This window comes from Paraburkholderia sp. BL17N1 (assembly GCF_003634175.1).
GTDB lineage: Bacteria > Pseudomonadota > Gammaproteobacteria > Burkholderiales > Burkholderiaceae > Paraburkholderia.
On sequence record NZ_RBIW01000002.1, the window covers coordinates 1,494,728 to 2,417,473 of the forward strand.

The 922,746-nt window shown below is 62.1% G+C and carries 780 protein-coding genes, 5 tRNA genes, 3 rRNA genes, 24 pseudogenes and 1 riboswitch (2 of these 813 only partly in view); of the genes and pseudogenes, 479 read left to right on the top strand and 333 right to left on the bottom strand.

Annotated features, from left to right (window positions below):
• The 12 genes from B0G82_RS26670 to B0G82_RS26730 all read left to right on the top strand — a co-directional run.
• Window positions 1–192, top strand: partial view of an NAD-dependent succinate-semialdehyde dehydrogenase gene (locus B0G82_RS26670; protein WP_121309588.1) — the 3' end only. Its footprint begins 1,248 nt before the window's first position; the window shows 192 of its 1,440 coding nt (coding positions 1,249–1,440); its start codon lies off the left edge, out of view; the stop codon is at window positions 190–192.
• Between the two features lie 120 nt (window positions 193–312).
• Entirely contained in the window at window positions 313–1,695 is a 1,383-nt protein-coding gene (locus tag B0G82_RS26675; protein WP_121309589.1) for an MFS transporter, read from the top strand.
• Between the two features lie 447 nt (window positions 1,696–2,142).
• Complete coding sequence (locus tag B0G82_RS26680; protein ID WP_116146880.1) at window positions 2,143–2,703, top strand: fimbrial protein; 561 nt, start codon at window positions 2,143–2,145, stop codon at window positions 2,701–2,703.
• 96 nt (window positions 2,704–2,799) lie between these two features.
• On the top strand, window positions 2,800–3,522 hold the full coding sequence (locus B0G82_RS26685; protein ID WP_121310867.1) for a fimbria/pilus periplasmic chaperone: 723 nt from the start codon (window positions 2,800–2,802) through the stop codon (window positions 3,520–3,522).
• A 131-nt stretch (window positions 3,523–3,653) separates the two neighbouring features.
• Window positions 3,654–6,296 carry a fimbria/pilus outer membrane usher protein gene (locus B0G82_RS26690; RefSeq protein WP_121309590.1) on the top strand — a complete coding sequence of 881 codons (2,643 nt, stop codon included), beginning with the start codon at window positions 3,654–3,656 and terminating at the stop codon, window positions 6,294–6,296.
• A gap of 339 nt (window positions 6,297–6,635) precedes the next feature.
• Window positions 6,636–7,787 (top strand): fimbrial protein, encoded by a 1,152-nt coding sequence (locus B0G82_RS26695; RefSeq protein ID WP_121309591.1) that lies wholly within the window; start codon window positions 6,636–6,638, stop codon window positions 7,785–7,787.
• A gap of 8 nt (window positions 7,788–7,795) precedes the next feature.
• Window positions 7,796–8,776, top strand: a complete 981-nt coding sequence (locus B0G82_RS26700; protein ID WP_147439575.1) for a fimbrial protein — start codon at window positions 7,796–7,798, stop codon at window positions 8,774–8,776.
• Between the two features lie 858 nt (window positions 8,777–9,634).
• Complete coding sequence (locus B0G82_RS26710; RefSeq protein ID WP_116146889.1) at window positions 9,635–10,204, top strand: fimbrial protein; 570 nt, start codon at window positions 9,635–9,637, stop codon at window positions 10,202–10,204.
• An 89-nt stretch (window positions 10,205–10,293) separates the two neighbouring features.
• Window positions 10,294–11,037, top strand: a complete 744-nt coding sequence (locus B0G82_RS26715; protein WP_121309593.1) for a fimbria/pilus periplasmic chaperone — start codon at window positions 10,294–10,296, stop codon at window positions 11,035–11,037.
• A gap of 226 nt (window positions 11,038–11,263) precedes the next feature.
• Window positions 11,264–13,867 (top strand): fimbria/pilus outer membrane usher protein, encoded by a 2,604-nt coding sequence (locus B0G82_RS26720; protein ID WP_121309594.1) that lies wholly within the window; start codon window positions 11,264–11,266, stop codon window positions 13,865–13,867.
• A 57-nt stretch (window positions 13,868–13,924) separates the two neighbouring features.
• Window positions 13,925–14,905: a fimbrial protein gene (locus B0G82_RS26725; protein ID WP_121309595.1), complete on the top strand. Its 981-nt coding sequence runs from the start codon at window positions 13,925–13,927 to the stop codon at window positions 14,903–14,905.
• Window positions 14,906–15,309: 404 nt separating this feature from the next.
• Window positions 15,310–16,911: a peptide chain release factor 3 gene (locus B0G82_RS26730; RefSeq protein WP_116146897.1), complete on the top strand. Its 1,602-nt coding sequence runs from the start codon at window positions 15,310–15,312 to the stop codon at window positions 16,909–16,911.
• A gap of 113 nt (window positions 16,912–17,024) precedes the next feature.
• Here B0G82_RS26730 and B0G82_RS26735 read toward each other — a convergent pair whose 3' ends face one another.
• Together B0G82_RS26735 and B0G82_RS26740 are read right to left on the bottom strand one after the other, a co-directional pair.
• Window positions 17,025–17,894: a LysR family transcriptional regulator gene (locus tag B0G82_RS26735; RefSeq protein ID WP_106281657.1), complete on the bottom strand. Its 870-nt coding sequence runs from the start codon at window positions 17,892–17,894 to the stop codon at window positions 17,025–17,027.
• A 19-nt stretch (window positions 17,895–17,913) separates the two neighbouring features.
• Window positions 17,914–18,216, bottom strand: a complete 303-nt coding sequence (locus tag B0G82_RS26740) for a hypothetical protein (protein ID WP_121309596.1) — start codon at window positions 18,214–18,216, stop codon at window positions 17,914–17,916.
• Window positions 18,217–18,286: 70 nt separating this feature from the next.
• Between B0G82_RS26740 and B0G82_RS26745 the strand changes: the two genes are divergently transcribed.
• Window positions 18,287–20,653 (top strand): GNAT family N-acetyltransferase, encoded by a 2,367-nt coding sequence (locus B0G82_RS26745; RefSeq protein WP_121309597.1) that lies wholly within the window; start codon window positions 18,287–18,289, stop codon window positions 20,651–20,653.
• Window positions 20,654–20,768: 115 nt separating this feature from the next.
• Here B0G82_RS26745 and B0G82_RS26750 read toward each other — a convergent pair whose 3' ends face one another.
• Both B0G82_RS26750 and B0G82_RS26755 read right to left on the bottom strand, forming a co-directional pair.
• Window positions 20,769–21,314 carry a hypothetical protein gene (locus tag B0G82_RS26750; RefSeq protein ID WP_106281660.1) on the bottom strand — a complete coding sequence of 182 codons (546 nt, stop codon included), beginning with the start codon at window positions 21,312–21,314 and terminating at the stop codon, window positions 20,769–20,771.
• A gap of 131 nt (window positions 21,315–21,445) precedes the next feature.
• The gene (locus tag B0G82_RS26755) at window positions 21,446–22,234 is read right to left on the bottom strand and encodes an IclR family transcriptional regulator (protein WP_106281662.1); all 789 of its coding nucleotides are present in this window, start codon (window positions 22,232–22,234) and stop codon (window positions 21,446–21,448) included.
• A 273-nt stretch (window positions 22,235–22,507) separates the two neighbouring features.
• On the opposite strand from B0G82_RS26755, the gene B0G82_RS26760 reads away from it, so the two are divergent.
• The 9 genes from B0G82_RS26760 to B0G82_RS26800 all read left to right on the top strand — a co-directional run bounded on the left by B0G82_RS26760 (window position 22,508) and on the right by B0G82_RS26800 (window position 31,548).
• On the top strand, window positions 22,508–23,557 hold the full coding sequence (locus B0G82_RS26760; RefSeq protein ID WP_241974843.1) for a sugar ABC transporter substrate-binding protein: 1,050 nt from the start codon (window positions 22,508–22,510) through the stop codon (window positions 23,555–23,557).
• An 8-nt stretch (window positions 23,558–23,565) separates the two neighbouring features.
• Complete coding sequence (locus B0G82_RS26765) at window positions 23,566–25,086, top strand: sugar ABC transporter ATP-binding protein (RefSeq protein ID WP_121309598.1); 1,521 nt, start codon at window positions 23,566–23,568, stop codon at window positions 25,084–25,086.
• Window positions 25,087–25,135: 49 nt separating this feature from the next.
• Window positions 25,136–26,131 (top strand): ABC transporter permease, encoded by a 996-nt coding sequence (locus B0G82_RS26770; RefSeq protein ID WP_241975011.1) that lies wholly within the window; start codon window positions 25,136–25,138, stop codon window positions 26,129–26,131.
• 25 nt (window positions 26,132–26,156) lie between these two features.
• Window positions 26,157–26,489: a UxaA family hydrolase gene (locus B0G82_RS26775; protein WP_199730170.1), complete on the top strand. Its 333-nt coding sequence runs from the start codon at window positions 26,157–26,159 to the stop codon at window positions 26,487–26,489.
• A gap of 42 nt (window positions 26,490–26,531) precedes the next feature.
• Complete coding sequence (locus B0G82_RS26780) at window positions 26,532–27,851, top strand: UxaA family hydrolase (RefSeq protein WP_121309600.1); 1,320 nt, start codon at window positions 26,532–26,534, stop codon at window positions 27,849–27,851.
• A gap of 114 nt (window positions 27,852–27,965) precedes the next feature.
• Window positions 27,966–29,006 carry an aldo/keto reductase gene (locus tag B0G82_RS26785; RefSeq protein ID WP_121309601.1) on the top strand — a complete coding sequence of 347 codons (1,041 nt, stop codon included), beginning with the start codon at window positions 27,966–27,968 and terminating at the stop codon, window positions 29,004–29,006.
• 7 nt (window positions 29,007–29,013) lie between these two features.
• The gene (locus B0G82_RS26790) at window positions 29,014–29,844 is read left to right on the top strand and encodes an amidohydrolase family protein (RefSeq protein ID WP_121309602.1); all 831 of its coding nucleotides are present in this window, start codon (window positions 29,014–29,016) and stop codon (window positions 29,842–29,844) included.
• Between the two features lie 44 nt (window positions 29,845–29,888).
• A complete protein-coding gene (locus B0G82_RS26795; RefSeq protein WP_121309603.1) occupies window positions 29,889–30,632 on the top strand; it encodes an SDR family oxidoreductase in 744 nt (247 codons plus the stop codon).
• A 67-nt stretch (window positions 30,633–30,699) separates the two neighbouring features.
• Window positions 30,700–31,548, top strand: a complete 849-nt coding sequence (locus B0G82_RS26800; RefSeq protein ID WP_012428702.1) for an ureidoglycolate lyase — start codon at window positions 30,700–30,702, stop codon at window positions 31,546–31,548.
• A 166-nt stretch (window positions 31,549–31,714) separates the two neighbouring features.
• On the opposite strand, the gene B0G82_RS26805 is transcribed toward B0G82_RS26800, so the two are convergent.
• The 3 genes from B0G82_RS26805 to B0G82_RS26815 form a co-directional block, all read right to left on the bottom strand.
• The gene (locus tag B0G82_RS26805; protein ID WP_121309604.1) at window positions 31,715–33,067 is read right to left on the bottom strand and encodes a pyridoxal-dependent decarboxylase; all 1,353 of its coding nucleotides are present in this window, start codon (window positions 33,065–33,067) and stop codon (window positions 31,715–31,717) included.
• A 58-nt stretch (window positions 33,068–33,125) separates the two neighbouring features.
• Window positions 33,126–33,428, bottom strand: a complete 303-nt coding sequence (locus B0G82_RS26810; RefSeq protein ID WP_106281679.1) for a helix-turn-helix transcriptional regulator — start codon at window positions 33,426–33,428, stop codon at window positions 33,126–33,128.
• A gap of 121 nt (window positions 33,429–33,549) precedes the next feature.
• Window positions 33,550–33,984 (bottom strand): PaaI family thioesterase, encoded by a 435-nt coding sequence (locus B0G82_RS26815; protein ID WP_012428699.1) that lies wholly within the window; start codon window positions 33,982–33,984, stop codon window positions 33,550–33,552.
• Window positions 33,985–34,253: 269 nt separating this feature from the next.
• Between B0G82_RS26815 and B0G82_RS26820 the strand changes: the two genes are divergently transcribed.
• Window positions 34,254–35,876 carry a methyl-accepting chemotaxis protein gene (locus B0G82_RS26820; protein ID WP_121309605.1) on the top strand — a complete coding sequence of 541 codons (1,623 nt, stop codon included), beginning with the start codon at window positions 34,254–34,256 and terminating at the stop codon, window positions 35,874–35,876.
• Between the two features lie 112 nt (window positions 35,877–35,988).
• Here B0G82_RS26820 and B0G82_RS26825 read toward each other — a convergent pair whose 3' ends face one another.
• Entirely contained in the window at window positions 35,989–36,192 is a 204-nt protein-coding gene (locus B0G82_RS26825) for a cold-shock protein (RefSeq protein WP_007178724.1), read from the bottom strand.
• Window positions 36,193–36,410: 218 nt separating this feature from the next.
• On the opposite strand from B0G82_RS26825, the gene B0G82_RS26830 reads away from it, so the two are divergent.
• Window positions 36,411–36,686 (top strand): hypothetical protein, encoded by a 276-nt coding sequence (locus B0G82_RS26830; RefSeq protein WP_116146923.1) that lies wholly within the window; start codon window positions 36,411–36,413, stop codon window positions 36,684–36,686.
• A gap of 86 nt (window positions 36,687–36,772) precedes the next feature.
• Here the strand turns inward: B0G82_RS26830 and B0G82_RS26835 are convergent, their stop codons facing one another.
• A complete protein-coding gene (locus B0G82_RS26835) occupies window positions 36,773–37,054 on the bottom strand; it encodes an HNH endonuclease signature motif containing protein (protein ID WP_241974847.1) in 282 nt (93 codons plus the stop codon).
• A gap of 105 nt (window positions 37,055–37,159) precedes the next feature.
• Window positions 37,160–38,269: an AGE family epimerase/isomerase gene (locus B0G82_RS26840; RefSeq protein ID WP_121309607.1), complete on the bottom strand. Its 1,110-nt coding sequence runs from the start codon at window positions 38,267–38,269 to the stop codon at window positions 37,160–37,162.
• A gap of 529 nt (window positions 38,270–38,798) precedes the next feature.
• Here B0G82_RS26840 and B0G82_RS26845 point away from each other — a divergent pair.
• The 6 genes from B0G82_RS26845 (at window position 38,799) to B0G82_RS26865 (ending at window position 44,039) form a co-directional block, all read left to right on the top strand.
• On the top strand, window positions 38,799–40,229 hold the full coding sequence (locus B0G82_RS26845) for a hypothetical protein (protein ID WP_121309608.1): 1,431 nt from the start codon (window positions 38,799–38,801) through the stop codon (window positions 40,227–40,229).
• Window positions 40,230–40,717: 488 nt separating this feature from the next.
• Window positions 40,718–40,876 (top strand): hypothetical protein, encoded by a 159-nt coding sequence (locus B0G82_RS40180; RefSeq protein WP_166678917.1) that lies wholly within the window; start codon window positions 40,718–40,720, stop codon window positions 40,874–40,876.
• Window positions 40,877–41,320: 444 nt separating this feature from the next.
• Window positions 41,321–41,620 carry a hypothetical protein gene (locus B0G82_RS26850; RefSeq protein WP_116146931.1) on the top strand — a complete coding sequence of 100 codons (300 nt, stop codon included), beginning with the start codon at window positions 41,321–41,323 and terminating at the stop codon, window positions 41,618–41,620.
• Window positions 41,621–41,773: 153 nt separating this feature from the next.
• The gene (locus B0G82_RS26855; RefSeq protein WP_116146933.1) at window positions 41,774–42,688 is read left to right on the top strand and encodes a 3-hydroxyacyl-CoA dehydrogenase family protein; all 915 of its coding nucleotides are present in this window, start codon (window positions 41,774–41,776) and stop codon (window positions 42,686–42,688) included.
• Between the two features lie 127 nt (window positions 42,689–42,815).
• Window positions 42,816–43,427, top strand: a complete 612-nt coding sequence (locus tag B0G82_RS26860; protein ID WP_121309609.1) for a flavin reductase family protein — start codon at window positions 42,816–42,818, stop codon at window positions 43,425–43,427.
• Window positions 43,428–43,604: 177 nt separating this feature from the next.
• Entirely contained in the window at window positions 43,605–44,039 is a 435-nt protein-coding gene (locus B0G82_RS26865) for a cupin domain-containing protein (RefSeq protein WP_106281694.1), read from the top strand.
• Window positions 44,040–44,122: 83 nt separating this feature from the next.
• On the opposite strand, the gene phaZ is transcribed toward B0G82_RS26865, so the two are convergent.
• Complete coding sequence (gene phaZ, locus B0G82_RS26870) at window positions 44,123–45,586, bottom strand: polyhydroxyalkanoate depolymerase (protein WP_116146937.1); 1,464 nt, start codon at window positions 45,584–45,586, stop codon at window positions 44,123–44,125.
• A gap of 219 nt (window positions 45,587–45,805) precedes the next feature.
• Here phaZ and B0G82_RS26875 point away from each other — a divergent pair, with 219 nt between their 5' ends.
• Window positions 45,806–46,459, top strand: coding sequence for a glutathione S-transferase family protein (locus B0G82_RS26875; protein WP_116146939.1), 654 nt, complete (start codon window positions 45,806–45,808; stop codon window positions 46,457–46,459).
• 79 nt (window positions 46,460–46,538) lie between these two features.
• On the opposite strand, the gene B0G82_RS26880 is transcribed toward B0G82_RS26875, so the two are convergent.
• From B0G82_RS26880 to B0G82_RS26895, 3 genes are all read right to left on the bottom strand, one after another.
• Window positions 46,539–48,512 (bottom strand): methyl-accepting chemotaxis protein, encoded by a 1,974-nt coding sequence (locus B0G82_RS26880; RefSeq protein WP_116146941.1) that lies wholly within the window; start codon window positions 48,510–48,512, stop codon window positions 46,539–46,541.
• A gap of 343 nt (window positions 48,513–48,855) precedes the next feature.
• On the bottom strand, window positions 48,856–51,516 hold the full coding sequence (locus B0G82_RS26890; RefSeq protein ID WP_121309610.1) for a heavy metal translocating P-type ATPase: 2,661 nt from the start codon (window positions 51,514–51,516) through the stop codon (window positions 48,856–48,858).
• Between the two features lie 127 nt (window positions 51,517–51,643).
• Complete coding sequence (locus tag B0G82_RS26895; RefSeq protein ID WP_121309611.1) at window positions 51,644–52,294, bottom strand: FMN-binding negative transcriptional regulator; 651 nt, start codon at window positions 52,292–52,294, stop codon at window positions 51,644–51,646.
• Window positions 52,295–52,588: 294 nt separating this feature from the next.
• Between B0G82_RS26895 and B0G82_RS26900 the strand changes: the two genes are divergently transcribed.
• Complete coding sequence (locus tag B0G82_RS26900; RefSeq protein ID WP_121309612.1) at window positions 52,589–54,007, top strand: DUF1254 domain-containing protein; 1,419 nt, start codon at window positions 52,589–52,591, stop codon at window positions 54,005–54,007.
• 228 nt (window positions 54,008–54,235) lie between these two features.
• The gene (locus B0G82_RS26905) at window positions 54,236–58,012 is read left to right on the top strand and encodes a DUF748 domain-containing protein (RefSeq protein WP_121309613.1); all 3,777 of its coding nucleotides are present in this window, start codon (window positions 54,236–54,238) and stop codon (window positions 58,010–58,012) included.
• Between the two features lie 8 nt (window positions 58,013–58,020).
• On the opposite strand, the gene B0G82_RS26910 is transcribed toward B0G82_RS26905, so the two are convergent.
• Entirely contained in the window at window positions 58,021–59,568 is a 1,548-nt protein-coding gene (locus tag B0G82_RS26910) for a PLP-dependent aminotransferase family protein (RefSeq protein ID WP_121309614.1), read from the bottom strand.
• Between the two features lie 129 nt (window positions 59,569–59,697).
• On the opposite strand from B0G82_RS26910, the gene B0G82_RS26915 reads away from it, so the two are divergent.
• From B0G82_RS26915 to B0G82_RS26950, 8 genes are all read left to right on the top strand, one after another.
• Window positions 59,698–60,795, top strand: coding sequence for an ABC transporter ATP-binding protein (locus B0G82_RS26915; protein ID WP_121309615.1), 1,098 nt, complete (start codon window positions 59,698–59,700; stop codon window positions 60,793–60,795).
• A gap of 108 nt (window positions 60,796–60,903) precedes the next feature.
• On the top strand, window positions 60,904–61,953 hold the full coding sequence (locus B0G82_RS26920) for an ABC transporter substrate-binding protein (protein WP_106281714.1): 1,050 nt from the start codon (window positions 60,904–60,906) through the stop codon (window positions 61,951–61,953).
• A gap of 119 nt (window positions 61,954–62,072) precedes the next feature.
• Window positions 62,073–63,350 carry an ABC transporter permease gene (locus tag B0G82_RS26925; protein WP_121309616.1) on the top strand — a complete coding sequence of 426 codons (1,278 nt, stop codon included), beginning with the start codon at window positions 62,073–62,075 and terminating at the stop codon, window positions 63,348–63,350.
• A 15-nt stretch (window positions 63,351–63,365) separates the two neighbouring features.
• Window positions 63,366–64,205, top strand: coding sequence for an ABC transporter permease (locus B0G82_RS26930; protein ID WP_121309617.1), 840 nt, complete (start codon window positions 63,366–63,368; stop codon window positions 64,203–64,205).
• A 154-nt stretch (window positions 64,206–64,359) separates the two neighbouring features.
• Window positions 64,360–65,451 (top strand): OmpA family protein, encoded by a 1,092-nt coding sequence (locus B0G82_RS26935; RefSeq protein WP_121309618.1) that lies wholly within the window; start codon window positions 64,360–64,362, stop codon window positions 65,449–65,451.
• Window positions 65,452–65,564: 113 nt separating this feature from the next.
• The gene (locus B0G82_RS26940; protein WP_116146959.1) at window positions 65,565–66,200 is read left to right on the top strand and encodes a response regulator transcription factor; all 636 of its coding nucleotides are present in this window, start codon (window positions 65,565–65,567) and stop codon (window positions 66,198–66,200) included.
• 185 nt (window positions 66,201–66,385) lie between these two features.
• A complete protein-coding gene (locus B0G82_RS26945; protein WP_121309619.1) occupies window positions 66,386–66,802 on the top strand; it encodes a hypothetical protein in 417 nt (138 codons plus the stop codon).
• Window positions 66,799–67,878 carry a hypothetical protein gene (locus tag B0G82_RS26950; RefSeq protein WP_121309620.1) on the top strand — a complete coding sequence of 360 codons (1,080 nt, stop codon included), beginning with the start codon at window positions 66,799–66,801 and terminating at the stop codon, window positions 67,876–67,878. Before B0G82_RS26945 ends, B0G82_RS26950 begins: the two co-directional genes overlap by 4 nt.
• Before the next feature lie 111 nt (window positions 67,879–67,989).
• On the opposite strand, the gene acnA is transcribed toward B0G82_RS26950, so the two are convergent.
• The 6 genes from acnA to B0G82_RS26980 all read right to left on the bottom strand — a co-directional run bounded on the left by acnA (window position 67,990) and on the right by B0G82_RS26980 (window position 76,435).
• On the bottom strand, window positions 67,990–70,707 hold the full coding sequence (gene acnA, locus B0G82_RS26955) for an aconitate hydratase AcnA (RefSeq protein WP_116146965.1): 2,718 nt from the start codon (window positions 70,705–70,707) through the stop codon (window positions 67,990–67,992).
• Window positions 70,708–70,747: 40 nt separating this feature from the next.
• A complete protein-coding gene (locus tag B0G82_RS26960) occupies window positions 70,748–72,199 on the bottom strand; it encodes a bifunctional 2-methylcitrate dehydratase/aconitate hydratase (RefSeq protein WP_121309621.1) in 1,452 nt (483 codons plus the stop codon).
• Window positions 72,200–72,224: 25 nt separating this feature from the next.
• On the bottom strand, window positions 72,225–72,731 hold the full coding sequence (locus B0G82_RS26965; protein WP_121309622.1) for a hypothetical protein: 507 nt from the start codon (window positions 72,729–72,731) through the stop codon (window positions 72,225–72,227).
• A 103-nt stretch (window positions 72,732–72,834) separates the two neighbouring features.
• Window positions 72,835–74,022, bottom strand: coding sequence for a 2-methylcitrate synthase (gene prpC, locus B0G82_RS26970; protein ID WP_116122672.1), 1,188 nt, complete (start codon window positions 74,020–74,022; stop codon window positions 72,835–72,837).
• A gap of 160 nt (window positions 74,023–74,182) precedes the next feature.
• Window positions 74,183–75,199, bottom strand: a complete 1,017-nt coding sequence (locus B0G82_RS26975) for an aldolase/citrate lyase family protein (RefSeq protein WP_121309623.1) — start codon at window positions 75,197–75,199, stop codon at window positions 74,183–74,185.
• A gap of 252 nt (window positions 75,200–75,451) precedes the next feature.
• Window positions 75,452–76,435, bottom strand: coding sequence for a malate dehydrogenase (locus B0G82_RS26980; protein ID WP_106313340.1), 984 nt, complete (start codon window positions 76,433–76,435; stop codon window positions 75,452–75,454).
• A gap of 492 nt (window positions 76,436–76,927) precedes the next feature.
• Here B0G82_RS26980 and B0G82_RS26985 point away from each other — a divergent pair, with 492 nt between their 5' ends.
• The 7 genes from B0G82_RS26985 (at window position 76,928) to gltA (ending at window position 82,850) form a co-directional block, all read left to right on the top strand.
• A complete protein-coding gene (locus B0G82_RS26985; protein ID WP_116146975.1) occupies window positions 76,928–77,728 on the top strand; it encodes a GntR family transcriptional regulator in 801 nt (266 codons plus the stop codon).
• Window positions 77,729–77,885: 157 nt separating this feature from the next.
• Window positions 77,886–78,302 (top strand): succinate dehydrogenase, cytochrome b556 subunit, encoded by a 417-nt coding sequence (sdhC, locus tag B0G82_RS26990; RefSeq protein ID WP_116146977.1) that lies wholly within the window; start codon window positions 77,886–77,888, stop codon window positions 78,300–78,302.
• A 3-nt stretch (window positions 78,303–78,305) separates the two neighbouring features.
• Window positions 78,306–78,674, top strand: a complete 369-nt coding sequence (sdhD, locus tag B0G82_RS26995) for a succinate dehydrogenase, hydrophobic membrane anchor protein (protein ID WP_116146979.1) — start codon at window positions 78,306–78,308, stop codon at window positions 78,672–78,674.
• A 4-nt stretch (window positions 78,675–78,678) separates the two neighbouring features.
• Complete coding sequence (sdhA, locus tag B0G82_RS27000; protein ID WP_116146981.1) at window positions 78,679–80,454, top strand: succinate dehydrogenase flavoprotein subunit; 1,776 nt, start codon at window positions 78,679–78,681, stop codon at window positions 80,452–80,454.
• Between the two features lie 24 nt (window positions 80,455–80,478).
• Window positions 80,479–81,183 carry a succinate dehydrogenase iron-sulfur subunit gene (locus B0G82_RS27005; protein ID WP_012428644.1) on the top strand — a complete coding sequence of 235 codons (705 nt, stop codon included), beginning with the start codon at window positions 80,479–80,481 and terminating at the stop codon, window positions 81,181–81,183.
• A 1-nt stretch (window position 81,184) separates the two neighbouring features.
• Window positions 81,185–81,457 carry a succinate dehydrogenase assembly factor 2 gene (locus B0G82_RS27010; protein WP_106282590.1) on the top strand — a complete coding sequence of 91 codons (273 nt, stop codon included), beginning with the start codon at window positions 81,185–81,187 and terminating at the stop codon, window positions 81,455–81,457.
• A 91-nt stretch (window positions 81,458–81,548) separates the two neighbouring features.
• Window positions 81,549–82,850 (top strand): citrate synthase, encoded by a 1,302-nt coding sequence (gltA, locus tag B0G82_RS27015; RefSeq protein WP_012428642.1) that lies wholly within the window; start codon window positions 81,549–81,551, stop codon window positions 82,848–82,850.
• A gap of 315 nt (window positions 82,851–83,165) precedes the next feature.
• On the opposite strand, the gene B0G82_RS27020 is transcribed toward gltA, so the two are convergent.
• Together B0G82_RS27020 and B0G82_RS27025 are read right to left on the bottom strand one after the other, a co-directional pair.
• Complete coding sequence (locus tag B0G82_RS27020; protein WP_121309624.1) at window positions 83,166–83,747, bottom strand: TetR/AcrR family transcriptional regulator; 582 nt, start codon at window positions 83,745–83,747, stop codon at window positions 83,166–83,168.
• A gap of 76 nt (window positions 83,748–83,823) precedes the next feature.
• The gene (locus tag B0G82_RS27025; protein WP_121309625.1) at window positions 83,824–85,284 is read right to left on the bottom strand and encodes a TolC family protein; all 1,461 of its coding nucleotides are present in this window, start codon (window positions 85,282–85,284) and stop codon (window positions 83,824–83,826) included.
• 75 nt (window positions 85,285–85,359) lie between these two features.
• Between B0G82_RS27025 and B0G82_RS27030 the strand changes: the two genes are divergently transcribed.
• The 4 genes from B0G82_RS27030 to B0G82_RS27045 all read left to right on the top strand — a co-directional run bounded on the left by B0G82_RS27030 (window position 85,360) and on the right by B0G82_RS27045 (window position 91,156).
• Window positions 85,360–85,977 carry a TetR/AcrR family transcriptional regulator gene (locus B0G82_RS27030; RefSeq protein WP_116149077.1) on the top strand — a complete coding sequence of 206 codons (618 nt, stop codon included), beginning with the start codon at window positions 85,360–85,362 and terminating at the stop codon, window positions 85,975–85,977.
• Window positions 85,978–86,061: 84 nt separating this feature from the next.
• Complete coding sequence (locus tag B0G82_RS27035; RefSeq protein WP_121309626.1) at window positions 86,062–87,177, top strand: efflux RND transporter periplasmic adaptor subunit; 1,116 nt, start codon at window positions 86,062–86,064, stop codon at window positions 87,175–87,177.
• Complete coding sequence (locus B0G82_RS27040; protein WP_121309627.1) at window positions 87,174–90,314, top strand: efflux RND transporter permease subunit; 3,141 nt, start codon at window positions 87,174–87,176, stop codon at window positions 90,312–90,314. Before B0G82_RS27035 ends, B0G82_RS27040 begins: the two co-directional genes overlap by 4 nt.
• Before the next feature lie 35 nt (window positions 90,315–90,349).
• Window positions 90,350–91,156 (top strand): oxidoreductase, encoded by an 807-nt coding sequence (locus tag B0G82_RS27045; protein ID WP_121309628.1) that lies wholly within the window; start codon window positions 90,350–90,352, stop codon window positions 91,154–91,156.
• 224 nt (window positions 91,157–91,380) lie between these two features.
• On the opposite strand, the gene B0G82_RS27050 is transcribed toward B0G82_RS27045, so the two are convergent.
• The 3 genes from B0G82_RS27050 to B0G82_RS27060 form a co-directional block, all read right to left on the bottom strand.
• Window positions 91,381–91,776 (bottom strand): nuclear transport factor 2 family protein, encoded by a 396-nt coding sequence (locus tag B0G82_RS27050; RefSeq protein WP_121309629.1) that lies wholly within the window; start codon window positions 91,774–91,776, stop codon window positions 91,381–91,383.
• A 222-nt stretch (window positions 91,777–91,998) separates the two neighbouring features.
• A complete protein-coding gene (locus tag B0G82_RS27055) occupies window positions 91,999–92,598 on the bottom strand; it encodes an NADPH-dependent F420 reductase (protein WP_121309630.1) in 600 nt (199 codons plus the stop codon).
• A gap of 70 nt (window positions 92,599–92,668) precedes the next feature.
• On the bottom strand, window positions 92,669–93,403 hold the full coding sequence (locus B0G82_RS27060) for an SDR family oxidoreductase (protein ID WP_121310872.1): 735 nt from the start codon (window positions 93,401–93,403) through the stop codon (window positions 92,669–92,671).
• A 111-nt stretch (window positions 93,404–93,514) separates the two neighbouring features.
• Here B0G82_RS27060 and B0G82_RS27065 point away from each other — a divergent pair, with 111 nt between their 5' ends.
• Window positions 93,515–93,883 (top strand): helix-turn-helix domain-containing protein, encoded by a 369-nt coding sequence (locus B0G82_RS27065; protein ID WP_116149080.1) that lies wholly within the window; start codon window positions 93,515–93,517, stop codon window positions 93,881–93,883.
• A gap of 51 nt (window positions 93,884–93,934) precedes the next feature.
• Here B0G82_RS27065 and B0G82_RS27070 read toward each other — a convergent pair whose 3' ends face one another.
• Together B0G82_RS27070 and B0G82_RS27075 are read right to left on the bottom strand one after the other, a co-directional pair.
• The gene (locus B0G82_RS27070) at window positions 93,935–94,555 is read right to left on the bottom strand and encodes an NAD(P)-binding domain-containing protein (protein WP_121309631.1); all 621 of its coding nucleotides are present in this window, start codon (window positions 94,553–94,555) and stop codon (window positions 93,935–93,937) included.
• A gap of 200 nt (window positions 94,556–94,755) precedes the next feature.
• Window positions 94,756–95,694: an SDR family oxidoreductase gene (locus B0G82_RS27075; RefSeq protein ID WP_121309632.1), complete on the bottom strand. Its 939-nt coding sequence runs from the start codon at window positions 95,692–95,694 to the stop codon at window positions 94,756–94,758.
• A gap of 241 nt (window positions 95,695–95,935) precedes the next feature.
• Here B0G82_RS27075 and B0G82_RS27080 point away from each other — a divergent pair, with 241 nt between their 5' ends.
• Entirely contained in the window at window positions 95,936–96,391 is a 456-nt protein-coding gene (locus B0G82_RS27080) for a helix-turn-helix domain-containing protein (RefSeq protein ID WP_106282603.1), read from the top strand.
• Window positions 96,392–96,660: 269 nt separating this feature from the next.
• Here the strand turns inward: B0G82_RS27080 and B0G82_RS27085 are convergent, their stop codons facing one another.
• The 3 genes from B0G82_RS27085 to B0G82_RS27095 all read right to left on the bottom strand — a co-directional run bounded on the left by B0G82_RS27085 (window position 96,661) and on the right by B0G82_RS27095 (window position 98,628).
• The gene (locus B0G82_RS27085; protein ID WP_116147001.1) at window positions 96,661–97,098 is read right to left on the bottom strand and encodes a response regulator; all 438 of its coding nucleotides are present in this window, start codon (window positions 97,096–97,098) and stop codon (window positions 96,661–96,663) included.
• Window positions 97,099–97,156: 58 nt separating this feature from the next.
• Window positions 97,157–97,615, bottom strand: a complete 459-nt coding sequence (locus tag B0G82_RS27090; RefSeq protein WP_147439577.1) for a hypothetical protein — start codon at window positions 97,613–97,615, stop codon at window positions 97,157–97,159.
• A gap of 122 nt (window positions 97,616–97,737) precedes the next feature.
• Complete coding sequence (locus B0G82_RS27095; protein WP_121309634.1) at window positions 97,738–98,628, bottom strand: hypothetical protein; 891 nt, start codon at window positions 98,626–98,628, stop codon at window positions 97,738–97,740.
• 199 nt (window positions 98,629–98,827) lie between these two features.
• On the opposite strand from B0G82_RS27095, the gene B0G82_RS27100 reads away from it, so the two are divergent.
• The 18 genes from B0G82_RS27100 (at window position 98,828) to B0G82_RS27185 (ending at window position 119,346) form a co-directional block, all read left to right on the top strand.
• Window positions 98,828–99,532 carry a Crp/Fnr family transcriptional regulator gene (locus tag B0G82_RS27100; protein ID WP_121309635.1) on the top strand — a complete coding sequence of 235 codons (705 nt, stop codon included), beginning with the start codon at window positions 98,828–98,830 and terminating at the stop codon, window positions 99,530–99,532.
• A 273-nt stretch (window positions 99,533–99,805) separates the two neighbouring features.
• Window positions 99,806–101,215: a 3-isopropylmalate dehydratase large subunit gene (gene leuC, locus B0G82_RS27105; RefSeq protein ID WP_106282608.1), complete on the top strand. Its 1,410-nt coding sequence runs from the start codon at window positions 99,806–99,808 to the stop codon at window positions 101,213–101,215.
• A 6-nt stretch (window positions 101,216–101,221) separates the two neighbouring features.
• Window positions 101,222–101,380 (top strand): entericidin A/B family lipoprotein, encoded by a 159-nt coding sequence (locus B0G82_RS27110; RefSeq protein ID WP_116122653.1) that lies wholly within the window; start codon window positions 101,222–101,224, stop codon window positions 101,378–101,380.
• 87 nt (window positions 101,381–101,467) lie between these two features.
• Entirely contained in the window at window positions 101,468–102,121 is a 654-nt protein-coding gene (gene leuD, locus B0G82_RS27115) for a 3-isopropylmalate dehydratase small subunit (RefSeq protein ID WP_116122652.1), read from the top strand.
• A 159-nt stretch (window positions 102,122–102,280) separates the two neighbouring features.
• Entirely contained in the window at window positions 102,281–103,348 is a 1,068-nt protein-coding gene (gene leuB / locus B0G82_RS27120) for a 3-isopropylmalate dehydrogenase (protein ID WP_106313336.1), read from the top strand.
• A gap of 364 nt (window positions 103,349–103,712) precedes the next feature.
• A complete protein-coding gene (asd, locus tag B0G82_RS27125; RefSeq protein WP_121309636.1) occupies window positions 103,713–104,834 on the top strand; it encodes an aspartate-semialdehyde dehydrogenase in 1,122 nt (373 codons plus the stop codon).
• A gap of 139 nt (window positions 104,835–104,973) precedes the next feature.
• Entirely contained in the window at window positions 104,974–107,556 is a 2,583-nt protein-coding gene (locus B0G82_RS27130; protein WP_121309637.1) for a FimV/HubP family polar landmark protein, read from the top strand.
• Window positions 107,553–108,365, top strand: a complete 813-nt coding sequence (gene truA, locus B0G82_RS27135) for a tRNA pseudouridine(38-40) synthase TruA (RefSeq protein ID WP_121309638.1) — start codon at window positions 107,553–107,555, stop codon at window positions 108,363–108,365. Before B0G82_RS27130 ends, truA begins: the two co-directional genes overlap by 4 nt.
• A complete protein-coding gene (locus tag B0G82_RS27140) occupies window positions 108,362–109,075 on the top strand; it encodes a phosphoribosylanthranilate isomerase (RefSeq protein WP_121309639.1) in 714 nt (237 codons plus the stop codon). The genes truA and B0G82_RS27140 overlap by 4 nt, the downstream gene beginning before the upstream one ends.
• Window positions 109,076–109,135: 60 nt before the next feature.
• Window positions 109,136–110,329: a tryptophan synthase subunit beta gene (gene trpB / locus B0G82_RS27145; RefSeq protein WP_121309640.1), complete on the top strand. Its 1,194-nt coding sequence runs from the start codon at window positions 109,136–109,138 to the stop codon at window positions 110,327–110,329.
• Between the two features lie 11 nt (window positions 110,330–110,340).
• Window positions 110,341–111,252, top strand: coding sequence for a site-specific DNA-methyltransferase (locus B0G82_RS27150; RefSeq protein WP_121309641.1), 912 nt, complete (start codon window positions 110,341–110,343; stop codon window positions 111,250–111,252).
• 50 nt (window positions 111,253–111,302) lie between these two features.
• Window positions 111,303–112,115: a tryptophan synthase subunit alpha gene (gene trpA, locus B0G82_RS27155; protein ID WP_116122646.1), complete on the top strand. Its 813-nt coding sequence runs from the start codon at window positions 111,303–111,305 to the stop codon at window positions 112,113–112,115.
• A gap of 80 nt (window positions 112,116–112,195) precedes the next feature.
• Window positions 112,196–113,068 carry an acetyl-CoA carboxylase, carboxyltransferase subunit beta gene (gene accD / locus B0G82_RS27160; protein ID WP_012428630.1) on the top strand — a complete coding sequence of 291 codons (873 nt, stop codon included), beginning with the start codon at window positions 112,196–112,198 and terminating at the stop codon, window positions 113,066–113,068.
• Between the two features lie 304 nt (window positions 113,069–113,372).
• Window positions 113,373–114,683, top strand: coding sequence for a bifunctional tetrahydrofolate synthase/dihydrofolate synthase (folC, locus tag B0G82_RS27165; RefSeq protein WP_121309642.1), 1,311 nt, complete (start codon window positions 113,373–113,375; stop codon window positions 114,681–114,683).
• 29 nt (window positions 114,684–114,712) lie between these two features.
• Window positions 114,713–115,636, top strand: a complete 924-nt coding sequence (locus B0G82_RS27170) for an SPOR domain-containing protein (RefSeq protein ID WP_121309643.1) — start codon at window positions 114,713–114,715, stop codon at window positions 115,634–115,636.
• A gap of 7 nt (window positions 115,637–115,643) precedes the next feature.
• Window positions 115,644–116,138 (top strand): CvpA family protein, encoded by a 495-nt coding sequence (locus tag B0G82_RS27175; protein WP_116122642.1) that lies wholly within the window; start codon window positions 115,644–115,646, stop codon window positions 116,136–116,138.
• 162 nt (window positions 116,139–116,300) lie between these two features.
• Window positions 116,301–117,851, top strand: coding sequence for an amidophosphoribosyltransferase (gene purF, locus B0G82_RS27180; protein WP_106282621.1), 1,551 nt, complete (start codon window positions 116,301–116,303; stop codon window positions 117,849–117,851).
• A gap of 304 nt (window positions 117,852–118,155) precedes the next feature.
• Window positions 118,156–119,346, top strand: a complete 1,191-nt coding sequence (locus tag B0G82_RS27185) for an O-succinylhomoserine sulfhydrylase (RefSeq protein ID WP_121309644.1) — start codon at window positions 118,156–118,158, stop codon at window positions 119,344–119,346.
• A gap of 161 nt (window positions 119,347–119,507) precedes the next feature.
• Here B0G82_RS27185 and B0G82_RS27190 read toward each other — a convergent pair whose 3' ends face one another.
• Both B0G82_RS27190 and B0G82_RS27195 read right to left on the bottom strand, forming a co-directional pair.
• The gene (locus tag B0G82_RS27190; RefSeq protein WP_121309645.1) at window positions 119,508–120,287 is read right to left on the bottom strand and encodes an AraC family transcriptional regulator; all 780 of its coding nucleotides are present in this window, start codon (window positions 120,285–120,287) and stop codon (window positions 119,508–119,510) included.
• A 32-nt stretch (window positions 120,288–120,319) separates the two neighbouring features.
• Window positions 120,320–120,661 carry an FKBP-type peptidyl-prolyl cis-trans isomerase gene (locus B0G82_RS27195; RefSeq protein WP_027803023.1) on the bottom strand — a complete coding sequence of 114 codons (342 nt, stop codon included), beginning with the start codon at window positions 120,659–120,661 and terminating at the stop codon, window positions 120,320–120,322.
• 185 nt (window positions 120,662–120,846) lie between these two features.
• On the opposite strand from B0G82_RS27195, the gene B0G82_RS27200 reads away from it, so the two are divergent.
• Both B0G82_RS27200 and B0G82_RS27205 read left to right on the top strand, forming a co-directional pair.
• Window positions 120,847–121,668, top strand: coding sequence for a HAMP domain-containing sensor histidine kinase (locus tag B0G82_RS27200; RefSeq protein ID WP_116149082.1), 822 nt, complete (start codon window positions 120,847–120,849; stop codon window positions 121,666–121,668).
• Window positions 121,669–121,760: 92 nt separating this feature from the next.
• Window positions 121,761–123,104, top strand: coding sequence for a hemolysin family protein (locus B0G82_RS27205; RefSeq protein WP_116123870.1), 1,344 nt, complete (start codon window positions 121,761–121,763; stop codon window positions 123,102–123,104).
• Between the two features lie 138 nt (window positions 123,105–123,242).
• Here B0G82_RS27205 and treY read toward each other — a convergent pair whose 3' ends face one another.
• The 8 genes from treY to B0G82_RS27245 form a co-directional block, all read right to left on the bottom strand.
• Window positions 123,243–126,098, bottom strand: a complete 2,856-nt coding sequence (treY, locus tag B0G82_RS27210; RefSeq protein WP_121309646.1) for a malto-oligosyltrehalose synthase — start codon at window positions 126,096–126,098, stop codon at window positions 123,243–123,245.
• On the bottom strand, window positions 126,095–128,305 hold the full coding sequence (gene malQ / locus B0G82_RS27215) for a 4-alpha-glucanotransferase (protein ID WP_121309647.1): 2,211 nt from the start codon (window positions 128,303–128,305) through the stop codon (window positions 126,095–126,097). The genes treY and malQ overlap by 4 nt, the downstream gene beginning before the upstream one ends.
• On the bottom strand, window positions 128,302–130,224 hold the full coding sequence (gene treZ / locus B0G82_RS27220) for a malto-oligosyltrehalose trehalohydrolase (RefSeq protein ID WP_121309648.1): 1,923 nt from the start codon (window positions 130,222–130,224) through the stop codon (window positions 128,302–128,304). Before treZ ends, malQ begins: the two co-directional genes overlap by 4 nt.
• Before the next feature lie 140 nt (window positions 130,225–130,364).
• Entirely contained in the window at window positions 130,365–132,584 is a 2,220-nt protein-coding gene (gene glgX, locus B0G82_RS27225; protein ID WP_121309649.1) for a glycogen debranching protein GlgX, read from the bottom strand.
• A gap of 110 nt (window positions 132,585–132,694) precedes the next feature.
• A complete protein-coding gene (glgB, locus tag B0G82_RS27230; protein WP_121309650.1) occupies window positions 132,695–134,905 on the bottom strand; it encodes a 1,4-alpha-glucan branching protein GlgB in 2,211 nt (736 codons plus the stop codon).
• The gene (treS, locus tag B0G82_RS27235) at window positions 134,898–138,362 is read right to left on the bottom strand and encodes a maltose alpha-D-glucosyltransferase (protein WP_121309651.1); all 3,465 of its coding nucleotides are present in this window, start codon (window positions 138,360–138,362) and stop codon (window positions 134,898–134,900) included. Before treS ends, glgB begins: the two co-directional genes overlap by 8 nt.
• Window positions 138,359–141,802: an alpha-1,4-glucan--maltose-1-phosphate maltosyltransferase gene (locus tag B0G82_RS27240; RefSeq protein ID WP_121309652.1), complete on the bottom strand. Its 3,444-nt coding sequence runs from the start codon at window positions 141,800–141,802 to the stop codon at window positions 138,359–138,361. Before B0G82_RS27240 ends, treS begins: the two co-directional genes overlap by 4 nt.
• A gap of 466 nt (window positions 141,803–142,268) precedes the next feature.
• Window positions 142,269–142,931 (bottom strand): DUF1345 domain-containing protein, encoded by a 663-nt coding sequence (locus tag B0G82_RS27245; RefSeq protein ID WP_116147045.1) that lies wholly within the window; start codon window positions 142,929–142,931, stop codon window positions 142,269–142,271.
• Window positions 142,932–143,292: 361 nt separating this feature from the next.
• On the opposite strand from B0G82_RS27245, the gene B0G82_RS27250 reads away from it, so the two are divergent.
• The 4 genes from B0G82_RS27250 to B0G82_RS27265 all read left to right on the top strand — a co-directional run bounded on the left by B0G82_RS27250 (window position 143,293) and on the right by B0G82_RS27265 (window position 147,936).
• Window positions 143,293–143,886: a sugar dehydrogenase complex small subunit gene (locus tag B0G82_RS27250; RefSeq protein ID WP_199730171.1), complete on the top strand. Its 594-nt coding sequence runs from the start codon at window positions 143,293–143,295 to the stop codon at window positions 143,884–143,886.
• A gap of 122 nt (window positions 143,887–144,008) precedes the next feature.
• The gene (locus B0G82_RS27255) at window positions 144,009–145,610 is read left to right on the top strand and encodes a GMC family oxidoreductase (protein ID WP_121309653.1); all 1,602 of its coding nucleotides are present in this window, start codon (window positions 144,009–144,011) and stop codon (window positions 145,608–145,610) included.
• Window positions 145,611–145,629: 19 nt separating this feature from the next.
• Entirely contained in the window at window positions 145,630–147,054 is a 1,425-nt protein-coding gene (locus tag B0G82_RS27260; RefSeq protein ID WP_121309654.1) for a cytochrome c, read from the top strand.
• A gap of 144 nt (window positions 147,055–147,198) precedes the next feature.
• Window positions 147,199–147,936 carry a metallophosphoesterase gene (locus tag B0G82_RS27265; protein WP_181916854.1) on the top strand — a complete coding sequence of 246 codons (738 nt, stop codon included), beginning with the start codon at window positions 147,199–147,201 and terminating at the stop codon, window positions 147,934–147,936.
• Between the two features lie 148 nt (window positions 147,937–148,084).
• On the opposite strand, the gene B0G82_RS27270 is transcribed toward B0G82_RS27265, so the two are convergent.
• Both B0G82_RS27270 and B0G82_RS27275 read right to left on the bottom strand, forming a co-directional pair.
• Window positions 148,085–148,786 carry an RES family NAD+ phosphorylase gene (locus B0G82_RS27270; protein WP_121309655.1) on the bottom strand — a complete coding sequence of 234 codons (702 nt, stop codon included), beginning with the start codon at window positions 148,784–148,786 and terminating at the stop codon, window positions 148,085–148,087.
• Window positions 148,783–149,220 (bottom strand): MbcA/ParS/Xre antitoxin family protein, encoded by a 438-nt coding sequence (locus B0G82_RS27275; protein ID WP_116147055.1) that lies wholly within the window; start codon window positions 149,218–149,220, stop codon window positions 148,783–148,785. Before B0G82_RS27275 ends, B0G82_RS27270 begins: the two co-directional genes overlap by 4 nt.
• A 112-nt stretch (window positions 149,221–149,332) precedes the next feature.
• Between B0G82_RS27275 and B0G82_RS27280 the strand changes: the two genes are divergently transcribed.
• Window positions 149,333–149,938, top strand: a complete 606-nt coding sequence (locus B0G82_RS27280; RefSeq protein WP_121309656.1) for a hypothetical protein — start codon at window positions 149,333–149,335, stop codon at window positions 149,936–149,938.
• Window positions 149,939–149,945: 7 nt separating this feature from the next.
• Here the strand turns inward: B0G82_RS27280 and B0G82_RS27285 are convergent, their stop codons facing one another.
• The 4 genes from B0G82_RS27285 to B0G82_RS27300 all read right to left on the bottom strand — a co-directional run bounded on the left by B0G82_RS27285 (window position 149,946) and on the right by B0G82_RS27300 (window position 151,776).
• On the bottom strand, window positions 149,946–150,155 hold the full coding sequence (locus B0G82_RS27285; protein ID WP_116147059.1) for a hypothetical protein: 210 nt from the start codon (window positions 150,153–150,155) through the stop codon (window positions 149,946–149,948).
• A 61-nt stretch (window positions 150,156–150,216) separates the two neighbouring features.
• Window positions 150,217–150,618, bottom strand: coding sequence for a DUF2442 domain-containing protein (locus B0G82_RS27290; RefSeq protein WP_116147061.1), 402 nt, complete (start codon window positions 150,616–150,618; stop codon window positions 150,217–150,219).
• A complete protein-coding gene (locus tag B0G82_RS27295; protein WP_116149086.1) occupies window positions 150,615–150,857 on the bottom strand; it encodes a DUF4160 domain-containing protein in 243 nt (80 codons plus the stop codon). Before B0G82_RS27295 ends, B0G82_RS27290 begins: the two co-directional genes overlap by 4 nt.
• Window positions 150,858–150,915: 58 nt before the next feature.
• Window positions 150,916–151,776: a LysR family transcriptional regulator gene (locus B0G82_RS27300; protein WP_116147063.1), complete on the bottom strand. Its 861-nt coding sequence runs from the start codon at window positions 151,774–151,776 to the stop codon at window positions 150,916–150,918.
• Window positions 151,777–151,878: 102 nt separating this feature from the next.
• Between B0G82_RS27300 and B0G82_RS27305 the strand changes: the two genes are divergently transcribed.
• A complete protein-coding gene (locus B0G82_RS27305; RefSeq protein ID WP_116147065.1) occupies window positions 151,879–152,262 on the top strand; it encodes a tautomerase family protein in 384 nt (127 codons plus the stop codon).
• A 72-nt stretch (window positions 152,263–152,334) separates the two neighbouring features.
• On the opposite strand, the gene B0G82_RS27310 is transcribed toward B0G82_RS27305, so the two are convergent.
• A complete protein-coding gene (locus B0G82_RS27310; RefSeq protein WP_121309657.1) occupies window positions 152,335–153,129 on the bottom strand; it encodes an SDR family oxidoreductase in 795 nt (264 codons plus the stop codon).
• Window positions 153,130–153,331: 202 nt separating this feature from the next.
• Here B0G82_RS27310 and B0G82_RS27315 point away from each other — a divergent pair, with 202 nt between their 5' ends.
• Window positions 153,332–154,168 (top strand): TOBE domain-containing protein, encoded by an 837-nt coding sequence (locus tag B0G82_RS27315; protein ID WP_121310875.1) that lies wholly within the window; start codon window positions 153,332–153,334, stop codon window positions 154,166–154,168.
• A gap of 26 nt (window positions 154,169–154,194) precedes the next feature.
• On the opposite strand, the gene B0G82_RS27320 is transcribed toward B0G82_RS27315, so the two are convergent.
• The 4 genes from B0G82_RS27320 to B0G82_RS27335 form a co-directional block, all read right to left on the bottom strand.
• Window positions 154,195–154,896, bottom strand: a complete 702-nt coding sequence (locus B0G82_RS27320) for an ATP-binding cassette domain-containing protein (protein ID WP_121309658.1) — start codon at window positions 154,894–154,896, stop codon at window positions 154,195–154,197.
• Window position 154,897: 1 nt separating this feature from the next.
• Complete coding sequence (gene modB, locus B0G82_RS27325; protein ID WP_121309659.1) at window positions 154,898–155,572, bottom strand: molybdate ABC transporter permease subunit; 675 nt, start codon at window positions 155,570–155,572, stop codon at window positions 154,898–154,900.
• Between the two features lie 21 nt (window positions 155,573–155,593).
• On the bottom strand, window positions 155,594–156,367 hold the full coding sequence (gene modA / locus B0G82_RS27330) for a molybdate ABC transporter substrate-binding protein (RefSeq protein ID WP_121309660.1): 774 nt from the start codon (window positions 156,365–156,367) through the stop codon (window positions 155,594–155,596).
• Between the two features lie 137 nt (window positions 156,368–156,504).
• Window positions 156,505–157,206 (bottom strand): phosphatase PAP2 family protein, encoded by a 702-nt coding sequence (locus B0G82_RS27335; RefSeq protein ID WP_121309661.1) that lies wholly within the window; start codon window positions 157,204–157,206, stop codon window positions 156,505–156,507.
• Window positions 157,207–157,626: 420 nt separating this feature from the next.
• On the opposite strand from B0G82_RS27335, the gene B0G82_RS27340 reads away from it, so the two are divergent.
• Both B0G82_RS27340 and B0G82_RS27345 read left to right on the top strand, forming a co-directional pair.
• Entirely contained in the window at window positions 157,627–158,823 is a 1,197-nt protein-coding gene (locus B0G82_RS27340) for a PHB depolymerase family esterase (protein WP_121309662.1), read from the top strand.
• Between the two features lie 107 nt (window positions 158,824–158,930).
• Window positions 158,931–159,107, top strand: coding sequence for a DUF3563 family protein (locus B0G82_RS27345; protein ID WP_095422103.1), 177 nt, complete (start codon window positions 158,931–158,933; stop codon window positions 159,105–159,107).
• A gap of 186 nt (window positions 159,108–159,293) precedes the next feature.
• Here the strand turns inward: B0G82_RS27345 and B0G82_RS40660 are convergent, their stop codons facing one another.
• From B0G82_RS40660 to B0G82_RS27380, 7 genes are all read right to left on the bottom strand, one after another.
• Window positions 159,294–159,404, bottom strand: a complete 111-nt coding sequence (locus tag B0G82_RS40660; protein ID WP_241975017.1) for a hypothetical protein — start codon at window positions 159,402–159,404, stop codon at window positions 159,294–159,296.
• 75 nt (window positions 159,405–159,479) lie between these two features.
• Window positions 159,480–160,979 (bottom strand): deoxyribodipyrimidine photo-lyase, encoded by a 1,500-nt coding sequence (locus B0G82_RS27355; protein ID WP_121309663.1) that lies wholly within the window; start codon window positions 160,977–160,979, stop codon window positions 159,480–159,482.
• Between the two features lie 202 nt (window positions 160,980–161,181).
• Window positions 161,182–161,601, bottom strand: a complete 420-nt coding sequence (locus tag B0G82_RS27360; protein WP_121309664.1) for an organic hydroperoxide resistance protein — start codon at window positions 161,599–161,601, stop codon at window positions 161,182–161,184.
• Between the two features lie 174 nt (window positions 161,602–161,775).
• Window positions 161,776–162,228, bottom strand: coding sequence for a MarR family transcriptional regulator (locus tag B0G82_RS27365; RefSeq protein WP_121309665.1), 453 nt, complete (start codon window positions 162,226–162,228; stop codon window positions 161,776–161,778).
• Window positions 162,229–162,394: 166 nt separating this feature from the next.
• Window positions 162,395–163,201, bottom strand: coding sequence for a BPSS1780 family membrane protein (locus B0G82_RS27370; protein ID WP_106282650.1), 807 nt, complete (start codon window positions 163,199–163,201; stop codon window positions 162,395–162,397).
• Window positions 163,192–164,187: a homoserine kinase gene (locus B0G82_RS27375; protein ID WP_121309666.1), complete on the bottom strand. Its 996-nt coding sequence runs from the start codon at window positions 164,185–164,187 to the stop codon at window positions 163,192–163,194. Before B0G82_RS27375 ends, B0G82_RS27370 begins: the two co-directional genes overlap by 10 nt.
• Before the next feature lie 224 nt (window positions 164,188–164,411).
• Entirely contained in the window at window positions 164,412–164,807 is a 396-nt protein-coding gene (locus B0G82_RS27380) for a hypothetical protein (RefSeq protein ID WP_012428587.1), read from the bottom strand.
• A gap of 199 nt (window positions 164,808–165,006) precedes the next feature.
• Between B0G82_RS27380 and B0G82_RS27385 the strand changes: the two genes are divergently transcribed.
• On the top strand, window positions 165,007–166,533 hold the full coding sequence (locus B0G82_RS27385; protein ID WP_012428586.1) for an AMP nucleosidase: 1,527 nt from the start codon (window positions 165,007–165,009) through the stop codon (window positions 166,531–166,533).
• Between the two features lie 56 nt (window positions 166,534–166,589).
• Here B0G82_RS27385 and B0G82_RS27390 read toward each other — a convergent pair whose 3' ends face one another.
• Both B0G82_RS27390 and B0G82_RS27395 read right to left on the bottom strand, forming a co-directional pair.
• Complete coding sequence (locus tag B0G82_RS27390; protein WP_106282652.1) at window positions 166,590–167,120, bottom strand: chromate transporter; 531 nt, start codon at window positions 167,118–167,120, stop codon at window positions 166,590–166,592.
• Window positions 167,117–167,686, bottom strand: coding sequence for a chromate transporter (locus B0G82_RS27395; protein WP_106282653.1), 570 nt, complete (start codon window positions 167,684–167,686; stop codon window positions 167,117–167,119). Before B0G82_RS27395 ends, B0G82_RS27390 begins: the two co-directional genes overlap by 4 nt.
• Window positions 167,687–167,783: 97 nt before the next feature.
• Between B0G82_RS27395 and B0G82_RS27400 the strand changes: the two genes are divergently transcribed.
• Entirely contained in the window at window positions 167,784–168,701 is a 918-nt protein-coding gene (locus B0G82_RS27400) for a transcriptional regulator GcvA (RefSeq protein ID WP_121309667.1), read from the top strand.
• A 60-nt stretch (window positions 168,702–168,761) separates the two neighbouring features.
• On the opposite strand, the gene B0G82_RS27405 is transcribed toward B0G82_RS27400, so the two are convergent.
• Complete coding sequence (locus B0G82_RS27405) at window positions 168,762–169,505, bottom strand: TIGR00730 family Rossman fold protein (RefSeq protein ID WP_106282655.1); 744 nt, start codon at window positions 169,503–169,505, stop codon at window positions 168,762–168,764.
• Between the two features lies 1 nt (window position 169,506).
• Between B0G82_RS27405 and polA the strand changes: the two genes are divergently transcribed.
• The 3 genes from polA to B0G82_RS27420 all read left to right on the top strand — a co-directional run bounded on the left by polA (window position 169,507) and on the right by B0G82_RS27420 (window position 174,760).
• Complete coding sequence (gene polA / locus B0G82_RS27410; protein WP_121309668.1) at window positions 169,507–172,248, top strand: DNA polymerase I; 2,742 nt, start codon at window positions 169,507–169,509, stop codon at window positions 172,246–172,248.
• Window positions 172,249–172,412: 164 nt separating this feature from the next.
• Window positions 172,413–173,762 (top strand): NAD(P)/FAD-dependent oxidoreductase, encoded by a 1,350-nt coding sequence (locus B0G82_RS27415; RefSeq protein WP_116147086.1) that lies wholly within the window; start codon window positions 172,413–172,415, stop codon window positions 173,760–173,762.
• Between the two features lie 113 nt (window positions 173,763–173,875).
• A complete protein-coding gene (locus B0G82_RS27420) occupies window positions 173,876–174,760 on the top strand; it encodes a dienelactone hydrolase family protein (protein WP_121309669.1) in 885 nt (294 codons plus the stop codon).
• A 109-nt stretch (window positions 174,761–174,869) separates the two neighbouring features.
• On the opposite strand, the gene B0G82_RS27425 is transcribed toward B0G82_RS27420, so the two are convergent.
• Window positions 174,870–175,739 (bottom strand): sulfurtransferase, encoded by an 870-nt coding sequence (locus B0G82_RS27425; protein ID WP_121309670.1) that lies wholly within the window; start codon window positions 175,737–175,739, stop codon window positions 174,870–174,872.
• Window positions 175,740–176,000: 261 nt separating this feature from the next.
• Complete coding sequence (locus B0G82_RS27435; protein WP_116147092.1) at window positions 176,001–177,107, bottom strand: aromatic ring-hydroxylating dioxygenase subunit alpha; 1,107 nt, start codon at window positions 177,105–177,107, stop codon at window positions 176,001–176,003.
• A gap of 286 nt (window positions 177,108–177,393) precedes the next feature.
• Here B0G82_RS27435 and B0G82_RS27440 point away from each other — a divergent pair, with 286 nt between their 5' ends.
• From B0G82_RS27440 to folE2, 4 genes are all read left to right on the top strand, one after another.
• Window positions 177,394–177,702, top strand: a complete 309-nt coding sequence (locus tag B0G82_RS27440) for an exodeoxyribonuclease VII small subunit (protein WP_106282661.1) — start codon at window positions 177,394–177,396, stop codon at window positions 177,700–177,702.
• Complete coding sequence (locus B0G82_RS27445) at window positions 177,699–178,580, top strand: farnesyl diphosphate synthase (RefSeq protein ID WP_116147094.1); 882 nt, start codon at window positions 177,699–177,701, stop codon at window positions 178,578–178,580. Before B0G82_RS27440 ends, B0G82_RS27445 begins: the two co-directional genes overlap by 4 nt.
• 85 nt (window positions 178,581–178,665) lie before the next feature.
• On the top strand, window positions 178,666–180,573 hold the full coding sequence (gene dxs / locus B0G82_RS27450) for a 1-deoxy-D-xylulose-5-phosphate synthase (RefSeq protein WP_121310877.1): 1,908 nt from the start codon (window positions 178,666–178,668) through the stop codon (window positions 180,571–180,573).
• A 256-nt stretch (window positions 180,574–180,829) separates the two neighbouring features.
• Window positions 180,830–181,636 carry a GTP cyclohydrolase FolE2 gene (gene folE2 / locus B0G82_RS27455; RefSeq protein ID WP_106282664.1) on the top strand — a complete coding sequence of 269 codons (807 nt, stop codon included), beginning with the start codon at window positions 180,830–180,832 and terminating at the stop codon, window positions 181,634–181,636.
• A gap of 76 nt (window positions 181,637–181,712) precedes the next feature.
• On the opposite strand, the gene tsaD is transcribed toward folE2, so the two are convergent.
• Complete coding sequence (gene tsaD, locus B0G82_RS27460) at window positions 181,713–182,741, bottom strand: tRNA (adenosine(37)-N6)-threonylcarbamoyltransferase complex transferase subunit TsaD (protein WP_121309671.1); 1,029 nt, start codon at window positions 182,739–182,741, stop codon at window positions 181,713–181,715.
• 121 nt (window positions 182,742–182,862) lie between these two features.
• Here tsaD and B0G82_RS27465 point away from each other — a divergent pair, with 121 nt between their 5' ends.
• The 9 genes from B0G82_RS27465 to B0G82_RS27500 all read left to right on the top strand — a co-directional run bounded on the left by B0G82_RS27465 (window position 182,863) and on the right by B0G82_RS27500 (window position 192,836).
• Entirely contained in the window at window positions 182,863–184,080 is a 1,218-nt protein-coding gene (locus tag B0G82_RS27465; RefSeq protein WP_121309672.1) for an NAD(P)/FAD-dependent oxidoreductase, read from the top strand.
• 68 nt (window positions 184,081–184,148) lie between these two features.
• A complete protein-coding gene (gene rpsU / locus B0G82_RS27470; RefSeq protein WP_106282666.1) occupies window positions 184,149–184,361 on the top strand; it encodes a 30S ribosomal protein S21 in 213 nt (70 codons plus the stop codon).
• A 234-nt stretch (window positions 184,362–184,595) separates the two neighbouring features.
• Complete coding sequence (locus B0G82_RS27475; protein WP_121309673.1) at window positions 184,596–185,042, top strand: GatB/YqeY domain-containing protein; 447 nt, start codon at window positions 184,596–184,598, stop codon at window positions 185,040–185,042.
• A gap of 81 nt (window positions 185,043–185,123) precedes the next feature.
• Window positions 185,124–186,995, top strand: coding sequence for a DNA primase (gene dnaG, locus B0G82_RS27480; protein ID WP_121310879.1), 1,872 nt, complete (start codon window positions 185,124–185,126; stop codon window positions 186,993–186,995).
• Between the two features lie 91 nt (window positions 186,996–187,086).
• Entirely contained in the window at window positions 187,087–189,492 is a 2,406-nt protein-coding gene (gene rpoD, locus B0G82_RS27485; protein WP_106282668.1) for an RNA polymerase sigma factor RpoD, read from the top strand.
• A 153-nt stretch (window positions 189,493–189,645) separates the two neighbouring features.
• Window positions 189,646–189,733, top strand: a tRNA-Ile gene (locus B0G82_RS27490).
• A 463-nt stretch (window positions 189,734–190,196) separates the two neighbouring features.
• Window positions 190,197–190,403 (top strand): hypothetical protein, encoded by a 207-nt coding sequence (locus B0G82_RS27495; RefSeq protein ID WP_199730173.1) that lies wholly within the window; start codon window positions 190,197–190,199, stop codon window positions 190,401–190,403.
• Between the two features lie 183 nt (window positions 190,404–190,586).
• A complete protein-coding gene (locus B0G82_RS40185) occupies window positions 190,587–190,763 on the top strand; it encodes a hypothetical protein (RefSeq protein WP_206751629.1) in 177 nt (58 codons plus the stop codon).
• A 939-nt stretch (window positions 190,764–191,702) separates the two neighbouring features.
• On the top strand, window positions 191,703–192,836 hold the full coding sequence (locus B0G82_RS27500; RefSeq protein WP_116122434.1) for a porin: 1,134 nt from the start codon (window positions 191,703–191,705) through the stop codon (window positions 192,834–192,836).
• Window positions 192,837–192,975: 139 nt separating this feature from the next.
• Here the strand turns inward: B0G82_RS27500 and B0G82_RS27505 are convergent, their stop codons facing one another.
• Complete coding sequence (locus tag B0G82_RS27505) at window positions 192,976–194,058, bottom strand: porin (protein WP_241975019.1); 1,083 nt, start codon at window positions 194,056–194,058, stop codon at window positions 192,976–192,978.
• A gap of 164 nt (window positions 194,059–194,222) precedes the next feature.
• Between B0G82_RS27505 and B0G82_RS27510 the strand changes: the two genes are divergently transcribed.
• Window positions 194,223–194,666 carry a transposase gene (locus B0G82_RS27510; protein ID WP_121309675.1) on the top strand — a complete coding sequence of 148 codons (444 nt, stop codon included), beginning with the start codon at window positions 194,223–194,225 and terminating at the stop codon, window positions 194,664–194,666.
• Between the two features lie 212 nt (window positions 194,667–194,878).
• Here B0G82_RS27510 and B0G82_RS27515 read toward each other — a convergent pair whose 3' ends face one another.
• Complete coding sequence (locus tag B0G82_RS27515) at window positions 194,879–196,438, bottom strand: methyl-accepting chemotaxis protein (protein ID WP_121309676.1); 1,560 nt, start codon at window positions 196,436–196,438, stop codon at window positions 194,879–194,881.
• Window positions 196,439–196,618: 180 nt separating this feature from the next.
• Window positions 196,619–197,428, bottom strand: coding sequence for a Crp/Fnr family transcriptional regulator (locus tag B0G82_RS27520; RefSeq protein ID WP_241974849.1), 810 nt, complete (start codon window positions 197,426–197,428; stop codon window positions 196,619–196,621).
• A 147-nt stretch (window positions 197,429–197,575) separates the two neighbouring features.
• Here B0G82_RS27520 and B0G82_RS27525 point away from each other — a divergent pair, with 147 nt between their 5' ends.
• Complete coding sequence (locus B0G82_RS27525; RefSeq protein ID WP_121309678.1) at window positions 197,576–199,207, top strand: acyl-CoA synthetase; 1,632 nt, start codon at window positions 197,576–197,578, stop codon at window positions 199,205–199,207.
• 51 nt (window positions 199,208–199,258) lie between these two features.
• Here B0G82_RS27525 and B0G82_RS27530 read toward each other — a convergent pair whose 3' ends face one another.
• The 3 genes from B0G82_RS27530 to B0G82_RS27540 all read right to left on the bottom strand — a co-directional run bounded on the left by B0G82_RS27530 (window position 199,259) and on the right by B0G82_RS27540 (window position 200,910).
• Entirely contained in the window at window positions 199,259–199,483 is a 225-nt protein-coding gene (locus tag B0G82_RS27530; protein WP_106282676.1) for a hypothetical protein, read from the bottom strand.
• Window positions 199,484–199,773: 290 nt separating this feature from the next.
• A complete protein-coding gene (locus tag B0G82_RS27535) occupies window positions 199,774–199,977 on the bottom strand; it encodes a cold-shock protein (RefSeq protein WP_106282677.1) in 204 nt (67 codons plus the stop codon).
• Between the two features lie 297 nt (window positions 199,978–200,274).
• Window positions 200,275–200,910 (bottom strand): LysE family transporter, encoded by a 636-nt coding sequence (locus tag B0G82_RS27540; RefSeq protein WP_121309679.1) that lies wholly within the window; start codon window positions 200,908–200,910, stop codon window positions 200,275–200,277.
• A 462-nt stretch (window positions 200,911–201,372) separates the two neighbouring features.
• On the opposite strand from B0G82_RS27540, the gene B0G82_RS27545 reads away from it, so the two are divergent.
• Both B0G82_RS27545 and B0G82_RS27550 read left to right on the top strand, forming a co-directional pair.
• Window positions 201,373–201,636 (top strand): H-NS family nucleoid-associated regulatory protein, encoded by a 264-nt coding sequence (locus tag B0G82_RS27545; protein WP_121309680.1) that lies wholly within the window; start codon window positions 201,373–201,375, stop codon window positions 201,634–201,636.
• Between the two features lie 154 nt (window positions 201,637–201,790).
• On the top strand, window positions 201,791–203,023 hold the full coding sequence (locus B0G82_RS27550) for a serine hydrolase (RefSeq protein ID WP_121309681.1): 1,233 nt from the start codon (window positions 201,791–201,793) through the stop codon (window positions 203,021–203,023).
• 147 nt (window positions 203,024–203,170) lie between these two features.
• On the opposite strand, the gene pcaG is transcribed toward B0G82_RS27550, so the two are convergent.
• Both pcaG and pcaH read right to left on the bottom strand, forming a co-directional pair.
• Window positions 203,171–203,758, bottom strand: a complete 588-nt coding sequence (gene pcaG / locus B0G82_RS27555) for a protocatechuate 3,4-dioxygenase subunit alpha (RefSeq protein ID WP_106282681.1) — start codon at window positions 203,756–203,758, stop codon at window positions 203,171–203,173.
• Window positions 203,759–203,761: 3 nt separating this feature from the next.
• Window positions 203,762–204,466, bottom strand: a complete 705-nt coding sequence (gene pcaH / locus B0G82_RS27560) for a protocatechuate 3,4-dioxygenase subunit beta (RefSeq protein ID WP_121309682.1) — start codon at window positions 204,464–204,466, stop codon at window positions 203,762–203,764.
• Between the two features lie 108 nt (window positions 204,467–204,574).
• Here pcaH and pcaQ point away from each other — a divergent pair, with 108 nt between their 5' ends.
• Both pcaQ and B0G82_RS27570 read left to right on the top strand, forming a co-directional pair.
• Entirely contained in the window at window positions 204,575–205,558 is a 984-nt protein-coding gene (gene pcaQ / locus B0G82_RS27565; protein WP_121309683.1) for a pca operon transcription factor PcaQ, read from the top strand.
• 252 nt (window positions 205,559–205,810) lie between these two features.
• On the top strand, window positions 205,811–206,944 hold the full coding sequence (locus tag B0G82_RS27570) for a VOC family protein (RefSeq protein WP_121309684.1): 1,134 nt from the start codon (window positions 205,811–205,813) through the stop codon (window positions 206,942–206,944).
• Window positions 206,945–206,963: 19 nt separating this feature from the next.
• Here B0G82_RS27570 and B0G82_RS27575 read toward each other — a convergent pair whose 3' ends face one another.
• Entirely contained in the window at window positions 206,964–207,896 is a 933-nt protein-coding gene (locus B0G82_RS27575; RefSeq protein ID WP_199730175.1) for a LysR substrate-binding domain-containing protein, read from the bottom strand.
• Window positions 207,897–208,062: 166 nt separating this feature from the next.
• On the opposite strand from B0G82_RS27575, the gene B0G82_RS27585 reads away from it, so the two are divergent.
• The gene (locus B0G82_RS27585) at window positions 208,063–209,100 is read left to right on the top strand and encodes a DUF1338 domain-containing protein (RefSeq protein WP_121309687.1); all 1,038 of its coding nucleotides are present in this window, start codon (window positions 208,063–208,065) and stop codon (window positions 209,098–209,100) included.
• Between the two features lie 42 nt (window positions 209,101–209,142).
• The gene (locus B0G82_RS27590) at window positions 209,143–212,142 is read left to right on the top strand and encodes an FAD-binding and (Fe-S)-binding domain-containing protein (protein WP_121309688.1); all 3,000 of its coding nucleotides are present in this window, start codon (window positions 209,143–209,145) and stop codon (window positions 212,140–212,142) included.
• Between the two features lie 30 nt (window positions 212,143–212,172).
• On the opposite strand, the gene B0G82_RS27595 is transcribed toward B0G82_RS27590, so the two are convergent.
• Window positions 212,173–212,805 (bottom strand): XRE family transcriptional regulator, encoded by a 633-nt coding sequence (locus B0G82_RS27595; RefSeq protein WP_106282688.1) that lies wholly within the window; start codon window positions 212,803–212,805, stop codon window positions 212,173–212,175.
• A 612-nt stretch (window positions 212,806–213,417) separates the two neighbouring features.
• Between B0G82_RS27595 and B0G82_RS27600 the strand changes: the two genes are divergently transcribed.
• The 3 genes from B0G82_RS27600 to B0G82_RS27610 all read left to right on the top strand — a co-directional run bounded on the left by B0G82_RS27600 (window position 213,418) and on the right by B0G82_RS27610 (window position 217,680).
• Window positions 213,418–213,867, top strand: coding sequence for a hypothetical protein (locus B0G82_RS27600; RefSeq protein ID WP_121309689.1), 450 nt, complete (start codon window positions 213,418–213,420; stop codon window positions 213,865–213,867).
• 260 nt (window positions 213,868–214,127) lie between these two features.
• A complete protein-coding gene (locus tag B0G82_RS39830) occupies window positions 214,128–214,766 on the top strand; it encodes a hypothetical protein (RefSeq protein WP_158608193.1) in 639 nt (212 codons plus the stop codon).
• 178 nt (window positions 214,767–214,944) lie between these two features.
• Window positions 214,945–217,680 carry a DNA-binding protein gene (locus B0G82_RS27610; RefSeq protein ID WP_121309690.1) on the top strand — a complete coding sequence of 912 codons (2,736 nt, stop codon included), beginning with the start codon at window positions 214,945–214,947 and terminating at the stop codon, window positions 217,678–217,680.
• A 71-nt stretch (window positions 217,681–217,751) separates the two neighbouring features.
• Here B0G82_RS27610 and pstS (B0G82_RS27615) read toward each other — a convergent pair whose 3' ends face one another.
• Complete coding sequence (pstS, locus tag B0G82_RS27615; RefSeq protein ID WP_116147136.1) at window positions 217,752–218,777, bottom strand: phosphate ABC transporter substrate-binding protein PstS; 1,026 nt, start codon at window positions 218,775–218,777, stop codon at window positions 217,752–217,754.
• 308 nt (window positions 218,778–219,085) lie between these two features.
• Here pstS (B0G82_RS27615) and B0G82_RS27620 point away from each other — a divergent pair, with 308 nt between their 5' ends.
• Window positions 219,086–220,123 (top strand): transporter, encoded by a 1,038-nt coding sequence (locus B0G82_RS27620; protein ID WP_121309691.1) that lies wholly within the window; start codon window positions 219,086–219,088, stop codon window positions 220,121–220,123.
• A gap of 61 nt (window positions 220,124–220,184) precedes the next feature.
• On the opposite strand, the gene B0G82_RS27625 is transcribed toward B0G82_RS27620, so the two are convergent.
• The gene (locus B0G82_RS27625) at window positions 220,185–221,147 is read right to left on the bottom strand and encodes a CHAD domain-containing protein (protein WP_241974850.1); all 963 of its coding nucleotides are present in this window, start codon (window positions 221,145–221,147) and stop codon (window positions 220,185–220,187) included.
• Window positions 221,148–221,615: 468 nt separating this feature from the next.
• Between B0G82_RS27625 and pstS (B0G82_RS27630) the strand changes: the two genes are divergently transcribed.
• Window positions 221,616–222,650 (top strand): phosphate ABC transporter substrate-binding protein PstS, encoded by a 1,035-nt coding sequence (gene pstS / locus B0G82_RS27630; RefSeq protein ID WP_121309693.1) that lies wholly within the window; start codon window positions 221,616–221,618, stop codon window positions 222,648–222,650.
• An 18-nt stretch (window positions 222,651–222,668) separates the two neighbouring features.
• Here the strand turns inward: pstS (B0G82_RS27630) and B0G82_RS27635 are convergent, their stop codons facing one another.
• From B0G82_RS27635 to oxlT (B0G82_RS27670), 8 genes are all read right to left on the bottom strand, one after another.
• Entirely contained in the window at window positions 222,669–223,940 is a 1,272-nt protein-coding gene (locus tag B0G82_RS27635) for an MFS transporter (RefSeq protein WP_121309694.1), read from the bottom strand.
• Window positions 223,937–225,040: a nitronate monooxygenase gene (locus B0G82_RS27640; protein WP_121309695.1), complete on the bottom strand. Its 1,104-nt coding sequence runs from the start codon at window positions 225,038–225,040 to the stop codon at window positions 223,937–223,939. Before B0G82_RS27640 ends, B0G82_RS27635 begins: the two co-directional genes overlap by 4 nt.
• Before the next feature lie 49 nt (window positions 225,041–225,089).
• Window positions 225,090–226,307 carry a YbfB/YjiJ family MFS transporter gene (locus tag B0G82_RS27645; protein ID WP_121309696.1) on the bottom strand — a complete coding sequence of 406 codons (1,218 nt, stop codon included), beginning with the start codon at window positions 226,305–226,307 and terminating at the stop codon, window positions 225,090–225,092.
• A gap of 318 nt (window positions 226,308–226,625) precedes the next feature.
• Window positions 226,626–227,552, bottom strand: a complete 927-nt coding sequence (locus B0G82_RS27650) for a LysR family transcriptional regulator (protein ID WP_121309697.1) — start codon at window positions 227,550–227,552, stop codon at window positions 226,626–226,628.
• Window positions 227,553–227,635: 83 nt separating this feature from the next.
• On the bottom strand, window positions 227,636–228,067 hold the full coding sequence (locus B0G82_RS27655; protein ID WP_121309698.1) for a PAS domain-containing protein: 432 nt from the start codon (window positions 228,065–228,067) through the stop codon (window positions 227,636–227,638).
• A gap of 105 nt (window positions 228,068–228,172) precedes the next feature.
• Complete coding sequence (frc, locus tag B0G82_RS27660; protein ID WP_121309699.1) at window positions 228,173–229,423, bottom strand: formyl-CoA transferase; 1,251 nt, start codon at window positions 229,421–229,423, stop codon at window positions 228,173–228,175.
• A gap of 24 nt (window positions 229,424–229,447) precedes the next feature.
• Window positions 229,448–231,190 carry an oxalyl-CoA decarboxylase gene (oxc, locus tag B0G82_RS27665; protein ID WP_121309700.1) on the bottom strand — a complete coding sequence of 581 codons (1,743 nt, stop codon included), beginning with the start codon at window positions 231,188–231,190 and terminating at the stop codon, window positions 229,448–229,450.
• Between the two features lie 64 nt (window positions 231,191–231,254).
• Window positions 231,255–232,586 carry an oxalate/formate MFS antiporter gene (oxlT, locus tag B0G82_RS27670; RefSeq protein ID WP_106282701.1) on the bottom strand — a complete coding sequence of 444 codons (1,332 nt, stop codon included), beginning with the start codon at window positions 232,584–232,586 and terminating at the stop codon, window positions 231,255–231,257.
• 464 nt (window positions 232,587–233,050) lie between these two features.
• Here oxlT (B0G82_RS27670) and B0G82_RS27675 point away from each other — a divergent pair, with 464 nt between their 5' ends.
• The 5 genes from B0G82_RS27675 to B0G82_RS27705 all read left to right on the top strand — a co-directional run bounded on the left by B0G82_RS27675 (window position 233,051) and on the right by B0G82_RS27705 (window position 237,883).
• Entirely contained in the window at window positions 233,051–233,440 is a 390-nt protein-coding gene (locus B0G82_RS27675) for a hypothetical protein (protein ID WP_121309701.1), read from the top strand.
• 342 nt (window positions 233,441–233,782) lie between these two features.
• Entirely contained in the window at window positions 233,783–234,367 is a 585-nt protein-coding gene (locus tag B0G82_RS27680; RefSeq protein WP_116147158.1) for a hypothetical protein, read from the top strand.
• A 538-nt stretch (window positions 234,368–234,905) separates the two neighbouring features.
• On the top strand, window positions 234,906–235,928 hold the full coding sequence (locus tag B0G82_RS27695) for an SGNH/GDSL hydrolase family protein (protein ID WP_121309703.1): 1,023 nt from the start codon (window positions 234,906–234,908) through the stop codon (window positions 235,926–235,928).
• Between the two features lie 176 nt (window positions 235,929–236,104).
• Window positions 236,105–236,821 (top strand): glutathione S-transferase C-terminal domain-containing protein, encoded by a 717-nt coding sequence (locus tag B0G82_RS27700; RefSeq protein WP_121309704.1) that lies wholly within the window; start codon window positions 236,105–236,107, stop codon window positions 236,819–236,821.
• Window positions 236,822–236,923: 102 nt separating this feature from the next.
• Window positions 236,924–237,883: an alpha/beta hydrolase gene (locus tag B0G82_RS27705; RefSeq protein WP_241974851.1), complete on the top strand. Its 960-nt coding sequence runs from the start codon at window positions 236,924–236,926 to the stop codon at window positions 237,881–237,883.
• A gap of 64 nt (window positions 237,884–237,947) precedes the next feature.
• Here the strand turns inward: B0G82_RS27705 and B0G82_RS27710 are convergent, their stop codons facing one another.
• On the bottom strand, window positions 237,948–239,846 hold the full coding sequence (locus tag B0G82_RS27710; RefSeq protein WP_121309705.1) for a S9 family peptidase: 1,899 nt from the start codon (window positions 239,844–239,846) through the stop codon (window positions 237,948–237,950).
• Between the two features lie 359 nt (window positions 239,847–240,205).
• On the opposite strand from B0G82_RS27710, the gene B0G82_RS27715 reads away from it, so the two are divergent.
• The 6 genes from B0G82_RS27715 to B0G82_RS27740 all read left to right on the top strand — a co-directional run bounded on the left by B0G82_RS27715 (window position 240,206) and on the right by B0G82_RS27740 (window position 246,211).
• Window positions 240,206–241,312 (top strand): ABC transporter ATP-binding protein, encoded by a 1,107-nt coding sequence (locus tag B0G82_RS27715; RefSeq protein WP_121309706.1) that lies wholly within the window; start codon window positions 240,206–240,208, stop codon window positions 241,310–241,312.
• Window positions 241,299–242,387 (top strand): ABC transporter ATP-binding protein, encoded by a 1,089-nt coding sequence (locus B0G82_RS27720; RefSeq protein WP_121309707.1) that lies wholly within the window; start codon window positions 241,299–241,301, stop codon window positions 242,385–242,387. Before B0G82_RS27715 ends, B0G82_RS27720 begins: the two co-directional genes overlap by 14 nt.
• Complete coding sequence (locus B0G82_RS27725; protein ID WP_116147170.1) at window positions 242,384–243,280, top strand: sugar ABC transporter permease; 897 nt, start codon at window positions 242,384–242,386, stop codon at window positions 243,278–243,280. Before B0G82_RS27720 ends, B0G82_RS27725 begins: the two co-directional genes overlap by 4 nt.
• Window positions 243,270–244,079, top strand: a complete 810-nt coding sequence (locus B0G82_RS27730; protein ID WP_116122399.1) for a carbohydrate ABC transporter permease — start codon at window positions 243,270–243,272, stop codon at window positions 244,077–244,079. The genes B0G82_RS27725 and B0G82_RS27730 overlap by 11 nt, the downstream gene beginning before the upstream one ends.
• Complete coding sequence (locus tag B0G82_RS27735; RefSeq protein WP_121309708.1) at window positions 244,079–244,360, top strand: DUF2160 domain-containing protein; 282 nt, start codon at window positions 244,079–244,081, stop codon at window positions 244,358–244,360. Before B0G82_RS27730 ends, B0G82_RS27735 begins: the two co-directional genes overlap by 1 nt.
• Before the next feature lie 108 nt (window positions 244,361–244,468).
• Window positions 244,469–246,211 (top strand): ABC transporter substrate-binding protein, encoded by a 1,743-nt coding sequence (locus tag B0G82_RS27740; RefSeq protein ID WP_121309709.1) that lies wholly within the window; start codon window positions 244,469–244,471, stop codon window positions 246,209–246,211.
• A gap of 87 nt (window positions 246,212–246,298) precedes the next feature.
• On the opposite strand, the gene B0G82_RS27745 is transcribed toward B0G82_RS27740, so the two are convergent.
• Entirely contained in the window at window positions 246,299–246,841 is a 543-nt protein-coding gene (locus tag B0G82_RS27745; RefSeq protein WP_121309710.1) for a cytochrome b/b6 domain-containing protein, read from the bottom strand.
• Window positions 246,838–247,899: a catalase family peroxidase gene (locus B0G82_RS27750; RefSeq protein ID WP_121309711.1), complete on the bottom strand. Its 1,062-nt coding sequence runs from the start codon at window positions 247,897–247,899 to the stop codon at window positions 246,838–246,840. Before B0G82_RS27750 ends, B0G82_RS27745 begins: the two co-directional genes overlap by 4 nt.
• Window positions 247,900–248,269: 370 nt before the next feature.
• On the opposite strand from B0G82_RS27750, the gene B0G82_RS27755 reads away from it, so the two are divergent.
• Both B0G82_RS27755 and B0G82_RS27760 read left to right on the top strand, forming a co-directional pair.
• Window positions 248,270–249,064: a transporter substrate-binding domain-containing protein gene (locus tag B0G82_RS27755; RefSeq protein ID WP_116147180.1), complete on the top strand. Its 795-nt coding sequence runs from the start codon at window positions 248,270–248,272 to the stop codon at window positions 249,062–249,064.
• Window positions 249,061–252,177 carry an EAL domain-containing protein gene (locus tag B0G82_RS27760; protein WP_121309712.1) on the top strand — a complete coding sequence of 1,039 codons (3,117 nt, stop codon included), beginning with the start codon at window positions 249,061–249,063 and terminating at the stop codon, window positions 252,175–252,177. Before B0G82_RS27755 ends, B0G82_RS27760 begins: the two co-directional genes overlap by 4 nt.
• Before the next feature lie 112 nt (window positions 252,178–252,289).
• Here the strand turns inward: B0G82_RS27760 and B0G82_RS27765 are convergent, their stop codons facing one another.
• Window positions 252,290–252,610, bottom strand: a complete 321-nt coding sequence (locus B0G82_RS27765; RefSeq protein WP_116147184.1) for a pyrimidine/purine nucleoside phosphorylase — start codon at window positions 252,608–252,610, stop codon at window positions 252,290–252,292.
• Between the two features lie 596 nt (window positions 252,611–253,206).
• On the opposite strand from B0G82_RS27765, the gene B0G82_RS27770 reads away from it, so the two are divergent.
• The 6 genes and pseudogenes from B0G82_RS27770 to B0G82_RS27790 all read left to right on the top strand — a co-directional run bounded on the left by B0G82_RS27770 (window position 253,207) and on the right by B0G82_RS27790 (window position 259,548).
• A complete protein-coding gene (locus B0G82_RS27770) occupies window positions 253,207–255,132 on the top strand; it encodes a potassium transporter Kup (RefSeq protein WP_121309713.1) in 1,926 nt (641 codons plus the stop codon).
• A gap of 207 nt (window positions 255,133–255,339) precedes the next feature.
• Window positions 255,340–256,800: an amino acid permease gene (locus B0G82_RS27775; RefSeq protein ID WP_116147188.1), complete on the top strand. Its 1,461-nt coding sequence runs from the start codon at window positions 255,340–255,342 to the stop codon at window positions 256,798–256,800.
• A gap of 165 nt (window positions 256,801–256,965) precedes the next feature.
• Window positions 256,966–257,115: a hypothetical protein gene (locus B0G82_RS39835; protein ID WP_158608194.1), complete on the top strand. Its 150-nt coding sequence runs from the start codon at window positions 256,966–256,968 to the stop codon at window positions 257,113–257,115.
• Between the two features lie 124 nt (window positions 257,116–257,239).
• Window positions 257,240–257,482 (top strand): annotated as a pseudogene (locus B0G82_RS27780) (IS5/IS1182 family transposase); the annotation flags it as partial.
• A 221-nt stretch (window positions 257,483–257,703) separates the two neighbouring features.
• Window positions 257,704–258,636, top strand: coding sequence for an MBL fold metallo-hydrolase (locus B0G82_RS27785; RefSeq protein ID WP_116147189.1), 933 nt, complete (start codon window positions 257,704–257,706; stop codon window positions 258,634–258,636).
• Window positions 258,637–259,086: 450 nt separating this feature from the next.
• Window positions 259,087–259,548: a hypothetical protein gene (locus tag B0G82_RS27790; RefSeq protein ID WP_121309714.1), complete on the top strand. Its 462-nt coding sequence runs from the start codon at window positions 259,087–259,089 to the stop codon at window positions 259,546–259,548.
• Window positions 259,549–259,777: 229 nt separating this feature from the next.
• Here B0G82_RS27790 and B0G82_RS27795 read toward each other — a convergent pair whose 3' ends face one another.
• From B0G82_RS27795 to B0G82_RS27805, 3 genes are all read right to left on the bottom strand, one after another.
• Entirely contained in the window at window positions 259,778–260,080 is a 303-nt protein-coding gene (locus B0G82_RS27795) for a DUF4148 domain-containing protein (RefSeq protein ID WP_106282724.1), read from the bottom strand.
• Between the two features lie 169 nt (window positions 260,081–260,249).
• Complete coding sequence (locus tag B0G82_RS27800) at window positions 260,250–261,335, bottom strand: aldose epimerase family protein (RefSeq protein WP_116147195.1); 1,086 nt, start codon at window positions 261,333–261,335, stop codon at window positions 260,250–260,252.
• Between the two features lie 33 nt (window positions 261,336–261,368).
• On the bottom strand, window positions 261,369–262,586 hold the full coding sequence (locus B0G82_RS27805) for a DNA-binding transcriptional regulator (protein ID WP_121310882.1): 1,218 nt from the start codon (window positions 262,584–262,586) through the stop codon (window positions 261,369–261,371).
• Window positions 262,587–262,857: 271 nt separating this feature from the next.
• Between B0G82_RS27805 and xylA the strand changes: the two genes are divergently transcribed.
• The 4 genes from xylA to B0G82_RS27825 all read left to right on the top strand — a co-directional run bounded on the left by xylA (window position 262,858) and on the right by B0G82_RS27825 (window position 268,216).
• Entirely contained in the window at window positions 262,858–264,180 is a 1,323-nt protein-coding gene (gene xylA / locus B0G82_RS27810; protein ID WP_121309715.1) for a xylose isomerase, read from the top strand.
• A gap of 172 nt (window positions 264,181–264,352) precedes the next feature.
• Entirely contained in the window at window positions 264,353–265,381 is a 1,029-nt protein-coding gene (xylF, locus tag B0G82_RS27815) for a D-xylose ABC transporter substrate-binding protein (RefSeq protein ID WP_121309716.1), read from the top strand.
• Between the two features lie 79 nt (window positions 265,382–265,460).
• Window positions 265,461–267,020 carry a D-xylose ABC transporter ATP-binding protein gene (xylG, locus tag B0G82_RS27820; RefSeq protein ID WP_121309717.1) on the top strand — a complete coding sequence of 520 codons (1,560 nt, stop codon included), beginning with the start codon at window positions 265,461–265,463 and terminating at the stop codon, window positions 267,018–267,020.
• Entirely contained in the window at window positions 267,017–268,216 is a 1,200-nt protein-coding gene (locus B0G82_RS27825) for a sugar ABC transporter permease (RefSeq protein ID WP_116122382.1), read from the top strand. Before xylG ends, B0G82_RS27825 begins: the two co-directional genes overlap by 4 nt.
• Window positions 268,217–268,449: 233 nt before the next feature.
• On the opposite strand, the pseudogene B0G82_RS40190 reads toward B0G82_RS27825, so the two are convergent.
• Together B0G82_RS40190 and B0G82_RS27835 are read right to left on the bottom strand one after the other, a co-directional pair.
• Window positions 268,450–268,722 (bottom strand): annotated as a pseudogene (locus tag B0G82_RS40190) (helix-turn-helix domain-containing protein); the annotation flags it as partial.
• A complete protein-coding gene (locus B0G82_RS27835) occupies window positions 268,719–269,054 on the bottom strand; it encodes a type II toxin-antitoxin system RelE/ParE family toxin (protein WP_121309719.1) in 336 nt (111 codons plus the stop codon). The gene B0G82_RS27835 and the pseudogene B0G82_RS40190, both read right to left, overlap by 4 nt.
• Window positions 269,055–269,432: 378 nt before the next feature.
• On the opposite strand from B0G82_RS27835, the gene B0G82_RS27840 reads away from it, so the two are divergent.
• Together B0G82_RS27840 and B0G82_RS27845 are read left to right on the top strand one after the other, a co-directional pair.
• Window positions 269,433–271,703: a xanthine dehydrogenase family protein molybdopterin-binding subunit gene (locus B0G82_RS27840; protein ID WP_121309720.1), complete on the top strand. Its 2,271-nt coding sequence runs from the start codon at window positions 269,433–269,435 to the stop codon at window positions 271,701–271,703.
• Between the two features lie 34 nt (window positions 271,704–271,737).
• Window positions 271,738–272,199 (top strand): (2Fe-2S)-binding protein, encoded by a 462-nt coding sequence (locus B0G82_RS27845; protein ID WP_121309721.1) that lies wholly within the window; start codon window positions 271,738–271,740, stop codon window positions 272,197–272,199.
• 492 nt (window positions 272,200–272,691) lie between these two features.
• Here B0G82_RS27845 and B0G82_RS27850 read toward each other — a convergent pair whose 3' ends face one another.
• The 8 genes from B0G82_RS27850 to B0G82_RS27885 all read right to left on the bottom strand — a co-directional run bounded on the left by B0G82_RS27850 (window position 272,692) and on the right by B0G82_RS27885 (window position 282,348).
• A complete protein-coding gene (locus B0G82_RS27850) occupies window positions 272,692–274,206 on the bottom strand; it encodes an efflux transporter outer membrane subunit (RefSeq protein WP_121309722.1) in 1,515 nt (504 codons plus the stop codon).
• Window positions 274,203–275,222, bottom strand: coding sequence for an HlyD family secretion protein (locus B0G82_RS27855; protein ID WP_121309723.1), 1,020 nt, complete (start codon window positions 275,220–275,222; stop codon window positions 274,203–274,205). Before B0G82_RS27855 ends, B0G82_RS27850 begins: the two co-directional genes overlap by 4 nt.
• Window positions 275,219–275,428, bottom strand: coding sequence for a DUF1656 domain-containing protein (locus B0G82_RS27860; protein ID WP_116122375.1), 210 nt, complete (start codon window positions 275,426–275,428; stop codon window positions 275,219–275,221). Before B0G82_RS27860 ends, B0G82_RS27855 begins: the two co-directional genes overlap by 4 nt.
• A 48-nt stretch (window positions 275,429–275,476) precedes the next feature.
• Window positions 275,477–277,579 carry an FUSC family protein gene (locus B0G82_RS27865; RefSeq protein WP_116147211.1) on the bottom strand — a complete coding sequence of 701 codons (2,103 nt, stop codon included), beginning with the start codon at window positions 277,577–277,579 and terminating at the stop codon, window positions 275,477–275,479.
• A gap of 6 nt (window positions 277,580–277,585) precedes the next feature.
• Window positions 277,586–278,062, bottom strand: coding sequence for a MarR family transcriptional regulator (locus B0G82_RS27870; protein ID WP_116147213.1), 477 nt, complete (start codon window positions 278,060–278,062; stop codon window positions 277,586–277,588).
• A gap of 118 nt (window positions 278,063–278,180) precedes the next feature.
• Window positions 278,181–279,839, bottom strand: coding sequence for an ATP-binding protein (locus B0G82_RS27875; protein WP_121309724.1), 1,659 nt, complete (start codon window positions 279,837–279,839; stop codon window positions 278,181–278,183).
• A gap of 3 nt (window positions 279,840–279,842) precedes the next feature.
• Window positions 279,843–281,360, bottom strand: coding sequence for an ATPase domain-containing protein (locus tag B0G82_RS27880; protein ID WP_121309725.1), 1,518 nt, complete (start codon window positions 281,358–281,360; stop codon window positions 279,843–279,845).
• Window positions 281,361–281,445: 85 nt separating this feature from the next.
• On the bottom strand, window positions 281,446–282,348 hold the full coding sequence (locus B0G82_RS27885; protein ID WP_121309726.1) for a LysR family transcriptional regulator: 903 nt from the start codon (window positions 282,346–282,348) through the stop codon (window positions 281,446–281,448).
• Window positions 282,349–282,597: 249 nt separating this feature from the next.
• Between B0G82_RS27885 and B0G82_RS27890 the strand changes: the two genes are divergently transcribed.
• The 4 genes from B0G82_RS27890 to B0G82_RS27905 all read left to right on the top strand — a co-directional run bounded on the left by B0G82_RS27890 (window position 282,598) and on the right by B0G82_RS27905 (window position 286,611).
• Window positions 282,598–283,674: an alpha/beta hydrolase gene (locus B0G82_RS27890; protein ID WP_121309727.1), complete on the top strand. Its 1,077-nt coding sequence runs from the start codon at window positions 282,598–282,600 to the stop codon at window positions 283,672–283,674.
• Window positions 283,671–285,029, top strand: coding sequence for an MFS transporter (locus tag B0G82_RS27895; protein ID WP_121309728.1), 1,359 nt, complete (start codon window positions 283,671–283,673; stop codon window positions 285,027–285,029). Before B0G82_RS27890 ends, B0G82_RS27895 begins: the two co-directional genes overlap by 4 nt.
• 19 nt (window positions 285,030–285,048) lie before the next feature.
• Window positions 285,049–286,071, top strand: coding sequence for an alpha/beta hydrolase (locus B0G82_RS27900; protein ID WP_121309729.1), 1,023 nt, complete (start codon window positions 285,049–285,051; stop codon window positions 286,069–286,071).
• Window positions 286,072–286,170: 99 nt separating this feature from the next.
• Entirely contained in the window at window positions 286,171–286,611 is a 441-nt protein-coding gene (locus tag B0G82_RS27905) for a hypothetical protein (protein ID WP_121310884.1), read from the top strand.
• An 18-nt stretch (window positions 286,612–286,629) separates the two neighbouring features.
• Here B0G82_RS27905 and B0G82_RS27910 read toward each other — a convergent pair whose 3' ends face one another.
• Complete coding sequence (locus B0G82_RS27910; RefSeq protein WP_121309730.1) at window positions 286,630–287,217, bottom strand: histidine phosphatase family protein; 588 nt, start codon at window positions 287,215–287,217, stop codon at window positions 286,630–286,632.
• 63 nt (window positions 287,218–287,280) lie between these two features.
• Window positions 287,281–287,423, top strand: a riboswitch (cobalamin riboswitch).
• A 38-nt stretch (window positions 287,424–287,461) separates the two neighbouring features.
• Between B0G82_RS27910 and B0G82_RS27915 the strand changes: the two genes are divergently transcribed.
• From B0G82_RS27915 to B0G82_RS27975, 14 genes and pseudogenes are all read left to right on the top strand, one after another.
• Window positions 287,462–287,683 (top strand): CbtB-domain containing protein, encoded by a 222-nt coding sequence (locus B0G82_RS27915; RefSeq protein ID WP_012428410.1) that lies wholly within the window; start codon window positions 287,462–287,464, stop codon window positions 287,681–287,683.
• A gap of 11 nt (window positions 287,684–287,694) precedes the next feature.
• On the top strand, window positions 287,695–288,435 hold the full coding sequence (locus B0G82_RS27920; protein ID WP_121309731.1) for a CbtA family protein: 741 nt from the start codon (window positions 287,695–287,697) through the stop codon (window positions 288,433–288,435).
• Between the two features lie 718 nt (window positions 288,436–289,153).
• Window positions 289,154–289,798 (top strand): type VI secretion system baseplate subunit TssG, encoded by a 645-nt coding sequence (gene tssG, locus B0G82_RS27925; RefSeq protein WP_277872814.1) that lies wholly within the window; start codon window positions 289,154–289,156, stop codon window positions 289,796–289,798.
• A 52-nt stretch (window positions 289,799–289,850) separates the two neighbouring features.
• A complete protein-coding gene (gene tssI, locus B0G82_RS27930; RefSeq protein WP_241974853.1) occupies window positions 289,851–292,490 on the top strand; it encodes a type VI secretion system Vgr family protein in 2,640 nt (879 codons plus the stop codon).
• An 81-nt stretch (window positions 292,491–292,571) separates the two neighbouring features.
• Window positions 292,572–293,957 carry a hypothetical protein gene (locus B0G82_RS39520; protein WP_147309830.1) on the top strand — a complete coding sequence of 462 codons (1,386 nt, stop codon included), beginning with the start codon at window positions 292,572–292,574 and terminating at the stop codon, window positions 293,955–293,957.
• Between the two features lie 32 nt (window positions 293,958–293,989).
• Window positions 293,990–294,883 (top strand): hypothetical protein, encoded by an 894-nt coding sequence (locus tag B0G82_RS39525; protein WP_147439580.1) that lies wholly within the window; start codon window positions 293,990–293,992, stop codon window positions 294,881–294,883.
• A 12-nt stretch (window positions 294,884–294,895) separates the two neighbouring features.
• Window positions 294,896–295,146: pseudogene (locus B0G82_RS27945) on the top strand (PAAR domain-containing protein).
• 60 nt (window positions 295,147–295,206) lie between these two features.
• A complete protein-coding gene (locus B0G82_RS27950; RefSeq protein WP_158608195.1) occupies window positions 295,207–295,704 on the top strand; it encodes an N-acetylmuramidase domain-containing protein in 498 nt (165 codons plus the stop codon).
• A complete protein-coding gene (locus tag B0G82_RS39530; RefSeq protein ID WP_147439581.1) occupies window positions 295,688–296,392 on the top strand; it encodes a hypothetical protein in 705 nt (234 codons plus the stop codon). Before B0G82_RS27950 ends, B0G82_RS39530 begins: the two co-directional genes overlap by 17 nt.
• Window positions 296,385–296,637: pseudogene (locus B0G82_RS40195) on the top strand (PAAR domain-containing protein). Before B0G82_RS39530 ends, B0G82_RS40195 begins: the two are co-directional and overlap by 8 nt.
• A gap of 54 nt (window positions 296,638–296,691) precedes the next feature.
• A pseudogene (locus tag B0G82_RS27965) lies at window positions 296,692–297,431 on the top strand (DUF2345 domain-containing protein); the annotation flags it as partial.
• Window positions 297,432–297,451: 20 nt separating this feature from the next.
• Window positions 297,452–298,873, top strand: a complete 1,422-nt coding sequence (locus B0G82_RS27970) for a M23 family metallopeptidase (protein ID WP_121309735.1) — start codon at window positions 297,452–297,454, stop codon at window positions 298,871–298,873.
• 408 nt (window positions 298,874–299,281) lie between these two features.
• A complete protein-coding gene (locus B0G82_RS39535; protein WP_147439583.1) occupies window positions 299,282–299,644 on the top strand; it encodes a hypothetical protein in 363 nt (120 codons plus the stop codon).
• 714 nt (window positions 299,645–300,358) lie between these two features.
• Entirely contained in the window at window positions 300,359–300,547 is a 189-nt protein-coding gene (locus tag B0G82_RS27975; protein WP_121310886.1) for a PAAR domain-containing protein, read from the top strand.
• Between the two features lie 469 nt (window positions 300,548–301,016).
• Here B0G82_RS27975 and B0G82_RS27980 read toward each other — a convergent pair whose 3' ends face one another.
• The gene (locus B0G82_RS27980) at window positions 301,017–302,933 is read right to left on the bottom strand and encodes an FUSC family protein (protein ID WP_121309736.1); all 1,917 of its coding nucleotides are present in this window, start codon (window positions 302,931–302,933) and stop codon (window positions 301,017–301,019) included.
• Here B0G82_RS27980 and B0G82_RS41125 point away from each other — a divergent pair.
• The gene (locus B0G82_RS41125; protein ID WP_277872805.1) at window positions 302,932–303,054 is read left to right on the top strand and encodes a hypothetical protein; all 123 of its coding nucleotides are present in this window, start codon (window positions 302,932–302,934) and stop codon (window positions 303,052–303,054) included. The genes B0G82_RS27980 and B0G82_RS41125 overlap by 2 nt on opposite strands.
• Before the next feature lie 207 nt (window positions 303,055–303,261).
• Here the strand turns inward: B0G82_RS41125 and B0G82_RS27985 are convergent, their stop codons facing one another.
• Window positions 303,262–304,080 (bottom strand): 2OG-Fe(II) oxygenase, encoded by an 819-nt coding sequence (locus B0G82_RS27985; protein WP_121309737.1) that lies wholly within the window; start codon window positions 304,078–304,080, stop codon window positions 303,262–303,264.
• A gap of 284 nt (window positions 304,081–304,364) precedes the next feature.
• Here B0G82_RS27985 and B0G82_RS27990 point away from each other — a divergent pair, with 284 nt between their 5' ends.
• The 6 genes from B0G82_RS27990 to B0G82_RS28015 all read left to right on the top strand — a co-directional run bounded on the left by B0G82_RS27990 (window position 304,365) and on the right by B0G82_RS28015 (window position 311,487).
• Complete coding sequence (locus B0G82_RS27990; protein ID WP_121309738.1) at window positions 304,365–305,207, top strand: MaoC family dehydratase N-terminal domain-containing protein; 843 nt, start codon at window positions 304,365–304,367, stop codon at window positions 305,205–305,207.
• Between the two features lie 29 nt (window positions 305,208–305,236).
• Window positions 305,237–306,400: an acyl-CoA dehydrogenase family protein gene (locus B0G82_RS27995; RefSeq protein ID WP_121309739.1), complete on the top strand. Its 1,164-nt coding sequence runs from the start codon at window positions 305,237–305,239 to the stop codon at window positions 306,398–306,400.
• Between the two features lie 18 nt (window positions 306,401–306,418).
• Window positions 306,419–307,597, top strand: coding sequence for a CaiB/BaiF CoA-transferase family protein (locus tag B0G82_RS28000; protein WP_121309740.1), 1,179 nt, complete (start codon window positions 306,419–306,421; stop codon window positions 307,595–307,597).
• A gap of 67 nt (window positions 307,598–307,664) precedes the next feature.
• Window positions 307,665–309,053, top strand: coding sequence for an MmgE/PrpD family protein (locus B0G82_RS28005; RefSeq protein ID WP_121309741.1), 1,389 nt, complete (start codon window positions 307,665–307,667; stop codon window positions 309,051–309,053).
• On the top strand, window positions 309,050–309,862 hold the full coding sequence (locus B0G82_RS28010) for a CoA ester lyase (RefSeq protein ID WP_121309742.1): 813 nt from the start codon (window positions 309,050–309,052) through the stop codon (window positions 309,860–309,862). The genes B0G82_RS28005 and B0G82_RS28010 overlap by 4 nt, the downstream gene beginning before the upstream one ends.
• A gap of 245 nt (window positions 309,863–310,107) precedes the next feature.
• Window positions 310,108–311,487 (top strand): MFS transporter, encoded by a 1,380-nt coding sequence (locus B0G82_RS28015; protein WP_121309743.1) that lies wholly within the window; start codon window positions 310,108–310,110, stop codon window positions 311,485–311,487.
• A 177-nt stretch (window positions 311,488–311,664) separates the two neighbouring features.
• Here B0G82_RS28015 and B0G82_RS28020 read toward each other — a convergent pair whose 3' ends face one another.
• A complete protein-coding gene (locus B0G82_RS28020; RefSeq protein ID WP_121309744.1) occupies window positions 311,665–312,033 on the bottom strand; it encodes a response regulator in 369 nt (122 codons plus the stop codon).
• Between the two features lie 273 nt (window positions 312,034–312,306).
• On the opposite strand from B0G82_RS28020, the gene B0G82_RS28025 reads away from it, so the two are divergent.
• From B0G82_RS28025 to B0G82_RS28070, 10 genes are all read left to right on the top strand, one after another.
• Window positions 312,307–313,194, top strand: coding sequence for a LysR family transcriptional regulator (locus B0G82_RS28025; RefSeq protein WP_121309745.1), 888 nt, complete (start codon window positions 312,307–312,309; stop codon window positions 313,192–313,194).
• Between the two features lie 330 nt (window positions 313,195–313,524).
• Window positions 313,525–315,024 carry an aldehyde dehydrogenase family protein gene (locus B0G82_RS28030; protein WP_121309746.1) on the top strand — a complete coding sequence of 500 codons (1,500 nt, stop codon included), beginning with the start codon at window positions 313,525–313,527 and terminating at the stop codon, window positions 315,022–315,024.
• Window positions 315,025–315,152: 128 nt separating this feature from the next.
• Window positions 315,153–316,325: an FAD-binding oxidoreductase gene (locus B0G82_RS28035; RefSeq protein WP_121309747.1), complete on the top strand. Its 1,173-nt coding sequence runs from the start codon at window positions 315,153–315,155 to the stop codon at window positions 316,323–316,325.
• Window positions 316,326–316,445: 120 nt separating this feature from the next.
• Entirely contained in the window at window positions 316,446–317,642 is a 1,197-nt protein-coding gene (locus B0G82_RS28040; RefSeq protein ID WP_121309748.1) for a PLP-dependent aminotransferase family protein, read from the top strand.
• A gap of 459 nt (window positions 317,643–318,101) precedes the next feature.
• The gene (locus B0G82_RS28045; RefSeq protein WP_121309749.1) at window positions 318,102–319,892 is read left to right on the top strand and encodes a DUF2138 domain-containing protein; all 1,791 of its coding nucleotides are present in this window, start codon (window positions 318,102–318,104) and stop codon (window positions 319,890–319,892) included.
• Window positions 319,893–319,964: 72 nt separating this feature from the next.
• Entirely contained in the window at window positions 319,965–320,675 is a 711-nt protein-coding gene (locus B0G82_RS28050; RefSeq protein WP_121310887.1) for a DUF1175 family protein, read from the top strand.
• Window positions 320,672–325,480, top strand: coding sequence for an alpha-2-macroglobulin (locus tag B0G82_RS28055; RefSeq protein WP_121309750.1), 4,809 nt, complete (start codon window positions 320,672–320,674; stop codon window positions 325,478–325,480). Before B0G82_RS28050 ends, B0G82_RS28055 begins: the two co-directional genes overlap by 4 nt.
• Before the next feature lie 16 nt (window positions 325,481–325,496).
• Window positions 325,497–327,335, top strand: coding sequence for a DUF2300 domain-containing protein (locus B0G82_RS28060; RefSeq protein WP_199730177.1), 1,839 nt, complete (start codon window positions 325,497–325,499; stop codon window positions 327,333–327,335).
• Window positions 327,332–328,222, top strand: a complete 891-nt coding sequence (locus tag B0G82_RS28065) for a DUF2135 domain-containing protein (protein WP_121309751.1) — start codon at window positions 327,332–327,334, stop codon at window positions 328,220–328,222. The genes B0G82_RS28060 and B0G82_RS28065 overlap by 4 nt, the downstream gene beginning before the upstream one ends.
• Window positions 328,223–328,244: 22 nt before the next feature.
• Window positions 328,245–329,060: a DUF2135 domain-containing protein gene (locus B0G82_RS28070; RefSeq protein WP_121309752.1), complete on the top strand. Its 816-nt coding sequence runs from the start codon at window positions 328,245–328,247 to the stop codon at window positions 329,058–329,060.
• A 218-nt stretch (window positions 329,061–329,278) separates the two neighbouring features.
• On the opposite strand, the gene B0G82_RS28075 is transcribed toward B0G82_RS28070, so the two are convergent.
• Entirely contained in the window at window positions 329,279–329,755 is a 477-nt protein-coding gene (locus B0G82_RS28075) for a PRC-barrel domain-containing protein (protein WP_121309753.1), read from the bottom strand.
• 395 nt (window positions 329,756–330,150) lie between these two features.
• Between B0G82_RS28075 and B0G82_RS28080 the strand changes: the two genes are divergently transcribed.
• Window positions 330,151–330,531, top strand: coding sequence for a hypothetical protein (locus B0G82_RS28080; RefSeq protein ID WP_121309754.1), 381 nt, complete (start codon window positions 330,151–330,153; stop codon window positions 330,529–330,531).
• An 86-nt stretch (window positions 330,532–330,617) separates the two neighbouring features.
• On the opposite strand, the gene rpoD (B0G82_RS28085) is transcribed toward B0G82_RS28080, so the two are convergent.
• Window positions 330,618–332,615: an RNA polymerase sigma factor RpoD gene (gene rpoD, locus B0G82_RS28085; RefSeq protein ID WP_121309755.1), complete on the bottom strand. Its 1,998-nt coding sequence runs from the start codon at window positions 332,613–332,615 to the stop codon at window positions 330,618–330,620.
• A gap of 795 nt (window positions 332,616–333,410) precedes the next feature.
• Here rpoD (B0G82_RS28085) and B0G82_RS28090 point away from each other — a divergent pair.
• From B0G82_RS28090 to rrf, 5 genes are all read left to right on the top strand, one after another.
• Window positions 333,411–334,941: ribosomal RNA gene (locus tag B0G82_RS28090) — 16S ribosomal RNA — on the top strand.
• A gap of 81 nt (window positions 334,942–335,022) precedes the next feature.
• A tRNA-Ile gene (locus B0G82_RS28095) sits at window positions 335,023–335,099 on the top strand.
• 53 nt (window positions 335,100–335,152) lie between these two features.
• Window positions 335,153–335,228: transfer RNA gene (locus B0G82_RS28100), tRNA-Ala, on the top strand.
• Window positions 335,229–335,546: 318 nt separating this feature from the next.
• Window positions 335,547–338,429, top strand: a 23S ribosomal RNA gene (locus tag B0G82_RS28105).
• Between the two features lie 201 nt (window positions 338,430–338,630).
• Window positions 338,631–338,744, top strand: a 5S ribosomal RNA gene (rrf, locus tag B0G82_RS28110).
• Together the 16S, 23S and 5S rRNA genes with 2 tRNA genes alongside form the textbook arrangement of a ribosomal RNA operon.
• 259 nt (window positions 338,745–339,003) lie before the next feature.
• On the opposite strand, the gene B0G82_RS28115 is transcribed toward rrf, so the two are convergent.
• Together B0G82_RS28115 and B0G82_RS28120 are read right to left on the bottom strand one after the other, a co-directional pair.
• Window positions 339,004–339,468: a hypothetical protein gene (locus tag B0G82_RS28115; RefSeq protein ID WP_106285789.1), complete on the bottom strand. Its 465-nt coding sequence runs from the start codon at window positions 339,466–339,468 to the stop codon at window positions 339,004–339,006.
• A gap of 415 nt (window positions 339,469–339,883) precedes the next feature.
• Window positions 339,884–340,732, bottom strand: coding sequence for an FCD domain-containing protein (locus B0G82_RS28120; RefSeq protein ID WP_116122342.1), 849 nt, complete (start codon window positions 340,730–340,732; stop codon window positions 339,884–339,886).
• 275 nt (window positions 340,733–341,007) lie between these two features.
• On the opposite strand from B0G82_RS28120, the gene B0G82_RS28125 reads away from it, so the two are divergent.
• The 8 genes from B0G82_RS28125 (at window position 341,008) to B0G82_RS28160 (ending at window position 348,623) form a co-directional block, all read left to right on the top strand.
• Entirely contained in the window at window positions 341,008–342,216 is a 1,209-nt protein-coding gene (locus tag B0G82_RS28125; RefSeq protein WP_121309756.1) for an ABC transporter substrate-binding protein, read from the top strand.
• Window positions 342,217–342,306: 90 nt separating this feature from the next.
• Window positions 342,307–343,167, top strand: coding sequence for a branched-chain amino acid ABC transporter permease (locus B0G82_RS28130; RefSeq protein ID WP_106285786.1), 861 nt, complete (start codon window positions 342,307–342,309; stop codon window positions 343,165–343,167).
• Window positions 343,164–344,219 carry a branched-chain amino acid ABC transporter permease gene (locus B0G82_RS28135; protein ID WP_121309757.1) on the top strand — a complete coding sequence of 352 codons (1,056 nt, stop codon included), beginning with the start codon at window positions 343,164–343,166 and terminating at the stop codon, window positions 344,217–344,219. Before B0G82_RS28130 ends, B0G82_RS28135 begins: the two co-directional genes overlap by 4 nt.
• Window positions 344,216–344,983 (top strand): ABC transporter ATP-binding protein, encoded by a 768-nt coding sequence (locus B0G82_RS28140; RefSeq protein ID WP_121309758.1) that lies wholly within the window; start codon window positions 344,216–344,218, stop codon window positions 344,981–344,983. Before B0G82_RS28135 ends, B0G82_RS28140 begins: the two co-directional genes overlap by 4 nt.
• Window positions 344,980–345,681 (top strand): ABC transporter ATP-binding protein, encoded by a 702-nt coding sequence (locus B0G82_RS28145; protein WP_121309759.1) that lies wholly within the window; start codon window positions 344,980–344,982, stop codon window positions 345,679–345,681. The genes B0G82_RS28140 and B0G82_RS28145 overlap by 4 nt, the downstream gene beginning before the upstream one ends.
• Before the next feature lie 33 nt (window positions 345,682–345,714).
• Entirely contained in the window at window positions 345,715–346,995 is a 1,281-nt protein-coding gene (locus B0G82_RS28150) for a Zn-dependent hydrolase (protein ID WP_121309760.1), read from the top strand.
• Window positions 346,992–348,482 carry a M81 family metallopeptidase gene (locus B0G82_RS28155; RefSeq protein ID WP_121309761.1) on the top strand — a complete coding sequence of 497 codons (1,491 nt, stop codon included), beginning with the start codon at window positions 346,992–346,994 and terminating at the stop codon, window positions 348,480–348,482. The genes B0G82_RS28150 and B0G82_RS28155 overlap by 4 nt, the downstream gene beginning before the upstream one ends.
• A gap of 64 nt (window positions 348,483–348,546) precedes the next feature.
• Window positions 348,547–348,623: transfer RNA gene (locus B0G82_RS28160), tRNA-Val, on the top strand.
• A gap of 245 nt (window positions 348,624–348,868) precedes the next feature.
• Here B0G82_RS28160 and B0G82_RS41130 read toward each other — a convergent pair.
• The 5 genes from B0G82_RS41130 to B0G82_RS28180 form a co-directional block, all read right to left on the bottom strand.
• Window positions 348,869–349,003 (bottom strand): hypothetical protein, encoded by a 135-nt coding sequence (locus B0G82_RS41130; protein ID WP_012428369.1) that lies wholly within the window; start codon window positions 349,001–349,003, stop codon window positions 348,869–348,871.
• Window positions 349,004–349,006: 3 nt separating this feature from the next.
• Window positions 349,007–350,062, bottom strand: coding sequence for a permease (locus tag B0G82_RS28165; protein ID WP_121309762.1), 1,056 nt, complete (start codon window positions 350,060–350,062; stop codon window positions 349,007–349,009).
• 24 nt (window positions 350,063–350,086) lie between these two features.
• Window positions 350,087–351,154 (bottom strand): tRNA 2-selenouridine(34) synthase MnmH, encoded by a 1,068-nt coding sequence (mnmH, locus tag B0G82_RS28170; protein WP_121309763.1) that lies wholly within the window; start codon window positions 351,152–351,154, stop codon window positions 350,087–350,089.
• Window positions 351,155–351,245: 91 nt separating this feature from the next.
• The gene (gene selD, locus B0G82_RS28175; RefSeq protein ID WP_121309764.1) at window positions 351,246–352,310 is read right to left on the bottom strand and encodes a selenide, water dikinase SelD; all 1,065 of its coding nucleotides are present in this window, start codon (window positions 352,308–352,310) and stop codon (window positions 351,246–351,248) included.
• 215 nt (window positions 352,311–352,525) lie between these two features.
• Window positions 352,526–352,885, bottom strand: coding sequence for a beta-xylosidase (locus B0G82_RS28180; RefSeq protein ID WP_121309765.1), 360 nt, complete (start codon window positions 352,883–352,885; stop codon window positions 352,526–352,528).
• 193 nt (window positions 352,886–353,078) lie between these two features.
• Between B0G82_RS28180 and fdnG the strand changes: the two genes are divergently transcribed.
• The 9 genes from fdnG to B0G82_RS28230 all read left to right on the top strand — a co-directional run bounded on the left by fdnG (window position 353,079) and on the right by B0G82_RS28230 (window position 366,136).
• Entirely contained in the window at window positions 353,079–356,147 is a 3,069-nt protein-coding gene (gene fdnG / locus B0G82_RS28190; RefSeq protein WP_147439584.1) for a formate dehydrogenase-N subunit alpha, read from the top strand.
• A 9-nt stretch (window positions 356,148–356,156) separates the two neighbouring features.
• On the top strand, window positions 356,157–357,089 hold the full coding sequence (gene fdxH, locus B0G82_RS28195) for a formate dehydrogenase subunit beta (protein ID WP_116147296.1): 933 nt from the start codon (window positions 356,157–356,159) through the stop codon (window positions 357,087–357,089).
• Window positions 357,076–357,732 carry a formate dehydrogenase subunit gamma gene (locus B0G82_RS28200; protein WP_121309767.1) on the top strand — a complete coding sequence of 219 codons (657 nt, stop codon included), beginning with the start codon at window positions 357,076–357,078 and terminating at the stop codon, window positions 357,730–357,732. The genes fdxH and B0G82_RS28200 overlap by 14 nt, the downstream gene beginning before the upstream one ends.
• A 110-nt stretch (window positions 357,733–357,842) precedes the next feature.
• Window positions 357,843–358,838, top strand: a complete 996-nt coding sequence (gene fdhE / locus B0G82_RS28205; RefSeq protein ID WP_121309768.1) for a formate dehydrogenase accessory protein FdhE — start codon at window positions 357,843–357,845, stop codon at window positions 358,836–358,838.
• A 35-nt stretch (window positions 358,839–358,873) separates the two neighbouring features.
• Entirely contained in the window at window positions 358,874–360,304 is a 1,431-nt protein-coding gene (gene selA / locus B0G82_RS28210) for an L-seryl-tRNA(Sec) selenium transferase (RefSeq protein ID WP_121309769.1), read from the top strand.
• Entirely contained in the window at window positions 360,301–362,214 is a 1,914-nt protein-coding gene (gene selB / locus B0G82_RS28215) for a selenocysteine-specific translation elongation factor (protein ID WP_121309770.1), read from the top strand. The genes selA and selB overlap by 4 nt, the downstream gene beginning before the upstream one ends.
• Window positions 362,215–362,244: 30 nt before the next feature.
• Window positions 362,245–362,340, top strand: a tRNA-Sec gene (locus B0G82_RS28220).
• A gap of 474 nt (window positions 362,341–362,814) precedes the next feature.
• Complete coding sequence (locus B0G82_RS28225; protein WP_121309771.1) at window positions 362,815–364,410, top strand: EAL domain-containing protein; 1,596 nt, start codon at window positions 362,815–362,817, stop codon at window positions 364,408–364,410.
• A gap of 961 nt (window positions 364,411–365,371) precedes the next feature.
• Complete coding sequence (locus B0G82_RS28230) at window positions 365,372–366,136, top strand: hypothetical protein (protein WP_121309772.1); 765 nt, start codon at window positions 365,372–365,374, stop codon at window positions 366,134–366,136.
• Window positions 366,137–366,266: 130 nt separating this feature from the next.
• On the opposite strand, the gene B0G82_RS28235 is transcribed toward B0G82_RS28230, so the two are convergent.
• The 5 genes from B0G82_RS28235 to B0G82_RS28255 are packed head-to-tail and all read right to left on the bottom strand — an operon-like array spanning window position 366,267 to window position 382,457.
• Window positions 366,267–368,363 carry an HlyD family efflux transporter periplasmic adaptor subunit gene (locus tag B0G82_RS28235; RefSeq protein WP_121309773.1) on the bottom strand — a complete coding sequence of 699 codons (2,097 nt, stop codon included), beginning with the start codon at window positions 368,361–368,363 and terminating at the stop codon, window positions 366,267–366,269.
• A complete protein-coding gene (locus tag B0G82_RS28240; RefSeq protein ID WP_121309774.1) occupies window positions 368,363–369,703 on the bottom strand; it encodes an HlyD family efflux transporter periplasmic adaptor subunit in 1,341 nt (446 codons plus the stop codon). The genes B0G82_RS28235 and B0G82_RS28240 overlap by 1 nt, the downstream gene beginning before the upstream one ends.
• Window positions 369,700–370,476, bottom strand: a complete 777-nt coding sequence (locus tag B0G82_RS28245) for an efflux RND transporter periplasmic adaptor subunit (RefSeq protein ID WP_121309775.1) — start codon at window positions 370,474–370,476, stop codon at window positions 369,700–369,702. The genes B0G82_RS28240 and B0G82_RS28245 overlap by 4 nt, the downstream gene beginning before the upstream one ends.
• Window positions 370,457–372,115, bottom strand: coding sequence for a TolC family protein (locus B0G82_RS28250; RefSeq protein ID WP_121309776.1), 1,659 nt, complete (start codon window positions 372,113–372,115; stop codon window positions 370,457–370,459). Before B0G82_RS28250 ends, B0G82_RS28245 begins: the two co-directional genes overlap by 20 nt.
• Window positions 372,116–372,137: 22 nt before the next feature.
• A complete protein-coding gene (locus B0G82_RS28255) occupies window positions 372,138–382,457 on the bottom strand; it encodes a VCBS domain-containing protein (protein ID WP_241974854.1) in 10,320 nt (3,439 codons plus the stop codon).
• A gap of 609 nt (window positions 382,458–383,066) precedes the next feature.
• Between B0G82_RS28255 and B0G82_RS40315 the strand changes: the two are divergent.
• The 4 genes and pseudogenes from B0G82_RS40315 to B0G82_RS28275 all read left to right on the top strand — a co-directional run.
• Window positions 383,067–383,180, top strand: a pseudogene (locus B0G82_RS40315) (integrase); the annotation flags it as partial.
• A gap of 244 nt (window positions 383,181–383,424) precedes the next feature.
• Window positions 383,425–383,862, top strand: a pseudogene (locus B0G82_RS28265) (ion channel); the annotation flags it as partial.
• Window positions 383,863–384,256: 394 nt separating this feature from the next.
• A complete protein-coding gene (locus B0G82_RS28270) occupies window positions 384,257–385,135 on the top strand; it encodes a site-specific integrase (RefSeq protein ID WP_116147360.1) in 879 nt (292 codons plus the stop codon).
• Window positions 385,136–385,150: 15 nt separating this feature from the next.
• On the top strand, window positions 385,151–386,320 hold the full coding sequence (locus B0G82_RS28275; protein WP_121306688.1) for an IS91 family transposase: 1,170 nt from the start codon (window positions 385,151–385,153) through the stop codon (window positions 386,318–386,320).
• Between the two features lie 574 nt (window positions 386,321–386,894).
• Here the strand turns inward: B0G82_RS28275 and B0G82_RS28280 are convergent.
• From B0G82_RS28280 to B0G82_RS28295, 4 genes and pseudogenes are all read right to left on the bottom strand, one after another.
• A pseudogene (locus tag B0G82_RS28280) lies at window positions 386,895–387,175 on the bottom strand (IS5/IS1182 family transposase); the annotation flags it as partial.
• Between the two features lie 200 nt (window positions 387,176–387,375).
• Window positions 387,376–388,125 (bottom strand): hypothetical protein, encoded by a 750-nt coding sequence (locus B0G82_RS28285; protein ID WP_121309778.1) that lies wholly within the window; start codon window positions 388,123–388,125, stop codon window positions 387,376–387,378.
• Window positions 388,126–388,739: 614 nt separating this feature from the next.
• Complete coding sequence (locus B0G82_RS28290) at window positions 388,740–389,909, bottom strand: IS91 family transposase (protein WP_121306688.1); 1,170 nt, start codon at window positions 389,907–389,909, stop codon at window positions 388,740–388,742.
• Between the two features lie 15 nt (window positions 389,910–389,924).
• Complete coding sequence (locus B0G82_RS28295; protein ID WP_116147360.1) at window positions 389,925–390,803, bottom strand: site-specific integrase; 879 nt, start codon at window positions 390,801–390,803, stop codon at window positions 389,925–389,927.
• 567 nt (window positions 390,804–391,370) lie between these two features.
• Here B0G82_RS28295 and ltrA point away from each other — a divergent pair.
• Window positions 391,371–392,708 carry a group II intron reverse transcriptase/maturase gene (ltrA, locus tag B0G82_RS28300; protein ID WP_121306687.1) on the top strand — a complete coding sequence of 446 codons (1,338 nt, stop codon included), beginning with the start codon at window positions 391,371–391,373 and terminating at the stop codon, window positions 392,706–392,708.
• Window positions 392,709–393,258: 550 nt separating this feature from the next.
• Here the strand turns inward: ltrA and B0G82_RS28310 are convergent.
• The 6 genes from B0G82_RS28310 to B0G82_RS28335 all read right to left on the bottom strand — a co-directional run bounded on the left by B0G82_RS28310 (window position 393,259) and on the right by B0G82_RS28335 (window position 401,115).
• Window positions 393,259–394,191: a hypothetical protein gene (locus B0G82_RS28310; protein ID WP_121309780.1), complete on the bottom strand. Its 933-nt coding sequence runs from the start codon at window positions 394,189–394,191 to the stop codon at window positions 393,259–393,261.
• On the bottom strand, window positions 394,188–395,972 hold the full coding sequence (locus B0G82_RS28315) for a hypothetical protein (protein ID WP_121309781.1): 1,785 nt from the start codon (window positions 395,970–395,972) through the stop codon (window positions 394,188–394,190). Before B0G82_RS28315 ends, B0G82_RS28310 begins: the two co-directional genes overlap by 4 nt.
• A 667-nt stretch (window positions 395,973–396,639) precedes the next feature.
• Window positions 396,640–398,085: an IS1182 family transposase gene (locus B0G82_RS28320; RefSeq protein ID WP_121309782.1), complete on the bottom strand. Its 1,446-nt coding sequence runs from the start codon at window positions 398,083–398,085 to the stop codon at window positions 396,640–396,642.
• A 231-nt stretch (window positions 398,086–398,316) separates the two neighbouring features.
• Window positions 398,317–399,024 carry a hypothetical protein gene (locus B0G82_RS28325; RefSeq protein ID WP_147439586.1) on the bottom strand — a complete coding sequence of 236 codons (708 nt, stop codon included), beginning with the start codon at window positions 399,022–399,024 and terminating at the stop codon, window positions 398,317–398,319.
• A gap of 100 nt (window positions 399,025–399,124) precedes the next feature.
• Window positions 399,125–399,598: a hypothetical protein gene (locus B0G82_RS28330; RefSeq protein WP_116147368.1), complete on the bottom strand. Its 474-nt coding sequence runs from the start codon at window positions 399,596–399,598 to the stop codon at window positions 399,125–399,127.
• Window positions 399,599–400,071: 473 nt separating this feature from the next.
• Window positions 400,072–401,115 carry an SDR family oxidoreductase gene (locus tag B0G82_RS28335; protein WP_116147370.1) on the bottom strand — a complete coding sequence of 348 codons (1,044 nt, stop codon included), beginning with the start codon at window positions 401,113–401,115 and terminating at the stop codon, window positions 400,072–400,074.
• A gap of 301 nt (window positions 401,116–401,416) precedes the next feature.
• Here B0G82_RS28335 and istA point away from each other — a divergent pair, with 301 nt between their 5' ends.
• Together istA and istB are read left to right on the top strand one after the other, a co-directional pair.
• Window positions 401,417–402,943 carry an IS21 family transposase gene (gene istA / locus B0G82_RS28340; RefSeq protein WP_121306548.1) on the top strand — a complete coding sequence of 509 codons (1,527 nt, stop codon included), beginning with the start codon at window positions 401,417–401,419 and terminating at the stop codon, window positions 402,941–402,943.
• Entirely contained in the window at window positions 402,933–403,709 is a 777-nt protein-coding gene (gene istB, locus B0G82_RS28345; protein WP_121306549.1) for an IS21-like element helper ATPase IstB, read from the top strand. The genes istA and istB overlap by 11 nt, the downstream gene beginning before the upstream one ends.
• 234 nt (window positions 403,710–403,943) lie before the next feature.
• Here the strand turns inward: istB and B0G82_RS28350 are convergent, their stop codons facing one another.
• Window positions 403,944–404,915, bottom strand: a complete 972-nt coding sequence (locus B0G82_RS28350) for an LLM class oxidoreductase (RefSeq protein ID WP_116147372.1) — start codon at window positions 404,913–404,915, stop codon at window positions 403,944–403,946.
• Window positions 404,916–405,024: 109 nt separating this feature from the next.
• Window positions 405,025–405,108, bottom strand: a pseudogene (locus B0G82_RS28355) (IS6 family transposase); the annotation flags it as partial.
• 1,187 nt (window positions 405,109–406,295) lie between these two features.
• Here B0G82_RS28355 and B0G82_RS28365 point away from each other — a divergent pair.
• Complete coding sequence (locus tag B0G82_RS28365) at window positions 406,296–406,562, top strand: hypothetical protein (RefSeq protein WP_116147376.1); 267 nt, start codon at window positions 406,296–406,298, stop codon at window positions 406,560–406,562.
• An 815-nt stretch (window positions 406,563–407,377) separates the two neighbouring features.
• On the opposite strand, the gene B0G82_RS28375 is transcribed toward B0G82_RS28365, so the two are convergent.
• Together B0G82_RS28375 and B0G82_RS28380 are read right to left on the bottom strand one after the other, a co-directional pair.
• On the bottom strand, window positions 407,378–408,892 hold the full coding sequence (locus B0G82_RS28375) for an acetyl-CoA hydrolase/transferase family protein (RefSeq protein WP_121309786.1): 1,515 nt from the start codon (window positions 408,890–408,892) through the stop codon (window positions 407,378–407,380).
• 327 nt (window positions 408,893–409,219) lie between these two features.
• Window positions 409,220–409,585 (bottom strand): BON domain-containing protein, encoded by a 366-nt coding sequence (locus B0G82_RS28380; protein ID WP_116147382.1) that lies wholly within the window; start codon window positions 409,583–409,585, stop codon window positions 409,220–409,222.
• A 487-nt stretch (window positions 409,586–410,072) separates the two neighbouring features.
• Here B0G82_RS28380 and B0G82_RS28385 point away from each other — a divergent pair, with 487 nt between their 5' ends.
• Window positions 410,073–412,118, top strand: a complete 2,046-nt coding sequence (locus tag B0G82_RS28385) for an FUSC family protein (protein WP_116147384.1) — start codon at window positions 410,073–410,075, stop codon at window positions 412,116–412,118.
• A 281-nt stretch (window positions 412,119–412,399) separates the two neighbouring features.
• Window positions 412,400–412,687: a DUF1330 domain-containing protein gene (locus B0G82_RS28390; RefSeq protein ID WP_116147386.1), complete on the top strand. Its 288-nt coding sequence runs from the start codon at window positions 412,400–412,402 to the stop codon at window positions 412,685–412,687.
• 226 nt (window positions 412,688–412,913) lie between these two features.
• Here B0G82_RS28390 and B0G82_RS28395 read toward each other — a convergent pair whose 3' ends face one another.
• Together B0G82_RS28395 and B0G82_RS28400 are read right to left on the bottom strand one after the other, a co-directional pair.
• Window positions 412,914–413,270, bottom strand: a complete 357-nt coding sequence (locus B0G82_RS28395; RefSeq protein WP_116147388.1) for a host attachment protein — start codon at window positions 413,268–413,270, stop codon at window positions 412,914–412,916.
• Between the two features lie 143 nt (window positions 413,271–413,413).
• Window positions 413,414–413,863 (bottom strand): annotated as a pseudogene (locus tag B0G82_RS28400) (alkene reductase); the annotation flags it as partial.
• A gap of 514 nt (window positions 413,864–414,377) precedes the next feature.
• Here B0G82_RS28400 and B0G82_RS28405 point away from each other — a divergent pair.
• Window positions 414,378–414,620 carry a hypothetical protein gene (locus B0G82_RS28405; protein WP_121309787.1) on the top strand — a complete coding sequence of 81 codons (243 nt, stop codon included), beginning with the start codon at window positions 414,378–414,380 and terminating at the stop codon, window positions 414,618–414,620.
• 28 nt (window positions 414,621–414,648) lie between these two features.
• Window positions 414,649–414,888 carry a DUF6566 family protein gene (locus B0G82_RS28410; protein WP_116147392.1) on the top strand — a complete coding sequence of 80 codons (240 nt, stop codon included), beginning with the start codon at window positions 414,649–414,651 and terminating at the stop codon, window positions 414,886–414,888.
• Between the two features lie 533 nt (window positions 414,889–415,421).
• Here B0G82_RS28410 and B0G82_RS28415 read toward each other — a convergent pair.
• Complete coding sequence (locus tag B0G82_RS28415; RefSeq protein ID WP_121309788.1) at window positions 415,422–415,814, bottom strand: DUF3331 domain-containing protein; 393 nt, start codon at window positions 415,812–415,814, stop codon at window positions 415,422–415,424.
• 500 nt (window positions 415,815–416,314) lie between these two features.
• Between B0G82_RS28415 and B0G82_RS28420 the strand changes: the two genes are divergently transcribed.
• Window positions 416,315–417,520 carry an alcohol dehydrogenase catalytic domain-containing protein gene (locus B0G82_RS28420; protein WP_199730179.1) on the top strand — a complete coding sequence of 402 codons (1,206 nt, stop codon included), beginning with the start codon at window positions 416,315–416,317 and terminating at the stop codon, window positions 417,518–417,520.
• 206 nt (window positions 417,521–417,726) lie between these two features.
• Here B0G82_RS28420 and B0G82_RS39845 read toward each other — a convergent pair whose 3' ends face one another.
• Window positions 417,727–417,927: a hypothetical protein gene (locus B0G82_RS39845; protein ID WP_158608198.1), complete on the bottom strand. Its 201-nt coding sequence runs from the start codon at window positions 417,925–417,927 to the stop codon at window positions 417,727–417,729.
• Between the two features lie 44 nt (window positions 417,928–417,971).
• Here B0G82_RS39845 and B0G82_RS28430 point away from each other — a divergent pair.
• Window positions 417,972–418,463, top strand: a pseudogene (locus tag B0G82_RS28430) (GAF domain-containing protein); the annotation flags it as partial.
• A 432-nt stretch (window positions 418,464–418,895) separates the two neighbouring features.
• Here B0G82_RS28430 and B0G82_RS28435 read toward each other — a convergent pair.
• Entirely contained in the window at window positions 418,896–419,213 is a 318-nt protein-coding gene (locus B0G82_RS28435) for a helix-turn-helix domain-containing protein (protein ID WP_121309789.1), read from the bottom strand.
• An 87-nt stretch (window positions 419,214–419,300) separates the two neighbouring features.
• Between B0G82_RS28435 and B0G82_RS28440 the strand changes: the two genes are divergently transcribed.
• From B0G82_RS28440 to B0G82_RS40670, 5 genes and pseudogenes are all read left to right on the top strand, one after another.
• Window positions 419,301–420,398, top strand: a complete 1,098-nt coding sequence (locus B0G82_RS28440) for an NADH:flavin oxidoreductase/NADH oxidase (protein ID WP_121309790.1) — start codon at window positions 419,301–419,303, stop codon at window positions 420,396–420,398.
• A 715-nt stretch (window positions 420,399–421,113) separates the two neighbouring features.
• Entirely contained in the window at window positions 421,114–422,124 is a 1,011-nt protein-coding gene (locus tag B0G82_RS28450) for a zinc-binding alcohol dehydrogenase family protein (protein ID WP_116147400.1), read from the top strand.
• A 53-nt stretch (window positions 422,125–422,177) separates the two neighbouring features.
• Complete coding sequence (locus B0G82_RS28455) at window positions 422,178–423,152, top strand: zinc-binding dehydrogenase (protein ID WP_116147402.1); 975 nt, start codon at window positions 422,178–422,180, stop codon at window positions 423,150–423,152.
• A 49-nt stretch (window positions 423,153–423,201) separates the two neighbouring features.
• A complete protein-coding gene (locus B0G82_RS28460) occupies window positions 423,202–423,507 on the top strand; it encodes a putative quinol monooxygenase (RefSeq protein WP_116147404.1) in 306 nt (101 codons plus the stop codon).
• A 119-nt stretch (window positions 423,508–423,626) separates the two neighbouring features.
• A pseudogene (locus B0G82_RS40670) lies at window positions 423,627–423,808 on the top strand (IS6 family transposase); the annotation flags it as partial.
• A gap of 236 nt (window positions 423,809–424,044) precedes the next feature.
• Here B0G82_RS40670 and B0G82_RS28465 read toward each other — a convergent pair.
• Window positions 424,045–425,220: a porin gene (locus B0G82_RS28465; protein WP_116147406.1), complete on the bottom strand. Its 1,176-nt coding sequence runs from the start codon at window positions 425,218–425,220 to the stop codon at window positions 424,045–424,047.
• A gap of 343 nt (window positions 425,221–425,563) precedes the next feature.
• Between B0G82_RS28465 and B0G82_RS28470 the strand changes: the two genes are divergently transcribed.
• Entirely contained in the window at window positions 425,564–425,875 is a 312-nt protein-coding gene (locus B0G82_RS28470; RefSeq protein ID WP_116147408.1) for a DUF4148 domain-containing protein, read from the top strand.
• Between the two features lie 145 nt (window positions 425,876–426,020).
• A pseudogene (locus B0G82_RS40675) lies at window positions 426,021–426,190 on the top strand (IS3 family transposase); the annotation flags it as partial.
• Window positions 426,191–426,293: 103 nt separating this feature from the next.
• On the opposite strand, the gene B0G82_RS28475 reads toward B0G82_RS40675, so the two are convergent.
• A complete protein-coding gene (locus B0G82_RS28475; protein ID WP_121309791.1) occupies window positions 426,294–427,223 on the bottom strand; it encodes a LysR family transcriptional regulator in 930 nt (309 codons plus the stop codon).
• A 309-nt stretch (window positions 427,224–427,532) separates the two neighbouring features.
• On the opposite strand from B0G82_RS28475, the gene mdlC reads away from it, so the two are divergent.
• The 5 genes from mdlC (at window position 427,533) to B0G82_RS28500 (ending at window position 433,982) form a co-directional block, all read left to right on the top strand.
• Window positions 427,533–429,122 (top strand): benzoylformate decarboxylase, encoded by a 1,590-nt coding sequence (gene mdlC / locus B0G82_RS28480; protein ID WP_121309792.1) that lies wholly within the window; start codon window positions 427,533–427,535, stop codon window positions 429,120–429,122.
• A gap of 55 nt (window positions 429,123–429,177) precedes the next feature.
• Window positions 429,178–430,629 carry an aldehyde dehydrogenase gene (locus B0G82_RS28485; RefSeq protein WP_121309793.1) on the top strand — a complete coding sequence of 484 codons (1,452 nt, stop codon included), beginning with the start codon at window positions 429,178–429,180 and terminating at the stop codon, window positions 430,627–430,629.
• A 266-nt stretch (window positions 430,630–430,895) separates the two neighbouring features.
• Entirely contained in the window at window positions 430,896–432,242 is a 1,347-nt protein-coding gene (locus B0G82_RS28490; protein WP_121309794.1) for an MFS transporter, read from the top strand.
• A 123-nt stretch (window positions 432,243–432,365) separates the two neighbouring features.
• Window positions 432,366–433,511: an alpha-hydroxy-acid oxidizing protein gene (locus B0G82_RS28495; RefSeq protein ID WP_121309795.1), complete on the top strand. Its 1,146-nt coding sequence runs from the start codon at window positions 432,366–432,368 to the stop codon at window positions 433,509–433,511.
• 87 nt (window positions 433,512–433,598) lie between these two features.
• On the top strand, window positions 433,599–433,982 hold the full coding sequence (locus tag B0G82_RS28500; RefSeq protein WP_158608199.1) for a hypothetical protein: 384 nt from the start codon (window positions 433,599–433,601) through the stop codon (window positions 433,980–433,982).
• Between the two features lie 253 nt (window positions 433,983–434,235).
• On the opposite strand, the gene B0G82_RS28515 is transcribed toward B0G82_RS28500, so the two are convergent.
• Window positions 434,236–435,195: a LysR family transcriptional regulator gene (locus B0G82_RS28515; RefSeq protein ID WP_121309797.1), complete on the bottom strand. Its 960-nt coding sequence runs from the start codon at window positions 435,193–435,195 to the stop codon at window positions 434,236–434,238.
• Between the two features lie 197 nt (window positions 435,196–435,392).
• Between B0G82_RS28515 and B0G82_RS28520 the strand changes: the two genes are divergently transcribed.
• Window positions 435,393–436,016 (top strand): TetR/AcrR family transcriptional regulator, encoded by a 624-nt coding sequence (locus tag B0G82_RS28520; RefSeq protein WP_121309798.1) that lies wholly within the window; start codon window positions 435,393–435,395, stop codon window positions 436,014–436,016.
• Window positions 436,017–436,076: 60 nt separating this feature from the next.
• Here the strand turns inward: B0G82_RS28520 and B0G82_RS28525 are convergent, their stop codons facing one another.
• The 4 genes from B0G82_RS28525 to B0G82_RS28540 form a co-directional block, all read right to left on the bottom strand.
• Entirely contained in the window at window positions 436,077–437,153 is a 1,077-nt protein-coding gene (locus tag B0G82_RS28525; RefSeq protein ID WP_121310894.1) for an AI-2E family transporter, read from the bottom strand.
• A gap of 105 nt (window positions 437,154–437,258) precedes the next feature.
• Window positions 437,259–438,800, bottom strand: coding sequence for a DHA2 family efflux MFS transporter permease subunit (locus B0G82_RS28530; RefSeq protein ID WP_121309799.1), 1,542 nt, complete (start codon window positions 438,798–438,800; stop codon window positions 437,259–437,261).
• Between the two features lie 12 nt (window positions 438,801–438,812).
• Entirely contained in the window at window positions 438,813–440,027 is a 1,215-nt protein-coding gene (locus tag B0G82_RS28535) for an HlyD family secretion protein (protein ID WP_121309800.1), read from the bottom strand.
• 17 nt (window positions 440,028–440,044) lie between these two features.
• A complete protein-coding gene (locus B0G82_RS28540; protein WP_121309801.1) occupies window positions 440,045–441,553 on the bottom strand; it encodes an efflux transporter outer membrane subunit in 1,509 nt (502 codons plus the stop codon).
• Between the two features lie 188 nt (window positions 441,554–441,741).
• Here B0G82_RS28540 and B0G82_RS28545 point away from each other — a divergent pair, with 188 nt between their 5' ends.
• Entirely contained in the window at window positions 441,742–442,359 is a 618-nt protein-coding gene (locus B0G82_RS28545; protein WP_121309802.1) for a TetR/AcrR family transcriptional regulator, read from the top strand.
• A gap of 544 nt (window positions 442,360–442,903) precedes the next feature.
• Here the strand turns inward: B0G82_RS28545 and B0G82_RS28550 are convergent.
• Window positions 442,904–443,275, bottom strand: coding sequence for a hypothetical protein (locus B0G82_RS28550; RefSeq protein WP_121309803.1), 372 nt, complete (start codon window positions 443,273–443,275; stop codon window positions 442,904–442,906).
• A 518-nt stretch (window positions 443,276–443,793) separates the two neighbouring features.
• Here B0G82_RS28550 and B0G82_RS28555 point away from each other — a divergent pair.
• Complete coding sequence (locus B0G82_RS28555; RefSeq protein ID WP_121309804.1) at window positions 443,794–443,976, top strand: hypothetical protein; 183 nt, start codon at window positions 443,794–443,796, stop codon at window positions 443,974–443,976.
• A 107-nt stretch (window positions 443,977–444,083) separates the two neighbouring features.
• Here B0G82_RS28555 and B0G82_RS39540 read toward each other — a convergent pair whose 3' ends face one another.
• The gene (locus B0G82_RS39540; protein ID WP_147439587.1) at window positions 444,084–444,344 is read right to left on the bottom strand and encodes a hypothetical protein; all 261 of its coding nucleotides are present in this window, start codon (window positions 444,342–444,344) and stop codon (window positions 444,084–444,086) included.
• A 322-nt stretch (window positions 444,345–444,666) separates the two neighbouring features.
• Between B0G82_RS39540 and B0G82_RS28565 the strand changes: the two genes are divergently transcribed.
• Window positions 444,667–444,798, top strand: a complete 132-nt coding sequence (locus B0G82_RS28565) for a hypothetical protein (RefSeq protein ID WP_258879276.1) — start codon at window positions 444,667–444,669, stop codon at window positions 444,796–444,798.
• A gap of 117 nt (window positions 444,799–444,915) precedes the next feature.
• Here the strand turns inward: B0G82_RS28565 and B0G82_RS28570 are convergent, their stop codons facing one another.
• Window positions 444,916–445,671, bottom strand: a complete 756-nt coding sequence (locus B0G82_RS28570) for a TetR/AcrR family transcriptional regulator (RefSeq protein WP_121309806.1) — start codon at window positions 445,669–445,671, stop codon at window positions 444,916–444,918.
• Window positions 445,672–446,174: 503 nt separating this feature from the next.
• Between B0G82_RS28570 and B0G82_RS28575 the strand changes: the two genes are divergently transcribed.
• The 7 genes from B0G82_RS28575 (at window position 446,175) to B0G82_RS28605 (ending at window position 456,142) form a co-directional block, all read left to right on the top strand.
• Window positions 446,175–447,263: an efflux RND transporter periplasmic adaptor subunit gene (locus B0G82_RS28575; protein ID WP_241974856.1), complete on the top strand. Its 1,089-nt coding sequence runs from the start codon at window positions 446,175–446,177 to the stop codon at window positions 447,261–447,263.
• Window positions 447,260–450,433, top strand: coding sequence for an efflux RND transporter permease subunit (locus B0G82_RS28580; RefSeq protein WP_121309807.1), 3,174 nt, complete (start codon window positions 447,260–447,262; stop codon window positions 450,431–450,433). Before B0G82_RS28575 ends, B0G82_RS28580 begins: the two co-directional genes overlap by 4 nt.
• A 2-nt stretch (window positions 450,434–450,435) precedes the next feature.
• Window positions 450,436–451,899, top strand: a complete 1,464-nt coding sequence (locus B0G82_RS28585; RefSeq protein ID WP_121310898.1) for an efflux transporter outer membrane subunit — start codon at window positions 450,436–450,438, stop codon at window positions 451,897–451,899.
• A gap of 183 nt (window positions 451,900–452,082) precedes the next feature.
• On the top strand, window positions 452,083–453,423 hold the full coding sequence (locus tag B0G82_RS28590; protein ID WP_121309808.1) for a paraquat-inducible protein A: 1,341 nt from the start codon (window positions 452,083–452,085) through the stop codon (window positions 453,421–453,423).
• 65 nt (window positions 453,424–453,488) lie between these two features.
• Window positions 453,489–455,084, top strand: coding sequence for an MlaD family protein (locus B0G82_RS28595; RefSeq protein ID WP_121309809.1), 1,596 nt, complete (start codon window positions 453,489–453,491; stop codon window positions 455,082–455,084).
• Window positions 455,081–455,770, top strand: a complete 690-nt coding sequence (locus B0G82_RS28600) for a PqiC family protein (protein WP_241974857.1) — start codon at window positions 455,081–455,083, stop codon at window positions 455,768–455,770. The genes B0G82_RS28595 and B0G82_RS28600 overlap by 4 nt, the downstream gene beginning before the upstream one ends.
• A gap of 39 nt (window positions 455,771–455,809) precedes the next feature.
• Window positions 455,810–456,142, top strand: coding sequence for a hypothetical protein (locus B0G82_RS28605; protein WP_121309810.1), 333 nt, complete (start codon window positions 455,810–455,812; stop codon window positions 456,140–456,142).
• A 91-nt stretch (window positions 456,143–456,233) separates the two neighbouring features.
• Here the strand turns inward: B0G82_RS28605 and B0G82_RS28610 are convergent, their stop codons facing one another.
• Window positions 456,234–456,986, bottom strand: coding sequence for a TetR/AcrR family transcriptional regulator (locus B0G82_RS28610; protein ID WP_121309811.1), 753 nt, complete (start codon window positions 456,984–456,986; stop codon window positions 456,234–456,236).
• Between the two features lie 378 nt (window positions 456,987–457,364).
• Window positions 457,365–459,911: a DUF3772 domain-containing protein gene (locus B0G82_RS28620; RefSeq protein WP_241974859.1), complete on the bottom strand. Its 2,547-nt coding sequence runs from the start codon at window positions 459,909–459,911 to the stop codon at window positions 457,365–457,367.
• A gap of 960 nt (window positions 459,912–460,871) precedes the next feature.
• On the opposite strand from B0G82_RS28620, the gene B0G82_RS28630 reads away from it, so the two are divergent.
• From B0G82_RS28630 to B0G82_RS28670, 8 genes are all read left to right on the top strand, one after another.
• A complete protein-coding gene (locus B0G82_RS28630; protein ID WP_121309814.1) occupies window positions 460,872–461,942 on the top strand; it encodes a VOC family protein in 1,071 nt (356 codons plus the stop codon).
• A gap of 34 nt (window positions 461,943–461,976) precedes the next feature.
• Window positions 461,977–462,933 (top strand): fumarylacetoacetate hydrolase family protein, encoded by a 957-nt coding sequence (locus tag B0G82_RS28635; protein WP_121309815.1) that lies wholly within the window; start codon window positions 461,977–461,979, stop codon window positions 462,931–462,933.
• Window positions 462,930–464,954 carry an acyl-CoA synthetase gene (locus B0G82_RS28640; RefSeq protein WP_121309816.1) on the top strand — a complete coding sequence of 675 codons (2,025 nt, stop codon included), beginning with the start codon at window positions 462,930–462,932 and terminating at the stop codon, window positions 464,952–464,954. The genes B0G82_RS28635 and B0G82_RS28640 overlap by 4 nt, the downstream gene beginning before the upstream one ends.
• Before the next feature lie 511 nt (window positions 464,955–465,465).
• Complete coding sequence (locus B0G82_RS28650) at window positions 465,466–466,206, top strand: OmpW family outer membrane protein (RefSeq protein WP_121309818.1); 741 nt, start codon at window positions 465,466–465,468, stop codon at window positions 466,204–466,206.
• Between the two features lie 272 nt (window positions 466,207–466,478).
• On the top strand, window positions 466,479–469,457 hold the full coding sequence (locus tag B0G82_RS28655; RefSeq protein ID WP_121309819.1) for a molybdopterin-dependent oxidoreductase: 2,979 nt from the start codon (window positions 466,479–466,481) through the stop codon (window positions 469,455–469,457).
• 10 nt (window positions 469,458–469,467) lie between these two features.
• Window positions 469,468–470,337 (top strand): 4Fe-4S dicluster domain-containing protein, encoded by an 870-nt coding sequence (locus tag B0G82_RS28660; protein WP_121309820.1) that lies wholly within the window; start codon window positions 469,468–469,470, stop codon window positions 470,335–470,337.
• Window positions 470,338–470,419: 82 nt separating this feature from the next.
• Window positions 470,420–471,076, top strand: coding sequence for a TetR/AcrR family transcriptional regulator (locus B0G82_RS28665; protein WP_121310903.1), 657 nt, complete (start codon window positions 470,420–470,422; stop codon window positions 471,074–471,076).
• A 197-nt stretch (window positions 471,077–471,273) separates the two neighbouring features.
• Window positions 471,274–471,549 (top strand): GlsB/YeaQ/YmgE family stress response membrane protein, encoded by a 276-nt coding sequence (locus B0G82_RS28670; protein ID WP_121309821.1) that lies wholly within the window; start codon window positions 471,274–471,276, stop codon window positions 471,547–471,549.
• A 255-nt stretch (window positions 471,550–471,804) separates the two neighbouring features.
• Here the strand turns inward: B0G82_RS28670 and B0G82_RS40685 are convergent.
• Both B0G82_RS40685 and B0G82_RS28675 read right to left on the bottom strand, forming a co-directional pair.
• Window positions 471,805–472,031 (bottom strand): annotated as a pseudogene (locus B0G82_RS40685) (IS3 family transposase); the annotation flags it as partial.
• A complete protein-coding gene (locus tag B0G82_RS28675; RefSeq protein WP_121309822.1) occupies window positions 472,003–472,254 on the bottom strand; it encodes a hypothetical protein in 252 nt (83 codons plus the stop codon). The gene B0G82_RS28675 and the pseudogene B0G82_RS40685, both read right to left, overlap by 29 nt.
• 56 nt (window positions 472,255–472,310) lie before the next feature.
• Here B0G82_RS28675 and B0G82_RS28680 point away from each other — a divergent pair, with 56 nt between their 5' ends.
• The gene (locus B0G82_RS28680) at window positions 472,311–473,264 is read left to right on the top strand and encodes an IS5 family transposase (protein ID WP_116149560.1); all 954 of its coding nucleotides are present in this window, start codon (window positions 472,311–472,313) and stop codon (window positions 473,262–473,264) included.
• 165 nt (window positions 473,265–473,429) lie between these two features.
• On the opposite strand, the gene B0G82_RS28685 is transcribed toward B0G82_RS28680, so the two are convergent.
• Window positions 473,430–473,804, bottom strand: a complete 375-nt coding sequence (locus B0G82_RS28685) for a phage holin family protein (RefSeq protein WP_121309823.1) — start codon at window positions 473,802–473,804, stop codon at window positions 473,430–473,432.
• Window positions 473,805–474,059: 255 nt separating this feature from the next.
• On the opposite strand from B0G82_RS28685, the pseudogene B0G82_RS28695 reads away from it, so the two are divergent.
• Window positions 474,060–474,488 (top strand): annotated as a pseudogene (locus tag B0G82_RS28695) (transposase); the annotation flags it as partial.
• Window positions 474,489–474,675: 187 nt separating this feature from the next.
• On the opposite strand, the gene B0G82_RS28700 reads toward B0G82_RS28695, so the two are convergent.
• From B0G82_RS28700 to B0G82_RS28720, 5 genes are all read right to left on the bottom strand, one after another.
• The gene (locus B0G82_RS28700; RefSeq protein WP_116147414.1) at window positions 474,676–475,476 is read right to left on the bottom strand and encodes a TetR/AcrR family transcriptional regulator; all 801 of its coding nucleotides are present in this window, start codon (window positions 475,474–475,476) and stop codon (window positions 474,676–474,678) included.
• Window positions 475,477–475,574: 98 nt separating this feature from the next.
• The gene (locus tag B0G82_RS28705) at window positions 475,575–476,939 is read right to left on the bottom strand and encodes an MFS transporter (RefSeq protein ID WP_121309824.1); all 1,365 of its coding nucleotides are present in this window, start codon (window positions 476,937–476,939) and stop codon (window positions 475,575–475,577) included.
• Window positions 476,940–476,993: 54 nt separating this feature from the next.
• Window positions 476,994–478,280, bottom strand: a complete 1,287-nt coding sequence (locus tag B0G82_RS28710) for a CoA transferase (RefSeq protein WP_121309825.1) — start codon at window positions 478,278–478,280, stop codon at window positions 476,994–476,996.
• A 1-nt stretch (window position 478,281) separates the two neighbouring features.
• Window positions 478,282–479,058: an enoyl-CoA hydratase/isomerase family protein gene (locus B0G82_RS28715; protein ID WP_121309826.1), complete on the bottom strand. Its 777-nt coding sequence runs from the start codon at window positions 479,056–479,058 to the stop codon at window positions 478,282–478,284.
• A gap of 274 nt (window positions 479,059–479,332) precedes the next feature.
• Window positions 479,333–479,629, bottom strand: a complete 297-nt coding sequence (locus B0G82_RS28720) for a DUF1330 domain-containing protein (protein WP_106283233.1) — start codon at window positions 479,627–479,629, stop codon at window positions 479,333–479,335.
• 164 nt (window positions 479,630–479,793) lie between these two features.
• Here B0G82_RS28720 and B0G82_RS28725 point away from each other — a divergent pair, with 164 nt between their 5' ends.
• From B0G82_RS28725 to B0G82_RS28765, 9 genes and pseudogenes are all read left to right on the top strand, one after another.
• Window positions 479,794–480,387 carry an aldehyde dehydrogenase family protein gene (locus tag B0G82_RS28725; RefSeq protein ID WP_241974860.1) on the top strand — a complete coding sequence of 198 codons (594 nt, stop codon included), beginning with the start codon at window positions 479,794–479,796 and terminating at the stop codon, window positions 480,385–480,387.
• A pseudogene (locus tag B0G82_RS28730) lies at window positions 480,324–480,989 on the top strand (acetyl-CoA C-acyltransferase); the annotation flags it as partial. The gene B0G82_RS28725 and the pseudogene B0G82_RS28730, both read left to right, overlap by 64 nt.
• Before the next feature lie 12 nt (window positions 480,990–481,001).
• Complete coding sequence (locus tag B0G82_RS28735) at window positions 481,002–482,210, top strand: acyl-CoA dehydrogenase family protein (RefSeq protein WP_121309827.1); 1,209 nt, start codon at window positions 481,002–481,004, stop codon at window positions 482,208–482,210.
• Window positions 482,211–482,220: 10 nt separating this feature from the next.
• A complete protein-coding gene (locus B0G82_RS28740; RefSeq protein ID WP_121309828.1) occupies window positions 482,221–483,360 on the top strand; it encodes an acyl-CoA dehydrogenase family protein in 1,140 nt (379 codons plus the stop codon).
• Window positions 483,357–484,169: an enoyl-CoA hydratase gene (locus B0G82_RS28745; protein ID WP_116147436.1), complete on the top strand. Its 813-nt coding sequence runs from the start codon at window positions 483,357–483,359 to the stop codon at window positions 484,167–484,169. The genes B0G82_RS28740 and B0G82_RS28745 overlap by 4 nt, the downstream gene beginning before the upstream one ends.
• Before the next feature lie 40 nt (window positions 484,170–484,209).
• Window positions 484,210–485,418 (top strand): CaiB/BaiF CoA-transferase family protein, encoded by a 1,209-nt coding sequence (locus B0G82_RS28750; protein WP_116147438.1) that lies wholly within the window; start codon window positions 484,210–484,212, stop codon window positions 485,416–485,418.
• A 35-nt stretch (window positions 485,419–485,453) separates the two neighbouring features.
• On the top strand, window positions 485,454–486,440 hold the full coding sequence (locus tag B0G82_RS28755; RefSeq protein ID WP_121310904.1) for a nitronate monooxygenase: 987 nt from the start codon (window positions 485,454–485,456) through the stop codon (window positions 486,438–486,440).
• 111 nt (window positions 486,441–486,551) lie between these two features.
• Window positions 486,552–486,875 (top strand): DUF485 domain-containing protein, encoded by a 324-nt coding sequence (locus B0G82_RS28760; RefSeq protein ID WP_116147440.1) that lies wholly within the window; start codon window positions 486,552–486,554, stop codon window positions 486,873–486,875.
• A complete protein-coding gene (locus tag B0G82_RS28765; RefSeq protein ID WP_121309829.1) occupies window positions 486,872–488,557 on the top strand; it encodes a cation acetate symporter in 1,686 nt (561 codons plus the stop codon). Before B0G82_RS28760 ends, B0G82_RS28765 begins: the two co-directional genes overlap by 4 nt.
• A 17-nt stretch (window positions 488,558–488,574) precedes the next feature.
• Here the strand turns inward: B0G82_RS28765 and B0G82_RS28770 are convergent, their stop codons facing one another.
• Window positions 488,575–489,471 carry a LysR family transcriptional regulator gene (locus B0G82_RS28770; protein WP_121309830.1) on the bottom strand — a complete coding sequence of 299 codons (897 nt, stop codon included), beginning with the start codon at window positions 489,469–489,471 and terminating at the stop codon, window positions 488,575–488,577.
• A 198-nt stretch (window positions 489,472–489,669) separates the two neighbouring features.
• Between B0G82_RS28770 and B0G82_RS28775 the strand changes: the two genes are divergently transcribed.
• Window positions 489,670–491,025, top strand: coding sequence for an MFS transporter (locus B0G82_RS28775; RefSeq protein WP_199730217.1), 1,356 nt, complete (start codon window positions 489,670–489,672; stop codon window positions 491,023–491,025).
• 290 nt (window positions 491,026–491,315) lie between these two features.
• Here B0G82_RS28775 and B0G82_RS28780 read toward each other — a convergent pair whose 3' ends face one another.
• Both B0G82_RS28780 and B0G82_RS28785 read right to left on the bottom strand, forming a co-directional pair.
• A complete protein-coding gene (locus tag B0G82_RS28780; RefSeq protein ID WP_116147446.1) occupies window positions 491,316–492,227 on the bottom strand; it encodes a substrate-binding domain-containing protein in 912 nt (303 codons plus the stop codon).
• A gap of 189 nt (window positions 492,228–492,416) precedes the next feature.
• On the bottom strand, window positions 492,417–493,232 hold the full coding sequence (locus B0G82_RS28785) for a DNA-binding transcriptional regulator (protein WP_116149120.1): 816 nt from the start codon (window positions 493,230–493,232) through the stop codon (window positions 492,417–492,419).
• Window positions 493,233–493,445: 213 nt separating this feature from the next.
• Between B0G82_RS28785 and B0G82_RS28790 the strand changes: the two genes are divergently transcribed.
• From B0G82_RS28790 to B0G82_RS28820, 7 genes are all read left to right on the top strand, one after another.
• Entirely contained in the window at window positions 493,446–495,287 is a 1,842-nt protein-coding gene (locus tag B0G82_RS28790) for a bifunctional 3-(3-hydroxy-phenyl)propionate/3-hydroxycinnamic acid hydroxylase (RefSeq protein WP_121309831.1), read from the top strand.
• Window position 495,288: 1 nt separating this feature from the next.
• The gene (locus B0G82_RS28795; protein WP_121309832.1) at window positions 495,289–496,251 is read left to right on the top strand and encodes a 3-carboxyethylcatechol 2,3-dioxygenase; all 963 of its coding nucleotides are present in this window, start codon (window positions 495,289–495,291) and stop codon (window positions 496,249–496,251) included.
• Window positions 496,241–497,044 (top strand): 2-keto-4-pentenoate hydratase, encoded by an 804-nt coding sequence (gene mhpD / locus B0G82_RS28800; protein WP_121309833.1) that lies wholly within the window; start codon window positions 496,241–496,243, stop codon window positions 497,042–497,044. Before B0G82_RS28795 ends, mhpD begins: the two co-directional genes overlap by 11 nt.
• Window positions 497,041–497,982 carry an acetaldehyde dehydrogenase (acetylating) gene (locus B0G82_RS28805; RefSeq protein WP_116147454.1) on the top strand — a complete coding sequence of 314 codons (942 nt, stop codon included), beginning with the start codon at window positions 497,041–497,043 and terminating at the stop codon, window positions 497,980–497,982. The genes mhpD and B0G82_RS28805 overlap by 4 nt, the downstream gene beginning before the upstream one ends.
• Before the next feature lie 6 nt (window positions 497,983–497,988).
• Window positions 497,989–499,017, top strand: coding sequence for a 4-hydroxy-2-oxovalerate aldolase (dmpG, locus tag B0G82_RS28810; protein WP_347237566.1), 1,029 nt, complete (start codon window positions 497,989–497,991; stop codon window positions 499,015–499,017).
• 69 nt (window positions 499,018–499,086) lie between these two features.
• Window positions 499,087–500,322, top strand: a complete 1,236-nt coding sequence (gene mhpT, locus B0G82_RS28815) for a 3-(3-hydroxy-phenyl)propionate transporter MhpT (RefSeq protein WP_121309834.1) — start codon at window positions 499,087–499,089, stop codon at window positions 500,320–500,322.
• An 81-nt stretch (window positions 500,323–500,403) separates the two neighbouring features.
• On the top strand, window positions 500,404–501,273 hold the full coding sequence (locus tag B0G82_RS28820) for an alpha/beta fold hydrolase (protein ID WP_116147460.1): 870 nt from the start codon (window positions 500,404–500,406) through the stop codon (window positions 501,271–501,273).
• Between the two features lie 153 nt (window positions 501,274–501,426).
• Here B0G82_RS28820 and B0G82_RS28825 read toward each other — a convergent pair whose 3' ends face one another.
• On the bottom strand, window positions 501,427–502,167 hold the full coding sequence (locus tag B0G82_RS28825) for a FadR/GntR family transcriptional regulator (RefSeq protein ID WP_121309835.1): 741 nt from the start codon (window positions 502,165–502,167) through the stop codon (window positions 501,427–501,429).
• Between the two features lie 231 nt (window positions 502,168–502,398).
• Here B0G82_RS28825 and B0G82_RS28830 point away from each other — a divergent pair, with 231 nt between their 5' ends.
• The 9 genes from B0G82_RS28830 to B0G82_RS28870 all read left to right on the top strand — a co-directional run bounded on the left by B0G82_RS28830 (window position 502,399) and on the right by B0G82_RS28870 (window position 512,128).
• Complete coding sequence (locus B0G82_RS28830) at window positions 502,399–503,946, top strand: sugar ABC transporter ATP-binding protein (RefSeq protein ID WP_241975020.1); 1,548 nt, start codon at window positions 502,399–502,401, stop codon at window positions 503,944–503,946.
• Entirely contained in the window at window positions 503,939–504,967 is a 1,029-nt protein-coding gene (locus B0G82_RS28835; protein WP_116122238.1) for an ABC transporter permease, read from the top strand. The genes B0G82_RS28830 and B0G82_RS28835 overlap by 8 nt, the downstream gene beginning before the upstream one ends.
• 68 nt (window positions 504,968–505,035) lie before the next feature.
• On the top strand, window positions 505,036–505,980 hold the full coding sequence (locus B0G82_RS28840; RefSeq protein ID WP_121309836.1) for an ABC transporter substrate-binding protein: 945 nt from the start codon (window positions 505,036–505,038) through the stop codon (window positions 505,978–505,980).
• Window positions 505,981–506,094: 114 nt separating this feature from the next.
• Entirely contained in the window at window positions 506,095–507,111 is a 1,017-nt protein-coding gene (locus B0G82_RS28845; protein ID WP_121309837.1) for an aldo/keto reductase, read from the top strand.
• Complete coding sequence (locus B0G82_RS28850) at window positions 507,108–507,956, top strand: amidohydrolase family protein (RefSeq protein ID WP_199730180.1); 849 nt, start codon at window positions 507,108–507,110, stop codon at window positions 507,954–507,956. The genes B0G82_RS28845 and B0G82_RS28850 overlap by 4 nt, the downstream gene beginning before the upstream one ends.
• Before the next feature lie 10 nt (window positions 507,957–507,966).
• Window positions 507,967–508,296: an L-rhamnose mutarotase gene (locus tag B0G82_RS28855; RefSeq protein WP_121309838.1), complete on the top strand. Its 330-nt coding sequence runs from the start codon at window positions 507,967–507,969 to the stop codon at window positions 508,294–508,296.
• Between the two features lie 114 nt (window positions 508,297–508,410).
• Window positions 508,411–509,421 (top strand): zinc-binding alcohol dehydrogenase family protein, encoded by a 1,011-nt coding sequence (locus B0G82_RS28860; RefSeq protein ID WP_121309839.1) that lies wholly within the window; start codon window positions 508,411–508,413, stop codon window positions 509,419–509,421.
• A gap of 25 nt (window positions 509,422–509,446) precedes the next feature.
• Window positions 509,447–510,580, top strand: a complete 1,134-nt coding sequence (locus tag B0G82_RS28865) for a mannitol dehydrogenase family protein (RefSeq protein ID WP_121309840.1) — start codon at window positions 509,447–509,449, stop codon at window positions 510,578–510,580.
• Between the two features lie 18 nt (window positions 510,581–510,598).
• A complete protein-coding gene (locus B0G82_RS28870; protein WP_121309841.1) occupies window positions 510,599–512,128 on the top strand; it encodes an altronate dehydratase family protein in 1,530 nt (509 codons plus the stop codon).
• A gap of 57 nt (window positions 512,129–512,185) precedes the next feature.
• Here B0G82_RS28870 and B0G82_RS28875 read toward each other — a convergent pair whose 3' ends face one another.
• Together B0G82_RS28875 and B0G82_RS28880 are read right to left on the bottom strand one after the other, a co-directional pair.
• Entirely contained in the window at window positions 512,186–512,779 is a 594-nt protein-coding gene (locus tag B0G82_RS28875) for an NAD(P)-binding domain-containing protein (RefSeq protein WP_121309842.1), read from the bottom strand.
• Window positions 512,780–512,826: 47 nt separating this feature from the next.
• Complete coding sequence (locus B0G82_RS28880) at window positions 512,827–513,567, bottom strand: SDR family oxidoreductase (protein ID WP_121310911.1); 741 nt, start codon at window positions 513,565–513,567, stop codon at window positions 512,827–512,829.
• A gap of 122 nt (window positions 513,568–513,689) precedes the next feature.
• On the opposite strand from B0G82_RS28880, the gene B0G82_RS28885 reads away from it, so the two are divergent.
• Window positions 513,690–514,580 (top strand): LysR family transcriptional regulator, encoded by an 891-nt coding sequence (locus B0G82_RS28885; RefSeq protein WP_121309843.1) that lies wholly within the window; start codon window positions 513,690–513,692, stop codon window positions 514,578–514,580.
• Between the two features lie 351 nt (window positions 514,581–514,931).
• On the opposite strand, the gene B0G82_RS28890 is transcribed toward B0G82_RS28885, so the two are convergent.
• The 3 genes and pseudogenes from B0G82_RS28890 to B0G82_RS28900 form a co-directional block, all read right to left on the bottom strand.
• Window positions 514,932–515,900 carry an SDR family NAD(P)-dependent oxidoreductase gene (locus tag B0G82_RS28890; protein WP_121309844.1) on the bottom strand — a complete coding sequence of 323 codons (969 nt, stop codon included), beginning with the start codon at window positions 515,898–515,900 and terminating at the stop codon, window positions 514,932–514,934.
• A gap of 195 nt (window positions 515,901–516,095) precedes the next feature.
• Entirely contained in the window at window positions 516,096–516,275 is a 180-nt protein-coding gene (locus B0G82_RS28895; protein WP_199730181.1) for a hypothetical protein, read from the bottom strand.
• 177 nt (window positions 516,276–516,452) lie between these two features.
• Window positions 516,453–516,545, bottom strand: a pseudogene (locus tag B0G82_RS28900) (IS5/IS1182 family transposase); the annotation flags it as partial.
• Window positions 516,546–516,740: 195 nt separating this feature from the next.
• On the opposite strand from B0G82_RS28900, the gene B0G82_RS28905 reads away from it, so the two are divergent.
• Window positions 516,741–517,340 carry a TetR/AcrR family transcriptional regulator gene (locus B0G82_RS28905; protein ID WP_241974861.1) on the top strand — a complete coding sequence of 200 codons (600 nt, stop codon included), beginning with the start codon at window positions 516,741–516,743 and terminating at the stop codon, window positions 517,338–517,340.
• Between the two features lie 225 nt (window positions 517,341–517,565).
• Here B0G82_RS28905 and B0G82_RS28910 read toward each other — a convergent pair whose 3' ends face one another.
• From B0G82_RS28910 to B0G82_RS28930, 5 genes are all read right to left on the bottom strand, one after another.
• Window positions 517,566–518,687: a porin gene (locus tag B0G82_RS28910; protein ID WP_121309845.1), complete on the bottom strand. Its 1,122-nt coding sequence runs from the start codon at window positions 518,685–518,687 to the stop codon at window positions 517,566–517,568.
• A 250-nt stretch (window positions 518,688–518,937) separates the two neighbouring features.
• Entirely contained in the window at window positions 518,938–519,684 is a 747-nt protein-coding gene (locus tag B0G82_RS28915) for an SDR family NAD(P)-dependent oxidoreductase (RefSeq protein ID WP_121309846.1), read from the bottom strand.
• A gap of 55 nt (window positions 519,685–519,739) precedes the next feature.
• Window positions 519,740–521,293 (bottom strand): AMP-binding protein, encoded by a 1,554-nt coding sequence (locus B0G82_RS28920; protein WP_121309847.1) that lies wholly within the window; start codon window positions 521,291–521,293, stop codon window positions 519,740–519,742.
• 136 nt (window positions 521,294–521,429) lie between these two features.
• On the bottom strand, window positions 521,430–522,668 hold the full coding sequence (locus B0G82_RS28925) for a thiolase family protein (RefSeq protein WP_121309848.1): 1,239 nt from the start codon (window positions 522,666–522,668) through the stop codon (window positions 521,430–521,432).
• A 92-nt stretch (window positions 522,669–522,760) separates the two neighbouring features.
• Complete coding sequence (locus tag B0G82_RS28930; RefSeq protein WP_121309849.1) at window positions 522,761–523,882, bottom strand: CaiB/BaiF CoA-transferase family protein; 1,122 nt, start codon at window positions 523,880–523,882, stop codon at window positions 522,761–522,763.
• A 217-nt stretch (window positions 523,883–524,099) separates the two neighbouring features.
• On the opposite strand from B0G82_RS28930, the gene B0G82_RS28935 reads away from it, so the two are divergent.
• The 3 genes from B0G82_RS28935 to B0G82_RS28945 are packed head-to-tail and all read left to right on the top strand — an operon-like array spanning window position 524,100 to window position 526,769.
• Complete coding sequence (locus B0G82_RS28935) at window positions 524,100–524,888, top strand: enoyl-CoA hydratase/isomerase family protein (RefSeq protein WP_116147487.1); 789 nt, start codon at window positions 524,100–524,102, stop codon at window positions 524,886–524,888.
• A gap of 52 nt (window positions 524,889–524,940) precedes the next feature.
• Complete coding sequence (locus B0G82_RS28940; protein WP_116147489.1) at window positions 524,941–525,222, top strand: DUF1214 domain-containing protein; 282 nt, start codon at window positions 524,941–524,943, stop codon at window positions 525,220–525,222.
• Between the two features lie 23 nt (window positions 525,223–525,245).
• Entirely contained in the window at window positions 525,246–526,769 is a 1,524-nt protein-coding gene (locus tag B0G82_RS28945) for a DUF1214 domain-containing protein (RefSeq protein ID WP_121309850.1), read from the top strand.
• A 112-nt stretch (window positions 526,770–526,881) separates the two neighbouring features.
• On the opposite strand, the gene B0G82_RS28950 is transcribed toward B0G82_RS28945, so the two are convergent.
• The gene (locus B0G82_RS28950; RefSeq protein WP_121309851.1) at window positions 526,882–527,586 is read right to left on the bottom strand and encodes a TetR/AcrR family transcriptional regulator; all 705 of its coding nucleotides are present in this window, start codon (window positions 527,584–527,586) and stop codon (window positions 526,882–526,884) included.
• Window positions 527,587–527,881: 295 nt separating this feature from the next.
• On the opposite strand from B0G82_RS28950, the gene B0G82_RS28955 reads away from it, so the two are divergent.
• Genes B0G82_RS28955 through B0G82_RS28985 form a run of 7 tightly spaced genes read left to right on the top strand, consistent with a single transcriptional unit; the run spans window position 527,882 to window position 534,447 of the window.
• On the top strand, window positions 527,882–529,027 hold the full coding sequence (locus tag B0G82_RS28955; protein ID WP_106283097.1) for an acyl-CoA dehydrogenase family protein: 1,146 nt from the start codon (window positions 527,882–527,884) through the stop codon (window positions 529,025–529,027).
• A 57-nt stretch (window positions 529,028–529,084) separates the two neighbouring features.
• The gene (locus tag B0G82_RS39850) at window positions 529,085–529,414 is read left to right on the top strand and encodes a hypothetical protein (RefSeq protein WP_158608200.1); all 330 of its coding nucleotides are present in this window, start codon (window positions 529,085–529,087) and stop codon (window positions 529,412–529,414) included.
• On the top strand, window positions 529,411–530,595 hold the full coding sequence (locus B0G82_RS28965) for a lipid-transfer protein (RefSeq protein WP_121309853.1): 1,185 nt from the start codon (window positions 529,411–529,413) through the stop codon (window positions 530,593–530,595). Before B0G82_RS39850 ends, B0G82_RS28965 begins: the two co-directional genes overlap by 4 nt.
• Before the next feature lie 57 nt (window positions 530,596–530,652).
• On the top strand, window positions 530,653–531,867 hold the full coding sequence (locus B0G82_RS28970) for an acyl-CoA dehydrogenase family protein (RefSeq protein ID WP_121309854.1): 1,215 nt from the start codon (window positions 530,653–530,655) through the stop codon (window positions 531,865–531,867).
• Between the two features lie 14 nt (window positions 531,868–531,881).
• The gene (locus B0G82_RS28975) at window positions 531,882–533,048 is read left to right on the top strand and encodes an acyl-CoA dehydrogenase family protein (RefSeq protein WP_121309855.1); all 1,167 of its coding nucleotides are present in this window, start codon (window positions 531,882–531,884) and stop codon (window positions 533,046–533,048) included.
• Window positions 533,045–533,500, top strand: a complete 456-nt coding sequence (locus tag B0G82_RS28980) for a MaoC family dehydratase (RefSeq protein WP_121309856.1) — start codon at window positions 533,045–533,047, stop codon at window positions 533,498–533,500. Before B0G82_RS28975 ends, B0G82_RS28980 begins: the two co-directional genes overlap by 4 nt.
• Window positions 533,501–533,535: 35 nt before the next feature.
• Window positions 533,536–534,447 (top strand): SDR family NAD(P)-dependent oxidoreductase, encoded by a 912-nt coding sequence (locus B0G82_RS28985; RefSeq protein WP_121309857.1) that lies wholly within the window; start codon window positions 533,536–533,538, stop codon window positions 534,445–534,447.
• A 50-nt stretch (window positions 534,448–534,497) separates the two neighbouring features.
• Here B0G82_RS28985 and B0G82_RS28990 read toward each other — a convergent pair.
• Window positions 534,498–535,313, bottom strand: a pseudogene (locus tag B0G82_RS28990) (acetate--CoA ligase family protein); the annotation flags it as partial.
• Between the two features lie 281 nt (window positions 535,314–535,594).
• Between B0G82_RS28990 and B0G82_RS28995 the strand changes: the two are divergent.
• The gene (locus tag B0G82_RS28995; protein WP_121309858.1) at window positions 535,595–537,034 is read left to right on the top strand and encodes a DEAD/DEAH box helicase; all 1,440 of its coding nucleotides are present in this window, start codon (window positions 535,595–535,597) and stop codon (window positions 537,032–537,034) included.
• 6 nt (window positions 537,035–537,040) lie between these two features.
• On the opposite strand, the gene acnB is transcribed toward B0G82_RS28995, so the two are convergent.
• Window positions 537,041–539,626, bottom strand: coding sequence for a bifunctional aconitate hydratase 2/2-methylisocitrate dehydratase (gene acnB, locus B0G82_RS29000; protein WP_121309859.1), 2,586 nt, complete (start codon window positions 539,624–539,626; stop codon window positions 537,041–537,043).
• 486 nt (window positions 539,627–540,112) lie between these two features.
• On the opposite strand from acnB, the gene B0G82_RS29010 reads away from it, so the two are divergent.
• Window positions 540,113–540,484, top strand: coding sequence for a YciI family protein (locus tag B0G82_RS29010; RefSeq protein WP_106283108.1), 372 nt, complete (start codon window positions 540,113–540,115; stop codon window positions 540,482–540,484).
• 6 nt (window positions 540,485–540,490) lie between these two features.
• Window positions 540,491–541,750: a DUF6596 domain-containing protein gene (locus tag B0G82_RS29015; protein WP_121309860.1), complete on the top strand. Its 1,260-nt coding sequence runs from the start codon at window positions 540,491–540,493 to the stop codon at window positions 541,748–541,750.
• A gap of 22 nt (window positions 541,751–541,772) precedes the next feature.
• Here the strand turns inward: B0G82_RS29015 and B0G82_RS29020 are convergent, their stop codons facing one another.
• Together B0G82_RS29020 and B0G82_RS40690 are read right to left on the bottom strand one after the other, a co-directional pair.
• Window positions 541,773–543,590: an alpha/beta hydrolase gene (locus B0G82_RS29020; RefSeq protein WP_121309861.1), complete on the bottom strand. Its 1,818-nt coding sequence runs from the start codon at window positions 543,588–543,590 to the stop codon at window positions 541,773–541,775.
• A 933-nt stretch (window positions 543,591–544,523) separates the two neighbouring features.
• A complete protein-coding gene (locus B0G82_RS40690) occupies window positions 544,524–545,207 on the bottom strand; it encodes a hypothetical protein (RefSeq protein ID WP_241974865.1) in 684 nt (227 codons plus the stop codon).
• Window positions 545,208–545,217: 10 nt separating this feature from the next.
• On the opposite strand from B0G82_RS40690, the gene B0G82_RS29025 reads away from it, so the two are divergent.
• Window positions 545,218–546,018: a hypothetical protein gene (locus B0G82_RS29025; RefSeq protein WP_241974867.1), complete on the top strand. Its 801-nt coding sequence runs from the start codon at window positions 545,218–545,220 to the stop codon at window positions 546,016–546,018.
• Window positions 546,019–546,348: 330 nt separating this feature from the next.
• Here the strand turns inward: B0G82_RS29025 and B0G82_RS29030 are convergent, their stop codons facing one another.
• Window positions 546,349–547,068 (bottom strand): GNAT family N-acetyltransferase, encoded by a 720-nt coding sequence (locus tag B0G82_RS29030; protein ID WP_121309862.1) that lies wholly within the window; start codon window positions 547,066–547,068, stop codon window positions 546,349–546,351.
• Between the two features lie 148 nt (window positions 547,069–547,216).
• Between B0G82_RS29030 and B0G82_RS29035 the strand changes: the two genes are divergently transcribed.
• A complete protein-coding gene (locus B0G82_RS29035; protein WP_121309863.1) occupies window positions 547,217–548,179 on the top strand; it encodes a helix-turn-helix domain-containing protein in 963 nt (320 codons plus the stop codon).
• A gap of 147 nt (window positions 548,180–548,326) precedes the next feature.
• Here B0G82_RS29035 and B0G82_RS29040 read toward each other — a convergent pair whose 3' ends face one another.
• Both B0G82_RS29040 and B0G82_RS29045 read right to left on the bottom strand, forming a co-directional pair.
• Entirely contained in the window at window positions 548,327–548,776 is a 450-nt protein-coding gene (locus B0G82_RS29040) for a DUF2501 domain-containing protein (protein WP_106283114.1), read from the bottom strand.
• Window positions 548,777–548,847: 71 nt separating this feature from the next.
• Window positions 548,848–549,798 carry a pseudouridine-5'-phosphate glycosidase gene (locus B0G82_RS29045; protein WP_121309864.1) on the bottom strand — a complete coding sequence of 317 codons (951 nt, stop codon included), beginning with the start codon at window positions 549,796–549,798 and terminating at the stop codon, window positions 548,848–548,850.
• Between the two features lie 233 nt (window positions 549,799–550,031).
• On the opposite strand from B0G82_RS29045, the gene B0G82_RS29050 reads away from it, so the two are divergent.
• Window positions 550,032–552,773 (top strand): glucosidase, encoded by a 2,742-nt coding sequence (locus tag B0G82_RS29050; RefSeq protein WP_121309865.1) that lies wholly within the window; start codon window positions 550,032–550,034, stop codon window positions 552,771–552,773.
• Here the strand turns inward: B0G82_RS29050 and B0G82_RS29055 are convergent, their stop codons facing one another.
• From B0G82_RS29055 to B0G82_RS29065, 3 genes are all read right to left on the bottom strand, one after another.
• On the bottom strand, window positions 552,774–553,082 hold the full coding sequence (locus B0G82_RS29055; RefSeq protein ID WP_116147530.1) for a hypothetical protein: 309 nt from the start codon (window positions 553,080–553,082) through the stop codon (window positions 552,774–552,776).
• A 284-nt stretch (window positions 553,083–553,366) separates the two neighbouring features.
• On the bottom strand, window positions 553,367–554,248 hold the full coding sequence (gene galU, locus B0G82_RS29060; protein ID WP_121309866.1) for a UTP--glucose-1-phosphate uridylyltransferase GalU: 882 nt from the start codon (window positions 554,246–554,248) through the stop codon (window positions 553,367–553,369).
• A gap of 399 nt (window positions 554,249–554,647) precedes the next feature.
• Window positions 554,648–555,643, bottom strand: coding sequence for a helix-turn-helix domain-containing protein (locus tag B0G82_RS29065; protein ID WP_121309867.1), 996 nt, complete (start codon window positions 555,641–555,643; stop codon window positions 554,648–554,650).
• 536 nt (window positions 555,644–556,179) lie between these two features.
• Between B0G82_RS29065 and B0G82_RS29070 the strand changes: the two genes are divergently transcribed.
• Complete coding sequence (locus B0G82_RS29070; RefSeq protein WP_106283119.1) at window positions 556,180–556,365, top strand: hypothetical protein; 186 nt, start codon at window positions 556,180–556,182, stop codon at window positions 556,363–556,365.
• Between the two features lie 69 nt (window positions 556,366–556,434).
• On the opposite strand, the gene B0G82_RS29075 is transcribed toward B0G82_RS29070, so the two are convergent.
• The 10 genes from B0G82_RS29075 to B0G82_RS29120 form a co-directional block, all read right to left on the bottom strand.
• Complete coding sequence (locus tag B0G82_RS29075; RefSeq protein WP_121309868.1) at window positions 556,435–557,946, bottom strand: glycosyl hydrolase family 28-related protein; 1,512 nt, start codon at window positions 557,944–557,946, stop codon at window positions 556,435–556,437.
• A gap of 21 nt (window positions 557,947–557,967) precedes the next feature.
• Window positions 557,968–558,747, bottom strand: a complete 780-nt coding sequence (locus B0G82_RS29080; RefSeq protein WP_116147540.1) for a WecB/TagA/CpsF family glycosyltransferase — start codon at window positions 558,745–558,747, stop codon at window positions 557,968–557,970.
• A gap of 190 nt (window positions 558,748–558,937) precedes the next feature.
• Window positions 558,938–560,371 carry a mannose-1-phosphate guanylyltransferase/mannose-6-phosphate isomerase gene (locus B0G82_RS29085; RefSeq protein WP_121309869.1) on the bottom strand — a complete coding sequence of 478 codons (1,434 nt, stop codon included), beginning with the start codon at window positions 560,369–560,371 and terminating at the stop codon, window positions 558,938–558,940.
• Between the two features lie 149 nt (window positions 560,372–560,520).
• Window positions 560,521–561,702 (bottom strand): hypothetical protein, encoded by a 1,182-nt coding sequence (locus B0G82_RS29090; protein ID WP_116147544.1) that lies wholly within the window; start codon window positions 561,700–561,702, stop codon window positions 560,521–560,523.
• On the bottom strand, window positions 561,695–562,336 hold the full coding sequence (locus B0G82_RS29095) for an acyltransferase (RefSeq protein ID WP_121309870.1): 642 nt from the start codon (window positions 562,334–562,336) through the stop codon (window positions 561,695–561,697). Before B0G82_RS29095 ends, B0G82_RS29090 begins: the two co-directional genes overlap by 8 nt.
• Window positions 562,337–562,340: 4 nt before the next feature.
• Complete coding sequence (locus B0G82_RS29100; RefSeq protein ID WP_121309871.1) at window positions 562,341–563,705, bottom strand: oligosaccharide flippase family protein; 1,365 nt, start codon at window positions 563,703–563,705, stop codon at window positions 562,341–562,343.
• Between the two features lie 6 nt (window positions 563,706–563,711).
• Window positions 563,712–564,953, bottom strand: coding sequence for a capsular biosynthesis protein (locus B0G82_RS29105; protein WP_241974869.1), 1,242 nt, complete (start codon window positions 564,951–564,953; stop codon window positions 563,712–563,714).
• Between the two features lie 86 nt (window positions 564,954–565,039).
• Window positions 565,040–565,906 (bottom strand): glycosyltransferase family 2 protein, encoded by an 867-nt coding sequence (locus B0G82_RS29110; RefSeq protein WP_121309873.1) that lies wholly within the window; start codon window positions 565,904–565,906, stop codon window positions 565,040–565,042.
• Window positions 565,907–565,934: 28 nt separating this feature from the next.
• Entirely contained in the window at window positions 565,935–567,074 is a 1,140-nt protein-coding gene (locus B0G82_RS29115; protein WP_116147554.1) for an NAD-dependent epimerase/dehydratase family protein, read from the bottom strand.
• Window positions 567,075–567,212: 138 nt separating this feature from the next.
• A complete protein-coding gene (locus B0G82_RS29120; protein WP_121309874.1) occupies window positions 567,213–568,628 on the bottom strand; it encodes an undecaprenyl-phosphate glucose phosphotransferase in 1,416 nt (471 codons plus the stop codon).
• A gap of 83 nt (window positions 568,629–568,711) precedes the next feature.
• Here B0G82_RS29120 and B0G82_RS29125 point away from each other — a divergent pair, with 83 nt between their 5' ends.
• From B0G82_RS29125 to rfbD, 13 genes are all read left to right on the top strand, one after another.
• The gene (locus B0G82_RS29125; RefSeq protein WP_121309875.1) at window positions 568,712–569,002 is read left to right on the top strand and encodes a hypothetical protein; all 291 of its coding nucleotides are present in this window, start codon (window positions 568,712–568,714) and stop codon (window positions 569,000–569,002) included.
• 58 nt (window positions 569,003–569,060) lie between these two features.
• Complete coding sequence (locus B0G82_RS29130) at window positions 569,061–570,272, top strand: polysaccharide biosynthesis/export family protein (protein ID WP_241974871.1); 1,212 nt, start codon at window positions 569,061–569,063, stop codon at window positions 570,270–570,272.
• A 2-nt stretch (window positions 570,273–570,274) separates the two neighbouring features.
• Window positions 570,275–570,712, top strand: a complete 438-nt coding sequence (locus B0G82_RS29135) for a low molecular weight protein-tyrosine-phosphatase (RefSeq protein WP_116147559.1) — start codon at window positions 570,275–570,277, stop codon at window positions 570,710–570,712.
• A 42-nt stretch (window positions 570,713–570,754) separates the two neighbouring features.
• Entirely contained in the window at window positions 570,755–572,995 is a 2,241-nt protein-coding gene (locus B0G82_RS29140) for a polysaccharide biosynthesis tyrosine autokinase (protein WP_121309877.1), read from the top strand.
• 114 nt (window positions 572,996–573,109) lie between these two features.
• Window positions 573,110–573,970 (top strand): 3-deoxy-8-phosphooctulonate synthase, encoded by an 861-nt coding sequence (kdsA, locus tag B0G82_RS29145; RefSeq protein ID WP_121309878.1) that lies wholly within the window; start codon window positions 573,110–573,112, stop codon window positions 573,968–573,970.
• Complete coding sequence (locus B0G82_RS29150) at window positions 573,967–574,521, top strand: HAD family hydrolase (RefSeq protein ID WP_121309879.1); 555 nt, start codon at window positions 573,967–573,969, stop codon at window positions 574,519–574,521. Before kdsA ends, B0G82_RS29150 begins: the two co-directional genes overlap by 4 nt.
• The gene (kdsB, locus tag B0G82_RS29155) at window positions 574,505–575,296 is read left to right on the top strand and encodes a 3-deoxy-manno-octulosonate cytidylyltransferase (protein WP_121309880.1); all 792 of its coding nucleotides are present in this window, start codon (window positions 574,505–574,507) and stop codon (window positions 575,294–575,296) included. The genes B0G82_RS29150 and kdsB overlap by 17 nt, the downstream gene beginning before the upstream one ends.
• Window positions 575,293–576,228 (top strand): KpsF/GutQ family sugar-phosphate isomerase, encoded by a 936-nt coding sequence (locus tag B0G82_RS29160; protein ID WP_121309881.1) that lies wholly within the window; start codon window positions 575,293–575,295, stop codon window positions 576,226–576,228. The genes kdsB and B0G82_RS29160 overlap by 4 nt, the downstream gene beginning before the upstream one ends.
• Before the next feature lie 219 nt (window positions 576,229–576,447).
• Entirely contained in the window at window positions 576,448–577,455 is a 1,008-nt protein-coding gene (locus tag B0G82_RS29165; RefSeq protein WP_158608201.1) for a helix-turn-helix domain-containing protein, read from the top strand.
• A gap of 115 nt (window positions 577,456–577,570) precedes the next feature.
• Window positions 577,571–578,632 carry a dTDP-glucose 4,6-dehydratase gene (gene rfbB, locus B0G82_RS29170; protein ID WP_121309883.1) on the top strand — a complete coding sequence of 354 codons (1,062 nt, stop codon included), beginning with the start codon at window positions 577,571–577,573 and terminating at the stop codon, window positions 578,630–578,632.
• A 3-nt stretch (window positions 578,633–578,635) separates the two neighbouring features.
• Window positions 578,636–579,523: a glucose-1-phosphate thymidylyltransferase RfbA gene (gene rfbA / locus B0G82_RS29175; protein WP_121309884.1), complete on the top strand. Its 888-nt coding sequence runs from the start codon at window positions 578,636–578,638 to the stop codon at window positions 579,521–579,523.
• Complete coding sequence (rfbC, locus tag B0G82_RS29180; RefSeq protein ID WP_121309885.1) at window positions 579,520–580,068, top strand: dTDP-4-dehydrorhamnose 3,5-epimerase; 549 nt, start codon at window positions 579,520–579,522, stop codon at window positions 580,066–580,068. The genes rfbA and rfbC overlap by 4 nt, the downstream gene beginning before the upstream one ends.
• Entirely contained in the window at window positions 580,068–580,970 is a 903-nt protein-coding gene (gene rfbD, locus B0G82_RS29185; protein ID WP_106283141.1) for a dTDP-4-dehydrorhamnose reductase, read from the top strand. Before rfbC ends, rfbD begins: the two co-directional genes overlap by 1 nt.
• A 57-nt stretch (window positions 580,971–581,027) precedes the next feature.
• On the opposite strand, the gene B0G82_RS29190 is transcribed toward rfbD, so the two are convergent.
• From B0G82_RS29190 to B0G82_RS29200, 3 genes are all read right to left on the bottom strand, one after another.
• The gene (locus B0G82_RS29190; protein WP_121309886.1) at window positions 581,028–582,023 is read right to left on the bottom strand and encodes a helix-turn-helix domain-containing protein; all 996 of its coding nucleotides are present in this window, start codon (window positions 582,021–582,023) and stop codon (window positions 581,028–581,030) included.
• 372 nt (window positions 582,024–582,395) lie between these two features.
• Entirely contained in the window at window positions 582,396–582,623 is a 228-nt protein-coding gene (locus B0G82_RS29195) for a hypothetical protein (protein ID WP_116122171.1), read from the bottom strand.
• Between the two features lie 324 nt (window positions 582,624–582,947).
• A complete protein-coding gene (locus tag B0G82_RS29200; protein WP_121309887.1) occupies window positions 582,948–584,018 on the bottom strand; it encodes a helix-turn-helix domain-containing protein in 1,071 nt (356 codons plus the stop codon).
• Window positions 584,019–584,793: 775 nt separating this feature from the next.
• Between B0G82_RS29200 and B0G82_RS29205 the strand changes: the two genes are divergently transcribed.
• Window positions 584,794–584,979, top strand: coding sequence for a hypothetical protein (locus B0G82_RS29205; RefSeq protein ID WP_106283145.1), 186 nt, complete (start codon window positions 584,794–584,796; stop codon window positions 584,977–584,979).
• A 104-nt stretch (window positions 584,980–585,083) separates the two neighbouring features.
• On the opposite strand, the gene B0G82_RS29210 is transcribed toward B0G82_RS29205, so the two are convergent.
• Entirely contained in the window at window positions 585,084–585,281 is a 198-nt protein-coding gene (locus B0G82_RS29210; protein ID WP_121309888.1) for a hypothetical protein, read from the bottom strand.
• 327 nt (window positions 585,282–585,608) lie between these two features.
• Between B0G82_RS29210 and B0G82_RS39855 the strand changes: the two genes are divergently transcribed.
• The 12 genes and pseudogenes from B0G82_RS39855 to B0G82_RS40695 form a co-directional block, all read left to right on the top strand.
• Complete coding sequence (locus B0G82_RS39855; protein ID WP_158608202.1) at window positions 585,609–585,770, top strand: hypothetical protein; 162 nt, start codon at window positions 585,609–585,611, stop codon at window positions 585,768–585,770.
• A 103-nt stretch (window positions 585,771–585,873) separates the two neighbouring features.
• The gene (locus tag B0G82_RS29215) at window positions 585,874–586,911 is read left to right on the top strand and encodes a 3-oxoacyl-[acyl-carrier-protein] synthase III C-terminal domain-containing protein (protein ID WP_106283147.1); all 1,038 of its coding nucleotides are present in this window, start codon (window positions 585,874–585,876) and stop codon (window positions 586,909–586,911) included.
• 28 nt (window positions 586,912–586,939) lie between these two features.
• Window positions 586,940–589,513 (top strand): hybrid sensor histidine kinase/response regulator, encoded by a 2,574-nt coding sequence (locus B0G82_RS29220; protein WP_121309889.1) that lies wholly within the window; start codon window positions 586,940–586,942, stop codon window positions 589,511–589,513.
• 374 nt (window positions 589,514–589,887) lie between these two features.
• Window positions 589,888–591,012: a porin gene (locus B0G82_RS29225; protein ID WP_121310912.1), complete on the top strand. Its 1,125-nt coding sequence runs from the start codon at window positions 589,888–589,890 to the stop codon at window positions 591,010–591,012.
• A gap of 67 nt (window positions 591,013–591,079) precedes the next feature.
• Window positions 591,080–591,967 (top strand): 4-hydroxy-tetrahydrodipicolinate synthase, encoded by an 888-nt coding sequence (dapA, locus tag B0G82_RS29230; protein ID WP_121309890.1) that lies wholly within the window; start codon window positions 591,080–591,082, stop codon window positions 591,965–591,967.
• 53 nt (window positions 591,968–592,020) lie between these two features.
• The gene (locus tag B0G82_RS29235) at window positions 592,021–593,190 is read left to right on the top strand and encodes an iron-containing alcohol dehydrogenase (RefSeq protein ID WP_121309891.1); all 1,170 of its coding nucleotides are present in this window, start codon (window positions 592,021–592,023) and stop codon (window positions 593,188–593,190) included.
• Complete coding sequence (gene pdxA / locus B0G82_RS29240; protein WP_121309892.1) at window positions 593,187–595,520, top strand: 4-hydroxythreonine-4-phosphate dehydrogenase PdxA; 2,334 nt, start codon at window positions 593,187–593,189, stop codon at window positions 595,518–595,520. The genes B0G82_RS29235 and pdxA overlap by 4 nt, the downstream gene beginning before the upstream one ends.
• A 126-nt stretch (window positions 595,521–595,646) precedes the next feature.
• The gene (locus B0G82_RS29245) at window positions 595,647–597,071 is read left to right on the top strand and encodes a sodium:solute symporter family protein (RefSeq protein WP_121309893.1); all 1,425 of its coding nucleotides are present in this window, start codon (window positions 595,647–595,649) and stop codon (window positions 597,069–597,071) included.
• A 25-nt stretch (window positions 597,072–597,096) separates the two neighbouring features.
• Entirely contained in the window at window positions 597,097–598,284 is a 1,188-nt protein-coding gene (locus B0G82_RS29250; RefSeq protein WP_121309894.1) for an exo-alpha-sialidase, read from the top strand.
• 134 nt (window positions 598,285–598,418) lie between these two features.
• Window positions 598,419–599,186 carry a DeoR/GlpR family DNA-binding transcription regulator gene (locus B0G82_RS29255; protein WP_106283154.1) on the top strand — a complete coding sequence of 256 codons (768 nt, stop codon included), beginning with the start codon at window positions 598,419–598,421 and terminating at the stop codon, window positions 599,184–599,186.
• A 44-nt stretch (window positions 599,187–599,230) separates the two neighbouring features.
• Window positions 599,231–599,929 carry an SDR family oxidoreductase gene (locus B0G82_RS29260; RefSeq protein ID WP_121309895.1) on the top strand — a complete coding sequence of 233 codons (699 nt, stop codon included), beginning with the start codon at window positions 599,231–599,233 and terminating at the stop codon, window positions 599,927–599,929.
• A pseudogene (locus tag B0G82_RS40695) lies at window positions 599,928–600,026 on the top strand (gluconate 5-dehydrogenase); the annotation flags it as partial. The gene B0G82_RS29260 and the pseudogene B0G82_RS40695, both read left to right, overlap by 2 nt.
• 28 nt (window positions 600,027–600,054) lie before the next feature.
• Here B0G82_RS40695 and B0G82_RS29270 read toward each other — a convergent pair.
• From B0G82_RS29270 to B0G82_RS29280, 3 genes are all read right to left on the bottom strand, one after another.
• Window positions 600,055–601,131: a LacI family DNA-binding transcriptional regulator gene (locus tag B0G82_RS29270; protein WP_199730182.1), complete on the bottom strand. Its 1,077-nt coding sequence runs from the start codon at window positions 601,129–601,131 to the stop codon at window positions 600,055–600,057.
• A gap of 115 nt (window positions 601,132–601,246) precedes the next feature.
• A complete protein-coding gene (locus B0G82_RS29275; protein WP_121309896.1) occupies window positions 601,247–602,215 on the bottom strand; it encodes a dihydrodipicolinate synthase family protein in 969 nt (322 codons plus the stop codon).
• A 50-nt stretch (window positions 602,216–602,265) separates the two neighbouring features.
• Window positions 602,266–603,585 (bottom strand): MFS transporter, encoded by a 1,320-nt coding sequence (locus B0G82_RS29280; protein WP_121309897.1) that lies wholly within the window; start codon window positions 603,583–603,585, stop codon window positions 602,266–602,268.
• Between the two features lie 531 nt (window positions 603,586–604,116).
• On the opposite strand from B0G82_RS29280, the gene B0G82_RS40700 reads away from it, so the two are divergent.
• A complete protein-coding gene (locus B0G82_RS40700) occupies window positions 604,117–605,187 on the top strand; it encodes a PAS domain S-box protein (protein ID WP_121309898.1) in 1,071 nt (356 codons plus the stop codon).
• 3 nt (window positions 605,188–605,190) lie between these two features.
• Window positions 605,191–606,363, top strand: coding sequence for a PAS domain S-box protein (locus B0G82_RS40705; protein WP_121309899.1), 1,173 nt, complete (start codon window positions 605,191–605,193; stop codon window positions 606,361–606,363).
• Window positions 606,364–606,385: 22 nt separating this feature from the next.
• On the opposite strand, the gene B0G82_RS29295 is transcribed toward B0G82_RS40705, so the two are convergent.
• On the bottom strand, window positions 606,386–606,883 hold the full coding sequence (locus B0G82_RS29295) for a hypothetical protein (protein ID WP_121309900.1): 498 nt from the start codon (window positions 606,881–606,883) through the stop codon (window positions 606,386–606,388).
• 195 nt (window positions 606,884–607,078) lie between these two features.
• Window positions 607,079–607,960 (bottom strand): hypothetical protein, encoded by an 882-nt coding sequence (locus B0G82_RS29300; protein WP_121309901.1) that lies wholly within the window; start codon window positions 607,958–607,960, stop codon window positions 607,079–607,081.
• A gap of 322 nt (window positions 607,961–608,282) precedes the next feature.
• On the opposite strand from B0G82_RS29300, the gene B0G82_RS29305 reads away from it, so the two are divergent.
• The 5 genes from B0G82_RS29305 (at window position 608,283) to B0G82_RS29330 (ending at window position 613,863) form a co-directional block, all read left to right on the top strand.
• Entirely contained in the window at window positions 608,283–608,624 is a 342-nt protein-coding gene (locus B0G82_RS29305) for a hypothetical protein (protein WP_121309902.1), read from the top strand.
• 198 nt (window positions 608,625–608,822) lie between these two features.
• On the top strand, window positions 608,823–610,988 hold the full coding sequence (locus tag B0G82_RS29310; RefSeq protein ID WP_121309903.1) for an ATP-binding protein: 2,166 nt from the start codon (window positions 608,823–608,825) through the stop codon (window positions 610,986–610,988).
• Window positions 610,985–612,634, top strand: a complete 1,650-nt coding sequence (locus B0G82_RS29315) for a response regulator (RefSeq protein WP_121309904.1) — start codon at window positions 610,985–610,987, stop codon at window positions 612,632–612,634. Before B0G82_RS29310 ends, B0G82_RS29315 begins: the two co-directional genes overlap by 4 nt.
• Window positions 612,612–613,244, top strand: coding sequence for a response regulator transcription factor (locus B0G82_RS29320; protein WP_116122159.1), 633 nt, complete (start codon window positions 612,612–612,614; stop codon window positions 613,242–613,244). The genes B0G82_RS29315 and B0G82_RS29320 overlap by 23 nt, the downstream gene beginning before the upstream one ends.
• A 409-nt stretch (window positions 613,245–613,653) precedes the next feature.
• Window positions 613,654–613,863: a hypothetical protein gene (locus B0G82_RS29330; protein WP_116147581.1), complete on the top strand. Its 210-nt coding sequence runs from the start codon at window positions 613,654–613,656 to the stop codon at window positions 613,861–613,863.
• A 42-nt stretch (window positions 613,864–613,905) separates the two neighbouring features.
• Here the strand turns inward: B0G82_RS29330 and B0G82_RS29335 are convergent, their stop codons facing one another.
• The 7 genes from B0G82_RS29335 to B0G82_RS29370 all read right to left on the bottom strand — a co-directional run bounded on the left by B0G82_RS29335 (window position 613,906) and on the right by B0G82_RS29370 (window position 621,231).
• Complete coding sequence (locus B0G82_RS29335) at window positions 613,906–614,754, bottom strand: transposase (RefSeq protein WP_241974874.1); 849 nt, start codon at window positions 614,752–614,754, stop codon at window positions 613,906–613,908.
• Window positions 614,755–614,807: 53 nt separating this feature from the next.
• Window positions 614,808–615,116 carry a hypothetical protein gene (locus tag B0G82_RS29340; RefSeq protein WP_116147582.1) on the bottom strand — a complete coding sequence of 103 codons (309 nt, stop codon included), beginning with the start codon at window positions 615,114–615,116 and terminating at the stop codon, window positions 614,808–614,810.
• A 186-nt stretch (window positions 615,117–615,302) separates the two neighbouring features.
• Window positions 615,303–616,937, bottom strand: coding sequence for a D-alanyl-D-alanine carboxypeptidase (locus B0G82_RS29345; protein WP_121309905.1), 1,635 nt, complete (start codon window positions 616,935–616,937; stop codon window positions 615,303–615,305).
• Between the two features lie 150 nt (window positions 616,938–617,087).
• Window positions 617,088–617,858, bottom strand: coding sequence for an ATP-binding cassette domain-containing protein (locus B0G82_RS29350; RefSeq protein WP_106283167.1), 771 nt, complete (start codon window positions 617,856–617,858; stop codon window positions 617,088–617,090).
• Window positions 617,858–618,847 (bottom strand): ABC transporter permease, encoded by a 990-nt coding sequence (locus B0G82_RS29355; protein ID WP_241974875.1) that lies wholly within the window; start codon window positions 618,845–618,847, stop codon window positions 617,858–617,860. Before B0G82_RS29355 ends, B0G82_RS29350 begins: the two co-directional genes overlap by 1 nt.
• Before the next feature lie 8 nt (window positions 618,848–618,855).
• Complete coding sequence (locus B0G82_RS29360) at window positions 618,856–619,953, bottom strand: sugar ABC transporter substrate-binding protein (RefSeq protein WP_116147584.1); 1,098 nt, start codon at window positions 619,951–619,953, stop codon at window positions 618,856–618,858.
• Between the two features lie 843 nt (window positions 619,954–620,796).
• Window positions 620,797–621,231 carry a MarR family winged helix-turn-helix transcriptional regulator gene (locus tag B0G82_RS29370; protein ID WP_116122153.1) on the bottom strand — a complete coding sequence of 145 codons (435 nt, stop codon included), beginning with the start codon at window positions 621,229–621,231 and terminating at the stop codon, window positions 620,797–620,799.
• A gap of 253 nt (window positions 621,232–621,484) precedes the next feature.
• On the opposite strand from B0G82_RS29370, the gene B0G82_RS29375 reads away from it, so the two are divergent.
• From B0G82_RS29375 to B0G82_RS29390, 4 genes are all read left to right on the top strand, one after another.
• On the top strand, window positions 621,485–621,973 hold the full coding sequence (locus B0G82_RS29375) for an SRPBCC family protein (protein WP_121309906.1): 489 nt from the start codon (window positions 621,485–621,487) through the stop codon (window positions 621,971–621,973).
• A 224-nt stretch (window positions 621,974–622,197) separates the two neighbouring features.
• Window positions 622,198–623,412, top strand: coding sequence for a mechanosensitive ion channel domain-containing protein (locus tag B0G82_RS29380; RefSeq protein WP_121309907.1), 1,215 nt, complete (start codon window positions 622,198–622,200; stop codon window positions 623,410–623,412).
• 150 nt (window positions 623,413–623,562) lie between these two features.
• A complete protein-coding gene (locus B0G82_RS29385) occupies window positions 623,563–623,901 on the top strand; it encodes a DUF190 domain-containing protein (RefSeq protein ID WP_116147587.1) in 339 nt (112 codons plus the stop codon).
• Between the two features lie 182 nt (window positions 623,902–624,083).
• The gene (locus B0G82_RS29390; RefSeq protein WP_241975026.1) at window positions 624,084–624,497 is read left to right on the top strand and encodes a UTRA domain-containing protein; all 414 of its coding nucleotides are present in this window, start codon (window positions 624,084–624,086) and stop codon (window positions 624,495–624,497) included.
• 108 nt (window positions 624,498–624,605) lie between these two features.
• Here the strand turns inward: B0G82_RS29390 and B0G82_RS29395 are convergent, their stop codons facing one another.
• Complete coding sequence (locus B0G82_RS29395) at window positions 624,606–624,950, bottom strand: DUF4148 domain-containing protein (RefSeq protein WP_116147588.1); 345 nt, start codon at window positions 624,948–624,950, stop codon at window positions 624,606–624,608.
• 347 nt (window positions 624,951–625,297) lie between these two features.
• Here B0G82_RS29395 and B0G82_RS29400 point away from each other — a divergent pair, with 347 nt between their 5' ends.
• Window positions 625,298–626,284 carry a zinc-dependent alcohol dehydrogenase family protein gene (locus tag B0G82_RS29400; RefSeq protein ID WP_121309908.1) on the top strand — a complete coding sequence of 329 codons (987 nt, stop codon included), beginning with the start codon at window positions 625,298–625,300 and terminating at the stop codon, window positions 626,282–626,284.
• Between the two features lie 55 nt (window positions 626,285–626,339).
• Here the strand turns inward: B0G82_RS29400 and B0G82_RS29405 are convergent, their stop codons facing one another.
• Window positions 626,340–627,209: a LysR family transcriptional regulator gene (locus tag B0G82_RS29405; protein WP_121309909.1), complete on the bottom strand. Its 870-nt coding sequence runs from the start codon at window positions 627,207–627,209 to the stop codon at window positions 626,340–626,342.
• A gap of 392 nt (window positions 627,210–627,601) precedes the next feature.
• On the opposite strand from B0G82_RS29405, the gene B0G82_RS29410 reads away from it, so the two are divergent.
• Window positions 627,602–627,958: a host attachment protein gene (locus B0G82_RS29410; RefSeq protein WP_241974876.1), complete on the top strand. Its 357-nt coding sequence runs from the start codon at window positions 627,602–627,604 to the stop codon at window positions 627,956–627,958.
• Between the two features lie 78 nt (window positions 627,959–628,036).
• Here B0G82_RS29410 and B0G82_RS29415 read toward each other — a convergent pair whose 3' ends face one another.
• Complete coding sequence (locus B0G82_RS29415; RefSeq protein WP_241974877.1) at window positions 628,037–628,420, bottom strand: DUF6566 family protein; 384 nt, start codon at window positions 628,418–628,420, stop codon at window positions 628,037–628,039.
• Between the two features lie 84 nt (window positions 628,421–628,504).
• On the opposite strand from B0G82_RS29415, the gene B0G82_RS29420 reads away from it, so the two are divergent.
• The 5 genes from B0G82_RS29420 to cydB all read left to right on the top strand — a co-directional run bounded on the left by B0G82_RS29420 (window position 628,505) and on the right by cydB (window position 634,968).
• Window positions 628,505–628,753 (top strand): hypothetical protein, encoded by a 249-nt coding sequence (locus tag B0G82_RS29420; protein ID WP_121309910.1) that lies wholly within the window; start codon window positions 628,505–628,507, stop codon window positions 628,751–628,753.
• A 49-nt stretch (window positions 628,754–628,802) separates the two neighbouring features.
• Entirely contained in the window at window positions 628,803–629,183 is a 381-nt protein-coding gene (locus B0G82_RS29425) for a TraR/DksA C4-type zinc finger protein (RefSeq protein WP_116122142.1), read from the top strand.
• Window positions 629,184–629,573: 390 nt separating this feature from the next.
• Entirely contained in the window at window positions 629,574–632,354 is a 2,781-nt protein-coding gene (locus B0G82_RS29430) for an ATP-dependent Clp protease ATP-binding subunit (protein ID WP_121309911.1), read from the top strand.
• A gap of 213 nt (window positions 632,355–632,567) precedes the next feature.
• Window positions 632,568–633,956 carry a cytochrome ubiquinol oxidase subunit I gene (locus tag B0G82_RS29435; RefSeq protein WP_121309912.1) on the top strand — a complete coding sequence of 463 codons (1,389 nt, stop codon included), beginning with the start codon at window positions 632,568–632,570 and terminating at the stop codon, window positions 633,954–633,956.
• A 4-nt stretch (window positions 633,957–633,960) separates the two neighbouring features.
• A complete protein-coding gene (gene cydB, locus B0G82_RS29440) occupies window positions 633,961–634,968 on the top strand; it encodes a cytochrome d ubiquinol oxidase subunit II (RefSeq protein WP_116147594.1) in 1,008 nt (335 codons plus the stop codon).
• Window positions 634,969–635,031: 63 nt separating this feature from the next.
• On the opposite strand, the gene B0G82_RS29445 is transcribed toward cydB, so the two are convergent.
• Both B0G82_RS29445 and B0G82_RS29450 read right to left on the bottom strand, forming a co-directional pair.
• Complete coding sequence (locus tag B0G82_RS29445; RefSeq protein WP_121309913.1) at window positions 635,032–635,835, bottom strand: family 1 encapsulin nanocompartment shell protein; 804 nt, start codon at window positions 635,833–635,835, stop codon at window positions 635,032–635,034.
• A complete protein-coding gene (locus B0G82_RS29450) occupies window positions 635,828–636,883 on the bottom strand; it encodes a Dyp-type peroxidase (protein ID WP_121309914.1) in 1,056 nt (351 codons plus the stop codon). The genes B0G82_RS29445 and B0G82_RS29450 overlap by 8 nt, the downstream gene beginning before the upstream one ends.
• A gap of 289 nt (window positions 636,884–637,172) precedes the next feature.
• Between B0G82_RS29450 and B0G82_RS29460 the strand changes: the two genes are divergently transcribed.
• Complete coding sequence (locus B0G82_RS29460) at window positions 637,173–637,736, top strand: ester cyclase (RefSeq protein ID WP_241974878.1); 564 nt, start codon at window positions 637,173–637,175, stop codon at window positions 637,734–637,736.
• 15 nt (window positions 637,737–637,751) lie between these two features.
• On the opposite strand, the gene B0G82_RS39860 is transcribed toward B0G82_RS29460, so the two are convergent.
• Window positions 637,752–637,928: a hypothetical protein gene (locus B0G82_RS39860; RefSeq protein ID WP_158608203.1), complete on the bottom strand. Its 177-nt coding sequence runs from the start codon at window positions 637,926–637,928 to the stop codon at window positions 637,752–637,754.
• Between the two features lie 101 nt (window positions 637,929–638,029).
• Here B0G82_RS39860 and B0G82_RS29465 point away from each other — a divergent pair, with 101 nt between their 5' ends.
• A complete protein-coding gene (locus B0G82_RS29465; RefSeq protein WP_116147597.1) occupies window positions 638,030–638,899 on the top strand; it encodes a class I SAM-dependent methyltransferase in 870 nt (289 codons plus the stop codon).
• Window positions 638,900–639,201: 302 nt separating this feature from the next.
• Window positions 639,202–640,671, top strand: coding sequence for an MEDS domain-containing protein (locus B0G82_RS29470; protein WP_121309916.1), 1,470 nt, complete (start codon window positions 639,202–639,204; stop codon window positions 640,669–640,671).
• A 186-nt stretch (window positions 640,672–640,857) separates the two neighbouring features.
• Here B0G82_RS29470 and B0G82_RS29475 read toward each other — a convergent pair whose 3' ends face one another.
• Window positions 640,858–641,604: a hypothetical protein gene (locus tag B0G82_RS29475; protein WP_121309917.1), complete on the bottom strand. Its 747-nt coding sequence runs from the start codon at window positions 641,602–641,604 to the stop codon at window positions 640,858–640,860.
• Between the two features lie 553 nt (window positions 641,605–642,157).
• Here B0G82_RS29475 and B0G82_RS29485 point away from each other — a divergent pair.
• Both B0G82_RS29485 and B0G82_RS29490 read left to right on the top strand, forming a co-directional pair.
• A complete protein-coding gene (locus B0G82_RS29485) occupies window positions 642,158–642,472 on the top strand; it encodes a DUF4148 domain-containing protein (RefSeq protein ID WP_116147601.1) in 315 nt (104 codons plus the stop codon).
• 127 nt (window positions 642,473–642,599) lie between these two features.
• Window positions 642,600–643,631, top strand: a complete 1,032-nt coding sequence (locus tag B0G82_RS29490) for an alpha/beta hydrolase (RefSeq protein WP_121309919.1) — start codon at window positions 642,600–642,602, stop codon at window positions 643,629–643,631.
• Between the two features lie 54 nt (window positions 643,632–643,685).
• Here the strand turns inward: B0G82_RS29490 and B0G82_RS29495 are convergent, their stop codons facing one another.
• Complete coding sequence (locus B0G82_RS29495; RefSeq protein WP_199730218.1) at window positions 643,686–644,174, bottom strand: low affinity iron permease family protein; 489 nt, start codon at window positions 644,172–644,174, stop codon at window positions 643,686–643,688.
• A gap of 755 nt (window positions 644,175–644,929) precedes the next feature.
• Here B0G82_RS29495 and B0G82_RS29500 point away from each other — a divergent pair.
• From B0G82_RS29500 to B0G82_RS29505, 3 genes are all read left to right on the top strand, one after another.
• A complete protein-coding gene (locus B0G82_RS29500; protein WP_121309921.1) occupies window positions 644,930–645,454 on the top strand; it encodes a phasin family protein in 525 nt (174 codons plus the stop codon).
• A gap of 268 nt (window positions 645,455–645,722) precedes the next feature.
• A complete protein-coding gene (locus tag B0G82_RS39865) occupies window positions 645,723–645,869 on the top strand; it encodes a hypothetical protein (protein ID WP_158608205.1) in 147 nt (48 codons plus the stop codon).
• A gap of 71 nt (window positions 645,870–645,940) precedes the next feature.
• Window positions 645,941–646,228 carry a hypothetical protein gene (locus tag B0G82_RS29505; protein ID WP_116147605.1) on the top strand — a complete coding sequence of 96 codons (288 nt, stop codon included), beginning with the start codon at window positions 645,941–645,943 and terminating at the stop codon, window positions 646,226–646,228.
• Between the two features lie 79 nt (window positions 646,229–646,307).
• Here B0G82_RS29505 and hmpA read toward each other — a convergent pair whose 3' ends face one another.
• A complete protein-coding gene (gene hmpA / locus B0G82_RS29510; protein WP_121309922.1) occupies window positions 646,308–647,489 on the bottom strand; it encodes an NO-inducible flavohemoprotein in 1,182 nt (393 codons plus the stop codon).
• Window positions 647,490–647,601: 112 nt separating this feature from the next.
• Here hmpA and norR point away from each other — a divergent pair, with 112 nt between their 5' ends.
• Window positions 647,602–649,197, top strand: coding sequence for a nitric oxide reductase transcriptional regulator NorR (gene norR, locus B0G82_RS29515; RefSeq protein ID WP_121309923.1), 1,596 nt, complete (start codon window positions 647,602–647,604; stop codon window positions 649,195–649,197).
• A gap of 403 nt (window positions 649,198–649,600) precedes the next feature.
• Here the strand turns inward: norR and B0G82_RS29520 are convergent, their stop codons facing one another.
• From B0G82_RS29520 to B0G82_RS29530, 3 genes are all read right to left on the bottom strand, one after another.
• The gene (locus B0G82_RS29520) at window positions 649,601–649,891 is read right to left on the bottom strand and encodes a hypothetical protein (RefSeq protein WP_106283196.1); all 291 of its coding nucleotides are present in this window, start codon (window positions 649,889–649,891) and stop codon (window positions 649,601–649,603) included.
• A gap of 204 nt (window positions 649,892–650,095) precedes the next feature.
• On the bottom strand, window positions 650,096–651,748 hold the full coding sequence (locus tag B0G82_RS29525; RefSeq protein WP_121309924.1) for a cyclic nucleotide-binding domain-containing thioredoxin-disulfide reductase: 1,653 nt from the start codon (window positions 651,746–651,748) through the stop codon (window positions 650,096–650,098).
• 255 nt (window positions 651,749–652,003) lie between these two features.
• Window positions 652,004–652,627, bottom strand: coding sequence for a hypothetical protein (locus tag B0G82_RS29530; protein ID WP_241974880.1), 624 nt, complete (start codon window positions 652,625–652,627; stop codon window positions 652,004–652,006).
• Between the two features lie 396 nt (window positions 652,628–653,023).
• On the opposite strand from B0G82_RS29530, the gene B0G82_RS29535 reads away from it, so the two are divergent.
• Complete coding sequence (locus B0G82_RS29535) at window positions 653,024–654,085, top strand: ABC transporter substrate-binding protein (RefSeq protein WP_181916944.1); 1,062 nt, start codon at window positions 653,024–653,026, stop codon at window positions 654,083–654,085.
• Window positions 654,086–654,205: 120 nt separating this feature from the next.
• The gene (locus B0G82_RS29540; protein ID WP_121310922.1) at window positions 654,206–655,885 is read left to right on the top strand and encodes a GMC family oxidoreductase N-terminal domain-containing protein; all 1,680 of its coding nucleotides are present in this window, start codon (window positions 654,206–654,208) and stop codon (window positions 655,883–655,885) included.
• 82 nt (window positions 655,886–655,967) lie between these two features.
• Here the strand turns inward: B0G82_RS29540 and B0G82_RS29545 are convergent, their stop codons facing one another.
• From B0G82_RS29545 to B0G82_RS29570, 6 genes are all read right to left on the bottom strand, one after another.
• Entirely contained in the window at window positions 655,968–657,395 is a 1,428-nt protein-coding gene (locus tag B0G82_RS29545) for an aldehyde dehydrogenase family protein (RefSeq protein ID WP_121309925.1), read from the bottom strand.
• Between the two features lie 25 nt (window positions 657,396–657,420).
• Entirely contained in the window at window positions 657,421–658,215 is a 795-nt protein-coding gene (locus tag B0G82_RS29550) for an ABC transporter permease (RefSeq protein WP_121309926.1), read from the bottom strand.
• On the bottom strand, window positions 658,212–659,120 hold the full coding sequence (locus B0G82_RS29555; RefSeq protein ID WP_116147612.1) for an ABC transporter permease: 909 nt from the start codon (window positions 659,118–659,120) through the stop codon (window positions 658,212–658,214). Before B0G82_RS29555 ends, B0G82_RS29550 begins: the two co-directional genes overlap by 4 nt.
• Window positions 659,117–660,454 carry an FAD-binding oxidoreductase gene (locus B0G82_RS29560; protein WP_121309927.1) on the bottom strand — a complete coding sequence of 446 codons (1,338 nt, stop codon included), beginning with the start codon at window positions 660,452–660,454 and terminating at the stop codon, window positions 659,117–659,119. The genes B0G82_RS29555 and B0G82_RS29560 overlap by 4 nt, the downstream gene beginning before the upstream one ends.
• A 4-nt stretch (window positions 660,455–660,458) precedes the next feature.
• On the bottom strand, window positions 660,459–661,172 hold the full coding sequence (locus B0G82_RS29565; RefSeq protein WP_121309928.1) for an HAD-IA family hydrolase: 714 nt from the start codon (window positions 661,170–661,172) through the stop codon (window positions 660,459–660,461).
• Between the two features lie 65 nt (window positions 661,173–661,237).
• On the bottom strand, window positions 661,238–662,317 hold the full coding sequence (locus B0G82_RS29570) for an ABC transporter ATP-binding protein (RefSeq protein WP_116147615.1): 1,080 nt from the start codon (window positions 662,315–662,317) through the stop codon (window positions 661,238–661,240).
• 101 nt (window positions 662,318–662,418) lie between these two features.
• On the opposite strand from B0G82_RS29570, the gene B0G82_RS29580 reads away from it, so the two are divergent.
• Both B0G82_RS29580 and B0G82_RS29585 read left to right on the top strand, forming a co-directional pair.
• A complete protein-coding gene (locus B0G82_RS29580; RefSeq protein ID WP_121309929.1) occupies window positions 662,419–663,390 on the top strand; it encodes a LysR substrate-binding domain-containing protein in 972 nt (323 codons plus the stop codon).
• 247 nt (window positions 663,391–663,637) lie between these two features.
• Window positions 663,638–665,122, top strand: a complete 1,485-nt coding sequence (locus tag B0G82_RS29585; RefSeq protein ID WP_121309930.1) for an esterase-like activity of phytase family protein — start codon at window positions 663,638–663,640, stop codon at window positions 665,120–665,122.
• A gap of 86 nt (window positions 665,123–665,208) precedes the next feature.
• Here B0G82_RS29585 and B0G82_RS29590 read toward each other — a convergent pair whose 3' ends face one another.
• A complete protein-coding gene (locus B0G82_RS29590) occupies window positions 665,209–665,796 on the bottom strand; it encodes a TetR/AcrR family transcriptional regulator (protein WP_121310923.1) in 588 nt (195 codons plus the stop codon).
• A 197-nt stretch (window positions 665,797–665,993) separates the two neighbouring features.
• Here B0G82_RS29590 and B0G82_RS29595 point away from each other — a divergent pair, with 197 nt between their 5' ends.
• Entirely contained in the window at window positions 665,994–666,770 is a 777-nt protein-coding gene (locus tag B0G82_RS29595) for an SDR family oxidoreductase (protein ID WP_121310925.1), read from the top strand.
• Between the two features lie 58 nt (window positions 666,771–666,828).
• On the opposite strand, the gene B0G82_RS29600 is transcribed toward B0G82_RS29595, so the two are convergent.
• The 7 genes from B0G82_RS29600 to B0G82_RS29630 form a co-directional block, all read right to left on the bottom strand.
• The gene (locus B0G82_RS29600; RefSeq protein ID WP_121310927.1) at window positions 666,829–667,794 is read right to left on the bottom strand and encodes a D-2-hydroxyacid dehydrogenase; all 966 of its coding nucleotides are present in this window, start codon (window positions 667,792–667,794) and stop codon (window positions 666,829–666,831) included.
• 18 nt (window positions 667,795–667,812) lie between these two features.
• Window positions 667,813–669,861, bottom strand: a complete 2,049-nt coding sequence (gene tkt / locus B0G82_RS29605) for a transketolase (protein ID WP_241974884.1) — start codon at window positions 669,859–669,861, stop codon at window positions 667,813–667,815.
• A 150-nt stretch (window positions 669,862–670,011) separates the two neighbouring features.
• Window positions 670,012–671,871 (bottom strand): TRAP transporter large permease subunit, encoded by a 1,860-nt coding sequence (locus B0G82_RS29610; RefSeq protein ID WP_116147618.1) that lies wholly within the window; start codon window positions 671,869–671,871, stop codon window positions 670,012–670,014.
• Window positions 671,872–671,875: 4 nt separating this feature from the next.
• Window positions 671,876–672,919, bottom strand: a complete 1,044-nt coding sequence (locus B0G82_RS29615) for a TRAP transporter substrate-binding protein (RefSeq protein ID WP_121309931.1) — start codon at window positions 672,917–672,919, stop codon at window positions 671,876–671,878.
• 164 nt (window positions 672,920–673,083) lie between these two features.
• Entirely contained in the window at window positions 673,084–673,848 is a 765-nt protein-coding gene (locus B0G82_RS29620; RefSeq protein ID WP_116147622.1) for an SDR family NAD(P)-dependent oxidoreductase, read from the bottom strand.
• Window positions 673,849–673,936: 88 nt separating this feature from the next.
• Window positions 673,937–674,935 (bottom strand): transketolase family protein, encoded by a 999-nt coding sequence (locus B0G82_RS29625; RefSeq protein ID WP_181916873.1) that lies wholly within the window; start codon window positions 674,933–674,935, stop codon window positions 673,937–673,939.
• Window positions 674,932–675,777, bottom strand: a complete 846-nt coding sequence (locus tag B0G82_RS29630; protein ID WP_121309932.1) for a transketolase — start codon at window positions 675,775–675,777, stop codon at window positions 674,932–674,934. The genes B0G82_RS29625 and B0G82_RS29630 overlap by 4 nt, the downstream gene beginning before the upstream one ends.
• Before the next feature lie 132 nt (window positions 675,778–675,909).
• On the opposite strand from B0G82_RS29630, the gene gcvA reads away from it, so the two are divergent.
• Entirely contained in the window at window positions 675,910–676,800 is an 891-nt protein-coding gene (gene gcvA / locus B0G82_RS29635) for a transcriptional regulator GcvA (RefSeq protein ID WP_181916874.1), read from the top strand.
• 42 nt (window positions 676,801–676,842) lie between these two features.
• Here the strand turns inward: gcvA and B0G82_RS29640 are convergent, their stop codons facing one another.
• The 3 genes from B0G82_RS29640 to B0G82_RS29650 form a co-directional block, all read right to left on the bottom strand.
• Entirely contained in the window at window positions 676,843–679,779 is a 2,937-nt protein-coding gene (locus B0G82_RS29640; RefSeq protein WP_121309933.1) for a winged helix-turn-helix domain-containing protein, read from the bottom strand.
• Between the two features lie 278 nt (window positions 679,780–680,057).
• A complete protein-coding gene (locus B0G82_RS29645; RefSeq protein WP_121309934.1) occupies window positions 680,058–680,975 on the bottom strand; it encodes a helix-turn-helix transcriptional regulator in 918 nt (305 codons plus the stop codon).
• Between the two features lie 527 nt (window positions 680,976–681,502).
• Complete coding sequence (locus B0G82_RS29650) at window positions 681,503–682,474, bottom strand: helix-turn-helix domain-containing protein (protein ID WP_116149150.1); 972 nt, start codon at window positions 682,472–682,474, stop codon at window positions 681,503–681,505.
• Window positions 682,475–682,693: 219 nt separating this feature from the next.
• Here B0G82_RS29650 and B0G82_RS29655 point away from each other — a divergent pair, with 219 nt between their 5' ends.
• The 3 genes from B0G82_RS29655 (at window position 682,694) to B0G82_RS29665 (ending at window position 685,328) form a co-directional block, all read left to right on the top strand.
• Window positions 682,694–683,680: a nitrilase-related carbon-nitrogen hydrolase gene (locus B0G82_RS29655; protein ID WP_116147632.1), complete on the top strand. Its 987-nt coding sequence runs from the start codon at window positions 682,694–682,696 to the stop codon at window positions 683,678–683,680.
• Between the two features lie 88 nt (window positions 683,681–683,768).
• The gene (locus B0G82_RS29660) at window positions 683,769–684,311 is read left to right on the top strand and encodes a carbonic anhydrase (protein WP_116147634.1); all 543 of its coding nucleotides are present in this window, start codon (window positions 683,769–683,771) and stop codon (window positions 684,309–684,311) included.
• A gap of 66 nt (window positions 684,312–684,377) precedes the next feature.
• A complete protein-coding gene (locus tag B0G82_RS29665) occupies window positions 684,378–685,328 on the top strand; it encodes an NmrA family NAD(P)-binding protein (protein WP_241974886.1) in 951 nt (316 codons plus the stop codon).
• 215 nt (window positions 685,329–685,543) lie between these two features.
• On the opposite strand, the gene B0G82_RS29670 is transcribed toward B0G82_RS29665, so the two are convergent.
• From B0G82_RS29670 to B0G82_RS29690, 5 genes are all read right to left on the bottom strand, one after another.
• Entirely contained in the window at window positions 685,544–685,849 is a 306-nt protein-coding gene (locus B0G82_RS29670) for a hypothetical protein (protein WP_241974887.1), read from the bottom strand.
• Window positions 685,850–686,208: 359 nt separating this feature from the next.
• Window positions 686,209–687,687 carry a YncE family protein gene (locus tag B0G82_RS29675; protein ID WP_116147638.1) on the bottom strand — a complete coding sequence of 493 codons (1,479 nt, stop codon included), beginning with the start codon at window positions 687,685–687,687 and terminating at the stop codon, window positions 686,209–686,211.
• Window positions 687,684–688,184 carry a DUF305 domain-containing protein gene (locus B0G82_RS29680; protein ID WP_116147640.1) on the bottom strand — a complete coding sequence of 167 codons (501 nt, stop codon included), beginning with the start codon at window positions 688,182–688,184 and terminating at the stop codon, window positions 687,684–687,686. Before B0G82_RS29680 ends, B0G82_RS29675 begins: the two co-directional genes overlap by 4 nt.
• Window positions 688,185–688,694: 510 nt before the next feature.
• Entirely contained in the window at window positions 688,695–689,474 is a 780-nt protein-coding gene (locus B0G82_RS29685) for an MOSC domain-containing protein (RefSeq protein WP_116147642.1), read from the bottom strand.
• Window positions 689,475–690,259: 785 nt separating this feature from the next.
• Window positions 690,260–691,414 (bottom strand): low temperature requirement protein A, encoded by a 1,155-nt coding sequence (locus B0G82_RS29690; RefSeq protein ID WP_121309936.1) that lies wholly within the window; start codon window positions 691,412–691,414, stop codon window positions 690,260–690,262.
• Between the two features lie 239 nt (window positions 691,415–691,653).
• Here B0G82_RS29690 and B0G82_RS29695 point away from each other — a divergent pair, with 239 nt between their 5' ends.
• Entirely contained in the window at window positions 691,654–691,953 is a 300-nt protein-coding gene (locus B0G82_RS29695) for a hypothetical protein (RefSeq protein WP_241974889.1), read from the top strand.
• A gap of 657 nt (window positions 691,954–692,610) precedes the next feature.
• Here the strand turns inward: B0G82_RS29695 and B0G82_RS29700 are convergent.
• Window positions 692,611–693,432 carry an alpha/beta hydrolase gene (locus B0G82_RS29700; RefSeq protein WP_121309937.1) on the bottom strand — a complete coding sequence of 274 codons (822 nt, stop codon included), beginning with the start codon at window positions 693,430–693,432 and terminating at the stop codon, window positions 692,611–692,613.
• A 378-nt stretch (window positions 693,433–693,810) separates the two neighbouring features.
• On the opposite strand from B0G82_RS29700, the gene B0G82_RS29705 reads away from it, so the two are divergent.
• From B0G82_RS29705 to B0G82_RS29755, 11 genes are all read left to right on the top strand, one after another.
• Window positions 693,811–694,446: a hydrolase gene (locus tag B0G82_RS29705; RefSeq protein ID WP_121309938.1), complete on the top strand. Its 636-nt coding sequence runs from the start codon at window positions 693,811–693,813 to the stop codon at window positions 694,444–694,446.
• Window positions 694,447–694,685: 239 nt separating this feature from the next.
• Window positions 694,686–696,554 carry an amidohydrolase gene (locus B0G82_RS29710; protein ID WP_121309939.1) on the top strand — a complete coding sequence of 623 codons (1,869 nt, stop codon included), beginning with the start codon at window positions 694,686–694,688 and terminating at the stop codon, window positions 696,552–696,554.
• Window positions 696,555–696,593: 39 nt separating this feature from the next.
• Window positions 696,594–698,063, top strand: a complete 1,470-nt coding sequence (locus B0G82_RS29715) for a mechanosensitive ion channel family protein (protein ID WP_121309940.1) — start codon at window positions 696,594–696,596, stop codon at window positions 698,061–698,063.
• Window positions 698,064–698,204: 141 nt separating this feature from the next.
• A complete protein-coding gene (locus tag B0G82_RS29720; RefSeq protein ID WP_121309941.1) occupies window positions 698,205–698,846 on the top strand; it encodes a phosphohydrolase in 642 nt (213 codons plus the stop codon).
• Window positions 698,847–698,887: 41 nt separating this feature from the next.
• Complete coding sequence (locus B0G82_RS29725) at window positions 698,888–699,139, top strand: DUF1427 family protein (RefSeq protein WP_121309942.1); 252 nt, start codon at window positions 698,888–698,890, stop codon at window positions 699,137–699,139.
• Between the two features lie 48 nt (window positions 699,140–699,187).
• A complete protein-coding gene (locus B0G82_RS29730) occupies window positions 699,188–700,138 on the top strand; it encodes a glyoxalase (RefSeq protein ID WP_121309943.1) in 951 nt (316 codons plus the stop codon).
• A complete protein-coding gene (locus tag B0G82_RS29735) occupies window positions 700,128–701,684 on the top strand; it encodes an alginate export family protein (protein WP_241974891.1) in 1,557 nt (518 codons plus the stop codon). Before B0G82_RS29730 ends, B0G82_RS29735 begins: the two co-directional genes overlap by 11 nt.
• Before the next feature lie 53 nt (window positions 701,685–701,737).
• Window positions 701,738–703,468 carry an FAD-dependent oxidoreductase gene (locus B0G82_RS29740; RefSeq protein WP_121309944.1) on the top strand — a complete coding sequence of 577 codons (1,731 nt, stop codon included), beginning with the start codon at window positions 701,738–701,740 and terminating at the stop codon, window positions 703,466–703,468.
• A gap of 77 nt (window positions 703,469–703,545) precedes the next feature.
• Window positions 703,546–704,535 (top strand): MBL fold metallo-hydrolase, encoded by a 990-nt coding sequence (locus B0G82_RS29745; RefSeq protein ID WP_199730184.1) that lies wholly within the window; start codon window positions 703,546–703,548, stop codon window positions 704,533–704,535.
• Between the two features lie 47 nt (window positions 704,536–704,582).
• A complete protein-coding gene (locus B0G82_RS29750) occupies window positions 704,583–705,101 on the top strand; it encodes a DUF3331 domain-containing protein (protein WP_121309945.1) in 519 nt (172 codons plus the stop codon).
• Window positions 705,102–705,283: 182 nt separating this feature from the next.
• Window positions 705,284–708,316, top strand: a complete 3,033-nt coding sequence (locus tag B0G82_RS29755) for a winged helix-turn-helix domain-containing protein (RefSeq protein WP_121309946.1) — start codon at window positions 705,284–705,286, stop codon at window positions 708,314–708,316.
• A gap of 10 nt (window positions 708,317–708,326) precedes the next feature.
• Here the strand turns inward: B0G82_RS29755 and B0G82_RS29760 are convergent, their stop codons facing one another.
• Window positions 708,327–709,247: a LysR family transcriptional regulator gene (locus B0G82_RS29760; RefSeq protein ID WP_121309947.1), complete on the bottom strand. Its 921-nt coding sequence runs from the start codon at window positions 709,245–709,247 to the stop codon at window positions 708,327–708,329.
• Between the two features lie 221 nt (window positions 709,248–709,468).
• On the opposite strand from B0G82_RS29760, the gene B0G82_RS29765 reads away from it, so the two are divergent.
• Together B0G82_RS29765 and B0G82_RS29770 are read left to right on the top strand one after the other, a co-directional pair.
• Window positions 709,469–710,182 carry an alanyl-tRNA editing protein gene (locus B0G82_RS29765; protein WP_121309948.1) on the top strand — a complete coding sequence of 238 codons (714 nt, stop codon included), beginning with the start codon at window positions 709,469–709,471 and terminating at the stop codon, window positions 710,180–710,182.
• 19 nt (window positions 710,183–710,201) lie between these two features.
• A complete protein-coding gene (locus B0G82_RS29770; RefSeq protein WP_121309949.1) occupies window positions 710,202–711,056 on the top strand; it encodes an AraC family transcriptional regulator in 855 nt (284 codons plus the stop codon).
• Between the two features lie 25 nt (window positions 711,057–711,081).
• Here the strand turns inward: B0G82_RS29770 and B0G82_RS29775 are convergent, their stop codons facing one another.
• The 16 genes from B0G82_RS29775 to B0G82_RS29855 form a co-directional block, all read right to left on the bottom strand.
• On the bottom strand, window positions 711,082–711,480 hold the full coding sequence (locus B0G82_RS29775; RefSeq protein ID WP_121309950.1) for a hypothetical protein: 399 nt from the start codon (window positions 711,478–711,480) through the stop codon (window positions 711,082–711,084).
• Between the two features lie 11 nt (window positions 711,481–711,491).
• Window positions 711,492–712,160: an RraA family protein gene (locus B0G82_RS29780; protein WP_116147671.1), complete on the bottom strand. Its 669-nt coding sequence runs from the start codon at window positions 712,158–712,160 to the stop codon at window positions 711,492–711,494.
• Complete coding sequence (locus tag B0G82_RS29785; RefSeq protein WP_121309951.1) at window positions 712,157–713,206, bottom strand: amidohydrolase family protein; 1,050 nt, start codon at window positions 713,204–713,206, stop codon at window positions 712,157–712,159. The genes B0G82_RS29780 and B0G82_RS29785 overlap by 4 nt, the downstream gene beginning before the upstream one ends.
• A 99-nt stretch (window positions 713,207–713,305) precedes the next feature.
• Window positions 713,306–714,628: an MFS transporter gene (locus tag B0G82_RS29790; RefSeq protein ID WP_116147675.1), complete on the bottom strand. Its 1,323-nt coding sequence runs from the start codon at window positions 714,626–714,628 to the stop codon at window positions 713,306–713,308.
• 125 nt (window positions 714,629–714,753) lie between these two features.
• Window positions 714,754–715,653, bottom strand: coding sequence for a LysR family transcriptional regulator (locus B0G82_RS29795; protein ID WP_121309952.1), 900 nt, complete (start codon window positions 715,651–715,653; stop codon window positions 714,754–714,756).
• Complete coding sequence (locus tag B0G82_RS29800) at window positions 715,650–716,600, bottom strand: LysR family transcriptional regulator (RefSeq protein WP_121309953.1); 951 nt, start codon at window positions 716,598–716,600, stop codon at window positions 715,650–715,652. The genes B0G82_RS29795 and B0G82_RS29800 overlap by 4 nt, the downstream gene beginning before the upstream one ends.
• Window positions 716,601–716,629: 29 nt before the next feature.
• Complete coding sequence (locus B0G82_RS29805) at window positions 716,630–717,325, bottom strand: EthD family reductase (RefSeq protein WP_241974892.1); 696 nt, start codon at window positions 717,323–717,325, stop codon at window positions 716,630–716,632.
• Window positions 717,322–717,876, bottom strand: coding sequence for a 4-hydroxyphenylacetate 3-monooxygenase, reductase component (hpaC, locus tag B0G82_RS29810; protein WP_121309955.1), 555 nt, complete (start codon window positions 717,874–717,876; stop codon window positions 717,322–717,324). Before hpaC ends, B0G82_RS29805 begins: the two co-directional genes overlap by 4 nt.
• A gap of 24 nt (window positions 717,877–717,900) precedes the next feature.
• Complete coding sequence (locus tag B0G82_RS29815) at window positions 717,901–719,118, bottom strand: acyl-CoA dehydrogenase family protein (protein WP_121309956.1); 1,218 nt, start codon at window positions 719,116–719,118, stop codon at window positions 717,901–717,903.
• A gap of 45 nt (window positions 719,119–719,163) precedes the next feature.
• On the bottom strand, window positions 719,164–720,522 hold the full coding sequence (locus B0G82_RS29820) for an MFS transporter (RefSeq protein ID WP_121309957.1): 1,359 nt from the start codon (window positions 720,520–720,522) through the stop codon (window positions 719,164–719,166).
• Between the two features lie 376 nt (window positions 720,523–720,898).
• Entirely contained in the window at window positions 720,899–722,371 is a 1,473-nt protein-coding gene (locus tag B0G82_RS29825) for an NAD-dependent succinate-semialdehyde dehydrogenase (protein WP_121309958.1), read from the bottom strand.
• A gap of 333 nt (window positions 722,372–722,704) precedes the next feature.
• The gene (locus B0G82_RS29835; protein WP_121309960.1) at window positions 722,705–723,031 is read right to left on the bottom strand and encodes a hypothetical protein; all 327 of its coding nucleotides are present in this window, start codon (window positions 723,029–723,031) and stop codon (window positions 722,705–722,707) included.
• A gap of 196 nt (window positions 723,032–723,227) precedes the next feature.
• Window positions 723,228–724,586, bottom strand: coding sequence for an MFS transporter (locus B0G82_RS29840; RefSeq protein WP_121309961.1), 1,359 nt, complete (start codon window positions 724,584–724,586; stop codon window positions 723,228–723,230).
• 409 nt (window positions 724,587–724,995) lie between these two features.
• On the bottom strand, window positions 724,996–725,340 hold the full coding sequence (locus B0G82_RS29845) for a cupin domain-containing protein (RefSeq protein WP_121310935.1): 345 nt from the start codon (window positions 725,338–725,340) through the stop codon (window positions 724,996–724,998).
• Window positions 725,341–725,374: 34 nt separating this feature from the next.
• The gene (locus B0G82_RS29850; protein ID WP_121309962.1) at window positions 725,375–726,364 is read right to left on the bottom strand and encodes a succinylglutamate desuccinylase/aspartoacylase family protein; all 990 of its coding nucleotides are present in this window, start codon (window positions 726,362–726,364) and stop codon (window positions 725,375–725,377) included.
• A 33-nt stretch (window positions 726,365–726,397) separates the two neighbouring features.
• A complete protein-coding gene (locus tag B0G82_RS29855; RefSeq protein ID WP_121309963.1) occupies window positions 726,398–727,480 on the bottom strand; it encodes a tartrate dehydrogenase in 1,083 nt (360 codons plus the stop codon).
• Between the two features lie 146 nt (window positions 727,481–727,626).
• Between B0G82_RS29855 and B0G82_RS29860 the strand changes: the two genes are divergently transcribed.
• The gene (locus B0G82_RS29860) at window positions 727,627–728,583 is read left to right on the top strand and encodes a LysR substrate-binding domain-containing protein (protein WP_121309964.1); all 957 of its coding nucleotides are present in this window, start codon (window positions 727,627–727,629) and stop codon (window positions 728,581–728,583) included.
• Window positions 728,584–728,635: 52 nt separating this feature from the next.
• On the opposite strand, the gene B0G82_RS29865 is transcribed toward B0G82_RS29860, so the two are convergent.
• The 4 genes from B0G82_RS29865 to B0G82_RS29880 form a co-directional block, all read right to left on the bottom strand.
• A complete protein-coding gene (locus B0G82_RS29865) occupies window positions 728,636–729,133 on the bottom strand; it encodes a winged helix-turn-helix transcriptional regulator (protein WP_011491802.1) in 498 nt (165 codons plus the stop codon).
• 52 nt (window positions 729,134–729,185) lie between these two features.
• A complete protein-coding gene (locus tag B0G82_RS29870; RefSeq protein WP_121309965.1) occupies window positions 729,186–730,583 on the bottom strand; it encodes an aspartate aminotransferase family protein in 1,398 nt (465 codons plus the stop codon).
• Window positions 730,584–730,767: 184 nt separating this feature from the next.
• The gene (locus B0G82_RS29875) at window positions 730,768–731,694 is read right to left on the bottom strand and encodes a glyoxylate/hydroxypyruvate reductase A (protein ID WP_121309966.1); all 927 of its coding nucleotides are present in this window, start codon (window positions 731,692–731,694) and stop codon (window positions 730,768–730,770) included.
• A 5-nt stretch (window positions 731,695–731,699) separates the two neighbouring features.
• Window positions 731,700–732,572, bottom strand: coding sequence for a GNAT family N-acetyltransferase (locus tag B0G82_RS29880; protein WP_121309967.1), 873 nt, complete (start codon window positions 732,570–732,572; stop codon window positions 731,700–731,702).
• Window positions 732,573–732,850: 278 nt separating this feature from the next.
• On the opposite strand from B0G82_RS29880, the gene B0G82_RS29885 reads away from it, so the two are divergent.
• The 11 genes from B0G82_RS29885 (at window position 732,851) to B0G82_RS29935 (ending at window position 744,145) form a co-directional block, all read left to right on the top strand.
• Window positions 732,851–733,087, top strand: a complete 237-nt coding sequence (locus B0G82_RS29885; RefSeq protein ID WP_121309968.1) for a hypothetical protein — start codon at window positions 732,851–732,853, stop codon at window positions 733,085–733,087.
• A 236-nt stretch (window positions 733,088–733,323) separates the two neighbouring features.
• Window positions 733,324–733,992: a haloacid dehalogenase type II gene (locus tag B0G82_RS29890; protein WP_106282523.1), complete on the top strand. Its 669-nt coding sequence runs from the start codon at window positions 733,324–733,326 to the stop codon at window positions 733,990–733,992.
• A 44-nt stretch (window positions 733,993–734,036) separates the two neighbouring features.
• Window positions 734,037–735,311 carry an FAD-binding oxidoreductase gene (locus B0G82_RS29895; protein WP_121309969.1) on the top strand — a complete coding sequence of 425 codons (1,275 nt, stop codon included), beginning with the start codon at window positions 734,037–734,039 and terminating at the stop codon, window positions 735,309–735,311.
• Between the two features lie 94 nt (window positions 735,312–735,405).
• Window positions 735,406–737,022 (top strand): ABC transporter substrate-binding protein, encoded by a 1,617-nt coding sequence (locus tag B0G82_RS29900; protein WP_116147707.1) that lies wholly within the window; start codon window positions 735,406–735,408, stop codon window positions 737,020–737,022.
• 82 nt (window positions 737,023–737,104) lie between these two features.
• A complete protein-coding gene (locus tag B0G82_RS29905) occupies window positions 737,105–738,058 on the top strand; it encodes an ABC transporter permease (RefSeq protein ID WP_106282520.1) in 954 nt (317 codons plus the stop codon).
• The gene (locus tag B0G82_RS29910; protein ID WP_106282519.1) at window positions 738,055–739,005 is read left to right on the top strand and encodes an ABC transporter permease; all 951 of its coding nucleotides are present in this window, start codon (window positions 738,055–738,057) and stop codon (window positions 739,003–739,005) included. Before B0G82_RS29905 ends, B0G82_RS29910 begins: the two co-directional genes overlap by 4 nt.
• On the top strand, window positions 739,005–740,849 hold the full coding sequence (locus B0G82_RS29915) for an ABC transporter ATP-binding protein (protein ID WP_116147709.1): 1,845 nt from the start codon (window positions 739,005–739,007) through the stop codon (window positions 740,847–740,849). Before B0G82_RS29910 ends, B0G82_RS29915 begins: the two co-directional genes overlap by 1 nt.
• Window positions 740,846–741,160, top strand: coding sequence for a (2Fe-2S)-binding protein (locus B0G82_RS29920; protein WP_116122072.1), 315 nt, complete (start codon window positions 740,846–740,848; stop codon window positions 741,158–741,160). The genes B0G82_RS29915 and B0G82_RS29920 overlap by 4 nt, the downstream gene beginning before the upstream one ends.
• The gene (locus B0G82_RS29925; protein WP_121309970.1) at window positions 741,145–742,527 is read left to right on the top strand and encodes an FAD/NAD(P)-binding oxidoreductase; all 1,383 of its coding nucleotides are present in this window, start codon (window positions 741,145–741,147) and stop codon (window positions 742,525–742,527) included. The genes B0G82_RS29920 and B0G82_RS29925 overlap by 16 nt, the downstream gene beginning before the upstream one ends.
• Window positions 742,524–743,693: an FAD-binding oxidoreductase gene (locus B0G82_RS29930; RefSeq protein ID WP_121309971.1), complete on the top strand. Its 1,170-nt coding sequence runs from the start codon at window positions 742,524–742,526 to the stop codon at window positions 743,691–743,693. Before B0G82_RS29925 ends, B0G82_RS29930 begins: the two co-directional genes overlap by 4 nt.
• On the top strand, window positions 743,690–744,145 hold the full coding sequence (locus tag B0G82_RS29935; protein ID WP_116122069.1) for an AraC family transcriptional regulator: 456 nt from the start codon (window positions 743,690–743,692) through the stop codon (window positions 744,143–744,145). Before B0G82_RS29930 ends, B0G82_RS29935 begins: the two co-directional genes overlap by 4 nt.
• On the opposite strand, the gene prpR is transcribed toward B0G82_RS29935, so the two are convergent.
• Window positions 744,102–746,087, bottom strand: a complete 1,986-nt coding sequence (gene prpR, locus B0G82_RS29940) for a propionate catabolism operon regulatory protein PrpR (protein ID WP_121309972.1) — start codon at window positions 746,085–746,087, stop codon at window positions 744,102–744,104. The genes B0G82_RS29935 and prpR overlap by 44 nt on opposite strands.
• A 219-nt stretch (window positions 746,088–746,306) precedes the next feature.
• Here prpR and prpC (B0G82_RS29945) point away from each other — a divergent pair, with 219 nt between their 5' ends.
• From prpC (B0G82_RS29945) to prpF, 3 genes are all read left to right on the top strand, one after another.
• Window positions 746,307–747,476: a 2-methylcitrate synthase gene (gene prpC, locus B0G82_RS29945; protein WP_121309973.1), complete on the top strand. Its 1,170-nt coding sequence runs from the start codon at window positions 746,307–746,309 to the stop codon at window positions 747,474–747,476.
• Window positions 747,477–747,803: 327 nt separating this feature from the next.
• Entirely contained in the window at window positions 747,804–750,401 is a 2,598-nt protein-coding gene (acnD, locus tag B0G82_RS29950; protein ID WP_121309974.1) for a Fe/S-dependent 2-methylisocitrate dehydratase AcnD, read from the top strand.
• A 111-nt stretch (window positions 750,402–750,512) separates the two neighbouring features.
• Window positions 750,513–751,700, top strand: a complete 1,188-nt coding sequence (gene prpF, locus B0G82_RS29955) for a 2-methylaconitate cis-trans isomerase PrpF (RefSeq protein WP_121309975.1) — start codon at window positions 750,513–750,515, stop codon at window positions 751,698–751,700.
• Between the two features lie 241 nt (window positions 751,701–751,941).
• On the opposite strand, the gene B0G82_RS29960 is transcribed toward prpF, so the two are convergent.
• On the bottom strand, window positions 751,942–752,778 hold the full coding sequence (locus B0G82_RS29960) for a methyltransferase domain-containing protein (RefSeq protein ID WP_121309976.1): 837 nt from the start codon (window positions 752,776–752,778) through the stop codon (window positions 751,942–751,944).
• Between the two features lie 228 nt (window positions 752,779–753,006).
• On the opposite strand from B0G82_RS29960, the gene B0G82_RS29965 reads away from it, so the two are divergent.
• The gene (locus tag B0G82_RS29965; RefSeq protein WP_121309977.1) at window positions 753,007–754,056 is read left to right on the top strand and encodes an AraC family transcriptional regulator; all 1,050 of its coding nucleotides are present in this window, start codon (window positions 753,007–753,009) and stop codon (window positions 754,054–754,056) included.
• A 31-nt stretch (window positions 754,057–754,087) separates the two neighbouring features.
• Here the strand turns inward: B0G82_RS29965 and B0G82_RS29970 are convergent, their stop codons facing one another.
• Together B0G82_RS29970 and B0G82_RS29975 are read right to left on the bottom strand one after the other, a co-directional pair.
• Complete coding sequence (locus tag B0G82_RS29970; RefSeq protein WP_121309978.1) at window positions 754,088–754,483, bottom strand: DUF305 domain-containing protein; 396 nt, start codon at window positions 754,481–754,483, stop codon at window positions 754,088–754,090.
• 29 nt (window positions 754,484–754,512) lie between these two features.
• Entirely contained in the window at window positions 754,513–754,710 is a 198-nt protein-coding gene (locus B0G82_RS29975; protein ID WP_121309979.1) for a heavy-metal-associated domain-containing protein, read from the bottom strand.
• Window positions 754,711–754,861: 151 nt separating this feature from the next.
• Here B0G82_RS29975 and B0G82_RS29980 point away from each other — a divergent pair, with 151 nt between their 5' ends.
• From B0G82_RS29980 to B0G82_RS30020, 9 genes are all read left to right on the top strand, one after another.
• Window positions 754,862–755,311 carry a hypothetical protein gene (locus B0G82_RS29980; protein WP_121309980.1) on the top strand — a complete coding sequence of 150 codons (450 nt, stop codon included), beginning with the start codon at window positions 754,862–754,864 and terminating at the stop codon, window positions 755,309–755,311.
• 99 nt (window positions 755,312–755,410) lie between these two features.
• On the top strand, window positions 755,411–755,710 hold the full coding sequence (locus tag B0G82_RS29985; protein ID WP_121309981.1) for a hypothetical protein: 300 nt from the start codon (window positions 755,411–755,413) through the stop codon (window positions 755,708–755,710).
• Window positions 755,707–757,119: a TolC family protein gene (locus B0G82_RS29990; protein WP_121309982.1), complete on the top strand. Its 1,413-nt coding sequence runs from the start codon at window positions 755,707–755,709 to the stop codon at window positions 757,117–757,119. The genes B0G82_RS29985 and B0G82_RS29990 overlap by 4 nt, the downstream gene beginning before the upstream one ends.
• Before the next feature lies 1 nt (window position 757,120).
• The gene (locus tag B0G82_RS29995) at window positions 757,121–758,416 is read left to right on the top strand and encodes a copper oxidase (protein WP_121309983.1); all 1,296 of its coding nucleotides are present in this window, start codon (window positions 757,121–757,123) and stop codon (window positions 758,414–758,416) included.
• 55 nt (window positions 758,417–758,471) lie between these two features.
• Complete coding sequence (locus B0G82_RS30000) at window positions 758,472–758,807, top strand: copper-binding protein (RefSeq protein WP_116149158.1); 336 nt, start codon at window positions 758,472–758,474, stop codon at window positions 758,805–758,807.
• Between the two features lie 136 nt (window positions 758,808–758,943).
• Window positions 758,944–760,500 carry a tetratricopeptide repeat protein gene (locus tag B0G82_RS30005; protein WP_199730185.1) on the top strand — a complete coding sequence of 519 codons (1,557 nt, stop codon included), beginning with the start codon at window positions 758,944–758,946 and terminating at the stop codon, window positions 760,498–760,500.
• 153 nt (window positions 760,501–760,653) lie between these two features.
• Complete coding sequence (locus B0G82_RS30010; protein WP_121309984.1) at window positions 760,654–761,613, top strand: hypothetical protein; 960 nt, start codon at window positions 760,654–760,656, stop codon at window positions 761,611–761,613.
• Window positions 761,614–761,772: 159 nt separating this feature from the next.
• Window positions 761,773–762,087, top strand: coding sequence for an antibiotic biosynthesis monooxygenase (locus B0G82_RS30015; RefSeq protein ID WP_116147733.1), 315 nt, complete (start codon window positions 761,773–761,775; stop codon window positions 762,085–762,087).
• Between the two features lie 204 nt (window positions 762,088–762,291).
• Entirely contained in the window at window positions 762,292–763,299 is a 1,008-nt protein-coding gene (locus B0G82_RS30020; protein WP_121309985.1) for an NAD(P)-dependent alcohol dehydrogenase, read from the top strand.
• A gap of 103 nt (window positions 763,300–763,402) precedes the next feature.
• Here B0G82_RS30020 and B0G82_RS30025 read toward each other — a convergent pair whose 3' ends face one another.
• A complete protein-coding gene (locus B0G82_RS30025; RefSeq protein WP_121309986.1) occupies window positions 763,403–764,026 on the bottom strand; it encodes an ABC transporter ATP-binding protein in 624 nt (207 codons plus the stop codon).
• Window positions 764,027–764,149: 123 nt separating this feature from the next.
• A complete protein-coding gene (locus B0G82_RS30030; RefSeq protein ID WP_121309987.1) occupies window positions 764,150–764,992 on the bottom strand; it encodes a shikimate dehydrogenase in 843 nt (280 codons plus the stop codon).
• Between the two features lie 458 nt (window positions 764,993–765,450).
• Here B0G82_RS30030 and B0G82_RS30035 point away from each other — a divergent pair, with 458 nt between their 5' ends.
• Window positions 765,451–766,764 carry an MFS transporter gene (locus B0G82_RS30035; RefSeq protein ID WP_121309988.1) on the top strand — a complete coding sequence of 438 codons (1,314 nt, stop codon included), beginning with the start codon at window positions 765,451–765,453 and terminating at the stop codon, window positions 766,762–766,764.
• Between the two features lie 4 nt (window positions 766,765–766,768).
• Here the strand turns inward: B0G82_RS30035 and B0G82_RS30040 are convergent, their stop codons facing one another.
• On the bottom strand, window positions 766,769–767,809 hold the full coding sequence (locus tag B0G82_RS30040; RefSeq protein ID WP_121309989.1) for an AraC family transcriptional regulator: 1,041 nt from the start codon (window positions 767,807–767,809) through the stop codon (window positions 766,769–766,771).
• Window positions 767,810–768,161: 352 nt separating this feature from the next.
• The gene (locus B0G82_RS30045) at window positions 768,162–769,187 is read right to left on the bottom strand and encodes a nitronate monooxygenase (RefSeq protein WP_121309990.1); all 1,026 of its coding nucleotides are present in this window, start codon (window positions 769,185–769,187) and stop codon (window positions 768,162–768,164) included.
• 531 nt (window positions 769,188–769,718) lie between these two features.
• Here B0G82_RS30045 and B0G82_RS30050 point away from each other — a divergent pair.
• The gene (locus tag B0G82_RS30050) at window positions 769,719–771,623 is read left to right on the top strand and encodes an AAA family ATPase (RefSeq protein ID WP_121309991.1); all 1,905 of its coding nucleotides are present in this window, start codon (window positions 769,719–769,721) and stop codon (window positions 771,621–771,623) included.
• Between the two features lie 82 nt (window positions 771,624–771,705).
• Here the strand turns inward: B0G82_RS30050 and B0G82_RS30055 are convergent, their stop codons facing one another.
• Together B0G82_RS30055 and B0G82_RS30060 are read right to left on the bottom strand one after the other, a co-directional pair.
• Complete coding sequence (locus tag B0G82_RS30055) at window positions 771,706–771,966, bottom strand: hypothetical protein (protein WP_181916879.1); 261 nt, start codon at window positions 771,964–771,966, stop codon at window positions 771,706–771,708.
• 126 nt (window positions 771,967–772,092) lie between these two features.
• Complete coding sequence (locus B0G82_RS30060) at window positions 772,093–773,250, bottom strand: acyltransferase (protein ID WP_121310937.1); 1,158 nt, start codon at window positions 773,248–773,250, stop codon at window positions 772,093–772,095.
• On the opposite strand from B0G82_RS30060, the gene B0G82_RS41135 reads away from it, so the two are divergent.
• From B0G82_RS41135 to B0G82_RS30075, 4 genes are all read left to right on the top strand, one after another.
• A complete protein-coding gene (locus B0G82_RS41135; protein ID WP_277872806.1) occupies window positions 773,249–773,371 on the top strand; it encodes a hypothetical protein in 123 nt (40 codons plus the stop codon). The two genes, B0G82_RS30060 and B0G82_RS41135, sit on opposite strands and share 2 nt — an antisense overlap.
• A 111-nt stretch (window positions 773,372–773,482) precedes the next feature.
• Window positions 773,483–773,671 (top strand): hypothetical protein, encoded by a 189-nt coding sequence (locus B0G82_RS30065; protein WP_147439588.1) that lies wholly within the window; start codon window positions 773,483–773,485, stop codon window positions 773,669–773,671.
• A gap of 130 nt (window positions 773,672–773,801) precedes the next feature.
• A complete protein-coding gene (locus tag B0G82_RS30070; RefSeq protein WP_121309993.1) occupies window positions 773,802–774,935 on the top strand; it encodes an OpgC domain-containing protein in 1,134 nt (377 codons plus the stop codon).
• Window positions 774,932–776,602, top strand: coding sequence for a tannase/feruloyl esterase family alpha/beta hydrolase (locus B0G82_RS30075; protein ID WP_121309994.1), 1,671 nt, complete (start codon window positions 774,932–774,934; stop codon window positions 776,600–776,602). The genes B0G82_RS30070 and B0G82_RS30075 overlap by 4 nt, the downstream gene beginning before the upstream one ends.
• A 169-nt stretch (window positions 776,603–776,771) precedes the next feature.
• Here the strand turns inward: B0G82_RS30075 and B0G82_RS30080 are convergent, their stop codons facing one another.
• Window positions 776,772–777,188 (bottom strand): hypothetical protein, encoded by a 417-nt coding sequence (locus B0G82_RS30080; protein WP_121309995.1) that lies wholly within the window; start codon window positions 777,186–777,188, stop codon window positions 776,772–776,774.
• Between the two features lie 390 nt (window positions 777,189–777,578).
• Here B0G82_RS30080 and B0G82_RS30085 point away from each other — a divergent pair, with 390 nt between their 5' ends.
• Window positions 777,579–778,505 carry an ABC transporter ATP-binding protein gene (locus tag B0G82_RS30085; protein WP_106282491.1) on the top strand — a complete coding sequence of 309 codons (927 nt, stop codon included), beginning with the start codon at window positions 777,579–777,581 and terminating at the stop codon, window positions 778,503–778,505.
• Window positions 778,502–779,263 (top strand): ABC transporter permease, encoded by a 762-nt coding sequence (locus B0G82_RS30090; protein ID WP_106282490.1) that lies wholly within the window; start codon window positions 778,502–778,504, stop codon window positions 779,261–779,263. Before B0G82_RS30085 ends, B0G82_RS30090 begins: the two co-directional genes overlap by 4 nt.
• A gap of 114 nt (window positions 779,264–779,377) precedes the next feature.
• Here the strand turns inward: B0G82_RS30090 and B0G82_RS30095 are convergent, their stop codons facing one another.
• Window positions 779,378–780,379 (bottom strand): LuxR family transcriptional regulator, encoded by a 1,002-nt coding sequence (locus B0G82_RS30095; RefSeq protein ID WP_121310939.1) that lies wholly within the window; start codon window positions 780,377–780,379, stop codon window positions 779,378–779,380.
• Window positions 780,380–780,552: 173 nt separating this feature from the next.
• Here B0G82_RS30095 and B0G82_RS30100 point away from each other — a divergent pair, with 173 nt between their 5' ends.
• The 4 genes from B0G82_RS30100 (at window position 780,553) to B0G82_RS30115 (ending at window position 787,164) form a co-directional block, all read left to right on the top strand.
• A complete protein-coding gene (locus tag B0G82_RS30100; RefSeq protein WP_199730186.1) occupies window positions 780,553–781,473 on the top strand; it encodes an AraC family transcriptional regulator in 921 nt (306 codons plus the stop codon).
• Window positions 781,474–781,954: 481 nt separating this feature from the next.
• Window positions 781,955–782,380: a DUF3830 family protein gene (locus B0G82_RS30105; protein WP_106282489.1), complete on the top strand. Its 426-nt coding sequence runs from the start codon at window positions 781,955–781,957 to the stop codon at window positions 782,378–782,380.
• A gap of 280 nt (window positions 782,381–782,660) precedes the next feature.
• Entirely contained in the window at window positions 782,661–783,881 is a 1,221-nt protein-coding gene (locus tag B0G82_RS30110) for a sensor histidine kinase (protein WP_121309996.1), read from the top strand.
• A gap of 430 nt (window positions 783,882–784,311) precedes the next feature.
• Window positions 784,312–787,164 (top strand): YadA-like family protein, encoded by a 2,853-nt coding sequence (locus B0G82_RS30115; protein WP_121309997.1) that lies wholly within the window; start codon window positions 784,312–784,314, stop codon window positions 787,162–787,164.
• Window positions 787,165–787,276: 112 nt separating this feature from the next.
• Here the strand turns inward: B0G82_RS30115 and B0G82_RS30120 are convergent, their stop codons facing one another.
• Together B0G82_RS30120 and B0G82_RS30125 are read right to left on the bottom strand one after the other, a co-directional pair.
• Window positions 787,277–787,405 carry an oxalate:formate antiporter gene (locus tag B0G82_RS30120; protein ID WP_121309998.1) on the bottom strand — a complete coding sequence of 43 codons (129 nt, stop codon included), beginning with the start codon at window positions 787,403–787,405 and terminating at the stop codon, window positions 787,277–787,279.
• A 10-nt stretch (window positions 787,406–787,415) separates the two neighbouring features.
• The gene (locus tag B0G82_RS30125; protein ID WP_116147763.1) at window positions 787,416–788,819 is read right to left on the bottom strand and encodes an OFA family MFS transporter; all 1,404 of its coding nucleotides are present in this window, start codon (window positions 788,817–788,819) and stop codon (window positions 787,416–787,418) included.
• 483 nt (window positions 788,820–789,302) lie between these two features.
• Here B0G82_RS30125 and B0G82_RS30130 point away from each other — a divergent pair, with 483 nt between their 5' ends.
• From B0G82_RS30130 to B0G82_RS30150, 5 genes are all read left to right on the top strand, one after another.
• Window positions 789,303–789,521 carry a hypothetical protein gene (locus tag B0G82_RS30130; RefSeq protein ID WP_106282484.1) on the top strand — a complete coding sequence of 73 codons (219 nt, stop codon included), beginning with the start codon at window positions 789,303–789,305 and terminating at the stop codon, window positions 789,519–789,521.
• Entirely contained in the window at window positions 789,499–790,218 is a 720-nt protein-coding gene (locus B0G82_RS30135; RefSeq protein ID WP_121309999.1) for a GntR family transcriptional regulator, read from the top strand. The genes B0G82_RS30130 and B0G82_RS30135 overlap by 23 nt, the downstream gene beginning before the upstream one ends.
• A 395-nt stretch (window positions 790,219–790,613) precedes the next feature.
• Window positions 790,614–791,861 (top strand): formyl-CoA transferase, encoded by a 1,248-nt coding sequence (gene frc, locus B0G82_RS30140; protein ID WP_106282483.1) that lies wholly within the window; start codon window positions 790,614–790,616, stop codon window positions 791,859–791,861.
• A 29-nt stretch (window positions 791,862–791,890) separates the two neighbouring features.
• Complete coding sequence (locus B0G82_RS30145) at window positions 791,891–792,709, top strand: fumarylacetoacetate hydrolase family protein (protein WP_116147765.1); 819 nt, start codon at window positions 791,891–791,893, stop codon at window positions 792,707–792,709.
• A 64-nt stretch (window positions 792,710–792,773) separates the two neighbouring features.
• Window positions 792,774–793,685: an NAD(P)(+) transhydrogenase (Re/Si-specific) subunit beta gene (locus B0G82_RS30150; RefSeq protein ID WP_116147767.1), complete on the top strand. Its 912-nt coding sequence runs from the start codon at window positions 792,774–792,776 to the stop codon at window positions 793,683–793,685.
• 62 nt (window positions 793,686–793,747) lie between these two features.
• Here the strand turns inward: B0G82_RS30150 and B0G82_RS30155 are convergent, their stop codons facing one another.
• Both B0G82_RS30155 and B0G82_RS30160 read right to left on the bottom strand, forming a co-directional pair.
• Window positions 793,748–794,053, bottom strand: a complete 306-nt coding sequence (locus B0G82_RS30155; protein ID WP_121310000.1) for a hypothetical protein — start codon at window positions 794,051–794,053, stop codon at window positions 793,748–793,750.
• A 96-nt stretch (window positions 794,054–794,149) separates the two neighbouring features.
• A complete protein-coding gene (locus tag B0G82_RS30160; protein ID WP_012427868.1) occupies window positions 794,150–795,097 on the bottom strand; it encodes a LysR family transcriptional regulator in 948 nt (315 codons plus the stop codon).
• 406 nt (window positions 795,098–795,503) lie between these two features.
• Between B0G82_RS30160 and oxlT (B0G82_RS30165) the strand changes: the two genes are divergently transcribed.
• The 3 genes from oxlT (B0G82_RS30165) (at window position 795,504) to B0G82_RS30175 (ending at window position 799,365) form a co-directional block, all read left to right on the top strand.
• Complete coding sequence (gene oxlT, locus B0G82_RS30165) at window positions 795,504–796,847, top strand: oxalate/formate MFS antiporter (protein WP_116147771.1); 1,344 nt, start codon at window positions 795,504–795,506, stop codon at window positions 796,845–796,847.
• 29 nt (window positions 796,848–796,876) lie between these two features.
• Window positions 796,877–797,848, top strand: coding sequence for a LysR family transcriptional regulator (locus B0G82_RS30170; protein ID WP_121310001.1), 972 nt, complete (start codon window positions 796,877–796,879; stop codon window positions 797,846–797,848).
• A gap of 65 nt (window positions 797,849–797,913) precedes the next feature.
• Complete coding sequence (locus B0G82_RS30175; RefSeq protein ID WP_116122034.1) at window positions 797,914–799,365, top strand: aldehyde dehydrogenase family protein; 1,452 nt, start codon at window positions 797,914–797,916, stop codon at window positions 799,363–799,365.
• A 107-nt stretch (window positions 799,366–799,472) separates the two neighbouring features.
• Here B0G82_RS30175 and B0G82_RS30180 read toward each other — a convergent pair whose 3' ends face one another.
• The gene (locus B0G82_RS30180; RefSeq protein ID WP_116122033.1) at window positions 799,473–800,450 is read right to left on the bottom strand and encodes a 2-dehydropantoate 2-reductase; all 978 of its coding nucleotides are present in this window, start codon (window positions 800,448–800,450) and stop codon (window positions 799,473–799,475) included.
• A gap of 443 nt (window positions 800,451–800,893) precedes the next feature.
• Between B0G82_RS30180 and B0G82_RS30185 the strand changes: the two genes are divergently transcribed.
• The 14 genes and pseudogenes from B0G82_RS30185 to B0G82_RS30250 all read left to right on the top strand — a co-directional run bounded on the left by B0G82_RS30185 (window position 800,894) and on the right by B0G82_RS30250 (window position 816,847).
• Window positions 800,894–802,309, top strand: coding sequence for an undecaprenyl-phosphate glucose phosphotransferase (locus B0G82_RS30185; protein ID WP_121310002.1), 1,416 nt, complete (start codon window positions 800,894–800,896; stop codon window positions 802,307–802,309).
• 200 nt (window positions 802,310–802,509) lie between these two features.
• Complete coding sequence (locus B0G82_RS30190) at window positions 802,510–803,664, top strand: polysaccharide biosynthesis/export family protein (protein WP_121310003.1); 1,155 nt, start codon at window positions 802,510–802,512, stop codon at window positions 803,662–803,664.
• Window positions 803,665–803,675: 11 nt separating this feature from the next.
• On the top strand, window positions 803,676–804,098 hold the full coding sequence (locus B0G82_RS30195; protein WP_241975028.1) for a low molecular weight phosphotyrosine protein phosphatase: 423 nt from the start codon (window positions 803,676–803,678) through the stop codon (window positions 804,096–804,098).
• Window positions 804,099–804,101: 3 nt separating this feature from the next.
• A complete protein-coding gene (locus B0G82_RS30200; protein ID WP_121310005.1) occupies window positions 804,102–806,312 on the top strand; it encodes a polysaccharide biosynthesis tyrosine autokinase in 2,211 nt (736 codons plus the stop codon).
• Between the two features lie 95 nt (window positions 806,313–806,407).
• A pseudogene (gene wecB / locus B0G82_RS30205) lies at window positions 806,408–807,556 on the top strand (UDP-N-acetylglucosamine 2-epimerase (non-hydrolyzing)).
• Window positions 807,557–807,590: 34 nt separating this feature from the next.
• Window positions 807,591–808,835: a UDP-N-acetyl-D-mannosamine dehydrogenase gene (wecC, locus tag B0G82_RS30210; protein WP_116147786.1), complete on the top strand. Its 1,245-nt coding sequence runs from the start codon at window positions 807,591–807,593 to the stop codon at window positions 808,833–808,835.
• Window positions 808,836–808,874: 39 nt separating this feature from the next.
• Window positions 808,875–810,176 (top strand): flippase, encoded by a 1,302-nt coding sequence (locus tag B0G82_RS30215; protein ID WP_241974894.1) that lies wholly within the window; start codon window positions 808,875–808,877, stop codon window positions 810,174–810,176.
• Entirely contained in the window at window positions 810,176–811,000 is an 825-nt protein-coding gene (locus B0G82_RS30220) for a glycosyltransferase family 25 protein (RefSeq protein WP_277872815.1), read from the top strand. Before B0G82_RS30215 ends, B0G82_RS30220 begins: the two co-directional genes overlap by 1 nt.
• Window positions 810,993–812,300 carry an O-antigen ligase family protein gene (locus B0G82_RS30225; protein ID WP_121310008.1) on the top strand — a complete coding sequence of 436 codons (1,308 nt, stop codon included), beginning with the start codon at window positions 810,993–810,995 and terminating at the stop codon, window positions 812,298–812,300. The genes B0G82_RS30220 and B0G82_RS30225 overlap by 8 nt, the downstream gene beginning before the upstream one ends.
• A complete protein-coding gene (locus B0G82_RS30230; protein ID WP_116147794.1) occupies window positions 812,293–813,447 on the top strand; it encodes a glycosyltransferase family 4 protein in 1,155 nt (384 codons plus the stop codon). Before B0G82_RS30225 ends, B0G82_RS30230 begins: the two co-directional genes overlap by 8 nt.
• A 110-nt stretch (window positions 813,448–813,557) precedes the next feature.
• On the top strand, window positions 813,558–814,259 hold the full coding sequence (locus B0G82_RS30235; protein WP_241974898.1) for a heparin lyase I family protein: 702 nt from the start codon (window positions 813,558–813,560) through the stop codon (window positions 814,257–814,259).
• A 60-nt stretch (window positions 814,260–814,319) separates the two neighbouring features.
• Window positions 814,320–815,054: a WecB/TagA/CpsF family glycosyltransferase gene (locus tag B0G82_RS30240; RefSeq protein ID WP_199730188.1), complete on the top strand. Its 735-nt coding sequence runs from the start codon at window positions 814,320–814,322 to the stop codon at window positions 815,052–815,054.
• 44 nt (window positions 815,055–815,098) lie between these two features.
• Window positions 815,099–815,518 carry a DapH/DapD/GlmU-related protein gene (locus tag B0G82_RS30245; protein ID WP_116147799.1) on the top strand — a complete coding sequence of 140 codons (420 nt, stop codon included), beginning with the start codon at window positions 815,099–815,101 and terminating at the stop codon, window positions 815,516–815,518.
• Window positions 815,519–815,581: 63 nt separating this feature from the next.
• The gene (locus tag B0G82_RS30250; protein ID WP_116148735.1) at window positions 815,582–816,847 is read left to right on the top strand and encodes an IS256 family transposase; all 1,266 of its coding nucleotides are present in this window, start codon (window positions 815,582–815,584) and stop codon (window positions 816,845–816,847) included.
• 60 nt (window positions 816,848–816,907) lie between these two features.
• On the opposite strand, the gene B0G82_RS30255 is transcribed toward B0G82_RS30250, so the two are convergent.
• The 3 genes from B0G82_RS30255 to B0G82_RS30265 form a co-directional block, all read right to left on the bottom strand.
• Window positions 816,908–817,528 carry a LysE family translocator gene (locus B0G82_RS30255; protein WP_121310010.1) on the bottom strand — a complete coding sequence of 207 codons (621 nt, stop codon included), beginning with the start codon at window positions 817,526–817,528 and terminating at the stop codon, window positions 816,908–816,910.
• 112 nt (window positions 817,529–817,640) lie between these two features.
• Window positions 817,641–818,180 carry a hypothetical protein gene (locus B0G82_RS30260; protein WP_106282557.1) on the bottom strand — a complete coding sequence of 180 codons (540 nt, stop codon included), beginning with the start codon at window positions 818,178–818,180 and terminating at the stop codon, window positions 817,641–817,643.
• Window positions 818,181–818,409: 229 nt separating this feature from the next.
• The gene (locus B0G82_RS30265; RefSeq protein WP_116122022.1) at window positions 818,410–818,994 is read right to left on the bottom strand and encodes a YigZ family protein; all 585 of its coding nucleotides are present in this window, start codon (window positions 818,992–818,994) and stop codon (window positions 818,410–818,412) included.
• 290 nt (window positions 818,995–819,284) lie between these two features.
• Between B0G82_RS30265 and B0G82_RS30270 the strand changes: the two genes are divergently transcribed.
• Entirely contained in the window at window positions 819,285–819,911 is a 627-nt protein-coding gene (locus B0G82_RS30270) for a LysE family translocator (protein WP_106305054.1), read from the top strand.
• Between the two features lie 51 nt (window positions 819,912–819,962).
• Here B0G82_RS30270 and B0G82_RS30275 read toward each other — a convergent pair whose 3' ends face one another.
• Window positions 819,963–820,331: a hypothetical protein gene (locus B0G82_RS30275; RefSeq protein ID WP_116122021.1), complete on the bottom strand. Its 369-nt coding sequence runs from the start codon at window positions 820,329–820,331 to the stop codon at window positions 819,963–819,965.
• A 314-nt stretch (window positions 820,332–820,645) separates the two neighbouring features.
• On the opposite strand from B0G82_RS30275, the gene B0G82_RS30280 reads away from it, so the two are divergent.
• Entirely contained in the window at window positions 820,646–821,284 is a 639-nt protein-coding gene (locus tag B0G82_RS30280) for a 2-hydroxychromene-2-carboxylate isomerase (RefSeq protein ID WP_121310011.1), read from the top strand.
• 48 nt (window positions 821,285–821,332) lie between these two features.
• Here B0G82_RS30280 and B0G82_RS30285 read toward each other — a convergent pair whose 3' ends face one another.
• Complete coding sequence (locus tag B0G82_RS30285) at window positions 821,333–821,590, bottom strand: DUF2866 domain-containing protein (RefSeq protein ID WP_106282460.1); 258 nt, start codon at window positions 821,588–821,590, stop codon at window positions 821,333–821,335.
• Window positions 821,591–821,863: 273 nt separating this feature from the next.
• Between B0G82_RS30285 and B0G82_RS30290 the strand changes: the two genes are divergently transcribed.
• Window positions 821,864–822,979, top strand: a complete 1,116-nt coding sequence (locus B0G82_RS30290) for a DUF484 family protein (protein WP_121310012.1) — start codon at window positions 821,864–821,866, stop codon at window positions 822,977–822,979.
• Window positions 822,980–823,033: 54 nt separating this feature from the next.
• Here the strand turns inward: B0G82_RS30290 and B0G82_RS30295 are convergent, their stop codons facing one another.
• Window positions 823,034–824,767: a penicillin-binding protein 2 gene (locus tag B0G82_RS30295; RefSeq protein ID WP_121310013.1), complete on the bottom strand. Its 1,734-nt coding sequence runs from the start codon at window positions 824,765–824,767 to the stop codon at window positions 823,034–823,036.
• Between the two features lie 157 nt (window positions 824,768–824,924).
• On the opposite strand from B0G82_RS30295, the gene B0G82_RS40715 reads away from it, so the two are divergent.
• Window positions 824,925–825,206 (top strand): hypothetical protein, encoded by a 282-nt coding sequence (locus B0G82_RS40715; RefSeq protein WP_241974900.1) that lies wholly within the window; start codon window positions 824,925–824,927, stop codon window positions 825,204–825,206.
• Between the two features lie 289 nt (window positions 825,207–825,495).
• On the opposite strand, the gene B0G82_RS30305 is transcribed toward B0G82_RS40715, so the two are convergent.
• The gene (locus tag B0G82_RS30305; RefSeq protein ID WP_121310015.1) at window positions 825,496–827,037 is read right to left on the bottom strand and encodes a methyl-accepting chemotaxis protein; all 1,542 of its coding nucleotides are present in this window, start codon (window positions 827,035–827,037) and stop codon (window positions 825,496–825,498) included.
• A 122-nt stretch (window positions 827,038–827,159) separates the two neighbouring features.
• Window positions 827,160–827,498, bottom strand: a complete 339-nt coding sequence (locus B0G82_RS40320) for a hypothetical protein (RefSeq protein ID WP_206751628.1) — start codon at window positions 827,496–827,498, stop codon at window positions 827,160–827,162.
• 142 nt (window positions 827,499–827,640) lie between these two features.
• Between B0G82_RS40320 and aepX the strand changes: the two genes are divergently transcribed.
• Genes aepX through B0G82_RS30320 form a run of 3 tightly spaced genes read left to right on the top strand, consistent with a single transcriptional unit; the run spans window position 827,641 to window position 831,645 of the window.
• Entirely contained in the window at window positions 827,641–829,374 is a 1,734-nt protein-coding gene (aepX, locus tag B0G82_RS30310) for a phosphoenolpyruvate mutase (RefSeq protein ID WP_121310016.1), read from the top strand.
• Window positions 829,371–830,534 carry a phosphonopyruvate decarboxylase gene (aepY, locus tag B0G82_RS30315; protein WP_121310017.1) on the top strand — a complete coding sequence of 388 codons (1,164 nt, stop codon included), beginning with the start codon at window positions 829,371–829,373 and terminating at the stop codon, window positions 830,532–830,534. Before aepX ends, aepY begins: the two co-directional genes overlap by 4 nt.
• Window positions 830,535–830,577: 43 nt before the next feature.
• Window positions 830,578–831,645 (top strand): 2-aminoethylphosphonate aminotransferase, encoded by a 1,068-nt coding sequence (locus B0G82_RS30320; RefSeq protein ID WP_121310018.1) that lies wholly within the window; start codon window positions 830,578–830,580, stop codon window positions 831,643–831,645.
• Window positions 831,646–831,678: 33 nt separating this feature from the next.
• Here B0G82_RS30320 and B0G82_RS40205 read toward each other — a convergent pair whose 3' ends face one another.
• On the bottom strand, window positions 831,679–831,831 hold the full coding sequence (locus B0G82_RS40205; RefSeq protein WP_165614491.1) for a hypothetical protein: 153 nt from the start codon (window positions 831,829–831,831) through the stop codon (window positions 831,679–831,681).
• Window positions 831,832–831,931: 100 nt separating this feature from the next.
• Complete coding sequence (locus B0G82_RS30325) at window positions 831,932–832,636, bottom strand: PIG-L family deacetylase (RefSeq protein WP_106282452.1); 705 nt, start codon at window positions 832,634–832,636, stop codon at window positions 831,932–831,934.
• Window positions 832,637–833,001: 365 nt separating this feature from the next.
• On the opposite strand from B0G82_RS30325, the gene B0G82_RS30330 reads away from it, so the two are divergent.
• Window positions 833,002–833,379: a helix-turn-helix transcriptional regulator gene (locus B0G82_RS30330; RefSeq protein ID WP_116147823.1), complete on the top strand. Its 378-nt coding sequence runs from the start codon at window positions 833,002–833,004 to the stop codon at window positions 833,377–833,379.
• Window positions 833,376–834,677, top strand: coding sequence for a type II toxin-antitoxin system HipA family toxin (locus tag B0G82_RS30335; protein WP_121310019.1), 1,302 nt, complete (start codon window positions 833,376–833,378; stop codon window positions 834,675–834,677). The genes B0G82_RS30330 and B0G82_RS30335 overlap by 4 nt, the downstream gene beginning before the upstream one ends.
• 81 nt (window positions 834,678–834,758) lie before the next feature.
• On the opposite strand, the gene B0G82_RS30340 is transcribed toward B0G82_RS30335, so the two are convergent.
• The 5 genes from B0G82_RS30340 to B0G82_RS30360 all read right to left on the bottom strand — a co-directional run bounded on the left by B0G82_RS30340 (window position 834,759) and on the right by B0G82_RS30360 (window position 841,128).
• Entirely contained in the window at window positions 834,759–836,282 is a 1,524-nt protein-coding gene (locus B0G82_RS30340; protein ID WP_121310020.1) for a UdgX family uracil-DNA binding protein, read from the bottom strand.
• A gap of 176 nt (window positions 836,283–836,458) precedes the next feature.
• The gene (locus tag B0G82_RS30345) at window positions 836,459–837,046 is read right to left on the bottom strand and encodes a nucleotidyltransferase family protein (RefSeq protein WP_116147828.1); all 588 of its coding nucleotides are present in this window, start codon (window positions 837,044–837,046) and stop codon (window positions 836,459–836,461) included.
• A gap of 123 nt (window positions 837,047–837,169) precedes the next feature.
• On the bottom strand, window positions 837,170–839,392 hold the full coding sequence (locus B0G82_RS30350) for a xanthine dehydrogenase family protein molybdopterin-binding subunit (protein WP_121310021.1): 2,223 nt from the start codon (window positions 839,390–839,392) through the stop codon (window positions 837,170–837,172).
• Window positions 839,389–840,390, bottom strand: coding sequence for a xanthine dehydrogenase family protein subunit M (locus B0G82_RS30355; protein WP_121310022.1), 1,002 nt, complete (start codon window positions 840,388–840,390; stop codon window positions 839,389–839,391). Before B0G82_RS30355 ends, B0G82_RS30350 begins: the two co-directional genes overlap by 4 nt.
• Before the next feature lie 12 nt (window positions 840,391–840,402).
• Window positions 840,403–841,128 carry a 2Fe-2S iron-sulfur cluster-binding protein gene (locus B0G82_RS30360; RefSeq protein WP_121310023.1) on the bottom strand — a complete coding sequence of 242 codons (726 nt, stop codon included), beginning with the start codon at window positions 841,126–841,128 and terminating at the stop codon, window positions 840,403–840,405.
• A gap of 208 nt (window positions 841,129–841,336) precedes the next feature.
• On the opposite strand from B0G82_RS30360, the gene B0G82_RS30365 reads away from it, so the two are divergent.
• The 3 genes from B0G82_RS30365 to B0G82_RS30375 all read left to right on the top strand — a co-directional run bounded on the left by B0G82_RS30365 (window position 841,337) and on the right by B0G82_RS30375 (window position 844,598).
• Entirely contained in the window at window positions 841,337–843,397 is a 2,061-nt protein-coding gene (locus B0G82_RS30365; protein WP_121310024.1) for a D-(-)-3-hydroxybutyrate oligomer hydrolase, read from the top strand.
• 148 nt (window positions 843,398–843,545) lie between these two features.
• Window positions 843,546–843,761 carry a hypothetical protein gene (locus B0G82_RS30370; RefSeq protein ID WP_121310025.1) on the top strand — a complete coding sequence of 72 codons (216 nt, stop codon included), beginning with the start codon at window positions 843,546–843,548 and terminating at the stop codon, window positions 843,759–843,761.
• A gap of 24 nt (window positions 843,762–843,785) precedes the next feature.
• Window positions 843,786–844,598, top strand: coding sequence for an exodeoxyribonuclease III (locus tag B0G82_RS30375; protein WP_121310026.1), 813 nt, complete (start codon window positions 843,786–843,788; stop codon window positions 844,596–844,598).
• 96 nt (window positions 844,599–844,694) lie between these two features.
• Here B0G82_RS30375 and B0G82_RS30380 read toward each other — a convergent pair whose 3' ends face one another.
• The 4 genes from B0G82_RS30380 to motA all read right to left on the bottom strand — a co-directional run bounded on the left by B0G82_RS30380 (window position 844,695) and on the right by motA (window position 847,794).
• Window positions 844,695–844,982 (bottom strand): CsbD family protein, encoded by a 288-nt coding sequence (locus B0G82_RS30380; RefSeq protein WP_106282441.1) that lies wholly within the window; start codon window positions 844,980–844,982, stop codon window positions 844,695–844,697.
• Window positions 844,983–845,150: 168 nt separating this feature from the next.
• A complete protein-coding gene (locus B0G82_RS30385) occupies window positions 845,151–845,834 on the bottom strand; it encodes a Pr6Pr family membrane protein (protein ID WP_116147848.1) in 684 nt (227 codons plus the stop codon).
• 86 nt (window positions 845,835–845,920) lie between these two features.
• A complete protein-coding gene (gene motB, locus B0G82_RS30390) occupies window positions 845,921–846,910 on the bottom strand; it encodes a flagellar motor protein MotB (protein ID WP_116147850.1) in 990 nt (329 codons plus the stop codon).
• Window positions 846,911–846,924: 14 nt separating this feature from the next.
• A complete protein-coding gene (motA, locus tag B0G82_RS30395; protein ID WP_116147851.1) occupies window positions 846,925–847,794 on the bottom strand; it encodes a flagellar motor stator protein MotA in 870 nt (289 codons plus the stop codon).
• A gap of 498 nt (window positions 847,795–848,292) precedes the next feature.
• Between motA and B0G82_RS30400 the strand changes: the two genes are divergently transcribed.
• Both B0G82_RS30400 and B0G82_RS30405 read left to right on the top strand, forming a co-directional pair.
• Window positions 848,293–849,234 carry a hypothetical protein gene (locus tag B0G82_RS30400; protein ID WP_241975030.1) on the top strand — a complete coding sequence of 314 codons (942 nt, stop codon included), beginning with the start codon at window positions 848,293–848,295 and terminating at the stop codon, window positions 849,232–849,234.
• 89 nt (window positions 849,235–849,323) lie between these two features.
• The gene (locus B0G82_RS30405; protein WP_121310027.1) at window positions 849,324–850,736 is read left to right on the top strand and encodes a DUF2252 domain-containing protein; all 1,413 of its coding nucleotides are present in this window, start codon (window positions 849,324–849,326) and stop codon (window positions 850,734–850,736) included.
• Between the two features lie 101 nt (window positions 850,737–850,837).
• Here the strand turns inward: B0G82_RS30405 and B0G82_RS30410 are convergent, their stop codons facing one another.
• Window positions 850,838–851,695, bottom strand: coding sequence for a polysaccharide deacetylase family protein (locus B0G82_RS30410; protein WP_121310028.1), 858 nt, complete (start codon window positions 851,693–851,695; stop codon window positions 850,838–850,840).
• 218 nt (window positions 851,696–851,913) lie between these two features.
• Between B0G82_RS30410 and B0G82_RS30415 the strand changes: the two genes are divergently transcribed.
• From B0G82_RS30415 to B0G82_RS30440, 6 genes are all read left to right on the top strand, one after another.
• On the top strand, window positions 851,914–852,678 hold the full coding sequence (locus B0G82_RS30415) for an SDR family oxidoreductase (RefSeq protein WP_121310029.1): 765 nt from the start codon (window positions 851,914–851,916) through the stop codon (window positions 852,676–852,678).
• 77 nt (window positions 852,679–852,755) lie between these two features.
• The gene (locus tag B0G82_RS30420) at window positions 852,756–852,968 is read left to right on the top strand and encodes an oxidoreductase-like domain-containing protein (RefSeq protein WP_116121997.1); all 213 of its coding nucleotides are present in this window, start codon (window positions 852,756–852,758) and stop codon (window positions 852,966–852,968) included.
• Between the two features lie 54 nt (window positions 852,969–853,022).
• Entirely contained in the window at window positions 853,023–853,889 is an 867-nt protein-coding gene (locus B0G82_RS30425) for an NAD-dependent protein deacetylase (RefSeq protein WP_116121996.1), read from the top strand.
• 77 nt (window positions 853,890–853,966) lie between these two features.
• Window positions 853,967–854,599: a DUF938 domain-containing protein gene (locus B0G82_RS30430; protein ID WP_121310030.1), complete on the top strand. Its 633-nt coding sequence runs from the start codon at window positions 853,967–853,969 to the stop codon at window positions 854,597–854,599.
• A 188-nt stretch (window positions 854,600–854,787) separates the two neighbouring features.
• Window positions 854,788–856,197, top strand: a complete 1,410-nt coding sequence (gene gndA, locus B0G82_RS30435) for an NADP-dependent phosphogluconate dehydrogenase (RefSeq protein ID WP_106282432.1) — start codon at window positions 854,788–854,790, stop codon at window positions 856,195–856,197.
• 264 nt (window positions 856,198–856,461) lie between these two features.
• On the top strand, window positions 856,462–856,779 hold the full coding sequence (locus B0G82_RS30440) for a DUF4148 domain-containing protein (protein ID WP_116121994.1): 318 nt from the start codon (window positions 856,462–856,464) through the stop codon (window positions 856,777–856,779).
• A gap of 154 nt (window positions 856,780–856,933) precedes the next feature.
• On the opposite strand, the gene B0G82_RS30445 is transcribed toward B0G82_RS30440, so the two are convergent.
• Both B0G82_RS30445 and B0G82_RS30450 read right to left on the bottom strand, forming a co-directional pair.
• The gene (locus B0G82_RS30445) at window positions 856,934–857,680 is read right to left on the bottom strand and encodes a DUF2968 domain-containing protein (RefSeq protein ID WP_121310031.1); all 747 of its coding nucleotides are present in this window, start codon (window positions 857,678–857,680) and stop codon (window positions 856,934–856,936) included.
• A gap of 175 nt (window positions 857,681–857,855) precedes the next feature.
• On the bottom strand, window positions 857,856–858,176 hold the full coding sequence (locus tag B0G82_RS30450; RefSeq protein ID WP_106282429.1) for a hypothetical protein: 321 nt from the start codon (window positions 858,174–858,176) through the stop codon (window positions 857,856–857,858).
• Window positions 858,177–858,425: 249 nt separating this feature from the next.
• Between B0G82_RS30450 and B0G82_RS30455 the strand changes: the two genes are divergently transcribed.
• The 3 genes from B0G82_RS30455 to ltaE all read left to right on the top strand — a co-directional run bounded on the left by B0G82_RS30455 (window position 858,426) and on the right by ltaE (window position 860,813).
• A complete protein-coding gene (locus tag B0G82_RS30455; RefSeq protein WP_181916886.1) occupies window positions 858,426–858,737 on the top strand; it encodes a cupin domain-containing protein in 312 nt (103 codons plus the stop codon).
• 154 nt (window positions 858,738–858,891) lie between these two features.
• On the top strand, window positions 858,892–859,659 hold the full coding sequence (locus B0G82_RS30460) for a peptidoglycan DD-metalloendopeptidase family protein (RefSeq protein ID WP_116149170.1): 768 nt from the start codon (window positions 858,892–858,894) through the stop codon (window positions 859,657–859,659).
• 146 nt (window positions 859,660–859,805) lie between these two features.
• Window positions 859,806–860,813 carry a low-specificity L-threonine aldolase gene (gene ltaE / locus B0G82_RS30465; RefSeq protein ID WP_116147864.1) on the top strand — a complete coding sequence of 336 codons (1,008 nt, stop codon included), beginning with the start codon at window positions 859,806–859,808 and terminating at the stop codon, window positions 860,811–860,813.
• 120 nt (window positions 860,814–860,933) lie between these two features.
• Here the strand turns inward: ltaE and B0G82_RS30470 are convergent, their stop codons facing one another.
• Window positions 860,934–862,301: an MFS transporter gene (locus B0G82_RS30470; protein WP_121310032.1), complete on the bottom strand. Its 1,368-nt coding sequence runs from the start codon at window positions 862,299–862,301 to the stop codon at window positions 860,934–860,936.
• Between the two features lie 737 nt (window positions 862,302–863,038).
• On the opposite strand from B0G82_RS30470, the gene B0G82_RS30475 reads away from it, so the two are divergent.
• Window positions 863,039–865,492 (top strand): glycogen/starch/alpha-glucan phosphorylase, encoded by a 2,454-nt coding sequence (locus tag B0G82_RS30475; protein WP_116121990.1) that lies wholly within the window; start codon window positions 863,039–863,041, stop codon window positions 865,490–865,492.
• A gap of 108 nt (window positions 865,493–865,600) precedes the next feature.
• Here the strand turns inward: B0G82_RS30475 and B0G82_RS30480 are convergent, their stop codons facing one another.
• The 3 genes and pseudogenes from B0G82_RS30480 to B0G82_RS39870 all read right to left on the bottom strand — a co-directional run.
• Window positions 865,601–866,689 carry a hypothetical protein gene (locus B0G82_RS30480; protein WP_121310033.1) on the bottom strand — a complete coding sequence of 363 codons (1,089 nt, stop codon included), beginning with the start codon at window positions 866,687–866,689 and terminating at the stop codon, window positions 865,601–865,603.
• A 323-nt stretch (window positions 866,690–867,012) separates the two neighbouring features.
• Window positions 867,013–867,402, bottom strand: coding sequence for a DUF6232 family protein (locus B0G82_RS30485; protein WP_106282423.1), 390 nt, complete (start codon window positions 867,400–867,402; stop codon window positions 867,013–867,015).
• Between the two features lie 236 nt (window positions 867,403–867,638).
• A pseudogene (locus B0G82_RS39870) lies at window positions 867,639–867,753 on the bottom strand (amino acid ABC transporter substrate-binding protein); the annotation flags it as partial.
• 207 nt (window positions 867,754–867,960) lie between these two features.
• Here B0G82_RS39870 and B0G82_RS30490 point away from each other — a divergent pair.
• A complete protein-coding gene (locus B0G82_RS30490) occupies window positions 867,961–869,442 on the top strand; it encodes an alkaline phosphatase family protein (RefSeq protein ID WP_121310034.1) in 1,482 nt (493 codons plus the stop codon).
• A gap of 101 nt (window positions 869,443–869,543) precedes the next feature.
• Here the strand turns inward: B0G82_RS30490 and B0G82_RS30495 are convergent, their stop codons facing one another.
• A complete protein-coding gene (locus B0G82_RS30495; RefSeq protein WP_106282421.1) occupies window positions 869,544–870,698 on the bottom strand; it encodes a porin in 1,155 nt (384 codons plus the stop codon).
• A 292-nt stretch (window positions 870,699–870,990) separates the two neighbouring features.
• On the opposite strand from B0G82_RS30495, the gene B0G82_RS30500 reads away from it, so the two are divergent.
• Window positions 870,991–871,797, top strand: a complete 807-nt coding sequence (locus B0G82_RS30500) for a MetQ/NlpA family lipoprotein (protein ID WP_116121987.1) — start codon at window positions 870,991–870,993, stop codon at window positions 871,795–871,797.
• 119 nt (window positions 871,798–871,916) lie between these two features.
• Here the strand turns inward: B0G82_RS30500 and B0G82_RS30505 are convergent, their stop codons facing one another.
• The 3 genes from B0G82_RS30505 to B0G82_RS30515 form a co-directional block, all read right to left on the bottom strand.
• Window positions 871,917–873,032: a succinylglutamate desuccinylase/aspartoacylase family protein gene (locus B0G82_RS30505; protein ID WP_121310945.1), complete on the bottom strand. Its 1,116-nt coding sequence runs from the start codon at window positions 873,030–873,032 to the stop codon at window positions 871,917–871,919.
• A 246-nt stretch (window positions 873,033–873,278) separates the two neighbouring features.
• Window positions 873,279–874,061, bottom strand: a complete 783-nt coding sequence (locus B0G82_RS30510; RefSeq protein ID WP_121310035.1) for an ABC transporter substrate-binding protein — start codon at window positions 874,059–874,061, stop codon at window positions 873,279–873,281.
• Window positions 874,062–874,539: 478 nt separating this feature from the next.
• A complete protein-coding gene (locus tag B0G82_RS30515; RefSeq protein ID WP_116149174.1) occupies window positions 874,540–874,782 on the bottom strand; it encodes a hypothetical protein in 243 nt (80 codons plus the stop codon).
• A 650-nt stretch (window positions 874,783–875,432) separates the two neighbouring features.
• On the opposite strand from B0G82_RS30515, the gene B0G82_RS30520 reads away from it, so the two are divergent.
• The 5 genes from B0G82_RS30520 to B0G82_RS30540 all read left to right on the top strand — a co-directional run bounded on the left by B0G82_RS30520 (window position 875,433) and on the right by B0G82_RS30540 (window position 879,811).
• Window positions 875,433–876,434 (top strand): extracellular solute-binding protein, encoded by a 1,002-nt coding sequence (locus tag B0G82_RS30520; protein ID WP_241975032.1) that lies wholly within the window; start codon window positions 875,433–875,435, stop codon window positions 876,432–876,434.
• The gene (locus B0G82_RS30525) at window positions 876,434–878,242 is read left to right on the top strand and encodes a diguanylate cyclase (protein WP_116147877.1); all 1,809 of its coding nucleotides are present in this window, start codon (window positions 876,434–876,436) and stop codon (window positions 878,240–878,242) included. The genes B0G82_RS30520 and B0G82_RS30525 overlap by 1 nt, the downstream gene beginning before the upstream one ends.
• A 393-nt stretch (window positions 878,243–878,635) precedes the next feature.
• A complete protein-coding gene (locus B0G82_RS30530; protein WP_121310947.1) occupies window positions 878,636–878,944 on the top strand; it encodes a hypothetical protein in 309 nt (102 codons plus the stop codon).
• 11 nt (window positions 878,945–878,955) lie between these two features.
• A complete protein-coding gene (locus B0G82_RS30535) occupies window positions 878,956–879,309 on the top strand; it encodes a hypothetical protein (RefSeq protein ID WP_241974902.1) in 354 nt (117 codons plus the stop codon).
• A gap of 55 nt (window positions 879,310–879,364) precedes the next feature.
• Window positions 879,365–879,811, top strand: a complete 447-nt coding sequence (locus B0G82_RS30540) for a lytic transglycosylase domain-containing protein (protein ID WP_106282416.1) — start codon at window positions 879,365–879,367, stop codon at window positions 879,809–879,811.
• Between the two features lie 88 nt (window positions 879,812–879,899).
• On the opposite strand, the gene B0G82_RS30545 is transcribed toward B0G82_RS30540, so the two are convergent.
• The 7 genes from B0G82_RS30545 to phnG form a co-directional block, all read right to left on the bottom strand.
• On the bottom strand, window positions 879,900–881,033 hold the full coding sequence (locus B0G82_RS30545; RefSeq protein ID WP_121310037.1) for an alpha-D-ribose 1-methylphosphonate 5-triphosphate diphosphatase: 1,134 nt from the start codon (window positions 881,031–881,033) through the stop codon (window positions 879,900–879,902).
• 121 nt (window positions 881,034–881,154) lie between these two features.
• Entirely contained in the window at window positions 881,155–881,919 is a 765-nt protein-coding gene (gene phnL, locus B0G82_RS30550) for a phosphonate C-P lyase system protein PhnL (RefSeq protein WP_116147882.1), read from the bottom strand.
• An 8-nt stretch (window positions 881,920–881,927) separates the two neighbouring features.
• Window positions 881,928–882,698, bottom strand: a complete 771-nt coding sequence (gene phnK, locus B0G82_RS30555; protein ID WP_121310038.1) for a phosphonate C-P lyase system protein PhnK — start codon at window positions 882,696–882,698, stop codon at window positions 881,928–881,930.
• A complete protein-coding gene (locus B0G82_RS30560; protein ID WP_121310039.1) occupies window positions 882,695–883,627 on the bottom strand; it encodes an alpha-D-ribose 1-methylphosphonate 5-phosphate C-P-lyase PhnJ in 933 nt (310 codons plus the stop codon). The genes phnK and B0G82_RS30560 overlap by 4 nt, the downstream gene beginning before the upstream one ends.
• Window positions 883,624–884,766 (bottom strand): carbon-phosphorus lyase complex subunit PhnI, encoded by a 1,143-nt coding sequence (locus tag B0G82_RS30565; protein WP_121310040.1) that lies wholly within the window; start codon window positions 884,764–884,766, stop codon window positions 883,624–883,626. Before B0G82_RS30565 ends, B0G82_RS30560 begins: the two co-directional genes overlap by 4 nt.
• Window positions 884,766–885,377 carry a phosphonate C-P lyase system protein PhnH gene (gene phnH, locus B0G82_RS30570; RefSeq protein ID WP_121310041.1) on the bottom strand — a complete coding sequence of 204 codons (612 nt, stop codon included), beginning with the start codon at window positions 885,375–885,377 and terminating at the stop codon, window positions 884,766–884,768. The genes B0G82_RS30565 and phnH overlap by 1 nt, the downstream gene beginning before the upstream one ends.
• Complete coding sequence (gene phnG, locus B0G82_RS30575; protein WP_121310042.1) at window positions 885,377–885,874, bottom strand: phosphonate C-P lyase system protein PhnG; 498 nt, start codon at window positions 885,872–885,874, stop codon at window positions 885,377–885,379. The genes phnH and phnG overlap by 1 nt, the downstream gene beginning before the upstream one ends.
• Window positions 885,875–886,055: 181 nt before the next feature.
• Between phnG and phnF the strand changes: the two genes are divergently transcribed.
• Genes phnF through phnN form a run of 3 tightly spaced genes read left to right on the top strand, consistent with a single transcriptional unit; the run spans window position 886,056 to window position 888,090 of the window.
• Complete coding sequence (phnF, locus tag B0G82_RS30580) at window positions 886,056–886,814, top strand: phosphonate metabolism transcriptional regulator PhnF (protein WP_116147889.1); 759 nt, start codon at window positions 886,056–886,058, stop codon at window positions 886,812–886,814.
• Window positions 886,811–887,533 (top strand): DUF1045 domain-containing protein, encoded by a 723-nt coding sequence (locus tag B0G82_RS30585; protein WP_121310043.1) that lies wholly within the window; start codon window positions 886,811–886,813, stop codon window positions 887,531–887,533. Before phnF ends, B0G82_RS30585 begins: the two co-directional genes overlap by 4 nt.
• Window positions 887,534–887,535: 2 nt before the next feature.
• On the top strand, window positions 887,536–888,090 hold the full coding sequence (gene phnN, locus B0G82_RS30590) for a phosphonate metabolism protein/1,5-bisphosphokinase (PRPP-forming) PhnN (protein ID WP_106282406.1): 555 nt from the start codon (window positions 887,536–887,538) through the stop codon (window positions 888,088–888,090).
• Window positions 888,091–888,096: 6 nt separating this feature from the next.
• Here phnN and B0G82_RS30595 read toward each other — a convergent pair whose 3' ends face one another.
• Entirely contained in the window at window positions 888,097–889,005 is a 909-nt protein-coding gene (locus B0G82_RS30595; protein WP_121310044.1) for a LysR family transcriptional regulator, read from the bottom strand.
• Window positions 889,006–889,138: 133 nt separating this feature from the next.
• On the opposite strand from B0G82_RS30595, the gene B0G82_RS30600 reads away from it, so the two are divergent.
• Window positions 889,139–890,329, top strand: coding sequence for a M20 aminoacylase family protein (locus B0G82_RS30600; RefSeq protein ID WP_121310045.1), 1,191 nt, complete (start codon window positions 889,139–889,141; stop codon window positions 890,327–890,329).
• 63 nt (window positions 890,330–890,392) lie between these two features.
• Window positions 890,393–891,694 carry an MFS transporter gene (locus B0G82_RS30605; RefSeq protein ID WP_121310046.1) on the top strand — a complete coding sequence of 434 codons (1,302 nt, stop codon included), beginning with the start codon at window positions 890,393–890,395 and terminating at the stop codon, window positions 891,692–891,694.
• A 42-nt stretch (window positions 891,695–891,736) separates the two neighbouring features.
• Here the strand turns inward: B0G82_RS30605 and B0G82_RS30610 are convergent, their stop codons facing one another.
• Window positions 891,737–892,561 (bottom strand): IclR family transcriptional regulator, encoded by an 825-nt coding sequence (locus tag B0G82_RS30610; protein ID WP_106282402.1) that lies wholly within the window; start codon window positions 892,559–892,561, stop codon window positions 891,737–891,739.
• 204 nt (window positions 892,562–892,765) lie between these two features.
• Here B0G82_RS30610 and B0G82_RS30615 point away from each other — a divergent pair, with 204 nt between their 5' ends.
• The 9 genes from B0G82_RS30615 (at window position 892,766) to B0G82_RS30655 (ending at window position 902,336) form a co-directional block, all read left to right on the top strand.
• Window positions 892,766–893,470, top strand: a complete 705-nt coding sequence (locus B0G82_RS30615; protein ID WP_106282401.1) for a FadR/GntR family transcriptional regulator — start codon at window positions 892,766–892,768, stop codon at window positions 893,468–893,470.
• Between the two features lie 68 nt (window positions 893,471–893,538).
• On the top strand, window positions 893,539–894,429 hold the full coding sequence (ltnD, locus tag B0G82_RS30620) for an L-threonate dehydrogenase (protein WP_116147899.1): 891 nt from the start codon (window positions 893,539–893,541) through the stop codon (window positions 894,427–894,429).
• 13 nt (window positions 894,430–894,442) lie between these two features.
• Window positions 894,443–895,753, top strand: a complete 1,311-nt coding sequence (gene otnK, locus B0G82_RS30625; protein ID WP_121310047.1) for a 3-oxo-tetronate kinase — start codon at window positions 894,443–894,445, stop codon at window positions 895,751–895,753.
• Window positions 895,750–896,412: an aldolase gene (locus B0G82_RS30630; RefSeq protein WP_121310048.1), complete on the top strand. Its 663-nt coding sequence runs from the start codon at window positions 895,750–895,752 to the stop codon at window positions 896,410–896,412. The genes otnK and B0G82_RS30630 overlap by 4 nt, the downstream gene beginning before the upstream one ends.
• A gap of 77 nt (window positions 896,413–896,489) precedes the next feature.
• Window positions 896,490–897,827, top strand: a complete 1,338-nt coding sequence (locus B0G82_RS30635; protein WP_121310049.1) for an MFS transporter — start codon at window positions 896,490–896,492, stop codon at window positions 897,825–897,827.
• Between the two features lie 67 nt (window positions 897,828–897,894).
• Window positions 897,895–898,683 (top strand): 2-oxo-tetronate isomerase, encoded by a 789-nt coding sequence (gene otnI / locus B0G82_RS30640; RefSeq protein ID WP_121310050.1) that lies wholly within the window; start codon window positions 897,895–897,897, stop codon window positions 898,681–898,683.
• Between the two features lie 16 nt (window positions 898,684–898,699).
• The gene (gene denD / locus B0G82_RS30645) at window positions 898,700–899,680 is read left to right on the top strand and encodes a D-erythronate dehydrogenase (RefSeq protein ID WP_121310051.1); all 981 of its coding nucleotides are present in this window, start codon (window positions 898,700–898,702) and stop codon (window positions 899,678–899,680) included.
• 367 nt (window positions 899,681–900,047) lie between these two features.
• The gene (gene pcaF / locus B0G82_RS30650) at window positions 900,048–901,250 is read left to right on the top strand and encodes a 3-oxoadipyl-CoA thiolase (protein WP_106282394.1); all 1,203 of its coding nucleotides are present in this window, start codon (window positions 900,048–900,050) and stop codon (window positions 901,248–901,250) included.
• A gap of 513 nt (window positions 901,251–901,763) precedes the next feature.
• Complete coding sequence (locus B0G82_RS30655) at window positions 901,764–902,336, top strand: hypothetical protein (RefSeq protein ID WP_121310052.1); 573 nt, start codon at window positions 901,764–901,766, stop codon at window positions 902,334–902,336.
• A 132-nt stretch (window positions 902,337–902,468) separates the two neighbouring features.
• On the opposite strand, the gene B0G82_RS30660 is transcribed toward B0G82_RS30655, so the two are convergent.
• A complete protein-coding gene (locus tag B0G82_RS30660) occupies window positions 902,469–902,849 on the bottom strand; it encodes a DUF2917 domain-containing protein (RefSeq protein ID WP_121310053.1) in 381 nt (126 codons plus the stop codon).
• 344 nt (window positions 902,850–903,193) lie between these two features.
• Window positions 903,194–905,182, bottom strand: coding sequence for a sigma-54-dependent Fis family transcriptional regulator (locus B0G82_RS30665; RefSeq protein WP_121310054.1), 1,989 nt, complete (start codon window positions 905,180–905,182; stop codon window positions 903,194–903,196).
• Window positions 905,183–905,593: 411 nt separating this feature from the next.
• Here B0G82_RS30665 and B0G82_RS30670 point away from each other — a divergent pair, with 411 nt between their 5' ends.
• The 6 genes and pseudogenes from B0G82_RS30670 to B0G82_RS30695 all read left to right on the top strand — a co-directional run bounded on the left by B0G82_RS30670 (window position 905,594) and on the right by B0G82_RS30695 (window position 912,222).
• Window positions 905,594–906,658, top strand: a complete 1,065-nt coding sequence (locus B0G82_RS30670) for an NAD(+)/NADH kinase (protein ID WP_121310055.1) — start codon at window positions 905,594–905,596, stop codon at window positions 906,656–906,658.
• Window positions 906,659–906,698: 40 nt separating this feature from the next.
• Window positions 906,699–907,682 (top strand): thiamine pyrophosphate-dependent dehydrogenase E1 component subunit alpha, encoded by a 984-nt coding sequence (locus B0G82_RS30675; RefSeq protein ID WP_121310056.1) that lies wholly within the window; start codon window positions 906,699–906,701, stop codon window positions 907,680–907,682.
• 39 nt (window positions 907,683–907,721) lie between these two features.
• Window positions 907,722–908,726: an alpha-ketoacid dehydrogenase subunit beta gene (locus B0G82_RS30680; RefSeq protein WP_106282388.1), complete on the top strand. Its 1,005-nt coding sequence runs from the start codon at window positions 907,722–907,724 to the stop codon at window positions 908,724–908,726.
• A 3-nt stretch (window positions 908,727–908,729) separates the two neighbouring features.
• A pseudogene (locus tag B0G82_RS30685) lies at window positions 908,730–909,843 on the top strand (acetoin dehydrogenase dihydrolipoyllysine-residue acetyltransferase subunit).
• Window position 909,844: 1 nt separating this feature from the next.
• Window positions 909,845–910,831 (top strand): lipoyl synthase, encoded by a 987-nt coding sequence (gene lipA, locus B0G82_RS30690; RefSeq protein WP_121310057.1) that lies wholly within the window; start codon window positions 909,845–909,847, stop codon window positions 910,829–910,831.
• Window positions 910,832–911,118: 287 nt separating this feature from the next.
• On the top strand, window positions 911,119–912,222 hold the full coding sequence (locus B0G82_RS30695; RefSeq protein ID WP_121310058.1) for a hypothetical protein: 1,104 nt from the start codon (window positions 911,119–911,121) through the stop codon (window positions 912,220–912,222).
• A gap of 462 nt (window positions 912,223–912,684) precedes the next feature.
• On the opposite strand, the gene B0G82_RS30705 is transcribed toward B0G82_RS30695, so the two are convergent.
• The gene (locus tag B0G82_RS30705; RefSeq protein WP_116147926.1) at window positions 912,685–913,173 is read right to left on the bottom strand and encodes a GNAT family N-acetyltransferase; all 489 of its coding nucleotides are present in this window, start codon (window positions 913,171–913,173) and stop codon (window positions 912,685–912,687) included.
• Between the two features lie 23 nt (window positions 913,174–913,196).
• Window positions 913,197–914,414 carry a sensor histidine kinase gene (locus tag B0G82_RS30710; RefSeq protein WP_121310060.1) on the bottom strand — a complete coding sequence of 406 codons (1,218 nt, stop codon included), beginning with the start codon at window positions 914,412–914,414 and terminating at the stop codon, window positions 913,197–913,199.
• Window positions 914,415–914,694: 280 nt separating this feature from the next.
• Here B0G82_RS30710 and B0G82_RS30715 point away from each other — a divergent pair, with 280 nt between their 5' ends.
• The gene (locus B0G82_RS30715; protein ID WP_121310061.1) at window positions 914,695–915,054 is read left to right on the top strand and encodes a response regulator; all 360 of its coding nucleotides are present in this window, start codon (window positions 914,695–914,697) and stop codon (window positions 915,052–915,054) included.
• 102 nt (window positions 915,055–915,156) lie between these two features.
• On the opposite strand, the gene B0G82_RS30720 is transcribed toward B0G82_RS30715, so the two are convergent.
• On the bottom strand, window positions 915,157–916,056 hold the full coding sequence (locus tag B0G82_RS30720; RefSeq protein WP_121310062.1) for a LysR family transcriptional regulator: 900 nt from the start codon (window positions 916,054–916,056) through the stop codon (window positions 915,157–915,159).
• Between the two features lie 104 nt (window positions 916,057–916,160).
• Between B0G82_RS30720 and B0G82_RS30725 the strand changes: the two genes are divergently transcribed.
• Window positions 916,161–917,039, top strand: coding sequence for an aldo/keto reductase family oxidoreductase (locus B0G82_RS30725; protein ID WP_121310063.1), 879 nt, complete (start codon window positions 916,161–916,163; stop codon window positions 917,037–917,039).
• Between the two features lie 140 nt (window positions 917,040–917,179).
• Here B0G82_RS30725 and B0G82_RS30730 read toward each other — a convergent pair.
• Window positions 917,180–917,290 (bottom strand): annotated as a pseudogene (locus B0G82_RS30730) (LysR family transcriptional regulator); the annotation flags it as partial.
• Here B0G82_RS30730 and B0G82_RS30735 point away from each other — a divergent pair.
• Window positions 917,274–917,471 (top strand): annotated as a pseudogene (locus B0G82_RS30735) (RidA family protein); the annotation flags it as partial. The pseudogenes B0G82_RS30730 and B0G82_RS30735 overlap by 17 nt on opposite strands.
• Window positions 917,472–917,511: 40 nt before the next feature.
• Window positions 917,512–917,727 carry a hypothetical protein gene (locus B0G82_RS30740; RefSeq protein WP_116147932.1) on the top strand — a complete coding sequence of 72 codons (216 nt, stop codon included), beginning with the start codon at window positions 917,512–917,514 and terminating at the stop codon, window positions 917,725–917,727.
• Between the two features lie 17 nt (window positions 917,728–917,744).
• Here the strand turns inward: B0G82_RS30740 and B0G82_RS30745 are convergent, their stop codons facing one another.
• The 5 genes from B0G82_RS30745 to B0G82_RS30765 form a co-directional block, all read right to left on the bottom strand.
• The gene (locus tag B0G82_RS30745) at window positions 917,745–919,070 is read right to left on the bottom strand and encodes an FAD-binding oxidoreductase (RefSeq protein ID WP_116147933.1); all 1,326 of its coding nucleotides are present in this window, start codon (window positions 919,068–919,070) and stop codon (window positions 917,745–917,747) included.
• A gap of 2 nt (window positions 919,071–919,072) precedes the next feature.
• Window positions 919,073–919,807, bottom strand: a complete 735-nt coding sequence (locus B0G82_RS30750; protein WP_116149180.1) for a cupin domain-containing protein — start codon at window positions 919,805–919,807, stop codon at window positions 919,073–919,075.
• Between the two features lie 221 nt (window positions 919,808–920,028).
• Window positions 920,029–921,345, bottom strand: coding sequence for an aspartate aminotransferase family protein (locus tag B0G82_RS30755; RefSeq protein ID WP_199730220.1), 1,317 nt, complete (start codon window positions 921,343–921,345; stop codon window positions 920,029–920,031).
• 126 nt (window positions 921,346–921,471) lie between these two features.
• Window positions 921,472–922,470 carry a phosphotransferase gene (locus B0G82_RS30760; RefSeq protein WP_199730189.1) on the bottom strand — a complete coding sequence of 333 codons (999 nt, stop codon included), beginning with the start codon at window positions 922,468–922,470 and terminating at the stop codon, window positions 921,472–921,474.
• Between the two features lie 239 nt (window positions 922,471–922,709).
• Window positions 922,710–922,746, bottom strand: the 3' portion of a protein-coding gene (locus tag B0G82_RS30765) for a haloacid dehalogenase type II (protein ID WP_116147938.1). 632 nt of this gene lie beyond the right edge of the window; the window shows 37 of its 669 coding nt (coding positions 633–669); its start codon lies off the right edge, out of view — the gene reads right to left on this strand; the stop codon is at window positions 922,710–922,712.

The window sequence follows — 922,746 nt, forward strand, 5'->3', positions numbered from 1 at the left end:
CTGGCGCGCGCGTGGCGCGTCGGCGAAGCGCTGGAAAGCGGCATGGTCGGCATCAACGAAGGGATTGTGTCCACGGAAGTCGCGCCGTTCGGCGGCGTCAAGCAGTCGGGGCTCGGCCGCGAAGGCTCGAAGTACGGGCTCGATGAATACACCGAACTGAAGTACATGATGATGGGCGGCCTCGGACGCTGATCTTCACACCGCGCGTCCGCCGTACGTCACGCACATGCATGACGCGCAGGCGGACGACGCAATCGGTGCGCGGCGGCATGCCGACCGCGCCCGGCGATCCATACTAACGAAGGAGACAGCGTGAGCAATCAGGATATGCAGGCGGCCACTCTCGGCCTCGCCCCCACTTTGCCGGCGGCAGCGGCATCCGCGCACGGCCCCATTCCTCTCGACGACGTTCCGCTGAACGCCTTCCACGTCAAGATCGCCGGGCTGACGTTCGGCGCGCACTTCACAGAAGGTTTCGCGCTCGGCACGATCGGCTATGCGCTTGCGTCGCTGAATCGGCAGATGCCGCTCGACGCCTTCTGGATGGGCATGATCGGCAGTTCCGCGTTGGTGGGCATTTTTATCGGCAGTCTGGTTTTCGGTTGGCTGTCGGATCGCATGGGACGCCAGAAGATTTTCCTGCTGAGCTTCATCATCATCACAGCGGCTGCGTTCGCGCAGTTCTATGTGCGTTCACCGCTCGAGTTGTGTTTGCTGCGGGTGTTGATCGGCTTCGGCATGGGCGGCGACTTTGCCGTAGGGCATGCGATCCTTGCGGAGTTCTCGCCGCGCAAACATCGCGGCACGTTGCTTGGCTCGTTTAGCGTGGTGTGGACCATCGGGTACGTGGTGGCGAATGTGCTCGGCATGCATTACGCCGATGCCTCGCCAGATGCATGGCGATGGCTGCTGGCGTCGGCGGGTGTGCCGGCGTTCATCGTTCTCGTGCTGCGTATGGGCACACCGGAGTCGCCGCGCTGGCTGCATGGCAAAGGACGCACGGCGGAGGCGAAGTCGATCGTGCTGAAGCACTTCGGTCCGAACGTCACTCTGGCCGGCGGCCACGACGAGCACGCGCAATCGGCGGGCGGTTTCATGCGTCTGTTCAAGGCCGATCTGATTCGCCGTACGATTTTCAATTGCGCGTTCTTCGTATGTCTCGTCATTCCGTACTTCGCTGTTTATACGTTTCTGCCGACCATTCTGAAAGCGATTCACTTGAACAATGACTCGAGCGCGGATTTTCTGTTGAACGGATTTCTCGTGCTTGGCGCGTTGATCGGCATCTGGCTCACGATCAAACTTCCGCGGCGCACGTTCCTGATCGGCTCGTTCGCGGTGACTTGCGTATCGCTGATTGCGTTGAGTGTGCTGCCGGAGTCGGCGACGCTCGGCATGATCGTCGCATTCGGGATTTTCACGCTCACCATGTCGGCGTTCTCGAATCTCGTCGGCGTGTTTCCGCCGGAGTGCTTTCCGACCGAAGTGCGCGCGTGCGGCGTCGGACTCGCGATTGCGTGCAGCCGGCTCGGGTCGGCCGTCGGCACGTTTCTGCTGCCACTCGGCATCGTGCATTTAGGCTTCCATATCACGATGATGGTGCTCGCCGCGGTGTTGTTGATCGGCATGGTGGTGTCGATCGCGTGGGCGCCGGAAACGAAGCATCTGACTTTGAACGAAGCTAGCGGCGCCTAGTTCGCTGGAACGTTGAAGAGAACCCGCCGCATCGGCAACGATGCGGCGGGTTTTTGTTTTTGGGCTCGAAACCATGGCACTCGTCGGCGCGACGCGGCGCGGCACGGCATTCGGCGATGTCTTCCGTGGTTATCGTGTCTTGCGTGGCCGATTGCCGCGCTCTGTCAACGCGTCACCACCGGTTGACCGGCATTGCGCGCCTCAAAAGCTCGCAATGCCCGCACTCTCGCCCGTTCTCGACGCGCCATGTCTCTCGGCCGAATCCGAAAAGAGGCGATTTGTCCCAGATACTTCTTATCTAGGAAGCCTTAATATCCTAACTTGTCTTAACGAAGCAAAGTGAGAACCATATAAATGGTATTTGCTTGGCTAGGAAATAGGAATCCTTGGGTAACTCCAAGATCTCCGTTGAATCCCGTTTTTTTGTAATTGTTAGGAATAGAAGCAATGAAATCAATGATCTCCGCAACCGCGATCGCCGCCAGCGGTCTGTTCTGTCTGGTACCGCTCTACGCTCATGCGGCGGACGGCACGATCACCTTCACTGGCAATGTTACGGACACGACCTGCTCGATCAACGGAAACGCAAGTGGCACACCGGCAGACAAGACGGTCACGCTGGCTGATGTTCCGACCGGGTCGCTCACACAGGTAGGCAACACGGCTGGTACAACGAATTCGGCCGATCTGCAATTTGTCCTGACGGGCTGCAGCGGCACGGCTACCAAGGTGATTGCCGGCTTCGAGAACGGCCCGACAGTCGACCAGGCGACGGGTTTTCTGTCGAGCAGTGGCACTGCGAAGAATGTGGAGGTCCAACTCCTCAACGCACAGATGCAGGTCATCAACGTTACGACGGGCGCGAACAACGATATCGGCTCGAACGGCGTGACCATCGATGTCGACGGGGCGACGACTCTGCAGTATTACGCGCGGTATTACGCGACGGCCGCTGCCGCGCCCGGCACGGTCATCTCATCGGTTCAGTACACGATGGAATACCAGTAAGTGTGGGTCTCGGGCGCTCGCCATGCGAGCGCCTTTTTGCACGCTTATTTTGAGAAATTTGACGGGCCGATCGTGATAACGCTGTTCAGAAATTCGATGATGGGAATCGGCCTTGCCTGTGTGCTACTGGCTGGCGATGTACGGGCGAGCGTGACGATTGGCGGCACGCGCGTGGTGTATCCGCTTGAGCAGCGCGAAGTCACGGTGAAGCTGGAAAACGACAGCCGCTCGCCCTCGCTCGTGCAGGTCTGGATCGATGACGGCAAGGCGGATGCCAAACCCGGTGAGGTCAAGGTGCCGTTCGTGATTACACCGCCGATTTTTCGCATGGATCCGAAGAAGGCGCAGACGTTGCGCGTGATGTACACCGGCGAACCGCTGCCGCAGGATCGCGAGTCGGTCTATTGGCTCAATGTTCTGGACATTCCACCGAAGGCAAAGACTGCCGCGGATGTCAATACTCTGACTCTGGCCTATCGCACCCGTATCAAGGTTTTCGTACGACCCGGCAAGCTGCCTGGCGAGCCGGAAGACGCACCCGCGCAACTTGGCTGGAAGATCGCCGCGTCGACGGACGGCAAGGATCAGGCCGTCAGCGTTTCGAATCCGACACCGTACTACGTGTCGTTCAGCGAGATTCACGTGGAAAGCGGTGGCCATACCTTCAGCAGCCAACGGGGCGGCATGGTGGCACCGCACGCTTCGGCGGTCTTGCCGATCGCGAAGATGAACGCCGTCGCGGCGGGCGCGAAGGTGCACTACGTCGCGATCAGCGACTACGGCGGTCCGATTCGCGGTGACGCCGCACTCGGCGACTAGGCCACCACGTCTTCAATCGGGCGGCACGCTGCCGCCCCTGGCTAACCCATTCTCGTACAAGGCGTGCGTTGCGCTGACAACGCACAGGGACGACGCACGCCTGTTGCAGGATATTGAACACCGCTCAGAACATGAAAGCTTCATTCCGTCGCGCGTCGTCTGTTCGCGTAGGCGAACTCTCCGGTGCGTTCAGGCTGCACCCCATCGCGGCACTTGCAGCATTGGCGTTCGCGATGTCAGGGGCTCAGCCGATAGACGCGCAGGCGTCCGAGCAAGGCGGACCGGCGGCGGTGGAGTTCGACACGACATTTCTGCGGACCGACCCGAATGCAACGGTGGACGTGTCGCGCTTCGCGCGTGGCAATCCTGTATCCGAGGGTGTGTATTCCGTCGACCTGTTCGTCAATGGCATTCGCGTTGCACGCCAGGATGTGCGTTTTGTGGCCGCGCGCGGCACGGTCGACGCGCGTCCTTGCTTCAACCGGGCCATGCTGGAGAAGCTTGGCGTCGATTTCGCCAAGGTTGCCGCAAGCGACGGGGCCAAGACAGCGGATGCCGGCGCGCCGGATGAATGCGTCGACCTCGCGGCAACCGTGCCCGACTCCTCGGTTGACTTCGACTTTGCGGACCAGAAGATCACGTTAAGCGTGCCGCAAAAGTATATGCGCAATGTAGCGCGCGGTTACGTCCCCCCTGAGATGTGGCAAAACGGCGTCAACGCAGCCTTCCTGAGCTACAACGCCAACGCGTATCACAGCGGCGGATCGGGCTTCGAGTCGACCCAAAGTTACCTTGGACTGAATGCCGGCGTGAACATCGGCGCGTGGCACTTTCGTCATCAGTCGTCGGCGACCCAGCAAACCGGCGCCCCTACCCAGTTCGACAACATTGCCACGTACCTTCAGCGCGACATTACCGCGCTGAAATCGCAGTTGACGGTCGGCGACGGCTACACGACCGGCGACGTATTCGACAGCGTGCAATTCCGCGGCGCGCAGATCGCCACCGACGATCGCATGCTGCCCGAATCGCTGCGAGGCTATGCGCCGATCGTGCGCGGCACGGCGGAATCGAACGCACGCGTGACGGTTCGTCAGAACGGCCAGGTGATCTATGAAACCACCGTCTCGCCGGGCCCGTTCGAAATCAAGGACCTTTACGCGACCGGCTACGGCGGCAATCTGGATGTCACGGTGACCGAAGCCAACGGCCGCGCGAAGAGTTTTACCGTGCCTTACGCCTCGGTTGCCCAGTCGTTGCGGCCTGGCACCACACGGTTTTCAGTTACCGCCGGTGAGCTTCGTACCTCCGCGCTCGAGAACAGCCCGTATTTCGCGCAGTTCACCTTGCAGCGAGGACTCACCAATCTGATCACCGCCTATGGCGGCGGCGTGGCCGCCAACGACTATTTCGCTGCGGATGTGGGCGCGGCGCTCAACACGAAGTTCGGTGCGCTCTCAGCCGACGTGACGGCTGCACAGACCCAGATTCCCGGTCAAGGCACGTCGCGCGGCACCAGTTGGCGTATCGGTTATAGCAAGTTCATCGACCCGACCAACACGAATATTGCCATCGCGGCATATCGGTATTCGACGGCCGGCTACATGAGCCTGACTGACGCCGCCACGCTGCGTGACCGCGCAATGCGCGGCGACGATCTGAACTCGGTGTATCGGCAGCGCAGCCGTTTTCAGATCACCCTCAATCAGAACTTCAAGCGATACGGTACGGTCTTTTTGAATGCTTCTGCGCAACAGTATTGGAATCGAAGCGGCAACGATCTGTTCTACCAGGCAGGTTACACCAACAGTTTCAGGTACGGCACGTACAGCATCACTGCGGGACGCACGCGCAGTTCGGACGGTTCGATGTCCGACCAGATCATGTTGAGCACCACGTTGCCGCTCGGCCGCGGCCGCTATTCGCCGCTGATGTCGACGAACTTCAGCAGTTCGGGCGGAAACACCAACCTCCAGGCCAACGTGAGCGGCTCGCTCGGCGAGCGCAACCAGTACTCGTACAACGCGTATGGGACGTATGGCGCCGCTCAAGGCAACAGCACGCTGAGCACCGGCGCCAGCGGCGCCTATCGTGGACCGTATGCCCAGTTGACGGGGTCGGCTAGCGCGGGAACGAGTTCGAGCCAGATCTCCGCCGGCGTCAGCGGCTCGATCGTCGCGCATCCAGGCGGTGTGACTTTCTCGCAGACGGTGGGCGACACGTTCGGCGTCGTCGAAGCGCCGGGTGCGGCGGGCGCCAGCGTGACCAACTCGCCCGGCGTCAAGCTCAATGGTCGAGGCTTCGCTGTGGTGCCGTATCTGACGCCATACGGCATGAACACGGTGGAAATCGATCCGAAGGGTACATCCACCGACGTCGAGTTCGAGTCGACTTCGGAACAGGCGGTGCCGCGACTGGGTTCAGTGGTGCTGATCAAGTACAAGACGGTGAGCGGCCGCGCCGCATTGATTCGCGCGCCGCAACTTGGCGGCAATGCGCTGCCGTTCGGCGCGGACGTGGTCGATGCCAACGGGCGCACGGTGGGTGTGGTTGCCCAGGACAGCCGGATATTCGCGCGCGGCCTCGATGATAACGGCACGCTTTTCGTCAAGTGGGGTGCGGCTGGGGCGGAGCAGTGCAAGATTGATTATGTGTTGCCGAAGTCGAGCGGTAAGGCGGGCGCGGTGTATCTGTCGGTGGAAGGGCATTGCGTGGGCGGCATTCAGTCGACGCAGGACGACGCACGCTCGGACCAACCCCATCAAACGAATTGAGAAGGTGAACAGATGTTCGGGATGAGATCGACCAGGTATGAGACCTGTGATGGAGAAATCTCTGGCGAGCAGCCGGTGAGTGGCGTTAGTCGATGCGGCGGCCAGTCGTCGGTAGGGCGGATGTCGGTGCATGTTGCCCACCGCCTGCGGCCCAGATTCAGCCGAGCGGGGCATCGCACGCCGACAAATGGAGCTGTCGGCGCAGATTCAGATGCGCTCGCGCCGTATCTGACGCCTCATGGCATGAACACGGTGGGTACTGATCCGAAGGGTTCATCAACCGGCGTTGAGTTTGAGCCGGCGCCCGAGCATGCAATAACGCGGTGTGGGGCGGCGGCTATGCTGAAGTACAAGACGGTGACAGGATGGGCGGCACTCATTCGCGCGCGGCGCCCGCACAGAGAAGCGCTGCCGTTCGGCGCGGACACGCTCGATGCCAACGGCAATCATGTCGGCTTGGTTGCAGAAGCGACGAGATGCGATCGGGCCAAAAAGTCGCCGGTAACCGGCTTTGTCAGCCAGCACTTGAAATCACCGACGGCTGCGAGCGTGTGGATGTTGCTCGTGTCGAGCTTATGCATATCGGAGGCGAAAGCCGACTGTTCGTGGTTAAACGGTCAGACCACCGAAAATTATACGTTTGACATTCCTGCCCTGACCGTCTCGCGTGACGCCGCCGAAGGCCGGGTCCTTTACACCAGTGAGCAGTATGCGTCTCCGTCGACTCAAAGTTTTGCCACCTGTTCGGGAAACACGCCGGCCAATCGTACAGTCACAGGCGGGGCACAGGTGAGATCGAATCCCTATACGTTTGCAACCAATGTGCCGGGTATCGGCATGCGGTTTTTTCACGACGCAGGCGGCTCAAAAAGCTATTGGGGAGCCGGCAATCAGGAAACCTTTAATGGATCGTGGGGGTGGAGCGGTGCGATGTTGGGCGTTGAGGTGGTAGTTGCCGGCCCGGTAGCTGCCGGCACCATCGACGGAGCGCTGGTTGGGACGTTTCGGCTCGGCTCGTTGACCGTGGCAAATCTTAGAGTGACTCCTGCCAGCGTCGCGGCTTCCACCTGTAGTGTCGTCACGCAAACTTTGCCCGTGACGCTCCCCACCGTCCGTCCGAGGGCTTTCCTGGGAATTGGTTCAACGGCTGGTGCGCAAGTCTTTTCGATTGACCTCGACTGTACCGGGCCGAACGCAGCGGTCTTCGTAACGCTAACAGACAACACTTCGCCTGCCAACAGGTCAGGCATCCTGTCGCTCACGCCGGAGTCAAGTGCTCAGGGGGTTGGATTGCAGATCCTAATCCGCGGGAATCCTGTAAGTTTTGGTGCCGATTCTGCGGTTGCGGGCAATCCCAACCAGACGTTCGCCGGTACGGCAGGTGTTGGGCTATTGAACATTCCGCTGATAGTCCGCTACATGGCGACAAGTATGCCTGTCGGTGCGGGGACGGTAGGCGCGGTTGCCACTTTTACAATGTCCTATCAGTAAAGGTGGACATGATGCGTAAACAGATTTTTGCTCCCCATTGGTTGATGCGCGTCCTTGTCTTATTGGCATTGGCGGCTGGGTGGTCGGTGCATGCGTATGCCGAGTGCCCGACCTCGTCGGGCTTGCCTGCGACATTTACGTATGGCTCGATAGCCGTCTCCGACTCGGCCGCCGTGGGCGACGTGATTCCAGGGACGGTTCAGAGCTTCACCTTCATCGGAAAGTGCTCGGCGAGTTCGCTTTTCAACCAACCGATAGTCGCGTGCCCAGCCAGCGGCACAGCAGTGCCCGGTATGACGGGGGTTTATCCGACGAACGTCGCGGGAGTCGGTATGCGGATGCGCGATGCAAACGGCAAGCCGGTTGTAGGAACGAACTACTGCTCGACTGATTCGCAGATCGGAACCACTGGCGCCGATGGTAGCTTCACTGTTTCAGGAACGTTTGAGCTTGTCAAAACGGGACCAGTCACTGGTGGTTCAATTACGGGCGCGTCCTACAACAGCGGCGTGCTGAACACCGGCTACAGGCTTAACAACGACGCGAGCACGCTGTCCGTCGCGAACAATACGCCCGTACGAGGCGTCACGTGCTCGGTGACGTCCGCAAGCGCTAACCAGACAATTCCGCTCGCGACGGTCAGCCCCACGACGTTTCCAACTGGCGGCTCAGTCGCCGCCAAAACGCCGTTTTCTCTGGGTCTCAACTGCCAGTCCGGCGTTAAGGTAGCTGTGACATTTAGTTCGACGTCCGGCAATTCAGGCGTCGCGTCAGTTTTGGCAAACGCAGGTTCGGCGACGGGTATCGGTGTGCAACTGCTGGACGCGTCGCAGTCGCCGCTCGCGCTGGATGCCGCTCTTTCGCTTACGTCGAGCACGACAGGCAACATGTCGTTTCAGTTCTTTTCACAATACTATCGGCTGGGCGGGGCGCCTGTGGTTGCCGGAACGGTTCGGGCGACCGCCATCTTTACGATGAGTTATCAATAGGTGCAAAGAGGTGGCTCCGAGAATTCGGACAATTCGTTAGTTCAGGTCGCGATGCCGGCGGCCAGCAACCGGCAACACTCCATTGAATGTGCGGCTCGGTTGTGATGCGGGCCTGCGTGTCTACGCGACCGTATCGAACGCCGTGTCGGTTAGCAACACGATTTCGACGTTGGCCTTGACGCCGGATTCGACCGCACAAGGCATCGCTGACCAGATTCTTTACTCAGCGAACGCTATCGTCTTCGGACCCGATTCCGCCGCGGCTGGACATGCCAATCCGTTCGCGGTTACCGCGGGCCAGACAGACGGCGGCATCGTGGATCGCCCCTCACAGCACGTTGCTTCCGATCCGGGAACGTGAGCGTCGGTTCAGCGAATGCGAAGGCGACGTTCACCCTGTCGTATCAATGACTTCGCTGCTTCTATGCGGCTGGTCTGAATCGTCCGGTGGCGCTACGACGACGGCGTGAGCAACCTGCTCGTCACCCGGGACTCGGCACCATTTCCCGCATCTTTCCCGCTGAGCGTCCACACGTTTTTTGAGGCCTGGGAGCCTAGGATTGTTCTTAATTGAGCGTGCGTGACTCGTCGCAAAAAACCTTTGTGAACCCTGCGAAGCCATGCCAGGCATGGGAAAGCGTCGGCATCGAGTTATTAACCGTATCTCAATAATTTAAGACTCGTCTGAGCGACTGCCAGATCGCACTTTTTTAAGATTCTATTCATGGTGATCGAAGCTTCAGTGGATGCAAACACAGAGTCAAACGAAAGCAACGATAACCGCAGCGGTTCGACGTGACGATACGAAGTGACCGCTGATTTCGAAACCTTCAATGAATTGAATCTCAGGAGCATTAAATGAAACAACGTTTTATTTCCGGACTTTTCGTGGTTGCTGTCGGCGCAGTCGCCATGCTGTCGATGAAGGCTCATGCCGCGGACGGCACGATCACGTTCACCGGCAGCGTCTCCGACACAACCTGCTCGATCAACGGCGTGTCCTCCGGTAACCCAGCCGATATCGCCGTCACGTTGCCGCCGGTTCCGGCAGGTGCGTTGGCATCGGCAAACGCAACAGCCGGCACGACTAGCGCCGGCGCCATCCAGATGAAGTTGACTGGCTGTTCCGGTGCTGCAACCAAGGCTGTCGCGCGCTTTGAAAACGGTCCGACGGTCGATCAGTCGAGCGGTTATCTGGTGAACCAATCGACGATCACCCCGTCGCAGAACGTCGAAATCCGTTTGCTGAATGCGAACATGCAACCGATCAACATCCTCACCGGCGCCAACAACGACATCAGTGCCAACGGAGCACCCATCTCGGCAGGCAGCGCTACGGTGAACTACTTCGCTCAGTACTTTGCAACCGGCAAGGCGCAACCAGGCTCGGTGACGTCGTCGGTCCAGTACACGATGCAATATCAATAAATAGCAAAAAACGGCGTTTGTTGCGGCAAACGCCATTTTTATGGACTAATTTTAAGATTAGTCGTCGTCAAGCTTGAAAAGGAACGGTGATGAAAACGATACGTCGATGGATGACAGTGGCGGGTCTGGTGAGTGCGTTGTTCGCGGGCGCGGCGCACGCGAGCGTAACGATCGGTGGCACGCGGGTCGTGTTTCCGTTGGATCAGCGGGAAGTGACGGTCAAGCTTGAAAACGATAGCCGCAACCCGTCGCTCGTGCAGGTATGGATGGACGACGGTAACGCCGACGCGAAGCCCGGCGAGTCCAAGGTGCCGTTCGTGATCACGCCGCCTATCTTCCGCATGGACCCGCAGAAGTCGCAGACGTTGCGAGTGATGTACAGCGGCGAAGCCTTGCCGCAGGACCGTGAGTCCATCTATTGGCTGAACGTTCTGGATATTCCGCCCAAAGCCGCGCACACCGCTGATGCCAATACGCTCCAGTTCGCATTCCGTACGCGGATCAAGGTCTTCGTGCGACCGCCGAAGTTGCCAGGCCGGCCCGAGGAGGCGCCGCGTCAACTCGACTGGAAGGTCGTGCCTGCGCCGGTCGGCAAAGGGCAGGCGCTAGCGGTGTCCAATCCGGGCGCTTACTACGTGTCGTTCAGCGCGATCGACGTAACGGCCGATGGTCACACCTACAAGAACGACAACGGCGGCATGGTCGCGCCGCACGGCACGCAGATCATTCCCGTGCCGCAGATGGCCGGCGTGCAGGCCAGCGCCAAAGTGCACTACGTTGCTATCAGCGACTTCGGCGGCCCGATTGAGGGCGATGCGACGCTGAGCCAATAACGCGAGGCTTGCCCTCGTGTCCTTCCAGGGCAGCTTCACGCTGCCCGATCCCTTTCCAGTTCGAGCTTCTCCGTATCGCGCAAGCCGCGATACGCGTCAACGCGCGCGGCCTCATTTCCTTATCTCGTAATTCAGAGCCGTCCTAGGGATTCCTATCTCGTAAATCCATAACATCGACTTGTACCTCATCAAGAGGCCGAAGTTTTCTGCAAGCGGTGTTACGGACATGAAATCCTCGCGTCAAATCCAATCGAATTCTCACTTCAACGACGATCACGGTTCGTTCGGTCTCAAGCCGGTCACTGCCGTCGTGCTGTCGGTCTTTGCGGCGTTGGGTTATATGGCGCAGGAAAATGCCAGCGCGAAGGATGCAACGCAAGCATCCCATGCCGTCACGTTCGACACGACGTTCCTGCAGACCGACGCGAAACAGACCGTCGATGTCTCGCGCTTTGCGCGCGGCAACATCGTGTCGCCCGGCGTGTATTCCGTCGACGTGTTGATCAACGACGTGCGCATTGCCCACGACAACGTGCGCTTCGTCGCGACGCAAGACGGCGAGAGTGCGCGTGCGTGCTTCGATCGCAAGACGCTCGAAGGCTATGGCATCGATTTCGCGAAGGTCGACGGCGAGCACAAAGACAACGCCACGAAGTCCACGGCGAGCGATTGCATCGACGTTGCGGCGATCATCCCTGAGGCGAGTATCGAGTTCGACTTCAGCGAGCAGAAGCTCGCGATCATCGTCCCGCAGAAATACATGCGCAACTCGGCACGCGGTTATGTGTCGCCCGAGCTATGGGAGAACGGCGTGAACGCGGGCTTTCTCAGCTACAACGCGAACGCCTATCAGTCGAACAGCAACGGCACGCATTCGACGCAGGAGTATCTCGGCCTGAACGCCGGCGTGAACATCGGCGCGTGGCACTTCCGTCACCAGTCGTCAGTATCGGCGGCGACGGGTCAGGCGACGCAGTTCGACAACATCGCCACTTACGTGCAACACGATGTCGCGAAGCTGCGCTCGCAGGTGACACTGGGCGATGCGCAAACGACGGGTGACGTATTCGACAGCGTGTCGTTTCGCGGCGCCCAGATCGCAACCGATGACCGCATGTTGCCGGAATCGCTGCGTGGTTACGCGCCGATCGTACGCGGCACGGCGGATAGCAATGCGCGCGTGACGGTGCGGCAGAACGGTCAGGTGATCTACGAGACGAGCGTGTCGCCGGGTCCGTTCGAGATCAAGGATCTGTACGCAACCGGCTATGGCGGCAATCTCGATGTGACCGTCACCGAGGCGGACGGCCGCACGAAGAGCTTCACCGTGCCCTACGCAGCGGTGGCACAGTCGCTGCGGCCGGGCACGACGCGTTTTGCGGTGACGGTCGGCCAGTTGCGCGACGACTCATTGCAAACCAAACCTGCTTTCACCCAGTTCACGATGCAGCGCGGCCTGACCAATCTGGTCACGCTGTACGGCGGCGCGATTGCATCGAGTGGATACGTGGCGGCCAACATGGGTGCGGCGTTCAACACGAAGTACGGCGCCATCGCCACCGATATCACGGCCGCGCGCACTGACGTGCCCGGCCGCGAATCGCTGCATGGCAATAGTTTGCACATCGGCTACAGTAAGTTTATCGATCCGACTTCGACGAATATCGCGCTGGGCGCTTACCGCTTTTCCGACTCGGGCTACTTGAACTTCGCGGACGCCGCATCATTGCGCGACCTCGCGGAGCACGGCGGTAACGTCAACGCGGCCGACCGCCAACGCGGCCGCCTGCAATTGACAGTGAACCAGAGCCTGAGCAATAACCACGGTTCGGTGTTTTTGACGGCGTCGTCGCAGCATTACTGGAACCGGCCCGGCAGCGACGTGTTCTATCAGGCCGGCTATTCGAACGGCTTCAAGTTCGGCACATACAGCGTGACGGCGGGCCGTACGCGCAACTCGGACGGCACGTTGTCGAACGAGATCATGCTCAGCACGACGATTCCGCTCGGCCACACGCCGCATGCACCCGTGCTGACGACGAACCTGAATGCCGGTAACGGCGCAGCCACGATGCAGGCGAATATCAGCGGATCGGCGGGCGACCACAACCAGTACTCGTACAACGCGTATGGGACGGCTGGGCAGGGTTCGTTGTCGGGTGCGAATGTGAACGGCGGCGCGAGCGGCGTGTATCGCGCGCCTTATGCGCAGATGACGGCGTCGGCGAGCGCGGGAGCCAACTCGGCGCAGGTTTCGGCAGGCGTGAGCGGCTCGATCGTCGCGCATCCGGGCGGCGTGACGTTCTCACAGACGGTCGGCGATACGTTCGGCATCGTCGAAGCGCCGGGTGCGGCGGGCGCGACGGTGTCGAGCGCGACGGGTGTGAAGGTCGATCGTCGTGGTTATGCCGTGGTGCCGTACCTGACGCCGTATGGCATGAATACGGTGGATATCGATCCGAAGGGCTCATCGACCGATGTGGAGTTCCAGTCGACGTCCGAGCATGCGGTGCCGCGGCTGGGGTCGGTTGTTATGTTGAAGTACAAGACGGTGACGGGACGGGCGGCGCTGATTCGCGCGCCGCGGCTGGGTGGTGAAGTATTGCCGTTCGGCGCGGATGTGCTTGATGGCAATGGCAATCATGTTGGTGTGGTTGCGCAGGATAGCCGGATTTTTGCGCGCGGCCTTGAGGATAAAGGGACGCTTGTCGTTAAGTTCGGCGAGAAAGACGGGGATGTATGTCGAATTCAGTATGCGTTGCCGGTGAAGAACGGCAAGGCGGAGACGGCTTATACGTCGGTGGAAGGGCATTGTGCCGGTGGGATTTGAGCCGAACGCTTGGGATAAGTAAATGACCGGCTTCGATCAAGAGCTATAAAGGTGGACATGATGCTTAAACAGATTTTTGCTCCGCATTGGTTGATGCGCGTCCTTGTCGTATTGGCATTGGCGGCTGGGTGGTCGGTGCATGCGTGTGCCGAGTGCCCCACCACGACGGGCTTGCCTGCGACATTCACCTATGGCTCGGTAGCCGTCTCCGACTCGACCGCCGTTGGCGACGTAATTCCAGGGACGGTTCAGAGATTCACCATTATTGGAAAGTGCTCGGCGAGTTCGCTTTTCAACCAACCGATAGTCGCGTGCCCAGCCAGCGGCACAGCAGTGCCCGGTATGACGGGGGTTTATCCGACGAACGTCGCGGGAGTCGGTATGCGGATGCGCGATGCAAACGGCAAGCCGGTTGTAGGAACGAACTACTGCTCGACTGATTCGCAGATCGGAACCACTGGCGCCGATGGTAGCTTCACTGTTTCAGGAACGTTTGAGCTTGTCAAAACGGGACCAGTCACTGGTGGTTCAATTACGGGCGCGTCCTATAACACCGGCGTGCTGAACACCGGCTACACGCTTAACAACGGCGCGAGCACGCTGTCCGTCGCGAACAATACGCCCGTACGAGGCGTCACGTGCTCGGTGACGTCCGCAAGCGCTAACCAGACAATTCCGCTCGCGACGATCAGCCCGGCGATGTTTCCGACTGCCGGCTCAGTCGCCGCCAAAACACCGTTTTCTCTGGGTCTCAACTGCCAGTCCGGCGTTAAGGTAGCAGTGACATTTAGTTCGACGTCCGGCAATTCAGGCGTCGCGTCAGTTTTGGCAAACGCAGGTTCGGCGACGGGTATCGGTGTGCAACTGCTGGACGCGTCGCAGTCGCCGATTACGCTGGATGCTGTTCTTCCGCTTACGTCAAGCACGACTGGCAACATGTCGTTTCAGTTTTTCTCACAGTATTATCGGCTGGGAGCCGCGCCCGTGGTCGCGGGAACGGTTCGGGCGACCGCTGTCTTCACGATGAGTTATCAGTAGGCGTAAATCTCGCGTCCTTGCCGGATCTTGCGGACGACGCGTTCTGCATAACGATTGCAGAACGCTGCTATTGCCGCAAGGCACATTTTCAGAAGAGAAGGCCATCTGTCCCATCACCGCGATGCAGGGATTGGTTGGCCGCGCGTTGCATAGTCATTGAGGCGCCTTTAAACCCTCTCGCGCCCATGACGTGTATCATTCGTTCCCTGCGCTGTTCTGCGCTGGCGATTCCCGTATTGTCGAACGCTCGTTCGTGACCTGTTTCCGACGCGGCTGGGTTGCCATTGTGATGCGGGTCGTCGGCCCAATTCCCGCAGATCGACGCCGCCGCGCAAGGCGTGGCACACCGGCAGCCACAAGCCGCCGGGAACCGCCCGAACCCCTATCCGTGACCGCCAGACCCGATGTCAGTCTCCGAACTCAAACGCCGCCGCACGTTCGCGGTCATTTCCCACCCGGACGCGGGTAAGACCACGCTCACGGAAAAGCTCCTGCTGTTCTCGGGCGCGATCCAGATTGCCGGCACCGTGAAGGGCCGCAAGAGCAACCGCTACGCAACGTCCGACTGGATGGAAATCGAAAAGCAGCGGGGCATTTCGGTGGCGAGCTCGGTGATGCAGTTCGAGTACGGCGACGCCGTCATCAACCTGCTCGACACGCCGGGCCACGAAGACTTCTCCGAAGATACGTACCGCGTGCTGACCGCGGTCGACGCCGCCGTCATGGTGATCGACGGCGCGAACGGCGTCGAAGCGCAAACGCTCAAGCTGCTCGAAGTCTGCCGCAGCCGCAAGACGCCGATCGTCACCTTCATCAACAAGCTCGACCGCGAAGTGCGCGAGCCGCTCGAACTGCTCGACGAAATCGAGCAGCATCTGGGTGTCGCCGCCGTGCCGTTCACGTGGCCGATCGGCATGGGTAAGGACTTCCAGGGCGTCTACGATATTCAGCGCGATCAGGTGCGCATTTTCCGCGCGGGACAGGACAAGGCCGGCGGCGAAGTAGAAACACTGCAAGCGCCGAGCGACGAAGAAGGCGAGCGCCGCTTCGGCCACGCCTGGATCAAGGCGAAGGAAGAGATCGATCTGATCACCGGCGCGTCGCCTGATTTCGATCGCGAGCAGTTCCTCGCCGGTCAGCAATCGCCGGTTCTGTTCGGCTCGGCGATCAACAACTTCGGCGTGAAGGAAATTCTCGACGCGCTGGTCGACCTGGCGCCGCCGCCGTCCATGCGCATGACCGTGCAGCGTCCGGTCATGCCGGACGAGCCGAAATTCACCGGCGTCGTGTTCAAGGTCCAGGCGAACATGGATCTGGCGCACCGCGACCGCGTGGCGTTTATCCGCGTGTGCTCGGGGCATTTCGAACGCGGCATGGCCGTGAAGGTCACGCGCACGAACAAGACTTTCCGTGCCAATAACGTGGTGACGTTCCTGTCGCAACGTCGTGAGACGGTGAGCGAGGCGTATCCGGGCGACATCATCGGTATTCCGAATCATGGCACGCTGAGTCTCGGCGATACGCTGACCGAAGGCGAGCAACTGCAATTCGTCGGCCTGCCGTTTTTCGCGCCGGAAATTTTCCAGACCGTCGAAGTGGTCGATCCGATGCGCGCCAAGCAACTCGGCGAGGCGCTCAAGCAACTCGGCGAAGAGGGCGCGATCCAGGTGTTCCGTCCGGAAGTGGGCGGCCTGATGATTCTCGGCGCGGTCGGTCAACTGCAGTTCGAAGTGGTGTCGCACCGTTTGTCGACGGAATACAAGGTCGACGTGCGCATGGCGCCGGCGCGCTACCGCATGTCACGCTGGGTAACTAGCGACGATGCAGCCGAATTGCGCCGCTTCACCGATTCGTACGCGGCGCGCATCGCGCTCGACGCTTCCGACGCACCGACGTATCTGGCTTCGCACGTGTCGGAGATCGAAGTCGCGCAGAAGGCGTGGCCGAAGATCGTGTTCAACGAGTTGCGCGAGCACTCGGGCGCGCCGTTCAAAAAGGCGATGTAAGTTCGCCTCACTGGTTTCGACCGAAAAACAAAGCAACGCAAATCAGAAGGCCCCGTCAAAAACGGGGCCTTCTGCATTAACGCCCGTACCTTTGCCGCCAGGAGCATCAACGCTCACCCCAGCTTCAACACCTCTTCCCGCATCCACCCGGCCAGCGCCTGCACATGTTCCAGCCCGACATGCCGCTGGGGAATATCAAGCCAGTAACCAAACGGCCCGCTCACCTCGACGTCGGAAAACTGCGCGAGACTGCCGTCCGCCAGTTCCTCGACAATCATGTTCCGGTCGACGATCGCCAGCCCCGCGCCTTTACTCGCCGCGCGAATCGCCTGTTCCAACGTCGAGAATTCGATGCCGTTGTCCGCGTAACGCGCGGGCATGCCTGCCTTGGCCAGCCAGTTCGGCCACAATTCGAGCCGGGCGTCGTTGTGCAGCACATGCAGCGCCGGCATGCGTTCCAGCAACGCGTCGAGCGGTTGGCCGAGCAGGCGCGGCGCGCCCACGAGCACGTGGCGCTCCATCATCAGCAATTCGGAGTGCGCGTCCGGCAGCGCCTGGCGGCCGAAGCGAATCTGGCAGTGAAGGTCGCCGTTCGCCTCGGTACGAACGGACAGTTCGACGTCGGGTAATTCCACCGCGAGCGAACCCAGCCGCGGCGAAAACCATTGCGTGGCGAAAGTGGGCGGCAGAGCGAGCACGAGGCGCCGTCGCCCTTTGGCTGCCGTGATTTGACGAAAGCCGCGCTCGATCGTATCGAAGGCTTCGGACAGGCAGGGCAGCAATTGCAGGCCCGCTTGCGTCAGACGAATGCCCTTGTGGTCGCGCTCGAACAGTTTCGCGCCAAGCGATTCTTCGAGCAGCTTGATTTGCCGGCTCACGGCGCCTTGGGTCACGCACAGCGCAATGGCGGCGCGGTTGAAGCTCATGTGCCTGGCCGTCTCTTCGAAGAAGCGCAACGCGATCAGCGATGGCAAGCGCCGCATAAATCACCTTCTATTACTTTTAATCGTGCGCGATCCGGCCGGCGAGAGGGTCGGGCTGCGAACTGTGGTTGTGCTGCACCACTAGCCGTGCGTTGTCCCCAAACGAATCACTTTTGGCGCGTCTCCGGCGCACGCGATTCGAACCGCCATCGGCCAGCAATTTTTTTAAGGCAAACCGCCATCGCGGCGGCTGGAAGATTGTCGCATTGGCGCTCGTTGTTTGTTTGATCTCGATAACAAAAATCCCCAGCGCGCCTTGGACTGCCGGCCGCGATCGGGTGCCGGCCGGGCGCTGAAGGAGAAGCGCCGCGCGAACGCTCAACTTCGCCTATGCTGACGATGACGCGTGCCTGGCGACGGAGCCGGCTCGCTTTCCCTGCCTCGGAGCGCCTGTGACCGTTCGCAATCTCGACGCCTTGTTTCGACCCAAATCCGTCGCCGTGATCGGCGCCTCGGAGCGGCCCGGCAGCACCGGCGCGATGGTGTGGACGCGCTTACTGGACGGGGGCTTCGACGGCCCGCTCTGGCCGGTCAATCCGAAGTACGAAAGGCTCGGCGGCCACGCCGTGATCCACGATCCGGGCGATCTGCCGGAAGCGCCCACGGTCGCGCTGATCTGCACGCCACCGGCGACGTGGCCCGGCATCATCCATAAGCTCGGCGGATTGGGCACGCGCGCGGCGATTATCGTCGGCGAGGTGCGGTGCGATGAGGACCGGCTCGCGCTGCGGCACGCGCTTTCGGCGGCGCGGCCGAATCTGCTGCGGATCGTCGGGCCGGGCAGTCTCGGCGTGGTGTCGCCGGCGCTGCGCGCGCATCTGGGCGCGCCGTCGTGCACGGTGAAGGCGGGCGGCGTCGCGTGGGTGTCGCAGTCGAACGCGCTGACCAACGCCGTGCTCGGCTGGGCACTCGCGCGCGGCCTCGGCTTCTCGCACGCGGTGGCGCTCGGCGGCGAGGCGGATGTGGACGCGGGCGACGTGCTCGACTATCTGGCCAGCGATCCCGGCACGCGCGCCATCCTGCTCGAACTGGATAGCGTGCGGGCGGCGCGCAAGTTCATGTCCGCAGCCCGCGCGGCGGCGCGCAACAAGCCGGTGCTGGCGCTGCGCTCCGGCCGCACCGATCCCGCCGACGCGCTCTACACCGCCGCGTTCCGCCGCGCCGGCATGGTGCGCGTCGACGCGCTCGACGACCTGCTCGACGAGATCGAGACCCTCGGCGTGGGCCGCGTGGCGGCGGGCGCCACGGCCACGCTGATTACGAGCGACCGCGGCCTGGCCACGTTGGCTCGCGACGCCTTCGCCGCAGCCGGCGATACCCTTGCGCCGTGGCCCGATGAGGCATCGGAGGCCTTGATGCAGACCTTGCCGTACGCGGTCGGCGGCAACCCGCTGCAACTCGGCGACGACGCGCGTCCTGAGCACTTCGGCACCGCGCTCAAGCTGCTCGCGGATCATCGCAGCACCGGCACGGCCTTCGTGGTCCACGCGTCGACGCACGGCGCGCCGGTCGGCGAAGTGGCGCAGGCACTGATCGCGAATCATCGCTTCGCGTATCGCGGCTTGCTCGCGTGTTTCTTCGGCAGCGTGGATGCCGCCACGCGCGACGCGTTGCACGCGCAGGGCATCCCGGTTCATACGACGCCGCAACGCCTCGCGCGCGCCTTCGCGCGGCTGGTCGATTACCGGACGGGGCGCGAACTGCTGATGCAAACGCCGGAGGGTTTGCCAGCGCAAATTCCCGAATGCATTGACGCCGCTCAGGCTCAGGCGCGCGAGGCACTTGCAGCAGGTGAGCACCAACTAACCGGCGAAGCGGCGGCGCGGTTTCTGGGGCGGTTCGGGTTGCGGGTGGAAACGGACTCGTCCACCAAACCCGTCGTCGACATCGCTGTCGAACTCTACGACGACGGCAACTTCGGCCCTGTCTTGCGCTTCACGACGCCATCGGCGGACGGCGTGTCCGAGCCGTTGTGCGTCTACGGGTTGCCGCCGCTCAACCCAATGCTCGCGCGCGACATCGTCACGCGTTCGCCGTACGCGCGGCTGGTTGCGCCGGAACCGGCGCTGGTCGCGCTGACGTCGCTCTCGCAAGCCGTGTGCGACGTCAAGGAGCTTGTCGGTCTCACGCTGACGCTCAGGGTGTACCGCGATCACGTGATGATTGTGGAGCCCACGCTGAACCTTGCGCCGACACGCAGCCGCCTCGCGATCGTGCCGTATCCGCGCCGTTTCGAAGAAACGCTGGACTGGCAAGGAGTGCGAGTGACAGTCCGGCCCATCCGTCCGGAAGACGAGGCCGCGCATCATGACTTCGTCGAAGCAATGACGCCCGAGGATTTGCGCTTGCGATTTTTTGGCGCCGTGGGCAGCTTCGACCATTCGCAGCTGGCGCGCATGACGCAGATCGACTACGACCGCGAAATGGCGCTGATCGCCACCGTGCAGAGCGACGAAGGTTTCACGCGGACGTTGGGCGTGGTGCGTGCTGTCGCCGACCCCGACAACGAAACCGCCGAATTCGCGGTGGCGGTGCGCTCGGATCAGAAAGGCCGGCGCCTTGGGCAATTGCTGATGGACCGGATCATCAAATATGCGCGAGCGCGCGGCATTCATTGGCTGGTCGGCGAGGCGCTGCGCGAGAATGCCCCGATGATCGGGCTCGCCAAAGCCAGCGGTTTTACGATCACGCGGACGGAGGATCCGGGTGTGGTGGGGTTCAGGATGGCGCTGGATGAGGTGGCAGAGGCAAGCGCTTAGGCGGCGTGCCCAAAGTGCTGAGTTGAACGATCACCGCATCCAATGCGTTCGAGGCGGTGATCAAAGCGACGAGAGCCGCTGAAGGCCTCGCGCCGCGAGAAGAACCGGAGAAACCTCAGGCCGCCAGCTTCGCCGCCGCCTCATCGACCTGCGACCGCGTCACCGCCAACTCCTCCAACCACGCATCGCCATAAACCGCCCCGGTCTCGCGCTCCAAACGCGCAATCGTCGCCGCACAACGACTCGCATCCTTCGGCGTCGCGATAAACGACTTCACCGATTCACCCGCCTTGAACGCATCGAACAACGGCACTCGAATATCGTCCGGCAGCGCGCGCGTCGTCCACTGATACGGCTTGCCGTTGAACGTGAATTGCGGCGGCAGCACGCGCTCTTTCTTCGCGGCCGGAATCAGGCCGTACGTGCGCGCGGCTTCGCCGATCTGCTCCGGCGAAAACAGCTCGTCCGGGCTGATGTCGAATTGCTGAATGAACGTCTCGATGCTTTGCATCGCCGCCGCGCGATCGTCGCGGCGCTTTTGCGCATGAGCGACGATGTCGCGCAGTTCGTCGGCTTCTTCGGGCGTGATCGTGAAGCTCGACTGCTTCTGCTGGAGTTCGGAAAAACGCTGGAATTCGGAATCGGTCAGAAGTTTCGCCATTGCTTATCGATGAGCGCGCATGAGCGAACCCATGCGGCGTGATTTTTGAGAGGGTCGCCATTCTAAACCATGTGTGCGAGCGGCCGATTTTCGACGGACGGCCGCGCGGGTTCGACCAGCCGCATCACGCGCTAGGCGGCGTTCTCGTGAAACATCGACAGTGCCTGTACCGTCTCGCGCAACAGCACGGTGGCGGCTTCGAGCGTCGGGGCGACATACTCGTCGATGCGCCGCAAATACGGACAGGTAAGCACCGCGATCGCCTGGCCGGATGGACCCTGGATCGGAAACGTGAGGTCCGTCACGCCGAACGTCTGCTGGCTGTCCTTCTGCGAAAAACCCGCTGCGCGAATCCGCTCGCAAGCCTGTTCGAGCGCGTCACGATCGATCGTGACCTCGCCCTTTACCTTCGTGTGTTCGGCCAGCATCTGTTCGCGCTGCTCGATGCTTTGAAACGCGAGCATCACGCGCCCGGAACCGGTGTCGATCAGGCCGACGCGCGAACCGAGCCGCACCGACATGCCCCACGTACCCGGACCATCCACTTGCGCGATCACCAGTAGATTGCCGCGGTCGTACACCACGAGATGACACGATTGTTCGGCAGCATCGGCAAAGCGCTGCATGAGCGGCAGCGCTTCGGAGATCAGACGGTTCATCGGCGGATGACGGTGCGCGAGCGCGTACAGCTTGAGGCTGAGCGAATAGCGGTCTCCCCCCGCCGAGCGCACCACGTACTGGCGCGCGACCAGCCGTTCGAGCATGCGATACATCTCGCTCGCGTTGCGTCCGAGCAGCTTGGTGATTTCGGCACGCGTGAGTCCTTCCTTCTGCTCGGCGAGCAGTTCGAGGATGTCGAGGCCTTTGTCGAGCGCCGGGGCGCGGTAGCGGTCGGCGTCGTCTTTGTCGTCTGCGTCCATCGTGAGGGAGGTTCCTTGGGCTGTTCTCATTATGTGGCGCGTGAGTGTACGTGCGGGACGAATCTCGCGGAGATGGCGCACGTCCAGGGAAAATACGGACGGTCCCTGCAGTCTATATTCCTTGACTTCGAAAAGTCCATATATGAATAATACGTTCATTGGTGAATGAACGTCGCCAAGACTCGACAAGACCCGAATAAAAAGAGCGCAGGACGAAGTGCCGGCCTCAGACCCGGTTCACGCAGTTCCCACAACGCATATCTGGAGACAACCATGTCGTTCGCGAAAGGGCCGCTCACGGCCCGCCGTTTGTTCCGCACTTCGTTCTCCGTCGCGGCAGCCGCTGCGTGCCTCGCCGGCCTTGGCGCGACGGGTGCCGCGCAAGCCGCCGAGGCCGGCAAGATCGGCCTCGGTCTGCCGCTGCTGACCTCGCCGTTCTGGCAGTCGTACAACAACTATCTGCCCAAGTACGCGAAGGAGAGCGGTCTCGACATCCTCGCGCCGGTCAATTCGAACGGCGATCCGGTCCAGCAGATCACGGACATGAACAACCTGCTGAACCTCGGTGCGAAGGGTATCGTGGTCGGCCCGCTGGATTCGGCGGCGATCAGCCGCGCGCTCGACGCCGCTGCGGCGAAGAACGTGCCGGTGGTCGCCGTAGACGTCGCGCCGACGCAGGGCAAGGTCGCGATGGTCGTGCGCGCGGACAATCACGCGTACGGCGAGAAGGCGTGCAAATACATTGGCGATCACGTGAAGTCGGGCAAGGTCGTGCAGATCATGGGCGACCTGGCATCGGTCAACGGACGCGATCGGTCTGAAGCGTTCCGCTCTTGCATGAAGGGTTATCCCGGCGTGTCGGTATTGGAAATCCCCGCGGCCTGGAAGGGCGACGTCGCCGCCACCGCACTCGACAGTCTGCTGACCGCGAATCCCGACGTGAAAGCCATCTACATGCAGGCAGGCGGCGTCTATCTGTCGCCGACACTGCAAACCTTGCGTCGCAAGCAGATGCTGTTTCCCGCCGGCAATGCGAAGCATGTCGTGATCGTCAGCAACGACGGCATTCCTCAAGAGTTCGACGCGATCCGCCGCGGCGATATCGACGCGACCGTGTCGCAGCCCGCCGACTCGTACGCGAAATACGGCCTGTTCTATATCAAGGCGGCGTTGGCAGGTCAGACCTTCAAGCCAGGTCCGACCGATCACGGCAGCAACATCATCCAGTTGGCGCCGGGCATTCTGGAAGACCAATTGCCCGCACCGCTCGTGACGAAATCGAACGTCGACGACAAAGCCTTGTGGGGTAACACCGTTAAATGAACGGTCAAATGAGCGAACTCACGTCCTCCGTGCCCGTCGTCGAAGCGCTCGAGGTCACCAGACGCTTCGGCTCGACGGCCGCGCTGAACGACGTGAGCATTCGCGTCATGCCCGGCGAGTCGCATGCGCTCGTCGGGCGCAACGGCGCGGGTAAATCGACGCTGGTGTCGATTCTCACCGGCCTGCGCAAGCCCGACACCGGCGAGGTGCGTTTCAGCGGCGCGGCCGCGCCATCGATCGCGGATCGCGACGCATGGCGCGAGCGCGTGGCATGCGTCTATCAACATTCGACGATCATCCGTGATCTGAGCGTGGCGGAGAATCTGTTCATCAACCGGCAGCCGTTGCGCGGCGGCCTGATCGATTGGCAAGCCATGCGGCGCGACGCGCGCGCGTTGCTCGATCACTGGAAGATCGACGTGCGGGAAGATGCCCGCGCCGGCGATCTGTCGGTGGAAGCGCGGCAACTGGTAGAGATCGCGCGCGCGCTGTCGTACGGCGCGCGCTTCATCATTCTCGACGAACCGACTGCGCAACTCGACGGCGACGAGATCAAGCGTCTGTTCCGGCGTATCAGCGAGTTGCAGCGCGAAGGCGTGACGTTTCTCTTCATCTCGCATCATCTTCAGGAAGTCTATGAAATCTGCCAAGCCGTAACGGTGCTGCGCGATGCGCGGCATATCGTCAGCGCGCCGGTGTCCGCGTTGCCGCGCGAGCAGCTGATCGAAGCGATGACCGGCGAACGCGGCGGTCTCGCCGTCGCCGACGCTGCAGCGCGCGCCGCGTTGCCCGCCGATACGGCGGTCGCGCTGGAACTCAAGGAACTGGCCGGCGCCGATTACGAAGGTGTGTCGTTCACGGTGAAGCGCGGCGAAGTCGTCGGCTTGACCGGCGCGACGAGCAGCGGCCGCACGAGCGTGGCCGAAGCGATTGCGGGCCTGCGCGCGCCCAAGCGCGGCACGATCAGCGTCGACGGCGCAATCTTGCCGCCCGGCGATGTGCCCGCGGCACTCGCGCATGGCATAGGCTGTGTGCCGAAGGATCGGCATCACGAAGGGCTGGTGCTCACGCAATCGGTGGCGGAAAACGCGTCCATGACGATCGCGCGTCTGCTCGGCAAATTCGGCATCGCGCCGCCCGCGAAAAAGAACGCCTTCGGCCAGAAGATGATCGAGGCGCTCGGCATCGTCGCGCAAGGTCCGGAGCATGTCGTCTCGGGTCTGTCCGGCGGCAATCAGCAGAAGGTCGTGATGGCGCGCGCGCTCGCCACCAACCCCAATGTGCTCGTGCTGATCGATCCCACCGCGGGCGTCGACGTGAAATCGAAGGAAGCGTTGCTCTCCGTCGTGGATCGCGTGCGCGAAGAGGGCAAGGCCGTGCTGGTCGTGTCCGGCGAACTCGACGATCTGCGCACCTGTGACCGCGTGCTGGTCATGTTCCGTGGCCGTGTCGCGGCCGAATTTCCCGCGGGTTGGCAGGACCACGACCTGATCGCATCCGTCGAAGGAGTCAGTCTTCATGAAGAATAGTGTGCCCAGTCCCACTTTCGGCACCGTGCAAGGTCAGGCTCAGCCGCAGATGGCCGCGCCGGCGTCGCGAGGCAAACGCGCGCGCTCCGAACTCGCACGGCTGCGTGAACTGGCGTTGTTGCCCGCGCTTGCTTTGTTGATCGTGATCGGCGCGTTTGTTAGCCCGAGCTTTCTGACGAAGGCGAATCTCATCAGCGTGCTGGGCGCGTCGGCGGCGTTGGCGCTCGTCGTGCTCGCCGAATCGCTGATCGTGCTGACCGGCAAGTTCGACTTGTCGCTCGAATCGACGGTCGGTATTGCGCCCGCCGTGGGCGCGATGCTGGTGATGCCGGCGGCGTCCGCGGGCTTCGGCATGCAATGGCCGGCGGCGGCCGGTTTGCTCGCCATCGTGGCGGTGGGCGCGGTGATCGGCTTCATCAACGGCTTTCTCGTGGTGCGTTTGCGGCTCAATGCGTTCATCGTCACGCTGGCCATGCTGATCGTGTTGCGCGGCATGCTGGTCGGTGCGACCAAGGGCGGCACGCTGTTCGATATGCCGCCGTCGTTCTTCGCGCTCGCCACCACGATCGTGCTCGGCTTGCCTTTGTCCGTGTGGCTCGCGGCGGTGGCATTCGCGATCGCGGCCTTCATGCTGCGCTACCACCGGCTGGGCCGTGCGTTGTACGCGATCGGCGGCAATCCGGAAGCGGCCCGCGCGGCGGGGATTCGCGTGGAGCGCATCACGTGGGGCGTATTCGTGCTCGGGAGCATACTTGCCTCGGTGGGCGGTCTGATCGTGACCGGCTATGTCGGCGCGATCAATGCAAACCAGGGCAACGGCATGATCTTCACGGTGTTCGCGGCGGCGGTGATCGGCGGCATTTCGCTCGACGGCGGCAAGGGCACCATGTTCGGCGCGCTCACCGGCGTGCTGCTGCTCGGCGTCGTGCAGAACCTGCTGACGTTAGCCCAGGTGCCGTCTTTCTGGATTCAGGCGATTTACGGCGCGATCATTCTGGGCTCGCTGATGGTGGCGCGCGTTGCGAGCGGCGAAGGGCAGAACTGATGCACATGCACCTTGGAGAACTCATTTGACCAGCCGCCCGTTGCCATTGCAAACCGACTCGCGCCTGATCCTGCTCAGTCCAGCCGACAACTGCCTGATCGCGGCGGCGCGTCTGGACGGCGGCACGCAGGTCGAGATCGAAGGCGAGCGCGTGACGCTCACCAAAACCATCGAACTCGGTCACAAGGTGGCGCGCCATGAACTCGCAAAGGACGACAAGGTGCTGCGCTACGGCGCGGTGATCGGTCACGTGACAGAAGCCGTGGCGCGCGGTGCGCATCTGCATACGCACAACCTCGAAAGCGATTACCTGCCGACGTATACGCACGACGCGGGCCACGAATTCGTCCATCACTGATGTGCGCACAACGAAGTGGCCTTGCGCCGCGCTGGAACGATCATGACTGACACTTCCGTAGCATCTCCGCCTGTCGCCGCGCAGCAGCCCGCGCTTGAGGGTTATCTGCGCCGCGATGGCCGCAAGGGCATCCGCAATGTGGTCGCGGTGGCGTATCTGGTCGAGTGCGCGCATCACGTCGCGCGCGAGATCGTTACGCAGTTTCGCGAACCGCTCGACGCCTTCGACGATCCATCCGCCGAACGCGAACCGCCTGTGCACCTGATAGGCTTTCCGGGCTGCTATCCGAACGGCTATGCGGAAAAGATGCTCGAGCGGCTCGCCACGCATCCCAACGTGGGCGCGGTGCTATTCGTGTCGTTGGGTTGCGAGAGCATGAACAAGCACTATCTGGTGGACGTGGTGCGCGCGAGCGGCCGTCCCGTCGAAGTGCTGACGATCCAGGAAAAGGGCGGCACGCGCAGCACGATTCAATACGGCGTCGACTGGATTCGCGGCGCGCGCCAGCAACTCGCCGCGCAGCAGAAAGTGCCGATGGCACTGAGCGAACTGGTGATCGGCACAATCTGCGGCGGCTCGGACGGCACCAGCGGCATCACGGCGAATCCAGCGGTGGGCCGCGCGTTCGATCATCTGATCGACGCGGGCGCGACCTGCATCTTCGAGGAAACCGGCGAGCTGGTGGGCTGCGAATTCCATATGAAGACGCGCGCTGCGCGCCCGGCGCTCGGCGACGAAATCGTCGCTTGCGTCGCGAAGGCGGCCCGCTATTACTCAATTCTCGGCCACGGCAGTTTCGCGGTCGGCAACGCGGACGGCGGCCTCACCACGCAGGAAGAGAAATCGCTGGGCGCGTATGCGAAAAGCGGAGCGTCGCCGATTGTCGGCATCATCAAGCCGGGCGATATTCCGCCAACGGGCGGACTGTATCTGCTCGACGTGGTGCCGGACGGCGAGCCGCGCTTCGGTTTCCCCAACATCAGCGATAACGCGGAGATCGGCGAGCTGATCGCCTGCGGTGCGCATGTGATTCTGTTCACCACGGGGCGCGGTTCGGTGGTCGGCTCGGCGATCTCGCCGGTGATCAAGGTCTGCGCGAATCCCGCGACGTATCGCAATCTCTCCGGCGACATGGATGTCGATGCAGGCCGCATTCTCGAAGGCCGCGGCACGCTCGACGAAGTAGGCCGCGAAGTGTTCCAGCAGACAGTGGCGGTCTCGCGCGGTGCGGCTTCGAAGTCGGAGACGCTTGGTCATCAGGAATTCATTCTGACGTACAAGACGTTCGAACCGGTCGGACCGGCTTGCTTGCCGTCGAGCGCCGCAGCGCAGCATCGCGTGGTCGCGATCGAGCCGCACTGAGCGCCGAGCCGCGCAGAGCGGCTCATTCGCGGTCATGGCTAGCGGCAGGCCGCACGCGCCGTGGGCAAACCTCGCCCATGCATGGTAAAACACGACAAATTGGAGACGCGTTCAATGACCGCAACGACCGGATCGAAGATCGGGCAACGGCGCCGCATCGGCCGCGGGCCGCTGCAGGTGACCGGTTTGGGACTCGGCACGGCGCCGCTCGGCGGCTTGTACCGCGATCTGTCCGACGAGGAAGCTCACGCCACCATTGCCGCCGCCTGGAACGCCGGCGTGCGCTATTTCGACACCGCGCCGCATTACGGCAACACGAAGGCCGAGCATCGTCTGGGTGACGTGTTGCGGCGCTATCCGCGCGGCGAATATCTGCTGTCCACCAAAGTCGGCCGCCGTTTCGTGCCGCGCGCCACGCCTTTCGACGACAAGGAAGGCTGGCAAAACCCGCTCCCATTCGAAGCAATCTACGACTACACCCACGACGGCATTCTGCGTTCGCTCGAAGATAGCCAGCAGCGCCTCGGCATTGTCGATATCGACATTCTGCTGGTGCACGATATCGGCCGTGTCACGCACGGCGACAACCATCCCCATTACTGGCGGCAACTGACAGAAGGCGGCGGTTTTCGCGCGCTGGACACGTTGCGCTCTTCTGGCGCGATCAAGGCCGTCGGACTCGGCGTCAACGAAGGCGCGGCGATACTCGATGCGATGGCCGAGTTCGATATCGATTGCGCGTTGCTCGCGGGCCGTTATACGCTCCTCGAACAGACCACGCTCGACGACCTGTTGCCCGCTTGTGAAAAACGTGGCGTCAGCATCCTGTTAGGCGGCGCGTTCAACTCGGGCATTCTGGCGCGCGGTGTCGAAGGTGATCTGAAGTTCAATTACGGCGAGGCGCCGCCCGAAGTGATCGAGCGCGTCGCGCGGCTGGAGGCGGTGTGCCGTGCGCACGGCGTGCCGCTGGCAGCCGCCGCCTTGCAGTTTCCGTATGCGCATCCGGCGGTCGCCACGGTGTTGACCGGCGCGCGCAGTGCCGATGAATTGCGCGAGAACGCCGCGTCGTTCGAGAAGCCGATCCCCGCGGCCTTGTGGTCCGCGTTACGTGATGAAGGCTTGCTCGACAGCCGCGCGCCCGCGCCGGAGGATTGAGTTGACGATGCATATCGATGCCCACCAGCATTACTGGAATCCCGCTCGTGGCGATTACGAGTGGCTCACGCCGGAACTGAAAATCCTGTACCGGACGTTTGGCCCGGAGGATCTCAAGCCGTTGCGCGAACGCGCGGGCATCGAACGGACGGTGGCGGTGCAGGCGGCGCCGACCATCGACGAGACGCGTTATTTGCTGGACCTGGCGCGCCATGAGCCGTCGATTGCCGGCGTGGTCGGCTGGGTGCCGTTGTTGCTGCCCACCGCGCCGCAGGTGATCGAAGCGCTGGCGCATGAGCCGAAGTTCAAGGGCGTGCGGCCGATGCTGCAAGATCTGCCCGACGACACGTGGATCGCGAACCCCGATCTCGCGCCGGCCATCGAAGCGCTGATCGCGCACGACCTCGCGTTCGACGCGCTCATTTACGCGCGCCACGTCGAGCCGTTCGAAACTTTCGCCAAGCGTTTTCCGGCGCTGCGCATCGTCGTCGATCATGGTGCGAAGCCGCCGATCCGGTACGGACGCGCGGGCTACCAAAGCTGGGCCGACGCAATCACGCGGCTCGCGCAACTGCCGCAGATGCATTGCAAGCTGTCGGGCCTGGTCACCGAAGCATCGCCGGGCTGGACCGAAGAAACGCTGCACCCGTACGTCGAGCATCTGCTGAAGTCATTCGGTCCGACACGTTTGATGTGGGGCAGCGACTGGCCGGTGCTCGATCTGAACGGCGATTATCTGCTCTGGAATTCGGTGGCGAACACCTTGCTCGCGTCCTTGAGCGACGGCGAGCGCGAAGCGGTTTTCGGCGGCAATGCCGCCGCGTTTTATCGATTGTGATTTCTGGAAGAGACAAGCAACAGCTCATTCAACTGGAGTCGTAGATGACACAAAGACTGGCCGGCAAGACGGCCTTGATCACGGCGGCAGGACAAGGCATCGGACTCGCCACCGCCGAACTCTTCGCACGCGAAGGCGCGCGTGTGATCGCCACGGATATCCGCATCGACGGACTCGCCGGCAAGCCGGTCGAGGCGCGCAAGCTCGATGTGCGCGACGACGCGGCGATCAAGGCGCTGGCCGCCGAAGTCGGCGCGATCGACGTGCTGTTCAACTGCGCTGGCTTCGTGCATGCGGGCAATATTCTCGAATGCAGCGAAGAGGATTGGGACTTCGCCTTCGACCTGAACGCGAAGGCGATGTACCGCATGATCCGCGCGTTCCTGCCGGCCATGCTGGAGCACGGCGGCGGCTCGATCATCAACATGTCGTCGGCCGCGTCGAGCGTGAAGGGCGTGCCTAACCGCTTCGCGTATAGCGCCTCCAAGGCCGCGGTGATCGGGCTGACCAAGTCCGTTGCTGCGGACTTCATCACGCGTGGTGTACGCTGTAACGCGATCTGCCCGGGCACGGTGGCTTCGCCGTCGCTCGAACAGCGGATCGTCGCGCAGGCTCAGGCGCAAGGCGCGACGCTGGACGCCGTGCAGGCGGCCTTTGTCGCGCGCCAGCCGATGGGCCGCATCGGCAAGCCGGAAGAGATCGCCGCGTTGGCGCTGTACCTCGGGTCCGACGAGTCGTCGTTTACTACGGGCCACGCGCATGTGATCGACGGCGGGTGGTCGAACTGACCACGCCGGCTTAGGCGCTCACGTACGCTGAACCACGAACCGAACACCACTGAAAGGAAGTGCCAGGATGAAACTGCTTCGTTATGGGCCGAAAGGTCAGGAAAAGCCGGGCTTGCTCGACGCGCAAGGCAAGATTCGTGATCTGTCGAAAGTGGTCGCCGATATCGACGGCGCCGCGCTGACCGACGAAGGTCTCGCCAAACTGCGCGCGCTCGATCCGGCTTCGCTGCCGCTGGTCGAAGGCAATCCGCGCATGGGTCCGTGCGTCGGCAAGATCGGCAAGTTCATCTGCATCGGCTTGAATTACGCGGATCACGCGGCCGAATCGAATCTGCCGGTGCCCGCCGAACCGGTCATCTTCAACAAGTGGACGAGCGCGATCAGCGGCCCGAACGACGACGTTGAAATTCCGCGCGGCTCGAAGAAAACCGATTGGGAAGTCGAACTGGGCGTGGTGATCGGCAAGCCGGCGAAATATATTGACGAAGCCAACGCGCTTGATTACGTTGCCGGATACTGCGTAATCAACGACGTGTCGGAACGCGAATGGCAGATCGAAAAGGGCGGCACGTGGGACAAGGGCAAGGGTTTCGACACGTTCGGCCCCATCGGTCCGTGGGTCGTCACGCGTGACGAAGTCGCCGATCCGCAGAACCTGAGCTTGTGGCTCGAAGTGGATGGCCACCGCTATCAGAACGGCAGCACGAAGACGATGGTGTTCGGCGTCGCGAAACTGGTGTCGTACGTGTCGCAGTGCATGAGCCTGCAACCGGGCGACGTGATTTCGACCGGCACGCCGCCGGGCGTCGGCATGGGCGTGAAGCCGAATCCGGTGTTTCTCAAGCCGGGTCAGACGATTCGCCTGGGTATCGAAGGTCTGGGCGAGCAAACGCAGAAGACGTACGCAGCGGAGTGATTCGCGCCTGCGGGCTTCGCGGGGCATGAAGAAAAGCGGTTCCTGCACCAGCAAGCAGGAGCCGCTTTTTTGTGTGCGCCGCTGCCGCTTACGCGCGTCTCTCTCTATTCGCAGTCGCGCGTGCGGCGCGGCCTAACCATCGCCGCACTCGTTTTCGGCACGCTGCTCAATCGCCGTGTTCGGCCAGCAGTCTTGCGAGCAGCGCCACCAACTGATCGACGTGTGTATCCTCAGTGCGCCACGACGACACGCTGATGCGAAACGCCGGCCGGCCTTGCCAGACAGTCTGACCGAACCACGTTTCGCCCGACGCCTGCGCCGCTTCGCGAATCGCGACCGTCTGCGCGTCGGTCTTCGCACGCACCAGCACCTGGTTCAGCACCACGCGGTTCAGCACCTCGAAGCCGGCACCACGCAAACCTTCGGCGATCCGCGCAGCCTGCGCGCAATGCCGGTCCACCATCTCCTGCACGCCGCTGCGTCCGAGCGAGCGCAGCGCCGCCCAGATCGGAATGCCACGCGCACGGCGCGAGAACTCCAGGTTCACGTTCTTCTGCGCGTCGTGCGCGCCGGTCAGGTAGACCGCGTCGCTGTTCATCGCCGATGAAAGTGCCTGCGCGTCGCGGCAGATCGCCATGGCGCCGTCGTAGGGCGTGTTGAGCCACTTGTGGCCGTCGGTGGTCCAACTGTCGGCGCCGTCGATGCCATCGGTCAGCGCCCGTTTCGACGATGCCCGCGCCCACAGACCGAACGCGCCATCCACATGTACCCAGGCGCCGGCGGCTTTGGCGCGCGGAATCACTGCCGCGAACGGATCGAACTCTCCGGTGTTCACCTCGCCCGCTTGCACGCAGAAGATCGTCATGTCGTCGAGCGGCGGTAGCTGCGCGGGATCGATGCGGCCGTGCTCGTCCACGGGCGCGCTGATCACGCGCTTCATGCCGAAGCCGAGCACGCGCAACGCCTTCTTGACGGTGATGTGCGCCATTTCGGAGATCACGACGCGCACCGGCGGCGCGCCGTCCAGGCCATCGTTGTCGAAATCCCAGCGCTTGCGCGCAAGCAGCGCGCGCCGCGCCGCCGCGATGCAAACGAGCGTGCACGCCGTCGCGCTGGTGCCGAAGCCGATCGCGGATTCGCGCGGCAGATCCAGCGCGTCGAGCACCCAGCGCGCCGCGATTTTCTCCAACGTGGCCGCGACGGGCGAGTTGTCGAAAGTCGACGCGCATTGATCCCACGCGCCCATCAGACGCTCGGCCGCCGCCGCGGCCGGCAGCACCGCGCCGATCACGAAGCCGTAATAGCGCGGATCGTTCGACGCGACCGTGCCGGGCGAACCACTTTCGTCGAGCAGACGCAGCACGTCGGCGGGCGCGTGGCCGTGCTGCGGGAAGGCTTCGTCGAAGGCGGCGAGTTGCGCGAGCGCGGTTGCGTCGGGAAACACCCGGCGCTTGCCGATACCGGCGAGGTAAGCGTGCGCGCGTCGGTCGGCGTCGGCAATCAGAGCGAGTTCGTTCATAGGAGGCCTTCAAGTATCGATAACGTGATGGCGCGGCAGCCTCAAGAAGGCCACGCGCCTAGAGATTGGCGAGGTCGCGGCCGAGCTTCTGCAACTCGGCGTCGATGCGCTTGTAGTACGTGAACTTGCCGATGCGCTGCGCACGCACGAGTCCCGCATCGGCGAGAATGCGCATGTGACGCGTGGTGGTGGCAGGCGCAATACCGAGCTTGTCCGTGATGAACGTGCAGCACACGCCGACCGTTTCGATATCGGCGTGGTCCTGATACGGGAAATGCCGCGTCGGCTCTTTCAGCCAGCGCATGACGGCGAGGCGGCTTGCGTTGGCGAGCGCGTTGATGCGGGTAAGTTCGTCTGTCATGAAGCGGTGCGTGTGGAACGGAGCCATCAGTCGATAACGTTTCGCATATTAGCTAAATGACAACGCATGGACAAGCACCCCGAAGGCGGCGCTAAAGGTGGTTCATCCAGGTGCCGTGACGTCAGCCCGCGTGTTCGTGTTCGCCGTTCTCGCTGATCCGGTTGACCGTGCCTTGTGCGACGGCAATCAGCTTTTCGCGGTTGCCTTCCATCACATACACGTTGCATTGGCAGGTCGCCTGATGCTGGCCCGCGTAGACGACCTTCGCGCGCGCGATCAGCGTGCCGTTGATGGCCGGCCGCAGGTAATTGATCTTGTATTCCCCGGTCACGACCTTCGGCCCGAGCAGCAGCGCGCCCGCGAAGGTCAGCGCGTTGTCGGCGAGATAGCTGATGACGCCGCCATGCACGAAGCCGTGCTGCTGCCGCAACTCGTCGCGGATCGGCAGGCTCAGCGTGAGTTCGCTGGTGCTTGTCTGCATCAACTCGGCGCCTAACAGCATGCTGAACGGCTGGGCATGCAGTGCGCCGCGCGCCCGGTCGAGGAGGTCGGTCATTGTGATTCCTTCGGGCGTGGCCCGCGGTGGCAATCTGCACTGGCCTGCGTCGTGCAGTCCCTACCCACTCTAGGAAGCGCGCATGCACCGCGTCAAGGTGAATCGGCAATTCGTGCGGCGCATTGTTGCGCGAATTGATTGCAATGCTGACGTTGACCGATGAAAAGGGGGCGTAAGGCGATCTTTGATGGAATTGGCCTCAAGCGCGGCGCGCTTATGCCGTTAACCCTGATGTAGCTCCCGTCATTCTTTGTCTTCAGGTATTCACGATGTTCAGCAAGATCAAGGTCGCATCCGGCCTGTTGTGTGTTCTGGCCGCGTTTTGCGTTTTCCAGCTTGTCACGATAGGTTTGGGATTCTGGTCGCTCACGCGTACGCATGACGACGTGGGCGATCTGTCGAACATTGCTCTGAAGCAGGTGGACGCGGTCAACGAAACGACCCAGCATTTGATGGACGCGCGCATCAACCTTTCGCGCGCCGGAACGCGCATGGTGCGCGGCGGCTCCGAGCCGGCTGATATCGTGCAGCACGCCCGTGAACAGTTGACGGCCGCCGACCAGTCGTTCGCGGCCTTCATGAGCGCGCCGAAGACCGGCGATGAAAACGGCGCCCGTGCCGCCGCGCTCGCCGAGCGCTACAAAAAGCTGCACGACGCGCTCGCAGAGCTGGTGCAGTTTCTCGACTCGAACAACATCCAGGCCTTCCTCGATCAGCCGACGCAATCGTTCCAGGACGCGTACCTCGGCGAGTTGCATAACTTCGTGCAGTTCGGCAACACGGCAAGCCGCGCATCGCTCGATTCGATCGACACGCGCATGGCGACCTTCCGTGCCGTCAGCATCGTGATCCTGCTGGCGCTGGTAGCCGGCACGTTCGCCGTGTACGCGGCGCTGCGGCGCGGCGTGGTGGCGCCGTTGGAAGAAGCGGGCCGTCACTTCGACCGGATCGCACACGGCCGTCTCGACCAACCGATCGCCGCACGCGGCACCAATGAAATCGGCCGGCTGTTCTCGGGCCTCGCGAAAATGCAGGCGAGCGTGGCGCGCACGGTGCAGACCGTGCGCGAATCCGCGGACTCCATCCACCTCGGCGCCGACGAAATCGCGACCGGCAACGCCGATCTGTCGGCGCGCACCGAAAACCAGGCGGCGTCGCTTGAAGAAACCGCATCGAGCATGGAGGAACTGACGGCTACCGTGCGCCAGAACGCCGAGCACGCGCGTGAGGCCAACGCGCTCGCCGAGACCGCGCTGGAGGCGACCTCGCGCGGCAGCGAAGTGGTCAACGAGGTGGTCGACAAGATGCGCGGCATTGCGCAGAGCTCAGACAAGATCGCCGAGATCATTTCGGTGATCGACGGCATTGCCTTCCAGACCAACATCCTCGCCCTGAATGCGGCCGTCGAAGCGGCGCGCGCGGGCGAGCAAGGGCGCGGCTTCGCCGTGGTGGCGGGCGAAGTGCGCGGCCTCGCGCAGCGCAGCGCGCAATCGGCGAAGGAAATCAAAACGCTGATCAGCGAATCGGTCGCCGAGATTCAGGGCGGTTCGACGCTGGTCGAGCACGCGGGCGCGGCGATGAGCAACGTGTCCGCCTCGATTTCGCGCGTCACGCAGATGATGGCGGAGATCAGCGCGTCGTCGCTCGAGCAGAGCACCGGCATCGAGCAGGTGAATCAGGCGGTCGTGCAGATGGATGAGATGACGCAGCAGAACGCGGCGCTCGTCGAAGAGGCTGCAGCGGCGGCGGCTTCGCTGCATCAGCAGACTCAGCAATTGAAACAGGCTGTTTCCGTCTTCGAAATTTCTGAAACTGTGTTGCGGATGCAACAAATCAACGAAGCGCAAGGGCAATCGGCCGATTTTTCGTTAGCCGGTATGCGCGCGATCTAGACCGCGAACGGGCTTAAAAGGAAATCGTCAGACGAAGAAAATGGCCCGCCGAAGCGGGCCATTTTGCATTAGACGCAAGCGCCTAAGGGTGCCTCAACGTACCTGACGGTACTTAGGCCGGCTGGATGTTCGCAGCTTGCTTGCCCTTCGGGCCTTGCTTAACTTCAAACGTCACCTTTTGGTTTTCCTGCAGGGACTTGAAGCCGCTGCCTTGAACTTCCGAAAAGTGCGCGAACAGGTCTTCGCCGCCGTCGTCCGGCGTGATGAAGCCAAAGCCCTTTGCATCGTTAAACCACTTCACAGTACCTGTTGCCATTTTTAATCCAGTAAATGTTGTGTGTTGCATTCGCGACCGCTATTTCTCAACACGAGATCGAGCGCGAAGTAGGAGTTGTATCACGTCTTAATGACGGACGCCAACCAACCAGTATTCGGGTATTCCCCCGCCCCGGTCTTTTTGAGGCCTGGAAAGCAGTTGGAAGGCTGTTCCCGCAGGTAGGGTAAACTGCTCGTATTACTCTTCCAGGAAAAACATTGACACATTATTTGCAAGAAGAACTTACCTCGTTCTGGAGTCGTTTGACCCCCTATCTGGCGATATTGGAGTCTAAATCACCTCAGGAAGGCATCTTGGACCCGGTCGGCCGTATCACGGTTGATACCGAAGACCGCCAGGCTTTCGCCCTCCACGTCACCGATCAGAAGCCGCACGGCGACACGTCGGACACCCCCACCGGCCACAGCGCAACTTATATGCGTTTTAAATCAGCCGACAGCGACTGGAGCCCCTGGCAGCGCGAAGAGTACTGATCGACCGGGCGGTCGGCCTTCGTGCCCGCGTCCCGTCGCGAGATCGCGGCCGGCGCTCAGCCGGCTTCGATCGGTCCGTTCGACGCTCAGTTTTTGCGCCCACTGCGGCGCGTGCGCTCGTAGAAATCATTCGGCTTGCTGCGAACCCAGCGCACGAAGGTGCGTATCGCCTCGTCGCCGAGGAGCGCCTCGACCGTCGAATAGCGCTGCGCCAGTTCGGCTTCCGTGAACAGCGCGTGGAGCTGACGGTGGCAAATGCGGTGTAGGGCGGCGACTTCCTTGCCGCCTTTTGTTTTCGGCACCCAGTGATGCAAGTCGCGCTGGCTCGCCGGGATCGGCCGCCCGCAGAGCGGGCAGATTTCGTCCACAGGCGGTGGTCGATACCAAGGTTCAGCAGGTTTCTTTGCCATGGCCTGACGAATGGCTAGCAGAGTCTCTGATGCTCGACCGTCGTGTGGCCTGGCCGGCGGCATTCACGCCGGCAGCGCCTCATAGGCGGTAGCGAGGTGATAGGGCGTGGTCGACGGCATATCGGTGCGCGCCACTTCACCTGCCGGCGTTTTGCATTCGAACCAGCCCTGCGGACGCAGGAACCGTTGCTGGAACAGTTCGATTTGCCGGGGCAGCGCGGCGCGCGCCGCCGGTTCGCCATGGCTCGCCAGCGCGCGCAGATATTCGGTTTGGGCCCAGATCCGCTGGGTCGCGTCTTTGATCCGGCCGGTTTCGTCGAGCGAGGCGTACACGCCGCCGGTTTCCCGATCCACGCCATATTGTTGCGCGAAGCTGAATGCGCGCGGCATGGCTTCGGCGAGACCCGAGCCTTCGAACACGGCGCCCGCCTGTTTCACCAGCCAGAACCATTCGAACTGGTGCCCCGGTTCCAGACGGTTGTCGTCCGTGCCGATCGGCAATTCGGCGATGCAGCCCGTCGGCGCATGCACGAAGCGCTGCGCGACCGCGCCGGCGAGGCGCCGCAGCGCGGCGTCGAAAGCGTTGTCGTGCGTGGCTTCGCGAGCGGCTAGCCAGGCTTCGGTCAGGTGCATCAAAGGGTTCTGGATCGGCGTGCCCGTCACGCTGGAGAAATCCGCGTTCAGCGCGGCGTTGAACAGATCGTCCTCGGCGGCGAAGTTCGACTGGATCAGCGCGGACGTGCGATGCACGATTTCCAGCGCGTCGCGATTGCCGGAGCGCCGCGCATACTCTGCGCAGGCAAACACCACGAACGCGTGCGTGTACAGGTCCTTGGCGGTGTCGAGCGGTGCGCCTTGCGCATCGACGCTGTAGAACCATCCACCGTCGCGCGTGTCCTGAAAGGTATGCGTCAACGCGTCGAACAGCACCTGCGCATGGGCTGCGTCGCCTGCTTGCGAGAACACGAACAACTGCCGCGCGCAGGCCATGGCCCGATAGCGCTCGGTGGGCAGCGGCTGATGACCTTCGGCGCTGACGGCTTCGTAGGGCAGCTTCAGTGCGGTATTGAAACCCGGGCCGCGCCAGATCGGCAGCACCACGCCTGTGAAGTGATCGCGCAGATTGGCGGCGAGTGCGAGGGTGGAAGCGGCGGGTGGGTTCATGCTCTGCATAGTCAAAATGGGGCGAACAGGGTATTTTGAAGCGAAGCGGCGGCGGACGTATTTGTTGCTCCCGTGGCCTGAGCTTCAGCGCGGCGCGGTTCCCGGCGAACCTGCCAGCGAGCCTGGATGCTACCTGTTTTGCAAACGGACAGCCGCAAAATCAGGATGGCGACCGGTCGTGCGACCGGCCCGCGCGACATGCCTGGCGATGTGCGGCTTAGCATAAAGCAAACGGCTCGCACTGGCACTGCGTCACCGATGCGGAGACTACTTCAGATAATTACCGCTGAGGAGGGAGAGCATTGCTCGGGAATCTCGAACTCATCGCACGCCTGATGGTGGCCGCCGCGCGCTTGCGGCACTTGCATGGCGTCAAGCAGTTCCGGCAGGACGACGTGACTTCCTGAAACGGAAAATCATCGCCGAATGGCTTCGGCGGGCGCGGGCGGCCATGCGACAATGCGCTCTCGAAAAATTCCAACGGCATTGACGAGCGGTGCTCGGCGCCCGCTTTCCGGCGACGACCGCTTTTTTCTCTATGGCAGATTCCGTAGCATCCACGCAGTCCCGGCCTCAGCGCGTCGCTTCGAAGAAGCGCCGCCAGGCCACCGTCCCGACCGAAACTGAAAACAAGCTGGCGCGCGCCGCGCGCTCGGCACAACGCCTCGCGCAACTGAGCGACGCCTCCCGCGACGACAGCACGCTCGACCTGTTCCCTGACGATCCCACCCGCGCGACGCTGGAAGCGATGAATATCGATATCCGGCAAGGCACGCTGCATGGCTTCGAATTACCTGATGTGGTGTTGGCCGCAGTCGGCGCGATCGATGGCGGCGACAACGCGTTGGTGGACGCACGGGCTACGCGCCGCGCGCCACGCGCTGCTAAGCCCGACGACGACCAACCGGTGCCGGTCAACGCGCTGTTAAGCGGGCTCGAAATCGAGCCTTTGGTGGTGGCGGCTTCTCCCGCCGGCGAACTGGCTTTGGGCGATGCGAAGCCGGCAGCGGACACGGCCGCGTCTGCAGAGGACAACTCGACGACACCAGCGCGCGACGCATCGGCGCCGCTTACCCCGGCGATGGCGGCAGCGACCGTGGCGCGCAGCGTGACCGCGCTGCGCCACGCGGCCGAGCCGGATGCGATGGCTGGTGTGACGGCGGCGTCGACCGATGGCGGTGTCAAGGCGACGCAACGGTTCGCGGCGACTTTTGGCAAGGCGGCTTCGGCTTCTGGTGCAGCTTCGGCATCGGCATCTGTTTCACAAGAACAAGCCGCGGTCGCGGCCAACGTGACGGGCACAGCGGACGAACCTGGGTCGGCACAGCCGGACGCTGCTGCTGAGGGGTTGAAGCCGGGCGCGGTGCCGAACCAGCATAGGGCGCCGACGGAAGCTGCGATCGCCGCGCCGGACAGCACGGCGTCGGAGACGTCGATGGATTCCTCGGCGTCCGCACAGGCTAACGCGGCGTTCGCCACGCCTTGGCGGGAAGCCCGGCGTGCCGAAGCGGCCGCGGCTGCGCTGCGCGCCGCGCCGGAACTCGATCGCGCGCGGGCAACCGCATTTGCCGATACCGTCGACGCCCTTTATGGCGTGATCGCCGATCAGCGCCACGCCGCGACCGATCATTCGCGGCGCATGAAATGGATGCTGTCGATCGTGGTCGGTGCGTTGCTGGTGACGGTCGCGATCGGCATCACGCAAACCGTGCTGCTGATGCGCCTCACGCGTGAGACGAGCGCCCAGCAGCAGCGCATCGAGCAGATGATGCAGAACCAGCAGGCAGCCATGGCCAGTTTGCTCGACAAGCACGTGGCGATGGCGACCGCTGCCGCCACCAATGCCGCTTCCGATGTGGCTGCGGCAACGCTCACGGCGCCCCAGCAAGCCGCCGCCACGCCGACGCATGCGAGGCGCGCAAGGCGAGCGCAGCATGGACACAAGCAGAAAGCGGTTAGCCCGCACTGACACTCAGTAAGCGCCGCGCCGGCGACAAGCCGGTCGCGGTGATCGACTTTTCTATCGCTGGGTGCTGTCCGGCGCCCGCAGCCCGATTTTTCAGCAACGATCGCTGCGTGAAGTCGCAAGACAATTCGGCGCGGACGCTGCGAGGGCTAATCGTGTCCGTGGAAAGCGCGACGCTGACAAGTCCGGACAGTCAGCGCCAGGCGCCATTGACGCGGCCACGATCACCCCGCGCAAGGCCGCGGCGAGTCCAACGTTGGTGCCCAGTAAAAGAGCCGGCGTTGAACCCACTGCAGCACCCCAGCCCCTTTCGACCCTGGAAATCAAAAACAGGGACGTTGTCATGATGCAACGCAACATGTGAAAAATACCCTGCGACAACCCACCACATCGAAAAATTGCTGCATTGCACTAGCTTTTGCCTAGGGAAAACCCTATACTTCTTCTTAAGGGAAAACCCTAGCAAATGCAGTAACTAACCGGGAGTCGCCATGAGCTTCATTTTTGCATTGTTCCAAAAGGTCAGCGACCTCTTTGCGTCGCCCCATCTGCCGCTGGATTCGGACTACTCGTACGAAGCGCGTAGCCGCGAAGCACAACGCGTCCGTAAAGCACAAGGTACGTTGTTCGGCGTCAAGCTGAGCGACTAAGAGCAAAGCGGTACCGGCCCTAGCGCGGAGCAACCGCGTACGGGCGCGCACTTCGGGTGCGCATTGCATCAGTGTTGGAGCCACAGTTCGCGAAACGCGTACCGTGGCTTTTTGTTTTTCAGGCTCGCTTTCGCCCTTCAGGGCTTGTCTCCGAATATTTCCTGGCCGAAATGAATGTAACGGCGCCTGAAAAGATGGCCGCCGGACCCGCGTGGCCCAGTCATAGCGCATGGCTTTGTACACCGGGCGGGACGGGCAAAATGCGCTTTGGGCATCGGTCCCTTTCTATGAAATGTGCGCTTACAAGTGCTCACGTCTTCATGAGGTTTGCGCCGCTAAAGTTGGTCTCAAGCGTACGGCGTCTGGTGCAAACCTGAAAATGCAGGTCCAGGTCGATCCGAGCACGGACGCTGGCTTGATACAAAACTTTGATGGGAGGTCACTATGAAAACCTTGAACAAGACATCGCGTTCAATCATCGCAACCTTGCTGGCAGGCGGCGCATTGCTCGCGGCCGGCAGCGCATTTGCTCAAGAACGAGTGGTTGTCGAAAACGGCCCGGGACCGGCGGTCTACGGTCACCCGCACATGATGCCGGTGGGCGTGTCGATCAATATCGGCTGGCACGGCGATCGTTACTATGACGGCCATCGCTATTGGGCGCACGACGACTGGATGCGCCATCATCCGCACGACTACGATCCGCATCACCGCGACGACCATCGTCCGCCCCCGCGCTACTAATTCGCGCGTGACGGCGCCGCACGACGCGGCGTCGGCCTGAAGTCCGCAAAGCCGGTCTTTCCTCGCGGAAGACCGGCTTTGTCACGTTCGGACTTACGAATCGGCTTGCTGCGCTATGCTTGAACGCTTTATCGACGGCACCAGGAGAGCGGCTTGGACAACGCAGTGATCGGCGTAGTGGGTACGGGGTTGATGGGGGTCGGCATTGCGACGCAAAGCGCGTTGCATGGCCACAGGACGGTCGTTCACGACGTCGATCCGACACGGCTCGCGAGCGTCGCGCCGAAGGCGGAGGCGGTGCTCGACGAGTTGATCGACGCCGGCCGCATCGACCCGGCGGCCAAACAGGCGGCGCTGGCGCGTATCGAAACGCATGCCGCACTCGACGTGATGGCATCGGCGCAATTCGTGATTGAAGCGATTCCCGAAGTCCTCGAACTGAAGCATCGCCTGTATGCGGCGCTGACCCAGTTGCTGGCCGGCGACGCGATTCTCGCGAGCAACACCAGCGGTTTTCATCCCGATCAACTCGCCGCTCCGTTGCAGGCGAAAGACCGTTTCGTGATCGCGCACTTCTGGAATCCGCCGCACATGATTCCGCTCGTCGAAGTCGTGCCGGGAACGGCAACCGCGCCCGAAGTGACGCAGCAGACGGCTGCGTTGATGAGTGCGATCGGCATGGAGCCCGTTGTACTGGCGAAGGCGATTCCGGGTTTCGTCGGCAACCGGTTGCAGTTCGCGGTGCTGCGCGAGGCGTTGCATATCGTGCGCTCGGGCGCGGCGACGCCGGACGTGATCGATCGCGTGATGAAGGCGTCGCTGGGTCGCCGCTGGGGGATCGTCGGACCGCTCGAAGGCGCGGACATGGGCGGCCTCGACACCTTCCTCGACATCGCTTCCCATCTGATGCCGGAACTGGCCAAGGACGAAGACGTGCTCGACCTGTTGCATGAGCACGTCGAAGCAGGGCGTGTCGGCGTGCGCAGCGGCGCGGGTTTCCATGACTGGGACGATGCGCATCTGGAGCAGGTGAAGCAAGGGCGCAAGCGTGTGATTAGCCGAGGTTGATTGACGCGAAAGGGCGAGTCTTAAGAGCGAGGCGTTACGAGATGCCTCGCACTTAAGACCCGCCCAGCAGCCTGCGCCGCTCTGCGGTATAACTGCCGTCTCGCCCCATCCGCAAGGCCCAATTTCCATGCCCCACTACTTCTACGATCCCGCCACCGGCCATGGCCTCCCGCACGATCCGTTCAAAGCCATCGTCGCGCCGCGTCTGATCGGCTGGATTTCTTCGCGCGACATCGCGGGCACCTTGAACCTCGCGCCCTATAGTTTCTTCGGCGCGTTCGCCAGCTTTCCGGCGATCATCGGTTTCTCCAGCGAAGGCCATAAAGACAGCGTCACCAACATCGAAGCCACCGGCGAATTCGTCTGGAATCTGGCCACCAAACCGCTCGCCGAGCAGATGAACCGCTCGTCGGCGCCCGTTGCGCCGCACGTCGACGAATTCGAACTCGCGGGCCTCACGCCCGCGCCGGGCCGCAACGTGGCCGTGCCGCACGTCGCGGAATCGCCGGCTGCGCTCGAATGCAAGCTGCTGCAAGTGGTGCGGCTGCATACGCTCGACGGTAAGCCGATGGACAACTATCTGTCGCTCGGGCAAGTGGTCGGCGTGCATATCAACGAGGCGTATCTGAAAGACGGCCTGTTCGACACCCACGCCGCGCAGCCGATCATGCGTGCCGGCTATCGCGCCGACTACGCGGAAATCGGCGACATGTTCCAGATGTTCCGCCCGACGGCATAGACAGCACAGCGCTCAAAACCACGTCGCGCCACGCCAGATGGCGCGACATTCATGGCATCGCCTCCGAAAACGCGCAAAAGCAAAATGCAGCGCCCGCGCACTGGCGCGCTTGATGCTTGCAACCGACGCTCCAACGCGTCGTTTTCAACTGCCGGCTCACTCGCGAGGAGCGCGATCATGTCCACCGAATTCGCCACGCAATTCAGTCATGTCCGTCCGCAAGACACGTCCTATGAGGATCAGGGCTTACGCGACTTTTTTCTCTACCGTGATTTAGGCATCGCGCAGGCGACCGGCGGCAAGGTGCTCGCGCAACTCGTCAAGGCGAACCACGCACCAGAGCAAGGCACCGGCTGGCACCGTCATGAGGCCGATTTCCACATTGTGATCATGCTGAAGGGCTGGGCGCGCTTCATGTACGGCGACAAGGAGACGCTCGTCGCCGCCGGCGATTGCGTGCATCAGGCGCCTGGCATCGTCCACTATCTGTTCGACTACTCGGAAGATATGGAGTACATCGAAATCGTCTCGCCGGCCGATTTCAAATCGATCGAAGTCGAAGGGCCGTGCGACGTGCCGACCGTGACGCCGTGGAAGAGCGTTGCGGCTTAGCGAATGTAGAAGGCGGCTGCGCGCTTGAATAGCGGGTACTACGCAAGCAAGCGGGCCGCCGCCGCGCGCGTCCGAACAGCAACTCATTGCGCCGCCGGCGGCCGCCTGCGCGGAGTGCGTGACGCTTGCGGCTTGATGGCCGCCGCCGGACTCGCACTTGACGTGGCGCTAGTTCCGTTCGCAGCGTTCGTCGTCGTCGCATCCACTTCCACATCGACCACCGCCGTTGCCGCCGGCGCCGCTGGAGTGACTTCTGCCGCCGTCGCGGCCGGCACCGGCTGGATCGTGCGCGCGCGCGAACTCACCAGCACGGCGCGCGGTTCGTTGTCGTAGATCACGGCGCGCACGCGCGGATAAATGTGCCGCTCCCAGCGGTGTCCGTTGAACACGCCGTAATGTCCCACGCCGGTCTGCACGTGATGCGTCTTCAAATACGGCCGCAACTTGTCGCACATGTCCTGCGCAGCCAGCGTTTGACCGACGGCGCAAATATCGTCCTTCTCGCCTTCCACGGTAAGCAACGCGGTGCGGCGAATCTTCGATGGTTCGACGAGACGCCCTTTCACTTCAAGCGCATGCAACGGCAGTGCATGCCGCTGAAAAACCGTATCGACGGTTTCCAGATAAAAGTCGGCCGTGAGATCCATCGTCGCGAAGTATTCTTCATAGAACGTGCGGATCGTGTCGGCCTTTGCCGGATCGCCTTTGGCGCGCTCGTAATACATCGTCTCGAACGAGTCGAGATGCCGGTTGAGGTTCATCGCCATAAACGCGGTCAACTGCATGAAGCCCGGATACACGCGCCGGTGCGCGCCCGCAAAACCGAATGGCACCGCGCTGATCAGCTTCTGTTCGAACCACTCCAGCGGTTTGCTTTTGGCGAGTTCGTTGACGCGCGTTGGGTTGATACGCGTATCGAGCGGACCGGCCATCAGCGTCATGCTCGCCGGTTGCGCGGGATGATCGTCGGCGGCCATGAGCGCGACCGCGGCCAGCGCGGCGACCGTCGGCTGGCAAACGGCGAGCAGATGCGCGCCGGGCCCGATCGTTTCCGTGAAATCGATCACGTGCTGCACGAATTCGTCGAAGCCGAAGCGGCCTTGGCTTAGCGGCACGTCGCGCGGGTTGTGCCAGTCGGTGATGTAGACGTCGTGTTCGGCCAGCATCGTGCGCACGGTGCCGCGCAGCAGCGTCGCGAAGTGGCCGGACATCGGCGCGATCACCAGCACGCGCGGTTGCGGCGCCGACGGCGGCGTTGCCTTGCGGAAATGCAGCAGCGAACAGAATGGCGTGTGCGCCGCGATTTCCTCGACGACCGCCACGGATTTGCCTTCCGATATCACGCTGTCGATCTCGAACGGCGGCCGCACGGGCGTGAGTCCGGCCAGCGTCAACAACTCGCAGGCCGCGCGGATCGAACGTCCATGCGAGGTCTCGCCGAACGCAGGCCAGGCGTCGAGCGAATGATTCACCAGCGCCGCGCCGTGCCGCATCGGCAGCATCATGTCGGCGAAAGCCTGGTATGTGGGATATGCGAACAGGTTCATAACCTTCGCACGAATGCTGAAGAGGAAGGAGCCCAAATAAAGGCAAGTCATGTGCCATGCATGCATACGCACTCGTGCAGCCGTGCGTTCACGTTGGCATAGCATTTGCGCCGGTCGGGAGAACGGGCCGAATTTGCCGCGCTTTGGTGCGCGCGCGCACGGCAACGTGCACGCATGGCGTCGGGCGCCGATCGAGCGCCTCATCTGGAGGAGAATCGTATGGCGGATACCACGCTCACCATCAGCAGCAAGAATTATTCGTCGTGGTCCTTACGCGGCTGGCTGCTGACCAAGTTTAGCGGTTTGCCTTTTGAAGAGATCGTGATGCCGATCGACGACCCTGCGGCACGCGCCGAACTCCTGCTGCTTTCGCCGTCGATCCTGGTGCCGTGCCTCGTTCATGACGGCATCAAGGTCTGGGACACGCTGGCGATCGCGGAATATCTGAATGAACTGAAACCGGGCGCGAAACTGCTGCCCGAAGATATTCGCGCCCGCGCGCATTGCCGCTCGATTTGCGGCGAAATGCACTCAGGGTTCGGCTCGCTGCGTTCGGCTCTGCCGATGAATCTCAAAGCGCACTTTCCGGGCTTCAAGGTGTGGGCGCGGGCTCAGTCGGATATCGACCGCATCGTGACGATCTGGGGCGATTGTCTGAAGCAGTACGGCGGCCCGTTTCTGTTCGGCGAGCGCACTGCGGCGGACGCGATGTACGCGCCTGTCGTGACACGTTTCGTGACCTACGACGTCAAACTCGATCCGGAGATCGTCGAGTACGGGCAGCGGATCATGGCACTGCCCGAGATGCAGGAGTGGATCGCCGACGCGCAACAGGAAGTGGAGGAGATCGACGAACTGGATGTGGAGTTCTGACGAAGCGAGGAATTTCCACTCTTGCAACGGCAGGCGGTGCGCGCTGCATCAGGCAGCACGGCGCCGTGACAACCCTGCCTCAATCGCGCCCGCTTCCCAGTTTGAACACGCTGACCACTTGCGCGAGACGCGCGGCCTGATCGCGCAACTCGGCTGCAGCGAGTTCGGCCTCGCCGACTATCGTCGCGTTCTGCTGCGTGGCTTCGCCGATTTGCGTGACGGCGAGATTCACCTGCTCGATGCCGCCCGATTGCTCGCGTGAGGCGACGCTGATTTCGCCCATGATTGCCCGCACCTGGCCGACCTGTTGAACAATGCCCTGCATTGTCGAGCTGGCTTCTTCGGCGATCTGGAAACCGCTTTGCACGGTTGCCGTGGACGTTGCGATCAGACTTTCGATCTCCTTCACCGCAGCTGCGCTGCGCTGCGCCAGCGCGCGCACTTCCGAAGCCACCACCGCGAAACCCTTGCCATGTTCGCCGGCACGCGCGGCTTCCACCGCTGCGTTCAGCGCGAGGATATTGGTCTGGAACGCGATGCCCTCGATCACGGTGGTGATCTCGGCGATCTTCTGCGACGAACGGCTGATCTCGCCCATCGTCGACACCACGCGTTCGACCGCGCGGCCGCCTTCGAGCGCGGCATCGGCGGCGCGCGTGACGAGCGTGTTGGCTTGCGCGGCGTGGTCGGCGTTCTGCTGCACGGTCGAAGTGATCTCTTCCATGCTGGCCGCCGTTTCTTCGAGGCTGCTCGCCTGAGTGGCGATCCGCGCAGCGATATTGCCGCTGCCGGTGGCGATCTTTTCGGTCCCCTGCGACATATCCGTCGATGCATTGCGCACTTGCGAAACGATCCGCGCGAGACCTTCGCCGATGCCGTCGATCGACTGCATCAGGCGGCCGATTTCATCGGCGCGCGCGTTCGCGCCTTTTGCGACGCGCACGCTCAGATCGCCCGAGGCGAAACGTTCGGACGCCTTGGCGGCTTCGTCGAGAGGGCGGCTCACGAGGCGTCGCACGGCGAACAGGAATACGGCCGCGAACACGCCGACCAGCACGAAGCCGAGCAGCAGGAATTCGTTGCGCGTGGTGATGACGTTGGCCATCACTTCGTCGCGCGGCGCGACGCCGCCCACCAGCCATTGCCATTCTGGCACGGTGACGAACGACACGAACTTGTCGTGCGAGCCGCGTTCGCCGAGGGTGGCATCGGCGGAGCTGTATTCGAGCTGGCCTTCCTTCATGTCGAGCATTTGCTGATACGGCGCATTCGCGTTGTCGGCGTTTTGGCCCGCAGCGGCCGGATGCACGATCAGCTTGCCGCGATCCGCGCCGTTCGACGCGTTGACCACGAAGTAATAACCGCTGTCGCCGATCTTCAGGTTGCGAATGCCGTCCTGCACCGACTGGATTTCCTTGTCCACGTTCACGCCGACGAACAGCGCGCCGATCACGCGGCCGCTTGCGTCCGTGATCGGCCGGTATTGCGTGATCAAACGTTTGCCAAAGAGCGCGGCGAGTCCCGTATAGGGCTTGTTTGCCAGCAGCAGCGCGTAGGCCGGCGCCTTGCGGTCGAGCAGCGTGCCGATCGCGCGCGAGCCGTCCTGTTTCTTCAACGACGTGGTGACGCGCACGAAATCATCGCCGCTGCGCGCGAAGATCGTGGCCACCGCGCCGCTGCGTTCGAGAAACAGATCGGGGATCGAAAAATCCATGTTCAGGACTTTGTCGCCCGCCTTGATGGTCGGCGTGGCGACGCCGCCGATGTCGACCTTCTGGGTTTCGTCGAGCGTGTAGCCGGCGGGCAGGAAACTCGCGAACAGCGACATCGAGCGATCGACCTCGTTCGACAAGGCTTTGTCGAACAGCTTGATCATCGCGGCGATCGAGCGGTCCTTATCGGCGATGCGTTCGAGCACCTGATCGCTGATCTGCTGGCCGGCGGTGCGGGTCAGCGCCCACGTGAACGCGGCGAAAATCAACGCCACCAGCATGCACGAAAGAATGGCGAGCCGCGCGCCGACGCTGGCGCGGCGCAAAGAGAGAAATTCCATGGACGTCTTTCGAGTAAAGGAGAACAGGCGCCGCGCGAGCCATGCGTAGGCATGCCCGGCATCGATGGCTTGTTTACGGCTGCGACGTCCGCTTTCTTTAGGGATTTGAAAGCACTTAGTAATTGGCCATGCTGTCGGCGGAGCGCTTCGATGCGCGGCTCACCGCAATAGCGCGTTGGTGGCGGCGCTGCAAATTGGCCCCGCCGTGTGCCGGGTATTTCTGTCTGCGTCCGCTCAGTGCGTCGAACGACTTGCGCGCTGCGTCAGGCGCACAGCCACAGAGCGCCGTGACGACGCCCGAAATCGGCGCGGCCGCCCGCATGGCATCGCTCTGCGCGTTCGCTCAGCTCGCCGAGCGATTCTGCGCGCCGCGCCAGGTGCGTAGCAGCAGAGCGTTGGTCACGACGCTCACGCTCGAAAACGCCATCGCCGCGCCGGCGAGCATCGGGTTCAACCAACCGAAAGCGGCCAGCGGAATTCCGATCAGGTTATAAACGAACGCCCAGAACAGGTTCTGCTGGATTTTGCGCCACGTCTTGCGCGAGATGTCGATGGCGTCGGCCACGAGCGCCGGATCGCCGCGCATCAGCGTAATGCCGGCCGCGTGCATGGCGACGTCGGTGCCCGTCGCCATCGCGCTGCCGATGTCGGCGGCGGCGAGCGCGGGCGCGTCGTTGATGCCGTCGCCCGCCATCGCCACGATGCCGGCGCTGCGGATTTTCAGGTCGCGGATCACGCGGGCCTTGTCGTCGGGCAGAACCTCCGCGTGGAATTCGTCGATGCCGAGCGCCCTTGCCACGCTTGCCGCGCTGCCGCGATTGTCGCCGGTGAGCAGCACGCTCTTGATGCCCATTTCCGCGAGCCGTTCGACGGCGGCGCGTGCGGTCGGTTTGACGGTGTCGCCGAAAGCAATCAGGGCGAGTGCCGCGGGCGCTTGCGGATCGCGCTGCATGAGCCAGGAAACCGTGTTGCCTGCGCCTTCGAGTTCGTGAGCGCGAGCGGCGAGTTCCGGCGGCAGGTCGATGCCGAGTTCATTGAGCCAGCGCGTGCTGCCAAGCGCCAGTGTGCGGCCGTCGACGTCCGCTTCGACGCCACGGCCTGCAACCGCGCGCGCGGCGCTCGCATGCTGCGGCGGGATTTGGCCAGACGCCGCCGCGACGCCGATGTCCGTTGCCAGCGCACCGCCGGCGCTCGCTGCCGCCGCACCGCGAGTTCTCGCTGCCACCACACCGCCGGCGTCAGCCGCCGTCGCATCGCCGCTGTGCGCCGCCGCGACTTCATGCGCCTTCAACACCGCGCGCGCCAACGGGTGATCGCTATGGCGCTGCACCGCCGCCGCAAGCGCCAGCGCTTCATCGCGGCCGATGCCGCCGATCGGCTCGAACGCCGTCACCGACGGCTGGCCGAGCGTCAACGTGCCGGTTTTATCGAACGCGACGATCGTCACGCGATGCGCGGTTTCCAGCGCTTCGGCGTCCTTGATCAACACGCCGTGCCGCGCCGCGACGCCGGTGCCGGCCATGATCGCCGCCGGCGTGGCCAGGCCGAGCGCGCATGGGCACGCGATCACCAGCACGGCGACGGCGTTCAGAATCGCGGTTTCGCCGCCGGCGCCTGCGATCAACCAGCCCACCAGCGTGAGCGCGGCAATCGCCAGAATCGCCGGCACGAAGATCTCGCTGACGCGGTCGACGAGGCGCTGGATCGGCGCTTTCTCGGCCTGCGCACTTTCCACGAGGCGGATGATCCGCGCGAGCGTGGTTTCCGCGCCGATCGCGGTGGTCGTCACGGCAATCGCGCCTTCGCCGTTGATCGAGCCGGCGGTGACCGCGTCGGCCACCTGCTTCGGCACCGGCAGGCTTTCGCCGGTGATCAGCGATTCGTCGATATGCGTGCGGCCTTCGAGCACCGCGCCGTCGACTGGCACGCGTTCCCCGGGGCGCACGAGCACCACCGTGCCGACCCCCACTTGCGCGAGCGGCACGTCGCGTTCGTCTGCGCCGACGCGAATGCGCGCACGGTCGGGACGCAGCGCGTTGAGGGCGCGGATAGCGTCCGTGGTCTGGCGCTTGGCGCGCGCTTCGAGCCACTTGCCGAAACGCACCAGCGTGATCACGACCGCCGACGCCTCGAAATACAGATGATTCATGTCGCCCGGATGAGTCGCCAGTTCGTAGACACTGATGCCATACGCCGCCGACGTGCCGAGCGCCACCAGCAAGTCCATGTTGCCCGCGCCGGCCCGCACGGCGCGATAGGCCGCGCGATAGAAGCGTGCGCCGAACACGAACTGCACAATCGAGGCGAGCGCGAGTTGCAGCCATGGCGAGAGCATCGCATGCAGGCCGAACCATTCGCCGAGCATCGGCGCGACGAGTGGCAGCGTCAGCACCGCGGAGGCGAGCACCGCGGCCAGTTCGCGGCGGGTCTGGTCGCGCTTGCGGTCGGCGGGCGCAACGTGGTCGGCGTGGTCGGTCGCGGCCGATGCATCCGGCGGCACGATCAGGCTCGCTTCGTAGCCCGCTTTCTTGACGGCGGCGATCAGCGCGTCCGGCGCGGCGGCCGCGCCATCCAGACTCACGGTTGCGGTTTCGGTGGCCAGATTCACCGACGCGCCCAGCACGCCCGGCACTTTCGCCAGCGCTTTTTCGACGCGCATCGCGCACGAGGCGCAGGTCATCCCGCCGATCGCCAATTGCGTGGATTGCTGCGCGTCGGCAACGAGCGGAGGCGTGTCCGTGGCGGCTGGCAGCGTGGCGTCGTAGCCCGCCTTGCGCACGGCGTTGGCGAGCGTCTCGGGATCGACGGCGGCGTCGCTCTCGACGCGCGCTCGCTCCGTGGCGAGATTCACCGATGCCCGCGCGACGCCCGGCACTTTGTTGAGCGCTTTCTCGACGCGCAGCGCGCACGAGGCGCAAGTCATTCCGCCGATGTCGAGTTCGGCGATCCGGGCGGAAGAGGCGGCAGCGTCCGCGGGGCGCTGCGAGTTGGCAAGTTCGGTCATGGTAGGCAAGGCTCGTGGCGGCATCGGCCGCATCATGAACCCAGTATTGACCTTCCCATGATGGGAAGGTCAAGGACGAATTGCGGGACGCGTTTCAAGGCCGCGCGCGCATCGCCGGAACGCTCGCTCAGAAGGCCGGCGGCGCGTTCAGCATGGCTTGGCCGATGGCCTTCTGTTCGTCGCTTGCGCGTGCCAGCAGGGTTTCGGCCGCGCCGCGGCGGTCGTCGGCCGCCTTGTTCTGGCCGAGCTTCCACTTGCCGACCAGCCGTGTCACCTCGATCTCGATACCGACGATCGCGCCGAGCATCTGCGAGATGAAGTCAGCGGGCGCGTCGCCCATTTTCCATGGCACCGGTTCGCCAGCTTCCATCTTGCGCGTCAGACGTGCAACCAGGCCGCGCACGAACGACTCGTCGTCGCGCACGGCGATGCGGCCGTGGGCATGCACCACCATATAGTTGTAAGTCGGCACCTGCCGATGCGCTTCGTGCTTGCTCGGATACCAGTTAGGCGAGATATAAGCGGCCGGACCCTGGAAGATCACGAGTGCTTCCGGATTCGCGGCGGCTTCCTGCCACACCGGGTTCGCGCGGGCGACGTGAGCGCGCAGGATGCCGTGCGTTTCACCGGCCGTCGACGGGACTTCGAACTCGAACGGCACATGGTTCGCATCGAGCCCGTTCGGCCCGTTGGTGATCAGCGCGCCGAATGGCTGCTCGGCGATCAGCCGATGGAGAACCTCCGGGCGGTTCTCTTCGAAATGGGCGGGCATGTACATGAAGCGCTCCGGATACGAGGGGGCGAAAGAGCAATGACGAAAAGCCGCCCGAGACGCGGGACGCCGGGGCGACGTGACAAAAAACGTCAACCGTACCGCAAAAAGGCGGCTTGCGCGCGAACCGGCGCTAATCCTGCCTTTGCGCTTGCCTGCCGGGCAAGGATACGATACAACCCGATGTTGTCGGCATCGCGAACCGCGGACTGTCTGCGTTGGGCTTTGGGAGGCCGCGCACACAGGGTTCGTTGCACGCCGGCGTCTCCTTTAGGACCACACGTTCCGCCACCTGAACGAATGATAAAAAATCGCCGAGCATCGTTTTCGATTCACTGGACCTGCGCATCGTTCGCGGGCCTCGCATTTCTGGCCGGTTGCGCGTCGACCCCCACCGCGACACAAAAATCCACGGGCTGGATCAAGGACGAAGTGGCCGACTCGTACGTATTCGGCTATCCGCTGGTGTTGATGGGCGTCGCGCGCGATGCGGCGGTCGGCACCAATCCAGGCCAGGCGCCCCTCAATACGCTGCGCCACGCCCAGGCATTGCCGCCGATCGGCGCGTCCAATCCAATGCAGCCAAGTCTCGATACATTCGATTCGACCGGCTGGCTGGACGTGGGCAGCGAACCGGTGATCGTTTCGCTGCCCGATTCGCACGGCCGCTATGTCGACGCCCGCGTGCTCGACATGTGGACCAACGTGGTGTGGTCGACCAGTTCGCAGTTCGACACGCGCGCGGCCGGCATCAAGGCGCAGGCGATCGCCTTTGTCGGTCCGGGTTGGCAAGGGGATTTGCCCAAAGGTGTGAAGCGCGTCGACGTGCCGACTCGCAACGCGTGGGTGAGTGTGCGTATCCAGTCGAACGGCACGCGCGACCTGACGGCGGTTCGGAAGCTGCAGCGCGCCATTCGCGTCGCGCCGCTGAGCGTCTACGCGGGCGACAGCCGGTCCGCGTCGATCACGCCGCCGCGCAGCAATGCAGCCGACGCCGCCGCGGGCGCTGCCGGCACGCCGGCCGCGCAGGTCGCGGCGCTCGACGCCAACGGCTTCTTCACGCGACTCGCGCAGGCCTTGCCTGACAATCCGCCGACTCCAGCGGATCCGCACGCGCTCAAGTTCCTCTCGGACCTCGGTGTGACGCCCGGCGAGCCGGTCAAACTCCCGAAGGCGCCGGAAGCCATCGCGGCCGGTCTCGCCGACGGTCACGAACGCGTCGTCACGCCACCGTCCAATTTGCTGAGCGGCAACGGCTGGAACTGGTTCGGCGACGCCGTGGGCAACTACGGCCCCGACTACGCAATGCGCGCCTATGCCGCTTATGCGCAACCGGGCATCGGCACGAAAGACGACGAAGTTCGCGCGGTCGTTACGCAGGACAGCGACGGTCGCGCGCTCAACGGCGCAAACCGCTACGTGATCCACTTCGCGCCGAATCAGTTGCCGCCGGTGCGCGGCTTCTGGTCGATCACGGCCTACACGAAGGACGGCGCGCTCGGCGAAAGCGCGCCGGCGCGTCTCGCGGTCGGCGATCGCAATGGCGCACGCCGCAATCGCGACGGCTCGCTCGACGTGACGGTGTCGTCCACGCGGAGCCGGAGCGGCAATTGGCTGCCGGCGCCGCGTGCCGATCTGCAACTGGTGCTGCGTCTGTACGCGCCCAAGCCGCAAGCCACCGACGGCAGTTGGCAACCGCCCGCCGTCGTGCGCCAGTGATGCTTCCGTGTCCACACCGTGACAGCCGCGCTTCAGTAACGAGCGCTTGACGCATCGAACGTCGCAGGTCCGCCGCATCAGCTCGGCGGACCTGCGACGCTATTGCGCGGAGTATTGTGTAAGCCACGCCTTACATTTATATCCCACGAAAGATTCACGACTTATACTGCCGCTTGCGGGATTTTCGTTTTCGCGGCGGGCTTGCCGCCGCACTACCCAAGACCGAGCATGGCAAGCCTCAATAAAGCATCATTAGCCTCGTCCATGCAGACCATGCGCGATGTCGCGCAGTCACGCCGCACCCGGCGTGTCATCACCGGTCTGCTGATCTTCGTTGTACTGTTCGGTCTGCTGGGCTTCTTCGCGGCGCCGCCGCTGATCCGCCACATTGCCGAGCAACAGCTCAGCAAACAACTCGACCGTCCCGCCACCATCGGGCGCATTGCGCTCAATCCGTACACGCTCAAGCTCGAAGCCGATCGTGTGCATATCGGCGAGCGCGGCGGCGCGGGCGACTTCGTCGATATCTCGCGGCTCATCGTGCAGCCGTCATGGAGTTCGCTGTTTCGCGCGGCGCCGATCATCGACGAAGTGCAGCTCGATTCGCCGCGCTTTCATATTGTTCGTTACGATGCGCAGCGCTTCAATTTCACCGACCTGATCGAGAAATTCTCGAAGCAACCGGCCAAGCCGGATAGCAAACCCACGTTGTTCTCCGTGTCGAACATCAGGCTCGAAAATGGCCAGATCACGTTCGACGACAAACTGCTCGGCGCGACGCATGTAATCGATCAATGGAAGCTTGGGATTCCGTTCATCGCCACGCTGCCGTCGAAAACCGATATCTTCGTCGAGCCGTTATTGCGTGCGCGGATTGACGGCAGTCCGCTTGCCATCGACGGCAGGACCAAGCCGTTTGCCGCGTCGCGCGAGTCGGAAGCGTCGCTGCGTTTCGACGGGCTCGATGTGCCGCGTCTCATGTCATACGTGCCGACCAAACTGCCGGTGATCGTGCAGTCCGGCAAGCTGTCCACCGATCTCAAGCTCAACTTCGTGGTCTCCAACGACGCTCCTTCGCTGCGCGTGGCGGGCACCGTCGATATGAACGACGTGGACGTGCAGGATCAGAGCAAGGCGCCGTTCTTCGCGGCGCGCGCGCTGCATGTGGCGGCCGCCACGCTCGAGCCGTTGAAGAGCCTCTATCACTTCGACGAAATCCGTATCGACGCGCCGACCGCCAACCTTGCGCGCGATAAAGAAGGCGTGGTGAGCGTCGAGAAGATGTTCGCGCCCGCGCCGGCGCCGGCGCCAGCGTCTGCGTCCGCCCCCGCGTCTGAAACCGCTGCGGCGCGACCGGCGGCGAGCGCGCCGCTTGCCGCATCCGGTTCCAGTGCCGCGGAAAAGACAGCGCCGCCGCTGGATCTGTCGATCAAACGCTTCGTGCTCAATGACGGCACGGTGAACGTTCACGACAACGCGGCTTCGCGGCCCGTCGACGTCGGCCTGCAAAAACTGGCCGTGACGCTAACCGATTTTTCGACGCTTGCCACCGCGCCCGCGCACTACACGTTAAACACGGATTTTAAGGACGCGGGCGGCTCGCTCGGCGTGGCCGGCGCGTTCGGTCTCGTCGCGAAGACGGCGAGCGCGAAGATCGATGTGAAGTCGTTGAAGCTGCCGTTGCTGCAACCGTATATCGACACCGCAACCGTCGCGCAGATCACGGACGGCGCGCTGTCCGCCACCGCCAATGTCGGCGCGAACTGGTCGAAGTCGCCGGTAGCCGTGATGGTCACCGATTCGCAACTGAATCTGCAATCGCTGAAAGTCGCGGCGCGCGAAAGCAAGGACCCGCTGATCTCGCTCGCGCAAGGTAGCGTGAAGATCAGGCAGGTGGATGTGGCGGCGCGCAACGCCGAGATCGCCAGCGTCGACACGACCGGCCTCGCGGTCGATGCGCAGCGTCTGAAAGACGGCAAGATCAACCTCGCCGCGCTTGCCGGCCAGCACGAAGCCGCTCCGCAGCGCACCGCGATTCACGCGGTCAAGAAGGCGCAGGCGGAAGGCCCCGCGTGGCACTACAAGATCGGCGAACTGACCTTGAAGGACGCCACCGCCAATTTCACCGACAACACCACGCCGCAGCCGGTGAAACTGAACATCACGCCGCTGCAACTGAAGGTGCAGAACGTCAGCGACGACCTGAGCCGTCCGTTGCCGATCGATTTGCAGGCCACGCTGAACAAGAAGGGCACGCTTGGCGTAAAGGGCGACGTCACGGCGACGCCGCTTAAGGTGGCCGTCAAGGTGAACGCCAACCGGCTCGACGCAGCGGCCTTCGAGCCGTACTTCGGGAGCAAGCTGAATGCGGTGATCGCGAGCGCGCTGCTCAATGCGAACGGCGACCTGACGTTGAATCAGGCAAAGTCGTTGAAAGCCAATTATCACGGCGACCTGGCGCTCGTCGAAGTCCGCATGCTCGACAAGGCGACCTCCGACCCGTTCGCGGGATGGGGCTCGCTGGCATTGTCCAACCTGAAAGCCGATTACGACGAGCATGGCACCGTGGTCGACGCGGGCCGCGTCACGTTCACCAAGTTCTATGGACGCGTGCTGCTCGATCCGCAGGGCAAGCTCAACCTGAAGGACGTCGTTGCGCATGAAAGCGGCGCGCCGCAATCGCTGACGCGCGACAAGAGCGGTGCGGACCCCGTGCCGTTGACGCCGCAACCAGCATCGGCGGTCGCGGCTGCGCCCGCGCCGGCTTCATCGGCTGCACCTGCCACGGTGACGGCGGCCACGCCGCCGTCAAGCCCGGTCAAACTGCACTTCGGTCAACTGGTCCTGCAACAGGGCCGCGTGACGTACACCGACAACTTCATCAAGCCGAATTTCACGGCGAACCTGGTCAACATTCAGGGCACAGTCGGCGCCTTTGGCACGCAATCCACCACGCCCGCGCCGGTCGACATCGCCGCAAAACTGGCGGCCAATGGCCCGCTGTCGATTCGCGGCACCGTCAATCCGCTGATTGCGAAGCCGGCGCTCGATCTGACGGCGGTCGCGCACGATATCGAACTGACCAATCTCACGCCGTATTCGGCGAAATATGCCGGTTATCCCATCACGAAGGGCAAGCTGAACGTCGATCTGCATTACAAGCTGGAGAACGATCAGCTGGACGCGAATAACCATATCTTCATCGACCAGCTCACGTTCGGCGATCACGTCGATAACGATACGGCAACCAAATTGCCGGTGCGTCTCGCGATCTCGCTGCTGAAGAATTCGCGCGGCGAAATCGACGTGAACCTGCCGGTGTCGGGCTCGCTGTCGAATCCTGAGTTCAGTATTGGCGGCCTGATCTGGCACGCCGTGCTTAATCTGCTACAGAAGGCGGTGACCGCGCCGTTCTCGTTGATCGCCAACGCGTTCGGCGGCAAGGGCGAGGAGTTGGGCTACGTCGAGTTCGAACCCGGTTCGGCGAAACTCACGGACGCCGACACCCAGAAACTCGACACGATCGTGAAGGCGCTGTCCGACAAACCGTCGATCCGTATGGACCTGATCGGCCGCGTCGATCCGGCTGTCGACGAACCCGCGTTGCGCACTGGTTATGTCGATCGTCTCGTCAAGCAGCAGAAGATCAAGGACGTGGTGGGCAACGGCGAGAGCGTCGATCTGTCGACCGTCACCGTCGACCCGAAGGACTACGACAAGTATCTGAGCAAGGCCTACAAGTCGGCCGACTTCAAGAAGCCGCGCAATTTTGTCGGCCTGACCAAGAGCTTGCCGGACGACGAGATGAAGAGCGCCCTTGCCGCCAATGCCCCGATCGACGACGCCAGCCTGCGCCGACTCGCGCAGCAAAGAGCGCAGAGCGTGCAGCAGTATCTGGACGGCAAGATCGACAGCAGCCGCGTGTTTATCGTCGCGCCGAAACTGAACGCCGAGGGCATCAACGACAAGGGTGCGACGACGCGGGTCGACTTCGGCTTGAAGTGAGCGCGCGCTCAGGCGGCGCGCGTCGGCGCCTTCAGCGCGGTTTGCTCGATCACGCGCGCGAGCGTGTCGAACGCGGGACCGATCTTGTCGTTCGGCACGCACGCATAGCCGAGCAGCAGCCCGCGACGCGCGGGTGTATCGCTACTGTAGTAGCTCGCGAGCGGACGCACGATCACGCCGGCGTCGTAAGCGGCGGCGGTCACCGCGCGGTCGTTCGCGTGATCCGGCAAGCCAAGCACCAGATGCAGGCCGGCCTCGTCGCCCATCACCGGCAGTTCGTTGCCGAAGCGCGCGGTGATCGCATCGATCAGAATCTGCCGCCGCTCACCGTATAGCGCGCGCATGCGCCGAACGTGCGACGTGAGATGGCCGTCCATGATGAAGTCGGTCATCACCGCCTGCTGCATCAACTGACCTTCGCGATACAACTCGGCCACGCCCGTGCGGAACGTGTCCACCAGATGCTCGGGCGCGATCATGTAGCCGATCCGCAAGCCCGGAAACAGCATCTTCCCCAGACTGCCGACGTAGATCACCTGGCCGGCTTCGTCGAGTCCTTGCAGCGACGCGAGCGGACGGCTGCCGTAGCGGAACTCGCTGTCGTAGTCGTCCTCGATGATCCATACGTTGTGCTGGCGCGCGTATTCGAGCAGCGTGCGGCGGCGCGCGAGGCTCATCACCATGCCGAGCGGATACTGATGCGACGGCGTGACGAGCGCGAGCCGCGGCGGCTGTTGCAAGTCCTGTTCGCGCGGATTGAGGCCTTCGTCATCCACCGGCACCGGCACGAGGGTAATCCCCGATGACTGCAGCACGCTGCGTGCGCCCCAATAGCACGGTTCTTCCACCCACGCGCGGTCGCCGACATCGGTCAACAGGCGCACCGCCAGATCGATCGATTGATGAATGCCCGTGGTGATGATGATCTGGTCCGGCGTGCAATTCACCGAGCGCGCCACGCGCAGGTAATCCGACAACGCTCGCCGCAACGGCCGGTAGCCGCCGCCGGGCGCGTAAGTAAGCAGATCGGGATTGGCTTCCTTCCACAAGCGCGCCTGCAGGCGGCTCCATGTGCGCGCCGGAAATTCCGCGACGTCGGGCACGCCCGGCATGAACGCGCCCCACTGTTTTGCGGACACGCCGGCTTTGTCGATCAGACGCCGTCCGCGAGTCGACAGATCGCTGAGGTCGCGTTTCGGCGGCTTGGGAGTTTCCCTGGGTGTGTTGTCTTCCTTGTCGACGCTCGCCATTGCCGGCTTGCTGCGCATGTTCACGGCGGCCGTGTCCGGGCGCGTGTCGGCAACATAAGTGCCGCTGCCGGTGGTCGAGATCACATAGCCTTCGGCGGTCAACTGGTCGTAGACGTGCAGCACCGTGTTGCGCGCAATGCCGAGGTCTTCGGCGAGCGTGCGCGAACTGGGCAGCTTGGTGCCAGGCGGCAGCTGGCCGGTCAGGATGGCCTGCTGCATGAGCCGCAAGGTCTGCCGGTAGACCGGTTCGGCGGCCGTGCGGTCGAGCCGCGCGGCGAGCCAATCCGACAAGATCACGGTGTCCAAGTGGTTCTATCCGGAATAATGAAATGGTTCCATATTGTAGAACCGTAACGGTCTATAGTGAGCCACGCAATTGATGCAATCCCGCTGCTTTGCACGGGAGCCAGCCGGACCGCAGAGGAGACTTGGACGATGAAAACCGAAGACGTGATCGTCAGCTTTCGAGGTGTGCGCAAGACCTATGACGGCGAAACGCTGGTCGTCAAACAGCTCGATCTGGATATCTACCAGGGCGAATTTCTGACGCTGCTCGGGCCCTCCGGTTCGGGCAAGACCACCTGTCTGATGATGCTGGCGGGTTTTGAATTTCCCACCGGTGGTGAAATCTGGCTGGATGGCACGCTGCTTAATACCGTGCCGCCGCACAAGCGCAACATCGGCATGGTGTTTCAGAACTACGCGCTGTTCCCGCATCTGACGGTGGAGCAGAACGTCGCGTATCCGCTGACCGTGCGCAAGATTTCGGCGGAAGAGCGCGCGCATCGCACGAATAACGCGCTCAAGATGGTGCGCATGGAGAGCTTCGCGAAGCGCTATCCGGCGCAGCTTTCCGGTGGCCAGCAGCAGCGTATCGCGCTCGCCCGCGCGCTGGTGTTCGAGCCGAAACTCGTGCTGATGGACGAGCCGCTCGGCGCGCTGGATAAACAGTTGCGCGAACACATGCAGTACGAACTTAAATCACTGCACGAGAAACTCGGCGTCACGTTCGTGTACGTTACGCACGATCAGGGCGAGGCGTTGACCATGTCCGATCGCGTCGCCGTATTCGATAAAGGCATCGTGCAGCAGCTCGATACCGTGGATCGGCTGTATGAATCGCCGTGCAATGAGTTCGTGGCGAACTTCATCGGCGACAGCAACAAGCTGCGCGGCACGATCGCGAATGTCGATGGCGAGTACTGCGAATTCCATCTGATCGACGGCACGCGCCTCACCGGCCGCAATATTGGCGGTGCGCGCGCGGGCACGCCGGCGGTCGCGTGCATCCGGCCCGAGCGCATGAAGCTTGCCAACGGGTCGTCACGTCCGGGCGCCAACGCGCTCGCCGGCGAAGCGCGCGGGCTGATCTATTTCGGCGACCACGTACGCATGCGTTGTGGTCTGCCGCAACAGGACGAGTGCTTCGTGAAAGTGCCGCTCGGCACCGGCGTGCTCGACACCTTCGCGCCCGGCGCACCGGTCGCACTCGAATTCGCACCCGAGCATTTGCGAGTATTCGCAGGGGCGTGAACGCGTCGACTACGCAATGTGTTCGACGCAGGCAGAGCAGGTCAAGCAGCACATAACAAAGTCGCACCGAACGTATTGAAGCACACCACCAAAGGAGAGCAACACACCATGAGCAAGATCGGGAAATCGCGCTGCGCCATCGCTGTCGGTGCTGTGGCGCTCGCGCTGGGCGCCGCGCAAGTTAATGCAGCGGAATTGACGGTCGTCAATTTCGGCGGCGCGAATGGCGACGCGCAAAAGGTTGCATTCAACCAACCGTTCGAAAAAGAGACCGGCAATAAAGTCACGGCTGTCGAATACAACGGCGAGCAGGCCAAAGTGAAGGCGATGGTCGAAGCCAAGCATGTGAACTGGGATGTGGTGGAAGTCGAATCGGGCGATATCGGCCGGGGCTGTGATGAAGGGCTGTACGAGAAACTCGACTGGTCGAAGATCGGCAAGAAGACTGATCTGATTCCCGAAGCACCGCAAACTTGCGGCGTCGGCTTCTTCGTGTGGTCGACGGCGCTGGCGTACAACGCGGACAAGCTGAAAACGGCGCCGGCCGGCTGGGCCGATTTCTGGGACGTCAAGAAATTCCCCGGCAAGCGGGCGATGCGCAAGGGCGCGCGCTACAACCTCGAATTCGCGTTGATGGCCGACGGCGTGCCGCCGAAGGACGTCTACAAGGTGCTCGCCACCAAGGAAGGTCAGGACCGCGCGTTCAAGAAGCTCGACGAATTGAAGCCGAACATCCAGTGGTGGGAAGCGGGCGCGCAGCCGCCGCAATTCCTGGTCGCAGGTGATGTGGTGATGTCCACCGCCTACAACGGCCGGATCGACGCCGCGCAGAAGGAAGGCAAGAATCTGAAGGTGGTCTGGAACGGCAGCATCTACGACCTCGACTATTGGGCGATTCCGAAGGGGACGCCGAACAAGGCGCTGGCCGAGAAGTACATCGCTTATTCGCTTGCGTCGAAGCCGCAGCAGGACTATGCGCACCATATCGCGTACGGTCCGGTGAATGTCGCGGCAATCAAGGCGCTCGATCCGAAGACGCTTGCGAATCTGCCGAACTCGCCGGCTAATGGGAAGAACGCAGTGCTGCAGAACCTGGCGTTCTGGACGGATCATGGCGATGAACTGGAACAGCGGTTTTCGTCGTGGGCGTCGAAGTAATTAGTCTTGCGTGAGAGGGCGCGGCTGGGAGAGTGGTCGCGCCTTCGAGATGTGCAATGACGCGCGCGCATTTTTTATGGATGTGCGTGCGGTTCCAATGTAGAGCTGGAGAGACGGGTGTGACTACGATGACGATCGCTGCTGATTCCACGCCTGAATCGAGTGGCCGACTCAAACGCGAACTCAAAGCGGCGGAGGCCAGGAAGCGTGCGATGGCGCTGTTGTTGATCGCGCCGCTCGCGATTTTTCTGCTGCTTATTTTCGTCGTGCCGATCGGCGCGCTGCTCACGCGTGCCGCGCAAAATCCCGAGGTCGTCAACGCGCTGCCGCATACACTGGCCTCATTGAGCGCATGGGATCGCAAGACGCCGCCGCCCGACACCGCGTATGCCGCGCTGGCGGTCGACCTCGCCGCGATCGCCGACAGCGACGGCATGGGAGCGCTTGCGCGACGCCTGAACGTGGAGATTCCCGGTTACCGTTCGCTGGTCGCCAAGTCCGCACACGCCATGCCGTTCGTCGACGACAACAACAAGGCCTTGCAGCTGACGCCCGCCCAGATGCACGCGAAATTCGCCGAACTGGACGAGCGCTGGAACGACGTCGCGTACTGGCAGGCCATTGCAAAAAATTCCGGCGCATATTCGCCGTTCTATCTGCTGGCTTCGCTGGACCACAAGCAGGACGCGTTCGGCCACGTCATTCCGACCGATCCCGATCAACAGATCTATCTCGCCGTGTTCAACCGCACCTTTGTGATCGGCGCGGCGGTGACGCTCTTCGCGTTGTTGCTCGGCTATCCGCTCGCTTACTGGATTTCGACGCTGTCCGAGCGCCGCGCAAATCTGGTGATGATTCTCGTGCTGATTCCGTTCTGGACCTCGATCCTCGTGCGCGTCGCCGCATGGATCGTGATTCTGCAAAGCGAAGGGCTGGTGAACAAGGCGCTGATCGGCAGCGGGCTGCTGCATGACCCATTGGCGTTACTGTTCAACCGCACCGGCGTCTACATTTCGATGACGCACATTCTGCTGCCGTTCATGATCCTGCCGCTGTATAGCGTGATGAAGTCGATCCCGCCCACCTATCAGCGCGCCGCCATCTCTCTCGGCAGTCATCCGTTCGCCGCGTTCTGGCGCGTCTATGTGCCGCAGACTTATCCGGGCATCGGCGCGGGCGCTTTGCTGGTGTTCATTCTGGCGATCGGCTACTACATCACGCCGGCCTTGCTCGGCGGACCGAACGATCAGATGGTCAGCTACTACGTCGCGTACTTCACGAACGTGACGATCAACTGGGGCATGGCGTGCGCCCTCGGCGGCCTGCTGCTCGCCGCGACGCTCGTGTTGTACGTCATTTACGGACGCTTCACGCGCTCGTCACTGAGCCTCGGCTGAACGGAGTCTATTGCGATGAAACTTGCCAAGCCTTTGTTCGCGCCGCATACGTCTTTGGTCGAACGCGTGTGGTATTTCGCGTTGCGTGCGCTGGCCGTGCTCACGCTGCTCTATCTCATCTTGCCGGTGCTGGCGATCGTGCCGCTGTCGTTTTCGTCGAGCACGTTTCTGGTGTATCCGATTCCCGGCTGGTCGTTGCGCTGGTATCAGAATCTGATCACATCCGATGAATGGCGCATGGCCGCTAAGAACAGCTTTATCGTCGCGCCGTCGGCGACGGTGCTTGCAACCGTGCTCGGCACGTTGGCGGCAATCGGACTGACCAAGGCGAACTTCCGCGGCAAGGGTCTGCTCATGGCGATCCTGATTTCGCCGATGATCGTGCCGGTGGTGGTAGTGGGTGTCGGCATGTATCTGTTCTTCGCGCCGCTCGGGTTGGCCAACACCTACATCGGCCTGATTCTCGCGCATGCGTCGCTCGGCGTGCCCTTTGTCGTGACGACGGTGGCCGCGACGTTGCAGGGGTTCAACTACAACCTCGTGCGGGCAAGTCTGTCGCTAGGCGCGAATCCGGTGAAGACGTTCTTCCGCATCACCTTGCCGGTGATCGCGCCGGGCGTGATTTCAGGCGCGCTGTTCGCGTTCGCGACTTCATTCGACGAAGTCGTCGTCACCTTATTCCTGGCGGGCGCGGATCAGACAACGTTGCCCCGACAGATGTTTACCGGCATTCGTGAAAATATCAGCCCGACCATCGCCGCGCTGGCAACAATTCTGATTGTTTTTTCCACTAGCCTGTTACTGGCGCTCGAATGGCTGCGTGGCAGAAATGCAGCGCGAGCAGTCAAGGCTTGAGTATCGACGCGAGCGGGCGACCGCGCTTCATCCAAAACGCATAATAGCCAATCACCTTTTGACATTAATCTAAGACTGCTCCCATTCCCTGTGCATCGACGGCTCTGCATACTCGTAGCCCTCAATAAGAAGATTCGCTCGACGCGGGGAATTAATGAAACACCACCTCACGGTGCTTGTTTGCGCGCTGGTTTTGACGGGTTGCGCCAACCACGCCGCGCGAGACCGGCTCGGCATTGAAGACGCCACCTTGCTGCATAGCGGTTTCGGCGTTACACAGGACGAAGCGGCGGGCGCTGCCAACTCACAATGGATCAGCACTTATGCGCCGGCGGTAAGCAGCAGCACGGCGCTGGCGCGCCTGCAGGCGCGGCTCGACCGTTTGCCTGGCGATCAGACCGGCTATTTTCACGCCAAGGCACAATGCTGGATCAATGCCGCTCAACAGGCGCGGCAATCTAACGACCGCTGGGGCTTCGTCGAAGAAGCGATCGGCCAGGCGGCCGTGATTACCGTGAGCCTGGAGAGCGGTGCGCCGTTATCCGCTATCAATCCGGCGCTGCGCACGGTGTCCACGGTGCGCCCCGATCTGTGGAAGATCGTTAATACCATTAAATCAGATCCTACTGTTGCCCAATGTCCGCAGGCTCAGCCGCCGCTCGCGTGTGCCGAAGTGGAACTGATGCAGGCCGGCCATGACGCGTGGCGACGCAGTTTCTCCGACGCCGAGCAGCGCTTGCCTGATGTGCAGAACAAGTTGCGTCAGTCGGCGGAAACCGCGCTGCAATGCAAGCAGAAGATGCAAACGCCGATATCCGCGCCGGTGCCGGGCCGTGCGCCTGTGACCACCTCGGCTGCGAATTCGTCGCGAAAGATCATGCTCAAAGCCGATTCTCTTTTCCGCTTCAACGGCGGTGACGATGCCGCGATATTGCCCGCCGGCAAACGACAGTTGAACGACGTGGCAATTCGATCGAAGAAGATGCCCTCGCTGCGTGAACTGCAGATCACCGGCTACGCTGACCGCCTTGGCGACAAGTCATACAACTTGCGTTTGTCGACGCAGCGAGCGCGGACTGTCGAACGATATCTGCAGTCGCTAGGAGTGAGGTTGCCGACGACCGCACAGGGCAGAGGCAGCGCGAATCCGCTGGTGACCTGCCGGCAAACGCAGCGAGATGTGTTGCTGCGATGCCTCGCGCCGAATCGACGCATCGAGATCGAGCTTGTCGCGGCGGCCTCGTAGTGATTTTGGATCGAGAGCTAGCAACCGTACCGCGCACATCGATGCGTCTTTGAGTTTGAGACACGCAGCGACCAACGTCGCAAAGCCTGTGTATTCAGAAGGATTAAGAAAAAATGTCAACTATTCTAATTATTGACGACCATCCTGCGTTCCGCATGATCATCAAAATGCAACTCGTGCAATTGCTTGGCGTTGAAAATGTGCTCGAGGCCGATAACGGCCAGACCGCTGTCGAGATGGCCCGAATCCATACACCGGAGCTCGCCATACTGGATCTCGACATTCCGCGCATTAGTGGACTCGATGTGATTCCACGTCTCAAACTCGTTCATCCGCCGATCCGTCTGATGGTCTTGTCTGGGCAAGATCCGGCCACGTTCGCGCCGCGCGCGATGCGCTCGGGTGTCCACGGTTTCGTCGGCAAGTCGCAGGAGATGAAGGAGATCATGCGCGGTGTCGAAGCGGTGCTCGCCGGCTACACCGTGTTCCCGGTGATGAAGCACGGCGGCGGTATTGCGCTCGTCGATGGCCGGGGAGGCGAGGAGGCGAGAATCGGTTTGCTGTCTGATAAAGAGCTGGTGATTTTGCAGATGCTTTCAAAAGGCATGTCGAACAAGGCGATTGGAGACGCCCTGTTTATCAGCGATAAAACCGTCAGCACATACAAGAGCCGTATCCAGGAGAAACTCGGCCTGACGTCGTTGGCAGGACTCATTGAGTTCGCGACTTTGCACCGGTTGGTCGAGTAGGTTCGCGGCTATGAAAACGGTGTGCCTGTCTCGCTCCGCTCGGTGCATAGGAAACCAAACGATAAGCGATCTACTGGATTCGGCGTCCGCGGATTCCTGCGTTTTTGTCTTCAAAGACAGAGCGACGAACGCGCGCGATCTTCAACGCGCCGTTCACCGTCGAACAACGGGAGTTATCCGTAGAAATGGCTAACGGCAACACACCGGTGTCTTTTTTTGCCCGCGTCGCGCAGTCATCGGAGAGCTCATCAAGCGTTCCTTTTGAGCCCTTTGAAACGCGTTTCCTGGACGCGTTGTCCGAAGAGGGCGTCGACCTCAAGGCGTTTATCAACCACTGGCGTCAAGCAATGAATGACGACCTCGCGCGCCTCGACGCGTTACCTCGTGATGGCGACTTCGACCATTTCCATAGTGTGCTGCATCGCCTGAGCGGAGCAGTGGCGCTCGTCGGCGCGCATAGTTTGATGGACGCGTTGCAGCGCGCGAGCTTGTCGCCGCCGGAACAGAGCGCTGGGGCAATCGACGCGCTATCTGCGCGCGCCAGAACCCTCGTTGCGCAACTTGAAGCCACGTCCCGCGCCTTCCGGAGCAGCTCACAATGAACCGACCGCTTGCCTTGATCGAAGGCGATCTGGCGCTTCCGAGTCTGCGGCCCTTCGACGCCCTGCCGCCGCCTTTCGGTTCGTGGCGTCGTCAGGCACGGACCGCGGCGCGACGTGAACCGCAACCCGCTGCACACGTCGCCGCGCAACAGGTGATTCAGAATGCGATGCGGCGTTCGGCGTCGCCAGGGAGTAGTGGGCTGGTTCCACCCGGCGCCAAGGTTCTCTTTCTTTACAAGCTGCCGCAGCAACCCGACCATTCGCATCGTTTTGAGGAGCAACTGGCCGAAGCCCGGTACTACCTTGGGATGGGCGGAGCGCGTCCGAGTTCGACCCGCTCCGATCACGTCCTCGGCGCGGCAATTTTCGCGAGCTGTAGCATCGCGCTGGCCTGGTTGCTGGCCACCTGTGCGACGCATGATGCCGACAGGACGACCGCCGCGGCCAGCGCAAGAACACAATCGGTCGCGTCGATGGACAGCGGTGCGACAGCGATTCGTCCGCGAGAGCAAGCTAAACCGGCGCAACCGTCGGCCGAATTCGCCGGGACGACCACGCGGAGTGCGCCATCGGCCGCTAGCTCGGGGCCGAAGTCGACAGCGCCCGGCGCTCCCAAGTCGCCGGACGCGATACGTGACACGACTGTTCGCGGCACGCCGAAGCCACAGCACGTCGAACACCTCGAGCCTCGGCCCACTGGCCGCGTGTCCATACGGCACATGGCGCCGATCGAACTCGCAACGGCCCACTACCAGACGCCGATGGCACGCCTCAGCAAACTGCGAATCGACAAACGTCTCGCACTCAGCCGCGCGACCAACCCAGCCACGCAGCCTTCCGCGTCGAAACAGTCCGAACGGACCGCATGGACTGAGCAGCCCGAACGCCCCACGTCCGTAACCGACGCAGCCGAGCGCGCAGCGCTACGCGACTGGGCGGCACAACAGCGTCGTTCAAACATCACGACGCGCGCCAGCATACCCGCGCCAAGCGACACCGACTGGAACGCCCGCATGATCCAGCGCCGCATCACAGACAGCCCCGACGCCTTCCAGACAGGCCGCGCCCAAAAGTAAGCAGCGAAAAAAAAGCCCGACCACCGGTCGGGCTTCAAAGTCAGCTGCGTCCTCCACAGGACGCAGCTCCTGCAAAACAGCTCGTAGCGACTACTCAGGTAAGCAAAGACCTCAAGCAGCCAGCAACGAACGCAGCACGAACGGCAGAATCCCGCCGTGCTTGTAGTAGTCGACTTCGATCGGCGTGTCGATACGCAGCAGCACCTGCACGCGCTTTTCCTTGCCGTCCTTGTCGCGGATCACCAGCGTCACTTCCTGTTGCGGCTTGAAGTCAGCGCCCAGGCCTTCGATGTCGTACGTTTCTTCGCCGGTGATGCCGAGCGATTGCACGCTATCCGAGCCCATGAACTGCAGCGGCAGAACGCCCATGCCGACCAGGTTCGAACGGTGGATCCGCTCGAAGCTGCGTGCGACCACGGCTTTCACGCCCAGCAGTTGCGTACCCTTCGCAGCCCAGTCACGCGACGAGCCCGTGCCGTACTCTTCGCCCGCGAACACCACGGTCGGCGTGCCGGCGTCGATGTACTTCATCGCTGCGTCGTAGATCGACATTTGTTCGCCGTCCGGCTGGTGAATCGTCAGGCCGCCTTCCACGCGCGAGCCGTCTGCCTTCGTCGGGATCATCAGGTTCTTGATGCGGACGTTCGCGAACGTGCCGCGCATCATCACGTCATGGTTGCCGCGACGCGAGCCGTAGCTGTTGAAGTCGGCCTTCTGCACGCCGTTTTCCTTCAGCCACTTGCCGGCCGGCGAGTCTTCCTTGATCGAACCAGCGGGGCTGATGTGGTCGGTCGTGACCGAATCCCCGAAGATGCCCAGCGCGCGTGCGTCCTTGACGGCGGCGATGCTGTCGGCCGGCGTCATCGAGAAGTCCTTGCCGAAGAACGGCGGCTCAGCGATGTAGGTCGACTTCGGCCAGTCGTAGACTTGACCTTCTTCGCCCTCGATTTTGCTCCACAGATCGCCCTTCTTGGTCAGCGCCGAGTAGTTCTTGCGGAACGCGTCGGCGTCCAGCGCGAACTTGAGCAGTTCGTTGACTTCTTCGCTGGTCGGCCAGATGTCGCCCAGGTAGATGTCCTTGCCGCCCTTGCCCTTGCCGACCGGTTCGGTCATCAGGTCGCGCGTAATGTTGCCGGCGATCGCATAAGCGACGACCAGCGGCGGCGAGGCCAGGAAGTTGGCGCGGATGTTCGGGTGAATGCGCGCTTCGAAGTTACGGTTGCCCGACAGCACCGCTGCCGCGACGATGTCGTTCTTCGTGATCGCTTCGTTCAGTTCCGGCGTCAGATCGCCCGCGTTGCCGATACAGGTCGTGCAACCGTAAGCGGCCAGCGTGAAGCCGAGCTTGTCGAGGTACTTCATCAAGTCGGTCTTCGTCAGGTATTCCGTGACGATGCGCGATCCCGGCGCCAGCGAGGTCTTGATGTGCGGCGCGACCGTCAGGCCGGCTTCGACCGCCTTCTTCGCCAGCAAGCCGGCGGCCAGCAGCACGCTCGGGTTCGAGGTGTTCGTGCACGACGTGATCGCGGCAATCAGGATGTCGCCGTTCTTCACGTCGACGCCGTTGCTCGTCGTGTATTGCGCTTCGAGATCGTCCGCCTTCTTCGCGAAGCCATTTTCCGCAACCGGCTTCGAGAACAGGTCGCTGAAGGTCGACTTCACGTGCCCGATTTCGATACGGTCTTGCGGGCGCTTCGGACCTGCCAGCGACGGCGTCACCGTGCCGAGATCCAGCGTGACGACCTTGGTGTAGTCGATCTGGCCAGCCTTCGGAATACCGAACAGACCTTGCGCCTTGAAATAGTTTTCGAAGGCGGCGATTTCGGCGTCGGTGCGGCCCGTGCCCTTGAAATAGTCGATCGTCTTTTCGTCGACCGGGAAGAAGCCCATGGTCGCGCCGTACTCCGGTGCCATGTTGCCGATCGTCGCGCGGTCGGGCAGCGACAGCGATGCCGTGCCTTCGCCGAAGAATTCGACGAACTTGCCGACCACTTTTTCCTTGCGCAGTAGTTCGGTGACGGTCAGAACCAGGTCGGTCGCCGTCAGGCCTTCGCGCAGCTTGCCCTTCAGTTCGACGCCGACCACGTCCGGCGTCAGGAAATACACCGGCTGGCCGAGCATGCCGGCTTCCGCCTCGATACCGCCCACGCCCCAGCCCACCACGCCGATGCCGTTGATCATGGTGGTGTGGCTGTCCGTGCCGACCAGCGAATCCGGGTAGTAGACCGTGTCCGCGCCTTCAGCCTTCTTGTGCACGCCGCGTGCGAGGTATTCCAGGTTCACCTGGTGAACGATACCGACGCCCGGCGGCACGACCTTGAACGTGTCGAATGCCTGCATGCCCCACTTCATGAACTGATAGCGCTCGTTGTTGCGCTGGAATTCCAGTTTCATGTTCAGGTCGAGCGCGTTCTTTTCGCGGAAGTGATCGATCTGCACCGAGTGATCGACGACCAGATCGACCGGGACCAGCGGTTCGATCGACTTCGGATTCTTGCCCATGTTTTTCGCGACACCGCGCATTGCCGCGATGTCGGCGAGCAGTGGCACGCCGGTAAAGTCTTGCAGCACGACGCGCGACACGACGAACGGGATTTCGTCGACGCGCGCTGCGGTCGGCTTCCAGTTGGCGAGTTGCTCGATGTGTTCTTCGGCGATTTTCTTGCCGTCGTAGTTACGCAGCACCGATTCCAGCACGATTCGGATCGAAACCGGCAGGCGGTCGATCTTGATGTTCAGCGCCTTGCCGAGTTGCGGCAGGGAGTAGAACTTGCCTTTGCCGGAACCGCTGTCGAATTCCTTGAGCGTTTTGTGGAGGTTGTGGGCCATGGTGTTTTCCTTGGTTTGATCGCGGAACTACAGTACATAACTAGATGACGTAAAGATCGACGTATTCATTGACCGGCATGGGTTCGAGCCTTGCCTGATCGAGCGACACGTCGAGAATCGCCAGTTGTTGCTTGACCGGAAAGCGGCGCGCGAGGTTGGTCCTGAACTTCTCGACCAGCAACGGTATGCCTTCTTCGCGACGACGCTTATGACCGATCGGGTATTCGACTACGACCTCGTCGAATGTCGAGCCGTCGTTGAATTCGATCGTCAGTGCATTGGCGATCGAACGCTTCTCCGGATCGTGGTAATCCTGCGTGAATTGCGCGTCTTCGACGCATTCCATTTTCGCGCGCAGCACATCGATGCGAGCGTCCTGCGCGGTCGAATCTTCATAATCCGCGGCCGTCAGGCGGCCGTGGATCAGCGGCACGGCGATCATGTACTGAATGCAATGATCGCGGTCGGCCGGATTGTTCAGCGGACCTTTTTTATCGATGATGCGAATCGCGGCCTCGTGCGTGCGGATCGTAATCTTGCGGATGTCTTCCACGCGCTTTCCCGCCGCGGCGAGTTGCTCATGCAACTTCATCGCGGCTTCCACCGCCGTTTGCGCATGGAATTCTGCCGGAAAAGAAATCTTGAAGAGCACGTTTTCCATCACGTACGAACCGTACGGACGCTGGAACTTGAATGCGTTGCCCTTGAAGAGCACGTCGTAAAAGCCCCAGGTCTTCGCGGTCAGCACCGACGGATAGCCCATCTCGCCGGTCTTCGCGATCAGCGCGAGACGCACGGCGCGTGAGGTCGCGTCGCCCGCCGCCCACGACTTGCGCGAGCCGGTATTCGGCGCGTGGCGATACGTGCGCAGCGCGTGCCCATCGACAAACGCCTGCGACACCGCGTTGATCAGTTCGTCGCGCGTGAGGCCGATCAGCTGGCCGACCACCGCGGTCGACGCCAGTTTCACCAGCAATACGTGATCGAGCCCAACCTTGTTGAAGGAGTTTTCGAGCGCGATACAGCCTTGAATTTCGTGCGCCTTGATCATGGCGATCAACACGTCTTTCATCGCCAGCGGCGTTTTGCCCGCTGCGATGGCGCCGCGCGAGAGCCAGTCGGCCGTCGCCAGAATTCCGCCGAGGTTATCCGACGGATGCCCCCATTCGGCGGCAAGCCAGGTGTCGTTGAAGTCGAGCCAGCGGATCATGGCGCCGATATTGAAGGCGGCCTGAACGGGATCCAGCTGGAACGACGTGCCCGGCACCTTCGCGCCGTTGGGGACGATCGTGCCCGGCACGATCGGTCCCATCAGTTTGGTGCAGGCCGGGTAGGTGAGCGCCTCGAGTCCGCAGCCGAGCGTATCGATCAGGCAGTGACGCGCGGTTTCCAGCGCGAGCGTGCTGTCGATCTGATAATCCAGAACGTAGTCGACGATATCGGTCAGGACTGGGTCCGGAGCGGGTCGCACGTTGGAAATCGGAGCGGACATCGGGGAGCTTTCCTGATGACGATATTTAGTTGCTGGTCTTGTCGATCGCGTTCGATTGCGTCGGAGCCGGCGCGCCTTGCGCCATGGCTGCCGTCTTGCATTCGTCGGCCAGACGCGAGCTGTCCTTGTCCGAGAACAACATTGCCTTCGTCGGGATCACGACCAGGTCCATGCCGGTTGCGGCGTCGTGGAAGCGGTCGGCGCCCGTGGTGGTCGCTTCGCGCGGCAGATTGTAATTTTTGTTAGCCCAGTGAACCGTGACGATCTGGTCACGCTTCATGTCACCCTTCAGTTCGAAAGCCAGGCCTTCGTTGCACGACCACTTTTCCGCGCCATCCGGCACCGGATCGACCTTCGCTTCCTTGGCCGGGTTCGCTTTGCGCTTGATCAGGCGTTTCGGTTGCGGGCGCTTTGCAGTAGCCTTGGCAGCCGGTTTCGTGGTGGTCGCCGATTGCGCGGCGGCGTCAGTCGCGACGGACAGCATCGTCGTGGACAGGGCGCCAATCACGGCGGCGATCATCAGCTTTTTCATAGAGAAAACCTTTCTATCTAGTTTCAGTTAAACATTCCGCGGGCTACCGGTCCTGGCGACCGCGTGGTTGAACTGCACGCGCTTTGAAAGCGCACAGCGACCGCTATTTTCTCCTATTTAGCGGCAGGTACTTCAAATTCTCAGGTCCGGTGTAATTCGCGCTCGGACGGATGATCTTGTTGTCGACGCGCTGCTCGATGATGTGCGCGCTCCAGCCGGCCGTGCGCGCGATCACGAAGAGCGGCGTGAACATTGCCGTGGGCACGCCCATCATGTGATACGAGACCGCGCTGAACCAGTCCAGATTCGGGAACATCTTCTTCGCCTCCCACATCACCGACTCCAGCCGCTCGGCGATATTGAACAGCTTGCTGTTGCCGGCTTCCTTCGAGAGCTTTTTGGCGATTTCCTTGATGACCTTGTTGCGCGGATCGGAGATCGTGTACACCGGGTGGCCGAAACCGATCACCACTTCCTTGTTCTCGACGCGCTTTCTGATGTCCGCTTCGGCTTCGTCCGGCGTCTGGTAGCGCGACTGGATCTCGAACGCGACTTCATTGGCGCCACCGTGCTTCGGTCCGCGCAGCGCGCCGATTGCGCCGGTGATGGCCGAATAGATATCCGAGCCCGTGCCGGCGATCACGCGGCCGGTGAAGGTCGATGCGTTGAATTCGTGCTCGGCGTACAGGTTCAGCGACACATGCATCGCGTCGACCCAAGCCTTTGACGGCTCCACGCCGTGCAGCAGATGCAGGAAGTGGCCGCCGATCGAGTCGTCGTCGGTTTCCACCTCGATGCGCTTGCCGTTGTGCGAGTAGTGATACCAGTAAAGCAGCATCGAGCCGAGCGAGGCCATCAGCTTGTCAGCGATATCGCGCGCGCCCGGCAGGTTGTGATCGTCTTTCTCCGGCAGCACGGTGCCGAGCACCGACACGCCGGTGCGCATCACGTCCATCGGATGCGCGGCGGCCGGGATCCACTCGAGCGCGGCCTTGACGTTGGCGGGCAGACCGCGCAGCGCCTTCAGCTTCGTTTTGTACGCGGTCAGCTCGGCCTGGGTCGGCAGCTTTTCGTGCACGAGCAGATAGGCGATTTCTTCGAATTCGCAGGCGCTGGCAATATCGAGAATGTCGTAGCCGCGGTAATGCAGGTCGTTGCCGGTCTTGCCGACCGTGCAGAGCGCCGTGTTGCCCGCTGTCACGCCGGACAGGGCGACGGATTTCTTCGGCTTGAAGCCGCTTTGGGGTTGATTGCCGCCTTGTGCACCAGCGGTTTGCGTCGTTTCGCTCATCTCCCGCAATCTCCTTTGTGCCTGCTCGATGCTTCTGATTGACCCGTGCGTTCAACGCCAGTCTCGTGCAGCGCCACACAGAGGGCTGTTTCGACTGCCTCACGGCGTGCGAATAGACCGCTCACAATAGCCGCGCCGATTGCCGCAGCAGCTTTCACGCTTATGACCCTGCTGGAACGTCAGTGCCCACTTTCGCGAAGAGCGGCGCGGCGTCTTGCGGGACGGCGCGTCCCGTCGCTTGCGCTCGACGCAGCACCGACCAGTAGTACCGATAGCTCGCGCGGTCGTGCAACGTGTCGTGATGGCGCGTCGGGCCCCACTGCGCGGACTGCGCGGCGAGCAGGATTTCGGTGGCGGTGGCGATCTCTTCGTCGCGTGGCGCGAATGCGGCGACGATTGCTTCGATCTGCGCCGGATGGATGCTCCACATGCGCGTATAGCCGAACTCGTTGCGGGCGCGCGCGGCGTCGTTGGCGACCACGCTCATGTCGCGCACCTCCGTGCTGACGTTATGCGAAGGCACTTTGCCGTATGCATGGCAGGCAGCCGAGATTTCGAGCTTCGCGCGCCGCACCAGCGGATGGTCGAACTGGCCGGGCGAGCGCATGGCGGTATCGGGAATCGCGCCGTTGTGCGCGGAGACGAAGTCCATCAGGCCGAAGCTCAGCGCTTCCACGCCCGGCAGCGCGGCCAGATCGAACACGCGTGTCAGCGCGCCGTGCGTTTCGACCAGCAATTGCACCGGCACCGGTTGCGCGATCTCGAGTTCGCGCCGCGTCGCCTCGATGAATGCGACCATTTCGGCGGCATCGGGGACGTTGCGGATTTTCGGCAGGGTGATGTAAGCAGGCGCTCGCTTCGCGGCACGGAGAATGAGACGGACGTCGTCGCGCCAGTGCGCGTGATCGAAGTCGTGAATCCGCACGCCGACGCGGCCGAAGTGGTCATGCTCGCTGCCCAGCAACGACGCGACCAGCTCCGCGTGCTCCGCTTCGCGGCCGACCTGCGCGCCGTCTTCACAATCGAGCGTGATGTCGAATACGGCGCCCAGTTGCTGCTGCAAGGCCAACGATTTCAGCATCAGCTTTTCGCTGCCGGCGTAGTGATCGCAGGCAGGCAGCACGGCGGGCGGCACTTCGCCGTCAAACAGCACTTCGGCGGGTGTGAGGGCGCGCATTCTCGGCGTCAGGAGCGTGGGTAATGTTTGGTTTGGAGAAATCCGATTCGGGTGCGCTCTGCCGGACCATCGCGGTAACTGCGCAAAACGCGCTCGGATCAGATGCGAATAGCCGCGTTCGCATGTAAAAAACCGGAACCCGCCACGGCAGCGGCTGTAAGCGCCGCGCGAGACTTTTCGCTTCGCGCCAGGCCCCCGAGGGCAGCCTGGCGTTCTCTCACGAGTTCCGGTTCGTCTGCATCAGCCAGCCGCTTAGCCGAGCAGGTGTTGAACGCCTTCGCGCTCTTCCAGCAATTCGTTCAGCGTGCCGTCCATCTTTTCGCGCGAGAATGCGTCGATTTCCAAGCCTTCGACGCGCTTGTACTCGCCGTTTTCGCACGTGACGGGCACACCGTAGATGATGTCTTCCGGAATGCCGTACGAACCGTCCGACGGAATACCCATGGTGACCCACTTGCCGTTCGTGCCGAGCACCCAGTCACGCACGTGGTCGATCGCCGCGTTAGCCGCCGACGCTGCCGACGACAGGCCGCGCGCTTCGATGATCGCTGCGCCACGCTTGCCGACGGTCGGGATGAACGTGTTGCGGTTCCATTCGTCGTCGTTTATCAGCTTGGTCAGGTCTTGACCTTCTGCCGTTGCAAAGCGGAAGTCCGGGTACATGGTCGGCGAGTGGTTGCCCCACACAGCCAGCTTTTCGATCGACGCGACCGGCTTGCCCGACTTGGCGGCCAGTTGCGACAGCGCGCGGTTGTGGTCCAGGCGCAGCATGGCGGTGAAGTTCTTCTTCGGCAGATCCGGCGCCGACTTCATGGCGATGTAAGCGTTCGTGTTGGCCGGGTTGCCGACCACCAGCACCTTCACGTCGCGGCTCGCGACCTTGTTCAGCGCCTTGCCCTGAACCGTGAAGATTTCGGCGTTAGCCGACAGCAGGTCTTTACGCTCCATGCCTTTCGAACGCGGACGTGCGCCGACCAGCAGGGCCACGTCTGCATCCTTGAATGCGACTTCGGGATCGTCGGTGATTACGACGCCCGACAGCAGCGGGAATGCGCAATCATCCAGTTCCATCACGACGCCTTTGACGGCGCCTTGCGCTTGCGGCAGGTCGAGCAGTTGCAGGACCACCGGCTGATCCTTGCCGAGCAGATCGCCATTGGCGATGCGAAACAGCAGGGAGTAAGCGATTTGACCTGCGGCGCCGGTGACGGCAACGCGCTTTGCGGGCTTAGCCATTGAGAAATCTCCAGGACGATGCGTTAGACGCTAGGGAAAACGCCATTCTATATGCGCGTTCAGCGAAGCGTTATGAAACACGGCGGAATTCACTGTCGCGGACTGCCTCGGAATCTGCCGAGGCCGAGCGGCGTGTTGCGGCGAGACCGCCATGCCGGAATCTGTACTGCCGCACGGGAGCGGAATTCGAGGCGCCGGGTAGCCGCTGCACGGTGCGGGCTCCTGCAAACAGCGCGTTTCGGCAAGCGTCTGACCAGCGAATGGCGGCGAAATCGAAACCTGAACTGCGTGGGAACAGCATGGTGCAGAGTGGCCGCCGGTGCGTCGCGGCGCTGCATCAAACAGCCGCCGAAAATCCCGCAAACCCTTGCTCGACAAGGAGTGTAGGAGTCGTCAGAGGCAAAGTCAACATTATCTTATGTCTTATATAAGACATATCTGTTGCGGGGAAAACCCTAGACGCGGCCTAGCCCTTTATGATGAAATGCGCGCATGAATTCGAACCCGGCGAACACCACGAATCCGAGCGGCCAAGGGGTGGCGGGTGAGGGTGTACCCGCTGCGTCTACTGCCACGTCGCCCACTTTCAGTCCTTTGTATCAGCAGATCAAAGGGTTGATCACGCAGAGCCTTGAAAGCGGCGAGTGGAAGCCGGGCGAAATCATTCCTAGTGAAGTCGAGTTGGCGGCCAGATACAAGGTCAGTCAGGGAACGGTGCGCAAAGCGATCGACGAACTTGCCGCCGACAACCTGCTGGTGCGCCGCCAGGGCAAGGGCACGTTTGTTGCGACGCACAATGAAGACCGCGCCCAGTTTCGCTTCCTCAGATTACTGGCCGATGACGGCGCGGAACACCCGCACGTCAGCCGTCTGCTCGAATGCCGGCGTCTGCGCGCTTCGGCGGACATTGCCCGGCAACTCGATCTGAAGCCGGCCGATCCGGTCGTATTGATCAAGCGCTTGCTGCAGTTCGACGGCGAGGTCACCGTACTCGACGAAATCTGGCTGCCGGGCGCCGTGTTCCGCGGCCTGACGCTCGAGCGGCTGTCGGAGTATAAAGGTCCCCTCTACGCGATGTTCGAGACTGAGTTCGGCACCCGCATGATCCGCGCCACGGAGAAGATCCGCGCGGTCGCGGCCGAGCCTTCCGTGGCCGATCTGCTGCATGTGCCCGCGGGTTTTCCGCTGCTATCGGTCGAGCGCGTGTCCTATACATATGGGGACCGGCCGGTTGAAGTGCGCCGCGGTTGGTATGTCACAACCGGGTATTACTATCAGAACGACCTAAGCTGAATCGGGCTGAATAAGGGCGCTGCGTCCCACACGCGCGCCTGTTTGAAGGCGCCTTTATCGCGCGTGCTGTAACGGACCTGTCGTGGTTTTCGCTGCAGCGCGATATAAAAAGGCGCTAAAATTGCGGATTAGTGTGACTACATAGTAGGGGTCTAGCATGGCTGAAGCCGTAAAAAAACCGAGGCCGGAATTCCGGAACATCGGTATCGGGCAGATATTGACGGCGTACCGTCTACCGCTAGCGGGGCGAGTATCGATCTTGCACCGCTTGAGCGGTGGTCTGCTTTTTGTTTTTCTTCCGTTCCTGCTGTACCTCTTCGATCAGAGCCTCACTTCTGAACTCAGTTTCGAAGTCTTCAAAGGTTTCCTCTCCAACATCATCGTCAAGCTCATCACGCTCGTTCTCGCGTGGGCCTTCCTGTTTCACTTCTGCGCCGGCGTCCGTCACTTGCTGATGGACACGAACCACAACGCAGTAACGAAGGAAAAGGGCAAGTCGACCTCCATCGTCGTTCTCGTCGTGTCGTCGTTGCTCACCATTGCATTCGCGGCAAAACTGTTCGGAGCATTCTAAAAAATGTCATCAAATAACCGAATCGGTTCGAAGCGTCTTGTTGTCGGCGCGCATTACGGTCTGCGCGACTGGCTGGCGCAGCGCATCACGGCCACGATCATGGCGGTCTACACCGTCATTCTGCTCGCCTGGTTCTTCGGCGCGCGCGATTTCTCGTACGACGGCTGGGCCTCGATCTTCGCCACGCAATGGATGAAGCTCGCCACGTTCGTCACGCTGCTTTCGCTGTTCTATCACGCGTGGGTGGGTATCCGCGACATCTGGATGGACTACGTGAAGCCCGTTGGCATCCGCCTGTTGCTTCAAGCGCTGACGATCGTCTGGCTGCTCGCGTCGGCGGGCTACGCTGCGCAGATTCTCTGGAGAGTGTAAAAGAATGGCTGCAATCAAGAATTCTCTGCCGCGTCGCAAGTTTGACGTGGTTATCGTCGGCGCAGGCGGCTCGGGGATGCGCGCTTCGCTGCAACTCGCGCGCGCCGGTCTGTCGGTCTGCGTGCTGTCCAAAGTGTTCCCGACGCGTTCGCACACGGTTGCTGCTCAAGGCGGCATCGGCGCATCGCTCGGCAACATGAGCGAAGACAACTGGCACTACCACTTCTACGACACGATCAAGGGTTCCGACTGGCTCGGCGACCAGGACGCGATCGAGTTCATGTGCCGCGAAGCACCGAACGCCGTCTATGAACTCGAACACATGGGCATGCCGTTCGACCGTAACGCGGACGGCACGATTTACCAGCGCCCGTTCGGCGGCCACACCGCGAACTACGGCGAAAAGCCGGTGCAACGCGCTTGCGCGGCGGCTGACCGGACCGGTCACGCGCTGCTGCACACGCTGTATCAGCAAAACGTCGAGGCCAAGACGCAGTTCTTCGTCGAATGGATGGCGCTGGATCTGATCCGCGACTCCGAAGGCGACGTGCTCGGCGTGACCGCGCTGGAAATGGAAACCGGCGACGTCTACATTCTCGAAGGCAAGACCACGCTATTCGCCACGGGCGGCGCGGGCCGGATCTTCGCGGCATCGACCAACGCGTTCATCAACACCGGCGACGGCCTGGGCATGGCGGCGCGTTCGGGCATCGCACTGCAAGACATGGAATTCTGGCAGTTCCACCCCACCGGCGTGGCCGGCGCGGGCGTGCTGATTACCGAAGGCGTGCGCGGCGAAGGCGGCATTCTGCGCAACTCGAACGGCGAGCGTTTCATGGAACGCTACGCGCCTACGTTGAAGGATCTGGCGCCGCGTGACTTCGTGTCGCGTTCGATGGACCAGGAAATCAAGGAAGGCCGCGGCGTGGGTCCGAACAAGGATCACGTGCTGCTCGACCTGTCGCACATCGGCGCCGAGACGATCATGAAGCGTCTGCCGTCGATCCGCGAAATCGCGCTGAAGTTCGCGAACGTCGATTGCATTAAAGAGCCGATCCCGGTCGTGCCGACCATCCACTATCAGATGGGCGGTATTCCGACGAACATCCATGGCCAGGTCGTGGGCACGTCGAAGGGTCACGAAGTGCCGGTCAACGGTTTCTACGCAGTGGGCGAATGCTCGTGCGTGTCGGTGCACGGCGCGAACCGCCTCGGCACGAACTCGCTGCTCGACCTGGTGGTGTTCGGCCGCGCAGCCGGCAACCACATCGTCAAGCACGTGAAGGAAATCAAGGAGCACAAGCCGCTGCCGGCCGACGCCGCTGATTTCGCGCTGTCGCGTCTGGCGAAGCTCGATAGCTCGTCCTCGGGCGAGTACGCGCAATCGGTTGCCAACGACATCCGCGGCACGATGCAGAAGCACGCCGGCGTGTTCCGCACCTCGGCGTTGCTGGCCGAGGGCGTCGAGCGCATCCGCGAAGTAGCTGACCGCGTCGACAGCATCCACCTGAAAGATAAGTCGAAGGTGTTCAACACGGCGCGCGTGGAAGCGCTGGAAGTGGCGAACCTGATCGAAGTGGCCCGCGCCACGATGGTTTCCGCCGAAGCGCGTAAGGAAAGCCGTGGCGCGCACGCGCAGAACGACTTCGAACATCGCGACGACGAAAACTGGCTGCGCCATACGCTGTGGTTCAGCGAAGGCGATCGCCTCGACTACAAGCCGGTTCACATGCAACCGCTGACGGTCGAATCGGTTCCGCCGAAAGCGCGGACCTTCTAAGGCACAAGTCAAAGGAATTCAGAAATGGCAAAGCGTACATTTGAAATTTACCGCTACGACCCGGACAAGGACGCAGCGCCGCGCATGCAAACGTACGAGATTGAGATTGACTCGCACGAACGCATGCTGCTCGACGCGCTGCTGAAGTTGAAGGCAGTTGACGAAACGCTGTCGTTCCGCCGTTCGTGCCGCGAAGGCGTGTGCGGTTCGGACGCCATGAACATCAACGGCAAGAACGGTCTGGCCTGCCTGCAGAACATGAACGATCTGCCGCAAAAGATCGTGCTGCGTCCGCTGCCGGGACTGCCGGTCATTCGCGACCTGATCGTCGACATGACGCAGTTCTTCAACCAGTATCATTCGATCAAGCCGTACCTGATCAACGACACGCCGCCGCCGGAGAAGGAACGTCTGCAGTCGCCGGAAGAGCGCGACGAGCTCGACGGCCTGTACGAATGTATTCTGTGCGCTAGCTGCTCGACATCGTGCCCGAGTTTCTGGTGGAATCCGGACAAGTTCGTCGGCCCGGCTGGCCTGCTGCAAGCCTACCGTTTCATCGCGGACAGCCGCGACGAAGCGACGGGCGAACGGCTGGACAACCTGGAAGATCCGTACCGTCTGTTCCGTTGCCATACCATCATGAACTGTGTCGACGTTTGCCCGAAGGGCCTGAACCCGACCAAGGCGATTGGCAAGATCAAGGAATTGATGGTTCGCCGCGCTGTCTGAGATGGAATCAACATCGCATCAGTCCGACCCTCTCCGCCGCGCGCGTCTTCGCTGGCGCGCGCGGCGGGGCCTGCTGGAAAACGATCTGATCTTTGAGCGTTTTTTCAGCCGATATGAGCATGACCTCAGCGATGCAGATGTGGGCGCCCTCACGCGCCTGCTCGAGCTGAGCGATAACGACCTGATGGACTTGCTGCTCGTACGCAAGGAACCGGAAGGCGACCTTGCCGACCCGGATGTAATCCGGGTGCTGGAGCTGCTGCGGAATGCCTGACCGGCGTAGCCGGCTTTGAGCGCAGCTTGTCCGTTGTTCCAGGCGTGCAATTATCGAAACCCTGTTTCCATACTTCGATTGAGGATGTGCTATGACCCCGTCAGATGTTAAAGCCACGCTATCGTTCAGCGACAATTCGCCGAGCGTTGAAATGCCGATTTACAAGGGCACTCTCGGCCCGGACGTGATCGACATCCGCAAACTGTACGGCCAGACTGGCAAGTTCACGTACGACCCGGGCTTCATGTCGACGGCGGCTTGCAATTCGGCGATCACCTACATCGACGGCGACAAGGGCGAACTGCTGTATCGCGGTTATCCGATCGACAATCTGGCGCAGAACGCCGACTTCCTCGAAACGTGCTACCTGCTGCTGAAGGGCGAATTGCCGAACGCGGAGCAGAACGCCGAATTCGTGAAGACGGTCACGAACCACACGATGGTGCATGAGCAAATGCACTTCTTCTTCCGTGGTTTCCGTCGCGACGCGCACCCGATGGCGATTCTGGTCGCAGCAGTCGGCGCGCTGTCGGCGTTCTATCACGACTCGCTCGACATCAACAACCCGCGTCACCGTGAAGTGTCGGCCATTCGCATGATCGCGAAGCTGCCGACGCTGGTCGCCATGGCGTACAAGTACAGCATCGGCCAGCCGTTTGCGTACCCGAAGAACGACCTGTCGTACAGCGCGAACTTCATGCACATGATGTTCTCGAACCCGTGCGAAGAGTACAAGGTCAACGACGTGCTGGTGCGTGCACTGGACCGTATCCTGATCCTGCACGCGGATCACGAGCAGAATGCATCGACCTCGACCGTGCGTCTCGCCGGTTCGTCGGGTGCGAACCCGTTCGCGTGTATCGCAGCGGGTATCGCGTGTCTGTGGGGCCCGGCGCACGGCGGTGCGAACGAAGCCGCATTGAACATGCTGGAAGAAATCGGCTCGGTCGACAACATTCCTGAGTTCATCAAGCAGGTGAAGGACAAGAACTCGGGCGTGAAGCTGATGGGCTTCGGCCACCGCGTCTACAAGAATTACGATCCGCGCGCGAAACTGATGCGCGAGACCTGCCACGAAGTGCTGGAAGAACTGGGCCTGCACGACGACCCGCTGTTCAAGCTGGCCATGGCACTGGAAAAGATCGCGCTCGAAGACGAATACTTCGTGTCGCGCAAGCTGTACCCGAACGTCGATTTCTATTCGGGCATCGTGCAGCGCGCGCTGGGCATCCCGACGTCGATGTTCACGTGTATCTTCGCGATGGCACGTACGGTGGGCTGGATTGCGCAGTGGAACGAAATGATTGCGGATCCGGAACAGAAGATTGGCCGTCCGCGTCAGCTGTTCATCGGCGACACGCAGCGTGAAGCAAAGCCGATCGCGCAGCGTTGATTGGGGTTGAGTCCGCTTGATTCGTAGTGGCCGCGTGCGCTGCGAGTGAGGGCGGAGACTGCTGATAAAGACGCCCCGACGGGTTTTTCGTCGGGGCGTTTTGTTTGTCCTCAGCTTCCTGTCCCGCGCACTGAGCCTGCATTTGCACGGCGGTGCAGCAGGCGGCGGTGGTTCTTTGCAAACCAAGTCTGTTCTGGCGCTCGGCGGGTTGCCTCCATCGCTGCTCGCAATGGCTGCTGACATCTGCAGCGGCCTTCAACGTTTCAACTCGCACAAAATGGGTCGAGCGCGGAGTCTCGCGACGCGGTCGGATCACTACTGCGATTCTGCTTCGGCTGAAGCGTCGGACAGATCATCGGGCGTGGTCATGTTGAAGCAGAGGATGCCGTCAATCAATGCGATAACGCCGAGCACCTGGTCGGCGAAAGGACCGGGCAACCGTATGTTGAGGCGCTCGCATAACTGCTCAAGGAAGTACGCGACCATCTCGTGCTTTTGCAGGTATAGGGCGTTCACATGTCGGCGGAATTTCGCATCACGCATGGCATGCAAACGTGCCTCAGCCCAGATGATGCAGCTCTTGTTGTCGCGATAGCACTGCGCGTACAACAAGGTGAGCTGTGCTTGCAGATTTCCGCTGGACGGTGCGGCGTCTCGCAGCTTCTGCAAGCTTTCTTGCATGTTCTGGTGATCGAGCCGGAGCAGTTCGACGAATAGATCGCTCTTGCTGCTGAAATTCGAGTAGAACGCGCCACGGCTATAGCCGGCTTGGGCTGCGATATCCTCCACGCTAGTTGCGGCAAACCCTTTTTCGGCGATGCTCAACGCTCCTGCATCGAGCAAGCGCCGCCGGGTTCGCTCGCGACTTTCGGCTCGCGTCGTTCGTTTGTGTGGCATGCGGCAAAGCGCTCATATAGCAAAGGACGATGGCCAGAATCCACGCTACCGGCAAATCGTGGGGCGCGTAGGATTGCTATTTGACGGCGACCGCTTCGGATTCGCGAGGTTGCCATCCGCCGCCGAGCGCCTTGAAGGCAGCAACGGCTGCGCGTGCGGATTCCGTTTGCGCCTGCACCCGCTCATCGGAGGCGCGCAGCAGGTTGTCGTCGGCCTGCAAGACTTCGATCAGGCTGACGACGCCTTTTTGATAGGCCGCGAAGGAGGCGGCTCGCGCCCGGCCGAGCGAGTTCACTCCCTGCGCGAGTACCGTGGCCTCTTCCTCCCGCTTGACGAGTGCCGAGAATGAGTTCTCGACGTCTTCGGTTGCATGAAGCGCGGCGAGCCGATACGCCGCCAGCATTTCCGCCTGCTGCCCCTTTGCCTGCTCGATCTGCGCATTGATGCGGCCGAAATCGAACAGACGCCAGCGCAGCCCCAGCACGCCGGCGGCCTGATTGGCGCCGGTACTGAACAGGTTGCCGCTGGCCACCGAGGTGGCGCTGCCGAGCAGTCCACTGAGCGACACCTTGGGGTAATACTCGGCGACGGCCACGCCGATGCGCGCGTTCGATGCAGCAAGGCGACGCTCGGCCACGATCAGGTCGGGCCGGCGCCTGAGCAACTCTCCCGGGGATCCTGTGTCCGCCATCCGCGGGGCGACCGGGATGTCGCCAGCGTCGGCCAGTTCGGCTCGATGCGTGCCGGGCTGTGAACCCAGCATTACATCCAGCGCGTTCATCGCTGCATCGAGACCCGCCTCGAGGACCGGGACGGATGCCTGAACCTGCGATAGCGCACCTTCAGCCTGGCTCACCTGAAGGTCGGCCGCCAATCCTTTGCTATACAGGAGGTTGATGGTCGAAAGCAGACTCTGCTGCGTCTGCACCTGCCGTCGGGCGACCGTCAGGCGAGCCTGCAAGCCGCGAATCGTGATGTAGATATCGGCGGTCTGCGCCGCCACAGCCAGGCGCGTGGCCGCCGCGCCAGCTTCCGAAGCCTGATATTCGGCAAGTGACGCTTCCCGGCTGCGGCGCAGTCCCCCGAACACGTCCAATTCCCAGCTCGCGTTGAAATTGGCCTCATAGTCGTTACCGTAACGGTCGAAATTGGGCGTCGAATTCAGGACCTGCCCCAAGGGGGTTTCTACAGATTGATAGACTCTAGCCGCCTGGCCGCTGACGTTACCGGAGGGCAGCAACGCGACAGTCGCCGCCCCGAGGCCCGCGCGCGCCTGAGCGACGCGAGCGGCGGCCTGCGCAAGGTCCAGGTTCTGTTCCAGCGCGAGCGTAACGAATCGTGTAAGTTGCGGATCGCCGAAGCCGGTCCACCACGTAACAAGGTCGGCACTGGCCGCCGCTTGCCGGTAATCCACCGCGGCCTGGCCCTGGAAATGGTCCGGCATGGCAACCTTGGGCCGGACATAATCGGGGCCTACAGCGCAGCCTGCCGAGAGGCCGGCGGCCATGACGGCGGCAAGGATGTGTACACGTAGCATGAGCGTCTTCGCAAAGTCCGAGTGTGACTATAATACCAAATGGTCACTAGTTGTCTACTCCTGTATGCTATACCCATGAAAAACACCACCACTCCTCCCACCCCATCGCGCGGCCCCGCAGACCACGAAGTGCGGGATCAGATCGTTGGCGCCGCTACGGAGCACTTCAGCCGGTATGGCTACGAGAAAACGACGGTCTCCGACCTCGCGAAAGCCATCGGTTTTTCGAAGGCCTACATCTACAAGTTCTTCGAGTCCAAGCAGGCCATCGGCGAGATGATCTGCGCGAACTGCCTGAACGAGATCGAAACCGAGGTCAGGGCGGCCGTCGCACAGACCGATCTGCCGCCAGAAAAGCTGCGGCGAATGTTCAGCGTGTTCACCGAAGCGAGCCTCCGGCTTTTTTTCCAGGACCGTAAGCTCTACGAGATTGCCGCATCGGCGGCCACGGAGAACTGGCAGGCGGTAGTTTCGTATGAAGAGCGCATCCAGAAGCTGCTACAGGACGTCCTCCAAGAGGGCCGGCAGAGCGGAGACTTCGAGCGCAAAACGCCGCTCGATGAGACCGCGATGGCGATCTATCTGGTGATGCGCCCCTACCTCAACCCATTGCTACTGCAGTACAGCTTCGATTACACCAAGGTCGCCCCTGCGCAGTTGTCCAGTCTTGTGCTCCGCAGTCTGTCGCCTTGACGGAAATTCTCCATTGTGACCATTGACTAATTTGGTCACAAGAACCACAATGAAAGCCCCGATCACTCTGTCTATGGGTCTTTCATGCTCCGGCGTCGCCTTGCTACCTCTACAGTCGTCTGTGCACTGCCACTTGCGCTAGTCGCCTGCGGCGCAAAAGCACCGTCCGATCCGCGTACCGAAGCGCCCCTGGTGCGCACCGCCATCGCTCAGGCGGCGATCCCCGCCTCCCGTTCGTTTACCGGAACCGTCGCCGCGCGCGTGCAGAGCGATCTCGGATTTCGCGTCTCCGGCAAGGTGCTGGAGCGGCTGGTGGATGCCGGGCAAACCGTCAAGCGTGGTCAGCCGCTGATGCGCATCGATCCCATCGATCTAAGGCTTGCCGCGCAGGCCCGGCAGGACGCGGTCACCGCCGCGCGGGCCCGGGCGCAGCAGACCGCGCAGGATGAAGAGCGCTACCGCGACCTGCGCGGCACTGGCGCGATATCGGCATCGGCCTATGACCAGATCAAGGCGGCGGCCGATGCCGCCAAAGCTCAGCTCAGTGCGGCCGAGGCTGACGCCGGCGTCGCGCGCAATGCGACGGGTTATGCCGGGCTGGTAGCGGACGGCGATGGCGTCGTGATGGAAACGCTGGCGGAGCCGGGCCAGGTCGTCAGCGCGGGACAGCCTGTGGTGCGCCTGGCTCACGCCGGGCGCCGCGAGGCTGTGATCCAGTTACCCGAAACCTTGCGCCCCGCCGTCGGTTCGGTCGCCCAGGCCACGCTGTTCGGCAACGGCGGCGCGAGCGTATCGGCAACGCTGCGCCAGCTCTCGGAGGCGGCGGATCCGCGCACCCGGACCTTTGAAGCGCGGTATGTGCTGCAAGGAGAACTGGCCGACGCCCCACTGGGCGCCACGGTGACGGTCCAGATTCCGGATGCGCGTTCCGCGGTCCCAGGCGGCTTACAGGTGCCGATCGGCGCGCTGTTCGACGCGGGCAAGGGACCAGGGGTGTGGGTCATCAACGGCGAACCTGCAAAGGTTTCCTGGCGGCCGGTCACTGTCGAACATCTTGACGACGATAGTGCCCGCGTCGCCGGCAAGATCAAGCAAGGCGACCGGATCGTCGCGCTCGGCGCGCAACTGCTGCGCGAAGGGGAGCAGGTCCGGGTGACGAGTCAAGCCGTCGCCGTCGCTTCCGAGGGAGTCCGTCCGTGAGCGAAGGCCGTTTCAACCTGTCGGCGCTCGCTGTCCGCGAGCGCTCCATTACCCTGTTCCTGGTCTGCCTGATCTCGCTGGCGGGCCTCGTTTCGTTCTTCAAGCTGGGCCGGGCGGAAGACCCCGCGTTCACGGTCAAGGTGATGACCATCATCACCGCCTGGCCGGGAGCCACGGCGCAGGAAATGCACGATCAGGTCGCCGAGAAGATCGAAAAGCGCATGCAGGAGCTGCGCTGGTACGACCGGACCGAGACCTACACACGGCCTGGGCTGGCCTTCACGACCTTGACCTTGCTCGACAGCACGCCGCCGTCGGAAGTGCAGGAGCAGTTCTACCAGGCCCGGAAAAAAATTAGCGACGAAGCGGCCAACCTTCCCTCAGGCGTGATCGGACCGCTGGTCAACGACGAATATGCCGATGTCACCTTCGCGCTGTTTGCGCTGAAGGCGAAGGGCGAGCCGCAGCGCCTGCTCGTGCGCGATGCCGAGACGCTGCGCCAACGGTTGTTGCATGTGCCGGGCGTGAAGAAGGTCGACATCATTGGCGAGCAGGCGGAGCGAATCTATATCCAGCTCTCACATGACCGGCTGGCAACGCTGGGCGTGAGCCCCGAGGACGTGTTCGCCGCGCTCAACGGTCAGAACGCCCTGACGCCGGCCGGCTCCGTGGAGACCAAAGGTCCGGAGGTGTTCATTCGCCTGGACGGTGCCTTTGACAACCTGCAGAAAATCCGCGACACGCCGGTCGTCGCGCAGGGCCGCACGTTGAAGCTGTCGGACATTGCCACGGTTACGCGTGGTTATGAAGATCCGGCGACGTTCATGATCCGCAACGACGGCGAACCTGCACTGCTGCTGGGCATCGTCATGCGCGAAGGCTGGAATGGGCTCGACCTCGGCAAGGCGCTGGACGGCGAGGTCGGCGCAATCAACGCCGGGCTGCCGCTGGGCATGAGCCTGACCAAGGTCACGGATCAGGCCGTCAACATTCATTCGGCGGTCGACGAGTTCATGGTGAAGTTTTTCGTCGCGCTGCTGGTGGTCATGCTGGTGAGCTTTGTCAGCATGGGCTGGCGTGTCGGCCTGGTCGTTGCCGCGGCCGTACCGCTGACACTCGCGGTCGTGTTCGTCGTGATGGCGGCAACCGGCAAAAACTTTGACCGCATCACGTTGGGGTCCCTGATCCTGGCGCTCGGCCTGCTGGTGGACGACGCCATCATCGCGATCGAAATGATGGTGGTGAAGATGGAGGAAGGCTACAGCCGCATCGCCGCCTCCGCCTACGCGTGGAGCCATACGGCCGCGCCGATGCTGGCGGGCACGCTGGTGACCGCCGTCGGCTTCATGCCCAATGGCTTCGCGCGCTCCACGGCCGGCGAATACACCAGCAACATGTTCTGGATCGTCGGCATTGCGCTGATCGCATCGTGGGTCGTCGCCGTGGTCTTCACGCCCTACCTGGGTGTGAAGATGCTGCCCGACTTCAAAAAGGTCGAAGGCGGTCACGGCGCGATCTACGACACGCCGCGCTACAACCGTTTCCGTCAGCTACTCACGCGCGTCATCGCGCGCAAATGGCTGGTCGCCGGTTCGGTCGTGGGTCTCTTCGTCCTGGCCATCCTCGGCATGGGCGTGGTCAAAAAACAGTTTTTCCCGATCTCCGACCGTCCGGAAGTGCTGGTCGAAGTGCAGATGCCCTATGGCACGTCGATCTCGCAAACCAGCGCCGCCACGACGAAGGTCGAAGCGTGGCTCGCGAAGCAGAAGGAAGCCAGGATCGTCACCGCGTACGTCGGGCAAGGCGCGCCCCGCTTTTACCTGGCGATGGGACCGGAACTGCCCGATCCGTCGTTTGCCAAGATCGTAGTGCGCACGGACAGCCAGGATGAACGCGACGCATTGAAGCAGCGACTGCGTCAGGCAGTCGCCAACGGTCTCGCCTCCGAGGCGCGCGTGCGGGTCACGCAACTCGTATTCGGTCCGTATTCGCCATACCCGGTCGCCTACCGTATCTCCGGACCCGACCCTGACAAGCTGCGCGGTATTGCGGGAGAAGTCGAGCGGGGCATGGAGGCCAGCCCGATGATGCGCACGGTCAACGCTGACTGGGGTACGCGCTCACCCACGCTGCACTTCACGTTGCAGCAGGATCGTTTGCAGGCGGTGGGGCTGACGTCCAGCGCCGTAGCGCAGCAACTGCAATTCCTCCTTACCGGCGTGCCTGTCACCGCCGTGCGTGAGGATATTCGAACCGTGCAGGTCGTCGCACGTTCGGCCGGCGATGTGCGTCTCGACCCGGCACGGCTCGGAGACTTCACGCTGGCCGGCGCGAATGGGCAACGCATTCCGCTGTCGCAGGTGGGCAAGGTCGACGTGCGCATGGAGGAGCCGATCATGCGCTGGCGCGATCGTGTGCCGACGATCACGGTACGCGGCGACATTGCCGACAACCTGCAGCCGCCGGACGTCTCGACGGCGATCACCAAGGAGCTTCAACCTGTCATCGCCAGGCTTCCGGCCGGCTACCGTATCGAAGAGGCGGGCTCCATCGAGGAATCGGCTAAAGCGACGAAAGCCATGTTGCCGCTCTTCCCCATCATGCTGGCGGTTACGCTCATCATCATCATCTTCCAGGTGCGCTCGATCTCCGCGATGGTGATGGTGTTCCTCACCAGCCCGCTCGGTTTGATCGGCGTGGTGCCGACGCTGATTCTTTTCCGGCAGCCGTTCGGCATCAACGCGCTGGTCGGCCTCATCGCGCTATCGGGGATTCTGATGCGAAACACGCTGATCCTGATCAAGCAGATTCACCAGAACGAGCACGCCGGACTGGATCCGTTCCATGCCGTTGTCGAAGCCACCGTGCAGCGTGCCCGCCCGGTGATCCTGACCGCCATGGCGGCGGTTCTTGCGTTCATTCCGCTAACGCATTCGGTGTTCTGGGGAACCCTTGCGTACACGCTGATCGGCGGCACTTTTGCAGGAACGATTCTGACTCTGGTCTTCCTGCCGGCCATGTATTCGATCTGGTTCAGGATCAGGCCCGACCATGCCGCAGGTTCGCAACAAGGCCGGCATGAGCGGACATCACCTTCCGAACAGATGCCACAGGATGCGCTCGACGTGCGCGGCTAAAACACAATCAATTCACTGTATCGAAGGAAATTGCAATGTCGAACTCTACCGTTGTCGTCGTGACCGGTGTGTCATCCGGTATCGGACGCGCCGCCGCCGAGAAGTTTGCCAGCCGCGGTTGCCGCGTGTTCGGCACCGTGCGAAGCATCGCAAAAGCGACGCCTATCTCCGGCGTCGAGCTTGTCGAGATGGATGTTTGCGACGATGTCTCCGTTCAATCCGGAGTCCAGATCATCTTCGATCGCGCGGGGCGTATCGATGTACTCGTCAACAATGCGGGAACGAGTCTGATCGGTGCGGTGGAGGAGGCCTCTGTTACCGAGGCCGAGGCGCTGTTCGACACCAATGTATTCAGCATCCTGCGCACAATACGCGCGGTACTTCCCCACATGCGGGCACAACGTGGCGGAAGGATCGTCAATGTCAGTTCGGTGCTCGGCTTTTTGCCGGCTCCGTATATGGGTCTCTATTCGGCGTCCAAGCATGCCGTCGAGGGGCTGACCGAAACCCTGGATCATGAAGTGCGTCAGTTCGGCATACGCGCAACGATGGTCGAACCATCTTTTACCAGAACCAATCTCGACATCAATGCGCCCCAGGCGGGTTCGAAAATCGCCGACTATGACCGCGAACGTGCCCTTGCAACGAGCGCAGTCATGAACAGCGTCAAAGGTGCGCCCGAGCCCGAGGGCGTGGCAAACACCATTGTCGAAGCGGCGCTTGGCGCCTGGCGGATGCGTCGCACGCCCGCTGGACAGGCGTCGTTGCTGAGCAAGTTACGCCGCTTCATGCCTGCTGGTCCCGTCGATTCAAGCTTGAGAAAAACATTCGGACTTGGTTGAAGCGCTCGTCCACGCATCACACGTGGCCAATGTTCGACGAGCCCCTGTTTTTGAACGCCCCATTTTAGTTGGAACGATCAGTGTGAATCACACATGTGAAGCTCGATGAGTTCGCGTCTCACCCAAGTAAGTAACCGTGCTAACGTTCCTGCCCGCGATATCGGTGTACTCAGTTCGACCGAACTGATTGGCTGTTGTTGTTGGATTCATCGCCAGCTTCAGCTTTAAGGTTCGGAGGCCCGCGCCAGTGCAAGTGTGTCGATATATTCCCGGATCTTCGTCACTTTGCCATTTTGAATGGTGATGGCGAAGACCCAATGGTCTTCAAAACTCCTGTTCGTGGCTTTGATTCTGCCCGTGGCGAAGCCGACGGCCAGAACCCTGTCGCCCTGCGCTACGAATTCAGGGGGCTCTGGGTATGATGTTTCCACCATTTCCGAAGCTTTCTGAAGCAAATCCGCCAATCCGGCGTGTCCGCGGTGTGTGCCGGCCAGCGGCCACTCGCCCGGAATGATCCACTCAATGTCTTCTGCAGAAATCGCCAGCAGACCTTGCTTATCGCCGCGGCCCATTGCTGCAAAAAAATCCTTCACAATCTGGACATTCTCTTGCGTGCTCATCGAACTCTCTCCATTACTGTTGCATCGGATACGATCGAAATAGACCCGCGACTGAAGCAAGCGAGGGAACGATCGCGTCCCTGAAGTCGGACAGTCTCTGTTCCCTCGACCGCGACAGGTTTTCCGGGTTGAACGACGTGAGAGACGTGCGCCCCTCAATAAAGCGGCGGCCGCCGTTGGTCCACGAGTCAGGATCGCATAAAGATTCGCGATAACGACTTATCAGTCGAACTTGACCAGATCCTTGAAGATCAGTTGACCCCAGCTATTTCCGCGCGCCTGCACTAGCAGTCCACCTTCGGAAAGTCCGCCAAGTTTGATCGGCGAGAAACCAAGATTTTCCGCAAGCGCACCGATCTCCGCTGCGGCGCCATCGTCGTCGCTCGCCAGGAACACGACTCTCCTGCCACCATGCACGGCCGGATCCTGCTCAAGTACAGCAGCGCCCAGATGATTGAAGCCCTTGACCAGTCTTGCGCCAGTGAAGGCGTGCGCGATGACCCTGGAAGAGGGCTGTCCTCCCATTTCCTCAGGAGGCACGCCGTAGGCATTGGTCACATCGACGATGGTCTTCCCCTGCCAGGTGGGCAGTGCCTTCGCGACATCCGGGTGTGACTCGAAACGGACAGCCAAAAAGATGACGTCTGCCTTGACGGCTTCCGCGAGCTTTTTGGGAATGATCTCAGGTCCGATTGCGGCCGCAGCGGATGCAAAACTGTCCGGGTCGCGAGTGGTCGCAACGGAAACTTCCATGCCGTTGCGGGCAAACGCCTTGGCCAAGGCCTGGCCGATCTTGCCGAAGCCGATGATTGCGTGGCTCATATATTTTCCTTTGGTTTACCGCGCCCTACGGCGCTCCGGATAATCGAATGGAGCGCCGTAGGGCGTAGCGTCAGATTTGCGCCAGGCCGCCGTCGACGGCGACCTCGCTGGCGGTCATGAAGCTGCTGTCCGGCGACGCGAGGAAGGCGGCCGCCGCTGCGATCTCCGCCGGATCGGCCATGCGCTGGAGCGGAGTCATCGAGGCGAAGACCTTCTGGCCTTCCTCGCCTAGCGCTTCCTTAGCGAGTTCGGTTGCCGTTGCCCCGGGCGACAGCACGTTCACGCGGATGCCGGTGCCCTTCAGTTCCTCTGCCCAGGTCCGCGCGAGGTTGCGCACGGCCGCCTTGCTCGCGCTGTAGGCGCTCATTGCCGGGGCGCCCGTGGTGCCGGCGCTCGATCCGGTCAGGATTATCGAACCGCCTTCGCTCATCAGCGGCAGCGCCTGCTGGACCGTGAAAATCGTGCCCTTCACATTGGTGTCGAAGGTTTCGTCGATGTGCTCGGCGGTGATCTTGCCGAGCGCAAGCTGGCTTCCCGCCCCGGCATTGGCGAAGACGATGTCCAGGCTTGCGCGCTCGGCCTTCACCGCCGCGTAGAGTCGGGCGAGGTCGGCCTCGTCCGAGACCGAGCCCTTCACCGCGCGGGCATTAGGCCCGAACTCTGCCACGGCGGCGTCGAGCGCTTCCTGTCGGCGGCCGAAGATGAAGACGAAGGCGCCTTCTTCGATAAAGCGCTTTGCTGCGGCGCGGCCGATGCCGGTAGCGCCGCCGGTGATCACTGCGGTCTTTCCATTCAACCTGGTCATGACGTGCATCCTTCCTTGGAGTTGTACGGAAGCAGGGGAACTGCTTACTTGAGACCAGTATGCAGTTCTGATAACCTAAGAACAAGTATGCACCTTTTGGTAACCACAAAAATGACTGACTGTTCTCAAAACTGCGGCGGGCGCTACTCCTACGGGCTGGCCGCCACCCTCAGTATCATCTCGGGCAAGTGGAAGCCGCTGATCCTGTACTTCCTGCTCGACGGCCCGAAGCGCTACGGCGAGCTCAAGCGCAACGTCCACGGCGTGAGCGCCAAGGTGCTGATCCAGCAATTGAAGGAACTGGAGGCCGATCATGTGCTTGCGCGGACCGACTACAAGGAGGTGCCACCGCGCGTGGACTACGCGCTGACCCCGCTCGGCCGCAGTCTGGCCGACAAGATTGTCCCGCTGTGTATCTGGGGCACCGAGAACATGGCAGAAATGGTGAGCATGCTTGCCGAGCGGGACCGGTTGCGTTAGCGGGATGCTGAAGAACCGGGGAGTTGGACGGCCCTCCGCGTTGGTGTTGATTCAGCCGACATCGACGTTCAAGGCGATGTCGAAGGTGCCGGCGCCGTTTTTGGCCAGGCCGATGAGCATCAGGCCGAGCGACTCGAGCGTCGAGGCCATGTGCAGGCCGCCGACATCGAACGGACGCAGCCCGAGACTTTCGAGGAAGGCAGAGACCCGCGCCTTGGCCTGCGGATCGTCAGCGGCGATGAACGCGTCGAGGCGTCCACGCCGCGCAAGTACCGGGCCGAAGAGGGTGTTGAGCGCCTTCACGACATGCGCGGTGGCGGGGGCGCTCCTGGCGATCTCCTGCGCACCAGAACTGCCGTGGGGGGTGACGAGGCCCGTGAGGTCGGGGGCGATCGGGTTGGTGATGTCGAGAATCACCTTGCCGCTGAGCGCCTCGCCGAACTCGGTCACCACCGCCGTCGCACTGCCGTACGGCACGGCGAGGATGACGATGTCGCCCGCCGGCGCGACGCCGTACGTCCCTGCGGTCGCTCCAGCTGCGAGCTTGTCGGCCAGCGCCCGCGCCTTGGCAGCGTCGCGGGATATCACCTCGACGGTGTGCCCAGCCCTGACGATGCGGTCGCCGATCGCCGTGGCCATGCCACCTGTGCCGATGATGCTGATAGTGCTCATGTGCAGTCTCCTGGTCAGTTAAGCGGTGCTCGTACTTTCAAAACGGGGCATCCCCCGGTGAATGTTTTGTGTGCGCCGAGCCGCGTCGGCCGTCCCTCATGCCATCGCCGGGTCGGCAGAGTCTTCGCGGATGAATCACGGCGTCGCGACATTGCTGTCCGCCGGGCTCAATGCGACTCGGCTCCCTGCCTCAGCTCAACTCAGAGGGCGGGGAAGTAGTGGCCATTGTCGAGATCCTCGAGCAGGCCGGGCTGAGCAGGCTCCCAGCCGAGGGTCTGGCGCGTGATGAGATTGGACGCCGGGAGGTCCAGCGTGACCAGATTCGCGAGGAATCCAAAGTATCCCGGCAGCATCAGTACGTCCTCGGGAATACTCACCGCCGGCAGGCCCAGACGACTGCCAATAGCCTCGGCGATCTCGCGGAACCGGATGGCCTCGCCCTCGATCCCGTGCCAGCTTTTGCCAGCCGGACCCTTCTCCAGCGCCAGGCGGAACAAGGAAGCGAGGTCGCGGCTGTGCACGGCCGGCCACCGGTTCGCGCCGTCCCCGGGGTAGCCGACGACGCCCTTCTCCTTCGCGAGCCCGATCAGCAGCGGGAGGAAGCCGGTATCGGTCGTGCTGTGTGCAATAGGAGGAATCCGCACGACCGAAGACCGCACGCCCCGCTCCGCGAGACCGACTACGGTGAGCTCCACGACGTTGCGAACTCGCAGAGTCCCCTTGTACGCATCGCCGCCGGGAAGGGCCGGATCCTGCTCGGTGGCTGGCCGGCCCAGGTTTTCCCATCCGGGAGAGCCGATGCTTGCCGACACGACCAGCGGCTTTCCGCTTCCGGCCAGTGCCTCGCCATACGCGAGCATGATCTGAAGTTCCGCAGCGGCCACGGCGTCAAGTCCGCCGGAGGGAAGCAGGTCTTGCCTATGCGCGATGTGGATGACGCCGTCGGCCTGCGCCGCAGCCGCCTTGAGCCCATCGAGGTCTGAGATATCTCCGCGACGCACCTTCGCGCCGAGCGCGGACACCGCCGCAGCGGACTTGTCCGACCTGGCTAAGCCGGTGACCTCGTGGCCGGCGGCGATGAGCTCGGAGATGATGTGCGGACCGATATGACCGGTGCCGCCGGTGACGAAAACGTGCATGTTATTGCTCCTTGTAGGCGATGTGATGCGAGAAGCGGTGGTATGGGCGCAATCAGCCGAGGGCCACCGATCGCCACCGCCATGCCGCCTGCGCGGACGATGCTGATAGTGACCATGTAGCCTCTTGGTGAAGTAAGCGGTGCCCGCATCCCCCGAACGACCATGCTAGCCACATTACTTGCAAAAAACAAGTAAACAAGGGAATTTACTTGCGTTACGCAAGCGATGTTAAAATCCAGCCATGAAGACGACGACATCCAAAGAAGACGTTCGGTCCCACTGCGCGGTGAACTACGGCGTGGAGATCTTCGGCGACCGGTGGTCGCTCCTGATCATTCGCGATATCGTTTTCGTCGGCAAGAAGACGTATGGCGAGTTCCTGAAATCGGAAGAAGGGATCGCGACCAATGTGCTTGCTTCGCGCCTTGCCTTTCTTGACGAGCAAGGAATTCTCTCGAGGGCGCCCAACCCCGACGACAGGCGCAAGGACTTTTACACGCTAACCGAGAAGGGCCTGGATCTCATTCCCATCGTGCTTGCCATCGTCCTTTGGAGCGCGAAGCACGATTCGAAGTCGTATGTGCGGCGTCGCAAGGATTTCGTTGCTCGTTTACGCGGAAGCCCCTTGCAGGTGGGCGAAGAGATAAAGGCGCTGGTCCGCAATGGCGGATGTCTCTTTCCTGAGAGCAAGGAATGAGCAGGACGCACTCGGTCATTCTTTGTAGATTTTGCGCAGTGGTCGAGCTGACAGGTGGGCGGTGTCTTTGGTGAATTATCGGCCTCAAGCCTTGGATAGCGAACGACACTCGACGTCGAGTTGCCCGTGTCCTTTAGTCCTCCTGCTCGGAACGCGGCACCGATTCGTTTGCTGGGCTGCCATCGTGTAAGAGATGGTCGAGCGCCGCTGGAAAACGCAGGACAATCCCTGGAAAGTCACTGCTGCCTGCCCGATCAAACGCAGCGCTGCTATGCCCAGTACTTCAGAGCTTCCGCGGGCCACCTACATAGCGGCGTGGCTCCGCAGTGAGGCCGGCTTGACCTGTTTTCCAAGCGCTTTGCCGCCAGGGAGTCGACGGTCGCCGCGAGTAGTTCGATATCGACAGGCTTGCGGAAAAAGATATTCCATAGCCCGGTTCTATCTGATGGCGCAGACTGCGCCGAGGTCATGATGATCGGAATCAGGGCCAGCGCCGGATAACACCTGAGCCGCTCGCACAGGACGTCCCCGTCCATGCATGGCATGTTCCAGTCAGTGACAATTACATCGGGAAGGTAACGACTTGCAATCTCCAACGCCGGATGGCCATCGTCAGCGAGTACGACGTGGTGGCCGCGCCCCTCTAAAACAACCTGGAGTAGCCATAACGAATCCGAGTCGTCGTCAACGATCAGGATGACAGACATAGCAAGAGCCCTATTAGTCTCTGCCTTCGCGCAACGACTGTGCCAACTCGTATGACGCTTACAAACTGACAGCCCTCAAGTGCCGTGTCGAAACGCGAGATCTGCCGCTAACGGCCAGTTCGACGTGCGAGCCAGGACCTTCGATGACACCGCCACCGGTAGAGAAATGCCGAAGCGTCTCTTCTCGGGGCAACTGTGCAGGAGCGTCGCCCGCCAGCCCGTAGACCTCGATGCCGCTCAACAAACCGCCGCTCTCGAATATGAATATTCCGGCCGGCGCAGTGTCCGGGCCGGAAATGAAGTTCCCGAGGATGTGTGCGCCCGGTGGTGCAGGTTCGCGGCCCTTGATCTGGAAATTGATGGACCCACAGCCGCAAGGACAGCGCGATGGCGTTACCTCGGCCGCTGCGAGCTGTTCGAGAAACTCTCGCGTCTTTGGCTCGCCATGCTCAAGCATCCAACGAGCGAGCAACATCTCGGATGCAGACAACGGGCGGTTTCGTTCGAGAGTGTCCATGGGGAGAAAGTCCATCAGGTGCCTTCACGAAGACCGGCGGCCGAATGACCATGAGAATGTCTCGACTGCCGATATGCTTGCTCGACGCGTACACACCGGCTACGGTGCAAACGAAGCGGGTCTTACTGTTCACGAGCGCTTGTGGCTCGCCTCCATACACCTTCCAGCATCGCAGGCACCCATTGCTCGGCCGGGCAGCGACTCCAGGTGTCGGCAAGGAAAATCATCGATTCGTCGCCACTCGTCTGCCGAGCCTTCTCCAGCTCCAACAACAGCAGCGTACCCGCGGAGTAAGGGCAGCCACCGACCGATCCACTCGATGTCGCTTGACGAAGGACCACGCCTGGGGCGAAAAGGCAGCGATGGCTGGCCACCTCGGCCGTGAGTGTCTGCCGCACCGAGGCGTCGAGATAAAGACCACGCATGTGATTCAGGCCTTTTACGACATTGTGTATTGCTACGCTGACGGCGTGGACGCCTGCAAGGTCTCCACCGACCATCGAAACGAGTAACGCCTTGGCGCGCGTCACCTTGCCGGTTACTTTCCAGGCCAGATTACGCAGCGCATTGCCCGGCGCAAGCGATGCAGCAAGGACTTGCGCAGCGGCCCAGGTGGCCTCGCCAGCTTCGAAGGTGGGACTGAATAAACGACCTATGACCTGCTGCACAAGCGGCCCGACTGCAACGTCAGTGTTTGTGCCGCGAACCCACGCTGCCAATGGCTCCAGGTCGGCGGGGGCCGCGCGGATATCCGGTGCGGCGGCGTTGAGTTTGTGCCACAACGCGTCCTGCTGGATCTCGCGTCCAATTGCCTTTCTCGCGCTCATCGTCGGGAATCGATGACCTTTGTACGACAGCACCCCGAGTATGCGGCGGACCAACAGACGGTTGAGCAGTGGCTTGCCTGACCCAAAGGCGCGGTCGAGCGTGCCGTCACGCGCGATTTGAAGGATGCCGGCAGGCTGATCCACCTTGATGACATCGACAAGACCCGGAATATGTTTATGTTCCACGACTGCGTACCTCGTAAAGGAAGAGATTCGTTCGACTCACGTGGTGCGGCATGCCCCAGGCATTTTGCCATTGCTGCCACTCGTGCCGCTCGAACAGGGCCGACGCCCGCGATAACCTCTCCGCGCCGTCAGACATGAGCCCCGATCATGTCGTCGAAACCGGCTAATATCTATCAGCTACCCGACAGATTGGCGCCAAATGAATTCCCACGTACAAAGCTATAGGCCACAACTGGCAACAACACCGTGGTTCAAGGATTTACCGATCGAGCTTCAGGACTATCTTGTCGCTCACTCTGACCTGCTCCGGCTAAAGAAGGGGCAACAGCTTTATCGGCGCGGCGACCAGTCGTTCGGCCTGTACGCGGTTCTCGACGGTGCATTGTCGATCGGCACCGTCGGAGCGGATGGAAAAGAGGCGCTGCTCGCCGTACTTGGGCCAACCGCCTGGATCGGGGAAATCTCGATGTTCGACGGGCTGCCTCGTCCGCACGATGCCTCGGCGATAAGTGACACTCTCGTGCTTCATGTACCCGGTGCACCGTTGGAAAGCCTGCTTAAGGCTAACCCTGCTTACTGGCGGAATTTTGGCTTGTTGATGGCGCAAAAAATCCGAATCTCCTTCGAAAACAACGAAGCCATGACACTGTTGCCGGCCGCTCAACGCTTGGCAAGTCGCTTATTGCTGATCGCTGGCGGCTACGGCGGGATTAATGCCGAACGGAGCAGGATAAAGCTTTCGCAAGACACCTTGGCTTCAATGGTTTCGCTTACACGGCAGACGACGAACCAGCTGCTCAAGAACCTCGAGAGTCAGGGTATCGTCGATCTGAAATTCGGGGAGATCGTTATTCTTGATTTTGATCGCCTGCACGCTGCCAGTATCGAAGATCCCGGTCCTTGAGACGCAAATCCAGAGACGGATCCTTGCCGCCAGAACAGCTTTCTTTGTTCCATTTCCAACGAACAGGTTTGTTCGCTCCGGAACAGATTTCGTTTGCAAGCAACCAGCTTACGCGCGCGCCCTTGCCGGGTAACGCCGATACAGGTATCGCCACTACCACCCAACTCCCTGTTTTTTATCGGTTTTTCGCGAGATTCAGCGGCCCGGAGCGAGGTTCTGCGTGGCATAATCGACCGACACAGTCAGCCCGAAGTCATTACTACCCCGCATACCATGGCACAGACTCTCTACGACAAATTGTGGAACACACACGTGGTCCACACGGAAGAAGACGGCACGACGATTCTCTATATCGACCGTCACCTGCTGCACGAAGTCACCAGCCCTCAAGCGTTCGAAGGCCTGAAGCTGGCCAAGCGTCCGGTGTGGCGTATTAGCGCGAACCTAGCGGTCTCGGACCATAACGTGCCGACCACCGACCGCAGCCACGGCATCGCCGATCCGGTTTCCAAGCTGCAAGTCGATACGCTCGATTCGAACTGCGACGCTTACGGCATCACGCAGTTCAAGATGAACGATCTGCGTCAGGGCATCGTGCACATCATCGGGCCGGAGCAGGGCGCTACGCTGCCGGGCATGACGATCGTCTGCGGCGACTCGCACACGTCCACGCACGGCGCGTTCGGCGCGCTGGCGCATGGCATCGGCACGTCGGAAGTCGAGCACGTGCTGGCCACGCAAACCCTCTTGCAGAAGAAGAGCAAGAACATGCTGGTGAAGGTCGAAGGCGCGTTGCCGCGCGGCTGCACCGCGAAAGACATCGTGCTGGCCATCATCGGCAAGATCGGCACGGCAGGCGGCACGGGTTACGCGATCGAGTTCGGCGGTTCGACCATTCGCGCGCTCTCCATGGAAGGCCGCATGACGGTCTGCAACATGGCGATCGAAGCAGGCGCGCGCGCCGGCATGGTCGCGGTGGACGACACCACTATCGAATATCTGAAAGGCCGCCCGTTCTCGCCGGAAGGCGTGGAGTGGGATCACGCGGTCGAGTACTGGAAGCAGTTCAAGTCGGACGAAGGCGCGCAATTCGATCGCGTGGTCGAACTGAACGCGGCCGAGATCGTGCCGCAAGTCACGTGGGGCACGTCGCCGGAAATGGTCACGGCCGTGGACGGCTACGTGCCGGACCCGGATCGCGAGAAAGACCCGGTCAAGCGCGACGCCATCGAGCGCGCGCTGAAATACATGGCGCTCGAACCGAATGCGCCGATCGAATCGATCAAGCCGGATAAAATCTTCATCGGGTCGTGCACCAACGCGCGCATTGAGGACATTCGCGCCGCGGCTTACGTCGTGAAGAAGCTGGGCCGCCGCGTGGCGCCGAACATTCGTCTGGCCATGGTGGTGCCGGGTTCGGGTCTCGTGAAGGCGCAGGCGGAACGTGAAGGCCTCGACAAGGTCTTTACCGATGCCGGTTTCGAATGGCGTGAACCGGGTTGCTCGATGTGTCTCGCCATGAACGCCGACAGGCTGGATCCGGGCGAGCGTTGCGCGTCCACGTCGAATCGGAATTTCGAGGGTCGTCAGGGCGCCGGTGGCCGTACCCACCTCGTGAGCCCCGCAATGGCTGCGGCTGCGGCCATCGAAGGGCATTTCGTCGATATTCGCAAGCTTGGATAAACACGCATGATGAAGAACATGAATCGCACCACTCTATTGCGCCGCTTCGCTCTCGGTACGCTGGCTGGGCTATTGCTCGGTCTGGCCGGTTGCAACACGGTGCACGGATTCGGCGAGGACATGTCGCACCTCGGCAATTCGATCAGCAACCACGCTGAAAAATAAGCGGTTTTTGATTTTTTGCCGGCTGTGCGCCGAGCGGCTTTCCGGCCGCCGCGCGCATTGCCCGGTCTTGAAACAGGCGCAAGCGTCATGGATAAATTCATCGTACACACCGGCGTCGTGGCGCCGCTCGATCGCGAGAACGTCGACACGGACGCGATCATTCCGAAGCAATTCCTGAAGTCGATCAAGCGCACCGGTTTCGGCCCGAACGCGTTCGACGAATGGCGCTACCTCGACCACGGCGAGCCGGGTCAGGACAATTCGAAGCGTCCGCTGAATCCGGATTTCGTGCTGAACCAGCCGCGTTATCAGGGCGCTTCGGTGCTGCTGGCGCGTAAGAACTTCGGCTGCGGCAGCTCGCGCGAGCACGCGCCGTGGGCGTTGGAGCAATACGGCTTTCGCGCGCTGATCGCGCCGAGTTTCGCCGACATCTTCTATAACAACTGCTTCAAGAACGGCGTGTTGCCGATCGTGCTGACTGAGCAGCAAGTCGATCACCTGTTCAACGAAACGTATGCGTTCAACGGCTTCAGCCTGACGATCGATCTCGAGGCGCAAGTCGTGCGTACGTCGGACGGCGGCACCGAATATCCGTTCGAAGTCGCGGCGTTTCGCAAATACTGCCTGCTGAACGGTTTCGACGACATCGGCCTCACGTTGCGGCACGCGGACAAGATTCGCCAGTTCGAAGCGGAGCGTATTGCGAAGCAGCCCTGGCTGAATCACCGCATCGTCGGATAAGGGCGTTCGTCGGGGCCTAACCAGGCCCGCCGGCTGATTCAAGTTCCCAGAAAAAACGCCAAGGCCGCTCCGACTTTTCTTGTCCCCGCGCGGCTGGTTGGCGCGAAGCGACGGGTCCAGGGCACTCAACAGTCTCGAAGCAAACCTCAAGGAATTCGCATGAAAATCGCAGTGTTGCCGGGCGACGGCATCGGTCCCGAAATCGTCAAGGAAGCCGTCAAGGTTCTGAACGTGCTCGGCGAAAAGTTCGAACTCGAAGAAGCGCCGGTTGGCGGCGCGGGCTACGAAGCGAAGGGCCACCCGCTGCCCGATTCGACACTGGCGTTGGCGAAAGAAGCCGACGCGATCCTGTTCGGCGCGGTCGGCGACTGGAAGTACGACTCGCTCGAACGCGCGCTGCGTCCGGAGCAGGCCATTCTGGGTTTGCGCAAGCACCTGCAACTGTTCGCGAACTTCCGTCCGGCGATCTGCTATCCGCAGCTCACGGGCGCGTCGTCGTTGAAGGAAGAGATCGTTTCCGGCCTCGACATCCTGATCGTGCGCGAACTGAACGGCGACATCTATTTTGGCGCGCCGCGCGGCGTGCGTTCGTCGCCGGACGGGTTGTTCGAAGGCGCGAAGGAAGGCTTCGACACGATGCGTTATTCGGAGCCGGAAGTGCGCCGCATTGCGCACGTCGCGTTTCAGGCGGCGCAAAAGCGCCAGAAGAAGCTGACGAGCGTGGACAAGGCCAATGTGCTCGAAACCTCGCAGTTCTGGCGCGACGTGATGATCGACGTGTCGAAGGAATATGCGGACGTCGAACTGTCGCACATGTACGTCGATAACGCCGCCATGCAGCTGGTGAAGGCGCCGAAGGCGTTCGACGTGGTTGTCACCGGCAACATGTTCGGCGACATTCTCTCCGACGAAGCGGCCATGTTGACGGGTTCGATCGGCATGCTGCCGTCGGCCTCGCTCGACAAGGACAACAAGGGCTTGTACGAGCCGTCGCACGGTTCGGCGCCGGACATCGCCGGCAAGGGCGTCGCGAACCCGCTCGCCACGATTCTGTCGGCGGCCATGATGCTGCGCTATTCGCTCAACAAGGCGGAGCAGGCGGATCGCATCGAAAACGCGGTGAAAAAGGTGCTCGAACAGGGCTATCGTACCGGCGATATTCTCACGCCGGGTTGCAAGCAGGTCGGCACTGTCGCGATGGGCGACGCGGTTGTCGCCGCGCTGTAAGCTCGCAGGCAAGATAAGCGGTCTTCAGGTTCACATACGGCCGTTAAAGCGCGAATCTGCCTCGAAACAGGCCGTTTCGCGCGCAATTCAGACAACAGCGACGCACGGCAACGGCGGACATTGACGTCGCCGGATTCCGGTTTTCGTGTATATTGTGGCGATGGCGCATACAGCTCAAATCTCCTCGATTTCGACACTGCACGGCAAAACGGCCCGTGCGGTTGAGTTCGCCATTACCACCACCAAAACGATTACCCCGAAAACGATCACGAAACGCTGATCGTCCGTCGTGCCCGCTCATCTTCCCCGCGCGGTCACTGCGGGCAAAGATGCGGGGAAGTTTCCATTCGAAGGGTATGAAGTCATGAACGTAGGTCTCGTAGGTTGGCGCGGCATGGTCGGCAGCGTCCTGATGCAACGCATGCAGCAGGAAGGCGATTTCGATCTTATCGAACCGGTGTTTTTCAGCACCAGCAACGCGGGCGGCAACGCGCCGTCGTTCGCCAAAAACGAGACCAAGCTCAAAGATGCAACAAGCATCGACGACCTGAAGAAGTGCGAGGCGATCATCTCGTGCCAGGGCGGCGACTACACGAACGAAGTGTTCCCGAAGCTGCGCGCTGCGGGCTGGAACGGCTACTGGATCGACGCGGCTTCGTCGCTGCGTATGAAGGACGACGCCGTCATCATTCTCGATCCGGTCAACCTCGACGTGATCAAGAACGCGCTGGTCAAGGGCCAGAAGAATTTCATCGGCGGCAACTGCACGGTTAGCCTGATGCTGATGGCGCTCGGCGGCCTGTTCCGCGAAAACCTCGTCGACTGGATGACGGCCATGACGTATCAGGCCGCTTCGGGCGCGGGCGCGCAAAACATGCGCGAACTGCTGCAGCAAATGGGCACGCTGTACGGCGCGGCCAAGGAAGACCTGGCGGATCCGTCGTCGGCGATTCTCGACATCGACCGTCGCGTGCTCGCCGCCATGAACAGCGACCGCATGCCGACTGACAACTTCGGCGTGCCGCTCGCCGGCTCGCTGATTCCGTGGATCGACAAGGATCTCGGCAACGGCATGTCGAAGGAAGAGTGGAAGGGCGGCGCGGAAACCAACAAGATTCTCGGCAAGCCGGCCATGGGCGCGCCAGGTTCGATTCCCGTGGACGGCCTGTGCGTGCGGATCGGCGCCATGCGCTGCCACTCGCAGGCATTGACCATCAAGCTGAATAAGGACGTGCCGCTGGACGAGGTGAACAGCATCCTCGCGTCGGGCAACGACTGGGTCAAGGTCGTACCGAACGAGCGCGAAGCGTCGATGCGCGATCTGTCCCCAGCGGTGGTGACGGGTACGCTGACGGTGCCGGTCGGCCGCGTGCGCAAACTGGCGATGGGCGGCGAATATCTGTCGGCTTTCACGGTCGGCGATCAGCTGTTGTGGGGCGCCGCGGAACCGCTGCGTCGCATGCTTCGCATTGTGCTCGACAAGTAAAGTAAACTACGCGCTCACGACGCGTAGAAAACTCAAGAAGCGTCGCGCTTGCGCGGCGCTTTTTTCATTGTGTGTTCCGATTATCTTGTCTCTTTCCAACCGCAAAAAAGGGCTGCGCGCTGACGCGCCAGGAGTCCCGATGAACCTTCGACTCTCATCCCTTCGGGCTATGTTCAATCTTCAGGGTGCGAGCCGGTTGACGGCCGCCGCCGCTGTGTCCGCTGCGCTTGCGTGCGCTGGCGTGGGCAGCGCGGTCGCTGCGCCGGGCGACGCCGCCGGCGCGCCGGACGCCGCCTCCGTTTCGTATGCGAACGGCGGCCAGGTGACGGTGCGGCCCGGGCAGTCGCTGAACGACGTGGCGATTGCCGTCACGCAGTCGCATGACAAGGCGACGCTCGCGCGCGCCTCGCGCGCGTTATTCGATGCGAACCCGAATGCCTTCATGAGCCACGACCCAAGCCGGTTACGGCTGGGCGCGGTGTTGACGGTGCCGGTTCTGGATGCGTCGGGTGCGCTGGCGGCGTCGGCGGCGGGTGTTGCGGCGGCGCCTGGTTCGGCATCGAATGCGGCACCCAACGCGACAACCAACGCGGCACCGGCGGCCGACGCGGCAAGTGCCGTGGCGCAGGTCAATGCGGCGGCGGCAAGCGCAGCAAGTGCGGCGGCGCGCGCGGCGACGCCGGCCGCTCCCGCTGTTTCGGCGATGGCCAGTGCGGCCACCGAAGCAAGCTCGGCAACGCCGGGTGGCACGGCTGCATCCGCGCCGGTCGCGGGATCGCAGGCGGCGGCATTGCCGGCCAGCGGCACCCATGAGTGGGCCGGCTCGATTCAGCCCTCGGCTAGCGAGGCTGAGGGCGCATCAACGGCGGGCGCCGGAACGACTCCGGCGATGACCGCCGCGCAGCCGGCATCGCAACCACGCGCGCAGGTGTCGAGCTTGCAGCAATTGCTCGCGCTGAAAAATCGCGTGCTGATGGAACTGCAGAAGCACGGCATCGGTGGGACGCCGCCCGCTACGAGCACGGCGTCGTCCGGGGTCGCGCAGCCGCCGGTTGGCGTGTCGTCAGCGGCGACTGTGCCGAGTCATGGCGCGACGCCGGTGGCATCGACGTCGAACGCTGCCGGCATGTCGCAGACGGAGTTGAGCGTGGCGGCGGCGATTGGCGCGGCGCTGGTCGCGCTGCTGACGGCGCTGCGTATGGGGCGGCGGAAGCGAGAACGGGCGGCGGCGGAGGCTGCGTCGGCGGACGGCGATAAGGGGGTGTCCGCGCGGGCAACGGGCTCGCAGGACGCCGCTTCGACGCCCGAGCAGACTCCGGCGCGCGGAGCGTCGGACGTCGGCGCTGATGCGGTCGTTGGAAATGCGGCGGCACAGGCGGCTGCGGAGCGTGAAGCTGCGGAAGGCAACGCGGCGGCGCGTGAAATGGCGGAACGGGTTGCGGCAGAGCGCGACGCGGAGATTCGTCAGGCTGCCGCGCGGGAGGCGGCGGAGAAAGAGGCGGCGGAACGTGTAGTGCAAGAACAAGCCGCGGCAGAGCGGGCCGCGGCGGAACGGGCAGCGGCAGAACAGAGAGCGGCAGAACACGCGGCGGCAGAACATGCAGCGGCGGAGCGGGCGGCAGCGGAGCAGGCTGCGGCTGAAGCTGCAGCGGCAGAGCGCACGGCGGCGGAGCACGCAGAGGTTGAGCGTGCTGCTGCGGAACGCACGGCCGCCGGGCACGGCGAGGCCCAACATACCGCCGCCGAAAGCACGGCGGCCGATCAAGTGCACGCCGAGCACCCAGCCGCAGACCACGCAGCACAAGACCTTCCCGCAGCCCGCAGGGCTTTCCCTTCACCCGACCTCAGCGCGCCCGACCACATCTCACAAGAGCGCGCCGCAACACCCGCATCCGTCGAACCTGAGCAGTTGAATCCAGCCATTGCTCCGTCCGCTCAGAGCGGTGCCAATCCCGAACCCCTCCCAGCGTCCCACCACGACGACTTCGACAGCGCGACCACGGCCGCGAGCCTTGCCGCCGCAGCGGAACTAGGCGCAGAGGCCTTGCCCCTGGCGCCGCTGGAGCCCGTCGACGACGCCTTCTTGCACGTGGAACCCTCCCACCGCCTGCAATGGGATGACGCGCCGGCTGCGCGGCTGGAACCGTCGAGCGAGCCAGAACCGCGAGCGCAACCGCAGTCCGCGCCCGCAGCCGTGCCGACCGAATTCCCGCGCGACGCCGTCGATGCGTTCGGCAGCCTCGACATGCCATTGCCCCCGCGCGTCGAGTCGCCCGCCGATGCCTTGCAAGCGCCCGCCTCACTGTCGAGCCAGCCGGTCGCGTCGCCGGAAACCACGGCACAACAAGCCGTGCCATTGCTCCACCCGGACGACGACACGCCGCATATCGCCGACGAAATCACTGCCGGCACCGCAGGCCACGCGGCCGTCGCGGGCTTGGGCGCGGGTTTTGGCAGCGGTCTGGGTGCGGCCGGCTTCGGCGCGTTGAAGCTCGATTTCGACCTCGAGTTACCGCCGAGCCCGGCCCAGCCGTTGCCGGCGTTTACGCAGAGCGATCTCAGCCGCATCGCCCGCAACAAGCTCGAACTGGCGGCCGAATACATCGAACTCGGCGATCTGTCCGGCGCGCGCGCGCTCATCAACGAAGTGATCGAGGCGAACGATCCGGGTACGCGCACCGAGGCCCGCGCGTTACTCTCGACGCTCGCTCCGTTGTCGTGAAGCGTATTGCTCTAGGCGTGCAGTACGACGGTTCGGCATTCTGTGGCTGGCAGTCGCAACCGCACCGTAACACCGTGCAGGACGAGCTTGAACGGGCACTGCGCGAGTTTGCGCAGACACCGGTGCAAACCGTCGTCGCAGGTCGCACGGATACGGGCGTGCATGGCCTTGGGCAGGTCGTGCACTTCGATACCGAACTGGATCGTGCCGACGTTTCCTGGGTTCGCGGCACCAATTCGTTCCTGCCGAAGACGATCTCGGTGCAGTGGGCCAAGCCGATGCCCGATGAGTTCCACGCGCGTTTTTCCGCGTTCGAGCGGACCTATTACTACGTGCTGTATGTCCATCCGGTGCGCTCGCCGATGCTGACGACACGGGCCGGCTGGGTGCATACGGCGCTCGACGTCGACGCGATGCGGAAGGCCGCCGCTCATCTGCTCGGCGAACACGATTTTTCGGCATTCCGTTCGTCGCAATGCCAGGCGAAAACGCCGGTCAAGCACCTGTATCAGATCGACGTGAAGCAACAGGGCGACTTCGTCCATTTCCGTTTTCGGGCGAACGCGTTCCTGCACCACATGGTGCGCAACCTGATGGGCTGCCTCGTCTACATCGGCGGTGGCCGCCGTCCGGTCGAATGGATGGCCGAGGTGCTCGCGAGCCGCGATCGCGATTTCGCTGCGCCGACCTTCATGCCGGACGGTTTGTATCTGGCGCAGGTGGGCTATCCTGCGCAATTCGCCGTGCCCGCGCCGCACACGGGCAGCGTGCCGTGGAGTACCGTATGGACCGAGCAAGCGCAAACATGAACTCAACCGAAAACCTCGCAAACGAATCCCACGAAGGCGCCCCGCAGCAGGCCGCGCCGCATCGCACGCGCATCAAGCTGTGCGGCCTGTCAAAGCCTGAAGACGTGTTCCACGCGATCGACCTCGGCGCCGATGCAATCGGCCTCGTGTTCTATCCGCCGAGCCCGCGGTCGGTCAGCGTCGCGCAGGCGGTCGAGCTGGTGCACGATGTGCCGCCGTTCGTCTCGGTGGTCGGCTTGTTCGTCAACGCCACGCCGGACTGGATCCGCGAGGTCGTGAGCAACGTCGGACTTACGCTGCTGCAGTTTCATGGCGATGAGACGCCCGAACAGTGCGAATCGCTCGCCGGTGTTGCGGGTTTGCCTTGGTTGCGCGCGTTGCGCGTTGCGGCGGATACTCAGCCGGCCGATTTGGTAAAATCGGCTCTTAGCTATTCAGCAGCCAGCAGCCTTCTGTTCGACACCCATGTCGAAGGATACGGCGGCGGCGGGAAGGTCTTCGATTGGTCACTTATTCCAGCAGAGCTCGCGCGTCGGGCCGTTTTGAGTGGTGGGTTGAGCGCGCAAAACGTCAGTGAAGCGATCCATCGCGTGCGCCCGTACGCGGTCGATGTCTCGAGCGGCATCGAAACGCCGGGCGCCAAGGGCGTGAAAGATCACGCCCGGATGGCGGCATTCGTACGCGCAGTGCGCGTGGCGGACGCCGAATGATTCCGGCGCGGCGGTCGTCTTGCATGAGAACCGCGCGCCACACTGAGAAAAGTGATCACCATGTATAACTTGCCTGACGAAAGAGGCCATTTCGGCCAATTTGGCGGCGTGTTCGTCGCTGAAACGCTGGTCCACGCGCTCGACGAGCTGCGTGCGGCATACGACCAATATAAGCAAGACCCGGAATTCGTCGCCGAATACGAGCGCGAATTGAAGTATTTCGTCGGCCGTCCGTCGCCGATTTATCATGCTCAGCGTTGGAGCGAAATGCTCGGCGGCGCGCAGATTTTCCTCAAGCGCGAAGACCTGAATCACACCGGCGCACACAAGGTCAACAATGTGATCGGCCAGGCGCTGCTCGCCAAGCGCATGGGCAAACCGCGCGTGATCGCGGAAACCGGCGCCGGTCAGCATGGCGTGGCCACGGCGACCATCGCCGCGCGTTTCGGCATGGAATGCGTCGTCTATATGGGCGCTGAGGACGTGCGCCGCCAGGCGGCCAACGTGTACCGCATGAAACTGCTCGGCGCGACCGTCGTGCCGGTTGAATCCGGCTCGCGGACCCTGAAGGACGCGTTGAACGAAGCCATGCGCGACTGGGTCACCAACGTCGAAAACACGTTTTACATCATCGGCACGGTGGCGGGACCGCATCCTTATCCGATGATGGTGCGCGACTTTCAGCGCGTGATTGGCGACGAATGCAAGGTGCAGATGCCTGAGCTGGTCGGTCGTCAGCCGGACGCGGTGATTGCGTGCGTTGGCGGCGGTTCGAACGCCATGGGCATCTTTTATCCGTACATTGACGACACTTCGGTGAAACTGATTGGCGTCGAAGCAGCGGGCGACGGCATCGAATCCGGCCGCCACGCTGCGTCGCTGATCGGCGGAAGCCCCGGTGTACTGCACGGCAACCGCACCTATCTGCTTCAGGACGAGAACGGCCAGATCATCGAGACGCATTCGGTGTCGGCGGGCTTGGATTATCCGGGCGTCGGCCCCGAGCACGCGTGGCTAAAAGACAGCAAACGCGCTGAATATGTCGGCATCACCGACGAAGAAGCGCTCAAGGCGTTCCACGATTGCTGCCGGATCGAAGGCATCATTCCGGCATTGGAATCCAGCCACGCGCTGGCCTATGCCGCGAAACTCGCGCCGACGCTGTCGAAGGACAAGTACCTTCTGGTCAATCTGTCGGGCCGCGGCGACAAGGACATGCATACGGTCGCCGAGCGATCGGGCATTCAGTTCTGAGCGCCGCGACGATGCGTGACGAGTTCGACGAGCCGCAGCCGGCCATTGAAACCACGGAAACGCCGGCCGCCGATAGTCCGGCGGCCGGGGCGTCTGCATTGCTGTTGCCGCAGGTGCCTGCCGGCATCCAGCTGTTGAACCGCGATTTTCTGACCGATGTTGCGAACATTCCCGACGGATCGATCGATCTGATCGTATGTGATCCGCCCTACGGGCTCGGCAAGGATTATGGCAACGACTCCGACATGCGCACGGGCGAAGATTTTCTCGCCTGGACACGTGGCTGGCTCGAATTGGCTATTCCGAAGCTCAAACCGTCAGGTTCGCTGTACATTTTCTGCACCTGGCAGTACGCGCCGGAAATCTTCAGCTTCCTGAAGACAAAACTCACGATGATCAATGAAATCATCTGGGACCGGCGTGTGCCGAGCATGGGCGGAACGGTGCGCCGGTTCACTTCCGTGCACGACAACATCGGCTTTTTCGCGGTGTCGAAGGATTACTTCTTCGATCTCGATCCCGTCCGCATCCCGTACGATGCCGCTACGAAGAAGGCGCGTTCGCGCAAATTGTTCGAAGGCAGCAAGTGGCTCGAGGTTGGCTATAATCCAAAAGATGTCTGGTCGGTCTCGCGGCTGCATCGGCAACATGCCGAGCGCGTCGCGCATCCCACCCAGAAGCCTCTGGAAATTGTCGAGCGGATGGTGCTGGCAAGTTGTCCGAAGGGCGGGCGCGTGCTCGATCCTTTCATGGGCAGCGGCACCACCGCAGTCGCTTGCGCCCGTCAGCAGCGCGAATTCGTCGGCTATGAAATCAATGAGAGTTACTGCGCGATTGCGCGCGAACGCGTCAGCGCGGCTGCCAATCCGCCTGTAGCGCGTCGGGTCAAAGCCAAAACTCAACGGCAGACCGAAGTGCAATGAGCGACGTGCCATCAGCACGCCGCGCAGTAGCCCAAATCCGAGAATATTCCATGTCCCGTATCAAGAACACGTTTGCTGCGCTGTCCGCCCAGGGTAAGAAAGGCCTGATCCCGTTCATGACGGCCGGCGACCCGGATCCCGCTCGCACCGTCGAATTCATGCATGCGCTCGCTGCCGGCGGCGCGGATGTGATCGAGCTCGGCGTGCCGTTTTCCGACCCAATGGCCGACGGTCCGGTGATTCAGCAGTCGTCGGAACGGGCGTTGGCCCAAGGTGTGTCGTTGCGCACTGTGATCGCCGACGTGAAACGCTTCCGCGAGACCAACGACACCACGCCCGTCGTGCTGATGGGTTACGCCAATCCGATCGAACGCATGGGTACCGAAACCTTCGCGAAGACGGCGAAGGACGCCGGCGTAGACGGCGTACTGGTTGTCGATTATCCGCCCGAAGAGTGTGCTAACTTCGCTGAACAGATGCGATCTGCCGGCATCGATCCGATTTTCTTGTTGGCGCCCACGTCGACCGACGAGCGTATCGCGGAAGTCGGCAAGATTGCCAGCGGCTACGTCTATTATGTGTCGTTAACAGGCGTGACCGGAGCGGCAAATCTGGACGTTTCCAGCATCGCGAGTAAAATCCCGGGCATCAAGTCGCGCGTTCCCCTGCCGGTGGGCGTCGGTTTCGGCATCCGCGACGCGCAAACCGCGCGTTCGGTGGCCGAAGTGTCCGATGCCGTCGTGATCGGCAGCCGCATCGTGCAACTGCTCGAACAGGCCGCGCCCGAAGCCGCTGCCGAGACGTTGACGCGTTTCGTCGCCGAAGTGCGCGAGGCGCTGGATAGCGTCGCGACTGCCCGATAACAGTTATTTTTGTCTTCTGCAGTGTGAGCGGCGGGCTTGTCCCGCCGTTTGCGCGATCGTAGACCCGAGAAGGATTCACTATGAGCTGGCTCGACAAGCTGCTGCCGCCGAAAATCAAACAAACCGACCCGAAAAACCGCAAGGGGATTCCGGAAGGGTTGTGGATCAAGTGCCCGTCGTGTGAAGCGGTGCTATACCGTAACGACGTCGAGGCCAATCTGCATGTTTGCCCGAAGTGCGACCATCACATGCGCATCGGCGCGCGTGAGCGGCTCGACGGCCTGCTCGATCCGGAAGGTCGTTATGAGATCGGCCAGGAAATCGTTCCGGTCGACGCGCTCAAGTTCAAAGACAGCCGCAAGTATCCGGACCGCCTGAAAGAGGCGATGGACGACACCGACGAAACCGACGCGATGGTCGTCATGGGCGGCGCGATCCATACGCTGCCGGTGGTGGTGGCCTGCTTCGAGTTCTCGTTCATGGGCGGCTCGATGGGCTCGGTGGTCGGCGAGCGCTTCGCGCGCGGCGCGCAGAACGCACTCGAACAGAAAGTGCCGTTCATCTGCTTTACCGCTTCGGGCGGCGCGCGCATGCAGGAAAGCCTGCTGTCGCTGATGCAGATGGCCAAGACCACGGCCATGCTCACCAAGCTGGCTGAAGCCAAGCTGCCGTTCATCTCCGTGCTGACCGACCCGACCATGGGCGGCGTGTCGGCCAGTTTCGCGTTCCTCGGCGACGTGGTGATCGCGGAGCCGAAGGCGCTGATCGGCTTTGCCGGTCCGCGCGTGATCGAACAAACCGTGCGTGAGAAGCTGCCGGAAGGCTTCCAGCGCGCCGAGTTCCTGCTGACCAAGGGCGCGATCGACATGATCGTCGACCGTCGCAAGCTGCGTGAAGAGCTTGCTCAACTGATGGCGCTGCTGAGTCATCAACCGGCTGACGCAGTCGCGTAAGCAGGCTCCGCCGTGAACCGTCGTCGCGCTTTCTCGAGCGCGGCGGCCGTTAGAAAAGCAGTAAAAAATAGCGCGCCGCGTGAGTGATCAAGCGGCGCGCTGTCATTTCCGGGATAATCACGGTCTCGCAACGCGGCGAGGGTTGCTGACGGTGCGGCCAGCGCAGGTGTGCGTGGTTTGCGCGCATAAAGTGGCGCCCGCCGGGACGAGACTCTGACCGCAGCCGCAGCCGCAGCCGCAGCCGCCCGCTTCGCTCCGCGCCCATTCGCAACACTGCCTAATCGATTTACTCGCGATTCGCCCGATGACCACATTCCCCACCCTCGACGCGTGGCTCACGCACCTTGAATCCGCGCATCCGGTCGGCATCGACATGGGGCTGGCCCGCATCAGCCAGGTGCGCGACGCGATGCAACTGTCGTTCGCGTGTCCGGTCATCACCGTCGGCGGCACGAACGGCAAGGGTTCCACGTGCGCGATCCTCGAATCGATTCTGCTGCGCGCCGGATTCACGGTTGGCTGTCACACCTCGCCGCATCTGCTCACGTTCAACGAGCGCGCGCGGGTCAACGGCGAAATGGCAAGCGACGCCGATCTGCTGCCGCACTTCGAAATCGTCGAAGCCGCGCGCTTGAGCCTCGCCGAACCGGTCACGCTGACCTACTTTGAATTCACGACGCTGGCGATCATGAGTCTGTTCGCTTCGCGCGGACTGGACGCGGTGATTTTCGAAGTCGGCCTGGGCGGTCGCCTCGACGCGGTCAATATCCTCGACACGGATTGCGCGATCATCACCAGCATCGATATCGATCACACGGAATATCTCGGCGACACGCGCGAGAAAATCGGCTTCGAAAAAGCCGGTATTTTCCGTCCGGGCAAGCCGGCGATCTGCGCGGACCCGGTGCCGCCGCAATCGCTGATCGATCAGGCGGAGAAAATCGGCGCCGAATTGTGGTTGTTCGGCCGCGATTTCCGCTATGAAGGCCAGGCCGGCAGCGAGCGCCAGCAATGGAGTTACGTCGGCCCGACCATGCGGCGCTCGGCATTGGCTTATCCGGCACTGCGCGGCGCGAACCAGTTGATCAACACGTCGGCGGCGCTGGCCGGGCTCGAAGCGCTCCGTGACCGTCTGCCGGTTTCGGCGCAAGACATCCGCCTCGGCCTTGCCAACGTGGAACTGCCGGGACGTTTCCAGGTGCTGCCGGGCAAGCCGGCCGTCGTTCTGGATGTCGGCCACAATCCGCACGCGGCCGCGGTGTTGACGCAAAATCTCGGCAACATGGGTTTTTTCCCGTACACCTACGCGGTGTTCGGCGCGATGCGCGACAAGGACATTGCCGGCGTGCTGGCGCACCTGAAAGGCGAAATCGATCACTGGTGCGTCACCGATTTGCCGACACCACGGGCGGCGTCAGCGGAAGAACTCGAAGCGGCCTTGCGCGAGCAGGGCGTGGAACAGGGAGTCGACAGCAGCGTGACGCGTTACGCCACGCCGGCAGAGGCTTTCCAAGACGCGCTAAAACGAGCGTCAGAGAATGATAGAATCGTGGTTTTCGGCAGTTTCTATACGGTAGCAGGCGTGATGGCCTACCGTAAATCGCAGCAACACTGAACGGGCGCCAGGCTCGAACCAAGCGATTCATGGGAATTTTCTCGTTCGGCAAGAAAGACGACGTGCCCACCCGGCGCGGCGCAAACACCAGTTCCTCCCGGGCCGCCCGTGGCGAGCGCGTGGAGCGGCGAACCCGCCGCACGGAGCGCACCTTAGACGCCGATGCGATGCTGCTCGACCCTACGCTGCCGGAAAAGCAGCGTGCGCGTCGCCGGCTCGTCGGCGCGATCGCGATGGTCGTGGCGGCGGTCGTCATCCTGCCCATGGTGCTGGACTCGCACCCTAAGCCCGTCACAGACGACATCTCCATCGACATTCCCAGCCGTCCTGCGCCGAAGCTCGCTAAAGCTCAGGAAGACACGCAGGCCGGCGTAGCGCCGGATAATCCTGCAACGCCAGACGCGGCACTCGCCGCATCCGGTCTTGCGCCGGCAACGGCAGCAAGGCAAGGCCAGTCCGGCACCACGATGCAAGCGAGCACGGAGACGAACGCAGCGGCGTCCGCAACCAAGCCGGCACCGAAGCCGCAAGCACCGTCCGTGGCGGCGAACACTACGCCGGCGGCGCCCGCAACGCCTGCCAAACCAGCGGCCAAACCGCCGGTCACGCATAACGCCGCGACCGCGCCGGCTGTTCAAGCTCCAAGTTCCGACAACTCGAACACGGCCGCCAGCGCGGACGCGAATTCCGGCACGCCGGCGTCGCCGGCGGGCAGCCGTTTCGCCGTCCAACTCGGCGCCTTCGCGAACGACGCCAACGCACGCAATTGGGCGGCCAAGTTGAAAGCGGCCGGTGTGCCCGCATATACCGAACATCGCAAGCAGGCTGACGGCTCCACGCTCACGTTGCTGCGAGCCGGCCCGTTCGCCGACCGCGCAGCAGCGAGCGCGGCCATTGCAAAGGTTCGCGAGGTCGGCTTGACGTCGGGCGCGAACAGCGGCACCGCACAGTAAGCGAGCGATGTTCACTGCCTTCGACTACGCTGTAATGGCGGTGATCGGTTTGTCAGCACTGCGCGGCACATGGCGCGGGTTTTTGTCGGAGATATTCGGGCTGATCGGCTGGATCGCGGCGTTTTTCATTGCTTGCCGCTTTGTGGGTTACGTTGTCCCGTATATCCCGTCCACGTGGCCGGGCGGCGCGTTGACCCAATGGCTGCTGGCCTTTGCGCTGGTGGTGGTCGGTGTGGTGCTGGTGGCGAGCGTGCTGAACGCCCTTTTGAGCCGCATCGTGCAGGCAACCGGCTTGAGCGGCGTGGACCGTTCGCTCGGTTTGATGTTCGGCCTCGTGCGCGGGGTCATTCTGGTGCTGATTCTGGTCGCCCTGGCTGGCTTGACCGAACTGCCCCAACAGGAATTCTGGCGCAACGCCTTGCTTCGGCCCTATGCGGTCGAGGGCGTGCACGTAATGAAACCGCTGCTTCCCGAGCCGCTGGCTGCTTACGTCCGAGTGTGACGATCAGGCGAGCGGCGAGGGAGACGCAGCAGGACACCGGCGCAAACCGGCTGCCTTTACGTTCGGTCGCTTAGCTTCGCTAACGTCTCGAAGGAAGTCCCTTGGGACACGATCGCAGGCAGCGGCCGCCATGACGAATTTCGTACCTTTGAAGGACATGCCATGTGCGGCATCGTAGGCGTAGTTTCCCACTCTCCGGTCAATCAGCTGATCTATGACAGCCTGCTGCTCCTGCAGCATCGCGGTCAGGACGCCGCCGGCATCGCGACAGCGAACGGCAGCAACTTCCACATGCACAAGGCCAACGGCATGGTGCGCGACGTGTTCCGCACGCGCAACATGCGCAGCCTGCCCGGCACCACCGGTATCGGCCAGGTCCGTTACCCGACCGCCGGTTCCGCATCGAGCGAAGAAGAAGCCCAGCCGTTCTACGTGAACGCGCCGTTCGGCATCATCCTCGCTCACAACGGCAACTTGACCAACTGGCAGCAGCTGAAAGATGAGATGTTCCGCATCGATCGCCGCCACATCAATACCAATTCCGACACGGAAGTCATGCTCAACGTGCTCGCGCACGAATTGCAGCTTTCCAGCTCGGGCCTGCAACTCGATCCGGCTGCGCTGTTCAAGGCGGTGTCCGGCGTGCATCGCCGGGTGCGCGGGTCGTATGCGATCGTGTCGCTGATTGCCGGCTACGGCCTGCTGGGCTTCCGTGACCCGTTCGGTATTCGTCCGCTGTGCCTCGGCAAGCAGGAAACGGCGGAAGGCGTCGAGTGGATCCTGGCGTCGGAGTCGGTGGCGATTGAAGGTATCGGCTTCGAATTCGTGCGCGACGTGGCGCCGGGCGAAGCGATTTTCATCGACATCGAAGGCAATCTGCACTCGCAGCAATGCGCCACCAACCCGAGCCTGAATCCCTGCATTTTCGAACTCGTGTATCTGGCGCGTCCGGATTCGGTGCTCGACGGCGTGCCGGTCTACAACGTGCGTCTGCGCATGGGCGACTACCTCGCGGAGAAGATCAAGCGCGAGCTGCCCGACGTTCCAATCGACGTCGTGATGCCGATTCCCGATTCGTCCCGTCCGGCCGCGATGCAGGTCGCGAAGAAGCTGGGCGTGGAATATCGCGAAGGCTTCTTCAAGAACCGTTACGTCGGCCGTACCTTCATCATGCCGGGCCAGGCCGTGCGCAAGAAGTCGGTGCGCCAGAAGCTGAACGCCATGGGCATCGAATTCAAGGGCAAGAACGTGCTGATCGTCGACGACTCGATCGTGCGCGGCACCACGTCGCACGAAATCGTGCAGATGGCGCGCGATGCCGGCGCGAACAAGGTGATCTTCGCTTCGGCGGCGCCGCCGGTGAAATTCCCGAACGTCTACGGTATCGACATGCCGACGCGCGGCGAACTCGTCGCCCACGGCCGTACGGACGACGAAGTCGCGCGCATGATCGGCGCGGACCACCTCGTCTATCAGGACGTCGACGCGTTGAAACAGGCGGTGCGCGATATCAACCCGGCGCTGAAGGAATTCGAAGCGTCGTGTTTCGACGGCAATTACGTGACCGGCGACGTGACCACCGAGTACCTCGACCGCATCGAAACCGCGCGTCTCGCACCGTCCTCGCAATCGGACCGCGATGCCGCGAGCGAAGCGATCGACGGCGGCGCGCCGGCCCGTTCGCAATTGCATTTGCAACTGTCAGTGGGTTGAGCGCGATTCAAGTTACACGCTCCCGGCACGGCACGCTGCACGCCGTGCCGGGAGCGTGTTAGCATGACGGCTTGCGTCGATTTGAACTCAGCTTGCGGACGCGGGGCAACCCGAAACAGCTAAAGCGAATGGTGGAAAAGCCGCATTCATCTACCTCCGCTCCAGCTTTCCCCGCACATGAAGCCCGCTTATGCCGACGCAAAAGCGGGCTTTTTTGTTGCTACCGTTCGGCATCACGCGCTCACCTCGCATGTGAGCCGCAGAGGCCGAACGCAGCGATGGAACATTGGAAACCAGAACCAACATGGACGACTCCCTGAACTTCGACACGCTGGCAGTCCGCTCGGGCACGGTGCGCAGCGACTTCAACGAACATTCGGAAGCGATTTTCCTGACCTCGAGCTTCGTGTTCGAGAGCGCCGCCGACGCGGCCGAAAAATTCAAGAATTCCGAAGACAACTACACCTACTCGCGCTTCACGAACCCGACCGTTTCGATGTTCCAGGATCGTCTCGCCGCGCTCGAAGGCGGCGAAGCCTGCATGGCGACGGCGTCGGGCATGGCCGCGATCATGTCGGTGGTGATGTCGGCGTTGCAGGCGGGCGACCATCTGGTCAGCTCGCAGGCGCTGTTCGGCTCGACGCTCGGCATGTTCTCGCAGATCTTTAGCAAGTTCGGCATCACGACCACGTTCGTCGATCCGACCGATCTGGACGCGTGGAAAAACGCCGTGCGTCCGGAGACGAAGATGTTCTTCCTGGAAACGCCGTCGAATCCGCTGACCGAAGTCGCCGACATCCAAGCGATCAGCAAGATCGCCAAGGCGTCGAACGCGCTGTTCGTGGTCGACAACTGTTTCTGCAGTCCGGCCTTGCAGCAGCCGCTGAAGCTCGGCGCGGACGTCGTGATGCATTCGGCCACCAAGTTCCTCGACGGTCAGGGCCGCGTGCTCGGCGGCGCGCTGGTCGGCTCGAAGCAGTTCATCATGGAAAAGGTGTTTCCGTTCGTGCGCAGCGCCGGGCCGACGTTGTCCGCGTTCAACGCATGGGTGTTGCTCAAGGGTATGGAAACGCTGTCGTTGCGCGTCGAAAAGCAGTCGGCGAATGCACTCGAGATCGCGCGCTGGCTGGAAGCGCATCCGGCCGTGAATCGCGTGTTTTATCCGGGGCTTGAATCGCATCCCCAGCACGCGCTGGCCATGCGTCAGCAGAAGGCGGGCGGCGCGATCCTCTCGTTCGAATTGAAAGGCGAGACGCCGGAACAGATGCGCGCGAATGCTTGGCGCGTGATCGACAACACGAAGATCTGCTCGATTACCGGCAACCTCGGCGATACGCGTACCACCATCACGCATCCGGCTACGACCACGCATGGTCGCGTGACGCCGGAAGCGCGCGCGGCGGCAGGCATTAGCGAAGGCCTGATTCGTCTTGCCGTCGGTCTGGAAAATGCCGGCGATATCCGCGGCGATCTGGAACGCGGTCTGGCGGGTTGAGTGAGGAAGGTTCGAGCGACAAAGGCTCGAATAACAGTGTGAAGCAGGACTAGCGGGCCGCTCCGTTCAGGCGGCTCGCGCAACGAGCTTCATTGCTGTCCGTCAGTGCAATGGAGCCGACGCGGCGAGACTCAGTGGAATGAATCTGGTGCCGCGAAAACTCAGTGACGCAACGTGCGCCACTGACCGGGCGCCAGTCCGAAACGCCGCGTGAACGCGTGCGTGTACGCGCTCTGATCGCCGAAGCCGATATCCAACGCGATATCCGTCAGCGAACGGCGCGGATCGGCGAGCAGTGCGAGCGACGTATCGAGCCGCAGCCGCTGCAAATAGCGATGCGGCGTCTCGCCGAAGGCCTCGATAAAAAGTTGATGAAAGCGCCGCATGCCGAAGCCGCAATGCGCGGCGAGGTCGGCCATCCGCAGAGGCTCTGACAAATGCGCGCGCAACCAGCGGTCGATGCGCGCAAAGTCGAGCCCCGCGCCCGCTGCCGGTGCGCCAACCGCCGCGCCCGCGTCGGCGACCAACGCCGCGCCGAGGCGCGCGGCCGCGTCCCAATGAAAACGCCGAGAGTCGAGATCGTCGCCGAGAGCGTCGCCGGTCGCGTGCGCCGCGATGCGTTCCACGAGTTGCGCAAGCGAGCCCTCCACACGGACGGCCCGCGCGCGGTCGAACAGGCGTTCCGGTACGGCCAGCGATGTGGCCGGCAAATCCAGCACTAACTGCCGGTTTTCGCCGACGCCCACGTAATCGTGCCGCGCGCCCGCCGGGATGAGCCAGCCGGAGCCGGCATCCAGCCGTTGCGCGATGCCGTCCACCGCCATCACCATCGCGCCGTCGAGCCCGAGCACGACCTGGTGAAAGTCGTGCACGTCCGACGCTTCGATCGCGCCGTAGCGGCGCAGCGAAACGCTAGGAGCGGTAACGGCGGCGTGGCTCATCGACGGTGCGCAGTCACAGGACAGCGTAAAACTTAGACGCCCAGCAATTCGACTTCGAACACGAGCGTTGCGTTCGGCGGAATCACGCCGCCCGCGCCACGCACGCCGTAGCCGAGTTGCGGCGGGATGGTCAGCTTGCGCGTGCCGCCTACCTTCATGCCTTGCACGCCTTCGTCCCAGCCCTTGATGACCATGCCGCCGCCCAGCACGAATGCGAACGGGTCATTGCGGTCCTTGCTCGAGTCGAACTTCTGGCCATCGGTCAGCCAGCCGGTGTAATGCACGCTGACGGTCTTGCCAGCCACGGCTTCGGCGCCGGTGCCTTCAACGATGTCTTCGTACTTCAAGCCGGATTCGGTAGTCACAGTCGACATATGTCGCTCCTCAGGTCAAAACGTAAAAACCGACATTGTAGGCGTGTTGGCGCCGCATGCCGAGGATTGCCGCGTGGCACACGGATTGCGAGCCAGTTGGCCGTCCGGCCAGGCTGGTCGCGCCGGACGGCATGCCTATAATGGGGCTTCTTTCAACCATCATGAACTGCCTGAGAGGCTCGATCGTGACAACGTCTTCAACCGGAACTGCCGGCGAAAAGCCGGTCCCTTCCGGCTTCGCCGTATCCGAACGCACCGCGCATCTGCGCGCGGAAACCGCTCTGTTCATGCGTGACCATGTGCTTTCGCTGGTGTCGCATGATCTGCGTGGTCCGTTGAATGCCATTCATAGCTGGGCGTATGTGCTGGAGCGCAAGCTCGACGCGAACGACCCCAACTCTCAGCGCGCCGTCACCGGCATTCGCAATGGTGTAGACCAGCAGGTCAAGTTGCTCGAGACGATCGTCGACGCTACGCGCGCCGAAACCAAATCGCTGGCGCTGAACCGTGCGTCATTCCCACTGCATCCGTTGCTCGATGAAACCGTTGAAGAAGTCCGCTCGGGCCTGGCTCGCACGCGCGGCGTGGAAGTGACGCTCGACTCGCAACTCGCCACCGAGCAACTCAACGGCGACCGCGAGCGCCTCGCTGCCGCGTTATGGCTGATGCTGACGTTCGCGGTCGAAACGAGCCCGGAAGGCGCCACGGTCGTTCTGTCCACGAAAGCCGACACGAGCACGTGGCACGCCAGCCTCGCGTACGACACGAACAGCGCCGCATTGCTGGATCCCGCCTTGCCTCATGTGCTCGAAGCGTTTGCCCGCAAGCAGGCGCGCGAGCCGCGCGAAGCGAAACGGATCGCGTGGGTGCTGGCGTTGTGCAAGCGCGTCGCGGAAGCGCACGGCGGCAGTTTCGAGCAAGGCGAAGCAAGCGGCGGCGACACAACCGGCAGCAATACCGCCACGCTCGCGCTACGCATCCCACTGAGCGCAACTGCCGCAAAGTGAACGGTGGGCTCAGCCACTTCGTTCGCACGATTCAGATTTCACCGAGCTTTCACCCTCTATACTGACAACTTTTGTTGCCGGAGCCTTTCGCTTTGATCCAGGTTGTCGCCCTTATCGGTGCGTTGTTTCTCGTTGCCCTCAACGGCTTCTTTGTTGCCGCTGAATTCGGTCTGGTCAAACTGCGGCAGACACGCGTTCAAAGCCTCGCTGCCAAACATGGCATGCGTGGGCGTCTGCTGGCCAAAGTGCACGGGCGCCTCGACGCCTATCTGTCCGCCTGCCAACTCGGCATCACGCTGGCATCGCTCGGGCTCGGCTGGATCGGCGAGCCCGCGTTCGCGGAGTTGCTCACTCCGGTCTTCAGCCTGCTCGGCGTGGAGTCGGAGAAGCTGATCCACGGCATTTCGCTGTTCTTCGCGTTCTCGTGCATTTCGTTCCTGCACATCGTGGTGGGCGAACTGGCGCCGAAGTCGCTGGCGATCCGCGAGGCGGAAAAAGTTTCGCTCTGGGCCGCCACGCCGCTCTATGGCTTTTACTGGGCCATGTATCCGGCAATCTGGGTGCTCAACACGAGCGCCAACGCCGTGCTCAAACTGGCCGGCCTCGACGCCGATCATGGCCACGACTCGCACTATTCCACCGACGAACTCAAGCTGATCCTGCGCGGCCGCCGCGCCAACGTCGCCACGGAACTGGGCTCGACGGACGGCGCCTACAGTCAGGACGAGTGGAACACGATCGCGCACTCGCTCGATTTTTCGCGCATGACCGTGTCGGACCTCATGCGTCCGGCCTACGAAATGATCGGCTTGCGCCGCGATTTGCCGTTGCGCGAAAACATGCAGGTGGTGGCGCGGCATCGCTTTAGCCGTTATCCGCTGTTCGAAGACGCGTCCGGCGAACGCGTGGCCGGCATGATCCACTTGAAGGACTTGCTGTTGGCCCGTCATGCGGGCAGCACACTTGAGGATCTCTCCAAATACGCACGGCCGGTGCAATACGTCACGCCGGAAATGCCCGCGCTCGAACTGTTTCGCCGCTTCCGCAAGGGCGCGCCGCATTTCGCGCTGGTCGGCCATAAGCGGGAGAAGCCGATCGGTTTCCTGACGCTCGACAATCTGCTCGGCGCGCTGGTGGGCCAGATCCACGACGAGTTCCGTCAAGGCGACGCCGACTGGACGCGCATGGACGACGGCACCTTGATGGGCAAGGGCAGCTTGCCGGTGGTGTCGCTGGAACGCGCGTTGGGAATCGACATTGACGAAGGCAAGGCCGAATCGGTCGGCGGCCTCGTGATTCAGGCGCTGAACGATTTGCCTAGCGAAGGGCAGAGAGTCGAGTTCGACCGCTTCGACGTCGTGGTCAAGAAAATGAAAGGGCCGCGTATCGTGCTCGTGCGGGTTTATCCGAAAACCTTCGACGACGAAGGCGGTTGAGGCGCGATAGCGCTGCTTTAGGCGGCGCGGCGCTAGCCTCGATCAAGCCGTGCGGCCACCTCGCCGACGGACACCTGAAACAAAAAGGCGGCTGAAGCACATACGCTCCAACCGCCTTCACCTGCAAAAGCCGCAAGATCACCCGCGCGGCACACCATCCTCCACCAGCACTGCGACCGGCATTGCACCCAGCGCATCGCGCAGATACAGCAGACCGTTTTCATCGACCTTCGGCGCAGCGGGACTCAACCAGTCGAATAGCGCTCTCGCGGACAAATCCCGCGGCATCTCCAGCGCGGTGTCTTCCCATTTGGCCGGCTCGACCATCGGCAAGTCACTTTCCTCGCCGAGCAATCCAGCCGCGAGCCGGCTCGCCACCACCACGGCCCACGCATTGCCATGCCGCCGCGCAAACGCGATCACACTCGACGCGTGCTTACCGCGCACCGCAAGCGGCAGATACTCGCTCTGACTCAGCAATTCCGGCAAATGCGCTCGCAACGCGAGCACGCGCTGCACCACCGCGAGCTTCACTCGTCCATCGCGCCAGCCCGGCAGGAATTCCGACGGCGGCGTTTGCACGAGCCACGCCTCGCGTTTGGCGAAATCGACGGGCCGGCGATTGTCCGGATCGACCAGACTGAAGTCCCACAACTCGGTGCCCTGATAAAGATCGGGAATCCCAGGCGATGCCAGCCGCAGAACCGTCTGCTGCAAACTATTGAGCGCACCGGCACGCCCGATTCGCGCGACGAACGCGGACAACTCCTTCAGGAAGCCGTCGCGCCGCTGCGGCGCGAGGATGTCGAACAGGAAATCGCGACAGGCGGCCTCGTATGCTTCGTCGGGTGCGAGCCAGTTGGTTTGCAGCTTGGCCTCGCGCAGCGCCTTCAACTGCCATTGCGCGACGCGCTCGGCTAGCTCCTTTACGCCGGCTTCGTCGTCGGGTCGCAGATCCGGGGGCCAGCAGCCCACCAGCGTTTGATAGAGCATCGCTTCGGCGGCGGGGCCGGGCGCCCAGTCGTAGCTCATGTCCTGGCCGACGCTGCTGACGGAATTGCCGTCGAGCGCGCGCCGATGCGGCGCATTCAATGTGGACCACGCGCGCAACGTCGCGCTCCAGTCGCGCGCGATCTCGCTCAACACGGCAAGCCGCGCGCGCACGTCTTCGCCACGTTTGTGATCGTGCGTGGCGGTCGCGAGCATCGCGTGAGGGAAGCGCTGCGAGCGCTCCAGATTCGCCGCATGAAACGCTTCGACCGACAACGCGAACTCGCCCGGGTCCGAGCCGACCTCGTTGCGCGACAACAGTCGGCCATAGCGATAGCACGCCGTATCCTCGACCGCCTTCGCGGCGACGGGCGCGGTCAACTGCGAAAACAACGTCTGCGCGGTGCGTCGCGCGGAACCGGCATGGCTCGGCGGTGCACCGTTCTGACCTTGCGGTGCCGCGCCGCCGCGGCCGGACGGCGGATCTTCGGCGCTGCCGCCGAGCCACGCGTTCACACGATTGAGCGCGACGAGGTCCGCGCGCGAAAGGGTTTGGCGAGCGCCCTCCAAAGCCTGGTCGAAATAGACGTTATCCGTCGCGCTGCGCAGGCCGTTCTGCGGATAGATTCGATACACCGGGAAATGCACGACCAGTTCGGTCAGCACTCGCCGCAGCGTCGTGAAAGTAAAGTCGCGCGTGGCGAGCGAATCGCGTGCAATGCGATGCAGCGCGCGGGCCGCGCGGTCGAGTTCCGCCGAGAGATTTTCCGCGAGAATCTTGCGGCGCGCGACCAGCGCTTCGTCGCCAAAACGCGGGCTGCGGCCGGTCAGTTCGGTCCACGTTTGCGCGAGCGGTTCGGCGCCGGCCGGATCGTGCAGCAGCGCGCCCACGTCGCTCATGAAATCGTAGCCGGTCGTGCCGTCCACCGGCCAATCGTCACGCAACGGTTCGCCGCGTCCGAGAATCTTCTCGACCACCACATACGGCGTGGTGTCACGCAGTTCCGTTAGACGCTGCCGCAAACGCTGACAGTATTCACGCGGCTCCGCGAGGCCGTCGACGTGATCGATACGCAGGCCGTCCACCACGCCTTCCTGGTACAGACGGAAGGGCAGCGCATGCACCGCCTCGAACACTTCGGGCCGTTCCACGCGCACGCCGGCGAGCGTCGAGATGTCGAAGAAGCGCCGCCAGTTCACCTCATCGGACGCGGTGCGCCACCACGCCAGGCGAAAGTGTTGCCGCTCGATCAGCCGATGCAGACGGTCCCGCGTCACGGGGTCGTCTGGAGAATAGGCCTGCAGCGCGATCTCGATCGCCGAGTCGCCGTTTTGCGCGACGAATTCGCGCAACATGTCGCGACCTTCGGCGGCGCGCGCATGATCGTTGGGCTGCGTCGTGAGTCCATGGAAGCGCTCGGCGAGCGCGTTGAGATCGGAGCGGTCGGCGCTTTGCAGGATCGACGCGTAATCGGTCGGGCAGACCGGAAACACGTGCGGGCCGTAGCCGATGTAAAAACGCCCAATGTCGGCCGCGAAATGCAGCGCGATGCGGCCCGCCGCGAGTTCCTCGCCGTACGCCGCGCCGAGCGTGGGCAGCAGCACCTTGCCGCGCAAGGCGGGATCGGGCGAATGCCAGTCCACGTCGAAATGGCGCGCATAGGCGCTGTGACGGCCCCATTCGAGAATATCGAGCCACCACGCGTTGCTCGATCCGCCGACGCCCATATGGTTGGGCACCGTGTCGATGATCAGCCCCATGTTGTGCGCGCGCAGTTTGTCGACGAGGCGTTTCAAACCCGCCTCGCCGCCGCATTCGGCGCTGACCTGGGTGTAGTCGACGGTGTCGTAGCCGTGCATCGAGCCCGGCTCGGCCGTCGTAATGGGCGACGCGTACACGTGGCTGATGCCGAGCGCGGCGAAGTAGTCGACGTGCTTGGCGGCATCGTCGAAGGTAAAGCCTCGATGAAACTGGAGGCGAAGCGTGGAGCGCGGGACGGTCATGGCGTATCAGGCTCCGAAGAAGCATTGGAAGAAGGAACCGGGGCGGTTGCGGCGCGGCGCGCGCGATCGACCGCGAGCAGCCGGTCGCAGAATGTGTCGTCTTCGAATAGTTCGTCGATCGGCACGCTCACGCGGCGGCGCCAGTTCGGATGTTCGTCGATCGAGCCGGGCAGATTCGGCTGCTCGACTTGCGCGAGCAAATCCTCGAGCGGAAATGTCACCAACGGGCCGGGCGTCGCGGCAACGAAGGCGAGCGCTTCGTCCACGGGCGCGCGGTCGGGCGGCGGCGCGGGCACATCAGGCGCGGCCACGCCCGCTAGTTGGAAAGCTCGCCACAGCTCGGCGCGATCTTTCGCGCGCTCTTCCTGGGCGGCTTCTTCGGGATCGCGGCCGTCGGCGCGCGCCATCGTCTGGCCGATCTTGTTGCGCCAAGTGATGTCGCTGCCGCGCCACCAACCGGCGACTGTCGGCAGATCGTGCGTGGTCGTGGTGCCGACCGCATTGCGGTCCCAAGCCGAAGGCGGCTTGAATCCTTTGCCGTCGTGCGCGCCTTCGAACCACAGCACGCGAATGCCGGCAATGCCGTGCTCCTCGAGCCGCTCGCGAAAACCCGGCGGCACCGTGCCGAGATCTTCGCCGATCACGATCGCGCGATGCCGCCACGATTCGAGCGCGATCAGCCGTAGCAAGTCTTCGAGCGGGTAGCGCAGGTACGCGCCGTTACGCGCGCTTTCGCCTTCCGGCACAAGCCACAGCCGCCGCAAGCCGAGAATGTGATCGATGCGGATGCCGCCGGCGTGCGCGAACGCCGCGCGCAACATGTCGATGAACGCGGAGAAGCCCTGCGTGCGCATGGCGCGCGGCGAGAACGTAGTGAGTCCCCATGCCTGGCCGGCCTGGTTGAACAGATCTGGCGGCGCGCCGACCGATACGCCTTGCAGCATGTCGTCGCGATACGACCACGCATGACTGCCGGCGCTATCGCAGCCCACCGCGAGATCGGCGATCAGGCCGACGGCCATGCCGGCATCGCGCGCCGCATGTTGCGCGTGCGACAAACCCTTGGCGGCCAGCCATTGCAGGAACAGATGGAAATCGACCTCGTGACGGTTGCTCTCGGCGAAGGCTTCGACCTCCGGGCTGCGCGGATCACGCAATGCCTCGGGCCAGTTGCGCCAATGTCCATTGCCGCCCTCTTGCGAGAGTTGCGCCGCCTGCAACGCTTCGAAACGCGCGTGGTCTTCGAGCGCGCGTCCGGCGCGTTCGCAGAAGCCGTGAAACTCCAGCGCGCGCGGCGTGTTTTGCGCGCGTTCGTGTTCGCAGAATTGCTCGTACAGCGCGCGCAAGACCTTCAGCTTCAGCACGACCGCGTTCGGCCAGTCGATCAGCGGCAAACGTTCGAGTTTCGACCATGCGTCGCCAGCCTGGGCGGCTTCGAGCGCGGCGTGGGCCGCGTCCGCGCCGAACACGGCGGCGGGATCGATATGCGTGACGTTCAGCCACAAACGCGACGACGGCGAATACGGGCTGAAGCGCTCCGGTTCCGCGCTGAACATCGCATGCGTCGGACTGACGGCGAGCGCGTGCGCGCCACGCTTCGCGCTTTCCACAGCGATTTGCGCGAGCGCCGAATAATCGCCGATGCCGCCGTCGCCTGTACGGCGCAAGCCGTACAACTGCGCGGCGATGCTCCAAAGCGGCGGCGCGGGCATGTCATCGCTGCCTGCGTCGTCGTCCAGCGTGCGCCAAGCGTCGGCCACCGTGTAGCAGCGCGGCGGCGCCACCGCCAGCGTGATGCGTTGTTCGTGGATCACGAGCGTGTGATAGCCCGCTTCGTCGATTGGTGCGAGTAAGGCTTCTTCGCCTTTGGGCGCGGTAAACCGGCCGTCGATGATCGAGCCGCTTTCCAGTTCGATCCGATAGTGGCTGCCGGATTTGATCGCCGCAATGGGCAAGGCGATGCCGCGTCCGACTTCTGCGGTCATCAGCGGCGGCAGTTTGCGGCCCGACAATTCGGCTTCCAGTGCGGCGGCGCTGTGGCGGATTTCCGTTGCGTTGCCGCACGGCAGTCCCATCCGTTCGAGCAATACGGTAAGTGTGCTTTCAGGCACACGCTGCGTCGTATGGTGCGCATCCTGCCACTCCACCTCGAAGCCGGCGCGCGAGGCAAGAGTGACGATCGTGTCGTGAGGGCGTCGGGTAGTCACGCGTGGCGCTCCTGTTGTCCCGCAACGCGAGCATCGTGGCCGATGGCGTAGCCGCAGACGTCGCCCGTCAACCATGCGACGAACGCATGCGGCGGCAACACGTTGACTTCGACCTGTTCGCGCGCGCGCGGCGGGGTTTCGAAAATCACCTTGCCGGCGGGAATCTCAGTGCACGCCACGCTCTCTTTCGAGAGGTTCAGCGCAACCGATAACGTCTCCCCGTCGCAGAGTTTCCAGCGCGCGATTAGGGCATTGGCGTCGCCGCCATTCGCCGCGGTCAGCACGGTCGCGCCGCACGACTTGCTGTGTTGCAGGCGCGGCGTGATCAGCTTGGCGCGCACGGCAAGTGCGGACTTGTAGAAGTGTATCCACTCGAGCCGGTCTTTCGCTTCATCGCTGCCCTGCTTCGCCGCTTCGTGCGACGCCGGCGGCGATGAGGCCTCGAACGTCTTGACGTCGTTCGGATCGGGAATCTGGGCGCGGCGTTTCTCGTCGCTGAACGAAGAAAAGCGCGCGAATTCGCGGCGGCGTCCTTCGCGGACCGCGTCGGCGAGATCGCCGCTGTAGTCGGTGAAAAACAGGAACGGTTGCGTCGAGCCGTATTCCTCGTCCATGAAAAGCAGCGGGATTTGCGGCGACAGCAGCAGCAGGCCGGTGGCGGCGCGCAAGGCATCGTCCGTGGTCAGCTTGCGCAGACGCTCGCCGAACGCGCGGTTGCCGATCTGATCGTGGTTCTGCAGGAACATCACGAACGACGTGGGCGGCAAATGACCGCTCGCTTCGCCACGCGGCTTGCCGTCGTGAATCGGCGACGGGTCACCCTGATACGCAAAGCCTTCCGACAGCACGCGCGCAAGACGCCGGATCGGCTGGTCTTCGTACGCGTGGTAATAGCCTTCAGTTTCGCCGGTCAGCAGCACGTGCAAGGTATTGTGCGCGTCGTCGTTCCATTGCGCGTCGAAATGCGTTTCCAGCAGGCTCGCGCTGTTGTGCTCGTTTTCCAGCACCAGATGCACGTGCCGGCCGTGCTGCACTTTGGCGCGGATATGGTCGGATAATTCGCGCAGCCACGCGTGGTTGTCGATGGCGTGCACGGCGTCGAAACGCAGCCCGTCGAGCCGATATTCGTTGATCCAGTAGACGGCGTTATCCGTGAAGAAGTCGCTCACTTCGTTGCGCTCGAAATCGATCGCCGGGCCCCACGGTGTATGCGTACCTTCGCGGAAAAAAGAACGCGCGTATTCATGCAGATAATTGCCGTCCGGGCCGAAGTGGTTGTAGACCACGTCGAGAAACACCATCAGGCCGAGACCATGCGCGGCGTCGATCAACGCTTTCAACTCTTCGGGGCGGCCGTAAGCGGAATCGGGCGCATACGGCAACACGCCGTCATAGCCCCAATTGTGCTTGCCGGGAAAGTCGTTCAACGGCATCAATTCGATGGCGGTAACGCCGAGCGCGGCGAGTTCCGGCAGCCGCTTTTGCACGCCCGCATAACCGCCCATTGCGCCGACGTGCAACTCGTACAACACCGTTTCTTCCCAAGGCCGGCCGTGCCAGTTCGTATGTTCCCAACGGTACGCGCGCGGATCGATGACTTCGCTCGGCCCATGCACGTCTTGCGGCTGAAAACGCGACGCCGGATCGGGCACCGCGTGCTCGCCATCCAGCCTGAAGCGGTAGAGCGTGCCCGCGCCGCTGTCGACGCTCGCTTCGAACCAGCCGTTGCCGGCGGGCGTCATATCGTGCACGCCTTGCGCGGGGCCGTTTTCGATTTCCACCTGGACGTGTTGACAGGAAGGCGCCCAGAAGCGAAACCGCGTGCGCGGCTTCGCGCCCGTCGCGCCTAGCAGCTGCGCGCCGAACGGCAAACAATGCGCGTGATGATGCGCATGAGGATCAATCGGACTTTCGGACATGATTCATCACCATTCAGTTTTTGCTTTCGAGCCGCGTGTTACACGTCGCTCGCAGGCGCTGCCTGAGACACTCGCACAACGCGTACGACGACAACGCGTAATAACGCAGCCCGCATGCTGTCGGGTCGCGGCGCCGCCGCCTAAGTGGTCGGCGACGTATCGCTACTGGGCGGATGCGCACCCGGATCGGGCGGCAGCGCCGTCAGAAGCCGTGGCCCATGCTGCGCACCGGCCTTCCAGCCCGCTTGCCAATCGGCGTCGCCCACTGGCTGCGCGGCCAGCATCACGAGGCTGTGCGCGGCCACTTCGACCTCCGCCGCCGCCAGCCGATGCGGCGCGCTCTCCGGCTCCGCAGTGTCTAACAGCACGTGCCATTCCAGGTGCGGTGCGGGCGGTGTAAAACGCTGTGTTTCCTCGTTGGCGTTAAGCATCATCAACAATACTTCTGTTTCGCCGTTTAAGCCTGGACCCGCGCGGCGCAGCGTGAACGCTCGGCCTTCGGGATCCTGCCAGGCCTCAATGGTGAGCGGGTCGCCGTGTTCGTCGAACCAGCCGACATCGAACAGGCCCGGCAATACTTCACGATCGCCGAACAGAAAACGCGTTTCGCGCAGCAGCGGATGTTGCTTGCGCAGCGCGATCACGCGCGCGACGAACGCGGTCATCTGCCGCCCGTCCGGCGAATCCGCGCGTTCCCAGTCGATCCATGAAATTTCGTTATCCTGGCAATACGCGTTGTTGTTGCCGTTCTGCGTGCGCAGCGATTCGTCGCCGGCCAGCACCATTGGCGTGCCGAGCGCCATCAGCAGCGTGGTGATCAGCGAGCGCGCGACACGTTTGCGGGTGGCGAGAATCGCGGGGTCGTCGGTCGGTCCTTCAACGCCCCAGTTGCGGCTGCAATTTTCATTGTGGCCGTCGTTGTTGCCTTCGCGATTGGCATCGTTGTGCTTCTGCTCGTAAGAGGTGACGTCGGCCAACGTAAAACCGTCATGCGAGGTGACAAAATTGACCGATGCCCACGGCTTCCTCGCCCGCCGGTTGAAGAGGTCCGCCGAGCCGGTCAGGCGCGCGGCAAGGTCGGGCCGCAAACCGGCGTCGCCGCGCCAGAAACGCCGCACGGTGTCGCGGAAACGGTCGTTCCATTCGCTGAAGCCTGGCGGATGATTGCCGAGCTGATAACCGCCAGGACCGATGTCCCACGGCTCGGAAATCAGTTTGCGTTGCGACAGGATCGGGTCTTGACGCAACGCGTCGAAGAAACCGGAGCCGGGATCGAAACCGTGCTGCTCACGGCCGAGCGTGACGCCGAGATCGAAACGGAAGCCGTCGATATTGAACGCCGTCGACCAGTAGCGCAGCGAATCCATCACCATTTGCAGTACACGCGGGTGCGGCAGATTCACGGTATTGCCACAGCCTGTGTCGTTGATATGGTGACGTTCGTCGCCGGGAATCAAGCGGTAATAGCTGGCGTTGTCGAGGCCGCGCCATGAGACCGTCGGCCCCATCTCGTTGCCTTCGCAGGTGTGGTTGTAGACCACGTCGAGAATCACTTCGATGCCGGCCGCGTGCAGCTGACGCACGGCGATGCGCATTTCGTCGAGCCGGTGCGTACTCAGATACGATGGCTCCGGCGCGAAAAAAGCCGCCGTGTTGTAACCCCAGTAGTTGCGCAGGCCGCGCTCCACCAGGAAGCGGTCGTTGAGAAACGCATGCACGGGCAGCAGTTCGATCGCGGTCACGCCGAGCTTCACCATATGTTCGATGAACTCCGGCGAAGCCAGTGCCGCGAACGTGCCGCGTTCATGCTGACGCAAATCGGCGCGCAACATCGAGGCACCGCGCACATGCGTCTCGTAGACGATGGTTTCGCCCCACGGCACGTTCGGGCGTTTGTCGTGCGACCAGTCGAACGCTTCGTCGATCACCACGCACTTCGGCATGGCCGGCGCCGAATCGCGCCGGTCGATCGAAAGGTCCGCGCGATTCGAGTGCACGCGATAACCGAACAGCGCATCCGACCAGCGAAACTGGCCGACCAGTTTGCGGGCGTACGGATCGAGCAGCAGCTTGTGCGGGTTGAAGCGATGCCCATGCTGCGGCTGATACGGCCCATGCGCGCGAAACCCATAGGCGGTGCCCGGATGCGCGTTGGGCAGATAGCCGTGCCAGACTTCGTCGGTGCATTCGGGCAGCGTGTAGCGGCGGATTTCCTTGCGGCCCGTGGGGTCGAACAGGCAAAGCTCGATTTTTTGCGCGTTCGCCGAGAACACCGCAAAGTTGACGCCGAGGCCATCCCAGCTAGCGCCGAGCGGATAGGGCGAACCGGGCAGAAGCCGGTCGGGCATTGCATGCGACATGATTCCCCTTCCTTGTTCTGATTGTTGAACGCGATCGTGGGTCTTCATGCAACGAGCGCGCGGCGCGAAGATTTCGCACGCCGCGCGCTCGCTTCACCGCTCGTCCTTCTTTAGTCCGCGCGCAATACGATCGTTGCAAGCGGCGGCAGCGTTAGCGAAGCGGAATGCGGCCAGCCATGGCTCGACTGTTCGTCGGTATGGATCAGGCCGCCGTTGCCCATGTTCGACCCGCCATACACGCCGGCGTCCGTATTGAGCACTTCCGACCAGCGTCCGCCGCGCGGCATGCCGATCCGGTAACCCACACGCGGCACCGGCGTCATATTGCAGACTACGACCAGTTCGCGGCCGGCGCCATCGGTGCGGCGATAGGCGAACACGCTGTTGCCGCTGTCGTCGCCGATCAGCCACTCGAAGCCGCCCGGCTCGCAATCGAGCAGATACAGCGCGGGCTCTTCGCTATACAGCCGGTTCAGGTCGCGCACCAGCTTTTGCACGCCGTGGTGGTTCGGATCGTCGAGCAGATGCCAATGCGGCGACGTATCGTGGTCGAACTCCGCCAACTGGCCGAATTCGCCGCCCATGAATAGCAGCTTCTTGCCGGGATGCGTCCACATGAAGCCGAAATACGCGCGCAGGTTGGCGAACTTCTGCCACCTGTCGCCGGGCATCTTGCCGAGCAGCGAGCCCTTGCCGTGCACCACTTCGTCGTGCGAGAGCGGCAGCACGAAGCGCTCCGAGTACGCGTACACCATCCCGAACGTCAGCATGTGGTGATGGTATTGGCGGTAGACCGGATCTTCCTCCATGTAGTGCAGCGTATCGTGCATCCAGCCCATGTTCCACTTGAACTGGAAGCCGAGACCACCGTCTTCGACACGCGCCGTGACGCCCGGCCATGCGGTCGATTCCTCGGCGATCGTGATCGCACCCGGCGCGCCTGGCACGTAGCCGACTTCGTGATTCAGGCGCTTCAGGAACGCAATCGATTCGAGGTTTTCGCGGCCGCCGTAAATATTCGGCACCCACTCGCCGGCGGCGCGCGAATAGTCGCGATACAACATCGACGCGACCGCGTCCACGCGCAGACCGTCGACGTGATAGCGCTTCAGCCACGCCAACCCCGAAGCGACCAGGAACGCGCTCACCTCGTTGCGGCCGAGGTTGTAGATCATCGTGTTCCAGTCCTGGTGATAGCCTTCGCGCGGGTCCGCATGCTCGTAGAGCGGCGTGCCGTCGAAGTCGATCAGACCATGAGCGTCGTTCGGAAAGTGCGCCGGCACCCAATCGAGAATCACGCCGAGTCCGGCTTCGTGCGCTTTGTCGACGAACCTCGCGAACTGTTCGGGCTTGCCGAAGCGCGCCGACGGCGCGAACTGCCCGAGCGGCTGATAACCCCACGAGCCGCCGAACGGGTGCTCGGCAATCGGCATGAACTCCACGTGCGTAAAACCCATGCTTTTCACGTACGGGATCATGCGCTCCGCGAGTTCATCCCAATCGAGCCCGCGCTGACCTTGTTCCGCGACGCGCAGCCAGGACTCGGCATGTGCTTCGTAGATCGAGATCGGCGAGCGCGGCGTCTGCTTGCCGGCGCGCGACTGGATCCATTCGTGATCGGTCCACGGAAACTGCTCGATTTCGTCGACGTGCGCGACGATGGATGCGGTGCCCGGCGGCTTCTCCGTTTGCATCGCGCAAGGATCGGCCTTCAGAGGTAACGGATGACCATCGCGCGAGAGCAGCTCGTATTTGTAGCGCGTACCCGGCCCGACACGCGGCACGAACAATTCCCACACGCCGGCCTGATGCCGCAGCCGCATCGGGTGACGCCGGCCGTCCCACGCATTGAAGTCGCCCACCACCGAAACGCGCCGTGCGTTCGGCGCCCATACGGCGAAGCGCACGCCCGGCACGCCGTCGACTTCCATCGGGCGAGCGCCGAGACATTCAAGCACCGCATAGGGATCGCCACCGGCGAGCCGGCCAAGCGGCTCGTCGCCGAGAACCGGGCCGAACGAATACGTGTCCTCGATTTCCTGCACCACGCCATGCCAGTCGATTCGCAAACGGTACGGCGCCGCAGTCGTGACGCGGCCGGCAAACAGCCCCGGCCGCACTTGCTCGAGTTCGCCGAGCAGCGCACCGTCGGCACGCGCAATCACGCTGACATGCGCGGCGTTCGGCAACAGCGCGCGTACCACGGGGCCGGCGTGGGTCTGATGCATCCCGAGTTGCGAGAAAGGATCGGGGTGGCGCGCTTCGACGAGCGCGTCGATCTCGAGCGGTTGGAGGCCTACGGCCGGATCATGCTCACTCATAGTCGCCCTCGGCCGGATTAGGCGGTGTGGCGGCGCCTGGCGCCTGGGTTGATGAATGGTGGCTGGGCGCCCCGGTGTCGCCGAGCAATCGGCTGGTGAGCGCGGCAAGGCCGCGTACCGGCAAACTGAGCCACGTCGGACGGTTGGCCGCTTCGTAACGGATTTCGTAGGCGGCTTTTTCGATCAGGAACAGATCGAGCAAGGCCTGTTCGGCTTCGGGCGCGACGAGCGGCGTCGACGCTTGCGCGGCAGCCGCGCGATACTCGCTGAGGAACGTTTCGGTGGCATGCGCGCGGAAACGATCGAACAGCGCGCGCTTGCGATCGGCGGTCTGTTGCGGCGCGGCCTCCGTGGTGGACTGCGCCGCCGCGCTCGCATACGACAGCGAACGCATCAAGCCGGCCACGTCACGCAGCGGGCTCGATTTCTGACGACGTTCTTCAAGCGAGCGTGCCGGCTCGCCTTCGAAGTCGATCAGGAATGCGTCGCCCTGCGCGACCAGTACCTGGCCGAGGTGGAAGTCGCCGTGAATGCGAATGCGCAGCGCGCCCGCGTCGGCGGAAACCAGCTTGTCGACGGCGGCCACCAGTTCTTTGCGCCGGTCAATCAGACTTTGCGCCAGCGCCTTGGTTTCCGGATCGCTCATCTGCTCGATGCGCGGCGCGAGCAGGTCGAGCGCGCTGGCGAGCATGGCTTGCGTGCCGTCCACCCACGCCTTCACCTGCTCCGCGCCGGCCGCTTCCGGCGCGAACGCCGGGTCGTCCGTCGGCGAGGCGAGCGCTACGTGCAGTTCGCCCAGCCGCCTGCCGATAGTGCCGGCCAACGCGCTGTAGCCTTCCAGCAGAATTGATTCGTTGGTGCGGTCCGGCGCCGATTGCGCTTCGGTATCGACGGCGATAGCGAGTTCGTCCACCGAGCGGCGCAGATAATCGAGCGACCAGTTCCACGCGTCGCCCTGATTCTCGATATAGCCTTGCAGGATACAAAGCGTGTGCGGCACGCCTTCGGGATCGACGCGCACCACTTCGCCATACAGCGGTGCGGTATTCGCGTAACCCAATTGCGTGAGGTAGCGGCTGATTTCGGCTTCCGGATGAATGCCGCTCACGAGACGACGCACCAGCTTCAGCACGACTGCGTCGGCGATGATCAGCGAACTGTTGCTCTGCTCAGCGGCGAGCCAGCGGATCTCCGGCCGTTCGCCGAGTCCTTCGAGTTCGGCGAAACGCTCGGTCGGCAGGAACTTGATTTCGCTCTTCTGCACGGTGGGCACGACGGCGCGTTCGCGCAATTTACGCATCACGCCATGCGCGAAGATCGGCAAGGCGAAGGCATCCGTCAGATGCCCCACGTTGCGGCCGCGCCGCACGCGTGCGAAGGCCAGTTGCTTGAACAACGGGAAAGTGGTTTCGCCGCCCCACGTGATGGCGATCGGCACCACGTAGCGCTCGGTGTGACCGCCCACGTCCGCTTCGATTTCGGTAAAGGCGAAGCCGCCGTGCGGAATCGTGGTCAATGCCGCGAGCCGCACCGCATTGAGCTTTTGATCCTTCGACGCAAACCAGCGGCGCCGGCTCAGCCACGAAGGCAGCACTTCCGATTCGAGCAGACGTACGTTTTCCGGCGTCGGACCGACCTGGCCTTCGCGGATCACGATCGTGACGAATTCCGGCAGCGATTCCGAATGAGCCTGTGCCCACGTCGGACGCTGGCCGCCGGGGCACAGCATGAACCACAAGAAGCCGTACGGCGGAAACGTCAGCAGATAAGTCAATTGGCCGATGGCCGGGAACACAGAGTCCGCGGTCATTTCGATCGGCACCGAACCGTTGAACTCGGACAGATCGAGCTCAACCGCTTGCGGCGCGCGCGAGAGATTTGCCACGCACAGGATCGGCGGTTCGCCTGGCATTTCACGCAGATACGCGAGAATCTTGCGGTTTTCCGGCTTCAGGAAGCGGATCGTGCCGCGCCCGAAAGTCTGCTTCGCGCGGCGCGTGGCGAGCATGCGCCGGGTCCAGTTCAGCAGCGAATGCGGGTCGCGGCTCTGCGCCTCCACGTTCACCGCGTCGAAACCGTATAGCGAGCCCATGACCGGCGGCAGCACCAGTTGCTCAGGGTCGGCGCGTGAAAATCCGCCGTTGCGATCGGATGACCACTGCATCGGCGTACGCACGCCGTCGCGGTCGCCCAGGTGGATGTTGTCGCCCATGCCGAGTTCGTCGCCGTAATAGATCACGGGTGTGCCGGGCATGGAAAGCAGCAGCGAATTGATCAGTTCGATACGGCGGCGGTCGCGCTCCATCAACGGCGCGAGGCGGCGGCGAATGCCGAGATTCAAACGGGCGCGGCGATCGCTCGCGTAGGTGTTCCACAAATAGTCGCGCTCGGAATCCGTGACCATTTCCAGCGTCAGCTCGTCGTGATTGCGCAGGAAAATCGCCCACTGGTTCGTTGCGGCGAGGTCCGGCGTTTGCCGCATGATGTCGGTGATCGGGAAGCGGTCCTCGCTCGCAATCGACATGTAGATGCGCGGCATCAGCGGGAAGTGGAACGCCATGTGGCATTCGTCTTCGTCGCCGAAATATTCCTTCACGTCTTCCGGCCACTGGTTCGCTTCGGCTAGCAGCATCCGGTTCGGATACTCGGCGTCGATGGTGGCGCGGATCTTCTTCAGGATGGCGTGGGTTTCCGGCAGGTTCTCGTTGTTCGTGCCTTCACGCTCCACGAGATACGGCACCGCGTCGAGCCGCAACCCGTCGATGCCCATATCGAGCCAGAAGCGCATGACCTGCAGCACTTCCTTCAGCACGGCCGGATTGTCGAAATTCAGATCGGGCTGATGCGAGTAAAAACGATGCCAGTAGTACGCGCCCGCCACCGGATCGTGCGTCCAGTTGGACGGCTCCGAGTCGATAAAGATGATCCGCGTTTCCTGATACTTCTGATCCGTGTCGGACCACACGTAGTAGTTGCGGTGGTTCGAGCCCGGCTTCGCGCGGCGCGCGCGCTGAAACCACGGATGCTGATCCGACGTATGGTTGATGACCAACTCGGTAATCACACGAATACCGCGTGCGTGCGCTTCCTGAATGAAGCGCTTCACGTCGGCGATCTGACCGTAGTCGGGGTGCACGTTGCGATAATCGGCGATGTCATAGCCGTCGTCGCGTCGCGGCGACGGATAGAACGGCAGCAGCCAGATCGCGTTCACACCGAGTTCGGCAATGTAGTCGAGCTTCGCGATCAGGCCGGGAAAATCGCCCACGCCGTCGTTATTCGCGTCGAAGAACGACTTGATGTGCACCTGATAGATGATCGCGTCTTTGTACCAGAGCGGATCGTCGCTCAAGGCGGCGGGCTTGCCGCGCCGATTGGTGCGCGGCCTGGCCGTGTTGCCGGGGGCATTGCCCACCGGTGACTGTGTCGTGGTTTGAGCTGGGTCGTCACGCTTCATGTCGCACCTTCCGTTGAGGTTGGGTTGCCAGCGTCTGCGTGATAGTCGCTGTCGGCTTCATCGGGCCGGTCGGCGGGCAGGCCGCCGAGCGGCGCGATGCGCCAGATCGAGAACGGCTGGCCCGACCCGAGCTGAACGTGCTGCCAGCGGCCGTGCCATTCGAAGCGGGCGCCGGTCATCTGGTCGGTGACTTCCAGCGGGCCATGATCGTGCAGATTCCATTTCTGGAAAGTCTCCCACGACAATTCGATATCCGCGCCCTGTTCGTTGAACGGGTCGAGATTGATTGCGACGAGGATCACGTTGTCGCGCGCTTCGGTTGCCTTTTCGAAGAACAGGATGTGGTCGTTATGCGCGGGCAGGAATGTCAGGCCGAGATGCGTTTGCAGCGCCGGGTTCGCGCGGCGAATCCGGTTCAGCGCCGTAATCTCGGGGACGATATTGCCGGGCCGGTTCCAGTCCCACGCGCGCAACTGGTACTTCTCGGAGTCGAGATATTCCTCGCTGTTCGGCAGTGCGGCGGCCTCGCATAGCTCGAAACCACTATACACGCCCCACAAACCGGCCAGTGTGGAAGCGAGTGCGGCGCGAATCAGAAAGCCCGTGCGTCCCTGCGATTGCAAATGCCGCGGGTTGATATCCGGCGTATTGACGAAGAAGTTCGGCCGGTACGAATCACGCGCGCCTGTTTGCGTGAGCTCAGTCATGTACTCGATGAAATCGCGCTTGGATTCCCGCCACGTGAAGTACGTGTATGACTGCGAGAAACCGATCTTGCCGAGCCGGTTCATCATGCGCGGGCGCGTGAAGGCTTCGGCGAGAAAGATCGTGTCGGGATAGCGTGCCCGTACATCGGCGATTACCCACTCCCAGAACGGTAGCGGCTTGGTGTGCGGATTGTCGATGCGGAAAATGTGCACGCCCGCTTCGATCCAGAACAGGAAGACATCGCGCAGCGCGAGCCACAAATCGGGCTTGGCGTCGTGCGCATAGAAGTCGGGATTGACGATGTCCTGATACTTCTTCGGCGGATTCTCCGCATAGCGCAGCGTGCCGTCGGGGCGCCACGCGAACCACGTCGGATGCTCCTTCAGCCACGGATGATCCGGCGAACATTGCACCGCGAAATCGAGCGCGATTTCCAGGCCGTGCTCGTGCGCGGCGGCGAGCATCGCCTTGAAGTCGTCGAGCGTGCCGAGTTGCGGATGCACGGCCGTATGGCCGCCTTCCGCCCCGCCGATCGCATACGGGCTGCCGACGTCGCCCGGCTGCGCCGTCAGCGTATTGTTACGGCCTTTGCGATTCGCCACGCCGATCGGGTGGATCGGCGGGAAATACAGCACGTCGAAGCCCATATCGCGAATGCGCGGCAGTTTGGCCGTGACGTCGGCGAAGGTGCCGTGGCGCGATTCGTCGTCACTCATCGAGCGCGGGAAGATTTCGTACCAGCTTGCGAAGCGCGCGGCGGTGCGGTCAGCGTCGATCTTGTAGATGACCGGATCGCGGCTCAGGAATGGCCGGTGGCGCGCGGCGGTCATCGCTTTTGCCGTGGTCGGCGAGAGCAGCAGCGCGAGCTTTGTTTCCGCATCGGCCTTGGTGAACAGCTTGACGATATGTTCGAGCGGTTCGATGAGCGCCCCTTCCGAAGTTTCGACCTCGGCGAGCACCAGCGCGAAAAGATGCGACGCTTCGTCGAGTTCGAGTTCGACGGTTTGTCCCGCCTTCAGCTTCTTCTGCACGTGCTCGACCAGTGAAGCGAAGTCGTCGCGCCATGCGATCACGGTGAATTCGTGACGGCCCATGCGTTCGAGCGGGATGCGCGCTTTCCAGATATCGAGGCCGGCGGGTTGGGCCGGTTCCATCAGCACTTCGTGCCAGGCGGTTTCGTCGGCGGCGCGCCAGATCACGGCGGCGGCGATCTTGTCGTGACCTTCGGCGAAGATCGCGGCGGTGATTTCCGCGCGTTCGCCCACGCTGCGCTTGGCCGCGAAGCGGCCGTTGTCGACCGAGGGCGTCACGCTCTCAATGGCCACGCGCGGCGCGCTCAGCGCCTCGAGTACGGTCTTGCGGCCGCTGCGCTTGCTGTTCGGTTTGTCGATGGGCGGCGCGAGGCGGATCGGCTTCTCCGTGACCGCGCGGAACAGACGGACCGCGCCAGGTGCAAGTGTGAATGGCGTGAGGGTGGCGGGTGAGGCGTTGGCGGGCGCGTCGAGCGGCACGAAGCGCGTGAAGTTGCCGGGCACGCCCGCAAGGAAGCGCGCGGGATCGACGCGTACCGGCGCGCCGAGTTCGGGATTGATCGCGATCAGGATGGCTTCGTCGGCATGGCGCAAGTCGGGCTGGTCGGCGCGCAGCAATATCGCCGCCGGTGCGCCGGGTCCGCTGAGCGGGCGCAACTCACCGTTGGCGTGCAGCGTTTTCGATTTACTCGCCACCAGGTTCACATGCGTGATGGCTTCAGTGAGATCGAACTTTTTCGCCTGGGCGGCACGGGCGAACTGCGCCGCGTCACCGCGTGTTTGCGACATGGGCTCGGCGATACCGTACTCGAAACCCATCGGCATCATCCAGCCCGTGCCGATCGACGCCGAGGTAAACAGCGCGCGCCGGTAAGCCCGCTCGACGATGGCGGCGTCGTGCACATCGGTCAGTTCGGCGGCGAGACGAGTGCCGTACGGCGCTTCCGGAAAGCCGATCGGCGCGGCGATGCGCGCGAGCGCGGCATGCTCCTCGACCATCCAGCTCGCGCGGAAGTCCCACCAGCGCACCGACGAGAACACGCTGTCGAAGCCGGCGCCTTGCAGGCCGAGCAGATCGTCACGCGCCAGGCCAGGCGTGGCGGCGAGAAAACGCACCTCAGGATGCTGCGCGCGGGCGGCGGCGCCCAATTGCCGCCAGACGGCGGCCGGCACGCGATGCGGCGAATCGAAGCGGAACCCGCCCACGCCGGCCTCGGCGAGCGCCAGCAGTTGCTGCGTCCACCAGCCGACCAGTGCGGCACTGCTGCCCGCCTCGTTGAAGTTCGCATACGCGACGTTGTCCTCGCGATGCACATGGCGCGGATCGAGCCGCGCCTCTTCAGATTCGAAGGGGTGGAACCAGTCGGCATGTTCGGCGTACAGAGTGCCGTCCGCGGCCATCCGGTCGATCACCAGATCGACCAACAAGGTCAGGCCATTCTGCTTTGCCGCGTTCGCTAGCGTGCGAATCGCCTCCGTGGCCGATTGCTGTTGGGTTTCGAATACGGGATGCAGGCGGGCGTGGTTGCCGACCACCTGTCCGTGGCCGGCCTGTCCAGGCTCGAAGAGGCTGCCGATCAGCGCGTGATCGAAGCCGAGCGCGGCTGCGTGCGCGAACTGCGCTGGCCAAGCATCGAGCGGCCCAACCAGAAGTGAATGAAAAAAGTAAATCCGCGGCGCGTACCCGTTTCGAGGTTCCATCGGTGGTTTCCAGATTCGTCCTGCTGCGGTGTGGATGCAGTTGGCATGCGATCACAGCGCTCATTGGGCTTCCAGAGCCGAATACCGCGCGATGCATCAAGCGAAGGCGCGTACTGGTCAATGTAGTGCAAAGATCGTCACGCCGCTGGCCAGTAAAGGGTGCTTTGACGCCAGGCGTCGATTGCGCGGGCCGGCCAGATCGCTTCGGGAGACGCAGCAAACGCTGTGCCAGTGCGGCTCGAACGGGAGTGATGGAGAGGGGAGCGTACGCTTCGCAGTAAGCTTCCGAAGGAGGCGCAAAAAAGGCGCGAGGCGCCAACAGACGTCGAATGGACGGCCGCCGCGTGTAAAACGGGCGACCGCGGTCCGGGATTTACACGTGACGCGTCAGAGGCGGGGCGATGACCGCAAAAAGCGGAGCTTCATAGAGGAGGGGTGTTCGCGAGTTCGCGTTGTGTCGGCAGTATTACGAGCCGAGCAAACCCGCCGCGATGTTCACGCACAAGCCCAGCACAGCCACGTTGAAGTAGAACGACAGGACGGATTGCGCGAGCGCCGCGCGGCGGAACGAACGCGAGCGCAACGCCACGTCCGACGTTTGCGAGGCGACGGCGATAGTGAACGAAAAATACAGAAAATCCCAATAGTCCGGCTGGAGCGCCTTGTCGGGAAACAGTAGCGGCGTTTCCTTTGCTTCGAGATCGTAGTAAAGCCGCGCATAGTGCAGCGTGAAGATGGTCGGGATCAGGAACCATGCGCCGAACAGCGTGAGCCCGGTCAGCACGTAGTGCCAAACTGTGGAAGCGCCTGCCGTCCCCTTGACCGAGGCCAGTTCCATCACGATGGCGGCAATACTCGCGATGGTCGCCATACAGATCACGATCAGCACCACGCCGGCGTTCTCGTCGTCGCGACGGGCGAACTCGCGCACGCGGCCTTCGTCGGCGACGGCCATGTGCACCCAGATCATCGCCAGATAACTCCAGACCGCTGCGTCCCAGCCGGCCAGCACGCGGACCATCGCACGTGTATGCGCGGGCAGGAGCCCCGCGGCGATAATGCCGAGCGCAAGACCGACCAGCATGCGCGGTCGATTGCGAAGAACCTGTGGGTAGTATTTGGTGAGCATGGAATGTAGGGGTGTCGTGCTCTCAGTGTCGCGGATTCTACCCGCGCCGGGTCCATCATTTGTCGAATGGACGGGTCACAGGCTATAGTCTTTCGCAACGCCCTTGCGCGCCGCTTTCAGTTGAAAGGCGATTGGCAGGCGGCCCGGTTTTTTTGCTGGGCATGTCATGCCATGCAGACAGTTTCATGCGAATGTCATCAGCACCGCGTCGCTCCAGTTCGCACTGGGTATGCGCGGGCTCATAAAAGACCGCTCAAGCGGCGCTTAGACCAGGTTTGGGGTAGAGATCGACGCCACGCGCGAATGGCAGCACGCCACGGTCGCGAGGCACGTTGAGAATCACTCACCATCTGGAGTCTCCATGACAGATGTACCCAAGAACAATGATGCGCGCCACGAAGCGACGCATCCAGCAGAGTTGTCGCCGTCAGCATCGGTTTCCGCCTCGCGCAGAGCGTGGGTGCTCGGCGCATGCGCGGCGGCCGCGGCGCTCGCGTTTGCCGGCGCCGGCCGCTCGCTTTCATGGATCACGCCGGCGTTTGCGGACACGCCCGCAGGCGGCGGCCTCGACGCTTTCCTCGCACTCTCGCAGCGCCTCACCGGCCGCACGGGCTTCGATGCCTCGCTCGGCAAACGCGTCTACGATGCCCTCGTCAAATCCGACAGTCAGTTCACGCAGAACGTCGGCGCGCTCAACACATGGCTGCAGGGCCATGGCGGCGTCCCGTCCGATACCGTGACGCAGGCTTTGCAAGTCGACCAGCCGGCGCTCGCCAAAACCGTGAGCGCGATCATGCGCGCGTGGTATCTCGGCCTCGTCGGCGACATGCCGCATGTGGACGTGGTCGCTTATGAAAAAGCCTTGATGTTCGAGCCCGTCAAGGACGTGCTCACGATTCCGTCCTATTGCCGGGACGTGCCGTTCTACTGGACGAAGAAACCGCTGAGCGCTTAAGGAGACCTTCCTCTCGCGCGTGCCGCATCGCTTGATTGAATCGTCCGACGCAGGTACGTGAATACAGCAAGCACAAACAGGCAGCACAACAGGCAGCACAGCAAGCCTGCAAGAGGGCAACAATGGCAAACTCAAATTCCGCCGACATCGTCGTGGTCGGTTCGGGCGTGGCGGGCGGACTGGTCGCGCATCAGATGGCGCTGGCCGGCGCGTCGGTGATTCTGCTCGAAGCCGGGCCACGCATTCCGCGTTGGCAGATCGTCGAGAACTTCCGCAACTCGCCGGTCAAATCGGACTTCGCAACGCCGTATCCATCCACGCCTTACGCGCCGCACCCCGAGTACGCGCCTGCCAACAACTATCTGATCCAGAAAGGCGACTATCCGTATAGCTCGCAGTATCTGCGGCTGGTAGGCGGCACGACCTGGCACTGGGCCGCGGCCGCCTGGCGGCTTTTACCCTCGGACTTTCAGTTGCACAAGCTGTATGGCGTGGGACGCGACTGGCCGTATCCGTACGAAACGCTGGAGCCCTGGTATTCGGCCGCTGAAGTGCAACTCGGCGTGTCGGGCCCCGGCAATTCGATCGATCTCGGCTCGCCGCGCTCGAAGCCGTATCCGATGAACCCGCTTCCGCTCTCGTACATGGATCAGCGTTTCAGCGACGTGCTCAATGCGCAAGGCTTCAAGGTTGTGCCCGAGCCGGTGGCGCGCAACAGCCGTCCGTACGATGCGCGGCCCACCTGCTGCGGCAATAACAACTGCATGCCGATCTGCCCGATTGCCGCGATGTACAACGGCGTCTTGCATGCGGAGAAAGCCGAACAGGCCGGCGCGAAACTGATTCCCGAAGCGGTGGTGTATCGCGTCGAAGCGGACAACAAAGGTCTGATCACGGCGGTCCACTACAAGGACCCGAACGGCAACAGCACGCGCGTGACCGGCAAACTGTTCGTGCTCGCCGCGAACGGCATCGAAACGCCGAAGCTGATGCTGATGTCGACGTCCGATAAGTTTCCGCACGGCGTCGGCAACAGTTCCGACCAGGTGGGCCGCAACCTGATGGACCATCCGGGCACGGGCGTCACGTTCCTGGCCAATGAACCGCTGTGGCCCGGACGCGGACCGATGGAGATGACCTCGATCGTCAACTTTCGCGATGGCGCGTTTCGCTCGGACTACGCCGCGAAGAAGCTGCATCTCTCGAACGGCGTGCCCACGATGAGCGTGACCGCCGCGCTGCTCAAGCAAGGTCTGACCGGCGCCGAACTCGACCGGCAGATACGCGACCGCGCGGCACGCACGCTGAATATCAACAGCTTCCATGAGCATCTGGCGGAGCCGCAGAACCGCGTGGTGCCGTCGGCGGATCACAAGGATTCGCTCGGCATTCCGCAGCCGGAAATCTATTACTCGATCAACGACTACGTGAAGAAAAGCGCGGCCAACACGCACGAACTGTATGCGCAGATCGCCGCGCTGTTCGGCGGCGCCGAGGTCACTTTCGACGACACCTTCGCGCCGAACAATCACATCATGGGCACCACGATCATGGGTAGCGATCCGGCGGATTCGGTCGTCGATGCGGACTGCCGCACGCACGACCACTCCAATCTGTTCATCGCCAGCAGCGGCGTGATGCCGACCGCGGCGTCGGTGAATTGCACACTGACGATCGCGGCTTTGTCGTTGAAGCTGGCCGACAAGCTCAAGCATGAAATCTGAGCGTGAACGGAGAGCCACAATGACGAAGAACACCTCTCGCGCGCAGCGGCTCGAGGCGCTGGCGCAGAAGGCCCGCCGCCGCCATCTCCGGGTCGCGACGCTGGCCGCGATTTTTTCGCTGTTCGCGCTGTACGTCGCCTGGTATGAGGCACACGGTCCCGGCACACAGCGCAACGATGAACTGCCAATCACCCAGGCCCGCGCCGACGACGCCGCGCAAGCGGCCAGCGGCGCGGCCTTGCCGGTGACGGCGGCCGGCAGCGACCTGGTCAAGCGCGGCGAATACCTCGCGCGCGCCGGCGATTGCATGGCGTGCCATACCGCGGACAAAGCGCGGCCTTTCGCGGGCGGCCTGCCGATCAACACGCCGTTCGGCACTATCGTGACGCCGAATATCACGCCCGATCCGGACACAGGCATCGGTCAATGGACCGACGCCGATTTTCTGCGCGCCATGCACGAGGGCATCGGCAAAGGCGGCGAGCGCCTGTATCCGGCCTTCCCATATGCGGAGTACACCAAGGTCACCGAGCAGGACGTGCTGGCTATTCGCGCGTATTTGAACACGCTCACGCCGATCCACTACACGCCGCCCGGCAACAGCCTGAATTTCCCGTTCAATCAACGCTGGCTGATGGTGTTCTGGAACCTGTTCAATTTCACCGAGGGCCGTTTCGTGCCCGATCCCCGGCAAAGCGCCGAATGGAATCGCGGCGCGTATCTGGTGCAAGGGCTTGCGCATTGCGAGGAATGCCATACGCCGCGCAATTTCACTCAGGGTTTGAAGTCGAGCGCGCGTTTCGCCGGCGCAGTGCAGGCCGGCTGGCACGCGTACAACATCACGTCCGACAAGAACAGCGGCGTGGGCAACTGGAGCGACGACGAGCTGATGTCGTATCTGTCGACCGGTGCGGCGCCGGGCCGCGCCAATGCAGCCGGTCCGATGGCCGAAGTGGTGACCGACAGCACGCAATATCTGACGCGTGAAGATCTCGGCTCGATCGTCGCGTATCTGCGCGCGGTGCCGCCGATCAGCGGCGGCGAATCGCGCCCGCGCGACCAGTGGGGCAATCCCGCCGACGACGTGACGGCGCTGCGCGGCACCGCTGTCCACGCCGTGAACGGTGCGCAACTGTTCGTCGCCAATTGCGCGAGCTGCCATGGCTGGACCGGCCAAGGCGTGGGCGCGAGCGCGCCGGGGGCGTATCCGTCGTTGATTCACAACTCGGCTGTGGGCGCGAGCGACTCCAACAATCTGGCGATGGTGATTCTGCACGGCGTCACTCGTACGACGAAACAGGCCGACGTGCTGATGCCCGCATTCGCCAATCAACTCAGTGATGAACAGGTGGCCGCCATCACCAACTATGTGACCAGGCATTTCGGCAATCCGCAGTCCACCGTGACGGCCGATCAAATCGGCAAATTGCGAACTCAGCAATAGTGACCACGCGAACGGGTGTTTCCGGTAAAGTCTGCCGGAAACGCGTCGCTTTGGCGTTGATTTGCGTCATTTCAGGCCGCTGCGGCGCCAGGAAACGATGGGCAGCGCGCATACGTATCGCGGATGCCGCATTATCATGAAACCATGGCTTCCGTACTCGTCAATTCCGTCCAGCATCACGCCGCGAACCAGAGCGGCCGCGACTTCGTGGTAGGCGATCTGCATGGCTGCGTCGATGCATTGCGCTACCTGCTGCGCGTGATCACGTTCGATCCGGCGCGGGACCGGTTGTTTTCGGTCGGTGATCTGGTGGACCGCGGCGAGCATTCCGAACTGGCTTTGGCGCTGCTCGACAAACCCTGGTTTTTCGCTGTGCTCGGCAATCACGAAGACACCCTGTGCGCCGTGGCCGACGGACGCTTGCGGCGTCAATGGTGGTATGGAATCGGCGGCATCTGGGCGGCGCAATTGTCCAACGAACGCTTGCAGCATTACGCCGAGATCTTGCGCGGGTTGCCGCTTGTGCGCGTGGTCGGCAGCGGCAAGGAGCGCTTTAATGTTCTGCATGCCGAATTTTTCGGTTCGGACGCGGAGCTCGACGCGGGCAATTTCTCCGAAGAAACCCGCCAGCGATTGCTGTGGGGCCGCGACCTGGCGTTGGGCAATGGCGATCCGCAGCGGCAGCGCGGACTCTCGCTGACTTATTGCGGCCACACGCCGATGCGCGACATCAAGCAGGTCGGCTCGCAGCTGTTCATCGACACCGGTGCGTTCGGACCGGGCGGCAAGCTCACGATCGTGGAGCCGCTCGCGTTGCGGCGCTGGTCCGTCTCGACCGAAGAGGCCCGCGCGGAAGGCGCGGCGGCGCTGGCGCTGCCTTGACGGCGGGCGGCGCGCGCCGGCCCACACGTTGGCCACGTATTGGCCGCACATGGGCCACACGCCGGCCGCGCTCCGGTCGCGCATCAGCCACGCATTGGCCACGAATCAGCCACGAATCGGCCACGCATCGACCATTCACGCCGCGCGATCAGCCGACCTGGCTGAGTTCGAACACCATATCCACAGTCGCGCCGTTCCAGTTGTATTCCAAATACGCCGCGTGATGGCAGTCGCGTAGCAGCGTGGTCTTGAACGCAGCGAGGCATTCGCCGCCGTCATCGCGCACCGACGGGTACACGATACCCGGCGCACCCGCCTCGCGGACGGTTCGGCCGAGCGACTGTCCGGCCAGGTAGTCATCCGGGGACAGCACCGCGAGATCCACCGAGGTGTCGTCGCGAATGTCCACCACGTTGCCTTGCGCGACGACGGTGTAGAGCCGCATCTGCTGGCGCATGGGCGGCTCGGCCGTCGCTTCCAGAAATTTCCCCGTGTGATAACGCGTTTCGGCGATGGCGGTGGCGCGTGAGCGGGCGCAATAGAACACGCCGTACGTGCCGTCCGAGAAACGGCTGCCGAGCGGATTCAGATGCGTCAACGCGGCCATGATCGACCCGTAGCCCGGCCCGAAGCGGCGCTCTTCGCGCGGCACCAGTTCGAGTTCGCCGACTTCGGTGCGCAGGCGGTCGTTGGTCATTGCTTCGAGCGCGTACAGCGCGTCGAAATCTTCCGGCGAGGCAACCCGGTCGAACAGATTGACGGCCGGAAAGCGCGTCGGAATCACGCGATACGCGGGCGACCAATCGAGCGGCGCCGTGCGCCAGCGGTCCTGCCAATGCGGTTGTGTCACGCCCAGCCGCCTCGCATTGCGTCGAGGTACTGGCGCACGGCCACGAGGTCGCTGATGTTGCCCGCCAGCATGCGGTCTAGCGCGCGGCGGCCGCCGAACGGCGGCGCGCTGTTGGGGCGTTTGATCCAGGTGTCGGCGGCACTGGCTTGCGGCAGCAGGATTTGCAGTGCCTTGTAGATGCCGAGCAGCAGCGATAGGCGTTCGAGCGTGTCGCGCCCGAGGCGGGCCGTTTCAGGCGTGGCCTTCCATTTGAAATAGGTCGAGCGGCCCGGCGAACCGAGCAGCACGATCTGTTCTTCCGCGCTCAGGTCCCAGTCGCGCGCAATGTTGAAGAACGCACGTAGACCCGCCGCGGACATTTCCGTTAGCGTGGGTTCCGAAACCGGCCGACGAATCGGCGCTTCGGATTGGGTGGCGCGGGCAGCGTGAGCCATGAGTGGGTAAGTCCTAATTTGTACTTGAAAATGATATTAGTCTAAATGTGGATTTTTGCAAGAGAATATAATCCTGGCTCGTCATAAAATCGAAGATCAGGAGAAGCAGGAGATGGGCGTTCGAGCAGTAGCAGGAGCGGCGCTTGCCGTGTGGTGTATGTCGAGCGCGGCGACGGCCGCCGGTTACGCCGAAGTGTGGAATCCGCCCGAGGCGAGCGGGCATGTCGGAAGCCTGGCAAAGAAGCCGGGGGCGGCCAAGGTCAAGTCTAATGCCGGTTCGAAGACGGCGTCGAAGGCCACTTCAAAGGCCGTCTCGAAGCGCGTTGTAGCGGCGACAGCGTACGGTGATCAGCGCGCGGCGCATGCCGGCGTGAACAAGGTGGCCGCCAAGGGCGCCACGAAGAGCGGGACCAACTCCACGCACACAGGCAAAACCGGATCGAAAGCGGCCGTGGTCGCGCAGAGTAAAAAGCCGCACGCGCAACTGGTCCAGACGAAAGCGGGGCAGGGCAAGGTTGTGCGCGCGAATCTCGTGGTTCCGGCTCGTCAGGCCCAACCGCAAACGGCCAAGGTCGTGGCAAAAACCGGCGCGGCGAAACCGCCTGCATCTCACGTGAATGTGCCGGCCTCATCCGCAAACGTTAGCGCGAATCCCGCGGACGCAACGAGCAATCCCGCTACCGCCAGCAGCGGTTCGCTGCCGCCAATCCTTCACTGATCCGCAATCAAGCTGGGCGTTTGTGTTTCGGTTTGCTGCGCGGCAGACCTAACTTTGTGCGTTCAAGTTCGAGGATGCGCGCCGATGGTTTTTCCAGGCGCGGCGACTGGACCTTCCACCCGTGCCGGTACGACTCGACGTCGGTGGGCTGCTTCGGCACCAGGGCGATCAGTTCGCCGCGCTCGACGGCATCGTCGAATTCCAGTTCAGGCACCATGCGGTACACGAGGCTGCGCTGCCGGCAAGCGCCTCACGCTCCGCGATGCGGATTTACGCAGCTAGGCGGCTTTGCGCGGACGCCCGCCTTTCTTGCCGTTCTCACGCGCCGCAGCCGATTTCGCGTCGGATTTGACGCTGCCGCCGCTGCGGCCGATATCGCGCATCCACGCCTTCGATCCGAAAACGCCGTCGATCAGGCCGTGAACCGACACCACGACGTCGAGCGTCGGAAAGACGAGCGCCGACCCAAGACCGAAGATCTGGATCTCGCGGAGATCCGCAGGCGCCGCGTTGTGCAAACCCTCGATAAAAGCGATCGGCACCAACAACGAGATGCCGTTTGTCAGCGCGATATCGAGCCGTTTAGTGCGTGGTTTGTAGCTTGCGCTGCGGGCGGCGGGGCGCTTGGCGGTTTCGGCGCCGCGTTCCTGAGCAAGCCGCCATTCTTCGCTGCTGTTCATGAGTGGATTCCTTTCCAGGCGGAGCACAGGAACGGCACCATTTCATTAAGGCGTTTAGCCAGCCGGCGCGCTTCGCGTTCTGAATACCCTCGAGCCTCGCGGATGGATACCGGGCCGTCGGGACAATTCAAGATAAAGATAATCTCACCATCCGGACCGAGTACATGAACATGTGGCGGAGCGTGATCGTGAGGGTAAATCACCACGAGCAGCCCGTCGATCCGGGCAATGATGGGCATGGCCACGATTATATACCGTATACCGTAGCCGCTTGGGTTTTCATCTGAATGGACGCCATCAGTAACTCAAAACGCTCGCCAACCCATTCGTCACCAGCCGCAACGTCTCCACCGACCGCTCGTCTCTCACCCGCGAATGCAGCGTCACGCGCGATTCCGGCAGCGTTGGCAAACCCAGCCGGGGGCCGACGTCGATCAGCCCACGCGGCGCCACGCGGCGCGCCAGCGGCGACACCGCCAGTCCTGCCGCCACGGCCGCGCCGACGGCCGCCACGCCGCCACCGACGAACACCTCCTGCCAGCCGACGCCCGCCTGCGCGAGCGCGCGGAGCGCCACGTCGCGCACGTTGCACGGCGGGCTCAACAGCGCGAGCGCCAATGGCTCGCCGACTCGCGGCAGCCACGCCGGCGTGGCGAGCCAGCCGAGCGGTTCGCTGAACAGCACCTGGGCGTCGTCGCGCGGCGGTTCGTCGGCGCCATAGCGGACAATCACCGCGTCGAGGCGGCGTTCGTCGAATTGCGCGAGCAACGCGGCCGACGTGCCCAGATGCAATTCGATCACCAGACCCGGGTCGTGCGCATTGAGCTTGCCGAGCAGGTGCGGCAGGTCCGGTCCCGCGACATGCTCGCTGAGTCCCAGCGCGAGCCGCCGTCGTTCGACCGACAGCGACCCCAGCGCGCGTTCATGCGCGTTCAGCAGATCGCGCGCGGCGCTAAGAAAGGCGTTGCCGTCGGCGGAAAGACGCACCACGCGCGGCGTGCGCTCCAGTAATTGCTTACCCAGATGCGCTTCCAGCCGCTTGAGCTTAAGACTGACGGCCGATTGGGTCGTGTCCAGCGCGTCCGCGGCACGCGTGAAGCTGTGCAGGTCGGCGACCAGAACGAAGGCCCGGACCGCGTCGAGATCGAGAACTTTCATTTCTGATGAATATAGATGAAATCATCAATGATGTCTGTTCATTATGAATGAGCGCGCCTAAGCTGTGTTTTACCCAATCAACGCAGCCAAGGAGATTTCATCATGCCGCTCACACGAATCGCATTGCGCGCAGGCAAGCCCGTCGAGTACCGGAAGGCGGTGACGCAGAGCATCCAGCGCGCGCTGGTGGACACCTTCAACGTGCCGAAGGACGACATTTTCATGCTGATCACCGAGCATGAGGCCGGCAATTTCGTGTACGACAACCAGTATCTGAACGTCGAGCGAAGCGACGATCTCGTGATCATTCAAATCACGCTGAACAACACCCGCACCCTTGAGATGAAAAAGGCGCTGTACAAGCGGATGGCGGACGAACTGGCGGAATCGCCCGGAGTGCGACGAGAGGATGTATTCATCAACCTCGTCGAAGTGCTGAAGGAGAACTGGTCGTTCGGCAATGGGATTGCGCAGTACGCATTGTGATGGCTGCAGCCGTCACGTGATGTGAAAACGGGCGGCCATGCCGCCCGCCGTTCGCTGAAAAAAGCGGCAACGTCACGCAATCGTATCGATCACGCCGCCGTCGACGCGCAGCGCCGCGCCGGTCGTCGCCGAGGCCTGCGGCGAGCAGACGTACACGACCATGTTCGCCACTTCCTCGGTGGTGGCCGCGCGCTGAATGATCGAACTGCTTCGATGCTCGCGGACGAACTCCGTGGCGACCTGCTCGACGGTTTTGCCTTGCTCTTTGGCCGTGTCTTCGACCATCGAACGGAAGCCGTCGGACAAGGTTGGTCCGGGCAGCACGGCATTCACCGTCACGCCGCTGCCGGCCGCCTGTTTGGCGATGCCGCGCGCGATGCTCAGTTGCGCCGTCTTCGAGAAACCATAAGCGAGCATGTCCGGCGGAATATTCAATCCCGATTCGGACGAGATGAACACCACGCGGCCCCACTTACGCTCCATCATCCCTTTGAGGTAGTGGCGCGTGAGTCGCACGCCCGACATCACGTTGACCTGGAAGTAGCGCTCCCAGTCGTCGTCTTCGGTCGTGAAGATGTCGCCGGGTCCGAAGATACCGAGGTTATTCACCAGGATATCCGCCTGCGGCACGGCTTTCGTCAACGCCTCGCAACCCTCCAGCGTGCCGAGGTCGCCCGCGAAGCCCTGCAATTTCGCTTGCGGCGTGCTCTTGCGGATCGTGTCGATCGCGCGGTCCACCGCCTCCTGTTTGCGTCCGTTGATGATTGTATGCGCGCCTGATGCGGCAATGCCGGTGGCGATGGCAAGGCCGATGCCCGCCGTGGATGCACTGACGAGAGCGGTCTTGCCCGATAAATCGATGTTCACTGTCTTGCTCCTTGTTGAAGTTGCAGCGCGCCGGCCGTGGCCAGCCGCGCCGAAAATGCAAAGGATGTAGTGTTCGAAGCGTCGAACTCGAAGTATCCCATCTATCCGTTTTCGAGGTCCGCCAGGTTAGCGGCCGGTGGCGCAGGTTTGCGTCGCTATAATGATTCGTCGTCCTCTCCTCGGTCATCGACCGCTCTTCGCCATGACACCCGACCGCACCGATCCTTCCCGCGAAACGCTTGAACTCGGCGGCTCCGTCTGGTTTCAGGCGGGCGCGCAGACGCTCGGCGGCGCGTCGCGGATCGCGCTGCTTGCGGCGATCGGCGAGACCGGCTCGATCACCAGCGCGGCGAAAGCTGTCGGCATCAGCTACAAAGGCGCGTGGGACGCCGTCGATACGATGAACAATCTCGCGGGCGAGCCGCTCGTGGTGCGCCTGACCGGCGGCAAAGGCGGTGGCGGCACCACGCTGACGCCGCGCGCCCTCAAACTGATCGAGACGTTTCGTGCGGTGGAGCGCGAGCATCGACGCTTCCTCGAACGCGCGGGCGCGGCCATCGAAGGATTCGCGACGGACTGGGATCTGATCGGCCGCATCGGCGTGAAGACGAGTGCGCGCAATCAGCTATATGGCACGGTGTCGACGATCACGCGCGGCACCGTCAACGACGAAATCACGCTGGCGCTGCCCGGCGGCCACGCGATCGTTTCCGTCATCACGCATGAGAGCACCGAGACGCTGGGGCTTGTCGAGGGCGTGGCGGCGTTCGCATTGATCAAGGCCTCGTGGGTCGTGCTGCTCGTCGACAACGCGAGCGGCGCGCCGCTCAAACTCTCGGCACGCAATCAGCTGCGCGGCACGGTGCAGAGCGTGAAGCGCGGCGCGGTCAATGCCGAGGTATCGCTGGTGCTGGCGGGCGGGACGGTGATCACGGCGGTGGTCACCAATGAAAGCGTCGACACGCTCGGCCTCGTGGAAGGCGGCGGCGCTGTTGCGGCGTTCAAGGCGTCGAGCGTGATACTTGGCGTGAAGGATTGAGCGCGGGAAGCGCTCGCTGTTGCGCGTCAAGGCTCGCTGCGTGCATAGCCGGCGAACGGATGATCCTCGCGCACGCGGCCGTCGCTGACCTGTACGACCTGATCGCCGAAGGCGGCGACGTCGTCGGGATCGTGCGTGATCAACACCATCGGAATATCGAGCCGCGTCTGCAGATCCGATAACTCGCGGCGCATGCGCCGACGCAAAGCGCTGTCGAGTGCCGAAAACGGTTCGTCCAGCAACAGCACCCGAGGTTGCGCGACGAGCGCTCGCGCCAGCGCCACGCGCTGCTTTTGTCCACCGGAAAGCTGCGCTGGATGATTACCCGCCACGCTCTTCAATTCCAGCGCGTCGAGCCAGTAATCGATCTGCGGATGCGTGATGCGCCTGCGCGGATTGAGCCAGCCCTGCTGCAAGCCGAAGCCGATGTTCTGCCGCACATTCAGATGCGGAAATAGCGCGTAGTCCTGAAACAGATAGGCGAGCTTGCGCGCTTGCGGTTTCAGATCGACGCCGCGCGCGCTGTCGAACAGCGCGTTGCCATGCAGCGTGATCGAGCCTTCGTCGGGACGCAGCAGGCCGGCGATCGCCTGCAACGTCAGACTCTTGCCCGCACCCGATGGTCCGAACAGTACGACGCGTTGCGAGGTGGCCTTGAAGGCGACGTCGAGCGTGAAGCGGCGCTCGGCGCTCTGGAAGGTCTTGCGGATGTCGACGGCGAGCAGCATATCAACCCGACTTCAACAGTGTGTGCTGCGGAACGAGGCGCCCCGCGAGCAACAGGATCACGACGCACGTTACCGAGGTCACGAGCACGAGGAAATTCGCGGTGCTGTCGTCGCTGGCTTGCACGGCCGAGTAAACCGCCACGGACAAAGTTTGCGTGCGGCCCGGCAGATTGCCCGCGATCATCAGCGTCGCGCCGAATTCGCCGAGCGCTCGCGCGAAAGCCAGCAGGCCGCCGGCGAGAATGCCGCGCGCGGCGAGCGGCAGCGTCACGCGAAAGAACACGGCCGTTTCGCTGATGCCGAGCGTGCGCGCGGCCCGTTCGAGTTGCGGATCGACGGCCTCGAAGGCGGCGCGCGCCGATTTCAGCACAAGCGGAAACGCCACGACCGTCGACGCGATCACCGCGCCCTGCCATGTGAACACCAACTGAATATCGAAACGCTCGAGCCAGCCGCCGATCACACCGCGCCGTCCGAGCAGGACGAGCAGGTAATAGCCGAGCACGGTGGGCGGCATGACGAGCGGCAGCATCAGCAGCGAATCGATCACGTCGCGCGCGCCGGAGCGCCAGCGCGATAAGCCGAAGCCCGCGGCGACGCCGAATACCAGGTTGAGCGCGGTGGCCCAGCCCGCCACTTTCAACGACAGCAGGAGCGGAATCCAGGCCTGTTGCATGAGCGTGCGTCGTCCCGGTAGTCAGTGCGCGGGCTTGAAACCGTACTTCGCGAGCACGGCCTGACCGGCCGGCGACAGCACGAAGTTCATGAACGCTTGCGCATCCGCCGCATGGCGGCTGCCTTCCACTTGCGCGACCGGATAGGTGATCGGCGTTTGCGTCGGCACGTTCAGCGCGACCTTGACCTTGTCCGGCATGACGGCGGCGTCGGTGCTGAACACGAAGCCGGCGTCGACTTCGCCGCGCGATACGTAGTCGAGGCTTTGACGGACGTTCGACGCCAGCACGGCCTTCGCGCTCACGGCATCCCACACGCCAGCAGCGCGCAGCGCGCCCTGCGTGTAGCGGCCGACCGGCACGGACGCCGGATCGCCGTACGCCACGCGCTTCACCTTCGCCGACGTCAGATCGTTCAGCGCGGTCGGCGCGAAATGGCTGTCGGTCGGCACGATCAGCACCAGTGAATTGGCGGCGAAGTCCTTACGCGTAGCCGGCACGATCACTTTTTCGGCGGCGGCCTTGTCCATGGCTTTTTGATCCGCGGACGCGAACACGTCGGCGGGTGCACCCTTGACGATCTGCTGCATCAGCACGTCGGAGGCGCCGAAGTTCAACAGCACCTTGGTGCCCGGATGCTGCTGCTCGAACACTTCGCTGACCGCCTTGAAGGCGTTGGTCAGGCTGGCGGCGGCAGAGACCACCAGTTCGTCGGCGCGTGCATTGGCGCTAATGGCGACGGAGACGGCGCCAGCGACGAACAGCGCTTGCTTCAGAAGGCGGCGGGAGAGTGTCATGAAGACCTGGAAGTCCGGCGTGAACCGGATCGGCGGGGTTAAAACGCTATCGTAATATATGCAAGGTTATAACGGTGACCTATGACAATTATTCAGCCCTGCGCATGAGGCGGTATGTCGAACAAACGGGAGACGATTCAGACGTCGGACGAATGCGGCGGCGCTAGCGTGTTGAGCGTTTGCGACAGCGGCGCCATGGCGGGACGGACGTCGCGCACAGCCTTCCACTTTGCGCGAATAAAGGGCCGGTCATGACCGGACACTTTCAGCGCGATGTGCGTGACCCAGCGCTGCGTCGGCACGTGCACGCCGTGCGCCAGCACCGCGAGGACCATCATGCTGACGGCGACGGGCAGCGCCGACAACCGGCCCGGCTCAGCGTGCCAGGCGAGTCGGACGAACACCAGCGCCGTTATGGCACCGGTCAGACAGCCGGTAATGGCTTCAGATGGCGAGTGGGCGCTCAGTACGACGCGCGACAAACCCACCGCGATCCCCGCCGCAAGGCCGAGCAGCACGCCGGCCAGCCGGATGATCGGTCGCGTCGGCAAGAGCATAAGAAACAGAACGACCGGATAAACGGCAGTGGACAGCATGGCGTGACCGCTGACGCCGGTGAAGTCCAGTTCGCGCACGCCGACACCCCAGCCGAGAAACGCCAGCTTCGTCACCGTCACGATGCCGATGGCCGCGCCGAGCAGCAGCAGCCAACCGGCCGCCATGCGCCACGTGTAGCCGACCGCCAGCCACAACGCGATGGCGAACGCGAGCGGCAGCGTCATGCCGGCGCTGCCGAGGCTGGTGATCGAATACCAAAGGTGGGGAGCTAAATCGGGCATGGCAAAAGGGCGACCAAGGCCGCGTAGAATCGGATTGGTGATGAGTTAACGCACGAACGGCGCAAATCGCCGACGCGGCCGGCGCGGCAAATAATTAACCGCCAGTATAGACGGGAGCTGCAGGGCGGTTGCGCTGCGCGCGAGACTTTTCTGTCGCAGGGAGTTCGCTGGCGAACAGGCGGCAAACATTCGGCTGACAAGTGGCAAACAAAGCGACAAGCGGGTGGCAGCCGGATAGCGAACGAGCCTTGCTGAGCTTTGACGCTGGCCTCGCCACAAGGTTCGCCCAGCGGAAATTGGGGTCCCGGATAGTATTCCAGGGTTCCAGCATCGCATGGGGATTGGTGTTATTGTGCATTGCACAACAAAGTACCGTTCCACCGGACGGACCCTGTCCCTTTTTGCGAGGTTTTTCTGCCAATGGCAAAAAGTCTATCGAAAATCTGGCTGCGCGGTCTCAAGCGCCTGCTCGCGATCCAGGCTGAGCACGCCCGCAAGACTACCAAGCGCACCACGACGCGACCGGCGCGACCCGCCACCAGTAAGCCGTCCACCAAAGTTCGCCCGATCAAGCCGGCCGCGATCGTGCGCGCGCCCGCCAAACGCGAGGCGCCGCGCGCCACTGCTCGTGAATCGCGGGTGCGTCCGCGCGCCTCGGCGTGGGCGAGCGGGTCGTGGACGCGCTCGTTCCACTCCGCGCCTGCCGCGCCCGGCCGGCTCGTCAATCATCTTCAGTATGGCTTGTATGTCCCGACGGGCCACGCGCTCGAGGCCATGCCGCTAGTGGTGATGCTGCACGGCTGCACGCAGTCGATCGAAGAATTCGCCGAAGGCACGCGGATGAACGTGCTGGCCGACCGCTTCGGCTTTGCCGTGGTCTACCCGGAACAGTCGAAGCACGTGCACTCGCACCGCTGCTGGCATTGGTACGACGCGGGCGAAAGCGCCGGCGGCGCCGAAGCACGCGCGGTGGTCTCGCTAGTGGATGCGCTGGTCGCCCAGCACGGGTTCGACGGCGAGCGCGTGTATGTCGCCGGAATCTCCGCTGGCGCCGGCCTGACGGCGCTGCTCGCCCTCAATCATCCGGAGCATTTCGCGGCGGTCGCGCTGCATTCCGGCCCTGCTTTTGGCGAGGCGCGTTCCGGCATTACGGCGATGGACGTCATGCGGCGCGGCGCGCGCCGCGAGCCGGCCGAACTGGCCGACGAAACCGCCGACGTGGCGCGTTACCCCGGCATGCCGGCCATCATCATCCACGGCGATGCCGACCATGTGGTCTCGCCGGTCAATGCCGACCAACTGGCAGTGCAGTTTCTGCGGCTGAACCGCATCGTCGACCAGAACGGCGCGCGCAAATCGGGCGAAGTCCGCGAAGACCGCAAGGGTGGCGTGGTCATGCGTGATTATCTGCGCGGTGGACGGCGCGTGGTCCGGCTGTGCCGCGTGCAGGGGCTTGCCCATGCCTGGAGCGGCGGCGACGACGCCGTGCCGTTTCATTCCGCCAAAGGTCCCGACGCAAGCGCGATGGTGTGGGAATTCTTCAAGCACCAGCGCCGCACGGGCGTCGGCCGTATCGCGGAAGCCGATGCCGCAGCGACCTCGGCGGCGGCGCGGTGATCTCGTTGCAACACTTCGAAATGAGTGCTGGCATGTTCCTAGGGTTTTCCCTATAATGAGGGTTATCCCTTAGGCGTTAACGCCTAAACTCATTGTCGAGGTTGACCATGTATCTGCTTAGCCGCCTGTTTCTGTTTCTTACCAAATCGCCCGATCAACTCGCGAAAGAACGCGCTGACGCTTTCCTCGCTGAAGCAACGGATTTGTACGATCTGGAATTCCGTATGCGTAAGCTGGACCGTGAGGCGAACGTTCGCCAACCGTCGTGGATGACCCAGCACTAAGTTGCGTCAGTTAAAGCATCGGCGTGGATGCAACGCCGGTGTTCGGGGGTGAGGCGCCCAAGCTGTCGCAAATCGTTGCAAGCGCTCAGACAGCCGGATTCAATTGCCACAACGCGTGATTCAACACCGCGGCGAACGCCACCCAAGCCACACCCAAGCCACATAAGGCATCAATAGTCCGCCTGCCTAGCGGTGTCGTCGCCAGAATGCAAATGTCAGCGCGACAATCAATATCAGCACCATCAGAATATCGGCCAGCGCCCCGTCCGGCCGATGCAGCGCGAAGAGTAGCCGCATCAAGGCTGCGTTAAACAGCAACTGCACCAGCCATAAAACGATCGCTGCGCTCAGGCCGCCGACGTAAGCGTGTGCTCACTTGCCGAAACGCGCCAGCGTGCGCGCCCGCGCTTCGGCATGGTCGACGATCGGCGCCGGGTAGTCCTTGCCCAATGTCACGCCGAACTCCGCGAGCTTTTCGCTGCCCGCCAGCCACGGCGCATGAATCCACTTCGACGGCAGCTTCGCGAGCTGGGGCAGATACCGCTTAATAAAGCGTCCTTCGGCGTCGAATTTTTCAGACTGCGTGATCGGATTGAGGATCCGGAAGTAAGGCTGTGCGTCGCATCCGGTCGACGCCGCCCATTGCCAGCCGCCGTTATTTGCCGAGAAATCGAAGTCGTTCAACTGTTCGGCAAAGTACCGCTCGCCGAGCCGCCAGTCCACGCCGAGATCCTTGACCAGAAAACTTGCTGTCACCATCCTCAGGCGGTTGTGCATATAGCCGGTGCGGTTCAGCTGCAGCATCGCCGCGTCGACGAGCGGGTAGCCGGTGCGGCCGTCGCACCATGCGGCGAACGCCTCGTCGGCTTCCGGGCCTTGCTCCCAGCGCAGCCGGTCATACTCTTCCTTGAACGACGCGCCGCTCGCGAGCCGTGGATGATGCGTCAGGATCATGAAGTAGAAATCTCGCCAGATCAGTTCCGACAGCCACGTCGCCGAACCTTCCCCGTCGGGTTGCAGCGACATCTCGTGGGCAAGGCGCGCGAGCGTGCGGATCGAGACCGTGCCGAAGCGCAGATGCATCGACAGATAGCTCGGGCCTTTGGCAGCGGGAAAGTCGCGCCGGTCCTTGTAGCTGTCGATGCGCGTCGCGAAATCGTCGAGCAGGCGCTGCGCGCCGCTCATGCCAGTGGGCAGATCCAGTTCAGCGAGGTTGCTCGGCGCAAAGCCGAGCTGATCTAGCGTCGGCAAACGGCGATTGAGCTTTGACGGCACTGCCGCCAGATGTTTCTCGTACGTTTCCACCGGATACGGCTTCAGATCGAAAGCCGTCAACTGCTTGAGCCACGCGTTCTTGTAGGGCGTGAACACCGTGAACGGCTTGTTCTGACCAGTGAGTACCTCGTCACGCTCGAAAATCACCTGATCCTTGAAACTCAGCCATTGGCGTCCGGCTCCGGTAAGCGTCTCGCGGACCGTCTCGTCGCGCGCGATCGCGACCGGTTCGTAATCGTGATTCGCGAAAACCGCGTCCACGCGGAGTTCGCCGGCGAGCTTCGGCACCAGGTGTGTGGGGTCGCCGTACAGCACGATCAGGCCGCCGCCCTTGGCACGTAATGCTTCGTCCAGTTCGCCCACCGCGGCGAGAATCGACTCGACGCGGCGATCCTGGGGCTGCGTGTCCGGATGACGAGCCTGCCAGGCGTCGATCAGCGGCTGCAGGATCGTCGTATCGAACACGAATGCGCACCACACGCGCTGGCAATATTTGAGGGCGTAATAGAGCGCGGCGTTGTCCGTGCTGCGCAGATCGCGGCGAAACCAGACCAGGCCGGTGTCGAAAGAGTCGTTCAAGCGTCGGACGCGTGTCATCTGGAGCGTGGATAGTGAAAATAAGGTGAATGGCGGCGCTCTTGCCGGTTGCGCTGTGGACCTGCGTTGCACATTGCATGCCGCGTCCGCGAACGGCACAGCGCCCGCCCCTATTGTGCAGGGTGCGGGCGCTGTTCGTGACGAGCTGCGCAGTTTTCCGCGCCGCTCGAGCGATTCTCTATCGATGCATCGAATCTGTCGCTTAGGCGATTTGCAAGCGGACGTCGACGTTGTTGCGAGTGGCGTTCGAGTACGGGCAGACCTGATGCGCCGCGTCGACCAGTTCCTTCGCCGCGCCGGCGTCCAGACCCGGCAGCGAGACGCGCAGGTCGATGTCGAGTGCGAAGCCGCCCTTGTCGTTCGGGCCGATGCCGATTTCCGCCGTGACTTGCGTGTCAGCAGGCAGAGTCTGCTTCTTCTGTCCGGCGACGAACTTCATGGCGCTCAGGAAACACGCCGAGTAGCCTGCAGCAAAGAGCTGTTCCGGATTCGTGCCCGCTGCGCCCGTGCCGCCCAATTCACGCGGTGCTGCCAGCTTCACGTCCAATGCATTGTCCGACGACACTGCACGGCCGTCGCGGCCACCGGTGCTCGTTGCGCTTGCTTTGTAGAGGATATTCATGGTGCTGCTCCTTTGTCTGGGTTGTCAGGATCTGCCAATTTGCCGCTCTTTGCTGAGCCCGCCGTTCTGGCGGAGCGCTGTCGCAGCGGCATGTGATTAAGATAGTACACAAATCATTTGTGTGCAAATGAAGTTTCACATCGCAGCGATAGCGCGCGTTTTGCAGCGAACCGGCTAGTGGTCCATGTAATCGTTGAGGGTGGAGCGCAGGCGAGTCAGATCGTCGCGCAAACGCAGCAGAAATTCGGGCGTCTGCTGGGTCGCGCAGAAGATTTCCGCGGGCACTTCGCGCGCCTGGCGCTTGAGTGCCGAGCCGGCTTTGGTGAGCCGGATATACACGAGACGCTCATCCTCGACACCGCGTACCCGCTCCAGCAGTCCTTGTGTTTCGAGGCGTTTAAGCAGCGGCGTGACCGTCGCCGAATCGAGGTTCAGACGCGCGGCCATGTCCTTGACCGTGACGTCGTCGCTCTCCCACAGCACCAGCATGGCCAGATATTGCGGATATGTGAGGCCCAGTTTGTCCAGCAGCGGCTTGTATGCCTTGGTCATGGCAAGCGAGGTGGAGTAGAGGGCGAAGCAGAGTTGCTCGTCGAGCGTGAAGGGCAAAGCGGGGCGCTGGGTCATGATGCATCTCGTATAAAAAGAGCGTGCAAATGGATTGCACGCAAACCATTGTGCCGCAAATCGACGCAGGTTGACGAGTGCAGTTTGGAGATGCAGGGAACGGCGAAGGCAGGCGCCGCCGCGAGCGCGGCGCGGGCGCCGGAGCAGCGCCCGCGTCAGAACGGAATCAGGCCGCCGGCGTGGTCGGCAAGTCCGGTGCTTCGGGCGTTTGCACGCCGAAGCAGCCGCGATAGGTCGCGTAGAACGAGCAGTACAGCATGGTCGTGACGATCATGGTAGCGGGCATCAGGATGGCGAACGCGAAGTCGCCTGCGCCCAGCGCCTGCATCAGCGCGGACAAGCCGAGCGACACCGTCATCGCCACCGCGAACCACAGCGCGCCGAACACGATAAACGCGCCGCGGTTGCGCCAGCAACTGACGAGACTGAAGAACATCGCCTTGACGGGCGGCACGTCATGCCATGCGGCGAGAATGGGCGAGAACCAGAAAATCATCGCCATTGGAATGTAGACCACGAAAGCCGTGATCACCGCCAGCGGGATATTGCTGTTGGCGATCGCGTCCTGATCCATCGTGGCGGCGCCGAGCATGACCTTCAGCAGCATGCCGCCGTCTGCGAGCGCTGAGGCGGCCAGCACCAATGCCATCGCGACGACGTAGAGCACGCCGAGCACCAGCAGCCGTTTTGCGACCACCGGGCCGTACGAGTGAAAACCGTCCACCAGAATGGTCGGGAACACCGGTTTGCCGGCGATCGTGTTGCGGCACGCCGCCATGAAGCCGACCGCGACGCCCGGAATGAAGGCCAGCGGCAACACGCCGCCGACCACCGGAATCTGCGCCACGAGCGTCATCACCAGCAGATAGGTGAAGAACAGCGTCAGGAACGCGAGCGGGTTCTTGCGGAACAGCCAGATACCCTGCCGGAACCACACATAGCCGGCTTTCGCGGGGACTTCGATCAGTTGCATGAGGTATGAATGCCTGGAAGTGCAACGCCGGTCAGGCGTTCGCGCAGAATGCGCTCGAAATGGCCGGGGTCGTGCGGTTTGAGCAATTCGGCCGCGCGCGGCAAATAAAAATCATACAGGCGCGAGACCCAGAAACGGTACGCGCCCGATCGCAGCATGTCGCCCCAATGGCGGTTTTCTTCGGCGGTGAAGGGGCGCACGGTCTGGTAGGCGCGCAGCATGGCTTCGGTGCGCGCGTCGTCGAGCTTGCCGGTGGCGAGGTCGACGCACCAGTCGTTGACCGTCACCGCCACGTCGAACAGCCATTTGTCGCAGCCGGCGAAATAGAAGTCGAAGAAACCGCCGAGGCGCACTTCGTGGCCCGTCTCCGGCGCGGCGTGCGCGAACATGGCGTTGTCGCGGAACAGGTCGGCGTGGCACGGGCCTTCAGGCAGCGCGGCGTAGTCGGCCGAGGCGAAGAAGGCTTCCTGATGCGCCAGTTCGGACGACAGCAGATCGCGTTGCTCGCCTTCCAGAAACGGCAGGATGGTCGGCACGGTTTCCTGCCACCACGGCAGGCTGCGCAGATTCGGCTGATACCCCGTGTAGTCGCGTCCCGCCAGGTGCATGCGCGCCAGCATTTGCCCGACTTCGATGCAGTGCTCGACGCCCGGCGCCAGTTCCGGCGTGCCTTCGAGCTTGGTCACGATGGCTGCGGGCTTGCCATGCAAGGTGCCGAACAGCGCGCCGTCTTCGCGCGGCATGGGGTCCGGCACCGGTACGCGGTGCGCGGCCAGATGCCGCATGAGGTCGAGATAGAACGGCAACTGTTCGGCCGTCAGCTTTTCGAAAATCGTGAGGACGTATTCGCCGCGCGTCGTCGTCAGGAAGAAGTTGCTGTTCTCAATACCGGAGGAAATGCCGCGAAATTCGACGACGTCGCCGAGATCGTAATGGCTCATCCATTCTGCAAGTTGGGGTTCGGTGACAGCGGTGAAGACAGCCATGCGGGAAACGTCGGATCAGGTTGGTCGGGCTGGCGCGATTTGGCCAGTGCGATGTGCGGCAAATGCGGTATCGGAAAGCGTTCTTGCGGCGCCGTGAAGCGCGGCGGTATTTTCAATGCCTTACCGCCAAGGTGGCCGGCCGGGCGGTCTGAGGCTCGGGACGGCGCCTTGCGGGCGCGTGGATCCGGGCGGCGGCCCACACCGGGGCGCCGCCCCGGCATGCGTCAATAGGTCAGGTGCACCGACGGCAAACGCGTGCTTGCGCGGCCGTTGTCGCGCACGGAGGGCGACGTGTCGAGGGGCGCGCTCATTTGATAGCGCGTGCCGAGGTTCGAATGCACGTTGATTTCGACAGGCTTGCCTTTGTCGCGATACTCGGTGATTTCGGTGCCGTTGGCGCTGCGTTCGTAGAAGCTCGGCGTGCGCGGGACGTTGATTTCGACCTTCGAACTGACCTCGGCAGCCGGACGATTGATCTTCTCCAGGTCGGGCAGACCGGCCCGTTCGTTGGCGGACTGAGGCACGCCGGGAGCAGGTGTATCGTCGACAGGCTGGGCAGCCATCGCGGCGTTGCCAAAGGCGAAGGCCAGTGCAACGGCGACGGGAAGGAGCGGCTTCATGGTGATTCTCCAATATGGTGCCCCGATTCTAGCAAATCCCACCTGGTCCTCGGGCGCGACCGCCTTATTTTGCGCCGCTTTCGCGCGGCGTGCGCGCAAACTTGCGGGCGCTGCCGCAACGTGTGTTGCAGCACCGTCAGGTGATTTGGCGAGCAACGGTTCCGTGGTAATGTCGCCTCATCATTAGAGGCGAATGAAGATGAACAACGATACCAATCAACGCGCGGTGCAGACTCCCGCCAACAGCTTCCCAACCGAATCCTTCGACGACGCGACCGAGGCCGTCACCCGCCTCTCGGCGATCTACGAAGCGAACACTTCGTTCCTGCGCGACGCCTTCGCGCGCTATCGCCGCAACGAGTTGTTCGAACGCCGGGTGCGCGCCTGCTATCCGTTCGTGCGGGTGTGCACCGAGGTCAACACGCATATCGACTCGCGCCGTTCATATGGTTTCGTCGCGGGTCCGGGCGTGTTCGAGACGACCGTCACGCGGCCCGATCTGTTCGGCAACTACTATCGCGAGCAATTGCGCCTGCTGGCGAAGAATCATCACGTGCAGATCGAAGTCGGCGTGTCGGACCAGCCGATTCCAATTCATTTCGCTTTCGCCGAGGGTATCCATCTCGAAGGCGATCTGGACCGCGAGCGCCTGTTCCTGATGCGCGACGTGTTCGACACGCCGGACCTGGCGCTGCTCGACGACCGCATCGTCAACGGCACGTATGAACCGCTGCCGGGCGAGCCGCATCCGCTTGCGCTGTTCACGGCGGCGCGGGTCGATTTCTCGCTGCATCGGCTGAAGCACTATACGGCGACCTCGCCCACGCACTGCCAGAACTACGTGCTGTACACGAACTACCAGTTCTATATCGACGAGTTCGTCAAACTCGGCCGCACGATGATGGCCCATACCGACGACGAAGAACTGCGCGCCTATCGCAGCGAATACACGTCGTTTGTCGAGCCGGGCGACGTGGTCACGTACAACGCGAATCTCGGCGAGCAGGAGCAGGAAGGCACGGCGCCGCCGCGTTTGCCGCAGATGCCCGCGTATCACCTGAAGCGCGCCGACGGCAGCGGCATCACGATGATCAACATCGGCGTCGGACCGTCGAACGCGAAGACCATCACCGATCACATCGCCGTGCTGCGTCCGCATGCGTGGATCATGCTCGGTCACTGCGCGGGACTGCGCAACACGCAGCGTCTCGGCGACTATGTGCTGGCGCACGGCTATGTGCGCGAGGACCACGTGCTCGACGACGACTTGCCGCTGTGGGTGCCGATTCCGGCGCTCGCCGAAGTGCAGGTGGCGCTGGAGCGCGCGGTCGCGCAGGTCACGCAGCTGGACGGCGTCGAACTGAAGCGCGTGATGCGCACGGGCACGGTGGCGAGTGTGGACAACCGCAACTGGGAGTTGCGCGATCATCGCGAGCCGGTGCAGCGGCTCTCGCAAAGCCGGGCGGTTGCGCTCGATATGGAGAGCGCGACGATTGCCGCTAACGGGTTCCGCTTCCGCGTGCCTTACGGCACCTTGCTGTGCGTGTCGGATAAGCCCTTGCATGGCGAATTGAAGCTGCCCGGAATGGCGGATCAGTTTTATCGCGCACAGGTCGATCAGCATCTGCAGATCGGCGTGAAGGCGATGGAGCTATTGCGGATGAACGGGCTGCATCGTTTGCATAGCCGCAAGTTGCGCAGCTTTGCGGAAGTGGCGTTTCAGTGAGCGTTTTTGGCGAGCAAGGGCGAGGGCCGCTGCGGCTCGCTCCTGCTCGATCAAAATCAGAACTGCCCGAAGCCGGTTAAGCCGATTAGACTGCCGGCCGCGAGAAGCCACAGCGGATGGATGCGCGTGGTCATCGCCATGACGGCGGTGAACGCCGTAATCGCCCAGGCAATAGCGGTTGGATTCGACGCTTCGGCAATCAGCGCAGCGCTCGCCGCGATGATGCCGGCAGTCACCGGCACCAGTCCCAACTGCGCATAGCGCCGCCACGGGCGGTCCTTGAAGCGCTCCCACGCATGCATCGCGAGGATCGTCACCAGCGACGACGGCCCGAACTTCGCCACCGACGTCACCAGCATGCCGGCCCAACCGGCCACATGCCAACCGATTAGCGTGACGATCATCAGATTCGGCCCCGGCGCCGCCTGCGCGAGCGCGAACAGCGCGCTGAATTCGCTGGCCGGCATCCAGTGATGCACATCCACCACTTGCCGCTGCATCTCCGGAAGAATCGTATTGCCGCCGCCGAACGCGAGCAGCGAAAGCTGACTGAAAATAACGGCGAGGGAAATGAGCGTGTCGTTCATCGTGCGCTTCTCGACGCGATGTAGATGCTGAGCGGCGTCAGCACCAGCATGGTGGGCAGAAGCGGCAGCCGCATGATCGCAATTGCAATGAAGCCGAGTGCCGCGATGAGCGCGGCCATTGGGCTACGCCGCAGCGGCAGCACGATTTTCAGGGCCATCGAGATCAACAGGCCAGCCGCGGCGGCCGCCAGACCGGCAAACAGATGACGAACGTGCGGGTCGTTTTGCGTGTGTTCGTACAGCACGCCGAGGCCGATCACCACCAGCGACGGTCCCGCGATCAGTCCAAGCAGACCGGCCAGCGCGCCCGGCACGCCGCGAAAGCGCATGCCCATCGCCACCGAAAGGTTGATCACATTGCCGCCCGGCAAAAACTGGCAGAGGCCCAGCAAGTCGGCGAATTCGTCGGCGCTCAGCCAGCGGCGTTGCTCGACCAGTGCGCGCCGCGCCAGCGGCAGTGCGCCGCCGAACGAGATCAGCCCGAGGCCGAGAAAGCCGCCGAAGATTTCCCGCAAGGTGGGCGTAGGTGCAAGCGCGGGCTCGGACGAGGTCAGATCGTGGTCCATATCGGTTAGCTTCCAGTTCAAGCTCAGGAGGTTAGCGCCGAACCAGCCTCGGGCAAAACGATTTTTGAGCACCGCTTTGTGATCTAGAATCACAAGCATGGCCCGTAATCTTCCTCCGTTTCCCGCATTGCGCGCATTCGAAGCTGCCGCGCGGCATGAGAGCTTCACCGCGGCAGCGAACGAATTGCATGTGACGCACGGTGCAATCAGCCGGCAAGTCGCGGCTTTCGAAACATGGCTCGGCGTGCAGGTGTTTCAGCGTCGCGGCAAGCGCGTGCGCTTGACCGACGACGGACGCCGCTACCTGTCCACCGTCCAGGCTGCATTCGACAGCATCGCGCACGCCACGGATCAATTGCGCGACACCGGCGTCGTCCATGTGCTGCGCGTGAATGCGTTGCCTACCTTCGCGATGAAATGGCTGCTGCCGCGGCTGCATCAGTTCCAGCGTAAGGTGCCGAACGTAGAGTTGCGACTGGCAACCTCGAATGCGCTGGTCGAGACGCTGGACGCTTTCGACGTTGCCGTGCGGCGTGGCCCCGCGCATTGGCCCAATTGCGTGAGCAGCCATTTTCTCGGCGAGACCGAGATCCCGGTGTGCAGCCCCGCGTTGCTGCAACGCTCGCCGATCAAGATTGCCGACGATCTCGCGCGGCACGTGCTGCTGCATTCCGACACGCGGCCGGATGCCTGGCGCAACTGGTTAGCAGCGGCTGGCGTGACGGCGAAATGCCGCAAAAAACAGTCGTTCGATCACTTCTATCTGGCCTTGCAGGCTGCGGTGGACGGCCTCGGCGTGGCGCTCGGCCCAGTGCCCATGCTGGCGGATGAGCTAACTTCGGGACGGCTCGTGATGCCGCTGGCGGGTCCGCGTATCGATGCGCGCGGCTACTGGTGGGTGGCGAGGCGCGAGGTCGCGGATGCGCCGCTCGTGAGCCAGTCCTGCGAATGGCTGCAAGCGCAAGGCGATCAGTTCGATCAAATGGAAACGGGCAGCCTTGAGGCTGCCCGTTAGGATCTGCATATCCACACCGCTGCGTGCATCATTTCGCGCCATGGCGCGAAGCGCGCAGCCTCACAGATAGAACATCCGGTCTTCGTCCGACTTGGTCGGCTGCGGCTCGGTTTCTTCGCGGTCTTCATAGAACTTCAGCACCGCTTCGAGCACCTGGTCCGGATCGTCGATGACCTGCATGAGGTCCATGTCGGTCGGATTGATCAGGCCCATGGGCGTGAGCGAGTTCTTGAACCACGCGAGCAGGCCTTCCCAGAACTCGGCACCCACCAGGATGATCGGCACATGGCGCGACTTCTTGGTCTGGATCAGCGTAAGCACTTCGGCGAGTTCGTCCAGCGTGCCGAAGCCGCCGGGCATGACGATCACCGCGTCCGAGTTCTTCACGAACGTGACCTTGCGCGTGAAGAAATGGCGGAAGCGCAACGAGATGTCTTGCCACTGATTGCCCGACTGCTCGTGCGGCAATTCGATGTTCAGACCGACCGAAGGCGCCTTGCCCGCATGCGCGCCCTTGTTGGCCGCTTCCATGATGCCCGGGCCGCCGCCCGAGATCACGGCGAAGCCGGCATCCGAGAGCTTGCGCGCGATTTGCGTGGCCAGTTTGTAGTAGGGTGAGTTCGGTTTCAGGCGCGCTGAACCATAGATGCTGACAGCCGGACGAATCTCCGAGAGGTACTCGGTCGCCTCGATAAACTCTGCCATAATCGTGAACATCTGCCACGATGCGCGGGCCTTTTTGGCCGTTGCGCGCTCTTGATCTGCGAGTGATCGCAGACTCGGAATCACTTTTCTCTTAGTCATAATGCCTGAAGAACGAAGCCTTGAAGGTAAGACCCTGCTATTGGTCGACGGTTCGAGTTATCTGTACCGGGCCTACCATGCGATGCCGGATCTGCGCAGCCCCGACGGTAATCCGACGGGCGCGCTCTACGGGATGATCAACATGCTGCGGCGCATGCGCAAGGAAGTCACAGCAGAGTATAGCGCGTGCGTGTTCGACGCCAAGGGCAAAACGTTTCGCGACGACTGGTATCCGGACTATAAGGCGAACCGCCCGTCGATGCCGGACGACCTGTCGCGCCAGATCGAGCCGATTCATGTGGCCGTGCGCGCGCTCGGCTGGCCGTTGTTGATGATAGAAGGCGTCGAGGCCGACGACGTCATCGGCACCCTCAGCACGGAAGCGGAAAAGCGTGGCATGAATGTGATCGTGTCGACGGGTGACAAGGATCTGGCGCAGCTTGTGTCGGATCATGTCACCCTCATCAATACGATGACTAACGAAACGCTCGACCGCGCCGGCGTGCTCGCCAAGTTCGGCGTGCCGCCGGAGCGCATTGTCGACTACCTGTCGTTGATCGGCGATACCGTCGACAACGTGCCCGGCGTCGAGAAATGCGGGCCGAAAACAGCGATCAAATGGCTGACGCAATTCGATTCGCTAGATGGCATCGTCGCACATGCTGACGAAATAAAAGGTGCGGTAGGAGACAATCTGCGCAGAGCGCTCGATTTTCTGCCAATGGCGAGGAAACTCGTCACCGTGGAGCGCAACTGCGACATGACCGACCATATCGTGTCGATCGAGGAAAGTCTGCAAAGCCGGCCGGAATCGCGCGAGGAACTGCGCGAGGTGTTCACGCGCCACGGCTTCAAGACGTGGTTGCGCGAAGTGGAAATCGCGGATGCCGTGGAAGGCCCGGAAACGGATGTGCCGCCGGCTTTGTCGGTGGATCACGAGCGGCACTACGACACCGTGCAGACGTGGGAACAATTCGACGCGTGGCTCGAGAAGATCAACGCGGCCGAGTTGACCTCGTTCGATACGGAAACCACCTCGCTCGATCCCATGACTGCTCAGATCGTGGGGCTGTCGTTGTCGGTGGAAGCCGGCCGCGCGGCGTATGTGCCGCTTGCGCATCGCGGCCCGGACGCGCCCGTGCAATTGCCGCGCGACGAAGTCCTCGCCAGGCTCAAGCCGTGGCTCGAAAGCGCCGAGCACAAGAAGGTCGGTCAGCATCTCAAGTACGACGAGCAGGTGCTGGCGAACTACGGCATTGAAATGCGCGGTGTCGAACACGATACGCTACTGCAGTCGTACGTGGTCGAATCGCATCGCACGCACGATATGGACAGCCTTGCGCTGCGCCATCTCGGCGTGAAAACGATCAAGTACGAAGAGGTCGCGGGCAAGGGCGCCGGGCAGATCGGCTTTGACGAAGTCGCGTTGGACAAGGCCGCCGAATACGCGGCGGAAGACGCCGATATCACCTTGCGGCTGCACCAGGCGCTGTATCCGCAAGTGGCTGCCGAGAAGACACTGGAGTACGTGTATCGCGCGATCGAACTGCCGACCTCGCGTGTGCTGCGCAAGATGGAGCGCACTGGCGTGCTGATCGACGCAGAGAAACTGCGCCAGCAAAGCAGCGAAATCGCCACGCGTCTGATCCAGTTGGAAAGTGAAGCGTATGTGCTGGCCGGCGGCGAATTCAACCTGGGTTCGCCGAAGCAGATCGGGCAGATCTTCTTCGAGAAGCTGGAGTTGCCGGTGGTCAAGAAGACGCCGAGCGGCGCGCCTTCTACCGACGAAGAAGTGCTGCAGAAGCTCGCCGAAGACTATCCGCTGCCGAAGATTCTGCTCGAACACCGCGGCTTGTCGAAGCTGAAGTCCACCTACACCGACAAGCTGCCGCGCATGGTCAACGCCACCACGGGCCGCGTGCATACGAACTATGCACAGGCCGTGGCGGTCACGGGGCGTCTGGCGTCGAACGATCCGAACCTGCAGAACATTCCCGTGCGCACCGGCGAAGGCCGCCGTATTCGCGAAGCGTTTATCGCACCGCCCGGACACAAGCTGGTCTCGGCGGATTATTCGCAGATCGAATTGCGCATCATGGCGCACATTTCCGGCGACGAATCGCTGCTGCGCGCGTTCTCGCAGGGCGAAGACATTCACCGCGCCACGGCCGCGGAGATTTTCAGCGTGACGCCGCTCGAAGTGTCGAACGATCAGCGCCGCGTGGCCAAGGTCATTAATTTTGGCCTGATCTACGGCATGAGTTCGTTCGGTCTCGCCGCGAACCTCGGCATCACGCGCGACGCAGCCAAGCTCTATATCGACCGCTATTTCGCGCGTTATCCCGGCGTGGCGCGGTATATGGACGAAACGCGCGTGAGCGCGAAGGCCAAGGGTTATGTCGAGACGGTGTTCGGCCGCCGCCTGTGGCTGCCGGAGATCAACGGCGGCAATGGTCCGCGTCGTCAGGCGGCCGAGCGCGCCGCGATCAACGCGCCCATGCAAGGCACGGCCGCCGATCTGATCAAGCTCTCGATGATCGCGGTGCAGAATTGGCTCGAAGCGTCGAACATCGGCACGCGCATGATCATGCAGGTGCACGATGAATTGATTCTCGAAGTACCGGACGCGGAATTGTCCGATGTTCGCAAGCGCCTGCCCGAGTTGATGTGCGGTGTCGCCGACCTGAAGGTGCCGCTGGTCGCCGAAGTGGGCGCCGGCCTGAACTGGGAAGAAGCGCATTGACGTGCGTGTGACGGGGCGCGATATCGTCGTGCGCATGTCACAAATGCGTATTGATGGCTTGTGACAACCCGTGCTGCTCGCGGACAATCGCTGAAAGACGGCGCTCATGTGATTCTCGTGTGCGCCGCACGACGCATAACCCATCGGCAAATACGGAGAGTTCCATGCATCGTTTTATCGTCGTTGGCGGAGGCGCGGGGGGATTGGAGCTGGCGACGCGTTTGGGCGATCGCTATGCACCCCATAAGAACAAAGGTGGTGTGCAGGCGCAGGTCACGCTCGTCGACCGCAACCCCACACATATCTGGAAGCCGCTCCTGCATGAAGTGGCGGCGGGCAGCATGGACCCGTTCACCCAGGAGCTCGAGTATGCGGCGCAAGCGCGTTGGCACGGCTTCGAATTTCAGCAGGGCGACCTGACCGGGCTGGACCGCGCGAACAGGCGCCTCACGCTCGGCACCGTGCTCGACGATGACGGCGCCGAGCTGCTGCCCGAACGCGAGCTCGAATACGACACGCTGATCATTGCGATCGGCAGCACGACCGCCTTCTTCGGTGTGAAAGGCGCGCCTGAATTTTCCCTCGCACTCGACACCGTCAGCCAGGCCGAGCGTTTTCGCAAACGTCTGATTGCAGCCTGCATGCGCGCCGAGCATCAGGTGCATGAACCCGTCGAAGCAGCGCCGGATGCCGGCGCGCCCAGCGAGCCGCGCATTCAGGTGGCGATTGTCGGCGGCGGCGCGACGGGCGTGGAACTGTCGGCGGAATTGCGCAACACGGCGCAGGTGCTGTCCGCCTACGGTCTGCATAAGCTCGATCCGCGGCATGATGTCGGCATTGTGTTGATCGAAGCGGGGCCGCGCATTCTGCCGGCTTTGCAGGAGCGCGTTTCCACGGCCACGGCCGAGCTGCTCACCAAGCTCGGCGTGAAGTTGATGATCGGCGAGACCGTGGCCGAAGTCGCGCCCGGCATGATTCGCACCGCGAGCGGCAAAACCGTGCGCGCCGACTTGACGGTGTGGGCGGCCGGCATCAAGGCGCCGGCGATTTTGAGCGAGCTCGACGGCTTGCCGGTCAACCGGCTCGGTCAGCTTATCGTGCGCCGTACGCTGCAAACAGAAACCGACGACAACGTCTTCGCGCTCGGCGATTGTGCCGCTTGTCCGTGGCCGGGCAACGAGCGCAACGTGCCGCCGCGCGCGCAGGCGGCGCACCAGCAGGCGAGCTTCCTGATGAAGGCGCTGACGGCACGGCTCGAAAATAAGCCGCTGCCGGAGTTCACCTATCGAGACTTTGGGTCGCTGGTGTCGCTTGGGCATTTCAGCGCGGTCGGGAATCTGATGGGTGGGGTGATCGGCGGCAATATGCTGATCGAAGGGCTGTTCGCCCGCTTCATGTACATGTCGCTGTACCGGCTGCACATCGCCGCGCTGCACGGCTACGCGCGGATGGTGCTCGATACGTTCGCTCACTGGTTGCGCCGTACCACGCTGCCGCGGGTCAAGCTGCACTGAGGCGCGCCGACGTGCGCTGATTCGCCCGGCCGTTGCTCAGGAACGTTGCATCTGCAACAGGATGCCTGTCAGGCGTATCCTGTTGCCTCCAACGTTCAACCGAGGAGCGCCGCATGCTGCAACCCGACATCGACAGCCTGGTCCCGCACGTCCCCTTCAACCGGCGTACCTTCATCAAGGCTGCGCTCGGCACTGGCTTCGCCGCCGCCGTGCTGCCGGTCTCGGCGCAAACCATTCATACCGATACTGACGGCCTCGAAGCCGGCGAAGTGGCGGTGCGCTCCGGCGACACGCTGGTGCCGGCCTATCGCGCGCAACCGAAAGGCAAGACGCACTTACCGGTGATCATCGTCGTGCACGAGATTTTCGGCGTACACGAACATATCGCCGACGTGTGCCGGCGCTTCGCCAAACAGGGTTATCTTGCGATCGCGCCGAATCTGTATGAACGGCAGGGCGATCCGACCGTTTATACGAGCATGCAGCAACTGAACGAGCAACTGGTCAGCAAAGTGCCGGACGATCAGGTGATGCGCGATCTCGACGCGACCGTCGTTTGGGCTGGCGAGCATGGCGGCGATCTCAACCGGCTGGGGGTGAATGGGTTCTGCTGGGGCGGGCGGATGGCGTGGTTGTACGCCGAACATAACCCGGGGCTGAAGGCGGGGGTTGCCTGGTATGGGCGGGTGACGGGCGCAAAAAACGCGATGATGCCGGAGAATCCGCTCGATCAGGTCGCGCAGCTTCGCGCGCCGGTGCTAGGGCTTTACGGATTGCAGGATCAGAGCATCCCGCAGGGGACGCTCGAACAGATGAAGCAGGCTATCGCGCAAGGTCCGCAAGCGGGACGCGGCTCGCAGTTCGTCGTGTATGACGATGCGGGTCACGCGTTTTTTGCGGACTACCGGCCGAGCTACAGGAAGGCCGACGCGGAAGACGGCTGGCGCCGTGCGCTGGCATGGTTCAAACAGCATGGGGTGGCTGCGATTGCGATTTAAGGCGGCCAGCAGGCCCGCGCTTCCTCGCTTGCGATAAAAAAAGGCCGTTGCCGCTTTCGGGCGGCAACGGCCTTTTGCTAATGGCGTGCTGTGGTGTTCGCTGCGGCGCTCAAGGATTTGCGCCTGTCGCAATGGGCCGCTTCGGATCCGAACTCCACTCGCTCCACGAACCCGCGTACAACGCCGCGCCGTGCAGGCCGGCGACCTCCATCGCCAGGGCATTCACGCATGCCGTCACGCCCGAGCCGCATTGCAGGACCACGTGCTCCGGCGGCGTGTCGGCGAGCAGCGCGTGGTATTCCTCGCGCAACGTGTGAGCCGGTTTGAAGCGGCCGTCGGCGGTGAGGTTGTCTTTAAAGAAGCGATTGAGCGCGCCCGGAATGTGGCCGCCGACACGGTCCAGTGTCTCGTTCTCGCCGCGATAACGGTCGGCCGCGCGCGCGTCGACCACCACGCGTTCCTTCGAACCCAGATTGCGTTCGACCGTTTGCGCATCGACCGTGACGGACAGCGGAGCGCCTGCTTTGAAGTCGCCCGTATTCTGAGCCGGTGCGTCCTGCGTCAGCGGATAACCGCCGGCTTCCCATGCCTGGAGGCCGCCGTCGAGCAGCGCGACAGCGTCGTGACCGAGCCAGCGCAGCAGCCACCACGCACGGGCGGCGTACATGCCGCCTTGCGCGTCATACGCGACGACCTGCTGGCCTTGCTTCAGGCCGCGCGACTCCAGCGTCTCCACCAGCCGCGCGCGATCCGGCAACGGATGGCGGCCATTGTGACCGTTCTTCGGCCCCGACAGATCGCGATCCAGATGCAGGTAATGCGCGCTCGGCAGATGCCCGGCCAGATAGGCTTTTTCGCCCGCTTCCGTGTCGGCCAGATCGAACCGGCAATCGATGACGAACACGCTGCCCGGCGCGGCGGCAAGCCGTTCCGCGAGATTGGTCGCGGAAATCAGAGTGGTGTAGTGAGTGTGCGGCATGACGTCTCCTGTCGACCCGAGTTAGCGCTTTAGCGCTTACTCGGGTCCCATGCAAAGCGGTCGACCCGACTTGGCGCTTCAGCGCTTACTCGCGTCCCATGCAAAGCTCGATGCGGGCAATGGCGGCTCCGTTGGCGGCGACTTGCCGCCACCAGCGGATGGCCGGCTTATGTCGTTAGTCTAAACAAAAAAAGACGGACCGAAGCCCGTCTTTCCATGCGTTATTGCAGCCAGAAGACTCTGGTGAACTGACTCAGCCGATCAGATCGTACCGAGTTCACGCCGCAAGAATTCGTGGAAGTGCTGCATGCCGTCTTCCATCGGGCTCTGATACGGGCCAACCTGCGATTCGCCGCGATTCATCAGCGCGCGGCGGCCGGCGTCCATGCGTTCGGCGATCTCGTCGTCTTCGCGGGCCGTTTCCATGTAGGCGGCGCGCTCGGCTTCGACGAACTCGCGCTCGAACAGCGCGATTTCCTCAGGGTAATAGAACTCCACCACGTTGGTGGTTTTCTGTGGGCCGCGCGGAATCAGCCATGACACCACCAGCACGTGCGGATACCACTCGATCATGATGCCCGGGTAGTACACCATCCAGATCGCGCCGAATTCGGGCGGGTTCCCTCCGCGGAAGCGCAGCACCTCGTCGTGCCATTTGCGGTACGTGGGGCTGCCCGGCTGCTCCAGATCCTTGTGCACGCCGACCGTCTGCACGCTGTACCACTCGCCGAACTCCCAAGTCAGATCGTCGCAATTGACGAAACTGCCGAGGCCCGGATGGAACGGCGCGACGTGGTAATCCTCCAGATAGACCTCGATAAAGGTCTTCCAGTTGTAGTTGCACTCGTGCACTTCGACGTGATCGAACATGAAGCCCGAAAAATCGAAGTGTTCCTTCGTGCCGAGCCGCGCCAGATCGCGAGCGACGTCACGTCCCTGCGCTTCGAATAGCAGACCTTGCCAGTTCTGCAACGACGTGGCGCCGAGATTCAGGCAGGGGTTGTCCGCGAAATGGGGTGCACCGAGGAGCTCGCCATGCAGATCGTACGTCCAGCGATGCAGGGGGCAGACGATGTTCTCCGTCTGGCCGCGGCCGTTGAGCATGATGGCTTGCCGGTGGCGGCACACGTTCGACAGCAGTTCGACTTGCGACTGCTGGTTACGGACGAGCACACGCCCTTCGCTCTCGCTGGGCAAAGCAAAATAATTCCCCGCTTCGGGCACCATGAGATCGTGGCCGATGTAACGAGGACCTTTCTTGAAAAGGGTTTCGATTTCGCGCGTTAAAAGCGCTTCGTCAAAGTAAGCCGTGACTGGCAGCTGGCTGTGGACAGACCGCAACTGCAATGCATTGCTCAGATTGGACATTCCCACTCCCGTGAAGACGTGAAAGCAGTGAACAACCCAACCATCGAAGGTTTCGATTTAGGGAGCCCGCAATTATACCTGTTTCCCCTTCTTTGGGGCCGTTAAGTGCCTGATTTGGGTCAAAATTCTCAGGAAAGTTCGACGTTTTCGCCGCAGACCGATCGTTTTTTTTCTGCGAGACTGCTGGGACGGCGCACAGAGGGAAAGCGAGGCGTAGGGCGGTGGCGGCTCGGAACTATCGCTTTTGCCGTAGAATGTCCGACTTGTTTTAATTTTGCGACTATTCATGGCGAAGACCGCGTCGAAAGATACTGCTGCCACGCCAGCCGAAGGCGTCGACACCACGCCGCTGCCCGAGAATTACGAGGCCGCCCAGTCAGAGTTGGAAGGGCTGGTTGCACGCATGGAAAGCGGCAACCTCAGCCTCGAGGAGTCGCTCACCGCCTACCGGCGCGGCGCCGCCCTCGTGGCGTTTTGCCAGCAGCAGCTCGAAAAGGTCGAGCAGCAGGTGCGCGTGCTCGACGGCGAGACGCTCAAGCCGCTGCCCATGAATACCGCAGGCACAGCCGCTACTGAAAGCGGGGACGACCTATGACATTCGAACAATGGATGCGCTCAGTATTGGAGCGCGTCGAAACGGCGCTAGAACATTACCTGCCCAACGAGGCAACCGCGCCCGCCACGCTGCATGAAGCCATGCGCTACGCCGTGCTGGGCGGCGGCAAGCGGGTTCGCCCGCTGCTGTGCCACGCGGCCGGCGAACTTACCGGCGCGCGCGCCGAGTGCCTCGACGCGGCGGCAGCGGCGCTGGAAATGATCCACGTGTACTCGCTCGTCCACGACGACATGCCGTGCATGGACGACGACGCGTTGCGTCGCGGCAAGCCTACCGTACACGTCAAATATGACGAAGCAACGGCATTGCTGGTCGGCGACGCGCTGCAATCCCAAGCGTTCGTTTCGCTGACGTCGGACGTTCTCGCCCCGGCGCAGCAGGCCGCGCTGGTGCGTGAACTGGCGCTGGCGAGCGGTTCGATCGGCATGTGCGGCGGGCAGGCCATCGACCTGGCGAGCGTCGGCCACACGCTGACGCGCACGCAACTCGAAACCATGCATCGCATGAAGACTGGCGCGTTGCTGCGCGCCGCCGTGCGCATGGGCGCACTGGCGGGCGAAACGCCGGACGCGGACGCCATGCGTTCGCTGGATGCGTATTCGGCCGCTGTCGGTCTCGCCTTTCAGGTCGTGGACGATATTCTCGACGTCACGACCGATTCCGCGACGCTCGGCAAAACGGCAGGTAAAGACGCGAAGGACGGCAAGCCGACCTACGTGTCGATTATTGGGCTCGACGCATCGCGCGCGCTCGCGGCGCAGTTGCGCAGCGACGCTCACGCCGCGCTGGCGCCGTTCGGCGCACGCGCGCAGCGTCTTGCCGAATTGGCCGACCTGGTGGTGAACCGGGTTAGCTGAACGCGAAAGCCCGCCGCCGCGCGTCTCCGTTATGAGGCGCATGTATGAAGTGCGGGCGCGTAAGTTTTCCTACAATGGAACGACGATGTACGACTTGCTGAAAACCATTGACGACCCGGCAGCCTTGCGCCGCCTCGATCGCCGCCAACTGCAACCGCTTGCCGACGAGTTGCGTGCCTTCGTGCTCGACAGCGTATCGCAAACGGGCGGCCATCTTTCGTCCAACCTCGGCACGGTCGAGTTGACCATTGCTCTGCACTACGTGTTCGATACGCCGCGCGACCGGATCGTCTGGGACGTCGGCCATCAAACCTATCCGCACAAGATTCTGACGGGCCGCCGCGACCAGATGCACACGCTGCGTCAACTGGGCGGCATCTCGGGCTTCCCGAAGCGTGACGAGTCTGAATACGACACCTTTGGCACCGCGCACTCCAGCACGTCGATCTCCGCCGCGCTCGGCATGGCGATCGCGAGCAAGCTGCAGGGCGACAACCGCACGGGCATCGCCGTGATCGGCGACGGCGCCATGACGGCCGGCATGGCGTTCGAGGCGATGAACAACGCCGGCGTCGAAGACGACGTGCCGCTGCTGGTCATCCTGAACGACAACGACATGTCGATTTCGCCGCCGGTCGGCGCGCTGAATCGCCATCTGGCGCGCCTAATGTCGGGCCGCTTCTACGCCGCCGCGCGTGCCGGTGTCGAACGCGTGCTGCGCGTCGCACCGCCCATGCTCGATCTCGCCCGCAAGCTCGAAGAGCACGCCAAGGGCATGATCGTGCCGGCCACGCTGTTCGAAGAGTTCGGCTTCAACTACATCGGCCCGATCGACGGTCACGATCTCGATTCGCTGATCCCGACGCTGCAGAACATCAAGGAACTACGCGGTCCGCAATTCCTGCACGTCGTGACGAAGAAGGGCCAAGGCTACAAGCTGGCCGAAGCCGATCCGGTGTTGTACCACGGGCCGGGCAAGTTCAATCCGGCTGAAGGCATCAAGCCGGCCACCACGCCGTCGAAGAAGACCTACACGCAGGTGTTCGGCGAATGGCTGTGCGACGCTGCCGAGCTGGACGCTCGTGTAGTGGGCATCACGCCGGCCATGCGCGAAGGCTCGGGCATGGTGGAGTTCGAGAAGCGCTTCCCGGATCGTTACTTCGACGTCGGCATCGCCGAGCAACATGCGGTGACGTTCGCCGGCGGTCTGGCCGCTGAAGGCATGAAGCCGGTGGTCGCGATCTACTCGACCTTCCTGCAACGCGCTTACGACCAACTGATTCACGACGTCGCGCTGCAGAACCTGCCGGTGGTGTTCGCCATCGACCGCGCGGGTCTGGTCGGCGCGGACGGCGCGACGCACGCGGGCGCTTACGACCTCGCGTTCCTGCGCTGCATCCCGAACATGACGGTGATGGCCGCGTCGGACGAAAACGAATGCCGCCAGATGCTGTACACGGCGTTGCAGCAGCCGAACCCGACGGCGGTGCGCTATCCGCGCGGCGCCGGCACGGGCGTCGCCACTGTCAAGCAGATGGCGGCGCTGCCGCTCGGCAGGGGCGAGATTCGTCGCGAAACCTCGCAGCCGGCCGGCAAGCGCATTGCGATTCTGGCGTTCGGCACGATGGTGGCGCCGTCGCTGGCAGCGGCCGAGCAATTGGACGCAACCGTCGCGAACATGCGCTTCGTGAAGCCGCTGGACGCCGCGCTGGTCCGTCAGCTGGCCGAAACGCACGACGCTATCGTGACCGTCGAAGAAGGCTGCGTGATGGGCGGCGCGGGCTCTGCTTGCGTCGAAGCCCTGCTTGAAAGTGGGGTTATGCGACCCGTACTACAATTGGGCCTTCCCGATCGGTTCATCGATCATGGGGACCCGGCCAAGCTGCTCGCCGCGTGTGGTCTCGACGCCGCGGGTATCACCAGGTCGATCCGCGAGCGCTTCCTGTCGAGCGGCGCGGTGGGCGGCCAGTCGTCGGTGAAGCGCGTCGCGTAAAGCGTCGTCGCTCGCGGTGCGGCCGCCGCGCCATGGCGGCCATAAGCAATCTCCAACTTGAATCGGTGGGCCTTCGGGCCCATCATCCAACGCCGGCAGGGGCCGGCGTTCGCCGTTGCGCGCCTTGATCCGCGCGGCCGCTGGGAGCCGCCGAACCTGTCGCTTCGCGCCAGCCCTCGCGAGGGGAGTCCCCAAAGGGGACTTTCTTCGGGGCGAAGACTTGGGGCGGTTCGGCGTTTCCTGAAAGGACAAGAAAATGAATCAGATGAATCCCGCCTTTGTGATGCCCGATGTGCAAAGCACGCCTGACACCCGTCAGATCCCGATTCAACGGGTCGGCGTGAAGGCCGTGCGCCATCCGCTGACGGTGCGCACGCAAGGCGGCGAGGTGCAACCGACGGTCGGTACGTGGAATCTCGACGTGCATCTGCCGGCTGACCAGAAGGGCACGCACATGTCGCGTTTTGTCGCGTTGCTCGAGGAGAACAAGGCGCCGCTGGAGCCCGCCACGTTCCGCACCATGCTCGCCGCGATGCTCGAAAAGCTCGAGGCCGAGGCCGGCCGCATCGAGGTGTCGTTCCCGTACTTCGTGAACAAGACCGCGCCGGTATCGGGCGTGCAAAGCCTGCTCGACTACGAAGTCACGCTCACGGGTGAGACGCGCAACGGTGCGACGCGCCTGTTCCTGCAGGTGCTGGTGCCGGTGACGAGCCTGTGCCCGTGTTCGAAGAAGATCTCGCAGTACGGCGCGCATAACCAGCGCTCGCACGTCACGATCAACGCCGAACTGGCGGGCGATGTGGCCGTGGAAGAACTGATCCGTATCGCCGAAGAAGAAGCCTCATGCGAACTGTGGGGTTTGCTCAAGCGCCCGGACGAGAAGTTCGTGACCGAGCGCGCTTATGAAAATCCTAAGTTCGTCGAAGACCTCGTGCGCGATGTCGCGCAGCGTTTGAACGCGGACGAGCGGATCGTCGCTTATGTGCTGGAAGCCGAGAACTTCGAGTCGATTCACAATCACAGCGCGTACGCGGTGATCGAACGGGATAAGCGCGTTGCTTGATACGCTCGTTTGCTGATGCATGAAAAAAAGCCGCTTCGTTTGAGAGCGGCTTTTTTACGACTGGAACATTAAGGGCTTAGCGTGCGAGGGACGTCAGATCCCAGCGCGGCTTCACCGTGAACGCGTAGTCCTTGCCCGACTGATCGGGCCAGCGCTGCAGTCGCAAGGCGCCCGCCAGCGCGATCATCGCGCCGTTGTCCGTGCACAGTGACAGGTCCGGATAGTGCACGTAGAAATTGCGCTTCTTTGCCGCAGCGGACAGCGCTTCGCGCAACTGCCGGTTCGCGCCGACACCGCCAGCAACGACCAACCGGTTGAGCTTCGTCTTCTTCAGCGCGGCCAGTGACTTCGCCGCTAGCACGTCGACTGCCGCGTCGACGAAGCCGCGCGCCAGATCGGCTTTCGCCTGCTCGCAAATATTCGCCCCGCCGAGCTTCTTGGCGTGCGTGAGAACAGCGGTTTTCAAGCCGCTGAAACTGAAATCCAGGTCGCCGGAATGCAGCATGGGACGCGGCAGGACCACCGCGCCGGGCGTGCCGAATTCAGCCATGCGCGAGACTTCCGGGCCGCCCGGGTAGCCCAGGCCGAGCAACTTGGCGGTTTTGTCGAAGGCTTCGCCGGCGGCGTCGTCCAGCGTTTCGCCAAGCGTCTCGTAGACGCCCACGTCGGTCACGCGCATCAACTGCGTATGACCGCCCGAAACCAGCAGCGCGACAAACGGGAAGGGCGGCGGCTCATCCACCAGCAGCGGCGACAGCAAATGCCCTTCGAGATGATGAATGCCGATGGTCGGCTTGTCCCACGCCATGGCCAGCGAATTGGCGACGCTCGCGCCAACGAGCAGCGCGCCCGCGAGACCGGGGCCTTGCGTGTAGGCGATCGCGTCGATGTCGCTGCGGGCCGCGCCCGCGCGTTCCATTACCTCTTCGAGCAGCGGCAGCGCACGCCGGATGTGATCGCGCGACGCCAGCTCCGGCACCACGCCGCCGTACTCCCGATGCATCGCAATTTGCGAATGCAGCGCGTGGGCGAGCAGGCCGCGCTCCGTGTCGTAGAGCGCGAGACCGGTTTCGTCGCAGGAGCTTTCGATGCCGAGAACGAGCATGATGGTGGGCTTGAGCGGACGCAGAAGTGTGGAAACCCCGGCGCCCGAAGGTGAGAAGGCAAGCCTGAAAGTATAGCAGTGCGGGCAAGGCGCCGCCGACGCGCGGGTACAATGCGGCCCCATGGAATCCTTCGATATCGCAGTGATCGGCGCGGGTGCGGCCGGCATGATGTGCGCGGCGGTGGCCGGGCAACTCGGCCGCCGCGTGGTGCTGATCGACCACTCGCAGCGTCTCGCGGAGAAGATCCGCATCTCCGGCGGCGGCCGTTGCAACTTCACGAATCTGTATGCCGGCCCGGCCAATTATTTGTCGGCCAATCCGCATTTTTGCCGCTCGGCACTCGCGCGCTATACGCCGCGCGACTTCATGGCGCTTCTCAAGCGCCACCATGTGACGTGGCACGAGAAGCACAAAGGCCAGCTCTTCTGCGACCAGTCCAGCGACGCGGTCATCAATGTGCTGAAGAGCGAGTGCGACGCGGGCCGCGTGGCGTGGCGCACGCCTTTGTCGGTCGAGCAGGTGCGGCAGGATCCGGAAGGGCGCTTCACGCTCGATACGCACTCGGGGCCGATTACAGCGCGCGCGCTCGTGGTCGCGACCGGCGGGCTGTCGATTCCCAAGATCGGCGCGACCGATTTCGCCTACCGCCTTGCCAAGCAGTTCGGTCACAAGCTGATCGACACGCGCCCCGCGCTGGTCCCGCTGACCTTCGCCGCTGGCGACTGGGAGCCGTTCGCGGCGCTTTCCGGCGTCTCGCTGCAAGTGCAACTCGCGACCGGCAACAAGAAGACCGGCGCCGAATTCAACGAAGACCTGCTGCTCACTCACCGCGGTCTTTCCGGCCCGGGTGTGCTGCAGATATCGAGCTACTGGCAGCCCGGCGAGCCGATTCACATCAACCTGCTGCCGGAGCAGGACGCTGCGACCGCCTTGCTGGAAGCGAAGACCGGCACGAAGCGGCAGATCGCCAATCTGTTGTCGGAATGGGTCCCGCAGCGGCTCGCCCATGTCTGGCTGGAAACCCATCAGATTCCCGCCGAAGCGCGCGTGGCCGATCTGCCGGACAAAACCCTGCGTCGCGTCGGCGAGGCGCTGTCGCGCTGGACGCTCACGCCCAACGGCACGGAAGGCTATCGCAAAGCCGAAGTGACGCGCGGCGGCATCGACACGCGCGAGCTGTCGTCATCGACGATGATGAGCGCGCGTGCGCCGGGCTTGTACTTCATCGGCGAAGCCGTCGACGTAACCGGCTGGCTGGGCGGCTACAATTTTCAGTGGGCGTGGGCGTCGGGTGTAGCGGCTGGCGAGGCGGCCGCGGAGTATGCCAGAGGGGCTTGACGGCGCTCTGGCTTTGTGAGAAAGCTCTGCTATACTCCTGAACCTTGACAAAGTTCCGTTATTGAAAAATGACGACCATCCGCGTAAAAGACAACGAGCCGTTTGAAGTTGCCATGCGCCGGTTCAAGCGCACCATGGAGAAAAGCGGCTTGCTGACGGAACTTCGCGCTCGCGAGTTTTACGAAAAGCCTACGGCTGAGCGCAAGCGTAAGAAGGCGTCCGCGGTGAAGCGTCATTTCAAGCGTCTGCGTAGCCAGATGCTGCCAAAGAAGTTCTACTGATTCTGGCGTTGCCGCGGTTCCCGTCTGACGGAGCGGCGACATCCAACCGGTGAGGGCGCGACAGGCGCCGTCACGGAAAACACGGCCCTTCGGGCCAGCCGGCAGGGTCGCAACCACCACGCACAGTGTGCCAACCCGCTTGAGGAAGCAGTCCCAAGCGGGTATTCGTGTTGATGCGCGTGTTGAGTGGTTCGTCTGGCCGGTTTTTCCAATTTCAACGCATTCAGGTGAGTGATGAGTCTCAAGGACCGGATCAACGACGATATGAAGGCCGCCATGCGGGCACGTGAGACCGAGCGCCTCGGCACGGTCCGCTTGCTGCTGGCCGCGATCAAGCAGCGCGAAGTCGACGAGCGCATCACGCTCGTCGACACCGCGATCACCGCTGTCATCGACAAGATGATCAAACAGCGCAAGGACTCGATCAGTCAGTTCGAGGCCGCCGGCCGCACCGATCTGGCCGACAAGGAAAAGGCGGAACTGGCGATCCTGTCTGCTTACATGCCGGAGCAGATGTCCGAGGCGGAGATCGTTGCCGAAGTCCAGGCAGCGGTGGCGCAAACCGGCGCAGCCGGACCGCAGGACATGGGCAAGGTGATGGGCGTGCTCAAGCCGAAGCTGGCCGGCCGCGCCGACATGACCGCTGTTTCGGCGCAAGTCAAAGCCGCGCTCGCGAAGTAAATTTCCGTATTTTTCGCGTCGTGCATGCTGTTTTTCGACGGCGTGCACGGCGTTGAGTTTTTTAAGGCAGCGTCATTTACTGTGATTCCTCCGTCATTCCTGCAGGACCTGCTCAACCGCGTCGATATCGTCGACGTGGTCGGCCGGTATGTGCAGTTAAAAAAGGGCGGCGCGAACTTCATGGGACTGTGCCCGTTTCACAACGAGAAAAGCCCATCGTTTACGGTTAGTCCGACTAAGCAGTTCTATCACTGCTTTGGCTGCGGCGCGCACGGTACGGCCATTGGTTTCCTGATGGAACACGTCGGGTCCTCGTTTCCCGAGGCGGTCAATGAGTTGGCGCAGTCCGTCGGGTTGACCGTGCCGAACGAGCCGTCGCCCGGCTATGGCGGCAGTGGGGCCGGCGGCGGCTATGCGCCGGCAGCATCCAAAGCCGTTACCACGGCGCTTTCGGATGTCATGCAGACCGCGTGCGACTTCTATCGCAAGCAACTGCGCGGCGCGCCGGCCGCGATCCAGTATCTGAAGAAGCGCGGCTTGACCGGTGAGATCGCGGCCCGTTTCGGACTCGGCTACGCCCCGGACGGCTGGCAGAACCTCGAACCGGCCTTTCCGAACTATCGTGACGATGCACTGGTCGAATCGGGTTTGGTGATCGTCAGCGAAAAGTCCGACGCTCAGGGCCAGAACCGCCGGTACGACCGCTTTCGCGAGCGGATCATGTTCCCGATTCGCAATGTGAAGGGGCAGGTGATCGGCTTCGGCGGCCGCGTGCTGGACAGCGGCGAGCCCAAATATTTGAATTCGCCCGAAACGCCATTATTTAACAAGGGCAGCGAACTGTATGGGCTGTTCGAGGCGCGTCTGGCGATCCGCGAACAACACTACGTGCTGGTCGTGGAAGGTTACATGGACGTGGTTGCGCTGGCCCAATTGGGGTTCCAGAACGCGGTCGCCACGCTCGGCACGGCCTGCACGCCGATTCATGTGCAGAAACTGATGCGCCAGACCGACACGGTCATCTTCAGTTTCGACGGCGATTCGGCCGGCCGGCGCGCCGCTCGCCGCGCGCTGGATGCCTGTCTGCCGCACGCGGCGGACAACCGGACCATCCGGTTCCTGTTTTTGCCGTCCGAGCACGATCCGGACAGCTATGTGCGTGAATACGGCACCGAGGCCTTTGCCGAGCAGGTCGAGCGGGCCATGCCGCTGTCGCAGTTCATGCTGAACGAAGTGTTGACCGGCAAGGAGCTGGATCAGCCGGAAGGCCGTGCCCGCGCGCTGTTCGACGCCAAACCGCTGCTGCAGGCGCTGCCGGCCAATGCCCTGCGCGCGCAGATCATGCATATGTTCGCCGACCGGCTCGATGTGCCGTTCGACGAAGTCGCCGCGCTGTGCGAGGTCGATTCCCGCATCGCGGCGACGGCCCGCGCCGCACCGGCCCGCAAGGACCGGCGCAGTGTGACGGGCATCGAGGAAAAAACGCTGCGCAATCTGGTGATGTATCCGCGCACCGTTGGCGTGCTGGACGAAGAGGCTGAACAGGCGTTGCTCACGGTTACGCGGCACGGTGAACTGTTCGAGGAAGTGACCACGCACGCGCGTGCGCTGGGCGATTCGGCGGAGTTTCAGTTGTTGTCCGACCTATTGCGAAACGGTGCGAACGCCCCAACTTTCGAGGAAATCTTTCGCAAAATTCTAGACTATGATGAAAACGTCCGGGATTTGCTGCTGAAGGACCCGGAAGATGCGACCGTCATCGAGGAGCGGCGCGAGCAGGAACGGATCGTCGGAGAGGAGTTGAAGGCGGCGATCCTGAAGATGCGGTACGACGCTTACTGCGATCGTCTCGAGCAGCTTTCGCGGCAATCCCGGCACACGCCGGAGGAGTTTGCGGAGCTGTCGGAGCTCAATCGGAAGCGGGCTGACATGAAGCGCCAGCTCGGGCTGTAGGCGGAGCGCGGAGACCCTCGGTGCTATAATAAAAGGTTTCCAGCGGATTGTTTTTCAAGGGTTTTCCTAGCAAAGGCGAAAAGGCGATGCGATGGCAAAGACTGCGGACGGAACAACGGGCGGAAGGAAAACAACAGGCACAAGCTCCAAGGAGCCGACCAGAAAGGTCACCGAAGCCAGGTTGGTTTCTTCTGCCAAAAAAGCGTCTGCGGTCAGTGTTGCACCGGTTGCCGGGAAGAAGTCCTCGACCACTTCGGCTGCGCGAGCGGAGCCGGTCAGGGCGGCGAAAGCTGTAGCAGTGCCGGCCACGAAGGGGTCGGGTGTCAGAAGCGCAAGGGAAGCGGCTGCCGCGCAGGACGATGCGGCAGTGCGCGAGGTTCCAGTATCCACGGTTCAACCGGCTGGCGTCCACCAGCCGCGAGTCGAGACTACAGCCGGTACGGCGAACTCCATGACGAAAAAGCTGAACGAAGTACCCGTCGATGACGACGCAACCCAAAGCGAAGAAAACCCCACGGCTGCTGCTCCGGCCAAGGTTGAAAAGGCCAAGGCTCGCGACCGTCGTGCAAAGGAAAAAGCGCTGCTGAAAGACGCTTTCGCGTCGTCACAGCCGGGCACGGTCGAGGAGCTCGAGGAGCGCCGCTCCAAACTGCGCGCGCTGATCAAGCTCGGCAAGGAGCGCGGTTTCCTCACGTACGCTGAGATCAACGACCACCTGCCGGACAACTTCACCGAGACCGAGGCGATCGAAGGCATCATCAGCACGTTCAACGACATGGGCGTGGCGGTGTACGAGCAGGCCCCTGACGCTGAAACCCTGCTGTTGAACGACAACGCGCCGGCGGCTTCGTCGGACGACGAGGTGGAAGAAGAAGCGGAAGTCGCGCTGTCCACCGTCGACTCGGAATTCGGCCGCACTACGGACCCCGTCCGCATGTACATGCGTGAAATGGGCACGGTCGAGCTGCTCACGCGCGAAGGCGAAATCGAAATCGCCAAGCGGATCGAAGACGGCCTGAAGCACATGGTGATGGCCATCTCCGCCTGCCCGACCACGATCGCCGACATCCTGGCAATGGCCGAGCGCGTCGCGAATGAGGAAATTCGCATCGACGAACTGGTCGACGGCCTGATCGACGCCAACGCGGAAGACGCGGACGGTTTCTCCGCGCAGGAAGCGGAAGCGATCGAGAGCGAAGACGAGGAAGTCGAAGAAGACTCGGAAGAAGACGAGGAAGAAGACGACGGCACGGCGCAAGCCACGGCCAACGCAGCGCAGATGGAAGCGCTCAAGCGTGCGTCGCTCGAAAAATTCGCGATGATCAGCGAATGGTTCGACAAGATGCGTCGCGCGTTCGAGAAGGAAGGCTACAAGTCCAAGTCGTATCTGAAGGCACAGGAAACGATCCAGAACGAGCTCATGACGATCCGCTTTACCGCGCGTACCGTCGAGCGTCTGTGCGACACGCTGCGCGCGCAGGTGGACGAAGTGCGTCAGGTCGAGCGTCAGATCCTGCACACGGTGGTCGACAAATGCGGCATGCCGCGTGCGGAATTCATCGCACGTTTCCCGGGCAGCGAAACGGATCTCGAGTGGGCCGACAAGATCGTCGGTGAAGGGCATGCGTATAGCGCGATCCTCACGCGGAACATTCCGGCCATTCGCGAGCAGCAGCAACGTCTGCTGGATCTGCAGGCGCGCGTCGTCCTGCCGCTGAAGGACCTGAAGGAAACCAACCGTCAGATGGCGGCGGGCGAACTGAAGGCGCGTCAGGCGAAGCGCGAAATGACCGAGGCGAATTTGCGTCTCGTGATCTCGATCGCGAAGAAGTACACGAACCGTGGTCTGCAGTTCCTCGACCTGATTCAGGAAGGCAACATCGGTCTGATGAAGGCGGTGGACAAGTTCGAATATCGTCGTGGCTACAAGTTCTCCACGTATGCAACGTGGTGGATCCGTCAGGCCATCACGCGTTCGATCGCTGACCAGGCGCGTACGATCCGGATTCCGGTTCACATGATCGAAACGATCAACAAGATGAACCGCATCTCGCGTCAGATTCTGCAGGAAACCGGTCTCGAACCGGATCCCGCAACGCTGGCCGAAAAGATGGAAATGCCGGAAGACAAGATCCGCAAGATCATGAAGATCGCGAAGGAGCCGATCTCGATGGAAACGCCGATCGGTGACGACGACGATTCGCATCTGGGCGACTTCATCGAAGACAACAACACGGTTGCGCCGGCCGACGCCGCTTTGCATGCCAGCATGCGCGATGTCGTGAAGGACGTGCTCGACTCGCTGACGCCGCGTGAAGCGAAGGTGCTGCGCATGCGTTTCGGTATCGAGATGAGCACCGATCACACGCTCGAAGAAGTCGGCAAGCAGTTCGACGTGACGCGTGAGCGGATCCGTCAGATCGAGGCGAAGGCGCTGCGCAAGCTGCGTCACCCCAGCCGTTCGGATAAGCTGAAGTCGTTCCTTGAAGGGAATTGATCGAAGCCGGCGTTGGTTGCAAATGATGTAGCGGTTTTAAGGGGCCTCGCGGTTGTTTCGCCGTAGCGAAGCGGTTGCGAAGGTCCCTTTTTCGTGTAGTATGTCGGCCAATCAACGAATAGGCCCGGCCTTCACGACCGGGTCTTTTTTCTTGGGCCGGACGCCGTGCTGGTTGCAGGCAGCGGACTCATAATCCGCCTCCGAAAGGACACCGTCGGTTCGACTCCGACCCGGCCCACCATCGATGCAGAGAAAGGGTTCCGATAATGTCGGAACCCTTTTTTGTTTGTGTGGGGTGAAGGCCGTAGTGTGCGCGGCAATATGTCACTTCCGTTCCGCCATTAAATCGCGCGCCTTGGATTCCATTCAGTTGGATAAAAGTGTCGTTGCCATAAAGGCGGCATTCAGAAGCGCTTGGGATTGATCGATGCGGAACCCACGCGCGCGCGTTAAACAACATATTTCACGCTGCGCAAATCTCGTTATTCTTTTGCGCTCGTTGGCGCAAACTGCGTCGGATTTAGTCTTTGACTTCCGGGATTCGTCTCGTCATTCGCCGGTTTTCCGTTGGCGCTCTGGCGCACAGACTCCGTCGCGATAGCAGCGCTAATCTGAAATCCAGTTGGCCCGAAGTCCGCTCCGTGAGAGTGGCACGTCGTTTGCATAAGCACGGCTTCCACACCATATCAATAATGAGAATGACCATGCGACGCGACCACACCGCTGCTGAGTTTGCCCAGATTCAACCCTTGTTGCCCACGCCGCTGGAAAGCGATCGCGGAGGCGTGCCTCGGCGGCAGACCAGCGCGTTGTCGCGTGTCACTTTCTGTTTTGCGTGGCTGTTCGGGCTGGAGCCGTTCCTGACCGGCTCGGCTGGCGAAACGACGCGCTCGCGGCTCGATCGTCAATAGTTGGTGACACGGCGCGGCGCGCGCAGTCGCGCGATCGGCGTTGAAAGTTTCGCCGCGCGTTGAAGCACTTTCTACAGCCGGACATCAACCGATCGAAACCGTCCCGCGAAGTCGCGGCAGATTGGCCGCAGCGCTGGAACCTCGGGAATAGACGTTGCGCGGTAAGCGTTGGGAGACATTCCCATGCTCAGGACGCTCAACATGCAAACCGACCCCACCATCGACCCCGTCGCCGATCCTGCGAATCAACCGCTGGACGAACCCGATGAGCAGCCGCGTCCATTGCCCGGTGTGCCACCCGATGTCGATCCGCTCGCTCCGGGCGCTTCGCCCGAAGACGAGGAGGCCCTCCGGCGGTAGCGAGACAAGCCATAAGGCCGTGGTCGCAAGGAACCAGGGAAACTCCGCGTAAAAGAATGGCACGCTCGTGCCGTTTAATGAAGGCGGAAGGCTGTTCGATGTTTGCCATCCGCTTTCAGCACGGGTTTTTGTCACGCGGCGGTCGGCGCCGCATTTCACCTCCGGGCAACGCCCGTGCTGAAGGCTTCTCCTGCCGGCTCTAGGCTTTGTAAAACGGCCGTCGTTCACACTACATGACACTGGCGGGCGTTATGCGCACTTGCCGGAGCCGTACGCCGTGCCCCATTGCTTGCTCCATCCATACAGGGGGCAAGCACTTCCGCCGCACGCCCGGAGCTTCAACGCTATCGAACCGCACCCCTGCACAGCGCCGGAATAACAGCGCGCCATCAAAATCAATTGCCCTCGCAAAAGAAATCATGGTCAAAACCAGTTAATACCAGCTATTCGATTTGGCGGTAATCGACGACAGTATCAATTCAATTAAGTTCCAGGTTTTCCAAAATAAATTTACTGCGCCCGCGTGCATGCGGCTAATTGCCTCCTTTTCGAGCAATCAGACATCTCTCATTTCCTAATTGCTCCGACCCGATTACGTCACGATTATTAAAACGCTGTTGCATACATACAACTGACAATATTGAGAAGTTGCAAATTGCTTATCGCCATAGCAGGTGCGACAACAAGCTGATTTTGCGGTAAACGTTGGGAAAACAAAGACTTAATGCACGAGGCAGTTGCATTGTTGCTGATTACGAAAAATCCTGTTGCGTGAATTGCAGGCCGCGCTACTAGGGCGTCCCCCTACACTCACGCTTCGTTTCAAGGGTGCCCGGCGATCCGAAACGGGTCGGTCAAAGGGCGGCAACAGGTGCGATGCACATGCTGCCGAGGCAGGTCCCGCTCCCCGCGTAAATTTATCGAACAGGAGTCCCACGCATGAAAAAGAGTCTCATCGTCGTTGCGGTTGCCGCATCGTTCGCATCCGTCGCTCACGCACAAAGCAGCGTGACTCTGTATGGTCTGCTGGACGCGGGCCTGACGTACACCAGCAACGTCAACCACAACGCAAAGTGGGCAGCCGGCAGCGGCGGCATCAACCAAAGCATGTTCGGTCTGCGCGGTTCGGAAGATCTGGGCGGCGGTCTGAAGGCAATCTTCACGTTGGAAAGCGGCTTCAACATCAACAACGGCAAGTTCGCTAACAACAACGGCATGTTCAACCGTCAAGCGTTCGTCGGTCTGTCGAGCGCGCAATTCGGTACGGTCACGCTGGGTCGTCAATATGACGCAGCTCAAGACTACCTGGCACCGCTGACCGCAACGGGCAGCTGGGGCGGTACGTACTTCGCGCACCCGTTCAACAACGACAACCTGAACACGAACGGCGGCTACGCAGTCAACAACTCGATCAAGTACTCGAGCGCTAACTACGCTGGCTTCTCGTTCGGCGGCACGTACGGCTTCTCGAACCAGGCTGGCGCATTCGCAAACAACCGCGAATACAGCGTGGGTGCTGCATACCAGTGGCAAGGTCTGCACCTGGGCGCTGCTTACGCACAGCAAAACAACCCGGGCGCAGGTAACACGGGCGCTTCGGACGGTTCGTACGTCAACACGCTGGCAGGCAACGTCGGCAACTTCCGTCAACGTGAATTCGGCGTTGCTGGTTCGTACGCATTCGGCCCGGCAACCGTCGGTCTGGCATGGACGCAATCGCGTTCGGACAACTTCGTGGGCGGTCAGCAATCGCTGCGCGCTAACAACTACGAAGTCAACGGCAAGTACAACCTGACCCCGGCTCTGGGCCTGGGCGTTGCTTACACGTTCACGGACGGCAAGGGCTACGGCGTTGGCGCGAACGGTGGTTCGGAGTCGGTGCGCTACCACCAGATCGGCGTGCAGGCTGACTACTCGCTGTCGCGTCGTACGGACGTCTACGCTCAAGCCGTGTACCAGCACGCAATGGGCGACGGCGGTGTCGCTTCGATCTACAGCGGCGACAACACGCAACTGCCGTCGTCGTCGAAGAACCAGACGGCTGCTACGGTCGGTCTGCGTCACCGCTTCTAAGCTTCAGCAGAAGCTGGTTGTTGTACGAAAAGGTGCCGTTCGCGGCACCTTTTTTTATGCGCGCGCGATTCGATGATCGGCACCCGGCGAAAATGCCGGGTGCCGCGCGCCGAGCAGGGCACACGCGGCCCTTTCTCGTTTAGAAAATCGTGCGCAGACCGAGTGCAACGCCGGTCTGGTTGTTCTTGCCCGGCAATTCGACAGAAGCAGCGCCCGATACCTTGTCGAAATCGACCGTCCCGTACACCTCGGTGCGTTTGGACAAGGCGTACTCAGCCAGCGCCACCAACGTATAACGATTGCCGCTGCCGAGTTGTCCGTTGCCGATCGCCGCGTTGGACATGTGGTCGTAGTACGCCGCGCCCGTCAACGTGAGCGCGGGTGTTGCCTGCCAGGTGACGCCGGCGAACGGACCGTTGTCGACGCGGCCCGAGCCCTTCAGGATATCGACGCCCGGCACGAGCGTCTGCTGTGCCAGCGCGGTGTCGACGAAACCCGTGTCGTCTTTCGAGTGCAGATAGCCGACGTACACCTTCGTCGTGCTGAACGCATACACCGCGTTCGCATTGAAGATGGTCTGCTTGTGATTGCTGTTGTCGCTGTTCTGCTGCACACCGCCTGCGACGCTCAACGGGCCGGCCGCATACGACAACGTGAAGCCGTACATCGTGCCCGCGCCGAGATGGCCCGGCACCTGGCCGGAGAAACCGCCCGCGCCGCTCGATTCCGAATTGGTGCCGAACGAGTACATCGCGGCCATGGTCAGGCCTTTGTACCTGCCGGTGTATTTGACTGCGTTGTCCGCGTAAAGGCCCGCGCCGAGCGCTCCCGGCAACCATGAGTTCTCGAAGTAGTTGCCGACCGTGAGCGGGTCGTAGGTGTCGCCGAGCAGATCGAACAACGGCGTCTTCTGACGCCCCAGCGTCAGCGTGCCGTATTGGCTGCTCAGGCCCACATACGCATTGCGATTGAAGAGCCGCTGGCTGTCGGAGGCGGAGCCGTCCTGCAAATTGATGCCGCTTTCCAGATCGAAGATCGCCTTCATGCCGCCGCCCAGATCCTCTGAACCGCGCAGACCCCAGCGGCTATTGGTGATCGCGCCGTTCGTCATGAACAGGCGGCCGTCGTTTCTGGCGTTGGAGTTGGTCAAATAGCGCACGCTCATATCGGCGACGCCGTACAACGTAATCGAGCTCTGTGCCAAGGCGTGCTCGGAGGTCATCGCAAGGGCGGTGCCACTCACGATGGCTGCGGTCTTCAGGAGCTTAACTTGTCTCATTGGAATATCTGCTATGCGGTTATGGATTGTTCATTCGAGTCCGCCGCGCGCGCTGGCTGACAAGAGTTAACCTTCGCGCGAGCGTGCTTCGGTTAGTCTGAAATCCATTGATTGATAGACGCTATTTCGCGGCGACGCTAGCCTATGCAGCGGCCGCGCGCTTTTACCGCATGAATAATTCCACTCGCGAGCCGCAGCCTCATTTGCCGACCACTTACGATCTCACTGACGAGCAATGGCATCGCATCGTCCCGCTGCTACCTGAGATGAAGGCTCCTGGACCTCGCCGTGGGCGTCCCAGCATCGATATCCGCTGGGTGGTGAATAGCATGCTCTGGGTGCTGCACGCGCGCGCGCCTTGGAGCGCGATGCCGGAGCGCTACGCGCCGTATCAAACGGCGCATCGCTACTACCTGCGCTGGAAGAAGTCGGGCGTGCTGGCCGACATCGTGTTCACGCTGTTCGAGACCGATGCGATCCTCGAGCGGCCCGTCACGCGAAGGAGCGGCATGCGCGTGCTCGGTAAATCGCAGCTTCGCAACGGCAAATAAAAAGGCTGTCACCGGATTTCCGGCGACAGCCTTATCTGACCGCTGACCGCTGACCGCTGACCGCTTACCGCTGACCGCTGACCGCTTACCGCTGACCGCTTACCGCTGACCGCTTACCGCTGACCGCTTACCGCTGACCGCTGACCGCTGACCGCTGACCGCTGACCGCTGACCGCCGATCGGTCAGATGGACCTCGGCCCGCAGGTTCCGATCACGCAGCTTGCTCGACCTTGAACACGGCGACGGCATGTCGCAGGTGTTCGGTCTGCTCGTCGAGCGAACCGGCCGCGGCGGCCGCCTGCTCGACGAGTGCGGCATTGCGCTGCGTCACATCGTCCATCTGACGGATTGCGAGATTGACTTCGCCGATACCTGAACTCTGCTCCTTCGAAGCCGCCGAGATTTCATTCATGATGGCCGTCACGCGGCGCACCGCGTCGACCACCTCGCCGATCGTGCTGCCCGCCCTGCCGGCGAGCGTCGAGCCTTCACCGACTTGCGCGACCGATTGATCGATCAACACCTTGATCTCCTTGGCCGCCGTCGCGCTGCGTTGCGCGAGATTGCGCACCTCGCCCGCGACCACCGCGAAGCCGCGGCCTTCTTCGCCGGCGCGCGCGGCTTCCACCGCGGCGTTCAGCGCCAGAATGTTGGTCTGGAACGCAATGCCTTCGATCACGCTGATGATCTCGCCGATCTTGCGCGAACTATCGGTAATGCCCGCCATTTTCTCGACCACGTCGTTGACCACCTGACCGCCGCGTGCGGCGATGCTCGACGCGTCGCTGGCCAGTTCGGACGCGGTGGCCGCATTGTCGGCGTTCTGCGTGACGGTCTTGGTGAGTTCGTCCATGCTGGCGGCGGTCTGCTGCAACGACGCGGCCTGTTCCTCGGTGCGACTCGACAGATCCAGATTGCCCGCGGCGATTTCCTTCGATGCCACGGTGATCGTCTCCGCCGAGTTCTTGATCCGCGCGACGGTGGAAGCAAGCTGATTGCGCATCTCACGCAACGAGAACAGCAGGCTCGACGTGTCGTCGCGGCGCAGGTCGATGCGAGTGGCCAGATCGCCGCGCGCGATCTGCATCGCGATCGAGGCCGCGGCGGAAGGCTCACCGCCAATCGAGCGCGACACACTGCGCACCACGCGCGACGCCACGAACGACACGATCAGGCCGAGTACCGCCAGCATGCCGGCCGAGCGTGCGAGCGTCGTGTAGAACTGCGCCTGAATGTCGTCCATGTAAGCGCCCGCGATGAAGTCCCAGCCCCACGGGCCGAAGCGTTTCACGTACCCGATCTTCTCGCTCGGCGTCGTTTCGCCGGGCTTCGGCCACCAGTAGCGCAGGTAGCCGGCGCCGGCCGCCGAGCCGCCGGCCTGTGCGATGTCGTGGTACAGCGCGTTGCCTTTGGCGTCGCGGAAGCCGCCCATATCCTTGCCGTTCAGCTTCGGACTCATCGGGTGGTCGATCATGACCGAATCGCTGCGCACGATCGTCACGTAGCCGGAGGCGCCGTAGCGTTGCGCATTGACGCGGGCAATCGCTTGTTGCTTCGCGTCGTCGACGGAGAGCTTGCCGGCGTCGGCTTGCTTCGCATAGTCCGCGACGATCGATACCGCCATGTCGGTCACGTCGGCCAGATCGGCGCGCCGTGCGTCCATTTGACCGTTACGTGCTTCGTACGCGTTCACAACGGTCACGATCAGGAGCGCGGCCCAGCACAGCAGCAACGGCACCCACAACTTCTGTTTCAGTGTCAGACGGTTCATTATCGGATTCGACAATACGTTGAGCTTGGAATAGGGACGCGCTGCAATCTGCGCTGCATAGCTTGCATAACGGCGCGTGCGGCGCTTTCTTTATCCGGGTGCTCAAAATACAGTCGGACGGGCGCGCGCAGGCGGCCGCCGAAACATGCGGAGCTGAAGGGGCTGCCAGGGCGTTGGGTGCTAGAGCTGTTCCCGGCCGAACGCACCCAGGCGTTCGAGGTCGAGCACGTCGATCTGGTTATACGCGAGGCGTAAAATCTGCAGCCGCTCGAGGTTTTGCAGCGCCTGATTGATCCGCTGACGGGAAACGCCCGCCAACAGGCCGACTTCTTCCTGCGAAATGGCAAGCGTGCGGCCGGTGTCGGGATAGAGATCCGGGTTGAACAGTTGCGCGAGCGACTGCGCGACGCGCGCATCGACATCGAGTAACCGGCTATTCTGGATCGACGCGATGAATTCGCCCATGCGGTTATTCAGTTGGCGAATCACGAACCCATTGAACGGCAAGCTGGATCCCAGGAGCGTGTGAAACGTCTCCGACGGCACGAACATGACCAGTGAAGGCTGAATTGCCGCCACGTCGTACTTGCGCAACTCACGCTTGATCACGCTGCCTTCGCCGAACCAGCCGCCGGGCGGCACGCCGGACAGCGTGCAGCTGCGTCCCGAAGGGCTATAGATTGCAAGTTTGATGAGGCCGGAATGCACGCCGATCCAGTAGTCCGAGGGTTCCTGACGGCGCGCGATCCATGCGCCGCCTTCCAGATGCTCCGCGTGCGCGCTGGCGAGCACCATGGACTGATGCTCCGCGGCGAGCGCCCGGAACCACGCGCAAGTGGCGAACAGGCCCGGCAGATCGGCGCGCGCGACCCGTTCCGGCCTGCGTGGGCGGGCATCGGCAGGGGCGGTGAGCGGAGCGTCGTTCATGGCGGCTGGCGGGTTTTGGGGCGGAGGTGAGTGCGGAAGCGCCAGGGCGCGCCACTCTGTCATTTGAATGACAGACAGGTCACCATAACCATTGTTAGCCTAGTTCATCAATCAGAATAATCGACGGCGCGCTCAGCGCCTTAGCAACCATGTTGCATGGGACCAGAGTAAGCGCTAAAGCGCTAACTCTGGTCGACAGGAGACGATGCGATGAAACACATGTTCGAAGCAGGCCTTGAGCGCCGCGAAGCCAATTATGTCCCGCTAACGCCGATCGATTTCATCGTGCGCGCGGCGGAAGTCTACGGTGAGCGGCCGGCGGTCGTCCATGGGGAGATTCGCCGCAACTGGCGCGAGACCTACGAACGCGCCCGGCGTCTGGCCGGCGCGCTGCAGCGGTCCGGCATTCAGCGTGGCGACACGGTCGCGGCCCTGCTGCCCAACATTCCTCCGATGATAGAAGCGCACTTCGGCGTGCCCATGGCCGGCGCCGTGCTCAATACGCTGAATACGCGGCTCGACGTGTCGTCGCTGTTGTTCATGCTGCGCCACGGCGAGGCGAAGGCGCTGATCGTCGATACCGAGTACGGCGAGTTCGCGCATCGCGCCGCGCTGGAATTCCCGAACCTGCGCGTGATCAGCGTGGCGGACGCGATGCCGGCCGACCCGGCTCAATTCATCCGCGCCACAGATTACGAAGCGTTCCTGCAATCCGGCGACCCCGAGTTCGCGTGGACCCTGCCGGCCGACGAATGGGACGCCATCGCGCTGAACTACACCTCCGGCACGACCGGCGATCCGAAGGGCGTGGTCTATCACCATCGCGGTGCTTATTTGAACGCGCTGAGCAATATCCTCGAATGGGATATGCCCAAGCACGCCGTCTACCTGTGGACCTTGCCGCTATTTCACTGCAACGGCTGGTGTTTTCCGTGGACGGTGGCCGCGCGCGCGGGCGTCAACGTCTGTCTGCGCAAATTCGATGCGAAGACGGTGTTCGATCTGATTCGCCGCGAACGCATCACGCACTACTGCGGCGCGCCGATCGTGCAGAGCGCGCTCGCGAATGCGCCGGCCGAATGGCGCGAGGGCATCGAGCATCGCGTGTCGACGATGGTGGCGGGCGCCGCGCCCGCGCCCGCGGTGATCGCGAAGATGAAGGAGATCGGCTTCGACCTCACGCATGTGTACGGACTCACCGAAACCTACGGGCCGGCTGCGGTCTGCGCGAAACAGGAGGAGTGGGAGGCGCTCGACGACAGCGAGCGCGCCGAACTGAACGCGCGGCAAGGCGTGCGCTATCACTTGCAGGCCGCGGTGACCGTGCTCGACCCGGACACGCTGACACCCGTGCCCGACGATGGCGAGACGATCGGCGAGATCATGTTCCGCGGCAACATTTGCATGAAGGGCTATCTGAAGAACGAGCGCGCGACGGAAGCCACCTTCCAGGGCGGCTGGTTCCATACCGGCGATCTCGGCGTGCGAATGCCCGACGGCTATATTCGCATTCGCGATCGCAGCAAGGACATCATCATTTCCGGCGGCGAGAACATTTCGAGCATCGAGGTCGAAGACACGCTGTACCGTCACCCCGCGGTCTCTGTAGCGGCCGTGGTGGCGATGGCTGATCCGAAGTGGGGCGAGGTGCCGTGTGCCTTCGTCGAACTCAAAGAGGGGGCTCAGGTGAGCGCGGAAGAGATCATTGCGCACTGCCGGCTCTTTCTTGCGGGATACAAGTTGCCGAAAGCGGTGCGCTTCGGCGAATTGCCGAAGACATCGACGGGGAAAATTCAGAAGTTCGAATTGCGCGCGCGTATCAAGGCCGAAGAAAAGCCGTGAAGGTCGCGCGCGTGATGATGTGGCGTGGCGAATGCCACGCCGGTTGCGAGCTTAGCCGCGCGTGTCGACCCAATGACGTGCCCAACGTGCCGAGTGCTGCAAGGCCTGTTCTTCGTTCGTGAAGTAATCGAGCGAATAGAACTGGTAGCGCCCTTCGGTGCGCGCGCTGTCAGCGCGTTCGAGCAACAGATTGGATGAAAAAGTGCCATCGGGCAAACGGTGCGCCGAGGGTTTGACGGCATAGCCGTTGTAGTGCTGAATATGTTTGTTTTGCATTTTATATTTTAATGATGTTCGAGTGCGCGCCTGCCTTGCGGACCCTTGTACGAGTTGCGCGGACGAGCTGATTCAAGCCATTGCGAGCCGAATCCTGATGCAGTCGGAAAGCGGAAAATGGGCGTTGAAGCCGGAGGGGAGAATGAGGTGCAACGAGGCGTTTGGCGCTCAGGCAAGCTGCTTGGAATGACATGCAGCTCAAAGCGATACGCGCCAACTGTGGGAGACAAAGCTCCGCGAGGATGTCGCTGCAGCCCGATGTCCGTTGCCGGACACCGAGCCCTTCAAACTTACAGCGGCTTGATGTTAGCCGCTTGCAGACCCTTCGGGCCTTGCTTCGTTTCGAAGCTCACTTTCTGATTCTCAGCCAGCGTCTTGAAGCCGTCGCCGGTGATTTCGGAGAAGTGCGCGAACAGGTCGTCGCCGCCCTTGTCCGGAGTGATGAAGCCAAAGCCTTTGCTGTCGTTGAACCACTTAACGGTACCGGTATCCATGAAGAATCCTTGAGGTAAAAAATAGAAAGATGTGCTCTGTGCGAGAGCGTGTGAAGCGTCAAGGAGGGAGAGGACAACGAATACCGCTGAGGGAGCGAGACATTGATGAACAGCAATCGAACTTCTTGAACTTCGGGTGCCACATTAACCGCCGGGGTGTATCAGCGTCAACACTTATCTTGTAACTGTTTTACCGGGCGCGGGGCGCGGCGCGTGTTGAGCGCTTGCCCATAAGGCCTTGGCTCCCCGGCTTGCCGTGCCGCGGAGCACGACAAACCGTTCGAGCGTTACGTGTTTTCAGATGCCCACTTTGTGTGCCGTCAGAATCAGGCGCAATCCCAGCGCGGCAATTGCGCTCGCCGCGACGCGATCCACCCAGGCTTTCCATTGCAGGTAGATTTCGCGCGGCCGCTTGCTCGAAAAGCACAGTGCGACGACAGTGTACCAGCCGGCTTCGATAGCGAAGATCGCGGGTGGCAACGCAAAGTAGCACCACAACGGCGGATGTTGCGGCAGCAGCGCTGCGAAAATACTGCCGTAGTAGACGGCAGTCTTCGGATTGCTGAGTTGTGTGCTCAAGCCGATCCAGAACGATTTGCGAGCATTGCCCGAGACCGCTTGCGCGGCATCGAAGGCAAGCGGCTTGGCGGCGCCGCGCCAGATTTTCGACGCGAGGTAGATCAGGTACAGCCCGCCCGCCACTTTCAGGCCGACGTAGAGCCATTCCACACTTGCCAGCAAGGTATAGAGACCGAGTAACGCAATGCCGCTAAAGAACACGCCGCCCACACCCATGCCGAGGGCGGTAGCGAGACCATCGCCGCGCGACAGCCCGATCGCATTGCGAGCGACAATGACGAAGCTCGGTCCCGGACTCATGGCGCCTAACAGCAGTGCGGCGAGGATGGTGATGATGGCGGTTGACGCGGTCATGATCGAATGTCTCCTGTGCGCGAGCGTGCTAGTCAGTGAACATAACATGAGAGAAGCGGCTCTGCTTTTTTGCTCTTGCTGTGCACGCATTTCCTGTCAATGAGTATTACCGCTTCTGGTTGCAGTCCGGATAACCCGAACGTATTGAAAGCCGTGCATCGCGGACTAACAATTCGTTGCTGCAAGCAAAAGAAATTGGATGCTAGAATCGCTTTCCATACGCTGAAGCAGCCCCGAACCACGGGGCGAGACGCGAGCGCAATTCGATCCGGTTGCCGACGAATTCCCCATAATCCAGGATTTAATGGGCATGATTTCCAGGTGCGATCTCCCGCATCGGGAGAGGCATCGCGAATTCGATTCGCACTCGAGCCATCTGAATCACGCATAGGCTTCGCGTTGTTTTCGCGAAGCCTTTTGTTTTTCTAACGCGAGCATTATTAGCCGCGACACTGGTACGTTATGAAAGAGCTTGGGGAACAACGGCAGCTCGACTTCGACGGAAATGCACGTGAGCGCCTGGTCGCATGGATTCGCCGGCGCATGGACGAATACGGCATTACGGTAGAAGCGCTCGCCGAAGCGATCGAAACCGATGCGGCCGCAACCCGGGCCGTGATGTATCGCGACGCATACGGCAATACGTGGGACGGTCACGGTGATAAACCGGACTGGCTCGCGCGTGCAATTTACGCTGGACAGAACATCGAGCATTTCCGTTGCTAAGGGTGGCGTCTTCTGCTTGCATACGGTTGTCGCATAGTGAGTCGCTGCGGTCCTTTGCCGTTGATCGCATGTACGATCTCCTTTAAGATCGGCGGGTCGTTGCCGATTCCGTGCCCATTCATGCGGGCGCATGCGGCACAGAACTGGAAGCTGCATGCCGTACGGTCGTCGAACTCCTTCATCTGAATTTCCGGCTTTTCGTTTCCCTGCATGGCTGCGTTGTCTCGCGGTATTCGGCCTGTTGTGGCTGAATATCGGCGGGTCGTTTGGCGCGGAGCACGCGGCCTCACGGCAGCCGTCCGCGCGTGCGAATCGGCATGTCGAGCCATCCACGAAACATACGTCGAAAGCGAAAGCCAAACACTCGAGCAAAGCGAGGCAGCCAACCGCCGGCAAGACCCGGCGTCGTGTCGCGCACAAGCGCAAGCACGTGACGAGCCCCGAGCGGACGATGCATGTCGGCAAAGTCACACCCAAACATCGTCGGCAAGCCGCGCGCAATGCGCGGGATGCACGCGCCGTGAGACGCCCGGCGGTCCTGGCGGCAAAGGGCGATACGCAACAAGCGTCAGCCTCGCGTGCGTCGATGCCGCGTAAGGGCCCTCGTCTGTTGGCGCGCTGCGGCTACACACCCAAATCGCGCGCGCTGCTTCGCGGCAGATCCGTTTACGTCGTCGACGAACGAACGCAAACCGTGCTTACCGAAAAGCAGGCTGACCGGGTCATGCCAATCGCTTCGGTATCCAAACTGATGACCGCGGTCGTGTCGCTCGATGCGAAGCATGCATTGAACGCGCCGCTTAACGTCACCGTTCAGGACCAGGATTTCGACAAGTTCACCGGCTCGCGTTTGAGTGTCGGTGCGACGCTGTCGCGCCATGACATGCTGCATATCGCCCTGATGTCGTCGGAGAACCGCGCTGCGGCCGCGCTTAGCCGCGATTACACGGGCGGCCGCCCGGGCTTCGTCGCCGCGATGAATGCGAAGGCGCGCTCGCTCGGCATGCGGCATACAGCGTTCGTGAATGGCACCGGCTTGTCGCCGCAGAACGTTTCGACCGCGCGGGATTTGTCGTTGCTGGTTGCAGCGGCCAGCCGTTATCCGTTGATTCGCGCCTATTCCACCGATCGCGATCAGGTGGTTTTACCCGGCGGCGGGCGGGCGAGCCTGAGTTATCACAACTCGAATGCGCTGGTGCGAGGCGGCGACCGGTCGATCGTGCTGCAGAAAACCGGTTTCATCAACGAGGCCGGACACTGCGTCGTGGTGCGAATGAAGGTGCGCGGCAGACCGGTGGATATCGTCGTGCTGGGTGCGCCGGGCGCGCACGATCACATTGCCGACGTGGTGAGAATCAGCCGCTGGCTGCGCTGCTCGTTACAGTGAGCGTCATTCATCAGACGAGAAAGTAAAAAAGACCAAAAAAAAGCCCGCGCAAGGCGGGCTCAACTACTCGGAGTTTCGCGATCCAGTCGCTAGAAGGATCGTGATCAGTGTATGTGAAAGCTATATGAAAGTGTAGAAAAACCGCGATCAAAGATCGAAAAATACGGTTTCCTTAGCGCCTTGCATGTGGATGTCGAAACGGTAAACGTTCGCCACATTCGGCTCGCGGCGCGCGATCAGCGTATCGCGCCGGTCGGCTGGAACCGCTGCCAGCACGGGGTCTTTCTCGTTTGCCGCCGCTTCGTCCTCGAAATAGATGCGGGTGAACGTGTGCAGCAACATGCCGCGCATGGTCAGGATCACGTTCAGATGCGGCGCTTCATCCGGACTGGCGCGGCCCGGTTTCACCGTTTCCACGATGAAGCGATTGTGCGGATCCGTTCCGGTGCCCACGCGGGCGAAACCGCGAAAGCCGGTCTTCAGGATTTCCTCACGCGACTCCGGGAAGTGCCCATTCGCGTCCACCTGGGAGGCTTCGAGCATGGCGTCGCCAATGATCTTGCCGTCGCCATCGAACACCTGACCGACGATCGTGATGTGTTCGCCGGCCGCTTCGCGATCAGCCAGAACCGGCGTGAACAGGCTCTTGAAGTCGAAATCGTATTGCTGCGGACATAGACCGTACGCGAAGTAAGGCCCAACCGTTTGCGAAGGCGTTTGCTTGAGAGTGGTCATGGCTTAGCGCTCCATCGGAGTTTCGTTACGGCCGCGCAGCACGATGTCGAAGTCGTAGCCGAGCGCATAGGCCTCTTGCGTGGTGTCGAGCGAGAAATCGGCGATCAGGCGGTCACGGGCGTGCTCTGGCGTACCCTGGAAGATCGGGTCGAACGCCAGCAGCGGATCGCCGGGAAAGTACATCTGCGTGACGAGGCGCGAGCCGAAATGGTCGCCGAAGAGCGAGAAGTGGATATGGTTTGGACGCCACGCGTTCGGATGGTTGCCCCACGGATACGCACCCGGCTTGATCGTCAGGAAACGGTAGCGGCCTTCGTGGTCCGTGATGCAGCGGCCCGCGCCGAGGAAATTCGGGTCGAGCGGCGCGTCGTGCTGATCGGCCTTGTGGACATAGCGGCCGGCAGCGTTGGCTTGCCAGATTTCGACCAGCGTATTGCGCACCGGGCGGTTGCCTTCGTCGAGCACACGGCCCGTCACGATGATGCGTTCGCCAAGCGGTTCGCCGTTGCGCACGGCGTTACGTGTCAGGTCGTGATCGAGCGCGCCGAGGTCGTCGCTGCCGTAGACCGGCACGCGCTGGTCGCGCAGCTTTTCCTTCAGCGGAATCAGCGGACGCGTCGGGCCGCGTTTGACCGACGAACCATAGCCGGGGTAGACGTAAGCGGGATGCGACGTGAAGTCACGCGCGCTGAGAAAGGAATCGTCCATCAGTGTCTCCTTCGAGGAATTGTGAGATACGGCGTTATGGAAAGACTGTATCTAACCTAGGAGGTTATGCAAAATGACGTTTTCGCTCGTTTCGTATAACCTGTCGTTATGCAACGCAGTCTCGCGGACAGCCGCGTCAAATTCCGTCACCTCCAATGCTTTCTGGCCGTTGCGCAGTTCGGCAGCGTCCAGCGGGCGGCCGACAGCCTCTCGATCACCCAGCCCGCGGTCTCCAAGACCGTTGCCGAGCTTGAGGCGATTCTCGGCGTGAAGCTGTTCGAGCGCGGCCGCCACGGTGCGGTGCCGACCCGCGAGGGGCAGCTTTTCATGCCGCACGCGAGCGCCTGCGTTAGCGCGCTGCGCCAAGGCGTGGATTTGCTGGCGCGTGCGGAAGGCGCGGCGGCGGCCACGCTGGAAATCGGCATTCTGCCGACCGTCGCGGCGGCATTGATGCCGCCGGTGCTGAAGCAGTTCGCCACGCTGTGGCCGCGCGTGATCGTGCGCCTCGCGACCGGCGCCAACCCCGAATTGCTCGAGCGCCTGAAAGCGGGCACGATCGAATTTGCGATCGGTCGGCTGGCCGATCCCGAGCGCATGGTCGGGCTCAGTTTCGAGCAGTTGTTCAGCGAGCCGTTGATCGCGGTGGTCCGCGCCGGGCATCCGTTGGCAGCGGGCGCGGGGTTGCCGGCCACGTCGCTCGAGGACTTTCCGGTTGTGTTGCCGCCGTTCGGCACATTGATCCGGCAATCGGCGGATAGTCTATTGAGCGTGTGGGGCGTGCCGCCGTTGTCGGCGTTCATCGAGGTGCTGTCGGTTTCGACGGGCCGCGCGTTGACGCTCGAGAACGGCGCAGTGTGGTTCGTTCCACTGAGCGCGGTCGAATACGAACTGGCGCACGGCATGCTGGTACGTTTGCCATTGCCCTTCGCCGGCACCGGCGAGCCGGTCGGATTGATCCGGCGCTCGGACACGCAACCGTCGCCGGTAGGGCGGGCGTTTATCGAGGCGGTGCGTGAGGTCGCGCAACAGCGCATGGCGTCGAGCGCGGATAAGGCAACAGGAAAAAGGGCGCAGAAGCGGGGCCGCAAATAGGGCGCTTCGTACGCGATCATGAATGTCGGGTAGCGCGAGGCGTGCGGCGGCGCCGTCGAGTGAACCATTCGGTACAAAATGAAGGTTGCGAACGCCCTGCTACCGGGTGTACAAACACGGTGCAAAAGCCGTCGCGGGCCGCGATGCCGCGGCACGCCACGCATGCAGTGTCACACTGCGGATGCAGCGGCGGCTTGCACCGAACACCAAAAACAGTGCGAACCGCGTCGAAAGACTGTAAAGGAGATTGCCATGCCCAGCGACTTGCCCACTCCAGACGCCGCGCTGCGCGCCGTCGCGGCGCCTGAGCATAATCCGCTCGGCACTGCCGGCCTCGAATTCGTGGAATTCGCCGCGCGCGATCCGCGGGCGCTCGGTGAAACTTTCACCAAGCTCGGTTTCAAAGCGATTGCGCGGCATATCAGCAAGGACGTCACGCTCTATCGTCAGGGCGAGATGCAGTTTCTGATCAACGCCGAGCCGGACTCGTTCGCCGCGCGTTATGCCGAGGAGTACGGCGCGGGCATCTGTGCGATCGGCATTCGCGTGGCGGACGCGCAGCGCGCCTTCGACCGCGCGATCGAACTCGGCGCATGGGCGTTCGAAGGCGAGAAGATCGGCACGGGCGAGTTGCTGATTCCGGCCATTCAGGGCATCGGCGACTCGCATATCTATTTCGTCGACCGTTGGCGCGGGCGCGGCGGCCAGCGTGGCGGACTCGGCGACATTTCGATCTTCGACATCGACTTTCGGCCCATCGAAATCGACACGGCGCATGCCGACTTGAGTCATGCGGGCCACGGCCTCGTCGCCGTGGATCATCTGACGCAAACGGTCGGTGAAGGCCGGATGCAGGAGTGGCTCGACTTCTATCGCGACCTGCTCAACTTCCGCGAGATTCACGAGTTGCACGCCAACTGGCATGTATCGGCGGAATCGCGCGTGATGGTGTCGCCGTGCGGCGCGATCCGCGTGCCCTTGTACGAGGAAGGCACGAGCCGGACCAACCTGATGCACGAGTATTTGCCGGACCATCCGGGCGAAGGCGTGCAGCATATCGCCCTCGCCACCGACGATATTTTCGCCTGCGTCGAGCAGTTGCTTGCGAACGGTGTCGAATTCGTCGAGCCGCCGCCGCGGTACTACGATCAGCTCGACGCGCGTCTGCCGGGTCATGGGCTCGATGTCGCGCGGCTCAAGCGCACCCACGTGCTGGTGGACGGCGAAATCGGCGCGGACGGCGTGCCGCTACTGTTTTTCCAGACTTTCGTGCGGCGCCGTGCCGGCGAAATATTCTTCGAGATCGTGCAGCGTCAAGGTCATCACGGCTTCGGCGAGGGCAATCTAAGCGCACTGGCCAAAGCGCGGGAACAAGCCGGCGCTTGAGGCCTGCAGTAACGCGGGCTCAAGCGGAATCGGGAGGGCCGCCGACCATGGGATTCACCGCGCTGTAGGCGGCGGCCTCGTGCAACAGCCACTCGCGAAAATTCGCCAGCGGCTTGCCGTGACTCAACTCGGTCGGATAGACGAGGTAGTATGCGGAGTCGGCGAGGGCGGGCGCATCGACCGGAATCACGAGCCCGAGTTGATCGAGTTGCGCATCGACGAAAAAGCGCGGCACCAGCGCAATCCCGAGACCAGCCGCGGCCGCGCTGATCAGCATGGTGTGGAGTTCGTAGCGCACGCCCTGCATGGCCCGGTTGTCGTCGACGCCCACGCTCGCGAACCATGACGCCCAGCCGTCCGGCCGGGTGGTGGAATGCAGCAGCGGATAGTCCAACAGCTCAGCGGCGCTTTGAACGGGCCGCTTCAGCAAATTCGCCGCGCACACCGGCACGACTTCTTCGCTGAACAGGAAATCCGCCGACGTGCCCGGCCACGTGGGCTTGCCGTAGTGAATCGCGGCTTCGAAATGGGTCTCGGCGAACGGGAACGTGCCGGTTCGAACGCCCATGTTCACGCGCACGTCGGGATACTGCGCATTGAATGCCGCGAGCCGCGGAATCAGCCATTGCGATGCGAAAGTCGGCAGAACCGCCAGTTCCAGATAACCGCCGCCGCTGCCGTGCGCGATGATGGACAGCGTGTCGCGATCGAGTTGCTCCAGCGAGCGCCGTACCTGCGCGCTATACACCTTGCCCGCCTTCGTCAGCACGACGCGCTGTTTGACGCGCACGAACAGCCGCACGCCAAGATTGCTCTCCAGCGTATTAATCTGCCGCGACACCGCGCTCTCGGTGAGAAAGAGTTCGCGCGCCGCGTGCGTGAAGCTCTCGTGCCGCGCGGCGGCTTCGAAAGCGAGCAGCGCGCCCATATTGGGGATTTTGAACTTTCGCACCTTGATTCCAAAAACGCATCAAGTGGCGATTTTATCTCGCTTTACGGCAAGCCCGGCGATTTGAATAATCACGTCTTCGATCGTGCCGTCCGCGCCTTGCGTCCGGCTCGGCAGGTCGGGTCGAACATGTGAATCAGCGCCCATCAGAGCCACGTAGAGAACCGCTATGCGAAACACCAGGAATGCGAATGTCGAACAACTGCTGCTGAAATTGCTCGGCGCCGAAAAAACCGCACGGCTCTTCGCGACGCTGAATCATCCGCACATTCTGGACGAATGGGAGGACGGCATCGTCACGCGCGCCGAGCTTGCGCAGGCGATGAACATGGCGCTGTTCGAGGATCTGCTGGCGCGCTCGGCGAACGGCCGCCAGTACACCGAGGAGACGATCGCGGCGGGCGGCAGCGTTTACTTCGATCATGGCGCCTTGCGCACGGTGCGCTGGCCGCACAGCGGCGCGCTGCCGACGGGCGAAGCCGCGTTTGCGCGCATTCTTCGTCCGCTCGGCTTCAGCGTCAACGGCCGCTATCCGCTCGACCGACTCGGCATGACCGGCCGCGCGTGGGCGCATGACGACGCGCCCGATGAAATCGCGCAGTTCTTCGTCAGCGAATTGCACCCCGAGCGGTTCTCGGCGGAGTTTCAGCAGGCCGTGACCAACGTAATCGGCGCGTCGCGCGATCCGTTGACGCCGCGCGCCGTCGGCCAGTTGTGGGAGCTCGAGCGCGACGGCGTGCTGCCGGTCGACGCGGCGCACGAATTGCTGCCCGTGATCGTCGGCGCGTTTGCGCGCCAGCACGACACGCCACGCGAAGCCGATTACGAAGTATTGTTGAACGAATCGGCGGAGATGGCGTGGATCGCCACGGAAGGCAACGCGTTCAACCATGCCACGGATCGCGTCGCGGATGTCTTTCAATTGTCCGACGACGAGAAGGCCAAGGGTCGTCCGATGAAACCGGAAGTGGAGCGCTCGCGTTCGGGACGGGTGTTTCAGACGGCGTATCGTGCCGACCTCGTGCAGCGCGAGTTTCGCGCGGCTGACGGCAGCGTCGTGACGCGCGAAGTGCCGGGCTCGTTCTACGAGTTCATCACGCGCAAGCGGACTTTTGATCAGGACGCGCGTCGTTGGGAAACGGACCTGCGTTTCGACGCGGGCAACGCACAGGGCATCTTCAAGATGACCGCGAACCAGGCTGCCTGAGCGCGAAGCGGCGGCGCACAGCCACGAAAGACGGGGAGCGCAGTGGGAACGTCATTTGATGAGGAACAGGGCGCGGGCGTCGACGAACTGTACGAAAACGGCACTAGCGCACTGAAGCGGGCACCGCGCGTGGCCACGCCTTTCACCGGCACCGCGGCTGTGATGCAGGCGCTCGAAGCGGATTTGCGCAGCCATGTGCGTGGCGAAGTGCGCTTCGACCAGGGTTCAAAAGCGCTGTATGCGGCGGATGCGTCGAATTATCGGCAAGTGCCGCTCGCCGTTGTCGTGCCCGCGGATGTCGACGACCTGTTGGCCACACTCGCCGCTTGCCGCCGCAATGACGTGCCGTTTCTCGCGCGCGGCGGCGGCACGTCGCAGAACGGACAGTGCGTCAACGTCGCCGTAGTCGCGGACGCGAGCAAGTATGTGAACCGTGTCGTGTCGGTCGATCCGGTCGCGCGGGTTGCGATCGTCGAACCCGGCGTGGTCTGCGACACCTTGCGCGATGCCGCCGAACAGCACGGCCTCACCTTCGCACCCGACCCGGCGACGCACAGCCGCTGCACGCTCGGCGGCATGATCGCCAACAACTCGTGCGGCGCGCATTCGGTAATGGCCGGCAAAACGGTCGAAAACGTCGAGGCGTTGGAAGTCGCGACCTTCGACGGCGCGCGCTTCTGGGTCGGTCCAACCTCCGATCAGGAGCTCGAACGCATCATCGCCGAGGGCGGCCGTCAGGGCGAAATCTACGCCGCGCTGAAGCAGTTGCGCGATACCTACGCCGAGCGCATTCGCGCGAAATTTCCGCGGATCAAGCGGCGCGTGTCCGGCTTCAATCTCGACCAACTGCTGCCGGAAAACGGCTTCAACGTCGCCCGCGCTCTGGTCGGCACCGAAGGAACGTGTGCGCTCACCTTGCAGGCGAAAGTGCGCCTCGTGAAAAGTCCGGCGATGCGTGTGATCGTCGTGGTCGGCTTCACGGATATCTACACGGCGGCGGATGCCGTGCCGCATTTCATGCGCTGCGGGCCGATCGCCATCGAAGGACTGGACCGCGCGATCATTCGCGGTTTGCAGGCGCGCGGCTTGAAGCAGGACGAGATCGCGTTGCTGCCTGAAGGCGATGCATGGGTCGTGCTCGAATTCGGCGCGGACACGCAAGCCGACGTGATGCTCAAAGCGCGAGCCGCCGCCGCTTACTTTGCATCGGGGGAAGCAGGGCCGAATGTGTCGGCGATGCTTGTCGAAGACCGGGCGTTGCAGGCCAAGGTCTGGTCGATCCGAGAGACGGGCGCGTCGGCGGTGGCGCTGTCGGTCGATACCGGCACGCCGGACCCGATTGTCGGCTGGGAAGATGCCGCGGTCGATCCGCTGCGTCTCGGCGATTATCTGCGCGCGTTCCAGGCGATGGTGGATCGCTACGGTTACGAGACGAGCCTCTATGGCCATTTCGGCGATGGCTGCGTGCACGCGCGCATTACCTTCGATCTACGCAGTGCGGAAGGCGTCGCGACGTGGCGCAAGTTTCTGCGCGAAGCGGCTGAACTCGTCGTCGAGTTCGGCGGTTCGCTGTCGGGCGAACACGGCGACGGCCAGGCCAAGGCCGAGTTTCTGCCCATCATGTACGGCCCCGAATTGATGCAGGCGATGGAGCAGTTCAAGGCGATCTGGGATCCGGCCAATCGTCTGAATCCGGGCAAAGTCGTGCACGCCTATCGCGCCGACGAAAACCTGCGCATGGGGCCCGCTTACAAGCCGGTCACGTTGCAAACCAGACTGACGTTTGCGAGCCAGGAGGGCGAGGGTTTTCAGCGCGAGATCGAGCGATGCATCGGCATGGGCAAATGCCGCTCGCTCGAAGGCGGCACGATGTGCCCGAGCTATCGCGCGACACGCGAAGAGAAGTATTCGACGCGGGGCCGCGCGCATCTGTTCTGGGAAATGCTGCAAGGCGACGTGATCGCCGACGGCTGGCAAAGCCGCGAAGTGAAAGAAGCGCTCGATACGTGCCTCGCTTGCAAAGGCTGCAAATCAGATTGCCCGACGCATACGGACATGGCTTCCTACAAGGCGGAATTTCTTTCGCATTACTACGAGACGAAGCGTCGGCCACGGCAGGCGCTGTTCATGGGACGTATCGGCGAATGGGCGCCGTGGGCGGCGCGTTTTCCACGTCTGACGAACTTCATGACGTCGGCGCCGGGTTTGTCTTCGTTCGGCAAGTGGGTGGCCGGCGTGGCGCAAACGCGCGAACTGCCTCGTTTCGCGAGTGCCACATACAGGCAGATCGCGCGACGTTCGCCGCAATCGGCGCGTGATGCCCACGGCGACGTGAAGAAAGTGATCCTGTGGGTCGATACATTCAACGATCACTTCACGCCCGAGATCGCGCAGGCAGCCGCCGATGTTTTGAAGCAATTAGGCTGGCATGTCGTGTTGCCGAAGAACCGGTTGTGCTGCGGGCGTCCGCTGTATGACTTCGGGCTGCTCGAACGCGCACGCGAACTTCTCACGCACATTCTCGACGACCTCGCGGACGATATCGCCGCCGGCGTGCCGCTAGTCGGTCTCGAACCGGGCTGCTTGTCGGTGTTCAAGGACGAACTGCTGAAGCAACTGCCCGATCATGCATCGGCGAAGAAGTTGTCGGCGCAAACTTTCCTGTTCTCCGATTTCGTCGCGCGTCAGCCGTTCGATTGGCCGACGCTCGCCGCGGACGTGATCGTGCACGGACATTGCCATCAGAAGGCGCTGTTCGGCATGCAGGGCGATACCGCACTGCTGAACAAGCTCGGCGTGAAATGGAAACTGCTCGACACGGGGTGTTGCGGCATGGCGGGATCGTTCGGTTTCAACGTGGAGCACCATCCGCTCTCCACGAAGATTGGCGAAGACACGCTGTTTCCGGCGGTGCGTGCGGCGGCTGCGGAGACGATCATATTGACCAACGGCTTCAGTTGCCGTGAACAGATCGAGCAGGGGACCGGGCGTCACGCAATGCATATCGCGCAACTGGCGCAGCGGGCGTTGGCGGCGCGCTAAGCGCGCTCACGCGCGCTGCCGCGCTTGCATTTACTTCTTCGTCGATTCGATGGTGGCCGGCGCTTGAGGAATATCGGCGCTGGTGGCCATCCACAACACTTCGGCGTCTTCTTCGCTCGTGGAGACCGCTGCGTGGCCGGTGCGGCTGTCGAAGTAGAGACTGTCGCCGGCATTCAGATGCGTCGGCGCATACAACTCCGAATAGAGACACACGCTGCCGCTTATCACATACAGAAACTCCTCGCCTTCGTGGCGGCCCCAATCGTCGAAGGCGTCGAGCGTGTGCGCGGAGATGCGGATACGAAACGGCAGCATCGCCTTGTGCGCGAGGTCGGTGGCGAGCAACTCCATCTGATAGCCGCGATACGCGTGGCGCTGGCCTTCGTTTTTGCGGGTCAGCGCGCGGCGGCCGCTCGCGCTGACTTTGGGCGTGGAGCCGAACAACTCGCCGATTTCGATCTTCAGTCCGAGGACGATTTTCTGCAGCACGTCGAAAGTGGGGGACATCAGGCCGTTTTCGACCTTCGAAAGCGTCGAGCGGGACACGCCGCACAGGCGGCTGGCGGTTTCCAGCGTCAGGTCCTGCGCCTGGCGGGCGGCGCGGACGCGGCGGCCGAGGTCGGTGATGGACGGATCGGCGGATTTGGCGAGATGGGTGTCCATGGGGCTTGATGCTCTGAATGCGCGCTTGGGGGGCAATGTTGTTTCCGATGATAACATTGGAGGCGAGCCGCAAGTCCGCAGGCGAGTTTCAGGCGCTGTCAGTGGGATCGTCGCGCGCGCTTTGAGCCGTGCGTGTGGCCTGAGCGGTCAATTGGATTGGCGCGATCGAAGCGAGCGCGACATTCGCGTAGTTTTCTCATCGGAAACTTTGAATCATCGCGGGCGAGCAAGGGCCGATGGCGTCGTTGTAACGTCGGATATTGATCTGGGTCGCCGGTCGCGTTTAATATCGCGGTTTGATAATCCTGTTGCCTTTGCACGGAAGGCATTAGTTCAGATAGTGCGCAGCGCGCTACGTTGTCTCTCGCGTTCCATCAGCCTTGATAGCAGCCTCGCCAGGCCGGCGCCGAAACCCGGTGATCGTGATTAAGAAAAGATAAGTAAAACATGGGCTTGCCAGATGCCTATAGCCTCGCTTGCGATTAATCAAAAGTCCGTTATGCAATCGGAATATTAATAAATTCTGTTAAATCGTCTCGGTAATGGATTTTCCGTTGTCGTATGCATTACGATGCTGGAAATTAAAAGCAGCATCGACAAGATAATCGATCCATGTCTCAGAATCGTAAAAAACGACCAACGGGGAATCAGGTGCGCAGAAAGCCGCTGGGTAAAGCCAAACTTTTGCCGCATACCGCGACATACGTGCGCGAACAGTCGTTGCGCTGGCATCTCGCTTTGGCCGCATTCCAGGCGGGCAAGGGCAACGGCGAATTACTGGCAAAGCTGGTGAAGGCGCTTTACCTGGCCTGGTATCTTCAGCAGGCCGGGTTCGGCGCGCTGGGGCGTGACCTTTATCTCGAAGCTGAACGTATTCTGGATGCCGCCGCTCGTAGCGCGACCCGGGAAATCTGGCGGATCGCGGCAGCGGATTGCGGACCGATCACGAGGCTTCTCGATTTCCACGAGCAGCAGCTGCAAATAGCGCCGGTGTTCGCCGTGGACGAAGCTGAGTTACGCGTCGTGCGCTTCGGTCAGAGCGACAAACGATCGCCGTGGTAAGCGGATTTGCAGCGTGACGGCTTCGAAGTGTGGGTCGTCGCAGGCGGTTATCGTGGAGGCGGGCACCACGAGGCGTCTCCCGAGCGTTCGCTGAATCGCTGCGTGGCCGCGTGCAGCGCCGCGCTCGGACTATCGAGTGGCCGTCTACCCTTCTGGACCAAGCCGGCGGCGGCCGCCATCCATGGATGAGCAAATGCGACAACGCTCGCGCCCGCCTCATACGCCGCATCGGCTGATGACGCCGTCGCCGCGAGGCATGCTTGAATCTCGCCCGCTTTGAACAGCGCCCAAACGTGGCCGACGTGAACGACTTCCACGGACGCAGCGCTTTTGCTCGCATGCTCCGTAAAAAGCTTCCTCGTCGAGTCGATAGCCGATTCAGCCGCACACAACACGACGATGCTCCCGCCCACGTCTGCTGCCGCAGCAGCCAAAGCGACATCCGCCCGGACGATGGGCATGGGCGGACTCTTGATAACGGCCACCGCGGGCCCGAGCGTGCCGCAGGTGAGAATGACAGCGTCCGAATCGGCTGCCAGCGCGAGAAGACGCTGCTTTGTGCGGGCGCGCAACTCGTCGGAAAACGCTCCCGTTTGATCCACGGCCTCGCGAAGGTCCGCCCTCACTTCATGGTGAAGATCTTCGGCCCGCAATCCAAGCGCTTTGGCTGCCTGCTCAAACACCTGGCGGTTCCCATCCATCGTATGCAGAAACGAAATGCGCATTGCCGTGTGCCTCGGTATCAGGTGTGTCATGTCGACGCCGCTTCGCGTTTCCACGCCGACGGCGCCCCACTCGGTGCCGCTGCATTGTTGCAACGTCGGTGCGGGCTAACAAGGCAAGCGCCTCTACCGGTATCGCCGATACCTCTCTTGCGCGAACGATCCGCGACGATATAGCGGCCTTATGGTCCGCTATTCCGCGCATTCGAGAAGACCGCCGAGCCCTAATATCATCGGTCCGCGTGCCATTAGCTGTCATTTAGCTTGTATCCCGAACGTCGCCGGACGTCCGCAGACGTAGTAACGTATTGAAAATTTAACCTTTCGCCCCGCTACATTGATTCTTGAGGCGCATATGTCCACGGACACAGACCCAATCACCGACGAACAGATCGCTGCAATCGCCGATCGCATGGTCGAAGAGGGCAAAAGAGTTTCGCCAGTGACAATCTGGAAAGAGGTTCGCGGCGGTTCCCTAGTGGCGATAGTCGCGGCCTTGCAACGCTGGCGCGAGTCGCGGCAGGCCGACACACCGCAAGCACAGGTCCAGCCCGGATTGCCGGAGGGCCTCGCCGAAACGGTCATCAGCGCCGCGGATCGGATCTGGACGGCGTCCCAGCACGATGCGGAGAAGGCGTTCAACCAACGTCTCGCCGCGGTGAACCAGGACCTGGAAGCAGCCCTCGCGGAACGGGACGAAGCGCTTGCCGAGTATCAAAAGAGCATCGACGAAATCGAAACGGGGCGCAACCGTCTCAGCGCGCTGACGGACGCGCTGAGCGCGTCGGAAAGCGCTGCCCTACGCCTCGAAGCGGAACGCGCGAGCGCCGCCGGTCGCGCCGAAGCGGCCGAAACTCACGTCGCCGAACTGGAGCAGCGTACGTTCGCGCACGACGCCGAACTGGAAGGCATGAAGGCCTCGCTCGACGAGGAACGTCTCGCACGTGAAGAGTTGGCCACGGCGCTGACCGGCAAAACCGATGAGGTCGCGCAAGTCATTCAGGAACGAGATCAGGCGCGGCACGAGGCCGCAACATTGAGCGATGCCTGTCGGGCGAAGACAGAAGAGGCGACGCGATTCGCGCAAGAGGCAAGCGCGGCTACTTCGCGCGCTGAAGCGGCGGAGGCACGCATCGAGGAATTCGTGCAGCGCGCGTCCGAGGACCAGGCCAAACTGGAAGCCGCGAGCGCGTTGCTTGAAGAGGAACGCCAGGCGCGCGAAGCGTTGGCCGCGGTCGTGACGAGCAAGAACAACGAAGTAATGCGAGTCACGCAGGAACGCGATCACGCTCAGCAGGAAAGCGCCGCGTTGCGCGACGCCCATGAGGCGAAGTCGCAAGAACTCACGCAATGGTCGCAGGAGGCGAGCGCGGCTTCGTCGCGTGCACAAGCCGCGGAGGCGCGCGCGGAAGAACTGGCGCGGCGTGTGTCGTTGCAAAACGAGGAGTTGGAATCTGCGAAGGTATCGATTGAACAGGAACGCAGAGCACGTGAGGAATTAGCTTCGATCGTCTCCGTCACGAACGATGAGATGACGCGCGTCACCCAGGAGCGTGATCTTGCACTGGAGGAAATCACGTCGCTGCGCAGCGCCTATGAGGTGTCGCTGGAAGAGGAACGCAAGGCACGTCAAGAGCTGGCTTCAGCCGTCTCCAGCAAGACCAGCGAAATAACGCGGCTCACTCAGGAGCGCGACCAGGCGCTGCAGCAAGTCGCGACGTTGGAAGCCGCGTATCAGGCGAGCTCGCAAGAAGTGACGCGTTGGTCGCAGGAAGCGAGCACCGCGACGTCACGCGCTCAGGCAGCAGAGACACGCGTAGAAGAACTCGAACAGCGCGCATCGGCGGATCACGCCAATTTGACCGCGACAAACGCGTTGCTGGACGAAGAACGCAAAGCACGCGAAGAGTTGACGGCGGTTGTCTCGGCCAGGAACGACGATGTAACGCGAGTCACGCAGGAACACGATCAAACGCGACAGCAGCTCGCCGCTTTGCGCGAGGCCCATCAGGCGAAGTCGGAAGAAACGGCGCGACTGTCCGAGGAGTTGAGCGCGGCAACCTCGCGCGCACAGGCAGCCGAAGCACGCGTAGAAGAACTCGCGCAGCGCGCAGCGTCGCAAGTTGCCGAACAGCAAGCCGCCACGGCTTCGCTAGAAGAAGAACGCAAGGCTCGAGCGGAGCTGGCCGCAGAGCTTTCAGCCAGACACGATGAAATAGCGCGAGCCACTGAGGAACGTGATCAAGCCCGGCAGCAGATCGAAGCGTTGAACAGCGCCAATCAGGCCAAGGAAGAAGAGTCGGCACGCTTGCTGACGGAGTTGAACGCGGCTTCGTCGCAGGTACAGGCTGCTGAAGCGCAGGCAAGCGAGGACCACGCGCAGTTCGTCGCAGTGGAAGCCGAGTTGAAACAAGCGCGTGCCGTGCTGATCGCGGAGCGCGAGGCGGCCCGGGTGCGGGCCGAGGAAGCGTCGGCTCAACTCAGCGAGTTGCAGCGCGTCACGCATGAACTGGACGAGGCGCGCGAGCAGATCAGCGCCGTGACCGAGGCGAAGACACTCGTGAGTGCAAACCTCGCTCGGCTATCGCAGGATGCCTCCGCCGTGAGAGAGCGCGCGGAGGCCGCCGAACGCCATGTCGCGGAGTTGGAGCAGCGCGTCGCGGCACAAACCGCGGCCATAGCGCAACACGCACAACGCGCCCAGCAGCTAGCAGCCCGTGCCGAGCAGAACGACAATACGGAGGAGGTCGCGGCTTTGCAGCGGCAGGTGTCGACGCAGGCCAAAGCCCATGCAAAGGCCATGAGCGAGCTTCGCACGACAGCCGAACAGTGGGTCGCGCACGCAAAAGACCTCAAGCAGCGGCTCGGTCTGGCAAGCGAGAAGATCCTGTTCATCGACGCACGCAGCACCGGCGAGGTGGCGCTTGTCAGGCGGCTTTCATCCGAGCTGGAGCGGCTCAAACCGGATCACGAATTGGTCTCGCGGGAGACGCAGCAAAAACTGATTGCCGCGACGATGACGCACCAGCTTGCGCAGAAGGGCTACCGTTACGATCCGGCCACGGCGGTGATGTCGAAAGTCGCGACCTGACGCTAGCCACCGGTCAGGCGCGCAATGGAGAAAGGCGCGCGCATGCGACGCGCGCCCCTCGAATCCGACGCTTACGGCGCGACCGGCTTGCCCGACGCGTCCTTCACTTTCTGTTTCCACTGCGTGCGGATTTCAGCCGTCACGGATTCCGGCAGCGAAATGTAGTCGAGATCATCCGCTGCCTTGCCGCCGTTCTTGAACGCCCAATCGAAAAACTTCAGCGTTTCGGCGCCCTGCGGTGCTTTGTCCTGCGTCGTATGCAACAGCACGAAGGTCGCGCCGACCACGGGCCATGCGTTCTTGCCCGGCTCGTTCGTCAGGATCTGATAGAACGACTTCGACCAGTCCGCGCCTGCTGCCGCTGCCTTGAAGGTGTCGGTCGCCGGTGCGACCACTGTACCCGCTGCATTTTTCAGCGACGCATAGGTCATGTGGTTCTGCTTCGCGTACGCCCACTCGACGTAGCCGATCGCGCCGGGCAGACGCTGCACGAAAGCGGCCACGCCGTCGTTGCCCTTGCCGCCGGTCCCTGTCGGCCAGCTCACCGTTGCGCCTTCGCCCACTTTCGACTTCCACTCCGGGCTCACCTTAGACAGGTAATTCGTCCAGATAAAGCTCGTGCCGGAGCCATCGGCACGGCGAACCACGGCGATATCGGTATCCGGCAGCTTGATTTTCGGGTTCAGCGCAACGATCGCGGGATCGTTCCACTTCTTGATCTTGCCGAGATAAATACCGCCGAGCACTTCGCCCGACAGCACCAGTTCGCCGGCCTTCACACCCGGCACGTTGATTGCCGGCACCACGCCGCCGACAACGGTCGGGAACTGGAACAAGCCGTCCTTGGCCAGTTCGTCGTCTTTGAGCGGGGCGTCCGAGCCGGCGAAATCCACGGTCTTCGCAATGATCTGTTTGATGCCGCCCGACGAACCAATGCCCTGATAGTTCACCTTGCCGCCGCCGGCCTTTTGATAGGCGTCGGCCCATTTCGTATAGATCGGCGCGGCGAAGGTGCTGCCCGCACCGGTGATGTCGGCAGCGTGTGCGGCGCTGGCACACAGCGCACACACAACCAGCGTAAGTTGCTTGAGATTCATGGTGAGACTCCTCACGGCGACACAATCGCCTTCGATGGGCTGCAACTTAAGGGCGAAATATGACGTTCTTGTGACTACTCAAATTAAATGACCCGCTTGGCTAAACTTAAGCATTCGCTAAGCCGACGTCGTGGAAACTAGCGGGTTAACCTTCTTTTGATCGGCCGCGATATGCTCGGACCTTTGATTCCGGTTCAATCTGCGCGGCGCCCGAGTTGGAATCGGATGGTGACTGCCACGGTTCTGATTTTGGCCGCCAGATTGCCGGATAGGCCAATCCCGCAGGGGAAGCAAACGGTGAATGACCTATGAAATCTGATTTGCTACTGCAAACCTACGGCGCGGACTCGTCCGGCATGGTCTGCGGCTTTCTCTTTTCTTCGAATCGCGCCGGTCGCTCGGTCGACGCCGACGAAGTCGCCGAATGGCTCCAGGCCCACGACGCCCACGGCCCCGCGAAGGAAGGCAGCGAGTTTCTCTGGCTTCACTTCAATCTCGCACATAGCGCCAGCGAGCGTTGGATGAGAGCCCAGCTCGATTTGCCCGAGACATTTTTCGACGCATTGCGCGAAGGCTCTCACTCCACGCGCATCGAACACGCGGACGGCGCACTACGCGCGGTCGTGAACGACGTCATGTTCAATCTCGAGTTCATTCCCTCCGAGATCGCGACGCTGTGGATTTACGCGAATCAACGAATCATCGTGACCGCGCGTCTCAAGCCACTGCGCTCGGTGGACCGACTGCGTGCGTCGGTTCGGGAGGGGGAGGTATTCAGGTCGCCGGCGGAATTGCTGGTTCATCTGATGCATGACCAGGCTGACCTGTTGGTGCAGATCGTCCGGCGGACCAGCGCCGACGTCGACCGGATCGAGGACCGGTTCCTGTCGCAGCGGCCCACACAGAACCGGATCGATCTGGGCGCGATGCGTCGTATGCTGACGCGCTTGCAGCGCATGCTGGCGCCTGAACCCGGCGCGATCTTCCGTCTGCTGGCACGGCCGCCGCGCTGGCTTCATGCGGAAGACGTGCAGGATCTGCGCGAGTCGACGGAAGAGTTTTCCGTGGTTCTCTCCGATGTGGCCGGGCTGATCGAACGGGTCAGGCTGCTGCAGGAGGAGATCATCTCCCGCCTCGAAGAGCAGAACAACCGTACGCTGTTTACGCTCACGCTGGTGACGGTTTTGGCGATGCCGATCAATATCGTCGCGGGCTTTTTCGGCATGAATGTGGGCGGTATTCCGCTCGCTGAAAACCGGCACGGCTTCTGGGTGATGGTGTTGCTTGTCGCCGGCTTTACCGGGCTCGCGGGATGGTGGGCATTTCGCCGCCGCAAGGAACGATAAGAGCTGCTGTGTCCGGCTTCGGCGGTACTGGCAGTCGCCGTATAGCGCGATATCGTCAGCGTCAGTTCACGCCGGTGCTGGGACGCTCGACGGCAAGCCGGTCGTTGAGTGCGCGTAACTCTGCATTCGCACGCTGCATGTGCTGGCCTTTGCGATTCCTGAGATACGCGATTGCGTCGACTACCATGCCGGGATCACCAAGCCGATCCGCATGCGCCAGAAGCAGCGCTTCGCTCGAAACAATATCGTTCAGCTTGCCCAGTTCGTCCTGCAATTGCGTCAGCTCCGCGACGCTGATCTCGCTGCCGCTATCGAGTAGCGGCGCGAAAAACTCCAGCAGATAGCGCACTTTCTTTCCCGCGATGCGGACGTCGTGAAGTTCGGCGTAACCCGCGTCCGGATTTTCCAGCACACGCTTCAAACGTTTTCGCAGCGTCTGCTTCGCCGTTGCAACACGGTTCGCGGCGAATGCCGTGAGCGGTTCCTCGAACGAGCACGCGTCGAGTTGCCGAATCACGCTCGCGATTCGCTGTGTCAGCATGGCTTCGGCGTTCGCGTCTGCAATCGTTGCGCGACTGCGCACCAGTGCATTGCCACGCAATAGATCGAGACGTTCGATGAGCGCCGCGAAAGCATGCGGTGTCGACACGTCTTCCGCCAGTAAGTGTTTCAGGATATCCCAGTCACGCGTTTGACCGGCGGAATCGGCGAGCGCCTTGAATTCGCGCCGCTGCCATCTTGCCCGCGATCTGTCGATAAGCGGATCGTAAGCCCACCACAGCGAACGCAAGCGCCGCAGCACGACACGCAGTTTGTGCGGACTTTCCGCATCCGCGCTCACGCACAAGCTGTCGATGCGTAGCGCCACTTGCGCGGCCATTGGCGTGGCCAGCGTCGAAAAGGCCACTGCCGGCGACATGTCGGGCGCAATCGTGCCGCCTCGTTTGTTGGGATTGTCTGCGCCCCGCTCCTGTGTGGATGCGGTTGCAGATGCGGGATCACGCGTGTCAGGTGTGGAGTTCATCGGCTCGAGTTGCATGAGTCCCTGAAGCGGACGGAAGTGAGGTGAACGTAAGGTGACGCGTGTCGGATAGCTTAGCAACTGCGATATCCATCCTACAACGTAAAAATCCCGAGGGGCATGCCGGCACTGCGGACAAAACGGAATTCGCGCGACGATTCAACCTACCTTCGCTCGGAGGGAGACGCCACGCTGTTCAGTATGGCGAATCGAATGGTGTGTCATTTCCGTGCCGTGTTGATAGAGCGATTCAATTTGCCTCTCGCTCTTCATCGTCCTGTAATAAGAAAAGTTGTCATCACCGCGCTGCGCGAGCCCTCTTTCAGATCGGCACACCACAGCGCGACGAACAACCGGTGGCAATAGAAAGCGTAAGAAAGTCCGCCAGACAATAGTTTCTCCACGCCACGCGTCGTTACCCGGCGAGCTTCACTTCATGAGCTTCAACAACAATTCCGAGTGAGGTCTTTCGTGAGCTATACACAAACATTGTTGGCCGGTGTGGCTGGCGCTTTCCTGGCGGTCGCGGCGCACAGCGCTGACATTACTGGCGCCGGCAGCACCTTTGCCGCGCCTATTTATACGAAATGGGCCACCGCATACCAGCGTGCGGGTGGCGGCACGGTGAGCTATCGCGCTGTCGGGTCGACGGAAGGCTTGAAGGAGATCATGGTCAGCCAGGTCGATTTCGCCGGCTCGGACGCACCGCTGAGCGACGACGAGTTGACGAAGAACGGGCTGATTCAGTTTCCAACCGTAATCGGCGGCGTCGTGCCGGTCATCAATCTGCCGGGGATCAAGCCAGGCGAGTTGATTCTCTCGGGGCGTGTGCTTGGAGATATCTACCTGGGCAAAATCGTCAGCTGGAATGCTCCGGCCATCGCCGCCATCAATCCCACGATCAAGCTGCCCGACACGCCTATCGCCGTCGTTCGTCGGCTCGACGGTTCAGGCACCACGTTGATCTGGACGCACTTTCTCGCGCAGGTGAACCCCGAGTGGAAGAGCAGGGTCGGCGAGGGGACTTCAGTGCGCTGGCCGCGCGGAATAGGCGGGCGAGGCAACGAAGGAGTCGCCACCTTCGTACAACATTTGCCGGGCGCGATCGGCTACGTTGCATGGGACTTCACGAAGCAGAATCATATGGCGTACGCGGCCATGGAAAATGCGTCGGGTGCCGTGGTTCAGCCAGGACCCGAAACTTTCAAGGCCGCCGCCGCGAGCGCCGACTGGTCCAGATCGCTCTTTCCGATCCTGACCAACGAGGCAGGCGCGAACGCATGGCCCGTTGTCGGCGCGACGTATGTCTTGCTGCACAGCACGCAGGACAAACCGGAGCGCGGCGAGGAAACGCTGAGATTCCTCGACTGGGCGCTGACGAACGGCAGTCAGGCCGCGGAGGACCTGGACTATATTCCGCTGCCGCCGTCGGTCGCGAGCGAGATTCGCACGCAGTTGCACGCGCGGGTGAAGAATCCGTCGGGTAAAGCAGTCGCGGGCGAATGACGGCGGCAGTCTCGCCGCTCAGGCAGCGAGACTCTGACGAGTGCGCGCCCACTGCGCAAGCGCGGCGCACGCCACCAGCAGCGACCCGGTGACGAAGAACACGGAGTGCAGCCCGAGATGGACCGCGATCACGCCGCCGATAATCGGACCGACAACCTGTCCGCTGAATTGCGCCGACTGCAAATAGCCGAGCATCTGACCGGTCTTGTGCTCTTCCACTGCATGCCGGGCCAGTTTGGCAATCGCAGGCAGAAGACCGGCCAGCGTCATGCCCATCAGCGCGCGTAATCCCGCCAGTTGCCACCATGCGTGAACGAACGCTTGCGGAATCATCACCAGACCCGTCAACACCAGACAAGCGACGATCACGTTCCAACTGCCGACCCGATCGGCCAATGCGCCGAGGCGCGCGGCCGTCAGCATGCTGCCGAAAGCCGAACAGGCCATCACGATGCCCGCCACGCGCGCCAGATGAAGTGACGGCACGCCGAGACTGCCCACATAGACGGTGATGACCGGCTCGATCGACATGTTGGCGAGCAGCACCATCATCGCGGTGACGAGCAAGGCGGCGATCACCGGATAGTTGTTGCGATGTGTGCTCGCCGGCGCATGCTCGGCGGGACGCCGCGTGGAATGAGCGGCCGGGTCGAAATCTTCCTTGACGACGAAGATCGTGAGCAACGCGGCGACCGCGATCATGGCGCCGCCGGCGAAGAACGTGCCGCGAATGCCGAGCCAGCCCGGCAAAAAACCGCCGACGAGCGGCCCGATCAGGTTGCCGGCCAGCGCGCCCGTCGACAGCACGCCCAGCGCCCAGCCCGCACGTTCCTTCGGCGCCTGGGTGCCGACCATCACCGTCGACGCCGACGAGTAGCCGCCCACGAGACCCGCGAGCAAACGCAGGGCGACGAGTTGATGCACGTTGTGCGCAATGCCGATCAACGACATCACCACGGCCATGCCGACGGCCGCGCGCACCAGCATCGGCTTGCGGCCATAACGATCGGCAAGGCGCCCCCACACGGGCGCAGTGACAGCAGTGCCCAGAAACGTGGCGCCGAACGCGATGCCCGACCACTGGATGACGGCGGACTGCGACTGCACCCCGAGTTGCTGGACGTAGATGGGCAAGAACGGCAGCAGCATGCTCAGGCTGACGAGCGTGGTAAACGAGCCGAATACGCACACGGCCAGATTGCGGCGCCAGTAACGTTCATGTCGCGCGGCATAGTCGAGGCCGCGCGTCGGCTGACCGGACGGCACGGAAACTTGCGAGGGGGTATTCATATCGCCTTCCCGGCAAACGAATGCGAGCGTGACTGACCCTCCGCTTCGGCAAGTTCGCTCATCAATGTGGCAACTAATTGCGCCGCGGGCAACGCTCTTGCGAGCGGCGCGCCCTGGCCGGCCCACTGGACAGCAAAATCGGAATCGCCCTTGGCGCGGGCCGCGGCGTTCAGCGCTTTGGCGGCGTCGTATGCAATCGGATAGTCGGGCAGCGGCGGCGCGTCCGGCGAGTCTACGTCGATATACAGCCGGTTGCTCAAACCGCGCGCAGGGCGGCCGGAGATCGCGGCCGTCACGGCCGTCCGGTACGCGCGTTGACTGGTCAACGCGTGCCGGTAGGCGGCATCCGCGCCCGATTCCGGACACAGCACGAACGCGGTGCCCATCTGCACGGCGCTAGCGCCGAGGAGCAATGCGCTGGCAATGCTTTGACCGTCCATGATGCCGCCCGCGGCGATGACCGGCAGCGTCGACTGTCTGGCGATCAGCCGGACCAGCGCGAGGGTGCCGATCATCGCGTCGTCGTCCGGATTGAAGGTGCCACGGTGACCGCCTGCTTCGGCACCTTGCGCGACGATCGCATCGAGTCCCGCCTGCTCGATTTGCAGGGCTTCGTGTGGCGTGGTCGCGCATCCGAACAGCAGAATGCCGGCGCGATGCAGTTCATTGATCCATTCGCGCGATGGCAGCCCAAAATGAAAACTGACGACAGCGGGACGTTCTTCGATCAACACTTGCAGCATTGCCTCGTCGACCACGAAGCTGGTGTAAATCTCCTTGAGCGCGACCGGCGTTCTGGCGCCGAACTCAGCGAACAGCGGTTGCAGATGCGCCAGCCAGGTGGCTTCGCGGAGCGGATCGCTGTACGCCGGCCGATGGCAGAACACGTTGACATTAAACGGCTTGCTGGCGAGCGCGCGTGTCGCGACGATCAACTCGCGCGCCTGCTGCGCGGTACTCGCACCCACGGCGATCGAGCCGAGCGCGCCGGCATTGGAAACAGCGGCGGCGAGGGCGGGCGTGGAGATGCCGGCCATCGGCGCCTGAATGATGGGATGCTGCATGCCGAGTGCCTGCAGAAAGCGGATATCGGAGGTCATGGGGTTCTCACAGTTCGAGTAGTGGGTAGAGTCGCCTGCAGCGGAGTGGCTAGGCTTGCTTCGGACCGAAGCGAAGCGCGCCGAACAGGTCCACCGCGAGAGCAAGCGCCAAAGACGCCGCACCGATCACGAACAGCGTCGTGTAGTTGCCGCCGTCGTGCGCGAACAGAAACGACAAACCGTACGCCGCGACGGCCTGCAAGACGGCGAAACTGGTGGTGGCCGCGCTCCACGCGCCTTTCTGGGCCGCCGGATGATGAGTGAGCAATTCATTGATCCTGCCGAGCACGAGCGCCACGATGCCCGGCACGAATGCGCCGACCACGACGCTCGACACGATCAACGCCGCCGGGCCACGCACGACAGCCGGCAACGCGACCGCGACGATCTGCAGGACATAGGCGACACGCAATGCCGGACCGAAGCCGGCGCGGTCAGCCAGATGACCTGTCAGCAGCGGGCCCACGATCGCCCCGAGTCCAAACAGCACCCAGTATTGCGCGCCGGCGTCGAGACCCTTGCCGAGGCCGCGCGCCACGAAATCGACGAGAAAGATCATGTGCGGGACGAGGCCCACGGCGTTCAACGCATACTCGGCGTAGAGCGCGCGCAGCGACGCAGCCGGATAGGTCTGGCTATGCCTTGTGTGATGCGACGCGTGCTGTGCGACGGATTCGCCTCGTCCGGGCCAGCCGTTCCATGCGATGGCCGTCAACGCGAGGGAGATCGCGGCGAGTCCCAACCACGTTTGCATCAGGCCTTGGCGCAGCAGGATCGGCACGATCGTCCCGGATGCCACAATGCCGAGACCGATACCGCTGAAGATCGCACCGCTCGCAAAGCCCCTGCGCGATGGAGTCACGTGCGCGAGAACAGTCGGCGCGGCCAGCACCATCAGCGCGCCGCCCGCGAGGCCCGATGCGAAGCGCCAGACGAAGAACCAGAGAAACGAAACCGGAAAGGCGCAGGCGACGGACGCGACGGTCGCGAGCAGCATCATCGCGCGTAACACGGAGGTCGCATCGAATCGTCGCGCCAGCCAGCCGCCCGCGAGCGCGCCCGCCAGATAGCCGCCGAGATTGGCCGCGCCGAGATACGCGGCGGTCGAGGCCGGAAACCAGTGCGCGCTGACAATGGCCGGCAACAACGGGGTGTAGGCGAAGCGCGCGAGGCCGATACCGACAAGGCTCGCGCTGGCGCCTGCCAGCGCGCCGCGCCACACGTTGAATGCCGGCGGGATCGGTTCGTTGACGACTGCACGTTCCATCACTGCCTCCACGGTTCGGTTACGCGCCGACTCGTCTTGCTGGCCGGTTCGACACGAAAGGTACGAAGGTCACTGCTCGCAATGCCTCGCAAAGTGACAAACAATGCCTGCCTGGAGCGCCCACGCTGGGGCCGGCGTCCATGTGCGGATGTGTGTCCGTGACGAAGATTGCCGAGTCGAGCGCGACGTCGGCCGTGTCAGTGAATTACCGGAATGGCCGACGGCTTGCGCCAGGTGATCTCGATGGAGGTAAGTCTAGATTGAACCGATTGAAGAGAGAATCCACGCGGCACGGCAGACATTCTTCCGCGAAACGATTCAATTTCGGGTGGTAATCCGCTCGGACTGCGTGAAATGCTTGCGCAGACGCGGTGTCGCGAAATCGACGAACGCGCGCACCTTGGGCACGGCAAGGCGTCCGTGCGGGGTCAGCAAGTGGACCGGCAGCGGGGCGGGTTCGTTGTCGCTCAGGACGATCTTCAGCGTGGCTTCCTTGACCTGTTCGGCGACGTGATAGGAAAACATGCGGGTGACGCCGTGCCCCGCGACCGCCGAGGCCACGGCCGCCTGAATACTGTTGACGATAAAGCGAGGCGTGAACTGCACCACGCGCGGAATCGTCGAACCGTTCGGCGGCGGAAAGCTCCACGAGTCCAGGCCGAAATGAGTCATGGAGATGATCTGATGCTGGGCCAGATCGGAAGGTTCGGTAATGGGAGGGTGTTTCGCCAGGTAGCGAGGCGACGCCGCAACGACCCGCCGCACTTCGCCGACGGGAATTGCCACTAGCGTCGAATCGGGCAGGTGAGCGATGCGCAACGCCAGATCCATCCCTTCGTCGATGAGGCTCACCGGGCGGTCGAGCATATTCAGGCGGACCGACACAGCCGGATAGCGGTCGACGAAGTCGTCGATGATCGGCTGCAGCATGTCCTGGCCGGCGGCCACCGGCGCGGTGATCGTGAGCAGCCCGCGCGGCGCGGAGCGCTCGCCGGCGATCAGCAGGTCGGCCTCTTCGAGATCGGTGAGAATGCGGCGGCAGGCGGCGGCATATCGTTCGCCGGCTTCGCTCAGTTTGATGGTGCGCGTCGTGCGATGCAGCAAGGCCGTGCCGACATGCTCTTCGAGGAACGCAATAGCGCGGCTAACCGCAGCGGGCGAGCGGCCGAGTCGACGGCTCGCGCCCGCCAGGCTGCCTTCGTCGAGCGTGGCGACGAACACCTTCATTGCGTCGATGCGGTCCATGTTGCCTGATCCGGTGTGATTGAAAACGCGATCTGGCAGAGTCTACAGCGATGGACCGAAAGGCAGTGTTGTGGCAAGGGCGCTCATGCGCCGGCGGATGCCTCCAGTTCCGCAAGCCGCTTGCGCAGCAGGCGATCCTCCTGGAAGCGGCTGGTCTCGTCGCGAATCACGGCGACGATGCCGGTGAGTTCGTTTTGCGGCGAATGCAGCAACGCGACCGTAAAGGCGATCGACAGCGAGCGTCCGTCCTTGTGCACGGCGGGGACGCGCAGCACGTCGTTGCCATAGCGGGTTTCGCCGGTCGCCATGGTCTTGTGATAGCCATCCCAGTGCCGGCCGCGCAGACGCTCCGGGATGATCAGGTCTAGCGAATTGCCGAGCGCCTCGCCTTGCGTGAAGCCGAACATGCGTTCAGCCGCGGGGTTCCAGAATGTGATGCTGCCGCGGGCGTCGGAAATGATGATCGCGTCGCCGATTGCGTTGGCAAGTTGCTGGAAGTCGATGGCGTTTTGCATGGCGCTCCCCCTCGATCTGAAAAACACGAATGCTCAATAGAATACGGCGCCGCCAGGACGCCGCATCGGCAAGGCCGGGCTGATACCCGGCCTTGCGTAGCACCATTAAACCGCTTTCACTTCGCGCAGGTTGAAGATGTCCTCCTTGCTGTACCCGAGGCTCGCGAGCACTTCCTCGGTGTGTTCGCCCAGCAGCGGCGAGGCGGTGACTTCCGGCTTCAGATCCGAAAACTTGATCGGGCTGCCGACGGTCAGATACGAGCCGCGCTTCTTGTGCGGCACTTCGACAATCGTGCCGCTCGCACGCAACGACGGATCATTCGCCAGTTCCTTCATGGTCAGCACCGGCGCGCACGGAATGTCGAACTTGCGCAGGATGTCGACCGCTTCGAACTTGGTCTTGTCGGCGAGCCAGCCTTCGATCGTGTTGAAGATGTCGAAAATATGCGGTTGACGTGCTTCCGCCGTCTTGTAGGCCGGGTCGTCGATCCACTCGGGCTTGCCGAGGGCCTTGCAGATCGGCTCCCACGCATGGCCCTGGATCGTGAAATAGATGTACGCGTTCGGATCCGTTTCCCAGCCCTTGCACTTGAGCACCCAACCCGGCTGACCGCCGCCGCCCGCATTACCGCCGCGCGGCACGACATCGCTGAATTCGCCGTGCGGATACTGCGGATATTCTTCCAGGTAGCCGACACGTTCCAGCCGTTGTTGATCGCGCAGTTTCACGCGGCACAGGTTCAGCACGCTGTCCTGCATCGACACCGCGACCTTCTGGCCCTTGCCGGTTTTGTCGCGTCCCAGCAGGGCGGTCAGAATGCCGATGGCCAGATGCATGCCGGTGTTGCTGTCGCCGAGGGCGGCCGCGCTGATGGTCGGCGGGCCGTCCCAGAAGCCGGTGGTGGAGGCCGCGCCGCCCGCGCATTGCGCGACGTTTTCGTAGACCTTCAGGTCGTCGTAGTGGTGGCCGTCGCTGAAGCCCTTCACCGAAGCGACGATCATCTTTGGGTTGAGCTCGTTCAGGCGTTCCCACGAAAAACCCATCCGGTCCAACGCGCCCGGGCCGAAATTCTCGACCAGCACGTCCGATTCGCGGATCAGCTTTTCGAGCACCTCCTTGCCTTCGGGTTTTTTCGTGTCCAGCGTGAGCGACTTCTTGTTGCTGTTGAGCATCGTGAAGTACAGCGCGTCGGCATCAGGGATATCGCGTAACTGGTTGCGCGTCACGTCGCCGGAACCCGGCCGCTCGACCTTGATGACGTCCGCGCCGAACCAGGCGAGCAACTGTGTGCAAGCGGGGCCCGCTTGAACATGGGTGAAGTCGATGATCCTGATGCCTTCGAGAGGTTTGGTCATGTTGAATCTCCGTGGTTGCCCAGACTACTTTTTCATTGCCGCGCTTTGCGGATTCAGATTGGTCAAGCGGCCGCTTTCGGTGCCGGCCGCTTCGTCGATGACGGCGTTGATCAGACTCGGTTTGCCCGAGGCGATCGATTCGAGCAGCGCCTTCGTCAGTTCCTCCGGCGTGGTCGCGTGATAGCCGATGCCGCCGAATGCCTCGATCATCTTGTCGTAGCGCGCGTTCTTCACGAACACGGTCGGCGCGACATCTTTGCCGCCGGTCGGGTTCACGTCGGTGCCGCGATACACGCCGTTGTTGTTGAAGACGATGGTGCAAACCGGCAAGTCATAACGGCAGATGGTTTCGAGTTCCATGCCGCTGAAGCCGAACGCGCTGTCGCCCTCGATCGCGACGACCGGTTTGCCGCTCGTCACCGCCGCGCCGATCGCGAAGCCCATGCCGATGCCCATGATTCCCCACGTGCCCGAATCGAAGCGTTTGCGCGGCTCGTACATGTCGATGATGCTGCGCGCGTAGTCGAGCGTGTTCGCGCCTTCGTTGACGACGTTGATGTCCGGCCGTGTTTTCAGCACGTCGCGGATCGCGCGCAACGCGCTGTGGAAATTCATCGGCGACGGGTTCTTGTCGAGCGTCGCGGCCATCTTGGCGAGATTCTTGTTCTTGCGCTCCGCGATCGCGCCGGTCCATTCGGTGTCCGGCTTCTTGTAGCTCGCATCGAGGCCTTCACGCAGCGCCGCCACGCACGAACCGATATCGCCGATCACCGGCGCGGCGATCGCGACATTGCTGTCGATTTCCGTCGGCGAGATGTCGACCTGGACGAACTTCTTCGGCTCCGCGCCCCACGTCTTGCCCTTGCCGTGCGAGAGCAGCCAGTTCAGACGCGCACCGATCAGCACGACGACGTCGGCTTCCTGCAGCACGAACGAACGCGCCGCCGACGCCGATTGCTCATGTGTATCGGGCAGCAGGCCCTTGGCCATCGACATCGGCAGATACGGAATGCCGCTTTGTTCGACGAAGCCGCGAATCTCCGCGTCGGCCTGCGCGTACGCCGCGCCTTTGCCGAGCAGGATCAGCGGACGCTTGGCGCTCTTCAGCACATCGATGGCGCGCTTGACCGATTCCGGCGCGGGCAATTGACGCGGCGCCGCGTCGATCACGCGCACCAGCGATTGCTGCGCTTTCACGGCGTCCATGGTTTGCGCGAGCAGCTTCGCGGGCAGGTCCAGATAGACGCCGCCAGGGCGGCCCGACACCGCGGCGCGGATCGCGCGTGCCACGCCGATGCCGATATCTTCCGCATGCAGCACGCGATAAGCGGCCTTCGCGTACGGCTTGGCTGCATTCAACTGATCCATCTCTTCGTAATCGCCTTGCTGCAGATCGACGATTTCGCGTTCGCTCGAGCCGCTGATCAGGATCATCGGGAAGCAGTTGGTGGTCGCGTTGGCGAGGGCGGTCAGTCCGTTCAGAAAGCCCGGTGCCGACACCGTCAGGCAGATGCCCGGCTTCTTCGTCATGTAACCGGAAACGGCCGCCGCATTGCCCGCGTGCTGTTCATGGCGAAAGCCGATGAAACGCATGCCTTCCGCCTGGGCAAGACGCGCCAGGTCGGTGATCGGGATGCCGACCAGGCCAAAGATGGTGTCGATGTCGTTCAGTTTCAGCGCGTCGATGACGAGATGGAATCCGTCGGTCGTCTCGGTCGCCTGTTGTGTCGACGTGTTGTCTGTTGTGGGCTGGTCGGCTTCTGCCATGACATCTCTCCTTGTTGGCGGGGCGTAGTGTGGTGTGTCGCGAGCGGGGCGCTCGCGTGGTCAGTCAATCAGGCGAGCCGCCGGACGACGGCTGCAGCCGTGCTTCGGCGATAACGACGCTGGCCGGCGCGCCTGAGTTTTCGATCCAGCGCTTTCTCATGGGGGCGAGGATGAATTTCGCGGACACGGCTGCCGCGATCGACACCACGGCGGCGCAGATGAACACCGTGCTCCATCCGCCGTTCGCCGACAGCACCGATGCCAGCGGCACCAGCATCGACGCGGTGCCCTTCGCGGTGTACAGCGTTCCCGCGTTGGCGGCGGCGTATTTGCTGCCGAACGTATCCGCGCAGGTCGCCGGGAAGATCGAGAAGATTTCGCCCCAGCACAGGAACACGGCAGCCGCGAAGAACATGAAGGCGTACGGGTTATGGCCGAACTGCATGAGTCCCAGCAGCGCGACGCCTTCGCCGAGAAAGATCATGAACATCGTGTTTTCCCGGCCGATGCGATCCGACAGAAAGCCGCACAAAGGACGGGTGAAACCGTTGCACAGGTTGTCGATAGACAGTGTCATCGTGAGGAGCGGCAGCGTGATGCCCATCAGATTCACGGGCAGCTTGGCAAAGCCGTATTCCTTCGCAATCGGCCCGAGCTGCGCGGTCGCGATGATGCCGCCGGCTGCGACGAACACGAACATCAGATACAGCACCCAGAAGAGCGGCGAACGGATCATCTCGCCCGGCGTGTAGTCGATCTTGCTGGCAACGATGCGTTTGGCGGCGACAGCGTTGGCGGGCGGCTTCGGCCGAATCAGCATGGTAGCGAGCAGCAGAATGCAGACGCCCTGGAATATGCCGAAGAACATGAAGGTGTGCTGGTAGCCCGAGCGTTGGATCATGTCGGCAATCGGGATCACGGTGACGGCCGCGCCGGCGCCGAAACCCGCCGCGGTCAAACCCGCCGCGAGACCGCGCTTATCCGGAAACCATTTGAGCGCCGTGCCCACACAGGTGCCGTACACGCAGCCCGCGCCGATCCCGGCAATGACTGCCGCGGCGTACAGCTCGGCGAGACTGCTTGCATGGGCGTCGATGATCCAGCCGAGCGCCGCGCACAGCGAGCCGCCAATGACAACGGGACGCGGCCCGAACTTGTCGACGAGCCAGCCTTCGACCGGCACAAGCCAGGTTTCGGTGACGATGAAGATCGTGAACGCTGTCTGGATCGCCGCTTGTCCCCAGTGGTGGGCGTTGTCCATTGGTACGACGAACAGCGTCCACGCATATTGCAGATTCGCGACGAGTCCCATGCACACAATGCCGATCGCGAGTTGCACCCAGCGGTGATGCGTGAATGCAGTGCGGCCTCTTTCCGATGCGCTGGAATGTCCCATGTCTCCGTCTCCTGTATATTCCGTCGCGCTCAAATGGCGCGTTGGACTTACGTGATCGAACCGCTTCATCGCCGTTTTATTTGCGGCAGCGAGGCGCCGATGGTCGGCCAGAGGGAGCTGCACTAACGAAAACCCTTACCCGTGGAGCGAAAAACCGGCGAGTGAGAGGCGATGAGTCGTGCAGCGCGTCTGAGTGGATGCTGCGCGAGAACAGCAATAAGGAAAAGTTAAAACATTTTATGGTTTGCATTCGGCATTCCTAATGGATGCGCTGTCGCCCTTGCCCATGGCTCGATTGCCGGCGATGGCTGGCTGTCCAAGGTGCGCGCATCTCGATGCTGTGACCACTTGGGGTAAACCAATATATAAACAAAGCACTATCGTTTTTCGAAAAAACTTTAACTATTGTTTATTTATGCGCTCTTCTACTCTTCGTTCATGCCACCTGCCTGACGGAGACGACCATGAACCCCTCGCAATTCCACGCTGGCGACAGCGCGCACCAAGCTGAAATTCAGGCGCAACTGTGCGCCTATAACGCCGCTTTCGATGAACTCGGCCTGCGCTTTCGTTGGGATACGCAGACGCTGGCGTTGCTGGCCATGATCGACGGCGAACAGGCGCAGATCGCCGCGTATATCGAAGCACATCATGCGCACTTGTTGAAAGCGTATAGCGCGGAGTTCTTGAGTCAGGCCATTCTTGAGAAGAAGCGTGCGCGTTATCCGGCGCCGCTGCCGAGACGTGTGGAAAGCGCGCCGCGTCAGAGTCGCGTGGGTCATCAGCCAGAGATGAGCAACTGGCGCGAACGCGTTTTGTACGAGTTGGAACTGCCGGCGCTGGCCGGGGTGTAGATGCGGCGCAAGTAGTTTCGGAAGATGGCGCGGGCGGCGTGACAGTCGTCCGGCGCATTGGCATCAGCCTGATAGCGTCCTATAGCGCGATCGATTGGTCAATAGAGAGGTGTGCTCTGTTGATCATTAGCCATTCCCATCAGATACTCGAAGCAACGTCCCTGCGCTCGCAAGATCATGGCCACGCTGGCGATGCGAGCAGACGGCTTCTTCGCCTCCGCGCGCGGTTCATGCGTGGGACGGTTTAAAAAGTCGAGCGGGGCCGCCGTATTCTGATAGATGGCGTGCCCGCAAGTCCCGCAAATGGCGGGCGTGGCACGCGCGAGACTGAGGAGGCCCGAAATGGCGCATGCGGATCTGGCGATACTTGGAGGCGTCGGAATTCTCGCGCTGGCCTGCCTGCTCGTGTGCGGTATTTACCTGTACTGGAGCAGCGACAGATACCGCCGCCGGCAGCAGCGCCTGGAGACGCAAATCAGCGCAACGCAGGCGGCGGAGCAGAACGACGAACAGTTTTCGGAACCGGGGGCAACCATGGGCACGCAACTGAGCCAGCGCTGCAAAACTTCGCTGTATCGGGCGGTGGTCAACAACGCGCACGGCGAAAGCATCGTGTTCTTGCTTGCCGGCAGCCGTGACGATGCGCGCAAGCGGGCGGCCGGCGCACTGGCCGCTATCCACGGTACCGCGGCCGACAATGTGTCTCTCTCCAACCTGGCCTCGTTCGGCGAACTGGTCGACGTCGGTGTCAGCGAGGACGAGGAACTGCGGATATTCGAAATGGCCTGGAAAGGTGCGGATGTTAGTGCCTGGGCCGAACACCCGCTTTTCCTGACCGATGATCCCAGCTTGACGGGCAAGTGGGCCGAACTCTACGCGGATCTTGCGCGGGAGTTGGCTGTCAGCGCAATCGACCGGGCTCGCTAACCACCGGAGCGGGCGGCGCGGACGCCGTCGCCAGCGCCACGCATTGCCGTGCAACGACATCGGTCGGATCGACCAGACTGACGCGCACGACGGTCGTGCCTACGAAGCTCTTCTTCGGCAACACAAGCGGCAACTCCCGTTCCGAAACTCCGCCGCGCGCGAGAAGCTTTGATACTGGGAAAGTGCGATGAAGACTTCGATCCACATGATTTCCATTTCGGATCCGTTTTGCGTGTAGTAGAAGCGCGTGTTTCGAAGTGAGCGTGTGATTCTACGCTGGCGAATGCGCCCGATACGCCATGACGCGCGTGCCGGAACCGCACGCCGGATTGATACGGAATCCTTCGATTGACGGCGGCGATATGCGCTTGAATGCCTCGCGTCGCTCGCCATTCTCGAAAGTGTGCATGACCTCACAGCAGCGTCATCCGCGATAGCGCACGCTTATTGCTTGAAGAGTGTGCTTATCGGGAGAGCGCGACCGGCGATAAAGCCGCAATGTCGCAACGGCTCTCGGGCCAGCCAGGGAGACGTTGCGATGCGAGGAATAAATGACACGGTACGCGCTGCAATTTTTGCAGTAGCGCTGTCACTACTTACCGCGTGCGGCGGCCACGGTGGCGACTCAAATAACAGTGGTAGCGCCGCCACACCGGCCGGCGGCATCAATCTGCAAATCGTTTCGTTCGGCGACAGCCTTTCCGACGTCGGAACCTACGCGCCGCTTGCAAGCGCGGTTGGCGGCGGGCGTTTCACGACGAATCCCGGGCAGGTGTGGACTCAGGATGTCGCGCAATATTACGGCGACACGCTAAAGGCTGCCTACACGATCGACGTCACGCATAAACTCAGTGCGCAGGGCGGCCTCGGCTATGCGGAAGGCGGTGCTACCGTAGCGACCCCAGCCAATCAGTCCGATTTTCTGACTGCGGTGATCGGCAACGTCGAGATGCCCGTCAATCAGCAGGTGTCCAGCTATCTCTCGGCGCATGGCAGTTTCAACGCCAATCAACTGGTGCTCGTCTGGGCCGGCGCGAACGACGTGCTTCGCGCCGGGCAGTTGCCGGCCGCGGCGCCGACCGTGCAGACGGCGGCGAACACGCTGGCTCAGGTCGTCGGGCAGATCGTCCAGAACGGCGGCGCGCACGTCGTGGTGGTCAATCTTCCAAACGTCGGGCTCTCGCCGACCGGCCTTGCCTCATCGGATGGCGGGGCTAACCTGAGCCAGCTATCGCAATTGTTTAACGATACGCTGAACACCGCGTTGCAGACCGCAGGTGTGCAGGCAAAAGTCATCCAGGTCGATGCCTATACGTGGCTGAACGGGATCATCACCAACTTCCAGGCCAATGGCTTTGCCGTGTCGAACACCGGCCAGGCCTGCGACCCCAAGAAGACGCCCGACAACACGGCCTTGCTGTGCTCGCCGCCAACCTACGTGACCAGCAACGCGGACCAGACGTACATGTTCGCCGACGACCTTCATCCGACCACGCATCTGCACTCACTGTTTGCCCAGTTCGTCGAGCAGCAAATCGCCAGGAGCGGTCTGGGGCACTGAGAGACGGCGTACAGCGCATGGAGAAAAACCGTTTATGCCCATGTACCGTCATCGCACGCCAATCACATGACGATCGACCGGGAGTCGAGTAAGCTTGAGCGCATCGTATCCGCTCACTTCCGCGCTCCGCAGTAGTGACCTCTTCGCGGAGTGACGGCCTTGGCGAGGAGTGCCTCATGCTGACGCTCTATTCCTATCCCGACCTGTTTGGCGTCGCCGATAACAATCCTTTCGGTCTCAAGGTATTTGCGTTCATGCGTCTCTGCGGGATGGACTTCGAGCATCGGCACATTCTCGATACGAGCCTCGCGCCACGCGGACAGTTGCCATATCTGGTCGATGGCGAAGCAACGATCGGCGATAGCGACGGAATCATCGCCCATTTGAAGCGTCGGTACGACCTGCGCATTGACCACGCGCTTTCGCCGGGACAATTGAATCTCGACTTCCTGGTTCGAAGGACGCTCGACGACCTGTACTGGCCGATGAGCTTTTCACGTTGGCGCGACGACCGCTTCTGGCCGTCTTTCCGCGACGCCATTCTCGCCACACACGCGGACGTGAGCGCAAGCGACCTCGAAGCAGCGCGCGAATACAACCGGTTGCGCTATCACTATCAAGGCATTGGCCGCTATGAGCCGGAGCAGGTCTATGCGAGAGGTGTCGACGATTTGCGTGTCGTGGCGGATCTGCTCGGCGACAACGGATTTGTTTTCGGGCCCGAGCCGACAACCGTCGACGCGGCGATCTACGGCTTTGTCGCCAACATCTATTTCTACCGGATCGACACGCCGTTGAAGCAGTACGTACTCTCGCGTCCGGCGCTGGTTCGCCATTGCGAGGCCATTCATGAGCGGGTTAACATCGAGGCGCGCGCACACGTATCCCCTTGAGGTGAGCGAATAGGCCACTAGGCAAAATGGTCCATCAGGGTTGCTTGATCGCCGGAACCCGGCGTTGTTCGCCGCGCTAAACTGAATCTCATGGAGCCGACCTTGCACGAACTTCGCCTCGAGACGCTGCAAGTCGGCGCATTGCGCATGCGGGTGGCCACCCAGGGCGACGGCCCGCTGGTGCTCCTATGTCATGGTTTTCCGGAGTCCTGGTACTCCTGGCGGCACCAGTTGGCGGCGCTCGCCGCCGCGGGCTTTCGCGCCGTCGCACCTGATATGCGCGGCTATGGCGGCACCGATGCACCACCCGATGCGGACTCGTACACGATGCTGCATCTCGTCGGCGATATGGTCGAACTCGTCAACGTGCTCGGTGAAAGCGAGGCTGTGATCGTCGGCCACGATTGGGGCGCGCCGGTCGCATGGAACTCGGCGATGTTGCGGCCCGATCTGTTCCGTGCCGTTGTCGGCATGAGCGTGCCGTTTCATCCGCCTGCACGGGAGGATTTGCTTACTGCACTGGATCGGCAAGGAATACGAACATTCTATATGCAGTACTTCCAGACGCCCGGTGTAGCCGAGCGTGAGTTCGAGGCGGATCCCGAAGCCGCGATTCGACGCATCACCTTCAGCATGTCGGGCGATGGGCCCGAACGCGTCGTGGCCGGAATATTGGCACCCGGCGCAGGTTTTCTCGACAACACGCTCGACCCCGAGACGCTGCCAGCCTGGCTCACCAGCGAAGAGATCGCCTATGTGGCGGGCGAGTTCGCGCGCACGGGTTTCAGAGGCGGACTCAACTGGTATCGCGGTATTCGACGCTCGTCGGAACTCATGGCCGCATGGCGAGGGGCCGTGATCCGGCAGCCTTCGATGTTCGTGGCCGGCGCGAGAGACGACGTCCTCAAGTTTCCAGGCTCGCGGGCGCGTATCGAGAATCTGGCACGCGTGCTACCCGGGTTGCGTGGCTGCCATATTCTCGACGGCGCGGGTCATTGGATTCAGCGCGAACGCTCGACCGAAGTGAGCGACTTGCTAGTCGCGTTCCTGAGAGGTCTGTAAAGCGGCACGGCGGGCCGACGCGAGTTTGCGCCGACCGCCGTCCCATGCGGAATCTGTCGGCCCGCTACGCCGCTGAACGGCCGCCTAGATGTTGCGCGAGAAAGACCTCCATCGCCTCGTAGAATTCGAACTGGTTTTCTTCGTTGTGGAAGCCGTGTCCTTCGTTGTCTTTGAGCATGTACTTGACGTCGATCCCACGTTCACGCAGGGCGCTCACGATCTGGTCGCTTTCGGCTTGCTTGACTCGCGGATCGTTGGCGCCTTGCGCGACGAATAACGGCGTCACGATTCGATCCACGAAGAATAGCGGCGACGCATCGTGCAACGCCTGCTTGCCCGTTTCGGTTTGCGGGTTGCCGATCATCTCGTACATCATGTCGAGCATCGGCTTCCAATACGGCGGCAGCGATTCGAGCAACGTGAACAGATTCGAAACGCCGACATAGTCGACCGCTGCCGCATAGCGCGCGGGAGTGAATGCGACGCCGGCGAGCACCGCGTAGCCTCCGTAGCTCGCGCCGTAGATGCCCACGCGCGCTGGGTCGGCCAGACCTTGCGCGACGAGCCAGTCGATACCATCGTCGATGTCGTCCTGCATCGACTTGCCCCACTGACCGAAGCTGGCCTCCCAGAACGCGCGTCCATAGCCCGTCGATCCGCGGAAGTTCAACTGCAAGACGGCGTACCCGCGATTGGCGAGCAGTTGCACTTCGGGGTTGAATCCCCACGAATCGCGCGCCCAAGGTCCTCCGTGCGGATTGACGATCAACGGAAGCGGGCGCTCCAGCTTTTGCCCGAGTGCGACGCCCGCAGGCAACGTCAGATAGCCGTTGATCCGCAACCCATCGCGCGCGACGAAGCTGATCGGTTCCATTCGCGCCATGTCCGCGGCGTCGAGCCAGGGCATCAGATCACATAGCCGGGACAGATGACGGCTGGCGATATCGTACGTCCAGATCGAGCCCGGCGACAGGTCGCTCGAAGCGTGGACGATCGCGCGCGACTCGTCGCGCGTGATGCTCGTGATCGCGATCTCCTGGCCGGGCAACTGACGAGCCAGATCTTCGTGGATCGAACGAGCCCACTCGTCGAAGAAGTGCCGATGCAAACGGTCATCCACATACCACGCTGCGGTCAATACGCGCCGATGTTGCGAAAAGGTCATGCCGCCCACGTCCACGTGTTCGGCTTCGAACAGCAGTTCGCCCTCCTGCGCGGTTTGCGGGTCGAACTCGAAGATGGCCGTCTTGTCGCGGCCTCGATTGGAGAGCACGTACAAGCGCTGATCGTCGAAGGTAAAGAACAGCGGCGACACCGTTTCGCGAAAGTCCGCCGTGAGGATCGGGCGGAACGGTTCGGTTTCGGTTTCGCGGTAGAGCAAGGTGGTGTTGACGCCGTCCGAGGCCGTCGCGACACGCAGGTTCCCAGCGTGATCGGTCATCCAGCCCAGGATGTTCCCGGGGTTTTCAGCGATCGGAGTGAAGGCGCCCGTGACGACGTCGACGCGAAACACGTCGAACACCTGCGGGTCGCGCCGGTTCATCTGAATCAGGATATGGCGGTCGTCGTCTCTGAGATCGTCGACGATGCTCGCCTTGACGCCGTCGAACGGCGTCAGGTCGACCGGTTCGCCGCCATGGATCGGCACGGACAACACGTGATAGTTTTCGTCGCCGCCAAAGTCCTTGACGAACAGTATGCGGTCGTTTCCTTTCCAGTTGTGGCCCGGCACGTCGCGTTCGGTTTCGCTGGTCAAAGCCCGCGCGTCCCCTGAAGGTGAGCCATCGGGGCCGACTTCCTGAACGAAGATGTTCTGGCGGCCCGCGTGCCGGGTCAAGAACGAGAGATGCCGGCCATCCGGCGAAATCGTGAACTGGTGTTTTTCGGGCCTGCGGAAAAAGTCGCGTACCGAGTACAGCTTGACGGTCCGGTCAGCGGCTTCTTTATCGTTGACAGCACTCATGCGGTCCTCCTCAAAAGCCCCATTTGACCACGCGCGTCAAACCTGCGTCCTATCCGCGCGCCGCGAACAGGCTATTCGTCGGTCGGATTGCCATTCTGTTACGCTGACATCCAGATTACGATTGGCGCAAAGTAAAACACTCAACGAAAGCAATCGTTATCAATGTGGTAAGCGTCAATGAACTTCGTTGTCGACCGATTGTATGGTTAACACCAATTTAAACGTAAACGAACAAAAAGGAACATCGAACCCGTTGTTTTGATTTCCTTTCAGAAAAAGGGGTGCGCTCGCCGTCCGCCCCAAGTTGGACCAGAAGGCACCCGCAGTACCGGAGACGCACTAGAACAAAGGAGAGCGATTTGGTCTTGGAACTGGAGCGGGTGACAGTCGTTTCGGGCGCCCACACGGACCTGTATGGCGTCGATCTGCGGCTTGTCCCCGGCGCGATCAACGTGCTGCTTGGACCGACGCAAGCCGGCAAGACCACCCTGATGCGCGTGATGGCCGGACTCGACCGCCCGGCTTCCGGCCGGGTGCTGGCCGACGGCAACGACGTGACCGGCGTCAGCGTGAGACAACGCAACCTCGCGATGGTCTACCAGCAGTTCATCAACTATCCCGCCATGACGGTGTTCGACAACATTGCGTCGCCGCTGCAGCTGCAAAAGACGCCCGCCGACGAAGTCAAACGGCGCGTCCACGAAGTCGCCGCCAAACTCCATATCGATCACCTGCTGCAACGGCGTCCGGGCGAACTGTCCGGCGGCCAGCAGCAGCGTTGCGCGTTGGCGCGGGCGCTGGTCAAGCGCTCGTCTCTGGTCTTGCTGGACGAACCGCTCGTCAATCTCGACTACAAGCTGCGCGAGGAACTGCGCGTGGAACTGGCGACGCTGTTCGCGGACGGCAAAACCACCGTCGTCTACGCGACGACCGAACCGCTTGAAGCGCTTCTGCTCGGCGGCTATACGGCGATCGTCGACAAGGGGCGCGTGCTGCAGCACGGACCGACGCTCGATGTGTACAACGCGCCGGCCAATATCGACGTCGCGGCCGTCTTCAACGACCCGCCGATGAACATGCTCGCCAGCAATCTCACCGCCGACGGCACCGCGCGCCTGCCAATCGGTATCGACGTGCCGCTCGGGCGAGCCAGCGTGCGGGCTGTCAGCGCGAACGAAACGGTCCGCATCGGCGTCCGTCCCGGCCATCTGCGACTCGCGCCGCGAACGCCGCGCTCCGTTGCCGTGCCGTGCCGGCTCGAACTGGCCGAACTGAGCGGCTCCGAAACCTACTTGCATCTGCATACGCGGCAAGGCGGCATCGATCTGGTGGCGCAACTGCAAGGCGTGCATCAGATCGATCTGGGTGCCGAACTCGACGTGTACATCGACCCCGACGAACTGTTCGTGTTCGGCGCGGACACGACGCTGGTGTCTGGCCCGGAGGCCGCTCATGGCGCGCATTGAGTTCCAGAATCTCGCGCACGCGTATGCACCCAACCCGGCCACGCTCGACGACTACGCGTTGCAACCAATGAGCATGGTCTGGGAAGACGGTGGCGCGTATGCGTTGCTCGGGCCGTCCGGTTGCGGCAAGTCGACGCTGCTCAACATCGTGTCCGGTCTGGTGACGCCCTCGGAGGGCAAGGTGTTGTTCGACGGCAGCGACATCACCGCGCAGAGCCCGCGCGAGCGCAACATTGCGCAAGTGTTCCAGTTCCCGGTGATCTACGACACGATGAGCGTGTTCGACAATCTCGCGTTCCCGCTGCGCAACCGCAAAATGTCGGCGCATGACGTGAAACAGCGCGTTCACGAAGTGGCTGAGATTCTCGACATGACGCGTGAATTGCCGCGCAAGGCGAACAATCTCTCGGCGGATGCGAAGCAGAAAATCTCGCTTGGACGCGGCCTCGTGCGCAAGGACGTTGCCGCGATCCTGTTCGATGAACCTTTAACCGTTATCGATCCGCATATGAAGTGGATCCTGCGCCGTCAGTTGAAAAAGATTCATCAGCAACTGAAGCTGACGTTGATCTACGTGACGCACGATCAGGTCGAGGCGCTGACCTTCGCGGATGAAGTCGTCGTAATGACGAACGGCCGTGTCGTGCAGAAAGGCGATCCGGGCGCGCTGTTTTTGCGGCCCGATCATGCGTTTGTCGGCTATTTCATCGGCAGTCCGGGGATGAATCTCTGTCCGGTCGAACTGAATGCCGACGGCATCAGGATCGGCACGCAGCATTTACGACTCGACCCGCCTACGCTCGAAACCCTGAAGCACGCCAACGGCACGCTGACGCTCGGCATTCGCCCGGAATTCGTGCGCGTGGCGAGCGATGGTGAAGCCGGCGCAGTGAAAGCGCACCTGCTGCGTGTGCAGCAACTCGGCAATTACCAACTCGTCACTGCGCAATGCGATGGCCACGTATTCAGGGCGAAGGTCGAACCGCATCTGCGTGTCGATGAAGGGGCGGTCTGGTTGAAGCTCGCCACGGCGGAAACCGTATTCTTCAGCAACGACGAAAGGATCACGCGATGAGCAAGCCCGTCAACCAGAAGGCGTGGCTGCTGGTCGTGCCGGTGTTCATCTGCGTCGCGTTTTCGGCCATCTTGCCGCTCATGACGGTGGTCAATTATTCCGTGCAGGACATTATCAGCCCGACGCAACATGTGTTCGTCGGCACCGAGTGGTTTCGCGCCATCATCAACGACGACGACCTGCGCGGCGCGCTCGGACGGCAGATCATCTTCTCCGCCTGCGTGCTGCTGTTCGAGATTCCGCTCGGCGTCGGTCTTGCACTCGCAATGCCCGCGTCGGGCTGGCGTGCGTCGGCTTCGCTGGTGGTGCTGGCCATGCCGCTGCTGATTCCATGGAATGTGGTCGGCACGATCTGGCAGATTTTCGGGCGTCCGGATATCGGCCTGCTCGGTTATGCACTCAATCACGCGGGCATCGAATACAACTACACGGCCAGTCCCGCCGCCGCGTGGATCACGGTGCTCGTGATGGACATCTGGCATTGGACGCCGCTCGTCGCGCTGCTCTGCTATGCCGGCTTGCGCGCGATTCCCGACGCCTTCTATCAGGCCGCCGAAATCGACGGCGCGAGCCGCTTCGCCGTGTTTCGTTATATCGAGCTGCCGAAGATGCGCGGCGTGTTGATGATCGCCGTGCTGCTGCGCTTCATGGATAGCTTCATGATCTACACCGAGCCGTTCGTGCTGACGGGCGGCGGCCCGGGCGATTCAACCACGTTCCTGTCGCAGTACCTGACGCAGAAAGCGGTCGGCCAATTCGACCTCGGCCCGGCGGCGGCGTTTTCGCTGATCTACTTCCTGATCATCCTGTTGCTGTGTTTCATTCTGTACAACTGGATGGAGCGCGTGGGCAAAGGCGGCCCCGCAACGCTGGGAGACGAGCATGCGCAATAACCGCTGGATGCGCGTGGCCGTGCTGACGTTGTACATCCTGTTCGCGCTGATTCCGCTCTACTGGATGCTGTCGATCTCGCTGCGCACGAACGAAGAGACGATGTCGGCGTTCGCGATCTGGCCGCATCACGTGACCTTCGACAACTACAAGGTCATCTTCACCGACCCGTCCTGGTACTGGGGCTATATCAACTCGATCATCTACGTGCTGATGAACACGGTGATGTCGGTGCTGGTTGCGCTGCCTGCCGCGTACGCGTTCTCGCGCTATCGCTTTCTCGGCGACAAGCACATGTTCTTCTGGCTGCTCACCAACCGGATGACACCGCCCGCCGTGTTCCTGCTGCCGTTCTTCCAGCTGTATTCGAGCGTCGGTTTGATGGACACGTATATCGCGGTCGCGCTCGCGCACATGCTGTTCAACGTGCCGCTGGCGGTGTGGATACTCGAAGGCTTTATGTCGGGCGTGCCGCGTGAAATCGACGAAACCGCCTATATCGACGGCTATACGTTCCCGGCATTCTTCATCAAGATTTTCCTGCCGCTGATCAAGTCGGGCGTGGGCGTGACCGCGTTCTTCTGCTTCATGTTCAGCTGGGTCGAACTCCTGCTCGCTCGCACGCTCACCACCGTCAACGCCAAGCCGATTGCCGCGGTGATGACGCGCACGGTATCGGCGGCGGGGATGGATTGGGGCGTGCTCTCGGCGGCGGGCGTGCTGACCATCGTGCCCGGCGCGCTCGTCATCTATTTCGTGCGGAACTACATCGCGAAGGGCTTTGCGATGGGGAGAGTCTGATGCTCACGTGGATGTATTGGACACCGGAAGTCGCGATTTTTTTCGGTTGCGTCGTGGTGATGCTGGCGGGTATGACCGTATGGGAAATCCGCTCGCCCACCGTCGAACGCAAAGGCTTCCTGCCGATCGGCACCACGCGTGGCGACCGGCTCTTTATCGGATTGCTGATTGCCGCGTATATCAATCTCGCATGGGTCGGCATCAGCGCGGAACATGCGAGCGCGTGGCCCGGTTTCGCGGCGTCGATGCTCGTGCTGCTGATCGTCATGTGGAAGGGATGAACAGCACTGCGTCCTGAAGGTTTGCGTATCTGGACAGACCGGTTCCGTTGATGCCCCGGGCGGACCTCGGCAGTTGATCCAAGGGGTGCGGAGACACAGGAGAAAGCCATGCAACAGAGGAGACGAATTGTCACGCTCGCCGTGGCAGGCGTCATCGCGACTGGCTTCACGAGCCACGCGGCGATCGCCGGCACGCCCGAAGCGCAGAAGTGGGTCGATAGCGAGTTCCAGCCCAGCACGCTATCGAAGCAACAGCAGATGGACGAGATGAAATGGTTCATCGATACCGCTGCGACGCTGAAATCGGCAGGCGTCAAGGAAGTGCACGTGGTGTCCGAAACACTCGACACGCACATGTACGAATCGAAAACGCTCGCCAAGGCGTTCACCGAAATCACGGGCATTTCAGTCAAGCACGACATCATCCAGGAAGGCGACGTCGTCGAGAAACTGCAGACCTCGATGCAATCCGGCCAGAGTATTTACGACGGCTGGATTTCGGACTCCGACCTGATCGGCACGCATTATCGCTATGGCGTGATCATGCCGCTGTCCGACTATATGACCGGCGAAGGCAAGAAATATACGAACCCTGGCCTCGACATCAAGGACTTTATCGGCACGAGTTTCACGACCGCGCCGGACAAGAAGCTCTATCAGTTGCCCGACCAGCAGTTCGCGAATCTTTACTGGTTCCGCGCCGACTGGTTCGCGCGCAAGGATCTGCAGGACAAGTTCAAGGCGAAATACGGCTACGAGCTGGGCGTGCCGGTGAACTGGTCCGCGTATGAGGACATCGCCGAATTCTTCACGAACGACGTCAGGAATATCGACGGCGAAAAAGTCTATGGGCACATGGACTACGGCAAGAAAGATCCGTCGCTGGGATGGCGCTTTACCGATGCATGGCTTTCGATGGCGGGCGAAGCCGACAAGGGCATTCCGAACGGCATGCCGGTCGACGAATGGGGCGTGCGCGTCACGCCGGACGGTTGCCACGCGGTGGGTGCGTCGGTCTCGCGCGGCGGCGGCACGAATAGTCCGGCCGCGGTGTTCGCGACCACCAAGTACATCGACTGGTTGAAGAAGTTCGCGCCGCCCGAAGCCTCGGGCATGACCTTCAACGAAGCGGGGCCGGTGCCGGCGCAAGGCAAGATCGCCCAGCAGATCTTCTGGTACAGCGCGTTCACCGCGTCGATGCTGAAACCCGGCAACGTGACCAACGCGGACGGCACGCCGAAGTGGCGCATGGCGCCCTCGCCGCACGGTCCGTACTGGAAGGACGGCATGCAGAACGGCTATCAGGACGTCGGTTCGTGGACCTTCTTCAAGTCGACGCCGCCGAATCAGCGCGCTGCCGCGTGGTTATACGCGCAGTTCGTCACGTCCAAAACCGTCTCGCTGAAGAAGTCGATCACCGGTCTCACGTTCATTCGCGATTCCGATATTCATAGCGATTACTTCACGAAGAACGCGGACAAGTATGGCGGGTTGATCGAGTTCTATCGAAGCCCGGCTCGTGTCGCGTGGACGCCGACTGGCAACAACGTGCCCGATTATCCGAAGATGGCGCAACTGTGGTGGAAGAACGTCGCGACAGCCGTCGCCGGCGAGAAGACGCCGCAAGCCGCGATGGACAATCTGGCGAAAGAAATGGACCAGGTACTCGGCCGTCTGCAGCGCGCGGGGATGAAGGTCTGCGCGCCGGAATTGAATCCGGAAAGCGCACCGGACAAATGGTTGTCGGATCAGCACGCACCGTGGAAGAAGCTGGCGAACGAGAAGCCGAAAGGCGAAACGGTCAAGTACGACCAGTTGCTGACTGCGTGGAAGCAGGGAAAGGTGCGGTGAGCGTGGCGATGCGGTAACTCAGTAAAGTTTGACGCGGGCGGCCTGTGCAGGTCGCCCGCTTCGTTTCAATCGCCGAAGGCGCGTGCCTCACCGCCTCGACCAGGACGCCATCGCCTCGAACACACCGTCACGTCTCACTAGCGCGTGCAGCAGCGCCGCCGCCAGGTGAAGCACGATCAGCGCAAAGAAACACAGCGCCAGCGTTCTGTGCGCGTTCCATAGCAGCGTGTGCAGACCGTTGCTATGCGGCAGGATGGACGGCAAATGCATTCCGAACACCACGACGGGATAGTCCGCCGCCGACAGCATGCCCCAGCCGATTAGCGGCAGCCCGATCATCAATAAGTAGAACGCGAGATGCGAGAGGCGGGCGGCGAGTTTCATCGGTTCCGGCATCGACGCCGGCAGCGGCGGTGCGCCGCGCGTCAACCTCACTACCAGGCGAATCAGCGCCAGCACGAGAATCACGATACCCAGCGGCTTGTGAATCGACACCAGCGAAAGATAATCCGGGCGGACGGTGGACACCATCCCGACGCCGATGAACAGCATCGCCAGAATGCAGATCGCCATGAGCCAATGAAGCGCGCGTTGCAGCGGTGTGAAGCGAGCGTGGATCGGGGTCGTCATGGCGTGGCTCCTCCCGCCGGATGGCGCGGATAGTCCTTATCCTCGGCGGTCCGCCGGTTGAACGAGACAGAATAGGCGGCTGAGCGCGCGGCCGGAAACGGGTCGTCCGAGACGTGCATGCCGGACGGCAGGACCGTGGGATCGAAGTTGAGATCGCGACACGGACCGTCGGCCTCGGGCTCGATTGCGTTGACCACCAGCGTGCCTGCCTCAACCTTGCGTCGGTCTTCCGGCCAGGCTTTGGTGGGGTCGGCGGTCGGATCGCCTGGGTTGGCGGCGGTGATGACCAGCGTCCAGCGTTGCGGAGCGCTCTGCACCCGCTGCGTGATATCCGCGGCGAGGAAGTCGGCGCCTTTCGCCTTCAACTGGTCGGCGGACACAGCCTCGGGCTGCGCTGCCGGTACAAAGGACCAGCGTACAGGCTGCTCCTGCCCTTGTGCATTCGTGAAGATGAAGCTATTGAGGCTGTTATAGCGGTCCTGCGCGTACGAGGCCGTCCACGGCGCGCTGCCGGCCCAGCCGACGAATGTGCCGAACTCCGGGTGCGCGGCGACAAAATTCTTCATCGCGTCCGGATTGCTCGTGTTGGCCGACGCCTGAAGCAGGTCGTAGAACGCCTGCGGCGTGGCGACCGGGAAGAAGGGCGCGTCGATCATCGCCGTGCGCCATTCGCTTCCATCCGGTCCGACGATGCGCAGGCTGAGGCCTCGCACCCTGACCGTGGCGTCCGGCGCTTTGGGGTCGGCCGTCGCGAGGTTGAAACGTCCTGTGACCGGATACGATCCAGGCGCGAACATCGGCGCCTTGGAGAGGACCGCGGCTCCACCGTTCGATTCGAAAGTGCCGGTAAAGCAGACGCCCTTGGCATGATTGCGCCGGAAGCCGAGCGCCGCGCCGCCCGGCGGCGCCAGACCGTTGACGATCTTGGCCGGCGTGAGACGCCCTGGCGAGAGCCAGCCGGCCGTATAGGCGAAGGCCGCGACCAGCGCGGCCACGACCACGGCAATCAGTACCAGCGAACGGACGGCGGAGGCATTGGAAGTCGGTCTGTCGGCCATCGATCTCTCCCGATCAATGATTCGGCTGAGTAAAAATCTAGCAGGGTGGGAAGAATAGTGCCATTGGTTGATGAATTGTGCTTACTCGGCGTCTGATCGTGGAAGTTCTCCAAATGGACAGAATCCGCTTCCGCGCAAAAAAATAACAACCGCCGTCTCAAGAACTGCAGCCCGTTGCCGATATTGCGTGAAGAGCGCTTTCGGTTGGATGTTCCGCTGGCACTACGGACAGGTGTATGCTGGCCAGTCCGTAAAAAAATTGGCATCTCATTGGCCGCATTCAAAATGACCCAATAGCAGGATCTCGTCGGTGCCATCGTCGGGAAAACTGAATGTGGTACTCAAGTCATCTTCGTACGACGGAGACACTGTGATTCGACATTGCCTCGGGGGTTTGTTGCTGGCGCTAAGCTGCGTGGGTAGCGCCATGGCCGCGGGTCCCGAATGTTCGCGTTCGTTTACGCTCGCTTTGCACGATCACGGCCTGCTCTATTCCGTCGACACAGATACTGGGATCGACAAGGACTTCGCCGATGAACTGATTCGCCGCAGCGGTTGCCAGATCAGAGTCAGCCTGATGTCGCGAGCCCGGATCTGGAAGCTGATTGAATCCGGCGCTCTGGATTTCAGCCTGTCGGGCATTGCCAACGATGAGCGTAATGAGTACGCGGATTTCGCCTGGTACTTCAGCAACAAGTACTATCTGCTGGTGCGCAAGGACGCTGGAATTCATCGGCTGGCCGACTTCGAACACAACGATCAGTTTCAGCTCGGCGTCATCCGCAGCTTCCGCTATAGCGACTCGGCAAACCGGCTGGTCGACAAGCTCTCCGCTGAAAATCGTGTCAGCCAGGCCGGCGGTCTGGATCCGCTGTATCAGGCACTGATCCTGCGGCGCATTCAAGGCATGATCATCGAGCCTTTCGATTACCCTGCAATCGATGAAAAGAAAATCCGCGACGTCACCACCATCGTGGAATTCGACGACCCCGCCGTCCGTCACGGCCTCATCATGTCGAAGAAGGCACTGCCGCCGGCCGAGCGGGAAAAGTGGCGCGCGCTGGTGAATGAGATGCGCGCGGACGGCACCGTGCGGCGCATCTTCGAGAAGTACTTCAAACCCGACCTCGCCGATTCGATGGTCGATTTCAAGACGCAGCCGTGAACTGGGCACGCCTCGTCCTGCTTCCGTTTCTGGTCCTGTCCGCCGCGCTCAGCGTGACCTGGATGCTATGGGACCATGAGCGGCAATCCGCGCGTCATGAACTGCTGTCCCAGTTCAACTATTCGCTGGGCGACGCCGTCAGCCGGATCGAGCAGCGCATGGGCACGTACGAGCTCTTGCTACGCGGTGTGCAGAGCCTGTTCGCCGCGACGGGCGAGATCGATCGCGGCCGGTTTCGTGACTACGTCGGCACGCTCAATCTCGACGCCAACTTCTCCGGTATCCAGGCGATCGGCATCGTCGCGTGGGTGCCGGCGGCGCAAAAGCTCGAGCATATAACGGCCATGCGCCGGCAGGGCGTGCCCGACTACGCGATCGAGCCCGAAGGCGCGCGCGAGAACTATGCGCCCATCATCCAGCGCGAGCCTTTCATCGGCATCAATCGCGCGGCGCCCGGCTTCGATGCATGGGCGGATCCGGTCCGGCGGCGCGCACTGGAGCAGGCGCGCGACTCCGGCATAGCGACCCTTTCCGGCAAAGTTCGCCTCTCGGTGGATTCCGGCGGCAATACTCGCCCCGGATTCGTCATGTACCTGCCGATCTATGCACGAGGCCAGCCACAAGACAGCGTCGCCGAGCGCCGCGCGCACCTGGTCGGCTGGGTGTTCGCGTCGTTCCGCATGCACGATGTCATCGCCAGCCTGTATGGCGAGCAGCCGCCTGGTCTCACCATCGCTATCTACGACGGCGTCGAAATGTCGGCCGCCGCGCTGTTGCACAAGACGCCAGAGGCGCCCGGTCATCGTCGGCCTGCGGACATGTCGGCCTATGAATATCTGGTTGTCGGCGGACATGACTGGACGCTCTCGATGAGCGCCTACGACGACTTCAAGGCCCGCTTCGGCCGCAACGCCGCGCTCCTTATCGCCAGCACCGGCACGGGCCTCAGCTTGTTGCTGGCGCTGCTCACCTGGCTGATGATGACCGGCCGCGGCCGGGCGATGCGGCTAGCCTCGGCAATGACAAAGGAATTGCGCGAGAACGAAGAGAAATTCCGCGCGATCGCCGACTGTACGGTCAACTGGGAAATCTGGTGGGGACCCGACGGCAAGCCGCGCTGGATCAACTCGGCGGTGCAGGCGTATATCGGCTACACCGTCGACGAGTGCATGGCCTTACCGGATTTTGCCGGCACCGTGATTTATCCCGAGGACATTCCCCGCGTGGCGCCTGAATTCCAGAAGGCGCTACAGGGTTTGCGCGGCAATGACCTTGAGTTTCGCTGTGTTCGCAAGGACGGCTCACTTATGTGGCTGTCCGCGTCCTGGGTTCCCATTGCCGATTCCAAGGGCGAGTTCATCGGCTTTCGCATGAGCGGCCGCGACATTACCGAGCGCAAACAGGTCGAGGCTGAGCTGCGCATTGCCGCTGTCGCATTCGACTCGATGGAACCGATGATGATCACCGACGCGAGCGCCACCATTCTGCGCGTGAACTCGGCCTTCACCGAATGTACCGGCTATACGGCCGAGGAGATCGTCGGCCAGACACCGCGCGTGCTGCGATCCGGCCGCCACGACGACGCATTCTTCGAAGAGATGCGGGAAGCGATTCACAGTGCGGGCGGATGGCAAGGAGAAGTCTGGGACCGCCGCAAGAACGGCGAGGTGTACCCGAAATGGCTCACGATCTCCGCCGTGATGAGCGACGACGGCACCGTCAGCCACTATGTCGGCACGCATCACGACATTACCGAGCGCAAGATCGCGGAAGAGAGGATCAAGGAACTGGCTTTCTTCGATGCGCTGACCCGGTTGCCCAATCGCACGCTACTGCTGGACCGCCTGAGGCAGGCGATCACGGCCAGCGCCCGCAACGAAGCATGCGGCGCGCTGCTGTTCATCGACCTGGATCACTTCAAGACGTTGAACGATACCTTGGGCCACGACAAAGGCGATCTGCTGCTGCAGCAAGTGGCGCGGCGTCTGGCAGATAGCGTGCTCGAAAGCGACACCGTGGCGCGAGTCGGCGGCGACGAGTTCGTGGTGGTGCTCGGCAATCTGCATAAGAACCGGCAGGAGGCGGCCAATCAGACGGAGGCCGTGGGCGAAAGAATCCTCGCCGTTCTCGGCAGTCCGTACCAGCTTGGCAGGATCGAGTACCGCACGAGTGCGAGCATTGGCGCCACCGTGTTCAGAGGACATCAGGCCTCGATCGACGAACTTCTCAAGCAGGCCGACCTCGCGATGTACAAGTCCAAGGAACGGGGACGCAATGCCGTGCGTTTCTTCGATCCCGACATGCAGACCGTCGTGGTGCAGCGAGCCGCGCTGGAAGCGGGCCTGCGCAACGCCATCGAAGACAATCAGTTCCTGCTCCACTACCAGGCGCAGGTTGTGGGTACGCGAGTGACAGGTGCGGAAGCGCTGGTGCGCTGGCAGCATCCGCAGCGCAGTATCGTGCCGCCTGCTGAGTTCATTCCGCTCGCGGAAGAGACCGGACTAATCCTTGCGCTGGGGAGCTGGGTGCTGGAGGCCGCTTGCGCGCAACTGGCGCAATGGGCAACGCGGCCCGACATGGCGCATCTCACGATCGCGGTCAATGTCAGCGTTCAACAGTTCCGCGAAGCCGATTTCGTGGACAACGTATTGACGATTATCGCTCGCACCGGCGCGCGGCCTGACAGGCTGAAACTGGAGCTGACGGAAAGTGTGCTGGTCGACAACGTGCAGGACATCATTGAGAAGATGAGCGCGCTGAAAGCGAAAGGCATTGTCTTCGCGCTCGACGATTTTGGCATCGGCTATTCGTCGCTGTCCTACCTGAAGCGGCTGCCTCTGGATCAGCTAAAAATCGACCGCTCATTCGTGCGCGACGTCCTGATCGATCCGAACGACGCCGTGATTGCCAGAACTATCGTGGCGCTTGCGCGCAGCCTCGGTTTGGGTGTGATCGCCGAAGGCGTCGAAACCGAGGCTCAGCGGGATTTCCTCGCTGCGGCGGGATGCTACGCGTATCAGGGCTATTATTTCTGCCGCCCGCTTCCCATCGAGGATTTCGAGGCGCTATTGAACAATGTCGAAACACGTCGGTGCGTGGCTGAGCGAACGTGAGACGAGCGCCGTTGATCGCAACCGAATCTTCAATCCGTGCTTGTCTCTTCGCCGGTTGGGCGGTGGCGCGTGCCCAACCGGCGATTGTCGACGTCGCGCGACGCGACACGTTTTACAGATAGCTGCAGACGTAGTCGAGTGTTTCGATCACGTCGATATCGAAGCGGCTTTTCCCGGGCACCGAGAACGACTCGCCCGCACCGTACGTCTTCCACTCGTCACTGCCTTCGAGGCGGATGCGGCATTGACCGGCCTGTACTTCCATGAGTTCCGGCGCGTCGGTGCCGAAGTTGAGCGCGCCCGGCAGGATCACGCCAAGCGTTTTGCGCGTGCCGTCGGCGAACAGAACCATGTGCGAAACGCACTTGCCGTCGAAATAGACGTTTGCTCGTTTAACAATGGAAACCTGATCGAATTGCGTTGCTGCCGTCATGCCAATCTTCCTCTGGGTTGTCGTGAATGGATGCGTTTGCGTGGACTCTGGCCGGACGTTCAGGTCTACGCGGACCCGCCATCATACAGGCGGTCGGCGGCGTCATACGCGGAGTGGACCTAATGGCCTGGTGATCCGCGGGCCTGCGCACCACATGACCGATGACATGGCCGAGCATCGCACCGATCGTGACCATCGCCATGGTGGCGATACGCATGGCAAAGCAGTGCAGCGCCTGCTTGCGCCTCGCATGTCTGCCCAAGAATAAATCTGTCACTACTTCACGTATCAGTAGCGCGGCAAACGGCCGATGGTATATGTTGAATTAGTGGCACACCGTCTTCAGGAAAAGAGACAGTTCGCGCTAGCCAAAGGCAGATACGCGAAACATCAGAACAATATGAATGCGCGTCAGGCGTTAGGGATTGGGACGCGTGTTTCTCGTACGAAAGTTGCTTGCGCGAGGCGGACTGTTGCGTGGGACGCAGGCGACTCCTCGAAAAAAACGAGGCCTGATAAAAGCAGGAATCGGTTCCGCACGTGCATCGGCTCAAGCCGAATGCTGCACCGCGAGAACGCGAAACTGGGAGCGAGACATGAGCCAGACAATATCCGCCGCGGCCGATGCGGGCAATTCAGGCGGGCGCGAGCATCACCGCCCGGCGACGCCCGCGCTCGCGCTGGCAGCGTTGGGTGTGGTGTATGGCGATATCGGCACCAGTCCGCTTTATACGTTGCAGACGGTGTTCGATTCGGCCAACGGGCTGTCGCTCAATGCGCTGAATGTGGTGGGTATTGTGTCGCTGATCGTCTGGTCGTTGATCGTCGTCGTCTCGCTCAAATACGTCACGTTGATTCTTCGCGCGAACAATCACGGTGAGGGCGGGATTATGGCGCTGCTGGCGCTGGCCGCGTCGTCTGTAGCCGGGCGGCCGCGCTTGCGCCATGCGTTGCTGGGCATCGGCATCATGGGCGCGGCGCTCTTTTACGGCGACAGTGTGATTACGCCGGCGATCTCGGTGCTGAGCGCGGTCGAAGGTCTCGAAGTGGCCGCGCCGTTCCTCAAGACCTGTGTGATACCCGTGACGCTGGTTGCGCTGGTCACGCTGTTCCTGATGCAGAAACGCGGCACGGCCGGTATCGGCATCGTGTTCGGACCGGTGATGGTGCTCTGGTTCATCGTGCTTGCGGTGGGGGGCGTCGTCAACATGATGCGGGCGCCCGCGATTCTCGTCGCGCTCAATCCGCTCACGGGGCTGGCGTTCTGTATGCATCATCGGTGGCTGGCGTTCGTTGCTTTGGGCGCGGTCGTTCTGTCGTTGACCGGCGCGGAAGCGCTGTATGCCGACATGGGACATTTCGGCGCGAAACCGATCCGGCTGACGTGGTTCGGCCTCGTGTTTCCGGCGCTCGCGCTGAACTATCTGGGGCAGGGCGCGTTGCTGCTTGCCGATCCGGGCGCGCTGCAAAATCCGTTCTACAAACTGTTTCCGCAATGGGCGCTGTATCCGATGATCGTGCTCTCGACGGTTGCGACCGTGATCGCGTCGCAAGCCGTTATCTCGGGCACGTATTCGATGACCAAGCAGGCGATGCAACTCGGCTTTCTGCCGCGCATGAACGTTGTCTATACCTCGGAAAGGGAGATGGGGCAAATCTACGTGCCCGGCATCAACTGGACGTTATTGGCTGCAGTCTTGGCTGCTGTGCTCGGCTTCGGTTCATCCACGGCGCTCGGTTCCGCGTACGGTATCGCCGTGACCGGCACGATGCTGATCACGACCATTCTGACGTTCTTCGTCATTCGCTATGCGTGGCATTACAACTGGCTGCTGTGCGTGGTTGCGACCGGTTTCTTCTTCGTGATCGACGCGGCATTCTTTTCCGCGAATCTGCTGAAGTTCATGGAAGGCGGCTGGTTCCCGCTTCTGGTCGGGCTGATTATCTACACGATCATGGCAACCTGGGGTCGAGGCTGGGAGATGATGCGTGCCGAAGCGCGCGTGAGAGCCGGGACGACGCCGCTCAAACCTTATCTGGCGACGCTGCTGAAGGAATCGCCGATTCGCTGCGGTGGCACGGCGATCTTTCTTTCGCCGGATCCTGACGGTGTGCCGCATTCGCTGATCAACAATCTGATGCATAACCGCGTGCTGCACAAACGCGTCGTCTTCGTGACGGTCGACAACGAGGAGATACCGTGGGTGCCTGCCAGTGAGCGTGTGAGCGTGCGTTCCCTCGATTCGGAATGCTACCAGGTCACGATTACGTATGGTTTCATGGATGAAGTCGATCTACCGCGCGCACTCGAAGTTTGCAAGGCTCACGGGCTGGCATTCGAGCCGGCCGAGACTTCCTACTTCCTGAGCCGTGCGACTCTCGTGCCGACTCGTGATAGCGGCATGGCGATGTGGCGAGAGCGCTTGTTCTCGGTCATGTTGCATAACGTGGGTAACGTCGCGGCTTATCTGAAGCTGCCGGCCAATCGAGTGATCGAGTTGGGGGCGCGAGTGGAGATTTGAGGATTATCTAAGAACGCGAGCAAAGTTTTAACCGTGGGCGGGACAGAATCAAATATTCACTTTGTTTTTAATTCGGACTACACTGAATTTTCCATTCCCCTTACCTTACCCGCTAGTTTTCAGTAACAGATGTTTTTGTCGTGATCCGCGAGCCGAAGCAAGCCGGGTCGGCTCGTGCCCAACACCATTCGAACGGGACGACTCATCATGGCTGATACGAGCTACATGGCACGGAAATCCGTCGCCGATATAGTAGGAAGCGCCGACGCGGAAGAAGGCCACTCACTATCGAAAACACTCGGCGCCACCAGCATCACCGCGATGGGTATCGGCGCCATCATCGGCGCCGGCATCTTCGTTCTGACGGGCACCGCCGCAGCGCAATTCGCCGGCCCGAGCATCATCTTGTCGTTCGTGCTCGGGGGCATTGCATGCGCGTTCGTCGGCCTCTGTTATTCGGAACTGGCGGCGATGTTGCCGGTGTGCGGCAGCAGTTACACGTACACGTATGCCACGCTGGGTGAAATATTCGCGTGGATCATCGGCTGGGACTTGATCCTCGAATACGCGATGGGCGCCGCCACGGTGGCGGTCGGATGGTCCGGTTATATCGTGAGCTTGCTGCATAACGTAGGTATCAATATCCCGCCCGTTCTCGCCACTGCACCTGGCACCGTCATCAAGCTGGCAGATGGCACCACCGCGACAGGCATCGTCAATCTACCCGCGATAGCGATCATTGCCATTCTTACCATCATGCTCGTGCTCGGTACGAAGGAATCGGCCCGGCTCAACAACATCATGGTGGCGGTCAAGCTGGTCGTGGTGGTGGCCTTTATCGCCCTCGGCCTGTTTTTCATCAAGCCGGCGAACTGGCATCCGTTTATTCCCGCGAATACCGGCGAGTTCGGCAACTTCGGCATGAGCGGCATTCTTCGCGGCTCGGCCGTGGTGTTCTTCGCGTTTATCGGCTTCGATGCGGTTTCCACCGCGGCGCAGGAGGCGAGAAGACCGCAGCGGGACATGCCGATCGGCATCCTCGGGTCGCTGATCATCTGCACGATTTTGTACATACTCGTTGCAGGTGTGCTCACTGGGCTCGTGCCTTACACTGAACTGAATGTGCCTGATCCGATCGCCAAGGGTGTGGATGCCATCGGCATGAACTGGTTCTCCATTCTGATCAAGATCGGTGCGCTGACAGGTTTGACCACGGTGATTCTCGTGCTGCTGTACGGGCAGAGCCGCATTTTCTTCACGATGTCGACGGATGGTTTGCTGCCGCCTCTGTTCGCGCGAGTTCATCCGCGTCTTCAGACGCCTCATTTGAGCCAGATTCTGATTGGCTCGGTTGTTGCAATCGTGGCGGCGCTTACGCCGATCAGCGTGCTCGGAGAGATGGTCAGTATCGGCACTTTGTTCGCGTTCATTCTTGTGTGCGGCGCGGTGATTTATTTGCGGCGCAGTGACTCGGATGCTTCACGTCCTTTTAGGGTTCCTGGCGTGCCGGTTGTGCCTGTCTTGGGGATTCTGTTTTGCCTGCTGCTGATGGCTGGGCTGCCGCTTGTTACGTGGGTGCGGCTTGTTGTGTGGCTTGTGATCGGCATGACTATTTACATGTCTTATGGCCGGAATCATTCGAGGTTGCGTTATCCGGAGCGGCATTGAGTGAGCGTGACGCCGGATTGGCGCTACGGCGAGTATTTCTCACATAGCGATGAAAAATGCTCGTTTGGTGGTCGAGGTCTGTCTTCGTAAACTGGGAGTGTGAGGCGTGGTCGCGGCGATGGTGTCGCGCGCCGTGGCTGCTCCCGGTTTATGAGGAGGTTTATCGTGGATATGACCTTGTTTGAGATCTCTGCTGTGCTGATTGTTTTGGGTATTGTGGGTGTTGTGGTGGTCAGGGCGTTTGCTTCGTCGCGAGTGGATGGTATTGATGTTTTTATGCGGCGGCATATGCCGGACGAGCGGGAGAGGCAGTAGACCGAGTTTGCATTTGCTCGCACCGGTAGATGTGCGGTTCCGCGAGTTCATGCGGCCGTCGCTTAGTCACGGGGCTCACACCCGCTAAGCAAGTAGCGGCGTCCTTCCTTCACAACCAACCGGCGACGCCATTCCGCCGATGCGCGGATTGCGCGGACATCCACTGCAACGCGCGCGCGTGATCCACGCCGATCGCGGCGACAACCCCAAGCGGCATCGGCGGATATTGTGCGATTGCGGCATCAAGCCGATGATGGCCAGGCACCGTCCCACACATGGCAGCGGCCGTCGCAAGTATCGATGGTTTGTCGAACGCACACATGCCTGGCTGCATCACTTCTCGCGCCTCCGTATTCGTCTCGAGCGCGTTCCGTCATTCACATACCCTCCTCAAACTCGCCGATTGTTGCCGTTCGGACAACACGCTGAGCACATTCGCGACGCTACTGGCATTCACCCCCGCTCACTAGAATCAGTCTCACGGTCATGTCTAAACGCGAGCAACACGCAGCGCGCGAAATTCATGCTCGTGTTAATGAACCACGCCGCCCGGTGCTGCTTACCCCATTGTTTAAGAGGACTATTGCCATGAGCGAAACAACCCGTAACGTGCAGCCTGTCACCGCCAACCTCGGCAAAGAAGGTTCAGGCGAACTCGTGCCTTCTCGCTACGCCGTGCGCGTGGGTGATGTCGATGTCGTGCTGATCAGCGATGGCGTTCTGCCGCTGCCGACCTCCACCATGTCCACTAACGTGAGCGAAGCGGACCGCAACGAATGGTTCGATGGTCGTTTCCTGCAACGTGACATGTACGACTGGGCGCTGAATATCGCGCTCGTGCGCAGCGGCGAACGCCTGATCATGATCGACTCGGGCGTGGGTGACGGTTTCGAATACTTCTCGCGCGCCGGCCGGTCGGTGATGCGCCTGGAATCGGCTGGCATCGACCTGGCTGCGATCACCGACATTGTCGTTACGCATATGCATATGGATCACGTCGGCGGCCTGAACGTTGATGGCGTCAAGGCCAAGCTGCGTCCGGACGTGCGCATTCACGTGTCGGCTGCGGAAGTGGAGTTCTGGAAAAATCCGGACTTCAGCAAGACGGTGATGCCGGAAACGGTTCCTCCCGCACTCCGCAAGGCTGCTGCAAAGTTCGTCGAGCTCTATGGCGAAAACATTGTGCGGTTCGATCAGACCGTGGAAGTCGCAGCGGGCGTGTCGGCCCGCGTGACGGGCGGACACACCCCGGGGCACTGCGTCGTGGACATCGCATCAAACGGCGAGAAGCTGACGTTCGTAGGCGACGCGATTTTCGAAGTCAACTTCGACAATCCCCGATGGCAAAATGGCTTCGAGCACGAGCCTGAGGTGGCTGCGGATGTGCGTATCGCGCTGCTCAACGAAGCCGCTGAAACGGGCGCTCTGCTGGCCGCCGCGCATGTCGCGTTCCCGTCTATTGGTCACATTGCAAAGAAGGGTGAACGCTTCCATTTCGTGCCGGTGCAATGGGACTACTGATAGATTTTAGAATATCAGCCATCGTCGTATAGGTCGCACGGACCAGACATCGGGAAATGTATGGCGCGCTCGGCGACAGTCCGCTTAGTGCAACGCAACCGGCGTCTGCGCGCACAAGCCTGCGTACATCATTAACCTGTGCAATCGTCCAAAACCGAGCCTTTAGCCTGCACAGTTACCCTCTCATAATCCCGCCTGATTTATAATCACCTCGCCGTCGGGAAACACCCGGCGACCTGGTTTGGAAGCCAGTGATACAAACCGCACACCCGCCCAGCGGGTCGTGCGTCTGCTGCTGCACGTCTATATTCCAATGGGCGGGCTGTAGTGGGGGAGCCGCAAGGCTCGCCGGTTTGTTTGTATCCCGGTCTTCCAATCCCGCTACGTGCCCGCTCACCCTTCCCAAAGAGAGTGTCGGGCGATCTGAGCAAGCATCAGGGAGATCGCAAAATGACCAAGCCCATTAAGAGTCAACCCGCTTCACGCCCACCTGTCGACGCACTCCAGTACGAAAAACTCGCCTTATCTGCATTCGACTTCTGCGATCGGCAATTGAGCCAACTGAATACGCTGGTTACACTCGCGTCCTCGATATGTAGGAATCCTCCCATTACGAGTGACGAAAGACGCCGCCGCCAGATTATGCTTGAACTACTCGTCGACACTGCGGAGCAATATCAGCAAGACCTCGAAAACGATCGCGAGCTTTTCCAGGTGATCGCACTCGATGCAAAGGGCGTCTCTCAAGCGCGTCTGACGGCCAGCCACGCAACGCGTCTTCTTGCCGAAGCATCCAAGCTCGCGAGCGGATCGCAACCCACCGCCAACGTCGCCAAGCGAAAAAGAACGCCCACGAAAACCGCGTCGATCGTAAAAACGCAAACGCAGCAAGCGGTCGCCGTGCGGCACTGATCGACGGATAGCGGTGAATCAAAAGCATCGACGAAGCGAGGCGCCATGCACAATCGCATGCGCCTCCTTCACCAGCAGCCTCAGAACGACCACAATAACCTACCCCTGAAACTCCACCGGAGCGAGCGCTATAAGCCGTCGCGCTGTCATGGTCACGCATTCCACGCACAAACGCGAGCGCATGCCTGAACCACGCGCTCGCATCGAATTGCCTGGAGCAGATTGCGTCCTACTGACCTTGCAGATTCGGATTTCCAGCAGGAACGCCGGAGCCGGTTTCGGACGAGCCAGTCGTGGAAGGACCATATCCCGTCGCTCCACTGTTTTGCGCGGCCACGCGAGCTTCGGCCGCTTGAATGTCAGCGGGGTAGGTGGAGTCGGTTGCGACCGCGGGGTTATAGCCGGCCTGTTCGAGCTGCTTCAATTGCGCTTTGACCTCGGCGCGCGTGACCGGCTGCTCGGATTGCGCGAACGATGCCACCGGCGCTGCGAACACCGCAACTAGTGCCACTGCCTTGATAAGCGATTTCATGATGCTTCCCTCCGAGAATATTTTATTGGGCGCCGCAACAATCTCGGCGCCACGCACGGATTCTAGGAAGGGCGGGGTCTAGGGGAAACCCCTGATACGGTAATTCAGTGTTGCCACAAACAGTAAGTCGGCGTGATGTAATGTCGTTCGTAATAGGTGAACAATCGCGTCAGACGCCTTGGCGTACATCGACACGGTATGCAGTCACTTGCCGATATGTGCTGCCGGCTCGCACGATCACTTCGTCCTGCTCAGCCATGTTGACCTGGTTCGGAAAGCCGCCCGCTTCGAGGCACAAACCGGCATGTGCTTGATACGCAACGCCGCCGCGTCCTGTGTCGCCTTTTAACCAGTTGCCGCTATAAAACTGTAAGCCGCGTTGATCGGTCGAGACGGTCAATTCGCGTCCGCTGCCGGGATCGTAAGCGCAGGCAACCTGCCGCACCGGCGGAGTGGCGCCGTTCTTGCCGGCGTCGCGTGCATCGTGCAGCACGTAGCAATGATCGAAGCCGCCGGCGGTCGCCAACTGCGCGTGCGGCCAGTCGAGCCGCGCGCCGATCGGCGCGCTCTGCCGGAAATCGAAGGCATTGCCTGCCACTTCCGCGAGCTTGCACGGAATCATCGCGGCATCGACTTCAAAGAAGCGGTCGGCATCGATCGACAACACGTGGCCGCGAATGTCGGCCCCCGGCCGGCCCGTGAGATTGAAATACGGATGGCTCGTCAGATTGAGCGGCGTCGCGGCATCGGTGATCGCTTCATAGGCGATGGTCAGCGTGCCGTCGTCGTCGAGCGAGTAGCGCACCTGCGTGGTCACGTTGCCGGGAAAACCGGCGTCGCCTTCGGGCGACTCCAGCCGCATGAGCAACGCGCCGTTGTCCTCGCTCACGTCCCACAGCGCGCGATGAAAACCCACCGTGCCGCCATGCAGCAGATTCGCGCCTTCATTGCGGTCGAGCGTGTACTCGATGCCATCGAGCGTGAAGCGCGCATCGGCAATGCGGTTCGCCCAGCGGCCTATCAGGCCGCCCATATAAGTGGTGGCCGCCACATAGTCGGCGGGCGTGTCGTGACCGAGCAGGATATCGCCGAGCACGCCGGCGCGATCCGGCGCATGCCACGAGACCAGCGTCGCGCCCAGATCGCTGATGGCGACCTTCATACCGTGCGCATTGCGCAACGTGAAGAGTCGAACGGAATCGCCACCGCGCAATGTGCCCCACGGCTCGGAAGAAAGTTGTGCGATGCTGATCATGTCGTCAGTGAGAAAAAAAGAGAATAGGCATGCTCAGCCCGGCGCGGACGTCGAATTCGCCTGCTCCTGGTATTCACGCGGCGTACAGCCGAGTTCACGCCGAAAGACCGCGTACATGTATTGCAGCGACGTAAAGCCGCAACGGATCGCCACTTCCGCGCTCGACGCATCGCGCTTTGCCAGCAGTGCTTTCGCGACATCGAGTTTATGACGCAAAATTTCCTGGTGCACGGTGCACTGCCGTTCGCGCCGAAAGTACTCTTCGAGCGACGAACGCGACACGCCCACATAGTCGGCAACCTGTTCGGTGCGAATGCCCTGGCACGCGTACTGTCGAATGAAGTGCCGCGCTCGCATCACATACGGACTCGCCAGCGGTTCGTGCTTCGTCGATTCGAGCACGTTGATGCCGACAGGCGGAACGAGAATGCGCCGCCCGGGAAAGCGCGCACCACGCAGCATCTGATGCAAGAGGTGAGCCGCGGTGCGGCCCATTTCCTCAGTGCCCTGAATCACCGAAGAAAGCGGAATACGCGTCAACGTGCGCGTCAACGGATCATTGTCGATGCCGATGATCGCGACTTCTTCGGGCACCGGAATGCCGGCGATCAAACACGCCTGAAGCAGATGCCGCGCACGCGCATCGGTCACGGCGATGATGCCGACCGGCTTCGGCAAATCCCGCAGCCACGCGGTGAGTTGCTCGGTTGCCTGGTTCCATGAGGGCGCGCTGGTCGAAAGCCCGCGATAGATCTCGCCATCGATCTGCTCCGCGCTATGTCCATCCGCGCTGCGCAAATGAGCGAACGCGAGTTCGCGCTGTTGCGCCCAGCGGTTCTCTTGCGCCTGCGGCAAGCTGTACAGCGCGAAGTGTTCGAGACCCGCGCCGATCAAATGCGTGTAGGCGAGCGAGACGAGCTTGCTGTTGTCGGTGGCGATATAGGGTAAATCCGGAGGATAGTGCGCCGGATCTTCGAACGACGAACCCACGGCGACCACTGGCAACGGACAATCGCGCAGCGCTTCGCCCACGGCGGGATCGTCGAAATCCGCGATGATGCCGTCGCCGTCGAAGCGTTCGATGCCCGTCAGCCGGCAGCGAAAATCTTCTTCGAGGAACAGGTCCCACGCCACGCGCGTGGACAGCAGGTAGTTGCCGATGCCGGTAATGATCTCGCGGTCGTAGACCTTGTTCGCGTTGAACAGCAGTGCGATCCGATGGGTCGTCTGTGGCGTTTGCGGACGGGTCATGGCGGTGAGCGGCGCGCGGGCCAATGGCCCGTCACGCCTTCGTCTCCTGTTAGATGCTTAGTTTGAACGGCACCGGTTTTAAGCGTCTGGTTATTCTAGGCCCCGAATCGCGCGCCGGTGCGAAACAAAATCATGGGCGGTAAGAAACATCAAGCACGCTGTGCAATTTCGCAATTGCCGACGCATCGTGCAAGCGGCAGCATGGCGTCACCTTGTCAACCGGCGCGGCGACGTCGCACGGGTTGCGGTGCACCATAAACTGGAGACGCTGATGTCTTACTTCGAACACATTCCCGAGATCCGCTACGAAGGCCCTCAGTCGGATAATCCGCTTGCGTACCGCCACTACGATAAAAGCAAAAAGGTACTCGGAAAGACGCTCGAAGAACATCTGCGCATTGCCGTATGTTACTGGCATACGTTCGTCTGGCCGGGTGTGGATATTTTCGGGCAAGGCACGTTTCGACGTCCCTGGCAGCAAGCGGGCGACGCGATGGAGCGCGCGCAGCAGAAAGCGGATTCCGCATTCGAGTTCTTTTCGAAGCTCGGCACGCCGTACTACACGTTTCACGATACCGACGTCTCGCCCGAGGGGTCGAGCCTGAAGGAATACAGCGAAAACTTCTTGCGCATTGCCGACTATCTGGCGCGCAAGCAGGAAAGCACGGGCATCAAGCTGCTATGGGGCACGGCCAATCTGTTCTCGCATCCCCGTTATGCGGCCGGCGCCGCGACCAGTCCCGATCCGGAGGTGTTCGCGTTTGCGGCGACACAAGTGCGCCACGCGCTCGATGCGACGCAACGACTCGGCGGCGATAATTATGTGCTGTGGGGCGGCCGCGAGGGTTACGATACCTTGCTGAATACCGACCTCGTGCGTGAACGCGATCAACTCGCCCGCTTTCTGCATATGGTCGTCGACCATGCGCACAAGATCGGCTTCAAAGGCTCGCTGCTGATTGAACCCAAGCCGCAGGAACCGACCAAGCATCAATACGATTACGACGTCGCGACCGTGCATGGTTTTTTGCTGCAGCATGGCCTCGACAAAGAGATTCGCGTGAACATCGAGGCTAATCATGCGACGCTCGCGGGCCACTCGTTTCATCACGAGATCGCCACGGCCTACGCGCTGGGTATTTTCGGCAGCGTCGATGCGAATCGCGGCGATCCGCAAAACGGCTGGGATACGGATCAATTCCCAAATAGTGTGGAAGAACTGACGCTCGCCTTCTACGAAATTCTCAAGCACGGCGGTTTCACAACCGGCGGCATGAATTTCGATTCGAAAGTACGGCGCCAAAGCGTCGATCCGGAAGATCTGTTCTACGGTCACATTGGTGCGATCGATAACCTCGCGCTCGCCGTCGAGCGCGCGGCGGTACTGATCGAAAACGATCGGCTCGATCAATTCAAACGTCAGCGCTACGCGGGCTGGGATGCGGAGTTCGGCCGCAAGATTTCTTCCGGCGATTATTCGCTCTCCACGCTGGCAGAGGACGCAATGGCGCGCGGTCTGAACCCGCAGCACGCAAGCGGCCATCAGGAGTTGATGGAAAACATCGTGAATCAGGCGATTTACAGCGGACGTTGATCAGCGTTTCAGGAAGCAGTGCATCGAGATGTCGCAACACTAACTAAAAATATCGCGCGGCCACGTCGACCGCGCGAAACAGGAAGCTTTGGGTTGTCGCTTGTCCGGTCTTGTGGCTCGCAGCGCAAACCGTCCAATCCGGTATTCCGGCTATCAGAAGAAGGAGACAGAGATGAAATTCGCAACGCGTCGTAACGTATTGAGTTCGCTCGTATGTGGAGCGGTGCTCGCCAGCCTGTCGCTTGCCGCGCCGCTCGCGCATGCAAGCAAGGATCACCCGGAAATTGGCTTCTGTATCGACGATCTGCGCGTCGAGCGCTGGTCGCGCGATCGTGACTATTTCGTCGCCGCAGCGGAAAAACTCGGCGCGAAAGTGTCGGTGCAATCCGCCGATGCGAGCGAAGAGCGGCAGATCTCGCAGATCGAAAACCTGATCTCGCGCGGCGTCGATGTCATCGTGATTGTGCCGTTCAATTCGAAGACGCTAGGCAACGTAGTCGCCGAAGCAAAAAAAGCGGGCATCAAGGTGGTTTCATATGACCGCCTGATTCTCGACGCCGATGTCGACGCCTATATCTCGTTCGATAACGAGAAAGTCGGCGAATTGCAGGCGCAAGGCGTGTACAACGCGCAGCCGAAGGGCAACTACTTCCTGCTCGGCGGCGCGCCGACCGACAACAACGCCAAGATGTTGCGCGCCGGTCAGCTCAAGGTACTGAAGCCTGCCATCGATAAAGGCGACATCAAAGTAGTCGGTCAGCAGTGGGTGCCGGAATGGAGCGCGTCCACGGCGCTGCGCATTGTCGAAGATGCGCTGACGGCGAATAACAACAAGATCGACGCGATCGTCGCCTCGAACGACGGCACTGCGGGCGGTGCGATCCAGGCGCTCGCCGCGCAACACATGGCGGGCAAAGTGCCGGTATCGGGCCAGGACGCGGACCTCGCGGCCGTGAAACGTGTGATTGCCGGCACGCAGACCATGACCGTCTACAAGCCGCTGAAACTGATTGCCGGCGAAGCGGCCAAGCTCTCCGTGGCGCTTGCAAAGGGCGAAAAACCCGCCTTTAACTCGCAATACGACAACGGCAAGAAGAAAGTCGACACGGTGCTCCTGCAACCCACGTTGCTCACCAAGAGCAATGTCGATGTAGTCGTCAAGGACGGCTTCTATAGCCAGGCCCAGCTCGCGAGCCAATGAGCGTAACGTGTGCGCGGCGGACCTCGATGCGTGTCATGCGCGTCGGCGCCGTCGCGCGCCTTGCAGCGAGGCATAGCGAATGACGCAAGCTCTCATGACGATGCGCGGCATCGTCAAGGCGTTTTCCGGCGTGAAGGCGCTCGACGGCATCGACCTCACGGTCGCGCCCGGCGAATGCGTGGGCCTGTGCGGCGAGAACGGCGCGGGCAAATCGACGCTGATGAAAGTGCTCTCGGGCGTGTATCCGTGGGGCACGTGGGACGGCGAAATCATCTGGGAAGGCGAGCCGCTGAAAGCCGCTAGCGTGCGCGATACCGAACGCGCCGGCATCATCATCATTCACCAGGAGTTGATGCTGGTGCCGGAGTTGTCGGTGGCGGAGAACATCTTTCTCGGCAATGAAATCACGCTGCCCGGCGGCCGCATGAATTACGCCGCGATGTACCAGCGCGCCGACGAACTGCTGCGCGAACTCGGCATCAGCGGAATCAACGCCGCACAGCCGGTGATGAACTATGGCGGCGGCCATCAACAGTTGATCGAAATTGCGAAGGCGCTGAACAAGCGCGCCAAGCTGCTGATTCTCGATGAGCCGTCTTCTTCGCTGACTTCTTCCGAGATCCGGATTCTGCTCGACATTGTGCGCGATCTGAAGCGGCGTGGCGTGGCCTGCGTGTACATCTCGCACAAGCTCGATGAAGTGGCGGCCGTGTGCGACACGATCAGCGTGATTCGCGACGGACGTCATGTCGCGACCGAGCCAATGCGCGCGCTCACCACCGACCGCATCATCTCGTTGATGGTAGGCCGCGAAATCAAGAACCTGTTTCCACGCGAGCCGCATCCGATTGGCGACGTGATCTTCGAGGCGCGCCACGTCACCTGTTTCGACGTGACCAATCCGCGCCGCAAGCGTGTGAACGATGTGTCGTTCGCGCTGCGGCATGGCGAGATTCTCGGTGTGGCCGGTCTCGTCGGTGCGGGGCGCACGGAGTTGATGCAGGCGATCTTCGGCGCGTATCCGGGCGTGAGCGAGGCGACCGTTGTGATGGACGGCAAGCCGCTGAAGATTCGCGCACCCGTCGATGCGATTCGCGCAGGCATCGGCATGGTGCCGGAAGATCGCAAGCGCCACGGCATCGTGCCGGGGCTGAGCGTCGGCCATAACATTACGCTCGCGGTGTTGCAGCGCTTCGCATCGGGTGGGCGGATCGACTCCGCAGCCGAACTCGATACGATTCATACGGAGATGAAGCGGCTTTCAGTGCGCGCCGCGCATCCCATGTTGTCGATTGCGAGTCTGTCGGGCGGCAATCAGCAAAAGGCCGTGCTGACACGCATGTTGCTGACCAATCCGAAGGTGCTGATTCTCGACGAACCCACGCGCGGCGTCGACGTCGGCGCGAAATATGAAATCTACAAGCTGATCTTTCAACTGGCGCAGCGCGGCATGTCGATCGTGATGGTGTCCTCCGAATTACCCGAAGTGCTCGGCATCAGCGATCGCGTGCTGGTGATCGGTGAAGGCGAGTTGCGAGGCGATTTCATCAACGACGGCCTCACGCAAGAGGACATTCTCAGCGCCGCGATCCGTCCCGTGCAGCGATCCACGAACCCAACCGCAGCGAGTGCCGCATGACGCCCGACGTTACTTCCCAACGCGCCGACGAAGCCGCGCCGCGAGGCGCATTTGCCGGTCCGCAGCGCATTCAGCAATTGTTCGCGCGCTACAAGATTCTCGCGCTGCTGATTGCCGTGGCCGCGATCTGGATTTTCTTTTCGATGCTCACGCACGGCGCGTTCGTCACGCCGCGCAATCTGTCGAACCTGCTGCGGCAGATGTCGATTACCGGCATGCTTGCGTGCGGCATGGTGTTCGTGATCATTGCCGGCGAGATCGATCTGTCGGTCGGATCGCTGCTCGGTTTGCTCGGCGGCGTGGCGGCGATACTCGACGTCAACCGGCACTGGCCGATCGGCGTCACGTTGCCCGTAGTGATGCTGCTCGGCGTGCTGGTCGGCATGTTCAACGGATGGTGGTCCACCTATCGGCGTGTGCCTTCGTTCATTGTCGGGCTCGGCGGCATGCTTGCGTATCGCGGCATTCTGCTCGGCGTGACCGGTGGATCGACGATCGCGCCGGTGTCGGACAGTTTCGTGTTTGTCGGCCAAGGGTATTTGCCGCGGCTCGCTGGCGATACGCTCGCGGTGGTGCTTTTTCTGCTGCTCGCCTTTCTGACGATACGGCAGCGCCGCAATCGCGAGCGTTATCAGTTGCGCGTGGTGCCGGTCTGGCAGGACGTGGTGAAGGTGGTCGGCGCGGGTGTGATACTCGCCGGTTTCGTTGCCACGCTCGATCGGTATGGCGGTATTCCGGTGCCGGTGCTGTTGCTGCTCGCGTTGCTGGGTATCTTCACGTGGATTGCCACGCAGACCGTGTTCGGGCGACGTATCTACGCGGTCGGTTCGAACCTCGAAGCGACGCGGCTCTCGGGTGTCAACACCAATCGCGTGAAACTGGCGATCTTCGCGCTGATGGGGCTGATGTGCGCGTTCGGCGGCATCGTGAACACGGCGCGGTTGGCGGCGGGCTCGCCGTCGGCGGGATCGATGGGCGAACTCGATGCGATTGCTGCGTGCTTTATCGGCGGGACGTCGATGCGTGGCGGTTCCGGCACGGTCTACGGCGCACTGATCGGCGCGCTGGTGATGGCGAGCCTGGACAACGGCATGTCGATGCTCGACGTCGACGCTTATTGGCAGATGATTGTGAAGGGCAGCATTCTCGTGCTGGCCGTTTGGATCGATGTCGTGTCGGGGTCGAACCGGCGGTGAGGTGGAAGGGGGGTGCGGTGGCGCGAGGCCGTCGCATCTGTTTTCTACTGATGTGGCGCGTGAGCTGTCTATCAGCGCATCTGCGCGGCAACGGCGGCGCCGAGCTTGCTGCGCCGTGCGGGCGCCTTTGTGGCCGGCTTCTTTGCAGCTGCCGTTTTTTTTGCGGCTGCAGCAGGCTTCTTGCGCGCTGCCGATTTATCGCCGGAGGCGCTTGGGCTGCGTTTCGAGGGGCCGTCCAGCACGCGCATCTCGATACGCATATCCGCCGCGACCGCCATGTTGACCAACGCGTCGAGCGCGAACAGATTGATCTTGCCGCGCATGAGATCGGACACGCGCGGCTGGGTGACGCAGAAGCACTTGGCCGCTTCCGCCTGACTCATGCCGGTGCGGGCGATATGGTCTTTGATCGCCATCATCAGCACCGAGCGAAGCTTCATGTTCTCCGCCTGCTCGGGCGTGTCTTCGATAGCGTCCCAGACGCTCGAAAATGTTCGATTGCTCATGCCTTAACCTCTTTCATTTCGCGGTAGCGCTGGGCGGCGAGATCCAGATCCGTTTTGCTGATCTTTTGCGTCTTTTTCTGGAAGCAATGCAGCACGTAGATCGCGTCTTCAAATTTTGCGACGTAAATGATCCGGAATGCACCGTTTGCGTCGCGAATCCGAATTTCCCGTGTACCTGGGCCTATCGTATTCATGGGTTTCCAGTCGTCGGGATCACGACCGCGCTGGACCTGATCGAGTTGATGGCCGGCCTCGCGTCGCGCCGAGAGCGGGAACTCGCGCAAGTCGTCCAGTGAGCTACCGCAGAACTTGAGTGACTTCGCATCGGTCATTTACGATTATACAAAAATTTGTATGAGAGGGTGGTCGGCAGAATGTGATGAAGTTGCTATTTTTGCGCTGAACTCACAGCATTGCGTGCTCCGCGCAGCCTACATTTGAGTCAGATCAGAAATCCGATAACGTCGCAAATAGGACGCGCTGGCTAATCCACTTCGTCCTGCTCACCCCCATTTAATGAAACACCCCACGACAACCCCCCATCCCCACCATCCTCCCCATCCCCCGCCCCAAGCCGCACTGACTTGAACCCACGCATTTAACTCCCACATCCGTGGCCCGTCTTATTACTATTCCGAGGAACAACGCCCAGGCGCCGACCCGCGCTCTCACAGCTTTCCAGCCATCGTGCAAGCTGATCGAACCATGCCATGTTGAAACGCAGAACCTTTCTGCTCGGCGGCGCCGGCGCGGTCGGCGCGTTGCTGGTCGGCTGGTCGGTGCTGCCGCCAGGACAGCGTTTGACCACGTCCATGCCGCTGCCGGCGCAAGGCACGCAAGTGGCGCTCAACGGCTGGGTCAAGATTGCCGCCGATAACAGCGTGACGATCATGATGTGCAAGGCGGAAATGGGGCAGGGCATCCATACCGGCCTCGCCATGCTGCTTGCCGAAGAACTGGACGCCGACTGGTCGCGGGTGCACGTCGAAGACTCGCCCATCGACAGGATCTACAACAGCGTGCAAAGCATCATCGACGACTTGCCGTTTCGCCCCGACAACGACAGTACCGTCAAGCGCGCCACCGTCTGGATGACCCGCAAGCTGGTGCGCGAAGCCGGCACGATGATGACGGGCGGTTCGTCGAGCATCAACGATTTATGGACGCCCATGCGCGAAGCCGGCGCGTCGGCCCGCGCCATGCTGATCGGCGCGGCGGCCGCGCAATGGAAAGTGCCGCCCGGTGAGTGCCGCGCTGAAGGCGGTCAGGTGCTGCACCCGTCGGGGCATAAAGCGAGCTTCGGCGAATTGTCGTCGATGGCCGCGCAGCAGCCGCTGCCGCGCAAGGTAACGCTGAAAGATCCCGCCGACTTCAAACTGATCGGCAAACCGCTGCGCCGTATCGAAGCAGCGTCGAAGATCAACGGTACGGCGCGCTTCGGCATCGACGTGCTGCCCGACGGCCTGCTCTACGCGAGTGTCGTAATGTGTCCGACGCTCGGCGGCACGGTGGCGAAGTTCGACGCGACGGCCGCCCGCAAAATGCCGGGCTTCCTCAAGGCGTTCGCCGTCGCGCCGTACAGCGGCGGGACCGGCGGCGTCGCCGTGATCGCCGACAACCCGTTCCGCGCGATGAACGCAGTCGCCGCCATCGACGCGACCTGGCACGACGGCCCGGCGGCGAAGTTGTCGAACGCGGACGTGGACCGCCGCCTCGCGCAAGCACTCGACGACAGCGACGGCCACGCCTATTACCGCCTCGGCGACGTCGATGCTGCCATGACCCGCGCGGCGCGCACCGTCAGCGCGGAATATCGTGCGCCGTATCTCGCGCACGGCGCGGTGGAACCGCTCAACTGCACCGTGCAGGTCGCGGACGGCACAGCCACGGTCTGGGTCTCCACGCAGATGCCCGGCCTCGCGCGGCACCATGTGGCAAAAGTGCTGGAACTCGACGAGGATAAAGTCGACGTGCAAACGCTTCTGCTCGGCGGCGCGTTCGGCCGGCGTCTGGAGCTGGATTTCATCGCTCAGGCCGCGGCGATCGCGCGCGAAGGCGGGGGCCGTCCGGTGCAAACGCTCTGGTCGCGAGCGCAGGATTTCACCCACGACTTCTATCGTCCGGCGTGTCTGTCGCGGCTGAAGGCCGGTTTCGACAACGACGGCAAACTGGTGGCATGGCAGGCCACGTCGGCAAGTCAGGCGATCGTGCCGGAAGCGCTCGCGCGCTACTACGGCGCGCCGCGTCTTCCCATCGATAAAACCACCTGCGAAGGCGCCTTCGATCAGCCCTACGAATGGCCGGCTGCGCGCGTCGCGCACAAGATTGTCGAATTGCCGGTGCCGGTCGGGTTCTGGCGTTCGGTGGGTCACTCGCATCAGGCGTTCTTCACCGAGGGCTTTACCGACGAACTTGCGGTAGCGACCGGCAAGGATCCGATGGTATTTCGCGCCGCGCTGCTCGAGCAGCATCCGCGGCATCTGGCGGTGTTAAAGCGCGTGGCGGCGTTGTCGGACTGGGAGCATCCGCTAGCGCATGCCGCCGACGGAGCGCCGCGTGCGCGTGGCGTCGCGTTGCACGAGGCGTTCGGCAGCGTGGTCGCGCAGGTCGCGGAGGTGTCGATCGGGCCGGGTAAGAAGATTCGGGTGCATCGGGTGATCTGCGTGATTGATTGCGGCATGCCGGTCAATCCGAATCTGATCCGGCAGCAGATGGAGAGCGCGGTCGTCTTCGGTCTCTCCACCGCGTTGCAGGACGACATCACACTCGTCGACGGCCAGGTGCAGCAAAAAAACTTTCTGGATTTCCCGGTGGTGCGAATGGACGATTGCCCGGTGATCGACACGGACATCATACCGAGCCAGATGCATCCGCAAGGCGTGGGTGAAGCGGGCGTGCCGCCGGTCGCGCCGGCGGTGGCTAATGCGGTGTTCAAGCTGACGGGCCAGCGCTTGCGCTCGCTGCCGTTGAAACTGGCGTGAAGCAGGCCGAATTCAAGAACACAGGGAGACAGTCATGGGATCGCTGAACATCAACGGCCGGGCAGTGGCGGTACAGAGCGAGCCGGACATGCCGCTTCTGTGGGTGCTGCGTTGCGAGCTCGGCATGACGGGCACCAAGTTCGGCTGTGGCGTGGGTATTTGCGGCACCTGTACGATCCATGTGGACGGCGAACCGAACTTCGCCTGTCAGACGCTCATGTCGAGCCTGCACACGCAGAAGATCACGACCATTGAGGGTTTGCAGGGTCCGGAAGCACAAGCGTTGAAGGCTGCGTGGATCGATCTCGACGTGGTGCAGTGCGGCTATTGCCAGAGCGCACAATTGATGGCGGCCTGCGCGCTGCTCAAGCACATTCCCAAGCCGACCGACGCGGACATCGACAGGGCAATGTCGCACATCGTGTGCCGTTGCGGCACCTATCCGAGGGTGCGGGCGGCAATCCACCAGGCGGCGGCAAAGCGCCGCCCCGCATAACGCCGCCGACGAGTTTCGCGTTCACCCCTAACGAAAGAGTCTGCTGCGCACGCTCAACCTGCCAGCAATTCCACCACGGCGACGACCGCCGTAAAGATGCCGATGCAGCCGCCGAGCGTGGCTGCGCTTTTCATGAATTGCGACATACATGTCCCCGTAATGAGTGGTTGGTGACGTGTATTTAACCTGAATTGAAAGGCAAAAGAAAGGCAATCAAAAATAATTCGTAAACTGAGCGCGCGTCGCCACCAGACGTGTGTGCATGGCCGGAGCATCGCTTTGCGGCCCTCAATATTTTCATGCGCGGCTACGCGCGTGCGGAAGATGTTGGTCGCGCGGATCGCTCGCGATTCGAAGACGGAAGTGCGGAATGTGCGCGCGCGTGAGTGTGCGTGTGAAGTGGTGTCGCCGCGCTAGACAGATCGGCAAGCGGGGTTGTCCAAGGCGGTCGCCTGATGAGGGGTCCGCATTGGACAATCAGATCAAGGGCGTTTAAGGCGCTTTCGTTGCCGCAGCCGTTGGCGTCGCCTTGACCGGCACCGCGACCGCAGGCTTGGAACAAACAGAAGCGTTCTGCGGATCAACTTCCCAACCGCCGCCGAGCGCGAGGAACAGGTTCACCTGATCGATCGCCACCTGGCCGTCCGCGGCCGCAGCCTGAGACTTCGTGGACGTCAACGTGCGCGTCGCATCCAGATCCGAAATAAACGACTCACGTCCCGCGCGATACAGCCGATGCGTTTCATCCGCCGACTCTGTCGCCGACTTGACCGCGGCACGCAGCGCATCGGCGCGGGCGTAATCCGACGAATAGGTCGCGAGACTTGTTTCAGTTTCGCGCAACGCGGTCAATACCACACCGTCGAACTTTGCCAACGCCACCTGGCTCGATGCCTGCGCTTCACGCACGCGCCCACGCGCGCCGTTCGTGGGAAACTGCCAACTGATTAGCGGACCGAAGCCCCAACGCGCCGTGGGCGACGTGCCGAGGTCTTCCAGAACGCCGGTCAACCCCGCCGACGCCCCGATGCTCACCGTCGGATACAGCGCCCCGGTGGCGACGCCGATCCGCGCCGTGGATGCCGCCAATTGACGCTCGGCCTCGCGCACATCCGGTCGGCGTTTAAGTAGCGCAGCGCCGTCGCCGACGGGAACCGGCTGGCGGAGTTGCGGCAGCCTGTCGCAAGCGAGCACGGCCGGCGGCAGATCCGAAGGCGCGCGCGCGAGCAGCGCCGCGAGCCGGTACTGCGCGATCTTGCGGCGCGCCGTATAACGCGGAATATCCGCCGACAACGTATCGACCTGGGTCTGCCCACGCGTCACGTCGGGTTGATTGCCGCGGCCTGCATCGCGCAGGCGGCGCGAGACGTCCACGCGCTGTTTCTGCAGCGCCAGCGATTGTTGCGCGATCCTGAGTTCCTCGGCGGCCGAACATTGCTCCACGTAAGAGCGCACCACGTCCGCCACCACGGTGATTCGCGCGAGATCGGCCGCGGCTTGTACCGACTCGGTGTCCGCTTGCGCCGCTTCCACGCCGCGCCGCAGCTTGCCGAACAGATCGATTTCATACGAGATGCTGATGCCGATGTCGCCTTCGTTGACGACCGGCAGCTTTTCGGTGAGCAGGTATTGCTCGGCGGATTCCTGCGCGCGTTCGATCGCCACCGAACTCTTGCCGGAAAAACCGCCCTGCGCCTGCGCCACGCCCAACGCTTCACGCGAACGCGCGAGATTGGCCGCCGCGACGCGCAAGTCGGTATTCGATTGCAGCGCTTCGTCGACGAGCCGGTTCAGTACCGGATCGTCGTACAGTTTCCACCACACGGGGGGCACGTTCTGGCGCGTGGTCAGCGAGGTATCCGCGCCTTCGATCGGCGTGTTGGCGAGCGGTGCGTTGATCAACGCCTGTTGCGGCAACGCGTAGTTGGGACCGACGTTCATGCATCCATTGAGCGCAACGGCCAATGGCAGCAACGGCAATAAGGGCAGGGTGCGCGACAGCTTCATTGCGAGGCGCCCGATGACGAGACCGCCGCCGGCGCCGGCTGTGCAGCCGAACCAGCCGGGCCAGTCGAAACAGCAGACGTAGCCGACGCGGATGAAGAAGCCGCCACCGCCCCCGACGCGCCCGCATCTGGATGCTTCTTCCCGACAGGCGACAGATCACGCACCGACACAGTCGCCGTCCGCCCCGCGATCATGCGGAAGTCCGCGGGCACTTCATCGAGCGCCACACGCACTGGAATCCGTTGCGCGAGACGCACCCAACTGAAAGCCGGATTCACATTCGGCAGCAGATTCGAACCTTGCGTGCGGTCCCGATCCTCGATCGCGGCGACGATACTCTGCACATGTCCGCGCAACACCGCCGGTTCGCCCATCACCTTGATATCGACCGGCTGGCCGATGTCGATGCCACCCAGCTTGGTTTCCTCAAAATACCCGTCAACACGGAACGAATGCATATCGACCACCGAGACCACCGCGCGCCCCGCCGCGACATATTCGCCGACGCGCGGCGCGCGGTCGTTCAGATAGCCGTCGACCGGGCTCGTGATCGTGGCGCGTTGCAGATTCAGCTTCGCGGTGTCGATCGCCACGTTCGCATCGGCGAGCGCGGCTTCGCCAGCCTCGACGCGCGAGCGGCTTTCTTCTGCCACTTCCGCCGCGACCAGGTTGCCGAGCTTGCGGTTGCGCGCGTCTTCGCGGCGCGCCTGGTCGAGCGTGGCGCGGCGTTGTTGCGCGGTCGCCTGCGCCTGGCGCAGCGCGAGCGTGTAGCGGGCTTGATCGATGACGAACAGCACCTGGCCTTGCTTGACCTGCTGGTTGTCCACCACCTCGACCGACGAAATCAGTCCCGAGATGTCCGGTGCGACCTGGATCACGTCGGCGCGCACGTGTCCGTCGCGAGTCCACGGCGCGAACATGTAATAGCCAACCAGTTTCCACAGCACGAGGGCCGCGGCGACGACGACGATCAGGGTCAGCAGAATTTGACCGACGGAGAACCAGGTTTTTTTCACGTTATTAGTCTGTGTGAAACGACAACGACAAGGCCCAGCACCAGCACATAGATGCCAAGATCGAAGATGGAGCGATGCCAGACGAAGCGGTAAAAGCCGACGCGCGCGAGCACCGTGCGAATGACCAGGTTGATCAGATACGCGACCAACATCAGCACGAGCACGGCCGGCACGAACACGCCGAAAATATCGATTTCACCGATCATCGCGGGAGGTGGGCAAGAGGAAAGGAAATGGCCAACGGCATGAGCGCATCAGGCTGCGGCCTCCGGTTCGGGCGGCGTGGGTGTTGTCAGCGTGGCCGGAAACAGCGAAAGACGCAAGCCGACCAGCGCGTGCAGCGCTTCGCGCAACCGGCGCGCCGAGGTCTGCGCGCTTGGGCTCGGCGCGCCGGCGTTGGCGAGGCCCTGTGCGGTGACACTCGCCACGGCGGCGTCGATCGACGACATCAGGCTCTCCGGCACCGGCTCGCGCTTGCGGCGGTCGACGCAGCTTTCATAGTACTGACGCACGTCGTCGAGCACGTGATCGATCGCGGCCGGCGCGTCGCCGCCCAGATTGGGGGTCAGGCGGCGCAGATCGAGCGCGTTGAGGCCAATGCGCAGATCGCGAAAGCTTTCGATCGACGGATGACGACGGTCGTCGGTCGCGGCGAGTCGCGGGATCAACTGCATCAGGCGGTCGAGCATGCGCGCAGCGAGATTGCGGGGATCTTCGATCGGCCGTGTCGATGCCGTGAGCGCCACATCGGCCCAGCTCGAACGCAACAGGCGGGACGCCGTGAGTTCGGCGCCGAACGGGCGTGTCGCGCGCGTCCACAGATACGCATAAAGCAAGCCGGCGAGGCCCGCGAGATTGCTGTTCAGGAAGACCAGAAAATTGGCGTCGTAGGCGTCCTGAATGCTGATGAAAGTGGCCGTGTTCACGGCGACCAGCACCGTGGCCAGGTTGAACTGCGGGCGCGGAATCAGTGTGCCGACGAAGATGAACGGCGCGGCGAACATGATCACCAGCAAGGGAAAGTCATGCACATGCGGCAGCACGACGAACAGGTAGACGCCCGCCGCCACCACGCTGATGGCGGTCGCCACGAAAAAGCGGAAGATGAACGGCGCGGGCTCGTCGAGCGCGGCGAAGAAGCAGCATGCCACGGCCGCGAGCGTGACTGCGCTCGCTCCGTCGTTCCACCCCGAGCCGATCCACAAACTGCACGCGAGAACCACGGCCGCCGCGGCCGTGCCCGTGGAGAACAGCATGATGCCGCGATCGTAGAAGCGCTCTGTACCGCCCAGCCGCCAATGACGGAAGCGTGGACGCCACGAGCCTTCCTCCCGTGTGATGATGATGCGCAGCGAGCGGCAGTCCTGCCAGACATCGATCACCTGTTTCATACGCCACAACGCGTTCGAGAGCAGCGCGCCATCCCAGCCCGCGAGCGCCGACGGCGGTGGCTGCATTGCCGCGATGCGCGCACGCAATGCATCGGCCGTCGGGTCCGGGTGATAGCCTTCGCTCACGGTGGGCATCGGCTCGTTGAACCATTTGATGACATCGGCGAGCAGGCTCTCCAGCCCGTCGGGCCACGTCTGCCGGCCGCTGTTATAAAGCGCGATCAGCGGATCGGCGAGCGACGACATGATCGGCAGCAGCAACTGCATGCGCCCGCGCAGTTCGTGTGCGCGCGCCAATATGTCGGGCCGCGTGTGATCGTAGGCCAACTGGCTGAGCAGCAATTCAAGGCCATTGATGGTGGCCGCGATGCGTTGCCGCGCACCCGAAATGACCGAACCGGCAATTCGTCCAGAAAGCGTTTCGGTTGCATAGAACGCGGCGTCGCGAAACCATGCGTCAGTCTGATTGATGATCGTCGGTGCAAGCCGGCTCGGAAACAGCGCGCTGCCAACAATGCTCGCGCAGACAATGCCCAGCGTGATCTCCTCGGTGCGGCTGACCGCGAGGTCGAACACGCCGCCCGGATTGGTCACCGAAGGCAGCGCGATAATCGGCATCGTATAGCCGGCCAGCAGGAACACGTAGCTGCGCGCGGTGCGGTCGGACACTGCCAGATACAGCATCGTGCCGGTCCATAGCGCGACGATTACGCTGAACAGATACGGCGATTCGACGAAGGGCGGCACCAGCAGCACGGCTGCCGAAGCGCCGAGCATGGTGCCGAGCGCACGATAGAGCGCCTTCGAACGCGTGGCGCCGACAAACGGATTCGACACGATGTAGACGGTCGCCATCGCCCAATAAGGCCGCGGCAGTTCGAGCGCGAGGCCGATGTAGAGCGCGATCATCGCCGCGGCAAATGTCTTGACGGAGAACAGCCAGTCGCGAAGGGAAGGGTAGACCATCAACCGTTACGCCGGATCGCCGCTGTGATCGCTGCTCTGATCGGCGTGCTCGCCGGCGTCGGCCGTGAACGCGGCCAGCACGCGCAAAGTGGCTTCCAGGTCGCTGCGCGAGACGCCTTTCAACGCTTGCGCCCGCAGCGTGACCAGTTCTTCTTCCATTTTCGCGGTGACGGCGCGGCCTTCTTCGGTGAGCACCACGGTCTTCGCGCGCCGGTCTTCGGGGTCTTCGTCGCGACGCATCAGGCCCGCAGCGCACAGTTGATCGAGCAGCCGCACGAGCGAAGGCCCTTCAATACCGATGTGATCGGCGAGCGTGACCTGGCGCACGGCCGCGCCGAGCCGGCTGGCGGTCAGGAGCGGCGTGGCGCACGCCTCGGAAACATTGAAGGCCGCGAGCACGCCGTGGCTCGTGCGCCGCCATTTTCGGGCGGCGACGACCAGCGTGCTGCTGACTGTCCGGCGCAAGGCATCGAGATTCGACATGGCCGGTATTGTATTTCTAAAAAATTCGTTAGCAAACTATTGATTCTGGAATTTTTTATGACGATACGGCACGGCTGGGCGCATCGGCATGCGCGCAGGTTCGTTACGTCGGCGTGACTCAGGCCGCGAGCCCGAGCCTGACCGTCCGCGCCAGATCGTCCAGCTGGAAAGGCTTGCGCAAAATCGTGCAGCGCTTCACCGCCAGCCCGGAGATGTCCACGTCCGCATAGCCCGTTGCCAGGATCACGGGCAAATCCTCGCGCATCTTGCGCGCCTCGGCGATCACGTCGATTCCGTTCATGCCGGGCATCGCGAAGTCCACCATCAGCAGGTCCGGTTTGTCGTCCTGCAAACGGTTCAGGCCCGCGCGTCCGTCGGCGGCTTCGGTCACCGTGTAGCCGAGCATTCTCAGCGACTCAACCAGCATGGCGCGCACTTCGCTGTCGTCTTCGACCACCAGCACGCGTTTTTCGCCGATCACGTTCGCTTCCGCATTCGACGCCGCTTCGGCCTGCGGCGCCACGCGTTCGCGCAACGGCAGCCAGAGCTCGACGGTGGTGCCCACGCCTTCCTCGCTGAACAGACGCGCGGTGCCGCCGGCCTGCCTCGCAATGCCGTAGACCTGGCTCAAGCCGAGTCCCGTTCCCTTGCCGATCGGCTTGGTGGTGAAGAACGGATCGAACACGCGCGACACTACATCGGGCGGCACACCCGAACCGGTATCGGCGACTTCGACCACTACGTAGCGGCCTTCGGCGAGTGTCTGATCGGGCGCCTCGCGCTGCTTCACGCGAATGCCGAGCTGGCCGCCGCCCGGCATGGCGTCGCGCGCGTTGATGGCGAGATTGAGAATGGCCAGTTCGAGCTGATTGGCGTCGGCCTGAGTCCACATCTCTTGGCCTTCGAACTCGTTCGTATAACGGATGCTCGATCCGAGCGACACCGTAATGATGTCGCGCATGCCTTGCAGCAGCGCCACCACGTCCACCGCTTTCAGATCGAGGTTGCTGTTGCGCGAGAAAGTCAGCAACTGTCCCGTTAGTTTCGCGCCGCGCTCGGTCGCGCGCTTGACGGTGGCGGCCATGCTGCGAAGGCGCTCGTCGCTGGTTACTCGCGCGATCAGCTCGGCGTTCACCATGATGACGTTCAGCAGATTATTGAAGTCGTGCGCGATGCCGCCGGTGAGTTGCCCAAGCGCCTCCATTTTCTGCGATTGCACGAGCACCGCCTGGACTTTGGCGCGCTCGTGAATTTCCATCATCAGCCGGTTGTTGGCGGAGGCGAGTTCCTGAGTACGTTCGGCAATACGGCTTTCCAGCGAGTCGTTCAACTGCACCAGTGCTTCTTGCGCTTCGATCCGCTCGGCGAGATGGCGGCGCGATTCATACTGCCGCGCGCGCGCCCGCAACGACGAGGCCACCGCGCGCCGCAGCGTCTCCGAATTCAGCGGACGTTCGAGCACGACAACGTTGCCGAGCCGTTCGAGCACTTCGAGGCCGCGTTCCGAGCGATGTCCGACGCGTGAGGCGGCGAGCAGAATAAACGGGAAATCCGACCACGCGGGCTGCTGTTCCAGCCATTCGAACAACCGGGCCGCATGGTTGCCCGCGAGCGCTTCTTCTGCGATCAACGCGGCGCCCGCACCGGCGTCGAGTTCAGCGGTGAGCGCGTCGGCATCGCGGCATGCCACGCAGAGGCGTTGATCTTTGTGCAGCACTTCGGCAATCACATCGGCGTCGCGGCCAAACGGCGCAAGAATAAGGACGCGTTGCTCCATGGCTTACTGCCCGGACGTGTCGAGGACGCGGTTCGTCGCACCGAGCAGTGTAGTGCTGCCGCGATAAGCCGGCAGTCCGGAGAGCACACCTTCGAAGTCGCGCAACGCCTCGCCGACTTCCACGCCATTGCTGCCGAGCCGGAACTGGCGGATCGAGCGCTCGTGAGCATTGGCGCGGCTCTTTACGGCCGTCACGGCGGTGAGCACTTCGCCGTGGTGTTCGAAGTAGCGGAACAGCACCACCACGTCGCTCAGGTAGCTGATGTCGATATCGGTCTGTACCTCGCCGATGATGCCGTGCTGCCCCAGCACGAGCATCGTGATCACGCCTTGCTGGTTCAGATAGCCGAGCAGTTCGTGCATTTGCAGCAGCAGATAGCGCTCGCCCGGCATTGCCTGCAGATAGGCGTTCAGACTGTCTATCGCGACAAAGCGCGCGCCGTCCTGCTCGACAGAGCGGCGGACATCGCTGGCGAATTCACCGGGCGAGATCTCCGCCGGATCGATCTGCCGCAGCGTCAGCAGACCGCTTTCGACGTGCGGCGCCAGATGCATGCCGAGCGTCGCGCAGCGGATCGTCAACGTGACGAGGGTCTCGTCGAATACGTAGTAGACGCAGCGCTCGCCACGTTCGAGCGCGGCGATCAGGCACGACACCACCGTAGTGGTCTTGCCGACGCCCGAAGGGCCGATCATCAGCGCATTGGTGCCGGGGATCAGACCGCCGCCGAGCAACGCGTCGAGTCCCTGCGTGCCGGTGCTGACCGCCTCGGTCTCGAACTGCGCGTGGTGTTCCGCCGCGACAAGGCGCGGATACACGCGGATGCCGCCGGTGTCGAGCGTCAGGTCGTGGTAGCCCTCGCGGAACTTGATGCCGCGCATTTTGGCGATGCGCGTGCGCCGCCGGTTGCCGCCATAGTCGCGCACCAGATTGTCCAGACTGACCACGCCGTGCGCGATGCTGTGCAGTTGAACGTCACCGGGCTCGGAAGAATTGTCGTCGAGCAGCAGCACCGTGCATTCTCGGGTGGCGAAATAGCGCTTGAGCGCGAGAATCTGCCGCCGGTAACGCAGCGGGTTCTGCGACAGCAGACGCAATTCGGAGAGACTGTCTAGCACGATGCGCGAGGGTTTCAGTTCCTCGACCTGCTGGATGACGTTGCGCACCGTCTCGCCAAGTTCGACCTCGGCCGGGTGCAGCACGGTCTGCTCGTACTGCGGGTCGAGACCTTCGTCCGAAACCAGCTCGAGAATGTTGAAGCCGTTGATATCCCAGCCGTGGCTTTCAGCTACCGCGATCAGTTCGGCGCGGGTCTCGGAGAGCGTGATGTACAAACCTCTCTGTCCCTCTTCGACTCCCTTGAGTAAGAATTGCAAGGCCAAGGTAGTTTTACCTGTACCGGGCGCACCTTCCACAAGGTACATGCGATGGGGCGTGAGACCGCCTCCCAGGATGTCGTCGATTCCATCGATTCCTGAGGAAAGGCGGGCCGGCTTGTCGGCGGCTTGTCTGTTTGACATGGCGTAGCGTATTTGACGTCGATGGATGGCTGTTGGTTATTCAGCCGGTACGGCGAGAATGCAAAATCCGTGCCGGTTGACGGATTCATGCGCCGGCGCGCTCCTTCACCAGTTGAATGAAGCGCGTGGCCGCGCTGTTGTGCAGTGCCGCGGGATAGGCAAGGTGCAGCGGCGCGCTGAGTTTCGAAGGGTCCGCGAGCGTGCAGTACACGGTGCCCACCTGGTCGTAACGCTGCATGGAAGCGGGCACCAAGGTCACGCCCAGACCCGCCGCCACGAGGTTGATGCCCGACACCATGCGCGGCACTTCGCGGGCAATGCGCGGGACGAAGCCCGCTTGCCGGCAAGCGGCGAGGATGTCGGCATACATGCCGGGTGCGCCCGGACGGCGGACCAGAATGAAGTCTTCGTGCGCCAACGCTTTCAGCGACACTTGCGGCCGCTTCCTGCCCTTGAGCAACGGATGACCCACCGGCAACACCACGACCATCGGTTCGTCGAGCAGCAACTCGAACGCCACGCCCTCGCGGGCGTCGACCGGCTTGCGTAGAAACGCCGCCTGAATCTGGCCCGCAGCCAGACGCTCGATGATCTCCGCCGCGTTGAACTCGGCGAGGTCCACGGCGACTTCGGGGCAGACCGCGCGAAACGCGCGGATCGCCTCGGTCGTGAATGGATGGAACGACGCGGAACTGGTCAGGCCGATGGAAATCGTGCCGAGTTCTCCACGCGCAATCCGGCTCGCCCTTTCGACGGACTGCTGCAGATTTTTCAGCAAGCGTTGCGCGTCTTCCGCAAAGGCCTGACCGGCCGGCGTCAAGGTGACGCCGCGCGGCATGCGCACAAAGAGTTCGAAACCGATCTCTTCTTCCAGCGTTCGAATCTGCTGCGAGAGCGGCGGCTGTTGCATGGCTAGCCTTTCTGCCGCGCGCGTGAACTGGCCTTCTTCGGCGACCGTCAGAAAGTAACGCAGATGCCGCAGCTCCATGGTGTTTCGTCTCCTCACCAGCACATGAAGGCCGGTTCGATGCCATACATACTAAATATGAATGGTGCATGAAACAGGTATTTTACATTTACCATGTCCGCTCCTACGATCTCGTCCATCGCATTCCGTCCGAACCAGGCCGGTGTGACGGTCGGTATTCGCCTCCGGTTCCGAGTATTCGGTTTCTCTACGACGGATTTGACGATGCGCCGCGTTCAAGACTGTGCACGGCGATCAGGAGCAAGCTGCATGACTTTGAATCGTTCACGACGTATTGCGGCGTTGTGTATGTCGACAGGCGCGGCAGTGCTGATGACGTTTGCGCAATCCGCGTTCGCGGTCCATGCTTACGAGCCGCATCTGAAGCCGGTGGCGACGATCTCCAACACGCGCTTCACGCTCGACACGCCGCAAGGGCAAGCGCAATTCCCGCTGTATCTGTCGAAGGATTGGAACGTTGCGCAGCCGCAGGTGACGCGCGCGGTCATCGTGATTCACGGCAAGCTGCGCAATGCGGACGTGTACTTTCGCACCGCACAGAATGCTCGCGATGCCGCGCATGCGGACCCCGACGCTACGCTGCTGATCGCGCCGCAGTTCCTCGCCACGCTCGACACGCGCGTACACGACGAGCCCGCCGATCTCCTGCGCTGGACCGGCGACGCCTGGATGGGCGGCGAAGCGGCGCGCGCGCCGCTGCCGATCAGTTCGTACGAGGTGCTCGATGCGATCGTCGCGCGTCTCGCCGATCGCAAGCTGTTCCCCAATCTGCGGCATGTGGTGTTCGCCGGGCATTCGGGCGGCGGCCAGGTCGTGCAGCGTTACGCCGTCGCGGCGCGTAATATCGCCGCGTTGACCGGCGAAGGCATCGACGTGCGTTACTTGGTGGCGAGCCCGTCCACGTATGCGTATTTCGATGCGCAACGGCCTGACGCGCAAGGTATTGCCGCGCCGTTCGATGTCGCGCAATGTCCCGACTTCAATCAATGGAAATACGGCATGGACAACCGGCCGCCGTATCTCGACGACCGCACGCCCGCGCAACTCGAAGCGATCTATGCGTCGCGCCGGGTCGACTACCTCGTCGGCGGCGCTGATGACGATCCGCAGCAGAGCGCGCTCGACAGAACCTGCGCAGCCGAAGCGCAAGGGCCGCAACGCGTGGCGCGCGCAGAAGCGTACTACCGGTATATCCAGTCGCGTCATCCAGACGGCCTGAAGCAGCACTTTCATATCGTGCCGGGCGTGGGGCACGACGGTGCGCGCATGTTGACGTCGGTATGCGCGTTGTCAGCAATGTTCAACACTTCGGGATGCGGGCAATGAGCGAAGCGGCCTTCAATCAGCGCGACGGTGTCGCGGCTGGAGCCGATGCACCGAACAGCTTGAGTCCGTCGATGGTGCGGCGCGCGATCTTCGCCTCCGTGCTCGGCAATGGACTCGAGTGGTTCGACTTTCTGATCTACGGCTACTTCGCGAAGATCATCGCGCAAGTGTTCTTTCCCGGCGGCAGCGGCTTCGTGTCGATCATGCTGACGCTTGCGACGTTTGCCGTCGGTTTTATCGTGCGGCCGATCGGCGGCATTCTGCTCGGCATCTACTCGGATCGCGCGGGGCGACGCAAGGCGCTCTCGCTGCTGATCATTTCGATGGCGGCCAGCACGTTGCTGATGGGTCTCACGCCGGGCTATGCGAGCATCGGCATCGCTGCGCCGCTGTTGGTGGTGCTTGCTCGCTTGTTGCAAGGGCTATCCGTGGGCGGACAGTTCGCGACGGCTTCCGCGATGCTGGTCGAGTACGCGCCCTCGCACAAGAAGATGTTTTACGGCAGCTTCAACATGTCGGCGCAAGCGTTCGCGTTGCTGCTGTCGTCCGGCGTCGGCTATCTGCTGACCACGCAGCTCACGCATGAGCAACTGGTGGCGTGGGGCTGGCGTTTGCCGTTTCTGTTCGGCGCGCTGGCGGGGCCGTTCGGCTTCTATATCCGGCATCGCGTGGCCGAGTCACCGGAGTTCGAGCGGCTGCTCGAACACAAGGACAAACCGCCGCGCGTCACGATCCGCCAGTTCTTCCGCGACAACGGCGACGCGGCGATTTGCGCGATGGGTGTGATTATCGTCGGCGCGGCGACAAATTATGTCTGGCATTCCTATCTCTCGGTGTATGTCGAACGGCAATTGCATTTGCCGTTGTCCACCGCGTTGCTCGGCGCGTTCGTGTCCGGTGTGCTGAATCTGTTTCTGTTTCCGCTGTCCGGCAAGCTCGCCGATCGTTATGGCGCATACCGGCTGTTCTATCCCATCGTGATCGCGTGGATGGTCTGCGTGTATCCGCTTTATCACTTCGTCGTGACGAATCCGACGCCGGGGCACCTGTTCATCGCGCAGATGATCGCGACGCTGTTCCTCGCCGCCATGTCCGGCGCGCATCCCGGCATGCTCGCGACCTTGTTCCCCGTGCGCAGCCGTTCGGCGGGCGTGGCGCTGTCGTACAACATTGCGGTGACGCTGTTCGGCGGCATGGCGCCGCTCACCATCACCGGCTTGACGCGCGTGACCGGCAGCAGCCTCACGCCCGCGTTTTACCTGATTTTTGCCGGCTTCGTGTCGCTCGCGATGGTGTACTTCACGCGCGCCGGACGCATGTCGAGCGGCGCGGCGGCTAGACCCGCCACTCATTGATCGACCACGAGCCTATTGCATGACCCAGCCTTTCATCACAGACGACGAACGCGCGCCGAATGAACATCCGGTCGCGGTCGTGGCGAGCCGGCATCTGAGCGTCACGACGCGAGCCGGCAGCGGCACGGTGCCGGTGTTTTCCAACGGCGATTGGCTCGCGCCGACGCGCGATGTCCAACGCGCCGTGATTCTGATTCATGGCCGCCTGCGCAACGGCGACACGTATTTCGAACTCGCGCAGCGTTCGTGCGCACTCGCCGGCGCCAGCGTAGCCGATACGCTGCTGATCGTGCCGCAGTTTCTCGCGACCGCGGATGTCGACGCGCATGAACTGCCGCCGTCCACGTTGCATTGGGACTGGACGAGCTGGATGGCTGGCGAGAACGCCGAAGGTCCCGCGCCGATCAGTTCGTTCGATGTGCTCGACGCGATTGTGGACACGCTGGCGTCGCGCGAGCAGTTCGCGTCGCTCGCCGAGGTGGTGATCGCGGGACACTCGGGCGGCGCGCAGGTCGTGCAGCGCTACGCAGTGGTAGCGCGAGACGAGGCGTCCCTCGCGGCGCGCGGTATCGCGCTGCGCTATGTGGTCGCGAATCCTTCGTCGTATGTGTACTTCGATGCAATGCGGCCGGTTGGGCCGGTTGCGTCTGCTGTGTCCGGCGAGTTTGCGGCATTCGATCGGGCGAGGTGTCCGTCGTTCAATCGCTGGAAGTATGGGCTCGAGGATTTGCCCGCTTACTCTCGCGACGCGGCTTCAGCGGCCACGCTCGAAGCGCGTTACGCGCAGCGTGACGTGACCGTGCTGCTTGGCGGCGCGGATTGCGATCCGCAGCATCCGGCACTCGACCGCTCGTGCGCCGCGTTGACGCAAGGTGAACACCGGCTCGGGCGCGGCCTGGCTTACACGCGCTATATGGCGTTGCGGCATCCCGAAGGATTGGCGACGCATCGGACGTTTGTGATCGATGGTGTCGGGCACGATGCCAAGGGGATTTTCGGATCGGCGCAGGGGCTGGCGGCTCTATTCGGTACGGGATTGTAATGACGGTGACCGAAGCGCGGTCTTGAGGAGTCGGCCTTCCTGGGTATGAAGCGTGCTACCGCGCTTGTACCTGCGAGTGACTTCAAGGACCGCGCCGACATGAACAGAACCCGATTGCTTGCCACCGCGCTCGCCGCTGCGTCGCTGGGCGTTTTGCTGACCGGCGGTGCGTATGCCGACGATGCGCCTAGCCCTTGCACATCCCTGAAGCGGATCGTCGCGGCGGCCCCTGGCGGGCTCACCTCATTGACGTCGGACGACGGCAAGGGCGTCGCGCAACCTTACGGCGACGACGCGCAATGTTCGGCGAGTCACGGTGCCTATCAATGCACGTGGACGCCGCATCACGACGCCGGATCGAATGCCGACGCGCTGCAAGCTGTCGCGGCGGACGTCGCATCGTGTCTGCCCGACGCGACGCACGATCAGAATTCGCCGGGACGTCAGCACTTTTATCTGGGCGCGAAGGGTAAGCGGACCGATATCACACTGACGCCGACCGGGTCGAACAAGCTGCGTCTGGTGGTGTCGGGTAAGTAAGCCGCCGGGCTAGAGCGGCTAGTGTGTCGCCGGCCACCATGTCCAGCCGCGCGACGAGTGCCGCAACTCGATGATCGAAAGTGGCGCGATTTCAATGCGCGGAAAAACGATGGGCGATGTTCCGAGCGTATACACGATCGCTGCCCGCAGCACCGGCGCGTGGGTGACGGCGACCACGTTGCTCGATGCACGATCCGTCTCGCCGTCCAACAACGCTTCGAGCCATCCTCCTACCCGTTTCACGAGTTGACTGAACGACTCGCCGCCGTGAGGCGCGGCGTCCGGATCGCGCGTCCATGCGGCGACGTCTTGCGGCGCTTCGGCGGCGAGGTCGGCGAGCCGCCGTCCTTGCCATGCGCCGTAGTTCAGATCCGCCAGGCCGGCGTCGACCGACGCCGTGAGGCCCAGCGCCGTCGCCGTTTCGCGCGCGCAGGCGGCCGGGCTGACGAAAGCCGGTGACTCTTCCGCGATCGCCAGGCGCAAGCGTGCGGCGTGGGTTTGGGCTTCGGCGAGGCCGCGGGCGTCGAGTGAATCGTCGGCGGGAAAACGGCCTGCGCGCTGGGCCGCGGTCGATGCGTGGCTGACCAGTAACAGCCTTGTGTCCATTCCGTTCATGTCCTATCAAGCCACGTCCCGAAGCCCAACGCCGGCGGCATGAAACGTGTGTTTTGCGTTGCCGGGTGCCGAAGTTTAGCGCGTAGAATAGCGGGACTGCGAAGCGCGGAAGCCGGTGAGAGCCCGGCGCGGTCGCGCCACTGTAATCGGCAGCACAAGCCGAAAGCCAGACCTGAGCTTCGCACCAATCCTCTGCAATGACTATCGGGGCGCGTTACCCCAGGAGATGTCCATCATGACCGAAGCTGTTTTCGATCCCGCCAATCAGCCTGTTGCTCAACCCACGCCGATTCCGCTGCGCGAGTTGCTGCCCTGGGTCGTGTTCGGCGGTTTGCTGTTGCTGCTCGCGCTTTACTTCGTGGGTGCGGAACAGGGTGCCACCTCGCTGGTGCCGGGCATGTACGTGCATGAGTTCGTGCACGACGGCCGCCATCTGCTCGGCTTTCCCTGCCACTAACGGAGTCGACCATGGTGGGTAAATTGTTGGTACGCGGGATGCTTGCAGGCATCGCCTCGGGACTCCTCACGTTCGGCTTCGCGCGGGTGGTGGGCGAGCCGCAGGTCAATCAGGCCATTTCATTCGAAGAAAAGGCCGACGCCGCGAAAGGCGAGGCGCCCGAGCCTGAGATGGTGAGCCGCGACACGCAGCGGGGTATCGGCTTGTTGACTGGCGTGCTGACTTACGGCGCGGCATTCGGCGGCTTGTTCTCGCTGGTCTTCGCTTACGCTTATGGCCGAGTGGGCGCGTTGAGCCCGCGCGCGTTGTCCGCATGGCTTGCGCTTGGCGCGTTCATTGCGCTCGCGATCGTGCCGAATCTGAAGTATCCGGCGAACCCGCCCTCGGTCGGCGACCCTGAGACGATCGGGACGCGCACGGGGCTGTTCTTCCTGATGATTGCGATCTCGCTGGCGGCGATGGTGTTCTCGCTCAAGGTGCGGCGCCGTGCGGCGATGAAACTTGGCGCGTGGAACGGCTCGATCGTGGGGGCGGTGGTGTTCATTGTGATCATCGCGGCGGTGCAGTTGTCGATGCCCGCGATCAACGAAGTGCCGGAGGCTTTCCCGGCGGTGCTGCTGTGGAAATTCCGCGTCGCGGCGCTCGGCATGCAGGCGATTATGTGGGCGACGATCGGGCTGCTGTTTGGCGCACTGGTCGAGCGGATTGCGTTGATGCGGGTGGCGGGGCGGTCGGCGGTGAAGTCGGCTTGATTGGCATGACGAGTGCGGCCGCTTCGGCGGTTTCGCTCAACGGTTCGCTCGCCGTGCTTCGCTCTCCGCAGTTTGCGCGCAGCGGTCAAGATGGGTTCTGCGTCAAGGAGTTGGGGCGGTTGTGGGGTGGTTATCCACAGGCTTCTGAACAATTTCTGTGGATAAATTCGCCCGCGATGCTCAAGAGCTACAAACATCTGTTCCGTTCGAATTTAACAACTTGGTTGCTGCACACGGCCTCCGGTTGTCCGCACCATCGGGACAGGGCAGGTGTTTTGCGTGACCATTCAGGGCGACTCCGGTCGCCCTTTTTTATCAGGTTGCTTGCTGCGCGTTCCCGGATTTGTCCGATGTCAGGGCTGCGTACACGACCCGCGCATTGATTCTGCATGTCGGCACAATTCCCCTCCTGATCTGCGGACACTCTCTCGTTGCCTGCGCCGACGCCAGCCCGATGGCCCGTGTCGATGCACGATACATAACATGCTCAGGACGGGGTAGATAACCGTCAATGCAACTGGACGTCGCTGACATTTCCCAGCGTTATTGCGAAATAGTCCTGCTGACTATCCAACGACTATCCCCGATGATTGAAAGAACTCGGGGAAGAGGTCAAACGATGAAAGCTGTACGCTGCGACAGGTATCCACGTCTTACGTATCCACGCCTCACGGCTCCTGTCTTTCCCGTGCGGGCCGCAATAGGCGCGTCGTGATTGATGGAGCGCGTCCGCTTCGATCTGCCCATGCCCGGCGTGGCGCTTTCACCGGAAAGCGTTGAACGTCTGATGGCCGAACCCTGGCGCTACGGGTTTATTTCCCTGCTGCGCCGTATCGGCGCCGATCCCCGCATTGACCCGGTCGGCACCGCGCGGCGTCCGCAGGCGGAGCCGTTCCGTCTCGGCCAGGCACCGAGCCTCGCATTCGCGCCGCGCGAGATTGCCGACGTGCGTGAGGTCAACGGGCGCCTGAAGATACGACTTCTCAGTCTGGGCATGTTCGGGCCGAACGGGCCGCTGCCGATTCACATGACCGAGATTGCACGCGAGCGTGAGCAGAACCGGCGGGATGCGACGCTCGTCAACTTCCTCGACATCTTTCACCACCGCTACCTGACTCTGCTGTACCGGGCGTGGGCCTCCGCCCAGGCCGCAGCGGGCCTTGACCGGAAGGACGACGAAACATTCTCCTTTTTTGTCGCGAGCCTCGCCGGCCACGATCCCGACGAAATCGCCGGCCGGCCGTTTCCTGGCCATGCGCGCCACGTCCCGATGCATACCTTCGTGCAGACCTCGATGCGCTCGGTACAGCGCGGCCCCGTCGCGCTCTGGCCGCCACGCATGGGCACCCGTAGCACGGCCTGAGCGGCCTGAGTAGCCGTCAACCGCATCCATTCATCCTGGAGGAAGGACACTCATGCTGGATTTTTCGACCCGCCGCACCATCACCGTGAGCGGCGCGGCGCTGCCGGAATCGCCGTCAGGCGAGCCCGCACTGGTGCTCAGATCAATCCGTGGCGAGGAAGCCCTGTCGGAAATCTACGCCTACACGCTGGACATGGTGACCACGCAAGACCTCGACATGTTCAGCGACGACGCGGCGAACCTTGACCTGCGTGCGATGATCGGCAGGCCGCTGACCGTGGCTATCCAGCTTGAAGGAATGAGCGGGGTTTCCGGCCCTTCGTGGATGTCGAACATCGGCTGCGGCATGCGTGAGATCAGCGGCATCGTGACGAGCGCGCGCTTTGTCGAACAGCAGGACCGGCAGAGCCATTACCGGCTCACGCTGCAACCCGGCCTCTGGCTTGCCGGGCAGCGCTCGGACTACCGGATCTTCCAGCGTAAGAATGTTATCGACATCATTCGCGAAGTGCTGCGGATCTATCCGTTTTCCTGCGCCTGGCGCACCAGCCGGATATACCCGCGACTGGACTACCAGGTCCAGTATGGCGAAACGGATTTCAGTTTCGTGCAGCGGCTGATGGCTGAGAACGGCATCTACTGGTTTTTCGAGCACTCGAAGGGCTATCACCGGATGGTGTTCGTGGACCATGTAGGCGCGCACAAGCCGGTGCAGAGCGAGGCGTATCACACGCTCGCGTACTACCCGCCGGGCCACAGGATCGACGCGGAGTATATCGACGCGTTCGATATCGCCCAGACGTTGCAGTCGGGCGTCTGGACCACCGGCGACTATGACTTCAAGCAGCCCGAAGCCAATCTTGGCGTGCGCAAGGTCCAGCCGCAGAAGACGGTCCACAATGATCTGGCGCGCTACGAGTGGCCCGGCGACTATACCGACCCGGCCGAAGGTGAGAAGTCCGCACAGATCCGCATCGAGGAACTGTTCGCGCGCGGCGAGCGCGCCGAAGGCCGTGGCGCGCTGCGCAATGTCGTATGCGGGACGACCTTCCATCTGGAGAACCATCCGTATCGCAAGGCGAACCAGGAATACATGGTGATCCGCGCGAAGCTCGATGCCGAAGAGACGATGGAATCGACCGGTCCGGGCGTCTACCGGTTCGACACCGACTTCACCGTGCAACCGGCGACCAATGTATTCCGTCCGGCGCGCACGGTCCCGAAGCCGCGCACGACCGGACCGCAGAGCGCCGTGGTGACGGGCTTCGATAGAAACGTCGTGTCCACCGAGCCGTATGGCCGCGTGACGCTTAAATTCCGCTGGGACCGTTCGCCGAACCGGGACGAGAACTCGTCGTGCTGGGCGCGGGTCATGTCGCCGTGGGCGGGCAATGGTCACGGGGCCATCAGCCTGCCTCGCATCGGCACGGAAGTGATCGTGGATTTCATCGACGGCGACCCGGACCGGCCGTTCGTCATCGGGCAGGCCTACAACGCGGACAACATGCCGCCGTGGCCGTTACAGGACAACCATGCCCTGTCAGGCCTGCTCAGTCGCAATCTGGAAGGGAGCGGGTCGAACCAGTTCGTTGCGGACGACACGCCGGACCGGTTACAGGCGCAGGTGACGAGCGATCAGGCGAACTCGCGGCTGGTGGTGGGTTACAACACGCGCATCGTGCCCGGCGAGGGACGCAAACAGGCGCGCGGCATCGGCTGGGAACTCGCCACCGATTCATGGGGCGTGGTCCGCGCAAACCGGGGCATGCTGGTGACCACCGAGACGCGCAGCGGTGCGCAGTCGCCGGCGAAGGACATGGGCGAGACGGTGCAGCGCCTGACGCAGGCGCGCGCGCAACACGAGGACATGGCGCAGCTCGCGCAGCAGCACAACGCGCAGTCGTCCGACGCGAGCCAGCACGACGCCGCGAAAGCCATCAAGGCGCAGAACGACGCGATCCGGGGCGACACCGCCCACTGGCGTGAAAATCCGTTCCCCGAAATGGCGCGGCCCGATCTTGTCGTTGCGAGCGCGGCGGGCATCCGCATGACCGCCACGCAGGGAACGTACATCGTGAGCGGGCAGGATCATGCAGTGACAGCGGGCCGCGACGTGAGCGTGTCGTCCGGGCGCTCACTGTTCGCGTCGGTGCGCGGTGCGATCTCGGTGTTCGCCTACCAGCTTGGGCTGAAACTGGTCGCCGCGAAAGGCCGCGTCGATATCCAGGCGCAGAGCGACCAGATGGCGCTCGCGGCCCTGAAGGACATCACGATCAGCAGCTCGGACGGCAAGGTCGTCATCAACGCGTCGAAGGAGGTCTGGATCGGCGCGGGTGGGTCGTATATCCAGATCAACGGCAGCGGGATTATTAACGGCTCGCCGGGGGTGATTCTGGAGAAGGGGCGTTGGGATGTGCAGAATCCAGATTCGAAGCGCATGCCGTTGCCCGATCTGCCTGGCGAGAAACCTTTCAGTGCGCAGTTCACGCTTCGGGACCGTAGCGGCGCCATCCTGCGCAACTACCCGTACCGACTGGACGCAGAGAACGGGCCAACCTGGTATGGCATAACGGACGAAAACGGCCTGACCCAGCGCGTCTGGACTGCCAGCGAGCAGAATCTCACGGCGCATCCGCACGATGCGCAGCAACCGGACGATGCCCCGCCTGACGACGATCCCCACGATTGCTGAGCATTCCTTATTCAGAAAAAAGGACGATAGATGACTGGCCCGAATCAAACCCCGATCGGCAGCATGACGTGCGGACCGAACATGCCGACACAGACTGCGCAATGCATGACGCGCAAGGTGAGCTTTACTTTTTATTGCGCGCCACGAGACGATTCCGGCCTCAATCCTCTGTATAACGCTGCGTATCCTAATGACGACACGCACAAAGGTGTCACCGACTCCGCGCCGTACCTAAACGGAATGCCGTACGTGGTGGTCGATGCCGATACGCACGCGGTGATCTATCCGTACAACAGTACAGATGGCAGGACCGCAACTTTTCCGGCCAAGGTGTCGACAAACACCCTGCATGATGGACAGCGTTTCAAACATTCACTGCCCCCGATCAATATTCCCGATCACGTCGTCCGCATTGCACTGCACATTGCTAACGATGCGTATGCACAGCACCGCAACTTCCAGCTTTTTGCCTGGACGGTGCCGGATGTCGCGCACAGCAAGGTCCATGTTTACGAGGTCAGATCCGACTTGGAGGAGCGGTTCTCAATAGAAAACCATTTTGGTGCCCCGCCCGCCGAAAATACATTTGGACTCAAACCCGGAACAACTGACGAATATCAGGGGTATCTGAACGGTGATCTGTGGCTGCGAATTAGCCATGAATTCACGGATGACGAAATTGCCCGGCTTTGCCCACCGGAAACGCTGACGCGTTCCCTACTTCCCGGACAACATCCGGCGGCACCGCAGGGCAATGCGGGAAGCACCATTCCGCCAGTGGCCCCAGCAGCCGCGCCGGGAACACAAGGCGTGCAACCGAACCCGCAGACCTACGCCGGACCCGTCACCGGCGCACCACATCCCGCTTCTCCATTACCGCAGGCGCAGCCACAAACGTCGCCCCACGCGGCTGGCAACACCCAGTCACTGAATGTTAACTGGCGAGAGGTGCTTCAGCCTATTTATGGCGCGGGAGCGGATTCCCGCTCAATGGCCGCTTTCAGCGTCCGGGTGGACGCGCTGGGCATCACTGTGACGTTCGCCGCGCGGGCCGTTGCTAATGCTGTGAATACCAGCAATCGTACAACCGTCCAACAGGCGTTGCGCCGGACCTCCCCGCGTGCATTTGCAGTCGTTCTGAAGGCGGCGTGGCGCCTTCACATCAGCTCGGTTGATTTTTCCAGTTCATGGCGACCCATGCTGGGTTCCAAATTGCACAGGATGGGCGTTGCGCTGGATGTCACGCACTTTGACGATGCCGATGAGAACATTCATTTTACGGTTCACAATCACGACCATCACGATAGAAATCATCCGTTCCCGACTGGTCCTGGAGGCCAGAAACTTGCAGCCCTGTACGGTGAGTTGAGAACGGACCACCAAGTGACGCCAGCAGCGGTTTATACGCCATGGCTTAACTGGGTTATTCCGCATGACACGCATATGCATGTCACAGTTAAAGAATAATTAATGTTCTCGAATAGGGAAACGGGATTTTTATGATTATAAAAAAGATAGGGATTCTTCTTGCGGCATGTATCTTTTTGGGAATCTATCGCATTGGCGTAGCAGCGGAAAGAACAGTATTTTTTAACGGAACAAAGATACATTACGATAATGAGGCCGCTTATTTGCATCCCCGATGTGCGTTGTTCCTCCGGCATCAACCTGCGGACTTGAAGAGTCGTTATGCAATGGTATCTAACGATGTATGTAGGAAATATCAAGCAACACAAGATGAAAACTATTCCTTTCCCGGCGCCCAAGGCGAGGCGCCCGTAAAGACTCCAAAGAGAGACTTCGTTACACTTGATGAAATTCCATTGTGGAAAGGAAAGCCCCCCGTCCGAGCTAAATTTAATATCAGTTTTGCAGTTGACGATCCCGATCCTGATATTAACCCATCCTACCTGCCATATATTCGGAAGAACAAAATCAGTGATTATCTGTTGATAGACGAAGAAAATTATGAAACAAGCCTCGCAACGGGGAAGCGAACCGGCTACCGGTTTTATCGATTCGAGGACATGTGCTTTCTGGCAAAAGAAAAGAAGCCACGGTCATTTAAATTTGAAACCGCATGCGTGCATGCCGGAAATCCTAACTACGCGTTTCCAAAAGCCGTGGATACGATCAGTCATCCATGGATCAACATCATGGAGCGTAACACGATCGATCTGGATGAACGTATGCCGAATGCGGTCGAAATTGACGGTTCGTCACCGGTCAAGCCACTGATCTATTCCGATTTTCCGATCGACAACAGCGGTCGGGTGACTCAAGGGCGTGCAATGTGCATGGCTGACTGCGCGCCGGGCATGCTGTTTCGGGTACTTCACCAACACCAAAGTATCTGGGGCGCTTCAGGTAAACCGCCGGCTACCGTACGGTGAGGTAAAAATCTCATGACCGATCTCATCCGGCTCGGTGACATCACCGACCACGGTGCGAAGTTATCACCGCCTCAGAAGTGATGCGCTATGGCGGCGTGCGCGTGGCCCGCAAGGGCGACGAAGTGACCGGTCCGCTCCACCCTGAGGTCGTGCCCAACGTCATCGTCGAGGGCGACGACAGGATCACGGACCACGGTGTGCCCATCGCGCGTCAGGGCCATCATGCCACATGCGGTTGCAGCCTTGTATCCAGCATCGCCTGATCTCACGTGCTCAGGTCGCTTCCACGACATGGGAACTTGCGTGTGATGAGAAATCGAGCCATGAAAGGACGGGGCGACTGTGTGGTGGTCGAAGCCGAAGCAAAAAAAGCCCGCCAGGCTGCTGATAAACAATCGAAGGGAAAAAAGAAAAAGCTCGGCAATCCTTACCCGGGATACCCCGATCTGTGTTTCCCAGTGCTCGGTCGGTACGGCCTCGAAGGGCTGCATCAATATAAAAAGGTTGTGCGTGCGTCGACGTTAGACTTTGAAGCAGCGCTGAAATCTTGCTCTTGGGGAGGATTCCAGATACTTGGCGAATATTTTTTAAAATGTGGATGTTCGAGCGTATTTGAATTTGCCAATAAATTCATGTCGGGTACGAACGGCCAAGTTGAGATTTTTGTTGCCTTTATGAAAAACATCAAGCCCGACGCCATTGATGGTCTACGAGAGCGCAAGTGGGAAAAAGTAGCGGCTTCATATAACGGTAGTAACTGGAAAAAGTATAACCCTCACTATGTCGAACATCTCGGTAAATATTATGAAAAATTTAAATAAGGGACTTTTATTATTCTTTGCTTCATTTGTGGCTTCGCATGCCTGGGCGGCAAATGTTTTAATATTTGATAGCCCCAACCTCATAGGAGTTGATGATAATGGGTTTTTATCAGGATTTTATTCTGCCAACAACGGAAAAACTTCATGCTTCTATCTGTTTGTGCAACGTCATACAGGGAGGAATTTACCGGATTCCGGAGAATATTCGGCTAGAGAGATACTGACGTTTACTCCGCAAGACAGGTCTTTTTTGTTTGGCGACAGAAATAAGGATTATGACATAGGGGGATATCTATATAGACGGGGCGACACTATGATAATTAGGACGTCCAAGACTCAGGCTGGATGCGGAAATGCTATGGGTGCATTTGAATTTGGACCAGAGGAGTCCGGGGCATTTCCCTACACAGTAGAAAAGAGAATTCCTGCAATTGGCATTCGACTTATAAAAAATCGGTCGCTTTTTTACGACTATAAAGACGGAAAATTTGTCGCAAGAAAGGGGTATTTAACCAAATGGGATGGCGTCGTTGTACTTCGAACGCGCGATCGGTTTTCTTATGTGCGGTTTGCAGACCCCGGAGCGAACGTTGCCGATCCGGGGCGCGTGACGACCGGCTGGATACATTCGGCTGACCTTGTGAACCCGTTTCCCCCATCCACCAATAAGGACCAATCGCATGATTGATCTCATCCGACTCGGTGACACCACCGACCACGGCGGCGAAGTTATCACCGCCTCAGAAGTCATGCGCTATGGCGGCGTGCGCGTGGCCCGCAAGGGCGACGAAGTGACCCTGTCCGCTCCACCCTGAGGTGGTGCCCAACGTAATCGTTGAGGGCGACGACAGGATCACGGACCACGGTGTCTCCGTCGCGCGTCAGGGCCACCATGCCACATGCGGTTGCAGCCTTATATCCAGCATCGCCTGATCTCACGTTCTCAGGTCGCGTCCACGACATGGGCATTTGCTGGGCGTACCGCACAACCACGGCATGCTGGTGACCACCGAGACGCGCAGCGGTGCGCTGTCACCCGCCAAGGACATGGGCGAGACGGTGCAGCGCCTGACGCAGGCGCGCGCGCAACACGAGGACATGGCGCAGCTCGCGCGGCAGCACAACGCGCAGTCGTCGGACGCGAGCCAGCACGACGCCGCGAAAGCCATCAAGGCGCAGAATGACGCGATCCGGGGCGACACCGCCCACTGGCGTGAAAATCCGTTCCCCGAAATGACGCGGCCCGATCTTGTCGTTGCGAGCGCGGCGGGCATCGGAATGACCGCTGCGCAGGGAACGCACATCGTGAGTGGACAGGACATGCGGTGACGGCAGGACGTGACGTGAGCGTGTCGTCGGGGCGCTCACTGTTCGCGTCGGTGCGCGGCGCGATCTCGATGTTCGCCTACCAGCTCGGGCTGAAACTGATCGCCGCGAAAGGCCGCGTCGATATCCAGGCCCAGGGCGACCAGATGGCGCTCGCGGCCCTGAAGGACATCACGATCAGCAGCTCGGACGGCAAGGTCGTCATCACCGCGTCGAAGGAAGTCTGGATCGGCGCGGGTGGGTCGTATATCCAGATCAACGGCAGCGGGATTATTAACGGCTCGCCGGGGGTGATTCTGGAGAAGGGGCGTTGGGATGTGCAGGACGCAGACGCTCGCATACCGAGCTTCCCTCCGTTCGGATCGGGTACGCCCACTGATGACTACATCCATTCGCTGTAACTTTCCCTCCTGACAGACCTATGATTATCAGCCCGCCCTTTCTTTCAGCAGCCCGCCCGCAGCAGAATGACGCAATGCCCACAGCGGATGCGGGCAACACGGTCGTACCCGACGGTGATGTGTGTGGCGCCAACATGCTCGAATGTGCGCCGGGCAACGGCGCCTATCCGGTCAGCTTCAATCTTGGCTGGCATGGCGGTGCGCATCTGAAAGCCCCGCTGGACGGCAATCAGGTCACTTCCGTGCGCGCCATCGCGGACGGCACAATCGTGTACGTGCGCCAGACGGATACGACCCATAAGCCGACGCTTCAGTACCGCAACGTGCGTACGGACGACGGCTGTGTCGTCATCCGGCACGATACGGAAATTGGCGAAGGCGACAACGCGAAGGTCACCTATTACTCGGTGTACATGCACCTCCAGGCCGCGCTGTCGTCGCTGTCCGTGGGCAAGAAGGTTTATCGCAAGGATATCCTGGGCACACCGGGCCAGATTTACGGGCAGTTTCCGCAGATCCACTTCGAGATCGTCTGCAACGAGGCGAACCTGAGGAAGTTCATCGGGCGCGCCCCCGGGCCGCTGGGCAGCACCCCGGCTCGTACCGATGCGGTCTATGGCGATAACTGGTTCTTCATTCCTCGTGGTGCGAAGCTCTTTGCCAACGAACCACACCCTTTCCGTGATGACGACAGCGCGCCGCCTGTCGCGACGTTGCACCCCCAGCCGTCTCTCGTGCCGACGGGAACCAGTTGCGAGCTTGTCGTCCGCATGCATTACGAGAAGGATTGCACTCTGACGACCTACAGGCAGAACGCGGATTTGAGCTGGTCCGTGTGCGGTGCAATGCCCGCGGAAAGAGAGGCAGAGTACAACCTGTATCAGCGTGCTAACGCCCTTCACGGACGCTTTACAGACGATTCTCTGTCGGCAATTGCTCCAGGCATGGCTGTGGCCTCTCCGAGTGCCATCTTCGAGATGATCCGTTTCGGACGCTGCATCAACGATCAACTGCCCGCCGGCGCGCGCTTCAATCACTGGCGGAAAGTGAAGACGCCAGACGGTGACGGCTGGATCAATCTTTCGAAACCTGGTGTGCGAGTCTATAGCGATGCGGATTTCCCGGAGTGGGCCGGCTGGAGCTTCATTAACGATGACCCCACTCCCGACAGCCTGTGCGATTCACCGACTGTGAAGCGGTGGCTGGACGTCAATCATTCCGGTCATGTCAGCCACGCCGACGCTGTCGGGGCTCTGGGTGTCGATGCGGTTCATCAGCGCCTTGCTCACGCTGTCTGCAAGTTTCCTTCGGAATGGAGCCGGGACGGACTGGAGGCGCGATACAACTGGCTCAGGAGTCCGCATGAGGCATTGACCAGTCCGTTATCGGACGCAGCTTTTAGCAAGCTGGTGGATCACGCGCGCGATCTGGCGTTTTGGTAGGACGTCAGCGATCCTGATTTTCCGCATGCCGATGAGGTCTGGAATTTTCCGCCGACGGCGTTTGTGCGTCAATTCCGACAGTGCCGCTGGCTCTCGTGTGAAGAGTTGGAAAGGATATATCCAAACACGTATGTGCAGAAATCCGGGGGTCACTTGCAACAGGCATCGAATGCCATATCGAATGAAGTACGTGAGCGCTATCGACCGACACTCAACCGACTAATGGAAAAGCACTCTATTGCCCGAAATCCGATGCGAATGTCCCACTTCTTGGGCCAGGGAGCAGAAGAGTCAAGAACGCTCGCGTGGATGGAAGAGCATCGAAGCGAAGCATCATGCAACGCCGCATATGCTCATTCGAACGGGAACGATCTCCCTGGCGATGGATACAAGTTCCGTGGGAGGGGAATGAAACAATTAACGGGTAAATACAACTACACGGAATACTGGGTGTATCGAGGATGGCTGAATAGGAAAGACTTTACAGCGTCCTGGTGGAGTCATCCGCATCCGACGAGGCCAAACATCGCGACGCCGGACATCCTCCTGACAGCCCACTACAACACTGTAGACACAGGCACTTGGTATTGGGAGGCAACGCCAAATCATGGATTACCCCACTCTAAAAGTACAATAAATGTGCTTGCAGACGCTGGGGTCAGTGAGAATCAAATTCTGCGTGTCACGAGAGAAATTAACGGCAGCGAAAATGGTCTTGAAAATAGAGCGTATCACACGCTAAGGCTGTATAAAATTTTCGGCGAAATATGATGCGCACACTAATAAAACTATGTTTTTCAGTATTTCGCCAATTCTCATGACGAAATAATTAGCTATCCTCCATTAAATCCGCCTGGGCAGCCGGCCCTATGCCATAGCTTTCCGCCAGCTTCGGGACCCGCAACTTCAACCGTCCAGGTAAATTATGTACCTCAAGTTCCTTAGCATCGCCATGCTGGCGGTTTGTTGCAGCGCGACCGCCAGCGAAGTCGTTGCCCTGCCACAACTGTGGCACGACTCGCACTACGCGTCTTGCTACCCGTCAGTAAAGGCGGGCATGTCGGAAATATATGGTATGGACTTCGAACAGGACGAGAATATTTTGCAGTCTCACCGACATATTGGTTCACGTGACTTTGTCATTGCAAGCGATTCTACGTCTGGAACCAATGGTCAGCGGACAGTCTTTGAGCAGCGCGACAGTAAGAGCTGGTGCGTCGTCCTCACTTCTTCGCCTGTTGCGGAGTTGGTACCCGGCCCCGTATCCGCATCTTTGCGACAGCCGCTAACGTGAATATCAATTACGCAGGCCCCTCTTGGCTTCGCGGAAACCAAGGTCATATACCGGTAGGACTCCAAGAAGTTCGTCTACATGCCAGTAAGTTGCCTTAGGGCCGGACGTGGCGGTTGGAGATCGTTCGATTGCAATGAAGCGCATCGATGATCGCAACTGCCAACACTAGTCATATGCTGAAGAGCAAACTCATGATTGATCTCATCCGGCTCGGTGACACCACCGACCACGGCGGCGAAGTGACCTGTCCGCTCCACCCTGAGGTCGTGCCCAACGTCATCGTTGAAGGCGACGACAGGATCACGGACCACGGTGTGCCCGTCGCGCGTCAGGGCCATCACGCAACGTGCGGTTGCAGCCTTATATCCAGCGTCGTGTAGCTGGTATATCCACGACGTTTCTGCGACGTGGATATACGACGAAGGAATTACAGGACGTGATTGTGACGAACCCGGACACTATCAGGCTGTTGCGCCTGTGGATTGCGAAGGAGCCCTATCACCAGACTCCGTGAGGAAAATCCATGTCGTCCCCCATGCGCCCACACCGCAGCATAGAAAACTCACCTGTCCGAATTTAAACAAGTCATTTGCCGTGTTAGCTCTGGTTAGGGATCGCCGTTAGCTTGAATGCTTTACAAAAAACACATGTCTAATATGTCGGCCCTTTCCCATTGAGGGGAAACGCGGGGGAACGATGTTTGGCGGCCTGTCGGGAATGTTCAATTTCCCCTCACATGGCCCGCAAAGCCTTATGGCGCGGGGTTCAGCGCTGTAGGGAGAGACTTATCCACAGGCTTGCGAACAATTTCTGTGGACAAGTTTCCACCTACCGCCATTCCCAAGCCCTCTACACACTCTTCCCCCTCAACGCCCAATTGAAAACGCGCCGCCCATCCGAAACCGGCTGCGTCAACCGATCGAACAACTGCGCGACGGCGCCGTCCAGTTGCGTAAGAGCCGACGCCCGGTTCAAGTCGAAAGCAACGGCAGGCATCATCGGTCCACGATCATCTGACCCGCCACGCGCAGCGTCCGTCGCGCCGCCGCCATAACGCGCAATCAAAGTATCGAGCCGCGCCACGATCGACTCGACATGCGCCGCGCTTACCTCCGCCGCATTGAGCGCTACCGCTTCCTGCAATACGCTGCGTCGCGCAGGCCCATTCAGTACCCGCGCCCAATGCAGGCAACACAACAACGAACCCGTCGCCAACTCGACATCCGGATTCCACACCACCACGCGTTGCGTCTGCAGCGGCCGCAGCGCGATCCGCAGATCATGCCAACCGCGATCGAGCTTGCGCATCGCGGCAACCGCGTCACCCGCCTGCGCGCCTGCCCCAGAGAGCCGCACGACGTCGCGTAGCGCGCCCAGCACCGCCGCAAGCCTCGCCTCGACATGCCGCGTGGCTGCAAGCGGCATCATCAGAATCGCGACGGCGAACGACACGAGACAGCCTACCAGCACTTCTTCGATCCGCAGTTCGACCAGCGGCCCCATCGCGAACCCCAGTTCGCCGTAGACCAGGCCGACGAGTACGGTGATGAAAAACACGCCCGGCGCATACGCGCTCAAGATGTAGTAAGCCCAGCCGAATACGCACAGGGCCATCGCGATCACCAGCAACACCGGCGAATCATGCAGCGGTGCGACCAGCAACACGCTGACGAGCGCGCCGGCGAGCGTCCCCACGAGACGCTGCGCACCGCGATACACCGTATCCGCGCGCGACCGTGTGCCAAGAAACACGACGAACGTCGTAATGACTGCCCAGAACCAGCGCTCCGGCGAAAGCGAATGGCCGATCAGCATCGCAAGCAATGCAGCGGTCGTGGCGCGCGTGGCGGGGAGCCAGCAGAGCTTGCTGCGCAAGTCGGCGAAGCGCTGCGCCGCGGTCAGCGTAATTGAAGCGCTCGCCGGCGCAGACGAAACGCGTCGCGCGTCGCCTCCTTGCGCAGTCTCCTTGAGGCGCGCAATCGCGTGACGTAATACACCGGCGCTCGCCTTGACGCCGTCATCCACAGGTCCCGATGCAAACGCATATTGCCCAGCAGCGACTTCCACTTCGACGATCCGTTCACGAATCGTTTCCGCATCCGACGGATTCAGCAGCGCCAACTGTTCTTCGAGCGACAGCGCGGATTCGTTCAACGCGGAGAGACGCGCGGCAACCGGAGCGTGAAGCACGCGCGACGCGCGCAGCGTCACCGTATGAACGGCGAGGCGAAAGCTCGCCGCGGCTCGCATCGGCACAATGACGCGGCCCACCAGCGCGACCATCAACGGGCCGAACGCGGACAGCAGAAGCGACTGCACGAGATGCGCCGTCGAAGGATGCAGATAGAGGCCGAGGTAAAAACACACCACGCCCAGCATCGCGCAGCCCAATGCACGCGGTCCGCATGCCTGGCACAACATGCCGATGAACATCACCACCAGGAAGCCCGCATCGCCGGCTAGCGGATAGTGGCTCAACACGCTCGCCGTAGCAAAGCACACGCAAGCGCAGAGATACAGATAGAAGAGCGTGCCGAACCAGGCAGTCCGCTGCGCATCGCGCACGAACAACGGCGCGACCATCGCAAAGAGGATGCCGGGCGCGGCAAGCGTAATGGGCTGATCTTGGGAAACGGTCCACGCGATAGTGGCCGCGCCGGCGAGCAGGCAGGCGAGCGCGACGCGCAGCGCGGTATGGAGGCGCACGAGTCCCGCGTCCGCGGCTAGCAGACGGTCGGCGACACGCGATAACGTGGCGGCAATCATGATCGATGATATCCAGGCTGATTGGCCGCCACCGGCTTTTGGCCGATTGCGGCAGGGCGGGCGCGCGGCCCACCACCTTCATATCGGCGAACTGGGCTGCCATGCCGGGATCACCGGCTGACAACCCCGTCCGTCGACGGGCGATAACACTCGAACAGACACGCCGAAAGCGCTGCAAAGGGTGGTGCAGCGCATCCGGCGGGTTCGGGTTTTCCCGAATGATACCTGGTCAAAATTGCGTGTGTGGAATTTTGCCGCAGTCAGTAGCACAGGAGCGCAGGAGCACAGGAGCTCACGTCGAACCAAGGCAAGCCAAACCCGGCCTGCCTCACGCCGCATCGTGGAAAATCACTCCGAGCGTGTGTCGTTGGCCCGAGCGCAAGCGGCTCACGCCATGCCGGAGATTCACCCGGTACGGCCCGCGCGTCCCCTGAACCGGCCGGTGATGGACCGCGAACACCACCGCATCGCCCTTGCGGAGCGGCACCACTTCCGTACGCGACTGCATGCGCGGCCGCTGCTCCGTCATGACGAATTCGCCGCCGGAGAAATCCACGCCGGGCTCGGACAGCAGAATCGTGACCTGCAGCGGGAATACGTGTTCGCCATAGAGGTCCTGATGCAGACAGTTGTAGTCGTCGGTCGCATATTGGAGCATCAGCGGCGTGGGGCGCGTTTGACCGGCGGCGTGGCAACGCTCGATAAATGCCGCGTGCGCGGCCGGATACCGGACGTCGATCCCCATCGCCTGATTCCAGCGATTCGCCACCGGCGCGAGACGCGGATAAAGCTCGCGGCGCAAATCGGCGATCATCGTCGGCAGCGGATAAGCAAAGTACTTGTATTCGCCGCGGCCGAAACCGTGGCGCGCCATGACGACGCGGCTACGAAACAAGGCATCGTGCGGATAGAGCGCGGTCAGCGAATCGCATTCCTCTGAGCTGAGCAGATTGCGCAGCTTCGCGCAGCCGTACGCGTTCGATTCTGCTTCGACATCGAACCAGTCGATCGCACTGATACGCTGCGCAGGCGAGCCGCGCGTCTCCGTTTCAGTGGCTTTCACCTCCGGCTTCTGTCCTGCGCCAGCTTTCAGGTCCAACGCCAAATCCAGCGTGCGCGACTCACTAACCTTCGCAACCGTATCCATAATTTCTCCATCAAGCGATCGTAGCCATGATTGAGTGTAAGCACGGGCGTGATGCCGCACACCCCAACTCTTGCTTTTCAATTCGTGCGGTTCACAGCTGGTGCCTCGACAACGAGCGCATGATGTGCAGACGGATTTGGTCGCAGTGCTCCGCCACGCGGCGATTCAGCGAGCCTTAAGCAAATCCAAACACTCGCTTCGAAAATGCAAACTTCGCAGCACATGCTGCCTCGTTCATAGTAAGACTCTATTAAGCCCAATACGCGTATACGGAGACGGTGCCCATGTCTGCTTCCCCACAGAAACTCGACGACTGGCTCGACAAGCAGGAGGTGCTCAAAGACGACATCACCGCCTTCCCATTGAAGGCGATGGCCGCCACGCTCGATCGCGAAGAAAGCGGCGACAGCGTGCCGCCGCTGTGGCACTGGCTGTACTTTCTACCGGTTGCGCCGATGTCCGAAGTCGGCCCGGACGGCCATCCGAAGCGCGGCGGTTTCCTGCCGCCCGTGCCGCTGCCGCGCCGCATGTGGGCCGGCGGCCGCCTGACTTTTCACGCGCCCCTCAAGGTGGGCGAGCATGCCACGCGCACTTCGACCATCGCCAATATCGAAGACAAGACCGGCCGCTCCGGCCGTCTCGTATTCGTCACGGTGCAGCACACTATCGAAGCCGGCGGCGAACTGAAGCTCGAAGAAGAACACGACATTGTCTATCGCGACGCGCCGCAGGAAGGCGCGCGTCCGCCGCAGCCGCAACTCGCGCCGGAAGGCGAAACGTGGCGCCGCGCGATCGACGCCGACGCCGTCATGCTGTTCCGCTACTCGGCGCTGACCTTCAACGGTCACCGCATTCACTACGACTATCCGTACGTCACGGAAGTCGAAGGCTATCCAGGCCTGATCGTCCACGGTCCGTTGATTGCAACCCTGCTGGTCGACCTTGTGCGCCGCGAACAACCGCAGGCCACGCTGCAAAGTTTCGCTTTCAAGGCGGTGCGTCCAACCTTCGCCGGCCAGGCTTTCACGGTGTGCGGCAAGCCTTCCGCCGACGGCAAGATCATCGAGTTGTGGGCCAAAGACCACGAAGGCTATCTGACCATGCGCGCCACGGCCGCTATCGCCTGAGCTTCGCCTGAACCCCAAGAGATTCGTTTATGCAAACCACGCAGCAGGATTCCTTTCAGGACATTCGCGAAGCCGTTCGCGATCTGTGCCAGCAATTTTCCGGCGAATACTTTCGCAAAGTCGACGAAGCGCGCGGCTACCCGGAAGCTTTCGTCGACGCGCTCACCAAGGCCGGCTGGTTGGCCGCGCTGATTCCGCAGGACTTCGGAGGCTCGGGGCTCGGGCTGACCGAAGCGTCGGTCATCATGGAGGAAATCAATCGCGCCGGCGGCAACTCGGGCGCCTGCCACGGCCAGATGTACAACATGGGCACGCTGTTGCGCCACGGTTCCGAAGCGCAGAAGCACAAGTATCTGCCGAAGATCGCGTGCGGCGATTTGCGTCTGCAATCCATGGGCGTGACCGAGCCGTCCACCGGCACGGACACCACGAAGATCAAGACCACCGCCGAGCGGCGCGGCGACCGCTATGTGATCAACGGACAAAAGGTGTGGATCTCGCGCGTGCAGCATTCGGATCTGATGATCCTGCTCGCGCGCACCACGCCGCTTGCAGACGTGAAGAAGAAATCCGAGGGCATGTCGATCTTTATCGTCGATCTGCGCGAAGCGATCGGTCACGGCATGACCGTGCAGCCGATTCTGAACATGGTCAATCACGAGACCAACGAACTGTTCTTCGACAACCTCGAAATCCCCGCCGAGAATCTGATCGGTGAAGAAGGGCAGGGCTTCAAGTACATCCTCGACGGCTTGAACGCGGAGCGCACGTTGATCGCCGCCGAATGTATCGGCGACGGCTACTGGTTCGTCGACAAGGTCACCGAGTATGCGAAAGAGCGCATTGTTTTCGGCCGTCCGATCGGCCAGAACCAGGGCGTGCAGTTTCCGATCGCGCGCTCGTTCATCAATGTCGAGGCGGCCAGCCTGATGCGCTTCGAGGCGGCACGCCGGTTCGACGCGCATCAACCGTGCGGCGCCCAGGCGAACATGGCGAAGCTGCTCGCGGCCGATGCGTCGTGGGACGCGGCCAACGCCTGTCTGCAATTCCACGGCGGCTTCGGCTTTGCCTGCGAGTACGACGTCGAGCGTAAATTCCGTGAAACGCGGCTTTACCAGGTCGCGCCGATTTCCACCAATCTGATTCTTTCGTACGTGGCCGAGCATATTCTCGGGCTGCCGCGTTCGTTCTGACGTTCGGGCGCCAACAACATGAGACCACTCGACGGTATCAAAGTCGTCACGCTCGAACACGCGATCGCCGCGCCGTTCTGCACGCGCCAACTCGCCGATCTCGGCGCGCGGGTGATCAAGATCGAGCGGCCCGGCGTCGGCGACTTTGCGCGCGGCTACGACGAACGCGTGCGTGGACTGTCGTCGCATTTCGTCTGGACCAATCGTTCCAAGGAAAGTCTTGCGCTCGATCTGAAGCAGCCTGCCGCGACGGAGATTCTCGATGCCCTCGTCGCCGACGCGGACGTGCTGGTGCAGAACCTCGCCCCCGGCGCAGCGGACCGGCTCGGTCTCGGTTACGACACGCTGAGCAAGAAGTATCCGAAGCTGATCGTCTGCGATATTTCCGGCTACGGTTCCGACGGACCGTATCGCGACAAGAAAGCCTACGACCTGCTGATCCAGAGTGAATCCGGTTTTCTGTCGATCACCGGTTCGCCCGGCGAGCCGGCCAAGGCCGGATGCTCGATTGCGGATATCGCGGCGGGCATGTACGCGTACTCGAACATTCTCAGCGCGCTGCTATTGCGTGGCCGCACGGGGCGAGGTTGCCGCATCGACGTGTCGATGCTGGAGAGCATGGTCGAGTGGATGGGTTATCCGCTCTATTACGCGATCGACGGTCAAGCGCCGCCCGCGCTCTCCGGCGCGGCGCACGCCACGATCTATCCGTACGGCCCGTTCCCGGCCGGCGACGGCAAGACGGTGATGCTCGGTCTGCAGAACGAGCGCGAATGGAAGCTCTTTTGTGAGCGCGTGTTGATGCAGCCAGAACTCGCCACCGACGAGCGCTTCAATTCGAACTCGAAACGCACGTCGGCGCGTGACGCGTTGCGCGAGGTGATCGTCGCGGCTTTTGCGAAGCTGAGCGTGGCGCAAGTGATCGAGCGGCTGGATAGCGCCGGTATTGCCAATGCGCAAATGAACTCGCTCAGCGACGTATGGGCGCATCCGCAACTGAAGGCCCGCGAGCGCTGGCATGAGGTCGGCACGCCGGCGGGCATGGTGCCCGCGTTATTGCCGCCGGGCTTGCCGACGGATATCGACCCGCGTATGGATCCGGTTCCCGCGCTCGGCGAGCATACCGATGCGATTCTTCGCGAACTCGGCTACGACAGCGCGCGGATCGACGCGCTGCGAGCCGCCGGCACGATCTGAATATGTCCCGTGCAGGCGTGTAAGCGACGCCACGCCGGCGACCCGAACGAACTCGAAGCGACCTCACATGAACGACCATCCTAGTTTGACGCTTGCCACCTTTGCCGCTCAACTCGACTTCGACAGCATTCCACACGCCGTGGTGGAGCGCACCGTCAACCTTTACGTCGACTGGCTCGGCTCGGCGCTGGCGGGCAAAGGCGCGCGGCCGGTCGAGACGATCGCGCGCTTCGCCCGCCAGGCCGGCGGCGCGTCGAACGACGGCGCATGCGAAGTGTTGATCGACCGCAGTCGCACCACGCCGTATTTCGCGGCGATGATCAACGGCGCGGCGTCGCACTTCGCCGAACAGGACGACGTGCACAACGGCTCGGTGTTTCATCCCGCGACGGTGGTGTTTCCGGTGGCGCTCGCGCTGGCGCAAGCGCATCGCAAGTCGGGGCGCGACTTGATCGCGGCGGCGGTCGCGGGCTATGAAGTCGGCATCCGCATCGGCGAGTTTCTTGGGCGCTCGCACTACAAGGTGTTTCACACCACGGGTACGGCGGGCACGGTCGCGGCGGCCGCGACAGCGGGACGGTTGCTCGGTTTGTCGCCGGTGCAAATGCTCGACGCGTTCGGCTCGGCGGGTACGCAGGCAAGCGGCCTGTGGGAGTTTCTGCGCGATGCCGCCGACTCGAAACAACTGCATACGGCCATGGCGGCGGCCAACGGACTGATGGCCGCGCAACTTGCCGCCGACGGCTTCAAGGGCGCGACGCACATTCTCGAAGGCGCGCAAGGCATGGCGGCGGGCATGTCGAGCGACGCCGACCCGGCGCGTCTGGTCGATCGCCTGGGTAGCCGCTGGGCGACGGCGGAGACGTCGTTCAAGTATCACGCGGCCTGCCGTCACACGCATCCCGCCGCCGACGCGTTGCTCGCCGTGGTGCAGGAACACCGTCTCGCGCCGCGCGACATCGCGAAGGTCGTGGCGCACGTCCATCAGGGCGCGCTCGATGTGCTCGGCGCGGTCGTCACGCCGCGCACCGTTCATCAGGCAAAGTTCAACATGGGCACGGTGCTGGGGCTCGTCGCGCATCACGGCTATGCGGGCGTGACCGAATTCGAGCAGGGTTTCGGCGCGGATGCGATCGCCGCCTTCCGGGACAACGTCGAGATGGCTTTCGACGCCGAGGTCGACGCCGCTTATCCCGCGCGCTGGATCGGCAAGGTAACGGTCACGACCACCGACGGCCGCACGTTCAAAGGCCGCGTCGACGAACCGAAAGGCGACCCCGGCAATACGCTGTCGCGCGATGAAATCGCCACCAAGCTGCATCGGCTGGCGGCGTTTTCGGGCGCGGCCACCGAAGGCGAGGCCGCGCGATTGCTCGGCAATGCGTGGCAAATCGCGAAACAAACGCAGGTCGGATCGGTCTTTGAAGCAAAGTCCGACGCGACGGTGGCCGCATGAGCGGCGCACTGCCGCGCTCTTATCTGTTCGTGCCGGGCAACCGCCCTGAGCGCTTCGAGAAAGCGCATGCGGCCGGCGCGGACGCGGTGATTCTCGATCTCGAAGATGCCGTGCAGCCCGACGAAAAACCGGCGGCGCGCGCGGCGGTGTTAGCCGCTGTATCGGGCGATGCATCACGGCGCGCGTGGGTGCGCATCAATAGCTCGGACACGCCCTGGTTCAACGAGGATGTCGCCGCGCTGTCAGGACAGCCGGGTGTCGCCGGGATCGTGTTGCCTAAAGCGGAGACGCGCGACCAGATTGAAGCCGTGCTGGCGACGGCGCATGCCACCTTGAGCGTGCTGCCGATTGTGGAAACCGCGCGTGGGTTTGCGAGCCTCGCGGTGTTGTGCGCCGCGCCGCGCGTGCAGCGCATCGCGTTCGGCACGCTGGATTTTCAGATCGATCTGGGTATCGACGGCGACGGCGAGGAACTGCATCTGTTCCGCTCGCAGATCGTGCTGGCCTCGCGGCTTGCCGGCATCGGCGCGCCGGTGGACGGCGTGCCGACCATCATCACCGATATCGAGGCCATCGAAGCCGATGCGCGGCGCGGCCGGCGCTTCGGCTTCGGCGGCAAGCTGTGCATTCATCCGAAGCAGATCGATGCGGTGCATCGCGCGTACGCGTGGAGCGACGCGGACAAGGCATGGGCGCAACGCGTCCTTGCCGCAGTGGAAACGAGCCAGGGCGCGGCGGTGGCGGTCGACGGCAAGATGGTCGATATGCCGGTGATCCTGAAGGCGCGGAGGATCCTCGCGGGCGCGTAGGGTGCGGCAAGCGCATCGCCGACGCGAAGCCGCGAGCCGTCCATTAACCGCGACAAAACATCGGCTTCCAATAATGCCAATTCCCTGAAGACGCGGCGTGACGCAATCTTGACGTCACGCGGGGGGACGCATCCGCGCCGCGTGACTCAACACCATGCAAAGAGCCGTCGTCATAAAAAGACAGCCATGCATCACTGTTTTGCGCGCGCGGTCCAACCGCGCGCGGACCCATCAGGAGACACAATTTGGCAACCGTCAATTCCGGCGCGCGGCTCGACCGTCTGCCCATCAGCCGTTTTCACTGGAACATTCTCGGCCTGATCGGCGCAGGCGCCTTCCTCGACGCATTCGATATCTATCTCGCTAACGGCGCGTTAGCCGCGATGGTCAAGAGCGGCTTCACCGATTTGCGGCTCGGCTCGTTTTTCATCTCCGCGACCTTCATGGGCATGATGATCGGCGCGGGTCTGTCCGGTTATCTCGGCGACCGCTTCGGCCGGCGCTATTCGTATCAGGCGAATCTGGCGATCTTCGGTCTCGCGTCGATCGCCGCGTGTTTCGCGCCGAATATCTACTGGCTGATCCTGCTGCGTTTCATCATGGGTGTGGGGCTCGGCGCGGAATTGGTGGTGGCGGCCGGGACGCTGTGCGAATTCGTGCCGCCGGCCACGCGCGGACGCTGGACTTCGCTGCTCGCGTTGATCATCAATTCCGGCCTCCTCGGCGCGACGGCGATCGGCTACTGGGTGATTCCGCATCTCGGCTGGCGCTATATGTTTGCGATCGCCGGGATCGGTGCGCTCGTCGTGTGGTTTCTGCGGCATCGCATGCCGGAATCGCCGCGCTGGCTGGAAACGGTCGGACGGCTCGACGAAGCCGAGGCGACGGTGTCGGCGATCGAGCGGCAAGTCGAAGCGCGGGTCGGCAAGTTGCCGGCAGTGGCGCGCGTGATGAGCCACGAGGTGCCGGCCGCGCCGTTCTCTGCGCTGTTCGCGCGCGGCATGATCGGCCGCACGCTGGTGGCGGCGCTTACCTGCATGGCGATCAACATGTCGCTGTATGGGTTCGTCGCGTGGTTGCCGACGTTCTTCGTCAAGGAAGGGCTGACGATCGTGCAATCGTTGGGGTTCGTGCTGCTGATGTCGTTCGGGGCACCGGCCGGCGCGGTGGTCGGGTATCTGGTCACGGACCGGATCGGCCGGCGTAACGGCATTGTGCTGTTCTCGCTCGTGACAATCGCGCTCGGGTTCGTGTACGTGCAGATGCGGGCGCCGGCGGCGATTTCCATCGTGGGGTTCGCACTGGTGACGGCGATCTATACGGTATGCACGCTGGGATTGTTCGGCTATATCCCGGAGTTGTTTCCGACCGCGCATCGGTTGCGGGGGACGGGTGTCGCGGGCACCTGCGGACGCGCCGCCTCCATGTCGACGCCATACGTGGCGCTGCTGTTGTACACGCACTTCGGTGTGACCGGCGTGCTGACGATGGTCGGCAGCGTTCTGCTGTTGCTGAGCGTGGCGATCCTCGCGCTGCGGATCGAAACGAGTCAGCAGACGCTAGAGGACATCTCGCCCGATGCCGAGCTCACGCCGGGCGGAGAGTGGTTCGAAAAGTCGGTGTAGCCGATCGAGCGCATGAGGAGGTCCGTCGATTCGCTCTTTACGACGCGAGCGCGTTTCAAAGTAACCGCACCTCGACGCCGCACCGCTGCGCTCGCGAACTCACCGCGTGCCCCGCTTTTGTGCGCGACGCGCGCGAGCGAGTGCATCGACGGCGCTCGCCAGCGGGCCGCGAAGCGCTCAGCAGGCCGCGGGCGTCGCCGCGTCGCCTTCGCATTCGGCCAGCAACGAGAGCAGCTTGTCCAGCGCGAATGGTTTCCTCAGAAAGCCTTTGACGGGGAAGGCGGGCGCTTCGCCGCTGCCGCTCGTCAGAATGACAGGTACGGAAGCCAGTTCACTGCGTGCCTGCATCGATTCGATCAGTTCGACGCCGTCCATGTTGGGCATGCGCCAGTCGCACACCACCGCGCTGACGCGCGTGCGTTGCAGTCGTTCAAAAGCTTCGGCGCCGTCCGCCGCCGTGGCGACCGTGTAACCACGGCCGACCAGCACGGCGCGTAGCGCGGACAATGCCTCGGGTTGGTCGTCGACCAGTAATACGCGACTCATAATGCTTATGCCTGAAATATTCGGTTGGACCGGGCCGCGGGTGTCCGTGGCGCCAGCCGTGACAGGGAGGCGGCCTGAACTGCCATATGTTCTTGCTCTGTCGAGTCGCAACATTAAGCAAGTGTCGTGCCTGGCTATATACGGGAAAGCGATGTGCGAAGTTGCGGGCGCAACCGGCGGCTCAGCCGAAACCGTCCGGCACTTTCTTCACACCCGGTTAAGATTGGCCTTTGTCTTGCGAGCGCCCAGCAGCGCTTCAACCAGGCCGTCATCATGCATTTCGATTTCGTGGACTTGCGTCTGCTCATCCATATCGCCGACACGCAAAATCTGGCGCGCGCCGCGGAGCGTTCGCATCTGTCGGCGCCGGCGGCGAGCAACCGGGTCAAGAATCTCGAGGAACAACTGGGTTTCAAGCTGCTTTATCGCACCAGCCAGGGCGTGACGCTTACGCCCGCGGGCGAAGCCTTCGTGCATCACGCGCGGCTCGTGCTCGAACGGGTCGAGCATCTGGCCGGCGATATGCAGGAGTACGGCGAAGGCATCAAGGGACACGTACGCATCTGGGCCAATACCACGGCGATCAGCGAGTTCATGCCGGCCGTGCTGAGCCATTTCTTGCGCGATCATCCCGATGTCAACATCGATCTGCGTGAAGTGCTAAGCGGTGAAATCGTCAAGGGTGTGGCGGATAGCGCGACGGATATCGGCATCGTCGCGGGCAACGTGCACGCGGAGCATCTGGAAATGCTGCCGTATCGCGACGACCGGCTCGTGCTGGTCACGTCGCGCGATCATCCAATGGCGCGTCTGGCGTCGGTGGACTTTGCGCAAGTGCTCACGGCCAATTTCGTGAGCTTGCCGACCTCTAGCGCGATCCACGCGTTCATCACGAGTGCCGCCGATGCGCTCGGCGCGCGGCTGAAACTGCGCATCCAGGTCGGCAACTTCGAAGCCGCTTGCCGGATGATCGAAGCGGGAGTGGGCATCGGCATCGTGCCGGAATCGGTCGCGCTGCGGCACAGGAAGACGATGCAGATCGCCACGGTCGGATTGAACGATCCTTGGGCCGAGCGCAAGCTCAAGATCTGCGTGCGCAGCCTCAAGGATCTGCCGCCGTTCGCGCGTGTGCTGGTCGACCGGCTGATGGCGGGCGTTTAAGGCCGATAGTTGCCGGCGTTCAGTCGCGCGCCATTGATCGGTGACGATCAAGCTGCCGGTCCAGATGTCGTTCCGGGCGCCCTCTCTGGCGGCGTCATGTATTTCCAATAAGAAACTAATGTGTCAGAGCCGATGTGCGGGCGTGAGTTGACGCCCACGTTCGCCAAAACGCGAAACAATTGATTCGGCGGACCGACTTGCATAGGCACAGCAAGACTTTGCGGGCTTTGCCCCGGCCCGCTCCGGGCAAATACCCTTGCCGCCATAAAAGCCCGCGTGTATAGTTTCCGAACTTACTCTTGTTTCGCATCGGAAATTAAAGGGATTTTCATGGACGCTTCCACCATCCTCGCCGACCTCGGCATCGCCCACGCGGCGCAAGCCGGCGACATCGCGGTTCACTCGCCTATCACCGGCGAACTCATCGGCCGCGTGGCCAGCAACACGGTGGCGGAAGTCGACACGGCCCTTGCCCAGGCGAAAGAGGCGTACACCGCCTGGCGTAACGTGCCGGCGCCGCGGCGCGGCGAACTCGTGCGTCTGCTCGGCAACCGTCTGCGTGAAAAGAAGCAGGCGCTCGGCAGCATCATCACGCTCGAGACCGGCAAGATTCTTCAGGAAGGCTTGGGCGAAGTGCAGGAAATGATCGACATCTGCGATTTCGCGGTCGGTCTGTCGCGCCAGCTGTACGGCCTGACGATCGCCTCGGAGCGCCCGGGGCATCGCATGGCGGAGACGTGGCATCCCATGGGCACCTGCGTCGTGATCTCGGCGTTCAATTTTCCGGCCGCGGTGTGGTCGTGGAATGCGGCACTCGCGCTGGTCTGCGGCAATGCGGTGATCTGGAAGCCGTCGGAAAAGACGCCACTCACCGCACTCGCCGTCAATCGGATTCTCAGCGAAGCGCTGCAAGAGTTCGGCGACGCGCCGGCCGGCCTTACCGCCTTGATCAACGGCGGCCGCGACGTGGGCGCGAAGCTGGTGGCCGATCCGCGCGCGTCGATTGTCAGCGCGACGGGCAGCACGGAAATGGGCCGCACGGTCGGCGTGGAAGTGGCGAAGCGCTTCGGCCGCTCGCTGCTCGAACTCGGCGGCAACAATGCGGGCATCGTCACGCAAACGGCGGATCACGAACTCGCCATGCGCGGCATTCTGTTTTCGGCGGTGGGCACGGCGGGTCAGCGTTGCACGTCGTTGCGCCGTTTGTTCGTGCACGAGAGCGTGTACGACAAAACCATCGAGCGTCTGAAGCAGTTGTACAGCAAGGTGCCGATCGGCAATCCGCTCCAAAAGGGCACGCTGATGGGTCCGCTGATCGACAAGCAATCGTATGGCCGCATGCAGGAAGCACTGCAGCAGGCCACGGCCGAAGGTGGCAAGGTGTTCGGCGGCGAGCGCGTCGACGTGAAGGGCTATGAAAACGGCTATTACGTGCGTCCGGCTATCGTTGAAATGCCGTCGCAAACGTCGGTGGTGTTGAAGGAAACCTTCGCGCCGATTCTCTACGTGTTGCGCTACAGCGATTTCGCCGACGCAGTCGAGGCGAACAACGCGGCGGTGCACGGCCTGTCGTCGTGCGTATTCACTACGGATCTTCGCGAAGCGGAACGCTTCCTGTCCGACTCGGGCAGCGACTGCGGCATCGCGAACGTCAACATCGGACCGAGCGGCGCGGAAATCGGCGGCGCGTTCGGCGGCGAGAAGGAAACCGGCGGCGGCCGCGAGTCGGGTTCGGATGCGTGGAAGGCCTATATGCGCCGCGCTACCAATACGGTCAACTACTCGTCGGCGTTGCCGCTCGCGCAGGGTATCGACTTCAATATCGGCTGATACCGCTCGCTTGACCGGTGCAAAAGCAACGGCGCATTCCTGCGCCGTTGCTAACTGACATAACCTCTTCAGCAATCCGTTTGCGCCGCCGGCGTTTGCGAGCGGCCACGCTACTCGTGGAGTAAGACGTGAGTTCCAAAGTCGTGATCGTCGGCGGTGGGGTGATCGGCAGCTCGATTGCGTATTTCTTGCGACTGTCCGATCCGACAGTCGGCGTGACTGTGATCGAACGCGATCCGACTTATGCGCGCTCGTCGTCGGCGTTATCGGCGGCGTCGATCCGTCAGCAATTCTCCACACCGCTTTCCATTCAGATGTCGCTATACGGCATCGAGTTTTTGCGCTCGATCGGCGAACGGCTCGAGGTCGAGGGCGCCAAACCGTCGATCGATCTGCACGAAGGCGGTTATCTGTTTCTCGCAACACCGGCCGGCGAGACCACGCTGCGCGAGAATCACGCGCTGCAAACGAGTCTTGGCGCCGACATCAGCCTGCTCGACCAGCACGCATTGCAAGCGCGCTTTCCCTGGCTCAACACAGAAGACCTCGTGGCCGGCGCGTACGGTGAAAGCGGCGAGGGCTGGTTCGACGGCTATGGACTCGTGCAGGCGCTACGCAAGAAGGCGCAGTCGCTCGGCGCGCGCTACATCGCCGCCGACGTCACCGCCATTCACCGCGACGGCAAACGCGTCACGCAAGTGCAGACCGCTAGCGGCGAGACCTACGCTTGCGACGTAATGGTCAATGCAGCCGGCGCATGGTCGCGCAAAGTCGCGCAGATGGTCGACATCGACATTCCGGTCTACGCGCGGCGTCGCAGTATTTTCAACGTCAGCTCGCCGGGGCAGCTCGAACGGTGTCCGTTGCTGATCGATCCGAGCGGCGTGTACTTCCGTCCCGAAGGTAAATCGTTTATCTGCGGTACGTCGCCGTCGGCGGATAACGACCCCGACGATCTGCCGCTCGACGAAGTCGATCACGCACTCTTCGACGACGTGATCTGGCCGACGCTCGCGCATCGCGTGCCGCAATTCGAAGCGCTGCGCGTGAAGAATTGCTGGTCCGGCTACTACGAATACAACGTGCTCGATCAGAACGCGATCATCGGCTATCACCCCGATGTCGACAACTGCATTTTCGCCAACGGTTTTAGCGGTCACGGTTTGCAGCAAGGGCCGGCAACGGGACGCGGCATCAGCGAACTGATTCTGCATGGCCGCTATACGACGCTCGATCTGGGCTCGCTGAGCTTCGCGCGTGTGCTGGAAAACCGGCCCATCGTGGAGAAGAATGTGGTGTAGCGGCGTGCATCGGGGTGATGCGGAAAACGCAATACGTAGTGCGTAGATATCGTTTGCCGCCCAACTCGCCGATGGCCACAATCGGCGACGATCTTTCTTCCTGAGAAGCGGCCCGTCACCATGTTCACGTTCAATCCCGCATTCGAAGCGCCGACCGGTTCGCCGATCCGCGAACTGTTCAAGTATCTGGCGCAACCCGGCATGATCTCGTTCGCCGGCGGCTATCCGGCGAGCGACCTGTTCGATCGTGAAGGGCTCGATGCCGCTGCATCGCGCGCGGCGCAACACACCACGCTCTGCCTGCAATACGGCCCGACCGACGGCCTGCCTGTCCTCAAAGAACAACTCGCGCACCTGATGGCGCGCCGCGGCGTGTCTTGCACGCCGCAGGACGTGCTGGTGACGACCGGCTCGCAGCAAGGCTTCGATCTGCTGCTGCGCGTGATGGTCGCGCCCGGCGACGTGGTGCTGGTCGAGCAGCCCGCTTATCCCGCGACCTTGCAGGCGCTCAAGCTGCAAGAGGCCGACGTGGTCACGATTCCCGTCGATCAGAACGGCCTCGATATCGACGCGCTCGCCGCGCTGCTCGACTCGGGCACGCTGCGCCGGCCGCCGAAGCTGTTGTACACGGTGCCCACGTTCGCGAATCCCACTGGCGCGACCTTGTCGCTCGAACGCCGCACGGCGTTGCTGAAGCTGGCGGCGCGTCACCGCTTTCTGATCGTCGAAGACGATCCCTACGGCGATCTGCGCTTCACTGGTGCGGCGTTGCCTTCGCTGCTCGCCCTGAGCGAACAGGTGCCGGGGTCGCGCGATTGGGTCGTGCATTTCTCCAGTCTCTCGAAGATCGTCGCGCCGGGCTTGCGCGTGGGCTGGATGCTCGCGCATGCCGAGATTCTGCGGCGCTGCGTGGTCGCCAAGCAAACCGTCGATCTGTGCAGCTCGCCGTGGACCCAGGCGATCGCCGCGGAGTATCTCGCGAGCGGTGCGCTGGAGCAGCATTTGCCGCGGATCGTCGACGCTTACGCTGTGAAATGCCGCACGCTCTGCGATGCGCTCGGCACACAACTGGCAGACCAGATCGCATTTCATCGTCCTGCTGGCGGCATGTTCGTATGGGCGCGATTGAAGGCCGGTCAGAATGCGTCCGATTATCTGCGCGCTTGTATCGAGCGCAATGTGATGTTTGTGCCGGGCGTCGCGTTCTATCAAGACAATATCGATTCGTCGGCACTGCGCTTGTCATTTGCCGCGCCCGGCGTGTCGGATATCGAAACCGGCGTGCGGAGAATGAAGCAGGCGCTTGAGAATTTTTGACGGCGGCTAAGGTGGTGCTCGCATCAAAGCAGTAATCGCGATGCCTGAAATAACCCGGCGAGCACATTGCGTGCAGCCGGGTTTTTTACGCGCACGCTAAATCAAGCGGATTTAGCGTAATGGCTCCGGACGAGTAATGCCGTGCAAGCCGACGGGCGCTATACCCAAAGCGTCGAGGCCATGTCCCGTGTGTTCCCGCCTATAGGCGCGCACTGGCTCGCGCCATTTTTAAACGAATCGAATCGTCGCATCCAATGGAAGCGTTTCCTAATCCCTTAATCAGGCATGTGTCCGATTTTTGTCAAATTCCTCAAGCAAAGTCCCACTGTTAAATAGGAAACGTCGTTGGTTTCCGGTTAAAAATATCGGTTATCATCGCTGCCTTCGGAGATTGATCCCGCTGGCTTAATCCACCGCGCATCCGCGTTAATACCGTCGCATCGAACCACAAGAAATCAGATGAAGATGTCGCGCAAAAAGATTGCAATCCTGGTAGCCGGTCTTCTGGTCGTGGCCGGCGTGGTCATTCAGGCGGTGTGGCGTCCTTTTGGTCATCGCAAAGTCGCCGAGAACAGCGAAGTCGTCCTCGATATTCATCACCCTGACGCGGTAATCGACAGCGAAGCGCTGTCGCGTTTGCCGCGCGACATCCTGCGCGTGCCGCTGCTGCACGACGTGCTGACGCAAGACTTCGTCGACTATTACGAATCGGGCAATACGCGCCTGTCCGCCGAAGGCGCGCTGCGGCGTCTCGCATTCGAACATCAACTCGACTGGCGCGACGAACTGATCCGCCGCGTCTTCGACGAACCCGCGCACGTGCTGCTGTGGCGCTCGCCCGACGGCCGCCTCGGCTACTGGGCGATGTCGATGCATCGCAACGGCCTCGCCAAGCTGCTGCAAGGCGTGGGCAACGTCGCCACGAGCGACGCGCAGCTGAGCCAGGTGGCCAAGCTTTCCGGCGACGTGCCGGTCTACGCATTGAAGCTGGCGGTCGGACGCACGCTGCTGTTCGCCACTAAAGACGATCGCCTGGTGGTGCTGTCCGCGCCCGGCGTACTGCTCGACGGCAAGGGCGGCTTGCTGAGCGAGCGGGCCGACGCCGTGTCCGAGATGCTGTCCTCAGGCCGCGACGACGCCGCGCATGCCTATCGGCTCGATGTGTCCGGCGACGCGCCGAAGGGCCATCGGCTGGTGGTGTCGGCGAATTACCTGTCGTTCGGTTATCAGGCGTTCTTCTCCGGTATCGACGCGCTGCGTTTCGACTTCTCGCCGAATGGCAACGGCAACGCTGCGGCGAACTGGCAGACCTCGGCGCTGATCGATCCGGGCAAGTTGCCGCAGCAGTGGAACGGCGCCGACCTGTGGCACGCGTTGCCGGCCAATGCGGCGGCCTGCACGAGCTTGCCGGCGGACTGGAAAGAAGCCTCGGGTCTGTTGGGCAAAGTGGCCGGCGGCGGCGCGGACAACGCAGCCGCCATCGGCGATCAGCTGACCGGCCCCGCGGCGGTGTGCTGGTATGCGAAGTCTACGCTGGTCGCGCCGGTGTTCGTCGCGCGCGTGAAGCAGCAGGACGCGGCCGGCATCGCCGCATTGAAGAGCGCGCTCGGCAAGACTTTCGGCGATGTGATCGGCGCCTATGAAGCGAAGGCCGCCAAAGCCGACGGCGCCGACTCCGGCTATCGCCGCTTGCCGGTCACCACGCGCGATCAGGGCGCGGACGTCACCGTGTGGCAGCGTCCGGTGAGCGCGCGGTCGGGCACGGCGGTGAGCAGCAAGGCGTCGTTCGCGTCGCAGTTGTCGGCGGAACGTTATTTCCCGGTCACGCTCGCACTCGCACACGGCTATCTGATTTTCTCGCCGGACAGCCGCCTCGTCGACGATACGCTCGCGGTGCTCGACAAGCGCTACCCGGCGCTCGCCGACACGCTCGCGCCGCAACGTCTGCCGCGCACGATTCTGACGCTCGCGCCGTCGTCGGCAGCCGCGCTGATCGAACGCGAGGCTGGCGCAGCGTTGCCGGCGGATCAGGAAGCGGTGTTCCGCAATGCGTCGCGCACACATCTCCTGCCGAAGCTGCACGCGCTCGCTCACTACCCGCCAGTTTCGTTGACGCTGCCGCAGAATCTGCCCGGCTCGACGGGCTGGGTGCCGATGGAGTGGTGGTTCGACCGCGCGAAAGCAGATGCTGGTTCGAATACGAGCGCAGCGGATACGCCCGCGGATCAGCCCGGCACCGAGGGCGACTGAGTGCGCCGCCTTCGCGTATTCGACGCCGTAGTGGCGGCGCACGCGCCTGAGCGCGTGGCGCGGCGCGTGGCCATTGCGCAGCCTGCGCATGCCGCCCTCACATCGCGCCGAGCGTGGCTCGCGAGCACGGCTGCCGCGTTCGCCATCGCGGCCCTCGCGCCCTGCGCGCACGCGCTCACCAGTACCACCGCATCCGCCGACCCCGACGCACTCTCACCGCAACAATCCGCGGCATTTCGCGCGTGGTTCGCGCGCATCGTCGATCAGCAGATGCGGCGCGGACCGACGCCGCGCTGGACCCAACGCGATTGCGCGGGCCTCGTGCGCTTCGCGGTCGGCGAGACGCTCCGTCCGCACGACACCCGATGGCTGCGCGCCAACGGCATGACCAGTCTCGCGGATACGAGCAGCATGCCGCCCGAACTGCAATTGTCGGCGTCGCAGCGCACGATCGCCAACCGCTGGACCCAACTCGACGGATCCACCGGCGCATACGCATCGGCGATCGCGCTGATTCAACGCAACAGCCGTTTTGTTTCGAAGGACGTGAACCAGGCCCTGCCCGGTGATCTGCTGTTCTTCGACCAGGGCGACGACCAGCATCTGATGATCTGGCTGGATCGCTACATCGCTTATCACACAGGCACCGTCACGCCGACCGATACCGGTCTGCGCGCCGTCGCCGTTTCCGACCTGATGCAATGGAAAGATTCCCGCTGGCAGCCGCTCGACGGCAATCCGAATTTCGTCGGCGTGTTTCGTTTGGACTTTCTGACACCATGACCCGAATGATTTCCGTCACACGATCGAGCGGTTGGTTGGGCAGTGCGCACCGTCGCGCGGCATGCACGTTCGCGGCGCTGCTGCCAGTCTTGTTCGCGGTGATGACGCTCGCCGTCGCACCAGCCGCTTATGCGGACGACGACGCAGCGAGCGCCGCTGCCGCCGCCGATGCCAACATCGCCGGGAATCCGACGCTGCAGACGGCGCCATCGAGCAACTTCAGCTCGCAGAAAGTGGACGGTCAACCGTTCTTCCTGCTCTCGGACGCGAGCTTCGGCAGCGATCAACTCGCGCAGGTGCGGCTCGAAGCGCCCGGCCGCGATTTCAAGGACGCGTTGCAGGCTTATGGCGGCGCGGACATCGTCGTGTATCGCGTGCCCAGGCCGCTGGACTTTCTGAAGGCGCAAAAGAATCTGCATCGGCTGAATGTCGCGCCGAATTATCAGGGCGAAGGGCTCGCGAATACGCTCGCGTATCTGTGGGACCGCTGGTTCACCGAAGCGCGCCGCGCGTGGCAGCGCGTGCTGTCCTTCGCGACTCGCAGCAAGGCGACTGAAGCCGCGCCGCAGTTCAAGCTCGGCGAGCAGACCGGCAAGCCGACACAATTCGAGCCGAACCCGCAATTTGCGCCGCTCAAAGGCTACGACATGGTCGCGCGTTTCCGCTATCCGATCTGGGACGCGAAAGTGATCGAGCCGCCCAAGGGCGTGAATCTCGCGGGCAGCAGCAGTAACTTTATCGAAGCCAGCTCAGGCAATGTGATGATTCCGGTCGGCAAGCTGCCGCCGGGGCTGTATATCGTCGAGGCGGTGATCGGCAACTATCGCGCGCATACGCTGCTGTTCGTGTCGGACACGGTGGCGGTCGTGAAGGCGGCGTCGAGCGGCATGCTGGTGTGGACCACGCGGCGCGATAACGGCAAGCCGGTGGCGAATACGGAAGTGAACTGGACCGACGGCGTGGGCGTTCTGCAAAGCGGCACGACTGGAGGCGACGGCGCGCTGGTGCTGCAACACGTGAGCCCCGAGCGCAGCTATGTGCTCGGCACCGATCCGCAGGGCGGCGTGTTCGTCTCCGAGAATTTCTATTACGACAGCGAGATCTACAACACGAAGATCTACGCAGTGACCGACCGGCCGATGTACCGGCCGGGCGATCCGGTGCATGTGAAGTTCATCGGCCGCACGTTCCAGAACGCGACGCAATCGTCGGCGCCGGCCGAGGCCGATATCAAGCTCGACGTGCTCGATCCGAACGGCGCGCCGGTCGCGACCAGCAAAGTGCATTTCGCCTCCGACACCGGCGCGGATACCGCGTTCACGCTGCCCGCCGACGCCACCGCCGGCGGCTACACGCTGCGCTTCGATTACAACGGTGATGTGTATGGCAGCGCATTTCGCGTCGCCGAATATGTGAAGCCGCACTTCGACGTGAACCTGTCGATGGATAAAGCCGACTACGCGACCGGCGAGGCGCTGAAGGGCAAGATCCAGTTGCGCTATCCGGACGGCAAGCCGGTGCGCGACAGCAAGATTTCGGTCACGCTGCGCGCGCAGAAAGTGACGATCGTCGGCGGCGAACTGCGTTATGCGGGGCTGTTCCCGGTCAAGCTCGACCAGCAGGAACTGATGACGGATAGCGACGGTAACGCGAGCCTCACGCTGCCTGCCGCGAACGAACCGAGCCGCTATGCGTTGACGCTGTTCGCACAAGATGGCGCGGCGTACAAAGTGCGTGTGACGCGCGAAGTGCTGATCGCGCGCGGCGCGACGCCGTATCGGTTGACCACGGCCAAATCGTTCTCGCAACCGAAGGAAGCGGTCAGCTTCGATTTGCAGGCGCTCGGCGCGGTCGATCCGGCTTCCCATGCGCCATCGAAATACGAATGGACGCGCCTCGAATCGCAAACGCATGGCGAAGGCACGCTGAAGGGCGCGAGCGCGGGCGGCAAGCTGTCGTTCCCGGTGCAATTCGATGAGCCGGGTTCGTACATGTTGTCGGTCAAGGACGACTTGGGCAACCTGCTCGCCGCCACCAGCCACTGGGTCGCGGGCGATGGCCTCAAGGCGATTCCGGGCAGCGTCGAGATCGTGTTCGATCGCGACAAGTACAAGATCGGCGATACCGCCGAAGCACTGATCACGTTCCCGATGCCGGTGGACGACGCGCTGCTCACACTCGAACGCGACAACGTCGAACGTCGCGCGTTGCTTACGGCGGGCGGCGACTGGTTGCAGTTGCAACGCGTGGCGCCGTCGCAATGGAAAGCGCGCGTCAAGGTCGGCGCTGACTTCGCGCCGAACATGACGTTCTCGGTGCTGTACGTGCATGCCGGCGAATACGTGTTCCAGAACGCGGGCATCGTGGTCGCGCAGCCGCAGATCGAACTGAACGTGAAGAGCGACAAGACCGTGTACGGGCCGGGCGACACGGTCACGCTGAATTTCGACAGCACGTTGAACGGCAAGCCGGAAGCGGCGAACCTGACGGTGAGCGTGGTCGATGAAATGGTCTACGTGCTGCAGCCGGAAATTGCGCCGAATATCGTCGACTTCTTCTATCACCCGCGCCGCAATAACGTGCGGACTTCGTCGAGCCTGTCGTTCATCACCTACGACCTCGCGCGCTCGCCGCTAAAGGGCGCACCCGGCGGACCGCAGCGCGCCAACTACAACGAGCGCGGCGTGAAGGTGCTCGAACGGCCGCGTCGCGACGATCAGGACACGGCCGCGTGGAAAGGCAACCTCAAGACCGACGCCAGCGGCCATGCCACCATGACGTTCAGGATGCCGGATTCGCTGGCGCGCTGGCGCATTACGGTGCGCGCGGCGGCGCCGGATGGCATGGTCGGTCAACGCACTGCTTACGTGCGCTCGGACAAGGCGCTGTATCTGAAGTGGAGCGGGCCGTCGCACTTCCGCGTGAACGATCAGCCTGCCATCGACATGATCGCCTTCAATCAGACCGACGCGGATATGGACGCGCAGTGGGTGGTGGACGGCGGCGGGTTGTCGCTCAATCAGAAGGTCACGCTCAAGCGCGGCGCGAACTATCTGCGTTTGCCGAGCGGCGCTCTGAAGGACGGCGTGATCAACGCGTCGCTGCGCAGCGCGGGTAAAGACGTCGATCGTCTGCAGACGGCGATTCATCTCGATGCGAGCGGCTGGCTCGATCTGCATCAGAACACGGTGGCGCTCGACGGCTCGAACAAGCCGCTCAATCTGCCGCAAGATGCGCAGGACGTCAGCGTGCGTTTCATCGGCAGCGCGCAGAGCCAGTTCATGCGCGTCGCCGACGATCTGATCAACTACCCGTACGGTTGCGCCGAGCAAACGTCGAGCCGTCTGATTCCGCTGGCGCTCGCGCACGATGCGATCGGCCACGGCGACAATGCGAGCTCGACGCAAGGGCTTGAAGCGCTGTTGCGCAATCAGCGCCAGCGGTTGGCCATGCTCGCGGGCGTCGGCGGCACGTTCGGCTGGTGGGGCGATACGACCGGCGGCAGCGCGCTGATTACGGCCTACGCGTATTACGCGGACTGGCTCGCGAGCCGCAGCCTCGGCATCAGCCTGCCCGCGGACAACTGGCAGCACGCCATGGACGTCTATCGCGACGCCGGCGCGAAAGAGCCGCTGTTGCATCGCGCGCTGGCTTTGTGGTTGATGCAGCAGATGGGCCTGCCGGTCGCAACGCCGGTCGCTGGTGTGGCCGCGGATCTGATGAGCGATGCCGCAGCCACCACCGCTAAAGCGCCCGCACGTAGCGGCACGTACGGCGCGTCGGACAGCATCGTGTTCGCACAGGCCGATTCGCCGCGCGGCAAGCAGATGGCGACGCTGTTGATCGCGAGCATGGCGCGCGGCACGAGCGCACAGTTGCCGGATGGCTTCGACGCCGCGGCAAGCGCCGCGCGCCTCACGCTCGTGAACGATCCCGCGCCGTTGGTGCAAAGCCTCATCGCAATGACGGGCGACGGCGGAGCGGCCGCCGATGCCCCGGCATTGCTGGCGAAAAGCAGCGCCGACTATCCGACGCTCGATCGCGCCTTGACGCTGCTGTGGCTGCGCAAGTCGCTCGGCGCGGATCCGACTGCCGCGTCGTTGCCGTCGCTGCAAGGCACGGGCTGGACCCGCGCCACGACGCCGACCGGCACGCCGCTTTACAAGTGGACCGGCGCGGCACAGCCAACCACCCTCGACGCCGGCGCCGCGCGCACCGACGTCAACGCGCTCGTCTCGTTCCGCAGCCACACGAGCGAGGACAGCCGCTTGAACATCACTGTCGAGCGGCGTTTCTACAAGCTCGAACCGGTCGAAGTCGCGACCGATCCGAAGAACAAGGACGCCGCTAGCGAGAGTCAGCTTGGCCGCTCCGCATTCACCGCGCGTGTGGTGAAGCAGGGCGAAGCGATCGACAGCAATGCGCTCTACGTCGACGAAGTCACGCTTACGCCGCGCTCCGGCAACGCCTACCACTACGGCTTGCTCGATGTGCCGCTGCCGCCGGGCGGCGATGTCGAGGCGACGAGCTGGGGCGTGTCGATCGACGGTCTGCCGGGCGCGAAGGACGGCGCCAGCGGTCCGCAGCCGTTCCAGCGCGTGGCGTCGTACGAGATGGGCGAGCTGACGTATCACCAGCCCGTGCCCTTGCTCGACCGACCGGTCACGCTGCGGCAACTGGTGCGCTTCGCGTTGCCGGGCACGTTCGCGTTGCCGCCCGCGCGCTACTTCCGCATGTATCAGCCGGACGCGAAGGCGTTCGAAGGCGGCAAGAGCGATCGCGTGACGACGTTGCGCATTCAATAAGCGAGACGAGACCGCCATGTTCCGCGCGCTTCGGCCTCTACGCGATCGTCTGGCAGCCAGGCTGCGGATCGCGCTCGCCGTGGGCGTGGGACTCGGTTGCGTTGGACAGGGCGTGTCGGCGTATGCGGTGGCCTCGTCTTCAGTCGCATTGGCGAACGCAACGGATGCCGCTACCGGGATGAGCACCGCGACCTCCGCTGGAATGTCAGCGCGATCTTCATCGCAGATGCTGCGCTTCGCCTGGTTGCGCGACGGCCAGAGCCGGCTTTGGCAAGCCGACGGCAACGGCGCCGCGCTCGGCTTCTCGCCGCAGGCCGCGGTTGTCTTGCCCGCGACGCTAAAGACGCCGCTCGGCAGCGTCTGGAAGCTATTCGTCTACGGCTATGTGGTGGACCGCAATATCGCCACGCCGGATTACGCCTGCAACGGCGGCGATCCCGAAGAAGTATATTGCTGCATGACGGGCGGTCATATCGACCGTGAACATGCGCTGGTGCAGTCGTGCGGACTTTTTTTCGAGTCCGCGCGCCTGCAGCTCGATTCGGCCGACTGGCGCAAGTACTGGACAGCCGCTCACGCGCCCGCCTGGCTGCGCGATCTGCGCGCCATGACGCCCACGCATCGTGTGCCGGTGGCCGAACTGCTCGCCGCCTTGCAGGCGATGCCCGCCCGGTCGCGCGAAGCGGCCGCGAGCACGCTGGTGTCGGTGCTGACCAGCGGACGCGGTGAAGGCACGGTGTCGCTTTACGGCAGCGTGTTGCGCGCCAAGACCTGGACGATGCCGGACCCGGCGCGTCCGGGCGGTTCGATCGGCGGCGCCGCCGGCTGGCTCGCGGACGGCACGCCGGTGTGGCTCGGCGGTCCGGGCGGCAGCGCGCGCGTGCTGACGGCCGCCGCGCCGCGCATTGCGCCGCTGCTTACGCAAGTCACCGTGCCGGACGACGGCGCTTGCGTGCTGGTCGATTTCTTCAGCCGCTATCCGATTCGCGAAGTGCGCGGCGACAAGGGGCCGGCCGCCGCGCCCGAGGGTCCGTTGCGCGGCGACTTCCGCGTCGGCTTCGTCAACGGCAATTGGGCGCGGGTGACGAGCCGCGGCGAGTTGCGGCTCGATCGCGATGCGGCCGGTGCGCCGCAAGTGGTCGGCCGCTTCGGCATGAACGACTATGTGGCGCGCGTGGTCGAGCGTGAAGGCGACACGAGCCAGGTGGAAGCGGCGAAGGCGCTGGCGGTCGCGGCGCGCACTTACGTCGTGCAGCACGGCAGCCGCGACCACGGCTGTTTCCGTATCGACGACAGCAGCAAGGCGCAGCGTGTTCTGCCGCGCGCGCCGACAGCCGCCGCGCGCCATGCCGCCGATCTCACCGACGCGCTCGTGCTGACCGGCGTGCCCGTTCAGTACCACCACGACAAGGCCGCGCCGGGACAGATGAGCTGGCTGGCAGCGAAGGCGTCGGCGCAAGCCGGCCTGACGTTCGACGTCATTCTCGCGCGCACGTGGCCGCAAGCGACGCTGACTTCGTTCCAGAGTCCGCTGTCGGGCGATTGCGTCGAAGTGGCCGGCGCGCAGGCATGGCTGCAGCGCAACGCGCCGATATGGGCGCGGCGCATGGACGGCGCGGCGGGCTACGAAACGCCCGATCTGCCCGCGGTGTGCGCCGTGCGCGAAGGTCGGCCGTATGCGGATGCGCAGCGCAATCGCGTGTACGTGTATCGGCTGCAGACCGAAGAGGACCGGATTGCGTTGGCGCATGAATACATTCACCTCGCGTTTCAGCATCATCCGCGTGGGCTCGACGAGACGTTTGTCGAGCGTACCGCGCGCACGCTGATTCGCACCGACAATCCGATCCAATGAATACCGTCTCGCACTCGCCGATATCCTTGTTGCGTTGGCCGTTTGCACGGCGTGATTTCCGTGGTCGCCCCGTCGTGACGTTGGCCGCGGCCGTGGCTGCGCTTGCGCTCTGCACGATCGCACCGAGCGCCCAAGCCGTCGACGCGGACGGTGCAATTGCCGACTTGACCGGCGCGTTCGGCGGCTGGCGTCACAGTGGACTGACCAACGAGGGTGAGCATTTCGTCGCGGCTTATCCGCGACCGCCGGTCGATCGCGGCGCGCAGCGTTATCGCACGCTGATCGAAGGGCGCCTGAAGCACATCGACAAACACGCGCGTAAGCCGCCGACGCTTGTCGTCAACGGCAACCCCACGCCGCTTTATACCGACGAGGAAGGCGCGTTTGCGCGGCCATGGGCTTTCGGCGCGGGCTCGAACAGCATCGAGCTGATTTCCGCCGATGGCAAACAGCATCAGCGCATGCAATTCTACGAAGCCGACCGCAGCAAGCCGCAAGCTAAATTGCGCGCGCTGGTCACGTGGGACGATCCGCACGCGCAGGTCGATCTGCATGTGATCACGCCGGGCGGCCTGCATGCCTTCTTCGCCAACCCGACACTCGAAGACGGCAGCGGCTTCGATGTCGATTCGGTGGACGGTGCGGGGCCGGGCATTTTTTCGTCGGCGGCGCCCGAGCGTGGCACGTGGCTGTTCTTTCTGAACTACTGGGGCAATTTCGATTCGACCGGCTATAACTTCGACGCCGCCGCGCACGATCGCGACGTGATTACGGCGACGTTGACGCTGGTGTTCAACGAAAACACGCCGAACGAACGGCGTGAAACGATGGTCGTGCCGCTGCGCAAGATCGGCGACCTGATGCTCGTGAAGAGCGAGCGACTCTGATAGCGGGACGGGAGCAGTGACGATGAAGGTCGAGACGACGGGTTGGATGAAGGCGAGCCGCGCCTGGCTCGCAATGGCCTGTTCGGCGGGTTTGGCCTGCTTGCTGGCAGTGCCGGCGGCGTACGCGAGCGATATCGATTTCGCCGCGCCGTTGAACGGCTGGCGCAACACGAGCGGCGACAGCGAACGCTATACGCAGGACGTGCATTACCCGGCGGTGGCGGTGTCGACGCCGGAAGGGCAGTCCAGGTCCGCGCTGATCGAAGGGCAGATCCGCAGCACGCCGAAGAAGAAGGGCACCTCGGTGGGGACGCTGGTGGTCGATGGCACGCCGCTGCCGCAGCGCGTGGAAGAGGACGGCAAATTTTCGCGTCCCTATGCGTTTCCCGCCGGCAGCAACAGTGTCGAACTGCGCGCGCCGGACGGCAGCCGCAAGCGCGTGCAGTTCTACGACGCCTATAGCGGCAAGACCCAGCCGAAGCTGCGCGTGCTGCTCGCGTGGGACACCGACGGCACCGATCTGGATTTGCACGTCGTCTCGCCCGACGGCGCACACACCTGGTACGGCGAGCGCGTCGCGCCGAACGGCGGCGCGCTCGACGTCGACGTGACGACGGGATACGGGCCGGAGATTTATTCGTCCGCGGCGCCGTTGAAGGGTACGTATCTGGTCTATGTGAATTACTACGGCAGCGGGAACAGCGGCGCCGATATGACCGTGGCGCAAGTGACCATCATCACGAACGAGAATACGCCGAACGAAAAGAGCGAAACGATTCGCGTGCCCATGCGCAAGGCCGGTGAATTGACGCTCGTGAAAACGTTTGTATTGCCATAAAGCGGGAAACGCTCGTCGGTCTGCAGCAAGCCGTGAGGCACGCGACTCATTCGGAGCGCGGCGGTGAAAGCCAACGCGTTCAAGGAGTTGGGCGAGTCATGCGCAGGTTGTCCACAGGCTTCTGAACAGTTTCTGTGGACAAATGCCGCGGACAAGTTCGCGCGCTTTCGTGCCTTTGAAAAGCCGGCTTGCGCAGATCGACTCTGCCCGTGTGGCGATCAGAGGTCGGTGTCCAATCGCCGCTCTTCCACTCCATCGCGCATGACCGACCAATACGGCTGACGGTTGTAGTAGTCGTGCACGGCCGTGCCCCATTGCATGTCCGCCATGGAAGGCCAGTGATCCTTATCGAAACCCGGTGCGCTCTTGATCCGATCGGCGCTCGCATCGATCACGAAGCATTTGTCGTCCGTGTCGAGCGTGAGCGCGCTCCACGGAATCGCGTGAAGCGTGTCGCCGATGCCCAGAAAGCCGCCGGTGGACAACACCGCGTAAGCGATCCGGCCGCCGCGCACGTCGAGCATGATGTCCGAGATCTTGCCGACATGTTCGCCGTCCGACGACATCACCTTGTTGCCGTCGAGCGTGGCTGCCGCCATGACGTCCGGTCCGGGACCGTCACCGTCGCCGACTCCAACGATAGTTGCCCCTTGCGGATCGGCGGATGCCGGCACTTGGGGATCGAGCGTAGTCATGATGTGCTCCTCGTAAAAGGCGTACGTGGGGAGCGCGCAACGACTATGCCTGTTAGCCGCGGAGTGGTTGGCGCGGGAGCGCTTTACAGGTGGTTGCTGCTGCTGGCCGTGTGATGGGTTTTTGCGCGCGCGGCTGTACGGCGAGGCATGTGGGCAATCGACAGTTGTGGGCGACGTGACCGGAAAAAGGGGCGCGGACCGGAGCTGGTTTTTTCGGCGGTTCAGCGCGAGTTCGACCACCCGATCGGCAACGCGTGGCGCGGCGATCGAGCAGGTAGCCCTTACCCTTTCTTACCGGTGCTCAAGTTTCCGCGAATCGGGGTCGATAGGAGTTTTAACCGGCTGTGTGTGCGACGCCGGCCGACGCAGCAGAAACAAAATCAACGGAGGTTGCTATGCAAATCGACAGTGCGTTGTCGTCGACACTGCCGGGGCCGGATCGCACGACGACCAAAGGGCCGTCCGCAGCGCACGACGCTGTCGTACAGACATCGACCGCGGATGCGCCGACGCAGGAGGACGCTGTCCATATCTCCGCGGAAGGCGCGGCAACGGCGGCTCAGGATAACAATACGGGTCAGGGTGACGCTGTCAGCGATTCCGCAAGTGAGGACACGCCGGCATCCGGCGTCTCAGCGGTCAAATCGTTTGCGTACGGCACGCTCGGACTCGAGCGTCCGGATCAGCCTCAGGAAGCGCACAACGCGTTCTATACGGCCGGACGTTGGCTGGCAGCAGGAATCACGATTGGCGGGATCATTTCGCTGCTTGCGTGAATGGGGAGCGGGAAAAAGAAAGCGCTTGCCGTGCGTGACGCACGGCAAGCGCTATTGACAGCTTACCGGTTGATCTAGCGGTTGGCTTAGCGGTCGAGGAACGACTTCAGGCGGTCGGCGCGGCTCGGGTGCATCAGCTTGCGCATGGCCTTGCTCTCGATCTGACGAATCCGCTCACGCGTGACGTCGAACTGCTTGCCGACTTCTTCGAGCGTGTGGTCCGACTTCGTGTTGATGCCGTAGCGCATACGCAGCACCTTCGCTTCGCGCGGCGACAGCGAGTCGAGCGCGTCGTCGATGGCGGCGCGCAGGTCGGCTTGCATCGCGGCGTCGGCCGGCGAGGACGCTGCCGAATCTTCGATCATGTCGCCGAGCGTGGCGTCGCCGTCGTCGCCGACCGGCGTTTCCATCGACACCGGCTGCTTGGCGATCTTCAGAATCCCGCGCACCTTCTCTTCAGAGAGTTCCATGCGTTCCGCGAGCACGGACGGATGCGCTTCCTGACCGGTCTGCTGCAGGATTTCGCGCGAAATGCGGTTCAGCTTGTTGATCGTTTCGATCATGTGCACCGGCACGCGGATCGTACGAGCCTGGTCGGCGAGCGAACGCGTCACAGCCTGGCGAACCCACCACGTTGCGTACGTGGAGAACTTCCAGCCGCGACGGTATTCGAACTTGTCCACCGCCTTCATCAGGCCGATGTTGCCTTCCTGGATCAGGTCGAGGAACAGCATGCCGCGGTTCACGTACTTCTTCGCGATCGAGATCACGAGACGCAGATTCGCCTCGATCATCTCGCTCTTCGCCTTGCGCATCTTCGATTCGGCCGCGACCATCTGGCGGTTGATCTCTTTCAGATGCTTCAGCGGCAGCGAAACCGTTGCTTCGATTTCGATCAGCTTTTGCTGTTCGGACTGAATTGCCGGCAAATGGCGCTCCAGCGCCGCGCCGTACGACGAAGCGCCGCGCGCCGCGCGTTCCGTCCAGCCGAGGTCGGCTTCATGGCCGGCGAACGACTCGATGAACTTCTCGCGCGGCATGCCGCTCTTCGAGACGACGATTTGCAGAATGTTGCGCTCGATCGCGCGAACTTGCGCCACCTGTTGCTGCACGTCGCCGCACATGCGGTCGATGGTGCGTGCCGTGAAGCGGATCTTCGCGAGGTGCTGCTGGATCTCTTCGCGTGCGCGCTGGTACGCCTTCGAGGTGACGTCGCCGCGCGTGTGCGATGCGTTCATCTGGTCGGACAGCATGCCGACTTGCGCGAAGATTTCGAGGCAGTCGCTCGTGAGTTGCTTCAGGCGTGCTTCGTCCGCCGCCGAGGAGTCGGCCGGGCCGACGTCGTCGTCGCTGTCTTCATCGTCGTCGCTGTCCGTGTCCGTGTCGACGTCGGCGGATGCGTCCGCGCTGGTGCTGTCTTCTTCGGCGGCGAGCGTGTCTTCATTCAGACCGTCGACCAGTTCGTCGATGCGCAGTTCGCCGTCGGCAACCTGCTGGGCGCTCGCCAGAATGGCCGAGATCGCGAGCGGGCAAGCAGCGATTGCCTGCACCATTTCGTGCAGGCCGTCTTCGATGCGCTTCGCAATCGCGATTTCGCCGGCGCGTGTCAGCAGTTCGGTCGCGCCCATCTCGCGCATGTACATACGCACCGGGTCGGTCGTGCGGCCGAATTCGGAATCGACGGTGGACAGGGCGACTTCGGTCTCCTCGTCCGCCTGATCGTCCGACACGACGGCCGGGGCGTTCGAGTTGAGCAGTAGCGTTTCCGCGTCTGGGGCCTGTTCGTAGACCTGCACGCCCATGTCGTTGAACGCGCTGACGATGCTGTCGATAGCGGCCGTCTGCGCGAAGTTGTCGGGCAGGTGGTCGTTGATCTGCGCGTGGGTCAGGTAGCCTTGCTCCTTGCCCAACTGGATCAGCGCGCGCATCTGGCGCTGACGTTCTTCGGCTTGCTGCGGCGGCAACTCGGCCGCCACGGGGATCGCTTTACCGGCGCCCTTGCCCTTGGCCGTGCGGCCCGAGGGCGCTTTGGCGGTGTAGGCGGCGGTTTCGTGTTGCGAATCTTCGCGATCAAAAGGGTTCACGTATTCTCCTCTAGAGGCTTCGCTATGAGACGCAAGACGCGACCGTCAGGCGTTTCGAGCATGGCTCAACATCACCTGAGTGACTCAACGCGGTTGTTTGGCTGTGCTCTGGGGAGCAAAAAAGATGAGCCCGCTCGAAGCGGGCCGATAGAAATGTGCGAAATTCGCGCGGCTCGCATTATATCCGAGCTTGAGACTTTGCGCTCATCGTGTGCACAACTTTTCATCATGCGCGTTTGTCGCAGGTTCGTCCTTTGGCCGCCGGTCGGGCTTGGAGTGGTGGCTGGGCCGATGCATCTAGGTGCGTGCACATTCGCTGTTTTCAAGCTCCTCACTATAGAGGAGTTCGGTTGTCCTCACACGACGGGATCGCGAATGCACCGCTCCCCCTACATATAGGGATAGCGTGTTCTAGCGTCGATCAGCACCTGGTCAAAAGAAAATTCACAAAAGGGGGTTGACGACGTGCCAGTCGTTCTCCATAATCTCGTTTCTCTGCTGCTGATGCAGCGACGCAGAACGAAGCGGTGCCGGGTGGTTGTGATGTTGACGACTTGCGGCACGGGTTCGGTAGTGAGTGCGTAATCGATCTTTAAAAATTAACAGCCGATAAGTGTGGGCGCTTGATGCGCGACGCGCCGGCGGGCCCTTCGGGATCTGCCGGAAGAAGCGAAAGTATCAAGTCTCACACAGTAATGAAAGGAAGGTTTTTCCATTGGAAGATGGAGAGATCATTCGTCAGTACGTTGAGTGAGCGACCGGTTGGTAAAACAACCGAAAAACAGTAACAGGTTTGAACTGAAGAGTTTGATCCTGGCTCAGATTGAACGCTGGCGGCATGCCTTACACATGCAAGTCGAACGGCAGCACGGGAGCAATCCTGGTGGCGAGTGGCGAACGGGTGAGTAATACATCGGAACGTGTCCTGTAGTGGGGGATAGCCCGGCGAAAGCCGGATTAATACCGCATACGATCTGCGGATGAAAGCGGGGGATCTTAGGACCTCGCGCTACAGGGGCGGCCGATGGCAGATTAGCTAGTTGGTGGGGTAAAGGCCTACCAAGGCGACGATCTGTAGCTGGTCTGAGAGGACGACCAGCCACACTGGGACTGAGACACGGCCCAGACTCCTACGGGAGGCAGCAGTGGGGAATTTTGGACAATGGGCGCAAGCCTGATCCAGCAATGCCGCGTGTGTGAAGAAGGCCTTCGGGTTGTAAAGCACTTTTGTCCGGAAAGAAAACCTCCGCCCTAATACGGTGGGGGGATGACGGTACCGGAAGAATAAGCACCGGCTAACTACGTGCCAGCAGCCGCGGTAATACGTAGGGTGCAAGCGTTAATCGGAATTACTGGGCGTAAAGCGTGCGCAGGCGGTCCGCTAAGACAGATGTGAAATCCCCGGGCTTAACCTGGGAACTGCATTTGTGACTGGCGGGCTAGAGTATGGCAGAGGGGGGTAGAATTCCACGTGTAGCAGTGAAATGCGTAGAGATGTGGAGGAATACCGATGGCGAAGGCAGCCCCCTGGGCCAATACTGACGCTCATGCACGAAAGCGTGGGGAGCAAACAGGATTAGATACCCTGGTAGTCCACGCCCTAAACGATGTCAACTAGTTGTCGGGTCTTCATTGACTTGGTAACGTAGCTAACGCGTGAAGTTGACCGCCTGGGGAGTACGGTCGCAAGATTAAAACTCAAAGGAATTGACGGGGACCCGCACAAGCGGTGGATGATGTGGATTAATTCGATGCAACGCGAAAAACCTTACCTACCCTTGACATGTATGGAATCCTGCTGAGAGGTGGGAGTGCCCGAAAGGGAGCCATAACACAGGTGCTGCATGGCTGTCGTCAGCTCGTGTCGTGAGATGTTGGGTTAAGTCCCGCAACGAGCGCAACCCTTGTCCCTAGTTGCTACGCAAGAGCACTCTAGGGAGACTGCCGGTGACAAACCGGAGGAAGGTGGGGATGACGTCAAGTCCTCATGGCCCTTATGGGTAGGGCTTCACACGTCATACAATGGTCGGAACAGAGGGTCGCCAACCCGCGAGGGGGAGCCAATCCCAGAAAACCGATCGTAGTCCGGATCGCACTCTGCAACTCGAGTGCGTGAAGCTGGAATCGCTAGTAATCGCGGATCAGCATGCCGCGGTGAATACGTTCCCGGGTCTTGTACACACCGCCCGTCACACCATGGGAGTGGGTTTTACCAGAAGTGGCTAGTCTAACCGCAAGGAGGACGGTCACCACGGTAGGATTCATGACTGGGGTGAAGTCGTAACAAGGTAGCCGTATCGGAAGGTGCGGCTGGATCACCTCCTTTCTCGAGCTAAACGCGTCAGTTGTGTAAAAGCAATGCGTTGAGCGCTCACGCTTATCGGCTGTGAAATCAGGACAGACTCAGGGGTCTGTAGCTCAGTCGGTTAGAGCACCGTCTTGATAAGGCGGGGGTCGATGGTTCGAATCCATCCAGACCCACCAAAGTCTTGTCTGGTGTGCTGATCGTCTGAAACCTCTGGGGTAGCTGTATGACTGGGGGATTAGCTCAGCTGGGAGAGCACCTGCTTTGCAAGCAGGGGGTCGTCGGTTCGATCCCGTCATCCTCCACCAATCCTCAATGCGTAGCGTTCTGTGCAGGAAGCAGAGCGTTGTGCATTGGCGATTGAGCCAGTCAGAGTGATATGAAGCAGAGCTTTATATCGGCTGTCGTTCTTTAACAATCAGGAAGAAGTAGTAAAGAGATTCACGAAAGCATACTTAGAGATGGGTGTGCGAGTAGGTGAATCAGGGTTGTGATTGTATCAATGTATGAAAAGAGAGATCGGAAGATCGCTTTTGGAATACGGCGCAACACGAATACTCAACCTGTAGCGAGTGTGGCAGACACGGTCTTCCCAGCGAAGGGCGTGCGAGACACACCCGTTATAGGGTCAAGCGAACAAGTGCATGTGGTGGATGCCTTGGCGATCACAGGCGATGAAGGACGCGGTAGCCTGCGAAAAGCGGTGGGGAGCTGGCAAACGAGCTTTGATCCACCGATATCCGAATGGGGAAACCCGGCCCGTATGGGTCATCCGTAGCTGAATACATAGGCTACGTGAAGCGAACGCGGTGAACTGAAACATCTAAGTAACCGCAGGAAAAGAAATCAACCGAGATTCCCAGAGTAGTGGCGAGCGAAATGGGACCAGCCTGTACTCTTTATCTTCATTGTTAGTCGAAGGCTCTGGAAAGTGCCGCCATAGCAGGTGATAGCCCTGTAGACGAAAACAGCGAGGAAGAACTAGGTGTACGACAAGTAGGGCGGGACACGTGAAATCCTGTCTGAAGATGGGGGGACCATCCTCCAAGGCTAAATACTCGTGATCGACCGATAGTGAACCAGTACCGTGAGGGAAAGGCGAAAAGAACCCCGGGAGGGGAGTGAAACAGATCCTGAAACCGCATGCATACAAACAGTCGGAGCCTTTGAAAGAGGGTGACGGCGTACCTTTTGTATAATGGGTCAGCGACTTACATTCAGTGGCAAGCTTAACCGATTAGGGCAGGCGTAGCGAAAGCGAGTCCGAACAGGGCGATTCAGTCGCTGGGTGTAGACCCGAAACCAGGTGATCTATCCATGGCCAGGATGAAGGTGCGGTAACACGTACTGGAGGTCCGAACCCACTAACGTTGAAAAGTTAGGGGATGAGCTGTGGATAGGGGTGAAAGGCTAAACAAACCTGGAAATAGCTGGTTCTCTCCGAAAACTATTTAGGTAGTGCCTCGTGTATCACCTTCGGGGGTAGAGCACTGTCATGGTTGTGGGGTCCATTGCGGATTACTACGCCATAGCAAACTCCGAATACCGAAGAGTGCAATCACGGGAGACAGACATCGGGTGCTAACGTCCGGTGTCAAGAGGGAAACAACCCAGACCGCCAGCTAAGGTCCCCAAATATTGCTAAGTGGGAAACGAAGTGGGAAGGCTAAAACAGTCAGGAGGTTGGCTTAGAAGCAGCCATCCTTTAAAGAAAGCGTAATAGCTCACTGATCGAGTCGTCCTGCGCGGAAGATGTAACGGGGCTAAGCAATATACCGAAGCTGCGGATGCACATTTATGTGCATGGTAGGAGAGCGTTCCGTAAGCCTGCGAAGGTGCACTGGAAAGTGTGCTGGAGGTATCGGAAGTGCGAATGCTGACATGAGTAGCGATAAAGGGGGTGAAAAGCCCCCTCGCCGTAAGCCCAAGGTTTCCTACGCAACGTTCATCGGCGTAGGGTGAGTCGGCCCCTAAGGCGAGGCAGAAATGCGTAGCTGATGGGAAGCAGGTTAATATTCCTGCACCATTGTTAAATGCGATGGGGGGACGGATCGCGGAAGGTTGTCCGGGTGTTGGAAGTCCCGGTCCTTGCATTGGAGAAGGCGCTTTGGCAAATCCGGGCGCGGAATTCAAGGGTGCGAGGCCATTCACTTCGGTGAAGAAGCAATCGGAAGTGGTTCCAAGAAAAGCCTCTAAGCTTCAGTTTGACAGTGACCGTACCGCAAACCGACACAGGTGGGCGAGATGAGTATTCTAAGGCGCTTGAGAGAACTCGGGAGAAGGAACTCGGCAAATTGGTACCGTAACTTCGGGATAAGGTACGCCCCTGTAGCCTGATGCGCCTGCGCGCAGAGGGTGAAGGGGTTGCAATAAACTGGTGGCTGCGACTGTTTAATAAAAACACAGCACTCTGCAAACACGAAAGTGGACGTATAGGGTGTGACGCCTGCCCGGTGCCGGAAGATTAAATGATGGGGTGCAAGCTCTTGATTGAAGTCCCGGTAAACGGCGGCCGTAACTATAACGGTCCTAAGGTAGCGAAATTCCTTGTCGGGTAAGTTCCGACCTGCACGAATGGCGTAACGATGGCCACACTGTCTCCTCCCGAGACTCAGCGAAGTTGAAGTGTTTGTGATGATGCAATCTCCCCGCGGCTAGACGGAAAGACCCCATGAACCTTTACTGTAGCTTTGCATTGGACTTTGAACCGGTCTGTGTAGGATAGGTGGGAGGCTTTGAAGCGTGGACGCCAGTCTGCGTGGAGCCATCCTTGAAATACCACCCTGGTTTGTTTGAGGTTCTAACCTTGGTCCGTAATCCGGATCGGGGACAGTGCATGGTAGGCAGTTTGACTGGGGCGGTCTCCTCCCAAAGTGTAACGGAGGAGTACGAAGGTACGCTAGGTACGGTCGGAAATCGTGCTGATAGTGCAATGGCATAAGCGTGCTTAACTGCGAGACCGACAAGTCGAGCAGGTGCGAAAGCAGGTCATAGTGATCCGGTGGTTCTGTATGGAAGGGCCATCGCTCAACGGATAAAAGGTACTCTGGGGATAACAGGCTGATACCGCCCAAGAGTTCATATCGACGGCGGTGTTTGGCACCTCGATGTCGGCTCATCTCATCCTGGGGCTGTAGCCGGTCCCAAGGGTATGGCTGTTCGCCATTTAAAGAGGTACGTGAGCTGGGTTTAAAACGTCGTGAGACAGTTTGGTCCCTATCTGCCGTGGGCGCTGGATATTTGAAGGGGGCTGCTCCTAGTACGAGAGGACCGGAGTGGACGAACCTCTGGTGTACCGGTTGTCACGCCAGTGGCATCGCCGGGTAGCTATGTTCGGAAGAGATAACCGCTGAAAGCATCTAAGCGGGAAACTCGCCTTAAGATGAGATATCCCCGGGGCTTCGAGCCCCTTGAAGGGTCGTTCAAGACCAGGACGTTGATAGGTCAGGTGTGGAAGCGCAGTAATGCGTTAAGCTAACTGATACTAATTGCCCGTAAGGCTTGATCCTATAACAGGTGTGTTTTGCGATGATCGTCAGTGCTTCAGCACTGGACGGGCATCCCACCCCCGAAGGGGGCAAGGCCACTCAGGTTAAGTGATCGTGTTGTGCCAGAAACAACACAACCCAAAGCAACACGAGAGGCATCCTCTCAGCTACTTCTTCCCGATTGGTTGCATTGCTCCACGAGCAGTGCAGCAACAAGTCATGCCTGATGACCATAGCGAGTCGGTCCCACCCCTTCCCATCCCGAACAGGACCGTGAAACGACTCCACGCCGATGATAGTGCGGATTACCCGTGTGAAAGTAGGTAATCGTCAGGCTCCCCAGCAGCAAACAGAAACCCCACCCCGCAAAGGTGGGGTTTCTGCGTTTACCCCGCCGCCATACGCGGAAAAACCCCACCGTATAACCCCACCGTATAACCCGCCTTCACTCCCGCCCCATCCGCCGCGCATCCGCGTAGCCCGTCAGTTCCAGATACGCCCGTCCGGCATCCACACCTTCACGCCGCACGATCCGTCGATTGCGAGAAAACTCGTCGACGAGGTTTCCCTCGCCGCCCCAAATCGTGCGATCCGGCTAAGCCCGCTTACGCACCGGGATCTGATGCGGCACACCGGCGGTGAACCGGTCAAGTCGTTCACTCGCATCGGTGATCGCCCAGAGGGGCGCGCTACGCAACTGTCGGTCGTAATTCGTAGCGATCGTCGCAAAAAGCGCGAAGCCCGTATCGTCCAATTCCCACTTGCCGGCCTCACGACCAGTGTCGAACACTGCCGACACCGCACGTTCCGCCGCTCCTAGCTGCTCACCGGTCACCGAACCGAAACCCGATTCCGCTAGAAAGCCCGTCAGCAGCATGATTTGCGTGAGCGTTTGCGCGTCGCTCATACTGCCGGCGCCACGGCGCAAGGCGTCGAGGGCCAGATGGACCCGCAGCGCGAGGTCGTCGGCGGTTTGCCGGGGGATCGGCAATAGCATGGCCTTGGCATGCCGCGCACGCGCAGCGCCAGTGTGGCGAGATAACGGAATAGGTTGTGCCATGAAGGTCCAATGTTTATGCCTGTGCAGATGCAATAACGGCGCGGATCGTAAAAGATTGAGCCCTTATTGTGCAGTCGAGCACGCCATGGCCGGAACGCTTGGAAGGCTGTCTGGCGGCCCTCGTCACCACCTCTGCGTGGAGTCTGGCGCGTGCGTCTTTCAGGCCTAAGGGCGCAATGCCTTTCAATCTTCTTTCCTGCGAGAGGCATTTCTCTCGCCAGAACCTCGAACTTCGAACTTCGTTCCGCGCGATGCCGGATTGCGACCGTGCCGAAACCTCGGCTATATGCCAGACGCAACGGGCCATTTGCGTCTCTTCATAAGAGAAAATGACCTCTATCCGCGCAGCCGCACCCCTACCCGGCGTCGCAACGAGGCAGCAACCCGCCCTCAACCTACCCCGGCAACGCGTCGCTCACTCGCCGTCATCCTCCTCCGAAACCGGCGCCACGCTTCGCGCCCGCACTCGCCGACGAATCTCCGAATCCAGGATCAAACGTCCACGCAACTTCCCCTTCATCCGCTTCACATAGCGCGGCGCCTCGGTCATGTGGATCACCATCAACTCTCGCACTTTCTCCACATCACGCTCACGCGCCGCCTTTGTAATCGCCTTGTGAATCTTGACGTTGGCCTGACCGAAACGCTCATGCTCCGCTTGCGGCGTATCGTTACGAAACTCGATGAGCTGCCGGATCATTTCATTGATCAACTCGCAACTGAAACGCAGGAACGGATTCGGATTCGCCGCCGCGAGGATGTCGTGGAAATTCACATCTTCCTGACGTTGCCGCACGATATCCTTCCCGCCATGTGACGAAGCCGGTTGATCGCAACACGCAATGCTCGCGTCGAGCGCTTCGAAGTCCTGCTCCGTCAGATGTGGCACGGCCCCCGCCGCGAGTTCGGGCTCCAGCAGTTTGCGCACGGTGTAAATGTCGTCGATCGAAACGTCCTTGAAGAACAAATAGTTTTGCAGCAGTTGCAGCGTGCGATCGAGCGGCACCTCCACCACCATACCGCCGCCGCTCGGGCCGGTGGTTACTTTGATAAGACCTTGCACCTCTAGCGATTTCAACGCCTCGCGGATCGTGCTCTTGCTCACGGAAAAGAGCTGCTGCAATTCCACCTCGCGAGGCAACCGGTCGCCTGGCTTCAGGTCTTTCTCCGTGATGAGCCGCTTGATTTCCTCGGCGACCAGATCGCCGCGTTTCTGCTGCTTGATCTCAATCGCGGCGCCAGCCTTGGCGCGGTCCATGGCCATATTCGATGCTCCCAGTTTGTCCTGCACGATCTTCGATCGATTCGCCGGCGCCGTCGCTACCTGAAAGACTGCGCGGACGCCGCCAGGAATTTTGCCTTATTGACACCCGAATTTATTGTACCTACGATCAAGTCCAACCTATTTATCATGATAAATAGAACAAAGCCGATGCAGTGGAAAACTTCACGGCGGCCAGCAAGCTCGAGTAGTCGTTCGCGCAGCGTGTGCAGTTTCGTAGTCGGTCAGTGCGTGTCTCTTTCCTAAGGAGCGTCATTTTGAATCGCCGAAATATGTTGAAGCTGGCCGCGTTGTCGGCCGTTCCGGGCACGTTGGGCTCGCTGGTCGCGCGAAGCGCGTTCGCACAGGACGGAACGTTGCAGTTCGCCTGTCCGGTGCCGATGTCGGGTCCATTCGCGGCGAACGGCAAATACGCCGACCTCGGCATGAAGCTCGCTATCGAGCAGTACGGCAAGGTGCTGGGTCAACCGCTGGCATACACGGTGCTCGACACGGAAGGCAAGCCCGCAACCGCCGTGCGTCGGGTTCAGGAAATCGCGCAACAGAAGAATGCGCGCTTCTTTGCGGGCGGTATTCTGTCCTCCGAAGCATTGGCAATGGGCAAGGAAGTGCAGAAGGCGGGCGGCGTTTTCATTACGACGGCGGGAGCGGACGAGATCACCGGTAAGGATTGCAATGACGCCACATTCCGCTGGTCGGTGCCGACCTACGGCGCGATCGAGCAGACGGTGCGTCCGCTGATCCAGATGATGCCCAAAGCCAAACGCTGGTACACGATCACGCCGCAATACGTGTTCGGCGACGGTTTGCTCTCGGCCGCGAAGACGGTCTTCAAAGAGAAGGGCATCGAACACGTGGGCAACAGCTACCACTCGCTCAATGAGAAGGAGTTCAGCGGCTATCTGACGAACGCAGTGGCGGCGAAGCCTGACGTGCTGCTGATTCTGAACTTCGGCTCGCAGTCGTCCGATACATTGCGCCAGGCCGTGAGCTTCGGTATGAAGAACAATTGCACGATTCTGATGGCCTGGGCGTCCGGACTCGAGCAATTCGAATCGCTCGGTGCGGACCTGTGCGAAGGCGTCTATTTCGGCGCGCAGTATTGGCACGACATCGATTCACCGCTGAATCGCGATCTCGTCAAACGCGCGAATGCCGCGTTCAAGGCCAATCCCAACTACAGCCTCGCAGGGTCGTATATCTGCACGAAGATCCTGCTCGACGGCATCGTGAAAGCAGGTAACGTCGACCCGAAGAAAGTGGTCGCCGCACTCGAAGGCATGAAGTACGACGGTTTGACCGGCCCGGAAGAAGTCCGCAAAGGCGACCATCAGGTGCTGAAGAATTATTATCTGTTGAAGGGCAAGGCGAAGAACAAGATGAAGAACGCCGACGACTACGCGGATATCGTGAGCTCCGGCCAATCGTTCCTGCCGCTCGACAAAACCGGCTGCAAGATGGCCTGACGCCCACGTGCCGCATGCAAGCGCGGCACGGCGCGCATATCGCAATACCGCATCGCGACTTCTCTTTGCACCACCATTTAGACGGACGCCATGAACGTTTATCTCCTGCAGATCGTCAACGGCATCGGAGTGGGAATGTTGTATTTCCTGCTCGCGGTCGGTTTGTCGATCGTGTTCGGTTTGCTGCGCTTCGTGAATTTCGCGCACGGCGCGTTCTATCTGCTCGGCGCGTACTTCTGCTATCAGGCGATGCAATGGTCCATGAGTTTCTGGACCGCGCTCATAGTCGTGCCGGTCGTCGTGGGCGCGCTTGCGTGGGTCGTCGAGAAACTGATTCTGCGGCACGTCTACGCGCAGCAGCATGAGTTTCATATTCTCGTGACCGTCGGTCTCGCGCTCGTCGTGCAAGAATGCGCGATCCTGATCTGGGGCCCGCTCGGCGATAACGTGGCCGTGCCCGACGTGCTGAACGGCGTGGTGATCTGGGGCAGCTTCGTGTATCCCAAGTACCGTCTCTTCGTGATCGGCTTCACGGCGATACTGGCCGCGCTCTTGTGGTGGGTGCTGGAAGGTACGCGGCTCGGCAGCGCGGTGCGTGCGGGCAGCGAATCGACGGAGATGGTCTCGCTGCTCGGCATCAACGTGTTGCGTGTCTTCAGCCTCGTGTTCGCGCTCGGCGCCGCAACGGCCGCGCTGGCGGGCGTGCTTGCCGCACCGATTCGCGGCGTCGATCCTTTCATGGGTATTGAAGCGCTCAGCGTCGCATTCGTCGTGGTGGTGGTTGGCGGAATGGGTAATTTTCTTGGTGCGCTGGTGGGCGGACTGCTGGTGGGAATCGTCCAAAGCGTGATGAGCACCTTGTGGCCGGAAGGCGCGCGATTGATGATCTACGTCGCGATGGCCGCCGTGCTATTGCTGCGACCGAACGGTCTGCTCGGGAGGGCGGCATGATCGATACCTCGAAACCCATCGTGCAGAACACTGTTTCCTCCAAGACGCCAGCGGGCCTGAAGCACTCATTGCACCGTTATCGCTTCCTGTTGCTGGCGCTATTAGTCGTATGCATTTTGCCGCTCACGTTACGCTCCGGATCGCTTGCTACCGAAGTGCTGGTGTTCGCACTCGCCGCCCTCGGCTGCAATCTACTACTCGGCCACACAGGGTTGCTCTCGTTCGGACAAGGCATTTTCTTCGGGCTCGGCAGCTATTGCGCGGGATTGGTCCTTACCAAAACGGGGCTGCCGGTTCCTATGGCCTTGCTTGCGTCGGCGGTGATCGGTGCGGCGGCCGCAGCGCTGGTCGGCTGGTTTTCGATTCGCCAGCGCGGCACCTACTTCGTCATGTTGACGCTCGCATTCGGCCAACTGTTCTACTTCCTCGCCTACACCACCCCTGATCTGACCGGCGGCGACAACGGCTTGCTCGACATCCCACGCCCGGCGTTGGGATTGTTCGGTAAAGCGATCGTGCCGTTGACCTCGCCGTGGCAATACTACGGTTTCGTCGCGGTATTGTTCCTCGTGGTGTTCTGGCTGTTGATGCGTGTATCGCACTCGGTGTTCGGCCGTACGCTGCTCGCGATTCGCGACAACGAAGCACGAGCGGCGGCGGTCGGTTACGACGTCAAGCGCTTCAAGCTGATGGCGTTCGTGATCTCCGGCGCGGTCACGGGTCTCGCGGGCGCGCTGCACGCGCTGATGACCGGCATCGCGCCGCTCTCCAACATCGACTATCACACGAGCGAAATGATCCTCGTGATGACGGTGATAGGCGGCACAGGCAATCTGTTCGCTTCTGTATTGGGCGCTGCGTTCTACGTGCTGTTCGCTGACTGGCTCTCCACGTTGTGGCCGCGCTGGCTCCTGCTGCTCGGCATCGTGCTGATGGCAGTCAGCCTGTACATGCAGCGCGGTCTGTGGGGATTGGGCGAACGCGTCTGGCAATCGTTGCGCCGTAAATCATCCGCTGATGCAGGCAACGACGCAGACAAGGAGTCCGTATGAGCGAAGCCATTCTGCAAGCGAGCGGCGTGGTGAAGCGCTACGGCAAATTCACAGCGCTCTCCGACGTCACCTTGAACATCATGCCGCGCACGGTGCATTCCGTAATCGGACCGAACGGCGCGGGCAAAACCACGCTCTTTCACGTGTTGACCGGCACGTTGCCTATTACCGAAGGCAAGATCGTTTTCGACGGTCACGATGTCACGCGTGAGCCGGATTATAAGCGCGTACGGCGCGGCGTCGCTCGTTCGTTTCAGGTAACGAGCCTGTTCGCCAATCTGAGCGTGCGAGAAAATCTACGGCTTGCCGCGCAAGGTGTCGACGCAGTGCGCGCGTTGAATGCGTGGACGCCGCCGCACGGTGCGCTCAAGCATGCGGACATCGTCGACACCGTGCTCGAGCGGCTCGCGTTGCAGCGTTTCAGCGACGTACCGGCGGGCGCGCTTTCGCATGGTCAGCAGCGGCGGCTCGAAGTCGGCATGGCGCTCGCCGCGCGGCCCAAGGCGATCTTTCTCGACGAGCCGACCTCGGGCATGGGTATCGACGACCTCGACGACATGAAGCAGTTGATTCGCGGCCTGCGCGACGATTACACGGTTGTGCTGATCGAACACAACATGGGCATCGTGATGGATATTTCCGACACGATCACCGTCATGCAGCAAGGGCGTGTGCTGGTTGAAGGCCGCCCCGACGACATTCGCGGCGACGAGCGCGTACGCAGCGCCTATCTCGGCAACATGATCACCGGAGGCCGCGCATGATTCTCGACGTGCAGCAGATTCACGGCTTCTACGGCAAAAGCCACATTCTGCAAGGCGTATCCCTGCAGATCGACGATGGTGAGACGGTCACGCTATTGGGCCGCAACGGCGCCGGCAAATCGACCACGCTGAAGGCGATTGCGGGCGTCGTCACGCCGCAGCGCGGCACGGTCACGTTCAACGGCACCAAAGTCAGCGGCATGCCGCCGCACAGGATCGCGTCACGTGGTGTTTGCTTCGTGCCCGAGCATCGCGGCATCTTTCGTCTGCTTACCGTCGAAGAAAACTTGCGGCTCGGCGCGCGCAAAGATTCGCCGTGGCAACTCGACGACATCTACCGCATTTTCCCGCGCCTGAAAGAGCGGCGCACGAACGGAGGCGCGCAGCTCTCCGGCGGCGAACAGCAGATGCTTGCGATTGGCCGCGCGCTCATGAATCACCCGCGCTTGCTGATGCTCGATGAACCCGTCGAAGGCCTCGCGCCGGTGATCGTCGAAGAAATCGTCGCGCAACTCAAGCTGATCCGCGAAGCGGGCGTGGCGATTCTGCTGGTCGAGCAGAATCTCGAAGTGTGCACGCAACTCGCGGATCGCCACTACATCATCGAGCAGGGCGTAATCGTCTATTCGGGCGACAACGCGTCGTTTGCCGCGGACGACTCGATCAAGGACCGTTATCTCGGCGTCGGCGTGGTCTGACGCGCATTCAGTCTTCAACACGAGGAAGCATCGATGCAAGTTCATGAATCAACAACCGTCGCGACGTTCGCAGATCTGCGAGTCGACGGCGCGCGGCTCTGGGGCAGTCTCATGCAACTCGCGCGGATCGGCGCCACCGAGAAAGGCGGTGTGTGCCGGCTCGCACTCACGGAGTTGGACCGCGAGGCACGCGACCTCTTTATCGCGTGGACGAAGGAGATCGGCTGCAGCGTGCGGGTGGACGCAATCGGCAACATCTTCGCGCGCCGCGCGGGTTTGCGTGACGACCTGCCCCCGGTGATGACCGGCAGCCACATCGACACGCAACCTACAGGCGGCAAGTTCGACGGCAATTACGGCGTGCTCGCGGGACTGGAAGTGCTGCGCACGCTGAATGATGCCAATGTGCGGACACTGGCACCGCTCGAAGTCGCGGTATGGACCAATGAAGAAGGTTCGCGCTTCGTACCGGTGATGATGGGCTCCGGCGTGTTCGCCGGTGCATTTACTCTGGAGCACGCGCTCGAACAACACGATCGAGAAGGCATCACGGTAAGCGACGCGTTGTCTCAGATCGGCTATGCCGGCGAAAACACTGAACCACATGCGGTAGGCGCCTATTTTGAAGCGCATATCGAACAAGGTCCGGTGCTGGAAGCACACGACAAAACAATCGGCATAGTGCAGGGCGCGCTCGGTCAACGCTGGTATGACGTGACGGTGCACGGCATGGAGGCGCACGCCGGCCCGACGCCGATGGAATTGCGCCGCGACGCGCTGCTCGTCGCGGCCGATCTGATTCACGCCGTCAACCGCATCGCGCTCGACCACGCGCCTCACGGTCGCGGCACAGTCGGCTGGCTCGACGTGCATCCCAACTCACGCAATGTGATTCCAGGCCGCGTGACACTCACCGTCGATCTGCGCGCCGCCGACGACGCCACGCTTACGGCAATGGACAGCGCGTTGCGCGCCGCATGCTCGGTAGCGCGCGAGAAAACCGGTATCACGGTGGACGTCGAACAAGTGGTGTATTTTCCGCCGCAACCGTTTGCCGCCGAATTAGTCGAAGCCGTGAAGCAGGGCGCGGACACACTCGGATTTTCGTCGATGGACGTGATCAGCGGCGCCGGCCACGACGCCGTCTATCTAGCGCGCGTCGCGCCCGCAGCGATGATCTTCGTGCCCTGCAAAGACGGCATCAGCCACAACGAAATCGAAGACGCGCGCGCGGATCATCTCGAAGCCGGTTGCAACGTGCTGTTGCAGGCCATGCTGAACGCCGCGCAGAAAGCGGGGAGCGCGGACGCATGAAGATCCTCATCGCGCGGATGAATCACGAGACCAACACGTTTTCGCCGGTGGCCACGCCGTTGGCGGCATTCGGCCGTAACGGGCCGAGCTACGGCGAAGACGCGTTCAACGACAACAAAGGCATGCAAACGGCGATGGGCGCGTTCATCGACGCCGCCGAGCGTGAGCATGCCGCCATCGTGACGCCCGTGTCGGCGTCGGCGAATCCGAGCGGGCCGGTCGAGGCCGCCGCTTACGAAGCGATCTGCGAGGCGATCGTGTCGGCCGCCGTGGGTTGCGACGCCGTCATGCTCGATCTGCACGGCGCGATGGTCGCCGAGAATTCGAACGACGGCGAAGGCGACTTGCTCGAACGCGTACGCGCGTTGCTGCCGGATGCGCCGATCGCCGTCGCGCTCGACTTGCACGGCAACGTCACGCAAAAGATGATCGACAACGCCGACGTGATCGTCAGCTTCAAGACCTATCCGCATGTCGATATGTACGAGACCGGTGCACACGCGGCGCGTCTGATGTTCGACCTGATTCACGGCAAGGCGAAGCCTGTGATCGCGTGGCGTCAGCCGCCGCTGCTCACGCATACGCTGCGCAGCGCGACGGCCGAAGGCGCGATGAAGCGCGCGGTCGACGCCGCGCGTGCCGCCGAGGCCGACGGCATGCTCGCGGTATCGGTGCTGTCTGGCTTCTCGCTTGCCGATATCGAGGCGCCCTGCATCAGCGTCGTCGTGGTGGGCAACGGCGAGCGCGCTCGCGCCGAAGCGGTCGCGGAGCGCATCGCGCGGCAGATCTGGAACGAGCGCGAAGACTTCGTCTATCGCAGCGCGCCGCTCGCCGAATCCGTCGCGCAAGCCGCCGCGCTCGCAGCGGACGCCGACAAGCCCGTGCTGCTGCTCGATCACGGCGACAACTGCATGTCGGGCGGCACCTGCGACACGATGGATCTGCTCGAGGAAGCGTTGAAGCAGAAGCTCGACGGCATCGTGAGTGGACCATTATGCGATCCGCAGGCGGTCGCCGCGTTGATGTCGGCGGGCGTCGGCAGTACGGTGACCGTGACCATCGGCAACAAGGTCGCGAGCGACGCGCTCAAGCCGCGTCCGCCGCTCGCCGTGACCGGCGTGGTGCGCGCGCTGACCGACGGCGAGTACGTGATCAGCGGGCCTACGTACACCGGGCAGCGCGCTTTCATGGGCCGCGCCGCGGTCCTCGACACGGGCACCGTCAAGCTCGTGATGACCGAGCGCACGCACGAACCGTGGGACCTCGGCGTGTTCGAGAGTGTCGGCATCGATCCGCGTCGCGCGCGTTTCCTGTTGCTGAAGTCGCGCATGTACTGCCGGCCGGTGTTCGTGCCGATTGCGGCGGCGCTGGTCGAATGCGATAGCCGCGGCGTGACGAGTTCGGATTACGGCCTGTTCGCTTTCAAGCAGGTGAGGCGGCCGGTTTATCCGCTGGATACGCAAACCGAGTGGGCATCGACGAGTTGATCGACAGAAGTGCCGTCAGGGGCTTGTGCTGAGCGTGCGGGTTCTCTATAATTCGCGCCTCTAAAGGCTCGTAGCTCAGTTGGTTAGAGCACCACCTTGACATGGTGGGGGTCGTTGGTTCGAATCCAATCGAGCCTACCAACGCATCCGTGACGTAGACGAAAGCGGCTTCGCTTTCGTCTACTGTCAGGTTCTCGTATCACCTCGGCGCATTGTTCAGCGTGCCGCTCTGTCCCGCCGGTTTCTCCTCTCCGAATTACCTTGAGTTAGACGTAGCACCACTCGTGCGCGCGCCAGATCACGTGGATCCCGCCGCGCATGCGGTAGCGCTGTGGCTGGCTGCGATTCGCGAGGCGCCGGCGGCGTAGGCGAGTCGCAGCGCGCGGTCACGGACGCAGCAGATCGAACCCTGCCAGCGTCACTACGCCGCTCACCACGATCAGCGCCACCGAATGCTGTCCGAAGTAGAGCAGGCCGGCCGCCGACCAGCACGTCAAGGCAAATGCCGCAATACGTTTCATGGTTTAGAACCCCAAAGCTATCGCCAACAATCCGCTGATCACGCCGCATACCACGACGGCCAGCGCCACGACCGTCAGCACGCGGCGCGGAAACGAACGTCCAAGCATCGCCATGGACGGCACGCTGATCAGCGGCAACGTCATCAGCAAGGCGCCAGCCGGGCCGGCCGCCATGCCGAACGAGAGCATGGCCTGGATGATCGGCACTTCGCCCGCGGTCGGAATCACGAACAGCGTGCCGGCTATGGCCAGCGCAATGATCCAGAGCAGGCTGTTGTCGATGTCCGGTCCGACATGCGGAAACAGCCACGTGCGCGCCGCGCCGAGAATCAGCACCAGCACGACGTATTCGGGAACGAGCCGCAGCGTCATCGTGCCGAGGATTTTCACCCAGCGTGCGAAGGCGGTGCCGGGCACATCGACGGCGACCAGCTGCGCCATCGCTTCGCGCGACGCTTCAGCTTCCTTCGGCGTCACCATGCGGTTCACGAGGTATCCGAGGCCGAACACCATCACGATGCCCAAGGCGAGGCGCAGGCCCATCCACTGCCAGCCGAGCACAAAGCCCATGAAGATCAGCGTAGCCGGATTCAAGGCGGTATTGCCGAGCCAGAACGCGATCGCCGCGCCCGGCGCCGCCTGACGCGCACGCAAGCCCGCCACTACCGGCGCGGCGCAGCATGTACACATCATGCCCGGCAACGACATCAGGCCGCCCTTCACGACGCTGCTGAAATCGGTCCGGCCGAGCGCGCGCGCGACCCATTGCGGCGGAATCAGCGCCTGTACCGCCGAACCGAGCAGCAGCCCGAGCACCATGGCCTGCCAGATTGCTTTGCCGTAGGCGAGGGCGTAGTCAAAGGCAGATTGCCACGACGCCGCCGGCGCGCTCGCCGATGTGCCCATCAGAATCGACTTGCCGATCGAGTGCTGGCTCGCCGCCACGAACGCCCGGTTGTAGTATGGAAACCACTTCACGTAAAAGAGGCCGACCACGGCGATCAGCAGAAAGACGATCCAGCCTAGCGCGACTCGTGGTTGTCGAAGGGTTGATTGCATAGGGGTCTTGAACGTTGGGTTTAATCAGGTGACAGCGAGTGCGCTGCTGTCGAGCTTTGCAAGCAGTGCTTTTGCCTGATCGATGACATCGGCGTCGTTAGGCCGGAAATTCCATTGCAATGCGCGCGCCAACTGGACGAAATGCTGATGGCTGCTGCGCGCGTACGCCGGATCGTAGTGACGCCCGATCAACTCGCGCGCGAGTTCGGCGCGCCGGTTGTCGTCGACGAGTTGCTGCCAACCCGTGACACGTTCCCGGCTATGTAAACCGATCATTCGTTGCAACTGTCCCTTGAGTGACTCGTGATCGTCGAACAGATGGGCATAGTCGTGCAGCAGAAAGGCCGCGCGATCTTCGGGGCTCGAGATCACCTCGACGCAGCGGCTCTGATGAACCGTGTCGAGCAGGGCAAGCGGCAGCGCGATAGAACCGATGCGCCGGCTTTCCGCTTCCACGAACACCGGCCGTGCCGGGTCGAACGCGCGCAGCGCGCTCACGAGCAGCGTATCGAAACGCTTCTGCGACGGCTGCGGCACGCCGGCCCAGGCGCCGAGCAACGAGCCGCGATGCGCCGCCAGCGCTTCGAGATCCAGCGTCTGCGCGCCCGCGGCGTTCAGGGCCGCAAGCAGGCGCGTCTTGCCGCTGCCCGTCGGGCCAACCAGCGCGACGTAGGAGAATGTCTTCGGCAACGTGGTGAGCGTGTCGAGCGTGGCGCGCCGATAGGCTTTGTAGCCGCCTTCGAGTTGGCGTGCCTGCCAGCCGATCATATTGAACAGCGTGGTCACCGAGCCCGAGCGCTTGCCGCCGCGCCAGCAATAGACCAGCGGCCGCCAGTTGCGCGGCCGGTCGGCGAATGTGGTCTCGAGATGATGCGCGATATTGCGCGCGACCAGCGCCGCGCCGATCCGCGTGGCTTCGAACGGCGATACCTGCTTGTAAGTCGTGCCGACCAGCACGCGCTCTTCGTTGCTCAGCACGGGCGCGTTGAGCGCACCCGGAATATGGTCTTCCGCAAACTCGAGAGGCGTGCGCACATCGATGATTTCGTCGAAATCACCGGCTTGTTCGAGGCTGACGAGTAGGTTTTTCAAGGCGTTGGGGCACAAAGGGTCGGCTGCGGCGGAGTGCGATTATCGCACGCGTCGTCGATACGGCCGCGTCGTTCCGCCTGCCGCTCGCGGCTCAGATAACCTCGACGCGTCCTTCTCCGTTCACCATTTCGCCGATCACGCATGCTTCGCCGAACCCGTCGGCGCTGAACAGGGCAAGCACGTCGTCGACGGCTTGCGGTGCGCACGAGACCAGCAGGCCGCCCGAGGTTTGCGGATCGGTGAGCAGCGTGCGCGCGGTCGCGGAAAATGAGGATCGCAAATCGATGTTTTTGCCGTACGCGTCCCAGTTGCGCCCCGAAGCGCCCGTAAAAATGCCGGCTTCCGCCAGGCTCACCACGTCCGGCAACCACGGCAGATCCGCGTAGCGCACGCGAGCGGTGAGGTTTGAGCCGCGCGCCAGTTCCAATGTGTGGCCGAGCAGCCCGAAACCGGTGATATCCGTGAGCGCGTGCACGCCGGCGAGTTTGGACAGGTCCGCGCCCGGCCGGTTGAGCTTGGTCGTCGCGCCGATCATGGCGGCGTAGCCGGTGGCGTCGAGGCGGTCCTTCTTCAGGGCTGCCGAGAGAATACCCACGCCCAGCGGCTTGCCGAGGATCAGCACATCACCGGCTTGTGCGCCCGCGTTGCGTTTGACGCGCTTCGGGTCGACCACGCCGATGGCGACGAGGCCGTAGATCGGCTCGACCGAATCGATCGAATGGCCGCCGGCGAGCGGGATGCCGGCTTCCGCGCATACCGATTCGCCGCCCTTCAGCACGGCAGCGATCACGTCGTGCGGCAACACGTTGATCGGCATGCCGACGATGGCCAGCGCCATGATCGGCTTGCCGCCCATGGCATAGACGTCGGACAGCGCATTGGTCGCGGCGATGCGGCCGAAGTCGAACGGATCGTCGACGATCGGCATGAAGAAATCGGTGGTCGCGACGATCGCCTGTTCGTCGTTGAGTTTGTAGACGGCGGCGTCGTCGGCTGTGTCGTTGCCGACCAGCAGGTCGGGAAAGAACGGCAGCGGCGCGCTGCGCTTGAGCAGGTCGGCGAGCAGGCCTGGCGCGATCTTGCAGCCGCAGCCGCCGCCGTGCGACAGACTGGTGAGACGGGGCGACGCGCTTGCGTGGCTGGGAGTATGGGTCATTGTGGCAGGCATTTCAGACGACGAATGACCGACATTATGATGGTTGTTCGGGCAACGCGCAGGGACGGCGGTCGTCGAAGCGATCCGGCCAGAGCGCGAAACACGTCGTCGATTCTTCTGAAGGTACCTATAAACGCGCGGCATACTCGTGCCGCGCCCGCCGCCGGAGAGCGGGCGACCAAGATGCGGCAATCTCACACGTTCAATCTCACACGTTATTCGTTGCTGCCTGCGCCGGTGCCGTAGAGCCCGTTATCGAAGCCGCCCGCGCCTTGGGGCTTGTGGCCCGGCCCGGCCGTCTTGCCGCGCGTGTTCGCCGAGCCGCCATCTTTCGTCTGTGGCTTATGCGATTCATGAACGGCCGAGGCGGACGAATCCGGCGCCGACCCCATCGAAGAAGTGCGGCTCTCCTGCTGCGACGAGCCGCTGCCTTGCGTGATCTGGGCAACGCCGTGCGAACTTAGAACGAGCATCGCACCACCGAGCGCAAGCGACACAAGGCCAGCCGACGCGCGCCATTTCACTGCGTCGTAAATGGTGCATGCGGGAGAAGGTGTGAAAAGCGGAGCGGTCATATATGTGCCAAAGGTCAGGAGTAAGCGTGGAGGCGTCTGCCTCCCGTCAGCAATAACAGTGCCTCGACTGATGAAACCGGCTGTAGCAATTCATATTCAGTTGCACTGTAGATGGCGTAACTCCTCGCTGCAGGATTTCATACCGCTCTCTATAATCAATATTGGTGTCCCCATAAAGAGCCGAGGCCATTCGATGACCCATATGTCCCGGCGACAATTTCTGAAGGTCTCCGCCACCACGCTAGCCGGATCGAGCCTTGCCCTTATGGGCTTCTCACCCGCGCCCGCGTTAGCGGAGGTTCGTCAGTACAAGTTGTCGCGTACAACCGAAACCCGCAATACCTGCCCGTACTGTTCGGTAGGCTGCGGCATCCTGATGTACGGACTCGGCGACAACGCCAAGAACGCAAAGTCCAGCATCATCCATATCGAGGGCGATCCCGATCATCCGGTCAATCGCGGCACGCTGTGCCCGAAAGGCGCGAGCCTGATCGACTTCATTCATAGCGAAAGCCGTCTGAAGTATCCGGAATATCGCGCGCCCGGCTCGAATGAATGGAAGCGCATTTCATGGGAAGACGCGCTCGACCGCATTGCGAAATTGATGAAGGAAGATCGCGATGCCAACTTTGTCGAGACAACGGCGGACGGCAAGAAGGTCAACCGCTGGCTGACCACCGGCGTGCTCGCGGCATCGGCCGGCAGCAATGAAGTAGGTTATTTGACGCACAAGACTGTCCGCAGTCTTGGCATGCTCGCATTCGACAATCAGGCGCGTGTCTGACATGGCCCGACGGTGGCAGGTCTTGCCCCGACGTTTGGCCGTGGAGCGATGACGAACCATTGGGTCGACATCAAGAACGCGGACGTGATTCTGGTGATGGGCGGCAATGCGGCCGAGGCGCACCCGTGCGGTTTCAAATGGGTCACTGAAGCCAAGGCGCATCGCAAGGCGAGGTTGATCGTGGTCGATCCGCGCTTTACGCGCACGGCGTCGGTTGCGGACTATTACGCGCAGATTCGGACCGGCTCGGACATCGTGTTCCTCGGCGGGGTGATCAACTATCTGCTCACCAACGACAAGATCCAGCACGAGTATGTAAAGAACTACACGGACATGCCGTTTATTGTCCGTGAGGATTTCTCGTTTACCGACGGTCTCTATTCCGGCTACGACGCCGACAAGCGCAAGTACGACCAGAGTTCATGGGACTACGAACGCGGCGACGACGGCTTTGCCAAAGTCGATCCGACCTTGCAGCACCCGCGCTGCGTCTATCAGTTGATGAAGAAGCACTACTCGCGCTACACGCCCGAACAGGTCGAAAGCACGTGCGGCACACCTAAGGAAAAATTCCTCAAGGTGTGCGAGATGCTCGCATCGACGGCTGTTCCAGGGCGCGCCGGCACGGTCCTGTACGCGCTCGGCTGGACGCATCACTCGATCGGCGCGCAGATCATCCGCACGGGCGCGATGGTGCAGTTGCTGCTGGGCAATATCGGCATTGCGGGCGGCGGCATGAATGCGCTGCGCGGTCACTCGAACATTCAGGGGTTGACGGACCTCGGTCTGATGTCGAACCTGTTGCCGGGTTACATGACGCTGCCGCTGGAAGCCGAGCAGGACTTCGACGCCTACATCGCGAAACGCGCGAGCCAGCCGCTGCGGCCGAATCAGTTGAGCTACTGGCGCAACTATCGCGCGTTCCATGTCAGTTTCATGAAGTCATGGTGGGGCGACAACGCGACAGCCGAGAACAACTTCGGTTTCGACTATCTGCCCAAGCTCGATAAGTCGTACGACATGCTGCAGGTCTTCGAGCTGATGAATCAAGGCAAGATGAACGGCTACATCGCGCAGGGCTTCAACCCGCTTGCCGCGGCGCCGAACAAGGCGAAGATCGGCGCGGGTCTGGCCAAACTGAAGTGGCTCGTCGTCATGGATCCGCTCGCTACGGAAACGTCGGAGTTCTGGAAGAATTTCGGCGAATTCAACGACGTGGATCCTACTGCGATCCAGACCGAAGTGTTCCGTTTGCCGACCACCTGTTTCGCGGAAGAACGCGGCTCGCTGGTCAGTTCCAGCCGTGTGCTGCAGTGGCACTGGCAGGGCGCGGTCGGCCCCGGAGAAGCGAAGAGCGACCTCGAGATCATGTCGGGGCTATGGCTGCGCATTCGTGAGGCGTACCGGAAGGACGGCGGCAAGTATCCCGATCCGATTCTCAAGATGAGCTGGCCGTATGCCGACCCGGAAAGCCCGACGCCCGAAGAGATCGCCATGGAGTTCAACGGCAAGGCGCTCACCGACGTCACCGACACGACCGACAAAACCAAGGTGCTCGCCAAACAGGGCGAGCAGTTGTCGAGCTTCGCGCAGTTGCGCGACGACGGCAGCACCGCGAGCGGCTGCTGGATCTTCTGCGGCGCATGGACCCAGGCGGGCAACCAGATGGGCCGCCGCGACAACTCCGACCCGACCGGTATCGGCAATACGCTGAACTGGGCGTGGGCCTGGCCGGCGAACCGGCGGATTCTGTACAACCGTGCTTCGTGCGACGTCAGCGGCAAGCCGTTCGATCCGACCCGCAAGCTGATTGCTTGGAACGGCAAGGCGTGGACAGGAGCGGACATTGCCGACTTCAAGGCCGACGAACCGCCCGAAAACGGCATGAACCCGTTCATCATGAACGCGGAAGGCGTCGCGCGTTTCTTCTCGCGCGATGGTCTGGTGGAAGGGCCGTTCCCGGAGCACTACGAACCGTTTGAAACGCCGCTTGGCTACAACCCGCTGCATCCGAACAACAAGGCGGCCGTCAACAGTCCGGCGGCACGCGTGTTCCCCGCTGACCACGCCGCGTTCGGCACGCACGAGAACTTCCCGCATACGGCGACCACGTATCGTTTGACGGAGCATTTCCACTACTGGACCAAGCACGCGCATCTGAACGCGATCGTGCAGCCGCAGCAGTTCGTGGAGATCGGCGAGGATCTGGCGAAAGAAGTGGGCGTGGTGGCCGGCGATCGCATCAAGGTATCGTCCAATCGCGGGCATATCATCGCCGTGGCTCTCGTCACCAAACGGATCAAACCGCTGATGATCGAAGGGAAGAAAGTCCAGACAGTCGGATTGCCGTTGCATTGGGGCTTCAAGGGACTCGCGAAGCCGGGCTATCTCGTCAACACGCTGACGCCTTCCGTGGGCGATGGGAATTCGCAAACACCGGAATTCAAATCGTTCCTCGTCAAGGTCGAAAAGGCATAGGGAGAAGAGATGGCACTGCAATCACTGGACATCAGGCGCCTCTCGGCCACGACCTTGCCTGAACCACAAGTGCGTGTGCCGGTTACGGGCACGGTCGCCAAGCTCATCGACGTGTCGAAGTGCATTGGCTGCAAGGCGTGTCAGACCGCCTGCATGGAATGGAACGATCTGCGCGATGAAATCGGCACGACAACCGGCATCTACGACAACCCGCGCGATCTGAGCGAGCATTCGTGGACCGTCATGCGGTTCTCGGAGTACGAGAACACTGAGGGCGATCTCGAGTGGCTGATCCGCAAGGACGGCTGCATGCATTGCGAGGATCCGGGTTGCCTGAAGGCTTGTCCGTCGCCGGGCGCGATCGTGCAGTACACCAACGGCATTGTGGATTTCCACGAGGAAAACTGCATTGGCTGCGGCTATTGCATCACCGGTTGCCCGTTCAACATCCCGCGCATTTCGAAGCAGGACAACCGCGCGTACAAGTGCACGCTGTGTTCAGACCGCGTGGCGGTCGGCCAGGAACCGGCTTGCGTGAAGACCTGCCCGACCGGCGCGATCATGTTCGGCACCAAGGAGGACATGAAGCAGCAGGCTTCGGACCGGATTGAAGATCTGAAGGAACGCGGCTTCCAGAATGCCGGTTTGTACGATCCTGCCGGCGTGGGCGGCACGCATGTGATGTACGTGCTGCATCATGCCGATAAGCCCACTCTGTATCACGGGTTGCCGCAGAATCCGAAGATCAGCGTGATGGTGGCGCTGTGGAAAGGTTTGGCAAAACCGCTGGCGCTTGCAGGTATCGCGTTCGCGGCCGTAGCCGGGTTCTTCCACTACACGCGCGTGGGGCCGAACGAGGTGTCGGAAGCCGATGAAGCCGAAGCCCAGCACGAAGCCGATGAAGTACGCCGTTCGCGGGAGGCGCCCAATGAAGCACCCTGAGCATACTGATCTGAAGGATGTGAGAGGCAACAGCCTGATCGTGCGCTACACGCCGAATGAGCGTACGAATCACTGGATCACTGCGATCACGTTCGTTCTTTTGGCGCTGTCCGGCCTTGCCATGTTTCATCCCGCCATGTCATGGCTTTACGCGATCTTCGGCGGCGGGCAATGGACACGGATTCTGCACCCGTTCGTCGGCTGCGTGATGTTCCTCTCCTTTCTGATTCTCGCGTTGCGCTTCTGGCATCACAATTATCTCGACAAAGCCGACCTTCAGTGGATGAGGCAGATCGACGACGTGCTCAACAATCGCGAGGAAAAGCTCCCCGCGATCGGTAAGTACAACGCCGGTCAAAAGCTGCTATTTTTCACCATGGTGATCTGCCTGCTATTGTTGCTCGCAAGCGGTATCGTGATCTGGCGGCGCTATTTCTCGTTCTACTTTCCAATCGAGATCATCCGCCTTGCGGCGCTCGTGCATGCCGCGGCGGCATTCGTGCTGATCGTCGGGATCGTCGTGCATATTTATGCGGCGTTGTGGATCAAGGGGTCGATAGGCGCCATGACGCGCGGCACAGTGACCTACGGCTGGGCGCGAAAGCATCATCCGAACTGGTTCAAGGAAATCATCGGTAAATAACGGGCCATGCATAGTCAGTAGAGGCAGTGCGGCTGCCGGCGCGCTGCACCCGAGCCGCCGCTCCCGTTCAATGAACGGCGGCGGCTCTTCAGTTTTTAGAGGTCGATACTGTGGTTCAACGTATTCTCGAAGCCGGCGATATCGAATCGCTCGATCATTCGGCGATTCCGCGCCTTCGCATGCCGGAACGGCTCGCGGTGTTTGCCGCGCGCGCCGCGCGGCTGCGCCAGCTTGCGGCGCTCGACAATCCGATCGCCGGCTATTTGCGCCTGATGGCCGTGCTCGCCGACGCGCAGCAAGCCGTGATCGCCAGTTTCAAGGCAGCGCCGCCGAGCGCCGAGTTGATCGCGAGTGCGCAGCAGCATTCCATGCCGCTGATTCCCGCGTTTTCCGGCGTGCGTGATCCGGCGTGGCGCGACGTGCTGCACCGGTTGCTCGACAAGGTGGCAGCCGCGGGCCCGCTCACGCCGCCCCTCGAAGCGCTGATCGACCGCCTGCGCACGCTCGACACCGCCGCGCTCGAATTCCAGGCCGACGCGATCTTCGCGCAGCGCTTCGAAGAAATCGATCCGGCGAGCGCACCGTTCATCGTGGCCGCGCTGCAAGTGGTGTGGACCGACCTTGCCGCCGCTATCGACAAGCGCGAGGTGCCGTACATCGAGACGCTCGGCCTGTGTCCCGTGTGCGGATCGCATCCGGTGGCGAGCATCGTGCGCGTGGGCGGTGCGCATGACAATTACCGCTACCTGCAATGCGGCCTGTGCTCGACCGAGTGGCACATGGTTCGCGCGAAATGCTCGAACTGCGATTCGACCAAGGGCATCGCTTATCACACGGTCGGCTCGCCGGACGCCGGCGAAGCCGCGCGCGAAGCCGAATCGAAGAACGCCGCGTTGAAAGCGGAGTCGTGCGACGAATGCCATACTTACCGGAAGATCGGCATTCAGTCGAAGGACTACGATTTCGAACCGTTCGCGGATGATCTCGCCAGTCTCACGCTGGATTTGCTGATGGGGGCGGAAGGTTACCGGCGGGCGTCTCCGCATCCGTGGCTGTGGCCCGAACAGGGCGTCAACGCGGATGAGTCTTCCGGCGAGTCCGACTAGCAGCGAATGAATGCGACTAGAAAAGGGATTGGCTCGTGAGCGATGTAAGCGGCTCTGAATTGCGGGCGCTGATGGCGCGCGTGCCGTCGGTGGAAAAGGTGATGGCGTCGGCCGAATTCGCGGCGTTGATTGTCGAATACGGCCGCACGCAGGTGTTGGGCGCGGTGCGCGAGTCGCTCGATCGCTGGCGCGCGGGCGCGCAGTCGGGCGATGCGTCCGTGAGCGCGCTCGACGTCGCGCAACTGAAGAGTTCTGTCGAAGCTGCACTGCGCCGGCGCAACGAGTCGCGCTTGCGCAGCGTCTTCAATCTGACGGGCACGGTACTGCATACCAATCTCGGCCGTGCATTGCTGCCCGACGAGGCGGTTCAGGCCGTCATGAAAGCGCTCACGCAACCGGCCAACCTCGAGTTCGATCTTGGCACCGGCAAGCGGGGCGACCGCGACGATTTGATCGATGACCTCATCTGCGAATTGACCGGTGCCGAAGCGGCCACCGTGGTCAACAACAACGCGGCCGCGGTGCTGCTCACGCTGTCGGCGTTGGCGTCGAAGAAAGAAGTCATCGTGTCGCGCGGCGAGCTGGTTGAAATCGGCGGTGCGTTTCGCATTCCCGACATTATGAGCCGCGCGGGCGCGAAACTACGCGAAATCGGCACGACGAACCGCACCCATCTGAAGGACTACGAGGAAGCCATCGGCCCGCAAACCGCGCTGCTGATGAAAGTCCACGCGAGCAACTATGCAATCAGCGGCTTCACCAAAGAGGTCGCTCTGGATGAAATCGCGCCGCTCGCCCACACGCGCGGCCTCGCGGTTGCCGTGGATCTCGGCAGCGGTACGCTGGTCGATCTGAGCCAATGGGGCTTGCCGCGCGAGACGACAGTGCGCGAAACCGTCGAAGCCGGTGCGGATATCGTCACCTTCAGCGGCGACAAGTTGCTCGGCGGTCCGCAAGCCGGTTTGATTGTCGGGCGACGCGATCTGATCGCGAAGATCAAGAAGCATCCGCTCAAACGCGCGTTGCGCGTCGGCAAACTGACGCTCGCGGCGTTGGAGCCTGTTCTGCAGCTTTATCGTGCGCCGGAGAGGCTCACGGAGCGGCTCACCACGTTGCGCTTATTGACCCGTGCCGCCGGTGACATCCGGCTCGCCGCGGAGCGCGTGCAGCCCGCGTTGCAGCATGCAGTCGGCGAACGTTATGCGGTGACGGCGGAGCCGATGTTCAGCCAGATTGGCAGCGGCGCGTTGCCGGTCGACGTACTGCCGAGTTACGGACTGGTCGTCAAAACGGTGGACGGTAAGCGCGGTGGCCGTCAATTGCTCGCGCTCGAAAAGATGCTGCGGGAGATGGTGCGGCCCGTGATCGGCCGGATCGCGGACGATGCGTTGCGCCTCGACCTGCGCTGTCTCGAAGCCGCCGATGAAGCGGAACTGATCGAGCAATTGAAAGGCGTGCGCGCATGATCGTCGGTACGGCGGGGCATATCGACCACGGTAAGACGAGTCTGGTGAAAGCGCTATCGGGCGTCGATACGGATCGGCTCAAGGAAGAAAAGGCGCGCGGCATTTCAATCGAACTGGGCTACGCGTACGTGCCGCTGGAGAACGGCGACGTGCTCGGATTGATCGATGTGCCGGGTCACGAAAAGCTCGTGCATACGATGACCGCGGGTGCGAGCGGCATCGATTTCGCGCTGCTGGTGATCGCCGCCGACGACGGCGTGATGCCGCAAACGCGCGAGCATCTGGCGATTGTCGAACTGCTCGGGATTCGGCAAGGCGCCGTCGCGCTGACCAAGGTGGACCGCGTCGACGCGCAGCGTCTGCGCGAAGTGCATGACGAAGTACGGGCGTTTCTGAGCGGCAGCGTGCTGCAGGACGCGCCCGTGTTCGATACTTGCGCAGTGCAGGCCGACGATCCCGGCGTCGCCGCGTTGAAGGCGCATCTGCACGCGGCGGCCGCGACGTGGCGAATGAAGCGCGACGACGGCCTGTTCCGTCTCGCGGTCGATCGAGTCTTCACGCTCTCGGGCCAAGGCACGATCGTGACCGGCACTGTGGTGTCGGGCCGCGTGACGGTGGGCGATACGCTGCTGCTCGCGCCGAAGAATCAACCCGTGCGTGTGCGCAGCATTCATGCGCAGAATCGTCCGGCGCAGAGCGGACGCGCTGGCGAGCGATGTGCATTGAACCTGGCGGGCATCGAGAAGAGCGCGATCGATCGTGGCGACTGGATCGTCGATCCACGGCTCTCGCAGGCGTCGGAGCGAATCGACGTCATGCTGACGCTGCTCGCCGATGCACCGCAGGCGTTGGAGCACTGGGCGCCGCTGCATGTGCATCTGGGCACGCAGCATCAGGTTGCGCACGTCGCGTTGCTCGACGGCGAAACACTCGGCGCCGGTCAGCATGCCCGCGTTCAACTCGTGTTCGAGCGGCCGGTTTGCGCGCTGCCGGGAGATCGCTTCGTGGTGCGCAACGCGCAGGCCAATCGCACGATTGGCGGCGGCCATGTGCTCGATCCGTTCGCGCCGTCGCGCAAGCGTCGTTCGGCCGAGCGGCTGGCGTGGCTCGACGCGCTTCAGATCATGCTCGACACCGGCACGCTCGACGCCGTCATCGCGAGAGCACCGCATGGCTTGCTGCGCTCGCTGCTGGAACGTTTGACGGGCATGCCGGCAGCCGCGCTCGCATTGCCGGCCGATACGCGGGTCGTGGCACTGCCAGGCGAGGACGCATTGGTAATTGCCGATGCGCTCTGGCAAGCACTCAATGCGCGCTTGACGACTACGCTCGCGCAGTACCACGAACGCTCGCCGGACGACCTGGGCCCGGACATCTCGCGCTTGCGGCGCATCGCGGCGCCGCTGGTGGACGACGCGCTGTGGCGCGCGCTTGTCGACGATGCGGCGACGCGTGGCGAGATCGTCAGACGCGGGCCCTGGTTGCATCTGCCGGGCCATACGGTAACGCTCGACGAAGCGGATCGCGCACTCGCGGCGATGCTGCTGCCGGCGGTGAGAGCAGGGCGTTTCGACCCGCCCTGGGTGCGCGATCTGGCCGATGCGAACGGCGTGCCGGAGGAGCGTGTGCGGCAATTGATGCGCAAGCTCGCGCGGCGGGGCGAGCTGTTTCAGGTCGTGCGCGACCTCTTTTATCACCCGGAGATGATTCGGGGACTGGCTTCGATTGCGGCAGACGAGGCGCAAAAGAATGCCGGCACGGTTGCGGCCGCACCGTTTCGCGACGCCACCGGACTGGGCCGCAAACGCGCGATCCAGCTTTTGGAGTTCTTCGACCGGGTTGGATATACTCGCTTCCACCGTGGGCTGCATCTGCTGCGCACGGATACTCGCTGGCTCGATCTGCTCTGAGCATCGGCAACGTGCAGTTCGATCACCGCAGGAAGGCATTCGCGTCCGGTGGCGCGGCTGGGCTTCAAACCCAGTTGAGGGCGTCAGACGCTCTCAGGTCGGTTCGACTCCGGCTGCCTTCCGCCAGGACGTTCCTGAGGCGTTTCTTCGCTTCCTGTGGTACTCCGATTTAGCCTGGCATTGTACGTATAAGTGCCCTCGTTACCTCGGTTGTCCCGTGAGGCATCCAGTCGTCGCGTTTGTTTTAGTAGTGGGTGTTCCCAAGTTAAGTGCGTTCGTTGTGCAGTCGGTCTTTGCAGACATTGAGGCCGACTTGCCTCTACCTCAGCAATGCGGCCGACTGTCGACGTTGTTGACATGAATGAGGAGCGGCAGCTTCCTACATCAGGGAACTCACACTTTCGACCCGTTACCGTCATACGGGTCGCCGCGCCGTCGACGGCCGCTCTCAAAGTCTAACGGCCATTTGCTAACGTAAGGTCGCTTCCGTCTTGTCGGAGTCACTGCAGAGCTGGGAAAATTTTGTGCCCTTGGCGTATTGCTACAATCGGGTACCGAAGGCGTCCGGGAGAACGGGCGAAGTCGCTTCTTACAAGACCAATGCACAAGACCGCCGTCATAGCTATCGTCGTAGTCATCGGATTTGCCGCGATTGCGGCGCCGATCGCCTTCTCCGTCTACGCGGCGCGCGGGCTGGCCTTGGATACGGAAACCGCGAATGCGCTCGCCTATGCCCAGGACGTGATACACCGTTCGGACCGCGCCACAGACCAGATCGGTTCGGGCATCAAGCGGCTGACGGGCGCAGCACACGAACCGTGCTCCGACCAGGAGATCGCGCTGATGCGCGAAATTGCCCTGGCCTCCAGCTACCTCCAGGCCATCGGCCGCGTGAGGAACGACCGGCTGATCTGCTCCTCCCTCGGGCGCCACGTTGAGGGATTCCCACTCGGCCCGGTCGATGGCCGCTCGCCTGGTGGCACCTTGGTCCGCGCCAATGTTGTGTTGCCTCCCGTGCCCGACACGACCTTCATCGTCGTAGAACGGGATAACTTCGCCGCGATCATTCACAAGGCTCTGCCGATTGACGCCACCACGGGCAGGCCTGACACCAGCCTCGCCTTATTCTCGCGGCTTACCGGGCAAATGCTGACCTCGCGTGGCACGGTCAGGCCCGAATGGCTGAGCGCCACAGGCGACAGAAACGAAGCCGCTTTCAGCGACAGCGGATATATCGTGGCTGTGGTGCACTCGCAGCGCTATCACCTCGCCGCGTTGAGCGCCATCCCGATGACCTCCATGACGCACGAAATGCGCACGTTCAGCGAGCGCCTTGTACCCATCGGGCTGGTCGGAGGTCTGATCCTCGCGCTGGCGGTGGGTTTCCTGGCGCGCCAGCAACTCGCCCTGCCCTCGGTGATCCGGTCCGCGCTGAAGCGCAACGAGTTCTTCCTCGTCTATCAGCCCGTGGTGGACTTGCGCACCGGCCGGTGGGTGGGCGCCGAGGCGCTGATCCGCTGGAAGCGTACGAATGGCGAGATGATCCGGCCGGATCTCTTCATCGCTGTGGCCGAGGAAGCTGGCCTCATCCAGCGCATCACCAGGCGTGTGCTGGAACTCGTTGAGGGCGACGCGCGGGATCTGTTCCGCCGCTTTCCCGGTTTCCATCTCGGCATCAACCTGGCTGCGGCGGATCTGCAGTCGCGGGACTCGGTGGAGCTGGTCCGTAGCCTCGGGCAGCGCCTGAAGGCCGGGCCGGGCAACCTGATCGTCGAGGCCACCGAGCGCGGCTTCATCAAGCCCGACGTGGCGCGCGAGGTGGTGAAGCAGATGCGCGCGTGCGGTGTGAGTATCGCCATCGACGACTTCGGCACCGGATACTCTAGCCTTTCCTACCTCCAAACCCTCGAGGTTGACTACCTCAAGATTGACAGGTCGTTCGTGGACACTATCGGCGGGGGCGCCGCCACCAGCCAGGTGGTGCTGCACATCATAGAAATGGCCAAGGCGCTGAAGCTGCAAATCATCGCTGAGGGGGTGGAAACGGTGGCGCAGGCGCAGTACCTGCAGGAGCATGGGGTGCAGTTCGCCCAAGGCTGGCTGTATGCCAGGCCGATGTCCATGAACGAACTGACCGCGCACTTGGTCGCGCGCGAAGTGCAATCACCATCCAATTCTGTTCAGTCGAGCATCTAGGTCATACTGAAACCAGGCTGCAATATGCGCTCCGACAGTGGGAATGAGGAGTGAGCTCCGCGGGGAGCATATCCGCGTGATCGTGCGAGCGCGGGTGACTTTGACGACTGAAATCGTGATCGACCACTGAAGATTCCTGAGCGTGCAGCGCAGGTAGTGCTGCTGGCAATGACTGCACGGGCCGATCGCGCTGCCTTCCCCGCGGATCGAATGGCCGATTGCCGGAAATAACCGCCCCCTGAACGTCTGAAAGGCAGTGTTGACGAATGACGCGTCATGGCCGACTGTACTCATCCACAGAAGCCCCCCGAAAGCTGCCGTCGAAAATTTCAACGGCGGCTCTACAGAACCTTCATTGAACTGGTGCTCTCGGCCCATGAGGCGACATTCGCGCTTACGATCGAGCGCGCGCTCAGGCGTCGGCTCTCCACCTGAGAGCTGCCATTAGCGAGCGGCGCATAGCGTTCAAATCAACCTTGTCTGCTCCAAAAAAAAGCCGACGTGGTGACTGGACTGGCTATCAGGGACAAACCTCGAGTTCGAAGAAGTATGGTGAACAGACCTATCCGCGGATTTTTGGATAAGACTCGTCTACATCGATAGGCCGCAGAGGGTTTTCCCGATGCTTTCGACGTGTCTGCGCTAGCAGTTCAGGCAGCCACGCCGTAATGATCATGTGGGCAATACCGTTGATGTGCGGGAAGATCAATACGGGCATCTCGGCATTGAGCAGTCGATTAAAAAAAAGCAGCTGACTCGACAAAAAATAAGCGTGACTATACAACGATTTACTTTCACCAAACGGTATTCTATGGCGAAGTTGCGCCGCTACCCATGCTCCGTGACTGATTTGTATTGCGGATTCAATGCGTCGCCGCAGAGGCAGCGGAGATATTTCGCGTGAGACCGGATCGCGGGTTCGCGTGTTCCCAATGACGAACCACTTGCATTGGAGGCGTGTATGGCAACGTTTATCGATCACCCAGCCGTACTTTTTATTTGTCTGGTTGCGCTGTTCATTGCGGCTGTCGCGTTTGGCGCATTCGTGCTAAAGCGCTTATTCGCACTTCAGGAAGGCGAGCGCGAAGACTTCAATCTGATTCAAACGTCGACATTGACCCTGCTGGCATTGCTGATCGGCTTCAGCCTGTCGATGGCAGTGGGTCGATATGATCAGCGCAAGAGTCTTGAGGAAGGCGAGGCGAATGCGATCGGCACCGAATATGCGAGAGCCGATCTGGCTGATCCAGCAACGGCAATGCAGATCAAGGCGGCGTTGTTCCGCTACACGAAATTGAGGCTGGCGGATTTCTTGACGCGAGACCCGCAGGAACTTGTGCGTCTTGGTCGGGAAACCGCGGACACTCAGGCGGAACTGTGGCATCTTGCCACTGAGGTAGCGAAAGACAAGCCAAATCCGATAGGCGCGCTCGTCGTTGCCGGGATGAACGATACCCTCAATTCGCAGGACTATTCCGAAGCGGCCCGGATAAATCACATTCCGACTGGCGCATGGATTCTAATGATCGTTATTGCGCTTTTCGGTTGTGTCGTGCAGGGATACGGCGTGAAAGGCAAACTGAGACGGGGCCTATTGATAACCGTTCTGCCCGTCACCGTTGCGTTGTCGCTTGCGCTGATCGCGGATATCGACAGTCCTCGCGGCGGCATCATTCGTGTTCAGCCACAGAATCTCACACGACTGATGCAATCAATCGGAAGATGAGATCTTGGCATGGCCGGCGTTGCGAACGGTTGTCGATGCAGCGCACGGTCCTGGACTGAACACCTTGCTTAAGGTTCCCGGCGCGCGAAGGTGCTCGTTCGTCGGTGATGCTCGACTAAAGAATGACCTTCTAAAACCCGCTCTCACGAATCAGCGCCGCGATCAGGTGTGTTCCCGTGTCCAGCAAGAGACTGAGCCGCACGCCGTCGATCTGCAATTGTCCGCGCGTTTCCCAAAGGCCTGGCGGCGCCGTATCGAGTTGCACCAGCACGTGAAACACGGCTGGATTCGGGATCAGCGCATCGCGCTCGGACGACACGGCAAGCGGCCCTTTGTAACGTGAAGCCAGCATCGGATAGTCGAGCTGACGAACACGCGTCGTGTCGATGGCGAGCACACGTCCCGCAATGGGTGTCATGTGACCGGCGGGATAAAAGCGCGCGGTGTCGCCCACGGCGATCCGCTGTATCGCATCCTGTTTGACGAACGCATCCACCTGCCAGCTACGCGGGTCGACCAGCACACCCACGGACACTTTCGGATTGATCCATTGACCGGCGCGCCACTGCGGATCGACATCCATCCAGCGTCCCGCGAAGGGCGCCCGCAAGCTCAATCGAGCGATCTCCGAGTGCGCGGCGGCAGCCTCTTCGTATTGGACTCGCAGACGCTCGCGCACGGCCGTCTGCTGGTTGAGTCCGTTCACGTCCGCGATCAATCCCGCGAGACGCGCTTCATAGCCGTGCATGCCCGCTTCGCTACTGCGCATTTGCGCGGCGATATCGGGCTCATCCATGACCATCAGCGGCTCGTCGGGCCGCACCGTGCCGGCTGCCCTGATGGTCTGGATACGCGCCGGAAACGGAACGAACACACGCAGCACGTGCTCCGCGCGCGCGACACCCTCTGCATGAATCTGCGTGCGCCAGGGCAGCGCGAGCAACACAAGCCCGCCGACAACCACGACGCCGAGAAGGACTTTGCGCGCATGACGGATGCGACGGCGATTGGCCCACCAATGCTGGAGTTCGCGCAGCACAGGCAGCGCGATGAACCAGCCGAGTTCGACGGCGAACAGCGCAATGCCGAGCAGCTTGAAAAAGAACAGGTACACAGTGACGGCGATGCCGAGAAAGAGCACCAGCCGGTAAAGCCACGTCACGAACTCGAAGGCGATGAGCAGGCGCCGCTGCGTCGCGGGAAAAGGTTCGGGCCACGGTTCATCGAGCCCGGGTATCGCCCGCCGCAGGGCGACGCGCGCGAGCGCGGAGGCCCGAAAATGCAGGTTCGGAAAATCGAGCAGATCGGACAGGATGAAGTAGCCGTCGAAGCGCATGAAAGGACTGGCGTTCAGCGCAAGCGACAGCACCCAGCTGGTGGTGGCGAGATACAGCAGCGCATTGCGCAGCGGGCCGGGATCGCTCAACGCCCAGGCTAATGTGGACAAGCCCGCAAGCGACAACTCGCAGAGAATCCCCGCCGAGGCGATGGCGAGCCGCTGGCGGGCGCTTTTGAGCTTCCAGCTTTCGCCCGTGTCGGTGTAGAGCATCGGCCATAGCACGACGAAGGCGATGCCCATATGCGCGACCTTCAGGCCGAGCCGGGTCGCGACGATCGCGTGCGCAAGCTCATGCAGGGTTTTGGCGACGATGATCGCGAGCGCGAAGCTCAACATGCCTTCGGCCGAAAAGGATTCGACTACCGCCTTGGTGAAGACATCCCATTGCTGGAGTACGAGCACGATGCCCAGCAGGCTCGCGAGCGCGAGGGCGACTGGCGCAAGCGGGGTGAAGAGCCAGTCGAGCCCTTTTACGAGCACAGCGAGAAAACGCTGTGGTCGCACGAGCGGAATGCGAAAGAACAGATAGTGGTGCAGCCACCAGCGCCAGGTCAGCCAGCTTTGGGCGCGATAGCTGACTTGCAGCCGTGCGAGCGTTTCGGGCGTAGCCTTCAGCAGTCCATGTCGTTCGAGAAAGGCGCGAAACGCAACGACCTGTTCGATGACGGGCCGAAGCGCCGTCTGCGCGGCGATTTCGCTGCAAATCTGCGCGGGCGGCTTGTCCCAGCGCAACAGGCACTCGAATTCCAGCCAGCCGATGCGGTAGAAGCGGTTCGCAACGATGTCCTGAATCACCCAGGCTGGCTCGCCGTTCCGGCCGGGCGATGCCTCGCCCAGGCGCAGGTCTTCGCGCAATGCGGGCGACGCGACGTCGGGATCGATGGCCATCACAGACCCGTCCACGCCCGCAGCGATGCCAGCGGACGACGCAGCAGGTAATACGCCAGGCTCACTTTCTGGCCATAGACTTTGGCGGTGCCGTGCAAGCCGAGGCGCGCATGTTCGCGCTCGCCGTCGATACTCGCAAGCAGCCGGTACGCGACGATGTCTTCGTCGGTGGTTTTCGCTTCATAGCTGGTTTCGACGATGCGCCCGTGCAACGGCGCAAGCGGCCACGCGGTCAGATACAGCGTGACTTCGGCGCCGGGATCGAGCGCGATCGCGTCGGCGACCGCGAGGTGGACAAGGATCGCCGGTTTGGCGGCATCGGCCAGTTGCAGGATGCGCTCGCCCGTCACGACGGGCTTGCCGATCCAGTCGTTCGGATCGCTGAACACGGCTACGCCGCTTTCGGGCGCGTAGACCTGGGTGCGCTGCAATTGCGCCGTCACGGCGGCCAGCTCGGCCCGCCGTTGTTCGGCGACACCGTTCAGCACTGTCAGTTCGTTCTTGCTTTGCGCGTTATCGAAGGCGCGCTGGCTCGCCGCGTTCAGCTCTGCATCGGCGACGGCGACCTGGCGGCGCAGGACGTCGACGCGGCTACGTAGCGAAGTCTCGTCGAGCGAAAACAGCAGCGCGCCCTTGGCAACGCGCTGATTGGGCCGCACCGCCAGCGACGCGATCACGCCGTTAATCGGCGAGCTGATGATGCGCGCGTCGCTCGACACGATTTCTGCGGGCGCGAGCACGGTCTGCCGAACGGGCAGCATCAGGAACAGCGCCGCGGCCGCTAGGGCGACAAGCGACTGACGGCGCGTCGGACGCCAGCCGAAGCGGATGCTTCGGCGCGACAGCGCCCACCAGCAATAGCCCCACATGCGGATCACGCCGCGCAGCACGTCGGCGAAGCTTTCTGTGGGCGGATCGTCGAGCAGCACGAGCAGCAGCGCTTGCCGCTTGTCATTTGGCGCATGCACGGGCACGCACCACACGCCTTTGGGCCACCATTCGGCCCAGCCGTCGGCGAGAGCGGGCGGCAGTTCGACAGCGTCGCGGGCGAGCCAGCGTGGTTCAGGCGTATCGACCTGCGAGGCGACCCACGCATTCGCCCGATCGAGCCACACGAGATAAGGGGAATCCTCGGTTGGCATCGCGAGGCCCGATGCGCAAACGAGCTTACAGCGCTTGCCGTGCTCTGCAAATACCAGCGCCTGACGGAAGGGCAGCACCGCGTGCAGGTCGTTGGCCATCGTGAACGCAAGTGCGTTGATCGAATCCGCTGACATCGCGCGCTCGCGCAACGCCTCCAGAAACATCAGCAGCGGTGCGGGCGTGACGGGCTCGTTCATGGATTCGCGGGAATGCGCGCGATGCCGCTCATGCCCGCCACGAGATCCTGCGGTGCACCATCGAGCTGCGCTTCGAGTTCCACGGTCTGCGCCACGGCGTCGACACGCGCGTTGACGGCGCTCACATGCGCCGCGTAAGTCTTGCCCGTTTCGTGGATCGCGACGTCGAGCCGGGTGCCGGGACGCAACCTTACCAGCATCGAAGAGGGCACGTTCAGACGCACCTTGAGCGCGCCGTCGCCCACCAGGTCGACGATCGGTGTGCCTGCGCTGACGGTCTGATACGGTTTGACATAGACCTTCGCGATGCGCCCGCTGAACGGGGCGACGACCTGGCAGTACCCTAACTGCGCCTTGGCAAGGGACAACGCGCCCTTGGCCTTTTCGACATCCGTGGATGCCATCGACACCTCGATATCGCCCGCGGCCTTCAGTTCGCGCAGGCTGCGCTTGGCGACGAGATTCTGGTTCGCCATGTTCAGTTCGGCCTTCGCGACGTTCGCGCGCGCCTGCACTTCGGCGCAGTTCATCTGTGCGATCACCGTACTTTTTGCGACCTGCTTGCCAAGCGACGCACGCAGGTCAGTGATGGTGCCGTTCATCTCGCTCGATAGCGTGGTTTCGAGATTTGGCACGAGCAGCACGCGGATCGCGTTCGGATCGTCAAATCCTTCGCCACTGCCCGCAGGTTTGGCTGCATGCGCCGAGCTCAGCGCGATCGCGGTCAGTGCAATTGCAAACTTCAGGCGGCGCCTAGTGTACGGCTGACGCATGCGTCGCTCCTTCGGGTTGCGCCGGAATGGGCGGCACAGCAGCGGGTGCCTTCGTGGTCTGTACATCCTTCGTTACGTCGACCGGTTGGCCTTGCCCGAACGGCGCCAGCGGCGCGGCCGAATCCGGCGCGGGCAGCCTCGGCAGATACTCCTCCTGGCGTGTCATCGTGCGTCTGATTTCCTGGGCGAGCGTCTCGACGTCGTCCTTCGCGATCGCATCGGGCATCACGTCGTAGCCGAGTGAGTTGTAGAGGCGGCCCCACGCGGCCTGCGCGTCGGAGTAAGCCGCTTCGCGCTGATAGCGCGACAGCAGATACCGGCCTTCCGCGCGAATCACTTCGAGTTCGGAGCCAATCGACGCCGTGCGTGCGGCGTCGGCATAGCCGAGCAGATCCTTGTCGACGCGCAGGCTGTCGTTGGCGAAATCGAGTTCCTGCAACGCCAGCTGGTAGCGCAGCGAACCGATTCGAACCTGTGTCAGGATGGCCATCGAAAGCGCAAGGCGCCGCGTCGTGTCGGTCTGCTCCTGCGTGACCTGCTGTTCGTTCAGCGCCGGCAATTGCAGCAGCCGGAACAGGTTCAGCGACACACGCAAACCGATGGCCGCCCAGTAGTTGTTGTACAGATACGTGTTGGAATCGTAATTCACGTTCATGTCGATGCCGACATTCGGCCATAGCTGCGCCTTGGCAATCTTGATGTCGTTTTCGTTGACGCGCTTGCGATACCACTCCTCCATGATTTCAGGGCGATGCTGCAAGGCGATCAGTTCGAGCGTAGGTTCGGGCGTGGCGAGAGGCGGCAGCGGCAGTGCGCCGTCCTGCGTATCGGCCAGCACGAGCGGCATGCCGGGCGGCAGCGACATCAGCGCGGCCAGTTCGGCCTGTGCGAACTCCAGGTCCTGGCGGCGCACCGTCAGCAGCGAGATCGCATCGAGCAGCGCGCGCTGATACGCAAGAATGTCCTGCCTTGGCATCAGTCCTTTTTCCTGTGCCTCATGGGCTTCGCGCAATGCCGCTTGCGTGCGGGCGATCAGCTGATCGACTTCCGGCTTCAGGCGCTGTGCCGAAAGGGCGCGCCAGTAGGCGTTGCGCACGTCCTGCAGCACGTTCTGCGCGACCTTGCGGCGGCGTTCCTCGGCCATCAGGATCTGATCGGACTTCTGTTGCGTGCGGTAGTACGCCATGCCGAAATCGATCAGGTTCCACGTCATGCCCAGCGCGTATACCTGATGAAAGCGCTGCTCGGAGGTCGAAGGGCGCAAGCTCACCTGACGGTCCTGGATACCGATCGATGTGCCGCCTGAATCGTTGCTGCGAGCCGCGTAGCCCGCCGATGCAACCAGTTGCGGCAGCAGCGCATTGGTCGACACATCGCGCAGATTGGCGGCGAGTGCGCTTTCCAGCAGCTTCAGGCGGTAGTCGAGGTTGTACTTGAGCGCCCGCGCGGCGGCCTCGTAAAACGTGAGCGGTCCTTTGATGGGTTCCTGGTTGTCGTACATGGTGAGCTGATCGTTCACGACGCGCTGGCGGATATCGTCGCTCGTGACGGGCTGCGGCTGCAGCGAGGAGCAGCCGGAAAGGACTGACAGCGTGCAGGCCAGCGTGGCTCCGAGCAGGTGCGCCTGGTGCTTGTGCATGGGAGTGGTCCTCGTCCGGATGCTAGCGTTCGTTCGTGTCGTCGCGCAGGGCGGGCAGGTTGCGCGACGCGGCACGCAGTTGCGCGGCGAAACCCTGCGCGGTTTGCGGCGCTTCTTTTTCCGCGGGTGGATGCATGCCATCCGTCAAATGGTGCGCAAGCGCCGCGAACACCGACGGATCGGCGAGCAGGTCATCCGCGTCGAGGCTGACGCGGCCGTGCCGGCCGAAGATCCACGCGTGATCGAATGTGCTGACCAACTGACTGTCCCGCACGCTTCTGCCCACGAACTGTCCGGGTTGCAGTTCAGGCAGGGTGCGCGAAGAAGAGCCCGCGCCATTCGGCTCGAGGGGCCAGCCAATCTCGCTGCCGTCCGCTTCACGAGAGCTTTCTGTCGCCCGCACCGAGTTTGCCTCGACCACGGGCGTCACGTAGACGATGGGCGTCAGATCCTGCTGCAACGGCGGATTGTCCGTCGTCGTCAGCTCGCCAGCCCAGTTCGGTCCGTAGCCCGAAGGCGCAATGTACGGCGACGAGATATCGAGGTGAATCACCAGTAGCGCCTGTGCAGTCTCACCCGCCGTGTCGCTCACGGTGTAGGTGAAGACGTCCTGCAGCACCTGGCCGAGCCCTGCCGCCGCGAGGACTTGTGGATTCGTGAGGTCGATCGCATAGGTGTAGCTGCCGTCGGCGTTCAGATTGAGCGTGCCGTAGCGGCCCGCGAGCGCATGGCCAGGCGTAACGGTTGCGCCGTTTTCGGCCGCCGTGCCGGGCTGTACGCCGATCACGTTCAGATGATCGTTCGCATCGACGTCGCTGTCGTTGGTCAGCACCACGTTGCCGCTCGTCTGTGGCGCGGGCACCTGATCGCTCGCGACGCCGCTGTCGTCGTGCGCGACGGGCGCGTCGTCGGCGCCGCGAATGGTGATGGTCAGGGTGGCCTGTGACGTTGCGCCTGCCGTGTCGCGCATCTGATAGACGAACGTCTCGGTCAGCGTTTCGCTGCTCGTGCGCAGTGCCTGCACGGCCGTATTCGTGTTGTCGACCGCGTAGTCGTACGTGCCGTCGGCATTGACGACCAACTGGCCGTAGTGTCCCACGAGTGCCGCACCTGCCGCCGCCGTGCGGCCCGCGTCGTTCGATACTTCGACGACCTGCTTCGTCTCGCCGTTCGCAGTGCTGTCGACGTCGGTGTCGTTGGTCAGCACGTTGCCCGTCGCATCGCGCCCCGGCGTGCCGTTGTTCGTGCCGCCCGCTTCGATGGCCGTGCTGGCGTCGTCGTGCGCGAAGGGCGTGTCGTTCTGTCCTCTGATCGTGACCGTCAGTGTCGCGGTGCCTTGCGCGCCGAACGTATCGGCGACGGTGTACGTGAACGCGTCCTGCAACGTCTGGCCGCTAGTGCGCAACGCTTCGACGGCGGGCAGCGCGTTGTCGACGGTGTATTGCCACGTGCCGTCAGCGTTCATCGTCAGCATGCCGTACGCGCCCTGGAGCGTGGCGCCGACTGCGCCCGCCGTGCCGCCCGCCGTCGAAGCGTTGCCCGTTCTCACTGCCGTGATGTGCAATGCGTCGCCGTCCGCGTCCGTATCGTTGTCGAGCACGTTGCCCGCTGGGTCGACACCTGGCGTCGCATTGTTCAGGCCGCCTGCTTCGACGGCGATTGCCGTGTCGTCATGACCGACGGGCGCGTCGTCGCGTCCGCGAATCAGGATCGTCAGTTGCGCGTTGGCCGATTCGCCGCCGCGATCGGTGGCCCGATAGGTGAACGCATCCGTGAAAAATTGCAGCGGCCCGAGCGCGATCACCGCCGCGTTCGTTGTATCGACGAAGTACTGGAACGTGCCGTCCGCGCCGATGACCAGATCGCCGTATTGTCCGTGTAGCGTCGTCGCGTTCGCCGCGCGGGTGCTGCCTGCCGCGATCGCAGTCAATGCGCCGCCCGCCGCCGTGCTGCCCGTGCGGACGCCCGTTGCGGTGAGCACGTCGTTGGCATCGACGTCGGTGTCGTTGGTCAGCACGTTGCCCGTCGGATTGACGGCATTGCCGTGGCCGTTGTCGGCGGCGGCGAGCGCGACGTCGTTTTGTGGCGTCGGCGCGTCCCATGCGCCCTGGATCTGCACGGTGAGTTGCGCCGTGTCGCTCGTGCCTGCGGTGTCGTGCATCTGGTAGGTGAACGATTCCGATACGCTCTGCCCGGGTATCAATGCCTGAACGGCGGCGAGGCTGTTGTTGACGGCATAGGTGAAGGTGCCGTCGGGATTGATCGTGAGCGTGCCATACGTACCCGCCACCGACGTCGCGCCGCCTACGCCGCTAAATGTGCCGCCAGCGGCTTCCGCGCCGGTTCTCACGCCATCGACCATCTTGCTGTCGCCCGCATCGACGTCGGTGTCGTTGTTCAGCACGTTGCCGGTGGGATCGACGCCCGCGGTGCCGTTCGCCGTGCCGCCCGCTTCGACTGCGGACGCGCTGTCGTCATGCGCGATGGGCGCGTCATTCTGGCCCGTGATCACGATGTCGAGTTCCGCCTGGGCGGTTGCGCCGCGCGGATCGCTGACCGTGTAGGTGAAATGCTCGGTCAGCGTATCGATCGACAGGCGAAGCGCCTGCACGTCGGCGTTGCTGTTGTCGAGCGTGTATTGCCACGTGCCGTTCGCGTTGAGCGTCAGGCTGCCATACGCGCCGACGATGGCTTGCCCGAGCGTGCCAGCCGTCCCCGTTCCCGTCGACGTACCCGTGCGGATCGCCGTCACCGTCAACGCGTCGCCGTCGGGATCGGAGTCGTTGGTCAGCACGTTGCCCGCTGGATTGACGCCAGGCGTCGCATTGGCCACGCCACCCGCTTCCACCGCGTGGCCCGCGTCGTTCTGCGGAGTGGGCGTATCGTTGACGCCCGTCACGACGATGACGAGTTGCGACTGATCGGTGAGGCCGCTGGTATCGACGATCCCGTAGGTGAACGTCTCGGTCAGCGTCGCGCCCGCCGCGAGCGCGCGCACGGCGGCGTTGTTGCTGTCCACGGCGTAGTCGTACGAGCCGTCCGCGCCGATATGCAAGGTGCCATAGCTGCCGGCGATGACCGTGCCGCTGGCCGAGTTCGTGCCCGTCGCAACCGCTGTGAGGCCGCCGCCGGCCGCCTCCGCGCCCGTGCGAACGCCGTTCACCTGCAGCAGTGTGTTGGGCGTGTCGGTGTGATCGACATCCGTGTCGATGCCATTGCCGCCAGCCTGTGTCGTCGTGCCTGGCCGGCTCGCCTGGGTGATGACGTTGCCCGTCGCATCGACAGGATTTACGCCGAGGCTCGTCGAGCCAGCAGTGGCCGCGCCGGCGTCGTCGCTTGCGACGGGGTTGTCGTTCGCGCCGTGAATTTCGATCCGCAGTTGAGCGAGATCGTTCAGGCCGCCCGCGTCGGTGACCTGATAGGTGAAGATCTCGACCAGGGGCGCGTCGCCTGGCACAAGCGCCTGCACCAGCGCATTGCTGTTATCGACGACATAGCGATACGCGCCGTCGGCGCCGATGGTCAGCGTGCCGAACGTTCCAGCGATCGACGTGCCGTTGCCGTTCGTCGTCCCGCCTGTCACGGCGGTAAGGGGGCCGTTGACGGCGATCTCCGGACCTGTCGTGATTCCGCTCACCTGATGCGTCTCGCCGTTCGCCGCGCTGTCGACGTCGGTGTCGTTGTTCAGCACGTTGCCCGTCGCGTCGCTGCCGGGCGTGCCATTCGCCACGCCGCCGGCTTCCGTGGCCGAGCCCGTGTCGTCGACGCCGACGGGCGTATCGTTCGCGCCGTGGATCGTGATCGTGATCGTCGTGCTCGAAGTGGCATTCGACGTGTCGGCGATCACGTAAGTGAACTGCTCGGTCAACGTCTGGCCGGACAACCGCAGAGCCTGAACGAGGGGATTGTCGTTGTCGACAAAGTACTGGGAGCCGCCGTTCGCGCCTATGCTCAAGGTTCCGTAGAGTCCAGGTATCAGAATGCTGCCGGTGCTGGGCACGGTGAGCGTGGTGCCGCTCGCGTTGGACACTTGCACGATGTGCAGCGAATCGCCATTGGTCGCGATATCGACATCGGTGTCGTTGGCGAGCACGTCCCCGAACGGGTCGACGCCCGGCTGATTGTTGGCGTTGCCGCCGGCTTCCGTGGCGCTTGCCGTATCCGCGACGGCGACGGGCGGGTCGTTCACCGCGATCACGGCGATGGCCAGCGTGTCGGTGTCGGTGCGCGCGTCGGTCGCTTCGCCCGGAATGCCGTCGCCGTCGAGGTCGCCGAAGTTGCCGAGGTCGTTCGTGGTGACCGTCAGCGTATCGGGGCCGTTGAAGTTCGCATTGCCGAGATATCGCAGGTTCGCAAGCGCGCTGTTGAGCTGCGCGAGCGAGCCCGTCAGTGTGAGCGTCGCGGTGTTTTCGCCCGTGTCCGTCACGCCCGGTGGCAGGCCGCTGAGCGACAACGTGCCGTGCAGTACCGCGACCGTGACCTGCAGATTGCCACTGCCCGCATCGACATCGCTGACACTGATGCCCGCGATGCCGAACGCGGTGTCTTCCAGCCCGACGGGCGGCACGACAGGCAGCGTGTTCACAGGCGCGTCGTTCTGTTCGACGTAGCCCGCATTCGCGCTCGCCGTGCCGCCGTCGGCGAGCGTGATGCCGATGGTGCCGAGCGGCGTGGCCGTGTCGCTGTCGATGCGCACGGCCAGCGTGCCGACGGGCTGCGGATAGGTGACGGCGCCCGTCGGCGTCTGGATCTGGTAGACGCCGACAGGCAGCACGCCGAACTCGTACTGTCCGTTCGCGTCGGTGGTTGCGGTGTAGACCAGGTTATCCGCCGTGGTCGCCAGATTGCCGTCGACGCCCGCCCACGTCAGCGTGGCCGTTTGGCCGGCAAGTCCCGGGCCGTCCGGCGCCGCGGAGGTGGTTGCCGATGCCGTGTCGTTCCACAGCGTGCCGCTGATTACGCCGAGACCCGCTGCGTCCGTGCGCACGTAGACGTTCGGTCCCGTGTTGTCGCCTGTGCGCTCGCCGTCCGTGGTTCCCGCCGTGCCGACGGGCGAGCCGCCCCATGTCGTGAAGCTGTCGGGCAGGCTGGTCCATGTGAGCGTCGCATTGGTCGGCGCGACGGGCACAGTGTTCGGAACATCCGCGGAATAGAACACCTGCACCTGGCTGCCCGCATCGAGCTTGCCGAACGTGAGCCGCAGGCCGTTCGTCATGTCGACGGCGGCGCCGATGGAAGCCAGTTGCGCGCCCGTGTATGAAGTCCCGTTGATCACGACATGATCGAACGTATAGCTGGATGCACCTGTGAAGCTGTCGGTGAGCACGACATCGTAAGCAGGCGAGCCGCCGCTTTGCGTGAAGCGAATATCGACGTCGGCGGTGCCGAGGCCCGCCGTCGCGCTGGTCGGCTCGAAGCTGTACACCTCCTTCTGCATGCCTGTGAAGGTTGGCTCGACGATATCCTCGTGAACCGTCGACGAAGCCGACAGCGGCGTCGTGCCGGACAGATCGACGGCGGAGACGGCAAGCGCGGCGCCGCTCGCGTTCGACGCCTGGTTGAGCACCCGCGCGTTGAATTCGAGCGAAATGCCTTCCAGGTCCGCATCGTTGTCCTGGTTGACGACATTGCCAAGATGGAAGGTGATGATCTGGTTGCCGTTCGCGTCGGTGGTGACGGTGATGTCGGCGGGATTGAAAACGCCCGACGGCGCGGGACCGGACAGGTTGGCGTTCAGAGGGCGAGCGTCGGCGCTGTTCTCGTTGCCCGTTTCGTTGAGCGTGCCGCCCGTGATGAGATCGGTGATATCCGTCTGGATGCCATTGTTCGACAGGAACACGATGCGCACCGTGCCATCGTTGAGGAACTGAAGGCCGTTCTGCAGCGTGACCTGTAACGCATAATTGTTGGTCGCGCCTTCTGCCAGCAGTGCGACCACGCGATAGTGAATCACTTCGCCGATCGTGACGCTCTCGTCGGGTGCGTTGGTCGGCGAGGGCGCGGGCGTATCCGTCAGCCCTCCGACCCGCGAGATCACGACGACCTGCGCGACGGGCACGGTCAGCGTGTTGCTCGTCTGATAATCGTTGAGCACGCCACTGTTCAGCGTGCCGTCCACGCCCGTGCGTTCGCCGGCGGGATCGGCCGTGCCACCCGACGTGCCGTTCAGGCTGGTCCATTCGACGCTCGCCGTATTGTCGAACGACGGAATGCTGGCCGCCGACGCTAGCACGGTGCCCGACACGCGGATCGTGATGCTGCCGCCCTTCGCGATGTCGATATTGGCTCCCGCAGCCGTGCGCAACTGGCCGTTCATCAGTTCGAAGTCCGCGCCGCCATTGTCGGTCGCGCCGCCCTGATAGGTGACGCCGAGCACAGCCAGGTTTGTCAATTGCGCGGGCAGCGAATCGGCGAAGCTGATGTCGAATGCGTTGAAGTCGGTGGCCGACGTGCCGTTGCTGATCGTGATGTCGTACTCGACCGTGTCGCCTTCGTCGACACCGAATTGCGGCAGCGCGTTCGTGGTCTGCGTCACCTGTAGCGTCGGCTCGCGAATCACCACCGTAGGCGCGCCGCTGGCGGCCACGGTTCGGTCGATCGCCGCTGCGCCGTTGGGCGTGTCGCCATCGGGGTCTCTATAGACGAGCTGGCCTGGGTTCGCAAGCGTGACGCCCGCCTGATTGCCTGGCGTGTTGCTCGCAACCAGATGCACGCGAATCACGAACGCATTGTTGCCGCCGTTGTTGTCGGCGCTCGCTCCCGATGCCGTGAAGGTCCAGCGCGCGCCCGCGCCGTCAGCACCCAGTTGGCCCGACAACGCCGCGACGCCGCCCACTGTCACCGCGCCGTTGAAGTCCGCGCCGAGCGCGGTGCTGCCAGCGGCCGTCGAGATGATCTGATAGCCGAGTCCGCCGTTGAAGCTCGTGTCGAGATGCAGCCCGGCGGGAATGAGGTCGTCCACGCGCAGGTTCTGTGTCGTGCCTTCGGGCAGCGTGACGACGATGTCGTATGTCATGCCTTCGCCGATTACCACGTCGCTGCCCGTCGTGTGGCTCGCAGTCGAATCGCCGTCGCTCAACGTGCCGTCGCCGTATTCGACGCTGACAGTGGGCGCGGCGACCTGCTCGTTCGCCGTGTCGGTCAGATCGGTTGGCGTGAAGTCGGTGCCGCCTTCGACGCTCGCATAGTTCGTGAGCGCCGCGCTGGTCTGCAAGGTGCTGCCTGCCGCGATGCTGTTGACGACCGTTGCGTCATACGTGATGACGATCACGTTCGAACCGGCCTGATCCGCCGCCGTGCCAGCCCGCCCGGCGAGCAGCGTGGCCGTGTTGCCCGCGTCGAGGAACGTGATCGTGCTGCCCGTCACGCTGTAATCGACACCTGCCGTCAGACGCGTGCCGTCGCCGCGATAAATGGCGAGATCAGCAGCAGCGAGACTGCCGCCGACGAACTGCAATCCGGCCGGCAGCGTGACAGTGGTTGCGACGTCGAACGCGCCGCCGCCGCCCGAGTTCTTTATTGCGGTGGCCAGCCGCAGCGTGTCGCCGGCGTCGATGCCGGCGATGTCGCCGTTGACAGCACTCACGTCCGTCACCGAGCCTGTGAAAGGTGCGCCCGTGCTGACCGGCGCCGACCACGTGCCCGTCGTGCCCGTGATGGTGCCTTCGCTGCCCGACACGACGCCTTGCTGGATGACGAGCACCGGCTCGGCAACGGACGCGATCACGGCGACGTCGGACGAAACAAGTTGCGCATGGTTGATCGTCGTGACCTGGCTCGATTCCGCCAGCACATCGAATGAGCGGTTGTCGGCATAAGGCTGATCGCCGACGCGCATCGTGAAGAGAATCTGGATTGTGCTGCCGCCCACGGACTGCGTCGTGAAACTGCCGAAGTTGAACATCACGGAATTTCCGGCACCCCCGGCGACGCTGACGAGGGCGCCCGCGTTCGTGTTGGCGCCGCCGTAGGTCCACTGATCGATGCCGCTTCCCTGGGTCCAGGGGATGCCTGTGGAGTTCAGCAGCGGCAGCGGCAGATAGGCTGCCAGCGAGAACTGCTCGTAGTCGCCCGTCACGAGATTGTAGGTGAGGCTGAACGTGACGACGTCGCCGGGGTTGAGTTCGCCGCCCGTGGGCGGTGCGGCGCCGTTCACGGTAACGAGGTTGATATCGACGTGTCCGGCCGGCACGGTGCTGGTCGTCGACGAGTCGTCGCTGACCGAACTGCCTGTCAGGTTGAACCGGTCGATCAGCAGAGTCGCCGTGACGGTGGCGTGGTTGCCGAACGCGTCGCCTTCGTTGATTTCGCTCTGCGTGTAAGTCGTCGCGTAGCGCTGGTCGACCGTCGCCAGGTAGGAGACGCGCGCTGTGGTTGCGCCCTGAAGCGTACCGTCGGTCGCGATGTCTCCTCCCAATGCGCCTTGCTCGAGCACGCCCCCCGCCGCGATCGATGCCCCAATGTCGAAGTTCAGCGTGGTCGTGCCGTCTGCGTTGACGGTGCTGGTGTAGACCAGCGCCACTGAATGCGCGACGCCATTCGCGTTGTAGGTCAGCGTCGGTGTGCCCGTTAGCGTCTGGCCGTCGCCGAGTTGATCGGTGACGATGAACTGGCCCGCGCCGAGCTGGGTTTTCCCGATCCCGAAATAATCGGACAGGTTAATATCGAGCGCGTAGCCAAGCGTGTCGCCAGGCGTCACGCCTGCGGTGCCTGTGTCGTTCTGCTCGCTGACCTGCTTTTCGAGCGTCGTGACCTTGGCGACGAACGTGGTGCCCGTGCCGTCCGCTGCGCCGGAGAATTCGACGCTCGTATTCGGCGGCGTGAGATCGCGCGGATCGAGCGGAACCCACTGGCCGCTGCCCGATGCTGTGCCGAAGGTGATCGTGACGGGCGCGCCTGTTTTCGGGTCGATCACATTCGCGCCCGTCGCGTCGATCTGCGGCACATAGAAACTCACCACGGTATCGACCGATCCCGTGACGCTCGCGTATTCAACCGAGTATGAGCGGATGAACACGGAGTCGCTATTGATCGCGGCGGCGATCAGCGCCGGATTGGTGAGGACGGAACCGTCCTGCAAGGTCAGCGAAACGACCGTACCGCCCGCGCCCGGCGTGATCGCCGTGACCTGCACGTTGGCGGGCACATCCTGGTTGATGATGATGTCGGTGAGCGTCTGCCCTGTCGCCGCCGATGCCGTCACCGTCTCCGTGTGGACGAAGTTCGGCCCTGTCGTCGTTTCGCCTTCCGGCATGTTCACGGTCTGCGTGAGCGAGACGACGGTCGGATGCACGATGAGATCGTGCAGTGACGCTTCGATGAGCGTTGGGTCCGTGGTCGGGTTGTCGAGCGAATCATTGCCGAACTGGAAGCCACCGCGCGCCTGAATCGTCAGGTCGGGACTGCTGTCGGAAAACGCGGTGTCCGCGAGATTGCTTAGTTGCGCGGTCACCTGGATCGAAATCAACGGTTGCCCCTGCGCGACGCTCGCAAAGGGCAGCTCGAGTACGACCAGTTCGTCGCCGGGGCGCAACCCGTATGCCGCCGCGTTGATTACCAACGGATTGCCACTGGCGTCTTTCGCGAGCGGATGCACGGCGTTGCCATTGGCGTCGAACGTAACCGTAAAAGCCGTCACTGCCTGCCCGAGATAGCTCGCCGAGACGAACGTGACGCCGTCGTTACCGTCCTTGCCCGTTGCCGGTATCAACAGATCGACATAAGGCGCAAAACCCACATGGCTCGATGTATTGGAAAATGAAACGTTGAACGTGAATTGACCGCCGAGCAAAACGTCCTGTCCACCTGTCGACAGACTCACCGTGGGACTGGCATCGGCGAGCAGGCTGTCGTAATGCGCAAGGGCGTCGCGGCTGAGCGCGATGGGCTTGTCTAGCGTGCCGCTCGTGACTTCGAGCGTCCAGTCGCCGCCAAGTGCGGCGCTGCCCGTTGCATTGCTCGACGCGCCGACGGCCGCGCCTGTCATGCCGGCGAGCGTATTGACCAGCGCCTGGCCACTGCTGCCCGCGCCGATATCGCAGCCATAGAGTTCGATGTCCGCATCGCTGTTCAGATGACTGCGCCATCCGCTGAGTGCGTCGGCTATCTGCGACAGCGTCGTGCTTGTGTAGGTCTGGTTGCCGAGCGTGAATTGCCCTGCTGCACCGTGCGAAAAGATCTGGATCGAATCAGCCTTGCCCATGCTGGCGAGCGCTGCCGTAATGGCGGCGATCGCGTCCTGGCCAGGCTGGATGACCAGCACCTGTGTGCCAGCGGGTGACTGGCTCAGTAACTCGTTGCCGTTTTCCACGCGGCTGTCGAGCACCACGAGATTGCGAGGCACAACAGGCGCCGCTGCGGGCGGGGTGTCTGTCGGTGGCGGCGCGGCGGGTGCGGATGTTGAGCCGCTTCGGGCATCGGGAGCAGACGGAGCGGGCGCTGCAGGGGTGTCGTGCGCTGGATCGGCGTGATGCAGGTGATCGGCCGCCGCGGCGGCCGCTCCGTCGAACAAGATGCGCTGCTCCAGTGCCAGCGCCTGGATACGTGGTCGAAGGTAGCAGTCGGTATTCGACGAATGCGACGTTATGGCCATTTGATCGCCTTACGCTAATTCACTGAATATCGTTGCTGGACGCGATATGAATCGGCCAGAAATTCCGGATGTCGCGCCGGAATGTCATTTGCAAGGTATGAATTTCCGCGTCGCGCGCCGATTACTGAAAGGTGCCTTGAACAGCAAGTCGGAGATTGTTATCAGTTAGCGCTTTCGATCACATAGTCATTTCGTCCCATTCAAACCAACGGTCTATCTGAGATCTGGTCCGCAGTCGACCGGTTGACATTTGTGCCTCGTATTCGCGACGGACAAGGCTGCGAGTGGTTGCAATCAATCGAACCGTAATACTCTTCTCGTTATAGACGACTTTGCTCGTCACGGACATCAATCCTTCTGAATCTGCGGGCGATTCAGTTGCTGCTAGGGCACGCCAAGCTGGAAAGCACGGTACGGTATCTCGGCATCGACGTTGACGATGCGCTTGAGATGGCGGACCAGACCAACGTGTGAAGCGCGAACGCGGGACAGCGATCAGACGCTGGCCATGAGCGGTCGTTCGTCTGTAACCCGCATTCAGACTTCGGGCGGCTGCTTCGCTCACTAAGCGACCGTTCGGCATTATTTGGAGCGGCACATGGCTGGGTGCGGCGGGCGCCACGTGTCCCATGATTGGTCTGGGTAGCACGTTTTGAACTTGCGATCTCCCCGTCCCGAATGCGGCGCCTTTTTTGCCCCCCTGAAGACGGAGTCAATCATGCTCCACAATGTACTGGCCGCCGCGCCGGCCATGGTACTGTGCCTGCTGCTGCAAGGCGTAGTGGTAGCCATCTGCCTGCGCCGGTACGCGCGCTTCCGGCGCAGCTTTAAGAGTCAGGACTTGCTGTGGGTGGATGTTCTACTATTGATAACCGTGATGCTGCTGACCTTGCTCTGCAATTTCGCGCAAATGGCAATCTGGGCTGCGCTGTTCACGTTCTTAGGCGAGTTTTCTGATTTTGCCACTGCTCCCTATCACTCCGCGGTGAACTTCATCACGCTGGGATATGGTGACATTGTCATGTCCAAGCAATGGCGCATGCTTGGACCACTCGAAGCCGCCAACGGCATCCTTATGTTCGGCCTCTCAACTTCGGTGATGACGGCTGCAGTCATGGATGTGATTAAGTACCATCATTCCCGGCTGCGGCAAGAGTCGCCGCGAGAGCACGGTACATGGGGCGGTGAAGAAAGGAAAATTGGCAGCGTCGGGCCAGGGTGGCTGCTCAAGAGACCGTTGTACTCTCGGAAGCGGCCATTGATGTCCCGACAACCGGAGCAGCCGATGTGGGGTCGGCTTATGCCTTTTGCATGAGGCGCGCGCCCGACATGATCATCGCGCTTGGTCATCCGGCTCTGGTCGGCCCATGAAGAGTCATCCGCCTGTCGCGTCGCTCGGACGTTCAGACGGCGGCTCCGCAACAGTGGACTAAACCGCTCGCGCGGTATGGGGCTTCGGTCCAATGCTAGTGGTTCTGGAGAGGAAGCCGACTCTGTTTTCATGTTGAAGGGCGAGGCAATCCGCCTCGTCGTTCAACGGGAGCAGAGTCATGACCCACACACCTCAGCCCATCAGTCCCCTGCGCCAGCGCATGACCGACGACATGCGCATGCGTCAGCTCGCACCGAAGACGCAGGCCGGTTATCTGCGTGTCGTACGCGAGTTCACGCGTTTTCTCGGACGCTCTCCTGACACCGCCACCGTCGAGGACCTGCGGCGCTACCAGTTGCATCTGGTCGACCACGGCGTGTCACCCGTGTCGCTCAACGCGGCGATCACCGGACTGAAGTTCTTCTTCGAGATCACGCTCCACGAGCCCGACCTGATGGCACGCATGCAACCCGTGCGCGTGCCTCGCGTCCTGCCGGTCGTGCTCAGCCCGGACGAAGTGGGCCGCCTGATTGCCGCCACCGGCAATCTGAAGCATCAGACCGCACTATCGGTCGCCTACGGTGCCGGCTTGCGCGCCAGTGAGGTGGTGGCGTTAAAGGTCGGCGACGTCGACGGCCAGCGCATGACCCTGCGCATTGAACAGGGCAAGGGCCGCAAGGATCGTTACGCCATGCTCTCGCCGGTGCTGCTTGAACGCCTGCGTGTCTGGTGGCGAGTGGCGCACGCGCAGGGCCGGATGCTGGAGCGCGGCTGGCTGTTTCCGGGCCTCGATCCGGTCGATCCGCTCAGCACGCGGCAGCTCAATCGCGCCATCCATGCCGCCGCCGAGGCCGCCAACATCGACAAGCGTGTCTCGATGCATACGCTACGTCACAGCTTTGCGACCCACCTGCTGGAGCAGAAGGTCGACATCCGCGTGATCCAGGTCCTGCTGGGGCACAAGAAGCTGGAGACGACAGCACTCTATGCGCAGGTCGCCACCGACCTGCTGCGCGAGGTGATCAGTCCGCTGGAGAAACTTCAGAACAACGGCTGAACACGGCACACAGCCGTGCCCGAAGTCGCGGACGTCTTCCGCGCGCATGGGCCCTTGTGGCGACGGACCGTACAGCTGAGTCTGGGACAGCTGAAGGTCATGTCGGCGATCGAACAGTGCCGCAGCGCGGCGCTGGGTGGACATGTGTTGCGGTGTTCCGGTTGCGAACAGATCGAGGTTGCCTACAACTCCTGCCGTAACCGCCATTGCCCGAAGTGCCAGGCGAGCGCCGCACACCGGTGGCTCGAGGCACGCCAGGCCGATCTGCTGCCGGTTGAGTATTACCACGTGGTCTTCACGCTACCTGCTGCGATCAGCGCGATCGCCTGGTACAACAAGGCGGTGCTCTACGGCCTGCTGTTCGATGTTGCCGCCGAAACCCTCCGAACCATCGCCGCCGACACAAAGCATCTGGGCGCACAGATCGGCGCGACACTCGTGCTGCACACCTGGGGCTCGGCGCTCACGCACCATCCTCACGTACACGGCATCGTTCCCGGCGGAGGCCTTGCGCCAGACGGTGAGCGGTGGGTCGCCTGCCGCCCCGGCTTCTTCCTGCCAGTCCGTGTGCTCTCCCGGCTGTTCCGGCGGCGCTTCCTGGAAGAGCTCACCCATGCACATCGCCGGGGCCAGTTGCGCTTCTTTGGCGAGTACGCCGGGCTTGCCGATCCCACTGCCTTCGCACGGTGGCTCGCGCCGCTGCGTACGTGCGAATGGGTCGTATATGCGAAGCGCCCGTTCGCGGGACCGAAAGCGGTGCTTGCGTATCTGTCGCGCTACACGCATCGCGTGGCCATCTCCAACCAGCGGCTCATCGCGCTCGACGACCGGGGCGTGACCTTCCGGTGGAAGGACTACCGGGCCAACGGCCGCACGCGCCAGAAGACGATGACGCTTGAGCCACAGGAATTCATGCGGCGTTTCCTGCTGCATGTACTGCCTGTCGGCTTCCATCGGATTCGCCACTATGGTCTGCTGGCCAATCCCGTGCGTCGGCAGAATCTGGCTGCGATACGGGCGCTGCCAGACGTGCCAGCTTCCATTACTGTGAGCGAAGGTCCGTCACCGGGCACTCCCGCCCCGAAGTTCGTCTGCCGGCATTGCAGCGCGCCGATGATCATCATCGACATCCTCCTGCGCAGCCACCCAATTCGCGCTCCGCCCACTTGCCGAAGCAACGTATGAAGATGAATCACCCTGGCTGTCCAGACCGACCGTCGGCTCTTCGGCAACGAGCGGGAGGAGACGCTTGTGCCTGTCGCTACCAGCAGACCTTGCCGCGCTCGCGACACCTCTACAGACGTGCAGCATGGATGCAGCAGAACATTTACGTGACCACCAAACCCTCGCTTCGACTGAAGGTTGTGAGTCTCCGCAGTTCATGAGAGCACTTAAATCCCCATAGCTGCGTAAATTTCTGCCGTCCTGGTCCACTCCGCGGTTTCCTCCCTCGAGCGTTGTCCAACGCCTGCCCGCATGCGTCGTCGTGTACTCACGCGGTGGCAGACATGGGCAGGCGTCGAACAACGCTTAACAGTAAGCGGCCGTTCGATTGGCGAAGACGAATGTTGCTTCATCGGCCAGAGCCGTCATTCCGGCATCGGTGCTGGTCAGGCGGGTGTGGGGCGCTTTCCTGCCATTCGCAGGTCGGTGGTCGCGAATGACCCGTCCCACGGAAAGCGAACGAGTACTTGCGACCCCAAGCGGCGTTGTTGCGTAAATCAGGCGTAGAGACGACATGATCTGCGTGCTCTCAATCTCAGGCGATACGGACGGACTGCGGGCGAGCGAGGGCTACCATGCGATTGAGTACACCCGCACGGATCGATACCTCGGTGGCTTGCGAGCCAGTCGCGCGCGCCCACATACAGGAGCTCGTGAGTACCTTGAGCCGGTACATTAAGGTCTCGGCGAGCGATCGCCGGTGGTAGCCGGTTGCCTGCTTCCATTCGCGCCTGCTGCTTCCTTCGAAGCGGCAATAGCTGCATTGCGCCAGGTGGCGCCGGGCGTGCGGTCTGGCCACGGCTTCGCTCCCTCGCGCGGCAAGGCTTGGTGTCATAAACGCCAACGCCCCCCCAAGCTGCCATCGCGGGTTTCATTCCCTCCACGAACGCGGACGTGCCGGGCGCTTGGGGCAACCCCGATCTCCAGGTAAGTCATCGTGCGAGTCCCTTCACAACCTTGCGCAGCTGACTGCGGTCGCATTGCTTCCCCAGTCGCAGCGGTCGAGTGGACCGGCGTCAATGAGAGGGCCTTGGCCGAAAATCGTGGACCTCGATCGCAACGAGAGTCGGAGCTGGCAATGGAGCGTTGCCAACCGGCAACGGCTTCACCGTCCTGCGGGTCGGCACCAGGAATCCCTCGAATTCGCGGAAATCCTCGCAGATGTGAGCGGCCCGCGCCCAGCGTCCGACAATCATGGCGGTGTAATCGAGCCTGCAAAGCCTATGCTGCCTATCGAAATAGAAATCCTGGACCCGGCTGTGCGTTGGAACGTCGTTGGGAAAGGTCGCCCGGATTCTCGACCATGTCCCGGCCGAAGTCGCCAGTGGCGGAAGTTCTTTGAACGTAAAGCCGCCGCGCAAGAACAAGAAAGGCGCTGTCAGATAGTTCCAGAACGCGTAGGCGCCGAAATAGACAAAGTCGACGTCGTCCCAATAGACTTGCCGTCGCCAGCCACAAAATGCTGTTCGCGGTCCTTCGCGGCGTGCCAGAACCGCCCCGTCTCGGCCGACGATTTGAACAAGTTCTTCTCCTTGAAGTTCGCTCGTCTCGCCGACACGCGGAAAATCGTTGAAAGCGAATCGAGGCTCATGTGCCGACGCTCGGACCTGCACTTGTCGCAGTACTGGCCGTCGCTTCGCGGTGAATAGAAAGCCGTGGGCGGAAACCGTCGCCTCGATTTCCGCCAGTTCGGCCCACCGCGCTGCTCCGCCGTGTGCCTCAATCGCCGCCCGGATCGAATCCGGCAATGCATTGCCATCGTCCATGTCGTTTCCTCGCCGCCATCGCGCTGCCTACGCGCCTGCCAACAAGGGCGCACCGCGGAGTTGCACCACAAGCAAGCCGCCCTTTGCGCAACCGATTCTATCGCCCAGCCGAATCGGTGGCCGCCAGCACGTTCGCATGGCTCCCAATTTATCCATCCGAAAACCGATGTGCCGAGCATTGCAGGGTAGCTGCGAACCTCAATTCCCGTTTTGCGCACGACCGCTAAGCGGAAGCTTTCGTGCCGCGCCTGATAGACAGCTTGTGTTAAGCGTTGTTCGACGCCTGCCCATGTCTGCCACCGCGTGAGTACACGACGACGCATGCGGGCAGGCGTTGGACAACGCTCGAGGGAGGAAACCGCGGAGTGGACCAGGACGGCAGAAATTTACGCAGCTATGGGGATTTAAGTGCTCTCATGAACTGCGGAGACTCACAACCTTCAGTCGAAGCGAGGGTTTGGTGGTCACGTAAATGTTCTGCTGCATCCATGCTGCACGTCTGTAGAGGTGTCGCGAGCGCGGCAAGGTCTGCTGGTAGCGACAGGCACAAGCGTCTCCTCCCGCTCGTTGCCGAAGAGCCGACGGTCGGTCTGGACAGCCAGGGTGATTCATCTTCATACGTTGCTTCGGCAAGTGGGCGGAGCGCGAATTGGGTGGCTGCGCAGGAGGATGTCGATGATGATCATCGGCGCGCTGCAATGCCGGCAGACGAACTTCGGGGCGGGAGTGCCCGGTGACGGACCTTCGCTCACAGTAATGGAAGCTGGCACGTCTGGCAGCGCCCGTATCGCAGCCAGATTCTGCCGACGCACGGGATTGGCCAGCAGACCATAGTGGCGAATCCGATGGAAGCCGACAGGCAGTACATGCAGCAGGAAACGCCGCATGAATTCCTGTGGCTCAAGCGTCATCGTCTTCTGGCGCGTGCGGCCGTTGGCCCGGTAGTCCTTCCACCGGAAGGTCACGCCCCGGTCGTCGAGCGCGATGAGCCGCTGGTTGGAGATGGCCACGCGATGCGTGTAGCGCGACAGATACGCAAGCACCGCTTTCGGTCCCGCGAACGGGCGCTTCGCATATACGACCCATTCGCACGTACGCAGCGGCGCGAGCCACCGTGCGAAGGCAGTGGGATCGGCAAGCCCGGCGTACTCGCCAAAGAAGCGCAACTGGCCCCGGCGATGTGCATGGGTGAGCTCTTCCAGGAAGCGCCGCCGGAACAGCCGGGAGAGCACACGGACTGGCAGGAAGAAGCCGGGGCGGCAGGCGACCCACCGCTCACCGTCTGGCGCAAGGCCTCCGCCGGGAACGATGCCGTGTACGTGAGGATGGTGCGTGAGCGCCGAGCCCCAGGTGTGCAGCACGAGTGTCGCGCCGATCTGTGCGCCCAGATGCTTTGTGTCGGCGGCGATGGTTCGGAGGGTTTCGGCGGCAACATCGAACAGCAGGCCGTAGAGCACCGCCTTGTTGTACCAGGCGATCGCGCTGATCGCAGCAGGTAGCGTGAAGACCACGTGGTAATACTCAACCGGCAGCAGATCGGCCTGGCGTGCCTCGAGCCACCGGTGTGCGGCGCTCGCCTGGCACTTCGGGCAATGGCGGTTACGGCAGGAGTTGTAGGCAACCTCGATCTGTTCGCAACCGGAACACCGCAACACATGTCCACCCAGCGCCGCGCTGCGGCACTGTTCGATCGCCGACATGACCTTCAGCTGTCCCAGACTCAGCTGTACGGTCCGTCGCCACAAGGGCCCATGCGCGCGGAAGACGTCCGCGACTTCGGGCACGGCTGTGTGCCGTGTTCAGCCGTTGTTCTGAAGTTTCTCCAGCGGACTGATCACCTCGCGCAGCAGGTCGGTGGCGACCTGCGCATAGAGTGCTGTCGTCTCCAGCTTCTTGTGCCCCAGCAGGACCTGGATCACGCGGATGTCGACCTTCTGCTCCAGCAGGTGGGTCGCAAAGCTGTGACGTAGCGTATGCATCGAGACACGCTTGTCGATGTTGGCGGCCTCGGCGGCGGCATGGATGGCGCGATTGAGCTGCCGCGTGCTGAGCGGATCGACCGGATCGAGGCCCGGAAACAGCCAGCCGCGCTCCAGCATCCGGCCCTGCGCGTGCGCCACTCGCCACCAGACACGCAGGCGTTCAAGCAGCACCGGCGAGAGCATGGCGTAACGATCCTTGCGGCCCTTGCCCTGTTCAATGCGCAGGGTCATGCGCTGGCCGTCGACGTCGCCGACCTTTAACGCCACCACCTCACTGGCGCGCAAGCCGGCACCGTAGGCGACCGATAGTGCGGTCTGATGCTTCAGATTGCCGGTGGCGGCAATCAGGCGGCCCACTTCGTCCGGGCTGAGCACGACCGGCAGGACGCGAGGCACGCGCACGGGTTGCATGCGTGCCATCAGGTCGGGCTCGTGGAGCGTGATCTCGAAGAAGAACTTCAGTCCGGTGATCGCCGCGTTGAGCGACACGGGTGACACGCCGTGGTCGACCAGATGCAACTGGTAGCGCCGCAGGTCCTCGACGGTGGCGGTGTCAGGAGAGCGTCCGAGAAAACGCGTGAACTCGCGTACGACACGCAGATAACCGGCCTGCGTCTTCGGTGCGAGCTGACGCATGCGCATGTCGTCGGTCATGCGCTGGCGCAGGGGACTGATGGGCTGAGGTGTGTGGGTCATGACTCTGCTCCCGTTGAACGACGAGGCGGATTGCCTCGCCCTTCAACATGAAAACAGAGTCGGCTTCCTCTCCAGAACCACTAGCATTGGACCGAAGCCCCATACCGCGCGAGCGGTTTAGTGTACGCCCGTGATGGCGTGCTATCTGCGGGGTGTAAGTCCCCGCCGGAGTTGGCCACAGCTCCGTAGCTGAAGGTAACTGCGTCGTCGTGAGGCGGGGTGGGGAGTAACCGGATGCGAACTGTCGGTCCGTAGGTTAACGAACCTGTTTCGGCGGGGTATGGCGGCGAGCCTGCACTAAAGTGGCGAAGCCTGGAAGTAACACAGCACGCTGTCGTGGCGGATAAAGCGGTGCGGTGGCGTACCACGTGGTTGAGGACGGAACGATGGGACGGTAGCACGCAGCAAGCGGGGAGACCTGCCGGCGAGGTGAACGCTGGCAGGAGTCAGAGTCCCGATAGTACTGCACACGGAGGCGTCAAGCCGTGGAAACCTGCGTCAGAGCAAAAGGCGCACTAGGGAAGCGGGGCAGGAAAGTTGATAGCAGAAGACCGGAAGGAATCAGAGATGAAGATCGAAGCATCGCCAGTGTCGGAAACGACTAGACGAGATGCAGACGCGCTGGGAAGCTGCGTGCAGCGGAAATTCGCGTCAGCTTCAATCTGGACGGACGCTATGTTGGCTGCTCTACAAAACGGAGTTAAAGGAGGTAAATGGCACAGCCTGATTGACAAGGTGTTTCGACTGGACACGCTCGCGCTGGGATGGGTTCAGGTCGAGAAGAACGCCGGGGCGGCAGGAGTGGACCGCATGAGCGTGAAGCGATTCGCGCAGGCGCGGGACCGCTACCTCGCTGAACTGGCGCATGCATTGCAGGATGGTAGCTACCGCCCGCAGCCGGTGCGGCGCGTCTACATACCGAAAGGTAAAGGACGTCGCCCGCTCGGCATACCCGCTGTAAAGGACCGCGTTGTTCAAGCGGCCCTGAAGCTGGTGATCGAGCCGATCTTTGAGCACGAGTTCGAGCCGCGAAGCTACGGCTTCCGCCCGGGCCTGGGCTGCAAGGATGCGCTGCGCGAAGTGGACCGGCATGTGAAAGCGGGCTACTGCTGGGTGGTCGATGCCGACCTGCAAAGCTATTTCGACTCGATTCCGCACCCGCCCCTTCTTGCGAGAGTGGCCGGGCGAATCGCGGACGGCCGGGTTCTGGAACTCATCCAGTCCTTTCTCAAGCAAGACATCATGGAAGACATGACGCGTTGGACGCCCACTTCTGGGAGTCCGCAGGGGGCGGTGATCAGCCCCCTGTTGGCAAACCTCTACCTGCACGAGCTTGACGTGGAAATGCGCGCAGCCGGGCTGGTCATGGTGCGCTACGCGGATGATGCCGTGGTGCTATGCCGTACACGCGAGGAAGCGGAAGCTGCGCTCTCGCGCATGCGGACTTGGGTCGATGCGAACGGCTTGACGCTGCACCCGGACAAAACCCACGTCGGGGATTGCCGGTTGGAGGGTGAAGGGTTCGAGTTTCTGGGCTACCGGTTCGAAGCTGGCGAGCGTTGGGTGCGCAAGAAGAGTCTTATGGGGCTGCGGGACAAAATCCGCACCCTGACCAGGCGCAACAGGGGCGATTCGATCGAGGCCATCATTGCGTCGATCAACCCGATCCTGCGTGGCTGGTTCGGCTACTTCCAGCACGCCCACCGCTACACCTTCTCGTCCGTCGACGGCTTTGTTCGTCGGCGTCTGCGAGCGATCCTGCGCCGGCAGCTTCATCGTCCGGGTCAGGGTCACTGCCTTCGCGATCACACGCGATGGCCAAACGCCTTCTTCGCTAATCTTGGGCTGTTCACGATGTCCGAGGCCCTTCGATTGGCGCGCCAATCCCGATGTGGAAACAACTGACTGGAGAGCCCGTCGCGGGAAAACTGCACACCGGGTTCGGAGGGAGGGGACGGCGATCGCCGTTTCCTACCCCTATCCCCCGACCCACAAGGGACGGTCAGCGTTCCGCATAACGGACATTCAAATGAATGAGGTTGCCCCGCGCGATGACAGACCGGTCAGCAACCAGGCGCCGGGAAAAATTGCGTCAAGCAACGCCTGTCTTCATTGCCGCACGGGCCCGATATGCTGTGACCTTAGCTATGGTGCCGCACGCCCGGTCGCTTGGCCCACCTTTTGTCATACCGCACCATCGGTTTTTCCAGTTTCGGGTGTGATCGCAGAAAGCCCACTGGCAATCTGGACAAGTCTTTAGACGTGCCCAATCGCCGGCCGCAATGGCATTTGCGACTACCGCTACGATATAGCCGATGAAGCTCGCTTCCGACGATTCGATGACCAACTTCGTAGTGTCGTCCATCCATCGGGCTTTCACACTCAGTGCGGCAGTGTTGAACCAGGACCTCTCACTGCGCCGCACCCCTCGCGACGCCCGCGCAACTGCCCGTCGTTATCGACACGACGTTGGCATGCTTTCGGGAGCCTCCAGCCCTATAGACACCCCCGAACCCTTGCCAAACGCCTTGCACACTGTCTGAAAATAGCCCTCCCAGAACGCAACGAGCCTGCGCTCGAGAGCGACCGACAACGCGGCGTTGTTGCCCTTCTCGTCTCGCCCTGCCCCCCAAACGATGACCGTTAGGGGAATCTTCGAGTCACCTGAAAGATGGCCCGCCAGAAGCTCTTGTGCACGAACCTGTCCTAAAGCAGTTGCCTGCTCAAGGCTCATGTTCGCCACCTTTTTCCGAACCTCTGTATCGATCAGATCGGTGAATGCGAAGACACGGCAAGATGTCACCTGTCGGCAACGTTCTGCAATTCCCTCGCCAACCGGAAGCAAAATGTCGGTGGTCGGCGTCTCCGCCGGTACATCTCGCTCGGCGGCCTGTTTTAACGCCTCACGTTGCTCGCGTCGATTCGTCAATCGCTCAGTGATCAATTCCGGCGAAGGATCATCCTGCTCCGGCGACCCAAATCTCCAGTCCTGGAGAGCAGCCTTAGCTTTCTCGAACATTGGCTTGTCCGCATCATCCGCTCTTGGTCGACCACCGGGCACGATCACCTCAACGTAGCAAAGCGTAGTTGGCGACCCGGCAAGATCTCCAGAACCGGTGATGTCTAGGAGCTCCACCCGGCCTTCCACCGCGTCTGACAGGAACAACGAATCTATGCCTTTTCGCCAGCGAATCAGATCCTGTTTGGACAGTCGGCTTGTTCTATCAAGCAACACAATGTTGAGCTGCGAGCGATATTCTGGCCGCGCCTCGCACGGCTGTTCAGCGAGTGTCTGATACTGATTATCCTCGCGTGGCGAGCATCCAGTAAGACAAAGCAGCGCGACGAGAGCCGCAAAGGCCCAGAAGGTGAACCACGGGGACTTCATGATTCGAGTTCCTCCTCGGAAAAGGGAATCCGTCCAAGGGCCTTACTTCGCGATGCGCCATATGCAGAGAGCCCATTCCGCGATAGCCGGTCGTAGACATAGGTATATCGACGCGACCGCTCCACCCGCCATTTTCGGCTCAGTTGGTTAAAAGTCGCCACAGCGTGATTTTCGGTCGAATCGGATTTATCTTCATCCGATGCTACCTTTGCGTCACCGGCGGTCGCGGGGGTTTCTCCAGGTGCTTTCCCCGCCTTGTCGTCGAGGTCATCGGCTTCTGTTGGAGAAGGCAAGGCTAGTGGGTCGCCCGGATTAACCACACCCAATTCCGTCTTTGCCTTCGCCAGGACAAGACGAAGATTTTTTGTCTCCTCTCGTCTACCCTGTCCGTGGACCTGCCGCCATGCCTCGATTCTCAACAGTGCGTCCTCAAGATCACGAACGGCCATACTCGCGAGTTGATACTCGAAAACAGGATCTCGAGACAGCACCATCCTTGCGGCAGACAGCAGAAACAGGGCGAGGTACACGCCGATCGCGACCAGCTTGTCCGATTTATCCAGAGATGGGTTGAAAGTGTAAAGAATCGCGCTCTTGTCGTTTATTGCCTTTTTCTGGACTTCGACCTCGCTCGCGAATTTCGCTACCCCATCGTTGTTTTCCAACCTCTTGTTGTTGTATGCAGCCGAAGCCTGTTGTCTCTCCAACTGTTTCAAGGTTCCTTTCATTTCCTTGACCGCAGCAATATCAGGGAGCTTGCTGCGTAGATCAGCTCCCGCGCCAACCATCAAGAGCGCACACAGAAGTACGAGTATCGCCGAGAGAAGTTGTCGAAGCCGGTATCGCTCACGCCACGGTCGCTTCTCATCATCAGCATAATTCGGAAAGGCGCGCAGTATCGACATGGCAAAAGCATGCCCGAGCAAACCCAGCAACGTCGTAAAGATAGCAGCCCCTACATAGGCCGCTGCCTTGTCGTCCGGAGTCAAAAATTCGAAAGCGGGGAAGGCAAAAACAGCCTCAGCGGGGATCAGTACAATCGGGCCGACATTCAGCACCTTTCCGAACCAGCCTTTGACCCGCTCTGATAATGAAGTGGGTGCAGGCGGCGTCGCTGGCAAGTCGCGGTCCACCGCCTTTCCTTGAAACCACCCTTTCAGGTCTCCGAGACGGTCCATGTACGCGGGCCGCTTCAGCTTCTCTTTCCACTTGTCGAAAACGACCCGCTCTTTTGCAAGCCGCTCCCGCAGACCTTCCTCAAGAATCGTCAAATAACGTGTATCTTCTTCCGCATCGTAAAGGTTGTGGACTTCCAGATTCTCCTGTGCCATGACAACGATGGCCCTACGCCTGCGTATCAAGAGAGTCTTTCTATCGATGCCAAGGCCAGCGTCTGCTGCGTCCAGCGCGAGCTCATCGGGAGTCAGTGTGTTGTTTATCGCGGCATCCACGTTCATTGCGGCACGCGCAGCCTTCACATCTCGAAACAGATACCGGTTATAAGCAGTGACGGGATCGGTGTATCGATGCACGCCGCCCCACACATCGTGGAGTGCTTGAATCCTGTCCGACCAGCGCTCGCGGAATGTCACCTTCTCGAACCAGCGAGGGCCAACCTGCGGACCCGCATCAAACGCCCAGCGTTTCTGTTGGGCGCGTCGCTGACGTTCCTGAAAGTCTTCCCTATGCTTGCGCTGCTGAGTCTGATGAGCAAAATCTGCCGCTGCAGCGGATTGAAGAGCCTCGCCTACTTCATCCCGCTCCCGAAAAAATCCAAACATGCCCCGTTCTCCTTGCATAGGTGCGATGCGGTAGGGGATGAATGTGGAATTGCGTACAAGTGCCTCACTGCGGCCCTATTTTCTTGCTATTTTTAATGGACCATCATGATAAGAAACACGACAGCGAATACATGTATGTGCGTTATCACTCATTTCCGACGCAACGAGGAACAACGCCTATGAGCGAGGAATAAACTGCGGCGCACCGGGACGAATATCCGCAGCTGAAAAGAATGCGTCCGTCCAGATCGGAGCAAATCTAGAAGAGAGGAAAATTCAAACTCTCGCAGGTTACCGAAGTATGGACTGTTAGGTCTCGACGGCTTCCCCTTGCTCCGCGCAGTCGACAAAGACACCTTGGGACTCAAGTCCAGCGAACCGCCATTTTCTGAAGAACAACCGGTGCGGCCAAGATCGTTGGTTATACGTCCTCTCGTCAACAACCTGAGGTCAACAGCCGCGAAGTTTGCCAGCGCGATACGAACACGAACTGGTGGCAAAATTGTCGACGATTTACCTTCGAGTGTCGAACGGCCATTGCTGGCCGAGGGCGTGTGGAAACGCAATTTTCGAGGCTGAGGGCGAAGTTGGCGGTCGGGTCAATCAAGTTTGGTACGTCGAAGTTGTGCTATTCGAGCATCCCGAGCGCAAGAAGCCCCTCAGGGCCTTAGCTCCCAGCCATCCTGATTGCCTTCATTGTCCTGGCAACCCCAAGTATATTCATGACTCGCTTGAGGTTGTACGCCAGCACCTGAAGGCTCATTTCGGTGCTCACCCGTCCGAGCGTCCGGGTCAGGAAGTGTGTAGCACCCATCCAATGCTTCAGCGTGCCGAAGACGTGTTCAACGGTGCTTCGTCGGATGGTCATCGCGTCAGGCTTCCGGTCGAGTCGACGCTGCATGGCTTCAAGTACATGTTCGTGCTCCCATCGTCGGATGCGGCGATAGTCGCTGGGCGAACATCGCTCCTTGAGATGACAACGCGGGCATGCGCTGGGCCAGTATACGTTCAGATTCATGCCATTCTCGACGGTCTTGAACCGATGAATGGAGCGCTCGCCAGCGGGGCACCGATACTCGTCGTTCCTTGCAACGTAGATGAAGTCGCGCTTGGTAAAGAGCCTCTTCTTCCTTGATGCCGAGGTAAGTGGCTTCGGGACATACGTTTTGATCCCGCCCAGTTCGCACGCGCGGATATCCGGGCCGCTGAAGTAGCCCCGGTCAGCTAACACCTTCAGCTTCGGCCTGCCCATCGCGTTCTTCGCCAGGAAAGCCATCTTGCTGAGTTGACCGTGATCGCCTCCGATATTCGTCACTTCGTGTTCGACAATCAGATGATGCTTTGTATCCACGGCAGTCTGGACGTTGTAGCCCACGGTACCGGTCCTCTTGCCACCGCTGGTCATTGAGCGGGCATCTGGGTCGGTAAGCGACAACTGCTTGTCCGGTTCTTTCTTCAGTTGCTCCTTCATCTGCTCTAGCTCACGCATCCGCTGACGCAGCAGAGCGATCTTCTCGTACAGGCGAACGGTCTTCACATCGAAACCTGTCGGGCTGATCCGATCTGCGGTTTCAATCATGTCGAGATATCGCTGAACGCTTTCCTCGATCTGCTGCTGACGCTTGTCGATCTTGCCAGCCGTATAGTTCCTGTCACGGCTGTTCACGGCTTTGAACTTGCTGCCGTCGATTGCCACCATGTCGCTGGATAGCAGCTTCAGTCCGCGACATAGTTCGACGAAACGACGGCATACATTCCGAATGGCTGCGCCATTGTCGCGACGAAAGTCGGCGATCGTCTTGAAGTCTGGTGCGAGACGTCCTGTCAGCCACATCAGCTCGACATTGCGTTGGCATTCACGCTCAAGACGCCTGCTAGACGGCACCCGGTTCAGATACCCATAGATATAGATCTTGAGCATCACGCCCGGATGATAGGACGGCCGACCTGTGAGCGCCGGCGTGGTACCGTTGAAGCCGAGTTCGGCCAGGTTCAGTTCGTCGACGAAGGCATCGATCACCCTTACCGGGTTGTCCTGGCCAATGTAATCATCGACGCATTCGGGAAGTAGTGCGACCTGCTTGCGGTCATCGCCTTCAACGAATCGCTTCATGAGTCACCCGGTCTCAGTGCGTTGATTCAGTTTAGGCGATAAATGCGTTTTCACACGCCCTCGGCCGACCAGCGCCCCACGGCCGAGTGCGATGATCGTCTCGGCCGTGTGTTCGATGCAAATGGCATAACACGACCCTTTACGGGCTAACAGTTTCCAACTCTGTGGTGACTGTTCACAAGCAGCGAGCAGGCATTCACCATGCTCAGTGGGTAGTGCCCGAAAGCGCGATCATTTCGCGGCTTCGAACAGGGCGACGAGATGCACTTGCATTGCCGCCCTACAGTCCAGGAAACCCTCCACGATCTCCGTGACGCTGAAGAACCGCACGTAGGTGTCTGGGTCATCAAACTGTTTTATGTTCCTCTTGACCAGCAGCAGGTCCCAGTGAGGATCGGTGGTGTCTAGGGCTAGATAGAACGCGCCGACATGCGCGATGAAATTCCGGGCGCTGGACAGTCGGTTAAACCATTTGGGGTCGACACCACGCTCGTGCATCCACGAATTGATCATCTCGATGCGTTGCTTTGGCGTGATGGGCTGGCCGACGTGGTCGTGCAGGGCGTGCATGAAGGCCTTCATGGAGTCGATGCAGGCGTCGACCTCAGAGAGGACGGAATGAAAGTCGGCTATTATCAGGTACTTCATGTGATCGTCGACGGGCAACGCGATGCCTTCGCGGTCCGGTGTGTAGTGGTGCTCGCTACTGACGTGGTTGTTGATCTCTTTTGCCAGGGCGTCCCAATCCTGATTTAGCCGGCGCACAATGTGACGAAGCAGATTCAGCCGAGTCGTGATGTGTAGTCCCGCCTCGGTGATTGCATCCGTCCGCGCCGCCACACGGTGTTCCTCCACGGCCTGGTTCCAAGCGGTATAGATGGGCAGCACCCACGGGTCGCTACCGAGCTCACTGAGATGAAGCCACCGCTTGATCGCCATGTTTTCCATCATCCTGTTTGTGGCGCGCTCAGTGAGCGAAGTGGTCCAAGCCGGCTTTGCGGCAGGATGCGGTCATAGATATGACCAACTTGCGCTCACCTTACTGCCGGTCGTAAGTGTCGTAGTTGTCGTGGTCGGTCATCCAGTCCGGTTCGATGTCGTTGAAATGCATGTCGTGCGTTACCGGCAGCAATTCGACACCGTCTAGTGTCAGCACATCTGCATCGATCTGGACCGTCACCAGCGCCTCGAACTCAATTTCGACGTCGTCAGAAATTGTGGCGCTACCCATGCCCACGTAATCGCGATCAACGCTGTCAAATTTTTCAAAGCTGAAGTGCACGTCGATATTCAAAGAGGCGGTTCCACTAACCCTGATCACCGCCTGCCCGTCGTCGTGCGATATAGTGTCCAGCGTTGCGCCGGTCGCATCGGGAATGTCAAGGCTGACATCGTCCACTGTTGCCTCAACGCCTTCTCCCTCCACCGCGAACTGGGAGTCGGCTTCGACACGAAACTCGAACTTGTCCACCTGATGTCGGGCGGCTTCGAGTACGGCGGCATGAAGTCCCACAGTATCTCCGGCTACAAACAGCGTAGCGAGGCGTAATGCAGGCTCGCGGGCCGCTCCCAGCCCCTGAATGGTAGACAGCGTGTGGGCGATGGAGGAGCAGGGGTGGATTAAGCAAGCGGCGTAGCGGGAGATTCAGTTCGCAATAGTGATCCGCGTCACATTAAGTTCGTCAGGTTCCGTCGAGAATCGCAATTCTCTCAGGTGCGCGACACGGACCTCGATGTCGCGCGTCCTTTAGTCGGGCCTCGCGCCCGACTTTTTTTCGCATATGCGCTGCGAGGCGAAGCACGGGCGAATACTTGGCCGGGGCTGTGGCAGCCGTCTCTGGCGCGAGCGCCTTGGGATGTCGGCGATGGTGCTGGTCGACTGCGTGCTGATCGTGCAAATGGGCGTTTTGCCCGTTATGGCCATCGCGGCCATGTCAATCTCGGTCGTCGAATTTTTATATGATGGCCTTCGCGCGACAGAACCTTTCAAGGAATGTAACGTTGCTCCCTGAGCTCGGTTAGCATCTCGATGTACATTTCCTCTGAATCGATGCAATCATGAAAACCATGTTTGCGCGCCTTTATCGTGCTAGAGATATTGTCAAAGGTCGTTTTGAAAATCATGTCGCCAAACTTCCACGACACGATCTGGTCGTACGGGTAGTCTCGAAGGTTGTGCTTCTCGACCAGCCTGTTCCACAGTTCTGCCTTGTCGGCCATCATCTGCTGTAACAACATGGGGAACGGCTCACCGACCGACACATCGAAAAACTCCGCCAGACGCGGCCAGACGCGAGACCATCTGAAGTAATCGCCATTCGTGATGTTGTAAATCTCGCCTCGGCATGCGTCGGACTCGCCTGCCCAATCGACGGCGCTCGCGAGAATTCGAGTATCGGTAATCTGGTAGAGCGCGTCGTAAGCGGCGCGCGAGCCAGGAAAAGACATTGGAACGCCCAGGGCCTTCGCTAAGGTTCCATAGACAGCAATCACCATCAGCAGATTCATGGGATTGCCCACGGCAACCCCTGCAACACCCTCGGGACGAAATGCAGTCCAGGACCACGATTTGCCGACTGAACGGTCCCGAAGGAAATCCTCCTGGTCGTAATAGAAGTTCGGTGGCATATGGCGCGGGTCGCTCTCCTTCGCTGGCGACGGAATCGGGCCAATATGCACGCCGTATGCCTTGCCTCCCTGCATCAGCGCGACGTGCTGCAGGTTCGGAGCGTGCTTTTCCATGACCTCAACCATGTTCTTCAACATCCGCAGATTCACCTCGACCAGTTCCGCAGGCGTCGGCTTCTCCTGGTAGGCTGCGAACACGAGATGCGTCGCTTCCGGTACTTGTGCAAGTAGCGCCTCGCAGGCCTCTCTGTCCAGCAAGTCGACTGCTAAATGCCTGGCGCGCGTCGGGAAATCAGGTGCGCGTCTGGAAACGGCGACCAGATCGACGCCCTTGGTTTCATAGTGTGCGAGTACTCCGCGTCCGATAACTCCCACCGCGCCTGATACGACTACTGTTTTCATGTTCGTGTGCTCTCCAGAGATTCGTAACGAGAATGTTCAGCCAATCGCGACTTCAGGTCTGCTGCTTCCCAGCCCCACGAAGCGACATCGCCTTAATCTGTAATTCCCCTATGAGATCGAAGCCCGCTGAAGAACTATGGCGCTGTTGATCGGTGCGCGCTTCGCCCTCCTTACCGCCCCGATCAGGACCCCATGGGCTGTTGATTTGCACCGAATCCTGACCCAGCCTGCGCAGTAATTTGCATCGAATATTGACCCACGTAGAACACTGACCTGCTCGGCAACGGGCAGGGGAAACGGAGTGATCGACGTGGCTATATTGAGCATCATCCGACGCTGGCACTTTCGCGATCATGTCTCGTTGCGCGAGATTGCCAAACGGCTGGGCGTGTCCAGAAACACGGTCAGGCGTTACATACGGGCCGGCACCGTACTGCCCGCCTATCCCGAACGCCACAGCCCCAGCAAGCTCGACGGGTTTGCTGCGAAGCTTGCTGGGTGGTTGAAGACCGAGGCGACGCGGCCCCGCAAACAGCGTAGAACCCTCAAGCAGATTCACGCGGACCTCTGCGTGCTGGGCTTTACTGGCTCCTATGACCGTGTTGCGGCGTTTGCCCGGCGCTGGCGACAGGAGCAGCACGAGCAGGCAAATACGACCGGGCGCGGGACGTTCGTTCCCCTCCGGTTTGCCGCTGGCGAAGCGTTCCAGTTCGACTGGAGCGAGGACTGGGCCGTCATCAACGGCGAGCGTACCAAGCTGCAGGTCGCGCAACTCAAGCTCAGCCACAGCCGTGCCTTCTTCCTGAGGGCTTATCTACTACAGACCCACGAGATGCTGTTCGACGCGCACCATCATGCGTTCGTAGCGTGGGGCGGCATTCCGCGCCGCGGCATCTACGACAACATGAAGACCGCCGTCGACAGGGTGCGCCCCGGCAAGGTCCGCGAGGTCAACGCGCGGTTCAGCGCGATGGTAAGCCACTACCTGTTTGACGCCGAGTTCTGCAACGTCGCCTCCGGCTGGGAGAAGGGGCAGATCGAGAAGAACGTCCAGGACAGTCGCCACCGGCTCTGGCAGAAGGTGCCGACGTTTGGCTCGCTGGCGGCGTTGAACGACTGGCTGGCCGATCAGTGCGTGCTGCTCTGGCAGCAGACGCGGCACCCCGAGCAGGACACGACGATCTGGGATGCGTGGTCCGCCGAGCGTCCCCATCTGATGCCGGTGGGCCAGCCGTTCGATGGTTTCGTTGAACACACCAAACGCGTCTCGCCGACCTGCCTTGTGAACTTCGAGCGCAACCGCTACAGCGTGCCGGCGTCGTTCGCCAACCGGCCCATCAGTCTGCGCGTCTACGCAGCCAGACTCGTGTTCGTCGCCGAAGGCCAGGTGATTGCCGAGCACGAGCGCTGTATCAACCGCAGCCATGACCACGGCGAAACCATTTACGACTGGCGTCACTACCTGGCAGTCCTGCAGCGCAAACCGGGAGCGCTTCGCAACGGTGCACCCTTCGCCGAGTTTCCAGCTGGCTTCCGCAAGCTGCAGGGCGTGCTGATGAAGCGCCCCGGCGGCGACCGGGAGATGGTCGAGATTCTGGCGCTGGTCCTGCTGCACGATGAACAGATGGTGCTCACTGCAGTCGAGCTGGCCTTTGAGGCCGGCGCACCGAACAAGCAGACGGTGCTGAACATCCTGAGCCGGCTGCTCGACAGCCCGCCTGTGCCGCCGCTGCAGACGCCACAGGCCTTCGCACTGAAGGTTGAGCCACAGGCCAACGTGGGCCGCTACGACCGCCTGAGGAATCGGGAGGACGATCATGCAGCCTGACGTCATGATGCAGATGCTCAAGTCCCTCAAGCTGCACGGTATGGCACAGGCGTTAGGCGAGCTCGCCGCGCAGGACTCGCCGGCCTACAAGTCAGCTTCGCTGGTGCTTGCCGGGTTGCTCAAGGCGGAAATCGCAGAGCGCGAAGTGCGCTCGCTCGCGTACCAGATGAAGGCGGCACGCTTCCCGGCGTATCGCGACATCGGCGGCTTCGATTTCAGCTGCAGCGACGCCAACGAAGCGCTGGTGCGTCAGTTGTACGAGTGTGAGTTCATCGACTCGGCGCACAACATCGTTCTGGTGGGTGGGCCGGGCACTGGAAAGACCCATCTGGCAACCGCGATCGGAGTGCAGGCGCTTGAGCATCATCGCCGCCGCGTGCGCTTCTTCTCCACCATCGAACTGGTCAATGCCCTTGAGCAGGAGAAGCTCGTGGGCAAGCCCGGACAGCTCGCAACACGACTTGTGTATGCCGACCTCGTGGTGCTGGATGAACTCGGCTATCTGCCATTCAGCCAGACCGGCGGTGCGCTGCTGTTCCACCTGCTCAGCAAGCTCTACGAACGAACCAGCATCATCATCACCACCAATCTGAGCTTCGCCGAATGGGCCAGTGTGTTTGGCGACGCAAAGATGACGACGGCGCTGCTCGACCGGCTCACGCACCACTGCCACATTGTAGAAACAGGCAACGATAGCTATCGTTTCAGAAACAGCACGACGCAACCAAAGAAGGAGAGAAAGAAGACCCAGATACCCACCGAATAACCCGCAAGCTGCTCCAACGGGTGGGTCAGAATTCAATGCAAATCGTGGGTCAGGATTCAGTGCAAATCAACACCCCATGGGCCGCCGGAAGCCGCGCCGCGCAAGAGTATCGAGGTTCGCACCCGGACCTTCTTCGCCCAGGTTTTGGCTACCTGAGCGGGTAGTGCTGATGTGCCGGGCGTGGCGGTGGCCGGATAGAACGCGCCGATCGTCGCTTTCCGGCACCCTCCCGGCTCATGTCGACACGACGAAGTCAGGTAGAACGAACTCACCGAGCTCCTGTATGACGTCCCCTGCGGGGCGTTGGCCGTATTTCAAATTGACGATCACATGGTTAACGCCGACCTCCTCCTGCAAGCTGTGCAGCAGCGCGATCAGGTGATATCGCCCAAGTTGATAGCCCAGGTGGATCGGCCGTGGTGGTGTCTGCGGGTTATCTGTCAGGTCGATGTATAGCGACTGGGTGAAGGGTTTGAACAGTTCACCACATTCGGCACGAACCGCCGTGCGCCAGCGCTCGACAATCAGCTGCTGAGCCTTCGGTGCGCGCGGATAAGTGATCCAGCCATGACTGTAGCGGGCGATCCACTCCAGCGTCTGGCGGCTATGGCCGGTGACGAAGAAAGGAATCTCCGCTGTGGTCGGCTTGGGAATCAGATCTGCCCCCTCCAGCCTGCCGCCAGACCAGGTCAAAGGCACGAAACTGGTGAGCTGAACCTCGCGAAATACCTCGAGGTATTCGCGGAACAGGCTGCCGCGTTGCTCCGGGTCCACACCGAATGCTGGAAACTCTACTGGACGGTCACCGGAAGCCACGCCGAGTAGCAGGCGGCCACCACTGAGCTGATCGACACTGGTCGCGGCCTTGGCGGTGTGTAGGGGATTGCGGATTGGCAGGATGACCGACGCGGTACCCAGCGCAATCGAGCGAGTGTGTGCCGCCATAAAACCCAGGTAGACCCAAGGATCGAAGACCTGGCCCGAGTCACCGAAGCTGGGGTCGCGCAACGGCACGTCGCGAAACCAGAGGGCAGAGAAACCCAGCTTTTCCGCACGTTGGGCCAGGCTCACCTGGTCGGACATACTCGGCGTATCGCCGGTGAAGGCTTCGAGGGGAAAGAAAAGACCCAGGCTCAAGCGGCCTTGGCGGTAGGTGCGCTGAAAGCCAGGTTGTTGCTGATAGGGAATGGAATTGGGAGTAAACATGCTCTGGCCTGCATATTTCAAAATCTAGATTTCCGAGGGGCTGAAAGACGCCTGCGAGCAGGTATCTAATCAGCGCTTTCAAGGCCACCTCGAACGCTGCGATTTTCTGCGTCGTGTCAGCAAGCGCCAGTCTTCGCTCAGCCATCATTTTGACGAGATCGCGCAGGCTTAGCTTGTAGCGCAGATACCAGCGCTCGAAGAATCATCGCGTCACGGTCGCAAGATATCAAATCCGTCAGTCCGACACTCTAACCAATTCGTTGATCGCTACTTGCACTACAACCTTTTCGGGCGACGGGAATAAGTCTAAAGGAAGGGAGCCAGCGTTTCTTTCTCGTTTCTGTCAAAACGTGTCGAAATCTTGCTTCGTCGCGAGTTATCTGAATGACTGAATCGGTAAGAGGAACGGTCTTAGCCGGAGCACTGCAGATGTTGCTCTCGACGCTTTCCGGTCGACGCCTCGCGTGCGGGCGCACAGCGTGGCTCGTGTAGAGACGTTGGTCATTTATTCATTGAAAGTAGTGCCGAGAAGCCACGTCTTCGTCACTGGCGTCAAGGGGGATCAGAACGCTATTTTCCGGCGTCAATTTCATCTGGATTGTTTCGCGATGAAAGAGCCGCAGAGCGACGCGCTCTTTGGAGCAACGGCGCTACAAACTCTCTTCATTGGCACTCGGACACTGCAAGCGGGTCGGTCAAGGATTTCCTGGCTGCGACGTTCTTCGAACGGTGATCAGATAGTGAAGTATGGTGCGCAGCTCACCTGGTCTGCGGCCAACCTGATCTAGCCTCCAGAAGCCTCCTCCACATCATCCGGAGAGCTGACTCAATTATTCGCTAACTCTGTGTCATTGCCTGCGCTATAACATATTTGCAGAGGCTACTGCTACATGCCTAGGGATCACAATGTCTGTTGACATTGCCAATTCGGACTCCAACTCGCGCCCAGGACCCCGACCGGGTACGCTGTACTCAGCACCCTCCCAAGTCCATGGAAATAAGCGCTTGGGCGATTTGGCCCGCAGATCGTGCGGCTTACCGTGTGCCGCTGTCATTCTTTCGGGATCAGGCGCGTCATGATGGCGCCGGTGCCTCGACACGCGAGAGGCTCGACCGACTTCGAGGGCAAGCGGAAATGGCCTCATAGCGACCGTTTGGTCGCTCGGGAAGCTCGAGTTTTAAATGGTTGCCGGCGATAGGCGCGGGGTATGAAGTAGATATTGGCTGCGCTCAAGGCCAATCCTCTTTTCGCGTCGATCAGGCTTTCTTGGCACGGCTCACTTGAAGCGACGGTTCAACCGTGCGTTCTCTTGTGCGGACTCGCGTCCCAGCTAAACTGGTGTCGCTCACGCGACCCGTTGACTACGAAGAGGTGATGAAATGAAAGTGCAAACGTCCGCAGTCGTCGCGATATTTCTGCTCACGGCGGCGGGTGCTGCCGACGCTCAAGGAATGCAACCGTCGGGCAATGTTGATCAGTCATCCGGGCAGCAGCCAATGAATGCAACGCAGCCGGCGAGACCGATGGACCGCGACAATGTCTGGGACTACGGTGCCCAGCCCGGCGGACGGAATGGTTATGGCAAAACCCGGGGAGGTCAACCGTGCGTGATCGGACTGTCGTGCGATATTTATCAGGGAAGCTAACCTAGCTTCGCTAGCGGTGGGTTATATCCTCGCTTAGGGCCGGTGCCCGCGAGACTGTGGCTTTCTGCGATGGAGCAGGGTCTTCATGCGGTGGTCTCACTTCCATGATGCGGTTGAGAGGCCGGTGGCTCAGTACGGAGGACAACACGTCATGGTCACGAGGCGGCAGCAGCACCGAATCTGGTCGGGCATCCTGGACCTGCTGCGATCGAAAACGCTAACCGATCACCCATCTGTTCTGTCGCAGGGGCTTGTACGCCGGACAGCGCCGTCGCGCGACGCGGAGCGTCGCTCCATGAAGCATTCTCACAGCCGAAGCCAACTGGTGGACGTTCTCGATCGGTCCGACCGGAACGCTATTACCGTTTCCTGGCGTGATCCGCAGGGGTGCTGTTACGCAGAGCAGATATGGCGACTGAGGCACGCACCACATAAGGGGACGTGCGTGCTCAGCGGGCGCACAATCGCTGCCGGGACACCCGTGTTCATGCCGTTTTCGCGTCCCCGTCCTGCCAACGCAGGCGAGATGATCCTTCCCGCCGCACTGTCTCGGGAAGACGGTGCGCTCAGTGATCCCACAAGTCCGACGTTCGTCATGCATGGCGGGGATACGTGAAGCAACTACCGGTTCCCATGCGCGCGAATGCTATCGCAGTGCAGGTGAAAGGCGACTTGGCCACGCGAGTACTCGGACAACAAGCGGCATATTCAAGCCGACTACGGGGATCACCGATCAAAAACGATCGCTGGTGGTGCGCAAGGGGAAGGAGTGTTGCGCCTGTGTGCGCCAGCACGCAAGGCGCGGAACGCCGCCATTACGGCTTCATTGAGCCGGTGCGCACGAAGCGCTCGTGCCAGCTTAGAGCCTCGCCCAGCAGATGCGGCGTCTGCTTGCCAAAGCTCTCACGGCATGCCCGCTCAAAATAATCCTCGAGCATCGGCCGGAAATCAGGGTGCGCACAGTTCGCAATGATTTTCCGCGCCCGCTGCTTCGGCGACAGGCCGCGTACATCCGCGAGGCCCTGCTCGGTCACGACTACAGCCACATCATGCTCGGTATGATCGACATGGCTCGCCATCGGCACGATCCGGGAGATCGCCCCATCCTTCGCCAGGCTGGTTGACATGAAGCACGACAGATATCCGTTGCGCGCGAAATCCCCCGACCCGCCGATTCCATTCTGGATTTTCGTGCCCATCACGTGTGTCGAATTCACGTTGCCGTAAATATCGGCCTCGATCATCCCGTTCATAGCAATACAGCCCAGGCGGCGCACGAGTTCCGGATGATTGCTGATTTCCTGCGGACGCAGCACGATTTTCTCGCGCAGCATGTCGATATCGTTCGCGAAACGCGTGACCGCGTCCGGGCTCAGCGACAGCGCCGTCGCCGAAGCGCAGCTAAGCGTGCCGTCGAGGAGCAGATCGAGCATGCCGTCCTGGATCACTTCCGTGAACGCCGTCAGATTCGAGAAGCCTGCCGCGTTCAATTCCGCGAGTACCGCGTTGGGGATATTGCCGACACCCGACTGCAGTGGCAGCAGGTTCGTCGGCAGACGTCCGCGCGAAACTTCATGACGCAAAAAATCGAGTAAATGCGCGGCGATCTGCTTCGACGTCGCGTCCGGCGCCGAGAAGGCATTGCTGCGGTCCGGTGCGTTGGTTTCGACGATCGCGGTGATCTTGTCTGCGGGGCAGCGTAGATACGGCTCGCCGATGCGGTCGCTGCTCTTCGTCAACGGAATCGGCTCGCGGTTCGGCGGCAGCGCGGTGCCGTAGTAGATGTCGTGCATCCCGTCGAGGCCGGCCGGCTGATGCGAGTTAACTTCGAGGATCACCTTCCTGGCCTTCTCAAGCCACGTCTTGTTGTTGCCGACCGACGCGGAAGGAATCAGCAGCCCGTCCTCACGAATGCCGGCGACTTCGACGATTGCCACGTCGATATCGCCGAACAGGCCGAACCACGCATATTGCGCAACATGACTCAAGTGGATGTCCTGGTATTCGAGTTCGCCCGCGTTGATCTTGTCGCGCAGCGTGGGATCGGATTGATACGGCAGGCGCATGCAGATGCCGTCGACGCGGGCCAGCGCACCGTCGAGTTCCGGGGCCGTCGAGGCGCCTGTCAGCACGTTGATGCGGAAATCCTCCCCGCTCTCGTGCGCCGCCTGGATTTGCCTCGCCAGCGCACTCGGCACCGCTTTTGGGTAGCCTGATCCGGTAAAGCCGCTCATTGCGACGGTCATTTTGGGGCGAATCTGGGCAGCGGCTTCGTCGGCAGAACGGACCAACGAGCGCAATGCGGGGGCGAGGATGCGTGAAGATGACATGGCAGATTGCTGAACGAATAGTGGTACGACGAAGACGCTGGGCCAGACTCTCGAGCAACGCAAAACCTGGCGGCATGGCCACCGGCGCGGCGGTGACTATCATTGCGCGCCATTGCGACACTCGGTATTCTCATGCGTACGGTCCGCCGAATCACCGAGTTCGCCGTCACCATGCTGCGTGGGAAATGGCGCAGCTCTTTCAGGCGGACCGCCGCGATCGCGCGACCAGCGCTTCGAGACTACCCGATACTCATCACGCGCCTATCGATTTCACACGAACTTCGCGGCGCACAAGGGTGCGCCATGGACACACTCGCGTGCCGCGGCCTACTGCCCTCCATATTGAACCGTCATAATGTTCTTCACCGACGAGACGCCATCGACACCTTGTGCGATAGCGGTGGCCTTGTCGATCTGAGTCGGATCGGCGGCGTGCCCGGCGAGCGTGATTGCACCGCGTTTGGCAATTACGTTCATGCCGTTCATCTGAACGCCGCCTTTCTGAAGCGCCTGGGACACTTTCCTGCTCAGCGCCCTGTTAGCTTTACGAATCTCTTTCTTCGACATTCCTGCACTTGCCGACGGCGCGCCTGAGGAGGGCGCGGCGGTACCAGCCGTTTGCGACCACACGTTGACGGAAAACACGGTCGCTAGCGTGACCGCGGCAAGTCTGAGCACATTGATTGTCTTCATCGTCTGGTTCCAGGTTCGCTTGAATGTCATGGGGGCACGATGAATTCTAGGCGGCCATGCGCGATATCCAAGCGATACTTTATCTAGAGGATAACCAGGCCCGATTTCGGGTCCATTGGGTCGTTACAGAATGTTCGTGTTACTTGATTCATTGCGCAGAGGCGCCCATGCTGAGCGCAGAAGGTGAACATCCCGTCGTTGGCACGACAGCCTCGTGCGTTGATCGGTCATGTGAAGAGCCGCAAGGCAGGGATGGCAAGGTCCGGATACAAGCTGATCCCAGGCACACGGGGTCGCGAAAAAAGGAAACTGGTGGTCTGGGCCCTGCGCTTTGCCGACGCACGAAAAACTTGCGGCCTCGACGCGCATGCAGCCACGTGTGATTGACCACGCAGAATCCGGCGAAACGTAGCACACTGTTGGTGGTTTCACTGCAAGCCCAACCCGACCTGCTGGGAGAGAGACTCATCCCAACGCGATCTTTCCGATGAAACTCCCTTCGCTACGTGACTGGATTTTTTCGCTAAAGACCTTTCTCTCAGGGATGCTCGCGCTTTACATCGCGTTCTACTTCGACCTTCCGAGGCCATACTGGGCGTTGGCATCGGTCTATATCGTATCGAACCCGTTTGTCGGAGCGACACGATCGAAGGCGCTATACCGCGCGCTCGGTACCGTGCTTGGGGCGCTTGCCTCCGTCGCCCTCGTGCCGCCATTCGCGGAAACGCCTTATCTGCTGAGCGCGCTCATAGCGCTATGGACAAGCGTGTTCGTGTACATTTCGATCTCGACGCGAGCCGCGCGCAGTTACGTGTTTCTGCTTGCCAGTTATTCGCTGTCCGTCATTGCCCTGCCAGCCGTGTCGAACCCATTGACCATCTTCGATGTTGCAGTGGCGCGGACCGAAGAAATCACGCTTGGCATCGTCTGCGCAAGCATCGTCGGCAGCGTTCTTTTCCCGAACCGGCTCGCGCCAACGCTGATCGAGCGAACCGACTCGTGGTTCCGCGAGGCCACTCTCTACCTGAAAGAGTCGCTGGATGGCCGAGTTGCGGGAGCGCTGGTTTCGGGAAGCCGTCAAAAGATGGCGTCGAGTGCGCGCGGCTTCGAGTTGCTGTTGAGCCAGCTGGCGTACGATCACGCCAGCCCCGTGATACTCGCTCGCAGCGAGGAACTTCAAGGCCGGATGGAGCTGATACTGCCGATCACGTCGGCGCTCGCGGACATACTCGCGGCCGTTCAGAAATCGGGCACCGACACGCCCGCAGGCATCGGCGAACTGCTGCGCGATATCGGACGCTGGATGGACGCGCCGCTCAGCGAGAACCCGGAGCGCGAGGCGCCCCTATTGCGGATGCGTATTGCGCAACTGGAATCGGCCCGTAACGAACTGACGACCTGGCAGGCGGCGTTGTTATCCAGCGCGCTGTGGCGGTTGCGGCAGTTAGTGGATCTTTGGGTCGATTGCCGGACCCTGCGCCTTATCATCGTTCACGAACGGGGGAACTGGCGGCCGCGCTTCCGGCATTGGCGGGTCGGCACCCGGCACGCGTTTCTCGACCGTGGTCTTGCCTTGTTCTCCGCCTTCTCGGCGGGACTCGTCGTTTTCGTTCTGTCGTGCCTGTGGATCGCTTCCGGCTGGCAGGACGGTGCGGCGGCTGTCTCGTTGGGCGCTATCGGCGTCTGCTTTTTCGCCGCACTCGATGAGCCCGTGCCCATGATGATCACTTTCGTCAGGTGCGCGACGATGAGCGTTTTCATTTCAGCGTTCTATCTGTTCGTCGTGTTACCGAGTGGCCAGGACTTTCCGGTGCTGGTCATTTTCTTTTCTTTCGTCTTCGTTCCACTTGGACTATTGATACCTCGCCCGAAATGGGCGTTGAGATCGACCCTTGTTGCGCTGACGACCGCGACCTTTCTCGGTATCGACAGCGCGTATGACGCGAACATTCTCAACTTCCTGAATGCCAATCTCGCAGGGCTGGCCGGGGTGCTCTTCGCTTCATTGATGACGGGGGTAATCCGCCCGTTCGGAGCAGATGCCGCGGCGGCGCGGCTGACCCGTTCCAACTGGAGGGATGTCATTTTGAGCGGGTCCACGTTATCAGTCGGTCAGCAACGCGATCTGAACGCGCGCATGCTCGACCGGCTCATGCAGCTTATTCCGCGCGTGGCGCCAAGTGAGGACTACGCCAACCCGTCGATCGAAAGCCTGCGCGACATGCGCATCGCGCTCAATACACTCGACCTGCGCAGACTCTCGGGCAAGTTTCCCGGGGAGTTGCCAGTCGTGTTAAACCGGGTGCTCGACGACATTCGGTCGCACTATGAACGGTGTGTCGAATCGGGTCACCGTCAAAGCGTACCTCTGGCACTTGCAATCGACGTTGATGCCGCCATCGCGCGGATCATGGCCAACTTCGCGGCCGATCCGGATGCACCCGGCTACAAGCTGCGCAAAGGTGCGCTGCATGCGCTCATTGGGCTGCGGCTGTCGTTGTTTCCCAATGCGGCGCCTGGCAACGCTTCCTGATCGGCGAGCGGTCAATGGGTGGGCGTTGTTCCGCGGGAAGCAGCCTCCTGCGTGGCAGAACCTCGTATGACCGCAGTGGGTCCGATAGGCGTCCGACGCGAGGAGGGAGATCGCCTGGGGAAATCCCTGCGGTGATCGGCTCGGGAATGTCGGACTGCGAGGATCGGGTGGTTGTCTAGCCCAAGTTACGGGTCGGCATCCGCGCCGACGCTGCGCTGGAGGCTAAATGCGGTTCATGGCATCATCCTGTGCACCTTCACACCACCGCGGGAGCGCACGACATGGCGACTTATATTGTCTTCACAAGGGAAAGCACGCAGGATCAAGGTGAGCTCGACGTCTACCAAAGCAAAGTGGGCGAGACCTTCAAAGGTCATCCTGTCAAGATTCTCGCTGCCTACGGACCTCAGCAGGTCCTTGAGGGCGACGCGCCAGAGGGTGTCGTGATCGTTGAGTTTCCGTCGACAGCGGCCGCGCGTGCGTGGTACGACAGCCCGGCGTATCAGGAGGTCGTTCAGCACCGATTCAAGGGCGCGCGTTACCGCGCAGTTCTCGTCGAAGGCGTGTGACGAAAGGCGGCGACGCTCCGGCGCGTGGAACTCAGCGGGCTTGGCTCACGACCACGCGACCGGAGCGCGCTTGCGTTCCGTCGGCAGCTCGCATTACGCGTTGTCTGTGCGAGGTGTCTGGGCTAGGTAAGCTGATACTCCGAATTTCGGAGGAGGACAGCTATCCTGGTCGATCGCCGATCACTGGTCGCCAGAACTTGTCGTGAGGGGTCCGTCGCGGTCACCGTCAATGCCTTCGCAGGTGCGCTTGAATTTCGCGCGCATCGAGGGCCGAGAGGTCTTCGTTGATCTCTTCGAATATCATCCGACGCGTTTCCTCGCTCAGACGCGCGCGCAGCATCCCTAAAAATTTCGGCTCCACGGCAAATCGCAATCGCTGATACCGCTGGTGAAGCCGTCCCTGTTCGACGTAGTCGGCGACGGTCTTCGCGAATTTTTCACGATCTTTTTCGCTCAGCGCCGCTCCAGCAGGGGCGACATTGACGAGATCTTCGATCTCTCGCAAATCCAGTTTAAGTCCCGGCGTTTCGAAGATTCGAGCACGGCTGCCGTCCGCAACGACAACCCAAGTAGTGACAGCCATGGCGCGGCCTCCCAGCGTGACGGGTCGCCGACTCGGCGGCCATCGCAAATCGTCGTATGGCGGCAGCGAGTTCGCCGGTCAACGACGGTCTATCTCCAACGCCCATCGATGACGGACCGTGGAGCCTCCCCGCGCTCCTGCGCAAACGCCTCTGCTTTCGGCAGGAGTGCGGACGGCGCAACGGGCAGCATTTCATCGGGCTGCAACGAGGGGTGCGATATGCGTCCGACGTGCCAGAGCTGCATGAACATCAATCCCCCCGCCTCGTGCACGGCGTCCGCCACGAGCCGCCAGCCTTCGACCTGCTCTCGACTATGGATCCCGGGCGTCCATGCATAGCCCTGTCCTTGCATCGACACCTGCGTCGCTTCGCTGATGATGAGCGCGGCCGCTGCGCGCTGCGCGTAATAACAGGCATTGAGCTGCGACGGTATGTTGCCTGGTCGGCTCGCGCGCGAACGCGTCAGCGGCGCCATCACGACACGATGACGGAGTGTGTGCGGCCCCATCCTTATGGGTTCGAAGAGCTTGCGCAGTTTGACCTGTTCGTCGTTCTGCCCGGGTACCTTGGGTGCGATTTCCGTATCGGACATAAATTCGCTCCTGGCGTTTTGGACGTGGCCCGAAAAGCGCTGCCATCGATGCTTCAAAGCGTCGGCGTCATTCACATCACAGAGTCCCGTTTTACGCCGAGTCTAGCCATGACCCGCGTGCGCTTCTTTCCAATTCCTGCTCAGATGTGTCGCGATCCTGCGCTCATTCGATCCGTCGCTGCATTGGGGATTGGATGCGTCCCTGCCCGGTTCTCAACTACACTGCCGCTTTCGAAAGGTTCACGACCGGGCGTTCGCCTCGAACTTCACACGCTGCGTCGAAAGAACGTCCGCACATTACAGACGTTCCACGAACTCAAAATAGCCAACGCGCAAATTTATTGCAGGCCGCCACGTCAGCCAGATCCGCAATAACACCGCAGAAGCGGCCGATTGTCCGAACATTTCCGGATTAGCGACTAGACTTAAAGCATCGTTAGCGCATGCTCTTGCACGATGAACGTATGCGCCGTTCAGTCACAACCCGGACTTGCGACCAAAGGGAGGCAGACCGATGCCGAAGACTGTTCGATCCCCGGAGCATATTCGCGACGAACTGCAGAGCCGCATGGCGAAAATCGGCGTCGACGTACCGGGGGCTTTGCGCGTGCGCATACCGCTGCCAGAGCGACATCCGCCGGACGCATCCGGCCGCAACTGGAACATAGTGCCGCTCGATGACCTCGGCGCAGATTACGCACATCATCTCAAGAAAGTGATCGAAGACATGCGCACCGAGTTCGTGCTTCCAGGCTGACGCCCTTGATACGAAACCGGAGCGAGTGATGCAGCGGCACACGTTGGAACATCGAGGCTACGAGATCGTGGTGCAGCCGGAGCAGAACGCGTACGGCGCCTGGCAGGCGAAGGTAAGTGTGCGCCGTGCCGACAGCACCGTGGCCGAATTCCGTCCGGATACGGTTCAGCCGGAATGGCTTGCTGAGGAGGAGGCGGTGCGGGACGGCATCGAATGGGGCACGCGGTTTGTCGATCACAAGGTGGAAGGGTCGCACCACCCGATGTGATGGAACCTCAGCGAAAGCGAATAAAAAACGGCAGTTTAGCGAAAGACGCTACCCTTCGATGAACCTGGACTGCACGAACACGGGCGACCGCACTTATCCCGACGCAGCCGCCTGCCTGTGAAACGCGAGAAGAGCGAAGACAGTTCTGAATCTCCTCAATGGGATGACATATTCATGGTCAGGATCTGTGGACGCATGCGCAGCGCAGTCGGCTACACGATACGCGACTTCCTGCATCGCTCCGACGACCGCCTTGGGTCACGAGCATGAACAGATCTGCGTCCGCTAGCCTGGGTTCATGTCGCTCTCCGCTCCTGGGGCGTGCGCTCAAAATGACAGCGATACATTTACCGAGGCAGTCGAGGCTGTAAAGAGCCATCGCCAAAAGGTTCAAGCATGATCTGCAAGACCGGCATGAGGACGCTTGCAACGAATCCTGCACTAACGAGAGCAGCGCTCTGCCATTTGTAGAGAAGATTCCTCTCGATCAAAACCTCTTCGTGCTTGACCCGTGACCAACAAGTGGAGAACTGTCAGATGCCTTCTTCCAGAGAGCCGGTTTCCAGCACTGCGGCCAGAATCATTGCATCGATGTTTCGTGGTATGGGTCGGACACGTCTGGGTCGATATACGGCGTTGCCCTTTGCAATGGTCTGGCCGCTCAGGCAACAGACCCCGGCTTTCTTCGCGATGCGGCGACGCCATAGCTGTGCGCCGTAGCAGCAGGAGGTCGCGTCGCTCCACGCAATAGTTGCCGAGGTCGGACTGGTACGCTCAAGGAGCCGGATAACACATTTCCGGAAGTAGCCGTCATCGCGCATCGGGCGAACGTGACGGGACTTAACGGGCAGATGCAGTTCGCCTTCGGCCGAGAGGAGGGCCATCGTCGATTGCCTCGTTCTGTGTTCTTCAAGGGCAGCTTGCATGATGCGGTTCCTCGATTCTCATCAGACAAACAGAGAGATCAGCCAACTGACACAGCCAGCAATCGAAAGGTCCATCACGTGATCAAACGATCGTCGTGCGTGTTCCCGTCACGCAGCGACGGTGTTTTTCTGAAAGGATGCCCTGCTCGATCAAAGCACGGTAGGACAACGATAGGACGCGCCTGGCCGATTTTCTTCCCTGCACCTGCGCAATTTTTTCGGATTGCTGCCGTACGTTCACATCTGAAATCCGCGCAGCACGAGCGCAGATATCCGACACGTCTTTGCAGGAATGAGGAAGAAGTACAACCGGCTGGAGTCTAGTCTTGTTGTCACCGTCATCGGGTCAATGGCCACGTCGACGAGATGGGCGTCATCTCTTGGCCTGCATACGTGGTCGGGATCGCGATGACCAGCGCGCTCCATTCGAGCGCGACGCCTTACCCGGGCCACGATTGGAACATCGATCGGACCTCAACCACCGAACAAGGAGAAATATCATGGCTGCGAGTGGCAATCGCGTAGTAACGTACATGGGTCCCATGAAGATGGAGTTGCAGACTTTCGACTACCCGAAGCTCGTCACACCGACAGGCAAGAAAGCCAATCACGGCGCCATCCTCAAGATCGTGACGACGAATATCTGTGGCAGCGATCAGCACATCTACCATGGCCGCTTTGCCGCGCCTGTGGGGATGGTGATGGGACATGAGATGACAGGGGAAGTCATCGAGGTCGGGCCGGACGTCGAGTTCATTAAGGTGGGCGACATATGTTCGGTCCCGTTCAACGTCTCTTGCGGGCGCTGCCGCAATTGCAAGGAGCGGCATACCGATGTCTGCATGAACGTCAACGACGCCGTCGATTGCGGCGCCTATGGTTTCAATCTCGGCGGCTGGCAGGGCGGCCAGTCCGACTATCTCATGGTGCCTTACGCCGATTGGAACCTGTTGTCGTTCCCGGACAAGGACCAGGCGATGGAGAAGATCCGCGATCTCACGCTGTTGTCGGACATCCTGCCGACCGGCTTTCATGGCCTGATGGAGGCCGGGGCCAAGGTGGGCTCTACGGTGTATATCGCCGGGGCCGGGCCGGTGGGCCGGTGTGCCGCGGCGGGAGCTCGCCTGATCGGCGCGTCCTGCATCATCGTGGCCGATACCAACCGGGCACGGCTGGACCTGATGAAGAATAATGGCTGCGAGGTGGTCGATCTCACCAGGGACACGCCGGTGGCCGACCAGATCGAAGCGATCCTGGGCAAGCGGGAGGTGGATTGCGGCGTGGATTGCGTCGGGTTGGAGGCGCACGGCTGTGGTCCGGAGGCGAACAGCGAGCACTCGGAGGCGGTAATCAACACGCTTATCGAAGTGGTGCGAGCCGGTGGGGCAATGGGCATCCCCGGCATCTATACCGACGCCGATCCGAAGGCGAGCACCGAACTGACGAAGAAGGGCAAGCTTCCGATTGACTTCGGCAAGGCCTGGATCAAGTCGCCGAAGCTAACTGCGGGGCAGGCACCGATCATGCATTACAACCGCGACCTGATGATGGCGATCCTGTGGGATCGGATGCCCTATCTTGGCGCCATGCTGAACACTGAGATCATCACGCTGGAGCAGGCGCCTGAGGCGTACAAGACGTTCAGCGAGGGCTCGCCGAAGAAATTCGTCATCGATCCGCACGGCAGCGTGAAGAAAACCGCATAGAGCCGGCAGACGACACGTGCCGCTCGACTGCTGCTCCCCTTCGGGCTTGCATTTGGTCTTAACGGTTAAGGCGAGCGCGTGAGCCGCCAAGCAGGCAGACAAGCCTGCCTCAGCGACTTGCCGCGCCAAGTTACCCGCGTATGACGGCGGATCTGATATGCAAGTTTTGAAACGTAATTGCTACTCGTCGTGGGATCGCGGTTAGGTCATTGTTTGCAACTCAGATAGCCGTGCGAAAGAACTTCATGCGATTTTTGTAACGCTAAACAGCCCGAATACGCGGGCTGCGGCCTGTATTCGACCAGCATCTTGAGGCGGGGGTGACTGTCGCCGTTACGTCGAGCCTGGCTGGTTTGCTCCCGGCCAGCCTGTTCGCATCTCGCGACGCCGTCGTTCTGGTTATCCATAACGCCTGTCCCTCAAACCCTGTTCGCAAGGGATCCACACTGTTATGCTTGCCGCGCCCATTCCCATTAACGAACCTGTGCGCCTCGCCACGCTGCGCGCGCTCCGACTGCTAGACACGCCCGGTGAGGAACGATTTGACCGGCTGACGCGAATCGCACGTCGCCTTTTCAATGTGCAGGCCGCACTTGTGAGTCTGGTCGATGAGAACCGACAGTGGTTCAAGTCATGTATAGGCTTAAGCGTCGCGGAGACGTAGCGCGACATTTCCTTTTGCGGGCACACCATTTTGCACGATGACGTCTTGGTGGTTCCCGATGCTCGCAACGACGCGCGCTTTTATGACAATCCGCTCATCACAGGCTCGCCCGGCATTCGCTTTTATGCCAGGCAACCGCTGACTGCACCGAACGGCAGCAAACTCGGCACGCTGTGTGTGATCGATATGCGCCCGCGAGAATTCGGGAGCGAAGAGCGCGGACTCTTGCGCGACCTGGCGCAGATCGCGGAACGGGAGATTGCGGCGATCGAACTCGCAGCTATGAAATCCGCTTTAGCGTCGGACAAACACGGTTCGATCCGCAGCGGCATCATTCGGTCACCGACCTGCTTGTCGAAAGCGATGTCGGCAAGTATGCGCACAAGGCTAAGCAGAGCGACGGCAACTCGACGCGATCAATGCAGAGTTCCGGAAAACTCGTCGACGCTTTAACAGAACGGAGTAGATCGGTCCCCCACATTTCTTGGCGGCTTCCTTCATAGTCGTTCGGATGCTGCGCGCCGCGATTGAGTGCCGATTCAGGCGCCGTCTACCACACCTGGGCTAGACGAAGCATCGAGCATGCTGGCCTGGCGACCCGCACCTCCTGCACAAATAACTTGATTCATTAACGCCCAATGCGCGCGCCGCATGACCGCTTTCATCGGAAAGTCCGACAAACGCCTGGCGGGCTTAGCGGAAGCCGCCAGGTCAGAGCGTCGGTTCCGCGACGATCTGCTTGAGAATCGCCTCCATCAAGCCCGGAAACCGGGCGTCCAGTTCCGCGCGCCGCAGCGAATTCTGATGCACGGTGCCGGCCACGCGCGTGCGCACGAGACCCGCTTCACGCAGGATCCGGAAGTGATGGGACACGCTCGACTTCGGGCGGCCGCCGTCGAGTTCGCCGCAGGTGGCCTCGTCGACCGACGCGAGGCGCCGCACGATCTCGAGGCGGACCGGGTCGCTGAGTGCATGAAAGAGCCGCCCGAGCGCGAAATCCTCGGCGGCGGGGTGGTTATAAGTGCGCATGCTGCAAATGATAAAGGTTTCTGCGATACTTCGTTATTCGATGTTTATCGAACTACCGTACAAGCAAGTCCAGAGGAGTTTAGCCTGATGTCCGCATTGTTCCAGCCCTACAAGCTCAAAGACGTTTCCCTGCGCAACCGGATCGCCATTCCGCCGATGTGCCAGTACACCGCCGAAGACGGCCTGATCAACGACTGGCACCGCATCCACCTGGCCGGTCTGGCGCGCGGCGGCGCGGGTCTGGTGATCGTCGAGGCGACGGCCGTGTCGCCGGAAGGCCGTATCACGCCGGGCTGCGCCGGTATCTGGACGGACGAGCAGGCACAGGCTTTCGCGCCGGTGGTGGCCTCGATCAAGGCTGCGGGCTCGGTGCCCGGCATCCAGATCGGCCACGCGGGCCGCAAGGCGAGCGCCAACCGTCCGTGGGAAGGCGACGATCACATCGCCGCCGACGACAGCCGCGGCTGGCCGACCATCGCGCCGTCGGCAATCGCATTCGGCGGCGGTCTGCCGAAGGTGCCGAAAGCCATGACGCTCGACGACATCGCGCGCGTTCGCGAGGATTTCGTTGCGGCCGCGAAGCGTGCGCGTGACGCAGGCTTCGAATGGCTCGAACTGCATTTTGCGCACGGCTATCTCGGCCAGAGCTTCTTCTCGACGCATTCCAACCAGCGCGACGACGCCTACGGCGGCAGCCTGGAGAACCGCAGCCGCTTCCTGCTCGAAACGCTGGCGGCGGTGCGCAAGGTGTGGCCGGAGCATCTGCCGTTGACGGCGCGTTTCGGCGTGATCGAGTACGACGGCCGCGACGAGGAAACGCTCGTCGAATCGATCGAACTGGCGAGGAATTTCAAGCGTGAGGGACTGGATATGCTGAGCGTCAGCGTCGGCTTCTCCACGCCGACGGCGGCGATTCCGTGGGCGCCGGCGTTTCTCGCGCCGATCGCCGAGCGCGTGCGCCGCGAGGCCGGGATTCCGGTTTCGTCGGCGTGGGGTATCGACACGCCGGAATTGGCGGACCGTTCGGTGAAGGACGGTCAACTGGATCTGGTGATGGTCGGCCGCGCGCATCTGGCCGATCCGCACTGGCCGTATCATGCGGCGAAAAAGCTGGGTATCGAGCGTCCGTCGTGGACGTTGCCGGCGCCTTATGCTCATTGGCTTGAACGCTACGCGGTCGCGTAAGTTTGCGCGTCGGTTCCCTTTTGTAGTGATGTGCTGGTGTACTGATGTGCCGTTTGCGCTGCGCTTCATGCGGCGGGCAGACGGCACGTCTGATTTGCCTTCTAAGCGCGAGCGCCCGGCGCCGCGTGTGGGTACATGCCAGGAGTTTGTCGGAGTTTCCAGTGAAGGCCGTCATCCGGCGGCCGCATTCGTAGAACGCATTGAAGATGTCGCTCACTGAAAGGCCGGGATAGACGGTAATCGGCTCCTTCACTTGCTCATAGAAGCCATCAGCCGACTCGCAGGCGCGGACGACACATGTGCGGTCTTCGCTATGTACTTTGCACGCAGGCGTTTCTCTCATGCTTTGGCCCAATCAGGCACCACTTCGCCTTGCCCAGACATCAGATGAACGCGGCGTGTCATTGCCGATACTCAAGAAACGAATCGCCGCTCGCATGCTTGGACCGTCGACGCTGAATTCGAGCATACTATCTGATCAGAATATCTATGTTTAACGAGAGACATAGCCTGTGCAGCGCCTGGGCCGGTCCACTCCGCATTCAAGACTCCCGCCTATACGATGATCAACCTGCGCCACTACTACTGAGCATCAGTGCAGGGCATGCAGTTCATTCACGGCGCGAGGGTCATCGCCCTATGCGTTCCTGACGATATTAGCGAGTGAACAAACGCGGCCCGCTGTAACTTGAAGCGTCATTTTTATGGAGTACATATGAAAGCCGTTATCTATAACGAGTCGGTTCCGCTCGGTTCGCCGGATGCCCTGACCGACACCACGTTGCCCGAGGCGGAGCCAACTGGTTACGACCTGTTGGTGGAAGTGCATTCGATCTCGGTGAACCCGGTCGATACCAAGATCCGTGGCGGCGTGCTGCCGCCACCAGCGGTACCCAAGGTGCTGGGCTGGGATGCGTCCGGCGTGGTGCGCGCCGTGGGCGACAAAGTAACCCTGTTCAAGCCCGGCGATCGCGTCATGTACGCCGGTTCGCTGTTACGGGCGGGCACCAACAGCGAGCTGCACCTGGTCGACGAGCGCATCGTCGGCCCGATGCCGAAGAGCCTTAGCTTCGAGGAAGCGGCCGCGCTGCCGCTGACCACGATCACGGCGTGGGAGTTGCTGTTCGACCGTTTGCAAGTGCGCGAAGGCAAAAACCCGATCGGGACGCTGCTGGTCATTGGCGGCGCCGGCGGCGTCGGCTCGATACTGATCCAGCTGGCGCGCCAGCTGACCGGCCTGACCGTGGTTGCCACCGCATCGCGGCCGGAAACACGCGACTGGGTGCGCGAGCTTGGAGCGCATCATGTGATCGACCACACGCAACCGATGCCGGAGCAGTTGCGCGGCCTTGGGATTGACGAGGTCGATTACGTGGCGAGCCTGACCCACACTGACAAGCACCTGATCGAAATCGCCGAGATGCTGGCGCCGCAGGGCAAGCTGGGGCTGATCGATGACCCCGAGTCGCTCGACGTGCCGATCCTCAAGCCCAAGAGCATCTCGCTGCATTGGGAATTGATGTACACCCGTTCGATGTACCAGACCCCGGACATGATCGAGCAGCACAATATTCTGGTCCGGGTCGCCGGGCTGGTAGACGCTGGCGTGCTGCGCACGACGCTGGCGGACCATTTCGGCACCATCAACGCGGCCAATCTGCGCCGCGCCCATGCCTTGCTCGAGAGTGGCAAGGCGCGCGGCAAGATCGTGCTGTCCGGCTTTTGAGATTTTGAGGAACGCGCCATGAAAACCAAAGCTGCCATAGCATGAATGACACAATGAAAACTCTGCTTCTTCAACAAGCGGGACCGGACTACACACTGGTGCCAGCGAATGTTTCCATCCCCACGCCAGCCGCGGGCGAAGTCCGCCTGCGAGTGAGGGCCTCGAGCATCAACCCGGTGGACTTCAAGTTCGCGCGCAATGGCGCCGGCCTGGCCATGCCCCATATCCTGGGCATCGATGCCGCTGGCGAGATCGATGCCTTGGGCCCGGATGTGACGGGATGGGAGCCAGGCCAGCGCGTGATGGCACTGACCAATCTGTATCGCTGGGGAGCCTATGCGGAGTACGTCGTCGTCGACGCGGCGGTATTGAGCCTTTTGCCGGACGACCTGTCGTTCGAGCAGGCTGCGGCACTCCCTTGCGCCGGGCTGACGGCCTGGCAGGCGGTGCACCGGAAACTGAAACTGCAGCAGCCGGGCCAGACGGTTCTGATTACGGGCGCTGGCGGCGGCGTAGGGGGTTTTGCGGTGCAGATGTGCCGCCAGGCCGGCGCGCGCGTCATCGCAACCGCATCACGTTCGGTGGACCGCGTCCGCTCGCTGGGCGCTGACGAGGTTATCGACTACCGCCAGGCTGACGTGCTGGCCGAGGCCATGCGCCTGACCCAGGGTCGCGGCGTCGATGCGGTAATCGATCTGGTGTCGGCTGACTCGGCCACGGCCCTGCTGCCTTTGCTCCGCCACAACGGCGAGATGGTGTGCGTGGTCGGTCGTCCACAGGACAAGGACCTTCCGCCCTGGGAAAAAGCCATTTCGCTGCATGACGTGGCACTGGGCTTCGCCTACCAGCACGGAGACGCCGACAACCTGCGTGACATCGCGCGCGCAGGCGAAACCTTGGCCCGATCGGTTGCGGAAGGACGCATCGATCCGCAGATCACCCGCATCATTTCGCTCGACGAGGTGCCGTCGGCATTGCGTGAGGCTGAAGCAGGACACACACAAGGCAAAGTGGTGATCAGGCTGTGAGCCGCCAGCAAACTTATCCAATTCAACCGTAAGATAGAAAGGAACCTTTATGACCGTTGAAGTCATTGCCACGCTACAGGCCCGCCCCGAAAGGGAATCCGACGTCGAGGCAGCGCTACGCGTGCTGCTCACGCATAGCAGACAGGAACCGGGCATCCGGCGCTACGACCTGTACCGCGACAGCACACGACCCGCCACGTTCCACCTGATCGAGGCTTATGCGGACGAAGCTGCGCTGGAAGCGCACCGTGAGAGCGCCCATTACCTCAGGTATCGAGAGCAGGCCGGCGAGTGGTTGATGGCTGCGCCAATGGTTGCCGTCCTCCACCCTGTTGCCGTTGACCGGGATGAGTAAGTCCCAGGGGCAACGGGACGATTACTCCGCGCGAAACCACGACGCCCCCAATGCGGCAGGGTCTGTCGCAACAAGGCATTGAGGCAAAATCCGGCGGACAGAAATGGCTGACGACCGCGATGGCCAGGACGACGGGACGCCGCGCAACACGTTGCGACCTGGCATCGCCAACGTGGTGAAGCGACTGCACCGTCCTCTGGATTTGATGCTGTGGCGCGTGCAGTGGCACGTCGCATAATCGCTGGGCCCGCCCAACCTTGAGGAAATGATGGCAAAACGCGGTGTCGAAGTGGACCATTCGATGGCACCCGCTGGGTGTCGTCGACCTTTTCAGGACTTCGACGATGCTGCGGATAGTCGCATGAAACCGCTGCGTCGGTGCACCGCCGTCTTTTTCGCTCCTCGCGGCGCGCGGGAAGTCGCCACGGCACCAGGCCATATGAGCCGCCGAAGACCCAAAGTCCGGGCGGCTGGCTTCACCCCGTGGCTAAAATCCGCATGAAATCGGAGTCCGCGTCGAAGGGGACGAACGCGTCTTCAGAATATCGTGCGAAGTCCGATTGCCACGCCTACCTGATTGGTCCGGCCAATGGTGTTGGTCGGAACGCCCTCACCGTTGACTCCGCCGGGGTAGTCGGCGGAGAACGCGCCTGTGCCGCGCGCGAAGTCCGTGATCCCGTAGACCTCCGTCCGTTTCGTAAACGAGTATTCGGCGAGAACGGTGCCCGATTGGTTCACCCCCCTCCCGAGCGTGCCGTCGAGCAGTTCAGCATTGCGCGTTTGCCCGTAGTAGTAGGCGAACGTGAACAGCAGCGCAGGCATGGCGTGCCAGTTCGCACCGACGTAATAAGTGTCGTCGATACGGTTGGGACTGCCACTTTTCAGTGTCGGCGCGCCAGATTGCTGCATGTAGCTGTCGGTCAAACCAGTCTGGTCCTGCCCCCGCAGCCAACCGGCCAGGAGGCGGATATCGTGGGTGACCTGAAACGCGCCGCTGATGTGCAGGAAGTTGGTTTTGGCGCCATTGATTGAGCTGCCGACACTGGTGCCAGCCGAAGAGCCGGTCGCAGATGTCGGAACGGAGACCTGCTGGAAGCCTGCGTTGAGCATGGCAGGGCCGTACGTGTATGTCAGTTCGACGGCATAGGTGGCGCCGAGACCAACCGCGCCCGGCTGGTTGCCAAAGCCGTAAAGGGCATTGACATCCAGGCCATCGAAGCTGCCCTTGTACTTGACCGAGTTGTTGACTTCGAGGTAGGGGCCGATGCCGTTATACATCCAGCTGTTTTGCCAATAGTTGCCAACGGTCAGCGGGTCGAAGATGTCGCCCAAGGTGTCATAGGCCGGCGCATATTGCCTGCCAAAAGTCAGCGAGCCCCACGTTTTGTTCGACAGACCCACGAAAGCTTGCCGACTGAACAGGGTGCCAGGGACATGTAGTTGCCCATTAAAAGCTTCGAAGCCGTTTTCAAGGCGGAACACCGCGGACCAGCCGTCCCCCATATCCTCGCTGCCTCTCAGGCCCCAGCGGCTGTGAGTTTCCGGGCCGGACGTCATGGCGACCTGGTCGTTGCCCCCCGGGCCAGCATTCGTCTGATACCGGATGGCTTCATCGACGATGCCGTACAGCGTGACCGAGCTTTGTGCAAAGGCCGACGACGCCGCGGCAGCGAAAAGTGCGCCAGTGGCGGTGGAAATAAGTATCTTGTTCATTAGCAATCCACAGTAATGGGTTAAGCTAACCGGGAAAGTTTTTCAACGCTCGAACAATAGAACTGAACCGTGAATGAAGCGTAGCCTGTCATTTCGTGGCGGCATAGATACCAATTACGGAGTGTTGTTTATTTGCGGTGTAGGAATGTGGATTGCTCCCCCTCTCGAACGTGGATTTTTTTTTGGAGTTGCAGTCCTCAGTGTTACTCAGGGTTGCTCTATATATTGCAACAATCCGTTCCTGACCTCGGGCTTAATATTAAGAGTGCGCTTACCTAAAATGTAGTCATGGTTACGAACAAGGTGTTCGTAACAAGACAAACAAAGTCTGGAGGTAAGTACCATGAATTCACTTGTTCAAGCTGTCGTCGTTGCCGCTGCCCTTGCTGCTCCGATTGCCGTGTTCGCCCAATCGAGCCAGCCGGTGACCCGTGCGCAGGTGCGCGCTGAATTGATTCAACTCGAAAAGGCTGGCTATGACCCGTCAGCCCGTAACGATGCGACCTATCCGGCTGAAATTCAGGCTGCTGAAGCCAAGGTTGCTGCGCAGAACGGCTCGGCAAGTGGTTACGGCGGTGTAGTGAGCGGTTCGTCGGAAGCAGGACGCCCAGCAGTGTCAAAGGCGGACTGGAACGCGATGTACAACCATCCCTAATGCGTTGATGCGCGATAGCCAACAAGATGCAGAATGCGTGCAGTCATTGAGCACCGTCATCCGAGCGCGCAGCACCTTGAGCGTCCGTATTTGAAGCCTTAATTTGCTGGACGCGTCTAAAGCCTCTGTTTAACTAATTTCGCAACAGCTTCTAAGCCGGCAATGGCCGGTTTCCGTGGCCTGTCAGGCGCTGGGCGTCAGTCCCGTCCCAGCGGCTATCACAACCGCGAACCCCGCGACGTTGATTCTGAGCGACCGCGTCAGCGCATCAGCAACTACGCACTGCTGGCCAGCACTCGCGCCGTACATGCCGAGCTCATGTTCTTCCCAGGCGGGGCTCGATACCAACGAGGCAACCTGCGATGCTTCGTGAGCCGCGCGGCGAGGGAACGTTGAACCGCGGCCATTGCGATCGTGATCAGGACAGATTGGGCTTGCCTTTACGTAGAGAGCCCGTCAGGTGACGCAATTCGTCGAGCAGTTTCACAGCTGGCGTCGGCAGGGTGCCTTGCCGACGACGGAACGCAGTCAGAGTCCGTTGAGCATCGAGGCCTTCGATATCCAGAGCGTCAATGACGCCGGCTCTGCTTTCGGTGTCGTACATGGGTTCGGCCATCCAGGAGACAAAGCCACAGCGCGCTACAAGGCTTTTGAGCACCGTCACCGAACGGGTTTCGACCGCGATGGATGGCATCTGGAGACCCTGTGCTTCGAAGGTTTCTTTCACGTGGGCATAAGGTCCGGTTCCCTTGGGTGTGAGTGCCCACCGTTGCGTCAACGTGTCATCGAGTCGAAGACTGCGCTTCGAGCGCAAAGGATGATCGGTCGCCGCAACTACAAAACTTCTGTCGGTCCATGAACAATCGGAGATTGCAGCAACGTCCTCCGTTTCGATTCCCGAAGTGCACAGCGCCAGGTCGATTTCGTGAGCAAGCAATCCTTCGACCAGACGATCCCACACGCCTTCAATCACCTCAACGCGCAGATTGGGCCATTTCTCAAGCACACATGCGATAGCCATCGGCAAGACGAGGCTCGCTATGCTGCCGACGGCGCCAACCTTGATGACCCCTTTCGCCAGGCCGCGCATTGCGTCCAATTCCTCGCGCGCCTGGTCGGCTTCCCTTTGCAGCGACATGGCATGCGGCATCAATGCTTCGCCAAGCGCGGTCAGTTGCATCCCTTTAGTGTGCCGCTCAAAAAGCGGAGCCCCTACTGACTCCTCAAGTCGCTTGATCGATCTGCTCAACGCTGGCTGGGTCATGTTCAGCATGGTCGCTGCTCGACCCAGGCTACCGGCTGAGACGATCGTGGTGAACATCATCAACTGCTGCAGATTGAAACTCATCGCGGCGAACCAGATTGAAAAGGGGTTAAGGGATCGAACAAGATCCCGGGTTGTCCGGCGCTAGGTATCTTCCCTGGCAGGGATCGCCGTTCCCGCTCATTGCGGCTGCTGGAGAGCCGGTGATGACGGCGGACAGCCTTGACTGGCAAGGCTTCCGCGCGGAATGGTCTCATCCGGCAGCCCGATCGGACCATGCCTAAATGTAATGACTTTGAGCGCTTTTGACAATTTTCAAACAATGTACCGAATCCCATACTGCGGCTCATCCGATCATCGCAAGCCTGAGTGACGAACAGCAGAGGACTCTAGATGCAACGAAACACAAGTGGGCAGCCGACCGTTCGCGATGCCGTCGTGGACTTGATGCGGCGCCTCGGAATGACGTCCGTGTTTGCCAATCCCGGCTCAACCGAGCTACCCATGTTTCGCGACTTCCCGGTGGACTTCCGGTACGTGCTCGGGTTGCAGGAAGCTGTCGTTGTCGGTATGGCAGATGGGTATGCCCAAGCGACCGGCAATGCCGCTCTGGTCAATCTGCATTCGGCGGCCGGTGTCGGCAACGCGATGGGCAACATATTCACGGCTTTCAAGAATCGGACGCCGTTGGTTATTACCGCTGGCCAGCAGGCCCGTTCAATTCTGCCGTTCGATCCGTTTCTGTCGGCATCGCAAGCAACCGAGTTGCCGCGGCCCTACGTGAAGTGGAGCATTGAACCGGCTCGTGCAGCGGATGTTCCGCTTGCGCTCGCCCGTGCTTACCACGTGGCGATGCAGGAGCCGCGTGGCCCGGTGTTCGTTTCCATTCCGGTCGACGACTGGGATCAGCCTGCCGACCTCGTCGAGGTGACACGGGTCAGCACCCGGTTCCGCCCCGATCCGGTACGGATTGCGGAGATCGGTGACGCGCTGGACAACTGCAAACGGCCGGCCATCGTCGTGGGAGCGGAACTCGATCGTGCCGATGCCTGGAGCGAGGCAATCCAGCTAGCAGAGCGCCACAATGCGCGGGTTTATGTTGCGCCGATGTCGTCGCGCTGCAGCTTCCCCGAAGATCATCGACTTTTCGCCGGATTCCTTCCGGCGATGCGCGAACAAATCGTTCGGATTCTGAATGGGCATGACCTGATCTTCGCCGTCGGGGCGCCGGCTTTCGCGTATCACGTCGAAGGCAGTGGGCCGCATGTGCCCGATGGCGCGGCGTTGTGCCAGCTCATCGACGATCCGGCTACCGCGGCGTGGACACCGGTCGGCATGTCGGTGGTGGCGAACATTCGCCTAGGGCTTGCGGACCTGCTCGCCCGCCCGGCGCCGCATAGCCGGCCGCTACCGGCTCCTCGCGAGGTCGTTGAGCGAGCCGAGCCCACGGCAATCATGTCAGTCGCGTATGCGTTGCAGACGCTTTCCGAGGTCCGCAACGCAGCGGATATCGTGGTCGAGGAGGCCCCAAGCTCGCGCCCCGTCATGCAACGTTATCTGCCGTTCACGCGCAGTCAGACGTTTTACACGATGGCAAGCGGCGGTCTGGGCTACGGCATGCCCGCGGCAGTGGGCGTGGCTCTGGGCAAACCCGGCAGCCGCGTGATCGGCCTCATCGGTGACGGCTCGACCATGTATTCGCCGCAAGCGATCTATAGCGCGGTCCAACTCGATCTCCCTGTCACATTTGTCATTCTGAATAACTCTCGCTACGCCGCCTTGCAGGAGTTTGCGCCCGTATTTGGCTTCTCCGCATCGGACCCGGTACAGGGCACCGACCTCCCTGGGCTGGATTTCGTCTCTCTAGCCAACAGCATGGGTTGCAAAGGGGTTCGAGTGAGCGACGCGCTGTTGCTGAAGTCCGCGCTGGAAGACGCGTTGTCTTCGGGTAAAACGCGCCTTGTAGAAATCGTCGTGGGCTAACAGTGAGTCGGTGGTTCGACAGGCTGAATTTTTAAACATATTCCAGGAGACGGTAATGAATCAGGTACCGATGTTGATCAACGGCGAGCGCACGATGGCGTGCGATGGGGCGACATTCGAGCGCCGTAACCCGCTCGACAACACGGTTGCATCGACGGCACCGGCCGCGACGGTCGCCGATGCACAAGCCGCGGTGCACGCTGCGGCCGCCGCGTTTCCCGCATGGTCGGCGTTGGGGCCCGGCGAGCGACGCGCATTGCTAAGTCGAGCGGCAGATGGACTCGAAGCAAAGGGCGACGCTTTCGCGCTGGCAATGGCAACCGAAACAGGCGCGTCACGCCTGTGGGCGGATTTCAACGTCAAACTTGCAGCGGACGGGTTGCGCGAAGCCGCTGCAATGACCACGCAGATTTCGGGCGAAGTGATTCCGTCGGACGTGCCTGGCAGTCTCGCGCTGGGGGGGCGGCAGGCTGCCGGCGTCGTGCTCGGAATCGCACCGTGGAACGCTCCTGTCATCCTTGGCGTGCGTGCTATCGCGTTGCCGCTGGCGTGCGGCAATACCGTCGTGCTCAAGGGTTCCGAAATTTGCCCTGCGACCCACGGCCTCATCATCGAGGCGTTACAGGACGCCGGACTGCCACGCGGCGTCGTGAACTTCGTCACGAATGCGCCGGCAAATGCGGGCGATATTGTCGAGGCGATGATTGCCGAGCCGGCGGTCAGACGTGTGAACTTCACGGGTTCGACGCGCATCGGCCGCATCGTCGCTGCACAGTGCGCGAAATATCTGAAGCCTTCAGTACTTGAACTCGGCGGAAAGGCTCCGTTTCTGGTTCTTCACGATGCCGATATCGAAGCTGCAGTTCAAGGCGCAGCATTCGGGGCTTTCGCCAATTCCGGCCAGATCTGCATGTCCACCGAACGCATCGTCGTCGACACGAAGATCGCCGATGAATTCGTCGCGCGACTGGCCGAAAAGGCGAAGAGCCTGCCGCTCGGCGATCCGAGAAAGGGCCCGGCCGTACTTGGCTCCGTTGTAGACATGGCAACCGTCAGGCGATGCAACGACCTGATCGACGACGCGCTGGCGAAGGGCGCGACGTTAGTGTGCGGAGGAAAGTCCGAGACCACGCTCATGCCAGCCACGTTGCTCGATCACGTGACGGCGGACATGCGTATCTACCGGGAGGAGTCGTTCGGGCCCGTCAAGGTGATCGTCCGCGTCAATGGAGACGAAGAGGCCGTCGCATGCGCAAATGACAATGAATATGGTTTGTCGTCGGCAGTCTTCAGCCGTGACGTTGCGCGTGCGTTGACGGTAGCGAAGCGTATTGAGTCTGGGCTTTGCCACGTTAATGGGCCGACGGTTCACGACGAGGCGCAAATGCCGTTTGGCGGGATGAAGTCCAGTGGTTTTGGGCATTTCGGCGGCAAAGCCGGGATCGCGGAATTTACCGATTTGCGCTGGATCACCGTGCAAACAACGCCTCGTCACTATCCGTTCTAACGGTTGCTACGGTCGCGAGGCCCCTCTTTCTCACGGTGAAAAGAGACGCGCCTCTGGCTCATGGGCGCGAACAGAATAACAACGATATACCGGTGAGAAACATTCGCTCCGGGAAAGATGAGCGATCAAATTAAGGAGACCGCAATGCCTGTCGTCGATTTTGAGTTGTCACTCTGTCGCACCCAGTTCGAGTCTGACCATCCTGTCAGGGAACAGGTTAACCAGGACTGGGATTCAGACTTCGCTGGTCTGGCTCGGGGGGCGAAATGAACGATCGTAATTCCAGTCTGCCGACCGTAGACATCGGCCGCACCCTTGATGATGGACCATTCTCAACTTTTCAGCGAATGGTCGTCTTTCTCGCCGCGCTTGCGATCGTGATGGATGGATTCGATGGACAACTCATCGGCTTCGCCATTCCCAGCTTGATCAAGGAATGGGGCATCACGCGCAACGCATTTGCGCCCGCCGTTGCTGCCGGCCTCGTCGGCATGGGTATAGGCAGCGCGTTTGCCGGGCTTTTCGCGGACAGGTTCGGTCGGCGCTGGGCAATCATCGGGAGCGTGCTGGTATTTGGCGTGGCGACGAGTTCGATTGCGCTATCGCCGGACGTCATGACCATTGCAATCCTGCGCTTCTTCGCGGGACTGGGTATCGGCGGTGCGCTGCCAAGCTCGACGACCATGACGGCGGAATTTACGCCTGCTCGCCGGCGGACGCTCGCGGTGACCGCAACCATCGTTTGCGTACCGCTGGGGGGCATGCTTGCCGGACTGTTCGCGAGCGTTGTGCTTCCTCACTATGGCTGGCGGGGACTGTTTCTTATTGGAGGCACGCTTCCCGTAGCACTGGCGGTCCTGCTGTTTTTCGTCATGCCGGAGTCGCCGCGTTATCTTGCCCGCCATAACGAACGTTGGAATGAACTGCGTCACCTGCTGACCCGCATGTCCCGCTCGATTCAGTCGGATGCTGTGTTCGCTGATCAGAAGGAGCAGAAGGCGGGACAGCGTCCGGGCTTTCGTGCTCTATTCACGGACGGTCAGGGCCGTGACACGATTGCAATCTGGATCGCTTTCTTCATGAACCTGATCGCGGTCTACAGCGCGTTCAGCTGGCTGCCGACGATGCTTGCTGGCGAGGGTCTCAGCCCTTCGGTGGCAGGTTCAGGTCTTACCGCCTACAACCTGGGCGGCGTCTTCGGTGCACTAGGCTGCGCGGTGGCAATCGGTCGGTTCGGGTCGCGCTGGCCTTTGCTCGTGTGCTGCCTGATGGCATCCGCGAGCGCGCTTTTCCTGCGCGGTCTTGACGTCTCTGCCCACACGACGTTGCTTGTGTTCGGAATTGGTTTGCACGGCCTCTTTGTGAACGCAGTTCAGTCGACCATGTACGCCCTTTGCGCCTACGTCTATCCGACCGAGATACGCGCGACCGGGACCGCATCCGCACTCGCATTCGGGCGGCTCGGAGCGATTCTCAGCGCGTTCGCGGGGGCGTTCGTGATCACGCAGGGAGGAGCGTCGGCGTACCTGGGCATGCTTGGTGGAGCGATGTTGATGGTCTTTATCTGCCTGATGATCGTGCGTCATCACATTCCGCCCGTCAATCGCGCCTGACCTCAGTCCGGAGGGTGGCGTTTGCCACGGGCCTTGCGCAGAGTAGACAACGACTTCATTCATTTGGGATTGAATCAGAGAAAGCACCGGCTAGTGCCTTCTGTTAGATATTTTACGCAAATCATGACTACAGGATTTCCCGGCATTTTCTCCGTCAGCGACTATCGTGACGAAGCCAGACGGCGGTTGCCAAGGATGGTGTTCGACTATCTGGAAGGCGCGGCGGACGATGAATCGGGACTAAGGCATAACCGTTCGGCGTTCGATAAATGGCAGTTATTGCCACGTCGACTGTCGGATGTCAGCACACGAGAGCAGTCCGTGGAGCTTTTAGGCCAGTGCATGCCGTCACCGCTCGTGATCGCACCGACGGGCCTCAATAGCGCATTCTGGCCCAAGGGTGACCTCGCACTTGCACGTGCAGCGGGCAAAGCCGGTATTCCCTTTGCACTATCGACGGCTTCCAACATGTCCATCGAGGAGGTGGCAAAAGGGGCCGACGGAGAACTGTGGTTTCAGCTGTACGTCGTTCATCGCAACCTCGCGAAGAGCCTGGTCAATCGTGCCCGCTCGGCTCGCTATTCGACCTTGATCCTCACCACCGATGTCGCAGTCAACGGCTTCCGCCAACGCGATCTTCGCAATGGCTTTGCCATGCCGTTCAAGGCAAGTGCACGTGCGGCTGTCGACGGACTATTACACCCACGTTGGCTTTGGTCGTATCTCAGGAACGGCATGCCGGAGTTGAAAAATTTCGCTACGGATGATGCATCGGACACGGCCGCCCAGGCAGCGGTTCTTCGCAGACAGATGGATGCGAGCTTCAGTTGGGACGACCTGCGCCGCTTGCGAGACGAATGGCCAGGCAAACTCCTTGTCAAGGGCATCGTGACGGCCGATGATGCCGTGCGGTGCGTCGAACTCGGCGCGGACGGCGTCATCGTTTCAAACCACGGCGGCAGGCAACTCGCCGACCTGCCCGCGACAGCCGACGTGCTGCCGGATATTGTCGAGAGCACCTCGGGAACGACGGTCATTCTCGATAGCGGCATACGGACGGGGGCAGATGTCGTCAAGGGGATCGCGTTGGGGGCAAATGCCGTGATGCTGGGGCGCGCCACCCTATACGGGCTGGCTGCCAGAGGGGAAGTCGGCGTGAGCGACGTCATCGAGATGATCAAGCAGGAAACAGACCGGACGCTCGCCCTCATCGGTTGTCGCTCGGTCAGTGAGCTCGATCGCAGCTACGTATCGAGGCGACCGTCATAGATCATCGGTTGCGCACTGACGCCAGATTCTGGATGCGCAATTCTTCGGGATAGCTGTCCCGCGTATATGCCGTCGGAATCTTGTGCCATGAATACAGTGACTACAACGGATCATTACCATCGCGACGACAGGCTTTCGGCATGGGCGGATCAGGTCCGGGCCAGCTGCGTCCCCATGGTTTTCAGGACCGAGACGGATCAGGGATTTCGTGGCGAGATCTCTAGTGTGAACACGGACGGAGTGTGCGTCTCCCGGATCTCGGCGGTCGATCACGTTGCGGCTCATGAGTGGGACGAAGTTCAGCGCACTGCGGACGACTACCTGCTTGTGTCGATACAGATCGAGGGACGAGGTGCGATCGAGCAGGATGCCCGCACCGCGTTTGTCGCCCCGACTGACATGGTGCCGTCCGGACGGTCAGAAACGCGAGGCTGGATTCTGGCATCAACTGCTACTCGCTTCGCACTTTGAATTCGCCCATCCGACGAAACCGCCGAAAAAAGCGGAACGCATCTACCTGTGCAAACAGCGCTTTTTTGTGCTTGCGAATAACGCTAAGCAAAATTACGTGATACTAACCATTGACAAAGCGCCCGATCGACATCGAGCTGGCTTACGCGATACAGAACTGCCGAACATTGCCCGCAGCGCGCGGCGGCGGTACACGCTGTCACAATGCTCGCAAACGACGGGAGTAGGGAAGGTTTGCATGAGCAGCCGGCAATCAGGACGGCCCGCCACTGCCCCCAGCCACAGCTCGCTGCTGTTGCGCATGGCCCGCCTGAGCAGCGCGCGCGTCGAAGTATGACGTCGTATAGTCGATGAACGCCCGGACCTTCGCCGTCATCAGGCTCCGGTCCCGATATGCGAGCCTGAGTTCGGCGTCCCCGCTCATGAGCTCGAAGTCGGGCAACAGTTGTACCAGCCGGCCATCGTCCAGCTCCTTGCCGACCATCGTCAGCGGCAACACGCCGAGACCAGCACCGCTCATTACCAGTTCCTTGTTCAACGCGGCGTTGTTGGTCGATACGTCGTGTTCGAGTGGCACGGCAATCTGTTCGCCACCGCGCCGGAACCGCAGTTGTGGTTCGCTGATCGAGGCGAGGATTGTCACGAAGCGGAATGCGGCGAGATCGTTGGGCCTTTGCGGCAGCCGGCGCCCCTGCAGATAGCTGGGCGAGCCCACTACGGCGAGGGGCAGGCGGCACAACGAACGGGTGATCGTCAGCTCGCTGGTCAGCATGAACGGCAGCACGATGCCGAGATCGAAGGCTTCCTTGATCAGATCCACTGTCCGTTCCGCGAGCGTCAATTCGAGTTGCACAGCTGGATACCGGGCACGGAACCCAGCGATCAGCGGTGGCAGCTCTATCAGCGCCGCCGTGGTGTGGGCGACGAGCCGCAGTACCCCTGCAGGCTCCCGTGCGCGCTCCCCGGCACCGGCCTCGAGCACGTCCAGTTCAGCAACCACGCGCGAGCAGCCGCCATAAAACTCCTCCCCGGATTCAGTGAGTGCGAGGTGTCGGGTCGTGCGCTGAAAAAGACGCACGCCAAGCCTGGTTTCGAGCCCGGTGATCGCGCGGGAGACGACTGTCTTTGAGATGCCCAATGCATTGGCGGCGTGCGTGAAGCTCTGCATTTCGACGACGGTACAAAAGGTTCGCAGCGTTTCGAGATGGTCCATAAGTGTTCGCAATCCAGAGTGAATCGAAATTCAAAACCATACGGTTCAGTATAGTGAAACATACTGTTGCCGTCAACGTAAATAAACCATGCAGTTCAGTTATGTTAAAGTCCGCACGAGTGAAGATGGAAGATTGATCAGATGTGTCGCCGCCGGCGGCGTCGTCGATTCGATCGTATAAACAAAAGGAGAGCCCGATGAGGGGCAAAACGGAAGCCAAGCGGCAGGCGATTGTTGACGCCGCGTTTGAGGTGTTCAGTGAGGTGGGATTCGAGCACGCGTCGATGTCCGAGATCGCGGCACGGGCAGGCGGTTCGAAAGCCACGCTCTACAGCTACTTCGAGTCAAAGGAAGAGATGTTCACTGAGTTCATGACTGCCGCCGCGGAGGAGGAAGTCGGAGCGGCGTTCGAGCTGCTCAAGACCTCCACGCCGGTTCGCGATGCACTGGCGAGCTTCGGCACGCACTATCTGATTGCGGTGCTGAAACCGCAACTGCTCGCGATACGCCGTCTCGCGCATCGCGAAGGCGGCCGGTCAAAGATCGGCGCCCTGTTTTATGAGCGCGGGCCGAAGCTCGGCTGGCAAACGGTGGCTGTCTTCCTGGAGCAATTGATTGACGCCGGGCAGCTGCGCAACTGTAACGCAGCCATCGCGACAGCGCATCTGCGCACGCTGTATGAGGCTGAGCTGATGGAGCTCTGCCTGTTTGGCGTGCCGGCCGATACCAGCCCCCGCAACATCGCGAAGGTCGTCCAGAGAGCGGTCGACGTGTTCATGGCCGCGTACGGGCCGACGGACGCCGCACAAACCACGCACTGATCATCGATCTGCCGCCCGCATTGTCCGGGCGGCAGATCGGCATCCAGGGCAATCCGGCGGTCAATCCTTATAAAGCGCACTGGCCACATAGCGGCGGCGCAGGTCGCCCAGCAGCGCCGCAAGGATCGCACTGACCGGCAGCGCGAGCAGCACGCCAAAAAAGCCAAAAAGTTCGCCAAATGCAAGCAGGGCGAAGATCACCGCGAGCGGGTGTAGACCGATGCGGTTACCCACGAGTCTGGGAACAAGAAAAGAACTTTCGAGAACCTGCCCAACTCCGTACACGGCTGCGACTGCGCCGATGCCGTACCAGCCGCCAAATTGCAGAAGCGCGGCAAGAAGGGCAAAGGCGAGTCCCAGGGCGAAACCCACGTAGGGGATGAACACCGCGAAGCCGGTGAAGAGTCCGATGGGCAACGCAATATCGAGGCCGGCCAGAGTCAACGCTACCGGGTAGAACACGGCGAGCACGCCCATCACGAGCAACTGGCCGCGCAAGTATTGCGACAACATGTGGTCCATCTCGGTCACGAGTCCCCGGACCTTGCAGACCCAGCGCCGCGGTACAAGACTTTCCATCCGCGCGAATATCTGGTGCCTGTCGTAAAGCTGATAGAAAAGGACAAGCGGCACCAGTATGAGGTTGCTGACAACAGGAAGCACGACGTTGCTGCCTGTACGCACGTACCGCCCGGCGGCGAGTATGACAGTCTGGCCGTTGCCGATCGTGTCGCCCGTCAGCAGGTGGCGGACTGCGGGCAGGTCGAGTGAGTAGCTGACGCCCAGCAGTTCCAGTTTCGGTTGCAGCCACGCGTTCAGGCCGGCGATGAAGACGGGAATGTTCTTCGCGAGCTCGGGTCCTTCCTTGTGGATCACGGCGAACGCAAGCAGCGGCAGCAGGGTCAGGAGTGATGCGAACAGGAGCATCATCAGGAGCACGGCCACCGTACGCGGCACACGCTTGCGCACCAGCCACTCGACGCCTGGCTGCAACATGTACGCGACGAGCGCACCGAGCAGGAATGGCGTGAGAACCGGTCGCAGGATCCATAGAAGAATACCGAGGCCAGAGGCGATGGCGCTCCAGACGAGAGCCTGGCGTTGATAGGAGGTCAGGGGCATGGTTGAGAGTCGTATTCGGGTGACCCGCAACTGACAGCGCAGAAAAGACTGCGGCGTATCGGGCAGGGTCATCAGTGTCGCCATTCAAATGAGCGGGGCGCGCACGCGCGCCCCCCGCGCTCAGTGCGCCTGCGACGTATCGGCCACACGCGTTGGTTTGGGCGCAATCCAGATCGCAAGTGCGCCAATGACAAAGCAGCATGCGATGCTGAAGAAAAGCTGGTTGGTGGCCAGCATCACCGCTTGTGACTCGACCATGTTGCTGATCTGCGCCTGCGCCTGATGTCCGCTCCAGCCGGAGCCCGTCAGCGAGGCCGTGAAGTGGCCGGCCTGGTCGACGAGGCCGGACAGCTCCGCGCGGTTGTACTTGGTCTTGTTCTCCCACAACGTGTTGACGACCGACGTGGCGATCGCTCCGCCGAAGGTCCGGCAGAAGCTCATTAGTCCCGCTGCCGAAGCCGTTTCGGGCTCGTCGACACTGCTTAGGCCGAGGCTCGTCGTCGGGACGAAGAAGAACGGTAGCCCCACGCCTTGCAGCAACAGCGGCAACGCCACCTGCCAGAAGTCCATATCCGAATTCGCATGGGTGCGGAACAGCGTCACCGAGCCAAGCCACATCACGCCGGCAAACACGAGCCAGCGTCCATCGAACTTCGTTGACAGTTTGGCCGCAAGCGGCGCGGAGACGACCGCGAAGATGCCGGTGGTCGCCGTCGCGTAGCCGGCCCACGTGGCCGTGTACCCCATATTGCTCTGCAACCACAGTGGCGTGAGCACGGTGGCGCCGAAGTACGCGCCGAACGCCAGCGTCATGGTGACCACGCTCGCACCAAAGCCACGATGGCGGAACACCCGTAGATCGACGATGGGGTTACGCTCGGTCAGCTCCCAGATGAGGAAAGCCAGGAAGCCAATCACCGCCGTCACCGCCAGTACGCGAATTTCGAGCGAACTGAACCAGTCCTTATCCTTGCCCTCATCGATCATGATCTGCAGCGCCGAGACCCAGATGACCAGTAACACTAGGCCAACAGTATCGATCCGCATCCGTATCTTCTCGGATTCATAGCGCTTGAGCAGCATCCATCCGGCGTATGCGCAGATCAGCGACACCGGCACGTTGATGAAGAAGATGTAGGACCAGTGGTAGTCGTCGCAGATGACACCGCCCAGCACAGGCCCCATCACCGGCGCCAGCAGTGTCGTCATGCTCCACAGGCCGAGCGCAGCGGCCGTCTTCTCCTTCGGGAAGATGCGCAGCAGCAGGGTTTGCGAGAGAGGCATGAGCGGGCCGCCCGCGAGGCCCTGCAGCACACGGAACAGCACCAGCGTAGTGAGCGACGTCGCCATTCCGCACAGTGCCGAACCCAGTCCGAACATGACCAGCGCCGCGATGAACACGCGTACCGTCCCGAAGCGACTCGCGAGCCAGCCGGTCAGCGGAACCGTGATCGCTTCGGCCACCGCATACGACGTGATGACGTACGTGCCCTGGCTCGTCGAGGAGCCGAGTGCACCGGAAATGGTCGCCACGGACACGTTCGCAATGGTGCTGTCCAGCACCGCGACAAAGTTGGCGGCGGCAATCATCACCGCCGCGAGAATCAGCATGGGGCCGGACAGCGGCGGCAATGCGATGTCATTGACCTGACTGGAAGACATGGCGGCGGATCCTTAGTGAGCGGGCGCGTCGTTGCCGCCGCGCGTGTCGACCGTCGCTTCCATCGACAGGTTGATGCCGAGCGGGTGCGCGCGAAGCTCGGCCGGATCGATCCTGACGCGCACCGGCAGGCGCTGCACCACCTTGATCCAGTTGCCGGTCGCGTTCTGCGCGGGAATCATTGCGAACGCCGAGCCTGAGCCGCCGGCCAGGCCCGCGACCTTGCCGTGATAGACGACCTTGCTGCCGTACAGGTCCGACTCCAGTTCCACCGGCTGTCCGATGCGCACCTTGCCGAGCTGCGTCTCCTTGAAATTGGCATCGACGTAGACGGATTCGATCGGCACGACCGACATCAACGCCGCGCCGGTCTGAACGCGCTGCCCCATCTGAACCTGGCGGCTCGCGACGACACCGTCGACCGGCGCGCGCAGCACGGTGCGCTCGAGATCGACGCGTGCCTGATCGCGCTTCGCACGTGCGAGCAGGACCTCTGGATTGGTTTCGACCGTCGTGTCCGCAATCAGCGCCTTGTTCGCCTCGAGCGAGCCGACTGCGGCGTCGCGGCTTGCCTTCGCCTGCAAGGCCGCAGCGCGGGCTGCGTCGAGCGCCGCCCTGGCGGTGGCAAACGCAGCGCGCGCGTTGCTCAGCTCTTCACCGGATACGCTCCCGGTGTGGCTTAGCACTTCGCGGCGCTGCAGGTCGATCGCCGCGCGGTCAAAGTCGGCCTGGGCCGATGCGATCTGCGCGGCCATCCGGGTCTGGTCGGCTGAGCGCGCACTGACCTGCGCGCTCAGTTGCGTATCCGTCGCGACATAGCCGCGAACTTTGCGTTCGGCGCGGCCCACATCGGCCTCAGCCTGCGCGAGTGCAATCTTTGCGTCGGTGTCATCGATGACCACCAATACGTCGCCCTTATGTACCTGCTGTGTATTCACGACCGGAACGCTCCTGACGATCCCGCTCACCGCCGGCGTGATCGACGCGACTTCGGCTGCGGTATAGGCGTTATCGGTCGACACGTGGTGCGACGCGATGAAGTGCCAGTAGCTTGCGTAGGCGAGACCGGCGACGAGAATGGCGCCGCCGAGCAGCGCGAACAGCTTCTTGCGGCTCGAAGGGGGAGCGGGGGCCGCGGCACCGGTATCGGCGGGAGCAGCGGAAGCAGCGGAAGCGGGCGAGTCCGGCATCAGCGACTCGCTGGTTTTGACGAATTGGGTTTCAGACATGATCGGAGTCCTTGAAATCAGCTTTGCTTGTTGGGATGGGTTGCGTCGGTCGCGGCCGGCGTGCTGGCCTGATATCCGCCGCCGAGAGCGCGCACGAGCGCGACATCGAGCGAGAAGGTGCGCGAGCGGATATCGGCGAGCTGGCGCTGTGCCGAGGTCATCGTGTCGGCGGCGTTCAGCACCTCGAGATAACCGGCAAGGCCGGCGCGATAGCGATCGAGCGCGACCTGGTGCGCCTGGGCTGCGTCGTCATAGGCGGCTTGCGTCGCTTGCAGCCGGTCCGCCAGCGCGCGTTTGCTTGCGGCCACGTCGGCCACGTCGTGCAGCGCCTTCGTCAGCGTTTCGTCGTAGTTCGCGACCGCCTCGTCGTAAGTCGCCCGCGCGCCGCGCAGTTCGCCGCGCAAACGTCCGCCATTGAAGATGGGCAGTGTGATCGCCGGACCGAAGTTGCCGGCCAGCGAAGCCGCATTCGTCAGCATGTTCAGGCCAAGCGACTGGAAGCCGATCGACGCGCCGAGCGTGATGTCGGGATAAAACCCGGCTCGCGCGACGTCGATCCGCTTCGCCGCCGCCTCCACGCGCAGGCGGGCAATGACCACGTCCGGGCGGCGGCCAAGCAGGCCGAGTCCAAGGTTGGCGGGCATCTCGGCAGGCTGCGTCAGATCGACGGCCGGCGGTGCGATGCGCAGGCCGCGGTCGGGACCGGCGCCCATCAGCGCGGCGATCTGGTTGCGCTCGAGTGCGATCGACTCATCCAGCGCGAGCAGGTCGGCCTGCGCGCTTTGCTGCTTCGACTCCGCCTGCTTCACACCTGCCTGCGTTTCGAGCCCGTTGGCGAAACGCTCCCGGAACAGCTGTGCGGATTGCGTGCGCACCTGCAGTGCCGCCTGCGCACTGTCGCGTTCGGCGAACAGACGCGCGAGGTCGGCATACGCTGCCGCGATCGACGCCGAGAGAACCATGCGGGCCTGTGCGGCATCGGCGCGTGCGGCGTCGAGCTCCGACGTAGCGGCGGCCAGCGCCGCGCGATTCTTGCCCCAGAAGTCGATTTCGTAGTTGAAATTCAGCTCGGCGCTGCCGTAGGGGCGCCATCCGTGGGGAACGAAATCCGAGGGAATACCGTTGTTGTAGCTCTGTTTTTTCTTCTGGACCGAGCCGTCCGCGTCGATTTCGGGCAGCAGCGCCGCGCCGGCCACCTGCGCCGACGCCTCGGCGTTATGCAGCCGCGCCTGGGCGGCCGCCAGTGTCGGCTCATCCTGGAGCGCTTCTCCGATCAGCGCGTTCAGTTGCGGATCGTTGTAGCCGAGCCACCACTGATCGGTAGGCCACGCTGACGCCGAGCTGCCCTGTTTGCCGCCGACCGCACTGAGACTCTGCGCAGTCTCATAGCTGCTGATGTCTTTCGTGACCGGCTTCTGCGGCATGTCGGGCAGTTGTGCGCAAGCGCTCACCACTATCGCGAACGCGAACGCGACGGCCAGCCTCACCGGTTTCACCTGACTCCGAATGTCCGTGCTCTCTTGCATGATCTCCTGCTCCCTTCGCTCCTTTACGATACCGGGCAGTCTAGTTATGCGGATCTTGCCTGTCAACAGAAATAAACTGTACGGTTCAGATATGATAAGATCACACCATTGGAAGTCGAAGGCCGGTCACGGTGTCGCCGCCGGCCATGTCGTTGATCGGTCTTGCAGAGAGAAGGAGGGCATTGAAAATGAGGGTGAAGACAGAAGAAAAGCGGCAGGCGATCGTCGACGCCGCGTTCCAGGTGTTTTGCGAAGTGGGGTTCGAACGGGCATCCATGTCCGAGATCGCGGCGCGGGCAGGCGGATCAAAAGCCACGCTCTACAGCTATTTCGAGTCCAAGGATCTGATGTTCGCGGACGTCATGATGGCCGCCGCGGAGGAAGCCAAAGTAGCGACGGAGCTACTCAAAACCTCGCTGCCGATTCGCGAGACACTGCTGAGGTTCGGCAAGCACTATCTCGCCGCCACGCTCAAGCCGCAGATACTGGCGGTGCGCCGTCTAGCAAATCACGAAGGCGGCCGCTCGCACGCCGGCGCCCTGTTCTATGACCGCGGGCCGAAGGTCGGCTGGCAAATGGTGGCTGACTTCCTGCAGCAGGCGATTGACGGCGGGCAGCTGCGCAGTTGTAACGCAGACGTCGCGACCGCGCATCTGCGCGGGCTATATGAAGCGGAGTTGCTGGAACTTTGCCTGCTGGGTGTGCCGGCGGATACCAGTTCCCGCAACGTCGCCAAAGTCGTTCAAAGAGCGGTCGACGTGTTTCTGGCCGCCTATGGGCCGACGGACAAAGGTGACGTCGCATAGGCAGGCGCCTCGACGGTCGCGGAACTCGGGAGATCGCAGGCGAGCCGCCACCGTTTCGCCAGGTGGGCGGCTCCGCCCAACCCCCAGTCTATTGCTCGACCAGCCACGGTGTCGCGGCCAGCGAGTTGCGGACGTCATATGGCAAACACCGTCATGCATCGCATGCATGCCGACCGCGACGAACAGGATCGGGGTAGGCGCGACAATCGCCAGTCTCTCAGGTATGGTTGCGGCGCTTGCGCGGCCATACGGGTTATTTCGGAAGCTGGGTCGGTACTTGGGTCGACGCTTGTGTCGGAAGCTGGTTCGGAAGTTGCGGAAGCTGTGGAGGGTGCGGAAGCTGCGGCCCACCCTGTGAAAGCTGCTTCGTGGGGGACTGTCCGGTGGAGGGAAGCTGCTGCGATGGGAATTGCTGCGGCAGATTGCTTTGCGCAAGCACAGATGTGCTGGTAAGGAATGCGAACAGTGCGGCGAAGGTCTTTTTCATTTCAATTTTTCTAGCTGGTTGTCCTGAATTTGATGCGATTGGCAGCCGCAGGCCGTATCAGCGCGCGGCCAGGATTGCCTTGTAACGCCAGGGCGCCGTTGCGGTACTGAAGTCGACGGATCGATTCGACGCTACGTTGTCTGAGGGGCGGGAAGCGGACGAACTATCCACCCCGCCGTAGTTGTTGAACGCCTGCCGTTGGGCTTCTACGCGGGCTAACACCGCCTGAAAGTCCATTGCATGTCGTGTAGCGGCGCTCGTGCGGTCGTGGTAGCCGACCGTTTGACCCTCAACCGCTTTACGCTGAACCGTTTGCGCAGCCGCTGGCTCATACTTTTGGGGAGCATCGCTGTTAGCGAATGCGGCGGTCGAGAAGGACAGGAGTGAGGCGACAACAGGGGCGGGGAGGAAGGTCTTCGACTTTTGCATGATCAGACTCCATATCGAGCGTCGTGCAGGAGACGCGGTGTTTGGGGAACAACGGTCTGGCGAGGCATGAGTGCTGTTTGCCAGTTCGTTGGTGCCAGTTTAGTCAGTTACCGTCTGCTTACAAGCATCCCCCGGAGCAACGGAGAGTTGCCGTCGCTGCAAGCCTCGCAGCCGATTGCCCTGAAGTGCCGCGCGCTTCTATACCGTGTCCGAAGGCACGGACGCTGCGGACCATCTGAATGACACGTACCGTAGTCGCTTCGGCGGTTTCAAACTGGGCGTCACGTCAACGATATCAGCGGATCGAGCGTGGACGCCTCGACAGAGGTTCGTTAATAAGACCGGACGTGAGTACGGGAATAGCGTCCGCTTGTTGTTCTGCTGCCCGCGATTCGCGGTTCACGCAAACCCCGTGTATTGAAGATCTCGCAACTCATAGTTGCGCGCGTCGAATGATGGCGCGCTTTGCTTATACTGCATCCACTCATACACACTTCGCTATTTACGCAGGAATGCTTATGGCACACCAAAACATGTTCCAGGTCGGTTCATCGAACACGGAAGTCATTCATGAAGTCGTTCAGCATGCATTGCGCAGCGCTGCTACGGCCTCCACCACGAATGGGGCTATCGATGTGCTTGGCCAGGCGCTACTCGAGGTCGAGCGCCTAGCCGCGCAGACGAGCGTCCTCACGCATTGACTGCTCAGCGCGTCTGCCGCCGTCCGCGAGCCGGACGGCAACGCAGCGCGCGGCGCATTGCGACCGCCGGTGCAGCGCGCTTGCATTTTTTTAAATCTACGGCGATGTTAATAATCAAATATGATATTGTCATCATATTTAGACCCGTCCACGAAATGGCGTAGACGAGTCGCCCCAACGCCAGCGCACGCTGCATCAACCGCGGAGATGTCACCCATAACTGTTCGACCAAAACCTGAACGATTCGCTGCATCGGTGGCAGGAATGATGCGACGATCGCGCTTCTTTTTCGCCTTGCTGTGCCAGTTCCCGCTCGCTGCGATGGTCTGCGGTTGCTCCACGATCGTGATGCCGACACCTCGGGTCATTGCGATTGTCGTTCCCGCGATGGCTGCACCGGCGATGATGCCGCAGCCCCATCCGAAGGCGCCTCCATTGTGGATTTAGGTCGCCGGGCGACCCGGCGGGCGTTCGCAGATAGGCACCCGCACGCCGGCGACACCGCAAGACCCGTCACGTCAACAGGGTAATGCCAGGATGACTCGCAGCGCCGCTAAAGTTGCGACGCGAATCTGACGGATGCGCCGGCGGGCGACCGCATCATCGCCGGGTCCCCGCGGTTAAGACGGTGTCTTCCGCCGACACTTCGACCCAGCGACGAAAGCCACTCGATCATCTTTGCGGAGATCTTTGCGTGCCGGCTTTGGGCGGCTGTTCGGATTCTTCGGTGCGCTGCTGGCTTTGCCGGTCAGCGCCATCCTCGCATCGTCATTGCGGGAACTGCGCCGCCGCTATCTCGTGAGCGCCCTTTACCAGATCTGACCGGCGGCACGTTCGTCTGATCAGATGTGCGGTGCGATCGCGCCTACCGTCCGATTCTGTATCTTGGCCGTGCGCCCACAGATGCGAAGGGGCGCAAAGCTCGCGCTAGTCGCGCCTTCACGGCAAGGTCTGACCGGCGGGAACGCTGGGCAGGGGACGTCGTGCGATGCGCTCGGCCTCTACACGTGGGAGACCGAACGCCTGCAACACGATGGCGGCGGTTCGCTGCGCAAACTTCTCCTCCTTCGAGCGAAGCGCTTTTCGCGCACGAACTGTGCGCTTCGACGAGAGGGCTAATTGCAGTTCGCCGGCAATTCCCGCGAGCACCGTGCCGATCACGGAGATAACGGACACGAGCCGATCCGCGATCACAAAGCGCCTTTCTGAAATGCCCTTCTCGCTGTCGCGCAGCAGGCGCAGGCCGAGACCCCTGCTGAGCGCGCGCGGCGACAAGCCTTCGCGGATAAGAAGTTGCCCCCAAACCGGCTCGCGGTGGGCCCGCAACAGCGTATGGCGCACTGAGACGGCGATCACTTCCGCCGGATCGGACAACCCCGCGGCGAGGCGATCGAGCGAATTTGCGAATTCCTCGAACAGCCATTCGATCAGCGCCGTGAAGATGCCTTCCTTTGACTCAAAGTGGTTGTAGAAAGAGCCGAACCCGACGTCGGCTGCCGCGGTGATTTCGTTAATGGTCACGGAGCTCAAGCCATTGGCCGCCACCAGTTGCAGCGCAGCGTCCAGCAGGCGGGCGCGCGTCTCGCGGCTGCGACGGGCGCCGCGCGGGAAGCTCCCGTTGACGGCGTCGCGAGATGCGATTGGCGCCTTGAGCGCGCGTGCGCGCCTGGTGCGCGGGTTTAGGGCGTCCGGCATGTCGGCTCCGTAATCTTATTTGTTCGATTTTCAGATTCTAGATTCATATGTCATGGTTGACAAGTCTATCAGTAATGGGTCTAATCTCATTCCGGCCGCCCCGCAACCGGACGTACGCAAAGCTGATTAATGGCGACGGAGCGAAAAAATGCCTTTCCGGTCTCGCCAAGTCTTCGGGCGAAACTGACAGGCTGGCAGATCATTGGGCCTAGGCATAAGCGGGCGCGGCGTCGACCACTGACAGCGTGAGTCGTACCCGGGTGGCGTACCCCGATATGTACGTCTAAAGAAGGACAACTAACGTATCAACAGAGCTGGTTTTGTAGGTCCTCGCTGATAGCAAACTGTGCTTACTGGCACTTCAGGTTTGCACCGCATGAGGAAACTTTCTTACTTGGGTTATTGCCCGTCTTGTGAACATCGTGAAACATTCCGGCCTTATCGCGCAGGCGCCCGCGCGTTGCTTCTTACCTTCCTTCGTCCAATCTCTGCAATGCGCACGCGTGGCGCTTGCGGCCTGCTGCGCGGTCCTGTTCTCGGCATGCCACCCGCGCGAAGCCGCCGCTCCGGAGCCGAAGCCCGTAGTCGCCGTGGCCGTGCACGCTGACGGGCGCACGGTAAGTGCTTCGCTGCCGGCTCAGGTGCAGGCTCGCTACTCCACGGCGCTTTCGTTCAGGGTGGGCGGCAAGATCATCGAACGGCGCCTTCGTCTCGGCGACGTCGTCAAGGCGGGGCAGACCGTTGCGCTCCTCGATCCGACGGATCTGCGCAGTAATCTGGCGAACGCGCGGGCGCAACTCGATGCCGCCGAACACCGGTTTGTCTACGCGACGCAGCAGCTCAATCGGGATCAAGCGCAGGCGCAAGCAAACCTGATTGCACCTGCGCAGCTTGAACAGACGCAGGACGCGTACGCATCCGCTACTGCGCAGCGCGACTCGGCGCTCGCGCAGATGGCGCTCGCGTCGGACAATCTGCGCTATGCGACGCTGACAGCGGACCACGACGGCGTGATTACGTCGGAGGACGCCGACACGGGCCAGAATGTTCAGGCAACCCAATCCATCTATCACCTCGACTGGACAGGCGACGTAGATATCATCTGCGACGCTGCCGAGCAGACGCTTAGCTCGGTGACAGTCGGCAGCATGGCGCGCGTCAGCCTGCCCGCACTACCCGGCAAGCTGTTCGAAGCTCGCGTGCGCGAGGTCTCGCCCAGCGCAGATCCGCAAAGCCGGACATGGCGCATCAAGCTCACCCTGAGCGCGCCCAGCCCTGAAGTGCGCCCCGGCATGACCGCGACCGTTGCGTTCAATGCCGTCGGCAATGCGGCAGCCGCACAGCCGTTCACAATACCTGTGACGGCGCTCTTTCACCAAGGCGAGCACCCCGCAGTCTGGGTGGTGCGTGCCGGCACCGATACGCTCGAGCTGCGCCCTGTGACGGTGCAGCGATATGAGGAGCGCACGGTCTCCATCGCATCGGGCCTCCACGACGGCGACCGAGTCATGGTGCAGGGCGTACACGCCGTGAGCACAGGCCAGCATGTGCAGGTGGTGGCGCCGCTGCATCCGGAGGATTCCCCGTCATGAACTCACGCGACGATGAATCCGTGCGCAAGAGCGCGCCTGTCCCGTCTTCCGGCGAAGACAGATCTGGCGAAAGCGGCTTCAATCTTTCCGCCTGGGCGCTGCGTCATCAGCAGCTCGTGATCTTTCTGATTGGCCTCGCCACGCTTTTCGGCGTGATCGGTTATACGAAACTCGCGCAGTCGGAGGATCCGCCGTTCACCTTCCGCACGATGGTGATCAAGACCTACTGGCCTGGTGCGACTGCGCGCGAAGTGCAGGAACAGATCACTGACCGGATCGGCCGCCAGTTGCAGGCCGCGCCGAACATCGACAACATCAAGAGCTACTCGCGCCCGGGCGAGTCGATGATCTTCTTCGCCATGAAGGACTCGGCCCCCGTCAAGGAAGTGCCGGAAACCTGGTATCAGGTGCGCAAGAAGGTCGGCGACATTGCCGCGACGCTGCCGAAGGGCGCGGTCGGCCCGTTTTTCAACGACGAGTTCGGTGACGTCTACACCAACATCTATGCGCTTGAAGGCGACGGCTTTTCGCCGGCGCAACTGCACGACTACGCTGACAAGCTGCGCACGGTCCTGCTGCGCGTACCCGGGGTGGCGAAGGTCGACTATTTTGGCGACCCCGATCAGCGCATCTTCGTCGAGATATCGAATGCGCAGCTCACGCGGCTTTCGATCACGCCGCAGCAGCTCGCGCAGGCGATCGACGCACAGAATGCCGTGGCGCCCGTCGGCACCATCACGACCGCGGACGACCGCGTGTTCGTGCGGCCGAGCGGCGCGCTCAAGGATGTGCAGGCGCTCTCCGACATGCTCATCACCATCAACAGGCGCACGTTCCGGCTGGGCGACATCGCGAAGGTCACGCGCGGTTACGACGACCCGCCGGCGACCCAGATGCGCGTCGGCGGCCAGGCGGTGCTCGGCATCGGCGTGACGATGCAAAAGGGCGGCGACGTGATCGACCTCGGCAAGGCGCTCGACGCAAAAGCCGCCGAACTGCAGGCCACGCTGCCGGCGGGTCTGAAACTCGCGCCGGTGTCGAGCATGCCGCACGCGGTCAAGCACTCGGTGGACGAGTTCGTGAGATCGGTTGGCGAAGCGGTGGCGATCGTGCTGGTCGTGAGCCTCGTCTCGCTTGGATTGCGCACGGGCATGGTCGTCGTGATCACGATTCCGATCGTGCTGGCGGTGACGGCGCTTTGCATGCACATGTTCAATATCGGGCTTGACAAGGTTTCCCTCGGTACGCTCGTGCTCGCGCTGGGCCTGCTCGTCGACGACGCGATCATCGCCGTCGAAATGATGGCGGTGAAGCTGGAGGAGGGCTGGAGCCGGGCGCGCTCGGCAGCGTTCGCGTATACCAGCACGGCATTCCCGATGCTGACAGGCACGCTCGTCACCGTATGCGGCTTCCTGCCGATTGCGCTGGCTAAATCCAGCACCGGCGAATACACGCGTTCGATCTTCGAAGTGTCGGCCATCGCGCTGATCGTTTCGTGGTTCGCGGCCGTCGTGCTGGTGCCATTGCTGGGTTATTACCTGCTGCCGGAACGCAAGCCTCAACCCGGCGGTGCACACCATGATCCGCATGAAATCGGCAACACCGGCTTCTACCGGCACCTGTCGGGGTGGGTTGCGTGGTGCGTCGAGCGTCGATGGGTCGTGCTCGGCGTCACCGTCGCGCCTTTCGCGATTTCCATGCTGGCCTTCACGCGCGTGCCGCAGCAGTTCTTCCCGAACTCGGAACGGCCGGAACTGCTGGTCGATCTGCGGTTGCCGGAAGGCGCCTCGTTCGAAGCGACGCTCCGTGAAGCGAAGCGCCTCGAAAAGGCGCTCGACGGTAAGGCCGGGATAGACCACTTCGTCGACTTTGTTGGCACGGGCGCGCCGCGCTTTTACCTGACGCTCGACCAGCAGCTTCAGCAGCCGAATTTCGCGCAATTCGTGATTACGGCAAAAAGCGTCGAAAACCGCGAGGAACTGATGCACTGGCTCGACGGCAAACTCGAGAAGGATTTCTCCGGCGTGCGGGCGCGCGTCTCCCGGCTCGAGAATGGTCCGCCGGTCGGCTTCCCGATCAAATTCCGCGTGAGTGGCGACGATATCGCAACCGTGCGATCGATCGCTCAAGACGTGTCGGACAAGGTCCGCGCTGATCCGCGTACGCGCAACGTGCAGTTCGACTGGGACGAGCCGGCGGAGCGCTCGATCTCGTTCGAGATCGACCAGAACCGGGCGCGCCAGCTTGGTGTCAGCTCGGAAGATGTATCGAACTTCCTCGCGATGACGCTGTCGGGCTACACGGTGACGCAGTACCGCGAGCGCGATAAGCTGATCAGTGTCGATCTGCGTGCGCCAAAAACCGAACGCGTCGACCCGGCACAGCTTACGAGCCTCGCAATGCCGACGCCCAACGGCCCAGTGCCGCTCGCCTCGCTCGGGCACGTGCGCAATACGCTCGAGTACGGCGTCATTTGGCAACGTGACCGCCAGCCGACTATCACGGTGCAGGCGGACGTGCGCGGCGACGCGCAGGGCATCGACGTGACCCACGACATCGAACGTGCGCTCGCGGCGCAAACCGCCAGGCTGCCGGTCGGCTATCGCATTCAGGTGGGCGGCGCGGTCGAAGAAAGCGTGAAGGGCCAGACGTCGATTAATGCCGAAATGCCGTTGATGATCATCGCCGTGCTGCTGTTGTTGATGATCCAGCTCAAGAACTTCGCGCGGACCTTCATCGTCGTGCTGACAGCGCCGCTCGGCCTGATCGGCGTCGTGGCCGCGCTGCTGCTGTTCGGCAAGCCCTTCGGCTTCGTCGCGCTGCTGGGCGTGATTGCGATGTTCGGCATCATCATGCGCAACTCCGTGATTCTGGTCGACCAGATCGATCAGGATATCGCGGCAGGGCATGCGCGCTTCGACGCGATTATCGGCGCAACGATAAGGCGTTTCAGGCCGATCATGCTGACGGCTGCGGCCGCCGTGCTCGCCCTCATTCCGCTGCTGCGCTCGGGCTTCTTCGGTCCGATGGCGACCGCACTGATGGGCGGCATCACGATTGCCACGGTACTGACCGTGTTCTTCCTGCCCGCGCTGTACGCGGCGTGCTTCAGGGTCCGGCACGACGAGCGCGGGGTGCAGCCGGTCGTCGCCGAACATGCGGAGAATTGATGATGAGCCTTTCGTATAAGACATCCGTAATGGCGGTGGCTGCGGCCATCGCACTGACGGCCTGCACGTTCGGCCCGAACGGCGCGCCCCCGGCGATGCCTTCGCCCGTGCACTACGGTGCCGAAGCACAACCGGCCAGGACCGTCACCGCGGCCGGCGTCGCGCAGCAGTTCGATGTCGGCGCAGTGGGCGTTCCGCAATGGTGGCGGCTTTACCGGTCGGACGCGCTGAGTGCACTGGTCGAGGAAGGCTTGGGCAACAGCCCCACGCTCGGGGCTGCGCAGCGCACGCTCGCAGCCGCGCAGCAGGAACTGCGCGCCCAGGTCGGCGCATCGACGCTGCCTTCAATCGATGCTGCCGCACAGGTCGATCGCGGGCGTTCACCGGTTGTGCCCGGCCTCGGCCCCAGTGAGGTTCGCTACAACTTTTTTGCCGGACAGTTTCTCGCGTCCTACACGTTCGACCTGTTCGGTGCGACCCGTTCGGCGAACGCGGCCAGCGCCGCTCGCGTAGACGTGCAGGCGTATCAACTGGAGGCGGCGCGGCGCGCGCTCGCGGCAAACATCGTCGGCACGACGATCAGCGTGGCGGCACTCGATCGCCAGATCACGCTCACCGAACGGCTCGTCGCCGTGGCCAGGACGGCCGCGGACGAGGACCAGCAACGCTACGCACTCGGCTCGGTCTCGCGTGTGCAGGCGCTTGGGTCGACGCAGGATGCGGCTTCGGCCGCGGCGAGTCTTCCTGCGTTACGCCAGCAGCGCGCCACGGCAATTCACGCGCTCGCGGTGCTCATGGGCCGCACGCCGGACAACGCGCCGGCGGTTCCCGACCTCGACAGCCTGAGCTTGCCTGAACACGTGCCCGTCGTGGTGCCGTCGGACCTGCTGCGTTCGCGCCCCGACGTTCAGGCAGCCGACGCCGCCGTGAAAGCCGCTGCCGCCGATGTCGGCGCTGCGACCGCGCAGCTCTTTCCGAGCCTGTCGCTGACGGCTTCGATGGGCCGCGGCGGCTTTAGCTGGCCGGCGGTTCTCTCGGGCGCGGGCGGGCTGTGGGCGATCGGTGCGGGACTGTCGCAGCCGATTTTCCATGGCGGCGCGCTGTTCGCGCACCGCAAGGCGTCAATCGATGCTTACGATGCGGCGGTGCTGAACTACAAGTCCACCGTTCTGTCGGCGTTCCAGAATGTCGCGGATTCGCTTGCCGCGCTGGATAACGACGCACAGACACTCGCATCGACTGAAGCAGCGGCACAGGCCGCGCAGGCGGGGTTCGACGATACCGCGTCGCGCCGCCGCATGGGTTCGCTGCCGTCAACAGCGGAGCATGCCAGCGAGCAGCGCTTTCTCAGCGCACAGATCGGCGCCGTGCGCGCGGCAAGCCAGCGCATGACCGATACCGCTGCCCTGTTCCAGTCGATGGGCGAACTGCCGCCAGGCCAGCCGCAAACAGCGTCGACGCAATGATCGCGCGTCGATGAAGCCGCGGAGGGCGGCCTGCCAGTCAGGCCGCTCTTCCTTGACTGTACCGCCGGGTATCGGAGCAGTCGTTTTCAATCCGAAATAACAATGCGCCGACGTACAGGAAGGGGCAAGCCGGACTTCACGTGCATCGAACGCGCCACAACTTCAGGTTGTCCAGTTCCCAGTATGGAATATAAGAAACTGATCGCCTGTCACGAGTGCGATCTGCTGTTTCGCAAGCCTCTGCTGCGGGACGGGCAGGCAGCGAGTTGCTCGCGCTGCCGTGCGAGCCTGAAAGGAGCGCACGGAGCGAGCGTGCCGCTCGACCGGATTGGGGCGATCACCGTCGCAGCTTTGATCACATTCTGTATAGCGCAGGCTTTCCCGGTCATACAACTGCAGACCAACGGTATGACCTCGGAGGCGACGTTACTTGGCGCGGTGTGGGCGTTATGGACGGGCCACATGCGCATCGTCGCAACGATGGTGTTGTGCTCAGCGATCCTGTTTCCGCTGATCGAACTCCTCGCGCTTCTCTATGTGCTTGTTCCGCTGCGCCTTGGCAAGGTAGTACGCCATTTCAATCGAATGCTTCGCGTCGTGCAGCTCATCCGTCCATGGGGCATGATCGAAGTGTTCATGCTCGGCGTGGTCATCACGATCGTGAAAATGGTCAGCATGGCGCAGGTGATCCCTGGGCCAGGACTGTTTGCATTCGGCGCACTCACGTTGATGTTGGCGTTTCTCGGCGCTTTCGACCCGCGCGTGCTGTGGTCAGCGCGGGACGAAATAAAGCTTCGACGACCCACCGAGATCCGCTGGACCAGGGTAAAGCGCCGGTGCGCCTCGCGACGGCTGAGGTTCTTCGGGCTGAAGCCCGCGCCGGCAGCGCTTATGACGGCGCGGCGCGCCGGGCTCGTGGCGTGTCATACCTGTGGACTGGTGCAGAAGCACATTGCGGGGTCGTCGGCCCAGCGCTGCTCCCGGTGCGAATCGATGCTTCACACGCGCCATCCCGATAGCGTGACGCGCACGTCGAGCCTCGTTCTTGCCGCGGCACTCGCCTACATACCCGCGAACCTGTTGCCTATCATGCACGCGTCGTCCCTTGGCCACTCGGAGGACGACACGATCCTCGGCGGTGTGGCGTACTTCTGGACGTCAGGCGACTGGCCGCTCGCCGTCGTCGTGTTCGTCGCCAGCGTCGTCGTGCCGATGCTCAAGCTCGCGATTCTCACGCTGCAGATCGTAGCAGCCCGTCGCAGTCCGGACTGGCAGCCGCTCGAACGCGCGAGGCTGCATCGGCTCGTTGAGTGCGTAGGCCGGTGGTCGATGCTCGACGTCTTCGTTGTCGCACTGACGGTCGCGTTGGTGCACTTCGGTTCGTTTGCCGTTGTCACTGCCGGTCCGGGCGCGTTGGCCTTCGGCGCGGTGGTGATTCTCACCATGCTCGCGTCGCATCAGTTCGATCCGCGGCTGATCTGGGACAACGTGCGCTGCGAGCCAGCGCGTGGTTCACGGCCATGAACGAATTCCTTTAGCGGCTTCCGCAGTCCTCAATAACCTCATATTTTCTACCCACTCCACGATCGATGCATCTTCCCACGCCACCCAGACCTGACATCAAGCCGCGAAAACGCTGGATTCCCTCCCTCATCTGGTTAGTGCCACTCATCTGTGCGCTGATCGGTGTTGCGCTGGTAGTCAAATCCGTCACCGACAAGGGGCCGACGGTGACGGTCACATTCAGCAACGCTGAGGGCATGGAAGCGGGCAAAACGAAGGTCAAATACAAGGACGTGGAGATCGGTTCGGTTCAGTCGGTCGCGCTGTCAAAGGATCTGCAGCATGTCATCGTCTCGATCGATCTGATCAAGCAGGCTGGAAAGTTCGCGAACCGAGGCACGCGCTTCTGGGTGGTTCGTCCGCGCGTGGGCGCTAACGGCATCTCGGGCCTCGGTACGCTGCTGTCCGGCGCGTACATCGGTGTCGACGTCGGGCAGTCTTCGGAAAGCCAAGCCGCGTTCGTCGGGCTCGAAAGTCCGCCTATTGTCACTTCCGGGCAGCGGGGGCATCAGTACACGCTGAGAGGGGAATCTTTGGGCTCCGTCGATATCGGCGCACCGATCTTCTACCATCGCGTCAAGGTAGGCCAGGTGGTCGGCTTCTCGCTCTATCCGCATGGCACCGGCGTCATCGTCAATGTTTTCGTCACTGCCCCGTTTGACCAGTATGTCGGCACCAATACACGGTGGTGGCACGCAAGCGGTGTTGACCTTCGTCTGGATTCGAACGGATTGAAGCTCAATACACAATCTCTGGCGACGGTGGTTGTCGGAGGCCTGGCGTTCCAGTCGCCGCCGGGTCAGGACGCTGGACAAACGGCCGGGGACAAGGCCGTGTTCCGGCTCGCATCGGACGAGTCGGACGCGATGCGCGAGCCCGACGGCGCGCCGCTCAATGTCGTGATGCGGTTCAACCAGTCGCTGCGTGGCCTGTCTGTCGGCGCGCCTGTCGACCTTAGAGGCATCGCGCTGGGGCAGGTGACGGACATCGGTATCGAATACAACGAAAAGGAGAAGAGTTTCAGCATGAAGGTATCGCTGGCGCTGTATCCAGACCGGCTCAGCCGGCGCTCCAACGAAGCGCTACCGGCTCCGAACTCGCAGGGTGGTCATGAGTTGCTGGAACACCTCGTCATGGAGGGAATGCGCGGCCAGTTGCGGACCGGCAATCTGCTGACAGGCCAGCTATTCGTGGCACTCGACATGTTTCCGAAAGCACCTCGGGCGAGTGTCGATGTACATCGCAATCCTATTGAACTGCCAACTGTGCCGAACACCCTTGACGAACTTCAGGTGCAGATAGCCGACATTGCGAGGAAGCTGAATCAGGTGCCGTTCGACAAGATCGGAGCCAACCTTAACGGTGCACTTGAAAACGCCAACAAGCTGTTTGGTCACATGGACACACAGGTCGTTCCACAAGCCCGCGACACGCTAGCGGCGGCGCAGAAAACCTTCAGTACCGCCGAAACGACGCTCCGGCAGACGGCGCCCATGCAGTCGGACGTCCAGGATGCCATGCAGGAACTCACGCGCACCCTGCAATCCCTCAATGCGCTCGCCGATTATCTGGAACGTCATCCCCAGGCGCTCCTGTTCGGGAAGAAAGGAGATCAACGGTGAACCTCATCCAATCCCGCGCGTGGCGCGCGGTCGCCCGTATTGCAACCGTCGTGGCTCTAGCCGCGCTGAGCGCCTGTGCTTCCCCGCCGGCACACTTCTATACCCTCGGCACTGACAGGGAACCGACGCGTGAAAGCGTCACGGTCAGTCCTGCCTTCTGGATCGACATGCGCGTGGCGAAGGTGCCGGTTTCAGTGGCAAGGAGCCAGATCGTCGTACAGGTCGATGCGGCGCGCGTCAGGATTCTGGAAGACGAGCGCTGGGCATCGCCGCTTGCAGACGAGATCCGCAATGCGCTGCTCGCAGCCGCGACTCGGCCGACGGGCCGACCCGACACGTTCCAGTCAGGTCATGCTGAGGACGCTCGCACGTATCAGGTCTCCGTCGACGTGCAGCGTTTTGAGTCGTGGCCGGGCTCACACGCGTTGATTGACGTCACCTGGAGTGTACGCAAGTCGAACGACTCACGAACATTGACCTGCCGCAGCATAGTCAGCCAGCCCGTATCGGCCGGCTACGATGCACTCGTCAACGGCCATCGAGTCGCAGTGAGAAGGATAGGCACTCAAATTGGCGACGCCGTCCGGGAATTTTCGGCGTCGGCGATCGTGTCCACGATTGCGCCCGCGCGCGTGCCTGCCGGCACGGGAGGCTCGGCGTTGTCATGCCCGGCTCTGGCGGGCTGAACCGATGCAGGAATTGGCGCGCCGCGCACAGGAAGGAACATGGAACGAAACCGCCACCGCACCTACGCGGGAACATTCAAGATCGTCGGGACCGAGCCTTGCAACAGCAGCGGGAACGACGATTCCTGCTTGCGTAACGTGGCCAATGACGTGTGCATCGTGCTCTTTGATCGCTGGTGCGAACGCCGCGAGATTACGCCACTCATCTACCTGCTCCATGCGTGGCCGTTTTTGCCGTCGGCGTCTCATCCGGTCCGAGCTCTGTCGCGAGCGCTTAGCGAACTTGCGAAGTGCCACAGCGAAGCTCTCGACGACCAGGAGCGCGAGCTCATTGCTAGTGTCAAGGCTTTAGCCGGTGGATTCTATCGCTAGCGGCCGACCGGACTTGTTCCCCGGTCCGCCACCTTGGCGGCTGATTTCAGGCGGCCAAACCGTCGGAATTAGTGTGACCGGGCCCTCGAACTTAAACGGCTTCAGTCCTCTCGTCGACGGCAGGCAGCGGACGCGCCGCGATCTTCTCCGCTTCTGCCCGCTTGATCCCGAGTGTGTACAACAGCGTGGCCGCTGTACGCTCGGGCAAGTGCTCTCCACTAAACCCAAGTTCCTTGAGTACGTTCGACGCGGGTGCACCGGGAGCGACGAAATTCAGGTCCGCGGCAATCACGGACAGCACGGTGCCCCCCACTGAAAGAAAGCCCATCAGCGGATCTGCAAGCACAAAGCGCTTGGCCGCAATACCGTTGGCGATGTCTCGCAGCAGCCGCTGACCAAGACCGCGGCTCAGCGCGCGCGCTGAAAACCCTTCGCGTATCAGGAAACGTCCCCACACGGGGTCGCGCCGCGCGCGCATCACCGTGTGGCGCACGGAGACGGAAACCACCTCGGCCGGATCGGAAAGGCCACTGGCAACACGGTCCAGCACGTCCGCGAAGTCCTTGAAGACGTTGTCGACAAGCGTCGAGTAAATCTCTTCTTTCGATTCAAAGTGGTTGTAGAACGAACCGAAGCCGACGTCGGCAGCCTCGGTGATCTCGTTGATCGCTACGCCTTCCATGCCTCTCTCAGCCATGAGCCTGAGGGCGGAGTCGAGCAGTCGGGCGCGCGTCTCGCGCTTGCGGCGCGCCCCGCGTGGCTCGCGCTCTTCTGCGACGGGTGTTGGGGACGGTGCGGCAGGGGCTGCGGGCTTTGCTGTCCGGCGATTTGATGGGTTAGGCATTGATGGATCCGATCCTGGGCATGCCCAAGTATAGATTCAAACGTCTACATTGACAAAGTACGCAACCATGATGTTAGTGTCAACGGCAAAAGAGGCTGGTCTAATGAACGACATATGGAGTGACTGTCGAGATGGCAGCCTTCGGCGAGCAACCAGTCGCCCGGCAGCGTCACTGGATCTCGCAATGAATGCAACCTTGCAGTCAAGGCCTGTTATCTGATCGGCGCGGACGGGATCAAGTCGTTTGTGCGACGACTCATTGGTCGGCAGTTCAAAGGCAAGACGTCTGTAGAGGGCTTGACGCGGCTTGAAAGCTTGCGCGTATTTCGCGCCATTGTAGAAGTCAAAAATTTCAGGCGTGCTATTTTGGATGACTATCTATTCGATGACTGTAGACGGAATCCGAAGCTCTGCCGGTCCGGGATTGCGATCTGTGGGTTGCTGGTTCGAAATGCTACCGCTCATATCCCGGACTACGACCGTTCGGGAGATCGACAGCGGTATTTCCGAAGCACGTAGTCGCTTCAGGATTGCAAATAGCAGATCACTTCTCGTGTCGCCGGCGATCCTGGGGCTGGCGACATATCCGGTGGCGGTCAGTGTCATTCCATCAGGCGTCAACTGGCTGAAGATCACCGAAGGCGCGGGGCGGTCGAGAACCGATGGATGATCCAGGTAAGCTTCCAGAAGAACGTCGCGTACCTGCTCTGGGTCGATGTCCAGCGCAAACGTAAGGCTCAGCGTGACAACTCCCTGCGTTTTGTTTCCCATTGTCACGTTCCGCACATTCTGCGAAATCAGGTGTGAATTGGGAACGATTACCGTTGATCTGTCCGCGAGTTGTATTTCGGTTGCACGTACACTGATACGCCGGATGTCGCCTTCAATGCCGGTGATACTGATCATGTCGCCTACTTTGACCGGCCGTTCCGCAAGCAATATTAGTCCGGAGATGAAGTTTTTAACGATCTCCTGCAGACCAAAGCCGATGCCTACTGACAATGCACTGACGATCCACGCCAGGTTATGCCATTTCACACCGAGTACAGAAAAGGTTTGCAGCGCGACGAGGACATAGCCGACATTGGAGAACACCGTTAGCAGCGACGCGCGCATACCTGAACTCATTTGCGTCTTGGGCAGAAACTCGGTGTCGAGCCATTTACGGACGAGCCTGACCAGATACAGACATAATGCGCAGGTAAAGATAGCGCTAAAAATATGGGCGGGAACAATATTGAGCGCGTGTAAGCGCTCGCCGCCGAGCACGCTGAGAATGCTGTCGATCAGGTCTGATGGCGTCGTCCCGAGCCCCCCCGTGAGCAGTGCGATGACTGCAGCCAGTATCAATGCGCTACGAAGAACGCCAGACAGGATCGTTGCCACCTGTGCAAGATGGACTTCTTGCAGTCCGAATAGTTGCCCGACTGCTTTGCCGCTGGCGTGGCATGGCGAAAATACGCTTTCGGAAACATCATGGGCGAGCTTTGTCAGCAGATAAACGCTGCTCAGTACGAGATCGAACCAGACCAGTTCGTAGGTCAGGAACCGCGCAAACGAAACATAGCCACAAAGCAATGCAATCAGAGAAGCGCCGACGGCAAGGCAGACGGCGGCGTGAATAATCCCGGCGAGAGTCGAACGAGCCTCGGGCGATTCTCCTGCAGCGGCAAGCGCACGGCGTACCCGGTTTGCTCGTAAAAGCGACATACCGATGGTTAGCGCGACCACTAACGCAACCACGCCACGAGTAAAGAGGGTAATTTGCAGACTCGTGTCGATTGCGCGGTTGAGTTGCTCGACCGCACCTGAAAATAGCAACAGTGCGGCCAGTATCCATGGGAAAGGACGTAGCGCGCGAGCGACCGGATCTGCGATGGCCGGCAACCGCCATGACGGATGTCGTGTGCTAAGCAATGCCCGGCCGAGAGCAACAACCAACGCGCAGGTCACCACGTGTTTGATGAATTCGCTGGCGAAGCCCTGCAGCGTAGCGGGCACCGCCTGTTGGCGGGTCAACGCGAAATAGAATAGATCAACGACACATATAGTGGTCGCCACGGACGCGAATACGGTCGAGATCGCCATCGCGCTGCGCCGTAACCGGCCTTCCGGGAGGCGGTGCAGGCAGAACCGTTCCGATGCTCTGTCAAGAAGCCGCGTGCCAATCGTTGCGATGGCTAGAGCGAACAGCACAAGCAGCGCGGTTACGACCCGATGCCCTGCTTGCCACGTCGATTGAATCTGCCTTTGGATCTGCCCAGTGAAGTCTCGCAGACGCTGATAATCAGCTGCGTCGGGATGGAACGCGGGTGCCCAGAACGCGGTGCTGACTACGCTGTCGGAACGAAGGGCCAACTGATCCTTTAGATGGTTGTGCAGCAGTCGGGTGATCTGGGCGCTCAGCTTGGCAAGGTTTTCCTTGATGGTTGCCGCTTGCCTGATTTCGGCGTCGAGTTGTAACTGCTCAGCAGCGAGCACATTGCGCTGTTGGGCGACTGCGGGCGTTTCCGCTGCGGATTCGGAAGCGGGTGCGGCTCCGAGTACGTCGAGCTGTGCATGCGTTTTCGCGCGATCAGGCTCCAGCGACGTGGTTATCAGCCTGTCGACGTCTTCGGCGACGTGCCGGCTCAGTGCATCCAGTTCGAACAACTGCGCATCGCTTGTTGCCGTCGAAGCACGCTGCCGTATCTGGTCCTGTCTATTCTGCAGCGCATTGAGCGTTTGCAAAGTGGTGGAACCTCCGCCCATGGAGGGCGAAACATCAGCAGGAGCGTCCAGACTGGAGGGCGGCAGCGCCGCCGCATTCAGAGCGGCGCTGGCCAGGCCGAACATGATGAGCGCGATAAGGCGAAGTATGACGGTGACCACTTGTCGCACGACGTGAAGGTGGCGAAGAGTATGCACTGGCGAGATCTGGCTCATGCGCGCGACACGTATCTGAGCGGAGTTGCATTCGGTCGCGGCCGGGCGGGAAATCGGCTGCCGCACTGACTTGGGAAATTCTCAGCATTTGCCGTCATATGACGATCTCGGAAACAGATGGGATGGTTGCACGTCAGCATTTGGCAGTCTGGATGAGGGGTAGGGCGCGCGAAGCGACTATTTCATTTATGTGGGACATACATCGGTCGCGATGCGGTGTCCGTGTGGACGAGCCAGAAACTGTGGGTCGCGGGTGGTCATCTTGATCGAATGCGGCAGGACCGTTGAAGGTTCCGACTCCGAATATCCATGCTCTCTTGCATGCCCCCGCGCTCCCTTGCCCTCTTTTCCAGTACGAGCAGTCTAGTTATGGGGAGCGCACCTGTCAACAAAAATAAACTGTACGGTTCAGATAATATTCCGGTACGTCGATCGGGGCGACTGGCGCCGTATGGCTGGGACGCTTTGCTGCCCGGCGATTTGTGGCGTCGGGCATGACAGGTCGAGGCGTCCCCACGTCCATGTATAGATGGAATCCCTCTATTGACAAAAGTATCAGCGATGACTTTAATGTCACTAACGACGGCAGAGAGCCAGCGTTACAGACAACATGGCAAACGCCAAACGACAGATGGAGTGACTGTGGAGACAGCAGCAAAGGCGGGTGCCGCGCCGTCAAGCGGCATGGCCAGATTGCCCATCGGGAGCAACGGCTTCGTCTCGCCCAACACGATAGTTGGGAAGACCTCGAAGCCGCATTTCTTCGCGGGCTCGTGCCTGTCGAACGGGCTGCCTCGGTCCGATCGATCGCACGCGACGATCGGCCAGGACACTCCGGCCGCCGATGCAAATCGGCTCGTGCGCCAAAGACTTGCCTTGCAGGTGCAGCCCCGCCGTCTCATCCGCGCGCGAACCCTGGAAGCTGCATACGTCATCCGACCCGTCTGATTTCCCATTGCCATGAAACTGACTACTGCACAGCCGAGCCGTCACCCCAATCCCACGACAAAAGCGTCGGCATTGGCCTATCTGATATTCGACCGACCAGACCTCGATAAAGCCGAGCAATTTCTCATTGATTTCGGGCTACAGACGGTGTCGCTCAGTGAAGACCTCCTCCTGTTGCGAGGAACGGGTGCTTCGCACTTTTGCTATGTCGTCCGGAAGGCACCAAAGTCCCGGTTCGTTGGATTCGGTCTGCAGGTCGATAACAGGGCCGAGCTTGATGCACTTGCAAAACTGCCGGGCGCCTCGGACGTCGAACGGTCTCCCTTGCCCGGCGGCGGCTATCTGGTACGACTGACCGACCCTTCAGGCTTTCGCATTGATGCGATATGGGGCCAATCGCCGGCTTCGACGCTATCCCATCGGTCGCCATTGCCGTTTAATTCCGCCGATGCGGCTGTCCGGATTAACGCGACGCAGCGACCGCCCGAGTGCGCGCCGGAAATCGCCCGGCTCGGACATGTCGTGCTTGAGCTTGTCGACTATCAGGAAACCTGCGCGTGGTACACGCAGCATTTCGGCTTCATCCCCAGCGATGTACAAGTGCTCCCCGATGGCTCGCCCGTCGTCGCGTTCATGCGGCTCGATCTGGGTGACAAGCCGGCCGACCACCATACTCTCGCGCTTGCACAAGGCTTCCTGCCCACCTACAGCCATAGCGCCTACGAAGTCGTCGATGCCGACGCGGTCGGCATGGGGCAGCGCGTCTTGCGCGAAAAGGGCTGGACGCACGCTTGGGGGATCGGTCGCCATATTTTGGGCAGCCAGATATTCGACTACTGGCAGGACCCGTGGGGCGACAAGCACGAACACTATTGCGACGGCGATCTCTTTACGGCGGATGCGCCGGCGGGTGTGCACGCGGTGAGCCGCGAAGCGATGGCGCAATGGGGGCCGACAATGCCGCGCAGTTTTACAAAGCCCAAATTCACGCCTGCGAGCATCGCGGCGCTCTTCAGGAACCTGCGCCGCAGCCCCGACCTGACGCTGAGCAAGCTGCGCTCGCTGGCAAAGATTTTCGCCTGAACCAAACCCTTCAATAGAAACCGGAGATCGATAAATGGCACTTCATGTTCTGCATTACAGTCACTATGGCAGCGCCCAATGGGGCATCGTGGCCAACGGCGCGATTACGCCGATTCCCGGCGAGTTCAACACGACCGCCGAGTTCATCGAGGCGAATCCAGTCGAACGGCTGCTGGTGCTAGGCGGTTCGACGATTCCCGAGTCGGAGGTGGACTGGCTGTCGCCCATTACTGACAACCAGCAGTTCCTTTGCCAGGGCGCGAACTATCGCCAGCATATGATCGAGTCCGGCATGGATCCGGATGTGAAGAAGTTCAACATGATCTTCACGAAGGCGACGAGCTGCATCGTTCCCGCCGACTCATCCGTCGTGAAGCCCAGGGAGGTGCAGTTCCTCGACTACGAGATCGAACTCGGTCTTGTCCTCAAACGCGGCATCAGGGCGCGAAAGACTGTCACCGAAGAGAACTTGCATGAGTACATCGCTGGCGCCGTTATCGTCAACGACTATTCCGCGCGCGACATCCAGATTCCGCAGATGCAGTTCTACAAGGGCAAGAGCTATCGCACGTTCGGCCCTGTCGGCCCTTACCTTTGCCTCCTCGAGAAACACGATATTCCGAAGTTGAAGGAACTCGTGCTGACGCTGACGGTAAACGGAACCGTCCGCCAGAATGACACGACCGCGGGTCTTGTCTATGGACCGGCAGAAACCTTGTCGGAGCTTTCAGGCGTGCATGATCTGCACACTGGCGATCTGCTCGCGACGGGCACGCCGTCCGGCTGTGCATTGAGCATTCCATCGCCCGAAAAGCAACGCGCCGCGGCGCAGCTGCCCGACGCGGAAAAATGGCGTCTTTTCCTGAAGATGCAGGAGGAAAGACCGCAGTACCTGCGAGTGGGAGACGTCGTGGAGGCGCACATCGCCAGCTACGATCGCTCGATCGATCTGGGCGTGCAGCATAACGTCGTTGTGGAACAGGCCGCATGAAAGGCATCGCAAACATGGACGAAGTCCTTGCCATCGAAACGCAGGGACTGCCGGCGGATCTTCCGTCGAGCACTTACGAGATGATCTGCCGGGGCGCGGCGATTAATCCGTCGGCACCCGCACTTTCTTTCTTTGCAACCGCCGACGACCACCGGCACGCAGAGTGCTGGACGTACAGCGAATTCGTGCGCGATGTCACGCGAACCGCGAACATGTTTGCGCGCCTGGGAGTACAGCGCGACTCCGTTATCGCTTACGTTCTGCCGAATCTCCCTGAGACGCACTTTGTGATCTGGGGCGGAGAAGCCGCCGGGATTGTCTGCGCGATCAATCCGCTGCTTGAGAGTGACGCCATCGGCGAACTGCTCAACGCGTCATGCGCGAGCGTGCTCGTCACGCTGGTGCCGCTGCCCGGAACCGACCTCTGGCAGAAGGTGCAGGCAGTGCTGCACAAGCTCCCTTGCCTGCAGCATCTGGTACTCGTGAATCCGGCCGCCCGCATGCCGGGCGAAAAGGCACTTGCGGCCCGGATGCTTCAACGTGGCGAGTGTTCAAATCTGCATGGGCCTGCCGGAGTGCACGGTGCCGTTCCCGCACATGTCGGCATCCACGATTTCAGCACCGCCATTGCGAGGGAATCCGGGGAGGCGCTCAGCAGCACGCGTCGGATGAGCAGCGATGATGTCTCGTCATTCTTCTGCACGGGCGGCACCACTGGACTGCCGAAGATTGCGGTTCGCCGGCACGGCAACGAGGTGGCCAATGCGTGGAACGCGGGTCAATTCTTCGGCGACAGCATTGGGCCAGGGAAAACGATTTTTTGCGGACTGCCGCTTTTCCATGTCAACGCCGTGATGGTGACAGGTCTGCTGGCGTTCTCGCGTGGTGCCCACGTCGTGCTCGGCACACCACAAGGTTACAGGGGCGAGGGCGTTGTAAATCGTTTCTGGGAAATCGTCGAGCATTACCGCATTAACTTCTTCAGCGGTGTCCCGACACTCTACGGATCGCTGCTCGACGTTCCGGTTGGCGAACACGATATCAGTTCACTCGAGTATGGGTTGTGCGGTGCCGCCCCCATGCCGGTGGAATTGCTTCGCACTTTCCAGGATCGTACAAGAATAAGAATCCTCGAAGGCTACGGCCTCACCGAAGGTACCTGCGTTAGCAGCGTGAACCCGCCGGTTGGAGAGCGCAGGGTCGGTTCGATTGGTCTGCGTCTTCCAGGGCAGGCAATGAAAGCCGTAGTGGTCGATGAAGCTGGCCGCTATGTTCGGGATTGCGTTGCGGATGAGGTCGGCCAGCTGGTTATCTCGGGGCCCAACGTGTTCGCTGGCTATACGCGGCCGGAGCAGAACAATGGCATCTGGATGGACGGTGGCGACGGCGGGCGGTGGCTCAATACCGGCGATCTCGGACGCTGCGACCCTGACGGCTACTTCTGGCTCACCGGCCGCAAGAAGGAGCTCATTATCCGGGGCGGACACAACATCGACCCTGCGGCAATCGAGGAACCATTGCATCGCCATCCCTCAGTCCAGATCGCCGCGGCTGTAGGGCGCCCCGATATGCACGCGGGCGAGTTGCCGGTCGCCTATGTCCAACTGAAGCCAGGCACAACCGCAACCGAAGCGGAACTGGCCGAGTTTCTGCGTCACGAGATCAACGAACGCGCCGCGTTGCCGAAGGGGATACGGATCGTGGATGCGATGCCACTGACCGGCGTCGGCAAGATCTTCAAACCAGCGCTTAAACGGCGCGAAACGGTAGACGCCCTGAAGTCGGCGCTCGCGGAAGCTGGCGTCGCGGATGCAACCGTTCGCCTCATTGATGACGCCTCGCGCGGAATGTCGCTCCAGGTCGAACTTGCCGACCCCGCGTTTGAAGCATTGGCGACATCCGCGCTCGGGCGCTTTCCGTTCGCATTTTCGATCGCGGCCGCCGCGAGGCCGTCACGGGCAGAGCAACCGTTGGGAGAGGAAGACTCAGCAGGGGCAGATGCGCATGGCAGCGCAACGTGACACGAGCCGCGACATCACATGGATGGGTGCAGTCACGCACCCGGATTAAAGATTAATCGAGCGTAGGTGCCGCGAAGTCGCGGTACTGACACCCGCCAGTGTTTTGAGATTAGAACACCTAATTGTTGAGGGACGGAGAGGATGAGTATCGGAGCAGAACGGTCTTTGCGTTCGCAGGTCGAAAAGTGGCTTGGGCCGACTTCTTCGACGCCGGTTCGCGTTACTCGATTCAGTCGCGCACGCTCGAATCAGAGACCCTGCGTGCGTATCGAGCTACTGCTACCGGCCGGCCCGCTTGGATTCTTTTTCTTCCGGCACCGCGACGGTACGTGGTGCGCGTTCCCGCCTGAGACGGAACGCCTGGCCATGCACGCTTACCAGGGCGTGGGGTGATCTGAGTACGTGGTATGTGTTTAGCTATACGAAATGATGAAAAAAATCATTCGGGTAGTTCCAGTTGCGACACCGATGATTCATAACAAGTTCGAAACAGAGCAACAGGAGGAGAGACATGCGGAATTACAAACGCGCAATCAGTTCGGTAGGTATGGTGGCCTGCATCTGCTCGGCTGCGCTTATCGGCAATGCCAATGCGCAATCGGCAGGAAGCGTAACGCTTTCGACAGGGTGGCTTCACGTCGCGCCACAGGGAAATGCAACGCCGCTCACAGTAGAAGGCGTCGGCGGCGTTACGGTGAATCAGCAACTTTCCGGCACCGGCGCGCACGCGAGTTCCACGGATACGATGGGAATTACCACCGAATATTACGTCACCGACAACATCGGCGTCGCCACGCTTATTGGATTGCCACTCACAGTGAACTTGGTCGGCGATGGCACGCTCAAGAAGTATGGAACCCTCGGGTCGACGAGACCGATCCCGCCCGCTATCGTCCTTCGATACCACCTGTTTGCAGCCCAGTCGAAATTCCGTCCTTTCGTCGGATTAGGGGTGAACTACACATGGTTCACACAGGTTCGGACAACCAACAGCCAGTTCGTCACGGACAACCTTGGTCCGGGCGGCTCGGCACACGCGTCACTCAGTTCGTCCTGGAATCCGGTATTTGAAATCGGGGCAAATTATGCGATCACAAAACACTGGTCTGTCGGAACCGCTGTCGGTTACGTTCCGCTAAAGACTCACCTTACCCTGGACGGGACGACCGCAACTGGGACGCACATCGTTTCCAGATCGACGCTGCGAATCGATCCCATTAACGTCTTCCTGAACGTCGCCTATACGTTCTAGCGCGTAGAGATCGCCAATGCACGAATCGAGAGATTTGAAACGCTCATCGAAGACATGGACATGATTTTTCGCCACCCGGACCCGGCTGCGGTCCGCGATTTCGCGGTCGATTGCGACATGTTGCTGCAATCGAGCCCGGCGTTGCCGGGTCTCTGACTTACAGCCTGACATGGCCGCGCTCACCCGGGATATTCGCCCGCCCGGGGAAGCGGTCAGTCATGCCGTCATGCCTGCGCTTGCGCAGCAAACGAAGCTTTTCTTTGGATTGAATAATGAAACGACAGGTCCTCAAGACCATTCTGTTTGCCTTGCCCAAGGTTCTTGACCTGACGGCACGCCGCTTTCCCGCTTATCGTGATCGCCTGAAGGAGCGCGATCTCGTGGCCTGGATCGGACTGATGGATGAAAGCGTCGGCCGCGTCATCACATTCAGGAACGGGCGCGTGCGGTCGCGCGCCGGCAAGCATCCGCGGGCCGATGTGCGCATGGCCTTCAAGGATGTCGCCACCGCCCTGAAATTCCTTTCTCCGAACCCTGACCAGGGCGAGATCATCCACGCTGCCAAGAATTACAAGGTGGTGACCGACGGCGAGGACGAACTGCTGGTTTGGCTAATGCAGACCCTGGGCATGATGCGCACCGTCGGCCTGCCGATGGGCACGCCTCTGCGCGATGGCACGCGCCGCTACACCACCTGTACCAACGGCGGTCCTCTGTTCGTCTACGTCAAGGATGGCCGCGTCGTTCGGGTGACTCCCATCGAACTGGACAGCACGGATGCGCCCAGTTATGTGATCGAGGCGCGCGGACGCCGTTTCAGCCCGCCACGGCGTAGCCTGGTAGCACCCCACGCCTTGACGCTCAAGTCACTCGTCTATTCCGACAAGCGCATCCTTCATCCGATGAAGCGGGTCGACTTCGACCCTGACGGCGAGCGCAATCCACAGAACCGGGGCAAATCCGGCTATGTGCGTATCAGCTGGGACGAGGCCCTGGACATTGTCGCCAGGGAAATCAACCGGCAGAAACGCGTTCACGGTCCCGGTTCCATCACCTTCCCGATGTCGTCTCATCACCAGTGGGGCAACGTGGGCTACTACCTCAGCGCACTGACCCGCTTTGCCAACCTGATCGGCTTCACCCGGGTCGCGGCCAATCCGGACAGCTGGGAGGGCTGGTACTGGGGTGCCATGCATCATTTCGGCAACTCGATGCGCGTCGGCGTGCCATCCGGCTACGGTGGAGTGGAGGATTGCCTAGAGGAAGCCGACATGATCGTCTTCTGGTCCTGCGACCCAGAAAGTACCAACGGGGCGTACGCGGGATTCGAGGGCACGCCGCGGCGCCTGTGGGCCAAGGAACTCGGCATTGAGTTCGTTCATATCGACCCGCACTGCAACCCGACCGCGCAATTGCTGGGCGGGCGCTGGATTCCGGTCCGACCACAAACCGATGCCGCGCTCGCCACCGCCATCATGTATGTGTGGGCAGTGGAGGACCTGTACGACAAGGATTACGTTGCCACGCGCACGACCGGATTCGACGAGTGGAGGGCCTATCTTCTCGGCGAATCCGATGGCGTTCCCAAGACTCCCGAGTGGCAGGAGAGCGAGACCGGTGTGCCCGCCAAGGATGTTCGTGCGCTTGCGCGCCGTTGGGGGAACAGGAAGGTCCATCTCGCGGTGGGGATGACCGGCGCGGGATTCGGTGGAGCAGGCCGAGGTGCGACTGGAGCGCAATGGGCGCGGTGCATGATCATGATGATGGCGATGCAGGGCTGGGGTAAGCCGGGGGTCAATTTCGGCTGCCTTGAAGCCGGTGTGCCCCACGACCTCCATTTCTATTTCCCTGGCTACGCGGACGGCGGCATATCCGGCGACCTGGCGTGGACCGCCAATGCGGTGAACAATTACCAGCGCATGCCGCACATTCTGTCCATGAATCCGGTCAAGCAAATGGTCCCGCGGCAGCAACTGCCCGACGCCATTATCAACGGCCATGCGACGGGCTACCTCTGGGACGGCATGTCCCAGGAAGCCCAGTTCGCGCCGTTCAGCTACCCCATGCCCGGCTATTCGCCCATCCACATGATCTACCGCTACGGCGGGTCCGCCTTCAGCACGGTGACGAATTCCGGACGCTGGCCCGAGGCCTACCGGCATCCGAGCATCGAGTTCGTGGTCAACCAGTCGATCTGGATGGAGGGCGAGGCCCAGTTCGCCGACATCATCCTGCCTGCATGTACCGCGCTGGAGCGCTGGGATATCGGCGAATGGGCGAATTCCGGCGGCTATGCCCACCACGGGTTTAGCACGGTCAATCATCGCGTGATGACACTGCAGCACAAGTGCATCGAGCCTTTGGGCGAGTCCCGTTCCGACTACGATATCTTCGCCGCCATCCTGACGCGGTTGGGCCTTGGCGGGGTGTTCACCGAGGGGTGCAGTGAACTGGATTGGGTCAGGCGGGTCTTCGACTCGTCAGATCTGCCCGATCACATTTCGTGGCGCGGGTTCTGCCGCAAGGGCTATTTCGTCGTGCCGCCGGAGAAGCCCGAATTGCGCCACCCGGTGGACATGCGCTGGTTCGCGGAGGGACGGCGCAAGGACCTGCAGGAACCCCATCCGCTGCCGTCCCAGTTTTCGGAAAAATTCGGCATGGGCCTGCAGACGCCGAGCGGCAAGCTGGAGTTCGTGCCCGAGTTGCTGAAGCGGCACACTGCGGACAATCCCGAGCGGCCACCTCTTAACCGGTATATCCCCTCGTGGGAGGGGCTGCGCTCGGACCTCGCTCAGCGTTATCCGTTGCAGTTGATCGCCACTCACAGCCGTTACAGCTTCCATACCCACTGTGACGGCAAGAACTCCTCGGTCAATAGCGTCGAGGACCATCGCGCGCTGATTGGCGGGCACCGCTTCTGGCTGCTGAGGCTTGGTCCGGCCGATGCGGCCATTCGAGGCATTGCCCATCGTGACCTCGTCAAGGTCTACAACGACCGTGGCGCCGTGATCTGCGCGGCCGACGTCTCGGCGCTGGTCACCGCGGGAGTGGTCAAGTCGTACGAGGCAAGTGCCGAATTCAAGCTGATTGAAATCGATGGCGAGCGCGTCGAGATCGGCGGTTGTATGAATATGCTGACCCCCGACCGGCCTCAAACCGCCGGCACGAGCAGCATGAGTCCCAACTCCTGCCTGGTGCAGGTCGAAAAATGGAGAAGTGCCGAGGCGTTCATGCTCGGTCGCGCAGCGTGAGGAACATGGAATGAGCAAGTGGAATCTGGTTATCAAAGTCGGGCGTTGCGAGAACTGCCAGAACTGCGTCATTGCCGAGCGGGACGAGCACGTCGGCAACGACTTCCCAGGTTATGCCGCGCCCGCCGCAGCCGACGCCGACAGCACGGTGCGTATCCTGCGCCGTGTTCAGGGCGATTCGCATATGGTTGAGACCACGTATCTGCCTGTCATGTGCAACCACTGCGACGAAGCACCTTGCATGCGGGTGGGCGGCGACGCCATTCGCAAGCGCGCCGACGGCATCGTCATCATCGACCCGGACAAGGCGCGGGGCCGCAAGGACATCGTGAAGTCCTGCCCGTACAAGGCGATCGTCTGGAATGAAGAACTGCAACTGCCGCAGACGTGGATCTTCGACGCCCATTTGCTCGACCAGGGTTGGCCTCAGCCGCGTTGCCAGCAGTCATGTCCCACCGACGTCTTCGAGACGGTCAAACTCGATGATGCAGCGATGGCAGAAAAGGCCCGGCGCGAGGGACTCAAAGTGTTGCGGCCCAACCTGGGCGCAAAGCCTCGCGTCTGGTATAGCGGCCTCGAGCGCTGGGAAACCTGCTTCATTGGCGGAAGCGTCAGCGCGCGTATCGGTGACGTGGTCGAGTGCGTCACGGATGCGGCGGTGGCGCTGTACGTCGGCAACGAGAAGCTGGCTGAAACTGTCTCGGACGGCTTCGGTGATTTCAGGTTCGGCGGCCTGGTGAAGGGAAGCGGCATCTACCGGGTCGAGATCCGTCATGACCTCGGCAACGCTTCGTGCGAATGCGAACTGGGCGAAAGCGCTTACCTGGGCGAGGTCAGTCTCGTCCAGGCCACTAATTGTGAGACACATATCCGTTATTGACTGAAGCATTTTGAAACGCGTCATCCGGCACACGCGCCCATGGGCGACAACTCGGATGGCGGCCCGACCGGTACGCTATTCCATGAAACGCGAACGCCTGACACATTCACAGCGCAGAGAACGGACTCGAGAGTTCCTGTTCGAGGCTGCGCGGAAGATGTTCATTGAAAAAGGAGTGGCCGCAACAAGCGTGGAGGAAATCGCTGAGGCGGCTGGCTATACGCGCGGCGCGTTCTATTCGAATTTCAGCGGCAAACGGGAACTGCTGATCGAGCTGCTACGACGCGATGACGATAGGGCGCTAGCGAATCTTCAGGGGATCATGAAGGAGGGTGGCACGGCCGAGGAAATGAAGGAGCGCGTCGTCGCGCACTACAGCAGATATTTTCTTGAAAACGATTGCTTTCCCCTTTGGGTCGAGGCCAAGCTACTCGCGGCCCGAGATACCGCGTTTCAGGAGCGCATTAGCGCCTTCCGGCACAACAGGTTCGAACAGATTGGCGCATACGTCGACACGATTTCGGACCGCAATGGTGGACCAATGGTTCTCCCGACCGACGTTCTCACGCTTGGCTTGATGAGCCTGTGCGATGGTGTGCAGTTTTTCAGAATGTGCGATCCGCAATTGATGAGCGACAAGGTGATGCAAACAGTGCTTGCCGCGTTTTTTTCGTGTGCACTGTGGCGGTCTTCGAAAGAAATGGCGCTGGTCGATCATTGCGCGGTCGTGCCCGACTGAGTCCGCGGACGTCCGGGCGCCGTCGTGTGCGCGTACAGGATCCGCGGCCAAGGCCTCGTACGATGAAGTCGAGCGGCAAGCAACGGCGAATTCCCACAAATGTGATTTGCGTTTCAAAAGTGCGAACCCAGCATCCGTCGTAATGCACCAGAGCACATCAACGGCGGATATTTCAACGGCCTCATAGGGAAGGAAACATGGACCCGGTCTCGCATGGAATCATTTTCTGGCTGATCATTGGCGGCATCGCCGGTGCTCTGGCCGGTCGCGTAGTCGACGGCGGCGGCTTCGGCATCGTTGTCGATATCATCGTCGGAATTGTTGGAGCGTTTATCGGAGGATGGCTTGGGGGAGCCCTCGGACTTCATCTGGGCAGTGGCATCATCGGCTCGCTGATAACGGCGTTCATTGGTGCGGTCATCCTGCTCGCTGTTCTGCGACTTTTCAGCCGGGGCCGCACGCGTCCACTCTAGAGCGCTCACTTTTTTATACACTGAGCGCGCCGCTACCGATCGTAAGTGGGCTGGGCCAGAATCAGTCCGGCAGGCGGCCGAGCACCAACGAAAAGGGATGAAGACGCGCCCGACCGCATCTTCATCGCCGAATCAACTCAAGCGAATTTCCGCGCGATATTTCAACTTCGGAACGCCTTGGTGCCGGTCCTCTCTTGTTGGCCCCGCGCCAGTTGTCGCGTCACTTCAAGCAACCGGCTTTAGCTCTTTCCGTTGCGATTCCGCGAACGGGTTGTCGTCACTCACCGGGGGCCGGCTGAACGAGGCCACGCCCTTGGGTTTTTCAGGGTGGCGAGCATCGTCGCACCCTTCATCCGGCTGCCGTTATCGCAGTGCGGCAGCGGACGTCCTGCCGCGCGATCCGCCACACTGGCACGTCGCATCAGCAACGCAGCCAGTTCCGCCGACTCCACATCATGCACTTCGTGACCGACTATCTGCCGCTGCAGCCTGGGTTTTGCTGAGCAAGACCTTCCGGACGGTGCCTCCAAGCCATGCGGTGATCCCGGAGTGGCCGGCAATGACGATAGTCCGGCGAGGTCCGAGGACGATGGCGCCGACGCATAGCGCCAATGGCAGCGTGACGCGCGGTGCTTCCGCCATGCGCAGCAGGATGGCGGCCTCGGCTTCCCTGATGTTAAGGAAGGTCTGCAGAAGTCCTGGCATTGTGTTGCTGCTGAGCTATCCTGGGAAACAGAGCTAATTGGGTGAGGAGCAGTGTGATGACGCAACTTGGTCTTGGTCTGGATCTGTCAACGAAGCGCACGCGCAAGCGGGAATTTCTCGATGAGATGCGACGCGTTGTGCCTTGGTTGAAGCTGATTGCGCTGATCGAGCCGCACTATCCCACGGGCAAAACCGGTCGGCCGCCGTTCCCGATTGCGACGATGCTGCAGATTCATTTCATGCAGCAATGGTTCGGTTTGTCAGACCCTGCTATGGAAGAGGCACTCTATGACGTGCCGCTGTATCGCGAGTTCGCGGGTCTCGACGGCGGGATGGTTCGCTTGCCGGATGAAAGCACGATTCTTCGGTTCCGCCATCTGCTGGAAACGCACGGACTGGCGGTGCAAATGCTGGCGCTGGTCAATGAAATCCTGACGGAGAAAGGCCTGATGCTCAAGGCTGGTTCGGCAGTCGACGCCACCCTGATTGCCGCGCCCAGTTCGACAAAGAATGGCTCCGGCACGCGCGATCCTGAAATGCAATCGACGCAGAAAGGTGGTAACTGGTACTTCGGGATGAAAATGCATATCGGCGTGGACGCCGACTCGGGCCTGGTCCATACGGTCATTGGAACGGCGGCCAATGTTCACGACATCACGGTAGCCCAGGCGTTGCTGCATGGTGAAGAAACGGATGTGTACGCGGACGCCGGATATCTGGGTATCGAAAAGCGATGTGAGGCTGACGCGGTTCGTTGGCATGTTGCAATGCGACCGGCAAAGCGAAGGAAACTGGATCTGAGTGATTCGCTGGACGCGATATACGATCAGATCGAACGCCTGAAGGCGGGTATCCGGGCCAAGGTCGAACACCCGTTTCGCATCCTCAAACGGCAGTTCGGTTACATGAAGACCCGCTATCGTGGTTTGATGAAGAACACCGCCCAGATCACCACGCTGTTTGCTTTGGGCAATCTATGGATGGCACGTAGAGCTTTGCGCAAAGCTTGAAACACCGGGCCAATGAAGGCCATATATCTGGTTGGAGCGCTCCGGTGCGCGGAAAAAACTCCGGCAATCAACTCACCGACAAAAATCTGAACGCCGAGGCCGCGCAGGATGTGAAAGATAACGCTTCAAAAAGCGGGTTGTGCAGACCTTCCTTAACGGTGCGGTTCATTTCAGCGCCTCCTTCAACGTGTCGAGATCGCTCCGGATTTCTCTCTGCAAAAGATGAAGCGAGCGTCCAGGTTTCTGGGCGCGGACGAAGAGCAAAGAAATCACTGAAACCACCAGCCACGTCGCGGCAACGCCCCATACCACCTGGAGAAAGTAAGGCGTACGCCACGCGGTCGCGATGATCGCAATGCACACGAACGACAGTGTGAACAGCCCGGCGACGGCCAGGGCAACCAGTGCGCTCAACTCGCGGACCAGGCGCGTCCTGGTCTCCTCAAGTTCGACCCCGAGCAACTCACCATAGTCGGTGGCTCGCCCGACGCAAAATCTGCCGACGTTTCGCCACTTCGCAACTTTCGAACGCATGGACATTGCGGAACTCCTCTAGGTCGGCTCGTTGTGGAAGCGCCCTGGCGCGCCACCTGATGTAAATGGCCTTACTCCCGATCTCTCCAGTCGCATCGGCTGTTATCGGGCCTCGAGCGATTTGCCGCGCGTAACGCCCCGAGGATGAATCCGACGCCAGCGGCAATTGCCAGCGCCGCGAGCGGCCGCTCCACCGTAGATTCGCGTACGACATCCACAAAGTCGGCATAGAGTTGCTGCGCTTTGCCACTCAATTCGCTTGCCCACATCGGCGTGGATGCGAAGTCCGGCCCGGTTCACACGGTGATCGGTACGGCGGCCAACGTGCATGACATCACCGAAGCCGAAGCCTTGTTGCACGGGAAAGAAACGGATGTGTACGCTGACGCCGGATATCAGGGTATCGAGAAGCGCTGCGAGACTGACGCAGTTCGCTGGCATATCGCGATGAGACCCCGCAAACGCAGACAACTGGATCTGGGTGACCGACTGGACAGGATATACGACGAGATCGAACGCCTGAAGGCAGGCATCCGTGCCAAGGTCGAGCACCCGTTCCGCGTCCTCAAGCGTCAGTTTGGTTACACGAAGACCCGGTATAAGGGATTAATGAAAAACACCGCCCAGATCACAACGTTATTTGCTCTGGGCAATTTGTGGATGGCGCGCTGCGCTTTGCGGAAAGCCTGAATACCAGAACGTTGAGGCCGAAAATCTCAGCAAGCCTGGCTTGGCGTGGTGCACGAGTTGGGCAATCAAAGCCCTAACATGCTCTCAACGTTGACACCACGCTGAAACCGAACGGGAGGCACTTCGAAAATGAATTGTGCAGACCTTCCTTAACTGAAACTTGACATCAGGACAACGGCGGCGATGACTACGCTTTGGCGCGTTTGCGAGCCGTGCGCGACACCGCTTTCTTTCCGGAGAGTTCGCATTGCTGGATCACGCGCTCGAGGTGATCCGGACCGGCCGTGATCGCGCTAAGCAAGGTCATCAATACAAAATCGATCAGCTTTGAGATTGAGACTTTCGTGTCAGCTCGTGGTGCGCGATTCGCCAGGATGAGCGTGGCGAGACCATGTTCCATGCTCCACGCCGCGTGCGTCACCAGCTTCAGATCGGCCTGGGACCAGCCAGTTTCGATTGCCAGTGCCTCGATCGTTTCGGAAAATAAGCCAAAAGACCGGTTACTTTCCTCGATGAGCTCTGGATACGCTTGATGCGCGACGATGCGAGGGCCAATCATCAGGCCGAACAGTCCATTGTGGCGCTGTGCGAACTCAACATACTCCCGCATCATCCGGTACGCTTTGGAAAGCGCCGTATCTTCGCTGTCACGGATCGCAACGCGCAGCGCAGCGAGATCACGATAACCACTCGCCGCGATCGTCGCCAGCAATTCGTCGATACCCGAGAAATGACGCGAGGGCGCGGCTTCCGATACGCCCACCATGCGCGCGAGGTAACGCAGGCTCAAGTCCTGTGCGGATACTTCCATGAGCGCACTGCGCCCCGCTTCGATGAGCGCGTTGCGGAGATTGCCGTGGTGGTAATCCGCATTCTTCGCGATAGGTGACTTGGGACTCACGTGGCCTTCGTTCGTGGAGTAAAACAAGGAATCGATTATATATTCTGCGCGAAGAGGCACGCAGTATTGCTGATCGCGCGCCGACAACCGTAGTCCGCTACGGGCATTCTAGCCGCGTAATGACTCGGTAGGCTGCCGGTGGGCTCGCCACGAGTACCTTGCGCGCCCACGCCGGCATCTTCTCATCACATTGGACATCGAACCGATACATCGTCAATGGACGGTCGCTTCCTGACAATGCGTTGCACGCCGAAAAGAAGCACCACGACGCCGAGTGCCTGGACGCAGGCGATCATAATAAACCCGCTCGCGTAAGTGCCCGTTGCGTCGCGGACATATCCAATCAGAAACGGTGTAACGAAGCCGGCGATGTTGGCGACGGAACTGATCAATGGCACGCCGACCACCATCGACTTGCCGCTGAGAAGACCGACAGACATTTGCCAGAAGAGCGTTATACCGGCTCCCGTTCCCGCGAAACCAAGAACTAGCAGGAAAAACGTCGCGGTCGTACTGCCATGCCATACGAAAACGAGCGCCGAAAGGCTCACAGCAGTAAAGACCGACGCCAGCGCACAGAAGAGCCGGCGACGCTGCGCACTGCCCCCGATGCTGCAGATAAGTACATTGCCCAATGCCCCCAATGCGCAGGCACCAGCGACCGCACGGCCGATCTCTTTGAATCCGCCGAATCCCGCTTCACGCAGTATCGTCGGGGAGAAGAAAAACAGTGCGGCGGTAGCGGCCAGCAGGCTAAAGTAGGCGGCGCTCAAGATCCAGATGGCGGGGTTGAATAACAGAGGGCGTTCGTCTTCGCCGGTATCGCTCATCGTTTCGGCGTTCTGTCGGAGATCGTCCTCGATGAGCGTACGCTGGCGCGCCGAGAGCCACCTGGCGGTGGGGGGCTGGTCGGGAAGGATCATGAACGCAGCGCCGGCCAGTACGACGGTAGGGACCGCCTGAGCGAAGAACATCCATCGCCAGCCTTGAAATCCGGCCAGTCCGCTCATGTGATCGAGTACGAATCCACCCGTTAAGCCAATCGTGACCGTCGAGAAAAGTGACCCTGAGTGGAAGATGCTGAAGTTGCGCGTGCGCCTTTTCCCCGGGAACCACGCATTGAAGTACAGCACGACACCGGGGTAGAAACCTGCCTCGAATACGCCGAGCAGGAACCTCAGCGCATAGAACGTCGGCGCGCTGTTGACGAATGTCATCGCGACACTCGTCAGTCCCCATGCACCGGCAATGCCAGCAAGCACGGCACGTGCTCCCAGCTTCTTTTGCAGCATCGTAGTCGGTATGCCGAACAGCACGTAGCCAACGAAGAAGAGGCCGGCGCCCAGTCCGTAGACCGTTTCGCTGAACCGGAGGTCCACCACCATTTGCAACTTTGCAAAAGCGACGTTCGAACGACCAACCCACGCCAGCATCCATAGGCCAAACAGTATCGGCAGTATTCTCCATTGCGCCGAAGCGTAGGCTTTCCGAAGGAGGGCGTCGTCATCAGACGATGCCTCCTCTTGACGAGCTTCATTGACCACTTCCATTCGGTCCTCCGATGTCTTGTGTCGATACAGGTACTACGACGCATATCGCGGCGATCAAAGCTCGTCCGTCACATTCTGCAACTCACGCGCCTGCGAAAGAACGGTGGCCCCGATCTTCGTTGCGGACGGTACTGGGCCGCCGACCAGAATGCCGGTATCGATTGCATGGCGGATTTCGCTATCGGCCATTCCTGCTTCGCGGAACACCTGCTCGTTATGCTCGCCGCGAAACGCGGGCGCGCTGCGCATGCCAAGCTCGTCATCGGAGAAGTTCCATGGATAGCCGTGTATCAGATACGACCCGCCGCGACGATCCGAAATCTCGTGTACAGCACCCCATTGCTTTGCCCAATCGGTCTCGGCGAGTTCCTTCAGCGTACGAATTTGCCCCATCGCGATCTTGGCCTCGTCGAGTTGCGCATCGAGCGACTTGAGATCGCGGAACGACAGCATCCACGTCTGGATCACCGCGTGCAGCGCCTTGTAGTTCTGCAGGCGGCGCTCAGCGGTACTGAAACGCGGGTCCTGTGCAAGGTCCATACGGCGCATGGCGCGCAAGTAGTTCGGAAACGTGTTGCTGCCGACGATGCTTTGCGCCGCCACGAACTCTTCGCCACCGGGGCCGACGAAATGCGGTCCATCGGCGGCGCCGAGGATGCCCGGTTCGGCGCCCGTATCGACACCCGCGAGATCGAGGTGCGCGCGCTCGTTGATCGACAGCATCACTGCCGCCATGGCCACGTCGATATACTGGCCGCGCCCAGTGACTTCACGCTTGCGCACCGCCGCGAGCACGGCGATGGTCGCCTGCAGGCCCGCATAGACGTCCGCATGCGATAGGGGATCGGTCCATCTGCGGCCCTCGCTTGCACTGTCGAAATGCCGCAACGTGTTGTGCGTGAATCCCGTTTCGGCCTGCACGGTCGGTGCGTAAGCCATGCGCGACGCCCACGGACCGCGCTGGCCATAGCCGGTGATTGATACATAGACCAGCTTTGGATTGCGGCGGGAAAGCGTGTCGTAGTCGAGTCCGAAACCCTTGAGTGTCCCGGCTCGAAAGTTTTCGACGACAATGTCGGCTTCGTCGCACAGGCGTAGCACGAACTCACGCGCGCCCGGCGCGTTTAGATCGATGCTGATATTGCGCTTGCCGCTATTTTGCTGGGCGTAGTAGCCGGACATGCCGTCGCGATTCGGGAACGCGGCACGCGATACGTCGGGCCGAGGCGGCTCGATCTTGATGACGTCAGCACCGAGATCGGCTAGCGTCCGCGCGCACAGCGGGCCGGCCAGCACGCGGGAAAAGTCGACGACCTTGAGTCCTTCGAGCGGTCCGGTCATGTCAGTTTCCTTCGAAAACGGCGGTGCCGGGGCCGGCCTTATCGAAGGCCTCCAGTCCACGCTTGAGATCCTGCGACGCCCAGATTGGCTTTTGCAGTTCGAACATCGCCTCGTCGGCAGCGGCCACGCCTTCGTTGACCGCGACCCGTACTAGCTGCTTGGTGGCTGCATGCGCGACGGTCGGACCGGCCGCCAGTTCCTGCGCGACGGACAACGCTACTTCATCGAGCTTGTCGTCGGGCACGACGAGATTGATCAAGCCCCAGCGTTCGAGCGTCGCCGCGTCGTAACGACGACCGAGCAACGCGAGCTCTTTCGCACGCGCCGGACCGGCACGCATCACCTGACGCTGGATGCCGCCGAGCAGCGGGTGCAAGCCGAGCGCGACCTCGACCGAGCCGATCTTGGCTGATTCGGCGACGACGCTGAAGTCACAGGCGAGCGCCACTTCGAAGCCACCGCCGAGGCAGGTGCCGTTCACCGCGACAACGGTGGGGATCGGAAGGCTTTCGAAGCCACGAAGCACCTCGAGCGGATCCATCAGGGCTTTGCCTTGTTTGGCAATACGCTCCGGAAAGAGCGCCACTTCAGCGCCGGCCGAGAAATGCCGCAGACCGCTGCGCAGCAGGATCGCGCGCGAGCCGCGTTTGACCGCCTCGTCGAATTCATCGAGTAGCGCGCGATACAGCGTCGGGCCCATCAGATTGTGCGGTCGGCGGTTCATCGTAAGGACCGTTACGTGGCCTTTGATTTCTGTCTGAACAATTGCTTCGTCCATTTTTGCTCCGGGTTCTTCAGATTTGTATCTCTCGCATGCCTGTATGTTAACAAGCATAACATTTAATCAAAAAAATAGCGCCGGCATTAACTTGAATAGGTCGCCTCCCAACTCCGGTGGTTGATCAATGTCAATGAGTAAAGGCACAGCTGGCGCCCATCGCGGGCCGAGCCTGTGCAGGAGGGAAGCCAGTGCTCGACCAAAGTACGCAGCGATTTTTGTTCACAAGCCAAAACGTTCTCCGGAAGTCCACAGCGGGGAGCGGACGAGCATTTCAATCATCGAGGCCTGCCACGACGCGCGCGTCTCTTTCGGCGCCGTCTCCCAATACGGCAAGAGCTTCCTGATATGCCTCACTCTGAAATGTAGCGAGCGCCTGATCGAAGCTCGGGAATTCGACCACGACGGTCCGTTCCTTTATGCCAGCCTGAAACGCAACGACTTCGCCGCCTCTCACCAGAAATTTTCCACCCGCTGCTTTCACTACCTGTGTCGCGAGGACGCCGTACGCCGCGAGTTTGCTCGCGTCATGGACCGCCCGATACGCTGCCACCCAATATCCCTTTGCCATTTCGCCTTCCCATATTTGAAGAAGATACACGACAATAGTAACGGCGTTAACATGAATATCAATGAGGGTTTTTCCTGGCCAAAAAAGGTGGTCGTCGAGCGTGTTAACGGTGTTAGCATTTGTCAACGCGATGACTCATTGCCAACTTTTTTGCGGAGAACTTCATGCCGTACACGACGATCAATCCTGCAAGCGGCGAACTGCTCGCCACCTACGACGATATATCCGACGAGTCGCTCGAAGCGAAAGTCGCTGCCGCGCAGCGCGCTTTTGAAACCGACTGGCGTCGTCGTCCGGTCAGCGACCGGGCTCGCATCGTGTCGCGCGCTGCGACGCTGTTGCGCGAGAAGGCCGACGAATATGCGGGTTATCTGACGCTGGAAATGGGCAAGCGAAGGGGCGAGGCGCGCAAGGAAGTGGAGTCGGCGGCGAACATTCTCGACTACTACGCAAAACACGCGCATGCCTATCTGAAACCGCGCGCGCTCGATGAAGCGCCCGGTGCTGCCGTGCATATCGAGCCAATCGGTGTGCTCTTCGGCATCGAGCCGTGGAATTTCCCGTACTACCAGATTGCGCGTGTGGCCGGGCCGCAATTGATGGTCGGCAACGTGCTGCTGCTCAAACATGCGGAAAGCGTCCCGCAATCGGCGTTGGCGTTCGCCCGGCTGTTCGAGAAAGCGGGCGCGCCGGAAGCCAGCGGCGCACGGCGGAGGCACAACTCGCCGGCCGCTATGCCGACGAGATCGTGCCCGTGACGACCACGATGGCCGTGACCGACAAGGAGACGGGCGCCGTCAGCCAGCGTGAGGTCACGGTCTCGGCGGATACCTGCAATCGTCCCGGCACCACCATTGAGGCGCTGGCGAAGCTCGCCCCCGTCAAAGGCCCCGACAAATTCATCACGGCAGGCAACTCGTCGCAGTTTTCAGATGGCGCATCGGCCTGCGTGATGATGGAAGCGAAAGCCGCCGAGCGCGCGAACCTCACTCCGCTCGGCGCATTCCGGGGTCTCGCGGTAGCAGGCTGCGAGCCGGATGAGATGGGCATCGGCCCGGTGCTTGCCGTACCGAAGCTGCTCGCACGCCATGGGCTGACGGTCGGCGATATCGGCCTGTGGGAACTCAACGAAGCATTCGCCTCGCAGGCGGTCTATTGCCAGCAACGCCTGGGCATTCCGTCCGAGCGCCTCAACGTCGACGGCGGCGCGATTTCCATCGGCCATCCGTACGGCATGACGGGCTCGCGTCTCGCGGGTCACGTCCTCATCGAAGGCCGGCGTCGTGGCGTGAAGTACGCGGTCGTCACGATGTGCATTGCGGGCGGCATGGGCGCCGCCGGCCTCTTCGAAGTCTATTGAGAGAAACAGCATATGGATTTGAACTTCACCCCTGAGGAGGAAGCCTTTCGCCAGCAGGTCGTGCGCTTCCTGAACGACAAACTGCCCGCGCGGCTCTCCCGCAAGGTGCGCAACGGCTTGCGCCTCACGCGCGACGACATGGCCGAATGGCACGCGATCCTGAACGAACAGGGCTGGCTCGCGAATCACTGGCCCGAACAATACGGCGGTCCGGGCTGGAACACCGTGCAGAAGTTCATCTTCGAGAACGAGTGCGCGCTGGCGGGCGCGCCGCGCATCGTGCCGTTCGGCGTAAATATGCTGGGGCCCGTGCTCATCAAGTTCGGCGACGAAGCGCAGAAGCGTCACTGGCTGCCGCGCATTCTCGATGGTTCCGACTGGTGGTGCCAAGGTTATTCGGAGCCGGGTTCGGGTTCCGATCTGGCGTCGGTTAAGACGAGCGCGGTGCGCGGCATCGATGACGAAGGCGAGCACTACATCGTCAACGGCCAGAAGACGTGGACGACGCTCGGCCAGCACGCGAACATGATCTTCTGCCTCGTGCGTACGGCGACGGATGTACGCAAGCAGGAGGGCATCAGTTTCTTGCTCGTCGACATGAATTCGCTGGGCATCGAAGTGCGTCCCATCATCACGCTCGAAGGCGAACACGAAATCAACGAAGTGTTCTTCACCGATGTGCGCGTGCCCGCTGCGAATCTGGTCGGCGAGGAGAACCGGGGCTGGACGGTCGCGAAGTATCTGCTGACCTACGAGCGCACCAACATCGCGGGCGTCGGCTTCTCGGTCGCAGCGCTGGCGCGATTGCGCCGCGCGGCGCAGAACGTGACGCGCAACGGCCGTCCGCTCGTCGACGATCCGCTCTTTGCGGCGCGCGTCGCCCGCGTCGAAATCGACCTGGAGAACATGAAGACGACCAACCTGCGCGTGATCGCCGCGGTAGCGGGCGGCGGTGTGCCGGGCGCGGAAAGCTCGATGCTGAAGATTCGCGGCACCGAGATTCGCCAGGAACTGACGTCGCTGATGCGCCGCGCGATGGGGCCGTACGCACAGCCGTTTGTCGAAGAAGCGCTGCACGAAGACCATGACGATGCACCCATTGGCCCCGACGAGGCCGCGAGCGCCGCCGCGTTTTACTTCAACAACCGCAAGCTGTCGATTTTCGGCGGCTCCAATGAAATCCAGAAGAACATCATCTCGAAGATGATCCTGGGACTGTAAGAGGATCGCGATGAATTTCCAGCATACCGAAGACCGCCGCATGCTGGCGGATACGCTGAACCGTTTCGTGAGCGAGCAGTACGGCTTCGCGAAGCGCGACGAACTGGCGCGCAGCGACTCGGGCTTCAGCCGTGAACTGTGGGTTCGCTTTGCGGAACTGGGCGTCGTTGGCGCGCTCTTCGACGAGGCCGACGGTGGCTTCGGCGGACAGGGTTTCGATATTGCCGTTGTCTTCGAGAGCCTGGGACGCGGCCTCGTGGTCGAACCGTTCCTCGGCGCCCTGATGGTCGGGCGCGCGCTGGCCCTGGCTGGCAGCGACGCACAGAAGGCGCTGATTGACGGTTTGATCGAAGGCCACACTGCTGCGGCGCTTGCTCACGACGAACCCGGCTCGCACTACGAACTCGCGAAGGTGACCACGCGCGCCATGCGCAGTTCGAATGGCTGGGTGCTGACGGGCAGGAAGGCTGTCGTCCAGCTGGGCGCCGAGGCCGACTTCTTTCTCGTCTCGGCGCGTACCAGCGGTGCCGCCGACGCCGAAGAGGGCATCTCGCTCTTCGTCGTTCCGCGCGAGACGGAAGGCGTCGCGCTGCGCGGCTACGGAAAGATCGACGGCGGGCGCCCTGCCGAAATCTGCCTCAACGAAGTGTGTCTTCCCGACACGGCATTGCTCGGCGAACGCGATGGGGGCTTCACGACGCTTGAGCACAGCATTGGCGCGGGCGTGCTCGCATTGTGCGCCGAGGCACTCGGCGCGATGGACGTCGCGAAGGAACACACGCTCGAGTACCTGCGCACGCGCAAGCAGTTTGGCGTCGCGATCGGCAGCTTCCAGGCATTGCAGCACCGCATGGCTGATCTGTTGCTGGAGATCGAGCAGGCCCGCTCTGCGGTGATCAATGCGGCCGCCGCGTTTGGCGCGGGCCGGGTAGAGCGCGAACGCGCGCTGTCGGCGGCAAAGTACACGATCGGCCGCGTCGGTGCGCAGGTCGCCGAAGAATCCATCCAGTTGCACGGCGGCATCGGCATGACATGGGAACTGCCGCTTGCCCACTACGCGAAGCGCCTCGTGATGATCGACCATCAACTGGGCGATGAAGACCACCATCTCGAACGCTACATCACCTTGAACCGGAGTGAATCACGATGAACGAACCTATCCTTGCACACCGCGAAGGCGCGGTGCAGGTGCTGTCCTTCAACAATCCGTCTGCGCGCAATGCGCTCACGGCCGAGGTGTACGCGGCGCTTCCGGCTGCCATCGAAGCGGCGCAAAACGATCGCGAAGTCGGCGCTATCGTGCTGACGGGCGTGGGCGGCGCGTTCTGCGCGGGCGGCGACCTGAAACGGCTGGCGCAGCGGCGCCTGGCGACGCCGTCCGAGCGGCGCGCGGGCATCGAAAGTCTGCACAACATGATTCGCTCGCTGCGCGACTGCGGCAAGCCAGTGATCGCAGCGGTCGAAGGCGCGGCAGCCGGCGCGGGGCTCTCGATCGCACTCGCATGCGACATGCTCGTGCCCGCGCGCAACGCGTCGTTCTCCGTGGCCTACGTCAAGGTGGGCCTATCGCCCGACGGCGGGGCGACGGCGTTTCTGTCCGGTGCCGTCTCCCGGCAGCTGATGACGGAGCTGTGTCTGACGGGGCGGCCCGTCACGGGCGAACGCATGCATGCACTCGGCGTCGCGAATCGACTCGCCGAGCCGGGCAGCGCGCTGTCGGAAGCCGTGGCGCTCGCGCAATCGCTCGCGGCGGGACCCGAGCGCGCGATCGCACGGATCAAGAGTCTGTGCCGCCACGCGGGTGGAAACACGGTGGACGCGCAGCTCGACCTCGAAGCCGATTACATGGCGGAATCGCTTGGCGACGATGAATCCGCCGAAGGCATCAACGCCTTTTTCGATAAGCGCGCCGCCGATTTTTCGGCGTTGCGCCGTGCGTCCGAAGTCAGTTCGTGCTAGACGCGGCGCCTTCGTCACTCTTTGTCATTCCGGATCTGTCATGTCGAACCTCGATTCATCCCTGCCGCTTGCCGGTGTTCGCATTCTCGATTTATCCCGCGTGCTGGCGGGGCCGTGGTGCGCGATGGTGCTCGGCGATCTCGGCGCAGAAGTCATCAAGGTCGAGCATCCGAAGCGCGGCGACGACACGCGCGATTGGGGCATCCGCGTCGGCACGACCGAGACGGCTTACTTCAACAGCGTGAACCGCAACAAGCGATCGGTGTGTCTCGATCTGCAAACGGAAGAGGGCCAGCAGATCGCCCGCGAACTGGCACAGCAGTGCGACGTCGTGATCCAGAACTTCAAGTTCGGCGGCGCGGAGAAACTGGGCCTCGGTTATGAGGAACTCAAGGAAGGACGCGAGAACCTCATCTACTGCTCGATCTCCGGCTACGACCGGCGCGGGCCGGAAGCGGCGCGGCCCGGCTACGATCTTGTCATTCAGGGCGAAGCCGGGCTGATGGCGCTCAACGGCGAGGCCCATCAGCCGCCGCTCAAGTTCGGCGTAGCCGCCGTCGATCTGTTCACGGGGATGTACTCCGCACAGGCGGTGCTCGCAGCACTCTTCGAGCGTCAGAAGACGGGCAAGGGACGCCACATTGAAATGGCGCTCTTCGATTGCGGGCTGATGATCACGTCGTACTACGGACTGGAGGCGTTGATCATGGGCGAGGATCCGCCGCGCTACGGCAATTCGCATCCGTCGATCATGCCCTACGGCGTATTCGATGCAGAGGATGGCCCGCTTGTCATTGCGGTCGGCAACAACCGCCAGTACGAGCGATTCTGTCGCGAGGTCATCGAGCGTCCCGATCTCGTCGACGACGACCGTTTTCGCACGAACATTTCCCGCACCACACACCGCGAAGTACTCGCACCCGAACTCCAGCAAGAGATCAGGAAGCGCAAGCGCAAGGTGTTGCTCGAACGTTTGACGCAAGCCTGCATTCCTTGTGGCGAGGTCGCGGGCCTTCACGAAGCGCTCAATTCGACGCGAGCGGAAGAGGCTGGACTCGTGACCACCTACACACATCCCGAAGCAGGCAGCACGCATGTGCTCGCGCCGCCATATCGCTTCGACGGCGCGCGCCTTCCGGTTCGCACAGCCCCGCCGCAACTCGGCGAAGGCACGAACGATGTACTCCAATCGCTGCTCGGGCTGTCCGCCGAACGGCTTTCGCAACTGAAGGCAGAAGGCGTCGTGTGACGCTGGATCACGCGTTATTGCACAAGGACCGTTCAATGAGTCAAACCGCTTTTACGAATGCTGTGACCGAACTGTTCGGCACGCGGCTGCCGATCGTTGCCGGTGGCCTGATGTGGCTCGCCGATGCAGACTATGTCGCCGCCGCCTCGCGTGCCGGCATCATCGGCTTCATCACGGCCGCGAGCTTCCCTGAGCCTGATGCACTGCGGGCCGAGATCCGGCGCTGCCGCGAACTGTGCGAGGGCGGCCCGTTCGGCGTCAACGTGTCGATGCTGCCGAAGCTCGTCCCGGGCGAGAAAACGCGCGAGGTGTTCGAGCTGGTCGTCGACGAAGGCGTGAAGTACGTCGAAACCTCTGGGCGCAATCCTGAGGAGTTCATGCCGCTGCTCAAAGCGGCTCGCGTCAAGGTGCTTCACAAAGTGCCCGCGCTCCGGTTCGCGGTCAAGGCTGCCGCCGTCGGCGTCGATGCCGTGGCGATCGTCGGCGCGGAATGCGGCGGACATCCCGGTCTCGACATGGTGGGCTCGTTCGTCAACGCCGCGTGGGCCGAGAGCCACCTCGACATTCCCTATCTGATCGGCGGCGGCATCGGTCGCGGCTCGCAGCTTGCCGCGGCGCTCGCGATGGGTGCGTCGGGCGTGGTGGTCGGTACGCGCTTCGCCGTGGCCGAAGAGATCTGGGCGCACGACGACTACAAACGCCGTCTGGTGGAAGCCGGACCGACCGATACCGATCTGTGCATGCAGTCCGTGCGCAATACCGTGCGGACGCTGCGCAACGAGACGACGGCGGCCGTGAAGGAACTCGAGGCACAGAACCCGGACATCACGATTGCCGACCTGATGCCGATGGTCGCGGGCAAGATCGGTCGCAACGCTTATGTGACGGGCGACTGGTCGAAGGGATTGCTTTCCGCCGGACAGTCGCTCGCCTTTACCGACCGGATCGAACCGCTTGCTGACATCGTGCTCCGGTTCGAGTGCGACATGCGGCAGGCGATGGGACGGCTGGCGAGCCACTGACGCCGCCAGGCAAGCGGTGCCGACAGAAGCCCGCGGCGCGGTTGCATCGAGCCTCGAGACGCTCAATTCGTTCCGACAACAGACAACAGACAGCAGGCAGGAGACAAACGCATGCAGCAAGCCCATATCGAATCAATCCAGGCGAGCCCCGCGTACCGGCGGCTCATCGCGTCACGCCGCCGATTCAGCTTCACGCTGACCGCGCTGATGATCGCCACGTATTACGGCTTTATCCTGTTCGTCGCGGTGGCGCCGCATCTGCTGGCGCGACCGTTGTATGCGGGCGCGACGACCACGATCGGCGTACTCGTGGGCGTCTGCATCATTGCGGTGGCGATTGCGCTGACCGCCTGGTACGTGTTTCACGCAAACCGCAGCTTCGATCCTTCGATGCGCGCGCTACTCGTCAACGCATCGCAGGAGAGTGAAGCATGAAGCTCGTTCGTTCTTTATTGTGCGCGGGTCTCGCATCGACAGCGGCGCTCGCTCGCGCGTCGGGCATCGAAGCTCCGGTGGCTGACCGCGTCGAACTGAACCCGGTGGCGATCGGCATGTTCCTGCTGTTCGTGCTCGTGACGCTCGGCATCACGCGCTGGGCTTCGCGTAGAACGCGCACGACGCGCGATTTCTATAGCGCGGGCGGCGGTATCTCCGGCTTCCAGAACGGGCTCGCGATCGCCGGGGACTACATGTCGGCGGCGTCGTTCCTGGGCCTTTCCGGCATGGTGTATCTGTTCGGATTCGACGGCCTGATCTATTCGATCGGCTTTCTGGTCGGCTGGCCGTTTGTGATGTTCCTGCTCGCTGAACCCTTGCGCAATCTGGGCAAATATACGTTCGTCGACGTGGTCGCCTACCGCTTCAAGCAGGCGCCGATCCGTCTGTTGACGGCGAGCACATCGCTCGTCGTCGTGGTGTTCTATCTGGTCGTGCAGATGGTCGGCGCGGGCAAGCTGATCCAGTTGCTGTTCGGCTTGCAGTACTGGATGGCGGAAGTGATTGTCGGCGCGCTGATGGTGGTCTACGTGTTCTTCGGCGGCATGACGGCCACCACGTGGGTGCAGATCATCAAAGCCGTGCTGCTGCTATGCGGCGCGACGTTCATGGCCGTTACCGCGCTCGCTCAGTTCGGTTTCAGTCCCGATGAGATGTTCCGGCGCGCCGTCGACGTTCATCCCGGCGCGCTCAGCATCATGGCGCCCGGCAAGCTGCTGAAGGACCCGCTCAACGCGCTGTCGCTCGGCATCGCGCTGATGTTCGGCACGGCGGGGTTCCCGCATATCCTGATGCGTTTTTTCACGGTGCCGAGCGCGAAAGAGGCGCGCAAGTCGGTATTCATCGCAACGGGGTTCATCGGCTACTTCTATCTGCTGACGTTTGTTATCGGCTTCTCCGCGATTGCGTTGCTCGCGCAGCATCCCGAGTTCTTCAAGACGGCGGCAGACGGGCATTTCAATCTCACGCGCGACCTGCTGGGTGGTTCAAACATGGTTGCCGTCAAGCTGGCGCAGGCGGTGGGCGGCAACCTGTTTTACGGGTTCATCGCCGCCGTCACGTTCGCGACGATCCTGGCCGTGGTGGCGGGCCTCACGCTCTCCGGCGCGACCACGGTTTCGCACGATCTGTACGCGTGCTGGCTCGCGCGAGGCAAGCCGAATGAAGCCCATGAAATGCGCATTTCGCGCGCAGCGACGCTGATTTTGAGCGTCGTCGCCATCGGCCTCGGCATTCTCTTCGAGCACGTCAATGTGGCGTTTCTGGTCGGCCTCGTGGCGGCCATCGCGGCGAGCGCGAACTTCCCGGTGCTGGTGTCGTCGATCTTCTGGCGCGGCATGACGACGCGCGGCGCGGTAGTTGGCGGCGCGCTCGGCCTGATATCCGCCGTGCTGCTGACGCTGCTGTCGAAATCGGTGTGGGTCGACGTGCTGCATCACGCGCATACGCCCGTGTTTCTCGACAATCCCGCGCTGGTTTCAGTGCCGCTAGCGTTTGCGGGAATCTGGCTATTTTCGATACTGGATCGCGGTGCTCGCGCGCAGCGGGAGCAGGAAGCGTTTGCGTTGCAGGAGTTCTATGGGCAGACGGGCTTGCTGCCGATAAAGGCCGTCGACCATTGAAGCGCAAGCGATTGCATTCAGGAATCGGTCAGCGCTTCACACAACGTCGAGCGAAATCGCCGCACGGCTGGCGACATGGGGGTTTTCCTGCGATAGAAAAGCCGAACCTTGCTTTCGAGTAATGCCGTTTCGTAGGGCAGGGCCGCGAGATCGCGTCCCGCATAGGTCTGGAGCATCTGTTCGGTCAGCATTGTGATCAGATCGCTGTTGCGCAGCAGCGATGTCAGCAGCGAAATCGACGCGTCGGTTTCGATCAAGGCCTGCGGGGACGCCAGATCGTGGTCCTGGAAGTAGCGATCCACGATCTGGCGCAACCCATGTCCTGGCAGCGGCAGCAACCAATTTGCCGCTTGCAGCAGGCGTGGATCGGCAGGCGTATGCGCGAGCGGATGACCCTGCCGCGCGACGATCCGGTAGCGCTGGCTGCCGATGTCATCGGACTGGAGTTCTTCGTCCGCGACGGTCTGCGGCGTAAAGCAAAGCGCGAGATCGAGTTGCCCGTCCTTCAGTTCGTCGAATAGTAGCGCCGACACCTGCACGGAGAGCCGGAACGAGACGGTGCTCTCGCGAGCCGTATAGCGGGCGAGGATGGGCAGCAGCGCGGATTCCAGCAGGGCGGGCACGACGCCGATGCGAATCTTGCCCGCCGATGCGGACTTTGCCGCTGACATGTCAGCATAGGTTTGCGCGACCGATGCACCGACATCGGCAGCGCGCTCCACCAGCATGCGTCCTGCCGCCGTCAGTTCGACGCCCCGGCCCGTGCGGTCGACGAGGCGGGTGTCGAATTCCGCTTCCAGCCGTTGCAGGATCTTCGACACGTCGGATTGTGTCAGCCCCGTTTTCTGGGCAACTCGATGCAGATTACGCGTTTCAGCGAGCACGGAGAACACGTGCAGGTCTTCGATTCTCATTCTTTCTCCGCCAGCCGTTGTTCGGTCCCACTCTAGCGTAAATCCATTCGCTGGAGCGCCGGTATTCCTCCCGGGAATCAAAGCTCGCCGCGTTTTCCGCGTGGCGCGTCGAACAATGACGACATCATGTTTCGTTCGATTCGAGGAGGCATCTTGTCCGACCTTTCCAATGCGGTGATAACTGGCGTCGAGGCGCCGATGCCAGCGGCGAACCGCTTCGCGATGGTGGCCGTCATGCTCGCCGTTGCGCTGGCGACGCTCGATACCGCGATCGCGAACACGGCGCTGCCCGCGATCGCCGCCGATCTACATACGACGCCGGCCGAATCGGTATGGATCGTCAACGGCTATCAACTCGCGATGGTCGCGACGATACTGCCTTTCGCGGCGCTGGGCGATGTGTTCGGGCACAGGCGCGTCTATATCGGCGGCCTGGCCTTGTTCACGGCCGCATCGCTGGCCTGCGCGGCGGCGCCGACGCTGTCATTGCTCACCGCCGCACGGCTTTTGCAAGGAGTGGGCGGCAGCGCGATCACGAGCGTCAGTATTGCGCTCGTCAGTGCGCTGTATCCGCGACATCGGCTTGGACGCGGCGTGGGGGTCAATGCGCTTGTCGTCGGCGTGTCGGTCGCCGTCGGGCCGACCCTCGCCTCATTGATCCTTTCGACCACATCGTGGTCATGGCTCTTCATGATCAATGTGCCGCTTGGGCTGATTGCACTCGCGTTTGCGGTGCCCGCGCTGCCACATACGGCCAGAGGCGCGCATCCGTTCGATCCCGTCGCGGCCTTGCTGAACGTGATCACCTTTGCATCGCTGATCTTCGCGCTCGGCGAAGGAGGGCAGCGTGCGCCCACGATTCGAGTGCTCGGCGCGCTTGTCATCGCACTGATTTTCGGCGTGTGCCTGATACGGCGCGAGGCCGCGCGACTCGCGCCGATGCTGCCCGTCGATCTGTTCCGGCGGCCTGAGTTCGTGCTGTCGGCCGTAACGGCGGTGTGCGCGTTCGCCGCGCAGGGCTTCGCGTTCGTATCGCTGCCGTTCTACTTCGAAGACGTGCTGCATCGCAGCCAGATTGAGACGGGGTTCCTGATTACGCCCTGGCCCGTTGTCGTTGCGCTTGTCGCGCCCATTGCCGGACGCCTGTCGGATCGCTATCCGGCTGGCGCACTGGGCGCGGCCGGGCTCGCCTGTCTGTGCGTGGGTCTCGTGTCGCTCTCGTTGCTACCCGCACATCCTTGCGCGTACTCGATCGCGATACGGATGGGGATCTGCGGTGTCGGCTTCGGTTTTTTCCAGTCGCCGAACATCAAGGCGTTGATGGCAAGCGCGCCGCACGCGCGCAGCGGCGGCGCCAGCGGTGTCGTCGCGACCTCGCGCCTGATCGGACAGGCCACGGGCGCTGCGCTGGTTGCGTTGTTTTTTGGACTCGACGGACAGCACGGGCCGATACTCGCTCTGCTTGGCGGCGCGATGTTCGCGGGCATTGGCGGCATAGCGAGCGGCTTGCGGTTGATGGCGCACCCGCATCGGGCAGGGAGCGCCGGGGAGTGAAATGGGCATCGCGTGCCACACGCATGGGTGACGTCACCGCCAGGACGGTGGCCGTGTAGGCCACTCGCGTATGCAACACGGCGGACATGAAGTGATCTTCGGCATGAAGTTTTCCGGTGTCTGGTCAATTAGCTGCGATTCCGTGACGTGGGCACTTCAAGAGGCGGGCGGATGCATGTGATTTCCCCAAGCCTGAAGCAGTCCATAGAAAGACGGACTGGGTGGGGGTTCAAGTGGCGGCAACGGTTGCCCTGTCAAGCGCTACTGAACACGCTCGTGGCTCACGCCGGCTATTTCGCGTACTTTGCCAACGAGGAACGGATCGCCGGGTCGTTCATGTTTTTTGGCGTAACGGTGACCACGTCGACAAATATATTGCGGGGCGGCGGATGGCCCTGCAGTGCCTCCACTAGCGACGCCAAGCCGAGGTAACCCATGCGATAAGGGTCCTGCAATATGGCGGCGTATACGATTCCTCTTTTGAGACCTTCCAGGAATTCCGGACGCCAGTCGAACAGCACAAGGCGCGGGCGCTGGCCGACTGCCGCATTTTCAATTACCCGCAGAGCGCCGTAGGCGATGGGTTCGGCCGGCGCGAAAACGGCATCCAGGCGGCCTGGGTACGTGTTTAACACCTCAGCGATCCGTGCTTCGGCATCGCGGGGGCGATACCCGACGTAGGTATCGATCACCACATCCCATCCCTCGCTCCGGGCGACGCTTAAGAATCCGCTTTCTCTCGCGGTAGTCGAACTCACGTTGGGCGCGAGCCGCAGCATCGCCACCTTGGCACCCTTTTTCAAAACCGGTACCAGGCTGAGGGCGGCCTTCCTGCCTGCGCCGAAATTGTCTGTGTATACGGTCGAGATGCCGTCGTAATCGGCGTTATACCGATCGACAAGGATCAGGGGGACAGGGATTGAAACCCGCGTGTCGCTTTTCAATGGTTCCGGTGCAAGTAGCACACCCGCGACTCCTTGCGTCACCATGTAATCGATAATGCGCAACTGGATATTTGATGTATCGAGCGACTCACCGTCGGACGGGCTGCGGGTCAGCAGATCTACATGATGATCACGGGCCGACTGTTGTATCCCCTTGAGCATCGTCTGGTAAAAAACAAGCGACGAGCCCGGTAGGACGACACCGATCGTGGTCGCATGCACGGTCTGCACGATCCCCGCCAACGACCAAAGCAGCATGAATAATCTCAGAGGTCCAAGCATGGTGTGTCCACTGGCAGTGGCCCGGAGCCGACCGCGTAAGCTTGCGGGAGAGCATTGCCGTGTTATGAAGGTTCTTGCCAGCCATGCGAAATCGTTACCTCGGGCCAATTTTCACCAACCTTGCGGAATAATAAGCCGATGTAGCCATCCAACGCGCTTATTTCACTAAGTTTTTTTCCCGGACTGGGACGCATCTTCCTCGGCTTCGAGTGCCGTCACCATCTCGTCCGCGGCCCATTTTAGTTCGGGCACATAGCGGCGCTTCGCTTCCGCAAGCGTTACCGCGCGCGACAGAAAAACTACGTTCAGGCTCGCAAGTACCCGCTCGCGCGAAACGATCGGAACCGCAACGGCGCCGATCTTGTTCTGAGCCGTCCAATCGCCGTGATTCGAACCGAATCCATCAGCGCGCACGCGTCGGACGAGACTGCGAACGAGGGCATCGTTGGAGGCCAGCGCCTTTTGTTCATCGCCGCCGGCACCCGATCGCAGCATATCGAGAATGTCCTCTCGCTCGCCGTCGGGGCACAGCGCGAAATAGGCACGGCCGGAAGCCGTCAGCAGAATGGGCAAGCGTCGGCCGACCATCGACCGATGAAAAGATAGCTGACTAAACCGATGCGTCGTCTCGCGAATGATCATGGCGTCGCCGTCGGGCGTCGTCAGATCGGATGGCCACGCGACTTTCTGGAGCAATCGACCCATGATCGGCGGGGCGATGGTCGCGATGCGTTCATCGTCCGTGAAGCCTTCGCTCAACGAACGGACGTCGAGCGTCAGGCGAAAGCTGTCGTCCGACGTACTCCGTCGAACGAACCCCTCTTCGACCAACGTCTCCAGCAAGCGACGCACTGTCGTGCGGTGCAAGCCAATTGCATCGCTGATCTGCTGGCTCGTGGCGCGACCGCTTTCGATTGAATTCAGTGCGCGCAGGACCTGGAGGCCACGCGCCAGCCCACGAACGTTCGTGTATTTCGTCACCGCTGAAAACATCCTTATAAATCAATTATGTGCATTCTATGCACATTTTCTAGATTTTGTTGAGCGGCTGGGGCGCGCTCCATAGACTGCATCAAAACCAACTATTCAAGGAGACACGTGACGCTGTCACGCATGTTCTCCTGGCTGTGACTGAACCAGACAGTACCGGACGCGCCCACGAACCTCATTCGTCGCGCACCTTAGGAGACAGACATGCATTCCGCCATCGACACGGCGGCCGTCAGCGGCCGTCCCGAGATTGTGTCAACCGACATCGCCATCATCGGCGCCGGACCCGTCGGCCTCATGATCGCCAACTATCTGGGACTGCAGGGCGTACGCGTCGTGCTGATCGAAAAGCTCGACCAGATCATCGACTACCCGCGCGCTATCGGGCTCGACGATGAAGCTCTGCGTGTGTTCCAGTCAGTCGGCCTGGCAGAGGAACTGCTGCCTCATACGACGCCGGACCACTGGATGCGCTTCGTCACGCGCACGGGCCGCTGTTTCGCGTCAATCGAGCCACGCACTGACGAATTCGGCTGGTCGCGCCGCAACGCGTTCATTCAGCCGCTTGCCGATCGCATCCTGTTTCAGGGGCTGCAACGCTTCCCGCACGTACAGGTGCTATTCGGACACACCGTAGCGGGTTTTGCACAGGACGACACCGGCGTGACGATCGACGCGCAGGCTGCGAGTGGCGCGATCAGGTCGATCCGCGCTACCTACATGGTCGGCGCGGACGGCGGCAACAGCTTCGTGCGCCGCGTGCTCGACGTACCGTTCGAAGGACGCACCAAGCCGAATCAGTGGATCGTCGTCGACGTGCGCAACGATCCGATCGGCTCACCCCATGTCTACATGCATTGCGACCCGGCGCGCCCCTATGTGTCGGCGGCGTTGCCGCACGGCATCCGGCGCTTCGAATTTATGGTCATGCCGGGGGAAACGGAAGAAGAACTCTCGAAGCCCGAGAACATGGCGGCGTTGATCCGCAAGGTGGTCGGCAATCCCGAGAAGGTCGATTACATCAGGAAACGCGTGTACACGCATAACGCGCGGCTTGCCAGCACGTTCCGCGTGAAGCGCGTGCTGCTCGCGGGAGACGCCGCACACATCATGCCGGTGTGGCAGGGACAAGGCTACAACAGCGGTATTCGTGATGCGAACAATCTCGGCTGGAAGCTGGCGTTGGTGGTAAAGGGTCTCGCCGGCGACAGCCTGCTAGATACATACACGACCGAGCGGCGCGCGCACGCGCGCTCGATGATCCACTTGTCGGAGGTGGCCGGCGACATCTTCGCGCCAACTAGCAGGCTCGGCACGAAGTTCCGCGACGGCTTCGTCCGGTCGCTCGGCATGCTTCCTTCGTTCAAGCGATATTTCGTCGAGATGCGTTTCAAGCCGATGCCGCGTTATGAATCGGGCGTAGTGATATTGCCCGAACGCGAGCAGCGCGACGGCTTCCTCGCGCGCCTGCTCGACGGTTCCGGTCATACGGCGCTCGGACGGATGCTCGGGCTGATGAGCGAGAAGCGTGAGTCGCTGCTCGGCCGTCTCGTACACGGGCGCGACTCCGCGAGCCAGTCGCCCGTGGGCCGCATGTTCATCCAGCCGCGCGTGCGTTCAGTCGATGGCGCCGTCTTGCGTCTCGACGATGTAATCGGCAATCGTTTCGCGATTATCGGATGGGGTTCGGACCCGAGCTTCGGATTGACGCCGGAGGCACGCGAAACGTGGAAGAGACTCGGCGGTTGCTTCGTGATCGCGAAGCCAGATACGCAGTTGATGTATCGCGAGGACGTGCCGGCAGGCGTGATCGCCGTCGGCGACGTGAGCGGCCGACTGAAGGACTGGTTCACGCGCGTGCCGGAATCGGTCGTGCTGCTGCGCCCGGACCGCTTTGTCGCGGGCATGTGTTCGCCGCAGGAAGTGTCGTGGGGCATCGAAGAACTGGCGGGCAAGCTGGGTTCGCCAACGCTCGCTTTCCCGGATATTCATCCCGCGAATGAAGTTGCAGGCGAAACGGCCATCGCGGTCGAAACGGGAGTCTGACATGCCGATCCTTCTCGAATGCCTGTCTCACACGCCGCTGCACGGTTATCACGATCCCGCGCCCGAGATCGTCGCGGAAGTGGAGCGAGTGCAGCGTGCCGCTCGCGCCCGCGTCGAATCCTTCGATCCAGAACTGGTAATCGCGTTCGCGCCTGATCACTACAACGGCTTCTTCTATGACGTGATGCCGCAGTTTTGCATCGGTATTGCGGCGACGGCCATCGGGGACTTCAACAGTCTTGCCGGCCCGCTTGATGTGCCGGAGGACGTCGCGCTCGCTCTGGCGGAGGCCGCGCTTGCGAGCGAGGTCGATGTGTCCCTGTCGTACCGCATGCAGGTGGATCACGGCTGCGCGCAAGCCCTCGATGTGCTGACCGGTGGACTTGATCGCTACCCGGTTGTACCGGTGTTCATCAACTCGGTAGCATCGCCGATGGCATCGTGCCGCCGCTCGCGCCTGCTCGGCGATGCGATCGGCCGCTTTCTCTCGCGCACAGCCAGGCGCGTGCTCGTGATCGGTTCCGGCGGCATCTCACACGAACCGCCCGTGCCGGAGATCTCCGGTGCGAACGCCGAGGTCGCCGAGCGGCTGATCGCCGGGCGCAATCCGTCTGCCGAATCGCGCGAGGCGCGGCAGGCGCGCACGGTGGCGGCAGCGAAGTCTTTTACCGCCGGCGACAGCCATCTGCATCCACTCAATCCTGAGTGGGACCGCACATTTCTGGATCTGCTCGCCGCCGGCGACCTCACCGCCGTCGATTGCATGACCAACTCGGCGATCACCCGCGACGGCGGCAAGTCCGCTCACGAGATCCGCACCTGGATCGCCGCGTTTGGCGCGCTTGCCGCTTATGGCTCTTATCGGGCGTCGCTCGATTATTACCGGCCTATCCCCGAATGGATCGCGGGCTTCGGCGCGATGCATGCACAACCCGGGACCCAAGGAGACTTTCATGCCCAATGAGCAAACCGTGCTTGCGCTGGCCGCGCGCCTTCGCGATGCCGAATCCGCAAGACAACCCGTCGCACCCGTACGCGATGAGATTCCTGGGGGCGACGATGCGGCGCTCGCGTATGCCGTGCAGCGCGCCCGCGTCGACGCGCGATGCGCGCAAGGCGAACGCGTGGTCGGCCGCAAGATCGGTCTCACGTCGATTGCGGTGCAACGCCAGCTTGGCGTGGACCAGCCGGACTTCGGCACGCTCTTCGCATCGATGGCCTACGGCGACAATGCACCGATGCCGCTCTCGCGCCTGATCCAGCCGAAGGTCGAAGCGGAAATCGCGCTCGTGCTGCAGCGCGACCTCGTGCTTGAGAGGCACACGTTCGCTGACCTGATCGACGCGAGCGCCTACGCGCTTGCCGCAATCGAAGTGGTCGACAGCCGCATCCGCGACTGGGACATCCGCTTCGTGGACACGGTTGCTGACAACGCATCGAGCGCAATGTTCGTGCTCGGTAGCCGTCCCGTACCGCTCGCAGAACTCGATCTCGCAGCCTGCGCGATGACGCTCTCGCAGGACGGCGAGGTGCTTTCTCGCGGCAACGGCTCGGCATGCCTCGGCAATCCTCTAAACGCAGCCGTGTGGCTCGCCGATCGCATGGCGCAACTCGGCACGCCGCTTCGTGCCGGCGACATCGTGCTGACAGGTGCGCTCGGGCCGATGGTGGCTGTCACCGGACCCGCCACGTTCACCGCGCAAATCGACGGACTGGGCAGCGTCCGCGCTACTTTTACCGACCAGGAACTTCCATGACCACCGACAAACTCAAGGCCGCGATCATCGGCTCCGGCAACATCGGCACCGATCTGATGATCAAGATCATGCGCCACAGCAAGTATCTGGAAATCGCCGCGATGGTGGGCATCGACGCGGCATCCGACGGCCTCGCACGCGCCGCGCGTCTCGGCGTCGCGACAACCCATGAAGGCGTTCAGGGATTAGTGCGTATGCCTGTATTCAACGACATCGAATTTGTATTCGATGCGACCTCGGCAAGTGCTCACGTGAAGAACGATGCGTTCCTGCGTGCGCTCAAGCCCGGCATCCGCCTGATCGACCTCACGCCCGCGGCCATCGGCCCGTACTGCGTGCCGGTCGTCAACCTCGATGCGCATGTCGAGAGCCGCAACGTCAACATGGTGACCTGTGGCGGCCAGGCGACCATTCCGATGGTAGCGGCCGTGTCGCGCGTGGCGAGAGTGCACTACGCGGAAATCGTCGCGTCGATCAGCAGCAAGTCGGCAGGGCCGGGCACGCGCGCCAACATTGACGAGTTCACCGAGACCACCTCCAAGGCGATCGAAGCCGTGGGCGGTGCGGCGAAGGGCAAGGCCATCATCGTGCTCAACCCGGCCGAGCCACCGCTCATGATGCGCGACACCGTCTATGTTCTCTCCGAATTCGCGGACCGCGCGAAGATCGAGGCATCCGTTGAGTCCATGGCCGCAGCAGTGCAGGCCTACGTGCCGGGCTATCGCCTCAAGCAGAAGGTGCAGTTCGACGAGATCACCGCTGATGCGCCACTCAACATTCCGGGCCTTGGCCGCTTTAGTGGCTTGAAAACTTCCGTGTTCGTTGAAGTGGAAGGCGCTGCACACTATCTGCCAGCGTACGCCGGCAATCTCGACATCATGACATCGGCCGCGCTAGCCACTGCGGAACGCATGGCGCAATCTCTCGCGAACGCATAAGGGAGCATGAACATGAGCAAGAAACTCTATATCTCCGACGTTACGCTGCGCGATGGCATGCATGCGATCCGTCATCAGTATTCGATCGCGAACGTGCAGGATATCGCCCGCGCACTGGACCGGGCGAAAGTCGACAGCATCGAGGTCGCGCACGGCGACGGTCTGCAAGGATCCAGCTTCAACTATGGCTTCGGTGCGCACAGCGATCTCGAATGGATCGAAGCGGCGGCGGATGTCGTGAGCCACGCAAAAATTGCCACGCTGCTTTTGCCGGGCATTGGCACCATCCACGATCTCAAGGCCGCATACGACGCAGGCGCGCGCATCGTGCGCGTCGCCACCCATTGCACCGAAGCCGATATCTCGAAGCAGCATATCCAATACGCGCGCGAACTCGGCATGGACACCGTCGGCTTCCTGATGATGAGCCACATGACGACGCCCGAGCATCTCGCCGCTGAAGCGAAGAAGATGGAGAGCTACGGCGCGACATGCATCTATGTGGTCGACTCGGGCGGCGCAATGAACATGAACGACATCCGCGCGCGCTTTCGCGCATTCAAGGAGGTGCTCGATCCCGCCACCCAAACGGGCATGCACGCGCATCACAACCTGAGCCTCGGTGTCGCAAATTCGATTGTCGCGGTGGAGGAAGGGTGTGACCGCATCGACGCGAGCCTGGCGGGCATGGGTGCGGGAGCGGGCAACGCGCCGCTCGAAGTCTTCATCGCGGCAGCCGAGCGCCTCGGCTGGAATCATGGCACTGATCTCTACACGCTGCTCGACGCCGCAGACGATCTCGTGCGGCCGTTGCAGGATCGCGCGGTTCGCGTGGATCGCGAGACGCTGGCGCTTGGTTACGCGGGCGTCTATTCGAGCTTCCTGCGCCATTCGGAAGTTGCGGCGAAGAAGTACGGCCTGAAGACTGTCGACATTCTCGTCGAGCTTGGCCGCCGCCGCATGGTGGGCGGGCAGGAGGACATGATCGTCGATGTCGCACTGGACCTGAAGCGCGAACTCGAAGCGCGCGTCTGAACGAACACAGCGCTACCCACGGCACGATCGCCGCCAAGAGCGATGCCGAACCTACATCGGAGACTTTTCATGAACATCTCAGCACCGCGCCGCGTAAACGGCGCCATCACCATCGGACTGTGCCTCGTCGTCGCGCTGCTCGAAGGACTCGATCTTCAATCGACGGGCGTCGCCGCCCCACGCATGGCGCGCGAATTCCACCTCGCTGTCGCGCAGATGGGCTGGGCCTTCAGCGTCGGTGCGCTGGGGCTCCTGCCGGGGGCCGCGATCGGAGGACGCCTCGCCGACCGGATGGGCCGCAAGCGCGTGCTGATGCTGTCGGTTGCGCTCTTCGGCCTCTTCTCCATCGCGACGACGCAGGTCTGGAACTTCGAGAGTCTGCTCGCCGCCCGCTTCATGACAGGTCTCGGGCTCGGCGCCGCGATGCCCAATCTGATCGCCCTCTGTTCCGAGGCCGTGCCGCCGCAGCAACGCAGCACGGCGGTGGGCGCGATGTATTGCGGCATGCCTTTCGGCGCGGCAATCGCTGCGGTCATCGGCATCGTGAGCCCGGGCGATGAAGGATGGCGGCATATCTTCTACGTCGGCGGCATCGGACCGTTGCTGACCCTGCCGTTGCTCGCGCTTTTCCTGAAGGAATCCGCGCAATTCATCGCGACCAGGTCCGACGAAGCTGCGCATCATGAGGCGGCACCGGGGGTCACGCGGGCGCTGTGGAAGGAAGGTCGCGCCGGCACCACGCTCGCGCTGTGGGTCAGCTTTCTTGGCACGCTGATCGTGTTGTACTTCCTGATCAACTGGCTTCCGTCGATGGTGCTAAGCCGGGGACTCACGCGTACGCAGTCGGGCGTCGTGCAGATGATGTTCAACATCGGCGGCGGTATCGGCGCGATCGTCATTGCGGGTCTGATGGACAGAATCGGCCGGCGGCCCACGGTTACCGGTATGTACGTGGGCATAGCCGGGGCGCTGGCAGTGCTCGCCAGCGCGAGCACCGGCGCCACGATGGCGTTCGGCGGGCTGCTGGCGGGTCTCTTCCTCGTCGGCGGGCAATCGGTGCTGTATGCGCTTGCCAGCAGCATCTATCCGACGCAAGTTCGCGGCACGGGCGTGGGCGCCGCCGTCGCTGTGGGCCGCATGGGCTCGATCCTCGGGCCGTTGATCGCGGGCCAGTTGCTCGCCATCGGGCAGAGTGCGTCGGTGCTGGTGGCCGCGAGCATTCCGCTGATCGCGGTGGCGGCCGTCGCGGCGCTGCTCGTAGTGGCCCGGTTTCCGCGCGGGCAGTTCATGGCCGTCGCGCACTAGCGCGCGTGCCTGCTAGACACATGCGCGGGCGCTCGTTACGTAGCGCCTGCTCCCGGTACGAACACAAACGAGGTAACTGAAATGACAGCAGCGACGAAACTTCAAAGCGAAACCGCAACCAGCAAATTCGTGAGCATCGGCGAAGGCGATGCCGAACTGCGCCTGCATTACAACGATACCGGCCTCGGTGATGAGACGGTCGTGATGCTTCACGGGTCGGGCCCAGGCGCGAGCGGATGGGCGAACTTCAACCGCAACGTCGACGCGTTCGTCGATGCCGGCTACCGGGTGATTCTGCTGGACTGCCCAGGCTGGGGCAAGAGCGACTCCGTCGTATGCAGCGGCTCGCGCTCCGATCTGAATGCGCGCATGCTCAAGGGATTGCTGGACGCGATCGGCGTTGAACGCGCGCATATCGTCGGCAATTCGATGGGCGGCCATAGCGCGGTCGCGTTTGCTCTGGCGAATCCCGAGCGGGTCGGCAAGCTGGTGCTTATGGGCGGCGGCACAGGCGGCCCCAGCCAGTTCGTGCCGATGCCCACCGAGGGCATCAAATTGCTGCAGGCGCTCTATCGCGAACCGACCCTCGATAACCTGAAACGGATGCTGAACGTCTTTGTGTTCGACACCACCACGCTGACCGAGGAACTGATGCAGGCACGTCTCGCGAACATGCTGGCGCGGCGCGATCACCTCGAGAACTTCGTGAAGAGCCTCGCTGCGAACCCGAAGCAGTTTCCGGATGCCGGTCATCGTCTTTCTGAGATCGCGGCGCCAGCACTCGTCATCTGGGGTCGTGACGACCGCTTTGTTCCGATGGATGTCGGCTTGCGTCTCGTGTGGGGCCTGCCCAACGCAGACTTTCACGTTTTCGGTCGATGCGGCCACTGGGCGCAGTGGGAGCATGCCGCGAAGTTCAATCAAATGGTGCTTGAGTTCCTCGGGCGGTGAGGAGCTTCACGATGAGGGAGCGTGAAGCCGGTGCAAGATCAAAAGATGAAGCGTCGCCGTGCGGTGACCGTCGGCTTCTCCTCGGAGCCCATTTAAACTCGCTGCACACCCGGCGAAAGTCCGAGGGAACCACAACCCGCTTGAATTCGCCACTCAACTCAATCGCACGCGGGCAGCTTTACTGTCCGCATCGTTGGGCGCGACCTTCTTCATGTCGCTTCCGACCCAACGCTCTTCAGAAGACTTCAGATGCGATCGCATTGCTGCTTGTGCGGCAAGCGGGTCTCCTGCCTGCAGTGCATGCAGGACTCTCTCGTGCTCTTCAACGGCAGCCATCCATGTAGTCGTATTTTCGGCGAGTTCGCTAATCCTCGCCCCGATCGGATCGCGCCTCGCGTCGAACAGATCGGCCACATATCGGCTCAACACCGTGTTGCCCGCCGCTTCCGCGATGATGAGGTGGAATTGCCGGTCTGGTTCCAGCGGAGATTTGCCGGCGGAGGCAAGGCGATGCATGGCATCCACGCTGCGCCGCAACCGGTCCAGAGAGGCGGCTGTGAGTCGCGTGCTGGCGAGCACGACGAGGCTGCCTTCGATTACGGCTCGTGCCTGCATGATTTCCGTCGGGCTTTCGCCTAGTACCGCCAGCGATCCTTCGCTTTCATTTGCGGTTTCGCGCACGTAGACACCCGAACCCATGCGCGTCTCGACGCTGCCGCCGATTTCCAGCGCGATTAGCGCCTCGCGCAGCGACGGGCGCGAAACGCCCAGTTGCTGCGACAACTCGCGCTCAGCCGGCAACCTCGACCCCGGAGGGAAATCTCCCCCGTGGATGAGGCCGCGAATCTGGTCGGCGACTAATTGGTAAAGCCGCTTTGGCTCAGTCTGTTTCATCTTGCTGGCAGAAGGAAAAGTGGCCCGGGCGCCTGGCGGTCAAGTCTATCACGCAAGCTCCAACAGGTTCTCCGCGCATTCGATGGGAAACATAGGGGTTTATTCTAGGTAAGGCCAATCTGCAAAGTATGAAAATTGGCTTGACCAGTTTCGCTTTTTATTCTCTAATCTGCCTCAGATTGGCCTGACCATCACAAGCGCCGCACAAAGAAGGAGACACGCGTGACAGACTTGAGCGCTGAACTGGCCCCGCGCGCGGTGGGCGGCTCCGCTTCGAAGGAACCCCCGGAGCTATTGAAACTCAGTGGGCTGGGCAAGCGGTTCCCCGGTGTGGTTGCACTGGATGACGTGCACTTCGAATTGCGCCGCGGCGAAGTACACGCGATTTGCGGCGAGAACGGCGCGGGCAAGTCGACCCTGATGAAAATCGTCAGCGGCCAATACCAGCCGGATGCCGGCACGATTGTTTTTCGCGGGCTGGAACGGCGGTTCGCGTCCTCACTCGAGGCACAGAAAGCCGGCATTGCGATCATTCACCAGGAACTGAATCTGGTGCCGCACCTTTCCATTGCGGAAAACATCTACCTGGCACGCGAGCCCAAACGCGGACCGTTCATCGATCGCACGCGGCTGAATGGCGACGCCCGGCGGGCGCTCGCCCGCATTGGATTGTCGTTGCCACCCGCCAGGCTGGTGGGGACGCTGTCGATCGCCCAGCAGCAGATGGTTGAAATAGCCAAGGCGCTCTCGCTCGACGCCCAGGTGCTGATCATGGACGAACCCACTTCGTCGCTCACGGAATCCGAAACCATGCACCTGTTCCGGATCATCAAGGAGTTGCGCGAGAGCGGGGTGGGCATTGTCTACATCTCTCATCGTCTCGACGAAATGAAGCAGATTGTCGACCGAGTGACGGTGCTGCGCGACGGGCGCCACATTTCCACCGACGATTTCGCGGCGACCAGCATGGATGAGATCGTTGCGCGGATGGTCGGCCGGGCACTGAACGATGCGTACCCGCCGCGCCGGTCGGTTCCGACGCAGGACGTGCTGCTGCGTGTCGACAATCTGTCGCGCGCACCGGCATTCGGGCCGGTTTCGTTCGAATTGAGGCGTGGGGAGATTCTCGGCTTCGCCGGTTTGATGGGCGCAGGCCGGACCGAAGTGGCGCGGGCGATTTTTGGTGCCGACCAGCCGGACGGCGGCGAGATTCATATCGGCAGCGAGCGTGTCTCGATCCGCTCGCCTATCGATGCGATCCGCCACGGTATCGCGTATCTGTCGGAAGACCGCAAGAGCGACGGCCTCGCGCTGAAGATGCCGGTCGCGACCAACATCACGCTGGCCAATATCGAAGCGGTGTCGGGGCGCGCGGGCTTCATCCGCTTTGCCGACGAAGCGGCCATCGCACGGCGCTATGTCGAAACGCTCGGCATCCGCACGCCGACGGTCCATCAGCTCACGCGCAACCTGTCCGGCGGCAATCAGCAGAAGGTTGTCATCGGCAAATGGCTGTTTCGCGAATCGAAGATTCTGTTTTTCGACGAACCCACACGCGGGATCGATGTCGGCGCGAAATACGCGATCTACACGCTGATGGATCAGCTCGCTGCGCAGGGCATCGGCGTCGTGCTGATCAGTTCGGAATTGCCCGAGATTCTCGGCATGTCCGATCGTATCGCGGTATTCCACGAAGGCCGGATCGCCGGAGTTCTGGAGACGCGTCACACCAATCAGGAAGAAATCATGCACTTCGCATCGGGACGAAACCATGCTTGAAATAACATCTGACCAGACCGCTAGCGTCGACAGCAGCGCGAAACTCCGCCGTCGCGACCTGATCCAGAAATTTGCCGCGCTCGGCAGTCTGATCATGCTGGTGGTCGTCTTTTCATCGACCAGTTCGGCGTTCTTCTCGGTGGAAAACGGCATGACGGTCGCGTTGCAGGTGACGTCGATTGCCTATCTCGGCGTGGCGGCAACCTGCGTGATCATTACGGGCGGAATCGACCTGTCCGTGGGTTCCGTACTCGCGCTGTCAGGTGTGGTCGCCGCGTTGCTGGTCAAGGCTGGCGTGCCGATTCCTCTCGGCATGCTCGGCGGCGTCGTGGTGGGCGGCCTGTGCGGACTCGTCAATGGCCTGTGCGTGACGCGTATGGGTCTGCCGCCGTTTATCGCCACGCTCGGCATGATGCTGGTCGCGCGTGGTCTCGCACTTCAGATCACTGGCGCGCGCCCGGTTTCGGGACTTGGTGACGCATTCGGCGAACTCGGAAATGGCGCGCTGTTCCGCATCTCGCATATCGGGGCGGACGGGTTCCCCGATACGGTATTTCCGGGCATTCCCTATCCCGTGATCATCATGGTCGTGCTGGCGGTGGCCGTGTCGATCATGCTGACGCGCACCTCGCTTGGCCGACACATCTACGCAGTCGGATCGAATGCCGAAGCCGCGCGGCTCTCCGGCGTCAATGTCCGACGCGTCACCTTATTTACCTATGTGCTGTCCGGCGTGCTCGCCGGTCTGACGGGTTGCGTGCTGATGTCGCGTCTCGTCACGGCGCAACCAAACGAAGGCGTCATGTACGAGCTCGATGCGATCGCCAGCGCCGTGATTGGTGGGACGTCCCTGATGGGCGGTGTCGGCACGATCTCGGGTACGGCCATTGGTGCGTTCGTCATCGGCGTGCTGCGCAATGGCCTGAACATGAACGGCGTATCGAGTTTCGTCCAGCAAATCATTATCGGCCTGGTCATTCTCGGCACGGTCTGGATCGATCAGGTTAGAAACCGTAGATAAAGCACATCGAATGATGCCATTCGAGAAGTCCAACAAAGCAGTGCAATCACCAACCCAAGGAGTGAGACATGAAAAAGAAATATCTGGCATGGGCCGCCGCGCTTTTGACCGCAGTGGCGGCGCACGCGAATGCGGCGGGCGGAGAGATCGCCGTTATCGTCAAGACGGCCAACTCGAATTACTGGCAAAACGTGCAAAAGGGTGCAGCGGATGGCATGAAGGGGCTGAACGGCTACACGATGACGTTTCAGGGACCGGCGACCGAGTCAGCGGTGGCCGACGAGGTCAATATGGTCGAGAACGCGGTGAACCGGCATGTTGCGGCGATCGTGCTCGCGCCGTCCGATCCGGATGCACTGGTCCCGGCAATGAAGAAGGCTTGGGAGGCAAAAATTCCGGTTGTCCTGATCGACTCGCTCGTGTCCGATTCCGGCAAGCAGTATTACCAGTCGTTTCTCTCGACCGATAACGCCAAGGCCGGCGAGATGTGCGCCAAAGCAATGATCGACCGTGTCGGACAGACAGGGAAGGTCGCTGTGATGTCGTACGTTGCCGGCGCGGGTTCCGAGATTGGCCGCGTGGGCGGGTTCCGGAAGTATCTCGCGGAACACTCGAAGCTGCAGATTGTCGGACCGTTCTATTCGCAGTCGCAGATGGCGACCGCGCTCAATCAGACGACCGACGTGCTGTCGGCCAATCCGGATCTGAAGGGCATCTTCGGTGCGAATGAACCGACTGCCGTAGGAGTGGGACGCGCGTTGGCGCAGTCCGGGAAAGCCGGCAAGATCGTCGCGATCGGCTTTGACGGCAACCAGGACCTGCAGGGCTTCGTCAAGGACGGAACCATCCAGGCCATCGCTGTTCAGGGTTCCTATCAAATGGGCTACAAAGGCGTCAAAACGGCGGTGGAAGTCATCGAACACAAGCCGGTTACCAAGCAACTGGATACCGGTGTCGTGATGGTCGACAAGAACAACATCGATCAGCCGGCTGCGAAGAACGTCTTGTATTGAAGCGCGGCGCGGACGATGCCCGACGGCGTTGTCCGCGCTTGAGGACTGCGCCGTTCAGGACGCGCGGTAAAGCGTTGAACATCGAGAAACGAATCCCTGAAGGCGGAATCTTTGATGAAAGCAGGTGACCTGCGTGATCTGTCGCGTGGCGGTGTGCAACTGAGCGCACTCGGCATGGGTTGTTCGCAACTTGGCGGCCTCTATCGCACCATGCCGCCGCAACAGGCGCGCGCACTAATGGACGAAGCGTGGTCGCTTGGTCTGCGCTATTTCGACACTGCGCCGTTCTACGGGTACACGCTTTCCGAGCGCCGCGTTGGCGACGCGTTGTCAGCGCGTCCACGCGACGAGTTCGTGCTGAGTACGAAAGTGGGCAGGCTTCTTCGTCCGGACCCGACTGTTCAATGCGGCGACGACGGGTGGGCCGAGCCGCTTTCTTTCCGGCCGCATTACGACTACAGCTTCGATGGCGTCATGAGGTCGTTCGAAGACAGCCAGCAGCGTCTCGGCTTTCCGCAGATCGATCTACTGTATGTGCATGACGTCGGTCGAATGACACATGGAGACGCGAACGTCGAATTCTGGAGGCAGCTGACCACGGGAGGGGGCTTTCGCGCACTCGACGCGCTACGAAGTGCAGGGCAGGTCAAAGCCTTCGGTCTTGGCGTGAATGAATGGCAGGTTGCGCATGAAGCCATGCAGGAGATACAGATCGATGTGACGTTGCTCGCGGGCCGTTACACGCTCCTCGAGCAAGATTGCCTGTCGCCGTTTCTCGACGATTGCGTACGGCATGGGAATTCGATCGTGGCCGGCGGTGTGTTCAATTCCGGCGTGCTGGCGGGTAATGGCAAGTTCAATTACGGGGACGCCCCCGCCGCTGTCGTGTCACGCGTTCACCGGCTGGCTGCGGTTTGCCGCGAATTCGAGGTCCCGTTACCCGCTGCGGCACTGCAGTTTCCGCTTGCGCATCCCGCGGTTGTGTCGTGCGTGGTGGGCGCGCGCAGTGTCGAACAACTCCGGCAGAACGTCGCGTGGTTCGAGCAGACGCTGCCGGCCGGGTTGTGGCAGGAGCTGAAGTCGGACGGTCTGATTGCGGACGCCGCACCTGTGCCCGGGGGGAGCCTGTGAGCCTGCGTATCGACGCACATCACCACTTCTGGCACCTCGCGGCGCGTGTGGGACATTGGCCGCCTGCCAGTCTTGGAGCGATCTATCGAGACTTCGAGCCGGCCGATTTTGAACCGCTGCTTGAACGATGCGGCATCGGCGGAACCGTGCTGGTCCAGTCCTTGCCTGACAGCGACGACACCAGCTTCCTGCTCGAACTGGCGGAGCGCCATTCTTTTATTCGCGCAGTGGTGGGATGGGTCGACCTGAAAGCGCCGGACGCGCCGCAACAGATCGATGACTTGGCCCGCCACCCGAAGTTGAAAGCGCTGCGGCCGATGTTGCAGGATCTTCCAGACGACAACTGGATTGACGACCCGGTATTGCGACCGGCAATTACCGCGATGCTCGCCAATGACCTTGCATTTGATGCGCTGGTTGTTCCGCGTCAACTCCCCGGTTTGGTCGCGTTCGCGAAGCGTTACCCCGGCCTGCGGATCGTTATAGATCATGCAGCCAAGCCGCTGATCGCTACCGGGCAACTGGAACCGTGGCGAACCGACATGGCCGATCTGGCCAGACTCGAAAATGTGCATTGCAAGCTGTCCGGCTTATGGACGGAAGCGCCGCCAGAAATCGGCGTTGCCGCTTTCGAGCCCTATGTGGAGACGCTATTCCGACTGTTCGGCCCGCGTCGTCTTCTGTGGGGAAGTGACTGGCCTGTCCAGCGGCTCGCCACACATTTCGGTGACTACGCCGGCTGGCTTGCCGCCTGTGACGATTACTGCGATCGATATGCGAGTGAAGAGGACAAAGGCGCCGTATTCGGCGGCAACGCTTATCGCTTCTACCGGCTCGAAGAATAGGGAGAGTGTGATGCAACGCATGGGAATGGTGATCGGTATCGATCCGCGGCATATCGACGAATACAAACGCTTGCATGCGCAGGTCTGGCCGACGGTGCTCAATCGCCTGAAACGCTCGAATGTCACCCGCTACTCGATATTCCTGCGGGAGCCCGAGAACCTGTTGTTCGGCTACTGGGAATACGTCGGGTCCGACTATGAAAGCGATATGGCGGAGATTGCGAACGACCCGGAAACGCAACGCTGGTGGAGCCTGTGCGGCCCGTGCCAGAAACCGTTGCCGAGTCGTGCGCCGTCGGAACACTGGGCACGGATGGAAGAGGTTTTTTACGTCGAATAGGCATGGTCCCGACACTGCACTCGGGTGATCTCGCCATAGAGAATCAAATTAACCGGGCCCGCATCGAAACCGCATCATGGCGTCGCGGGCTCTGTATCTGAAAAGGGAAACCTCATGCTCACTGTTATTTGTGAAACGCCCGGAGTACTACGCGCCGGGACGCGCTCAATGCCATCGCGCGAGCGCGGCGAAGTGCTGCTACGAGTGCGGCGCGTCGGCGTATGCGGCACTGACCTGCACATCTTTACCGGCAACCAGCCATTTCTCTCCTACCCGCGCGTGATGGGACACGAACTGTCGGGCACGGTCGAAGAATCCGATGCGGATTCCGGCCTGGTCGCCGGCGACCCGATTTACGTGATGCCCTACTTGTCATGCGGCCAGTGCATTGCCTGCAGGAATGGAAAAACGAATTGCTGCGTGAACATTCAGGTATTGGGCGTGCATCGGGATGGCGCATTGACGGAGTATCTGAGTTTGCCGCGTCAGTTCGTTCACAAGGCTGAAGGAATCACGCTCGATCAGGCGGCAATGATCGAGTTTCTCGCCATTGGCGCGCATGCGGTTCGTCGCGCCGACGTTCACGCAGGGCAGCGCGTGCTGGTGGTCGGGGCAGGTCCGATCGGAATGGCCGCGATGATCTTCGCACGTCTGCGCGGGGCCACGGTGACGGCACTCGATACACGGCTCGATCGTCTGAACTTCTGCGCCGGGAAAATCGAAGTGGCGGCTACCGTGCAAATCGGTGATACCGATGTGGACGAGCTGACGAGACTCACCGACGGTGAATTCTTCGATGTGGTCTTCGATGCGACGGGCAACCCGGCTGCCATGGAGCGTGGCTTCGAGTTTATTGCGCACGGCGGAAAATACGTGCTGATTTCCGTGGTGAGAGACAAGATCACTTTCTCCGATCCGGAGTTCCACAAGCGCGAAGCCACCCTGATCGGAAGCCGGAATGCGACCGCGGAAGATTTCGAAACGGTGCTCAGGGCCATGCGCGCCGGCCAGGTGCCCGATGCGGCACTCAACACACACCGGATGAAACTTGCCGATGTCCCAGCGGAATTTTCGAAACTGCTCGAACCTTCCGCTGGCGTGGTGAAAGCCATCATTGAATGCTGACGAAGGCGCAGATCGGATATAAGCCATGAGCCAGCCAATTCTGCAGTTCGGCACCAGCCGCTTTCTCCAGGCGCATGTCGACCTGTTCGTTTCGGAAGCGCTGACGCGCGGCGCCGCGCTCGGTGGCATTACGGTCGTGCAGACCACCGGCAGCGAGTCCAGTCAGAAGCGTATTGCAGCGCTGGCAGAGGGCAGGCCTTATCAGGTAAGGATTCGAGGTATGCGGCGCGGCGTGCCGGTGGACGAGATGTTGTGCGCCAACGCGGTGCACGCGGCATGGCACGTCGGGACGCATTGGGCACAAGTGCGAGATGCCGTAGCAGAACATGTCGAAGTGATTGTCTCCAATACGGGAGATCGGGGATTCCAGCTCGATGACCGGGACACCGCGGCCCTCGTGACTCACCCGGAGTGCGTGCCACATAGCTTTCCGGCCAAGCTGCTGGTGTTGCTTCATGGCCGTTGGGAACGCAACCCCGATGCGCCGCTCTCCCTTTTTCCATGCGAACTCGTGGTCAATAACGGCGATACGCTGCGCGAACTTGTTGTGACGCTCGCGACAAACTGGCGGATGCCGGAACTGTTTATTACCTACCTGCGAACGCACTGCATATGGGCCAATTCGCTCGTCGATCGCATCGTTTCACAGGCGATCGAACCAGTAGGCGCGGTTGCCGAACCGTATGCGCTGTGGGCGATTGAGCAGCAGCCGGGGTTGGTTCTGCCTTGCACACACGAGAACATCGTTTTGACAGACGATCTGCAGCGCTTCGAGCGTCTGAAGTTGTTCCTGCTTAATCTCGGTCACAGCTATCTGGCCGAGCGCTGGCTGGAGGACCGCAGGCCGGCTGACGAGACCGTCTATCAGGCAATGAACAACCCGATCTTGCGCGCGGACCTGGAAACTGTCTGGTCGGAAGATGTACTCCCGACATTTGCGGCGTTGGGTCAGCACGAGCAGGCTCTGGCCTATCTCGTCGAGTTACGTGATCGCCTGCTCAATCCCTTTCTTGAGCATCGGATCGCGGACATCGCTCAGAATCACACAGAAAAAATGCAGCGGCGTTTTCTGCCACTTGTGCAACTTGCCGACACACTCGGCGTGAAGCCCGGACCGCTGCGTATACGCGCGATGCTGGAGCGCGTCGCATCGGTTTAGAACTGTTTCGGGAAAGTCATGAACACGGAATCGGATTCTTTTATTCTTCTGCGCGAACAGGACAATGTCGCGGTCGCGCGCCATGCAGTACCGGATGGGGTCGAGGTGAATCTCGGGGCGGCCACATTGCGCACCCGCGCGTCGATTCCGTCTGGCCATAAAGTGGCTGTGCGCCGCATTGAAAAGGGCGCTGCCATTCTGAAGTACGGGCGAGTCATCGGTATCGCCATGCATCATATTGAAGCGGGGGAGCATGTTCATACCCATAACGTCGGCATGAGCGAGGTTGGGAACGAACTCGCCAGCGGTACCGCTTACGAAGCGACTGAAGTGAACGGGCGGCCGGCAACGTTTCAGGGATATGTGCGAGCCAATGGAGACGTCGGTACACGAAACTTTATCGGCGTGATCGCGAGCGTAAATTGCTCGGCAACCGTATGCCGGCATATCGCCGACGCTTTTAAGGACGATGCGCTCAAGGCGTTTCCCTCAGTCGACGGAGTCGTGGCTATCACACATGGCAGCGGCTGTGGCATGGCCGGGTCTGGCGAGGGGATCGAATTGCTGCGCCGTACCTTGCGCGGGTACGCGAACAATCCCAACTTCGCAGGCGTGGTGCTGATCGGGCTCGGTTGCGAAGTGAATCAGATCGCGCCGCTGGTCGATACGCTGGCCGCCAGACCGGACGGTTTGATCGCCACGCTGACGATTCAGGAAGAAGGCGGAACGCGTGAAACCATTAAAAAGGGCATAGAGATAGTCGGCGACATGCTGACGCTCGCCGATCGCGCAAACCGCAGTACCGTGTCGGCCGCGCACCTGAAAGTCGGGCTGCAGTGCGGCGGTTCGGATGGGTACTCGGGGATCAGCGCCAATCCGGCATTGGGTTGCGCCGTTGATCTTCTGGTGCGCAATGGAGGAACGGCGATACTGTCCGAAACACCGGAGATATATGGCGCGGAACACCTGCTGACGTCGCGTGCGGCTTCGCCGCGGGTGGCGGACAGGCTATTGGAAAAGCTGCGCTGGTGGGAAGCGTATACGCGCGCCCATCACGGCGACATGAACAACAATCCCTCGCCGGGTAACAAGGCCGGAGGGATTACGACCATTCTGGAAAAATCACTGGGTGCGGTCGCCAAGGGCGGGAGTACGGGTTTGATGGAGGTGTATGAATACGCCGAAGCCGTCACGCAGCACGGACTCGTTTTCATGGACACCCCCGGCTATGACCCGGTATCGGCGACGGGGCAGGTCGCGGGCGGCGCGAACCTGATCTGTTTCACCACGGGCCGTGGGTCAGTGTACGGGTGCAAACCGACGCCCTCGCTGAAGCTCGCGACGAACACCCGGATGTTCGAGCAGATGAGCATGGATATGGATTTCAACTGTGGAACGATCCTTGATGGAACGCTTGGTATTGCTCAGGCTGGAGCCCAGATATTCCAGTTGATGCTGGACACGGCGTCAGGAAGAAAAACCTGCAGCGAACAGCACGGCATGGGAGACAGTGAGTTTGTTCCGTGGCAACTCGGCGCTGTCATGTGAAAGCAGGCGAGTCCCCCGAGGCGTGAAGGACATTTTACGGTTCCAGGATCGCTTCGATCAGTCGAACTTGGCCAGGTCCTGGAAAATAAGCTGAGCCCACGTGCTGCCCCGTGCCTGGACCAGCAGGCCGCCCTCGCCAATCTTCCCCAGCTCGATCGGGGCGAAGCCGAGCTTGTCGACAAGTGCGGCCACCGAGGCGCTGGCCGCGTCATCGTCGCTGGAGACGAACACGACCCGCCGGCCTCCCTGCGGCGTCTTCGCGCCTTCGGCCAGGACGCTCGCCGGTAGGTGGTTGAAGGCCTTCACCACCTTCGCCCCCGGGAACGACTTCGCAAGGGCGGCCGTCGACGGCAGCCCGCCCAGTTCTTCCGGGGGAACGCCGAATGCGTTGGTTGCGTCGATGACCACCTTCCCCTGCCAGTTCTCGGCGGTCCGTCCGATTTCGCTATGCGTGGCGAAGGGGACGGCCAGGATGACGACGTCGGCCTTGACCGCGTCATCGACACGCCGGGGGACGACAGACGGGCCGATCTGCGCCGCGAGCGCGTCAAGCGATCGCCTGCCTGCCACGATGACTTCGAGGCCCGTATGGGCGAACGCCTGAGCGATGGCCGTGCCGATCTTGCCAAGCCCGATGATTGCGTAGCTCATTGAAATCTCCTGTGCATATCGAAAGGCCTTGCTGCCGACCGTAGCTGTCAGACCTGGGCGATGCCACCATCGACCATCAAATCCGCGCCCGTCATGTACGAACTCTGGTCGGATGCGAGGAAGAGCGCCGCGTTGGCAAGCTCGTCAGCCCGAGCGAGTCGACCGAGCGGGATCATGCTCTGGTACATGTTGACCAGATCCTCGCGTGCCATCGATTGAGTGTCGAGAATCGGAGTGTCCGTTGCACCAGGGCTGAGCAGATTGACGCGAATGCCGCGGTCCTTAAACTCCGCAGCCCAGGTGCGGGCATAGGAGCGCAACGCGGCCTTGGTCGCCGCGTAGGCGGTGTGGCCAGGAATGCCCATGACGTGCATGCCCGACGAGACCAGAATGATCGATCCGCCTCCTGTCATGAGCGGCAGCAGCTTCTGCACCAGGAAGACGGGACCGCGGGCCATGAGGTTGAACGCCTTGTCGAAGTGCTCAGGCGTGAGAGTGTCGACCGAAGCTTGCTCCGTAAAGCCCGCATTCGACACGATGATATCGACGACACCCTTTTTGTCCCTGACTGCCGCTGCGACCCGGTTGAGGTCATCAAGGTTCGCGGCGTCAGCCTGGATGGCGGTGACGTTGCGCCCGATCAGTTCGGCCGCCTCGTCGAGTTGTGCCTGCCGACGGCCGAAGATAAAGACGTGAGCGCCTTCGGCAACAAACCGCTGGGCGATCGCTAAACCGATACCGGTGGTGCCGCCGCTAATGACTGCAATCTTGCCTGCGAGAGTGGACATTGGGACTTTCTGCCTGTTCGTGAATGACAGGTACATGGTAATTACCATCGCCGGGAATGATAATCCGCAAATTTCCCATAAGATCTATTCTTCGACGGAATGGATCAAATGAGAGGAATGCCATGGACAGGTTTCACGAATTGAGCGCTTTCATCGCCGTTGTTGAGGCCGGCGGTTTTTCCGCCGCGGCGCGTAGAACCGGCGAGTCACAGTCCGCGATCAGCAAGGCGATCGGCGCGCTGGAAAAACGCCTCGGCGTGATGCTACTCAATCGAAGCACGCGCAGCGTGACGCTGACGGACCAGGGCCAGAGATATTACGACCGGACCAAACCCCTTGTTGATGAAATGGATGAAGCCGACAGCGAACTGACCAGCAGCGTGCTTAATGCGTCCGGTCTGATCCGGATCGCCGTATCCGCTACTTTCGGCCGCCTTCACGTCCTTCCACTCATACCGGAGTTGTTGTCACTCAATCCCGGCCTTCAGGTCGATCTTGTTCTTTCGGACTTCGTACGAGATATGGTGGAAGATCGGATCGATCTGGCGATCCGGGTGGGCGCCGTCGACGATCTCGATGCGGTTGTCAGGCGCGTGGCTAGCACCCCGCTTGTATGCGTCGGCTCCCGCAGGTACTTCGAGCAACACGGAATACCGAAGACTCCCGCCGAGCTCGTCGATCACAATTGCCTTTTATATGGCGGCCTGACGGAGTCGGCGAATTGGCCGTTTGTAGGCCCGGAAGGTCGATTCAGTGTGTCCGTGCGCGGAAATCTTTCGTCCAACAGTGTCGAAACGATCCGCACTGGCGTTCTGGCCGGTGTCGGTATTGGCCTGTTCGCCAAGGTGTCTCTTGCCGATGAACTCCGACATCCGGACGTGATCACGGTTCTCGACGAATTCATAAGTGAGGTCAGAGACGTCAGTCTCATCTGGCCGAAACGTCGCTTTGTACCGGCACGCGTGCGTCGCGCGACGGACTTTTTTGCTTTGGCACTCCCACAGCGCATGTAGGAAAACGGCATCATTCGGCGCTCGAGGCGTCGCTCAGAGAGGCTCATTCACATTCGTCTCGGCGCGGGTGCGGTCAGGCAAGGACGGTTGCCAGGTGCGCCGTGCACACATCCAATGGCATCTTCGGGCAGCAATCGGTCGAGGTTCTGCGGTTCTCCGGACCGGCAATAAGATTGCCGGCGCCGCGGCGATCAAACCTGTCACCCGCGACGCCGTTTCCGTACCAGCCCGACCGCTCGTCGTGGCGCTCGTCCCTTTAGCTCGGAAACCGCCGGCACAGTCAAAAGACCGTCGCTGACTGCACCTAACAAGAGATGGCGGAACCGGTCGATATCATGTCCTTTGATTGTCTCAGGACGCGGCGTTGATCAACTGCTCGCTTTTCGCCCAAAGCAAGCTGGCCTTCTCAACGTCGAGCAGATACGCTCGCGAGCCGTCGGCAAACGGGTTGGCAGTGTCGTTGATCGGGGCGACCGCGCAGTCTTCGAGGTAACGTCCGCCGACCTCGGCTTTGTCCGCCACGACTGCGGCCCATACCGAAGTCGCCGCCGCCTGCGGAATTTCCTTTAGCTCGGGCGGGGGCAGACCTGCTTCGGCGCGCGCCTTGCCGACGGTCTCGAATAGACCCTTCAGGTCTTCCTGAGAGAAATGGCGCGGGAGATCAGTGAGACTGTTGCCTGGCATCACCGAGGTCGCTCGAACGCCGCGATCGCGATGTCGCCGGTCAAATTCGACTGCGAATAGAGCGTTGGCTGTCTTTGATCGGCCGTAGGCGACAAACGGGTCATAGGTCTGTTGCTCGAAGTTCGGATCGTTCAGGTCGACATCGGCGACGCGGTGCGCTTGCGACGACAACACGACCAAACGCCCGTTATCGACGAGCAGCCGCTCGATCCGGGTGACCAAAGCAAAATGACCAAGATGATTGGTCCCGAACTGAAGTTCGAAGCCATCGACCGTCCGCCCAAACGGCGTTGCCATGATACCGGCGTTGGCGATGATGGCATTGAACTGCCTGCCGTCAGCCAGCAGCTTGTCAGCGCAGGCGCGAACGCTCTGCAGCGAGGCAAGATCAAGTTCGATCAGTTCGAGGCTGCCGCCGGCCCGCGACGCAGCGTCACGGACGGAAGCAACAGCCCGTTCAGCTTTGGCGAGGTCCCGGACGGCACCGACCACGCTGGCGCCATGCGCAACCAGTGAGCGGGCGGTTTCGAGCCCGATGCCCGATGATGCACCTGTGACGAGAAACCGCTTTGCCCTGAGATCGACGCCAGAGAGCACCTCGTCGGCGGTCGACTTTGCACCAAATTTTTCGGTCATTTCTTTTCCTTGGGTTTCATGTTTACTAAGGACTCTGATCTTCTTCTGCCTGATCCTGACGTACCGACGAGCGCGTTCCGCTGTACAGGATCAGCACGTTGAAAGATCAAATGGGTGCCCCGACCAGCAACTGAGAAGCTGGACAGGGCGGGTCAGAAAGGTGGGCGCAGGCTCGCACGTGCCGGCCCGAACCCGTCAGATACTCAGGCCGCCCGCCACGCTGATTACCTCGCCCGTGTCGGCTTTGTCGGCCGACGCGACGTAGCTGATCGCCAGGTCTGCCCCTAGCTCGGCGAATGCTTCCGCCGTATGGGCACCGAGCCAGCGCGACCCGCCCGTAATGAGGGTGACTTTGCCATTCAATGATTTCTGCACGAAAGGGCCTCATGTGGTAACTCGATGCCAACGCCCTCGAACGTCGGGCGAATTGCATAACATTCATTACGATAACGAACGTTACGTTATTGGGCGCGAGGCTGTCAAGCGGTCCGTCGTTGAAACGTCGATTGATGTCTGGTCAAGATGAGACGTCGCGCCGTCGCGAGATCGTCAACGGAAGTTGTGGGGCCACGAATCAGTCCGTTCAATTACCCAGCGAAATTTGCCGAGACGGCTGCCGTGCTCGGTCCGGCGCTTTGCGATCACCGTTAAGCCGTCTGACGATGCCCTGCACGAGAGGACTCCTCGGTAGGTGATTGGACCTATCCCTGCGGATGGTGGTGAATCGTAACGTATGTTACGATAACGTCCGGTATGGTTTCGGGAAGATCGCTGGTCAATCCCGACCGTTATGAGAAGAGCGAGGCAAGGTGAGTTATGGGACGTCACCGCGAGTTCGATGTGGATCACGCGCTGGATGCGGCACTTGGCGTGTTCTGGAGCAAGGGCTACGAGGGCGCGTCGTACGCCGATCTGACGCAGGCCACGGGTGTCCAACGCCCTGCGCTTTACTCGGCGTTCGGCAACAAGGAGGACTTGTTCCGTCGAGCGCTTGAGCGTTATTACGAGCACTACCTAGGTTTTTTCAAGGCGGCGCTGGAGCGGCCGACCTCGCGAGAAGTGGCAACATGCATTCTGAAGGGCACGGCCGAACTCAATACGCGTTATCCGGATCGCAAAGGGTGTCTGGGCGTCCACGGTGCGCTCGCGGTCTCGAACGATTCGGAAGCCGTCCGCCGCGCGGTCATCGAGGCGCGGGCGGACGGAGAAGCATCGCTGCGCGAGCGGCTCGAACGGGCGCAGCTTGAAGGGGACTTGCCGGAGACTGCCAACTGTGCCGCGCTAGCGGCGTATGTGTGCGCCGTCGCCCACGGCATGGCTGTTCAGGCGAAGGCCGGCTTCAGTCGTGCCATGCTTGAGGCTGTTGCCGAGCAGGCGCTCTCGATGTGGCCTGCCGGCGCGCGTAGTGCCCGAAAACGCAAATCATCTTCTGCCACCTGACTTCCTTCGACACGATGCCACGACGCACGAAGGCGAGACTAATGACGCATGCGTTGTTCACGTCGCGAACGTTGTGAATAGTCGTGCAGGTTCGGCAAGAGCGGGGCGGCCTCGCAGGCCTTCGTTTCCAACTTGATCTCTCCGCGCGCGGTCGATACAGACGCGACACACACGGCGGCGGCCTGCCACATCGGCGGGCCTTCACGGAACAAAACCGCGGGAATGTCAGAAGCGATGGGTCATGCCGATGGCGACAAGCGTTTGAGATGCATCAGGCTCCGTCACTGAAATACCCGGCCAGCTCATCGTCGAACTGCCATTGTTCTTGATGTAGCCCGCCCGCGCGTAAAAGCTGGTCCGCTTCGACACATTGTGGTCGACGCCCACCTGGAAGCCGACTGCATTGTCGTGCACGCCGCGCACGTCGCGCTCGACAACTGCGAGTTGGACTTCGTCGGCGTCCGTGGCCTGGATCGTCGCACCTAACTCGCCGTAGCTCAGAGCGTGTCCTGCGCCGAGGAGCGCCGCCATCGACCCAGGCGCAGCATCTTTGGGGCGCGCATACGAGTAGTTAAACTGAAGTTTCACTATGCCGATCTGATACGCCAGTGCGCCGCTAAAATGCTCAGTCCCGAGCAGGTTAAGCGAGCGCGGCAGACCCGCAATGGTCTCCACGCCGGAATGCTGGTTCAGGTAAGCCACGGCTGCGTAAAGGCCGGCGCCTTGCCAGGTCAGCGCGACATCGATCATATTCCCCGATGTGGTCGGGATTGGCTGTGTAGCCGTCGCTGCGAAACCATACATGGCATAAAGCTTCGCGCCTGCAACGTTGGGCGACTGATAGAAAATCGTATTGCTGATCCGTCCCGGCGCATACTGAACCGCGAGCGTACGACGGTCGGAGGCCGCGGCGAGATCGGCCGCCGAAAGCGGCGAGAGTACTTCGTTGCCACGGAACGGGTCGGTTGGATAAACGGCCCAGAAGCTCGGCTGATACTGACGACCGAAGCTAAGCGTGCCGTACTTGTCTTGCTGCAGCCCTATCCATGCCTGGCGATAGAAAAGGGTGGTCGTATCGGCGAAGGATGCACCGTTGTTGATGTTGAAACCGCTTTCCAGGTCGAACACGGCTTTCAACCCGCCGCCCAGATCCTCCTTGCCTCTGAAGCCGACCATCGAACCCGTTGAGCCGCCGCTTCGCTGGGAAACCGAACTCGCTCCCCCCTTGTTCAGGTACTGGAAGAACGTGTCTGCCACCCCGTACAACGTCACACTCGACTGCGCGGCGGCGCTACCCGCCGCAAGTGCCACGCTGGTGGCGAAAATGCCCTTGCTAATAAAACGCATGCATGTCTCCTCTATGTTTATGCCGCATCGACAGACGCGGGTAAGGCAAAATCAGGTGGGCTTCTCTTGATTGTTGAAGCCGGTCACTTCATTTCAAAATCACCGCATCTCAATTTATTAGAAGGAATCCTTAGCAAAATGGGCGCTCGTTGTCTGATGAAGGCCGGGTGCTGCACCATCGAATTAACGCGGATTACGATTGGAAGCGGAAAGGGACATTTGGATCACGGCGCGCCGCGCGCCGTGACGATTAACGCGTTCCACACTCGATATCGAAGGTGGTGGCGTTCAGATAGGCGTTCTCGACAATATGCTGGACGAGGCCCGCAAATTCTTCGGGTTTGCCCATGCGTTGCGGAAACAACAGCTTGCCGACGATCGTCTCGGACACCTTCGGCGGCATGCCTGCCGACATACCCGACTCGAACAGGCCCGGTGCGATCGACAGCACGCGAATGCCGTGCTCGGCAAGATCGCGCGCAACCGGAATCGTCATGCCGATCACGCCGGCCTTGCTTGCGCTGTAGGCCGCCTGTCCCATCTGACCTTGACGCGCGGCGCCCGATGCGGTGTTGATGATTACGCCGCGTTCGCCGTTTTCTTCGGGCTCATTCGCTGTCATCGCGAGCGCCGCATGACGCAGCACGTTGAAGGTGCCGGTGAGGTTCACCGACAGCACACGGTGCCACAGATCGGACGGGAAAAGCTGTCCTTTGGAGATCGTCTTGGACGGCCCGAGAATGCCTGCGCAATTGACCGCGACGTGCACGGTTCCGTACGTGCGCACGACCGTAGCGATACCTTCCTTGACGCTTTCTTCATTCGCCACGTCGACCGCGACGCCCTTGATATCGGGCCCGAGCGCTTCTCCGAGCTTCGCGCCGTCGAGATCGAAGCCCACCACCTTGGCGCCCGCTGCCGCAAGCACCTTGCAGGTGGCGAGGCCGAGGCCAGATGCCGCCCCAGTGACGACTGCAACCTTGTTCTGCAGATTCATGTTCTTGCCCTGTTCCTGGTTTGATGTCTAAGAATGAAGCGATCAAGTGCGGACGTCACACCGCGCGCCACTGACCTGCCCAGTACCTGCCGCGAATCTCACGTTTGAGCACCTTGCCGACCGCGCTGCGTGGCAGGTCTTCCCAGAACTCGAAACTCTTCGGCGTTTTCACGCTGCCGAGCTCGCGTTTGCATAGCTCGGCGAGTTGTTCCGTGCCGACATGTTCGCCGTTCTTCAACTGGACAATGGCCTTGACCGCCTCGCCCCATTTCTCATCCGGCACGCCGATTACCGCGCAATCGAGAACAGCGGGGTGCGAGTTGATGACCGCCTCGATTTCGCCCGGAAAGACGTTGAAGCCCCCGCTGACGATCATGTCCTTCTTGCGATCGACCACGGTGATGAACCCGCGCTTATCCTTGATACCGATGTCGGACGTGTGATGCCAGCCGAACTGTGACACTTGTGCCGTTTCCTCGGGATTCTTGTAGTAGCCGAGCATGACAGTCGTGGAGCGCACGACGATTTCCCCCTTTTCTCCGGGGCCGACGATGTTGCCGGCGTCGTCCATGATTTCGACACACGCAAACTGCGCCGCCTTTCCCGCGGATTGCAGCGCGACTTCATCGAAGGTGCCATCAGTCAGCAGATAGTCGGACGGCCGTTTGACGACTACGGGAAAGCCGCACTCGCTCTGCCCATAGACTTCGTAGATCACCGGCCCGAGGCGGCGGACAGCTTCCTTCATTTTTTCCGGGGCAATGGGCGCTGCGCCGACGGCGAGGCAGCGTAGCGACGAAAGATCGGCGCCCGCCATCGCAGGATCGCTCAATAGTGCGTAGACGACCGTTGGCGGCAGGAACAAATGCGTGATACGTTCTTCAGCGATCGTGCGCAGTACCACCTTGGGGTCGAACGAGGGCAACACGACAGTGCAGCCATTGCGGATCGCGGCGGCCAGCGTAAGCATGCACGCGGCGTGCGTGAGCGGCGCCACAGCCAGCACGCGCGAGTCCCGATCAATGTTCAGTTCGGAGAAAACCGCAATCAGCCCCATTTCGAGCGAGCGATTGTCGTGCAGCGCACCTTTCGAGGGTCCCGTCGTTCCGCCGGTCGGCTGCAGCAGCGCATGTTGATTGGGGTTTTCCGGCGGCGCGACGAACGGGTCACGATGATTCGGCATCCAGCTGTCGAGCGACTCGCCATGTTCCGATGGCTGGTCAATACAGATGAACCTGCAACCAGCCGCGAGGCCGGCTTTCAGCGCAGGCACGATGTGGGCGTATGCGCTGTGAAAGAAAACCAGCTCGCAATCGGCGAACGACAGCACGGCCGCATTGGTTTCCACCGTATTGCGTGTATGGACCGACACCCAGGCCATGTCCGCGCGGTTGATCGCCAACTGCAGCAGGCTGATCCGGTAGTCGTTCGGTGCGTAGATCGCCGCATGTGCGCCGGGCCTCAGCGAAGGGTCGAGCGTGAGCGCGTGCGCGGCGGCATGGACGAACTTCTGTGCCTCGGCGAACGTGATGCGCGTCGTTCCGTCGACGAATGCCTCGCGGTCCGGATGCCGGGACACAGCCGAATCGAAGTAATCAGCAAGGTGCATATCAGTCTCCTTGAGTCGACGTAGCCGTGCTCGGCGGCTACCTTTTCATTCATGATAGGCGGCGGCTGCGGGTTCTTGCCCGCCGCCAGCTCAGCGGCCTGAAGGAGGCCGCTGCGGTGCGCTCGCCCGTGATGCGCTAGCGCGCCAGAATCGTGATGCAGGCCACCGCTTCCTCGATTCCATACAGGCCGCCGCCATTTTCCGCGACCGCGATCCGCGCGTTATCGACCTGACGCGGGCCGGCTTCGCCGCGCAGTTGCGTGACGAGCTCATGCACCTGTCCGAGGCCCGTCGCGCCCACCGGGTGTCCTTTTGATTCCAGACCGCCGGACGGGTTGACCGGGATCCGGCCGCCGATTGACGTTTCGCCGCGCTCGGAGATCGGGCCGCCGTCGCCGAAGTCGCAGAAACCGAGATTCTCGATCTGTACGATCTCACCCATTGCGGTCGCGTCATGCACTTCCGCCACCGACACGTCCTTCGGACCGATGCCGGCCAGCTCGTAGGCGCGCCGCGAAGCCTGCACGGTGACGTGCTGCTCGATGTCGTCGGGCGAGCGGTCCGTGCCGCTCTGGACCACCGAAGCCAGCACGCGGACCGCGCGCTTCGGATCGATGTTCAGACGCTTGAGCGCGTCGGCGGTGCACAGGATGGCAGCAGCAGCACCGTCGGATACCGGCGAGCACATCGGTAGCGTGAACGGGTACGTAATGGGCGGCGCGGCCAGCACTTCTTCCACGGTGTAAGCGACCCGGTATTGCGACAGTGGGTTGTGTACCGAATGACGGTGGTTCTTCGCCGACACGGCGGCGATCTGGCGCTGCGTGGTGCCGAAGCGTTTCATGTGCGCGCGGGAGAATGCCGCGTAGACGTCCATGAACACGCTATAGGGCTTCGGCGACGTCGATCCTGCCGGAATCTCGACGCCTTCGCCAATGCGCAACAACTCCGCGTGAATTTCTTTGGCTCGCGAAACGTCGAGTGCGCTATCGAATACGGAGAACATGCGCTCACGGTCTTCCGAAAACATTTTTTCGGCGCCCACAGCCAGCGCAACGTCGCCGGCGCCCGAGCGCAGATGGTTGACCGCCAGCACGAATGCACTGCTGCCGCTCGCGCATGCATTCTCGACATTCACGACCGGAATGCCGCCGATGCCCATGTCGCGCAGCGCGATTTCGCCACGAATCATGTGCTGGCCGTCCATATGACCTTGCGATGCATTGCCGTAGAACGCCGCTTCCAGAGCCCTCTTTTCGATGCCCGCGTCCTTGAGCGCCCCTTGGGTGGCGTTGCGTACCAACGATTTAATGCTCTGGTCGAGTAGCCTGCCGAACGGCGTCATGCCGACGCCAACCACATAGATATCTTTCATTTCAATTCCCATGCTGTTTGAGGATAGGCACATCCAATGAATCAAATTCTACTTGGGAGTAAAAATATAGTCGATAAGGTAGAAGTCCATGTTTACCCGGCTGCCCGTGCGTTGACGGCTTGCGTGAGCAACTCGGCGTCATGCTCGCCGACGGCGGGCACCCCGCGCGTAGGTCCGGGATGTACGCCGCCGAATACGAGTGGCTGCGCTACGTGCCAGGCGCGACGGCCGCCGCGTTCGTCGACCTCGCGGAACATGCCGCGGGCGCGAAAGTGCGGGTCATTCACGACTTCGTCGAGACTGTTCACCGGCCCCCAGGGCACGCCTGCCAGATCGAGCAGCGGCGCCCATTGAGCGCGCGGCTTGCGGCGCAGCGCTTCGGCAATGCGGGCGCGAAGTTCAGCTTCGCGCGGTGCGCGCTCCGCGTTTGTCACGTGCGCGATATCGGTGAGGCCGAGAAGCTCGCATAGCGGAGCCCAGAACCAGTCTTCGTGCGCGATCGACAGCGTCAGCAAAAGCTCGTCCTCGCAGCGGAACACGCCGTAAGCAGGCTGGGCATTGATTTCAGCCATGCCGAGGCGTCCGCCGTTCATCGCCGGCGAAAGAAACACGCTCATCCACGATACGAGGCCGTCGGTCATCGACACGTCGACGTACTGGCCGAGGCCGGTGCGGGTACGCTCGAGCAGGGCGGCAAGACAGCCAGTGACGGCGAACATCGCCGCGGAGAGGTCGCCGATTGCAAGTTCAGGCGGCGTTTCGATCTGGCCGCTGGCAGCCTGGCGGTGCAACAGGCCTGCGATTGCCTGATAAGACAGATCGTGCGCGGGGCGGTCGCGATACGGGCCGTTCTGGCCGAAACCCGAGATCGACAGATAGACGATGCGCGGATTGAGCTTCGCGACATCGTCGTAGCCGAAGCCGAGGCGGGCCATCGTGCCGGGACGGAAACCTTCCATCAACACGTCCGCGGAAGCGATCAGTTCGCGCAGTGCTGCGCGTCCCGCGTCGGTTTTCAGATCGACGCCGACCGAGCGTTTGCCGCGGTTGAGTGCGGCGTGAAAGTCGGGCAACTGTCGGGCCGGGTCGCCAGCCGGCGGCCGCTCGACCACGATCACGTCGGCGCCCAGATCGGCCATCACGAGCGTGGCGAACGGGCCGGGATACTGTTCAGCAAGGCTGAGGATGCGTACACCCTCCAAAGGCAAACTCATAGGTGTCTCCTGTCATGCAAGATGTTTGGTACTGCGATCCAGCGGGTCGCGTGAAGACTGTGCATGCGCCGCGCTGTCGTCGCGCGTGTCGCGCTGTTGAGGCGCTATATTGGCATAGTTTCTACCGATGAGTTAGTATTGATACGCGATATTAAAATCAAGCCCGGACATCCAGCGCCGGGCAAGCGAACCGAGACTCTTTCAGGAGGAAGACACCATGCAGGAATTGCCCGTTATCGCCGAGGTACGGCACGGAGCGATGTGGATCACACTGAATCGCCCCGCAGCGATGAATGCGATTACGCCCGATGTGGTTCGGGGAATCGAACAGGCGCTCGACGAAGCCGCGAAACGGGACGACGCGCGTGTGGTCGTGTTGACCGGCGCGGGCCGCGCGTTTTGCGCCGGCGCTGATCTGAAATTTGTACGTGGCGAGCGCGATGGCGACCAGCCGGGCGCAAGCCGCTTCCTCGACGCGCTGCTCGCGCTGCTGAACCGTCTCGAACGTTTCCCCCGGCCGGTGATTGCCGCCGTGAACGGCATGGCGCTCGCGGGCGGCCTTGAACTGGTGCTGTGCTGCGACCTTGTGATCGCGGCGAGGTCGGCCCGCTTTGGCGACGCGCATGCCAATTACGGTTTGCTGCCCGGCGGCGGCGGCTCGGTTCGCCTGCCGCGCAAGATCGGCGTGACGCGTGCGAAATATCTGATGTACACGGGCGAATTCGTCTCAGCCGGGTCGATGGAGTCGGCGGGACTTGTCAATCAGGTCGTCGAGGACGCGCAGCTTGGCGAGGCGGTTGACGCGCTTGTGAAGACGATAGCCGCGAAGAGTCCGCTCGGCTTGAGCCGGATGAAGGCGCTTGTGAATGACGGTATCGAGCAGCCCGCCGAGGTGGCGCTGCGCCAGGAACTGCTGATGACCGCGCTCCACGAACACAGCGACGACATCCGCGAGGGACTTGCCGCGTTCCAGGAAAAACGTGCGCCTCAGTTCACCGGCCGCTGATTCGCCCCGGTGGCCGCTTGCGCGCGCGTGAGCGGCCACCTGTACTTACTTGATGGAGACCAGATCGGTCACGGAAGTCGATTCGACTCACTACAAGGTGGTGCCGAATCCGCTGGGACGTTATGCGCTAAACCGCCAGTCGCGTGTGCAGCCCAACGCGGACGGCTCTGTCACGCTCGCGTTCGGTCCTGTGCGTCCTGACAGTGTCCCTGAATCGAACTGGTTGCCCACGCAGCCTGGTACGAACTACAACCTGACGTTCCGGCTATATGGCCCGGTGGCTGGCGCGGCGGCGGAACAGTATTTCCCGCCCCCGCTAGTCGGGCAGCGTTGAGTCGACTTTCGGAGGAATCATTCATGCGCAAACTGCTTTCGAGTTCATTCCAGTTGTTCGCGGCATTCGCGTTTGCACTGCTTGCGTTGGGCGGGTGCGAAACCGGCCGCGTGCCGGTTGTTACGCAAGCCGCAGGGGCCGGCCCCGCAGCGGCGAGCGGCGCGGTCCGCACGGACGAAGCGCCTGTTATACCGGCCTCGCTCATGACCGAGGCTTATGCGCGCATGGTCGCGCGCAATACCTACTTCTGGGCGTGGCCGATGGTCAACGCCTACAACCGCCGTCTTGCATTCACCCGCGCGCCGGCGCCTGGCCTCGTCGGCGGGATCATGCCGATTGCCCCGCTCAACCGTCTTGCGATGCTGACCGGTTACGTGGACCCCGCAGAGCGGCTGGTCGCGTGCCCGAATCAGGACGTTGTGTACGGCGCGGGCGTCGCGGCGCTCGACGAGAGCCCGGTCGTGATCCAGGTTCCGGATTTCGGCAAGCGTTTCTGGGTCTATCAGATTGTCGATCTGCGCACCGATAGCGTCGCCAACCTCGGGTCGATGTACGGCACGGAACCGGGCTTCTATCTGCTGGCGGGCCCGGACTGGCACGGCGCGGTGCCGGAGGGCATCGCGCAGGTGATTCGCTCGGGCACCCGCACGGCATTTGTCGTGCCGCGCGTTTTTCAGACCGACACGCCGCAGGACAACGCGGCCATCCAGCCGTTGCTGAACCGCATCGACATGTATCCGCTGGCGATGTTTGACGGCGTGTTCAAACAGCACGACTGGAAAAAGTTGCCGGCGTTTCCGATGCCGGCTCACGAGGGTGCCAGTCCCGGCGAAGCGCGTTGGGTGTTTCCGGAACGCTTCTTCGACGGCTTGCCTGCGGTACTGGCCGACGCCCCACCCATGCCGGGTGAGGAGGCGCGCTACTCGGAAGCGCTCGCGGTGATCGCGGCTGCGCGGCGCAATCCGTCGCTGAAGGCCGCAATGATCGACGAAGCGGCGCGTGCGGACAAGGATCTCGTCGACCCCTTGCTTCAGTTCCGCAACTTCGGCATACCACTCGCACATCACTGGACGACGCAGCGCAACGGCGGGCGCTTCGGCACTGATTATTTGACCCGGACCGCTGTTGCGCGCTCCAATATATTCGTCAACAAGCCGGAAGAGGCGACGTACTTCTATCTGGACCTCGATGCAGCCGGCGAGCGGCTCAATGCGCACAACCGTTATGCGATCACGTTCGCGAAGGGACAGTGGCCGCCGGTGCAGGGCTTCTGGTCGCTGACGCTGTATGACGCATATCACTTCTTCGTGCCGAACCCGCTTGACCGTTATGCAATCGGTACGCGCAATACGGATCTCAGGCCGAACCCGGATGGCTCGCTGACCGTGTACATCCAGTCCGAGCCGCCTGCCGATCCGGCACAACGGGCGAACTGGCTGCCAGCGCCACGCGACGGGGATTTTTCTTTGATGATGCGAGCATATTGGCCAGCAGCGGCGATCACGGCGGGCAATTGGACTCCGCCTGCCGCGCAGCGGATTCAGTGAGCGTGTACGCATCGTGTCGAGGGAAGGCGCGACGCGCATACAACGGCTCACTGCCGGGACATGCATGCACGCGATTCAGCGCGTGCACGTCTCTTGGCGGCGTTCGGAACGTCTAGGCTGCTTCGGTGGTGGTCTTGCGCGGACGCGGGCGGGCCTTCGCGGATCCAGCCGCGAGCCCGCGTGACATGAAGTTGACGAACACCTCTGCGATCGCCTCCGGGCCGTAGCCGCCCTCCGGATTGAACCAGTTCGGAATCCAGTTGATCGAGCCCATCAGCCAGGCCACGGCCAGCTTCGGCTCGCAAGGCGCGACGGAACCGTCTTCGATGCCCTCCTGGATATATTCCCTGATACGCAGATCGAAAGCACGGCGGCGCTTGCGGACGATTTCCTGGTGCTCCGGCAGCATGTCGTCGAGCGTGGACACGAACGCGTGCGAAATGAAATCCTCTGTCACCAGTACCACAAACCGGCCGATGGTCCGTTCGAGCTTGTCAAGCCCGGTCTTGCCATGCTGACCTTCCTCCAGGGCGACGTCACCCATGTCGAGCGCGAGTTTCTGCGTTTCGAACAGTAGTTCGCGCTTGCCCTTCACGTAGTAGTACAGCGCTGCCTTGGTGACGTTTAGCGCCTCGGCCACTTCGTCGAGCGACGTGTTGTGAAACCCCTTCGCCTTGAATGCCCGGCCGGCCTCGCGGATTAAAGCGGTTTTCTTCAGCTTTTGCAGGTCTTCGCGCGAAGGCAGCGCGTCTTTCCACCGCGCGGAAGACTCTTTCGATTTTCGGGTGCCAGTAGATTTGCGCGCAGTCGAGGTCATGGTCAAGATGCCGTCATTTGTTAAATGAATCTTACCATGCGGTCGAACCGGCGGTGATGACGCTGGAACTCAACTGGAAATGCACTGCGAAGCACCGTACTGTCACCTGCCAGGGCCCGGCCGAAAGAGCAGGAGAGTTTTCAGGTTGACAATGTGACGACGAAGAATAACAATTTACTCATGAGTAGAAAAAATAATCCCCCGCGTAAATAAGCAGCGTGCCACCAGGCGGTTGCGACGTTGCGGAGCGAGAATTCAGAACGGCGATCGACGCACCCGGAATAAGGAGACACCCATGGCAGACAAATCCACAGCATTTCTCACTGAGCAACAGATCATGATTCGCGACTCGGCGCGCCGCATCGCCGCGGAGGTGATCGCACCGACCGCCGCGGAGCGGGACCGCACGTCCGCGTGGCCGCACGCCGAACTGAAGCAGTTGGCCGAGCTTGGCTTTCTCGGCATGCTGGTGCCGGAAGAGTACGGTGGGGTGGGGGCGGGCGTCGTCGAATTTTGCCTTGCCCAGTACGAGTTCGCCGGCGCCGATGCGGGGCTCGCCACGATTTTGCACGTGCATAACTTCACGGCGCTGTGCATCTCGATCCACGGCACTGAGGAGCAAAAGCGTCGCTATCTGCCGGCCATGGCGCGGGGCGAGTCGATCGGCGCGTTCCTGCTGAGCGAGCCGCAAGCCGGTTCCGACACCGCCGCACTGCGCGCCACGGGCCGCCGCGACGGCGACCACTACATTCTCGACGGAGCGAAGCAGTTCATCTCGAACGGCAGCGAAGCGGGCGTTGCGATCGCCTTCGTGTTGACCGACAAGGACGCGGGCAAGCGCGGCGCGAGTACTTTTATCATTGACCCGAAACAGCCGGGCTACACCGTCACTCGCATCGAGAGCAAGCTTGGCCAGCACACGGCGCATACGGCCGCGATTTCACTCGAAGGCTACCGCGTGCCGTGCGAGAACCTGCTGCGCGCCGAAGGCGAAGGCTATCGCCTCGTCATGTCCGGTTTGTCGGACGGGCGCATCGGCATCGCGTTTATCGCGGCCGGCGTCGCACGCGCTGCGCTCGACGCCGCTGTCGCCTATGCAAAGGATCGCGAAGCCTATGGCCGCCCGATCGCGGAACTGCAGGGTGTGAGTTTCGATCTCGCCGATATGGCCGCGCAGGTCGAGATCGCCTATCAGTACGCGCTGCATGCCGCGCGTCTGTGCGGGGAAGGTATCGAATGTTCGAAGGAGGCATCGATCGCCAAGCTGTTCGCGAGCGAGATTGCTGAAAAGGTTTGCTCGGACGCGATCCAGATTCATGGCGGCTACGGCTATCTGACAGACTTCCCAGTCGAGCGCTATAGCCGCGATGTGCGTGTCTGCAAGATCTACGAAGGCACGAGCCATGTCCAGAAGTTGATCATCGCGCGCAGCCTGATGTGAAACCGGCGCCGAGCCGCATAAAGTACGCCGCTAGCGTTAGACCCGATTGGCATAGTTGTGTCGATTGGGGTCTTTTCCAATGTAATCCGGGCCAAGCGCAATCGTCGCGTTTGGCCTTCGCTTCTAACATCCAGTTCACACAACAAGCGCTATAACGCCAGAAAAAGTGACGGAGACATGATGTACGCAACCCGGTCTTTGCATCGCGCGGTGCAGCAATATCCCGAGCGGATCGCCACGCGCTTGGCGGGGCGCGCGCGATGTTTCCGCGAGTTCGTCCATCGCGTGGCGCAACTCACCGGCGCGCTACAGCAACTGGGTATGCAGGAAGGCGATCGCGTCGCCATGAATTTCCTTTCAACCGATTTATCGCGGAGCACACCATGAGTCGAGACGTGTACGTAGCCGGCATCGGCATGATTCCGTTCACCAAGCCGGGTGCGAACGAACCTTATCCGCAGATGGCCGCCCGGGCCACAAACGCCGCGCTGGCCGATGCAGGCATCGGCTATGCGCAGGTGCAGCAGTGCTATGTGGGCTACGTGTACGGCGATTCAACCGCAGGTCAGCGCGCGCTCTACAACGTGGGCATGACCGGCGTGCCGGTCATCAACGTGAACAACAACTGTTCGACTGGCTCGACGGCGCTTTATCTCGCACGTCAGGCGGTGGCGAGCGGCGCTGCGGAATGCGTGCTCGCGCTCGGCTTCGAGCAGATGAATCCCGGCGCGCTCGGCACGATCTTCAAGGACCGTCCGTCGCCGTTCGACCATTTCGACGCGATTTCCGAGGATCTCGTCGGTGCGTCAGACGTGCCGCCGGCCTTGCGCTATTTCGGCGGTGCGGGACTTGCGCACATGAAACAGTACGGCACGAAGCTCTCGACGTTCGCGAAAATCCGCGCCAAGGCAAGCCGTCACGCGGCTAATAATCCGCTCGCAGTATTCCGCAACGTTGTCACCGAAGACGAGGTAATGGCCTCGCCGATGCTGTGGGAAGGGGTGATGACGCGTCTGATGGCATGCCCGCCGACCAGTGGCGCTGCCGCGGCGATTGTCTGCTCGGAACAGTTCGCGCAGAAGCATGGCCTGAACCGCAAGGTGAAGATCGCCGCGCAGGCAATGACCACCGATTTCGCCGCCACCTTCGAGAACCGCGACATGCGCCTGATCGCAGGTGCCGGCATGACGCAGGCGGCGGCGCGCCAGGTGTACGAGCAGGCGGGTATCGGCCCACAGGACATTGACGTGGTCGAACTTCACGACTGTTTTGCGCACAACGAGCTGCTCACTTACGAGGCGCTCGGTCTGTGCGCTGAGGGCGAGGCGGAAAAGTTCGTCGTCGATGGCGACAACACGTATGGCGGCAAGTTCGTGACCAACCCGTCGGGCGGGCTGCTGTCGAAGGGGCACCCGCTCGGCGCTACCGGCATTGCGCAATGCGTGGAGCTGGTCCAGCAGCTGCGCGGCACGGCCGAGGCGCGCCAGGTGCCCAACGCGAGGCTCGGGTTGCAACACAACGTCGGGCTGGGCGGCGCGTGCGTCGTGACCTTGTACGAGCGCGTCTGAGCGCGCGCTGCCGCTTCGAACAATCTCATCTTGATTCCTCAACAGGAGTAACGTCCGATGGACTTTCGACCGGACACGGGCCTCGACGCCTTTCGCCAGCAGGTCCGCGCGTTCCTGCGTGAGAACTTGCCGGCCGAGCTGGCCGGCTCGCAGCACGGCGTGCGTTCGCCGCGCGCCGATCTGGTGCGCTGGCAGCGCATTCTCAACCAGCACGGTTGGGGCGCGCCCTACTGGGCGGCGGACCATGGCGGTACCGGCTGGACCGCGCAACAGCGCCTGGTTTTCGACGAGGAGTGCGCGGCGGCGGGCGCACCGACCCAGGACGTGTTCGGCCAGCGCCTGCTTGGCCCCGTGCTGAATCACTTCGGCACGGCGGCGCAGAAAGCTGAACATTTGCCGTCAATCTTCAACGGCGACCGTCTGTGGTGCCAGGGATTTTCCGAGCCTGACTCCGGTTCCGATCTCGCCTCGCTGCGCATGCAGGCCGTACGCGAAGGCGACCACTACGTCGTGAACGGGCAGAAGATCTGGACCAGCTACGCGCATCAGGCGGACTGGATCTTCATGCTGGTGCGCACGGACGCGTCCGTGAAAAAGCAGGCGGGCATCAGCTTCCTGCTCGCCGATATGAAAACGCCGGGTATCACCGTGCGCCCCATTCTGACGATCGACGGCTGTCATCACCTGAACGAGACGTTCTTCGACAACGTGCGTGTGCCGGTGGTCAACTGTGTCGGAGGCGAGGGCGCGGGCTGGGCCGTCACGAAGTTTCTGCTCAACAACGAGCATGCGGCGACGGCCGATCTGCCGACGCTCGTACGCTTTCGGCGGCAATTGCGTAAGCTCGCCACCACGCTGGTGGTGGACGGCAAGCCGCTGATTGAGCGGCCTGAATTCGCGCAACGGCTCGCGCGTCTCGAAGCCGAATTGCAAGCCATTGGCATGCTGGTGCAGCGCGTCGCGGCAATGGAGGAAGACCATAGTCCTGGCGCTCACGTCCTGGGCTCGATGCTCAAGATTCGCGGCACCGAACTCCAGCAGCGCATGAGCGAGTTTCTGGTCGAGTCACTGGGCCACTACGGGGCATATGCCTACGCAGAAGCTGACGCGCATGGCGGATCCGGTGCGACGCACGACGCATTGCCGATGCCTGCACCGGGCTTAGGGCCCGGTATTGCCAGCGAAATGTTTTTTCGACGTGCGTCGACGATTTACGGCGGCACGAGCGAGGTTCAGCGCGGAATCATTGCCAAGCTGATGTTTCAACTCTGACGCGACAGATCACCATGAACTTCCAGTTGAATTCGGAGCAGCAGATGCTGCAGGACAGCGTACGTCGCTACATCGCGCGTGCGTGTGCATTCGACAGACGCACCGCGCAGGTCAAGGCGGGCTGCGATCATCACGCGCGGAACTGGTCCTCGTTCGCCGAGAACGGCTGGCTTGCCGCGGCGTTGCCGGAAGAGTACGGCGGCCTGGGCGGATCGTTGCTCGACACCGTGTTGATCGCGCAGGAGCTGGGTCGGGGGCTGGTGGTCGATCCTTTCGTTGGCTGCGCGGTGCTTGCGGTGCAGACCTTCGTGGCGGCAGCCACGCCCGCACAGATGGATGTGCTCTTGCCGCGCATCGCCGAGGGCACGTGTCGTATCGCGCTCGCGTACCAGGAGGCTTCGTCGCGCGGCAATCCGGCGGTAGTCGAGACGCTCGCGGCTCGCGATGCAAACGGCTTCCGGCTCCACGGACAGAAGACGGCCGTGCTGGGTGCGCCCGGCGCAGATCAGTTCATCGTATCGGCGCGCATCGGGGGCAACGGTGCAAGCGGCGACCACCCGGCGCTCTTCCTCGTCGACGCGACGACGCAAGGCGTGACAGTGCGCCCGGTGCCGCTGCACGACGGAAGCTGGGCCGCGCAGTTGCAACTCGACGGCGTGCAGGTCGGCCAGCAAGCGGTGCTGGGCGATCCGGGGTGTGGTCTGAGCGCGCTTCGCCACGGCCTGGCTCACGGAACCGCCGCGCTGTGCGCGGAGCTCGTGGGCTCGATGGAAGCAGCGGTCGTCGCAACGGCGGAGTTTCTGAGGGTACGCAAGCAATTCGGCGTACCGATTGGCAGTTTTCAGGCGTTGCAGCACCGGATGGCCGACATGGCCGCCGAGATGGAGCTTGCACGCTCAATGCTGTATGTGCTGCTGGCATCGCTCGAAAACGACGATGAAGCGACGCGTCAGCACACGGTATCGGCGGCCAAGGCGCTGATCGGCCGGACGGCGAAGCAGGTATGCGGTCAGGCAATTCAGTTGCACGGCGGGATCGGCATGACCGAGGAATACACGATTGGCCACTATTTCAAACGCGCTGTCGTTGGCGACCTTCTGTACGGGACCAGCGACCAGCACGACGCATATTGCGCGGCCTCGCTGCGCGATGCGTTGAGTTTGTCCACGGAAAACGCATGAAACATTACGAAAGCATCGAAGCGCTCAAGCCGCTTGTCGGGGAATCGATCGGCATAAGCGACTGGCTCGTCATCGATCAGCACCGCATCAATCTGTTCGCGGACTCGACCGGCGATCACCAGTGGATCCACGTCGATGTCGAGCGCGCGCGCAGCGGTCCATTCGGCATGCCGATCGCGCACGGCCTCCTGACGCTGAGCCTGCTGCCCGCATTCCTCGCGACCGCGTTCGAGGTACGGGGCATCGGTTCGGCGCTCAACTATGGCCTCAATAAGGTGCGCTTTGCGGCACCGGTTCCCGTGAACTCGCGCTTGCGCGCACAGTTCAGGCTTGTCGAATGGGACCCGCTGGGAACCACCGGCGCGCAAATCAAGCTCGAAATGATTGTTGAAATCGACGGGCAGAGCAAGCCCGCGTGTGTGGCCGAATCCATCGTGCGCTTCTTCTACTGACCCGCGCGGCTTGTACTTAAGGAGAGGGAGATAAAATGAGCATTCGCTTCGACGGCAGAGTCGCCGTTGTCACAGGAGCAGGTGCGGGCCTTGGGCGGCAACACGCACTCGCTCTTGCCGCGCGCGGGGCAGCAGTGGTGGTTAACGATTTCGGCGCAAATCGGGATGGTACCGGCGGTTCATCGTCGGCGGCGCAAGCAGTCGTGGATGAGATCCGCGCCACGGGTGGCAGCGCGATCGCGCACGGTGCCGACGTTGCCGACTATACGCAGGTCGCCGACATGGTTGCGCAGGCGATGGCCACGTTCGGCCGCGTCGATATCTTGATCAACAATGCGGGCATTCTGCGCGACAAGAGCTTCGCGAAGGTGGATCTGGCGGAGTTCAAGACAGTGCTCGACGTGCATCTGATGGGCTCGGTGCATTGTACGAAAGCAGTGTGGGACATCATGCGCGAGCAAAAGTACGGCCGTATCGTCATGACGACGTCCGCCGCAGGGCTCTATGGAAACTTCGGCCAGGCGAACTACGGCGCCGCCAAAATGGCGCTGGTCGGGCTGATGAACGTGCTTCATCAGGAAGGCGTGAGGAGCAACATCAGGGTCAACACGATCGCGCCGATCGCGGCAACCCGCATGACCGAGGCATTGTTGGCCGCCGACGCGCTCGACGCCATTCGCCCCGAGCGCGTCACGCCCGGCGTGCTGTTCCTGTGCAGCGGCGACGCGCCTTCCAGGGTCGTGCTATCCGCGGGCGGGGGCTCGTTTTCAGTTGCGACAGTCATGGAGACCGCGCCTTGCCATCTGCGCGATGAGGAACTGACGCCGGAGACCATCGCTCGCCGCTTCGGCGAAATTGCCGACTGGAGCAGTGCGCGCGCGTATAGCGAAGCGGGCGAAGAGGTGCAGCGGTTCATCAATAGCGCAGTGGAAGCGTTGCGCGGATGAAAGTTTGATGTATCCGGGTGCCGTGGATGGCGCGCAAGGGGCGCTCGGCAGATGCCAAGCAGCAAGGCCGTGCCCAACGCGTCGCGATGAAGGCCAAGAATCAGTTCTGTTCCACTTGTCACCATTTCCTGCACGAGAAATGCGTCCGCAGATGCGCCGGTTGCGGTTTCAACCTCGTCGCGCATGCGGTTCAGGCGCGCTCCGATACTGTCAGTGGCCACACCGACGGCTACGCCGTCGACATCACTCTTGTGTGTGATCTTGTTAGACAGCAGCTGAGCACGACCTTGCCACCCAGCTCGCGAGCAGCAGTCTCTCCGTCATTTGCGTTCGTGACGATACGTTCGTGCGCCACTGACACGCCGAAGCGCGCAAACAGCTTTTTCGCCTGCGCTTCGTTAAGTGATCCGGCGGGTAGATCGCTAACGTCGGCTTCTGCTTCGGCGTGTTGTTCGTCCGAACTCACGGCACGTTGCATGTACTCGCGATGCTGCCCCATTGCAGCTAGCGCGCTCGTTACGCTCTCTCGGGCGACGGGAAAGCGGGCACTGTCTGCTCGTTGAGCATGCGCGTGGTCTCCGGCGCGTGGGGACTCACAAACGCCATTACAGGTCTGTCGCTGCCGGGCAGCGAATCGCGAATCGCGCAGGCCATCAGGTCGGGCACCGCATGATCGCCGGTCTGGAGTGCTCGCAGCTTTGCAGCGGTCGCCTCGTCAGGAGGTCGGGTCTCGAAGTTGCCATACCGAGACTATCGGTAACGAGCGTGCCGGCGCCGCTAGCCGAGGTCAAAATCGCCACCCGTCGTCCAGCAAGCTTGCGGTGCGCAGCGAGTGCATGAGGAATATCGAGCAGATCGGAAAACGTTGGCCTGACGCCTTACGTTCTTGCGATAAGCAGTATTGATCCCAGGTGTAATAGATCACGGCCATCCATGGTTTGCCGGCGAGACATAAGGCGTTGCCGAGCCGCGTAGAAGACGTGCGTAGAGTACGGATTGCGTACGCTGCATTCCCACCGCCATCCGAAGACCGACGGTGTCCACGAAACGCCCGGACGTCTAACGCATTCATCGTCGCCCACCTGCGCCGATTGCAATGTGTCAGGCGGTAACCGTTAGAATTGCTGCTTTAGCTAGGAATACGCCAATGTCTTTTGCCTCGCTTGGCCTGATCGATCCTTTGCTGCGTAATGTGCAGGACCTCAATTACCAGACACCTACGCCGGTGCAGGCCAAGGCGATTCCTGCTGTGCTCAGTGGCAAGGACGTCATGGCCGCGGCACAGACCGGCACGGGCAAAACGGCGGGTTTTGCGCTGCCGCTGTTGCAACGGCTGGTGCAGCACGGCCCGGCGGTGTCCAGCAACCGCGCACGTGTTCTGGTGCTGGTGCCCACGCGTGAATTGGCCGAACAGGTGCTGCAAAGCTTTATCGATTACGGCAAAGGTCTCGACTTACGATTTCTGGCCGCCTACGGCGGCGTGAGTATCAACCCGCAGATGATGAAGTTGCGCAAAGGCGTGGATGTGCTCGTTGCCACGCCGGGCCGTTTGCTGGATCTCCATCGCCAGAACGCAGTGCAGTTCGATCAGGTACAAACGCTGGTGCTGGATGAAGCTGACCGCATGCTCGATCTGGGATTTGCGCGCGAACTCAACGCCGTCTTTGCTGCCTTGCCTGCCGAGCGCCAGACCCTGCTGTTCTCCGCCACGTTTACGGACGATATCCGCGCCATGGCGGCGGGCATTCTGCGCGGCCCGGTCAATATCAGCGTCAGCCCGCCCAACGTCACGGCCAGCAGGATCAAGCAGTGGGTGGTGCCGGTGGATAAGAAGAACAAGCCGGACCTCTTCATGCACCTTGTGGCTGAGAACAAGTGGCAGCACGCGCTGGTGTTTGTCAAAACCCGCAACGGCGTGGAATACCTCGCGGCCATGCTGGATGAAGCGGGCTATGCGGTGGACACCATCCACGGCGACAAACCGCAACCCGCGCGCCTGCGTGCGCTGGAGCGCTTCAAGACGCGCGAAGTCCATATGCTGGTAGCCACCGATGTGGCGGCGCGCGGGCTGGATATCGACGACCTGCCGCTGGTGATCAACGTCGATCTGCCGATCGTGGCGCAAGACTATGTGCACCGTATTGGCCGTACCGGCCGCGCGGGTGCCAGCGGCGTGGCGGTGTCCCTTGTCTGCGCCGATGAAGCGCCGCAACTGGCCGCGATCGAAGCGCTGATCCGGCAGACGCTGCGCCGTGAAGAAGAGCCGGGTTTCGAAGCCGAACACCGCGTGCCGCAAACTAGCGCGACAGGCGAGATCATCAAGAAACCCAAGAAGCCTAAGAAGCCGAAAGTGCCGCAAGCTGCGCCGGGCGCCGCGCAGGTGCCCAGCAAAAAATCGCGCCCGCAAAGTGGCGAAAACAAACGCAAGCCGGCGGCGCAGGGCGCTGTGGCCGCGGGTAAAGGTACAAGCTCGTCCCGCGGTCACTCATTCGGCGTGCCAAAGCCACGCGGCAAATCCGCCAGCAAGCCGGTTGCGGGGTCACGCAAGCCGGCTGCCAGATCCGCGGGTGGCCGCGGCAAACGCTAAGCCTGTTTACACCGCGACGGTATCTGCCACTTCCTTGAAGTCTTCGATCTGGTCGAAGTTCATGTATTGGTAGATATTGTCGCCGCTGGCGGTCAGCACGCCCATGTCGGCCATGTATTCCTCTTTGGTCGGAATCTTGCCCAGACGCGAGCAGATTGCCGCCAGTTCGGCCGAGCCGAGGTACACGTTCGTGTTCTTGCCCAGACGATTCGGGAAGTTACGGGTCGACGTGGACATGACCGTCGCGCCTTCGCGCACCTGTGCCTGGTTGCCCATGCACAGCGAGCAGCCCGGCATTTCGGTGCGCGCACCGGCCGTGCCGAACACGCCGTAGTGGCCTTCCTCGGTCAGTTGCTTCTGATCCATCCTGGTGGGCGGCGCGACCCACAGCTTGACCGGAATGTCGCGCTTGCCTTCCAGCAGCTTCGACGCGGCACGGAAGTGACCGATATTGGTCATGCACGAGCCGATGAACACTTCGTCGATCTTCGCACCGGCCACGTCGGACAGCGTCTTCACGTCGTCCGGGTCGTTCGGGCAGGCGACGATCGGCTCGTGGATATCGGCGAGGTCGATCTCGATCACGGCTGCGTACTCGGCGTCCGCGTCCGGCGACAGCAGTTGCGGATCGGCGAGCCATGCTTCCATTGCCTTGATGCGGCGCTGCAGGCTGCGCGGGTCCTGATAACCCTGCGCGATCATCCACTTGAGCAGCGTGACGTTGCTGTTCAGATACTCGATGATCGGTTCCTTGTTCAGGTGCACCGTGCAGCCGGCAGCCGAACGCTCGGCCGATGCGTCCGACAGTTCGAACGCCTGCTCGACCTTCAGATCGGGCAGACCTTCGATTTCGAGCACGCGGCCCGAAAAAATGTTCTTCTTGCCTTGCTTGGCGACCGTCAGCGTGCCTTGCTTGATCGCGTACAGCGGGATCGCGTTGACGAGGTCGCGCAGGGTGACGCCCGGCTGTATTTTGCCCTTGAAGCGAACCAGCACGGATTCCGGCATGTCCAGCGGCATCGTGCCGGTGGCTGCGGCGAACGCGACCAGACCCGAACCCGCCGGGAAGCTGATGCCGATCGGGAAGCGCGTGTGCGAGTCGCCGCCGGTACCGACGGTGTCGGGCAGCAGCATACGGTTCAGCCACGAGTGGATCACGCCGTCGCCGGGACGCAGCGCGATGCCGCCACGGTTGCTGATGAAGTCCGGCAGAGTGCGGTGCGTCTTCACGTCCACCGACTTCGGATAAGCGGCGGTGTGGCAGAACGACTGCATGACGAGGTCGGCGGAGAAGCCGAGGCACGCCAGGTCTTTCAGTTCGTCGCGGGTCATCGGGCCGGTGGTGTCCTGCGAGCCGACCGAGGTCATCTTCGGTTCGCAGTAGGTGCCCGGGCGCACGCCCTGGCCTTCCGGCAGGCCGCACGCACGGCCGACCATCTTCTGCGCGAGCGAGAAACCCTTGCCGCTGTCGGCCGGCTGCTGCGGCAGGCGGAACAGGGTGGACGGAGCGAGGCCGAGCGCTTCGCGCGCCTTGGCGGTCAGGCCACGGCCGATGATGAGGGGAATACGGCCACCCGCGCGCACTTCGTCGAACAGCACGTCGGACTTGACCTGGAATTCGGCGATTACCGCGCCGTTCTTCAGCGCTTTGCCTTCGTAGGGACGCAGTTCGACCACGTCACCCATTTCCATTTGCGACACGTCGAGTTCGATCGGCAACGCGCCCGCATCTTCCATGGTGTTGTAGAAGATCGGGGCGATCTTGCCGCCGAGGCATACGCCGCCGAAGCGCTTGTTCGGGATGAAGGGGATGTCTTCGCCCGTGAACCACAGCACCGAGTTGGTGGCCGACTTGCGCGAGGAGCCGGTGCCGACCACGTCGCCGACGTAGGCGACCAGATGGCCTTTCTCTTTCAGCGCCTGGATGAACTTGATCGGGCCGCGCTTGCCGTCTTCTTCCGGCGTGATGCCGGGACGCGCGTTTTTCAGCATTGCCAGCGCATGCAGCGGGATGTCCGGGCGGGTGGTGGCGTCCGGCGCCGGCGAGAGGTCGTCCGTGTTGGTTTCGCCCGTCACCTTGAAGACGGTGATGGTCAGGCTTTGCGGCACTTCCGGACGGCTCGTGAACCATTCGGCGTCGGCCCAGCTTTGCATCACGGCCTTCGCGTTGGTGTTGCCCTGGTCGGCCAGTTCCTTGACGTCGTGGAACGCGTCGAACATCAGCAGGGTTTTCTTCAGCGCGTCGGCGGCAACGGTGCCGACTTCCGCGTCCGACAGCAGTTCGATCAGCGGCTGGATGTTGTAGCCACCCAGCATGGTGCCGAGCAGTTCCGTGGCGCGAGCGCGCGAGATCAGCGCGCAGGCGGTCTCACCCTTGGCGACGGCAGCGAGGAAGCCGGCCTTCACGCGGGCGGCTTCGTCGACGCCGGCGGGCACGCGGTTGGTGATCAGGTCGAGCAGGGTTTGCTCTTCGCCTGCGGGCGGGTTGATGAGGAGTTCAACCAGTTCGGCCGTCTGCTGGGCGGTCAGCGGCAGTGGCGGAATGCCGAGCGTGGCGCGTGCGGCTGCGTGAGCGCGAAAGTTTTCAAGCATGAAAGAACCTGCTGATGTTGGCGTTTCAGGGGATCGCTTCCGGCCCGCCATGGCTGTGCCGGATAGCGTTTGGGTGCAATTTTAAAGGGATGGCCGCTTGAGGTCAATTGTCTTATATCTTATATAAGAGTGGCCGTCGAAGAACTGGTTTTGGAAGGCCGAGAGACGCCGGCTCAACGGTGGCGTCCCTTGAAACCCGGATGAACACTGCGCACGGGCGGCTCGTGAGCCGCCCCGCCGTGCCGCGCAAGTCACCGGAATAGCATCCCTCGAATCCGACCCGATCAGCGGAACCTGCCACGCATTTGCCGCCTTCCTTGCCGAAGCGCTGGACGATCTCCATGCGCTGCGTGAAGCCGATTAGCTTTACCATGCATTGCCGTCCGACATTTTTCGCGGCCTGCTGTCCGTCAGCATGCGGCCCACGCGTCATTGTGATGGCGGCCCGATGCAGTTCACCCGCCTCAACCCATGACGGAGGCTCCTATGCAATACCTGTTGATGATCTATTCGGAAGAAAACGGCTGGAACCAGATGAGCGACAGCGAGCGGCAGCAAGGCGTCGCCGCATATCACGCGTACACCGAATCGTTGAAAAAAGCGGACGTTCTGGTCGGCGCCAACCGGCTGCAGCACACGAACACAGCGACCACGGTGCGGCTCGTCGACGGCAAGCCGCAGGTGCTTGACGGACCGTTCTCCGATTCGAAGGAGCAGTTGGCCGGCTACTACCTGATCGATGTGCCCAACCTGGACGCGGCGATCGCGTGGGCGTCGCGTTGCCCCGGCGCGGCGCACGGCCTCATGGAGGTGCGCCCGGTCTGGACCGCTCCGTACGATGCGCCTTCCGTTGCATGAGTCAGTATGGCTGCGGCCGTGAGCGCTGACGGCGCGGCGCGTGCGATCGCCGAGGCGGTCGCGCGTCGCAGCTACGGCAAGCTCGTCGCGCTGCTGGCAATGCGCACGCGCGACGTCGCCGCGGCCGAGGACGCGCTGGCCGACGCGTTTGCGGCCGCGCTCGCCGACTGGCCGGAGCGCGGCTGCCCCGCGAATCCCGAAGCGTGGCTGATGACGGTCGCGCGGCGCCGGGCAATCGACGGCGCGCGGCATCGCCGCGTCGGCGACGAAGTGACGAACCAGCTCACGATCCTCGCCGACGAGATCGACGAGCGTGAAGCAGCCGCGTTGCCCGACCGGCGGCTTGCGCTGCTGTTCGCATGCACGCACCCGGCGCTAGAGGCCGCGATTCGCACGCCGCTAATGCTGCAAGTCGTGCTGGGGCTCGAAGCGAAGACGATTGCCTCCGCGTTCCTGATGTCGCCGGCCGCGATGAGCAAGCGCCTCGTGCGGGCGAAGAACAAGATCCGCGCGGCGGGCATTCCGTTCAGCGTACCCGAGCGCGAGGAGTTGCCTGGCCGGCTTGCCGCGGTGCTGGAAGCGGTCTATGCGGCGTATGCGGAAGGGTGGACCGACCCGCTCGGCCGCGATACAGAGAGGCGCGATCTCACCGGCGAGGCGTTGTTCCTTGCACACCTGCTCGTCGAACTGTTGCCCGAGGAGCCGGAGACGCTGGGTCTGCTCGCGCTCATGCTGTATGCGCAGGCGCGTTGCGACGCGCGACGCAATGCGGCCGGCGACTATGTGCCGCTGTCGGCTCAGAATCCGGCGACATGGAACGCGCCCATGATCGATGCAGCCGACGCACTGTTACTGCGCGCGAGCGCATTCAACGCAATCGGACGCTTTCAGCTGGAAGCCGCGCTGCAGTCGGCGCACGTGCACCGCAGCCGAACGCATCGTTCGAACTGGGATGAGATCGTGCAGCTCTACGATGCGCTGTTCGCGATTGCAGCCTCGCCGGTGGTCGCGGTGAACCGCGCGCTCGCGCTGGCGGAACGCGACGGCCCGCTGGCGGCGCTCGACGCGCTCGAGCCGTACGCAGACGATCCGCGCCTGGCCGACTACCAGCCGTACTGGGCCGCGCGCGCCGATCTGCTCACGCGTGCCGGCGCGACGGCTGAAGCGCTCGGCGCGTACGATCTCGCGATCGGACTCGAGCGCGATCCGTCCGTGCGCCGATTTCTGCAGCGCAAGCGCGCCGAGGTGTCATCGGCGGGAAGTTAGAAAAATCGCCCCGGCTTCTCGCTCAACGCTGCTGCTGCACGGCCAACAGCGGATTGACGACCTTCGGCGCCGCTGCCTTCTGATGCAGATCCTTGATGAACGCCTCGCTCAGCGCAATGACCTTTGCCGACGCTCGCGGATCGAAGAGCGCGTGATCGAGCTCATCGAGAACGACCGCCTTGACATGCGAAAAGCGCGACAGCTTCTTCCCGCGCTTACCGAAATGCGCATTGAGCTGATCCATTCCTTCGTCGCTTGAACCGTAGACGAAGAGCGTCCGCACGCCTTTGCGTTCGAGCGTGTGAACGACGCCGTGCGGGTGCGTCAGCGTATCGGCTTCGGCCGCGCCGGTACGGTGGCCGGCTGCGTCCAGCCGATGCGAATGCAGACGCGCGAGCAGAGTTGCTGCGACGGCCTGCGCGATGGGCCTGAACTTGCGCTTTCCGCTCAGGACGAGCCACCATTTGGACGGCTTGAATATCGCGGGCCCGACACGCTTCAGCGAGTTACGCTGCAACTCCTCCAGTTCAGCCATCGACATGTGCGGGGGTATGTAAAAACGCACGATATTGACCGCGATGACGGCCGTGAGAGCCGGCTCCACGAGCGCCGCGCGCAAGGCGCTGTAGGCGCCCGAGCAGATCCCGAAGGAGATGACCGTTTGATAGCCCTTGCGCTTGAGCCAGGCGGCGGCTGTCGCGACATCCTCGATGGTCGTGGATGCGTGGATCTTCGGCACCAGATCGAGTGGTCCTTGTGGCGTACGCGGAGGACTGTCGCCGATGCCGCGCGCGTCGATGCGCATGGATGGAATGCCGCGCCGGGCCATTTCCCGCGCGATTCGAACCGAAAGCCGGCTGTCGCCATGATGCACGCTGCCGGCAGTATTGGTGATCAGCATGACGGGCCCGTACGCGATCCTGCCGCGCGGTTCGCACAGCATGCCGAACAGGCCGTTGGCGCCGAAGATGACCGGGCGCTCGCGGGCTTCGGGCGTTTCGATGATCGCTTCGTCGTCGAGGGATACGCTCGGCCGTGCGCCTCTGTTCACCTGGTTGTGGACGCGCGTTCCCGGGGCGCCGTCCACGATCCATTTGACGACCTCGTCGAACGCGCGAGCCGGCACAGTCGACGACTTCGTCTCATCCATATATTCAAGGTAGCCTTCCAGCACGCCCGTTTCGACCGCGACGCCGCGTCCGCGCAGCGTCGAACACAGCGTGGCGCTGGCGCGGGCGCGCGCATCGAGCACGAGCGCGCGCGTGAGAACCGCGGAGTGCATGTCCATCGCCTTCGAGAGATCGAGCGCGTCCAGTTCACTGCAAAGCCTGTCGCTGTAAACCTGTCCCAGCACGTTGAACGGCTTGTCGCGCTGCGTTGCGCGCAAGGACGGGGCGAGATTGTCGAGCCAGACCTTGCGCAGCGCCGCCAGTTCGCGCAGATAGGTGCGCCCGCGTGCGACGGGCGCGAGCAGCACGAGCGAGTCGGCCGCGCATGCTCGCGACGCCAGCGCAGCGAGGGTTGCGCCGAGACGCAAGCCGCAGAGCGTCACGCTGGTCACGCCGGTTTGTTCCTTCAGGCGCTTGACGGCCGCGACGATATCGGACACGAAGGCTTCAAGGTGATGGGCATTGCCGTCGACGCCCGCGGAGTCTCCCGTTGCCAGATAGTCGAAGCGCAGTGTGGGAATACCGTACGCGGACAGTTCTTCGGCGAGATATCGGATGCCCTTGTGGCACCACGGCTCCTCATGACCGAACGGGCTGCAGAGCACCACGCCATGCGTGCCTTCTCCAGCATGAAGCCATCCAAAGCGTCCACCGAATGCGATCGGTTTCATGGCTAGCCTCGATCGGTCTGGTTGTTGTCGCCGACTGGGGCCGGGTTGCAAAAAGCGGGCGTTGCAAGGTCTTTTGCAACTGCACCGCGCAATGTTCTTGTCTCGTAGTGCATCAGTGTGAGCCTCTTTTTGTTTTGAGCGTTTTGGTCGATTGGATCGCTCTTTAGAGGCCGCTTCGGTGCGCTAAACAACATTGCACGAGGCAGAGAATGAATTTGATCTGAACAACGTTTGCCCTTTAACAAACGTTCACTGATTGCGCGTATTTTTTAAAAAAGTCGATTAAGGACTTACCCGTAGCTGTTACGTTTTAAAGTAATTTCACGCGCACTGTGCGAATTCGCACATAGCGCTGGCGATTGCCGAAGTAATTTATTTTCGGGGAAAATCGTTCTGCAGACAAAACCGGGGCATAAAGCGGAATGAGACTGTTCGCCAGTACTCGTCCGACAAAATAAAAATACGCTAAATGCGTTGTTTGATACGTGACACGGGTAAATCGATTTATCGGACGAGTAGGCGAGCGACGTTCAAACACGCTGCGCGCGCAGGTGTCCGACGCGCGCCGGAAACCGCCAATGCAGCTCGATTCGGCCTCCGCGTCGTGCACTGGTGCGTGAAAGCACGCATAATGCGAATTCTCCGGGTTTAGTTCCTTTCGGATAAATTACTCATATATTTATTTATATTTAATCAGACAATAAAAAAATGTGTCGTTCTTGATACGTTTTTCTCGTCATACGTTTAGAAAAATTTACCATTCAGCAGACAAAAGTATCGGTACGGAAGTCATTGAAAAGATGGAGGTTCAGGGAATTTGTTCCGGATCTTGTAAAAAGTATGATGATATGATGTACATATTGTAACAAGTGTGACGTAGGACTGACTTTGTTAATCTGATACGATTATTAAGAGATGGTAATAATTTACCTTCTAGCTATTACTGTGCATCTCATCGGCCGCTTCAGCGCCATCGAAATGCAAGTCTGGCGAACCCTTCCGGAAGATCTGCTTTACCAATCCTGAAGTTCTCTTTGCTTTAAGCGGAGATCTCTTCGGGTATTCGCTTGCGCCCGCGCGTATTCGCATGCCGATTACGCGGGGTAACTCGTACTTAAGCGTTCGGGCTTTGCGCCCGTTATCTCGCTTAATTTCCCTATTAACGCCTGTATGGTTGCGGTCGTTCGCCTGGGCTTTGGCTTTTGATCGCGCCGGCATAGTTGGAAAGACTTGAATGATTAAGAATACACCAGCGGCAAGCCTCCCCGTTTCCAATACTGAACTCACGGTCCGTCGTAAATTTCTGACGTCGTTGTTGGCCGGCGGCGGCGCGTTCGTGCTCGCCGCATGCGGCGGTGGTGGCGATGCCGCTAGTCCCGACGCGGTCGCGGACCGATACCGACGCGGCGGCGGCGCATCGAACCCGAGCGGCGCCAGTTCGTCGAGCGGAGCGAGCGCGCCGGCAACGGCAAGCTCGCCGGCGGCGGCAAGCTCCCCCGCTGGCGCGAGCTCGCCGACGAGCACCCAGGGCGTTCTTCTCGACACGTCGTTCGGCGTAAAAGGCGATGGGACCACCAACGATCGCGTCGCACTCCAGCGCGCAATCGACGGCTCCATTGGACAGATTTTGCTGATTACCGGCAAGAGCCGGATCGATGTGGCCGGCCTCGACCTGCGCACCAATAGCCACGTGCGCTTTGCAAGCGGCGCTTCGATCAAACTGCTGGCGCACAATACCGATACGTATGAAATCCTGCGTTTGGCGGATGTGGATAATGTCACGCTTGAAAGCCCGTATCTCGACGGCAGCAAGGAATTGAATTCGGCGAAGTCGGGCGAATGGGGAATGGGGATCTCGATTAACGGCGCGACGAATTGCACCATTACGTCTCCGACCACGATCAATTGCTGGGGCGACGGCATTTATATCAACAACAGCGATAAAAAGAGCAACGGCTACAGCACGAACATCACGGTCAATTCGCACCACGCGACCGGATGCCGACGCCAGGGCGTATCGATTATCAGCGGCAGCGGCATCACGTTTAATAGTCCGCTTTGGGAAAATATCGGCGGAACGGCTCCCGGCGCCGGTCTCGATATCGAACCGAATGACAATAGCGCCGTGTTTCAAAACATCCGCATCGTCAGCCCGACGACGAATAACTGCGCCGGCGGCGGGATTAACGTTTATTTTGGCTTCTTCCCGGGTCCGGTCAACAAGACGGTCAGCATCAGCATTACCGGCCATACGGATACGGGCAGTCCCGGCGGTTCATTCAACGTGCAGGGCCTGCAATTGAATGGCTACGTCGTGAATGGATCGATTACCAGCGCCAATCCGGTCTGGAAGAAAACCGGGCTGAGCCTGGAAGACTGGGACAAGGGTGGCCCGACGGTGACGGTTACAAACGCGCGCATCGGCTGATGCAAGCGTTCTTCCGGTGGTGCGATGCCGCAACGGATCGTGCCCCGGCTGCCTGACGAGCAGGTTGGGCCGGCCTGGTGCCGGCCCAAGCGGTATTTTCAGGCTGCTGCGAAACCCGTTCGCGGTGACGCGAACTGTCCAGGACCGAGACCCTCCATCAACTGGGCTTGAATCGACACTGCTTGTCTCGGCCGGGTGACCTTCCCTTTTTTCGGGCTATATGGCGCGTCGAAGTTTCGTGACTCGTCGAGGATGAGGGGAAGTTAAGGAAGAGTCGCGAAGCGATACAAACCGTCCAAAGCCCCTGATTCGACGTCTTCCGGAATGGGATTAAGCGACTGTGCCCGAACGTGAATCAGCATGTCCGACACGAGTAAGCTGAAACGTGCGACGCAATTCAAATCCCAGACGCTCGTACAACCCGATCGCGGCGGTGTTGTTGCTGAACACGTGGAGAAACGGCGTGTCCCCCCGTTGCTCGATCTCTCTTCGCAAGACTTTGATGAGCCGCCCCGCAAGGCCACGTCCTCGATAGTCTTCATCTACGCAAACAGCGCTGATCTCAACGTATCCGTCAACGCGCATCCGTTCGCCGGCCATTGCGATAAGACGCCCCTGCTCGCGAATTCCAACGTAGTTGCCCATTTCGCCCGTTCGCTTGCCGAAAGGACCGGGTTTGGTCTTCTGGGCGAGCTCAAGCATATCTTTCCCGTCCGCGTCACCCAGTCGAATTACGTCGTGGTCGTCCGCGCTCGCTGCTGTGCGATGCCGCGCGATCATTTGATGGATCACGCCCGCGTGCGTGATCTGAAGCCCGTCTAGCGGACCGATCGATTCGTCGGATCGCAGCACGGCGGCCTGCTCGTGAGGCAGCAAAAGCTGAAGCAGCGCCTGATATGCCGCGGGCGTCTCAGATGCCAGAGCAGCGAAGGGCGCCACATCGAGGTGGTATCGACGGGCAAGGGCATTGCCATATCCCAGGTGCGCCTGCTTCGTGGTGAGGGCCGCCCAGATCGGACGGTCGAGGTCAGCGTCTATCGAACCGCTCATGCTTTCTCCTTTGCAAGCGCGACTGTGTGCCGGCGGCTTGACTGAATGATCCGCCAGCGCGTCACGCTGGCCGTATTGCTGTGCAGTCTAGACGCCCGACAGGCGCGAGGCTATAGTCGCAAATGACATTAATAGATCTATTTGCGACATGAAAGTGGTCATCTTCGCACTGGACGGCCTGTTCGATACCGGGCTCACGGTCCTGCTGGATACCTTTGCGACTGCCAACGAGCTGGCCGTGGCCCAAGGCTTCGCCGCACCGCCTTTCGATGTCAGAGTCGTTGGCGTGCGCAAACGCATTCGGACCGCGCATGGCTTGTCGACCGCGGTCGAACCCGCGAGCACCGTTAGCCGTCCCGATTGGGTGGTGGTGCCTGCGCCGAATGTCAGACAGCCTGAGCGCCTGATCGAGGCGCTGAGCCGTCCAGACGTGCGCGATACGATGGCGTACCTTCGCAGCTGGCATGCCGACGGCGTCGGCGTCGCGGCTGCCTGTATCGGGACTTTCCTGCTGGCCGAAGCCGGACTTCTGGATAACCGCGAGGCGACAACCACGTGGTCGCTCGCGCCTTTCTTCCGCCAACGCTATCCGGCTGTCAAGCTGGACGATTCGCGCATGGTCGTCGCCTCACAACGCGTGGTGACGGCGGGTTCCGCGATCGGTCATCTCGACCTTGCGCTCTGGCTGCTGCGTCAGGCAAGCCCCGAACTGGCGACGCTGGTTGCCCGGTTCATGCTCATAGACAAGCGTTCTTCCCAGTCCGAATACATCATTCCGGATCACCTCGCTCACGCCGATCCGCTGGTCGCGCGATTCGAGCGATGGGCTCGCGACAATCTTTCGGCAGGGTTTTCGCTTCAGGCGGCAGCGGCAGCGTTGTCGATCGGACCGCGCACTTTGCAGCGCCGTACCGAGGCCGTGCTCGGTAAGTCGCCACTGGCCTTCTTTCAGGATTTGCGAATCGAGCGGGCGCAGAACCTCGTCTCAATCGGCTATGACCTCGAGAGAATTGCGAGCGAGGTGGGTTACGCCGACTCGGCGACGTTGCGGACTTTGCTGCGCCGGAGGCTCGGCCGCGGGGTGCGGGAACTTCGCGCCGAAATGCGCTAGCGTTCCGACAACGGTTCGCCGAACCATCGCGACTTGAACGGAATAGCCGTGGTCAACCGGTTTCGTTTCGGTATAGTTGCCAACGCGCTCTCAACGCGAACGAAGTCACATCGCCACTCTCTTCGGATGGAGTGCGCCGTCACTTGCTCAAAGCAAAGATTTCCCTTGGGCCAGAATCTTGTCGCAGACCTGTTTCGTGATCTGCTCCTTCAGACCGCCGCCACTCAGGTCCACCTGCTTACCGTCGCCACTGTTCAGGATGCCTTTGGCGCCGTCAGTGTACCCGCTGTCGCTCGACGATGAACCGCCCGGCAGCTTGCTCATGAGCCCATCTTTGATCGACGACGCGCTGCCACCGAGATAGTTGTTCTTGATACAAAATTCAAGCACGCCCGCGACATTGCCCGTGCTGCCGGACGTTAGCGACTGCAACGACAACCCACTGCCTAAACCGCCAAGGCTGTCGAGTCCACCAGCGGCGGCGCCGTTTCCACTCTGATTGAGAAGGTTGCCGAGTTGGGCGTGGGCGGTTGGGAAATAGAGCAATGTAGCGACCAGGAGCCCGTTGGCCCAGGTGCGACGGTTGCATGCGATCATGGAAGCCCTCTTGCCGTGGAGTGAAGGTAGTCTTCACTATAGTGCCTCACGGACTTAAACAAAGAACGAGGTCATGGACGATTCGAACAGGCCCCGCGCGCTGCATGTGCCAACGCCAGCGCCAATTTCGCCCCGACCTCGGCATTGTGTTTGATGAGCGCGATGTTTGTCGTCAGGCTGCGCCCATTCGTCAATGCCTTGATGCGAGCCAGCAGGAAGGGCGTCACGGCTTTACCGGTGATACCTTTCACCGCGGCCTCCGCGAGCGCCTGCTGGGTCAGCGCGTCGATCTCCTCGGACTTCATCGCTGCCGCTTCCGGCACTGGCGTGCTCAACACCACGCCGCCCACGAGACCCAAGTCCCACTTGGTGCGGATGAAGCGTGCCTGCTGCGCCGCATCGTCCAGCCTGAAGTCCGCGCGAAAACCGCTGTCGCGCGTGTAAAACGCGGCGAAATTGTCCTGCTCGCAACTGAGCACCGGCACGCCGTGCGTTTCCAGGTATTCCAACGTGAGTCCGATGTCGAGAATGGACTTCGCGCCCGCGCAGACCACCGCCACCGAAGTCTTCGCCAGTTCCTGCAGATCGGCCGAAATGTCGAAACTTTCCGGCGCGCCCCGGTGCACGCCGCCAATGCCTCCGGTCACGAAGACCTCGATGCCGGCCAAGGCGGCGCATATCATCGTGCCGGCTACCGTGGTGGCGCCAAGGCCGCCGCCGGCCAGCACGGCCGGCAGATCGCGGCGGCTGACCTTGTGTACCTGGTCCGAGCGCCCGAGCAGTTCCACTTCGTCGTTCGAAAGGCCGATGCGGATTCGCCCGTCGATCAACGCGATAGTCGCGGGCTCGGCACCCAGCCCGCGGATCACGGCCTCCACTTCGCGCGCAGTGCGAACGTTCTCCGGATAGGGCATGCCGTGAGCGATGATGGTCGATTCCAGCGCGACGAGCGGGCGGCCGGCAGCCTGTGCAGCGGCCACAGGTCCGCTGAAACTCAACCACGAGTGAGCAAGGTTCGTCATCGTCACGATCTTCCCGGCGGTATATTTCGTTTAAGTATGCAGCAAGAGGCGGCTGCAAGGTTCACTCGTTGCAGCGCGATGGCGCTTATCATTAGAGAAGTGTCTGGCCGCCCTTGCTGGAAGCGTTTGTTGAAGCACGGCGGTGCGCCGTGCAACGGTACTCCTGATGAAAAAGGACAGACGCTTGATGTACTGAACGTGTTGGATGGTCGATGTCGGGTCCCGGAGGTGCCATGTCACCGCTACACGCAACCAATCTGCTCCAGTCGAACGAAGGTGCCCGTCTTCATGGTCCCGAACTCGACCGCTGGCGCCGCTGGGGGCCTTATCTGAGCGAGCGGCAATGGGGCACCGTTCGCGAAGACTACAGCGAACACGGCACCGCATGGGACTACTTTCCGCACGATCATGCGCGCAGCCGCATGTACCGCTGGGGCGAGGACGGCATTGCCGGATTCGGCAACGACCCACTCGACTGGTGCGTATCGCTCGCGCTCTGGAATGGGCACGATCCGATCATCAAGGAACGGCTCTTTGGGTTGGCGAATGAGGAGGGCAATCACGGCGAGGACGTGAAGGAGCTTTACTTCTATCTCGACGGCACGCCGACGCATTCGTACATGAAGATGCTGTACAAGTATCCTCATGACGCGTACCCGTACCAGGACCTCATCGACGAAAATCTGCGGCGCGGCGCGGACCAGCCCGAATATGAAATCCTCGATACGGGCGTGTTCGACGACAACCGATACTTCGACGTTTGCGTGGAGTATGCGAAGCACACCCCTGACGATATCGTGATGCGGGTGACCGTCGAAAACCGCGCGGATCAGCGCGCGGCGCTTCATCTACTGCCGCAATTCTGGGCGCGCAACAGATGGGCCTGGTCGGGTAAGCCCGGCAAGCCGTCGCTTACGCTGGAGTCGAATAGAGAGGACGGCACGCGTGTCGTCGCGCGCCACCCCGCACTCGCAACGATGATCGTGACGGCGTCTGCGCAACAGCCGATCGAGTGGCTCTTCTGCGAAAACGAAACGAATGTGCGCCGGATTTTCGGCGTCGATGGAGCAGGGCCGTTCAAGGACGGCTTCAATGACTACCTCGTTGACGGCGACGAGCACGCAATCCGGCGCGACAAGGGCACTCGTGCCGCCGCGCATGTGGCCCTGCAGTTTGCGCCACATGAGTGCTCGGTGCTGTACCTGCGCTGGCGTCCCGAAGCGGCTGCGGACGTCGCGCATCTCGACATGCCAGCGCTTTTCACGCGCCGGCAAGAGGAAGCCGACGAATTCTACGCGGCGCTTCAGCACGACATCGCCGACGCCGATGCGCGGCTCGTGCAGCGCCAGGCGCTCGCCGGCATGCTGTGGTCGAAGCAGTACTACCAGTTCGACGTAACGCGTTGGCACGACGGCGACCCTGGCCAACCGGCGCCACCGAGAGCTCGCAGGAACGGCCGCAATGCGGACTGGCGGCACATGTGCAATGGCGACATCGTGTCGATGCCCGACAAGTGGGAGTACCCGTGGTACGCGTCGTGGGATCTCGCCTTTCATGCGGTCGCGTTCGCCATGATCGATCCCGACTTCGCGAAGAAGCAATTGCTGCTGCTCGTGAAGGAGCGCTATATGCATCCGAATGGACAATTACCCGCCTACGAGTGGGCGTTCGGCGACGCCAATCCACCGGTGCATGCGTGGGCCACATGGCGCGTGTATGAACTCGACCGCGAGGTGACGGGCGTCGGCGATCACGCGTTTCTTGAAGTCATGTTCCACAAGCTCCTGCTCAATTTCTCGTGGTGGGTCAACCGCAAGGACGCCGATGATCACAATATCTTTCAGGGCGGCTTTCTTGGGCTCGACAACGTGGGCATCTTCGACCGGTCTTCGCCGCTGCCCACCGGCGGGCGCATCGATCAGGCGGATGGCACGGCATGGATGGCCTCGTACGCACTCGACCTGATGCAGATCGGCCTCGAACTCGCAATGACGAACAGCGCGTACGTTGAAATTGCGGTGAAGTTCTTCGAGCACTTTTTGTATATCGCGGAAGCGGTCAGTTGCAGCGAAGGGTGCAAAACGGGGCTATGGGACGGACAGGACGAGTTCTTCTACGACGTACTTCACCTTCCAAACGGAACCCGTGTGCCAATGCGCATTCGTTCGATTGTCGGACTGATTCCGATGTTCGCCGTTCACGTGTTAGAGGATCGCGTGTACGGTCATCTGCCGGGATTGCGCGAACGGCTAGCCTGGTTTCTCGATCATCGACCAAATCTGGCTAAGCTGGTGTCGCGCTGGACCGAACCCGGTAAGGGCAATACCACGCTGCTGTCCTTATTGCGCGGACACCGTATGACAACACTGCTGCGCCGCGCGCTCGACGAAAACGAATTTCTCTCCGAGCACGGCGTGCGAGCGCTGTCGCTCGTGCATCGCGATACACCTTATGTCTTCGACCATGACGGCGTGAATGTCCGCATTCAATATCAACCGGCCGAATCGGACTCGCGCGTTTTCGGCGGCAATTCGAACTGGCGCGGGCCGGTCTGGATTCCTGTCAACTACCTGCTGATCGAATCGCTATATGAGTTCCACTGCTACTACGGCGATGAATTCCGCATCGACTATCCGACAGGATCGGGCAAGCGTTGTTCGCTGGGCGAGATTGCCGACGACCTTGCGCGGCGCGTCACCACGCTCTTTCTTAAAGATGCACGAGGTGTGCGGCCCGTGATGGCTGCTTATCCGATGCTGCAGGCCGACCCGCGTTCGCAGGATCTCATCCTGTTTCATGAGTACTTTCACGGTGACAACGGACGTGGCGTCGGCGCTTCGCACCAGACCGGCTGGAGCGGGCTCGTCGCGCTGCTGCTTCAGCCGCGCATGATGAAGCTGTCGCATGTGGCGGCCGATGTTGCGTCGGCGGATGCGGCGGTGGGAGAAGATGCGGCGTCGGCTGCGGCGCGGTAACTATTCGTAGCCGAGCTTGTGACTCAGAATGGGCGCGAAAAAGAGCGCAACCGCTGAGCCCGCCGCCTTACCTTCGAGTTCCGCGGCCGCAGCCGCGGCTCGCATTCCGTACGAGTGCGCGAACAGATCAAATAACTGGGGTACGCAGTAAAGTACTGCAATCGCAATGCAATAAGATTGCACGACGGATATGCGCCAACCCTTCTCGACGGCGACAGCGGCGCAGACAATGCGCAGAATGGCGAACAATACGAGCGCACCCACGGCTGCCTGTTCTCGGACCAGATACTCTGGAATAAACTCGCCCATAACTTCCTGTGCGCCCGCTGCGTTAAACCGCCTTAAATGAAAACCGTCCGTTCGAAGTTTGCGGTCGAATGGTCGACTGCCTTGGGACAATCGTTCTTCGACATGGAGAGACGGCGCGACAGGTTTTGATATTACCGATGCCGCGCTAGCGGCACGAAAGCGCGGCTGAATGAACCATAGTCTTGGCCGATATCGTCAAGATTCACCGGCCGCCGGACGAATGCCCATTCCTTCGGTCGCAAAACCTGCGGAGGTGTTGGACGTATCCGCGGCAGATCAGTCTGTCAGCCTGCGGCCACTGGCGAGCGCGCAAGCAGATATTCCTCGAAATCGGCGGCCACTTCCGGGTGACGCAAGGCAAACGCGACGGTTGCCTTCAGATAACCCAGCTTGCTGCCGCAGTCGAAACGCGTGCCGTGATACTTGTACGCCAGCACCTGTTCGTCGGCGAGCAGCGACTGAATCGCGTCCGTGAGCTGCAATTCGCCACCTGCGCCCGGCTTCAACGCACGCAGATGGTCGAAGATGCGCGGCTTCAGCACATAGCGGCCGACCACGCCGAGATTCGACGGCGCCACGCTCGGCTCCGGCTTTTCGACGATGCCCGACATCTTGATGATCGAGTCTTCCCACTTCTTGCCGTCGACGATACCGTACGACTTCGTCTCCAGGGCCGGGATCTCTTCGACGCCGATCACCGAGCTGTGATAGTGGTCGAACACCTCGATCATCTGCGTCATGACGGGCGGCGTGCCGTACAGCAAGTCGTCCGCGAGAATGACGGCGAACGGGTTGTCGCCCACCAGCTTTTCGGCGCACATCACCGCGTGGCCCAGGCCCAGCGCTTCCGGCTGACGCACGTAGAAACAGTCCACATGGCTCGGCTTGATGCTGCGCACGAGTTCCAGCAGCTTGTCCTTGCCGCGCGCCTCGAGTTCGGCCTCGATTTCATATGACTTATCGAAGTGGTCCTCGATCGCGCGCTTGCTGCGGCCCGTGACGAAGATCATTTCGGTGATGCCGGCCGCCATTGCCTCTTCGACCGCGTACTGGATCAGCGGCTTGTCGACAATCGGAAGCATCTCTTTCGGGCTCGCCTTCGTGGCGGGAAGGAACCGGGTGCCGAGACCCGCCACCGGAAATATGGCCTTGGTAACTTTGAGCATGAGTTGTCCGGGGTGTTCGCGATACAGACGTTAGAGAGTAGCCGGCCTTCCAAGACGGGCCAAAGCGAAGCTGACCAGGCAGAGTTTGCGTAGTGTCGGATAGATCGACTCGGGTGGTCGAGCGTAACCATAGAGGCGAAAACCGGCTATGGATGCGAGATGGCGGAAGAAGCGCCGCTTTTGGCTAAAGCGGATACGTGAAGGCCTGGCGGGGAGCACCACGGCGCAGGGCGTATAGCGCGTGGATCCATGGCATCGATGACAGCGGCGAGGTTCTGTTGCGATCCAGTCCGCGCATAACGATGCTAGAAATAGTCTCTTCGCGGAAAGTTGGGGAGGAACGGGCGGCCAACGGAATTGCGACGCGCTTTACCGGAGGAGCTTAGCCGAGACGTACGCTCAGGATTGCTCCGCGGGAGACGGTGCCCTGCCCAAGCGGTAATCGGTGGGTGTCGTCGCAAGATACTTCCTGAATAACTTGGCCAACTGACCGCCGCTGCCAATGCCACAACGTCGTGCAATCTTATCGACAGGCAAGCGCGACTCGACGAGCATCCGGCAACTCATGTTAAGACGAGCGCGAAGCAGATAGTCGGAGGGGGTCATCCCGATCTCGCTCTTGAAGCGGCGCAGGAAGTTGCGCTCGCTCATCGCGGCCACCTTCGCGGCCGCGTCGATAGAAACGGGCCGGTCGACGTTTGCCTCCAACCAGCGCGCCGACGTCATGATCTTTTCACTGACTTTGGGCGCTCCGCTGCGGGAAATGGACGTGTCCCAAGGCACATCCTGCTGAGGGGCAACCGATTCAGCGACATGACGCGCCACTTCCAGTCCCATATCCTCTTCCACGATACGCAGTGCTGTGGCGACCTCGGTCGGGGCTTCGCTCAGTGCTCGTGCCTGATAGTAGTCGCCCGTTTCAATCTCGCCATATAAGAGGGCACAGTAGCGGCTGGGAAGCTTTGCTGCTTCCAGTAACAGCCTGCCCTCGGCGATCGGATGAACGATCTCGCTGAACGGATGCCTGCGGCGCAGCCAATTGCTAAGGCGTTCGTCGCGGCACGCATGCGGTACACCCGCGCCGCCTGCAATGAACAGCAGATGTCTGTCATTCCTGACCTGATGCGACTCGACGCTTTCAGTCCAGACGAACACCGAAGACGAGCTTGCGATGCGGCCGCCTGCCGCCGACAGCAAAGAGACGTCGTAACGCGCGCGATGTAATTGCTGTGATGCGCTGAACGCATTCGCTTTCTGGAAAATCTCGATGATTGCCGCGACTTTTGGCAGCGCAAACCCGTTAAATAACGCTATGTCGACGTGAGTCATCTCACGCGTCTGTGTTCTCACGGCACTTTGCCGCGAACAGCGCGGCAGAGTATGTACCAGCTCCATTTGTTTTCCCCCGGAATGTTTTAGCCTTCGAAGCCCCGCCCTGGACTCTGTGTTTTTCTTATCTTTTGCATGCTAACCATCAATTTTAGCGTAATTATTACATGTCCGATTTGGCCAACACATTGGCTGTTCACGACCCGGCTGCAGAAATTCCGTTTTAGCGGAGAGAATCCGTTGTCCGATACATCTGTAATCCATTTGGACGGGATTTATGCGTATATGCATAAATTTGCCGTGAAATGAGACGGAGTGTATAGCGCATTTATAGATATGGGTTATGCGAGAACGCGATATAAAACGAATTGCCAGAACGGTGGTCACCGCTCCGCTCAACTTTTACGGGGATGTCACTCGATCCGATCTTTTTCAAGGTAGGGCTTTCCTGGGTAATTTGCGGTAAAAACTCGGGCTATCATGGGGTTGCCACTGCCAGTTCACCCGCCTGAAAACCGGATCCAAGCAGAATTTTTCGGCGGTTTGCCATTTTCTCGACGCGCAGGGCTAAATAAGTCCTGAACGTAGCCGATAACGCGTTCATGCGTATAGAAGAAATTCAGACAATCGTTAGTGCCGCTTCCGAGACGGCCGATTCCATCGTCGGCGCGCGTGAGTGGACTACGGCCGAAGACGCGAGTGCTATGCGCGATCTGATCTTCTGGGATATGCTTGCCAAGCAATTGCCCGATATAAGCGTTGCCGATCTGCTGGCCATTCTTAAATAGCACCGTGCGAGGCTCGTTCAAGGTGAGGCAACACTTCGCATCGCACGGATCCTATTGTTTCCGCTCCACTCAATTCATGTACCACTTGTCGACGTATCGGGTAAATGCGTAGATCGTGTCCGCTTTCAGCACAACGTCTTTAGACGAACGCGTCACGATGCCCGATCCGTGAACGATCGTCACATTCGGATTCCCCAGTACGCGAATCGTTTGACCATCGGCGGCGCCGGAAAAATACGAGATGTCCGTGGGCGTCATGTAGTTATCAAGCACAACGAGACCTGAGCCGGTGACGTTGACGATCCGCGTCCCAGCCGGGGGCTTAATGGTGAGCGGCGCGCCTGACACGCTCGACCCTTCATGGTTCTGCACCAGGAACAATCCAGCCTGATTAAAGCTTCCCGCGCAGGCGAAGTATTGATTGCGCGCATCCGGATCGGATTCGCTGACGTAGTCCTCGAAACCATACTTCTGAAGACGCTCTTTTCGACCCTCGGAGCGGCATGAGGTCAGCACGTTCGAGCGCGACTTCGACGACATGTAGAAGCCGCTGTAGATGCCGACCTCGGCGGAACTATTGTTGTAGCCGAAGCATGTGCTCCATATGGCGCTGCCATCCACATAGAAGCCGTGGCCGATATTGGAGTCGCCACGGCATTGCGAAATGCGGTGCTGTGATCCTCGCAACGGTGCGATGTAGATACCGCGTTCGGCATCCTCGCCAATGCAATTCGACAGGAAGTTGTTTGCCCCGCCCACGACAATTCCGCACAGAAGAAGGTCCGGCGTGACCAGGCCGCGACCCGCGATCAGAGAAGGGTTGGCTTCGATGCGGTTGAGGAAATCGTCGGTACCGAACGTTTCGATGCATCCGGAAATTCGGTCGCGCTGGCGATTGAGCAAGACATTCGTCGTTAGAATATCCTCAAACACGACACCAAACCCTGCGAGGTGCTGAAAGCCCTGATCGGCGAAATTGTTGGCGGTGCAACGTCGTATAGCCGCCCATTTGACCAGTTGAAAGCGCACCCCGCCACCGGGGAAATTGGCGCCGCGTCCTTCGAAATTAATGCCGCTGATGCCGATTCCGCGTACGAGTGTCGCCGGCGTATCGACCACGAAGCCGTGGTCTGCCTGTACCAGCGTTACGCCGGAAATGTGGCCCGGAAGATAGCCGAACATCGTGCTACTCGATACGAGCGACACGCCGTTCTTCAAAATGACATTGCAGCGATAACGCCCGGCCGGAAAGCGAACCACACCGCCGCCACGTGCTTCGAGCAGGTCGATCGCAGACTGGATCGCCGCGCTGTCGTCGGTGCGGCCATCGCCCTTTGCACCAAATCGTTTGGGATTGATGTCGGCGTCGTTCAACTCTTCGGCCACCGTCCGGACGATACTCGTCGGCGCGGCCGCCTTGAATGCGATTGATTGAGCGTTGCTTGCTCCAGACGGCGTGTCCTTCGATAACCCCGTATCTACGGATGAAGCGTCCCGTTTCGTTTGCCCGTTGACGGCCGCCGCTGCGCTGAGAATCGTGCCTGCGAGGGCACCCTTGATTGCCTGTCGTCGGTTAGTCACGGTATGACTCTCTGTCGTCAATCATTTATTGCGCGCAACGGCGTTGCTCACGAGTTCCCTGACCAGAACAGTTGGGAAGACTAATGCGTCGTGTGCATAGCGGCGCAACAGACGCCGGGGCTCGGTGACGATCCGGTGCAGCCATTCGAGGCCAGTCCTGCGCATCCAGACCGGCGCGCGCACCTTCTCGCCCGCAATGAAGTCGATCGTCGCGCCTGCGCAGATCGCCACCTTTGCGCTGATGCGCGCCCTGTTTTCATGCACCCATAGCTCCTGCTTGGGCGCACCGAGTCCAACGATCAACAGATCTGGCTCAGCTGCGGCGATTTCGTCGAGAATGCGATCGCACTCGGACGGCAACGTCTCGAATCCGAAAGGAGGGCAGTACGTACCGACTACCAGAACGTTCAACCAGCGTTGCGTAATGATCTGCGCGGCGCGCTCCGCTACACCTGGGCCGGCGCCTAGCAGAAACACGCGCATGGGCTGATTCATTGATCGCGCCTGGTGAAGGATACTGGGTACGAGATCGCTGCCGGGCACCGCCTCCTTTAATGCGCGACCCATCATCCGCGATGCGAGCACCAGCGGCTTACCGTCTGCCAGTATCATCGAAGCGTCTGCATACGCAGCCTGGAATGCCAGCGAGTTTCGAAGTTTGACGATATGGTCCACATTCGGCGTGACCACGTAACGACATCTTGTGCGCGGCGATTCAAGCCACCGTGCCAACGTCTTTGCGGCCGTATCCATTGAGATGGCGTCTATCTCTATCCCGAACATCGTGCATTTGGTGGTCATTTAACAGGCCTCAGGTCGATAAGACGTGACGAAGCGCTCTGACAGGATTTATTTCTGCCAGAGAATTTGGATAACTAAGTAAATAAGAATCTTGTCGAATCTGCCTTGTATCGGCCCGATGCACCCAAGATCGCGCGGTGAGATCCGCTGGCCCGCCTCTATAGAAGCAAGGGCGAGCAGCGCTTAAACGCTATGCGGTGCCGGTTCTGCCATAGCGATCCTCAAGCCGAACGATGTCATCCTCGCCGAGATACGCTCCGGATTGAACTTCGATCAGCTCGAGTGGGATCTTTCCCGGATTGAACAGTCGGTGCGATACCCCAACGGGAATATAGGTAGACTGGTTTTCGGTGAACAAGTCTTCGCGGTCGCCGTTCGTAACCAACGCCGTGCCCTTGACCACGATCCAATGCTCGGCTCGATGATGGTGCAGTTGAAGACTCAATTGAGCACCGGGATTGACAACGATCCGTTTGACCTGGAAGCGCTCGCCCTGGTCGATGGATTCATACGAGCCCCACGGGCGCGTCACGCGCCGATGGGTAACGGATTCGCGCCGTCCGGTTGCGTTGAGGCTGTCGACGATAGTCTTCACGTTTTTGGCCAGATCGCGATGCGCGACGAGCACAGCGTCTGCCGTTTCGACGATTACCAGGTCGCTGACGCCAATTGCCGCGACCATGCGGTGTTCAGCGCGGATATAGGAATTCGATACGGAATCTTGCAGCACGTCGCCTATAAGCGCATTGCGCTGCTCGTCTTGCGGCGCAATCTCATGCAGTGCGGACCACGATCCAATATCGCTCCAGCCAAGATCGTCCACAGAGATAACCGCCGCGCGATCGGTACGCTCAAGAACTGCGTAGTCCACCGAGATGCTGGGACATTCGGTGAAGGCATCTTTGCCGAGCCTGAAAAATTGCAGGTCAGGACGTGCATCTTTGTATGCTTGGTCCGCGAGACGGGCAACGTCTGGCTCGTATCGTTTCAGTTCGTCCAGGTAGACGGCCGCGCCAAACAGGAAAATCCCGCTGTTCCACAGGTAATCGCGACTAGCCAGCAACTCGGCAGCGAGCGCGGCGTCAGGTTTCTCGACGAAGGCGCTGACGTTGTATGCCTCGTGCTCCATGTCCGCCAACGACTCACCCTTGCGGATGTATCCAAACCCGGTGTGCGGCGCAGTCGGCACCACTCCAAATGTGACGAGCCGCCCATCGCGCGCCAGAGCTATGCCGGTTTCGACGGCACTGTGAAACGCGTCTACGTTTTGAATGACGTGATCGGACGGCAGTACCAGCAACAGTGCCTTGGGATCATCCTGGACAGCGAAATGTGCCGCGGCCGCAATCGCCGCTGCGGTGTTTCTCGAAACTGGCTCAAGAATGATCGCAGAGACGTCGAGAGCAATTTCCTTTAATTGATCGGCAAGCTGAAAGCGGTATTCGGCATTTGAAACCAGAACCGGTGGCTTGGTGTTGTCGAGGGCATTGACGCGTTTGAGCGTAGTCTGCAACAGCGAGTGCTCGCCCGCCAGCGTAAGGAACTGTTTTGGTTGACCGCCACGAGACATCGGCCACAACCGCGTTCCACTGCCGCCACATAGAACAACTGGGAAAATGCTCATGTGCTTCTATCCTGTGTGCCTCGTTCGGAGTGACTCTACTGAGCAACCTATGTGTTGTGCGTCGACTGTCTTTATTCGACATACTTTTGGCAGATCCGGGTAACCCACTACAACCGCTTTGAAAACGGTCTTCGTGAGACATGTCGGACCTATTGCCGGCCGGCTACCGACGGATAGTCTCGATAGGCGAGAAGCATGAAGATGAAGATAGACAGACCGAGTGGTTCGATCATCAGCAAGCCGGCGAAAACGGCAAAAACAAGTGGCGCCATAGATCCGAAATCCCTACGCACCCGGAGCCAGAGAACCCAGCAATAGATCACGGTGACAGGTACGCCGTATTTGTAGATCATGCCGGTAATCGAGTTCGATATGCCGGCGTCGTTCTCCTTGATGTACCCATACTCGTCCAGTGCAAGTGCGTTGTAGGCGTCGAGATCGCCGCTTGGACGGCCGAGCAGCAAGCTGTCAGCTGCGGCGCGCGCCCCGAGTGTCATGTCGTTGATTCGCACGGTGATACTCGAGTCGCCTTGCAGCGAACGGCCGAAGAGGGTCGAGAAGGCGTCGTCGATCGCGCCAGGGGCGGCCAGCACAAGTGCCACCACAATGCCCAACATGACGGCTGCGAGATTTGCGAGCCGCGGCTGGCGCTGATGCACGTAGCAATAGGCAGCGAATGGCATCAATACCGACAAGGCTCCCATGGATTGAGTGGAGAGAGCAGCCAGAATAAATACCCAGTTGGGTCGTTTCTTGTACTTCAGACAGTTGTATGCAAAGGCCATCGTCAGCATGACGCCGTACACACCGGCTTCCCAAAAGATGCCCTGATTGCGATAGTGATTAAAGCGCTGCAGATCGGTCGAGCGGACGTAGAGAAGACCGAAGACCGTGCTGTATTCGTCATCGATATGGCGTGCGATGCCGGGGGCCACGTACGCGAGCGGATAAAGGACCAGCGAGATGATCGCCATGTAATACATTACATCGACGAAAAGCTCGCGGAAGTCGCGGCGTGTCCGTTTGAAATAGATGCACGCGACGCCCGCGATTAGCGCTTTTAGAATGACGAAAAGTTCCTTGTCGTCGATCTGAAAATCCTGCGCGTAGCTGGCAACGAAGATCGCGATAACCAGAATCCCGTAGCTTCCACGGATTGCTCGAGGAAAACGTACGGATACCAGGAAGCTGCAAAATAGAACGACGACGATTGCGGCGATCATCGCGGAATTACCAACGCGAACCACAACGATCCAACCGCCGCTGACAAGCAGGATTGCGGTCAGCAGTAACGAGGCGCGGATTTCGCGCCGGAAGAGGGCACTAAGCATGATTGATTTCGGTTGTGACACTAGCGGGACAGGCGTTACGCGCAGAAGGCCCGCCCTTTAACCATTCCATATGATCCGGATGCCAGTGGCGAACCACGCGGGCAGGTGCGCCGACGGCGACGCAGAAATCGGGGATGTCGCTCGTGACGACGGCGTTAGCGCCGATCACACAGTTGCGGCCGATTCTGGCTCCGAGTATTACGACGTTCTCGCCAATCCACGAGCCATCCCCGATGCTGACCGGGCGGCGCTGAATCAGATTTTGTGACTTGACCGGTTTGTGGATGTCTTCGTATCCGTGAATATAGTCGGCGACATAGACCCGGTCGGCGATCAGTACGTCGCATCCGATTTCGATCGACTGGGTGACGATAATATGTGCGCTGTTGCCGATGTATACGCGGTCGCGGATCTCAAGTCTGGGTTGCACGGAGAACGCGTGAATCGTCTCGATCCATGCGAAGTTGTTAATGAAGACGTCTGTGCCGATCGCAATGTTGTCCGATCCGTCGATCCGGATTGGCCTGAGAATGCGGGAACGTGCCCCGAACCGCGCGAAGAAAAATGGATAAACGATGCTCTGAAGTGACGTCCTAAGACGATTCCGGATCTTGAAGAAGATACCTATGTTCACGTGTCTATTCCGTTTGTGTGCGTTTGGCGTGGGGCTTCAGGAGGGTGGTGATCTCACGTCGGTAGAACGACAGCGACGGATAGACGCAGATACCCAGAACCTTCCACGCCACAAATCCCTCTACGAGTTTTTCGCCCGCCAGTGCAAGAGCGGTAGCGAGTGCCGCGCCGGTCCCGCCAAGCGCCGGCACGAGAACCGCGGCAAGGGCAATGCACGCCAGGGTCGCTATTACCATCGCATTACGGATGACTCTCTCCAGTCCGTGAACGACCAGTAAGGGACGTATTGAACCGCTTGCGACCACGGCGAGTTGTCCCGCGCTCAAAAATAGAAGGGGGCCGTAACCCGCCCCAAAGTCATTGCCGAATAGTCGCAGCAGGTGGTGGCCCGATATGACCAGGACGACGAAAAGACCCGACACCAGGATCAGCAGTGCAGCCGATACTCGTTGAACAATCCACTCGATATCGTGCTTGCTGGCGGTGCCACGCATCATCGAAAGTTTTGGCCCCACTAGCGCGTCGATGGGTGGGATCAGGAAGCCCGAAAGCGTTAGCGCAACGCGTTGTGCGACCGAATAACCGCCCACGTCGGAAGGAGAAGAGTGAATGCCCAGCGCAAAAACCGCGATCCAGAGCAGCGCCATCTGGCAGGTGTTGCCGATCAGCAGCGGCAGTGCTGGCCGCAGTAATTGGACATTCCATACCGGGCCGATCGGACTGGTGAGACCACCGGCGCTGCGCATGAACCTGCTGAAGGGAATGTACGCAATAGCGAGGTTGACGGTTGATGCGCCAACGAAGATATACGCCGCCGTCACCGCGTTCGACGGCGGCATGCGGAATAGTGAAAGGAACGAGAGGAGCGGTACCCAAAGGCTGAACACGGCAATGCTTCTTTCCGGCTTGCCGATGATCTGCAGAAACGGTACGTGCATCATCGCGATCGAAGTCGGTAATAACGCTACCGCGAACCACACCAATACGGAGACAAGTTCCTGCTTATGAAAGACATACAGCGCCAGGGGTTTCGATAGAAGAATGACCGTCAGCGTGAGGGCGAGACTCGCGACAGCGGCGAGGAGCATGGTTTGGCGGTACAAGCTTCGTAGCTGTGTCCACTGACGATCGCGTACCATCGGACCGCCCTCGCGAATCACGATCTGTTCGAGGCCGAGCCGGCAGAATGTCGACAGCACCGACAGAAACCCCAGGCCAATCATGTAGAGACCCGTCTGCGACGCGCCGAGATAACGGCCGAGAAAGATCACGAACGAAAAATTCGTCACTGCGCCCGAGAGTCTGAAGACGAAACTCGACGCAATACGTTTGGCAATGCTCGGCGACGGCGGAAGTCCGGCTGCTGTCATAACTGTTTATCGAGTCTCAACGCGGAGCGACTCGATTACGCGCGCAGCGATACCGCGCGTATAGCCGAGATCGACGTCGGTAAAGTGGCCGGGGAAGAAGTACCGGTCGACCAGCGCGCCAAGCAACATGTTCGGCGCGGGATTCGACCTGTCAGTGGGGTGTTCGATCAGATGTCCGAGTTCGGCTGGCGTACGTGCCGGCAGAATTCCGTTGAGATGATCGTAAAACGATTCGCCGAGCACGATGACTCTGTGGCCGGCCGCGAAGGCATCAAGCCCCGTCAACGAGTTGACCGTGACCGTTATACATGTCCGGGCAATATCCTCGGGAAGCGACCGGCCGCTGAGTTCGATTCTCTCCAGGCGTTCCACCAGCGCATAGAATGCCGCGCTGTATTTGCGGCGGTACAGCGGATGTTCACGGACGACGACCTTCCAGTCCGGTGGGATACCCGACATGACGAACTCGATCAATCCAGCGTCACTGAGCTGAAGTGGATTGTGATAGATGTTGTTCGCGTCTTCGGGCACCTGCATTGCGAGCAGGAGCGTCTTTCGCCGGTCGGACACGGTGCCCGATTGGCGCACCAATGTCTTGTAACGCGCAGACGGGCACTTCTCCAGACGATACGGTCGGAGATCGGGAGGCAGCAACCCGGTGAGCCGCGACTGCGCAACGACAAGCTTGTCGACCATCGAGTACAGGCGATTGTTCCATCTCGGACGCTGACCAGGTACGACCAGCTCAGGACCCGTCGCAGGAAGATCGGCAAGAGCCGTACGGAACGAACAATTCGCGTTGACTCCCTCGCGATCCAGTAGCGTGGTGCGATACGGTCCCTGCTCGAAAAACCACGTCGTCGCACGCGAATCGGCCAGGGTGCGCATCAACACCTCGGCGGGCAAACGTGTGTCGCCACTCAGGATGGCTACGTCCGGATCGAACTGCTCGATCACCGATCGGCTCACGTCGAGCATTTTCCGTGCGTGGCGGTCAAGCACTTCCCGTTGCGGATCGGTCATGCCCGGATCGGACGAGTGGAAGCGGATCAGAGCCGAAATGACGTCAGGGTCGGTCGAACGGTCATTGGCGCTCTTCAGGAATGCCCTCCACGACAGCGCCTTGGTCGCACGCCCATGCAACCGGAAGTACGCCCACGCACTTGGGAAAACCGCCAGGTGGAGAAATTCGACGTTGGGATCCAACTGCTTCCATGCATCCTCTATCGCGCAGAAGAAGCGCGCCATTGGATGGTAGTAAACCAGCGTGACAACTTTAGTTTTCATAGTGTGTGAGAGAGCCAGGCGCCGGCCGGATACGATGTCGAACGTGGTTATGCGACGGCTCGCTTCATCAGGAGCGCGTCGCGTAATGCGCGAAGTTCGATCTTGTGACGTGCCGCCGCATGAAAAACGGTCAACACGATTGCCGACGCGGCGACAGCCAGATTGCGTGTTTTCAATCCGCAATAAAGCCAGTTGCGCGTCAAGTAATAACGTGAAAAATCTGAGCGGCTGCCGCCCGTCGAAGAGCTGATCTTGTGCTGAAGATGAATGGTCGGCGTGTAATACATCTTGATTCCGGCCTTTTTCAGTTCGAGGCAGAAGATCGTGTCGTCGTAGTAGACGAAGAGCTCCTCCCACATCCGGATTCCCGACTCTTTTAACGGACGCGACCTGACGATGAGCGAGCAGGTTGGCGCGTAGTCAACCGGATACAACAGATTTTTGGTCAGTCGATCGGGTTTGTTATGGCCGAAATGACGGCAACCGCCTTTGAGGTAGCTCAGTTTGCCACCGGCATACCACGGCTTGCCGGGCGTGTCATAGTAAAAGCTCTTTGGCGCGAGCGCGTCGACGTGCGGATTGGCATTCAGAATATCCACTTGCTGCTGGAGGAAATCGGCGTCGACTTCAATGTCGTTATTCAGGAAGAGGACATGCGTGAAGCTCTCATCCGGAAGAAAGAAGTCCAGTCCCTGGTTGTTCGCCGTGGCCACACCCAGGTTCGATTTGTTGCGAATGAATGTGAACGGAACCTTTAGGTCTGCGCGAATTGCCGCTTCGCACGCCCGGTTTTCGACGTCGTTCTCGATACAGAGGACATGAAAATCCGTGAATCGTTGAGCGTTCATGCTCGCAATAAAACCTGCGATCACCGGGTCCGATTTGAAAAGCACGGTCACAATGCCAATTTTCATCACGAATTTCCTTGAAGAGTGAGGGCGCTTAGTTCAACAGCCCGCGACTGCGCATCTCGGCGACCGACTGGTCGTAGCCTGCATCAGAGATGGTTTGTTCCTCGACCCACTTGCAGAAATGCATCGCGCCTTCTGCAAACGACACCTTCGGTTCGAAGTCGAGCTCCTTGCGAATCTTTTTCAAATCCGCATAGTTATGGCGGATGTCGCCGAGACGGAAATTGCCCGTGATGTTGAGCGCGCCGGTGGCGCCGTAGAAGCGCTTCAGCGTTTGCGCGACCTGAAGCACGCTCGTTGCCTTACCGGATCCGACGTTGTAGGCGACACCAGCTTTATTCGTTGCATCGAGCGCGAGCACAATGGATTCGACGATGTCGTCGATATAGACGAAGTCGCGGCTCTCGAGGCCGTCTTCGAAAATGTTGACGTCTTTGCCCTGAAGCAGCAGCGTGGAGAAGATGGAGAGAATGCCGGTGTACGGGTTACGCAGCGACTGGCCCGGTCCGTACACGTTCTGAAAGCGGAGTGCGATCGCGCCGATATCGAGCGTCTCGCAGACAGTCAGAACCAGTTGTTCCTGAAACAGTTTCGTGATGCCGTAGACAGAGCTGGGATGCGTCTTGGAGGTCTCGTCGGTTGGGACCAGTTCGAGACGTTCGCCGGTTTCCGGGCAAAGGCAATCATACAGTCCGAGACGCATGTCAGAGGCTTTCCGCGTGCCCGGATATACATAGCCCGCGTGACCGCGGTATTTGCCTTCGCCATAGATCGAACGGGACGACGCCACGATGAGCCGGCGGACGGTGCCATGCCCGGCGTCGCGCGCTTCGGCGAGTAAATCGAGCATTAGCGACGTGCCGCGGACGTTGGTCTCCACATAGTGGTCGATCTGGTACATGGATTGACCGGTACCCGTTTCCGCAGCCAGGTGAATGACGGCTTCCTGACCTTCCAGTGCGGCTTGCCAGTCTTCACGGCGACGCACGTCGCCTTTGATGAAGCGCACGGATTCAGGCAACGACTTGAACAGCGGAGATTCATCCGGATTAGTCCCGTGAATCTGCGGAGAAAGGTTGTCCAGTACCGTAACAGTGTCGCCGAGGCGGTTAAGCGTACGCGCGAGTGCACTGCCGATAAAGCCGGCACCGCCGGTGATCAGGATATTCATGCGAGCTCGAAGATTGAGATAAAGGTCAAAAAAAGGGCTGCTTTTACTGTGAATCGCAGCGCTGAACCGGGGACGCGAGACACGGATCTGGCGACTGGCAAATCCCGAATGCGTGCAGGTCGAAAGTAACGGGTGCCGTCAATACGCTTGGGCGCCGCTGAAACCATGGATAAAGGTTTTCAGAACGATCTTGAGATCGAGACCGAACGTCCAGTTCTCGATGTAATAGAGATCGAACGCGATTCGTCCTTGCATCTTTTCGATCTTGTCGGTTTCGCCGCGATAGCCGTTGATTTGCGCCCAGCCCGTAATGCCAGGTTTGATCCTGTAGCGAAACATGTAGCCGTTCACGAGATCTTTGTAGAGCTCGTCGTGCTGCAACGCATGCGGGCGTGGACCGACTACGGACATGTCGCCTTTGAGGACGTTGATGAACTGCGGCAACTCGTCGAGACTGGTCTTGCGTAGCAGCGCACCTATCGGCGTCACACGAGGATCGCGCCGTTTGGCCTGAGTCAACTGGCCGGCATCTTCGGAATGGACCACCATCGTCCGGAACTTGTAGATCTGGAATTCGTTGCCGTTCGCGCCCTTGCGCCATTGGCGGAAGAAAACCGGACCGGGAGAGGACAACTTCACGAGAATTCCGATGACGAGCATCAGCGGCAACAAACAGAGCAGCGCAAGAGCCGCGAATGTGCGGTCGAAAATCTGTTTGGGTACAAAACGTGGATCTGCTGACGGTGAGGCCAATAGATTGATTGCGGATAGCCCGACGACCTCGGAGACCGAGTGGTTAAAAAGGGAAATGTCACGCACGTTTGGAATGAAGCGGACGTTAACGAAGTCATGCCGGAATGCGTTCAATACGGCGTGTACGCGCGCTTCTTCCCGCAGCGGCAGAACGAGCCAGATTTCCTTGATGCTTCGGGTGCGCACCGCATCGGCAAGTCCGTCGAGAGAAGCGATCACTGGAAGTCCGCCGGCATACGTGGAGGCCTGCGGATCCTCGTCGAAGACACATTCCGGAGAGAAACCCGACTGGGCGTTCTTACGCAAGCGATCGATCAACATAAGGCTGAGCGGATTCGCACCGACGATCGCGACCGGTTGGACATTGATGCCGCGTCGCCATAGCTGTTTCGACAATTGATATTGCGCGATCCGCAAGGCGACGAGCAGCGCAAGCGACGTGATGAGCCACGTCCCGCACCAGAGCCGCGACAGCGTGTGTGCCTGATGTGTCGTGAAGACCAGTACGAGTCCCAGGACGAAGACGGCCACCCAGCCGATCGTAACGAGCGTCACCATCTCCAGCGGATTCCGTCCTCGCCAGGATTGATAGATACCCAACGTGGGAAATAGCAGAGCGGTCATCGCCGTGTTGAAGGCGACGAGAAGCAGCGTGGAGTTACTCCACGCAGTGAAGTCTTCGAAACGGAATACATACGCAATCTCGGCGCCCGCCAATACGAGACACGCATCAAGCAACGCGAAGAGAAATTCAGGTGCGCGAGTACCGGGATGAAACTCAAGCGGTTTGACTGATTGCATTTTCATTCCCCTAGCGATTTGTTTGCAGGCGCTAACCGGTTTTGCGTCGCATCATAACCACGAGGTTGGCGACGACAATTCCGATGACGGAAAACGGCAATGAATCGTCCGAATCGACTCAACGTGCTCATGCATGGCGTTTCGACATCGGCCGGAAGCCGCGCGGCGCCTCGATCTCCGATTCAGTCATATTGGGTAAAAAGTCCGGGGACCCAGCCTCGAAGTCGCCCGGCGCCACCCGGGACTTTCCGTATTTCGCCAAATGCATGCCGTTTTCGGTCAACGCGATTCGCCGCGTCGCAGCATCGGTAATATCCGATCCCGGTAAGACAAGCCGTCAAGAAAGCGACGGCAGACTGTGCGATGCGGTCTAACAGCCGTAAAGCGCGACTGACATTCAAGGGCCCTCGAATAGTTCACGGGTCTTCGCTTTTGCAGTCGGTCATTTCGAAGTCTGCAGATCCATACTGCCCTAGCACACTGCCAATGAGAAATCGCTTTGCATTACTTATTCAACGCTTGTCCTTGTGTTCGGTGCTTGCACTTGGCGCTTGCGCATTTGCGCCAGGGATGAGTTTCGATCCCCATAAGCCGATCGATCCCGAGGATCCTTCTTCAGTGCCGGTGATCACGCCGATTACGTTCAAGCTGATCGAGCAGGAATCGTCAACTCGCAAGGCGGCCATTGCGGCAGACACCAGCTATGCGTCGTTGATCGCGCCACCGGCGCCCTATCGGATCGGAGCGCAGGACGTGCTGTCCATCATCGTTTGGGATCACCCGGAACTGGTGATGCCTAACCTCAGTTACGCGATCGGCACGGACTCGGGCGCTTCTCCGGCTACCGTCGGCATGACGGCGCAGAGTCTGCCTGGTTTTGTCGTCAGCAAGGACGGATACGTCCAGTTTCCCTATGTCAGGAAGATCAAGGCCAGTGGGCTGACTGAGCTGCAATTGCAGCAACAATTGATCGATCACCTGAAGCAGAACCTCAACGATCCGCAGGTGACGGTGCGGGTCATTGGATACCGCAGTCAGAAAGCCTATATCGACGGCGAAGTGCGCCAGCCGGGCGTCAAGCAGATCACCGATGTCCCGATGACGCTGGCCGAGATGCTGAATCAGGCAAACGGCGTCGCGGCAACCGGCGACCTGAGCAGAATCGAACTGACCCGCGGCGGCATCACGCATCGGATCAATCTTCCTGAAATGCTGAAGCGTGGGCTCAATCCGAAGGACATTGCGATCCGTGACCAGGACGCGATCCGGGTCCCGCCTTTAGTCGAACATCGGGTCGTGGTCTCGGGCGAAGTCGTGAAACCGGGGCCTGTCGTGTTCAAGACGAACGGTCACCTGACGCTAAGCGATGCGCTGGGCGACGCGGGTGGTGTCAGCCAGTTGACCGGCGATGCGGGTGAAATCTATGTGGTGCGCGCGAAATCGGACGATGGGCTTCCGAAGATATTCCATCTCGACAGCAAGTCGCCGACCGGAATGGTGCTTGCCGCTGGATTTGAAATGAAGCCGGATGACGTCGTGTATGTGGACGCGCCAGGCGTGATCAGGTGGTACCGCGTCGTGACCCCTCTGGTGGGCAGTGCGACGGGTGCGTACTACCTGCAACGAACCGCATCGGGTAACTGAACATGGTCCAATCGGTTCTCGTGGTCTGTATCGGCAACATCTGCCGAAGTCCAATGGCGGTCGGCCTTTTACGCGCACGGCTGCGCCATGTTCGGGTCGAATCCGCGGGACTGGGCGCGCTCATCGGCCACCCTGCCGACCGGATTGCGCGTGAGTTGATGCGCGAGCGCGACATTGTGATCGACGATCACCGCGCCCGGCCGCTCTCAGCGTCTCTGTGTGCGCAGTCGGATGTGATCTTCGTGATGGACGCAAAACAGAAGCAGAGCGTGGTCGATCGTTATCCGACCACGCGTGGAAAGGTATTTCGGCTGGGCGAATTCATTGATCAGGATATTTTCGACCCTTACGGAGGCGAGCGTTCGGATTTTCAAGCGTGCCTCACGTTGATTGACCGCGCGATCGAAGACTGGGTCGAGCGACTCAAAATTGTGGCTTAACCGAGCGGGCGTTTTTCCCCTCGCTACCTTGGCACCTATTTGATGACGCAAACTAAATTGCCTCCCACGGGGGCACCCGATAGCGAAGAAGAACTGGACTTCGTGACGATCCTCGACGTGCTGATAGAAAGCCGTTGGCTGATCGGCATTGTGGTCGCCTTCTTCGTCGTGGCCGGCACGCTCTACGCGTTTCTGAGCAATCCGGTCTATGAAGCCGATCTGCTCATACAGGTCGAAGACAGCCCGGAAAGCTCGGCGGAAAAAGGCCTGCTGGGCGATGTTTCGTCGTTGTTCGACGTGAAGTCGACGGCTGCTGCAGAAAGTCAGATTCTGGCATCACGCCTTGTCGTTACGCGTGCGGTCGACAATCTCAAACTGTTTATCGACGCACAGCCGCGCTACTTTCCATTGATCGGAAACTGGATAGCCCGCCGCAATCAGGAGCTTTCCACGCCTGGCCTATTCGGCATGGGCGGCTATGCATGGGGAAATGAGCGTATCGACGTGGCGCAGTTCGACGTACCGACATCGCTCGAGGACGACAAATTCCGCTTGACCGTCATTGACGCGACACACTACCGGCTGACCGGCGACGATCTCCCTGAACCGTTTGTCGGTCAGGTTGGACGGGTCGAGTCAGTACCGTCGTGCTGTGGAAAGATCCTTCTCTGGGTGAAATCCATTCGAGGCAAGCCGGATACGCAGTTTGTCCTTAGACGCCACTCGCGAATGAAGAGCATCACCGACTTGCAAAACAACCTCGACGTTCAAGAGAAGGTGAAGCAATCGGGCGTATTGATCGCGAGTCTGCTTGATACCGACCCAGTGCGCGTAGCGGCGGAGTTGAACGCGGTGGGCGATCAGTACATCCGGCAGAACGTCGAACGAAAGTCTGCTGAAGCGGCGCAGTCTCTGGAGTTTCTGAACTCGCAATTACCGGTGATCAAGCGGCGTCTCGACGAAGCCCAGCAACGCTATACGGCGGCACGCAACAAACTTGGCAGCGTGGACCTGACCGAGGAAGCGAAGGTGGTATTGCAGCAGTCCGTCGATGCGAAGACCAAGCTGCTCGAACTCGAGGAGCAACGCCAGGGACTCGCAGCACGATTCAATGGACACCATCCGGCGATCCGGACGATCGACTCGCAGATTGCGACGTTGCGTCAATACAGCGACGCGGCAACCTCCAGAATCAAGCAACTGCCCGACGTGCAGCAGCAGATTGTTCAGTTGCAACTCGACGTTCAGGTCAATACCGATCTCTACACGTCGTTGCTGAACAACTTTCAGCAATTGCAGCTCGTCAAGGCGGGCAAGACGGGGAATGTGCGGCTTGTCGACACGGCAGCGATTCCTGAGAAGCCGGTCAAGCCGAAAAAGTTGATCGTCCTCGCGGGATCGTTGGTCGTCGGCCTGTTTGCAGGCGCGGTGCTTGCCTTTGTGCGCAACATGCTGTTCCGCGGCATCAGCGATCCGACCGAGTTGGAGCGCCGCACGGGGCTTCATGTGTACGCGACGATCCCGTTGAGTAAGCGTCAACAGGAGCTGAGCAAGACGTCGAGCGCAAAGAAAGCGGGTACACACGTTCTCGCCGCCGATTCGCCGAGCGATCCGGCTATCGAGAGCTTACGTAGTCTGAGAACTGCGTTGCAGTTTGCCATGGTCAACGCGCGAAACAACGTCGTACTGTTGACAGGGTCGGCGCCGGCCGTCGGTAAGTCGTTCGTGTCGGTGAATTTTGCGGCGGTGCTGGCGGCGGGAGGCAAGAGAGTGCTGCTGATCGACGGTGACTTGCGCAAAGGGCATTTGCATCAGTCGTTCGGATTCGAACGCGGTGGCGGATTTTCAGAATTGGTGTCGGGTCTCTCGACATTCGAGCAGGTCGTGCGGCGCGATCTGATTCCGCGGCTGGACTTTGTTTCGACTGGAACACTGCCGCGAAATCCCGCAGAGTTGTTGCTAGGTGACCGGGTGACGCCTTGCATCCAGGACCTGTCGAAGATGTACGACATCGTGCTGATTGACACGGCGCCTGCACTCGCAGCCGCCGACGCCGGAATTCTCGCGCCGAACGCCGGCACTGTGTTCCTGGTCGCCCGGGCGGCGGTGACGAAAGCGGGCGAGATCGGAGAGTCGGTCAAGCGGCTCGCCCAAAACGGGGTTGAGGCAAACGGCGTACTCTTTAACGGGCTGAATCTGTCGCACGCGCGGTATGGCTACGGCTCCAAATATGGCTCATATCGCTATGCAGCCTATGAATACGGTGGCGAGACGCGTAGCTAACGTCAGCGCGTGCAGTGCATGAGACCCAAAGACTGAAGATCGCCGGGCTCGGATATCTCTGAGCAGGGCGATTCAGGTCAACCGTTCTAACTCTTTCTGGCGTGGACGTGTGCGATGAAGATAAACGATCGTGCGGTAGAAATCACAGGTGCGGTAACGGTCTCGAACCGTCTGCCGTTCGTATTGTTCGGCGGCATCAACGTTCTCGAAGACCTCGACTCGACGCTGTATGCGTGCCGCCACTATGTCGAGACAACGGCGAAGTTGAACATTCCATTCGTCTTCAAGGCTTCGTTCGACAAGGCAAATCGTTCGTCGATCCATTCTTACCGTGGAGTCGGAATGGATGAAGGTTTGAGTATCTTTGCGGCTGTCAAACGTGAGTTCGGCGTGCCGGTCATTACCGATGTCCACGAAGTCGAGCAGGCCGCGCGTGTCGCGGAGGTGGTGGACGTGCTCCAGGTGCCGGCATTTCTCGCGCGGCAGACCGACCTCGTCGTAGCTATTGCGAAAACGGGCCGCGTAGTCAACATCAAGAAGCCGCAATTCATGAGCCCGACGCAGGTCGCTCACATTGTCGGCAAGTGCCGTGAAGTCGGTAACGACAACGTCATTCTGTGCGAGCGCGGCAGTTCGTTCGGCTACGACAATCTGGTGGTCGATATGCTTGGCTTCCGGCAGATGATCGAAGCGTCGGATGGCGCGCCGGCGATCTTTGACGTGACGCATAGCCTGCAATATCGCGATCCTGGCGGCGCCGCTTCAGGTGGCCGGCGCCGCCAGGTCGTCGAACTCGCACGTGCCGGTCTGGCAGTTGGTCTTGGCGGTCTCTTTCTGGAAGCACATCCAGATCCCGACCACGCGCGCTGTGATGGTCCGAGCGCGCTTCCGCTTGCCGTGCTCGAACCGTTTCTCCAGCAAATGAAGGACCTTGACGATCTGGTCAAGAGCTTCCCGGCGCTGGATATTCAATGAGCGGGCCACGAAAGTATCGGGGAAAAATCCGCCTTGTTCTATTCGATGTGGACGGCGTGCTGACGGACGGCTCGCTGCATTTCAATGGCGAAGGTGAACACCTGAAGTCTTTCAGCGTACGCGACGGCGTGGCGATCGGACTGCTGCGGGAATACGGAATTGCGACCGGCGTATTGTCCGGTCGATCGAGTGCGCCGCTTACGCGCCGGGCGAAAGAACTCGGTTTCGACCTGGTGGTGACCGGCAGCCACGACAAGTTGTCCGCGTACGAGGCGATCAAGCTGGAGCGGGGCTTGCAGGACGAGGAGATCGTCTACGTCGGCGACGACGTGATTGATTTGCCGGTGATGTTGCGCGCCGGCCGCGCGTTCGCCCCCGGCGATGCACACGTGCTTGTATTGCGGCACGCGGATCATGTCACGCGCGCACGTGGCGGCCACGGCGTCGCTCGTGAAGTCGCAGAGAACGTGTTGTTGGCCGACGGGATGACGCTCGACGAGATGTATCAATCGTTTTTGACTGGGGAGGTGCGCAGTGCGATCGTCCAGTAGCCTTGCTTCGATCCACGTGGTGATTCCAGCTCGCTTTGGGTCGACTCGGCTGCCCGGCAAGCCACTGATCGATCTGGCGGGCGAACCGATGATCGTGCGTGTGTATGGAGCCGTTCGAGCGGCATTGCCCGAGACGGTGGATATCGTGGTGGCCACAGACGACGAGCGGATTGTCGACAGTCTGGAGGCATACCGGATTCCGGTCCGGATGACCGACCCCGAACATGAGTCCGGAACTGATCGGTGCGCGCAAGTTGCGCGTGAATCGGGCTGGAATCCAGACGATCTCGTCGTCAATGTGCAGGGCGATGAACCACTCGTTCCACAGCCGTTGCTTGCGTCTTTCGTGCAATTCTGCGCGAATGCGCAGGCTCTCGACATGGCGACTGTCGCGGTCCCTTTGACCCAAGTGTCCCATTTGACTGATCCAAACGTCGTCAAACTCGTGGTCGACGCCCAAGGGCAGGCAATCGTGTTTTCACGTTCGGCGGTTCCGTTTTGCCGCGATCTTCCGCAGGACGACTGGCCGTTGGCCGCGTACTTGCGTCATGTCGGTATCTACGCTTATCGATGCTCCACGCTCTACCGATTGACGGAGACACCTTCATGCGAACTCGAAGAACTCGAGAAGCTGGAACAGATGCGTGCGATCTGGCTGGGTATGCCGATTCGCGTATTCGAATGGCCTGAGGCTCCGCCGCCGGGTGTCGATACAAACGAGGATGTGGCGCGAGTAAGGGAAATACTGTTTGTGAACGCTTCGGGGAGATCATGACGGCTCACGATTACATCTCGTCGGCGAAACGGGTTTTCGCTTTGGAGTCCAGTGCCGTTGCCGCGCTCGCGTCGGCCTTGGACGACGACTATACGCAGGCGATAGCACGTATTCTCGAAACGCGCGGCCGTGTGATCGTGTGCGGCATGGGCAAGTCTGGAATCATCGGCAAGAAGATCGCGGCAACTTTCGCGAGCACCGGCACGCCGGCGTTTTTCATGCATCCCGGCGAGGCCTACCACGGTGACCTTGGAATGGTCACCAGTGACGACGTGTTTCTCGCGATTTCAAATTCGGGCGAAACTCACGAGGTTGTGCAGCTGCTCCCATTTCTGCGAAACAATCACAACTTCGTGATCGCAATGACGGGCAATCGTGAGTCGACGCTTGCTCGCGCGGGGCATTGCCATCTGGATATCGGTGTCGAGAAAGAAGCCTGTCCGCTTCAACTGGCGCCGACCGCTTCGACGACTGCGACGCTGGCAATGGGCGATGCGCTCGCCGTGACGTTAATGGAGGCGCGCGATTTCAAACCGGAGGGATTCGCGCGTTTTCATCCTGGAGGATCGCTTGGGCGGCGCTTGCTGAGCACCGTGGGTGACGAGATGGTGCGCGACAAGCTTCCGTTCGTCGGACCCGATGCGAAGGTTATGGAGATCGTCAGCGAGATGACGCGCGGCAGTCTTGGGATTGCAATCGTTCGAGACGAAACAGGTTGGGGCCTGATTACCGACGGTGACGTTCGCCGTTTGATCGAGCTCCACGGACCCCATGCGTTCGAAAAATGCGCGCGAGACTTCATGTCGAGAGAGCCCACGATGGTGTCACCCGCCACGCGCGTGCAGGACGCATTGGCATTGCTGGACGAACGGCGGATTACTTCGTTACTGGTATTGGAACACCAGCACATTGTCGGTGTTTTCAAGAAGTAAAGGTGCATGCTTGGTGCGTTTCGCACGGTGGCTAGCGTCATTTCAGACAAATCCATGGCACAGGTAGCCAGCGATCGTTGTCGACAGCACGCTGTGAGTAATATCGGCGGTGAGAATAGGTGACACGCCAGCGCTGGCCGCGGAAACAGGAACATGCACCCGTACACAAACCGCACAAGAGCTAAAGGAGCATTCTCCGAGAGCGCCGCGGCGCCTTCCATGGAATCGGAAGTGAAGATTGCGATAGTCGTATTCGCCGGGTTCTCTATCAAAGAGGTCGACGCGCTGGCGGATATCTTTAATCGCGCTCACGGCGACGGTATCGGGGAGGAAAGATCGCCGTCGCCTGGCCTGATATTCAAGGTGTCGTTACTGTCGATTGGAGGTGGCTATGTGGATGACTCGCTTTCAATCCGGATCTGGACAGAGGCGATTGAGCCGCGGTTATCGGAGAAATTCGACGGTGTGTTCGTAGTCGGTGCGGAGTGCAGGGTGGGTGCGGCTGAAGATCCTGAAGTGTTGCGCGTCGTGTCGACCTTGGTGGCGCGAGCCGATATCGTCGTGTGGGATAGCGATAGCTCGTTGCATCGATTCGTGATGGCTTCGCCGAGTACCGCGCGGCGCGGACGACAGTTGAGCAGCGCTCGCACGCGCTCGAGACTGGCGTTGTCTATGACAGAAGCAGGGGTATCGTTTGTTGCAGCGTTGGCGGCGACCAGCACGCATGCGCGAAAACAGATCGAATCGCAGATTCTGCTTTATCTCACGTCGTCGCGTAATGCTGTGAGAAAACATGCGAGTCCTCGGGCGTCGACTAGCAGTCCCGATGCGCAAACCGTCGGCGCATCATCGATGGAATGGACGACATCGATCAAAGCGGCGGCAAATTGGCTGCGAGAGAACTATATGCACCCGATCTCGATTGCGCACGCAGCCGAGGTCGCGAATATGAGCGAGCGGACCTTTTTGCGTCGTTTCAGGGCGGAGGTGTCGATCACGCCCTCGGAGTATTTGCTTGAGATTCGATTGGGTGTCGTATGCAGCCTGCTCCAGCGAACCAGTTTGCCGATCGATACGATCGCGCGACGTTGCGGAATGGGAAGTGGCGAGCGGCTTGCAAAAATATTCAGACGTCGACTCTCTCTCACGCCGAGCGAGTTTCGTGATGCGAATCGGCAGGGATCGAATTCGGCGACTGACGCGATCGATCCGAATGAGTCAGTGTGAGCGATCCACGCGGGTAACTGGCGAATGTCGGAATGCGCCAACGATATGGCCGATGGAAAAATAGTCGCGCCTCTACGATTCACAGTGTAAGAGCCGTCATCTAAGAGAACTTCAAATGATCTTCGTCACGGGTGGCGCCGGCTTTATCGGCGCAAATTTTGTCATCGACTGGCTTGCTCAACACGATGAGCCGATACTCAATATCGACAAGTTGACGTATGCCGGCAATTACGGCACGTTGCGAGCGCTGCACGACGATCCTCGTCACGTGTTCGTGTGTCGCGATATCGGCGATCGCGCAGCCATGAGTGCGATCTTTGAAGAATATCGACCGCGTGCCGTGGTGCACTTTGCAGCAGAGAGTCACGTCGATCGCTCGATCGACCGTCCGCGCGAGTTTATCGATGCAAATGTGACGGGCACCGGTGAACTGCTCGATGTCGCGCGGCTGTATTGGGAGCGCCTGAACGGTACGGACCGTAATGTGTTTCGCTTCCTGCATGTGTCGACAGATGAAGTGTACGGTTCGCTGTCGGCCAACGATGCCGCATTCAAGGAAACGACACCGTACGCGCCGAACAGTCCCTATGCGGCATCGAAGGCGAGTTCGGACCATCTCGTCCGCGCGTACCACCACACCTATGGATTGCCTACGCTGACCACGAACTGTTCGAATAACTACGGGCCTTACCAGTTTCCGGAGAAACTGATTCCGTTGATGATCCAACGTGCACTGAGCGGCGACGCACTGCCGGTATACGGCGACGGCGGCAATGTGCGTGACTGGCTGTATGTTGGCGACCATTGTGAGGCGATCCGCACAGTGCTCGCCCGTGGCATACCGGGGGAGACATATAACATCGGCGGCGATAACGAAAAAACCAACGTCGAAGTCGTTCATTTCATCTGCGATCTTCTCGACGGGATAAAGCCACGCGGGAGCGGCAGTTATCGCCAGCAGATCGCTTTCGTCTCGGACCGCAAGGGACACGATCGGCGTTACGCGATCAATGCAACGAAGCTGCGTCGCGAACTCGGCTGGCTGCCGCGCGAGACGTTTGAGAGCGGGTTGTCGACGACGGTGCAGTGGTACGTTGAAAACGACGCGTGGCTCGAGGAAATCCGCTCCGGCGCCTATCGGCGCTGGAACCCCGAAAGCGTACTCAAGAGAGCTTGAACGATGGACTCGAACCGTAAGGGCATTATTCTCGCCGGCGGGTCTGGTACGCGGCTGTACCCGATCACGCGCGTTATCTCCAAGCAGATGCTGCCGATCTACGACAAGCCGATGATTTACTATCCGCTGTCCACGCTGATGATGTCGGGCATTCGCGAGGTCCTGCTGATCTCGACGCCGGACGACACGCCGCGCTTCGCGGCGATGTTCGGCGACGGCAGCCAGTGGGGTATGCAGATCACGTACGCTGTGCAGCCGTCACCGGACGGGCTCGCTCAGGCATTCATACTCGGCCGCGAGTTTATCGGTGGGAAACCGTCCGCGCTGATTCTGGGCGACAACATTTTCTATGGCGCGGACCTGGGCGCGCATCTGAGCAATGCGCATTTGAGAACCAAAGGCGCGACTGTCTTCGGATATCACGTGCACGACCCGCAACGCTACGGCGTGGTGGAGATCAACGCTCGGGGTAAGGTTCTGAGTATCGAAGAAAAGCCCCAGAAACCGCGTTCCAATTTTGCCGTTACGGGTCTTTATTTCTATGACGGCGACGTCTGCGACATTGCTGCGAATATCGAGCCATCCGCACGCGGCGAGCTGGAAATCACTGACGTGAATCGGCGCTACCTGGAGCGCGAAGCGCTTCATCTGGAAACGCTGGGTAGAGGCTTTGCCTGGTTCGATACCGGCACGCACGAATCGCTGATCAATGCGGCGACGTTTATCGCGACGCTACAACAGAGACAGGGCTTGCTGGTTGCAAGTCCGGAGGAAGTCGCATTCCGGCGTGGCTGGATTGATGCCGAGCAACTGGCCCGCCTTGCGGCGCCTTTGCAAAAGACTGACTACGGCCGATATCTGTCATCTCTCATTCCGACTATCCACACATGACCATTCAAGTTCGACATACCGCAATTCCTGACGTGAAGGTCATCGAGCCCCAAGTGTTTGGAGATTCACGCGGTGCTTTCATCGAGACGTTCAATCAGGTTGAGTTCGAAGAGAAAGTGGCGCGCGGCTATACGTTCGTGCAAGACAATCATTCGATTTCAGCGCAAGGCGTTCTGCGAGGTCTCCACTACCAGATCCAGCATCCACAGGGCAAGCTGGTTCGGGTGGTAGTGGGTGAGGTATTCGACGTCGCTGTCGATCTGCGGCGCTGGTCATCCACGTTCGGGCGGTGGGTCGGTGTGCGGCTGTCGGCTTCGAACCGGCGGCAGCTATGGATTCCGCCGGGCTTTGCACACGGGTTCGTCGTATTGTCGGACGTTGCTGAGTTCCTTTATAAAGCGACTGCATTCTGGCATCCGGAACACGAACGTACGTTGCGTTGGGACGATCCGGACATCGCCGTCGAATGGGAACTGAACGGTGTTCCGTTCGTTTCGTCGAAAGATGCCGCCGGTAGCCGCTTCAACGAGGCTGAGGTTTACTGATGAGAATCGCGGTCACAGGCGTGCAAGGACAACTCGGCTGGGAGCTCGCGCGCTCGCTTTCGCCGCTGGGTGAGGTAGTTCGTTGGGATCGGGAAGTCGCGGATCTCAGCAAGCCGGCGCTGCTTGACGGGTTGATGAGGTTTTACCGCCCGGACGTCGTTGTCAACGCCGCGGCCTATACGGCGGTTGATAAGGCGGAAGACGATTGCGTGACGGCACGGCTTGTCAATACCGAATCGGTCGACGTAATGGCCCGCGCGGCAAAAAGTGCGGGCGCATTGTTTGTTCATTTTTCGACGGATTACGTATTTGACGGAAAGTCGGCGGAGCCTTATACGGAAGATAGCGAGACTGCGCCGCTGAATGTGTACGGTGCGACCAAGCGCGATGGGGAGCTCGCAATTATCGCGTCCGAATGCGATCATCTGATCTTCCGCACCTCCTGGGTCTACGCGACACGCGGGGCAAACTTCATGCTGACGATGCTTCGGCTCGCCGCAGAACGTGAAGCGCTCAAGATCGTCGATGATCAGCTCGGCACACCGACGCCCGCAAGAATGCTTGCCAACGTCACTGCCCACGCTATTTCACAAGCGATGCGCGAGCGTCAGGAAGCACGCTTTCAAAGCGGACTTTTTCATTTGACTTCGCGAGGCGTGACCAGCTGGCACGGCTATGCTTCTGCGATCATCGACTATGCGCGCAATCTCGCGCCGTCAGGCCGGGTACGCGTCACGCACATCGAGCCTGTACCGAGCGAGGCGTTTCCGACACGTGCGGCACGTCCGCGCAATTCGGCTCTCAACAACGACCGCTTCGACGAGCGATTCGGCCTTGTGCGGCCCCATTGGTGGGATGCGCTTGCTCAGACGCTAGACGAGCGATTCGAGCGCACCGCTTGAAGATTCCAGAGTTCTCAGGGCTCTGGAAAGAGACCGTGGATTTACCGCCGGCGTGCGTTAGGACGCACTGCGCGAACCTTGTTTGCTGATTCGATACTCCGTCGGCGTGGTAAGCAGGTGCTTGCGAAACAGCTTGGCGAGCCGTCCACCGCTGCCAATGCCGCATCGACGCGCGATCTTGTCCACGGGCAAGCTCGTTTTAGCGAGAAGGCGGCAGCTCATGTCGAGTCGCACATAGAGCAGGTATTCCGACGGCGTTACACCCATTTCGCTCTTGAAGCGCCGCAGGAAATTCCGTTCGCTCATCGCCGCGATCTGCGCGGCATCGTCGATGGATATCGGACGAGCGCCATTGGCCTCGAGCCATTGCGCGGACGCCTGGATCTTGTCGCTGATATGCGATGCCGTTTTGCTACGCAAGATGGCACTGAACTGCGTTTCGCCCTGAGGTGCAACCCAGTCGGCGACCTGCCGCGCAACCTCGGGGCCAAGATCGTCGCCAACGATGCGCAACGCGGTTCGCAGCGGGCTGGGCGAGTCGACGAGAGGTCGCGACGGGAATGCGCCCCGTGCGTAACTGTCGTTCTCCATGCGAGCGCCGTAGGCGTTCGAGAAACCAGCCGCTTCGAGCATCAGGCGTCCTTCCGCGATGGCATGGACCATGCCGCTTCTCGGAAACGCCTGCTGAAGCCACACGATCAGACGATCGTCACGGAACGCGTTCGTTGCGCCGGTGCCGCCGGCAATGAAAAGCGCGCGGAAGTTATCGTCGTGCCCGCGCGATTCGACACTGTCGGTCCACACGAACACCGAGGAAGAACTGGCAATACGCCCGCCGGATGCCGACAACAGCGAGACCTCATAGCGCGTTCGACGGGGCTCGCCGGTGTCACTCAGGGCATTCGCCGACTGGAATATCTCGATGATGGAAGCCACATCGGGCAGTGCGAATCCATTGAACAATGCAATGCCGATATGAATGGCGCCGGTGCTCTGCGGCAAAGCGGGTGCTTGAAGTGCATTCTTATGCTTCACGTTGCAAAGAAACTCCATCGTACTTTCCCGGAAATGAGTGACTTGCCGGCCGTCTCTAAGCCGCTCTTAATTGTTTGATCGAATGCTACATAACGTTGTTGCACTGCATTAATGACTGGCCGAATTTGCCAAGGTGTTGGCAAGAATTGGCAAGTCACGGGGTGTTTCGGGAGAAACAGATTTATCCGTCGGATAAGAGGTGGGTTTAATTTGAAACGTGGGTAAGTCTTGAGAGGGAATGAAATGCGGCTCTATTGAACGGGCTGCAATGGAGTATCGAGCAAAGAATCAGGATGCCCTCATCCTTGAGTGGAATTTGAATATCGAGTGTGAGCCTGATAGGGCGAGCGATTAACGAAAAAGTTAACTTATCGTAGATATATAGTGATCCTATGTGACCGTATGAGATAGCGTGAACGTAACGGTCAATGCGCCCGCTTTGTCGTACTCGAAGAGTCGAGACTTCACTTTAAGAACATCGTCGAATCCCAGTTCATCGACCTTCATGACGACATTGTCGCCAACAAGGGGAAGATGACATGCGAAACCTTTTCCAGCAGTACGGTACGTACCAAAACCACCCGTGTACTCGTACACGTAAGTCACTTTGTCATCCATGCGCGCTCCGTTGGGAGGTTTCGTATGAATCAAGGACGCGGATGCATGTGCCTCGCGAGAAGCCCGGCGCATAGTGGCACACGCGACTCCACCCTGATATGACGGGGAAAAAAAAAGAACCTGCCGCCCCAAGGAGCGGCAGGCTGGAAAAATCGAGGGGTTGGGGGTTGACCAAGAGAGGCGCCCCTCGAAAGGCCGACGCCAAGTGTATTCGTTCGAAGCGGACTCAAGACGCGAGCGGCGGATTGCGTCACGCTGTTGACTGAACATGACATGGAAGGCGCTCAACGCGGCATGTTCTTTCAAGTGCCGCTGGGTTGTGTCCTACGCTTCGACTTGACTTGCGTAGTCGGCTTCGATCAGATCGCCTGGATCGAACTCGCGCAGTTGATCCGGTAGCGGTGCTTTGGGCTTCTGCAGTGCCACGTGGTTGCGCGTTCGATAGTCCGTTGGCGTGGTCTCCAGATATTTCCTGAACAGCTTCGACAACTGTCCGCCACTGCCGATACCGCAGTGGCGCGCGATCTTGTCAACAGGCAGGCGCGATTCAATCAGCATCCGGCAACTCATATTCAGGCGCGCGCGAAGCAGATAGTCCGAGGGCGTCATGCCGATCTCGCTCTTGAAGCGGCGCAGAAAGTTGCGCTCGCTCATCGCTGCGACCTGGGCCGCGTCGTCGATCGAGATGGGCCGGGCGACGTTTGCTTCCAGCCAGCGCGCCGACGCGAGGATCTTCTCGCTGATCTGAGGCGTCACGTCAAGTGTGACCGACGAGCTGAAGGGCGTCTTGGGTTGCGGCGCGATCGACTCGGCAACCCGCCGCGCAAGATCGGCACCGAGATCCTCTTCGACGATACGCAACGCGGTCGATACAGCGCCCGGCGCTTCCGTCAACCGCGCCCGATGCAACCCGGATGCGTCGTTGTCTCCATAGAGAAGCGGGCAGTACCGGCTGGGCAGCCCGGCGGCCTGAAGCAGCAGTTGGCCTTCCGCGATCGGATGCACGATCTCGCTGAACGGATGCCTGCGGCGAAGCCACTCGCTCAATCGCTCGTCGCGGCATGCCTGCTGCACGCCGGCGCCGCCTGCGATGAACAACAAGTGCGGCTCATTGGTGCCCCGATGCGACTGGACGTCGTCGGTCCAGACAAAGACCGATGATGAACTGGCGATGCGTCCGCCCGCGGCGGAAAGCAGCGAGACGTCGTAACGTGCGCGGCCGGATCGCGGTGCGGCGACCAGCGAATTGGCTCGCTGAAAAATCTCGATGAGTGCGGCGACCGTAGGCAATGCGAATCCGTTGAACAGCGCGATGTCGATGCGAGTCAGATCGTTCTTTTGCATCGGCACGGCACTGTGCCGCGAACTGCGCGGCAGAGTATGTACCAAATCCATTTATTTTCCCCCGGAAATATGTGTTCTACAGAGACTTCTCCCCAAGACTCCGTCTTTTTTCTTATTAGATCATGCTATACGTGTAATTCTCTTGGCAGTATTTCATGGCTGAATTAACCAACACATTGGCTGTTGCGGAGTTGAGTGGCAAGATGGCGAACAGCCTTGCTGAGCGCCTGATTCGTTCCGTAATGGGTAAGATTGAGAAATGATTATCGTAGTTCGCAACAGACAGGGGCGGCATGCAAAGTGCATCCATTTATCGATTCATCTCGTCGATATGATAATTCTGCTCTATAAAAGTGCATAGTCCATTAGCGGCGAAATATTTTTTGGTGAATGCATGTCGGGTTGATCAAAGGTGGTGCATTTGCGGCGCCGCGGGTGTCGCCGGCGAGCGTCATGGCCGATGTCGGGAATACCTGTGTCTCAGGTAGGTCGTCAGGCGGCTCCAACCATGTGCTCGTTTCGGACTTAAGTTTTCCAATAAACGCCGCAAAACGGTGCGGCGCGGCGGAAGAGGTAGAATTTCGCCCGACGCTCAGGATGCGCGAAGTACAAGTGTGTGCTCACATGCACCGCGGTTCACCTGAGTCGCAGAGCGGCCGTCTTGTCCCGCCTCCTCGGGCACAGCGGACGCTTGAACTCCGTGATGCGCCATGTTCAGTCAGGTCACCGCTGGCATCGTCCCGTGCGGGGGGCAGTGATTAAACTTTTTTGGCAAACGATTGCGCATGAGGCTAAATAAGCTCGTTATGCGACCGTTAACGGGTTCATGCAGAAACAAGATATTCAGACCATCGTATCCGCAGCTCGCGAAACGGCTGATTCGATCGTCGGTGCGCGCGAATGGAAGACGGCGGAAGATGCGAGCGCAATGCACGACGTGATCTTCTGGGACATGGTTGCGAAGCGCTTGCCCGACACAAACCTCGCCGATCTGCTGTCAATGTTGGACTAGACGGCCTAGTCGACACTGTTCATCTTGCCGCGCGGCATGCCAGCACACGTGCAATGGCGGGCGCGTTCAACCTCCGTCAATCGACGTCCCAGGCTTCAACACGGCTACTGATCCCCAACCCCAAGCAGGGAAAAGATCTTGACGACTGTTCCTTGCTTCGGTTGACGCTTGCCCTGTTGTTGTATAAAGACTTGCATCGCGCGTGTCATCTCTTGAACCGAAAGCTTGCGATAGGCGCAGATGTTGTAGGTGACGCCGTGCTGCGAGTCTTTGATGAAGTTATCTACGTTCGGTAGCTGCATGCTTGCCTCGAAAGCGTCACGCGGTTTTCCCACTGGAACGGTACTCGTCTTCGACTCACGGGTTACGACAGCAGCCGCCGTCGCGGATGAAGCTGCAGCCGCATGCAGCGGCCTGATCCTCCCGGCTCACGAGCGGCTATTGCCTGAATTTGAAGCGGTCCACAAAAAAAAGAGCCTGCCGCCCGAGGGAGCGGCAGGCTGAAAGATCGAGGGGTGGGGTTCGCTTGAGAGAAGCGCCCCCTCGAAAGACCGAAGCCAAGTCTAGTCGCTCGAAGGAGGCTACGGACGCGCGCGGCGGATGAGGTCACGTTCTTGACGGAACAGGACATGAAAAAGGGCTCACGCAGGCAGAAGGACACGCCGCCGAACGCCACCGCGCAGATCCGCACCGACGGCACCATCGGCGCTGCAGCCCTCCCCACCACCCAACATTCCCATTGCCAACACACCAGACGCGACTTTTTTCATGAATCGCGGTGGACGCGTTAATGTACCAGCGCCGCGAGGCCGCGTATCTGGTGTCCCAGATACTCGCGTGCCATGGCGCAAAAGGTACTTCTACCCACCGCGTTAATTTATTCATGGATTCTTTATGCTTATCAAAGACGTAGCCGTCAGCTTGCCCTCCAGGATCGTTACGAACGAGGAAGTGATCGATATGATTCGATTCCATTCCAGGGACTACGAGGGTGATATCGACCGGGGGATGCGCACCATCAAGACCTTGCTCGACAGAAGCGGACTGGTCAACCGGCGCTGGTGTGAAAGCCACGAGTCGCCTATCGATCATGTCGCCATGGCGACGCGCAAGGCGCTATCGGAAACGTATCTGAAGCCGGAACACATCGAGCTGTTTATTTATGTCGGTATCGGACGAGGCTTCCTCGAGCCCGGCAACAGCCACATGATGGCCAGCACGCTCGGCTTCGTGAACGCCGAGTGTTTCGATGTGGTCGACGCATGCATGAGTTGGACCCGGGCCATGGCGATCATCGACAGCCTTTTCAAGTCGGGTCAGTACAGAAACGCTATGATTGTGAATGCCGAGTTCAATATGCTTGCGGGCGGCCCACTCTATCCGGGGAATTTCGCGTTGAAGAGCCAGGCTCAAATCGAATATACGTTGCCGTCGTTCACGATTGGCGAGGCGGCGACCGCGACGTTGCTCGTCGCCAAAGAGCCGGATAATTTCACCTTCGCGTTTCGCGCGAAGCCGGCAGTGTCGGACCTGTGCACTATTCCAATTCCCGGCTATGAAGGGTATTGCCATCCGACCGAGCGGATCGGCAAGAACGGCGATATGCGTTTCACGTCATTCGGCCATGAGCTTCACAAAAATTCGGACGAGTTGTCCGCGGTATTGACTAAACTGCCAGTTCCCAAGAAGGACATCGACATCGTCTTCACCCATGCATCCTCCAAGGCGGCGTGGCAGGGTTATGGTGCCAAGGTAGGGATCGACGACAAGATGTATCACATCTATCCGGAGACGGGAAACCTCGTTTCGGCGTCGATTCCGGCTGCCATTTCACTGGCAAAAGACGGCGGGCGGTTGAAGAGAGGCGACAGAGTGCTGTGCTGGGTCGGCAGCGCCGGCATGTCGTTCAACGTCAGCAGCTTCAAATTCTGAGGCTGGGCAAGTCAAGATAAAGCACGACATGAGAGCCATTTCAGGGAGCATCCGTTATCTCAACCGACTGGTTTATGAATCGGCCAAGGTGTCGGACTACAGCGTGCTGGCTGTTGGCGTAATCGGTGCGATCGGGCATCCGCTGTACTGGCTGTGGTGGACGTATATCGATCCTCAACCCAACGAAAGCCTGCCGATGCGCGTTATCGGTACGGCGGCCTGTACGCTGCTGCTATTGCACCGTTTCTGGCCCGCTTCGGTCGCGCGCTTCCTGCCGTGGTATTACTTCGTAACGGTAGCCTATTCGCTACCGTTCTTTTTCACTTACTACCTGATTGCCGGTCACTATTCGATGCTTTGGTCGATGGCCGAGCTCGGCATGGTGTTTTTCCTGATCGCCATTTTTCCGTCGGTCGTTGCGTTAGCACTCAATCTGATGCTGGGCATTGGTCTTGCCGTCTTGTGCGCCAGGATCGTCATTCCGCAATCCCTGCACGTGGACGGTCAGCTATTTCTCTACACGTATCTGCCGGTTTTTACGTTCGGTATTTTCGCCGGCCTTACGTTCAGTTACAGCAATCTGAAAGGCATCGTCGCGCAGGCAAAGAATGTGGCGTTCCGTGCGCTCGCCGGTTCGATCGCTCATGAAATGCGCAATCCTCTCAGCCAGTTGAGGCACGTGCTGGATCGCATGGAAGAGGCGCTGCCCGCAGTGACGGATGTCAGCCCGACGCCGGCCATGTCGCACGACAGGGCGGCATTGCTTTACCGGCACCTTGCCCATGGCCAATTGTCGATCGATCGGGGGCTGCGCATCATCGCGATGACACTCGATGAAGTCAGCGCGAAACCCATCCGCGCGGATCATTTCACCTATCTGAGCGCGGCGGCCACCACGCGTAAAGCGCTGGACGAATACGGCTTCGGCGATCAGAAGGAGCGCGCCAAGGTCCGGCTCGTGGTGCTGGACGACTTCATCTTCAAGGTCGACGAAACCGTCTATCTGTTCACGCTGTTCAATCTGATCAAGAACGCGCTGCATCACATTGCGGCGCATCCATTGGCGACACTCACGCTGACGATCGACCGCCAGACGGTGCTGGTTCATGACACCGGCCCGGGCATCGCGCCCGACCTCCTGCCTCATCTTTTCGAGCCTTTCCGCACCGCGGGTAATTCGGCGGGTACGGGGCTCGGCCTTGCCTATTGCCAGCGCGCAATGCGTGCATTCGGCGGCACGATCGCCTGCCGCTCCGAAGTCGGCAAATTTACGCAGTTCACGCTGCACTTCCCGGCAGTCTCCAGCCGCGAAGTGGCCGAGCATGAGCAGAAGGTTTTCGAGCGCGCCATGCCATTTTTTGACGGCAAACGCGTTCTCGTCGTGGACGACGATGCCGCTCAGCGGACGCGAAGCCGCCGCGCGTTGTCGAAGGTCGGCGCGCAGGTAAGCGAGGCGGAAAACGGCGAGGCGGCTTTGAGGGTGCTTCAACAGTCGGCGCCGCACGACCTCGTGCTGATTGACATCAATATGCCGCTCATGGACGGCTACACCACGGCCGAAAAGATTCGTGCCGATCATCAACATCCGAACTGGAATGTTCTGATCGCCGCCTTCACGGCCGAGCCGGGCAATGTGACGCGGGTGCTCGCCCGCCGCGCCGGCATGGACGATCTGATCAGCAAATCCGCCAGCGCGGTGGAACTGATCGCGACGCTTCAAAAGCTTTTCGAAAGCGGCGATCGGCACGTTCAGAGCCACCCGTTCGACGGTTTCGCCGGCAAAACGATTCTGGTCGCGGACGACGACACCTATAGCAGGCGGATCGCCAAAGGTTATCTGGAGCGATGCGGCGCGCGCGTCGTCGAGGCCGACCATGGGCCGGACGTGCTGGCGAGGCTGGAGGAGAGCGACGCCGTCGATGCCATCGTGATGGACATGAACATGCCGGGCATGGGCGGCGTGGAAACGACCGCGTCGATCCGTGCTCGTGCCGACGCGTATGCCCGGCTTCCCATCGTTGCATTGACCGGCCAGTCCGATATGAAAGCCGTGCAGGCATGCCTGGCCGCAGGCATGAACGAGGTCATGGTCAAGCCCGTGCAGATCGGCGCGCTCTATGCGTCTCTTGCAAGACAGTTTGCCCAGCAACGTGCGTCGCAAGGGCCGGGCAAACCAGAACCGGCACAGACGCCCGCCGTGCAAGCCGCCAGGCCGGCGCCGATCAGGGAAGGCTCGCTGCTCGACGAGAAACACCTCGAAGAACTGGTGGCGCTCGATTTGCTGGACCAGACGTTCCTCAACGGCATCGAACAGATTCGCTCGACTGTGGCGCAGCTTGCCGCCAGCGTGGCGGCCCGCGACCTCGAATCGACGCACGGCGCCTTGCACGTCCTGCTCGGCATCAGCGGCAACATCGGCGCGAAGGCGCTGCATCAGTTCGTGCGGCAGATCTATCCGCGCGTGGTGGAAGGCGAATGGCCCGCGGAAGCCGACTGGCTGGCGCAAATCTGCTCGCTGAGCGATCATTCGGCCCCCGCGTTGCGGACCTACTTCACTTCAGCCAAAGCGCGCGGCGAGAACGGGGACTCAATGGGCGACTAATCGACGTTAGCGCCGGTCGGCGACGGCGGCGCTTATCCGCCTCGCGACGTGCCGCTCAGCATGCTCCTCGACTCCCAACGTTCCTCCTTCGCCGGCCTTTCCTCCGCCCGGCAACGCCCAATTCCCTTGGCGCAAAAGCACCACAAGTCAATTGACCGATTCAATCACAAAAGTGATCGAATCGAAAAAATCGCTTGCAACCGACCGTTCCGATCACTATATTGATCGAAACGGTCGTTTTCCTTGAGCGAAGCAATCACTTCCGAGGGAAGCCGACCGTCTCAACGTGGCCCGAGCGCCACGGCGTGCCATCAAGAAAAATCACGGAGACACCATTGAAAAAGCGTTCCTTTCGGGTTCTGGCCACTTTGGGCGTGCTTGGCGCCGCCACAACCGGCGCGCACGCGCAAAGCAGCGTCACGTTGTATGGATTGATCGACACCGCACTCGTTTACACGAACAACCAGAAAGGTCACTCGAACATTCAGATGTCGAGCGGCACGTTGTCCGGCAGCCGCTGGGGTTTGCGCGGCCAGGAGGATCTGGGCGGCGGCTTGGGCGCATTGTTCGTGCTCGAAAACGGTTTCAGCAGCACGACGGGCACGCTCGGCCAGAACGGCCGTGAGTTCGGCCGCGCGGCTTATGTGGGCTTGAGCGGCGGCTTCGGCAAGGTGACGGCGGGCCGGCAGAACGATACTTCGGCGGACTTCATCGGCACGCTGACGGCCGCCAATCAGTGGGCGGGCGGTCTCGGCGCCCATCCGGGGAATACGGACAATCTTTACGTGAACGCGCGGATCAGCAACAGCGTGAAGTTCATCAGCAACGACTACGCGGGCTTTCGCTTCAGCGGTTTGTACAGCTTCGGCGGCACGGCAGGCGACTTCGCCAACAATCGCGTGTGGGGGCTCGGCGCCACCTACGCAAACGGCCCGTTCGTGGTCGCGGCGTCGTATATGAACGCCACCACACCGAACACGGGACTTTTCGACGGCACGGCGGGCGCGGCGGCGATTTCGCCCAACAACACGCCGATCTATTCGGGCTATGCGTCGGCGCGCACGCTGCAGATAGCGGCGGTGGGCGGCGCATACACATTCGGCGCGGCGACTTTCGGCCTGATCTATTCGAACTCGAAGTTCAAGGATCTGGGCTCGGGCGCGGCCTCGGCACCGGTCGCGCGTTTTGTCGGCGAGACTGCGACGTTCGACAACGTCGAAGCAAATTTCCGCTACCAGCTGACGCCGGCCACGCTGCTCGGCGTGGCTTACAACTACACCCGCACGCATGGCGCGGGCGACGCGCACTATAACCAGGTGAACGCGGGCGCCGACTACTTTCTGTCCAAGCGCACCGACGTTTATCTGAGCACCGGCTGGCAAGGCGCGAGCGGCATCGATTCGACGGGCCGCGCGGCCACGGCGGCGTTGTGGCCGATCACGGCGTCGAGCACCTCGCATCAGTTCGTCGCGGCACTCGGTTTGCGTCACAAGTTTTGAGCGTTTCGCGCAATTTGATCTAAACAGGAAGGTGTTGAAACCTTCCGTCGTGGAAGTGGAGTCGAGCATGACAGTCTTGTTCAAAGGGATCATTCCCGCACTCATCACGCCGATGACGGCAACCGAAGAGGTGGACGAAGCGGGCTTGCGCACGCTGATCGAGCGCCTGATCGAGTCCGGCGTGCATGCGCTGTTCGTGCTCGGCACCAACGGCGAATTCATCGCCTTGAATGAAGCGGAAAAGTTGCGCATCGCCAGGATCGCGGTCGATCAGGCGCGCTCGCGTGTGCCGGTGATTGCCGGAACGGGCGCGTACGCCACGCGCGACGTGATCGAACTGAACAGCAAGATGCTCGACGTGGGCGTGGATGCGGTGTCGGTGATCACGCCGTACTTCAACGGCGCAACCCAGCAGGAACTGTTCACGCACTACGAGCGGATCGCGCGCGCCACCACGCTGCCGGTGATGCTCTATACGATCCCCGCGAAGGCCGGCATCACGCTGAACGTGGACACGGTGCGGCGCCTCGCGGAGATTCCGAACATTCGCGGCATCAAGGACAGCGGCGGCGACTTCGATCGTTTGCTGCAGTTGATCAATCTGCGCAGCGACGACTTCGCCGTTTTCACCGGCACGGATTCGATGATCCTCTGGACACTGATCGCGGGCGGCGACGGCGCGGTGGCCGCGACCACCAACGCGGTGCCCGACGTAGTCACGTCGATATGGAAGCACTTTCAGGCCGGCGACATCGCGGCCGCGCGCAGGGCGCAGGAGTCGTTGCGCGCGCTGCGCGACGCCTTCGCGCTCGGCACCATGCCGGTCGTGCTGAAGACCGCCGCGCAAATGCTCGGCATGCCGGCGGGTCCGGCGCGCGCGCCCGCGCAGCCGCTCGACGCGAACGCTCGCGCCCGGCTCGAACAGGCGCTCTCGATTTATCGCGAGACGCGCTAAAGCGCGCCCGTTCTTCCGTCCGTACCTCATTCACTGCCCCAAGAGACATCGCCATGACCACGACCTATCACTTCCAGACTGTCAAGCACATCGTGCATGGCGCGCACAGCCTCGATCTGCTCGCCGATAAGCTCGCGCTGCTCGACGCGCCGGTCAAACGCATCGCGCTGATCACCCAGCCGGCGATGGAAGAACTCGGCGTGATCGACCGCGTGATCGCGAGTCTTGCAGCCAAAGACATTGAAGTGCTGATCGTGCGCGACGTCGAACCGGAGCCGACCATCGGCAACGTGGAAAGCGTCTTCAGCGAACAGATCGCGCCCTTCGCGCCGCACGCGATTCTGTCGATCGGCGGCGGCAGCGTGCTCGACGCAGCCAAGCTGTTCGCCGTGCGTCTGACCAACGAACAGCCGTTGCGTGAATGGCTCGGCATCGATCTGATCGCGAAGCCGGGCGTGCCGCTAATTCTCGTGCCGACCACAGCGGGCACGGGTTCGGAAGTGACGCCGAACGCGATCGTCACGCTACCCGACGAAGAGCTGAAGGTCGGCATTGTGAGCCGCCATCTGTTGCCGCAACTCGTCATTCTCGACGCGGCGCTCACGCTGAAATTGCCCAAGGCGATCACGGCCGCCACCGGCATGGACGCTTTCGTTCACTCGCTCGAATCGTATATCTCGACCAAGGCCAACCCGATCAGCGACATGTTCGCGATGGAGTCGATGCGGCTGATCGGCGCGAACATCATCGAAGCGTACCAGCATGGCGAGTCGATCAAGGCGCGCGAAGCGATGATGCTCGGTTCGATGTACGGCGGCCTGGCGCTGACGGCGGCCGGCACAGCCGCGGTCCATGCGCTCGCGTATCCGCTCGGCGGCATGTTCAACATCACGCACGGCGTGGCGAACGCGATGCTGTTGCCGCATGTGATGGCGTTCAACATGGATGCCTGCGCAGGCCGGCTCGCCGACGTGGCGCGCGCGCTGTCGCTGGCCACGTCCGCCGACGATGACCTGGCGGCCGCCACGAAACTGATCGAGCGCATCGATCAATGGACCGCGGCCGTGGACATCCCGCAGGATCTGCGCAAGTTCGGCGTGAGCGAGGACGATCTCGACGCGCTCGCCGTCGCGGCGGCGAAAGTCAAACGGCTGCTCGGCAACAACCCGAAGCCGCTGTCCCTCGACGACATGAAGGCGATCTATCGCCGCCTGCTGCCATGAACCGCACGCGTGAGCCGCGCCTGCTCATCATCGGCGACGATTTGTCCGGCACGGCCGATTGCGCCGTGACGGGCGCGCGCCTGGGTTTGCGCAGTGTCGTCATGCTCGACGCACGCATGCCTAAGTTGACGGGCGAGGGCGGTGAGGCCGACGTCACGCGAGGCATCGACGTTCTCGCGGTCGATGCCGACTCGCGCCGGCTCGGCGCGGAAACGGCGGCGCAAGTGAACGTGAAGGTCTGGCGTGAACTCGCTCATGCGGACACACGGCTCTACAAGAAGATCGATTCGACGCTGCGCGGCAACGTCGCAGCCGAAGTCGCGGCGCTGATTCCGTTGGCGGGCATGGCCATCGTGGCGCCGGCATTTCCCGCAGCGGGACGCACCACGCGTGACGGCCGTCAATGGCTGAACGGCGTACCGGTGGAGCAGACGGAAGTCTGGCGCAACGAGGGCATTGCCGGCGAGGCCGCCATTGCGTCGATGCTCGCGCAATACGATGTGCGTACTGACACCTTGTCGCTCGCGGAGGTGCGTTCGGATCAGGCCGCGTTGACGGCAAAGCTTGACGCGATGCGGCAGGGCGGCATTCAAGCAGTGGTATGCGACAGCGAAACGGACGACGACCTGCGGCGCATCGCGCACGCTTCTGCGTCGCTGCGTAGCGTGTTCTGGGTCGGCTCGGCCGGTCTCGCTCGCGATCTGATGCAGGCTCTGAATCCCGGTGACGTGACGACCGCCAGCGAGGCCGGCGTTGCCGCTCGCGAGCCGAACAAACCCGTGCTGGCCGTGGTCGGCAGCATGTCGAGCGTCTCGCATGCGCAGGTCGCGCGACTCAGGACGGAAGCGGGCGAGGCGCTCGCGTCGTTCGAAATCGACCCGTCGACGTTGCGTAGCATCCAGCCAGCGCATGCGCAGTTCACCAGCGAGGTGAGCGCGGCGCTGCAGCGAGGGCTACATGTCGTCGTGTCGCTGAGCCAGACGGATCGCACCAGCGTGGCCGACGGTCTGCTGTTCTGCCAGCGCCTCGCCGCGCTGCTGGTTCCCGCATTGCAGTACGCCGGCAGCGTGATCGCCACCGGCGGAGAAACGGCCCGCGCGCTGCTGTCCGTGGCGGGTATTGGCGAATTACGCGTCGTCGAAGAAATCGAGAGCGGTGTGCCGCTGCTGCACGCCGTTCACAACGGGCGCCGTCTTAACGTCGTCACCAAAGCGGGCGGCTTCGGCCATCCGGATACGCTCAATCTGGCCTGGCGAAAACTCGCCGGCGTCCAACCCAATGCCCGGCCGTGCGCGGCCATCATCAAAGGACTGACCACAATGACCTATCGTCCAGTTATCGGCATCACCATGGGCGATGCTGCCGGCGTCGGCCCGGAAATCGTCATGAAGGCGCTGGCGCACGCCTCGGTCTACGAGCAATGTCGTCCGCTCGTGATCGGCGACGCCGCGCGTCTGCGCGACGCGGGCCAGCGCGCGGGCGTCTCGCTCGAAGTGCGCTCGATTGCAAGCCCCGCGGATGCCGGCTTCGAATGCGGCGTGGTGGATTGCATCGACCTCGGCTTGATTCCCGCCGACATGCCATACGGCAAGCTCTCCGCCGTCGCGGGCGACGCCGCGTATCAGTACATCGCGCGCACCGTGAAATTGACTTCCGCCGGCGAACTCGACGCGATCTGCACCGCGCCGCTGAACAAGGAAGCGCTGCACGCCGGCGGCCACATTTTCCCGGGCCACACCGAAATGCTCGCGCATCTCACAGGCATCGACGAAGTATCGATGATGCTCGTCGCGCCGAAGCTGCGCGTGATTCACGTCACGACCCACATCGGCCTGCTCGACGCGATTCGCCGCATCGAACCGGGTCTCGTGCAACGGACCATCGAGCGCGCGCATGAAACGCTGGTGCGCGCGGGCATCGACAATCCGCGCATCGGCGTGTGCGGGATCAATCCGCATGCGGGCGAGAACGGCCTGTTCGGCTACGGCGAGGAAGAGGAAAAGATCATTCCGGCCGTCAAGGTATTGCAGGCGCGCGGCTGGGATGTTGAAGGCCCGTTGCCCGCGGACACGCTGTTCTTCCGGGCCGGCCGCGGCGACTTCGACGTGGTGGTCGCGATGTACCACGACCAGGGGCACGGCCCGGTGAAGGTGATGGGGCTGGAGGCCGGTGTCAACGTGACGGTCGGGCTGCCGGTGATCCGCACCTCGGTCGATCACGGCACCGCGTTCGATATCGCCGGCAAGGGTATCGCCGACGAAGGCAGCATGCTCGAGGCGCTGAAGCAGGCGCTCGATCTGGCCACGCGGCGTTCCGAGCTGGAAGCCTGAGAGCCGTTAGTGAACGGGCATCCCGTTACGACGGGACGCGGATAACGGCTGCGGGGACGGCGGACACACGCCGCGCAACCGGATGATTCGATGCGTATGCATCGGCAAAAGTACATTGGAGACACCATGGCAACTTTCAGCTACTGGGACACCGCGATCATCATCGGCATGGTCGTGGTCTACATACTTCTGACCAGCTGGTTCAGCGTGAAGCTGCGCAGCCGCAATTCCGAGCAGTTCATGGTGGCGTCGCGCTCCATGCCGGTCGTGGTCGTCGCGGTCCTGCTCATGTCCGAGTTCATCGGCGCGAAGTCGACCGTGGGGACCTCGCAGGAAGCGTTCAGCGCCGGTATCGCGGCTTCGTGGTCGGTGATCGCCGCGTCGATCGGCTTTCTGTTCTTTGGCCTGTTCATGGCCAAACGTCTCTACAATTCGGGTGAATTCACGATCTCCGGTTTCATTGCCATGAAGTACGGCAAGCGAGCCAAGCTCGTGGTTTCGGCGATCATGATCTATGCGCTTTTTCTCGTGAACGTGGGCAACTACGTGAGCGGAGCGGCCGCGATCTCGACAGTGATGCGGATCAATCTGCCGACCGCGGCGGTGATCACCGCCATCGTCAGCACGATCTACTTCGCGTGGGGCGGTCTGAAGAGCGTGGCGTATCTGACCATCGTGCACAGCGCGGTCAAGCTGATCGGCATTGCGATTCTGGTGGTAGTGGCGTGGCGCTTGACCGGCGGCATCAAGCCGATGATGGCGAACATGCCCGAGCACTATTTCACCTGGAACGGATCACTCAGCAACGGCACGATCGGCGCGTGGATTATTGGCACGGCGGGCGCGATCTTCTCCACCCAGTTCATCATTCAGGCGATCTCCGCCACGCGCTCAGCCGCGGCGGCGCGCAGTGCGTCCTTGCTCGCAGCGGTGCTGTGCGTGCCGATTTCGCTCGCGCTCGGCTTTCTCGGCGTCGCCGCGAAGTATCTGTTTCCGGGGATCAAGAGCCTGTACGCGTTGCCGGTCTTCCTGCAACACATGAACCCGCTGCTGGCCGGTGTGGTGACGACGTCGCTCGTTGCGTCGATCTTCGTGAGCGTGTGCACGGTGGCGCTCGCCATCGCCTCGCTGATCGTCAAAGACTTCTACGTGCCGCGCTATCATCCGACGCCGGAAGTCGAACTGCGCATGACGCGCTGGATTTCGCTGGCAGTCGGACTTGCTCCGCTCGTATTCGTCCTGTTCGTGCCGCAGATTCTCGCGCTGTCGTTCTTCACGCGCGCGTTGCGATTGACGGTGTCCGTGGTGGCGCTGATCGGTATCTATCTGCCGTTTTTCAATAGCAGCCGCGGAGCCATGGCCGCGCTGATCGTGTCCGCGCTGGCCACGACCGTCTGGTATCTGCTCGGCAATCCGCTCGGTATCGACAACATGTACGTGTCGCTGGTCACGCCGGCCGTCGTCATCGTGTTGGAGAAGCTGTTGTTTCCGGCGGGCTCCAAGCCGGTCGGCGCGAGCGGCGAGCGTCTCGCGCATCGTGAATCACATTGACGTGCCGTAATCAGGAGAACACCGGATGTCTTCCATCCTCGCAGAAACTCCCAACGCGGCGACATGGGACAACCATGTGCGCGTGACCTATGCGGACGCGCAGCGCCGCGACGCCTATCTGCCTTCGTCCTGCGTGCAGAACCACGCGGCGAATCTGCATGCGTTGCCGAACGGCGACCTGTTGTGCGTCTGGTTCGGCGGCACGCAAGAGGGCATTCCCGATGTCTCGGTCTATATGTCGCGGCTGCGTACCGGCAGCGGCGTGTGGAGCGAGCCGCAAAAGCTGTCGGACGATCCGACGCGCTCGGAACAGAACCCCGTGCTGTTCACCGCGCCCGACGGGCGGCTCTGGCTCACCTATACCGCGCAGTTGTCGGGACACCAGAACACCGCGATCGTGCGCCGCCGTATCTCGTCCGATGGCGGTCTCACGTGGGGGCCGATCGAAACGCTGTTCGACCGGCCGGGCACTTTCGTGCGCCAGCCGATCGTCGTGCTGCCCGACGGCGCATGGCTGTGTCCGGTGTTCCTGTGCCGCACGGAACCCGGCGAGCGCTGGGTCGGCAACAACGACATCAGCGCGGTGCTGATTTCGGAAGACGAAGGCCGCTCGTGGCGCGAATACGAGGTGCCCGAGAGCGTGGGCTGCGTGCACATGAATGTGCAGCTGCTGGCCGACGGTTCGCTGCTCGCGCTGTTTCGCAGCCGCTGGGCGGATTCGATCTACGCGAGCCGCTCGAAAGACGGCCGCACGTGGAGTGTGCCGCAAGCGACCGATTTGCCGAACAACAATTCGTCGATCCAGTTCGTTGCGCTGAAGAACGGCCACCTCGCGCTGGTGTTCAACGAAAGCGATGCGTCGCACAGCACCGAACGGCGTGCGTCGCTATACGACGACATCGAGGATTCCGAAGACAGCGGCGCGCTGCGCGACCAAAGCGCGTCGACGCGCGGCACGGCCGTGTGGGGCGTGCCGCGCTCGCCGATGTCGCTGGCGATCTCCGAGGACGGCGGCCACACTTGGACGCGCCGGCGCGCGCTGGAAATCGGCGACGGCTATTGCATGACGAACAACTCGGCGGAGCAGCGCAACCGCGAGTATTCGTATCCGTCGATCGTGCAATCGGCCGACGGCGCATTGCATATCGCTTTCACGTACTTCCGCCAGCGCATCAAATACGTATGCGTCGACGAAGCGTGGGTGCGCGGCTGACACGTTAGCGCGGGAGCTGGATCGGAGCGAACCGCAAGGGACCACGGCGTGCGATGGAAATTCGCTACACTAGGCGCACTTATTGGCGCGCCTCTTGCGCGCCGTCGCTAAACCGGTTCCTCCGATCCAAGATCATGAAAGTTGCGAAACGCCGCGAGGCGATGCTTCACGCTGTGCTGGGCGGGATGACAGATGTCGGGACGTTGTGCGAGCACTTCGGCATGTCCGAGGCAACGGTGCGGCGCGATCTGCGGGCGCTCGCGGAAGGCCGCCAGATCCTGCGCACCTACGGCGGCGCGGCCGCGGTCAGCGCGCATGAACCCGAGGCCTCGCTCGACGAACGCAGCGAAAGCTTTCGCGAGCAGAAAGATGCGATTGCACGCGCCGCGCTCGCGCATGTGCAGGAAGACGACACGCTGTTTCTCGATGGCGGCACCACCACCGCGGCGCTCGCGCGTCAGTTGATCGGACAGCGCTCGGTGCATGTGGTGACGAACAACCTGCTGGTGGTCGGCGCGCTGGCGTCGAGCAAGGTGCGCGTGACGCTGGTGGGCGGCGACATCCGTTCTTCGAGCATGAGTACGCTCGGGCCGCTCGCGCAACTGGCATTGAGCCGCCTCACGTTCGACAAGGCGTTTCTCGGCGCTGACGGCGTAACGGCGGCGCGTGGCTTGTGCGAGGCAACGGCGGAGCAGGCGTATCTGAAGGAATGCGTGATTCGTCAGGCCGCGAGCGTGTTCGTGCTGGTGACAGCCGACAAACTCGGGCGCGCCAGCCAGCAGCACTGGACGCCCCTCGAACGCGAGTGGACGTTGATTACCGACGACGCGGCCGAGCCGCATGAACTGGCCTTGTTCGACGAACGAGGTGAGGTGACGGTGGAGACGGTAGCGGTTCGATAAGCGTTTCCGGCGTCTCCTCTTTACGGATAGCCAAGGGGAGTGAAGTGGAAACGACGACACAGGTGAAGCAGCGGCATGCCGTGGTGACAGGCGCCTCGTCGGGTATCGGCCTGGCGATCACTCGACGTTTGTTGAACGAAGGGTGGCGCGTTACCGGCTTGTGCCGCAGGCCGGCGACGCAAGCCGCTGAACATCTGACCATCGTTCCCGTCGACGTGACGGACTTCGCGGCGCTCGCGCCGGTTGTCGAATCGATCGGCGCATGCGATGCGTTCGTGCATGCCGCCGGCTTCATGAGAACAGCGCCGCTCGGCGAACTCTCCGCCGACGACGGCGCCGCGATGTGGCGCATCCACGTCGATTCGGCCGCATTTCTCGCCAACGCCTTGCTGCCGAATATGCCTGCGGGTGGCCGTATCGTGTTGATCGGCAGCCGGACCGCGAACGGCGCGCCTACGCGCAGCCAATATGCGGCCACCAAAGCGGCGCTAGTCGGCATGGCCCGCTCCTGGGCGGCTGAACTTGCGCCGCGCGGCATCACGGTCAACGTGGTCGCTCCCGGCGCGACCGATACACCCTTGCTGCGCGATCCCGCGCGCGCGGGCACTCCGCCGAAAATGCCGCCGCTCGGCCGCTTCGTTCAACCGTCGGAAGTGGCCGGTTTGACCGCGTTCCTGCTCGGGCCGGAGGGTGGGTCGATTACCGGTCAACAGATCGTGATGTGCGGCGGCGCGTCTCTTTGAATGCGTCGGCGCCGCGGTCTTCCTGGCGAGCAACGCGTCGAACTTCGTCAATGGCCACGTTCTTTACGTGAACGACGGCGTGACCGTCACGCTGTAATCCGTCGATGAGGCATCGCGCCGCGAGACTATCTCGCGGCCGGTCCGGTCGATTGCCTGAGCTGAAACAACGCATGCACCTCGTGCCCGTGCAGCGGACGCTTGCCGTCGAGCGTGTCGAGCAGATACTGCGCGGCAAGCCGCCCGATCTCGTAGGTGTCGACGCGCATGGTGGTCAGCGCGGGGCGGATTTCCTGCGCCATTTCCAGATCGTCGAATCCGGTGACGGACAATTCGCCCGGAATCGCAATGCCCAGTTCCTCGGCCTCGCGCAACACGCCCAGCGCGATAGCGTCGTTGCCGCAGACGATCGCGGTGGGACGCTCGCCCGACGCGTGCCAGATCGTGCGCAGACTGCGCCGCCCGAATCCCATCGTCGATTCGCCTTCAAACATATGCTCCGGCCGCACCGCGAGGCCGTGACGTTCGAGGGTCGCGCGAATGCCCGCGACGCGTGCCTGCACGCGGTCGTTGTCGCGCGTCGGCTGGATGCACACCGCGAATGCGCGGTGCCCGAGGCCGATCAGATGTTCGGTGATCTCCTCATAGGCCGCATGATTGTCGAAGCCGATGCAGGTGTGGGGACTGTCCTTGCGATACGCGTACGTCACCGCATACGGCACGCGGTAGAGCCGCAACGCATCGAACAGTTCGGGCGGATGAGCCTCGCCCACCACGGCCATCGCTTCCACGCCACGCGCCAGCATCGCGCGCACTTGCGTGAGCGCCTGCGCGGGGTCGTAATTCGAGCAGCCGAGCACCAGCGTGATGCCGCGCGCCGCGAACGCCGCCTGCATGCCGCTCACTTGTGAGGCGAACACGCGATCATCCAAAGTCGGGATGATGATGCCGGCAATGTGGCTGCGCGTGGAGGCGAGCGCGCGGCCCGCCGCATTCGGAAACCAGTTGAGTGTGAGCGCGGCATGCTCGACGCGCTCACGCACGTTCGCGGAGACCTTGTCCGGCTCGTTGTAGACCCGCGAGACGGTCGCGGTGGAGACGCCCGCAAGCTTGGCCACATCGGAAAGCACGCTGCGGCCCGTGCTGCGGCGAGCGCGGTTCGTCTGGGTGCGGGCGGCGGCCGGCGGGTCGAGAGAGTCGGGCATCAGGTTGGTGAGCGCAGAGTAAATCGGGGAAGGCCTGCCATCTTACCGCCGTGGACACGCGCGAAGGCTTCAGCGGTTCTACCTGTGATCCGGAAATGCTCCCCCCGTCCAACGGCTAGCGAACCGAGTGGTTCGCACCGAGTGCCGCGATACGGCCGCGAAAATGCTCGGTGCCGGCGACGATCTTGTCGAGCACCGCGTCGAGGGCCCAGAAGCGTTCGCGCACGTCGTAGTCGATCACGCGGCAGCGAATGGAGTCGAACGTGCCGATCCGTTGGTGGTAGATCTTCGCGAGAGCCGGATAGCCGAGCGATTCGGAGACGGCGGCGAGCACGAGAAACGTAGCCAGCTCTTCTGCCAGAACCGGGTCTTGCGCCGCATCGTTGCGCAGCCACTTGTACAGATCCGGATGGAAGTTCGTGAACACGCCGTTGAAACCGGCGGAGCCCGCCTTCATCGCGTCCCACGCGATGGCCGCATTGGCGTTCAGGATTTTCAGCGGCGAGCCTTCGGCGAGCGCGACGCGCCGTTTGACCGTGGCGAGATCGCAGCTCACGTCTTTCAGCATGATGAAGCGGCCGGTGTCGATGCACAGCTTCAGTTCGTCATCGGAGAGAAGACGGCGGTAGGGCGCGGGGCATTCGTACAAACCGAGCGGAATGTCGGACGGCAGGCGCGCGAGCAGTTGCCGGAGGTTCGCCGCGAACGTCTGCGTGCCCTGCTGCTTCGGATCGAGCCGGTTCGTCACCAGCACGATGCCTTGTGCGCCTGTGCTTGCCGCGACGTTGAGTTCCTCGGCCTGCGCGTCGGGGTCGTCGCTGATATGGCCGGAGACCACGACCGGGATGCGGCCCGCCACCTTGTCGACGACGAAGCGTCCCAGCGCGCCCCGTTCGGCGAGCGTCAGGAACTGCATTTCACTCGACTGCGCGACGGCAAAGAGCGCATCCGATCCATGCGCGATATACCACTCGATCAGACGTTCGAGTCCGGCGTAATCGATGGCGCCGGCGTCGTCGAACGGCGTCAGCATCACCGGCACGATGCCTTCGATCGACGTGGCGAATTGCTTGGAAGTGGTCATGCTCGTGATCTCCCGGAAAGGGTTCGTTTAGTCGGGGCGGCGCGCGCGTTTTACGCGGGCGCTCGCACGGGTTCGGTTGGGGCGGACGGGTCTTCGATCGGCTTGCGCACCAGCAGGAGGTAGCTCATCGCGCCGATAAACGCGATGCCCGCGGCCGTTAGCAGCGCGGGGACGAACGACCAGCTCTGCGCGATATAGCCCGTCAGGATCGGGGCGAGGGCGCCGCCCAGAAAACCGCCGAAGTTCTGAATCGCGCCGAGCGAGCCGACGCGGTTCGGCGGCGCGGCGGCGGTGGCGAGCGCCCATGAACTGGCGGATGCGGCATTCGCCAGAAAGATCACCACCGAGATGCACACGATCGCGATCGTGTTGCTCTCGACGAGCGCCGCCGGAATCGTGAACGCGACCATGCCGAGCATGGCGATCACCACCGCATTGCGGCGGCTCGCAACCGGGCTCGTGCTGCGGCTCGTGATGAGATCGGAAAACCAGCCGGCCGTCAGCGAACCCAAAAAACCGCAGAAGAACGGTATCGATGCCGCGACGCCCGTGTGCATCAGGCTCATGTGGCGTTCCATCGTCAGATAGCCGGGCAGCCACGTGAGGTACACCCAGTTCAGGTACACCGAGCCGAAGAAGCCGATCAGCATGCCCCACGTGGTGCCGTGCGAAAACAGCGAGCGCCATTCAGCGAAGGTGACCGTGGGTGCCGGCTTGCGGTCCGCTTCGTCGCCTTCGAGATAGTGCCGCTCGGCTTCGGTCATGGTCGCCTTGACGGGGTCGCGGTACACCGCGAGCCACACGAGCGCCACGACGAGGCCGACCACGCCCGTCACGATGAAGGCCCAGCGCCAGTGAAACTGCACGACGAGAACCGACAGGCACAGCGGCGCGAGCGCCGTGCCGAGCGGCGACGCCGAGTTGAAAATGCCGGTCGGTTTGCCGCGCGCACGCAGCGGAAACCAGTTGCTGACCACCCGGGCCGCCGACGGAAACTGCGGCGCTTCGCCGATGCCCAGCACGATCCGCGCGAGGATGAACCAGCCGAAGGTGGAGACGAATCCGCCCGCCGCCTGCGCGAGCGACCACACGATCAGGCCGATGCCGAGCAGCTTGCGCGGCCCGATGCGGTCGACGAGACCGCCCACCGGCAACTGGAAGAGCGCGTAGCTCCACGAGAATGCGGAAAGCAGCAGCCCCATTTCTCCGAGCGACAGCCCGAGGTCGTGACGGATCAGCGGATTGGCGACCGCGAGCGTGCCGCGGTCCAGATAGTTGACGATGCCGCTCACCATCAGCAATGTGAGCGCCACGATCTGGGCGCGGCGGATTCGCGGTGGCGCCTGCTCGAGGCTCGGTGTTGCGCTCATGATCGTTGTCTCCGTTTCATGTCTTCGGCGGGTGTGAGCAAGCCGCGCTGATGCGATGTCAGGCGGCCGGAATGTGCGCGTCTACGTCGGCGCGCGTTGGATCGGGGTCCGCGCGCTTTTGCGCATTGCGCTGAGCGCGGCGTCAACGTAGGTGAAGGCGAATGCTTCGTTACCCACCTATGTTAGCGCTTACATTAAGCTGCGCCTTTACGCGAATCACGGGATTTTGCTAGCGACTTCGCTTCACATGTCTAAATGATAGCGCTTACATTTTGTGCCTTTCTTCGAAGAGATTGCAAGCGATAGCGATGCGTTGAAGGGTAAACCCCGGCGATTGGCCGAAGAATGCCACGTTGCTGAAAGTGAAGAGGCGGCTGATCGCTCCTTCGCCTGGCGCCAGACCGAATATTTCGCCGGCGCATTCCGGGCTATGCTTATCGAGTAAGTTGTCTGCCCTGCCCGCGATATAGGCGGACGTGGCCGGTTATCGACGACAACACGCAACCACTGACCCGACACGCGCGCAATTCAATGAAAGAGATCAGCGGTGACCCACGCAAGGCGCCGGCAGCCGCGACCCGGCAGGATGATGGGCGCCTCGAGCTCCCCGCGGCCGAGCCAGATGCGCTCATGCACCTGAAGAGCTACGCGCTCAACCTGGTCAGCGATGCTGCCTATCTGATCGACCAGCATGCATGCTTCATCTACGTCAATGAGGAGGCCTGCCGCATGCTCGGATACAGTCAGGCGCAGTTGCTGCGGATGCGCGTGATGGATATCGATCCCGAGTGGAACTTTGAACGGTGGCTCGACGTCTGGAAAGATCTGCGCGAGAACGGCTCGATGATGATCGAGTCGATGCAGCGCCGCCAGGACGGCACGACGTTGCCGGTCGAGATCAGCGCGAGCCATTTCGAGTACGAAGGCCAACCGTATAACCTCGCGCTCGTGCGCGATATCACCGAGCGCAGGCGCACCGAGCAGCTCCTGATCGCGCAACTGGAACTCGAGGCGCAATTCCGCCGCCTCGCGGAAAGCACGCCCGATATCATTTGCCGGTATGACCTCGACTGTCGGCTGGTTTATGCCAACTCCGGACTTGCCGCGATACTGCGCCGTCCCCTGCACGAAATGCTCGGTGCGACGCCGACCGAACACACCGCCGATCCCCAGTTCGTCGCCTATCAGAATGCGCTGGCGGCCACGCTGGCAACAGGCGCGGAACGCACGCACGAACTCACGTTGCGCGACGGCGCGAATGACGTGAGCTATCACCACGTCCGCATTCTCGCGGAGCGCGGGCTGCACGACGAGATCACTAGCGTGCTGGCGCTGGGGCGCGACATCACCGAACGCAAGAAGGCGGAAGAGCGCTTGCATGCGAGCGGGCAGGCATTCCGGGCGCTGGTGGAGCATTCGCCGGACTATATCGCGCGCTATGACCGCGACTGCCGGCGCGTGTACGCCAATCCAGCACTGAGCGCGATCTTGCCGCCGACGACCGACGAAGCCACCGGCACGGGAAGCGTGGACGAGTCGCCAGTGGTCGATGTGCCACGGTATCGGGACCGGCTGCGGAGCGTTGTCGAGACCGGCACGTAGCGCATGGACGAAGTGCGGTTCCGCAACGCCAACGGCGAGGTGCGATGGGGGCACATGCGGATGGTGCCGGAGTTTGCCGCCGACGGCCAGGTCGCCACCGTGCTTGCCATATGCCGCGACATCGACGAACTCAAGCGCAGTGAGCAACTGTTTCGTACGCTGACCGAAAACGCGCCGGAGATGATCGTTCGCTACGACCGCAACTGTCGCTATAGCTACGTCAATCCGAGGTTCGAACAGGTCAACGGGATTCGCGCAGCGGACGCCATCGATAAAGCGCCTGCCGAGCTATCGGACAGTGTGATGCCCGAGTTGCGGATGATCACCGCCACGCTGGAGCAGGTGATGGCAAGCGGCATCGGCGCGAAGGTGGATCTCACGTCGGAGAAGAACGGCAAGCCAGTGGGCTGGCACGTCAGCGCGGTGCCCGAGCACGGCGCTAACGGCGACATACGCGGTGCGCTGACGATCTGGACCGACATCACCGAGCGGATGGAGGCCGAACTTCGTTTGCGCGAATCGTATGCGCTGTTGCAGGAGTTGACGTCGTTACGCGAAACCGCGCGTGAGGAAGAGCGCAAGCGCATTGCCCGCGAGATGCACGACGAACTGGGACAGCAGTTGACGGCGCTGCGGCTTGGTGTATCGGCCATGCGAATCGAGTTCGCGCAAGACGATCCGGCGCTGGCCGGGCGTTTCCGGGACCTGCTGGCGCTCGCCGACGACACCATGCAGGTGGTTCGCAATGTGGTCGCATCGCTGCGTCCCGCCGCAATCGATGCCGGCATCGTCGCAGCGCTGGAGTGGCTGGCTGCCGAATTCTCGCGTGACGGCCGGGTGGCCTGCCATCTACGGATTCCTGACGATAGTCTGGTCCTCGACGAGGCGCGGGCAATCGCACTGTTTCGCATCGTGCAGGAGGCGCTCACGAATGTCGCGCGTCATGCCGCGGCGACCCAGGTCATGATTTCGCTCGAACGGACCGGACGCTGCTGGGTCCTCGAAATAATCGACGACGGCTGCGGCTTCGATTCGATGGCGGCGCGGATGAAGTCGTTCGGGCTGGTGGGCATGAGAGAACGCGTATTGATGTTGGGCGGCGAGATTTCGGTGCTCAGCGCGCCGGGCAGCGGCACGTCGATCACCGTGTGCATACCGGCCGACGACGCTTCATAGCAGTCGAGAACCTGATCGAACCTTAAGACGACTTCCGCAAACCGGCGACAATCGCGTTGATCTGCAGGTCGAAGCTTTCGAACCATACGCGCGCCACTTCCAGTTGCGCGTCGACGTCCTGAAAGTGGGACTGATGCACTTCGACGGCGCGCTCGGCTGCGGCGATTGCTTCAGGAGTCGTCTGCGAGCGAAACGCAAGCGCGGCGAGCGACTCGATCTCGCCGCGGTTGCTTCGACTTTGATGCATGAGTTCGGTCAGCAGCGCCTTCAACATCTGCAACTGATCGTGCCAGTCGCTTTCCGCGCGATACAGCGCCGCGATGAGCGGACCTGCATCGTCCGCGAGTGAGATGTTGGCCGCGGTGGACGTGCCCTGCCGCACGTGATCCAGCACCGCGAGGCAGCCCTCGGCGCGCTCGACCAGTTGCTGCGCTTTGTCATGCGCTTCGGCCATGCGCGTCTTGAGCGCCGTGGCGCGATCGCAAAGCCGCGCCTGTAGGACGAACGTGTGCGGCTTCACCTGTCAATGTCCATGTGTAGGATTCGTGAGTGGCGATGAATGACCCCGGCTGCAATTGCAAGGACGTCGCGTCGGGGGATTCGCGCCGCCTTTCCATGTATACGGCGACGCCCGAAGCAGCTTGATGTCAGGATTTCCTGATTTTTGGCCCTGGCATTTGTTTTTGCCAACGGAAGAAAGCCGCCGCCGGCGACATCAGCGCATCCAGTATTCGTCTGGAATCCTCCGGTCGGCTTCGGAAAGGAAGGGGTTGTCGAGCGTGAAGGTCAACCGGGACGCGATATTTCCGCGGGCGAGCGCATCCTGAATGTAATGATGAGAGTTGAACAGCCTCATGTACGCGCCATTGCGATACGCGGCGACGAGCCCCGCTTCGATGGTCTGTGCCAGTGCTTCATGGCCCGCTGCAACATAGAAAATGAAATCCGATCGATACTTCAGCAGCAGCCGGTTCTCGACCACGAGATCGGGCTCCAGGTGCTGGCGTCCTTCCAGTTCGGTAAATGCTTCCACTAAGCCGCGTGGGAAAAAGTCGACGCGGCCGCCCTGGGTCATCTCGAACATCGTGTCATAGGTCGAGGTCTGGACGTTCAGGCCGGCAGCTCTCAGGATTTTCGTATCGATCCAGCCAAGTCCCTGACCACACATGAACGCTTTGAGATCGGAGAAGCGCTCGACCTGGTCGAAATCGGCTTGCCGATCCTTCCGGATGATGAACACCCGGTGGCCGATCAGACCACGGTGTATCGGAATCCGCACGACGTTGCGGCCGCGCTCGGCCTGCGCCTCCATGCTCGTCCAGTGCAGATTGATCATATTGTCGGGGCCGGCCAGTTCGGCAAGCGCGCGGCCGCGTTCCATTTCGATGTCGGCCGATCGCAACGTGTACGAGGCGTTGGCCGTTTTCATGGCGAGATCGAGCACGGCGAGCGCAAACGCGGCTTGCACGTCGCGGGTAGGCCGAATGCGGGGATAGACGATGTCGAAGTGGACGGGCGGGTCGGCCGGGGCGGCGCGTGCCCGAAGCGTGCTGCCCGCCGCACTTAGCGCGGCCAGAACAAAGCGCCTGCGATGCATGAATGGATGGTTTCTCGAATCAGCCGTGACGCGCTCAAACAGGCGCTTGTCCGCACAGGTTCTTGCCTGACTGGTGTTTCATCGTGCCACGTCCTGCCTGTGCTGACAAATCGTGTAATCCCTTTGTCAGGCAGCGCGATGCGATCTGAAACAGGTCGATGCAAGGCGCCCAGGCGCGCGAACGCTCATGCACGGCCATTCAGGATTTCCTGACGGCATATTCAGCGGATCGGAAGTGCATTTTTCCGCGCTTCCTGACTGTGTGACACTTTCGGCCTCCCTAGGATGGTCTATCGAAATCGTCTATCTCAGTGGATCCGTTATGAACGGTCATTCGGAAAGCCGCGAAGTCGCGGTTGAATTCCTCAACGCCGGCTGCGAGCGCCTGTTCGACATCTGGTGTGAAAGCAGAAGCGTGATACCGCTCAGCTATCTGTTGCACTGCTGGCCTTTGCCGGATTGGGGGCACGCGTCCGTGAAAAAATTGTCGGACGGATTGCGCGAACTCAGGATGTCGAACCCCGGCGCCCTTGGCGGCCGCGTGCGGCCGATCCTCGGCGAGCTGACGTCATGCATCGATGAGATTCTGCTGTATCCGCGAATCTGCTTGCCGCCGGCGATCGACGATATGCCGCCTGTCGAATCGAACATGTACGTCATGTAGATTCACGTCAGCTCGATCGGAACGCGTTTCTCCCGGAAACACCACCGGCGCAGACCGGCAAATGAGAGTAACTGGCTGGCTGGGGCAGGCGAACGTCAAATCGCCACCTGCCGATGCGGCGGCCAACAGATCTGGGCCGCGCAGCGCGCAACGAGTGCAGAATAGACGAAACAAGAACCGTAGCACTCGCGGGGATGTATGAAGCACAACCTGTTCGACGCATGGTGGAGTTTGATCGGCAGCTTCAGGAGTAGCCTCGTCTCGCGGCTTCTCGTGACTGTGCTGCTGGTCAGTTCCGTCGTCACCGTGTTGTTGACCGGGTTGCAGCTTTACAGCGACTACTACCGGGGCGTGGAGCAGATTGAAAATCGCCTTGTGGACATTGATCGCAGCAGTCGCGACAGTCTCGCGGAAGCGCTCTGGCGTCTGGATGGTTCGCAGCTGCAATTGGAGTTGAACGGCATTCTGCGTCTCCCGGACATTCGTGCCGTGGAAATTCGTGAGGCGGGCAAAGAGGGGCAATCTCCTTATCTGAGCGCGGGCCATCGCTCGGCCGGTCGGGTCATCGCCCGCGAATTCCCGCTCTACTACAGCGTGCAAGGCAAGCAGCGCGAGATCGGCAAGCTCTACGTCGAGGCCACGCTGCTCGACCTTTACCATGAACTGACGCGTACCGCGGTGATGATCCTGGTCACTCAGGCCGCCAACACCTTTCTCGTCTCGCTGTTTATCGTCTACATTCTGTCCCGTCTCGTGATGCGGCATGTCGCGGCCATCGCGCGCATGGTGGAAAACTACGATTTTCGTGAACCGCCCCGGCCGTTCAGTCTCCAGCGGCGCAAACGGCGCGAGCCGGACGAACTGGATCGCGTGGCGGCTGCATTTAACGCGATGGGCGCGCGGTTGTATTGCGCCTATCGTGACGAGCAGGACACGGCGGCTGAACGCGAAGCACGCAATCTGGCCGAAGCGGCCAACCGGGCCAAAGGCGAATTTCTCGCGAATATGAGCCATGAGTTGAGGACGCCGCTGAACGGCATTCTCGGCTATGCCCAGATCCTCGAACGCGATGACACGCTGAGCGAGCGGCAGCGCGAACGCGCTGCGTCCATTCGCCATAGTGGCGAACATCTGCTGACATTGATTGAAGACACGCTCGATTTCGCGAGGATCGAAGCGGGCAAGCTGCGTGTCGAAATCGGCGACGTGCCGCTGGCGGGGTTTGTCGATGTCATTCGCGACATCATCGGCGTGAAAGCGGAGCAGAAGCGCCTCGACTTCATTTGCGACATCAGCGCAGAGGCGCCTGCCGGTGTGCGTGCCGATGAGCGGCGCCTGCGGCAGGTCATGCTCAACCTGCTTGCCAACGCCGTGAAGTTCACCGATTCAGGGTGCGTCAGCCTGCATATATCGAGGTCCGAGCCGAACCGTGTTCGTTTCGAAGTGCGCGACACGGGGATCGGCATTGGTCGCGATCAGCTGAATGCGATTTTCGAGCCGTTCGAGCAACTGGGCGCTGCCGAGCGGCGAGCCGGCGGGGCGGGGCTTGGCCTCGCCATCAGCCGCGAATTCGTGCGGGCGATGGGTGGCGAGATCGAGGTGGAGAGCCAGATCGGGCAGGGCAGTACGTTCCGCTTCGAACTGCCGGCAGCGAACGTGGCACCCGTGTTGCGCAAGACGGCGGAGCCGGCGCCGCTCTCGTTCAGCGCGACGGGCTATGAAGGGCCGCGCAGGAAGGTGCTGGTGGTCGACGACGTCGAGATCAACCGCGCGATCATCGTGGATCTGCTGGGCCGTCTCGGCTTCGATACCGTCGAGGCGGAAAACGGCCGCGAGGCGCTGGAGGTGGCGCAGCGCGAACGACCCGCGCTGGTTCTCACGGACATCGTGATGCCCGGGATGAACGGATTCGATCTGACACGCAACCTGCGCCAATCGCAGGAGTTCGCCAATGTCCCCATCGTTGCCATGTCCGCCAGCCCGTCCGGGGTCAATCGGGTGATGAGCATTGAAGCGGGCGTCAACGCCTTCCTGTCCAAACCGGTCGACCTCGAAGCGCTGCTGGCACAAATTGCCACTTTGCTCGGACTGACGTGGAGCCATGCGTCGCTGCCGTCGTCCGCTCGCGCGGCGACGCCCGAAATCAGTCTTGCGGCCGTGCCTCAGCAACAGATGGAAGAACTGCATCACCTTGCCCGCCTTGGCGATATGCATGAAATTATCGTCTGGGCCGAGAGCGTGGCGGCGGGCGATTCACGTTATCGCTCGTTCACGGCGCAACTCTGCGCGCTCGCTCGCGACTACCAGTCGAAAGCCATCCTTAATCTGGTCGAGCGGCATCTGAACGTCGAGCCCAGGCCATGAACGAACTCAATACGGAGGCCGGCGAACGGCCGACCATTCTGATCGCGGACGACACGCCGGCGAATTTCGGCGTGGTCGTGGAGAGCCTGACGGACCGCGGCTTTCGGGTACTCGTCGCGCTAGATGGCGAAGAGGCGCTCGAACGCGCGCTGTTTTCTCAACCCGACCTGATCCTGCTCGACGTGAAGATGCCCGGCATCGACGGTTTCGAGACCTGCCGGCGGCTCAAGGCGGATCCGCGCACGCGCGACATCGCGGTGATTTTCATGACCTCGTTGACCGGCGCGGAAGACATGGTCGAGGGGTTCTCGGCCGGCGGCGTCGATTACGTGGCCAAGCCTGTGCGCGTCAACGAAATGATGGCGCGCATCGAAACCCATCTCGCCTTGCGCGTGATGCACCGGCAGCTCATCGCGCAGAACCGCCTGCTTCTGAACGAGATAGCGGTGCGCCAGCAGGCCGAGACGGAACTGTCGAGCGCGCGCGATGCGCTGGAACAGCAGGTCGAGCAGCGCACGCGGCAACTCGCGGAGTCGAACGCGCGGCTGTCCGCCCAGATCGAAGAGCGCCGCCGTGCGGAAGCGAAATTGCAGGCGAGCGAAGCGCGCTTTCGCACGATTGTCGAAACCAGCCCGATCCCGCTGTGCATCACGTCGATGCCCGAAGGCGTCATCCTGTACGTGAATGAGCCACTGCGAGAACTGTTCGGTCTCGATAACGGCATGCGCACGCTGACCAATATCGTCGACTTCTATATGGACCCCGTCGATCGTGACCGGCTCGTCTCGCATCTGCGCACGGAGGGCAGTTTCAACAACAGCGAAGTCCACATGCGGCGCGTGGACGGCTCGCCGTTCTGGGCCATGGCGACCGCGCGCGTGGCGACTTTCGGCGATACTCCGGCGATCTACGTGGGCCTCAACGACATCACGTCGCGCAAACGTATCGAGCAGGAGCTGTTCGAATCGCGCAACCAGTTGCGCGAGTTGTCCGCGTATATGGAGGCGATTCGCGAGGAAGAGCGCAAGCGCATCGCCATGGAGATTCACGATGAACTCGGCCAGTTGCTGACCGCGTTGAAGATGGATGTCTCGCTGCTGAAAATGCGCCTCGGCCAGGATCCGGACGCGATGCGCAAAGCCGAGGACATGCGCGAACTCGTCGAAAGGACCATCTGGATGGTCCGCAATGTCGCGAACCATCTGCGGCCGGTGGCGCTGAACTTCGGGGTCGTGTCGGCATTGGAGTGGCTCGTGGAGGACTTCATCCGGCGCCATGGCATTCCTTGCCAGTTGCATATCAACGGAGGCGAACCGGTGCTGCCGGAGACGTGCGCCACAGCGGTATTTCGCATCGTTCAGGCTTCGCTGACCAACGTCGGGCGCCACGCGCATGCAACGCGGGCCGACGTCACGCTGACCAGCACGGCGTCGGCACTCAAACTTCACGTAAGCGACGACGGCTGCGGTTTCGATCCCGACATGGCGCGAACAGGGTATTCCTACGGATTGCTCGGCATGCAGGAGCGCGCGCGTCTGATCGGCGGCGCGATGACCATCGACAGTGCGCCGGGCATGGGCACCGCTATTTCCATTTACATTCCGCATACAGGCGGGGCAGAAAATGATCGACGTCCTGATTGCTGACGACCACGCCGTGGTGCGTGGCGGCCTGAAACAGATTATCGCGACGACCTCGGATATCGTCGTCGCCGCCGAAGCCGCGCAAGGTTCGGAAGTACTCGACCGGCTGCGCGCGAGGCGCTTCGATCTCGTGCTGCTGGACATGACGATGCCTGGCATCAGCGGAGTCGATCTGATCCGCCGCGTACGCCTCGAGCAGCCGCCCTTGCCGATCCTCGTGCTCAGTATCCATAACGAGGCGCAGGTCGTGTCGCGCGCGCTGCGCGCCGGCGCGACCGGTTATGTGACGAAAGACAGCGATCCGGACGTGCTGCTCGCGGCGATCCGTAAACTGGCCGGAGGCGGGCGATTCATCGACCCGAAACTGGTCGACGCCATGGTCTTCGAAACGCATTCCGGCGACGCGCCACCGCACGAGGTGTTGTCCGACCGTGAATTTCAGGTATTACGGATGCTGGCGGCCGGTCAAAGCATCAACGAGATCGCCGAATCGTGTTCGCTCAGCGCCAAGACTATCAGCACCCACAAGATGCGTCTGATGCAAAAGCTTGGCCTGAACAACAACGCCGAGCTGATCCGGTATGCGATCAGGCACGGTCTGGTGACGGAGTGACAGAGGCTTTAGGGATATCCTGAGGCGAGAAGCAGCATTTCCCGAATCAACAATCCGGCGCTGCTGACTGAAGAATCCTCGCCGTTGTCCCACGATTGTCAAATGGGAACCTGAAGTGCGGGGGCAGATGTGGATGCGACAAAAAGCTCACTACGCGGACTGCGCGACAAATTATTGGCAACGGCGGGTACGCTACCCGTTCGTGTGCTTACGCTGCATGGTTCGCCGGACGGTCGGATTTGCCGGGTATGCGTCGAAATCAGGCGTCCGGACGGTCCGATCCTGCTGTTCTTCTTCCGGCACGACGATGGTACCTGGCACGTATTTCCGCCGGCAAAGGATCTGTGCAGAATGAGCTTCGAACCGCTCGCCAGTTGACGTGAACAAGGCCGCACAAAGGAGTTTATCGATGAACGCAGACAACCTGGGGACGCTGTCGGGCCACGAAACCAAATTGCGCGCGTGGCTGAGCGACTGGTACGACCACGCATTCGCGACCGGCTTCATCCAGCCGCCTTTCATACTCGACGACGCGACCGCTTTGAGGCTGGAAGGTTATTTCGACGTGGGCCTGACACCCGCGGAGGGCGTCAACGCGATCTTCGGCGTGGTGCATTGACGCAGCGGACGCGCCGGGGCATCCGCCGCGTCGATGCGTCGCTCACCCCGCGCGCGTTTTTTGCTGCCGGACGTCGCTGTCCAGTTCGGCGGCGTTGCCGTCTTCACCGCTTTCCTCGTCGATCCACCGCCAGGCCCATTCGAGCGCGTATTGCTGTGCCGTCTCGCAATTCTTGAAGCTCGGCCCGATCAGCCCTGAGCGCGCAACTCGCCGATCGTCGCGCACGATCTCGGTCCATCCGCGGAAACGGGCGTTCGCCAGCCGATCGGCGGCAATGTAGATGACGTAACCGCGCGGGTCGGATTCGGTTCGGCCTTTCGACGCGAGGCCCATCCATGGCGCCGCGACTCGATGAATGGCAGGGAGGTGTGTCACCGGCGCGCGGGGTTCGACGCGCTCGGGCATGGCATGCTCGGAGTTGGCGGGGTGCGGGAGATCGCGCGCAAGATCCTTGAAAATATCCGCCGTTTGGGACGACTGCCATGTCTCGCGCGATGTCTGCCACGACGCCTGGTCTCTCCAGAACACCCGCCGAAAACCTTCGTCTCGAGTCTGGCGGTCGATGCCGCGCGTCACGGCGTTGCGGCGTTCCAGTGTCAGTTGCGGACCGCACCGGAACTTGCGGCCGCTGCTCGAAAGGATCCGGTACATCTGCGCAAGGGCGCCGCTCGAACGCCACGCCTCGAAGCGGTGCCGGCACGTCGGCACCGACGGATAGTGGCTTGGCAACGTGGACCAGGGATCGCCGGTTGTGAGTACCCACAGCACGGCATTCGCCACCGCGCGAACCGCTGCGCGTGGCCGGCCGCGCTGCCGGTGTATAAGCGGGGGATCGGCCAGGACGGGCGCGAGCAGCAGCCACTCTTCGTCACTGATTTCGTTGAAATGCACGCTGTCCTCCCCCTACTCATTGCATTGCGCGGGCCCGGCTGTCGCCGTTCGCGCTACCAGCCGCTTGTCACCGACGTTGGCAGGGAGGAAAGGATCAGCAGATCGTCTACACAATCCGATAGCTCGCAGACTTCCTGAAAGGCGGCGTCGTTGGAATCGTGCAGATGTTGCCGTCTGAGCTCACGCAACGCGGTTCCGAGACGCCGGAGGGTGTCGGGGTCGCCGTTCGTCATCGGCCAGCCCTTTAGCAGATACGCTAGCGGTACGACGCTTCTGGTTTCGCACCACCGGTCGAAGAGGCGCAAGCACATCGCGTTGACGTGCTCGATCGAATTTTCTCTTTCAGACAGATACGGAACCATGGCAGCACTCGGACGAAGGACGATCGGCGTGCGTTCATCGTATGCGGCCAGTTTTCGCAGTGCTGTCAGGAGATCAAGAAAATGAGGGGGGCCGATGCTGAACTTCGGGTCAGGAAATCCTTAACCGGCTCGGTCTGCGTCTGCCGATGACCGGCTATATCGACGCAAAGAGCGGACGCGCCCGCACTACTGCAGTTTCCAGAGCATCGCCGATATCGTGCCTTCGTCCTGAAACACTGCGAGCACGTCGCTGATGCCCGAAATAGGAACGTTGTTCACCGTCAGTACGAACGCGATCCGGTGGCCGCTTTTCGCATCGATATAGCCGGCGAGGGATTGTCCTCTCAGGAACGGCAGCGATGGCGTGTTTGGGTTCTCCGTGACGTAAGTGCCGGTCTTCGCGTGCACCTGGCCTTTCGCCCCTGCAAGCGTCGCATCGGATTCGAAGGCGGTGATGGTGGCCAGCGATCCGTCCACGCCCAGCACCGGCAACGCGTCGAAAAAGGGCGAAAAGACCTGCGTCGTGCTCATGCCTCTGAGCATGGCGATGACCGCCGTGCCGCTCGCCGTCGAGTCGCCGCCGCCACTGCCGTCGATGAAGTGGTACTCGCTCGACGGTATCTTGAACGTGTTCGAGAGTTGGACCTGTTCCGCCGCTAGCGCGCCGGTCAGCGTCGTCGAACCGTCGCGTGCGAGACCGAACAGCATGAGGCTGGTGTCGGCACCGATGTTATAGCTGACCTTCATGACGTATCTGACGTATTGCTCATACGGTTGCGAAATGAGTTGCGCAACCTGCGTCGCGCTCGAATACGAGCCTCGCACGGGCAGCAACTGAACCGGATTGGCGGCGACGGGCGTCGCCGAAACCGTGACACCCGCGCGCGCCAGCGCTTCGATGAACACGGTGCGAGCGTAATTGGAAGGCTGGGTCACGCGGAACGTGCGGATCAGCGGGTAGGCGTTCGTCAGTGGCGGCGTGAAACCCGCCGGCACGTTGCCGGTTATGTTGCCGATACAACCTGGTGAGCCGATGCACAACGGCAGTTCCGGTGCGAGTTCAATGTCCAGTTGCGAGGCCGCGCTGCCCGTCGCTAGCGTGGATTGCACGCTGAACGCGGCTGTTTTGGGCCGCCAGTCGAACGGAGCGGCCGAGCCTTCGGCGCTCTGGTTCAGGGTGACGTCGACCACATCGTCATTGACGAAGATCGGCCGCACGTCGAATTCGCCGCGAAAGTCGAAGGGCTCGAAAAGCCGGTCGTCGATCACGACATCGCCATTGATCGTTTTGATGCCCGCCGCCGCCACCTGCGCCGCGAGGGAATTGAAGCCGGCGAGCGGATCGGGCGTGGCGAGTATGGCGTTGCCCAGCGAGTTGGCCTCGTTGTGATCGAAGTTCGTGATGGCGATCGTGCCGTCCGGGTTGGCTCGGCCGCCCATCGTCAGGTCGCCGCTTGCCAGCAGGATCAGATTGCCGGTGAGGGTGCCGCCCGCATCGAGCGTGCCCTGCCGGTAGACCGGCGTGACGAACTGGTGCCGCGCGCCCAGTTGATTCAGTGCTGAGCCGACCGAAAAGAGCTTGCGCACTGAGCCGATCAACATCTGGGCGCTGGAATTCAGGTCGTAGATCACGTGGCCCGAGTCAAGATCGACCACCTGCATCGACCAGGTCGCGTTCTTGTAGACCGGTTTTTGCATCACCTGCATGATCGAATCGGGAACCGTCGGACTCGAACTGAGCGAATCGCCGCACGACACCAGCAGAGCGGCGCCCGCGATTGCGGCCCACCGCTTCCACTGTCGATCCATTGTCGGGCTCATGGCATGTCTCCGGCGTTGGCTGGACTTGACCGCACTTGACTGTTCGTTAAGCGGCTCGACTCGCAGCGTATTCGGGTTCGGCGCTTGCGAGCGGGGCGCGGCTATTCGATAAGCTCCAGGAGCAAAGCCGGCGGGTCGCCGGTTCGGGTATTAATGCGTCGCCGACCGCATCGCCCGATATTCGCGCCGCACGATATCCATCAGTTCTTCCACCGACGTGCTGGCTGCCTCGCGCTGATAAGTCACCCGTCCGCGTTGCATGAGCATCACACGGTCCGCGATGTCGAGCGTCTGCGCGTAGTTGTGCATGATCATGACGATAGACAGGCCGCCTTTCGCCTTGAGCCGAAGGATCAGGTCGATGATGAGTCCCGCCTCGCGGGCGCCCATCGCGGCCAGCGGTTCGTCGAGCAACAGAATCTTTGCGTTCGAATTGACTGCGCGTGCGACCGCGATAGCTTGCCGCTGGCCGCCCGAAAGCTGCTCGACCGGCAGATCGACCGAGGGCACGTGCACGCCGATTTCTTCAAGACACTCCGCGGCGCGCTCGCGCATGGCGCGATTGTCCAACAGCCGAAATGGCCCTCGGCGGATGATCTCCCGATTCAGGAACATGTTGTGATAGATGCTCAGAGAATTGGCGAGCGCCAGATCCTGATACACACATTCAATGCCGAGTGAACGGGCGTGATCGACCGAGCGCAGCAGCGTTTCCTCGCCGCCGACAAAAAGCTTGCCGCTCGTCTGCTGATGAAAGCCTGTCAGAATCTTGATCAGTGTCGATTTGCCCGCGCCGTTGTCGCCGAGCACGCCAAGAATCTCGCCCTGTTTCAGCGTGAGCGAAACGCCATCGAGCGCGGTGACCGCGCCGAAACGTTTGACGATGTCTTCGCCGCGCAGCGCCTCCAGCACTTCGGACATTACAACTCCCCCTTGCGCGCGAGACGAACCACGTGGATGTTGAAGATCATGGCGCCGAGAATCGCCGCGCCGAGAATCATGTTGAAGGTGAAGGCGTTGATGCCGATCAGCGTGAAGCCGTCGTTGAGAATGCCGAGCACCGCCGCGCCGATCAGTCCGCCGATGATCGTGCCCGATCCGCCGGCGAGGGGCGTGCCGCCGATCACGGCAGCGGCGACGGCGAGAAACATGATCTGGTTGCCGCCTGCTTGCGGATCGATCGACGTGATGCGGAACCCCTCCAGGATCCCGGTCAGTCCGGCGAGCAGCGCCGCAAGAATGAAGTTGCCGAGCTTCAGGCGTCTGACCTGGATCCCCGCCTCGCTCGCGCCTAGCGGATTCGCGCCCGACGCGATCGTGTGCAAACCCCAGCGGGTGTGGCGCAGCAGCACGTGCATGAAGGCCGCAATGGCGAGCGTCCAGATGATTTCGCTGTAGCCCCATTCGCCCATGAATGCCGCGAACGCTGAATTTTCCGGTGGCGAAACCGGCGTGCCTCGCGAGATGGTCAGCGTGAGGCCGTTCACGAAGAACAAGGTGCCGAGCGTCGTCACGAACGATGGGATGCGCAGGTACACCGTCACCGCGCCATTGATCAGCCCGACGATGGCCGCGGCCACCAGGCCGGTGAGCATGCCGAGCCACGGCGGCAAGCCCGCCTCGATGGCGAAATGCATGATGAAAGGCGCAAACGCGAAGACCATCCCGGCAGAGAGATCGATCTCTCCGCCGATCATCAGCATGATTTCGCCAAAGGCAATGATCGCCACTGGCGCGATGAATTGCGAGAGATTCTGCAGACTCGCGCCGGTCAGCAGAAAGTCATGATTGACTGTCTCGAAGTAGATGCAGAGGATGAGCGCCACCGCGAAGATGCGGATCTCGCTGGAACGCCCGAGCGCGCCGGACCAGCGCCTCGGACGTTTGGCGGCTTGCTGGGCGTCCGTCACGGAAGACGTCACCCTTTGATCGCACCCGTGCGTGGCACGATCTGGGGTTTCGTGCTCTTGCCTTCATAGCGCGTCGATGTGTTCAGGTACGGATCGACCGTGCCCTTGGTGACGAACTTCAGGCCCGTGTTGACGTTGGCCGGCCCGACGAGGCCGCCGGAGGCGAGGAAGGTAAACGCCTCGACCACGGTATAGAAACCTTGCACGTACGGCTGCTGGTCGATGGTGAAGTCGAGGAAGCCGTCGTGAATCAGATCGACCGTGCGCGGCAGCAGATCGAAGCCGCCGCCGTGCACGCCCTTGGACGGCAGGTTGGATTCCTTCATGACTTCGGCGACGCCCTGGGTGCTTCCCGCGTCCACCGCGAACATGCCTTTGAGATCCTGGTGGCCGAGAAAGAAGGATTTGATCTTCGAGAGTTCTTCGTTGACGGTCGCGCCGGTGGCGATGGTCTGCACGTCGATCTTCTTGCCCGATTTCTTGATTGCAGCCGCCGCGCCATCGAGCCGGGGCTGAATGTTGAGTTGGCCGGGGGTGGCGATAAAGAGCGCGACGAGGCCGCTGTCGATGAGGCTCACGATCCGCTCGCCCATCTGATAGCCGGACAGATAAAGATCCTGGCCGATGTACGCAAGGCGCGGATTGGTGGAACCCGAAGGCGCGTCGGCGTTATAGGCGAACACGGGAATGCCGGCGTCGAGCGCGGCCTGGATGGGTTTGTCGAACGCCTTGGGGTCGACGATCGGTACTGCGATCGCATCGGCTTTCGCGGCAATCGCCGCGTTGACCGCATTCACCATTTCGCCGATGTCGGCATTGGCCGAGCCGGTCCATTGATAGTCCATGCCGAGCAAGGCAGTCGCGTCCTGAATGCCGTATTGCGTGGGCACGAAGAAGGGATTCGTCGTGACATGGTTGACGAACACGATCTTCCAACGTTTGTGTGCCGGAAACGAGCCGCCTTCCGCCGCCTGGGCCGACGAGATCATTCCACTCATGCCGCCCATTCCACCCATTAGCGCCAGTGCCGCGGTCAGGCCTGCGCCCTGCAGCAATCCACGACGCGTCCCCTGTACTTCGTCCTTGTCTTCCTTCGATTGCGCCATCTCAGTCTCCCGTCTCTCAGTTGTAGAACGTTTCACTGGTTGTAACGGCGCAAGCAGAAAAAACTCCGGCAAGACAGGTGCCGGAGCTGGGCATCGCTCCTTTCGGAAAGCCCACGTGCACGCGCGTACGCATGACTACCCCACGAAAATGCTATATCACGCACTTTTGGCTACTAATCGATGTATACCCTTAACTCGTTTGAATATGAATGACTGGCGTGCAACGCGCGGCTTTTTTTGTGCACGATACACCGATTTAATAGTATTACTACCGAGTTGATGCCTGAAAGAAGACGGATGAGAAGAACGGGAAGCGTTCGCTCCATACTGCCCGACGGTTCAGGGTTGCTGCAGACCAATTATTGGGATTCGCGACGCATATCGCGCTTTTCTGAAAGCTTGCAGAACGCATGAAGTGCGGCGTACCGGAAGTCGCCGGGTTCGCGGTCGAATTCCCGATGTTTTCCAAAAGCGGGTCGCACTTGCGTCCCGCAACGACGTTCTCGCTGACCCGCCTGGTCGATGACAAACACGGTTACTTCGTATGCGAATATTATATATTTCGCATGCGAATATGTTGATGGACTCAAATGTGCCCTGCGTGCCTACGGATCACTGGCAGCAACGAAACGGCTCATGCGGGACACCGAGCGGCTGACAGTCCAGATGGATCGAGAAAGTCACATTCATGGGGCGGCTTGCCGCCGTGGAGGCAAAAGAAGCATTCCTGGCGTTTGCTCAGAAACGCCGGCCGGACTTCACCAGGATTCCACGCTGATGGGAGCGGCGAACACTGCCGGGCAACACGGCGACACGCTGCTGCCGCCGTCCTCAGGTGTCGCCTTACGCCGTTTCCTCGTCGACATCGGGGAACTTGTCCTGCAAACTCGTCAGCCAGCGCGCAACCACGTCGATCTCGGCCTCCGTAAATCCTTCCGTCAGCCTGACATTCAGCTCAGCGAGGCCCGACTTCGATCGCTTGAGTGCGGTGCGTCCTGCCGCCGTTAGCCAAAGTCGCGATGCGCGCCCATCGAGTTCGTCCGAATGGCGTTCCAGGAGACCGGCCCGCTCCGCTCTGTCGACCAGCCCGCTCATTCCCGGTGCCTTGAGATCGAGCGCCGCAGCCGCCTCGCTCGTGAGTGCACCGTCGTTTTTCCCGAGAAAGAAAAGCAGCCCCGCCTGCGCCGCAGTGACTCCACCTGCGGCGGTCCGAGTTTGCGACCACCGATGCAGGCGCTTTTGGCCCACGTTGAGCAGATACACGAGCCGATGATCCATGTTTCAACCTCACCTGTTGCGCTCCGGCGGACGGCGCTTTTGTTGCTGTAATTTAGTTCGTGCGCGAACTTTTATCCTAGCATGAGTCCTATCGGACGACGGGCGACAGTTAATCCTGACGCCGAGCGCGTCAGCGGCCGCCGGCTGCTTCCGGCTGTTCTACGTTTTGTCGCGCGGCGCAGTTTCGCCGGTGGTGGCAAGTGCAACGAGCATCTGCCAAAATCTCCGGAACAAGATTAAGAATGGAGGCAGCTTGCGCACCGTCGAATACCGCTTTTCCACCATCTGGCGCATCGATGCGCCAGTGCAGGAAGTGTGGGCGGCAATCCAGGACTCGGCGCGCTGGCCCGAATGGTGGCATAACGTCGAGCGCGTGGACCAACTGGAGGCGGGTTCGGATCAAGGCGTGGGCGTCGTTCAACGCTACACGTGGAAAGGCCGGTTGCCCTACCGCCTCGTGTTCGATATGCGGGTGACGCGCGTCGACCCGTTGGTCGCGCTGGAGGGGGAGGCCAGTGGCGACGTCGAAGGCGCAGGCCGGTGGAGCTTTTCGACCGACGGGCGCAACCTGACCGTGGTCCGCTATGACTGGTGCGTGCACACGAAACGCGCGTGGATGAATGCGTTGGCGCCGTTGCTGCGACCGGTTTTCCAATGGAATCACGACGTGGTGATGCGCGAAGGCGGCGCGGCGCTAGCGCGGCGGCTTGACGCGCGGCTCCTTGAGATCGAGCAGGGATAAAACTCGACCCGGGCAGGGCAGGGTTCAATCAGTGCATTTGCGAATCCGCAAGTTGTACGATGCAGTCTGCCGTTCAAGAGCCGCACGCGCAATCGCAGCCGCGGTTCTTCCCGGGTCACACGTTGCGAACATGGCTGCGGCGGCGGTTGGAGAAGAGAGTACTTAAGCTGCGGGCGTCGGGAATCGCTGCGGCCGCGACAGGTTCGCCGGCAATGGGAGAAACCATGTTCGACAATGCGCTGCGAATCGAAAGCGGACCAACCTGGCATCAGTTCCACGTCTACACCGACAGCGAGCTTGTCGCGATACTGCTCGTCGTGGCGCTGCTGGTCGCGATTTTGCTGGCCAGCACGATCTGCTACTACGTGACGCGTACGATCATGCTGTTGATCGTCAGCCGCCTCGCGCGCCAGGAACGGCACAAGTGGCTGCGAGCCGCCGAGCGCCACAAGGTCTTTCATCGGCTCGCGCCGCTCGTGCCCGCCGCCATCGTCTACGCGGCCGGCCCGCTGCTTTCCGGCATCACGTTCCCGATGATCGCGGCACTCGGGCATCCGCTGTCGGTGCTGGCGGCCTGCTACATGGTGTACACGCTGCTGCGCGCCGCGCTGGCGTTCCTCGACAGCGTCAGCGAGCGCTACAGCCACTTCCCGTCCTCGAGCGAGCGGCCGATCAAGAGCTTCCTGCAGATCGCCACCATCGTGTTCTACGTGATCGCGCTGATCGCCGTGATTTCGGTGTTGCTCGAGCGTTCGCCCGCTTACTTCCTAACGGGCCTCAGCGCGATGACGGCGCTCCTCATCATCATCTTCCGGGAGACGCTGCTCGGCTTCGTCGCCAGCATCCAGCTCGCCGCCTACGACATGCTGCGGGTGGGCGACTGGATCGAAGTGCCCGGCTTCGTCGCCGACGGCACGGTGATCGACATTGCGCTGAACACGATCAAGGTGCGGAACTTCGACAACTCGATCGTCATGGTGCCGAGCTACGTTTTGCTGACGAACGGTGTGAAGAACTGGCGTGGCATGACCGAGTCCGGCTGCAGGCGCGTCAAGCATTCGATTCATTTCGACGCCGACACGGTCCGCTTTCCCGACGAGGCGCTGCTCGCCCGGCTGCACAGCGATATCGACCCGCCGCTCGCGGCATTCGCGCCCGGCGGCGGGCAGCGCCGCACGAACCTCGGGCTGTATCGCCTCTATCTGGGTGCGCATTTTCGCGCTCATCCGGCGATCCGCCACGACATGCCCGTTGTGATTCGCCAGGTGCAGTCCAGCCAGCCCGTTGTCGCGCTGGAGATTTTTCTCTACGTCGACGAAACCAGCTGGGAACCGTACGAAAACCTGCAATCGGACATGCTGGACCACGCTTATGGGCTCGTGCCACTGTTCGGCCTGCGCTGCTGGCAGCAGGAACGCCGGGCATCCCGGCAGCCCTAGCTGGCACTCGTTCTGCCCGGCATCTACACTTATTCCATAGCTTGGCTGATGATGCCAACGACTGCACTGAACGGGCGACGCAGGTATGCCCGCGCCTCTCCACTGATAAGAATAATCGACAGCGATCCCGCTTGGACAGGAGACACCGACATGAACGGCTATCAGGTCACTTTCTTTACTCAACAGGATCGCCGCCATCGCGGCAAGCCGCTGGCCGACTGGCTCGTCCATCTTGCGGGCGAACTTGGCCTGCGCGGCGCGACCGTGATACCAGGCTGCGAAGGAATCGGCCACCATCACCGCATTCACTCCACACATTTCTTCGAGCTGGCGGACCAGCCTTTGTCCGTCGTGATGGCGGTGACGAGCGACGAAGCCGACCGGTTATTCGACCGGCTGCGCGCCGATGGCGTGCATCTGTTCTACGTGAAGACGGCCGTCGAGTTCGGCGTTATCGGCGATGACAGCGGCAACGCTACGAAGTCCTAGCCTACGATTTCGTGCTCACACTGCGTGAGGTTCGACGTGCCCAACTCGTCGCCAACCGGCAAGCGTCGGCCAGGCGCCGCGTTCAGTAAGCGTCCATACGCGCCGCAAAACCGCCGGCCTCCTTCGCTTTTGCTTCGGGCTCGCCGAGATAGGGACGGTCTGGGCGAATCCAGTGCGCCGCGATTGGCCCGAGCCCGGAACTCGCCGCGACGCTCAAGCTCGCGCGCGGCGCACGGCTTGCCACCGCCGACAATCTTCGGCTGCATGATGACGTGCCTGTCATGCTCGATCGTTTGTGGTTTCGGCTCGACGTGTTCCCGACGCTCGGAAGCCGAGATGTTCAAGGCACGGCGCGTTCCATTTACGGCTTTTACCAGGAACATTTTGGAATCTCAGTCGTGCGCGTGGTGGAAGATCTGGGCGGCGCAGCCGCCGACGAAGAAGTGGCGCGCGCGCTGAATATCGAAGTCGGCGCGCCGGTGCTGCGCATCGAACGCACGGCCTTCACGTTCAAAGACCAGCCGGTCGAGTTTCGCGTGCGCTTTGTCGATTCGAGCCGTTGTTCTTATCGGTACGTGCGCGGCTTGCAGGATTGAGCCGCGTGCGGCCGCCGCGACGTCTGCCTCGCGCATGAAAACGCTGCGCTTCATCAAACTCGGTCCCGTGCGTCTGGCGCCAAGCACGGGACCGGCGCGGCATATCGCTTATTTGCCGAAGTACGGGGTGCAGAAGCTGGCCGGACCGATACAGGTCGATTGCATCGCCGTATGCGCCGGTCCGCCGGACGACGTGCCGTTCGCCGGCACACCGCCGTAGCTCTGCGTTTGCTCATGCGTGGATTGCGCGGCGACTTTTGCTTCGGCGGCCTGGATGTCGGCCGGATAGCTGGCGTCGTCGGAACGCGCCGGGCTGTAGCCGGCCCGCTCCAACTGCACGAGATCGCTGCGGACCTCGGCGCGTGTCACCGGCCCGTTGGATTGCGCGAAGCTGAGCACCGGCGCGGACAGGGCGGCGGCAGCGAGGGCGAGGCAAACAATAGTTTTCTTCATGATTCAGACTCCGAAATAAATACGAGGGTTGATCGAGGGAAATTCGTTGAATAGCAGCAGCTCATTCGATGCTACTGGTATTGCGCGGGTCTTTCTTCTCTGAGCGTCTGGAAACCATATTGCGCTTGCGCACCTGACGCGATCCCCACCGGTTCATTACGAAATTGAAATGTTGGGCCTGCCCCCTTCAGGGGTCGGGTGCGCAAAGCGGTCGGCGGCGCAGGCGTTGCCTCATGCATTAATGCATGGCAAGCGTGCGTATTTGTAAGTTTTCAGACCTGTTTGCATGGGTCACTATTCGCTCCATCTGCTTTTCCTTTCACCGGTATTTGCAAGGAACGTTGACCATGACAATGCAAGCCCTCGTTCTCTCCCAGTACAACGGATCGCTGGAACTCACCACCGTGGCTCGCCCTGAACCGTCGCCCGGCCAGGTGCGGGTGCGTATCGCGGCGGCCGGTCTCAATCCGCTCGACACGAAAATCCGCGCAGGCGGCGCCGCTCATGCAAAACATCCGCTGCCGCTGGTGCTCGGCATCGACATGGCCGGCGTGGTCGAGGCGGTGGGTGCGGGCGTGACGCGTTTCAAAGCGGGCGATGAGGTCTACGGCATGACAGGCGGTGTCGGCGGCATTCAAGGTTCGCTCGCGCAATATGCCGCGGTCGACGCGGATCTGCTCGCGCTGAAGCCCGCCAATCTGTCGATGCGCGAAGCCGCCTCTTTGCCGCTCGTGTTCATCACCGCCTACATGGGACTCGTGGATCGCGCGAAGCTTCAGGCCGGGCAGCCCGTGCTCGTGCAAGGAGGCGCGGGTGGCGTGGGCCACGTTTCGGTGCAACTCGCGCGGGCGCTGGGAGCACGGGTGTTCGCGACGGCGAGCGCACGCGATCAGGACGAACTCATGCGCCTCGGCGCCACGCCGATCGATTACGCCGCGCAGAACGTCGAGCAATATGTCGCGCGGCATACGGGCGGGGCGGGATTCGAGGTGGTTGCCGACACGGTGGGCGGCGCGACGCTCGATGCATCGTTCGCGGCGGTCAAGCATTTCGGCCATGTCGTCAGCGCGCTCGGTTGGGGCACCCACGCACTCGCACCGCTGTCGTTTCGCGAGGCGACGTACTCGGGCGTATTCACCCTGCATGCGCTGCTGAGCGGCGGGAACCGGGCGCATCACGGCGAGATGCTGCGCGAGGCGACGCGCCTTGTCGAAGCGGGTCAATTGACGCCGCGACTCGATCCGCGCCGCTTCGATCTTCGCTCGGCGGAACAAGGGTACGACGCAATCACCGATCGCAGCGCGCGGGGCAAGATCGTCGTCGATATCGAGTGACGCTGGCCGCGCGGGGCGGCAATCGTGAGTGAATTCAGCGGCGGCCAGACGTCAATTACGTGTTGGCGAGTTTGTCGACGACAACGTCGATCAACGCCCGCAACCGCCCCAGCCGCCGAAGGTCGCGATGGTAGCCGAGCCACACTTCGCGGCCCGGCGGCGTTTCGCCGAGGTCGATGCGCCGCAGTCCCGGCGTGTTGTCGCCAAGCGCGCACGGCAGCACCGCGAAGCCGCCGCCCTCGGCACACATGCGCGCCTGGACGCCGCGATTGTTGCTGGCGTACGCGACTCGCGCATTCGGCAGCATGCGGCGAATCCATGTCACGTCGGGCAAGGCCTCGAAGGCGCTGTCCATCGTAATGAGCGATTGCCCCGCGCCATCGCCGGCCTGCGGCGCCACCAGATCGGCGTGCCCGTACAGCGCGTAGTTCAGATCCATGACCTTTCGCTGGATCACGTCGGGTTCGTCGAACGGCGTGATGCGAAACACGAGATCCGCTTCACGGCGTGAAAGACTGTAGCGTCGCGAATCGGTGATTAACTCGATCGAGAGCTGCGGATGCCGTGAGAGAAACCCGGCGAACACGGGGGTGAGCACATGAATGCCGAACCAGTCCGAGGACGACACGCGCAGCGACCCCGTCAACTGCTGCGTGGTCCCCGCGAGCGAACGTGTGAACGCGAGCGCTTCTTCCTCCATTCGCTCCGCGAAACTTAACACCGCGGTGCCTTCGTCGGTCAGTACGAAGCCGTCGGCGGTACGCTGGAACAGGGCCTGGCCGACCGCGCTTTCGAGCGCACGCAGCCGGCGACCCATGGTGGGCTGGGTTTGTCCCAGTTGACGCGCGGCGGCGCCGAGTGTGCCGCAACGGGCGATCGCGAGAAACACGCGGACATCGCCCCAATCCATTGTCATTTCGTTCATAGCAGGATGTGCTCGTGCGACAGGCGGCCTTATCGTACCGAACTTCGCGGTTTGGCGTCGGGCCGAAGCCGAGGACTGCGTCCGCGACCATCAATATGCTGACATTCCTGGCTTATCGGACATCAATGTCCGCGATCGTGCGGACGCGTCTGGACAGTCTCAACGCTCTCAAGGCCTTTTCCCGCGCCGCGTAGTTGTGCAGTTTTTTCACGGATGCCGGCCAGCAATTCGGCTTGTCTTCAGCCGCGGTTGGTAAAGCGGTGACACGGCTCGAGAAAATCGACGAATTGACCTTGGGCGTAGCCGGTTCGAACTGCTATCTTGAGTGAGTGTCGCCGGCACTGTCGGCGAGCGAGCGCCGCGTATGCGCTGGAAATTCTGCTCAGAGGTGCATGATGGTCGAAGTTACCTGGCTTGTCGTGGCTGACGGAGGTCGCGCGCGTGTTTTCCAGACGCCTGGGCTTAAGCTCGACTTGCAGGAGGTCGAAGTTCTCGTCAACGACGAATACACCGGTACGGCGCTGACTGAGAAAGACCGCGAGAAATTTGCAAAGCGGGTTGCCGCCTATCTGGAAGAAGGGCGGCTCCGTCAACTCTACAATCGGCTGCGGCTCGCCATGGAGGCGAAATTCCTCGGCATGGTGCGTTCGAATCTGAGCGAGGAAGCGCGTCGAATGATATTCGAGCAGATCAGCGAAGATCTGGTGTCGCTCAGTAAACAGGAAATCGAGGCGCGTCTGCGTAAGTAGAGAGCGGCTGCGCAAAGATTTCACTGAGCCTGCAAGCGTGTTGCAGGGCCGGCTTTGCAGCGTTCAGGTTTGCCGCGTTCAGGAACTGATGTCTGGCCCGTGCGATTTTTCCTCTGCATCGCGGAACCAGTCTTCCGCGCGAGACCGGGCGCTGACCCAGGAGTGCGGTTGCGGCGTCTCGAACTCACGATCGATGAACCGGCGGCCCCATTCGACCGCGTCTCTGATCGCTTCTTCTTTGGTCAGCCACTCGGGCTGAACGGTCATCGGGCGAATATCGACCACTTTACCCGCGCTATTTTTCAGGCTCACGCTCGCGATCCAGGCGCCGAACTTATTGGTCTCGGGGCGCACGACCATCTCGAACTCACCGTATAACACAGTGGATGCTGGCATCGTTTTCTCCTTAGCCTGCGTGTCGTTGCTAGCGCCATCATGCCGTAATCCCGGTAGCATGACCATGGTGGTCGCAAGCTGGCGCGCACGAAACCTCGCACTCGTATGAAGAAATCGTACGTTTAACTCACTTCTGCCAGGGGAGTCGCTATGGCACAAGAATTTTCATATAGACGTTTTCAGTTCTCCGCGACGATCTCGCCTCTGCAAACAAATCGGGGGATCGTTACGGTCGATGTCACGACCTCGGACGCCGAGCGCATCGCCGACCTCGGCACGCAGCGTTTCCTGCACGTGGAAAGATGGGTGGAAAGAAACGAGCCTGCTTTTCTTCAGGTTGTGATCGACGAATGCAAGGTTACCGTCGACCATTACGCGGACAACGTCGACGACAGTTGACGGCGCTGTCCCAACGTTCAGCGGGCCAATCATACAGAGGGAGAACACTATGTCGAACCAACAGAGCGGCTTGAGTGACGAGTTCATCGCGCAGCAGCGCAAGCGCCTGGAGGCGCTGCGCCGGGAATTGCTGGGCGGCGAAGCAGAAACGATCGCAGACGATCGAACGGCTCGGGAGGAGCACGGCGACGAGGCCGAGGAGTACGAGGACGCGGCGCAGGGAATGGCGCAGAATGAAATCAATCAGTCGCTGCACGACGTGAACGACCAGCGCATTGCGGATATTGGGCGGGCGCTGCAGAAAATCGACGACGGCACTTACGGCCTCTCCGACGAAAGCGGCCAGCCAATCCCGAAAGAGCGGCTCGAGGTCATGCCAGAAGCGATTCTCACCGTGGCGGAGCAGAGCCGCCGCGAGGCCCGCAAGTAGTGACGACCAGACGAATTAGAGCGCGTCGTCTCGCCGCACGATAGCGTCGGCATGTCGGCCCATGCGCCCCATCGGAAAAACCAATGTCCCCTTACTCACAATCCACTCATAGAATTCAAGGGCGGCTTATTTAGGTTCGTTATGCCAATCATGCGGCGACCAGACGCGTAGTGAGAGAGCGCAAGCGCATGCCGGTTGACGCAAGCCGCTCGTGCATCGCTATCTGTTCGAAAGCGACGCCCATTTTGAACGCTGAACAGCGGAGCATCGGCCTCGCGCATAACCATAACGAAAGGCCGGCGACAGGTTCCGAGCGTTCTCCCTTCACTTGAACGCATCCTAAAATTTTTAACAACATCGGATGCCTTAACTCAGAAAGGTGATTTTACGATGCCCGCCCTTTGCGAAATCTGTAACGCCCGTCCCGCCGTCGCCCGTGTGACCGTTGTGCAGAACGGCGAGCGGAAAACTTTATCGATTTGCGATTACGACTACCGTCAATTAATGCGCCACCAGAGCATGGCGAACCCGTTCGACTCGCTATTGGGAGGCGGTGGTCTGTCACGCTTCTTCGGCGGGATGGGCGGCGCGCACGAGGAAGACGACGATAACGAGAGTCTCTCCGCGGAGGTGCCGCGCGAATCGGTCGACGCAACCGACGCCTTCAGCGAACAGACGCTCGAGTTGTTGCAGCGTGCGGCAGAGAAAGCGCACGAACTCCAGCGAAGCGAGCTTGACACCGAACATCTGCTGTATGTACTGGCGGACAACGATGTCGGCACTGCGCTGCTCAAGGAACTCAAGCTCTCGCCGCAGGACATCAAGGCTTATATCGATCAGCACGCGCAGAAGGGCACCGCGAATCCCGATGCGTCGATCGAGAAAATGACCATCTCGCCGCGCCTGAAGAAAGTGTTCCAGTACGGGTTTCAGGCATCGCGCGATCTGGGTCATTCGTATGTCGGCCCGGAACATCTGCTGATCGGACTTGCGGCGGTGCCGGACAGTATCGCGGGCACGCTGCTGAAGAAGTATGGTGTGACACCGGAAGGGCTGCGGCAGAAAGTGGTGAAGGTGGTCGGCAAAGGCGCCGAGGACGGCCGCGTCGATGCACCGACCGGCACGCCCACACTCGACAAGTTCGGGCGTGACCTCACGGCGCTCGCGCGCCAGGGCAAGCTCGACCCGGTGCTGGGCCGCGCGCAGGAAATCGAAAGCACGATCGAGGTGCTCGCGCGGCGCAGGAAGAACAATCCGGTGTTGATCGGCGAGCCCGGCGTCGGCAAGACCGCCATTGTCGAAGGTCTGGCGCAGCGCATCGTCAACGACGAGGTCCCCGAAAATCTGCGCGGCAAGCGGCTCGTCGAGGTCAATATCAATTCGATGGTGGCCGGTGCGAAGTATCGCGGCGAGTTCGAGGAACGCGCAAAAACGCTGATCGACGAAGTGACGGCAAAGAAAGACGAACTGGTTCTGTTCATCGACGAGTTGCACATGATCGTGGGCGCCGGCCAGGGCGGCGGCGAGGGCGGTCTCGACATCGCGAACGTGCTCAAACCGGCGCTGGCTCGCGGCGAACTCAGTCTGATCGGCGCGACGACGCTCAACGAATACCAGAAGTACATTGAAAAAGACGCCGCGCTGGAGCGGCGCTTTCAGCCGGTGCTGGTGCCCGAGCCGACCGTCGAGCAGACCATCGTCATCCTGCGCGGTCTGCGCGACAAGCTCGAGGCGCATCATCAGGTGACCTTCGCGGACGATGCGTTTGTCGCGGCCGCTGAAATGTCGGACCGTTACATCACGTCGCGCTTTCTGCCCGACAAAGCCATCGACCTGATCGACCAGGCCGCCGCGCGCGTACGGATCGGTGCGACTTCGCGTCCGGCGGACATCCAGGAACTCGAAGCCGAGATGTCTCAACTCAAGCGCGAGCAGGATTACGCGTCCTCGCGAAAGCGCTATGACGAGGCGAAGAAGTTCGAGGAACGTATCGGCGAAAAGCAGACGACACTCGATGAGCAGATGGAGGCATGGCAGCGCAAGACCGGTTCGGAAACGCTTGAAGTCACCGTGGCGGCCATCGCCGAAGTGGTGTCGCGTCAAACCGGCATTCCGGTCACGGACCTGACACAGGAAGAGCGCCAGAAGCTGCTGGACATGGAAAACAAACTGCGTGAGCGCGTGGTCGGTCAGGACGACGCGGTGCTTGCCGTGAGCGACGCCGTGCGCCTGTCGCGTGCCGGACTCGGCCAGGCAAACCGGCCTATCGCGACTTTCCTCTTCCTCGGACCGACCGGCGTCGGCAAGACCGAACTCGCGAAGGCGCTGGCCGAAACGGTGTTCGGCGATGAACAGTCGGTCATTCGTATCGACATGTCCGAGTATATGGAGCGTCACGCGGTGGCACGCCTGATCGGCGCGCCGCCGGGGTATGTCGGCTATGACGAGGGTGGCCAGCTGACGGAGCGGGTCCGGCGGCGGCCGTATAGCGTGATTCTGCTCGACGAGATCGAGAAGGCACACGCGGACGTGAGCAATGTATTGCTCCAGGTGTTCGACGACGGCCGTCTGACTGACGGCAAGGGCCGCGTGGTGGACTTCAGCAATACGATCATCATCGCGACCAGCAATCTCGGCGCACATATCATCATGGATAACCTCGAGAAGCCCGAGGCGGACCAGCTGCCGGAAAAGGAGCTTCGCGAGGAGTTGATGGATGTGCTCAAGGGCCACTTCCGTCCGGAGTTTCTGAACCGCATCGACGAGGTGATCGTCTTTCACGGACTTTCTCGCGAGAATATCCGCTCGATCGTGCGGATCCAGCTCGAGCGGGTCACGCGCACCGCGGCGGCCCAGGACATCACACTCAAGATCGACGAGTCGGTTGTCGACCATCTGGCCGAGGCCGGCTACCGGCCGGAGTTCGGCGCCCGCGAGCTGAAGCGCCAGATTCGCCAGGAACTGGAAACGCGGCTTGCCAAGGAGATTCTCGGCGGCAAACTGAAATCGGGCGACAATGTCGAGGTCAGCTATGACAAGGACAGCGGCGAAGTGAAGTTCGTTCGCGGCGAGGCGACGCCGCCCAAGGCGAAACGCGCTAATAGCCGGACAAAGAAGAAGTCGTCCGACGAAGTCGGCAGCACGGAGTCCACGGAGGGCGCCAGTTCCTGACGGCGTGGCGTGGGCAACGGGCAAGGACACGCAGCGAGCGTGTCGGCGGTGTGGCGGGTATTATCCGGAAGCGGACCTGATGATGCCTCCCGAACTCTTCTACCAGGAAAGAGACGGGAGGCGCGCGGTTCGCCGGCTGAGTGATGTCTCTCAGCTTCGCGAGGCGTTCATCTTTGCGCAAGTGCCGGTACAACCTGGAGCCGCCGTTCAATCATGGAAATCTTCGATGCCTTCCACCTCGCCAGGCTTCAGTTCGCATTCACGGTTTCATTTCACATCATTTTCCCCGCAATCAGCATAGGCATGGCCAGCTTCCTCGCCGTGCTGGAAGGGCGTTGGTTGCTGACCGGCGACGCGGTCTACAAGGACATGTTTCTATTCTGGTCGAAGATCTTTGCGGTCGGCTTCGGCATGGGCGTGGTCTCGGGCGTGGTGATGGCCTACGAGTTCGGCACCAACTGGAGTGGCTTTTCCACCATTGCCGGCAACATCACAGGACCGCTCCTGACTTATGAAGTGTTGACGGCGTTCTTTCTCGAGGCGGGTTTTCTGGGTGTCATGCTGTTCGGCTGGCAGCGTGTGAGTCCGCGCGCGCACTTCTTCGCCACGCTGATGGTGGCGCTCGGCACGTTGATGTCCACCTTCTGGATTCTCGCGTCGAATAGCTTTATGCAAACGCCGCAAGGATTCGCCATGATGAACGGCCGGATTGTACCGGTCGACTGGCTGAAGGTGATTTTCAATCCGTCGTTCCCCTACCGGCTCGCGCATATGACCATCGCCGCGTTCATTGTGGCCGGCTTTATCGTCGCGGCGTGCGGGGCGTGGCACCTGTTGCATGGCCGGCGCGACGGACCCGTCAAGCGCAGCTTTTCGATGGCGTTGTGGATTCTGCTTTTGCTTACGCCGGTGCAGATTTTTGTCGGCGATGCGCACGGCCTCAATACGCGCCAATATCAGCCGGCCAAAATCGCCGCAATTGAAGGCCTGTGGGAAACCGAGAAAGGCGGCACGGCGCTCAATCTGGTCGGTTTTCCCGACATGAATGCGGAAGTGACGCGCTATGCGCTGCAAATCCCGCATTTGGGCAGTCTCATTCTGACCCATAGCTGGGATGGAGAAATCCGCGGGCTCAAGACGTTTCCCGCCAGAGACCGCCCGTATTCGCCAATCATCTTCTGGACCTTCCGGATCATGGCGGGCCTCGGCATGCTGATGCTGTTGGCCGCTTTGCTCGGGTTGCTGCTCAGGGTGCGAGGCCGGCTCTATGAGACGCGCTGGTATCAGATTTTCGTGCTGTGCATGGGGCCGTCGGGAATCGTCGCGCTGTTGGCCGGGTGGGTGACGACGGAAGTCGGCCGCCAACCCTGGACGGTCTATGGTGTTCTGCGAACCGAAGACTCACTCTCGCCGATCAGTGCCCAGCAAGCGGGCGTGTCATTGCTGATCTTCGTGCTGGTGTACTTCCTGGTATTCGGTATGGGGGTCTACTACATGCTCAAGATGATGAAGCGCGGACCAGAGGAACAGGTCGACGCCCGTCGGTCCGTTAAACATCCGGTGTTGCGCAATCGTCCGCTGGACGCACTGGAACGGGAGTGAGGCCATGCAAATCGATCTTCCGGTCGTGTGGGCTGCGATCATCGGCCTCGGCGTTTTCATCTACGTGATGCTGGACGGCTTCGATCTCGGCATCGGCCTGCTGTTTCCGTTTTTCGAGGAGAAAGGCGATCGGCAAGTCATGCTCAACACCATCGCGCCGGTCTGGGACGGCAACGAAACGTTCCTCGTGCTCGGCGGCGCGGGGCTATACGGGGCGTTCCCGGTCGTCTATTCGACGCTGCTGCCGGCAAACTATCTGCCGCTGATTCTGATGGTCGTGGGGCTGATCTTTCGCGGCGCGGCCTTTGAATTGCGCGCGAAGGCCACGCGGACCCAGCATGCGTGGGATCTCGCCTTCATTGCCGGGTCGGCTCTCGCGGGCCTTTGCCAGGGCATCGTGCTGGGGTCGCTGCTGCAAGGCATCAAGATCGTCGATGACCGTTTCGCCGGCGACCCGTTCGACTGGCTGTCGCCGTTCAGCCTGTTCTGCGGCATCGGCGTGCTCTTCACCTATGCGACGCTCGGCTGCGGCTGGCTAATCCTCAAGACCGAAGGCGAACTGCAGCACAAGATGCGCGAGGTGATGCGGCCGCTGCTGGCCGTGCTGCTGGGGATCATCTTCGTGGTGAGTCTGTGGACCGTGATCGGATTGCCGGCGGTCGAGCATCGCTGGTTCGGAAGCGGCTATCTCGGCTGGTTCATGCCGGTGCCGATTCTTGTTCTGGCCTGCGTGTGGGGCATTTTTCGATCGCTTCGCCTGCAGCATGAAGCGATGCCGTTCCTGCTCACGCTTGCGCTGTGCTTTCTCGGATACAGCGGCTTGCTGATCAGCATCTGGCCGAACATCGTGCCGCCTTCGCTGACGATCTGGGAAGCCTCGTCGAGTCATTCGAGCCAGCTCTTCACGCTGGTCGGCACGGTGATCGTGCTGCCGGTCATCCTCGTCTACAACGCCATGCAGTACCGCGTGTTCCGCGGCAAGGTGCGGGAAGGGGATGCCGGCTACCACTGACACCGGCGCCGCCGGTCGCGGATGAAACGGCCCTTGCGTGCCTGAGCCCGCAAGAACCCGCGCTTATTCAGCGAGCGTCAGCGACACGGAGGCTTCGCTCGTCAACATCAGGAATGTCAGCGTTTCGCGCAGATAGAGGCGCACGACCGATTCGGTGTGGCTGAGATAGCCGATCGACAGGTCTTCACCGAGGTGCAACTCGAAGTCGCCGCCTCGCGTGGAGAGCACGCTTCCGCCGCTCAGCGCGGGCGCCCAGACGATGTCGCCGTTCACGATCCGCTTGATGTGCTCGATCACCGGATAGCCCTGGTCGCGTGCCTCGCTGAGCGCCGTGTAGGCGTCGGCGCCGAGCAGCACGGAATAAGGCCCGTCCACGCCGGCGAGCCGCAACGCCTCCAGTGCATTGCCGATCGCGTGCGGATAATCGCCGATGTCGGCGGACAGCGCGAGCGGCGCGTTCGACGAGCCTTCGCGAATCCCGCCGATTCCCGCTGCCTCGTATCCGTCGAAGATCGCGCGATCTTCCGCATAGGCGAGTTCTTTCGCTGCGTCTTTCGCGGGTTGCCAGTCGGCGTCGTTCGCGCCGCGCAGCACGCTGTCGATCGCCTCGCGCTGCAACTCGAACGGCACGGTGAACTCGACCACGCGCTTGACCTCCGCGAGCCTGGCCACGACGCCTTGTTGAGGCGCGGCAATCGCGGTCTGATGCCCCGTGCCGATACCGGACAGCTCGGTTCCACCCGGACCCTTGACGTCGACCACGCGACGGCCCGCTACGCTGCGTTTGAAGGTGCGCGCCACTTCGTTTTCAATCTGCGACCAGGCGGCACTGGAAATGGGGGCGAGCTCGCGATGCAGGTTATTCATGTTGGGAGATTCCCTTGAGAGAGCCAATATTCAGCGAGCCGTCGTGGCGCGGCTCGGCGGTCGAAGAGGGTTCGGGTTGTGTTTCGATGGCGGCCGTGACGCTCGGCGGGTCGCGGTCCGCGAGTTCTTCGAGCAAGGTGGCCGACGGCACGAAGAACAGGCCTCCGGTGACGGCGCGGCTATAGTCGAGCAGCCGGTCGTAGTTGCCCGGCGGCCGCCCGATGAACATGTTCTCCAGCATCTGCTCGATCGGCGCGGGCGATCGTGCGTAGCCGATAAAGTAGGTGCCGAATTCGGCCGCGCCCAGGCGGCCGAATGGCATGTTGTCGCGCAAGATCTTCACTTCCTTGCCGTTCTCGGTGATCGTGGTCAGCGAGCTGTGCGACGAAGACGGTTTGACCGCTGCGTCGAGTTCGACGTCGGACAATTTCTTGCGGCCGATAATGCGCTCCTGAGTCTCGACCGAAAGCGCATTCCATCCGTCCATGTCGTGCAGGTACTTTTGCACGAGGACATAGCTGCCGCCTTCGAACCCGGGGTCTTCGGTGATCAGCGTGTATTCATCGGCGGCGCGGCCTGTCGGGTTCTCGGTGCCGTCGACGAAACCCACCATGTCGCGCATATCGAAGTAGCGAAATCCGTGAACTTCATCGACCACGGTGACCGCGTCGCCGAGCGCGCCGAGCAACTGCGTGGCGAGTTCGAAACAGAGATCCATGTGATCGGCGCGGATGTGCAGCAGGAAATCGCCCGGTGTCCCCAACGCGCGACGCTCGCCCTCGCCGATGTCGCGGAATGGATGCAGGAGGGCGGGCCGCGGCGCGCCAAACAGCCTGTCCCACGCGTCGGAGCCGAACGAGCAGACGCACGACAGATTGCCGGCCGGCACACGCTTGCCGACCGCGCGCACGAGGGCGGCAATGTCGCCGCACCATTCGCGCACCTTGGCCTCCTGATCACGGTCGTTCGCGACGGTCGCGACAATGAAGATCGCGCTGCGGGAGACTTCATTACAGATTGCTTGCGGTTCCGGGATTTCGTTGGGCATCGGCTTGATTGTTTAGAGACCGTTACGGGTTCCTACAGCAGTAGAACCCACGTCGTTGCGCCTGCGTGTTTCATGCCGGAGGCGGGCGCGAGTTTCGTTTGAATGATTGAAGCAGGTTAGCTGTTGCGGTCACCGCGACGCCGCACGCATGCATGCCGCTTTGGCTTGTCGCAGGAAGGGCGCAACATGCGTGACATGGTTGACGTCCATCACGCTCACAGATGTTATACCGGGCAGATAATTTGTGGGTACTGGGTGCCAGTTTCGGGACGCGCTATGGCGCGGCGGATTGGCAAAAAACGGCCGCATTCATTCGCATGCAAATGGAGGGCGGGCTGACGTTGAATGCCGTGAAGCCGCCCGGAATGATTCGGTCTACCATGGCGACTTGCACCCTCAGGAGCAGCAGATCATGACCTCAGGTACCGATGAAGCGGTGGCGCGAGAAGCGGTTGAAGGATTCTATCGAGCGTTCGAGCAGAAAAGCGTCGAGTTATTGGCGAAGGTTGTCACCCCTGACTGGCAGTACATCCCGGAGCCTCGCGGCGCCGCCCCCGGGCCCGGTCAAATGGTTCAGGTGTTCCACGACATAGCGACCGCGCTGCCGGACTTGAAAGTCGAAATTCTCGATTTGCTGGTGCATGGCAACCGGATAGGGGTTCGCGCGGAGATCAGCGGCACGCAAACGGGCAAGCTGCTCGGCATCGACGCGAGTTCGAAGCATGTGAAATTCGCGATTCATTCTTTCCATCAGATGCGCGGAAATCTGATCGAGAAAACCTGGCACCTCGAAGATTGGCTATCGCTATTTCGACAGCTTGGCCAGTTGCCAAAAATGCTCGACCGGCATTGAGGTGGAAACAACGAATCAATGCTGATAATGCATGGCCGCGGCGATCAGAAGCCGGAACGGCAGCGCGAGCAGCACTGCGCCGGCAACGCCGAGCAGCCACAGTCCAATGAACCATAAGAGGCGTGTGCTGAAGGTCGTCTTGCGATCAGAGCTTGTCTGTGACACGCTGTCCCCCGTCATCGGCTCGTCCATTCACGTGGCAATCATAGCCTGTTGCGCGCGGCAGGATTGCGACAGGTGCTGGTGTGCGATGTCGAATCGGAGCCCGGAAACAAACAACCGGATCGAGACTCATGAACGAGAAGCGAAATGCGGCGCCCGACAGCACCGCTGCGCGTGTCGCCTTGTGGCGCGCGCTGCATGTCGAGGCGGACCCGCCGCCGCATGTGCTGGAAGACACAGTGGGCCTCAAGTTGCTGGCTCCAGGCGACGACTGGCGCGGACGCGGAGACATGGACCCGCAGTTCACGCGTCCGTTTCGCGCTTCGATCGTGGCTCGTGCGCGCTTCATCGAAGATCTGGTCGTGGAACAGGCCGGGCGCGGGCTGAGTCAGTACGTGATCCTCGGCGCGGGGCTCGACAGCTTCGCGCAGCGCAGGCCGGAGATCGCGTCCCGCCTCAAGGTGTTCGAGATCGACCCGCCAGGTCCTCAGGCATGGAAGCGCCAGCGGCTGAATGAACTCGGCTACGGCGTGCCGGATTGGCTGCGCTTCGTGCCGGTCGATTTCGAAGCGGGCCGGAACTGGCGGGACGAGTTGACGGCTGCCGGCTTCGATGACAGCAAGCCGGCGATCGTGGTCTCCACGGGCGTCAGTATGTATCTCACACTGCAAGCGAACATGGCCACGCTGCGCGAGGTCGCGGCTCTCGCGCCGGGATCGACGCTTGCCATGACCTTCCTGCTCCCGCTGCATCTGGCGGACCCCGAGGTACGTCCGGGGCTCGAGATGGCGGAGAAGGGCGCGCGAGCAAGCGGGACACCTTTCATCAGCTTCTTCACTCCACCGGAGATGCTGGCGCTGGCCCATGAAGCCGGCTTTGGCGAAGCGATACACGTCCCGGCGGCCGATCTGACGCAGCGCTACTTCTCCGGCAGGACCGACGGTCTGCGCCCGCCGAACAATGCGGAGGATCTGCTCGTGGCGAGCACCTGGCCGCCGTGAGCCCATTGCCCCTTTCCAGATCGAATACCACACGTGATTGACGCGCATGTGACCAGACGCTCATTGCCGCCCAAAATCATGCATAGGGAAAATATCTATTCTGTCAAAGCTGGCCCTCGCGTACTTTCAAATTCTGCTGAATCCCAAATATCGAGCACCAACGCGGCGGAGCCGCTTCCTGTCCTTCAACAGGATCGGCGGATCGACGCGAGTGGTGCCGTGACATTCATATTCGAGCGCGCGGGACATCGTTAAAGCCTGGCGCGACTGTGGTTCTTGACCCACGCACTCTCAGGGAAACGATGACCACCGGACCTCGTAAAAGCGGTTTTCCAGCGCTTGGCGCCCTCACTTGGGGCTCCCATCTGTGTCACTTCTACGAATCGCGGAGCGAATTGCTCAGCGTCACCGCGGACTTCCTGCATGCGGGACTCGCCAATCGCGAAGCGGCCGTGTGGATCGCGCCCGCGCTGCTGGGACCCGACAAAGCCCGCTATATGCTCACGCGAACCGCGCCCGCACTCGCGGAATATATCGATGCAGGCCAATTGCAGATTCTCGACGGCGCGCAGATTTACGCCTCGCCTAAAACGGGCTTCAACGGCGGTGCCACCGTGGGCTTATGGTCGAAGGCGATCAACGACGCGCTGGGGCGAGGCTTCGAAGGATTGCGAGTGGCCGGCGACGCCGTCTGCAACGAAACCACCGACTGGGTTGCGCTGCTCGACTATGAAGCCTCGCTGAAGGAGAAGCTTGCTGCGCGGCCGATCATCGGTTTGTGCACGTACTGCGTGCAGAAGCTTCGCACTGCGCAGGCACGGGAGATCGAGCGTCTGCACGATGCGAAGATCGAGCGGCCGCGCGTCGAGGCTTCCGGGCATGCGCGCGAGCGGGCTGGCGGGCGGAGTGTGCAACGTGCCGAGCACGTCGTCACTGTTGCCGGGCGTAGCGATGAATCGGAACAGGCTTCGAGCGGCGCAACGATAGGCCACGAAATCCGCAATGCGATCACGCCGCTCGGACTGCTCGCGCGTTTGTTGAACACCCAGTACGGCCACGACGAACAGTTGACGCGATACGCCCTTCTACTCTCACGGCAGGCAAGCGTGCTCGGTCAACTGGCCCAGCAATTGATGGCGCCGGACGATGCCGGGTTCGCCGGTTCTGTTGATCCGGCGCTGGGCGCGTTGGCATGTACGTCGCGCGAAAGAGCGGTGGTGAATCGCGCGCCGGTCGATGTCGGCGATCTGCTCGCGCATTGTGTGCAGGTAGCCGAAGCGGGCGCGCCAGATCACGCGCCGATTCAGGTGACGGCCGGCGACGCACCGCTGCGGGTGCAAGGCGACTTCGGCGAGTTGACCCAGGTGTTCGTCAATCTGCTGATCAACGCGCTCAAATATTCGGCGGCTGCGGATGCGATCAAGGTGACGGCGTCCCGCGCCGGGCGTTACTGCTATATCAGCGTGAGCGACGAAGGGGCCGGCATCGCGCCGGGCGAGCTTGCAAGCATCTTCAAGCCCTACGCGCGCGGGCTTGCGGGCCACGCCTTGGGCACCAGGGGGCATGGACTCGGATTGGCGGTGGTGCGCGATATCGTCGCGAGCCATGGTGGCACCGTCGAAGCGTTTTCCGGGGGACTGGGCCGCGGCTCGGAGTTCGTGGTACGCCTGCCGCTGGCAAAGCTAGTCGCGCCAATCGCGGCGATCGCGCCCGCAGCGCACGAATGCGAAGCGGTTTGCGCCGCGCCGGTCACGCAAGGTATTGCCGTATAGCGAACGCGATGGCTTAACGCGTCGTCAGGCCATGCATGTGCGGTTGCGGCCGAGTCGCCTCAGGCCGCGGGCCGCAAGAAACGCCGGTGCGGTCACCACCAGCGCGGCGAACGCCTGGAGGGCAATGTTAAGGCTTGCCTGCAGGAGGCAAGGCTCAACCGCGACAGCCCGCTTAAACCTCGACGATCATTCGACCCGACACCAACGACCGGTTTCCGGGCACACCATGGCGGGTTCGCCATTCACGCACACTTGCTCTTTATCCGCGTGCAAAGAGGTTGAAGAGGCAATGTCGAAGGCAACGTTCAGCGTCTGCGCCACGTGCACGTCTTCGATGGGAAGCTCCCACGTCAGGAAGATTTGCGTGCAATCCTGATCCGCAGCGAAGTCGGCAGCATTGAATCCGCTGCTGCCGCGCCGGATCACCCCATGTGGCTGGCCGGTGTCGAATATCAAGGCCGTGCCGCGAGTCAGGGGAATGCGATGACCCGTGGCGGGGAAATGCACATCCAGCCCTTTGTCTTCGCTGAGAAACAGATTGCAAAAGGCCGCACCGCCATATTGCGCGCCGTCATGGTGATATCTCGCGCCACGGCAGGCCATGAGCGCGATGTCGCTGACGGCGAGCACGCCGGGCAAGCCGAGCGCAGCCGTCCATTCGGACGCTGCTCGCACGCAGCGCGTATAGTCCGGCCAGCGCACTTGCGTTCGCGCCAACGGCATGACCTCGACGTCACCGGGCTCGAGGACCATGCGCGACGACGTCTCCCTGTCCCAATCCGCAAGCACACGAGCGGGGAGCGGTGGCACGTCGAGCATGCCTGACAGCACGATGTCACTGACGCTTCGACTGCGAATGGCATCGCCACTCGAGAAATAGGAAGTCAGCAGGTCTCGCTTCGACGCTGTAGAAGATTGGCTCATCCGCAGCATTGTAAGTTACCGCCCCGCTTTGAATTGCGTTCGCACTGGCGCTTGAGGTATGCGATGTCGCGTTTCATCAGCGGCGACCCGGTGGCGATGGTCTCTTGGCCCAACAGAAAACCTCAGTTGATCGCGGAGACACAAAGCATTGCGCAGGCGATCCAATGCTTGACTGACCCATCGCGAGACCGGAGTCGCGCTGATGATTCTCACCGGTCAATCGACCAGGAACATGGCGAGACAGCCGAGTGCATTACCCGCCACGGCCAAGGTTCACCGGCGCAATCTCTACAGGAAACTGAGCATTTCCTCCCATGCAACACCCTTTCTGCTCATCATGGACGAGGACTTAGAGGCGGGCTGGAGCCTTAACGTCGCCCCGTTCTTTGTATCGCAATGTATCCGCACCGTAGCAAGGTACATAACGTTTCATCAACGGGCATTGCCGACATAAGCCAGATACGTCCACGGGGTCTAATGCTTCCAAGCCAGCCGAACTGGCCTTGCTAACCAGAACGCAAACGGGCGTTTGCGTGGAAGACATTTTCTCGAGGTGAAAGTCATGAAAGTCATTCAATCGCTTATCGTCGCCGCTGCCGTTGCTCTGCCGGCTTTGTCGTTCGCACAATCGAATCAGCCGCTCACCCGGGCGCAGGTTCGCGCGGAACTCGTGCAGTTGGAGAAGGCCGGTTACAACCCCGCGAGCGATGAGACGCAATACCCCAGGAATATCCTGGCTGCCGAAGCTCGCGTGAGTGCGCAAAACGGACCGACGGCATCGTCATACGGCTCGGCGACGGCTGGCAGCTCGGCATCGGGCTCGCGTGCGTCGGACTCAGAAGTGATCGGTCTCGGCGCGATCTACGCGAAGCCGTAACTTAAACTCGGCTTCGAGGGCGGGCGCTTCTGTCGACCACGCCTCGCGATGTTTCGTTTCAACCATTCGGTGCGTCGCGCGGGCGCACCGTTCAATTCAGCGCTGTCGCACATAAGGAGAATTAGCCATGTCTGACCAGATCAACACCCGGCGGCGTCGTCTGCTCGGGACGGCGGTTGCGGGCCTCAGCCTGATGGAACTGGGACTAAGCGGGCTTGCCAACGCACAGTCCAATAGCACGAAGGCGGGAGCGAGCGCCGCCTCGTTCGACACCGTCAAGCAGATCAACGCGGGCACGCTCAGCATGGGATACGCCGAGGCGGGCCCGCAGAACGGGCCGGTTGTGATCCTGCTGCACGGCTGGCCGTACGATATCCATGCCTTTGCCGAAGTCACGCCGTTGCTGGCAGCGGCCGGCTATCGCGTCATCGTGCCGTATCTGCGCGGCTATGGCACGACGCGGTTCCTGTCCGCGGATACGCCGCGCAACGGCCAGCAGGCGGTGGTGGCGGTCGACATCATCGCGCTGATGGATGCGTTGAAGATCGACAAGGCGATTTTCGGCGGCTTCGACTGGGGCGCGCGCACGGTGAATATCATCGCCGCGCTGTGGCCGGAACGATGCAAGGCGATGGTCTCGGTGAGCGGTTATCTGATCGGCAGCCAGGAGGCGAACCGCACGCCGTTGCCGCCGAAAGCAGAACTGGCCTGGTGGTATCAGTTCTACTTCGCGACGGAGCGCGGCGCGGCGGGTTACGACACGAATCGCCACGAGTTCAACAAGCTGATCTGGCATACGGCATCGCCGAAATGGAATTTCGACGATGCAACGTACGAGCGCTCGGCACAATCGTTCAGCAACCCTGATCATGTCGCGGTGGTGATTCACAACTATCGCTGGCGTCTGGGACTGGTGAGGGGCGAGCCGCAATACGACGATCTGGAGAAGCGCCTGGCCGCGGCGCCGACGATCGCCGTGCCGACCATCACGATGGAAGGCGACGCGAACGGCGCGCCGCATCCGGACCCGGCGGCGTACGCGAAGAAGTTCACCGGCAAGTACGCGCATCGGAACATCGGCGGCGGCGTAGGACACAATCTGCCGCAGGAAGCGCCCAAAGCATTTGCCGATGCCGTGATCGACGTCGCACGTTTCTAGCATTGCGCGCGCGGACGGCTATCGCAAAGCGTGCGCACGCAGCCAATGCATTGGCTAGCCGCGTTGCTCCGCCGCTCCAGGTTTGCCCTCGCGACCTTTACCGCTTCGCCGGTCTTCGTCACGATCATCGCGATTGTCGACGAACGGCGAATCGGTGTCGCTGCCGCCGGCGCGCAGCACAGCGCGCGCTTCTTCAGCCAGCTTTTCGTAGTGTCGTCGAAAGCGCGTCAAGTCCTTTTCCTCGAGTTCTTCCAGATCGAGCAGGGCGTTGTGAGCCCCTCCCAGTGCGCGGATCAACTCGTCGAGCTTGATCTGCATCGCGGCGGTGTCGCGGTTCTGGGTGTTCTGGATCAGGAAGACCATCAGGAACGTAACGATCGTGGTCGACGTGTTGATCACGAGTTGCCACGTATCGCTGTAGTGAAAGAGCGGGCCGGTGAGGGCCCAGACGATCACCATGGCGACGGCCAGGACAAAGGTGAGCGGCCTGCCGGTCATCGTGGAAAGGAAGCTTGCGAACTTCGAAAACCATTTGCCGCTCATCATGACCTCCGGGGGGCGGTTTGACGTGAGGCATCATCGCACAGGCGCGACCCCGCCCACGGGCATGGCTCGAAGCACGTCAGCGGCCCGCCGATTTACCCCCACACGTTCGATTCAGGATGCTGTTCGAGGTAATCCGACAGCGCCCTCAGCGCGCTGAGTGTCCGGCACCCGATCCGTGTTGATTCGCAGGAAGAGGGAATTGGCGTTCATGGGCGCCCGATCCCGTGCACGCGGCCAAAATACTCCCGACGTTTATTGCTGATACCAATTGAAGCCCACTGGTATTGCCGCCGCATTGAATGGCGCGGCGCTGCGGATAAATGGTTGTAAATCCGCATCACATTGATTCTTTTCTCCGCTGCGAAGACGGTCACATGCGCATGCATTTGACCGTCTATCGCACATCTGCTCACGCATTTCATAGCGCGACCAAGCCGCTTATCGACAGTGTTCTCCACGTTGCTTCCCACACGTCGGCGCATGCGCCGAGGCGGCGCCTATTCCGCTGATCTTTCAGCCATCGCCGCCACGCGATTCCTCAGCCAGAACCGCGCCATCAGCCAAGGGTAATTACCTACAAAAGAGTGCGCCAGGTGCAGATTTAACAAAGTTAGAATGTTTCATCTAATGCTGCATCGCAAAACGATTCGAGCGGCTTGGGGCAATTCGAGGGTCAACAATCTGCTTGCATCCCGCTGGTTTCGCATGTCTCTTGTCTGAGCAATGTGAACGTCTTAACGAAGGAGTCCAGAGTGTATTTTTCGACGCCAGAACAATTCATCTCCCTGCAAAGTGCCAATGTTGCCGTCGCCTTTTCGTTTGCGCAGCAAACATTCCAGTATTTTGAAGAGCTGGCTAAGTTGAACCTGCAGGCAGCCAGGGCCACGCTTGCGGAGAGCGAGCAGGCATGGCAGATGGCGATATCGGGTAAGACGCCGGTCGAGCTGTTTGTTCATCAGGCCAGCAACGCCAAGCCCGTCGCAGAGAAAGTACTGTCTTATAACAGTCACATGTTTGAAATCGCGAATGACGCACAAGCCGAGTTTCTGAAGATTTTCGAAGACCAGTTCGCACAATCCAACACGAAAATGCAGACGGCGTTCAACGACTTCGCGCGCAATGCGCCCGCAGGTTCCGAACTCGCGGTCACTGCGTTCAAGTCGGCGGTTTCCAGCGCGGGCGCTGCCTACGACACGATGCGCAAAGCCACTGCGCAAGCCATTGCCATGGCGCAAGCCAGTCAGTTGACGGTGCCTGCTCAGGCGCGGGCCAAATAAAGCCAGTCAGTCAACAGCAATGCTCACGCAGCCTGGCGCAAATGCGCCGGGGGCTGTTGTTTCGCTTTCCTCCAAGCAGACGGATCGGCCGATTCGGAAACGAAATGGGTATCGCATTGCTTGCCAACCCGTTTGAAGGGCGGTCCAAAGGCGCTTGATAAAGTAAGCCGGGAATGTAATGGGAAGTCACGCTTCTTATAGGAACGATCTTTCGCATATTGAAACGATAGTCACAACGCTAGAGAGATTGCTTTCAAAAGGTGATTCGATGGCCGACACGTCGGTCGTCAATGAACCGAATTATTGGCGTCAACGTATCGAGACAATACTGAACCAGCGCGAAATATCGAAGGTCGAGCGCGAGCATGCCGACGCCTTGCTCAGACGCTTGAGCGGAATCATCAAGATGCCTTAATAAGGTGGGAGAATCGGCAAACATCGAAAAGCCGCGAGCAACGCGGATCAGTCAATATAAAAGGACACGACATGACCAGTGAATCTTCTGAGAGCGGATTGCAGGTACTGACATCGCACACCCCGGGCCGTCATCGACTCGTGGTGCGCGCGGCACTTCACGGTATGCGCATTGCCGCAATCTGGCAGGTGCTATTTCCATTCTCCCGCAACGTCGAGACAGTCGCTGTCACGACGCTTCCGGGCAGCGGTTTTGAAGAGGTCACGATCGCGCTGGCTCAAGCGCAACGCGAGTTGGTGGACGCCATGATCGCGCGCTTCAAGAGCATGTCCTGGGTGACGAGCGCAACGCTTTGCTAAAGGCGTGACTTCAACGCGCCCGGCCGTTGCATGCAAATAGCCGGCTCCGGCTATTTGCACGTCAACCGCAACCCGCGCTTTATTCGAGAGCGGAAGCCGGACCAAAGAACTCATACCGGCTCTGCGACTCCGGCACGCCAATCGCCTTCAAATGCTTCTTGATGGCCTTCATGAACGCGATCGGTCCGAGGAAATAGACGTCGACGTCACGCGTCCTGGGCAGCCACGCGTCGAGATGCTTTTCGTCCAGATAGCCGATGCCGTGCGCGTCGGCATCTTCCGCGCGGCGCTGCTCATAGCAATAAAAACGTTTCAACTTCGGATGGCGCGCGGCCAGCTGGTCGACCACGTCGCGGAACGCATGCACGCCGCCGTGACGCGCCGAGTGAATGAAGTGCACGGGGCGATCGGTTTTCAGTGCGGCTTGCAGCATGGCGAGTGTGGGCGTGATGCCCACCCCGCCGCTGATCAGCACCAGCGGCTTGTCGCTGTCTTCGAGCTTGAAATCCCCCGCCGGCGCGAACAGTTCCACGGTATCGTTTTCATTGACGTGCGTGTGCAAATGGTTCGACACCTTGCCATTCGGTTCGCGCTTCACGCTGATCCGGTATTCCTCGCCGTTCGACATGGCCGAGAGCGAGTAATTACGCCGCACTTCCTCGCCGTCGATCACGAGCCGCACGCCGATATATTGCCCTGGCTGAAACGCGAGCAGCTCGCCGTTGTCGTTGGGACGCAGATAGAACGACGTGATCTCGTCGCTTTCCCTCACCTTACCAGCGACGCGAAAGAGCCGCGTGCCGCGCCAGCCGCCCGGCGCCGCTTCGCGCTCGGCGTACATTTTCTCTTCGAGGCCGCTCAGCAGATCGGCGAGTTGCTGATAGGCGGCGGCCCACGCTTCGATGACCGCGTCGGTGGCGATCTCCGCGCCGAGCACTTCGCGGATAGATCTGAGCAGGCACTGTCCAACGATCGGATAATGCTCCGGCAGGATATTCAGCGCGACGTGCTTGTTGATGATCTGCGAGACCAGCCCGCCCAACTGTTCGAGTTGATCGATGTGACGTGCGTACATCAGCACGCCGTTGGCCAGTGCGCGCTGCTGCGCGCCGCTCGCCTGATTGGCGAGATTGAACATGGGACGCACTTCGGGATGTTCGCTGATCAGCATGTCGTAGAAGTGCGTGGTCAGCGCCTCGCCCCCGCTTTCGAGAAGAGGAACGGTGGCTTTGACGATGGCGCGGTGTTCGGCGGAAAGCATGGGAAGTCCTGGTAGTTGGTGGATATCCAGTCGTGCTTCGACTGATGTGGTGATGTATCCATGTTTCGTGCCAGGTATAAAATGTAATCAAATCAACGATCTGAATTTAATGATGGTCAATTCTACCTTAGTCGAAAAGACTCCTGATGGAGTCAATCTGACTGCGAAAGCACTGCTGGACGTCCTGACACCGCTGATCCAGGATCTGTCGCGCGAACTGTCCGACCGCGAACGCTACCGCCGTCTGCTGAGCAGCCTGCGCGCGCTGTTTCCCGGCGACGCGGCCGCTCTATTGCGTCTGGAGGGCGACACGCTGGTGCCGCTCGCCATCGACGGATTGAGCAGCGATACGCTCGGACGCCGCTTTCGTGTAAGCGACCACCCGCGCTTCGAGCAGCTGTTGTCGCGGCCGGAGCCGACTCGCTTCGCCGCCGACTCCGATCTGCCGGATCCCTACGACGGCCTCGTGCAAGGCGTGGCCGGGCATCTCGAAGTGCATGACTGCCTCGGCTGTCCGCTGTTCGTGCGCGGCAGGCCGTGGGGTTTGCTCACGCTCGACGCGCTCGACCCGGCGCGCTTCGACAGTATTGACATGGCGTCGCTGCGGGCGTTTCTGGGCCTGGCCGCCGCTACCGTGAGCGTCGTCGAACGGATCGACACACTTGCGCGCAGCAGCGAGGAAGAGCGGGCGCGTGCTGAAGCCTACCGGCAGGCGAGCAGCCAGAGCCGGCGCGAGATGGTCGGTAGCAGCGACGCGCACACGCATCTGATGAAGGAAATCGAGGTGGTCGCCGGTAGCGATCTGACTGTGCTGATCACCGGTGAGACCGGCGTGGGCAAGGAACTCGTGGCCAACGCGATCCACGCGCTCTCGGCGCGGGCGAACAAGCCGCTGATCAGCCTGAACTGCGCCGCGCTGCCGGATACACTCGTCGAGAGCGAACTGTTCGGGCACGTGCGGGGCGCGTTCTCCGGCGCATCGTCGGACCGGCGCGGCAAATTCGAACTGGCCGACGGCGGCACGATTTTTCTCGACGAAGTGGGTGAGCTGCCGCTACTTGTGCAAGCCAAGCTGTTGCGGGTTTTGCAGAACGGCCAGTTGCAGCGCATCGGCTCGGACCACGAGCACAAGGTCGACGTGCGGCTGATCGCCGCAACGAATCGCGATCTGGCTGAAGAGGTTCGCGCCGGGCGGTTTCGCGCGGACTTCTACCATCGGCTCAGCGTTTATCCGTTACGCGTGCCGCCGTTGCGCGAGCGCGGCCGCGACGTGTTGTTGCTGGCGGGGTTTTTTCTCGAAGAGAATCGCTCGCGGCTCGGTCTTTTGAGTCTGCGTCTGGCGACGGATGCGCAAGCCATGCTGCTGCGTTATCCGTGGCCGGGGAACGTGCGTGAGTTGGAGCACCTGATCGGCCGAAGCGCGCTCAAGGCGCTGGCCGCAAATCGTGAGCGTCGCCGGATTCTGACGTTGACGGCCGCCGACTTTGCGCTGGCCGCCGCACCGGAAGAAGACGGGGTCCAGAAAGCGCAGGCCGAAACAACTGAGACCGGATCGAAGGATTTTCGCAGCGCGGTCACCGAGTTCGAGCGGAACACCGTTGTCGACGCGTTGGCGCGTCACAATCAGAATTGGGCGGCGGTCGCACGCGAGCTTGGTCTTGACCGCGCGAATCTGAACCGGTTGGCTAAACGGCTCGGCCTTAAATGAAGACGATCTCCATGGGATAAAAGGTAAGGCAGACGACAGCCGCGCAGCACTGCGCCGCTCGGATTCATGCTGCGGCGGCGACCGGGTCGTTGCGACCTGTGGTGATGATGGGCTGCCGCGCCGCTTTTGCCGTACGACTATTCCGATGAGAACGTTCGAACGATTCGCAGGTGTTCTCACGTGCGAATCGGAATCACTGCTTGAAGTTACTCCGCGATCGAAAAGCGCGCCGGGCGCTTTTGCGGTGCCTGGGTTGGACGCTCCACGCGCGACGTGGCGCCGCGAATAAAGAGGATTGCGCAAAAGGCCACCATGGCCCAGATGCAGAAAATTACCGTCAGAGCGCTCATGTCAATTTTCAGAGGGTGAGACTGCGATGGGTGCTGTTCGGCCGGCGGGCCGGTCAATGCGTCGTATGCGGGCCGCTGCCGTCGAACAGAAGCTCGTCGATCAGGCGCGTGGCCAGTTGCAGTTGCTGTTCGAGCGAGGCGCGCGTCGCCTCCGCGCCTGCCGCGTCGCCGCGCGCAACGGCGTCGTAGGTCTGCGTCGCGAGGCACAGCACGCTCTCCGACGCGAGGTGCAACCCCCGCATTGTTGCGGCGTCGGCGCCCGGCACCGGACTGGTCCATTCAGGCGTCGAAGCAGCCGGCAGGCCGATTTCGAACTCGTTATCTTTATCGTGGCGGGTAGACATCGTGGGCTCCTTGCGCAATGGGTACGCCAAGTGTGCGCCGGCGGGGCAGGTTCCAATCGGCCGAACAGAAGCCTGTTTTTTAGTCAATCTGCGATGATCGGAAAACCGACGTATTCCGCTGAAGAATAGGCCTTGTCGGCGCCGCCGTCCAGCGGCCGCCGCGCTTTCGCGCGCGGGCCGAATAGCCGCGCGGCGCGACCGTCGCTAGCGGGCGTCCTGCTGCAGATATTTGTGGGCGAACGCGATGGCCATGCTGCCCTCGCCGACTGCGGAAGCAACGCGTTTGACCGGGCTCAGGCGCACGTCGCCGCAGGCAAACACGCCGGGCACGCTCGATTCGAGCAGGTAGGGATCCCGGTTATGAGACCAGCGTCCGGCCTTGACGACGTCGTCGCCGGTGAGCACGTAGCCGCGCGCATCGCGGGCGATTTCTTCGGGTAACCAGCCGGTCTGCGCGTCGGCGCCGATGAACACGAACAATGCCCCGCAATCTTGCCGGCGCGCTTCCTCGCTCGACGCATCGCGCACGTCGATCGCCGTCAGATGGGTATCGCCGTACGCGCCCACGACTTCCGCCCGCAGTCGCACGGCCACGTTCGACTTGCCGCGCAGCTGCTCGATCAGATAGCGCGACATGCTCTTTTCGAGCGAATCGCCGCGCAGAACGAGCGTCACCATGCGTGCATGATTGGCAAAGTACAACGCGGCCTGGCCGGCCGAATTGCCGCCGCCGATCAGATACACGTCGAGGCCATGCGTCGCGTTCGCTTCGCTGCGCGACGCGCCGTAGTAAATACCCTTACCGATAAACCGGTCGAAGCCTTCCATCGACAAACGCCGCCACGTGACACCCGTCGCAAGAATGATGGTGCGCGTCCGGATGATGTCGCCACCGTCGAGGTGAACGCTACGCGCCTGCACATCGATCCGGTCGACTGACCGAGTCACCAGAATCTCCGCGCCGAGCCGCCTTGCCTGCTGCAGTGCGCGGCTCGCGAGTTCGTCCCCGGAGACGCCGTTAGGAAAGCCCAGATAGTTCTCTATACGCGAGGAGGTGCCGGCCTGGCCGCCGGGCGCTTCGCGCTCCAGTACGATAGTACGCAAGCCTTCCGATGCGCCGTAGACCGCCGCGGCAAGACCGGCCGGGCCGCCGCCGATGATCATCGTGTCGTATTCGGCGAGACGGGGCTGCGTTTGCAGACCGAGCAGTCCGGCAAGCTCGCGGGTCTCGGGCCGGTTCAGCACCGTGCCGTCGACCAGTCGCAGCGACGGATACTCTTCTTCCGCCGGACAGGTTCCGGGCCAACGCCTGGGCAGTTCGGGCGCGTCCGGCGTCATCCAGTCGTAGCTGATCTGGTTGCGCGCGAGGAAATGCCGCAGCGCCGTACAGGCATCGTCCCAGCGGCTGCCGACCATGGTGACGCGCGCCTTGGGCGGTTCAGCGGAAAGCCCCTGCAAGCCGCCGATGCGTTCGCGCGCGAGCGCGCCCATCTTGAGCGCCACAGCGGGCGATGCGGCCGCCAGTTCGTAATAACGCTGAGCGTCTACGCGCATGACGCGGGACGGCTCCGCCGCACGGTACGCGCCGGGAAACGGCGAACTCAGCGCAAGCGGCACTTCGCCGAAGATCGTGCCGGGCAAACGCCAGCCTAGCGTGCGCTCGATACCGTCGAACGTCTTGATCACTTCCATCTTGCCGGTGAGCACGACGTACAGTGCGCGTTCGCCGCCTTCATGTACCGCGAACTCCCCGGCGGACAGATGGAGGTCCGCGGACGTGTGCGCGAGATGGTCGAGTTCATCGTCGGAGAGGGTGGCGAAGAGCGGTACTGACCGGATGTCGTCGGTTGTCAGCATGGCTGGGTCCAGACAGGCAGGTGGAGGAGGGACGGTCTGCGGGAGTCCGAACCAGTATAGGCCGTTCGCCCGGCGACTTCATGCTTCGAGTCTGCGACGAAGCGAACGCGGCATCGCGCTCAAACGTTCGGCGATTGGGCCAATTGCGGCGAGTTGCGGTGTTCGAAATGCACGCGACAGCCATGCTGCCGTGTAGTTGGGGAGCTGCCTGTCGATCGAAGCCACGCGGTCATTCAATTAGTTCGGACTGCAGTATTACTGCGTTCCGCCTGGAGCCGGTGCCTGAGAAGCCGGACCGATTCGTGCGGATTGTCTTACCAGTTCCTGCGTCATCGCGGCGGCGACGGGGTTCGACCCGCGGTGGTCCTGGCTGGCCGGTGCGGTCTGCGTCGGCGGCGGCATTGGCAGCGACGGATCGGGTTTGGACGATTCCCTGACGAGTTGTTCCGTCATGGCAGCCGCCACGGCATTCGAACCATGCCGGGTCAGATCGCTTCGCGCGCGTGCAATCGGCTGCACGGTGTTCGCCTTCGCAGCGACAGACTCGCGCGCTTCTGCCGATGCAGGCGCGCGACCCGGCGGTTTATGTCGCGATGCCTGTGGCTGCGCGCCGTTGAGGGCAGGCCCCGCTTTGGGCGACAACGGTGCGCCCGCGATCTCTCCCGTGCTGTTCGCGGACGGCGAAGTGGCAACCACGTTGCCCGCGGTCACATGCGTGCCGTCCACGCGCGGACTAACTGGCGCCGTGGCGACGGAACTGGCCGTCAGCGCGTCCGGCGCCACTTCGGAGCGATTGCTTTTAGGGAGAAGCTGGTAAGCGATGAAGCCCACGTCCACCAGCACCAGCGCGACGACCAACGCCTTGCCTGTATTCGTCATATCCAACACCGAACCATTCGAGTGAGGTGATCGAATCATGATAATCGACCGCCAAAAAACATTTGGCGCGGCGTTTTGCAATGCGATTTATGCGGTTTTCTCCGTGCGTTTTGACACCGTTCTGACACCGCTCGACGGCCGGTCCGTCACTATCAGCTGCCCGCCGCCTCTGCGCGTTTCGTTGAGAAGTCCCCGCGCCGTGTCGAGTGAGCCGCGCGCCTTGAGCAGTACCCAAACAGGCGTGTTCACGGCATTGGGGTTTTGCCGGGTTATAACGTGACGTCATGGGCACTCAAACAATTCCGGCGTTGTGGCGAATAAATAGACTCACTATATTGGGCTCAACGATGCATGACATCGACGATATGTTCGCTCAACCGTTTCGAGGACCCCGTCGTGATCAAGAAGCCCATGTTGCGCCCGCTTGCCGCTGTTCTGATCCTCGGCGTCGCGAATCTCGCGCCCGCGTGTTTGACGCCCGCGTTTGCCGCCGCCGGCAAGATCACCTTTGTCTCGCAAGGCGGGACCTATCAGGAAGCGCAGACCAAGGCGATTCTCGACCCGGCTGCGAAGCTGCTTAACATCACGGTGAACCAGGACAGCATTCCGGACGCGTGGCCGCAGATCAAAGCCCAGGCCGCGACCGGCAAGCCGATCTGGGACGTGGTCGACACGCCGACCTCCAACTGCCTGCGCGGCGGCAAGGAAGGTCTGCTGGAAAAGCTCGACTTCTCGAAGATTCCGAATGGGGCGGCCATGCCGGAGAAATACCGCACGCCGTACTCGGTCGCGTACGAGTTCTATTCGACGGTGATCGGCTACAACAAGAAGTCGTTGAAAAAAGTGCCGCAGAGCTGGGCCGATTTCTGGAACGTGAAGGCATTCCCCGGCACGCGCGCATTGCGCAACGATCCGCAGACCGTGCTCGAAGCCGCGCTGCTCGCCGACGGTGTGCCGCGTGACAAGCTCTATCCGCTCGACGTCGACCGCGCGTTCAAAAAGCTGCAGCAGATCAAGCCGGACGTGACCGTCTGGTGGACCTCGGGCGGCCAGTCGGCGCAATTGCTGCACGACGGCGAAGTGGACATGACGATGATCTGGAACGGCCGCGCAAGCGCGGTGCGCAAGGACAACCCCGATGTCGACTTCACCTTCAACGACGGCATTCTGCAGGACACGCAACTCTGCGTGCTGAAGAATGCGCCGAACCTGCCTGAGGCGATCAAGTTCATCAACGCCGCGGTGTCGCCGGAATTGCAAGCCAACTTGCCACTTTATATCGACTACGGCCCGGGCAATCCGGCTGCATTCAAGACGGGCAAGATCGACGCGAAGCGCGCAAGCGAATTGCCGAGCTCGCCGGAGAATGCGTCGAAGCAGGCATTGATGTCGGAGGAATGGTGGGCGTCGGATGCCGGCGTCCAGGCGAAGGCGCGCTGGCTCAAGTTCATGCAGTAAGCGGCATCATCTTGCGCGCGCCAGTCGAGGCCGTTGAACACGAACGCGCCGAATTGCGCGCGCAACGCTGAGCGCTTGTCGCGCGTCCCGCACGGCTCATCGTCTGCGCATTCATTGAACGTGATCGACTATCTGATTCTCGGCGGCGGCTCGGCCGGCTGCGTGCTCGCCGCGCGCCTGTCGGAAGATGCCGGCAAGACCGTCGGCCTCGTCGAGGCCGGCCGCAATATCTCGCGAACGGATATGCCCGAGGCAGTGCGCAGCCGCTATCCCGGCCGCGCCTATCTCGACACCGCGAACATCTGGCAGCGACTGAAGGCATGCATGAGCGCCTCGGCCGCGCCGCGCCGTTACGAACAGGCGCGCCTGCTCGGCGGCGGTTCGGCGATCAATGCGCTGATGGCGAATCGCGGCGCGCCGGCCGACTACGACGAGTGGCACGCGCTCGGCGCGCACGGCTGGAACTGGAGCGCCTGCCTGCCGTACTTCCGCAAGCTCGAAACCGATTGCGACTTCGACGGTGCGCTACATGGCAAGAGCGGACCGGTTCGTATCCAGCGCGCGCCGTGGGCGCGTATCTCGCCATTCGTGCGCGCGGTGCTCGCCACGCTCGACGCACGCGGCCACCCGCGGCGTGACGACCAGAACGGCGAGTGGCAGGACGGCACGTTCATTGGATCGATCGCGGTGAGCGCAGCCGGCGAACGCATCCCGACCTCGGTCTGCTATCTCGACGACGCCGTGCGCGCTCGACCGAATCTCACGATCCGCACGCACACGCTCGTCGAGCGCATCCTGTTCGACGGCAAGCTCGTGATCGGCGCGCGCGTGATCAGCCAGGACGGCCGCAACGAAACGTTGCGCGCCAAACATGTGATCGTCTGTTCGGGCGCGATTCACAGCCCCGCGCTGCTGATGCGAAGCGGCATCGGCCCGGCAGCCGAGCTCGCCGCGCTCGGTATCGAGGTGGTGGCGGATCGAGGCGGTGTCGGCGGCAATCTGATGGAGCATCCGTCGATTGCCGTGTCGGCGTTTCTGCCGCGCGCTTCCCGCACCTTATATCCGAACGAGCATCACGAGCAGGCGATCGTGCGTTTCTCGTCGGGGGTGAGCGGGGCAGTGCCCGGAGACATGCACGGTGCGATCCTGTCGCGCTCGGGTTGGCATTCGGTCGGCCGCCGGCTCGGCACGATCTTCTTCTGGGTGAACAAGTCGTACTCGCGCGGCCGCGTGAGTCTCGCGTCGGCTGATCCGAAAGACGAACCCATCGTCGATTTCAACATGCTCGCCGACGCGCGCGATCTCGAACGGCTGAAGCTCGCGCTGCGCTTCGGCGCGCGCACACTCGCCGATCCGATGATGGCGAAGCACCGCGCGACGCTGCTGCCTTCGAGCTATTCGCCGCGTGTCGCGAGCGTGGCCGTGCCGGGCGCGTGGAACGCATTGCAACGCGGCATGCTGAGCCTGCTGCTGGACATTGCCGGACCGTTGCGCGCGTGGCTGGTGCGCAGCGTGGTCACACAAGGCGTGACGCTAAACGATTTGCTCGCCGACGATCATGCGTTGACGCGCTTCGTGACGCGTTCCGTGGGCGGCACCTGGCATCCGTCCGGAACCTGCCGCATGGGCGCGGCCGACGATCCGCTCGCTGTCTGCGACGCGCGCGGCGCGGTGTATGGCGTCAGCGGCCTCTCGGTGTGCGACGCGTCGCTGATGCCGTCCATACCGTGCGCGAACACGAATGTGCCGACCATCATGATCGCGGAGCGGATTGCGGACATGTTGCGCGGGCGTATGTGAATGTAATGCCGGGCCGCCGCGTTGCAACGCGACGGCCCGGCAAGTATCAAGCGATGAACGGTCCAATCGGCGCCCGGCGCGCTCAGTCGCCGAATCCAACAATACCTTTCACTTCAAGAAACGCCTCAAGTCCCCATTCGGCGTATTCGCGTCCATTGCCCGACTGCTTATATCCGCCGAACGGCGAGCCCGCATCCCACGACGGATAGTTCAGATACACGCTGCCCGCACGAAGCCTGAACGCCACGCGCCGCGCGCGCTCCAGATCGGCGGATTGAACATAGGCCGCGAGGCCGAAGGGACTGTCGTTCGCGATCTCAATCGCTTCTTCCTCATCACGATACGGCATGATCGCGAGCACCGGGCCGAAGATCTCTTCGCGCGCGATCGTCATGGAAGGGCGCACAGCCGCGAAGACCGTCGGTTGCACGTAATAGCCGCGTTCCAGACCCGGCGGACGCCCGAGGCCACCGGCCACGACTTGCGCGCCTTCGTCGATGCCGGCCGCAATCAGCCGCTCCACACGCTCGAATTGGACGCTGCTGACCACCGGACCCATGGTCGTGCGCTCGTGATCGGCGGGGCCGACGCGTTGCGCCTGCGCCGCGCGCCGCGCGATCTCCACTGCTTCGTCATGGCGCGCCGCGGGCACGAGCATGCGCGTCGGCGCATTGCACGACTGGCCGCTGTTGTTGAAGCACGAGTTGACGCCGGCCGTCACAGCCGCTTCGAAATCGACGTCGTCCAGCAGAATGTTCGCGGACTTGCCGCCCAGTTCCTGATGCACGCGCTTCACAGTCGGCGCCGCGAGCTTCGCGATCTCGACGCCCGCGCGTGTCGAACCGGTGAACGACACCATATCGACATCGGGATGTGCCGCGAGCGCCGCGCCGACAGTCGGCCCGTCGCCGTTGACGAGATTGAACACGCCCGGCGGCACGCCTGCCGCGTCGAGTATCTCCGCGAACAGCAACGCATTGAGGGGCGTGACTTCGCTGGGCTTGAGCACCATCGTGCATCCGGCCGCAATGGCGGGCGCGGCCTTGCAGACGATCTGGTTGATCGGCCAGTTCCATGGCGTGATCAGCGCGACCACGCCGACCGGTTCGTGATTGACGAGCGTCGTGCCCTTCCTGCGCTGCCACGCGAACGTCTCGCATGTGCGAATCAGTTCTTCGAGATGCCGCCGCCCGATGCCCGCTTGCCACGCACGCGCCATCGCGCGCGGTGCGCCGAGTTCGCGCGAGATCGTGTCGCCCATTTCGTCCTGACGTTCGAGAAATACTTCGAGAATGCGGCGGATCAATGCGAGGCGTTCGGCCGGCGTGGTCTGCGAGAACGACACGAACGCGCGCTTCGCGGCGGCTACCGCGCGATCCACGTCAGCGGGCGTGCCCATCGCCACTTCGGCGATGGCTTGCTCGGTGCAGGGATCGACGACGGCACGGCGTGCGTCGGTGGAGGGCTCGACCCACGCGCCATCGATATAAAACTTCAGTGCGTTGAGCATGTAGTCACGTTTCTTCAGAGAGAGGTTAGGCGCGCGCCGCGTTGGAGCGGCGGCTCACCACGACGATCATTACGAGGCACAGCGTCAGCGCGGTCAGCATCGTGCTGATCGCGGCGATGGTCGGATCGATCTCGTCGCGCAGCGCCACGAACATGCGGCGCGTGAGCGTCTGGTTCGAACCGCCCGACACGAACAGCGCGACCACCGTTTCGTCGAGCGCCTGAATGAACACGAACACCGCGCCGGAAATGACGCTTGCCTTGATCTGCGGCAGCGTCACCGTCATGAAACTGCGAAAGCGATTCATGCCGAGACTGCGCGCGACCATCTCTTGCGTGCGGTCGAAAGTGCGCAGATCGGCGCCGACCGAAATCAGCACATACGGCAGCCCGAGCATTGTATCGGCGAGAATCAGGCCGCCGAGCGTATTGACGTAGCCGGCCTGAGAGTACACGAAGAACACGCCGACCGCGACGATGATGATCGGCACCATCAACGGCAGCATCAGCAGGGTGCGCAGATAGCGCATGATCCAGTGCGTGCCGTTCTGGATCGCGTAGGCGGCGGCCACGCCGAGCGGCGTGGCGATCAGCGCGGCGCAGATCGAAGCACTCAGCGTGGTGCGCGCCGCGTCGATCCATGCGGGATTGTCGAAGAACGAGTGATACCAGCGCAGCGAGTAGGCGGGCGGCGGGAAGGTCATGAAGCGCGTGTCGGAGAACGACAGCGGCACCACGATCAGCACCGGCACCATCAGGAACAGCAGAATCAGCACGACGCTCGCGCCGAGGACGATCCGTCCGAACGGGAGTTTGTTCATTTCGCGCCCAAGGTCTTGTCGAGTGGCACCACGCGGCTCGCGGCATAGAAAATCGCGAACACGCAGATCAGCAGCACAACGCTTACCGCACTCGCCGCGCCCCAACTGTTGTAGATCTCGACGTTGCGGCTCACCACCATCGACACCATGATCGACTTGCCGCCGCCCATCAGTTCAGGCGTGATGTAGAAGCCGAGGCACAGCACGAACACGAGCGTGACGCCGGCGAACACGCCGCTCAGCGACAGCGGCAGGAACACGCGCAGGAATACGTGCAGCGGCGAGCCGCCGAGACTCGCACCGGCTTGCGAAAGATTCGACGGGATTTTCTGCATCGCCGAATAAAGCGGCAGCACCATGAACGGCAGCAGGATATGCACCATCGCGATGACCGTGCCGAACTGGTTGTAGGCAAGCTGCACTGGCCGGTCGACGAGTCCCGAGGCGATCAGCGCCTTGTTCACCAGCCCCGTGCGCTGCAACAGCACGAGCCACGCATAGGTGCGCACGAGTACGCTGGTCCAGAACGGCAGAATCACCATGCCGAGCACAAGCGCGCTCAGCTTCGGCGGCAGCGAGGCGGCGAAGTACGCCACCGGATAGCCGAGCAGCAGCGTGATGACGGTCACGATAATGCTCAGCTTGAACGTCAACAGAAACGTATCGAGGTAAGCGCCGGTCAACATGCGCCGGTAGTTTTCGAGCGTGAAGCCGTCGTGATAGATGGACTGCCACGACAGCCACGCGAGCGGCACGACCAGCAGCACCACGATCACGAGGAGCGCCGGGGTCATCAGGAGAAGCATCGTGCGGTCCTCGCGGCGCTGATAGCGCGCGGCGGGATCGGACTCGGTGGCCTGCATCAAGGTGGTTCCCTGGAGCATCCGTTTGGCGGTTGTCATCATGCACCTACGGCGTCGAGAAACTGATACCACGCCGCGACGAGTCTCACACCCGGCGCGCGCAGCGAATGGAAGGGCACCGGCCGCAGACCGGGCGCGCCGAGCAGTGAAAGCTCGGGCGTTTCGCCGAGCGCGAGCGCGGCGGCATGCTGGCCGAGCAGGCTCGCCATCGCGACGCCTGCCCCGTTATACCCCAGACAAAAGGTCGTGGCGTCGTCGCTGCGTCCCACATGCGGCAGCGAATTGAACGTCATGCCCACATAACCCGACCAGCGATATTCCACGCGCAGGTCTGCGAGATCGGGAAAGAGCGCGACCATGGCGCGCTGCAGCGCGTCGAAGCCGGTTGTTTGCCCTTCCTTGCCGAACGCGTCGCGTCCGCCGAACAGCATGCGGCCGTCCACTTTGCGGAACCACTTCATCATGCGCCGCGTTTCGGTGTAGCTGCGGCGCTCGACCATCAGGCGCGCGTCGAGGTCGGCGGGAAGGCGTTCGGTGGCGATCATCGCGCTGCGAAACGGTACGAGTTCGCGCTGATACGGTGCGGTGGCCTCGGTGAGATCCGAATACGCATTGGTCGCGACGATGACCTGCTTCGCGCGCACCGTGCCGCCGGGTGTGCGCAGCGTCACGCGCGGCTCGCCGGGCGCGCGTTGCATGTGCTGCACCGGTGTCGATTCGTAGATCGGCACGCCGCGCAGCGTGAGGCCGCTCGCGAGTCCGCGCACGTATTCGAGCGGCAGAATGGTGCCGGCGTCCGCGCTCAGCACGCCGCCGACAAAGCCCTTGGAACCCGTCTCGCGTTCGATGTCGGCACGCGATTGCGCGGTCATGGAGGTATCGCCGAGATTCGTGCGAACCCAGTCGGCTTCAGCGCGGATCGCGGTGAGCGCGGTGTCCGTGTGCGCGCAGCGCAGGCTGCCGGTGTGTTCGAAGCGGGCACCCGCCAACTGGAATTCATCGACCAGCGTCTCGACGACCCGCACGCCGTCGTGCGCGAGACGATGCATGCGCTTCGCGGTTTCGAGGCCGTGCAGCTTGTCGATGGTGGGAAACGACAGTCGGAACTTCGACGACACCACGCCGCCATTGCGCCCGCTCGCGCCCCAGCCCACCGGATTCGCATCGAGCACCACGCAGTCGACGCCGCGCTTTTGCAGCGTATACGCCGCGGCGAGCCCCGAGTAGCCCGCACCGATCACGGCGACCTCGACGTCGAGATCGTGCGTGAGGGGTACGCCGGTGCTGACCGCCGCAGCGGCGCCAGGCGATGCCGTCAGGAGCGCGCGCCAGAGCGAATCAGGCGCGGGCGTGGGAGGTGTCATCGGCGCGAGCATCGGCTCAGGCGGCGAGGCGTGCTTCGGCTTCGACAGCGTCCGCGAGCGCGCCCAGCGTCGCGAACTTGAAGGTCGGCGTGGTCACCGCTTCTGGCACGGGCGTGGCGCCGAAGCCCTTCACGTTCTGACGGCGCTCGATCCAGCAGGTCGCATAGCCGAGTTTCGTGGCGATGCCGATGTCGTGATACTGGCTCTGCGCGGTGTGCAGGATTTCGCCGAATTTGTAGCCGAACGCCGCCTGACGGCCGCGGTTGTACGCGAAGAATTGCGGGTCGGGCTTGGCCACGCCGGTTTCATCGCAGCAGACGGTGTCGTCGAACGGATCGCCGAGCGTGTGCGCGTAGGCCGAGAGTGCCACGCGGTCCGCGTTGGTCATCGCGACCAGGCGGAAGTGCTTGCGCAGACGCTTGAGCGCCGCGACCGAATCCGCGAACGCCGGCCATTCGAGCACGTCGCGCTGGAAGGCGGCGGCCGATTGTGCGTCGTCAGGCAGACCGAGTTCTTTCGCGAGCGACAGATAGACATTCGCCATTTCGTGGCTCGAACGGCCCGGATAAGCCGCACGGCCGCGCATGTACGGCTCGAAAATCTGGTCGTCGGTCAGGTCCTTCGCTTTCGGGCCGCCAATGCGCCTAACGGAGGCGAGCACGCCGCGCTCGAAGTCGATGAGTGTGCCGACGACGTCGAACGTCAGGACCTTGAAATCGGTGAGCTTCATGAAATCATCCTTTTGCAATGTGCGGTGAAACGGAGAGGGAGTGCCCCATGCGTGGGCGGAGAAAATCAGGCGGGCACGACGATCGTGTCCTGCGGGTCGAGCGTGACGCTCATCTGCGCGCCCGGCTCGGGAATACGGCGGCGCGCGTCGTGGCCGCCGGGTTGCCTGAGGCTGATCGCGGTGCCGTCGGCGAGCGCGGCGAACACGCGCAGACTTTCGCCCTGATACAGCACCTCGGTGACGCGGCACGATAGACGGTTCACGCCGCCGTTGCCATCGCCGCCGCCGTCGATCACGAGTTTTTCGGTCTGCACCGCGAGCAGCAGTTTGTTGCCATGCGGCAGCGGATGCGCGGTGCGCAGAACGGTATCGCCGAGACGCACGGCGTCGTCGCCGGCGCGCGTCACGTCGAGCAGCGTCGCCTCGCCGATGAAGCTCGCCACGAAGGCATCGCACGGGCGGTCGTAGAGCCGTTCAGGAGTGTCGATCTGCACCAGCCGGCCGTTCTTCAGTACGGCCACGCGGTCGCTCATGGTGAGCGCTTCGCGCTGGTCATGCGTCACATAGACGATCGTCGCGCCGAGCTTGCGATGCAGCCGCCGTAGTTCGATCTGCATGGTTTCGCGCAGTTGCTTGTCGAGCGCGGAGAGCGGCTCGTCCATCAGGATCAGTTGCGGCTCGAACACCATCGCGCGGGCGAGCGCCACGCGCTGCCGCTGGCCGCCGGAAAGCTGACCGATGCCGCGGCTTTCGTAGCCGGAGAGTTCGACCATCGCCAGCGCGTCGGCGACTTTCTTCGCCCACGTGCCTTTCGGCTGACGGCGCGCGCGCAACGGAAACGCGACGTTCTCGCCGACGCTCATATGCGGAAACAGCGCGTAGTTCTGAAACACGATGCCGATGTCGCGTTTATGCGGCGGCGCAAATGTAATGTCGCGTTCGCCGACCCAGACCGCGCCCGAACTCGGCTGCACGAAGCCGCCGAGAATGCCGAGCAGGGTGGTCTTGCCCGAGCCTGAAGGGCCGAGCAGCGAGACGAATTCGCCGGGGGCGATGTCGAGTGAAACGTCGTCGAGGGCCACCACCTGGCCATAACGTTTCGCTGCCGATCGGATCGAAACACCTGTTTTCGCTCGTGCGTCCATTGCGTCATGTCTCGCTGTAGAAGCCTGCGTTAGGGAAAATATAGGCTTCGCCTTTTTTGGCGGCAATTCCCAAATTGTTGGAGAAGGCATAACATCAGATCATGCCTAATCTCCGCAAAAAACTGCCGAGCGCCAATGCGCTGTTCGTGTTCGAAGCCGCCGCGCGCTGCGGCAACTTCACGCGCGCGGCGCAGGAGCTATATGTGAGCCAGCCCGCGGTGAGCCGCATGCTCGCGCGCATGGAGGACCATCTCGGCGTGCGGCTGTTCGAGCGCGTGCGCGGCGGCATCGAGTTGACCGAGAACGGCAAGATTCTGTATCGGAAGATCTCCGAGGGCTTCAATGGCATTGAAGGCGCGATCCGCGAGATCGAGGCGCGCGCCACCGGCGTGGAGTCGGTCACGCTGTCGGTGTCCACGGCCTTCACCACGCACTGGCTGATGCCGCGCATGAACCGGCTGAATCAGGCGTTCCCCCATGTCGACTTGCGGTTCCAGTTGATCTCGGGGCGCATCGGCGGGCCGCTCGTCGACGTGGATCTGGGCATGCGCTTTCGGCGCGAGGACGAAATCGGCGAGAACAGCGTGCTGGTCATGCCGGAGACGCTGCTGCCGGTGTGCAACCGGCGCTACGACGAGATCGCGGCCACCGAGGCGGGGCGCGCGCACGGCGACACGGTGATCGTGATGGACGACGGCGAGCGCGGCTGGCATGAGCGCTTTGAAGCGTTCGCGGCACACGGCCGGCACGCCGCGAGCATGTTGAGTTTCAACGACTACGCGATCGTCGTGCAGGCCGCGTTGCTCGGCCAGGGCGTGGCGCTCGGCTGGTTGAACGTGGTGTCGCACTGGCTGCTGGAAGGCGCGCTTCAGCCGGCCGAACAGGAACTGATCGTCACCAACCGGCGCTGCTGTCTGGTGTGGCCGGAGAGCCGCCCGCTGCGGCCCGCCGCGGCGGACGTGCGCGACTGGATCATCGAGGAAACGCGCGCGGACGTGCGCGCGGTCGATCGGGCGTATCCGAAGTTGGGTTTGCGCCGTTCGCTGGCCGACGCAGGATTGGCGATCGGGTAAGGGCGCGGGCACCCATCGACCCTTCCGGCGCAGTGCAATGCTGCCGCCGTTGTCTCAAGGCTGGTTCCAGACGTCATTATTCGGTCACGAACCTCACGCAGTATTACCGGCGGCCTTCAATCGGCCGACGGCCCGCGGGCCGGCCCGCCTTCAACGTTTTTCGCACATCCACACGGACAAAAGCGCCCACGCACGACGCCGCGCGCCCGATCCGTCGACAAACAAGCCTTCCAATCAAGGAGACACCGTGTCCCGTTCAAGAATCTTTGCTCTGACGGCGATCGCTTCGTCGCTTTTCTTCGCAACGGCCGCGCATGCCGGCATCGATCTCATCGCGGTCGGCCAGCTCAGCGGCCTCGCCAGCGACTTATCGAAGGAAACCGCGGCGCCGCTGGAGAACGGCGTGGCGGGCAATCTGCTCGGTGGTCTCGGTTCAGGCATCGCTTACGCGGGATGCCATACGTTCGTCGCCGTACCGGACCGCGGCCCGAATGCGGTGTCGTACAACCCGGCGATCGACGACACCGCTTCGTATATCAACCGTTTTCAGACTTTGCGCCTGCGCCTGAAACCCGGCGCGAGCGGTGCGTCGCTTCCGTACACGATGACGCCGACCCTGCTCGCCACGACGCTGCTCCGCACCGACGACAGGCTGGTCTACGGCACAGGCGCTGCCGCGGGCGTGCCCAACGGCGCGCCCGCGCTCAACCGCCGCAACCACACCAACTACTTCACCGGCCGCTCCGACAACTTCGATCCGACACGCCTGTCGACGAACGACCGCGACGCGCGCTTCGATCCCGAAAGCGTGCGCGTGAGCAACGACGGCGACAGCGTCTTCATCTCGGACGAGTACGGCCCTTACGTGTATCGTTTCGACCGCCGCAGTGGCCGCCGGATCGACACGTACAAGCTGCCGGATGCGTTCGCGGTTGCCACACTGAGCCCGATCGGCAACGACGAAATCTCGGAGAACATCTCGGGCCGTGTCGCCAACAAGGGCATGGAAGGTCTCGCGATCTCGCCGGACGGCAAGACGCTGTTCGGCGCGATGCAAAGCCCGCTGATCCAGGATGGCGGCACGAAAGGCGCGTACACGCGCATCGTCAGGATCGACGTGCGCACCGGCAAGACGACCCAGTTCGCGTATCCGCTGACGAACATCGGCACGGCAGCTAAACCCAAATATCCGACCATTAGCGACGTGGTGGCCGTCAACGATCACGAATTGCTGATGGATGAGCGGGACGGCCAGGGCCTGGGCGATAACTCGACGGCCGTGTTCAAGAAGGTGTTCCATATCGACCTGAACGGCGCTCAGGACGTGAGCAACGCAAGCGGCGAGGGCGGCCTTGCGCCGTATGCGGTGCAAAAGACGCTGTTTGTGGACCTGGTCGCCGCGCTCACCGCCCACGGCTACAACGCGAACGATATTCCGGCGAAGCTGGAAGGTCTGGCATTCGGTCCCGATGTCGTGGTGGGCGGTGTGAAGAAGCACACGCTGTTCGTTGCCAACGACAACGACTTCATAGGCACGGTTACCGATACCAACCACCCGGCCGGTATCGCGAACCCGAATCAGTTTTTCGCCTTCGCGTGGGACCCGAGCGACTTGCCCGGTTACGTTGCGCAAAAATTGCCTGGCGTGGATGACGATCATCGCGGCGACCACCGCCGCGACCACGGCGAGTCGGACCGCATGTGCGGCTTCGATCGCGACGACGATCATTGAAGTGCCGACGCGCGTCTCGTAGTTTCCGACGCGCATTGAGGCAGCAGAAGGGCGGCGCTGGCCTGTGCCGGCGCCGCTCCATCAAGCTAGGCTTCGGCGCCTTGCGCCACGATCAGATCCAGCGAGCCCGCCAGAATTGATCTGGCTGTTTGAGGGTCGTCGACAGCACGCGCCAGCGTCACCGCGCCGACGATGGTCGCGACAATGCCGAGCGCCAGGCTTTCGCTATCGCCGGCCAACGTCTGCGCGATGCGCGACGCCAGCTTGTGCACGTATTGCGTCAAACTCTCGCGAACCGCCGGCGCCGCGTGCCGCGCTTCGCCGGCAAGCGAGCACAACGCGCAGCCGTTGCCCGGATCCTTGATGTGTTTCTCGCTGAGAAACATTTCGGCGATCACGCGCAGCGGTTCTTTCTTCGCCGAGCCGTTCGCATTTGCCGCCGCGACAGTGGCGGCGATCCGTTTCTCGCTCAGCGCGACGGCATACTCCAGCGCCTCGACGATCAACGCGTCACGCGACTCGAAGTGACCGTAAAACGCGCCATGCGTGAGACCGGCGCGCCGCATGCAGTCCGCCACGCCGAGCGCCTCGATGCCATCTTCCCGAATCTGCCGCGCCGCTGTTTCCAGCACACGCTGCCGGCTTTCTGCTTTTTGCGCCTGCGAGTAGCCCATCTCCATCACCCCTCTTGACAATCTGCATGATGAGCATAATACTGAAAATGTGCATGATGATCAACATGCAGAATGTTGGATGAGGGCATCTTTCGCGGATGTCCGCACGCGGCGGCGTTTGTTGGCCGCTTAACCGTTACAGGCGTCGCACGGCCGTGACTATCGGCGCGTTCGCGGCGCAATCAAGGAGAGAGATGATGCGTTTCTCAGGAAAGACAGCGTTGATTACCGGTGGGAATAGCGGCATTGGTTTCGTCACGGCGAAGCTGCTGATTGCCGAAGGCGCGAAGGTGGTGGTCACCGGCCGCGACGGTGCGAAGCTGGATCAGGCCGTGTCCGAACTCGGCGACAACGCGCTCGGCGTGCGGGCGAATCTGGATAACGAAGCGGACATCGACGCGTTGTTCGAACAGATCAAGAGCAAATTCGGCTCGCTGGACATCGTGTTCGCGAATGCCGGCATCTCGGGTCCGACGCCGCTCGGCGGCACGACGGCCGCGGCGTTCGAGGCCATTCTGCGCACCAATCTGACGGCGGTCTTTCTGACGGTGCAAGCCGCATTGCCGCTGATGAGCGCGGGTGGCGCGGTCGTATTGAACGGCTCGGTGATGCGTGAACTCGGCTCGCCTGGTTCGTCGGCGTATTCGGCCACCAAGGCGGGCATCACGGGTATGGCGAAGGTCTTCGCGTCGGAACTGGTGCAGCGTGGTATTCGCGTGAATACAGTGATCCCGGGCGGCACGCGTACGCCGATCTGGACGCGTGGCGCGCGCGAGGGCGCGACGCTCGACGGCACCGAACAGGCGCTCGCGCCACGTGTTCCGATGGCGCGCCTCGCCGCTCCGGAAGAAGTCGCCGCGGCCGTGTTGTTCCTTGCTTCCACCGACGCGTCGGGAATGACCGGCGCGGAAATCGTCGTGGATGGCGGCACGATCGGGGCACCGTGGGGCGCGCCGATTTTCCGTCAGGCGTAAGCGGCATTCAAGGCAGGCAGCCGCGTCGCTCGACATGCAGGCGGCGCGGCTAGCAAGCTCAATACGCTCCGCTCACCAGATTCATCGGCGTATCGTTGACGAAGCTCTCGATGTTATCCATCAACTGATTCGCCAGACTCTGCTGCGCTTCATCCGACGCCCACGCCACATGCGGCGTCAGAATCACATTCGGCCGGCCGGCGGCGCGCAACAGTGGGTTATCGTCGGCGGGCGGCTCGCCCGCGGTCACGTCGAAACCGGCGCCGCTGATCAGCCCTTCGTCGAGCGCCTGCACGAGCGCGGCTTCATCCACGAGTCCGCCGCGCGCCGTGTTGATGATCAACGGCCGGCGCTTCATCGCGCGAAAATCGGGCATGGCGAGCATATTGCGCGTTTGCGGCGTGAGCGGACTGTGCACGGTGATGATGTCGCTCGTCGCGAGCACGTCGTCCCACGGCGTGTATAGCGGGCCGAGACCTTCGCGTCCTTTGTGCGCGGCGAACATCGGCTGCATGCCGAAGGCTTTGGCGAGTTCCGCTACACGCTGCCCCAGCACCCCTTCGCCGATGATGCCAAGCCGCGCGCCGGCCAGATCGTGAATCGCGTGTGTGAAGAAACAGAACTGTCCGGACTTCTGCCACTCGCCAGCGAGCACGTCGTCGCGATAGGCGACCAGATTGCGCCGCAGCGCGAGGATCAGCGCGAACGTATGCTCGGGCACCGTGTTGATCGCGTAGCCGCGAATATTGCTCACCGCAATGCCGAGCCGCTGAGCCGCCGCTTTGTCGACGCAATCCGTGCCGGTCGCGGCCACCGCAACGAGCTTCAGTTGCGGCAACTGCTCCAACACTTCCCCCGTCAGCGCCACCTTGTTGGTAATCGCAATCGACGCGCCGGCCAGACGCTCGATCACTTGCTCCGGCGTGGTGCGCTCGTGCTCGATCAACTGATGCTCGAAGCGCGGCTCGCGCAGCACGATTTGTGGCGCAAGGGTCGAGCGGTCCAGAAAAACGATCTTATGCATGGTCATGTCCCCGATGATTTACAGATGCCGCTTCGCTTCAGCGACGATATGCTGCGCAGTGATGCCGTAGTGCTCGTACAGCGTCTCCGCCGAAGCGGAAGCGCCGAAACCGGTCATGCCGACAAAGCCGCCGCGCTCACCAAGATAGCGGTCCCAACCAAACCGCAACGCCGCTTCCACGCCGACTCGCACGGTGCCCGCGCCAAGCACGGCTGCGCGATAGGCGCCGTCCTGTTCGTCGAAAATCTCCCAGCACGGCATGGACACCACGGCCGTCGCGATGCCTTCGTCCTGCAACTGGCGGCGCGCCTGCACGGCCAATGCGACTTCAGAACCGGTTGCCAATAGCGTCACGACGCGCGCGCCGCCCTCAGCCTCTTCGAGTACATAGGCGCCACGTTGCGACAACGGCTCGGCGCTATGTTCCCGGCGCACCAACGGTAGCGCCTGGCGGGCGAACACCAGCGTGCTCGGCCCGCGCCGATGTTCGAGCGCGAGCGCCCAGCACTCGGCGGCTTCGACGGCATCGGCGGGACGCAGCACGCGCATGTTCGGCATCGCGCGCAGCGAGGCGAGAATTTCGACGGGTTGATGCGTCGGTCCATTTTTGCCGACGCCGATCGAATCGTGACTGAACACGTAGTGCACCGGCAGGCCCATCAGCGCCGCCATGCGCATGGCCGGACGCTGATAGTCGGAGAACGCCAGATAGGTGACGCTGGTCGCGATCACGCCGCCATGCGCGGCCATGCCGTTGGCCATCGAGCCCATCACATGTTCGCGCACGCCGCAGTGGACGTAGGCGCCGCTGCGGTCCTCGGCCGTAAAGGCATGCAGCTGACGCTTGTGGCCGGTGGGCGCTTCGAGATCGGCGCAGCCCACCATGCGTTCCGGCAGCAGCGGCGCGAGCAGATCGCTGATCTCGCCCGACACGGTGATGCCGGGCTGCGGCTCGTCGCGCTCCACGGCGCGTTTGCGGTAGTCGGCCAGCACGTCGCGCCAGCCGTGCGGCAGGTGGCCTGACTGGACCCGTTCGAACTCGTCCCGCTGCGCGGCGGGCAACGCGGCGAGACGTTCGTGCCATGCGTAGTACTGCGGGTCGCTACGCCGTCCTGCCGCGCGCCACTCTCCGAGAATCTCCGCGGGTATCTCGAATGGAGCGTGCGGCCAGCCGAGTGCGTCGCGGGCCGCGTCGGCGTCCGCCTGGAACAGCTTGCCGCTGTGACCGCCGCGCTGTCCTTGCAGACGCGCAATGCCGCGGCCGATCACGGTCTTGCACGCGATCATCGAAGGCCGCGGGTCGGCGCGGGCGATAGTCAATGCCGCCGACACCGCTTCGAGATCGTGTCCGTCGACCTCGATGACATGCCAGCCGCCGACGCGAAAGCGCGCGCAGACGTCCTCGCTGATCGAGAGGGAAGTGCTGCCGTCGTCGGTAATCCGGTTGTCGTCCCAGCAGAGGATCAGCTTGCCGAGTTGCAAATGGCCGGCCAGCGAAATCATCTCCTGGCCGACGCCTTCCTGCAGACAACCATCGCCGACGAATGCATACGTGTAGTGGTCGACAAGGCCGCTGCCGAATTTTGCCGCGAGATACGCTTCGGCGATCGCCATGCCGAACGCGTTGGCGATGCCCTGGCCGAGCGGACCGGTGGTGGCCTCGATACCGTGCGCGGGTTCGTACTCGGGATGCCCCGCGCAGTGCGAGCCGAGTTCGCGGAAAGACTTGATCTGTTCCAGCCCGATCGCGTCATATCCGGTCAGATACAACAGCGAATACAGCAGCAATGAGCCGTGGCCGTTGGAGAGGACGAAGCGGTCGCGGTCGGGCCAGGTCGGATCAGCCGGATTGAATTTCAGGTGGCGCGTGAACAGCGCGGTCGCGATTTCCGCCATGCCGAGCGGCACGCCCTGATGGCCTTCGCCGGCGCGCAGAATCGCATCGATGGAAAGGAAGCGGATCGCGTCGGCTAACGGCAAGGGCGCGGTTTGCGCAACCTGGACCTGCGGCGTGATCGAAGCAGGCGAAGCATTCAATGCGGCAGACGGGGCTTCGGTGGTGGACATGGCAAAAGGCTCCTCTACGCCGCTGCTTCACGGGCAGCGGCGGCAGTCAGACAAATTGAATCAATCGATTGGCGTGGCCCAAAGAAGCGGGCGGAAGAACATCGCGCGAAGCCTTGCGGTTTTGGCCTCGCGCTTCAGGAGATCAAAGGCTCAATGCAGGAAGCCCGTCGAAATCCACGGCACGGCGGCCACGATGATCAGCCCGGCCATCAACGCGGCGATGTAGCCGAGAATCGGCTTCATGCCTTCGTCCGGATGGATGCGGCTCACTGCGCAAGCCGAGTAGTAGCCCACGCCGAACGGCGGCGCGAACAGGCCCACGCCCATCGAGAGGATCACGACCATTGCGTAATGCACATCGTGGATATGCATGGCCCGCGCGATCGGAAACATCAGCGGACCGAACAGCACGATGGCCGGAATGCCTTCGAGCACGCTGCCGAGAATCACGAACATGCAGATCGATGCCGCCATGAACATCGCCGCGCCGCCCGGCAAAGCGCCCAGCGTCTGCGCGAGTTGGCCCGAGAAGCCGGATTGCGTCAAAGCCCACGCCATCGCGGTGGCCGCGCCGATGATCAGCAAGATCGCGCCGGACAGCGTGGCCGTATCGATCAGCATCGGCTTGAGCCGCTTCCACTCGAAGCGGCGATAGATCAGCAAGCCGGCCAGCACCGCATACGCAATGCCGATGGTGGAGACTTCGGTCGCCGTCGCGATGCCTTCGACCACCGCCGCGCGAATCACGAACGGCAGCGCGAGCGCCGGAAACGCGATCACCAGCTTGCGCAGAATCTCGCTGCGCGTCGCGCGCTTGACGCTCGACATGTCCTCGCGCCGATAGCGCCATTGCACGACGATGCACAGCGTGATCGCCAGTACGATGCCCGGCAGCATGCCGCCGGTGAAGAGCGCGGAGATCGACACACCGGTCACCGAGCCGAGCGTGATCAGCACGAGGCTCGGCGGAATCGTCTCGGTCTGCGCGCCGGTCGCGGCGAGCAGCGCGACCAGGTCGCCGGGTTTCGCGCCGCGCGCTTTCATCTCCGGGAACAGGACCGGCGCGACTGCGGCCATGTCGGCGGCCTTCGATCCTGAGATACCGGAGACGAGATACATCGCGCCGACCAGCACGTACGAAAGACCGCCGCGCACGTGACCCAGCAGGCTCGCGAGAAACGCGATCATCGCCGCTGCCATGCCGGTCATCTCGATCAACTGGCCGAGGAACACGAAAAGCGGCACGGACAGCAGGATCAGATGCGACATGCCTTCGTCCATGCGGCCGACCACCACCGGCATTGGCGTGTTCGTGGTCAGCGCGAGATAACCGAAGGTGGCGAGACCGAACGAGAACGCGATAGGCACGCCGCTCAGCACGCCGAGCGCCACGAGGCCGACAAAGAAAATGAGCAGGTTGATATTGCCAAGATCGCGCAACACCGGTCCGAGCGCGATAAAAATGCCGACCAGCGCGCCGACCGTCGCGACCGCGCCCAGCACGAGACGCCAGTTGCCCATGCGCGCGAGGCGCACTACGGCGACCAGCAGCATCAGTGCGGAACCGATCGGCAAGGCGGCGGCGCGCCACGAATTCGACAGTTCGAGCGCGGGCGTGGTGATGAACGACTCGTCCTGCGCGAAGCTGATGGCCGGCCCGATCACCATCGCGAGAAACGCGATCGGCGCGGCGATCGCCACGACGTCGAGAAACGCGCGCACGCCCGGCGGCGCCATGCCGACCAGCGCCGTCATCCGCATATGCTCGCCGCGCCGCAAGGCGATCACGGCGCCGAGCATGGCGAGCCAGAGGAACAGCATGGAGGCCAGTTCGTCGGACCAGACGAGCGGCGCGTGCAGGATATAGCGGCTCGTCACGCCGGCCAGCAGCACGACGATTTCCGCCAGCACGAGCAAGGCAGCGGGAATCTCCACCAGATGCCCGAGCGCTGAATCGAGCGCACAGGCGAAGCGGTGCTGCCGCTCGTGTGAGTAAGAGATCGAGATCATCGCATCACCCCAGTTTTCCGACCGACTTCTCCAGCAGACCCCAGGCTTCATCGCCGTATTTGCTCTTCCAGTCGTGGTAGAAGCTCGTCTTGGCCAGTGCGGCGCGGAACGACTCACGATCCACGTCGATGAAAGTAATGCCCTTGGTTTTCAGATCGTCGCGCAGGGAACCGCTCAGCTTCGCGATGTCCGCGCGCTGCAGCATCGCGGCCTTTTCGAATTCGCGTGTGACGATCGTGCGCATGTCCGCCGGCAGTCGCTCCCACGCGGCGCGGTTGCCGAGAATCCAGTAACCGTCCCACACGTGCGAAGTGAGGCTGATGTACTTCTGCACTTCATAGAGCTTGGCCGTGGCGATGATCGGCAGCGGATTTTCCTGGCCTTCCACCACACCGGTCTGCAAGGCCGAATAGAGTTCATTGAAGTTGATCGGCGCGGGGCCCGCGTCGAGCGCCTTGAACAGCGAAGTCAGCATCGGCGCTTGCGGCACGCGGATCTTGAAGCCTTTCAGATCGGCCGGCGCACGCAGCGCGCGCGTGGACGAGCTGATCTGCCGGAAGCCGTTGTCCCACACCTTGCTGACCGAAACGAGTCCGGACTTGCCGATCTGCCCGCGAATGTAATTGCCTAGGTCGCCGTCCATGGCTTTCCACACCGCGTCGTAGTCCTTGAACGCGAAGCCGGTATTGACGATGCCCGCGGCCGGCGTGAGCGTGGCGAGAATCGACGAGGCCTGGTTGAAAAACTCCACACCGCCGTTGCGCACTTGTGAGAGGAGGTCGGTGTCGGAGCCGAGCTGGTTCTGCGGAAACAGCTTGATGTCGAGGCGGCCGTTGGTCGCTTCGCGAATGTGATTGATCGCCTCCTGAGCGCGGATATTGACCGGATGCGTCGGGTCCTGGCCGGTGGCGAGTTTGTACGAGAACTCGGGCGCCGCCATGGCGCGCCGCGAGACGCTCCACAACGGCACGGCTGCGGACAAGGTCGCGCCGGCTTTCAGAAAGGTGCGGCGGCTGATGCCCTGCGGGGCGTTCGAACGGGTAGTCATGGTGTCTTCCTCCAATGTGGCGTGTCGTTATGTTTTCTGGGGTCGCGAGCGCGGGGGCTGCACGTGTCGCGCGCCGCGTCCGTTTGTTCTCTACTACGAGGTCTCCATCGAGGCCGCCGGCCTCCCGCCGCGCAGCCTGTCCTGCTGGACGAATCGGCGTTGAATCAGCCGTGAATCAGCATGCCGCCGTTCACGTCGATCACCGCGCCGGTGATATACGACGACAGGTCCGACGCGAGGAACAGGAACGCGCCGGCCACATCGTCGGGTACGCCGAGGCGATTCAGCGGAATGCCCGAAAGAATTTCGACGCGTTTGTCGTCGCTAATCTTGCCGGCGTTGATGTCGGTCTGGATCAGGCCTGGCGTCACGCAGTTCACGCGAATGCCGTCGTTGCCGAGTTCGCGCGCCATCGCTTTCGCCAGACCGAGCACGCCGGCCTTGGCCGCCGAATAATGCGGGCCGCCGAGAATGCCGCCGCCGCGCTGCGCCGATACCGACGACATGCAGCCGATCGAACCGCTCTTCTGCTTCTTCATTTGCGGCACGACCGCTTGCGACAGATACAGCACGCCACGCAGGTTGACGTCGAGAATGCGGTCCCAGCTTTCCGGGTCGATGTCGAGGAATTTGGCCGCCTGGGTGATGCCGGCGTTATTGATCAGGATATCGATCGAACCGAAATCGGCGACGGTGCGCTCGACGGCGGCCTGGCATGCGCCACGGTCGGTGACATTGCACACATAGCCGCGATGCTCCGGCCCGATCGACGCCGCAGCCTCTATAGCGGCGTTTTCGTCGAGATCGAAAATGGCGATGCGCGCGCCATGAGCGGCAAACTTGCGTGCGGTCGCCATGCCGATGCCGCGCGGCGACGCGCCGCCGGAAATAACGGCGACCTTGCCGTCGAGAAGACGTGACTCTGACATGTTGCGGATCTCCTGAATGTGATGTTTATGGTTTGCTACTGTCTTTGCTATCGGTGACTACACTTGCTTGTACTGATGAAATCGACGCCTAGCGCAGCCAGCCTTTGATCGTGTCGCACATCGCTTCGGTCGAAATGCCGTAGCGGTCGTGCAGCGTCGGCAGCGCGCCGGCGTCGAGGAAAGCGTCGGGCAGGCCGATCTGACGGAAGGGCGGGGTGACGCCGTTGGTGAGCAGCACGGTGGCGACCGCCTCGCCGAGGCCGCCGATCACGGTATGGTTCTCCGCGACGATCACGAGGCGCCCCGGACGGCGCGCTTCGCGCAGCAGTGTGACGGCATCGAGCGGCTTGATGGTCGGCACGTGCAGCACGCCCACGTCGATGCGGTCGGCGGCGAGCGCCGTGGCCGTTTCGAGCGCGCGCATCGTCATGATCCCCGACGAGATGATCAGCACTTCGGCGCCGTCGCGCAGCAGCTTCGCCTTGCCGAGTTCGAACTGATAGTCGTATTCGTCGAGCACGACCGGCACGTTGCCGCGCAAAAGCCGCGCGTACACCGGGCCGCGATGGTCGGCAATGGCCGGCACCATCTGCTCGATTTCGAGTGCGTCGCACGGGTCGATCACCGTGAGGTTCGGCATCGCGCGGAACAGAGCGAGGTCTTCTGCCGCCTGGTGACTTGGACCGTAGCCGGTCGTGAGGCCGGGCAGCGCGCACACCAGCTTGACGTCGAGGTTGTCCTCGGCGATCGCCTGATGAATGAAGTCGTACGCGCGGCGCGCGGCGAACACCGCATACGTGGTGACGAACGGCTGCGCGCCTTCGTGCGCCATGCCGGCGGCTGCGCCCATCAACAGTTGTTCGGCCATGCCCATCTGATAGAAACGCTCGGGAAATTCCTTCGCGAATAGATGCAGGTCGGTGTATTTGCCGAGGTCGGCGGTCATGCCGACCACTTCGGGCCGGTTGCGCGCCAGCTCCACCAGCGCGTGGCCGAACGGAGCGGAGCGGGTGATCTGGCCTTCGCCGGCGATCGAGGCGATCATCGCCGAAGTCTTCAGACGCGGTTTCGGTGCGGCGGCGCTCATACGGTTCTCCCGGCTTCGAGCGCCTGCAGCGCGAGTTGCCACTCGTGCGCATCGACGCGGATAAAGTGGTTCTTCTCGCGTGCTTCGAGGAACGGCACGCCGCAACCCATGCGCGTATCGCAGACGATGATGCGCGGCTGCGCTTCGGGATGCGCGCGCGCTGCATCGAACGCGGCGACCACAGCCGCGAGATCGTTGCCGTCCACACGCTGCACGAACCAGCCGAACGCGAGCAGCTTGTCGACCAGCGGCTCGAATGCCATGACCGCCGAAGATGGCCCGTCGGCCTGCTGGTTGTTGACATCGACCATTGCGATCAGGTTGTCGAGCTTCCAGTGCGCGGCGGACATCAGGCCTTCCCACACCGCGCCTTCGTCGAGTTCGCCGTCCGAAAACAGCGTGTAGACGGTGGCGTCCGAACCCTTGCGCTTCAGACCCAGGCAGCGGCCGACCGCGATCGTCAGCCCCTGGCCGAGCGAGCCGCCGGACATCTCCATGCCGGGCGTGTAGCTCGCCATGCCGGACATCGGCAGGCGGCTGTCGTCGCTGCCGTAGGTCTCCAGTTCTTCGTCGGCGATGATGCCGGCTTCGATCAGCGCCGCGTACAGCGCGATCGCGTAGTGGCCGTTGGAAAGCAGAAAGCGGTCGCGGCCTTCCCAGTCGGGATCGTCGGCGCGATAACGCATGGCGCGGAAATAGGCGACCGCCAGCACGTCGGCAATGTCGAGCGCCTGGCCGATATAGCCTTGCCCTTGCACCTCTCCCATGCGCAGCGCGTTGCGGCGGATCTGGTAGGCGTGCTCCGCGAGCTGGGGGTACGGTGCGGGTTCTCTGGGATTCACTGTCTCGTCTCCTGTTTTGCGTGGGCTGCATTCCATGCCGCAGCCAGTGATGACAAGCGTAATCGGACACCAGATATCGCTCAAACGAATTAAGATGGCCGATAGATGAATTGAATTCACGTGGATGCTGCCATGCACAATCGCGTTACGCTCAAGTCGATACAAGCCTTCGAAGCAGCCGCCCGGCTCTCGTCGTTCGCGCTCGCAGCAGAAGAACTGTTCGTGACGCCCTCGGCGGTTAGCCATCAAATCAAGCTGCTCGAAGAGCAATTGAGCATTCGTCTGTTCCATCGGCTGCATCGCACGGTGCTGTTGACGGACTCGGGAAGGCAATACGCAGAGGAAATCAGCTCGGCATTCGCGCGCATCGACGCGGCTACGCGCGAGATCGGCCGCGTGGCGAAGAGCGACATCCTCACGATTCACTGCACGCCGAGTTTCGCGACCCAATGGCTGATGCCGCGCATCGCGCGTTTCAGCGCGGCGCATACCGATATCGACGTGCGTTTGAATGCGTCATCGGAAGCGGCGGACCTGATTTCGGAAGCGGTCGATATCGACATCCGCTATGGTCCGCGCAAGCTGCAACCGGCCGGCACGCTGGTGCTGGAATTGCCGCCGGAGACGATCGTGCCGCTATGCGCGCCCGCGCTGATGAGCGGCGACTATCCGCTGCGTAGCGTCGCGGACTTGCAGCACCATCCGTTGATTCATAGCGAGGGCTGCCTGGTCGGCTGGCGGGACTGGATGCGTTTGCATCGTAAGACGCGGATCGATATTGGACGCGGGCCGCGTTTCGACCGCTCGTTCATGGCGTTGAGCGCGGCGGTGGATGGACTGGGTGTGTGTCTGGAGAGTCTGCTGCTTGCGCAGCGCGAGTTGGAAACCGGGCGACTGGTCGCGCCGTTCGGCGTGGATGGCCTGAACGTGCATGGCTACACGCTGAATCTGTTGAAGTCGCGTGCGGATTTGCCGAAGCTGCGCAACTTTCAGGACTGGTTGTTTGCTGAACTGCAGCGGTGAGGTGCGCGCCGCCGTCGCGCAACTCAACAGCAGGTAGCGCGCCTAGCCGACGCGTTCGATGGAATCGCTAAACCGATGCGCTTCATGCCGCGGCATTTCGAACACTGCTGGTTGCAGTGTCTTGCCGTGACGTGAGCGCAGCGCCCTGATCATCGTGAACAGCGAGCGCACATCGGCGGCGCTGGCCGACGCGTCGAAATACGGCGCGATCTGTTCCAGCACTTCGATCGCTTCGTCACTCCGGCCTTGGTCGCGCAGCAGTGCCGCCATGGCCAGCGACGCGCGCAGCTCCCACATTCTCGCGCCCTGCGCGCGGGACATTTCGAGTGCCGTCGCGAAACAGGTGAGCGCGTGAGTGAGCCTGTCGCTGAATTCTTCGCCGGCACCGGCTTGCACACCGGCTTCAGCGTGCGCGGCGATCCCGAGCACACGCCAGATTTCCGGCACAAACATCAGTTCACCGTGATGCTGGCAAAACGCCAGCGCGTCGTTCAGACGGCTGGTCGCTTCGCGAGTGCGTCCCACGCTCACGAGCGCCTCCGCATGCACGACGACAAACAACGTAACGAGGCGCCTGAAGCCGCGCGCAATCAACGCATCGAGCGATGCGGCCAGGATCGGCAGCGCCGGCGCCACCTGTCCGTCGAGGATGTCGCGGTAAGCGCTCAGGCAGCCGCAATACTCCACCCACGCGTCGAAGCGATGCAGCGCTGCCTGCGAGCGCATGATCTCCAGGTACGCCCCGGCGCGGCTCAGATCGCCTGACAGCAGCGCGAGCGGCGCGGCCACGGCGCCGAGCATGTGCGTGAGCGATGGCTCCATCGTTTCCGGGCGAACCCGGCTCACGAGCGTATCGACCAGCGTCATGGCCTCACCAGGCTGGCCCTGAAGCCAGGCGATCCGCGCGAGCGTCCCATTGCAATAGACGAGCGGATCGACGGCGAACGCGCTGTCCCGCTGCGACTCGCCCTCAAGTTGCGCAAAGCGTTCGCGCGCGCCCAGCAGTCTCCGTTTGGCCTCCGCGTGCTGCCCGAGACAATGCTGCGATATGGCCACTGCCTGGTCGCCCAGAACGGCTTGCCATGCATTGCTTTCGTCTTCGGCGAGACGCTGCAATTGCCGCGCGAACTTCATCGATTCGTGGATGTTGCTGCTGGAGAGCATCATGTTCCATAGGCCCCACAGCGCGCGCGCCTGAAACGCGCGGTCGCCGCTCGCGATCGCCAGCGCGAAGACATCGCGCCACAGTTCGGCCGAACGCGCCACGCACCCGTGAACCGACGGCAAGGCCGTCGCCAACGCCGCGCGCAGCCGCATCTCGCAGGCGGCGCCCACCGTGCCGACCGGAAGCTGGTCGAGTACGCCGACCGCCCGTTCGGCGCGTGCGCAGGCCTCCGCGATCATGCCGCCGTCGAGTAGCGCATCGGCGAGGTTGGACGCGAGATCGACGCCGAGACACACATCGCCTTCGGGGGAGAAGGCCCAGTCGAACGCGCTGCGCGCGTCGTCGAATGAGTGGTGGAGAATCGTGGCGCGCACGGCGTCGCGCGGCACGGCCGGCGCCGTGCGCAACTGAAAGCAGGTGGACAGATAGCGCGCGTGGCGCGAAGCGAACGCCGGGCGCTCGCCTTCGGACTGCAGTTTTTCCAACGCGTAGGCTCGCGTCGATTCGGGCAGCCGGTACTTGGCGACCGGCCCGTCGAACTCGACGTTGGCGAGCGATTTGGCCAGCAGTTCGCTGATCCCGCTGATCGCGTTCGCGATCGTCAACGTGGAATCGCACACGACCGCGCACATGGCCTCGAACGTGAACACGCCGCCGAACACTGCGATCCGCCGGAAGAGAGACTGCGCGTCTTCGTCGAGTAATGCGAAGCTCCAGTCGAAGGTGGCGCGCAAGGTCTGATGGCGCGGCAGCGCGGTGCGGTAGCCGCCCGCGAGAATCGCCATGCGATCGTCCAGCCGCCGATGCACGCCTTCCACGCCGAGCGCCGCGACGCGCGCCGCCGCCAGTTCGATCGCGAGTGGAATGCCGTCCAGCCGGCGGCAAATCTCGCCGACCAGCCGCAATTCGGCGCTCTCGGCCCCCACCTTGTACTGCAATGAGTTGGCGCGCAGCAGAAACAGATTCACGGCCGACTGTTGCAGGATCTCCGCATCGGTGCAATGCAAGCGCGGTACGTCCAGGGGATCCACGCGAAATACGGTTTCGGGCATGATGCGCAGCGGTTCACGGCTCGTCACGAGCACACGCAGCGAATCGCTTTCCGCTGTCAATGCTTCCACGATTTCGGCCACGAAACCAATCACATGCTCGGCATTGTCGAGCACCAGTAGCCGATGCCTGTGCGCGAGCGCCGCGGCGAGTTGCGTGACGGTGGGCGTCGCGCCTTCCGTGAGCAGTCCGCAGCCTTCCGCAATGGCGCCGAGTACGCCGTCATACGTGGTCAGCGTGGCCAGTTCGACGAAGCAGGTTGGCTCGGCGAAATTCTCTTCGGCTTGACGCGCGGCTTCGATCGCGAGACTGGTTTTGCCGATGCCGCCCGCGCCCACCAGCGTCAGCACGTGCGCGTCGTGCAGCATCGCGCGGAGTTGTTCGACTGCCGCGTCGCGGCCCACGAGGCGGCTTTTGGGCGAAGGCAAAGGACGCCCGGCGCAAACCTGATCGGCGGGCCGCACAGGGGCCGGCTTTTGCCGATGCACAAGCTGATAGCCGCGGCCGGGCACGGTGAGAATCAGATGCCGGTCCGCGCCGAGAATTTTGCGCAACGCTGACAGATGCACCTGGATGTTGTTCTCCTCCACCACGGTGTTCGGCCAGACCGCATTCATCAATTCGTCTTTCGTGACGAGACGGCCGGCGGCGGACACGATGACGGCGAGAATGTCGAAGGCGCGTGAGCCGAGATGCAGCGCTTCGCCGTCTCGCCGCACGATGCGCATTTCCAGATCGATTTGAAAGCGGCCTAGTTCAATCATGTCGTTTTCAAGTCCCGGGACAATGAGCGTGAGAGGGCGATGTGCCGCTCGGTGGTCAGTGAGCGCCTTGCATGTCCTTGCTGCGGCGGCGCAGGCTCGAACAGCCATCGTCGATGGGCTCGAAAGTACCTTGGCAAATCACGCGCGTCTTGTCGGTTAGTGCGATGCTTTGTAGGAAAGTCTAACGGTGCGTGCGAATACCGTTCGTTCGTTGCAAAAGCGGCATGGTTCGCGAGGCGGTAGGCGCCGTCAGCGGCGTGTGTTCGACGTCCGGCCGCTCAGCCGGCGGCCTGTCTGCGCCATGTGCCGGGCGGCGTGCCGACCAGTTGCGAGAAGGTCCGCGTGAAATGGCTCTGGTCGGAGAAGCCGCATGCAATGGCGATTTGGGAAAGGGAATAGTCCGAATTTCTCAGGAGATCGCGAGCCCGGTCGATGCGCCGTTCGAGCAGCCATTGATGCGGCGTGCGATGCGTGGTTTCGCGAAAGGCGCGAATGAAGTAGCTGCGCGAGAGGTTGCACGCGTTGGCGATTTCTTCGATCGACACGTTGCCTTGCGACTTGGCGAGCAACATGTCTTTGGCGCGCGTTTCCTGCAAGCTCGAAAGGCGCCGGGTCTTGCTGAAGGACGAGCACGCCGTGTCGCCGTATCGATCGAGCAGATGTGTGCCGATAGCGAGACCTAACTGTTCGACAAAGAGCGGGCTTGCGTCGCTCTTGCGATCCAGCGTGAGCGAGAGGATCTGCGCGAAGTGGCCGAGCGTTGGATCGTGGCGACCGGCGAGCGTGGCGAGGCGCGGCACGTTTGAACCGTTGCGCTCATAACAGGCGTTCGCGATGAAAGCACGCGACAGTTCGATCAGCACGAAATCGAATCCGCGTTGCAGATCGGCCTGGTAGTCGTCCGCGAAGTCGCGGATATAGACGCTATCCTGGCCGAAGTCGTGGGTCGTCCAACGGTGCGCCGAATAAATGCGCCGCCGGTGGCCAGGCTTGAGCGACACGCCGATCAGGAAGCCGCGATCGGAACCGTGCATGGCGACCGCGCTTGGTTTGTCGTCCGCGGTGGACTTGCGATAAAACTTGAACTCGCCCGTGTCGAGTTCGAGGTCCCGGCCGAGCTGGTTCGAGAGGCATCCAAGCGAGTCTTTGGATCGTGCGGCCGGGGCGGTGGTGGCGGTCAGTGTGGCGTTCAACATGATGGGGCACCTCGATCGTCGCGCAGCGGTCGCACTGCTTTTAGCAATTTACCTGAAAATTAAAAAATGTAAGCAAGCGGGATTATGGCTTAATCGGCGCGGAAGGTGATAGTGCGGAGTTAAATGGTCGGTGCTTTAATAACAGGCAGAAGGACATATTTGATGCGAACGCGTGGGCTCTGGAGCGTTCAGGCGTGGTGTCGCGCCTTATCGTTGGCGCAGCCGGTTTTATTTTTTTCAGCTTGCCGAAATGATTTATTTTTGCGCTGACATATAGGCGTAACAGATATCGATGGCGTAGGGCGACAGAGTGAGTGCGACTGCCGCCGCAGTTGTGCGACTGAGCGACAAGGTTGGTATGACTGGACTACATTGTCTGGTAGCGTGAGCATCTACTGCGCCGAGGCCGAGTCGGACAGAAGTCGGCCAATATTGGCCGCTCGTCGTTGCCGAGATGCGGACACTCGAACGTCTCCTTCGCTCGGACATCGGCCATCTGTGGATGAGCCGCGCGTGGGCCAAGGTCGCTACGCCGCAGCGACTTCAGTAGCCGGCGGCGGGTTCCCCCGGGCGCTCCTGCGCAGAATATCAGCAGGTACCCCATACGTGCGGACGAACGCGCGGCGCATCCGTTCCCGATCCGCGAAACCCGTTTCCTGTGCCACGACGTTGATAGTGTGGCGGCCTTGCTCAATCATGAACCTGGCTGCTTCCAGACGAAGCTGTTCGACAGCTTTGGCAGGCGACTGACCCGTCTCGGCCACGAATGCGCGGCTGAACTGGCGAGGGCTGAGGTTCGCTACTTCCGCAAGCTCTTCGATGGTGAGGGGATTGCGCAGGTTGCGGCGAATGTGCGCGAGGACCAGTTCGATCCGATCCGATTTGGGTGTCATGTCCAGCAGTGCGGAGTGCTGCAGCTGACCACCCAGTCGACGCTGATTCATGACAAGCAGTCTGGCAACCATTTTTGCGACATCGGGGCCGAGGTCGCTGTCGAGCAACGCCAGGGCGAGGTCGATGCCCGCTGTCATTCCCGCCGAAGTCCAGAACGGACCATCGTTGACAAATATCCGATCTTCTTCTGTGCGGACATTCGGGAAGCGTGCCCTGAATTCGGACGCGTGAGCCCAATGCATGGTTGCGCGTCTGCCATCCAGTAGTCCTGCCTCGGCGAGGACAAACGCGCCGCTGCAGATCGAGCTTATCCGTCTGGATGCCTTCGCTGCCTCTTTGACGAACGCAACCACAGGTGCGTCGGAAGATGGCATTTTCATTTCAGTGATCGAGCCCACGATGACGGTGTCGAATGCCGGCTCGCCAAACGCCTCGGTTTCCAATGTCATGCCACCCGAAGATACAACAGGACCACCGCGTTCAGACAGGAGATGGACCTCGTAGCACGGGCCTCTCGGCGGCATGTTCGCGATCTCGAACACCGTCAGAGCCGCGAGGCTCATCATCTGAAATCTTCTCGGCACTATAAAGCCAATCCGGTGCATATCTGATCCTGCCGTTCGCAGTATGAACATGGTCTGAATGAGCGCCGTCTGGGTTGAATTCCCCAATAGCAGACTGATGAATCTAAGTAGTGAGCTTACTGCTCCACGGCGACGGATGTCATGAATGGTGGCAACAACGACATGGATCGTAATGGCCCGCGACGTTAAGGTACAAGCACTTCTGTTATCCGCATCGCAGCCAGCGAAAGGAACATCATCATGTCGAAAATCATCCGTGCCGCAGCCGTCCAGATCGCGCCTGTCCTCTATAGCCGGGAAGGTACTGTCGATAAAGTCGTCAGAAAAATTCTGGAGCTCGGCAAGCAGGGCGTCCAGTTCGCGACGTTCCCCGAGACTGTCGTTCCCTATTATCCGTACTTCTCATTCATCGAATCGCCATTCGCCATGGGTGCCGAGCATTACAAGCTGCTCGAGCAGGCGGTGACTGTCCCGTCCGACACGACTCGCGCAATCGGCGAGGCGGCACGCCAGGCTGGAATGGTGGTGTCGATTGGCGTCAATGAACGCGACGGCGGCACGATCTACAACACGCAACTCCTGTTCGATGCCGATGGCACGCTCGTGCAGCGGCGCCGGAAGCTCTCGCCGACTTATCACGAGCGAATGGTCTGGGGAATGGGCGATGGCTCAGGCCTGCGTGCAATCGATACCGCCGTGGGCCGCGTTGGCCAGCTGGCCTGCTGGGAGCACTACAACCCGCTTGCACGCTACGCGCTGATGGCCGATGGCGAGGAAATCCATTCGGCCATGTATCCTGGTTCGTTCGCAGGTGATCTTTTCTCGGAGCAGATTTCCGTAAACATCCGCCAGCACGCGCTGGAGGCCGGGGCCTTCGTGGTCAACGCGACTGCGTGGCTGACTCCCGAACAACAACAGCAGATTCTGCAAGATACCAACACAAACCAGATTGGCCCAATCTCCAGCGGCTGTTTCACTGCAATCATTTCGCCGGAGGGAGAGTACATGGGCGGCGAACCGCTGCGTGAAGGGGAAGGCGAGATCATTGCGGATCTGGATTTCTGGCAGATCGACAAGCGCAAACGCATGATGGACTCGCGCGGTCATTACAGCCGTCCAGACGTGCTCGGGCTGGTGATCGACCGCACGCCGAAGACACACGTGATCGAGCGAGCGTTACTCGCGCCGGGTGAAGAGCCAGCCACGCCTTTGGAAGCACTCGCGTGAGCCACACGTGGAGTCGCGCGATTTCGATGCAACCGACAAATGGAATTCAACCGGGCAATTCTGCCCCAAACGCGCAGGAGTAAAGAAAATGGACTTTAACGACGTCATGCTGGAGCGCAACGCCGACTTCGCTAACACCGCGTTCGCACCCGAACTCAAGATGATGCCATCGACGGGAACGGTCGTCGTCGGCTGCGTCGATCCTCGCGTCGATCCCGCCAACGTGCTGGGCTTGAAGCAGGGCGAAGCGGCCGTGATCCGTAACGTCGGTGGCCGCATCAACAATTCGCTGCTTGAAACGCTGGCCGTGCTGAGTGTCGTCGCCAAAGCAGCGGGACGCCCCGACGGTGCGCGCAATCTCGTCCTGCTCCAGCATACCGATTGCGGGATCATCGGCTGCCATAAGCATGCACCTGCGTTGCTCGCGAAGCATCTTGGTGTAGATATGGCCGGGCTCGATGATCTCGCAATCACGCAGCCGTACGAGGCAGTGGCTCTCGACGTCGCCGCACTCAGGGCGAACAAAGAGCTCCCGGATAGCCTGATCGTGTCGGGTCTGGTCTATGACGTCAAAACCGGCCACATCAAAACTGTCGTTCCTGCCGCACCTTTGCGCGAGTCGACAGTTTGACGAATCCACGGGATGCGAGAGCTGGTAAATCCCAGAGTCTGTCCTGAATACCTACCGCTGTCCCATATGTCGACGAGTGAAGAGCTCAGCGTGCCTCTTCCCTCCAACCTGGAGTATGAGATGAAGCATGATCTGTATCTGGTTACGGGCGCCACAGGCGCCACGGGCGGCGCCGCGATTGACGAACTGCTATCGAAGGGCGCGCGCGTGCGAGCCCTGGTCCATCGCGACGACGAGCGCGCCTCCGCACTGCGGGCAAAAGACATTGAAGTCGTTGTTGGCGATCTGCTGGACAGTCATGCTGTTCAAGCGGCGCTGCGAGACGTGACTGGTGCGTACTTCGTCTACCCGATCATGCAAGCGCAACTCGTCGATGCGACCGCCTATTTTGCGAACGCCGCAAAGCTCGCAGGCGTTTGCTCGATTGTCAACATGTCGCAGATTTCCGCGAGCGCCCATGCGCGCAGCCAGGCCTCGCTCGCGCACTGGTATGGCGAGCGTGTGTTCGATTGGGCCGGCGTTCCGGTCACGCATTTGCGGCCGACATTGTTTATGGAATGGCTGACCTACGGGTTTCAGCTCTCGCAAATCGCGAATCATGACTTGCTGCGCGTGCCTGCCGCTGATGGTCGTCACGCGCCGATCGCCGCCGCCGACCAAGGGCGGGTGATTGCATGCATCCTGTTAGATCCCGAGTCTCATGCGGGCAAGACATACCCATTATTCGGTGCCGAAGAACTGAATCACGAGCAGGTGGCCAAGATAGTTGGCGACGCGCTCGGCCGCCCCGTGCGCTACGAGCCGGAAAGCCTCGATTCATTTGAGGCGCGCCTTGAGCAAATCGGCTTATCGGCACATTTCATCCAGCACATTACGTCGGTGTATCGCGGTTACCAGGCGGGCGAATTCGCCGGCGCGAACGACATCGTCGAACAGCTTACCGGTCGAAAGCCGATTTCAGTGCGCGATTATGTCATCGAGAACCGCCGAATTTTTCAACCGACAACGCAACGCTAGACCTCGAGGGACGTGCTGATTGACGACACCTCTTGCGCTGACTGCTCGCTCAGATCTAAACGTCAAGTGCAACTCAGGTCGAGCGATGATACGGCTATCGGGCAGATACGCGCTGTGAGCAGCCGTTCAGACTGCGTAGGATTGAAGGGCGGCTGTGGGTCGCGTGCGGCCGATCGCCGTCAGGCAGGGGGCGGCCAAGCGCGATCTGTCGGCATTTATGCTCCGAAGTAAACGAGTTCGGGCGTCCGGCGCTGAAGATCCGCGACCGAGAGCGTTATGCGCTCGCCTGTTGCAGATGCTGCTTCATATTGTTGCACGGTACTTAGAATTCGTCGTTTGTTCAACTCGAACGCGAGTCGCACCTGTTGGACGGTTTCATTGCGAGCGCCAAGCTCTTCACTAACGACTTCAAACGGCAGCGCGAAAGCGCAGTATCCCCAGCCGAACCCATAGGCGGAAAACCACACCGCCGAGTCGGCGCAAAGAATGGGGGCAGTCATGGCAGTATGTAGCTGATCCATCGCATTCACCTGCGTCGACGATAGGTTGACATCAAAGTGTGGCACAGGGACCTTACAAACGCGGGGTTCTGTCGACGCGACGTTACCACTCCGCCGAGATGATTGTCCTGTAGCGGAGGTGTGATTGCGAAGCGGGACTGATTCGAACGGGTCATGTCCTGCGGATCCCCAACAGGCAGGACCCGGCCATGAAGCGTCGTTCCCTCATGCCGTCGCTCAGACGTTCCGGCGTCTGTTCCACTCAGGAGCAGGTCGTTCAATTCGCCGCCGCGACGGGATCGCTCCCGTGACTACCAGAATCAGATAGCCGCACCGCACACCGTTCCGCCACCGCGAACGAGACGTGGCGGCGGAACCGGTTACGGCGACTGCACCTGTACGGGGGCACCTGGCTTACCCGACGCTTGCGGGGCGACAACGAGGTAGCGGCGCTTGTCAGCGGCATGGCCCATTCCTGGTGTGACCAGTTGGCGAATCTGCCCGAGAGCGTTGACGATCGCCGAGCCGGCCGGATTGGACATGAAATTCGCGAGCACTTGCAGGTCACCCGTGCCGTCGGGGTTATCGGCAAGACCTAGAACATAGGGTTGCTTCGGTTGAAGACCAGTGACAGCGGCCTGGAGAACCTGCACCAGGCCCTGGTCGAACAACGCGACAGTCGTAGGTGCATGGGTGACGTCCGCCATCTTGCCCGCGCCTGCCGGCACCAGTGCAAGGTGGACGCTCTGACCAGCGAGTCCCAACGTCTGCAGATTCTGCGTACCATCACCTTCCGGCACCGCATTCGGCACATAGGTGACGGCCTGCGGCGCCTGGCCAATGGGCACAGTCGCGATGACCTTGTTGCTCAGTGTGTCGATCGCAGCCATCGCGTCGGCGTTCTCCAGCCCGACATAGATGCGGCTGCCGTCGCCCGACGGCCAGAGCCCGTGCGGCAAGTTGCCGACAGGTATCGTCGCGACCTGCGAAAAGTTGTCAGTTCGAAACACCTTGATCACATTCAAGCCCCCAACGGAGACGTACGCGAACGTGCCCTTGTCGTTATGTACGATGTTCACGTGATTCGTGATTGGGCCTGTGTCGAGCGTCCTGATCAGCGCGAATGGCGGCCTTGCATCGAACACCTGGACCCTGCCGGTGTCCTTGAGCGTGAACCAGACCTGCTTGCCGTCAGGCGTCGCCGCCAGGTCGGGACAAAAAGGGCTGGCCTGCTGGACCGTGCCGACGATCTTGTGGTCGGCCACGGACACCACCTCGATCTCCGGGTTGAAGGACGAGCAGACATAACCGTATTTCCCGTCCGGCGAGAATATCTGCATTCCGGGGCCAGCCGGGACAGTAATGCGTGTTTTCTCCTCATACGTTTTTCCGTCAAGTACCGCGACGTAGTTTTCACCACGCACGGTCACCCAGACCTCCTTTCCGTCGGGCGTGAAGAAAGCCTCGTGAGGCGAGCGGCCAACGTAGGTGACATGCTTGACGGCGTTAGTCTGCGTGTCGATGAATGAAACCGAGTTCGATCCGATCGAGACAACCGCAATCGTGTGATGGTCCGGCGAGAAACCCATGCCGTGCACAAGTAATTGACCTTTATACAACGGACTGAAATTGCCCGGCGAGGGATCGCCGAGCCGAATCAGGCCGAGCAGCGTAGTGTCGGCCGGGTCGATCACCGACACTGTGTTCGAAAACTGCTCAGCGGCGTAAACGCGGTCGTGATGGCTTACGGGAATGTCAGGATCGGACTGCGATCCAGGGGCCTGCCCAGCGCACGCGAGCTGAGTCGCCACCAGCATGGCTGCAGACAACGCGATGGTGATTCTTGATTGGCGTTTCATTGCTGGTCCTCCTGCATAGGGTTTGGCGTGTTCATTTGCATGCCGTGGTCGGACGGCCGGTGAACAGGTGCGACAGGCATAGACGCCGGCTTTTGCTGGTCCGGGGCGGCGGCAGGTGGCGGCAATGGCTGCCCGAGTGCGACGCGCATGGCGACAATTTCCTGTTGTTGCTCGACGACGATCTCTTGCGCGATGCGGCGTAACTGTTCGTTGTGACCGTAACGCAGTTCGGCCTGCGCCATGTCGATGGCACCTTGATGGTGAGGCACCATCATTGCGACAAAATCGCGATCAACGTTGCCTGTCGGTCTCGTCGACATGCCGTCCATCATCCTTGTCATGGCGGTATTGTTCTCCGCCAGGAAGGGGGTTTCGTTGGACGTACCGTCGGTCTGTAAGCCGGCAGTGAAGGCAGGTGAGTCGCAAAGCGCCGAGATCGCCAGAACAATGACGACGCTCAGGATCGTCAGCGCGGTACGGGGGCTTGGGGTACGCACGATGGTTCTCCCGTTGTTATAAACAGGTGTCTCATTGGAGTGAACCTGTCAGATGCGGAGTTATTCCGTATCTCACACAGATTTCGCGCAGATGAGGGTTTGCGGCCCGATTGGGCGCCGCGGCATAGCCTGCCGAGTGCCGTCAAATCGCGTCAAGGTCATCAGTTCGTAAAGGAATGGTAGTGCGCGAGGAGGACGATCTGAAGATGACATCGCGTGGCCCACACAGGCTGTGAACCGGAGCGAAGCAAGGTCCGAAGATCATCAGCCGCGGCCCTTGATGCCGCACCGTTCCCGACAGCCGATACGGGTCGAGAGCCGAAGTTCGACGCCGTTGGCGGTGCGGCTTGCGACTAACTTCCGGGTTCGGCCAAACCGCGTCGGGCCCGACAAGGGGAAGTTAGCGAAAGGCAACGGTGCTGCGGGCAACCTGGAATCCGAAGGAAGCCGGAAGTGAAGCGCTGGTCCGACGAACAGAATCTCGAAACCCTGATTACCCCTCCGGGCTCGTCAGGCGGCGACGACCGTCACCGCATCGCCGACCGAACAGACGCCGTCGCTCAGCACCTCAAGATAAATGCCGAGATCGGCATGGCCGAAATGCTGCATGATCGCTTTCGGCAGATTGGCGTCGCGTGTGGCGGTCTCGGGATTGACGTTGATGGCGGCACAGCGCCGCGTCGGTAGGGCCCCGCGAAAGCGTACCCCGCCAATCTCGACTTCCCGACCGAGCCAGTTGAGCTCCGCCCAGGCAGGCACGCCGTCGAGATAGATGTTGGCGCGAAAGCGCAGGGGGTGCACGGAAGTCCCGGTCGCCTCCTCAAGCGCCCGCACGGAGGCCAGGTTGATCACCGAGATCGCTTTCATCATGACTGGCGAGACCACGCCGACATCCGTGAATTTGTGGCCTGCGGCCGAGACGAGGCGGGGGCGGCCTTCAGTCGCTTCGCCCAGATAAGCCGCCATGAAATCCTCGATCGCCTCGCGGCCCGCAGCACTCGTCGTCGCCGCCTCAAGCACAAGCTCACCGCGATAGCGAATGGTTAGCGTGCCGGTCTCTGGATCCAGCCGCGTCGCCAGCGCGGCAAGCTTTTCATTCTTGCGCAGCATCAGGAAATGGCCCTTGTCGAGCGGCTCGGGGGCTTCCGGATCGAAACGCGTCGTGCCGAGCGCCAGCGCGAATGCGCGGTCGAAGGACAGTCCTTGCCCGTGGCTGACGGCCATTTTCGTCAAGGGCTCGGGAGAGAGACCCTTGATTGGATAGCGGTAGAGATTGATAATTTTCGCCATTATTCCTGTCCCATCACTGATTTTCGCCATTAGTCCCGCAGTGCTTAACATAGCACCTGGTGAGGGTGACAAGCCACCAGGAACCGGGGTTGGATCGACAAGCGGCTCGCTCGATATGCGCAGAACAGTCCTTTGTGAGCATGGACAGGCGGGGACACAAATCGGTGACGTCTAGTTGCGTTCGAGCGGCGGGGCAGAACGGTCGCTCTGGAGCGCAGTGGCGGCATTCGCAGAAACTAACTGGGGACGGGAAGGCGCCGGCTTCCGCCGAGCGTCGTCGGACAGAACCCGGCCGATGCTGTTGAAAAAGTCGTTGACGTCTCCCGCGTTGAATCCATGGAGTTTCGAATGGAGGGCGATCGCCGGAACCGCCCATCGAGTTGCCTCATCCACAGTACCGAACGCAACGGCATTTAGCGCGGATCTTTGAGATCGAGTCCGGACCCGGCGTCGTTCGCTTTGCTGCGGCGGAAGTTTCGGCGGGAGTATGGGCGTTCTATCAGATCGTCGCCCAATCAGTGCTGCATCGGTCTGCCGCGGTGCTGCCCCGTGTCGGCCAGGAACCGTCATTCGCCCGCACCGTCGCTGGGACACTCAGACGTCGTCTCAACTCAGGAAGCGGCCATTCAATTAAAGATAGTGAACGTTGCTTGATCGGCCGTAGCTGACGTTTGTCTGACGCGGGCACAGCGGCCGCTGCAGGACGACGAGCGGCCGAACGTCTCCACAGACCCAGATGGCACAGCCGCGCATCGTGGCTGGAGAACTTGCGGTGTCGCTCATGGCTAGTCTCCTGTGATAGCGCTGTGGCGCGGACGGTCGTGACGCTGGGGCGGGACGTTCAGGTATCTGAGACTAAGGAAAGCATAACAAATCACCGCAGCGGTAATACCAAACAGGATGTAACCGGTTCTGGGTAATAGCAGGGCAAACCCGATCAACACGAATACGATCAGGGTGTTGACGACCAGTTGGCGCCGCAACGCGGGACGCTCCATGAAATAGCCGTACTGCTTGCCAATGAAAAAGCAGACCGCGCCGATGACCGACAGCACCCGGAAGTCGGATACCACTATGTCGTCCAGGATCGCGTGCCGGATCAGGCTGGCCAGGATCGACAGGCCGATGAAAACGAAAAAATGCGAGTACAGGACCGAATGGCCGGTCGCGAGCTTCTGTTTGGTCAGCAGGTGAAAACTGTCAAAGTAGACCCACCAGATGCTCGATATCGTCACGAAGCCGGTGGCGGCGGTCACCAGCCTCTCCACAGTCCAGCTGATATTGGCCAGTCCCGTCGACAGGCTGATAACGGACTCTCCCAGCATGATGAGCGTGAGCAGACCTACACGCTCGATCAGGTGTTCGGTATGCGCTGGGATGCCTTGGAGACGACGCGGCAAAAAAAAGATGAACACAATCAGATCGAACAGTATTCCAAGGTAAAACACGACATATCGCTGTGGCGCCGGGAACAGGATCGAAGCGAGGCCGATGGTGGTGCCAGCGACGATTACCCAGCCAACTGCCGTTGTGAGTGCCTCGCTTTCCTTATGCCGGTATTTGGACACGAAATACATCATGGCGACGATGTATTTCGAACCGGCGTAGCAGACGATGATAACGTCAAAGCTGGCCAGGAATCGTTGGTCGATCAAGCCTGAGATGATAATCAGCAGGAACATGATGAACAGGGTTGCCACCCGATGCTTCCGGTCATCGGCATCGAACCGATTGGCATACATCGTGTGGCTGGCCCAAATCCACCACAAAGGTATGAAAATCAGGACGTATTGCCAGAACTGGAGTGGGTCAAGATGACCATCGTGCGTGTGGCTCAAGATATGCGTTACGTCACCGATCGCTACCACAAAAATCAGGTCGAAGAACAACTCGAGCCAGGTGGCGCGGCGATTGGCCTCGAAATACTTTATGTTGTGCATATCGCCTCATTGTCGTGCTTGCGCCGGGCGCGTCCGCGGGTTGTGTCGCGATAAGAGTGGCAGGACGAGGCGGCTCGTAGATTATCTAGGATTGCCTACATAATGATCGAATAGTGGGCGCTGACAAGTTCATCGACTACCGCCAGGGCGACGTACTTGTCGAGATCATGCGCCTGACCAAGGGCCGCGGGGGCGATGAATGCCTGGTTTAGGGAGGACAAAATTTTCCGAGCGGCGAAGTGACGCTCCAGGCCAGCTTCGTGACGCCTTTAATCGTCCACTATGGACGGCGCTACCCTGCTGTATGGGCGCATGAGCTTTCGCCGTTCTACGATGGCCTTGCTCGCATGAAATCGCACGCCCATTGGCAGAGGAACGTTCTCGGCGGCTGGGCGCTCGGCACAGGTGTTGGCTACCTGACGACGACATGGGAGACGCCGGTATCTGTCATGATACATCCTCACGGTTTGGCCATCGTATTGCGGATGCGGGAGATCTGCGCGTCCGGTTCGCTGAGCGGGATGTGGAAACGGGTCTAAGGCGACGGTTACTCGGGCACGCCAGACGAAAGGGGCGGCAACAGACAAACCGAACCTACCGCTACCGCGCCACATCTCGACTTTACCGAAACTGTGAGTTCGCGAATGCAGGAAACGGCCCTCTGCTGCGCGACGCTTTTAATGGCGGCAACCCGACACATCGCCGACGTGCAAGGAAGCCTCGTCGAAGGTCCGCAAGGGCGAGAACTTGCCGGCCGAGACGGCTGCTCGAATGGCGGTTCCACTTCTGGAAGCCGTAGTGCGGGCATCGGGTCGAAGGGCAGTTGAGGATCGATGACAGCCGATCGAATCCGCGAGATGCAACTCTGGCGCGAAAGTAAGGCAGTCGCACTAACTTTGTCGCACCGCCGCGCATATGCGGCGCGGCTACCCGTAGGCCTTTGATTACACCTGTGCTCCGTCGCGATAACCATGGCGCCATGCGAATGCGGCATGGAAATTCTGAACCCGCATTCGGCGGGGAGTATGAACGCAAAGCAAAAACGCCGACAACCTATCTTGGACAAGCTAATTCGAGCCGGCAAACAACGCGGCGCGGCGCCCGACGAAGTGAATCCGCCAGGCTGCCGCGCCGCGTCTACAACGTATTCAACTTGCGCCGTGCGACTGCATCCACAACCGGCACTCCGGCCGTTATCAGCTTTGCAGAAACTCGAGCAGATCGGCGTTGACCTTGGCCGCTTCAGTCGTGCACATGCCGTGCGGTGCGCCAGGATAAACCTTCAGCGTGGCGTTTTTCACCAGCTTCGCCGACAGGCGGGCCGAGTCGTCGATCGGCACGATCTGGTCGTCGTCGCCGTGCAGGATCAGCGTGGGCACGTCGATCTTCTTCAGGTCCTCGGTGTAGTCCACTTCGGAGAATTGTTTGACGCATTCATACTGGCCATGGATCGAACCAAGCATGCCTTCGCGCCAGAACTCGTCGATCGTGCCTTGCGAGACTTCGGCATTGGGCCGGTTGAAGCCGTAGAACGGCACGGCAAGGTCCTTATAGAACTGCGAACGGTTCGACGCCACGTTCGCGCGAATGCCGTCGAACACCGACATCGGCAGGCCGTCCGGATTGCCTTCGGTCTTGAGCATGAGCGGCGGAACGGCGCCGATCAACACGGCCTTCGCCACCCGCGCGGTGCCGTGGCGGCCGATGTAGTGGGCCACCTCGCCGCCCCCCGTCGAATGGCCGACGAGCGTCGCGTCCTTCAGATCGAGCGCATCGATGACCGCGGCCAGGTCGTCGGCGTAGGTGTCCATGTCGTTGCCGTGCGACGGCTGATCCGAGCGGCCGTGGCCGCGCCGGTCGTGAGCGATGACGCGATAGCCCTTCTGCACCAGGGACAGCATTTGCGCGTCCCACGCATCGGCGTCGAGCGGCCAGCCGTGCGAGAAGACAACGGGCTTGCCGGTGCCCCAGTCCTTGAAGAAGATTCGCGTGCCGTCTTTCGTGGTTACCGTGTTCATCGTGTGACGCTCTCCATGCTGTGAGTGGGATGCATTGCCTGCTTGTGCGTTGCCGCTGCCGCCCGTTGTGGCGGCCATCGCAGTTTTCAATCGTACGGTGCGAGCCGCTGTAGAGAACTTCAGATTGCTTAATTCTTCTGAATGCGCTTGCTTGCGCCGATCTACCCGCGCGCGCCGACACCATCTTGCGACACCTCGCACTGGCGCTTGCAGGAATGCAATCAACTCCACATCGTCATCATTTTTAAGAACGATTAAGGACTTCCACAAGGACTCCGCGAAGCCCCGTCGATAGACTCGGCTCCAGTTTTCCTCGCTGTTCAAGCGAGCACGGCACGTCTCTCAGACATGCTTTGTCCATTCAATACGGAGCCCGTAATGCCTAAAGAACTCTTGACCCCTGATTCATGTGCGGTTGCCCTGATCGACTACCAGCCGCAGATGTTCTTCGGAACGACGTCGCATGAGCGGACCACTATCCTGCACAACGTCCAGGCAATCGCGAAGGCCTCGAAGCTCTTCAAGGTCCCGACGATCCTGACCACGGTGGCCGCCAAGTCGTTCAGCGGCGACATGGTGCCGGAAGTGCAGTCGGTTTTCCCGGAGTACACGCCGATCGACCGTACGTCGATGAACTCGTGGGAAGACGTGAATTTCCGCAAGACTATCGAGGCGACCGGCCGCAAGAAGATCGTGCTCGCCGGCCTGTGGACGGAGGTATGCGTATCGTTCCCGACCATCCAGATGATCAATGAAGGGTACGAAATCTACGTGCCGACCGACGCGTGCGGCGACATCACCACGGAAGCGCACGAACGCGCGGTGCAACGCATCATCCAGGCCGGCGCGGTGCCGATGACCTCGTTCCAGTACATGTTCGAACTGCAACGTGACTGGGGACGCAGCGAAACGTACGAAGGCTGCATGGACATCCTGAAGGCGCACAGCGCCTATGGCATCGGCGTCCGATACGCCAAGTCGATTCTCGGCGAGCACGCGAGCGAAGCGGGCTAACCGGCTGACTCAGCGCACCGGCGCGGCATGACGCCGGCCGGAGCGTATGGATGCCGCGCCGTTCAACGACCGTGGGCCGGCATGTCCACCAGGCTCATGCCGGCCGCGGCATCCGTTCGAGTGCTCGTTAGAAGGCGCGCCGGCCGTGCGCCTCCAGGCTTCCCAGTTTCCCGATTTCCGGGCTTGCCCGGAAATAGCTCCGTGCGTGGCCGGCGGAGCGCTCTCCCATGAGGACCGCCATGACTTCCACACCTTCCGCGCCGACGCCGGCCGAGGTCGTCTTTTTCAACGGCAAGATCGCCACGCAGGACGACAAGCGCTCTTTCGCCGATGCGCTCGCCGTGGCGAACGGCCGTATCGTCGCCGCGGGTTCGCGCGATGCCGTGATGCGGCACGCCAACGACGCGACACGCCACATCGATCTGAAAGGCCGTACGGTCATTCCGGGGCTGAACGACTCGCACCTGCACATCATTCGCGGCGGCCTGAATTTCAACATGGAGCTGCGCTGGGACGGCGTGCCGTCGCTCGCCGACGCGCTCGACATGTTGCGCAAGCAGGTGGCCCGCACGCCGGCGCCGCAGTGGGTGCGCGTGGTGGGCGGCTGGAACGAATTCCAGTTCGCCGAGCGCCGTGGACCGACGCTCGAAGAAATCAATGCGATTGCGCCGGATACGCCGGTGTTCATCCTGCATCTGTACGACAGCGCGCTACTGAATGCAGCGGCATTGCGCGCGGTCGGCTATACGAAAGACACGCCTAATCCTCCCGGCGGCGAGATTCAGCGCGACAAGCGCGGCAATCCGACGGGCATGCTGATCGCGCGGCCAAACGCCGGACTTCTATACGCGACGCTCGCGAAAGGCCCGAAGCTCGCGCCCGAGGATCAGCGCAATTCCACGCGCCATTTCATGCGCGAACTAAACCGCCTCGGCGTGACGAGCGCGATCGACGCGGGCGGCGGTTATCAGGCCTATCCCGACGACTATGCCGTCATCATGGACATGGCGAAGCACAGCGAACTGACCGTGCGGATCGCCTACAACCTGTTCACGCAGAACGCCAGGAAGGAAATCGAAGACTTCGCCAAGTGGGTGAAGATGACCCAACCCGGCGAGGGCGACGACTTCCTGCGTGTGAACGGCGCGGGCGAAATGCTGGTGTTTTCCGCTGCGGACTTCGAAGACTTTCTGGAGCCGCGCCCGGATCTGCCCGACTCGCTCGAAGACGAACTCGAAGCCGTCGTCAAGCTGCTGGTGGCGAACCGCTGGCCGTTCCGGCTGCATGCGACTTATAACGAGTCGATCGAACGCTTCCTGAATGTGTTCGAACGCGTCAACGCCGAAATTCCGTTCAACGGACTGCGCTGGTTCTTCGACCACTGCGAGACCATCACGCAGAAAAACATCGAGCGCGTGCGGGCGCTCGGCGGCGGTATTGCGATCCAGCACCGCATGGCGTATCAGGGCGAGTACTTCATTCATCAATACGGCGAAGAGGCGGTGAAGCGCACGCCGCCGATCCGCCACATGCTCGACGCCGGCCTGCCGGTCGGCGCGGGCACGGACGCGACGCGCGTCGCGAGTTTCAATCCGTTCGTCTCGCTGTACTGGATGGTGTCGGGCAAGACGGTGGGCGGCACGCAGATGTATTCGGCCGAGAACAGGCTCGATCGCATGGAAGCCCTGCGCCGCTATACGGTGGGCAGCGCCTGGTTCTCGAACGAGGAAGAGCGCAAGGGTGCGCTGGTGCCCGGCCAGTTCGCGGACTTCGCGGTGCTCAGCGAAGACTTCTTCACCGTCGACGCGAGCCGCATCAAGTTCCTCACCTCGAACATGACGGTGGTGGGCGGCAAGGTCGTCTATGCGGACGACGAGTTCGCGCCGCTCGCGCCGCCTGATCTACCGGTCAGTCCGTCGTGGTCGCCGGTCGCGGAGTTCGGCGGCTACAGCCGTTATAAACCGACGGCGGTGGCGTGCGTGGACGGTTGCGTCAATCTGTGCGGCGTGCATGCCCACGCGCACGGCTGGGCGTGGCGCAAGAACGTGCCGGTCAGCGATTCGAACGGCTTCTGGGGCGCGCTGGGTTGTAGCTGTTTCGCGTTCTGACCTTCACCGCTTGATGCCACGAGGCCAGCGAGAACCTTTATGCCGACCCTGAACGATGGTGTGCTGTATGGGCTAGGCATTCTGGTTCTCGATTTCCTCGCCTGGCGTTTCATGACCCGTAAAACAGACAAGGGACGTCTCGCACTGCGCGCGCTGATGTTCGGCTTGTCGACCTATGTGCTGTTCAGTTACGGCATGAATCCGCTGCGCGCGGCGCCGTGGCCGGACGAGCCGGTGCGTCATCTGCTCGCGCAATTGCTGGAGGTGGTGTGGTGGCTGCAAGGCGCGCGGCTCGTGACGATCGTGCTGGATCGCACCGTGCTGCCGGAGACCTGGCACAAGGAGCGTCTGTTTCAGGACGTGTTCGGCGCACTGGTGTTTCTGGCGGCCGCGGTCGGCGCGATTGCCTTCGTGCTGGAACTACCGGTGCGCGGCCTGCTCGCGACCTCGGGCGCGCTCGCGATCGTGCTCGGTCTCGCGATTCAGAGCACGCTCAACGACGTGTTTTCGGGCGTGGTGCTCAACGCCACGGGGCCGTTCTCGATCGGCGACTGGGTGACGATCGGCGAAGTGGAAGGCAAGGTGGTGGAAACCAACTGGCGCGCGACCAGCCTGCTCAACGGGCAGGGCAACATCGTCGTGATTCCCAACAGCGTGGCGGCGCGCACCAATATCGTCAATGCCAACCAGCCTTCGCATACGCACGGCATCAGCGTGCTGCTGCCGGTCAAGCCTTCGGTGCGGCCCGCCACCGTGTTGCAGGCGCTCGCCAACGTGGCGGCAAGCTCGGAGAACGTGCTTGCCGAGCCGAAGCCGGTAGTCAGCGTGCGGCGTGCGACCAACGACGCGATCGAGTACGAGATCGTCTGCTATGTCGATTCGCTGAGCAGGAAGATCGACGTGCGCAACGAGCTATTCGATCTCGCGCACCGGCATCTGTCATCGCGCGGTGTGGTGCTGCATCCGCTGTCCGTGGTCGAGCCCGCGAACGAGGCCGCGGATGAAAAGCAGCGCCTGCTGCGCAGCGTGCTCATTTTCCAGACGCTCGACGACAACGGCATCGCGGAGTTGGCCGCGCAGCTGACGCGCCATGAGTTCGACGTCGGCGAAACCATCTACAGCGCGGCCGACGAAAGCAGCCACGCGTTGCACATTCTGGCGAGCGGCGTGGCGAAAGTCACCGTGTCGAAGGACAGCGGCGAGCTGGAGTTGCGCCGTCTCGCGCCGGGCGACTCGATCGGCCAGTCGGGCATCCTGGCCGGCGTCAAGACCGGCGTGATCGTTCATGCGCTGACGCGAGTCACCGTTTTCCAGCTCGACAAGGCCGCGTTGACGCCGATTCTCGCGCGTCGCCCCGAAGTGGGACGCGAGATGTGCCGGCTGCTGTCCGAACACCATGAAACCGAGAAGCTGATGCTGGCGTCGCCGAACGACGCCGATTCAAACTCCGGCGGTCTGCTGCAATGGATTCGCGATGGGGTCCGGCGCATCCATGACCTCACGCTGTGAACGCAGTGCGAGCCGTGCCGCGTCGATTAAGTCTTTTTAAGGATTCGCCAAAGTCTTTATGAGGTTAATTCGCTACGCTGCATTGAACAGTCTGTCGGCGAGGCGCGCCCGCAAGCGAATGTCGGATAGGGAGGAGGAGACGTGAAGAAGACCATCGCGGGAGTCGACATTCCCGACAGTCCGTTGGCGCGGGCCGCAACCGATCGGATCCGCGCCACGGAGTCGAGCCTGATGTTTCATCACGCGCTCAGGGCGTATCTGTTCGGCGTGTTGACCGGCGTGCGCGACAAGCTGACGTTCGACACGGAGTTGCTGTACGTAAGCGCGTTGTTTCACAACGTCGGGTTGAATGTGCGGCATCAGCGGTCCCCCTGTCGCTATGAAGTGGACAGCGCGAACGAGGCGCGCGACTTCATGCTCCAGTACGGCGTTGCCGCCGGCGCGATCGGCGAGGTCTGGGCGGCGATCGCGCTGCACACCACGCCGGGCATTCCGGAGCATTTGTCGCCGCTCGTCGCGCTGGTGAGCGCGGGCGTGCAGATGGACATTCGCGGCGCCCGCTATGGCGAGTTCACCGCGCAGCAGCGCGACGAGATCGTGCAGGCCTGTCCGCGCGAAGCCGGCTTCAAGAAGCAGATCATCGAAGCGTACGCCCGCGGCATGGAGCATCGTCCCGAGACGACGTTCGGCACCGTGAATGCCGACGTGCTCGACCGGTGGGATCCGAACTATCGCCGGCTGAATTTCTGCGGGCTGGTGCTGGGTTCGGAGTGGGCGAATTGACGACGCGGTTCGCCGCAAGTGTGCATACAAAGGAAATCAGCATGGGCTACATCATTTCATTGGGAGTCGGCTTCGGCGTTGGACTTCTTTACTGGCTGCTCAAGGTGCAGTCGCCGGCGCCGCCGCTGATCGCGCTTGCCGGCCTGCTCGGCATGGTGCTGGGCGAGCACGCGATACCGGTCGTCAAGGCGCAGTTTTTCGCGCAGACGACCACGGTTCAGGTCGCCGAGCGGCAGCCGGGCAGCCCGGCGCAAAAGCCGGCCACGCCCGGCGCGACAAAAGAGGGCGGCTGATCCTGCCAGCCGCCTATTCAGATATTGCTAACACGATCGGGTAATCACATGTTCACATCGCTTCAACGCTTTCGTCCCATTGCGGCTTTCTGCGCAGCCTTGCTGATCGGCCTCGCGCCGGTCTCTTCCGCGTTCGCCGATAACGGGCCGCCGGAAGTCTCGAGCGGCAAGACCGCGCTCGCGGCGCGCATGCCCGACGTCTCGGTCGGCGCGCAGTACGACACGACCCATGTGTACGTCGCCTCAGCGGATCTCGACGCGTTCGTCACCAGCTTTCTCGCCACGTTCGGCGGCAAGGCGTCGCCGCGCGCGGTGTTCACGGTCACGCCGACGCCGAGCAAGACCGCGTCGCAATACGTGCAGACGCCGGCCGGCATGCTGTCGGTGTTCGGCTTCGAAACGCCGATTCCCTATCCGTTCGGCAATGAACGCACCGGCTATCTGGTCACCAATATCGACCAGGCGGTGAAGGCGGCGCGCGCGGCGGGCGCCGACGTGCTGGTCGACAGCTTCGACGATCCGATCGGCAAGGACGCGATCATTCAATGGCCGGGCGGCCTGACGATGCAGCTCTATTGGCACACCAAGGCGCCGAACTACGCGCCGTTGCACAGCGTGCCGGATAACCGCGTGTATGTGTCGCGTTATGAAGCCAACAACTTCGTGCGTCGCTGGGTGCATTTTTCGCATGGCAAGGTGGTGTCGGATAACCCGCGCGCGGATGCCGGCGTGATTGGCCGTCCCGGCGAGACGATTCGCGAGATCCGCATCAATTCGGGTTTCGGCCGCATGGTGGTGTTCGTCACGGACGGCAAGCTGCCGTTCCCGTTCGGACGTGAAACGACTGGCTATGCCGTCGACGATCTGGCGCAGACGCTCGAGCGCGCGCAAGCGGCCGGCGCGAAGGTGGTATCGCAGCCGTACAGCAGCGAAGCCGGCAAGAGCGCGGTGCTCGAATTCCCGGGCGGGTATATCGCCGAAGTGCACGATGGCCAGTAAAGCAGGCCTCATGCGGACCTTGCGAACCTCGCAGACCTTGCAAGCGTTGCAGCCGCGCGAGCGCTCGCGCCGGCGCCTGGCGCTGCGCGCGGCCCGCGCGCTGTTGATCAGCACGGGGCTGGCGGCCGCGCTGCCGGCGTCGGCGGCGGACACCGCGCTCGGCGGTGCGGACGATACCAGCACGACCAGTACGGCGAGCACAACGGCAACGGCAACGGCGGCAGGCACTTCATGCGCGCGGCCCGCTGTCATGTTCAACCGCTGGCAGGAAAACTGGTCGGCACTCGCCAATCCGTGCGTGCCGAAGAAGCCCTTCGACTCGCTGAAATACATTCCGCTGTTCGGCAATCCCGACGCGTATATCTCGCTCGGCATGGTGCTGCGCGAGCGGCTCGAAATGAACGACGCGCCGCTCTTCGGCCTCGGTTCGGGCCGCGACGACACGTATGTGCTGCAACGTCTCGAAGTTCACGCGGATGTGCGCCTCGGCCCGCACGTGCAGATCTTCACGCAGTTCGAGGACGCGCGGCCTTTCGGCAAGGACAACGTCTCGCCGGTCGACAAGAATCCGCTCGACCTGCGCCAGGCGTTCGTCGCCATCACCGAGCCGCTCGGACCCGGCACCTTCAAGTTCCGCGTCGGCCGCCAGGAGATGGCGTTCGACTTGCAGCGGTTCATTTCCGTGCGTGACGGCCCGAACGTGCGCCAGGCCTTCGACGCCATCTGGGCCGACTATGAAACCGGCCCGTGGCGCTGGATCGCGTATGCGACGCAGCCGGTGCAGTACCGCGACAACTCGGATTTCGACGACGTTTCCAATCGCGACCTGACCTTCAGCGGCGTGCGGGTCGAGCGTAAGGCAGTCGGTCCGGGCGATCTGTCCGCCTATTACTCGCGCTACAACCGCAGCAACGCGCGCTTTCTCGACGCTACCGGCAACGAGCATCGCGACGTGTTCGACGCGCGTTACGCCGGCTCGGTCAATCACATCGACTGGGACGCGGAGGCGATGTATCAGTCGGGCCATGTCGGCAACAAGACGATCGGTGCGTGGGCGGTGGGCACGCTCGCCGGCTACACGCTGGCTTCGCTGCCGTGGACGCCGCGTTTCGGTCTGCAGATCGATGCGGCCTCGGGCGACACGCATCCCGGAGATGGCCGCATCGGCACCTTCAATCCGCTCTTTCCGAACGGCTACTACTTCGCGCTCGCCGGTTATACCGGCTACTCGAACGTGATTCACGTCAAGCCGTCGCTGATCGTCAAACCGAACAGCAAGCTCTCGCTGCTCGCGGGCGTGGGGCTGCAATGGCGCGAGACCACCGCCGACGCTGTATATCAGCAAGGCTCGGCAGTCGTGCCCGGAACGGCGGGACACGGCAGCCGCTGGACCGGTTTCTATACGCAACTGCGCGCCGACTATGCGGTCACCGCGAATCTCGCCGCTGCGGTCGAAGCCGTGCATTTTCAGGTCGGACCGTCGCTGCGCGAGCTGGGTGCGCGCAATTCCGACTATGTAGGCGCCGAACTCAAGTTCGGCTGGTAACGCCGTATCGGCACCACGTCGTCAGCGAGGCGTGTCAGAAGAGGTTATTTTTTATGAGCACGCCTGATCTACAGGTCGAAGCGGCGGCGACGTCCGAACTCGAGTTTCCGTATTCGTCGCTGGAATACCGGCAGCACCAGATGTTCCCGCGGCTTTCACCGGCGGAGATTCAAAGCCTTCGGCGTTTCGCCACGCCGATGTCGTTCAAGGCCGGCGAACTGATCTTCGAAACCGGCAAGATCGCGCTCGGCCTGTTCGTGCTGTTGCGCGGCCGCGTGCGCATTTATTCACGCGACAGCTTCGGACGCTCGACGCTCGTCACGGAACATGAAGACGGCCACTTCATGGCGGAGATGGCGCAACTCTCCGGCAAGCCCGCGTTGATCGACGGCGTGGCGTTGACCGACGCCGAGACGCTCGTGATCGAGCCGGACCGGCTGCGGGCGCTGATCGTCGCCGACGCGCAACTCGGCGAACACATCATGCGTGCGCTGATCCTGCGGCGGCTCGGGCTGATCGAGCAGGGGCTGGGGCCGATCATCGTCGGCAATGGAAACGATGACCGGCTCATCAGGCTGCAAGGCTTTCTGCGCCGCAACGCCTATCCCGCGATGGTGATCGACGCGCGCACCGATCCCGAAGCCATCACGCTGCTGGGCGGCATGACCACCGGCCCCGGCGATTTTCCGCTGGTGTTCTGCCCGAACGGCAACGTGCTGCGTGCGCCCGACGAAGTGCAGCTCGCGTCGTGCCTCGGACTCGTGCCGACCTTCGAGCAATCGCATGTGTACGACGTCGCGATCGTCGGCGCGGGGCCGGCCGGACTCGCGGCGTCCGTGTATGCCGCGACGGAAGGACTGTCGGTTGCGGTGTTCGATCAGAGAGCGCCGGGCGGGCAGGCCGGCGCGAGTTCGCGCATCGAAAACTATCTCGGTTTTCCCACCGGCATTTCCGGGCAGGCGCTCGCCGCGCGCGCGTTCCAGCAGGCGCTGAAGTTCGGCGCGCATCTGGCGATTCCCGGCAAGGTCGTCGAGGTGTGCCGCAACAAAGGCATGTTCCTGCTCACGCTGCTCGACGGCCAGCGCATCAACGCGCGCACGGTCGTGGTGGCGAGCGGCGCCGCGTACCGCAAGCCGGCGGTGACGGGTTTCGAGCGCTTCGAAGGACGTGGCACGTACTACTGGGCGTCGACGATCGAAGCGAAGCTGGTGAAAGGCCAGGACATCGTGCTGATGGGCGGCGGCAATTCCGCCGGTCAGGCGGTGGTATTCCTCGCCAACTTCGCGCGCAGCATTCGCGTGCTGATTCGCGGCAATGACCTCAACGCGAGCATGTCGAAGTATCTGATCGACCGGATCGGCTCCTTGCCGAACGTGACGCTTTGCACCGGTTGCACACTGCGCGCGCTCGAAGGTGACGAAGCCGGACTCACGCATCTGCATGTGCGGCACGAACAGGATGGCGAGGACGAAGTGGTGGCATCGCGCCATCTGTTTCTGTTTATCGGCGCGGACCCGAAGACGGATTGGCTCGACATGAGCGGCGTGGAGTTGGATAACCGCGGTTTCGTCGTCACCGGTTTTGCGCGCAGCGAGCATGGATTCTCGCAAGCCAGTGCGCGATATCCGCTGGAAACCAGCGTGCCGGGCATGTTCGCGGTGGGCGACGTGCGCTCGGAGTCCGCGAAACGGGCGGCCGCCGCTGTGGGCGACGGCGCAGCGGTCGTCGCGCAGATTCATGCGTATCTGAGCCAGCTCGCGACGGTGACTACTCAGGATGATTAATAAAAATTAGCGAGTGCACCTGGCAAGTGGCCGCTATGCTTTTCAGCATATTCACGATGAACACCAGGGATCGAATCATGAAGTGGATACGGCGCAAATGGACGATGCATGCAAACATGTGGTGCGCGTTCGTATTGAGTCTGGCGGCGAGCATGGTAAGCGATTCCGCGTTCGCCGCCGCGCCTCAGGTGAAAACGCAGGGACCAGGCTTCTACCGGATCATGCTCGGCGGCTTTGAAGTGACCGCACTGCTCGACGGCACGCATCCGTTTCCAATCGATACAGTCGTGAAGGACGTGTCGAAAGCCGAAATCGCTCGCGATCTCCAGCGCGATTTTTTGCAGGCGCCGGTGCAAGGTTCCATCAACGCGTTTCTGGTCAACACCGGTTCGAAGCTGATCCTGATCGATTCCGGCGCGGGCGTGCTGTACGGCGACTGCTGCGGCAAGCTGCCCGACAATTTGCGCGCGGCCGGCTATCAGCCCGAGCAGATCGACGAAGTGCTGCTGACGCATCTGCATAAGGACCATGTCGGCGGCATCGTGTCGAACGGCCAGATGGCATTTCCGAACGCGATTGTGCGAGTGAGCCAGGTTGAAGCCGACTACTGGCTGAACCCATCCAACAAGTCGAAAGCGCCCGCTTTTCTCAGTACCTTCTTCGACGCGGCCAGCGCCTCTGTCGCGCCTTACGTCGCGGCCGGACGCTTCAAGCCGTTCAGTGGCGATGCCGAACTCGAAACGGGCATTCGCGCGGTCGCCTTGCCCGGCCATACGCCGGGTCACACCGGCTATCTGGTGGAGAGCGAATCGCAGGATTTGCTGGTGTGGGGTGACATTATCCACGTCGCGTCGATCCAGTTACAGGACCCGGCGGCTTCGGTCGAATACGACACCAGCGCGGCGGACGCGCAGCGCTCGCGCCGCTCGTCGTTCGAACTCGCGGCCAGCAAACGCTATCTGATCGGCGCAGCGCATGTCGCCTTTCCGGGCCTAGGGCACATCAGAAAGAACGGCCGCAAATACGACTGGGTGCCGGTCAACTACGAGGCCGCACCCGGCCGGTGACATCAGTGCTGATCGGTTCCACCCGCACACACTTCGGGAGCAGCATCATGCATATCGAAACCCCCTTGGCGCAACGCACGGATACGGTTCAGTACGAGACGCGCGTTCGTCGTGGAGCGTGCTGTCAGGTCAGCGAGAACGCGCCGGCGATGCCGGACGACCGGCGCGCGCCGGTATGGGATCACGTGATCAACCGGCTGTTGGCGGGCTATTGCAACGAGACCGAAGGTGAAGCCTATCTCAAGCCGCGGGCTAAACGCGTCGCCGGCGCGGCGGACACGCCGTCGCGTCATATCCAGATCGAAATACTCGAGCGTCTGTCGGACACATCGATCGCCGTGCTGTGGCGGGACGCGACACGCTGTCAATACGTCGACCAGGTGTGGATCTGCTGCCGCGCCCGCATCAAGGGACGCTGCGCACTGAGCGGCGCGACGATTCGCCGTGACGACGCAATCTACAAGCCGAGAATACGCAGCGCGGTTCCCGCCAATGCCGACGCCATGATTCTGGCTTCCGTCATTGCCTGCATGGCATCCACTGTCATGATGGGCGATTCGCGCTAGCGCGCCACGGCGGGCACGCGGTCCGTCATCGGCAGCCGCTTGCTGAGTACAAAAAATTTGAACGATAGGTTCAGTTTTTTCCGCGCATGCGTATTCGCGGTTGGTCTAGACTTCGGGGACATAACGCTGAGTGATCGATGCTCAGTGTTTCCTCTTCCCGCAGCGTCTTGGATACTCAGGCAATGATCCGCATTGGCCCGCTTCAGGTGGACCTCGCCAGCCGGGAACTGTTTCTCGACGGCCAGCCTGTGCGCATCGGCAGCCGTGCATTCGACATCCTGGCCGTGCTGATCGGCGCGAACGGCGCGCTGGTGTCGAAGAGCGCCATGCTCGAGCAGGTCTGGCCGGACACTATCGTTGAAGAGAACAATCTTCAGGTGCATATGTCCGCCCTGCGCAAGGTGCTGGGCGAGAGCCGGAACCTCATACAGACCGTGTCGGGAAGAGGCTACCGGCTGGTGTCGCGAGACGCATCCGCGGAACAGGCGGGCAATGCCGCTCGCGATAACGCGCCCGACGCCGCTGAAGACATCGCATCCCTTCGCGGTACTCTCAACAATCTGCCGGCCAATAGCTTGCCGCTGATCGGGCGGGACCAGGCAATCAACGACATTGCACAGGCGCTCGCTTCAACGCGTCACGTGACGCTCGTCGGCTCGGGCGGAATCGGCAAGACGCGCCTGGCCATCGAGATCGCACGCAGCTTACTGGCGCACTTTCCCGAAGGTGTGTATCTCGTGCCGCTTGCGTGCACCGTGGACGCGAACAGCGTGCTCGCCATGTTCGCCACTAGCGTCGGCGTGAGCGCCGCGAGTGGCCCGCTTACGCTGGCCCGCATCAGCAAGGAACTCGGCGAACGGCGCGTGCTGTTCGTGCTGGACAACTGCGAGCACGTGCTCGGTCCCGCAGCCGAACTCGCCGAAGCGCTCGTGAACGTGAGTCCAGCCATGCGGATTCTCGCGACCAGCCGCGAACCTCTGCGTGTCGTGGACGAACATCTGTACTGGGTGGCATCACTCGACGTGCCCGCCCGCGACGCCGAGAGCCAGTGTGTGTTGCAACACAGTGCCGTCCAGTTGTTCCTGTCACGCGCCCGCGCGATCGACGCGCGTTTTTCGTCCGACGACAGAAGCATCCATTTGACCGGCACCGTATGCCGCCGCCTCGACGGCATTCCGCTGGCTATCGAACTGGCGGCGGCGCGCGCCGCGATCCTCGGTATCGAGACGCTTGCCGATCATCTCGACGACCGCTTCAACATGCTGACGGGCGGCAATCGCACGGCGTTGCCGCGCCACCAGACCTTGAAGGCGACACTCGACTGGAGCCACGCGTTGCTCGACGACGCGGAGCGCACGACGTTGCGCCGGCTCGGCGTTTTCGTCAACAGCTTCACGATCGACTCGGCGATCGCTCTCGTAAGCGACGAAGGCTTGCGCGAATCCGACGTGATCGCGGCGCTATCCGGGCTCGTCGAAAAATCGCTGGTGGTGATGCAGGCCGAGCGCGGCAAGGCGAGGTATCGGCTGCTGGAAACCACGCGTGCCTACGCGATGCAAAAGCTCGACGACAACGGCGAACGGCGTCTCATCACGCTCGCTCACGCACGCTATTTTTCCAACCTGCTCGAACGTGATCCGTCGAGCGACGCCTCCAAGGGAGCGCGTGAAGCGGACGCCGCGGGCGCCGAACGGCACGGCTGGCATCACCGCATGCGCGAGCAACTCGACGATTTGCGAGCCGCGCTGGGCTGGGCGCTATCGCCCAAAGGCGACGCCGCGCTGGGTGAAACGCTGGCGGTGAAGTTCGTGTCGCTGCTGTATGAGCTTTCGCTGGTCGACGAATGCTGCGTGTGGACGCGGCGCGCGCTCGACGCTGTGGACGCGACGTATCAGGGCTCGCGCTCGCCGCGCCATTTGCGCGTGCGCATGCAACTGCTGGCTGCGCTCGGTGCGGCGCTTGTCTACGTCAATGGACCGGATCGCGAAACGCTCGGCATCTGGGCCGAAGTGCTCGCGCTCGCGATTGCACTCGGTGATCAGACCTTCGAAGCACGCGCGTTGTGGGGCATGTGGAACGCGAGCCAGTCGTCTGGCGAGGCGCGCAACGCGCTGGCGTTCGCGCAGCGCTTCGCCTTGCTCGCCGCCGAGACGGGCAATACCGCCAACGGGATTCTCGCTCATCGCCTGCTCGGCATTGCCTCGCACTATGCGGGCGATCAGCACCAGGCGCGCGCCTCGCTCGATCAGCTCTTGCAGCATGCCGGCCGTCTGCAACATCGGCTGCCGCTCGGGCAATCCATCGATCAGGGCGTGGTCGGCCGTGCGACGTTTGCTCGCGTGCTCGGCTTGCAGGGCGCGCGCGATCAGTCGCTCAGGGTCGCCGAGGCATGCGTTGCCGAAGCGTGCCGGCAGGAGCAGGCTATCGTCACGTGTTATGTGCTGGTCGAAGCGGAAATTCCGCTGGCGCTGCTGGCGGGCGATCGTAAACGGGCGGCTCAGGCGATAGCGCTATTGCAGGACGTGTCGACGCGCGGCGGGCTGCGTGTGGCGCATGCATGCTGCCGCTGTTTCGACGAATACCTGCATTCGCTGGATGACAGCAGCGCGCAGCGTGTGCACAGCTTCCGCGCCGCGTTGGACGATCTCGACGCGCTCGGCTACGCCGCGCCACGCGCCATGCTCGTCGCGCAATACGGCCTTGCGCTCGGCCGTGCCGGACAGCTCGAGGAAGGCATCGCCGCCGTGGCGGCTGCGCTCGCGCGGGGCGACGAAACCGGCGACCAGTGGTATGCGGCCGAACTCAGACGCGTGCACGCCGAACTAGTGCTGATGGAAGACGGCTTTGGCCAGTCGCCGTTCGGCGCTGCGGCGACGCAGGCGCAGGCGAGTTTGAGCGCGGCGGTCGAAGAATCGTCGGTACAGGGTTGCGGCACGTTGCAACTGCGGGCCGCGACCAGCCTCGCGCGGCTTTGGCATGCGCAAGGCCGGAGCGCGGAGGCGGTGCAACTGCTGAAGTCCGCTTGCGCGAGACTGACGGAGGGTCGCGATTGGGACGACTTCAAGGCGGCTAAAACATTACTGCGTGTAGCGACTGAAGCGTGCGCGCCGGCCGCTATTGCAACAGGAATCGATACGCGGATGCACCCGCATGCGGATGCCAGTGCGGCGTCGTTCGACGACCCGCCACCGGACGAGATCAGCGAAGCCTGCTAGTCATCGAACCTCACCCGTGCAGCATGCGTTGTTGCACTACGTCGTCGATCAGGTCCGGCCGGTTCAACTGATCGACCCACCATTGCAGCGCGTTGCCGCTCTCGTTGTCGCGCCACGCCAGATAGAAGTGCGTGACGTCGCGCATGCCGATCACTTCCTTTTGCACCAGCTCGCCCTGCCTTAGCGCGTCGACGGCGAGGCACTCCGGGATCGTGCCCGCTGCGAGGCCCCTGATCTGTGCGGCGAGCTTGGCTTCGAGCGTCGGCACCGTGAGCACTTCCTGATTGACTGCAAGCGCGATCGTGCGCGGCGCGAGTTTGCGCGACGTATCGCCGATCGCGACCGCGCGATGGCGCGCGACGGTGTCCATCGTGAGCGGTCCGGGTATCGACGCCAACGGATGATCCGGCGCCACCACGAACACATGTTTCAGCGAGCCGATCGGTTTCGCGATCAGATTGGGGATGGGCGGCGGATCGCCGGCCGCGCCGACGATCAGATCCGCGCGACGAGTGAGCAGCGCGTCCCACGAGCCGCCCAACACTTCTTTCGACAGATGCAGCTTCGTTTCCAGCTTCAGCTTGTAAAACTCGCTGACGTGATGCCAGAGCAGGTCGAACGGAATGATCTCGTCGACGGCGATGTGCAGATCGGATTCCCAGCCGTGCTCAATTCGCTTCGCCTTGAATTCGAGCGCTTCGGCCGCTTCCAGCAGACGCCGGCCTTCCTCCACGACCACGCGTCCCGCGTGCGTCAGCGTGGCACGCCGGCCAGTGCGGTCGAACAGCTTGACGCCGAGATCGAGTTCGAGTTTCTGAACCAGATAACTGAGCGACGACGGCACTTTGTGAAGCGTTTCGGCGGCGTTCGCAAACGTGCCGGTTCGATCGATTGCATCGAGTACCTGCAGGACTTCAAAAGATAGATTCATGGAGGAAAGCCGGGGCGGTTGGGTGCGTTCAGCGAGATGGTTCAGAATACTGGAATTCGCGGGAAATGGGCCTTGTCCGGAGCGCTTTCGGCAGAGGCTGTTCCATATCTGCCGACATGAGTTTGCCAGGTCAGCCCCCACAGGGCATTTTTAACCAAGACGGCCGCCCGCGGGACTGGGTATCCTAGGCGTATTCAGTTAATTTCCGCGAGGACATCAAGGTGCCGCATTATCTTTGCCATGAGCAGCCGGATCTGCTGGACTTTGAAACGGCGGTGATCGCCGCGCGGCCCGGTGCGGTCGTGCTGGGCCGTTCCGCCTTGCATCCGGGCGGCGGCGGCCAGGTGTCGGACGCCGCCACGCTGACGCACGCGCAGGGCGCGGTGCGCATTACCGGCGTCGTGGCGGAAGGCGATGTGCTCTGGCATCTGCTTGACGCACCGCTCGAACTGGACGGCAACGTGCACGTGGCCATCGACGCGGCGCGCCGCGCCGCGGTCGCGCAACTCCATACCGTCACGCATATTCTCAACGCGCTGGTGTACCAGCGCTTTGCCGGCGCGCTCGTGACCGGCGCGCAGATCAACGCCGACGGCACCGCGCGCATGGACTTCGATCTGCCCGAAGCGGACAACGACGCGCTGCGTCTGCTGGAAGAACCCGTCAACGAGGTGATCCGCAGCGCAATGGAGGTGCGCACCTATTACGTCGGCGCCGACGAAGCAAAGGCAACGCAAGGTCTGATCCGCAGCCTCTCGGTGGCGCCGCCGCCGACGCCGGACGGCACGGTGCGCATCGTCGAGATCGGCGATCTGGACCGGCAGGCATGCGGCGGCACTCACCTGACCAATACCGCGCAGTCGCGGCCCATTCGCATCGCGAAGATAGAGAACAAGGGCCGTCGTAATCGCCGGGTCAGAATCGAACTGGTTTGAAGAACAGGGGGCGCGAGCTATGGAGACTTCGGATAAAAGCGAGCCGGAAGTGGTCTGCTGGCGCGACGGCGCGCTCGACGGCGCATGTCTCGCGAGCGCCCGTTACGGCAATCACAAGTTCGACCGGCATCTGCATGACGAACTCGTCATCGTCATGACCGAAACCGGCGCGGGCCAATGTCACACGCGCGCGGGCAGCGAGGTTGCCGGCCCCGGCAGCGTGCTGGTCTTCGGGCCAGGCGAATACCATAGCGGTGAGGTCTGGGAGGGGCGCGAATGGATTTATCGCGCGATCTACCTGGACATGGAAGGGCTCGGCGCGCTCAGCGCAGTCTTCTCTCCCGACGCGCGCGCCGACAGACCGCTGCTGATTCCGCCGGGGCTGTATCAGGATCCGCACCTCGCGGGCCTGCTGGTCAAGGCGCATGCGAGCCTGGACGAACAGCGCGCTGTCTCGCTGATGGAGCGTCAGGCGAACTGGTGGGCTGCGATGGGGATGCTGGTCGGGCGCTATGGGCGCTCGCCTGAGGAGGTGGGAGAACCCCGGCGGGAGGCGCGCAAGATGGAGCAGGTACGCGAGTACGTCGCCGCCAATTACGAGCGCGATATTTCGGTCGATGAACTGGCGGAACTGGTGGGGCTGAGCCGCTACTACCTCACGCGCGCTTTCTGCAAGGAATTCGGGCTGCCGCCGCACGCCTACGCGACCCAGGTTAGGTTGCTGGCGGCGAAACGGATGCTTGCCTCAGGGCAGAGCGCGGCGACGGCTGCGGCGGCCGTGGGCTTCTACGATCAAAGCCATCTCAACCGGCTGTTCAAGCGGGCTTATGGGATCACGCCCGGGGCGTATGCGGCGTTGAAGCCGGGGCATTAGGCGGCGTGCGTTCGCGTTGCCGCTATCACGCCGGCAAAGGCACATCCTCGATCAACTCGGCCTTCACCGCACGAATCCTGCGGTCCACGAAATACCCGCCGCCTTCCACGTAACGCAGATAAAGCCGCCCGCACAGCGAGCATTGCCACACGGCGCAGCGGTTATACGGAAAGTAGCGCGGTGCGATAGGCGCATCCACCGCCCAGTATGTCGTCTTGCCCGGCAGATACTCGCTGAACGTCGGCTCCGGATCGCCCTCCGGCATCAAGGTGCCGATTTCCTCGAACTGCGTTTCATCGAGCGATAAAGGCTGCGATTGCCAGCCGTCGAGCGGCGTTTTCGTGCACGTGCAGGGCGCGATGGCGCGCGTCTGCGCGGCGCGCGCGAGTTCGAGGAGTGTTGCAGCGTTCAGATATTGCGCCATGGGGCTCACGGTCAGTTGTTCATCATCCGTTCCCGGTGCGGAACGACCCACGAACGGTCGAACTTGCCTTCGGCAATCGACTTCAGCGCCGCCGTTTCCTTCGCGTGCTGGCGGCGCGCGCCTTCGATCACCGCTGCCACGTCGGCGGGTGTGATCGCGAGCAGGCCGTCTTCGTCGCCGACAATGATATCGCCAGGATGCACCACCGTGCCGCCGACCGTGACCGGCACGTTGATTTCGCCCGGTCCGTTCTTGTACGGCCCGCGATGCGTCACGCCGCGCGCATAGACGGGAAACTCGCGCTGTCGCAGCGAACCGACGTCACGGATCGCGCCATCGATCACGAGGCCTTGCACGCCGAGACTTTCCGCGAAGCTCGCCATGATCTCGCCCATCAGCGCCTGCGTGAGGTCGCCCGCACCGTCGATCACCAGCACGTCGCCGGGCCGGCAAAAGTCGAACGCGCGATGTATCGCGAGGTTGTCGCCCGGCCGTGTGTGGACCGTGACTGCAGTGCCGGCCATCGGGCGCGGCTGGTGATAAGGCCGCAAGCCCACCATGCCGCTCGCGCGCGCCATGTTGTCGCTCAGCAGCGAGACGGCCAGTTCACGAAGTGTTTCGAGCGTGGCCGCGTCGGCCTGAGGCGCGGAGTCGTATTCGCGCCATCCGATTGGATTCATACCGTTGCCCCTTGAGTTACTTGCGCAGCGAGTTGTAGATCGAGTTGACGCGAGAGCCGCGGATAGACACGGCGCGCGTTGTCTTCGTAGATACGCTGACGGTCCGCGTCGCTGAGCCATTCGATGGCGTCGATATAGCGGCGCGTATCGTCGTAATAGTGGCCGGTCTCCGGATCGATACCCTGCACCGCGCCGATGGTCTCCGACGCGAACAGAATGTTCTCCACCGGAATGACCTTGGCGAGCAGTTCGGCGCCGGGCTGGTGATAGACGCAGGTATCGAAGAACACGTTCTTCAGCAGATATTCGCTGAGCAGCGGACGCTTCATGTCCTGCGCGAGTCCGCGATAACGTCCCCAGTGATAGGGCACCGCACCGCCGCCATGAGGGATGATGAAGCGCAGCGTGGGAAAGTCGGCGAACAGATCGCCCTGCAGCAACTGCATGAACGCCGACGTATCGCCGTTGATGTAATGCGCGCCCGTCGCATGGAAATTCGGATTGCAGGACGACGAGACGTGGATCATCGCCGGCACGTCGAGCTCCACCATCGCTTCATAGAGCGGATACCAGGAGCGGTCCGTGAGCGGCAAGCCGGACCAGTGGCCGCCGGACGGATCCGGGTTCAGATTGCAGCCGATAAAGCCGAGTTCTTCGACACAGCGCCGCAATTCGCCGATGCAGTTCGCGGGCGCGACGCCAGGCGCTTGCGGCAACTGGCATACGCCGACGAAATTGCGCGGAAACAGCTCACACACGCGATGCACGAGGTCGTTGCATTCGATCGACCAGAGCGCGTTGGCTTCGGCCGTGGCGAGGTGATGACCCATGCCGGCGGCACGCGGCGAGAAAATCGTGAGGTCGGTCCCGCGTTCGCGCTGAATCCGCAACTGGCCACCCTCGATGCTCTCGCGAATCTCGTCGTCGGTGATGACGGGCCGCGGTGGCGTCGTGCCGCCGTCCTTCAGCGCGGCGATCTGCTGCGCGCGCCAGGCTTCATGCTGGCGCGGTGAGGTCGTGTAATGACCGTGACAATCGATGATCATGGTGTGCAAATCCTGTAAGTTGTCCTTGCGCACGCAGGTAATGCGTGCGCAGATTCAGTCCGCTGTTTTGTCAGGCGTTATGTGTTGCCGCTCGGCCTTTCAGGCGCGCGGCGCGGCGTCGCCGGTGGCGAGCGAGTTCGCTTCGTCTTCAACCGGCGCGACCCGCATGACTAGCGCGATGATCGTCGCGACAATCAGAAAGGCCGCGATCGTCAGCAAGGCCAGCTTGAAGTTGCCGGTCGCATTGCGCACGAGGCCGATGCTCCACGGGCCGACCAGCCCGCCGAACTGCGCGATGGTGTTGATCAGCGCGATCGTCGCCGCGCCTGCTGCGCCGGTTCTGAAGGAGGACGCGAGGCTCCAGAACAGCGGGTTGCCTGCATAGATGAACAAACCGGTGACGCACAGCAGCACATAAGCGATCACGGGGTTTGGTGCGTACGCGCTGCCGGCAATGGCCAGCGCGCTCATGCCGTACACGAAGGCGAGGTGCTTCTTGCGGTCGCCGGTGCGGTCGGAACTGCGGCTGATCAGGAAGGTGCCCAACACGCCGAGCAAGGGCGGCGCAGCCGACAGAAAGCCGACTTCGAGATTGCTCAGATGGCCAAGACTCTTGACGATCTGCGGCAGCCAGAGGAAGAGGCCATAAATACCGACCAGCGCGCAACCGAATAGACACGCCAGGCTCCACACGCGGATGTCGCCCGCCACACGCAGCAAGGGAAAATGCGCGTTGCCGCCTACGGCTTGACGCTCGGCGGCGAGCGTCGACTCGAGCCAGCGCTTTTCGTCGTCGGACAGCCAGTCGGCGTCGGCGGGGCGTTCGGTCATGATGCGCAGCGTCAACAGGCCGAGCAGCATGGCCGGCACGCCCTCGAGGATGAACATCCACTGCCAGCCCTGCAAACCGAGAATGCCGTTCGCGTAGGTCATCAACGCGGTCGAAATCGGGCCGCCCAGCACCGCCGAAAACGAACCGGCGATGATGTAACCTCCAACCGCCCGCGCACGGTAACGCACCGGAAACCATTTCGTCAGATAGACCGCGACGCCCGGCAGAAAGCCCGCTTCCATCACGCCGAGCAGAAACCGCAGCGCGTAGAAGCTCGAATCGTTGAACACGAAAGCCGTGGCCGCGGCGACCGCGCCCCACGTCAGAAGAATGCGGGCAATCCAGCGGCGTGCGCCGACGCGATGCAGCAATAGATTGCTCGGCACTTCCAGCAGCATGTAGCCGACGAAGAAGATGCTGCCCGCGAAGCCGAACACGGCCGGACTGAAACCGAGCTGCTTGTTCATGTCCAGCGCGGCGAAACCGATATTGATCCGGTCGAGATAGTTGAAGAACATCATCGCGAAGAGCAGGGGCATGAGGCGCCCGTAGACTTTTCGCATGGTTACGGCTTCGTTGATCGCGGTCATCCTGTCTCCTACCTTGCGGCGATAGCCTTAGCCAACGCTGCGTTCTAATCATGTGTGAGGTCAATGATAAGAACGTGCGGACAGGGAGTCCAAGACCGCTTGCTTATTCTTCTATAGCTTTTTGCTTATAGTGCACTGGTTTTGAGCGGTGCGGGAAGGCAAGCCAGAAACGCCCGCAGGTGGGGCGAAGCGTCGTCGGTGCGGAAGGTGGCGGCAAGCGTGGAGCGGTACGACGAGCCCGGTCCGGTAAGGTGACGGTAAACCACATCGGTGCGTCCGAGCCGCGCCACGGATTCGCCGATAAACGTCACGCCCAGGCCTGCCGCAACCAGGGCAATCGCGGTCTGGATTTCATAAGCCTCGTGCGCGACGAGCGGGGTGATGCCCGCATCGCGATAGAGCGATTGCACCGAGCGCTTGAACTGCGCATTCTGATGCTTCGGGTACAGAATCAGCGGCGTGTCGGCGAGATCGGCGATGCTCACCTTCTTTTGCGCTGCAAGCGGATGACTGGGGTCGAGCGCGGCCACGACGCGCTCGCGCAGCAGCGTATACGAGGTGCAGCCTTCAACCGTCAGCGGCTGCCGGCCGATGCCGATGTGAATGCGCATGTCGCGCAGCGCATCGGTCTGTTCTTCGGTGAGCATTTCGAAGAGTTTGAGTTCGACCTGCGGATACGCCTTGTGAAACGCGTTCAGCGCGGGCGGCAAGACGCTGTACATCGACGAACGCGTGAAGCCCACACTCAGCCAGCCGCGCCGGCCCACGCCGATTTCCTGCGCGACGAGCGTCACCTGTTCCAGCGAGCCGAGAATCTGACGCGCCTCGTTGCACAGATAGTGGCCCGCTTCGGTGAGACTCAACGGACGTCGTGCGCGATCCACCAGTTGCGTGCCGAGCCGTTCTTCGAGTGAACGGATCTGCTGGCTCAGCGCGGGCTGCGCGATATGCAGGCGCTCGGCGGCGCGGCTGAAATTGAGTTCCTCCGCGAGAATCACGAAGCATTGCAGGGCTCTGATGTTCATAGCGGTTTTCCCATTCGTGTCTTACCGCTATCAGGCGATTGATGGAACATGCCGTAAATCTCATCGAGCAACCACGCAATGCCCGGATCCGCCGAAAATTGCGAGTGCGAGTGGACCTGGATTTCGATGGGCGGCAGCGCGAACGGCAACGGCAAAATGCGAAAGGCTTTGTTGCGATTGAAGCGCTGCGCGATACTTCGCGGAAAGATCACGGCGAGGTCGGTATGCTGAACGATCTCCGGCGCCACCACGAAATGCGGCAGGCGCAGCACGATATCACGGCGCAGATTCAATTCTTCGAGCCACTGTTCGACCATCCGGTGGCCGGTCGCATTGGTGCTGGCGTAGACGTAGCGCAGGCTCGCGAGGTCCTCCTTGGTCGGCTTCTGTTTGCGTAGCGGATGGCCCGCCCGCACCACGCAAACATGTTCGTCGACGAACAGCGTCCTGCTTACACATCCTGGATCGAGACCAGGCACGTAGCCGAGCGCCAGATCGATCTTGCCGCTGCGCATGGCCGAACTCACCGAATCGACAGAGACGTTCGCGATCTCCAGGCGAATGCCGCGCGCGCTGCGGTCGAGCATCGAAAGAAGCGGCGGCAGGAAATAGAACTCCGACATATCCGACATGGACACGCGAAACACGCGCTGCGCCGTGGCGGGATCGAATTTGGCGATTTGCTGGACCGCGTCGTTGATGATGCCGAGCGCTTGAGTCAACGGCGCGTGCAGGCGCAACGCGGCGTCGGTGGGCACCATGCCGGTGGGCGTGCGAACGAACAGTGGGTCGTCGAATAAAACGCGCAGCCGGCGCAACGCGTGGCTGACCGCCGGTTGTGTGAGTCCGAGACGCTCGCCCGCGGCGGTCAGGCTGCGCAGATCGGAGATGGCCAGGAATACGCGCAGCAGGTTCAAATCCGTAATGCCGGGGTGCGACTTGGTCATGACGTTCGGATCGCGGCGAGGGCGGGCGTTTATTTGGGTTTCAGATTACCGTAAATGCTACGCATAGGGAAATGCAGCGTCGCGCCGCTGTAGGGCGGAAAAGCGTTGAAATCCTGCTTCATGCTGGCGCGTATCGGCGAGGCCAGCGCGTCCGCTAGCGACGCGGAATCGTCGAAGACGACTTTGTTGCGTTGCATGGCCATGGCGCGCTCGACGTCGAGACCCGAGCGGTAATCGAGCCGCGTGTAGATTTCGAGCTCGCGAATGCCGGGCAATTGCGCCATCAGCGGTGGATGATGCGCGAGGTAATGCGAGAGCCACGCGTTGAAGTCCTGTGCTTCGCCTTCGTAGCTGACGAGGTAGGTGCAGCGTTCGGCGCGTGCGTCAAGATCGCCTGGATCCGGGGTGGTGAATTGCCTGACCGCCATGGCTTGCTGCACAAAGGTGAGACCCGTGCTCGCAGATTCCTTTGCGACGTCGTGAATTGCACCCTTAGGTTGCAGCGCTTGTTCAAGCAGTTCGAGGTCGTCGAAATACCATTGCAGCACGCAGCGAGGTCGCGCGGATGCGTCGGACTTCGACAAAGGATCGCAGTCGTCCGATGCCGCGGGCACGTGGATCACGTAACGGCGTAATCCCTCTACATTTCGCGGTGTTAGCTCGAAACGCGGTGCACATGCAGGCGTACCGTGGCCAAGGAGAAAGAAGCAGACTTCCACGCTCACCTCGCGCCCGGCGCTGCAGCCAGGTGCGCCGCCGCTTGCGGCCGTGTCAGCCGATGAAACTCGCGGCCGAAATAGATGAGCCCGTCGCCGTCCGAGCGCAACGCGATGTGCCGAATCTGCGCGAACATGACCGAGTGCGAGCCGACCGTCTTGATGTCGACGATCTCGCCTTCGAGACTGGCGATCGCATCCGCGAGCACCGGCGCCTGCAAAGCGCCGCTGGTCCACGCATGGCGTCCGAAACGCTCGTCCATCGAGCACGCTGTCATGCCGGCGAAATCACGGGCCACTTCCTGGCACTCGGCGGCAAGCACGTTGATACACACGCTGCGGTTGCGATGCAGTACGTCATGCACACAGCTGGCCTGATTGATACACACGAGCATGGTGGGCGGTGCGTCCGTCACCGAGCACACCGCGCTTGCAGTAATGCCGCAGCGGCCGCCCGGCCCGTCCGTGGTGACGATGTTGACGGCGGCCGGCAGGCACGCCATCGCATCGCGGAAACGCTTTCTGGTGTCTTCGATCGTCACGATGTTTTCCTTTTGCATTGGCCTGAGTCGGGACGCGCCGCGTTAGGGAAAGGGCGTGACCGGCGGCACGCCGGCGAACAGCGCGCCGGATGCGTCATACGTGCCTTCGCCGAGAAACGCATGCTGTGTCACGACGATCGAATCGCGCACGAGGCGCTGCAAACGGTTCTCGCGATAGATCGCTGCGATACCCGCCATCTGATACGCCTGCATCACCACTTCCGCGCCGATCTGCGCGGCGTGCGTCGCGCTGAGGCGCAACAGATTGGCCTGCTCCTGGGAAACGGGATCGCCATCGATGATCGTCCGCCACGCGGCCTCGGCGGATTCGTAGAAGAACGCGCGGGTGCTGCGCCAGTTGGCCTCCGCTTTCGCGAGGCCTGAGCGGTAGTAGCCACGGTCGGCGAGACGCGGCGCGCCGGTGGTGGTTTTGGTCGAACCGGACATGTCCGTCAGCAGGTCGAGCGCCGCGCGCGCGAGGCCGATGTTGACGGCGGCGTGCACCTGCGCCTGATATGCGACAGCGGGATAGCGGTAAAGCGGTTCGTCGATCAGCGCCGCGCCGCCGCGCACGAAGGTCCATTGCGTATCGACGAATTTCTCGCGCAGCCGCAAATCGTGGCTGCCGGTTCCCTGCATGCCGACCACGTTCCAGTTCTCGACGATCTCCACTTCATGCGCGGGGAACACGGCCGTGAACGGCTTGCCCGCGCCCGCATCGCCGGAATTGGCGGGCGTGCCGCCGATGCCGACGCCGATCCAGTCGGCGCCCTTGCAGCCGCTCGCGAAGCGCCATTGACCGCTGACCACGAAGCCGCCCGGCGCTTTCGTCGCGGGTTGCAGCGGATAGAGTCCGCCCGAGAAAACCTGGTCGGGGCCGGTAGCATAAATCTGCTGCTGCGTTTCAATCGGCAAAGCGGCGAGGTAGGTATTCGCCGAGCCGAACGCCGCGACCCACGCGGCGGAGCCGTCGGCGCTCGCGATGCGTTCGAGCATCCGCAGGAATTGCGCCGGCGGCAGCGCGTCGCCGCCGAAGCGCTGCGGCGTGCTCGCGCGAAAGATGCCGGCGCGCTTCATCTTCGCGATCATGTCGCGCGGCACATGCGAGAGATGATCGAACTCGTCGCGGCGGCGTTCGATCTCACCGATCAGCGCGTCGAGTGTGAGCGGGCCGGTGTAGTCGGGATACGGATCCGCGTGATCGGTCGCGCGCGGTTCGTAGGCGTAAGTCGAAAGAGTGCTCATCTGAAGGCTTTGCATGATGACGGCTTCGAAAGAAAGTGAATGGGTGCGGAAGAAGCGCGCTTAGACGCTTTCGTGCCCGGCGTGCTCTTTGGCTTTCGCCTGAAGCCGTAGCGCTTTGGGAAAGGTTTCCGGAGCGAGACAGGTCGCGAGCACCGTGATCAAGCCGAGCACGACGAGATAAATCGCCACCGGCGCGGCGCTGCGGTAATGCGCGAGCAGCGCGGTCGCCACCATCGGCGAAAGCCCGCCGCCGAGTACCGACGAAATCTCGCGGCCAATGCCGAGCCCCGAGAAGCGCAAATGAACGGGCAGCAATTCGCTGATGAAAGCGGGCTGCGCGCCTTCCAGAATGCCGAGCGTGATGCTGTTGGCGAGCACGAGCGCCGCGACGACTTTCCACAGCACGCCGGAGCCGAGCAACGTGAAATACGGATAGGCGACCAGCACCATCGCCACGGCGCCGGCGAGATAAACCGGCTTGCGGCCGACGCGGTCCGTGAGACGGCCCATCAACAGGGACACGGGAATCATCAGCAGCATCGACACGGTCAGGCCGCCTAGCACCCAACTCGATTTGAGGCCGATGAACTGGCCGTACGCAATCGAGAACGCGAAGAAGATGTACGACGCCGCGCCTTCACCGAAGCGCAGGCCGAACACGGTCAGCACCTGACGCGGACATTGGCGCAGTACTTCGACGATCGGCATGCGGGCGTCGCGGCGCGTCGCCTTGACTGCGGCGAACTCCGCGCTTTCGTCGACGGAGCGGCGCATCCACAGACCGAGCGCGACCAGCACGGCGCTGCAGAGGAACGGCACGCGCCAGCCCCAGCTGTGGAAGTCGGCGGGCGAGAGCGTTTGCACGAGCAGAAACGCGGCGGTGGACAGCACGAAGCCGAACGCCGCGCCGCACGGACTCCAGGCGGCGAGCGCGCCACGCTGCGAGGCGGGCGCGCTTTCGTGAATCAGCAGGATGCTGCCGCTCCATTCGCCGCCGGCGGCGAGGCCTTGCAGAATGCGCAACAGCACCAGCAACACGGGCGCCGCGAGGCCGATCTGTTGATAGGTCGGCAGCAGACCCATGCAGACGGTGGCCGTGCCCATGACGAGCAGCGTCAGCATCATGACCGTCTTGCGGCCGTAGCGATCGCCGATATGGCCGCACAACACGCCGCCGATAGGCCGCGCGATAAAGCCCACCGTAAAGCCGCCGAATGCGGCGATCGTACCCGTCAACGGATCGCTGCCGACCGGAAAGAACAGCTTGCCGAACACGAGCGCGGCAGCGGTGCCATAAAGAAAGAAGTCATACCATTCGAGGACCTGCCCGAGCACGGCGGTCGTCACTGCGCGACGAACCTTGCTGGTGGGCCGGATTGCGGGCAGAGGTGTCAGAGCGGCTGTCGCGTCAGAATTCATGGCGGGTCATGGCAGGTGGAGGGTCACGATGTGGAGGGTCGCGCGTTCTTGTCATGGTGTTCGGCAGGAGCGGCGAGACGAGCCCGGCAGGCATGGTCGAACAATATGACCGCGGAAATAGGCGGTCAAATTCAGGCCAAAAATGGCCGTCATGAATCGTGTGCATGACGGTTACGGTATTTCGCGCGAGGGGTGTTGCGGCGAGAGGGGGCTGCGTTCTGTTGAGAGGCGAACGCGTCGGGTCTGGCGAAGTACTGGATTTATTGCGGGCAAAATGAGAACTGCCGCCTCGGCGCAGCGCTTCTCACAACTGGGAAGCGATGGCGTTCGGCGGCAGGGTGTTCAGGTGTTCAGGCTCTAGCGGGAGGGCGGCCCGTCAATCCAGCCCGCCTTGGCACATGTACTTGATCGACATGTAATCGTCGAGCCCATACTTCGACCCTTCGCGGCCATAGCCCGATTCCTTTACGCCGCCGAACGGCGCCGCTTCGCTCGACACCGCGCCTTCATTGATGCCGATCACGCCCGCTTCGAGTTGCGCGGCCACGCGGTTGATGCGCCGCACGTCCTGCGTATAGAAGTAGGCGGCGAGGCCGAACGGCGTGTCGTTGGAGAGACGGATCGCTTCGGCTTCGTCGTCGAAACGGAATAGCGGCGCGACCGGGCCGAAGGTCTCTTCGCAGCAGACGAGCATGTCATCCCGCGCGTCCGTCAGCACGGTCGGCGCGTAGTAGTTCGGGCCGAGTTCGGTCAGGCGCTTGCCGCCCACCAGCACCTTCGCGCCGTGTTTGACGGCGTCTTCCACGTGACGGGCAATCTTCTGGATCGCGCGCTCGTTGATCATCGGACCGATTTGCGCTTGCGGGTCGGTTGCAGGCGCAACTTTCAGCGCGCCGACGCGTTTCGCGAGCAGATCGGCGAAACGCTCATAGACGCCGGCTTGCACATACACGCGGTTCGGACACACGCAGGTCTGGCCGCCATTGCGGAACTTCGCCGCCATCAGGCCGGTAACGGCCGCGTCGAGATCGGCGTCGTCGAATACGATGAAGGGCGCGTTGCCGCCCAATTCCAGCGAGAGCTTTTTCAGCGTGCCCGCGGATTCGCGCGCGAGATGCTTGCCCACCGGCGTCGAACCGGTGAAGGTGATCTTGCGTACCCGTGCGTCGGCGAGCCAGTCGGCAACGGCGGCAATGCCCTGTTCACGCGACGCCGACAGCATGTTCAGCACGCCGTCCGGCAAACCGGCTTCCTGAGCGAGGGCGGCGAGGGCGAGCGCGGTGAGCGGCGTGTCTTCGGCGGGTTTGGCGACCACGGTGCAACCCGCCGCGAGCGCGGGCGCGATCTTGCGGGCGATCATGGCCAGCGGGAAATTCCACGGCGTGATCGCCGCGACCACGCCGACCGGTTCCTTCACCGCGCTCATGCGCTTGCCGCGCTGCTGCTGCGGAATCAGATCGCCATAGATGCGGGTCGCTTCGTCGGCGAACCAGGCCACGTACGACGCGCCATAGGCAACTTCGCCGCGGGCCTCCGCGAGCGGCTTGCCCTGTTCCATCGACATCAGCTTCGCGAGGTCGTCGGTATTGGCGACGATCAGCGCATGCCAGCGGCGCAGAATCTCGGCGCGCTCGCGTGGCAGCCTGTCGCGCCAGGCGGGGAACGTGCGGGCTGCGGCGTTGGTGGCGGCACGCGCGTCAGCGGCGCCGCTGTCGGCGACTTCGACGATCGTCTCGCCGGTGGCCGGGTTGGTGACGGCAAAGCGGGCGCCGTCGGCGGCGCCGGTCCATGCTCCGTCGATCAGGTTCTGCGAGCGAATCAGTTCATTGCGTGTCAATGCGAAAGACATTCGGTTGCTCCTTCAGGTTGCCCTTGACGTAGCGAGGCACGCGGCCGCGTACGCGCGTCGATTGATGGATCGATGCTACGCCTCTACCGCAATCGATGAAATTGCCAATCGAGGCGCCGGTGGTGCGCATGCGGTTTTTTTGCGGCAATCACAGCATTTTCTGCTGATTCATGCCGGCACGTTCAAGAACGGCCGATGCCTGCGCGTGGAAGGTCGCCTGAACCGGCTGGTCGTTCGACAGAACCGATCGGCAATGAGCGGGGTTCAGCGCATTGTCACGGCAACGCGCTGACGTAGCAGGGCGCTGCGCAAACGCCAGAGGCAGTGCAGGCGCTATTGCGTCGGCGTCTGCGCCTTACGGTTCGCGCAATCCGACGTGAACGCCATGCTGGCCTGATCCGGCGTCATGCGCGGCGCGTCCGGGCTGTAGATCTTCTCGATGATGGCGCTGACCGCTTGCCGGTCAGCCGCATCGTTGTAGTACCTGGCCGCCTGCTCGAGCGCTTGCGCCTTGGTCTTTTTGTGCGCGCGCCAGGAGGCGACCTGTCCGGCGATATCGCCGATCGCGAAGCATTGATCGCTGACGGTTTGCGCAACGGCTTGAACGGCCGGCTGCGCGAGGCACGCCGCAAGCAGCGCGGATACGACTACGCGTTTCATTCCCTGAATCCTGTGGTAGATGGGCACGGGTCAACAAGCGCGTAGTTTATCGGGAAAGTCACGAACCCTTCACTGTCAGGGACAACAGCTTTATGCCGAATCCGGCCTCAGAATCGCGTGCAACTGGCCGTTCAGCCTCGGGCGAGCTAATCGACTCATGATTTGAGTCGATTAGGTACGCATTCGACTCACCCGCTCAATGCCCGAACGACTCCGCCTTCGGCGCACCCACGTTCGCCACATGCGGCCGCGCCGCCTGCTTGATCAGCAACGCCACGCACGAAATCAGACCCGCCACCGCGATCATCGCGAAGATGCCCGCGAACGAAAAGTGGCGACGCGTCAGTTCGGCCACGAGGAACGAGCCGGCAATCCCGCCGAAGCGCCCAATGCCGAGCATCCACGCCACGCCGGTGCCGCGGCCTTCGGTCGGGTAGAACGCGGCGGCGAGCGCGGGCATCGACGATTGCGCGGTATTCATCAGCACGCCCGCGACGAACACGATGAACACCAGCGCGCCCACATTGCCCACTGCCTGACCGATGAAGTACACGCTCACGGCCGTCAACGCATAACAGGCCGCGATGATCCGGTTCGCGTTGAAGCGGTCCATCAGCACGCCGCACAGCACGGCGCCCACGCCGCCAAGCGGGAACAGCGCGGAAATCAGTGTCGCGCGTTGCGGCGTGAGTCCGGCGTCCTTCAGCAGGATCGGCATCCAGTTGATCGACGCGTAGAAGATCACGAGACCCATGAAATAGGTGATCCACAGCATCACCGAACCGATGATGTACGAGCGCGACAGCACTACCGCCGCACCCTTGCCGCCGGTTTGCGGCGCCGTTTCGGTCATGACGAAGCTGCCCGCGTGCGCCGCTTCGCCCGAAATGCGCGCGAGCGCCGCGCGAATCCGCTCAACCGGCTTGTTATTGGCCACCATGTAGCGCACCGATTCCGGCATCTTGATCGCCAGCACGATCAGAAGCAGAAGCGGCGTGATGCCGCCGAGCAGCAGCACGCTGCGCCAGCCGAAATGCGGAATCATCCACGCCGCGAGGAACCCGCCGAACGCGGCGCCGAGCGGGAAGCCGCAGAACATCAGGTTGATCACCGTCGCGCGGCGGCGGTCCGGGCAGTATTCGCCCATCATCGTCACGGCGTTCGGCATGGCCGCGCCGAGACCGACGCCGGTGATGAAGCGCAGTGTCGTCAGTTGTTCGATGCTGGTCGAGAAGGCGGAGCCGAGGCACGCCACGCCGAACAGCAGCACGGAGCCGAGCAGCAGGGAGCGTCGCCCGAGCCGGTCGGACAGCGGTCCCGAGCCGAGCGCGCCGCAGGCGAGGCCGAACAGCGCCGCGCTCAGCACGGGCGCGAGCGCCGGTCTGGTGATGCCCCATTCAGCGATCAACGAAGGCGCAATGAAGCCAATCGCCGCCGTGTCGAAACCGTCCAGCAGGACGATGATGAAACACATGGAGAACACGAGCCATTGGAACGGCGAAAAGGGATGTTCGTTGATAAATGCTTGAACGTTCACAGCCGTGCTGCGGTTCATGATGGTCTCCTCACTGCCGGATAAGCAAAGGCTCGCGGGAACGAGCCTTTTCTTTTTATACGATCGGACGCCGTTTTAGAAGCCGTGCGACGCCCATGCCGCGGTGGACCGATTACGCCGCAGGGACGCCAGGTAATAGCCGCAACGCGTAAATGTTCATAATAAGAACGTAGATTCTATGTGCGAACGAAGCTGAATTGTAAGTAGGACGACAACATGGGAGCAACGCGGGATTACCCGACGCTGTCGCGGACGCGCATGGGAAAGCGGGGAGCGCTGGGAGGCGGCGCGACAGAGCCGAATGGTCGAGGCGCGCGCGGGGAGGAGGGGCAAGAGAGAGGGTGGAGCGCCGGCCTTAGCGGTTTGGCGCGGTGCAGGCCGCCGCTCGGTGCAACTTATGACGCGACGTTCAGAAGATGACGTAGACCTTGCGCATCGTCTCTTCGACTTCCCAGAGCCCTTCTGTATTAGCTTCGAAAAAGAGCGTATCGCCGCTCTGAAAGTGAATGGTCTCTTCGTTGTCAGGCGTAAAGCGTCCGCGTCCCGCAATGAAGTGCATCACCTCGGCCTGCTTGACCGAGCGGCGATAGGTGCCGGCGGTGCATTCGAAGATGCCGGTATCGACGGCTTCGCTGCCCTTGATAACGCGTTGCACGCCCGACACCTGAATTGGCGTCGTACCGGGCAATCCCACCTTGCCCCAGTCTTCGAGATTCTGCAGATTCACGCTTTGCTTGAGTTGCTGTACCTTCATCTTCACGTTACCTTTTGAGTGTGCACGGGCCGCTTTATTGGCCGCTGGCTTGAGTGTTCGTCACGGTCTGCTCGATCTTGCCTAACCGGACGACGGTCACGCCGGGCCGCAGTTGCCGCAGCGAAGGCATGACGAGCATGCAGTTGTCGTAGGGTGTGGTGACCGGCTCGCCGTTGGACCAGCCGATCACGGCGCCGGCCTCGGCGAAGATCTCGAGACCCGTGTACGGCGCCGCAAAACGAAAATCCATGCTGGTGGCCACCACCGGCTGCGTCACGCGGACGATGTGCTGTACCGGCGGCAGCGGAGCGAGCCAACCTTCCGGCAGATCCGCTTCGTCGATCACGCCGGCGAGCAACAGGAAGCGCGCGGTGGTGTCGCGCGCGACCGCAACCGCGCTCTGTTCCCAATGCTGCCCGCATTCGATCAGCAGCGCGTTCTTCGGGCTGGCCGAGTCGCCGAAACCTTCGTAGTCGCGCATGCGGCGGCCTTCCGGATGGCCTTCGTCGCAGATCACGGTGGCCGGCGTGCCGAGCCGCACGGCGAGATCGATGCCTTTTTGCAGCGGCCCCGCCACGATCAGCGGCTTGCTCTTCTCGTGCATGGAATGCAGATCGAGCAGGGCGTCGACAGCGTCGATCACCGGCCGCATCGCGCGCGCGCGTTCCAGTTCACTGGACGTGCGCGAGGTGTCGTCGAGCATCGCGGCGGTCCACACGCGGTTGAAGTCCTGATCGACGAAGCGGGCCGCATCCGGCTGCGCGGGATCGAAACTCCGATAAGCGTCGACGTTGGCGAACGCCAGCGTGAGACGCCCGCGCCGCGGCCGCAACTCACGGCGCAGCAATTCGTCGACGACGATCGCGCCGCACACTTCATTGCCGTGCGTCAGCGCGTTGATCATGACATGCGGACCCGGCGCGCCCGAATCGAACGTATGCACGTAAGCGATGCCGGACGCCGATTGTTCGTGCGCCGAGATATCGGGGAATTCGACTTCAATGGGGTAGGCTTCCATGCTCATGCGAGTTGTCCTGGCAGAAAGTGAACGAAAGACTCAGGCGAGTTTTGCCGCAATCGCCTGGCCGACTTCGGTGGTGTTCGCCTTGCCGCCGAGGTCGCCGGTATGCGGGCCTTCCACCAGCGTTGCTTCGATGGCGGCGAGGATCGCGTCGTGCGCCTCGCGCTCCTTGCCCTCGTGGTTGCCAAGGAAGTCGAGCATCATCGCGGCCGACCAGATCATCGCGATCGGATTGGCAATGTTCTTGCCGGCGATGTCCGGCGCCGATCCGTGCACGGGTTCGAACAGCGACGGAAATTTGCGGTCCGGATTCAGATTGCCCGACGGCGCGAGACCGATCGTGCCGGTGCACGCAGGGCCGAGGTCCGACAGGATGTCGCCGAACAGATTGGTGGCCACCACCACGTCGAAGCGATCCGGGCTCAGCACGAAGCGCGCACACAGAATGTCGATGTGCCGCTTGTCCCACGTCACGTCCGGATACTGCGCCGCGATGCCGGCCGCAACCTTGTCCCACCACGGCATGCTGATCGCGATGCCGTTGCTCTTGGTAGCCACGGTGATCTTCTTGCGCTCGCGCCGTTGCGCGAGATCGAATGCGAACTTCAGCACGCGCTCGCTGCCGTGCCGCGTGAAGACGGATTCCTGCAGCACGAATTCGCGCTCCGTGCCTTCGAACATCACGCCGCCCACCGACGAGTACTCGCCCTCGGTGTTTTCACGCACGATCCAGAAGTCGATGTCGCCCGCCTTGCGGCCGGCGAGCGGCGAAGGCACGCCGGCAAAGAGGCGCGCCGGGCGCAGATTGATGTACTGGTCGAATTCGCGGCGGAACTTGAGCAGCGATCCCCACAGGGAGATATGGTCGGGCACGGTGTCGGGCCAGCCGACCGCGCCGAACAGGATCGCGTCGGCCGATTGCAGTTGCGCTTTCCAGTCGTCCGGCATCATCTTGCCGTGCTTCGCGTAGTACTCGCAGCTCGCCCATTCAATGTGCTGATACTCCAGCTCGATGCCGAAGCGCGTTTTCACCGCCTCCAGCACGCGGACGGCTTCCGGCATGACTTCAACGCCAATGCCGTCGCCGGGAATGACTGCGATCCGATATTTCTTCGACATGTTGTGCTCCTCCGCTTGGGTCTGTTGGGGCTTCTGGACGATTCGATAACGGCTATTTTATTCCTGCTGTTTCAGACTAAAATAGTCGCTTTAGTTAAGTCACTGTGCACGATTCGTGTACAAACTCAGGTGCGAGCAATCGACCCATGACCGCCGTCCCCTCACCCGATCTCGGCGATTTGCGCGTGTTTTGCGAAGTGGCGCGCAAGTCCAGTTTCAGCGCGGCGGCGGAGGCCTTGTCGGTGTCCGCGGCGTATGTCAGCAAACGCATCAACGTGCTCGAGACTACGCTCGGTACGCGTTTATTGCACCGTTCCACGCGCCGCGTCGCGATCACCGAAGCCGGTGAGCGCGTCTACACGTGGGCCGAAAAGATTCTCGACGATGTCGATCAGCTCGTGGAAGACGTCTCCACCACGCGCCGCATTCCCGGCGGCAAGCTGCGCATTTCCAGCAGCTTCGGCTTTGGCCGGCGTTTCGTTGCGCCCGCGCTCGCGCGTTTCTCCGAGCGCTATCCGCAACTGAGCGTGCGGCTCGATCTGTTCGACCGCCTCGTCGATGTCGGCGGCGAGGGCTTCGACCTGGACGTGCGGATCGGCGACGAGATCGCGCCGCATCTGATCGCGCGGCGGCTCGCGTCGAATCATCGCGTGTTGTGCGCGTCGCCCGATTACATCGCGCGGCATGGCGCGCCGCGCCAGCTTGCCGAGCTGTCCTCGCATGCCTGTCTCGCGATCAAGGAGCGCGACCATCCGTTCGGTCTGTGGCGTTTGACGGTGCGCGGCGAAACCGTGTCGATCAAGGTCACGGGACCGTTGTCGACCAATCACGGCGAAGTGGCGGTGGAGTGGGCGCTGGCCGGACGCGGCATCGTGCTGCGGTCCATGTGGGACGTGCGGCCGCTGCTCGAAAGCGGCCAGTTGCGGCAGGTGTTGCCCGAGGTCACGCAGCCGGCGAACCTGTGGGCGGTGTATCCGGCGCGCCTCGCCCAGTCGGCGAAGGTGCGCGTTTGCGTGGACTTTCTGAGCGAGGAATTCGCGCAAGGCAATACGCCGGGAGACGATGCGGCCGGCGCGAACATGGCCGGCATTGCCGAACGTTGAATACTGCAGACTGAACGACGGCAAGATCCGGCCGGTCACAACAAAGCAATGCCTAGTGATGATTCTGCGAGAACAGCGTTTCGAGCGGGTAATGGCTCTTCACGAAGGGCGACTTGATGATCACGTAGCTGAAATACTTCTCGATGCCGATATCGCGTTCCAGCAGTCCTTCCACGATGCTCTGGTAGTGGCTCACGCTGCGCGTGACGAACTTCAGCAGATAGTCATAACCGCCGCTTGCCAGATGGCACTCGACAATCTCGTCGACGTCGCGAATCGCATTCACGAACTTGATGAAGTCTTCCCGCCGATGATCGGCGAGCGTGACTTCGGTGAACACGATCTGCACGTCGCCGAGCTTTTCGAGCTGGATCTGCGCGCCGTAGCCGATGATGTAGCCGGCTTTCTCCAGACGCTTGACCCGGATCAGGCAAGGACTGGGCGACAAGCCGACCGCGTCGGCAAGCTCGACGTTGGTTATGCGGCCTTTCTTCTGCAACTGGGAAAGTATGCGCAGGTCAATCCGGTCTAGCTTGCAGTCGCTGCTCATCGTAACGTTGTCGCTCCGGCGATCGTGGTGGGGGCTGGGATGGCCCTCTACTCTAGCATGCAGTGGCATGAGTTTTGACCTTCAACGCGGCGCGCACATCGGCTTGTGCGAGAACGTCGTCGAGGGTCTTTTCGAGCCGTTCGAACATCAGATCGAACTCGGCCTCGGTGTAGGAAAGCGCCGGTGCGAAGCCGAGGATGTTGTCGCCGAACGCACGGAAAATCAGGCGGTTTTCATACGCGGCGGCGGCGATCCGTTCGGACAGTTTCAACGCCGGGTCGAAGCCCGCCTTGCTGTCCTTGTCGGTGACAAGTTCGAGCGCGCCCAGCAGGCCACGATGCCGCGAGTCGCCCACCAGCGGATGCGCGAGCAGTGCATCGAGGCCGCGCGCGAAACGCGGCGCGCGCGCCACGCCGTTCGCGAGCAGGCCGCCTTCGTGATAGAGGCGCAGCACTTCGAGGCCGATCGCCGCGCTCACCGGATGGGCCGAATATGTATGGCCGTGGCCGACCACGGCTTCGGCGTCGCCGTCCGCGATGCCCTGATAGATTTCGTCCGACATCAGCACGGCGCCCATCGGCGCGTAGCCCGCCGTCAGGCCTTTGGCGACCGTCATCAGATCCGGTTCGACGTCTTCGCCCTGGCAGGCAAACAGCGGACCCGTGCGACCGAAACCGGTGATGACTTCATCGGCGACGAACAGAATGCCCAGCTTACGGCAACTTTCACGCATGGTCTTGAGCCAGCCGACCGGCGGTACGATCACGCCACCCGAACCCTGGATCGGTTCGCAGAAGAACGCGGCGACGTTGTCGGCGCCAAGCTCGGCCACCTTTGCTTCGAGCGCTGCGACCGAGGCGGCGATCAGCGCGGCGTCGTCGGCGAAATCGCTGCGGTAGGCGTACGGCGACGGCAGATGATGCTGGTTCGGCAGCGGCAGATCGAAGTTGCGATGGAACGCGGGCAGAGCGGTAAGACCGGCACCGGTCGTCGACGAGCCGTGATAGCCGCGTTGCAGCGCGATGATGTGCTTCTTCGACGGCCGCCCCGTGGCGTTGAAGTAATGCGTGATGAAGCGCAGCGCCGAATCGACCGCGTCGGACCCGCCGAGTGTGAAGTACACGTGTTGCAGCGACGCGGGCGACACTTCGACCAGCTTTTGCGCGAGTTCGATGGCCGGTTCCGAGCCGAAATGGAAATAGCCGGTCGCGTAGGGCAGTTTCTGCATCTGCGCGGCAGCGGCGTCGACAATGCTCTGCTGGCCGTAACCCACGTTCACGCACCAGAGTCCGGAAAACGCGTCGAGCAGTTCGTTGCCGGCCGCGTCGCGCAGAAACGCGCCGCTGGCGGATTCGAGGACGGTGACGCCGCGTGCTTCGTGCGCGCGGTAGTTGATGACCGGGTGAATCAGATGCTTGCGGTCGGCTTCGATGAGCGATTGAATCGGCATGATGGGTATCTCGTCGCGGGAAGGGGCTGTTGACCGTTCCATACTACTGATCAGCGGCGATCGCCCGCTTACCTAAACAATTGCCTGAAAAGCTCGCACGACGCGTTTTGATGCACCGTCTTGGCATTTTCTGCTGCGGACGCTGAAAAGCACCACCGCGCGGGCGTTTCAGGCGGTACTGCCCTCAATAGCCTTGCGCGCGGTCGATCTGACCGACCATCGGCATGCCTTCGCGATGGCGGCGCAGATTCTCCAGCACGACTTCAACGGCGGTTTCGGGCCGCGTCGCGCTGGCGATATGCGGCGTGATGCGCACGCGTGGATGTGTCCACAACGCATGACCGGCGGGCAACGGCTCGGGATCGGTCACGTCGAGAATGGCGTTGTGCAACTGGCCGCTCTCGAGCGCCGCCAGCAGATCCTGCTGATTCAGATGCGGACCGCGACCGGTTTGAATCAGCGACGCGCCGCGCGGCAGCTTCGCGAACAACGCCGCGTCGAGCAGCCCGCGCGTGGCGGGCGTGAGCGGCAGCAGGCAGATCAGGATATCGGTGCGCGCGAGAAACGCATCCAGTGCGTCTTCGCCCGCATAACAGGTCACGCCTTCTATCTCGCGGCCCGAACGGCTCCATCCCGCACAGTCGAAGCCGAACAGCCGCAGCCGCTCCAGCACGGCCGTGCCCAACACACCCAGGCCGAGCACGCCGACGCGGCGTTGGCTTGCCGGTTTGAGCGGCAACTCGCGCCAGACTTGCTGCTGTTGCTGAAGGCCGTAGTCGAACAGATCGCGATGAATCGTCAGCACGGCCTGCGTGACGTACTCGACCATGCCTTCGACGATTCCCGGCTCGATCATGCGCACCACGGGCACATGCTCCGGCACGCCCGACAGATCGAACTGATCGATTCCCGCGCCGACGGAGAACACGACCTCCAGATTGGGGAAGGTGCGCGTGGGATCTTCGGGCGGCTGCCAGGCGGCGAGATAACGGATGGCGGCCGGGTCGCCGAGATCGGGCCAGATATGGAACGGCAGCTCAGGCGCTTTCTGCGCGAAGAGTTTCGCCCACTGCGCGCCGCGCGCCGGATCGGCTTTATAGAGGAAGGCCATGTCGGTCAGAAGATTGCCTGGTTGATGATGCCGTATTGCAGGTAATGCGAGTCCTGGCCGGCGCTCGCGGGCTCGCCCGGCGTGGCGTTGCGGACCATTCTGACGACCGTGTCCACGCGCGGCAAGCCCAACTCTTCCAGCCACTCCGTGAGACCGCTATCGCTGGGCGTATCGACGCGGACGAACACGCCCTCGTTCAGCGCGAGCCAGTGGCTGATGAGCGCCTTGGCGCGGCTCGAATCCTCCGAGGCGGCCGCGACCACCGGACCGATCGCAAAGCCGCGGCCGAAGCGGCGGAACAGCGCGAAGCCGATCAGTTCGCCATCGCGGTCGAGCGCGATGCCATCGGCGGTGTCAAGCAGCGCGGGCAAGACTTCGCCGCGATCCAGACCGCTGGCCCGCGACGCCAGTTCGACCAGGCGCGCCGTATCGCTCGAACCGAGCGGGCGCAAACGCTCGCCCGGCGGCAGCGATACGAGCGGTGGCTGAAACGCCGCGCCCTGATGCTGGTCGAGCGTGCCCGCGGCACGAAAGCCGAGCTTTTCATAAAGCGGCTGGCCGGCGGTGGTGGCGTGCAGGAACGTAACCCGGCCGTCCAGTTCTTCCAGCACCAGTTCCATCAGCTTTCTGCCGATGCCGCGCCCCTGGCTTTGCGGCGACACGATCACCATGCCGAGCGAGGCGCGCTGCGCGCCGTATTTCCAGCATAGGGCCGTGCCGATCACGCCGCTCGCGTCTTCCGCGACGAAACCCACGCCCAGCTGGAGGACGAATCTCCAGTCGTCCGCGCGATGCGGCCATTTGAGTTCGACCGTCAACGCGTGCGCGGCGGGAATGTCGTCGAGGGTGAAGCGTCTATAGGTAATCGAATCGGACACGCCGTACTCCCTGATTGACTGAAGGCTTACGCCGTCACTGTGTCATCCGGTGCGCGGTGTGACTAGGACGATCTTTTTATCGAGGCCCACGGACAGGGCCGCATCGAAATTCGATGCAAAACGCCAGGTCTGGGTGCGCATTACAGGTAACTTCTGCTGCGAGGCGAATTTTGTCGGCGATATATGTCAGGCCCGCGGCTCTACGATTTTGTCATGGCGCAAGCATTCACGAAACGCACCGCGCGGACCACTGGTTAATCACCCAGGAGACCTTGCTCATGGACAGCTTCAATCCGGACGACGTCGAGCGAAGTCTTGTCGAACCGCTGTCCGAGCGCATCGGCGAGACCTTCGCCGGGTTGAAGCCGGGCGCGACGCTGCGCTACGGCGGCGGCAGGAATCCCGGCCGCCACGCTTACCAGGCCAGCCTGCGGTTCGAAAGCGTGCTGATCGAGCTGCGCGCCCGAACGCGCGATGCACGCCTCGCGCACCGGCCGCAAATCCAGGCGGGATAAGGCTTTCCGCCCGAACGCCGCATTCTGTGCTGTCAGCGGCGTTAAAACGCAATGTTTGTGTCACCAGCAGCGCACTAATCAGGAACATCTATGTTTTTGCGCTGATTAAATCTTTAACAGGAATTGAGGTTTAGTCGACCGGCTTGCGCGCTTTGACGCGTTGCTCCGGTCTCACGCAAAGCGGTTTCCGCCAATGAACTCCGACAGCGGGTTCACCATCACGATAGGACTGCACCATGATCGAATTCGAACCGAAATACATCACCTTCGACTGCTACGGCACGCTGACGAAATTCCACATGGCCGACATGACGCGCGAGCAGTACGGCCACTTGCTGAGCGGTGAAGACCTCGAAAAGCTCGTCGCGTTCTACGCGGGCTATCGTCGCGATGAAGTGCTCGGTGCATGGAAGCCGTATCGCGACGTGGTGGTCAATGCGCTGCGCCGCGCGTGCAAGCGCGTGAACGTCGAATTCAACGAAGCGGGTGCGCAGAGCATCTATGAAGCCGTGCCGACCTGGGGCCCGCATCCGGACGTGCCGGAAGGCGTCGCTCGTCTGGCGAAGAAGTACAAGCTGGTGATTCTCTCGAACGCTTCGAACGACCAGATCCAGAGCAACGTCGACAAGCTCGGCGCGCCGTTCCACAAGGTGTTCACCGCCCAGCAGGCGCAGTCGTACAAGCCGCGCATGCAAGGCTTCGAATACATGTTCGACCAGCTCAACTGCAATCCGGAAGACGTGTTGCACGTATCGTCGAGCCTGCGCTACGACCTGATGACCGCGCACGACATGGGCATCAAGCACAAGGTATTCGTCAACCGCGGCCACGAACCGTCCACGCCTTATTACCAGTACTACGAGGTCCAGGACATTCCGCATCTGGCTTCGGAACTCGGCCTGTAAGCGCCGGTTTTTCACGTTCATTGCCCATCTCAAGGACAGACCGGATGAAGCTCGATTCCTACTGGCTCGACACCGCGCCGCCCCTGCTTTCGGCGTGCGAGGGTCCGGTCGACGGCCAGACCGACGTGGTGGTGATCGGCGGCGGCTTCACCGGCCTGTCGGCGGCGCAGGCGCTGGGCAAGCGCGGCGCCGCGGTGACCGTGCTCGACGCCGGCCGTATCGGCGGCGGCGCGTCCGGGCGCAACGGCGGGCAGGTCAATACCGGTGTCGCGCAGGACTTCGTCGCGCTGGTCGCGCAACTCGGTGTGGAGCGCGCGAGTGCCTGCTACCGTGCGTTTTCAGATGCGGTCGATACGGTCGAGCGGCTGATCCGCGAGGAAAACATCGACTGCAACTACATCGCGACCGGCAAGTTGAAACTGGCCTCCAAGCCGCATCACCTCGCGCATCTTGAGAAGACCGCGGAAGCGATTCGCCGTGAAGTCGATACGGATATCGAACTAATCGACCGCAGCCGTATTCGCAGCGAAATCCAGTCCGACAGTTTTCACGGCGGGCTGCTGCAACGCCACGGCGGCCAGATGCACATGGGCAAGTTCGCGGTCGGTCTCGCCGAGGCGGCGGTGCGGCGCGGCGCAAAGCTGTACGAGAACGCGGCGGTCACCGCCATCGTGAAAGACGGCAGTGGCTTTCGGATCACCACGGCGCGCGGCGAAGTGCGCGCAAGGCAGGTGCTGATCGCGACAGGTCCGTCGCGGCACGGCCCGTTCGGCTGGTATCGGCGTCGCCTCGCGCCGATCGGTTCGTTCATCGTCGTGACCGAACCCTTGTCGCCCGAGTTGCTGGCGCAAGTGTTCCCCAACCGGCGCGCGTACACGACCACGCGTTTGATGCACAACTATTTCCGCGTGACGCCGGACTCGCGTCTGCTGTTCGGTGGCCGCGCGCGCTTCACGGCGTCCGAACGCCCGTCCGATGCAAAGAGCGGACGCATCCTGCAGGAAGGCCTCGCCGCGATGTTCCCGATGCTCGCAAGCGCGCGCATCGACTATTGCTGGGGCGGTCTGGTGGACATGAGCGCCGACCGTCTGCCGCACGCCGGGCAGCACGACGGCATCTATTTTTCGATGGGCTATAGCGGCCACGGCACGCAGATGTCGACGCACATGGGCCAGGTGATGGCCGACGTGATGGACGGCCACGAGGACCAGAACCCGTGGCGCGAGTCGGAGTGGCCCGCGATTCCCGGGCATACCGGCAAGCCCTGGTTTCTGCCGCTGGTGGGCACGTATTACCGTATCAAAGACATTTTCTACTGATGGTTTCGTTGTTGGATTGACACTTGCACCCGGAAGTTAAAAAAACGCAGCCACGCCTGCTCAACCCCATAGCTCTACCTCGCGGAGAAGTTCGATGAATAAGGAAAACTCGCAACATGGCGCTCTTGGTCTCGGCACCGAGTTGGAGCGGTTGACCGCCAAAGGTGCATCGCGGCGCGGCGTGCTGCGCGCGATGGCCGCAGCCGGGATGATGTCGGTGACAGGCGCCGGCCTTCTGACCGCGAGCGGCGAGGCGCTGGCGCAAGCCAAGCCGAAGCAGGGCGGCAAGATCCGCGTGGCGACACAGTCCGCCTCCGCGGCCGATACGCTCGACCCCGCGAAGGGCGCGCTCGGCACCGACTACGTGCGCGGCTTCATGTTTTACAACTGCCTGACCGAACTCGACTCGCATCTCGGCGCGAAGATGTCGCTGGCGACCTCGCTCGATACGAAAGACGCCACCGTGTGGGTCGTCAAGCTGCGCAATGGCGTGCAGTTCCACGACGGCAAAGCCCTCGCGCCGGCCGACGTGGTCTATTCGATCATGCGCCACAAGGATCCGGCCACCGCTTCGAAAGCGAAGACGCTGGCCGATCAGATCAAGGAAGTGAAGGCCACCGGCCCGAACGAAGTGACGATCACGCTGGAAGGTCCGAATGCCGATTTGCCGGTGATCCTCGCCACCTCGCATTTCCAGATCATCAAGGACGGCACCAAGGATTTCAAAACGGCGATCGGCACCGGCCCGTTCAAGGTCAAGGAATTTTCGCCGGGCGTGCGCACGGTCGGCGTGAAGAACGAGAAGTACTGGAAGCCGGGCATGCCGCACCTCGACGAAATCGAGCTGATCGGCATTGGCGACGAGTCGGCGCGCGTGAACGCGCTGCTTTCCGGCGACGTGCAGCTGATCAACGCGGTGAGCCCGCGTTCGACCACGCAGATCAAGGGTGCGGGCGGCTTCTCGGTGCTGGAGACGAAGAGCGGCGTGTACACTGACCTGATCGTGCGCGACGAAGGCGGCATTACCGGCAACGACGATTTCCGTCGCGGCATGATGTACCTGCAGGACCGCGAGCAGATGCGCCGCGCGATCTTCCAGGGTTACGGGACCATCGGCAACGATCAGCCTATCGATCCGACCAACAAGTACTACCTGGCCGGCTTGCCGCAACGCGCCTTCGATCCGGACAAAGCGAAGTTCCATTTCCAGAAAGCCAAGGTGGGCAGCGCGCCGATCCAGATTTTCGCGTCGCCCGCGGCGGAAGGCTCGGTTGAAATGGCAATGTTCCTTCAGCAGGTCGCGCCGCAAGCCGGTCTGAATCTGCAGGTGTCGCGCGTACCGGCCGACGGTTACTGGTCGAACCACTGGATGAAGCATCCGTTGGGTTTCGGCAATATCAACGCCCGGCCAAGCGCCGACGTGATCTTCACGCAGTTCTTCAAGTCGGACGCACCGTGGAACGAGGCTAACTGGAAGAGTCCGAAATTCGACCAGTTGCTGCTGCAGGCACGCGGCGAACCGGACGACGCCAAGCGCAAGCAGTTGTACGGCGATATGCAGGTGCTGGTACATGACACGGGCGGCGTCGGCATTCCGATGTTCCAGAGTTCGCTCGACGCGTACACGAACAAGCTCAAGGGCCTCGGTTCCATTCCTCTCGCCGGATTGATGGGCTACATGTTCGCGGAAAACGTCTGGCTCGAAGCCTGAGCTCGACTCAGGGCACGCCCTGCAACACGCGCGCCGCCTCATCGGCGGTGCGCGGCTTCAACCGCAATGGAGGCGATTCTCGATGAAAGCACATGCGCAACGTCTCATCGCCGCGCGCCTTGGCCTCGCGCTGCTTACGCTGCTGCTGGTGTCGGCAGTCGTGTTCGCGATCACCGGGCTGCTGCCCGGCGACGCGGCCCAGCAGGCGCTCGGCCAGGCGGCAACCCCCGAAGCCGTGGCCGCGCTGCGGCATCAGTTCGGCCTCGACCAGCCCGCGCTGCAACGCTACTTCGTGTGGCTCCTTCACGTGGTGAGCGGCAACTTCGGCACGTCGTTGTCGAACAATCTGCCCGTCAGTCAACTGATCGCGACGCGCCTGCCGAACTCGCTGGTGCTCGCCGGACTGACGGCGGTGGTGTCCGTGCCGGTGGCGCTGTTGATCGGCATTTCGTCGGCGATGTTCCGTGGCTCGCTGCTCGACCGCACGCTCAATGTGCTGACGCTCTCCACGGTCGCCGTGCCGGAATTCCTGATCGCGACGATCGCCGTGCTGATCTTCGCCGTCAAGCTGCGCTGGCTGCCGGCCCTGTCGTATCTGTCGGAAGTGCATTCGTTCGGCGCGCTGCTGCGCATCTACGCGATGCCGGTAATGACGCTGTGCTGCGTGCTCGTGGCGCAGATGGCGCGCATGACGCGCGCCGCGGTGCTCGACCAGCTCAATTCGTCGTATGTGGAAATGGCCTTGCTCAAGGGCGCCTCGCCGGTGCGCGTGGTGTGGCGGCATGTGTTGCCGAACACCGTCGGGCCGATTGCCAACGCCGTGGCGCTGAGTCTGTCGTATCTGTTCGGCGGCGTGGTGATCGTCGAATCGATCTTCAACTATCCGGGCCTTGCGAGCCTGATGGTCGACGCGGTCACCAACCGCGACATGCCGCTCGTGCAAGGTTGCGTCATGGTGTTCTGCGCGGCGTATCTCGCGCTCGTGCTGATCGCTGACCTGTGTCAAATCGTATCCAACCCGAGGCTGCGTCGATGATGAGCCAACCTACCAATCCCCACCATGTTCCTCACGCCGGCACCGAACTGTACGACGTGCGCCGCGATGAAGTGGTCGTCGAGCCCGCGCCTGTCGAAGTCGCGCCGCTGAAACACGGCGTGTTCAAACGCTTGGTGCACCGCTTCTCGGTACTCGGCCTGATCGGTCTCTTGATGGTCGCGTTCTGGCTGCTGGTCGCGTTCATCGGACCGCTGGTCGCGCCGTACAAAGGCGGTGCGCTGACCTCGACGGAAATTTTCGGCCGTTACAGCGCGGCGTACCCACTTGGCACCGACTACCTCGGCCGCGACATGCTGAGCCGGATTCTCTACGGCGCGCGCTATACCGTCGGCCTCGCGCTCGCGGCCGCCGTGCTCGCCAGCGTGATCGGCACATTCTTCGGCCTGCTCGCGGCGGTCTCGGGCCGCGTGGTCGATGAAGTTCTGAGCCGCCTGTTCGACGCGCTGATTTCGATTCCGAGCAAGGTGCTCGCGCTCGTCGTGATCGCCGCGTTTGGGTCGTCGATTCCGATGTTGACGACGGTCGCCGCGGCCGCCTACATTCCCGGCGCGTTCCGCATTTCGCGCTCGCTCGCGGTGAACGTGATGAGCCTCGAATACGTGCAGGTGGCCCGCGCTCGCGGCGAAGGCATCTTCTATATCGCGCGGGTCGAAGTGCTGCCCAACATGATTCATCCGATGCTCGCCGATTTCGGCCTGCGTTTCGTGTTCATCGTGCTGCTGCTGAGCGGGTTGAGCTTTCTCGGCCTCGGCGTGCAGCCGCCGAACGCCGATTGGGGTTCGCTCGTGCGCGAGAACATCGGCGGCTTGTCGGAAGGCGCGCCCGCCGTGCTGATGCCGGCCGTCGCGATCGCGACGCTGACCATCGGCATGAATCTGCTGATCGACAACTTGCGGCGTCGCAACCGCAAGCAGGGAGGTGCGTGATGGCTGAGCGGGACATGATCGAAGTAAAGGGCCTGAGAGTCGTCGCGGGTGCCGCACCGGGGCCGGTGACGGAGATCGTCAAGGGCGTCGATTTCTCGGTGAAGAAGGGCGAAGTGCTCGCGCTGATCGGCGAGTCCGGTTCGGGCAAGACCACCATCGCGCTGTCGCTGCTCGGCTATGCGCGCGCGGGCTGCGAGATCAGCGGCGGGTCGGTGCGCATCGGCGAGCTCGAGGTATTGTCGCTCGATGCGAAGGGACGCCGCGCGTTGCGCGCGCGCACTGTCGCGTACGTCGCGCAGAGCGCGTCGGCGGGCTTCAATCCGGCGCGCACGATCATGGATCAGGTCATCGAGCCGGCGCTGCTGCATCGTCTGATGACGAAAGAAGCCGCACGCGCCAAAGCGATCGGACTATTCCGCTCGCTCGCGCTGCCCGCGCCGGAAACGATCGGCGCGCGCTATCCGCATCAGGTATCCGGCGGTCAGTTGCAGCGCTTGATGGCAGCGATGGCATTGATCACCGATCCGGCCGTCGTCGTGTTCGATGAGCCGACCACCGCGCTCGACGTCACCACCCAGATCGAAGTACTTGCGGCGTTCAAAAAGGTGATTCGCGAACTCGGCACCACGGCCGTGTACGTGTCTCACGATCTGGCGGTGGTCGCGCAGATGGCCGACCGCATCGTCGTGTTGAACGGCGGCGCGGTGAAGGAGAACGGCGCGGTCGCGCAAGTGCTCGACGCGCCTGTGGATGCGTACACGCGTCAATTGCTGGCCGCGACGCGGCGTCCGGAAGCCGTGCTGACGTTGCCGCCAAATCTCGGCAAACACGTGCCGCCGCTACTGGAGATTCGCGGGCTGTCGGCGGGCTATGGACGGATCGACCGGCAAGGCGTGCCTGCCGTGCGCGTGCTCGACGACGTCAGTCTGTCGATTCCACGCGGCAGCACGCTCGGCGTGATCGGCGAATCCGGCTCCGGCAAGACCACGCTCGCGCGCGTGGTGGCGGGGCTGGTCGACCGCGGGCGCGGCGAGGTGCTGTTCAACGGCGAGCCGTTGCACGCACAAATCTCCCGCCGTACGCCGGAGCAGTATCGGCAGATCCAGATCGTGTTTCAGAACGCCGATACGGCGCTCAATCCGAGCCATTCGATTGCCGATATTCTGGGGCGGCCGCTGGCGTTCTATCACCATCTGCGTGGCTCGGCCGCAAAAAAACGCATGCTGGAGTTGCTCGATCTGGTGAAGCTGCCGGCTTCGATCGCCAAGCGTACGCCTGCCGGACTCTCCGGGGGCCAGAAGCAGCGCGTGAATCTGGCACGTGCGCTCGCCGCCAATCCAGCCTTGATTCTGTGCGACGAAGTGACCTCCGCGCTCGACACGGTGGTCGGCGCGGCGATTCTCGATCTGCTCGCCGAATTGCGGCGCGAACTGGGCGTGTCGTACATGTTCATCAGCCACGATATCTCGACGGTGCGCGCGATCTGCGACGAAGTGATCGTGCTGTACGCAGGGCATCGCGTGGAAGCAGGGCAGCGCGAGGTGCTGGCGGCGCCGCCGTATCACCCGTACACGGGCCTGCTGGTCGATTCGGTGCCGGCCTTGAAACCCGGCTGGCTCGACGCGCGCCGCGACATTGTCGCGACCGCCTTGCCGGCGATGGGCGAGAGCGCGGACATTGCCGAGTTGTGCTCGTTCCGCGCGCGCTGTCCGGTGCGTATCGACGGCAAGTGCAACGTAACGCCGCCTTCGTTGAAGAAACTGCCTTCGGGCGCGGAGATTCTGTGCCACCATCCGGCCGCCGAATTGAACCGCCTGCAGACCGTGGAGGCGACCGCGGCATGAGCGGACGATTTGTACGCGTCGCGGAAACGGGCCGCAAGACCTTTCCGATCACGGTGGACGGCGTCGTGCGCGAGGCCGCCGAAGGCGACACGCTGATGGTCGCACTGCTCACCGGCACGCGTACGTTGCGCGACTCCGAATTCGGCGACGGCCGCCGCGCCGGTTTCTGTCTGATGGGCGCCTGCCAGGACTGCTGGGTGTGGACCGCGCAAGGCGAGCGCGTGCGCGCATGCAGCACGCCGGCACTGCCCGGCATGTCGATCGTCACGAAGCTGGCGGAAGCCGGGGAGGGTGTATGGCCCCGCGCGTAGTCATCGTCGGCGCCGGCCCGGCGGGTGTGCGCGCGGCGCAGGCGCTAGTCGAAGCGGGGCTGCGGCCCATGGTGATCGATGAAGGGCGGCGCGACGGCGGGCAGATTTATCGGCGTCAGCCGGAAGGGTTTTCGCGCAGCTACGAGACGCTCTACGGCACCGAGGCCGAGCGAGCCACGTCGCTGCATCAGAGCTTCGATGCGTTGAAAAGCAGGATCGACTATCTGGCGGAAACGCTGGTCTGGAACATTTCGCCGAACACGGTGCATCTGGTGAGCGGCACGCGGTATCACGAGCTTGCGTTCGACGCGCTGATCGTTTGCAGCGGTGCGACGGATCGGCTGATGCCGGTCAAGGGCTGGCATCAGGCCGGCACTTATAGCCTCGGCGGCGCGCAGGTCGCGTTGAAGTCGCAAGGCTGCGTGATCGGCTCGCGCATCGTGATGATGGGCAGCGGTCCGCTGTTGTACCTCGTGGCCGCGCAGTACGTGAAAGCGGGCGCGCAGGTTGCCGCGGTGCTCGACACTTCGACGTTCAGACAGCGCGTTGCCGCGTTGCCGCGTCTGCTGGCGATTCCCGCCGCGCTCAGAAAAGGCATTGCATTGATGCGCGTGCTGGCTGACGCGCGCGTGCCGGTTCATCGCGGCGTAGTGCCGCTCGAAATCAAAGGCTCGGCGCAAGACGGCGTGAGCGCCGTCGAGGTGACATTGCCCGGTGGCAAGCGCCTCGAATTCAAGTGCGATGCCGTCGCGCTCGGTTATCACCTGCGGCCCGAGACGCAACTCGCGGACCTTGCCGGCTGTCGCTTTCTGTTCGACGAGACCGCTCAGCAGTGGCTGCCGCAAATCGACTCCGATGGCCGCAGCAGCATCAAAGGCGTCTATCTGGCCGGCGACGGCGCGCGAGTGCGCGGCGCGGACGCAGCGGAACGCTCGGGCCGTCTCGCGGCGCTGGCCGCCTTGCAGGATCACGGCCTGCCGGTCGACGGCGTGGAGCACTTGCGCGCCGAACTCGCGCGCTTTACGCGTTTTGCCGCGGGCTTGCGTGAAGCGTTTCCGTGGCCGGCGAAATTCGCCGCGTCGCTGCCGGACGAAACGATTGTCTGCCGCTGCGAAACGATCACGGCAGGCGAGTTGCGTCGCGTGGTGCGCGCGACCGGCGCTAAAGAGGCCAATCGCGCGAAGGCGTTTTCGCGCGTCGGCATGGGGCGTTGCCAGGGGCGCTATTGCGGCCACGCGGGCGCGGAAATCATTGCGGCTGCGGCGTGCGTGCCGCTGTCTTCAGTGGGACGGCTGCGCGGCCAGGCGCCGGTCAAACCGCTGCCGGTGGCGTTGACCGAAGCAGTGAGCGACGAGGTGATCGAATGAGCGCGACGACCGCGAACGAAGCCGATGTGATCGTGATTGGCGGCGGCATCGTGGGAACGACGACAGCGTTCTTCCTGCGCCAGCGCAACCGTTCGGTGATTCTGCTCGAACGCGGACTCACCGGCCAGCAGGCGAGCGGTGTGAACTTCGGCGGCGTTCGCCGTCAGGGCCGTGCGTTGTCGCAACTGGCGATGGCGAACCGCGCGCTGCGTACCTGGCAACGTTCCACGGAACTGCTCGGCGAGGACATCGAGTTTCTGCCGTCGGGTCATACGCGTGTGTGCTACCACCAGAAGGACGTGGAGAATTTCGACCAGTACGCGATCGACGCCCGCGCCTACGGTCTCGAACTCGAAGTGCTGCACGGCGAAGCGCTGTTCAGGCGCTTTCCGTTTCTCGGCCGCGAGGTGCTGGCGGCTTCGATCTCTCCGCTCGACGGCCACGCCAATCCACGCCTCGCCGCGCCCGCGTTCGGCCGCGCGGCGGCCCGGCTGGGCGCGCGGGTGATCGAGGACACGGAGATCGTGTGCGTCGAAAAAGACGGTAGCCGGTTTCGCGTGGAAAGCGCGCGCGGCGACGTGTATTGGGCGGCGCAACTCGTGATCTGCGCCGGCGCGTGGGCGTGCCGGCTGACCGAACAGTTCGGCGAATCCGCGCCGCTCACCGCGCGCGGACCGCAAATGTGCGTGACGGAGCCGGTGCCGTACGTGTTCAAGTCGTCGATGGGCGTGTTCACGTCGATCAAGGAAGAAAGCATTTATTTTCGCCAGATTCCGCGCGGCAACATCATCGTCGGTGGAGGTCCTGCCGGTCCCGCCGACGCCGTGACGAGCCGCGCTTCCGTGTTGCCGATCAACACCGTGCGGCAACTCGCGCAAATGCGCCGGCTCGTGCCCGCGTTGGCGCCGCTGCATGTGATTCGCGTGTGGAGCGGCGTGGAAAGCTATCTGCCCGACAGCGAGCCGGTGATCGGTCCGAGCGGTCAGGTCGACGGTTTGTTCTACGCGTTCGGCTTCAGCGGGTCGGGGTTTCAGATCGGCCCGGGCGTAGGCGAAACGCTGGCGGAACTCGTCGATACGGGCAGCACGGCGATTCCTCTCGACGCCTTCTCCATCCAGCGTTTCACGAAACAACCGGCGGCCCGCTCGACCATCGTGACGTCATGAAACAGTCCATCAGCCTCAATGCGGCCCGTGCTTTCATCGAAGCTCATTTCGACGAACCGGTGACGCTCGCCCAACTCGCCGCGCTGTCCGCGCTCAGCGTGTCGCGTTTCGCCACGGTGTTCCGGCAGCAATACGGCTCATCGCCATACCGCTATTTGTGCGGGTTGCGGATCCAGCGCGCGCAGACGCTGCTGCTCGAAGGCGTGCCGGGATCGGTGGTGGCGACGGAGGTCGGTTTCTTCGACCAAAGCCACTTCGGCCGACATTTCAAGCGATGCTGCGGCATGACGCCCAGCATGTTCATCGCGCGGGCCGCGGCCAATGCGGCGCGGCACGGTGGGGCGAGCGCAGCGAATGGCGCTGGCGGTTTGAGCGGCGCTAGCGGCTTGAATAATTTGAGCGGCACGCCTACTGCGTCGCGCTCAGCTTCCGCCATAACGTCGTCTTGCTGATGCCGAGCGCCTCGCAGACCGCGTCGCGATCGCCGTCGTGCGCGGCGAGCGCGGCGCGGATTTCGTCGGCTTCCACGTGACGGCTGCGTTCGCGCAGGGTCAGCGCGGCTTTTTTCGTGCGCGCGTGCGGCTCGATTATTTCAGGCGCGACCGTGCGCAGCATGTCGCGGGTGAGAACCGGTTCGGCGGTGTGTTCGGACATCGCGCCCACGTCCGCATCGGCTTCGGCATTTGCATCGGCGAGTTCGACCGCGATCCGTTCGATCACGTTCTGCAATTCACGCACGTTGCCCGGCCACGCGTAGCGCTTGAGCGGCTCCGCGAGCGCGGCAAGCAGGCGCCCGGCGGCGGCCGCGTCCGGTATGCGCGCCGCGAGCCTCGGCTCGCGCGCGGCGGCTTGCAATAGCAGTTCGACGGCGAGCGGCAGCAGATCGGTCGGCCGCTCGCGCAGCGGCGGCAGCGCGATGCTCAAAATGTTGAGCCGGTAGTACAGGTCCGCGCGAAAGCTGCCCGCTTCGATGCCCTCGGTCAACGCGCGATGCGTTGCCGCGACCACGCGAATATCCACCCGCGTCGGCTCCGTCGAACCGAGCCGCACCACTTCACGCTCTTGCAGTACGCGCAGAAGCCGACTTTGCAGCGACAGCGGCATTTCGCCGATTTCATCGAGAAACAGCGTGCCACGGTGCGCCACTTCGATCAGCCCCGCCTTGCCGCCCTTGCGCGCGCCGGTGAACGCGCCTTCTTCGTAACCGAACAGTTCGCTCTCCAGCAGCGCCTCCGGAAACGCGCCGCAATTGATCGCGACGAAGGCGAAGTCGCGTCGCGCGCTCAACTGATGCATGCTCTGCGCGACCATCTCCTTGCCCGTGCCGCTTTCGCCGAGAATCAACGCAGTGGCGTCCGAGCGCGCGTAGCGCCGCACGAGCGCGCGCACGCGTTCGATCGATTCGGACGCGCCGACGATATCGTCGAGCCGGTAACGCGCGCTGAACTGCTGCACGCGTTGGCGCGAGCGCAAGGTCCGGTCGAGCCGTTCGACCGCGCGCGATTCCTGAAACGTCAGCACCGTGCCCGCCGCCGCGCCGCTGCTCGCCAGCGGCCCGCGATGCACGACATAGCTCACGCCACGCACCGTGCACAAGGTGTCGCCGTCGGCGTCCGGCAGGCTGCCCGCGAGATCGGGCGCGAGTTCGAGCAGCACGCGGCCCACGGCCTTCGCCGCGTCGAGGCCGAGCACGGCGGCAAGGCGCTGGTTCATCGCTTCGACGCGGCCTTGCGCGTCGAGCGCGACGACGCCGTCGCGCAGATGCTGCAGCAGATTGTCGAGCCGTTGACGCCGGACCGTTTCGCGCCGCGTGGCTTGCGCGACTTCGAGCGCGGTGTCGAAGGCCGCGCGCACCGACGCGCGCGAATACAGAAACACCGCGCCCATGCCGGCATTCGCCGCGAGATCGGTGACCATGCCAGGGCCGACCACCACGTCGATGCCGCGATCGCGCAGATCGAGCACGACGCTCTCCGCGTCCTGCGCTGATTGATACGAGGCGAACGTGACGTCGAGCGCGTAGGCGGCGACGAAGCGGCGCACTTCGTCAGGCGTGTTGCCGTGCGTGACGAGCGCGACCTTCGCGCCGTCGCGTCGCGCCCGCGCAAGCGCATGCATCACGTCGAAGCCGGTCGGGCTGATCAGCACGACCGGCACCGACACGCGCGTCTTCAGATACGCGCCGTTCGAGCCGCCGGCAATGACCACATCCGGACGACCCGCGCCCGCGGCGTCGATCTCGCGCACGGCGTCTTCGAAACCGTGCGAGACGATGCGCAAATCCGCGCGTTCCACGTATTCGCCGGCGATATCGAAGAACAGATCGCGTAGTCGGCTGATACTCACGGCCCAGATGCGGGGGCGCTGGGCGGGTTCGAAGAGAGGTGTGTTCAAGGCAGGGCGGCTCGCGGCGAGGCGGGTGAAGTGCGTCTATTATGCGCGCATCCGTTTCTGATTTGAAATCAGCATTTCAGTTGTGAAATCGAATGCCGGTGGAGGCGATCGCGTGTCTCTTATGAAATCAGGCACTTAGCCCGCGTCGATGCGGCTGGCCCGTTCTTTGCCTTTCAGGCTGCGTTCAACAGCATCCCCCATGCATCAGGAGACGAACTCATGAGCGAAGCAGACAACAGCACGCCCAACGCGGGCGCATTCAAGCCGAAGAAATCCGTCGCCCTATCCGGCGTGACAGCGGGCAACACTGCCCTCTGCACGGTCGGCAAGACCGGCAACGACCTGCATTACCGCGGCTACGACATTCTCGATATCGCGAGCGCCTGCGAATTCGAAGAAATCGCCTACCTGCTGGTGCACGACAAGCTGCCGACCCAGGCCGAACTGACCGCGTACAAAACGAAACTGAAGGCGCTGCGCGGGCTGCCCGCCAACGTCAAGGCCGCGCTCGAATGGATCCCGGCCGCCGCGCATCCGATGGACGTGATGCGCACCGGCGTGTCGGTGCTCGGCACCGTGCTGCCGGAGAAAGACGATCACAACCTGCCGGGCGCGCGCGACATCGCCGACAAGCTGATGGCCTCGCTCGGTTCGATGCTGCTCTACTGGTATCACTACTCGCACAACGGCAAGCGCATTGAAGTGGAAACCGACGACGATTCGATCGGCGGCCACTTCCTGCATCTGCTGCACGGCGTGGAGCCGTCAAAGGCTTGGGTCGACGCGATGCATGTGTCGCTCAACCTGTACGCCGAACACGAATTCAATGCGTCGACGTTCACAGGCCGCGTGATCGCGGGCACGGGCTCGGATATCTATTCGGCTATCACCGGCGCAATCGGTGCGCTGCGCGGACCGAAGCACGGTGGCGCCAATGAAGTCGCGTTCGAAATCCAGTCGCGCTACCAGACGCCGGACGAAGCCGAAGCCGACATCAGAAAGCGCGTCGAGAACAAGGAAGTGGTGATCGGTTTCGGCCACCCGGTGTACACGATCTCCGATCCGCGCAACAAGGTCATCAAGGAAATCGCCAAAAAGCTCTCGAAGGAAGCCGGCAACAGCAAGCTGTTCAATATCGCCGAGCGGCTGGAGTCGGTGATGTGGGAGGCGAAGAAGATGTTCCCGAATCTGGACTGGTTCAGCGCGGTCTCGTATCACATGATGGGCGTGCCCACGGCCATGTTCACGCCGCTCTTCGTGATCGCGCGCACGGCCGGCTGGAGCGCGCACATCATCGAGCAGCGTGTCGACAACAAGATCATCCGTCCGAGCGCGAATTACACCGGACCCGACGACCTGCCGTTCGTGCCGCTCGCCAAGCGTGTTTGAGGTCGCTTTGAAGCCGCCTTATTGGCGTCTTCATCGCGGTCGATCGCGTGAGCGCATAACCGCACGCTAGTAAGCGTTTCTCCTCCATTGCGTCTAAAGAGCGCGGCGCAATGAAGTTGGGCCTTGGCTTTCTGAAACCCCGAGCCAAGGCCGTTTTTTGCGGCGCGTTTGCGCGGCCGCCTGCAAACCCGATCGGCATGTTGCCGCGCGCTAAACTGCACATACTGCCTGACGGGCACGCCAGGGAAACGCCATAAAAAAGGGGCCGCCGATCGTGATCGGCCGCCGCCATCGTCCCCGGATCATTACTGTCTTGTCCCCTACGCCATGAATACTGCAAACCGCAAACGCCTTCCCGGCACCCAGCTCGATTTCTTCGACACGCGCGCCGCGGTCGACGCGATCCAGCCCGGCGCTTATGACAAGCTGCCGTACACGTCGCGCGTGCTGGCCGAAAACCTCGTGCGCCGTTGCGATCCGGTCACGTTGACCGCGTCGCTCAAGCAGATCATCGAACGCAAGCGCGAGCTGGATTTTCCGTGGTTCCCGGCGCGCGTGGTGTGTCATGACATTCTCGGCCAGACGGCGCTCGTCGACCTTGCCGGCCTGCGCGATGCGATTGCCGCGCAAGGCGGCGATCCGGCGCTGGTCAATCCGGTGGTGCCGACTCAACTCGTGGTGGATCATTCGCTGGCCGTCGAGTGCGGCGGTTTCGATCCGGACGCGTTCGCGAAGAACCGCGCGATCGAAGATCGCCGCAACGAAGACCGCTTCGATTTCATCAACTGGACCAAGCGTGCGTTCAGGAATGTCGACGTGATTCCGCCGGGCAACGGCATCCTGCATCAGATCAACCTGGAGCGCATGAGCCCGGTCGTGCAGGTGAAAGACGGCGTGGCGTTTCCGGATACGCTGGTCGGCACCGACTCGCATACGCCGATGGTCGACGCGCTCGGCGTGATCGCGATCGGCGTGGGCGGGCTCGAAGCGGAAAGCGTGATGCTGGGCCGCGCGTCGTATTTGCGCCTGCCCGATATCGTCGGCGTGGAACTGACGGGCAAGCCGGCCGAAGGCATCACGGCGACCGACGTGGTGCTCTCGTTGACCGAATTCCTGCGCAAGGAAAAGGTGGTCGGCGCGTACCTCGAGTTCTACGGCGCGGGCACGGCCAATCTGACGCTCGGCGACCGCGCGACGATCGCCAACATGGCGCCCGAATTCGGCGCCACGGCCGCGATGTTCTCGATCGACGAACAGACCATCAAGTATCTGAAGCTCACCGGCCGTGACGACGAACTCGTGAAGCTGGTGGAAACCTATGCGAAGGAAACCGGCCTGTGGGCAGACAGCCTCGTTAATGCCGAATACGAACGCGTGCTGAAGTTCGACCTGTCGACCGTGGTGCGCACGCTCGCCGGTCCGTCGAATCCGCATCGCCGTTTGCCGGTGTCGGAACTGGCGGCGCGCGGCATCAGCGGCAAGGTGGAGAACGAACCGGGTTTGATGCCGGATGGCGCGGTGATCATCGCCGCGATCACGAGCTGTACGAACACCAACAACCCACGCAACATGATCGCCGCGGGTTTGCTCGCGCGCAACGCGAACCGGCGCGGACTGACTCGCAAGCCGTGGGCGAAGACCTCGCTCGCGCCGGGCTCGAAGGCGGTCACGCTGTATCTGGAAGAGGCCGGGCTGTTGCCGGAACTGGAGCAACTGGGCTTCGGCGTGGTCGCGTATGCGTGCACATCGTGCAATGGCATGTCGGGTGCGCTGGATCCGGCGATCCAGAAGGAGATCGTCGAGCGCGACCTGTATGCGACCGCCGTGTTGTCGGGCAACCGCAACTTCGACGGCCGTATTCATCCGTACGCGAAGCAGGCGTTTCTCGCTTCGCCGCCGCTGGTGGTGGCGTATGCGATTGCGGGCACGATCCGTTTCGACATCGAGAAAGACGTGCTCGGTATCGACGCCGACGGCCACGCCGTCACGCTGAAAGACATCTGGCCGTCGGACGCGGAGATCGACGCGATCGTCGCGTCGAGCGTGAAGCCCGAGCAATTCCGCAAGGTGTATGAACCGATGTTCGCGGTTTCCGTCGATACAGGCGAGAAAGCCAATCCGCTCTACGACTGGCGCCCGATGAGCACCTACATTCGCCGTCCGCCGTATTGGGAAGGCGCGCTTGCCGGTGAGCGCACCTTGAAAGGCATGCGTCCGCTCGCCGTGCTCGGCGACAACATCACGACCGATCACCTGTCGCCGTCCAACGCGATTCTGGCGGATAGCGCCTCGGGCGAATATCTGGCGAAGATGGGCTTGCCGGAAGAGGACTTCAATTCCTACGCGACGCACCGTGGCGATCACCTGACGGCGCAGCGCGCCACCTTCGCGAACCCGACGCTGAAGAACGAGATGGTGCTTGAAGACGGCAAGGTGAAAGCCGGATCGCTCGCGCGCATCGAACCCGAGGGCAAGGTCACGCGCATGTGGGAAGCAATCGAAACCTACATGGAACGCAAGCAGCCGCTGATCGTGATTGCCGGTGCCGATTATGGCCAGGGTTCGTCGCGTGACTGGGCGGCGAAGGGCGTGCGTCTGGCCGGCGCGGAAGCAATCGTCGCCGAAGGGTTCGAGCGCATTCACCGCACGAATCTGGTGGGCATGGGTGTGCTGCCGCTGGAGTTCAAGCCCGGTGTGAACCGGCTTACGCTGGCAATCGACGGCACGGAGACGTTCGATGTGGTCGGCGAGCGCAAGCCGGGCGCGGACCTCACGCTGGTGATTCATCGCAGGAACGGCGAGCAGGTCGAGGTGCCGGTGACGTGCCGGCTCGACACTGCCGAAGAGGTTTCCATTTACGAAGCCGGCGGTGTGCTGCAACGCTTTGCGCAGGACTTTCTCGAGTCGTCGAAGAAGGCGGCTTGAGATGGCTGGTTTTTCGGATCGCTTCGCCTGAAGCGGCGGACGCTACAACGCGGGACAGGGTGACACGGCACGCTATGCCATGTCACCCGCCCACATCAGGACACGATTTTCATGGCCTACCAACCCCAGATCAAGATTCCAGCCACCTACATGCGCGGCGGCACCAGCAAGGGTGTGTTTTTCCGCCTGCAAGATTTGCCCGAAGCGGCCCAGGTGCCCGGCGCCGCGCGTGACGCGCTGCTGATGCGTGTGATCGGCAGCCCCGATCCGTATGGCAAGCAGATCGACGGCATGGGCGGCGCGACATCGAGCACCAGCAAGACGGTGATCATTGCCAAAAGCAGCCGGCCCGATCACGACGTGGATTACCTGTTCGGGCAGGTGTCGATCGATAAGGCGTTCATCGACTGGACCGGCAATTGCGGCAATCTCTCCGCCGCGGTCGGGCCGTTCGCGATCAGCGCGGGTCTCGTCGACCCGAGCCGCATTCCGCGCGACGGCATGGCTGTCGTGCGCATCTGGCAGGCGAATATCGGCAAGACGATCATCGGACACGTGCCGATGACCGATGGCGCCGTGCAGGAAACCGGCGCTTTCGAACTCGACGGCGTGACCTTTCCGGCCGCGGAAGTGCAGCTCGAATTCATGGATCCGGCTGCGGAAGAAGAGGGCGCGGGCGGCTCGATGTTCCCCACCGGCAACCTGGTGGACGATCTGGAAGTGCCAGGCGTGGGCACGCTGAAGGCGACCATGATCAACGCGGGCATTCCGACCATCTTCGTCGATGCGGAATCGATCGGCTACAAGGGCACGGAGTTGCAGGACGCGATCAACAGCGACGCCAAGGCACTCGCGATGTTCGAGACGATCCGCGCGCATGGGGCGTTGCGCATGGGGCTCATCAAGAACCTCGACGAGATCGCCACGCGCCAGCATACTCCGAAGGTCGCGTTCGTCGCGAAACCGGCTGCGTATGTGGCGTCGAGCGGCAAGCAGATTGACGCGGGCGATGTCGATCTGCTGGTGCGGGCGATGTCCATGGGCAAGCTGCATCACGCCATGATGGGCACCGCAGCCGTAGCGATCGGCACGGCGGCGGCGATTTCCGGCACGCTGGTGAATCTCGCGGCGGGCGGCGGCGCCAGAGAATCGGTGCGCTTCGGTCATCCATCGGGCACGTTGCGGGTCGGCGCCGAGGCGAGCGAGCGCGGCGGCGAGTGGGCCGTCACCAAGGCCATCATGAGCCGCAGCGCGCGGGTGCTGATGGAAGGCTGGGTGCGGGTGCCGCAGGAGCGCTGAGCGAACGTCCGGCTTCGTCCGCAACGGACGAAGCCGGGAAAAAACGGGTTTTGATGCAACGGCAAAGCCTAAGACATCAGCCCGAAGCTGGCGAGAACGAACCGAAGGCCGAAGAAACAAACTGACGAAAACAGCGGCAGGCCGAGAGCTAGCGACATACACCGCAAGCCGACGGCGCTGGCCTGTGGCCATCGATCGAAAAAGTAGACAGCCGCGCCGGCCAGTACGCGGCCGACCCCGTTCATTGCCGCACCATCACGATCTCGAGATACTCGCTGGGCAGTACGAGCGTCCCGTCGCCGGACTGGTTGCGGCTTTCCATCAGCGTCATCAGATCGAGCTGGAAGGCCGTTTGCCGTTCGCCGTCCATTGCGGCGAATGCCTTGTTCATCGGGCCGTAGTAGGTCCGAAAGACCTCGAGCCAATGCGCTGGCGAGTGGTATCGGAACATGAATTCGCGGCTCGTCACGGCGACACTGCGCACACTGCCATGAAAGAGCTCGTCGAGCCGCGCCCGGGTGCCCCACAGCGCCGGCGACTTGAGACCAGGCGGCGGAGGCAGATATTTGCCGATCGTCTTGAACACCTGGCCGACGAAGCTATCCGGCGTCCAGTTCGCGAGGCCGATCTTGCCGCCGGGTTTGCATACGCGCGCCAGCTCGCCGGCCGCTTTTTCCTGATTGGGCGTGAACATGACGCCGAAGGTCGACATGACGGCATCGAACGAGGCGTCCGCGTAGGGCAGCGCTTCGGCGTCGGCTTCGCGGAACTGCACCGCTGTCAGACCTTCCGCTTGCGCGCGAGCTTTTCCCGCGTCGAGCAGCGAGGCCACATAGTCGGTCGAGGTGACGTCGCACCAGCGGCGCGCGGCGGCGAGCGTGCCGTTGCCGTTTCCCGCCGCGACATCGAGCACGCGGCTGCCGGCGCGCAAGTCGAGTGCTTCGCATAGGTTTTCTCCGACGATCTGTAGCGTTGTGCCGACCACGGCGTAATTGCCCGTTTCCCACGCGGCGTGCTGGCGCGCTTTGGCGTCAGCGAATTCGGAAGTTTGTGATGAAGAAGATTGGACTTCAGACATGAGATGCTCCAGAGAAAAAGTTGTGCGATGCACGCTAGTGTTATTGCGCCAAGGTTTTTAAATTCATGTGGTGCCTCCTTAATTTTGGTTAAGTGTTCTATTCATTCAAGATTCCTTAGCATTGTTGTAAGGGATTCGCATGGATGCTAGTATCGGTGCGACTGTTAAATCGGTGAATGACCGGGCGTCCAGATCTTTTGCGCAGGACGCCGAAGTTCGTGGACAACGATGGACGCTCTTTCTGACGTGCTCCGCCTGGTTCGCCTTGGTGGCGCCGTGTATTTAAATGGCGACTTCACCGCACCCTGGTGTTTGTACGGCCAGGCTGACGCGGCGTTGTGCGGCAGCTTCCTTCCTCCGGCCGAACGTATCGTTTCCTACCATCTGATCACCGAGGGAGGCTGCTGGGCTTCTCTGCCTGACGAGCCTGACTCCGCTATTTACGTGGCTGCCGGCGAACTGCTTGTCGTGCCGCAAGGCGAAGCGCATCTGCTCGGCAGTTCGCTCGACATCACGCCCGGACCCACTGGCGAACTGCTCGAGAATCAGTTGCGCAATGCTCCGGGACAGTTAATGGCGCTTCGCTACGGCGGGGGTGGAGACCGCACGCGTCTGGTGTGCGGCTTTCTCGCGTGCGACGACACGTTGAGCAATCCGGTGCTGTCCGCACTGCCTCGCATCTTCAAGGTCGACATGCGCAATGACCCACAGTCCGCGTGGCTCGAATCGTCGTTACGGTTCGCGGCGGCTGAGGCAGCGGAATGGCGAGTGGGCAGTGCGATTGTTCTTGCGCGGCTATCGGAGCTGCTCTTCGTGGAGGCAGTGCGACGCTGCATCGACGCGCTGCCGTCCGATCGGAAGGGCTGGCTCGCCGGCGTGGGAGACCGGTTCGTCGGTCGTGCGCTTGCGTTGATGCATGCGCAGCCGGCACACGGCTGGACGGTCGATGAACTCGCGCGCAAAGCGGGCTTGTCCCGCTCCGCGCTGGCGCAGCGATTCACGCAGTTGCTCGGTCAGCCACCTATGCAGTATCTCGCGCATTGGCGTTTGCAGATTGCCGCGCAGGAGTTGCGTGTTGGGACGAAGTCGCTGGCGGCGGTGGCGGATCAGGTGGGATATGAGTCGGAGGCGGCGTTCAATCGGGCTTTCAAGCGCGAGTTCGGAATGCCGCCGGCCGGGTGGCGGAGGAGCCGGGGCGAGACGGCGGCGACTTCCGCGGGCTCTGCCGGCGCGGCGGCCGCCGCCATGGACGGATCGTTCGACGATCGAGGCGCCTAGAGCGCCAGCCGCGCGAGCGAGTGCGCTGTCCTCACTTCACCCCATGCTTCGCCTGCCAGTTCTTCATGAACGCGATTTCATCATGCTGCGCCTTGATGATGTTTCTGGCCAGCCGCTTCAACTCTGGGTCCTTGCCGTACTTCAACTCGACCTGCGCCATTTCGATCGCCCCTTGATGATGCGGAATCATGTGCGCGACGAAGTCCTTGTCGGCGTTGCCCGTATAGTCGGCGCTCATGTCGCGCATCATTTTGTCGTCGGCGGCCTTGAAGGCTTGCGTCGCGTCGCCGGTGCCAGCATCCGCCGACTTCGACATGTCCATGCCAGGCATGGCAGCCGGTTGCTGGGCGTGGACGGACGCGGTCGCGACAGCAAATGCAAAGCCGCTGAACAGGCAAAGGGCACGAATGGCGTGAAGTTTTTTCATTGTGAATGTCCGTTGGGAAAGGGTGTCCGTCAGGCTCGCGGCGACGGATGAAAACCCGCCGCCTCGATGGCCTCGATGAGTTGTCCGGCCGCCAGCGTCGACGTAACCTTGACGATTTTAACGGGGACATCGACTTCGAGCCTCGCCGCGGGGTCGAGACTCGTGACTGCATGCTTGATGGCGTTGGCGCACCCGCCGCAGGACATATCCGGGACGTCGAATTCCATTTCCTACCTCCAATGAGAAGTCATGACTCCAGCGTGGACCTTCCCACGGCGGTAAGGTCAAGCAGGTTTTCGTCGCTGGTTGAAATCGTATTGGCGCACGCAAAGCCATCATGCGCGGCATCGTTTCAGCCTTACGATTTTGCAAATCTGCATGCTAGACTCCGTACCCATGTCTTACTGGCGCAAACTCTTCATCGTCGTGCTGCTCGTGCTGAGCCTACCGGTTCAGTCGTTCGCGGCCGTCTCCATGAAATGCGGGTCCTCGCATTCCGTGGGCGATGCGGCACCGGCGCGCCAGGCGGCAACCGGTGCAATGACCCATCATCACGACCATGCCGCGATGCTGGCCGAACAAGCCGACCACGCCGACAATAACGCCGGGGCTCATCTTCAGCATCACAGTCCCGTGGGCGGCGAGCATCATGCGCACGCATGCTCCACTTGCGCGTCCTGCTGTTTCGGCGGCGCGCTGCCCGTTACGCCGCTTGCGTCCTTGTCCGCCAACGCGGCTTATTTCGCTGTTCCCCTGCCTCCCGCTGTGCGCGTCGCGTCGTTTCTGACCGGCGGCGTCGAACGGCCTCCTCGCATCTCTCTCGTCTAGTTCTTTCGCAGCCTCACGCTGCGTTGTTCCCGTTGTTTCATTCCGACCCGATGGACGGCCGTGTGCCGTGCGTCGTGGCCGTACTTGACGAGACGATTCATGCGAACGTTCGTTGTGGCGCTCGGCGCGGCGGCATGTCTGCCGGCGCTTGCGCACGCTATATCCCTACTCCCTGACCCGGCCGATGCGGCTGCATCCGTGCCGGCGCTCGATACGCCGTCGGTCCTGGCCGACTATCGGCCGTACCGTGAGCAGCAGGTGGCGAGCTGGCCAGCGCTCAACCGGGCGGTGACGCAGCCAGCGGGCCGCTCTGGAGCGAGCCATGGCTCGCTCCATTCGGGCATCGCTGAGGCCGAAGAAGACGCTCACAGTTCTCATCGTGAAGGGGCGGCGAAATGAGGCCGTGCCTGTTTCCTGCCACCCGCACAGTGGCCATGTCCATCGCGGTGACGTTACTCGCGGGCTGCACGACGTTTTCGAAGGACGGCGGTTTCAGCACCGTGGCGAGCGTTGCATCCGAGCGACTCGGTAAAGACGCCGTCCTGATCAAGACCGAGGACGACCGGAATGCCGTCGCCCAACGCACACAGGAACTGCTGTCCGCGCCGCTCGGCATGGACGAGGTTGTCCAGATCGCGCTTCTGAACAACCGCGGTTTGCAGGCTTCGTACGGCGAACTGGGTATCGCCGAGGCGGACCTCGTTCAGGCGGGACGCTTGCCGAATCCCGGCTTCTCGTTTAGCCGCACGCGCGGTAGCGACGACCTCAGTATCAGCCGCACGTTCACGCTCGGCATGTTGCGCGTGTTGACGATGCCGTTGACGACGCGCATCGAAAGCCGTCGCTTCGAACAGGCCCGCTTGCAAGCCGCCAACGCCATGCTCGAAGTCGCCGCCGATGCACGGCGCGCCTACATCCGGGCGGTCGCTGCGAAGCAGTCGGCCGCCTACGCGGAGCAGGTGAAGGACTCGGCCGAGGCCAGCACCGAACTCGCATGGCGCATGCAGCATGCCGGCAACTTCAGCCGACTCGATTACGCGCGCGAGCAGGCCTTCTACGCCGATGCAATGGCGCAAGTGGCACGAGCGCGGCAGCAGTCGGCGTCTGCGCGAGAAAAGCTCACTCGCGTGATGGGCCTGTGGGGTTCGCGAGCGCAATACGCATTGCCCGAGCGTCTGCCGGATCTGCCTGCCACACGCCCCGAGTTGCACGATCTGGAAACCTTTGCGATGCAAAACAGGCTCGATATTCAGGCCGCGAAACTGCAAACGGAAAGCGTCGCGAGTTCATTGGGATTGAGCAAGGCGACGCGTTTCATCAACGTGCTGGATGTCGGCTATCAAAACAATTTCACGACTTCCGACGGACGCGAGCAGGGCTATGAAATCAGTGTGGAGATTCCGCTATTCGACTGGGGCAGCGCCAAAGTGGCGCGCGCTGAAGCGATCTATATGCAGTCGGCGAATCGCCTCGCCGGGACCGCCATCAACGCGCGTTCCGAAGTGCGCGAAGCGTATTCAACCTACGTGTCCGGCTACGCCCTCGCGAAGCACTATCGCGACGAAGTCGTGCCGATCCGCAAAACCATCTCCGACGAACTGCTGCTCCGCTATAACGGCATGCTCGCGAGCGTGTTCGAACTGCTCGCCGATTCGCGCGACCAGGTCGGCGCGGTGAATAGCGCTATCGACGCACTGAAGGACTACTGGCTAGCGCAGACCGATTTGCAACAGGCGGTCGGCGGCCGTTTGCCGATGACCGCGCTCGCGGCGTCGTCCACCCAATCCGAAGAATCCAAAGGTCAATGACATGGTGTCTCGTCGACATTTTATGAGCAGCTCGGGCGCCGCTTTGCTGGGAGCCGCACTGGTGAGCAAGGCCGGCGCCGCGTCGCTCCCCGAAGCACCGTCGATGGCCACGTCCTCCATGCAGCCGCCGCGCGCGCCGTCGAACGGCCGGCCGTACGCGCCGGTTGCCACACTCAACGGATGGTCGCTGCCATGGCGCATGAAGAACGGCTGGAAGGAGTTTCATCTGATTGCCGAACCGGTGGTGCGCGAGTTGGCGCCGGGCATGAGCGCGCACCTCTGGGGCTACAACGGTCAGGCGCCGGGGCCGACCATTGAGGCGGTGGAAGGCGACAAGGTGCGCATCTTCGTGACCAACCGCTTGCCGGAGCACACCACGGTCCACTGGCACGGCATGTCGCTGCCCTGCGGCATGGACGGCGTGGGCGGACTCACGCAGCCGCACATTCCGCCGGGCAAGACCTTCGTCTATGAATTCCAGCTTGAGAGGCACGGCACCTTCATGTATCACCCGCACGCCGACGAGATGGTGCAGATGGCGATGGGCATGATGGGCGCGTTTGTCGTCCATCCGAAAGATCCGGGCGTGATGCAGGTCGACCGCGACTTCGTGTTCATCATGTCTGCCTACGACATCGACCCGGGCAGCTTCACGCCGCGTGTCAACGAGATGACCGACTTCAACATGTGGACATGGAATGCGCGCGTGTTTCCTGGCATCGACTCATTGCCGGTGCGCATGGGCGATCGCGTGCGGATCCGCGTCGGCAATCTGACCATGACCAATCACCCGATTCATCTGCACGGCTACCACTTCGAAGTGGTGGGCACGGACGGCGGCTGGATTCCGCCGTCCGCGCGCTGGCCCGAAGTGACCGCCGATGTCGCGGTCGGGCAGATGCGCGCTATCGAGTTCACCGCGAATCGTCCCGGCGACTGGGCATTTCATTGCCACAAGTCTCATCACACGATGAACGCGATGGGGCATAAGGTTCCGAACATGATAGGTGTGCCGCAGCAAGACCTTGCCAAACGCATTAACCGGCTGGTGCCCGACTACATGGCGATGGGCAGCACGGGGGGCTCGATGGGCGCGATGGAGATGCCGCTACCCGACAACACACTGCCGATGATGACCGGCACGGGCCCATTCGGCGCGCTCGAAATGGGCGGCATGTTTGCGGTAGTGAAAGTGCGCGAAGGGTTGGGTCGCAACGACTACCGCGACCCGGGCTGGTTCAGGCATCCGAAGGGAACGGTGGCTTATGAATATACCGGCGAGTTGCCGGATGGTTGACGTCGACGGTCGCGAGCTGGCCGTGTGGATCGTATTTAACGTGGGAGCGTGTGAGATGAAGAATCGGTTGGCTTCAATGGCGATGGGTTGCATGGTGATGATTTCCGCGTCGGCGTACGCGGCGGGCGAGGCGAGTGAGTCGCAAATGAGTGCGAGCGCCGATGCGCAAACGGCGATGTCGCATGGCGAAGTCAGGAAAGTGGACGCGGCGGCCGGCAAGCTGACCATCAAGCATGGGCCGCTGGAAAACCTCGGCATGGATGCCATGACGATGGTATTCAAGGTCAAGGACCCGGCAATCCTCGCGCAGGTCAAGCCGGGCGACACGATCGACTTCATCGCCGACGAGGTGGCCGGAGTGCTGACGGTGGTGAAACTGGAGAAGCGGTAGCGCGCTTCGCGTGAGGGGCGTTTCGGAGCGCTCCTACAGACTGCCCGATGAGCGGTAAGGATAATCCGCGCACACAGTGTCGCGCGGCAGGCAGCATCGCCCGCGACACGACACCATCTTTCGTATTGCGCCGAACATGCCGACCCATCCCGCTTTGCCATCCGAAGAAACCCTTGATGTCTGGTTCAATCAGGCCGAGCAGGCGCGCCTCGCAGGCGAGTTCGACATGGCCCGAACACTCCTCGACCGGGTCATCGGGCAAGACCCCCGACATGCGGACGCGCTGCATACGCATGGGCTGGTTGCGCTCGCATCGAATCAGCTCGAGTCGGCGCAAAGCTGGGTCGAGCGGGCGCTCGAAGTGCGCCCGCACCCGGCGTATTACGGCACCTTATGTATTATCCAGATCAAACTGCGTGCGTATGCAAGCGCTTTGCAAACGGCCGAATGCGGGCTCGCGCTCGAACCGGCGTCACTGCCGCTCTGTTTCTTCATGGCGGTAATCCTGCAAGTGCTCGGACGTTCCGAAGATGCCGCGGTGGTCTACCGTCGCTTGCTCGAACTCCGGCCGGACCATCCACAAGCGCTTGCTAATCTCGGTGTGGTCCTCAAGGATCTCGGCTCGCTGAGTGAAGCCGAACGGCATCTCACGCAAGCCATCGCGCTCGCGCCGTCTCACCTCGGCGCGCGTGCCAGCCTCGGTCAGGTCCTGTTGGCCGCCGGCCGTTATGAAGAGGCCTGGCCGTATTTCGAAGACCGTTGGGCCAATTTCGTGGATGCTGACGGGCGCCCCGTATCGGCGCGCCCGGCGCTGCCCCTGCCCCAATGGAAGGGCGAGCGCCTGGACATCCTGAGCGCCAGCCAGGGAACGCCCGCATACGGCGCGCGTCTGCTTGTCATCCCGGAGCAGGGCCATGGCGACAGCCTGCAGTTCGTGCGTTATCTGCCGATGGCGCTGGAACGTTTTGCGCGCGTCGGCTACATATGCCCGCCATCGCTGCGGCGCTTGTACGAAGAATCTTTCGCGCATTTGCCAGGCCTCGTGATGCTCGACGACGGCTTATCCGACCTGAGCGATTGGGACTGGCATTGTCCTTTGATGTCGCTGCCGATGGCGTTCGGCACGCGGCTCGACAACATTCCCGCCGGCACCTATCTGCATGCGGATGCCGCTCGCTCCGCTTCATGGCGCGCGCGGCTTGCCATGTTGCCCGATGCCGGCTTGCCGCGCGTCGGCCTGGTGTGGGCAGGCGGTCATTCAGGTCTGACGGAAGACAGGGCGCGCAGCTTGACCCCAGCGCAGATCGCGCCATTGCTCGCGTTGCCCGATGTGCGCTGGATCAGCCTGCAAAAGACGGATGACCCCGCGAAGCGCGCCGACGCAACATGCAACGCGCGTTTGACGGACTGGATGGACGACGTGACGGACTTCGCCGATACCGCCGCGCTGATCGACAACCTCGATCTGGTGATTTGCGTCGACACTTCGGTTGCACACCTGGCCGCGGCAATGGGCAAGCCGGTGTGGCTGCTCAACCGCTTCGCCGGTTGCTGGCGCTGGTTGCGCGATCGCGACGATAGCCCCTGGTACGCCAGCGTGCGGCTGTTCACGCAGTCGCAACGCGGCGACTGGGACGGCGTGCTCGAACGCGTCGCCGATGCTTTGCGCCGCTCGACCGGGTGCAAGTTATAGGAAGTCTTACCGATCCTTTGTGCGTTAGCTCACGAAGACGGGCGGAACTTACTCGCCGCGCGCCTCGCAGATGTTATGCTCGGGCGTCGTGAACTTCTTCATGCAGAGACGCGTGCGAAATTAAAAATACCTAGATTCCATTAGGAGCCGGGCATGCTAAGAAAAGTAGTCGATCGGGCGAAACAGATCCGACGCAGTGAGGGGTTCAAGCATTCCGTTGCCACACCGCGTCGCATCTCGCTTCATGCCACACAGCGATTGAACAGGGGAATCTTTGCCATTGAAATTCAGGAGAACTCTGGTTTCTTCTCCGTGATGCAGATGGTCCTGTTTATTCTGATGTATTGCGACGAGAAGTCTCTGACGCCGTGCATCAGCGCACGCGGCGGTCTCTACGGAGACGCTGAGGGAACCATCGACTGGTTCTCTTCCTTCTTTGAGTCCGTGAATGGCAAGGCCGCGGCATCGCTTGCGCACAAGGTGAGAAAATCGACGGTTCGCGACCTGGTCCAGTTAGGGTTTCGTCAACGCTATGAGACTCAGCTTCAGCTCAAGAGCGCCAGCGAACTATTCTTCGCACATTACCGCCCAGCCGCCCATATCGTCGATGAAGTCGATGCGATCTGCAGCAAGCTAGAGATCGGCGCGTCCACGCTTGGTGCGCATTTCAGAGGCACGGACAAATCGCTGGAAGCCATCCCGGTTTCATGGAGCGATTTCTGCCGCCAAATAGAAACGACACTTGCTGAAAACCCGCACTTGAGCAACGTTTTCGTTTCAAGCGACGAACAGGCGTTTCTCGACTACTTCGCCGTGTGGCCGTTTTCCAGGCCGGTCAAAGTGGCGCCCGCGAAACTCCTCGCGTACGGCAATACGCCCATTCATTTCAGCGGTTATCCGGGACTCGAAATCGGCCGCGAAGCGCTGGTCTCCAGTCTGCTGTTGTCCCGTTGCGGGTATCTGGTGAAGACGCCGTCGTATCTGTCGGCATGGTCCAGAATATTCAATCCGTCGCTGCCGGTGAAACTCGTGTCGCCGCCGCGGCCAGACGCATTCTGGTTTCCCGACAGCCGGCTATGGCTCGAACAGGTGGCGCAGGACAAGGCGGCCTGAACGCGGACGGTGTCGGGTGCGTTGGCCGTATCGCAGTCTTGACACGGGTACGAAGAGTGGCGCGCATATAATAAAAGGCCGCCTGACGGTTTTGCCGGAACGATTCGTTCGAATCCGGCAATCCGTCAGATACACCGTGACTGCAAAGAGGCCTTCAGCATGTACATTGCCATGAACCGCTTCAAAGTGACGCCCGGATCCGAAGCTGCTTTCGAACATCTGTGGACCACGCGCGATACGCATCTGAAAGAGGTGCCGGGGTTCGTGGAATTTCATCTGCTGAAGGGTCCGCAGAAGGACGATCACGTTCTCTATTCCAGCCATACGATCTGGAAGGACTACGCGTCCTTCGAGGCGTGGACGCAATCCGAGGCCTTTCGCGCCGCGCATCGCAACGCGGGCGGCGACAATCGCGTGCTCTATCTCGGGCATCCGGAATTCGAAGGCTTCGAAGTCATTCAAACCGTCAAATGAATGCATGACGTTCGCGACGCGCCCCGTGTCATTCACGGGCGTCGTGAAGGGACTCCCCCGTTGATAATGCGCTTTCAGCGAGCGTTTCGCCGGCGTCAGCCGGTGCGCGCCTCGACTACGCGCTGAGCAGGCTTGCGGTATTCTTTTGCGAGCATTTCGCCGCGACGCGTCGCGCGCCGGCGCAACTCACAGAGGAACGAAAACATGAAAGCCGTCAAAATCGGTTCGCCCGCTACTGTCGCCAATCTCCAGGTCGTCGACATCGCCGATCCCGGTCAGCCCGCGGCGGGCCAGATTCGCGTGCGCATTCAAGCGAACTCCTTGAACTTTCACGACTATGGCGTGGTGAGCGGCAATCTGCCTGCTGAAGCAGGGCGGATTCCGATGGCGGACGGGGCGGGCGTCGTCGAGGCAGTTGGCGCGGGCGTGTCGGAATTCAAAGCGGGCGATCACGTGGTGTCGTGCTTCTTTCCGTTCTGGGAAAACGGGCCGCCTGCCATCGCCGATTTCACGACCACACCCGGCGACGGCGTCGACGGCTATGCACGCGAAGCCGTCGTGCTGCCGAGCCACTACTTCACGCATGCGCCGCGCGGCTATAGCCACGCCGAGTCCGCAACGTTGACTACAGCGGGGCTGACGGCATGGCGCGCGCTCGTCGTGGATGGCCAGTTGAAGGCCGGCAACACGGTGCTCGTGCTCGGCACCGGCGGCGTGTCGATTTTCGCCTTGCAGATCGCTAAAGCGATGGGCGCTTCGGTGATCGCGACGTCTTCATCGGACGCGAAGCTAGAGAGGCTTCGCGAACTCGGAGCCGACCACACGATCAACTATCGCGAGAACCCGGAATGGGGCAAGCAGGTCCGCTCGCTGACCGGTGGCCGCGGTGTCGATCATGTGATCGAAGTCGGCGGGCCGGGCACTTTGCCGCAGTCGATCACCGCGTGCCGGATAGGTGGCCATATCGCGCTGATCGGCGTGTTGACCGGAAGGGCAGGGCCGGTGCCGACCGCGGCGCTGATGGCGCGGCAGCAGCGCCTGCAAGGCTTGATCGTCGGCAGCCGTCAGGATCAGCGCGACATGATCCGCGCGCTTGAAGTGACCGGCATCAAGCCGGTGATCGACAGCACGTTCGAACTGGAGAAACTCGGCGAGGCGTTTGCGCACGAGGAATCCGGCGCTCACTTCGGGAAGATTTGCGTGGCGGTGTAAGGACCGTTAGCGTGTGCGAGTGAATGCCGACGTGTGCCGGTTTCGCTCGCGTTGTCCATATCGCCGCAAGGGCTACAAACGGTATGCAGGGCATGCAAGCGTGTCAGGCGCGCTTTCCCAAGTCGGCGAAGTTGACGCTGTGCGCTTCGCACGCACACGTAAAGACCTCGTCGTAGCTCGAGAAAAACACCGTGCGTGTTTGTGCCAGGGTCTTGAACAGATCAACCAGCACGGCGCGGGCGGCGGCGTCGAGTCCGCCGACGGGTTCATCTGCGATCAGCACCTGGGTGTCGCCGAGCACGGCCGACGTCAGGAAAAACTTCTTGCGCGTACCGAACGACATCTGCTCGAAGCGTTTGTCGAAATGCGGCGTGAGACCGAAGCGGTCCGCGAGCGTCAACGCGCCGGCGGTGACAGCGGTGTTTCGCGCCGATGCCACCGTGTTCAGATACTCGCGACCGGTCTGATCCGAACAAGGCATGCAGTCTTCGGGCACGTAGGAGAGCACGGATTGCGCGACCCGCGGCGCACTGCGCAGCGAATGGCCGCCGAGCCACACCTCTCCGCTATCGGGTTCGATTGTGCCCGCGAGGATGCCGAGCAACGTCGACTTGCCGCTGCCGGATTCGTCGTTCAACGCGACGCATCCTGATGCTGTGTCGTAATGCAGTGCCTCAAAGATGGGGCGTTCGCCGTAGCGTTTGCTGAGGTTTTCGAATCGAAGCATGGTTGGAGCGTGAATCAGGAGACGACTGGCCGCGTTGAATCGCGTGGCAGATGTCTTCTACAGGTTGGCGTCGCGCAAGTGTAGCAGCGTGAGCCGTGGACGCTGTCGCGTCCGAAGCTTCGCTTACCGATCGGCATCCAGCAAAAACGCCACCATCCGGTCGCACACGCGGGCGAACATTTGCGTGCCCGTCACGGTCGGGCATCCACGCGCGCGGGCGGCTTCGATCAACGGCGTAAGCGGCGGCTTCGTCACCACATCGCCGACGAATGTCGTGGCCGGCAAACGCGATACGTCGATGGGCAGCGGGTCGTCCGCGCGCATGCCGAGCGGCGATGCATTGACGACCACGTCATAGGCATTGGCATCCACGGAAGCGGCCGCACCGCGCACTTCACCCGGGCCGAGCGCGTTCAACCGGCCGATCAGCGACGCCGTGCGTTCGGCATCGTTATCGCGCACCTCGAGCGACGCCACACCGCCTTGCACCAGCGCATGTCCAATCGCGGAGCCCGGGCCGCCCGCACCGACCAGCAGCGCACGTTTGCCGCGCAGATCGCAACCCGCATCGACGAGCGCCGCCACGAAACCGGTGCCGTCGAACATGCCGCCGTGCCAGATGCCGTCCGCCGTGCGGCGCAAAGTGTTGACCGCGCCGAGAAAGCTCGCCTGCTCGGTGAGCGAGCCGCAGTACCTGATGGCGCTGAACTTGTGGGGCACGGTAATGATCACGCCGTCGACATTGCGCATGGGCGTCACGCCCGCAAAAAATGCGGGCAGATCGGCGGGCGCGACGTGCGCGGGCACCACCACCGCATCGCGTCCGGCCGCGCGCAAAGCGATGGTCACGCCGGACGGCGAACGGACCTGCGCGATCGGATCGCCGACGATGAAAACCACTCGCGTGGCGCCGCTGAGGCCTTCATCCAGCGAGGTGGAAAAAGAAGAGGCGTCGGATTGTGTCATGTTGTGTGTCTCCAGAGTGTTGCCTGGCTTTCGTCATGCCGCGATGCCGGGCGATCTGGCTTGAGTATGTACTGCGCGAACGGTCCGTGGACCGGTTCCCCCGAGAAAACCGCTTCCTCCTGACATCAGTACGCGCAGCGTCATTCCTCCATGAATGCAGAAATATCTTGCGCTTCGCGTTTGTGGAATGGTATGAGTTCGCCGTATTTCAAGCGCAGTCTGCGCGTGGCGACGGTCGCGGCCGTGGTGCAGCGGTCGAGCCGAAGCGTGAGGGACGGCCGCGCGCCGCTTGAGCCTCTGGCTGCGTTGCTTACTGGCGGCGCGCGCCAGTTTGTGCGAGACCCAAGGCCCGGACCCGTAAAAGTGCAGCGTGATACCTCGCCGTTAAGTCGAACAGGCAACTCGCGTTTCTTCCATAACCTTCCTGAATACCTCGACACATGCGTCGACAGTCACTCATGCACACTGCTGCCGGCAAAGCGGTCCCGCTGTCCCGCGCCGAACTCAGGCGTATCGTCGCCGCCATCGTAATCGGCAATGGTTTCGTCGCTTACGACTTCACCGTCTACAGCTTTTCGGCCGTCGTGATCGGCAATCTGTTCTTTCCGTCGCACAATCCGGCGTCGTCGCTATTGCTGTCGCTCGCCACCTTCGGCGCGGGTTTCGTGATGCGCCCGCTCGGCGCGCTCATGATCGGCCATATTGCCGACAGCCGCGGCCGTAAAGCCGGGCTCACCGTATCGCTCGCCTTGATGACGCTCGGCACGTGGCTGATCGCCTGCCTGCCGGGCTATGCGTCGATCGGCCCGGCGGCGACGGTGCTGATGGTGCTCGCGCGCCTGACGCAAGGGCTCGCGGCGGGCGGCGAGATCGGCCCGGCGTCGGCCTCGCTGATGGAATCGGCCGGCTATCGACACCGCTGTTTCATGGTGAGCTGGCGCGGCGCCAGTCAGGGCGCGGCCGCTTTCGCCGCCGCGCTGGTCGGGGCGGGCACCACGGCGCTTTTGTCGCCCGCCGCCATGCACGAATGGGGCTGGCGGATTCCGTTCGTGCTGGGCGGCCTGATCGGCCCGGTCGGCTGGTATCTGCGCCGCCGCATGCCGGCGGCCGCGCCGCGGGAGCGCACCCGGCTCAGTCCGCGGCGGCTGTTCGCGGAGCATACGCGCCCGCTCGTTTGCGGCATTCTGATGATGGCCGCGCCTTCGGTAAGCATCTATATCACCGTGTTCTACATGCCGGCCTATCTGGTGCGTACCTTGCACCGGCCGCCGACCATCAGTCTGTTGACGGCGTGCCTTTCGGGCGTCGTGATTCTGCTCGTGACGCCGCTCATCGCGCGCGCGGCCGACCGGCTCGCGAGCCGCAAGCCGCTGCAGTACGCGTCGCTTCTCGCGTCGCTGGCGGCGGCATGGCCCGCGTTCTGGGCGCTGACACACGGTGCGGGCGATCTCGCGGCGCTCGTCATCATCACGGCTTACGTGGCGCTCGCTGTGAACAATGCCGGCGCCGCCTCGGTGCTGATGATGGAAGCATTCCCCGCTCACCGGCGCGCGGCCGGACTGTCGGTGATCTACAGTTTTGGCGTGGTGCTGTTCGGCGGATTTTCGCCGTTTCTGGTGACGTGGCTCATCAGCCGGACAGGCGATCCGATGATCCCGGCCTGGTATCTGATGGGCGCCGCGGCGCTAACGCTGATCGCGCTGAGGGCGTTCCCGGAAGCGTTCCCAGAGGCGGACGCGTGCGCTGCAAGCGCGTCGAAGTCGCCTGCCTGACGCGCTAGGCCGCGTCGCGCAACTGCTGCAGGACGAAGGCACGGGCGCGCATGTCCTGCGGGCTCATGTCGAAGGCGCGGCGAAACGCGCGGGTGAAGTCCGACGCGCTCTGAAAGCCGAGTCCAAATGCAATTTCCGCGACCTGCAGATGCGGATAACGGACTAGTTCGTCCGCCGCCTCGCGCAGACGTCGATTGCGGATATAGGCGCCGAGACCGCCTTCGTGCTCGAACCAGCGATAGATCGTCGCGCGCTTGAGTTGCAGCGCCTGAACCACGCTGGTCGGCGTGAGGTCGCCCTGGTGCAGATTGGCCTCGATATAGCGGCGTACCCGGCCCATCACCGCGGCCTGCAGCGCGGCGCGGCCGGCGCCGCTCAGGCGCGCCTCCTTGCGAAACGCGGCCATCAGCAACTGCGTGCCCGCCTGCAACGCATGGATGGCGCTGGCCGGATCGAGCCGCGCAATGTCGCGGGCGAGCGCCGTCATGTGATCCAGCACGACGCCGGTCAACGGCGAGCCTTGCTGGACGATGCGGCCGTGAATCGACGCGCCGTCGCGCAATGCCTCGTCCACCACCGCGGCCGGTACGAACAGGCTCAGAAGGCGGCAGTCCGGGCGTTCGGCGCGAAACGGCTGGTTCAGATCGAACGCGACAATGCCTGCCACCGAGTCCGGCGCGCTGCGCTTTTTGTGCATGCCGGTGACGTGGCCGATTTCCCCTTCCACGAAGAGCTGAAACACGTAGTCGCGCCGCGAATCGGTGGATACGCGGGCTACCGAGCGCTCCAGCAGCATGGAATCGGTGCGGCAGTCGGTAAAAACCATGCCGCCGACCGCGTATAAATCGATTTCGCCGCGAAACCCCCCGGCAATCTGCGCTTTCGACGGCGGCGCGTCGACCACATGCCCCACGCGACGGCGCCAGGCGAGGAATTGTTCGTCGGGCGCCAGTCCATGCGTGCTGAAACGGCTCGTCGACGTGGCGGAGCGCGAATTGGCCGCGGCGGCCGCGGCCACATGGTGCGGCGAAGTTCGCTGGTTCATTAATCGGTTGCTGCAAGCGGGAAATGTGTTTCGGCGGGGCTGCGGCGCGCGTACGGGATTTCACGCGCCGCCGTCCGAATGTGAGACGGACGGTCAAGCCTAACAAAAAACCTGCATTAATGTTGCGTGATTAGATGCAGATCGTTTTCGCGGACGGCGTGGCAGGGAGTCGACCGCCGCTGCAACGGGAATCGAAACTGCGCGCAGATATAGCGCCGCGCCGAGGAGAACCAGATCGATGCAGGCCGGTATCGCTAACAAAAGCTAATAAAAACAGCAGAACCTGAGAGAGCAAGTGGCGACGATGCGAACGGGCCCGAAGAGGCCCGTCGCACCTCCCCAGCACTGACTGTCAATGCACACCCGCGGCGCGGACCCGCGCCGCTGCGTCCGCCGCCTCGTTCATGAGCCGGTGGATAACTTCCGCCGCCGACGCGCATCGCTCGACCAGCGCCGACGATTCCCCCGCGAACAAGGCCATTTTTTCCAGATTGCCCACCGTGTCGCGTAGCGGGGAGACCGTGCTGAATTTGTAGATCGGTCCCTGGTCGTCGTGTGCGATTTCTTCGCGCGGCAACACATGCGGACGATTGCCGAACAGATTGCCGCCGGCCTCGCGCGTCACGCTGTTGGCCAGCACGCGCACCGGCGAGCCGGGCGGCCAGTTGATCGCGTAGATGTCGGTATGCACGGTGTCGCCCGCTCGGGCGTCGACGATCCGTTGCTTGTGATAGTCGTGCGCGAAAGATTCATGCGTGGCGACGAATAGCGTGCCGCAGTGAATGCCCGCCGCGCCGAGCGCGAGCGCGGCAACCAGGCCGCCACCCGTAGCGAAGCCACCGGAGGCCACCACCGGCACGCGCAAACGCTGCGTGAGTTCCGGCAGCAGCGCCATGATGCCGATGCGCCCGCGCACGTGGCCGCCGGCTTCCACGCCTTGCGCGATGATTGCGTCCACGCCGGCCTGCTGCGCGGCGAGCGCTTCGTCGAGCGAGCCGACCTGCCAGAGGACGAGCGCGCCGGCATCTTTAGCCCGTTTCACCACATCAGGCATGACGTCCCAGAAGAAGCACATGGCCGGCACCTGCGCCGCCCGGCACACGTCGAGTTGCGCATCGAGCAGCGCGGGCTCCGTCCGGAAAGGAATGAGGTTGACGCCGAACGGCCGGTTCGTCGTCGCGCGCACGGCGGCGATTTCGCACTCGATCACTTCCGGCGCTTCCCCAACCATGCCGAGCAGACCGAAGCCGCCGGCTTCAGAAACGGCCACCGCTAACTCCGCGCGCGCCGGGCCGCCCATACCAGCCGAAATGACGGGATGCCGACAACCGAGCAAACGGGTCAGCGCTGTATCGAATACCGGCGTGTTGTCGTGCATGGCAGTCCCCCATCGTGTGGCGTCGCGGTGATGCACAGGATTGTGCAGCTCGCCGCGGCGAACCTGCATCCACGGCGGTCTTTTTAGAGTAGATGCAGATGAACGCGGCGGCAGGGGGCATTTTTCGTCGGAGGATAAGCGCGCATGGACAAGACTATATTCAGTAATTCTGACCGCTTTAAATAGGGAGCGGTTAATAGTAGATATGCGGAATACGCAATGAATTTAGCGCTGATAAACTGTGCGCCGGAGCAGTCTCACAGCGGGCTGAACACAGCGCTCGCTCCCCAAAATACGGCGGCTCGAAAGCGCCGGATAGACGGTAGAACTAGGCCTTTTCTGCGATTTGGAAGAAGCGGCGGCACGGCATACTGGCCGTGGACACGTCGTTAAAAAGGGACGTATGGTTGGCTGTCCTGTCTTCCGGTCTTGCATGGTGTCGCATCAGTCGATTCCCCTCCGCCAACCTCTGCCCACCTGAACTTTGACAAGTATCGGGGCTCGCTTTGGGCCCGTTTTTGGAAGTGACTCATGAAGCCGCGAAACAATTCGCTTGGTAAAAGACGCACGCGCAAGATCGCCGCCTCGGTGGTGGCGGCGCTTATCGCAGTGCTGCTCGCCTTCGGCGTGTGGCATTACCAGCAGCGAGCGGCACAGGTCGCGCCTGCGTTGACCGGCGTCGCGAGCCAGATGCGCCACGATTCCTCGGCATGGACGCACGAAGAGAAAGACGCCTCGCAAATGCTGCGCGATATTCACGACGCCAAGGTTGCCGCGATCGGCGTGAGTCCCAACGCGATTCTGATCTCGAAGCGCGACGGCACGAAATACTTCGTCACCGACCACAACGCGACGTTCTCGCACGCGCTGCTGCTCGGCGAGCCGAAGACGGACGAAGCCGCCGCCTATCAACTCGTCTGGCTTCCCGATGCGGATATTCAAACCGGCGGCGCGCGCTGGGTGCAGGCGTTCGATCAGGTGCGCGACGCCATCAGCGTGCTGCTGCCGTTACTGCTGGTCGGCGGCATGGTGTGGTTCATGCGCCGCGAAATGCGCGGCGGCGCGACGCTGCTCGCGAGGGCGCCCGCACTGCGTTTCGACGACGTGATCGGCGCGGGCGAAGCGAAGGCGGCGCTCGCGGACATTCGCGGTTATCTCTCCGACCCGAAGCAGTTCACGTCGATGGGCGTGCGCGCACCGTGCGGCATTCTGATGGTGGGCGGCCCCGGCGTCGGCAAGACGCGGCTTGCGCAGGCGTTGGCCGGCGAGTGCGGCGCGAACTTCATCTCGATCACGGGCAGCTATTTCAGCGCGAAGTATTACGGCGTCGGCATCCAGAAGGTCAAGCATCTGTTCGAACTGGCGCGCAAGAATGCGCCCACGGTGATCTTCATCGACGAAGCCGACGGGCTCGCCAAGCGCACGGATACGGGCAGCGGTCCAGTCGAAGCCGAGAGCAACCGCATCATCAATCAGCTGCTGGCGGAAATGGATGGCTTCGCTTCGAACGAAGGCGTGATTATCGTCGCGGCGACCAATCACCCCGACAATCTGGACGAGGCATTGCGCCGGCCGGGCCGCTTCGATCGCACCGTGCAGGTCCGTTTGCCCGATCGCGAAGACCGCGCGAAGATTTTCCGTTTCTACGCGGAGAAGCTGAAGTCGAAAGCCGCCGACATCGACTACGATCAACTGGCGCGCCTCACCACGGGCCTGTCGCCGGCAACGGTCGCGATGGTGGTGAATCAGGCGGGGCTCGTCGCGCGTAAGGCGGGCGACACCGAAATCACCTCGAAGCATTTCATGGAAGCGATCAAGATCGCGCGGATCGGCGACGTGAGCGGCGCCGAGCGCGCGCTAAGCGAAGACGAACGGACGCGTATCGCCGTGCACGAAGCGGGGCATGGCCTCGTCGCCGCGCTGCTGGGCACGGGGGTGCTGGAAGAGGTCACGATTTTGCCGCGCGGCGGTGCGCTTGGCGTCGCGCTGATCACGAAAGCGCAAGACAAGCATCTGTATCGCGAGACCGAGATCCGCAACGAAATCCAGGTGTTGCTCGGCGGCCGCAACGCGGAAATTCTGACGTTCTCCGAAGCATCGAGCGGTGCCGCTTCGGATTTGCAGGAAGCGTCGCGCATCAGCCTCGACATGGTGTCGAAATTCGGTTTCAACAGCGACGGCGATCTGTTCAGCCTGGCGGCGCTGCCGTCGCAGTACGCGGGTCTGCAAATGAAAAGCGCCATCGAGCATGCGAATGTGCTGCTCAAGGAATTGAACCAACTGTGTTACGGCTTGCTGCATGCGTACGAGCCGGTGCTGCGCGCGATTGCGGACGAATTGCTCGAGCAGGAGACCGTGCCCGGAGAAACCGTGTACCGGTTGATCAGGGAACACAAGAGCGCACTGAAGATCGTTCACGAGCCGGAAGCGGCTTGAACGGTTGATCGACTGTTTGCCCCGATCACAATCAATGGGCGGCGCCAGTTAATGGCGCCGCTTTTTTATTGGCTGGCACTAGCTACGCGAAATCCGATGGTCCGGGCTCCGGAACGCCCGGAGGCGTTTCGGTATCGCCAAGTGCCGCGCCATCGGCTTCGTTAGCGGGCGGCAGCGTCTCGCCTTTTTTCGGCAGTGGTTGATCGAGACCCGGTTCGACCGGCGTGGGGATTGCGTCGCCGATCGGCTTGGAAACCTCGGTGGGCGGTCTGCCGGGATCTTCCTCGGGCTGGCGCGCGGGCTCGTGCTCTTGCTCGTTCGGGGAATTGTCCATGGTTGCCACGACGGGCTCTCCGGTTGATTGGGGTACACCGTTGTGCAGCAATGCGCGTACCACGGCCCATTTCGAACGCGAGCTAATGGTGCCCCCAACTGCGCCGCTTGCAAGTGAGCGTAAGTCGCGCCTGGATCAGGCTGCGTCGGATGCGGTGCTGTCGTTCCTCGACGAATGCTCCGTCCGCTCACGACGCGAGGGCGACGCCGCCGACGCAGGCCGCGTCTTCAAACGAAGGATCGGCGCTTCGATCAGCCGCCATGACAGCATCGCCATCGCAAGCGAGATCACAAACGACCCAGCGATGCCCACGACGTGCGCCCACACGGGCACCGTGCCGCCAAAGAGCGCCGCGGCGTGATGGTTGCGCGTCAGGTCCGGGATCAGATTGTGATAGAGGTAAAAGCCATAGCTGATTCGCCCGAAGCTCACCAGCCAGCCCGTTTCGAGCAGGCCGATCACGAAGGCGTTGCGGCAGCAGGCAATCGAGCACACCAGCGCCGCGATGCACATACCGTACGAAGCACTGACCATGGTGAACAGCAGTGGACTGTCCACCTCGCTCCATCTCGGTTCGGTCGCGCAGAAGCCCACCAGCGCGAGACTCAGCGCGAAGAGTGTCACGCCGTGCCCGAGCCAGCCTCGCAAGCGGCTCGCTTGTCCCGCGATCATCAAGCCGCCAATGCCACCCAACGCCAGCAACCAGAAGTTCGTCAGCGGATGCGTGTAAATGGTGATTTCCTGCCAATGCGCCGCGCGCATGGCGAGCAGCGAACCCAGCCCGGCCACGACGATCGCGACACACACCGCGCGATGCCGGCGCGTGGCAAGCAGCAGCAGGAGCGGTGCGAACACGAGATAAAACTGTTCTTCGATTGCGAGGCTCCACAAATGCGAGTAGCGCCCCGGCCAATAGTGCAGCACCGAGCCGATCCAGATATTCGACAGATAGGCGAAATGAAACGGCATGCCGCTCGCCAGTTCGGGACTTGCCATGCCGAATGCCATCAGCACGCACATCACCACCAGCATCAGGTAGTAGATCGGAAAAATGCGCAGGGTCCGGCGAAACAGAAAGCGCTTCAATTCGGCGCCGAATCGGCTCGCGCCGCTTTCAATGCGTGCGCGTTGCGCAGCAAGAATGCCGATGATCAGAAAACCGCTCAGCGCAAAAAAGATCCATACACCGAGATGGCCGATCTCGCCGATGTCGCCGAACAGGCGGTGCTGAAAAAATACCATCAGGACTGCGATCGCACGCAATCCGTCGAAGCCGGCAATTCTGTTGTTCATGTGGTCGTCTTCCATTGCGAAGGCGGCGCGCGCGGCGCAGCCGTTCTGGGCGGTAGTGGAAGGACCGGCGCGCATCGGTGACGCTCGGGTCGGCCGTGGCGAGTTGAAGGCGTCGCAATGACGCTCGGCGAGCCGGCCGATCGCGGATCGGCCGCCCGCGTGTCCGGTCCACATGAGTGGCCGCCGTCGAACGGTGGCGTCGCGCGAATCGCGCGAGGTCCGACGGGCGTGCATGAAACCATCCTACGATGAAAAAAAGCGAAAAAAATCGCGCATCGCATCCAGCGATTTATTTTCCGCGCCGATTACCGATCCCCCGCTCGACGCCGAATTAAAGCCGCAAATCTTGCCGCGAATTGAAGACGCGATGACTCAGTATTACCGCATGCCGACAACCGAATTTCAAATCGCCGCCACGTGATCCGAAATTAGAGGCGGGTTGTCAGCGCGCGGCGCTCATCCGCGCAGCCTCGCTGGGAACGTTTTATTGTCATGGTGTTTCTACGAAAAACGACGCGCGGCAGGCGTGCGTCCCTCCTGCGAGAACCTGAATGGAAACCCGTCGCGGCCGCCCCGGTGGAAGTCCTCCTGGAGGGCGTTCGATCGAAGTGGACTTCTTCCGCGGCGTCGTGCTGATCGTCATCGTGCTGGACCACATTCCCGGCAGCACGCTGTCGCATCTGATGCTGCATGCCTACGCGTTGTGCGATTCGGCGGAAGTGTTCGTGTTTCTTGGCGGCTATGCATCGGCGGCGGCGTACACGGCGGTGCTCGCGGGCCGCGGCGAGAACGCGGCGAAGATGCGCTTCATGCGGCGCTGCTGGGAAATCTACCGTGCCTATCTGTTGACGGCGGTCTTGACTCTGCTGTCCGGCGCCGTTCTCGCAACGCTGAATCTGAACCGTCCCATGGTGGAGCTCACCGGCTGGCCGCCTTTTGCGGTTCAGCCGCTGCGCGACGCTTTCGATATCATGCTGCTGCGGCGCCAGCCTTATCTGTCGAGCGTATTGCCCATGTACGTGGTCTTCGCGCTCAGCGTGCCGTTCGCGGTGCCGCTGGCGCGGCGTTCGCCGCTCATGGCGGTGAGCCTGAGCTTGCTGATCTGGGCGCTGGCCCGGCCGTTGGCCGCATTATTCAGCATTGACGATGTGGCCGCCTGGGCTTTTAATCCGTTTGCATGGCAACTGATGTTCGTACTCGGGATTCTCTGCCGGGTGCAGCCCATCAGCGAGCGCTTTCACGCAACCCGTACCGCGCGCTGGTTCACGCGAGTCGCGGTGGTCGCAGTGCTGGCGTTCGCTATCGTCAAACTCTTCGTGCTGACGCAACCTTTGCCCGGCGCGTTTAAACAGAATCTGTCTCCTGACCGCGTGATCAACTTCATCGTCATTGCCTGGCTCGCGGCACAGCTCGTGCGTCTGGGCAGCATCGCGTGGCTCGCGCGGCGGCTGCCTGCCGTGGTGACCGTCGGCCGCACGGGGCTCGTGTGTTTCGTTGCGGGCACACTCGTTTCGCTGATCGTCGATACGGCGACGCCGCATATGTTTCATGGCTTTCGCGGCGTGCTGATCGGTCTGGGCGGCGATCTCGTCGCTATCGGCGCCGTGCTGATGATCGCGCGCGGCTGGAACGGCTGGAAAGGGCAGAAGTCGGCTGCGGTCGCCAATGGCGCGGGTTACGGATGAGGTCGCGTCGGCGCTGTGCGCGTGTCGCGCGAAATTCGCGCGCGGTCATCCACGTTGTCGGCGCGATGTTGTGGCTTGCCGCTCAGCCGGCGCTCGCCGCGCTCGCGGAAGCGCCGCTCGCCATGCGCTGTGCGGAATTGGCGGGCGCCGTCCTGCAACCCGAACTGATTGCGTTGCCCACTGCCGGCGTGCAGATCGAAAGCGCGGCGATGGTGAGCGCGACCGCGCCAGGCAACCAGCAAGGCGGCGAGTACTGCCGTATCACCGGCCGCATCAAAGGGTTCAGCGCCACGACGCCGGATATCCGTTTTGACCTGAATTTGCCGCGCCGCTGGAACGGCCGCGCGTTGCAGATCGGTGGCGGCGGTTATAACGGCGTGGTGGTGAGCGGCACCGGCGTGATGCCGTTTTCGCCGAACCGCGCGCCGCTCGCGCAAGGCTATGCAACTTTCGGCGACGACTCGGGGCATGTCGGCGATTCGTCGGTGGCGGTGTTCGGCCTCGTCGACGAGGCGGTCACCAACTTCGGCTTTGCGCATCTGAAGAAAACACACGATGCCGCGCTTGCGCTGATTGTCCGCGCATACGGCCGGCCGCCGCAACGCATGTATTTCGCCGGCGGTTCGACCGGCGGCCGCGAAGGCTACACCGTGATGCAGCGCTATCCCGACGATTACGACGGCGTGATCGCGAATTCGCCCGCGCTCAATTTCACTGGCGTGCGTCTGCTGGGCGTGAAACTCGGCCAGGCGGAATACGGCACGCCCGGCGGCTTCATTCCACCGATGCTGCTCGAACACGTCTATCAACGCACGCTCGCCGCGTGCGACCGGCTCGACGGCGCGGCGGACGGCATTGTCAGCGACGTCGCCGCATGCCGTGAGCGCGAGGCGGAGATCATCGATTCGTTGCGCTGCAGCGGACGCACGCCTTCGCACGATGAATGCCTCACCAACACGCAGCTCTCCACCTTGCTCGTGATGCGCGACGGGCTCTCGTTGCCCTACCGTTTGGCGTGGGATGTCGACGGCTATCGCGGCTACAACATTTTTCAGGGCACGCATCTGACCGGCCTGCTCGGCCTCGCGCATCAGCCGGAGCGCTTGCCGGTGCCGACGTTTTTTGCCAACGGCTACCTGTTCGCGCAAGGCGACGGCTATATCCGCTACTTCGTCGCGCGCGACGCCGGCTTCGACTCGCTCAGGTTCGACCCGCAACGCCCCGGCAAATATCGCGCGCAACTGGTCGCGCTGTCGCAGACCATCGGCGCGATGAACCCCGATCTCACGCGCTATATCGCGCGCGGCGGCAAGCTCATCACGCTGCAAGGCCTCGCCGACGAAGTCATCAGCCCGAACCAGACCATCGCATACTACGACAGGCTGGTGGCCCGGTTCGGCATCGACCAGGTCAATAGTTTCATGCGCTTGTACATGGTGCCGGGATTCCAGCACGGCAGCGGCGTGTTCATCCCATCGGTCGATCTGCTGGGCGCGCTCGACAACTGGGTGACGCGCGGGGCATCGCCCGAGACGCTGACGGCAACCGATATCGCGGCGGCGACCAATGGGCGCTCACGTCCGCTGTGCCGGTATCCGCTGTTTCCGCGCTATGCCGGCAGAGGCAATGTGAATTCCGCCAACAGTTTCGTTTGCGCGGAGCCGTGAGCGGCAGTTATTGAAAAAATGCCTCGCAAGGGGAATGACTCGCGTGCGTGATCCGAGCCCCCGGTGGATGAACGCGTGATCGGCGCTTCAAAAAAGAGGGCGGCGACGCTTTACATCAGCGCCGCCGCCCCGTTCGAAACTGAACCGGTCAATCCAACGACAGTCTGTTTTACTGGCCGTTCTGCGTCGTGCCGCCGGCACCGTTGTTCATGCCATTACCGGTCCCGTTGCTCATGCCTTTGTTCGTGCCTTTGTTCATGCCATTGCTCATGCCGTTGTTCGGGCGGTTCATCGACGGGCTATTGGGTGTCGCCCCAGTGCCGGTGCCCGTGCCGCCACCGGTGCCGGTCACACCCGGCGAGCCGTAGCCGGACTCGCTCGGGCTTTTCATCGACCCGGCGCCCGTGCCCGGTGTGGCAGTCCCACCCGCGCCGCCGGTCGTGCCGCCGCCCGCACCCACGCCGGTGCCGCCACCACCCGCACCGCCGCCGACCCCTCCCGCGCCGCCGCCTGCCTGCGCATAAGCGCCGCCCGACAATGCCATCACGAGTGCCGAAGCGAAAATCGTCCTGGTAATGCGTTTCATGGTTCACCTCCATAGAGTCGGTCTAATGTCACGCAAGCGCCTGTAACTTGCATGCATGGACTGCCGCAAGCGGTGTGCCTCGCTCGAGCGCGTTTTGCTCGGACAGGCGCCGCGGCGGCACTGCCTGCAATCGAGCAGGAGGCGTTCCCGGCGTCGCGCGACCAAACCGATTTGGAAACCGAACTATTTTGCACTGCAGCGAAGCCGGTCAATTTGCGCCTTTTGCCGTGCCGGTGCGGCGCGCTTCCATCCCTGCCTCGACCCCGCGCGCTTCCGGCGCACTGCCGCGATGCGCTGCACGCTTTCCCACTTTCCTTTACATTGCGGGTGCGATGCTGCTTTAGCATCGCTCCCTCTAATCAAACAACGGTGTCTGCCATCGTCGATTCCATGCAGCCAATCGTCTCAGTCACGAACCTGTCGAAAACCTATGCCACCGGTTTTCATGCACTTAAAAACATCAATCTGGCGATCAACCGCGGGGAAATCTTCGCTTTGCTCGGGCCAAACGGGGCGGGCAAAACGACCCTTATCAGCATCATTTGCGGCATTGTCAACGCCAGCGCCGGCAGCGTGACGGTGGACGGCCGCGACATCGCAACCGACTATCGCGGTGCGCGCTCGCTGATCGGCCTCGTGCCGCAGGAGTTGACCACCGACTCCTTCGAAACCGTCTGGGCGACCGTCTCGTTCAGCCGCGGGCTGTTCGGCAAGCCGAAAAATCCGGCCTACGTCGAAAAGGTGTTGCGCGACCTCTCGCTATGGGAAAAGCGCAATAGCAAGATCATCACGCTCTCGGGCGGCATGAAACGGCGCGTGCTGATCGCCAAGGCGCTCTCGCACGAGCCGCGCGTGCTGTTCCTCGACGAGCCGACCGCGGGCGTGGACGTAGAACTGCGTCGCGACATGTGGAAGCTGGTGCGCTCGCTCGCCGAGAGCGGCGTGACGATCATCCTGACCACGCACTATATCGACGAGGCCGAGGAAATGGCCGACCGCATCGGCGTGATCAGTGCGGGTGAAATCATGCTGGTCGAAGAGAAAACGGAGTTGATGCGCAAGCTCGGCAAGAAGCAGTTGACGCTGCAACTGGAGAGTCCGCTCGAGCAAGTGCCGGCCTCGCTCGCCGGTTACGGGCTCGACGTCGCGAAGGGCGGCAACGAGCTGATCTACACCTACGAAGGCGAGGGCGGGCGCACCGACATCATCGCGCTGCTCAAGGCGCTCGACGACGCCGGCATCCGCTTCAAGGACCTGCACACGACCCAAAGTTCGCTCGAAGACATCTTCGTCAGTCTGCTCCGAGGTAATCAATGAATATCTACGCGATTCGCGCCATCTACAAGTTCGAGATGGCGCGCACCTGGCGCACGCTGATGCAGAGCATCATCGCGCCGGTGATTTCGACTTCGCTGTACTTCGTCGTGTTCGGCGCGGCGATCGGTTCGCGCATCAAGGAAGTAGACGGGATCAGTTATGGCGCCTTCATCGTGCCGGGCTTGATCATGCTGTCGCTGCTGTCGCAAAGCATTTCGAACGCTTCGTTCGGGATTTACTTTCCGCGCTTTACCGGCACCATTTACGAGTTGTTGTCGGCGCCGGTGTCGTATCTAGAAATCGTCGTGAGCTACGTGGGTGCGGCGGCCACCAAATCGATTCTACTCGGGCTGATCATTCTCGCGACTGCGGGCTTGTTCGTGCCGCTGCAAGTGCAGCATCCGTTCTGGATGATCCTGTTTCTCGTGCTCACGGCGGTGACGTTCAGTTTGCTCGGTTTCATTATCGGCATCTGGGCGGATAGCTTCGAGAAGCTGCAACTCGTGCCGCTTCTGATCATCACGCCGCTGACTTTTCTTGGCGGCAGTTTCTATGCGGTCAATATGCTGCCGCCGTTCTGGAAGGTCGTGACGCTGTTCAATCCGATCGTCTATCTGGTCAGCGGATTTCGCTGGAGCTTCTATGGTCTCGCCGATGTGAATGTCGAGGTGAGTCTCGGCATGACCGCACTGTTTCTGGCCGTGTTTTTGTTGATCGTCGCGTGGATCTTCAAGACGGGTTATCGGCTCAAGACCTGAGGCAGGCATAAGCGCGCGCATGCCGGCGTCAGGCCGGCAAGCGCGGTGCGATCGCAACCGGCTTTTCGAGTGTCCGGCACGCGTTTGCGTGCCGGCTCTGAGCTTTGCCAGCCTCTACGTCACATAAGCCTGCGCGACATTGATCAACTGCACGCGGTTGCGCACGTTGAACAACTGGCGCAGACGGCGCAAGTGGTAATCGACGTTATGCGGCGACAGCCCGAGGAAGTAGGCAATCTCCTTGTCTCGCTGACCCTGCACGACCGCCTTCAGCACCGCATGCTGCAATTCGCTCAGCGTCACGCGTTGCTGCTGCGCGGGCGCGATGCCGATCACGCTCTTCGCGTGCGTCCAGATAAATTCGTGAATCGTGTGCGCGAACATCAACGTTTCGGCCACGATCGACTCGGTCATCCAGCGCGGATTGCCGATCTCGGAGTTGAAGCACAGGCTCGCGCTCAGTTCCGGCTCGGGCAGCGGCATCTGCGTGAGAATGCCGCTTTTGCGCCCGGTCGCTTCCAGCATGTCGATCAGCCCGCCGAGCCGTTCGCTGCGCATTTGCGCACGCGGCAGGTCGGCGCGCATGTCGGCCGTGTTCCAGAGAAACGGCATGCCGGTGGGCGAGGCGAGGGCCACGCGCGGGTCGAGCTCGAAATAACGCTCGCGAAAATAACGCGTGAGCCAGTTCTGCGACTCGTAGCTGGTCAGCACGAACATCGTCTTGTGATGCGCCGACGTGCGCGTGGCTGTATAGCTGAACGAGTCGAAGCCCAGTTGCCTGATGCGCCGCCGCACGAATTCGATGCGGTCCTGCGCGCTGCCAAAGCGCACCAGCGGACTGATGACGGGTGCGGCGCGCCGCGCGGCGGGCGAGGGCGTGCCGATTTCCTCCTCGGTGAAGAGCGTGAGAAAGCCTGCGGGCGCCACGCCTGTTGCGGTGCGGTTGGGTGCCCTGGATGCTTCAGCCGCGTGGGCTGATTTCTCGAGTTGCCGCGTGCCGGCCGGGTAAGCCGGTTGGGCGGCAACCGCCGAGTTGTATGCTGCCGACGCGTGCCCGGTTTCACCTTGCGGCGAACCGGTCAACCAGTGCGGCAGCGTATCGCATTCGTGTTCCATGAAACGGTAGCTCCGGCGTTCGAAACGCGTGAAAGACGACAACCTGAATGATTAGCTATTTCCAGAAATTGCGGTAGCCGGTTCCTTGCTATCATTTTTGAGTTCTTGCTGCGATAGAGAATCGGCAACGCGGGCATGGCAGGGTTCACTCTTCATTTGGCACCTCCCTGGGAATGGACGTGATGGTACGAATTCCAAAACTCACAACGACGCTCGCCTACGACCGTTACATGGCGGGCCAGAAACTGGTGTCGAGCGTGGATCGCCCGTGGCGGCACCTGGTGCTGCGCTCGTATCTCGAACCGGCCGAGCAGGAGCTGCTGGAAGCGCCCGGCTTGCAGGACCTCACGCTGATGACGCTCGCGAGCGGCGCCGAGCATCTCGAACGCAACCTGGACGGCCGCTGGGAAAGCGCCGATCTGCATATGGGCGACGTCTGGTTCGTGCCGCCCGCGCCGATCTCCTGGCGCTGGCGTTCGATCAGCGATGCGCCGCTGTCGACCGTCCATTTGCACCTCGAGCGCAGCCTGGTCGATAGCGTCGCCGAGCAGATGGAACTGGGCGGCTCCCGTGAGCTGTCCCTCGGCGACGCGATGCAGTTTCGCGATCCGCTGATCGCCGCAATGCTTTCTGCATTGCATCGCGCCGCCGCCGATGCGTCCGACTCGCGTCTGTATGTCGATGCGCTGGTCCACGCGCTAGCCGCGCATCTGTTGCAGCACTATGCGCGCGGCCGTCCCGCGGCCGCCGCAACGCCGGCTCGCCCGGAGCGCCTCGTGCCGCGCCGGGTCCGCCGTGTAACCGATTACATTCACGCCAATCTCGACGGTGATCTGGCGATCAGCGAACTGGCTGCGCAGGCGGGACTAAGCAGTTTCCATTTTGCGCGGGTGTTTCGCCGCGAGACCGGTGAGACGCCGCATCAATATGTATCGCGCTTGCGGCTCGAGGAAGCCGCGCGGCTGTTGCGCGCCACCGGTCAGACCGTTCTTCAGATTGCGATCGCGGTTGGTTTCGAGAATGCCAGTCATTTCTCCGTGCAGTTCAAGCGTGGCTACGGCGTAACGCCGCTCGCTTACCGGCTACGCGGCTGAAGTACGGATTGCGCGGCTGGAAGTGGCCGGCTGGTCAGCGCGGCAATGCGGGAACGCAGTGGACGATTCGAGTCAGCCTGACGAGGGCGCCTCGCCCGTCGCCGCTTTCGCCGCCGGGCAGTGCCGCCGCCGAGGCTCCGACGGCGAACGGGTTGGGTCGCCGGAAGATTCAGCCGATCAGCCGCCTTCGGGGAGTCACGCACATCGCGCAGTGTGCTGTGCATTGCGCAGCTTGCAAACTACGAACTTTCGTGGCGGCGAGGTGGTTGGACCTGGCATGCATGTGCCGGTGTGGCTTGCCGGGCATAATTCGCTCAAAACATTGGCACCGGGCCAACTGGACTGACCAGTCGGACAGCAACTGTATCTGTCGAAGCCTTGCATCGGACGACAGAATCATGTGCCCGTGGCTTGGCTCCTCGCCCTGCGTCAACCGCTCCGACCGACCGTTCCCTTTCACCTTCACACTGGAAACCTGGCGATGACCCGACTCCGAATCACCTCCTGCGGCCATGTCTTTACCGCCGAAACCCATCCGGACGCACCGCAAACCGTGGCCGCGTTCCTGAAGCTCCTGCCGTACCGGCAGAAGCTCATTCACGTGCGCTGGAGCGGCGAAGGATGCTGGGTGCCGCTCGGCGACTTCAAGCTCGAAAACGACGGCAACGCGGTCGGCTTCGAGAACCATACGAGCCATCCGTCGGTCGGCGATATCCTGTTTTATCCCGGCGGCTACAGCGAAACCGAGATCATTCTCGCGTACGGTTCGTGCTGCTTCGCGAGCAAGATGGGGCAGCTCGCGGGCAATCACTTCCTGACGATCGTCGAAGGCAAGGAGAAGCTGCGCGAGCTCGGCACCAAAGTGCTGTGGGAAGGCGCGCAGGACGTGCTGTTCGAAAAGATCTGAAGCGGCGGCGCAGTTTCGCGCAAGGGGATGGCCTCTGGGTGGCAACCTCCCGGACTTCCTTCTTTGGGACGAGCCGGGCGGACACGTCCTAACCCTGGTTAATTTTTGTTCCATAAATCGCGCATACTGGAGGCGCCCGGGCGGCTTGCGCAGCGCTCACCATTGCCTCCTGAGCGCGGTTTGCAGTCCATGCGGTCGCGTTAAGTATGTCCCGAAGGTAGTCTCGCTGGGACGGCGCGGAACACCTATTTTCGCCGCCATGCGGCGCCAGGTCTCCCACATGACAGACTCGCACGTACTGCCGCTCACCGCTTTCGCCAAACAGTTGCGCCTGCAACAGGTCGAACTGACCGAGCGCTGGATGAAGGCTGTCTTTCATGACGCAGAATTGACCGAATCTGACCGGCTGACCTACGAACAACTGGCCGATCACATCCCGAATATCCTCGACGAAATCTGCAGCGTGCTGGAGAGCCAGGATCTCGACCACGTAGAGAGCGCGATCGAACGCGACGCGCGCCTGCACGGCAAATTGCGCTGGAAGCAAGGCTACCGGATCGACGAACTGGTGCGCGAGCTCGATCTGTTCAGGCAGATGCTGACCGGCGCGATCGTCGAATTCAGCGAAGCGCGGCCGTATTTCACGCGGCGTCACGAGGAGCGGGCGCGGCACTTCATCGACGAAGCCGTGAGCTTTGTCACGCTGACGTCGATTCGCGAGGTCGTCAACGAACGCGACCGCAAGATCGACGACTATACCGAGCGCCTCGAGCGCGCCAATCACGAGCTGACGCTCAAGCAACGGCTGGTCGGCGACCTGTACGAGTCGCGCATGCAGATCACGCGCAGCGTCGTGCACGATCTGCGCAACTTTCTCAATGTGTTTTCGATGGCGCTGCAACTGATCGGCCGCGCGCCGGCCAAAATCGAGACCGCGCTCGCGCTGGCGAACCGTCAGGCGGCCGATATGAAAACGCTGGTCGACGAACTGGTCGAATACTCGGTGGTGCTCGGCGACGACAGTCCGCTCGTGCTGGAAAGCTTCGCACTGCGCGAGCTGTTCGACGAACTGGTGATCTCCTGCGAAAGCACGATCGAAGCGAAAGGGCTGCAGCTTCAGACCGCCTTCGACGGCGCGCTGGACGTGGTCGTCTCCAACCGTCTCAAACTCAAACAGGTCGCGCTGAACCTGTTGACCAACGCGGCCAAATACACCAAGGCGGGCGAGGTCGAATTGAGCATGACGGCGATGGAAAACGATCGCTGGCGTCTGCGCGTATCGGATACGGGCGTGGGCATCGGCGCGTCGGACCGCGAGCGCGTGTTCAAGGAGTTCGAGCGCGCCACGGACGAGGACATTCCGGGCGCGGGCCTGGGCCTCGCGATCGTCAAGGAACTGTGCCGGGTGCTGCAGGGCGAGATTCGCTTCGACTCGCACGAAGGCGAGGGGACGATCTTCGAGATCAGTTTTCCGATGCGTCTGGAGGCCGCGGGTGGCTGATAGATCTGCCTGGGAATAGCGTCACCCGCTCTATCAGTTCACGCTTCTTCACGTGTTGTTCTCCCGTATGACTTCCGTTTGACTGCCGAGGGTAGACCCGTTGCGGTCGATTTTCGTCCCGTTTGAGAACTTCGAACGGAATTAGCGCTGCCTCGTGCGCTGATTCGGAATAGTCAAAATTTCTTCTTAGAAGTGCCTAGAAATAATGAGCGCGATATAAGACGTTTGGCATTTTTGGTCTTAAACGCGTTATGCCGTTTTTCCAATATAAGCTAAAAAATCGCTTTACACGGTATATTTGTGCTCGGCGACTTTGTGGTCGTGACCAGGTAGTCACGCTGTCTTAAGTTTCTATTGGATCGCGTTAAATAATTAGGATGACATAGTAAAAATCCTGGTGCTTTGGATCTTCTATAAAAGATTGGGAGGAATGTTGAACAAGTCTTATGAGACCGTATGGAATAGCACGACCCGCACATACGCGGCGGGGTCCGAGGTGACGAAAGGCCGTGGTGGGCGAGGGGTTGCGGGCTATAGCGCACTGCTAGCCGTCGGCACCAGTCTGTTTGGGACGTTAGTGATGGCTTTGCCAGCGAAAGCGGCCGGGGAGTCGCCCAACCCACTCATGAATGCGCCTGTCGAATGGGATGTCGCCGATCCGGCGACTGTCGGCCAAACGCCCGAGTCCAACGTGAACCGTTCAAAAACGCTAACGCTTGCAACTGCTGCGCTGGCTGATCCCGTACCCGTCACTCAATTCATTGCCGTCAGTCAGTTCACGACACCCGCTTTGACGACGTCCGCGTCGGGAGGCGAGAACGCAATGGCGATCGGCGTCGGCGCGATGGCCATCGACAATAACGCACTCGCCGTTGGCACCAGTTCGGGCGCGGCGCGCGTCAATACGACCGCCGTCGGCGCGGGAGCCGCTGCGTTGGCACCGAATGCGACGGTGGTGGGCGCTGGTGCGACAAGCAACAATTTTGCAGAGAACGGTGTTGCAATCGGCTATAACGCAGCCGTTCAGAACGTCAACGCATTGGCGATCGGGACGAGCGTCCAGACGAACGCGGCGAACTCGATCGCGGCGGGTAGCGGCGCCTTTATCGCGGAGGCCGCCACGAAGGCAATCGCGTTTGGTTCCGGCGCGACGGCCACGGCAGCGGGATCGGTTGCGTTGGGTGCGGATTCCTCCGCGGACCGGGCGAATACCGTCTCAGTCGGCAGCGCCACGCTGCAACGGCAGATCGCCAATGTCGCGGCCGGCACCCAGGGCAGCGATGCCACTAACGTCTCGCAGTTGAAGGGGATGGCGGGCGTGCTGGGAGGCGGGACCGACGTTGCCGCAGACGGAACGATTGCGAAGCCCGTCTATAAGGTCGGTGGGAGGATATACAACGATGTCGGCTCGGCGCTCGCAGCCGTCGTCACGACCACCACCCAGGCCAGCGCCGATTCCGTTCAGTACGATTCGAGTTCTCACGATACCGTCACGCTAGGCAGCAGTAGCGCGCCGGTCCGGCTCACCAACGTGCGCGCCGCGAATCTTGCCGCCGGCAGTTCGGACGCCGTCAATGGCGCGCAACTGTTCGCCACCAATCAGGCAGTCGCGCAGAACACCGGCAGCATCACGAACCTCGATCAGCGCGTCACGGATAACACGACGAACATTAGCAACCTCGATCGACGGGTCACGGATAACACGACGAACATCAGCAACCTCGATCAGCGTGTCACGGATAACACGACGAATATCAGCAACCTCGATCAGCGCACCACGGACAACACCACGAATATCAGCAAACTCGATCAGCGCACCACGACGATCGAAGGCGACGTGAGCAACATCACGAATCAGATCAGCAATGGCGAGATCGGGCTGGTTCAGCAGGATCACACCTCGCGTAATCTCACGGTGGCGAAAGACACGAACGGCGCTCGCGTCGATTTCACCGGCACCGGCGGCGCGCGCGAGTTGACGGGCATTGCGGCCGGCACCACGGATGCCTCCGCGGTCAGTCTCGGCCAGCTCAGACCGATGGTGGCCGCGCTGGGCGGCGGCGCACAGATCAACGCCGACGGTTCGCTGACCGGCCCCAGCTATCACATGCAGGGCGGCACGCAAACCACCGTCGGCAACGCGCTCGACTCGCTCGACACCGGCCTCAACACCTTGCAGCAAAGCATGCAGAGCGGCGGCATTGGGATGGTCACGCAGGATCCCGTGTCGCGCGTCATCAACGTCGGTGCGATCACGGACGGCAAGCTGATCGACATGGCCGGCACGGCGGGCAACCGTGTCGTCACAGGCGTGGCAGCCGGCACGGTGGGTCCGGCCAGCAGCAACGCGGTCAATGGCTCGCAACTGTACGCGCAGGCGGCGAGCACGGCGGTGGCGCTCGGCGGCGGGGCGACCGTCAACGCGGACGGTTCGGTCTCGGCGCCGTCGTATAGCGTGGGCGGCACGGTCGTGAACAATGTCGGCGGCGCGATCACCAACCTGGACGGGCGCGTGACGCAGAACAGCAGCGATATCGCCGGTCTGCAAAGCACCGTCGGCAACCTTGGCGGCGCGGTTGCGAATGCGGTGCAGTACGACAGTTCGGCGCATGACCGAATCACGCTCGGCGGCGCGGCGGCCAATGCGCCGAAAGTCCAACTGACGAATCTGCAGGACGGCACGCTATCGGCCACCAGTACCGACGCGGTGACAGGAGCGCAACTCTGGACCACCAACCAGACTGTCAGCACGCTTAGCCAGCAGATCAACGTGGTGCGGAACAACCAGACCAGCGGCACGCCCTATGTTGCCGTCAATAGTTCGGGTAACGCTGCGCAGGCAATCGGCAACGGTTCTGTGGCGATCGGCGGTGGCGCCAAAGCATCGGCGCCGAATTCGGTCGCAATCGGCGAGGGCTCGGTGGCCGATGTGACCAACACGGTGTCGGTAGGCTCGTCCGGCAGCGAGCGCCGTATTACCAACGTCGCGGCGGGGCAGGGGCCGACCGACGCCGTCAACATGCAGCAGTTCCAGGGCGGTTTGAGCGACATGGCGCGCAGCGCGTACTCCGGAACGGCATCGGCGCTGGCGCTGACCTCGATCCCCGAAGTCGATGCCACGAAGAACCTCGCAATCGGCGTCGGAACGGCTGGTTACAAAGGCTATCAGGCGGTGGCGGTGGGTCTTTCGGCGCGCGTCACACAGAGTTTGAAGGTGAAACTCGGCGCGGGCATCAGTTCCGCCACCACTGCGGTCACTGCCGGGGCGGCGTATCAGTGGTAGCGGGGCGGCGGGAAATCGGCGTGCTTGAAACGCGCCGCTAGACAGTCAGCGAGTGACACTCGCTGCAGATGCACCCCGCACGTCCGAGCGCGCGGGGTGCCGAACGACACATTTACTTGAAGAGCTTCATCGCCTGCGAGAGCGTATTGACCACGCCCCATGCCAGCGGCAGCGTCACATACAGCCAGAAGACGGCGAGTTTGACCTTGCTGGTCTGATTCATTGTTTGAATGGTCGACATGCGAGTCTCCTTAAGCGCCTTTGGCGAGTTGTGCGTCGGTCATGTGGTGCTTGTCGTCCACACGCTTGATCAGCAGGTTGCAGACGAAGCCCACTACCAGCAGCACGGCCATGATGTGAACGGTCATCGTGTACGCGTCCGCCTTGGCGACGCCTTGCGCGACTTCATAAGCGCGAATGTAGTTCACCAGCACCGGACCGGCGACGCCCGCCGCGGCCCACGCCGTCAGCAGACGCCCATGAATGCCGCCGACGAACGCCGTGCCGAACATGTCGGCGAGATAAGCCGGCACGGTCGAAAAGCCGCCGCCGTACATCGTCAGGATCACGCAGTAGGCGAGCACGAAAAGGGCGATGTGGCCCGACGCCGCGAAACCCGGCACGAGGTAGTACAGCACCGCGCCGAGCGCGAAGAAGATGAAGTACGTGTTCTTACGGCCGATCCAGTCCGACGCCGACGCCCACACGAAACGGCCGCCCATATTGAAGAGCGACAGCAGGCCGACGAAACCGGCCGCCGCGGCTGCCGACACCGTGTCCTTGAAGCTCTCCTGAATCATCACCGAGGCCTGGCCGAGAATGCCGATGCCGGCCGTCACGTTCAGGAACAGCACGAGCCAGATCAGATAGAACTGCGGCGTCTTCAACGCCTGATCGATATGCACGTGATTGCGCGAGATCATCTTGTTCTGATTCGTGGCGCCCGGCGTCCAGCCGGCCGGCTTCCAGTCCGCCGGCGGCACGCGGATCGCGAGTGCGCCGATCGTCATCGAGATGAAATACGCAATGCCGAGCACGACGAACGTTTCGGCCACGCCGATGCTGGTCGCGCTGCGGAAGTGATTCATCAACGCCACGGACAACGGCGCGGCGATCATCGCGCCACCGCCGAAGCCCATGATCGCCATGCCGGTCGCCATACCGCGGCGATCCGGGAACCAGCGGATCAGCGTGGACACCGGCGACACGTAGCCGAGGCCGAGCCCGATTCCGCCGATCACGCCGTAGCCGAGATAGAGCAGCACGATCTGATGCAGATATACGCCGAGCGCGGAAACCAGGAATCCACCGCCGAAGCAGCATGCGGCGGTAAACATCGTGCGACGCGGGCCGACGCGTTCGAGCCACTTGCCCGCGAAGGCCGCCGACAAACCGAGGAACACGATCGCCAGCGAGAAGATCCAGCCGAGCGAGGTCAGCGACCAGTCGTCAGCAGTCGATTGCGTGATGCCGATGACTTTTGTCAACGGACCGTTGAACACGGAAAAGGCGTACGCCTGGCCGATGCAGAGGTGAACGGCAAGGGCCGCGGGCGGAACCATCCAGCGCGAAAAGCCTGGCTTCGCGACGGTGGCCTGCTTGGAAAAGAAGGGGGCGGAGCCTGAATTCCCGCTCGGCTCGGTGATGCTGCTCATGGTCGGTCTCCCGGTGACGAATTAGTTGTTATCGGCCTTGCACAAGAATGCTTTAGGTCTTGTGGCGTAAAAATTGCGGTTTTCGATGCCGCCAATATATGTATTTTCATTGCATATGGCGTGCTCGGATTCGCGACGAAATCAACTTCGTCGAACGATAGGGGGCGATTAAGCCCTTGGCAATATGAGATGCAAATACATATGGCGTTTGCCTGATGAAACACGACCGTAATCTGTCGAATCGCGGCCTGATGGTGGCGTTGTCCGGAATAAGCTACCGGATTCTCACGGGACGGCAGCCGGACTTCGGCATCTTTTGCCACGTCGGCCCGCTTGGCCGAACACCCCGGAGCGGCCCGTGCTACCGTGAGCAGATAATCCTAAAAACAACAGCGACTGATATACTACATACGGAATATTGATTTTTGCGGCATTGCAGCATATGATTGAGTTATTCCTTCACTCAATCATTCGGAGTTACAAATGGAAGTTGTTCCTCTCTCGCTGTTTGCCATTGCTGTTGTCGGTTTAGGCTCTGCCGCCACTGTGCTGTTGACCCGCTGGATTCCGCAGCCGGTCGCGCAGCTTGCAGCGCAACATGGCCGCTTCGTCGGCTTGGGCGAGCAACGCGTGGCAGTAGCAAGACCGTATCGTGCGCATGTTCAACAAGAGGCGATGAATGTCGTCAGAACTTCAAACTGAAGCAGTGGCCACACCGTTGACGTTGTCATTGCAGCCGATCGGCGCGAGCGCGAGCTTGCGCGATCAGGCGTATGCGATGCTCCGCCAGGCCATTGCCGACGCGGACATCTATCAGAACCGTGACGAAATCCGTCTCGACGAGCGGGTGCTGAGCGAGTCGCTCGGCGTTAGCCGCACGCCGGTGCGCGAGGCCATGACGCTGCTCGAACAGGAAGGTTTTCTGCGCATGGTGCCGCGCCGCGGCATCTATATCGTGCGCAAGAGCAAGCGTGAAATCGTCGAGATGATCCAGATGTGGGCCGCGCTCGAAAGCATGGCGGCGCGTCTTGCCACGCTGCACGCCACGGACGAGGAGATCGCCCGTCTGCGCCACATGTTCGACAACTTCCGCGACGCGACGCCGGCTGAACACATCGCCGAGTATTCGGACGCCAATATTGCGTTTCACCAGGCGATTGTCGAGTTGTCCAAGTCGCAGATCATTCTCGACACGATCAAGAACATCTTCATCCACGTGCGCGCGATTCGCCGCATGACCATTTCGCAGAGCGACCGCGCATCGCGCTCGATCGTCGATCATCTGCGCATTATCGAAGCGCTGGAGAAGCGCGATACCGAACTGGCCGAGCGTCTCACCCGTCAGCATTCGCTGGATCTGGCGGCGTTCGTCGAGGCGAATTGCGATTTTCTGGACTGACGCGGCGGCCTCGCGAGGCGCCGTTTGATGGATGTAGGACAGGAAAGGCCCGCGGCGCAGCCACCGCGGGCCTTTTTTATTTGTGTCGAACGCAGGCGGCGCGTGGCTTCCCGGCCAATGCGGGATAAACCTCGCTTGACGGTCTGAAAAATATGGTATGTGATATATCAAAAGATGCGGACCGCAAGCCGATGCCGATGCCGGTGTCTCGCTCGCATCAAGCGACAGCGCCAACGTTTTTTGCCGCGAAGACAAGCCGCATACATAGTCAGCGCCGCGGAGAACGCACCGAAATTGCCAGGAAGTTACAAGTAGACGCCCTTTCAACAACTACGTTGCTCAGGACCAGAGTAAGGCGCTGATGCGCAAGCCTTGGTCGACACAGGAGACAGGACATGAGCAAAGCACTCGACGGTGTGCGCATTCTCGACTTCACGCATGTGCAATCCGGGCCTACCTGCACGCAACTGCTTGCATGGTTCGGCGCGGATGTCATCAAGGTGGAGCGGGCGGGCGCGGGCGATATCACGCGCGAGCAGCTGCGCGATATTCCCGATGTGGACAGCCTCTACTTTACGATGCTTAACCACAACAAACGCTCCGTCACGATCGATACGAAGAATCCTGAAGGCAAGCAGGTGCTCGAGGCGCTGATCCAGAAATGCGACGTGCTGGTCGAGAACTTCGCGCCAGGCGCGCTGGACCGCATGGGCTTCACGTGGGAGCGGATTCAGGAACTGAATCCGCGCATGATCGTCGCGTCGGTAAAAGGCTTCGGTCCTGGGCCGTACGAGGACTGCAAGGTCTACGAGAACGTCGCGCAATGCGCGGGCGGCGCGGCCTCGACCACCGGCTTCGACGACGGCCCGCCGGTCGTGACGGGCGCGCAGATCGGCGACAGCGGCACCGGCTTGCATCTGGCGCTCGGTATCGTCACGGCGCTTTATCAGCGCACACACAGCGGACGCGGTCAGCGCGTACTCGCCGCGATGCAGGACGGCGTGCTCAACCTGTGCCGCGTGAAACTGCGCGACCAGCAGCGGCTCGAACGTACCGGCGTGATGAAAGAGTATCCGCAGTATCCGAACGGAGAGTTCGGCGAAGCGGTGCCGCGTGCGGGCAATGCGTCGGGCGGCGGTCAGCCGGGCTGGATCCTGAAGTGCAAGGGCTGGGAGACCGACCCGAACGCGTATATCTACTTCATCACGCAGGCGCCGGTTTGGGCGAAGATCTGCAATGTGATCGGCAAGGAAGAGTGGGCCACGGATCCCAACTATGCAACGCCCGCCGCGCGTCTGCCGCATCTTAAGGATATCTTCGCCGAGATCGAACGCTGGACCATGACGAAGACCAAGTTCGAGGCCATGCAGATTCTGAACAAGTACGACATTCCGTGCGGACCGATTCTGTCGATGAAGGAAATCGCCGAAGAACCGTCGTTGCGCAAAACCGGCACGATTGTCGAAGTGGATCATCCGACTCGCGGCAAGTATCTGACGGTTGGCAATCCTATCAAACTGTCCGACAGCCCGACCGAGGTCACGCGCTCACCGTTGCTGGGTGAACATACCGACGAAGTCATGGCCGAACTCGGCTATTCGCCCGAGCAGGTCAGTGCGCTGCGCACCGCCGGCGCGATCTAGGCCCGATCCACGTAAACAGGGAGCGACGTATGGATACATGGATGCGGTTCATGTCGAGCGACGGCGGCGTCGTGTTCGGCCGTGTGGAGGGTGGCTATCTGCACGAGTATGAAGGTCTGGAGCACCCGGTGCCGACTGGCGCGGTGCTGTCGACGCGCGCACTGACGCCGCTCGCGCCGTGCGCGCCCGGCAAGATCGTCGCGCTGTGGAACAACTTTCACGCGCTGGCGGCGAAGCTCGACAAACCGGTGCCGGCGCACCCGCTTTTCTTGTTGAAGCCCGCGGGTTCGGTGATCGGTTCAGGTGAGCCGATCAGGCGGCCGCTCAGCTATGCCGGCAAGATCGCCTATGAAGGCGAGCTCGGCATTGTGATCGGACGGCGCTGCCGCGATGCGAGTGTCGAAGAGGCGGCCGAAGCGATTTTCGGCTACACGCTCGTGAATGACGTCACCGCGGCCGATCTGTTGAACGAGAATCCGCACTTTCCGCAATGGTGCCGGGCGAAGGGCTTCGATACGTTCTGCTGTGTCGGCCCGGCGATCGTCTCCGGTTTCGACTGGCAGCAGGCACATCTCATCACAATGCTCGATGGCGTGGAGCGGCAGAACTATCCGCTCGCCGACATGGTTTTCTCGCCCGCCGAGCAGGTGAGTCTGATCTCGCAGGATCTCACGCTCGAGCCGGGCGATGTGATCGCGTGCGGCACGTCGGTCGGCGTCGGTTCGATCAAGGATGGCGCGACAGTAACGGTCACGGTCGACGGGATCGGCACGCTGAGCAACACCTTGAGCGCCGTGCGCGCGGGCGCCGCCGCAGGCGCGGAGCCGGCCGTGGCAGGCGCTGTCTGAACGCTTGACCGATTGCGCGATCCGTTGGGATCGCGCCCATGCATTCCGGTACGAAGGAGCACGCATGCCGCTAGCGTATGACAGTACCGTCTGGTGTTCGCTGGCCCTGGTGTTTGCTTCGGTGTTGGCCGTTGCGCTTGCCGCTGTCGGGCAACTGCCGCTCGAACGGCGACCGAAGCGCCGTCCTGACTGGCATGCGGGCGCATTGGCCGCCGCGCTCGCCGGTCTTTTCGCAGCCGGCATAGGCGCGAGCGACGGCGTGGTCGGCGCAGCCGTGGCGGGCGCGGTGCTCGGCGCGTGGCTGGTGCGTCGGCGCAACTTGACGCGGCGCCCGCGCCTCGTTGCGCTGTTGGCCAGCAGTATGGGGCTCGCTGTGATGTCGGGCGGCTTCGCGCGTTATCTGTCGTCGGCGGCGCAGGCGAATGTCGAGCGCGTCGAGCTCTGTGTCGCCGTGTTCATCGGCGCACTGATCTTCGCCACGTCGGCCATCGCGTTCTGCAAACTGCGCGGCGCACTGCAACTCAGCGTGGTGGCGCGTCCGGGGCACGGCATCGTCAACCTGTTTGCGCTGTTACTATGCGGCTGGCTTGGCTACGGATTCGTGACCGAACCGGCGCAGCCATTCGGACTCGCCGCGCTCCTCGCGATGAGCGCGCTGGCTTGTGCGATGGGCGTACATTTGATGCTCAGCCGCGAGTACTCCGACAGCCACGAGCATGGTCACGATTCGAGCACACTCGCCTTTGCCGCGCGCTGTCATAGCCTGACGATGGGCAAGCATGGGCTGTTCGCACGAATCGAATGGCGCGGCGGGGAAGAGCAGAGCTGGATGCTGCGCGACATAACGACATACTGCGTACGCACGGCGGCCTACCCGTATCGTCGAAACGGCAGCAATGGTGTGAGTGCCCAGGTGCGGCAACGTGCGTGCGACCGCCGCCGGCCGGCTCGCGCTGCGACACGGCGAATGCCATGAATGCTCACACCTTCAGGTGGGCGGGTGTGTCGCGTCGCGGCACCGTGATCCCGCGAACACCCTCACTCGGCCGCCGACGCGAACTCGCTGAAGTACTGCGCCTTCTTGTGCAGAATCATTTGAGCGAGAAAGTCGGCGTCGTACGCGCTATGCAAATGGGCGTGAAAGCGCTCGATGTAGGCAGTGATCTGCGCCGCCTCGCTATTGAATTCCCTGAGGACGTCGAGGGTGGCGCGGTCCCAGCGGAAGCGCAGGCCGAGGTCGCTGAAGGCGGCGTTGTACGCGCTCAGGTGGGCGTCGTCGGGATGGTTCGCGGCAACACGGGCAGTGTGTGCGCTGGGATGAGACTCAACCAAAGCGTGATTCATGACCGGACTCCTGGGCAGACGAGTGATGGAACTCGCTTGCAGCATAGAAGTCCTGATGAATCTGCAATAGTTAAAGTTTCATTGGATCTTCATAGCCTACTGCTTATACACGCTCAATTCCTTGACGCGCGTGATCTTCTCGATCAGATTCGCGCCTTCCTCCATCAGGAAGCGTTTGAAGGCGACTGCCACCGGCGGCAGTCGCTTGTTCTTTCGATGCACCACGTACCAGTTGAGCATGACCGGAAAGCTCTCGACATCGAGTACGACAAGGTGACCGAGCTGCAATTCGAGGCTGATGGTATGCGCGGACAGAAAGGCGATACCCATGCCCGCGATCACGGCCTGCTTGATCGTTTCGGTGCTTTTGATCTCCATGGCGATCTTGAGGTTGGCAAGCCGCCCGGCGAAGCCTTCTTCCATCGAATTCCACGTGTCCGAGCCACGCTCACGCACGATAAACGCTTCGTTCGCCAACTGGCTGAACTTGATGTTGCGCTTATTGGCGAGCGGATGCGTGGGCGCCGCCACGATCACATACGGGTGCGGCGCAAACGGCTCGTTGGTCGCGTCGGTCTCGTGGGGCGGACGCACCATCACCGCCAGATCGGTCTGGTTGGTAGCGAGTTGATGCAGCAGTTCCTCGCGATTGTGCACGGCGAGGTTGAGCACGACGCCCGAGTAACGGCGCGTGAATTCAGCCAGCAGCCGCGGAAAGAAGTAGTCGCCGGCACTGATCACCGCGACATTCAGCTTGCCGCCGGAGACGCCTTTGAGCTGACTCATCGCTTCGTCGACTTCGTGGAACTGCTGGATGATCGCGCGGCTGTAGTGAAGCATTTCGGTGCCGGCCGGCGTCAGATAGATTTTTTTGCCGAGTTGTTCGAACAGCGGCAGCCCTGCGTGTTCTTCGAGTTGCCGGACCTGAGTGGAAACGGCCGGCTGGGTGAGGTGCAATTCCTCGGCGGCGCGCGAGAAGCTCAGATGGCGCGCCACCGTTTCGAAAACCTTCAGTTGCCGCAGAGTCGCATTCCGCATCGTCATGACCGATGTATAAGCAAATGTGAATCAACATAATAACAAACTTTAATTATTAGTAATTCAGCAATGACCCTAGCATGGCTCTGTATAAGAAAGCGGAATTGCCGCCGGAGCGCGTGGCGAAAAACTCGGGTTAACGCTTGGATGCGAGCCCTGATGGGCGAAACAACCGGCGCCTCGCGGTTAAAGGCATTAATTGATCGGAATAAAGAAATTCCCACAAAGAGATGATTTAAGTCGATCTATTTTTAAAGCAGCGAATTAAAGACGCAAATATCAGATATTCCCGAAGAGCGCGGCTTTTTCGGGTCATAACATAAGGTGGGACGCATACAGTACGGCGCGTTGCAGGGCGATTTCCTGCGGGACGCCAGCCGGCTGCACCAGACAAATAGTGGAGACAAAGCGAATGGACGATATCAGTCAGCAGACTACGAGCCGCGCATTTTGGGGCAACCGTTGGTGGCAACTCGTCATCGGCATGGTGTGCATGGCTCTGGTGGCCAATCTTCAATACGCGTGGACGTTGTTCGTCACGCCGATGAACGCGCGGCATCACTGGGGCGAAGCGTCCATTCAACTTGCGTTCGCGATTTTCATTCTCACTGAAACGTGGCTCGTGCCGCTCGAAGGCTGGCTCGTCGACAGGTTCGGACCGCGGCCCGTAGTCGCGGGCGGCGCGATTTGCGCGGGCGTTGCGTGGGTGATGAACTCGTACATCACGACCCTGCCGATGCTGTACGTCTCCGCGGTCATCGCCGGTATCGGTGCGGGCGGCGTGTACGGCACGTGCGTGGGCAACGCGTTGAAATGGTTTCCCGACAAGCGCGGACTCGCAGCGGGTCTCACCGCTGCGGGCTTCGGCGCGGGCGCTGCGGTGACGGTGATTCCAATTGCCAACATGATCACGCGTTCGGGTTATGAGCATACGTTCTTCTTCTTCGGAATCCTGCAAGGCGGGTGCATTCTGGCGCTTGCGCTGCTGTTGAAGAAGCCGAACTTGCGCTCGCAAGCCGCACCGAAGAGGAAGTTCGCCGTGTCGAAGGTCGATTTCACCCCGGGGCAGATGATCAAGACGCCGGTGTTCTGGGTGATCTACGTGTCGTTCGTCGCCGTGGCCGCGGGCGGTTTGATGGCGACCGCGCAGATCGGTCCGATCGCGAAAGACTGGGGTCTCGCACGCATCCCGATGACGCTCTTCGGCATGACCTTGCCGCTGCTGACCGCCACGCTTTCCATCGACAACGTCTGCAACGGTTTTACGCGTCCGCTGTGCGGCTTCATCTCCGACAAACTCGGCCGTGAAAACACGATGTTCGTGATCTTTATTGGCGAAGGCCTGGCGTTGCTCGGTCTGATGCAATACGGCACTAACCCGTACGCGTTCATGACGTTCGCCGCATTGATCTTCCTGTTCTGGGGCGAAATCTTCTCGATCTTCCCGGCGATCTGTGCCGATACCTTCGGCAGCAAATATGCCGCGGCCAACGCCGGCACCTTGTACACCGCCAAGGGTACGGCTTCGTTGCTGGTACCGATCGCGTCGGTGTTGTCGGCGACGGGCGGATGGAATCTCGTGTTCATCGTCTCCGCCGTCGTGACGATCGTCGCGGGCATTTCCGCGAAGTTCATACTCGCGCCGATGCGCTCGCGCTGGATCGAAACGCACAATGAGCCGCAAGGTGTGCTGGCCGTTGCCGGCAACGGCAAGGCTTCGCGCTTGAGCCATTGGCCTGAGCAGACAGGAGAATAGGTGAATGGCCCACACCCGGCAGTGACGTCATGAATGTTTCGTTGCAGCAACTCAAGGTATTTGTCGCCGTCGCGCGTGAGCGGAGTTTTACGCGCGCGGCGCGTGAGTTCGACTTGACACAGTCGGCGGTGAGTCGTTGCGTGCGCGAACTCGAAGAAGCCGTGGAATTAAAGCTGTTCGACCGTACCACGCGCCAGGTCGAACTGACGCACGCAGGGGCGAGCCTCGAGCGAAGAATTGGCCGCCTGCTCGATGAAATTGAACTCACGCTGCGCGAAGAGCGGGCGGCTTACGACGGTCACACCGGCGTGGTGGTGCTCGCCAGCAATCCGGTGTTGTCGTCGAGTTGGGTGGCGCAGGGACTCGCGCGCTGCGCGGCGGCTTTTCCTGAGCTAGCTGTCTCCGTCAGGGATCAGCCTCAAAGCGGCGTGCTCGCGAGCGTCGAACAGGGCGAGGTGGACTTCGGTGTGGTCTCGATGGCCGAGCCGCTTGCCGGCGACCTGTTGCACGCGCAACTGGTTTTCACGACACCGCTCCATGCGGTGATGCCGCCTGCGCATCCGCTTGCGCGCCACGCGAGTGTTGCATGGAGCGAGTTGCACGAATGGGCGCTCATCACGCTGAACGCAGACACAGGTGTGCGTGGGGCGCTCGAACTCGCCTTCAACGCGAACGGCGTTAAACGACGGCCGGTGCAGGAACTCGGACATGTCGCGGCGGTGCTGCGCATGGTTGAGCTCGGCCTCGGCGTCGGCATATTGCCAATCGACACGCATTGGCCAGCAATAGGCGCCTCATTGGTCAGCCGGCCACTCGCACCCGCGATGAATCTGGCGACACTGCTCGTGCATCGCCGCAACCGTTCCCTCCGACCCAACGCCGCAGCAGCCTGGGCGCAATTCTCCACTCCTTCACAGACCACCGACGTGTCGCCGTCCGCTTCGCAGATGCAGACGAAGCCGACCGTTGCGCGCGACGGCGCCGTCCTCCACGAGCCCTAGCGTCTTTCAATCGAAGCGGCTCGCACGCACTCAGCCCACGCAACATCCAAGCAAGGAGCTTCATGATGGAAACTGAAACCGACCTCAGGCGCCATGATCTGCTGATCGACGGCAAGCGCTTGCCGCCCGGCACCGGCGAATATTCCGTCGACATCAACCCCGCCACCGAAGAGCCGATCGCGCTGGTTGCGCAAGGCAGCGCCGCCGACGTGGACACCGCCGTGCGCGCCGCGCGCGCTGCGTTGAAAGTATGGAACGGTATTCGGACCGCTGAGCGGGCCCGCATTCTGATGCGCCTCGCCGGCCTGATGCGCGCGAATCTCGAGGAACTCGCCGCGCTCGAAAGCCTCGACGCCGGCAAACCGATCGCGGCGGTGATGCGCCAGGATATTCCGGCCGCGATCGATACGCTCGAATACTACGCAGGCTGGTGCGACAAGATCAACGGTCAGGTCGTGCCTGTGCGCCCCGATGCGTTGACTTACACGTTGCGTGAACCGGTCGGTGTGGTCGCCGCGATCGTGCCGTGGAATTTCCCGCTGATGATCGGCATGTGGAAGATCGCGCCGGCGCTCGCGTGCGGTTGCACGCTGATCGTCAAGCCCGCGGAGATTACGCCGCTGACCGCGCTGCGCATCGGCGAACTCGCGCTTGAAGCGGGTGTGCCGCCGGGCGTGCTGAATATCGTCACGGGCAAAGGGCGGGTGGTCGGCGACGCACTGGTCGCGCATCCCGGCGTCGACAAGGTGACGTTTACGGGCTCGCCCTCGGTGGGGCGCGGTATTCTGCAAGGCGCCGCCGGCAATTTCAAGCGCGTCACGCTAGAGCTCGGCGGCAAATCGGCCAACCTGATTTTCCCGGATGCCAATCTCGACAACGCGGTGCGCGCCGCGGCGTCGGGCATCTTCTTCAATACCGGCCAGGTGTGTTCGGCGGGGTCGCGCATTCTCGCCCATCGCGATGTGTACGACGAAGTGGTCGAGCGCCTCGCCGCGCGCGCGAAGTCGATCAAGGTCGGCGATCCGTCGTCGCGCGAAACGTCGATGGGGCCGCTCATCTCCGCCGCGCAGATGAAGACGGTGCTGGGCTACGTCGAAACGGGTCGTTCAGAGGGCGCGTCGCTCGTCACGGGTGGCGCGCGCGTGGGCGAGCGCGGCTTCTTTGTCGAGCCGACTGTGTTTGCCAACGTCGAGCATGAAATGCGCATTTCGCAGGAGGAAATATTTGGGCCTGTGGCGAGCGTGATTCGCTTCAACGACGAAGCCGACGCGATCAGGATCGCAAACGGCACGCTGTATAGCCTCGCGGCGGGCGTGTGGAGCGCGGACATCGGCCGGGTGCATCGGGTTGCACGGGATCTGAGGGCGGGGACCGTGTGGATCAACACATACGGATATACCGATGTGCGCCTGCCGTGGGGAGGATCAGGCGACTCGGGGTTTGGCCGCGAACACGGTGACGTCGCGATCGAGAACTTCACCGAGCCCAAGGCTGTGTGGCTCGCTATCGATCAGTAGCGTAAAAAAAGGATCGAACGCGTTATGGCGTTCGATCCTTTTATGTTTGCCTTTGCCGATAGGCGGGAGAGCGAACGAATTTCTGATCGCGCGCTCTCTATCGAGTCTCAATCTCCTTGCAACGCCATCCGTTCACGCAGTTTAATGAGCGCCAGCACGACATCGATAGTCGGCGTCGGCTCGGCGACGAGGCGGCCCATTTCTTGCACGACGGTCAACAGCGGATCGATCTCCATCGGGCGGCGATTCTCCAGATCGACCAGCGTCGATGTCTTGTGGGCGCCGACCGCGCCCGCGCCATCAATACGCTTTTCCACGTCGACGCGAAAGTGCACGCCGAATTGATCCGCAATGCGCTTGGCCTCCAGCATCATCGTGCGCGATACCGCGCGTGTGCCTGGGTCGCTGGTGAGCACGTCGAGCGTGGCGTGCGTCAATGCGCTGATCGGGTTGAAGCACAGGTTGCCCCATAGCTTGAGCCAGATTTCGTCGCGGATATTGTCGCGGATCGGCGCCTCGAAACCCGCTGCCTGCATGATCTCGTGCAACTGTTGAATGCGCGGCGTGCGTTCTCCGCTCGGCTCGCCGATCGGGAATTTCTTGCCGTACACGTGCTTGATGACGCCGGGTTCGACGATTTCGGCAGCCGGGTAGAGCACGCAGCCGATTGCCCGTTCGGGGCCGAGCTTGGTCCATTGACTGCCGTCCGGGTCGACGCTGGTGAGACGCGTGCCGGCGAAGCGTCCGCCGTGCTGATAGAAGTACCAATACGGAATGCCGTTGACGCCCGTGACGATGGCCGTGTGCTTGCCGAGTAGCGGCTGCATTGCATCGACTACGCCGGGCAGCGAATGCGCCTTGAGCGTAATGATCACGAAGTCCTGCACGCCGAGTTCGCGCGGGTCGGACGTGCAGCGCACCGGTGCGCTGAACGTCTCGCCGTCCATGATCAGACGCGCACCGTGCTCGCGCATTGCCGCGAGATGCGGACCGCGCGCGACGAAACTCACATCCGCACCGGCGCGTGCGAGTTGCACACCCATCAAGCCGCCGATTGCTCCCGCTCCGAAGACACAGATCTTCATGATGCCGCTCCTCTGACGATGAATAGTCGCTTGCCCGATGCCGTGTCTTGCCGTGCACGGTTGCAGGTCATTGTTCGAGCATACGGGGGCGGGACGATTGCGGATAGTTAAAGTTTGTGGAGAGGTGCATTAGGGATCGGTTATGGGTGGCGCGGCACCCGAAAAAACGTAGGACAGGACCGGACCGAATCGGAAGGCAAGGGGAGATGGCGGACGAATGCCGCGAACGATTCGGAAATCTCTTAAGCCTCTCCAATCTTCGTGGGCGCAGAATGCGGCCTCTATGAGAAGTTGCGCATGCACGTGGCATCGCGAAAGAAATTTTGAGAGTGGTGCCATGAAGTCAAAGCTTGATGTGAGTTATCCCGTTGTGTTCTTGCGTGTGACGTCTGTGCGGGAGTCGCGCGGTGTCGGATCGGCGGCTCCGCGCTAGGCCCGGTCTCATGCACACGGTGATTCGTAAAACCGCTGGCCGGGATTTGGCGGAGATGGAAAGCGTGCTGGCGCGCCTGCTAGATGCGACGTTGATCGCGTTGTCGGCGGCGCTCGCCTCGCTGCTGTTCATGCCTCGCTCAGGGTATTCGATTCTCGAAGGCGCCTTCGTCGCTCTCGATATTGCGTTCGCTGTTTTGCTGCTGCCCTGGTTCGGCGTGTATGGCTCATGGCGTGGCCGCTCGAAATGGCGGCTGAGCGTCAAACTGGTGCTCGGCTGGATCGCCGTGCAAGCCTGCGGGCTCGCGATGTTGTTCCTGCTTCATCGCGCTGCGTCGGTGTCCCGGCTTTGGTGCGTGAGTTGGACCGTGATCGCCGCTGCGGCGCTGGTCGCTTCGCGGTGGGTGGTGCATGCGGTACTCGGCCGGATGAGACGTGGCGGCCGGAATCTGCGAATGGTTGCTGTGGTTGGCGCCGGCGCGCATCGCGACGCTGTGATCGCCAACATCATGAGTTCACCGGATGCGGGCTTCCGGGCGGTTGCCACGTTCAACACGCGACAGGATAGTGAGTCCGGGTTTGACGGCTTGCCGTCGTTCGAGCGGCTGCGCGAATTCGCGGACTGGGTGCGCCGTGAACAGATCGAAGAGGTGTGGATCGCACTGCCGATGTCCGAAGAAGACACCGTGCTGAAGGTACTCGACGAATTCAGTGGTGACCTTGTTAATTTGCGCTTCATTCCTGATGTGCGCAGTCTTGCGATGTTCGATCGAAACGTGGTCGACCTGATCGGCGCGCCGGCGATCAATCTGATGGCCTCGCCGATGACACCGTACGCGCTGGTTCAGAAAGCGGCTTTCGACCGGTTGTTCGCGAGTGTGGCGCTGCTGGCTTTGTTGCCGGTGATGTTGTCGATTGCGGTTGCCGTCAAGGCGACTTCGAAGGGACCGGTGTTGTTTACCCAGCGGCGTAAGGGTGCGGACGGACGCGTCTTTCGCATTTACAAGTTTCGTTCGATGCGCGAGCACTCGGCGCAGCCAGGTGTGGTTCTGCAGGCCACGCGAGGAGACACGCGGGTGACTCGTGTCGGCGCGTTCTTACGTCGCACGAGCCTTGATGAGTTGCCGCAGTTTCTGAATGTGTTGCGTGGGGAAATGTCGGTGGTTGGGCCGCGGCCGCATGCGATCGAACACGATGATCAGTATCGGGGAATTGTCGATGGGTATATCCATCGCTACCGGATTAAGCCTGGTATTACCGGGTGGGCGCAGGTGAATGGCTTTCGCGGTGAGACGGATCGGGTCGAGAAGATGCAGGCGCGAGTTGAGCACGATTTGTATTACTTGCGGAACTGGTCGTTTGGGTTGGATATGCGGATTGTGCTGGCGACGGTGGTGAGAGGGTTGTTGCATCGGAATGCGTATTGAAATGCGGTTTCGCGATGTGACGCCGGCGAGTTTTTGTGAGGCAATACTCTGCATAGAAAGGCAGAGATCGCCACGAGTTATGGATTACATCTGCCCGATGTTGGGTGGCGAGAGCGTTGCCTCGGCACGCTGGTTTGAATAGGTTGAACACGATGTTAGCGGTATTTCTGGCCAGACCCGCCTTCAGGCTTGGGGTCGTGATGACGGCGGTAAGTTTGTTGGCGAGTGCGTGCTCGGTGGCGCCGGGGATGAGGATGGACACGTCTCAGCCGCAGGATCACTCGGGTACGTATGCCACTTTTGGCACGGCTGGGGAAGCCGGCATTGGTGCGCCGGGCGAAAAGGCGAGTGCAACGAGTGGTACGCCAGACATCGCGATAACGGAACTCGACGCTGCGCTGATTTCGCAGCTCGCACAAAGCCGCAAACAGCGGCAGCTTGAAGTTTCGCAATTACTCTCTGGAGCGCCCCAGGCCTACACGGTCGGTTCCGGTGACGTGCTGCAGATCGTCGTTTGGGATCATCCGGAATTCGCTGCGGCACTCGGCTCTTCGCAAACCCAATCGTCGGCGAGGCCGGGAGATCCGCTTGCGGGATTTGTCGTCGACCAGAACGGTGCACTCACATTTCCCTATGCGGGAACGCTGCATGTTGCGGGCCTGCGCGCCGAAGAGATTCAGCAGCGGCTAAGCAGTGCGCTTGCCAGGTACTTCGTCAAGCCGCAGGTGACAGTGCGGATGGCTTCCTACCGCGCGCATGAAGTTTACGTCGACGGGGAAGTGCATAGCCCGGGCGTGCTGGCGGTCAACGATGTGCCAATGACGCTTTACGAAGCTGTCAGCCGCGCCGGTGGGTTCAGTGAGGCGGCCGATCAGAGCGACCTCGTTCTGGTGCGCGGTGATCGCTCTTATCGCGTGAATCTGACGCAAATGCTCGCTCAGGGATTGAGCCCGTCGCGCCTCTTTCTGCAGGCGGGTGATCTGCTGCGTGTCGTTTCGCGCGATGAGAACGACGTGTATGTGATGGGTGAAGTCAACAAACCGGTTTCGGCGATTCCACGCCGAACGGGTCGCATGACGTTGGCCGATGCACTTTCGCAGGCCGGCAGTGTGAACGCTTCGACCGCCGATGCCGCGCAGATGTTCGTGATCCGCGGCTCACTGACCGGGACGCCGCAGGTGTTTCACCTCGACGCGCATTCACCGGTCGCGATGCTGCTTGCGAAGGATTTCGAATTGCAACCGAAGGACGTGGTGTACGTGGATGGTAGCGGTCTTGTTCGCTTCAATCGCGTGTTGAGTCTGTTGATGCCGTTGATTAACACGGGTCTGACAGCGGGAGTCATTGCGAAATGACCGGGGTTTTGATGGTGTGTGAGGGGAACGTTTGCCGCAGTCCGGTTGCGCGGGCCGTTCTTGAACGGGCGCTGCCTGCTGTCTCAGTGAGTTCCGCGGGTACGCGAGCCCTCGTTGGCAGGCACGCGGATCCACTCGCGGTTCAGGTTGCATGCCAGCGCGGCGTGGACATCAGCGGTCATGTAGCCGAGGCGCTTAGCAACGAACACGTGCGCGCGGCGGATGTCGTGCTGGCCATGACGAATTCCCAGCGCACGTTGATTCTCGATCGTTTTCCTTCTGCAAGAGGAAAGGTCTTTCGTCTGGGCGAACATGAGCAGCTCGATATTGTGGATCCTTATCAACGGCATCGTGTCATTTTTGAACTGGCCTTCGCGCAAATCGAGCACAGCGTACTGAAATGGTGCGACGACATTATCAGACTGACGCACTAAATCATGAAATTACTTGATCGGGAACGCTCGGCCGACACGCTGGGCGAAAAGGAAATAACGCTATCCGAAGTTTTCGCATTGCTGAGCGAGAATCGGCTCTTGATCGTGTTGACCACGGCGGTAATGCTGTTTCTCGGCATTACCTATGCTTTTTTCGGCACGCCTCTGTACAAAGCCGATGTAATGATTCAGGTCGACAGCGACCCCGGCAGCGATACGCTCAACGACAAGCTAGGCGACCTCGCGTCGCTGTTCCAGAGCAAGGCCTCGACCGACGCGGAAATCGAACTGATCCGTTCGCGAATGGTGGTCGAAGAAGCTGTCCGGAGTTTGCATCTCGATGTCAATGCCACGCCGCATCGATTTCCGCTGATCGGCGCGCTGATTGCACGGCAGGCTCCCGCCGGCAGTCCGGCGAGTCCCTTCCTCGGAATGAGCAGTTTCGCCTGGGGCGGAGAGGCTTTGGGCGTGACCCAATTCGACGTCCCAGCTGCGCTCTACGATCAGCGTTTCAAATTGATGGTCGGCGCGGATCAGGGGTTCGAACTGCGCGATGCGGATGGGCATATGGTGCTACGCGGCCGCGTGGGCATCGCGGAGCAGGGCGTCACCCGTTTCGGGCCGGTGCAGTTGAGAGTGGACCGCATGGTCGCGCGCGCTGGCACGTCGTTCAATCTGTCGAGGGCCTCGACGCAACTGACGACAGCGGATCTGCGGACCGCACTCGACATTAGCGAGAAGGCCAAACAGTCGGGTATCGTCGCCGTCTCGCTCGAAGGCGGGGATGCTGCAAGGATCGCCGCAACCGTGAATCGCGTGGCGAGCATTTATGTTCAGCGAAATGTAGACCGGAAGTCCGCGCAAGCACAGCAGATGCTGCAGTTCCTCGCCGACCAGCTTCCCCAACTGCGCGCGGATCTGGACGAGGCCGAGGCCAAATATAACGCGTTTCGCGCGCAGAACGGCACTGTTGATCTGGAAGCAGAGGGCAAGCTTCTGCTGCAATCAATCGTCGATAGCAAAACCAAACTGGTCGAGTTGCAGCAGCAACGCTCCGCGCTCGCGCAGCGTTACACGGCGGAACATCCATCCGTGCAGGCGATCGACGCCCAGATCGGTGAGTTGCAGGAACAGCAACGCTCGTTCAACGAGAAAGTCGCCGCTTTGCCGAGCACGCAGCAACAGGCGCTGCGCCTCATGCGCGACGTGCGGGTCGACACCGACCTTTACACCAAGCTGCTGGATAGCACGCAGCAGTTGCGTGTGCTGAAGGCGGGGCAACTCGGCAACGTCCACACGGTCGACTACGCAGAGGTGGCCGAAAAACCGGTCAAACCGAAGAAAGCGCTGGTGATCGCGCTGTCGGGCCTGATCGGTGTACTGCTCGGATGCGCTATCGCATTCGTGCGTAGTACCTTGAATCGCGGACTCGAGACGCCGTCGGAAATCGAAGGCGCGGTCGGCGTGCCGGTGTACGCGATCGTGTCTCGAAGCGCGCGGCAGCGGACGTTGCATCCGTCGGCTCGCGGCGGCCGCTCGGAATTGAACGTGCTCGCGGCGGCGCAACCCGATGACGTGGCAGTGGAAGGCATCCGTAGCTTGAGAACGGCGTTGCAGTTCGGTTTGCTCAATTCGCACAACAACATCGTGATGTTGACGGGGCCACGGCCCGACGTCGGTAAGTCGTTTCTCTCGGTGAATCTGGCAGCGGTGCTATCGGCTGGCGGCAAACGCGTGTTGTTAGTCGACTCGGACATGCGCCGAGGCGACGTGCACAGATACTTTTCGCTCCCGAGCAAACCCGGCTTGTCAGACGTGATCGGCGGAGTCGAGCCGTCAAGCGCGGTGCACTACCAGGTCCTGCCCAACCTCGACGTACTAATGAGTGGCAGCGTTGCATCGAGTCCGGCCGAAATGCTCATGAGTGAGTCATTCGGCAAATTGTTAGCACAGTTCAGTAAACAGTACGACGTGGTCATCGTTGATTCGCCGCCGGTATTGGCCGTTACCGACCCGGTACTGATCGGCAAGCACGCGGGCCTGACGTTGCTCGTCGTTCGTCACGGACGGCACTCTGCGGCCGAGCTCCAGGAGAGCGTGCGTCAGCTTAGCAACGGCGGCCATACCGTCGACGGCGTTCTGCTGAACGACGTTCCGCAGCGGGCCAGTGCGTACGGCGCGTTCTCCGAATACGGGGCCGAAAAATCCGCATAGACGGATTGCAGCATCTAGTCACGGCGCCACGCGGCGTCTTCCACGATAGTCGTGTCGCGGCGCTTCCAGGTGCGCGACCAGTCAACCACTCGCCAATGAACAAGAGGATTCTGCTTACCTTCGGAACCCGTCCTGAGGCCATCAAGATGGCGCCTCTCGTGAGGCAACTCAAGAACGCCGAGGGAATTGACTGCTTCGTCTGCGTAACCGGCCAGCATCGCGAGATGCTCGATCAGGTATTGAACCTGTTCCAGATCCGTCCTCATTTCGACTTGAATGTGATGAAGCGGAACTAGGATCTCTATGACGTGACGAGTTCCATCCTGCTCGGCATGCGGGATGTGCTGAAGGACTGCCGCCCGGACCTGATGCTGGTGCATGGCGATACGTCCACAACCTTCTCCGCCAGCCTCGCGGCGTTTTACCCGCGCGTGCCCGTCGGCCATGTGGAAGCGGGCCTGCGAACGGGTGAGCTTCTGTCTCCGTGGCCGGAGGAGGCGAATCGTCGGCTGACCAGCGTGCTTGCCGCGATGCACTTCGCGCCGACCGAGCGCGCCCGACAGAATTTGCTAGCGGAGAACGTGCCGGACGAACGCATCGTGGTGACGGGCAATACGGTGATCGACGCGCTCCTGCACGTGCGGCAGCAACTGGCAAGCGATACGCGGCTACGCGACGAAGCGCAGCGACACCTCCCGTTGCTGACGCCAGGGCGGCGCCTGATTCTGGTGACGGGACACCGGCGCGAGAGTTTCGGCGGCGGTTTCGAGCGTATCTGCACGGCGCTGGCTCGGATCGCGAATTCGTATCCCGACGTGGACATCGTGTACCCGGTTCACCTCAACCCGGATGTACGCGAGCCGGTGAACCGGATTCTCCGCGGCATTGCCAATGTTCATCTGATCGAACCGCTCGACTATTTGACGTTCGTTTGTCTGATGGACCGTGCCTATCTGATCCTGACCGACTCCGGTGGGACTCAGGAAGAGGCACCTTCGCTCGGCAAGCCGGTGCTGGTGATGCGCGAAACCACCGAGCGTCAGGAGGCCGTCGACGCGGGCGTAGTGAAACTGGTCGGCACCGACGTGCAGAAAATCATCCAGACCGTATCGCAGCTGCTGTGCGACGAAACCGTCTACCAGGCGATGAGCGTACGCGGCAACCCCTATGGCGACGGCCATGCTTGCGCTCGCATTGCGAGCGCGCTACTTGAAAAACGTTTCGGTCCGGCTCTGGCGGTCTGAGCGAACATACCCTGCTTACGGATATAGAAAAGAAATGGATTTTGAAACTGTTTCGGTGGTCGGCCTCGGCTACATTGGGCTTCCTACTGCAGCCGTGTTTGCGGCACGCCGCAAACGTGTCATTGGCGTGGACGTCAGTCAGCATGCGGTCGACACCATCAACCGTGGCGCCATTCATATTGTCGAGCCCGAGCTCGATATGCTGGTGCACGCGGCAGTCACGCAAGGCTATCTGCGCGCGACCATCACGCCGGAGCCTGCGGACGCGTTTCTGATCGCTGTGCCGACGCCTTTCTCCGACGGCTACAAGCCGGACCTCCGCTTCATCGAAGCAGCGAGCCAGGCGATCGCGCCGGTGCTCAAGAAGGGCGACCTTGTCGTCCTCGAATCGACTTCACCGGTTGGGACAACTGAGCAGATGGCAGCTTGGATGGCACAACTCCGTCCCGATCTCTCCTTCCCGCAAGAGGCGGGCGAGCAGTCGGACATCCGCATCGCTCATTGTCCTGAACGCGTGCTGCCTGGCCACGTGATTCGCGAGCTGGTCGAGAACGACCGCGTAATCGGCGGCATGACGCCGCGCTGTAGCGAGCTGGCGCGTGAGCTCTATCAAAGCTTCGTGCAAGGCGACTGTATCCTGACGGATGCCCGCACTGCCGAGATGTGCAAGCTGACGGAGAACTCATTCCGCGACGTCAACATTGCCTTTGCGAACGAACTTTCGATCATCTGCGACAAGCTCGATATCAACGTATGGGAGTTGATCCGTCTTGCGAACCGCCATCCGCGGGTGAGCATCCTGCAGCCGGGGCCGGGAGTGGGGGGCCACTGCATCGCCGTCGATCCGTGGTTCATCGTGGACTCTGCGCCGGACGAGGCGCGCCTGATCCGCACCGCGCGAACGGTCAACGACGCAAAGCCGGGCTATGTAATAGAGCGCGTGGAACGCGCGGCGCGGCGCTTCAAGGATCCGGTGATTGCGTGTCTCGGGCTGGCGTTCAAAGCGAATATTGACGATCTGCGCGAAAGCCCGGCCGTCGAAATCGCCGACGAACTAGCGGAGCGATTCGCCGGCCAGGTGGTCGTCGTCGAACCGAATGTGAGAACGTTGCCGGCATCGCTCGATGGCAAGGTTCGCCTCTGTGAATTGAACGAAGCGCTGCTGGAGGCGGACATTATTGTCATTCTGGTCGACCATGCGCAGTTTCGGCGTGTGGATCCCGTCCGCTTTCAGGCGAAGGTGGTGATCGACACGCGTGGGGTGCTGGCGCATGCGTGATCGCGCGCGCCGCTCGTCGGCCCCCAATTGGAGCCGTTCGTGAGTGATCGGGGAACTACGGGCAGCATGCCGATGCTGAAGACGCCGCGTATGCGCACGAACTTCGTGGCGATGATGGTCTGGCAGATCGGTAACTATCTCGTGCCGCTTGCGTCCTTTCCCTATCTGACGCGGGTGCTTGCGGCGGCGCATTTTGGCATGCTCGGCTATGCGACGGCGATTGCCACATACGGCATGCTCGTGACCGAATGGGGATTTTTTCTCAGCGGTCCCAAAGCGGTGGTCGAGCGCCGGGGGCATCCGGAGCGGCTGAACGAACTTGTATGGTCGACGATGGCCGCGAAAGCGTGTCTGTGTGTGATCGCGTTTGCCGTGCTGCTGGTCGTTGCGCACTTCGATCGCAAGTTGGCTTCGGTGTTTCCCGTGGTGCTCGCAGCCTGGCCGATGGTCATCGGCAATGTCTTTACATTGAACTGGCTATTGCAAGGGCTGGAGCGTTTCTCAGTCTTTGCGACAGTAGCATTGGCTGGCCGCTTTGCGGCTTTACCGCTGACCTTCGTCTTCGTGCGTCACAGCGACGATGTCGCTTTCGCAGCCGGAATCCAGGCAGGGGCGGCGGTTTTTACCGGCGTCTTCTCGCTGGTTGCGGCACGGCGCCTGGACGTGTTGCGACGCCCTTCCGTTTCGGTGCGCTCGGTCATGCAGCGCATCAAGGAAAGTGCCGACATGTTCGTCTCCTCGGCGTCCGTAAGTCTTTTCGGCGTGACGAACGCGGTCATCCTCGCTTCAATGACCACGCCCTATCAGGTGGGTATCTATACGGCCGCCGACAAGCTCAAGACCGTGGCCAACATGGTACCCGCTCAAATCAACACGGTTTGCTATCCGCGTATCACTTCGTTGTTCGGTGCGCAGCCCAGGTCCGCCGCCCGGCTGACGGTATTTGGCGCGCTCGCCACCGTGTTGGCCACGCTTGGCGGACTGGTCTTTGTCGGCCGCGTTTCGGCACCGCTCACTACGTTGGTATTGGGCGGCGGCTACGCAGGTGCCGCGTCGCTCCTGAATATGCTTTGCCTTGCGACCGTCTTCGGCAATCTGGCTTATTTCCTCGGATTGCAAGTACTGGTGCCGTTCGGCAACGCTCGTATCCGGTCGTTGTTGATGCTGGCAGCAGGTGTGCTGAACGTCGGATTGGCGATCGTTCTGACGCCGCGCTTCGGCGCCCAAGGGGCGGCGATATCGCTGCTTGTCGCAGAAGCGGTGTTGCTGGTCGTCTACGTGTCGATGATCTTGAGCAAGCCGGCTTTGCGCCACCACTTTACGCAATTGTTGAATCGATGATGGAAAGTCTGGCACCCATTCACGTCATATCTCTGCCTCGCTCGGGACGCCGCGACGCGATCGCAGCATTGTTGTCCGACCGTGGCGTCGAGTTTCATATCGAGGACGCGGTCGACGGGCGTTTGCTCACGCATAGCGAACTGACTGCCGTCTACGACGACGCCGCGGCTCGCTGCCGCTACGGACGTTCACTGACTAGTGCGGAGGTGGCGTGCTTCATGAGCCACCGGTCAGTGTGGCGAAAGGTCGTGGACACCGGCCGCGCCGCCGTGATTCTCGAAGACGACGCGATTCTCGAACCGGCTTTTTTTGAACGTGTGTTGCATGCCGACGAGTCCGAGTTGTCGGCTGTCGCCGACATTGTGCTGCTGGGGCGATCGAAGCTGCGTCGCGCCGCGTCGTCGTGGACCTACTTTTATGAACCGCTCAGGTGGCGCGCGAACGTTGGTGGATTGCGGGTCGGCTTTCCGTTCAAACAATGGACATCTGGGTCTGTGGGCTACTGGATATCCGCGCAGGCTGCTCGGCAGGCGCTTACCTACAGTGAAGGCCCACTCGGAGCATTGCTCGACGACTGGCCGTGGCATCGGGACGAGGGCGGCGCTCGCGTCGCGGAATTGCGCCCCTATGCTGTGTGGGAAGACTTCGAGCGGCTATCGAGCAGTATCGAGCAGGAACGTAAGGCGCGTATAAAGCCGCGTGCGTCGTTGCACATCGCAGCGCTCTGGCCTCTTCGTCTCCTGCGCACCGCGGTTCGCTGGAGCCTGGTTGCATTGCAGCGGCTTTCATCTGGGAGCGATGTGGTGAGAGCACGTCATGAGTAAAACCGCAGTTGCGAGGCGGATGAGCGATTCGACAGCGCAGAAGTCGGCGCGTCAGTGTTCAACCTCAATCACCTGGGCGATATTCGCCGGCGGTCTCGCGCTGTCGCCTTTTGCGGATTTCCTGTCGGTCAGGGCCGCGCATGGATTCGACGCTGCGGGTGGGAACGCTCGTTACTCGCTGCTCGTGCGCGGAACCATGGTAGCCGGACTGCTGTTGCTTCTATTGGCGAGTGGACGGATCCGGCTGTCGAGTTGGCGCACGGCGCTTCTGGCGATGGTGGCGATCACCGCCTCGGCCGCGACATATGCGTTTGGCGATATGTCGAGTGCGGAGTTCGCGCAGCAGGCGGTTTTCGTCCTGAAGGTGTTCTCCTTCTTTGTTTGTCTCGCGGTCCTATCGGGAATGAGCGACAGGCAGCTTGAGAAACTCGAACCAATCATACGGCTCACGCTATTGGCATATGCGGCGGCGATCGTGGCTGGCGCGGTATTTTCGATCGACCTGTTTCGCAGCTACTGGGCCGATACGCAGATCCGGTCTGGCTACAAAGGTATCGTGTACGCGCAGAACGAAGCGTCCGCACTCATGATCGTGGGCCTGGCTTATGGACTGATGAGGGTGTTGAAATTCGGCTGGTCGGCATGGAACGGCGTACTGGTAGGAAGCATCGTGCTGGCTTCGTGCCTTGTCGGTACGAAAGCCGCAATGGCCGGAACCGTTGCGATGATCTGCTCGTACTTCTATTGCCGGCATAACGTGCCGCAAGCCACCGTGCGTGCGTTGGCCCTTCTTGGGCTGCTGGCCGGCTTGGCGGCGGCTGCCTATCTGTCATTGCCGGGCGTGCAAAGCGCCGTCGAACTCAGCTTTCAATATTTCATGTATCAGCATGACCACGTGAACAGTGGTGGGGCACTCACGATGGTCTTGTCCGGGCGGGATGTCAAGTTTTCCAACGTGTGGGACGAAGTCGCGAAGGATGGCTATCTTCCACTGCTCACCGGTGGCTATCCGGTGGTGCGATATCTGGTCGAAATTGACGTGCCCGATCTTGTGTTGGCAATGGGATTACCCGTTTGTGTCTTTTACCTGTGGGACATAAAGAAGGCGTTTGTCTGCGGTGAAGGTGGGGCTGAGTCGCGCTTTGGCAAGTGGTTCTTTGTCGTTCTCATGGCGACCGCGTGCACGGCGGGGCACATCCTCGTCTCAGCAATTGTGAGTCCGTATCTGGCCATGATCGCCGTGCTTATCAAGCGTGCTGCGGACAATCGCGCTCTTATAGAAGGGGCACACGATGAGTAAGCGCGGAAGCAAAGAGTCGCAAGCAGCTCACGACGCACCGCCGTTACGCGTACTGCACGTGGGGCCGGGACAAGGTCAGCGAGGCGGCATTGCGTCCGTTCTCGCGGAACTTGCTGCACAACGTGCGAGTTTCCAGCGCGCGGGTGTAGCGGTAGCCATCTTCGAAACGCATGGTTTCCAGAGCGCGAAATCGCTGTTGTGCTTTCCGCTGTTCGATATTCCGCGCTTTCTATTCGCGCTGTTCATGGGTACCGACCTGATTCATTTCCATGTGTCGGTTCGCGGATCGTTCTATCGAAAGTTCACGCTGTATCTTCTCGCACGGCTTTTGCGTAAGAAAACGATTTTTCATCTTCATGCGGGTAACTTCCAGAATTTCTACGCCGGCGGTGGGTCGCTGACTCGCAAGGCGGTGTGTGGCTTCGTGCGCGGAGCGGACGCCGCGGTGGCTGTTTCTTCGGCAGTCGCGGCAGGACTTCGAGGCGGTCAAGGCATTGCGAGAAATCTTTATGTGATCGGCAACACGGCATATAGCGCCGAAGCGGCGGTAGCTGCGGCTTTGCGCGAGGCTCCCGACGCGAAGGCCGCAGACAAGAATCCATATATCGCGTTTGCAGGCAGATTCACAGAGGGCAAGGGGCTCGACGAATTGCTGCGTGCGGCGGCGCTGCTCAAACGGCAAGGCCTGACGATACAACTGAGACTGGCCGGAGCCGGCAATACGGATAGATGGACGCGCGCAGCGATCGAATATGGCGTGCGCGACCAGGTCAGCTTTGTCGGGTGGCTGCAGGGTGACGCCAAGCTCGCATTCTATCGCGATGCCGCATTGTTTTGCATGCCGAGCCATTTCGAAGCATTCGGGATTTCCACGCTCGAGGCAATGTTTATCGGTCGACCTGTAGTCGGCACGCGCATTGGCGGTTTTCTGGACCTGGTGGAGGAGGGCGTGACTGGTTATCTTGTCCCATGCGGGGACGTGGCCGAGCTCGCGGAAAGAATCCGGCGCCTCGTGGAAAGTCCCGAACTCGCGCACACGATGGGGCGGCATGGCGTCGCAAGAGCCTTGAGTCGCTATTCCGTCGAGGCAGTCGTCAGGCAGTATGTTCACTGCTATAGAAATGTGAGCGAATCCAAAGGAGGTTGAGTGATATGAAGTGTAGCCCGATACGTCGCTGGACGCTGACTTGCATTTTAGGAACCCTATCTAGTATTGCCGTCGCGCAAGATACGAACGTTAGCTGGACCGATCCACAAATGACTGCGCTCGCGAGCACGTACGACAAGCTGTTCTCGACAGAGTGGAGCGGCGGTATTGATGCGGGCATCGGCGTGCAGGCGAATCCGGGTGATATCGCGGTGGTCGATGATCCAGTAATAGCCGGACGAAAAGCCGTACGTGTTCACATGAGCCGAGCCGAAGACTTTTCAAAGATCGCGAACGGTGTTCCCCGAGCAGAGCTGATTTTTCCCAAGGCGGTGAACTTTGCGCAGGGACCTGACTATCTGCTGAGGTGGAGTACGTTCATACCCGCCGGATTCGCCTTCGATAACAAACAGGCGGTCATTGTTACTCAGGTGCACCAGGGCGAACGGACGGGCGGTCCGACAATCGCTTTGAGTCTGCAGGGCAATCGGTATGCCATCTCCGAGCGCGGCGGGGCGAATACTTCGACTGTTTCCGCGGGCAAATGGCTGTGCTGCGCCGACGCGGACCGGGGCAAGTGGGTGAACTGGTCGCTGCGCTACATCGCCGACGATTCCGGTCACCATGCTTCGACTCAATTGTGGAAAGACGGGCATTCAGTGTTTGCATCGCAGGGAATACCGAATGCCTATCCCGGTGTTCAGGATGCCTACCTGAAGATGGGGCTGTACAAGTCGGGGTGGAAGAGTTCTGCTTCCGACGTCAGCGACATTACCTTGTTCTTTGGATCGGTTTCCGTATCGAAGAAATGAAGGCCCATCTGCGGCGAGCGATTCGCGGGCGGATGCGAACGAACATAGAGAATAGTTGGTATGAAGCGTATTGAAGTATTCGGATGTCCAATGGACGCGGCGACAATGGATGAAACGGTCGCCAGGATTTCAACTCGCATTGCTGCGAGGCAGTTCACTCAGCACGTTGCGGTCAATGTCGCAAAGCTTGTGCACATGCAGGCAGACGCGGAACTTGCGAGGTCGGTCCGTTGCTGCGACATGATCAGCATTGATGGAATGGGCGTCGTGTGGGCTGCCCGGGTGCTGGGTCATGCCGTACCGGAACGCGTCGCGGGTGTCGATCTATTCGACAAGCTGCTAGCGGAAGCGGCGAGACTAAAGTTTCCCGTCTATCTGCTAGGAGCAACCGACGAAGTCGTGGAACGCGTGGCCGTGCTATGCGCAGACACGTATCCCGGTCTAAGAATCGCGGGCTGCCACCACGGTTATTTCGGCGACGATCACCAACCCGTGGTCGACCGGATCCGCGAGTCCGGTGCACGGTTGCTGTTCGTAGCCATCACATCACCCACCAAAGAAAATTTTATTAACCGCTGGCGAGAATCGCTCGGCGTCGACTTCGTGATGGGCGTTGGCGGGACCTTCGACGTGGTAGCCGGGAAAGTCAGCCGTGCGCCTCGCTGGATGCAAACGGCAGGTTTGGAGTGGTTCTTTCGTGTTCTGCAAGAACCGCGTCGTATGTGGCGCCGCTATCTGGTCACGAACAGCAAGTTCGCGCTTATGTTGGGTAAGGCGCTGTTCGTTCCACGTTAGCAGGGACGGCCGACCGCACCGGCTGTATAAGAAGGAAGTTCTTCATGTTGTACATCTATCGCATCGCGCATTTGCTTCATCGATTGCGCGTGCCCTTTCTGCCATGGGCGCTGAAGGTTTTTAACCGAGTGGTGTTTTCCGTATCGCTGCCGCCGTCGGTGACAGTTGGGCGCAACGTGGTTTTCGGTTATCAGGGGCTTGGTATCGTCGTGCACCGGCAAGCCGTGCTCGGTGACAATATTGTGATCTCGCCGAACGTTGTGATTGGGGGCCGTGGCCAGCCCGGTGCGCCCGTGATCGGCGACAACGTTTTGATCGGCGCGGGCGCGTGCATACTGGGGCCGGTGACGATTGGGCGCAACGTGAAGATCGGTGCAAATGCCGTGGTCACGTTCGATGTGCCGCCAGACGTAACCGTAGTGGGCGTGCCCGCGCGAATCGTCCAGCCGCGGCGAAGCGTCTGAAGGACCTATCCGTAATTTCGTGGGCGGGGCATATCATGAGGGATCAAGGTCATGGATATGCCGATGAAAAAGAAACGCACCGTCGCGTCTCAGGCAGCGGCCCGCGGGCCGCTGCCTGAACTGCCTGAAGCGCTGCTGGATGAACTGGTGAAGGGTCCGATGACGCCCGCCGAGGTTCAGGACCTGATGCTGGCGTTCAACAAGGCGCTCATCGAGCGCGCGATGGGCGCCGAAATGAACATGCATCTGGGCTACCGGCCCGGCCAGCCCAAGCCTGCGGAGCAGACCAATGAACGCAACGGCGCCAGCGGCAAGACAGTCATCACCGAGCGTGGCCCGGTGCGGGTCGATCTGCCGCGCGACCGTGAAGGCAGCTTCGAGCCGATCCTGATTCCCAAACACGAGCGCCGTTTCACGGGCTTCGACGAACGCATCATTGCCATGTACGCACGCGGCATGAGCGTGCGCGAGATCCAGGCGTTTCTGGCCGAAAGCTATGGCACCGAGGTCTCGCCCGACTTCATCAGTTCGGTCACCGATGAGGTGATGGCCGAAACGCTTGCCTGGCAAAGCCGTCCACTTGAGCCGATGTACCCGGTGGTGTTCTTCGACGCGCTGCGCGTGAAGATCCGTGGTGACGGTGTGGTGAGCAATAAGGCGGTGTATCTGGCGCTGGGCATTCAGGCCGACGGCCAGCGCGACGTGCTCGGCCTGTGGATCGAGCAGACCGAAGGTGCGAAGTTCTGGCTGAAGGTGTTCAATGAACTGAAGACCCGGGGCTGCCAGGACATCCTGATCGCGGTGGTCGACGGCCTGAAGGGGCTGGCCGAGGCGATCGGCACGGCGTACCCGCGCACGGCCGTGCAGACCTGCATCGTGCACCTGATCCGCAACAGCCTGGAATACGCCAGTTACAAGGACCGCAAAGGCGTCGCCGCAGCGCTGCGTCCGGTCTATGCCGCCGCGAACGAACAGGCCGCGCAGCAGGCCCTGGAGGCCTTTGCCGAAGGGCCATGGGGCGCGAAGTATCCGACCATCGTGCAGTCGTGGCGACGGGCGTGGGAGAACGTCACACCGTTCTTCGTGTTTCCGCCCGACATACGCCGTGTCGTCTACACCACGAATGCCATTGAGAGCCTGAACATGCAACTACGCAAGATCATCAAGACCCGCGGCCACTTCCCCAACGACGAGGCCGCCATCAAGCTATTGTGGCTGGCATTGCGCAACGTGCTGGCGAAGTCTGTACGGGCGGCATTCGACTGGTCCTCCGCCATGAACCAGTTCGCTATTCTGTTTGGAGAGCGTTTTACCAACGCACGCGGGTAACTCCGCTAACCGCCTCGCACACAAAAATGCGGACAGGCTCCGTCTGAATTTCGGAGTCCCTCACCCCCGCCTCACCATCAAAAACCCCACCCCAATCGCCGCCAGAAAACCCCCGCAGCACCGATTAAACCACCGCCTTACTCCCGCACGCACTAACCACTTCCCGAGATACATTCCCGCCCACGAATACAGCGCGATAGCGAACCACTCCAACACCAGAAAACTCGCTCCTAGCACTGCAAACTGCGGCAACATCGGCTTGGCAATATCGACAAACTGCGGCAAGAACGCGGTGAACACCAGAATAGCCTTCGGATTTCCGGCAGCGACGAGGAACTCTCTGCGTGCGACCCGCGTAAGCGAGGCATCTTCCTGCGGCGTCGTGTCGATGGTGGGCGCATCGCTGCGCCACAATTGAATGGCCAACCAGATCAGATAACCAGCGCCCGCCAGTTTGATCGCGAGGAAGAACCACTCCGACGCGTGCAACACGACGGCGAGACCGGTTGCGGCGAGCGCGAGCATCACCACGAATGCAACCAGACGCCCCGTGCCGCCGACAAACGCGGTCATGAATCCATGACGCGCCGCCACGTTGATGGACAGCAGATTATTAGGCCCGGGCGCGAGATTGATCGCGAAGCAGGCGGGCAGAAAGAACAGCCAGGCGGTGATGGACATGACGGCTCGCACGTAGAAAGGACGCAGTTGCGACGGGCCGCTCGCAAGACGGCGCGCGCGACACCCTTGTGCGATTGTAGCGAAGCTGGTGAGGCCGATGTCGAGGGTGCGCTTAATTCACCGCTTTGACAAACCCCGGATCGTCGATCAATGCGTCGACGCTCAGCTTGACCGTGTCTTCAATGGCGATGGTGCTGCTGGTGAACTTCGGCGACTTCTGCTTGACCGTCTTGGTGGTTGAGAACACAACCTTCTGGGTTGCGGCGTCGGTCACCACGTAGCGCATTTTCAATGTCCAGAACGCTGGCGAGCGCGTGTCGTCCACCGTGAATTTCTCGATGCTGCCGCTGAGGACCCGCTTGCCCCCGTCGAGATGAAAACCGGCGATCCGCAGGCTCTTTACAATGCCATTGCGCACGGTTTCATTAATGTCGTTTTTGAGCACGATGCCCGTCATCGCCGTGTTTTCGATGCGGTTCGGCGAAACCTGTCCGTCGCGAGCGGGCACGTAGGCGAAGTCACTTGCGGGCGCGACGCTGAGCCAGCCGGTCGGATGCGCCACCGCGCGTGCCGAGGTATTCAGGCCGAACCACGACCACGAGCAGGCGGACAGCATCAACGGCAGCGCGAGCGTGCCGCATCCCTTGAGCACGGTCGAGGTCAACGGTGAACGCGTGGCATCGAGCGACTGCGGCACAGACGCGCTCCGATGCGGCAACTCAGGCGCTATGCTGGAAAAAGCGGCGGTCGAGGTCAGAGGAGTTACCCTATTAAATTGAGTCGTTCCGGGGAATAAACAACATGGTAACAGCGGCTTGCACTCTGGCATCTCTTAATCGGGGCGCGCTCGGCCTCCTTTAAGGACGAGGCACACCGCGCCGTCAGAAGAAGCCGGCTTTTCCCTGAGTCATATCCACCAACGCTCGCTGCGCATCATCCACCGCGTTGATAGGCAAACGGATCGTCATTTTCACCAGCATCGCGTAGGCGCTGTCCACGAGCGCGTAGCCTTCGGCGTCGATCCATCGACGCACTTTCGCCTCGTCGGCGTAACTGACCTCGACGGTCAGCGAAACCTGCGCAATACGCTCGACACGCGGCGCATCCAGCAGCGCCGAAGCGATCGCATCGGTATACGCACGCACGAGACCGCCTGCGCCGAGCTTCACGCCGCCGTAGTAGCGCACGACGGCGGCCAGCACGCCGTCCAGGTCGTGATGTCGCAGCACTTCGAGAATCGGCCGGCCGGCGGTGCCGGAGGGCTCGCCGTCGTCGGACATGCCGGACTGGCCGCCAGCCAGCAGCGCCCAGCAGACATGCGTCGCGGCAGGATGCTCGTCGCGCAGGCGCCGCAATTCGGCCATCGCGGCGTCGCGGTCGGCAACCGGTATCGCGTACGCAATAAATCGGCTTTTGCGTATCTCGAGTTCCGCGCTCAACGCCGCGGGCAGGGTGTAAGTGGGCAAGGCAAGGAGTTCGTTAGATAAAAAATACGGGCCGCACGCGGCGTCGCGCCTGCCATGGTAACGGATCAGCCTCCACTGACGGACTATCTCGGAGACGACTCTGCAAGACTCGCGAGCCCGTTTGCGGCGTGCATTGTGCCGGCCGCTCGCGGCGCGTTTGTTGTGTAAGTGATAGCAATGCACCGGACGGCAGGCACGGCGCGCGCGTATCAGAAATCACCCGTTCGTCTACAATCTTCCGCTGAACACGCGCCTGTTCGCTGCAACCAGCGCGACACCAGGGAGACGACATGCTTGATCTATCCACGCTAGGGACTTTCGTTGCCGTTGTACTCGGGCTCTTTCTGATTCCCGGTCCGGCTGTGCTGCTGGTGTTGACGCGCACCGTGCATGGCGGCCGCAAGGCCGGCATTCTCACCGGCCTCGGTATTGCGGTTGGCGATTTCATTCATACGCTGGGCGCATCGGTCGGCCTGTCGGCGCTGCTAATGACTTCGGCGCTGGCCTTCAACGCGGTTAAGTTCGTCGGCGCCGCCTACCTGGTGTATCTGGGCGTTCGCGCATTGCGCGAAAAACAGGCAAGCGCTCATATGCCGGCCGTCGCGCCGGTGTCGGCCTCGAAAGCCTTCTTTCAGGCCATTCCCGCCGAAGTATTGAATCCCAAGACCGCGCTGTTTTTTCTCGCGTTTCTGCCGCAGTTCGTTCGTCCCGAACACGGTTCCACATTTCTGCAGTTCACCACGCTCGGGCTGATTTTTGTCGGCATGAGCGCGCTCTATACGACGTTGATCGTGTTGACAATTCGTCCGCTGGGCAAATTCGTCAAGCGTCTGACGTGGCTGACGCGCTGGCAGAACAAGATCATCGGCGTGCTGTTCATTTCGCTCGGCCTGCGCGTGGCCACGCAAACGCGCTGATCGAACGGCGCGGCTTCGCTTAACCGCCGCGGCAGCGAGGTCGCGTTTGCGCTAGATATTGCGGCGCTGTCGCCTGAGACGGCCTTCGCGCGCGTAGTCCATCTGGCCTTCGGTGCGAACCGCAAGCCTTTCCTGTTCGGCGCGGCTCATTTGCCGCGTGTCGTCGATCTCGCCGACCCGGAGCACTTCCTGGGCGATCCTGATACGCAGTGTCATCAACGGTTCGCCACGCTCGACCAGCGTGCGGTCCGCGGCGCGCGCCTGCTGGACGCCGCCGTCGATCAGATTGCGCAATTCCAGCAGCGTGAGCCGCTGCCGCTGGATTTCGAGGATGAGCCGCTGGACGGCCTGCTCGTCGCGCGTGCGCCACCAGGCGCGCAGTTCGGCGAGCGTGGGAGGTTCAAAGGGTGGAAGGCGCATTGCTCATAAGAAAAGTACTGTATATATGTACAGTATATCCCGTCTTTTTACGGAAACGCGTAGCGCGCGTACCTAGGTTTACCGTTGCTGCGGAAGAGGGTGCGAATCGCTCAGGACAGCGCGAGCATGATTGACGTGGAAACCACGATGATGAAAAGACACGCGGCGGTGAGAATGTCGTAGGGGTACTTCATCATGTTATGAGCATCTGACGTAGCGGTGTGAAGGGCCATCATAGGGACACGCGCTCTGTCGGACTGTTAAGCTTTGCAAGACATAAGCGCGGTTGGGTTACGTATGACTGGAGGGCAAAGATGAACGAGTCAGCAACGCGCGTGCCCACGCAAGTACCGGAAATCGATTTCTGGTTCGACTTCGGCAGCAACTACAGCTACCTCAGCGTCATGCGCATTGAAGCGGAGGCCGCAGCGCGAGGCGTGCGGATTCGCTGGCGTCCGTTCCTGCTGGGGCCGGTGTTTCGCGATCTCGGTTTCGACAATTCGCCGTTCGTGCTTCAGAAGGAAAAGGGTGCGTATGTGTGGAAGGACATGGAACGGCAATGCCGCAAATACGGCATCGCCCTAAAGCGTCCCTCCACGTTTCCGCGCGCCGCGCTTCTTGCGATGCGCGTGGCGCTGCTCGGCGCGCAGCGCGAATGGATCGCCGCCTATTGCCGCAAGATCATGCAACTGAACTTCGCGCATGACCGCGATATCGGTTCGACGGAAGTGGTGAGCGAAGCGCTCGATGAACTGGGTTTGCCGGCGGCGGAGATCATCGCCGAAGCGCAAAGCGACGCGAACAAACTACGCTTGCGTGAACAAACCGCGGCGGCCGCGGCTCGTGGCATTTTTGGCGCGCCGACGTTTTTTGTCGGCGATGAAATGTTCTGGGGCAACGACCGGCTGGAGGATGCGTTGGACCACTGCGCATCGATCGCCGCGCGCGGCTAGAGCGTCGAATGCGTCGATTGCGCGGCGCGTGATCGGCGCGCTGCTGGGTTATTCGTTGCCGTCCTGGCAAAAACGGCGGCCCGGCACGTGCGAGACAACAGCTTGAGCGATCTCGAGCGGCGTGCTCTCGGCGGGCACCACGCGGTGGCTTGATTCGGGCGTGTGCTTCATGGTCCATTCGACGAGCCGGTATGAGCGACCCCAAGGATGCTGCAGCGGGTCCGAGACCTTGCATGAGTGAATCTGGCTGACCCAGTCGTTGCCGGGCATGGCGCGCAGATGCTCGAATACCGTGTCTTCAACCATGGTCTGACTCCTTCTTCGCGGGCCTGCAGCCCATCTTCTGGCGCGTCGTCGACACCCCGGGGAAAAAGCGCCGCCGGTGCTCTGGCGGCTTCAACAGGGGATGTTGTGCCTCATGGTTGCAGCAAAGAATTAAGCCAGACTTAAGAAGGCAAAAAGCGGATCGCGTAAAAGCGTAGTCGCGCGATCGGACCCTCAAGACCCGGCAAGATCCGCCGTTATTACAGCGATTGGGGTCGCCAACCCCGCTTCGCCTTCGGGGCCGCCCCAGATAACGTGACGAACCTTGCCCAAACGCCGCTTTCCGAGCGCCTTCGTTCGCTCGTCGATACCGTGCAGCACAACGAGCGCACGTTGCGGCGCTTTCAGAACGTCGAACTGCGTTTGATCGGTGCTCAGGATTTCGCATCGTTTCTCGACACGCTGTTCACTCAATTGCCGCGGGAATTTTCGCTGGCGGGCGTGACGCTCTGGCTCGACGACCGCGCGCCCATGCTGCGCGAACTGCTCGAGCCGGCCGCCTTGCGCGCACTCGATCAGTCGAAGCTGCTGGTCTCGCGCGAAGGTGGCCTTGCCGCGCAAGGTTTGTGCGAAGCGGGCCGGCCGTGGCTCGGCAAGCTGCACGGCATGGGCGATTCGGCGCGGCGTGCATTCTTCGGCGACGGCGCGGTCCCCGCGAGCGCAATCGTTTTGCCGCTTGCCGTGGGCGATGCCGCGAGCGGCTATCTCTGTCTCGGCAGCGACGACCCGGCGCGTTTCGCCGAAGGCATGGCCACCGACATTCTGGAGCGCTTCGCGAGCATCGTGACAGCGAGCCTCGACAACGTCGCGCATCGCGAGCGGCTCAAGCAACTGGGCATGACCGATTCATTGACGGGCCTCGCCAATCGCCGCTATTTCGACGAGCGGATGCGCGAGGAGATCATGCGCGCCTGTCGCTACGGCGTGCCGGTGGCGTGTCTGTTCATCGATATCGACAGTTTCAAGCGCATCAACGACACCTATGGCCACCAGACCGGCGACCGCGCGCTGGCGGCTGTGGCGGCCTGTGTACGGCAACAGGTGCGCCTCGGCGATACCGTGGCGCGTTATGGCGGCGAAGAATTCACCGCGCTGCTGCAAGGCGACCGGGCCGACGCGCTTACCGTCGCCGAGCGTGTGCGGCTGGCGGTCGAACGGCTGGCTTTGCAGGACGATCATGGCGAGCGCATCGTCCTGACGGTGTCGATCGGTGTGGCGGCGCGCACGATCAGCGGCACGCCGACCGACGCGGCCAAACTGGGCGGCGCGATGATAGAAGATGCCGATCGCGCGATGTATCAGGCCAAACGCAACGGCCGCAATCGCATCGAGGCGCTGGCAGCAGCGGGCGATGCGCAGATGACACGTTGATCTGAGGCGCTGACGCTCGCGCCTCGCTCCCCGCATGCCGCCCGAAGCTCTCGTTCAAGTACCCGGCGCGTCCGGCGGCACACCCAGCAACTGCAGCGCTCCGCCCGTCACGCCGCTGAACACCGGGCCGGCCACCGTCCCGCCATAAAACGCCTTGCCCGCCGGATCGTCGATCATCACCGCAACGATCAGCCGCGGGTCGCTCATCGGCGCCATGCCGACGAACAGCGCGCGATAGCGGTTTTTCGCGTAAGTCGCGCCGACCTGTTTGCGCGCCGTGCCGGTCTTGCCGCCGATCCGGTAGCCCTCCACGGTCGCCGCGCGGCCTGTGCCACCCACACCGGTTGCCATTTCCAGCATCGAGCGGATGGCGCGCGCGGTGGCCGGCGTCGTGACCGCGTGGCCCTTGTCGCCGGATGGCGCGGCCGCCCCCGTTCCGTTGCGCAACAGACTTACGCGATGCATGGTGCCGTCGCCGGCATAGGCCGTGTACACCTGCGCCATTTGCAGCAGCGAGGTGGACAGCCCGTAGCCATATGCCATGGTCGCCTGTTCGATCGGACGCCAGCGTTTGTACGGACGCACCTTGCCGGATGCCACGCCCGGAAACGTCAGTTCCGGGCGCAAACCGAGCCCGTATTCCTGGTACTTGGTCCAGATCTTTTCGGCCGGCAGATTCAACGCGAGCTTGGCGAGCGCGATGTTGCTCGACTTCTGCACGGCTTCGGCAACGGTCATCACGCCGTGATTCGAGGTGTCGTGGATCACGGCCGGCCCGATCTTGTACCAGCCGGGCGCCGTGTCGATCACACTCTGCGGCCGCACCTTGCCCTCGTCGATCGAGAGCGCGACGACCACAGGCTTGATCGTCGAACCCGGCTCGAAGGTATCGACCACCGCGCGGTTACGTAACTGGCGGCCGGTCAGGCGGGCGCGGTCGTTCGGATCGAAGCTCGGGTAGTTGGCGAGCGCGAGGATCTCGCCGTTGCGCGCGTCGAGCACCACCACGCTGCCGGCTTCGGCGTGATGTTTGGCAATCGCTTCCTTGAGTTGCGCATAAGCGAGCTGCTGGATCCGCCGGTCGATCGTCAGGTGGATGGTGTCGCCGTTCTGCGCGGGCACGAGCGGCCGCGTCTCGGACACCACGCGCCCCAGCCGGTCGCGGATCACTTCGCGCTGGCCGGGCACGCCAAGCAGCCGTTCGTTGGCGGCGAGTTCGACGCCTTCCTGGCCGTTGTCCTCGATATCCGTGAAGCCGACCACGTGCGCCGCCGATTCGCCTTCAGGATAAAAGCGCTTCGAATCGGCGATCTGCGTGATGCCCGCGAGGCCCAATTTCGACAGATGTCCGGCGGTCTCGGCATCCACCTGACGCTTGAGCAGCACGAAGGTCTTGTCGCCGTTCAGACGCCGGCGCAGTTCCGCGAGCGGCAGATCGAGCAGCTTCGAGAGCGGCGCGACAGCCGCTTCGTCGATCAGCTTGGGCGAAGCCCAGATCTCGTACGTTGCGAGGCTGACGGCGAGCATCGAGCCGTTGCGGTCGACGATCCGCCCGCGCGTCGCGTCGAGTTCGATGGTGCGCTGATAGCGCTTTTGCCCTTGATCGACGTAGAAGTCCTGGTTCACCACCTGCACCCAGAACGCGCGTCCCGCGAGCGAGGCGAACGCGCCGAACACCAGCAGGACGATGAATTTCGAACGCCACATCGGCAGGCGCGCGGCCAGCAGCGGGTGCTTCGCGACGGGCGCGTAGGGATCGTGCGACTGCGATTTCTTCTTCTGGATCATTGGATGCGCATAACGAACAGCTCGATTAACTTGCGCCGCCTGAATCGGCGGCAGTGAATACCTTGAGTTGCCAGCGGAAACGCGCGGCTGGCATGCGCATCGCGAAACCGCTTGCTAGCACCACGAGCGACACCGGTTCCGGCGCCACGCCGCAGGCTTGCAAAGCCACATACACGACGCCGGCGTCGGGCGCGATGCTCGCGTACAACTCCTGACGCAAAACACCAGCGGCATCTGGTTGCGCAGTACGTCGCGCGGCATGCCGCAGCACACGCCGATGATCGCGCCGGCCAGCACGACAATGGCGGGGCTTGCGGCCTGCGCGGCGGCCACGTCGCAGCCGATCGCGTCGACCGTGACGAAGAGCCTTTGCCAGTTGCGCAGCCACCTCGCGCACGCCGCGGCTATCGACGCCGCTCCGATTGTAATGAGAACGTAATCTGTATGCGAGATCCACGCAAGAGGATAGTGACCGAGCCGAACGTCGCGCACCGTGCCGCCGCCGAGCGCGGTGACAGTGCCGACGAGGCGCAAACCGACGCTAGACCGGGGCGCGCGCGGCCATAAAAAAACCGCGCGGACTTGAAAAATCCGCGCGGCTGTTTCGTTCGATTAATGCGTCGACTCCGACGCGGCGTGTTAAAGAGGCGCTCCCTGCCTGTCGAGCGCCTTCTTTTTTTGCTGCTCCTGCTGTTTCCGCTGCTCGTGTCAGGCGGTGCAAAAAACGCTCAGGCCGGCAGCGCGAAGCTCGAAATCGCTTCGCGCAGCACACCCACCTGATCCTTCAAGGAATGCGCCGCAGCGGCGGCCTCTTCGACCAGCGCCGCGTTCTGCTGCGTGACCTGATCCATTTCGCCGACCGCGCGATTGACCTGCTCGATGCCCGCGCTCTGTTCGCGCGAGGCGTTGCTGATCTCCTCGAGAATCTCGTTCACGCGGCGCACCGATTGCACGATCTCGCCCATCGTCGACCCGGCGTTGGCGACCAGCGACGCGCCGGATTCCACGGTAGTCGTCGACGTTTCAATCAACGCCTTGATTTCCTTCGCCGCCGTGGCCGAACGTTGCGCGAGGCTGCGCACTTCGGCGGCGACCACCGCGAAGCCGCGTCCCTGTTCGCCCGCGCGGGCCGCTTCGACGGCGGCGTTGAGCGCCAGGATGTTGGTCTGGAAAGCGATGCCGTCGATCACGCCGATGATGTCGCCGATCTGCCGCGAGCTGGTGGTGATCTCGCCCATCGTGCGCACCACGTCGTCGACCACGCGGCTGCCGCGCGTGGCGACGTCCGCGGCCTGGCCGGCGAGATGCGCGGCCTGCAGCGCGCTGTCCGCGTTCTGCTTCACGTTGACCGTCATCTGGTCCATGCTCGACGCCGTCTCGACGAGCGCGGCGGCCTGTTCTTCCGTGCGCTGCGACAGGTCCGTGTTGCCGGCGGCGATTTCGGTCGCGCCGATATTGATGTTCTCCGTGCCGAGACGCACGCGCGACACCGTTTCGACGAGACCGGCCTGCATCGTCTGAAGCGCGTGCAACAGGCTGCCGGTGTTGTCCGACTGAACCGGCACGCGCGTGGCCAGATCGCCGCGCGCCATCAACCGCGCGTGTTCGACGGCCACTTCGAGGTCGCCGCCGAGCATGCGGCGAATACTGCGCAGCACCAGCAACATGACGACGGTGGCGATCGCGCCGAGCGCGACGGTAATGACGAGCCAGCGCAGCAGATTCGCGTAGAACGCGCGTTGCACGTCGTCCATGTACATGCCAGTGACGATATACCAGTCCCACGGCGCGAAGTGCCGCGAGAAGCTGGTCTTGGCCACGGGTTTGTCGCTGCCCGGCTTGGCCCACAGGTAGTCGACGAAGCCGCCGCCGTCGCGATTGCCCGCGTTGACGATATCGACGAACAGATGGTTGCCCGCCGGATCGGTGAATTGCGTCAGGTCCTTGCCGACCATCTGCGGCTTGAACGGATGCATCAGCATGACGGGCTGCGAATTGTTGACGGAGATGTAGCCGTCCGTGCCGTAACGCATCGCCTTGAGGGAATCGAGCGCCTGCTTTCTGGCTTCCTCGTCCGTGATGGTGTGCTGCTGCGCGAGCGTGTAGTAGCGCTCGACGATGTGGTTGGCCTGGTCGATCAGCGATTTCAACTGATCGCGGCGGTCGGCGATCATGGAGGCACGGTTTTGCCATGCGCCGAAGCCGCCGATCAGGATCAGGCCGATCCAGAGGACGGCGATCATCGAGGTCAGTTTTTTATTCAGGGTCATAGCGGTTTCTGCTTTCGCACAGTGGTCGGTCAGGGATTGGATTCGCTTGCGGCGAGTGGCTTGTCGCTGACTGTGTTTACGGCGCGGCGACAGAAGCTGCGCAGGGCAGGGGAAACCCGCTGTCAGGTATTTTTATTCGTCTGACTAAAAGGACTTTTTATCATCGCGAGGGCGGCTTTATGCTGCATTGCACTGGCTGATTTATTCGATGCCGACTCAATCGGGTTTCCCACTATTGCGGGTGGGAAAATGGCAGTGTTGGCGAATCGATAATAAGAGTTAAAACCTTCCGTAAATAAAATACGGATACTAAAACCTCGGTATCGCCACAACCGCGTGATGACAAAAACGAACGGACACGCCGCCCATCGAAGCGTGGTCGTGCGGTTGCGGCAGAATTCCACAAAACGCCAATAAAATCCAAGCAACTTCTCGCATTTGCGGATTGCAAAAAACGACACATTTTTCCACTTATCCGCAAATGAAGAAAACCGCAGTCACGGAAAAGACGAATAAATAAAAATTCCGCTATAGTCGCCGTTTTCCAGACGCCAGCCGGGCAATAGAAGAGCATTGATAAGCCCGCCACCAGGAGTACATAAAATGAACGCCCGCGAACCCGCTTTCGTGTCTGTTTCCCGTAGCGCGCGCCTGCGCCAGATGCTCGTCAGCAACGAACTCGAATTCATGATGGAGGCTCATAACGGCCTGTCCGCCCGCATTGTTCGCGAAGCCGGCTTCAAGGCCATCTGGGGTTCGGGCCTCGCGATCTCCGCGCAATACGGCGTGCGCGACAACAACGAAGCAAGCTGGACGCAAGTGGTCGACACGCTCGAATTCATGGCCGACGCCAGCGATCTGCCGATCCTGCTCGACGGCGATACCGGCTACGGCAACTTCAACAACGTGCGCCGCCTGGTGCGCAAGCTCGAACAGCGCGGCATTGCCGGCGTGTGTATCGAAGACAAGCAGTTCCCCAAGACCAACAGCTTCATCAACGGCGAAGCGCAGCCGCTCGCCGATATGGACGAGTTCTGCGGCAAGATCAAAGCGGGTAAAGACTCGCAGTCCGATGAGAATTTTTCGATCGTCGCGCGGGTTGAAGCGTTGATCGCCGGTTGGGGTATGGACGAAGCGCTGCGTCGCGCGGAAGCGTATCGCCAGGCCGGCGCGGACGCGATCCTGATTCACAGCAAGCTGTCGCGTCCCGACGAAATTCTCGAATTCGCGCGCGAATGGGCCGGCCGCGGGCCGGTCGTGATCGTGCCGACCAAGTACTACAGCACGCCGACCGAAGTGTTCCGCGAAGCCGGCATCAGCACGGTGATCTGGGCGAACCATCTGATTCGCGCGGCGACGTCGGCCATGCAGGCCGTCGCCAAGGAAATCCATTCGAGCGAAACGCTCGTCAATGTGGAAGACAGCATTGCCGCCGTCAACGAAATTTTCCGCCTGCAAGACGCCGACGAATACTCGGAAGCCGAGGATCGCTACCTGTCGAGCGGCCGTGCCGCCGGTTCCGCGGTCGTGCTCGCGGCGAGCCGCGGCAAGGGCCTCGAAGCCGTGACCGAAGACCGTCCGAAGGTGATGCTGCCGATCGCCGGCAAGCCGCTGTTGCGCTGGCTCGTCGATGCGTTCAAGAAGCAGGGCGTGAACGACATTACCGTGGTCGGCGGTTATCGCGCCGATGCGATCGACACGGCGGGCATCAAGCTCGTCGTCAATGAACAGCACGCGCAAACCGGCGAACTCGCGTCGCTCGCGTGTGCGGTCGATAAACTCGCGGGCGACACGGTGGTCTCGTACGGCGATCTGCTGTTCCGCAGCTATATCCTGCGTGATCTCGTGGAGAGCGAAGCGGCGTTCAGCGTGGTGGTCGATTCGTCATTGACCGACGCCGAAAATGCCAGTGTGCGCGATTTCGCGTGGTGTTCGGCCGCCGACGACCGCGGTTTGTTCGGCAACAAGGTCGTGCTGCGTCACGTTTCGAGCGGGCAGGATGCATCCTCGGCGATCGCGTCGCAAATACCGCATGGCCGCTGGGTCGGTTTGCTGAATGTGCGCGGTGAAGGCCGTGAGCGTTTGCAGGCGGTGATGAGCCAGTTGCAGGCGCGCGCGGATTTCGCGTCGCTCGACATGCCGGCGTTGCTGAACGCGCTGATCGAAGCGGGTGAATCGATCGAAGTGCAATACGTGCACGGCCACTGGCGCGGCGTGAACGACCTGGAAGACTTCCGCCGTGCGGGCGATTTCGCGCATGCGCAGGCGCCGTTCGCGGCCGCGGTTGGCGCAGCCGGCAAAGATGCGACGGACGCAGCGAGCGGAGCCGCGCAATGATCGAGGCAGCACAGTTCGTCGAGGCGGCGCGCGAGCGCGGCTTCGACTGGTATGCGGGCGTGCCGTGCTCGTATCTGACGCCGTTCATCAACTACGTGTTGCAGGACGAATCGTTGCATTACGTGTCGGCGGCCAATGAAGGCGACGCCGTCGCGTTGATCGCGGGCGTCACGCTCGGCGCGCAAAACGGCCGGCGCGGCATCACCATGATGCAGAACTCCGGGCTCGGCAACGCCGTGAGCCCGTTGACCTCGCTCACGTGGACCTTCCGTCTGCCGCAATTGCTGATCGTCACGTGGCGCGGCCAGCCCGGTGTCGCCGACGAACCGCAGCACGCGCTGATGGGTCCGGTCACACCCGCGATGCTCGAGACGATGGAGATTCCCTGGGAAACCTTCCCGACGGAAGCCGACGCAAACGGCCCGGCGCTCGATCGCGCCATCGCGCATATGGATGAAACCGGCCGCCCGTACGCGCTTGTGATGCAGAAGGGCAGCGTGGCGCCGTACGAATTGAAGGACAGCGGTGCGAGCGAGCGCCGCGTGCCTGTCACGCCGCAATCGCGGTTCACGAATGTGGCGGCGAGCGAACTGCCTTCGCGTCACGACGCGCTGAACAAGGTGATCGCGCACACGCCGCTCGAATCGACGGTGGTGCTCGCGTCGACCGGCTTTTGCGGGCGCGAGCTCTATGCGATCGACGATCGTGCGAACCAGTTGTACATGGTCGGCTCGATGGGTTGCGTGACGCCGTTCGCGCTGGGTCTTGCGTTGTCGCGTCCCGACCTGCACGTGGTCGCGCTCGACGGCGACGGCGCCGCGCTGATGCGCATGGGCGCATTCGCCACCATCGGCGCGTACGGCCCGTCGAATCTCACGCACGTGCTGCTCGATAACGGCGCGCACGATTCGACCGGCGGCCAGGCCACGGTCTCGCCGCAAGTTTCGTTTGCGGGCGTGGCGGCGGCGTGCGGTTATGCGTCGGCGGTCGAAAGCGACGACGTGAATGTGCTCGACGACCTGTTCGAAGCCGCGCCGCTCGACGGCCCGCGCTTCGTGCGTCTGGCCATTCGTCGCGGCACACCCGACGGGCTGCCGCGTCCCACCATCACGCCGCCCGATGTGAAGACGCGTCTGATGCGCCACATCGGCGCCGCTTGAAGTCAACCTCGAGTCAAACTCGATTCAATGTCAGGGAACGCTCATGCTGCTGCTTAATCCCGGCCCGGTGACGCTCACCGAACGCGTTCGCAACAGCCTGTTGCAGACGGATCTGTGCCATCGCGAAAGCGAGTTTTTCGATTTGCAGGAAGAGGCCCGCACGCGCCTCGTCGATCTCTACGGTCTCGACGCGCGCGAATGGCAGGCGGTGCTGATGACAGGCTCCGGCACGGCGGCCGTCGAAAGCATGACTGCCGCGCTGGTGCCGCAGAACGGCAAACTGCTCGTGGTGGAAAACGGCGTGTACGGCGAGCGTATTTCGCAGATCGCGGCGCAATACGGCATCGCGCACGAATCGCTGAAGCACGACTGGATGCAGGCGCCCGATCTCGCCAGGATCGGCGAACGTCTCGATGCGGACAAGGCGTTCACGCACGTCGCCGTGATCCATCATGAAACCACCACGGGCCGTCTGAACGATCTGGTTGCGCTCGGCGCATTGTGCCGCGAACGCGGACTGCGTCTGCTGGTGGACGGCGTGAGCAGCTTCGGCGCGGAGACGATCGATTTCGCCGACACCAGTCTCGACGCGGTCGCCGCCACGGCGAACAAATGTCTGCATGGCGTGCCGGGCGCCTCGTTCGTGCTGGTGCGCCGCGCGGCGCTCGCGCAGGCGGCGAGCCGCACGTATTACCTGGATCTCGGCCGTCTCGCGAAGTTGCAGGATCAGCGCAACACGCCGTTCACACCGTCGGTGCATGCGTACTATGCACTGGTCGAAGCGTTGCGCGAACTCGCCGACGAAGGCGGCTGGCGCGCGCGTCACGCGCGCTATGCGGCGCTGGCTGAACAGGCGCGGGCGGGCCTCGCCGAGCGCGGCATCGGCAGCGTGCTGCCGCCGGAAGAGTCGTCGGTGGTGCTGCGCGCGTACCGTTTGCCGCAAGGCGTCGCGTATCCGCACCTGCACGACGCGCTGAAGGCGCGCGGCTTCGTCATCTATGCAGGGCAAGGCGGCTTGTCGGCCGAACTGTTCCGCATCTCGACGATGGGCAACATTCACGCGGCCGACATCGACCGTCTGTTGCAAGGCTTTACCGAACTGATGCGCTGATTCGCGCTTGCGGTGGCTGGCCGCGCAACGCGGTCACACCGGGTCTTTGTCCGGCGGCCCATCGGGCCGCTGCGGCTCCTCTGTGTGATGGCCAGGCGACGGCGGCACCAGCGGATCGGCTTCCGGGTCGCGGTTCGGATCGGCGTTGGGGTCGGGAATCGGACTGGTATGCATGTCGTAGCTCATGGCAGCACCTTTGAGTGGAGAAGAAGCCGGTGCGGCGAGGGCGTCGAACTCTCGCCGGCCGTTCTCTTCAAGCGTAGGCCTTTCCGGCGCGCCGCGTCTGCTACTTTTTCACGCGACGACCCACGCTGAGCTGCCAGTAGCGCTCGGTCGCGAAGATGTCGTCGTAATTGCCTGCGCCAAACGCGCGCAACTGGCTCTCATAAGCATAGACCGCCTCGCGTTTGAGTTGTGCGCGGCGCTGCGCGTCGATGGTGTGGCCGGCGCTTGGACTGGCCGGCGTCGCGACGATGCCGCGCTGCGCGAGATCGGCGAGCCGCGCCTGCACCACGCCGGGCGTGCGCCGGTGAATCGCTTCCTCGTAGCCGAACCAGGTTAGATGCGACAGGCGCGGCAGGATTTCACAGCAGGCTTCGAACACTCGCACGTGATCGTCGTGATATAGGCCGAGCGGCATCAGCAAGGTGTTGGCGGTGGTGCGGTAGATGGTTTCTTCGAGCGCCGCCGCCATTTTGCTGATCGACGGCGAGTCCGAATACTGGCTGTCGCGAAATGGCATGCGCAGCGGAATCGCGTCGAGCACTTCGAGTGCGCGGTTGTCTTCCAGCGTGCGTTCGTGGATGGCCTGATGGGCGTCCGTGAAGCCTGACTTTTCATCCCATTCGGTGTGCATCGGCTGCTCGGGCGGCGCGGCGAATACCGTGCAGACGGCGGCGTCGGGATGGGCGGCGAGCAATGCGCCGCAACTGAAGACGGCGTCGTCGAAATGGGGCGAGACAATGAAAAGGCGCGGGCTGGTTTCGCTCATGGGGCGTGTGATGGGTTCGCGACGCGCGGGCCGGGAACGAAACGGGTAGAGGCTCAAGTGTCGCGCCGGTGCTTGGGAAAATGCGGCGTCACATCAGCTTAGGCGGAATCGTTGCGGCTTGCGCGGCGGGTTTGTGATCCGCAAGGCGCGTGCCTGAGGGCTCGACGGGTGGTGGGTGAATCCCGGAACGTCCCTTTTGGCTACGCGTGTGCCGCCATCCGCACGACTTTCCGTTCCTGTTAATCGCTCACATATGATCGCTATATGTTTAGAAAAGATCATCTGTGAGCGATTAAGTCGATTTTCTTGACCCAGGAACAATGCGCGCGGACAATAGGAAACCCATATCCTGAATTACCGCTCATATGGAAACCACAAAGCCACATAAGCGCTCACATGTGAGCGTTAAAAGAAAAAGAGATCCGATCCCTCTGCCGGTCGTGCGTGCCTTGAAGAAACTCGGAGCCGACCTTGCGCTGGCGCGCCGTCGACGCCGGTTGACCCAGGCGTCAATGGCCGAGCGCATTCAGACGTCCGTCGCTACGCTGCGTCGCATGGAACACGGCGACGAACGTATCTCTATCGGCACGATCGCGCAGGCGTTTCTCGTTCTGGGTGAGTTGGACAAAATCGACGGACTAATGGATTCCGCTGGCGACACCATCGGGCTGACCTTAATGAACCAGCAACTGCCGCAGCGGGTTCGCAATAAACGTGTCACGCCAGAATCGGGGGCGCTATGAAGCGGCCTGTGTCGCAGCAGATCGTCCGGGTGGCGCTTGGGCAAGCGGCGCTTCCCGTTGGCGCCCTGACTTTCAACAAGGACGGCGCACGCGAAAACTCAAGCTTTGCTTATCACGAAGCGTGGCTGCAATCCACCGGCCGGTTCGAGATTTCGCCCGATTTGCAGCTGGTTTACGGTCAGCAGTTTCGTAAGGCGCCCAGCAGGGACGATTCGATTTTTCACTTCGCATTTGCGGATACCGAGCCCGACGGATGGGGATGCCGGGTGATCGCGCGTGACCACGCGAGGCGTCGCAAGTCGGCGCAGGAGAAGGGACTGGAGGTGCCGCGCGCCGGGCTCACGGAGATGGACTACCTGCTGGGCGTCGACGATATGAGCCGGATCGGTGCGTTGCGATTCGTGGATGAAGCGGGCAACTATTTGCGCAGCATTGAAGACGGAGGGCGTGGCACGCCGCCCTTGCTCGAATTGGGTCATTTGATCGGCGCCACTCGCGCGGTCGAGATGAACAGGGAAACCGCAGCCGACCTGAAGTATTTGCGCGGGCGCGGGACGTCGCTTGGCGGTATGCGCCCCAAGTGCACGATTCTCGATGAGGACGGGCAACTGGCCATCGGCAAATTTCCCAGCGTCAACGACGACCGCAGTGTCACGCGTGGGGAAGTGCTCGCTCTTCATCTGGCCGCGGCCGCCGGCATTACGGTGGCGCAGTCGCGCATTGTCATGTCGGAAGACATCCCGGTTGCGCTCGTGCGCCGCTTTGATCGTGTCGCGAACGGCGGCCGGATCCCGTACCTCTCGGCTGGCTCCATGCTGCAAGCGTCACGGCAGGAAGAGCACGCCTACACCCAGATAGCTGATTGCATCATCGCGCGTTGCGTGGACCCGAAGCGCGACCTCGAGGAGTTGTGGCGGCGACTCGTGTTCAATCTGCTGATTACCAATGTCGACGACCATGTGCAGAACCACGGTTTCCTGCACGTCGAGCATGGGCAGTGGCGGCTCGCGCCGGCGTTCGACATCAACCCTTTCCCGGATAAGGACCCCGAGCTGAAGTTATGGCTCAATGAAGACTACGGGCCGGTCGACTCGATCGAGGCGGTGATGAATGAAGCGCCTTACTTCAGGCTCTCTGCCGACGAGGCGAAACGCATTCTCAATGAAGTTCGCAACGCGGTCAGAGACTGGAAACGTGTCGCGAAGTCGGCGCCGGTCGGCATGACTGACGACGACCTCGATGCCTTCCAGCCCGCGTTCGAAAACGAGCAGGTCAAGGTGGCAACGGCTCTGCAATGATTTGGATGCGCAGAGGCATACGATAGTCAATCAATGAAGTAGACGCGTGCGTGAGCAGCACAAACCCAAGGGTAAAAAAAGCTACGCCTCTGCCGCCGCCAACGCCGCCGCGTGACTGAACGCCGTCACCATGCCCGCGACGATATCCTCGCGCAGCCGGCTGTCGGCCATTTTCAGCGCATAAGACGGATGCCACGTCGGCACGATCAGCCGGCCGCCGTGATCGATGGTCTGCCCCAGATATTCCGACAGATTGACGTGCGCGCCGGTCAACGCCTTCAGCGCCGTCGCGCCGAGTGTCACAACCACGCGCGGCGCGATCTGCGCGAGTTCGTGGTCCAGCCAGTACTGGCAAGCCTCGACCTCGCGTCGCGCGGGCGTTCGGTGGACGCGCTGCTGCTCCAGCGTTTCCCATTTGTAATGCTTGACGGCATAGGTCAGAAAGAGCGCCCCGCGATCGAGGCCGGCGCGCGCAAGCACCGTGTCGAGCAGTTGACCGGCGAGGCCCATGAAGGGCACGCCATGCTGGTTCTCATGCTCGCCGGGTTGTTCGCCGACCACCATGAGCGCGGCGTGAGCCGGGCCGGCGCCCGCGACGGCCTGCTTTGCGTTGCGCCACAACGCGCAGCGCCGGCAGGTGGCTAGCGGGCCGGTGGGCTCGCGCAAGGGTGGTGTCACCGCCGAATATTCGAGCGGCGGCATCTCCGGAACGGTGACGGTGCCGCTCTGCGCGCCGAGACGGCTGCGCTTGCGCGCGAGTTGCGCGGGCAGCGGCGGACCAGCGGGCGGCGTTCTCCAGTAACGCAGTGGCATGGGCGCCGACGCGCCATTGAATACGTTGGCGTAGTAGGCGAGCCAAAGCGCCTCGGTGGGTTCGCTGGTCGTGGCTTCGCCGGCCATGGCGGCGGGCGGCAATGTCGGCGTGGTCGGGCCGTTCGGCTGGCTCGGTGGTAATGCTGGCGTGGCTGGCTCGTTCAACTGGCCGACCGGCAAAGCGTGCGTGACGTGTCCGTTTTCTTCCGTTGCCGGCCGGCTGATTTGCAGCAACATGCCGTTCCAGAACGCAGCGCCCTGCGGCGTCGCCAGCATCCACGTGGAATCGCCCATGCGCTCGGCAAAACGCTCGGCGGCCTGCGCCAGCAAATCATGATGCGGCTCGTACCAACCGACGAATTCCGGCGGCCCCATGGACGGATCGCGTCGCCTGAACAGGGTGAGCGCCACCAGATCGCCGGTTTCGTGCTCGACCGACTGGATGCGCTGATCGAGCAGCGCGCCGTCGGCGTCTTGCGGATCGAGCACGTGGCGTTCGCCGTGTGTCCAACGCCACAGGATGCGATAGAGCAGGGACCAGCGGTCCGGCGCGTAAACGCACGCCGCCGTTTTCAGCCAGGCGAGCAGTTCGCGAGGAATGGCGGGCGTAGGGGCGGCCGGAGCGGTGGCGGAACCTTGTTGAGCGCTTGCGTTGCCGTTATGCGAGCCGGCCGGATCACACGAATCGCGTTCAACCCACTCGATTCGCTCCGGTTCGACGCCTTGCCGTAACAGTTCCCGCGCCGCATGGCGCCAGGCGGCAAAAGACGGTTCGATAGAAATACGTTTCATGCGGACGCGCCGCGGCTGTGCGTGACTAAACGCATTAAACCGCGTGGGTTGAAATACTGTATGGATATACAGTATGCGCCTGAATGCCGGTCCAGATCAAGCGTGTCAGCAGTCGCGGCCGATTGCGCCGACGATAGTGTGTCTACCGGTAACGCCCAGCTGTACCAAGCGCACAACTACAGCTTGCGCAAGTCCTCAGGCGTATCGACGTCGCGCAAGATACCCGCATCGTCCACATCAAGGCGCGTCACCTGCTGCGACATGAAGAGGGATCTCGCGCCCATATCGCCGTCGAGCGCCAGCAGCGCGTCGCGATGCTCGATGCCGAAGCCGACCGGATGCCCGCGCTGTCCCTGGTAAAACGGCGCGACCAGCGAAGCGCCGCCGTCCAGGGCGCGCGCCACGGCTTCGATCGTGGTAGTGGCGATGCGCGGCATGTCCGCAAGCGCGACGATCCAGCCTTCGGCCTCCGCGCTTGCCCCGACACCGGCGGCGAGGCTTGCGCCCATGCCGCGCTCGGCGTCCGCCGCGAACACGACGTCGCAGCCGGCGTCGTTGAGCAGCCGCGCGAGCGCGTCCGAACCTGGCCGCACCACGGCCACCACCTGCGTCACGACCCGCAGCAGCCGATGCGCGGCTTCATGCGCCACCAGCGTGCCATCGGGCATGCGTGCCAGCAGTTTACTGTGGAGGCCTTCCGGGTCGAAGCGCGAGCCGAAACCGGCGGCGAGCAACACGCCAGTGGCGAGCGAAGCGTAGGCCATGGGCGGGCACCGGTAGAAGGAATGAGGTCGATTGTGCGATGCAACGCGGCCACAGGCAAGCGCGAATATCAATGCGCGGCGCTCGCCGCCCCGATTTCCGCCGCGACCGCAACAGCGCGCCCATCAAACCTGCATCGCGCCCATGACCTTATCGAGCGTGACGGGCAAATCGCGCACGCGCACGCCGGTGGCGTGATACACCGCGTTCGCAATTGCCGCCGGTACGCCCGTAATGCCGATCTCGCCGATTCCTCGTACCCCGAGCGAGTTGATATACGGATCCGGCCGGTCGATAAAGGTAATGTCGAGCGAGCCGATATCGGCATTCACAGGCACGTGATATTCGGCGAGATTTGCATTGGTGAAGCGGCCATAGCGCGTATCGAGCGAGGTCTCTTCCTGTAGCGCCGCCCCAATGCCCCACACGATGCCGCCCATCAACTGGCTGCGCGCCGTCTTCAGGTTGAGCACGCGACCCACGTCGTACACGCCGACCACGCGTGCCACGCGGATCGTGCCGAGATCGGCATCGACGTGCACCTCCGCGAACACCGCGCCGAACGAGTGGAACGAGTACTTCTGCTTTTCGTCGCCCGGCTTGACGGTCGCACTCGCCTCGATCGGCTTGCCGCCCGAGCGCGCGATGATCGCCGCCGCCGGATCGCGCTTGCCCGGTTGCGAGCGGCTCATCACCCAGCCGTTTTCCACGGTGATGTCGTCGAGCGCGATGCCGTGCACGGGCGAAGCCTGATCGGCAAGCGCGAGCGCGATCAACTGGCTGCGCGCCTGGCTCGCCGCGTCGCGCACGGCCGGCGATACGCTCGCGGCCGACTGCGATCCGCCCGACACCGGCGCTCTGGGCAGCGACGAATCGCCGAGCGCGAAGTGGATGTTCTCCGGCGCGAAGCCGAGTGCGTCGGCGGCCACCTGGGTCATCACGGTGTAGGTGCCGGTGCCGATATCCTGCGTACCGGAGGCGACCATCGCGGTGCCGTCCGGCAAGATCCGCGCAAGGGCGCTGGCTTCGCTGCGATTGGCCGGATAGGTCGCGCTCGCCATGCCCATGCCGATCAGCGTGCTGCCGTTGCGCATCGAGCGAGGCGCCGGCGAGCGGCGCGACCAGCCGAATTTCTCCGCGCCGGTCAGATAGCACTCGCGCAATGATTTGCCCGACCACGGCTTGTTTTCCTGCGGATCGGCCTCGGCGTAATTCTTGATGCGCAGCGCGAGCGGGTCCATCTTCAAGGCCGCCGCGAGTTCGTCCATGGCCGATTCGAGCGCGAACGAACCGGTCGTCTCACCCGGCGCGCGCATGAAGGTCGGCGTGCCGAGATTGAGCGGCACGATGCGGTGCGTGGTCACCTGGTTCGGCACCGCGTACAGCATGCGTGTGACCATGCAGCAGGTCTCGGTCCAGTCTTCGATCACAGAGGTGTTCGAGATGCTGTCGTGGCGCATCGCGGTCAGCGTGCCGTCGTGGCGCGCGGCGAGCACGAAATGCTGTTCTGTGCGCGGCCGCGCGCCGACCGGCCCGAACATCTGCGGCCGTTCGAGTACGAGCCGCACGGGGCGCCCGGTTTGTTTCGCCGCCATCGCGCACAAGGACACATGCGACCACGACGAGCCCTTGCAACCGAAGCCGCCGCCCACGAATGGCGAAATCACGCGCACATCGGCGGGCGAAACGCCGAGCGTTCTGGCGATTGCCTGCGCCGCGCTGCTGACGCCTTGTGTCGAATCGTAGAGCGTGAGTTGCGGACCGTCCCAACGCGCCATGGTGGCGTGCGGCTCCATCGGGTTGTGATGTTCGATCGGCGTGGTGTACGTCGCGTCCACGCGTACCGCACCGCTTTGCAGGCCGTCGTCGAAGCTGCCGCGTCGCGTGTCGGTTTGCCGGCCTTGCGGCTTGTCCGGCGCGTGCGCGTTTGGCTTGGCCTGCGCGAAGTCCAGCGTCGCTGCGCCGCTCTGATACGTGATGCGCAATTGATGCGCGGCGTCGGTGGCGTGTTCAAGCGTGTCGGCCACCACCACGGCGACCGGTTCGTTGCTGTAGTGAATCTGATTGTCCTGCAGCAGCGAAAGGCGGCGTCCCGCGGGCGGCGCCAATGCGGCCTTGCCGCCGTTCGGCAGACGCGGCGCGTTCTGATACGTCATCACGAGCAGCACGCCGGGCAGTGACTGCGCGCGGCTCGCATCGATCGATGCAATGGTGCCGCGCGCGATCGTGCTGGTGACGAGCACCGCATGTGCGAGACGCGCTTCGGGAAATTCGGCGGCGTAACGGGCTTCGCCGGTGACCTTGAGCAGGCCGTCGATCCGGTCGACGGGTTGGCCGATGAGATTCATGCGACACCTCCCGCGTGCCCGGCGGCCTGGTTCACGGCGCGCACGATCGCACGCTGCGCGAGCTCCACCTTGAAGCGATTCTCGCGCTGCGGCCGCGCTTCGCGCAATGCGGCCGAGGCGGCGTTATTCAGCGTTGCCTGCGTGAGCGGCTGGCCGTTGAGCATCTGTTCCGCGACACTCGTGCGCCACGGTTTGTGCGCGACGCCGCCCAACGCGATGCGCGCGGTCTTCACGCGAACGCCGTCCATCTGCAAGGCGGCGGCGACCGAGATCAGCGCGAATGCGTAACTGGCGCGGTCACGCACTTTCAGATAATGCGAGTTCGCGCTGAAGAGCGGCGGCGGAAGATCGACGGCGGTAATCAATTCGCCCGGCTGCAACGTGGTGTCGACATCGGGCCGGTCGCCGGGAAGCCGGTGAAAGTCGGCGAACGCAATGGTTCGCTCGCCGGCCGGGCCGCTCACGCGCACCACGGCATCGAGCGCGGCAAGCGCCACGCTCATATCCGACGGATTCACCGCGATGCATTGCGGACTCGCGCCGAGAATCGCATGGGTGCGATTGTGGCCGTCGAGCGCCGCGCAGCCGCTGCCCGGCATGCGCTTGTTGCACTGCGTGAAGGCCGTGTCGTAGAAGTAGCCGCAACGCGTGCGTTGCAGCAGATTGCCGCCGACGGTCGCCATATTGCGTAATTGCGACGACGCGCCCGCCAGAAATGCTTGCGAGAGCAACGGGTATTGCTCGCGCACCAGCGCGTGGTTGGCGGCATCGCTGTTGCGCACCAGCGCGCCGAGCCGGATGCCGCCGTCCGGCAGTGTGGTGACCGTATCGAGTCCGCCGATATGCGTGATATCGATTAGCCGCATCGGCCGCGCTACGCCGCCCTTCATCAGATCGAGCAGATTCGTGCCCCCGCCGATGAACACCGCCCCCGGCTGCTGCGCTGCCCGCACTGCGCCGGCGACATCGCCGGCGCGTTCGTATGAGATCGCATCCATGCTGTCGCTCCCTCAGGCGTTAGGGGTGTTGGTGCCGTTGTTCTGGCCGCCACCTTCATGCACCGCGCGTACGGCGGCCACGATATTCGCGTAGGCACCGCAGCGGCAAATGTTGCCGCTCATGCGTTCGCGGATTTCGTCGTCGGAGAGTTGGGCGGGGCGGCTGCGGACATCGGCCGTGACGGTGCTGGCGGTGCCGTTGCGGAATTCGTTCAGAAGGGCGGTCGCGGAACACAACTGCCCGGGCGTACAGTAACCGCATTGAAAGGCATCGTGTTCAATGAAGGCGCGCTGCATCGGACTCAATGCGCCGTTGGCGGCAAGCCCTTCGACCGTCGTGATGGTCTCGCCTTCATGCATCACCGCGAGAGTCAAGCAGGAGTTGATACGGCGGCCATTGGCGAGCACCGTGCATGCACCGCACTGTCCGCGATCGCAGCCCTTCTTTGTGCCCATCAAACCCGCGTATTCCCTTAATGCATCGAGCAAGGTCACGCGCGGCTCGAGTTGCAGCGTGTATGCGCGCCCATTCACGGTCAGCGTGACCGGACGCGGTGGCACCGCTTGCTGAACCTGAGCCGGCGGCGCGGTCGGGGTTTGGGTCTGCGCGCGCAGATGCGGCGCCGCGCCCACCGTGGCGGCAGCGGCAGCAGATTGAAGAAAGCGGCGGCGTGAAGGTTGTGTTGGGATGGCGGCTTGGACGTCGCCCGGATCCTGACTTTCGTTATGCGAAGACATGACGTCTATTGACTCCATTGAAAGGTCAATGCAGGCTAGCGATGCGTCGGTATCCGAAGCGTCGCGATCCATTGGACAGTACGCGGCAATTTCGGTGCCGTTGCATTCACAACGGTATTAGCAAATATCGGAGACGAAAAACGTGAAGTCCAATCTCAGAGTCGAGCCCACGCAACGACCGGTCCCGGTTGTGCCAACCCTGGCGATCATGTTGGCGGTGGCAGTCGTGCTGACTGCATGCCACAGCGGCGGTAGCGAAAGTAGCCCGCCACCGCAAGCCAATACGCTGCCCAGCTTTATCACCACCGCATCGGTCAAGAGCCAATCCTACGACGGCAATACCGACGACCTGCTCACCGCGGGCCTCGGCAAAACCGGCCTCGGATCGACTGCCGCGCCGGCCATTGCCAACGCTGCGCAACCTACCGCCGCCGAACTCCGCCGCCTCGCCATCTGGTCGAACTATCGCGCGCTCGTCGACATGACGGCGAACGGCGGCTACGGACGCTTCTGGGGGCCGAATGTCGATCTGAACGGCAACGACACGCTCGGCGAAGGCAAGATCGCCGGCAAGGAATATCTCGCTTACGCCGACGACGGCAGCGGCACGCAGAACGTCACCATGCTGGTGCAGATTCCAGCGAGCTTTAATCCTGATCAGCCGTGCATAGTCACGGCGACGTCATCTGGTTCGCGCGGCGTGTACGGCGCGATTTCCGCCGCCGGCGAGTGGGGGCTCAAGCGAGGTTGCGCGGTGGCGTACACCGACAAAGGCAGTGGCAACGGTGCGCACGAACTGTCGTCCAATCGGGTCACATTGATCGACGGCACCTTGCAGGATGCCACCGCCGCGGGCAAGGCCAGCCTCTTCACGGCCAACCTGGGCAACACCGATCTCGCAACTTTCAACAGCCAGTTTCCGAATCGCTACGCGTTCAAGCATGCGCACTCGCAGCAGAATCCCGAGAAGGATTGGGGCAACGATACGTTGGAGGCGATCCAGTTCGCGTATTGGGCGCTCAACGATTCGTATGGTGCGCTCAACGGTTCGACCCGTACCGTGCGTTACGCGGGCGGTAGCATCACGACGATTGCGGCTTCGGTGAGCAATGGCGGCGGCGCGTCGCTCGCGGCGGCGGAACAGGACACGTCCGGTTGGATCACCGCGGTTGTCGTCGGCGAACCGCAGATCAATTTGCGCTTGCCCGCGCAGGTGTCGGTGGCTCAGGGCGGCGTGCCCGTCGGTGCATTCGGCAAGCCGCTCGCCGACTACATGACGCTCGCCAACCAGTTGCAACCGTGCGCGGCGCTCGCGCCCGCCGCGGCCGGCGCACCGTATCTGACGGCACTGCCGCTCGCCACGACCACGGCGATTCGCACCGCCCGCTGCGCATCGCTCGCTAGCGCCGGCGTGATCGCGGGTGGGGACGTGACGACCCAGGCGATCAACGCGCTGGCGCTGCTGCATCAAAACGGCTATCAGACCGACTCCGATCTGCTGCAAGCGCCGATGTGGGACTCGCAAGCGGTGCCGGCTGTTGCAGTGACTTACGCAAATGCGTACGCGAAAGCGAGTGTCACCGCCAACCTTTGCGATTTCAGCTTCGGCACGACGAGCGCGACGGGAACAGCCGGCGTGACACCGGCCGTGTCACCGATGCTGACGGTGTTCGGCAATGGCAACGGGGTGCCGCCGACCAACGGCATCAACCTCGTCTTCAACTCGGGCGGCGGAGCGGCGGACCACCGGCTGGCGACCCCCGACGGCAGTTACTCGGGCGCCTCCTGCCTGCGTACGCTGTGGACGAACGGCACGCTGGCCAACAGCGTCGAGGCCATTCGCGTGAACGCGAATCTGCATGGCAAGCCTGCCATCATCGTGCAGGGCCGCGCGGATGCGTTGGTGCCGATCAACCATGCGTCGCGGCCGTATCTCGGCCTGAATCAATTGAGCGAAGGCGGGGCGAGCAAGCTCTCGTTCTACGAAGTGACGAACGCCCAGCATTTCGATGCGTTCCTCGGCGTGGCGGGGTTCGACTCGCGCTTCGTGCCGCTGCATTACTACAATCTTCAGGCGCTCAATCTGATGTGGAGTCATCTGAAGAGCGGTACGCCGCTGCCGCCGTCGCAGGTGATTCACACGGTGCCCCGTGGCGGCACGGCCGGCGCCGCCCCCGCGCTGACCACGGCCAATCTGCCGGCGATCGCGGCGAGTCCGGGCATCAATGCGATCACCGTGACCAACGGCGCCGTGAACGTGCCGAACTGACTCGCGCCGACTGCACGCGCGGCCTCACAACGACGGCAATCACGCGCGCGAGGTCGGCGCGTGCGATTGCCGTCGTGCTGTGAAGACAACTGCCCGGGTATAAGCGATGCTACGGCAGATGCAGTGAAGCGCGTTCAAAGGAGAGCGAATGCAGTTCGACTACCGGCATTTTCATATCGATTGCCGCGCCCGCCATGACGACGGCCTCTACTACGCGAGAGCGAAGATCACTCGCGCGCCGCGCAAAAACGAGCACGTCCAGTCGCACGATTCCGGCGACATCGACGCCTTTTCGGACCAGGCGGATGCCATTTCATGCGCGAGGTCATGGGCGATCGAGTGGTGCGACGCAGCGGCGCAATAGCACGCATTGCAGGGAGGACATGCCGTGGCCAGGCTTCGAATCGCGACCTTCAACATCAACGGGATCCGCTCGCGCCTGCCGGCGCTTCTGCAGTGGCTCGAGCGCGAGGCGCCCGACATCGTCTGTTTTCAGGAACTCAAAGCGGTGGACAGCGCGTTTCCCGTGGAGCAACTGCGCGACGCGGGCTACGGCGCGATCTGGCAAGGGCAAAGCGCATGGAACGGCGTGGCGATTCTGTCGAAAGGCGAAGCGCCGCTGGAGAGCCGCCGTGGCCTGCCCGGTTTCGAGGACGACACGCACAGCCGCTATCTCGAAGCCGCAGTGGGCGGCGTGCTGGTGGCGTGCCTCTACCTACCGAACGGCAATCCGCAACCGGGCCCCAAGTTCGACTATAAGCTGGCGTGGTTCGACCATTTCATCAGGCACGCGGCGAAGCTGTACAAAAGCGCTCATCCGGTCGTGCTGGCTGGCGACTTCAACGTGGTGCCCACCGACGAAGACATCTACAACCCGCGCTCCTGGCTGAAGGACGCGCTGCTGCAACCTGAGAGCCGCGAGCGTTACCAGCGGCTGCTCGCGCAAGGCTGGACCGACGCGCTGCGAACGCGTTTCGGCGACGAGCGGGTCTACACCTTCTGGGACTATTTCCGCCGGCATTGGGACACGAACTCCGGCTTGCGCATCGACCATCTGCTGCTGAGCGCCGACCTCGCGCCGCGCATGCGCGATGCGGGCGTCGATCGCTGGGTGCGGGGCGAGCCGCACGCGAGCGATCATGCGCCTACGTGGGTGGAATTGGAGATGGGCGCGGGGCGTCGCAAAAAAGGCGACGCGTAAAACGGTGCAAAACCGGCGCTGTACAAACGGCGGTATACGAACGCGGAACGGGCGATCGCCTGAAGCAGATCGCCCCGTGGTCAACCCCGTCAAAAATCAACGGCGATAGTCGCGTCCCGCCGCACCGTGCGCCCACAGCGCGCCGGCCACAAAACCGGCGAGCGCCACCACCGCGATCGCGGTGAACGGGCTTTCCGCCGTGGTCTCACGCACGAGACTCGTCGTGCTCGCGGCCAGTTGCTGGGCTTTGCCGCTGAGCTCTTTCGCCTTGCCGGCCAGTTGCGTGCCGGTATCGCCCAGCACGTCGCCGACGGCGCCCTGTACCTTGCCCGCGACTTCCTTGACCGTGCCTTCCGCTGAATTGGCTGCCGAATTGGTGTCCATACGGTTTTGCTCCCATTGTCAAATTTACGTGTGAGCCATTGCGATCGCAACGCTGTCACACCAAGGTCTCACGTACGCCGCGCCGGAAAGCGCGACTTACGTTCACCAGACAGGGCGCAAGAAGCGCGCCCGAGCGAAAAAGGCAAACAGGCGGCGCCGGACGGGCGCTCAGTGGCGCCGCCGGGAATTGATCCCCACGAAGATGGCCATCAGCATCAGGAAGCCGCCGAACAGCAGCGCCGAATTCACCGCCGCGTGCGTGAACCCGAGCCTGTCGACATTGATGAACGGATAAGGGTAGAAATCGGACAAACGCCCGCGCCAGAATGTCACGCCGAGGTAGGTCAGCGGATACACCAGCCACCACAGACAATGCCGCAGCTTGAGATGAAAGCGCGGCACGAACAGCACCCAGTAAAGCGCGGAGAGCATGGGCAAGACGCTGTGGAGCGATTCGTTGAGCAGCATCCGCAATGCCGTGGGCGTCCAGTAACCGCGCAACAGCAGGTTGTAGGCGATCCCCACGAATGCCATGTACACCACCACGGCGGTGACGACGGTAGGCTGCCGGAAAAAGCGCGCGGGCGCCGATCTGTGCCTACGCAAGGCCACACAGGTAAAACAGATCGCGCAGGCGAGCGCCGTGAGATTGGTGAGGTAACTGCTCATGCGGGCGAGGCCGTCGAGCACGGTGAGCCCGCGGGCGAGCGTGCGATCGATCGTGACCTCGGCTTGCGCGACGATCGAAATCCACGCAATGAGGGCGATGATCGCGGCGAGTGTCACCGACGACACACTGGGCGTATGCAGCGGAAGTTCGGGCTCCCGTTGCTCGGAAAGGGCGGGGCGCATGGGTTCGATTTTATACACACAGGTGCTGATCAATGTGCGTTATCGAGCGCACCCGCCAAATCTATCGGACGCGCGGCCGGAAAATGCTACGGCGTGCTATGCGAACCGGTCACGGGCTGCAAGCGTGCGACCACTGCGGGGATGGCTGAACTTGCCGGCGTGGCTTCGTCGATCGCGGTGCGTCCGCCGTCGTGAAAGAAGGCGAGTTCCGCGGCCTTGTTCAACACCAGAATGCTGATGCGCCGGTTGGTCGGTTCGTCGGCGACATGGTTGTTCAGCGGCAATACGTCGGCCAGTCCGCGCACCTGCAGCAGCTTTTCGCCATGCATGCCGCCGGCGACCAGCGCGCGGCGCGCGGCGTTCGCGCGTTCCGACGACAGCTCCCAGTTCGAATAACCTTCCGGGCCCGCGGTGTATGGCACCGCATCGGTATGGCCGGCGATCGAAACGCGGTTGTCGACGTCGTTCAGCGCTGCGCCGATCTGCGTGAGGATCGTCACCGCATACGGCTGAAGCTTCGAACTGCCGGAAGGGAACATCGGCCGGTTCTGCGAATCGACGATCTCGATACGCAATCCTTCGTTCGTGATCGAGATGCGGATCTGATCTTTGAACGCCTTCAAAGTGGGGCTTTGCTCGATCAAGGCGGTGAGCTTCGCCTTCAGTTGCTCGAGACGCGCCGCATCGGACGGCGTCACCGACGGCGTGGCCGCGGAGGGCGGCGTCGGTTCGGCCTGGCTTTTCCTGCCGACTGCAGGCGTCGTATCGGAGATGTCGCGGCCGCCGCCTTGCACCACGCTCGGACGCGCGGCGGCTGTGCCTTCATTGCCACCGAGCAGGCTCGACAGCGGCGTGTTGAAATAATCCTCGATACCCTGCTTGTCAAACTTCGACGTGGAGCCGAGCAGCCACATCAGCAGGAAGAACGCCATCATCGCGGTGACAAAATCGGCGTAGGCGATCTTCCATGCGCCGCCGTGATTGCCGCCATGGTCGGCGGCTTTTTTCGAACGGCGCACGATCACCGGCGCCGGCGCCCGCTCCTCCTGCGAGGCGCGCGATCTTCTTTCGCTCATCATGCCGCTCCGCGTCAGGCCGACTTCGGCATCTTGGTGGCGCGCACGGCGTCGTCGAGTTCCTGGAAGCTCGGACGGTCGGCGGTGAACAGCACCTTGCGGCCGAACTCGACTGCGATCGGCGGCGCATAGCCGGAGAGCGACGCGAGCAGCACCGCCTTCACGCACTGGTACGGCTTGGCTTCGGCGCGGCCCTTTGCGTTGAGCAGATCGGCCATGGGGCCGATGAAGCCATATGCGAGCAGAATGCCGAGGAATGTGCCGACCAGCGCGCCGGCGATCATCTCGCCGAGCACGGCGGGCGGTGCGCCCACCGAACCCATGGTGTGAACGACGCCCATGACCGCGGCGACGATGCCGAAGGCGGGCAGGCCATCGGCCATCTTCTGAATCGCGTTGGCCGCGACCGATGCTTCCGCGTGATGCGTGGCCAGTTCCTCATCCATCAGGTCCTGCACTTCGAGCACGTTCACATTACCGCCGGACATCATGCGCAGATAATCGACAATGAAGTCGAGCAGATGATGATCTTCCAGCACGTGCGAATACTTCTGGAAAATCACGCTTTCTTCCGGCGCACCGACCTCGGCTTCGAGCGACATCATGCCCTCTTTGCGCGCCTTCTGAAGCAGTTCATAAAGCAGCGCGATCAGCTCCAGATATTTTTCCTTGGTGTAGCCGCCACCTTTGAAACATGACGGAATCGCCTTGATGGTTTTGCGCAGCGTGGAAGTCGGATTGCTCACGACAAACGCGCCGATTGCCGCACCAAAAATACACAGTAATTCGAAGGGCTGAAGCAGCGCCGGCAAGTGCCCGCCCACGCCGATAAAGCTACCGATCACAGAACCGATCACCAGAAGCCACCCGATTGCAACAAACATACTCTCTCCGATTATCTTGCGCGGCGCATGCTCGATCAGAGCAGGTCCTGTTTCGAGGACTTTTCTGGTGCGTCACAAAAGTTTTTGCATGTATGGGTAAACGGCTGAATTCGCCGTTGCTGAAGTGCTCGTCCGCGTGAAACGCCGAAAATTCACTAATCAGTTAGTTTTCGAAAAAGCGCCGGTAAATTTGTCCGCGTTTCGCGATCGTTGCCATTGCAACCTGTATTGGCCGATCCCGGTATAACCCGAGTCACTATGCCCCGCTGATGCAAAGAGGATACGTAACCTTTATACCGACCGGTCTGCTAGCATGACGTGCAATTTGCATCGCCGGCCACTCATGTGCGAGCCTTGCCGCGTAACCGTGCCCCGCCGATCACGAACACCGGCAGCGCCAGCGACTCAACCGGAGAGGAATCCCCTTTGCGAGCCTCGACATCTGCTGCTCAACGTTGGCTGGGTCACAAGGCCGCCGCCTGCCTCACGGGCGCCGGTCTGCTGTTCATTCCCGCGCTCAGTGACGCCCAGGAATTTTCGCTATTCGGCGGCGGATCGCGCGCGAGCAGTATCAACACCTATACGTGGGCCTTCAACTATCAGGAAGGCCTCGGGCAATATTTCGCCGCGAGCTTCACCTGGCTCAACGAAGGACATATTCCCAACCATCACCGCGACGGCCAGATGGTCCAGTTGTGGGCGCGCATTCCCGTGGGCAGTCCGCAATTCGTGCTGCAAGCCGGTGTCGGCCCCTATCGCTATTTCGATACGACCACCGCGGAGCAGGGCGGCAGCTATTCCAACACGCACGGCTGGGGTGTGGTGTACAGCGTCCGCGCCGCGTACTACGCGTCGAACCGGTGGATTACGCAGCTTCAGTTGAATCGCGTGCACGTTCAGCGCGGACCGGATTCGAGCGGCGTGATGTTCGGCGTCGGCTATCAGCTCGACGCGCCGGGCTCGCCTGGTCCGCGCGACTGGGCGAGCGGCAGCGCGCACAAGGTCACCAATAACGAAGTAGCGGTGTATCTCGGCAAAACCATCGTCAACTCGACCAGTTCGCCGACTGCGCTGGGCGGCGCAGTCGAGTACCGGCGCGGCCTCGCGAAGTATCTCGACGTGACAGTCGGCTATCTTCACGAAGGCAGCAGCAAGGTGGCGCGGCGCGATGGCCTGACGAGCCAGTTGTGGGCCACGCGCGCGTTTCTCGACGACAAGTTTTCGCTGGCGGTCGGCCTCGGCGCTTACTATGCGATCAACGAGAACGAAAACAGCGCGACCCCCGGGCCGGGCGCCGGCAAGTTCTCCGGCCTCGTCACGATTGCGGGCTCCTATCGGCTGACCGGGCACTGGAACGCGCGGCTCGAATGGAACCGCGTCGTGACCCGTTATGATCGCGATTCGGATGTGATTTTTGGCGGTCTGGGCTATCGTTGGTGAGGGCTCATGCGTCAGTCGCCGGATGTCGTCGTGCCAGCAGAAGCAGTCTCTCGAACCGCTAGTCAAGAACCGGAAAAACGGAGAACAGCATGAAAGCCAGCACCATCGCCGAACGGGAGGCCCGGGGCCGCGCCGCTCGCGAGCATTCGAAACGTTCGAGCCATAAGGCGGTAGGCGAACTGCGTCGCAACCCGATCGAGTTGCTCAGGCAAAGCAGCGAGGATCGCGTGCACAACCTCGTGCCGCTGCGCTATGGACGCATGGCCGCCTCGCCTTTCACGTTTTTTCGCGGCACCGCGCTTCTGCAGGCGCACGACCTTAGCCAGGTGCGTGACTCCGGTCTGACCATGCCAATCTGCGGCGACGGCCATCTGATGAATTTCGGCGGTTTCGCTACGCCGGAGCGGCAACTCATCTTCGATCTGAACGACTTCGACGAGGTATCGGTCGGACCGTTCGAGTGGGACCTCAAGCGTTTGACCGCGAGCCTCGTCGTCGCCGCGCGTCATATGCGTTTGAGTCGGGGCGCGGCGGAAAATCTCGTGATGACGGCGGTCACCGAATACCGCGATCGCATGTCGCAGTATGCGCAATGCGGCGCGCTCGAACTCTGGTACGACCGCATCACCTTCGACCGCATGGCGGAAACCGCGCTGACGCCGGAAGCCCGCCGCGCCGTGCGGCGCGGCATGGAAAAAGCCGCGAGCCGGACGCACGAAAATCTGCTCGAGAAAATGGCGGAGCGCGACGGCGAACGCTGGACGATTCGCGACGCGCCGCCGGCGCTGTTCCATGTGCTCGGTGCGAACACGCTGTTCACCGAGGAAGAAACCGAAGCGTACAGAACCGGGAACTCGCGCAAGATGCTCGAACGCATGTGGGCCGAGTACCTGAAGACGATGTCGCATGACCGGCGCGAACTGCTCAGTCATTTCACCGTGCAGGATATCGTGTTCAAGGTGGTGGGCGTGGGTAGCGTCGGCACGCGCTGCATGGTGGTGCTGTTGGCCGATCACATGGGTAAGCCGCTGTTCCTGCAAATGAAGGAGGCGCGGCCTTCGGTGATCGCGCGGTTCTACAAGTCGCCAGCCCACAAGCACGAGGGCGAGCGCGTCGTGCAGGGACAGCGCATGCTGCAGGCCGCGAGCGATATCTTTCTCGGTTGGGCGACGGGGCCGCTCGGGCGGCATTTCTATTTCCGGCAGCTACGCGATATGAAGCTCTCGGCGAACATCGAGCTGTTCGATATCGAACTGCTGGGAGGCTATGCGCGGCTATGCGGCTGGATCATGGCGCGCGCGCATGCCAAGGCGAGCGGGCAGGCGATTGAAGTCAGCGCGTATATCGGCCGTGGCGACCAGTTCGCGGAAGCGCTCACCGGCTATGCGGCCGCCTACGCGGACCAGGTGGAGCGCGATTACGACGTGTTCCTGAAAGCGTGCCGCAGCGGCCAGCTCGAGGCGCGCACCGACGAAGACATGGCGGCGGATTTTCGCATGTAGCGGCGATGATCGCGCTGCGCTGCGCGATGAACTGCGTGCAAGCCGCGTAACCTGCAACGCGCATGAGCCGAGTGGCCTGCGCCCATATGCGTTACCGCGCTTCAGTCGTTCACGCGCGCGTCGCGCAGCGTGACGAAACGCAGATGCCGTTGCCGCGCCGCGTCGATCACACGCGGCAGCACGGCGAGGATCAACGGCGTGCCTTCAGCGGTGAGGGCGGCGTTGCCGTCGTGCAGCAGCAGAATGTCGCGTGGCGCGAGGCCATCGAGCAGCCGTCGCGTAACCACCCGCGGATCGCGCTCACGGGTGTCGTAGCCGCGCCGCGTCCATGCCGCGAGTCGCAGATCGAGCTTGCGCAAGACCGGTTCGAGAAAGATGTTGCGCAAGCCGGCCGGCGCGCGGAAGAACATCGGCCGTTCGCCGCTCAAGGCTTCGAGCGTGCGTTGTGCCGCATCGATTTCGCGCGTGAGGGCGCCCGGCAACGTCACGGAAAACGTGTGGACGTGAACCTGCGAATGGTTTTCAAGCGCATGGCCACGGGCGACGATCTCGCGTGCGAGTTCCGGGTAACGCTGCGCCTTCGCGCCGATGCAGAAGAACGTGGCATGCACGCCGAAGGCGTCGAGCAGGTCCAGCACGTGCGGCGTGACGGCCGGATCGGGACCGTCGTCGATGGTCAGTGCGATCGCGTCGGCGTTGCGTGCATGGGCCGGCAGGCGGGTCCAGTTCGGACCGAGCAGCGAGGTGCGCGGCAACAGGCCCGCTACCGTGAAAATGGCATGATTCACAAAAATCGCGGCGAGCCACCAGGGCCATGCGGCGGGCGCGATCAGCCATCCCGCCAGCACGATGACATGCCATGCGGCGGTGGCGGTGAGCATCGCGGGATAACCGGTTTGCGGCCAGCGGCGTGACGGCACGTCGTGGACGCCATGCGGCGGCGTGGAGAGTTCTTTCATAAAGCGTGCTTCCTGTCTTCCTTCCTCCTTCCTGGGAAGGCGCTGAATCGCGCGCGCGGCGCGCAACGGCAAACGATACCATTGATGCGTATACCGACGCGCCCGTCGACAGGAACGGCAAATAATGAAAGCGCGCCGAAAGACGCCGTACCCCGCGACGGGCGGTTCGCGTGCAGACTGTCTGCACTCAGCATCCACTGACTACGAGGAGACGTGACGTGACGGATACGGGAATCAAGAAGGTCGCGCTGGTGACGGGCGCGGGCAGCGGGATCGGCCGCGCGTGTGCGCTCAAGCTGCTGGAGCACGGTTATAGCGTCGTGCTGGCCGGCCGCCGTCAGGCGCCGCTCGACGCCGTCGTTCGAGAAGCGCAGCAACTCGGCGGCGACGCGCTCGCGGTGGCGTGCGACGTCACTAGCGCCGATGGCGTCGCCGCGTTGTTCGAGACGATCCGCACGCGCCGCGGCCGGCTCGACGTGCTGTTCAACAACGCGGGCCGCAACGGCTCGCCCGTCGATATCGACGAACTCGAGATCGACGAGTGGCGCTCAATAGTCGATACCAACCTGACCGGCGTGTTCCTGTGCACGCGCGCGGCCTTCGGTCTGATGAAAACGCAGAATCCGCGCGGCGGACGCATCATCAATAACGGTTCCATCTCGGCGCATGCACCGCGGCCGAACAGCATCGCCTATACCGCGACCAAGCACGCTATCACCGGGCTCACGAAAGCGGTGTCGCTCGACGGCCGCAAATACGACATCGTGTGCGGTCAGATCGACATCGGCAACGCGGCGACGGAAATGGCCGAGCGCATGGCGCGCGGCGTGCCACAGGCGAACGGCGAGATCGCGGTCGAGCCGCTGATGGACGTTCAGCACGTCGCGGACGCGGTGCTGCACATGGCCGAACTGCCGCTCTCGACGAACGTGCAATTCATGACGATCATGGCGAGCAAGATGCCGTTCGTCGGCCGGGGCTGACGGCTTCGCACGAGCAGCAAGCGGCGCGGGATCAACTTATACTGTCCGCTTCCCGCCTTGATGGAACGCAACTTGCCGTGCCCCGAGCCACACCGAAGGACGACCCGCAGCCTGTGCCGCCCGTGCAGCCCGATCTCGACGACTGTTGTCATAGCGGCTGCAATCCATGTGTGTTCGATCTCTACGACGAAGCGCTGGAACGTTATCGAAGCGCGCTCATTGAGTGGCAAGCGCGGCAAGCCCAGCGCAAGCCCGAACCGCGAAGCGGCAAGCCGCGTTCGCACCGCTGAGCGGCACATGGGACGTTGCCTCGGGACCGCCACCGCACTTCACCACGCCCCGTCATGACCGACCTTCAGTCCGCACCTCTCGAACCCCTGAACGACTCGCACACGCTGGACGACCTGCATCGCTTCGTGCAGCGTTATCCGCGGCTGTTCGTGTTGACCGGCGCGGGCATCAGCACCGACTCCGGCATTCCCGGCTATCGCGACGACAACGGCGAATGGAAACGCTCGCCGCCCATCACGGTGCAGGAGTTTCTCGGCACGCTCGCCATGCGCCAGCGTTATTGGGCGCGCAGCATGGTCGGCTGGCCGGTGGTCGCACACGCGCAGCCCAACGCCGCGCATACCGCGCTGGCCCGGCTCGAAGCGGCCGGCCATGTGCCGACGCTGGTAACGCAGAATGTCGACGGCCTGCATCAGCGGGCGGGCAGCCGCGAGGTGATCGAACTGCATGGCGGCATAGACGGTGTGACGTGCCTGGACTGCGGCATGCAGCACTCGCGCGCGTCGATCCAGCAGACGCTTGAAGCGGACAATCCCGCGCTCGTCGACGTGACCGCCGAAACCGCCGCCGATGGCGACGCGCATCTCGAATGGCACGATCTCGGAGGGTTCCGCATTCCGTCCTGTTCGAATTGCGGCGGCTTGCTCAAGCCCGCCGTGGTGTTCTTTGGCGAAAGCGTGCCTAAGGAGCGCGTGGAGGCGGCCTCGCGCGCGCTCGACACGGCGGACGCCGTGCTGGTGGTCGGCTCGTCGCTGATGGTTTATTCCGGCTATCGCTTTTGCGTGTGGGCGCAAAAGCAAGGCAAGCCGGTCGTCGCCATCAACCTGGGACGCACGCGCGCCGATCCATTGTTGTCGTTGAAAATCACCGCGCCGTGCGCGCAGACGTTGACTGCACTGGCCGGCCGGCTGGCGCTATGATCGCGAACTCGCCGAACTCGTGCGTGTGACCCTGTACTGAGACTGAAACTGAAACTGAAGCAGAACCGAAGCTGAACATGACCGATTTCCAACCGGCGCTGCGGCAACATTCGCCATCCGCTGAACGCAACCGCGAACCCATCCTCGCGGTGTTGCGCGCCGTGCTGCCGGCCAACGGCCGCGTGCTCGAAATCGCGAGCGGCACCGGCCAGCACGCGATCTGGTTCGCCCGCGCGATGCCCGGACTCGACTGGCAACCGAGCGACGCCGATGCCGACGCGCGTGCTTCGATCGGCGCGTGGGTCGCGCACGAAGGGCTCACGAACGTGCGCGCGGCGCTCGCGCTCGACGTGCATCAGCCGGACTGGGGCGTGGACACGCTCGACGCCGTGGTCTGCATCAATATGATTCACATCTCGCCGTGGAGCGCGGCGCAGGCGCTGTTCGCGGGTGCGGGCCGCCGTCTCGTCGACGGCGGTGTGCTGTACCTGTACGGCCCATACAAACGCGGCGGAGCGCATACTTCTCCGAGCAACGATGCCTTCGATCGGCAGTTGCGCAGCCGCGATCCCGAATGGGGCGTACGCGACATGGAGGAGGTCGTGGCGTTGGGCGCGTCGGTCGGACTGGTGTGCGATGAGCCGATCGCGATGCCCGCCAACAATTTCAGTCTGGTGTTCAGGAAACGCGCGGACGCGACGCGAGTCTGACGCGCGTCAAACGCGATTGAACGCGGTCAAGCGCGGGTCCACCGCAGATTCGACGCGGTGGAAAACGCTGCCCGTTGTCCACCAACGAGCGGCAAGCTGGCATTTCTTTTATTCTTTCACCCTCGACGTCCCGCCGACGTTTTTTCCGGCGCGGCGTCACGACATTTTTTGGACTCTGGAGAATTCACATGGGCAAACAGGCAATCGGCGTGGTGGGGCTAGCGGTCATGGGCCGCAATCTGGCGCTCAACATCGAGAGCCGCGGCCACGCGGTGTCGGTGTACAACCGTAGCCGCGAGAAAACCGACGAACTCATCGCCGAATATCCGGACAAGAAGCTGGTGCCGGCTTTCACGCTGGAAGAATTCGTGGAGTCGCTGGAAAAACCGCGCCGCATTCTGCTGATGGTCAAGGCAGGTGAAGGCACCGACGCCACGATCAATCAGTTGAAGCCGCTGCTGGACAAGGGCGACATCCTGATCGACGGCGGCAACACGCATTTCACCGACACCATCCGCCGCAATCAGGACCTCGCGAAGTCCGGGCTGCACTTCATCGGCACGGGCGTGTCGGGCGGCGAGGAAGGCGCGCTGAAGGGTCCGTCCATCATGCCGGGCGGCCAGCGCGACGCGTACGATCTGGTGGCGCCGATCCTCACCGAGATCGCCGCGAAGGCGCCGGACGGCGAACCGTGCGTCGCCTACATGGGACCGGACGGCGCGGGCCACTTCGTGAAGATGGTGCACAACGGCATCGAGTACGGCGACATGCAGCTGATCGCGGAAAGCTACGCGGTGCTCAAACAGGTGGTGGGTCTGTCGAACGAAGAACTCGGCAAGGTCTATACCGAGTGGAATCAGGGCGAGCTCGACAGCTATCTGATCGAAATCACCTCGAAGATTTTCAGCAAGAAAGACGACGAGACCGGCAAGGACCTGGTCGACGTGATTCTCGATCGCGCCGCGCAGAAGGGCACCGGCAAGTGGACTAGCCAGAACGCGCTCGACCTCGGCGCGCCGCTGCCGCTGATCACGGAAGCCGTGTTCGCGCGCGTGCTGTCCTCGCTGAAAACCCAGCGCGTGGCCGCGAGCAAAGTGCTGGAGGGCCCGGCGGCCAAGCCGCTCGGCGCCGAGCGCGACGCCTTCATCGAATCGGTACGCCGCGCGCTGTACTTCAGCAAGGTCATTTCGTACGCGCAGGGCTTCGCGCAGCTACGCGCAGCGTCGGAAGAGTACAAGTGGGATCTGGATTACGGCACGATCGCCAAGATTTTCCGCGCCGGCTGTATCATCCGCGCCCGCTTCCTGCAAAAGATCACGGACGCTTATACGAAGGACAAGGCGATCGCCAATCTGCTGCTCGATCCGTATTTCCGCGACATCGCCAAAAATTACCAGGCAGCCTTGCGCGAGGTCGTGGTGGCCGCGGTCAACGCGGGCGTGCCGGTGCCGGCTTTCGCGTCGGCGATTGCGTATTTCGATGCGTATCGTTCGGAGCGTTTGCCGGCGAACCTGGTGCAGGCGCAGCGCGACTTCTTCGGCGCGCATACGTTCGAGCGCATCGACAAGCCGGGCAGCTTCCACGCGAACTGGAGCTGAGCGTTTGAATCGCGGCCGGTCGCGCCCTTGGAGCAGGGCGCGACCGGCCGCAAACACGCTGCAAATGCAAGATGATGAATTATTGCTGAAAGCCAGGACCAAGACAGGCCTCCCAGGCCAGCGGTCCGCTACTGTTGCTAAATTCGAAATAGAGTTTCATTGTTTTAGGGGTTTCCCCTAAGTGTCGACCTTCTTAAACTTCTACTTAAGCGCTACGGAATACAAACCGCGGCGAATTAAAAACAAGTTCTGGAGGTTTACATCATGAAGGCTCTTATCTCTGCAGTCGTAGTCGCCGCCGCTCTGGCCGCTCCTGTCGCTTCCTTTGCTCAATCGAATCAGCCGGTTACGCGCGCTCAAGTTCGCGCTGAACTGGTTCAACTCGAAAAGGCCGGTTACAACCCGGTCGGCGATCAGATCAACTACCCGGCTAACATCCAGGCAGCGCAAGCACGCGTCGATGCGCAAAACGGCACCGCTCAGGCTGTGAACAGCGGCTATGGCGCACCGATCGCCGGCAGCTCGCAAGCGGGCCGTCCGGTGAGCAGCAACGACCGTAATTCGGTCTACTTCGGCAACTAATCTGCGCTGAAGCTGATGGAAGCGCCGCCTGATCGCAAGGCGGCAAGCAAATGGAAACGCCGTCCGGATTGCCGGGCGGCGTTTGTCGTTTACGGCGCGGCCAGGGCGCCGGTGTTCGACGCGATGCCGGTGCGCGCTCGTCGGCGCGCGGTGCTCATCGATTCGGCAAATGTGGGATCGCTTCGTTGCTCGTCAGATTGAGCTGGTGAATCTGCCGATGCGCCTTGTTCAGATGAGCCTGCGCGGCCACGCGCTGCGCTTCCAGTTGCGATACTTCCTTGCGTACCTGGTGCTGGCGGGCCGTCACCGCCTGCTCGTGCGTGCCGCGCCTTTGCAGATCGCTGCGCAGCCGTTCGGCCTGAGCCTCGGAGCGCGCGATCATGCGCGCCAACTGTTCGTTCTGCGCCTCCAGTTGGGCGCGCCGGGTTTCGCCGTCCGCGAGCCGCGTCGCCTGTTCCTCGAAATGATGAAAAGCGGTTTCCGCGGCGTCGAGATCGGCGGCCTTCAGCGCGCGCCACAGCAAGCCGTCCTCATAGAGCGCGACGTAGTACGCCAGTTCCTTCGCGTGGAACAGCAGGCTGACCGAATAGTCGAAACTGCGGAAGACGCGAAACGGCGCCAGCGCTTCCTCTTCCGCGAGCCATTCCACTTCGGCGATGTCGGCGATCTGCACGCCGCGCACGCCGACCTGCGCCGGCACCACCGGCACGGGCCGCAAGGCGCTTACCGGACGAACCGGCCGCGGCAACGCGGGACCGGCCGGTGAGCCGTCGGACGCCGCCGCCAAGGTTGCGTGCTCGCTGCTGTCGGGTGAGGCGGGATCGGAGGCACTCTCTCGCGCGTTCTGCACGAGATGTGATGGGCCTGCCAGTACGTTGCGGCGGTTCAGGAGACTTTTCACGGCGGTCCTCCGGTTGAGTCGCCCGAAATCTGCAGACGGCACCGGCGGTGAAGCTGCCGGTGAATCAGCCAGGCCGAGCGGTGAGCAAAACGTGGCGGACCGGCGACGCCGCTGAATGGACGCCGAAGGTGCGCGGTGCGGCGGATGCACCCGGATGCAATCCGCCAGCGCGGCTCTAGTGCAGCGTGCGATGCCGGCGGCTTATTTCATCGAATAATGCGCGGCTGGGTTCGAGGGCGAGCAGCCAGGATTCGTCGTAGCCGCTCAGGTTGTCGAGCGCCTCGCGCAACCGCTCGATCGCCACTGCCGGAATCTCGACGCTCGCCTCCACGCCGCTCGACAATCCCGCGATACTGGCCAACTGGACGAGGGCGTCGGCGGCCTCGGCCACGTCGGCGGCGAAAACCAGGTGTGTGTTTAGCAACTCGACCAGCCCGGGCGACGCCGCGACATCGTCGACGTGGAGTTGTACGGCCAGAAAGGTGGCTTTGTTCATTCTCAACTCCCTCGCAGAATTCAAACGTTTTACTTTCGGCGCGTCGGGGCAGCAAGAACGAGTATAGGCGAGCGCCCCGCGGATTCAATGCTCACACAAATCGCGGCACCGTCCGCTGGCGTAAGCCTGCCGTCCAGCGCACCTATAATGGGGCCAGCCGGAAACCCGTCTGCGCCAGTTCCGGCGGCCCGCCGTGCCCGATGCATCGAACGCCATGCCGGCGCCGTTTTTTCCAACTGCCTCGTGACCATGAAGATCATTCGCAGCAAGAATTTCATCGCGGCGCGCCCTTGGGGAGCGCTCGATATCGCCAACATGCGCGGCATCACGACGCGCCTGCATTGGACCGATCACCCGTACAAATGGCATGTCAACGACGGCGAAGAAGTGTTCGCCGTGCTCGATGGCCGCGTCGAGATGCGTTATCGCGAAGGCGGCGTCGAACAGTCGGCCATTCTGGAGACGGGCGACGTGTTCTACGCATCGGTCGGCACCGAACATGTGGCGCATCCTATCGGTGTCGCGCGCATTCTGGTGGTCGAGGCAGAAGGCAGCGTCTGAATTCTGGCGGCCGCCCGGTGCCATGCCAGCGCGGTTCTCACCGCGCGCGGCGGCATAATGGATAAGCGCCGCCGCGCCCGCGAGAGGAGCGGCATGGCAAATGCTTGGGCATCGATTGAATCTGATTGATCGAAAAAATGTCGAGGAAAATCAAATGACAAGATCATGGCAATTGACGGGGACCCGGTTGCTGGCAGCGGCCGCGCTCGGCTTGATATTCAGCGGCTGTACGACCATGCCGTGGGAGAGCACGCCGTTTTACAGCACTACACCTTCCCGCCCGACCACGCTCAGCACGGTGCCGGTTCCCGCCGGTTTCTACCGGGTCAATCCGGGCGACACCATCGACGGCATTGCGTCGGCGTATGGCCACAAGCCGCAGGAGATCGCGGCGTGGAATGGCCTCCCGGTCAACGCCGCCGTCACACCGGGGCAAGTGCTGCGGGTGTCTCCGCCGATGGCCTCGGGCAGCGTCGTGACGCCGCCGGTCGCCGTCGCGCCGAGCGGTTCCGCCACGCCCGGCGCGCCGATGGCAGCCGCCGGACCGCAGCAGGGCGTATTGCAATGGCCGGTGCGTGGGCCGGTGCTGAGAGCCTTCGCGCCCGGTAAATCGAACGGCATCGTGATCGGCGGGCGGGCCGGCGATCCGGTCAAGGCGGCCGCCACCGGCCGCGTGGTGTATGCCGGCACGGGTATCGAGGCGTACGGACCGCTCATCATCATCAAGCACGACGACTCGCTGATCACCGCCTACGGACAGAACAGCACACTGCTCGTGAAGGAAGGCGATGCAGTTGCACAAGGGCAAACCATCGGCGAAGTCGGAGTGGACAGCCGCGGGGTGGCGTCGATCCAGTTCGAGGTCCGCCAGAACGGCCAGCCGGTCGATCCGCTCGCATGGCTACCCAAGTCGGGCGGGTGATGCTTCTTTCCAGCGCGATTTCAGCGTAGCGTTAATTGAATATACTGTGCGACTAACCGCCGCCGCCGTGGCGCCCGTCGATAGCGACGGTTCGCCACGGCGAGCGGCTGCTACAGGCTGTCATTCACAGACGCACAGGGACACACATGATCGATTTGCGCAGCGATACCGTAACCCGTCCGACTCCGGCGATGCTCGCGGCCATGTCGGCCGCCGAAGTCGGCGACGATGTCTGGGGCGACGACCCCACCGTGTTGCGTTTGCAGGCCACCTTGGCCGAACGCACCGGCAAGGAAGCAGGCCTGTTCTTCCCCAGCGGCACGCAAAGCAATCTGGCGGCGTTGATGGCGCATTGCGCGCGCGGCGACGAATACATCGTGGGCCAGTTGGCGCATACCTATAAATATGAAGGCGGCGGCGCGGCGGTGCTCGGCAGCATCCAGCCGCAACCGCTCGAAAATGCGGCGGACGGCTCGATCCCGCTGGAGAAGATCGCTGCGGCGATCAAGCCCATCGACAACCATTTCGCGCGCACGCGGTTGCTGGCGCTGGAAAACACCATCGGCGGGAAGGTGCTGCCGGCGGGGTATGTCGCCGAGGCGGTGCAGCTTGCGCGTCAGCACGGCCTGTCCGCTCACCTCGACGGCGCGCGCGTTTATAACGCGGCAGTGGCGTCGGATAAACCGGTCGCGGCGTTGTGCGAGCCGTTCGATTCGGTCTCGGTCTGTTTTTCGAAGGGACTGGGCGCGCCGGTCGGCTCGGTGCTGGTCGGCAGCCGCGCACTGATCGACGTGGCGCACCGCTGGCGCAAGGTGCTGGGCGGCGGCATGCGGCAGGCCGGCGTGCTGGCGGCGGCGTGTCTGTACGCGCTGGATCACAACGTCGAACGCCTCGCCGACGATCACGCGCACGCCGCGCATCTTGCAGCGGGTCTGGAGGCGATCGATCAGGTCAAGGTGCAGTCGGTCGCGACCAATATGGTGTTCGCGCAGTTTCCGCAGCAGCACTGCGCACCGCTCGAAGCGTGGCTCAAGGAGCGCGGCATTCTCACGCAGATGCTGTATGCGTCCCGATTCGTGACGCATAAGGATGTGTCGCGCGGGGATGTCGATACGTTTATCGCAGCAGTGAAGGCGTATTTCGCGGCGCGGTAAAGCCGAATAAAGCCGAACGCCACCCGGCTGCGAGCAACACTGCAAAGCAAAGCAGCAGAACGAAGCTGCAACCCAGCAAACTACAGCGGACGCACTGTCACTCCAGCGCGCCCGCTTTTTTCATTTCATCGACGCCTTCGCATGCACGCCTGACCGATGCGACGGCGCGAGCAACCTGAGCCCGCTCGCGAGGCTCGCCGCTCCCGCAAAGAAAGCGCCGGTGCCCAGCGCCAGCGTCGGCCCATGCCGCCCGGCAATCCCAAAGCTCAACGCGACCAGCGCCGCGCCGGTGGTTTGCCCAAGCAGCCGCGCGGTCGCGACGATGCCGCTCGCGCCGCCGCTGCGCTCCGGCGGCGCGCTCGCCATCAACGCCTTCAGATTCGGCGACTGGAAAAACCCGAAGCCCGCGCCGCAGATCGCCATGCGAATGCCGATGTCGAGCACGTGCGGATGCACGGGCAGAAGCGCCAGCGAAGCCATGCCCGCCGACATCACCGCGAGACCGATCGCGCCGAGCAGTCCTGGCGGATAGCGGTCGGACAGGTTGCCCGCCAGCGGCGCGGCCAGCGCGACCACCACGGGCCACGGCGTCATCAGAAAGCCGGTTTCGACCTGGCTGCGATGCAGCACGTCTTCGAAGTAGAACGGCAGCGAGACGAACGCCAGCCCTTGCGCGGCGAACGAACACACGGCCGTCACCGCCGACAACGCGAACACCGGCCGCTTGAACAGATCGACGGGCAGCATTGGCGCAGGGTGGCCCGCTTCGCGGCGGATCAGCAAGAAGCCGAACACCAGCGCAATCGCCGCCGCGCTCACTACCAGTTGCGTCGACGCGCGCTGGGCCGCCTCGCCGAGCGCGAAGATCAGCGCGGCGAAGGTGATGACGTTCAGAAGCGCCGCGACCGGATCGAAGTTGTGCTTGCCGCGCTCGGTGTGCGGCAGCGCCGGCCAGGCGAAGCCCAAGGCCAGCAGGCCGAGCGGCACATTGACCGCGAACAGCCACGGCCACGCGGCAACCGACAGGATCAGCGACGCCACCGTTGGTCCGACCGCGAACGACACGCCGACGATCAGCGCGTTGGTGCCGAGACCGCGTCCGAGCCGGTGCGGCGGATACAGATAGCGGATCAGTGCGGTGTTGACGCTCATGATCGCGCTCGCGCCGAGGCCTTGCAGCACGCGCGCGGCAGCCAGCAGCGGCAGCGTCGAGGCGAGCGAGCACGCCAGCGACGCGAGTGTGAAAAGCGCAATCCCGCCGATATAAATTCGCCGATGCCCGACGATATCGCCGAGCGCGGCGAGCGGCAGCAGCGTCGCGACCATCGCCAGCTGATACGCATTGATGATCCACACCGACGCCGCCGGCGCAGCATGCAGGTCGGCGGCGATGGCCGGCAGCGCGGTGTTGGCGATGGCGGTGTCGAGCGTGGCGAGCGCGACGGCGAGCATGATCGCGGCCATCGCGCGGCGGTTGGCCGCGGACATGGGGACGTCCGCGGGAAAAGGCGGGGCAGGGTGGACGGCGCTGGGTTTGTCGGACAAGGCGGTGACTCGACGGGTTGAGCATGCCTGCGTGCAGCCGGACGAGTCGAGGCGCGCGGCGCGCGAGTGGCAGAGGTTGCGGGACGTCAGACGCGCGTGACCCGAATGCAGCGTTCGAGGCATTTCAGGCAGCCGCGCGGCGAATGTAGTGATTGTTACAGAGACGCAGAAATCGTGCTGGGACTCGGGCGAGGCAGGGCGCCGATTACGCCTTTACGGATGCAACTAACGGTCAAGCCCGCCGGGCGTCTGCGAACTACTGCGCGCCCGTGGCGTCACACGCCATTCCGGCATAACCCGCTTGCAGGCGAGGTGCTCCGATTTGACCACGCGTCGAGCCACCCACTCTTTCATCCGCGCGTCACGCGGCGAAAAAATAATGGCGTGGCCTTTCACTCAATGCGCATTGGGCGTTTCGCAATCGTTTGCCAGTTTTGCGGAACCGATGCACGCGCGCAGTGCCACACACACGTGGCTTGCACCTCGCGCGTGCGAAAAAGCGGCGCGCCGGCTGATGTCGGCGGGCATGGCATGTGCATAACCAGGCGCTCGCGCCCGCCGGTGTCCGGTGGTCGTAAAATGACCTACTCTGTTTCTTAACCCGCCTGACCGGCTCGCGCCTCCCGCCCGTCATCTGTGCGGTTCGCGTATGTCGCGTCTTTTTTTCCCCGGAGGCTTCGATGACAGCCGTCGATCTGGAATTCGACCAGCTCAACAGTACCGTCGACGCGCTACGGCGCTCAATTTCCAATCGCATGATGTATGGCGTCGGCAAGGACGCCGTCACCGCGCATCCGCATGACTGGCTGCACGCCGCGGCGCTCGCCGTGCGCGACCGGCTGGTCGCGCGCTGGATGAAAACCACGCGCCTGCAATACGAACAGGACGTGAAACGCGTCTACTACCTGTCGATGGAGTTCCTGATCGGCCGGACCTTTACGAACGCCTTGCTCGCCCTCGGCATCCACGACCAGATGAAGGAAGCGCTGGCGAGCCTGGGCGTGGATATGGATGCGCTGATCGATATCGAGCCGGACGCAGCGCTCGGCAACGGCGGCCTCGGCCGGCTCGCGGCATGCTTTCTCGATTCGATGGCGACGCTCGGCATTCCGGGCTTCGGCTATGGCATCCGATATGAATACGGCATGTTCCGTCAGCAGATCGTCAACGGCGAGCAGGTCGAAGCGCCGGACTACTGGCTGCGCGCGGGCAATCCGTGGGAGTTTCCGCGGCCCGAAGTCACGTACATGGTTCACTTCGGCGGCCGCACGGTGCAGCGCGGCGAACACGTGGAATGGATCGACACCCAGCACGTGAACGCCACCGCGTACGACACCGTCATTCCAGGTTACGCGACCGACGCGACCAACACGCTGCGCCTATGGTCGGCGCGCGCCGCCGAGGAGCTCGATCTCGGCGCGTTCAATCGCGGCGACTACCGCAATGCGGTCGACACGAAGAACATGTCGGAGAACGTCTCGCGCCTGCTGTACCCGGACGACTCGACGCCGGCCGGCCGCGAACTGCGCTTGCGGCAGGAATACTTTTTCGTCTCGGCGACCATGCAGGATCTGATTCGCCGCTATCAGCGCACGCACAGCACGTTCGGGCGCTTCTCCGAAAAGGTGGCGGTGCATCTGAACGATACGCACCCCGTGCTGGCAATTCCCGAGCTGATGCGTTTGCTGGTGGACGTCCACCATCTGCAGTGGGACAAGGCGTGGAAGCATGTGACGCAGATCTTCTCGTACACGAACCACACGCTGATGCCCGAGGCGCTCGAAACGTGGGACGTCGAGTTGCTCGCGCGGCTGTTGCCGCGCCATCTCGAGATCATCTTCGAGATCAACGCGCAGTTTCTCAAGCACGTGAGCGAGCAATCAGGGCATGACGCCGAGATGATCCGCCGCATTTCGCTCGTCGACGAATACGGGCAGCGCCGTGTGCGGATGGCGTATCTGGCGATCGTTGCGAGCCACAAGGTGAACGGCGTGTCGAAGCTGCACTCGCAGTTGATGACGCGCGATATCTTCGCCGACTTCGCAAGCATCTATCCGGACCGCTTCACCAATGTCACCAACGGCATCACGCCGCGCCGCTGGCTCGCGCAGGCGAGCCCGTCGCTGTCCTCGCTGATCGATCAGCAGATCGGCAAACACTGGCGCAGCAATCTGTTTGAACTGGAGCAGTTGCGCAACCTGCGCACGGATAGCGGCTTTATCGAAGCCTTCCGTGAAGCAAAGCGGCAGAACAAACTGCGGCTCGTGCACCGTCTCGCGCATCACACGAAACTGCATTTCGATCCGGACGCGCTGTTCGATCTGCAGGTCAAGCGCATTCACGAATACAAGCGGCAATTGCTTAACATTCTGCATGTGATCGTGCGCTACAACCAGATTCGCGCGAATCCCGAACTCGACTGGGTGCCGCGCGTGGTGATGTTCGCCGGCAAGGCCGCGTCCGCGTATCGGATGGCGAAGACCATCATCAAACTGATCGGCGACGTCAGCGAAAAGGTCAATCACGATCCGCTGGTCGGCGACCGTCTGAAAGTGGTGTTCGTGCCGAACTACGGCGTGAGCGTGGCGGAGCTGATTATTCCGGCCGCCGATCTGTCGGAGCAGATTTCGATGGCCGGCACGGAAGCTTCGGGCACCGGCAACATGAAACTCGCGCTCAACGGCGCGTTGACGATCGGCACGATGGACGGCGCGAATATCGAAATCTGCGACGCGGTGGGCCGCGAGAACATTTTCATCTTCGGCCATACCGCGGATGAGGTGGACAGCCTGCGCGCCACCGGCTACCGGCCGCGGCAAATCTACGAAGACAACGCGGAACTGCGCACGGCGCTCGACCAGATTCGCACGGGCTTCTTCTCGCCGGACGATCCGCTGCGCTTCTCGGATATTTTCCATACGCTGGTCGATTGGGGCGATCACTACATGGTGCTCGCCGATTTCGCCGCGTTCGCCAAGGCTCAGGACGAAGTGGACGCGCGCTTCGTCGACAAACGCGCATGGACGGAAAGCGCCATCGAGAATGTGGCGGGCATGGGGCAGTTTTCGTCGGATCGCACGATCGGCGAATATGCACGCAACATCTGGCATGTGAATCCGCTGAATATCGAATAGCGGACGGTTGCTTCGTCTCAGCTCGACGTGGACGTGAAAAGGCCGTGCGATTCACCAGCAATCGCACGGCCTTTTCATTGACCGATGCCGCAACTGATACCGCAGCGGTTATTGCCCGAACTGCTCGATCTCGCTCGCGGCGCGCAGGCCCAGCTGGCCGTGCGGGAAGTCGAACAGCACGTCGATATTCTGCATGCCCATCAGGCCGATCACGATGCGATCGGCGCCCGGTTTCGCCTTGACGATCGTCACTTGCGCGCCTTCATAGCGATGCACCCATTTGCCTGTGCCGAGCGCCGCGTTGTAGTTGCCTTGATTAAGCACCTTGCCGACTTCGTCGTCGCCGGTCCAGTTCGGCGCCTTGTCCATTTCAACGCGGATCATGTCGGTGCTGGCCGTGGCGAACACCAGCGGGGCGCAAAAGGTCATCTTGTCGCCGACGTTGACGCAGCCTCTCGGCCATTGCGCCGAGCCATCTTGCAGGACGGTCATCGGCACCATCGTGTAGTCCTTCGTGAGCGCGCTCGACGGACTCAGCACCAGGTAAGGTTTCGCAAAGTTCGAGTGCACCAGATAGCGCTGGCCGATGTTGCCGGGCAACGCGCGCAGCGGTTGCGTGCAGCAGGTGTCGTCCGGTTGCGCAGCGCCGATGCCGAACAGCCCCGAGAATGCCCAGCCGAATTCACCGGTGTAGCCATCCATGCCCACGCAACGCCGGGCGTTGGGCTGGCAGTTCACCAGTTCGACGGCTTGCGCGTCGATTTGCGCCGGCTTCGTGCCCGCCAGGCTCATCGGCAGTCTGACGGCCGCGCCGGAGACTTGCGCGCCGTTCGCCAACGGCAGCGAACTCAGCGGGCCGGCGTTCGGATAGTCCGTGCCCGGAAGGACCGACTTCAGCACGCGCACGCCTTGCGTGCCGGTATCCAGTGCGACATATACCGCCTTGCTGTCGAGCTGGATCGGCAGGCCGAGGCGCGCGTGACCGGTGTCGACATGCTCCACTTGCAGCGGAATCAGCAGGCCGTCCTGGCCGCCGTTGATCAGGGAGGCAGCCGGCGCGGGCGGCGTGGGCGTGGGGAAGGTCACGGCGCAGCCGCTCATTACGAGCGCACCGGTCACGACAAGCGCGGCCGCGCTGAGACGACGCCGGCTGAGGCGCGAATGCCGGCGCGCGGCATCGAGAAACGACAGGAACATAGGTCACACGCTTTGCAAGAGGGCGGGTCCCTGACGAAGGCGAGGCATTGCAAGCGGCGAGGCGGGCAGCGCGAACAGCAATCGCGCTGGATTGGCCGCGGCGTGATCGATAAAACCGGGTCGCTTGCAAACCTGCGGGAGGGAACACGCGATAACAGGAGCGGCGACTCTACATGGCCGCTCGGGTGCGATTGCAAAGATGTGTCAAGGTGCGGGCGCGGCCGGCAACCGGCCCGTGCAAGTGTCGATCTGCATCAATAGTCGCGCGGGGCGCGTGCCGTGCTATCGCACTCGATAGCGGCGAATAGCCGCGTGGCGCGGCATCAAACCTTCGGTGCGGCGGCTGTGGCCTTCGCTTCGTTCACGGCCACGCCGACGCGTTCGACAAAATCGCGATCGACGCTCGACAGCGCTTCACGCTCGCCATTCGCCGTCTGCACCATCAGACGATGCGTGATGTCCTGGCTCAGCCAGGTGAGCCAGCCGACCACAGCCAGCATCGTGCCGCACACCATGCCTACGGGCGAGCGCAATATCGCGCCGGCAATAACGCCGGCCAGTCCAAGCAGCGAAATCGCGATCGGCAAGACCTTGTTCTTCGGCACGGTGACAACGCGCACATCCACGATTTCGCGCAGCGGAAAGACCTGGCCGGCGGATGAGAGTGCGTTGCGCGTGACCGACACGCCACGATCATTGAAGGGTGTTTCCATCGAGTCGAATGCAAGCGGTGGCAAAGCGCGCAGCGTACCAGAACTTTCGCCATCCGATGTCACAGCGCCTTCTGCCGGCCGAGCCGTGCGGTGCCGGTGAGCATCGACCCGCGCGGCGGATATCAGCGTTATGTCATCGCGATCCGATGTGCTTCGCCAAGCTCGATCAAACTCCGATGTGCTTCGCCAAGCTCAATCAAACGCCTTGTCGTTTGGCGCTGCGTACAACCGCGAGCCATGACGTCGTCCACCGGTTTCTTGAACTCCGTCATCCTTGCGAAGCATGAAGCCATACGCTTCGGATGACTGAGGGGTTCCAACAATCACCAAACCGGCGGGTTTGGCCATCAGCAGCCCGTGCTTCATAGCCATGCCACCCTTGGCGGTGGGAACCCGTCTTTGCGCACTTGCGCGACTGGTTGGATACATATGTCATGCGCCGATGTGCAAAGCATCCGGCAGGGAGGAACGTTAACTGCTACCTCTCTCGACGCAGTCGAACAGCGGTACGAGCGAACACACCCTCACGATATACACATAGACCCAGGAGACGACGAAATGAACACTCGGCCCCCGAATCCGCCTGATTTTGCGCGCCGGAAAATTCTCGCCGCGCTGGCAAGTTCTATCGCATTGTCGGCATGTGGCGGGCGCGGCGGCGGCTCCGGGTCAGACGGGTCGACCCCGCCTGCGATCGGAACGATCCCGCCGGATCGCGCCAATCTTCCGCGTCCTCCTCTGCCTGATCCGTCGACTTCCGGCATCGACCATATCGTGCTGGTCACGATGGAAAACCGTTCCTTCGATCATTTGCTGGGATGGGTGCCGAACGCCGAAGGCGCACAGGCAGGCCGCACGTTCACCGATGCGTTCGGCACGGCGCGTGCGTCGTTCGCGCTCACCGCCAATGCGGCCTATGGCTTCCAGGGTTGCGCGTATGCGGACCCGAATCACGCGTACGAAGCCGGGCGCGTCCACCTCGCAAACGGCGCGATGAACGGCTTTCTGCTGACGCCGGCCACCAGCCTCACGCCCGGCGACTTGCTGCCGGTCGGCTATTTCCAGTCCGCGGATCTGGAGTTTTACCAAGGGGCCACCACGCAGTACACGGTGTGCGACTATTACATGAGCGGCATTCTCGCCGACACTTACCCGAACCGGGTCTACCTGCATAGCGGTGAAACGGACCGTCTGAGCGACACGCTCGACGTCTCGTCGCTGCCGACCATCTGGGACCGGCTGGACGCGAAGAACATCTCGTCGACGTATTACTTCCACGACGTGCCGTTCACGGCGCTTTACGGCACCCGCTATGTCGGACGTTCCAAGCTGTTCGCCGATTTCCTCACCGATGCCGCCGCGGGCACGCTGCCGTCGTTCTGCATGGTCGATCCGAGTTTCGGCGGCGAATCGCAGGGGACCTCGAACGACGATCATCCGCATGCGGACGTGCGCAATGGCCAGGTGCTGTTGGGGCAGATCTACGACGCGCTGCGCACGAGCCCGAACTGGAGCAAGACGCTCGTGATCATCGTCTACGACGAGTGGGGCGGCTTCATGGAACATGTCGCGCCGCCTGTCAGGCCGGTATCGGCCGCGGAAAGCGCGTTGGGCAACGACGGGCGGCTCGGGTTTCGCGTACCGTGCGTGCTGCTCGGACCGCGCGTACGCGCGAACAGTGTGTCGCGTTACCCGTTCGATCCCAGTTCGATCCACCAACTGCTTGCCTGGCGCTTTGGACTCGATCCACTCGGCGCGCGGGGCAGTGATCCGGCAACGGTCAACCTCGCGTATGCGTTGGATCTGGCGGACGCACCGCGCACCGACGTGCCGGCCATTGCCGTCACGCCGGGTGTCTACGGCGCGGCGTGCACGGCGTCGGCGGCCACTGGCGCCTCGACCGCGACCGGCATCGGACAGCTGGACAAAAGTCAGGTCACGCCGCAAAGCGCCGTCCCCAATACGGCAGTCAGCGCGGTGGGCGGCCGCTTTGCGGAGCTGAGAACGCAGGCGGACGCGCTCGGCTTCCCGCGTCCGTAGCAAGCAGGGCCATTGCCCAAAAGAAAAAACGCCCCGCGGGGCGTTTTTCCAGAACCTCGATCCAGCAGCGAACTCACGTTCCCCGCTGCGAGAGACTCGCTTTAGAACTTGTGACGGATACCGACGCGGAACGCCAACTGGTTATCCGAACCCGTGCCCGACGTGCTGAAGTAGCTCGTGCTCGAACCGATCTGCGCCTGCACATCGCCAGTTGCCGCGTTGTGGCCCGAAGCGATCTGGTAGATACCCAGCGCGTACACGTCGGTACGCTTGCTCAGCGCGTAGTCGACGCTCAGGTCCGCCTGGTTCCAGTGGCCCTTGTTCGCGTTGCTCAGGTGCATGTACGTGTAGCCCGCGCCTGCCGTCAGAGCCGGCGTGAACGCGTACTTCGCGCCTGCTTCATAGGCGGCGAACGTCGTCGTGCCGCCCGTGATCGGCTCGAAACGCGTGTTCGTGTACAACGCCCACAACGTGGCTGCCGCGATCGTGTAACGGCCGCCGACACCGAACGTGCGCAGATCGCGCACGGTGCCCGTCGTCACGTTGGCCATCGCCGTCGAGAACGCCGGCGTCGATTGCGAGGGGAAGCGGATGTCCGTGTAAGCCGCGCCGACGCCGAACGGGCCGTTTGCGTAGTTCACGCCGAAGCTATAAGCGCGCGACGAACCCGCGGTCGTGCCGACCGTCGGCGAGCCGGCGAACGCGCCAGCCTGGTTCGAGAAGCCGTACATCGCGCCGAAGGTCAGGCCCGCGAAATTCGCGCTGCTGAACTTGACTGCGTTGTTGATACGGCTCGACGTCAGCTGGTCGACGTCGTTGATGTGATAAGCGTAGTTACCCGCGACGGTCTGGCCGCCGGTCGAGTAGTTGCCGCCCAGGTAGTCGGTCGAAAACGAGTACTGGCGACCGAACGTCAGCGAGCCGATGTTGTTTTGCGACAGACCGACATAAGCCTGACGGCCGAACAGCGCGCCGCCCTGGCCGAGCGTGCCGTTGCCGCTGTTAAAGCCGTTTTCCAACACGAACAGCGCCTTCAGGCCGCCACCCAGATCTTCCGTGCCGCGCAAGCCCCAACGGCTGCCTTGGGCCACGCCGTCGTCGTACTTGAAGAGGTTGTCGTGACCCGTTGCGGTCTTCGAGTTGTTCACGTAGCTGATACCGGCATCGATCACGCCATACAGCGTGACGCTGCTTTGCGCGTGGGCGGCGGTGGCGAAGACGGCGAGAGTAGCGGCGGTCAATAGTTTCTTGTTCAAGACTTTCTCCGATTAAAAATTAAGCGATCGCGACGCCGAACTCTTTGGTCAGGTCGTGCGATGGCCCGCAATTTAAGGGAACGCAGAGTAAGGTATGTGACAGCATGGTTATTTTTGAAATCTGTCGTGCCTGCGCGACACTCACATGGCGCTGCCGGCGCAAATCGCGCAGGGCATGCGCATATAAGCTTTTTCCGGATCGGGCATAAGCGTGTGAAAAACGATTGGTTTCGGACGCCGCGTCCGCATGCGACGATGCGCGCCTATCGACAAATCGCCCGTGGGGAAACGCATGCAACGCCGCACAATCATCCAGAAGCTGCTCGCTATCGCCGCCGTCTCGCTGACGGCCACGTTCGCGCACGCGGACGACAAACAACTCAAGATCGGCACGATGAGCGGTCCGGACGCGCAAATCTGGACGGTCGTGACAAAAGTGGCGGCGCGCGAAGGCTTGAACGTCAAGGTCATCGAATTCAACGATTACATTCAGCCGAACGCCGCGCTGGACGCGGGCGACCTCGACGCCAACGGTTTTCAGCACCAGCCGTTTCTCGACAGCCAGATCAAGCAACGCGGTTACAAGATCGTCAATGTCGGCCTGACCTATGTGTCGCCGATGGGCTTCTATTCGAAGAAACTCAAGTCGCTCAAGGACTTGCCGGAAGGCGCGAAGGTCGGCATTCAGAACGATCCGTCGAACGGCAACCGCGCGTTGCTGCTTTTGCAGAAGTACGGCGTGATCAAGTTGAAGGCGGGCGTCGGCACGAACGGCGTCAACGCGACGCCGCTGGATATCGCTGAGAATCCGAAGAAGATCAAGCTGGTCGAACTCGACGCCGCGCAACTGCCGCGCGCGCTCGGCGATCTCGACGCGGCGTCGATCAATACCGACTATGCGGTCAAGGCCGGCCTGCAGCCGACCAAAGACGCGATCGCGATCGAGGACCTCAAGGGCCCGTACGCGAATCTGATCGCGGTGCGCGAGCAGGACCGCAATCAGCCGTGGGTGAAGAAGCTGGTGGCGGCGTACGAGTCGGACGAAGTGCGCAAGTACATCGATACGCAATTCAAAGGGGCCATCATTCCTGCCTTCTGATCCGGGTTTCGACAACCGACGCGCCCAATGCAAATCGCCCGCTTGAATAGCGGGCGATTTGCTTTTCGGTTCAGGCACTTACGGAGGCGACGGGCAACGAGGCGGCACCGCCCGAAGAGTTAGTTGCTCAACAGCGAGCCGCTGCGGAACGCCTTCGCGCCGGCGATGCGCGCGAACTCCAGCCCGGCCGTCGCAAAGCGCGTCAGATGCCGTGCGTACAGCACGCCGGCCACCGTGCTTTTCAGCGTGACGACTTGCTCTGTCAGCGGATCGACGATATCGGCGATCTCATGGCCGACGTCGACCCAGGTGCCCACTTCGCAGCGATACACCAGCACGCCGCTGATCGGCGCGACGATCGGCTCGGCGCCGGCGAGCGGCGTGGCGGCGAATTCGAGCGGCGGCAGCGGCGCGGCCGTGCCGTCGATCACGCCACGCGAGGTCAGATATTCGATGATCGCCTGGGCATCGTGCTCGGCGTACTCATACGACACCTCGCGCTGACCGCGCAGTTCGATCGTGACCGAGATCGAGCCGTTCGGAATCGGGAAGCGGTCGCCGAAACGGCCGCGCAGATCCGACCAGCAGAAGCTGTGGATTTCATCGAACGGGTTGCCCACCGAATTGAGCGCGAGCAGCGACGCTTTGGCGTCCAGATAGCAGGCGAGCGGCTCGACTTCGGGCCACAGATCGGGGTTCGTGTAGAGGTGCATCGCGGCTTCCCAATCGCAATGCAGGTCGAGCACCACATCTGCGTCGTACGAGAGCTTTTGCAGTGCGAGGCGCTGCGATTCGAGTTCGGTGGCCGGCTTCTGCGCATCGAGCGCCTCGCGCATGGCGGTGCGGATGGCGGTGCGGTTGGCCTCGAGACTGTCGCTCAGGCGCGACTCGATCACCGGCTGCACTAGCGCCGACAGATCGTGGAAATTGCGGTTGAAGTTCTGCGCGGTGTTGGTTTCGAAGCGTCCGGTCAGATGGCCGAGAAAGTGTTGATTCAGGCCGATTGGGTTGGCTACCGGCACGATCACGACTTCGCCGCGAATCTTGCCGGCTGCTTCCAGCGCGGCCAGCTTGCGGCGCAGCGCCCACGACACCAGCATGCCGGGCAACTCGTCGGCATGCAGCGACGACTGGATATAGATCTTCTGCCCGCCGCCAGGACCGTAGTGGAAACTCGTGAGGTTGCGGGCGGTGCCGAGCGTCGGGGCAATCAGCGGATGGGTTTGGGTTTGCATGGTTTTCAAATCCGCGGCCAAGTGGGGCGCGCCGCGCTATCTCGTTGATAACAGTGGGGAATTTGCTTCGCGGCCGGTCAATGGCGGGCCGGTGGGCGGCGCCTCGCGGGCGCCTCGATCGCACGATCTTAGCCGATATGACGCAGTGTGGGGTTTTATGCGGCGCCGCAAACGAAACGGGCTCCGCCTGTGGCGGAGCCCGTTTCTGCCAACCGGCATGCGCGCGCTCAGACGCGCATGGCCAACTTAGCCGCCGTACACGTCGAAGTCGAAGTACTTCTTCTCGAGCTTCTTGTACGTACCGTCCTTGATGATGTCGGCGATCGCCTTGTCGACCTTCGCCTTCAGATCCGTGTCTTCCTTGCGCATGCCGATGCCTGCGCCGTTGCCGAGGATCTTCGGATCGTCGAGGTTCTTGCCGACGAATTCGAAGCCGGCGCCGCGCGGCGTCTTCAGGAAGCCGATTTCAGCTTGCACCGCGTCTTGCAGCGCTGCGTCCAGACGGCCCGACAGCAAGTCGGCATAGACCTGGTCCTGGTTCTGATACGGCACGACCTTCGCGCCCTTCGCTTCCCAGTACGTCTTCGCGTAGGTTTCCTGGATCGTGCCTTGCTCCACGCCAACCGTCTTGCCCTTGAGCGAGTCGGCCGTCGGCAGGATGCCCGAACCCTTCTTCGCCACGAGGCGCGTCGGCGTGTTGAACAGCTTGTTCGAGAAGGCGATCTGCTCGGCGCGTTGCGGCGTCATGGACATCGACGACAGCACGCCGTCGAACTTCTTCGCCTTCAGGGCCGGGATCATGCCGTCGAAATCGTTTTCCACCCACACGCACTTGGCCTTCATGCGCGCGCAGATTTCATTGCCGAGGTCGATATCGAAGCCAACGAGCTTGCCGTCCGCGCCCTTCGACTCGAACGGGGGATAGCTGGCGTCAACGCCGAAACGCACGGTCGACCAATCTTTAGCGTGTGCGCCAATCGAGACGGTAGCAAGCAGAGCAACCGTCAAAGCCGCTAGCAGTTTTTTCACTGTTTAACTCCTCGGTGTAGTTCAAATTCGCCCGCATGCGATTGTGCCGCTGCGGGGCACCCGGCGCGACTCACGACCGGGCTTGGGTTGAAGCTGCCAGCCGGGGCGGCCAGCAGCGCGCGCCAAGCTTATCAGTTCAAAAAGATTGGGTAGCTAGTGAAACACCGGATGGCGCATGAGGATAGCTTTTAGTGCTTGAATGTGGTGGAGATTCGAAAGCGGCTGCGGTGCGTATTGCATGGGAATGGGTGGAATAAGCTGCGCGCCTCGGATTTGTAATCGCCCGGTAATGAAGTTGGCTAATTGCGTCTGCCGATCGCGTCTGTCCGACTCATGTCCGACTCATGTGCGACTCATGTGCGACTCAAGCGCGACTCAAGCGCGACTCAAGCGCGACTCAAGCACGCCTCAAGCACGCCTCAAGCACGCCTCAAGGCGCCCGAGTGCCGGTGGACTACAACGCGGCCGGTTACTCTGTTTACTCTTTGCCGAGCGCTTCCGCGCGCGCTGCGCCGACCTCGCCGCACCATAGCTCGCCTTTGGTCATCATCTGCGCTTCATGCGCGGACATGCCTGCGCAGGTGCCGCGCATGTCCTGCGTCTCGCGCTCGGCGCGCGCGAGCGCGGTCCGGTTCATTTCGCCCTGCAGCCAACTGCCGAAGCACGCGATCGAACCGGCCGCGACGGCCACCCACATCCACTCTATTTTGCTCAGGCGCATGATCTGTTTCTTGTCCGTCTCTTCGATTGCCCAGGAGACAGGCCGCGTGGCATCCGGCGACGCTGCGGTCTGCCATCTGTCGCCGCCGGCGGCGTGGGGCAAGAGATCGTTTATCGGCATCGGCGCGGGTCTTCTTTAGAAGCGCCGCTGGCAACTTCCGAATGCCATGATCAATCGACGGACTGTCGCGCGGCATTACAGCGCGCGGTTCACGTGTTCGCGCGTTTCAATCTATCAATGGCGAGTTAAAGTTTGCGCAAAACTTGCCGTCAAATGCAGATGAGCGGGTCTGCTGCATCGCATCCGACTGGCAATTTTTTTCGACTGTGGCTGAGCCAAAAACCAAAAATGGTTTTCTTAGCGCTATTATCGATGCTCCTCGCGCTCAGCCACATGCAGCATCGAGCGTCTCTGTCTGAAGAAAGTCACCGGGCAACCTGTCCGCGGATCGAGTCCGCGTGTTTGCGCTCGTCAGAAAGGCCTTCTGCTAAACGGTGTTGGTTATGCACATGATGTTGACGGCAGATGCAAAGCGCTGTTTTAAACGATTCTTCCATTCGCGAATCGCTGCTGCCGTGGCGCGCCCACGTTTGTTGTTTTGTGGCGTTTGTCGGGGATTTTTAACATATTTGATCGGCACGCTTATCGGCATGGGCCTTTTCTCGGCGTCGCCGGTTAAAGCCGACGAGAAGATTTTGCGCGTGCTGGCTTGGCCCGGCTATGCAGACGCCGACGTCGTCAAGAATTTCGAGGCGCGCTACCAAGCCAAAGTGGAAGTGACGCTGGTCGATTCCGACGAGGCGCTGTGGGCCCAGATGCACGCCAGAAATGCGCCGCCTTTCGACGTGCTCGCCGCCAATACAGCGGAAATCCAGCGCTACACGCAAGCGAATCTGCTGGCGCCGCTCGATCTCGCGAGCGTGCCAAACACCAAACGACAACTGCCGCGCTTCCAGGCGCTTGCCTCGATCGGCGGCATCACGTCGGGCGGCAAGGCATACGCGATTCCGTTTACGTATTCGTCGATGGGCCTGATCTACGACCGCAAGCAGGTCGCCGTGGCGCCGCGCTCCATGCGCGAATTGTGGAATCCGCGCTATCGCGGCAAGGTGCTCGACTTCAATAGCGCGCAGCACAATTTCTCGTTCACGGCGCTGGCGCTCGGCTATCCGCATCCTTTTCAACTCGATGCCGCGCAAATGCGCGCGATTGCTCACAAGCTCGTCGATCTACGCCGCAATCTGCTGACCTATTACACGTTGCCCGAGGAGGCGACCGCGTTTTTCATCCAGCATAAGGTCGCGCTGATGTTCGGCAACTACGGCACCCAGCAGGTCGAATTGCTGCGCCGTGCCGGCGCCGATGTCGGCTACGTGATTCCCGACGAAGGTGCGCTCGCGTGGCTGGATTGCTGGTCGATGACGCGCGCGGCGGCCGATCGGCCGCTGGCGCTCGCGTGGATCAACTACATGCTCGAACCGGAGGTCAGCGCGTTGCTCACGCAACGCCAGGGACTCGCCAACACGTTGACGGCGCCCGCGGAAAACACCGATAACGCGCGCATTGTGTGGATCGGCCCGGTGGAAGATATCCAGCGGCGCGAGGACCTGTGGGCCCGAATCGTGTCCGGGGACCGGTCGGAGCGTTTTTGATGATGCGGCCTGGGCTGACCTTCAAATTATCCGTGCTGCTCGCGTGCATCGGCGTGCTCGCGTCCGGCGCGACCGGCTATTACGCGTATCGCGCAAACCGCACGATGCTCGTGAACGAAGCCGAGCGCAGCCTGCTCATGTCGACGGAACTGCTCGGCCAGCGCTTTTCCACCTCGATCGACGATGTCGCCGCCGACGCGCTCGTGCTCGCGAGCATGCCGTCCACGGCGGAGCTCGCGCAGACCGACGACGGTGCCGGCCCGAGCGCGGCACGCGAACGGCTGGCGCAGGTGTATTCCAGTTTCATGGTGCATCACCCCGAGTACCTGCAAGTCCGGCTGATTTCGCGTCAGCACTATGGGCTCGAACTGGTTCGCTTCGACCGCGACGCCGACGGCCTCGTGCGCGTCGAAGGGGACAAACTGCAGGAGAAAGGCCAGTTCGCGTATGTGTTCGACACGCTGGCGTTTTCGCCGGGCCGCATCTACACCTCGCCGATTCTGGTCAACCATGAATACGGCTCGCATGCCGCTGAGGGCAAGCCGACCTTGCGGCTCGGCACGCCGGTGTCGAACGGTAACGGCACGGTGGTGGGCGTGGTCGTGATCGACATCGATCTGGCGGGTTTGTTCAAGCGCGTGCAAAGCGATTTGCCGAGCGACTATCAGGTCTATCTGGCCAACGAGTGGGGCGATTTCCTCGTCAATCCGGACGCCTCGAAAACCTTCGGCTTCGATCGCGGCCGGCGCGTGCTGATGCAGGACAGTTTCTCCGTCACCAAGCCGCTTTTCGAACAGACGCAAAGCGAGGCGCTGGTCAACGGTCTTGCGCGGCCACACCAGGCTGCAGGCCAGGTGCTCGCTTTCGTGCGCAGGCCGTTCGGCGATCTGGAGGGCAACCGCTTCATCGTGCTCGGTCTCGCCAAACCGCTCGAAGACGTGTTGTCCGGCGCGAATCTGCTCGGCGACAGAATCGTGCGCATGGTGCTGATTTTCAGTGTGCTGGCGCTGTTCCTCGCGGTTCTGTTCGCGCGCGCGCTGACCAAGCCGCTGCATAGTCTCGCGTACGCGGCGACGCATCTGTTCGCCGAGCACGCGATGGAAACGCTGCCGCTCAAACGCACCGACGAGATCGGCGTGCTGGCGCGCTGCTTCGACCGGCTGCGCCGCGAAATCAAGGCGCAGATGGACGCGCTGCACACCAAGCAACGAGAACTCGTACATCTCGCCACGCACGACGTGCTGACCGGACTGCCGAACCGCGTGCTGTTCATGGAGAAGCTCGAAAACTCGATCGACGAAGCGACGCGGCGCGAGGAAGGACTGGCGGTGCTGTTCGTCGACCTGGACCGCTTCAAGCAGATCAACGATCAATTCGGCCACGCCGTTGGCGACAAGGTGCTGGTCGCGGTGGCGCGCCGCCTGAAGCAGGTGCTCTGCTCCGCGGATGTGGTGGCGCGTCTGGGCGGCGACGAGTTCATCGTGTTGATCGAAGGGCCGCGTTCTGCGGAGGCGGCGCCCGCCATTGCCTCGCGCATCATGGCGGCGTTGAACGAGGAACTCCAGGTGGACGGGCAAGGCATGACCGTGGGCGCGAGCATCGGCATCAGCCAGTTCCCGGACGACAGCGGCACAGCCGAGGAACTGCTGCTCAACGCGGATGCGGCAATGTACGCGGCCAAATCCGGCGGACGCTGCGGCTATATGCGTTACCACGATGTGCTCGACATGCGCCGCCGCGAACAGTTCGAGCAGGCGCAGGCGGACGTTGGCGCGACGCAAGGGCACGAGGCCGAGCCGACGGCGTGATCTGGCTGAACACGCGGGCTGCCGGCCTGGATTGGCGACGCTTCTGACGGGCGTCGCTGTGGCCGTCTGCATCGCTTGCTGCGGGTAAGCGACTTTGCTCTCAGCTTTCCGTGTTCTTTCCAACTGCTTTCTATCTCTGTCGCCGGCTTCTCTCTTCCCTCCAAAACCGCGAGGCAAGTTTGCCTCGATCCTCGCTTTGCCGAGCGCCGAAGCAATCGTTTGCGCCGATCTTGAGGCAAGTCTTTTTGATTTTCAGCGAAGCGTTTCCGCCATATCAACTTTGCCGCGAGCCTGCCGAAAACTCCGATATAGCAACGAATCTGAAGGGAGACTTCCGTGAAGCGACAGATAGGGTTATTGGCTGCCGTTTTCGCGGTCGCCGGATGCGCGCAGATGCCTGGGCCGACTGCGGCACATCCGGACAAGGCGCCGAACGAGGTGATCAGCTTCGATATTCCGCCCGATGCGCTCGGTGCGCGCGATCCGCAACTCGCCGCCGTGCTCGCCAAGGCGGGCGCGCTGGCTGCCGCGCAGCCACAGTCCACGGTCGTGCTCGTGACCGCGCTGGGACAGGACTTCGCGTATCTGAATCAGGCGGTGTGGAAGGGCGTGCCGGCACAGCGCACCGCGCGCGTGAACTTCGAGAACCGCACCGCCGGGTTGGGTCAGCCGTATAGCGTGTCCATCAGGACGGTTCAGTGAAGGAGGGCACCGTGACGGTTCGCATCGTTTTTCTCGCGCTGGCCATGCTGCTTAGCGCGCCGGCCTTCGCCGGTCAGCCGGGCGCCGATCCGCAATCCGGCGGCGCAATCCCGGCCGCATTTCCGGCTGCGGCGGACAAGGTGTATCCACCGTTGCCGTCGCTCGCGATGCTGCCGCCGCCGGGCGCGGGCGACGACACGTTGCCGCTCAAGCCGGCGACGCATCGCAAGAAGCAGCATGCGGCGGCGCCCACGCAAGAGCGCAGAAGTCCGCCGACGCCGGTGGTGCGCATCGTCGTATCCGACGCCTCGCATGCCTATCTCGACTCCGTGCAGCGCCAGATCGAACAGGCGTTGGCGAAGTAATCCGGCGGCGCTGCGGCGCTCGCCTCTTTATCGCTGACAAGCGGAAGGATGCATCATGTCCCTGAAGATCCTCCTGACCGCACTCGCCTGCCTGTCAGTGTGCGGCGCCGCGCAAGCGGCCGACGACTGTTTCAACGAAGCCGCGGCTTATCAAGGCGTCAACCCGTGGGTGCTGCGAGCGCTGGCGTGGTATGAATCGAAGGGTGACGCGAGCGCGATACGGCAAAACGTCAACGGTTCGATCGACGTGGGTCAGTTGCAGATCAATTCGATTCACTTCGACGATCTCGCGCGCGAAGGCGTGCCGCATCGCGCGCTGATCGATCCGTGCGTGAACGTGTACGTGGCGGCCTGGCTGCTGAAACAGAAGATGGTCAAGCACGGCAATACGTGGCGCGCGATCGGCGCTTACCACTCCGAAACGCCGAAACAGCGCGATGCGTATGCGCGTGGAATTCAGAAGGTACTGGTGGCGTGGGGGCAGTTGCCGTCCACACCCTGAGGCTGTTCGCGAGGCGTGAGGCACACGCCCGGCGAACAGCAAAAGACCCTTGCAACAAGGTCTTTTCGCAAACTTCAAACTTCAAACTTCAAACGATCCGTGCCCCGCCGCGAAACGTTGCGCGCGGCACCGGCAACTTGTCGAGCATCGTCACGCGCACGAAGTCCGCGCGCAACCCCGCTTCGATCGCGCCGCGGTCGTGCAAGCCGGCGGTGCGCGCCGGTTCGGCGGAGACCGTTTGCATCGCGCGCGGCAAGCTCCAGCCGGCTTTGTCGACCAGTTCGAACACAGCGGTCATCAGGCTCGACGGCACGTAATCCGACGACAGGATATCGAGCAAGCCGGCCTTCGCCAGTTCGAGCGCCGACACGTTGCCCGAATGCGAGCCGCCGCGCACGATGTTCGGCGCGCCCATGATGGTCGAGATGCCGTGCTCGCGCGCGGCCTGGGCGGCGATGCGGGTGGTCGGGAATTCGGCGAGCACGATGCCTTCCTGCCTGGCCTGTTCGACGTGCTCGATCAGCGTGTCGTCGTGGCTCGCCACCGGAATGCCGAGCCGGTTGCAGCGCGCGACGATCTCGCGGCGGTGCGCATCGGCGTAACGCGCCTGTTCGACCGACAGTTCGGCCAGCGCCGTCTCGACGTGTTCGTCGCTCAGCTTGCCGTTGCGTTCCTGGAAGCGGCGCCATTGCTCGCGGTCGTGCCATTGGCGCTGCCCCGGCGTGTGATCCATCACCGAGGCGAGCCGCAGCAGTGGATGCGCGCACAATGAATCGAACACTTCCACCACGTCGGCGGTGGCGATTTCGCAGCGCAGATGCAGGAAGTGTTCGGCGCGCAACAGCTTGCGCTCGGAAAACCGCGTGAGCGACGCGGCGCATTGCGTCTGCAGATCGCGGCCCCGCAATCCCACGTTCGTACGCGAGCCGATGGCGAGCGCGTCGAACACGGTGGTGATGCCGGCCGCGGCCACCTGCGCGTCGTGGATCACGAAGGCGGCATCGGTGTTCCATTGCACGCCCGGACGCGGCGCGAGATGCTTCTCCAGATTGTCCGTGTGCAGTTCGATCAGGCCGGGCAACAGATAGTCGCCGTCCCAATCTTCGGCTTCGCGCGCACTGGTCGTGCCGCGTTCGACGTCGCGAATCACGCCGTCTTCGACGCGTAGCACGCCGGTGAATACTTCGTCTCGCGTCACGATGCGAGCGTTCCTGATCAACATCGACTTGCTCCGTAGTCAGTCAGACTTGAGTGTGGCTGTATGGGTGTTTTTTGCATCGATGCCGCATGCGTCAGTGTAGTGCTGTTTCGCGCGGCGCTTGCGCCGCTTCATGCGATCCGCGTCAGTGACGCAGCGGCGGCTGCAGTTCCAGGCGGCGCGTGGCCACCTTGCTGCGCGTATCTTCGTCGTGGAAAATGCCGACGATCGCCGCGCCGCGCTCGCGTGCCTCGACGATCAGATCGGCGACCACGTCGCGGTTTTCCGCATCGAGCGAAGCCGTCGGTTCGTCGAGCAACAGTAGCGGGTGCTCCGCGATCAAACCGCGCGCGATATTCACGCGCTGCTGCTCGCCGCCGGAGAACGTGGCGGGCGCAAGCGACCACAGCCGCTCCGGCACATTCAATCTGGTTAGCAGCGCGGCCGCACGCGCGCGCGCTTTGTCCTCCGGCACGCCGCGCGAGAGCAGCGGTTCGGCGACTAGCGTGAGTGTCGGCACGCGCGGAATCACGCGCAAGAACTGGCTCACATAACCGACCACGCCACGGCGCAGACGCAACACGTCGTGCGGCTCGGCGCCGGTGATCGACACGGGCTGGCCGTCATTCGCCGCATCGCGAACCACGATTGAGCCGCTGCTCGCCAGGTAATTGCCGTACAGACAGCGCAGCAGCGTGCTCTTGCCGGCGCCAGACGGCCCGACCAGCACCACGCACTCGCCGCGCTCGACATCGAGCGAGACGCCCGCGAGCGCTTCGATCCGCACACCGCCCTGGCCATGCAACGTAAACGTCTTGCCGATGCCGACCGCGCGCAGCATCAGCGCGGCATTGTCGATGAACGCGTGCTCGCCGGCGCGCGCTTCACTGCTTGTTTCAATGGATCGCATTGTGAGCCTCAAACCGGCAGAACCGAGGAAACCAGCGTTTGCGTGTACGGGTGCTGCGGATCGTCCAGCACCTGATCGGTCAGGCCCGCCTCGACGACTTCGCCGCCCTGCATCACCACCAACCGATGCGCGAGCAGGCGCGCGACGCCGATATCATGCGTGACGATCAGCACCGACAGATGCAGCGTGGACGTCAGCGTGCGCAGCAGATCGAGCAGACGCGCCTGCACCGACACGTCGAGACCGGCCGTGGGTTCGTCCATGAAGACAAGCCGCGGACTGGTGACGAGATTGCGCGCGATCTGCAAACGCTGCTGCATGCCGCCTGAAAACGCTGCGGGAAATTCGTCGATGCGAGAAGCGTCGAGTTCGACTCGCTCCATCCACTGCGTAGCCGCGTAACGGATATCGCCATAGTGACGCGCGCCGACCGCCATCAGCGGCTCGCCGATATTCGCGCCGGCCGAGACGCCGCTGCGCAGTCCGTCGCGCGGATTCTGCTGGACGAAGCCCCACTCCGTGCGCATCAGCAAGCGGCGGCGCGGCTCGGACAACGCGAGCAGATCGAGCTTGTCGCCATGCGTGGCCGTGTAGTGAAGCGAGCCGCTATCGGCGGAGGTTTTCAGCGCGAGCGTATTGAGCAGTGTGGTCTTGCCCGAGCCAGATTCACCGACGATGCACAGCACCTCGCCCGGATACAGATCGAAGCTGACGTTTCTGCAGCCGTTGCGGCCGCCGTATTGTCTGGTGAGCGAGCGGGCGCTCAGGAGCGGCGTCATGCGGGCTCTCCCTTGCGTGCTTCGCGCGACGGCAGATCGAGATCGGCGTCGCCGCGCCGTTCGTGACAGTAGTCGCTATCGGAGCAGACGAACATGCGCTTGCCGGCGTCGTCCACGATCATTTCGTCGAGAAAGCTTTCCGTCGATCCGCACAGCGCGCACGCGTGCTGCCATTTCTGCACTTCGAACGGATGATCGTCGAAGTCGAGACTGCGCACGGGCGTGTACGGTGGAATCGCGTGAATGCGCCGCTCGCGGCCGGCGCCGAACAATTGCAGCGCGGGGTTCATATGCATCTTCGGATTGTCGAACTTCGGAATCGGTGACGGCGAAGCGAGGTAGCGATGGTTGACGATCACCGGGTAGTCGTACGTGGTCGCGATGCTGCCGTGATGCACGATGTCTTCATAGAGCTTCACGCTGATCAGGCCGTAATCGGCGAGTGCATGCAGCTTCTTGCATTCGGCGACGCGTGGCTCGAGGCGAAAGAGCGGCTCGGGCATCGGCACCTGATAGACGAGAATCTGCTTGTCGGTGAGCGGAGCTTCTGGAATGCGGTGACGCGTCTGGATGATCGTCGCGTCGACGGTGCGGCGCGTGGTCGCCACGCCGGTAGTGCGTGCGAAGAAGCGGCGGATGTTGACCGCGTTGGTGGTTTCGTCGGAGCCCTGATCGATCACCTTCAGCGTGTCCTGTTTGCCGATGATCGCCGCGGTGACCTGAATGCCGCCCGTGCCCCAGCCGAACGGCAGCGGCATTTCACGCGAGGCGAACGGCACCTGATAACCCGGCACGGCCACGGCCTTGAGCAAGGCGCGGCGCAGCATGCGTTTGGTCTGTTCGTCGAGGTACGCGAAGTTGTAGCCGTCGGCGGCGCTGTCGTATGACGCCGTGGGCGCGGTGACGAAAGATGTGTCGGGCGCGTTCATGCTGCCTGCTCCTGCTGACCGCTGGGTTGATCCGTGCCTTCTTGCTGGCTCTGCATGGCGTGCTTCGCGCGCAAACGGCGCACGAGTTCCAGTTCCGATTGAAAGTCGACGTAATGCGGCAGCTTCAGATGCTGCACGAAACCGGACGCTTCGACGTTGTCGCTATGCGAGAGCATGAATTCGATATCCTGCGTCGGCGAGCCAAGCGTTTCTCCGAGTTCTTCAGCGCGCAACGCGCGGTCGACCAGCGCCATCGCCATCGCCTTGCGCTCCGAGTGGCCGAACGCGAGACCGTAGCCTTGTGTGAACGTCGGCGGCACCTCGCCGCTACCGGCGAACTGGTTGATCATCTGGCATTCGGTAATGTCGATGTCGCCGATTTCGACCGTTTCGCCTAGCTCGTCGAGCTGCATTTCCACGGCGACCGTGCCGAAGCGGATCTCGCCCGCGAACGGATGCGAATTCGCGTAGCCGCGTTGCGTCGCATAACCCATCGCAAGCAGAAAGCCTTCGTCGCCGCGTGCGAGATTTTGCAGGCGTGTAGCGCGGCTTGCGGGAAAGGCGAGCGGCTCACGCGACAGGTCGCCGGGTTCCGGCGCGTTCGGCGTGGGACGTTCCTGTTCGATCAAGCCTTCCTTGTCGAGCAGGCTGACGACGCGCGGCATGGGTTCTGTTTGCACTGCTGCGGCTTGATTCGGCGACGACGACGCTGCGTTGACAGCCGTATCGCCTTCGACCAGCAACGCGAAATCCAGCAGACGTTGCGTGTAATCGTAAGTCGCGCCGAGCAGCTGGCCGCCGGGCACGTCCTTGAAGGTCGCCGAAATGCGGCGCTCGGTTTGCATCGCTTCGGTATCGATCGGCCGCGTGTAGCCGAAGCGCGGCAGTGTGGTGCGATACGCACGCAACAGGAAGATCGCTTCGACCAGATCGCCGGCGGCCTGCTTGATAGCGAGCGCGGCGAGTTCTTCGTCGTAGACCGAGCCTTCAGTCATCACGCGCGCCACCGCGAGGCGCAGTTGTTCGCGAATCTGCGCGACGCTGAGTTCGGCCAGCCGCGTGTCGCTGCGGCGTGCCTTGTCGAGCAGACGCCACGACGCTTCGATCGCGCGTTCTCCACCCTTGACGGCAACGTACATCAGTTCACCTTCGCTTCAGTTGTGCGCGGCAGGCCGATCAGACGCGCGCCGCAGACGAGATAACAGTCCACGCCACAAGGAAACAGCGGCGCGAGGGCGGCGCGTTCGCGCCAGAAACGCTCGGGCAGGCCGACCGGCTCGATCGTGGCCACGTGCTGGATGCCGGGGCCGCTCAGCACGACCGGGACGCCGCCCGTCAGCGCTTCGACACGAATCAGCAGCGTGACCGATTGCTCGGGCGATTCCGCCGCGCCGAGCGCGAAGCAGTCCAACGGCGGCAACGCGCCGGCATCGTGGATATAAGCGAATGCGGCGTGTCCCGGTTCGTCGACGAGCGGCGCGCCGGTATGAAAGCGCAGCGCCGAGGCCAAGGCCGTATCGGGTTGCGCAAGCCATACGGGCGTCGCGTAGTCGCACAGCGCGAGCAGTGCCGCGAAGGCGGCAAGTTCGGCGCGCGTGGCCCGCACTTCGGGCAGCACGTTCTCGACTACACCGACCGTGCCTGGCCGCGACAGCGCGTCGAGCAGGGTGCGGAACACCGCCTGGGTGTCATGCACCGGGTCGGCGAAACCCGGCGTCAAAGTAGACAATGCAATCTGTGAGTTTTCCATCAGTCGCCCCGGTCCATCGTGAAGAATTCGACACGCGTGGCCGCGGCGTCCTGTTGCCGCCCGGCGCGTTTCACGGCCACCTGCGCGGCAAACGGCTCGATCAGTTGCTTATGCAAGACGGCGTGATGCTCCGGCATTTGCAGGAGCGCGTCTGCTAGCGCAGCCAGTTCGGCGCGCCGGCGGTCACGGCCGAGATGACATGCCACGCCGACGGCGGTGGCCGCGTCGCCCGGCGCACGCAGACGCAAGGTGGCGCGCGTGACCGTCGCTTCGCCGAGATTGAACGGATCGCCGCTGCCGCCGACGCGCCCACGCACCATTGCGAGGCCGATCTCGGGCGGGCGCAGCCAGTCATACGTGGGAGTGGGGATGTCCCGCAGTGCGCGTTCGAGCGCGGCTTCGAGATCGGCGCGCGGCGTGCGCGCCAGCACGGCCATCCATGCGCGCCGGACAGCCGATGGCGGAGCGGAGGAAGGCGAGGCGGAGGTGGCACTCATCGAAATTCCTGTTGATCCAGCGAGTAGACATTTGACCATCTATTCATCTAAACGTCTAGACGTTTAGGGGTATGCTTGTCGAGCCGTGTAGCGCATGAAGGCCGTTTCATATTTCCATCACGGCTTGCGCACTACAATGCACGTCATAGCGAATATTTGAACCTAGGGGAATGACAGCACCATGACATCGAACGACAACGCGACGCCGGGCACGATGCTCGAACGCGGCGCGGGCGTTGCCGTCTGGCGGCAGATCGAGCAGATCCTGGCGGCGGAAATCGCCGCCAGCGGCTTTGGCGAAGAAGGGCGCCTGCCGAGCGAGGGCGAACTGGCCAAACGCTTCGACGTGAACCGGCATACCGTGCGCCGGGCCATGCTGGGTCTTGCCGCATTGGGCCTCGTCAGCGTCGAGCAGGGGCGCGGCACCTTCGTGCAACCGGGCGCCATCGACTATACGATTGGCCGCCGCACGCGGTTTACAGAAAACTTGCGCCAGCAGCATCACGCGGCGGCGGGCACGATGTTGTCGGCCGCGCGCGTGAAGGCCGAGCCGAGCGTCGCGAAGGCCTTGAGTCTGCGGGCCGGTGCATCGGTCTACCGGATCGAATCGCTGCATGAATCCGACGGCGTGCCGCTCACGTTCGCGCGCAACTGGTATCCCGCGGCGCGTTTCGCTGACCTGCCGCAAGTGCTGGAGCGCACCGGCGGCATTACCAAGGCCATGGCGGAATTCGGCGTGAACGATTATTTGCGCAAGTGGAGCCGCATCGGCAGTGTGCTGCCCGAACCGGAGGTGGCGCGGCGGTTGAATATCAACCGTCAGCAACCGGTGCTGTGGGTCGAGAACGTCGATGTCGATCTGCAAGGCACGCCCGTCAAATACGGCTTCACGCACTTCGCCGCGGATCGCGTGCAACTGCTGGTGGAGCACGACCTATGAGCGGCGGTGAATGGAGCGCCGAGGCTCGTTTTGCCGTGTATTACGCGCCCTCGCGCGAATCGGCGTGGTGGCGAGCCGGGTCGGAATGGCTCGCGCGCGACGCGGAAAGCGGCGAGCGGTGCGAGGCGCCGCAACCTTCGGATCTCGCACGTCCACTCGTCGAACTGACCGAAGCACCGCGCCGCTACGGCTGGCACGGCACACTGGTCGCGCCGTTTCGACTCGCCGACGGCCTGACGCAGGCACATGTATTGCAAGCCACGCGTGAGTGGGCACGGACGCAAAGCGCATTTGCATTGCCGGTGGAAGCCGCGACGCTCGGCGACTTTGTTGCGTTGCGGCCCGCCGATGCGCAAGGTGAGGCCGGCATCCGCGCCGTGGCCGCGAGCGCGTTGCAAACGCTCGGCAGGTTGCGCGCGCCGCAGTCCGCCGCCGATCTGGCGCGGCGTCTGGCGGCCCCGTTGAGCGAACGGCAACGTGCGTTGCTGATCGAATGGGGTTATCCATACGTGTTCGACGAATTCCGTTTTCATATGACGCTCTCCAGTTCACTCGCCGATGCCGAGGAGCGCGCCACGCTGGTCGCATGGTGGCGAGCGCGAACGCCCGCGCTCGGACCGCTGCTGGTCGATCAGGCGGCGCTCTTCGTCGAACCGGCGCCTGGTGAACCGTTCGTGTTGTGGCAGCGCGTGCCGTTTCAGACCGGCGAGGTGAAATAACAATGACAGGTCGCTTGATCTACGTAATGGGACCGTCCGGCGCGGGCAAGGATTCGTTGCTGGAATTCGCGCGCAAGCACCTGATGGGCGAGCCGATTCTGTTCGCGCATCGCTACATCACGCGGCCGAGCGGCAACGGCGAGGCGCATGTGGCATTGAGCGTGGAAGAGTTCGCGGCGCGTTCCGTGCTCGGCCTGTTCGCGCTCGAATGGTCGAGCCATTCGCTGCGTTATGGCATCGGTGTCGAACTCGATGCGTGGCTTGCACGCGGCTGCACGGTGGTCGTCAATGGCTCACGGCAGCATTTGCAGCATGTGCTGGCGCGCTATCCGCATACGGAAGTGGTGCACGTGGACGCCGCGCCGCACATTCTCGAAGCCCGCCTCGGCGCGCGGGCGCGTGAGTCGGCGGAACAGGTCGCAGCGCGGCTCGCGCGCCGCGCGCCGTTCTCGTTGCCGGACGGCGTGCGCTGCACCACGATCGATAATTCCGGCGCGCTCGACGAAGCCGGACATGAGTTGATTGCGTTTTTAAAGGCGGAAGCCGACGTTCAGTAAGCCGTACTATCCTGCTGCCGCCATACTTTCCCGTGTCGCATCCTGCAGACACGACACGAACTGCCGCACGGCCGGCGTCGGCAGCAGGCCGCGCCGCGAAATGATGCTGAGATCGTAGTTCGGCAGCGCCTCTTCGATCTGCGCGACGCGAATGCCGAGCGGCGCGACCATTTGCGCAAGCGGCCGCGTGAAGCAGCCGATCACGTCGGTTTGCGACACCAGTCCTAGAGTCACCGCGAACGACGACGGCGCACGGACCAGCCGCTTCGGCACGGGCAAGCCGTGCGCGGCGAACATCGCCATCATCACGCTGTGCGGGAAGTGATCGGCACCCACGGTCACGATCCACTCCGCGTCGAGCAACTCATGCAGGCGCGTCACATTGGCCAGCGGGTGCCCGGCGCGCATGGCGACGACGAACTGCGTCGAGTAGAGCGGCGCCTGCACCAGATCGCTGTCCAGCGCCTGCACGTGATGGATCGCCGCGATATCCAGCGCGCCGTTGCGCAAACGCGCGACGGCGTCCGGGATCGTCACTTCCTCTAGATGCAGATTGACCCGCGGCATCGCGAGGCGAAACTTCGAGACCGCGTGCGGCAGCGCCGTGAGCGCGATCGACGGCATGGTGCCCACGCTGACCTTGCCGGCCAGTTCTCCCTTGACCTGTTCGACCGCTTCGACCGTACGCCGCATGTCGCCGAGCAACTGCTCGGCGCGCGGCAGCAGCGCGAGCCCGCATGCCGTCAATTCGATGCCGCGTACGCTGCGCACCATCAGCTCGGCATTCAACGCGCTCTCAAGCTCGCGGATCGTATGCGTGACGGCCGGTTGCGTCACGCCGAGCTCGCGCGCTGCGGCGCGCAGACTGCGGTGATGGGCGGCGGCGACGAACGCTTGCAACTGCTGCGGTTTCATTGGGGTAATCCCGTATATAACGCTTGTTAATCGGGGTGAAAAAAACAGCATCTTATTCGAACAAAACGGCGTGGCTATAGTGCTCGCCTGTTTGCCGCGTTTTGATGCGGCCATGAATCCATGGAGCCTAGAGATGAGCGAAGCCGCGCGTTTCACCGAAGTGTCCGACCTGGCGCCCGCCGCCGAGAGCCTGCGCGAGATTCGCCATCACATTCACCATCATCCGGAACTGGCCTACGAGGAACACCAGACGAGCGCGCTGGTCGCCGGCAAGCTCGAGCAATGGGGCTGGCAGGTCACGCGCGGCGTCGGCCAGACGGGCGTGGTGGGCACGCTGAAAGTAGGCGACGGCAAGCGCAGTATCGGCATTCGCGCCGACATGGACGCGCTGCCGATCATCGAGCAGACCGGCCTGCCGTATGCGAGCGGCACGCACGGCAAGATGCACGCATGCGGCCACGACGGCCACACGACGATGCTGCTCGGCGCCGCGCAACGCCTCGCGGCTACACGCAATTTTTCGGGCACGGTGCATCTGTACTTTCAACCGGCCGAGGAGAGCGGCATCGACAGCGGTGCGCTGAAGATGATCAACGACGGCCTGTTCGAGCGCTTTCCCTGCGACGCCGTGTTCGGCGTGCACAACCATCCTGGCGAAGAACCGGGCGTGCTGTTGTTCCGTAAAGGGCCGTTCATGTCGGCGGGCGACAAGGCGATCATCACGATCGAAGGCGTCGGCGGCCACGCGGCGCGTCCGCACCTCACGGTCGATCCGGTCGTGGTGGCGGCGAGCATCGTGATGGCGTTGCAGACGATTGTCGCGCGCAACGTCGATCCGTCGCAGCCGGCGGTGGTGACGGTCGGCTCGATGCATGCGGGCACCGCGAACAATGTGATTTCGAGCAGCGCGAAGCTGGAACTGAGCGTGCGTTCGTTCAGTCCCGAGGTGCGCGCGCTGCTGAAGAAGCGCATTACCGAACTCGCTGAATCGCAGGCCGCGAGCTACGGCGGCAAGGCGATCGTGGAATATATCGAAGGTTATCCGGTGGTCGTCAATTCGGATGCCGAAACGGATTTCGCGGTGGAGGTGGCGCGCGAACTGGTCGGCGACGACAAGGTGGTCGCGCAGACCGAGATACTCATGGGCAGCGAAGATTTTGCCTTCATGCTGCAGAAGCGGCCGGGCACCTTCCTGCGCATCGGCAACGGCGCGGGGGAAGACGGCTGCATGGTGCACAACCCGCACTACGACTTCAACGACCACAATCTGCCGGTCGGCGCGGCGTTCTGGACACGGCTGGTGGAGCGCTATCTGGGCCAGTGATCCGGCGCGGCGAGCCGCGCCCTAGTCAAGCCTTACAACCATAACAACGAGGAAGACCACGCGATGAGTACCACGACCGATGCGAGCCATGCCGCGGCGGCGAGCCGGACCAACAGCCGAGGCGCGATCGCTGCCGCCGTGATCGGCAACTGGCTCGAGTTCTTCGACTTCACCGTGTACGGTTTTTTTGCCGTGATCATCGGCAAGCTGTATTTCCCGTCGGCGGATCCGACCACGTCGTTGCTGTTGTCGGTGGCGACCTTCGCGGCGGGCTTCATCACGCGGCCGCTCGGTAGCGTGATGCTCGGCGTGTACGCGGACCGCAAGGGCCGCAAAGCCGCGCTCAATCTGACCATCATGCTGATGGCGGTGAGCACCGGCCTGATCGCAATCGCGCCGACCTATGCGCAGATCGGTTTGGCGGCTCCTTTGCTGATCGTGCTCGCGCGTCTCGTGCAAGGCTTCTCGCAAGGCGGAGAGTTCGGCGCGGCCACCTCCACGCTGCTTGAACAGGGCGGCGGCACGCGGCGCGGTTTTCGCGCAAGCTGGCAACTGGCGACGCAGGGAGGCGCGGCGTTAATGGGCTCGGGCATCGCGGCGGCGCTGTCCGGCGCGTTGCCGAAAGACTCGCTGGAAAGCTGGGGTTGGCGCATTCCGTTCCTGCTCGGCGTGCTGATCGCGCCGGTCGGCATGTATCTGCGCCGCCGTCTCGCCGACGACGCGGCCAGCGCGCACAGCCATGCGATTGAACGCGGCGTGCTGCGCGAACTCTTCACCAGCCATGTGCGCCCGCTCATCCTGATCACGCTGACGGTGATGGGCGGCACGGTCTCGACCTACATCCTGACCTTCTACATGCCGACCTACGCGATCCACACGCTCGGCCTGCCGATGTCGCTGTCGATGCTGGTCGGCGTCGCCTCGGGTTTCGTGATGCTGATTACGTGTCCGCTATTCGGCATGCTGTCGGATCGCATCGGCAGCCGCAAGCGACCGATCCTGTTCGGACGCGGCGTGCTGGTGCTGCTGCTGTTTCCGGCCTTCATGCTGATCAACCGCTTTCCTCAGTTGCCCGTCATCATGTCGCTGACCGCGCTGATGCTGCTGTTTTATTCGATGGGCTCGGCGTCGGAATTTGCCTTGATGTGCGAGTCGTTTCCGCGGCGCGTGCGCGCCACCGGCATTTCGATCGCGTATGCGTTGAGCGTGTGCGTGTTCGGCGGGACCGCGCAGCTTGTCGCCACGTGGCTGATCAAGCTGACCGGCAGCAAGCTGGCGCCGGCCGGTTATGTGGCGGCGTGCGTCGTGGTGTCGCTGATCGCGGTCTCGATGCTGAAGGAAACCGCGGACAAGCCGATCGATTGATTGAACAGGGCGTTGCCATCGCGCGGAGCCCCGCGTTCGAGATTACCCGCGCCGCGCCACCATCTCCGAGACGGTTTGCGCGGCCTGCTGCAACGGTTCCAGAAACGCCTTCACCATCTGCTTGCCGGAATTGCGCTGCGCATTGCCGCTGATATTCATCGCGGCGATCACGCGTCCCTGGCGATTGCGGATCGGCGCGGACAGCGAAATCAAACCGCCTTCCAGTTCCTGATCGACGATCGCCCAGCCCTGGCGGCGCACCTGCGCGATCAGCTTCTTCAACTCTTCCTTGTCGGTGACCGTGCGCGGCGTGTGGGCGTAGAGCGGCGTCGAGCCCAGCGTCGCGTCGAGCGCTTCGTCGTCGAGCGAGGCCAGCAGCACGCGGCCCATCGACGTGCAATAGGCCGGCAAGCGGCTGCCGATCGACAGGTTGATCGTCATGATCTTGTGGGTCGGCACGCGCAGCACATAGACAATCTCGGTGCGATCGAGCACGGCCGCCGAGACGCTCTCGTGAACCTGCGCGGACAGTTGTTCCATTACCGGTTCGGCGAGGTTCCAGAACGGCATGGAGGTCAGATACGCGAAGCCGAGGTCGAGGATCTTCGGCGTGAGGCGGAACAGGCGGCCTTCGGCCTCCACATAACCGAGCGTCTGCAGGGTCAGCAAAATGCGGCGCGCGCCGGCGCGCGTGAGACCGGTGGCGGCGGCGACGTCGGTGAGCGTCTGTTCGGGGCGCGTGGCGTCGAACGCACGGATCACCGCGAGGCCGCGCGCGAACGACTGCACATACGAATCGCCCGGTTTGTCCGGGGCCGGTTCGGCGCTGACGGGAACGGCGGAAGACGGCGGCAGGGCTTTGCTCATGGACCTTGAAGATGCGTTCGAGGAACTGCGGACCCGCGCCGCGCTTGAATTCCCCGCGCGGCGCGCTAAAGGCGTGACGATAGCTTAAGCCTTCTGTTTCGCCAACTTTGCCGCCTGATGGACAAAAATCCCAGGGTTTGCATGGATGCAGCCCGCATCTAAAATTTGTATGATGACCCGATAACATGATCAATCGAGGCATCGATGTTCGAGAAGATTCCTGCGAGAGCGTTGAGCGACACGGTCGCGCAACAGCTGCTCAAGCAGATCGACAAAGGCACTTTCGAGCGCGGCGGCAAGCTGCCGACCGAGGCCGTGCTGGCGCAGCAGTTCGGCGTGAGCCGCACGGTGATCCGCGAGGCGATCTCGCGGCTGAAGAACGAAGGCGTGGTCGAGCCGCGCCAGGGCAGCGGCGTGTTCGTCGCCGCGCACGGCACGGTGCGGCCGCTGCGGATCGACTATGCGGAAGCGGTCGAGCCGGGCTCAGTGGTGCAGATTCTCGCGCTGCGGCGGGCCATCGAGGCGGAAGTCGCGTCGGAAGCCGCGATGCGCCGCAGCGACGCCGACATGATGTCGATCGATGCGGCGCTCGCGAAGATCGACGAGGCCGTGGCCGAAGGCGAGGACGGCGTGGCTGAAGACGTCGCGTTCCATCGCGCGATTGCGGCGGCTACCGGCAATCCGTATTTCCTCAAAACCCTCACGTTCCTGAATCAGTACCTTGAGGCCGGCACGGTCGTCACGCGCCGCAACGAAGCGTTGCGCGAGGACTTTTCACGTCAGGTGCGCGAAGAGCATGCGGCGATCGCCGCCGCGATTCGCGCGGGCGATCCGATGGCGGCGCGCAATGCGGCGCGAACGCATATGTACAACGCGGCACGGCGTCTCGCGGAAGCGGGGATCTGCTGAGCTTTGCTGCCGAGCTTGAAACGCCCAGTGTTCCGCGCGAGCGTCCAACGAATTCATAGAGGTCAAACATGTCCAGAAATGTCGGTGTCATCGGTCTTGGCGCAATGGGCCTGGGTGTCGCGCGCTCGTTGTTGCGCGCGGGTCTGCGGGTCCATGCGTGCGATCTGCGCAGCGAGGTGCTGAATGCGTTCGTCGCGGAAGGCGGCGTGGGTTGCGCAACGCCCGCCGAACTCGGCGCGCAGTGCGAGGTGGTCGTCACGCTGGTCGTGAATGCCGCGCAAACCGAAGCCGTGCTGTTCGGCGAGCAGGGCGCGGTTGCGGCGATGAAACCGGGCGGGGTGGTGATCGCCAGCGCGACCGTGGCGCCGGACTTCGCGATCGAACTCGGCAAGCGGATCGAGGCGGCCGGTTTGCAGATGCTCGACGCACCGGTCTCCGGCGGCGCGGCGCGCGCAGCCTCCGGCGAGATGACCATGATGACGTCCGGTCCCGCTGCGGCCTACGCTGCATGCGAGGACGTGCTGGCCGCGATGGCGGGGAAGGTGTATCGCCTCGGCTCAGCACACGGCGCCGGGTCGAAGGTGAAGATCATCAATCAACTATTGGCCGGCGTGCATATCGCGGTGGCCGCCGAGGCGATGGCGCTCGGCTTGCGCGAGGGCGTCGATCCGGATGCGCTGTACGAAGTGATTACGCACAGCGCGGGCAATTCGTGGATGTTCGAGAACCGCGTGCCGCACATTTTGAACGGCGACTACACGCCGCTCTCGGCCGTCGATATTTTCGTCAAGGATCTCGGCCTCGTGCTCGATACCGCACGCCGCTCGAAATTCCCGTTGCCGCTGTCGGCGGCGGCGCATCAGATGTTCATGATGGCGTCTACGGCCGGTCACGGCGGCGAGGACGATTCCGCGGTGATCAAGATTTTCCCGGGCATCGACGTGCCGGCGGCGAAGTGAGGAGGTCAGCGTCATGACGGCTACAACCAAACGCGCGCTGCTCGGCTGCATTGCCGACGACTTCACCGGCGCCACCGATCTCGCCAACATGCTGGTGCGCGGCGGCATGCGCACGGTACAGACCATCGGCGTGCCCGCATCGAATGAAACGGTGGAGGCCGACGCGCTGGTGGTCGCGCTGAAATCGCGCACGATTCCCGCCGCCGATGCGGTCGCGCAATCGCTCGCTGCGCTCGACTGGTTGCGCGCACAAGGTTGCCGGCAGTTCTTTTTCAAATACTGCTCGACTTTCGATTCGACGGACGCGGGCAATATCGGCCCGGTCACGGATGCGTTGCTCGACGCATTGTCCGGCGACGGTAGCGTTGGCGCGTTCACGATCGCCTGTCCGGCATTTCCCGAGAACGGCCGCACGATCTTTCGCGGCCATCTGTTCGTCGGCGACACGTTGCTCAACGCGTCGGGCATGGAGAACCATCCGCTCACGCCGATGCGCGATGCGAACCTCGTGAGCGTGCTGCAGCGGCAGACGCAGTCGAAAGTCGGGCTCGTACGTTATGACGCGGTGGCGCAAGGCGTGTCGGCCGTGCGCGACGCTTTCGACAGGTTGCGTAACGAAGGCGTGCGCATGGCGATTGCCGATGCGGTGTCCGATGCCGACCTCTACGTACTTGGCGAAGCGTGCGCTGATCTCACGTTGATCACAGGCGGCTCAGGTATCGCGCTGGGCTTGCCGGCCAACTTTCGCCGCGCGGGTTTGCTGAACGAGCAGGGCGATGCCGCGCAGTTGCCTCAGGTGAACGGATTGTCGGCGGTGCTGGCGGGCAGCGCGTCCAAAGCGACCAACGCGCAGGTCGCGCAATGGCGCGCGACACGGCCCGCGTTCCGTGTCGATCCGCTCGCGGCTGCGCGCGGCGAGAACGTCGTCGAGCAGGCGCTGGCTTTCGCCCAGCCGTACCTCGACAAAGCCGAGCCCATGCTGATCTATGCCACCGCCACACCCGACGAAGTCAAGGCGGTACAACGTCAGCTCGGCGTGAATGAAGCAGGGCATCTGGTTGAAAACACGTTGGCGTCGATCGCGCGCGGTCTGCGCGAACGCGGCGTGCGCAAGTTCGTGGTGGCGGGCGGCGAGACCTCGGGCGCAGTGGTGCAGGCGCTCGACGTGCACACGCTGCGCATCGGCGCGCAGATCGATCCCGGCGTGCCGGCCACCGCCACGACCGGCGCCGAACCGCTCGCGCTCGCTCTGAAATCCGGCAACTTCGGCACGACCGACTTCTTCGAAAAAGCACTGCGTCATCTGAACGGAGCCGCGCAATGACCGGCGCACCCGCACTCCACACCACGGACGAAGCACGCGTTCGCGAGGAAATCTGCGTAACCGGCGCGAGTCTTTATCAACGCGGCTACACGGTCGGCACCGCCGGTAACATTAGCGCGCGGCTCGACGACGGCTGGCTGATCACGCCGACCGATGCCTGTCTAGGCCGGCTCGACCCCGCCGATATCGCCAAAGTCGATCTCGACGGCAACGCGGTGTCCGGCGGCCGGCCCTCGAAAACGCTGGCCTTGCATCGCGGCATCTACGCGCGCAACGGCGCGGCGCGCGGCATCGCCCACACGCATTCGACACATCTGGTCGCGCTGACTCTAGCGGGCGTCTGGCGCGAGACCGACGTGCTGCCGCCCATCACGCCGTACTACGTGATGAAAGTGGGCCACGTCCCCCTGATTCGTTACAGGCGGCCCGGCGATCCGCAAGTCGCTGAACAGATCGCCGCGCTGGCCGACAGCGTTCGCGCGGTGCTGCTCGAACGTCTGGGTCCGGTGGTGTGGGAGCGTTCCGTGGCGCAAGCCGCGTATGCGCTGGAAGAACTCGAAGAGACCGCGCGTTTATGGTTGATGACGAATCCGCGGCCCGCACCGCTCGACGAAGCCGCACTCGAAGAACTGCGCACCGTATTCGGCGCTAGCTGGTAGTCACAGCCGACAAAACACAGCCAGGTCACGTTGCGCTCCACATGACGCATCGGGCCATCCACTGAAGGAGACAATGCATGAGTTCGTATCAGACCACCTCGAGCCAGCCGATTGCAGCAGCGGCCACGGGACAACCCGGCGCCGCTGAAGTCGAGCGCACCTATAAGAAAGTATTCTGGCGCATCGTACCGTTTCTGATGCTCTGCTATGTGGTCGCCTATCTGGACCGCGTAAATGTCGGCTTTGCCAAATTGCAGATGTCGCAAGACCTGGCATTCAGCGAAACGGTGTTCGGTCTTGGCGCGGGCGTGTTCTTCATCGGCTATTTTCTGTTCGAGTTGCCGAGCAACATTCTGATGCACAAGCTCGGCGCGCGCATCTGGATCGCGCGGATCATGATTACCTGGGGCGTGCTCTCGGCCGTGTTCGTGTTCGTGAAGACGCCGATGCAGTTCTACATCTTGCGCTTTCTTCTCGGCCTCGCCGAAGCCGGTTTCTATCCCGGCGTGATCCTGTACCTGACCTACTGGTTCCCGTCGCATCGGCGCGCGAAGATCATTGCGGTGTTCATGTCGGCGATTCCGGTGTCGGGCATCTTCGGCAACCCGCTGTCCGGCTGGATCATGCAGACGTTCCACAACAGCTCGGGGTTCGCAGGCTGGCAATGGATGTTTCTGATCGAAGCGATCCCCGCCATTGCGATCGGCATCGCCACGATCCTGTATCTCGACAACGGCATCGCGACCGCGAAGTGGCTGAGCGAACGCGAAAAGCGCCTGCTCACCGATGAAATCGCCGCCGCGCAGCCGAAGGAAAAGGCCCAGGCGCACTCGCTCGGCGCGGTGTTCCGCGATCCGCGCACGTGGTGGATGTCGCTGATCTATTTCGCGTTCGTCACTGGGCAGTATGGCCTGACGTTCTGGATGCCGACGCTCGTCAAATCGACGGGTGTGACCGGCGCGTTCAATATCGGCCTGCTGAGCGCGATTCCGTTCCTGTGCGCAATCGTCGTGATGAATCTGATGGGGCACAGTGCCGACAAGCGCCGTGAGCGCCGCTGGCATCTGATCGTGCCGGCGCTGTTCGGTGCGATCGGCTTCACGGTCGCGGCTTCGTTCGCGGACAACACGGTGGTGTCGATCGCATTTCTTTCGCTCGCCGCTGCCGGCGTGCTGACCTGCGCGCCGCTCTTCTGGTCGCTGCCTACCGCGTTCATGTCGGGTGCGACCGCCGCGGCCGGTATCGCGATCATCAATTCGATCGGCAATCTCGCGGGATTCGCGAGCCCGTACATGATCGGCTATCTGAAGGATCTCACGCATAGCACGCAAACCGGCATGTATGTGCTGGCGGGCATGCTCGTGATCGGCGCGATCGCCACGTGGTTCACGCCGGCCAAACTGGTCAACCGATAGATCGACACGCTCGCGCGGCATGCGTTGCTGCCGCGCGCCGCATCAACGTTTTCAAGGAGTCGCTGCCATGCCTCGCTTCGCCGCCAATCTCTCGATGATGTACAACGAGCACGCTTTCCTCGACCGTTTCGCCGCCGCAGCGCAAGACGGCTTCGAAGCGGTCGAGTTTCTGTTCCCGTACGATTTCCCCGCCAACGAGATCAAGACGCGCCTCGGCGCGAGCGGTCTGACGCAAGCGCTTTTCAATGCGCCGCCCGGCGATTGGGCCGACGGTGAACGTGGGATTGCTTCGCTGCCGGGCCGCGAAGATGAATTTCGCCGCGGTATCGATACCGCGCTCGACTACGCGCGCGTGCTCGGCAATCGCAAACTGCATGTGATGGCCGGCCTGATCGGCGCGGATCAGCCCCGCGCAAAACATCGCGAGGTATACCTGAGCAATCTCGCGCACGCCGCCAAGGCGGCGCAGGCCGAGGGCATCACCGTCGTGATCGAGCCGATCAATACGCGCGACATGCCGGGCTTCTTTCTGACCCGTCAGGACGAAGCGCAAGCGATCTGCGCGGAAGTCGGCGCTGAAAATCTCAAGGTGCAATTCGACTGCTACCACTGCCAGATCGTCGAAGGCGACCTCGCGGTGAAACTCAAGCGCGATATGGCCGGCATCGGCCACATTCAGATCGCCGGCGTGCCCGAGCGTCATGAGCCCGATACGGGCGAACTGAACTACCCGTACCTGCTCGAACTGATCGACTCGCTCGGCTACGACGGTTATATCGGCTGCGAATACCGGCCGCGCGCGGGCACGTCGGCCGGCCTCGGCTGGCTCAAACCGTATCTGAACGCGACCCGCTAACAAGGACGAACACATCATGAAAGTACTCATTACCGGCGGGGCGGGCTTTCTCGGCCAGCGTCTCGGGCGCGAACTGCTTGCGCGGGGTTCCCTGAAAGACGCGCAAGGCACGCCGCAGGCGATCACCGAACTGGTGCTGCTCGACGTCGTGCAAGCCAACGATTTCGGCGATAAGCGCGTGCGCGCGGAAGTGGGCGACATCGCCGAGCGCAGCGTGCTCGAGCGCGTGATCGACGCGCAGACCTCGGCGATCTTCCATCTGGCCGCGGTCGTGAGCGGCCAGGCCGAAGCGGATTTCGATCTCGGCATGCGCATCAATCTGGATGCGTCGCGGCTGCTGCTCGAAGTTTGCCGGCAACGTGGCCACCGGCCGCGCGTGCTATTCACGAGTTCCGTCGCGGTGTACGGCGGCGAGTTGCCCGAGGTCGTGCAGAACGACACCGCGCTGAATCCGCAGTCGTCGTATGGCGCGCAGAAGGCGATCGCGGAGTTGCTGCTCAACGATTACGCGCGGCGCGGATTCGTCGACGGCCGCGTGGTGCGGCTGCCCACCATCAGCGTGCGGCCGGGCAAGCCGAATGCGGCGGCGTCGTCGTTCGCGAGCGGCATCATTCGCGAGCCGTTGAACGGCGAGGCGGCGGTGTGCCCGGTCGCGGGCTCGACGCGCCTGTGGCTGCTGTCGCCGCGCAAGGCGATCGAGAGCCTGATCGCCGGACTCGAACTCGATTCCGCCGCGCTCGGTAACCAGCGCGTGTTGAATTTACCGGGTATTTCGGTGAGCGTCGACGAGATGGTCGCCGCGCTGCGCGAGGTCGCGGGCGACGCGACTGCCGCGCGGATCGTGTTCGAGCCGGATGCGCGCGTCGAAAAAATCGTGGGTAGCTGGCCGGGACGGTGGGATACGTCGCGTGCCGAAGGGCTGGGGTTGAGCGGCGAGCGCAATTTTGCCGATGTGATCCGCAGCTATATCGAGGACGAGCATATCCAGCTCCGCTAGACACACGCGCCACGCAGTCTTCAGCCCCGTGCCGGCGCCTGGAAAACAGGCCGCCGGCAGGGCGCACGATTCGTCTGATCCTTCGAAAAAACGCACGCGGCCTGCACGTATTCCCTGGTGCGGGCCTGGCCGTGCTTGACATGGTTTCGGCCGCGCGCCTATTATCGTGTCTAGTTGTTCGATATATGACCGTCTGTTCGTATCAAGAACATATTGCGACATTCTCGAGCCCACCGTTCATCATCCTGCGCTAAGCTGAATTGACGCCGCCGCTGCCCGGCAGCCGCTTTCCGTCGCGTCCGGTTCGCGCCGGGCCTGAGTTCCGGCCGCGGCGCAGCGCACGCAGCACATCAACTGGAGACATCACATGACCGAAGCATTCCTGTGCGACGCGATTCGCACCCCCATCGGCCGCTATGCGGGTTCGCTGTCGTCGGTACGCGCCGACGATCTGGGCGCCGTGCCGCTCAAGGCGCTGATGGAGCGCAACAAGGACGTCGACTGGAACGCAATCGACGACGTGATCTACGGCTGTGCAAACCAGGCCGGCGAGGACAACCGCAACGTCGCGCGCATGTCGCTGTTGCTGGCGGGCTTGCCGCAGGGCGTGCCGGGCACGACGGTGAACCGCTTGTGCGGTTCGGGCATGGACGCGGTCGGCATCGCGGCGCGCGCCATCAAATCCGGCGAGGCCGCGTTGATGGTGGCGGGCGGCGTGGAAAGCATGAGTCGCGCGCCGTTCGTGATGGGCAAGGCGCCCACCGCGTTCTCGCGCCAGGCCGAAATCCATGACACGACCATCGGCTGGCGTTTCGTCAATCCGCTGATGAAGAAACTGTACGGCGTCGATTCGATGCCGGAAACGGGCGAGAACGTCGCCACGGATTACAACATCAGCCGCGCCGATCAGGACGCTTTCGCGGTGCGCAGCCAGCAGAAAGCGGCGCGCGCGCAACGCGACGGCACGCTCGCGCAGGAAATCGTCGGCGTGACGATCGCGCAGAAGAAGGGCGACCCGATCACGGTGCTGCAAGATGAGCATCCGCGTGAGACGAGCCTCGAAACCCTCGCCAAGCTCAAGGGCGTAGTGCGTCCGGACGGCACCGTTACGGCAGGCAACGCGTCGGGCGTGAACGACGGCGCGGCGGCCCTGCTGCTCGCGAATGAAGAGACCGCGAAGCGCTTCGGCTTGACGCCGCGCGCTCGCGTGCTGGGTATCGCCACGGCCGGCGTCGCGCCGCGCGTGATGGGGATCGGCCCGGCGCCCGCCACGCAGAAACTGCTGGCGCGTCTGAACATGACCATCGATCAATTCGACGTGATCGAACTGAACGAGGCGTTCGCTTCGCAAGGCATCGCGGTGCTGCGCGCACTCGGCGTGGCCGACGACGACGCCCGCGTCAATCCGAACGGCGGCGCGATCGCACTGGGCCATCCGCTCGGCATGAGCGGCGCGCGTCTCGTGACCACGGCGATGTATCAGCTGCATCGCACGCAAGGCCGTTTTGCGCTGTGTACGATGTGTATCGGCGTCGGCCAGGGCATTGCGATCGCGATCGAGCGGGTGTGATCGTTCAGCGGCTTAGTCCGCGTCACGGTTGAAGCTGCTGGATGAAACAGCCTCGTCGCTCGCGCGACGAGGCTGTTTCTTTTGGTGCTCAACGCGCATGGGGCGCATATCGAATCAGCATCGAATCCGATCTAATGACACGCGCGATAATGCTTGAATATCCAGAAAAATATTGATTGCCGATTCGGCAACCATGCAGTATCCGCTTAATGCTGGGTGCATTTAAAACCTGTCGTTCATTTTGAATGGCGGTGGCAATCTCGCGTCGTTGTCGTCTGGCAGGACGCCGCTGCGACGCCGTGTCGCGGCACACTTCAGAGCTGCGTGCATTTATTTGAAAATCACAATTCAATCAATTGCAGGCCGTTGTAAGGCATGTAAAATCATTTGCGCCGTACCTTTTGAAAACTATCATCCTGAAGACACACAGGCACTCATGGAGTTATCAATCGGCATCTCGCGGTTTCAGATCGCCGTCACGCTGCATCAAACAATTTCTCGAGGAGCATGCATATGAAGGCAACGACCATTGGAGCAGCGTTGGTGTTCGCGGCGTTGGCCGCAGCCCAGCCGGCCCGGGCGCAAGATGCCATGGCCAGTGCCGCGCAAGGCGTCGTCAGTGCGGTGGAGCCGGTGCATGTGCGGGCGCAGATCGTCGGTATCGATCCAGGCACACGTACGCTCACGCTCAAGGGGTCGGGTGGCAACGTGGTGGTCGTGCTCGTGAGCCAGCAGGTGGAGGGTTTCGACAACCTGAAAGTGGGTGATCAGGTGGACGTGCTCTACAAGAATGCGCTGCTCGTGAAGGCCGAGAAGGTCACCGGCAAGGACAAGGGCATTCGCGCGCGTGTCGACACACAGGTGTATGCCCCGGCTTCGGGCGGCTTCGAATCGGCGCGCCAGATCGAAGTGCTCGCCACCGTGCAGAAGATCGATCGCAAGAAGCGGCTGGTCACGCTGCGCGGCGCTTATCAGACGCAAACCCTCGTAGCCGGTCCGGACGTCGATCTGAAAGACGTCAAGGTCGGCGATACGATTCACGCGGTATTCGTTTCAGCGGCGGCTGTGCAGGTGACGCCGAAGTAAGCATATAAACAGTCTTGCGCCATCGCGCGTTCATGCAAAAGAGCGTGCGAGCAAACACCCCTCGTTTGCAGGGGTGTTTGTGTCTTTCCCGGGCGTGTGATGCCTCGCGGAGCCGCGCCGTCACGCGCTCGGCTAACGTGGCGCAGGCGGTCCCAGACTCAACCACGCGAGTCGTCCCAGCCAGCGTCTGAGCAGACCGCCTCGCGCCGGCAACGCGTAGCTCAACGATACGCGCGCGACGCATTCGCCATCGGTACTCAGCCACACACGCTCGCCGCGTTGGAGTTGGAATGTGTGGCCCGGATCGAGCCAATGATCGTAAGGTGAACTGACGCGTGTGAGCCAGAGGCGCGCGCCCTGCACGGCGAGCGTGCTATCGGCTTCCACACGCCAGGTCAGCGTCGCGCCTGGCATCACTGAAAAATGCAGCACCAGCCTCGGCAGACGCTCGTCCTGCCGATACGCCAGCAGACTCGAGTCATCTTCCATGCACTGCGGGCTTGCCTGATCCATCTCGTTCTCCGTCATCAAGCCGGCTGACGGAGGCGCCCACAAAACAAAAGGCCCCTTCCGTTACCGGCGGGGCCTTGGGGATGTGTTACGCAGATTCAGACTGCTAACGCGCACGTACTCCCAATGGCCAGCCGATGATGGCTCGCTTCGGGTGTGTAATCGCATTCGCGATGGAGATGTGCGTCAACATGAGATCGAGTGTGCCGTTTTGCCGCGGGTCTTGTCAATCGAAAAGATCGCACTCCATGCAAACGGGCATGTGAAATGGAATACGAAAACGCGTAGTGGCAATGGCGACTCACGCGTTTTTCGCGTGGCGGCGCATCACACTGACAAGCAGCGTTTCAACGTCGATGCGGCGCGACGATGCCCAACGACGCAATACGCCGATACAAAGTGGCGCGCGACATGCCGAGCGCTTGCGCCGCTGCGTTCGGCCGCCATTGATGGCGGGTGAGTGCGTCGATAATGCGCGCACGCTCCTCGCGCGGATCCTGCCGCGCGTCCCGTCGCCGGCTGTCATGCGGATCGATCCGCAATAACGCCGGTTTGTGCACGGCCTCGGGCGCGAGCAATGCCGCTATATCCGGCGCGACATGGCGCAATTCCACGCGTGCGCTGTCGCAGATCGCGCACGCGTACCGCATCACGTTGCGCAACTGGCGAATGTTGCCCGGCCATGCGAACCCTGCAAGACGTTCGGCGAATTGTGGATCCAGCGTGAGCACGTGGCCGGCCATTTGCGCTTCTTCGTCGAAGACCGCGTCGATCACGTCGCGGATATCCGCGCGCTCGCGCAGCGGCGGCATCGGCAAACATGCGCCGCTCAGCCGGTAATACAGGTCTTCGCGGAATGTGCCGGCCGCGACCATCTGCGCGAGATCGCGGTGCGTGGCGCAAATCACGTCGATATCCACGCGCACGGGCGCATCGCCGCCGAGCGGCGTCACTTCGCCTTCAGCCAGCACGCGCAGCAGACGCGTTTGCAGATCGAGCGGCATGTCGCCGATTTCATCGAGAAACAGCGTACCTGTGTGTGCCTGTGCAATCTTGCCGCGCGCGCCGCGACTGCGTGCGCCGGTGAAGGCGCCGGGCGCGTACCCGAATAATTCGCTTTCGATCAGGGATTCGGGAATCGCGCCGCAATTGACCGCGATAAACGGCCTCGCACGCCGCGCGCCCGAATCGTGCACCGCATGCGCGAACACTTCCTTGCCGACGCCGGTCTCGCCGAGAATCAGAATCGGCAGACGCTTGCCCATCACGCGCAACGCCACGGCCGCGTTGTGCGCGATCTGCGGCTCCGCGCTGTGCAGAAAACGCCCGAGCGCACCCAGTTGCAGATCGTCTTGCGACGCGCTTTGCGACGACCGTGCGGCGCTGCCGTTCATCGTGGGCGCCGAGCGCGAGACCCGCCTGAGCGGCGCGCGAATCCGCGCATACAGGGTCGTTCCGGTCGCGCGCAGACGCAAGCCGATAATCGCATCCGTGCGCGCGACGTCGTGCAGATGCGAGCCCGACGTGTCGAATACGTCGTCGATGTGGCGCGGACCGTTGAGCGCCGGAATGCACTCGCGCGCCTTGCGATTGGCGGCGACGAGATTGCCGCATTCGTCGAAGGCGATCAGTACTTCGGGCTGCGCCTCGACGAAGTTGCGGCTCGAATGGCCGAACAGAACCCAGTGCTGGCTGGTTTGATTGAGGAAGTAACCGTCTTCTATCAGACCGGCGCTTTGCCGCACGAGTTGGAACACGAGCCGCTGACTGTCGCGGTTATCCGGCGACTGCACGGCGGAGGCATCGAGCACGCCGATCATCTCGCCGGTCGGCGCGAAGATCGGCGCCGCGCTGCAGGTGAGCGTGGTAAACGCAGCGCGGAAATGATCGGTCTTGTGCACGATGATCGGCGCAAGATCGGTCAGCACATTCGCCACGCCGCAGGTGCCTTCCTCGCGCTCGGACCAGCACGAACCGATATACAGCCCTGCATGCTTGAAATCGCTGCGGCGTTCGCGGTCGATCCGGTAATCGATGGTGACGCCGTGCGCGTCGGTGAGCATCACGCAATAGTCGGCGACGCGAATCATGTCGTGCAGACGTGACAGACATTGCCCGGACGCACGCAGAAAGTCCTCTTCCTTGCCCTGCACTTCGCGCAATTCGGCGGACGTCAGCACGCGCGGTCCGATCACGGCGCCAGGGTCGAGCCGGTACTGTTCGAACGAACGCTGCCACGACGAGACGAGCCGCGGAGAATCGGCAGGCGCGGGCAGGCGTCCTTCAATGGCGCCACGCACGCGGTCGATGTGCTGGGTCTGCGAGAGGTAAGGCATGGTCGGCTCCAGGCGAGCGACACACAGTGAGATCAGGGCTTCTTGTATCACATCCCGCTTGATGAATCACACTGCAATGCAGCACGCGAGACGCGTGAGACGTTTGTCTCAGTCTCAGGTGAGACGTGGAGCCTTGCCGCGCGGATCGAGGCGGGTGAAGGGTTTGCGCTGCGTGTTCGGTTTCGTCGTGCCGGTTGCGAACGTCGCAAGCGATCGGCTTGAGACGCGCGCGACGCTGCATCGCGCGGCGGTGGTTCGATGTCTCGCCTGCATGGCAATGCGCAGAGCCCTTTAAACACGGCACTTTCGTGTGGCGGCGCGATTTTTCAGCAAATTGGCACACCCTTTGCAGTGTCCTGCGCATGACAAAGCGCCGCCGTTCGACGACGGCGTAGAAAGGAGACAAGCACAGTGCCATCGCCCATCACCGTCGGCGTGATCGCGAACCCGGCGTCGGGTCGCGACATTCGTCGTCTTACTTCCTACGCGTCGGTGTTCCCGACCTCCGAAAAAGCCAACATGGTGGTGCGCCTGCTGGCCGGGCTAGGTGTGCTCGGCGTGACCCGCGTGCTGTGTTTGCGCGACCGGACTGGCGTGGCGGCGCTGCTGCTGCGCGCGCTCGACACGCACGACGCCGTCGCCGCGCAACAGCGCTGGCCCGAGGTCGAGTTCATCGAGCAGCCGATCACCGACAGCGTCGCCGATACCCACGCCGGGGTCGTCGCGATGCTGAAGGCGGGTGTCGAACTGATCGCCGTACTGGGCGGTGACGGTACGCATCGCGCGGTCGCCGCACATTGCGGGAGAGTGCCGCTGCTGACCTTGTCCACCGGCACCAACAACGCCTTTCCGGATTTGCGCGAAGCGACCGTGGCCGGCCTTGCGGGCGCGCTTGTCGCGTCGGGTGCGGTGCCGCCGGACGTGGCGCTGATGCGCAACAAGCGGCTCGTGGTGCGCTGCACGGCTGGGCCGAATCTCGGCCGCGAGGAGATCGCGCTGGTCGACGTCTGCGTGAGCCGCCAGCGCTTTGTCGGCGCGCGGGCCGTGTCCGATCCGGCCGATATCGAAGAACTCTTTCTCACGTTTGCCTCGCCGGACGGCATCGGCCTTTCGTCGATCGGCGGAGCGTGGGCGCCCGTGGAGCGCACCGCGTCGCACGGTTTGCATCTGCGCTTTGCCGCGCCCGGCGAATCCGGTGTGCCGCTGGCGGCGCCGATTGCGCCGGGCCGCGTGGAGCGCGTGCTGATGCGCACGTGCGAACGCGTCGAAGTCGGCGTGTGGCGGCCGCTCGACACCGAGCACGGCACGCTCGCTTTCGACGGTGAGCGCGAAATCGAACTGGAGCGCGGCGACCGCTATGAGATCGCGCTGGACTGGGACGGGCCGTTGACGGTCGATGTCGAACGCACGCTGCGTTTCGCGGCGTCACGTCAACTGGTGCGGGAAGTGGCGAACGTGGTTGCGCATCAAAAGTAGGTTGTAGGCAGGCAGTGCATTCATTCCAAGGAGACACACCATGTCGGTTTCAACTGAGTTGAGCAAGGAAGATCTACTGAAGGCGTATCGCATGATGCGCACGATCCGCGAGTTCGAGGAGCGTCTGCACGTGGAATTCGCGACCGGCGAGATTCCCGGCTTCGTGCATCTGTACGCGGGCGAAGAGGCGTCCGCCGTCGGCACGATGCTGCATCTGAACGACGCCGATTATGTGGCGACCACGCACCGCGGTCATGGCCATTGCATCGCCAAGGGCGTGGACGTGCACGGCATGATGGCCGAGATCTACGGCCGCAAGACCGGCGTGTGCCACGGCAAAGGCGGCTCGATGCATATCGCCGACCTGTCGAAAGGGATGTTGGGCGCGAACGGTATCGTCGGCGCGGGCGGGCCGTTGATTTGCGGCGCGGCGCTGGCGGCGAAGTACAAGAAGTCGGGCGGCGTGGGCGTGTGCTTTTTCGGCGACGGTGCTTCGAATCAGGGCGTGATTTTCGAATCGTTGAATCTGGCTTCGGTATGGCGGCTGCCGGCGATTTTCGTGGCGGAGAACAACGGCTATGCGGAAGCGACATCGTCGACGTGGTCGGTGGCAACCGACAACATCGCGGATCGCGCGAGCGGCTTTGGCATGCCGGGCGTGATCGTCGACGGCTTTGATTTCTTTGCGGTGCATGAAGCGCTCGGTGAAGCGATCGAACGCGCGCGTCAGGGCGGCGGGCCGACGCTCGTCGAAGTGAAATTCTCACGCTATTTCGGCCATTTCGAAGGCGACGCGCAAACTTATCGCGCGCCCGGCGAAGTTCAGAAACTGCGCGACGAGAAGGATTGCCTGAAGCGTTTCGAAGAGCGCGTGGTGCGCGCCGAAATGCTGAGCGCGGATCAGTTGCGTGGCGTGGATACCGAGGTCAAGCGTCTGATCGACAGTGCGGTGACCGAAGCCAAGGCTGCGCCGCTGCCGACTGCTGAAGATTTGTTGAGCGACGTCTACGTGTCTTATCCGTAACGCACGGCATTGCACATCTAAACGATTCTGGAGACAGACATGGCACGCAAGATCACATTCTCTCAGGCAATCAACGAAGCCCTGAGTCAGGAAATGGCCCGCGATGAAACCGTCATCGTGATGGGCGAGGACAACGCGGGCGGCGCCGGCTCGCCTGGTGAACAGGACGCGTGGGGCGGCGTTCTCGGCGTCACGAAGGGACTCTTTCACAAATATCCGGGCCGCGTGCTGGACACGCCGCTTTCCGAGGGCGGCTATGTCGGCGCGGCGGTCGGCGCGGCGGCCTGCGGCATGCGGCCGGTCGCGGAGCTGATGTTCATCGATTTCATGGGCGTGTGTTTCGACCAGATCTTCAACCAGGCCGCCAAGTTCCGCTACATGTTCGGCGGCAAGGCGGTGACGCCGGTCGTGATTCGCGCAATGCAGGGCGCGGGCTTGCGCGCGGCGGCCCAGCATTCGCAGATGCTGACTTCGTTGTTCACGCACATTCCCGGACTGAAAGTGGTCTGCCCGTCGACGCCGTATGACGCGAAGGGTCTGCTGATTCAGGCGATCCGCGACAACGATCCGGTGATTTTCTGCGAGCACAAGTTGCTATATGGCCGCGAGGGCGAGGTGCCCGAAGAGTCGTATGCGATTCCATTCGGCGAAGCGAACGTGGTGCGCGACGGCGACGACGCCACGATCGTCACCTACGGACGCATGGTGCATTACGCCACCGAAGCCGCTGAAAAGCTCGCGAAGGACGGCATCCAGGTGGAGGTGATCGACTTGCGGACAACCTCGCCGCTCGACGAAGAAACGATCCTGGAGAGCGCGAACCGCACCGGACGCGTGGTCGTGGTCGACGAAGCGAATCCGCGCTGCTCGATCGCCACCGACATTTCCGCGCTGATCGCGCAGCGTGCGTTCCACTCGCTCAAGGCGCCGATCGAAATGGTGACCGCGCCGCATACGCCCACGCCGTTTGCCGGCGTGCTCGAAGACATGTATATCCCGTCGGCTGCGCAGATCGCCGAGGCCGTACTGAAAGTGAGGGCTTGAGCGATGCCGATCCATATGATCACGATGCCCAAATGGGGCTTGTCGATGGAGCAGGGACAGGTCAACGGTTGGCTTAAGGCCATCGGCGACAAGGTAGTGAAGGGTGACGAGATTCTGGACGTGGAAACGAACAAGATTTCGTCGGGCGTCGAGTGTGCGTTCGAGGGCATCTTGCGCCGGCGGATCGCGCAGGAGGGCGACACGCTGCCTATCGGCGCATTGCTGGCCGTGGTGGCGGACGCCGAAACGCCGGACGCGCAGATCGACGCCGAGGTCGAAGCATTTCAGCGCGACTTCGTGCCGGCCACATCGGCGGATGGCGACAGTGGACCGCAACCGGAGAAAGCGCAGATCGGCGGGCGCACGGTGCGCTATCTGAAACTCGGCGAGGGCGGCACGCCCGCGCTGCTGATTCACGGTTTTTGGCGGCGATCTGAACAACTGGTTGTTCAATCACGCCGACCTCGCCGCGCATCGGGCGGTGTGGGCGCTGGATCTGCCGGGTCACGGCGAATCCGGCAAGGCGCTCGAGACCGGCAGTGCCGACGAGTTCGCGGACAGCGTGATCGCCTTCATGGATGATCGCGGCATCGACAAGGTGCAGTTGATCGGTCACTCCATGGGCGCACTGGTCGCCATGACCGTTGCGGCAAAGGCGCCGGGACGTGTGGCGTCGCTGGCGTTGATTTCGGCCGCGGGACTGGGCACGGAAATCAACGGCGACTACATCACCGGTTTCACTGAAGGCAGCAATCGCAATGCGCTCAAGCCGCAATTGGCCAAACTCTTCGCCGACCCGGGTCTCGTGACGCGTCAACTGGTGGAGGACATCGTCAAGTACAAGCGGCTCGAAGGCGTGCCCGAAGCGTTGCGCAAGATATCGGCGTCGGCCTTCGACGGCAACGCGCAGCGCACGAGCTATCGGGACCGGCTCGCGGAACTCGCGCCGCGCAGTCTCGTGATCTGGGGCACCGGCGATCAGATCATCCCGGCCGCGCATGCGCAGGGCCTGCCGGGCGACATCCGGGTTCACGTGCTCGAAGGCAAAGGGCATATGGTGCAGATGGAAGCGGCGTCCGAAGTGAATCGTCTGCTCAACGATTTTCTGGGGCGCTGAAATGGACGCCGCATTGCATGGCGACAGCGTCACCGCGCTCGGTCAGCACGGCAAGCGCAGCGCTGACAAGCTCGCGCGGATTCCGGTGAAGATCGTGCCGGCCACGGACGGCGAGGTCTTGCCGAAGCCGCCGTGGCTGCGCGCGAAGCCGATGATGAGCGAGACGGTCGCCGGCATTGCGGCGATCCTGCGCGAGCACCGGTTGCATTCGGTCTGCGAGGAGGCCATGTGTCCGAACATCGGCGAATGTTTTGCGCGGCGCACCGCGACGTTCATGATCATGGGGGGTATCTGCACGCGGCGCTGTGCGTTCTGCGACGTCGCACACGGGCGCCCCGCGCCGCTGGACGAAGCGGAGCCCGAGCGGCTCGCCGATGCCGTGGCGGCGCTCGGCCTGCGCTATGTCGTGGTGACGTCGGTGGATCGCGATGATCTGCGCGACGGCGGCGCGGCGCATTTTGCGCGCTGCGTCGCATTGCTGCGCGAGCGCGTGCCGGGCATTCGGGTCGAAGTGCTGACACCGGATTTTCGCGGACGTGTCGAGCGAGCGTTGCTGGCGTTTTCAGACGCGTGGCCCGATGTGTTCAATCACAACCTGGAGACGGTGCCTGCCTTGTATCGCGCCGCGCGTGCGGGCTCGGACTATCAGGGCTCGCTGCAACTGCTCGCGCGCGTCAAGCAGGCGAACGCGACGATGCTGACCAAATCAGGCTTGATGGCCGGATTGGGGGAATCCGACGAAGAACTGCTCGACGCGATGCGCGATCTGCGCGCGCATCACGCGGACATCCTGACGATCGGGCAATATCTCGCGCCGTCGCGTTTTCATATGCCGGTGCGCCGGTACGTGACGCCGCAACAGTTCGACGCCTGGCGCGAGGCCGGATTGGCGATGGGCTTTCGCGAAGTCGTGGCGGGGCCGCTGGTGCGCTCGTCGTATCAGGCCGACCAGATTGCCGATATCGCCATGGCGCGCGCAACGCAATGATATGAAGAAGGGGGGTCACCCTCGCTTCGTCGCGGACGACAAGCGAGGAGCGGCAACTTCGTTGTTTCTAAAAGCAGGCGCGGTCCGCCGTTTCGCCTGCAACAATCTATGTCGAAATATGTCACGCGGCGCGGAAAACGCCCGCAAACCCTTGTCGCACAGGCTTTGCTCGTGGTGAAACAGGGTGACATATCTTCCCGGTCGATTATGTCGGCGTGTCCTTCTATAGTCCGTTTCGTCGCCACGCAGCAGTGACAGAAGTGGCCCGAATCCCAGAAGGACATATCGTGAAAAATCGTTCGTTCGTCGTCCCGGCCACCGCCGCTGCATCTGTCTGTGCTTCCGCCTCCTTGACGATCCCTTCATCCGCTCGCGGCGCACTGCGCAAGCTCGTGCTCTCCGCCACGGTCGCCGTGCTCGCGCTCGGCAGCGCATCGGCATTCGCCTGGTCGCAACACGGCACGGCCTACACGTCGCGCGGCACCTATAACGGCGCGCGCTACGGCTCGTGCGGCGGTGGCAGCTGCTCGCATGCGGGCGGCGTGGCCGGCCCTTACGGCGGTCTCGCGACCAACACCGGCACGGTGACGCGCAACGCGCCGGGCCAGTTCTCGAATTCGGGCACCGCGACGGGACGCTACGGCAACTCCGTCCAGCATGCAGGCGATACCAATTGCGCCGGCGGCACATGCTCGCACACCGGCACGCTTACCGGACCCGACGGCAAGACGGCGACCACGTCCGGCGATGTCACGAAGAACGGCCCGGGACAGTATTCGTCGTCGGGGTCGGTGACGGGCTCGAACGGCAACACGGTCAACCATTCGGCGTCGACGAACTGCGCCGGCTCGACATGCTCGCGTTCGGGCACCGTGACGGGTTCGGATGGCGGCACCGTCAATCACTCGGGTTCGGCCACGCGTGTCGCACCGGGCGTCGTGACGACCTCGACGAGCGTGACGGGTACGCACGGCAACACGGTGACGTCGAGTGGAACGGTGGTGGCCACGACGGGTGTCGTCGCGACGGGCGGCACGACGGTGGTAGTGGCGCCGAAGCCGGTCGTGGTCGCTCCGCCGGTTGTGTATGTGCCGCCGCCTCCGGTCGTGGTGACGCCTGCACCGGTGGTGGTTGCGCCGCCGCCTCCGGTTGTGGTGACGCCTGCTCCTGTCGTGGTTGCGCCGAAGCCGGTTGTCGTGACGCCTGCACCAGTGGTGGTCGCGCCGCCCGTTGCTTATGTGCGCCCGCCGGTCGTCTACGCACCGCCGCCCCCGCCGCATGCTGTGTATGTCGCGCCGCGCGTCGTCTATGTCGCGCCGGCGCCGCGTCCGGTCGTGTGGGTGCCGGGCCACTGGATCGGGCGTGTCTGGGTGCCGGCGCACTGGTCCTGATGGGGGCTGCCATGCGAGTCAAATCCCGGGAGACAGTTGCGGCGCGCCGAGCGTCGCTCAAGGATTCACCGGCACGGCGGTTCTATAAAGCAGGCGCGTTGGCAGCGGTTGTCGTGGCCGCGGGAGCGGCGCTTGCGATGAGCCGCCTCGCCGTGCCGGTGGATACACGTGGAGCGAGTGAACCGTCGCAAGAATGCTCCGCTCGCTACGCCGCGTTGCTCGATCTTGCGGAATTGGCGAGACGCGATGGCAAATCATCGGAGGTGGTCGTGCGAGGGCTGAGCGACAGAGGCGGCGCGATGAGCGAATGTTTGTCGATGGGCGGTGCCAGGGCGGATTAGCGTTGTGATTGCCGCTCACGTCGCTTGCGTCGCTCACGGCACCTACAGCACTCGCGCTACGCCACTCACGCCACCAAAACGATTGCTAAACGCACTCACTAATCAGTGCGGCATTGTCCGATCAGCTCGATTGATTTTCCGGGCGAACCAGATTGCGCTCCAGAAATACCGCGCCGGCAATTGGATTGAAGACGTAAGCGGGAATCCGTGCGAAACCCAGCGATGCGTAAAGATCGAGCGCCGCCTGCATGGTGGGAAGCGAGTCGAGACAAATGCGGTGATATCCCGCGTCTCTCGCGATATCGCAAATCCGCGTTGCCAATTGCCTGCCGGCCCGCAGACCGCGTCCCGATGGACGGACATAGAGCCGCTTCATTTCGCACGTGGTGTCGTCGAGAGGCCGCATGGCGACGCAGCCAATCAGTTCTTCCCGGTTGTACGCGAGAAGCACCCGGCCGCTTGGTGCGGCGAATTTGCCGGGCAAGCCGGCGAGCTCAGATTCGAAGTTCTGGAAGCCGAGATCGATGTCCAGGCTTCCGGCATATTCGCGGAAGATGGCCCGGACCGTTTCCAGTTGCTGCGGGAATTCGGCAGTGGCGATCTCGATCATGGGTGTTCGTTGGCCGCGCGGTTCTATTGCGGTTCCACCAGCACCAGCGGGAAGCGTATCTCGAACCGGGTGCCCACCCCCTCGCGCGAGACAAAGTCGATCTGCCCGTTCAACACGCGGCACAATTCCTTGACGATAGCGAGACCGAGGCCCGTGCCGGGGATCTCGTCGCCCGCGGCGCGCTCGAATTCGCCGAACACGCGCTCCGCATCCGATGGCGCGATACCCACGCCAGTATCCGCGACGCGAATCGACCAATGCTCCGCACCGGCCATCGCGAAGCTCAATTCGATTTGCCCCGACTTCGTGTATTTGATTGCGTTGGAGAGCAGATTGACGGCAATCTGTTTGAGCTTGAGACGATTGGAAATGACGGCGGTCAAAGCGGGATCGCACACCGCGCGCAACGTGAGTCCTTTTGCTTCGGTCGAAGGACGCGACGAGGCGACGAGTTCATCGAATAGCTCGCGCGGTTCGACCGGTTCGAGTGCGAGCGGGGCGCCGTCGCCGAGCACCACGGAGTACTCGACCATCTGCTCGACGAGCTCTTTCATGTCGGTGGCCTGACGGTTCGCCAGCGTCAACGCCATTTCGGCTTTTGCCGGCGCGCGCGCGATCAATTGCAACGCCATGGAAAACGCGTTCAGAAAGTTGCGCAGATCGTGCACCACGCTGCGTGTGATCTGCATGCGCGACTCGTACAGGTCGCTCACCAGCCGCTGCTTCAGCACCAGCTCGTGATTGGCGCGCTCGAGCTGGCCGGTGTACTCGTCGATCTTGCGGTCCCGTTCACTCACGACCTCCTTGATCGACGTGAGCGTAACCATGCTGAACGTCTCGGCGATCAGGCGGCGCGCCCGGCTCTCATGGCGGCGCGTGAAGGTGCTGTCGAGACCGGCGAATTCTTCGAGCGCCCCGGCCAGCACCTGATGGAAAAGATCGAGTTCGCGCACCAGTTCCTCGATGCGATAGCCCTGGCGCCAGCGCACCTTGCCATGCTTTCTCGCATCGCGCTCGATGGCTGTCTCGACCCGTTCGAGATCTTCGACATCGAGCGCCACGCACAGTCCTTCGAGAATTTCCGGCAGATGATCGGCGAGTTGCTGGTAAGTGAGTTTGTCCGCTTCGACGAGATCGGTGTCGCCGAAGACGGCATTCATCCATTGCTCGGTCAGTCGGGTCCGCTCCGCGCGGACGAAGTCGGCAAAATTGCGCAAAGGGCTAACGCGTGTATCGGTCATGATGGCGCAGTGGGATGAAGTTTCTACAAGTGACAAAAGGCTGGCAGCATTCGGACGCGTCCGACCGGACGCGCATGTTGTGTCCGGCAGGCCGATACTCCGGGCCGCCGTGACCGATAGGCCGGGCCGGCAAGCGTTCCGCCATCACGGGCTCCGAAAACGTGGTGACAACCGAATATTCTCATCATTATCGGTGTAAGTGCGGATAGTGGAACACCTCTTGCGGGCTGTCGGGAGGTAACAACAACGTCCAGCCGGACGTTCAACCCGGCGGCCCCCGATGCACTCAATCTTGCTGGTGGACGACGAGCCGGAAATCCTCGCGGCGTGGCGCCTGATACTCGAGAACGAAGGCTACGAAGTTGCTTGCGCGAGCAACGGCGTGGAGGCGGTCGCGCGCGTCGCGGCCCACGTGCCCGCCTTGATCATCACGGACTGGATGATGCCGCTCATGGACGGCGCCGAATTGTGCCGTCGGCTGAAAGGGATGCCGGCGCTCGCCAACGTTCCGATTATCGTGCATACCGCCGTTCCGCCTAACGAAAGTGCGGGCAAGAACTGGGATATCTGTCTGAGAAAGCCGGTGGGCGCGACGCTTTTTCTGACGACGGTCGCGCAGCTGTGCAAACCGCAGCCCTGACTACTGATGGACTCGCGGTGCAATGGGCGATTTCTTCCGAAACGCGCGTGCCGTTTCTTGGGCTGGTCGGCAATATTGCCCTGCATATTCCGCGTCGCTGCATCAGTCAGAATTGATCACCTTCAAAAAATCGACGAATGCGCGCAACGGCGCCGGCAAATGACGACGCCCCGGATAGTAAAGGAACGGGCCTGAAAAACGCTGCCACCACGGCTCCAGAATCGGCTCCAGTGCGCCACTGTCGAGATGCGGGCGCATCATGTCTTCAAACAGGTGAACGACACCCACGCCGGCGATGGCCGCGCTGACGGCGAGATCGATCGCCGCGCCCGGCCGCACCAGCAGCGGCCCCGACGGATTCAGCTGCAGCACTTCGCCGTCGCGCTCGAAATACCAGATCGGCATGGCGCCGCCGGCGAACTGACCGCGCAGGCAGGCGTGCGAAAGCAACTCGCTGGGATGATCGGGGCGTCCGTGCGTGTCCAGATAGCCCGGCGCCGCCGCCGTGGCGAAGCGTTGCACGCGCGGTCCGATCGGGATCGCGATCATGTCCTGCTCGAGCCGCTCGTCATAGCGAATCCCGGCGTCGCAGCCGATCGACAGCACGTCGACGAAACCATCCTCGACCACGACCTCGACGCGGATGTCGGGATACGTTTTCAGAAACGCGGCGATGATGCCCGGCAAGACGATGCGAGCAGCGCTCGACGGCACGTTGAGCTTCAGCGTGCCGGCCGGCTTGTCCCGGAACACGTTCAGCACGTCCAGCGCCGCTTCCATTTCGCTGAAGAGCGGCGACAGCTTCTCGATGAGCCGCAAGCCGGCCTCGGTTGGCGCCACGCTGCGCGTGGTGCGGTTGAGCAGGCGCAGGCCGAGCTTTGCCTCCAGACGGCGCACGGCGATACTCAAACTCGACGCCGATACGCCGCTGATGCGCGCCGCGTCGCGAAAGCCACCCGCGCGGCTGACTGAGACGAAAGCAGCCAGATCATTTAATTCCATGGCGATTGTGCGAAATTTTTAACAACCCGTACACGTTAGACGGCTTTGTTCAACAGCGCAACCGCGTCCATACTTGCGTTCAACCACTCACCAAGGAGCGCATCATGTCGAATCTCAGCACCACGGACACCTTTCCGCTCGCCGGCCGCCCGGTGCGACGCATGGGCTACGGCGCCATGCAACTGGCCGGCCCCGGCGTTTTCGGGCCGCCGAAGGATCGCGACGCGGCGCTCGCGGTGCTGCGCGAAGCGGTGGCGTCGGGCGTCAACCACATCGATACGAGCGACTTTTACGGGCCGCACATTACCAACCAGTTGATCCGTGAAGCGCTGCATCCTTATCCCGCCGACCTCGTGATCGTCACCAAGGTAGGCGCCGTGCGCGGCAGCGACGGCGCGTGGCTGGCGGCGCTCGAACCCGACGATATCGAGCGCGGCGTGCACGACAATCTGCGCAATCTCGGTCTCGACGCGCTGGAGGTCGTCAACATGCGAAACATGGGCGACATTCACGCGCCCGCCGAAGGGTCGATCGAAAAGCAGGTCACGGCGCTGGCCGAACTGCAACAACGTGGACTCGTGCGCCACATCGGCTTGAGCAACGTGACGGCGACGCAGATCGAGGAGGCGCGTCACATCGCGGAAATCGTCTGCGTGCAGAACCACTACAACCTGGTTCACCGGGAGGACGACGCGCTGATCGACCAACTCGCGGGCAAGGGCATCGCGTATGTGCCGTTTTTTCCGCTGGGCGGGTTCACGCCGATTCAGTCGTCCGCGCTGTCGGAGATTGCACAAACACTCGGCGCGACGCCGATGCAAGTGGCGCTCGCGTGGCTGTTGCAACGGGCACCTAACATTCTGCTGATCCCAGGCACGTCGAGCGTCGGGCATCTGCGTGAAAACCTGCAGGCGTCGCAGTTGAAGTTGTCCGCCGAGGTTTGCGCGGAACTGGACGCGATCGGCGGTGCCACACGGTTCTAGTCGCCGATCACAAAGGAATCCTATGCAGGCGGCGTCATGCTCGGCCTGTTATCCCTGGCGCGACAGAACCAAAGCGAGCCGCCGGGGCTATAACTGCAGTGTTCCGGGCGATTGATGTTCCACCGGGATCAATCGAGTGATCATTTCCGCCAGGGCGCTGGATCGAAGGCTTGTTTCGCGGCTTCCAGAAACACGCGCTGACGGATCGTCAGCCCCTGCCGCGTGGGCGTGAGGGCGATGACCGGTGCGGGCAGCGACGTCACGAAACTGGTCCAGGTTCGTGTTTATATCGTCGATATCGAGTATTAGGCGACGTTCAATGAGATCTATGCGCGTTGGGCTGGAGCGGCGAGACCCGCTCGCGCGGTGGTTCCGGTTCCCGCGCTGCATTTCGGTCTGAAGATCGAGGTCGAAGCGGTGGCTTGGGTGTAGCCGGTCCGATCGAATCGGTGCGCCAGCGTTGGAGAGTGCAATGCGTTTCAGTTCTTACTGGCTGGATACGTCCGAGCCATTTGTCGGCAATTCGCCTGATCTGCATGGCGGACGCTGCGACGTCGTCGTCGTGGGCGGCGGGGCCATGGGCAGTATCGGGTCGCTTTGGCGCAGCGTTACTTCGGACCGCGTAATCCGCGTTATCCGTAAAAGCGCCGTGCCCACGCTCCTCGTGGCACGGCGCTTGTTGCAGTGACCGCGCCTTCCGCCCTTCTAAAAGTCAGCGACCTTGCCCCATGCCGAGTGGGCAAATCGGGCAGGCCGATACGGGATAGGGTCGACGATCGGCGTCGCACCGGTGGCCAGATCCGCGATCAGATGTCCAGCGCCGGGCCCGATCCCGAACCCGTGACCGGAGAAGCCCGCAGCCAGGATCAATCCGGGTACGCCCGGCACTTCGCCGATACCCGGCACGCCGTCGGGTGTGCTGTCGACGAAGCCTGCCCACGCATGTGTGATTTTCGCTTTGCCAAGTTCGGGCAGCAGTTCGATGGCGCGGCGATGCGTTTCCCTCACGGTAGGCATATCGGGTTTCGGATCCAGGATGCGTACGCGCTCCATGGGTGTGGGCGCGTCGAGCCGCCACCGCTTGAGCGTCTCATGACCGCCGCGCACGCCTTCCAGTCCGCCCGGAAGAAGGCTGCGCCAACGCTTGGCGAACATGGGCACGAATTGCGGGGCGAATCGCAGGAACTGCGGCGTCACGTCCACGCGCGCCCGTCCGCTGATCGCCAGTGCGTAGCGTCCGTCGTTTCGGCGGGTGATCGATACGCCGGAAGTGAACAACGCGTCCGGCAAGGGATGCTCGACAGGCGAGACGCTAAGGATGGATTGGCGGATCGATGCCTGGGGAAAGCGGATGCCGAGCTGGCGGCAGAATGCGGACGCCCACGCGCCGCCGGCAAGCACGACTGTCCGGGTTTTGATGACTCCGGCTTCCGTGACGACGCCGCAGACTCGGCCGCCCTCCAACTCGATGCCGCGCGCCGCGCAATGTTGCGTCACGCTGCCGCCTAGCTTCATGAGTGCGGTTGCCACGGCGGGCGCGGCTTTCGCGGGGTCGGCCGTGCCGTCACTGGGCGAGAAGACGCCGCCTTTCCAGGCTCGCCCGGTCGCCTTCCCACGCTCGGCGGCTTGCTTGCTATCGAGCAAGTAGGTCGTCACGCCCGCCGTCTTTGCAAAGTCGCCCCAACTCGCCCAACGGGCCAGCTCCGCGTCGTCATTGCTCAGGTACAACAGCCCGCAGCGATGAAAGCCCGTGTCCTCACCGGATTCGACGGCAAATCGTTCCCAAAGATCGAGGCTCTTGCTTGCGATCGGCAATTCACGCTCGTCGCGGTTTTGCTGTCGGCACCAGCCCCAATTGCGGCTCGACTGCTCGGCGCCAATCCTTCCCTTCTCGACCAAGGCGACTGAAACGCCGCGCTGGGCCATGTAATAGGCAGCAAAGACGCCGATGATGCCGCCTCCGATCACGACCACGTCGGCGGCGGCAGGCAGTGTGGGCGAAGTTTGAATGTGAGTCAGCGGAGGGGACATGATCAATTTCGTTCGGCTGGAGCCTGGACAGTTTGCGTAACGTAGAACTTCGCCACGCGTTCGCTGCTTTCCCATCCGATCGACACACCCTGCGGCACGAAGAGCGCGTCGCCGGCGCCGAGGGACAGCACGCTGCCGTCAGGCGCGGCGAATCGCACGCCGCCGGCGAGGAGATGCATGAACTCATTGACGCGATGCGGGCGAACGATCCGATGGTAGGGCGTCGAATCCCACGTACCCGCTTTGTACTGCGCGTCGTCGTCGGTGAACACGTTGTCGCTGCGACATTCGGGAGCCGGGCCCAGTAGTACCTCTGCTGGAAGCGTTGCGGATGGCTTGAAGTCGGCTTGCGCGCGCAACGGGACCAAGCCTGTTTTGGTCGGCATGGTGGAAGCCGCGGAACAGAATACGAAGAGCGCGCGCGACTCCGCCCTGAAGCGAAGCGCAGTACCCTTGCCGATCACCGCGCCCTCTTGCGGGCTCAGCACCAGCGGCGCCATGCCGGGCGCTTCGAGCGTGAGCGAGCCTTCCATTACGACGATGGTTTCGATGTGGGGAAAACTCGCCACGTCGAGCTCGCCGATGAAGCTGACCCGACCCGCGGCCATCGAATCGGGCCCTTCCCACGCGATCTCGCGATGGCGTACGAAGGGATCGTTCTGGCCGAAACCTCCCCTGCGGAAGGCGGTCGAAACAGGCGCACCTTCGGCGCGGTGCAATACGAATGCTGTAGTCACTTCTGCTCCCATGAATTGCGCGGATGATGGTTCGTGCACGCAATTATGCGGCGCGAGCATCTCCGGATGATTAACCCTCCAACAAGCGGACGTTAAATAACGGTTAATGCAGAAACGCTTGTCGAGGGCCTGATGGACTGCCGGCACTTCTGCGCGGGCAACGTGCTCGCATCAGGCCGTTTGCCGATGACCAGACACGTCCGCGTGCCGGTCATCGGCGGTCACAGTGCGGCAAGCACCGTATCCAACTCCGTCAACAGGCGGTCGGCATCGTTAGCGCCAAAGACCAGCGGCGGGCGGATCTTCAGCACACTCGCGTCCGGCCCGGTCGCGGAAATCAGCACGCGCCGCTGGCGCAAGCCGTTGACGATCTTGAGCGCCGTCGCGATGTCGGTGTCCTTCTTCGCGCGATCGCGCACGATCTCGACGCCGAAATACAGGCCCGTGCCGCGCACGTCGCCGATGCATTCGTATTTCCTTGCCAGTGCGTTCAAGCCCTCGAGCAGGATCGCGCCGACCCGCTGCGCGTTGTCGAGCACGTGCTCGTCGCGCAGCACGTCGAGCGTGGCCTGCGCGGCCGCGATCGCGACCGAATTGCCGCCGAAGGTATTGAAGTAGCGCATGTCCTGCCCGAAGCCTGCGACCACCTCCGGGCGCACGACCAGGCCCGCCACCGGATAGCCGTTGCCCATTGGTTTGCCGAGCGTAACGATGTCGGGCACGACGCCATGGCGCTCATGCCCCCACATATGCGTACCGCTGCGCCCGAAGCCGGACTGCACCTCGTCCGCGATGAACAGGCCGCCGGCGCGGCGCACCACCTCGGCTACCGGCGCGAGTACATCGGTCGGGTGGGCGAACACGCCATCCGAGGAGAAGAATGAATCAGCGATGAACGCCGCCAGACCGCCGCCGTGACGGCGAATGTCCTCGATCTGCAACTCAACCTGTCCGGCCATGCGCTGGCCGATCTCCGACGGCGTCATCCTGTACGAGTCGGGAGCGGGCACCGTGCGCACGTAGGGACCCAGCAAGGCCCTGCGGCCCAGCGACGGCGAAAAGCTCGAAGTGAGATGCGAGTTGCCGTGATAGGCCTCGCTGGTCACGATCACGCCGGTCTTGCCGGTGTACTGCATCGCGATGCGCGTAGCCAGGTCGTTGGCCTCGGAGCCGGTGCAGGTGAACATCATCTGACCCGCGCGGATCGACGTGTTGAAGGTCGAGAGCAGGTCCTCGGCGTAGTCGAGGATCGGCTCCTGCATGTAGCGGGTATGCGTGCAGAGCGTCGAGAGCTGGCGGGTGACGGCATCGACGATGCGCGGATTGGCGTGCCCGACGCAGACGACATTGTTGTAGGCATCGAGATAGTCGTTGCCCTGGTCGTCGTACAGATAGACCTTCTCGCCGCGCACGATTTTGACGGGCTCGGCGTAGAACAATCGATACGACGGACTGAGCAGCCGTAAGCGGCGCGCAATGTGCCGTTGCGTGCCGGCGTCGAGGTGATCGAGCGACGACGGATTGAAGCCGTTCGGCATGTCGCCGCGCAGTGCGTCGTGCGGTTTGCCGGTATCGGCGGCCTCGGTTTGGGCGGCCGGCTGCGACGTGCTGGTAGTGTTCATAGGGCGGTCAGAATCGGAGAGGTGAGCGGTGCGATGGAAGAACTAGAGCAAGGCGTTGGAAACAGTCTCAGGGTCGCGCTGCATGAACCAGCGCAAATGCTCCCATCCCGGCCGTGTGAAACGCAGGATGTAGGCTTCGTTTTCCGGGAACAGCATGGCGCGCCATGAAGTCAGCAACGCTCGCGCCGCGACGCGCGCCATCGCCAGGTGCGGGATCAGGAGCAGTTCGTCGCGGCTGAGTTCGGCACGCGCGAGATAGCCGCGCAGCAGGTCGCGCGCGTCGGCGAACAGGTCGTGCGGGCCGTCGGCATCGAAGTTGAGCGGAAACTGGTTCATTACCGCCGTGGCGACGTCGATCGCTACCGCGGTGTGCACGGTGTCGCCGAAGTCGATGATTCCGCTGACGAAGTTCCGGCCGCCCGGGTTGGCGACGATGTTCGAGCGGTTGAAGTCGTTGTGTACGACTTGCGCGGGACAGTGCCGCAGGGCCGGCTCGATCGCGGCGAAGCGTGCGAACGCCTCCCTGATGAAGGCGCGATGCGAAGGATCGGCGATATGTGTTTGCAGCCCCGTCAGACTCGCCAGATGCTTGACGTCCCAGGCGAGTACGCGGTGCTGATGCGGATGGCGGAAACCGGCCATGGCCGCTTGCAGTCGCGCCAGCATCTCTCCGATCCCATAATGATCGACCGCGCTCCCGCGCAACGCGTCCAGCGGCATGCCTTCGAGGTAGCTGTAGAGCCTCGCCGTGCGATACGGCTGCGGGGGCGACGCCACGGGTACGACGAATTGCCCGTCGATACCCGGCAGCACGCGCGGCACCGGCAAGTCGGGCGCGACGGCGGCAACATGGCGCATCGCGGCGACCTGCAAGTCGAGTTCTTCGGGCGTCTCGCCGGGGTTTGAGATTTTCAGTACGTAGCGCGCGCCGTCGCTTGCGTCGATGCGGAACGTGTCGTCCTTCTCGGTCGCAAACCGTGTAGCCGCGCCGTCGATGCCGTACACACGGCGCGTGATCGCGAGCGCATCGAATGTATTCAAGCGTGGGAAGCTGACCGACAGGCCGCTCTCCAACAGGGTATCGAGCGCAACGGCGGACGTTGTGCATAAGCTTGCGGAAGGGCTGGGCGTGAACATGGGCAATGCGGCGCGAGAAGGTGGACTGCAGTGGAGCAGGACGTTTCCGACGTGCTGTCGACCTGGGGACAGACGTCAGATCGGTCGTGCGATGCGAATCCCCGGCCGCCGTCGAACACGTCGGCCAAGGAGGCGCAAATCGCTTACAGGCCAAGCTGCTCGGCCAGTTCGACGATGCTC

Excerpts from the sequence above, each read along its gene's own strand:
- B0G82_RS26680 (WP_116146880.1), top strand. The coding sequence starts at position 2,143 with ATGAAATCAATGATCTCCGCAACCGCGATCGCCGCCAGCGGTCTGTTC.
- B0G82_RS26685 (WP_121310867.1), top strand. The coding sequence starts at position 2,800 with ATGATGGGAATCGGCCTTGCCTGTGTGCTACTGGCTGGCGATGTACGG.
- B0G82_RS26690 (WP_121309590.1), top strand. The coding sequence starts at position 3,654 with ATGAAAGCTTCATTCCGTCGCGCGTCGTCTGTTCGCGTAGGCGAACTC.
- B0G82_RS26695 (WP_121309591.1), top strand. The coding sequence starts at position 6,636 with ATGCTGAAGTACAAGACGGTGACAGGATGGGCGGCACTCATTCGCGCG.
- B0G82_RS26700 (WP_147439575.1), top strand. The coding sequence starts at position 7,796 with ATGATGCGTAAACAGATTTTTGCTCCCCATTGGTTGATGCGCGTCCTT.
- B0G82_RS26710 (WP_116146889.1), top strand. The coding sequence starts at position 9,635 with ATGAAACAACGTTTTATTTCCGGACTTTTCGTGGTTGCTGTCGGCGCA.
- B0G82_RS26715 (WP_121309593.1), top strand. The coding sequence starts at position 10,294 with ATGAAAACGATACGTCGATGGATGACAGTGGCGGGTCTGGTGAGTGCG.
- B0G82_RS26720 (WP_121309594.1), top strand. The coding sequence starts at position 11,264 with ATGAAATCCTCGCGTCAAATCCAATCGAATTCTCACTTCAACGACGAT.
- B0G82_RS26725 (WP_121309595.1), top strand. The coding sequence starts at position 13,925 with ATGATGCTTAAACAGATTTTTGCTCCGCATTGGTTGATGCGCGTCCTT.
- B0G82_RS26730 (WP_116146897.1), top strand. The coding sequence starts at position 15,310 with ATGTCAGTCTCCGAACTCAAACGCCGCCGCACGTTCGCGGTCATTTCC.
- B0G82_RS26735 (WP_106281657.1), bottom strand. The coding sequence starts at position 17,894 with ATGCGGCGCTTGCCATCGCTGATCGCGTTGCGCTTCTTCGAAGAGACG.
- B0G82_RS26750 (WP_106281660.1), bottom strand. The coding sequence starts at position 21,314 with ATGGCGAAACTTCTGACCGATTCCGAATTCCAGCGTTTTTCCGAACTC.
- B0G82_RS26755 (WP_106281662.1), bottom strand. The coding sequence starts at position 22,234 with ATGGACGCAGACGACAAAGACGACGCCGACCGCTACCGCGCCCCGGCG.
- B0G82_RS26760 (WP_241974843.1), top strand. The coding sequence starts at position 22,508 with ATGTCGTTCGCGAAAGGGCCGCTCACGGCCCGCCGTTTGTTCCGCACT.
- B0G82_RS26765 (WP_121309598.1), top strand. The coding sequence starts at position 23,566 with ATGAGCGAACTCACGTCCTCCGTGCCCGTCGTCGAAGCGCTCGAGGTC.
- B0G82_RS26770 (WP_241975011.1), top strand. The coding sequence starts at position 25,136 with ATGGCCGCGCCGGCGTCGCGAGGCAAACGCGCGCGCTCCGAACTCGCA.
- B0G82_RS26780 (WP_121309600.1), top strand. The coding sequence starts at position 26,532 with ATGACTGACACTTCCGTAGCATCTCCGCCTGTCGCCGCGCAGCAGCCC.
- B0G82_RS26785 (WP_121309601.1), top strand. The coding sequence starts at position 27,966 with ATGACCGCAACGACCGGATCGAAGATCGGGCAACGGCGCCGCATCGGC.
- B0G82_RS26790 (WP_121309602.1), top strand. The coding sequence starts at position 29,014 with ATGCATATCGATGCCCACCAGCATTACTGGAATCCCGCTCGTGGCGAT.
- B0G82_RS26795 (WP_121309603.1), top strand. The coding sequence starts at position 29,889 with ATGACACAAAGACTGGCCGGCAAGACGGCCTTGATCACGGCGGCAGGA.
- B0G82_RS26800 (WP_012428702.1), top strand. The coding sequence starts at position 30,700 with ATGAAACTGCTTCGTTATGGGCCGAAAGGTCAGGAAAAGCCGGGCTTG.
- B0G82_RS26805 (WP_121309604.1), bottom strand. The coding sequence starts at position 33,067 with ATGAACGAACTCGCTCTGATTGCCGACGCCGACCGACGCGCGCACGCT.
- B0G82_RS26810 (WP_106281679.1), bottom strand. The coding sequence starts at position 33,428 with ATGACAGACGAACTTACCCGCATCAACGCGCTCGCCAACGCAAGCCGC.
- B0G82_RS26815 (WP_012428699.1), bottom strand. The coding sequence starts at position 33,984 with ATGACCGACCTCCTCGACCGGGCGCGCGGCGCACTGCATGCCCAGCCG.
- B0G82_RS26820 (WP_121309605.1), top strand. The coding sequence starts at position 34,254 with ATGTTCAGCAAGATCAAGGTCGCATCCGGCCTGTTGTGTGTTCTGGCC.
- B0G82_RS26825 (WP_007178724.1), bottom strand. The coding sequence starts at position 36,192 with ATGGCAACAGGTACTGTGAAGTGGTTTAACGATGCAAAGGGCTTTGGC.
- B0G82_RS26840 (WP_121309607.1), bottom strand. The coding sequence starts at position 38,269 with ATGCAGAGCATGAACCCACCCGCCGCTTCCACCCTCGCACTCGCCGCC.
- B0G82_RS26845 (WP_121309608.1), top strand. The coding sequence starts at position 38,799 with ATGGCAGATTCCGTAGCATCCACGCAGTCCCGGCCTCAGCGCGTCGCT.
- B0G82_RS40180 (WP_166678917.1), top strand. The coding sequence starts at position 40,718 with ATGAGCTTCATTTTTGCATTGTTCCAAAAGGTCAGCGACCTCTTTGCG.
- B0G82_RS26850 (WP_116146931.1), top strand. The coding sequence starts at position 41,321 with ATGAAAACCTTGAACAAGACATCGCGTTCAATCATCGCAACCTTGCTG.
- B0G82_RS26860 (WP_121309609.1), top strand. The coding sequence starts at position 42,816 with ATGCCCCACTACTTCTACGATCCCGCCACCGGCCATGGCCTCCCGCAC.
- B0G82_RS26865 (WP_106281694.1), top strand. The coding sequence starts at position 43,605 with ATGTCCACCGAATTCGCCACGCAATTCAGTCATGTCCGTCCGCAAGAC.
- phaZ (WP_116146937.1), bottom strand. The coding sequence starts at position 45,586 with ATGAACCTGTTCGCATATCCCACATACCAGGCTTTCGCCGACATGATG.
- B0G82_RS26875 (WP_116146939.1), top strand. The coding sequence starts at position 45,806 with ATGGCGGATACCACGCTCACCATCAGCAGCAAGAATTATTCGTCGTGG.
- B0G82_RS26880 (WP_116146941.1), bottom strand. The coding sequence starts at position 48,512 with ATGGAATTTCTCTCTTTGCGCCGCGCCAGCGTCGGCGCGCGGCTCGCC.
- B0G82_RS26890 (WP_121309610.1), bottom strand. The coding sequence starts at position 51,516 with ATGACCGAACTTGCCAACTCGCAGCGCCCCGCGGACGCTGCCGCCTCT.
- B0G82_RS26895 (WP_121309611.1), bottom strand. The coding sequence starts at position 52,294 with ATGTACATGCCCGCCCATTTCGAAGAGAACCGCCCGGAGGTTCTCCAT.
- B0G82_RS26900 (WP_121309612.1), top strand. The coding sequence starts at position 52,589 with ATGATAAAAAATCGCCGAGCATCGTTTTCGATTCACTGGACCTGCGCA.
- B0G82_RS26905 (WP_121309613.1), top strand. The coding sequence starts at position 54,236 with ATGGCAAGCCTCAATAAAGCATCATTAGCCTCGTCCATGCAGACCATG.
- B0G82_RS26915 (WP_121309615.1), top strand. The coding sequence starts at position 59,698 with ATGAAAACCGAAGACGTGATCGTCAGCTTTCGAGGTGTGCGCAAGACC.
- B0G82_RS26920 (WP_106281714.1), top strand. The coding sequence starts at position 60,904 with ATGAGCAAGATCGGGAAATCGCGCTGCGCCATCGCTGTCGGTGCTGTG.
- B0G82_RS26930 (WP_121309617.1), top strand. The coding sequence starts at position 63,366 with ATGAAACTTGCCAAGCCTTTGTTCGCGCCGCATACGTCTTTGGTCGAA.
- B0G82_RS26935 (WP_121309618.1), top strand. The coding sequence starts at position 64,360 with ATGAAACACCACCTCACGGTGCTTGTTTGCGCGCTGGTTTTGACGGGT.
- B0G82_RS26940 (WP_116146959.1), top strand. The coding sequence starts at position 65,565 with ATGTCAACTATTCTAATTATTGACGACCATCCTGCGTTCCGCATGATC.
- B0G82_RS26945 (WP_121309619.1), top strand. The coding sequence starts at position 66,386 with ATGGCTAACGGCAACACACCGGTGTCTTTTTTTGCCCGCGTCGCGCAG.
- B0G82_RS26950 (WP_121309620.1), top strand. The coding sequence starts at position 66,799 with ATGAACCGACCGCTTGCCTTGATCGAAGGCGATCTGGCGCTTCCGAGT.
- acnA (WP_116146965.1), bottom strand. The coding sequence starts at position 70,707 with ATGGCCCACAACCTCCACAAAACGCTCAAGGAATTCGACAGCGGTTCC.
- B0G82_RS26960 (WP_121309621.1), bottom strand. The coding sequence starts at position 72,199 with ATGTCCGCTCCGATTTCCAACGTGCGACCCGCTCCGGACCCAGTCCTG.
- B0G82_RS26965 (WP_121309622.1), bottom strand. The coding sequence starts at position 72,731 with ATGAAAAAGCTGATGATCGCCGCCGTGATTGGCGCCCTGTCCACGACG.
- prpC (WP_116122672.1), bottom strand. The coding sequence starts at position 74,022 with ATGAGCGAAACGACGCAAACCGCTGGTGCACAAGGCGGCAATCAACCC.
- B0G82_RS26975 (WP_121309623.1), bottom strand. The coding sequence starts at position 75,199 with ATGCGCGCCCTCACACCCGCCGAAGTGCTGTTTGACGGCGAAGTGCCG.
- B0G82_RS26980 (WP_106313340.1), bottom strand. The coding sequence starts at position 76,435 with ATGGCTAAGCCCGCAAAGCGCGTTGCCGTCACCGGCGCCGCAGGTCAA.
- B0G82_RS26985 (WP_116146975.1), top strand. The coding sequence starts at position 76,928 with ATGAATTCGAACCCGGCGAACACCACGAATCCGAGCGGCCAAGGGGTG.
- sdhC (WP_116146977.1), top strand. The coding sequence starts at position 77,886 with ATGGCTGAAGCCGTAAAAAAACCGAGGCCGGAATTCCGGAACATCGGT.
- sdhD (WP_116146979.1), top strand. The coding sequence starts at position 78,306 with ATGTCATCAAATAACCGAATCGGTTCGAAGCGTCTTGTTGTCGGCGCG.
- sdhA (WP_116146981.1), top strand. The coding sequence starts at position 78,679 with ATGGCTGCAATCAAGAATTCTCTGCCGCGTCGCAAGTTTGACGTGGTT.
- B0G82_RS27005 (WP_012428644.1), top strand. The coding sequence starts at position 80,479 with ATGGCAAAGCGTACATTTGAAATTTACCGCTACGACCCGGACAAGGAC.
- B0G82_RS27010 (WP_106282590.1), top strand. The coding sequence starts at position 81,185 with ATGGAATCAACATCGCATCAGTCCGACCCTCTCCGCCGCGCGCGTCTT.
- gltA (WP_012428642.1), top strand. The coding sequence starts at position 81,549 with ATGACCCCGTCAGATGTTAAAGCCACGCTATCGTTCAGCGACAATTCG.
- B0G82_RS27020 (WP_121309624.1), bottom strand. The coding sequence starts at position 83,747 with ATGCCACACAAACGAACGACGCGAGCCGAAAGTCGCGAGCGAACCCGG.
- B0G82_RS27025 (WP_121309625.1), bottom strand. The coding sequence starts at position 85,284 with ATGCTACGTGTACACATCCTTGCCGCCGTCATGGCCGCCGGCCTCTCG.
- B0G82_RS27030 (WP_116149077.1), top strand. The coding sequence starts at position 85,360 with ATGAAAAACACCACCACTCCTCCCACCCCATCGCGCGGCCCCGCAGAC.
- B0G82_RS27035 (WP_121309626.1), top strand. The coding sequence starts at position 86,062 with ATGCTCCGGCGTCGCCTTGCTACCTCTACAGTCGTCTGTGCACTGCCA.
- B0G82_RS27045 (WP_121309628.1), top strand. The coding sequence starts at position 90,350 with ATGTCGAACTCTACCGTTGTCGTCGTGACCGGTGTGTCATCCGGTATC.
- B0G82_RS27050 (WP_121309629.1), bottom strand. The coding sequence starts at position 91,776 with ATGAGCACGCAAGAGAATGTCCAGATTGTGAAGGATTTTTTTGCAGCA.
- B0G82_RS27055 (WP_121309630.1), bottom strand. The coding sequence starts at position 92,598 with ATGAGCCACGCAATCATCGGCTTCGGCAAGATCGGCCAGGCCTTGGCC.
- B0G82_RS27060 (WP_121310872.1), bottom strand. The coding sequence starts at position 93,403 with ATGACCAGGTTGAATGGAAAGACCGCAGTGATCACCGGCGGCGCTACC.
- B0G82_RS27065 (WP_116149080.1), top strand. The coding sequence starts at position 93,515 with ATGACTGACTGTTCTCAAAACTGCGGCGGGCGCTACTCCTACGGGCTG.
- B0G82_RS27070 (WP_121309631.1), bottom strand. The coding sequence starts at position 94,555 with ATGAGCACTATCAGCATCATCGGCACAGGTGGCATGGCCACGGCGATC.
- B0G82_RS27075 (WP_121309632.1), bottom strand. The coding sequence starts at position 95,694 with ATGCACGTTTTCGTCACCGGCGGCACCGGTCATATCGGTCCGCACATC.
- B0G82_RS27080 (WP_106282603.1), top strand. The coding sequence starts at position 95,936 with ATGAAGACGACGACATCCAAAGAAGACGTTCGGTCCCACTGCGCGGTG.
- B0G82_RS27085 (WP_116147001.1), bottom strand. The coding sequence starts at position 97,098 with ATGTCTGTCATCCTGATCGTTGACGACGACTCGGATTCGTTATGGCTA.
- B0G82_RS27090 (WP_147439577.1), bottom strand. The coding sequence starts at position 97,615 with ATGGACACTCTCGAACGAAACCGCCCGTTGTCTGCATCCGAGATGTTG.
- B0G82_RS27100 (WP_121309635.1), top strand. The coding sequence starts at position 98,828 with ATGAATTCCCACGTACAAAGCTATAGGCCACAACTGGCAACAACACCG.
- leuC (WP_106282608.1), top strand. The coding sequence starts at position 99,806 with ATGGCACAGACTCTCTACGACAAATTGTGGAACACACACGTGGTCCAC.
- B0G82_RS27110 (WP_116122653.1), top strand. The coding sequence starts at position 101,222 with ATGATGAAGAACATGAATCGCACCACTCTATTGCGCCGCTTCGCTCTC.
- leuD (WP_116122652.1), top strand. The coding sequence starts at position 101,468 with ATGGATAAATTCATCGTACACACCGGCGTCGTGGCGCCGCTCGATCGC.
- leuB (WP_106313336.1), top strand. The coding sequence starts at position 102,281 with ATGAAAATCGCAGTGTTGCCGGGCGACGGCATCGGTCCCGAAATCGTC.
- asd (WP_121309636.1), top strand. The coding sequence starts at position 103,713 with ATGAACGTAGGTCTCGTAGGTTGGCGCGGCATGGTCGGCAGCGTCCTG.
- B0G82_RS27130 (WP_121309637.1), top strand. The coding sequence starts at position 104,974 with ATGAACCTTCGACTCTCATCCCTTCGGGCTATGTTCAATCTTCAGGGT.
- B0G82_RS27140 (WP_121309639.1), top strand. The coding sequence starts at position 108,362 with ATGAACTCAACCGAAAACCTCGCAAACGAATCCCACGAAGGCGCCCCG.
- trpB (WP_121309640.1), top strand. The coding sequence starts at position 109,136 with ATGTATAACTTGCCTGACGAAAGAGGCCATTTCGGCCAATTTGGCGGC.
- B0G82_RS27150 (WP_121309641.1), top strand. The coding sequence starts at position 110,341 with ATGCGTGACGAGTTCGACGAGCCGCAGCCGGCCATTGAAACCACGGAA.
- trpA (WP_116122646.1), top strand. The coding sequence starts at position 111,303 with ATGTCCCGTATCAAGAACACGTTTGCTGCGCTGTCCGCCCAGGGTAAG.
- accD (WP_012428630.1), top strand. The coding sequence starts at position 112,196 with ATGAGCTGGCTCGACAAGCTGCTGCCGCCGAAAATCAAACAAACCGAC.
- folC (WP_121309642.1), top strand. The coding sequence starts at position 113,373 with ATGACCACATTCCCCACCCTCGACGCGTGGCTCACGCACCTTGAATCC.
- B0G82_RS27170 (WP_121309643.1), top strand. The coding sequence starts at position 114,713 with ATGGGAATTTTCTCGTTCGGCAAGAAAGACGACGTGCCCACCCGGCGC.
- B0G82_RS27175 (WP_116122642.1), top strand. The coding sequence starts at position 115,644 with ATGTTCACTGCCTTCGACTACGCTGTAATGGCGGTGATCGGTTTGTCA.
- purF (WP_106282621.1), top strand. The coding sequence starts at position 116,301 with ATGTGCGGCATCGTAGGCGTAGTTTCCCACTCTCCGGTCAATCAGCTG.
- B0G82_RS27185 (WP_121309644.1), top strand. The coding sequence starts at position 118,156 with ATGGACGACTCCCTGAACTTCGACACGCTGGCAGTCCGCTCGGGCACG.
- B0G82_RS27190 (WP_121309645.1), bottom strand. The coding sequence starts at position 120,287 with ATGAGCCACGCCGCCGTTACCGCTCCTAGCGTTTCGCTGCGCCGCTAC.
- B0G82_RS27195 (WP_027803023.1), bottom strand. The coding sequence starts at position 120,661 with ATGTCGACTGTGACTACCGAATCCGGCTTGAAGTACGAAGACATCGTT.
- treY (WP_121309646.1), bottom strand. The coding sequence starts at position 126,098 with ATGACCGTCCCGCGCTCCACGCTTCGCCTCCAGTTTCATCGAGGCTTT.
- treZ (WP_121309648.1), bottom strand. The coding sequence starts at position 130,224 with ATGTCCGAAAGTCCGATTGATCCTCATGCGCATCATCACGCGCATTGT.
- glgX (WP_121309649.1), bottom strand. The coding sequence starts at position 132,584 with ATGTCGCATGCAATGCCCGACCGGCTTCTGCCCGGTTCGCCCTATCCG.
- glgB (WP_121309650.1), bottom strand. The coding sequence starts at position 134,905 with ATGAGTGAGCATGATCCGGCCGTAGGCCTCCAACCGCTCGAGATCGAC.
- treS (WP_121309651.1), bottom strand. The coding sequence starts at position 138,362 with ATGAAGCGTGACGACCCAGCTCAAACCACGACACAGTCACCGGTGGGC.
- B0G82_RS27240 (WP_121309652.1), bottom strand. The coding sequence starts at position 141,802 with ATGGAACCTCGAAACGGGTACGCGCCGCGGATTTACTTTTTTCATTCA.
- B0G82_RS27245 (WP_116147045.1), bottom strand. The coding sequence starts at position 142,931 with ATGCTCACCAAATACTACCCACAGGTTCTTCGCAATCGACCGCGCATG.
- B0G82_RS27250 (WP_199730171.1), top strand. The coding sequence starts at position 143,293 with ATGACAGATGTACCCAAGAACAATGATGCGCGCCACGAAGCGACGCAT.
- B0G82_RS27255 (WP_121309653.1), top strand. The coding sequence starts at position 144,009 with ATGGCAAACTCAAATTCCGCCGACATCGTCGTGGTCGGTTCGGGCGTG.
- B0G82_RS27260 (WP_121309654.1), top strand. The coding sequence starts at position 145,630 with ATGACGAAGAACACCTCTCGCGCGCAGCGGCTCGAGGCGCTGGCGCAG.
- B0G82_RS27265 (WP_181916854.1), top strand. The coding sequence starts at position 147,199 with ATGGCTTCCGTACTCGTCAATTCCGTCCAGCATCACGCCGCGAACCAG.
- B0G82_RS27275 (WP_116147055.1), bottom strand. The coding sequence starts at position 149,220 with ATGGCTCACGCTGCCCGCGCCACCCAATCCGAAGCGCCGATTCGTCGG.
- B0G82_RS27280 (WP_121309656.1), top strand. The coding sequence starts at position 149,333 with ATGGGCGTTCGAGCAGTAGCAGGAGCGGCGCTTGCCGTGTGGTGTATG.
- B0G82_RS27285 (WP_116147059.1), bottom strand. The coding sequence starts at position 150,155 with ATGGTGCCTGAACTGGAATTCGACGATGCCGTCGAGCGCGGCGAACTG.
- B0G82_RS27290 (WP_116147061.1), bottom strand. The coding sequence starts at position 150,618 with ATGAACAGCAGCGAAGAATGGCGGCTTGCTCAGGAACGCGGCGCCGAA.
- B0G82_RS27295 (WP_116149086.1), bottom strand. The coding sequence starts at position 150,857 with ATGCCCATCATTGCCCGGATCGACGGGCTGCTCGTGGTGATTTACCCT.
- B0G82_RS27300 (WP_116147063.1), bottom strand. The coding sequence starts at position 151,776 with ATGAAAGTTCTCGATCTCGACGCGGTCCGGGCCTTCGTTCTGGTCGCC.
- B0G82_RS27305 (WP_116147065.1), top strand. The coding sequence starts at position 151,879 with ATGCCGCTCACACGAATCGCATTGCGCGCAGGCAAGCCCGTCGAGTAC.
- B0G82_RS27315 (WP_121310875.1), top strand. The coding sequence starts at position 153,332 with ATGACACCCGACCGCACCGATCCTTCCCGCGAAACGCTTGAACTCGGC.
- B0G82_RS27320 (WP_121309658.1), bottom strand. The coding sequence starts at position 154,896 with ATGCTGCTCGCCGTCGACATCCGCAAGACCTTCCAGAGCGCCGAGCGC.
- modB (WP_121309659.1), bottom strand. The coding sequence starts at position 155,572 with ATGCAACAGGCCTGGATTCCGCTCCTGCTGTCGTTGAAAGTGGCGGGC.
- modA (WP_121309660.1), bottom strand. The coding sequence starts at position 156,367 with ATGACACTCTCCCGCCGCCTTCTGAAGCAAGCGCTGTTCGTCGCTGGC.
- B0G82_RS27335 (WP_121309661.1), bottom strand. The coding sequence starts at position 157,206 with ATGCCCGATTTAGCTCCCCACCTTTGGTATTCGATCACCAGCCTCGGC.
- B0G82_RS27340 (WP_121309662.1), top strand. The coding sequence starts at position 157,627 with ATGGCAAAAAGTCTATCGAAAATCTGGCTGCGCGGTCTCAAGCGCCTG.
- B0G82_RS27345 (WP_095422103.1), top strand. The coding sequence starts at position 158,931 with ATGTATCTGCTTAGCCGCCTGTTTCTGTTTCTTACCAAATCGCCCGAT.
- B0G82_RS40660 (WP_241975017.1), bottom strand. The coding sequence starts at position 159,404 with ATGCGGCTACTCTTCGCGCTGCATCGGCCGGACGGGGCGCTGGCCGAT.
- B0G82_RS27355 (WP_121309663.1), bottom strand. The coding sequence starts at position 160,979 with ATGACACGCGTCCGACGCTTGAACGACTCTTTCGACACCGGCCTGGTC.
- B0G82_RS27360 (WP_121309664.1), bottom strand. The coding sequence starts at position 161,601 with ATGAATATCCTCTACAAAGCAAGCGCAACGAGCACCGGTGGCCGCGAC.
- B0G82_RS27365 (WP_121309665.1), bottom strand. The coding sequence starts at position 162,228 with ATGACCCAGCGCCCCGCTTTGCCCTTCACGCTCGACGAGCAACTCTGC.
- B0G82_RS27370 (WP_106282650.1), bottom strand. The coding sequence starts at position 163,201 with ATGCAACTGATCGAAGTCCCCGCGAAAGCCGGCTATGTGTGGTTCCGG.
- B0G82_RS27375 (WP_121309666.1), bottom strand. The coding sequence starts at position 164,187 with ATGGCTGTCTTCACCGCTGTCACCGAACCCCAACTTGCAGAATGGATG.
- B0G82_RS27380 (WP_012428587.1), bottom strand. The coding sequence starts at position 164,807 with ATGAAGCCGCTCCTTCCCGTCGCCGTTGCACTGGCCTTCGCCTTTGGC.
- B0G82_RS27385 (WP_012428586.1), top strand. The coding sequence starts at position 165,007 with ATGAACAACGATACCAATCAACGCGCGGTGCAGACTCCCGCCAACAGC.
- B0G82_RS27390 (WP_106282652.1), bottom strand. The coding sequence starts at position 167,120 with ATGAACGACACGCTCATTTCCCTCGCCGTTATTTTCAGTCAGCTTTCG.
- B0G82_RS27395 (WP_106282653.1), bottom strand. The coding sequence starts at position 167,686 with ATGGACCACGATCTGACCTCGTCCGAGCCCGCGCTTGCACCTACGCCC.
- B0G82_RS27400 (WP_121309667.1), top strand. The coding sequence starts at position 167,784 with ATGGCCCGTAATCTTCCTCCGTTTCCCGCATTGCGCGCATTCGAAGCT.
- B0G82_RS27405 (WP_106282655.1), bottom strand. The coding sequence starts at position 169,505 with ATGACTAAGAGAAAAGTGATTCCGAGTCTGCGATCACTCGCAGATCAA.
- polA (WP_121309668.1), top strand. The coding sequence starts at position 169,507 with ATGCCTGAAGAACGAAGCCTTGAAGGTAAGACCCTGCTATTGGTCGAC.
- B0G82_RS27415 (WP_116147086.1), top strand. The coding sequence starts at position 172,413 with ATGCATCGTTTTATCGTCGTTGGCGGAGGCGCGGGGGGATTGGAGCTG.
- B0G82_RS27420 (WP_121309669.1), top strand. The coding sequence starts at position 173,876 with ATGCTGCAACCCGACATCGACAGCCTGGTCCCGCACGTCCCCTTCAAC.
- B0G82_RS27425 (WP_121309670.1), bottom strand. The coding sequence starts at position 175,739 with ATGCCGCACACTCACTACACCACTCTGATTTCCGCGACCAATCTCGCG.
- B0G82_RS27435 (WP_116147092.1), bottom strand. The coding sequence starts at position 177,107 with ATGTCCAATCTGAGCAATGCATTGCAGTTGCGGTCTGTCCACAGCCAG.
- B0G82_RS27440 (WP_106282661.1), top strand. The coding sequence starts at position 177,394 with ATGGCGAAGACCGCGTCGAAAGATACTGCTGCCACGCCAGCCGAAGGC.
- B0G82_RS27445 (WP_116147094.1), top strand. The coding sequence starts at position 177,699 with ATGACATTCGAACAATGGATGCGCTCAGTATTGGAGCGCGTCGAAACG.
- dxs (WP_121310877.1), top strand. The coding sequence starts at position 178,666 with ATGTACGACTTGCTGAAAACCATTGACGACCCGGCAGCCTTGCGCCGC.
- folE2 (WP_106282664.1), top strand. The coding sequence starts at position 180,830 with ATGAATCAGATGAATCCCGCCTTTGTGATGCCCGATGTGCAAAGCACG.
- tsaD (WP_121309671.1), bottom strand. The coding sequence starts at position 182,741 with ATGCTCGTTCTCGGCATCGAAAGCTCCTGCGACGAAACCGGTCTCGCG.
- B0G82_RS27465 (WP_121309672.1), top strand. The coding sequence starts at position 182,863 with ATGGAATCCTTCGATATCGCAGTGATCGGCGCGGGTGCGGCCGGCATG.
- rpsU (WP_106282666.1), top strand. The coding sequence starts at position 184,149 with ATGACGACCATCCGCGTAAAAGACAACGAGCCGTTTGAAGTTGCCATG.
- B0G82_RS27475 (WP_121309673.1), top strand. The coding sequence starts at position 184,596 with ATGAGTCTCAAGGACCGGATCAACGACGATATGAAGGCCGCCATGCGG.
- rpoD (WP_106282668.1), top strand. The coding sequence starts at position 187,087 with ATGGCAAAGACTGCGGACGGAACAACGGGCGGAAGGAAAACAACAGGC.
- B0G82_RS27495 (WP_199730173.1), top strand. The coding sequence starts at position 190,197 with ATGCGACGCGACCACACCGCTGCTGAGTTTGCCCAGATTCAACCCTTG.
- B0G82_RS40185 (WP_206751629.1), top strand. The coding sequence starts at position 190,587 with ATGCTCAGGACGCTCAACATGCAAACCGACCCCACCATCGACCCCGTC.
- B0G82_RS27500 (WP_116122434.1), top strand. The coding sequence starts at position 191,703 with ATGAAAAAGAGTCTCATCGTCGTTGCGGTTGCCGCATCGTTCGCATCC.
- B0G82_RS27505 (WP_241975019.1), bottom strand. The coding sequence starts at position 194,058 with ATGACCTCCGAGCACGCCTTGGCACAGAGCTCGATTACGTTGTACGGC.
- B0G82_RS27515 (WP_121309676.1), bottom strand. The coding sequence starts at position 196,438 with ATGAACCGTCTGACACTGAAACAGAAGTTGTGGGTGCCGTTGCTGCTG.
- B0G82_RS27520 (WP_241974849.1), bottom strand. The coding sequence starts at position 197,428 with ATGACAGAGTGGCGCGCCCTGGCGCTTCCGCACTCACCTCCGCCCCAA.
- B0G82_RS27525 (WP_121309678.1), top strand. The coding sequence starts at position 197,576 with ATGAAACACATGTTCGAAGCAGGCCTTGAGCGCCGCGAAGCCAATTAT.
- B0G82_RS27530 (WP_106282676.1), bottom strand. The coding sequence starts at position 199,483 with ATGCAAAACAAACATATTCAGCACTACAACGGCTATGCCGTCAAACCC.
- B0G82_RS27535 (WP_106282677.1), bottom strand. The coding sequence starts at position 199,977 with ATGGATACCGGTACCGTTAAGTGGTTCAACGACAGCAAAGGCTTTGGC.
- B0G82_RS27540 (WP_121309679.1), bottom strand. The coding sequence starts at position 200,910 with ATGACCGCGTCAACCGCCATCATCACCATCCTCGCCGCACTGCTGTTA.
- B0G82_RS27545 (WP_121309680.1), top strand. The coding sequence starts at position 201,373 with ATGAAAGAGCTTGGGGAACAACGGCAGCTCGACTTCGACGGAAATGCA.
- B0G82_RS27550 (WP_121309681.1), top strand. The coding sequence starts at position 201,791 with ATGCCGTACGGTCGTCGAACTCCTTCATCTGAATTTCCGGCTTTTCGT.
- pcaG (WP_106282681.1), bottom strand. The coding sequence starts at position 203,758 with ATGACCACTCTCAAGCAAACGCCTTCGCAAACGGTTGGGCCTTACTTC.
- pcaH (WP_121309682.1), bottom strand. The coding sequence starts at position 204,466 with ATGGACGATTCCTTTCTCAGCGCGCGTGACTTCACGTCGCATCCCGCT.
- pcaQ (WP_121309683.1), top strand. The coding sequence starts at position 204,575 with ATGCAACGCAGTCTCGCGGACAGCCGCGTCAAATTCCGTCACCTCCAA.
- B0G82_RS27570 (WP_121309684.1), top strand. The coding sequence starts at position 205,811 with ATGCCCAGCGACTTGCCCACTCCAGACGCCGCGCTGCGCGCCGTCGCG.
- B0G82_RS27585 (WP_121309687.1), top strand. The coding sequence starts at position 208,063 with ATGCGAAACACCAGGAATGCGAATGTCGAACAACTGCTGCTGAAATTG.
- B0G82_RS27595 (WP_106282688.1), bottom strand. The coding sequence starts at position 212,805 with ATGGACACCCATCTCGCCAAATCCGCCGATCCGTCCATCACCGACCTC.
- B0G82_RS27600 (WP_121309689.1), top strand. The coding sequence starts at position 213,418 with ATGTCTCAGAATCGTAAAAAACGACCAACGGGGAATCAGGTGCGCAGA.
- B0G82_RS27610 (WP_121309690.1), top strand. The coding sequence starts at position 214,945 with ATGTCCACGGACACAGACCCAATCACCGACGAACAGATCGCTGCAATC.
- pstS (WP_116147136.1), bottom strand. The coding sequence starts at position 218,777 with ATGAATCTCAAGCAACTTACGCTGGTTGTGTGTGCGCTGTGTGCCAGC.
- B0G82_RS27620 (WP_121309691.1), top strand. The coding sequence starts at position 219,086 with ATGAAATCTGATTTGCTACTGCAAACCTACGGCGCGGACTCGTCCGGC.
- B0G82_RS27625 (WP_241974850.1), bottom strand. The coding sequence starts at position 221,147 with ATGAACTCCACACCTGACACGCGTGATCCCGCATCTGCAACCGCATCC.
- B0G82_RS27635 (WP_121309694.1), bottom strand. The coding sequence starts at position 223,940 with ATGAATACCCCCTCGCAAGTTTCCGTGCCGTCCGGTCAGCCGACGCGC.
- B0G82_RS27640 (WP_121309695.1), bottom strand. The coding sequence starts at position 225,040 with ATGACCTCCGATATCCGCTTTCTGCAGGCACTCGGCATGCAGCATCCC.
- B0G82_RS27645 (WP_121309696.1), bottom strand. The coding sequence starts at position 226,307 with ATGGAACGTGCAGTCGTCAACGAACCGATCCCGCCGGCATTCAACGTG.
- B0G82_RS27650 (WP_121309697.1), bottom strand. The coding sequence starts at position 227,552 with ATGGACCGCATCGACGCAATGAAGGTGTTCGTCGCCACGCTCGACGAA.
- B0G82_RS27655 (WP_121309698.1), bottom strand. The coding sequence starts at position 228,067 with ATGCAAAACGCCATCGACTTCCAGCAACTTGCCAACGCAATCGGCGAC.
- frc (WP_121309699.1), bottom strand. The coding sequence starts at position 229,423 with ATGACCAAACCTCTCGAAGGCATCAGGATCATCGACTTCACCCATGTT.
- oxc (WP_121309700.1), bottom strand. The coding sequence starts at position 231,190 with ATGGCAGAAGCCGACCAGCCCACAACAGACAACACGTCGACACAACAG.
- oxlT (WP_106282701.1), bottom strand. The coding sequence starts at position 232,586 with ATGGGACATTCCAGCGCATCGGAAAGAGGCCGCACTGCATTCACGCAT.
- B0G82_RS27675 (WP_121309701.1), top strand. The coding sequence starts at position 233,051 with ATGAACCCCTCGCAATTCCACGCTGGCGACAGCGCGCACCAAGCTGAA.
- B0G82_RS27680 (WP_116147158.1), top strand. The coding sequence starts at position 233,783 with ATGGCGCATGCGGATCTGGCGATACTTGGAGGCGTCGGAATTCTCGCG.
- B0G82_RS27695 (WP_121309703.1), top strand. The coding sequence starts at position 234,906 with ATGCGAGGAATAAATGACACGGTACGCGCTGCAATTTTTGCAGTAGCG.
- B0G82_RS27700 (WP_121309704.1), top strand. The coding sequence starts at position 236,105 with ATGCTGACGCTCTATTCCTATCCCGACCTGTTTGGCGTCGCCGATAAC.
- B0G82_RS27710 (WP_121309705.1), bottom strand. The coding sequence starts at position 239,846 with ATGAGTGCTGTCAACGATAAAGAAGCCGCTGACCGGACCGTCAAGCTG.
- B0G82_RS27720 (WP_121309707.1), top strand. The coding sequence starts at position 241,299 with ATGGCGCGCATTGAGTTCCAGAATCTCGCGCACGCGTATGCACCCAAC.
- B0G82_RS27725 (WP_116147170.1), top strand. The coding sequence starts at position 242,384 with ATGAGCAAGCCCGTCAACCAGAAGGCGTGGCTGCTGGTCGTGCCGGTG.
- B0G82_RS27730 (WP_116122399.1), top strand. The coding sequence starts at position 243,270 with ATGCGCAATAACCGCTGGATGCGCGTGGCCGTGCTGACGTTGTACATC.
- B0G82_RS27735 (WP_121309708.1), top strand. The coding sequence starts at position 244,079 with ATGCTCACGTGGATGTATTGGACACCGGAAGTCGCGATTTTTTTCGGT.
- B0G82_RS27740 (WP_121309709.1), top strand. The coding sequence starts at position 244,469 with ATGCAACAGAGGAGACGAATTGTCACGCTCGCCGTGGCAGGCGTCATC.
- B0G82_RS27745 (WP_121309710.1), bottom strand. The coding sequence starts at position 246,841 with ATGACGACCCCGATCCACGCTCGCTTCACACCGCTGCAACGCGCGCTT.
- B0G82_RS27750 (WP_121309711.1), bottom strand. The coding sequence starts at position 247,899 with ATGGCCGACAGACCGACTTCCAATGCCTCCGCCGTCCGTTCGCTGGTA.
- B0G82_RS27765 (WP_116147184.1), bottom strand. The coding sequence starts at position 252,610 with ATGACGGCAGCAACGCAATTCGATCAGGTTTCCATTGTTAAACGAGCA.
- B0G82_RS27770 (WP_121309713.1), top strand. The coding sequence starts at position 253,207 with ATGAGCCAGACAATATCCGCCGCGGCCGATGCGGGCAATTCAGGCGGG.
- B0G82_RS27775 (WP_116147188.1), top strand. The coding sequence starts at position 255,340 with ATGGCTGATACGAGCTACATGGCACGGAAATCCGTCGCCGATATAGTA.
- B0G82_RS27785 (WP_116147189.1), top strand. The coding sequence starts at position 257,704 with ATGAGCGAAACAACCCGTAACGTGCAGCCTGTCACCGCCAACCTCGGC.
- B0G82_RS27790 (WP_121309714.1), top strand. The coding sequence starts at position 259,087 with ATGACCAAGCCCATTAAGAGTCAACCCGCTTCACGCCCACCTGTCGAC.
- B0G82_RS27795 (WP_106282724.1), bottom strand. The coding sequence starts at position 260,080 with ATGAAATCGCTTATCAAGGCAGTGGCACTAGTTGCGGTGTTCGCAGCG.
- B0G82_RS27800 (WP_116147195.1), bottom strand. The coding sequence starts at position 261,335 with ATGATCAGCATCGCACAACTTTCTTCCGAGCCGTGGGGCACATTGCGC.
- B0G82_RS27805 (WP_121310882.1), bottom strand. The coding sequence starts at position 262,586 with ATGACCCGTCCGCAAACGCCACAGACGACCCATCGGATCGCACTGCTG.
- xylA (WP_121309715.1), top strand. The coding sequence starts at position 262,858 with ATGTCTTACTTCGAACACATTCCCGAGATCCGCTACGAAGGCCCTCAG.
- xylF (WP_121309716.1), top strand. The coding sequence starts at position 264,353 with ATGAAATTCGCAACGCGTCGTAACGTATTGAGTTCGCTCGTATGTGGA.
- xylG (WP_121309717.1), top strand. The coding sequence starts at position 265,461 with ATGACGCAAGCTCTCATGACGATGCGCGGCATCGTCAAGGCGTTTTCC.
- B0G82_RS27825 (WP_116122382.1), top strand. The coding sequence starts at position 267,017 with ATGACGCCCGACGTTACTTCCCAACGCGCCGACGAAGCCGCGCCGCGA.
- B0G82_RS27835 (WP_121309719.1), bottom strand. The coding sequence starts at position 269,054 with ATGACCGATGCGAAGTCACTCAAGTTCTGCGGTAGCTCACTGGACGAC.
- B0G82_RS27840 (WP_121309720.1), top strand. The coding sequence starts at position 269,433 with ATGTTGAAACGCAGAACCTTTCTGCTCGGCGGCGCCGGCGCGGTCGGC.
- B0G82_RS27845 (WP_121309721.1), top strand. The coding sequence starts at position 271,738 with ATGGGATCGCTGAACATCAACGGCCGGGCAGTGGCGGTACAGAGCGAG.
- B0G82_RS27850 (WP_121309722.1), bottom strand. The coding sequence starts at position 274,206 with ATGAAGCTGTCGCGCACCCTGCCCTTATTGCCGTTGCTGCCATTGGCC.
- B0G82_RS27860 (WP_116122375.1), bottom strand. The coding sequence starts at position 275,428 with ATGATCGGTGAAATCGATATTTTCGGCGTGTTCGTGCCGGCCGTGCTC.
- B0G82_RS27865 (WP_116147211.1), bottom strand. The coding sequence starts at position 277,579 with ATGGTCTACCCTTCCCTTCGCGACTGGCTGTTCTCCGTCAAGACATTT.
- B0G82_RS27870 (WP_116147213.1), bottom strand. The coding sequence starts at position 278,062 with ATGTCGAATCTCGATGCCTTGCGCCGGACAGTCAGCAGCACGCTGGTC.
- B0G82_RS27875 (WP_121309724.1), bottom strand. The coding sequence starts at position 279,839 with ATGGAGCAACGCGTCCTTATTCTTGCGCCGTTTGGCCGCGACGCCGAT.
- B0G82_RS27880 (WP_121309725.1), bottom strand. The coding sequence starts at position 281,360 with ATGTCAAACAGACAAGCCGCCGACAAGCCGGCCCGCCTTTCCTCAGGA.
- B0G82_RS27885 (WP_121309726.1), bottom strand. The coding sequence starts at position 282,348 with ATGGAGCTGCGGCATCTGCGTTACTTTCTGACGGTCGCCGAAGAAGGC.
- B0G82_RS27890 (WP_121309727.1), top strand. The coding sequence starts at position 282,598 with ATGACTTTGAATCGTTCACGACGTATTGCGGCGTTGTGTATGTCGACA.
- B0G82_RS27895 (WP_121309728.1), top strand. The coding sequence starts at position 283,671 with ATGAGCGAAGCGGCCTTCAATCAGCGCGACGGTGTCGCGGCTGGAGCC.
- B0G82_RS27900 (WP_121309729.1), top strand. The coding sequence starts at position 285,049 with ATGACCCAGCCTTTCATCACAGACGACGAACGCGCGCCGAATGAACAT.
- B0G82_RS27905 (WP_121310884.1), top strand. The coding sequence starts at position 286,171 with ATGAACAGAACCCGATTGCTTGCCACCGCGCTCGCCGCTGCGTCGCTG.
- B0G82_RS27910 (WP_121309730.1), bottom strand. The coding sequence starts at position 287,217 with ATGGACACAAGGCTGTTACTGGTCAGCCACGCATCGACCGCGGCCCAG.
- B0G82_RS27915 (WP_012428410.1), top strand. The coding sequence starts at position 287,462 with ATGACCGAAGCTGTTTTCGATCCCGCCAATCAGCCTGTTGCTCAACCC.
- B0G82_RS27920 (WP_121309731.1), top strand. The coding sequence starts at position 287,695 with ATGGTGGGTAAATTGTTGGTACGCGGGATGCTTGCAGGCATCGCCTCG.
- tssG (WP_277872814.1), top strand. The coding sequence starts at position 289,154 with ATGGAGCGCGTCCGCTTCGATCTGCCCATGCCCGGCGTGGCGCTTTCA.
- tssI (WP_241974853.1), top strand. The coding sequence starts at position 289,851 with ATGCTGGATTTTTCGACCCGCCGCACCATCACCGTGAGCGGCGCGGCG.
- B0G82_RS39520 (WP_147309830.1), top strand. The coding sequence starts at position 292,572 with ATGCCGACACAGACTGCGCAATGCATGACGCGCAAGGTGAGCTTTACT.
- B0G82_RS39525 (WP_147439580.1), top strand. The coding sequence starts at position 293,990 with ATGATTATAAAAAAGATAGGGATTCTTCTTGCGGCATGTATCTTTTTG.
- B0G82_RS27950 (WP_158608195.1), top strand. The coding sequence starts at position 295,207 with ATGAAAGGACGGGGCGACTGTGTGGTGGTCGAAGCCGAAGCAAAAAAA.
- B0G82_RS39530 (WP_147439581.1), top strand. The coding sequence starts at position 295,688 with ATGAAAAATTTAAATAAGGGACTTTTATTATTCTTTGCTTCATTTGTG.
- B0G82_RS27970 (WP_121309735.1), top strand. The coding sequence starts at position 297,452 with ATGATTATCAGCCCGCCCTTTCTTTCAGCAGCCCGCCCGCAGCAGAAT.
- B0G82_RS39535 (WP_147439583.1), top strand. The coding sequence starts at position 299,282 with ATGAAACAATTAACGGGTAAATACAACTACACGGAATACTGGGTGTAT.
- B0G82_RS27975 (WP_121310886.1), top strand. The coding sequence starts at position 300,359 with ATGATTGATCTCATCCGGCTCGGTGACACCACCGACCACGGCGGCGAA.
- B0G82_RS41125 (WP_277872805.1), top strand. The coding sequence starts at position 302,932 with ATGATCGATGATATCCAGGCTGATTGGCCGCCACCGGCTTTTGGCCGA.
- B0G82_RS27980 (WP_121309736.1), bottom strand. The coding sequence starts at position 302,933 with ATGATTGCCGCCACGTTATCGCGTGTCGCCGACCGTCTGCTAGCCGCG.
- B0G82_RS27985 (WP_121309737.1), bottom strand. The coding sequence starts at position 304,080 with ATGGATACGGTTGCGAAGGTTAGTGAGTCGCGCACGCTGGATTTGGCG.
- B0G82_RS27990 (WP_121309738.1), top strand. The coding sequence starts at position 304,365 with ATGTCTGCTTCCCCACAGAAACTCGACGACTGGCTCGACAAGCAGGAG.
- B0G82_RS27995 (WP_121309739.1), top strand. The coding sequence starts at position 305,237 with ATGCAAACCACGCAGCAGGATTCCTTTCAGGACATTCGCGAAGCCGTT.
- B0G82_RS28000 (WP_121309740.1), top strand. The coding sequence starts at position 306,419 with ATGAGACCACTCGACGGTATCAAAGTCGTCACGCTCGAACACGCGATC.
- B0G82_RS28005 (WP_121309741.1), top strand. The coding sequence starts at position 307,665 with ATGAACGACCATCCTAGTTTGACGCTTGCCACCTTTGCCGCTCAACTC.
- B0G82_RS28010 (WP_121309742.1), top strand. The coding sequence starts at position 309,050 with ATGAGCGGCGCACTGCCGCGCTCTTATCTGTTCGTGCCGGGCAACCGC.
- B0G82_RS28020 (WP_121309744.1), bottom strand. The coding sequence starts at position 312,033 with ATGAGTCGCGTATTACTGGTCGACGACCAACCCGAGGCATTGTCCGCG.
- B0G82_RS28025 (WP_121309745.1), top strand. The coding sequence starts at position 312,307 with ATGCATTTCGATTTCGTGGACTTGCGTCTGCTCATCCATATCGCCGAC.
- B0G82_RS28030 (WP_121309746.1), top strand. The coding sequence starts at position 313,525 with ATGGACGCTTCCACCATCCTCGCCGACCTCGGCATCGCCCACGCGGCG.
- B0G82_RS28040 (WP_121309748.1), top strand. The coding sequence starts at position 316,446 with ATGTTCACGTTCAATCCCGCATTCGAAGCGCCGACCGGTTCGCCGATC.
- B0G82_RS28045 (WP_121309749.1), top strand. The coding sequence starts at position 318,102 with ATGAAGATGTCGCGCAAAAAGATTGCAATCCTGGTAGCCGGTCTTCTG.
- B0G82_RS28055 (WP_121309750.1), top strand. The coding sequence starts at position 320,672 with ATGACCCGAATGATTTCCGTCACACGATCGAGCGGTTGGTTGGGCAGT.
- B0G82_RS28060 (WP_199730177.1), top strand. The coding sequence starts at position 325,497 with ATGTTCCGCGCGCTTCGGCCTCTACGCGATCGTCTGGCAGCCAGGCTG.
- B0G82_RS28065 (WP_121309751.1), top strand. The coding sequence starts at position 327,332 with ATGAATACCGTCTCGCACTCGCCGATATCCTTGTTGCGTTGGCCGTTT.
- B0G82_RS28070 (WP_121309752.1), top strand. The coding sequence starts at position 328,245 with ATGAAGGTCGAGACGACGGGTTGGATGAAGGCGAGCCGCGCCTGGCTC.
- B0G82_RS28075 (WP_121309753.1), bottom strand. The coding sequence starts at position 329,755 with ATGACTACGCTCGATCCCCAAGTGCCGGCATCCGCCGATCCGCAAGGG.
- B0G82_RS28080 (WP_121309754.1), top strand. The coding sequence starts at position 330,151 with ATGCAAATCGACAGTGCGTTGTCGTCGACACTGCCGGGGCCGGATCGC.
- B0G82_RS28115 (WP_106285789.1), bottom strand. The coding sequence starts at position 339,468 with ATGGCACAACCTATTCCGTTATCTCGCCACACTGGCGCTGCGCGTGCG.
- B0G82_RS28120 (WP_116122342.1), bottom strand. The coding sequence starts at position 340,732 with ATGGCCATGGACCGCGCCAAGGCTGGCGCCGCGATTGAGATCAAGCAG.
- B0G82_RS28130 (WP_106285786.1), top strand. The coding sequence starts at position 342,307 with ATGAACGTTTATCTCCTGCAGATCGTCAACGGCATCGGAGTGGGAATG.
- B0G82_RS28135 (WP_121309757.1), top strand. The coding sequence starts at position 343,164 with ATGATCGATACCTCGAAACCCATCGTGCAGAACACTGTTTCCTCCAAG.
- B0G82_RS28140 (WP_121309758.1), top strand. The coding sequence starts at position 344,216 with ATGAGCGAAGCCATTCTGCAAGCGAGCGGCGTGGTGAAGCGCTACGGC.
- B0G82_RS28145 (WP_121309759.1), top strand. The coding sequence starts at position 344,980 with ATGATTCTCGACGTGCAGCAGATTCACGGCTTCTACGGCAAAAGCCAC.
- B0G82_RS28150 (WP_121309760.1), top strand. The coding sequence starts at position 345,715 with ATGCAAGTTCATGAATCAACAACCGTCGCGACGTTCGCAGATCTGCGA.
- B0G82_RS28155 (WP_121309761.1), top strand. The coding sequence starts at position 346,992 with ATGAAGATCCTCATCGCGCGGATGAATCACGAGACCAACACGTTTTCG.
- B0G82_RS41130 (WP_012428369.1), bottom strand. The coding sequence starts at position 349,003 with ATGAAACGTATTGCGGCATTTGCCTTGACGTGCTGGTCGGCGGCCGGC.
- B0G82_RS28165 (WP_121309762.1), bottom strand. The coding sequence starts at position 350,062 with ATGCAATCAACCCTTCGACAACCACGAGTCGCGCTAGGCTGGATCGTC.
- selD (WP_121309764.1), bottom strand. The coding sequence starts at position 352,310 with ATGACCCATACTCCCAGCCACGCAAGCGCGTCGCCCCGTCTCACCAGT.
- B0G82_RS28180 (WP_121309765.1), bottom strand. The coding sequence starts at position 352,885 with ATGACCGCTCCGCTTTTCACACCTTCTCCCGCATGCACCATTTACGAC.
- fdxH (WP_116147296.1), top strand. The coding sequence starts at position 356,157 with ATGGCACTGCAATCACTGGACATCAGGCGCCTCTCGGCCACGACCTTG.
- B0G82_RS28200 (WP_121309767.1), top strand. The coding sequence starts at position 357,076 with ATGAAGCACCCTGAGCATACTGATCTGAAGGATGTGAGAGGCAACAGC.
- selB (WP_121309770.1), top strand. The coding sequence starts at position 360,301 with ATGATCGTCGGTACGGCGGGGCATATCGACCACGGTAAGACGAGTCTG.
- B0G82_RS28225 (WP_121309771.1), top strand. The coding sequence starts at position 362,815 with ATGCACAAGACCGCCGTCATAGCTATCGTCGTAGTCATCGGATTTGCC.
- B0G82_RS28230 (WP_121309772.1), top strand. The coding sequence starts at position 365,372 with ATGGCAACGTTTATCGATCACCCAGCCGTACTTTTTATTTGTCTGGTT.
- B0G82_RS28235 (WP_121309773.1), bottom strand. The coding sequence starts at position 368,363 with ATGGCCATCGATCCCGACGTCGCGTCGCCCGCATTGCGCGAAGACCTG.
- B0G82_RS28240 (WP_121309774.1), bottom strand. The coding sequence starts at position 369,703 with ATGAACGAGCCCGTCACGCCCGCACCGCTGCTGATGTTTCTGGAGGCG.
- B0G82_RS28245 (WP_121309775.1), bottom strand. The coding sequence starts at position 370,476 with ATGCGTCAGCCGTACACTAGGCGCCGCCTGAAGTTTGCAATTGCACTG.
- B0G82_RS28250 (WP_121309776.1), bottom strand. The coding sequence starts at position 372,115 with ATGCACAAGCACCAGGCGCACCTGCTCGGAGCCACGCTGGCCTGCACG.
- B0G82_RS28270 (WP_116147360.1), top strand. The coding sequence starts at position 384,257 with ATGACCCACACACCTCAGCCCATCAGTCCCCTGCGCCAGCGCATGACC.
- B0G82_RS28285 (WP_121309778.1), bottom strand. The coding sequence starts at position 388,125 with ATGGACGATGGCAATGCATTGCCGGATTCGATCCGGGCGGCGATTGAG.
- B0G82_RS28295 (WP_116147360.1), bottom strand. The coding sequence starts at position 390,803 with ATGACCCACACACCTCAGCCCATCAGTCCCCTGCGCCAGCGCATGACC.
- ltrA (WP_121306687.1), top strand. The coding sequence starts at position 391,371 with ATGAAGATCGAAGCATCGCCAGTGTCGGAAACGACTAGACGAGATGCA.
- B0G82_RS28310 (WP_121309780.1), bottom strand. The coding sequence starts at position 394,191 with ATGAAGTCCCCGTGGTTCACCTTCTGGGCCTTTGCGGCTCTCGTCGCG.
- B0G82_RS28315 (WP_121309781.1), bottom strand. The coding sequence starts at position 395,972 with ATGTTTGGATTTTTTCGGGAGCGGGATGAAGTAGGCGAGGCTCTTCAA.
- B0G82_RS28320 (WP_121309782.1), bottom strand. The coding sequence starts at position 398,085 with ATGAAGCGATTCGTTGAAGGCGATGACCGCAAGCAGGTCGCACTACTT.
- B0G82_RS28325 (WP_147439586.1), bottom strand. The coding sequence starts at position 399,024 with ATGGCGATCAAGCGGTGGCTTCATCTCAGTGAGCTCGGTAGCGACCCG.
- B0G82_RS28335 (WP_116147370.1), bottom strand. The coding sequence starts at position 401,115 with ATGAAAACAGTAGTCGTATCAGGCGCGGTGGGAGTTATCGGACGCGGA.
- istB (WP_121306549.1), top strand. The coding sequence starts at position 402,933 with ATGCAGCCTGACGTCATGATGCAGATGCTCAAGTCCCTCAAGCTGCAC.
- B0G82_RS28350 (WP_116147372.1), bottom strand. The coding sequence starts at position 404,915 with ATGTTTACTCCCAATTCCATTCCCTATCAGCAACAACCTGGCTTTCAG.
- B0G82_RS28365 (WP_116147376.1), top strand. The coding sequence starts at position 406,296 with ATGAAAGTGCAAACGTCCGCAGTCGTCGCGATATTTCTGCTCACGGCG.
- B0G82_RS28375 (WP_121309786.1), bottom strand. The coding sequence starts at position 408,892 with ATGTCATCTTCACGCATCCTCGCCCCCGCATTGCGCTCGTTGGTCCGT.
- B0G82_RS28380 (WP_116147382.1), bottom strand. The coding sequence starts at position 409,585 with ATGAAGACAATCAATGTGCTCAGACTTGCCGCGGTCACGCTAGCGACC.
- B0G82_RS28385 (WP_116147384.1), top strand. The coding sequence starts at position 410,073 with ATGAAACTCCCTTCGCTACGTGACTGGATTTTTTCGCTAAAGACCTTT.
- B0G82_RS28390 (WP_116147386.1), top strand. The coding sequence starts at position 412,400 with ATGGCGACTTATATTGTCTTCACAAGGGAAAGCACGCAGGATCAAGGT.
- B0G82_RS28395 (WP_116147388.1), bottom strand. The coding sequence starts at position 413,270 with ATGGCTGTCACTACTTGGGTTGTCGTTGCGGACGGCAGCCGTGCTCGA.
- B0G82_RS28405 (WP_121309787.1), top strand. The coding sequence starts at position 414,378 with ATGCCGAAGACTGTTCGATCCCCGGAGCATATTCGCGACGAACTGCAG.
- B0G82_RS28410 (WP_116147392.1), top strand. The coding sequence starts at position 414,649 with ATGCAGCGGCACACGTTGGAACATCGAGGCTACGAGATCGTGGTGCAG.
- B0G82_RS28415 (WP_121309788.1), bottom strand. The coding sequence starts at position 415,814 with ATGCAAGCTGCCCTTGAAGAACACAGAACGAGGCAATCGACGATGGCC.
- B0G82_RS28420 (WP_199730179.1), top strand. The coding sequence starts at position 416,315 with ATGGCTGCGAGTGGCAATCGCGTAGTAACGTACATGGGTCCCATGAAG.
- B0G82_RS39845 (WP_158608198.1), bottom strand. The coding sequence starts at position 417,927 with ATGGATAACCAGAACGACGGCGTCGCGAGATGCGAACAGGCTGGCCGG.
- B0G82_RS28435 (WP_121309789.1), bottom strand. The coding sequence starts at position 419,213 with ATGCGCACTTATAACCACCCCGCCGCCGAGGATTTCGCGCTCGGGCGG.
- B0G82_RS28440 (WP_121309790.1), top strand. The coding sequence starts at position 419,301 with ATGTCCGCATTGTTCCAGCCCTACAAGCTCAAAGACGTTTCCCTGCGC.
- B0G82_RS28450 (WP_116147400.1), top strand. The coding sequence starts at position 421,114 with ATGAAAGCCGTTATCTATAACGAGTCGGTTCCGCTCGGTTCGCCGGAT.
- B0G82_RS28455 (WP_116147402.1), top strand. The coding sequence starts at position 422,178 with ATGAAAACTCTGCTTCTTCAACAAGCGGGACCGGACTACACACTGGTG.
- B0G82_RS28460 (WP_116147404.1), top strand. The coding sequence starts at position 423,202 with ATGACCGTTGAAGTCATTGCCACGCTACAGGCCCGCCCCGAAAGGGAA.
- B0G82_RS28465 (WP_116147406.1), bottom strand. The coding sequence starts at position 425,220 with ATGAACAAGATACTTATTTCCACCGCCACTGGCGCACTTTTCGCTGCC.
- B0G82_RS28470 (WP_116147408.1), top strand. The coding sequence starts at position 425,564 with ATGAATTCACTTGTTCAAGCTGTCGTCGTTGCCGCTGCCCTTGCTGCT.
- B0G82_RS28475 (WP_121309791.1), bottom strand. The coding sequence starts at position 427,223 with ATGAGTTTCAATCTGCAGCAGTTGATGATGTTCACCACGATCGTCTCA.
- mdlC (WP_121309792.1), top strand. The coding sequence starts at position 427,533 with ATGCAACGAAACACAAGTGGGCAGCCGACCGTTCGCGATGCCGTCGTG.
- B0G82_RS28485 (WP_121309793.1), top strand. The coding sequence starts at position 429,178 with ATGAATCAGGTACCGATGTTGATCAACGGCGAGCGCACGATGGCGTGC.
- B0G82_RS28490 (WP_121309794.1), top strand. The coding sequence starts at position 430,896 with ATGAACGATCGTAATTCCAGTCTGCCGACCGTAGACATCGGCCGCACC.
- B0G82_RS28495 (WP_121309795.1), top strand. The coding sequence starts at position 432,366 with ATGACTACAGGATTTCCCGGCATTTTCTCCGTCAGCGACTATCGTGAC.
- B0G82_RS28500 (WP_158608199.1), top strand. The coding sequence starts at position 433,599 with ATGAATACAGTGACTACAACGGATCATTACCATCGCGACGACAGGCTT.
- B0G82_RS28515 (WP_121309797.1), bottom strand. The coding sequence starts at position 435,195 with ATGGACCATCTCGAAACGCTGCGAACCTTTTGTACCGTCGTCGAAATG.
- B0G82_RS28520 (WP_121309798.1), top strand. The coding sequence starts at position 435,393 with ATGAGGGGCAAAACGGAAGCCAAGCGGCAGGCGATTGTTGACGCCGCG.
- B0G82_RS28530 (WP_121309799.1), bottom strand. The coding sequence starts at position 438,800 with ATGTCTTCCAGTCAGGTCAATGACATCGCATTGCCGCCGCTGTCCGGC.
- B0G82_RS28535 (WP_121309800.1), bottom strand. The coding sequence starts at position 440,027 with ATGTCTGAAACCCAATTCGTCAAAACCAGCGAGTCGCTGATGCCGGAC.
- B0G82_RS28540 (WP_121309801.1), bottom strand. The coding sequence starts at position 441,553 with ATGCAAGAGAGCACGGACATTCGGAGTCAGGTGAAACCGGTGAGGCTG.
- B0G82_RS28545 (WP_121309802.1), top strand. The coding sequence starts at position 441,742 with ATGAGGGTGAAGACAGAAGAAAAGCGGCAGGCGATCGTCGACGCCGCG.
- B0G82_RS28550 (WP_121309803.1), bottom strand. The coding sequence starts at position 443,275 with ATGCAAAAGTCGAAGACCTTCCTCCCCGCCCCTGTTGTCGCCTCACTC.
- B0G82_RS28555 (WP_121309804.1), top strand. The coding sequence starts at position 443,794 with ATGGCACACCAAAACATGTTCCAGGTCGGTTCATCGAACACGGAAGTC.
- B0G82_RS39540 (WP_147439587.1), bottom strand. The coding sequence starts at position 444,344 with ATGACCCGAGGTGTCGGCATCACGATCGTGGAGCAACCGCAGACCATC.
- B0G82_RS28570 (WP_121309806.1), bottom strand. The coding sequence starts at position 445,671 with ATGCCGGACGCCCTAAACCCGCGCACCAGGCGCGCACGCGCGCTCAAG.
- B0G82_RS28580 (WP_121309807.1), top strand. The coding sequence starts at position 447,260 with ATGAACTCACGCGACGATGAATCCGTGCGCAAGAGCGCGCCTGTCCCG.
- B0G82_RS28585 (WP_121310898.1), top strand. The coding sequence starts at position 450,436 with ATGAGCCTTTCGTATAAGACATCCGTAATGGCGGTGGCTGCGGCCATC.
- B0G82_RS28590 (WP_121309808.1), top strand. The coding sequence starts at position 452,083 with ATGGAATATAAGAAACTGATCGCCTGTCACGAGTGCGATCTGCTGTTT.
- B0G82_RS28595 (WP_121309809.1), top strand. The coding sequence starts at position 453,489 with ATGCATCTTCCCACGCCACCCAGACCTGACATCAAGCCGCGAAAACGC.
- B0G82_RS28605 (WP_121309810.1), top strand. The coding sequence starts at position 455,810 with ATGGAACGAAACCGCCACCGCACCTACGCGGGAACATTCAAGATCGTC.
- B0G82_RS28610 (WP_121309811.1), bottom strand. The coding sequence starts at position 456,986 with ATGCCTAACCCATCAAATCGCCGGACAGCAAAGCCCGCAGCCCCTGCC.
- B0G82_RS28620 (WP_241974859.1), bottom strand. The coding sequence starts at position 459,911 with ATGAGCCAGATCTCGCCAGTGCATACTCTTCGCCACCTTCACGTCGTG.
- B0G82_RS28630 (WP_121309814.1), top strand. The coding sequence starts at position 460,872 with ATGAAACTGACTACTGCACAGCCGAGCCGTCACCCCAATCCCACGACA.
- B0G82_RS28635 (WP_121309815.1), top strand. The coding sequence starts at position 461,977 with ATGGCACTTCATGTTCTGCATTACAGTCACTATGGCAGCGCCCAATGG.
- B0G82_RS28640 (WP_121309816.1), top strand. The coding sequence starts at position 462,930 with ATGAAAGGCATCGCAAACATGGACGAAGTCCTTGCCATCGAAACGCAG.
- B0G82_RS28650 (WP_121309818.1), top strand. The coding sequence starts at position 465,466 with ATGCGGAATTACAAACGCGCAATCAGTTCGGTAGGTATGGTGGCCTGC.
- B0G82_RS28655 (WP_121309819.1), top strand. The coding sequence starts at position 466,479 with ATGAAACGACAGGTCCTCAAGACCATTCTGTTTGCCTTGCCCAAGGTT.
- B0G82_RS28660 (WP_121309820.1), top strand. The coding sequence starts at position 469,468 with ATGAGCAAGTGGAATCTGGTTATCAAAGTCGGGCGTTGCGAGAACTGC.
- B0G82_RS28665 (WP_121310903.1), top strand. The coding sequence starts at position 470,420 with ATGAAACGCGAACGCCTGACACATTCACAGCGCAGAGAACGGACTCGA.
- B0G82_RS28670 (WP_121309821.1), top strand. The coding sequence starts at position 471,274 with ATGGACCCGGTCTCGCATGGAATCATTTTCTGGCTGATCATTGGCGGC.
- B0G82_RS28675 (WP_121309822.1), bottom strand. The coding sequence starts at position 472,254 with ATGCCAGGACTTCTGCAGACCTTCCTTAACATCAGGGAAGCCGAGGCC.
- B0G82_RS28680 (WP_116149560.1), top strand. The coding sequence starts at position 472,311 with ATGACGCAACTTGGTCTTGGTCTGGATCTGTCAACGAAGCGCACGCGC.
- B0G82_RS28685 (WP_121309823.1), bottom strand. The coding sequence starts at position 473,804 with ATGTCCATGCGTTCGAAAGTTGCGAAGTGGCGAAACGTCGGCAGATTT.
- B0G82_RS28705 (WP_121309824.1), bottom strand. The coding sequence starts at position 476,939 with ATGGAAGTGGTCAATGAAGCTCGTCAAGAGGAGGCATCGTCTGATGAC.
- B0G82_RS28710 (WP_121309825.1), bottom strand. The coding sequence starts at position 478,280 with ATGACCGGACCGCTCGAAGGACTCAAGGTCGTCGACTTTTCCCGCGTG.
- B0G82_RS28715 (WP_121309826.1), bottom strand. The coding sequence starts at position 479,058 with ATGGACGAAGCAATTGTTCAGACAGAAATCAAAGGCCACGTAACGGTC.
- B0G82_RS28720 (WP_106283233.1), bottom strand. The coding sequence starts at position 479,629 with ATGGCAAAGGGATATTGGGTGGCAGCGTATCGGGCGGTCCATGACGCG.
- B0G82_RS28725 (WP_241974860.1), top strand. The coding sequence starts at position 479,794 with ATGCCGTACACGACGATCAATCCTGCAAGCGGCGAACTGCTCGCCACC.
- B0G82_RS28735 (WP_121309827.1), top strand. The coding sequence starts at position 481,002 with ATGGATTTGAACTTCACCCCTGAGGAGGAAGCCTTTCGCCAGCAGGTC.
- B0G82_RS28740 (WP_121309828.1), top strand. The coding sequence starts at position 482,221 with ATGAATTTCCAGCATACCGAAGACCGCCGCATGCTGGCGGATACGCTG.
- B0G82_RS28745 (WP_116147436.1), top strand. The coding sequence starts at position 483,357 with ATGAACGAACCTATCCTTGCACACCGCGAAGGCGCGGTGCAGGTGCTG.
- B0G82_RS28750 (WP_116147438.1), top strand. The coding sequence starts at position 484,210 with ATGTCGAACCTCGATTCATCCCTGCCGCTTGCCGGTGTTCGCATTCTC.
- B0G82_RS28755 (WP_121310904.1), top strand. The coding sequence starts at position 485,454 with ATGAGTCAAACCGCTTTTACGAATGCTGTGACCGAACTGTTCGGCACG.
- B0G82_RS28760 (WP_116147440.1), top strand. The coding sequence starts at position 486,552 with ATGCAGCAAGCCCATATCGAATCAATCCAGGCGAGCCCCGCGTACCGG.
- B0G82_RS28765 (WP_121309829.1), top strand. The coding sequence starts at position 486,872 with ATGAAGCTCGTTCGTTCTTTATTGTGCGCGGGTCTCGCATCGACAGCG.
- B0G82_RS28770 (WP_121309830.1), bottom strand. The coding sequence starts at position 489,471 with ATGAGAATCGAAGACCTGCACGTGTTCTCCGTGCTCGCTGAAACGCGT.
- B0G82_RS28775 (WP_199730217.1), top strand. The coding sequence starts at position 489,670 with ATGCCAGCGGCGAACCGCTTCGCGATGGTGGCCGTCATGCTCGCCGTT.
- B0G82_RS28780 (WP_116147446.1), bottom strand. The coding sequence starts at position 492,227 with ATGCTGCTTTGGTCGTTGGCGGGGATCGTGCAGACCGTGCATGCGACC.
- B0G82_RS28790 (WP_121309831.1), top strand. The coding sequence starts at position 493,446 with ATGCATTCCGCCATCGACACGGCGGCCGTCAGCGGCCGTCCCGAGATT.
- B0G82_RS28795 (WP_121309832.1), top strand. The coding sequence starts at position 495,289 with ATGCCGATCCTTCTCGAATGCCTGTCTCACACGCCGCTGCACGGTTAT.
- mhpD (WP_121309833.1), top strand. The coding sequence starts at position 496,241 with ATGCCCAATGAGCAAACCGTGCTTGCGCTGGCCGCGCGCCTTCGCGAT.
- B0G82_RS28805 (WP_116147454.1), top strand. The coding sequence starts at position 497,041 with ATGACCACCGACAAACTCAAGGCCGCGATCATCGGCTCCGGCAACATC.
- dmpG (WP_347237566.1), top strand. The coding sequence starts at position 497,989 with ATGAACATGAGCAAGAAACTCTATATCTCCGACGTTACGCTGCGCGAT.
- mhpT (WP_121309834.1), top strand. The coding sequence starts at position 499,087 with ATGAACATCTCAGCACCGCGCCGCGTAAACGGCGCCATCACCATCGGA.
- B0G82_RS28820 (WP_116147460.1), top strand. The coding sequence starts at position 500,404 with ATGACAGCAGCGACGAAACTTCAAAGCGAAACCGCAACCAGCAAATTC.
- B0G82_RS28825 (WP_121309835.1), bottom strand. The coding sequence starts at position 502,167 with ATGAAACAGACTGAGCCAAAGCGGCTTTACCAATTAGTCGCCGACCAG.
- B0G82_RS28835 (WP_116122238.1), top strand. The coding sequence starts at position 503,939 with ATGCTTGAAATAACATCTGACCAGACCGCTAGCGTCGACAGCAGCGCG.
- B0G82_RS28840 (WP_121309836.1), top strand. The coding sequence starts at position 505,036 with ATGAAAAAGAAATATCTGGCATGGGCCGCCGCGCTTTTGACCGCAGTG.
- B0G82_RS28845 (WP_121309837.1), top strand. The coding sequence starts at position 506,095 with ATGAAAGCAGGTGACCTGCGTGATCTGTCGCGTGGCGGTGTGCAACTG.
- B0G82_RS28855 (WP_121309838.1), top strand. The coding sequence starts at position 507,967 with ATGCAACGCATGGGAATGGTGATCGGTATCGATCCGCGGCATATCGAC.
- B0G82_RS28860 (WP_121309839.1), top strand. The coding sequence starts at position 508,411 with ATGCTCACTGTTATTTGTGAAACGCCCGGAGTACTACGCGCCGGGACG.
- B0G82_RS28865 (WP_121309840.1), top strand. The coding sequence starts at position 509,447 with ATGAGCCAGCCAATTCTGCAGTTCGGCACCAGCCGCTTTCTCCAGGCG.
- B0G82_RS28870 (WP_121309841.1), top strand. The coding sequence starts at position 510,599 with ATGAACACGGAATCGGATTCTTTTATTCTTCTGCGCGAACAGGACAAT.
- B0G82_RS28875 (WP_121309842.1), bottom strand. The coding sequence starts at position 512,779 with ATGAGCTACGCAATCATCGGGCTTGGCAAGATCGGCACGGCCATCGCT.
- B0G82_RS28880 (WP_121310911.1), bottom strand. The coding sequence starts at position 513,567 with ATGTCCACTCTCGCAGGCAAGATTGCAGTCATTAGCGGCGGCACCACC.
- B0G82_RS28885 (WP_121309843.1), top strand. The coding sequence starts at position 513,690 with ATGGACAGGTTTCACGAATTGAGCGCTTTCATCGCCGTTGTTGAGGCC.
- B0G82_RS28890 (WP_121309844.1), bottom strand. The coding sequence starts at position 515,900 with ATGACCGAAAAATTTGGTGCAAAGTCGACCGCCGACGAGGTGCTCTCT.
- B0G82_RS28910 (WP_121309845.1), bottom strand. The coding sequence starts at position 518,687 with ATGCGTTTTATTAGCAAGGGCATTTTCGCCACCAGCGTGGCACTTGCG.
- B0G82_RS28915 (WP_121309846.1), bottom strand. The coding sequence starts at position 519,684 with ATGAATCTGCAGAACAAGGTTGCAGTCGTCACTGGGGCGGCATCTGGC.
- B0G82_RS28920 (WP_121309847.1), bottom strand. The coding sequence starts at position 521,293 with ATGCACCTTGCTGATTACTTCGATTCGGCTGTGTCCCGGCATCCGGAC.
- B0G82_RS28925 (WP_121309848.1), bottom strand. The coding sequence starts at position 522,668 with ATGAAAGATATCTATGTGGTTGGCGTCGGCATGACGCCGTTCGGCAGG.
- B0G82_RS28930 (WP_121309849.1), bottom strand. The coding sequence starts at position 523,882 with ATGAGTTTGCCTTTGGAGGGTGTACGCATCCTCAGCCTTGCTGAACAG.
- B0G82_RS28935 (WP_116147487.1), top strand. The coding sequence starts at position 524,100 with ATGCAGGAATTGCCCGTTATCGCCGAGGTACGGCACGGAGCGATGTGG.
- B0G82_RS28940 (WP_116147489.1), top strand. The coding sequence starts at position 524,941 with ATGGAGACCAGATCGGTCACGGAAGTCGATTCGACTCACTACAAGGTG.
- B0G82_RS28945 (WP_121309850.1), top strand. The coding sequence starts at position 525,246 with ATGCGCAAACTGCTTTCGAGTTCATTCCAGTTGTTCGCGGCATTCGCG.
- B0G82_RS28950 (WP_121309851.1), bottom strand. The coding sequence starts at position 527,586 with ATGACCTCGACTGCGCGCAAATCTACTGGCACCCGAAAATCGAAAGAG.
- B0G82_RS28955 (WP_106283097.1), top strand. The coding sequence starts at position 527,882 with ATGGCAGACAAATCCACAGCATTTCTCACTGAGCAACAGATCATGATT.
- B0G82_RS28965 (WP_121309853.1), top strand. The coding sequence starts at position 529,411 with ATGAGTCGAGACGTGTACGTAGCCGGCATCGGCATGATTCCGTTCACC.
- B0G82_RS28970 (WP_121309854.1), top strand. The coding sequence starts at position 530,653 with ATGGACTTTCGACCGGACACGGGCCTCGACGCCTTTCGCCAGCAGGTC.
- B0G82_RS28975 (WP_121309855.1), top strand. The coding sequence starts at position 531,882 with ATGAACTTCCAGTTGAATTCGGAGCAGCAGATGCTGCAGGACAGCGTA.
- B0G82_RS28980 (WP_121309856.1), top strand. The coding sequence starts at position 533,045 with ATGAAACATTACGAAAGCATCGAAGCGCTCAAGCCGCTTGTCGGGGAA.
- B0G82_RS28985 (WP_121309857.1), top strand. The coding sequence starts at position 533,536 with ATGAGCATTCGCTTCGACGGCAGAGTCGCCGTTGTCACAGGAGCAGGT.
- B0G82_RS28995 (WP_121309858.1), top strand. The coding sequence starts at position 535,595 with ATGTCTTTTGCCTCGCTTGGCCTGATCGATCCTTTGCTGCGTAATGTG.
- acnB (WP_121309859.1), bottom strand. The coding sequence starts at position 539,626 with ATGCTTGAAAACTTTCGCGCTCACGCAGCCGCACGCGCCACGCTCGGC.
- B0G82_RS29010 (WP_106283108.1), top strand. The coding sequence starts at position 540,113 with ATGCAATACCTGTTGATGATCTATTCGGAAGAAAACGGCTGGAACCAG.
- B0G82_RS29015 (WP_121309860.1), top strand. The coding sequence starts at position 540,491 with ATGGCTGCGGCCGTGAGCGCTGACGGCGCGGCGCGTGCGATCGCCGAG.
- B0G82_RS29020 (WP_121309861.1), bottom strand. The coding sequence starts at position 543,590 with ATGAAACCGATCGCATTCGGTGGACGCTTTGGATGGCTTCATGCTGGA.
- B0G82_RS40690 (WP_241974865.1), bottom strand. The coding sequence starts at position 545,207 with ATGGAGCCGTCGATTGCGCGCTGGAGTGCGACGCGATCGTTGGTGGTC.
- B0G82_RS29030 (WP_121309862.1), bottom strand. The coding sequence starts at position 547,068 with ATGAGCGGTTCGATAGACGCTGACCTCGACCGTCCGATCTGGGCGGCC.
- B0G82_RS29035 (WP_121309863.1), top strand. The coding sequence starts at position 547,217 with ATGAAAGTGGTCATCTTCGCACTGGACGGCCTGTTCGATACCGGGCTC.
- B0G82_RS29040 (WP_106283114.1), bottom strand. The coding sequence starts at position 548,776 with ATGATCGCATGCAACCGTCGCACCTGGGCCAACGGGCTCCTGGTCGCT.
- B0G82_RS29045 (WP_121309864.1), bottom strand. The coding sequence starts at position 549,798 with ATGACGAACCTTGCTCACTCGTGGTTGAGTTTCAGCGGACCTGTGGCC.
- B0G82_RS29050 (WP_121309865.1), top strand. The coding sequence starts at position 550,032 with ATGTCACCGCTACACGCAACCAATCTGCTCCAGTCGAACGAAGGTGCC.
- B0G82_RS29055 (WP_116147530.1), bottom strand. The coding sequence starts at position 553,082 with ATGGGCGAGTTTATTCCAGAGTATCTGGTCCGAGAACAGGCAGCCGTG.
- galU (WP_121309866.1), bottom strand. The coding sequence starts at position 554,248 with ATGCTCAAAGTTACCAAGGCCATATTTCCGGTGGCGGGTCTCGGCACC.
- B0G82_RS29065 (WP_121309867.1), bottom strand. The coding sequence starts at position 555,643 with ATGGAGCTGGTACATACTCTGCCGCGCTGTTCGCGGCAAAGTGCCGTG.
- B0G82_RS29070 (WP_106283119.1), top strand. The coding sequence starts at position 556,180 with ATGCGTATAGAAGAAATTCAGACAATCGTTAGTGCCGCTTCCGAGACG.
- B0G82_RS29080 (WP_116147540.1), bottom strand. The coding sequence starts at position 558,747 with ATGACCACCAAATGCACGATGTTCGGGATAGAGATAGACGCCATCTCA.
- B0G82_RS29085 (WP_121309869.1), bottom strand. The coding sequence starts at position 560,371 with ATGAGCATTTTCCCAGTTGTTCTATGTGGCGGCAGTGGAACGCGGTTG.
- B0G82_RS29090 (WP_116147544.1), bottom strand. The coding sequence starts at position 561,702 with ATGCTTAGTGCCCTCTTCCGGCGCGAAATCCGCGCCTCGTTACTGCTG.
- B0G82_RS29100 (WP_121309871.1), bottom strand. The coding sequence starts at position 563,705 with ATGACAGCAGCCGGACTTCCGCCGTCGCCGAGCATTGCCAAACGTATT.
- B0G82_RS29105 (WP_241974869.1), bottom strand. The coding sequence starts at position 564,953 with ATGGCGCGCTTCTTCTGCGCGATAGAGGATGCATGGAAGCAGTTGGAT.
- B0G82_RS29110 (WP_121309873.1), bottom strand. The coding sequence starts at position 565,906 with ATGAAAATTGGCATTGTGACCGTGCTTTTCAAATCGGACCCGGTGATC.
- B0G82_RS29115 (WP_116147554.1), bottom strand. The coding sequence starts at position 567,074 with ATGAATATCCTGATCACCGGCGGTGCCGGCTTTATCGGCAGTGCACTC.
- B0G82_RS29120 (WP_121309874.1), bottom strand. The coding sequence starts at position 568,628 with ATGCAATCAGTCAAACCGCTTGAGTTTCATCCCGGTACTCGCGCACCT.
- B0G82_RS29125 (WP_121309875.1), top strand. The coding sequence starts at position 568,712 with ATGACGGAAAACGGCAATGAATCGTCCGAATCGACTCAACGTGCTCAT.
- B0G82_RS29135 (WP_116147559.1), top strand. The coding sequence starts at position 570,275 with ATGGTCCAATCGGTTCTCGTGGTCTGTATCGGCAACATCTGCCGAAGT.
- B0G82_RS29140 (WP_121309877.1), top strand. The coding sequence starts at position 570,755 with ATGACGCAAACTAAATTGCCTCCCACGGGGGCACCCGATAGCGAAGAA.
- kdsA (WP_121309878.1), top strand. The coding sequence starts at position 573,110 with ATGAAGATAAACGATCGTGCGGTAGAAATCACAGGTGCGGTAACGGTC.
- B0G82_RS29150 (WP_121309879.1), top strand. The coding sequence starts at position 573,967 with ATGAGCGGGCCACGAAAGTATCGGGGAAAAATCCGCCTTGTTCTATTC.
- B0G82_RS29160 (WP_121309881.1), top strand. The coding sequence starts at position 575,293 with ATGACGGCTCACGATTACATCTCGTCGGCGAAACGGGTTTTCGCTTTG.
- B0G82_RS29165 (WP_158608201.1), top strand. The coding sequence starts at position 576,448 with ATGGAATCGGAAGTGAAGATTGCGATAGTCGTATTCGCCGGGTTCTCT.
- rfbB (WP_121309883.1), top strand. The coding sequence starts at position 577,571 with ATGATCTTCGTCACGGGTGGCGCCGGCTTTATCGGCGCAAATTTTGTC.
- rfbA (WP_121309884.1), top strand. The coding sequence starts at position 578,636 with ATGGACTCGAACCGTAAGGGCATTATTCTCGCCGGCGGGTCTGGTACG.
- rfbC (WP_121309885.1), top strand. The coding sequence starts at position 579,520 with ATGACCATTCAAGTTCGACATACCGCAATTCCTGACGTGAAGGTCATC.
- rfbD (WP_106283141.1), top strand. The coding sequence starts at position 580,068 with ATGAGAATCGCGGTCACAGGCGTGCAAGGACAACTCGGCTGGGAGCTC.
- B0G82_RS29190 (WP_121309886.1), bottom strand. The coding sequence starts at position 582,023 with ATGGAGTTTCTTTGCAACGTGAAGCATAAGAATGCACTTCAAGCACCC.
- B0G82_RS29195 (WP_116122171.1), bottom strand. The coding sequence starts at position 582,623 with ATGGATGACAAAGTGACTTACGTGTACGAGTACACGGGTGGTTTTGGT.
- B0G82_RS29200 (WP_121309887.1), bottom strand. The coding sequence starts at position 584,018 with ATGGATTTGGTACATACTCTGCCGCGCAGTTCGCGGCACAGTGCCGTG.
- B0G82_RS29205 (WP_106283145.1), top strand. The coding sequence starts at position 584,794 with ATGCAGAAACAAGATATTCAGACCATCGTATCCGCAGCTCGCGAAACG.
- B0G82_RS29210 (WP_121309888.1), bottom strand. The coding sequence starts at position 585,281 with ATGCAGCTACCGAACGTAGATAACTTCATCAAAGACTCGCAGCACGGC.
- B0G82_RS39855 (WP_158608202.1), top strand. The coding sequence starts at position 585,609 with ATGAAAAAGGGCTCACGCAGGCAGAAGGACACGCCGCCGAACGCCACC.
- B0G82_RS29215 (WP_106283147.1), top strand. The coding sequence starts at position 585,874 with ATGCTTATCAAAGACGTAGCCGTCAGCTTGCCCTCCAGGATCGTTACG.
- B0G82_RS29220 (WP_121309889.1), top strand. The coding sequence starts at position 586,940 with ATGAGAGCCATTTCAGGGAGCATCCGTTATCTCAACCGACTGGTTTAT.
- dapA (WP_121309890.1), top strand. The coding sequence starts at position 591,080 with ATGACAGTCTTGTTCAAAGGGATCATTCCCGCACTCATCACGCCGATG.
- B0G82_RS29235 (WP_121309891.1), top strand. The coding sequence starts at position 592,021 with ATGACCACGACCTATCACTTCCAGACTGTCAAGCACATCGTGCATGGC.
- pdxA (WP_121309892.1), top strand. The coding sequence starts at position 593,187 with ATGAACCGCACGCGTGAGCCGCGCCTGCTCATCATCGGCGACGATTTG.
- B0G82_RS29245 (WP_121309893.1), top strand. The coding sequence starts at position 595,647 with ATGGCAACTTTCAGCTACTGGGACACCGCGATCATCATCGGCATGGTC.
- B0G82_RS29250 (WP_121309894.1), top strand. The coding sequence starts at position 597,097 with ATGTCTTCCATCCTCGCAGAAACTCCCAACGCGGCGACATGGGACAAC.
- B0G82_RS29255 (WP_106283154.1), top strand. The coding sequence starts at position 598,419 with ATGAAAGTTGCGAAACGCCGCGAGGCGATGCTTCACGCTGTGCTGGGC.
- B0G82_RS29270 (WP_199730182.1), bottom strand. The coding sequence starts at position 601,131 with ATGCCCGACTCTCTCGACCCGCCGGCCGCCGCCCGCACCCAGACGAAC.
- B0G82_RS29275 (WP_121309896.1), bottom strand. The coding sequence starts at position 602,215 with ATGACCACTTCCAAGCAATTCGCCACGTCGATCGAAGGCATCGTGCCG.
- B0G82_RS29280 (WP_121309897.1), bottom strand. The coding sequence starts at position 603,585 with ATGAGCGCAACACCGAGCCTCGAGCAGGCGCCACCGCGAATCCGCCGC.
- B0G82_RS40700 (WP_121309898.1), top strand. The coding sequence starts at position 604,117 with ATGAAAGAGATCAGCGGTGACCCACGCAAGGCGCCGGCAGCCGCGACC.
- B0G82_RS40705 (WP_121309899.1), top strand. The coding sequence starts at position 605,191 with ATGGACGAAGTGCGGTTCCGCAACGCCAACGGCGAGGTGCGATGGGGG.
- B0G82_RS29300 (WP_121309901.1), bottom strand. The coding sequence starts at position 607,960 with ATGCATCGCAGGCGCTTTGTTCTGGCCGCGCTAAGTGCGGCGGGCAGC.
- B0G82_RS29305 (WP_121309902.1), top strand. The coding sequence starts at position 608,283 with ATGAACGGTCATTCGGAAAGCCGCGAAGTCGCGGTTGAATTCCTCAAC.
- B0G82_RS29310 (WP_121309903.1), top strand. The coding sequence starts at position 608,823 with ATGAAGCACAACCTGTTCGACGCATGGTGGAGTTTGATCGGCAGCTTC.
- B0G82_RS29315 (WP_121309904.1), top strand. The coding sequence starts at position 610,985 with ATGAACGAACTCAATACGGAGGCCGGCGAACGGCCGACCATTCTGATC.
- B0G82_RS29320 (WP_116122159.1), top strand. The coding sequence starts at position 612,612 with ATGATCGACGTCCTGATTGCTGACGACCACGCCGTGGTGCGTGGCGGC.
- B0G82_RS29330 (WP_116147581.1), top strand. The coding sequence starts at position 613,654 with ATGAACGCAGACAACCTGGGGACGCTGTCGGGCCACGAAACCAAATTG.
- B0G82_RS29340 (WP_116147582.1), bottom strand. The coding sequence starts at position 615,116 with ATGGTTCCGTATCTGTCTGAAAGAGAAAATTCGATCGAGCACGTCAAC.
- B0G82_RS29345 (WP_121309905.1), bottom strand. The coding sequence starts at position 616,937 with ATGAGCCCGACAATGGATCGACAGTGGAAGCGGTGGGCCGCAATCGCG.
- B0G82_RS29350 (WP_106283167.1), bottom strand. The coding sequence starts at position 617,858 with ATGTCCGAAGTGCTGGAGGCGCTGCGCGGCGAAGACATCGTCAAACGT.
- B0G82_RS29360 (WP_116147584.1), bottom strand. The coding sequence starts at position 619,953 with ATGGCGCAATCGAAGGAAGACAAGGACGAAGTACAGGGGACGCGTCGT.
- B0G82_RS29370 (WP_116122153.1), bottom strand. The coding sequence starts at position 621,231 with ATGGATCATCGGCTCGTGTATCTGCTCAACGTGGGCCAAAAGCGCCTG.
- B0G82_RS29380 (WP_121309907.1), top strand. The coding sequence starts at position 622,198 with ATGTTCGACAATGCGCTGCGAATCGAAAGCGGACCAACCTGGCATCAG.
- B0G82_RS29385 (WP_116147587.1), top strand. The coding sequence starts at position 623,563 with ATGAACGGCTATCAGGTCACTTTCTTTACTCAACAGGATCGCCGCCAT.
- B0G82_RS29395 (WP_116147588.1), bottom strand. The coding sequence starts at position 624,950 with ATGAAGAAAACTATTGTTTGCCTCGCCCTCGCTGCCGCCGCCCTGTCC.
- B0G82_RS29400 (WP_121309908.1), top strand. The coding sequence starts at position 625,298 with ATGACAATGCAAGCCCTCGTTCTCTCCCAGTACAACGGATCGCTGGAA.
- B0G82_RS29405 (WP_121309909.1), bottom strand. The coding sequence starts at position 627,209 with ATGAACGAAATGACAATGGATTGGGGCGATGTCCGCGTGTTTCTCGCG.
- B0G82_RS29410 (WP_241974876.1), top strand. The coding sequence starts at position 627,602 with ATGATGGTCGAAGTTACCTGGCTTGTCGTGGCTGACGGAGGTCGCGCG.
- B0G82_RS29415 (WP_241974877.1), bottom strand. The coding sequence starts at position 628,420 with ATGGTCATGCTACCGGGATTACGGCATGATGGCGCTAGCAACGACACG.
- B0G82_RS29420 (WP_121309910.1), top strand. The coding sequence starts at position 628,505 with ATGGCACAAGAATTTTCATATAGACGTTTTCAGTTCTCCGCGACGATC.
- B0G82_RS29425 (WP_116122142.1), top strand. The coding sequence starts at position 628,803 with ATGTCGAACCAACAGAGCGGCTTGAGTGACGAGTTCATCGCGCAGCAG.
- B0G82_RS29430 (WP_121309911.1), top strand. The coding sequence starts at position 629,574 with ATGCCCGCCCTTTGCGAAATCTGTAACGCCCGTCCCGCCGTCGCCCGT.
- B0G82_RS29435 (WP_121309912.1), top strand. The coding sequence starts at position 632,568 with ATGGAAATCTTCGATGCCTTCCACCTCGCCAGGCTTCAGTTCGCATTC.
- cydB (WP_116147594.1), top strand. The coding sequence starts at position 633,961 with ATGCAAATCGATCTTCCGGTCGTGTGGGCTGCGATCATCGGCCTCGGC.
- B0G82_RS29445 (WP_121309913.1), bottom strand. The coding sequence starts at position 635,835 with ATGAATAACCTGCATCGCGAGCTCGCCCCCATTTCCAGTGCCGCCTGG.
- B0G82_RS29450 (WP_121309914.1), bottom strand. The coding sequence starts at position 636,883 with ATGCCCAACGAAATCCCGGAACCGCAAGCAATCTGTAATGAAGTCTCC.
- B0G82_RS39860 (WP_158608203.1), bottom strand. The coding sequence starts at position 637,928 with ATGGACGAGCCGATGACGGGGGACAGCGTGTCACAGACAAGCTCTGAT.
- B0G82_RS29465 (WP_116147597.1), top strand. The coding sequence starts at position 638,030 with ATGAACGAGAAGCGAAATGCGGCGCCCGACAGCACCGCTGCGCGTGTC.
- B0G82_RS29470 (WP_121309916.1), top strand. The coding sequence starts at position 639,202 with ATGACCACCGGACCTCGTAAAAGCGGTTTTCCAGCGCTTGGCGCCCTC.
- B0G82_RS29475 (WP_121309917.1), bottom strand. The coding sequence starts at position 641,604 with ATGCTGCGGATGAGCCAATCTTCTACAGCGTCGAAGCGAGACCTGCTG.
- B0G82_RS29485 (WP_116147601.1), top strand. The coding sequence starts at position 642,158 with ATGAAAGTCATTCAATCGCTTATCGTCGCCGCTGCCGTTGCTCTGCCG.
- B0G82_RS29490 (WP_121309919.1), top strand. The coding sequence starts at position 642,600 with ATGTCTGACCAGATCAACACCCGGCGGCGTCGTCTGCTCGGGACGGCG.
- B0G82_RS29495 (WP_199730218.1), bottom strand. The coding sequence starts at position 644,174 with ATGAGCGGCAAATGGTTTTCGAAGTTCGCAAGCTTCCTTTCCACGATG.
- B0G82_RS39865 (WP_158608205.1), top strand. The coding sequence starts at position 645,723 with ATGGCCGACACGTCGGTCGTCAATGAACCGAATTATTGGCGTCAACGT.
- B0G82_RS29505 (WP_116147605.1), top strand. The coding sequence starts at position 645,941 with ATGACCAGTGAATCTTCTGAGAGCGGATTGCAGGTACTGACATCGCAC.
- hmpA (WP_121309922.1), bottom strand. The coding sequence starts at position 647,489 with ATGCTTTCCGCCGAACACCGCGCCATCGTCAAAGCCACCGTTCCTCTT.
- norR (WP_121309923.1), top strand. The coding sequence starts at position 647,602 with ATGGTCAATTCTACCTTAGTCGAAAAGACTCCTGATGGAGTCAATCTG.
- B0G82_RS29520 (WP_106283196.1), bottom strand. The coding sequence starts at position 649,891 with ATGTCTACCCGCCACGATAAAGATAACGAGTTCGAAATCGGCCTGCCG.
- B0G82_RS29525 (WP_121309924.1), bottom strand. The coding sequence starts at position 651,748 with ATGCTGACAACCGACGACATCCGGTCAGTACCGCTCTTCGCCACCCTC.
- B0G82_RS29530 (WP_241974880.1), bottom strand. The coding sequence starts at position 652,627 with ATGACGAATACAGGCAAGGCGTTGGTCGTCGCGCTGGTGCTGGTGGAC.
- B0G82_RS29545 (WP_121309925.1), bottom strand. The coding sequence starts at position 657,395 with ATGCTCAACGCACTGAAGTTTTATATCGATGGCGCGTGGGTCGAGCCC.
- B0G82_RS29550 (WP_121309926.1), bottom strand. The coding sequence starts at position 658,215 with ATGAACAAACTCCCGTTCGGACGGATCGTCCTCGGCGCGAGCGTCGTG.
- B0G82_RS29555 (WP_116147612.1), bottom strand. The coding sequence starts at position 659,120 with ATGATGACAACCGCCAAACGGATGCTCCAGGGAACCACCTTGATGCAG.
- B0G82_RS29560 (WP_121309927.1), bottom strand. The coding sequence starts at position 660,454 with ATGCTCGCGCCGATGACACCTCCCACGCCCGCGCCTGATTCGCTCTGG.
- B0G82_RS29565 (WP_121309928.1), bottom strand. The coding sequence starts at position 661,172 with ATGAAGCTCACCGATTTCAAGGTCCTGACGTTCGACGTCGTCGGCACA.
- B0G82_RS29570 (WP_116147615.1), bottom strand. The coding sequence starts at position 662,317 with ATGGACGCACGAGCGAAAACAGGTGTTTCGATCCGATCGGCAGCGAAA.
- B0G82_RS29580 (WP_121309929.1), top strand. The coding sequence starts at position 662,419 with ATGCCTAATCTCCGCAAAAAACTGCCGAGCGCCAATGCGCTGTTCGTG.
- B0G82_RS29590 (WP_121310923.1), bottom strand. The coding sequence starts at position 665,796 with ATGGGCTACTCGCAGGCGCAAAAAGCAGAAAGCCGGCAGCGTGTGCTG.
- B0G82_RS29595 (WP_121310925.1), top strand. The coding sequence starts at position 665,994 with ATGCGTTTCTCAGGAAAGACAGCGTTGATTACCGGTGGGAATAGCGGC.
- B0G82_RS29600 (WP_121310927.1), bottom strand. The coding sequence starts at position 667,794 with ATGCATAAGATCGTTTTTCTGGACCGCTCGACCCTTGCGCCACAAATC.
- tkt (WP_241974884.1), bottom strand. The coding sequence starts at position 669,861 with ATGTCCACCACCGAAGCCCCGTCTGCCGCATTGAATGCTTCGCCTGCT.
- B0G82_RS29610 (WP_116147618.1), bottom strand. The coding sequence starts at position 671,871 with ATGATCTCGATCTCTTACTCACACGAGCGGCAGCACCGCTTCGCCTGT.
- B0G82_RS29615 (WP_121309931.1), bottom strand. The coding sequence starts at position 672,919 with ATGACTACCCGTTCGAACGCCCCGCAGGGCATCAGCCGCCGCACCTTT.
- B0G82_RS29620 (WP_116147622.1), bottom strand. The coding sequence starts at position 673,848 with ATGTCAGAGTCACGTCTTCTCGACGGCAAGGTCGCCGTTATTTCCGGC.
- B0G82_RS29625 (WP_181916873.1), bottom strand. The coding sequence starts at position 674,935 with ATGAGCGCCGCCGCACCGAAACCGCGTCTGAAGACTTCGGCGATGATC.
- gcvA (WP_181916874.1), top strand. The coding sequence starts at position 675,910 with ATGCACAATCGCGTTACGCTCAAGTCGATACAAGCCTTCGAAGCAGCC.
- B0G82_RS29640 (WP_121309933.1), bottom strand. The coding sequence starts at position 679,779 with ATGATTGAACTAGGCCGCTTTCAAATCGATCTGGAAATGCGCATCGTG.
- B0G82_RS29645 (WP_121309934.1), bottom strand. The coding sequence starts at position 680,975 with ATGTTGAACGCCACACTGACCGCCACCACCGCCCCGGCCGCACGATCC.
- B0G82_RS29650 (WP_116149150.1), bottom strand. The coding sequence starts at position 682,474 with ATGCACCGGATTGGCTTTATAGTGCCGAGAAGATTTCAGATGATGAGC.
- B0G82_RS29655 (WP_116147632.1), top strand. The coding sequence starts at position 682,694 with ATGTCGAAAATCATCCGTGCCGCAGCCGTCCAGATCGCGCCTGTCCTC.
- B0G82_RS29660 (WP_116147634.1), top strand. The coding sequence starts at position 683,769 with ATGGACTTTAACGACGTCATGCTGGAGCGCAACGCCGACTTCGCTAAC.
- B0G82_RS29665 (WP_241974886.1), top strand. The coding sequence starts at position 684,378 with ATGTCGACGAGTGAAGAGCTCAGCGTGCCTCTTCCCTCCAACCTGGAG.
- B0G82_RS29670 (WP_241974887.1), bottom strand. The coding sequence starts at position 685,849 with ATGGATCAGCTACATACTGCCATGACTGCCCCCATTCTTTGCGCCGAC.
- B0G82_RS29675 (WP_116147638.1), bottom strand. The coding sequence starts at position 687,687 with ATGAAACGCCAATCAAGAATCACCATCGCGTTGTCTGCAGCCATGCTG.
- B0G82_RS29685 (WP_116147642.1), bottom strand. The coding sequence starts at position 689,474 with ATGGCGAAAATTATCAATCTCTACCGCTATCCAATCAAGGGTCTCTCT.
- B0G82_RS29690 (WP_121309936.1), bottom strand. The coding sequence starts at position 691,414 with ATGCACAACATAAAGTATTTCGAGGCCAATCGCCGCGCCACCTGGCTC.
- B0G82_RS29700 (WP_121309937.1), bottom strand. The coding sequence starts at position 693,432 with ATGAACACGGTAACCACGAAAGACGGCACGCGAATCTTCTTCAAGGAC.
- B0G82_RS29705 (WP_121309938.1), top strand. The coding sequence starts at position 693,811 with ATGCCTAAAGAACTCTTGACCCCTGATTCATGTGCGGTTGCCCTGATC.
- B0G82_RS29710 (WP_121309939.1), top strand. The coding sequence starts at position 694,686 with ATGACTTCCACACCTTCCGCGCCGACGCCGGCCGAGGTCGTCTTTTTC.
- B0G82_RS29715 (WP_121309940.1), top strand. The coding sequence starts at position 696,594 with ATGCCGACCCTGAACGATGGTGTGCTGTATGGGCTAGGCATTCTGGTT.
- B0G82_RS29725 (WP_121309942.1), top strand. The coding sequence starts at position 698,888 with ATGGGCTACATCATTTCATTGGGAGTCGGCTTCGGCGTTGGACTTCTT.
- B0G82_RS29730 (WP_121309943.1), top strand. The coding sequence starts at position 699,188 with ATGTTCACATCGCTTCAACGCTTTCGTCCCATTGCGGCTTTCTGCGCA.
- B0G82_RS29735 (WP_241974891.1), top strand. The coding sequence starts at position 700,128 with ATGGCCAGTAAAGCAGGCCTCATGCGGACCTTGCGAACCTCGCAGACC.
- B0G82_RS29740 (WP_121309944.1), top strand. The coding sequence starts at position 701,738 with ATGAGCACGCCTGATCTACAGGTCGAAGCGGCGGCGACGTCCGAACTC.
- B0G82_RS29745 (WP_199730184.1), top strand. The coding sequence starts at position 703,546 with ATGAAGTGGATACGGCGCAAATGGACGATGCATGCAAACATGTGGTGC.
- B0G82_RS29750 (WP_121309945.1), top strand. The coding sequence starts at position 704,583 with ATGCATATCGAAACCCCCTTGGCGCAACGCACGGATACGGTTCAGTAC.
- B0G82_RS29755 (WP_121309946.1), top strand. The coding sequence starts at position 705,284 with ATGATCCGCATTGGCCCGCTTCAGGTGGACCTCGCCAGCCGGGAACTG.
- B0G82_RS29760 (WP_121309947.1), bottom strand. The coding sequence starts at position 709,247 with ATGAATCTATCTTTTGAAGTCCTGCAGGTACTCGATGCAATCGATCGA.
- B0G82_RS29770 (WP_121309949.1), top strand. The coding sequence starts at position 710,202 with ATGGAGACTTCGGATAAAAGCGAGCCGGAAGTGGTCTGCTGGCGCGAC.
- B0G82_RS29775 (WP_121309950.1), bottom strand. The coding sequence starts at position 711,480 with ATGGCGCAATATCTGAACGCTGCAACACTCCTCGAACTCGCGCGCGCC.
- B0G82_RS29780 (WP_116147671.1), bottom strand. The coding sequence starts at position 712,160 with ATGAATCCAATCGGATGGCGCGAATACGACTCCGCGCCTCAGGCCGAC.
- B0G82_RS29785 (WP_121309951.1), bottom strand. The coding sequence starts at position 713,206 with ATGATCATCGATTGTCACGGTCATTACACGACCTCACCGCGCCAGCAT.
- B0G82_RS29790 (WP_116147675.1), bottom strand. The coding sequence starts at position 714,628 with ATGACCGCGATCAACGAAGCCGTAACCATGCGAAAAGTCTACGGGCGC.
- B0G82_RS29795 (WP_121309952.1), bottom strand. The coding sequence starts at position 715,653 with ATGAACATCAGAGCCCTGCAATGCTTCGTGATTCTCGCGGAGGAACTC.
- B0G82_RS29800 (WP_121309953.1), bottom strand. The coding sequence starts at position 716,600 with ATGACCAAGTCGCACCCCGGCATTACGGATTTGAACCTGCTGCGCGTA.
- hpaC (WP_121309955.1), bottom strand. The coding sequence starts at position 717,876 with ATGCAAAAGGAAAACATCGTGACGATCGAAGACACCAGAAAGCGTTTC.
- B0G82_RS29815 (WP_121309956.1), bottom strand. The coding sequence starts at position 719,118 with ATGCAAAGCCTTCAGATGAGCACTCTTTCGACTTACGCCTACGAACCG.
- B0G82_RS29820 (WP_121309957.1), bottom strand. The coding sequence starts at position 720,522 with ATGAATTCTGACGCGACAGCCGCTCTGACACCTCTGCCCGCAATCCGG.
- B0G82_RS29825 (WP_121309958.1), bottom strand. The coding sequence starts at position 722,371 with ATGTCTTTCGCATTGACACGCAATGAACTGATTCGCTCGCAGAACCTG.
- B0G82_RS29835 (WP_121309960.1), bottom strand. The coding sequence starts at position 723,031 with ATGAAACGCGTAGTCGTATCCGCGCTGCTTGCGGCGTGCCTCGCGCAG.
- B0G82_RS29840 (WP_121309961.1), bottom strand. The coding sequence starts at position 724,586 with ATGAACCGCAGCACGGCTGTGAACGTTCAAGCATTTATCAACGAACAT.
- B0G82_RS29845 (WP_121310935.1), bottom strand. The coding sequence starts at position 725,340 with ATGAAGGTACAGCAACTCAAGCAAAGCGTGAATCTGCAGAATCTCGAA.
- B0G82_RS29850 (WP_121309962.1), bottom strand. The coding sequence starts at position 726,364 with ATGAGCATGGAAGCCTACCCCATTGAAGTCGAATTCCCCGATATCTCG.
- B0G82_RS29855 (WP_121309963.1), bottom strand. The coding sequence starts at position 727,480 with ATGTCGAAGAAATATCGGATCGCAGTCATTCCCGGCGACGGCATTGGC.
- B0G82_RS29860 (WP_121309964.1), top strand. The coding sequence starts at position 727,627 with ATGACCGCCGTCCCCTCACCCGATCTCGGCGATTTGCGCGTGTTTTGC.
- B0G82_RS29865 (WP_011491802.1), bottom strand. The coding sequence starts at position 729,133 with ATGAGCAGCGACTGCAAGCTAGACCGGATTGACCTGCGCATACTTTCC.
- B0G82_RS29870 (WP_121309965.1), bottom strand. The coding sequence starts at position 730,583 with ATGCCGATTCAATCGCTCATCGAAGCCGACCGCAAGCATCTGATTCAC.
- B0G82_RS29875 (WP_121309966.1), bottom strand. The coding sequence starts at position 731,694 with ATGGCCTTCCTCTATAAAGCCGATCCGGCGCGCGGCGCGCAGTGGGCG.
- B0G82_RS29885 (WP_121309968.1), top strand. The coding sequence starts at position 732,851 with ATGGACAGCTTCAATCCGGACGACGTCGAGCGAAGTCTTGTCGAACCG.
- B0G82_RS29890 (WP_106282523.1), top strand. The coding sequence starts at position 733,324 with ATGATCGAATTCGAACCGAAATACATCACCTTCGACTGCTACGGCACG.
- B0G82_RS29895 (WP_121309969.1), top strand. The coding sequence starts at position 734,037 with ATGAAGCTCGATTCCTACTGGCTCGACACCGCGCCGCCCCTGCTTTCG.
- B0G82_RS29900 (WP_116147707.1), top strand. The coding sequence starts at position 735,406 with ATGAATAAGGAAAACTCGCAACATGGCGCTCTTGGTCTCGGCACCGAG.
- B0G82_RS29905 (WP_106282520.1), top strand. The coding sequence starts at position 737,105 with ATGAAAGCACATGCGCAACGTCTCATCGCCGCGCGCCTTGGCCTCGCG.
- B0G82_RS29910 (WP_106282519.1), top strand. The coding sequence starts at position 738,055 with ATGATGAGCCAACCTACCAATCCCCACCATGTTCCTCACGCCGGCACC.
- B0G82_RS29915 (WP_116147709.1), top strand. The coding sequence starts at position 739,005 with ATGGCTGAGCGGGACATGATCGAAGTAAAGGGCCTGAGAGTCGTCGCG.
- B0G82_RS29920 (WP_116122072.1), top strand. The coding sequence starts at position 740,846 with ATGAGCGGACGATTTGTACGCGTCGCGGAAACGGGCCGCAAGACCTTT.
- B0G82_RS29925 (WP_121309970.1), top strand. The coding sequence starts at position 741,145 with ATGGCCCCGCGCGTAGTCATCGTCGGCGCCGGCCCGGCGGGTGTGCGC.
- B0G82_RS29930 (WP_121309971.1), top strand. The coding sequence starts at position 742,524 with ATGAGCGCGACGACCGCGAACGAAGCCGATGTGATCGTGATTGGCGGC.
- B0G82_RS29935 (WP_116122069.1), top strand. The coding sequence starts at position 743,690 with ATGAAACAGTCCATCAGCCTCAATGCGGCCCGTGCTTTCATCGAAGCT.
- prpC (WP_121309973.1), top strand. The coding sequence starts at position 746,307 with ATGAGCGAAGCAGACAACAGCACGCCCAACGCGGGCGCATTCAAGCCG.
- acnD (WP_121309974.1), top strand. The coding sequence starts at position 747,804 with ATGAATACTGCAAACCGCAAACGCCTTCCCGGCACCCAGCTCGATTTC.
- prpF (WP_121309975.1), top strand. The coding sequence starts at position 750,513 with ATGGCCTACCAACCCCAGATCAAGATTCCAGCCACCTACATGCGCGGC.
- B0G82_RS29960 (WP_121309976.1), bottom strand. The coding sequence starts at position 752,778 with ATGTCTGAAGTCCAATCTTCTTCATCACAAACTTCCGAATTCGCTGAC.
- B0G82_RS29965 (WP_121309977.1), top strand. The coding sequence starts at position 753,007 with ATGGACGCTCTTTCTGACGTGCTCCGCCTGGTTCGCCTTGGTGGCGCC.
- B0G82_RS29970 (WP_121309978.1), bottom strand. The coding sequence starts at position 754,483 with ATGAAAAAACTTCACGCCATTCGTGCCCTTTGCCTGTTCAGCGGCTTT.
- B0G82_RS29975 (WP_121309979.1), bottom strand. The coding sequence starts at position 754,710 with ATGGAATTCGACGTCCCGGATATGTCCTGCGGCGGGTGCGCCAACGCC.
- B0G82_RS29980 (WP_121309980.1), top strand. The coding sequence starts at position 754,862 with ATGCTAGACTCCGTACCCATGTCTTACTGGCGCAAACTCTTCATCGTC.
- B0G82_RS29985 (WP_121309981.1), top strand. The coding sequence starts at position 755,411 with ATGCGAACGTTCGTTGTGGCGCTCGGCGCGGCGGCATGTCTGCCGGCG.
- B0G82_RS29990 (WP_121309982.1), top strand. The coding sequence starts at position 755,707 with ATGAGGCCGTGCCTGTTTCCTGCCACCCGCACAGTGGCCATGTCCATC.
- B0G82_RS29995 (WP_121309983.1), top strand. The coding sequence starts at position 757,121 with ATGGTGTCTCGTCGACATTTTATGAGCAGCTCGGGCGCCGCTTTGCTG.
- B0G82_RS30000 (WP_116149158.1), top strand. The coding sequence starts at position 758,472 with ATGAAGAATCGGTTGGCTTCAATGGCGATGGGTTGCATGGTGATGATT.
- B0G82_RS30005 (WP_199730185.1), top strand. The coding sequence starts at position 758,944 with ATGCCGACCCATCCCGCTTTGCCATCCGAAGAAACCCTTGATGTCTGG.
- B0G82_RS30010 (WP_121309984.1), top strand. The coding sequence starts at position 760,654 with ATGCTAAGAAAAGTAGTCGATCGGGCGAAACAGATCCGACGCAGTGAG.
- B0G82_RS30015 (WP_116147733.1), top strand. The coding sequence starts at position 761,773 with ATGTACATTGCCATGAACCGCTTCAAAGTGACGCCCGGATCCGAAGCT.
- B0G82_RS30020 (WP_121309985.1), top strand. The coding sequence starts at position 762,292 with ATGAAAGCCGTCAAAATCGGTTCGCCCGCTACTGTCGCCAATCTCCAG.
- B0G82_RS30025 (WP_121309986.1), bottom strand. The coding sequence starts at position 764,026 with ATGCTTCGATTCGAAAACCTCAGCAAACGCTACGGCGAACGCCCCATC.
- B0G82_RS30030 (WP_121309987.1), bottom strand. The coding sequence starts at position 764,992 with ATGACACAATCCGACGCCTCTTCTTTTTCCACCTCGCTGGATGAAGGC.
- B0G82_RS30035 (WP_121309988.1), top strand. The coding sequence starts at position 765,451 with ATGCACACTGCTGCCGGCAAAGCGGTCCCGCTGTCCCGCGCCGAACTC.
- B0G82_RS30040 (WP_121309989.1), bottom strand. The coding sequence starts at position 767,809 with ATGAACCAGCGAACTTCGCCGCACCATGTGGCCGCGGCCGCCGCGGCC.
- B0G82_RS30045 (WP_121309990.1), bottom strand. The coding sequence starts at position 769,187 with ATGCACGACAACACGCCGGTATTCGATACAGCGCTGACCCGTTTGCTC.
- B0G82_RS30050 (WP_121309991.1), top strand. The coding sequence starts at position 769,719 with ATGAAGCCGCGAAACAATTCGCTTGGTAAAAGACGCACGCGCAAGATC.
- B0G82_RS41135 (WP_277872806.1), top strand. The coding sequence starts at position 773,249 with ATGTGGTCGTCTTCCATTGCGAAGGCGGCGCGCGCGGCGCAGCCGTTC.
- B0G82_RS30060 (WP_121310937.1), bottom strand. The coding sequence starts at position 773,250 with ATGAACAACAGAATTGCCGGCTTCGACGGATTGCGTGCGATCGCAGTC.
- B0G82_RS30065 (WP_147439588.1), top strand. The coding sequence starts at position 773,483 with ATGAAACCATCCTACGATGAAAAAAAGCGAAAAAAATCGCGCATCGCA.
- B0G82_RS30070 (WP_121309993.1), top strand. The coding sequence starts at position 773,802 with ATGGAAACCCGTCGCGGCCGCCCCGGTGGAAGTCCTCCTGGAGGGCGT.
- B0G82_RS30075 (WP_121309994.1), top strand. The coding sequence starts at position 774,932 with ATGAGGTCGCGTCGGCGCTGTGCGCGTGTCGCGCGAAATTCGCGCGCG.
- B0G82_RS30080 (WP_121309995.1), bottom strand. The coding sequence starts at position 777,188 with ATGAAACGCATTACCAGGACGATTTTCGCTTCGGCACTCGTGATGGCA.
- B0G82_RS30085 (WP_106282491.1), top strand. The coding sequence starts at position 777,579 with ATGCAGCCAATCGTCTCAGTCACGAACCTGTCGAAAACCTATGCCACC.
- B0G82_RS30090 (WP_106282490.1), top strand. The coding sequence starts at position 778,502 with ATGAATATCTACGCGATTCGCGCCATCTACAAGTTCGAGATGGCGCGC.
- B0G82_RS30095 (WP_121310939.1), bottom strand. The coding sequence starts at position 780,379 with ATGGAACACGAATGCGATACGCTGCCGCACTGGTTGACCGGTTCGCCG.
- B0G82_RS30100 (WP_199730186.1), top strand. The coding sequence starts at position 780,553 with ATGGACGTGATGGTACGAATTCCAAAACTCACAACGACGCTCGCCTAC.
- B0G82_RS30105 (WP_106282489.1), top strand. The coding sequence starts at position 781,955 with ATGACCCGACTCCGAATCACCTCCTGCGGCCATGTCTTTACCGCCGAA.
- B0G82_RS30110 (WP_121309996.1), top strand. The coding sequence starts at position 782,661 with ATGACAGACTCGCACGTACTGCCGCTCACCGCTTTCGCCAAACAGTTG.
- B0G82_RS30115 (WP_121309997.1), top strand. The coding sequence starts at position 784,312 with ATGTTGAACAAGTCTTATGAGACCGTATGGAATAGCACGACCCGCACA.
- B0G82_RS30120 (WP_121309998.1), bottom strand. The coding sequence starts at position 787,405 with ATGTCGACCATTCAAACAATGAATCAGACCAGCAAGGTCAAACTCGCC.
- B0G82_RS30125 (WP_116147763.1), bottom strand. The coding sequence starts at position 788,819 with ATGAGCAGCATCACCGAGCCGAGCGGGAATTCAGGCTCCGCCCCCTTC.
- B0G82_RS30130 (WP_106282484.1), top strand. The coding sequence starts at position 789,303 with ATGGAAGTTGTTCCTCTCTCGCTGTTTGCCATTGCTGTTGTCGGTTTA.
- B0G82_RS30135 (WP_121309999.1), top strand. The coding sequence starts at position 789,499 with ATGTCGTCAGAACTTCAAACTGAAGCAGTGGCCACACCGTTGACGTTG.
- frc (WP_106282483.1), top strand. The coding sequence starts at position 790,614 with ATGAGCAAAGCACTCGACGGTGTGCGCATTCTCGACTTCACGCATGTG.
- B0G82_RS30145 (WP_116147765.1), top strand. The coding sequence starts at position 791,891 with ATGGATACATGGATGCGGTTCATGTCGAGCGACGGCGGCGTCGTGTTC.
- B0G82_RS30150 (WP_116147767.1), top strand. The coding sequence starts at position 792,774 with ATGCCGCTAGCGTATGACAGTACCGTCTGGTGTTCGCTGGCCCTGGTG.
- B0G82_RS30155 (WP_121310000.1), bottom strand. The coding sequence starts at position 794,053 with ATGAATCACGCTTTGGTTGAGTCTCATCCCAGCGCACACACTGCCCGT.
- B0G82_RS30160 (WP_012427868.1), bottom strand. The coding sequence starts at position 795,097 with ATGACGATGCGGAATGCGACTCTGCGGCAACTGAAGGTTTTCGAAACG.
- oxlT (WP_116147771.1), top strand. The coding sequence starts at position 795,504 with ATGGACGATATCAGTCAGCAGACTACGAGCCGCGCATTTTGGGGCAAC.
- B0G82_RS30170 (WP_121310001.1), top strand. The coding sequence starts at position 796,877 with ATGAATGTTTCGTTGCAGCAACTCAAGGTATTTGTCGCCGTCGCGCGT.
- B0G82_RS30175 (WP_116122034.1), top strand. The coding sequence starts at position 797,914 with ATGGAAACTGAAACCGACCTCAGGCGCCATGATCTGCTGATCGACGGC.
- B0G82_RS30180 (WP_116122033.1), bottom strand. The coding sequence starts at position 800,450 with ATGAAGATCTGTGTCTTCGGAGCGGGAGCAATCGGCGGCTTGATGGGT.
- B0G82_RS30185 (WP_121310002.1), top strand. The coding sequence starts at position 800,894 with ATGCACACGGTGATTCGTAAAACCGCTGGCCGGGATTTGGCGGAGATG.
- B0G82_RS30190 (WP_121310003.1), top strand. The coding sequence starts at position 802,510 with ATGACGGCGGTAAGTTTGTTGGCGAGTGCGTGCTCGGTGGCGCCGGGG.
- B0G82_RS30195 (WP_241975028.1), top strand. The coding sequence starts at position 803,676 with ATGGTGTGTGAGGGGAACGTTTGCCGCAGTCCGGTTGCGCGGGCCGTT.
- B0G82_RS30200 (WP_121310005.1), top strand. The coding sequence starts at position 804,102 with ATGAAATTACTTGATCGGGAACGCTCGGCCGACACGCTGGGCGAAAAG.
- wecC (WP_116147786.1), top strand. The coding sequence starts at position 807,591 with ATGGATTTTGAAACTGTTTCGGTGGTCGGCCTCGGCTACATTGGGCTT.
- B0G82_RS30220 (WP_277872815.1), top strand. The coding sequence starts at position 810,176 with ATGGAAAGTCTGGCACCCATTCACGTCATATCTCTGCCTCGCTCGGGA.
- B0G82_RS30225 (WP_121310008.1), top strand. The coding sequence starts at position 810,993 with ATGAGTAAAACCGCAGTTGCGAGGCGGATGAGCGATTCGACAGCGCAG.
- B0G82_RS30230 (WP_116147794.1), top strand. The coding sequence starts at position 812,293 with ATGAGTAAGCGCGGAAGCAAAGAGTCGCAAGCAGCTCACGACGCACCG.
- B0G82_RS30235 (WP_241974898.1), top strand. The coding sequence starts at position 813,558 with ATGACTGCGCTCGCGAGCACGTACGACAAGCTGTTCTCGACAGAGTGG.
- B0G82_RS30240 (WP_199730188.1), top strand. The coding sequence starts at position 814,320 with ATGAAGCGTATTGAAGTATTCGGATGTCCAATGGACGCGGCGACAATG.
- B0G82_RS30245 (WP_116147799.1), top strand. The coding sequence starts at position 815,099 with ATGTTGTACATCTATCGCATCGCGCATTTGCTTCATCGATTGCGCGTG.
- B0G82_RS30250 (WP_116148735.1), top strand. The coding sequence starts at position 815,582 with ATGAAAAAGAAACGCACCGTCGCGTCTCAGGCAGCGGCCCGCGGGCCG.
- B0G82_RS30255 (WP_121310010.1), bottom strand. The coding sequence starts at position 817,528 with ATGTCCATCACCGCCTGGCTGTTCTTTCTGCCCGCCTGCTTCGCGATC.
- B0G82_RS30270 (WP_106305054.1), top strand. The coding sequence starts at position 819,285 with ATGCTTGATCTATCCACGCTAGGGACTTTCGTTGCCGTTGTACTCGGG.
- B0G82_RS30275 (WP_116122021.1), bottom strand. The coding sequence starts at position 820,331 with ATGCGCCTTCCACCCTTTGAACCTCCCACGCTCGCCGAACTGCGCGCC.
- B0G82_RS30280 (WP_121310011.1), top strand. The coding sequence starts at position 820,646 with ATGAACGAGTCAGCAACGCGCGTGCCCACGCAAGTACCGGAAATCGAT.
- B0G82_RS30285 (WP_106282460.1), bottom strand. The coding sequence starts at position 821,590 with ATGGTTGAAGACACGGTATTCGAGCATCTGCGCGCCATGCCCGGCAAC.
- B0G82_RS30295 (WP_121310013.1), bottom strand. The coding sequence starts at position 824,767 with ATGATCCAGAAGAAGAAATCGCAGTCGCACGATCCCTACGCGCCCGTC.
- B0G82_RS30305 (WP_121310015.1), bottom strand. The coding sequence starts at position 827,037 with ATGACCCTGAATAAAAAACTGACCTCGATGATCGCCGTCCTCTGGATC.
- aepX (WP_121310016.1), top strand. The coding sequence starts at position 827,641 with ATGAACGCCCGCGAACCCGCTTTCGTGTCTGTTTCCCGTAGCGCGCGC.
- aepY (WP_121310017.1), top strand. The coding sequence starts at position 829,371 with ATGATCGAGGCAGCACAGTTCGTCGAGGCGGCGCGCGAGCGCGGCTTC.
- B0G82_RS30320 (WP_121310018.1), top strand. The coding sequence starts at position 830,578 with ATGCTGCTGCTTAATCCCGGCCCGGTGACGCTCACCGAACGCGTTCGC.
- B0G82_RS40205 (WP_165614491.1), bottom strand. The coding sequence starts at position 831,831 with ATGAGCTACGACATGCATACCAGTCCGATTCCCGACCCCAACGCCGAT.
- B0G82_RS30325 (WP_106282452.1), bottom strand. The coding sequence starts at position 832,636 with ATGAGCGAAACCAGCCCGCGCCTTTTCATTGTCTCGCCCCATTTCGAC.
- B0G82_RS30330 (WP_116147823.1), top strand. The coding sequence starts at position 833,002 with ATGGAAACCACAAAGCCACATAAGCGCTCACATGTGAGCGTTAAAAGA.
- B0G82_RS30335 (WP_121310019.1), top strand. The coding sequence starts at position 833,376 with ATGAAGCGGCCTGTGTCGCAGCAGATCGTCCGGGTGGCGCTTGGGCAA.
- B0G82_RS30340 (WP_121310020.1), bottom strand. The coding sequence starts at position 836,282 with ATGAAACGTATTTCTATCGAACCGTCTTTTGCCGCCTGGCGCCATGCG.
- B0G82_RS30345 (WP_116147828.1), bottom strand. The coding sequence starts at position 837,046 with ATGGCCTACGCTTCGCTCGCCACTGGCGTGTTGCTCGCCGCCGGTTTC.
- B0G82_RS30350 (WP_121310021.1), bottom strand. The coding sequence starts at position 839,392 with ATGAATCTCATCGGCCAACCCGTCGACCGGATCGACGGCCTGCTCAAG.
- B0G82_RS30355 (WP_121310022.1), bottom strand. The coding sequence starts at position 840,390 with ATGGATGCGATCTCATACGAACGCGCCGGCGATGTCGCCGGCGCAGTG.
- B0G82_RS30360 (WP_121310023.1), bottom strand. The coding sequence starts at position 841,128 with ATGTCTTCGCATAACGAAAGTCAGGATCCGGGCGACGTCCAAGCCGCC.
- B0G82_RS30365 (WP_121310024.1), top strand. The coding sequence starts at position 841,337 with ATGTTGGCGGTGGCAGTCGTGCTGACTGCATGCCACAGCGGCGGTAGC.
- B0G82_RS30370 (WP_121310025.1), top strand. The coding sequence starts at position 843,546 with ATGCAGTTCGACTACCGGCATTTTCATATCGATTGCCGCGCCCGCCAT.
- B0G82_RS30380 (WP_106282441.1), bottom strand. The coding sequence starts at position 844,982 with ATGGACACCAATTCGGCAGCCAATTCAGCGGAAGGCACGGTCAAGGAA.
- B0G82_RS30385 (WP_116147848.1), bottom strand. The coding sequence starts at position 845,834 with ATGCGCCCCGCCCTTTCCGAGCAACGGGAGCCCGAACTTCCGCTGCAT.
- motB (WP_116147850.1), bottom strand. The coding sequence starts at position 846,910 with ATGAGCGAAAGAAGATCGCGCGCCTCGCAGGAGGAGCGGGCGCCGGCG.
- motA (WP_116147851.1), bottom strand. The coding sequence starts at position 847,794 with ATGTTTGTTGCAATCGGGTGGCTTCTGGTGATCGGTTCTGTGATCGGT.
- B0G82_RS30405 (WP_121310027.1), top strand. The coding sequence starts at position 849,324 with ATGAAAGCCAGCACCATCGCCGAACGGGAGGCCCGGGGCCGCGCCGCT.
- B0G82_RS30410 (WP_121310028.1), bottom strand. The coding sequence starts at position 851,695 with ATGAAAGAACTCTCCACGCCGCCGCATGGCGTCCACGACGTGCCGTCA.
- B0G82_RS30425 (WP_116121996.1), top strand. The coding sequence starts at position 853,023 with ATGACCGACCTTCAGTCCGCACCTCTCGAACCCCTGAACGACTCGCAC.
- B0G82_RS30430 (WP_121310030.1), top strand. The coding sequence starts at position 853,967 with ATGACCGATTTCCAACCGGCGCTGCGGCAACATTCGCCATCCGCTGAA.
- gndA (WP_106282432.1), top strand. The coding sequence starts at position 854,788 with ATGGGCAAACAGGCAATCGGCGTGGTGGGGCTAGCGGTCATGGGCCGC.
- B0G82_RS30440 (WP_116121994.1), top strand. The coding sequence starts at position 856,462 with ATGAAGGCTCTTATCTCTGCAGTCGTAGTCGCCGCCGCTCTGGCCGCT.
- B0G82_RS30450 (WP_106282429.1), bottom strand. The coding sequence starts at position 858,176 with ATGAACAAAGCCACCTTTCTGGCCGTACAACTCCACGTCGACGATGTC.
- B0G82_RS30455 (WP_181916886.1), top strand. The coding sequence starts at position 858,426 with ATGAAGATCATTCGCAGCAAGAATTTCATCGCGGCGCGCCCTTGGGGA.
- B0G82_RS30460 (WP_116149170.1), top strand. The coding sequence starts at position 858,892 with ATGACAAGATCATGGCAATTGACGGGGACCCGGTTGCTGGCAGCGGCC.
- ltaE (WP_116147864.1), top strand. The coding sequence starts at position 859,806 with ATGATCGATTTGCGCAGCGATACCGTAACCCGTCCGACTCCGGCGATG.
- B0G82_RS30470 (WP_121310032.1), bottom strand. The coding sequence starts at position 862,301 with ATGTCCGCGGCCAACCGCCGCGCGATGGCCGCGATCATGCTCGCCGTC.
- B0G82_RS30475 (WP_116121990.1), top strand. The coding sequence starts at position 863,039 with ATGACAGCCGTCGATCTGGAATTCGACCAGCTCAACAGTACCGTCGAC.
- B0G82_RS30480 (WP_121310033.1), bottom strand. The coding sequence starts at position 866,689 with ATGTTCCTGTCGTTTCTCGATGCCGCGCGCCGGCATTCGCGCCTCAGC.
- B0G82_RS30485 (WP_106282423.1), bottom strand. The coding sequence starts at position 867,402 with ATGGAAACACCCTTCAATGATCGTGGCGTGTCGGTCACGCGCAACGCA.
- B0G82_RS30490 (WP_121310034.1), top strand. The coding sequence starts at position 867,961 with ATGAACACTCGGCCCCCGAATCCGCCTGATTTTGCGCGCCGGAAAATT.
- B0G82_RS30500 (WP_116121987.1), top strand. The coding sequence starts at position 870,991 with ATGCAACGCCGCACAATCATCCAGAAGCTGCTCGCTATCGCCGCCGTC.
- B0G82_RS30505 (WP_121310945.1), bottom strand. The coding sequence starts at position 873,032 with ATGCAAACCCAAACCCATCCGCTGATTGCCCCGACGCTCGGCACCGCC.
- B0G82_RS30515 (WP_116149174.1), bottom strand. The coding sequence starts at position 874,782 with ATGCGCCTGAGCAAAATAGAGTGGATGTGGGTGGCCGTCGCGGCCGGT.
- B0G82_RS30520 (WP_241975032.1), top strand. The coding sequence starts at position 875,433 with ATGGGCCTTTTCTCGGCGTCGCCGGTTAAAGCCGACGAGAAGATTTTG.
- B0G82_RS30525 (WP_116147877.1), top strand. The coding sequence starts at position 876,434 with ATGATGCGGCCTGGGCTGACCTTCAAATTATCCGTGCTGCTCGCGTGC.
- B0G82_RS30530 (WP_121310947.1), top strand. The coding sequence starts at position 878,636 with ATGCCTGGGCCGACTGCGGCACATCCGGACAAGGCGCCGAACGAGGTG.
- B0G82_RS30540 (WP_106282416.1), top strand. The coding sequence starts at position 879,365 with ATGTCCCTGAAGATCCTCCTGACCGCACTCGCCTGCCTGTCAGTGTGC.
- B0G82_RS30545 (WP_121310037.1), bottom strand. The coding sequence starts at position 881,033 with ATGTTGATCAGGAACGCTCGCATCGTGACGCGAGACGAAGTATTCACC.
- phnL (WP_116147882.1), bottom strand. The coding sequence starts at position 881,919 with ATGCGATCCATTGAAACAAGCAGTGAAGCGCGCGCCGGCGAGCACGCG.
- phnK (WP_121310038.1), bottom strand. The coding sequence starts at position 882,698 with ATGACGCCGCTCCTGAGCGCCCGCTCGCTCACCAGACAATACGGCGGC.
- B0G82_RS30560 (WP_121310039.1), bottom strand. The coding sequence starts at position 883,627 with ATGAACGCGCCCGACACATCTTTCGTCACCGCGCCCACGGCGTCATAC.
- B0G82_RS30565 (WP_121310040.1), bottom strand. The coding sequence starts at position 884,766 with ATGTACGTTGCCGTCAAGGGTGGAGAACGCGCGATCGAAGCGTCGTGG.
- phnH (WP_121310041.1), bottom strand. The coding sequence starts at position 885,377 with ATGGAAAACTCACAGATTGCATTGTCTACTTTGACGCCGGGTTTCGCC.
- phnG (WP_121310042.1), bottom strand. The coding sequence starts at position 885,874 with ATGAGTGCCACCTCCGCCTCGCCTTCCTCCGCTCCGCCATCGGCTGTC.
- phnF (WP_116147889.1), top strand. The coding sequence starts at position 886,056 with ATGACATCGAACGACAACGCGACGCCGGGCACGATGCTCGAACGCGGC.
- B0G82_RS30585 (WP_121310043.1), top strand. The coding sequence starts at position 886,811 with ATGAGCGGCGGTGAATGGAGCGCCGAGGCTCGTTTTGCCGTGTATTAC.
- phnN (WP_106282406.1), top strand. The coding sequence starts at position 887,536 with ATGACAGGTCGCTTGATCTACGTAATGGGACCGTCCGGCGCGGGCAAG.
- B0G82_RS30595 (WP_121310044.1), bottom strand. The coding sequence starts at position 889,005 with ATGAAACCGCAGCAGTTGCAAGCGTTCGTCGCCGCCGCCCATCACCGC.
- B0G82_RS30600 (WP_121310045.1), top strand. The coding sequence starts at position 889,139 with ATGAGCGAAGCCGCGCGTTTCACCGAAGTGTCCGACCTGGCGCCCGCC.
- B0G82_RS30605 (WP_121310046.1), top strand. The coding sequence starts at position 890,393 with ATGAGTACCACGACCGATGCGAGCCATGCCGCGGCGGCGAGCCGGACC.
- B0G82_RS30610 (WP_106282402.1), bottom strand. The coding sequence starts at position 892,561 with ATGAGCAAAGCCCTGCCGCCGTCTTCCGCCGTTCCCGTCAGCGCCGAA.
- B0G82_RS30615 (WP_106282401.1), top strand. The coding sequence starts at position 892,766 with ATGTTCGAGAAGATTCCTGCGAGAGCGTTGAGCGACACGGTCGCGCAA.
- ltnD (WP_116147899.1), top strand. The coding sequence starts at position 893,539 with ATGTCCAGAAATGTCGGTGTCATCGGTCTTGGCGCAATGGGCCTGGGT.
- otnK (WP_121310047.1), top strand. The coding sequence starts at position 894,443 with ATGACGGCTACAACCAAACGCGCGCTGCTCGGCTGCATTGCCGACGAC.
- B0G82_RS30630 (WP_121310048.1), top strand. The coding sequence starts at position 895,750 with ATGACCGGCGCACCCGCACTCCACACCACGGACGAAGCACGCGTTCGC.
- B0G82_RS30635 (WP_121310049.1), top strand. The coding sequence starts at position 896,490 with ATGAGTTCGTATCAGACCACCTCGAGCCAGCCGATTGCAGCAGCGGCC.
- otnI (WP_121310050.1), top strand. The coding sequence starts at position 897,895 with ATGCCTCGCTTCGCCGCCAATCTCTCGATGATGTACAACGAGCACGCT.
- denD (WP_121310051.1), top strand. The coding sequence starts at position 898,700 with ATGAAAGTACTCATTACCGGCGGGGCGGGCTTTCTCGGCCAGCGTCTC.
- pcaF (WP_106282394.1), top strand. The coding sequence starts at position 900,048 with ATGACCGAAGCATTCCTGTGCGACGCGATTCGCACCCCCATCGGCCGC.
- B0G82_RS30655 (WP_121310052.1), top strand. The coding sequence starts at position 901,764 with ATGAAGGCAACGACCATTGGAGCAGCGTTGGTGTTCGCGGCGTTGGCC.
- B0G82_RS30660 (WP_121310053.1), bottom strand. The coding sequence starts at position 902,849 with ATGGATCAGGCAAGCCCGCAGTGCATGGAAGATGACTCGAGTCTGCTG.
- B0G82_RS30665 (WP_121310054.1), bottom strand. The coding sequence starts at position 905,182 with ATGCCTTACCTCTCGCAGACCCAGCACATCGACCGCGTGCGTGGCGCC.
- B0G82_RS30675 (WP_121310056.1), top strand. The coding sequence starts at position 906,699 with ATGTCGGTTTCAACTGAGTTGAGCAAGGAAGATCTACTGAAGGCGTAT.
- B0G82_RS30680 (WP_106282388.1), top strand. The coding sequence starts at position 907,722 with ATGGCACGCAAGATCACATTCTCTCAGGCAATCAACGAAGCCCTGAGT.
- lipA (WP_121310057.1), top strand. The coding sequence starts at position 909,845 with ATGGACGCCGCATTGCATGGCGACAGCGTCACCGCGCTCGGTCAGCAC.
- B0G82_RS30705 (WP_116147926.1), bottom strand. The coding sequence starts at position 913,173 with ATGATCGAGATCGCCACTGCCGAATTCCCGCAGCAACTGGAAACGGTC.
- B0G82_RS30710 (WP_121310060.1), bottom strand. The coding sequence starts at position 914,414 with ATGACCGATACACGCGTTAGCCCTTTGCGCAATTTTGCCGACTTCGTC.
- B0G82_RS30715 (WP_121310061.1), top strand. The coding sequence starts at position 914,695 with ATGCACTCAATCTTGCTGGTGGACGACGAGCCGGAAATCCTCGCGGCG.
- B0G82_RS30720 (WP_121310062.1), bottom strand. The coding sequence starts at position 916,056 with ATGGAATTAAATGATCTGGCTGCTTTCGTCTCAGTCAGCCGCGCGGGT.
- B0G82_RS30725 (WP_121310063.1), top strand. The coding sequence starts at position 916,161 with ATGTCGAATCTCAGCACCACGGACACCTTTCCGCTCGCCGGCCGCCCG.
- B0G82_RS30740 (WP_116147932.1), top strand. The coding sequence starts at position 917,512 with ATGCGTTTCAGTTCTTACTGGCTGGATACGTCCGAGCCATTTGTCGGC.
- B0G82_RS30745 (WP_116147933.1), bottom strand. The coding sequence starts at position 919,070 with ATGTCCCCTCCGCTGACTCACATTCAAACTTCGCCCACACTGCCTGCC.
- B0G82_RS30755 (WP_199730220.1), bottom strand. The coding sequence starts at position 921,345 with ATGCCGAACGGCTTCAATCCGTCGTCGCTCGATCACCTCGACGCCGGC.